Here is a 922,746-nt window from a genome sequence, read left to right as displayed (position 1 = left end):
TTCCGGCGAGACAAGATTCATCGACTCCACGGCGTGGTCCAGGGTGATCAGCGCGATGCCGTCAGCGTCGATGCTCAACGTGAGATGGTTCATGATGATGTCTCGTGTCGCGGCTCAGGCCGCAGAACTGGCGGGAGCGCGCCTCAGACGCGCTCGATGATGGTGGCGGTCCCGAGACCGTTGCCGGCGCACAGCGTCACCAGCGCGGTTCCAAGGCCGCGCCGCTCCAGCTCGTCCAGCACGATGCCGGTGATCATCGCACCGGTGGCGCCGAGCGGATGGCCCATGGCGATCGCCCCGCCGTTGACATTGACCTTGGCATGGTCGAGCTCCAGCCGCGCCATGAAGCGCAGCACCACCGAGGCGAAGGCCTCGTTGAGTTCGAAGAGGTCGATGTCCGACACGTTCATGCCGGCCCGCGATAAACATTTGCGTGTCACCTCGGCCGGTGCCGTGAGCATGATCGTCGGCTCGCTGCCGATGGAGGTGAAGGCGCGGACCCGGGCGCGGGGCTTGAGCCCTGCCCGCTCGCCGAAGGCCTTGCTGCCGACCAGCACTGCGGCGGCCCCATCGACGATGCCCGACGAATTGCCGCCGGTATGGACGTGGTTCACAGCGGCGAGCTCGGGATATTTCTGCATGCCGACAAGATCGAAGCCGGCCTTCTCGCCGAGCGCCGTGAAGGCCGGCTTGAGCGCCGCCAGCTGCTCCAGCGTCGTGCCAGGACGCATGTGCTCATCATGGTCGAGCAGCACGTCCCCGAGCACGTCGCGCACCGGTACGACGGAGCGCGCGAAGCGGCCCTCCCGCCAGGCCTCGGCGGCACGGCGCTGGCTCTCGACCGCGTAACTGTCCACATCGGTGCGGCTGAAGCCGTCGATGCTGGCGATCAGGTCGGCGCCGATACCCTGCGGCGCGAAATAGGTGTCGTAGGCGACCGACGGATCAGCGGCCCATGCGCCACTATCAGCGCCCATATAGACGCGCGACATGGATTCGACGCCGCCGCCGATGGCGGCATCCGCCGCTCCCACCATCACCTGCGCGGCTGCATTGTTGACCGCCTCAAGCGCGGAGGCGCAGAACCGGTGCACCTGCTGGCCCGCGACGGTTTCGGCATAGCCCGCGGTCAGCACCGCCGCGCGGCCGATGTTGCCGCCCTGCTCGCCCACCGGCTGGGCGCAGCCGAGGATGACATCATCGACCAGCGCCGTGTCGAGGCTGTTGCGGTCGCGCACGGCGCCCAGCACCTGCGCGGCGAGTTGCACCGCGGTCACCTCATGCAGCGCGCCATCCGGCCGGCCCCGGCCCCGGGGTGTGCGCGCGTGATCGTAGATGAAGGCTTCGGTCATCGGAATGGTCCCGGATCTGAGGCCCGAGCAGGGCATTTCACCCCCATTGCCGCATCGCAAAACAACCCACACCTACCAAAAGAAAGGTTGGCCTCCCGGTCTCGCCGCAGCATGATCAGTCAAGGCCCGGGAGCGCACCATACTCACCGCGCTAGGGAAGCTTTGCGAAAACAATGCTGCGATTTCCAAACGATGTTCCTCCGCCTTTCAACACGCCCGTTACAATAGCGGAGGACTTGCTGTGGGTTCGCGTCGCTATCCCCTACAGCCTTGACCACGTGAACATTTACCTGCTGCGTGACGGCACGCGCTGGACAGCCATCGATACAGGTGTGAACGATGCGCGGACCCATGGCGCCTGGAGCGAGATCCTTGCTCCGCTCGGTGGCCTTCGGTCACTCGAACAGATCGTCCTCACCCACTATCATGCCGATCATGCTGGCGCCGCCGGATGGCTGCAGGACGCATCCGGCGCGGCGATCCTCACCAGCGAAGGCGAGTGGGAAGCGCTGATTGCAAGCACCAGTCCGCAGCCGGCGGGCAAATCGGCCCGCTTCGAGACGCATCTCCTGCGGATGGGATGCGATCCGGGCGAAGCGCGTTTACTGCGCACGCGCTCCGAGCCCGTTGAATCCGGGATGGGGCCGCTGCCGCAACCACCGACCATGCTCGACGACGAATCGATACTAGCCATTTCAGGATCGGACTGGCGGATTCTCCACGGCCCTGGAGGCCATTCGCCCGCGCCGGTCAGCCTTTTCAATCCGGAGCGCGACATCCTGCTCCCCGGCGACCAGATGCTGCCGGCGCAATCGCCCTTCGTGGGGGCACGGCCGGACAACCCGACGGCCGCCCCACTCGGCGACTATCTCGACTATCTCGCATTGCTTGAGCCGCATGTGCGGGAGGAAACCCTGGTTCTTCCCGGGCACGGCCTGCCGTTTCGCGGTGCGCCCCACCAGCTGCGCGAGACGCGTACCCACCACGGACGACGCTGCACCAGACTGATCGAGGCCTGCGTCGGACGGCCCATGACCGTGCGGGCGCTGCTCGATGCGCTCATCCCCAACACAAGCATCGACATGCTGCCGCTTCGGATCGCCGACATCCTGTCGCATGTGAACCTTCTGCACCGGAATGGTGGGCTGGAGCCGGTGGATGACGGCCATGTCGTCGCATGGCGCGCCACGCGGCAAGCCTTTCTTTCGGTAGGTGCAGGCAGCATGGCTCAACGGCAATGACGGGGGATGTCATGCCCATTGCGCTGGGCTCGTGATGCCCCCGCCGTCGTCGTCACCCGATCGTTACCAATGACCGGACCCGCCGAGCGCGTCCCGGAGCCTCCGCCATGCAACGTCTGATCTTCGAACCCGAGCACGAGCAGTTCCGCGACGCCGTGCGCCGATTCTTCCAGCGCGAGATCGCGCCCCATGCCGAGCGCTGGCGCGAGCAGGGCTATGTCGACCGGGAGGCCTATCTCAAGGCCGGAAAGCTCGGCTACCTGCTGATGTGGGCCGACGAGGCCTATGGCGGCGCGGGGGTCAAGGACTTCCGCTACGAACAGATCGTCTATGAGGAGAACATCCGCAACGGCGAGCTCGGCTTCTACATCAACCTGCATTCGGGGCTTGTGGCGCCCTATATCGGTGGCCTCGGCACTGAGGAACAGAAGCAACGCTTTCTTCCGAAATGCATTTCGGGCGAGGCGATCCTCGCCGTCGCCATCACCGAGCCGGGAACCGGATCCGACATCGGCGGCATCCGCAGCCACGCCGTGGACAGGGGCGACCACTGGCTGCTGAATGGGTCAAAGACCTATATTTCGAACGGCCAGCTCGCCGATCTGATCATCGTCGTGGCGCGCACCGTGCCTGACAAGCGCAGCGGGCTTGGGCTGTTCATCGTCGAGGCCGGAATGCCCGGCTTCGAGCGCGGCAAACGCCTGAAGAAGATGGGCATGGCGGCCCAGGACACGTCGGAGCTGTTCTTCCACGACGTCGAGGTGCCGAAGGACAACGTCCTCGGCGACCCCACCCAGGGCTTCGCCTATCTGTCGCGCTTCCTGGCCTGCGAACGCCTCGTCGCGGCGATTGGCTCGATGGCCGCCGCCCAGACAGCCTTCGATCTCACGCTCGACTACGTGCGGGAACGGCGGGCCTTCGGGCGTCCCATCGGCGCCTTCCAGAACACGCGCTTCGTGATGGCGGACCTGCGTACGCAGCTCGACGTCGCGCAGACCTTCATCGACCAGTGCGTGCTGCTTCACAACGCCGAGCGCCTGGCGGCCGACGTCGCGGCCGAAGCGAAGCTGTTCTCGAGCGAGGTAGAGGGACGGGTGATGGACGCCTGCGTCCAGCTCCATGGCGGCGCTGGCTACATGGAGGAATATCGCATCTCGCGGATGTTCACGGACGCCCGCGTCACCCGCATCTTCGCCGGATCGTCGGAGATCATGAAAGAGATCATCTCGCGGTCGTTCGGCCTTGACGATCGCAAGCTGACTTGACGACATCACGCAGCAAAAAGGGGCTGAGATGGCTTATCAGGTGTTCTGCAAGGCGTTCTTCGCCGCGCTCGACACAGGCGACTTCGAGACCCTCGGCGATATGATGGACGCGGATTTCGTATGCCACGAGGCCGAGGGCCTGCCCTATGGCGGCGCTTGGCGAGGCATCGCGGGCTGGAAGGCGCTCTGCAAGCAGATCGTTGGCACTTGGGCCGGCCTGAAGGTGGTTCCCATCGAGTTTCTCGGCGAGACAGCGGACACGATCGTCCTGCGCCTGCGGCTGACAGGCCGCTCGCGTCGCACAGGCGTCGCCATCGACACCACTGTCATGGAGCTCTGGCGCTTCCGCGACGGCAAACTGCATGAGATCTTGCCCTATTACTGGGACACCGCGGCGCTCGTCGCGGCTGATACGCCTTGAGCCGCGCGCCTGTCCGATCTCAGGCGATGAGCCCGAACTGCCGGGCGCGCTCGACGGCCTGGGAGCGGCGACGGATCCCGACCTTGTCGTAGACCTGCTGCATGTACCACTTGACCGATCCTTCGGAGAGGCCGAGCCGGCTGCCGATCTCGCGGTTGCGCATGCCGCAGCCGACCAGCGTCAGGATCTCCAGTTCCTTGCCACTGAGGCGGCCATAGAGGCCCTCGTCACCCGACACCACAGCCACCGCCGGAGCCGTCCGCCGGCTGCTGAAAGCATCCAACACATGGCGCGCGAAGAGGTCGGTCGGATGCTGCGAATCGAGCGCGTCGCCATAAGCCTCGGAGAGGATGGTCAGGACAGAGGTGCCCTCATCGAGGAAGCTCCGGACCGCGTCGGCACCGGAGGCCGCCGCGATCGCCTCGCGCATCAGGCGCTGCGCGGCGCGTGGGTCGCCGTTCATCATCAGGATCTGCGCCGCCAGAATGTTCCAGCGAATCCCGGCGCGCACAGCCCCACGGCTGGAGCAAAAGGCGCGCCATTGCTTGGCCAGCGTCGAGGCCTCGGCCAATTGGTCGCGGCTCATAGCGACGCGCACCCAAATGGCCGCGCGAAGATCGTGGTGCGAGGTGGCATCGCCGGTTGGCCCGAGACCATCGGGTTCATCCGGCAGATTGAGCGCGGCTGCCTGCTTCAACGCCGCCTCGGGCTGCCCGTTGCGCAAAAGGAGACGGACCTGCTCGTGGACCACGACAAGGCGCAACCGCTCCAGATCGCATTCATGGGCCACCTCCATCGCTTCGTCGAGCGCCCGACGAGCGCCGGCTATGTCGCCGGCGGCCGTATGCAGGCGGGCCCGCACCACATGTCCGGCCCGAAGTTGGTCAACGAAACAGAATTCCCGCGAGACCGGAAGATAGTCGTCAACGAGCTGGCGGGCGGCATCTAGATTATTGGTCGCGTAATGAAGCTCCGCCAGCGGCAATGCGACGAGAGCGCCGAGCCCGGATTTCGGGCCGGCCCAGCGGGCGCTTTCGGCCAAGCCCTGGTTCAGGGCTGCTTCCGCGGCTTCGGTACGCCCGGCGGCGAACATCGACGCACCGGCTGAGGCTTGCAGGGCGATCTTGGCGAAACGGTAGCCGGATTCGTCCGCCAACATGCGAGCCTGCGCGTAAAGCCTCTCAAGACCGTCGAAGCGGAACTGCTCACACCGCGCAGCAGCCAGATGACCATATACCGTACAGGTGAGATAGGGACGCTGAGCATCGAAGATCTGGATGAGCGCGTTACACTGCGCCTCGACCTGTGCCGGCTCGTCCCGCGCCGCTGCAATGACCATGGCGCGGTGTCGGATGGAGTGCTCGATGGCCGCCAAGCTCTCGGGATCGCTGTCGCCGTCGGCGCGCAACGCCCCGACATGCGCGCGTGCGATGGCGAGCAGGCGCTCGGCCTCAGCGGTGTTGTGGCTCCCGGCTTTCAGCCAGGTGACGGCGAGCAACGTTCGCGGCGCCCGCGCCAAGGCTTCGGCGGACAGACGGGCCGCGAACTGTGCCACGACGCCGATCTTGCCATTGAAGGTCAGCTCCTCGGCGTTGCTTTCGAGCAGTTCGACCAGCATGGCTTCGTCACGTGCCTGAAGCGCGTGTTCGAGGGCTTCCAGGACCTGACCATCCAGGGCGAGCCAGGCTGCGGCGCGACGGTGCAATTCTGCGGGGGCGCCGGGCTCGATCTCCGCCAGCTTGCGCCGCAGGAACTCCGCGAACAGGCTATGGTAGCGAAAGTTAGCGCCTTCATCGTCCAACTGGACGATGAACAGCCCGAATACCTCGAGGGAGCGAAGCATCGTGCTGGCGCCCTTATTGCCCGTCATGGCCTCGCACAGTTTTGGCGCCAACCGATCAAGGACCGCGGTCTCCAGCAGGAAGCGCTGCACGTCAGGTCGTTGACCGGCGAACACATCTTCCTCGAAATAATCGGTAATCGCCCTCCGGCGGCCTGAGAACGCCACCACGAAGGCTTTGGGATCCGGCGTTTTCGTTAGACCGTGAAGAGCGAGCTTGAGGCCGGTCACCCAGCCCTCGGTCTTGCCGACGAGCACCGCGACCTCGTCCTCCGTGAGACTGGGCCCGCCGGCCGAGAGCAGGAAGGCGGAGGCCTCTGGGACGGTGAAACTGAGATGCCGATGGCCGATCTCATGCAACTGGCCATAGGCGCGCATCGCCGCCAATTCGATATGGCGCGTGTCCCGCGCTCCGAACACCATATGCATCTGCGATGGGGCATGCGCCACGAAATCACAGAGCGCCGCAGCCGCCTCCGGATCGAGCGCGTGCACATCATCAAAAAACAGGAAAACCGGTTCGGCGAGAGACGCCAGACGCTCCACAACCTGCACCATCAAGGCGTCGGCGTTGAAGAAGGATTGGTGGGCGGCGAACTGGCCAAGATCTTCACCAACGCCCGGGATGCGCGACAGCATCGCCGCGATAGAACCGATGAGGGCGGACTGGCTGCATTCACGCGAATCGAGCGTCAGCCAGCCGACCCTGGCGCCACCCGACGCCAATTCCTCGTGCCATTGCGCCATCAAAGTGGTCTTGCCGTAGCCCGCTGGCGCCTGGATCAGGGTGAGCCGGTGACGCGCGACCTCGCTCACCAACGCGCGTAGGCGCGGGCGGTCGAGCATCCCGGGAGGTTCCATCGGTGAGACAAGCTTCGTGCACAACGTTGGCATAGCGTCTTCCTCTCCCTGCGTGCCGGAGTGGACAGGCTTGTTGCGTCCTTGGTTCGGCGTCGTGACGATTTTCTACCATTCGTCTGGTTGAAAAAACAAGACCCGCCAGCGGCTTTTTTAACCTCCATTCTCCCGACCCTCTGCTTTGGCCGCATCGCCGGCCTATCTCACGATAGGTCACCAAGACTGCCGTCGCGTGAGACTAAGGTTTATCGCCCTCCACCGGAGGAAGGGCCCGTCCGGCGCGAATCTCGCTGGCGCAAGAACGGTTTGAGGCATGGTCCAATCTCCCACTTCACTCTTCGACGTCTCCGGCAAGGTCGTCCTCATCACGGGCGGCGCCCAGGGCATGGGACGCATGATCGCCGAAGGCTTCGTGGCCGGTGGCGCCAAGGTCTACATCACCTCGCGCAAGGCTGACGTCGCCGCCGCAGCGGCGGCTGCCATGGCCGAAACCGGCACCTGCGTCGCCCTTGCCCGCGACCTTTCATCGCCGGAGGACGCCAGCACGCTGGCGCGAGAGATCGCGGAGCGTGAGCCGCGGCTCGACGTGCTCGTCAACAATGCCGGGCGGACCTGGGGCGCCCCGATGGAAACCTTCCCCGACAAGGCCTGGGCCCCCGTCATGGCGGTCAATGTCCAGGCGCCGTTTACCCTGGTGCGTGACCTCCTGCCGCTGCTGCGCGCCGCGGCCTCGGCGTCGGACCCGGCGCGGGTCATCAATATCGGCTCACTCGCCGGACGCATCGTCGAGCGCCTCTCGGCCTTCTCGTATGCCGCCAGCAAGGCTGCCGTTCATCACCTGACGCGGGAACTGGCGGCGGAACTGGCACGCGACCAGATCACCGTGAACACGGTGGTGCCCGGCTATTTCCCGACGCAAATGACCTCGCACATCCGCGCCGAGGAAGAGCGGCTGACGGGCCTCGTCGACCGGATCCCGCTCGGCCGGCTCGGTTCGGCCGAGGACGTCGTAGGCGCCTGCGTCATGCTGTCCTCGCGAGCGGGCGCCTATATCACCGGATCCGAGATCGTCATCGACGGCGGCCTGGCCGGATGCCGATGAGGACGTGAGCATGCCTGTTCTGTCGGGATTGAAGGTTGTCGAATTCGACGCGCTTGGACCGGTGCCCCTGTGCGCCATGATCCTGGCCGACCATGGCGCCGAACTGGTCCGGATCGTTCGGCCGGGCACTCCGGTCGTGGATGAGAGTGTCGGCGGCACGATCCTCCATCGCGGGCGGCCATTGGTGACCCTCGACCTGAAGAAGGCCGAGGACCGGGAGGCCGCGCTGGATATCGTGGCAGAGGCCGACGCGGTCGTCGAAGGGTTCCGCCCTGGCGTTATGGAGCGGCTTGGCCTTGGTCCCGAGGCCTGCCAAGCCCGTAACCCGAAGCTCGTTTATGGCCGCATGACCGGCTGGGGGCAGTCCGGCCCGCTGGCCGAGCGCGCGGGCCATGATATCAACTACATCGCGCTCACCGGCGCGCTGGCGGCGATCGGCCCGGCGGAAGCGCCGGTTCCGCCCTTGAACGTCATCGGCGACTACGCAGGCGGCACGATGTTCCTGGCCTTCGGAATTCTGGCCGGGCTCATCGAGGCGCAACGAACGGGTCGCGGACGGGTGGTCGACGTCGCGATGTGCGATGCGGTGCCTGTGCTGCTGAGCCTCGTCCAGGCGTTCCGGCAGACCGGCGGCTGGGAAGACGCGCGGACGCGCAACCTGCTCGACGGCGGCGCGCCATTCTATCGCTGCTATGCTTGCCGCGACGGGGGGTTCGTGGCCGTGGGGGCTCTGGAGCCACAATTCTACGCGGCACTGTTGCATGGCCTTGACCTCGCGCCCGCCGATTATCCGCAATATCCGCGCGCGGGCTGGCCGAAAATCCAGGCGGCCATCGCGAGCCGGTTCATGACACGTGACCGCGACGCCTGGGCCGATCACTTCACGGGCATCGACGCATGCGTGAGCCCGGTGCTGACGATCGGCGAAGCCACAGACGCACCGCATCTCAAGGAGCGCCGTGTCTTTCGTCAGCGCGATGGCATCATCGAGGCAGCGCCCGCCCCCCGCTTCGGCGATCCGGCAGCGTTGCCGCCCCCCGCCACCGAGGTTACGCCCGAAGAACTCTTGGCGCGGTGGCGTTCATGATCTATTTCGCCTCTATCGTCATGATGGCCAGAGTTTAGAGGTGGCGGACAGCACATGAGCAGTGATGCGACCGGAGCCAAACCACCTGCCGCAATCGACAGGATGTCCGGGGAACTGCGCAAGGCCGATCTTCAGGACGCCGCGACACAACTCTTTTCAGAGCGGGGCTATGACGGGTCGTCTCTCCAGGAGATCGCCGACCGCATCGGCATCCTGAAGGGAAGCGTCTATTACTACTATCAGTCAAAGGAAGACTTGCTCTTCGACATCGTGAAGGCGATCCACGACGAGCATCTCGAAAACGTGCGCATGCTGGCTGCGCGGCCCGGTGACCCGATGCAGCGGCTCCATGCCGTTCTCGTCGGTCATGCCATCTTCGTTTGCGACAACCTGGTCAAGACTACGGTGTTCCTGCGGGAGCTCGAGCGTCTGCCCGCGGAGCGGCAGGCCGAGATCCTGCGCCCCGACCATTCCTACCAACGCGTCTTCCGCGACCTTATCGTCGAGGCTCAGGATGCAGGGCTGGTCGCGGCCGGGGTGAGCCCCAAGCTCGCATCGCTATGGATCCTTGGATCCCTGAACTGGTTGCACCGCTGGTATCGTCCCAGTGTCTCGAGCGGCCCGGAACAAGTGGCCGAACAATTCGCAGACCAGTTGACCCGGGGTATCAAGCCCTCGGCCCTGTGGGAGTTCCATGGCCCCAGTCATGAATAAGCCTGAGCCAAACGCCGATGCCCTGCTGGCGAACAGCAGTCCGCGTCAGCGCGCCACCAGGGGGCGACCAACGCGCAAGCGACTGTCCCACGAGGAGCGGCGGCGTGAGATCATGCATGTCGCCAAGCAGATCATTCATCGCAAGGGTTCGGAGGCAGCCTCCCTGCAGGAAATCGCCGATGCGCTGAACATGAAGAAGGCAAGTCTTTACTATTATTTCAGCTCAAAGGAAGAACTCCTCCAAGATATACTCACAACGATCATTGGCGAGGGCATGACGCGCGTCCGTGGTATTCTTGAAAGACAACAGGACGACCCGCTGACACGCCTGTGGAGGCTCGTGGCGAGCCATATCCATCATCTATGCGCCGATGTGGTCGATGTGGCGGTCTTCCTTCACGAGCGCAAGATGATACCGCCGGACAAGCGCAAGACGCTGCTGGCCGACGACTACGCCTATGAGGCCGCCTTCATCGACACGATCCGCGCCGGACAACGCGCCGGCCAGATCCGCGACGACATCGACGCCAAGCTCGTGGCGCTCAGCCTCCTCGGCTCAACCAACTGGACCTATACTTGGTACAAGTCCGATGGTGATCTCACGCCGGCCTTCATCGGCAGCCAGTTCGCGACGATGACGATCAACAGCCTCGCCAACGAGGCCACGCTTCGTTCCTGGCAGCCGCCTCCCGCCTGAACAGGAAGCCTTTGGCTGCCTCCGATCTTTGGATAGGGGGCTCGGCGCCGCAGGACGCTCATCATCTCCGCCAGAGTGACTGGAACCAACTGCCGGTCACGGGGCATCAAGGGCGGACGCATGAAGATACTCATCACCGGCGCCGCGAGCGGCATTGGCCGCGCCGCCGCCCTCCGTTTGCACGATGACGTTGTTCGGCGCGAGGGCCAAGGCGCCGAACTCATGCTGGTCGATATGAACGCGTCGCTCCTTGAGGAGTTCGCCGGCGAACTCTCAGCCAGAGGCGCAAAGACACGAACCTTCGTCGGAGATCTGGCCGATCCCGACGTGCCGGCGGCGGCGGTTGCCGCGACGGAGGCAGCCTATGGCGGTCTCGACGCCCTCATCAGCAACGCTGGCATCATTTCCCGCTCCAACCTGCTGGAGCTCAGACTCGAGGACTATGAGCGGACATTCGCCGTCAACACGCGCCCCACCTGGCTGTTGGCCAAGGCCGCTTATCCCATGCTCGCCGCCGCCAAAGGCTGTCTTATCGCCACCGCGTCCATCGCCGCTCACGAGCCCACACCGTCGCTCGGAGCCTACGCGCCATCGAAGGCGGCGCTGTTGATGCTCGTCAGGCAGCTCGCCTGCGACTGGGGGCCGGCCGGGATCCGCTGCAACACCGTCTCGCCCGGCAGTACCCTGACGGCCATCACCGCCAACTCGTCCTCGCCCGGGGCCGATCGTCGCGAGGGCCGCAACCCGCTCGGCATGATCGCTGATCCCGATCATCAGGCAGCGGTCATCGCCTTCCTGGCAAGCCCGGACGCCGCCTTCGTCACGGGGGCGGATTTCGTCTGTGACGGCGGCGCCCGGACGCAGTTGATGATGGCGTCCGGCATGGGCAACCCGTGGCAACGACCAACTAACTCGGTTGATGGTTGAGACCTATAGCTTGCTGATTTTATACGGAACCACCGCGTCATTCCGGGGCGGGCCGAAAGGCCCGAGCCCGGAGTCCATGAACACCACTGTGAACCAAAGCAGGCACAGCCCGGCGCGTCTTCTTGTCAGGCCCAGTGTTGATGGATTCCGGGCTCCTCGCTGATGCGAGGCCCCGGAATGACGGCGAGCTTCCATCCAGAACCCTCACGTTTTAAGGCGCAGCTCGAAGCCAGCCCTCATCGACGCGGGCCCGCTTCGGCCAAATCTGAAACGCCTTCGCCTCAAAGCAACTCACGCAGGCGAAACTTCTGTACCTTGGTCGATGACATCGGCCATTCGGTCACGAAGATCACCTGACGCGGAATCTTGAAGCTCGCGATCTGGCCCTTGCAGAACGCCACCAGCCCTTCCTCGTCGACGCTCATCCCGGGATTGCACTCGACGAAGGCGACCGGCACCTCGCCGAGGCGATCATCGCTCTTGCCGAGAACCTGCACGAACTTCACGGCGGGATGCCCGCTCAGAAACGACTCGACCTCGGTGGCGGCGACATTCTCGCCGCCGACCTTCAGCATGTCCTTCAGACGCCCGAGAAAATAGAGCCAGCCATCGGCATCGAACATACCGAGGTCTCCGGTCCTCACCCAGCCATCGGCGAGGATGGTCCTGCGCGTGTGGGCCGGATCCTTGTAGTAGCCGCGAAACGTGCCTGCGCCACGGATGATGATCTCGCCGCGGGTGCCCGGCGGCAGGTCCTCGAGCGTCTCGGGGTCGACCACCCTCGCCTCGGCGCCATAGAGAGGCCGCCCACTTGCGGCAAGGCGCTTGTCCTCCGGCGCATCGGGCGGCGTCAGCATGAACAGCCCGGACGTCTCCGACATGCCGAACAGATTCATGATCGGCACATCGGGCGGGAGCAGGTCACGGATCACATATTGCGTGCCGAGCGGGCCGACATTGACCATGGACCTGACGAAGCCGGTCCAGTTCTCCCGATCGTAGTGCGGCGAACGCAGCACCGGCAGGCTGAGCGTGTGGAAGCCGGGATAGAGATGCTCCACGCGGTACTCCGAGATCATGCGCGCCACGAGATCCGGATCGAAATGCGGTGTGCTGAGGATCGTGGCGCCGCAAGCCATGATGCCGGTGATCAGACCGATGCCGCCGGAGTGGAAGAACGGCATGGGGTCCCAGACCTTTTCACCCGGCGCGAGCCCGACCGAGCGGGAATAGGTCCGCCACGCCCGCTGGAGGCTCGCGTGGGAGAGCTCGCAAGCCTTCGGCATGGCGGTGGTGCCGGAGGTGTAGATCATCACGGCCGTGTGCTCTGGATGCTGCGCGGCATGGGCGCTGTCGAGGATGGCATCGGGAACGGAGACGCCGAGCGCCACGAGATGGGCATCGGAATGCGCCGGCGTCCAGCGCGTCTCGCCGAACATAACGACATGGTCGAGCAGCGGCGCCTCCGCCAGCGCGACGCCATGGGGCGACGGGGCGTCGGAGAGGGCGGGGAAGGTGGCGGCCAGAAGAGCCGCGAAGTCGACATGGTCGCGGATCCGGTCCGTCGTCATGACGATGCGGGCATCGGTGTGGGGAACCACCATCGCCAGTTCGTGTTGCTTGAAGCGGGCGTTGTAAAGGATGCTCTTGCCGCCAGCGAGTTGCACAGCGAAATGCGCGAGCAGGAAATCGAGGCAGTTCGGCATCATGATGCCGACGTGTTGACCAGGCTCGAGCCCCAGCGCGATCAGACCCTTGGCGAGCGCCCTGCTACGCTCCAGCAGCGCCCCATAGGTGATCGTCACGTCAGGAAAGATGGCGTAGAGCTCATCCGGGCGAATACGCGCGTTGTTCTCGAGGAGTTGGGCGAGGGTAAAGCCGCTATCATCGCGATGCGTGGTCATGATTGTCCCTCGGCATTGGCCGGCCAGGTTTAAGACTTCACACGCGCGCCCCCGCGTCAAAGCGGATGATCGACGCGTTCATGAAACGGTTCTCGATGAGATGGCAGACAAGCTGCCCGAATTCGTCCGGATGCCCGAGCCGCTTCGGGAACACGGTCTTCGCCACCAGTGCCGCAGTCCAGTCGGCCGGCAGGCCGCCGAACATCTCCGTGTCCATAAAGCCTGGACAGATCGCGTTCACACGAATGCCGAAGCGGGCGAGATCCCGCGCGACCGTCAGCGTCAGCGACGTGACGCCGCCCTTGCTGGCGGCATAGGCGGCACTGCTGCTGGCGTCCACGGCCGCGATCGAGGCGGTATTGACGATGACCCCGCGTTCGCCGTCCGGTCCCGGCGCGTTGCGCGCCATGTGCCGGGCACAGTGGGCGAGCACCTGGAACGTGCCGGTGAGATTGACGTCGACCGTGCGCCGGAACAACGCCATGGGGAAAATGCCGTCGTCATCGAGCACAGGCGCGCCCTTGACGATACCGGCACAGTTCACGCAGACATGGATCGCGCCGAAGCGCGCGGCCACCGCATCGATCGCAGCCGCGACCGCCGCCTCATCGCTGACATCGACGGCCATGAAGAGTTCGCCCGCCTCGTCGATGGGACCCTCTGGCGGCCGCAGATCGAGGTTCGCGATCTTCGCGCCTTGCGCCAGCAAGGCCTCGATCGTTCCCCGTCCGAGGCCCGACGAGCCACCGGTGACGACGCAGACCCGATCCTTCATATCCATGGATGCCCTGCCCTGTCTGGCTTCTTCTTTTTGACGATGCCACAGCCAATCTAGAAAGGTCCGCGACCTCGCCACCTATCGCCCGATAGGCCGCGCGGCGATCACAAAAAAGGCCGGCCATCTTGCGGCCGGCCCGAGTTACCCGGCGGAGCACCAGGGTCAGGGATAGGAAAGCCTCGAGGCCGCGATCAGAAGGAGCGCGGCAGTCCCAGCCGTTCGGCGATGCCGTTGCGGGCCATCTCGTTGGTGATCGGGCCGATCTTCCACAAACGCGCGTCACGCCAGTAACGCTGCATGTCGGTTTCGGCCGAATATCCCATGCCGCCGAGAATCTGGATACCGAGATCGGCCGCCTTCACGGCATAGTCGGACGCCATCACCTTGAGCATGCTCGATTCCATGCCGCAGTCCCTGCCCTGCGACTGCAGCCAGGCCGTGTTGTGCAGCATCAGCTCGATCGCCTTCTGCCATGTCGCGATATCGGCGACGTAGTGCTGCAGCGCCTGGAAGGACCCGATCGTCTTTCCGAAAGCCTTACGCTGCTTCATGTAATCGAGGGCGTCCTCGAGAACGCCGTCGATGACACCGAGACAGAAGGCTCCCACCATGATGCGCTCGTTGTTGAGTGTCGGCAGCAGCATGTACCAGGCACGGCCCGGCTCGCCGAGAACGAGATCATCGGGCACGAAGACGTTCTCGATGTGAACCAGGCAGGAGCCGATCGATCGCATGCCGAGCTTCGGCAACTGGGTGACGGTCAGCCCCTTCTGCTTGGCCGGCACGAAGAACAGCGTAACGCCGTGATGGCGCTTCTCGCCATTCTTGTCGGTGCGCGCAAGAAGAAGGATGTAATCGGCGACATGCGACGACGAGCACCAGATCTTCTCGCCATTGATCACCCAGCCGCCATCGACGCGCTCGGCCGTGGTGCTCAGCGCGCCCAGCACGTCCGTGCCGCCGTTCGGTTCGGTGAAGCCGATCGAGGCGCGCAGTTCGCCGCGCGCCATGGCCGGCAGGAAACGCTTCTTCTGTTCCTCATTGCCATAGACGCCGATCGACTTGCCGCCGGCGAAGGATGTCAGGCCCCAGATCCAGGCAAGGCCGCCCAGCGAACGGGCCAGCTCACGACCGAGGATCATCTGGGTCATCACGTCGCCGCCCTGGCCTCCATAGGCTTCATCGATACCGATGCCGTGAAAGCCGGCGGCCGTGAACTTGTCCCAGAGCGCGAAGGGATAGTCATGCTCATTGCGTTCGAGTTCCCGCGCCCAGGCCTTGGGGGTTTCCGTGTCGACCCAACGCCGCACCATGTCGCGAAATGCGCGGTTTTCTTCGGAAAGTTCGAAATCCATAGCGGCGCTCCTTTGGTTTCTTATTGTTCTCTGGCGGAGCCCGTATCCTCTCACCTATCGCACGATAGTCAGGGCAATCGCCCCAAATAGACGCTTCGACTATCAGGCGATCAGCCCGAATTGCCGAGCGCGTTCAACCGCCTGGGACCGACGGCGGATGCCGACCTTGTCGTAGACCTGCTGCATGTACCACTTCACCGATCCCTCGGAGAGGCCAAGCCGGCTGCCGATCTCGCGGTTACGCATGCCGCAGCCGACCAGCGTCAGGATTTCCAGCTCCTTGCCGCTGAGACGGCCGTAAAGCCCCTCGTCCGGCACAGCATGCGCCCCTGTCGGCCGCTTGCCCTCGAAAGCCTCGAGCACGCGCTGCGCGAACAGATCGGTCGGGTGGTCGGAGGCGATGTTGTCAGCATAAGCCTCGGCGAGGATGGAGCGTACCGCGGTGCCTTCGTCTACAAAGCAGCGCACCAGCTCCGCCGGCGCCGCGTTGGCGATCGCCTCGCGCATCTGCCTCTGCGCCGCCCGCCCGTCGCCGCTGAGCAAAAGCGCCTGAGCCATCAGTATGCTCCAGCGCACATTCAGCCTGAGCGCTCCACGCTGAGCGCAGAACGAGCGCCACTGTTTGATGACCGACAAGGCTTCACGGGTGTTGTCGTAGCTCAGCGCCATACGCACCCAGATCGCGGCGCGGGTTTCCTCGCGCGTCGTGGCCCCCGCCTGCGGCAGGCATCCTTCCGGCTCGACCGGCAGGCCCGCCCATTCCAGGAGACGGCTCGCCGCCTCAGGCATGCCGCTGCGCAGCAACAGGCGGATCTGTTCGTGAATGACGGCGAGACGCAGCCTTTCCAGGTCACATTCAAGGGCGATCGCCGACGCGTCGTCGAGGGTGCGGCGCGCACCGGCGATATCGCCCCTGGCGGCGAACAGCCGCGATGCCACGATATGACCTGACACGAGTTGGTCCGGAAATGACATCTCGCGCGCCGCTGGCAGATGGCCTTCGATGAGGTCCGCGGCCCGCTCGCTCTCGTTGCTCTCATAGAGCACCTCGGCCAGCGGCAGCGCCACGAGCGCGGCGAGGCCCGAATTGCGGCCGGTCCACTTCAGGCTTTCGGCGAAGCCGTTCTCGAGCGCCGTCCTTGCGGCCTCGGCGCGGCCATTGGCGAAGAGCGACGCGCCAGCGGCGGCCTGCAAGGAGATCAGCGCGAAGCTGTATCCGGACTGCTCGGCGATCGCCTTGCCATCCGCATAGAGCTTCTCGATGCCCTCGAAACGGAACTGCTCGCGCCGCGCTATCAGCAACTGGCCGTGGATCGTGCATGCAAGATAGGGCCGGATCCCGTTAAAATAGCGCATGAGGCGCTGACAGCGCTGCTCGACGTCGGCGGCTTCGTCATGCGCCGCCGCCAGCATCATCTCGCGATGCTCGATAGTGCGACGCAAGATCTCGCTGTCGCCGCCCTCGTCCGCCGCCTGCCGCTGATCGAGGCATGCCCTCGCCTGGTCGAGCAGCCGCCGCGATTCCGCGTGACGCATGGCGCGGATCTTGAGCCAGGCCACCGAAATCATCGTCCACGGGCAACGAACGAAGATCGCTTCCGGCAAATGCGCGGCATAACGGGCGATGACGCCGAGGCGCCCCGTGTAGGTGAATTCCTCGGCTATGGTCTCGAGATAACCGCCAAGCCGGTCGAAGTCGCGAGCCCGCAAGGCCTGTTCGAGCGCTTCCGTCCAGTAACCGTTCCGCGACAGCCAGTCGGCCGCCGCGCGCTGCTGACGCGCCTCGGCGGCGGAATCGTGCTCGGCGAGCTTGCGCCGCAGGAAGTCGGCGAAAAGGCTGTGATAGCGGTACCAGTTGCCTTCATCGTCAACAGCGGCGATGAACAGGCCGATCTCCTCCAGTCGCCGCAGCATGGCGACGGAATCGTTGCGACCGGCGACCGCATCGCACAGGGGCGGCGACAGTCGATCGAGATTAGCGGTCGCCAGCAGGAAGTTCTGGATATCCCCGCTCTGTATGGCGAAGACGTCCTCGGCGAAGAAATCCGCCACCGCCCGCCGCCGGCCCGAAAAGGCGGCGATTTGCGCTGACCGGTCCGCGTCGGCGCAGCCGTCGAGTGCCAGCGCGGCGAGCTTCAGGCCTGTCGCCCAGCCCTCGGTGCGCTCCATGAGCGTGTCCAGATCGCCGGGAGAAAGGTCGTGATGACCGTTCGCGGCAAGCAGGGCGCTCGCTTCCTCGCGCGAGAACTTCAAGGCGTCCATGCCGATCTCGAGCAACTGGCCATAGGCGCGTAGAACGCCGAGTTCCAGCGCCGCCGTGTCGCGTGTTGCGATGACGAAACGGGTGTTCGAAGGCGCCCGCCGAAAGAGCACGCCCAGCATGTCGATGGCATCCGCCGGAAGGACATGGGTGTCGTCGAGCATAACGAAAACAGGGACAGCAGAAAGTCTCTCGATCACCGTCGCGAGCAGACCGTCAGCATCGTAGTAAGTCTCGTTGCGGAAATTCAATCCGAGACCTTCGGCGGTCGCATTGGCGGACAGCATCGCCGCCAGCGAGGATGCGAAGGCCTTCGCCGAGCACTCCTGACGATCGAGGCTCAGCCAGGCAACCCGCACACCTTGCCGCGAAAGCGCTTCGGACCACTGGGCAAGCAGCGTGGTCTTGCCATAGCCGGCAGGCGCCTTGACCAGCGTGATGCGACGGGGGGCCTCGCTGAGGAGCCGGCGAAGCCTGGGGCGATCAAGCAGGCCGCCCGACTCCAGAGGTGGGACAAGCTTGGTCCTTATCAGTTCCATGGCATTTCCCCGACGCTGATTTTCTCATCCGGCGGCTTCTGGCTCGCCCATTCTTTCCTCTAATCTACCATTCGTCCGGTTGGTTAGGCAAGAAGCGCCGTCCCTTTTATGGTCGAGAATTTCATGGCGCCGGCGCATTTCTGGGCGACGATGGACATGCAAGACGACGGACATGAAAGACGCAGACGGCCCGGGCGTCGCCGCCCGGGCCGGTTTGTAATCGTGACGAAAAGGACTGCGACGCTTAAAAAAATATCACAAGGCGAGATGGCGGTTCCGCACCTCCGGCGACGCGTCGAATTCATCCCAGCTGCCGCTGAATACGATCCGGCCGGTGTCGAGAACATAAAGTGAATTGGTACACTGGCGCGCAAACCAGAGGTTTTGCTCGCTGAGCAGGAGCGCGACCCCGTGTTGCGCGCAAATGGCGTTGATTGATTTGGCCATCTCCTCGACGATAATCGGCGCCAAGCCCTCGGTGGGCTCATCGAGCAACAGCAGCTTCGGCATCGGCAGGAGGCCACGCGCCACTGCGAGCAGTTGCTGCTGGCCGCCGCTCAGCTGGTTGCCGAAACGGGTCTTCAGCGCCTCCAACATGGGAAAGAAGCCTATCATCGCCTCGGGCGAGGCCGGCGTCGTACCTCTTGCCGTGGCGTGGCGCGCGATCTCGAGGTTCTCGACCACCGTGAGGTGTGGAAAGATGCGCCGGTCCTCCGGCACCAGCGAGAGGCCGAGACGCGTACGCTCGAAGCCCTTCAGCCGACGGAGATCGGCACCGTCGAGCTGCAGCACGCCATGGGCGGACGGACCGCCCCCCATGATGCTCTTCAGGAGGGTGGACTTGCCGGCGCCATTACGGCCGATCACCGCGACCCGCTCGCCCTTGGTAATCTTCAGGTCGATGCCATGGAGTACCTGGCTGTCGCCATAGAGGGCGCGGAGCTGTCCAACCTCAAGCATGCTGCACCTCGTGCCCTAGGTACACGTCACGCACCGCCTGGTTGGCGCGGATTTCCTCGCCGGTGCCGATGGCGATCACCTGGCCGTAGTTCAGCACCATGATCCGGTCGGACAGCCCGAACACCACATCCATGTCGTGCTCCGTCAGCAGCACCGTCACGCCGAAGCTGTCGCGGATCTGTTTGACCAGTGCCACCATCTCCACCCGGTCGGAGGGAGACATGCCGGCGGTCGGCTCATCCATCATCAGCACCTTCGGGCCGAGCGCCAGGGTCAAGGCCAGCTCCAGCCGCTTCTTGTCGCCGTGGGACAGGAAGCGCGCCTCCATGTCCCGCCGCGCCGCGAGGCCGACCGCCGCCAGCCATTGTTCCGCGCTGCCGAGGGTGTCGTCCGAGGGCTTGTAGCGGAGCAGCCCGCCGAGGCTTTCACGGGCGTTGCGCTTTCGCGCTTCCACGGCCAGCACGAGATTGCCGAGCAATGTGGTGTCGGGATAGACGCGCGCGACCTGGAATGTGCGGCCGAAGCCGATGGCAACGCGACGCGCTGCCGGCATGCGCGTGATGTCCTCGCCGAAGGCCTCGATGCGGCCCTTCTCGGGCAGCACCTCACCGGTCAGCGTTCGGAACAGCGTTGTCTTGCCGGCACCGTTCGGACCGATGATCGCCAATGTTTCGCGAGCGGCGACGGTCAGGTTCACGTCCTTCAGGACCGGTATGGCGCCGTAGTTCTTATGAAGGTTTTCGACTTTCAACACGGGGGTCACGGACGGACCTCCTTTGCCACGAAACCGATCTTCGGCTCTGACGTCGCCTCCTGCTTCCGCGACCGGAAGCGTCCGATGATTCCGAGCACACCGTCAGGGGCAAGCATCACCAGGAGAAGCAGCACGCCACCGGTGACGATCTCGGACAGGCCGGCGAGCGCGCGCGTCGCCTCGGCCAGGATGAAGAACAGCACGGTGCCGACGACCGGGCCCCAGAAGAAGGCTGCTCCGCCAAGAAGCGAACTCAGCATCGGCTGCATCGAGACCAGGTAATTGCCCGCCTCGGGCGTGACGATCTGCACCCAGGGGGCCTGCAGAGCGCCGGCAAGCGTCGCCACAGCCCCCGAGATGGCGAAAGCGGTCAGCCTGTAACGGCCGACATTGATGCCGAGAAACATCGTGCGCTCCGGGTCCTGCTTGACCGCCCGCAGCATACGTCCCAGCGGGCCGGCGCTGAGCCACCACAGCCCGAGCGCCATGGCGCCGCAGACGACGAACAGGAACCAGAAGTAATTCTGCGTGCTCTGCAGGCCGACCGTGATGAAACCAAGGTCGAGATTGGGGTGCGGGATACCCGAGACACCGTCGTCCCGCCCCAGCGCAGCCGACGAACTGATGAGCAGGCGCATGATCTCGCTCAGCGCAAGCGTCAGGATCGCAAGTGCTATACCTGTCGTCCTGCGGACGGCGACAGCGCCGACGATCGCCGCGACACAGCCGCCGATCAGCGCGGCGACGACCAATACCGCGAGAAACCACTGGCCCCCCGTCGCCTTGAGCATGAGGCCGGAGGCATAGCAGCCGATCGCGAAAAAAGCCGCGTGACCGAAGGTGGCGAGGCCCGTGGTGCCGAACAAAAGGTTCCAGGACAGGGCGAACAGCGCGGCGATCAGTGCCATGCCGGCGAGGAAAACCATGCCGGGATTGGCCCACAACGGCATGGCCGCGATACCCGCCGCGCCCAGGACGCCGATCCACGTCAACACTGTCCTGTAACGCGCCCAGTCGACGGGCGCACTGCCGGTCGCGTGATGCGGCGAGGCATGGTCCCCGCTGCCGGCCGAGAGCAGGCCGGCGGGCCGCCATAACATGAAAGCGACCATCACCACATACATGGCGACCCCCGGCTGATCGGGGAGGACGACGGCGTTGAGGCTCTCGACCAGACCGAGCACGAGAGCCGCCAGGAAGGCGCCACGAATATTGCCGAGCCCGCCGATGATAACGGCGATGAAGGCCTGCAGTAGAAAGGCGTGCGACAGCGTCGGCGACAGGCTCTGGTTGGGCAGCAGCAGCCCACCCGCGGCGCCGGCAAGAAAGAAGGCGGCAACCACGGTCAGCGTCAACATGACGGGAACGTTGATGCCGACAAAGCCGGACATCCACTGGTCATGCGCCAGCGCCTGCACAATCTTGCCGATCCACAGGCGGTGGATGGCGAATTCCAGGATGATGAAGACGACGATGCCGAGGCCGATAATGAACAGCGAAAAGATCGGCACGATCACCGGCCCGACCATCAGAACGCCGGCGAGCGACGGGGGCGGGCTGATGGAATGGTAGTTGAGACCCCAGATCATCTTGACCAGACCGTCAAGCAGCATCATCAGCGCGAAGGTCGCGATCAGGGTGTAGGCCTCATCGTAATCGCGCAGGCGCCGGAACACGACGATATCCGTAACCAAGCCGAGCGCGGCGACGACCACTCCCGACACCAGGGCGGCCAGCAGAAACACCCAGATGGAACTCGCGGACGGCCCCATGATGCTGAAAGCCACATAGGCGCCCAGCATGAAAAAGCTTCCCTGGGCGAAATTTAGGATGCGCAGCAGGCCGAAGATCAAGGTGACGCCGGCGGCCACCAGAAACACCGCCATGCCCGCCGCGAGGCCGTTGGCCAAGGCAAACAACACTTGATCCAGCATACGTCCTCCCTGAGACAGGTGGGCCTGCCCGATGCTGGACGGCGCGTCACCCGCGTCTGCTGTGTTCGATCCCTGGCACTGGTCGCCGCGCCGGCCATCTTCGCTGGTGTACTTGTCCCGACGCGACCTTGAGCAAGGCGAGAAGCTAGGAGGCCGGATAGCCACGGAGACCTATCCATCGATAGGGGGCGTCGGCCCAGGCGAGGTCCTATCCACGAGACAGGGAGCGACAATGCGGCGGCCTCCCGTTCCAACAGGCAGAAGGTGGCCCCATGACGCATGGCAAGCGCGAGACGATCGAAAGCCCGTCGCGCTTTCCCCGGCTCGCAAGCCCGATCCGGCTCGCGGGGCTCACGATCCCGAACCGCATCGTCATGGCGGCGATGTCCAGCGTGCTGGCCGACGAAGAGGGCGGCGTCACCGACGATACGGTTGCCTATTACCGGGCGCGTGCCGCCGGCGGCACGGGGCTCATCGTGGTCGAGTTCACGAGCGTCAATCGCCGCTACGGCAGGGCCGAGATGAAGCAACTCGTGCTTGATGAGGACAGCGCCATCGGCGGGCATCGGAGGATCACGGCAGCCATCCGTGCTGCGGGCTCCCGGGCCGCGCTGCAGCTGCACACACCGGGCCAGCATGCGGATCGCCATACACTGGACGGTCTGCCGTTCGCGCCGAGCGAGGAAATCTCCCGTCGCGATGGCGTCACCCCGACGACGCGCATGCTGGAGCCCACGCAAATCGAGGAACTGATCGGCGACTTCGGCCGGGCGGCCGAACGCGCCATGGCCGCAGGTTACGAGGCGATCGAGATCCACGGCGCGCATGGCTATTTGCCGATGGCCTTCCTGTCCCCGCTCAGGAACAGGCGCGATGACGCATGGGGCGGCGACTTCGAACGGCGCCTGCGCTTCCCCCTGGCGGTGATAAAGGCGGTCAAAGCTGTGCTCGGCCCGGATCGTCCGCTCATCTACAGATTGTCGTCCTCGGATTTCCTGCCGGGCGGCCTCTCCCTCGATGACATGGTCACCATCGTCCCGCGCCTCGTCGCCGCCGGCCTCGACGCCATTCATGTGTCGAGCGGCGCGATCGAGGGCACCCTCGACCGCACCATCGATCCCATGTCGGCGGATGAGGCGTGGCGCTTCGCGCATGCCCGCGCGATCCGTGCGGTGGCCGGCGTGCCGGTCATCGGCGTCGGCCCGGTGCGCTGGCCGGATGTTGCGGAGCGCGGCCTGGCGGACGGCGACATCGACATGGTGGCGCTGGGGCGGCCCCTGCTCGCCGACCCGGACTGGTCGCGCAAGGCGCTGGCCGGCGATGTCGATGCGATCCGCCCCTGCACCAACTGCAACTGGTGCTTCGACCGGGTGCTCAAGCACATCAACATCAGCTGCGCCGAGAACCCACGCGCCGGCCAGGAAAACCATGTTCCCGTCGTGGATGGCGGCGCGGGCCGGCTGGCGCTGGTGGTCGGCGCGGGCCCCGGCGGGATGGCGGCGGCGCTGGAACTGTCCGAGGCCGGGTTCAAGACCCGCCTCTACGAGGCGAGGGATGAAGTCGGGGGCGGGCTGATCGCCTCGGCGTCGCCTCCCCACAAGGAAAAGCTCTTTTGGTATCTCGACTATTTCAAGAGGCGCCTTGCGGCGAGCGGCGTCGAGATCCGCCTCGGCCAGCCAGCCGATACAGGCGCGCTGACCTCCGAAAGGCCCGCGCTGGTGATCATCTCGACCGGCGCCCGGGCGCAGGCAATGCCCTTCGCGACGGGTGACGCCACCCGCGTGATCCGCGCCTATGACATTCTGTCCGGCGACTGTGAGGCTCCTTTACCCGACGCGTTGCCCACCGTGGTCTATGGTGGCGGCGAGACAGGTTGCGAGACTGCGGAATATCTGGCGGCTCGTGGACATCACGTCATTCTCGTGACCCGCTCGGGCGGGCAGCAGCTCGCCCGTTCCGCCGAGGTCATGTATCGCAAGCATCTCCGGGCGCGCCTGCAAGGCAACCCCCGGATCACCGTGGTCGACAACACCACCATCACCGACGTCGACGGGCGGCTCGTCACGACGCTGGCAAATGGTCAGGAAGGCCGGATCGAAGCGGGCTGGGTGGTGGTCGCGCAGGGGCGGCAACCGGGTTCCCCGCTTGGCGCCGGGCTCGCGGCCGCCGGCATTCCACATGCCATGGTCGGTGACGTCGAGACGATCGGACGGATCGGCGACGCGGTCCATGCGGCGCGCGCCGCCGTGTCTTCGCTCGCGCATCAGGTCACGCGCCAGGTCGCCCGATGAAGCGTGAAAGAGGTTTGCAACCATGACCGATCGTCCCGCGACCGCCGAAGACGACACCCCGCTCACGGTCGCGCATGACGGCCCTGTAGCCGTGGTCACCATCGCAAGGCCGCACAAGCTCAACACCATGACGCGGCGCTTCTATGCCAACATCACCGCGACCCTGCGAGGCCTGGAGCAGGACGGTGGCGTGCGCGTGGTGGTGATCACCGGCGCGGGCGAGCGGGCGTTCTCCGCCGGTGGCGACATCGGCTCGCTCGACAGCCTCGGCGACATGGTGGATCGCCGCGCCTACCAGCGGGAGGCCATGGCCGCTTTCCTGGCGGTGGAGCGGTGTCCGCTGCCGATCATCGCCGCGGTCAATGGCCTCGCACTCGGTGGCGGCTGCGAACTCACGCTCGCCTGCGACATCGTCATCGCCGCCGAGCACGCCGAGTTCGGCATGCCGGAGGCAGCGCTGGGCCTCGTTCCGGGCTACGGGGTCATCCGTGCCGCTGACAAAATCGGACGCGCGATGACCAAGCTGCTCATCGCAACACGCCGTCGCATCGATTCCGCGACGGCGTTGCGTATCGGGCTCGTCGAAGAGGTGGTGCCATCCGCCGCGCTCCTGAGCCACGCCCTTGCCATGGCGCGGGAGATTGCGGAGAGTTCGCCGCTCGCTCTTGAAATTGCCAAGCGCATCATTGATCGGAACCTCACGCAGGCCGATCTCGATTATTCTACGGAGGCACTCGCCGTGTTACAGGCAAGCCCCGACGTTCGTGAGGGAACCGCCGCGTTCCTCGGTAAACGGAAGCCCCTCTTTGCTGATCGGCGTGGCTGAAATACGGATGATCGAATGACGAAGGTCTTTGCCCGCGAGCTGAGCCACAAGCTGCCAGAGCCGGCACCCGTGCGCCACCGGCTGCGCGGCCACGAACGGCGCGCCGAAATCCTGACGGCGGCAACGAAAGTATTCCATCGCAAGGGTTATGAGGCGGCCTCCCTGCAGGACATCGCCGACGAGCTCGGCATCCGCAAAGCGAGCCTGTTCTACTACTTCCCCTCAAAGGAGGAACTGCTGCACGAGGTGCTGGCTTCGATCATCAGCCGGGGCATCGCCAATCTGCGACAGATCATGGCTGTTCCGGCCGACCCGCTGACCGTGCTGTGGCGGCTCGTTGCCGGCCATATTCTGCATCTCTGCGAATATCTCGAGGAGACGGCGGTGTTTCTGCATGAGCGCAAGTCTATCCCGGCGGAGAAACGCCACACGGTGCTCGCGGACGATCACACCTACCAGAACCATTTCGTCGAGACGATAAGGGAAGCGCAGGCCGCCGGCTTGATCCGGCCAGACGTCGACCCCAAGCTGGCGGCGCTGAGCGTGCTCGGTTCGGCCAACTGGACTTACACATGGTTTCGCCGCAGCGGGAGTATGAAGCCGGAGGTCATCGGAGAGCAGTTCGCCACGATGAGCGTCAACGGCCTCGCGAGCCCGAAGGCGCTCGAGACCTGGCGCAAGCCTTCCCTGTCCAAAACTTCCCTGTCCAAGCCTTCCGTGTCGGAGGCGATCAGCCCATCAGCTGCCCGCCGTTGATCGAGATTGTCTCGCCGGTGACGAAGGCGGCCGCGTCCGACATCAGGAATGCAGCAAGGCCGGCCACCTCCGCTGATGTGCCCGGTCGCCCGGCCGGGATTTTCGCCAGTTCCACCTCGCGCAAGTCCGGCCTGATCGCGCGGGTCATCTCCGAGTCGATGAAGCCGGGCGCGATGCAGTTGGCGGTAATGCCGAGGCTGGCGTTCTCGAGCGCCAGCGCTTTGGTCATTCCGATCAGCCCGGCCTTGGCGGCTGCGTAATTCGCCTGCCCGGCCTGGCCCTTGAGACCGTTCATCGACGACATGTTGACGATGCGCCCGAAGCGGCGCTCGCGCATCTTCGGCAGGACCGCGCGGCATAGGTTGAAAGGGCCGGTGAGATTGACGGCGATGACCGGCTCCCACTGCGTCGCCGGATCCATGCGATGCATGAAGCCGTCCCGGGTGATGCCGGCGTTGTTGACAATGCCGCCGACGGGTCCGACCTCCTCCTCAATGGCCGCGACCATGGCGACGACGTCGTCAAAACGGGTGACATCGAGCGTCCGACGCCAGGGGCTTTGGTCCAGGTAGCTGATATCAATACGCACGACGCGCCAGCCACCGGCCTCCAGGGCTTCCGCGATGGCCGCGCCTATGCCACGCGCGGCGCCCGTCACGATGGCGACATCCGGTCGTTGCCGGGTGGGGCTCACGGCGCCGGGACGTCCGGCGTCAGGTCCTGTGGTCATGGGTCTACCTATGTATCGGCTGATTGCTGGATGGCGCAGACGAGAGCGCCGGCCTTGATGGTCTCGCCAGCCGCAACGTGCAATGCGGTCACGATCCCATCAATCCCGGCGAGGACCGGCATCTCCATTTTCATGGCCTCGACGACAGCGAGAACCGTCGAGCCGGTCACGACATCGCCGACCGCGACGGCAATATTGACCACCGTCGCATCGATCGGCGCGACAGGCCCTGGCTTTGCCGCCTGCACGCCGGAGATCGTCGCCGGAGTACCACGCCGCTCGCGCTCCGCGCGGACGTCTCGCGTCGCCTGTCCAGTAAATATGTCGAGCACGACCTGCCCCTGCGGTGTATCGAGCACCTCGCGCCGAAACGGCATGGCCTTGATACCGTCCTCCCCGTCCGGCACGACCGCGTCGACAGCCCCGGTCGCGATGGCAGGCGTCAGGTTGCCTGCCTCGCGTTCGATCCAGCCGACATCGATATCAACTTGCGCGAAGGCATCGCTATCCACCACGCGGCGCAGGAACGTGCAGTTGCTGGCGACGCCCTCGATGCGCGTCTCCGCGAGAGCGCCGCTCAGCCGGCGCGCCGCCTCGGCCCGTCCGCTCCCCCAGGCGAGGACCTTGCCAAGCATGGAATCGTAGAAGGGAGGCACGGCATCGCCCGGGCCGAAGCCGAAATCCGTCCGCACCCATGGGCCGGCCGGCAGATCAAGGCGGCCGATCCGACCCGCCGAGGGCGCGAAACCCGCCGCCGGGTCCTCGGCGGCGACCCGCGCCTCGATGGCGTGACCACGCAGCACGACGTCGGCCTGGGTGAATGGGAGGGGGCGCCCCGCCGCAACCAGCAGCTGAAGTTCCACCAGATCGAGGCCGGTGACCAGCTCTGTGACGCCATGCTCCACCTGCAGCCGCGTATTCATTTCGAGGAAGTAGAAATTCTCCCGCGCCGCGTCGACGAGAAATTCAACGGTTCCGGCGCCGACATAGCCGACACTCCGGGCGAGCTGGACTGCGGCGGCGTGCAGCGCGTGCCGCAAGTCAGGCGGCAGATCGGGCGCCGGCGCCTCCTCGATCACCTTCTGGTGGCGTCGCTGCATGGAGCAGTCCCGGTCGCCGAGATGAATGACATGGCCGTGCCGGTCGCCGAAAACCTGCACCTCGACATGGCGTGGCCACTCCACATAGCGCTCGAGAAAGACCTCCGGCTTGCCGAAGCTCGCCTGCGCTTCCCGCGCGGCGCTTTCCAGCGCCGCCGCGAGCGCCGCCTCCTCGGCGACGATGCGCATGCCGCGCCCTCCACCGCCGAAAGCCGCCTTGACCAGCAGGGGATAGCCTATGGTGCGGACGACCGCCTGGGCGTCGTCGACATCGAGGCCCGCATCGCTTCCGGGGAGGACGGGGAGACCCGCGGCGATCGCCGCCGCCCGCGCCGCCGTCTTGTCCGCCATGGTGGCGATGACCGCGGGGTCCGGGCCGATGAATGTCAGCCCGGCATCGATGACACCCTGCGCGAAGGCCGGGTTCTCGCTGAGGAAGCCATAGCCGGGATGGACCGCCACGACCCCTTCGGCCAGCGCCGCGGCGACGATCGCCGCCGTATCGAGATAGGAGTTGCGCGCCGGACCTTCGCCGATGCGCACGGCCCGATCCGCCAGGCGCACATGGAGCGCCTGCGCATCCGCGTCACTGTAGACCGCGACCGCTGACAGGCCGAGCGTGCGGCAAGCGCGAATGAGGCGTACAGCGATCTCGCCGCGATTGCTGATCAGTACAGATGAAAACATGGGTCACCGCATGTCGGATGCTTGCATCTGCGTTACGGGGCCGGTGGCGCGGCGCAACCTATCGAAAGATATATGACGGGTAACGCGCTTCCATGGGACCCGGTGCGAGGATGGCTGACTGGACCAGGACGTAGATCGGGACCAGCCGAAAATCGGGAACGAACCATGAGTGAGAAAGCCGGACACACTGCCCATGAGGCGAAAATCGCCGACTTGCGCGCCCGCAAAGCGCGCGTGATGGAGATGGGCGGCGCTGCTGCCGTCGAGCGCCATCGCGCCTCGGGTCGCCTGCCTGTCCGCGAGCGCCTCGACCTGCTTCTCGACCCGGGATCGTGGTTCGAATTCGGAGCGCTCGCGCTGCCCGAGATGCGCACGGAGCGCTTTGTCCCCGGCGACGGCGTCGTGACCGGCTTCGGCCGTATCGACGGCGCTATGGTGGGGGTGATCGGCATCGACTCGACCATTCTTGCCGGCACGACCGCGCCCACGAGCATGCGCAAGCAGAGCCGTTTGATCGAGCATGCCCAGCGCTTCGGCTTTCCCATCGTGCTGCTTTGCGATGCCGACGGAGGCCGCATTCCCGATGTGATGGGTTGGCGCTTCAGCGGCCTCCCGCTCGACTTTCTCACCTTCGTCAAGCCGGCGCCGGGTCAGGCGGCCGTGCCACGGGCAGCCGCGATCCTCGGCCCGTCCTATGGTGACTCGGCGCTCCATGCCTCGACGGCGCATTTCACGGTGATGATCGCCAGCGGCGCTGTCGCTCTGTCCGGCCCTTCCGTCATCCAGTCCGCCATCGGAGAGGCGATCAGCGACACCGAACTCGGCGGGCCGGAACCCGCGCAGGCGGCCGGCAACGTGCATATGGTGGTGGGCGACGAACATCAGGCGATGCAGGCGATCGCGGCCTTCCTCTCATACCTGCCCGCCAATGCCGAGCTCGAGGCGCCCGTGGCACCAGCGCGCCCGGCCAGCCGGCCGGCGGAGGACTTCGAGAGGCTGGTGCCGCTCGGCGCCAAGGCGGGATACGACATGCGCCATGTGCTGGAGGCCCTGGTCGACGAGGGCAGCCTCTTGCCCTGGGGCGCCGGCTGGGGCCCCAGCCTGCTCACCGGGCTCGCGCGCATCGAGGGCATGCCCGTCGGGATCGTCGCCAACCAGCCGATCGTCAACGCCGGGGCGCTCGATCCCGCCGCGCTCGTCAAGGAATGCGCCTTCGTCGATCTCTGCGATACCTTCAACCTGCCCCTTGTCTTCCTCAATGACGTGCCCGGGCTGATGATCGGCTCGCAGGCCGAGCGGGGCGGCATCCTGAAAGCCTACGAGGCGCTGGTGGCCCGCATCGCCGAAGCGACCGTGCCGAAGGTCGCCGTTGTCCTGCGCAAGGCTTACGGCGGGGGGCATTTTGCCATGGGCGGGCGGCCGACGCGGCCCGATTTCCTGTTCGCATGGCCCTGCGCCGAGATGGGGTTCATGGCCCCCGAAACCGGCGTGCGTACCGTTTATCGCCGCCGCATGGAGCAAGTGCTGGAGGCGGAAGGCCAGGCGGCGATGCAGAATCTCGTCGATACGTTGACCGCCGAATGGACGGTCGAATCCGAGCCCTGGGAAGCGGCCGCGCATCTCTCCTTCGACGACATCATCGAGCCGGCGCAGACGCGCGTCGCGGTGGCCCGCGGCATCGAGATCGCCTGGGGGCCGCGCCGACCGAGGCTCAGCCGCTCGCGGCCGGTGCGCTGATGGCTGCTACCGGCCAGCGGAACTGCACGATCTACTGGCATTCCGGAGGGACCCAGCCGCTTCGAAGCGTTCACCCGGCCGGCTTCGGCCTGACCGCCTCAAGGCGTGGCGCTCCATAGAGCGTCACGCTGGGGACGGCTCTTCCCCGAGATAATGAGCCAGTACGCTTTCATCCCGCGCCAGATCCTCGCTTCTGCCGGAGTAAGCGATCTGTCCTCGCTCCAGCACATAGGCTCTGGCGGTGGACGAGAGCGCGCGATGCGCATTCTGCTCGACCAGCAGGATCGGGAGGCCGCGCTGGTTGAGAACCGTCAGCGCCGCGAAAACCTGGTCGGTGATGAGCGGCGAGAGCCCGAGGCTCGGCTCGTCGAGCATCAGGAGCTCCGGCGCCCCCATCAGCGCGCGGCCGATGGCAAGCATCTGCTGCTGCCCGCCCGATAGGGTTCCCGCCAGTTGCCCCCGACGCTCCTCGAGAATGGGAAACAGGTTCAGCACCGAGGCGACGCTAAAGGCTTCCTTGCGTTCACCGCGCGCCAATTCGCCCAACTGCAGGTTCTCAAGGACGGTGAGGTCGGACAGGATCTGCCGGCCCTCCGGCACATGCAGCAGGCCGAGACGCGCGATCCTGTGCGGCGGCTCGCCACGGATGTCCCGCCCCTTGAACCCGATGGACCCGGCAGGCGCTTGAACCATGCCGGAGAGCACATTGAGCAGCGTCGACTTGCCGGCGCCGTTGGAACCGATGAGAGCGACCATTTCGCCGTGATCGACGGACAATGAAACGTCCCGAAGCGCCTGAATGCCGTCGTAGAAAGCGCTGACCGCTGAAACTTCAAGCAGCATTCAATGTCCTCCGAGATACGCCGTGACAACGGCCTCGTCCCGCATCACCTTGCTCGGAGGCCCATCGGCAATGATGCGGCCCGTATCGAGAACATAGACATGCGGGCACATCCTGGTGACAAATCTGATGTTGTGCTCGATCAGCAGCAGTCCCAACCCTTGCGCCGCGAGATCGGCGAAGATCTCGCCGAGTTCCCCGGCCTCGACGTCGTTCATGCCCGCCACCGGCTCGTCGAGCAGCAGGATCTTGGGCCCGCTGGCGATCGCACGCATCATCTCGACCCGTCGCTGATGGCCGTAAGCGAGCGCACCCGCCGGATAGTTGGCGAGACGGACCATCCCGAAGCGTTCGAGCAGACCCATCGCCTTGTCCGTGAGATCACGGGTCTCGCGCAGCGCGGCCGGCAGCGCCAAAAGTCCGGACAAAAGGCCGGCCGTCTCATGGCGGTGAAAGCCGATCATCACGTTGTCCAGAACAGTGGCCTCAGCCATGATCCTGATGTTCTGGAATGTCCGCGAGATCCCATGCCGGGCGACGGCGACGGGCGACCTCTCGCCGATGCTGACGCCATCGATGGCGATCTGGCCGTCGCTCAAATCCAAGGTGCCGGTGATGAGATTGACGAGTGTCGTCTTGCCGGCTCCATTGGGGCCGATCAGCCCGGTTACCTGGTGCCGCGGAATGGTCATCGACACATCCGACACGGCGAGCAGCCCGGAAAACCGCTTGCTGACGCCTTGCAGAACGAGGGTCACTTGGCACCTCCCGCGCTCACGCTCGCCGGAACCGGCGGCGCGAGCTTTTCCAGATCACGCCGGACGCGGTGGTTCTGCCGTGCGGCCGCGATCGAGTCGGCGATGCCGTGCGGCAGGAAGGTTATGATCACGACCAGCAATACGCCGTGCAGCATAGGCCTGTATTCGGCCAGCGGACGCGCCAGCTCAGGCAATACCGACAACACCGCCGCCCCGATCACCGGGCCCCACATATTGCGCGGCCCTCCCAAAACGACCGCGGCGAGCGCCGCCACGACGAATTCGAAACCGAACTGCCCGGGATCGACGCTGTAGGTATTGAGGCTCAGTAGCCCGCCGTAAGCGGCGCCCAGGGCGCCGCTGAGCACGAAGGCCAGCGCTTGATACCGGGTCACGCTCACACCCAGCGTCAGACCGACGGTCTCATCCTGTCTGATCACGTCGAACGCGCGTCCCATCCCCGTTCGCCCTATCGCGTGGAAGAGATAGAGCACCACGCAGAGCGCGACGATCAGGTGCGGCGTGCCGACGACCTTGGGGATCGAGTGAATACCGGCCGCGCCGTTGGTAATGCCGTCCGCGAAATACATCAGCGAGACGATGATCTCCACGAAAGCGAGCGTGGCGATCGCCTGGTAGACACCCCTGAGGCGCGCGAGCGGGATCGACAGCAGGAGCCCGGCGATGGTGCCAACCATGGTCGCCACGGCGAGACCCGCCCATGGCGAGACCTGATAGCGCGTGAGCAGAATGGCGACGGCGTAGGCGCCGAGTGAGGCAAAGCCGGCGGTGGCGATGGAGAACACGCCCGCGCGCAGCACGATCTGCTGGCTGTAGGCGAAGCCGGCGGCGATCAGGAAAAGATCGAACGTCGCGCCATAGCGGCTGATCAGCTCCATCATCGGCGGCCTCCCGCGTTGACGGCCGCCGAGCCCGCCAGGCCGCTCGGCTTGACAAGAAGGATGACGAACAGCAGCAGGAATATGACGATATCGGCCATTCCCGCTGGGAAATAGGCAATGCCAAGCGTCCGGATGACCCCGATGATCAGGCCCGCGGCGAGCGCGCCGGGCACGCTGCCCAGCCCTCCGAGCACGACGATGACAAAGGCGTAAAGCATGTAGGGCTGGCCCATCATGAAGTGAATGGAGTTGAAGGACAGCCCGATCAAGACGCCGGCCATACCCGCGAGCGCTCCGGCGATGAAGAAGGTCTGCGTGTAGATGAGGTTGGGGTTGATGCCGAGCAGCTTGGCGGCGCGATCATTGCTGGCCACGGCGCGAACCTGCCGGCCGTAGGTCGTCCATTTGAGATAGTACATCATCGCCAGCACGAGCGTGACCACAGTCACGACGATGACGATCTGCAGCAGCGATATGCGCAAGCCGCCAAAGGTGAAGAATACGGCCGGGAAGGTATCGAACGGGAACCGGTAGACCTGTGTCTTTGACAGGATCTGCGCAATACTGATCAGCACGAAATCGACGCCGATGGTCGCGACGATCGCGGCGAATTCCGCATTGCGCCGCGTCCTGAGCTGCCGAAGAGCCAGAAGATCGACGAGAACCGACACCAGTCCAGCGCCAAGCATGGCGAAGATTGCGGCCAGCCAGAAGGGAAGACCTATCGAGACGAGATAGTAACCTATGAAGGCACCGGCCATGAAGACGCCGGCATGGGCCAGGTTCAGCACCTTCTGCACACCGAAGATCAGGGTGAAGCCGAGCGCGAAGAGGGCGTAGACCGCGCCGGATATCAGACCGTTGAGAACCTGCTGAAAAAATAATGTCATCGCGTCCCCGACACCGGTTACCGAACACTTCGACGCTGCAGTCAGACGCCCCCGTGCCTCGCGGCCGCGGTGAACTCTGTGCGCGGCGGCGCTCAATGCCACGCCGCCCCGGCGAGGAGGGCGGCATGGCGGCTCAACGACAGTATAGCTAGGGCGCCTGCACGAAGGCGCCGTTCTTCACGGTCAGAATGCTATTGCCATACAAGGGTATGCGCGTGTCCAGCTCAAAGCTATACTTTCCAGTGCCAATAATGACCGGGACGTCCTTCGTCGTCGTCATGGCGGCCTTCACCGATTCCCGTGTTGGATTGTCACCGGCACTCTTCACAGCATTCGCGAAGACGGTCGCCAAGGTATATCCGACGGCCGCCCAGATATCGGGCTCGACCTTGTATTTCGCCTTGAAGGCATCGTAGAAGGCCTTACCTTCCTCATTGGAGCCCCCGGGCACCCAATCCGTCAGCACATAGGTGCCCTCGACCGCCTTGCCGCCCACCTTGATGAACTCATCGGCCGCCAGCACGGTCATGCCGACGATCTTGGCTTTGGGATCGAGCCCGGCCTGGCGAAGCTGCAGCACGAAATTCGCTCCAGCCGCCGCGGGAACCGCGAGAAACACGCAGTCAACGCCTTCCGAGGCAATACGCGTCGCCGCCGCGGAATAGTCGGTATCGGACAATTTGATCGAACTCACGGAAGTAATCGCGACGCCTTTGGCCGCAACGAGCTCGGAGAAAATCTTGCGCTGCAGGATGTAGGATTCGTTGTCGAGCAGCTCCGTGACGGCGCATTTCTTGACGCCGAGCTTTTCAACCGCGAAGTTGGCGAGATTGGGAATGGCGACTTGGCCGGGCTGCGTGCCCATGAACGACCATGGCCCAGCCTTCACCACAGCGTTGAGGTTGGTCAGGGTGTACATGGGCATGGAAAGCTGGTTCGCCGCCTGCGCCGTCGCCCCGGCTATAGCGCCAGTCGACGGCCCGAGCACCGCCAGGACCTTGGGGTCCCGCGCGTAGCGCTCGAAGAGCGAGATTGACTGGCCGCGATCCGACGCATCATCCGCGATATCAGCCACCAGCGTCACGTTCTCACCCGCCATCTTCCGCGCGTTGATGACATCGATCGCCACGCGGATGCCATTTGCCGCGGCCACGCCGAGGAATGCTGCCGGGCCTGTTTGCGACTGGATGACGCCGACCTTGACTTCCGCCGCGCAGAGCGTCGTCGAGGCGAGCAGCGTGCCGATCAACGCAGCCGCTATACCTTTCAGATGTCTCATAATTCCTCCTCCCCTCCAAGACTTCTATCTATAGATCGTACACGTCCGGCACGCGGTGGCTCCTGCCGGAAGATAGGCTTCCCGCCGTATTGCAATGACTGTCGAGGACGCACTGTTGTGCATGACCGATCGGCTCGCGCCTTCACGGCAATCGGCCGATCAGCGAGCACCGGCACCAAAGCCGATGATCCCGGCGGCGTTACGTCGAGGTCCCCGACTGCCTCCGCGGGAAGCCGGCCACGTCGATCTTGCCGGTCGGTGAGAAACCCTCAAGAAGCTTGAACTTCTGAATCTTCGTCGCGCTCATCGGCCATTCGGTCACGAAGCGCACGTAACGGGGAATCTTGTAACTCGCGATGCGGCCTGCACAGTAGGCGATGAGCTCGTCCGCGGTCATCGCCTCACCCGACTTGAGCTCGACAAACGCGGCCGCGACTTCAACGAGCCGCTCGTCCGCCACGGGGACGACTTGCGTCATTTTCACTTTGGGATGCTTCGCCAGAAAGCTCTCGATCTCGACGGCCGCGACATTCTCGCCGCCAATCTTGAGCATGTCCTTGAACCGGCCAGCGTAAACGAGAAGCCCATCCGGATCCAGCCATCCGGCGTCGCCCGTCCTCAGCCAGCCGTCTGCGCCCAGCGTCTTGTCGGTCTGTTCAGCATCCTTGTAGTAGCCGGAGAATATCGATCCACTGACCAGTATTTCTCCGCGCGTGCCAGCGGGAACGTCCTTCAGCGTCTCTGGATCAACGATACGCAAGGCGTGCACGGCGAGTGGCCGGCCCACCCGCGTCACGCGCTGTTCGAGCGTTTCCTCGGGGCTCGACAAGACGCTGATGCCGCCTCCCTCGGTCAGGCCGAAGCACGCAATCTGCGTTGCCTGCGGCAATGCGGCGGCGAATTTGCGCAATAACTCTGGCGGACCGACGTTCAGCATGAGGCGGAGGCGGGAGAGATCACGATGCGCGAAGTCGGGGTGATCGATGATCGCCGCAGTCAAGGTCGGGAAAGCAGGATAGCATATCGTCGCGCCCCAGGCCTCCATTTCCCGCAGCGCCTCACCGGCATCGAAATGGGTCTGACAGAGATAGGTTGCGCCGACCTGCCGGCAGGCGTTCAAAGGAAGGTGCGAGGACATGTGATAGAACGGCAGTGGGTCCCAGAACACATCATCCTGCACCAGGCCCAAACGTGCCGCCACGGCGCCGGCGACGTCGTTCAGCGTCCTGTGGCTGATCAGGCAGGCTTTCGGCTGCGCCGTCGTCCCCGACGAGAATACGACCAACGCCGTATCATCGGGGCTGACGGCGGCGACACGTCCCGCCAGGAATTCGGCGGACACCGTCGCCGCGCCGGACAAGAACACGCGCTCTGTCGGCCACGCGCCTTCCTCGGGCGCTTGGAAGTGAAATACCGCGCGCAGCTTCGGCGCCGCTGCGACCGCAAGTGGCTCGCCGTGACGCCAAGTCCCGAGTTCCGGAAACTCAGCACAAAGCAAGGCACGCAGGTCGATATGCGGGTGGCCGCTGCCCGTCGTGAACAGCACGGTTATGTCAGCATGCTCGACGACGAACCGCAAATCTTCGCCGCGATAACGCGCATTGAGCACAACCGCGGCTGCGCCCACCATATTGATCGCGCCGACCAGTACCGCGTAGTCCCAGCTGTTCGGCATCAGCACGCCGACATGCTCGCCGGGCTCTATGCCGAGCGCGAGCAGCCCGCGCGCGGCCGTCTCCGTCTGTCGGGCGAACTCGGCGTAGCTCGCAGAGCGGTCCGCCAGAATGAATGCCGTTCGCTCGGGCCAGCGTTCCGCCGCGTCCAGAATGGAATGCCCGACGGTGCGGGGCGCGGCGCGTGAGGTCTCATGCATAGGCATGGCTATATCTTGGCGGCGAAGATCGTGTCACGGAAGGCGATCTTCCACGCGCCCTCCTCGACCGTGAAGCGGTCTACGTACTTGGCCACCGCATAGGGCGCCTCAAGCTTGGGCAGTCCGTCGGCATTCTCACCGTAGCTGCGGAAGACCGTGACGTATGATGTCGCGTGGCCGGAATACGGGCTTTCGATATGGATGAGCATGTTGCTGCACACGTGGATGAGGGGATCGGTCGTCAACTTGGCAAAGAAAGCAGCGATCGCGGCATGACCCGCGAATTCCCCATCAGGCCTCTTGAGCACGCCGTCGCGCGCAAAAAGCCCAACGAGCTTGTCGAAGTCACGCGTGTCCACGCACTCGCAATAGTCGATCATGAGGCGCTCGCATGCGCGCTCCGCCATGAGGAGATCCAGGTCCTGCACGTCTTCTTCCTCCCATATTGAACCCGGCGATCCATCCGAACGGTCGGCGACCGCCGGATCATCAACCGCAGGCTGCGGTCGCACATGCTGCGAAGCCGCATCCTTTCACGTCTTGGCGCTCCCCGCCGGATGCCAGCGGCCGTCGCCGTGGGCCTCGTAAGGCGAGGCAATCTCGATCAGCACGCCGTGGGCACTTTTGGCTGATGCCCAGCCCCACTTCTGCCACTCCTCCTCCTCACCGTAAAACAGCTGCTTGGTTGGCAGCTTGATGCCCTTCGCCTCGAGTTCTTCAAGCGCGCCGGGCACGTTGTCGGTGGTAAAGCAAAGGTGATGCACATGTTCGCCGCGCTGCTGCAGCCGTTCGAACAGCGGCGTTCCGGGAGCAGGCTCCATCAGCTGGATTTCGGTGCCGTGATTAGCGACGAAACAGGCCCAGCGAAGCCCCGCATCCTCGCCCCCTCCAAAGGAGTCATATTTGACGATGGGCCTTTCAAGCTGCCGCGGATCCAGGACCTCGAGAATTTTGGTCCAGTCTGCGATGGCGGCGTCAAGATCATGAACAAGAAGGCAGACATGAGCAAAGGGGCCGGATGCCATAACGATCTCCGATAGTAATTACGCTGTCTTAGAAAGACCTCGGCAGACCAAGGCTCTCGGCTATTGAATTGCGGACCATTTCATTGCTGATGGGGGAAATGCGGAGAATGCGGTGGTCGCGCCAATAGCGCTGCATGTCGGTCTCCGCGGAATATCCCATGCCGCCGAGGATCTGGATGCCGAGGTCCGCCGCGCGACCGACGGCCTCAGACGCCATCATTTTCAGCATGTTGGCCTGCTGGCCGCAGGGCATGTTGTTGGTCTGCAGCCAGGCCGTATAGTACAGCATCAGTTCGGTCTGCTGCTGCCAGGTTGCGATGTCGGCGATGTAATGCTGTATCGCCTGGAACTGACCGATCGGCCGACCAAAGGCCTTGCGCGTCTTCGCGTAGTCGACAGCGTCTTCCAGGACAGCATCGATAGTGCCGAGACATTGAGCGCCGACGAGTATTCGCTCGTTGTTGAGCGTGGGCAAAAGCATATACCAGGCATTACCTGGCTCCCCTAGAACCAGATTGTCGGGAACAAATACATCCTGCAGCGTGACCGAGCATGAACCGATCGATCGCATGCCGAGCTTCGGCAGCAGGCTGGTGCTGACCCCCGGGCTCTTCGCAGGCAGAAAGAACAGCGTCACGCCGTGATGGCGCTTTTCCACGTCCTTGTTGGTGCGTGCGAGAAGCAGGATGTAGTCCGCGACATGCGCGCCGGTGCACCATGTCTTTTCGCCATTGATGATCCAGCCGCCCTCCGTCCGTTCCGCGAAGGTCTTGAGCGCGCCCAGCACATCCGTGCCGCCGCCGGGCTCGGTGAACCCGATCGAAACCCGGCAATCCCCCGCCGCGATCCTGGGAAGAAAGTCGCGCTTCTGCTCCGGCGTGCCGTAGACACCGATTGACTTCGCGCCGGCGAATGACGTGGGCATCCAGACGAGCAGCAGCCCCGCGAGCGACCGTGATACCTCACGTGCGAAGATGGCCTGCATGAGCACATCTCCGCCCAAACCGCCATATTCTTCATCAATGCCGAGGCCGTGGAAGCCAGCTTCCGTAAATTTATCCCACAGCTCAAAAGGATAATGGCCCTCGTCACGCTCCAGCTCCCGTGCCAGGGATTTCGGCATTTCGGCATCGACCCAGCGGCGAACAGTATCTCGAAATGCGGCATGTTCTTGAGAAAGAGCGAAATCCATATCCTGCACCAGTCGCGACCATCGATAGGACAAGTTGGTGCACGGGACGAAGGAAAATCACCTATCTATCGATAATGTGGGCAACAACGTGAGCCTCATCATTCACAAGATTAGGCGAGCCCGGACAAGCCAGGCCGCCCGCCTTGTCGCAGACCGATCCGGGCGCGCCTGAGACTTTGGAATTCCTTGAGCTTAAGCTCGTCATGGCCAAGGCCATCAGCCTTTGGAACAAGGTCGTAATTGACGCCCCCAGTCGGCACTCACGCTATCTGAGCGCCAAGCGGATGAGGCAATGAACCCTCGATTCTTCCAAAGAATAACGCGCCCGCTCACTGGCCAGCATTCGCTCAAGAGCGAAATCGACGACCTGGTCATCAAAAGTGGTCAACCGTTCTGCAGGTTCCATAGTTTACCGCGGCGCGGCAGATGCTCTCGGCAGGCCATCTTGTCAAAGCTCCGGCGTTCCTCCGCGCCGCGAGAGCAACGCGAGGAGCAGCTGCCGGTCGGAGAAGCTTGCCCGCGAGGCTTCGTGCTGCCTTCCGGCGAGATATCCGACAGCCAATATCAAGAAGAGCAGGACTATAGATGAGAGTTCCGCAGTTGAACTGACCATCGATGTCGCGAGCGGCGGCCGGCCAGCTCCGCCGACCAGCAAGGTTCCCGCGATAGCGATGATCGCCGCCGTCAGGACCGCAATGTTCAGCCATGCCATCCAGGACGTCGCCGCGGGAGGCGCAGCGGTTGGAAATTCGGGCGAGGTTTCCGGACGCCGCCAATCATCCGCGGATGGCGCCACCGCTCCGGCCGGCAGCGAGGCGGTCCGGGCCGTTCCCGCGATCGCTTGCCCGGCAGGCTGTGGAGCGGCGGTACCAGCTGCAATTTCATCGGCGAAGCGCTTGAAAAAGGCATCGGACATCTTGCGGGCCGTCGCGTCGATGAGACGGCCGCCCAACTGCGATAGCTTCCCTCCGATCTGAGCCGATACCGAATAACGCAGGATCGTTGCTTCCCCATCAGCAGTCAGGCGGACCTCGGCGGATCCTTTAGCGAAGCCTGCGACGCCCCCCTGCCCCTCGCCGATGATACGGTAACCGTTAGGTGGATCGAGGTCGGACAACGTGACCGCGCCCTGGAACTTCGCTGAAATCGGGCCGACTTTGATAACGGCTATCGCAGCCATCTCCGTATCGGAAAACTTGTCAAGTTTCTGGCAGCCGGGGATGCATTTCCGCAGTATCTGGGGGTCGTTCAACGCGGCCCAGACCACGTCGCGCGGTGCCTCGATGCGTTGTTCTCCGGACATGTCCATGGCATTTCTCCCAGGGCTCGAGTTGGCTTGCCTTACACCGCCGAGGCAGAGGTATTTGATTTCGAGATAGTCCCCGATACCGTATTTCGAGCCTTCTCGACCGAGACCAGTTGACCCGACGCCGCCAAGGGCGCGACTTCGATGCGGCGCAGCGACGGCAGCCTGATCATCGTCTCTGTCGCAGGGTTCGTCACTGCGATCACGTCGCGCCCGCTGGTGCCGATGCGCGCGTTACCAACAAGATTTGCTTCTGGGAATGGGGTGGGATCCTTGAGGATTTCTTGCAGCCCATTACTTTCCGTTGCCTTCATTGCACGTCCTCCTGTTGAGCCGCGCCGGCCTGGTTCGCTCACCCCAGCGCCGAGTGCCTTGACATGTCCTAACACAGTCTAATAATGCAAGTCACTAGGAGGAGACGATGGCGAAGCCACAAACCAATGCCCCAAACACCGGGTCCGATCGCCCCGCGCGCGGGTGTCGCCAGAATTATGTGCTGTCGCGATCCATTCCGACACGCTGGATGGACAATGACGTCTACGGCCACGTCAACAACGTTGTTTACTACTCCTTCTTCGACACAGCGGTGAACGCGGAACTGATCGAGCGTGGGCTCCTCGATCCCGCTTCGAGCAATGTGATCGGCCTGGTAGCCGAGACGGGCTGCCGCTATCACGCACCGCTTTCCTTCCCCGAAAATGTCACCGCGATGCTACGGGTCGCCCACCTGGGCCGCTCTAGCGTCCGCTACGAGATCGGCCTGTTCGCGAGCAACGAGGAGCTCGCTGCGGCCGAAGGATATTTCGTCCATGTCTATGTCGATAGCCAGAGCCGGCGGCCCACCGCGCTGCCGGAGGCACTGCGCATCTTCCTTCAAACCTTACGGACCGAACGCATATGATGGTCACCAACGGCATCGACCTGTCGCGTGAAGGAACGATCGCGACCCTTACCCTCAACCGCCCAACGCGGAAGAACGCCATCACTTTCGCGATGTGGCAGGCGCTCGCGGATATATTTACCGATTTCGGTCGAGACCCGACCTTGCGGGGCGTTATCCTCACCGGTGCGGGCTCGACCTTCTCCGCTGGCGCCGATATTGGCGACTTCGAACAGACCCGGGCCTCGACCGAACAGGGGATCGCCTACGAGGTCGCGGTTGATGCAGCCTGCGACGCCATAGCCGCGCTAGGCCGGCCGGTCGTCGCAGCCATTCAGGGGCATTGTTACGGTGGCGCTTGCAATCTCGCTATGGCCTGCGATTTCCGAATCATTTCCGCCAACGCGCGGATGGCGATCCCAGCTGCCAAGCTTTCCATCGTTTATGGCGTGAAAGGCACCGCTCGACTGCTCGGATTGGTCGGCCTTGCAGAAGCAAAGCGCATCTTCTTCTCCGCGCAACCTTTCAATGCTGATCACGCTTTGCGGATCGGCTTCGCGCAAGGGATCGTCGAGGACCCGCTCGCGGGCGCAAAAACGCTTCTCGATGACTTCTCGGATTTGGCTCCTCTCTCGATCGCTGGAGCCAAAGCCATTCTAAATGGCCTCGCCACGACGGATAAGCCGTTCGACGCCGACGCTGCCGAGACCCACATCCTCCAGGCCCTAAACAGTGCTGATTATAAGGAAGGCCGCGCCGCATTCTCGCAAAAGCGCGCGCCACGGTTTCAAGGCCGCTGACGTGAAACCCGCCGTGTTTGACTATGTCAGGGCCGAGAGTGTCGCACATGCCGCTGAAGTGCTCGCGGGCGCAGGTGGTGACGGCAAGGTGATCGCCGGTGGGCAAAGCCTGATGCCTATGATGAACTTTCGCCTCGTAAAACCATCGGTACTGGTGGACATCAACGCGATTGCTGGCCTCGACCGGGTGGAGCTGGTCGGCTCCCGCATCCGCGTCGGAGCATTGGTGCGCCATTTCATGACGGCGCGCGATCCCCTGATCGCGCAACGCGCCCCCGTCGTCACTGCGGCGATGAAGCATGTCGCCCATCTGACGGTGCGAAATCGGGGCACATTCTGCGGCAGCGTCTGTCATGCCGATCCGGCCGCCGAGATGCCGATGATGACCGTGATGCTTGATGGGGAGATTCATGCCGTCTCGACTCGGGGAAAGCGGATGATCCCCATCAACGAATTCTTTGCCGGTTCGCTTGTCACGTCGCTAGAGCCGGACGAAGTCGTCACCGCCATCGACCTCGCGACCATGCCTCCAAACATGGGGTTCGGGTTCCACGAATTCGCCAGACGCCATGGTGACTACGCGCTGGCCGCGGTTGCCGTTCTGATGAGGCGAGAGAACGGAAGGCCGCGCGATGTGCGTATTGCAGTCATGGGCCTTGGCGAGATGCCGAGCCGCATCCCAACCGCGGAGACGGTCATCGAGGGCAACGAACTGTCCGACCTGACGATCGCTCGGGCCGTCGAGAGCTTGCGCGCTGCCGTATCGCCGAACACCGATCTGCATGCTTCGGCCGACTACCGACGACATCTTGCGGGAGCGCTCGCCAAAAGGGCGATCGGTGACGCCTGGTTGCGCGCCAGGGAGGCGGAGCCGGCATGACCGTCGAACAGCGCAAAATTACTATTACCATCAACGGGCTTCGTCACAGCGTGACGGTCGAGCCCCGCATGCTGCTGAGCGACATGCTACGCCACGAGCTCGGCCTGACGGGAACCCATGTCGGCTGCGAGCATGGCGTTTGTGGCGCCTGCACGATCCTCTTGGATGGGCGCAGCGCTCGCTCCTGCCTGACACTCGCCATCCAGGCCGATGGCGCAGAGATCGAGACGGTCGAGGGGCAAGGAACGGCTGAAGCGCTCGGCCGCGTTCAGCAAGCGTTCCGTGATCATCACGCCCTGCAGTGCGGCTTCTGCACACCCGGCTTCATCATGACGATCACCGATATCCTGCGGAACCACGCGCTGTCGGGCGATGACGAGATCCGCGAGGCGCTATCGGGAAACATCTGCCGCTGCACTGGCTACGAGCACATCGTCGCTGCAGTGCGCGAGTTGCTCCGTGAAAAGGACTCCAGGCCATGAAGCTTCACTTCCTTTCAGGCGGGCGCCTGCGCATGCGTCGTTCGATCTACCAGCCGGGCGCCGCCAAGGACGAGACGATCGAAATCCCGGTCTTCTGCACGCTGATCCGTCATCCGCAGGGCAACGTGCTCATCGACACCGGCTGCAGTCCGCAGGCCGCGGCCGATCCGGAAGGGCGTTGGGGCGGCTTGGCTCGGATCATGACGCCGATCTTCGACACCGATGACACGGTCGTTCCGCAGCTTGCTCGACTCGGCCTCCAGCCGAGTGACATCGACATCGTCGTTTGCTCCCACCTCCACCCCGATCACTGCGGCTGCAACGAGGCCTTCCGCCACGCGAAGATCATGTGCCATGCCGCCGAGCTCGAAACGGCCAAGGCCGAGGGAGCAGCCAAGCAAGGCTATCTCCCCGGGGAATGGGACCAGCCAAACGGCTTCACAACGTTTGACGGGCGACACGACCTTTTTGACGATGGCCGGATCGTGCTTGTCCCGCTTCCCGGTCACACACCGGGAACGACGGGCGTTCTCGTGCAACTCGACCGTGAAGGGCGCTTCCTTCTCGCGGTCGACGCGGCTCCGATGCGCGCCTCGCTTGACGGCGTATTGGCGAAGAACAACTGGAACCAAGAGCAAGCAGCCGCATCACTTGTTGAAATCAGGCGCTTCGAAGCAGAAGGCGCCACCGTGATCTTCGGTCACGACGACGCGCAATGGACAGCGCTGCGCAAAGGCCAGGACTTCTACGAATGACCCAAGTCAATGCCTCGGTGGAGCTCCGGCCCAAGCTCGTCGGCGCGCGTATTAAGCGGACCGAGGACCCCCGCCTGTTGTCTGGTAATGGGCGCTATGTCGATGACATAACACCAAAAGGCACGCTTCACGTCGCCCTGTGTCGCAGCGACCAGCCGCATGCCACAATCCGGTCGATCGCTCTTGGCGACGTATTCGACGTCCCGGGCGTCGTCGCCGTCTTCGATGCCTCAGATCTGGAACCCGACCTGTCGCCGGCGATCCCGACCTCGAAGATGAAGAACTACTACGCGACCCCGATTTGGCCGCTCGCACGTGGCAAGGTGCGCTATGTCGGGGAACCCGTGATCGCGGTCGTGGCTGACAGTCGTTATGCGGCTGAAGATGCCGTCGAACGCATTGTCATCGAATACGAGCCATTGCCCTTTGCAATCCGGCAGGTCGATGCCGCCGCGCCGGACGCACCGCTCCTTCACGAAGAGGCTGGGACGAACGTCATCGTCTCTCGCGAGTTCCAGCGAGGTGAAGTCGACGAGGTCTTCGCCCAAGCCCATCTCACGGTGCGCGCACGCTTCCGGATGACACGCAAAACGGCGGTGGCGATGGAGACGCGCTCCTACCTCGCAGAATGGGGTCGTCGCAAGCAGGCGCTGACCCTCCACTCGTCGACCAATATTCCGGGAATCATCCGGGACGTTCTTTCTAGGTGCCTCGACTTGCCGGGCAATCGCATGCGCGTCGTGGCCCCGGATGTCGGCGGTAGCTTCGGCGGCAAGGGATCGCTTTATCACGAGGAGCTTCTGGTCTGCGTGCTCGCACGTAAACTCGACCGGCCGATTAAGTTCGTCAGCGATCGGCTTGAGGACTTGACGGCGACCAGCCAAGCTTTCGACGAACTAATAGACGCCGAGCTTGCCGTTGACGAAGAGGGTCATCTGCTGGGTCTGCGCGCTGACGTCATCGGCGATATCGGTGCCTATTCGATTTATCCGTGGACCGGTGCGCTCGAACCTGTCCAAGTCGTCAGTTTCCTGCCAGGCCCGTATCGCATGACGGCCTATCGCGGTCGGGTCCGGGGAGTTCTTACCCCCAAACCACCGACTGGCCCGTATCGTGGCGTCGGTCGTCCGTCCTCGACCTTCGCAATGGAACGCCTGGTCGATATGGCCGCACGAAAGCTGAAGCTCGATCCAGCAGACATTCGGCGGCGCAATCTGGTCAATGCCGACGAGTTCCCTTACCGGACGGGCTCCGGCATCATCTGGGATCGCTCCGCCTTTCAGGAGTGTCTGCAAGCTGCCTGCGATCACGCCGACTACCCGGCTTTGGTTCGCGAGCGCGATAAGGCCCGCGCCCAGGGCCGGTTGGTCGGCATCGGTTTCGCCAGTTATGCTGAATTGACGGGGATCGGTTCACGCATTGCGGTGGCTCCCGGCATGCCGATTAATACCGGCGTCGAGACCGCAAAGATCACGATCGACGCGACGGGTGCGATCACCGCCGACTTCGGTATTTCATCGCACGGCCAAGGCCTTGAGACGACGCTGGCGCAGGTCATTGCCGACGAACTCGGCTGTCGCATGGAGGATATCGAGGTCCGTCACGGGGATTCCGCGCTCGTTCCGATGGGCACCGGGACCTACGCCAGCCGTTCGGCCGTGCTTGCCGGCGGAGCTGCAACGAAATCGTCGCATGTCGTCAAGGCGAAGGTGCTTAAGGCCGCGGCTCACCTGATGGAGGTTCCCGTCGAGGATCTCGAGGCCTCGCAAGGCGTTGTAAGGTCGCGCTCATCCAACCGCACGCTGACCTTCAAAGAGATCGCCCACGCGGTGTACGCCGAGATGGGTCGCATCCCCCATGATCAGCGCGAGGACCTCGTCGCAACGCAGAGCTACGACCCGTATTTCGGAACCGCTTGCTCCTCGACGCATCTCGCGATGGTCGAGATAGACCCGGAGACATTCGGGGTAACGGTGAAGCGCTTCGTCGTCGCCGAGGATTGCGGCCGGATCATCAACCCGATGATCGTCGACGGTCAAGTCCACGGTGCTGTCGCCCAAGGCATTGGCGCCGCGCTACTCGAAGAGGTGGTGCATGACGACCACGGGCAGTGCGTAACTGCCAGCTTGGCCGACTACCTCGCGCCGGTTGCGTCAATCATTCCGCCGATCGGCATTGTCCATGTCGAAGCCGAACTGCCCGACACGATCGGCGGCTTCCGAGGCATGGGTGAAGGCGGAACCATCGGCGCTCCGGCTGCCATCGCCAACGCCGTATCCGACGCCCTATCTCCACTCGGCATCGAAATCGACACCCTTCCCGTCACGCCCGACCGGATCTTCCGACTGGTCGAGGCAGCCCGCGCGAAAAACCCTCCGGAAAGGACCAACATATGAATTCCTCTCTCTCGGGCAAAGTCGCCCTCGTGACCGGTGCCGGCCGTGACGTCGGCAAGGCGATTGCGCTGGAATTGGCCGCGCAGGACGCCGCGGTTGCGGTGAACTACCAATCGAGCGCCGACGCGGCCGAACAGGTTGTAGCGGAGATCAGAGCGGCCGGAGGCAACGCGATCAGCTGCAAGGCTGATATCGCTACCTTTTCCGAGACTAAAGGGATGGTCGATCGAATCGTGTCCGAACTGGGGGGCATCGACATCGTCGTCAACAATGCGGGTGTCGCCCAGCGCGCTCGCTTTCTGGAGACCACGCCCGAGCAGTGGAAGCGCCACATCGATGTCGGTCTGCTCGGCACGGTCAACACCTCCCAAGCCGCCTTGCCCCACATGCTCGCGGCCGGGAAAGGCGGTCGGATCATCTCGCTTGGTGGTGACTCGTCCCGTATCGGCGAGGCCAACCTGTCGATGGCTGCTGCCTCCCGCGCCGCCACGATCGCTCTGATCAAGTCTCTGGCACGCGAGTTCGGTCGCTACGACGTCACCTGCAACGCGGTCACGTTGGGCATGATTCAGTCCGCCCATTCGGATCCGGCATGGCTCGCGGAGAACCTGCCCAAGATGGTGAAGAATTACCCCCTGAAGCGAATTGGCCAGCCCGCTGACGTCGCGCCGATGGTGGCGTTCCTCGCCTCCTCCGATGCCGCATGGATCACTGGTCAGACAATCAGCATCAACGGCGGGTTCGCGATGCTTTGAAGTATCGCCGCGACCAAGAACATGTCCTGGGGAGGACGCTTATGATTATCACCGATCTCATCGCCCCGATCGGCGAGCTCCTGGGCCGGCAGGCCTCGAAGCGCCCGCAGGCCCTGGCATTCCGGGACAAAGACCGTTCCGTGAGCTATGGCGAGCTGGCGGAACGGACGGCCCGGATCGCCAGGCACCTGCAGGCCGATGGCGTCGCCCCCGGCGATCGCGTCGCGATTTATCTGCCGAACTCGGTCGATTGGGTTGAGGCCTGCCTCGGCATCGTCAGGGCCGGCGCCGTCGCTGTCCCGATAAGCTTCGAGGCCACAGTCGACGAAATCGCCTATCGCATCGACGACGCGGAGTGCGTTGCCGCCTTCGCGCGTGAGGAGAAGCGCGAGACCCTGCGGCAGGCTTCCGGCACGGTCGCATTCTTCGCCTTCGCGAACGGAAATGGGGCGGTGGTCACGGAAGCGCCGCCCGGCGCGGGACCGCTGGACCCACGCGATATCGAACGACCGGCCTTCATCGTGTACACGTCCGGCACAACCGGGCGGCCGAAGGGAGTGGTGTTGTCGCTGCAGGGTATGCTGTGGGTTACGGCTGCTTGCTGGGCGCCAGTCGCCGGATTGAACGCCGATGACTACGTGTTGAATGCGCTGCCTCTCTACCACAGCTATGCTCTGAACCTCGCAGTGGTCAGCATCGTCGCAACCGGCGCCAGCGAATACCTGATGGAGAGCTTCTCCACCTCGCGCTTGGCCGAGGTACTCACGCAGGAGCCTATCACGGTGTTGCCCGGCGTTCCGACCGTGTTCCACTATATGCTCGAACGGGCGAAGGAAGAGGGTCGTCGGACGCTGTCAAAAGTACGCATCTGCCTTTCAGCCGGTGCAGTCCTTCCCGGCCCGCTCAACCTCGAGTTCGAAAGCTGGTTCGGCGTCAAACTGCTTGATGGCTACGGTATCACCGAGACGTCGACGATGGTAACGATCAACACACCGAGCGGCGGCAGGTTCATGGGCTCTTGCGGCTTGCCTCTGCCCGGACTGGCGACCCGGATAGTCGACCCTAATGACCGGGACCTCGAGCCCGGAAGCGAGGGCGAGCTGATCGTGCGCGGTCCGAATGTTATGCTCGGCTACCATAACAATCCCGAGGCAACAGCTGCGGCGCTCCGCGATGGCTGGTATCGCACCGGCGACCTGGCTCGCGCGGATCGCTTCGGCTTTCTGTCCATCACGGGGAGGCTCAAGGAGATCATAATTCGCGGTGGCCAGAACATTGCTCCTGTCGAGGTTGAGGAAGCAATATTCGCCCATGAAAGCGTCCTCGACTGCGCCGTCGTCGGTATTCCGCACGAGTTCCTGGGGGAAGTACCGGTTGCCTTCATCATTCCGCGAGAAGGTCACCACCTTGACGAGGAGACCGTACTGACGCACTGCCGGACGCGGCTTTCCAGCTACAAGACGCCGCAGTCCGTCGTGGTCGTCGAGGCGATACCCAGAACCGGATCGGGTAAAGTGCAACGGTTTAAGCTCAGACAATTGCTGACGGAGAAGTAACTCGGCGCTTCAGGCCCGGAGTGTGCCAAGCCTGGTGGCGGTTCCGTCCGGGACGACGGACCGCTATGTAGAGGTCTAAACAATCGCAACTCTTGGAAGAGGCTGGAGTGAAATCTGCCGCAACGGCAAAGGCGTCGAGGCCGGAAAGTGGCGAAGCGGCGGCGGTGCCCGCTCCGACCTCGCTCGAACGGAACTGCTCAGTCGGGCGGGCCATCGCGCTCCTCTCCGACGCGTGGGCGTTCCTTGTCATCCGCGAATGTCTCTTCGGCGCCCGGCGCTTCGATGAATTCCAAGCGCGCCTGAAGGTGCCCCGACAGACGCTGACCGAGCGGCTCAAGCGCCTGACAGATCAGGGTATCCTCAAACGCCTCGCCTATCTCGATCGGCCTCCGCGTTACGAGTACCGCCTCACTGAAATGGGGCTCGATCTTTATCCCAGCATGATCGCGATGCTGCGATTCGGCGACAAATGGCTCGACGGCACGCCACGAATCCCGCTGCGGTTGATACACAAAAACTGCGCCTGCCATAGCGAGCCGATCGTCGCCTGTTCAGCCTGCGGCGAGGAACTTAAAGCGCGGGAAGTCAGCTATCGCGACGGACCAGGGGCTGGGAAGAGCGCGCCGGTCGAATTTAGGCGGTCCCGTCGTTCGTCCGACAGCGAGCACTATAATCGCGGCCGCCCCTCTTCGGTCTCGCGCACCTTGCAGATCATAGGCGACCGCTGGACCTTCAAGGTCTCCCGCGAAGCCTTCCTCGGGGCGCGCCGTTTCGACGAATTCCAGGAGCGGCTGAACATTGCGCCAAACATCCTGACAGATCGCCTTAACCGACTGGTGGACAAAGGAATCTTTGAGCGACGCCTCTACCAGCACCTTCCGGACAGGTTCGAGTATCGCCTCACGACGATGGGGCTGGATCTCTATGGACCTTTCGTGGCCATTCTCGCCTGGGGCGATCGCTGGCTCTCGAAAGAGGCTCCACCGATGATCCTCACCCATAAGACCTGCGGCCGGGACTTCACGCCAAAGGTCATTTGCGACAAATGTCGCCAACCTATCCACGCTTGGGAAATGGCATACGAGCGCAACTACGACATGACCGAGGACGGCGAAGTCCGGATCAGGGAATACGATCCCTGATCCGGATGTTCTGTCACTTCTTAACGAGGGGGCAAGTGCTTTCAGAAAGTGGTCGGAAAGCCTCGTCACGGGGGATCGTCTTGACCAGCTTGTAGTAGTCCCAGGGCGCCTGCGATTCCTGGGGCGACTTCACTTGGTAAACATACATATCGTGGATGAAGCGACCGTCCTCCCGGATGATCCCATCCTTGGCGAAGAAGTCGTTGACGGGCGTCGACTTCATCTTGGCCATGACAGCCTTGGCATCGTCGGTGCCGGCAGCTTGGATAGCCTTTAGATAGTGCATGGTCGACGAGTAGTCGCCTGCGTCACCCATATGCGGCATGCGGCCCATCTTGTCGTAGAAGCGCTTCGACCAGGCACGCGTTGCCTCGTCGCGATCCCAATAGAAGGCGTCGGTGAGGATCATGCCTTGCGCCGTATCCAGCCCTAGAGCGTGGGTATCCGGCAGCCAGACGAGGAGGCCGGCGATCGTCTGGCCTCCATCCGAGATGCCATAGTCCCTGGCGGATTTCACCGCGTTCACGAAAACCGTTCCGGAACCCGCAATGGCTACGACCTTCGCCTTTGAAGCCTGTGCCTGCAGCAGGAACGATGAATGGTCCATCGTGTCGATGGGATAGCGCACGGATCCAACGATGTCTCCCTTGGCAGCCTTCACCGCCGCCGAAGTGTCCGCCTCCAACGCATGGCCGAAAGCGTAGTCGGCGGTCAGGAAGAACCAACTCGTCCCGCCCTTCTCGATCAGTGTCTGGCCCGTGCCCTTGGCAAGGGCGTAAGTGTCATAGGCATAGTGGATGCTGTTAGGCGTGCAGGCGTCCATCGTCAGACGTGACGTGCCCGAGCCGTTCACAATCGCGATTTTGTCCTTCTCCTTGGCGATAGACACAACGGACAGCGCGATCGACGAGTTGATCAGGTTGGCGATCATGTCGACTTTCTGAACGTCGAACCACTCGCGGGCCTTTGCGACCGCGACCTCATTGCGGTTCTGGTGGTCGGCCACCATAACCTCGACAGGCTTGCCGAGCACCTTGCCGCCGAAGTCCTCGACCGCCATGCGGACCGCGGCTACGGAACCCGGGCCGGCCTGGTCGGAAAACTGACCGGACATATCCGTCAGAACGCCGATACGTACGACATCATCGGAAACCCCGGACGATTGCGACCATGCGGCGGAGACCGCCAATCCCGAAATCGCAGCCGTAAGCGCCAGCGCGGCCAAGTATTTTTTTGCCATGCTTCTAACCTCCCTCGAATTTTCAAGCCGGCGACGCGTCGCGTCCGGCAACGCCGTTCCGGCCATTTCAGTCTGTCGGGCAAGGTGATCCCGATTGACTTTCATAACTAGACTAACTATTCCGGAATCAGTCAAGACGGAGAAAAGAGCCGTTGGAGATGCGAGCGAGACAACGCTCGCCAATTTTGGGAGAGGACCCGATGCCTGCTTTCGCGAGCCTGATGACGCATGCGGAAAATGGAGAACAAACAGCCGCTCGCGCCGTTTCGAATGAGCCCAGAACTGGCGTCGGAAGCGGAACTGCGCCGGTGCTCCAGGCGCGAGGCATCTCCAAGTCGTTTGGCGGCTTCGTCGCGGTTCAGGACCTCAATCTGGAAGTCCACTGCGGCGGCGTGCATGCTTTGATCGGTCCCAACGGCGCCGGCAAGACAACGGTCTTCAATCTGTTGACGCGCTTCATCCAGCCAACCGCTGGCCAGATCATCTTCATGGGTGAGGACATCACTACCCTTGCACCGGAATTCGTGGCGCGTCGCGGGTTGGTTCGCTCTTTCCAGATCTCGGCGACCTTCGAAAAGCTGACTGTCTCGCAGAACATCCGGGTCGCACTACAGCGCCCACATGTGAATGCCTGGCGCTTTTTTGGAAATGGTGCCGAAGGGGACAAGACCGACGCCCGCATCGCCGAGTTGCTGATGAGCTTCGACCTAACGAGCTATGCGAACTGGCGGGCTGGTGACCTGCCGTATGGCCGCAAGCGTGCGCTCGAACTGGCGGCGACCATGGCGACAGATCCGCAAGTCATGCTGCTTGATGAGCCGACCCAGGGCCTCGGCTTCGAAGATGTCGAACGTGTAGCCGATCTCATCAAGGTGATCGGAACGGATCGGACGGTGCTGATGGTCGAGCACAACATGAGCCTGGTCTCTCGTATCGCCGATCGCATTACTGTCCTTCGTTCCGGCGCGATCATCGCCGACGGCGACTATCTGACCGTCTCGCGCGATCCCCAGGTCGTCGAGGCCTATCTCGGCTCTGGCCGGCGCAGGGCGAGGCACTGACATGACCGAGCAGTCCCTGCCGCGGGCCTCGGCCGCCGCGGCCGCCCTCAGCGTTCGCGATCTCCACGCCTGGTACGGCCATTCGCACATCCTTCACGGCATTTCCTTCGACGTCGCACCCGGAGAGGTCGTGGCGCTGCTGGGCCGCAACGGAAGCGGCCGCACGACGACCCTGCGTGCGATCATGAACCTCGTCGGGCGGCGGGAGGGGTCTATCCTGGTCGCTGGGCGAGAAACCGCAAAGCTGCAACCGCACCATATCTCGCGTCTTGGCATCGGTTATTGCCCGGAGGAGCGAGGCATTTTCGCGAGCCTCAGCTGCGAAGAGAACTTGCTTCTGCCGCCGCGCATTCGCGACGACGCGATGCAGGACGACGAGATCTACGCGCTGTTTCCCAACCTTCTTCGCCGGCGCGACGCGCCCGGGACAAAACTCTCAGGCGGCGAGCAGCAGATGCTCGCAATGGCTCGCATCCTGAGGACCGGCGCGCGCACCCTTCTGCTGGACGAGATATCCGAGGGCTTGGCGCCCGTCATCGTCGATGCGCTCTTCGACCTGATTCTAAAATTGCGCGAGCTCGGCTTCACCATTCTGCTTGTCGAGCAAAACCTCCACTTCGCAGCGCCCCTGGCCGACCGTTTCATCGTCCTTGAACGCGGCAAGGTCGCGCTCGAAGTCGAAGCGAGGGATCTCGAGGCGAGTACGACGGCCATCGACCGTCTGCTGGGCGTCTGAGGGAAAACGAAATGATCATTCTCGGCCTGCCGATCCAGGTTCTGCTTGGCCAGCTCACCATCGGGCTCATCAACGGCAGCTTCTATGCGCTGCTCAGCCTTGGCCTGGCGATCATCTTCGGCCTGCTCAATGTCATCAACTTCGCGCATGGCGCCTTCTTCATGCTTGGCGCCCTCGCGGCCTGGCTCGCACTAACGGTCGGCGGCGTGAACTATTGGTGGGCGCTTCTCCTCGCGCCCCTCGTCACGGGCCTGTTCGGAATCATCGTCGAGCGTCTGCTTCTGCGCCGCCTGCAGGGCCTGGATCACCTCTACAGCTTGCTTTTCACATTTGGACTCGCGCTTGCGATCGAAGGCATAGTACGGGACATCTACGGGACCTCGGGCCTGGCCTATCCTGTGCCTGCCGCTCTGCGCGGACCGGTTGACCTCGGCTTCATGCGCCTACCGGCCTACCGCATCTGGGTCGTTGCCGTCGCACTCGTCGCCTGCTTCGGCACATGGGCGCTCATCGAGAAGACACGGATCGGGTCCTATCTGCGCGCGGGCACCGAAAATGCGCGGCTCGTACAGGCGCTCGGCATCAATGTGCCGTTGCTCGTTACGCTGACCTACGGCTTCGGTGTGGCACTGGCTGGCCTCGCCGGTGTTCTGGCTGCTCCGATCTATCAGGTTCAGCCCCAGATGGGCTCCAGTATGTTGATTATCATTTTCGCTGTCGTCGTGATCGGCGGCCTCGGCTCTACAATGGGCACCATCCTGACGGGGCTTTCACTCGGCGTGATCGAAGGGCTTGCCAAAGTCTTCTATCCGCAGGCCTCTTCCACCGTCGTCTTCATGATCATGGTCGTGGTCCTGCTCTTGCGACCAGCTGGTCTGTTCGGGAAGGAAGCCTGACCATGAACCGCATCGCTCCACTCGCGCTGCTGGCGCTCGCTGCCATCCTTCCGTTCGCCGGCGTCTATCCGCTGTTCCTGACCAAATGTCTGACTTTCGCGCTCTTCGCCATGGCCTTCAACCTGTTCACGGGCTACGTCGGCCTGCTCTCAATCGGCCATGCGTCTTTCTTCGGGATGGGGGCATACATAGCCGGCTACACGGCGAAGGCCTGGGGCCTGCCGACCCCGATTGCCCTCCTGGCGGGCATTGCTGTCGCAACTGCTCTTGGAGCCGCATTTGGCGCCATTGCGATCCGACGCCGCGGCATCTATTTCGCGATGATCACGCTGGCCCTCGCCCAGATGGTGTACTTTTTCTGCAGCCAGGCGCCGTTCACGGGTGCGGAGGACGGCCTCCAGAACATCCCTCGCGGCGCGGCCTTCGGCTTACCGCTCGGCAACGATCTCGTCTTCTACTATTTTGTGCTGCTTCTAACCGTGCTGGCCTACCTCTTCATCCAGGCCATCATCAGCAAGCCATTCGGCGAGACCCTTCAGGCGATCCGAGACAACGAGCCGCGCGCCATATCGCTCGGCTACGACGTACGCTCGTACAAGCTCGTCGCCTTTACAATTTCCGCCGCGATCGCCGGCCTCGCCGGAAGCCTCAAGGCTTTCGCTCTCGGCGTGGCGACGCTTCCTGACGTCCACTGGACGCAGTCCGGCAACGTGATCCTGATGTGCCTGCTTGGTGGCATGGGAACTTCGCTCGGGCCGATCGTTGGCGCGGTCGTTGTCGTCCTGCTCGAGAACCAGCTCGCCAGTCTGGGCGTGATCCGCTTCGGCTTCTTCAGCATCGACTTCTCGACCAAGGCCCCGATCGTTATCGGCATTGTCTTCATGCTGTGCGTTTTACTCTTCCGCCGGGGAATCGTCGGCGAGCTGATCGCACTCCTGAGCAAGCGCGGAGTGGCAGCCGGGGCGGCACAAAGGCACACGAACTGATCCGGCAGCAATCGCGGATATTGACATGAACGACTTCATCTTCAACACGACCAAGACCATTGTCTCGCAGTTGGGCGCCGCGGCGCGGATCGCAGAGATCGTCATTCCGGTTCTCGGATCCCGCATCGTCCTCGTCACGGATGCCGGCCTGCGGCGCGCGGGCCTGATCGAGCCCGCCCTTGCATCGCTCGAAAAGGCGGGAGCTTCGATCGCGATTTTCGATGACGTCGTGGCCGACCCGCCCGAGGCCAACGTGCTCGCGCTGGTCAGCGTCATCCGTCGGCACGAAGCTACAGGGGTGCTCGCTATCGGTGGCGGGTCTCCCATGGATGTGGCCAAGGTTGCGGCGTTGATCGCAGGGGGCGGCGAACAACTTTCCGAGGTCTATGGTGTCAACAAGGCTCACGGTCCCCGTCTCCCGCTGGTTCTGGTGCCGACAACCGCCGGCACCGGCTCGGAAGTGACACCCGTCGCGATCATCACCACGGGCGAAGCGATGAAGGCCGGCGTGGTCTCGCAGCTGCTGCTGCCCGACATCGCAGTGCTGGACGCCGAGCTCACAACCGGCCTGCCCTCCGCGGTGACGGCTGCGACCGGGATCGACGCCATGGTCCATGCTATCGAATCCTATGCCTCGACCTCGCCGAACAACAACCCGATCTCGCAAGGTCTCGCGCGCCAGGCGCTGCGATTGCTTGGCGCCAATATTCGCGAGGCGACGTTCAACGGCGCCAATCGCGATGCGCGCGCCGCGATGCTGCTCGGCTCTCTCTTCGCCGGACAGGCCTTCGGCAATTCACCCGTGGCGGCGGTGCACGCGCTCGCCTACCCCATCGGCGGGCATTTCCATGTACCTCACGGACTGTCGAATGCCCTAGTTTTGGCCCCGGTGATGCGCTTCAATCTACCAAACGCTGGACATATCTACGCGCAGATCGCGGCCGACGCATTTCCGGAGCTCGCGACCGTCGACTCCGGAATTCGCGGGAGTGCCTTCGTGGACAAACTTGTCGAGCTCAGTCGCGAACTCAACGTCCCGCGAGGCCTCCGTGAACTCCAGATCCCGCGCGAAGCGCTGCCGATGCTGGCTCGCGAAGCCATGAAGCAAACGCGTCTCCTCGTCAATAACCCTCGCGAGATCCACTACCAGGATGCGTTGGAGATCTACGAGACAGCGTACTAAGATAAAACATCACATGCGTGATTTACTCGCGCAAAGAACCCACTCTCAAGCTTCCTTAGGAATATTCAGCCAGCCAGGCCGGTCAAAGCCCAACTCCCCACCGCTCGTGACGAAATCCGAGCTCCATGCGTCATGCGCCCATTGCCGCGTTTGCCATCTTCTGTTCACGCAATGACTGGTGGAGCGGCCGCCGAATGACATGCAGCCGCAACTACGAAGCCAGCAAGGAGGGAAGCGAAGTCAGCTGGCAGATTGGTCAGTTGCGCGTCCTGCGTGAGCGTTATCGCAATCACGCTTGAGCTTAATGACACGATATAAATATCGGCTTGTATTAAGAATAGCTCTATTTGGAACTGACCTGCATACGCCATAGAGGCCGAGGACATCCTCGCTCACCAGCATCTGCCCCAAGGCTACCAACCTGGCACGACTGGCGACATCAGTCTCGTGGCTGGCTCTTCGGCGTTGCGGTCCAAATGGCCCGTTCGATTGGGTTGGTTAATACAACATGCCTCAGGAATTATTCTCCAGCAGCCCATCCATATAGCGTCGGGCTGAATTCTTGGCGCTTTTCACGTGCTCCTCGGCGAGCGTGCGGGCTTCCTCGACATTGCCGGCATTGATCGCCTCGAAGATGCTCCACATCTCCATTGCGCTGAAGCGCGAGCGGCCCGACATGGACATCGACTTGGACCGCAGCATATTGATGCGCGCCAAGAGGCCATCGATGATCTGGGCAATGATCTCGTTGCCGCAGCCATTGAGAATGGTCTTGTAGAATTCGCCGGTGGCGGCGATCTGGTCGGGCAGCGAATTCCGACTGACCGCAGCGTCGAACGAAAGCAGCGCGGCGCGCATCTTTTCCACGTCCTCCGGGTTGCGGCGTTGCGCCATCAGAGCAGCCGCCTCCCCTTCAAGCAGGGCGCGGACATTGTAGATCTGCTCGGCAGCTTCCCAAGATAGTTCGGTGATGACCGGCCCCTTGTTGGGTATGATCGTCACCAGCCGCTCGGCCTCGAGGCTGCGCAGCGCCTCGCGCACCGAAGTCCGGCTGACGCCCAGGCGCTGGCACAACTCTGCCTCACGTATGCGCTGACCCGGCGCGAAAATGCCAGAGAGGATGGCCTCCCGGATTTTGTTGACCGCTAGGCTCTGCACCGTCCGCGCCGAAATGGTCAGGTCGCCAGCAACCGATGAGGATGCTCCCGCCTCTGCCAACGCCATCAAAGTCCTCCTTTAGCCACCGCCGCCTTTTGTACAACATCGGCAACGGCATCGATAATTTTCACATAGCCGGTACAGCGACAGATATTACCACGCAACGCGTCAATGATCTCTTCGCGGCTTGCGTGGGGATGGTCTTTCACGAGCGCATGCGCAACCATGAGGAAACCAGGCGTGCAATAGCCGCACTGCACGGCGCCGTGACGCATGAAAGCTTCCTGGATGGGCGCCAGACCGTTGTCGTCCTCAAGGCCCTCGACCGTGGTGACGCAGCGGCCGTGGACCTGGGCCGCAAGCGTCAGGCAGGACGTGACAGGCTCGCCGTCCAAGAGAACTGTGCAAGCGCCGCAGATTCCCTGGGCACAGACCTTATGTGTGCCGACCTCCGATAATTTGTTCCGCAACACGTCCACTAGCATCTCGGTGGGGGAAATGTCAGCGGTCCTGTTTGTTCCATTGACAGAAAACGCGACTTTCATACGATATTCTCCTGATGGGGTGTGGTACCGAGCGCCTTGGTGATTGCGCGTTTCAGCAGAACTCCCACGAGGTGCCGCTTGAAGTCGGCGGAATAGACAAGGTCGGTTTCCGGACTGATCTCCGCTGCGAGCGCGGCCAGCGCGGATCTCCAGTCGATCGTGTCGACCGCGACACCCGTAAGAGCCGCTTCCGCACCCAGGGCGCGCAACGCCGTCGCGGCTGCGCCATTGACGCCGATGCGGATCGTCTCGATGCAACCTCGCGTCTCCGTGAACACGACAGACACGGTGAGCTGAGTCCAGTCCATGGCATTGCGTGGCCCCTCCTTGCCGAAGGCGAAGCGTGCATTCGGTGGCATGGGCGGCACGATCACGGTTTCAAGGATTTCATCCTCTGACAGGTCGAGGCTGAACCCGTCCTTGTAGAAGCTCTCGATGGGGATGGTGCGCTGCTCGTGGCCGCGACTCAGCACCAGTTGTGCGCCGAGTGCGATCAGGCCGGTGGCTGGATCGCCCTGGCCGCCGATTGTGCAGATGCTGCCGCCCAGCGTGCCGCGATTGCGCAGCCGCCAGGACGAGATGTCCTTGGCAATCTCGGCCATCAGGGGCAGATGCCGGTGGATCTCTGCCGAGCGGCGCACTTGTTCATGCGTCACCAGCGCGCCGAGCTCGACCTTGCCGTCGGCCTGCACCCGAATGGACTTCATCGTTTCGATCGGGCTGATGTCGATCAAAGTCGAGGGCTCGGCCAGATGCTGATTGATGAGCGAGGCGATGATCGTACCGCCCGCGACCAGGATGCCGCCGCCCTCGGCGGCGCGCAGCGCCTCCGCGGCCTCGGCGACCGAGCGGGCACGGATGTAATCGGGAACGAGAGTCATCACATCTTACCCTTCGGCTCTGGCTGAGCATTCAGCGCCTTAAAGACGGTTTCCTGATCCATCGGCATGGCCGAGAGCCAGATGCCGGCCGCATCGTGAAGTGCGGCAGCGATCGCCGCCGGCACCGGGATCAAGCTTGCCTCGGCCACCCCCTTGGCGCCATAAGGCCCGCTGTCGTCGAGATTCTCGACGAAGAAAGTCTCGATCGTACCCGGCGCGTCCTTCGGCCCGGCCAGAAGATAGTCGCGGAAGCTGGGGTTCTGGATGTAGCCTCCATTGCGCACGATCTTCTCGTAGAGCGCCATACCGAGGCCCATCACCACGCCGCCCTCGATCTGGCCTTCCGCTCCCATCGGGTTGACCAGCCGTCCCGCGTCATGCGCGGCCCAGAAATGCGGCACCGAGATCTTGCCGGTCTCAGTGTCAACCTCGATCTCCGCGAGTTGGGTCGCATAGGTGTAGGTCGGATAGGGATTACCGTTGAAGGTGACGAAGTCGAGCGCGCTGTCAGGATTGAACACGCCGTAGGCCTTCAGCGTCTTCAGCCTGTCGCCGAGGACGGCACAGATGTCCGCGAACTCGTGCACCTCGTTCGACAGGTGAATACGGTCGTCGTCGAGCCGCACCTGGTCGAGCGGCAAAGCGTAGTGTTCGGCCACCATCTCGCGGAACTGGCGGGCGAAATCACGTCCCGCCACCAGTGCCGCATTCCCGGAAAAATAGGTGGTGCGAGAGGCGGAGGTTGGCCCCGAATCGTCCGTCTTGGTGGAATCGCCGCTGACCACGCGGATGCGGGCGATCGAGATCCCCGCGGCATCGGCCGCGATCTGCGCCAACGTCGTGTCCGAGCCGGGTCCAATGTCGGGGGTGCCGCAATTAGCGATCACCGTGCCATCCGCCAGCACCTCCAGCCGCGCGGTCGAGGGGTTGCGGACGCCGCTATATCCGATGCCGTAGCCGAGCGAGGCCAGGCCCAGGCCGCGCTTGATGCCGTCGGCAAGCGTCATTTTGTCGAGCTCGGCCTTGCGCGCCTCATAGATCGGCTCGATCACGTCCAGCGTCTTCGTGAAGCCGACCGCGCTCAGCGTCTGACCGGTGAGCGTTGAGGTGCCGTCCTTAACCGCATTGATGCGGCGGATCTGGATCGGGCTCATGCCGATCTTCTCGGCCAATTTGTTGATCTGCGATTCCGTCGCAAAGGCGAGCTTGACGATGCCGAAGCTGCGCATGGCGCCGGCCGTCATGTTGTTGGTGAAGGTGGTGCAGATATGCGCCTTGATATTGGGAATGTCGTAGGGAAGCGCCGTGTGCACGACACACCGGCCAGCGACGATCGGGCTGTAGGAGGTGTAAGCACCACCGTCAGCCAGGATATCCATATCGATGGCCGTGATCCGGCCGTCCTTCATGCCGCCGAGGCGGTGGCGGATGGTCATGGTGTGGCGCTTGGTGGTCGAGGAAAAGACCTCCTCCGCATCCAGCACCATCTTCACCGGCCGGCCCGTCGCCATTGTGATAAGGCAGGTTACACATTCGATCGTGTTGTCGATCTTGCCGCCGAAGGCCCCACCGACCACGGTCTGGATGACGCGGATCTTGTCGTGCGGTAGGCCGGTGACACGCTCCAGCTGCTTGTGGTGGAAATGCGGATACTGGGTAGAGACGAGCAGCGTCAGCACGCCATCCTCGTCGAAGAAGGAGATGCCGGACTGCGCTTCCAGGAAGCAGTGATCGATCGGCTCGTTGACATAAGTGCCTTCGATGACGAAATCAGCTTCGGCCAGTGCCCTCGCGACGTCTCCGCGCTGCTTGGAGAGGTTGGCGATGGTATTGCCCTGTGGATGAAGCTGCGGCGCGCCCTCGGCCAGCGCGTCGGCAGGCGTTAGCACCGCCGGCGTTTCCTCGTACGCGATCTCGACCAAAGTTGCGGCATACTCCGCCACCTCCTTACTTTCGGCTGCGATCACCGCGATCGGCTCGCCGACATGGCGCACGACGTCCTTCGCCAGGATCGGCGTGTCCTCCACCAGCGAGCCGACATGCAGGCGGGCCGGATCGATCTCGGCCGCCGTCAGGATGTAAACGACGCCAGGAACGGCGCGCGCGGCAGATACATCCACCGATACGAGCCTGGCCGATGGCACGGTGCTACGCACGAAGCGGCCATGGAGCATGTTCGGCATCGTGATATTCGGTGCATAGCGCGCCTTGCCGCGCACTTTGTAGAGCACGTCATTCCGCGGCACGCTGCGGCCGACATAGGTCGGCGTCTGGCCATCCTCATGGGCGGGATCGGCAAAGCCCTTATATAGCTTTTGCCACGGGCGCTGCTCGGCAACGCCGCCCAGGGCAAATTTCTCGCCGCTCTCGTCAATCATTGAAAACCACCCGAAGAAACTCGTTGATTGTCATACAATTATATGCTTGATCGAGGTTATGCAAGCCGCATTGCTCTGCGGCTGCAAATGAAGAGCAGGCTACACGGGCCTGCTTCGGCAGCCACGAGCAGCCGCGCCATTTCAACAAGGCTCATAGAAACAGGGGCTTAGTAAGTGATGCTGAACATTTTTCCGGGCGAGCGCGATTGGGCAATCCAGACGGAGCGGCTGATTGCTCAGGCCGCCTATCGGGGCTCCGATATCTTCGAGTGCGACCGTGCCGCGAAGCGCATCAAGGAAGGGGACTTCGAGAGCTTCCACAATGAATGGCACGAACTCGGCCGCGAGACCGAGGAGGCGGGACGCAAGGCGCTTGAGGCCGGCGATATCGAGACGGCGAAGTACCGGCTCTATCGCGCCTCCAACTATTATCGCCATGCCGATTTCTTCCTGCTCGGTACAGACGAACGGAAAATCGCTAATTTCCGCAAGACAAAGCGCTGTTTCGAAGACGCAATTAAGTATGATGCCAATCGCGTCGAGGCAGTTCAGGTGACGTGCGGCGACGACATATATGATGGTTACTATGTGTTTCCGAATAAGGGTAGGGAAAAATCACCGGCCGTTCTTATGCTTGGCGGCGCAGATTCGCTGGCTGAGGAAATCTTCTTCTGGGGAACGCAGGAGCTGGCAGACCGCGGCATCGGCGTGCTGATCCTGGATACTCCCGGCCGCGGCTCGAGCCTGCGGCTGCGGCACATCCATTCCCGTCCGGACTACGAAGTCCCGGTGAAGGCGGCGATTGATTACTTGGAAGCCCGGCCCGATGTCGATCCGGACCGGATCGGCTGCGTCGGCGTCTCCATGGCTGGCTACTACGCACCCCGCGGCACCGCTTTCGAGCCGCGCATCAAGGCGTTGGTGCTTTGGTGTGCCTGCTATGACATCCTCGAAGAGCTCTACAATTTCTACCCGCCGATCCAGAAGCAAATCCAGTGGATCCTCGGCGTCGACAACGACACGCAAGCGCGCGAAAAGCTCAAGGATTTCAATATGAAAGGCATCGCGCACCAAATCAGGTGCCCGACGCTTATCTCGCACGGCGCTGGCGATGTCGTGATGGACGTGAAGGGCGCGCGACGCCTCTACGACGAGATCGGAAGCACTGACAAAGTACTGAAGATCTGGGAAGGCGACGAGGGCGGCGCGGTCCACTGCAACTATGACAATTGGTCGATTTCTATCCCGTTCATGTTCGACTGGCTCGCCAAACGCTTGTGATTGCCCTGCCCAAGGATGGCAGGATTCGCCTGCCATCTGATTGTAAGACAATATGAAGAATGTTAAGGAAGGAGATGGATATGTGGCGAGTGCGCACGAGCGCCCCTCTGGAGAGCAGGCAATGGAATTGACCATCAGACGGTCCTTCACCGTCGTTGAAGACAGGATGATCGACGAGGGTAGGAAAGCCGATCTCATCCAGCGCAAGGCAGCGTGCGTACTCGTGGTCGCTAATCCTTATGTCGGCCGCTATGTCGAGGATCTACACCCGCTGATCGACGCCAGCGTGTCACTTGGCGAGCGGCTCGGGCAGATGGTCGTGTCGGCCATGGGCAACTATTCCGTGCAAGGCTATGGCAAAGGCGGGCTGGTCGGGCTGAGCGGCGAGCAGGAACATGCCAACGCCCTGTTGACGACCGTGTTTGCCAATCCGATCCGCGAGGCCCTCGGCGGGGGCAAGTCATGGATCTCCTCGTTCCAGAAGCGTGTGCCGCCCGGCATGCAAATCGACATCCCGATGGCGTGCAAAGATGCGCTGTACGTCCGCTCGCATTATGACGGTATGACGCTCATGCTTCCTGATACGCCCGCGCCGGACGAGATCGCCGTCATCTTCTGCGTGACCAACCGCGGCCGCATCAATGCGCGTGTCGGTGGCATCAAGCACGAGGAAATGCGGGGCGTGGACGGGCTGGTTTGACGGCGCGAACGGGAAAAAAGCATGCGGGTTGCAATCACCAATATCGGTAGCATCGTGTCTGGAGACTGGCGATCTCCGTTCGCGGCGGGTGACACGCTGATCCTCGACGATGGGCTGATCAGCCATGTCGGCACAGCCTCACCGGAGATTATGAATGACTGCGACGTGACGGTCGACGCTGCTGGCACGGTAGCCATCCCTGGGCTGATCGATTCGCATGTGCACATCACCTTCGGTGACTACACGCCACGCCAGAAGACGGTGGGCTTCCTCGAAAGCTATGTGCATGGCGGGACGACGACGTCGATTACGGCGTCGGAAGTGCATGTCCCCGGCCGCCCGAAGGACCGCGACGGGGTGAAGGCGTTGGCCGTGGCCGCGCACAAGAGCTTCAAGGAGTATCGGCCGGGTGGCATGCGGGTGCATGCCGGATCCATCATCCTCGAACCCGGCTTGGTTGAAAGCGATTTCGCCGACATCGCCGCTAAGGGAGTTTGGCTCGCCAAGGCCGGTTTCGGCGCATTTGACACGCCCTACGGCTACGTCGACCAGGTGCGCTGGGCCAAAGAGGCAGGCATGATAACGACCGTGCACACGGGCGGCTCGTCCATCCCCGGCTCTTCCGGCATCTGGGCGGACCACGTCATCGCGATGAACGCGGACGTGTCCTTCCACGTGAATGGCGGGCCGGTTGCCATGCCCGACGCCGATTTCGTCCGACTGGTGAATGAGAGCCGCATCGCGCTGCAATGCTGCACGGCAGGCAATCTGCGCACGCTCCTGATGGTCGCCGATCTGGCCGTGAAGGCTGACTGCTTCGACCGGCTGCTGGTCGCCACCGACACGCCGACCGGCAGCGGCATCATGCCGCTCGGCATGTTCTACACGATCACCCACCTCGCCAGCCTCGGCAAGATGCCGGTGGAATGGGCGATCGCCGCCGCCACGGGCAACAACGCTGCCGTCTACCGGCTGAACAGCGGAATCATCGCGCCAGGGCGCGATGCGGACGTGCTGCTGATCGACGCCTGCGCGGGCGGCGCCAAGAACGATGCGCTCTCAGCCATCGCCAATGGCGACGTGCCGGCGGTCTCGGCTGTTTTCACCGACGGCGTGCCGCGTTTCGTCGGCCGCAGCCGCAACACCCCGGCCGGAATGCGCAGCGTGCGCGTGACCGAGAGCCGCATCATGCAGGACTTCAGCGCCGCCGCGCACTGAAGTGGTCTATCGCCAAGAGGGAATCACAAGAGGGAATCATGAGGATCGAGGCGGCCATAGCCTATCCTGAGAGCGAGCGCTTCGTGCTCGCACCGGCCGAGCTGGAAGAGCCGCGCGAGGCCGAAGTCATGGTACGGCTGGTCGCCACCGGCATCTGCCACACCGACCTCAAGATGCTGCACACACAAGGGGCGGTGCCGCGCCCGATCGTGCTCGGCCACGAGGGAGCCGGCATTGTTTCGAAGGTGGGTTCAAGAGTCACCAAGGTGAGGCCCGGCGACCATGTCGTCATGAGCATCAATTCCTGTGGTCACTGCGGCAATTGCCGGCAGTCCATGCCTTCCTATTGCGAGGACCTTTTCGCGCGTAATTTCGGCGGCACGCGGCCGGACGGCACGACCGCGCTGTCACGCGACGGTGAGCGCCTGTACGGCCATTTCTTCGGCCAATCCTCATTTGCCACCTATTGCATCGCGACCGAACGCAACGTCATTCCTGTACCGACGGATCTTCCGTTGGAAACGCTGGCGCCACTGGGCTGCGGCATCCAGACGGGGGCTGGCGCCATCCTCAACGTATTGAAGCCGCAATCGGGTTCGTCCATCGCCATTGCCGGCGCGGGGCCGGTGGGCCTGAGCGCCATCATGGCGGCGAAGCTCTCCGGGGCGGTCACGATCGTCGCGGTCGACACGCGCGACAGCCGGCTGGAGATGGCGCTCGCACTCGGCGCAACGCACGCGGTCAATCCGGTCGGTCAGGACCTGACCGCCGCGATCCACAGCGCCTGTGGGCCAACCGATTGGGCGCTCGACACAACGGGCAACGTCGATGTCGTCAACGGCCTTGTCGCCGCGCTCAACCCGCGCGGCACCTGCGGCGTGGTCTCCAACGGCCGTTCGGCGACCCCGATCAACTTCCACCCCCTGATCTTCGGCGGCCGCTCGATAACCGGGATAGCGCAGGGCGGGGCCGACCCCGACACCTTTATCCCACACATGATCGCGCTGCACCGGGAGGGAAAGTTTCCCTTCGACCGGATGATCACCCGCTATGCCTTCCGCGACCTCAACAAGGCGTGCGACGACGCCGTGTCGGGGAAGGTGCTGAAGCCTGTGGTGATTTTTTAACGGCTTCGTCGTGAGCCACTGAAGAAGGTTCGCGCGGCTCGCGCGCGTGTCCATGAGAGCGAGTTTCTTGGATGAGCATGCTTGGCATTGGTGACAGCGCACCCGACTTTCGCGCGGAGACTTCTCGAGGGCCGATCGGCCTCTATGACTTCGCGGGGGATGGCTGGGTGGTGCTGTTCTCGCATCCGCACTTCTTCCGGCCTGTCTGCGTATCGGAAATGGGACAGGCCTCAAGACTGTCGCCAGACTTCCTGGCACTTGGCTGCAACCTCCTGGCGGTCACTGTCGATCCACTTGAGCGCTTCGCAGACTGGGAAGCCGATATCGTCAAGTCCGAGGCGACCGAGATACGGTTTCCGGTGGTCAGCGATCCAGAACGGCAGGTTGCAGCACTCTACGGCTTGATACACCCCGGCATGAGCCCGGAAGCCCCAACCCGCGCGACCTATATCATCGATCCGCAGCGCAGAGTGCGCGCGCTGCTCGCTTTCCCCTCCAGCATGGGGCGCGACTTCGCCTACATCCTGACACTGGTCCAGTCGCTGCAGCTGACCGACCGCGCCAAGGTAGCGTCACCGGCTGCCTGGCGCCCCGGCGATGAGGTCGCGATCGTGCCTGGCCTGTCGGAGGAGGACCTCTCCAGCCGCTTTCCGGCAGGCTGGCGCGAGGCAACACCCTATCTGCGCTACGTGCCAATGCCGACAAAATAAGCCGGACAGATTGACAGCGTCACTTAGCGTATGATTGTATGGCAATCATAAATGCGGAGTGGGTGATGGACGCTAGGCAATTCTACATCGGGGGCGCGTGGGTCGATCCGATCACCGCACCCCGATCCTTCGGCATCGTCAGCCCGGTTTCCGAGCAGCAGACCGGCGAGCTGATGCTGGGATCAGCCGCCGATGTCGATCGCGCCGTTGCAGCGGCCCGCAAGGCTCTGCCTGACTGGGCCGCTTGGTCGCGCGAGGATCGCATGGCCATCCTCGATCGCATCGTCCAATGCTACAACCGCCGTATAGACGAGGTCGCGCACGTCATCGCCGAGGAGATCGGCGCGCCGCTTTGGTTCGCCCGCGATGTGCAGGCAGTCGGCGTCGCCACGCAGTTCACCGTGATGCGCCGCATCCTCGAGACCTACGAGTTCGAGCATCACATCGGCACGACGCTGATCCGTCGCGAGCCCTTCGGCGTCTGCGGCCTGATCACCGCCTGGAACTGGCCGCTGAATCTCATCGCCGGGAAGCTGGCGCCGGCACTCGCCACCGGCTGCACCGTCGTTCTGAAGCCCAGCGAATATGCGCCGCTGAGCGCGCTGATTCTCACCGAGGTTCTGGAGGAGGCCGGGCTGCCCGAGGGCGTCTTCAACATGGTGCAGGGCACCGGTTCCGAGGTCGGCGAGGCGATCGCGGCGCATCCGGGCATCGATATGGTGTCTATCACCGGCTCGACCCGCGCTGGCGCCCTGGTTGCCAAGGCCGCAGCGGACACGGTCAAGCGCGTGCACCAGGAACTCGGCGGCAAGTCGGCGCACATCATCACTCAGGATGCCGATCTCAAAGATGCCGTGCCCTGGGGCGTAGCGCGTTCGTTCATGAATTCCGGCCAGTCGTGCGAGGCGCCTACCCGCATGCTGGTGCATCGCGACCAGCTGGAGACGGTCAACACGATTGCCAAGAACGCCGCTGAGACCTACACGCTGGGCCAGCCCTTCGACGACAAGACCAAGCTTGGGCCGCTGGTCAACGCGATCCAGTTCGAGCGTGCGCAGGCCCTGATCCAGTCCGGCATCGACCAGGGTGCGACGCTGGTCACCGGTGGCACCGGCCGACCGGCCGAGCTCAACAGAGGCTATTTCGTCAAGCCGACAGTCTTCTCCGACGTGAAGCCCGACATGCGGATCGCGGTGGAGGAGATTTTCGCGCCGGTGCTGTCGATCATACCTTATGACAGCATCGACGAGGCGATCGAAATCGCCAACAGCTCAGTCTATGGGCTCGCCGCCTATGTTCACGGCGAGCACAACCAAGCGACCGATATTGCCTGCCGCTTGCAGGCGGGCAGGGTCTACCTCAATGGCGCGGCGTCGCAATCAGACGCGCCGTTCGGCGGATACAAGCAGTCAGGCAATGGCCGGCAGAGCGGGATCTTCGGTTTCGAGGACTACCTCGAGATCAAGGCCATCCTCGGCCACCGCAAATCCTGAAGGATATCGGACTATGCACAATCGCAAGACGATGAAGCTCGCCATGATGTGGTTCGCACCGGGTTCGCACGGCGCGGGCTGGCGCATGCCGGGCGCGGCGCGCTCAACGGTGACGAATTTCGATACCTATGTCGAGGTCGCCAGGAAGTGCGAGGAAGCCAAGCTCGACGCGCTTTTCTTCGCCGACGGGAACGCCATCCAGCCGACGCCGCTGATCGAGAAGCGCGATAAGGCAGCGGAAAAGTTCTACCGCGCGGCAATCATCGAGGCCATGTCCGTGATTCCGGCGCTGGCCGCCGTGACCTCGAAGCTGGGGCTCATCGCCACCGGCACCACGACCTACAACGAGCCCTACACGATCGCGCGTCGTTTCGCCACGATAGACCTGATCAGCAAGGGCCGTGCCGGCTGGAACCTCGTCACCTCACAGCACGAGAACGAGGCGCAGAATTTCGGTTTCGAGAAGCATATGGAGCACGACGAGCGCTATGTGCGGGCGGAAGAGTTCTTCGACGTGGTCACCGGGCTGTGGAACAGCTGGGACACCGACGCCCTGCTCCAGGACAAGGAGAACGCGCGCTACTTCGACGTAGAGAAGGTGCATGTCCTCAATCACAAGGGCAAGTACTTCAACGTCAAGGGACCGCTCAACGTGCCGCGATCACCCCAGGGGCGGCCGATCATCGTGCAGGCAGGGTCGTCCGGCCCTGGCCGCAATCTTGCCGCCCGGATTGCCGACCTTGTATTCTCGGCAAACTCCACCATCGAAGAGAGCAAGGCTTTCACTGACGATTTGAAGGCGCGCGCAGTCGCATGCGGCCGATCGGCGGACGCGATCAAACTGATGCCGGGCTTCATGCCGATCATCGGCCGCACCGAGGCGGAGGCCAAGGAACATTATCTGCAGCTCCAGTCTCTGATCACCGATGAACAGGCGTTGATCGCGATCAGCCGCTTCGCCGGCGGCGTCGACCTCTCGCAATATCCGCTGGACGGGCCGCTACCGGAGTTACCAACTGTCAACGGCGCCCAGACCCGCCAGCAGATCATGATCGAGACGGCGCGCCGCGAGAATCTCAGCATCCGCCAGATCGGTCGGCGCTTCGCCGAGTCGCTCGGCCACAACTTGGTTTGGGGCACGCCCGCCCAGGTGGCCGACATCATGGAAGAGTGGTTCAGTCAGGGCGCCTGTGACGGCTTCTGCATCCTACCGCCCTATTTTCCCCGCGGCGTGGACGATTTTACTGGCCTCGTCGTGCCGGAATTGCAGCGCCGTGGCTTGTTCCGCACCGAATATGAAGGCCGAACGTTGCGCGAGAATCTCGGCTTGCCTGACCCCGTGGAGACGAAACGGGTCATGGTTGAAGCATAGGCTTGGGCGCGTCCTTTCGAGAATATTATATTATTGTATGAAGATAGCGGCACTCCCACTCTGCCTCATTTACACGGACCTCCGGAGGTCGACATGTCAGAATTCGCTGCTGCATCCTGCCCTTTCAGCGGCATGCGTGAATATCCGATCAAGCGCGCCAACCCGCTCGACCCTGCGCCGGAGTTGGCCGAATTGCGCGCTGATGAGCCCTTCGCCAAGGTGCGCTTATGGACCGGCCAGGATGCTTGGCTGGTGACGCGCTATGATGACGTTCGCAAGCTGCTGACCGATCCGCGGGTCAGCGCCGACAATACGTTGCCAAACTTTCCGGGCGCGACGCCGGGCATGCTGGCGGTGCGAACCAAATATCCGAGCTTCATCACGATGGACGTGCCGGAGCACACGCAGTTCCGGCGCATGCTCACAGGCGAATTCGCGGTCAAGAAGATCGAGGCGCTGAAGCCGCGCATCCAGCAGGTCGTGGACGAGCGCATTGATGCGATCCTCGCCAAAGGACCGCCGAGCGACATCGTGCGTGACCTGACACTTGCGCTGCCGATCACCATGATCTGCGACCTGCTCGGAGTCCCCTACGAAGATCAGGATTTCTTCCACGCAAAGGCAGATCTGATCACCGACAGCCGTACCCCGCCGGACGTTTCGTCAAAGGCGATCCAGGAATTATGTGACGTCTATATCGCGGGGCTGATCGAGAAGAAGAACCAGCATCCGACGGACGATCTCCTGAGCCGGCTGGTGGTGAACCAGCTCAGGCCAGGGCACCTCACGCCGATCCAGCTCATCGGCATCGCGCGCCTGCTGCTGATCGCCGGCCACGACACCTCCGCGCACACGATGTCGCTTGGTATCCTGGCGCTGCTCGAGAATCCGGAACAGAAACGGGCGCTGATCGACGATCCAACTTTGATCAATAGCACCGTCGAGGAAATCCTGCGTTATGTCGACGTCACCCATAACGGTCGCAGACGCATAGCGACGGCCGACATCGAGATGGGCGATCATGTCATCCGGAAGGGCGAAGGCATCATCGCCCACAATGCGGCGGCCAATCGTGACTCCGACGTCTTCCCCGACGCCGACAAGTTCCGCATCCATCGCGATGCGCGTCATCACATCGCTTTCGGCTATGGCGTCCACCAGTGCCTCGGGCAGCCATTGGCCCGCGCCGAACTGCAGATCGTTATCGGTACGTTGTTCCGCCGCATACCGAGTTTGGCGCTCGCCGCGCCGGTGTCGAGTCTCGAATTCAAGGAAACCAGCTTCGTCTATGGCGTCGAGCGGATTCCTGTCACATGGGAGAGCTGAGATGCGGGTGATCATCGAACAGGCGAAATGCTGTGGCGCCGGCCAATGCGTGCTCGCGGCGCCGGATATCTTCGACCAACGCGAGGACGACGGCATCGTCATACTGCTACAGGAGAACCCATCGGAAGAGAGCCGCGCGGACGTGCTGCAGGCGATTAAGGTTTGCCCGGCGCTTGCGATCCGGCTTGAGGGCTGAGCCTTGCGCACAGTCATTGTCGTCGGCGGGTCGGCCGCGGGGCTGGCCGCCGTCCAGTCGCTGCGCAGAGAAGGCTACGGGGAACGCATTCTCGTGATTGGAGCGGAACCCCACCCTCCCTATGACCGACCGCCACTCTCCAAGGGCTTCATCGCCAACAACCTGCCCTTTGAGCATATCCGGTTGGGCGAGCAGGCGCTGCTCGACGAGCTTGGGGCCGAATGGCTGGTACCCGCGCGCGCCTGCGAGCTCGATCTCGAACGCCGCATGCTACGGCTGGAGGCGGACGACCGACTTCGCTTCGACGGACTGGTCGTTGCCACTGGCGTCAGCCCGCTCGCCTTTCCCGGCCCAAGCCCGCACGGGGTGTACACCCTGCGCGGCTTGGATGATGCGGAGGCACTGCGCACCGCTTTGGCGAGCGCCCCCCGGGTCGCAGTCATAGGCACTGGCGTGCTCGGTATGGAATTCGCCGCCACTGCGCGCAAGATCGGTCTCGACGTCACGGTTATCGGCAACGCGCCGCACCCGCTGGCCCGCCAGTTCCCTGCCGCGATTGGCGAATTGCTCGCCGCGCGGCACCGCGAGGCGGGTGTGATTCTGCGGCTGAATGCGCCGGTGGCCGGCTTCGAGGAGACGAGCGGGCACGTGAGCGGCGTGCGGCTTGCCGACGGCGAGGTCATCCCCGCGGAGCTCGCGCTGGTAGCGATCGGGTCAAAGCCCAATGTGGACTGGCTGCGTTCGAGCGGCCTGCCGATCGGCGACGGTATTCTGTGTGATGCCCGCTGCCGCGCCGCGCCGGGCGTCTACGCGGCCGGCGACGTCGCCTCCTGGTGGCATTCCGGCTACGGCGCGCGGCTGCGCATTGAGCACCGTATGAACGCGACTGAACAGGCAGGCACCGCCGTGAAGAACCTGCTGGGAGCAACCGAGGACTTCCGACCGATCCCGTTCATGTGGAGCGACCAGCACGACGTCAAGCTACAGAGCTACGGTGTCTTTCCGGCCAGTGGCGAGATGGAGATAGAGGGCGACATGGCGTCCGGCCGCTTCGTTGCACTCTGCCACCATCAAGGCCGCGTTGTCGGCGCGCTCGGCTGGAATGCCGCCAAGACGCTGCGGCAAAGTCGCATGCGGCTCGCCGAGGCTATGGAGGACATCCGCCTGGATGAGCCGACGCTGACCTTCGCCTGAGCCGCAGACAACCATTGGGAGACGTCATGAGCCGCGAGATGCATCTCGGCGTATTCGTGCTGGGCACCGGCAACCAGATCGATGGTTGGCGGGCGGAAGGCGCCGACCCCACCAATTTCGACATCAAGGCGCTGGCCCGCATCGCGACGACGGCGGAGCGGGCGAAGATGGATTTTATCTTCGTCCCCGACAATGTCTCGGCCGAGGTCGACGATCATCCGTCCATGGTCGCGCGGCTGGAGCCTGTCGCGCAACTGAGCGCGCTGGCCATGGTGACGAGCCGGATCGGCCTCGTCGGCACCGCCTCCACCATGTTCTCCCAGCCTTACAACCTTGCCCGCGCCTTCCAGTCGCTCGATCTGATCAGCGCTGGGCGCGCTGGCTGGAATGTCGTCACGACCTCCTCCCCCATCGCCGGGCTGAACTTCGGTACCGAGGGGCGTCTGGAGCACGATCTACGCTATGAGATGGCCGACGAGTTTGTCGAGGTCGTGCGGGGTCTCTGGAACACCTGGGAGGATGGCGCGGTGCTGGTTGACCGTGCGAGCGGCCGCTATTTCGATCCCGCGCGCATCCGCCTCCTCAACCACAAGGGCAAGTACTATTCCGTGCGCGGACCGCTCAACGCGCCGCGCGGGCCGCAGGGCAATCCTGTGTTGGTGCAGGCGGGATCTTCGCCGGCTGGCATGGGCTTCGCCGCGCGCCACGCCGACCTGATCGTGACCGTGCAGCACGCAATCGCGGAAGGGCGCGACTTCTACGACAAGGTGCGCCGCATGGCGGCGAGTCATGGCCGCGACCCGAACCACTGCAAGATCCTGAACGGCATCTTTACCGTGGTTGGACGTACCGACGAGGAAGCGCATGCCAAACTGGCGCGTCTGGCGGCTTTTGTCGACGTGCAAAGCTCTATTCGCACCGTGTCGGACCGGCTCGGCCACGACCTCTCCCAGTATCCGCTCGACGGGCCGGTCCCGGATTTGCCCATGACGGATGGTATGCAAGGCTTCGCCCGGGCGCTGATCCCGCTGGCAAGACGCGAAAACTACACGCTGCGGCAATTGTTCAACCTCATGGCAGTGGGGCGCGGCTACATCATCGCGGTCGGTACGCCGGACAAGATCGCCGATATCATGCAGGAGTGGGTGGATGCTCGGGCGGCCGATGGCTTCGTCATCATGCCGGCCTATTTCCCAGACTATCTGGACGACTTCGCCGACTTGGTAGCGCCCGAACTGCAGCGCCGGGGCGCTCTACGCAAGGATTATTCCGGCGTTACCCTGCGCGATCATCTCGGCCTGTCGCGCGCCTGAAGCGATGCGCTAAGGGGCATGTACCAGCACGTCGCCCGGGAACAGCGAAGTGCAGTTTGGCTCGCCCGGCGACGCAATTTCCTCTCGCCGACAGTTCATAGGATCGCGCCGTCGTCCTCTATCGCGAATTCGCGTCTTTAGGCACGAATAACCGGCCTCGTAAGCGAAACTCATCCGTATTCGCACTCATGGATCGAGTTGCACCTTAGCTCTGGACTGAGCCACGATCCAGTCGCGGAAGGCGATCAACGGCGGATAGTCCTTCCTTCCCTCCGGCCAGGCAAGGTAATATTTGTCGCTGCTTTCATAGGTGACGTTCACGGCCGGCACGAGTTGGCCGCTCAACAATTCCTCTTCTATGAGGAAGGTCGGCAGCAGCCCGACGCCCAAGCCCGCCGCCGCTGCGCGCGCCACGGTCGAGAACTGGTCGAAGCTGCCGGCGGAGAGGCGACCGGGCTCCAGCCCCTGCGCGCGGAACCACTTCTCCCAATCGGTGCCGCGTCCCATCGAGCCCATATGGATCAACGGCTGCTCGATTAGGTCGGCGGCTATTCGGATGGCGCGGCTCTCGCGGAAATAAGGACTGCTGGCGGGCACCAGAAACTCGCGCCGCAGCTCCACCATCTCCGCGCCCGGCCAGTATGGGACGCCGGAATGGATGGCCGCGTCGACGCCCTCGTCACGGAAGTCAAACAGGCTAAAGCGGGTCTTCAGATTGACCGTGATGCCTGGATGCAAGCGCTTGAAGCCGGACAGACGTGGCGCGAGCCAGCGTGTGCCGAAGGTCGACAGGATTGTCACGTTGAGAATACCGCCATTTGGGTTGGCATAGAGATTTTGCGAGGCGGTCGAGAGGCGGTCGAGCGCGTCGCGCACCTCCGCGAGGAAACTCATCGCCGCCGAATTCGGCCGAACCGTCTGGCGGTCGCGCACGAAGAGCTCGACCTGCAGCTGCTCCTCCAGTGCGCGGATCTGACGGCTGACGGCGCTCTGCGTAAGGCTCAGCTCTTTGGCCGCTGCGCTGACGCTCCCCAACCGGGCCGTCGCCTCGAAGGCGGTGAGCAGCGAAACGGACGGTAGATAGCGGCGGCTATAGCTCATGAGTCAGTCCATTTTGGAATGATCTTGTTGACCAAGCATTGCTTGTTGTGGAGCAAGGGACAAGCAAAATGGGATCTAGGCAGCGGATGAAAGTTTGGTCCACCTGCCCAGGATGCGGAGGTTATTCCGATGTGTAAAGGCTTCACCTGCCCCCTTAAAGATCGCGCACGGACGGACGCCGTCCTCGACGGCCTGCCGCTCGCAGGGACCTGCCATCTCCGCGCCGGGCAGTCGCGCCGAGACAGCCAGAGGCCAACACCTCCTGCGCCGCCTCAAACAGCGGCTGCTCACCAGGGTACCGCGAGCCAACCTGAAGAAGGAGAACACCAGCCATGACCACGCAATTCACAAGGCCGATCACAGAAGATGAAATCCGCACCTATGAGGAGGATGGCGTCGTATGCCTGCGTAACATCCTCAGCACCGAATGGGTGGAGATGCTGCGGGACGCAGTCGAGGACGTGCTGAACCAGCCAGGTCCATCCGGCCACGATATCGCTGCCGGCTCCGGCGGCGGCAAGTTCGGCTACGACATATTTATGTGGACCTTCAACCAGCGCTTCCGCCAGTTCCAGGCTGAGTCGCCGATGCCTGAATGGGCCGCGGCGCTCATGCGCTCGAAGACCGTCAACCTCGCCGTCGACGCGATGTTCGTCAAGGAGCCGAATACCACGAACCACACGCCTTGGCACCATGACCAGCCGTACCTGTGGATGGACGGCACGCAGGTCTGCTCGTTCTGGACGCCACTCGATTCCGTCACCCTGGAAACCGGGGTGACCGAGTGGATCCCTGGCTCGCACCGTACGGGCAAGTGGTATCGGCCGACCGGCTTCGACGCCAAGAAGTACAAGGACTATCCGGATGACCTGTTCGAGGCGCTGCCGGATATCGAGGCAAACCGCAGCGATTGGAACATCGTGCATTTCGACATGGATCCGGGCGACGTGCTAGCCCACCATCTGCTGACGCTGCACCATGCGCCAGGCAACACCTCGCACGATCGCCGCCGCCGTGCGCTTGCCTTCCGTTACGCCGGCGACGACGTCACCTATGCCAAGCGCCCGATGGGGCCCCAGCCGCTACGCGATCCCGGCCTGTCGGTCGGACAGCCGCTAGCTTCCGCGATGTTCCCGCAGGTCTGGCCACGTCGCCCGCTAGCCGCGTTTGACGATGACGCGCAGACTATAGGTGCCCAAGCCGCGGCCTGATCCGTGCCGGCAGCCGCCGCCGGAAGTAAGCGCGGCTGCCGGATTCGCCTCGACATTTGGCGAATATCGTCATACAATATTTTTCATAAGTGGCGAGCGAGGAGCTGCGCTGGTGCGCTGTGGAAGAAGGCAATTCTTTGCTGGCCTTGATACCGCACCAGCCTCGATTTATCCGAGTGCCAGGCGGCCTCCGGCTTCTTTGCCCGACAATGCTATCCAACCTGAGTGCTATGCGCTGATAGATCGGCTTAGTCCCGGCTGACGCCACGGCAGGTCCCCATGCCAAGAAAATCTCTGGCCGGGATCGGGCTGAAGCTCGGCTCGGTCTCCTTCTTCGTCTCCATGTTCGCGCTGATCAAGCTGGCTGGCAGCTTGCCGACCGGGCAGGTCGTGTTCTATCGCTCGTTCTTCGCCATGCTGCCAATCCTCGTCTTCCTCGCTTCGCGTGGCGAATTGGCCACGGCACTCAAAACCAAACGGCCGCTCGGCCATGTCGCACGTGGCCTATGCGGCTCTGCGAGCCTCGGCCTCACGTTCCTGGCGCTGGCCTACCTGCCGCTCTCCGACGCGATCATGTTCGGCTATGCGCAGCCGTTGTTTGCCGTGGCCCTCGGCGCCATCGTGCTCGGCGAAATCGTACGGCCCTCACGCTGGCTGGCGGTGCTGGCAGGGCTGACCGGTGTCGGCGTAGTGGCATGGCCCGGCCTCACCATCTTTAGCGCTGAGGGCTTCGGCGGTCGCCAAGCGATCGGCGCGGGGGCGGCAATCGCCGGCGCCTTTGCCACGGCGTGTTCGGTGCTGATGCTGAAGGCTTTGGTCGAAACGGAGCGCTCCTCCACCATCGTGCTTTGGTTCTCGCTCACCTCGACAGGTTTTGCGCTGGCCACCCTGCCGTTCGGCTGGGCCTATCTTTCCGGCGAACAGATATTGCTTCTGGCGCTCGGCGGATTCGCCGGCGGGATGGCGCATGTGCTCGTCACCGAGAGCCTTCGCCATGCCGACATGTCGACGCTGGCGCCGCTCGACTATACTTCGGTGCTGATCGGTCCGGTCCTTGGTTACTTCCTGTTCGCCGAACTGCCGACGCTGCATATGCTTGTGGGTGGAACGATGGTAGCCTCGGCAGGGATCTTTCTTGTCTGGAGCGAACGACGGTGATGGGGGCCACTGTCAATATTCGAAAAGAGCCGCCATAACGGCGCCGTTTCAAAGGGATGCGCTGCGCGGGTGCTACCAAAGTGGTCTCTCGGCCGAGCGCGCTATCTGCCGCCCCTTGGCGCGGGCCCAGCGCCCGACCGTGGCTACCCGCCCCTGTCTACAGCCCATTGCTATCTTGCTGCCCCCTCACCCGGACGATCAACACGGTACTCGTCATGTAGCAGGAGCGCGGACGCTGTCCGAGGTTGCCGCGTCGATGATCTTCGCTGTCAGAGCGTTGTACTTGACTGGGCTGATGGACTTGGTTCGCCTATGCGCGTCTAACCTTGGCGGACTGTCCCGCGCCCAACAAGTTTGAAAACGGCAGCGTAAGTGATTGCGCCTGCCCGCACACTAGCGGCGAGCATGTTGACAGATACGGAATCAAAGTTTTTGCTGATGCCGCAGCTTGGCAACAGTTCCAAGTGTCAAACCGATCGTCCACCAACGACACACTAAGATTAAGCAAGGTGGGGCGAAGATGCGGCGGATCGACATATACGTGCCAGACACGCCGAACATCGAGAAAGCGAGCCGCTTGCGGGGCCCGCCAGACTTGGGAGAAGGATGCCGCGCGGCGCGGGGAAGGTTAGTTCTTGTAATCGACGTACTGGCCGCCCTTGATTGTCTTCAGCTCGACCGCCTTGTCGACGTCGCCATTGGGCAGGAAGGTCGTGGTACCGGAAGCGCCTGGGAAATCCTTGACAGCGAGGATCGCCTTGCGGGTGGCTTCCGTGTCACCGTTCGACTTCGCCATAGCTTCGGCCAATATCAACAACATATCATACATGGTGGCGCCGTAGACTTCCGGCTTCTGGCCGTAACGCTTCTGGTATTCGGCGGTGTAGTCCGTCATAGTGCCAGCCACCGGATTGTCGGTGTCGAAGACGGCCTTGGTATAGACGCTCCCTTCGGCCGCTTCCTTGGCGATCTGCACCACTTCCGGCAGTTCGAAGTCAAGCGTGCCGATGAACGGTGCCTCGATGCCAAGCTCGCGCGCCTGTTTCAACACCTGGCCGGTGGTCTTGTAGGCGAGGACCAAGATGACATCGGGCTTAGCGACGCGGATGCGGGTGAGCTGCGCGCGCACATCGGTGGCGTCGGGCGCGAAAGACAGACTCCCGACGACCTCTCCGCCATCGGCCTTAAACTGCTTCTCGAAAGCCTTGGCGCCCCAGTCGGCCCATTCGAGATTGACCCATAGGATCGCCGCCTTCTTGTAGCGGGTTTTAGCGAATTCGTTGAGAGCGCGGATTTCACTGCCGAGATTAGTGGCGTTGCGGAAGACGTGGGACTTGCCCTCGGTGATCCCAGGCAGCGTGGCCGAGGTGGTGAGGATGACCTTCTTCTCTTCCGCGATCGGGATCAGCGCCTTCGTGATGCCCGTCAGCGTGGTCATAACCGCGCCGACGCGATCGGCGGCGATCAGCTTGTTCATCGCCGCCACGCCATCGCGCGGATTGCTCTTGCTGTCCTCGTAGATGACGGTGAGCTTGCGCTCCGGACCCCACTTCGCGTTAATCTGGTCCACGGCGATGTTCATGCCGTTTCGCATCCAGGTGCCGTAGGACGCGGCGTCCCCGGTCATTGGCAGAACCGTGCCGATCTTGATCTCCTCGGCGGCCGAAAGGCCACCCGTCGTTAGCCCGAGCGCGAGTGCCGCGCCCCAGGCAAGCCTCGCAAGTCGTAATCCAGTCATGGTGCTCACCTATCGGCACCGGCGATCGGTGCGGTTGACTGTCATACATTAATATAATATTCGACATGATGCAATGTCGGGCAATGAAGGCAGGAGACGCCGCGGTTGGAGCTGGTTCTTCAGATTTTCGCGGGCGGCGTGGTCACGGCAGCGCTTTATGGCCTGTTCGGCCTCAGCTTCAGCTTCATCTATTCCTCCACCAAGATCATGCATTTCGCGCATGGTGCAACCTACACGCTGGCCATGTTCGCCTTTTACTGCCTGACCGCGCAGGCAGGCCTGCCGCTGCTGGCGGGGGCGGCTGTGACAATAGCCTTGGCCGCATTCGCGGGCTGGGCAATGATGTCGGGCTTCTACCAGGCATTCCTGACCAAAGGCGCCTCGCAAGGCGCGCTGATGATCGCCTCGCTCGGCCTCTTCATCGCGGTGGAGAGCATTGCCGGCCTTCTGTTCGGTACCAGCTCGCGCGTTGTCTCCACCGGCTCGGTCTCGCGCGGCTTGGATTTCGGCGGTATCTATCTCACCGGCCTGCAGCTCTGGATGTTCGGTCTTTGCGCTGTGGCAATCGTCCTGGCGCTGTTGACAGTGCGGCTATCGAGCCTCGGGCGCGCGGTGCGGGGCATGGCCGACGATCCCGACCTTGCCGAAAACCTTGGCATCGACGTTCGGCGCCTGCGCGCCATCGTTTTCGCCGCCGGCTCAGCCCTTCTGGCGCTCGGCGCGGTGCTGGTGTCGCTTGATGTCGGCGTGGTGCCGGGCTCGAGCCTTAGAGTGCTCCTGATCGCCGCCACCGCCAGTATCATTGGCGGCAGTCACTCGCTGTATGGGGGACTAGTCGGCGGCCTCGCTGTTGGCTTGCTCGAAAGCGTGGGCCTCTACACGCTCGATGCCCGCTGGCTGAACGTTATGATCTTCTCAGCGCTGATCCTCATCCTCCTCATCCAGCCGTCCGGCCTTCTGAAGCTGGGGAGACGCTGATGGACTATCTCTTCGCCGTCCTCACCTTCTTCACCATTTACGCGGTGCTTGCCACGTCGCTCAACATCGTGGTCGGCCACGCCGGTCTTCTCTCAATCGGCCATGCGGCGCTGTTTTGCGTCGGGGCTTACGTGTCGGCGCTGGTAAGCCTGCGCCTCGGCCTCGCAGTGCCGCTGGCCGCCGTGCTGGCGGTGGTTGTCACGGCGATCGTCGGCGGGCTGGTCACGGTGCCGCTGCTCAGGCTCAGTGGCGATTATTTCATCCTCGGGTCGCTCGGCATCCAGATCATTGTGGTCGACATCATCCGCAATCTCGATGCCCTCACCGAGGGTCCCCGCGGGCTGGCCAGCATCCCCCGGCCCTCGCTCGGTGGACTGGCGGTCGAGAGCAATCTGTCCTTTGCCATCGTGTATGGCCTGGTGGCAGTCACTGCCTGCCTGCTGGCGCGCTATTTGATGCGCAGCCCCTATGGGCGCGTGCTCGAGGCAACGCGCGACGACGAGGAGGCGGCCTCCGCTCTCGGCAGGAATGTTGTGTGGACGCGGGTACGGGCCTTCATTCTCTCGGCGGCGCTGGCCGGGCTGGCAGGTTCCATGTACGCGCATTTCGTCTCCTTCATCGACCCCACCAGCTTCGGTTTTTCCGAGTCGATCTACATACTGTCGATGGTGGTGATCGGCGGCATGGGCACGGCCCGCGGGCCGCTCCTGGGTGCGGCATTGCTCCTGGCCGCGCCCGAGATCATGCGCTTTGTCGGCGCCTCGACCGGCTCGGACGCCTACATCCGGCAGCTCCTTTATGCCGTGCTGTTGATAGCCTTCGCCTATTTCCGGCCGCAAGGCATCGGCGGAAAGAGGCTCGCATGAGCGCGGCCGTTCCGCTCCGGGTCGAGGGCATTTGCAAGCGCTTCGGTGGTCTCCAGGCGTTGAAGGACGTGTCCTTCGTGGCGCCTGCCGGCAAGATCACCGGCCTTGTTGGCCAGAACGGCGCCGGCAAGACGACGCTGATCAACGTGATCACGAGGCAGCTGGCGCCTGACGCCGGCGAGGTCTTTGCCGGCCCCCGACGCATCACGCGGCTTGCAGCCCATCAGGTGGCGGGTGCGGGTCTGGCACGGACCTTCCAGCAATTGCGGCTCTTTGCCAATATGACTTGCCTGGAAAATGTGCTGCTTGGCTTACCAAAAGGTCGTGGTGAGAGCTTGGCGGCCTGCCTGTTCACGCCTGGCCGAGTGGCTCGCCAGGAGGCTGAGGATCGTGCCGCCGCACGCACCATCCTTGAAGCCTTCGGCCTCGGCGATCGTGCTGACGCCAGCGCCGCCGGGCTTTCCTACGGCCTGCAGAAACTCCTGTCTCTCGCGCGTTTGGCAGCGGCGCGGGCCGAGATCGTATTGATCGACGAGCCAACCTCCGGCCTTTCCGGCGAGGCGGTGGAGCGCGTGGCAAGCGCGGTCGCCCACTTCCGGAACGAAGGCAAAACAGTCCTTCTAGTCGAACATGACATGGACGTGCTGTTTGCCCTATCCGACCATGTCGTGGTGCTCGACCAGGGCCAGGTGCTGTGCCAGGGCACGCCGGCTGAAATCCGGACGAACAACGAGGTGCGTGAGATCTATCTCGGCAAGGGGCACGTGGCATGAGCCTGGTTGTTACCGATCTGCACGCCGATATCGCAGGCAAGCCGATCCTGCAGGGCCTGTCGCTCCGCATCGCGCCGGGCGAAGTGGCCGCGCTGATCGGCAGTCCCGGCTGTGGCAAGAGCACGCTTATGCGCGTGATCTTCGGTCGCCATCCCGCTATTTCGGGGCACGTCGAATACCAAGGCAAGGGTACACTGAAGCGCGGCCCAGCCGATCAGATCAAGGCGGGAATCGCCTATGTGCAGCAAGGCGGCAAGGTCTTCCGCAGTTTGAGCGTGGCGGAGAATTTGGCGCTCGCCGCTATGATGCTACCAGGGGCCGAAGCGTCGGGGCGGATCGAAGAGCTTTACACGCTCTTCCCACGTCTAGCAGAGCGGCGTGGCCAGGCAGCCGGTTCGCTCAGCGGCGGCGAGCGGCAGATGCTGGCGCTATCGATGGGAATGACGGCGCGGCCGAGCCTTCTCTTGCTCGATGAGCCTTCGACGGGCCTGTCGCCGCTCATGACCGAGCGCATCCTTGGCGAAGTCAGGTCTGCAGCGAAATCGTCCGGCTCCACCGTGCTGGTGGTGGAGCAGAATGTCCGCAACGCAGTCTCGATTGGCGACCGCGTACTTGTGATGAGCCGCGGCGTCATCGCCCATGACCACGCTGTCTTCCCGGGCAACGACCTTGCGGAGCTGCTCGAGGTCTATGCCTTTACGTCGGCCGCCGGCAAGTCCTGACAGTCGTCGGACCAGCGCGATGCTGCGGCCACCTGAAAGTGGAGATCCATGATGAACATGTCCGGCAGCAACCAGATCAGCGCGCCCCGCGAAGCCGTGTGGACGGCGCTGTTCGACCCGCAGGTGCTGAAGGAATGCATCCAGGGCTGCGAAGCGCTGGAGCAGGTGTCTGACAGCGAATATACCGCCACCGTCACCATCAAAATCGGCCCGGTCAAGGCGCGTTTCCAAGGCAAGGTCAGCATCGCCGACGCGATTGTCGGCGAGCAGTGCCGGCTCGTCGGCGAAGGCTCCGGCGGCATCGCAGGCTTCGCCAAGGGCTCCGCGCTGGTCAAGCTCAGAGATGCAGCGGAAGGCACGGTGATCGACTACGAGGTGGAGTCCCAGATCGGCGGCAAACTAGCCCAGCTCGGGGCGCGCATGATCAACTCCGCCGCCGTTCGCATGGCGAGCGACTTTTTCACCAGGTTTGCAGAAGTGGCCGACGCGGCCAGCACCGAGTCGCAACAATCTGTCTAGCGACGTTAATCGTGGCAAGGCACGGTTTTTATCATTGCTCACTTATAGAATGTATGACAATAATCCAATTCTGCAACCATGGGCTTGATGGCCGACCAAGAAGAGCTGGCCACAAGGGGAGCATGGTTGGAGTAGCGCGTTGTGGGGCAGCGGGACACATTCGCCTCATGCCACCATCTCCTACCGCGCGATGAGGGGACAGATGGAGGGTGATCTCACGCGGATCAGCAAACCCTCCGCACGGGAGTATTCAAATGGCCGAACACAACTGGTGTGCTCTGGCGATGGACCGTCGCCGCTTCGTAACCGGAACGCTCACGGCATCGGCCACGCTGATGGCGCCGAGCCTCGCCGGCGCGCAACAGCCGACCACATTGGTCGGCGTGCTCGAGGAGGATCCGCCCGGGTTCAACTCCGCCATCACCAGCACGATCTCAACTTTCGCCACGAGTTCACCAGTACATCAGGGTCTGACGCAGATCATGGCGGACGGCACGATCGAGCCGCTGCTCGCGAAAAGCTGGGAGATCTCGCCCGATGGCCTCACTTACACGTTTCATCTGCGCGACGACGTGAAGTGGCATGACGGACACCCTTTCACATCGGCCGACGTGAAGTTCTCGATCGAGAACGCCAATGGAAAACTGCATCCGTGGGGCAAGGTCGCCTATAAACCGTTGAAGGCGATCGAGACACCGGACGACCATACGGTCATCTACCGTCTGAATGCGCCCTCGGCCTCGCTGATGTCGGCGACCGACCGCGCCGTCGGCGCAATCATCCCGAAGCATCTGTGGGAGGGCAAGAATATTGCCACCGACCCTCTCAACCAGAAGCCGGTCGGTACCGGCCCCTATAAGCTGGTCTCCTATGAGCGCGGGAAGGAAGTGCGCTATGAGCGAAATCCGGACTATTTCATCAAGGGCGCGCCGCTGGTCGATCAGCTGATATTCCGCATTATGCCCGATCCCGCGACACGCATTTCCGCGCTCCAGCAAGGCGAGGTCGACATGATCTACTGGAACGCGCTGCCGCAGTCAGAAGTCGCGCGTCTATCCAGGCTGCCAAACCTGCAGATCACTAAGTCGCCGAACCGCGGCGCCGCCTATCAGGCAGTGTACAACCTGAAGAACCAGTATCTGAGCAACAAGGACGTCCGCAAGGCTTTCGCCCATGCGATCGACCGCAAGTTCATCCGCGAGAGTGTTGATGGCGGCCTGACCTCGTCGGAGCAGCTCGGCCCCGTCTCGCCAGCCTCGCCGCTCTACAACAAGGCGCTGAAGGACTATGCGTTCGATCCAGCGCTCGCCAATAAGCTCCTCGATCAGGCCGGCTTCCCCAGAGGCGCAGACGGCAACCGCTTCACCATCGAGATCGCATGGCCGTCCTTCAACGTCGCAGCCGGCAAGATCGCGGACATCATCAAGCAGAATCTCGCCGCCGTCGGTGTCGGCGTAAAGCTATTCTCCGCCGACCGCGCCGCGATGATCCAGCGGTGCTACGTCGGCGGCCAGTTCGACATAGCGATCGAGGCCCATGCCATCGGGCCGGACCCGGACATCGGCACGGAGCGCTTTTACAATTCGCGCAACATCCAGCCGCTGCCCTACGTCAACAATTCGAGCTACGTCAATGCCGAGGTCGATAAACTGTTCGACGAGCAGCGCTCGCTCATCGATCTCGACAAACGCAAGGTCGTCTACGACAAGATTCAGGAGATTATCTGGGACGATCTGCCGATAATGGCGCTTTACCAGGTCGTCTTCAATAACGTGTCGCGTAAGCAGTATGCCGTCGACATCTTCGAGGATTATGGCAACGGCACCTGGGAATCCTTCGATCGCGCCAAGATTGTCGGCGTCCACACCAAAGCTTGACCAGACATGGCGCGGGCTGGCCTGCGAACATGTGTAGGCCAGCACCGACGGCAATAATGGACACGAAGGCGTCGCCGCCGCAAGCCGCGGCGCGCTCGCAATAATTATGGTCTTCGCGGTCCAATCGTCGGTAGCGGCCGGTGCATGTGCCCGCTGGCGCGCGCCGACACCGCCCCACGGAGTTTGCTGATGACGATGAGCTTACCGGGATTGGTGCTGAACAGGGTCCTGCTGGGCATCCCGACCCTGCTCATCATCGTCACCGCCACCTTTGTATTGATCCGGCTAGCGCCGGGGGATCCGGCACTGATCCTGGCGGGTGATGCCCCCACCCCGGAATTTCTGGCCGCGATTAACGAGCGCTACGGGCTTGATCGGCCGATCCTGGAGCAACTCCTGATCTTCCTCGGCCAAGCGATCCGGTTCGATCTAGGCACCTCAATCTACTATCAGCAACCCGTGGTCGACGTCGTGCTGCAGCGCGCGCCGGCAACCATCATCCTTACCGCTTCGGCGATCCTGGTGGCAGCCCTCGCGGGCGTCATCTTCGGCGTCTGGGCGGCGCGCCACAAGGGCACCAATATCGATGCCGGGGTCGGCCTTGCCTCGCTGCTCGGCTACTCGCTCCCAGCCTTCTGGCTCGGCCAACTCCTGATCTTGCTGTTTGCAGTGCAACTCAACGTTCTTCCCGCCGGCGGCATGACCACCGCGCGCATCCAACTGTCGGGCGCCGCCTACTACCTGGACGTCGCAAAGCACATGGTGCTTCCGGTGCTAACGCTCGCCACCTTCGAGCTCGGCCTGATCGCGCGGTTCACGCGCACCGCAATGGTTGAAGCTCTGGGGCGTGACTATGTGCTGGTCGCGCGCGCCAAGGGCGGGCGCATGAACTACGTGGTCTGGAAACACGCTTTCCCCAACGCCATCGTTACCACGATCACCATCGTCGGGCTGGAGTTCGGCGTGCTGCTTGGCGGCGCCGTGGTGACGGAAACGGTGTTCAGCTGGCCGGGCATCGGCCGCCTATTCTACGACGCCATCCTGCGCCGCGACTTCCCCCTCTTGACCGGCTGCTTCATTTTGTCGTCGATCGCCGTCATCGTGATCAACCTGATCACCGATCTGCTCTGCGCCATCCTCGACCCGCGAACCCGGAGGTAGACGATGGCCGACGCTCTCATTCCCGTTCAGACAGGTCCCAGGGGGCGTCTGCGCCTGCCGCGCTTGACCTGGTTCAAGGTGACGCCCTCTGCCGTGATAGGGATGACCGGCCTCACCTTCATCCTTGGACTAGCAGTCCTCGGCCCCTTTCTGTGGCCGATCGATCCGCTGGCGATCAGCCGCGACAGCTTCATGCCGCCGAGTCTCGCCCACCCGATGGGGACCGACGATCTTGGCCGCGACATCCTCGCCCGTGCCATCCAGGGCGCACGCATTTCGCTCGTGATTGGGATGATGGGCGCCTGCGTCGCCGCGCTGACGGGAACACTGGTCGGTGCCGTCGCCGGCTATGCCGGCGGAATGGTCGACGAGCTCCTGATGCGCATGACAGAGGTCTTTCAGGTGGTGCCGCGCTTTCTGCTCGCCATCGTCGTCATGGCGCTCTACGGCGCCAGCCAGACCAGCATCGTGCTGGTGATCGGCTTCCTGGCCTGGCCCGGCACAGCGCGCGTGGTGCGCGCCCAGTTCATGATCCTTCGCGGCGAGGAATTCGTGCTGGCCGCTCGCATGAGCGGGGCGAGCCGAAGCCGCGTCGTACTGCGCCACATCCTGCCCAATGTCGCGCCCTACCTGATCGTCTCAGTCTTCCTGCAAATGGGCGCGGCGATTTTGGTGGAATCCTTCCTGAGCTTCATCGGACTCGGCGATCCGTCCTCGCCGAGCTGGGGGCTCCTCCTCCAGCAATACCAGCTCTATTTGCAGTCGGCCTGGTGGATGACGACTTTTCCTGGCCTGCTTCTCGCGATCACCATCTTCAGCCTCAATCTCTTGGGCGACAGTTTCAGCACCGCGCGTCACAGCGGCACCCGGCGATAAGGAGACGATCGTGTCAGATCGCACGCAACCATCAGAGGCGGTGCTTTCCATCAAAGGACTGACCACCGCCTTTCAGACCCCCTATGGCGAGTTCAAAGCGGTCGACAACGTCACTCTTGAAGTGCGTGCGCATGAACGTGTCGCCGTGGTGGGCGAGTCCGGCTCGGGCAAGTCAATGCTAATGCTGTCGATTCTGCGGCTGGTGCCGGAGCCCGGCAAGATCGTCGCTGGCGAGGTCTGCTTCGACGGCCGCGACATCGCCGCCATCAGCGCCCGCGACATGGCAGATTTGCGCGGAAGCGAGATCGCGCTGATCTTCCAGGACCCGATGTCGTCATGGAACCCGGTTAAACGCATAGGCAGGCAGATCGCCGAGGCGATGGAACTGCACCGCAAGATCGAACGCAAGAGCATCCGCGAGCGCGTCGTCGATCTCCTGCGCAAGGTCGGCATTCCCTCGCCCAGGGAGCGCGCGCGGGCCTATCCGCACGAATTCTCCGGCGGCATGCGCCAGCGCGGCATGATCGGCATGGGCCTTTCCAACAATCCCAAGCTTCTGATCGCCGATGAGCCGACCACCGCGCTCGACGTTACCGTGCAGGATCAGGTGATCCGCCTATTGCGCGACGTCAACGAGCAATACGGCACCGCCCTTATCCTGATCACGCATAATCTGGCCCTGGTCGCAAGTCTCGCAGAGCGCGTCGTGGTCATGTATGCCGGCCGCGTCATGGAAAGAGGCACGGCCGAGCAGATTTTCCGTGCGCCACAGCATCCCTACACCTGGGGCCTGCTGCAGTCAGTGCCGCGCATCGACCAGGATTCCGAGCAGGATCTCATCGGCATTCCGGGCTCACCCCTCGACAACAGTCAGAAGATCGCCGGCTGCAAGTTCAATCCGCGTTGCCGGTTCAAGATCGACCGCTGCATGGTGGAGGAGCCGGGGCTGATCCCGGTTGGAGACGGTCAGGTCGCCCGCTGCTGGGTGATGATGAAGAACACGGCGTTCCAAAACAATGATGATGCAACCAATCAAGCCAGCCACGCCACTGCTTGAGGCCACTGGCCTCTCCAAGCAGTTCCCGCTCGCGCGCGGCTTCGGCCGCAAGACAATCCTGCGTGCCGTCGACAACGTCACCCTGCACATCAACGCCGGCGAGACGCTCGGCCTGATCGGCGAATCCGGCTGCGGCAAGTCCACGCTGGGTCGCATGATCTCGCAGTTGATGGACCCGACCAGCGGCACCATCCGCTTCGATGGGCAGGATATCAGCCAGTTGCCTAGGCCTGAGCGCCGGCGGGTAAGGCAGCAGATCCAGACGATCTTCCAGGACCCCTACAGCTCGCTGAATCCGATCATGACGGTCCGCGACATCATCGCCGAACCGCTACGCAACTTCGACGTGGCGAAGGGGCCGGACGCCGACCGCAAGATCCGCGAGGTGCTCGACCTCTGCGGCATCCCCGCGAGCGCCATGATCAAGTATCCGCGTGAATTCTCCGGCGGCCAGCGCCAGCGCATTGGCATCGCGCGGGCCCTCGTGCTCAAGCCGCGCTTCATCGTGGCCGATGAGCCGGTTTCCGCGCTCGACGTATCGATCCAGGCGCAGATCGTCAATTTCCTGCGCGATCTGCAGCGTGAGTTCAAGCTGTCCTATCTGTTCATCGGCCACGACATGGCCGTGGTGCGGCACATCTCGCACCGCGTTTCTGTGATGTATCTCGGCCGTATCGTCGAGACCGCGCCCTCCTCGCGGATTTATGCCGATCCGCGGCACCCCTACACTCAGGCCTTGCTGAGCTCGGTGCCGATCCCCGATCCGGCGCTCGAAGCCAAGCGCCAGGCGAAGGAGCTGAAGGGCGAGATCCCTTCGCCGCTCGCCCCGCCACCCGGCTGCCATTTCAATCCACGCTGCGCCATCGCCGACCTGGCCATCTGTACCGCATCCGTTCCGCCGCTCACCGGTTCGACGCCCGACCACCAGGCGGCCTGCCATCTTCAGGAGCGCGCCCAGGTGTTGCCGCCCACCTGAACGCTTCCAGCGCCCGGCGCGGTGCAGAATTGGTGCTGTACAGGATGGAAGCCGGCACTTCCCGACGGAAGCCGGCCCGGTCGGCGGAAAGTGGGAGGCAGGCTGACACCAGCGAGACGATCCACGTGACCAACCCGGCGGGGGCTGGATCGGATCTCCGCTGCTTGCGTGCCCTGATATGCGGAAGAGGCGTGCCCCATCCTGGCGAGGTCGCGCCCTCATGGGCCGGCTGCCGCATACTCGTCACCAAGGAATCGACCGACGTCATTGCCGCGATCATGTCGCGGAATTTCGCCTCGTCCTCTGCTGTCGAGCGAGCGTGGGCAGGCATGCCACCGCCGGGGCGGCTACACGCTGGGGATTAATTGCGCTCAACAGCGGGGTAAGTAACGGTCTTTAACGGATCGAAGAGGCCAACGTCGCGGTGGACAAACACTTCGTGGAAGTTTGCCCAAAAGCTGGAGCTCACGGATTGATCCCCAAGGCTCGCCGATCGCCTCGGCGATCAGCCAGCCGCCCAGCCAGCTAGAATATTGACAGATAATCATACAATATGTAAATTTTCCCGAGATGTCTTAGCGCGGCTCAGCCGCGCATGGTTGGGGGATCGGATGCAGGATTGGAACCTCACGCGACGTGGTATCCTGAGGTCATCGCTAGGCTTGTCGGCGGCGATGCTCTGGAAGCCGGCCTTTGCGCAGCAGAAAACCACGCTGGTCGGTGCGCTCGAAGGTGATCCGACGGTATTCAACGCCGCTGTCAGCTCCGCTATCACCACCTACGTCACCAGTTCGCCGATCCACCAGGGCCTGACGCGGATCAAGCCGGATGGGTCCATCGAGCCGCTGCTTGCCAAGAGCTGGGAGATCAGCCCGGACGGGAAGACATACACCTTCGCGTTGCGCGACGACGTGCTATGGCAGGATGGACGGCCGTTCACGTCGGCCGACGTCAAGTTCACGATCGAGAACGCTATCAAGACAATCCAGCCGCGCGGCAAGGCAGCCTATACGCCGGTGACGGCGGTGGAGACGCCAAACGCCAACACTGTCATCTACCGGTTATCCGCCCCCTCCGCCGAGCTGATGATGGCAACGGACGCAGTCTGCGCACCGATCATCCCGAAGCATCTCTGGGAGGGAAAAAACCTCGCGACCGACCCACTCAACCAGAAGCCGGTCGGCACAGGACCTTACAAGCTCGTCAGCTATCAGCGCGGCCGTGAGGTGCGATACGAGAAGAACGCAAACTATTTCATCAAAGATAGGCCGATGGTGGACGAGGTCGTCCTGCGTATCATGCCCGATCCGGCGTCGCGCGTTGCCGCCTTCCAGCAGGGCGAGCTCGACATGATGTACTACAATGCGCTGCCGCAGTCGGAGGCGATCCGACTGTCCAAGTTGCCCGGCAACAAACTGACACGCTCGGTCAATCGAGGTGCGGCCTACCATATCGTGCTTAACCTGAAGAACCGGCACCTCGCCAACAAACAGGTGCGGAAGGCTATAGCGCATGCCATCGACCGAAATTTTATTCGCGAAAACATCGATAGCGGCATGACAGCGTCCGAGCAGCTCGGCCCCGTCTCCCCGGCAGATCCGCTCTACAATAAAAAACTCGTCGACTATAAGCTCGACACCGCACAGGCCAACACGATGTTGGATGAGGCCGGCTTCACGCGCGGCGCCGATGGCACGCGCTTCGAGCTCGAGCTCGGCTGGGCCTCATCCCTGGGTTCGGCCGCGAATATCGCCGACATCATCAAACAGAACCTGGCGGCGATCGGCATCAAGCTCAATCTCTTTTCCGCCGACCGAGCTGCATTCGACCAGCGCGCCTATGCCACCGGCAATTTCGCGATGACCATCGAGGCCGTAGCAATCGGACCGGGCGTTGGCGGTATCGAGCGCTTCTACAATTCCAACAACATCCGGCCGGTTCCCTACACCAACAATTCGGATTATCGGAGTGAGGAAGTCGACGCGCTGTTTACAAAGCAGCGCTCGATCCTGGATCCGGAAGAGCGCAAGGTAGTCTATGACAAGATACAGGAGATCATCTGGGACGAGCTGCCGATCCTGACGCTCTACCAAGTGGTGTTCTTCAGCATCACCCGCTCGAACTACGTGACCGATGTCTACGAAGAGGGCGGAAACGGCAGCTGGGCGACCTATGAGAACGCGAAGATCGTCGGCGTGCACAAATAGACGCGGAATCCAGGAACCCGCCTGATTCCCTTTCCGGCGTGATCACGATGCGGTCATCCGGGGCGAACGCACCGCTGCCGTCGTGTGTCTGGAAGATGATGCCTTGAGCAGGGCTACCAGAAGCAAATGCTGCCGGCGCCGGCTCTCCCCTCGCCGAGCCTGTGGCCGCGGTCCTGCAGCGCGGTCCGGATCGCCGGACCGTTGACCTCGCCCGATATCTGAATCCTGAGAGCGCCTAGCCCAGTTCCAGGGTCGTCACGCCGAATACCTCGGGTGCGAGAGGAATTGGATTGCCCAGATACATGCGGGTTGTCTCAAATCCGGGCCGAAGGCCTGAGTCCAACAGGAAACCGATAAACGGCTTTCGCGAGGCCGGAACGTCGATGAAGATGTCGCCATCGACAGCGGCCGCAAGATGCCGAACGAGGGCGGCGGCCGCCCTGTCGTCAATCGCCGACAGCCCACCGATCTTCCAACCCGAGCGGCATTGGCGCGCGACGCCGTACCCTGTGACGACATCATGCGAGACGGCGACACATGCAAGATGCGGAGGCAAAAGCCAGCACGCAAGAAACCTGTCCCGTGGCTCCGGAAAAATCCTTCGATCAAAGGCCATAACTTCGGGCAGGAGATCGAGCGTAACGGTAGTCAGGTTCGCACCATCAACCGGATGACCAGCAAAGCGGCCACCGAAGCGGATGGTTCGGTAAGCTGGAGCAAAGCCCTTTCTTCTGTAGTTTTCGAACTGCTCGTCGACGCCGTCGAGGCCGATTGTTCGCCCGGCGAGATAGGCCATGCCTGCGTCCCAGACGGCTTTCCCGTGACCTCGGCCTCGCATGTCCTCCCGGCTTATATAGAGCCCGACGAAGCCGTAGGATGTCCCGTAGGCAACCGCCGCGATGCCGGCGACCATCTCCCCATCGACAAACGCACCGATGAATCCTTCGGCGTCCGTGGCATGGAACACAGCGGCATCATGAAGCCCGGGATTCCAGCCCTCGGCTGCAGCCCAGTCAACGAGTTGCTCGACTTCGACCAATGTGAGTCCACGGACAATGCGCTCGCTCATCCTCCCACAACCGCCTCCGGCACTGATAGGCCCGCGTCGGGATTAACGCTTCGCGATCAGTATTGCATAGCTCCACCGCATTGCCAGGACAACACCGCTTACCGTCGACGTCGCCGTCCAGGGAGAGGTCTGCGGGGTTCACTTCGACGCCGACGCCGGTCTCATTTCGGAGGTGCCCGTCCAGCGCCGCCAGGCGCGCGACGTCTCGAGCCACGAGGACGGGGTCATAGCCACGGCCGTCCTCGACACTGACCAAGGCCCGTTCGGGCGCTGCGGCGTCCAAGGCCCGGCAGTTGCTCTTCGCAGTTGCCCTTAAACGTGCCGGCTACCGCCTTTCGATCCCTGTTTGAGACGAAGTCAAGGCCATGTCTGATCGAAACGACGGCTGTTGCCCGCGCCGTGCCCGTTTGTCGGCATACATCAGCTTATCAGCCAGCATGAGCGCGGATTGCAGTGAACTAACCGACGGATCGACGCAGGCAATACCGAAGCTTGCGCCCGGATAGTCGAAAACGCGCCCGGCTAGGATATGGGTGCCGATCAGCAGCGGTGCCAGCCGACTGCGCATCACGTCGGCGGTCTGATCTGGCTCGCCGGGCCTGGACGGGGCTGCCAGCCCGATTACGACGAATTCGTCGCCACCCCAGCGCCCCAGGACGTCGCCGCTCCGTAGCCCGGCCGACAGCCGGCGGCTGACCTCGACCAAGAATTTGTCTCCAATCCCATGTCCGTAACTGTCGTTAATCGCCTTGAACCCATCCAGATCGATGAACGCTACCAGGACCGACTGCTGCGTCCGCTTCGCCAAAGCGAAGAGACGCTCCACCTCAGCCAAGATCGCGCGCCGGTTCGGCAGGCCGGTCAGTGCGTCATAGTTTGCCGCGTACCGTTCCTCTTGGCGGCGCATCATCATCTGTCCTGCAGCGAGACCGGACAGCAAGATCAAGGCGAGGCCTAACGCCGCCACTAATCCGGCCGCCCAAAAGTGCTGGCGGCGCATGTGTGCGAGATGGTCAAACGCAGCTAGCGTCAGCAACTGATATTGCGCATCGGTCAGCGGCTGACGGCGTAGGAGATAGGGATGACCGTCGATGAGCCATTGGTCAGGGTTGCCCGAGCCGGCGACTGCACGTATGTCCATGGGCTTACCCGAACCTTCGTCGCTGTCCGAAGGTCGCAAGGTGTCAGGCGGCAGAAGCGCCGCGACATTGCGTAGGATAAATGGCGCAGACGAAGAGGTCGTCACGCGCCCCTCGCGGTTCACGATCAATGCAATATGCCGCCCTGTCAGATAATGCGCCATATCGGGTGCGTCGAACCTGACCGTGACTGAGCCCAACGGCAATCCGTCCGCGTCATCGATCCGACTGGCCACGAAATAGGACGGCACTTGATTCAGACGAGCGATACCGAACATCTGCCCCTTGCCGTCGCGTAGCGCGTCGACAAGGTAACCTCGACCTGAGTAGATCTCACCCACGATGTTAAAGGACTCGGCCCATTGGCTGGACGTCAACGTGTCATGCGACAAATTGTTCATATAGATTCGAGCATAGTTCAGGTCGCTGGATAGCCGGGTCATGAAATCGCCGACCCTGCGGACCAACGGATCGCGCGTGAATATCGCCGCGCGCTCCTGACGTGTTAACTCTGCGAAGCCGGGGGGGTCGAGACGGTAGCGGGTGGCGAGCTCGATCACCTGGTTTTGGCTTGCCACCATGTTCGCCACGCTGACCATTTCCGTGAATAACCGGTCCATGACGCGTGCGGTGGTGGTGGCCTCGTGTTCGGCGCTAGCCGCCAAGCTGTTCAGCTCGTCTGCCATGATGCGCTGCGACAGCCACCAACCCAGGCAGCCCACCAGCGCCAACCAGGCTACGACAACTCCCAGCGTCACCCGGCGCACAATTGGTGGCGTTTTCTGCCCTCTTGGGCTCTCCTGGTTTTGTGCGCCGCTAACGCTGTCAACACCTGTAGCGCCATCGCCCGAAAACAACGTCATCCAGCGCCCATTCCCCGCTACCCCATTTTCGCATCTTAGCAGCCGGAGCGCCGAATGCTATTTGGGGAAGAATGCTCTGGCGCCATCGACGATCAGTGAAAAGGGGCCGTTGACGATGGCCTCAAGACCCTGTGCGATTAAGCAAACTGGTAGATCGTCTCATGGCTGAGCGAGCCCGGCCATTCGCCATCGCGCAAGCTTGCGCCGCTCATCAATGCACATCTGAGAGCACGCGCCTTTCGGAAGGCTTCTCACATGCGATAAGTCATTGTCATCTCGACGCTGGCGCCAGTCCGTCAGCCAGGGCTCCATACCCGCCGGATCGGTGATCAAACCATTGTCACCGACGATGCCGCGCGATGCCTCGGGGCTGATCCTCACGAGACGCTTCGGTTTACGGGGATGCTTCCGTTCGTATGAGAAACCGCGAGACCTCCGCGCGGAAAGCTTTCGAAAGCGCGGGCGCGGCATCGACCAAAGGTGCGAGCATACGCGGCGCAGATACGCCGATCAGGTCGATCACGGACTTCATGGGGCCAGGGTTGGTTTCCGCGAAAGCCAGATTCATCATCGGGATCAGCTCGCGATGCAGCGACAGGGCTTCGGCCGTGCGGCCCGCCGCAGCCGCGTCGAAGATGCCGCGCCAGGCGCGCGGCAGCAAGCTCGCCGTCACCAGGATGCCCCCCTTTGCACCAGCGGCCATGTGGAGCGGGAACAGGCTGTCCTCGCCGCTGAGCACGGTGAAATCGTCGCTCACGCCAGCCACCACCTGCAGAAAGTGGTACATGTCGAGATTGCACGCCTTCATGCCGATGATGTTGGGATGACGCGACAGTTCATGCACGATCCGCGGCTCGACGGCGATGCGGGTCCGGTATGGGATCTCGTAGATCAGGACCGGGATCGGGGAAGCATCCGCGAGCCGCAGGAAATAGTCGCGGATACCGGCCTGAGTGGGGTTGGTGTAATAGGGCGTGAGGACGAGGGCAGCGTCGACGCCTTCGGCCGCAAACTCCCCTACGGCCTGCAGGGCATCGTGATATCCGGTATCCAGAACGCCCGCGATGACCGGGCCCGTGCCGGCCATCGCCTCGACCGACAATCGTGCCATACGGATGCGCTCGGCGCGGGCAAGGGCGCCATATTCACCGGTGCCGCCGACGGGCAGGACGCCGTCGATGCCGCCTCGCTTCAGCCAGGAAAACAGGGTGTAAACGGCTGTCGCATCGATGCGGTCATCCGTATCGACCAAGGTGGGAATGGCGGGGAAGATGCCGCACAGCTGGCGGGACGTGAGCATGGAAGGGCTTTCTCGTTGGCGATGAGAATGCGGCCGGAAGGCGCGGTGAGGAAGACGAGGGAGCACCGGCCGTTGCAGCGCCACGTGCTTCAGGCTGCGAGAGCATCCATGACGAGGAGCACGGCACGCCCATGGGAATAGGTGCGATGCTCCACGCCGGCATGGATGGAGATCACCTGACCGGCCTTCACGACGATGTTGCGGATGCCTGCATCGTCGGGCAGACGCAGGTCGACGAGGAGCTCCCCGTCGAGCACCTGGAAGAGAGCGTCGCTGTCGACGTGACGGAGCCAATCGGTTGCGCCGTTCTCTATCACGCAATGGCGCAGGTTGATGCCGTTGAAGCGGAAGAGCCCTTGCGCCAGCGCGGGCGCCTCCGGGGGCAGGTCGTAATCCCGGAGATCGGCAATATCGTAGGACGGGTCGTCGCGGCCAAATTGGGGCATCTATCGAGCCTTGTGGAGCGTGGGCCGGAGCACTGACTCCGGCGCTGCCTTTCAGAGCACTTCGGCTAGGAAGGCCCTGGTGCGCGCCTCGCGCGGGTTTTCGATGACCTGAGCCGGCGGGCCGCTTTCGACGATCTGCCCGTCGGCCATGAAGATCACGCGATGCGAGATCTTGCGGGCGAAGCCGATCTCGTGGGTCACGATCATGATGGTGATGCCGGTGGCGGCCACCTGCTCGATGACGTTCAGCACCTCGCCCACGAGTTCGGGATCGAGCGCCGATGTCGGCTCGTCGAACAGCAGGAGCTTCGGCTTCATCGCCAAGGCCCGTGCGATGGCGACGCGCTGCTGCTGCCCGCCGGAAAGCGTGCGCGGATAGGCATCCGCCTTTTCCAGCAGGCCGACGCGCTGGAGCAAGTCCATCGCATGGGCAACGGCATCGGCCTTGCGCTCGCCACGCACCCGGACCGGCGCATCGATGATGTTCTGCAGCACCGTCATGTGCGGAAACAAGTTGAAGTTCTGGAAGACCATGCCGACTTCGACGCGCTGCTCACAGACCTGGCTTTCGTCGAGTTCCACCAGCCGCCCGTCTCGGATGCGGTAGCCGATAGGCTCGCCATGGACGAGCAGGAGGCCGGCGTCGATCTTCTCCAGATGGTTGATGCAGCGCAGGAGCGTGCTCTTGCCCGAGCCCGAGGGGCCGAGCAGCGTCACCACTTCGCCGGCGGCCACGGTGAGATTGATGTCCTTGAGCACCTCGACCGGGCCGAATGATTTCTTGACATTGCGGGCGTGAACGACGCCCGTGGCAGCCATGTCGGCTGCCGCAGCCTGCGAGACGCTCATCGGCGGTGTCCCCGCGAGAAATAAGCCTCGATCCGCATCTGAACCAGCGTGAAGATGGAGGTCAGCAGGAGGTACCAGAGGGCCGCCACGGTGAGCAGCGGGATGACCTGGAAGTTGCGGTTATAGATGGTCTGGGTCGCCAGGAGCAGTTCTCCCAGCGAGACGACGCTGGCGAGCGCCGTCCATTTCAGCAGGCTGATGAACTGGTTGCTGGCGGAGGGAATGATCGAGCGCATGGCCTGCGGCAGGATGATCCGGCGCAGGCGATAGAACGGCTTCATCCCGAGCGCCCGGCTGGCATCGACCTGCCCGGCATCGACCGACAGGATGCCGCCCCGGATGATCTCGCCCATATAGGCGGCCTCGACCAGCCCGAGACCAAGCAGCGCCGCAACCAACGGCGTAACGGCGTCATTGGTGGCGATCGAGAGGAGCTTTGGTCCGCCGAAGGGAATGCCGAGCTCGATCGTCGGAAAGAGCGAGGCGAAATTAAACCAGAATATCAACTGCACCAGGCTCGGTACGCCGCGGAAGAACCAGACATAGGCTGAGGCGCTCATGTTCAGGATCGGGTTGTGCGACAGGCGCATGACCGCGAGCGCGATGCCAAGAAGGCTGCCGAGCAGCAAGGTCAGAAAGGTCAGGAACAGCGTCATCTGCACGCCCGCCAGAACGGGCGCGCTGAAGATGTACTCGCCGACCACGTGCCAGCGGAAGGCTGCGTTGGTGACCAGCTGATAGGCGATCCAGCAGAGGAACAGCCCAACGCCGACCGCTCCGGCGATCTGCTGAGGTCTGCCGCGGTAGACGGCGTTCGCGGCGTCGAGCGAAGCGGCCGCCACGGGCCATGCCGCGGCGGAGTGGGAGGCTGTGGCCATGGTCATTTTCCGTCGATTGTGAAGGCTTCGAGCCTGGCCGGGTAGACTTGGTATTTTTCCAGGATGCGCTTGTATTCGCCATTGGCGGCGAGATTCTGAAGCGCCTTCTTCACCGCATTGGCAAGATCGCCGCGGTTCCGGGCGATGGCGAAGCCGGCGATCTGCTCCATGTTGGGGATGTCGCCCTCGAGCAGGGAGAAATTGTTCTCCGGGATCTTGGCGAGATAAGTCGCCGTGCCCTTGTCGGAAACGAAGGCCTGGGCGCGGGCGTTCGAGACCGCGAGCTTGGCGGTGGCGCTGTCGGGGAAGACGCTGCGACGGATCGCCGGCTTGCCGGCCTTCTCGCACTCCGCCGACATGGTCTCCAGCAGCACGACCTGGGCGCTGCCATGCGTCACGGCGAAATGGCCACCGCAGAGATTGGCGGAAGACAGCCCCTTGGTGCCGGCGGTAGCGAGCACGCCGTAGGTCACCCTGTAGTAGTCGACGAACTGCACGACCTTGCGGCGTTCTTCGGTATCGGCGATCTCGTTGGCGCCTACGTCGAAGCGGCCGTTTTCGATGCCCGGAATGATCGAGGCGAAGGCAATCTTCGTGAACTTGACCTGCAGCCCGAGCTCCTTGCCGATGGCCTGCATCAGCTCGATATCGATCCCGGCCGGGGCGCCTTCGGCGGTCTCGAAGGAATAGGGCGGCTGCACCATGGACGTGGCGACGTTCAGCGTGCCGCGCTGGCGCAGTTCCGCGGGCAGGAGGTCAGCCGCCGTCTGGGCAAAGGCGGGGGACAGCGTCCCCACGGCGAGGCCGAGGCCGGCGGCGGCGAGCATCGTGAGGGCGCGGCGGCGCGGGATGGCTGGATCGTTCTTGTCAGTGACGTTCATCGTCGCTCCCCGTGTTGAGTTGCACGAAAGCTGAGAGATGCGTCGTCAAGTGTCCAATACTGATTGAGGAAGAGAATTCAGACCCGTGTCATATGAATGACGGGTCAGGACGCCTCGTCCTGCGTCCAGTTGTCATGAGCGATGAATGCGGCTTCCAGGGGCTCGTGAAAGCGGGCGAACAGCGCCTCCTGTGCCCGTCCGGCGACGATCGCCATGCGCCAAGCCAGCGGCTTTCCCCTCAAGGGCTTCCAGACCAGCTCGGGCACTCCCTCAGTATAGGCCTTCTCGCGGAAGAGGATGCCCTCACCATTGGCAACCATTGGTCGGGCCAGTCGCGTCGCATGCGTGAGGCGTCGGGGGTGCCAGCCTTCTTCGGCGAAGGTCGAAAGCATGCCCTCGTAGACCTGTGGCGCCATGCTGCGTGGGAAAATGACGAGATCCTCGCCCTCGAGCTGGGCGAGATCGATCGCCACCTCGCCGGCCAGCGGATGGCTGGCGGGAAGCACCGCGCCGAGCTCGCGGCGTAAGGTCCGCCCCACCAGCAGGTCGTCCACCGGGGCGGGCAGGCGCACGGCACCCAGCGTCTGTCCCCCGGCGCGGATCGTCACCAGCTGGTCGGCGGTGGTCCGCTCGCGCAGGTCGACGCGTTCGCCCACCCGCCGGAACAACTCGCCGATCTCCAGGAGCGCGACCGCGCTGGTGTCGGACGGCACGCCCAGGGATATCGCTGGAAGCGGGACGTCCGGGCCGAGGGCGAAGCGAGACATCAGGGCATCGAAGCTCTCGGTGACCTTGCGGGCCTCGGCGATGAAGACCCGGCCCTTCTCGGTCAGCTCGACTTTCCGGGTGGTGCGTTCGAACAACTGGAAGCCGCAATGATCTTCCACCTCCTTGATGCGTGCCGAAAGGGGAGGCTGCGAGATGCCGAGCGCCAATGCAGCTCGGCCAAAATGCAGCGTATCGGCAACGGCCACCACATACTTCAGATGGCGGATATCCATCGGTGTCGATCCTATCCGGGAAGCGCCTCGGCGGCCGCAGCCGTCTGCCGGGATGATCGACACATGCCGGAAAAAAGGACGCTTCGCAATTGAGCAGAAGGCTGCGCGCGAGGATTGATAGGCTCCGCCTCTCAATTCCCATCCCAAATGAGTATTGGACACGGCGGTGTCTGCCGACTTCTCTGGCTGCACATTCCTCGCTCCCGAGACAAGGCATGATCTCTCCGGAACTCGCGCTAAAGGCCCTTGCCGCGAACAACGCCATCGTCTCGGACGATTGCGACCAGCCGTCCATCCTCGTACGCATCCCGCAATTCCGGATCTGCGACGTCATCGAGGGCGGCAGCACCGATATCCACCCCGCCTTCATCGTCAACGGGCGCGCTGTCCCGGAGATCTGGATATCCAAGTTCCAGAACGTGGTGCGGAACGGGCGCGCCTATTCCCTTCCCGATGAAAACCCCGGCGTCCATGTTTCCTTCGACGAAGCGCGCCGAGCCTGCGAGGCCAAGGGGCCGGGCTGGCACCTGATGACGGCGGCGGAATGGGCTGCCATCGCCCTATGGTGCCGACGCAACGGCACGATGCCGCGCGGCAATAATGATTTCGGTAAAGATTTTCGCGATCCGGTGCGCCAGGCCATGCCGGCAACCTTCGAGAATCTCGAGGGTCATCGCGAGATGCCGTTCGGAGAAGGGCGCATCGCTGCGGTGCGCACCGGCACCGGCCCGGCAAGCTGGAGCCATAATGGCCAGGCGGACGGCATCTGGGACCTCAACGGCAATGTCGCGGAATGGCTCGGCGGCTGCCGCCTCCTCGATGGCGAGATCAACGTGATCCGCGACAACGACGCGGCCGAGGCGGCGGACCAGAGTCCCGGTTCGGCCGCATGGCGCGCCGTGCTGGAGGACGGCAGCCTGGCCGTGCCTGGCACGGCCGGCAGCCTGAAGCTGGATTTCGTGGAGGAGCGGATCACGCTCGCGCGGACGATCATCGAGCCGACCGACCAGTTGCGCGGCGCTACCTTCGAGAGCGCGCGCGCGGCGGAGGGTGTTTCCCTGCCCGAACGCCTCAAGGCGCTGGCGCTGTTTCCTGCCGACGCCGGGGATCACGGCCTCAACTACGCCTATGTGAAAACGGTCGGGGAACGCATCTGCATGCGTGGCAGCCATTGGAACCGCCAGTCCCGCTGCGGGGTCTTCGCGCTCTATCTGGCGCCGACGCGGGACCAGAGAACCTTCATGATGGGCTTCCGCAGTGCCTATATCCCGCCGGCTTGTGCCGACTGAGCCTTGGTTTCTCCAGAGCCGAAGAAGCGACAATGCAGATCGACGCCTTCAACCTGCTGCTGAAATCCCTTGCCGCGAACAACGAGGCGATGCTGGACGATCATGGCCAGCCGTCGATCATGGTCCGCATTCCCTTCTTCACCCTGGACGAGGTGATGGTGGGCGCGCCGGCCATTCCGCACCCTGCTTTCGTGGTGAACGGCACGACGATGCGCGAGATCTGGATATCGAAATACCAGAACGTGCTGGTGGACGGCGTGGCGCAGTCGCTGCCGGCCAGCGATCCGGCGGGGAATCTCACCTTCGACGAGGCGGTTTCAACCTGTCGGGCCAAGGGGCGCGGTTGGCATCTGATGACCAATGCCGAGTGGGCCGCCATCGCCTTGTGGTGCCGCAGGAACGGTTTTTTTCCCGAGGGTAACAACTGGCTCGGCAAGGCTGAAAGCGATTGCGTCTATCAAGCAATCCCGTCGAGCCATGACGACCAGCAGCGGCGTGCCCATGTGCTGACGGGAACCGGCCCGCTCGGCTGGAGCCATAACCGCGAAGCGAGCGGCATCTACGATCTCAACGGCAATGTCGTGGAGATGGTGGCGGGGTTCCGAACGGCCCATGGCGAGATCCAGGTTATCCCGGACAATGACGCCGCCGGCGATATCGACGTGGGACCCGGGTCTGCCGCTTGGCGCGCTGTCCTGGAGGACGGCAGCCTTGTCGGGCCGGGTTCTCAGGGAACTCTCAAATACGACTACCGGCACAGCAAGGCGCGTGCCGGCCTGCAATGGTCGCCGGAGATGCCCGGAGACGGCTATTTCGTCGTCGCGACGGAGATCGCGAACCGGTCGGAGCAGACCCGATTCGGCGCCTTCCATGAAATGACGACGGAGGGGACAGCTATCCCCGACTTGCTCAAGGCGCTGGCTCTCTATCCCTGCGATGCCGGGGAACATGGTAGCGACGAGGTCTTCATCAACAACGGCGCGGCGGACAAGATCGTCAATCGCGGCGGCGCCCAGCATTCACGCAAGGCGGGTGGAGTCTTCTTTTTCAGTGGCGCCGGGGACGGAAACAGGCGCAGCCCCGCGATCGGTTTCCGGGCCGCGTTCACGGCCGGAATCTGACGGCGGCATTCTCCGCCGAGTTGGCCACACCGCCGCGCTGTTCCCAATCCGATCGAATTCCAAACCCCAAGCAATCCCACGCGCTGCAAAGAGGCCCTTATGTCGAACTCCCTTCCGCAATCGCTCGTCCTGATCGGTGCAGGCAGGATGGGCAGCGCGATGCTGGAGGGCTGGCTGCGCATCGGCATCGATCCCGCGCATATCAGCTTGATCGACCCCATACCCTCTGACGAGATCGTCGCACTCGCCGAGAGAACGGGAATGTGCTTGAACCCCTCGGCCGCTGACACTCCTCCCGCCGATGTCGTCGTGCTCGCGACCAAGCCGCAGATGCTCGATACGGCCGCGCTGGCCGTGCAGGCCTTCATCCACCAGAAGACGCTGCTGATCTCGATCCTCGCCGGCAAGACATTGGCCGATCTCGCGGCGCGCTTGCCCAATGCGAACGCGATCATACGCGCCATGCCGAACCTGCCGGCGGCCGTGCAACGCGGCGCCACAGCGGCGGCGCCAGGCAAGGGCGTCAGCGCAGTCCAGCGCGCCACCGCCGATGCCCTGCTCGGCAGCATCGGCAAGGTCGAATGGCTCGACGACGAGGGGCTGATCGATGCGGTGACGGCGGTGTCGGGCTCCGGCCCGGCTTATGTTTTCCATCTCGTCGAATGCCTGGCCGCAGCGGGCAAGGATGCGGGGCTCCCAGCCGATGTCGCCGAGCGGCTGGCGCGAGCAACCGTGGAGGGCGCAGGCGAGTTGCTGTTCCACTCGCCGCTTCCGCCCGTCACGCTACGCCAGAACGTGACTTCGCCCGGCGGAACGACCGCGGCCGCGCTCGAGGTTCTGATGGCGGAAGACGGCATGAGACCATTGATGCGCAAGGCGGTGGCTGCTGCCATACGCCGCGCTGGCGAACTTTCAGGCTGAACGAGCCCATTTGATGGGTCACAAACAGGATGGTGAAATCGAACTCTTCGGCCAAGTGGCGGATGGCCTGTTCATATCGGTATGAAGCGCAGCCCTTCCGTTTTAACCGCGTTGCATAGCCTTTCTCATCCGCAATCTCCTGGATGAGAACTGCGCGTGTCGCGGCGACTGCTTCGCACTTACGGTCAGCGCCGGACGCGGACCCGTGTCACTTACCCGCATGAACGGTTGGCCCGCCTTGAACCTGCCACCCGGCGTCGACCCACCATTCGACGATCTTGGGCTGCACACGAAAACCAACATTAATTTGGGCGCGCGGCGATTGTCCGAGTGAAGGAGCCGTCAATTCCGGTTAGCTTGTCGCTCTCGCAACTTTGGCAACTGTGGAGTGGCGCGCAGTGCCGCGCGAGAAAGCTCCCTTCAGGAAACAGTCTCTATCTGGCTCCAGATCCGGTCGATATAATCGATATAGCGCGCATCCTTTCGCAACTGCGCGGCGCTGCGCGGGCGCGGCAGGTCAATGGACAGATCGAGCCTGATCCGGCCCGGCCGCGGCGACAGCACCACAACGCGGTCGGAGAGCGTCACGGCCTCCTCGATATCATGCGTAACAAAGATCACCGTTCGCCTATGATGCGCCCAGATGCGCAGCAATTCCTGTCCCATAGCCGCCTTGGTCTGGCTGTCGAGCGCCCCGAACGGTTCGTCCATAAGGAGGATGTCGGGATCGTAGGCCAGCAGCCGCCCGAGTGAGACGCGCTGGCGCATGCCGCCGGACAGCTCATGCGGCTTGCTCTTTTCGAAGCCCGTGAGCCGCAGGAAAGCGATGAGTTCGGCGATGCGCCGCTGCATGTTGGCAGGCGCCTGGCCGGACAGGTCGGCGCCGATCCTGATGTTGTCCTCGACGCTGGCCCAGGGCAGCAGTGTGTCGCGCTGGAACATGAAGCCAATGCGCTCCCGGCTATCCTGTGCGGTGAGGCCATCGACCAGCGCCGTGCCGGCCTCCGCCTCGACGAGGCCGGACAGGACCTTGAGCAGGGTGGACTTGCCGCAGCCGCTCGGACCGACGATCGAGACGAACTGCCCAGCCGGGATGTCGAGCGAGAAGTCCTCGAGCGCGCGCACATGCTGTCCGGTCTGCCTGGTAAATCCGACCCGCACGCCGTTGAAGCGGATGGCGCCACTACCGGGCGGCGCGGCGCTCTCGGATGAAAGGGTGGGCGTTTGTGCCATCAGCGTCGCCATCCCAGCCGCCGACGTTCGACCCAGCCGACCGCCGCATTCGCCAGCACCGCGATCACCACCAGCACGGCGATGCCCGCGAAAACGCCGGTGGTGTCGAGGCGGCCGGCACTATGCTCGATGTACCAGCCAAGGCCGGAGCTCGAACCGATCAGCTCCGCCACGATGGCGCCGATCAACGCCGAACCGATGGCGAGCCGCAGCGAGGCGATGATCCACGGTTCAATCCAAGGGATCAGCACCTTGCGCACCACATAGTGGCGCGGCGCGCGCATGGTACGGAACAGATCGATGAGATCCTTGTCTATGGTCTTCAGACCCTCGTTGATGTTGAGGATGAAGATGAAGACAACGATGGAGAAGGCCATCATCACCTTGGAGAGCAGGTCGATGCCGAACCACATGATGAACAGCGGCGCCAGCGCTACGCGCGGCGTGCTGTAGAGCGCCATCACGAAGGGCTCGACCACTTCGCCCGTGTATTTTGCCCGCGCCATGAAGATCCCGAGCGGCACGCCGACCACGAAGGCGAGCAGCAGGCCGAGACCGGCTTCCTTGATCGTTGTCCAGCTATGGACCCATAACATCCCCGAGGCGCCGAGCCGCCACAAGCGCTCGACGATCAAACTCGGCTGGCTGATCCACAAGGGATCAACCAGAAAGCGCGCAGAGATCTCCCATGTCGCCAGAAGGATGACGAGAAGCAGCATCCTGTCGATGGCGAGGCGGAGTGAGGCGGGCACAAATGATGCGCCACGGCGCTTTGCGCCCGCCCGCGCCGTCGGGCTGTCGTCGATCACGGTCATTGTGGATCGTCCCCTGTCGCCACCGAGCGGCTGGGATCGGAACTCCAGGCTGACCAGGAGCCAACGAATAGCTCGGCCTCAATGCCGATCGTGCTCAATGCAAGGACCTGATGTGTGGCGGTGACGCCACCGCCGCAATACACACCGACCCGACCCCGCCCACCAGCGATGCCGAGCCCCTCGAAGCGCTCGCGGAGCGCGGACGCTGGCTTGAAGAGGCCGTCAGCCCCCAGATTGGCGGTGGTCGGCGCGCTGAGGGCGCCGGGGATATGGCCCTCCGGCGGCTTGCCCGGCTGGACCGGCGTGCCCCGATAGGATTGCGCGTCGCGCGCATCGAGAAGGACGCCGGCCTGTGCACGCTGGGCGGCAAGCTCGGCCGTCAACACGGGGAGATGCCCTCCCTCCAGTTCCACGTCGCCCCGCGCCGGCAGCGGCACCTCCCGCGTCACCGGACGACCAGCCGCAATCCAGGCGGCAAGGCCGCCGTCGAGCAGGCGCACAGTCGCGATACCGGCCCAGCGCAGAACCCACCAGGCGCGGGCCGCCTGCTGGCCGGAATTGTTGTCGTACACGACGACAGCGTCGCCCTTACGGATTCCCCAGCGGCGGGCGTCGCGCTCGAGCGTCCGGACATCCGGCAGCGGCCGGCGCCCGCTGAAGCGATATTCGTCGCCCGCGAGCTCGTGCGGCAGGTCGACGAAGACGGCGCCGGGAATGTGGCCGTCGAGATAGTCCTGCCGTCCGTCGCCCTGGCCGAGGCGGAAGCGGATGTCGAGAAGGACGATCCGCTCGTCGCGATCGATACGGTCGCCGAGTTCTTCGACCGTGATCAGGTTGCGCGCGCGGAGCGCCGCGTCAGTCGTGCTCATGTCACCGCGTCCTTGTCGCTTGCGCTCACTCGCCGCGCAGAAAGTCGGGATTGAACGTGTCGTAGCTAATCGGCTTGGAGCCGGGTTCGAGCTCCAGCACGTCAGCCTGGATCCGTTCGAACTCGACCTCCTCGAAGCGCGGCTGCACCACGGTTGAGCGCACCAGACGATCGGCGCCGAGCTGGATCTCGTCGGTCGTCGCATTCGGAAACAGCTTCGTGAGGGTGGCAACGCGCAGCGCGCGGTCCTCGACGGAGAGCCTGGCCGCCTTCAGGGTCGCCTCGATGAGCGCGCGCGTGCGCTGAGGGTTCTCGCGTGCCCAGCTTTCCAGGCCGAGCAGGGCGAGATTGGGGATTTTCTGTGTGCGCCAGTCGTGCACGACGGCGAATTCCTTCTCCGCAACCAGTGCATCGAAGCCGCTGATGGTGCCGGCCTCGACGTTGCCAGTCTGCAGCGCCGTGCGGATGTTCGCAGTGCCTCCGATACCGATGATCTGGGCATCGGTGTCAGGATTGGCGCCCGATCGGCTGAGCGCGAGGCGCACCAGATTGTCAGTCTTGCTGCCCGGGCTGGTGATGCCGATCTTCTTACCTTTCAGGTCCACGACGGATTTCGCGGGGCCGTCCTTCGGTCCGAACAGAGCGTAGCCGGTGACGTTGTCGAGCGGCACGATGACGCTGGCATCCACCCGGCGATTGCGCAGGCGGATGATATGCTCCGGCGCGCAGACGCACAGTTCGATAGCCTTGCCAACCAGTGCTTGAATCGCCGGCGCGCCTCCCTTGAAGTTCACGATCTCGGCCTCGATGCCGGCATCCCTGTAGAAGCCCTTGTCGAGCGCGACAGCGACGGCGATGGACTCGTTGCTCAACGCTCCAGAGGTGCCGAAGCGAAGCTTCTGCTGTGCCTCGACGGGCGTGGCCACCGCAAGCAAGGCGGTGCCCGCAAGCGCAAGGAGTGAGAGACGGTGAAGGCGGGCAAGAAGCTTCATGGCGTGCGGGCCTCTGGGATCAAGCATCGGCGAGCGCAGCGTCGGCGCGTTCTTCCGAGATGGATGGGACGGGGCTATAGCGGTCGGGCGGGCGTGCAAGGCCGAAATGGTCCCTGAGCGTCGAGCCGGTGTACTCGGTGCGGAAGATGCCGCGCCTCTGCAGTTCGGGAATGACGAGATCGACGAAGGCTTCATGTGCGCCTTCCACATAGGGCGGGAAGATCATGAAGCCGTCCGCTGCGCGTTCCTCGAACCAGCGCTGCAGCACGTCGGCGATGGTGGAAGGACCACCGACGATCTCCTTGAAGCCGAAACGGCGGTGATAGGAGCGATAGAGTTCTGCGAGCGTGATGTCATCGGTGCCATACTGCTCACGGGCAACTTCGAGAAATTCGAGCGGCTTGCCGGAGATATTGGCGAAGGCGGGGATCGCAGACAGCCGTGTGTCCGGCCCATGGCCGGAGAGGTCGACGCCGAAGCCGCTGGCAATCTCCTCGAGCTTGACGGGAATCGTCCACAGCCCCTGTATGCGGCGATAGAGATCATGCGCCTCAGCGTCGGTCGGCGCCGTGTAGATGACGATGCCGGGAATGATGAACTGCTCGTCCGGATTGCGCCCGTGCGCCGCCACCCGCGCCTTGAGGTCGGCGTAATAGGCCTTGGCGCCCTCCAAGCCGAGGGTGGAGGAGTTGGTGAACTTGATATCGGAATATTCGGCGCCGAGCTCGATGGAACGTTCGGAGCGTCCGGCATTGACGATGGGGATCTGGCCCTGGATCGGCCTTTCGGCATTGAGCGGGCCGTCGACGGAGAAGAAGTTGCCGTTGTAATCGATGCGGTGGACCTTGCTCTCATCGATGAACACACCGCTCGGCTTGTCCGCGACGCGGGCGCCGTCCTCCCAGCTGTCCCACAAACCCTTCACCACCTGCACGAACTCGGTCGCCCATTCATAGCGGCGGGAATTGTCCCAGTGTTCCTTACGGCCATAGTTGCGGGCCGCGGCCTCAGCCTCGCCGGTCACGATGTTCCAGCCGATACGCCCGCCGCTGATGTGATCCAGCGTGGCGGTGGCGCGCGCGACCGAATAGGGCTCGGAATACGTGACGTTGACTGTGGTCACGATGCCGACCTTCTCGGTAACGCCGGCGACAAAGCCGGCCAGCGACAACGCCTCAGGTCGCAGCACGTGGTTCGGGCGCTCGTGCTGCCATTCCGGCAAGCCGACAACCTGATCACCAATGAAGAAGAAATCGAACTTGCCGCGCTCCGCCAGCTGGGCGACGCGCCGAAAGAAATCGCGGCTCGAATTGCCGTTTGTACGAGCCTCTGGCAGCCGCCATCCGGCAGGGTGAAAGCCCGAGGGCCAAACGGTTAAACCGAGATGAAGCTGGCGCTTTGGGCTCGTCATCACAGGATCCTGCGCGTTTGATGTCGAACCCAGCCTAAGCCGGCAAAAATACAATGTCTATAAAAAATATAGATTAAATGGAGATGGGAATCGAGACGTGATTTGGGAGAAAAGGCACAGCTTACCTTCGGCCTTGCCGCGAGGCCCATGCGAGCCCGTTTACGACGACGGCCACGCGAGCACTTCAGGATCAAAAGAGGACGGGAACCTTGCGAGCGTTCCGGCCGTCGCCAGGCAAGCTCCGGACAATTCTGTGGGCCACATGCGATCTTCCGTTTCGCGACGCGCGATCACGATCCGGGCTGACGCCTCGAATTATGTGGACGTCACGCGATGCCATTCAAAGTTTCAGGTCAGGCTCCGGTCCGTGGCGTTTCCGGATATGACGGGAAGATATAACGCCGAAGCCCTGTCGCCGCCCCGCAGCAAACTCAGGCGTGGGGGCCGCCCGTGGGGAATCTGAACGCAATGGTCGGCATCGCTGCCGGACAGCGAGAGGCGGATGCGGCTTCCGGCCAGGAAACGCCACCCCACCGGCAGCAGCGGAACGCGGATTCGTTCAGGCTTTCCAGGTTGCATCGGCGCTGCGTCCTCACGCCGGAAACTACGGAACGGCCACGCGACACGGCAGGAAGCGGGAGCGGGCGATTCCCTGCGGTGCAAGCAGCGCAGCAGCCCTTCCGTGACATGCCATTCCTCGCCATCGGCACCGACCTCGGTCAAGTAGACAAATAGCGCGGCGTCAGGCTGGTCGCTTGCGATCCACAGATCCGCGATCGCATGGCCGGCAATCGCAAGATCACGATGCAACACCGGTGTAGTATAGGCCAGATGGGTCGCGGTCCGGCTGGCCCAGTCGGGGTAGTATGTCCGGACGTCCTCACCGGCGATGCGCTCGTATCGGGTGTGATGGCCGGTCCCAATGCTGAAATCGACTTGATGACTATCCTCGCCTGGCGCCCCGGAGGCGCCTTCGCCTAGCAACCCGTCCCCGTCGGGATAGAGAACGACGCTCGTCTCGGCCGGCGGCCAGTTGTGCGCGCTATGCCAGCGCTCCTCGTGCAGCACATAATAATGCACCGGAGCCTCGGCCCGAAGGCCGGTATCGCGCTCCATCAGATATTCGTCGAAGAACCGCAGCACTTTGCCCCAGAGCGCGAAACTTGGCGGTTGCCGCCGGCGCCAGGGCGAGATGTCAATACGTGCACCATGGTCCCATGGCCCCAGCAGCAGATGGCGTGGATTGCGGTTCAGCGTGAGCCAGCGGGAAATGGCGCCGTTGCAATAGCCGGCGCCGTCCATCCAGCCCGACACCGACAGGATTGCCACATCCGATCTGACTTGACCGGCGACGGAATATGGGCTGAAGGACGCGGAGGAGAAATCCGGATCATAAGGCAAACCTTCCTCACGGAAGCGGAACTCCGGCATGAAATCGGTCTGGCGGAAGTTCGACAAGTGTTCGCTGATCGCGGCCGCCAGCAGAACGCCGTCGGGATCGTCGTCTACCGGCGCCGGGCCCCGATAGTCGGGATGGTTGAAAGCGGCGAACTGCGCCAGCACCGTGCGATTGTCCTGGTCCAGCCCGATCATCCCCAGGTCGTATTTCTGTGTCAGCCGATTGAGCGCGACGCCACCGGGAAAATAGTTGTCGGCATAGGTATCCCATACCGAAAACAGCGGCGCGATGGCCTTGACTGCGGCGTGTCCGGTCGAGGCGAGAAAATCCGCCGCTGCCCCGAGATAAGAGATACCTGTGGCACCCAGCCTGCCATCACTCCAGCCCTGGGCGACGATCCAGTCGGCGATATCGCTGCTATCCAACCGTTCGCGTGGGGAGCGGAAGCTGTCGCGCCGGCCGAAACTGGCGCCGGTGCCCCGAACGTCAGCCACCACCAGGGCGTAGCCACGAGGAACGAAGAGGTCTCGCATATAGGCAACATTTGGGCTGGAGTCGACGGTGGCGCCCTCCCCCATGGCAAAGCGACGGTAGTAAGGCGTCGAGACCAGGATCGTCGGGATTCGCGCCCCGGCCGGAAGGGGGGTCGGTAGCCAGACATCCACTGCCAGCCGGCAGCCGTCGCGAGCCGTGACATAAAGCGATACGGGCCGGGCAGGCAGCCGGAAATGGCCCGGACGCGTAGCCAGATAGTCGCCCGGCGTCACAACCCAAGCCTCAGCCTCGCCATCAGGATTGACAGGAGCATCTCTCATGGTGGTCTCGTCGATGTTGATGTCGTCTGTGGGGCTGCGCCTCAACGGCGCGCAGATCGGCTGGCTGCCAGCAATGAGGTTCCGGCGATCAGCAGGATGGTGGTGATCAGCAGTATGAAGGCGAGTGCCGCACCGCCCGGCCAGTTGTGGCTGCGCGTGAATTCCTCGTAGATGGTCGGCGACATCATGCGGAACTGCGGCCCGCCCAGCAGACGCGGTGTGGAATAAGCGTTCATCGCCATGATGAACACCAGCACGCAGGCTGTTGCGATGCCTGGCCACGCCAGTGGCATGATCACCCGACGGAACATAATGAGCGGCGAGGCGCCCAGATTGAGCGCCGCCTCCTCGAGATGGCGAGGGATCGCCTCGATGGTGGCGGAGATCGTCAGGATCATATAGGGCATGGCAAGGGCCAGCAGGCCAACCATCACCATACCCCTGGTGTACATAATCTGGATCGGCGCGCCGATCAGTCCCAGCCTCAGCAGCGTGACGTTCAACGCCCCGTCGGTACCCGCCAGCGCCATCCAGCCGGAAGTCCGCACCACCCCGCCGATCATCAGCGGGAATAGGGTTAGGATGACGCAAAGGCTTTTCCAGCGGCTTTGCATCCGCGCCAGCGCATAGGCCGAGGGCATCGCCAGCACCAGTGCCGCCAAGGTGGCGCAGAGCGCGACCAGCACGGTGGTTATCAGAATTTCCTGATACCACGGATCGGTCAACACCTTGCGATAGTTGTCAATCGTCATTGCCTCGGTCATCAGCGTGGTCGGGCTGAAGTCGTTCAGCGAGATACGGAACAGCAGCGCCAGAGGTGCGCCCAGCACGACCATGACCAGAAGCGTCGCCGGAACGAGAAGCAGCCGCAAGGGCCGCTCCCCGTACAGGGGCCGCAAGGCTGGTTCGGAACCGGGCGTCATGCCCGGAATTCCCGTTGCCAGAAGGTCAGGTTCCGGTCCCGCACGCTGGTCAGATACGCGAAGTCGGGCAGCAGGAAGCGATCGAAATCCTTAGCGCTGATCGGAAGGAACTGCGCCAGTTCCGGAGGGAGCTCGACATCTGACACCACCGGCATGCAGGCCATCGTTTGAGCCAGGCCCAGTTGCGCTTCGGGTGTCAACATGGCGTCCAAATAGAGCCAGGCGCCCGCCGCATTGCGCGCGTTGAGGGGCACCATCGCGCGATAGACCAGAAGCGTACTGCCCTCGCTCGGCAGCGCGAAGCCGACCGGCACCCCCGACCGGGCCCAGAATACCGCCCGCGATGCGAGGCTGATCGTTACATCGATCTCGCCCGAGTTCAGAGCGGCGGCGATGGCTTCGTGCGAGGGATAGACACGGGCGCCAAGCTTCTTGAGCTCGCGCAGCTTGTCAGGCGCAGCCGAAAAGTCGCTGACGCTGCCACCCGCTGCGAGTGCGGCGGCGGTGATCACCTGATTATGGAACTGATCGGCGAAGCCGATCTTGTCCTTCCAGCGCGGGGACCACAGATCGGCATAGGATTTCGGAGGCTCGGTTACACGGTCGCGGTTATAGATGATTGCCTGAACGGTATAGACGAAGGGTATGGAATCCGGGCTACGTAACTTTTGCAGCACCAGAGCGCTGCGCGGCACGGAGGCGGTGTCGATCTGTTGAAGCACGTTCTGGAGGCTGGCGACATGGTGGTCCGCATCGCTCAGATGCGCTACATCGAAGGTGCCGCGGCTGCTTTGCCGTCCGACCAGCAGCTTCGTCAGGCGTGCCTCACCATTGCCAATGTCCTGGATGATCTCGACCCCGCGTGCGGCCGATAACGGCCCGTCTACGACCTTGCGCAGGGTCTCCGCTCCGGCGCCGCCCCAGGTCCCGACAACGATGCGACTTGGATCAGCCAGCGCAAGCCGGGGCGGGGCAAGTGCCGCGGTCCCGGCCAGCGTGGCTGCGGAGGCGAGAAAGGTTCTCCGTTTCATTCCGTTGCTCCCTGTTGCTGATCGGCCATTCATGGTGGTCATCGATCCCCCTGTTGATTGGGCAGCACCTGAGCATCCATTTGCGCCCAAGTTGCCAGAAAGCTCTGACCGGGCAGCGCAGCTCGCAAGAAATCCGCCCCCCGGTCGTTGGCGCGTGTCACCACCAGGGACTGGCCCCCGGCGTCCAGATGGCATTCGAGCGTCGCGCCCAGATAGGTGATCTTGCGAAGTCGGACCGTCACGCCGTCACCGCCGTCGGCAAGTGCGATCTTCTCCGGCCGCAACGCCAGCGCCGCGGGCCCGATCAGGCCTTGTTGGTTTTCGCAGGGCAGCGGCGGCTGGCCCGCGCCGAGACGGAAGCCGTCCGCCGTCGCCTCGCCTTGCAGGATGTTGCAGCGCCCGACGAAGTCCGCGACAAACAGATCGGCCGGTGTTTCGTAAACTTGCTGCGCAGTGCCGATCTGCCGAACCCGGCCGACATCCATCACGACCAGACGGTCCGCCATTGCCAGGGCTTCCTCTTGATCATGTGTCACCATGATCGTGGTCAGCCCCAAGCGTTGTTGCAGATCACGGATCTCCTCGCGCACCTCGGCGCGCAATCGGGCGTCGAGGTTAGACAACGGCTCGTCCAGCAGCAGGATCGCCGGATTGACCACCAGGGCCCGCGCCAGCGCGACCCGCTGCTGCTGGCCGCCGGAGAGTTGTGGTGAAGGCCGGTCAGCGAAGCGCGACATCTGCACCATGTCGAGCGCTTTCGCGACACGGCTGGCAATCTCGGGGCGGGGAACGCGGCGCATTTCCAGGCCGAAAGCAACATTCTGCGCCACCGTCATATGCGGAAACAGCGCATAGGACTGAAATACCATGGAGGTGTCGCGTGCTTGCGGCGGCAGATCCGTTACGTCCCGCCCACCGATGACAATGCGGCCGCTGCTGGGCGGAACGAACCCTGCAACCATCCGTAACGTGGTGGTCTTGCCACAACCCGAGGGGCCGAGCAGCGCGATCAGTTCGCCTTCCTCGACGGCCAGGTCCACCCGTTCGACGCCGAGGATCGTGCCATAGTACTTGGAGATATTTTCGATCAGCAAAGAATTCATGGCGGCGTTCTTGCTCACACAACCCTGGAAAGTTTGACGTATCGGTCGGTTATCAACATCAGCACACCGACCAGCAGGATCTGCGCCGTCGCCACCGCCGCGAGGGTCGGATCCATCCGGTATTCCAGATAGGACAGCATTGCGACAGGCAATGTGCTGCGGCCGGGGCCGACCAGGAACATGCTGATCTCCAGGTTCTCGAAGCTGGCGATGAACGAGAACATGCACGCCGCCACGATCCCGGGACGCAGCGCCGGCAGGGTGATCCGGCGAAAGATAGTCCAGCCTGAAGCGCCAAGATCTGCCGCCGCTTCCTCGGTTGCGGGGTTAAACTGGGCCAGAGAGGCCATCACCAAGCGGACCGACCAGGGAATGGTCAGCATGATATGAGCGGCGACAAGCCCCCAAAGCGATCCGGTTATGTCGCGGTCCAGCGCTGCCTCGGCGCGGAAATACCCCATATAGATGGCAGCGCCCCCGACGACACCTGGCAATAGCAGCGGCCCCAGAAACAGCATATTGAACAGAGGCTTGAACCGGATGTTCGATCGCCGAAGCCCAAAGGCCGCCAGCGTGCCGGCGATCACCCCGACTATGGTGGACAGGGTGGCGACCTGCAGCGAGGTCAACAATGATTTCAGGAAGTCACCATGCGACCAGGCATTGGCATACCAGCGCAACGAAAAGCCGTCCGGCGGAAACGAGACCATTTCCGCGCGGAAAAAGCTGATCAGAACGACAAATAGCACTGGGAGGAAAATCAAAAGGTAGCACAGCAGCACAGCTGCGCTAAACGCCAAGCGTCCCACACGAGCTTGTATCCTCGCCAGTCCGGCCGAAGGCGCGCGACGGCTGGCCGCTCCGACTGCAGACAATCACTTACACTCCTTATTATGCCCGTCGATGGCCCATGGCCTCTTGTCCGGGCATTTCGCTCTGGATTAAACTCAACTTAGTCGAAGTGCGAGATAGCCCGCGAGTGTTCAGAGCCAGGTTCGCCCAAACCCAAAAAAACTAATTCTCCCCGCAAAAGACGCTGCCTGTAAACGCGCGCGAAGGGTGCGTTTTCCGGTGGCAGGCCGCGTTGAAACTCCCGACAAGGCGGTAAGATGAGCGACCTGGCTCCGGCAAATCCCCCTCCTCCAACGGCGCCGAAAGGAATGCTCCGCGCCGCTGTGGGTGCCGGAGACGGCCGTATCCGGTCGGTTTTCCGGCAGATAGCGACAATGCCCGGAGCCTGCCGGGTACAGCTACCCGGCGGAAGCGATCCTGGACTGACCAGCGTTGAAGTTCCGCTGCCCGCCACGGAAGGCACCGGCTCCTGGCGGTTGATCGCGATGGGAGAGGAGCTCCTGGCGACGGTGACGGATTGCACCTTCAATTCCGAGCGGCGGGGGCTTGTGGTCGCCGACAATCTGGTGGAATTGCATCTAACCCTGGAGGGGCCTGTCGGCCTGTCGGTCGATGGAGCCACTGAGCGCCAAGCCCGCGACGTATCGCTGCTGGCCTGTTTTCCGACCGAGGGGTTTTCCTACGATATCTGGTGTGCGCCGGGAAGTGTGCGATCTCTCGGTCTTTATGTCGATCCCGGTTACATCTCAGGAGTCTGTGGGCTAGGCACACGTAATGGAACGGTCCTGCACCGGCTGCTTTCAGCTCCACCCGGTACGATGAATGTTTTCGATCATCGAATGTCGGTGGCCTTCGTGGACCGGTTGCAGCAACTGTTCGCCATGCGTGTCGAACGGGCGCCTGATTTGTTGAGGACCGGCGCGATTCTACTGGATTTTACCTGCCAGGTTCTAAGCATCCTTGACTCCATGCAGGATGATGGACAGACCTCACATGCATTCCATTCTCGCGACTTGGCGCTCTTGGCGGCAGCCCGCAAGGCGTTGGAGAACGATCTGGCTGCCGAGATCCCTATCGCCGAACTTGCACGGCAGCTGGGGACCAATGCGACCAAGTTGAAGAATGGGTTCCGGCTGCTCTACGGCATGAGCCTGGGCGGATTTCGAACAAGACAACGGATGGAATGCGCGATGCGCATGCTGGCGCGAGATAAGGCTTCCGTTGCAGCCGTAGCCGAAGCCGTGGGCTTCCGCCACCAAGCCAGCCTTACCGTGGCCTTCCGCGCTCATTTCGGGATCACCCCGAGAGCTGCCCGCGCATTGGAGCCCACCGGTGAGACATGAGCTGGATCACGTTGCGACGGCTGTGAGCAACCTGATCAAGGGGATAGACGGATGCACGGGTCGCTCGCGCTGGGATGACAGCCTAGATACTTCGGGCGGTGAGCCAGTCGTCTCGACGATCCGCCTCATAGGCTTCGTCGGACGACAGTTCTCAACCAACAGATCAACAGTGAGGACGACGGGCGAGGTATCCCACTATTCCCCGCCGTCGATCGCCGGACAGTTGGCATCTTCGCCATTTGAGAACACAACCGCCAAGCTTCCCGCGCCGCAGTTTCACGTTCGCGGTGGAACCTAGCGGCTCGCACACCTCGTCAACTTGACGGCAGCGACGGTGGGAGCGGAATGCTCTCGTAATCGGGAACGCCCGTCAGGCATCCGATTTCAACAGGCCGTGCCGGAGCACGGCCGACCATCGGCTCGAAGGTCTCACGCGCGATTCCATGGAGCGAAGCGAGGGCAGAGAGCGTCTCGCCGCACATGCGTCCCTGACAGGGCCCCATGCCGCAGCGCGTCCAGGCCTTGATCTGGCCGATGTTTCGAGCTCCTTCACCGAAGGCCTCGTCGAGTGTGCCCCGGCTGACGTCTTCGCAGCGGCAGACGATCGTCCGCGCCGGCATGACTGCCACCAACCCCGATCGAACCCGGGTAAGGCCAATCGAGGCGCGCCCAAAGCGTGCGGCGGCATTCTGCCTGCGACGCAACGCCGGTGTGATCTGCCTGCCGGCGCCTGGCTTGAGGTCGTCGACCGCAGCAAGCGCGGCGATCTCGCCTCCCACTTCTGCTGCTGCCGCTCCTGCCACACCGGCTCCATCGCCCGCGACATAGAGACCGGCAATGCTGGTGCGCCCAAACGTATCTTTCACCGGCTGCCAGCAATCGTTGCCGTGGTTCCATTCCAGCCGCGCGCCCAGCGCGCGCAGGAATTCCGTGGCCGGCACCAGCCCGTGGCCGACGGTGACGGCATCGACCTCGAAGCGACGTTCCCCGCCACCCGCTGTGCAATGGCCGGCGGCGTCGATTGGCGCGACCGTGACGGCGGTGACGCCAGTTTCGTCGCCCTCGGCCGCCGTGATCGTATGCCGCCAGAGCCAGGGCACTCCGGCGGCCTGAATCCGGCGCATCCAGCCTGCACCCCGCAGCAAGAGATCCGGCCGTCCCAGCATGCCAAGACCGGCCTTCGCCCAATCCAGCCGGCTGTTGAGATCGACGACTGCCGCGACCTCGCCGCCGCCCTTGACGATACCGGCGGCGACTGCGGCCAGGAGCGGTCCGGCGCCGGCAACGACTGTGCGCCGCCCAGGTAGAATGCGCTGGCTTTTCAGCAGGATGGTCGCTGCTGCCAGTCCTATGATGCCAGGCTGGGCGCTGCCGGCAAAGGGCAGGCTGCGCTCGGTCGTGCCCGTGCACAGGATCAGCGCACGCGCGGCGTAGCGTTCCGATCGGCCGTCTGCAACGGCGTCGGCGACAAAGCCTAGATCGTTGTCGCGGCGCAACAGCCAGACCCTACGCCCGAACCGGCAGTCGACTGCACTGGCACGCAGCGACGAACGCAAAGCCTCTCCAGCCAGGAACTCGGGACCGAGCGCTTTGGGATCATCCACCACGAAGGCGGCCGGCAGGGCACGATAAACCTGCCCGCCGGCCTGACGGGCCTCGTCGAGAAGGGTGACCGACAGGCCGGCTGATGACGCGGCCAGCGCGGCGGCGGCACCGGCCGGCCCGGCACCGACGACCAGCACATCCGAGACCTGGAGGTCGGCTGGGTCAATGGCCATCGACGAAGGTCCTTGACCGCAACTCGAGCCCCTCCGACACTTCCAACTGGCAGCTCGCCACGACGTGGGAGGCGCCCGCGGCGTCGATCATCTCGACGACGCATTCCTGGCAGACGCCCATCGCGCAGAACAGGCCCCTGCCGCCACCGCCGGGGCTCGTGCGCAATCGTCGCAATCCTGATGCAAGCAACGCGGCGGCAACGCTCTCGCCGGCGTAGGCCGTTATGGCCTGCCCGTCGATGCGGAAGGTGACCTTCGGCCCACGGCTGATATGGGTGTCTATGCGGAGCATGGGTAGCCGATGCCGTTGGCTACATGCGACCGGCGCAGACGCGCATGCGGTCAGCCGTGATCGAGGACGAAGCGTTCGACGCGTAGAACAACGCGGCCTCCGCGACTTCTTCCGGTTCAACCCAGCGGCGTAGCGCGGCGACGTCCGTATAGTTGACGCGGACGATCTCTTCGGCCGGCCGGCCCTCGGCTTCAGCCCGGCGCGCGATCACGCGTTCCATCAGTTCGCCGTTCACCGCGCCCGGGCACAACGCGTTGACGCGGATGTTGTGCCGGCCAACCTCATGCGCGATGGCTTCGGTCATGCCGATGATGGCAAACTTCGTGGAAGAATAGGCGGCCCGCATCGGATAACCCTTGAGGCCCATCAACGACGACATGTTGACGATGGATCCTCCGCCACGCTTTTTCATCTGCGGGATGGCATACTTCGTCGGCAACATCGTGCCACGGATATTGATGCGTAATGTGTCGTCGAAGGCGGCCATGTCCATATCCTCCGCGTTCATCACAGGCCCCGGAATGCCCGCGCAATTGACGAGAACATCGAGGCCGCCGAAATCCTGTTCGATCCGCGCGAGCATTTGCGCGACCTGCGCATCGTCCGACACATCGCAGACATGGGCCGTCGCGCCGATCTTGTCGGCCGCTGCCTTCAGAACCGGTTCGCGACGGCCGGAGATCGTGACGCGGGCGCCCTCTTCGATGAAGAGCCTGGCAATGGCCTCGCCGATACCTGAACCGCCGCCGGTGACCAGTGCGATCTTGCTCGCCAGTCTGCCCGCCATGATGTCGTCCTTCTGAGTTTTTGTTTGCATGATCTCAGCCCGCGCGGGCCACGGCCGGTTGCTTCACGAACCGGCCGGGATCGAAAAGCGGCAGGTCCGGTTCGCGTCCGAGAATCGCATCCGCGACCAAGGCCCCCAGGCAGGGGCCGATCGTGAAGCCCCCGCGGACGCAGCAGATGGTGAACAACCCGTCCTGTCCCGGCACGGCACCCGCCATCGGCATCACGTCGGGCGATACACTGTCGTAGCCATACCAGCTGCGCACAATGCGCAGGCTGCGCAACGCTGGCAGGGCATGCGCCGCGAAGCGTAAATTATTTGCCAGATTTTCCGCCATCGGTCGCCCAGGTTCACCCGGACTGCCGATCCCCTGCCAGCCACCGCCGATGATGACAGTGCCATTCGGCGCTTGCTTGAGGCTCATCAGCCCTGAGACGTGCCCCACGATGCCATTGAGCAAGGGTGTGGTGCGCTCCGAAACGCTCATCTGGTTGACGCGCCAGCCAATGGGCAGGTCAACGTCGACTTTCTGCAGAAGCGCTCGGTTCCACGCCCCGGCCGCTATCAGAACGAGAGGAGCCGCGTACTGGCCCGACCGGGCCTCGACCCGCCATTCGCCCTTCTGGCGATCAAGGCCTGTCACCTCGTCCCACTCGTTGACCGCAACGCCCAGTGCTTTGAACTTGCGCGCGAAGGCTCGTCCAACCACGCTGGAGCTGGCATAGCCGTCGAGGGGGCAATGGCTGGCGAGCAACACCTTGTCACTCAGCGCGGGTTCGAGTTTCCCGACCTCTGTTTGCGACAGAAAGCGGATTGGTAAACCAACGTCCTGCCGCTCCCGCATGTTTCGCTTCAGCAGTTCCGCTTCGGGTTCAGTGAAGGCGAGGTTCAATCCACCAGGCTGGCGGAAATGCAGGTCGAGACCCAGCCTCTCTCCCATGCCGGCCCACAATTCGGCACCCCGCACGGCATAAGCCATCAAGCTGACGCGTTTGATCTGCAGCGAAAGCGTGCCGGCATTGACGCCGGTGGCGCCCGATCCGAGCGCCCGCGCTTCCAGGACGCGAACGCGCTGCCCGGCTTCCGCAAGCCGCAGCGCCGCCGCGCAGCCCATAACGCCACCTCCGACAACAATGACATCCTGGCCCATCCAGGCAAACTCCATCCGGCCGGAACAGTGCTGGGATCGCGCGGCACGGCGCCTCGTCAAGCCTGTCATCAGTTTTAGATGCAGATCAAATAGATTGTCAATAAATCGCATTGCGGCGGGCTTAAGCAAATTTCGGCCGTTAATGCGCATAAAATATTGATATGCAAAACACTGACTGGTATCCAAAACGCAGAACGCGAGAGGAGGCCTTCATGCGCCCGACAATCCTGACATGCGCTGTGACCGGCAATATGACCACGCTGCAGCAGCATCCAGGACTACCGGTGACGCCGGAACAGATCGCTGACGCCTGCATCGGTGCGGGTCAGGCCGGTGCGGCCATCGCCCATATTCATGTCCGCGAACCAGCCACTGGCGCGCCGAGCATGAACATCGCCTACTATCGCGAGGTTATGGAACGGATCGCCACTGCGGGTTCCGACATCATCATCAACCTCACGACGGGTCCCGGGGGACGCTTCGTGCCGTCTGACGAGGACCCGAAGATCGCGGCACCATCGTCGACGATCCTGCCGCCTGAAAGGCGCGTCGCGCATATTGTGGAGCTGAAGCCCGAGATCAGCACGCTCGACCTCAATACGATGAATTCGGGCGCGGCCGTTGTGATCAACACGCCACGTAACGTCCGAATCATGGCCGAAATGATCAGGGCGTCCGGCGCATTGCCCGAGCTGGAAGTGTTTGATTCCGGTGACATCCATCTCGGCAAGGCCCTGATGAAAGAAGGCGTGCTTGAGGGGCCAGGCGTGTTCCAGATAGTCACGGGCGTACACTATGGAGCCGCCTCGACCCCGGAGACCATGAGCTACATGCGTTCGCTTCTGCCACAGGGTGCGACCTGGGCGGGTTTCGGCATCGGGCGCATGTGCTATCCGATGCTGGCGCAGGCATTTCTACTGGGCGGCCACGTCCGCATCGGGCTCGAGGACGGTGTGTATATCGAGCATGGCCGGCTGGCGCGCGACAATGCCGAACTGTGCGAGAAAGCTGTGCGCATCGTGCGTGATCTTGGCGGTACTTTGGCAACGCCTGCTGTTGCTCGCCAGATTCTCGGTCTGCGCCCCCGGGGCTGATGCTATGCCGGCGCTTCCGCAGCGACGCTCCGGGCGGGTCAGCCCAGATCGTCGGAGCGTCGCGCCGGCGTATAGCCGAGACGGATCGAAATTCGCTGCGCGGCGGCGCGAACTTCCGACAGGTACTGATCCATCCGGGCCTCATCGAACCCGATGTCGGGCCCGGATATGTCAATGGCCGCGACCACCTTGTTCTGCGCATTGAGCACCGGCGCGCAAATCGAGCTGCCACCCGGCTCCAGTATTCCCCGGCTTATGATATAGCCCTGCGCGCCCGCGCGCATGACGCGGTCGAGCAGCGCCTCCAGCGTGGTCGGTGAATACTCGGTCAATGCTTTATAGGGCTGCTGGTCCGGAAACAATTCACCGATTTTGCGCGGTGCGAGGTCGGACAGCAGCAGCCAGCCCATCGGCGTGAGGTGGACTGGAAAGCGCGAACCGACATTGATCGTGCTGACAAAGCCGGAGCGAGAGTGGGCACAGGCCAGATAGAGAAGATCCCGCCCGTCGCGGATTCCAATATGGGATGTAATTCCGGTCGCGTCGCGTAGCAGGTCGAGGTCGGGCTGTGCGGCTTCGATGATGCTCATGCCAGCGAGATAGGAAAAGCCGAGGCTGAGCACTCGCCCGCCGAGCCGAACCTTCTTGGAGTCCGGCTCTGACTCGACAAAACCGGTATATCGCAGCGTGTAGACCAGCCGGAAGGCTGCCGAGCGCGTTATTCCCAGCGCACGCGCGATGTCGGAGATCGACATCGGCTTCTGCGCTTCCGCCAGAGCCTCAAGCACCAGCAGCCCGCGATGGAGACCCGGCACGAAATAGACGCCGTGATTCTTATTGTCGGCCTCGTTGGTTTCGCTAGAGTCGAATTCCCGGCCTTCCCTGACCAACTGTACCCCCTCGTCAGACATCAAACGTTAGAGCGCACGTTTTATATACGAAGCAATTGGCGGTGTGTACCATATTAAAAACGCGATAGACAGTGTTGTCGGTGGTAATTTCGCACCGATATCCAGGGAAAGAGCGCTTTACCGAAGCAGTTGGAATGCGGCCAGGAGCATGGATAAGCCTTAGCGATTTCAATGCGTGTCATTTTGAAAGCGACCGAGGAATGCCATCGTGCGATCGTGCTGCGGGTTGCCCAGCACCTCCCCCGCGGAGCCTTCCTCGATGATGCGGCCACTGTCCATGAAGCTGACCCTATGTGCGACGTCGCGTGCGAAGCGCATCTCGTGGGTGACGATGACCATGGTCGTTCCCTCCCGCGCAAGGTCTGTCATTACCGTCAGCACTTCCTGCACAAGCTCGGGATCGAGCGCCGAGGTCGGCTCGTCAAACAGGATGACCTCCGGTTCCATCGCCAGCGCGCGCGCTATGGCAACGCGCTGTTGCTGACCGCCGGAGAGGTTGCGCGGGAGATTCTCGGCCTTGTCGGCAAGCCCGACCTTGGCGAGCAAGCGCCTGGCGAGCTCCTCTGCCTTCGATCGCGGCATGTTCTTGACCAACCGCGGGCCGCTCATGACGTTCTGCAACGCGGTCATGTGCGGGAAAAGGTCAAACTGTTGAAACACCATGCCCAGCCGCTGGCGATGCTTGTCCTGAACCTTGGCTATCGGCATGGCCGCACTATCGCCGAACGAGAACCTGCTGGTCCCGAAGAGCAGCGTGCCGGCTTCCGGCTCTTCGAGCAGATTGAGGCAGCGCAACAGCGTTGACTTGCCGCAGCCCGACGGACCGATCAGCACCCGCACTTCGCCGCGGCGGACCTGCATGGAGACGCCCCTGAGCGCCTTGTAGTCGCCGTAGGATTTCTCCAGCCCGGAGACTTCGATTACATGATCAGCGGTCAACGCGCGCCTCCAGCTTCTTCGAGAAATGGGTCAGAGGGTAGAGGAGCAGGAAATAGATCAACGCAGCCAGTGTATAGACCTCAAGAGGGCGATAGGTCTGGGCGGTGATCTGGTAGCTCGAATACATGATGTCGGGAACGGCGACGACATAGAGGAGAGATGTGTTCTTCAGCTGAAGAACGCACTGGTTCACAAAGGGCGGCACCATGCGGCGAAGTGCCTGCGGCAGAATAATATGGAGCATCATCCGGGTTTGCGACATACCAAGAGCACGGGCCGCATTCCACTGGCCCTTCTCGATCGAGATGACGCCACCACGGAAGATCTCCGCGCAGAATGCTCCCATGTAGAGAGCAAGGCCCAGACCAGCGGCAATCCATGCCGGGATGCGTACACCGCTCAGGATCGGCAGGGCATAGTAGAACCAGACGATCTGCACCATCAGCGGTGTGCAGCGGAAGAACTGCACATAAGCATTGACCGGCCAGCGCAGTATGGCACGCGGCGACAGCAGGGCTATGCCGCAGACGATTCCGAGCAGCATGCCGACGATGATCGTGCCGATCGCGTAGGAAAGGGTGACGCCGATGGCGCTCAGCCACAGCGAGGGGTCGATCACGGCGCCCCAGTCGAACTGATATCTCATACAACCGTTCCGTTCTTCGAGGCAGCCCCCTCATGGGCGCGAGGGCCGATCGACGGATCGTCCCCCGCGCTGTGCTGCTGATTGTTCGTTGTTGTCGAGGTAACGCGGGCCTGCAGCAGCCCGTCGATTGCGCCGGCGCCGTAGCCGAGTTCCTCAAGTATCGAAAGGCTGTCGGCTCCCATGGCGGGCGGCGCGTTGTCGATGCTCGGACCTCCGCGAGCGAAGCCAAAGCCGGCGACCGGCACGGTGATATCGCGGTCATCGCCGAAGAGGTTTGGGTGTACGTGGGTGAGGCTCGGCCGGGTCGCGACCTGTTCACTCGCCAGCGCTTCGGCCACCGTGCCAACCCGCGCGGCCGGGACGCCAGCCGCGTTGAGACGCTGCTCCCATTCCTGTGCACCTGCGCCGGCGAAGGTTTCGGCCAGCACCTTCCTGCGCTCCGCATCGCGTGCGGGCGAAGCCGTCTGCGTCGCATCTTCCGGTGTCGGGCCAAGATCGGGCCTACCGACCGCGCCCCACAGCCGTTCCTGCTGGCGCCGATTGAGCGCAGCGATCATGATCATGCCATCGCGCGTCCGATAGCAGCTGCCCTCGGCCGTCACGAAATCGTTGCCGCGCGGCGTCGACAGCATCTGACCGGACGCCGACAAGCCTGTGATATTGGAGCTCATCAGCATGAGCGCCACGTCCTGCATCGACACATCGACGAACTGCGGCTCGCCGGTGCGCGCTCGCGCATGAAGTGCCGCAGAGATGGCGAGTGCAGCTGTGGTGCCGGCGGCGTAGTCGATGACGGGCGCCCCGACCTTCAGCGGAGTTACTTCCGGTGTACCGGTGACGGACATCAGGCCGGACGATGCCTGTACGATCCCGTCATAGGCGGTGTATGCGCGCTTCGGCCCTGTCTGCCCGAATCCGGTGATCGAGCAGTAGACGAGGTCGGGTTTCAGCGCGATCGCCGCCTCGTAGCCGAAGCCGAGCGCCTCCAGCGCGCCGGCCCGATAGTTTTCGACAAGGACATCCGCCGTGGCGAGCAAGCGGGCCAGGACTTCCCGTCCGGCTGGCTGCGTCAAATCCAGCGTCAGGGAGCGCTTATTGGAGCCTTGACTGAGATAGTTGGTGCCCATCAGCCGTTGGCCGAGGGAGGGATCGGTTCCGGTTTCCCGCACCTGGTCCGGCCGCTCCGGATGCTCGATCTTGATCACATCCGCGCCGAGAACCGCGAGCTGATAGGCGGCAAACGGCCCTGCCAAAACATGTGTGAGGTCGATGACCCGTATCCCGGCGAAGGCACGTGTCATGCGGAGATCATCTCACAGGCGATCATCGTCTGCCGGAGCCTTTCGAGTTCGGCTCCCCCGAGCGGCATCACCGGATCGCGCGGAACGCCGGCCGGCTGACCCAGAAGGTTGAGCGCGGCCTTGAACGCGGCAGGCCAGGTGCCCGTGCCCATCAGCGCCTGGTAGATCGTGGTCAGGTGCACATGCAGCTTGCGGTAATTTTCGTCGGGAGCGCGGCGCGCGACGTCCATGATCATGCGATTGCGTTCACCGAGCAGCTCAGGCCCGGTGGCTATGAAGCCCTGCGCGCCGAGCGCGACACCCGGCAGAATATAGTGGCATGGGCCGATCAGGACGGCGATGCGTTCGCGGAAACGTTCGATCAGATGGGTATGGTGGAAGAAATCGCGGTTGCTCTCTTTCAACCCGACGATCGGCGCCACACCCAGCAGGGCATCGAGATCGTCGAGAGACAGGTCTATCGAGGTCCGGCGCGGCGAGTTGTAGGCGACGATCGGCAGGTCGACTGCCTTGGCAACAGCCTCGAAGCGGCGAAGCAACTCGTCGCGCGAGGCCTTCAGCACGTAGGTCTGCGGCATCAGGAGCAGCCCGTCGGCGCCCGCGTCGCGAGCCGCTTGTGCATAGGCGACAGACCCACCCGCGCTTGCCGCCGTCGCCCCGCACATGACCGGCACGCGACCGCGCGAGGTTTCGACCGCCAGCCGCGTCAACAGTGCACGCTCCTCGGCGGACAAAGTCCAGCTCTCGCCGTTGTCGCCGGCGACGCAAATCCCGTTGGCACCCTGCGCGATCAACCAATCGACCAACTGCACGAAGGCGTCCTTCATGATCTCGCCATTCTCCGCGAACGGTGTGACCACGGCGGGGATCGCACCGTGCAGGGTTTCGCGTGTCACTTTCATGGAGGAACTCCCTCTTCTTCCTATTTCGCGTCCGCGCCTGCGGAAATGCCGGCCATATCGGCCCGGTAGATCGTGCCGTGCTCAGCCTCGGTGATATAGAGCCATCGGCCCGCGGCATCGAACCGGACCGCCGTCGTCCAGAGGCCGCCCCGGGTGTGGATCTTCGCCACGGGATCGCCCAACGCGTCGAAGACGTGGACACGCCCCGCCTGCGCCTGAGCAACGGCCAGCAGACCACCGGATGTTACGGCAAGGCCGTCTGGGCCCAGGCCGCCTGACAACTGGATATGCAGGCCGACCATGGGATGCACCGGATCGGGCCATTTCCCCATCAGCCGCCAGATCGCATTGGCGCGGGTCGCCGCCACATAGACATAGGCTCCGCCGCCACCGAGCGCGATGCCGTTGGGATAAGGCACGTTGTTCAGGACGAGATCCGGCGTGTCATGCCCCGGTCGCAGCCGGAACAGTCGGCCTGTGGGGTCGCTCAGGCTCGAGCGGCCGGGGTCGCCAAACCAGAGCGCGCCGTCCGGCGCGCGCGCGATGTCCCCCAGGCCGCGGAAGGATTCACTGTTAACCCCGCGGCACAATGTTTCGAGACTCGATGTTTTGCTGTCGAACCGCAGCACACCCTGCCTGTAGTCGGTCAACGCGAACACGCCATCGCCAAGCCAAGCGAGGCCGTGCGGCTCTCCCGCGTAAGAGAATGCCACGCGCCATTCACCATCGGGCGAAACGCTGAACAGTCGGCCGTTTGGTACATCAACCAGCCAGAGATTGCCGGCGTCGTCGAATTCCGGCCCCTCCAGAAAAGAATGCAGCTTCATTCCCGGTCGCGTAACCCGCTCCCACTCGCTCGGAGCCCCACGCGCATGCAGCGCCTTCGGTAGCTGCGTGAAAGGCTCTGCGTTGATCGTGACCGGAAAATCCAAGAGCGCACACCTTCTTGCTCACACATGTGAGGGTTCAGCTTCGTCGCCGCGCCGGCGCCCGTCTGCAAGTCTGACGCTAACGGTTTATGTTTTGTATGGCAACTATTGATTTATATAGGAAACAATGTCAGCTTGCGGCTCGCACATCAGGGAGAAGTGACGACATGACTAGTGTGCTCCACCGCGACCTTAAGATCGGCCTTCCCAAGGTCGTTCGTGGGGAGGGGTGTTATTTGTTCGACTCCGAAGGTCGCTCCTATCTCGACGCTTCCGGCGGGGCCGCTGTTTCATGTCTGGGACACAGTGATGAGCGCGTGATAGCGGCCGTCCGTGAGCAGATCGGCACGCTGCCTTTCGCGCACACCTCGTTCTTCACGAATCAGCCCGCCGAAGCCTTGGCCGAAAAGCTGATCGCCCGCGCTCCCGAAGGCTTCGGCAGAGGCCGCGCCGTCTTCGTGGGAAGCGGTTCGGAAGCGATGGAAGTCGCACTCAAATTGGCCCGCCAGTACCATGTCGAACGCGACGAGACCGCGCGCAGCGTGTTCATCGCCCGCCGCATGAGCTATCACGGCAACACACTCGGCGCGTTGTCGGTGGGCGGGCATATGCAGCGTCGTGCCACATACGCGCCGATGCTGATGAATGTCGAGCACATCCCCGCCTGCCATCCCTACCGCGACATCGAGCCCGGTGAGACGCTGGAAGCCTATGGCTTGCGGCGGGCGGACGAGCTGGAACGCACTATTCTCGCTGTCGGCGCGGACAAGGTCGCGGCTTTCGTCGCCGAGCCGGTATCGGGCGCGACCCTTGGATCGGTACCACCCGTGCCCGGCTACTTCAGGCGCATCCGCGAGATCTGCGACCACTATGGCGTATTGTTCATCGCCGACGAGGTCATGTGCGGCATGGGGCGCACCGGAACTCTTTTTGCCATCGAGCAGGAAGGCGTTTGCCCCGACATTATCACCGTGGCGAAAGGTCTTGGCGCAGGCTATCAGCCCATTGGTGGAATGCTCGCATCCAGGAAGGTGGTCGCCGGCATCGAGGCGGGTTCGGGCACGCTCGCCAACGGCCACACCTACATGAGCCATGCCGTCGCTTGCGCAGCAGCGCTAGCGGTGCTGGAGGCGATTGAAGAGGACGGCCTCGTCGAGCGGGTCGAGAGGATGGGCAGCCTGCTGCGGCGGCGCCTGGAGCGCAGCTTCAGTCAGCATCCGGCTGTTGGCGACATTCGCGGGCGCGGCCTTTTCCAGACGATAGAACTTGTCGCCGACCGTGACGGCAAGATCCCGTTCCCGCGTTCGCGCCGCATCGCCGAGCGATTCCGCGAGCGGGCCATGAGCAACGGCCTGATCTGCTATCCGTCCGCGGGATGTGCCGACGGCGTGCTTGGTGATCACGTCCTTCTGGCGCCTCCCTACATCGTCACGGAAGCCCAGATCGATGAGATTATCGAAAAGATGGAGCAGACGCTGGCCGAGGTGCTCGCGTAACGCCGACGGGCAGAGCCCGGATACGCGGTCAACCATAAACCAAAAGAGGAGTGAACCATGAAACTGACCCGCCGCACGGCGACTGGCCTACTGGTGGCAACCGTTGCGTTTGCGAGCTTCGGCGCCAATTCGCCATCTTTCGCCCAATCCGGCTCGACTTGGGACAATATCGCCAAAACGGGTATTCTCAAGGTCGGCCTGATCCCGAACCGTCCTCCCTACCAGTTCGAGGTCAAGGGCAAGCAGGAAGGCTTGGCGATCCAGATGGGGGAGGATCTCGCGACGGCCTTGTCTAAAGAACTCGGCAAACCGATCGCGATCGAATACGAGAATTCGACCTGGTCCACTCTCGTCCTCGATATCCAGTCGGGCCGTATCGATACCTTCTTCGGCATGTCGGAAACGCCGGAGCGCAAGGCGGCACTCGACATGTTTGGCCCGCTCTATTCCGTACCGGTTGTCGCGATAACGGCCGGTGGTGCCTTGAAGGGTAATACCTGGGAAGCGTTGAATACGCCTGAGACCCGCGTCGCGGTTGTGATGGGCACCACGGATGAAGATGCCGTGCGTAAGTACATGCCGAAGGCCACGATCCGCGCGATGAAGGGCATGGCTGAAGCGATTCTCGACGTGCAGTCCGGCAATTCCGATGCCTTGGTGACCTCCGTCCTTCTCGGCATCAACGCCATGGACAAGAACCCGAACTTCAAGGAGATGACCCTGCTGCAGCCGCCACACGCGCTGCCATCAGGTGGCGGCGCCCGCAAGGATGGGGACGGTCGCTTCACCACATTCGTGCAGAAGTGGTCCGAGGAATATCGCGCCAGCGGCCGGGTCCAGGATGTCATCCTCGAATCCCTGAAGCAGGCGGGTTTCGGAATCGAAGCGATACCTGCCGAGGTTAAATTCTAGAGCCAGCTGATTTTATACGGAACCACCGTGTCATTCCGGGGCGGGCCGAAAGGCCCGAGCCCGGAACCCATGAACACCACGCTTAACCGGGGAGGCACAGTCCGACGCGCCTTCTTCTCAGCGACGTGTTCATGGGTTAATGATGTGGCCTGCCGAGGACTATAGGGGCAGGTTCCGATCCAAGTCCGCTTCCACGGCACTTTCAACGATCAGCCGCTCTATCGTCTCATCGTCATATCCATGCTCACGCAGGATATCACGCGTATTGGCACCGAGCTCTGGTGGAAAAGACGTAATCTCTGGTCCGCCGTGACCGAACATATAGGCCGCGACGGGAACTTCGACCGGGCCGGGAAAGTCTTCCGGCGGAACCATCGACCTGATCACTTCACGATTGTTCAGGCGGGCCTGATCCATCCCCTCCGACAGCGAGCGGACGCGCGAGGCCGGCACATGGTCGGCCAGATGTCTCTCCCAATCCTCCGCGGTTCGGGCCCGCATTTCCGCCTGCAGTATGTCGACCAATGCAGCACGATGAACGTCTTGCGTGTTGACGTCGCTGAAACGGGGATCGGCAGCGATGTCGGGGCGCCCGATCAGGACGCATAAGCGCTCGAATTGTCCCTGCGTACAGCAACCAAGCATGATCAGTTCGCCGTCGCCTGCGACGTAGCAGCTCGCGGCGGCAAGGGGGTGCTCGTTCGCGTGGGGACGGGGTGCCTTTCCACTACGGGTCTGGTTCATGATCGACGTGCTCATCAGCATCAACGCGGTATCATGCATGGCCACGTCGATGAACTGCCCAAGCCCGTCGGCCGAGCGCTGGAACAGGGCGGCCGAGATGGCGAATGCGGCCATAAGACCACTCGAATAGTCGAGCACGGGCGAGCCGCTCTTGATCGGCCCTCCCCCGATCTCCCCGGTGCCCGACATCAAGCCCGAACTGGCCTGTACCACCTGGTCATAGACCTTGCGCGTCGCGTAAGGGCCGCTGCGGCCATAGCCGGACAATGCACAATAGATGAGCCCGGGGTTCGTTTCGGAGACTGCCTTGTAGCCAAGTCCAAGCTCCTCCATGACACCAGCGCGAAAATTTTCGACAACAACGTCCGCATCATCGACGAGGCGCCGCGCCACCGCTGCTCCCTCCTTCGACCTGAGATCGATAGCGATCGAACGTTTGTTGGCATTGAGGCTGAGGAAATGATCGCCCATGAGCCTCCGCCTCAAGTCACGATCGGAGCCGCGACGACGCATATAGTCGCCGAGGCCGGGTTCCTCGACCTTGATCACGTCAGCACCGAGGAGGCCGAGCTGATACGTGCAGAAAGGCCCCGATAACACATGGGTGAAATCGACGATTCTGATACCCGAGAATGCGCGCTTAGCCATTGCCCCTCATTCCATCAAATGTTTCATATAAGAAACAATATTCTACCATTAATCCATTTCTGATCCGAGAATGCCTATATATCATGATCGTATCATTGACATCAGACAGCTAAGTGTTTTTGTATAAGAAATTCAGTTTGGCAATTGAACCAAACGGTGGGGCGCTTTTCGGGAGATCGATCGTGAGCGGAATAGTGTTGAACAGGCGCGGCATGCTTGCTCTGTCCGCATCGGCTGCATTCGCTGGAACCCTTGGCGGAACCGGCCGTGTTTTCGCTCAGGCTCCATCAGCTTGGGATCAGGCCGTTGAAACGGGAAAAGTCCGTTTTGGAATGTATCCCAACCAGGCGCCTTACAATTTTACATTGGATGGCAAGCCCCGTGGCTTCAGGCGCCTCATGGCGGAGGACTTTACAGCCCGACTGAGTGAGAAAGTCGGGAAGCAGCTCGAGGTAGAGGAAGTACCAAGCTCACTCCAGAACATCGTGCTCGACATTCAGGCCAACCGCGTGGATGTGCATATGGGGCTGACGGTTACAGAAGAACGCAAGAAGGCCATCGATATGTTCGGGCCGATCTACATGATGCCTGTGGCTGCCTTTAACAGTACCAGTTTTAACCCAGGCACCAGCTGGGATGACTATGACAAGAAAGGTATCCGCATTTCAGTCATTCAGGGATCGACCGACGAAGCCGCTGCACGCGACCGATTGACCAAGGTGACTTTCCGCGGCTTCAAGAGCGCCGGCGAGGTCGTCCTCGATGTGATTTCGGGAAATGCGGACGCAGCCATCATGGGGCTTCTGCTCGGCATGAACGGCGCCAAGCGCAACCCCAATATCGGCAGCATCATTCCCTTGCAACCGCTCTATGCCCCGGCCTCTGGTGGTGGTTGCCGCAAGGATGGGGACGGCCGTTTCACAAAATTCCTCCAGGAATGGGCCGTTGATCTGCAAACCTCTGGTCGCGCCGCCAAGCTCATCCTCGCATCGATGAACGAGGCGGGCTTGGACGTCAACAAGCTTCCTCCGGGCGCGGCCTTCTAGAATTTGAAGGCACGGAAAAGCGGTTATTGTAAATCGCCCGACCACAGATATTAGTTAAAAACCTTTACAACTGGCGGGAATACAATACCGATGGTTTCGCGACGAGCCTTCAAGCTTCGCACAAAGCGGAAACCCACGCTCTCTTTTTGCCACCGGCTCCAAACGGCACGGCCGCATCGCTTTCATATTGAAACTTCGCTGGATGGCGCTGGCACGAGCTGCCGATGCGTGCCCGACCGAAAGTCACCATCTTTCGGATAAGGTCGTCTCGATCGTTGCGCGAGATTCGCTCGGAACAAGCACTCAGTCAAACAAGAGCAGCGAATCGATTGAGCCCCATTGGTTCCGGCCTGCGATGAGACAGTGAACTCTGACCGCTTGGAAGCAAGAGCTTGCAGCACCTTTGCAAAGGGGCTTATGAGTACTTGTTGTCCGCGGACTGGAGGGATGCGCAACTTGTCCATTGTGACAAGCGATGGTTCCTGGCCGCAGAATTCTGCGGTTCCTGACATTGAACATCATGTCCCCTAGCGCCGGCCTCCGCGGCCACGACCTCCACCGCCGCCCATCCCTCGGCCGCCACTATAACCGCCTCGCGGCGCAAAAGAGGCTGGCCCTCGGGAGAACTGGGGCGCCTGCCGAAAGGCGGCCGGGTTCGCAAGTTGCCTCTGGTTACCAAGAGCACGCGCCTGAGCGTCTCTCATAACGCTATTCGGTAGCGCAGCGCGAGCAGCCGGTCGCGGCTTTCCTGCAGACCGGCTCGGCGCCTGCCTCGCTTGCCCCTGGCCTTTCGCACGCTGTTGCGCGGCCTCGCCATGGGACTGGCGCGGCGTTCTTCCGGCCTGCTCTCGGCGTGTTGTGGCCTGTCCGTTGCGCTCCGTTTGCCTTGTTCCAGGGTTCACCCGCTGGTTCACGGCTGCGCCGACGGCGGCGGCGGCTCCCGCGCCCGCCACAGCACCGAGACCGTCGCCGGCGGCAGCAAGCTCATTGCGGTCGGGACGCGCGACGTTCTGCCAGCCGCCATCGAAGCGCTGCCACTGGCCGCCCGAATTGCGATATACAGTCCCGTCGCGCCCCGCATAGATATCACCGCGTCGCCCCTCTCGGACAAAGCCGCGGCCTTCCCCCGTGGCCCAACTCATGGCCGAGCCGCCTCCGGCAGTGCGTGACGTCAATCGCGCCCATTCCGCGCCTTGCTTCACCCCCGCCGATTTCCATGCTCCATAGACATTGCGGCCACCCGCGACATAGCCGGCGCGGCCGGATTGCGGGTTATAGGCTCCGACGAAGCCGGCGGTTCCGCGTGGCCCCCAGGCCACGCCGGCGCGGGCGTAGGTGCCGGTGGCCGGGTTCCACATTCGCACGCCGGCGATGCCGCGATAGGGGCCATAGGAATATCCATAGCGTCCGAAGGCGCCGCGAACTGGGTTATAGTACGCGCCGATGCCCCATGTTGCTGGCCGAGGAAAATAGACGGGGACAGTATATCCTGCCCAGTTGTACCAATAGGGGGGATAGGACCAGCCCGTTCCGAAGACATAGGTTCCCCAAGCGAGGAAACCAAATAGATAGCCCATTGAGTAACCGTACCAAACCGCCCCTGGTTCAGTGTCATACACACGGACATATGTCGCGTTGTACACGGGTGATGACGGAGGGATTGCGTAGACCTCATCGGGGATTTGGCGTGCCAACTGCCAAGGCCCATTTGGCTGCTCCGCCACGAACCAAACGCCATCCTGCAGCAAATAATAATGCCCGCCAACTGCCAGCACGATACCGGAGATATTGGCAGCGTAAGACACGCCGGTCGCCCCTGTTGGAACGAACTGTGGCTCGCCCGTGTAGGCGACGCTGGGTGTAATGGAACCGTCCTCGACGCGCGCGGTTGTCGGTATGCTCGCCCTCAGTCGCGCCTCCGCATTGTCTGATGTTCCAGGCACCGATGCCCTTACCGAAAAATACGGGGCATCCTCGGGAAGATTCCGAAAGTCACCGGGAAGATCGGGGGTGGCAAAGGTCCAGGGGCCGTTAAGAGACGATGCACGAAACCAGCGCCCTGACAGCAACACGTACCATTGTTGGCCTGCTGTATCGAAGAATACATCCAGGTCGGTATTGGATACCCACCGCAGGGATGTGCGAGGGATGTCTTGTAATGCCGGCTCTCCGGCAAAGATAATAAGCTCTGACGCTGCGGACGCTACCATGATTTTTGGATTTTGACCCGACGGATACGGTTCCGGCGGGATCGCCGCGCGGGCATCGGCCCAGTCTCCATCCTGGGGCAAGGTTTGCAGGAGTTCGGGAAGTGTGGCGGCCACCGTCCATGGTCCGGCGAGCGCTGCCGCCTGGAGCCAATGCGTGTCATGACGCAGATAAAGTGCGCCTCCCGCGTCAACACGAAAGAGATCCCAGTTCGTATTGACCAAGAAAGACAGTCCTGCCTTCCCTTTCACAGGCCCGAAGACCGGCTCGCCATCCGTTTGAAGCAGGAGCGCAGGCGTCGTCGATGTGAAAATTGTTGGCGGGTCGGCCTTCAATCCGCTGACGTCGCTCGTGCGCTTCTGATCGGCAAGGCTCGTCGTGACACGCGCCGTCGCAACCGAAAGCGGTTCGGTCGGCAGCAGCTTACCCACCTCCAATTGCAGCGCCGCGAGATCCGCACGGTCAAGGCCCGAAAAGTTCAACGCGGTCACGACTACGTTGCTGATGACGATTTTTTCCGCGTCCTCGTCAGTGGATGTGTCCCCTTTCAGGCTGATCACGCCGAACACAGGCGGAGTGCTCCCACCCCTATCGAGTTCCGCGGCGACCAAGGCGTCTATCGTTTTGAAGTCGGTCCACTCGGTAAATTGCGGCTGGTAAAGGATCATTCGTCCCCTCGCCGTGGCGAAGGACCGCGGCCAACCGTCAGGTTCATCGTTTTTTCTGAGATACCGTCCACTGACAAATCCCCGTCCTCCGCCAGAGGAAATTGCGCACCAACCGCCCGATCCATCGCAATCGAGAATGTCTATGGTTGATCCCGCGGGAAGTGTTTTGACCGCCGCGAAATTCGTTCCTGGGCCACTGCGCACATTAACATTGGCGGTTGTCGTGCCTTGTGCCGCCAATGCTGGAGAGGTGAGCGCGACTGGAATAAGCGCGAGTGTGACGAGGCTGCGCATTTTCAATGCTGCTACTCCAAAAAAACACTGCGGCGTCATAGGAGATCAGGGATGCCGACACATGTTAACCACGGGCAAAACTTAACCTTCCGTCCTCAGCCAGGACGTCTAATAGCGATGCCCGCGGGTCGGTGGCCTAAAGCCCACTGTCTCCTTTGAATTGGCGCCGGCTGGCGTGTCGTTGCATTAGAGAGATCCGTTGGCGAGACCAGCATATTTTGACGCAGGCCATCATCGCCCTGAACGGATCGCTAGGCTTGACCGCCAGGGACATGCCGTTGATCATTTGGGACATTGGTTGGTGCCGCAGGGGCAAGGGGTGGTGCTGGCGGGATTTGCAGGGAGAGCGTCGTCAGGCGACGCTCTGACGGAGTGGCTGTCGGTCCTCAACGTCAACGCATTTGGCGAGAGCTGCACGTCGTCGGCCGAATACAGGGCCGATGCCGATGACGACGGGACCGCAATGAGGCTTGTCTTGGAGCGTGGCGGAGAGGTCATCCAACTCGCCGCACCACACATCTTGATCGGAACGGGTTAGCGCCGCCGCGACTACGACGGGTGTGCTGCCTTCCAGCCCGTGCGCGCGCAACTTGGTTGCGATTGGTCCCGCTGTAGCTCCGGCCATGTAGAAGACTGTGGTTGACGACGGATCGGCGACAGCATTCCAGTCGATGTCGTCCGGGATTCTCCCATTGCGGGAGTGACCCGTGACGAAGTGAACCGACCTCGCGCAGTCCCGGTGTGTCAGAGAAACCCCGAGCGTGCTTGCCATCGCGATGCCGGCCGTGATGCCGGGCACAACCTCGACGGGGATGCCTTCGCTATCGAGCCGTTCGATCTCCTCTCCGGCGCGCCCGAAGATCATGGGATCGCCCGATTTGAGCCGCACGACGTGCTTTCCGGCCCGTGCAAGGTTCACCATCATGCCGTTGATGTCGTCTTGCTTGCAGCTCGGGCGTCCGCCTCGCTTGCCGACGAGGATGTGCTTGGCCTCGCGGCGCGCGAGTTCCAGCACTTCATCCGAGACCAGATCGTCGAACAGAATGGCGTCTGCGGCTTGGAGAGCGCGAACCGCCTTTAGCGTCAGCAACTCGGCATCGCCAGGCCCGGCGCCAACGAAGGTGACCCGACCAGTTGTCTTCGCCGTGGCGTCTGCGATCCGCCCGCAGTCCTCAAGGAGCGCCTGCTCTCCCGTTGCGTCCGGAGCAGGCCCGAAAGCCCGATCGACAAATCGCTCCCAGAAAGCCCGGCGCGGAAGCCCGGGCTCAAGTGCCTCGTGGAATGTCGCGCGAAGCTTTCGCGCGATCTCGGCCCAGGCGGCAAGCGACGTCGGCAGCAGCGTCTCGATCTTGCGTCTCACGGCCTGCGCCAGGATCGGGGCGGCACCATTGGTCGAAACGCCAACGACGACGGGAGACCGATTCACAATCGTGCCGAACTGAAAATCACAATAGGCCGGCCTGTCGATGATATTGGCCGGCACGGCCGCAGCCTTCGCCGCAGCGTGAAACGCTTGTGCCTCTGTATCCGTATCTGCGTCGGCGATCGCGATCGCGGCGCCTGATAAAATATCGGGCGTCCATACGCGGTCGTGATGCGTGATGCTGCCGTCGACGCGGTCACCGAGCAATCGGGCAAATTGCTCGCCCACGGTCGCAGCGGGCGCATAGAGCACGACGCGGGCTCCTGCGGCAACGAGGAGTTCGGCCTTCCAGGCAGCGGCGTCGGAACCTCCGGCAACGATCGCAACCTTGCCCGTAAGGCAGAAGAACACAGGGAGCACGGCGAGCGGGGCGATACGGATTGCGTCGCGCTCGATGGGCTCGCGGGCAACTGTGCGCATGATGGGTGTTTGCTGAAACATTTCAGGCCGCCATTCTCTCGAGGGCATCGCTGGCGATGAAGAGCTGCTCGCCTTCAACCTTGAGGGGGACGGTGCGAACCGATCCTTCGTCGGCGCCAAGCGCCTTGCCGGTTTCGAGTGAGATCACCCAACTGTGCAGGGGGCAGGTGACGGCCGCGCCATGAACGATGCCCTGGCTGAGCGGTCCGCCCTTGTGCGGGCAGCGATCTTCAATCGCGAAGAATTGGTTCTCGAACGTGCGGAATACCGCAATTTTCCCCTGCGGCGTGGCAACGCAGCGCGCCCCGCGGAGCGGGATGTCAGATATCTGTCCGATGGCGATCCAGTTCATGTTCATCATTCCGCCGCCATCGCAACGCCGATCGTGGCCATCGGCCGAAACTCATGCTTGTCCTTGCCGGAGACACGTTCCGACCACGGATCGACTTGCGCGAACTTCTGGCTGAAGACGAAGCGATCGAAGTAGGCTTTGCGCTTGTCGAGGTCATCGAGAACCTGGTGACGGATTTCCGCGACACCGACACGCTTCGCCCATTTGTAGATGCGCTCGAGATAGCGGCCCTGCTCCCGGTACATCTGGACGAGGGCCGTAATGACCTCAAGGGCCTCGTCCTCCGTCTTCACAAGGCCGAGGACTTCCGTGCCCTTGATATCGAGACCGGCGGCGCCCGCGAAATGGATCTCGAAGCCAGAGTCGACGCAGATCACGCCGACATCCTTGCAGGTCGCCTCCGCGCAGTTCCGAGGGCAGCCTGAAACAGCCATCTTGACCTTGGCAGGCGACCAGGACCCCCACAGAAATTTTTCGATCCGGATGCCGAGGCCGGTGGAATCCTGCGTACCGAACCGGCACCAGTCGGAGCCGACGCAGGTCTTCACCGTGCGCAGGCCCTTTGCATAGGCGTGGCCCGATACGAAGCCGGCCTGTCCCAGGTCGGCCCAGACCGCCGGGAGGTCGTCCTTTTTGATGCCGAGCATGTCGATACGCTGGCCGCCGGTGACCTTCACGGTCGGAATGTTGAATTTGTCGACGACGTCGGCGATCGTGCGCAGTTCCTTGGCGCTCGTCACGCCGCCCCACATGCGCGGCACGACCGAATAGGTTCCGTCTTTCTGAATGTTGGCGTGAACGCGCTCGTTGACGAAGCGCGACTGATAATCATCCGCATATTCGTCAGGCCACTCGCAGACGAGATAGTAGTTCAGCGCCGGCCGGCATTTCGCGCAGCCGCAGGACGTCTTCCATTCGAGCTCCTGCATAAGGGCGGGAATGGTCTTCAATCCCTTCGCGCGGATGAGCCGCCTCACCTCGTCATGGCCTAGCGTGGTGCAGCCACATATCGGCTGAACAGCAGAAGGGTTGTAGGCGCCACCGAGAGTCAGTGTCATCAGCTTCTCGACAAGGCCCGTGCAAGAGCCGCAGGATGCAGACGCCTTGGTGTGCGCACGCACGTCGTCGAGGCAGGCGAGGCCCTTGCTCGTGATCGCCGAAACGATCTTTCCCTTACAGACGCCATTGCAGCCGCATATCTCCACGTCGTCTGCAAGGGCAGCAACGGCAGCGAGAGGATCGCTCGACGCGCCGCCCTGATGCGACTGCCCGAAGATGAGCGTTTCGCGCATTTCCGCGACGTTCGCTGCCTTCTTCTTGAGATCGTTGAACCAGGCTCCGTCGGACGTTTCACCAAAGAGTACGGTGCCAATGATCCGATCGTCCTTGAGGATCACCCTCTTGTAGACGCCGGCCGCCGCATCCCGCAGGACGATCTCCTCGCGATCGTCGCCGTCGGCGAAATCGCCGAGCGAGTAGAGTTCGATGCCTGTCACCTTCAGCTTCGTCGGCGTGTCGCTGTGAACAAAGCCCGCGACCGTCTTTCCGGCCAGTCCCGCGGCAGCGATGCGCGCCATTTCATAGAGCGGCGCAACCAGGCCGTACACATGCCCGCCGATTTCGGCACATTCTCCGAGGGCCAGAATGTCTGGATCCGAGGTCCGCAAATGTGCGTCGACCAGGATGCCGCGATTGACCGCGAGCCCCGCCTCCTTGGCGAGCCCGGAGCTCGGCTTGATACCGGCTGCCATCACGACGAGGTCCGCCGGAATCACAGTGCCATCGGCGAGTTCCACACCCTCGACTTTTCCCGAGCCGACGACCGCCTTGGTGTTCGCTTTGGTCAGCACGTTGATGCCGCGGCGTTCTATGGCGCGCTGCAGAAGATAACCCGCGGCGGAGTCGAGCTGACGCTCCATCAACGTCGGCATTAGGTGCAGCACGGTCACGTCCATGCCGCGCTCCTTCAACCCGGCAGCCGCTTCCAGACCAAGAAGACCGCCGCCGATTACAACAGCTTTCGCTCGCGACTGGGCCGCGAGCAGCATCGCGTCGACATCGTCCAGATCGCGGTAGGTGAGGACGCCTGGAAGGTTCGCCCCTGGGACAGGGAGAATGAAGGGCACCGAACCCGTCGCGATGACGAGCCTGTCATAAGATTCGACAACGCCGTGATCAGACGTCACCGTCCTGACGGCGCAATCGATGGCGACGACTTTGTGCCCTTTGTAAAGGGTGATGCCGTGCTTGATGTACCAGCCGTCGCCGTGGATGATGATCTGTTCGAAATCCTTTTCGCCGGAAAGCACCGGCGAAAGCATGATGCGGTCGTAGTTGACACGCGGTTCGGCGTTGAAGATCACGACCTCATAGCGGCCAGGCGCATCTTCGAAGAGATGTTCCAGCATCCGGCCAGGCGCCATGCCGTTGCCAACGATCACAAGTTTCTCGGTCATATTGTCCCTCGTTCCATGGCTCGGGGCAGATCAAACACGCACGCCTGCGAGTTGCTCCGCGTCCTGGCGCCAGCGAATGCGCACGGCTGCGATCCCTCCCCAGGCGACAAGCGCGAGGAGAGCAAAGAGCGTGAGCCCCAAGGCATAGCTGTCAGTGAATTGTTTCGCGTAGCCGAGGGCAGCGGCGAGCGCAAAACCTCCAATTCCGCCGGTCATGCCGACGAGTCCGGTCATGAGACCGACATCCTGGCCGAAGCGTTGAGGCACGAGTTGAAAGACCGCGCCATTGCCCATTCCGAGCGCGACCATCCCGACAAGCAGCACCGCGAGCGTACCGGGCATCGGCAGCATGCTTTTTGCCACGATCATGAGGGCCACGGCGACGATCGCATAGACGACCATCAGCGCCTTTGTGCCGCCGACCCGATCGGCAAGCGCTCCACCGAACGGCCGGGCGAAAGAGCCGGCGAATACGCAGGCGGCGGTGAGATATCCCGCCGTCACAGGCGTAAGACGGAATTCATTGTGGAAATAGATCGGCAGGAAGGACGACAGGCCGACAAAGCCGCCAAAGCTGACGCAGTAGAAGAGCATCAACCACCAGGCGTCGGCAGTCTTTAGAAGACGCCCGTAATCTGACATTCGCCTGGGCGGCGGCGAGTTCGGGCTGTCCTTGGCGACCGCGAAGAAAAGAACAAACACCGCGATCAGCGGAAGCGCTGCGAGCCCGAACACGTTCTGCCAGCCGAATGCGACGGCGAGTGACGGCGCCAGCAGAGACGCAAGGACCGTCCCTGAATTTCCCGCGCCGGCGAGCCCGAGCGCCGTTCCCTGATGCTCCGGCGGATACCAGTAGGACACCATCGGAAGTGCGATGGCGAACGAGGCGCCGGCGACGCCGAGCAGACACCCGAGTGTCAGCAGCTGGGCATAGGAATGAACGCCGAACAGCCATGCGGCGACGAGAGCGCCAATCACCACGAGCTGCATCAGGAGCCCGACACGGCGCGCTTTCCATTGGCCAACCAGGATGCCGTTCACGAACCGCAGGACCGCACCGGCAAGCACCGGCACGGCAACCATGAGGCCTGTCTGCCCGGGATTGAGCTGGAGGTCCTGGGCGATGAAAACCGCCAGCGGACCAAGCAGCACCCAGACGGCGAAGCTCAGATCGAAATAGGCAAAACAAGAAACGAGTGTCGGGAGATGACCCGATGCGAGGAAGGTGCGCTTCATATCTGATGGCTCGCAATACCAGCGCAATGCGCCGCCGGACTCATCCGGATCGCGAACCGCCATCAGCTCGCTGAAAACACGTGGGTGACCAGATACGACCCACCTTCGCGCCGTATCCACTCGGCCGCTTCTGGACCGATGTTAAACTTCAAAGCAAGTCACGTGCCAGATTCACGTGAGCAAGAAAGTGGAAGGATCTCAGGCTTTTCTAGCCGGCCTCGCGCGCCTGAAGGCTGCGGAGGCTCGAAGGGAGGGCAATTGAGGGGCTAATTTTTGTGCAATGCAAATGAGCGCCCTCATCGCCTCAATAGACGTCGCGCACATAGCGTTTCTCCTGCGCCATGCGGCTCACGTATGACTCCGCATCATCTTCGCTTAAGCCACCGTGTTGCGACACGATCATCTTGAGAACGATATCGACGTCTTTTGCCATGCGCTCGGCATCTCCGCAGACGTAGAAGTGCGCTCCTCTGTCGAGCCATCTCCAGAGCTCGGCTCCCCGCTCCAGCATCCTGTGTTGGACGTAGAATTTCTCCTCGTCGTCACGTGAAAACGCGAGGTCCAATCGGGTTAGACCACCATCGCAACGCCAGCCGGCGATTTCGTCGCGATAATAGAAATCACTCGCCGCATGCTGTTCGCCAAAGAACAGCCAGTTATCGCCCCTGGCGCCCGCTGCAAGACGCTCCTGCATGAATGCCCGGAACGGAGCTACGCCGGTGCCAGGCCCCACCATGATCATCGGCGTATCCCCGTCTTCGGGCGGATAGAAATCCATGGATCGTTGCACGAAGATAGGCAACATCGTCCGCTCTGCGCGGTCCGCGAGAAAGGTCGAGCAAGCGCCCTTGCGGCGACCCCACGCGCTTTCAAAGCGGACTGTGGAAACCGTCAGTTGCACCTCGTCGGCACGCTCCCGAGGGCTCGACGAAATTGAATACAAACGCGGCCGCAGGGGCTTCAGCGCCGCAACAATGGATTGGGCATCAACGCGAATGGGCGTGTCGCGCATCACGTCGACGATCTGACGACGCCAGATCCAGCTCTGCAAGTCGGCCTCGCGGTCGTCCGCCAAAAGTGGTGCAAACGGCGCTTCTTTCGAGACGCTATGCACAAACTCGAGAAAATCACGCGTGATCCGCGTGATCTCAAGATGGCGGCGCAGAGCCTCAGCAAGCCTCATCTCTCCCTTGCCTTTGAGCGTGACGGGTTCGGAGCCCGTCAGATCGAGCAGATCCAGGAATTCGATAACGAGCTCCGGGCAGTTGGTTGGCCATACTCCGAGCGCGTCGCCGGCCCGGTAAACCATACCCGAACCTGCGAGGTCGAAACCGAACTGCCGAACCTCTTTCGCCGCGCCGGGTCCGCTGAGCAGGCGATTGAGCTTGAGGCTGGCGAGAAGAGGGTTCTTCCGGGAATAGATCTTCTCCTCACCAACCGAACGCTCGCGCCCTGAAACGGAGCCGTTGATTGACGGGGCCAAAACCGCCGTCGCGACCGTCGCTGGCGCGGCCGCGATCAATCTCGGCTCACCCGGGGGTGCAACAAGCGACGTTCCGGTCCGCGCAGTCCCGTCCAACGCCTGCAACACGCGATCGAGCCAGGCGGTCGGCGTTTCCTCGTCATCCGGTTCGCAATCGCCGCGATCGACAAGTCGATTGGCTCCAAGTTCTGCCAGGCGCGCATCGAGCTTGCGACCGAACCCGCAGAACTGATCGTAGCTCGAGTCACCGAAGGCGAGGACGGCGAATCGCACAGCCGACAGCGCCGGAATCCCGGGAGCCGACAAGGCAGTCCAAAATGCCGCTCCATTGTCCGGAGAATCACCGTCGCCAAACGTGCTCGCGGCGGCCAGCAGAACAGATGCGCTCAGGAGATCCTTCACGCTTGCGTTCTCCATGCAGATCAGCCGGGTCGGATAGTTCTCCGCCTGCAGGCGACGCTCGCAGCGCTTGGCCGCATCTTCGGCGTTGCCGGTCTGTGAAGCCCACAAGATCAGGACCTCCGGACGCGACAGTTTGGCTTGTGCCGGCTTTTCCGGCACTTGAGCCACGGCCGAAGTTGCGGATGAGGCGTTCAGCCGATCAGGTTCGAGACCATCCAGCGGCCCCGACGTTCGCGAGAAAAGGCCCGCGAGAAGACCGTTCAGATAATGGCGCTTCGCCGGGTCGATCGGCGCAGTCTGCGGCAACACAGGAATGCCGCCATTTCCCGACCCATCTGATCGCAATGCGGCGAGAAAGCCCTGCAGATATTGATGGTCGTCCGGCCCAAGCTCCGGCGCGCTCGCGATGGGCATGTCAGCAAGCCGGGCGAACCTATCAGCACGGGCGAACGATGCTCCGGGCCCCTGCGGCGCGGGAGCACGTCCAAGCGTTGCGATAACAGCATGCTGCATGGCGGTCGCTTCAACACGCGGCACAGCGGCCATTTGGATGGGGGCGGCGGTCGCGGACGCATCGGCATCTGCCTGCGCGGCCTCGATCGGACCGCTCACACGAGCCAGGGCAACGGCGCTGAACTTAAACTCCGGCTGCATCGACAGTGGATCGACCGCATCGCTCGTCACCGCATTGATGGCCAGATCGTCGCCATAGACATCGTTCCAGTGGAAGGGCGCGAAACAGTTTCCTGGACGCACTCGATCAGTGACAACAGCAGGCAAAATCGCCCGACCACGTCGTGATCGGATCTCGACCCGATCTTTATTGCCTATTCCCAGAATGCTGGCGTCTTCTGGATGCAGCTCGATGAACGGACCGGGGTTCAGCTTATTGAGCGTTGCGACTTTTCCGGTCTTCGTGAGCGTATGCCACTGGTGCTGCAAGCGGCCAGTGTTGAGCACGAATGGAAAGTCGGCGTCCGGCATCTCCGCCGGCGTGATATGCGGACGCGCCAGGAAGAACGCCTTGCCGCCCTCGGTTGCAAAAGCGATCTCCGGATGAGAGCCGTCGAGAGCGATCAGTTCGCTCCGGCTCACGCCGTTGTTGAGGTAGCGGACGGGATTGCGGTCGGCGGCCGCATCCGGCGCGATCGGCCATTGCAACGGCGTCTCCGCCAGCTTCGCGTGACTGGCGCCGCGAATGTCGTATCCGGTCTTCGGATTCCAGAATTGGCGGATCTCGTCGAAAACCTCGGATGCCGCGGCGTAGGTGAAGGCATGGGCATAGCCCATCTCGCAGGCGACGCGGGCGATGATCTGCCAGTCCGGCAGGGCCTCGCCCGGTGGCTCCAGCGCCTTGCGCATCAGCGTCATGTTGCGCTCGGAATTGATCATCACGCCCTCGCCCTCTGCCCAGAGGGCGCCCGGCAGAATGATGTCCGCGTAGGCGTTGGTTTCCATCTCCAGATAGGCGTCCTGGGTGACCACCAACTCACATGCCTCAAGACCGGCGATGACGGTCTTGCGGTTCGGCACGCTGGCGACCGGATTGGTGCAGATGATCCAGCAGGCCTTGATCTTGCCGGCGGCCATCTCCTCGAACATGGCGACCGTCCCGCCACCGGCTTCGGCGCGCAGCGTCCCGGCCGGCACGCCCCAGACCTTCTCGACGAAGGCCCGGTCAGCTTCGCTCTGAGTTGTGCGCTGGCCCGGCAATCCCGCGCCCATGTAGCCCATCTCGCGACCGCCCATCGCATTGGGCTGTCCGGTCAAGGAGAAAGGACCGCTCCCTGGACGGCAGATGGCGCCGGTCGCCAAGTGGAGATTGCAGATCGCGTTGGTATTCCAGGTGCCGTGGGTGCTCTGGTTGAGGCCCATGGTCCAACAGCTCATCCACTGACGTGATTCGCCGATCAACTCGGCGGCCTTACAGATCTCCTCTTCCAGCAACCCGGTTAGTTCGGCCACCTTCCCAGGCGGATAGTCCTCCAGGAAGCCGGGCATGACTTCCCAACCTTCTGTGAAGCGGGCGATGAAGTCTTCGTCGATTTTCCCGCCCTTTACCAGCAGATGCAGCAAGCCATTGAGCAGCGCCAGATCCGTTCCGGGACGGATTTGCAGGAACACATGAGCCTTGTCAGCGGTGGCGTTGCGGCGCGGATCGACGACGATGAGTTTCGCGCCTGCCTTCACGCGATCCATCATTCTCAGGAACAGGATCGGATGGCAATCGGCCATGTTGGAGCCGATGACGAAGAACAAGTCGGCCTTGTCGAAATCCTGATAGGAGCCAGGCGGCCCGTCCGAACCGAGCGACAGCTTGTATCCGCTACCGGCGCTGGCCATGCACAGCCGAGAGTTCGATTCGATATTGTTTGTGCCGACAAAGCCCTTGCTGAGCTTGTTGGCGAGATATTGCGCCTCCAGGGACATCTGGCCGGAGACATAGAAGGCAATGGAGTCCGGTCCGTGCTTGTCGACGATGGCGCGCAGGCCCTTGGCCGTTCGCGTGATCGCCTCGGCCATTGTCAGGCCCTCGTCTGATCCGTCCGGACGAGCGACAAACGGCTTGCTCGCGCGGCCGGCGGAGGCCACCGGCTGGCCGCAGGTCGAGCCCTTTGTGCACAGGCGCCCGAAGTTCGTTGGGTGGGATCTGTCTCCCGACACCTTCACGATCGTTCCGGCATCGACCTCCATGACGATGCCGCAGCCCACGCCGCAATATGGACAGACGCTCTTGACCGCCTTTTTTGTCACGCCGACGCCTCTTCCGTTTCGAGCACGCAGAACTCGCGCATGGCCGGAACGAAGTTTTCGTTGCCGTGGCCTTCACGTGTGAGCCTCATCGAGATGAAGCGCTGCAGCGCCGTCCGCGAAGCCCACTGTTGCTGCGTCGGCGGTGCAAGGCCGAGCGTATGAGCGTAGTTGTGAACGACCTCGGCCATGCACGTGGTGTCGGCCCAGATCGGTGCGGGGGCGATGGCAACGTCCTTCGCCTCTTCCGGCACACGCGTTTCGATCAGCTCGACCAAGACAGTTCGATGGCCGCGAGCTTCTTCCCGCGTCTGGCGCGCCTTATGGGACAGCAGCAATCGATCGTCATAGCTGAAGCGGCTCCACTCACGCAGCGACAGCTTGACCCCGCAACGATTGAGCTTGAAGCGCACCGCCATCGGAATGCAGCGCATGGAGCCACCAGAATCGGTCTCGAACTGGAAAATCGTGAGATCGCTTTGGCGCCCAGAATTGATCTGGATGAGATCAGCGCGCGACTGCGCGCCCGTCAATTGACGACCCATGGCTTGCAACTCGCAAATTCAACGCCGCAGCGTTGCCGGAACATCCGGATTGCGAACCGCCATCAGCCCGCGGGAAAAGGGAAGTGCTACGAAGCCGGCCCATCCTTAGGTCGTCTTCGCCGGTGCAATATACGCCCGGTCGAAGATCGGCAAGCAAGGACGATGCCAGTTCAAACAGCCATTGATGGTCGCGAAAAGTCGGCTCTTTCAACCGAAGCCTATGACATCGAAGTGGAGTGCTGCCCGCTGTCGAGGCAATGGACGCTAATTTTTGTGCAGCGCACTCGCGACCATCTTGCTTGGCGGCGACACATCATGCGGGTCGAAGATGACGCCGTCGCAGAAGGTGTCCGGCCTCATCGCGAGCGGCGACGGATAGCCCTCGACGGTCCATGTGTCGGCATGAGCGCCTTCCGTTCTCCAGTCGGTAATGGGCGCGGATTCGCCTTCCGAAGCGAGGGCCGCCCGATAAATGTCTGGTCGATAGACGCGCTCAGTGAGGGCGTGCAGGTCCAGCGTCGCATCGATGAGGTCCCAGCGCCGCATCTGGTTTAGGAACCAGAGGCCCTGCGACCGCCAGGGGAACGTCGCCGCTCCACGGTAGAACACGCACCCTTTTTCCGACGTCGCGCCCCCCGGCAGGTCGGCCAGGATGGCGTGGGAGTCGACATCTACATACTTTCGGCGGGACAGGAGCGCCGCGGTATATTCCGCATTCTCAGGACCATCGCAGAATTTCGCGGCGCGCAGCAGCGCACGAATTGCGGCCTGCAACACCTCCGGTCGCTCGTCCACCCACCGCGCACGCACGGCAAGAGCCTTTTCCGGTGCATTTCGCCAGATATCACTTGATGACGCGATGGTTGCGCCTACCCCAGCCCGGCGCGCCACTTCGCCCCATGGCGCACCCGCGCAGAACCCCGCGATCTGGCCGCTTGTCAGCGCCTCCACCGCGCGCGCGGGGGGAACGACAGCAAGTTTGACGTCTCGTCCTGCCTCGATCCCAGCTGTAGCGAGCCAGTAGCGAAGGAGAAGATTGTGTGTCGAATACGAATGGACGATTCCCAACGTCGTCGGCCTGGCGCGCAGAATTGAGGCCAGCGCCCCGGCGACAGAGAGAGCCTTGTTGTTCGCGAGGTCCCAGGTTTCCTGCGCAAGCGAACGATTCAGCGTGACCGCGTTGCCGCCCGCGCTGAGCGTGTAGGGAATCAGCAAGGGTTGCGCGGCGCCGCGTAAGCCGAGATGCACCGCGAAAGCGAGTGGCGGCACGATGACGGCGGCGTCAAGAAAGCCATAGGCGAGCTTGTCGGCGATGTTGGCCCAGGAGGGCTCGACGACCAGCTCGACGTCCACACCTTCGTCGGCGAAGAAGCCAAATTCGTGAGCGGCAATCGCCGGCGCGCCATCGCTCAGCCGCAGCAAACCAACCCGCATTTTGGGAGCAAGGGATTTCCGCGCCGCAGAAAGGGAAATCACGTCGCTCATGAGTGCTTCCTTGCCTGGGCTTCCGAGATGTCCGCTTCGTGCCTCTCGACGAACTCCGACACGACCTGGGCGAGCTTGCGGTTTTCGTCCATCGCCTTCTTCTGGAGCCAGCGGTAGGCCTCCGGTTCGGTCATTCTACGACGCTGCATGAGAATTGCCTTGGCGCGTTCGACCAGACGGCGTTCTTCAAGCTTGGCCCTTGCAACGGCCAGTTCGTCCTCGACCCTACGGTAACGATGGAACAAGGCGATCGCCGACGCCATGATCGGCCTGAGATCGTGAAGCGCCACGCCGGAAAGATTGTAGGAACAAACCCCCGCAGCGATGGCCTCCTCGGCGAACATGGGATCGTCGCCTCCGGCGAACATGACGATGGGCTGCGCGCTCGCCACCGCCCGGATGTCTTCAAGCGCGTCTCGATCTGGCAGCGCCATATCGATGATGATGAGATCGGGCTTTGTCTCCTCGACGGTCTCCGCGAAGTTCGGCCCGGGCGGCGCGCGAAGGATCTCGGCGAATCCTCCCTCGCCAAGCTTCTCAGCAAGAGCCTGGACGCGATGGGCGTCTGTGTCGATCAGAAGAATTTTGAGCGGCATTCCCATTGATACTTAGTGCAAAAACGTCTGCGATACGCGCCACGTCTCCGAAGGCGACGGCCTGCACCAGCGTGGACGCCAAATCGAAAGCCCGCCGGCTATCTCGCAGGATAGCAGGCTTCCAAATGCAAAGTCCAACGGCGATCGCATTGCTTTGGCTATCAGGCGTGGCGAGCTGAAGGGCAGCTATTTCAGGGGACTTATACGCCATGCTCGGAGGGCCCAGGCGCAATATCTAGCCCCTCCGCAGAAGAAGCCCGATATCGTGCGTTCCCGTACAAATCCGAACTCAAGTGCGTTTGCCTGTTCCGCCCCCCTGACGCCTCAGGATCCTCGGATGAAGCAGGCATGCATGTTGCAGCTGAACAATGCCGATGTCGAGGCAGCTCATTTTCCTTTGGTTTAGCCGAACCAGGGGAGCGCCGGCCGGGCGATCATCAGCCACAGGATGCCGAGGATCACGCCGAAGGCCGGAAGCCGAAGGCGAACCAAGTCCAGAACAGTACATGATAATTGACGGGCAGAGTGGTACCGGCTTTTTCCGCCACCTCCGCAAGATCGCGCATCAGCGTCTGCATGACCAGCACCAGCAACCAAAAGGCGCCGCTGAGAATGTGGAGGAGGATTGACAGAACGATCAACCCTCCGAAAGATCGTGGTGGACCTCCCTGGCCAGCAGCACTGCGGTGATCGGCTCGGCAACCACGGCCGCCGCGGTGAACAGGAAATCGGCCGTCACGACAATCCGCGCCACAGCCGCGACCTTAGTAGGGTACCTGGTCGCTTGTGCCATCACCACGAAGAAGGCGATGCCCGCGCCGGTGCCGATCAGGAGTATGGCGCCGAGAACGTGCAGAAATTTCAGGATCAAATAGGCGGTCATCTGTCCCTCCGAATGGCAAGGGCAACGATGTGCAGCGCCAGCACCGGAGCGATCTTTAAAAGCGCTGCCAAAGGATCGTGCAAGGTCCGCGCTGGTGCCTGCGGCGCGAGGAAGAGAGGATCCCGAACCTGAACCGTTGAGAGGAAACGGCAGAGAGACTGGCCCAGGATTTTGACGGACCCCGGGGCCATTGTCGAGCGCATATAGACCTTCCGGACGCATGTCGCTCCCACCATTCGGAACGCAACCCGAATGGAAAGAACGTTGTTCCGGCAATGCGTGGGACGATTTATTTCATTTGTCCTCATCTACCATCGCTGCGATGTTCGAGCGCAAGCTTTGCAAGATCTTTTACGCGAAACGTGCGGTAGTCAGCATGACTACCATGGGATGCTCATTCACGAAGTCATCCCCTTCGAGGAACAATGCTGCGCCTGTGTGATTGACCCGCATATCGTTCTCACGGAGGAAGTCGTGGTTGCAGGAAACCTGCTGTCGCCATTGTCGGTGTCAGCAACTGCGCATCATCTAGGTGTCCAATCTGTTCCGCCCTAAGAGCGATGACGAAAGGCCGGAATATGACCGGTGCACCTGAAACAGCTTTCGGGTGCAATGATTCGCCGCCCGAACGCGGCGCCTCGCTTACAGACAGACGGACGGAATTCACGGCAACCGAATTGTCCCCAACGAGACTGGACTGAACGTGTCATGACACAGATCTTCAAACGCCAGTGGCGCGCCAAACTTAAAATCACCGGTCCCGTCGCAGCGGTATTGTTGCCGCTCCTCGGGTTGACTGCATTTGCTCAAACAAAACCTCAGGAGCCTCCTCAACCGGGTGGCGCTGGCGGGCCCCTGTCTAAACTCGAGTTCGTGACGGCTCAAAAGCAGGGCGAATGGCGCGCGACGGAATTCGACGGCCTTGACGTATATGACGTCAACGGTGAGGAAATTGGCGAGATCGAGGAGGTATTGGTCAACAGTAGCGGGCAGATGACAACGGTTGTACTCAAGATCGGAGGATTTCTAGGTATGGGAACCAGCCTCGTTGGGGTTCCGTTCTCGGCAATTCAATGGAATACGCAGGCGACCTCCGGCGACCAGCCATCCGCTCCCTCGGCGACAAGCGACCCTCCAGCGAGCCCCCAGGGCAGCCAGGCGCGTAGCGCCGCAGACGCCATGGTCGCGACAGGCGGGATTCCCCGGCGGCCAACCTTGCCATTAACAAAGGGCGACCTCGTCCATTCGCCGCCGCCCACATTCAATTACGCCGGACGCGCGCTCCCGACCCCAAGCACGAGCTCCAAGCCGGATTCCAATACCAGCGGAAATCGCCTCGAACCACAACCAAAGGCGCAATGAGAGGCGTTTCGCCGGTCGCTACGGTTGCGGCGGCGCAGCTGACCCTCGGTTCAAGTGAGAATGGTGCACCTGCTTGGCCGACTACGCCTGCGGTGTCGGCCGACGGCCGGACATGCGGCGCTGGAATATTCCGAAGTCTTTCGCTTCGACCAGCCGTGTCAAGCGCTGGCTAACACTAAGTCAGCTAATTATCGCTTCGCTGAGGCTCGCGCGCGGCCCGCGTAACTCCAGCGGGCGTCCTCACGATTGATATGATCCAGGTTTGGCCATTCGTCGGTGCTGGGCGGCGAGCGCGGCAGATGCAGAGGAGGATCACATCCCCGGCGTCGCCTTAAGCTTATTTTTCCAGCCACTCGCTACTAGAAGCCCCCACTCCACAAGGCTGGTGACTAGTCATCCTGTTTGAAAGCCAAGCGGCGCATTGATATTGCTGTTATGGGAGGTGACGCTGAGCGTCAATCAGTCGTACCCTCGATGCTGACGGAAACGATTGGAAATCATCGCGGCTATGTTGCAAACAGAGACATCCCACCGCCCGGCCCGAGAAACGCCCGCTCGAGACCATTCTCTCGTGGTTGTCGGTGGCGGCTTTGCCGGTCTTGCGCTTGTCAGGGGGTTGAAGGCGCAGCGTCTCAACATCACGATCATCGATCAGCGTAACTACCACCTTTTCCAGCCTCTACTTTATCAAGTCGCCACGACGATCCTCCCCACATCCGATATCGCTTGGCCGATCAGACATTTATTCAGACGGCGCCGTGAGGTCACGACAGTGCTTGGAGAAGTCGTCCGCATCGACAAAGTCAGAAAATGCGTGTCCCTCAAAGGCGGCCGCGACATACCATACGACACGCTGGTGCTCGCCACCGGCGTTCGGCATTCCTATTTTGGCCATGACGACTGGGAACGCGCGGCGCCCGGCCTCAAATCGCTCGAGGATGCCACTACAATCCGTCGGCGGATCCTAACGGCGTTCGAAGAAGCGGAGTTGTCACAAGATCCGGATCAGCGTGCGGCACTTCTGACCTTCGTTGTAGTTGGCGGTGGGCCGACCGGTGTGGAGCTCGCGGGAATCATTGCGGAGCTAGCCCAGGAAATACTGCCTAGTGATTTCCGCAATATCGACACTCGTCAGACACGCGTGATCCTTGTAGAGGCGGGCCCCCGCGTTTTGCCGGCCTTTCCGCCGAAGTTGTCGACCTACGCCGAGGAGGCTCTCACGCGTCTCGGCGTAACGGTTGTTACGGGTGCATCTGTAACCGCAATAACAAGCCGTGAGGTGGCTATCGGAGAACGCCGGATCGGCGCGCGGACAGCAATTTGGGCTGCCGGCGTAAAAGCGTCCCCAGCCGCCTTTTGGCTCGATGCGGAGGCCGACCGCAACGGGCGCGTCAAAGTTGAGCGGGACTTAAGTGTACCTGGTCATCCCGAAATATTTGCGATCGGAGATACGGCCTGTGTGACCCTGGACGATGGCAAGCAAGTCCCGGGGCTCGCGCCAGCCGGAAAGCAGCAAGGTGAATTCGTCGCGAATGTAATTGCCGCGAGGCTATCAGGCCGAACGGCCAGCCGGAAGTTCTCCTATCGTCATCTTGGGAATCTCGCAACGGTCGGAAAGAGATCCGCGGTGGTGGATTTTGGCGGCGTACAACTTAAAGGGACAATCGCATGGTGGCTGTGGGGTTTCGCACACATTTACTTCCTCATCGAGACACGGAGTCGCGTGGCTGTAGCCTTAAGCTGGCTCTGGTCCTACTTCACCGGCCGAAACAGCGCGAGACTCATTACTCAAAGGGATATTCACGCCGACAAATAGCGAAATTTGGCTATGGCGATATCAGTCCATTGGCCTCCTTGCCCTCTTCGACGATGCCGAGAATGGCATCACATGTTTTCCCACGGCCGGCTTAGCCCTGGCAACCGCCCGCGCGAGCTCCGCCCATCTGTAGGCGTGCCCCACTGCTCAGATTGGCCACTGGAAAAGACCGATGGAAAGCAGACCGCGGGCCGGTGGGCAGGAGGTAAATCCTCGGAAAGTCGTTCGTCCGACCTGAAGTCAGCTTCAATCTTTCGAAAACCTGATGGATGAATCTTCACTGTTTCTGGCAAGTTATCGCTACCAAGTGGAGCCATTGAAGAAGATGCGGTGAAATCCCGATTGGCGACGCCGAACTGGCGCGCTGGTGTCCGCTGTATAATCGGGACCCGCGCGTCATCTCTGGTTCGCTGGAGCATTTTCGAACGAAGTGGATGCCGGTTCGCGTGAATAAAATACTTAAAAACAAAGACCGAGAGCAAGGCCGGTGAACCGGAATTCGCCGGAATTGCTCCAGTGTCAGACCCGTGTCAAACAGCGCTTTTGTCCGTCATGCCGGCGAGCCGGCCGGCGTCGCGTAAATCCGAGACGAAACGCGCATAGGCGTCAAGGCGCGCCGCCCCATCCGGCAACCGCAGCAGAAATGACGGGTGGACACTCAAATACCCGGGACGGTTGCCGAAGCGCATGGGCCCGCGCTCACGTATCACCGCCACTTTGCGTTCCGCGAGAGCGAGGCCCGCAGTCGCCCCCAGCGCGACAACCAGGCGCGGATGGACGAGGTCGAGCTCGCGCTTCAACCACCAACGATAATGCACAACCTCCGCAGGGGTTGGCTTCTTGTGGATGCGACGCTTCCCGCGTTGCTCGAATTTGAAGTGCTTGACCGCGTTCGTCACGTAGACTTGCTCGCGCGCGATCCCGGCGTCCGCCAACGCCCGATCGAAGAGCCGGCCAGCGGGCCCTACAAATGGCTGGCCAGTGCGATCTTCTTCGTTACCCGGCTGTTCCCCGACGAAAGCAAGCGACGCGTTCACCGGCCCCTCGCCGGGCACCGCGCGCGTTGCGCCGGGCACTAGCGGCTCGCTGGCTATCAGCGCCGCGTTCAGCGCTTCCAACGTCGGGAAGGCTACCTCCTCGCCGATTTGTAATTTCGCACTCATGCCGCCTTATTCGCCTTGCCGGCGCCCCAATGCAGACTGAGCCGATCCATCAGACGGCGCGCGTCCTTCGGTGCGTGCAACTTATCGGTGTTGTCGAAGAAAACGAATACGTCGCGGGGCTTGTTTGACGTGGTGACGGCGCCCGCGAAATCACCGTCTTCCATCGGCTGCCCATGCGCCCAAGCCGCGATACGAGCCGCCCACCGGTCGAGATCGTCGTCGCTATACCGCGAACGATAAAGTTCGCTGGATCCGTGCAGGCGACAATAGACAAAGTCTGAAGTGAGATCCATCAGACGCGGCCATTTCACCGTGTCGGCACAGACTAGCGCGACGCTGTGCCTGCGAAGGAGGTTGATGAATCTCGGCGTACGGAAGCTGTCATGGCGAATTTCCAGCGCATGTCGCAGCGGCCGTCGCGCATCAGTCGAGGTGGCGGCAGCGCGCTCCTCCACACGATCGTCGTGATGGCCTGCCAATTGCGCCGCCATTCCAGTATCTTTCGGCAGCCGCGCTAGAAAATCGTCAATTACGCCGGCATCGAACTGAAAATTCGGTGGCAACTGCCAGAGTAATGGACCGAGTTTGGGACCAAGGCAGAGCAGACCGGACGCGAAAAAATTCGCAAGCGCCGCACCGAGATCCTTCAACCGCTTGGTATGCGTGATATAGCGTGAACCTTTCAGAGTGAACACGAAATGATCCGGAGTGGCCTCCGCCCAGCGCTGAAAAGTGTCCAGGCGTTGCAGGCCATAAAACGTGCCGTTGATCTCGAGGGCCGGGAATTGACTGGCGGCAAAGGCGAGTTCCCGCCTTTGAGTAAGGCCCTTCGGGTAGAAAGTTCCCCGCCATGGCGCATAGGTCCATCCCGAAACGCCGACATGGATATCGCCACGGTGCGCGCCCAAAGCCGGTCTCCTTTGCGCTTTCGTCCTGTCCGCCAATTCGGAACCCGCCGGTTTGGTTCCCCATTGTCCAAGGCCTCCAGATGAGGCATTTCAATAAGAAACTCAAAAATTCCCTGGAGCCGTCAACGATGCACGTCGACCTGTTCCAGAATGAGCGGAACCCCTCGTCCAATCGCAGCGGCGGTTATCCTGTCCCGGATGATCCGGCGATCCCGAAACTCGGGGAAGGCCCGCAGTAGATCGTCTTCAAGGGGAAGCACCTTCAGGGGGGTGTTTTCCGATAGGCACGCATTAATGCGTTCGCGTATTAGTTCTGCAAACTTCGCATCAACGGTGGATTTATAGCTCTGAGTCATTTTTTGTTCCCAGTTGGGCGAAAGATTTTCACCTCCCAGCGCTAGCTGCCGAAAACTTTGCAAGCGATGGTGAAGGATACGTTATTTTTGCTGATCTAGCGAGCTATACCCCAACCGTAGAGAATAATCCAGATTTTACAACGATCTCTACGCGGCTCATCGGGCTCCGGAAAGGGCCACCAAAAAAGGACGCCTCCTTCTAGGAAATGTATCGGACGGTGGGTCTATCCGCCCATCCGGCAGACCTCCGCCTCCCATGGAAAGCATACTTATCTTTGGTGCGGCCTCTGTCGATGCCCTCCTTTAGCTGGGCGGTCATCTCCCGGGGGTCCCAGTCGAAGGAGAGCGAGGCTCAGGATCTCTCGCAACGCGGCATCACGCTGAGGCGGCGTCGCATACTGAACTGCCGACGCCCGCGCGACGCTCGCTATCAAAGCATTGTCACGTTTCCGAGCCTTAACCTCAGAATGATTCATAATCCCATAGAACAATGGGCTCGACATCGTGCCGGCGCGCTCTTCCGTCACAGTCGCATCGCGCAACCGATCCATGAGGCGCTCCTTGAAGGTCGCCATTGCTTTGCTCCAACCATTTCGGTGTGAAAGGTGAACCAGCGCGGCCAGGGAGAGTTCCAACTTTGCGGGAACACGATGCAGTGCGCCGAAAGAATGCAACCACGGAGCGAAACGGAAAGGCGTTACGCCGGGCTTTCCAACAAGGAGAGATGCGATGGGAAATCAAAGAAACCCAGAGGTTTTGTCCCTTGGCCTGGAATTCCCGCTTATGCAACGGTCTGAAGAACAGGCTTAAATGATGTTGCGGGCGAGTGGGTCAATGATCGCATTGAAACGCCGATGCATGGTTCTTGTCTGAGCCCTGGATGGACTGGTTGTAAGGCCGAAATTCCGCGAGGCGCCCTCCGGCGGATGCTTCTGCTCTTGACCTTAGCGCCGGAGACGTCGCCTCAGCCACGTCCAGAAAGCAAGGCCCGCAAAGGCGCACCGAGCCATGGGCTTCCGAAGCACAGGCATGTCAGCGGCGATAAGCATTAGGCCCAGCGGCAACATCCATATCCCGAGAAAGGGCAGAAATGAGAAGATGCCGCCGATCAAAAGAAGAACACCGACCGGAATGCGGACCCAACAGGAACCCGGATGTCGCAACCAACGGATCATCGAGGCGAGCCGCTTTGGAACCTCCTGCTCGACCCGCTCGAAAGCCAGCCGAAGTTCTCTCTTACCATCGCTCATTGGAGATTACCCGACACGAGTGCTTTTGCAATGTCTTGGTACGACAATCACGGAATCTATGGACTAGATCGTTGAGTAGGAGCCTCTCCGCAATGAGTCCGCGTTATACGTTTCTCAGTTGGAGGACACATCGTTGTATTCGCATGCGAGACGCCGTTGCACCCAAATAAACCTCCGCGCCATGCCACACAATTACCAGGGACAACTCCGCCCCAAGAATAATGTTTCCCATGTGGCTTCGATCACAAAGCGAGGCGGCCATTTCGCCGCAGGGCTATTCTGATTTGGCCAGATGGCACCGGAGAGCGCCCTGTTCGATAATGGCCCCGGACCCGATGGGAGTGTCAGTGTGGCTGATAATCTGACGTACGGCCCAATAGCGCAAATAAAGGGCCTTTGTCTAACCCTCATAGCCGGGGCTGGCTCTGCCGGGCGGAACATAACGCTATCCGGTTCGTTGCAGGTAAAGCGCGCGTCTGCCCAGCGCCACCTGGAGGAGGCCGGAATGTTTTTACGTATTGATAAGCTTCAGATCGAATTACCTGCTCCTAAATCTCAGGATCCGAATGCCGCCGCGGCACTGCAAGAGCTGCTCGGTGGTAAATATGGAGAAATGTCAACGCTCGGCAACTACTTGTTTCAAAGTTTTAACTTCCGTAGCAAAAGCAAGTTGCGGCCATTCTACAGCTTGGTCGCGGCCATTACCGCGGAGGAGCTCGGCCATGTGGAACTGGTCAGCAATGGTGTCGCTATGCTCGCCAATGGTCCGGATCCGGAGGCCGGTGATTCTGGAGATGGCGGGGACATATCCGGCGCTCCATACGAAATGATGAAAGACGCGCGGCTCGCGGGTGCGTTTTTCTCCCATGCCGGCGGCGCAATGCCTATCAATAGCAACGCGATGTCGTGGAATGCCGATATGGTCACGACGACGGGCAATGTCGTGGTCGATCTCCTGCACAATTTCCATCTTGAGTGCGGGGCGCGGCTGCACAAGCTGCGTGTCTATGAAAGTTTGACCGATCCGACCGGCCGTGAGGTGTGCGGCTATCTGCTCGTGAGAGGCTCTGTTCACGCTCACGCCTATGCATTGGCATTAAAGAAAATTACGGGCGTCGAGCTGGAGAGATTCTTACCCACGCCCAACATCCCGTTGGATAAGATACCTGAATGCCAAAAGTATCTTGCGGAGGGATCCCACCGCCGCCTCTACACCTTCAGCCCTGGCGACTATGAGGAGATGGCCGGCATTTGGGGCAATGGCGAGGTAGCCCTCCCTCTGGATCCGCCGGGTGAGCTTGAAATCGTCGAAGGAGCCCCTGACGGGGGCAAAATCCATGACCTCACAGGCACGCCATCCGCGTTCACGCCAGACTACGCACCTGAGGAAATGTTTGAAATCGCGACAAAACTTTGGAAAAAGTCCCGATGACACCCTCAGCTGGCGCGAAGGATGAGGACGCCGCCTCCTATACTCCGCTCCGCAGGGAAACACCCGTACAATGACCAGCTTTGCTCGGGGGAACAACTGCTTCGCCTGCGTATTTACGCAACATCCCTACATGAGGAGATGACGATGGCTAAAGCGCAAAATCTCGAAATGCTTTTCCACGAGACGCTGAAAGATATCCTTTATGCAGAAAAGCAGATCTTAAAAGCGCTGCCCAAGATGGCCCGAAGCGCGTCCTCGAACGAGTTGAAACAGGCTTTTCTCGCGCACCGTGACGAGACTGAAACCCATGTCGAGCGCCTCCAGCAGATTTTCGAGATGATCGATAAACCTGCGCGCGGCAAGACCTGCGACGCCATTCTCGGCATAGTCGAGGAGGGCAAGGAGGTCATGGAGGAGTTTGCCGCTTCGCCAGCCCTGGACGCGGGCCTGACTGCCTCCGCGCAGGCGGTCGAGCATTATGAAATCGCCCGCTATGGCACGCTCAAGACCTGGGCGGGACAGCTTGGCCTGAAGGATGCCGCAAAGCTCCTCGAGCAAACCCTGCAGGAGGAAATAAAGACGGACAAGCTTTTGACGCAGCTGGCGGAGCGATCCGTAAACGCCAAGGCTGCGTAGTTCATAGTATCATGTGAATTCTTTCAACTAGACATCATCTGTGGTGTCGAACGCGCGCCTGCCAAGCGTAGCGAGACCACACTAATCCCGAAAGGGGGCGCTCATGGGTCGCGGAATTCTTCTTTGGCTGCTCGGCATCCCGATTCCGATCATTATCCTGATCATGCTCTTCATGCGATAGGAGGAAGCCATGCCTTCATCGACATCGCCTCTGGAGGTCTCGACATCCGCGGAATCGAGGACCTCAGCTGTGAGCTGGGGACCTATCATCGCGGGTGCGTTCGCCGCGTCAGCGCTGACATTCGTCCTCATGCTCCTAGGGACTGGATTAGGCCTGACGATGGTTTCACCGTGGTCCGGCGAGAGCGCGTCCTTCACCACAGTCGCCGCATCAACAGCAGTCTGGTTGGTCGTGGTGCAATGGCTCTCGTCAGGTCTCGGCGGCTATCTCACGGGGCGGTTGCGCACGAAATGGGTTGGCGTCCACACCGACGAGACCTATTTCCGTGACACCGCCCACGGATTTCTCGCCTGGACCTTAGCGACCTTGCTAGTGGTTCTGGTGCTTGGGTCGGCGCTTACCTCGGTCGCCGGTTCCGGAGTGAAAGCCGCCTCGACTATCGCGGTGGGTACTATCACGGCCGGGACAGGCGCCGCAGCGACAGCCGCTGGAGGAAGCAGTGGGGAAGCGACTTCCTACTTTGTCGACTCCTTGTTCCGTCCCGCTGATGCGTCACGTCTCAGCGCCCCAGGCGCGGAAGGCGATGCGGCCGCGGCGGCTCAGGCTTCCCGCATCCTGATCAGCAGCGCGACGGCCGGGCAAATTACAGAAGCGGACAAGACTTACCTCGCGCAACTTGTCGCGGCTCGTACCGGTCTAGCTGAGGCTGATGCCAAGGCCCGCGTCGATACCGTCCTTGCCCAGGCCGATGATGCCAAGGTGAGAGCACAGCAGGCGGCCGACACAGCTCGTAAGGCAAGCGCCACTGTTGCTCTCTTGAGCGCTTTATCCCTGATGATCGGCGCCTTTGTCGCGAGCGCGGCTGCGGCACTCGGCGGAAAGCAACGGGATGATGAAGAGGCTATCTTCCTAACCCGTCGATAGCCTGAACGCGTCACCTTTAAAGCCCGCTGCGGAGTGGCGTAGCGGGCTTTTTCTGTTCGCCGGAACGGTGCTCCTTTCGGCAGGCCTCATGCTTTGCAACATCAAGACGGAACGGGGCCGATCCTGTTGCATTGTTCTCACGACCCCATCAATCACGAAAGGTGCCGTCATGGCTACGTTGCAGGATCCCCGCGGGCAGTATCCAAGCCCTCCGTTCCCCAGCCAACCACAAGCAATGCCTGGGCTTGCGCGTAAAATGGATCCCTTGCCGGACCACGGAGAAGAAAGCTATCGAGGCTCTGGCAAGCTTGCGGGGCGCAAGGCCCTGGTTACGGGTGGCGATTCCGGCATAGGTCGAGCGGTGGCCATCGCATTTGCACGAGAGGGCGCGGACGTTGCCATCTGCTACCTGCCCGATGAAGAGCCGGATGCCAAAGAGGTCATTGCCCTGATCAAGGCGGAGGGCCGGCAAGCTTTAGCCTTGCCAGGAGACATTAAGGACGAGGGCTGGTGCCATCAGCTCGTCGCGCGGACGGTCTCCGAATTGGGTGGTCTCGATATTCTGGTCATCAACGCGGCTCGGCAGCAGTACCGAGACGAGGTTGCGGAAGTAAGCACCGCTGATTTCGACCACACCATGAAGACCAATCTGTACGCCATGCATTGGATTGTTCAAGCTGCGCTGCCGCGTATGCCGGCTGGTGCTGCTGTGATCACGACGGCTTCGATCCAGGCTTATCAGCCATCACCGATCCTGCTCGACTACGCGACCACGAAAGCGGGAATTGTAGCTTACACAAAGGCGCTCTCCAAAAAACTCATCGAAAAGGGCATACGGGTCAACGCCGTCGCGCCTGGTCCTATCTGGACGGTGCTGCAGCCGAGCGGCGGTCAGCCTGATGAGAAGGTTCGGAATTTCGGCAAGGACAGTGATTTTGGCCGCCCTGGCCAACCCGTAGAGTTAGCGCCGGTCTACGTCCTATTGGCCTCGCCGGAAGCCAGCTTTATCACGGGCGAGGTTTATGGGGTTACCGGCGGAAAGGGAGTTGCGTGACTCCAATTCTTAGGTAGAGAGTCACGAGTCCGCGTCCAGAAACAGCGCGTTTCGCGGAATAGAGCATAGTCTTTTGGTTGCGCGCTGAAACTTAGAAATTACGGCCTGCCAAGCGGCTCCGTGCACGAACCCGGGAACCTTTATGGCGAGGCGCGACTTTCTTTACGAGGTCGTGGCGTGTCAATCGGACATTAAGGGGATGGTAAACGCGGTAGTTTTTCCGATTTCCTGCTGCGGGCAACGAATTGCCAGTCGAGTATCTTACCTTTACGCCGCAACCTCGCCTATTCAACATAAATATATAGATAGAATATCGTTCATCGGCAGAAATCGATTGTCCCTAATCATCGATGAAGTTTTTCGAGTTAAATTGAGGTCGATCGTCCTGTAACCGCCTGCAGTTCGAAATTCAGTTTTTCTTAACGGCAATTCGAGAGGCCGGTGGTCGGCTGATCGACCTTCGCTGCGGCTAGGCGTGGCCTTTTTTCTCTCGCGGCCTTATCGGTCCAATTTTCACAAGCGCGGCTTATGAAGAGCGATAAACAGCTCTCAATCCAAAAAATCCGCCAAGCGGGTGATTTGCTTCAAGCCAAGCATTTCATATGAATAAAATATTGTGCGCGTTGTGGAACACTGCCCATTTAAGATCGTTAACTTATGCGATTAGAAAATGAGCAGGATACATGCCATGAGAACGGTACTCACCGCTGCCATTGTTGCTGCATCTTTTGTTGCAGCCAATGCTCAGACACCGCCAGCCAATACCAATCCAGGCACGCCTGCGGTGACGTCGCCTGGCGCCAACAATCCCGGAGCGCCTGCCGCGGGCGCCAATAGCTTCACTGAGTCGCAAGCGCGGTCTCGCCTCGGCGATGCAGGCTTCACGAACATCACCGGTCTCGCGAAAGACAACGATGGCGTCTGGCGCGGCAAGGCGACAAAAGGCGGCGCAACTCATGACGTGAGCCTTGATTACCAGGGAAACGTCCTTCCGAAGTAGGCAGAGTTTTCTAAAGGAATTTGCCATGAAGACGACCGTATCGGCGCTTTTTGACGACTACACGACCGCCAGAGAAGCTGTTCGCGACCTTGAGAATTCTGGTATTCCCACTGACGATATCAGCATTATGGCCAATAACGCCGAAGGGCGTGATCGCGTTACCGATTCCGACGCTGCGGAAGACGCCGGAATAGGCGCCGGTGTCGGAGCCGCGGTTGGCGGCGTCGGTGGTCTTCTCACCGGCCTGGGGATCATGGCGATCCCCGGTGTAGGGCCTGTCGTTGCCGCTGGCTGGCTCGCGGCAACGGGCGCCGGCGCCTTGGCTGGAGCGGCAGTTGGAGGAGCGGCCGGCGGGTTGATCGGATCGATGACAGGCGCCGGCATTCCCGAGCGCGACGCAAACCTTTATGCAGAAGGTGTCCGACGCGGCGGCTCCCTAGTCACTGCCCGCGTCGAAGAGACGATGGCGGCGGAAGCGCGCAACATTCTGGAGAGGCGAAATGCTGTCGACTTGAACAAGCGCGAGCAGGTCTATCGCGACGCGGGCTGGAGCAGATTTGATGAAGCTTCGCCACCATTTACGCCCGATGAGATCAGGCGCGAACGCGATGTTTATCGCCTCCCATAACACTGCGCCCCTGATCCGAGAAGTGACCGTGGACGGCCCTCCCGTCTGCGGTTACCCTTTTTGAATGAGCGCCGTTGGCCTTGTACTATTGATATGCGCAAAAGTTCTGCCATCGACAGGCAAAAAGTGGAAATAGGACGCGAACGCAGTTTAGCATTCGATCGCACCTGAGAGAATGATCGGCTATAAGCATACGAGAATGTCGGAGGGCGCGTTCTAACGCGACTGCGAATTTTTTCTATTTTCATCAAATATTCGTCGACGCGCAGCCTCCGTTCCTCGATCGTCCTTTTCCGCCAGCAACGGCTGTTGGTTTTTTTCCGACTGAGTGTGTTGCTTTTTCTGAAGCTCGCGCTCAACAATAGCGCGTGAATCCTCGGCTTGATTCTGTGATATCAGAGGCATGTCTTCCTCCTCGTTCTTGGAGGCTCACAGATCGGTCGATAAACTTCGACCCTATTAAACGCCCCGGCTGGTCGGTATGTTCCCGATTGATCGTTCGCGTTCGTTCAAAAGTTGCAGCCGACGGCATGCTTTGTCGCATAGAGAGTGGGCCACGCGATTGTTGCGCTTCACGTGATCGTCGGCTCGGCCTCATCCCGGATGAGGAGAGCGACAGGCAAGTCGAGAAGCACGTCGGCTAGTCGGAGATCGCTCGTGATTTTCACGGTCCGACCTGACATCACATCGTGATAGCGACCCTTGAGTTGCGGCGGGATACAAACGCGCGTCTGCGCCAGTGCCTCGACTGGGATATGCGGGGAATTTCCGAGCAGCCGGAAGGCTATTCTGCTCACAATGGTAATGGCGGACCGGTTCCCAGCTTGGCGGCCGAAAGCGAAGATGTTGTCAGAGCGCGTTCCTGTCGCCGTTAGAGGCTCAAAGATCCCGTCCGCAAAAAGTCCTGGATGTGCTTTCCTGGCGCGGAGCGCGTGCGCGGCAACAGCCTGCTTGACGCGGCCGTCCTGCCAGGAAGCGGCACGGTCGGACGCGGTCGTTAGCGTCGCGAGAGCGGCTTGACGCGCCGCGAAATCGACCGGACGGCGATTGTCCGGGTCCACAAGGCTGAAATCCCAGAACTCCGTGCCCTGATAGGTATCCGGAACGCCGGGGAGCGTGAGGCGCAGCAAGGTTTGGGCGAGCCCGTTCAACGCCCCGGCCGGTGCGATGCGTCCAACGAAGGCTCCAGCTTCGCCAGCGAAAGCGCATCGCGTCGGATCGAGGAGCATGAACAGGAATTGCCGTTGCGCAGCTTCATAAGCGTCGTCGGGAGCTGTCCAGCTCGTGCGCAGCTTGGCCTCCCGTAGCGCCTTCTCCTGCCACCCGGCCAAGCGTTCGGCAAACAGCTTTAGACCATCACTGTCATCAGCGCGCAGGGTATAGGGCCATGCGCCGACGATCATCTGGTACAGCATCAGGTCCTCGCCAGCCTCGCCGGTAGCGCCCACCTGCGCGAGCAAGGAGCCGTGGTCGTGGCGCCAGGCACGGACCTGCGTCATCCATTCCTCAGCGCATTCGGAGAGCACGGCAAGTCTCGCGCGCACATCCTCGCCGCGCTTGTGGTCATGGGTCGCCGTCGCCAGCATGGCGCCAGGATAGTCCCTGCCGCGGCTGAGCGACCGGGCCAGGAACGCGTCCGCGTCGCGGGCGAACAGACCAGGGTTCGATCCCACTTCGTTACGCGAGAGGAGCCTGCCATATCGATAGAATGCCGTATCTTCAACGGATTTGGCGGCCAACGGCGCCGTCAGTTGCTGGAACCGCTGGATGGCCTTGACGCGCTTGTCGCGTTCTTCGCCCGAGGCCAGCGAATCCGGTGCCTCGCCGCCAAGCCAACGGTCGATCTCTGCCAGAACAGCAACGTCATCCTCCGGACAGGATGACCGCGCCGCGGCAAGCGCTTCCTCCATCGCCCAGGCGTCCTGCTTCGGCCTTCCCGCCGCCCCTGCGTAGGTGCGATAGACCGGGAAATTGATGACGAGCGCCCTCAACGCAGACGTGATCGCCTCTTTGCCGATCGCTTCTTTTTCAAGCACTGGGCCGCGACCTCGCGCTACATCCGTGAGGGCAGCCGCGGCGCGCTCGAACTCCGGCCGCAGGCTTCCCTCCAAAAGTTCCGTGCGCGCCTGGCGTTCCTCGGCATGGAAGTCAGCCGCGCGGCCGCTCCCTTCCTGCCAAAGGCGTGTGAGCGGCAGCTCTCCCTCCGCATCGTGTAGGAAAGACCCGACTTCATCCATGAAGTCATAGCCAGTCGAGCCGTCGATGCCCCAATTCTGGGGAAGGTCTTCACGTTCAGCGAGGATCTTCTCGACGATGACGTAGGGACCGCGTGGCGCGCCCGGCGGGCGTCTCGCCTCCAGATCCGCGAGGCGCTGACGCAGGGCGCGGCAATAGCCGTAGGGATCGGTCAGGCCATCGATATGGTCGATGCGCAGCCCGTCGATTACCCCCTCCGCATAAAGCCTGAACAAGGCCGCATGGGTGGCTTCGAAGACGACAGGATCCTCGACCCGCACGGCCACGAGCTCGTTGATGTCGAAGAACCGGCGCCAGTTCAGCCGCTTCGCCGCCTCGCGCCAGAACACCAGCTCATAATGTTGCCGGGCGAGCAGCGCGCGAAGACCTGACGCCGTTGGAGTTTTCGGCTCGTGAGGGTCGGTCGATGTGGGCCGACCGGGGGTGCTGTTGGACGACAGCGGGAAATGATGCTCGCCATAGGCTATCGCCAACGCATTGCTGTCCGCGTCGAGTACAACATTGATTTCACCGCGGTCTATGCAGTTGTCGAGCGTATCCCCGAGGACAGGCAGGATGACGCGGGGATACGCGTCCCAGTCAATGTCGAAGAAACGCGCGAATTCGCTGTGGCGCCCCGATGCCAGTACGTCCATCCACCAGATGTTGTCCCGCCCCACCCCCATATGGTTGGGCACGCTGTCGACGATGAGGCCCATATCGTGACTGCGAAGCCTCTCCACCAGCCGGAGGAGCCCCGGCTCTCCGCCGAGTTCCACATTGACGGTCATCGGATCGACCACATCATAGCCATGCGTCGAGCCCGGACGCGCGGTCAGGATGGGTGATGTGTAGAGGTGGCTGATGCCGAGATCAGCCATGTAAGGCACGACCCCGGCCGCATCATCGAAGGTAAAGCCTCCGTGGAGTTGCAAACGCATCGTGGCGCGGGGATAGGTCCTGCCGCTCTCTCTCATGGCTTGCCCCTTCGTCTCGACAGGCTGCGCAGACGTCGCGCGGCGGCCGGCTGTTTCGCGAGATCCTGCGTGGCGGTCGGCAGGCGTCGCCGCCAGTTGGGATGTTCGGCCACGGTGCCGGGAAGATTGGGTTGCTCAGTCACGCCGACGACATCCTCAAGCGGGATGAGGGCCAGATCCGCCGGCGTATCCGCAACGAAGTCGATGGCAGCGTCAACGACCTGTGCGGATTGCGCGACGGGTGGTGGCTCGTCATCGGTGACGATTCCTTGCCGGGTGAAGGCGGACCACAAGGCCGTCCGATCGTCCTCCCGCGCCGCCCGCTCGTTGGCTGCCGAGCTGCCATGGCCAAAGAGCGAGAGTTTTTCTCGCCAGTCGATGTCGCGACCAGCCCACCAACCGGCCACCGTGGGAAGGTCATGCGTCGTCGTCATAGCCGCGGCTGTGCGCGGCCAGGCGGGAGCCTCCTTAAAGGCTCCCCCCTCTCGTTCGAACCACAATACCCGCATTCCGAGAAGGCCGATGTCCTGCAGGGCTTCGCGCAGGCCTGGAGGAACCGTGCCGAGATCTTCGCCGATGACGATCGCCTGATGGCGCCAGGATTCGAGCGCGACGAGCCGCAGCATCGTGGCGAGAGGATAGCTGAGATAGGCGCCCTCCCCCGGCGCCGCGCCGTCAGGAACGAGCCACAGCCGCGCGAAGCCGAGGATGTGGTCGATGCGCAATCCACCGGCATGGCGCATGCTGGCGCGCAGGGTATCGAGGAACGGCGCGAAATCACGGGCCGCCAGCGTTCGCGGTGACAAAGCCGTCAGGCCCCAGTCCTGCCCAAGCTGGTTGAACAGATCAGGCGGTGCGCCAACGCTGACCCCCGCCATGACATCATCGCGATGCGCCCAGGCATAGCTGCCCCCGCCGTCCGTGCCGATCGCAAGATCGTAGATGATACCAATACCGAGCCCCGCATCGCGCGCTCTGGCCTGGGCTTGGGCGAGGCTTTTGTCGGAGAGCCACTGCAGGAACTGATGGAAAGAGACCTCCTCGGCCTGCGCCGCCGCGAAGGCGGCAACGGCCTCGCTTCTTGGATCATGAAACTCGGCCGGCCATTGGCGCCAGTGGTGGGCGCCCGGATCGTTCTTCAGACAGGCGGCGTGCAGGGTCTCGAAGACGGCATGGTCGCGGAGTGCCTGGCCGCCACGAGCGAGACAGGCCGCGAAATCCTCGGCGAGGGTGCCGCCGGGGGCGAGATCCGCCGCCATTGCCGATTTGAGCGCGCGCAGAAGTGCCAGTTTGGCCCTGGCCGCCATCGGCCAGTCGATCAGCCTGCTTTCATTATGGCGCGCCAGAGCCATCCGCACGTCGGCCTGGTCGATGGCCTTCTCGATACGAGCGAAATCCGCGATTGCGGCGGGATCGGCGTGGAGGGGATTGAGGAATAGGCGGCTCGAGGGGGCATAGGGGCTATTTCGGCCAGGATCGGCGGTGAAGAGTGCGTGGACAGGCCCGATCGAGACCGCTTCGCCGCGAGCATCGGCGACGGCTACAGCCAGATCAGCCAGATCCCGGAAATCGCCTATACCACCGTTGCCGACGGGGGTCGTCGCGGTGATGTCGCGCCGCAAGCCATAGAGCTGCGCCGCGACGCCCCACCGGCGACCGGCACCGGCGAGATCCTCAACTGTGATGCACCTTCGTGGCGCCATGGCGAGCGTTACCTCGCGGTCGGCGCAACGGAGCTTATGGTAGCCCGGAAGGTCGATCGCCGGGATCACGGAGCCACGCCCCTGCAGCAACGCGCCATTTTCGAGGACGATCTCGAACGGCATCGCGTCCGCGTCGGCGCGTTTCAAGCTGGACGGCAGGCGGAGAGCCTTGCCGGCCACTCCCGTCACCAGCGTTGGCGCCGCACGCGAAGCCTGCTGCAGATCGTTGTGGCTGGCAGCGATCTCGGCGGATGTCTGCGCGGCAAGGCCGAGCGACGACAGGAGATGACTCAGCGTGTCTGCCTTGACGGTCCGGCGCCTCCCGAAGGCGTCGGTCCAGTCGACCGCGATGCCGGCGGCGATCGCCAGCGAACGGAGGTCGGGAGTCGCCGCGGCGTTCATCGCCCCACGGCTCCCGCCGGGCCGAGCGCGGCGAACGTCGCCCGAGGGGGAAGGCGTCCGGCCGCGACCTCTGCCGTGATATCCGGATCGCTGGCGAAGACAACGTCTCCCGTTACCGGTGCGACTGACACGGGACCGGCGCCGAGATTGCAGGCTATCGTCAGCCGCTGCCCGGTACCCAGATCCCACGAGGCAATGACGGCTGCATCTCCCAGCGCCTGCGCCCCTGTGGATCGCGCCCCCCGAATGCCGGGAACCACGTAACGCCGGCGCAGCTCGAGCAGGCTCCGGTAGAATGCGAAAGTCTGCTCGCCCTGCCCCTTGTCGGGTGCGATGGGCCGCGATCGTTCAAATGTGTCGATGGCATTGGGATCCGGCAAGGCATCCACGCCGGCATTCGCGAAGGCCGCGAAGGCGGCGAACTCGCGGCGGCGACCCTCGCGGACGGCCTCCGCAAGTTCCGGATTATGATCCGTGAAAAAGAAGAAGGGCGCTTCACTACCGTATTCCTCCCCCATGAAGATCAGAGGGATCTGTGGCGTCAGAAGCTGGAGGGCGACCGCCGCCTTGAGAGCCTCAGCGTTGGCCAAAGTCGTGAGGCGCTCGCCGAAAGCGCGGTTGCCGATCTGGTCGTGATTTTGCAGGAAGAACACGAAGGCCGAAGGCGGCAGCATGCCGCTGGGCGTACCGCGTTTCTCGCCGGCCCGATGTGCCGAGGGCTCGCCCTGGTAAATGAATCCCTCCGCCAAGGCACGTGCTAACTTAACTGCGGGTGCATCGCTGTAATCGGCATAATATCCGCCCGTTTCCCCAGTCATCAGCACATGCAGGACATGGTGCGCGTCGTCGTTCCATTGCGCGTCGAAGTCCCCGGCAAGATGCGAGGCAATATTTCCGTCATGTTCGAGGACGAGATGCACATGGCGCCCCGGCTCGACAGTCCGCCTCACGGTGGCGGCCATCTCATCCAGCCAGTCCGGCTCCGTGATGGCGTGCACCGCATCGAAGCGCAGCCCATCGAAGCGGTATTCCATCAGCCAATAAAGCACGTTGTCGGTGAAATACTGACGCACTTCTGGCCGGCGGAAATCAATGGCGGCGCCCCAGGGGGTCGCAATATCGTTCCGGAAGAATTGCGGCGCATAGGCGGCGAGGTAATTGCCGTCCGGGCCAAAATGATTATAGACGACGTCCAGGAACATCATCATCTCAAGCTCGTGAGCACGGTCGATAAGCCGTTTGAGGTCATTCGGCGTGCCATAGGCTCCATCCGGCGCGAAGGGCAGAACGCCGTCGTAGCCCCAGTTGCGCCGTCCCGGAAAGTCCGCGATCGGCATGAGTTCGACCGCTGTTACCCCGAGCGCCTTGAGCTTCGGCAGATGGTCCGCCACGCCGGCGTAGCCACCCATGAGGCCGGGATGGAGTTCATAGAGCACCACCTCCTCCCAGGGGCGTCCTGGCCAGTCCGCATGCTGCCAGCGGTAGGACCTCGGGTCGATGACGACGCTCCGCCCATGCACATCGCCGTGTTGGGCTCGCGACGCCGGGTCGGGAACGGATGTGCCGTCGGCCAACCGGAAGAGATACTCCGTCCCTGGCGCCACATCAGCAGTGCCGGACCACCAGCCATCCGATGGAGCCATCGGCTGGGGCGCGCGCCCCGCGATCATGAGATCCACACTCTCGGCGCCCGGTGCCCAGAGCTTGAACCGCGTCTCATTACCCTCGACGGTCGCGCCGAAGTTCAGAGTACGACCAAATCGGTCCACCCCGCTCATGGGCTCCCTCCGACGTGCGCCGACAGGATGACCGCGCTATGGGCGGCGACCGTGAAGCCGCCGTTATCCGTGCTCCCGGCATCGCGCTCGGGATCGGCGCTGTCGATCAGACAATGCCAGTCGAGAGTAGGTGGCGGGAGAGTGAAAAGTGCGTCTTCCGCGGAACCGTTGATGAGCAGGGAAACGACTTCGACCCGGCCATCATGATCCCGCCCGGCGCGGCGCAGGTTCAGCCGCCGACCTTCGGGATCGTTCCAGGCTTCAGGTGTCATTCCCTCGCCGCGTTCGTCGTACCAGGCAATGTCGGCGATGCCTGGTGCGGGCTCAGTTCGGCCATGCATGAAGGTCTTGCAGCGTATCACCGGAAAATCACGCCGGATGATGATGAGCCGTGAGAGGAAAGCCTGCAGGCTCTGTCCCTCTGGTGTCGCGGCCAGCGACCAGTCGAACCAAGAAATGGCGTTGTCCTGACAATAAGCGTTGTTATTTCCGTTCTGTGTTCGCCCGAATTCATCGCCACCGAGCAGCATCGGCGTACCGTGGGAGGCCAACAATGTGGTGAGCATCGCGCGTTTGATCTTTTGGCGAACCGTTAAGATGCCCTCGTTGTCGGTTTCGCCTTCTGCGCCCCAGTTGTTACTATAATTCTCCGAGTGGCCATCGTTGTTGTCTTCCCCATTGGCCTCATTATGGCGCTCGTTGAAGCTCACCGTATCTTCAAGTGTGAACCCATCGTGAGCCGTCAGAAAGTTGACCGAAGCCCAAGGCGCCCTGCCGTTGCGGTCGAAGATTTCTCCCGATCCCGAAAGGCGCGCGGCGAGATCTCCACGCCAGCCGGAATCCCCTCTCCAAAAACGACGCACACCGTCGCGATAACGGTCGTTCCACTCGGCGAAGCCGGGAGGATGATTTCCGAGCTGATATCCCCCTGGACCGATATCCCAAGGTTCGGAGATCAGCTTCCTTGTCGAGAGCGTCGGATCCTGCCGGAGGGCGTCAAAGAACCCCGCCCCGGGATCGAACCCCCCGGGCTCCCGGCCGAGTGTCGATCCAAGGTCGAACCGGAAACCATCGATACCGTAGTAGGTCACCCAGTAGCGCAGGGAATCCATCACCATTTGCAGCACGCGCGGATGGGACAAATTGACCGTATTGCCGGTTCCGGTATCGTTGATGCAATGGCGCTCATCACCGCTGACGAGCCGATAGTAGCTGGCGTTGTCCAGCCCGCGGAAAGACAGCGTGGGGCCGAGCTCACTGCCTTCACAGGTGTGATTGTAGACCACGTCCAGAATCACCTCGATGCCGGCCGCATGCAGTTGGTTGACTGCCAACCGCAGTTCCTCACGCGAACCGTCTGATAGATAGCGCGGCTCGGGAGCAAAGAACGAAAGAGTATTGTAGCCCCAATAGTTCCTCAGGCCCTTCTCGAGAAGTTGGCGGTCCTGCAGAAACGTATGAATCGGCAAAAGCTCGATGGTTGTAATGCCCAGCTTGACGAGATGATCGACGACCGCCGGCTCCGCCAGAGCCGCGAAGGTGCCGCGCTCGTGGGGCCTGATGTCGTCCCGATGCATCGTCATGCCGCGGACATGCGCCTCGTAGATCACCGTCTCCGACCAAGGCACCCTCGGTGTCGCACGGCCGCCCGTCCCTTCGGACAGCGGGATAGGCGTATCGGCGGTGACGATGGCCTTCGGCATTGCGGCCGCACTGTCGCGGCGATCAAAAGACAGATCCGCGCGGTTGGAGTTCAACCGATAGCCAAAAAGCGCATCCGACCAGCGCACCTGACCCTGGATAGCGCGCGCATAGGGGTCCAGCAGTAGCTTGTGGTGATTGAAGCGATGTCCTCGCCGCGGCTCATAGGGTCCATAGGCTCTGTAGCCATAAAGGAGGCCCGCGCGCGCCATGGGAAGATATCCATGAAATACCTGATCAGTGCATTCGGGCAACGTCAGCCGCGCGATCTCGCGCCGGCCTGAGGGATCGAACAGACAGAGATCGATGCGCTCGGCATGGGCGGAGAAGACCGCGAAATTCACGCCGAGGCCATCGCAAGAGGCTCCAAGCGGATAAGGCGATCCGGGCTGCAGACGATCGGGCGGTGTCGGCATGGGCTAGGTATCCGGCTTGAAGAGGATCGTGGCGAGGGGCGGAATGGTGAGCGAAAGCGAGTAGGGCTCGCCATGGCTCGGCAGCCGGCGAGCTTCGACGCCGCCGGAGTTGCCCATGTTGCTGCCGCCATAAATCGCGGCGTCGCTATTGAGGATCTCGGCCCAACGGCCTTCCGACGGCACGCCGACACGATAATCCGCGTGGGGAACAGGGGTCATGTTGACGACGACCAGAACTGGCGCCGCGTCGCGGCCCATCCGCAAAAATGCGAACACACTGTTCTTGCGGTCATCGCCGATGATCCAGCGGAAGCCAGAACCTTCACTGTCGCGCTCGTGCAAGGCGGGCTCGGCGCGGTAGATGCGGTTCAGGTCACGAACCAGTCGCTGAATGCCACCGTGCTCCGGTTTAGCAAGCAGATCCCACTCGATCGCGCCATCGTGGTTCCATTCGCTCTCCTGTGCGATCTCGCCGCCCATGAACAGGAGTTTCTTTCCGGGATGGCTCCACATGAAGCCAAGATAGGCCCGGAGATTGGCAAAGCGCTGCCATCGATCGCCCGGCATTTTGCCAAGCAGGGAGCGTTTTCCGTGCACGACCTCGTCATGGGACAGCGGGAGAACGAATTTCTCCGAGAAGGCATAGACAAGGCCAAAGCCGATCTCGTCGTGATGGTGACTGCGGTACACGGGATCGCGCTCGACATACTGGAGCGTGTCGTGCATCCAGCCCATGTTCCATTTGTAGGAGAACCCAAGCCCGCCCTCGCCGACCGGCCTCGACACCCCGGGCCAGGCCGTGGATTCCTCCGCGATGGTGATCGCTCCGGGATGGACCTCCGTGATCACCGCGTTGAGATGCTTGAGGAACGCTACGGCTTCAAGATTTTCCCTCCCCCCGTAGACATTCGGCAGCCACTCTCCGGGCGCCCGGCTGTAGTCACGGTAGAGCATGGACGCCACCGCATCGACACGCAGCCCGTCGACATGGAAGCGCTCGAGCCAGAACAGGGCGCTGGCAATGAGAAAGCCGGAAACTTCTCGCCGCCCAAGATTGTAGATGAGAGTATTCCAATCCTGGTGAAAGCCTTCCCGCGGATCGGAATGTTCATAAAGGGCCGTGCCGTCAAACTGCGAGAGGCCATAGACATCAGACGGGAAATGGGCCGGCACCCAGTCCAGGATCACGCCGACGCCCGCGAGATGGCAGGCATCCACAAAACGTGCGAAGCCTTCAGCGCCGCCATGTCGGGCTGTCGGAGCAAAGAGCCCGAGCGGCTGATAGCCCCATGAGCCGCCAAAGGGGTGTTCCATGATGGGCATGAGTTCCACATGCGTGAACCCCATCTCCACGACATAGGGTACGAGCCGTTCCGCCAGATCGTCCCAACTGAGGATTGAACCGTCATCGTTCCGCAGCCAGGACACGGAATGCACTTCATAGATGGCGATGGGCGCGTCGGGCCTGTTGCGACGGGCGCGTTCGGCCATCCACTGCGCGTCGTTCCAGACCGGGGCCGTTTTCCCAGGGACAACCGACGCCGTGGCAGGCGGCAGCTCTGTCGCCAGGGCGACGGGGTCGGCCTTCAAGGGCAGGACATCGCCACTGCGCGCGACGATTTCATATTTGTAGCGTTCGCCCGCGCGTAGCGCCGGGATGAAGAGCTCCCAGACGCCAGCTGCGTGGCGCAAGCGCATGGGGTGCCGACGCCCATCCCACGCGTTGAAATTGCCGACGACTGACACGCGCAAGGCATTGGGCGCCCAGACGGCGAAGGACACACCCTCAACGCCGTCCACAAATCGGGGGTGGGATCCGAGGGTATTCCAGAGTGTGCGATGACGGCCCTCCGCTATCAAATGCAAATCGAGGTCACCCAGCATAGGCCCGAAGGCATATGGATCCGCGCGTTCGTCCACAACCGCGCCGCCCGGTCCCGGCCACGTCACACGCAGGTTATAGGGTCCCTCGTCGTGAACGAAGCCCACGAACAGCGCCGGATGCTGGGGCGTGGCAAGTTTCCCCAACGGACGGCCATCACGGGATACGACCGTAACGGCGAGCGCCCCGGGAAGGAACGCGCGCACAACCCGCTCCGTCCCTGATCCATGCGGGCCGAGCACGGAGAAGGGATCAGGAATGCGGCCTTCCGCGAGCGCCCGGATGACAGCCTCGTCGACGCGAAGCAGTGGATTGTTGTCGGCTGCTGGAGACAGAATCACATCTTCACACATCATGCGTGCTCCCGCACCGGGTTCTCTACGAGCCGGGTCACGAGCGCCGCCAGGGCTTGAAGCGGGATATCGATCCAGTTCGGGCGGTTCGCCGCCTCGTAGCAGAGTTCATAGGCGGCTTTCTCGAGCGTGAAGAGATCGGTGAGGGCCGCTTGGCGGGCGTCGATTCGCCCGATCCCATCCTCGCCATCCTCCAGCGAGCCCCCCTGATAGACAGCCAGGAATGTACTACCCGATACCTTGCGGAATTTTTCGATGAAGGCCTGCTTCCGCGCATCGGTCGATTCACCGCGGAGTTCAGTTCGCCCTGCCACCGCAGCAGCATAGTCAAACGAGCGCAGCAACCCGGCGACATCTCGAAAACGACTTGCCTTGGCGCGGCGTTCAACCAGGCTGCGGCTTGGCTCTCCCTCGAAATCGACGATAAACACATCCTGCTGCGCGATCAGGACCTGGCCCAGATGGAAATCGCCGTGGATGCGCGTCTGAAGCGCGCCGACACCTGCCGTCGCAAGCGTCCTGACGTTCTCGATAAGCCGGCTACGATGCGCAATGATCTGCGCCGCGCTGAGCCGGTCCGCCTCGCTTGCCCAATCCCTCCTTTCCTCGATGATCGCACAGGCCCTTTCTATCTGAATGATCACTGAAGAGGCCCAGGCAGCCGTCGTGTCCTCGCCAACGATGACAGGCGCGAAAGCAGGATCATCACTTGGTTGGGCGAGCAGATCGTGCATGTTTGCCAGAGCGTGGCCAAGCGCTGCCGCCAAAACGCGATAAGGCCGGAGCAATTCCTCATCGGTCATGCTCTCGTCCCGGACCGCCTCGTCGCAGTTGCGCTTGATGAAATCAAGCGTCCAATGCCAGCCATCGCCCTGGTTGCGTATGAAGCCTTGCACGATGGCGATTGTCGCAGATTGATCCTCGCGATCCCCCCACCGCTTGACGACTTCACCGAGCAGCGGCGCAGAATTTCTGAAGCCGAGCTCTGTCAGCCGGCGGTTCATTTCCGCCTCGGGATGAATCCCAGGCTGTTGCCGGCGGATAAGTTTGGCGACGAGCTCATCACCGACAATAACCGAACTGTTCGACTGTTCCGCAGAAAGCCAGTTCAACGGGGCGTCAACCGCGACGTCGACCTCCGCGAGCCTCGCGGTGGGGATAAAGCGAACCTCGCCGTCGCCGAGCGGAGCTCGTCTGGCCTCCACCAGCGCGGTTATCGTACTGCGGATGAAGGGATCAAGAACGAAGGCGTCGGTGAGGTAGCCAACGCGCCTGCCCCGCCTAAGACGGGCCAAGGCGAGCTGCTGGGGTAATGGCGCGCCGGCTTCATCTTCCCAAACAACGCCCATTGGCAAGAGATAGCGAGCCGTTCCCTTGGCTGTCGTGACATCGATCTCGGTCATCACCGTATCGGGGGTCCGAGCCAGAGATGCCAGCGACGCGATTTCGACCTTGAGGATCGGCTCGTCTTTGCCGGCGAACCACCGACGCTTCTGCAGATAGGCTGGCAGCGCTTCGGTTTCGATGACGCGACGGTTCTGCTTGTTCAAAAGCTCGTCCAGCCCATGGCGCAGGACGATCGTCGCGAATTCGGGAAGTGGCTCCGGCGCCGGCACGTGCCACGACGGCAGGTTGGTTTCTGTCGCCAGCAAGAACCAGTAAAAGCCGAAGGGGGGCAGCGTCAGCAGATAGGTAAGCTGGCCGATCGGCGGAAAAACGGAGTCAGCCGTCATCTCCACCGGAATGCGGCCGACAAAGGCCGACAGATCGAGCTCAACCGCTTGGGGCGAACGGGACAAGTTAGCGACACACAGAATCGTCTCGTCCTGGTATTCCCGCAAGTAGGCCAGGATCTTTCGATTTCGTGGATAAAGAAATCTCAGCGTTCCACGGCCAAAAGCAGCATGCTTGCGCCGTGTCGCCAGCATCCTCCGCATCCAATTCAGGAGAGAATGCGGATCTCTGTTTTGCGCCTCAACATTGATAGCCTCGAATCCATAAAGCGTATCCATGATCGGAGGTAGAACAAGCTGCTCGGGATCAGCGCGCGAGAAACCGCCATTGCGATCGGCGGACCACTGCATGGGCGTGCGCACGCCGTCGCGATCACCCAGATGGATGTTGTCGCCCATGCCGATCTCATCCCCGTAATAAATTACAGGCGTGCCTGGCATGGATTGCAAAAGGGCATTCATCAGCTCGATGCGGCGGCGGTCACGCTCGAGCAAGGGTGCAAGGCGCCGGCGAATGCCGAGGTTGATGCGCGCCCGCCTGTCGGACGCGTAAACCTGCCACAGATAGTCGCGTTCGCTATCGGTGACCATTTCGAGCGTGAGCTCGTCATGGTTGCGGAGGAAGATGGCCCATTGGCAATTCTCTGGAATATCGGGAGTCTGTCGAAGTATATCGGTAATCGGAAAACGATCTTCCCGCGCAATAGACATGTACATCCGCGGCATCAGCGGAAAATGGAACGCCATGTGGCATTCATCGCCGTCACCGAAATACTGCTGCGTATCCTCCGGCCACTGGTTCGCCTCAGCCAGAAGCATCCTGTCGGGGTAATTTGCGTCGAGTTCGGCGCGGATGCGTTTCAGGACGGCGTGAGTTTCAGGCAGGTTTTCGTTGATGGTTCCTTCGCGCTCCACCAGATAAGGCACCGCGTCGAGCCGCAACCCGTCGACGCCGAGATCGAGCCAGAACCGCATGACGCTAAGGACCGCGCGGACAACCTGCGGATTATCGAAATTGAGATCGGGCTGGTGAGAATAGAAGCGATGCCAGTAATAGGCTCCCGCAACCGGGTCCCAGGTCCAGTTCGACTTCTCGGTATCGAGGAATATAATCCGGGTATCAGCATAAGCCTGGTCGTTATCCGACCACACGTAGAAATTCCGGGCTGCAGAACCCGGCTTGGCATGCCTCGCCTTCTGAAACCATGGATGCTGATCTGAGGTGTGATTGATCACGAGCTCCGTGATGACACGAAGGCCGCGTGCGTGGGCTTCGTCTATGAAGCGTTTGACATCCGCCATAACGCCATAATCAGTATGGACATCCCGATAGGCGGCGATGTCATACCCGTCATCACGCCGGGGAGAGGGATAGAATGGCAGCAGCCAGATCGCGGTTACGCCGAGGCCGGCAATATAGTCCAGTTTGTCGATAAGACCAGGGAAGTCACCCACACCATCGTTGTTTGAGTCAAAGAATGACTTGATGTGGAGCTGATAGATGATTGCATCCTTGTACCACTGCGGATCAGCGGGAAGCGATGAAGTTTTCCGGCGTTTAGACATGTCAATGCCCTCCAGCCGGGCGAACGCGCCAGATTGCGTATGGCTGATGATGGGGATCTAGGGTCAGGGATTGCAGCTTGCCCTCGCGCACATACGATCTATCATTGACCAAATCATCGATCGCGAGTGTTGATTGGTCATCGAGACCCCACTCCCACAACGGAAGCTCGAATGAAAAAGTCGCCTGCTCGAAGGGGTTGAGGTTTATGAGAACCAGTATAACGTTGTCGCGTGCGGGCGTCGCCTTGCCATAGTAGATAACCCTACTGTCGAAGGCGTTGTAGAACGTCAGTCCAAGGTGGGTTTGCAATGCCGGATTGGTCCTGCGAATGCAGTTCAGCTGCGTGATCTCGGCGATTATGTTGCCGGCCTGCTGCCAGTTCCGAGGCTTAATCTCATATTTCTCGGAATCCTTATATTCTTCCTTGCCGGGCAGTGGCTCCGCCTCGCAGAGCTCGAATCCGGAATACATGCCCCAAAGTCCCGACAAGGTTGTTGCCAGGGCGGCGCGAATAAGAAACCCAGGACGACCAGAGTTCTGCAGGAAGACTGGATTAATATCGGGAGTATTTACGAAAAAATGAGGCCGGAAGAAATCCCGCACCGGGGGGCGTGTTAGCTCGGAGAGATAGTCGACGATCCCGCTCTTGTCATTTCGCCACGTGAAATACGTATAGGATTGCGAAAAGCCGACTTTGGCCAGTCGATACATCATCTTTGGCTTGGTGAAGGCTTCCGACAAGAAAACCACATCGGGATAGCGAGACGTCACATCGTCGATCATCCATTCCCAGAAGGGCAAGGGTTTTGTGTGCGGATTATCCACGCGAAAGAGGCGTACGCCCTCGGCCGCCCAAGTCAGCACAATGTCGCGCAAGGCGAGCCAGAGACCCGGAATGGCGCCGTCGGCGTAGAAGTCGACATTGACGATATCTTCGTAGCGCTTGGGGGGGTTCTCAGCATAGCGGATGCTGCCGTCAGGCCGCCACGCGAACCATTCGGGGTGCGCCGTCAGCCACGGATGGTCAGGCGAGCATTGGATCGCGAAATCCAGCGCGATTTCGATGCCGTGGGCGGCGGCCGCGTCGCGCAATCTTCGGAAATCATCGAGCGTGCCGAGTTCCGGATGGATGGCATCATGTCCGCCCTCGTCGCTGCCGATCGCGTAAGGGCTGCCCGGGTCGTCGGGGCCTGCTGTCAGTGAGTTGTTGCGACCTTTGCGGTTTTTTCGACCGATCGGATGGATCGGGGGAAAATAAAGAACGTCGAAGCCCATAGCCCGGATTGCAGGCAGGCGCCGGATGACGCCGACCAGGCTGCCGTGCTGGCGGGCGTCGCTGGTTTCAGAGCGGGGGAACAATTCGTACCAGCTCGCGAATGCGGCTCCCTGTCGCTCCACAACGAGCGGTATCTCGACATCATGCCGCGATGAACGGTCTCGCGGATCACAGGCCGCAGCAAGCTGTGCCACGTCGGGGGCTAGAAGCCGGTCTATGCGTGCTTCGACGGTGGCTTCAGATTCGGCCTTCTTGATCGCCGCGGCAAGAGCCTCGCCATCCGGGCATCGAGCACCGCCCGATGTCTGGCGCAGATGGAGAAGCCCCTCTGCCAATGCCACATCCAGGAGCTGCCCGGCGGCGCGCTTCTTCTCCACCTCGTCGCGCCAAGAGCCATAAGCGTCGCGCCACGCTTCCACCGTGTAAACGTGTCGGCCAAGGCGCGTGGGAACAAAGCTGCCTCGCCAGCAGTCATTTTCACCGCGCTCCATTGGCGCCCTGTGCCATACTGTTTCGTCAACGGGGCGCCAGAGGATTTCAGCCGCGATCTTATCATGTCCGTCGATAAACAGATCCGCCGTCACAGTGATCGGGCAGCCGAGTACCTTTTTGACAGAAAAACGCCCCCCGTCCACCGCGGGCGCGACATTCTCCACCACGACGCGAGGAGCCTTGACCGCGACTTCCAGGGTATCCGGAACTCGCGCGGGTACGACCGCCGATGCCGGCCGAGAAGGCAGAACCAGGACGGCCCCGGGGTCCAGACGAATGGTTTCCAATGACGGTACCTGAATGTCACCAGCCGCGAATTGCAGGAAGGTTGTCGGCAAGGGTCCGAGGCTTTCAGCCCTAATCACGGCCGAACGACCGAGCTCGGGATTGACGAGAAGCAGGCTCGCCTCTTCTGCCGCGCGTGGCGCAGCGTGATCCGTGCGCAGCACGACCGTTACAGGCGCGCCGGGACCGCTCATACTGTGAAGTGTATCCTGATTTGACCCAAGGCCTCTTTTTCTGATCGCGTCGAACGCTCGCGACAGCGCTTCCGAAAGGCCGCCTGAGATCGGCCGACTATCGTCCTGGCTGTAGGCCCGCATGGGCGTTGTCGCCGCCCGCTCAAAGCCGCTTGGCACCAGGACACCGGAGCCGGCGAAGGCCGCGACGTCGAGGGCTCGTTTCGCCGCGCGAAGATGGTCCTCACCGGCGACGGCGGCGAGACGGCGACCGAATGGTGTCTCCACGGCCCACATGAGAGGCGCCGCCGATTGGCGCGCTCGGTCACGAGCAACGAGCTCGGGGGAGCGGTAGTCCCAGTCGGCAAGTGAGGATTGGAGCCGGTCGAAGCCGCACCCGGCTAATTCCGTGATCCCGGCCGGCGTGATCCCCGCGACATCGGCTATAAAAAGGCAATCTGGCGCTTTTTGGCGTACGCGCCCCATCAGGCCGAACCAGGCTGAGGCTGGAACTTCACGCGCCTCCACGCAACGAAAGCCGGACGCTCCACTCGCGTATAGATCAGCGAGCTTCTCCGCATAAAAGGAGATGACATCGTTCTCGACTGCCGCTTCGTGCCATCTGGCGGCACGGGAGCCTCGCTTGCTCAGAGAACGTGGGTCAATGATCCCCATATCACTGTCGTTCGAAAAAAGATCATGAATTTCCGGAACAAACGCGTTCCTCGCGAGGCGGCCGACAACGATATCGATGATGAGCTCAAGCTTATGCTCGTGGCAGACCCGGGCCGTTCGCTCCAACCAGGCTGTAGGTGTATCCTCAAGCCCCGCGACGGCGATCTCTGCGGCGACTTTGTCGAATGTCTGTGGAAGAAAAATGTTTCCTCCATCGCCTACCGTAAAAATCGGCGCGCTACACACATGCGTGAAGCCAAGAGACATGACTTCGGACAGCCTGTCATGTAACTTTTCATCACAAAAGAATAATGGAGAGACATAATAAATACACGGACCCATCGGGATCTTTTGCATACTAGATCTCTAATCCCCGGATTAAATGCAATGCACTGGATTGTGGTTTTGGCGCGAGATGTGCGATTTTGAGAAACTCGGGCTGACGCGGACTTCCGTCCTGTGGAGAAAACCGAGATCACCAGAACAAGTTCCGCCGGGAAGTGGCGATGGAAGGCACGGCAGCCACGTGAACCTGCACAAACCTTCACCCGCGCCCCTGGCTTACGCGTTGGGCGCGATTGCCTCTCGCCCGGGATTTGAAACTTCAAAACGACGCCGTGTAGAGCACGCGAACATGGCCATTGCTTTCATCGCTTCAGCTAAGCGACAGAGGCTGCGGTCGGCAGGCGTTGCTCCGTAGCAACCGCGCCAGCAGCTGCATGCGGGCGCTGGCAGATCTCGAGGGCCGGCAGGCCTTTCCGAGCCGGCCATTTTCAAAGGCGGCGATCACGCTGTCATGAACATAGCTTGTCCGGCAGACCGTGAGCGTGTTGGCAAGTTCATCCGCCAGTGGTGCGATCGCCTCCCTGATTTGCCGGCGCCGATCGCGCTCGCTGTTTTCCGGCTCCAGCCTGCCGAGCTCGTCGAGTACTCCAAGCGAGGCCGTCAGCGTACGGAAATCCTTGAGTGAGATGGCATGGCCGCTGATCTCCTTGAGCCAATCGTTCACCTCGCTCGCCCGCACCGCGCGAACAGTTCCATCCCCATCTCGATGCTTGAACAGCCGCGAGCCGGGAATCTCCTTCAGCCGCACTAAAGCCCGGGCGAGCTCGGCGTTGCGCACCGCCTTTTGGATTGCCTTGCCGCCTTTGCCGGTGAACGCGAGCCGCACCTCGTCTCCGTCGATCTTCACATGCGACTTGAGCAGCGTGGTCGCGCCGCGTGTGCCGCGCTCCTGCGCATATTCATCACCGCCCGCGCGGATCGCCGTGAGCGCGACGAGCTGCACCACGGCGGCCAGCGCAAAGCGCTTTTCCGTGACTGGCCTCCGGAGCTCCCGTCGTACATAGCTTAGAATCTTCGGGAGTGCCTGCGCGAGCCCGGAGAGCCGATGGGCCTTCAAAGTCTCACGCACCAGCGTCCAGTCGGGATGATATCGATACTGAAGGCGCCCGGCGGCGTCCTCGCCAATCGCTTGCAGATGAGCGCGCGGATCAGCGGCGAAGCGAACATTGCGGTACGCAGGCGGTACGGCCAGCTGCTTCAACTGCGAGAGCACGCGTGCATTCTTTATTGATTTGCCATCTTGAGTCTCATAGCTGAAACCGCGACCTCGGGGTCTGCGGATGATCACCAACTCGTCAGGCGAGACTATCCGCAGTTCGAAGCGGCGCGCCAGACGCCTAATGCCCGTCTTCGGTGTCATGAAAGAAAATGCCTCCACATGGCACAGTGCAGAACGTGGAAGGCGGCCTTGCGTTCCGCCTGGAACGTTCCCGCTCGTACATGCATTCTTTCAGCAGCACTCGGAGGACAGAATGGACGAACGAGAAAATCGCATCCGGCAGCGCGCCCACCAACTCTGGGAGGAAGAAGGCCGACCGGAGGGACGCGCCGAGCGCCACTGGTTCCAGGCCAAAGAGATCGTTGCGGTTGAGGAAGGTTACTTTGAAACCCTCGAGCCGGTCGATACCGTCGAGCCTGGTGCCGCGGAACCGATAGAGGCGCTGTCCAATGCTGGCGAATTTCCCACCTTGACCGACCAGGGTGAGATGCAGATCCCTAACCGACCCGAGCCTTCCTCCGATACGCCTGCCGGTGCGAAAGCTGGCAGGCCTGCGCCAGTCAGGAAGAAGCGCGATACCAAGCTTACGAAAAATGCATCGAGTGCCATGCAGAAAAAAGCCAAGGCGCGACCCGTTCGGAAAGACGATGAATAAAGCCGCTCGTTCCTATCGATTTTGAGAGTATATCGCGTGCTCGTCAGTACACGTAGATACAAGCTTAAATTCTGCAATCATCGCCGATGTCCTGACGGATCTTGACGTAACGCGAACAGATCACCCATGAGGCTTTGCCGATCGCAAAGTTGACGCGAGATAAAATCAAGCCGTGCTAAGCTCACTCCATCCGTCGCTCTCACTGTCTAAGGTCAGCAACGCCGACCATGATGAAAAAGCTCTGAGCGTCGTCAGCTCCCTCTACGTGTCGGAAGAAGCTTACCGAATAGCGAACGCGCCGTGTTCGTGACGATACTGGCTGCCTCGGGATCGCCCCCGGCCAACGCGCCAGCGAAACCTCGTGCTTGTGCGAACGTGATGTGCGGCGGAAGCGGTGGGACGTTCGGGTCGGTGACCATATCGAGCACAAATGGCCGGTCGGCAGCAAGAGCCTCGTCCCAGGCCGGACCGACCTGCTCGGGATCATCGACACGCCGTCCGCCGAGACCCATCAATTTTGCAATATCCGCATAGGGCAGATCAGGCAGGTCCTGGCTCGCCGGCCATTTCGGATCGCCGGCCTGGATCCGCTCCTCCCAGGTGACATAGGCGAGCTCGCGGTTATTCAACACCATGATGACCAGTCGCGGATCGGCCCAACGCTTCCAATACTTTGCGATGGTGACGAGTTCGTTGATGCCGTTCATCTGCATCGCGCCATCACCAACGAGCGCGACGGCCGGCCGGTCCGAGTGCGCGAACTTCGCGGCCATGGCATAAGGAATAGCGCACCCCATGGTGGCCAATGTGCCGGAAACTGAACCCATCATGCCACGGCGGAACCGCAGGTGCCGGGCGTACCAAACCGTCGTGGTACCGCTGTCGGCTGTGATGATGCTGCGCTCCGGCAGGCGCTCCGACAGTTCGTAGGCGACGCGCTGAGGGTTGATCGGAGACGCTTCGACGAACGCGCTGTCTCGCACCTCTTGCCAACTCTCGCTAACGTTCGTCTCGATTGTCCTTCGCCAGTCATCGCCGATCTTGGGCTCCAGCAATGGAAGCAGGGCCTCAAGCGTGGCAGCGGCATCACCGATGAGGTTGACTTCCATCGGATATCGCAGACCGAGCATGCCTGCATCGATATCGATCTGAACGCCGCGCGCCTGGCCTGGCTTTGGTAGAAACTCCGTGTAGGGAAAACCAGAGCCGATCATCAGGAGTGTGTCGCAGTCCTGCATCATGTCCCAGCTCGCCTTGGTACCCAGCAGGCCAATGGAGCCCGTGCAGAACGCCACATCATCCGCTATCGCCGCTTTTCCGAGCAACGCTTTCGCGACCCCCGCCTTCAGCTTCTCCGCCGTTGCGAGGACCGCATCGGTCGCGTTCACCGCGCCGGCTCCGACGAGAATGGCGACCTTCTCACCCGCGTTCAGCACATCGGCTGCACGTTGGAGGGCAGCCAGGGCCGGCACAGCTGGGGAAAGCTCGATGCCGACGCCGGAGTGCGTCATGCCATGTTCGCGGGAAGGCGCCGCCATGGACTCAAGCTGGAGATCGTTAGGCAGAATGACGCAGGTAACCCGCCGCTCTGCGATCGCGATCCGAAAAGCGCGATCGATCAGATGCGGCACCTGCGCTGGCACAGTCGCCGTCTCGATATAGGCCCCCGCCACATCCTTGAAGAGCGACTGAAGGTCGAGATCTTGCTGGTAATGTGACCCCATCGCCGAACGCGCCTGCTGGCCGACCAAGGCGACCACGGGTCGGTGATCAAGCCTTGCGTCATAGAGGCCGTTGAGGAGGTGAACGGCCCCTGGTCCGGAGGTCGCGATGCACATCCCGACTTCCCCTGTGAAGCGTGTCTCGCCTGAGGCCATCAGGCTTGCCGTCTCCTCATGACGAACCTGGACGAATTCAATGTCGTCCTCGCGTCGTTGCAAAGCTGCGATGAGCCCGCCGATTCCATCCCCTGGATAGCCATACACGCGCCTGACACCCCAATCGTGCACACGGTTCCAAATGAAGTCCGAGACGGTGCTTGCCATGGTTGTCTCCGAGATAAAATGACGGATCGAGCGGGCCCATCTGCCCCTCTCGAACGTGCTGTCCCCTCGCTAGCGGTCTGTCGCGATCAGGGGCAGGACTCGTTTCGAGATCCGATTGCAGGGCTGCGCGTGGCTGATGTGCCCGCTTCGCCGGTGGCGATGCGGCTGCTGTCGAGAGGCAACGACTGCTTTGTCGTATATGTTCCCTCGTTCGCGATTCCGCCGAAATTCCGTCCCGCCAAGGGAACGCCGAAGGTTCCTGGTGGTTGGCTCTGCAAACCCCCATCAATGGAGCGCGTTATGCCAGCGAAATCGAAAGCTCAGCAGAAAGCGGCCGGAGCGGCTCTCGCGGCGAAGCGAGGCGATAAGAGCGCGAACGAATTAAAGGGCGCTTCGAGGGAGATGGAGAAGTCGATGAGCGAGAAAGAGCTCAGCGAACTCGCCTCCGCGAAGCGCAAGGGGAAACCTGAACACGCCTCCAAATCCTGATCGTCCGCTGCTGACCGCATCACTTCGAACTGCGTTACACATTCGTGGGTTGCGACTTATGGCGATGCGAGCGAGGCCATCCCGGAGCCCGGGGGTCCGAAGCGTTGCGCCGCGCCAGGCGATTGCAAGAAGCGTCGCCAATGTCATACCCGCGAGGAGGCCCTCACGTGCGCCTGGAAGGCCAGTCGTAGCTGCCCCCGTACGGGCCTGTTCGATGTAAGGGCGCTGCAGCCACGACACTCGAAGGCGCGCCACAGCAGCCACCTTTCAACACGGGACAAGGGGCGATCCGTTCTTATTTTACAATCCGGTCTAATAACTTCGCGATCTCGGATGCAAGCTGGGACTGCTGATAGGGTTTTGAGATGCGCGGCAACTCGCTACCAGCACCTGGCGGAAGCTCGGCATATCCCGTCGCCAGCAAAATGGACAGGTTCGGCCGCAGTTCAAGCGCAGCTTTTGCAAGCTGAGCACCGTTCATCTGTGGCATCGAAAAATCGGTGATCAGAAGATCTACCGAGTCATTGCTGCGCAATATATCGAGCGCCGCTCTGCCTGAGTTCGCTTCAATGACGACGTGGCCGAGATCCTCCAGCATATCAACTGTGCTCATGGCGATGAGCACGTCATCGTCGACAACGAGGATGGTTGCCTTGGGAAGCTCGGCAGGACGCTCCGACACAGGCGTCGATTTGGGCGCAACTGGAGGCGGCTGGGTCGTCATGGGCAACCAAAGCTCCGCGGTTGTGCCGCGTCCGGGCGCGCTTGCCAGTTTCAGGGCACCGCCAAGCTGTATGGCCAGACCATGGATCATTGAGAGGCCAAGCCCTGTACCCTTGCCGAGCTCCTTCGTAGAGAAAAACGGCTCGGTCGCCTTTTTCAATGTTTCCTCATCCATCCCATGCCCCGTATCGCTGACGGACAAGCGCACATAACGTCCTGCGGACAACTCCGTGTCATCGGCGCTCTCGGCAACGTCGACGGTGATGGAAAGAACGCCCCCCTCAGGCATGGCGTCCCGGGCGTTCACGATGAGGTTGAGCAGGGCGAGCTCGATCTGATTAGCGTCCAGCAGAGCCAGAGGAAGACCTTGGGGAATATGGCGTCGCAATTCAATCAAGGGTCCGACCGAACGCTCCATAAGTTCGTCCATCCCGGTAACAAGTGCGGCGAGATCAATCGGCTCGGGCTTCAGGTCCTGTCGACGGGCAAAGGCTAGCAGCCGCTGCGTGAGCGCCGCCCCGCGCTGTGCGCCTTGCAAGGCGCCATCGACCAGACGGGCAGCCTTGGCGTCATGCGCGACTTGACGACCCAGCAGATCCAGATTGGCCATGACCGCCATCAGCAGATTATTGAAGTCGTGCGCTACGCCGCCCGTCAGCTGACCGATCATCTCCATCTTCTGCGCCTGGCGAAGAAGCTCTTCCGCGGCCTGCCGCTGCCGAATTTCCTCCAGGATTGTCGCATGAGCGCGCTCATTCTCCGCAGCGCGGGCCGCCACACGCTCTTCAAGCGTCTCATTCAGACGGCGCAAGCGTTCTTCAGCGGACTTGCGCTCGGTGATATCGGAAGACACCCCGACGATGCGCCCCTCGGGAACACCCTCATCGTCAACCATGCGCCCATGAACTTCTGCCCAATGCACGCCACCGTCCGGCCAAACGGTCCGATATTCCACCGCGTGGTCCCCACCACGCTCCACGCACTGCTTCTCCGCCGCCGCGACGGCGTCACGATCATCGGGATGAATGCTGGCGAGCAAGTCGGTGTAAGAGAACGGCTCCCCCGCGCCGCGGCCGTATACCGCGTTGTGGGTGGCGCTGCTTTTCAGCTCCCTGGTCGAAAGGTTCAGTTCCCACGTCCCAAGTCGGCCAGCAAGCAATGCTGTGCGCAGTCGCTCTTCGCTCTCGTGCAATTCGCGAATGCGTGATCTCGCCTCGAACTGGCGGAGACGGCCACGGACAGCCGCGCGTGCCATGCTGATGAAACTGGTCGCATGGAAAGGGCGCTCGAGAAACGTGACGTTCCCGAGTGTTTCCGATAGGCGTGCGGCGTTCGGATTACGCTCCGGGCCTCCACCCCGATGTGTCAGAATTATAAAAGGGAGATCCGACCACGTCGGCTGGGATTGTACCCATTCAAACAGACCCCGCAGGTCTGCATGGCGCAAAACCTCTTCCGTCACGACGCCAAGCACCACGCTGTCGCTTACCGAAGACGCAAGCGCCTTCACGTCATCACAGGCGTCCGTCTCTATTCCCGCGCTCCTTAACAGATGTGCGGCAAGAACGGCGTCGCGGCCGTGGGGAGCGAGAACCAGAGCTCGTAATGCGTTGTCGATGACGGTTACCTCGGTTGCCCGCGGTTGAGGAGAGGCTCGGCAGGACCTACAAAATTTGGCACGCCGCGCAGCACGCCCTGGAATTCATAGAGCGGCTGGCCGAGAGAGAGACCAGTGCTATTGATTTGGAACTCGCGGATCGTGTCTTCGTGGCGGCCAGTTCGCTTCTTGATGACGGACACAGCGCGCCGTGCCCGGCCCAGCGCCTCGAAGTAGCGCAGCAAGATCACCGTATCGGCAAGATAGGTGATATCGACCGGCGACTTCATGTCACCGACCAGCCCGTGTTGCGCTACGGTCAAAAATGTCGTCGCCCCCTGCCGATTAAGATATTGTAAAAGCTCGTGAACGTGTAGAATGAGCGCATTCTCTCCCGGCATCGCAGCTTGATAGCCGTTAAGGCTGTCAATCACCACCGTTTTGGCTTGGGCATCTGTCACGCGCATACGGACGCGGTGAGCGAACTCGCCGGGCGAAAGTTCCGCCGCATCCACCTGTTCGATGTGGAGAGCGCCGTTGGCGCTCATGCGTTCGAGATCAAAGCCCATCGCTTTGGTCCGATCGAAGAGCAGGCCGAGTTCTTCATCGAAGATAAAAATCGCGGCCTTCTCTCCACGCTTCACGGCTGAAGCCACGAACTGCAGCGCGAACGTGCTCTTGCCCGTTCCCGCCGGCCCAAGCACCAGCGTACTCGACCCCTGCTCAATTCCGCCCCCAAGCAACGTGTCAAGTTCGGTTAAATCACTGGTCGCCTGTTTGCGATGGAAACCCGTGCGGTGCTCAGAGGCCACCAGGCGCGGGAATATTTCCACACCTCCTGTCTTGATGGTGAAGTCGTGATAGCCACCCCGGAACGCCTGGCCGCGATATTTAGCGACGCGCATCCGGCGGCGCTCGGCACCGTAGTCGGGCGCCAGTTCCTCAAGCTTGATCACGCCGTGCACAACCGAGTGCACAGTCTTATCATGCGTGTCCGATGTGAGGTCGTCGAGCAGCAGAACAGTTGCTTCGCTCCGGGCAAGAAAGTGCTTCAGCGCAAGTATCTGCCGCCGATAGCGTAGCGAACTCTGAGCGAGCAACCGAATTTCCGATAAACTGTCAAGCACGACACGGCGCGGCTTTACGCGCTCGAACGCCTCGAAGATCGCTTTTGTCGTCTCGCCGAGCTCGAGCTCCGAGGAATAGAGCAGGCTCTGCTGCTGATCTTCGTCCAGCAGCGTCTCCGGCGGAACGAGTTCGAAAACCTCAATGTTCCCGTCTATCTCCCAGCCATGGGAGGCAGCTCCCGCGCGCAGCTCGCGTTCGGTCTCGGAAAGGGTGATGTAGAGGCCTTTCTCACCGGCCTCTGCTCCTTGAAGAAGGAAGCCCAATGCGATGGTGGTCTTGCCGGTGCCGGGGTTTCCCTCGAGCAGAAATACATGCCCGCGCTCCAGCCCCCCCACCAGAATGTCATCTAACCCGACGACGCCGGTACGGGCTTTGGTCGATACCGGCTTCGTCACGCTCATCATTGCTCTTCCCTCAAGACTACGCCCCAACGTAAGACGCGCAGACCCCCCGCGTGGTTCCTTTCTTCATTTGTTGAGATGCAGTCCGGTCATTGCCGTGTCCGCGACAACAGCCGGTAGCCAACCCTGCCAGAAACCACGACGTCGACCGGATTGGTCACCATCCAACCAACCGCGCTCTCCCGGCACTTAAGCTGCATCCGGCATCCGGTCGATCAACTTGTCGAGCGTGATCGGATAATCGCGGACGCGAATGCCCGTTGCATTGTAGATCGCGTTGGCGATGGCAGCTCCAACGCCACAGATCCCAAGTTCGCCAACCCCCTTGGCCTTCATCGGCGAAGACATTGGATCTTCCTCATCAAGGAAGATGACCTCCTGATGCGGGATATCGGCGTGAACAGGAACCTCATAGCCGGCGAGGTCATGATTGACGAAGAAACCGCGACGGGTATCGACGGCAAGCTCTTCCATGAGGGCTGCCCCCGCGCCCATTGTCATCGCGCCGATCACCTGGCTGCGCGCCGTCTTCGGGTTGAGTATGCGTCCGGCCGCACAGACGGCCAGCATGCGCCTTATCCTTGTTTCCGCCGTTGCGGAATCGACGGCTACTTCGACGAAATGCGCGCCGAAGGTCGATTGCTGATGCGTTTTATCGAGGTCGCCATACTCCATCAGGTCCTCGCCAACCAGCGGCGCTCCTCCAACGGCGTTCAGTAGCGGGACGCGACGGTTTCCCGAAAAAACCTCGCCATCAGCAAAAACCGCTTCCGCAGAATTGATGCCAAGCTTCTGCGCAATAGCTTCACGCAGCTTGAGACAGGCGGCGTAGACACCGGCGGTCGCGCTGTTGCCACCCCATTGGCCTCCCGATCCCGACGAGACGGGAAAGCGGGAATCGCCCAGTTTAACGGAGATCTTGTCGAGGTCTAACCCGAGCATCTCGGCCGCCGTTTGACCAATGATGGTATAACTCCCCGTGCCGATATCTGTCATGTCCGTCTCGACAGTGACCGTGCCGTCTGTTTCAAGCCGCACGCGGGCGGCCGATTTCATCACGAGGTTGTTGCGGAAGGCCGAAGCGACCCCCATTCCTACCAGCCAGCGACGATCCCGGGTCTGGCCTGGCTTTGCGGAGCGCCTGCCCCAACCGAAATGGTCCGCGCCTAACCGCATGCATCTGTCGAGACTACGCATCGAAAACGGCCGCTCGGGTTTTTCGGGATCAACCTGCGTGTCGTTCAGTAGACGGAAGGCGATCGGGTCCATCCCGAGCTTCTCGGCCATTTCATCCATGGCCATTTCCAGCGCCATGAGGCCTGGCGCCTCGCCAGGAGCGCGCATGGCGTTGGCCTCCGGCAGGTCCAGGATGGCCAAGCGCATCGCGGTCATTCGATTGGCGCCGGCATAGAGAAGCCGCGTCTGCTGCACGGCGAGCTCAGGTCCGCCTCCGGCAAGGTCACCCGACCAGCTCTCGTGGCCCATCGCCGTGATGTGGCCGTCTTTGGTGGCGCCGATCCGGATCCGCTGGATCGTCGCCGGCCTGTGCGTCGTGTTGTTCATCATCAGAGGCCGGGAAAGCGCGACCTTGACCGGACGACCGGCCGCGCGCGCCCCAAGCGCTGCCAGCAGTACATCGGACCTTAGAAAAAGCTTGCCCCCGAACCCGCCGCCGATGAAGGATGAAACGATCCGGACGTTGTCTTTGGGGATGTCGAGCGTCGCGGCCATGTCGGCCACCGCCCAGGCGACCATTTGATTTGAAGTCCAGAGCGTGAGCCTGTCGCCATCCCACGCCGCAAGCGTGGCGTGGGGCTCCATCATCGCGTGGCTTTCATCGGGAGTGGAGTAGGTTTCATCGAGCTTGACCGGCGCGCGCGCAAAGGCACCGGAAAAGTCGCCGACATGGGTGTCCGCCAGGCCCGGGTCGTCACCCTCCGGCGCGCGGGCACCGCTCCGCGCCGCCGCGAGGTCAAATGAACCGCCGGTCGCCGCATATTCCACCCGAATGAGGCTAGCCGCGGCACGGGCTTGCTCGAAGGTCTCCGCGACGACGAGAGCGATCGCCTGATGATAGTGCTCGATATCCGGACCCGCGAGCAGACGCGCGGTGTTCCTCTTCGCCTTCCCGAGCTTGCCTGCTTCCCTCGCCGTCACCACTGCGAGCACACCCGCGGCCTTCCGCGCCACTTCGATGTCGATCGACCCTATCCGTCCCTTGGCGATGCCCGCGCCCACAACATATCCATAGGCTTGGTTCGAGACGACATCGTACTGCTCATAGGCGTAGCGAGCTGTGCCCGTCACCTTCAGCGGTCCGTCCAGCCGATCGCGCGGCTGACTGATGATAGTCTTTCGGTCGATCGGATTGCTCGTCGCGGGTTTGTCGAACTTCATGGCTCAGGCCCTCGCCTCGGTCAGCACTGCGTGGAGCGTACGCTCGACCAGCTGTAGCTTGAACGCATTGTCCCTGGCGGGGTTGGCACCGTCGAGCAGCGCACCTGCGGTCGCCCTCGCGCCGCGGGGCAACGCGACATCGGCTCTTTCGCGTCGCCAAGGCTTGGCGGCAACGCCACCGAGGGCAACGCGTCCCGTGCCATCCTGCTGTATAATGGCTGCGACGGAAACGAGCGCAAAGGCATAGGATGCGCGGTCGCGTACCTTGCGATAAAATTGCTTTCCGCCGATCGGTTTGGGCAATACGACTGATGTAATCACCTCGCCGTGCTTCAGCACAGTTTCGGTTTGCGGCGTCGTCCCGGGTAGCCGATAGAGGTCCGAGATCGGGATTGCACGCGTCGCTCCGTCAGGCTTGACGGTTTCCACGGTCGCGTCCAGCGCGCGCATCGCGACAGCCATGTCCGATGGATGTGTGGCAATACAGGCCTCGCTCGTACCAATAATCGCGAGTTGACGCGCGATGCCACCAATCGCGGAGCAGCCGCTGCCGGGCTCACGCTTATTGCAAACCTGACCCGTATCGTAAAAATACGGACAGCGGGTGCGCTGGAGCAGGTTACCGGCAGTCGTGGCGCGGTTCCTCAGTTGACCGGAAGCCCCCGCCAGCAGAGCCCGAGACAGGACACCATAATCGCGGCGAATGCGCCGGTCCGCGGCAAGAGCGGTGTTGCGGACCAAGGCGCCTATACGCAGCCCTCCATCAGAGGTCGCCTCGATCGTATCGAGCTTGAGCGGATTTAGGTCGATGAGATGTGTCGGCGCCTCAACTTCCAGTTTCATCAGGTCGATCAGGTTGGTCCCGCCGGCGATGAACTTTGCGGCCGGATTGACGGCGGCGGCGCTCGCAGCCGCTTTTGGGGTGTGGGCGCGCTCATAGGTGAAGGCCTTCATGCTTGCCTCCCCGCTACTTCTGTCACCGCCTCGATGATGTTGGAATAAGCGCCGCAACGGCAGATATTGCCGCTCATGCGCTCGCGGATTTCAACGTCGCTGACTTCGACCGGCGCAGTCAGGTCGCTGGTGACATGGCTCGGAATACCGGCCTCAATTTCGTCGAGCATCGCTATGCTGGAACAGATCTGGCCGGGCGTACAATAACCGCATTGGAAGCCGTCATGCTTAACGAAGGCCGCCTGCATGGGATGCAATTGATCGACGTCGCCGAGCCCTTCTATTGTTGTGATGTTGGCGTTTGGATGCATAACAGCCAGGGTCAGGCAAGAGTTTATCCTGTGCCCATCCACGATGACCGTGCAGACACCGCACTGACCGTGGTCGCAGCCCTTCTTTGTGCCCGTCAGGTGCAAATGCTCCCGCAAAGCGTCGAGCAGGGTGGTCCGGGTATCGAGGGTCAGCTCACGGGTCCTGCCGTTCACGCCAAACGAGATTTCCGTCATCACCGGCTGGCCAACTGGCGTAGACTGGGGATACGCAGATGTCGGAAGGACCGGCAAGGCGGAGCACGCGCCAGCTCCGACCACGAGGTCGCGCCTGTTCAATGGAAATCCTCCTGGAGTTGGCATTTCCGCCTCCAATCTCTATGAAGCCGCGCTCGCAATCCTGCTTGGAATGATCTGCGCATCAATGATGAGAACTGCTGAGGGCTCTGCTGGTTCATTCCAGTTCTAAAAACGAGCGCACACGAAACTGTCACCCGGCGGGTAAAGAGCCCTGTTCGGTTGGCGAGCGGCCATTCCGACGGAGCGATTGCTTGTGAGGGCGCACAATCTTGACCTTAACCAATACGAAATGGCCCGCTGCCGGTTCGTTAGACAAAGGAGGCCATCGTCGTACAGCGGGGCCAGCGCCGACATCGCCGACCAACTGGCAGCTCGTGTTTGTCGCCACCATGCAGTCTGGCTGTAGCAGGGGTTCCAGCCGGTCGAACCAAACCTCGGTCTGCTTGCACAGTACACAGAACGTCACACTCCCAAGGGCCTGACGCAGGCTAATATTTTAATCTTGAAGAAGTACTCATCCGTGCTACCGTGAGCGAAGAATAGGCCAAGATATGGCTTCATGGGGATCAGAGTCGTCCGGATTGCGCGCAGCAATCTGGCAAAGTGTTTCCGGGCATTGGGGCGGCCCGTTACGCGACGCAAATCATAAGGGATCAAAAAAGCAGAAAAAGGCCCGCATCGCACTGACATAACCACCAATAACGAGGGGTAATAATGGGTCGATGGAAGCGGATAGGACATATTAGCGCGAGATATTCGTTGTGAGTATCCGCATCCAGGGTCTCTTCAAGAAATTTGGCGACGTGAACGCTGTCAACGGCGTGAGCCTCGACGTCCAGCAGGGCCATATGCTGGTGTTGCTCGGTCCTTCGGGCTGCGGCAAGACAACGGTGATGCGCTGCATCGTCGGGCTGGAACAGCCAACCGCGGGCCGCATCGAGATTGCCGGCAAGCCCGTCTTTGACAGCGAACGCCGCGTCAACACGCCCGTCAACGAACGAAACGTCGGCATGGTCTTCCAGTCCTATGCGATCTGGCCGCATATGACTGTGTTCGAGAACGTCGCCTTCCCGCTGGAGATGAAGGGACTGCCGGCAGCCGAGGTGCGTGACCAGGTCGAGGACATGCTCGCTGTCGTCGGTCTCTCGGCGATGATGACGCGGGGCGCGAGTGCCTTGAGCGGGGGTCAGATGCAACGTGTGGCGCTGGCGCGCAGCATGGTGATGCGGCCGTCGGTGCTGCTTTTCGACGAGCCCTTGTCCAACCTCGATGCCCGGCTGCGCGACCATCTGCGGGTCGAGCTGCGCGAGTTGCAGACGCGCTTCTCCATCACCTCCGTCTTCGTCACCCACGACCAGCAGGAAGCGCTGGCGCTGGCCGACGAGGTGGCCGTCATGCAGGCCGGCAACCTGTTGCAGCGCAACGACCCGATCTCGATCTACCGCCGTCCGTCCTCCAGCACGGTCGCCGAGTTCATCGGCTACCAGAATGTCTTCCCGGTCGAGGTTCAGGGCGAGCGCGACGGCGGCACCGGTTTCCGCATCGAGGGGATCGACCGCGCCTTCGTGGCCGCCACGCCTCCGGGCAGCGGCAGCGGCGGCACTTTTGCCTGCATCCGGCCCGGCGACATCGTCGCTGAACTCGCTGGCGATGCATCGACCGCTCTCGCGTCGAACCAGGTGCGTGGCGAGGTGACGCTCGCCAGCTTCATGGGCTCGCACGTGCATCTGCGCGTTCGGCTCGATGAGGATGACAAGGTCTTCGAAGTGTTCGACAAGTCGGTCGATCCCGCCATGCGTGTCGGCGCGCGCGTCAGCCTCACCATTGCCGCCGGCGCCATCTTGCTTCTGCCGCGGAGCGCCGCGTGAGCAGTGCTTCCATCGCCGTCCAGCGCACCACCTTCATGGCCGTCCTGCTCGGCATACTGGCAGTTCTTGCCATCGTACCGATCGGGTTGGTGATCTACACGGCGCTGCAGGATGCGGTGCCCTTCACCGGCAACGAGACCCGCTTCACGCTGAAGAATTTCGCGCTGCTCAGCGACCAGCGCCTTCAGGTCGCGGCCTTCAATTCGCTCGTCGTGGCCGTCGGCGGTACTATCTTCGCCACGGTGATCGGCTGCTCGCTGGCCTGGCTGGCGGCACGCACCGACGTGCCCGGTAAATCATTCATCCATATCGCCGGCGTCCTGCCGCTGTTCATCTCGATACTGGTTGCAGCGGTCACCTGGTCGCTGCTGGCGGCGGGAAATTCCGGCTACCTGAACATCATCTTCGCCGATCTCGGCCTGCCGTTTCGCCTCGAAATGCGCTCGCTGGCGGGCTTCATCTTCGTCGAGGGACTCTACCACGTCCCCTACCCCTTCCTGTTCACCTACGCCGCCCTGACCATGATCACATCGGACATGGAGGATGCCGCCGCCGTGCACGGCGCCAACCCGATCCGGGCGACACGCCGCATCGTTCTGCCGCTGGTGATGCCAGCCATCCTTGGTTCGGCCATTCTCAACCTTGTGCTGATGATCGAGACGGTCGGCGTCCCGCTTATCCTGGGCGGGCCAGTTGGTATCGAGACGATCTCGCTGCGCATCTACTACCAAATGGTGCGTCCGCCGGCCGATCCTAACGGCGCAAGCGCTCTGGCGCTGGTGCTGGCCGGCATCGTCTGCGCGCTGATCTATGCGCAACGCTGGGTGCTGAAGGGCCGCGACTACCGCACGGTAACCGGCAAGGGCCTCAACCAGCGCGCCGTGGCGCTTGGGTGCTGGCGGGTACCGGCCCTCGCGCTGGTCATCGTCTATTTCGTGATCGCCATCGTCATACCGGTGTTGGCTCTCCTGCTCGGCTCATTCCGCGCCAATCTCTTCATTCCGAACTCACTGGCCTTCTTCGACCTGTCGCAGATGAGCTTCCGCCGGCTGATCCAGGTGGTTTCGAACCGCCAAGTGCAGTCCGGCCTGGTCAACAGCCTGATCGTCTCGTCGGTCACCGCGATCGTCGGCACGGCGCTGTTCTTCACCCTGGCTTATGTGGTGAACCGCACGAGACTGCCGGGGCGGAAGTTCCTCGAATACATCGCCATGCTGCCGCTCGCCATCCCGGCCATGCTACTCGCCATGGGCACTCTGTGGACCTGGGTCGGTTCGCCGATCCCCATCTACGGCACGCTCATCATCCTCATCATCGCGTTCATTCCACGTTTCATGCCTCAGGGTTACCGGGCGATCGCGTCCTCGATCACACAGGTCCATGACGACCTCGAGGACGCGGCATTGGTTTGCGGCGCGAACCGGCTGACGATCGTCCGACGGATTGTCCTTCCGCTCGTCAGGGGCGGCGTTTTCGCTACCATTTTCCTGCTGTTCGTGCTCGGGCTTCGCGAAATCGGCGCCGCGCTTTTTCTCTACACAACCTACACGCGCGTGCTCTCGATCGTGCTTCTCGAAGCTTATGAGAGCGGCATGTGGGACTTCGTCGCATCGCTGTCACTGCTCTACTCAGTGTTGCTTGGCGTCGTGACCCTGATCGGAAGGAAGTGGATGAAACCAGCCGTGTAGCGCGGACCTGGACCGCCGCGCGGTCGCGCCGCTTCGTCTAATATAAAAGAACTCATCAGAGCAGGCACATTTATCAGAAAAATAAATCACAGAGGTGGAAGTCATGCTGAGGACCCTTGGAATTGTGGCGGCGCTGGCGTTCGGACTGGGCACGGTTGCGCAGGCACAGGAAGGGCTTGTGATCAACGGTGAGAAGATCACGTCAAGCGAATTGCTCGCAGCCGCCAAAAAGGAAGGAAAGATAGTCCATTTCGGCGCCTATCCGCAGGATGCGATGGAGGTGGTGCACAAGGCCTTCACGGCAGACACGGGCATCGAGACGGAATACGTGCGCATGTCTACCGCGCCCCTGTTCCAGCGCATCCTCACGGAAGCCCAGGCCGGCAGCCTGGCGGCGGACATCGTCCACATCTCCGACATCGTCATGATTGACGAGCTGGTGAGCAAGGGCGTGCTGGCCGCACCCTACAAGGTCACGAGCTTCGATGCGCTTCCGGCCAAGCTGAAAGACACGGAGGGCCGCTGGTATTCGTTCATCAACGCGATCTACACGCCGGCGATCAACACCGCGCGCATCAAGGAAGCCGACACCCCGAAAAGCTGGGCGGATCTGCTCAGCCCCAAATATGCCGGCCAGATGGGTGTCGTGAACATCGACGGTGGCGCTGCCTTCGCAGCCTACACATTCCTGCGCGAGAAGGTTAGTCCGACATACTGGGCGGACCTCGCTGCGCGAAAGCCCCGCATCTACCAGTCAGTTGCTCCGCTGACGACGGACCTCGCGCGTGGCGACCTTGGCGTTGCCGTCGGTTCGCCGGAACCCTTCCTGCTTCAGGTGCAAGCCGGCGCACCCCTGAAGCTGCTCTTCATGCCCGAAGGCACACCGTCCTTTCCGGTTCCCGGCGGCATCACCGCCACGGCCAAGCATCCCAACGCCGCGAAGGTGTTTCTCGATTGGGTGACGAGCAAACGCGGCGGCGACGCCGTGGCGGCCGCCCTCGCCTACGGCATCAACCCGCAGTCGGCCAACCCGACCGTACCCGGCATCACCTATCCGAAGCCCAGCGAACTCTGGAGCCCGGACCTGGACAAGTGGCGCGCCGAGAACGTCTCGGCCCGAGACGAATGGCGCAAGCTGTTCGGCAAGTAATGCCCTGGCCGGGTCGGACATCCACGCCCTGCCCGGCCGCATCCTTTTCAAGCAAGCAGAAAGGTCAGTTTTATGGTTGAGCGTCCACATGTTCTCCGCATCAATGTCGATGACGTGCCGGAGATCAGCGCGACATCGCCGGGCCGGGATGGCCAGGTTCACGGAGTGTCCGTCCGCATGGTTTATGGCACCGAGACCGGGGTCATGATCGGCGCGCGTGAGGAGGGCTACCACTCCAAACCCCATCACCATGATTGCGAACAGTTCAACTTCATCCTCGAAGGCGAACTCTGGTTCTTCATCGGCAAGGAAGGCTTCCGTTGCAAGAAGGGCGACTTCGTCCGCGTTCCGCGCAGTGAGGTGCACTGGGTGTGGGTGCGCGCGAAGGGCGGCTGCACGATGCTGGAGACACACACGCCGAGCCTGACCGGCGACGCTCAGATCAAAGGCAAGGCGACAAGCATGATCGGCGAGGCCGAGAATGCACAGATGGTCCCCGGCGCGGAGAACATCTACATCGATTATCCTGAAGCAGAGGAAATCGAGCGCAAGGCATTCGCAGCCGACCCAGACTGAGCATAACAACAACGGGAAAGGTGCTGTCAGTTGGCGCTGGCAGCCCTTTTTTGTTGACTGAACTTATCACGGTGATCAGACCGGGATTGTCCGGTTAACGGGTGGGTCGAGGTGGTACTTTCCAAAGCCGATGGGATGGTCGCGCTGAGGCTAATCAGGACGGGCCGGTTCTGCGCGATTGCTTCGGCTATTTGAGGACTCAGGCCATGGACCGGATATCACCGCGCGCAAAGCAAGCCGCCAAACGATCGCAGCGACGACCTTTGAACATCATAGAATGAACTCCACGATGGGAGGCCCTCTCACGCCGTCCGCCACTCACCGGATGCTCGCAACAAAACCGTCGGCACAGCTCACGATCGCGGCGACAGTGTTGAAATGAAATCCGCAAGCTGATCGCCGAGCAGCTCGACGTGCTTTCTCGCACATTCATACGCCGCTTCTGGTTCCTGCGCGTCGATCGCATTCATGATCTGCTGGTGTTCGCTCAGCGTGCTGTACATGCGCCCCGGCTGGTAAGTGGCCTGCATTCGATAAGCGCCTATTCGGCGGCGCAACTGCACGGCCTGATCAGCGATGTAGTGGGTATGCGCGGCCTGATACAGGAGATCGTGAAATTCCTGATTGATCCGATAGAACGCTGCCGGGTCTCCTTCCGCATAAGCCACGGCCAGCCTGTCGTGAACCGCGCGCATCGCTGCACGCTCGGCAGGGAGGGCTCTACGGGCCGCCAGCTTGGCACATAGTCCCTCGAGCGCAGCCATTACCTCGAACATCTCGATAAGGACGGGAATCGAAAGCTCCGCGACATGTGTTCCCTGACGGCCTCGCGCCTCGACCAAGCCAAGAGCAAACAGGGACTTAATCGCTTCCCGTACGGGTGTTCTGGAAAGACCGAATTGCCGCGAGAGTTCCATCTCGTCGAGACGCTCCCCGGGCCGAAGGGTTCCATCCAGGATCATCTGCTCCAGCCGGTCGCGCAATTCGACGGCGCGCGTAGGCTGGCGTTCCCGGACCCTTAAATCCGGCGTGATGACGCCCTTTTCTGCCTGCTTGTCGCGACGAGGCTTTGTCTTAGCATTCATGCATCGCTCCGTGGCTGTACGACATGCGCGAATCTGTATCCAAAAATTCCAGTTTCTGCATGCCTTATCGTTGCGTTGCCGCCGCAGTTCCCCGGGAATTCATTTGTCTTGAACGGCCTCTGGCAAGCCTTGCCCGCCCAAGAACTCTCGGGCGCGGAGAGCCGAATTTTATGGCAGTTGAAGTCATGTATCTCCATTTGCACCGTATGCAAACACCGCGCGCCTGCATAATAGGCGAAACGACCGAAAAATCACCATAGGCTCGCAAGAATGGCAAGAATTGGGGATTTCAAGGCCGACATAGGCCGAATTTCCTCAGAAATCCGTTTGACCGCAAAAAAACATCATGTATTCATAAATCGCATATTTGCATAATGGATGCGTGATGGAACTCAATCTGACGGGACGAACAGCACTCATAACGGGTGCTTCACAGGGCATAGGGCATGCCTTGGCGAAGGTGCTGGCGGCAGAGGGCTGCGATTTGCATCTGGCGGCGCGAAACCGGGCGGCCATGGAAGGCCTCAAGGCGGAACTCGCCGTCTATCCCGTCAAGGTGACTGTCCACGAGGCGGACCTGAGCACGCCGGAGGCAATGGTTGCGCTGGACGAGGCGTGCGGGGATTTCGATATCCTCATGAACAATGCAGGCGATATTCCAGCGGGCTCGATCGAGGACGTGACGGACGACTCCATTCGTCGCGGCTTCGATCTAAAGGTCTTCGGGTACATCACGCTGTCGCGCGCGTTCTGGAAGCGACGCAAGGGGAAGGGTGGCGTCATCATCAATGTGATCGGCAATTCCGGCGAGAACTGGGATGCCGCGTATTTTGCCGGGTCAACCGGCAATGCTGCGCTCATGAGCTTCACCAAGGCGCTCGGCGGACGCAGCATGGATGAGGGTATCCGCGTCATCGGTGTCAATCCGGGGCCGGTCGACACACCGCGCATGTTCAAGATCATGAAGCGTAAGGCGATCGACATGCTGGGTGACGAGTCCCGCTGGGAGGAGCTTTACGACAAGTACCCCGGAAAGCGCCCGGCAACGGCCCAGGAAATTGCGGATCTCTGCGCCTTCCTGGCCTCCCCCAAGGCTGGCTACATCAGTGGTACGGTCGTCACAATTGACGGCGGCATCGCCGCGCGCGGCTCGGTGATCTGATCCCATGACCAACGCGCGTACGCGAAACCGCTATTTCGATGAACTGTTTTCCACGCCCGATCTGGCGTGGATGGGGCAGAACACAAATCACGTGCCGGCACATCCGGCTGTGGTCGAGGCGATGATCCGCTCCGTCGAGGCTGGAGAATTCAACGCCTATGCACCGCCGATGGGTTTCGAGGCGCTGCGCAGCGCCATCGTCACCGATCTCGGCACGCCGTCCGGCGAGGCGCTTGTAACCGAGGGTGGGGTCAACGCGCTGGCGATGATCTGCAAGGCGCGCGCGAAGCCCGGTACCACGCTGGTGACGACCGATCCGACATGGAAATGGCCATGTCTCTTCGCCGAGCAGGCCGGCGCCGAGGTGGTGCAGATTCCGATCTATACCCCTGAGACGGACTTCAAGCTTACCCCGGAGGCGCTTCGTGCTTCCGTCGATGAGCGCTGCGCGATCATCTACCTCGTCGATCCCAACAATCCCCTCGGGGTTCGCTACGAACGGTCCGAAATCGAGGCCTTCGCCGAGATCGCGCGTTCGGTCGGCGCTCTGCTGATCCATGACTGCACATATCGTGATTTCGCCGATGGTCACACGCCGGTGCTGCGGGTGGCACCGGAGGGCACCGTCGTCTCGCTCAGTTTCTCCAAATGGCTCGGACTGGCGGGCATGCGCATCGGCGCGCTCGTGGCCGAACCGAGGCTGGTCGACGAGTTCTCTGCGGCCTCCACCTCCGTGCTTGGCGCTTCCGTGGTCGCCCAGCGCGCCGCAATGGCGGGGCTGTCTGTCAAATCCGCATGGATGCGGGAGGTGCGCGGCGTTGATCGCGCCAACAAGGCCATGATCATCGAGGCAGCAGAGCGGGCCGGTCTTTGCGTGCCTATCCCGGTATCTCACGGCAATTTCCTTGTGCTGGAGACTGTCACGACCGGCGTCGCTCCAGAGGCTATCGTCGAGGCGGCACGGCGGGAGGGTGTGATGATCCGGCAAGGGCGCTACCACACCGCGGCCTTCGGCGACCGCTTCATAAAGGTCTCGACATCCGTGCCCGGCGACTGGGCCGAGCGCTTCTGCGAAGGCCTGCCGCGCTATATCGAGACGGCGCGCACGCTCAACGACGTTCCGGCCCTTTTCTAGGCTGCGAGAGAGGCTTTCATGTACGCGGTCGCAGGTGACGGAACCAGGCTTTATTACGAGACGGCCGGAGAGGATGGCACCCCGATTCTCTTCGTACACGAGTTCGGCGGCAATTATGATGCGTGGGAGCCGCAGATGAGCTTCTTCGCGCGGCGCCATCGCTGCATCACCTATGCAGCGCGCGGCTACGCCCCGTCGGAGATTCCGGCCGATGTGGAGAGATACTCGCAGGCGCTCGCCGCTTCGGATGCGCTTTGCGTGCTCGACGCGCTCGGTATCGAGAGGGCCCACGTCGTCGGGCTGTCCATGGGCGGATTTGCGACCTTGCATTTCGGCCTGAACTATCCTGGGCGCGCACTGTCGCTGACCGTCGCGGGTGCCGGATATGGCACCGAGCGGGAGACCGCCGACTATTTCCGCAATACTTCGCTGAAGGTGGCCGACAATTTCGAAAGGGATCCGGCTGGCTTCTCAAAAGTTTACGCGCTCGGTGCGAGCCGCGTGCAGTTCCAGAACAAGGACCCGCGCGGCTGGGCCGCGTTTGCCGAAAGGCTGTCGCACCATTCGGCCGTCGGTGCCGCCAACACGATGCGTGGTGTTCAGTGCCGGCGTCCGTCCTTCTGGGACCTTGAGGACGAGTTGAAGCGGATGATGGTGCCCACTCTGGTGATGACCGGAGACGAGGATGACCATTGTCTTCAACCATCGATCTACCTGAAGAAGACGCTTCCCGCTGTCGGTCTCGCCATCCTGCCGAAGACCGGGCACACGCTGAACCTCGAGGAGCCAGCGCTCTTCAATTCACTGGTCGCCGATTTCATCGCTCAGGTGGAGCAAGGCGCCTGGAAGGTGCGCGATCCGCGCGCTGATCCTGCTCAAGTCATGCGGACGGAGTGACAGCATGGCTCAGGCGGCGATATCCGCGGACCGGCTTTGGCAACGGCTGATGGCACTCGGCGAAGACGGCGCGCTGCCCGGCGGAGGTGTCGATCGCCAAGCGCTTTCGGCGACGGAGATACTGGCCAGGCGACGGCTCATCGATTGGGGTGCGGAGGCGGGCCTCAAACCCTCGACCGATCCGGCTGGAAATCTGTTCCTTACGCTGGAAGGCTCGAGCACATTGGCCCCCGTCGTTACCGGCAGTCATATCGACAGTCAGCCTACCGGCGGTCTCTTCGACGGCACCTTCGGCACACTCGCGGCGCTGGAAGCCGTGACGACAATCGCCGAGGCAGGGATGAAGCCCGAACGGTCGATCGTGGTCGTCGCCTGGATGAATGAAGAGGGAAGCCGCTTCGCGCCAGGTATGATGGGATCGGAGCTGTTCGCGGGCGTGCGCACGCTGGAAGAGGTCATGGCCACGCGCGACGCCGAAGGTATTCGGGTCGGCGATGCGCTCACGAAAATCAACGCCGCTTTTCCCGAGATCGAATCCCGCCCCCTCGGCTTTCCCGTCCACGTCTATGTCGAGCCGCATATCGAGCAGGCCGACAGTCTGGAGCAGGCAGGAGCGGTGATTGGCGTCGTCACCGGAATTCAGGGCAAGAAAACCTATGAGATCACTCTCTGTGGTCGCGAGGCACATGCCGGCACCGAGCCCATGAAGCAGCGGCAGGATGCCGTCAAAGCTTTCGCGATGATCGCTTCGCGTATGCATGAGGCGATGAGCGGCGATCCTTTGGTGAAATTCACGATCGGACGCGTCCTCGTTGAGCCGAACGCGCCTTCGGTCGTGCCTTCAAGGTTGACTTTCCGTATCGATCTGCGCCATCCCGAGAATTCGGTGCTGGAGCAATGCGGTCGGGAGTTGCAGGCAATCGCGGAGGCGTTGGCTGCACCCTGCTCGGTGTCCATCCACTGCATGGTGGATGCGCCTTCCAACACTTTCGACCCCGATTTGCAGCAAGCCATCACGAAGGCCGCTGCCCGGCACGGCTACAAGAGCCGGCCCGTGCTTTCAGCCGCAGGCCATGACGCACGCCAGCTCGCGTCGTTGTCCCGCAGCGCAATGATCTTCATCCCGTGCCGTGGCGGCGTGAGCCATCATCCGGATGAGTGGGCCGAACCTGCGCATGTTGCCGCCGGCGCCACCGTGCTCCTGGACTTGCTCTTACAGGAAGCCGGTCTCCCCTTCGAGCAAGGAAACGTACAATGAGCATCACGAACGACATGGCCGAAATGCCGGTGCAGTTGCCACGCGATCCTGCGAATGCGGCAGAGGCGCGAAGCCGATACTTCAATTCGGGAAACGCCTTCAACATCAAGCTGCCGCCGGTCCCCGGGCACATCTTCACGGATGAGCCTGCACAAGCATTGGCGCTCAAGACCACCGGCTTCATCAACTGCGATCAATCCGACAAACTGGAATGTGCCTTCCCCGCAACGACACCTCTGATGCTCGCTCGCTACGCCACGGTGAAGGCCGGCGAAGCGCTTGATGTCACGCTGAACAACACGGCCTCAATCTGGTACGTCATCACCGGCCGGGCCGATCTACGCGTGGGCGACGAGAAGGTTGTCGTCCGCAAGGGTGATGTCTTCGTGCTGCCGGGCGGTCTTGTGTCGACAATCAGTGCTAGCGAAGCCAGCGTGTTCTGGGCGGTGGGCAACGACCCTCAACTGGCCTTCGATGCCTCGGAGCCGATGACCGACAGCAAGGCTGCCGTGAGCTTCGTGCACTATCCGGCGGATGAGATCGCGCATCAGCTTGACGTCGTTTACGGCTCCAACGCCAACGCCAACACATCCGGTCACGCATTGATCTTCTCGGCGGAAAAGACGGAAGCCGCCCGCAATATCACGCCGACGATGACGTTGTCGCTCAACACGCTGAAGCCGAGGAGCGAACAGCCACCGCACAAGCACAATTCGGCAGCCATCACCTTGGTCGTCAATGGTGATCCGGCGTATTCGATGGTCGCCGACCGTCAGTGCGACTGGTCGCCTTGGGCCACCCTCGTCACACCGCCCGCCGCCAAGCACAGCCACCACAATAACGGCGACACCCGCGCGGAGTTTTTGATCGTTCAGGACGGAGGGCTCTACTATCACGCTCGCACGATGGGCTTCGAGTACTACTGATGGCTGCTGGTACCATACAGACGCCGGCAGCCGAACCGTTCGTCGAGATGCGCGACATCGCCAAGACATTCGGCACAGTGAAGGCCCTCGCGGGTTTGAATCTCTCCATCCGCCCCGGCGAACTGGTCACGGTCGTCGGCCCTTCGGGCTGTGGCAAGAGCACCCTGTTCAACATTCTTGCCGGACTTGAGGAGCCCGATCCGGGTCATACGCTGCACTTCCGAGGCAAGCCGTCCACGGCATCCGCGCTGCTTGGGCAGGTCGCCTTCATGCCGCAGCGTGATCTTCTCTTTCCCTGGCGCAATGTCATCGACAACGCGATTCTTCCACTTGAGGTTCAGGGCAGATCACGCGACGAAGCCCGAAAACTCGCCTTGCAGATGCTGCCGGAGTTCGGGCTGGCGGGCTTCGAAAAGCAATTTCCGCACGAGCTTTCGGGCGGCATGCGCCAGCGGGTCGCACTGATGCGCACCTTCATGTTCGAGCGCGAGCTGATGCTGCTCGATGAACCATTTGGAGCGCTAGACGCGCTGACACGGGCGATGATGCAGCGATGGCTTCTCGACGTATGGGCGAAGCACAAGCGCACTGTTTTGTTCATCACCCATGACGTGGACGAGGCGATATTCCTCGGCGACCGCATCCTCGTCATGACCTCGCGTCCCGGGCACATCAAGCTCGAAGAAAAAGTCGATCTGCCGCGTCCAAGACACCCGGATGTGCTCACATCTACTGCGTTCATCGAGCTCAAGAAGAAGTTGCTCGCCTCGATCGAGGAGGAGAGCATGAAGGCGTTTGCTGCCGGCAGCGCCATCAAGACGCATTAAGCAAAAGAAAGGGGAACAACAGTGAATAGACGTGAACTTTTGAAAACAGGCGCCGCGATTGCGGCGGTCCCGGCTCTGCCAAAGGCCGCCTTTGGCAGCAGCGGCGCGCTGACGCCAGCCTCCCTCAGGTTGAAATGGCTTCCGCAGGCTCAATTCGCCGGCTACTACGTGGCAGCCGCGATGGGATACTATAAGGACAATGGGATTGACCTGAAGATCAATCCCGGTGGCCCCAACCTTCTGACCGAAAACCTTATCGCCACGGGTGGCGATACCTTCGGCATCGGTGGTGGTGTTCACACACTGCTGGCGAGCGTCGACAAGGCTCTCCCTCTGGTCTGCGTCGGTGTTGCCATGCAACATACGCCGTTTGTCTTCGTCTATCGCAAGAACGGGAAGATTGCGTCGATCAAGGATCTTCCGGGCAAGAAGGTGACCACCTGGTTCACCGGTGCCAACATCGTCCTGAACGCGATCCTCGAGCGCGAGGGTATCGATCCCGCATCGGTCAACATCCAACCGCAGCAGGTCAGTGTCACCCCCTTCGTTGACGGCCAGATCGATGTCGTCACGGCCACACGCTACAATGAGTACTACAATCTCATACAGCGTGTCGGCGAAGAGCATCTCGCAAGATTTGTACCCGAGGACTTCGGCATTTCGGTCCAGAGTGACCTTGTCATCGTCAATCAAAATACTGCCCGCGACAAGCCGGAGCTCATCACAGCGTTCCTGCGCGCGTCGGCGAAGGGCTGGGCCAAGGCCTTCCAGGATCCCAAGGCAACCGTAGACATCCTCCTGGGAGTGGCGCCGACGCTCGATCGCGGTCATCAGGAATTCATGTTGGCCGAGGTCGAAAAGCTGGTCATCACGGATGAAGTCCGCAAGAAGGGCATCTTCACGATGGACATGGAAGCCATCCGTGCGACCCACGACGTTCTGTTGAAGAACAAGGCGATGTCGGCCGCGGTCGATCTGGACAAGGCCTTCAACGGGTCCATGCTGGCCAGTATCCCGCGGTCAGAGCTTCTTCCGTGACAATAGCCAGACACATCGATGGCCGCTCCCTTCCGGGGGCGGTCCTGCGGTCCATCGGCTCCATTCTGCTGGGATTGACGGCATTCTTCCTTGTCTGGGAATTCGTCGTTTATGCTGCGGGTATACGGCCTTTCTATCTGCCGCGGCCAACAGCGATTGCGCAGGCAATTCTCGCCGCGCCGCAGGCATATATCGATGCTTTTCTAAAAACCTTCACCGAGACGGTCATAGGCTTCGTCAGCGGTTCCGCGTTCGGTATCGGCGTCGGCCTCCTGTTCTTTCGCTTCAGGCTGCTGAGGGATCTGGTGTTTCCCATCTTCATCATTTCCCAGACAATCCCCGTCATAGCCTTCGGCGCACTCGTCGTTTTGTGGCTGGGGAACTCGCTGGCGGCGAAAGCGGCGATTGCCTTCTATCTGAGCTTCTTTCCGGTTGCGATCCACACTCTGATCGGCTTGCGTTCCGCCGATGCCAAACAGGTTCAGCTCATGCGCAGTTTCGGCGCGAGCTGGCGCCAGATACTTTTCAAGCTGCAATTCCCCTCCGCTCTTCCGAAGATCTTCGTAGCGTTGAAGCTTGCGGCCTCGCTCGGATTACTTGGCGCTATCGTCGGTGAATGGTTCGGCGACACCACGGGCCTCGGCGTCATCCTGATCCAGGCGATGTTCAGCGAGAATGTCACCGCGCTCTATGCCGCCATCCTGGTGTCGGCGCTGCTTGGGACAACGCTCTATTGGATCGTCTCGTTCTTCGATCGGCGCATCGTTTTCTGGAGAGCGGAATGAGCGACATCGAGGAAAGTGGCGATGCACGCATCTGGCGCCGCGGCCTGCTGGGAATAGCCTTGCTGATGCTGTTCTGGGAACTGTCCACGCGGATGTTCTCGTTGCCTCACTACGTTCTCCCACCAGTGAGCGCGATCGTCGTCGGCATGAAGGCATACGCACGGCTTCTGTTCGATTCTGCCCTCATCACGGTGGGAGAAGCGATGGGAGGCCTGGTTCTTGGCACAATATTCGGTGTTATTCTCGCGATGATCGTCACGGTCATTCCCCGAATACGAAACATCGTCCTGTCTTTCGGGAATGCGGTCAACTCGGTGCCTGTGATCTGCCTTTCGCCTCTTCTGCTCCTCTGGTTCGGCATGGGGATGCAATCCAAGATCGCGATGGTCACCATCACTGTCACCCTGATGATCTTCCTGAGTGCATTGGGAGGGCTGGATCGGGTCGACAATCGCGCGGTCGATCTACTGCGCTCCTTTGGTTCGGGGCGCGCCTCGATCATGTGGCGGCTTCGCCTGCCAACCGCGGCGCCGCTCATTCTGGCCGGCGTCCGGGTGGCGATCGTTCGCAGCATGGCAATAGCGATCGCCGCGGAGATGTTGGGAGCCGAGGGAGGGCTCGGCTGGGTAATCTTTCAGGCCGTGCTGAAGGTGGATTTCATCCAGGTTTGGGGGGCGATCTTCACGGCGTCCCTGGCGAGCCTGGCCATGTTCGGCCTGGTCAGTTCGCTGGAACGACGGCTGGTATTCTGGAACTGACTTCGATGCGTAACAGGCACACGCCTCAACCTCAGGCATTCCCGCATATGGAAGGTTCACGATCATGACTTCGATCAGAGGCGTCTGGGCGGCAAGCGCGACGCCCTTCGGCGCGGATGGGGCGATCAACGCTGACCGGCTCGCCGACCATTGCAAGTGGTTGCTCGCTCAGGGATGCGATGGGCTCAGCCTGTTCGGCACCAGCGGCGAAGGAACGTCTCTCGGGTTCGTGGAGCGTCGCGGGGCACTGGAAGCCGTGATCGAAGCCGGAATTCCGCCCGGTCTCGTCATGCCGGCAACAGGTGGGTGCGATCTGGCGACAACCGTCGCGCTGACCTCTCATGCCGCCGGACTGGGATGCGCGGCGGCTCTCGTGTTACCGCCATTTTACTACAAGCCGGCAGATGAAAGCGGTCTCTTCGACTATTTTTCCGCGGTCATTGACGGCTGTGCCCGGACTGGCGCTCAAATTGGGCTTGTTCTGTACAATTTTCCGTTCATGACAGGCGTCAGTATTTCGGCAACCCTGGTGCGACGACTGGCCGACGCCTTTCCGGGTTCTGTGGTTGGCGTCAAAGACAGCAGTCTCGATTGGCGTACAACCCTCCGATACATAAAGACCCTACCGGAACTTTCCATTTTTGCGGGCGAGGACAGACACCTGCGCGCGGCAATACGTATTGGGGGGGCTGGAAGCATTTCGGGAACGTCGAATTTTGCACCCGGCCTGCTTGTCCGCAATTATCGCAGCGAAGATGACGCAACCGCGCGCTCCGAGCTGGAGCGTTTCATCGACGTGTTCGTCGGTCACCAGGACGCTCCGTTCCTGCAGTCGTGCAAGGCGGTCACCGCAGTCGTTCGTAGGGAGCCCGAGTGGCTGGCTGTGCGACCTCCCCTGCGCGCCGCCGACATCAGCACCGGCACGATGCTGCTCGAGGAGTTCCATAAGGCGGGCCTGACCCTCTGACCGCAACCGAATGCCGTGCGCTCGCGCACGGGCAAGCCGCGAAGGCGTGCTGCGAGTGCAGCCGAAGACTCATACCGGAGTAGATTATGACCGTTCAATTGAGGGATATTCCGCACGCAGACGCGCTCGCCCCCAGCGTGGTGTCTTTTCTCGGTGGCAAACACCAATTGCTTATCGACGGAAAATGGGTCGACGCCCTGTCTGGTGAGACATTCGACGTTTTCGATCCGGCAAGCGGCAAAAAGATTGCCGAAGTTGCGGCGGCGGGCAGTGCCGATGTCGATCTAGCGGTTGCCGCTGGGCGTCGCGCGTTCGAAACAGGTCCGTGGTCGCGCATGACGCCTTCTGACCGCGGCAAACTGGTGTGGCGTCTTGCCGACTTGATGGAGCAGCAGGCCGAGCATCTCGCCCAGTTGGAGACACTGGATAACGGCAAGCCGCTTCGGGAGTCGCGCAGCATCGACCTGCCGGGCTCCTACGAACTCCTACGCTACATGGCCGGGTGGGCGACCAAGATCAACGGCGAACAAATTCCGGTATCGGCGGACGGCGATTGGCACGTCTACACGGCCCGCGAACCCGTCGGCGTGGTCGGCCAGATCATCCCGTGGAATTTTCCGCTGCAGATGGCCGCCTGGAAGATTGGCCCAGCCCTGGCTGCCGGATGCACGATCGTGCTCAAGCCCGCCGAACAGACGCCGCTCTCTGCGCTTGCTCTCGGCAGGCTGATTGAACAGGCCGGATTCCCGGCCGGCGTCATCAACATCCTTCCGGGCCTTGGCCACACCGCCGGTGCCGCCATCGCCGCTCATCCCGGCATCGACAAGGTGGCATTTACTGGCTCCACCGAAGTCGGACGCCTGATCGTCAATGCCGCTGCCGGGAACCTCAAGCGCCTTTCACTGGAACTTGGCGGCAAGTCTCCGATGATCGTCATGGACGACATGGATATCGAGACAGCGGTGAAGGGTGTCCGGCGGGCCATCTTCTTCAATACGGGACAGTGCTGCGCGGCAGGGTCGCGGCTCTTCGTTCATGACAAGATCTACGACCGCCTGATGGCGGCGCTGGCTAGTGAAGTCGCAAGCATAAATGTTGGCCCCGGGCTGGATCCCGCCAGCGACCTCGGCCCTGTCGTGTCTGCCGAACAGCAGAGGCGCGTCTCCGGCTATGTCGATCTCGGACGCAGCGAAGGAGCGGAAGTGATCGCGGGTGGTGTTTCGCCCGGCGGAGACGGCTTCTTCGTCCAGCCGACCGTACTTGGCGCAGTCCGGCAGGAGATGCGTGTCGTCAAGGAGGAGATATTTGGTCCCGTCGTCTGCGCGACGCCGTTCTCCGATCCGGAACAAGTCGTCGCGATGGCCAACGCAACCGAGTACGGCCTGGCCGCAAGCATCTGGACACGCGATCTTGGCACCGCGCACAGACTAGCCCGGAGGGTCCGCGCGGGTACGGTGTTCGTCAACGTTCACAACTGGGGCGACCCGGCCGTTCCATTCGGCGGCTACAAGCAATCCGGCTGGGGGCGCGAAATGGGCAAGGAAGCACTCGACCTCTACACCGAGGTGAAGGCAGTCGCAGTCAACCTTACATGAAGGTCTGGAAGTCGATCCGCGGAGACCACTCACGGGGTGACAATCGTTTTTTCCGATGCCGGAGCGTGGACCGCGATGACTGACAGCAAACGCCGCGTCGGGGCTGCCATGGCGCCGCCTCAGTTCCCGGCGGCGTGTGTCACGGCCCTGTATGCAAAGGTTACCGCGGGACCGAGCGTTACACCGCCGCCGGGGTAATACCCGCGCATGATGGACGCGAGCTCGTTGCCGCAGGCGTAGAGCCCGGAGATCGGCTCGCCTGTCGCTAAGCATACCTGCGCGTCGGCCGTGGTTTTCAGCCCCTTCACCGTGCCCAGCGCGGCGGGATATATACGCAGCGCGTAGAACGGCCCTCGTCGGATGGGCGCCAGATTGCCGTTAGGCTTGACATCGGGATCGGCAAACTCCTGATTGTATACATTCGACCCCTTGCCGAAGTCGAGGTCGATGCCGGTGCGGGCGAATTCGTTGTGCCGCGCGACGGTCGCCTCCAGACCGGCAGGATCGACCCCTATCGTCGAGGCGAGCTCCGCCAGCGTGCCGCCTACCTGGACGTAGCCCGCCTTGACGAACGGCCGCAGCCTTGGCGTCAGCGGAAATGGCTTGATAAGGCCAAGCCCGTGTCTACGGATGAAGTTGGTGTCGCAGACGAAATAATAATTGTTGTTTTCGACGTAACCGTCCGCGTACATCGCCATGACGACGTCGTGATAGGAGTTCGACTCGTTGACGAATCGCATGCCTTTCGGGTTGACGGCGATAACGCCGGGTCGACCACGGTCGAGATAGCCGTAGATGATGGTTTCCTCCGTACCATCCGGCGCCGTGAGCACGGATGCGGGAGTCCACAGGCCGGGGCTTGCCAGTTCCTCGTCCACATGCCCGCCGATCCTGCGCGCCGCGGAGATGCCGTCGCCGGTGTTGCCCTTCCACGCCATGGCGTGACTGAACGGATAGTTGCCCGCGAACTCGGCACGCAACGCGGCATTGTGGGGAAAGCCACCGGTGGCAAGGATCACGCCCTTGCAGGCGCGAATGCGGACCGCCCGGCCGTCGCGTTCGGCGATCGCGCCCACGACGCGCCCGTCCTCGCGAATGAGTTCGACCAACGGCGCCTCGGTCCATACGGGCACCCGACGCTCCTGCAGGCTGTAGAACAGGCGGCAGACGAAAGCGTTGCCGTTCTGAACTTCCGTGCCGCGGGCGTATCGCCGCCGATCCGATGCGTAGCGGCCGAGCTTCTTCAGGACCTTGATCGTGGTCGACGGGGACTTGAATGGCTTTATCATGTCGGTGATGTCGGCGGTGCCAACCATCATGCCGCCTAGAACCATGGTACGGTTGATCGGCGGACGAATGCGCTCGAAGTCCTTGCCCAGCCGGCGGCCATCGAAACCTTTGGTGACAAGGGAGCGGCCACGATGCAGGGCGCCGATCTGGTCGGGGTGATAGTCCGGCCAGGCCAGGAGGTCGAAGGAGACCTCGGTGTCGCGCTCCAGTTCGGCGAGCGCCTTCGGCCCGCTCTCCAGAAAGGCGTCGATGAGGTCGGACCGGTATCTGTTGCCTGTTTCATGGCGAATGTAGGTCCGCGCCTTCTCAACCGAATCGTCGATGCCGGCTGCCTTGGCCTGAGCCGTATTGGGAATCCAGACGACGCCGCCGGACGTGGCGGTGGTGCCGCCGATCACTGGGGACTTCTCGCAGACGATGACCTTCAGGCCGCGTTTGGCCGCGAAAAGGGCGGCGCTCAGGCCGCCCGCGCCGCTACCGAAGACCAGAAGATCAATCTCCTCGTCCCAAGTCTTTGCGGCCGTCTGTTTCACCCCAGATGTTGTTTTCATACGATTCTTACCCGCGAAAGCTTGCCATCTACAACGCCCTAGAATCATGTCGGCCGATGCTGCAGACCCTCGGTCGTATCTTGGCCGCGAACTGGCAGTTGTACTTGCGCAATGCGACCACACGCACTTGTACAGTCGGACCGAATGATGCGAGGATCAATCGCGCGGCGTGAACGTTGAGTCTGGGTTCCCAAGTCGCTCCATCGAAACGCGTCGCGGCGCCGGCCGACTTCGTTTGACGTTCGATCATCTGCCCAACATCCTCGGGCTGTTGCGATGACAAGGTCATGCGGCGGAGCCGGCGTGGATGCACCGTCATGCACCGACAGACACGGCTCAGCGCGGCGGCCAGGCTACCGGAGCCCGACCGAGGTTAAGGTACGTGCTCTTCTCGGCCTGATACGCCCGCACTCCCTGCAAGCCGCATTCGCGCCCGATGCCGCTCGACTTGAACCCGCCGAAAGGCATGTTCACCGCCGTCATCTTGTATGTATTTATCCAGACTGTCCCGGCCTTGATCGCCCGTGAGGCACGGAGTGCTCGGCGATAATCAGACGTCCAGATTCCACAAGCGAGACCAAAAACCGTATCGTTGGCCTGCGCTATCAGATCCTCGTCGTCCTTGAACCGCAGGAGGCATGCGACGGGGCCGAATATCTCTTCCTGCGCGATCGACATACTGTTGCTGTCTAGTTCGAGCAGGGTAGGCGCAATGAAGGCGCCCTTGTCGTGCGCAGCTGTTGCTGGCCGCCCGCCGCCCGCGAGGACGCGCGCACCCTCCTCCCGGCTTTGCGTGATCATACGTTCAATGCGGTCGCGATGGGCGAAACTGGAGACCGGCGCCACCGCCGTCGCCGGATCGTAGGGATCACCCACGACGAGTGCCTTCGCCGCCTCGGCCAGCCGCTTCACAAACGCGTCGTAGATGGCTTCGTGCACGAATATGCGCGATCCGGCGATGCAGGACTGTCCGGCATTGGAATAAATTCCATAGACGGCGCCGGCCACGGCATCGTCGAGATTGGCGTCGTCGAAGACGATATTGGGCGATTTGCCGCCGAGTTCCAGCAATGCCGGCACAAGGCGAGACCCGGCGGTCTTCGCGATCTCGCGGCCGCTAACGGTGCCACCCGTGAACGTTACCATGTCGACGCCCGGGTTTTCGACGAGCGCCCGCCCGACGGTCCCGCCAAATCCCGCCACGACATTGAGCACACCGGCGGGGAAGCCGGCCGCCAGCGCCATGCGCCCATATTGCAGCCCGACCTGCGGCGTCACTTCCGACGACTTGAGCACGATCGCATTGCCGGCCGCCAGTGCGGGGGCAAGCTTCTGGGCCTCGAGCGAAATCGGCGAGTTCCACGGGGTGATCGCTGCAACCACACCCACCGGCTCATAGGACGTATAGGCGAAATAATCCCCGCGGCTCGGCACCACCTCGGATTCGGCGGTCTCGCAGACGGCCGCGCAGTAACGGAACATTTCGGCGGCCCAACCCACCTGCGCCCGGCTCTCGGCGATGGTCTTGCCGTTGTCGCTTGTCTGCATCCTGGCAAGCGCTTCGCCATTGGCTTCGATCTGGTCGGCCATCTTGGACAGCAGGCGCGCGCGGCGATGGGCATTCAGATCACGCCATTCCGGATTATCGAGGGCAGCGCGAGCGGCTGCCACAGCGCCCGCGACATCCTCGACCGAGGCTTCGGCGACAATGGCGGCCGTGCGGCCATCGGCCGGATTGATCGATTCAAACTCGCCTTTCCCGAAACTCCAGGAATCTCCGACAAGAAACGGCAACACGCGGTCCCGGTCGGCGGTAAATGGCTTGTTCATCGTGTCAGCTCGCGAATTTGGACGCAGTTGCGGGGCGTGACGCCAACCGGTCGACGACGTGGAAAGCGTCGTCCTTGAGCGGCTGCGTCCGATAGGGTTCCTCGATGAAGCGCACGTCGTCTTCTGAAAGCACGAGTCCTACGGCAGCGACCGCATCATCGAGATGCGACAACTCGAGGGCGCCGCAAAGGACCGAGGCGACCGACTTTTTGCCGTGAAGCCAGGCAAGCGCCACCCGCGCAGACGAGACGCCGTGGCGCGCGGCGACTTCACGCACGCGTTCGGCAATGCCAAGATCGGTGTCCGAGCCGTAGATCGCGAACGCTTTCGCGTCCCGCCCTGCCCGAACCGCTTCACGGCTGGTGAGTGCGACGTTTCCGAAGCGATTCCCGGACAACAGGCCGCGCGCGAGGGGGCTGTAGACGATTACGCCTATCCCCTGGTCCACGCAGAATGGGATCATCTCCCGTTCCTCTTCGCGGTAGGCCAGATTGTATTGAAGCTGCATCGAGCTGAACTTGATCAACGATGCCCGCGCGGAGGCGATCAACCCTGCGGAGAATTGCCATAGGTTGAAATTCGAGGCGCCCACATAGAGCGCCTTGCCGGCGCGGACCACGTCGGTAAGCGCCTCCATGGTTTCTTCTATCGGCGTGGCGGGATCTGCTCGATGCAATTGGAAGATATCGACATAGTCCGTGCCAAGGCGCTTCAGCGAGGAATCGATGCTCGCCATGATATGCTTGCGCGACAGACCGCCGTGATTTGGCCGGTCCGACATCGGCAACCCCACTTTGGTCGCGATGACCACCTGATGTCGCTGGGTGAGCCGGGCTATCGCGCTTCCAAGCGCCTGCTCGCTCAGGCCACCTGAATAGGCATCCGCGGAGTCGAAAAAATTGATTCCCAGGTCCAGCGCATGGCGGACGAACTCTTCAGCATCACTGGCAGGAAGAACCCACGGCTGCCATTCGCTCGAACCGTAGGACATCATCCCCAGGCAGACCTTCGATACTTCAAGGCCCGTGGCGCCCAGCCTCCGATATTCCATCGAATTTTCCCAGAACATGAATGATCAGCGTCAAGAATGTTAGAGCGCCCGGCGGACGGGCGCTGCCCCGCAGTCATGCGACAGGCGGAACGACGGCGCCCGCACTCCTGCCCCATCGGTCCCGGGTCCGTCATGCAACTTCGAGCCAGGACCGCCGGACATCGGCATCGCTCCGCAGCCGCTCAGGCGTTCCCGAGAACACGATATGTCCATGGCCCATGACCAGGCAGCGGTCGGCGATGCGCAGGGCGATCGTCATCTTCTGCTCGACGATGACGATGGCGACGCCGCGCCTGGCGATGTCGCGCATCACTTCGACCAGCCCCTCGACGATCTTGGGGGCAAGCCCTTCCGTCGGCTCGTCGATCAAGATCACCTTCGGATGGCACAAAAGCGACCTGCAGATCGTCAGCATTTGCTGCTCCCCACCCGAAAGCTTGCCGGCGCGCGTGTTCCGACGCTCGGCGAGCCGAGGGAAGTAGGCATACATGTCGTCGTTCGACCACCGTGGCGCGCCAGGAATGCCCGGCTGTGTGCCGATCGCCAGATTCTCGTCGACAGTCAGCAGGTCGAAGACGAGCCTTTCCTCCGGCACGTAGGACATTCCCCGTCGTACGATCTGGTGCGGCTCGAGCCCGGCAACCTCGTGACCTTCGAGCCGAACCGACCCGGCGCTCGGCGGCACCAGACCGATCAGAGCCTTCAGCATGGTCGAGCGGCCGGAACCATTGCGGCCGAGGACCGCCACCGTCTCCTTCTCGCCGACATCCAATGAGACGCCCGACAGGATATGGCTCTTGCCGTAGTGAGCGTGGAGCCCTTCGACTTCAAGCAGGCTCATGGCTGTCCTCGCCGAGATAAGCTTCCTGTACGCGGCGGTTTGAGCGGATGGCGTCGGGCTGGTCGGTGGCGATGATTTCGCCATAGACAAGAACCGAAATTCTGTCCGCGATAGAAAAGACAACGCCCATGTCGTGCTCGATCACGATCAGCGTTTTCCCCACCGTTACCTCGCGCATCAGCTCGACGATGTAGACGGCCTCGTTCTGCGACATCCCAGCGGTAGGCTCATCCAGCATGATGACGTCACCGCCGGGCCCGAGCGCCATGCCGATCTCCAGGGCGCGCTGTTCGGAGTAGGTAAGATCGCCAGCCATGATCCCGGCAACCGAGGTGAGGCGTACGCGCTGCAGCAGTTCGTCAGTCTCGTCATTGATCCGCCTGGCGGTGCTCGCCCGCGTAAACACCGGGAACCGCCGCTTATGGCGCGCCATTACGGCGATGCGCAGGTTCTCGAACACGCTGAGCGCCGGAAAGATGGTCGTAATCTGGAAGGAACGCGAGATGCCCGCCCGATTGACCATATGCCGGGGCAACCCGTCGATCCGCCTGCCGCGCAGCAGAATCTCACCGCTGGTGGGCGAAAGATAGCCTGAGATCAGGTTGAACATGGTCGATTTACCGGCCCCGTTCGGCCCGATGATGGCGTGACGCTCGCCCTCCTTCACCGAGAGGTTCAGCCCTCGGATAATCTTGCTCTCGCCGAAGGTCTTGACGACGTTGCGGACTTCAAGGACCACGCTCATGCTTCGCTCCCGAGCTCGGTGCGTGTCGCGCGGCGTGCGATCAGCACGCCGGCGGAGACCGGCACGACGATCACCAACCAGGTGAGCGGCGACAGCGGCCGCCATTGCGTCCAGAATACACCCACCGGCCCCCAGCCCGCGCCGCGCTCGATCTGCACCTGGTAATCGCGGGTGAGCACTGCGCTCAGAATCTCAAACATTAGCACGACGCCGAAGGTGATGAGCAGTATGCCGGCCAAGACGACCGCCAGCCTCTTGACCGCCCGAGCTCCATGGTTGGCCACATCGGAGGCCGCGTTGATGGCGAGAACCGCGATGCCCTTCGGCGCGAGCAACATAAGGGTGATGAAGATCAGCCCCTGATAGAGCAGCCAGGCGCGGGTGAGGTCGGACACCACATAGCCGAACAACGTCATGATCCCAGCGCCGACGACGGGTCCGAGGAAGATGGAAGACCCGCCGATGAAGGTCTGCAGCACCACGGCGGCGGAATTGCCGACGGCAAACGTGAAGTAGTTGGCGCTTTCGGTCGAGACCGCGAGCAATGCCCCGGCTACTCCGGCGAACAGGCCGGACAGCGCAAAGAGAAACACCTTCGTCCAATAAACGTTGTAACCGAGCGCGGGCAGCCGCGCTTCGCTTTCCCGCAGCGCCACTGCCAAGCGCCCGAACAGGGTACCGGTCATCGCGTAGATCAGGATGGCACACAAGATGAACCAACCCAAGACCATGGTGTAGACATGGCTCTCGCGTCCGAAATTGAACATCATGAATGGGCTGCGGTAGGACGAGATGCCGCTTTCGCCGCCGAAGAGCTCGTGCAGGTTTGGCGCCAGCGTGTAGAGCAGCTCCGAGAGGGCCAGCGTCACCATGGCGAAGTACACGCCGCTCCGACGTCCCGCGAACACGCCGGCAATCACCCCCATGAGCGCGCCGATCACTGCGCCGGCGAGCGGGATCAGCGGTGTCGGGACCCAAACGAGGCCGCGTTCCACGGCGTTCATGAGGTGGACGGCCGCGAAGGCACCAAGCCCGTAATAAGCTGCATGGCCGAAGGAGAGCATTCCCGCCTGTCCGAACAGCATGTTGAAGGACAGCGCGAACAGAGCCGCGATGTAAGCTTTGCCGAGCATGCTCAGCCACGCATCGGACATGTAGATTGGCGCCAATGCCAGCATGAGCAGGATTCCAGCAAGTACGGCAACTGTCAGTCTGCGGCCGCCGGTGCGTGCCTCCCGACGGATCACGTCGGCTTCGGCAGGCCTGAGGGTGGTGATGCTCATGTCCGGTCTCCAAAAAGGCCGGTCGGCCGGCAAAGTAGCACGATCAACATGACGAGGACCGGAACCGCGCTAGCGTAGGTCGACAGGCTGACCTGCGCGATGGAACCGAGGCCCGTCAGCACGTCGCCCAGGCCCAGCCAACGGCCGATATCAAGCAGCGAGATGTTGATCGAGACAGCGAAGGTCGTCAGCAGGCCGATCAGCAGCGACGCCAGGAACGCGCCGCCGAGGGAGCCCAGGCCGCCGACGATGACGACGACGAAGGTGAGGATGGACATTTCCAACGCCATGGTCGGGCTGGTTGTCAACAGCGCGCCACCGACCGCCCCCGCCACGCCCGCCATCCATGCGCCAATGCCGAAGGTAATCATGAAGACCGCGTCGACATTGTGACCCAGCGCGTCGGTCATCGCCGGCCGCTGCACGGCGGCGCGGACCACGATCCCCATCCGTGTGAATCGTAGAATGGCGAACAGAATCGTGAAGAGCGCGACCGCCACGATGGCTACGAACACGCGATAGAACGGATAGTCCGCGCCGAACAGCGTGAATGCCGAAAAGCGCATCGACGCGGGAACGGAGTAATTGACCATGAACTGGCCGAAAAACACCTTGACCAACTCGTCAAAGACGAAGGCCAACCCGAACGTCACCAGCAACTCGCTCGCATGGCCGTAGTGATGGATAGGCCTTAGCAGGTACCGCTCGACCCCGACGCCAATCAGCGCCACGAGCAGCGGGCCGATCAGCAGTCCGCCCCAGAAGCCGACTACGGTCGACACGAGGAAGGCGAAGTAAGCGCCGAGCATATAGAACGACGCATGGGCGAAGTTCAGGACGCCCATCATCCCGAACACCAGCGTCAGACCTGCGGAGACCATGAACAACAGCAGGCCGTAGACGACGCCGTTGATCAGAGAAATGATGAGCCAATCCACTGAGTGCCCCCCTGCCCGCCCGAGAGCGTCAATTTGTCGATTGATTTGCCACGGGCCGGGACCGGCCGTGAGCGCCTGGACCCGAGGGATAAGCGGCCGGCCACGCGGCAAGCCCGCGCCGTCCCCAGACAAGCCAAATGCGCCGACGCAGTCAACCCGCGTCGGCGTTCGGCATCGAAATCAGGACGGACGCTTCATGTCGCATTTGGGCGACGGAGGCACTGCAGCCTCTTCCGGTGACACGACGTTGAGCAGCTTGAAACCGAATTGCGTGCCGTCGTGTTTGTTCTTCGCTTCAGTCGACACCTGGCTGATATAGACCGGCAGCAACACCTGGTGGTCCTCCTTGCGCACGGACCACTTGCCGCCCGGCGTGTCATAGGACGCATTCTCAAGCGCCAGCGCAATGTCCGTGGCATTGATCGGCCCGCCCTTGAGGTCGAGGGACCTCAGCGCATTGCCGAGCAACTGGAAGGCGAATGCGGACGTCGGCTGCTCCGAGGCCGGCAGGTGGCCGAACTCCTTTTCGAAGTCGGCATTGAATGCTTCGCCGCCCGGCACTTCGGTATTATAGAGCTTGGCGAGATAGGCGCCCTCCGCGGCCGGACCGGCCGAAGACAGCGTACCGGGCGTGTCGAGCGATTGATTGCCGATTTGGATCTTCAGGCCGGCGTCCCCGATCGCCTTCAGGAGCAACACGATGTCGTTGCCCCAATTGCCGGTGAGCAGCGTTTCGGCGCCGCTCGCCTTTATCTTGGTCACGTAAGGGGAGAAATCCTGCACCTTCATCACGTCGTGGAGATCGGAGCCGACGATCGTCGCGCCAGCCGCCTTCGCGTATTCGCGCTGAGCCGCCATGGCTTCCTGGCCGTAGCTGTAGTTCTGATCGATCAGATAGACCTTGGGCCCCAGCGTACCCTTCTGCTTCATCGTCGCAACAATAGCCTTGTAGCGCATGAAGGCATTGGAGCTGGCCTTAAAGTAATAGAAATGGCAGCGCTCGGCGGTCAAGTCGAACGCCTCGGCGCCGTCATTCAGGAAGACCACTTCCTTACCAGGATTGCGCTCGTTCCATTTACGGACATCTTCACTGATCTGGGCTGCGATAGCAGACGAATTGGACACCGAGACGACCTTCGCACCATCCCGGATAGCCACCTTCAGCTTGTCGGCAGCCGTCGCCGCATTGCCTTGGTTGTCGTATTCGACAAGCTGGATTGGCTGACCGTTGAATCCGCCAGCCTCGTTGAGCTTCTTCACGGCGTAGCGCTTGCCCTCCAAGAACGCAATTCCGGTGCTTGCGGCGGGGCCGGTCATCGTTTCGATTGCCGCAATCTTGAGTTGCTCTGCCGAAGCGATCGTCGAGAACATCAATGCGGCAGACACTATGGAAACATGCGTTATTGTCAGTTTTTTCATTCTGCTTCCCTCCCTGGATAAGTATCCATTTTCAATCTTATTATGGCACTCGAACGTGCTATACCGTAGACGATATATTGACTGACGTTCGTTCGTCTTGTTGCGAGATAACAGAATGGCAGGCCTATAGCATCTCGATGCCTCCTCATCGGACCCTCGTAATAGAATCCGGTGTAAGCAGGAACCGCCATGGACCGCCGCTCGACGGGCGAATGCCCCGCCTTCTCCAGCGGAAAGGACCAGGCGTGTATACGGGCGAAACGTGGATGCTCCCTTCCCGTTGACCCTGCGCAGGCGATTTCATCGCATTTGTCCGATTGCGATATGGTCGCACTTCGATCGTACCTTAGGTCCGCGGGCATACTTCCGATGCCCCATCGTCATGCGACAGCGCGTGGCAACGTGTGAACCGGATTGTCGCTGCGAACGTGCCGCGATCCAAGCACGGTATCCAAGGAGCCTCGTGATCGACACGCCGAAGAGGCTCGCGGCGGTGGGGCGCGCATCGGACATCGCGCTTGCGGCCGCCGTGCCCGGCATAAGGGATCAATGGCTCGACAGCCGACCATTCGGTATCCGTCAAGTCGCTCGGATGGCGAAGACCATCCCGATCGTATTTCCCGCGGTTCGTCTTCGTCCACATCGCTCCATGCCCAATCGAATTCACTCACCCGCATGGAATTACACACAATTCACATCGTTCAATTTCTTTGTGGACTGACGCTCAGCAACAAGATATTTTCCATGGCCAGCAGCAAGTCCTCCAATAAGAACCCGTTCTCTTTCAATAACATCATGAATTTATCCTCGTCATCCCTAAGTAATTGCGCAATTTCTTTATATACCGACCGGCCGGCTTTGGTCAGCAATATGACTTTTTCCCGCCGGTCATCCATATTTGTCTCGCGCCTGATCCACCGCCTCTTCTCGAGTCCAACCAGAGCCCGGCTGATCTTGGTCTTGTGCATGTCGGAGTGAACGCCGATGTTCTTGGCCGTGATGGGTTCAAATTGGCCCAGGGAGGCAAGCGTGCGCCACTCCGGTACGGTCAGGGGATACTTTCGGCAATAGATCGCCTGCATTCTTCGTGACAAGGCGACCGCGATGCGGTTCAGTCGATACGGCAGGAATGCCTCAAGGTTCAGTTCAGCCATCACGAGCAACCTGTCTGAGGCTATGTCGCATGAACTGCCCCGCCCGGCCCGGCTGCCGTGCAACACGCCACGCATTTCTCCCTGATCGACGCGCGTGGTCATTCGGCATCCGGCTGTCGTGCGGGTGATGCCATTTCAAAGGCCGGGAGAGCCAGGCAAGCGCTGTTGATCGCGCGAATTCGTGGGAAGCGGTCGAGCGGAACCGAGAAGCGCATGGCGTTGAAGACCTGGGGAATGAGGAACGCGTCAGCCAACGTCGGCGTATCGCCGAAACAGAAAGGACCCGCCTTGCGCGCGTTTGCCAGCATCGTCTCGAACGCCGTGAAGCCTTCCGAGATCCAGCGGTCGATCCATGCGTTTCGCTGTTCATTGTCTGCGGAAAACTCGTTCTGTATATATTTAAGCACGCGCAGGTTGTTTATCGGGTGGATGTCGCAAGCCACCAAGCTGGCAAGGCTTCGGACGTAGGCGCGGTCATTGATGTCGGTCGGCAACAGCGGCGACTTCGGAAACGCTTCATCGAGATATTCGCAAATCGCGATTGACTGGGTGATGACGGCGCCATCGTCGGTCACAAGCGTGGGTATGAGGCCGAGGGGATTAAGAGCCTTGTAAGGCTCCTTGTGGTGCTCGCCTCCGTCGCGCAGCATATGCACGAGGTGCAAATCGGCATCGAGCCCCTTCAGATTGAGCGCAATGCGAACACGATACGCGGCCGAAGAACGGAAGTAGGAACTCAGTTGCATCGGTTTCCCCATTGGCGCCCCGTAAGATCAGGACGCGCTTTTTACATTTCCCGCCCTGCGGAGACCGTGGCCTCGCGCCAACCCTGCCTCGGCGATCGCTTGCATCTCGTCGGGCATGATATCGTTACCGATCATGCCGCCGCCCCGTTGGCCGGAGCCGCCACGCTCCGCAATCGAGTTATCAAGGTTCGGACGCGATGGAGAGGCCAAGTGAAGCGCGTGATACCGACTGGGTTCGTGCATTCCTTTTCGACATGTGGCGGGCAGCAATGAAGCCGAAAGTCAGCGCGGGTCCGATCGTTATCCCCCCCGTGGCATAAGTGCCGGCGAAGATGGAATTCATATCGTTCCCGCAAACGTACAGCCCGTCGATTGGACGGTCTTCCGTGTCCAGCGCTCGGGCGTCGGCATCAACTCTGATGCCCAGGGAAGTGCCGATGTCGCCGGGATACAGCTTGACCGCGTAGAAGGGCGGCTTCTGGAGCGGGGCCAGGCACGGACCGTGCGCGTTTGCCGCGTCGCCCATATACCTGTTGTAGGCAGAGGCACCTCTGCCGAATTCCGTGTCGATACCCTGCCGCGCGCCCTGGTTGAACCGATCGACTGTCTCGGCCAGCACCTTTCCGTCGAGGCCCAATTGCGCCGCCAGGTCCGCAAGCGTTTCGCCACGAAACAAATACCCGTCCTTCACGAAGCTTCCGCGCGGAAAGGGGAACGGCCTGACGCGCCCGAGTCCGTAGCGCTGTATGAAGTCCGCATCGCAGATCAGGAAAGCCGGGATGCCCTGGTTGCCGTTGTCGCGCATCGCCTGCACGACGAACTGGTAGTTGTCGGCCTCGTTGATGAAACGCCGCGCCTGCTTGTTGACGATGATGGATCCGGGACTCGTACGGTCGGTGATGAGATGGGGGAATACCTGCTCCTTGCCGTTCTTGTCCTTGAAGACCGATACTGGTGTCAGGAAGGCGTTGTCCTCGTTGATTTGCTCGAGCACAGCACCGGCAGCGAGCGCCATTCTTATGCCCTGGCCGGCATTGTCGTGGGGCGCCAAAGAGCGGTGAACATCCGCATTGGGCAGATAGCGGGCACGCATTTCAGTGCTTTGCGGAAAGCCGCCGGTGGCGAGCACGGTCCCGCAGCGGCTGCGCACCTCGATCTCGCTCTCGCCGCGCCGTATCCGCGCGCCCACGACCCGACGGCCTTCGCAAAGCAGTTCGGAAGCTGGCGCCTGCCTCCAGATCTCGACCCCGGCATCCAGCGCGGACCTGAAGAGGCGCGCCGCGAGAGCATTGCCGTTGACGAGCCTGGTGCCGCGATGATGGCGCAGCCGCTCCACGGCATGCCGGGCGACGATACCTACGGTGTGAAGAAAGGCAGAAAGGGAGCGGCGGGCGTTCAACATCGCCTTCAGGTCCGGAAGGCTGATCATCATTCCCCCGAAGACGGTCGTCTCCGGGCGCGGCATTCGGAGATGCACGAAGTCGGCGCCGAGGCGCGAACCGTCGAAAGGCAGCGTCTCTAGACAGCGACCAAGCTGCGCGCCCGGAACTTCCGACGAATAGTCAGGCATTTGCGGCCGAATGCGAAATCTGACTTCGGTATTGCGCTCAAAATAGAGCAGCGCCTCGGGTGCCACGTCCAGGTAACGCTCGATCATCTCGGGGCGCATACACCTTCCAGCGGCGTGGCTGAGATATTCGAGGGCCTTTTGCCGCGAGTCCGAAAGGCCGTGCGCGGACATTTGATGGTTCTCAGGAATCCAAGGCACACCGCCTGAAAACGAGGTCGTGCCGCCAACGACGTCGGCCTTCTCTGCCACGACGACCTTCAAGCCTGCCTTCGCTGCGCAGATGGCGGCGGAAAGGCCGCCCGCGCCTGATCCAATGATCAGCACATCGACGTCGACAACGTCCCGAACGGCCATTCTTTTTCCTCCAAGATCATGGCAGACATGGTGCGTGATCCGCCAGGGCGCTGCCATCGATCCCGAACACCGCGAAGCTACCTTAACCGCAGATTCGCTGCGACCAAGTCACCTGCCCAAGCTACATAGGCAGCGGCCTTCGATCTTGCCGCGCAAACGCGCCAGCTCTTGTCGGCTTGGCTATGGTACCTTCACACCAGAGGCTTGGCTTCCACCTTAGCCGCTGCCTGATGTGCGAGTGCGACGGAGCAGGATTTCGACCGGTCTCCCTCCCCCAGGGAAATCCGTCATTGTCGAACCGTCGAAAGCGCACCGCATGACACGTCAGGCGCGCACCACCTGCTGTTCGATCGTCCCGAAGATGCTCTCGCCGTCGGCATCGTCCATTTCGATTCTGACGACATCGCCGAACTTGAGGAACGATGTCGTCGGTTTGCCATCGAGGATCGTTTCGACCGTCCGCACTTCCGCAAGACACGAATAGCCGAGTCCCCCTTGCGCGATCGGCTTTCCACATCCGCCGTCAGGCGCCCTATTGGAAATCGTACCGGATCCGATCAGCGTTCCGGCACCCAGCCTGCGCGTCTTCGCCGCATGAGCGATCAGCGTCGGGAAGTCGAAGGTCATGTCCACCCCGGCATTCGGCTTGCCAACCGGCTCGCCGTTCACGAAGGACAGCATTGGCAGATGGACGCGGTGCCCATCCCAGGCCGAGCCGAGTTCGTCGGGGGTAACCACGACCGGCGAAAGCGCAGACGACGGTTTGGCCTGCACAAAGCCCAGTTCCTTCCTGATCTCGCTCATCAGCAGGATGCGCAGCGAGACGTCGTTGACCAGTACGAACAGCTTGATCGCCTTCGCGGCTTCTTCCACGCCGGCTCCCATCGGCACGTCGTCGACGATGACGGCGATCTCCGCCTCGTAGTCGATCCCCCACGCCTCCTCGGCCATGGCGATAGGCTCGCGCGGCGACAGGAATGTATCCGACCCGCCCTGGTACATCAGCGGATCGGTCCAGAAGCTGTCAGGCACGACTGCGCCTCGAGCCTGGCGAACCAGCGCCACATGGTTGACATAGGCGGAGCCGTCGAGCCAGGCATAGGCACGCGGCAGCGGGGCCACACAATCGGTCTGCTCGAATGCCTCGGCCGCGCCGGCGCCACTCTCTATCGTCTCCGCCAACTGCCGCAGCCTCGGCTCAGCCCACGCCCAGTTGTCCAGCGCAGCCTGGAATGTCGGTGCGATGGCAGAAGCGTCCGCCATGCGCCGGAGATCGCGCGAAACTACGATCAAACGGCCGTCGCGGCCGCCCCTCAGCGATGCGAGCTTCATGTCCGAATGCTCCGGGGCTCGCGCTCACGTGGCGTAAAGTTCTTCTTCAACCCCGCCCAGCACTTTGCATAGTCGCTTTGGAGAAATCCTGCCTCGGCGGCGTATCGTGTTATGCGCTGCGGAAGTCGCGACTCGAACATGAAGGCCATCGCGCCTTCCAGCCTGACGGGCTTCAGGTCGACGCTGCTGGCATGCTCGAAGACGCTCGCCTCCGGACCGTGCGGCAGCATCTGGTTATGCAGCGTTGCGCCGCCGGGCAAGTAACCATTGGGCCGGGCATCGTAGACGCCATAGATCAGTCCCATGAACTCCGACATCAGATTGCGATGATACCATGGCGGGCGGAACGTGTTCTCCGAGACCGACCATCGGTCCGCGAATAATACGAAGTCGATATTCGCCGTGCCTGGAGTCTCGGATGGCGCCGTCAGCACCGTGAAGATCGAAGGGTCCGGATGGTCGAACAGAACGGCGTTGACGGGCGAAAAGCGGTGCAGATCATACTTATACGGCGCATAGTTCCCATGCCATGCGACGACATCGAGCGGAGACTGGTCTATGTCCGTCGCAAACAGATCGCCGCCCCATTTCATGTAGAGCGTGCCAGGTCTCTCCACGTCCTCGTAGGCCGCGACTGGCGTCAGGAAATCGCGCGGGTTCGCAAGACAGTTGGCTCCGATCGGACCCCGGTCCGGAAGCGTCAGCGCGCCGCCATAGTTCTCGCAGACATAGGCCCGCGCCGGGCCGTCCACTTCGAGCCTGAAAACGACACCGCGCGGGATCACCACGATTTCGCCGGGGACGATGTCGATACGTCCGAACTCCGTCATGAAACGCAGCCCGCCCTCCTGAGCCACGATCAGAAGCTCTCCATCAGCGTTGGAAAAGTATTCGTCGACCATGGACTGGTTCACCACGAGCATGTGCGCGGCCATCCCGGTCTGGGCATCCGAATCTCCCGCAGTCGTCATGGTCCTCAGGCCGTTGACGAATGTCGTGGGCTCTGCGGGCACGGTAGGCGGATCCCAGCGCAGCTGCGCGATCGGCAGTTCGCTCTCATTGCGTGCTTCCGGTGCGGAGCGCAGCAGCCCCTTGTCCGCCTTCCTGAACTGCGACGCGTGTTTCACGCTCGGCCGGATGCGGTAAAGCCATGAGCGCTGGTTGGTGGCCTGTGGCGCCGTAAAGGGCGAACCTGACAATTGCTCGGCGTAGAGTCCGTAGCTCATGCGCTGCGGAGAATTGCGCCCGACTGGCAACGCGCCAGGCAGGGCCTCGGTCTCGAAAGTGTTGTTGAAACCCGACATGTAGACGGGATACGGCGCGACATGAGATGTCATTTGCGGATCTTCACTATGCGACGACACTGGCGAATCCATGGGCCCCTCCCGGTGGCGCGCGGCCTGGCGCGATTGATCCGAAGCTTGCGGGCGCAAAATGTAACTATCAATCCAGCGTCATCGGGAACGGCACGCCGCTCTCCGGAGGCCGTCAGGCTCCCGCATCCGGGCGTTCCTTGCCGACAGATCGCGCCAGCGGCGTGGCGCGATCGATCCCGCTTCCGTACATGGCCTGGACCATGGCGGATGACCTGTCGATATGGCGGCGCATCGCGTTTTCAGCCGCGTCGGCCTCGCGCTGCCTGATGGCGCGCAAGATCTCCTGATGCTCCGCGTGTGAAAGCCTGGCCCCTTCGACCTGCTCGTGGCGCCCCCAATGCGGCACGAACCGATGGGAGGTCAGCGGGATCGACTGCGAGAGATGGACAAAATCGCGCAGCATCCTGTTCGGAACCTGGTCTAATATCGTCTGGTGAAACACTTGGTTGAGTTCACCCACGGCAATGCTGTCGAAACGTGTCAGCGATCCGCGGGAGACGAACTTTTCGTAGCGGACCAGGGTCTTTTCCAGGTGCGCGAGGACCGCAGCGGACGCCCCCGCAGCGGCCAGAAGCCGACAGGCCAGCCCTTCCAGGGACGCGCGGATCGTATAAGCGTCCAACACATCCTGAATCGTGGCCGAACGGATGCGGTAGCCGCGATTGGCCTCATATTCGACCAACCCTTCCACAGACAGAGCGCTCAAGGCCGCCCGCACTGGTGTTCGCGACATTCCCAGGAGATCGGCGAGGGAAGTCTCAGTGATGCGCAAATCAGCCGAAAATTCACCGCTCATGATCAAATTCCGCAAACGTTGCGTTGCCTGCTGTGCCGCTGTCGTCTTTGTCTCACCGCGCGCCAAATCTGGCCTCCACAGGTCTTATCTCACGAAGATTGTGTACAATAAAAAAATCAAAAAGTCGAGAGATATGATCTATCTATATGAATTTCATGAAAAATTTGCGTCATTGACATGATATTCTAAGTCAATTAGATACAATCTGAAGCCGCGAAGAAGGCTCGATCGGGAGAGGAGGGCGATCATGTTGGACGCGCTGGTGTTGGCGATGGGCACGTCGCGCTTTAACGCGGCGTTGTTCGCAATGATGAACGAATGCGTTCAGGCCCGCCAGGTGGTGGTGTACCGCTACGGCGGTGGTTCGCCTGTCGAGTGTATCATCGACGTCCATAAGGAGGACGATCGAGCAGTCACCGGCATCGTGCGAAAATACATCAACGGTTACTATTTACGCGATCCGATGCGCGCCATGCTTTGCCCTTCGGATAGTCGGCGGACGCAGATGTCGTTTTTCAACGTGAACCACATCGAGGACATCGAGTATCGCCGCTTGCTCTATCTACTCCCCCGTATGTCCGGGAAGATGGCGGTCATCTTGCAGAAGCCGGATGAGACACTGGCGATTTCCGTCTATCGCGGCATCGAGCACGGCGATTTCGGTGCACGGGAGTACGACGCTCTGGCGCCGCACATGTCGACGCTCGCGGCGATCGTCGAGCGTCACGTGGAACTGGTTCGGTCGCGGTCCTCCGTTGCCAGCGTTTCGGAGATCAAACGGATCTTCATGCAGACCCCGCTGGAAAAGCCGCTCTCGGAGCGGGAGGGAGAGGTCTGCGCGCGGGTAGTCGCCGGCTATTCCAACGAGGCAATTTCGCTCGACCTCAGCGTGTCGATGCACTCCGTGGTCACCTATCGGCGTCGAGCCTATCAGAAGCTCAACGTGACCTCACAGTCGGAACTGTTCTCCATGGTGCTGAGTGGCGAGCGCGCCATCGCCCGTCGATCCGCTGTCGCGTGAGGGGGGGACTGACGGTCGGCACGCGCATCGATAGACCTACCGCTATAGAAAGGTGGGTTCTGTCAAATGTATTTCGATTGGATAGAGCAACCGTTCCGGCGTCCGCCGGAACTTGACGGCCGAGGCGGACGGGTTCAGGTCGCCATCGTCGGAGGCGGGCCTGTGGGGCTCGCGGCCGCCCTTCTATTGGCCCGGCGCGGCGTGCAGTCCGTCGTCTTGGAATCCAGAAATACCGTTTCCGACGGCAGTCGCGCGCTTGGAGTCCAGCGGCGTAGCACGCAGCTCTTCGATCGCCTTGGTCTTGGCCGCGAATTCCGCGCCAAAGCCCTGGCGCGTGAACGCAACCTTATCTATTTCCGCGATCGTCTTGTGCAGGAGATGATCTACGAGCATGCTGCCAACGAGAAACATCCTTTGCTTTTGACGCTGCAGCAATGCTGGATGGAGCAGATCCTTCTCGACGGCCTGGCCAACCAGTCGCTTGCAGACGTTCGATGGAGCACGACGCTGGTCGATCTCGCGCAGGAATCGGACGGCGTCAGGCTGAAACTGGAGACGGAGGCCGGCGCCTACGCGCTCCATGCCAGCTATGTGATTGCCGCCGACGGCGCTCGCGGAACCGTTCGCCGGGTGCTCGGGCACAGTTTTGAATCACCGGTTGCCTCGCGCATCTCGGATCGCCGCTTCGTCATCTGCGACTTCGCCATGAAGAGCGATCTGCCTCCAGGGCGGCGGGTTTGGCTGGACCCGCCCTACAAGCCGGGCTCGGTCGTCATCATGCATAGCCAACCTTTCAACATCTGGCGTCTCGACTACGCGGTCGAGGACGGCGAGGAACCTGAAATCGAGGCGCGTCCGGAACGTGCCAAGGACAGGGTTGCACAGCATCTTCAGATGATGGGCATCACCGATCCTTGGGAGTTGGTGTGGACCAGCGTCTATAGGCCGCTCGCACGTTCGCTGCCGTCCTATCGCGACGGCCGCATTTTCTTCTGCGGAGATGCAGCACACCAGACCCCGATCTTTGGCGGGCGCGGCCTCAATCTCGGCTATGCCGACGTCAACAATTTGGCCTGGAAGCTCAGCCTGGCGCTCGACGGACGGGCCGGCGCGGCGCTGCTCGACAGCTATGATCCGGAGCGCCGCGCAATTCTGCTGGAGGCCCTCGACGATCTTGCCCAAAGCACGATTTTCATGACAAGACCTTCGCGCGGCGTGGCCCTGATGCGCGACGCGGCACTGTCGCTGTCGACCCGTGAGTCCTTCGTCGCCGAGCTGTTCGATGCCTACAGGGCGCGGCGCGGCGAAGCCTATGAGACGCCGTTGAATGCGTCGGACGACGGCGCATTCAACGGCGGGCCGCATCCTGGAAGCCCCTTGCCCGACGCATGCCTGCGGTCCACAGGGCCAGAGCCTCTCTATCTTTACGATCTTCTCGCCGACGGTTTCACGGGAGTTTACTTTGCGCCCGACGATGCCGTACCCGCAGAACTGATGGGATTGACGGATGCTTTGAGGCAGACGGCCGACCTCGATATCGTCATTGTTGCCCGAAGCGACGAATTGAACCAGGACATGAGCGTCTTTCGGGTCGGTATCGATGACTCCGGCGATGCGTTCCGCGCCTTCGACGCTGAGAAGGGCGCCTTCTATCTGGTCAGGCCGGACTCCTACATAGCTGGCCGGTGGCATGGAATCGATCAAGAGCGGATAACGGCATCTGTCCGGCGAGCCGTCGGCTTCCTGCCGAAGGAGGTCTGCGGCCATGACTGAGAGACCCGTTGAACTCGCCTTCCAGCAAGTGTCGGCTGCGCTTGACGAAATCGGAGAGGAACAGGAGAAGCTGTTTCTTGCCCGGCTGGTTCTGATCTTGAGCAGCGAGCTTGGTGAAAGCGCTCGCGTCGGAAAGGCCATCCGTCGAGCCAGAGACGGCCTCGATCTACAAGCGGAATGAAGTTGGGTTCTGCCGCTCCGTCCAGCGGGCTGGCATGACTCTCCTCCAAGCATGTCCGGTTCCGCGCATAGCCATGCGGCAGGATGAAGACCGCACTGTCCGGCGGCCACGGTCGGTCACGTCAAAGCCGAGCAGCTCTCTCAGCAAACTTTCAAGCCGAGGACCGGAGGGGGAAACGATCCCATTCCGACCATTTCACGAACCACCAAACGCGGACTCACCGCACGCGCCGGTCTGAAAGTTCAACGCAAATGTCGCTGCTCCATTGAAGGAGGAGACATCCACGCTGCCGCCAAGGCGCGTCATAATGGCAGAGACGATCGAGAGGCCGAGACCGCTACCGCCGGAGCGGCGATCCTGCTTCCAAAACCGTTTGAACATCGCCTTCTGTGTCTCTTCCGAAATATCGCTGCCAGTATTGGCAACCGAGATGCGCGTTCCGTCGACGACCACGCGTATTGCACTACCCGGTCGAGAATGGCGCACGGCATTGTCGATGAGATTGCGCAATGCGATCTCCGCCAGACCGAGATCGCCACGCACCGCGGTCAGCTTGTCGCTGCAGAGCTCGATGGCAATTTCCCGGCCTGAAGCGAAGACCGTCGGGGCCATGTCCGCGACCACCGCTCTTGCCAGGGCCATCAGGTCGAGGCGTGCCGCGGCATCGATGGGCCTGCTGTCGGCTTCAGCCAAGGCCAGCAGCTGGGCCAACAGGCGCGCGACCTTGTCGAAGTGAATGGCCAGGATCGAACGTGTCGGCGCGGGAACGATCGCTTCGACTTCAGCCCTGAGGGCAGCGATAGGCGTTCGCAATTCATGCGCCGCGTTGGCGGTAAACTCGCGCTGCAGGCGCCACGCCTTGTCAAGCCGAGCGAGCAGGTCGTTGAAAGCCAGAACAAGCCCGCGTATCTCGGACGGCACACGGTGTAGGGAGAGCCGGCGATCGAGCGTCGCGGCTTCCATCTTGGCTGCCTGACGCGAGACGCGCCGGATGGGCTGCAGCGTCAACCGGACGATGAGCGGGATCGCGAGCATCGTCAGGATGAGCGGCAGGATCACGGCGACCACCGAAGCCTCGGTCAGAGTATAGAGCACGTCCACATTCGAGATAGTGTTGTCGAGCAACGGCATCGAGACCTGCACCAGAAGATGATCCCGGGCCGGGATCGTCACGACGATGCGCTGCGCGCCGTCCGCATCGGGCAGAATCAGCGTGACCGCGTCCCCGCTGTTGGCGTCGATCAGGCGCGCGAACGAGAACCAGAACGGATAGTCGATGTCATAGCGTTCAAGGATTGCCGGAGATATCGCAACTCCCGCAAGCCCGAAGGACTGCAGCACGCCGCCTTCCGAATCCAGCAGCGCGTAGGAAACCGTCTTGCCTGCCTCCGCCGCGAGGTTGCCAAGTTCCAGCGTCGGCTTGCCGTCGATGAACCGAACACGGTCCACCAGGCTTTCCACCTGCACCGTGAGGCTGTTCTGCTGGATTCGGAAGAAGCCGTATTTCGACTCATGGGCGAGGTCCAGGAAAGTCCCGACCAGAGCTGTCATGAAGACGAGGGTTGTCGCAAGGACGATTCGCGAGCTGAGCGATTCCAAAACGCACCGCCTATGCCGTCTTGTCGGTGACCATGATGTAGCCGAGGCCGCGCACCGTTTTAATGGAAGCGATCGCGCCGCTGTTCTCAAGTTTCCGCCTGACGCGGTGGACATGCACCTCGACAGCGTTCCCGGTATACTCTTCGTTGAAAGAGTAGATGCTCTCGGCCAGTTGTTCCTTCGTGACGACGCGGCCGAGGCTGCGCATGAAGCGCTCCACCACGATGGATTCGGCACGCGAGAGGGCGACATGGTCGCCATTGACCGACATCATGCGCGAGGTCGGATCGAAGGACGCATTCTCCACAGTAAGCGCCATGGCCACCGAGGTACCGAGCCGTCGCTGCAATGCGCGCAAGCGCGCGATCAGCTCATCGACCGAGAACGGCTTGACGAGATAATCATCGGCCCCGGCATTGAGGCCGGCCACACGATCGTCTACGGAGCCAAGAGCGGTCAGCAGGAGGACCGGAAGGTTGAGGCCTGACCGGCGCGCCATGGCGAGCGCATCGAGCCCGCTGCCGTCCATCAGCATGATGTCGAACACCGCGGCATCGTAGTTGTGCGATTTCAGCGCATGCAGCGCATCGTCACGGCTCTCAACAAGATCGACGACGAAGCCGGCGGCCGTCAGCGAGGCAGCGGTGGCCCTGCCGACGGCTTCGTCGTCTTCCGCGAACAAAATACGCATGTCCGGTACTCCGGGCTCCCAATGTGGCTGCATCTAGAGCCGCTACCTTGCAGCAGTCTTGCAATCAGCGTGGTGCCGAACCGTAACCGTCGTAAGGAGCCCGTAAGCTTAGCAGTCGATTTCCCTGTTCGCGAGCGCATGCATTCGCCGAGGCAATGCCACCGCTGGCCCGTGCGATTTCGATCAGGCTGAAAGTTCTCTCCGATGATACCGACCCGCTCCGCTATGCTCGTCGCGGCCTTAATTGTAGGCCTTGCCGCGCCTGCCGGTACGGCCTTGCGGGCACAGTCTCCGGTCAGCCACGTGGCACCAGGCCCCTCCGTCACCGTCGTCGAGGCGACTGTTAGTGAAATCGTCGAGAGCGTCATCGTTTCCGGCACCATGGTCGCGCGGGATGAGGTGCTGGTCATGCCCGAGGTCGACGGCCTTGCCATTGTCGACGTGTTCGGAGAGGCAGGGGATCAGGTCTTCCGCGGCCAGGTCCTTGCACGGCTCTCCCGGACGGCATTCGATGTCCAGAAGATGCAGAACGAGGCCCAGATCACTCGCGCCGAGGCCGTCATTGCCCAGGCAAGGGCACAGCTGGCCGAGGCAGAAGCCAACCATCGTCACGCGAGCAATTCTTTCGAGCGTACGAAGTCTCTGCATGACAGAGGCAACGCGACACTGGAACTCTACGATCAGCGAGCCGCGGCCGCTCGTTCAACAGAAGCTCGCGTCAACGCGTCCAGCCAGGCTCTGGCCATTGCCACCGCGGACTGGACGGTGGCAATGGCTCAAAGGCGAGACATCGATGTCAAACTGGCGCGGACCGACATCAAAGCACCCGCGGCCGGCATCATTAGCCGTCGCAATGCCAAGCTGGGCGCATTGGCCTCCACGGCGGCCAGCGAGCCGTTATTCCGAATCTTCGCCGATGCCGCCGTTGAGCTTGAGGCGGATGTAGCCGAGGTGGAGCTACCGCGCCTTGCAATCGACAAGCCGGTTACGGTCACGCCATCCGGATCATCGTCATCGCTGACCGGCAGCATCAGGCTGATTTCACCCGAGGTCGATCGCCTGTCGCGACTGGGGCGCGTCCGTGTGTCGCTCGCGGGCATTGCCCCGATCGCCATCGGCTCTTTCGCCCGCGGTGTCATCGAGATCGGACGGCGCAAGAGCGTGACGCTGCCGCTCTCGGCAGTCGTCTATGGCCGCAACGGACCGACAGTACAGCATGTCGCCGACGGCAGGGTTTCGACGCGCAAGATTGGCGTTGGCCTCGTGGAGGGCAGCCGGGTCGAAATCCTCTCCGGGCTTGTGAATGGCGAAACGGTCGTGGCGCGCGCCGGCAGTTTCCTACGCGACGGCGACATCATCACGCCGGTTGCGACGCAATGACGGAGGGCATGCCGTGAACGTCAACTTCTCCGCATGGTCGATCCGCAAGCCGGTACCCTCGATCCTCATCTTCGCCGTGCTGTGCGTGCTCGGGCTCATCTCCTTCTCCCGGTTGCCCGTCACGCATTTCCCGAACATCGACGTGCCGCTCGTCTCGATCACGATCACACAGTCGGGCGCGGCGCCGGCCGAACTCGAAAGCCAAGTGTCCAAGCGTATCGAGGACGCCGTCGCTAATATCACCGGCGTCAAGCATGTCACGTCGACACTGACTGATGGCCAGTCCACGACCGAGATCGAGTTCAGGCTGGAGACGGACACCGACCGCGCTGTCAACGACGTCAAGGACGCAATCGCCAAGATCCGCGCGGACCTGCCACGCACCATCGACGAGCCTGTGGTCCAGCGCATCGATGTCGAGGGCCAGTCGATCCTGACCTATGGCGCCTCCTCTCCGGGGATGGCGCCGGAGCAGCTCTCCTGGCATGTCGACGACGTCGTCGCACGCGAGCTGCAGGGCTTGCGGGGCGTTGGCCGCGTCGAGCGCTATGGCGGCGTCGACCGCGAGATCCGGGTCTCGCTCGATCCCGACCGCCTGCTCGCACTCGGCATCACCGCAGGCGAGGTCAACCGGCAGTTGCGGGCGACCAATGTGGATCTCGCCGGCGGGCGCGGCGAGTTCGGAGGCCAGGAGCAGGCCATCCGCACGCTCGCCGGCGCAAAGACTGTCGCGGAGCTAGCCGAGGCGAAGATCACTCTGACTGGTGGGCGTGAGGTCCGCCTCAAGGAACTCGGTCGCGTCGAAGATGCGAGCGCCGAACCGCGTTCCTTCGGCCGGCTCGACAAGCAGCCTGTCGTCGCGTTCGCCGTGTTCCGTTCCAAAGGGGCAAGCGAATTGTCCGTCAGGGCCGAGGTCTCGGAACGGATCGCCAATCTGAACGAGCGCCATCCGGACATCCGGATCAAGCTGATCGACGATGCCGTCACTGCAACCGAGGGCACCTACAGGTCGGCGATGATGACGCTTCTGGAGGGTGCGGCGCTCGCCGTCCTCGTCGTCTTGCTGTTCCTGCGTAACTGGCGCGCCACGTTGATCACCGCGATCGCGCTTCCGCTCTCCGCCATCCCGACCTTCTGGGTGATGGAGCTGATGGGCTTCTCGCTCAACGTCGTCAGCCTGCTCGGCATAACGCTGGTCACCGGCATCCTGGTCGACGACGCCATCGTCGAGATCGAGAACATCGTCCGCCACATGAAGATGGGTAAATCGCCCTACCGCGCCGCAATGGAGGCCGCGGACGAGATCGGTCTCGCGGTCATCGCGATCACGCTGACCATCGTCGCAATCTTCGCGCCGGTCTCTTTCATGGACGGGATGGCGGGCCAGTATTTCCGGCAGTTCGGCCTGACGGTTGCGGTTGCGGTCGTGTTCTCTCTGCTGGTGGCTAGGCTAATCACGCCGATGATGGCGGCCTACCTTCTGAAGCCGGCGAGGCAGGAAGTCTCGGAAGACGGCCTCGTCATGCGCGGCTATATCCGGCTCCTGCGCGCGACCATCGCACAGCGGCGCATCCCGCTCTTCCCGCGCCTCGACGGGACGGGCCGTTGGCTGTTTATTTCGTTCAACACCTCATACCTCACCCTCGCTATCGGCTTCGCCCTTCTGTTCGTCTCGATCCAGGCGACGGCGCTGCTGCCGACCGGCTTCCTGCCGGACGAAGACAGCTCCCGCGTCGTGGCGAGCATCGAGCTGCCGCCCGGCTCGACGCTGGAGGATACGCGTGTCGTGACCGACCAGATCGTCGACAAGCTACACGCCATTCCCGAGGTCCGGGATGTGCTCGTCCTCGGTGGCGTCTCTCCGGCCGGTCAACGCGAGATCCGCCGAGCGGCCGTAACGATCCTGCTGAAGCCCAGGGCTGAGCGCGACATCGCGCAGAGGGAGCTTGAGGTCACCATCGCCGAGAAGCTCGCCGGCGTGCCTGACGTGCGCGCGTGGTACGTTAACGAGCGTGGCGAGCGCGCGATGGCCTTCTCGATCATGTCGAGGGACGGCGAGGCGCTCGATGCGGCGGTGGCACGGATCGAGGCGCGCATGCGCCAAGTCGAGGGTTACCTCAATGTGGCTTCGTCGGGCGCGTTGTCACGGCCGGAGTTGCGCGTCACACCCAGACTGGAACAGGCCGCGAGCCTCGGCGTCACGCCGGAGGCGATCTCGGAAGCGGTGCGCGTCGCCACTATCGGCGATGTTGGCGCCAACCTCGCCAAGTTCAACACTGGCGACCGGCTGGTGCCGATCCGCGTCCAGCTTGACGAACAGGCCCGCACAGACATCCGCAACGTTGCCGCCCTGCGCGTCACCAATACGAGCGGCATTTCGGTGCCCCTCACGGCGGTTGCCGAGATCGGCTTCGGCCAGGGGCCGGGCGCCATCAACCGCTACGATCGCGTCCGTCAAGCGCAGATCGGCGCGGATCTGAAACACGGTTTCGAGCTCGGCACGGCACAGGAGAAGTTCCGGGAGATCGTCCGCGAGGCTGGTCTGCCCGACGGCGTCTGGATCGCAGCGACCGGCGACGCCGAGACCCAGGGCGAGGTCGTGACCGGTTTTGTCCAGGCGATGACAATCGGACTCATGCTGGTGCTCGCCGTGCTCATTCTGCTCTTCGGCTCGGTGTTCCAACCGATCACTATCCTGCTCTCATTGCCGCTTTCCTTCGGCGGCGTGGTCATCGCCCTGCTCGCCACCAACAACGCCGTCTCGATGCCGGTCTATATCGGGCTGCTCATGCTGATGGGTATCGTCACCAAGAACGCCATCATGCTGGTCGACTTCGCGGCCGAGGAGCAGGCACGCGGGCGTGAACGCGCGGCCGCTCTGATCGACGCGGGCCGCAAGCGCGCCCGTCCAATCGTGATGACCACGATCGCCATGGGCGCCGGCATGCTGCCCTCTGCCTATGGCGTCGGTGATGGGGGCGAGTTCCGGGCACCCATGGCGATCGCGGTCATCGGCGGGCTGATCGCCTCGACCGCGCTCTCGCTCGTCTTCGTGCCGTCCTTCTACGCGGCGATGGACGATCTCTCGAAGCTTGCCGGGCGGTTCTTTGGCCGCTTCATCGGCAAAGCCGAGGATGAGGACGTCTGGAACGGGTCCGACGTAACCGCCAAAACTCCTCCATGCGACGCGCGCGCAAAGACAATGCCTCGGTCGACGCCGCGGCCCCTGGCAGCCGAATGAGTGAAGATTCTCAGATCCACTGCTCTGTCTGTTCAAAAACTGCTGGCCTGGCCAGTCTCGGGAGTAACACGATGCGCCTTCTCGGTGTCCTCAATGCCGCCAAATATAAGCGGGAGCGACCGCTCCGAATTCCAGTCGCGTATTTCCATTATTGCTCGACAAAAATAGTCTCTGCCCACAGTAACGTCGCGTCACACGACGCGATCGTGTTGGATGGTTGGAGCAAAAGCATCACCGCCCTGGCGATCCTGATATCGTTTGCGGCAAACGGTACGACAAGATTGAGATCGAAAAACTGCGAGCGCTCGGGTGGGGAATGCTCCCCTTCGAACATGAGTGCGAGCGAGGCGATTGATGCATATCCGAGGCGTTCGAAGCGATCATTTCGTGGTGCCGAGCATATCGGCCTGCTGACCATGGTCGGTGCTCTCGCCGGCTGCGCGAACGCGCCCCTCGTCCAAGGGGTCGGACTCTCATCCTACGACTCGATGACGCCCTCAGACGGGCTCATTACAAAATCGCGCATGCACGTCAAAAAGGAGCAGGTGCTGGCCGCCAAGACAGTCAAGATCGTGCCGACAACATTTCCTGACAGCGTTGCGCCGAAGCTTACGAACCAGCAAAGGAAGCTCGTCGCCAATGCCGCCGACCGCGCGCTATGTGTCAGCCTCAGCGACCGCTTTAAGGTCGTGACAGCCGACCAGGCCGCAGACTTGATCGTGCGCGCTTCCGTCACCCAAGCGACCGAAACCAACGAAGTCGCGGCGGGTATTTCGGCGGCGACGTCGATCGGCATGAATTTCGTGGATGTAGGCGTCCCGGTTCCGACACCGCGTATCCCTATCGGCATGGGCAACCTCTCCGTGGAGGCAGAAGCCACCGATCCCTCGGGGCGCCAGCAGGCCGCGATGCTCTGGGCCCGGGGCGCGAACGCACTCTTCAGCTCGGCGCGGGTCTCCAAGGCAAGCGATGCCTATGATCTCGCGGACTCATTCGGCGAGGACTTCGGATCCTTGCTTGTTAAAGGCGAGAGCCCCTTCGGCAACTCCAAGATTGAACTCCCTGCCCTGCACAAGATCGGTTCGACAGTGGGCCTCGCTCCGAAGCAGACTGCCTGCGAAAACTACGGACGTTATCCGGGTATAGCTGGGTTCGTGGGTGGGCAGCTAGGATTACCCCCCGAATGGACCGACAAAGGCGCAAAGCAGGTACCGAAGTAAATCGGACGTCTCATACTGCGGAATACTATGAGTATAATAACAAATCGATATCCTCCTGATATTTTGAATCCATCGCGATATTAAAATGCGTAAGCTTAGGACGATCTGTCGCTTGGCGACAATTTGCCTGCTCACTTGCTTGAGCGGCTGCCTAGCGCCTGAGCGAATTCCCTATCATGCGAGCATCGCATCAACTGCCAGCATCGAAGGATTCGAAAATATCCGCATGGATGCGGATTTGCGTGGAACTCCATCACAAGTGCGTTCTTGGCTGCCGGTCTCACGGCATAAGGAGGTGAATTACCTCGTTCTATCGGGCGGCGGTGCTGGCGGCGCCTTCAGTGTCGGCGCGTTGAAAGCCTGGTCGGAGAAGGGCCAACGCCCGCAGTTCGATATCGTGAGCGGTGTCAGCACCGGAGCTTTGATTGCGCCTTATGCTTTCCTCGGCTCTGCCTATGACGAGACTCTCGTGGATCTCTATACAAGTGGCGTTGCCGAGAAGTTGGTCGACATGGATTTCCTGCCGCTGGGTTTGCTCGGCGCGGGTCTGCTGAAGCAGGAGCCGCTTCGGACTATGATCGAACGCTACTTGACCCGCGATATCGTGGCGAAGATTGCCGCTGAGCACCGAAAGGGACGGCGCTTGCTCGTTCTGACCTCAAACCTCGATTCGCAGAAGGCCGTGATTTGGAATATGGGAGCTATCGCGAACAGCGATCGACCCGACGCCGTAAGGCTATTTCGAGATATAATCACAGCCTCCGCGAGCATTCCTGGCCTCTACCCGGCCGTTCTCATCAAGGCAAAGTCCGGTCTGCAGCACTTCGAGGAAATGCACTCCGATGGCGGCTCAGCCTCCCAGGTCCTGACGATTCCGGAAGGCTGGATGGCCGATGCCGAGAACGCTAACTGGCCGCGCGCGGCGAATTTTAACATGTATATTCTGGTCAATAACGCCCTTATGCCGGAATTCGCCACAACGACAAACAATACATTTATCGTTGCAGCGCGGGCAAGCTCGTCCTTGGTCAAGTCACAGACGCGCAGCGCATTGCTAGCAACATACGCTTATTCCAAAAAGATGGGCATCCGATTTCACATGGCGTCGATAGACGAGGAAATACCCTACGACATGACGAAGCCTTTCAGTACAACATATATGCGCGCCGTGTACGAAATTGGCTACAGAAAAATGATAGGCAACAGTCTTTGGAAAGACCGCCCGTATTTCACAGACGCTGGGTCGACAGCCGACGAGCACAGCGCACGACGGGGCCTCACGATAAAGCAATAGTTCGAGAATTATAGAGATTGACGCTATCAACGCCGTCAATTCAAGCAGTTACGCGAGCGGCGTCCAGATGCCGACAAGAAGCCGTTTCGGTTCCCGTCTCCTGAAGCCGGTCGTCGCGTAGGACTTTGGTGGCTCCGCATGGTGTAAGGCCATGGATCCTGTTTGATCGCGCGACGCATTCAGGAGCGATGAGCAGCGCCGCCTTGTATCGCGATATCGAAATGCATCACATCCTCGCGCGTACCAAGCTTCGTGTAGAGCGCGACGGCGGGATCATCACCGTAGTCAGCCTGTACATACACCACCCACGCCTGCCGTTCTCCCGCGATCTCGCGCAGTTTTTCGATCAACGCGGTCGCAATCCCCCGCCTACGATAGGCCTCAGCAACCGCAAGATCGTAAATATAGATTTCCTTGCGCTCCTGCTCGAACTTTTCGAGTTCGTAGGCGACGATGCCGCCGACCACATCGGCACCGTCCATGGCTACCAAGGCAATCACATGATCCTTAGCCAGAAGCCCTGCGAGATAGGAAGCGGTGGGGGGCTTGGACGAATAGCTATCGGGATCATCGAAGGCCGTGGCAAAGACGACATTCAGCTTCTGGAAGAGCGCCTCGCCGCCCACTGTCAATCGCTCAATTCTGGTCATCATTTGCCCTATACGTACTTCACCGTGTGAGATATTTACAAGTGACGGCGCAGCTTCATGTCGCGGTCATAACCTGAAAATGCCCCGTCTGGAATGGGCCTCCGTTGCTGCCAATTCTTTCTCTCAATGTGTGATGATCATTTAAGGGCGGCTCGCTGTAGCTCACACTCAGGATCAGACATCGATCAACCGCCCGGTCCAAACCGAAACCGCATCCGCCATGGTCTTGAGATGGTCGCCCATGGCGAAGCCGGAAACACGTTTGCGTGGCTTCAGGTCATGGTCGCCATCCTCGAGCCATGCAATCTCGATGGCTGATGACAGTGTGAAGTTGGACACCTCCTCTCTCGTCCCGAACACGTCGCGCGTGCCTTGAATGATGAGAGTCGGCGTCTTCAGCTCCTCGAGATGATGGGTCCGTAATTGCTCGGGCCTACCCGGGGGATGAAAGGGATAGCCAAGGCAGAGCAGGCCGTGGGCCTTGCCCGCGATCGAAAGCTCGTCCGCCACCATGCTGGCCACGCGGCCTCCCATCGACTTGCCACCGACGATGAGGAGACCTTCCGCATCGAGCTCATCGACAGCGGACAGATATTCCGGGATGAGCTTTTCGGCGCGCGGAGGCGGCTTGCGTCTCGCATCCGACCGCCGGGCAGCCATATAGCCGAATTCAAAGCGGGCCACACGAAAACCCGAGGCCGCCAAGGCCGCCGACATTGCGGTCAAGGAGGGGGAATCCATCGGGGCTCCCGCACCATGCGCCAACAGGATCGTCTTATTCGACGCTTCGGGACCGTCGAAAATAAAGGTCAATGCCATCCGCCTACGCCCTCATGCCTTACATTCTGCCCCGTAATGCTTATATGCGCGACGAACCCTCATCAGGAGATCCAAGATCATGACAACGGAACGCGCGGTGCTTGCTGGTGGGTGTTTCTGGGGTATGCAGGATCTGATCCGCCGCCGTCCTGGCGTAATTTCCACCCGTGTCGGTTATTCAGGTGGCGACGTGCCTCACGCCACCTACCGCAACCATGGCAGTCACGCCGAGGCGATCGAGATTTTATTCGAGACCGACACCGTCAGCTATCGCGACCTGCTCGAATTCTTCTTCCAGATCCACGACCCGACGACCCGTAACCGCCAGGGTAATGATATTGGGACAAGCTATCGTTCGGCGATCTTCTACACCAGCGAGCAACAGAGGCGCGTGGCGCAGGACACCATTGCCGATGTGGATGCGTCCGGCCTTTGGCCCGGCAAGGTCGTGACGGAAGTAGCCCCCGTCGGCGATTTCTGGGAGGCTGAGCCCGAGCATCAGGACTATCTGGAACGGATCCCCAATGGCTATACCTGCCATTTTCCGCGGCCAGACTGGAAGCTGCCGAAGCGCGATGAAGTCCGGCGCGCGGGCTGAACGCTGAGGATAACAATTCTCCGTCCGGTTGTTCGGGCCTGTGCGTTAGCGATGATCGACATCCGGCCTCAAAGCAGTTTTTGCGGGGCTAAGAGCGCAGCTTGTCGATCACCAACGCGATAAGGCCAAGGCCACGCAGATGGCCGATCTTGTCGCGGCTGACCTCCTTACCGAAAACGGCCCAGCTCGCCGCGCGTGATCGGTTTGGAAATAGGCGATGCACATCAGAATAAACCCTTCGGAGGAAGACAGGGATTGCGTCTCGGGACTGAGCCATCCAGCAGCGCGCATCGCGGCGCCGTAGACTCCGGTTCCGATGTTGCCAGCCGCCAGCGACAGTGACGAGCTCATAGGGGCCGTCCACGCAGTTCCTCGTGGATATCGTCGTTTAAGAGCTCGATGCTGCAAACACGTCCAACTACGCGCGCAAGGACCTCGCGAGCGACCGGCTCGGGCGAGGCGAAAATTGCGGCCTCGCCCGAGCCATCCGTTTGCGCCAGCGCTTTTCGGGTGGCGGGTCGGCGTCAAACAACTCCTCCGTCCCATTGCGCCTCGCCATGGCTCAAAGCCCCTAGAGCCGGAAGCTGGCGCGGCCCCACCGTTCGCGCACGGCGCACCGCGCGGTCATTCGCACGAACAATCGGCGTGAGCCCAGCGGGTTAGCCTGGCCGTCTGCACCGTGCAGGATACGGCGGCGTCATCAAGCAAGAGCTGGATCACCTCCCTGCCCCGCGTGCTAGCGTCACCAACATGGGTGGAGGCGCGCACCAGCAACCCGCGCGCTTGTCCATTGAACCTGGATCTGAGGATGCATAGCCGGCGAATTTTCTTTCCAGCCCCGGCCCTGCCCACATCTACATCTGGTTTGACATTGATCCCCACCTTTGTTCTTTATAGCTAGACAGGCTAGCTAGAATGAGAAAACGATGGAATGGTCGCTACAGGACGCCAAGAATCAGTTCTCCCGGGTGGTGCAGCAAGCACGCCATGAAGGCCCCCAGTTTGTCACCTTGAGAGGGGCCCCCGCCGCCGTCGTGTTGTCGGTAGCGAACTTCGAGGCATTGCGTGCTGGCCGGCCGACCTTGGTCGACGACCTGCTCGGAGGGCCGACCTGGGACGATGATCTCGCCATGGCGATCTTGCGGGACGATCCGTCCAACGGCGAGGTGTCTTGATGTATCTCCTTGATACTGAGTTCATCGTCGCGGCCCGAAGGGGAGCGCCACAGGCGGCTACGTGGCTGCGCTCGGTTGATCCACTTAGCATTCATCTCAGCGTCCTCACCCTTGGCGCGATTACGCGTGGCATCGCCCACAAGCAGACGCCATCTTCCGATACGGCCCAGCCTCTTGTCGAATGGCTCCGCAGACTTCGTCATAATCACGCCGATCGCATCCTTCCGGTTACCGACCAGATTGCGACGACCTGGGGCCGGATTGTCGGGACCAGCAGTTGCAGGAGCATCGACGGCCTGCTCGCAGCCACCGCCATCGTCCACGACCTCTTGCTTGTCACCCGCCGTGGCGCGGTTTTCACCGACACCGGAGCTTCGATGATCGATCCCTGGGACCCCGAGCCTCATGGGTGAGGATCCGGCATGAGCAGCGATTGAGATCGTCGAGCTCTTCCAGCAGAGGAGCGGCACCATTGGACAGGGATGCACACGCTCCCCCTGCCCTCCTGGGCCCGAGGGCCCCGCTCAATCGGCTACGGGGCGCACCTACTCGCCTCGAGCAATTGACCGCACCTGCGGGCTCCCTTCTCAGAGCCGGGACCTCCCCCAATACGCGACGCGCATATGCGGCTGACTGGAGCCATTTCTGTGCCCGGGCGCGCCGGCCGGATCGGGAAATACTCACACCTAATCCGCAGATTGTGGGCGCCCGTATAGCAGCCCGCGCCTCGGGAGTGGCAACCTCGGGCGGGATGACAAGCTCTGCCTCGACCATTGGACGGCGGCTCTCCGCCCTGGCATGGAGCTACGCCCAACGCGGGCCCCTCGTGATCGCAACGCCTGCCACATCACCACTGTCTCGCGGGCGTTCGCACCATCAACGCAGTCCCTCCCCCGGCCGAAGAAAGCTATCCTGCCGGGAGAGCTCATATTCGCGGCCCTCCGGCCTCACCTGCCCTGTCACAGCGTTGGAAACTTGGCGAGGCCTAACAAGGACCGCGCATGGCCCCTCTCTTCCGCCGCATGACCGGCGCGGGCAAGGACGTTGGCCCCGCTCGCCTGACGGATCGGCAGGTCGCTCGGCTTGTCAAGCAAGTCGCGCTTGCCGCCGGCGTGCACGGCGACATCACCGAGCGGGAACGAGGAAGACGCATTCCCGGGTCATTCATTGCGTGCCGTCTTTAAGCATACGCCAGGGGATGACCCAACGGTATGTCCTGAGACTACCTGGGCATACCACCCCCAATCCCCACGAGGCGACAGGCTCCCCCTCTGAAACCCTCAAGGGGAAGCCGCCGCCGAACGACCGCCCCCCGAAGCAGGCAAAGACGGGACACCGCCGTCGCACAGCGTGTGGCGCGCGCACTCAACGATCGGGGTCGCCTCGATGACGAGGTGACAGACCGCGCCGAATCAAGGACCGATCAGCGATGTACTCGCCCCGTTACCGCGACGCCTATATCGCCTCCATGCTCTCATTGAAGCCCTCCTCTCAACCGCCATCCCGATCAAGAGCAATCAGGTCACCCTGTAACTGCGTATCGAGGCGCTCGACCACCCCCCGCACAACAGAACCTCACCGCTCGCGGACATTGAAGTTAGCCGCGGCTAACTGCGACGGCCGAGCCCCCCGTACAGATTGGACATATGTTTCGTCAGCGCACCCATCTGGCCGAGCGGAGGCTGCATCGTGTCAGTCGACTATCCAGCTTTATGCCGAGCGATTGCCCGACTCAAGATCATGCCGCGAGCTGCGCGCCCCCAATTGCCTTCACCCTTGGAACTCCGGGACACCCGGATGAAGGAGACATTTCCTTTCGTCAGACCACCGCGCGACGAGAGTTAGCCGCGGCTAACTCACCCAATGCCCAGGATCGGAAAGTGTTCGTTTCGTTCGCGGCAAGACTAGCCGACAGGCGACGGAGATGGGCAGGCACAACTAACATATGGCGGCCAGATCACATCAACGCTCCGCTTTAAGCGGTATGTTAACGCCGATCCGAATCGTGGAAAATGCGCATCCAAAGTGGGATTTCGATAAGTGTCCGACGCTGATTCCATCAGCCTCATCCAATGAAATAGCTATCGCAGACTATCCCGGCCGGCAAACAACTGTCGCAGCCGGACTGCCATTTACCTTAGATTAACCCAATATCCCTTGCGGAAACCTCAGAATCGGTTTTACTCATGGGAACTACGGTCTTCTGCGCAATCCGCGTTCAAAACCGCAGTTGTGGATTCAAGGTTGGCATATCGACAATGGCACAGACGGCACCCGATCCGCAGCGTGTGTCCCCCGAGGATCTCAAGGGGGTGATTCAACGCCATTCCAGCGCGCTCACCAGCCAGTTGCAGATCCATCACGCGACCACCTTCCCACCGCATGCGCAAAAAACGATTCGACAGTTTAGCCCCGCCGAAACGGCGCGGCTCATCGGCATCGGGGAAGGATATCTTCGTCAGGTCGCCGCCGAAACGCCCGGTCTTTCCGGATTGGTCACGAATGGACGGCGAACCTACTCGGTCGAGGATATCCATAATCTGCGAATCCATCTCGATCGCGGCAGTCGCGGCACCCGCCGCTATCTGCCGTGGAGGAGGGAAGGCGAGGCGCTTCAGGTCGTCTCCGTGATGAATTTCAAAGGCGGCTCGGGAAAAACGACAACGACGGCCCATCTCGCTCAGCATCTGGCTCTGCATGGCTACCGGGTGCTCGCGATCGATCTCGATCCCCAGGCTAGCCTTTCCGCTCTCTTTGGCGAACAGCCCGAGCTCGATGTCGGCCAGAACGAAACCCTCTACGGGGCGATCCGTTACGACGAGGAACAGCGGCCAGTCGCCGAGATTGTCCGTTCCACTTATATCCCGGATCTCCATCTCATTCCGGGCAATCTCGAGCTCATGGAGTTCGAGCATGACACGCCACGTGCGCTGATGACGCGAAAGGCTGGCGATACGCTCTTCTTCGCACGGATCGGCCAAGCGATCGCACAGGTTCAGGACCTGTATGATGTGGTCATCATCGATTGCCCGCCCCAACTCGGATATCTCACGCTTTCCGCGCTGACGGCCGCGACGTCTGTCCTGATCACTATTCATCCTCAGATGCTCGATGTGATGTCCATGAGCCAGTTTCTGGCTATGACGGGGGACTTGCTCGATGAGATCTCCCGCGTCGGCGCGACGTCCGACTACAATTGGTTGAGATATCTCGTGACACGCTTCGAGCCGAGCGACGGCCCACAAAACCAGATGGTCGCCTTCCTGCGCTCGATTTTTAACGATCACGTTCTAATTCATCCGATGCTCAAGAGCACGGCTGTCTCCGATGCTGGCCTGACAAACCAGACGCTCTTTGAGGTCGAACGCAGCCAGTTCACCCGTTCGACCTACGACCGCGCCGTTGAGGCAATGCAGAATGTCAATGGTGAGATCGAAGAACTCATCAGAAAGGCTTGGGGACGCTCCGCATGAGCCGAAAGCGCATATTCGCAACTCTCGATTCCACAGCCACGAGCGCGGCGGATTCCGCAACGCCGGAGGCGCCTGTTCGCCTGGAGGGCCGGCCCAGATCCCGCCCCCTGCTGGGGGTCGCCGGTCTTGCAATTGATCCCAATCGTTCGCCTGTAGGCGCTATCGGCCAATCTCTCGGCGAGGTCTCCGAACGGACGCGCCGCGCGGATGAGATCGAGAGAAAACTCTCCGCAGGCCAGACGATCGTCGAATTGGATCCGGCGGAAATCGATCCATCCTTTGTCACCGATCGCATGCCGGTCGACGACGATGTCCAGCGCCAGTTTGTGGCCTCAATCCGCGAGCAGGGACAGCAAGTCCCGATCCTGGTCAGGCCTCATCCTGAAGCGAGAGGGCGCTATCAGGTTGCCTTCGGACATCGGCGGCTCAAGGCAGCCATTGAACTCGGCCTGCGGGTTCGTGCCGTGGTGCGCGACCTCAGCGACGAAGAATTAGTCGTCGCGCAAGGTCAAGAGAACAACGAGCGCCGTGACCTCACCTTTATCGAGAAGGCGCGCTTTGCCCGCAATCTCCAGTCGCGCTTCACGCGCGACGTGATCATGGCGGCCATGTCGATCTATAAGAGCGACTTGTCCAATATGCTGTCCGTGGTCACCCGAATTCCGGATGAGCTCGTGGACGCCATCGGCCCCGCCCATGGCATCGGGCGTCGCAACTGGATCGAGCTGGCGGACCTGCTTTCGCGATCTGATGCGCAGGACCGTGCCACCGCTCTTGTACGCAGTAATAGCTTCGCGGGTCTCTCATCCGATGCCCGGTTCAAAGCCGTTCTGGCCGCTTTGAAGCCGAAATCGGGCGGTTCGCGTGAGCCCAGCGTCTGGACGTCCCGGCATGGATCGCCGTTGGCGCGGGTGGAGCAGAGCGAGCGAAAGCTGTCTGTCACAATTGACAGACGGCAGGCGCCCGAATTCGCTGACTTCGTGCTGAACGAGCTACCCAGGCTCTACGCCGAATACGAAAGCCGGAAATAACCGGCTTTCGAAGGTCTGACTATGTGAGAGGAGAGCGGCAGCAAAAGAAAAAGGCCCCCGAAACACCGTCCCGGAAGCCTTCTCCTGTGTGAGAACTAGAGAATCGCATTTCCCGGAATCACAGTCAAGAGTCCCCGTTGGGGATAATTGCCGTTTCGGCGAGCAGATTTCTTTTGCCTAGCGATAGGTGAAAGAGAATGCAGACGCATATTGCAACGACGCCTTTCGGGCGGCGGATGATGTCGCTCGCCCAGGTGGCTGAGCAGACCAGCGTACGCGCGGCCCCGAAGGATCGCATCGTCCATAAATGGCAGGTGTTCCACCATATCCGCGAGGCACGCGACCGGCTGGGCGCCACAGACCGGGCCCTCACCATCCTCAACGCCCTGCTGTCCTTCCATCCCGAAACCACCCTGGCAGGCGGCGCCGACATCATCGTCTGGCCCTCCAACGAACAACTCGCCGCCCGCGCCAACGGCATGCCCGCCACAACCCTGCGGCGCCATCTCGCCGTCCTCGTCGATTGCGGCCTCGTCATCCGCCGCGACAGTCCCAACGGCAAACGCTTCGCCCGCAAGGACAGGGCAGGGGACATCGCGCAGGTCTACGGCTTCGATCTCGCACCAATCGTCGCCCGCGCCGAGGCCTTCAAGGCCATGGCCGAGGCCGTCCAGGCCGATAAACACGCCAGACAGGTCGCCCGGGAGCAACTGACCCTCCTGCGCCGGGATATCGTCAAGACCATCGCCGCCGCCCGCCAGGAAGCCGCGCCCGGCCCCTGGGACAGCCTGCAACATCGCTATCAGGACATCATCGGCCGGCTCCCGCGGCAGGCCGGCACCGCCATCATCGCGGCGATCTGCGGCGAGCTCGGCGGTCTCTGGCGCGATATCCGCACCTCCTTGGAAAACTTCACACAATCCCGGATTCAGGTCGTCAATGAGTCCCATTCTGGCGGGCACATAAAGGAGTCAAACCCAGAATCCCATCTTGAATCTGAGAAAAGCTATGCGAGAGATGAAGAAGAAGGGGCAGCTCCCGAAAAGCGGGCCGCAGCGGATCGTCATGCCGGGGGGCTCGCCAAAGATTTCGCGAAAAGTCCCCGCAAAGGGTTCAGCGATCCCGCTCCGGACCCAAGCCTCGCCACCGTGATCAAGGCCTGCCCGGCCCTCGTTGAACTGGCCCAGGGCCGACCCATCCGGGACTGGCGCGACCTCCTCAGCCTCGCCGCACTGGTGCGGCCGATGCTCGCGATCCGTGCCAGAAGCTGGGAGGAGACCTGCGCGACCTTAGGGCCGCAGCGGGCCGCGACCCTGCTCGCCGCCATCTATCAACGCTCCGAAGGGATCGCCAATCCAGGCGGTTACCTGCGTCATCTCACGGAGCGCGCGGTTGCGGGACGCTTCTCGACCGCGCCGATGATCCTTGCCCTGCTCACGGCGCAGCTGAAGGCGGGCGGGGGAGGGGAGGGGCTTGCAGCATCGGCTCCAGCCGTGGAGGCCCCGCAAGGCGAGGGCCATTCCACGCCGACCGCCACACCCCCTGCCATCACCGTCAGTGCAGCTTTGCGGAAAAGGCTCCGGAGCGGCGAAGCAGGGCGCATCGGGAGCAGGGACAGAAAGCGGGACAACAGCACATCGCCGACTTCCAAACCGCATATGCGTTGAAACCAGCCTAGCCGGGAGCGGGGATCGTGACGAAAACCTATTATGGCCATCAACCAAGGTGGGTGGCCGGAGCTGTCATGCAGCCTGGGTCTGAGGCAGTGTTACTGCGAGGCTGAACGGACGGACCTCGCTCGGCGGGAGAAGCTCCAAATTCACGGCGGGCCTTGTAAGCAGGAGCGATCTGTCAATCGCCTAAATTGAAAAGTAGGGCCGGATCGGCAGTCACCGGGGGCGTGTAGAAAGTCAGGCGTACCGCCTCCATCAACAGAAGCGGGGGTGCCATTTCTGCGGCCAAATCTTCTATACGCGCCTTCAGTTCAAGAACCTTCTGAGGGTTCTTTGCGGCAAGGTCCTGTGTCTCCGACTTGTCGACGCGGAGGTTGAAAAGTTCGAGCCGCTGCGGCAAGGCTGCCTTCCACACCAGCTTCCAGTCGCCCCTGCGTACAGCTGCGCCCATTGGGTCGACGTTATAGACGATTTCGTCACGCGGCGATGGTTCCTCGCCGGCCAGCGCACCCCAGACGTTCAGGCCATCCAGCGGTTTGGTCTTGCTGGTTTCCACTCCCGCCAGAGCGGCGATGGTTGGATACATGTCGACCACGTGGATCATCGCATTAACAGCTCCAGGCTTTATCCGGCCGGGCCAGTTGGCGAGGGCTGCAACTCTTGTTCCTCCCTCATAGAGCGTCCCCTTGCCGTCGCGATACGGACCGTTACGCGCGGGAAGGCCACCGGCTACTTTTGAATCGCCGGCGAAGATCGAGCTGGTCACACCGCCGTTGTCGCTGTGGAAGACGATCAAAGTGTTGTCGCGCATGCCGCGCTTTTCGAGTTCCGTGACGACTTTGCCTATTCCGTCATCCATGACGGAGATCATTGCGGCATAGGCACGACGGTTCTCGTCGCTGATATCCTTGAATCTCTCCAGATAGTCCTGCGGTGCCTGGAACGGCGTGTGCGGAGCCGTGAATGCCAGATAGAGAAACAATGGCCTGGAACGATCGTGCCCTCGAATGACTCGGGCTGCCTCCTCTCCAAAAAGGCTGTTGTCGAAGCCGGCTTCCTCGATCGGCGTATTGTCGCGATACCAGTCTGGGACGCCATGTGACGAATGCTTGAAATGATCGATCTCGCCAACCAGCGCGCCGTAGAACTGATCAAAGCCGCGTTGCCTTGGCCAGAACTCAGGTTTTGCATGACCGAGGTGCCATTTACCGACGAGCGCGGTGGTGTAGCCAGCATCCTTCAAGGTCTGCGGCAGGAGATACTCATCCATCGGAATTGCGTATGTTCCCGCGCCCGGAATCACACCCGTCTGGAGGCCGTAGCGCAGCGGATAGCGGCCGGTCATCAGCGCCGCGCGCGTCGGCGTGCACATAGGCTGCGTGTAAAATTGCTCCAGCGGGGCGCCGCCTCTCGCCAGCGCGTCCAGATTGGGTGTCGGGATGTCGGAGCCGTGGAAGCCCACATCGCCCCATCCGAGGTCGTCGGCGACTATGTAAATGATGTTGGGCGGGACACCCCGGGCCGAGGCGGCGCGCGTACCCGCGAAACCGATCGCCAGACCAGCCAGAAGCGCCCGACGCGAGACGCCGGACTTGGCGGTAGTTGTAGCAGTCATATCTGTTCCGCCTTGCATGAGCCCTCGCCAGCGACTGGCCCGCAACCTTGCCGACGCTGGAGACATCCGTGTCGTCCGCTTTGTATGCTTACATCGCCGTGCTAGTCTTTCTATCCGCTTTGCGCAAAAGAAAGCGGGAGGCCCATGTACCGACATTTTCCTTCGAGATGGGACGGCTTCATCGAATTTTCGCCGGACCAGTTGTCAAACGCTGCGTCAAATGTCCCCCTATCCGTAGATGTCCTGTCGGCTGGCGGATCGACCTCCAGGATCAGACAACTTCAGTCGCCTGAAGGTTGGGCGCTTGATACGTCCTATCTGAACAGTCATGTCCGGGCGCGTGGAGGCTTCCAACGCGGCTGTGTTGTCGTCCTGATGGCGACGCGTCCGGCTGAGGCGACGATCTGCAATGTTCCGCTTGAACCCGGCATCGTGCTCACCATACCCGATGGCCAGGATATCTTTGCCAGCATCAAGCCCGGCGCTGCCTGGACAGCCGCGGTGTTGCCTACCGAGACATGGCTGGATATCGAGGAAACCGCCACACGCCTGTCCGTCGACAGTACCCCAAATGCGCCTAGGGCGATCAGGCTTTCAGAACAGGGACTGCGCTATGTCGGTAGCCGTCTCGCTGCTCTTCCCAGTCGTCTGGGGGAAAACGATGCACAGCGCGAGTGGCGCATGCCGATCGCTGTCTCCGAGTATCTTGGGGCCATTGCTGAGGCTTCTCTTGACCGAGCGTTGGCCGATCGACAGCTTGACCGCTCCTTGACGCGCCGCCTTGCCCAGGCCTGGAAAGCCGACGATTTTATTAGGACGCATCTGAGTGAAAGCCTGTCTGTCATGCGGCTCTGCAAGGAGCTGCGGTTGAGCCGCAGACAGCTGGAATATGCGTTCCGGACCACGTTTGACATAAGCCCGGCCGAATACGTCTTGCGGACACGGCTCAATGAAAGCCGCCGGAAGCTGCGCTCAGCCCGCAAGACTGGCCAGTCCGTGACGGATATAGCGCTGGAAACGGGCATCACGCATTTGGGCCGCTTTGCGGGATACTACCATCGCCTGTTTGGCGAGACGCCGAGCGACACCGCACGCCAGCGTTGACAACGGCCCGGCCAGCTTTGCAAACACACTAGACGAGACCGGATGTTGATTGTACACGTTGTTCAGCGCCGCCGTGCATGGCAGAAGCCAGAAGATGGGCCTTGAGACATAACACGTCGCTTGAGGCGTCTCTGGGTGGTGTGCTGATTTTTGACATGCGGTAGCAAGCTATCGAAAGCCTGCGGCAAGGCCTCCCATCTGAAAGAACTTAACTCCCCATTAACTTCGCAATGGGGCATAAGCTCAGCATTTCGAATGGTTTGCGATGGGTGCGCAATGCTCACATCCGAACAAGACGTGATATCGCTGACAATGCCCCCGCGACCTGCCAGTCCGCCTTGATGAGGACCTGCCGGGGCCGCCGCTATCAGGCTACCGCCTCATGAATGACTGGTAAATAGACTACGACCTCAACCTCGACGCGGACCTCCGGCGAGCCGAGACCCGAGGCGATCATCCCCGTATGGGGCGGCCGATGCGTCCCGAAGAACTTCAGTCTCTCGGCCGTCACCGCTGGGCCATCGGCACGGTCGACGGTTATGGTGGTGACCTTCACGACATCCGTTGGCTTGGCGCCGACATGGGCCAGGACTTTGCCGATGTTGCGATAGACCTGCGCGGCCTGGGCGCCGGGGTCGTCGAGGCCGACCAAGGCACCCGTTTCGTCGCGCGCGATCTGGCCCGCGACGAAGACAAAATCACCGGCGCGCGCGGCGTGCTCGTAGTTCACCCCCGGCGCCATATCGGCTGGGCTCGAGAGGATGACGGGCGTCCCGTCGCGATCATGACTGTTCACAAGCGCCTCCGTCCGGCCTGTGTTTCGACGACGCGGCGCACGAGGCTCGGATCGAAATAGGGAGAGGGCTCGACCGGCCCGCGTTCGGCCAGCGCCCTGATCGGTCGAGCAACGAGGGGGGCGGAGTAATAGGCGCCATAGACGGCTTGCACTACCAGATTGAAGGGGACCGGCTCGGCGCGCTCGAGCGCCGCCATGGCGGCGACCCGTTGGTGCCCGGGCGTCCTGGCGATGAGCTTCGCGCTCGCGCCTAACCATGCACGACTGGCCGCGTCGAGCGACATCCAGACATCGTCGTCATCGGCGAGCGCTTCGGAGGCAGACGGCCAACTTCCCGTGGGCTCGGCAGCACTGGAGCCCGGAATGAGGAGGTCGAAAAACACGGCAACGGCCGCCTGGTCGATCTCCTCCGCATGGTCTGTCATGGCGGCCCCGTTGCGATGGTTTTGGGTATCCTATTGGATTGATATTGTAATACAAGTAGTCATTCGCTAGCCTCCTGGCAGTCGGGCGCGGCGTAGCGAGGCACCGTTGAGATTTCAGGGCAAAGTGGCCATCGTGACCGGCGGCGCTGGCGGCATGGGGCGGGAGACAGCTCTCGCATTTGCCCGCGAGGGCGCCGCCGTCGTCGTGGGCGATGTGGATGCCGCTGCCGGCGAGACCCTCGCCGCCGAGGTGGAAGCCGCGGGCGGGCGCATTACTTTCCAGCGCTGCGATGTGAGGCGCGAGGCCGAGGTTCAGGCGCTTGTCGCCACGGCCGAGCAGCGCTACGGCCGGCTTGACGTCATCTTCAACAATGCCGGCATCGAACAGCCGGCCATGCCGTCGACCGATGTCAGTGAGGACTTGTTCGACCAGGTCATCGCCATCAATCTCAAGGGCGTTTTCTTCGGTTGCAAGCACGCCATTCCTGCCTTGCTGAGGGCAGGGGGCGGCGCCATCGTCAATAATTCCTCGGTCAGCGCCTTCGCGAATGTCGGCGGCAATATTTCCTACGCGGCATCGAAGGGTGCCGTCATGGCCATGACGCGCGTTCTCGCCATGGAATATGCCGCGCGTAACATCCGGGTGAATGCCATCAATCCCGGCGTGATCGACACCGCGATGAACCGGCGCAACAAGGATCGCTCTGAGGATCCGGAGGGGATGGAGCAACACTGGCGGCAGATCACGCCGCTGGGGCGCATGGGAACCGGCGCCGAGATCGCGGATGCGGTGCTGTTCCTGGCCTCTTCGCAATCGTCTTTCATCACCGGCATTGGCCTTGTCATCGATGGCGGGAGGATCGCGACGTGAAGGCTCGGCGGCCGTCCGGGGGCTTTGCCGGACGCTTTCCCAAAGCGCGTGAATTGGAGCCCGGCCAACTGGGTGCCTGAGCCAGAAGCCATGAACATCCGTCCTATCGAGGAGCATCGAGCGTGAACGCTTCCGTGAAAAGCGATAACCCCAACATCATCGGCATCAAGCACATGGCCTTCGCCGTGAGGAACGCGGAGGAGGCGCTCTCCGCCTATAGTCGATTTCTGCGCGTTCCCGCCGATTCGACGATTTATGAATACGAAAAGTCACGCAATCGCGTCGCGATCTTCAATCTCGGCGAGATCGAATACCAGCTCTGCCAATCGATGGATGCGGACGGACGTTTTGCCGCCTGGATCAAGCAGCGAGGTGGCGAGGGCCTGCATCACATCTGCTACGCGGTGGACGACATCAACGCCGCCCTTGCGCACGCCGAAGCGAATGGCGGCGCGACACGCATCTGCCAGGCCTGCCAGGTCTACGGCAGCCATCCCCATCCTGAGGGCTTCGTCGCCTTTCTCGACAACGACGCCGGCGGCATCGAGATCGAGTTCATGCAGGTCTACACGCCGGAAGAGCTCGAAACCTACAACAGCGTGACCGGCATCTGAGCGCGGACGCGATCCGTGCCGCTGGGCCCAGCCGGATTCCAGGGGACTGACATGCACAAGCATCTGCAGCGGGATTTTGTCGGCTACGGCCAGAACCCGCCCCATGCCGCCTGGCCGAACGAAGCGCGTGTCGCCGTCAATTTCGTCCTCAACTATGAGGAAGGGTCCGAATACGCGATCGACGACGGCGATGGGCGTTCGGAGAAGGCATTGACGGAGGTCTTGGCGCCGCGCGTACCGGAAGGCGCGCGCGATCTCGCGGCCGAGAGCATGTATGAATACGGCAGCCGTGCCGGTGTATGGCGGGTGGCGCGGCAGTTCACCGAGCGCGGCCTGCCACTGACCGTCTTCGGCTGCGCGCTCGCCTTCGAGCGCAACCCCGCGGTTGCCGCCCTGGTGCGCGACAGCGGGTGGGACGTCTGCGGCCACGGCCAGCGCTGGGTGGAACATTACCTCATGGAACGCGAGGCCGAGCGGGCTGCGATCCGCGCGGCAGTCGCCTCCATGACGGCAACGGTTGGTCGTCCGCTTGGCTGGTATTGTCGCTATGCGGCAAGCATTAATACAAGAAAAATCCTCATGGAGGAGGGCGGATTTCTCTACGACAGCGATTCATACGCCGACGATCTGCCATATTGGGTCGATGTCGATGGCGTTCCACAACTGGTGGTCCCGTATACCATGGTTACCAATGACGCGAAGATACTGGCTAACGCCGTGTCGAGCGGAGAGGAGTTTTTCTCCATGCTGCGCGATGCATTCGATGTGCTTCGGGACGAAGGACGTACACATCCGAAAATGATGTCGGTGGGCATTCATCCGCGCATTCTCGGCCAGCCTGCCCGCATTGCCGGTTTGGCGCGGTTCCTTGATCACGTCACGGCCGCGAGCGATGCCTGGATCTGCGGGCGCGCCGACATAGCCCGCCACTGGCGCGAGCGCTTTCCGCCGGGTGGCTAGGCGATTATGAGAACGGCACGAGCCGCGTGATCCGGCTCGGATTGCCTTCGGCGAGAAACAGATGCCCGGTGCTGTCGCCGTGAATCCCATGGGCACCGTTGAGGACGGGCCGGCAGCGCCCCAGGCGCTGGCCGGCGCCATCGAACAGGCTGAGCGTCGGTATGCCGTCCGCCACATAAAGCTGGCCCGTGCTATCGCCCCAGATGTCTGATGGCCGGTGGAAGCCGGTCCAGACTGCATCGCAGGTGCCGTCGGGGGTGAACAACTGCACGCGATGGTTCTCGCGATCGGCGACGGCAATCCGCCCGTCGGGCAGCACCCACAGGCCGTGGACGGTGAGAAACTCGCCCTGCGCGGTGCCGACGGCTCCCCACCGGTGCAGATGCCGGCCGTCGGCGTCGAAGCGATGCAGCGACCCGCCGGCATAGCCGTCGGCGACGATCATGTCGCCCTCGTGGGTGAAGGCGACGGCGCTCGGATGATTGAACGGCTCCAGCGGACGATGGCGCCGGCCGCGCGTTTCGAGCTCACGGCCTTCCGCGTCGAAGGCAACGATCTCATGGCAATCGCGATCGACCACCCAGACGCGCCCGCTGGGATCGACCGCCAGCATATGGGCGTCCAGGATGCGCTCGGCGCCCCAACTGGCGAGATGCGCGCCGTCCGGCGCCAGCACGTGCACGCAGTCGCGCGGCGCATCGACATAGTGGTCGCGCCGGGTCAGCACGTAGACACGGTTGGCCCCGTCCACCGCCACATCCGTGACCTTGCCGGCGCCAGTGGGCAACGCCCCCCACGGACGCTCGACACGGAAGCGCCGCTCGCCGAGAGCGACGACGAGACATTCGCCGGGGAGGGACAGGGCGGGCCGGACTTCTGTCTGCATGGATACATCCCGGATGCGAGTTGACTCATCAATGTCACACTGTATCTTGTTATACAATTAGTCGATTATGCTTTCCGGAACCGACCTTTGGTTCGTGTAGCGAGGCCCCGTATGACCGCCCCCGTGTCCCTCGCTATCGTCGGTTTTGGTCGTTGGGGAAAGGTTCTCGTCGATTCCGTACAGGGCAAGAGTGACACCGTGCGGTTCGTAACGGCCGTCGGACGCGACCCCGCCAGGATTGCCGGCGAGGCAGCCGAGCGCGGGCTGTCAGTCTACGGCAGTCTCGCGGAGGTCTTGGCTGCTCCGGCCATCGATGGCATCGTGCTGGCGACGCCGCACTCGCAGCACGCCGGGCAGATCATCGCCTGTGCTGAGGCCGGCAAGCCGGTGCTGGTTGAGAAGCCCTTCACACTGACCCGCGGAAGCGCGCAAGACGCACTCGAAACCGCGGCGCGCTGCGGCACGCTGGTCGCCGCCGCCCACAACCGGCGCTTCCTGGAGCCTGTCGCGGCATTGAAGCGTCTGATCGCCGCCGGCAAATTGGGCACGATCCTCCATATCGAGACCAATTTTTCGGGCAATGTCGTCGGCCGCTACAAGCCGGATGCCTGGCGTGTCGCCCCGGGCGAAAGTCCGGCGGGCGGCCTCGCGGGGTCCGGCATCCACCATATCGACAGCATCATCCATCTCGACGGGCCGATCACGGAGGTCTACGCGCTGACCTCGCGGCGCGTGCATGCCATCGCGATGGATGATACCGCCGCCATCCTGTTCCGGATGGCCTCCGGAGCCACCGCGTCGCTGCTGACCATGACCGCGACCGCCTCCACATACAGCATCCGGGTCTTCGGAACGGACGCGAAGGCGGAGGTGAACGGCCTTGCCGAAAAGCGTGGTTCGGAAACACTTGTCATCACGCGCACCAATGGTGATCGCGAAGAACAGGCATTTCCGGCCTCCGACATCGAACGCGCCGAACTTGAGGCCTTTGCGGCGGCCATACGCGGCGTCGCGCCTTACCCGGTCTCGCCTGCTGAAATTCTCAACGGCGTCGCGGCCTTCGAGGCGGTGAGCCTGTCAGTCGATCGGCATGCGCCGGTGACGCTGTAGGGCGCCAGCGCTTATCTCAGCGGCTCTACAGCCGCACCACACCACCGGCGGCATCGACAGCACTACCGTATCAGTGGGCTCCCCGGCGATGGTGACCATGCTCACTGGCATCACTACAGCCATGATCTATGGGATGGCTCACGGCTAAAGAAGGTCGCCAACACCGGCCCCGCTCGCACGCCGCGGACGACGCTCTATCTCGGGCCGTAGGTCAAGCGGGGGCCGCGGCGAACTTCCTGCACCGCGACCACCTCGCGACGGTCCGCTCGATCACCCACGCCGCCGGTGCCGAGGCGCTGCACTGCTATTACCGGTATTACCGGCCCTACGGCCAGATCCCGATCACCACCTCAACCTACCGCTAGCTTTAGGCGGGTAGCAGTCGCCTCCGATGCCGGTATTATCGGCGGAGCCGCCGCGTTCAGTGCTGTACGTAGGCCGGAAAGGGACAGGTCACCAACAATCTGGCGTTTATGTATATGACGATGACCCTGGTCCAGAAGATCTTCTGCGACCCTTGCTTCGCCAAAGCATGAAAGGGAAAAAGGGCAAGGAAACCTGGCACCTTACGGACCAACAACGCCAGCGATGCCTGATCCAGAAGAGCCGGAATCAGCGCAACAACGTGGTAAGAGAAAATCTTCCAATCAGCTCAATAGAGAAATACAACAAGGCAAAGCGCAAGGAGGTTTAGAGAGAGTTGACAAAGGCCAATTGAGAGGCGAACAGACACAAGCTCACTTGACGGGTAGAGATGGAAATGACGCTGCTTTGAATATTCATGGCTCTTGGAGGCATGGGGGCACAGAGCTAACAAAGGCTCAAATCGAGTGGCTTTCCATGAACGGATGGACACTTCTCAAATGAATCGAAAATCGAAATACTCGGTCGAAAAATGGTTCGGTACCGTTCTGAACGAGATGGATAAGGGAGAGCTCTGCTCAATTCACCTTGATAGAATTGGATTTGTATTTCGACATGGCGATAGTCGTGAGTTCCTCGACGCGGTCTCTGTTATGGAAGTCGTGCGAGATCTTGTCTCCAACAGATTTCCCGATAGAATTTTTTCAATCGTTGTCGCCATCCCGATTGAATACACTAAGAGTATACAATTTTGGGATCCCACAATGTGGGCAAAAATTGGGAGAGACAGGGAGCCGCCATCTTTATACATAGTGCCTGGCGCTGAAAAATTCGAGGCGATGGATGAGGAATACAAAAGGGCCGTAAATCCTCCCTTTGGTAAGGTGAAAAACGAATACTATGTGTATAGATCATTTCGTGATTTTGAATCCATGTGCAACGGATGGGAATTTAGGTCTACTATATATATCCTGACGTAGTGATTGAAGTAAAGTCCATGCCCACCCAACACTTCACCGCCCAGATGTACAATGCCTTCCTCGGGCGGGCGCTGGAGCGGAACGGTTGTGCCTTATGGATCTCCCTCCATTCCGCCATGATCGGGACCGCCTTCATCAATGGCGGGACGGCCACATAGGCTAGGCTACCCTCACCTTCGCGTAACGGCTTGCAGCCGAACCGAGGCGATAGGCATGGTTCATTGACGCGCGAAGACCGCAGTCCATGAGTGTTGCCGCTAGCTTGCGATAGCCGACGCCGAGCATGGTGCTGAGCGTGATATTGGAGCGTTCCTGACGGTGTCATGGTGGCCGCGCTGGCTTTCCATCGGCACCGCGTGGCCGAGGCTGGCGGCCGTGTCTTCGACCAGACGCCCGCGGCGGCGACGGCTGGTTGCAGGCAGGTCGCCCTGGTATATCCTGACGGCGGCCAATCGCCCCTTAGTTATCGCGAAGCCTGCTACATCAGCCCTGATGAAGCGCGCTCCCGCAGCAAACAGCTTCTCCGCAATGGTCTTCGAAAGCGCGTAGGGATCGCGGCAATAGCCGTTGCCGAGCGCGGATGCCGACCTCAAACACTGTCCCCTGCCTGGTGCCCACCGCCGGCGTCGTGCCGGTTGCACAGAATTGTCTAATTGTTATACAGTGTTTGGAAGCTCCCCAAGCGCCTACATAAGGACAAGCAGTGATGGCTCACTCTGCCGCCCTCAGTGAAACGACACGCGCCCTGCTCATGAAAGTCGCCGTGCCGACGGTCGTCGCACTGCTGTGGCGCAAGGGCTTTCGCAACACGCTGATCACCGGCCCGCGTCCGCTCAATCCGCAGGCGCAGAAATTCGTCGGCACCGCGTTCACGGTGCGCACCATCCCGGTGCGGGAAGATCTGGTCGAGGCGCAGACGAGCGGCGCGCGGCCCAACCTGCAGAACAAGGCCGTTGCCGACATCGCCGCCGGGCAGGTGCTGGTGGTGGCCATGGACGGCGAGACGCGAACCGCCTTCATGGGCGACATTATGACGACCCATCTCCTCGTCAAGGGCGTCGCCGGCGTCGTCCTCGACGGCGGCGTATCGGACGTCGCCGCCATCAGCGACATTCCGCTGCCGATGTTCTGCATGGGGTCGGCCGCCACCCCCGTCACGTCGCATCGGTTCGTGACCGAGCTCAACACGCCCGTCGGCATCGCCGGTGTGCCGGTGCTGCCGGGGGATGTGCTCATGGGTGACGCCAACGGTATCGCAGCCATCCCCGCGCATATGGCGGACGAGATCGCGCAACTGGCCAGCGAGCGGGAGATCCTCGAGGAGTTCGTGGTCGGCAAGGTGCGCGATGGCGCGCCGCTCGCCGGCACCTATCCACCGAACGAGGCCACCCTGGCCGAGTTCGCGGCCTGGCGCACCGCTCAGGGTCGCTGAGCGATGCGCGCCTTCGGGCGCCTTACGCGGCAAAGGCATAGCCGTGGCGGTCGAGTTCGCGCAGGTTGACGCAGCTTCTGAGGCGTCCCTCGCGCAGGAAATCGACCGCCGCGACCATCGCGAGCCGCCGCATGTCGGCGAGGCTCTCGGGCGTGTAGAAGGCGGCGTGCGGCGTCAGGATCAGCCGGCCTTCGAGCCAAGGCTCCGCCGCCGTCCATGCGGCGATCAGGGGATGGCGGCGATCCAGCGGTTCGCGCGGCAGCACATCGAGCGCGGCCGCGCAGAGACGATCGCTCCGGAGGCCGCGTTCGACGGCATCGAGGTCGACAATGCCGCCCCGTGCCGTGTTGATGAGCACGCTGCCGGGCCGCATGCGCGCGATCGCCCGGTCGTCGATCAGCCGCTCCGTCTGCGTGGTGAGTGGACAGTGCAGGCTGACGACATCAGCCATCCCGAGCAGATCCTCGAGGTGATCGACGCGCCTCAAACCGAGCGCCAGTTCCTGGCCCGCCGGAACGCCGGGATCGAAAAACGCGACATCCATGTTGAAGGCGCGCGCTCTGAGCGCGGTCGCCGTGCCGATGCGCCCGAGGCCAACGATGCCGAGCATCTGTCCGGCCAGGCGCCGCACAGGCGGGAGCGGCAGGGACAGCGTGCTCCAGGCATCGTCCCGCGTCATCAGCCTGTTGTTGTAGGCCGTGACGCCACGGATGAGCGACAGCATCAGGGCAATGGCGTGGTCGGCCACCTCCATGGTGCCGTAGTCGGGTGTATTGCAGACGGGGATGCCACGCGCGGCGCAGGCCTCGATATCGATGTGATTGAAGCCGACGCCGGCCTGCACCACGATCTTCGCCCGCTCCATCTGCGTGATCAGCGGCGCGGGCAGAAGGTGGCGACTGCGGCAATTCACGATGGCATCGGCGTTGTGCAGGGCCGCCGCAGGCACCGCGCCGTTACCGGGACGGATGATATCGAACAGGGTCTCTTTGCCCGCGACGCTCTGTTCGATATCGGGCGTGTCGGCAAACTGGGGATCGATGATGGCGATGCGGTGCATGATGGTTCCAATCACGCCGCGCTTGCCGCCGTGGCGACGCCGATCTCGGCGAAGGACTCGTCGATGGCGTTAAGAATCAGGCTGATGTCACTTTCTACGATGTCGCCCATGACCCCGATGCGGAACGTGCCGGCGGCGGTCAGCCGGCCCGGAAAGATCACGAAACCGCGGCGCGCCATCGCCTCGTAGAAGGCGCCGAAGCTGTATCCGGGATCGACCGGATCGTGGAACGTGGCGATGATCGGAGCCGCCACACCGTCGGGCAACAGGGTCGTCAGGCCACGCTGGCGCAGACCATCGACCAGCCGGCGCCAGTTGGTGATGTAGCGGTTGCGGCGGGCGTCCATGCCTTCCTGCCTGTGGCGCTCGCAGGCCTTGCCGAGGGCGCCGACCACATGGGTCGGGGGCGTCCAGCGCCAGGCACCGGTCTGTTCCATGAAGCACCATTGCGCGTGGAGATCGAGCACGACCGACGGGGACCGGCCCTCGGCCGCCTCCAGCGATGTCTTCTTGGCGATGACGATGGCGACGCCCGGAACGGACTCGAGGCACTTGTTCGGCGAGACGAAGATGGCCTCGACGTCGAGCGCCGCGGCATCGATAGGGAAGCCTCCGAAGGAGGCGACGGCATCGATCATCAGCCGCTTGCCATGGCGTTTGGCGACGGCGGCGACCTCGGCGATCGGATTGAGGACGCCGGTGCCGGTCTCGGCATGGCATAGCATGATATGGGTGATCGCCGGATCGGCGGCGAGTGCCGCCTCAACGTCGTCCTGGGTCGGCAGCGGCAGCATCGGCAGCGACAGGGTCGTCACCTGAAAACGCGCCCCCTCGGCGATTTCGCGCAGGCGCTTGCCGTAGAAGCCGTTCTCGATGATCAGGATCTTGGATGTCTCGCGCGGCACGAGCGTGTGGAGACTCGCCTCGACGCCGTAGGTGGCGCTGCCCTGCAGGGGCACGCAGACATGGGTGTCGCCGCCATTGCAGAGGGCGAGCATGTAATCGCGTATCGTCTGCGTGATCGAGCCATGCAGCGCCGCGTTCGGGCTGCGGTCCAGCAGCATTTCCGCCTTGACCTCGGGCGAGACGGTCAGAGGCCCCGGCGTCAGGAGATAGAGTTCGTGTCGGCGTTCGCTCATCATGCCCTCCCTGGGGCTCCGCTTCTTGGTTTCATATGTTCGACGTCGGTCCGCAGGGCGCCGAGTTCGGCGAGCGCCCGTCCGCGGGCGGCCGCCACGTCACCGATGATGTCATGCAGAGGAATGATCCCGACCCGCGCCAGGTCTGGCACGACCCGCTCGAACAATTCGCGCCGGCGCTGCGACCGAATGTTGGGGCCAAGCTGCATCAGCAGTCCGTTGATCTCCAGCATGGTCGCGTCGTCGAAGACGGCATCCCAGGCAGCGCGCTCGGGTCCGAAGTCGAAATCCGCGAGCGGGCCACGGGCAGCGCGCATGTCCGCGCGCAGCCGTTCTGTCGCTGACGCATCGAAGGTGTCGCCACTGATCGCCACGCCATAGTCGCGACGGGCCGCCTTGGCGCTGACGTAGCCGAAGGCCACGTCGCGGGCCACCTCTTCGGCGGGACGCTCCAAAGGATCACCGTAACCGCCGCCGCCCGGCGTCATGATGGTCACGACATCTCCCGGCTCGGGGTAGAAAATATCGAGCTTGCCGAGCTCGCGCTCGGCAGGCGTGCCCAGATTGACGACGACCCTGGCCTTCTCGCCCGGCCGGCCGCCCGCCATGCCCCAGGGCCGGAAAACGAAGCGCTCCATGCCCCGGCCGAGCACCGCCGAGCCATGGCGGGCAATGCGTACGCTGAAGACCACGCCGGTGCCGCCGCGCCAGCGCCCGGCACCGCCGGAATCGAGGCGCAGCGCGTAGTCGACGATGGTGGCTTCGGCCTCCTCCTCGGTCTTCTCCATCGGCGTGTTGCGCTGGTTGGCAAGGCTCGAGTCACGGCCGTCGACGCCGTCCGCGCCCTGACGGGCACCTGTGCCGCCGACCAGCGATTGCAGGACCATCACATTGCGCGCACCGGTCGCGGCGTCCTGTTCCACCAGTACCGAGGGGATCATGATGCCGCCGCTCGGCGCCGGCATCAGACCCGGGCGCGCCTTGGCCATCGCCCCGACGAGGGCTTCGTTGAGCCGGATGGCTGTGGCCGAGCGCACACCGACAGCCGCGCCCGGCTCCGGATTGACGACGGTGCCGCGCGGCGCCTCGACCGTGATGTTCTCGAAGATGCCGTGGTTGAGCGGGATGGTCTTGTCGTGACTGTAGATGAAATGCATCAGCTTCAGCGTCAGCCAGGGATGGCGCTGGCCGCCGGTCGGGATGTTGTAGGCAGCGAGCACCTGCGGATCCGAGCCCGTGAAGTCGAGATGCACATGGCCATTATTGGCGGTGAGCTTGCAGCGGACGCGGATCGGCACCTTGGAATTGAAGTCGTCGTCCAACAGGTCCCAGAACTCATAGGTGCCGTCAGGGATCTTCTTCTGGACGGCGAGGGCCTTGGTCGCGGCGTATTCGGCGAGGTCCGCCTGCGCCTGCAGGAAGGTCTCCAGACCATGCTGGGCGATCAGGCCATGCACGCGCCGTTCGCCGACGGCCAGGGCGGCAAGCATCGCCTTGATGTCCCCGAGGTTGACCTCCGGTGTCCGGCAGTTCGCGCGATACAGCGTCAGCACGTCCTCGTTCATCACGCCGGCCTTGACGAGCTTGACCGGCGGGATCTGGAAGCCCTCCTGATAAAGGTCGGAGAAACGCGGCGAGATGCTCGACGGCACGCCGCCGCCGATATCGGCTGAGTGAATGAAATCCCAGGCGTGGGCTACGATCTCGCCTTCGTAGAATATCGGCCGGATCAGGTGGAGATCCGGCATGTGGGTCGCCAGCCCCTCGGACGCGAAGGGGTGGTTCGTCAACACCACGTCTCCAGGCTCGAGGGACGGGATGAGGGCGAGGGCGGGGCCGACATTGCTGTCGAGGAAACCCGACACACCCATGACTTTCGGATAGGCAAAGAAGCGCCCGGCCGGCGTGGCGAGCGCGGTGCCGAAGTCGCCGGCTTCCTTGACGTAGGTGGTGCGCGCGGTGCGCTGCAGGGCGATCGCCATCTCCTCGGCGATCGCCGTCACCTTGTGGAAAAAAATCTCGACGAGAACGGGATCGAGTTTCATGACTGGGTCTCGGTTGCGGGTGTCGCGCGCGTCAGATGCAGGGTGCCGATGCTGTCGGCCTCGGCGCGCCAACCGGGCAGAACGAAGGTGGTGGTGTCGAGCTGCTCGACGATGGCGGGGCCGGGGATCACCGCCCCGGCGCCGACATCGGCGCGGGCATAGACGGCGGCGGTGACCTGACGGCCCTCGCGCCAGATGGTGCGATGCCCGACCGGCGTTGCATGGCGCGCGGGAACCTCGGGCAGGGCGACCGGCGCGACGCGGCCGATGACCCCGAGGCGGATCGTCGTCGTCTCAATGGGGACGGTCGGTTCGCTGAACCCATAGAGCCGCTCATGCTCGCGATGGAACAGCGCGCAGAGGCCGGCTGCGTCGAGCCCAGGCTGCAAGGCGGCGGGCACGATGATCTCGATTTCGTAGGCCTGGGCGTGATAGCGCATGTTGAAGGACACGACGATGCCACTGTCGCCGATGATGCTGCCCTCCTTAGCGATCCAAGCGCGCGCCTGCCTTTCAAGACCCTCGAGGGCTGTGGTCAGGGCCATCCATTGCGTGGCGGCATCCGGCACGGAACTGATGAGATGCCGTGCCGTGCGCACATAGTCGCGGCGCACGTCGGCGAGGATGGCACCGAGGGCACAGAAGGTGCCCGGCGCGATCGGCACCATGACAGCGGTCAGCCCGGCCTCCTCGGCGAGGAGATTGGCGTGGGTCGGTCCCGCGCCGCCGTAGGCCATCAAGGCGAAGGCGCGGGGATCGACGCCGGCCGTCGCCAGCAGCTTGGTGATCTCGGTCGCCATTTTCGCGCTGGCGACGCGGACGGCCGCCTCGGCGGCGGCCACGGCCCGCTCCGCCCCGGCGAGGCCCAGCTTGTCGGCGATGCGTTCGAGCGCCTGCCACGCGGCGTCAGCGTCGAGAACCATGCGGCCGCCGAGGAACGTGTTGGGATCAATGATGCCCAGGACGACATAGCAGTCCGTCAGCGTCGGCTCGACGCCGCCCAGGCGGTAGCAGACGGGCCCGGGGTCGGCACCGGCGGACAGCGGGCCGATCTTCAGGAAGCCCTGCGCGTCGACCCAGACGATGGAGCCTCCGCCGGCGCCGATGGCCCCGACATTGACCACCGGCATCATCAGCGGGAAATCGCCGACGAATGTCGCCGTGGTGAATTCCGGCACCCCGGTCTGGCAGACCGCGATGTCAGCCGAAGTGCCGCCCATGTCGAAGGTGACGAGTTCCTTGCGGCCGGCGGCCGTGCCGACACGGGTCGAGGCGACGACGCCGGAGGCGGGCCCGGACAGGACCGTGTCGATGGGCCGCGCGCGGGCGGTCTCCAGGCTCAGCGTGCCACCGTTGTTGGCGGTGATGTAGATCGGCGCCGCCACGCCCTTGTCGCTGACACGCTGCTTCAAACGGTCGAAATAGCGGGTCATGAGCGGATGAATATAGGCGTTGAGGCCGGCGACGAGCCCGCGCTCGTACTCGCGCACCTCGGGCCAGATGACACCGGACTCCGTCACGAGAACGTCGGGCAGGCGCTGCCGCAGCGCCTCCGCCACGGCGATCTCCAGCGACGCGCTGCGGTAGGCGTTGAGCAGGACGATCGCGACGGCGTCAACCTTTGCGGCCGTGAGCCGTGCCGCGAGGTCTTCGATCTCCGCCGGGTCAACAGGGGCGAGCAGCGTGCCGTCCGACTTCATCCGCGACGATATCTCGAAGACCAGGTTGCGCGGCACGAGCGGCACTTCGCGCGGCTCGGTGAAGTCGTAGGAACTCGGCAGGCGCAGCCGGGCGATTTCGAGGAGATCGCGATTACCCTTGGACACGACGAGCGCCATGCGCGCGCCGCGCCGCTGGATGATGGCATTGAGACCGATCGTCGTGCCGTGGACGATGAGCTCCACGTCCTGCGCGGCGATCGCATGCGTGGCGAGGAGGCTGGCGATGCCGCGTTCGACCGCGAGCGAAGGATCGCTCGGCACGCTCGGTTCCTTGTGGAACATGAGAGTGCGTCCCACGACGTCGGCCAGAACGAAATCTGTAAAAGTCCCACCGACATCTATGCCGATACGGTAACGCGGCTTACTCATCATGGTCCCGTGCAGTTGAGGTCGAAAAAGCGCTTCCGACGCGGGGCGCGGACGGTGCCGCGTCCCGGCCGTACATGTGTGGCGCGCATCGAGCGGCCGGTGGCGTTCACGAACAGCGTCGCGCCGGAGCGAGCTTGGCCGTGCCCGTCACTTCATGGTCACCCAGCGGATTTCGAACATGTTGTCGGGGCGCACGGGCGCATCGACCGCCTTGCGCATCGCGTAGACGAGAACCTGATTGTAGAGCGATACATAGAGGGTATCGTCGCTGATCTTCTTGTAGATCGCCTTCATCATGGCTGAGCGCTTGGCCGGATCGAGCTCGTCGCGGGCGGCGGCAATCTCCTTGTCGAGCACGGGGTTCGAATAGTTCTCGTAGTTGTAGATGCCCTCGCCCTTGGCGTCGTCGCGGGTCATCAGCATGGTTTCGAGAGCATACATGCCGTCGAAGAACGGCGAGTTGAAGCCCATCATGAACATCGAAGTATCTCGATCCCAGATCTTCGGGAAATACTTCGCGCGCGGCATGGAGTTGAGATTGGCCTTGAGGCCGATGGGGGCCAGCATCGTGACGAGCGTCTTGCAAACCTGCTCGTCGTTGACGTAGCGGTCGTTGGGGCAGTCCAGCGTGAAGGCAAAGCCCTCCGGATAGCCCGCCTCGGCCAGGAGCTTCTTCGCGCCCTCGCGATCGACCTTGGGCGCCTTGTCGAGCGCCGGGTCATAGCCGACGTTGCCGGGGGCGAGGATCTGGGCGGTTGGGCTCGCCAGGCCGCGCATGACGGTGCGCACGATGGCGTCGCGGTCGACGGCCATGTTGATGGCCTGGCGCACCCGGATATCCTTGAAGGGGTTCTTGTCGCCTGTCTCGGCGTATTTCAGCTTGTCGTTCTTGAGGTCGAAGCCGAAGAAAATCGTGCGGAATTCATCGACCTTGGAGATCTTGAGATCGGGGTTCTGCGAGAGCCGCGCCACATCCTGGCTGGGGACATCGATGGCGATGTCGATCTCGCCGGAGACGAGGGCCGCCATACGGGTCGGATCGCTGCCGATCGGCATGAAGACGACTTCGTCGATGTCGCCGTCGAGCTTGCCCCAATAGGTCGGCGACCGCGCCAGCACCGTCTTGGAATCGGGCGCGCGGCTCACGAGCTTGTACGGGCCGGTGCCGTTGGCGTTCAGCGCGGTGAAGCTTTCCTTCTTTTCCTTGAGGTTCTGCGGTTCGAGCGCGCCATTCTTCTCCGTCCACAGCTTGCTCATGATGGGCAGGTTCATGATTTTGTCGGGCAGCAGCGGGTCGGGCTTCGGCGTGACGATGTCGACGGTCAGGTCATCGACGATCTTGGGCGTGAGACCAGCCGAATAGGACGTGAACTGCGACGTGGCGCCCTGCGCCCGCTTGATGGTGAAGGCCACGTCCTCGGCCGTGAACGGGCTGCCGTCGTGGAACTTGACGTTCGGCCGCAGCTTGAAGCGCCAGGTGTCGGGGGCGGTCTGCGACCAGCTCTCCGCCAGGGCGGGGGTCTTCGCGAGCGATTTGTCCCGCGTGACCAGCGGCTCGTAGATCATGTTGAGGAGCGAAATCGTCGTCTGGATGTTCTGCGCCTGCGGATCCATCGTGCCCGCATCCGCCTGGGCACCGATGCGCAGCGTTTTCGCGGCCGCCGCCGTCGAGGCGGCGGGCGAAGCCGCGAAGCCGGCGAGCAGCACAGCGCCGAAAATGCCTTGCAGAAGCCTTGTCTTCAGTCGTGAAGGGGCTCTCGACAATATTAAATCCGTTGTCATGACCTAGTCCCTCTTCTGGATGGGTTGCCTTGATGGCCACCCTGGTTATCGGCGCGCTTACGCGGCCTTTCTGGTCGTTCACTTGAGGCGGGGGTTCAGCGCGTCACGCAGGAAGTCCCCGAGCAGATTGACGGCGAGTACAAGGATGAGGAGCGCCAGCCCCGGAAAGATCGCGAGCCACCATTCCCCCGACAGGAGATAACCGTTGCCGACGCGGATCAGCGTGCCGAGCGAGGGCTCCGTCGGCGGGATACCAAGCCCCACGAAGGACAGCGTCGCCTCCAGGATGATGGCGACGGCGAGCTGGATAGTCGCCACGACGAAAACCGGCGCGGCGACATTCGGCAGGATATGGCGGAACAGAATGAAGCCCGCCGACTGTCCCAGGAGCTTCGCCGAGGCCACGTAATCGCGGCCGGCCTCGACCATCGTCGAGCCTCGGACGGTCCGCGCGTATTGCACCCAGCCGGCGAGGGCGATGGCGACGATCATGATCCAGACGGCGAAGCGGTCGTGCGCCGCCTGCCCGAAGGCTGCCCGAACCAGTCCGTCGACGATCACCGCGACCAGCATCGCCGGGAAGGTGAGCTGCACGTCGGCGATGCGCATGATCAGCGCGTCGATCCAGCCGCCGCAATAGCCCGCGATCAGGCCGAGCGCCACGCCGAGCAGAAGCGAGATGCCGACGGCCGTTATGCTGACGAACAGCGAGACCCGGAGTCCGTAGATGATGGCAGAAAGGATGTCGCGGCCCTGATCGTCGGCACCGAAGATGAAGTGCCAGTTGCCCCCCTCCAGCCATGCGGGGGGCAGGAAGGCATTGCTGAAGTCCAGGGTCGCCAGATCGAAAACGGGATGCGGTGCTACCAGCCCGGGAAAGCCGGCGGCGATCAGGTAGATCACGATGACGACCAGCGAGACGATGGCCGTCGGCGTGTGGAGGAAGTCGTAGACGAGATCGCTGTCGCCGAGCCATGCCTTGCAACGGCTGAAGAGACCGGGCATTCGCATCGTGGTCGTATCGGAGGCGCTCATGCTATGCCCTCGATCCGTTGGTGATCAGCGACTGCAACCGCGGATCGATGACGTAGTAGAGGAGATCGACGATCAGGTTGATGACCACGAAGACGAGGGCGATCAGGACGAGATAGGCAGCGATCACTGGTACATCGGCTGCCGCCACCGATTGCAGGAACAAAAGGCCAAGCCCTGGCCACTGGAATACTTGTTCAGTAATGACGGCAAAGGCGATCACCGAGCCCAGCTGCAGGCCGGTGATGGTGATGACCGGCACGAGTGTGTTGCCGAGGGCGTGGCGCAGATGGACCGCCCGGTTCGACAGGCCGCGGGCCCGCGCGAAGCGGATATAGTCCATGCGCATGACTTCCAGCATCTCGGCGCGGACGAGGCGCATGATCATGGCGATCTGGAAGACTGAAATGGTGATGGCCGGCATGACCAGCGCCTTCAGGCCGCTGATGGTGAGCAGGCCCGTGCTCCACCAGCCGATCGACACCGTTTCGCCGCGCCCGAAGGAAGGCAGCCAGCCGAGCCGGACGCTGAACACGAAGATCAGAAGGATGCCCATGAAGAACGAGGGCATCGAGATGCCGACGAGCGACAGCCCGAGCGTGAGCTGGCTCGAGATGCGCCGGCGATGGAGGGCCGTGTAGATGCCGGCCGGGATACCGACGGCGAGCGACAGCAGCATGCCGCTCATGGCAAGTTCGATCGTCGCAGGCGCCCGCTCGAGCAGCACCTGTCCGACCGGCTGGCCCAGGCGGTAGCTCAACCCGAAATTGCCGCGCAGCATCTGCCAGAGATAATCGGCGAACTGGAAGAGCAGCGGGGCGTCGAGGCCGAGTTCGCGCCGCAGGGCGTCGCGCTGCAGGCCGGTGGAATTGGCGCCAAGGATGGCGACGATGGGATCGCCCAGGAAACGGAACATCAGGAAGGCGAGCACCGCCACGACGAAGATTACGATCAGCGCCTGGCCCAGTCGCTGGGCGAAGTAGTTGATCATGCCAAGACCTCCGCGGCGCCAGGAGCACCCTCCGCGGCGCCAGATGCGCCCTCCGCGGTGTTCGGTGCGACCGCCTTAAGCGTCGCCGCGGCAATGCCGGCATAGTCCGTTATCTCGTTGTAGGCGTGGGCGCAGATCCTCAGATAGAGCCTGCCGGCGACGGCCGTGATCGCGATTTCCGCTCCCGCGGCGGCGAAGATCGCGTCATGGATGCGCGAGAACTCGCCGCGCGTTGCCGGGTGTTCTCCAGGAAGCCGGATCGTGGCCATCGCCGCGAACAGGGCGGGATCGGCGCCCAGCGGGCTCTGGAGCGCATCGGCGATCGCGATGGCGGCGCCATGCGCGAGCGCGCGGTTGCGCTGACGCAGCGCTTGCCCCCCGAGCGCCCGATGAAAGCGGATCGCGGCGGGCACGCTGAGCCACGCCGAGGCGTCGCGCGTTCCTACCTTGTCGAACTCCGCGGTAAAACCTTGCCCGTAGGCGTGCGAGATGGCGAGCGGGTGGACGCTTGTCGATGATGTCCTGGACACGGCGAGGAAGGCGGCCCCCTTCGGGGCGCACAGCCATTTGTGGCAATTGCCCACATACCAGTCGGCGCCGATGGCATCGATGTCGAGATCGACGAGCCCGGGTGCATGGGCGCCGTCGACCAGCACCGGCAGGCCGCGGCCGTGGCAGAGCGCCACTACGGCGGCCACCGGGGCGATGACGGCGGAGGCGGAGGCCACGTGGTCCACGACCACCAGCCGGGTCCTGGATGTCAGGTGAGCTGCCAGCGCCGCGACGATCGCGGCGCCGTCGCTGACGGGCATGGCGACGGGCGCCTCGACGATCCGGGCGCCGGTGCGATCGGCGATATGACGCAGGCTGTTGCGGACCGCGCCATAGACATGGTCCGTCGTGAGGATCTCGTCGCCGGTCGTCAGGTCGAGCGAGCGGATGACCGCGTTGATGCCGCTCGTCGTGTTCTCGACGAAAGCGAGACGCTCTGGCGCCGTGCCGACGAAACCAGCAAGTTCGGCGGCGGCGGTGCGTAGATGCCCCGGCAACTCGCTCATGAAGAAGCGGCTCGGATTGGCCTCCATCCGTGCCTGCCAGGTCGCCTGCTCGGCAAGCACGGCGCGCGGCGTCCCCCCGAAGGCACCGTGATTGAGGTGCAGCGTTCCGGGCTCCAACGCCCAGAGATCCAGCGCGGCATGGCCGAGGCGGCCGGCGCCACCGGTCACCGGCGCACCGGCAGGGACATCTCCGCTAACAATGGGGGCGGCAGCTTCATTCACGTCGGTGTTCCCGCGCTGGACGGTGCCGGACTGCTGGGTGAATTCTTGTATAACAATTATACAAACGTCAAGGGCTTGCGATTGTCACGGGCGGATGTCTCGGCCGCCCTTGATGACACGCAGATTGGCGGGGTTGCCGAGCAGCGAGAGGTCGTCGAGAGGATTGCCGGCGACTATCAGGATGTCCGCAAGCCGCCCCTTTTCGAGCCGGCCGGCGTCGAGATCGAGGAGTTCGGCGTTGGTCGCCGTGGCCGCGGTGATCGCCTCGAGGGGCGTCAGGCCGCCTTCGGCGAGCAGCGCGATCTCGCGCCAGCTCATCGAGCCATGGGGGATCATGAAGCCGGCGTCGGTGCCGCAGCCGATACGCACGCCGGCGGCGCGCGCCTTGGCGAGCGTCGCCCACTTCGCCTCGCGTGACGCCAGCAACCACTCCCAATGGCGCTGGCTGATACCCTGCGCCTCCGGCGTGAAGTCGAAGTTGCGCTCGTTGACGAGCAGAGTGGGCACCAGGAACGTACCCTGCCGCACCATCAGTTCGATGATGCGGTCATCGGTGAAATGGGCATGTTCGACGCAATCGACACCATTGACGATGGTGGCGGCGAGGGGCTGCTCGCCCAAGGTATGCGAGGCGACCTTCAGGCCCTGCTCATGGGCTTCGTCGCAGGCGGCTTTGATTTCGTCCTCGGCCATTTCGAGCCGGCAGAAGCGATCGGGCCGACCGTGAATCGCCGCATTCGTGTTCAGTTTGATGAAATCCGCGCCGCGTTTGATCTCCTCCCGCACGCCACGGCGAAAGCCATCCGGGCCGTCGCAAGGATGGGTGAGGTCGCGGAACGAGGTGTGGTCCGCCCAGCCGGGCTGGTCCATATGGCCGCCGGTCACGGACAGGCCGCGTCCGCAGGCACGGATGCGCGGCCCCTCGACATGGCCGGCGTCGATGGCATCGCGCAGGTCGATGATCGTGCCGCCGGGCGCATGCATGTCGCGCACCGCGGTGAAGCCATGGCGCAGGGTCTCGCGGGCGTAGGCGGCCGCCCGCAAAGACACTGCCGGATAAGACATTTCCGCGTGTTCGGAGCGGAACAGCGCCTTGTGCGGCGTACCACTGTAGGCGAGGTGGACATGGGCATCGATGAGGCCCGGCATCACCGTCATACCCGTGGCGTCGATGAGCTCAGCGCCCTCCGGCCGTCCGATATCGGTGGCGCGCCCGCAGTCGAGAATGCGCTCGCCATCAATGAGGATGGCGCCGTGCGCGATCGGCGCCGCATGAACTGCATCGATGAGACGATCAGCGATGATCAGGCGACGCATGGGCCAACGCTCCGACCGGAAATTTCACCGTTAGATTGTATAACAAAAACTGTGCCACTCAGGGCGCATGGCGCGTCGCGATCAGGTGATCGGCTGTGCGCAGCGCTAGCGCCTGGGCGGTCGATGTCGGATTCATGGCCCCCGACGTCACGAAGATGCTGGAATCCACGATGAACAGGTTGCCGACGTCATGGCAGCGACCGAACGCATCGACGACGGCGTTGTCCGGATCGTCGCCCATGCGGGCCGTGCCCATCAGGTGGAAGCCGGCCTGGGCTTTCAGGGGATCGCGGACGGTGGCGGTGGCCCCGGACATGTTCAGCACCTGCTCGGCGCGGTCCATGGCGAAGTCGAGGTTGGCGCGGGAGGCATCGGACAGGCGATAGATCATCTTCGGTGCCGGCAGGCCGTCGCGGTCGGCGAGCTCGGATGAGAGCGTGATGCGGTTGTCGCGATCGGCGAGGTCCTCGATGCAGATATTCAGGCTGGCGATGCGGTCGAACTGCTCCGCGAAGGCTTCGTGATGGCCAGCCCCCCATGGCAGCGGCGCCGCGCTGCCACTTCTCCGCGCGATGTCGGCGGGGGCGGGGCTGGCGTTGAGTTGCATCTTGAAGCCTCGCGGAAATCCGTTCTCCGCCCGCGTCGCATAGAACTCCAGACAGACGATGCCGGCCTTCTGGCCGGGCGTCCAGGTGCCGAGGCGCTCGGCGAAGTATCCGTCGACCCTCGCATGGGGATGCAGCATGAGATTGCGGCCGACGAGCCCTGAACTGTTGGCGAGCCCGTTCGGAAACGCCTTCGAGGCCGAGAGCAGGAGAAGCCGCGGCGTGCCCATGCCATTGGCGGCCAGGATGAAGCGATGGCCGCGCACCCGTCTGGTGCCGCTGTCGTCGGCCACCAGGGCGGCAGCCACCCGATGTGCCGCGTCGTGCTCCAGCCCGATGACACGCGCGCCGGTGTGGAGCCGTGCGCCTGCGGCCAATGCCTTCTTCATGTAGGCGCGATCGGCTCCGGCGCGGATGCGGGCCGGGCATCCCGGCTCGCATGGGCCGATATGCGTACAGCGTGCGGTCCGCGGATCGTCCGCATCCTGCCCGACCGCCAGGTCGACGGGCCACCAATGCCAGCCAAGACTGTCGAAGGCCCGCGCCAGACGACGACCGGCCGGTCCGATCGATGGCATGGAGAGGGGCGCGGCCGTGCGCTCCGGACCGGCGGGATCGCCGGGAAAGGATGCCAGGCCGATTTCCGTCTCGTTGAGGTCGTAATACGGCGCGATGTCCTCGTAGGTGATAGGCCAGTCGTCGCCGACATTATCGAGGCTGCGCACGCGGAAATCCTCGGGACGATACCGGGGCACATGCGCTGCCCAATAGATGGACGAGCCGCCGACGGCATTGCCGATCATCGGTTTGATCGGGCTGTCGCTGTCGTCGACGGGATAGTCGTCGCTGTGTCGGCGGAGATTGGGGTTGTCGTTGAAGGTGGCGCGGCGCCGGCGCCCATAGCCCGGCTCACCCTGACCGAGGGCGGCGTAGTCGAACCAGTGGCCTCGTTCCAGACAGACGACGGACAGTCCGGCGGCCGCCAGTCGCCAGGCGGCGGCGGCACCCGTCGGCCCCGCTCCGATGACGACCACATCGGCCTCGATGTCGCCGCTCACAAGAGTTCCGCGCCGAAATTGCGGGCTGGATCGAGTTCTGCCTCGAGCCGCCCCGTCGGTCGCGCCGCCTCGCCGCCGGATCGCGGCAGGAACCGGCCGAAGCCCGGCGCGATCTGCAGCTTGTCCCCGGTTATGGCCACCGTGCCGCGCACCAGCACGGTTTCCGGCCAGCCGCGCACCACGCGGCCGGGGTAGGGTGTATAGCCCGTTGCATCATGTACGTCGGCATCGGCTAGCGTGACCGCGCGTTCGGGATCCCAGATGGCGATATCGGCGTCCGCGCCGGGCTGGATAGTCCCCTTGCGCGGATGGAGATTATAGATCCGGGCCGGGGCGGTCGCGGTGACCTCGACGAATTTCTCGAGCGTGAAACGGCCTTGCGACACCATGGCGTCGAACAGGATCGGCAGGCGGTTCTCCAGGCCGGGCATGCCGTTCGCCATCTGCTTGAAATTGGCGCCCGGGCCGGCTTTCAGCTTCCCCGTCTCGTCATGACGGAACGGCGCGTGATCAGAGGACACCACCTGGAGGTCGCCCAGCCCGATGGCCTGCCACAGCGCCTCGCTGTCGCCTTGGGTCCGCATCGGCGGGCTGCACATCCATTTCGCTCCCTCCGTCCCCGGCTTGTCGAGCGCGCTTGCATCGAGCAGCAGATAGTGCGGGCAGGTCTCGGCGAAGATCTTGGTGCCTTCACCGCGCGCCTGGCGGATCACGGCGGCCCCTTCCGCCGTCGAGACGTGGAAGATCATCACCGGCTGGTCGACGAGCCGCGCCATGGCGATGAGGCGTCCGAACGCCTCGACCTCGGCGAGGCGCGGATGGGCCATCGCATGATATTTCGGCTTGATATAGCCGCGTTCGACGAGCCGCTTGCCCATCCAGGCGATCATGCCATGGTTCTCGGCATGGACGCAGACCAAAGCGCCGGCCTTGCGCGCGGCGAGCAACACGTCGAGGAAGCGCTCGTCGTCAACCTTCAGGCGATCGTAGGTCATGAACAGCTTGATCGAGCTGTGGCCGGCCGCGACCAGCGCCGGCAACTCCTCGGCAATCACCTCCGGCGTCGGATCGGCGAGAATCATGTGCAGGGCATAATCAACCACCGCGCCTTTTTCCGCCAACCTGTGGTAGTCAGCGACCGTGCCTTTCAGGCTGGCGCCAACATGCTGCGCGGCGAAGGGAATGACCGTCGTGGTGCCACCGAATAACGCGCTGGTCGTCGCCGTGGCAAAGGTGTCAGCATTGACCACACCGGCGGCCGTCATCTGCTCGATATGGCAATGGGGATCTACCCCGCCCGGTAGAACCAGCTTGTCGGTCGCATCGATCACCCGCCTCGCCTCGCCGAGGCCGCGGCCGATGGCGGCGATCGTCTCTCCGGAGATGGCGACATCGGCGTCGAACGTTCCCGAGGCGGTGACCACACGGCCGCCGCGGATCATGCAGTCAAAGGGCTCTGCCACCTCAGATCTCCGCTGGTGAGAGGGCGCCGTGGGGGAGCGCCAGGGTTGACGAGGCCGCGCCGATATCCGGCGCAGCGGCCAGAAGCTGCCGCGTATAGGGGTGCTGAGGATCTGCAAACAGCTCCGCGCTGGGCGCGGCTTCCACGAGCTTGCCGCGGCTGAGCACGCCGATGCGGTCGGCCATGAAGCGCACCACGGCCAGGTTGTGGCTGATGAACAGATATGTCAGGCCAAGCCGGTCCTGCAAATCGCGCATGAGGTTGAGAATCTGGGCCTGGACGGACACGTCGAGCGCCGAGGTCGGCTCGTCGCAGACGATGAAAGCGGGATCGGAGGCGATCGCGCGCGCAATGGCGATGCGCTGGCGCTGGCCGCCTGAAAACTCATGCGGAAACTTCAGCCCGTCATCCGCATGCAGCCCCACCAGGCCGAGGAGTTCCCCGACCCGCGCCCGGGTGTCGGCTCCGGGCGCGCACAGCCCGAAAGCGGTAATCGGCTCGGCGATGATGTCGCCGACACGCCAGCGCGGGTTGAGGCTGGCATAGGGATCCTGGAAGACCATCTGGATGCGCCGTCGCAAGGCAAGGCGGGCGGCAGCCGCCGACGGCGCCGTCATGGACACGCCGTCGATGGCGATTTCGCCTGAGGTCGGCGCCATCAGGCCCACCACCATGCGGGCGATCGTCGATTTGCCGGATCCCGATTCGCCGACGAGCGCAAAGGTCTTGCCGCGCTCGACGGTGAAGGACACGCCATCCACCGCCAGCACCGGGGGCCGGCTGCGCCGTCGCAGCATCGAGATGAGGTTCCCGCGGGCGCGAAACTCCTTCTTCAGGTCCGATACGATCACAAGGTCAACCGTGCTCACGAAACCCGTCCTGCCGCCGGCGAATAGAGATGGCAAGCAGCAAAACTCGTGCCGGCGCGGCGCCCCGCCGGCTCCTCGACACGGCAGAGCGCGAAAGCCTGCGGGCAGCGTGGATGAAAGGCACAGCCCGACGGGATCGCCGTCAGCCGCGGCATGCTGCCTGGAATCTGCACCAGCCGGTCGGGCCGATGATCAAGCGGCGGGATCGCGCTCATCAAGCCCTGGGTATAGGGGTGGCGCGGCCGCCGCACGATGTCGTCCACCGGGCCGACCTCGACGACCCGTCCCGCATACATGACGGCGACGCGATCGGCTGCTTCGGCGATCACACCCATGTCGTGGGTGATCAGCATGACGGCCGTACGGCGCTCCTTGCAAAGACGTTTGATGAGGGCGATGATCTGCGCCTGGACGGACACGTCGAGCGCCGTGGTCGGTTCATCCGCGATGACGAGATCGGGCTCGCCGCACAGGGCCAGCGCAATCACCACGCGCTGGCGCATGCCACCCGAAAATTCGTGCGGATAGCTGTCGATGCGTGTCGCAGGGCTTGGAATGCCGGTTTCGGCGAGGAGGTCGATGGCCGCGAGCCGAGCTTGGCGCGCGCTGAGGTTGAGATGGGTCAGCATGGTCTCGACCAGTTGGTCGCCAATGCGGATCAGAGGATTGAGGCTCGTTAGCGGATCCTGGAAAATCATGCCGATGCGCTTGCCGCGAATGGCGCGCATGCCGCGCTCGTCGAAGCCGTCGATCCTGAGACCTCCCAGACTTATTTCGCCGGCCGTAATGCGTCCGGGGGGCGCGACCAGCCCCATGACGGCGGCGCCCGTTACGGATTTCCCCGCCCCGGATTCACCGACCACGCCCAGCACCTCTGCCTTGTCGATTGCGAAGGAGACGTCGTCGAGTGCGCGAACGGTTCCTCGCCGGGTGGCGAATTCCACACGGAGATCGCGGACGGACAAGACTGGCTCCACGTTCGGCGAACTCCGGGATCTTGTGTGACGGGTTGATCGGTCGCGCACCACACCGCTGCCGGACAAGATCTCCAGATCAGCAGGCGCCTGTCGCCGTATTGTGTGCACGGCCTCTTGTGCTGCGCAACATGTTTCGTAAAATGTCTAACAAACTAACATCATTCGCAACGGGAAAGTGACATCAGATGGTGGTCGACAGGCCTGGGCGGCTGAGGGACAAGGTCGTGGCTGTGACCGGGGCTGCGTCCGGCATCGGCCTGGCCAGCGCCGTTCTCTTCGCACAGGAGGGGGCGACGCTCGTCCTTGTCGATCGGGATGAAGCGGCTTTGGTGCGGGCCACGGCGATGGTCGAGGCAGCCGGGGGCGTGGCGCTTGCCCTTGCCGGCGACGTGGGTGACGTGATGACCGTGGACGCCCACGCCGAAGCAGCGCGCCAGCGCTTCGGCGGCTTCGATGTCCTGCTTGCGGCGGCCGGCTGGTCGACCGGCCAGTCGGTCGCGGACAGCTCGGTCGATGCTTGGGATGCGGTTCTGCGCACCAACCTCACCGGATCGTTCCTGTGGAGCCGGGCCGCCATTCACGCCATGCGGTCGCGCGGCGGCGGGGCGATCGTTCTGGTCGGCTCGCAACTGGCATTCGCGGGAGGCCGGGCCAACGCGGCTTATCTCGCGAGCAAGGGTGCGATCGTCAGCCTGGCGCGCAGTATGGCTCTGGACCACGCGGCGGAGAACATCCGCGTCAATGTGGTGGTGCCCGGCGCCATCGACACTCCGCTGCTCGCCCGCGCTTTCGAGCGATCGCCGGACGCGGCGGCAGCGCGTGCCGCCTCGGCGGCACGCCATCCACTCGGCCGTCTCGGCAGCCCGGACGAGGTGGCACGGGCGGCCCTCTTCCTCGCGAGTGACGAAGCCTCGTTTACGACCGGGTCTTGCCTGATGGTGGACGGCGGCTGGCTCGCGGCTTGACTTTCCCCGCCGCGGGCTCGCCGATCACCGAGGCGCGCTCGGCCAGGAAATGAGCCTCGAGGATCGTGCGCAGGTCCGCGACCGAGCCGCGCTGGGCGATCTGCATGATGATCTGGTCCTTCAGCGCGATATGACGGCGCACGACGACGGACAGGTCCGTATCCCGAAAACGGGCGAGATTGAGAATGATGAGGACATGGCGGGCGATAGCCGTCCACAGGGTCGCGAAGATGGGATTTTGCGCCGCATCGCAGATCACCCGGTGAAATGCGAGATCGGCGCGCAGCATCTCCTCGAAGTCCCCGGCACGGGCGGCCGTGCGCATGCGCGCGATCACAGCATCGAGTTCCTTTACATCCGCGGCCCCTGACTGCCAGTTTGCCACCGCGTCGCGCAGGAGAAGCGTTTCCAGGTCGATGCGTGCTTCCTGGACGCTCTGCACCATTTTCGGCGAAAAGGTCGCGACGCGAAAGCCGCGATGGCTCCCACCCTCGATAATCCCTTGGGTATGCAGGACCTTGAGCGCTTCGCGCACCGGCACGCGGCTCACGTTGAGGCTGGTGGTCAACGCGGTCTCGACGATGCGTGCACCGGGCGCGAGTTGGCCGCTGGCGATGGCTTCGGCGACCACATTGGCAATGGCTTCGGGAAGCGACTCGCGTTTCGGATTGAGAAACTGGTAGGTCGGTTGTTGGGAGGCTGAAGCCTTGGTCATCGGCACCATCATTCGCGTATGGAGTAATTTGTATAACAATTTTCCAACGCGTGTCATGCGCGCAGTTGGCATCCCGCGCGGCGGCCCCCGATATCCAACGTCATGTGACGGAACCGGGAAGAACAAAACGTCGGTCTGGGGCGATGAATTCCCTGACGTTGTGATCGATGACGGCGTCTCTGCGAGGGGTGTCTTTTTTGACGCCGCTGTGAACGAAGTGATTTTTCGGGCGTTGACCTGCATGGAATCAAACGGAGGTTCGCATGGATAGTGAACAAATCAAGGGCGCAGCGCAGGACATGGCTGACAAGGCTAAGGACGCTGCTAAAGAGACGTGGAATTCTGGACGCGACAAGGTGGTAGACTTGAAGGACCAGGCGGCCAGCACCGCGAAAGACGTAACGCGCCAGACGGTGGACGCCGGCCAAGCCTATTATGAGGATGGCGTTCAGGCCTTGGGACGCCAAGTAGGGTCAAGCCCGCTGAGTAGCATACTCGTGGCCGGGATGTTTGGCGCCGTCATTGGCTGGATGTGCCGGGGTAGGGCTGACGAGAATAGTCGCAGGTCTTGGCGCTAAATAGGTCTTGGCGCTAAAGCAGAGACGCGCCCCCACGGGGGGCGCTCTCAATGCTGGGCTTCCGCTGGCATCATCTGACCAATTCTTCATTCCGGCTGGAGCCGGGATGAGTATTGAACGAGCGGCGTGTCAAGAGCACATCGCGCTCCATTTTCTACGCCGGGTCTCAGCCGAATAATGATAGTAAGGAATTCTCGCTCTGCAAGCCTGCCTGTACGGGAGGCGCAAGGATCTGTCGCCTCAAGAATCAGCAATCGACGGATGAGCACTTTCCGCTAGCCCAACAAAAAAGGCTGTAAAGTTGTGCTCCTCTAGCTGATCACTCTGCGGTAGCCCAGTGATGCGATATTATGATGCATCGGAACTTGGATCGGTTTTGGCTGCTTCTTTGTCTAGGCGGAGGAAGACATGTCCACACCGAAGGTCGCTTCGATCACAGTGTCCGCAGAGCACGTAACAGAAGCCGAAGCGCGATGCGCCCGGCAACGCGAGTTCATCAGGGAATTGCGGGCCAGTGGCCAGGCCACTGCCACGGCGGAGGCGATCCTGGAGAGCATGCAGGTTTGTCTCGCCCGCGTGCGCGAAGCCGCTGAGAGCCCAAAGGCGACCTAAGCCGATCCACCTGGTAAAAGCAAACCCCCGGCCCAAACCGGCACTGGCGGGAGCGCGGGGCTGTGCATCCCTATCCGCTGAAAGTCTGCGAGATGTATGAGTCATGTAGGCGCCCCGACCCGCTTGGGGAAGCTGCCGGATCGGGGCTGCTCCCGGGCGCTCAGGCTGAAAACGTCGGGAGCATAGAGCTAACAACCGCCGCGCCGCGATGTTCCGAGCCGTCAAGACGTGGTCGTGATTGATATCGGCCTCGCTATAGCTTCAACTCCATGGCCTGTTAGTCCACGTCTGACGAATGAACTTCCAGTCCAAGGCCCTTTTATTACTTGAATTTGTATAGTTTAAGCGACGTCTGAGCGATGATGTTCCGATCATCGCGTGAAGGCACCCACTGGACCAGTGAGTCGATGGTGGACTGGTAGGTCACCGTCTTCTCAAAGTCCGTAAACGGGCAGTCACTGCCCCAAACCAGGCGCTCTGGGCCCGCCACGGCCATGAGCCGGTCCGCAAGCGGCTGGGGATCACAGACAATGCGGAACCCGCCGGACAGCTTGCCCCACGTGCGGCCGGAATCGAACGCACGCAGATAGGCTCGGAAGCCTTCGCTCTCGGCGCCGGTTTCGGGGTCGGGCCGACCGAAATGATCGACCACCAGCTTGACGGGGGATCGTGTCAGGACTGGCAATACCTCCGGTAGGCGCTGGCCCTCGATATGCAGATGCACGTGCCAGTCGAGGTCGGCGAGCCGCCAGAGCAGCCGCTGGAACTCCGCGCCCGCAACATCGGGCAGTTGCTTGCGCCCCCGGAAGGACAGGCGGACGCCGACCACGCCGTCGCCGTCCATCGCCTTGAGGATGTAGGGATCGATCCCGGGCTCGACGATGACCGTGCCGCGCAGGCGCGGCTCGCGCTTCAGCGCCTTGATCATGTAGTCGTTATAGGTGCCGAGGAAGCTCGGCGCGGCAATGACGGCGTTTTCCACGCCATGGGCATCGAGGATCGCCAGATAGTCGGCCGTCTCGAAGTCATGCGTCGGCAGATGCAGCCCGCCTGGCGCCATCGGGAGGTCGGCGCGAAAGATATGGGCATGCGTGTCGACGAGCGCGAAATCGCGATTTGCTGGGGTCAAGGCCATGGTGGGCGTTCCTCAGGATGCAAAGGCGTATGTGGACAGCGTCGGGAAGGGAAGGCCGTGTCCCTCCGCCGCGATGCGGATTGCATCGAGCTCTGCCTTGGGCAGGGCAATGCCTTCTGCCCGGCGCCTCGTCTCCAATCGGGCTTCCGGCTCGCCTGAGACCAGAATCTCGGAGAAGCCGTCGGCGAGCGCCGACGACTTCACCCGGTTGGTGAGAAAGTCCATGCGCTCGGCGAATTCCGTCATCGGCAGGAACAGGTCCGGTTTGATGGCCATGATGAAATGCCCGACATTTTGGGGCTTTGTGAATTCCTCGGTATGGTTGGTCACCTCGCCGGCAAAGGCCGAGCCGGAGAACACGCCCGAGAAGATATCCATCATCATGGCGATCGCCGAACCCTTCGGACCGCCGACGGGCAGGACCACGCCGCCGTCGAGGATCGCCTGCGGATCGGTGGTGGCGCGACCATCCTTGTCGAGGCCCCAGCCTTCGGGAACGCTCTGGCCCCGCTTGGCGGCCAGGCGCACCTTGCCCCGGGCGGCGACGGCGACCGCCATGTCGAGCACGAAGGGCGGCAGCTTCCCGCCAGGGGCGCCGGCGGCGAAGGGGCTCGTGCCTAGCACGGGGTCGCGGCCGCCCCAAGGCGGCATGGACGCGGAAGCATTGGTGAAGACCAGCGACATGTAGCCGGCGCGCACGGCCTGCAGGACATAGCTCGCCGCCATGCCGAAGTGGCTGCTCCGATGGACCGAGGCGAGGCCTACGCCGTATTGCGAGGCCATCTCGATCGCCTCGCGCATCGCCCGCTCAGCGACGACGAAGCCGAAGCCGTCGTCACCGTCCACCGAGGCGGCAACCGGCGTCACCTTGGTGACGCGGATCGCCGGCACGGGATTGATGAGGCCAAGGTGGATCCGCTTGATATAGTGCACGAGCCGCACGACACCGTGTGTCTCGACGCCACGCAGATCGGCCTCCACCAGACAGCGGGCTACCAGCTCAGCGTCGGCTGGCGACAGGCCGCTCTTTTCGAGCAGTTGGGCCGAAACGAGGGTCAGATCTTCTGCCCGGATGAAAAGCTTCTCCGCAGGCTTGGTGCCATCCATCGTCTTGTCCTTCCTTGGGGATCAGGTCCATTCCGCGATCGGAATGTCAGGCAGCGTCGGCGAGCGCCTCGCGACCCAGTATGAAGTCCGCCGCCTTTTCCCCGATCAGCAGGGCGGTGGCGTAGGTATTGGCGGAGACCATCGCGGGAATGACCGAGGAATCGGCGATCCGCAGGTTCTCCAGGCCGTGGACGCGCAACTGGTCGTCTACCACCGTGTTGCGTGCGGTGCTCGGCCCCATGCGGCAGCTCCCGGCGAGGTGATAGGTGCTCGATCCGTAGCGGCGCGCGAAGTCGAGCAGTTCGTCATCGGTCTGCAGCGAGGCGCCCGGTAGCCGCTCCGCGTCGTAATAGGCGGCCATCGGCTGGCTCTGGAGGATGCGGCGCGCGGAGCGAATGGCGTGCAGCAGGACCCGGCGGTCTTTTTCGGCGGCGAGATAGTTCGGCTGGATCGTCGGCGCCGTGTTGACGTCGGCCGACGTGATGTGGACATAGCCGGTGCTTTCCGGACGCATCTGCCAGGCGCCGGCCGTGATTCCGGGATAGTCGTCGAGCACGCCGAGCTGCCCGTCCTTGTAGCTCGCGGGCGTGAAGATGATGGTGTAGTCCGGCGCGTCGAGCGCCGGATCTGAGCGGCCAAAAGCGTAGCAGACCGCCGCGCTGAGGGCCAAAACGCTCGGCTTGCGCAGGCTCCAGCGCAGGAACTCGGACATCAGGCGCGGGCCCTTCACGAGGCCGTTGATGGTGCCGATGTTCTTCACGCTGGCGACAAGACGGGGACTGTAGTGATCCGAGAGGTTTTCGCCGACGCCATTGAGCGCGTGGCGGACAGTAACGCCCGCGCGGGTCAAGACATCCGGGTTGCCGATGCCAGACAGTTGCAGCAGACGCGGCGTGTTAATGGCGCCGGCACTGACGATGACTTCACGGCGCGCGCGCACTTCCGACGCAACGCCGCCGCGCCTGTAGCTGACGCCGACAACACGCTTGCCGTCGAGGATGAGGGAGGAGGCCTGGGCATCGGTCAGAACCCGGATATTAGGCTTCTTCATGACCGGATAGAGATAGGCGCGGGCCGCGCTGATCCTGCGGGAGCCGGCTATCGTGCGCTGGTAGTAACCCGTGCCTTCCTGGGTGGCGCCGTTATAGTCGGCATTGCGCGGCAGCCCGATCGACTGCGCGCCGGCGATGAAAGCCTCGCATAGGGGATGTCTCCAGTCGGGATCGGTGACGGGCAGCAGCCCCTTGCTGCCGCGGTAGTTCGGATCGTGAGGCGCCATGCGGCTTTCGATTCGTCGGAAATAGGGAAGCACGTCCGCATAGCCCCAGCCGCGATTGCCGCTCTGCGCCCAGGCGTTGTAGTCGTTCGCCTGCCCGCGCACATAGACCATGCCATTGACGGAGCTCGATCCGCCCAGCGTCTTGCCCTGCGGCGCGTATAGTTTCCGGCCGCCGCTCCCCTCCGACGGTTCGCTGTAGAATTGCCAGATCAGAGAAGGATTGAAGAGCGTTTTTACGAAGCCAACCGGCATATGGATGAAAAAATTGCTGTCGACAGGTCCGGCTTCGAGGACGCAGACCGAGGCGCCGGCCGTCACCAGCCTGTTGGCGATGACACAGCCAGCCGAGCCGCCACCTATGATCACATAGTCAAAAACGTCCATGTTTCTTCCCCAATCCGCCGAATCTTCGAAAGATATCGGCTTGATTCGACAAACAGCATCCAGCGCCGTCGAGGCAAATCGCGGATTACCGGTGTCCTATAAGCCGTCTTTATGGAGCAGGGCGCAGCTTCGTCTCTCATTCACCTGGGCTTATGGCATCGTTCGCTTTGCTGATTTGGTCGCCTGCTCTGGCTGGCTTACCTTTCCACCGCTCGAGTCAACAAGATCAAAAAGGGAGGCCCATGTCCGGCACTCAGAAGAGACTGATCGACTCCGCTGCGGCGCGGGCGGAAGCAAAGCGCTTGTCCAACAAGGTTCTTGTTGGTGGCAGCCTCGTCGCCGCTGAGACGGATGCGACGATCGACGTCATCCACCCCCCGACGATGGAGGTGATCGCGACCGTGCCGCGCTGCGGCGCTGCCGATGCCGCGCGCGCCGTGGAAGCTGCAGCGAAGGCCTTTCCCGTGTGGTCGCGCATTCCTGCCCGCGAGCGCGGCAGGCTGATCGCCCAGGCTGCGGACCGGATCGAGGCGGAACTTGAGACGCTGTCACAGCTGCAGACGCTCGAAACCGGCCACCCGATCGCTTCGCAATCCCGCGGCGACATGGCCACCGCGGTCGATATGCTACGCATGTTCGCCGGGGTCTCCGGCGAGCTCAAGGGCGAGACGGTTCCCGATGCGCAGGGCGTTCTGCACTACACGACCTGCGAGCCGATCGGCGTGATCGCGGCGGTTATCCCGTGGAACGGTCCGGTCTTCACGTTGAGCGCCAAGATCGCGCCGGCTCTCGTGGCGGGCAACACCATCGTGGTCAAGAGCGCGGAAACCGCCCCGCTCGCCGTGTTGCGCTGCGCGGAGATCATCCAGTCCTTCCTGCCTCCGGGCGCGATCAACATGATCTCCGGCGTCGGCGAGGAAGTCGGCAAGCCGCTGGTGCAGCATCCGGCCGTGCGCAAGGCGACCTTCACCGGCTCGGTCAACGTCGGCAAGCTCATCTCGCAATATGTTGCCGACAAGCTCATCCCGGTCACGCTTGAGCTCGGTGGCAAGAACCCCAATATCGTGATGGCCGATGCTGATCTCGCGTTGGCCATTCCAGGCGTCGTGGCCGGCATGCGCTTCATGCGGCAGGGCCAGTCCTGCATCGCGGGCTCGCGCATCCTGATCCAGGAGCGCATCTACGACGAGGTCGTCGAAGGTGCAGTCAAGCTGATGAATGCGCTGGTTGTCGGGAATCCCTTCGACGAGAACACCGAGGTCGGAGCGATCATCTCCCAGAAGCAGATGGATCGCATCCAGTCGTTCGTGAGCAGCGTCAAGGATATCCCCGGCGCCCGCGTTCTTTGCGGTGGGTCGCCCGAGGCCGATTCGTCGATGCCGGGTCGCCTCTTCATGCGGCCGACCCTGATCGACAACGTGCCGCATGACGCGCCGCTCTGTCAGGAGGAGATCTTCGGGCCCGTGGCGGTGGCCGTGCGGTTCACCGACTTCGAGGATGCGATTCGCATTGCCAATGACAGCGTCTTTGGCCTGGCTGCCGCGATGTGGACGCGGGATCTCGGCACTGCGATGCAGTTCGCGGCACGTATCGAGGCCGGTCTCGTGCAGGTCAACCAGTATGCGGGCCCCCGCGCCAATGTCTCCTATGGCGGGCTGAAGGTCAGCGGGCTCGGCAAGGAATATACGCTCCAATCCATGCTCAACCACTTCACGCGCTCGCGCACCATCCAGATCAACGCCGGGCTGCGTTCCTAGCACCCGTCGTGGCGATCCACGGGCGGTCTGTGAGGGCGGCCGGCAGGCATTCGATCTGTATTCGGCCCTCATCGCGAGGCAGGCCTGCCTCGCGCGCAAGCAACGCTTCAACAAGGAACGACATCATGCAGTTCATGGTCATCAGTGATCCGCAGCCGGCCCGCCCCTCCCAGGTGCGCGGAATCCAGACGACGTTCTGGGACTGGCTGGATCGCCAAAAGGAGGCGGGCATCGTCAAGGCCGTCTATGTGAAGACGGGCCGCGGCGCGATCGTCGTTTTCGAGGTCGAGAGCCACGAGACGTTGCATCGCCTGATGACGGAATGGTCGGACTGCGTGCCCGCCGCATTCACAGTCTTTCCCCTGATCGATCCGGCGCATCAAGAGGCCATTGCCCGCAAGGGGGCGTGAGGTCCCGCGACATTCCGCCGTCGTGACAGGGCCGCCGCGGTGCTCGCGGCGGCTTTTTGTTTGCCGGCGAATAGTGCCGTCAGACGATCAGCGCGGCTTGTTCTGAAAGGCGCGTATCGCGGCGGCGCGATCCTTGGCACCGGCCAGCAGGAAAGACAGGTCGGCGCCCGAGGAGACATAACGCGCACCAAGGCCGACGAACTGCTCGATCAGCTTCGGTTTATTGGCGAGACCGCCGATCCCGACGGTCTTGCCGTGCCTGGCGCAGGCCTCGATGGTGCGCCGATAGGCATCGGCCACGCGTTGATGTTCGAATTGGCCGTCGATTCCAAAGTCTGCGCAGAGATCGTTGGTACCGATCATCAGGATATCGACGCCATCGACCGCAGCGATTTCCTCGGCATTGTCGAGGCCGCGCTGGTCCTCGATCATGGCGATAACCGTCGTCGCGTCGTTCAGCGCCTTGCGCACCTCATCGACGGGCCAGGTCTGGAATCCGAGATGCGGGATGCCCACGGTCACCGAACGCTCGCCGCGCGGGGGAAATTTGGCATTGCGAACGACTTTCTCGGCGTCGCGAGCCGAGGTGATATGCGGTGCTATGACGCCAAGCGCTCCGTTGTCGAGCACGCGTGAGACATAGTCCGACTCGATGCTGGGAACGCGCACGAACGGGGTTACCCCCGCCAGCAGCGAAGCCATGCAGATCTGAGCTGTCGTTTCGAGAGAGAACGAACAATGTTCGAGGTCCACATACAGCGAATCGAAGCCGCTGACCCTGGCGATGCTCACGATTTCAATGCTCTGTACGAGCCGCACGATCATCGATACCGCGACTTCATCCTTGGCAATGCGGGTTTTGACATTGTTTCTGACGAGATCTTGCAGTTCCATCTGTTCGCCCATGCTGTGTGAGATGGGCATAGCTAACGCCCCATGCGCCGAGGCAGACAGTCACAATTCGGGCCTTGTTCATAAGTCAGGATGATGGGCTGCCGTCGATCGACTCCGGCAGCACAGTGCCATAGGTCTCCGAGATCTTGGTCTTCAAGGTATCGATGAAGCTCCGCATCGTCCGCGTCTGTCCTCGGCCGATGGGATGGATCAGCATGGTTTCCACGGTGATCCTTGGTTCGAACCTGCGCGCCACAAGCGATGGCATGGAGGCTGCGCTGAGCAGCAGAGGCTCGACCATCGCGATGCCCGCGCCGCGCGCGGCCAGGACGAAGGCCGTCATCGAATAGTTGACCTGCACGGCGCGTACCAGTTCCACGTCGCAGTCCCGGAAGGCTGTTTCCACTGGCCCGCCGATCGGGGTGTGCGGCGCGTAGGTGATAATCGGATGCCCGGCGAGCTTCTCGACGGTGATGACCTCTTCCTGCGCCAGCGGATGGTCGGTCGGCATGATGCAGGCGATCTCGGCGCTCGCCAGCAGCTCCGCCTCGACCGCGGGATCCCTGATCGGCCCGAAGCCAAGGCCGAAATCGGCTTCGCGACGGGACACGCGATCGATGACCTGATGGGTGGGCAAGGCATGGACGGAGAACCGGACCGACGGTTTGAAGCGGGAGAAGACGGCAACGGCTTCGGCCAGGGGGCCATTGGCGATGGCGAAGGTGGCCGCAACCGTGATGTTGCCAAGTCTGCCGCCGGCGAGATCGTTGGCGACGCGGCTGACGGTTTCGACGCGCTGGAAGATGTTGGCGATGTCGGGGAAGATGGCTTCCGCTTCGGGCGTGGGCTGCAGCCGCCCGCCGGTGCGCTCGAACAGCTTGATGCGCAACTGGTCCTCGCAATGGCGCAGCACGGCGCTCACGGCCGGCTGCGTCACGTTTAGAAGCCGGGCGGCGCCGGTGACCGAACCGGCGCGCATGATCGCGTGGAAGACTTCCATCTGCCGCAGGTTCATGTCTGCTCCCCCCAATTCGCGGCTCCAACTGTCCGCTTCTGTATGGTTGTGCGGAGGAGGTCCACATAAGCCTGCTCGTTTCCGACGATAACCGCTTCGACGCTCGATATGCCGATCGCCAGCGGGGTGGCGCCCAGGCTCTCCGGCAGCAGCATCGCGATCGCGCCGGCGCCCTTGACGACACCGCTGATGGACAGGGCATAGCCCTGCGCACGCGCCTTGCGCACCTTCTCGATGAGCGCGGATGGGTCGAGTTTCTTTGAGGGATCGGGCGTGTCGCTGTTGATGCGGCGGATCAGCCGGCTGATCTGCGCGTCGTCGTGGCGCGCCAGCAGGATATGCCCGACCGCCGTCGTGCCGAGCCCGCGGAAGCTGCCGGGCTCGGCATGAAGCCGCACCGGCCCGGTGGCGTCGATGATCTGAACATATTGCGCCTGAATACCATTCTGCACGCCGAGCAGGATCGTCTCGCCGGTGGCGTCGCTCAGATCCTGCATGATCGCACGCACCCGTTCCTGATCGTAGAGCTGGGTCGCCACCCAATCGACGAGGAACGTCAGGCGCGCCGTCGGCAGGTAAGTGCGCGCCGAGCCGTTGTAGCTGAGGTACCCCATGCCGACCATCGTGCGCATGATCGAGGACACGCTGGAATTGGGATAGCCGTAGTGCGTCGCCAGTTCCGCGACCGAGACGCTGCGCTGCACCGCCGCGAAATATTCGAGAAACTCGAAAACCCGCCTGGCTGATTTCACTCCCTCATCCGCCATACGATTCTCCCGCGGCGTCCTATTCTCAAAATCTCTATATATTAATGAGTAGCGAAAATGAATTTTTACTTTGCGCGCTCCAGTCGCCGTGGCTTATTTCCGAACTGACAGGCGCGCAGAACAGAGCACGGCGATGATTTTTCCGCCGGACGCGCGACGCCCCGGGAGAAACCAATGGCTGACAAGCGTAGCGATGAGATCAAACTCGGTGTGTTCTACTGGCCGGGCGGTCACCATGTGGCTGGCTGGCGCCATCCCGACGGCGAGACCGACAGCGCTTTCAACTATCAGCGGTGCGTGGAACTCGCGAAGACCGCGCAGCGCGGCAAGTTTGATCTGTTTTTTCTGGCCGATCTCGTCGGTATTCGCCCGGAGAACCTGGACGCGCAGGCCGGCGCCGCGCGCGCGGTCTATTTCGAGCCATTGACATTGCTGGCGGCGCTCGCGGCCGTGACTGATAGGATCGGGCTCGTGGCGACCGCGACAACCACCTACAACGAGCCCTACCACCTGGCGCGCAAGTTCGCCTCGCTCGACCTTATCAGTGGTGGCCGCGTCGGATGGAACCTTGTCACCTCCCACAATCAGGCGGAGGCGGCCAATTTCAGTGCCAACCCGCATATGGCGCACGCGGACCGCTATGTCCGCGCCACCGAATTTGCTGAGGTCGTCAAAGGGCTATGGGACAGCTGGGAAGACGACGCCATCGAGGCGAACAAGGAAACGGGCCGCTATTTCGATCCGGCGAAGATGCATTTCCTCAATCACAACGGCCCGTTGTTTTCGGTGAAAGGTCCGTTGAACGTGCCGCGATCGCCCCAGGGACAGCCGGTCATCGTCCAGGCCGGATCATCGGGCCCCGGGCGCGATCTCGCCGCGCAGACCGCCGAAGTGATTTTCACGGCCGCTGAAAGCCTCGCGGAAGGCCAGGCTTTCTACGCCGACGCGAAGGGGCGTCTTGCCGCCCACGGCCGCAGCCCCGACGACCTGGTCATCATGCCGGGCATCTTCCCGGTGATCGGCCGCACCGAGGCCGAGGCGAAGGAAAAATACGAGTACCTGCAATCGCTCGTGCAGCCATCGGTCGGCATGTTCCTGCTTCAGCATCTGCTGGGCCGCGACCTCTCAGCCTATCCGCTGGACGAGCCGCTGCCGGACCTTGCCGATCACGACGGCGCGAAGGGACGGACTGAGGTCATCCTGCGGATGGCGCGTAAAGACAACCTGACGCTCCGGCAGCTTTATCTCAACGTCGCCGTCGCGCGCGGGCACAATGTGGTCATCGGCTCCCCCAGCCAGGTTGCGGACGTGATGGAAGCCTGGTTCGACGGACGCGCCGCCGACGGCTTCAATGTGCTGCCGCCCGTGTTTCCCACGGGCCTGAACGAGTTCGTCGACCTCGTGGTCCCGGAACTCCAGCGCCGCGGCCGCTTCCGCACGGAGTATAGCGGCGCCACGCTGCGGGAGCATCTGGGGCTGCGCAAGCCCGCCTTCAAGGCGCCGGACGCACGCTGACCGGTCGCGGGCCGCGCTCTGCCTTATGGCAGGGCGCGATATGCTGATGGGACAAAGACGCAATTGGCGCAGACGGACAAAATTGCGGTTGCTAACGTCTAATCACGATTGATGGCCCTCTCCATGATGGAAGGGAATTGAAATGATCATCGTTTTATAATTATTATTGTCAGGCCAATAACGGAGGGCCGCGCTTTTGGCGGAAAGGCGCCGGACCAGGTGGAAACGTTGATCGAGTCGCCGGGACAGATCCGAAGAATCCGGGCGTCCCGGCAAAACGGGAGGAGGATGGAATATGATCAAGTTCACGAAGCGTAGCCTTTTGCTTGCCGCGGCCGGCAGTCTGGCCCTCGCCGGTGGCAGCGCCCACGCGCAGGACGCGTTCAAAGTTGGTGCCATCAACCCTTACTCCGGAGCGGTCGCCCTCTATGGAGACGAGGTCACACGCGGCTATGAACTTGCCGCCGAGAAGATCAACGCCAATGGCGGATTGCTTGGAAAGCCGATCAAGATCATCCGCGGCAATGCCACGAACGCGCAGGAGGCGATCGCCTCGATCGACCAGTTATCGACCCGCGACAACGTCGATGTCTTCATCGGCACCTACATGAGCGCGGTCGCCGCCGCCGGCAGCGAGGCGGCATTGCAGTATGACAAGCTCTACTGGGACACGAATGCGCTTGCCGCCAACCTCACCGAGCGCGGCCTGCCGAACTTCGTGCGGTCGGGGCCTTCGGCCGGCACCTTTGCCGAACTCTCGGCTAAGGCGGTGGTCGATCTCGTCGCCAACGGTCTCGGCAAGAAGCCGGGTGATCTGAAGGTCTGGATCACCCATGAGGATTCAGTCTATGGCACCACGATCGGCGATCGCCAGGCGGAGCTTCTGAAAGAGGCGGGTGTCAAGGTCGTCGGCAAGACGCCCTATAGCGCCAAGTCCATCGATCTGACGGACGTGATCTTGCGCATGCGCGACGGCGCGCCCGACGTGTGGCTGAGCACCGGCTACATCCCTGACAGCAATCTTCTGTTGCGCACCGCGCAAGGCCAGAACTTCAAGCCGCCGGTAACGATCTTCAACGGTACCGCCGATACCAAGGAGACCCTCGAGGCTCTGGGCCCGGCGGGTCTCGAAGGCATTTTCGTCGTGTCCTATCCGCGCTACGATATTTCGGAGAAATTCGGCCCGGGCAAGGACGAGTATCTCGCCGCCTATAAGGCGAAGTTCGGCGGCGAGCCGATCGCGCCCCAGAGCCTCAACGCCTATGTCGGCTTTCAGGTAATGGCCGAGGCCATCAAGGCGGCGGGCGGGACAAAGCCCGAGGCCGTCGTTGCCGCGGCGAAAGCATTGAACAAGCCGCTCGGCTCCTATGCGACGGGTTTTGGCGTGAAGTTCGATGACAAGATGCAGAACGGGCTGGCCTTCCCGACGGTGGGCCAGTGGCAGGGCGGCAAGGTCGTCACCGTGTATCCGAATGAAGCGGCTGTTCCGGGCGTCAAGCCCATCGGCCTTTCTTCCAAGTAAAATAATGTAGGACACGCGCTGCCATCTCTGTCGGCGCGTGTCTCGCGGAGGCGCCCATAATGTCAGCCTTTATCAACGTCGTCACAGTCGGCTTGCTGCTTGGCGGTATATACGGACTCGTCAGTATCGGGTTGAATCTCATCTTTGGCGTCATCCGCATTGTCAATTTCGCCCAGGGCGAATTCGTTATGCTGGGCATGTACGGCGCTTATCTCGCGTATCTGTTGATCGGCGTCGATCCCTATGTGTCCATCCTGGTGGTGGTGCCGAGCCTGTTCCTCTTCGGCGTGGTGGTTCAGCGCTTCATCCTGCAACCGCTGCAGAACGAACCGATGATGCAGGTCTTTGCCACCTTCGGCCTGCTGCTGTTGCTGCAGAACATGGTCCTGGCGATTACCCGCGGCATGAGCTACACCGTGCCGACGCCCTTGTCGCAGGTCCATTTCGACCTTGGCGGGGTGAGCCTCAGCCTCTCGCGGCTCATTGTCCTGCTTTCCGTTTGCGTTGTCGCCATCGGGCTCAGCTGGTTCCTGAAGCACACGCTTCTCGGCAAATCCGTGCGCGCGGTGACACAGGATCGCCGTTCGGCCCGGCTCATGGGCATCAATGTCGAGTGGACCTACATGCTCACCTTCGGCACGGGCGCGGCGCTGGCCGGGCTCGCCGGCACCCTGCTCGCGCCGATCTACACCATGTCGCCGCAGATCGGCGGGAACTTCATTGTCGCGGCCTTCGCAGTAGTTGTTCTCGGCGGGCTCGGCAGCGTCTGGGGCGCCTTCGCCGGGGGGTTCATCATCGGCATGATCGAGGCGTTCGCCGGGTACTACGTCAATCCGGAACTCAAGCATGTCGCCTGGTTCCTCGTGTTTATCATCGTGCTGATCGTCCGTCCGAGCGGACTATTCGGTGTCATGGGCGCTGAAGAGGTAGGTCTCCGTGAGCAGAACTGACACATTGCCCATGCCGGCATCCGCGTTGAAAGCAAAATCCGTCACAGGTCTCACCACCTTTGATACGGAACTGGTGCGTATCGCGGCGGTGGCGATCGTCTTGCTGGGCTGCACCTGGCTGTTGTCCGGCCAGCCGTTCTACATGAACATCCTGTCCTACACCTTTCTCTTCGCGGCGCTGGCAACAAGCTGGAATATCATCGGCGGCTATGGCGGACAGTTCTCGCTCGCCCACGGCGTCTACTTCGCCATCGGGGCTTATCTCGCCGGCAACCTCTACATCCGGTTCGGCCTTTCGCCGTGGATCGCGCTGGTGCCGGCCGCACTGGCGGCCGCGATCGCGGCCGCCTTGATCTGCTGGCCGCTGTTTCGCCTGAAGGGAAAGTTCTTCGGCATCGCAACCTTGGCCGTCAGCGAGGTCGCCTTCGTGCTCGCCAATTACTTCGACAGCCTGACGGGCGGACCACGTGGCATGTCCCTGCCATTCAAGGCAGGGTTTTCAAACATGATATTCACGAACCGCTTCTCTTATGCCCTGCTGATGCTCGGGTTCCTCATCTTCTGCCTGATCGTCAGCGGTTTCGTCTACAGAACCCGGCTTGGATACTATCTCCAGGCTGTCCGCGACGATCAGGATGCGGCGCAGGCGAGCGGTATCGACGTGCTGTATGTCAAAATGACGGGCATGGCGCTCAGCGCGGCGCTGACAGCGATGGGGGGCGTGTTCTTCGCTTTGTATCTGCGCTTCATCGATCCCCCGACGCTGCTCTCCTTGCCCGACATCGGCGTCCGCTTCCTGCTCATCTCGCTGATAGGCGGCGTTGGCACCCTCTTCGGCCCCCTGGTCGGGGCGCTGCTCATCGTGCCGGTAGAGTTTTACCTGCGGGCGACGATCGGTGGCTCAATCCCGGGAGGCCATCTCGTTGTGCTGGGGGCAGTTCTCATCCTGTGTTCGCTCTTCCTGAAGCGCGGCATCGTCGGCGCCGTCGAAAGCGCCTGGCAGTCAATCAGGAGGCGCCGCCATGGCTGAGCCGCTTCTCAAGATCGATGGTGTCACCAAGCGTTTCGGGGGACTGACAGCGGTCAACAACGTCTCGTTGGAAATGGCCAAGGGCGATCTCGTGAGCCTCATCGGCCCGAACGGGGCCGGCAAAACTACCCTGTTCAACCTTGTGACGGGGCAGCTGAAGGTTTCGTCGGGCGCGGTGCTCTTCAAGGGCGAGGACATCACGGCCGCGTCGCCGCAGAAGCGCGCGGTGCTCGGCTTTGGCCGCACGTTCCAGATCTCCAAGACGCTGACCTCGCTTACAACGCTTGAAAACGCGCTCATCGGCGCCTTTCTACACAACCGCGGCGCGCAGGCGGCCGCCCGGCGGGCGAGCGAAGCGCTCGAGATGGTCGGCCTGTCGGCCCGCGCTTCGGTGAGGGCCGGCCTGCTCACGCTCAGCGAGCGCCGGCGGCTTGAGATCGCGCGCGCCCTCGCGCTTGATCCTACCATTATCCTGCTGGATGAAGTGATGGCGGGGCTCAACCAGACAGAGGTCGACGAGGTCATCACGCTCGTGCAGCGGCTTCACCGCGAAGGCTTCACGATCCTGGTCATCGAGCACAATCTGAAAGTCGTGCGGGCCTTTGCCAACCAGGTGGTCGTGCTGAACTTCGGTACGAAAATCGCGCAGGGAAGCCCGGAGGATGTGCTGTCCGACCGGCAGGTGGTCGAGGCTTATATCGGGAAGGCGCGCCGGTGAATACCATCCTGGAAATCCGAGATCTCCACGCCGGCTACAATCAGGCGGCCGTGCTCGAAGGCATCTCGCTTTCGGTTTCCGACGGCGAGATCGTGTCCATTGTCGGCGCCAATGGCGCCGGAAAGAGCACGTTGCTCGGCGCCATCACCCGGCTGGTAGAGGTCACGCGCGGGTCGATCCATTTCGACGGCACTGATATCACCACGATCGCACCGCACCGCTTGCCCGCCATGGGCCTCGTGATGGTGCCCGAGGGCGGCCGGCTGTTTCCCTTCATGACCGTCCAGGAAAACCTGGAACTTGGCTATTTCGCTCGACGTTCCCGGCAGGATGCGAAGGACAGGCTGGAGGAAGTCATCAGCCTTTTCCCGGTCCTCGCGGAGCGTCGCGAACAACTGGCGGGGCATCTCTCCGGCGGCGAGCGCCAGATGTGCGCCATTGCGCGGGCGGTGATGAGCCGCCCGAAGCTGCTGATGCTCGACGAGCCTTCTGTCGGGCTGTCGCCAATGATGGTGGGCAAGGTGTTCGAGCTCGTGGAGGCGTTGGCGCGCCACGAAGGTCTGTCCATCGTCCTGGTCGAGCAGAATGTGGAGGAGGCCCTCGAGCTGTCGAAGCGGGCCTATGTCGTGGAGCACGGCCGGATTGTCCGGTCCGGCAGTTCCGACGACTTGCGCAATGATCCGGCGCTGCAGGCCGCCTACATGGGCGCGTAAGGCAAGCGCCTCGGTTATCGGTCGGCGGCATGCGCTGAGCCTTGCGGCCTCGGGGGCCAAACCTCAGCGCATCGCGCGCAACTGTCCGTGTTCCCGGACCAACCCGCGTGAGCTCACGATACGCTCAGTCCGCGGCAGGCTCCTTTTTCCGAAGTCGTTTTTCCGGTTGGAGATTGGCCGAGACCTGCTGCCGGTGGAGACGCTCGCGCGCCACCTTGCTATAGGCGCTGACGTGGCGCTCCATGCTCTTGAAGGCTAACGCCGCATCACCCTGAGTGATCGCCTTCATAATCCGGGTATGGGCGAGAAAAGCTTCGTGGCGGATACCTTCAGTGGTGACCTGCTGGTAGTCTGCCGCCTTCAGGATGGAGTCTGAAATCGCTTCCATCAGAGCGATCAGCGGTTCGTTCTGGCTCGCGCGCGCCACCGCCAGATGCCATTCGAGATTGATCTGCTTGTAGGCGGCGATGTCGTCGCCCGAGGCGAGAAAGGCTTCGTGGAGTCGCTCCATCTCAGCCAATTCTTCCGGGCTTCGTTTGACAGCGGCCAGGCTCGCCATCATGGGCTCGACGGCTAGCCGACAGTCCAGTAGCGATTCGAGCCGGATACCGTGGGTGCGGATGAACAGCTCCACCGAGCGCGCGACGGACTTGCGGCCGGGAAGGGTCACCATCGAGCCGCCAAGTCGGCCGGGGCGGGTCGTAACCAGGTTCTCAGCTTCGAGGACCCGGAGCGCCTCGCGCACCGACGCGCGGCTCAGGCCTGATTCCGCGACCAGTTCTCGCTCGGCCGGCAGCATATCGCCCGCTACGAACTTACCCGCAAGAATGAGATCGCGTAGGCGCGCGGCCAATATATCCGAGGCCTTGGGCACGAATATCGGTACGATCCCGCTCGGTTCCTTCTCAGTCAAATTCGCAAACTCCCGAGGCAAGGGCATGAACGGCCGAGATCGCCTTTGACCTCATTTGGCTCGTCGCAGGCAAGCGCGGAATTATCACGTATTCATCTGAATCCCGCCAGCCACCCCGACGGAAATACACATCAGTCCCGTCCGGCGGCTTTTTGCCTTCCCGAGGCACTGACGCAAAAGCGGAGGCCCCCGCTGGCTTTCGGTCGCTCCTCGATGGTGACACCATAGATATTCTCGGCGGTTTCGCGGCTGATCAGCCCTTCGTCGAGATCATGCTGCACCAGGGCCGGATCGCGCTGAAGCGGATCGCCAAAACCGCCGCCACCCGGCGAGGCGAGGTGGACGATGTCACCGTTGGCGAGCGCGAGCTTCTCGATCTTGCTGCGCATGGGTGGCCGCCACGTCTTGCCGCCCACCTCGAACTCCACGGAATTGGCGGCGCCCGGTTGGCCGCCCTGGACGCCGAACGGCCTGTGGTCGACGCGGTCGCCAAGGATGGACACGACGCAGTTCGACAAGGCGCGAATGCCGTAGGCAGTGCCACAGCCGCCGGCATGCAGGCCGGCACCCGCTGATTCCTCGCGGATTTTAAGGTATTCGAAGCGCATGGGATAGCGATGCTCCGACATCTCGACCGACATGAACTTGGCCATCGAGCCGGGTGGCGTGCCATTGACCAGGCCGTCCGAGACATGGCTGCCGCCGTAGCCGCCGGGATAGGGATAAACGGCGACGTAATACGCATCGCTATCCGGACGCTTCCCCGACAACGTCATGACGCCGGCGGTGCCGAAGGCGGCGGCGGGGACTTTCTCCGGGATCGCCTGCGCCAGCGCGCCGAACACCGCATCGACGACACGCTGGGTCACGTCTGTGGTGCCGCCGACGGGCTTGGGATATTCCGCCGCCAGCAGGCAGCCCTTGGGAATGGTAAAACGCGTCGGCCGAAAAGCGCCGCCATTGACCGGCACATCGGGGAAGATGTGCTTGAGCGCGACATAGCACATCGATTTCGCGGTGCTCGTCGCCACGTTCATCGGACCCTTCGCCGCATCGGACGTGCCGGTGAAGTCGAAATTGAGGTCGGTTCCGTCGACCACGACTTTCAGCGCGACGGTCAGGGGCTTGTCCTCAATGCCGTCATTGTCGAAGAAGTCCTCGACGGTATAGGCGCCGTCAGGAATTTCGGCGACATAGGAGCGCATCTGCGTTTCCGAGCTCTCCATCATCTGCGCGATACAGGCCGAGAGTTCCGCCATACCATACTTGCCGACGAGCGCGTCGAGGCCCTTCGCGCCGAGGGCGAACACATTGACCATGGCGGCGAGGTCGCCCGCGATCTGGCCCGGTAGCCGCACATTCGCCAGAATCATGTCGACAACGGCCTTGTTGTAAACACCGCCATCATAGAGCCGCAGGGGCGGGATGATGATCCCTTCCTGGTGGATCTCCTGGGCGCTCGGCGCCCAGCCGCCGGGCACGCTGCCGCCGACATCCATCCAGTGGCCGGTATTGGCCAGCAGCGCGAACAGCGTGTCGCCCACGAAATAGGGCGCCACGAGCACGACGTCCTGAAGGTGCGTGCCGCTCAGATAGGGCTCGTTCATGATCCAGACGTCGCCGGGCTTGAAGCCGCCCGACTTGTTCACGACCTCGATGAGGTGCTGCACGCTGAATTGCATGTTGGCGAGAAAGAGCGGCAGGCCGTAGCTGCCCTGCGCGATGGTTTCGCCGGTCTGCGGATGGAAGATCCCGTGCGCGCAATCGTTCGTCTCGGAAATGATGGGCGAGATGGCCGCGTGAATGAGATGCATGTCCATCTCGTCGGCGATCTGTTCGAGGGCGCCGCGCACGACGGCCAGGGTGACGGGATCCATCAGGCGATCTCCACGAGAATGTTGCCGAACTGATCGACCTTCGCGACCATGCCCGGCTCGATGACGCTGGTGGTGTCGGCCTGTTCGACAATGGCCGGTCCGCTGAACGTGGCGCCTGGGCGCAGCCCTTGTCGGTCATAGACCGGGGTGTCGAGCCATTCGCCGAAATGCACCTGGCGGGTGCGGTCGGGCTTTGCGGCATAGGCCTCGACAGCATGCGCGGCTGCGGCCGGCGCTTTGCTGCGCACGCCCGTGACGGCGGTCTTCAGCCCGACGATAACAGTCGGTATGGCGCCGAGCGTATTGCCGTATTCCTGCCGATAGACCGCCTCGAAGGCCTCCACCATGCGCTCTCGCGACCAGTCGCCGCCGACAGGCACGCGCAGGCTGTGGATCTGCCCGACATAGGCCATATCCGCATAATGGGAGACAGTGATCGATTCGGCGGCGATGCCGCTCGCGAGGATCTGGGCTTCACCGTCCTTCCGCTGGCCGCGCAGCACATCGGCGATCCACGCGGCGTCGAGATCGGTCACGGGTCGCTCGACCGTCTGCGACAGGTCGTAGCGCAGATCGGCGATCGAGCAGCCGAAGGCGCATAGCACGCCCGGATTGGGCGGCAGCAACATGGTGCGCACGCCCACCTCGCGCATGATCGCCGCGCCGTGCAACGGTCCCGCGCCACCGAAGGCCACGAGCGCGAAGTCACGCGGATCATGCCCCCGCTCCACTGACAGAAGTCTGGTGCGGCCTGCCATTCGCTGGTTGACGACAGCGAGAATGGCCTCGGCGGTCGCTTCGATGCCGAGACCGATCTGCTCACCGAGGCTTGCGATAGCGCGGCGCGCGCCATCAATGTCAAGCGAGGCGAGATGCTTCAGCCCGATAGGCTGATCCGCGTTGATGCGCGCGAGAACGGCATTGGCATCGGCGACGGTTGGCTCCGTCCCTCCACGCCCGAAGCACACCGGCCCGGGAACGGCGCCGGCGCTGCGCGGGCCGACCTGCAGGATGCCGCCGCGATCGACATAGGCGATGCTGCCGCCGCCCGCGCCGATGGTGTGCACGTCGATCATCGGCAGGCGCAGCGGGATCCGGAAGTCGAGATCCGTGGTTTCAGCGATGCGCGGCACGCCGTTGACCAGCACCGCGACGTCGTAGCTGGTGCCGCCCATGTCTCCGGTGATGACATGCGGAAAGCCGGCGTCGGCCGCGATCCTGGCGGCGGCCATCACGCCCGCCGCTGGGCCGGAACGCACAATATTGGCGGCGCGGCCCGGCAACTGGGGCAGAGGGACGAGACCCCCATTGGACTGCATCACCAAAGTCTCGCCGGCAAAACCCTTGGCGGCGAGACGTCTCTGCAGGTTCGCCGCATAACGCGCCACCAATGGCTGGAGATAGGCCTGGACGGTCGCCGTGCTCGTGCGCTCGAACTCGTAATATTCGCGGATGACGCCGCTCGACGTCACGACCTCCCAGGCGGGCGAGATCTCGCGCAGGATCTCCGCAGCGCGGTTCTCATGGGTTGGGTTGGCATAGCAATGGAGGAAGGCGACGACGATGGCCTCGATCTCCTCAGCCTTCATGGCCATGCCAAAGGCGCGCACGCCCTCCTCGTCGAGTGGCGTGATCACATTGCCGCGATGGTCGAGCCGCTCGTCCACCTCCGCGCGCAGTTGGCGCGGCACGAGCGGATGGTGCACGCCGGTCAGGCCGTACATCCGTTGCCTGTCGCGACGCCCAAGCTCGAGAATGTCGCGGAAGCCGCGGGTGGTCAGCAGGGCGCAGCGCGCGCCCTTGCGCTCGATCACCGCATTCGTCGCGATGGTGGTGCCGTGGAGAACGATGTCCAGTGAGCTTGGCTCGATATTGCCCGCGGCCAGCGCGTCCACGATGGCGCGCGACGGATCGTCCGGCGTTGAGGGAACCTTCAGCACCTGGCTAACGGTCTGGCCGTCCGCCGAATAGATCAGGTCGGTGAACGTGCCCCCGACGTCGATTCCAACCATTCCGCCCATGGGTCTTTCCTTCAGACGTGAGATGCATGGTGCCTGCCTGATCGATGGACGATCCGGCGGCTATGCCCTCGCTTGTTTTTTCAGTTCGGTCGATGAAGCCGCCGCCGGTGCGCCGAGCCTCTCGGTCAGCACGGCGGCGGTGTCGGCGCCCAGCCTGCGGCTTGGCTCCATGGGGCGCAGCGGCAGGCCGGCGAACCGCAGCGGTGAATGCTGCACCACGATCCGCCCCAGTTCAGGGTGGTCCTGCCATTGAAGCGCGCCACGGGCATGCATGTTCGGGTCGTTCACCACCTCGTCGAGCTCACGCACCGGGGCGCAGGCCACGGAATGCTCCATCAGCAACTCGAACAGCGCTTGGCGGGGGTAGCGGCTCGTCCATTCGCCCACCAGCGCGTCGATCGCATCCATGTTCTCGACACGCTGCTTCAGTGTGCCGAAGCGCGGATCGTCAGCGAGATCTGGACGCTGCATGGCCTTCGCCAGCGATCGCCAGTGCTGCTCGCCGACGCAGATGATGGCGATCCAGCCATCCGAGGTCGGATAAACGTTATAGGGCGCCTCGGCGAGACCGGCATGCCGGTTGCCTGTGCGTGGAGGCGTCTCGCCTTGGCCGCCGCTGCCCCAATGCAAGCCAAGGCTTGAACTGAGCGAAGGGTAGACCGCGTCCTGCATGGCCACCTCCACGCAGCGCGCCTTGCCGGTTCTCTCCCGCTCGAACAGGGCTGTCGCGATCGCCCCATAGAGGTGAACTCCGGAAAAGAAGTCGCACAAGGCAGGTCCCGCCTTGACCGGCGGCCGGTCGGGAAAGCCGGTCGTCGACATCACGCCGGACAGGGCCTGTATCGTCAGATCCATGGCCGGATAGTTGCGATAAGGTCCATCGGATCCGAAGCCGGAGCTCGCCGCATAGATTAATTTGGGATTGATCGCCTGCAGTACGCTCGCGCCAAGGCCGAGCCTGTCCATCGTTCCCGGAGCGAAGTTCTCCACGACCACATCGGCCTGCGGCACGAGATCGAGAAATATGGCTTTGTCCTCGGCCGATTTCAGATCGAGCACGATGCTCTGCTTACAGCCGTTCAGCATGGCGAAGGGAAGGGCGGCGCCACCGACGACCCCGCGCCGGCGCAGCGACTCACCGCCAGGCGGCTCGATCTTGATGATGGTCGCGCCTGCCATGGCCATCAGGAAGGTGGCGTAAGGCCCGTTGTAAATCTGGCTGAGATCAAGGACGGTAATTCCCTCAAGCGGATAGTCCACAGTCATTCCTCCCTGGCGCCAGCGTGTTGTCAGCGGGCAGCCCTGTTCCTTCGCGCGAATTCTGACCACGCATGTGTTGGCCACATATCCTGATCTTCACCGTGGCCGAGCTTGCCGTTGATTGTCCATTCGATAAGGCCATTGCTATCGATGAAACTGTGACGATTGATGATGATGCCGCTCAGTCGCCGCCCCTCGGCCAGGAGGGGGCGGCCGAGCGCATCGGTCGCCTCGATGATGATGCGATTGACCCAGCCTGCCTTAGGGCAGCGCTCGACGATGCGTCTGCCCGCCACCAGGTCTGCCGTTTCGCCGTCGCGGATCTGGAAGCCGTAGGCAATCGTGTTCGATTCATCATTCCAGGTGGTCACGGCGAGGAAGGCGTCCCGCGGGGATGCTATGCCTGTGACATAGGCGCTCTTGCCGGGACGATGCTCCGGACGGGGACCCCAGCTGCGGTCGCGAATGGCAAGACAGTCGATCGAAATCGTCTCCCCGTGCAGTACGAGATCGCCGTGAACGCGGCCGAACTGGTCGAAATGGCTGAGATGCTTGAACGATGATCCGGGCTTCCGCAGCGGGCGGGGTGGCATGATCGCTTCATAGGTAAGGGCGAGATCGACGCGGCCTTCGTCCTTGAAGCCAAGCTGGTACTTCGTCAGGGACTCCAGTGTGCGGATCGACACCCCTGTCGGCAGGGCGATGTCGTTGAGATCGGCGTTCTCAGGTAAGCGCAGCGCCGTGTAGTTGGCGGAATAAAGCACCTCCCACGGCAGATGGGCGCTGTCGTCCCATATCCAGGCCCCGCCCGCCACCGTGCCGATGTTGGGGCGCACCATCGTGTAGAGCCATCCGCCTAGACGACGTTCGGGATTGCAGAACGCAAACCAAGCCGTTTCCGTCTCCCACCAACGATCGCTCATGACGTCGAAATGGAAGCTGTCGTCCTTGCCGGTGATAACCGGGCCGGCGGTGTCGTTGCCGGCGGTCTCGATCGCTGACATGGAACCTCTCTGTTACCTAGAACGCGGGAAAACCACGGGTGGCAAGCCCACCCTGCGCATCGGCGTTGAGCTGGGTCTCGCGGATGACGTTGCCGTGGAAGTAGGTGAGGAGGCGCGCCAGCTCGTAATCCCCATCAAGGACACGTCGGGATAGCGCCGCGCGGCCCTCGGCCAGGGAGTTCTGCGGTTTTCCGAAGAAGACGTTGAGGGCAAGCAGTTCCTGCTGTTCCATCGCCGCCGCGTAGCGATCCATCTCGCGAAGATGTTTCATGACTTTCGCGCCGTCCTTCAGGAGAGCGATAGCATGAGGATCAGTGCTGCGCGGTACGATCTCTGTGCGGATGTCCTCGATGATCTTGTTGAACAGCGGTGAACGTGCCGTTTCGGGCTCTACCATCTTGGGCAAAACTGGAAGCTCTATACCCGACGCGGTGGCTATGGCTTCCACCAGAAGCCGGCGGTTCAAGGCGCGCGATACCAGCGAATTGCCCGGAAGCCCGCTGACGTTGCGATGGCGGATGACGACGACACGCAGGGATACGAGGACGCGGTGGAAGTTGAGCCGCACGCGATCGACCCGGATGCCGGAATGGGCTTCATACTCCCTGAGGCGGCCCACGAAATCGGGGACAGGCTCCATCACGCAGCGCATGGAGAACCAGGCGAGGTCGTCCATGGGATCGCCGAGATGCGCCAACTCCCAATCGATCAGCGCCGTCAGGCGGCCTCGGTCGAACAGGAAGTTTCCCGGCCCCGCGTCTCCGTGCACCAGCACGGCGCGGTCATCGACCCTCGGACGGTTGGCCTCAAGCCATGAGAAAGCCAGGTCGATCAGCGGATCGCGACGTCTGGTTTCCTCGTACATCGCGCGCCAGATCTGGATTTCCTCAGTGATCGCAGCCCTGACGCTCAAGTCTTGCCGTGCGAGAGCCCCGAGGTCCAGGGTGCTGATATCGAGCCGATGAAGCGCCGCCAGGGCGGCGACGAAACCCTGGCTGATGGCGAGCCGCGCCGGCTCATCCTTGAGATGCCTGAATTCGGCGATTCCCGCCGCGCGCTCCGTGAGGATCGCCGGGATCGTTTCGTGAGCGGCAACGAGCCGCGGCATCCTGACCGCCGGTTCCTTCACCGCACGATATACAGAGGCCTCGCGCCAGACCGTGTAGGGCTCGACCCCGATGGTGGGGGCCACTTGCACGCGCAGATAAAGCGGCATGAGAGCGCCGCCGTTGCGCGGCTCGATGTCCAGGGCCCATGAATGGCAGCGGTTTCCGCCGGCGATCTGCCTACGATTGACGATCTTTCCGCCGCAGATGTCTTCCACCCAGGTCAGCAGCTCGTCTTGCGTGCCGGGCCGCGCAGCGCTGTCGATGTCCGATGTTCTCATGTGAGGCTGAGATTCCTCCGCAGTCGCTGTTTTCATCGCTTGGATTTTCTTACTTGACACCAATCATTGAAACAAGCGAATTATCAGACCAATAATTCGGCGATGCAAGCCAGCCAGAGCCGGCCCGCGGATTCCGCCGGTGAGGGCCTTCGGAGGTGACATGGATTTCGTGCTGTCCGACGATCAACTTGCCATCGATGAGAGCGTCCGCAAGATATGCGCGCAATTCGATGACGGTTATTGGACCGACTGCGAGGAGAACGCACGTTTTCCGCAAGAATATTATCGATCCATGGCCGATAGCGGCTGGCTGGGCATTACGATGCCGGAAGAGCTGGGCGGCGCAGGTCTTGGCGTAACCGAAGCAGCGATCATGATGCACGCGGTTACATCGAGCGGCGGTGGTTACTCAGCGGCGTCAGCCATTCATATCAACCTGTTCGGCCCGCATTCCATAGTGGTCCACGGTACGCCCGAGCAGAAGCACCGTTGGCTGGTGCCGCTGATCAAGGGCGAGCAGAAGGCCTGTTTCGGCGTAACCGAGCCCGATGCCGGGCTCGACACAACCAGCATCAAGACCTTCGCCACGCGCACAGCCGGCGGCTACAAGGTCAGTGGACGCAAGATCTGGACATCGACCGCCCAGGTCGCGGACAAGATCCTGCTGCTGACCCGCACCACCCCCAAGAGCGAATGCAAGCGCCCGGGCGAGGGGATGACCCTGTTCTACACGGACCTTGACCGCGCGAAGATCGAGGTGCGGCGCATTCACAAGATGGGTCGCAACGCCGTCGATTCCAATGCCGTCTTCATCGACAATATCTTCATTCCCGAAGAGGATCGGGTCGGCGAGGAAGGGCGCGGCTTCGAATATATTTTCCATAGCCTCAATCCGGAGCGCGTGCTGGTGGCGACCGAGGCGATCGGCGTCGGGCGCGACGCGCTGCAGCGGGCCGCCCGCTATGCGAAGGAGCGCGTCGTCTTCGGCCGGCCGATCGGCAAGAACCAGGGCATCCAGCATCCGCTGGCGGAATGCTGGGCCTATCTGGAATCGGCTTACTGGATGTGCCTGCGGGCCGGCTGGCTTTACGATCAGGGGCTTTCGTGCGCCGTGGAGGCCAATTCCGCCAAGCTTCTCGCGGGCAGGGCCGCGTTCCAGAGCTGCACGCGTGCCGTGCTGACCCACGGCGGTATGGGATATGCGCGTGAATATCAGGTGGAACGTCTGTTCCGGGAGTCGATCCTGACGCGGATCGCTCCCGTCAGCGAGGAGCTCATCCTCTCATTCCTCGCTGAGAAAGCGCTTGGATTGCCGAAATCCTACTAATCGGGAGGACAGGGATGCCCGCGCCCTATTTCGACGAACTCCATATCGGCCAGACATTTCGGCATGAACTGCGCCGGACTGTCACGGAGGCTGACAATGTCTTCTTCAGTGCACTGACCCATAACCCGGCTTTGCTGCATCTCGATGAGGAATACTGCCGGACGGAGACGGAATTTGGCCAGCGGCTGGTGAACTCCGCCTTTACGCTCGGTCTCATGGTTGGCATCTCGGTCGCCGACACGACGCTTGGCAAGGCGGTCGCCAATCTCGGCTGGGACGAGGTGCGCTTCCCCAAACCCGTTTTTCACGGCGACACGCTGCGCGTCGAGACCGAGGTCCATGATCTGCGCGAGAGCAAATCGCGGCCGAACGCGGGCATCGTCACCTTCATCCACCGTGCCTATAACCAGAGGGGCGAGCTCGTCGCTTCTTGCAAGCGATCCGGCTTGCAGCTCAAGAGGACCGGACCAGCGCCGGAGCGACAGGCATGACCATCCGTTCCTGGCTTTTCATTCCCGGTGACAGCGACAAGAAGCTCGGCAAGGCGGAGGGGGCTGGCGCCGATGCGCTGATCCTCGATCTCGAGGACGCGGTGGCTCCGGAGCGCAAGGCCGATGCCCGTTCCATGATCCGTACCTTCCTCGACGCCCGGCCGCCGTCCAAACGGCAGGCACAACTCTGGATCCGCATCAATCCGCTCGATGACGGCGCGCTTGCCGACCTTGCCGCCACCATGGGAGGAATTCCTGACGGGATCCTGGTGCCAAAGACGAACGGCCCCGCCGATGTGCTGCGTCTCAGCCACTACCTCGACGCCTTCGAGGCGCGGGAGGGGCTCGAAAGCGGCCGCACGCGCGTCATGTCGGTCGCCACCGAAACCCCGGTCGCGCCCCTGCGCCTCGCCCAGTTTGCCGACGTCGCGCTCCCGAGGCTGCTGGGGTTTACCTGGGGGGCGGAGGATCTGAGCGCGGCGATCGGCGCAAGCACAAACCGCGATGCGACGGGGCAATGGGCTTTCACCTACCAGTGGGTGCGCTCGGCGACCCTGCTCGCGGCGAAGTCGGCCGGTGTCCTTGCCATCGAAACCCTCTATGCGGATTTCCGCGACACGGATGGCCTGCTCGCATCCTGCGTCGCCGCCGCCAACGAGGGCTTCACGGGCCGCATCGCCATCCACCCGGCGCAGGTCGAGACCATCAACACGGCCTTCGCTCCTTCGGCGGCTGCGGTCGACCATGCCCGCCGCGTCGTCGCGGCCTTCGAGGCGAGCCCCGGCGCCGGCACGGTGGGGCTCGATGGCCGCATGCTGGATATCCCCCATCTCAAGCAGGCACGCTACATTCTCGACCTGCATCTCGCTTGTCAGTCCCGGTCATGAGCGTGGCCGCGGCGCATCTCGACACCGTGCTCGACCAGTGCGTCGCCGGTTCGCATGTCTATCTCCCCGGCTCGGCGGGCGCGCCACGGGATCTCGTGGCGGCGCTTGAGCTTGATCCGGAACGGTCGCGGGGCGTGAGCCTGACGACGAGCTTCGTGCCGGGAATCAACACGCTCGATCTAGACCGCCTGCACCCCACCGCACGCGTGTCCGGCCTCTTCATGCAGCCCGGCTTCCGTAACGCCCAGCGCGACGGGCGTTTCCGGCACCTGGCGATGTCCTACCATGGCTTCGTGAAGCACGTGGACGAGCGCCTCGTCCCGACGCTCGTGGTGGTGACGGTGTCGCTTCCGGACCGCCACGGCCGCGTGTCCCTTGGCGCTGCGGTGGAGTTCACGCCGCAGGTGCTGGCGCGCGCCGTGCGCCGGGTGGCCGTGGTCAATGCGAACATGCCCTTTGTGTCCGGGGCGCCGACCATGCCGCTCGCGGCCTTCGATTTGTGGGTGGAATCCTCCGCGCCCCTTCCAATCTATGAACCCGGCACGTCGGGGGGTGAGGCCTTGGCGATCGCTCGCCACATTGCGACGCTTGTCCGCGACGGCGCAGCCTTGCAGGTCGGGCTCGGCAAGGTGCCGGACGCGCTGTTCGGCTTGCTGCATGATCGGCGGCGGCTGCGTCTGCATTCGGGAATGCTGTCGGACGGCGCGATCGCGCTCGCGGACAAAGGGCTGCTCGACCCCGACTTTCGCCATGTCACCTGCGTGCTCGTCGGTAGCCGCAGGCTCTACGACTGGTCGGCCACGCAGGATGTCATCGCCGTTCAACCCTGCTCGGTGACCCATAATCCCCGCAATCTGGCCACGATCGACGGGCTGCTGGCCGTCAATTCCGCGCTGACGGTCGATCTGCTTGGCCAGTGCGACCTCGAGACGGCCGGCGGCAGGGCAGTCAGTGGGGTGGGGGGTGCGCCGGATTTCGCGCGCGGCGCGCGTCAGGCGCCGGGCGGCCTCAGCATCGTCGCCCTGCCGTCCACCTATGCGAAAGGCGGCGAGGCCGTGTCACGGATCGTGCCGCGGCTCGGCGCGGGCCACATCGCTTCCATTGCCCGCACGGATGTGGACGTGATCGTCACGGAACACGGCATCGCCGACCTTCGTGGTCGGTCTGTCCCCGAACGGGCCGAGGCGTTGATCGCGATCGCCGCGCCGGCGCACCAGCCGGACCTGATGACGGCTTGGCGTGCCATCCAAGAGAAACTTTAAGGAGGACAACGTGAAGAAAGCCGACAAAGTCATCATCAGTTGCGCCATCACAGGCTCGATCCATACGCCCTCGATGTCGCCCTATCTGCCGGTCACGCCCGAGCAGATCGCCGAGCAGGCCGTGGGCGCGGCTCAAGCCGGCGCGGCCATCCTGCATCTGCACGCGCGTGTGCCGGAAACCGGCAAGCCGTCGCAGTCTCCGGACTTGTTCGCCCGGTTCCTGCCGACGATCAAGGAGCAGACCGACGCCATCGTCAACATCACCACGGGCGGCGGGCTTGGCATGACGCTCGACGAGCGCCTCGCGGCGGCAAAATGGGCCAAGCCCGAAATCGCCTCCATGAACATGGGTTCGTTCAACTTCAATATCTCGGGCGCGGCCGGCCGGGTGCGCGAGTTCAAATACGATTGGGAATTGCCCTACCTGGAAATGACCAAGGGCTTCATCCTGTCGAATACGTTCGATCAGATCGAGCGGGGCATGCGGGAACTGGGCGATTTCGGCACACGCTTCGAATACGAGTGCTACGATGTCGGCCATCTCTACAATCTGGCGCATTTCGCCGATCGCGGCATCGTCAAGCCGCCGTTCTTCGTGCAGTCGATCTTCGGCATCCTCGGCGGCATCGCGCCCCAGCCCGAGCACATGCTTCATATGAAGGCGACCGCCGACAAGCTGTTCGGCGATGACTACTACCTGTCCATCCTGGCCGCCGGCCGCCACCAGATGCCGCTTGTTACCATGGGCGCCATCCTCGGCGGCAATGTCCGCGTCGGTCTGGAGGACTCGCTCTATCTCGGCCGCGGCCAACTCGCCAAGTCGAACGCCGAGCAGGTCGCGAAGATCAGGCGCATCCTCGAGGAACTGTCCCTGGAGATCGCCACGCCGGACGACGCGCGCCGGATGCTGGAGACCAAGGGCGCCAGCAACGTCGGGTTCTGAGACCGTGCAAGTCACCCGGCTATTCGGGTGGCCTTGCCGTTCCATTCCGCCAGCACGGCGCCAATCTCGCTTCTGGCGCCGGGCATGCTGCGCAGTTTGCCAGGCGTGCGGCTGAAGCGCGGCGCCGGTGCCGGATTGAGGACGCCGCCCACCTTGGCGAAGACGTCGCGCGCGACGTTCTGGCGGTGCAAGGGGCTTTCGGACAGGCTGAGGACAGGTGCAAAGCAGCAGTCCGTGCCTTCGAGAAGATCGCACCATTCGTCGCGGGTGCGCGACAGGAACAAGCGCGTGAAACGGGCACGCAGCACGTCCCAGCCGGCGCGGTCCGTCTGCGCGGGCAAGTCTTCGTTGATGAGACCCGCGCGTTCCAGAAACTCGCGATAAAATTTCGTCTCGATAGCGGCGATCGAAACGTAGAGCCCATCCTTGGTTTCGTAGACGCCGTAGTAGGGCGCTCCCCCATCCAGCAGGTTGGAGCCGCGTTCATCGTTCCACAACCCGGCCTGCAACTGGCCGTGGAAGGCCGCCATCAGGCTCGCCACGCCGTCGATCATCGCGGCGTCGATGACCTGACCCTTGCCGGAGCGCTGCGCCTCGATCACCGCCGCCAACACGCCCATGGCGAGGTAAAGGGAGCCCCCACCGAAATCGCCAACCAGATTGAGTGGAATGGCGGGCGGCCCGTTGCGGCTGCCGATGGCGCCCAGCGCCCCGGTGATGGCGATGTAATTGAGGTCATGCCCGGCGGACTGGCTGAGAGGCCCGGTCTGGCCCCAGCCCGTCATGCGCGCGTAGACGAGACGCCTGTTGCGCGATAGGCAGATGTCGGGCGCCAGCCCGAGCTTCTCCATGACCCCGGGGCGATAGCCCTCAACAAGGACATCGGCGGCCTCGACCAGCTCGAGCGCTGCCTCGACACCCTTGGGGGACTTCAGGTCCACGGTCACCGACCGCTTGTTGCGATTGAGCAGATCGTACCGCTCGGGGATGTTCCATTCGCTGTCGGCGTGGTTCGGTCGCTGCACGCAGATCACGTCAGCGCCGAGATCCGCCAGCAGCATGCCGCAGAACGGAGCCGGGCCGATGCCCGCCATCTCCACGATTTTTGTGCCGGTGAGAGGTTCCACCCTGTGTCCTTTGCAGTCGCGATCCTGCCTGCCGATGACGGCGTCCCGCCTCGGGGAGGCAGCTGGCGGCATAAGACGAGGTTATGAGGTTGATCGATCCGCTAATTTTCAAACATCACGCGGGAGCCCTAACGTCCCGGTGTCACGCACCGACATCGGCGGATGCTGGCGCGGCCGCCCCTTTGAGAATAGCGATCGTTTTCCTGGCAACTTCAGACGGAGAAAGCTTCCCCGCCGGATTGTACCAGATTGCCGTTCCGTTCAGGGCGGCAAGATATGTGAACATGAATATAGTCTTATCGATATGCGGCGCGAGATCGAGGCGATTGATTATCTCCGTAATCAGCTGCTCGTGCGCCTTGCGCTGCGCCACAAGCTTGCGAATACTGTCATCACTCAGTGTAGCAGGCGGCTTGGGCGAGATCAGGACACGGAAGCCTTCGGCCGCAAGCATGGCCTCGCAATGGGCAACGGCCGCCAGTTCCAGCCGCTCCCAGGGATCGGACGACTGCGAGACGGCAGCGCGGACAGCGTCAGAAATCTTGGCGATGCCACGGCGCATGACCTCGACAAACAAATCTTCCTTGGATGGAAAATAATAGTAGATGGATGCGGTCTTGATCGAGATGGCATCGGCGATGTCACGGATCGAGGTGCCGTCATATCCCTTCATCGTGAAAAGGTCACGCGCGACAGAGAGTATCTGATGCTCACGATTGTCGAAATTGGCCATGTCGTGATGAGGCTCGGGCGTTTTATTGGCGCGTTTCACGCTTTTCCCTTGCGTCATCGTGTAGCCCCGTTTGGATAACGTATCGTTTGATGCCGCGCGGATAATTTGTGAATTCGTACCATGCAGGGCATTATTTCATACTCGATCAGTAGCGCCAAAAACCAATTGTCGGACGATCAGTAACGCAGGAATCGATCATCAGGCCATTGACATTGTAGTTCAATCTACCTAACGATCAATAGATAAAAATAACGGAGGATTCTAATGGCATGCGTCATCCTTCAGCCGGGTGCTTTTAAAGCATTGGCCGCACGACGTACTGTTCCCGGTCGCGCCTGATTGTGCTCGGCAGCCATGGCGAGTGATATGGTCAACTCGATATCGGCCGGTCCGCTTCCTGCGAGCGCCGCCCGGGATGACGATTCGCGTTCGGTGATCCTTCGGGTCAGCGGCCTGACGGTTCGCTTCGGCGGTATCGTGGCCCTGAATGATGTGAGCTTCGATGTCGGAAACGGCGAAATCTACGGGATCATCGGCCCGAATGGCGCGGGGAAGACGACGCTCTTCAACTGTCTCAGCCGTCTAGCGCCGATCGGGGCGGATGCGATCGAATTCGACGGCGTGAAGCTCGGCCGGCTCAGTCCATCCCGCATGGTCGGCCTGGGCATCGGCCGGACGTTCCAGAACCTCGCGCTGTTTCGCTCCCTGTCGGTGATCGAGAACATCATGCTGGGCGCCCACAGCCGCACCAGGGGTGGCGTGCTCAGTAACGTCTTCCGTCTTCCTGTCGCGAGACGGGAAGAGGACCGTGTCCGCGATGAGGCCTGGGAGCTCGCAAAGCTCGTCGGCCTCGATGCGGTGGGACATGTCAGCGCGGGAGATCTGCCCTTCGGCTTTCAGAAGCGTATCGAACTGGCGCGCGCGCTGGCGGCCTGGCCGAAGCTGCTCCTGCTCGACGAGCCGGCGGCGGGCCTGATCCACGACGAAGTGGAGGCGCTCGGCGATCTGGTGGTCGATCTGCGCGCCAGACTCGGCCTCACCGTGCTCATTGTCGAGCATCACATGGGCTTCATCATGAAGCTTTGCGATCGGATCGTTGTTTTGAACTTCGGGCGAAATATCGCTGAAGGGATACCGAGCGCGGTCCAGAAGAACGAAGATGTCCTGCAAGCTTATCTGGGGACTGCGCAATGAGCGCATTGCTGAGCATCGAGCGGCTTGAGGCGTCTTACGGGCGCACCCGCGTCCTCCATGGCATCGACTTGCAAGTGCGGCGCGACGGCATTTCGGCGCTGCTCGGCGCCAACGGCGCGGGCAAGACGAGCACGATCCGCGCGATCTGCGGCGTGATCCCGGTCCGCGGCAGGATAGTCCTCGACGGCGAAAACATCGCCGGCCGGGCGATTGAGAATGTTGCCAGGCTCGGTGTGGCGCATGTGCCCGAGAACCGTGGCACCTTCGTGCATCTGTCCGTCCACGACAATCTCCGCGTTGGCGCGCATATCCGCAAGGACCGCGCCGTCGAGGCCGATATCGAGCGCTTCTACACGTATTTTCCACGCTTGAAGCAGCGCTGGCGGCAACAGGCGGGGACGCTCTCCGGGGGTGAGCAGCAGATGCTGGCCCTGAGCCGCGCCCTGATGCAGAGACCCCGTGTTCTGCTGCTCGACGAGCCATCCTTCGGTCTGGCGCCGCTGGTCGTCGCGGAGATCTTCGAGATCCTGCGTCAGGTCAACCGTGAGAGCGGCGTCGGCATGCTGCTGGTCGAGCAGAACGCCAACATGGCCCTGCAGCTGGCCGACTACGGCTATGTGCTGGAGGCCGGGCAGATCGCGTTGCATGGCGACGCCGCGGACCTCATGCGCGACGACGCCATTCGCCGCTCCTATCTTGGACATTGAGAATGACCGAGTTCCTGCATCAGCTGGTGGCCGGCATCGCGACGGGTGGCATCTATGCCAGCCTCGCGCTTGCCCTGGTCATGATCTATCAGACGACTCATCACGTGAATTTCGCGCAAGGCGAGATGGCGACAGCCTCCACTTTCGGCGCCTGGTATCTGCTCAGTACGGGCCTGTCCTATTGGCTCGTGTTCGCGCTGGTTCTGGGCGCTTCCTTCATCGTCGGCGCCCTGGTCGAACGCGTCGTGATGAAACGCGTGAGCGGCCGTTCCGACTTTGCCTTCGTCGCGGTGTCGGTCGGGCTGCTTATCGTGTTCAACAGCGCCAGCAGCTGGATCGGCGGCACCGAGATACGGCAGTTTCCCAGCCCGTTCCCGAGCTTTCTCGGCGGGCGTCTCGTTTCCGCCCATGAAGTCGGTTCGTTCCTCGTGACACTGATCGTGCTCTGCGCGCTGCTGGGCTTCCTGCGCTTCACGCCTTTTTGACTGGCGATGCGAGCCGCCGCGCAGAACCCGCTCTCCAGCCGTTTTGTCGGCATCCGGGTCGACTGGGTGTTGACGATCGGATGGGGGCTTGCCGCCGCGATCGGCGCGGTCGCGGGCATGATGATCGCGCCGGTCGTCTTCCTCGAGCCAAACATGATGGGTGGCGTGCTGCTCTATGCCTTCGCCGGCGCCTTGCTGGGCGGCATCGACAATCCGTGGGGGGCGGTTGTCGGCGGTTTCGTGGTCGGCATGTTCGAGAACATCATCGGCGTCTACATCGCTGGTCCGGAGCTCAAGCTGACGGTGGCGCTCGCGCTGATCGTCGCCGTGGTGATGGTGCGGCCGGCCGGCCTGTTCGGCCGGGCGCTCACGGCGCGGGTCTAGGAATGGCGATGAACATGCACAACAGCCAGATCGACACCAGCCAGACCCGCGCAAACGTGCCGGCGGCGCTTCGTTACAGCCTGCCGCTTGTCATCCTTGTCGGCCTCGCCCTTTTGCCCCTGGTGGTCAGCGGCTACGGAACATTCCAGCTGACCATGCTGATGAACTATGCCATCGCCATTCTGGGCATCGTCGTTCTCACGGGGTATTGCGGGCAGATTTCGCTAGGGCAGGGCGCCTTCTACGGGCTCGGTGCCTATGTGGCGGCGATCCTCATCGACAAGGCACATGTGTCCTATCTGCTCGCCTTGCCGCTCGCGGCGCTGACAACCTTCCTCTTCGGCGCGCTGTTCAGCCTGCCGGCCCTGCGGCTGAAGGGGCTCTATCTGGCGCTCGCCACCTTCTCGCTGGCGATCGCCTTTCCGCAACTGTTGAAACATCCGGCAATCGAAGGGCTGACGGGCGGCGTGCTTGGCATCGCCCTGATGCCGCCGGAGGCGCCGTCATTCCTGCCTCTCACCGCTGATCACTGGCTCTATCTGATCGCCCTCCTGTCGGCCGCCTTTGCCCTCTTCGCGACGCTCGGCCTGTTGCGCAGCCGTATCGGACGCGCTTTCATCGCGATCCGCGACAACCCCATCGCCGCTGTCGCGATGGGGGTCGACCTGCCGCGCTACAAGGCGTTGGCCTTCGCCTTCAGCGCGATGCTGACGGGGGCTGCGGGCGCGCTCAGCGCCATCACCGTGCAGTATGTGGCGCCGGACAGCTTCACCATGTTCCTGTCGATCACCTTGCTCGTGGGCGCGGTGATCGGCGGCGTGAACTCGGTCTGGGGGGTGATCTTCGGGGCCCTGTTCATCCAGTTCGTGCCAAATGTCGCGGACCAGTTGTCGAAGTCCGCGCCTTGGATGGCTTATGGCCTCGCGCTGATCCTCGTGGTCGTCTTCCTGCCGGACGGCGTCTCCAGCTTGTTCCGCCGGCTGTTTGACCACCTCTTTCCGAACATGGCCCAGCGGCAAACAGGGCCCCGTGGCCTGCCCGGCCTCGACAATCCCGGCACGGCGGCGCGCCCGGCGCCTGCTGCCAGCCCTTCCCAATGACATCAGAATTGATCGAAAAGGACCAAGCATGGCCAAGAAACCCAATCTCGAAGACCGGGTGGTCGTCGTCACCGGAGGCGGACGTGGCATCGGGCGCGAAATCGCGCTGATGGCGGCCGCCGAGGGCGCGGCGGTGGTGGTCAATGACTTCGGCGGCTCGACGAGCGGCGAAGGGGCCGATCAGGAGCCGGCCCATGAGGTGGTGGAAGGGATCAAGTCCACAGGTGGACGGGCCGTGGCCAACACCGACAGCGTGGCCGATCCGAACGGCGCCAAGCGTATCATCGAAACCGCGATGGATAGCTTCGGCAAGGTCGACGGCGTCGTCAACAACGCCGGCATTCTCCGCGACAAGATCTTTCACCAGATGTCGGAAGAGGATTTCAACCTCGTCCTCGACGTCCATGTCCGAGGCAGTTTCTACGTTGCGCGCGCGGCGGCGCCGCATATGCGCAAGCAGCAATCCGGCAGCATGGTGCATATGACGTCGACGTCATCGCTGATCGGCAACATTGCCCAGGCGAACTATGCCGCCGCCAAGGCCGGCGTCGCATCCCTGTCGCGCGCGATCGCCATCGACATGCAACGTTTCGGCGTCCGGTCGAACTGCATCGCGCCCTTCGCCTGGAGCCGCCTGATCAACACGATGCCGGAAGAAGCGATGGCGCGGAATTTCGATGTCGAGAAAATGAAGGCCGTTTCGCCGGCCAAGATGGCGCCGCTTGTCATCTTCCTGCTCAGCGATCTCGCCGACGATGTCACGGGCCAGATCTTCGCCGCGCGCAAGAATGAGGTTTTCCTCATGAGCCAGCCGCGCCCCGTCCGCCAGATCCACAAGGATGGCGGCTGGACGGTGGAGGCCCTGGCGGAGACCATGCTGCCCTCGTTCAGGCCAGCACTGGTACCGCTCGAAAGCTCCGCCGACGTCTTCGCGTGGGAAGCGATCTGAGCAGACCGTCAGTCATTTAAGCATAATTCTATCGGACGATAGATAGATACAACGTATAGGCTTGGAGCGAGAGCGTGGCCGAAGATTTCAATGGCGTGACCGCTGCGGAACTGGCGCTGTTCCGCGACAGCTTTCGCAGCTTCTGCGAACGGGAGGTGGTGCCGCACCGTGACCAATGGCGCGAGGAAGGCATGGTCTCACACGCGGTGTGGCGGAAAGCGGGCGAAGCCGGCTTCCTCCTCGCCAGCTGCCCGGTCGAACTTGGCGGCGCCGGCGGCGACTATCGTCACGAGGCCATCATCATCGAGGAACTGGCGCGTATCGGCTTCCTCGACTTCAATATCCACCTGCACAACGCGGTCGTCGCACCCTACCTCTATCACTACGCCACGCCCGATCAGATCGAGCGTTGGATGCCAAGGCTCTTTACCGGCGAGTTGATCGGCGCAATCGCCATGTCGGAGCCTGGCGCCGGCTCCGATCTGAAGGCGATACGCACGACGGCGCGGCGGGATGGCGCGTCCTACGTGATCAAAGGCCAGAAGACCTTCATCTCGAACGGTCAACTGAGCAATTTCATCATCGTGGCGTGCCAGACCGATCCGGCTGACGGGCAGAAAGGCATTTCGCTGATCGCTGTGGAGACGGATCAGGCTGAGGGCTTCCGGCGCGGGAGCAAACTCAACAAGATCGGCTTGCGCGCGCAGGACACGTCGGAACTCTTCTTCGACGATGTCCGGGTGCCCGCCGCCAACCTGATCGGCGAGGCGGGGAAGGGCTTTGTCCATATGATGAAGCAGCTCCCGCAGGAGCGGCTGACCATCGCCGTGCAGGGCGTCGCCTGCATGGAAGCAGCCCTCGAGGCCACGCTGACCTATGTGAAGGACCGGCAGGCCTTCGGCAAGCGTGTCTTCGACTTCCAGAACACCCGCTTCGTCCTCGCCAATGCCAAGACGGAAACCGAGATCGCCCGTGTTTTCGTCGATCATTGCGTCGCGAAGCTGCTAGTCGGCGAACTCGACGCCGTGAAGGCGGCGATGTCGAAGCTGTGGGTTACGGATCGCCAGACGCATCTGATCGACGAGTGCCTGCAACTGTTCGGCGGCTACGGCTATACGCTCGATTACCCGATCTCGCGTATGTGGACAGACGCTCGAATCCAGAAGATCTACGGCGGAACGAACGAGATCATGAAAGAAATCATCGCTCGGTCACTTTAGGGGGAGCGGATGTCCAAGCTGAATACGCTGAAAGGCAGGCATTTCCCGCCGGTCGAACACCATTTCACCTGGAAAGACGCGGCCCTCTACGCCCTGGGCGTGGGCCTGGGGCAGGACATCAGCGACCCGCGCCAACTGCGGTTCGTCTATGAAAACGGCATGCTGGCCCTGCCGACCATGCCGGTCATTCTCGCCAGCCCGGGGTTCTGGATCCAGGATCCGGAACTCGGCATCGACTGGAAGCAGATCCTGCACGGCGAGCAGGGCATCGAGCTGCTTGGGGCGCTGCCGGCGGAGGGGACGATCATCGGCCAGGCGGCCGTCCTCGACGTGGTGGACAAGGGGCCTGACAAAGGCGCGTTCATCTTCATGGAAAACCGCCTCACGGACAAGGCCACGGGCCGGCCTATCGCTACTCTCACCTCCACGGTCGTCTGCCGGGGCGATGGCGGTTTTGGCGGCAAAGCGGGCCCGGTGCCTCAACCCCACGCCTTGCCGGCACGTCCGGCGGATCTGACCTGGGACTTCCAGGCGCAAAAGCAGGCGGCGCTGATCTACCGGCTGAGCGGGGATGACAATCCGCTCCATGTCGATCCGGAGATCGCCCGCAGTGCCGGCTTCTCCGAGCCGATCCTGCATGGTCTGTGCACGCTCGGCATCGCCGGCCATGGGCTGTTGCGCAATGTCTGCGACTACGACCCCGCGCGCCTGCGCAAGATGAACCTCAGATTTTCCAGCCCGGTATTCCCCGGCGAGACCATCCGCACCGAGATCTGGCATGAGGGGGCTGGCGTCTGCGGCTTCCGTTGTGTGGTCGTGGAGCGCGGGGTCGTCGCGATCAGTAATGGTTACGCCGAAATATCGCAAGTGTAGCCAATGATGTAGCCAAGGATAGAGGCTTTCCGCGCATCCGGCGCAGAGTATGGAGTTGACCTCGACATGATGGAAGTGTTTGGCGCAGCGCCGCTGCCCACCCCTGAAACAGAGCATTTCTGGGCAGGCACCCGCGAGGGAAGGCTTTTGCTGCAGAAATGCACGTCGTGCGATCACGTCTATTTTCCGCCACGGCCGTTCTGCCCGGCTTGCGCATCGCGCGCCGTGAACGTGTTCCGGGCGAGCGGCAAAGCCCGCCTCTACAGCTATTCGATTGACTACGTGAACGGCCGCGATGGTCTTCCCGTCGCCGTCGCCGTTGTGCAGCTCGACGAAGGCGTGAAAATGATGAGCAACCTGCGCGACGTCGCGCCAACGCCCGAGGCGCTCGTGCTCGACATGAAACTCGAGGTGGTCTTCGAACGCCTCGACGATGCCATTACCATTCCGCAGTTCAGGCCGGCCCGGGAGGGCGCGATATGAGCCGGGTGAAGGCCGCCATCGTCGCCGCTGCCGAGACGACAGAGCTTGGCGTCATTCCCGGCGCCTCGGCCATCCAACTGCATGCCGACGCCGCCCTCAACGCCATCGCGCAGGCCGGCCTCAAACTGTCCGACATCGACGGCATCGCCTGCGCCGGCGAGGAGCCGATCGAAGTCGCGCACTATCTCGGGCTGAAGCCGCTCTGGATGGACGGCACCAATATCGGCGGCTGCAGCTTCATCAGCCATGTGCGGCATGCCACCGCCGCGATCCAGGCCGGGCAATGCAAGACTGTGCTGATCACCCACGGGGAAAGCGGCCGCTCGAAACTGGGCATGCGGGGCTGGTGGCCGGTGCATCCCTATAGCCAGATGGGCCAGTTCGAGATGCCCTACAGCAAGCCGTTCCCGCCGGTGCTGTTCGGCCTGCCGATCCTGCGCTACATGAAGACCTATGGCGTGACGGCGGAGCAACTGGCGACGGTCCCGGTGATCCAGCGCGAATGGGCCGCGCCCAATCCCCGCGCATTTCTACGGAAGCCGCTGTCGGTGCAGGACGTGCTCAACTCGAAGATGATCGCCTATCCGCTTCATCTGCGCGAATGCTGCGTCGTGACCGACGGGGGTGGGGCGCTCATTGTGACCTCAGTGGACCGTGCGGCCGATTTCCCGACCAGCCCGGTTTACATCATCGGCAGCGGGGAGAGCACCGAGACGCCGATGATCAGCCAGATGGACGATTTCAGTTCCTCGCGTGCCTTCTCGATGTCGGGCGCGGCGGCCTTTGCGGATGCCGGCATTACCCATGACGATGTCGACCACCTGATGATCTACGACGCCTTCGCCCACGTGCCCCTGTTCGGGCTCGAGGATCTCGGCTTCGTTGCGCGGGGTGATGCCGGTGCGTTCGTCGCGGACAGGAACACGGCGCCGGGCGGGCGCTTGCCAATGAACACCAACGGTGGCGGGCTGAACTATGCCCATTCCGGCATGTACGGGATGTATGCGCTGCAGGAGAGCGTGCGTCAGCTGCGCCGCACCGCGAGCTATCAGGTGGAAGGTGTCGAGATCTCTGTGTGTCATGGCGTCGGCTACATGTTCGGCGCGGCGTCTACGGTTGTTCTATCAAACCAGGCGAAGTTGTAAGGACGAGCTGGACAGCATCGAGAAAATTATGATCCAGCTTAGAAAAGCAGACTTAAATCCTAAAAAACAAGCCGGAGGAAAGTATGAAGCTGTCAATCAAGCAAACAATATTGGGACCGACGGTCGCACTTGCGCTGTCCGCAACGCCTTTGATGGCACGTGACGGCGTCACCGACACGGAAGTCAAGCTCGGCAACAGTGTCCCCTACAGCGGACCAGCGTCAGCCTTCGGGATAACCGGACGCAGCCTGACGGCCTTCTTCAATAAAGTGAACGACGAGGGGGGCATAGCCGGACGCAAGGTGAAGCTTATTTCGCTTGACGATGCCTACAGCCCGCCGAAAGCCGTCGAGGCCACGCGGCAACTCGTCGAACGGGATGGTGTCCTTGCGATGTTCGCCGTGCTCGGGTCCGCCAACAACGTTGCTATCCGCAACTATTTGAATGCCAAGAAGGTCCCGCAGCTGTTCACCTCGTCGGGCGCAACGACTCTTTCGGATAATCCCGCCAAATACCCATGGACCATGGGTTGGACGCCGACCTACCAGGCGGAGGGTGCGATCTATGGGCGGCACATCCTCAAGAATTTTCCCGACGCCAAGATCGCGGTACTTTACCAGAACGACGATTTCGGCAAGGATTACCTGGTGGGGCTGAAGAAGGGCCTAGGCGACAAAGCCGACGAGATGCTGGTCGCGGTGCAGTCCTACGAGCTCAGCGATCCGACCGTGAACTCGCAGATCATCAGCCTGCAAGCGAGCGGCGCCAATGTGTTCGTGGACATCACCACACCGAAGTTCGGCGCGCAGGCCATCAAGAAGGTCGCTGAGCTCGGCTGGAAGCCGACGCATTACATCTCGTTCGTGTCGTCGTCGGTCGGCTCCGTGCTGGCCCCCGCTGGCCTGGACAACGCGAAGGGCATTCTGACGGTGCAGTTCGTCAAGGATCCCAATGATCCGCAATGGGCCACCGACGAAGGGTTCATGGCCTGGAAGGCCTTTATGGACAAGTACATGCCAGGTGAATCGCAGAAGGACCCGAATGCGGTGACCGGCTTTTCGCAGGCCGAGACCATGAAGCACGTGCTTGAGAAGGCAGGCAAGGATCTGACGCGCGACAGCGTGATGAAGGCCGCCCAGAACATCAAGGACCTGCAGCTGTCGATGTTCTTACCGGGCATCACGTTGAATACATCACCGACCGACTACGCGCCGGTCAAATGTCTCAAGCTGGCGGAGTTCAACGGCAGTTCCTGGGCTGTCCAGGACGAGTTGATTTGTGCAGAATGATATCAAACGACTGGCTTCGCGCCGTCCCGTCGGTGCGAAGATTTTATCAGGAACTGTTTCATCGCGGAGAAACTTGTGATGAATGGCCTCATGATGGACGCCCCGCTTCTGCTCTCGGGCCTCATCGAGTATGCAGCCGAGTATCATTCGGGAACAGGCATCGTGGCCCGGGACATAGAGGGCGACATTGTCCGGCTGAACTATGCGCAGTCGCACCGGCGCATCAAGCAACTGGCCAAGGGCCTGAGGCGCCTTGGTGTGCGGGCGACCACGCGCGTCGCGTCGCTGGCGTGGAGCACGCATCGGCACTTCGAGTGCTTCTACGCCGTGACGGGTATCCAGGCGGTCCTGCACACCGTCAATCCAAGGCTTTATGACGAACAGATCATATACATCATAAACCATGCCGAAGATGAGTTTCTTCTGGTCGATACCGCGTCTCTTTCGATCGTTGAACGTATTGCCGATCGCCTTCCCAAAATTCGGAACTTCATAATCATGGCGGAGGCGGGCCGCGTACCGCCGAACACGCTTCGTGACGTGATCGTCTACGAGGATGTTGTGGCCGGCGAGGATGGAGATTTTGAATGGCCTTCCTTCGACGAGCGTTCCGCCTCGACGATCTGTTACACCTCGGGCAGCACCGGCAATCCGAAGGGGGTGGTCTATTCGCACCGCGCGAGCATGTTGCAGACAATGACCAACGCGACGGCCTCGTGGATGCCGGGTACACGCAACGGCGTACGCGAAGTCCTGATGCCGGTCGCGCCAATGTTCCACGGAAATGCCTGGAACCAGCCGTTCCTGTGCTGCTACACCGGCAGCAAGCTGGTGCTTCCCGGCCGCGCGTTCGAGCCTGAAAAGCTGTTCGAGCTCATCGACGGCGAGCAAGTCTCGATCGCCGCGGCCGTGCCGACGGTCTGGATGATCCTGACCGACTGGATGAAGACGATCGGGAAGCGTCCGTCCGCGTTGCGGCTCGCCATGCTAAGCGGCTCGCCGCCGTCGCGTGAGCTGATGCGAACGCTTGTAACGGATTTCAACCTCGACACCTTCCTCAACTATGGGTCGACAGAAGTGCTGGGCGGATCCGCGGGCACCCGCGTTCCGCTCGACGCCGGCACCGTCATTGAGGATGAAATGGGCGAGCGGCTGAGATCTGGCCGCGCTATGTTCACCCCGAAGATCCGCATCGTCGATGAGAACGGGACGAGCCTTCCGAAGGACGGCGTCAGCAAGGGCCATGTGCAATTCAAAGGCACATGGGTCGCGTCCGGATATCTCAACGGGGAGGGCGGGAGCCCGCTCGATAGTGAAGGGTGGTTCTTTACCGGTGATATCGGCTCGATTGACAGCCAGGGGCGGATCGTCATCAGCGATCGCGCAAAGGATATCGTCAAGTCGGGCGGCGAATGGATTAGTTCACAGGAACTCGAGGCAGCCGCGGCGAGCCATCCCGATGTGGCCCATGCATCGGTAATCGGTGTACCGCACCCGAAATGGCAGGAGCGGCCGCTGCTGATCATCATCCGTAAACCGGGCGCTCAGGTGGACGCCGACGAACTCCTCAAACATCTCGCCCAGCGTGTCGCGAAATGGTGGCTGCCTGACGCGATCGAATTTGTTGACGAGCTTCCCATGACGGGGACCGGCAAGGTCCACAAGCCGACCCTGCGCGCGCAGTACAAGGACTACAAACTGGCGCCGGAGCCTGCCGCGAAGCCGCAGGCCGAGGTTCGTTTGTCATGAGGGGCGCGCGTCATTTGCGCGATCCGTTGGCGGCGCCAAGCTCGCCGACGGTGTCAGGACGCCGGCCGGCAAGCGGGCGCTATACTAGATATGTTGTGAGAACAACGTCTCGCAGAACTCGCGCGAGGGCGAAATTCAACGGAAACTGCTTTCCGGTGGCGATGTCAGGGAAGGGGGTGAAGCTTTTAGGGAAAGGCGGACGCCGCCGTTTCGCGCAATCGACGCCGGCGTGACGGATGGACGCGCCTCGCCCAAAGGCCCTGAACGTCCGTGACCTACCCGACCGCAAGTTTAGCATTGACAAGGTCCTTGGAGTATTTATCGATCGATAGGTAGATAAGCGGCTGACCGATGGTGAGGGGCATTCTGCTCGGTCTGCCGGAACCTTTCGCAGGATTTGGGCAACTCCCGTTCAAGGCCGCAAAGAAGCGTATTCAAAAATATTTTCTATCGCAAATTTCAGTTTTCAAAAATGGAACGCGACGCGCTTTGAGCCGATGCGACCAAACAAAACAGCATCGATAATGAAAAGCGATGAGGAGGAAAAATATGGAACGACGAGAATTCGTGGCTGGACTTGCAACCGCGGGAGCCTTCATGGCGGTCGTGTCTCGGGGCGGCGCGCAGGCGCAAAGCTGGCCGGCCAAGGACATTGAGCTGCTGGTCGGCCAGGGCGCCGGCGGCACGACCGACCTCGTGGCTCGCGCCGTTGCGACCGCCATGGAGCCGGATCTCCGTCGCACGATCATTATCAAGAACACGCCGGGCGCCGCCAGCAATGCGGCCATCGCGCAACTCGTCGCCTCTCCGCCGGACGGCTACCGAATGGTGACGATCGGCGTATCGAACTTCCTCGCGCCCTATACCACCGACGCGACATTCGATCCGTGGGCGCTGACGCCCATCGGCGTTGCCGGCGAGATCGTCTATGGCATCGGGGTCGGGCGCAACTCGCCGGCAAAGTCGATCGCCGAGCTCGTGGCGCTTGGCAAGACGAAGACGGTTTCCTACACCTCATCGGCCGTCGCAGGCACCCGCGCCATGGCGCAACTCGGCAAGCTGACGGGTGCGAAATTCCGCTGGATTCCAACGACAGGCGGGCCGGAGGCGGTGCTTCAGGCCGCCGGCGGCCATGTCGACGCCGTGATCCAGGCGCCAGCCGACATGGTGCCGATGATCGAATCGGGAGAACTGCGACTGCTGGCGTCGGCGGGACGCGTCCGCTGGCCAGCTTATCCCGAGGTCAAGACATTGATTGAGCAGGGCTATGATGCGGTGAGCCTGTCGTTCGTGGGCTTCGCGGCCCCGCCCAAGCTCGATGTGGCTATCCAGAAGCGGCTGGAAGCGGCCTTCGTGGCCGCCTGCGCGAAGCCGGAGGTGAGCGCCGCGATTGCCAAATTCGGCTTGGTTCCCAGCGGAACCCCCGGCTCCGACTTGACGAGACTCGTCAAGGAATCGGCGCCGGACCTGATCGCGATCTTGAGTGAAGCCGGCATGCTCAAGAAGAAGCCCTGACGCCCCTCTTGCCTGTCGACCGTACTGCCTTAGCGGCGCAGGCGGCTTCGGACTGTCTCTGGAGCAAGTCTGCTTGTCGCCGTCTTGCTCTGGCGCCAGTAGCCGGTCCACTGGCCGCGAGATTGGCTGTTCCATCGTTCTGGAGCGACATGATGCATACGGAACCTTCGTCCAAGACGCCCTTGCCGTTGAAGATACCCCAAACGGGCGAGACCGGCGGCGCGGATGTTGCGCCGGCTGTAGCTCAAAGCAATGTCGGGCGTTGGGTCACGGGCCTGCTGATCGTCGTCATGGTGCTTGCCGTCTGGCAGGCTTCGCGACTGGACCTTTGGGCGCTCGAGGGCCCCGGCCCGGGGCTGATACCGCTGATCGCCGCCGTTGTCGGCGTGATCACGGGGCTCCTGGCGTTGGTGGCGCCCGGCACGCCAACCGCCGCCGCCGGCGAGGAGGGTGATGACGGGCCCGTCGAAGAGGCGGAGCAGCGCAGCTTCCGCGTCTACGTGGTCGCGCTGATCGGCCTCGTCGTCGGGGTCTTCATCGGCGGGTTCATCGCGACGACGACCGTGGTGACCGTGTTCATCCTGCGTTTCGGGGAACGGCGGCCCTGGCACACCTCGATCAGCTACGCGGTCGCGGTCGCGCTTGTTGGCGACATCGTCTTTGGGCGGTTTCTTGGCGTGGCACTGCCGGCAGGCATGATCGAGCACGTCCTTGCGTCTTTTACACAGGGGTGAGACGTGATCGAGATGCTCCTCCTTGGCTTCAGTGTCGCGCTGACGCCCGAAAACCTGCTCTTCTGCTTCATCGGCGTGCTTCTCGGCACGATCGTCGGCATCCTGCCGGGTCTTGGCCCGTTGACGACAATCTCCCTGCTCATCCCCGTGACCTACAGCATGAACATGACGTCGGCGATCATCATGCTCTCCGGCATCTACTATGGTGTCGCCTATGGCGGCACCATCACGTCGGTCCTGATGCGCATTCCAGGCGAGGCGTCGTCCGTCGTCACTTGCCTCGACGGCTATCAGATGGCGAAAAAGGGCAGGGCGGGCGCAGCACTCGGGATCGCCGCCTTCGGCTCGTTTTTCGCCGGAACCGTCGGCGTCGTCGCGGTGTCGATCCTTTCGCCGCCGCTGACCAAGCTGATTCTCGCCTTCGGGCCCGCGGAATACGCCATGATGATGCTGGCCGGGCTCATCCTCGTCAGCTATCTCTCGAGCACCAGCCTGCCCCGCGCGCTTCTCATGGTCGCCGCCGGCCTCCTCTTGGGTAATGTCGGGACGGATCCGCTGAACCTTCAGCCGCGTTTCACCTTCGGCTCGCTCACGCTCGCGGACGGCATCGATCTCGTCCCCCTGGCGATCGGGCTTTTCGGCCTGTCCGAGGTCCTTTTTCTCGCCAGACAGAAGGAGAACAAGGCGCAACTCCTCAGCGCGCCCAAGGGGTTGCTGGCCTTTGTACCGAGCCGGGAGGAGACCCGTCGCTCAGTGGCGCCCGTGGCGCGCGGCACGGTGCTTGGCTTTCTCGTCGGCCTGTTGCCGGGAGGCGGCGCGACCATGGCCTCGTTCTTGTCCTACTCCGTTGAAAAGAAGCTGTCGCGCAATCCAAAAGAATTCGGCCATGGCGCTGTTGAAGGCTTGGCTGGGCCGGAGGCGGCCAACAACGCCGGGACCGCTGGAGCGTTCGTTCCGTTGCTATGCATGGGTCTGCCCGCCAATGCGATCACCGCACTACTGATCGGTGCATTCATGATTCATGGCGTGGTGCCCGGCCCGACGCTGATCAACCGGCAGCCCGAGGTGTTCTGGGGTGTTCTGGTCAGCATGTATATCGGCAACGTCATGTTGGTTGCGCTCAACCTGCCTTTGGTCGGCTTGTTCGTCCGCATTCTGTCCGTCCCGCGGGCCTTCCTGGCGCCGGTGATCCTGACGGTCAGCATGATCGGCGTGCATTCGACGCGCAGCGACCCGTTCGATGTCGTGATCGCGGTATTCTTCGGCTTCGTTGGCTATCTGCTGCGGCTCGGGCGGTTTGACATCGGTCTGTTGATACTCGCCTTTGTGCTCGGCCCGCTGTTCGAACGGTCCGCGCGGCAGGCGCTTGCGATTTCCGACGGCGACTTCGGAATATTTCTCAGCAGCCCGATATCGACGACATTTGTGATCATCGCAGTGGGGCTGTTCCTGCTGGGCTTCAAACCCTCGCGGCCGGCGACGGCATCCTAGGTCACGGCGCCGGGAAAGCCGCCGGCGCCGAATTGTGATGCAACGCGATGATTACGCACGACGCGCGACATGATCGAGACCAACAACGGATGGCGCCCCATGACCCATGATCTTCACCCCAACGACATCACGGTCGTCACGTCCGGCCTCACCTTTCCGGAAGGGCCTGTCTGGTGCGACGACGGCTCGGTTGCTGTCGTCGAGATGGTTGGGCAGAGGGTGACACGCATAGATGCGGACGGGCGCAAGACACTGGTCGGAAAGACGGCCGGTGGCCCGAACGGTATGGCTTTGGGCCCGAATGGCGATTTCTTCATCTGCAACAACGGCGGCGTGAAATGGTATGAGCAAGATGGCGCCATCCATCTCAACGGTGTGCCAGACGGATACAACGGCGGCTGGATCGAGCGCATGGATCCTCGCACCGGCGCTGTGACAAATCTTTACAAGGGGTGCGGTGAACATCGCCTAAACTCGCCCAATGACATTGTTTTTGACAGGAATGGCGGGTTCTACTTCACGGATCTCGGGCGTAACCATCCGCGATATCGGGACCATGGAGCCATCTACTATGCGTGGCCTGACGGATCGTTCATCAGGGAGGTGGCGTATCCGCTGCTCACGCCGAACGGCATCGGCCTGTCGCCCGACGAGCGGGTGCTTTATGTCGCCGAAACAGAGACGTGCCGGCTTTGGTCTTTCGATCTTGCGGAGCCGGGCGCGGCGTCAGCCGACAACGCCCGGGCGCCGCATGGCGGCCGAGTTCTATGCGGCCTTCCCGGCTACCAGAAGTTCGACAGCCTGGCAGTCGACGCCGATGGCAATATCCATGTGGCGACATTGCTCAGCGGGGCCATCACCGTCATCACGCCTCATGGAGCCGTCGTTGAGACGGTGCTGTTCGACGATCCCTTCACCACCAACATCTGCTTCGGCGATGACGACCGCAAGACCCAGTTTGTGACCTTATCGAGCCGCGGCCTGCTCGCAAAACGCCGCGTCACAACGCGCGGATTGGCGCTCAAGTTTTCAGGTGTCGTAGGCGGTGATATCGCGGTTGGCTAGAGTTCAGGCGGCCTCAAGAGGAACGATCTGAGCAGGGTCATGGCACATAGGCGGGCTTGCCGAAGCGCGGGGGTGTCGATGAGCTCCAGAAAGCTTCCGTTCTGGACATATCAGCATGCGCTTTGCTATCGATGTCTTCGGCCTTGAGACAAAGAACTCGGGTATCTCTTGTGGGCGAACTGATCGGAATTTCTAGGCATCGCGGAGAGCGGTGGCGAATGAACCCGTTCCGAGGATACACAGCGTCTCAGGATTGCAGCTTCCCGATGTGGCGGTTCACAGTGTCAATGAACGCGCGCAAACGGTGAAGGCGCCGGATGTCGCGATGATAACCCATCCAGATATCCCGTCCGGGCGGTTCCTCTGGCAGATCGAGCCGACGCAGTCCTGCCAGCTGATCGCCGACGACCTGCGGCAGAACCGCGATGCCGATGCCCTGGTAGGCCATGCGTCCCTGGACATTGCGATTGTTGGAGCGCAGGACGGTCCGGGCGTTCGGGAAGCTCTGCTCGAGCCAGGTGATATCAGGGAACTGCCCGGTGGACGTGTCGTGAGTGATCAGCCGAAAGCCGGTGCCGTCGCCAAAGGCCGGCTCGGGAGAGCCAACTCCGACATAGGCGCCGTAAGCCAACCGGACCAGGCGTCTCTGGACAATGTCGGGCGTGTCGAACGGCACGATGCGGAAGGCGATGTCGGCCTCCCGCTGGGCAAGGCTGAACAGGCGAGTGCCCGTCAGGATCTCGACGTCGACCAGAGGATACGCGTCTACGTAGTCGGCGATGATCGGAGGCAGGACATACGCGCCGAACCAATCGGCAGATGAGATCCGCAAGCTTCCTTGCAGTTTCTGTTCCTGACCGGCAAGCCGCCGCTCCATGGCCAGTGCGCCTTCCTCCATCTGTTCGGCCAGCGTGATGACGGCGGCGCCTTCCTCCGTCGGCACGAAACCGTCGGCGGTTCTCTGAAACAGCGTCTGGCCGGTGGCATGCTCCAGCGCCCTGAGGCGCCGTCCCACCGTCGGGTGACTGAGATTCAGAGCGCGGGCGGCGGCCCCCAAACTGCCGGTGCGCGCAATGGCCAGGAAAATTCTGACGTCGCTCCATTCCATGTCGCGCTCCTACAGAAATGAACGTGATGCGTTCACTATCGTCAGTTCACGAATGAATTTGAATCCCTAGTTTCTGACCATGCCGAATCGCCGTCGCGATGGCTCGGCAGAGCATCGCGATCGTCGGTGCCCGCACGGACCCGGCGAGCATTACCCAGGCTTTCATCGTCGCCATCCTGTGCATCGCCTGTTGCCTCGCCGCCGGCGCCGCACTGGGCATTACGCTCGCCCGGCGGTCCGGCGCGGGATGAGGAAGCGCGCGGGATCGCCCAGCGCTCTCTCGATCTTGGGACGATTCAAACCGCCTCTTCGGCTTCTGCGGTCCCTTGGCGCACCGCACAGGCTGCCTACGTCGCGCCAATGGCTACCTAGCAGTAGGTAGGAAGGAGATAACATGCTTCGGAAATTCACACTGGCCCTTCTCGCGGCCGCCGTCGTCAGCCTGCCGCTCGCGACGGGTGTCAGCTCAGCCGCTTTGGCACAGAATGCCAAGGCGGAGCCCGTCCGCGTTCGCGGCTCGATCGTCAGCTTTGGCGGTGAGGCGTTGACGGTGAACACGCGCGAGGGCCAAACCGTCAATATTGCTCTTGCCCAGGGATGGATGGTGTCGGGCATTGCGCGCGCGTCCATTTCCGACATCAAGCCCGGCGATTATGTCGGCATCGCTTCGCTGCCCACAAAGGACGGGGGCGATGGAGCGCTGGAAGTTCTGATCTTCCCGCCAGCCCTGAAAGGTGCCGGTGAGGGCAGCTTCGGATGGGATCTGAAGCCCGACAGCACCATGACCAACGCCACGGTCGCGGACGCGGTCAAGGGTGTGAATGGGCGCACCGTTACTGTCTCCTACCACGGAAAGGAGAAGAAGATCGCCATTCCGGAAGGTACGCCCGTCGTCACCCTTACCCCGGCCACCAAGGCCGATCTGAAGTCGGGAGCGGCGGTCTTCGTCGCGGGCGAGAAGGCAGCAAGCGGTGCGATTACGGCGCGCCAGGTCGTCGTCGGCACCAACGGCGTCGTCCCGCCGATGTGAGCCGGCGATCCCGCCGGCCGGACCCGTCCGGCCGGTGGAAATACCGGAGGCGCGGAGCCACCCACCGCGCCCATCAATTCAACCAACCCGTTTAGGAGCGCTCCATGAACGAGGAGATGCCGCAACCATCGTCGCGCCGAAGGACAGTCCTGGTCCGGCGTCACTCCATCGTCACCCGCCTGACGCATTGGCTGAATGTACTGTGCCTGAGCTTCCTGCTCCTGAGCGGGCTCCAGATATTCAATGCCTACCCGCGGCTCCACTGGGGTCAGTATGGAGCGGATGCCGATCGGGCCTTCATCCAGATCGGCGCGAGTGAAAGCAACGGTGAACCACGCGGCTTCGTGACGTTCGGTGGCGTCTCCATTCCCACGACCGGGGTGCTCGGCCTGTCGAAGATGGGCAGCGAATGGACAGAGCGCGCATTTCCGGGCTGGCTCACGCTCCCATCCTATCAGGACCTCGCCGCCGGCCGGCGCTGGCATTTCTTCTTCGCCTGGCTCTTCGTCATCAACGGTTTCGTCTATCTGGCTTGCGGCCTGCTGAGCGGTCACTTCCGCCGCGATCTGACGCCGGACCGCCGCGAGCTCGGACCGCGCCACGTCTGGCGGGAGATCATCGATCACGCCCGGCTGCGTTTTCCCGAGGGAGAGCAGGCCCGGCACTACAACGTGCTGCAGAAGCTCACCTATATCGCCGTTATCGCCGGATTGCTGCCTTTGATGGTGCTGACAGGCCTGACCATGTCGCCGGGCATGGATGCGGCATTCCCGTTTCTTCTCGACATCTTCGGCGGACGGCAATCCGCCCGTACGCTCCACTTCATCTGCGCATCGCTGCTGGTTCTCTTCGTCGTCGTTCATGTCGCCATGGTCGTCCTCTCGGGTCCGTGGAACAACATGCGTTCGATGGTCACCGGCCGTTATGCCATCCGGCAGCGGGGACCCGACGCATGAGCAGCTTCCTCACCCGCCGCCGTTTCCTCGTCAGCGGCGCGCTCGGCGCCGGTGCCCTTGCGCTGGGCGGTGGCGTCGCCCTCGAACAGAACGCCGGTGTCGATGCCGTGCTGCGGTCGGCCGAGTCGCTGACGATGAGCACGCAGCGCTTGGTGCTGCGGCGCGGACCGCTGGCCCGGGAATTCACGGAGGCCGATATTTCTCCGACGTTTCGTGTCAACGGTACGCAAGCGCCTGACTCCGAGGAGTATGCCGCATTGCGTGAAAGCAGCTTCGCCGACTGGAAACTGAAAATCGGCGGGCTGGTCAACCGCCCGCTGGAGCTCTCGCTGGCGGACTTGAGGAAGCTCCCTTCGCGCACCCAGATCACCCGCCACGACTGCGTCGAGGGCTGGAGCGCAATCGGCAAATGGACTGGCGTTCCGCTCGGCCTCCTCCTTCAGGCGGCGGGGTTGAAACCCAATGCCCGCTTCGCCGTCTTCCACTGCGCCGATGAACTGGAAAAGACGTTCGACGGCAGCGGCCGCTACTATGAGAGTATCGACCTGATCGATGCGTATCATCCGCAAACGATCCTCGCCTATGCGATGAACGGCGAAGACCTGACGGTCGGGCACGGCGCTCCGCTGCGCCTGCGGGTAGAGAGGCAGCTCGGCTACAAGCAGGCCAAATATGTCATGCGTATCGAGGTCGTCGACAGCTTTGGCGGCCTGTGGGGTGGCAAGGGCGGTTTCTGGGAGGATCGAGGATATGAATGGTACGCGGGGATCTAAAGCACGTCGCCTTGAGGTGAGAGCTGACGCCAGCTGTGCGCGTCGCGATGAGGCCGATCGCGGCGCGTGCCCGACCGTTCTGTGCCTCCGGCAGAACTCTGCCGCTCGGGATGATTGACGCGGATGATCGAGGTTGCGGACGAACGCGGACAGCTTCGGCTCTCCGCAGCGGCTCGTCCGCGAAGGATGTGACGCAGGTGCCACTGTTCGCGACCTCTTGTCCGACGCGCGGCGCGGTCTCGGCCGTCATCTCCTGGCCGATCCCGCGACCGAGATCGACGAGGTGGCCTGCCTGCTCGGCTATCGGGACACCACCTTTTTCTACCGCGCCTTCCGCGAATGGGAGGGCATGCCGCCCAACCGCTGGCGCGAAATGCATCTGCCAGAACGTGCCGCGGCTAACGGCATCGGCTTCCATTGAAGGGGGTGTACGATGGGCACTCCGCCGTTTCGGCGGTTCGTCAAGGAGTGTCCCGCATGATCCGACGTGTTCTCCTCGCCGGTAGTACAGGCCTGGTCGGCAAACTCGTGAACGCCCGGCTCGCTGAACGCCCGGACGTCGATCCCGTCTGCCTCGTTCGGCAGGGTTCGGCCGCGTCCGGACACGCAATCGATTACGAGGAACTCTGCAGGGAGCCCGAAGAGGTGTTGCGGCCCATCGCGCCTGATGGCATCGACGCCGCCATCTCCTGCCTGGGCACCACCATCCGCGCGGCCGGATCGCAGCCAGCGATGTTCCGCGTCGACCACGATTACGTCCTCGCCGTCGCGAAGGGGGCGAGAGCGCTTGGCGCACGCCAGTTCATCCTGATGACCGCGGCTGGCGCGGGCGGCCCCGGCTTTTACCTCCAGACCAAAGGCGCGATCGAGCAGGCTGTCGCCGGGCTCGGCTTCGAGCGGGTGGACCTGATCCGTCCCGGCTTCCTCCTCGGCAATCGTAGCGAGCGACGGGTGTGGGAGGCGATCGGTCAGAACATATTTGCGGTACTCACGCCGGTCCTGCTCGGCCCGCTCTCGCGCTACGGAGCGATCCCCGCCGAGACTGTGGCGGACGCCATCGTCGCGCTGATCGGTGTCGGCGGGGGAGGCCGGCATGTCCATGAGAATCGCGGACTGAGGAATATGTCAGCCGCGGGCCGAGCTTTGAGCGCGGGCAGATAGGGCAACATTCGGCGCGGGAGAAGGGAGCGGCTTTGAAAAATATTGCAGTTAGCGTCCTCGCCGCGGTTGTCGCCTTTGCCGGTGTGTTCGCGGTCGGCAGGCGCTATTCAGCCTCCATAGCTGGAGCCAGACGGCGGGTCGCCGGCCACAGTACCGTCGTCATGACCCGGTTTGGCATACTCGAATATGTGGTCGCCGGCGATGGCGTGCCGCTTCTGATGATCCACGGCACCGGCGGCGGCTTCGACCAGGGCCTGCTCTTCGCAAGCCGCTTGGCCGCGCGCGGGCATCGCGTGATCGCCCCCTCGCGCTTTGGCTATCTCCGAAGCGATTTTGCGCCCGATTCTTCCCCGGCGAACCAAGCCGAGGCGTTCGCCGCATTGCTCGACCATCTCGGCATCGCACGGGTGGCGGTGGCCGGCGGCTCGGCCGGGGCGCTCTCGGCCGCGGCCTTCGCGCTACGTCATCCGGAACGCTGCTCGCACCTCGTTCTTCTCGTGCCGGCGGCCAATGTTTCCGGCCGCGACCCGGTCGAGATGAACTGGTGGCAGAAATGGGCCGTCGACACCGTGCTCGGCTCGGATTTCCTGTTCTGGGCTCTCATGAGAACAATGCCGCGCCGGCTCATCGGAACGCTGCTCGCCACCGATCCGGCGTTGCTCGACCGCGTTCCTGCCGACGAGCGGCGGCGTGCCCTCGCCGTCCTCGAAGGGCTGATGCCGATCGGCATGAAACGGCGCGGCCTCGTCAACGATGCGACATTGGCCGGCGCGTCGGCAGCTCTGGATTTCTCGAGGATCGCCGTGCCGACACTGATCATTTCGCTGGAGGACGACCGGTTCGGCACGGCCGCCACCGCCCGCGCTATCGCGGTCGCCATGCCCGACGCGAGGCTCGTCATCTATCCCACCGGCGGCCACATCTGGCTCGGCCATGACGAAGACATCGCGGACGAGATCACCCGCTTCCTCGCAAGCTCTGCCTGGGCCGCCAGATAGCGCGGGGCTTTTTCCGGGCCGCCGATTGCAAGCATTCGGTGAAGCAACGCGGCCGGATCACCATCCCCTGGGACGCATCGCGTTATCATGACAATCGAGCACGAAAAGCTGAATGAAGCGCTCATTGCGGCACCATGCCGGCTTCCAGCCGCGATCTGATCCGGTTCATCTGCTCAATTTCATTCCTCTGCGATCGAATGATGTCGTCGCAGAGGCGGGCGAGTTCCTGATCGGTGAAGTGGTTTTGCCGACACATGAGTATCGCGCCGGAATGGTGCGGAATCATCGACGCGATAAATTGGCGGTCTTCGACCAGCGCCTGGGTGCGGGTGGCGGCGAACGAAGCAACGGATAAAGCAGCGAAGCCGAGATAGAGGGCTGTGTTGAGACCGCGGCGTGTATACATTCTGCCCATGGTCGCCAGCATGATGATGCCCATCGGAGCCGCCATGGTCAGCGCCATGTAAAGCATGTTGATGTTGTTGTGGAAGTCCTGCCAGCCATCGATCATCGTGAACATTGCCACGTACATGACGATCAAGCCGAGCAGGAAATTGATCGCGAGCATGACATAGCTTCGCGTATCCGTCCGTCCATGCCGAGCTGATTGCTGATGGTCCATCATCAATTGTCTCATGTGGTGGTCCAAGCATCCGTTAGCGCGGAACCCTCGGGACCCAGGATCGTTCCCTCCACCAATGGGGCCGCTGTGCACGAGCCAAGATGGCTGGCCGGCACGGAGTGTCACGCTCGACGTCATGTCCGTTAATCATGCTTGTCGTCACGTCCGTTTGTTGGAGGAGTGCTCGGCCGCCAGCAAAGAAGGCAGCCGAGACGATAGGCGCCGCCGAGACACACACGTCCTGGTTGGCGCACCGGATCCAACCGGGAACGCGGAAGACTTGGAAAGGAAGGGAATATTGGACGCGACCCGCCCCACGGTCCTGATCACCGGCAGCAACGGCTTTCTGGGTCAGGCGATCGGCGAGAGCCTGGTTGAGCGCTATCAGGTCATCGGCCTCGATGTCGCCAAGCCCAGGCTGCCGGTGCCCGGTATCGAAACGCTCGAGATCGACCTCACCTCCGACGAGAGTGTCGCGAAGGCCCTGGCGACAGTGCGCGAGCGCAGTGGCGGCCGGATCGCATCGGTGATCCACCTTGCCGCCTACTACGACACAACCGGAGAGGACAACCCGAAATACGACGCGGTGACAGTCGAGGGGTCGCGCCGGCTGCTGGCCGCGCTCCGGGATTTCGAGACGGAGCAGTTCGTGTTCTCCAGCACCCTGCTCGTGCATGCTCCGAGCCCGGCCAAGGGCGTGAAGATTGACGAGGACTCGCCGCTCGCACCGGCCTGGGCCTATCCGAGATCGAAGGCGCGGACCGAGAAGCTGATCCTGGAGGAGCGCGGCGACGTCAAGGTCGCAATCTTGCGATTGGCGGGCGTCTATGACGAAAATTGCCGCGCGGCCTTCATCGCGCAGCAGATCGCCCGCATCTTTGAGCGCAGGCCGACCGCCTATCTGTTCACCGGCGACATCGAGACCGGCCAACCTTATCTCCATCGGGACGACCTCGCCGATGCCGTGGCGCGCACGGTCGACCGGCGCGGCGAGCTTCCCGACGAAACTACTCTGCTGATCGGCGAGGAAGAGACACCGACCTATGATGAGATGCAGCGGCGGATCGGCCGGCTCGTGCACGGGGAGGAGTGGCGCACCCTCGCGTTGCCCAAGGAGGTGACGAAGCCCGGCGTCTGGCTACAGGAGCAGGTCCTCGATCAGGACACAGAGATCAAGGCGTGGATGATCGAGAATGCCGACGACCACTACGAGATCGACATCTCGCGCGCCAAGCGCCTTCTCGGCTGGCAGCCGCGGCACGCCCTGACCGCCACGCTGCCCGAGATGATCCGGCGGCTGAAGGCCGATCCCACTGATTGGTACGAGACGAACAAGCTGGAGTCCGCGGCTGTCGCCGCCTCGCCGCCGGAGATCGCGCAAGCGGCCGAGCGTCTGCGCCGGCCGCTCGAGCGTTCCGAGGACGAGGTCGAGGCGGAGATCGAACGGCACCGCGCAGGCACCCTCTGGGCTCCGCTGACCAATGCGGCGATCGGGCTGTGGCTCGTGGCGTCCCCCTTCACGCTCGGCCTGTTCGATCCGGCCACGGCTCCGCCACCACCGGCCCTCGGACACGAGATCGCCTCGCCCGAGACGCGCGACGCCCGGCTCGGCATCAGCGAGATCGTGTCCGGCATCCTCGTCGCGGCGTCGGCTCTTCTCGGCATGCGCCGGCGTTGGCACGGGCTGCAATGGCTCACCGCCGCAATCGGCGTCTGGGTGATGCTGGCGCCGCTCCTGTTCTGGACCACCAGCGCGGGCGCCTATGCCACAGATACGCTGGCCGGCATGCTGATCGTCATGTTCGCGGTGATGATACCGCCGACACCGGGCATCAACCGCCGGGCGCTTGCTGCCGATGACGACCGGCCGCTCGGCTGGAGCTATTCGCCGTCCACCTTCAGCCAGCGGATCCACATCATCGGGCTCGCTTTCGTCGGCCTGTTCGTCTCGCGCTATCTCGCCGCCTATCAGCTCGGTCATATCGACGGACTCTGGGATCCGTTCTTCGGACCAGGCGACGCGCCGGTCGGCAATGGCAGCGAGGCGGTGGTCACCTCCTGGGTGTCGAAAGGCTTTCCGATCGCCGATGCCGGGCTCGGCGCCTTCGCCTATGCGCTGGACATCCTCGCCGGCGCCATCGGCGACCGCCGCCGCTGGCGCACCATGCCGTGGATGGTTGTGCTGTTCGGCCTGCTGGTCATCCCGCTCGGTCTGGTGAGCGTCGGCTTCATCATCATCCAGCCGCCGCTGATCGGCGCATTGTGCGCGCTCTGCATCCTTCAGGCCGCCGTCACGGTCTTGCTCATTCCCTATTCGATCGACGAAGTGCTGGCGAGCTGCCAGTACCTCAGGCGTGCAAGGCAGGCGGGGGAGCCGTTCTGGCGCACGTTCTGGTGCGGCGGGCCGGCGCTTTCGGAGAACCAGACGCCGGCGCCGGACCTCGACCGTCCGCTGTCGGCGGTGTTGCGCGAACTCGTGACCGGCGGCGTGAACTTCCCCTGGACGCTGGTCGCGAGCGCGCTGATCGGCATCCTGCTGATGACGACGCCGCTCCTGTTCGGCACAAATCCGCCGCTCTCCTTCAGCGACCATGTCACAGGCTGCCTCGTGATCCTCGTAGCGGTAACTGCGATGGCCGAAGTGACGCGCGCTGTACGCTTCGCCAATCTTGCGCTTGGAGCTTGGATCGCCGTCTCGCCTTTCGTCCTCGACGGCGGGGCTGCGACGGCGACGGTTGCCAATGTCCTCATCGGCCTTCTGCTGATCGGGTTGAGCCTGCCGCGCGGCAGGCGCAGCGACGCGCATTACGGCGGCTGGGACCGGGCGATCGTATGACGCCTGGAGCGATCGCCCCTCTAAGGGCGATCGCGATCAGAGGCTGAACTGGAAGAAGCCAATCTCCCAAAAGGATCCTTTTTAACCAGCTTTCCCTGGGATTTTGGTCGCGAGGCGGGAGCCCGACGACCAAGGATCAGGACGTTCAGCAAGCGAGTCTGGCTTGCCTCGCAACCGCTTCGCCGCGAAGGCGCTTAGCGATCGCGCCGCTTCAGGGCGCGCGTCCCTTCGTATCCGACGTTCATCTCACAGGTTCGGATCGACACAGCCGATCGGACCCCTAAACCGACATTCCATCGAATATCAGAAACGGATTTGCCGGTTCAGAGCGCCGGGAGCATCGACCTGAACCGTAACGTGATCGATGGCGTATTCGCGCTTTAGTCGATCTGCGACGAGCTTCGGCAACGAAAGGGGGTTGACCGTTTCGGTCGGGGTGACGTGGACCGTGGCGACGACCGTATCGTCGGTCAGCGTCCAGGCGTGGAAATGCCCGGCTTCGGCTATTTCCGGGAGGGCCGCCAGACCAGCCTCGACCTTTCCGGCGTCGAGGCCGCGGGGCACGGCCTGCATGAGGACCCTTATTGAATCCGCGATAAGACCCCAGGCGGAGCGGACGACCAGAAGCGCGACGAGAACCGAAAGGAGCGGGTCGAGGATCATCCAGCCGGTCAGCATGATGCCGATCGCGGCCGCGATCGCGCCTATGGAACCGAGCAGATCACCCAGCACATGCAGGAAGGCGCCCCGGAGATTGGCGTCCCCCTTGTTGCCCGACCACAGGATCCATGCGCCGGTCACATTCAACAGAAGTCCGATGACCGCCACGATGAGCATCGGGCCTGCCAGGACTTCGACGGGTTGATTGATGCGGTTGACGGCTTCCCAAGCTATCCAGGCGACCAGGAGCAGAAGGCTCGCCCCGTTGGCCAACGCTGCGAGCACGCGGACGCGGTGATAGCCGTAGGTTCGGGACGCATCGGGCGGCCTGCGCGCCATGCGATAAGCGATCAGAGCCAGCAGCAGCGCGGCCGCGTCCGACACCATGTGCCCGGAGTCGGCGATGAGGGCGAGCGAACCGGCCAGCCACCCGCCCACGGCCTGGACGGCAGCATAACCGGCCGTGATGATGAAGACGAAACGAATGCGCTGCTCATTGCCGGCTGTGACGACCTGCGCGTGGGCATGATCGTCGCCCTCATCATGTCGGTGTTCGCTGGTCGCCGTCATGTCAACACTCGCTCGCTTCGTCTGGGTAATCGCGCCGCTGCCTTCTTGATCTACCAGCTATTCCCGCATGGCCAGGGATTCGATGCCTGACCAGGCACTTGCGTATCTCGTGCAGACGGACGTTGATGGAAAGATACCCTGACGATGAAATCCGCGCTGCGTGCAGCGACGTGCATCGCCGCTCGGATGCCGATATGAAGCTTTTGCAGCCGACGCTGCGGTTGATGGTGTCCGGAGCATCACGCCGGCCAGGTCGACTGCCCAGGCAATTTTTCCCCGGTTTCGATCTAAGCCTCCGATTGGCAGCGACGCGCATTATGGTAGCGTGGACCGAGCGATCGTGTGACGCGTGCCTTTGGTTCACCTCCGGAAACCCGCTTAGTCGGAGGCGACTGGAAGAAATCGGCACGCAGACCTATGCCGCCTCGTGCGGAAGATGGCTTCTATGCCGTTGATTGCCCGCCTCCCGGCAAACATCAAGGCGAGATTCGGAACCCGTTTCGGCCGAAGCCATTCAGTTCCGATACCTCCCTGTAACGGATTGTCGGATTGCGAGTTCCGTGGGACACACCGCCTGAACGCAAGTGCTGCTCGCGATCAACCTCGATGAAGCAACAGAGTGCGCCGGAGGCGTTCGGCTTCTTCCAGGCTTGGCTCAGGAACCCACTGCGGGTCGCCGCCATGGCGCCCTCGGGACATGCGCTCGCCGGCCTCATCACGTCGGAAATGGCGAGTGCTACCGGTCCGGTGATCGAGCTTGGTCCCGGTACGGGCGCGTTCACACGCGCCCTGATCACCCGCGGCGTCAGACAGGAAGACCTGGCGTTGATCGAGTTCGGCTCGGAGTTCGCCGCTGCGCTCAGTTCCCATCATCCGAACCACCTGTGAAGTTTCGGTGGCCTGGAGTAAGTCTAGGCCTCCAGCGCTGCCTTTACCCGTTCCGGAGTGAACGGATAGTGGCGAAGCCTTACACCCCCGGTGAGCCGCGCGACGGCGTTGGCGATTGCCGGACCGGTGGGAGGAAGGCCTGCCTGACCGATACCGCCGAACGGACTCCCGGGCGTCGGTCGCACCGCAACCTCGATTTCAGGCGCCTCGGACATGCGGATCACCCGGTAGGTATCGAAATTCGACTCCTGTACCTCGCCGTCGACGACATTGATCTGCTCGAACAGTGCATGGCCGGTACCGTTGGTGATGCCGGTCATCATCATGGCCTCGATATGGAGGGGCTGGATCGCCACACCGGGATCGATCGCGCACCAGACCTTGTGCACCCGTATGGCGCCAGTTTCCCGATTCAGCGAAACCTCGGCGACCTGGGCGCAATGCGAGCCGAAGGCGTCGGAGTAAGCGACGCCGAGCCCTCGGCCGTCTCGCGCCCGATCCCATTGCGCCATACGTGCGACCGTCTCGATCACGTTTCGCGCGCGGGGCTGGTCCTTCAGAAGCTCCAGCCGCAGGGCGACGGGATCGATGCCTCTGACGGCAGCAATCTCGTCGACAACGCATTCGATCGCGAACCGCGTGTAGCCAACCCCGACCGCGAACCAGAATCCGATGGCGAGGCCGTTGTCCTGGCGAAGATATTCAATCTGATGAGCCGGAACGGTGTAATTGAACTGCGCACCTTCAGTCACGACGTCGTCGTGCCCCCCTGCCTGCGCGAACACCGGCGGCATTGTGCGTGCAAAGATCGAGTCCGCCACGATGCGGTGACGCCAGCCGACGATGTTCCCCTCGGCATCAAGCCCGACCTTGATGTGCTGCGCCTCGAGCGGCCGGAACTTGTCATGCCGGACATCGTCCTCGCGGCTCCAGATGACCTTGACGGGCCGCCCCTCCACCGCCTTGGCCAGAGAGACCGCATCGATGATGAAATCGGCCTCGGCCTTGCGTCCGAAGCCGCCGCCAAGCAGGGTCGTGTTGACCTTCACCTTGTCGGGCGTCGTGCCGACGACGTCCGCCGCGAAACCCTGCGTGCCTGTCGGGCCCTGGGTCGGCGCCCAGATCTCGACCCTGTCGCCGGTGACGCGTGCGGTGGCGTTCATCGGCTCCATAGTCGCGTGGGCGACGTGATCGCTCATGTAGTCGACCTCGATCACCGTCGTAGCGCCGGCGATTGCGGTCTCGACGTCACCACTGGTGTGCGCGGTAACGCCTTGCTTCGTGAGATCGCGGCCGATAGCGCGATACTCGTCGAGCAGCCGCTGGCTCGTATAGTTGCGAACCCGTGAGGTCGTGCTCCAGGTCACGCTGAGCAGGTCTATCGCACGCCTGGTCGCCTGGATCGTCTCGCCAATGATGCCGACGCCGTAGGGGAGTGGGACGATATGGGTAACGCCCGGCACACCGCGCGCCGCTGTGTCGTCGATGGCTTCCGGCCGCTCGTCCTGGACCGGCGCCCGCAGAACCGCCCCGTAGAGCATGTCCGGAAGCTGGACATCGGTCCCGAAGACCGCAGTTCCATCGATCTTCGAGGGGACGTCGATCCGTGAGACAGTCCGGCTGCCGATATAGCGCCATCTGTCTCTTGACTTTAGATCAGCCTCCGTTGCCTGCGGCAGCGGATCCGGAAGCACGGCGTTGGTGGCGACCTCACCGTAATCCAGCACCCGGCCCGAGGGTGGGTGCAAGACCTTGTTCGGTTCGGTCGTAAGCTCCCTCACTGGCACGTTCAGCATGCCGGCAGCAGCGACCATGAGGATCAGGCGGGTCTGGGCGCCGGTCAGGCGAAGCAGCGCGTGATAGCCGCGCGTCGACTCGCTGCCGCCGGTGAGCTGAATCCCGTAGAAGCCGGGATTGCCATAGGTCCCCGCGTCGGAGGGCGCCTGAACCACGCGTACACGGCTCCAATCGGCATCCAATTCCTCGGCGACGAGTAGCGGCAGCGTTGTCGTGATGCCCTGGCCCATCTCGACGGCCGGCGCAATGATGCTGATCGTGCCGTCCGCCGCGATCGTGACCCAGGCGTTGGGACGAAAGGCGCCCTCGGCGGCGGGGGCCATCGTCGCGCCGTAGGCAGGGTCGGATGCTCTCCCGAACGCGACGGCGATGCCGAGGCTGCCGGCCGTGACAAGGAAACTGCGCCGCGACAGCGCGCGGCTATGAGGCTGCGAGGTCCGGGACATGGCTCAGCCCTCCCGCGCGGCGCGCTGAATAGCGCTGATGATGCGGACATAGGTTCCGCAGCGGCAAATATTGCCGTCCATATGCGCGACGATCTCGTCACGGCTGGGAGTGGGGGTGTGTTCAAGAAGCGCCGCCGCCTGCATGATCTGCCCGGACTGGCAGTAACCGCATTGGGGCACCTGCTCGGCGATCCAGGCCTTCTGCAAGGGATGGCTGGCGTCTGGTGACAGACCCTCGATCGTTGTCACTTGCCGGCCGGCCACATCCTCCAGGAAGGTCTGACAGGAGCGTGCAGGCTCGCCGTCGATGTGGACGGTGCAGGCCCCGCATTGCGCGATCCCGCAGCCGAATTTGGTGCCGGTGAGCTTAAGATGCTCGCGGATCACCCAGAGGAGTGGCGTGTCGGGTTGGGCGGCGACATCGACCGCATGCCCGTTGATGGTGAAAGCTGTCATGTCTGCTTCTCCTCAATCTGGGGATTGGCTTTCGAGGTAACGGATGATCGCAGCTCGTTGCGCGGCAGTGGGGACGCCGGCGGTCATCCGTGTCCCCCGCACGACCTGACTCGGCGCGGCGAGAAATGAGTCGAGTGACTGGCGGTCCCACGTCATGCGGGAGGACCGCATCGCACCGGAATAGCTGGCGCCTTCGAGGCTTCCGGCAGCTCGGCCGATGATGCCATGAAGGTTGGGAGCCATCTTGTTTTGTCCCGGATCGACGCTGTGACAGGTGGCGCAGCGTTGCCGGAACAAGCGCTCTCCATCGTCCTGCTGAGCCGCAACCGCAAACGGAAAGAACAGCGGAGAAAGTCGCAAAATGACAATGAGTAATCCGGCCGCCAGCTTCTTATTGTGACCGGATTCCAACGTTGGTGGAGCAAAAATCGTTATGCAATTCACCGTACCGCCTCCATAGATTGCGATACGATAGATGCACGTTTTGGAACGATCTATGCTTCTAAGTCCAGACTATCTTTTCGATAGTCCGAAATCTCTACTATGATCTAAACGGCTGCCTAGCTACCGTCGTTCTTGTTCGCAATAGCTATCCACCCGGCATTGGGGGCGACGTCGACTAAGATGTCCTGCGGCAGCTTCGGGTCATTGGCCTTTCAGGCCGTCATGAGAGCTCCCGCAAAAGATTGACCGGAAAAAGCCGAAGTATTATCGGTTTTATGAGGTTTGGCGGTTTTCTGCAGAGCGGCTTGGAGGATGGGACGTGAGAATGATGACGGACAAAGGTCCTCTCGCCGGCTATCGCGTTGTCGAATTTGGCAGCAACCTGACAGCACCAATTGCGACCATGCTGTTGGGCGACCAAGGCGCTGATGTCATCAAGGTGGAGACCCCTGCTGGCGACCAGCTGCGCGGTTCAGGAGATCGCCGGGCGGCCGTGTCCGGAATGGGCAGCATGTTCCTTAATGCGAACCGCAACAAGCGATCGATTGTACTCGATCTCAAGCAACCTGATGACCGCGCGGTCGCGCTGGCGCTCGCGGCTAGCGCCGATGTCGTTGTGCAGAATTTTCGCCCAGGTGTCATTGACAGGCTCGGCTTGGGCTACGAAGCTGTGAGATCAGTTCGCGAAGACATCGTCTATGTATCGATTGATGGCCTCGGGCGGAGCGGTCCTGCTGCTGGCCGTCGTGTTTACGATATCGTTGTGCAAGGCATCGCGGGGTTTGCCGGCATCCAGGCCGACCCAGTAACGCGAAAACCGGAAGTCGTTCGGAATTCTGTCACCGATAAGGTCACGGCGCTCTTCGTCTTCCAAGCCGTAACTGCCGCCTTGCTGGTGCGCGAGCGCACGGGCAAGGGCCAGCACATCCAGGTCAGCATGCTCGATGCGGCTCTGGCGTTTCTGTGGCCCGAAACTATGGGAAGCAGTACTCTCGCAGGCGGAGATGTCGAGCCCGGAGGGTCGGTCGCCGGCACGCGCTACTGTTATCCCACCGCCGACGGGCACATCATTCTTGGTTTTGTGACGTCCAGCGAATTCGAGGCCGTCTGCGAGGCGCTGGAGAGCCCCGAACTGCTGGACGACCCGCGCTTTAAGACGCTCGGCCAACGCTTCGCCAATGCCGCGGAACTGAATGCTGTGGTTGGTGACCGGCTACTGACCCGCTCTACAGCGGAATGGTTGGCCCGCCTCGCCACTGTCGACGCGGTCTATGCTCCGGTGAACTGGCCAGACGATATTCTGAATGATCCGCAGGTTATAGCGGCCGGAACAGTCGCTGAATACGACCATCCGGTGGTCGGGCCCTATCGGCAGCCGGCACATCCGGCGCGCTTCTCTGCAACACCTGCCGGGCTCCGCCGGCACGCGCCGGAACTGGGTGCCGACGGCCCGGCGATTCGGGCTGAACTCGGCTCGGATAGCGAGGGAGCGCCATGATGAAGGCCTGGGTGCTAAGGCGTTTTTCCAAGCCGTTCGAACTCGAGATGACGGAGCTTCCGCAACCTGTGCCGGGCCCGGGCGAGATCCTGATCCGCAATCACGCCGCAGGCCTCGCCTATGGCGAGACCCTCATCTTTGACGGTACCTACCAGCAGATTCCACCGCTGCCGTACATTCCATCAAATGAAAGCGCCGGTGTTGTGCACAGCTGCGGCGAGGGGGTAACGAAATTCGTCCCAGGCGACCGCGTCATGGTATTCGCCGTCGATATGCGTGGCGGCGCACTGGCCGAGTATAGCGTCATGCCGCAGGCCTTTGTATTTCCGTGCCCGGAACGGCTGAGCTTCTCGGACGCAGCCACGTCAGTGATGAACTATTGGACCTCATTCAATGCTCTCGTCCGGCGTGGTTATCTTAAGGCTGGCGAGACGTTGGTGGTGCATGGCGCCACGGGCGGCGTGGGTTCAACTGCGGTTGAGATCGGCAAACAACTCGGAGCGCGGGTCATTGCGACAGGCGGAAGCGATGTGCGCCTGGCCGATGTCGAGGGCGCCGATCACGTCATCAACTACAACACCGAGCCATTGCGCGATCGCGTGCTCGAACTGACCCGCGGCATCGGTGCAGACGTGTATTATGACCCGGTCGGCGGTGACCTCTTTGATCTGTCCATGCGAGCCATAGCACCTGGCGGCCGCATCCTTGTCGTTGGGTTCACGTCGGGGCGCCCCGCGTTGGCCCGCACGAACGTCATGCTAGTTAAAATGGTATCCGTGATCGGGGTGGAAGCTAGGCTGGGGCTGCTGCGCGGCCACGACGAGGGCTGGGCGGACCTTCGTGAAATGCTTGACTGGATCCACACAGGTCGACTCAATCCACGGGCGGGTGAGGTGTTCGCCTTCGAGGATGCAGCGAAGGGCTATCACCATATCCTGTCTCGCCAGCACAGGGGCAAATGCGTCGTAGAAATCCCCTGAGCATCTCAGCTGCCTGCGATCGTCGCCAATAAGGCGCTCGCCTCGTCATTCTCGGCTGGGCGCAGGCGGCCTCTTTGTACGGCGCCGTTCGGCGATGCCGTGTTGCATCTCATCGACCATTCTGGCCTCGGCGCGCCGTGCCCGTGCCGACGATCGCCATAAGAAAGGCCGAGGCGATTGATCGCCTCGGCCTGAAAGATCATCCCGTGATGCAGGAACCCGAAAACGCCCGATCCGGGTTCGTCACGAACTTCCGTCGCTGTCCTACAGCTTCACCGCGAATTCGGCGGCCGTCTTGGCCTTGACCTCGTCGAGGCTGACGCCGGGCGCGAGTTCGGTGAGTTGCAGCGTTTCCCCACGCGCCGGGAAGCTGAACAGGGCCAGGTCGGTGATGACCACGTCGACCACCTGGCGTCCTGTCAGCGGCAGGCTGCAGTCCTTCACGAGCTTTGACGTGCCGGCCTTGTCCACATGCTCCATCAGCACGATGATGCGCTTGGCGCCGGCGACGAGATCCATCGCGCCGCCCATGCCCTTCACGACCTTGCCCGGCACCATCCAGTTCGCGAGGTCGCCGCGCTCCGACACCTCCATCGCGCCGAGGATCGACAGGTCGATATGCCCGCCGCGCACCATCGCGAAGCTGTCGGCGCTCGAGAAATAGGACGACTCCGGGATCTCCGTCACCGTCTGCTTGCCCGCGTTGATGAGGTCGGGATCGGCCTCGCCCTCATAGGGAAACGGCCCGATGCCCAAGAGCCCGTTCTCGCTCTGCAGCGTCACCGTCAGGCCGGGCGCGATGCAATTCGCGACGAGCGTCGGAATGCCGATGCCCAGGTTCACATAAAAGCCGTCGCGCAGCTCCGCCGCCGCCCGCGCCGCCATCTCCTCGCGTGACCACGCCATCAGTTCGCTCCCGCTTCTGCCGCCGGCCGCGGACGCGTCGTCTCGCGCTCGATCCGCTTCTCGTAGTCATGCCCCTCGACGATCCGGTCGACATAGATCCCGGGCGTATGGATATTGTCAGGGTCGAGGCTGCCGATCGGCACGATCTCCTCGACCTCGGCCACCGTCACCTTCGCCGCCGTCGCCATCATCGGGTTGAAGTTGCGCGCGGTCTTCCGGTAGATCAGATTGCCCTCGGCATCGCCCTTCCAGGCCTTGACGATGGCGAGATCGGCGGTGAGCCCGGTCTCCATCACATAGTCCTCGCCGTTGAACTGGCGGACTTCCTTGCCCTCGGCGACGATCGTGCCGACGCCGGTGCGCGTGAAGAAGGCCGGAATGCCGGCCCCGCCTGCCCGGATACGCTCGGCGAGCGTCCCTTGCGGGTTGAACTCGAGCTCAAGCTCACCCGACAGGTAAAGCTTCTCGAACAGCTTGTTCTCGCCGACATAGGACGAGACCATCTTCTTGATCTGGCCCTTGCCGAGCAGGATGCCGAGCCCGAAATCATCCACCCCGCAGTTATTGGAGATGAAGGTCAGATCCTTCGTCCCCTTGCGCGCGATCGCCGTGATCAGATGCTCGGGGATGCCGCACAGGCCGAAGCCGCCCGCCATGATCACCATCCCGTCGAACAGAACGTCGTCCAATGCCGACGATCCGTCCTTGAATGCCTTGTTGCGCATATGCGCTCCCTCCGAAAAAGCTGCGCCTGAATATTTCAGGCATTGCAAGCCAATACTCTCCTAAACGTGTAAGCGTGCCGCTGTATCGCGAAGGACATCCCAGAAACCGCCTCGGGAGCGCCTAAATGGATGCGATCAGCATGAGCTTAAAACAGCTCTCGTCACAGCTTCAATGGTACCTGACGAAGATTGGGTACAACCACAATGAAGGCCGCGCTAATGCGTTGGCCCCAGAATTGACGCACCAGCATTGACAACTGATCTGACAAACAAGTTGATCGGCAGCAAAGATGAAAAAATATCCGGCGTGAAGAATTTTTCCGCGAGCGCGGACGGTCCTCCAACGATTCTGCCGTACACTCACTCAGCCGGAAGCTCGACATAACTCTGCGCGCACGCTCCAGCCAAGCCTCCCTTATTTCTCCTCACGCATTGCCTTCCCGCCAGGTCCCGAACTGTCTAGGGCCAGCTCCGCTGGCCATGTCACATCAACCACTGCTGTTTCCCGGAAAAAATTCGGAAACTTCTTCGCGCATTTGATTAGCACCGTTATCCAGAAACAAAAAGACACAGGATTGCAAAATATCAGATCCGAATATAATTCTGTTTCAACGCCAGCGAGGTGAGCAAGGTAATGTGTCACCGTGATTGGGTTGATTGGCCATGGCGCACATGGCGCGGAGGACTAGCGGCCGGACGCGCTAAGATCGGCTGCCTTGCCGCAGTTCCGGGCGCTCGACAATCACCGTGATACATCGCTTCGCAATACGGAGAGGCGCCTTTGGGCACGACAGGAGGAAGCACCATGAAACGCTCGAAAAAGGTCATCATCAGCTGCGCCGTGACTGGTTCGGTCCATACGCCTTCGATGTCGCCACATCTGCCCGTCACTCCGGCTGATATCGCCCAACAGGCGATCGAGGCGGCCGGCGCGGGCGCTGCCATTCTGCATCTGCACGCACGTGACCCGGAGACGGCGAAGCCGACGCAGTCGCCCGATGCCTTCCGCCTGTTCCTTCCCCAGATCAAGCAGGCCTGTGACGCCATCGTGAATATCACGACGGGTGGCGGGCTCGGCATGAGCATGGACGAACGGCTGAGCGCGGCGAAATGGGCGAAGCCCGAGCTCGCCTCGATGAATATGGGCTCGATGAACTTCAATCTCTCCGGCGCGACGGCCCGTATCACCGCGTTCAAGCATGACTGGGAGAAGCCGTATCTGGAGAATACCAAAGACTACATCATGCCGAACACCTTCGCGCAGATCGAGCGGGCCATGCTGGAGCTCGGCGATCTCGGCACGCGCTTCGAGTTCGAATGCTATGATACGAGCCATCTCTACAATCTCGCGCATTTCGCTGAGCGCGGCATCGTCAAGCCGCCGTTCTTCGTGCAGGCGATATTCGGCGTGCTCGGCGGCATCGGGCCGGAACCGGAGAACCTGATGTCGATGAAGGCGACCGCCGATCGCCTGTTCGGCGACGACTATTATCTGTCGATCCTCGCCGCCGGTCGCTACCAGATCCCCTTCACGACTATGGGGGCCATTCTCGGCGGCCATGTCCGCGTCGGACTTGAGGACAACCTGTTCCTCAACAAGCGCGAACTGGCGCCGTCCAACGCCGCGCTGGTCGCGAAAAGCCGGCGCATTCTGGAGGAACTCTCCCTCGAAATCGCAACGCCGGAAGAGGCCCGCGCCATGCTGGGCACCAAGGGCGGCGACGAAGTGGGCTTCTAGCGCATCGCCCGAGACCTCCGGTGCCACCGGCCATGCGCTCGGCCGGCCCGGCCCGGCCGCATGCTCGCTGCAGAAGCGTGCTCAACCTGCCGAGAGCGGAGCAGGATCATGACCGTGAAAGCACCTCCCCAGCTCGATCATTTCCGCTTCGAGATGGCAAAGCCGGCGATCGGGCATCTCGTCTTCGATACGCCGGGGCGGACGGTGAATGTTCTCAGCGCGGCGGCGCTCGCCGATCTGGAGCGGATCGCCGCCTGGCTGCCCGAAAGTGGGCTCGCAGGCCTCGTCTTATCCTCGGCCAAGGCGAGCGGTTTCTGCGCCGGCGCCGACCTTGCGGAGTTCGAAGCGATCCGTGGCATGGTTGCGGCGACTGCGCCGGACGATCGCTTCGCCGCCCTGCATGCCCGATTCGCCCCCTTCACGCGCGCTTTCCGCCGTCTCGAGACGGCGGGCGTGCCGATCGCCGTGGCGATCGAAGGCCCGGCGTTGGGTGGCGGCTGCGAGCTGGCGCTCGCCGGGCATTGGCGGGTCATGGCGGACGGCGGCGCAGCCACCCTCGGCCTGCCGGAGATCACCGTCGGTCTCTTTCCAGCCGGTGGCGGCACACAGCGCCTTCCGCGCCTCATCGGGCTGGATGCCGCCGTTCCCATGTTGTTCGACGGGACATGGCTGTCGGCGGAAGCGGCCGTCGCGGCGGGCGCCGCCGATGCGCTCGCAGCGCCGGGAAAGACCGTCGCGGAGGCAGTCGCATGGCTGGAGAGCGGGCCGGATTGGCTCCCGCGCTGGGATTGCCCGGGCGGGGTACCCGCGCCCTCTCCGGCACGACTGGCTGCCTTCCGGCAGGAGCGCGAAGCCGAGGCCCAGGGACACTATCCGGCTGTCACGGCCATTCTCGATTGCCTTGAACGGGGGCTGTCGGTTCCGATGGATCGGGCCAATGCGGTGGAAATCGAGGCTCTTTCGCGGCTTCTCCTGCGGCCCGAGCCATGGGCGATGGTGGCAACCTTGTTTCACGGCCGGCAGGCTTTTCAGCGCGCGGCGAAACACAACGGCCTGCCTAGCTGGCTGGCGCCGCTGGTCGAGGATGTCGGCCGGGCGCTCGCTTTCGAAGCGGACAGCATGGGACGGGCGCTGGCCGAGCCCGCCGCCGTTCACGCGGGTTTCACGAAACCTCTGCCATCTTTGCGGGATGGCGTCGGACGCGTTCCTCGGCCGACGCTCGTACCTCCGCCCTCTTTTACGCCACCGACATCGGCCCAGGCGACGGGTTTATGGATCGACGCCCCTTCCGCTGGCTGGCAGGTACGGGCCGCGCGGCTGTTGTCCCGCGCGGTTCTCGCCGCGGAGGCCCATGGCGCGGGATTGGCCGAGGCGGACCGTCAGATGGCCGACTACGCTGTCGTGGCGGAACTCGGATTCCCCGCCTATCTCGGCGGCCCCTTCGCGCTTGCCTCGATGGCAGGAGGCGGATGGGCGAGGGCGCAACTCAATGAGTAACGCCCCGCAACCCCCTTAAGTCTTGTCACGCGTTGCGGCGTAACGAGACGGTCATTCCCGCGGACTTGACCTCGATCACCGGAGAGCGGGTCATCTTCATCAGCTTGCGCACCTGTTCCATTTCCGGCGACGACAGCAACGGGTAAGTCGTCTTGACCGGCCCGGCCGCACGCATCTTGGCGATATCGGCCGCGGGCACGGTCGCGCGCAGGATCAACTCGTCCTCGTCGTCGGTCGCATATTGCTTCTTCAGGTCCTCCAGCGTGGGTTGCTGCGGCGGATTGGCCAGGACGTCCTTGGCACGCGGCGAGGCCATGATCTGATCAAGTACGTTCCCGTCCACCGGCGCGACGGTCTTGCCGTAGAAGCCGGCCGCATATTGCACGACTTCGTCGGGCACCGTTCCGTAGCGCTTGCCCGTGACGATATTCAGGACGGCCTGGATGCCGACCAGCTGGCTGAAGGGTGTCGCCATGCCGGGATAGCCGAGCTCACGGCGGACGCGGGCAACCTCATCCAGCACATCGCCCAGCCGATCCATCATATTGTGCTGGGCGAGCTGGGCCTTGAAGGTGCCCATCATGCCGCCTGGAATCTGGTGCTCGATGGAGAACACGTCGTATTCGGCAAACTGATTGACGAGGAAGCCGGCGGCCTTGCCGACGGCCTCGAAGTGATCGGCGACCGGCTTGAAGAGCGATGTGTCGAGCCCATGGCTATGGCCCTTCAGCTCCACATTGCGCGCCATGATCTCGGTGGAGGGCACTGACGGACCGTTGGCCATCGGCCGGCTCGCCGTGTGGATGATCGACACGCCGAGATCGATGGCATCGAGATAGGCCTTGGCCGATAGGCCGAGCAGATTGTTCGAGTGCATCTCGATCTTCTTGCCGCGCGCATTCGCCACGATGGCCGGCACGAGCGTCGAGAGTCGTTCCTTCTCCAGGACGCCCGCGGTATCGTAGAGAAGAATAGTGTCGATATCCGGCGACGCGGACAGCTGGTCCGCCTTATCCGCATAGTATTCGTCCGTATGGACGGGCGACAGGGCGAACATGATCGCGCCAGCTACCTCGGCCTTGGCCTCCTTGGCAACCTTGGCGAGGCGCGTCATCTTGTCGATGTTGAAAAGGACGTCGTAGATCCAGAATGATCGCACGCCATGGGCGCAGAGGCGGCGCACCCAGAGATCCATCAGCGCGTCGGGCGTAACGCCGAAGGTGACATTGGCGTTGGCGCGGAGGCCTGCCCTGACGGGCGTATGCGGCATGGAGGCCACAAGAAGATCGAGGCCTTCCCAGTAATTCTCGTGGCAATAGCGGGTCAGCACGTCCAGCATGCCGCCGCCGGTCAGGTCGATGGTGCGGAAGCCCGTGCGGTCGATGAGCGGTGATACGGGTAGCGCCATGCCCGCTTGCATGCGAAGGCCCCACAGGCTCTGCTGGCCGTCGCGCATGGTTTCATCAAGGAACTCGATACGAGCCATGGGGCTACTCCTGGTCGGGCTGGAAGGCGGGCAGGCCGCGGTCCTCCAGCCAGCGTGTGGTGATGGCGTTCGTGCGGAAGTCGGGGTGATCGAGAATGAAGGCATCAAGCGGCAGGGTGGTGCGGATGCCTTCGATGCGAAAGGCCTTCACGGCTGCGAGCAAGCGCTCGAGCGCCTCTTCGCGTGAGCGTCCATGGGCGATCAGTTTGCCGACCATGGAATCGTAGAAGGGCGGCACCAGATAGCCTTCGTAGACGTGGCTGTCGAGCCGGAGGCCATGGCCATCCGGCGGTCCCCAACGCGTGATGCGGCCGGGTGAGGGCATGAAATCGCGCGTGGGATCCTCGGCATTGATCCGCACCTCGATGGCGTGCCCGGCGATGGTGATGTCGTCCTGGCGCAGGCCAAGGCCCTCGCCGGCGGCCACACGCAGCTGCAGCGCGATCAGATCCTGCCCAGTGATGGCCTCGGAGACTGGATGCTCGACCTGGATGCGCGAATTCACCTCGATGAAATAGAAGTCGTCGCGGTCCACGTCATAGAGGAATTCGACGGTCCCGGCATTGCGATAACGCGCATGGGCGGTGAGCCGGACAGCGGCGGCATGCAGGCGCTCGCGGACGGCGGCCGAGAGCGCGGCCGATGGTGCTTCCTCGATCAGCTTCTGGTAACGACGCTGGACCGTGCAGTCGCGCTCCCCGAAATGGAGGACATTGCCCTCGCCGTCGCCGAGAATCTGCACTTCCACATGGCGTGCACGCTCGACGAAGCGCTCCATATAGAGCCGGCTGTCGCCGAAGGCGGCTTCCGCCTCGCGTGAGGCGCGCTCGAAGGAGCCCTCGATATCGGCGGGCGATGTAGCCTTGAACATGCCACGCCCGCCGCCGCCCGCCGAGGCCTTCATGACGACGGGATAGCCCAGCGCCTCAGCGGCCGTCTTCGCCTCGGCCACGCCGGCGATATGGTCGGTGCCGGGTACGGTCGGAACGCCGGCTTCGAGCGCGAGCGCCCTGGCGCCGAGCTTGTCGCCCAAGGTCGCGATCGTCTCCTGTCGCGGGCCGACGAAGATGATGCCATTTTCCATGCAGAGCCGCGACAACTCAGGCTTCTCGGAGAGGAAGCCGTAGCCCGGATGCAGCGCGTCACAACCGGTGGCGAGCGCCGCATGAAGGATCAGATTGACGTCGAGATAGCTCTGGCTGGACGGTGCGGGGCCGAGTACGACCGCGCGGTCAGCCATCTGCGCGCCCAGGCTGTCCTTGTCCGCGGCGGAAATGCCAATGACGGTCTCGATGCCGAGCGATTTCGCCGCGCGCTGGATACGCACCGCGATCTCGCCGCGGTTGGCAATGAAAAGGCGCTTGATCGCCATATCCTTGGCCGTCCTGTCACGGTTCGATGTAAAAGAGGACCTGGCCGTGCTCGACCATCTCGGCGTCCTCGGCGCACACACGGCGAACCGTGCCCTTCACGCCGGCCTGCACCGCCGTGAACAGCTTCATGACTTCGAGCAGGCAGATCTCGGCTGTCGCTTCCACCGCCTGCCCGATTTCCACGAAGGGCGCGGCGCCGGGCTTCGGTGCGCGGTAGAACGTGCCGAGATTGGGTGCCTTCACGGGAACCCAATGCGCTGGAATCCCCGCGTCCTGAGCCGGCGCGGGCGTTGCTGGCTTGGTCGCTGGCCTGGCCACTGGCGCTTGGACAGCCACGGGCTGCACGGAAATGGCGGGTGCTGGTGCCGCCGTGACGGCGGCACCGCCTGAGCAGAGCCTGGCGTTCGGATCGGTCGAGAGAAAGAGCTGCACGCCTTCGAAGGCGACGTGCAGCTCATCCCATTCGGATTCGTTGAAGAGCTCGATAAGGGTCGCGATCTCTTCGGATTTTACTGCCATGTCAGGGTCCTCTTCCGCCGCTTGGTCACGCGGTTCACGTGGCGTGGATACTGCGATCCGTCGCCCGCTGATCCGGCTGATCCTTCTCTATTCTTCAATGTCCGAGATAGCCTGTGCGCAGGGCCTCGTGGGTCGCCTCGTCGTCGACCGTTCCGCGAAACGAAATCTCGCCCTGATTGATGACGACGATGCTGTCCGCATGCCGCAGAGCATGGGTCGCCAATTGCTCGAAGACGACCACCGTCACGCCGCCGCGCCGAAGCCCTGACAGCAGGTCATAAACCTTGGCGGTCAGGATCGGTGCAAGGCCCAGCGACGGCTCGTCGATCAGAATGGCGCGCGGTTCGGCCATCAGCGCCCGGCCCACGACCAGCATCTGCTGCTCGCCGCCCGAGAGGGTGATGGCCGCGCGATGCTTGCCCTGGCGAACGGCCTCGGGCATCAGTGCATAGACCTTCTCGAGCCGCGCCTCACGTACCGCGCGCGGCTGGCCATAGGCCCCGAGCATCAGGTTCTCGTCCACGGTGAGCTGGCCGAACAGCCTGCGGCCCTCAGGGATAAGCGCCACGCCGTTGCGGATGAGACCCTGTCGGCCGGCACGCGCCGTTACGTCAGTGCCCTCAAGCAGGATCTGGCCCTTGGCGGGCCGGATCGCTCCGGCGAGGATCTGAGCCAGCGTCGACTTCCCCGCGCCGTTCGGGCCGAGTATGGCCATAAACGTGCCCTTCGGCACATCGAGCTCGATGTCGTTGAGAGCGAGAACGCCCTGATAGCGATGGCCTATGCCCCGGGCGGTGAGAAGGGCGCTCATGCGGTCATCACCTTTCTGGCTTCCACGGCATCCTCGCCAAAATAGGCGCGCAGGACCTCGGGATGGTTGCGGATCGCGTCGGGCAAGCCCTCCGCCAGCAGGCGGCCGAATTCAAACACGACGACACGGTCGGAAATGCCCAGGACCTCTTGAACAGCGTGGTCGATGATGAGAATGGAAACGCCGGCGGCGCGCATACCCTGGAGGATCGTGCGGATCGCGGTGCGCTCGTTGGCGTCGAGGCCGGCGAAAGGCTCGTCCAGCGCCACCACGGAGACGCCCGTGGCGAGGACGCGTCCGACATCGGCGACTTTCTGGATGCCGAAAGGCAGCTCAGCTGGCTTCATATCCGCGACTGCCCCGAGATTGAGCCCCGCGATGATCCGCTCTGCGACCTCGGCGGCCGTCATGTCCGGCAGCCGATGCGTCCGGCGTCGGGCCGCCCCCTGGAGGGCTGCGACCGCGAATGTCTCGCGCAGCGTGAGATCACCGAACAGTTCCGCGTGCTGGAACGTCCGCCCAAAGCCGATGCCGATGCGATCGGATGGCTTCAGCGTGGTGAGGTCGGCCTCGCCGAGCCGGACTGCCTCGGCCGAGGTCGCCTGATAGAAGCCGCTCAAAACGTTGAGGAAAGTTGTCTTGCCCGCGCCGTTCGGGCCGATCAGGCCGACTGAGTTGCCCGGCGGCAATGTCAGGCCGACACCTTGCAGGGCTTTCACGCCCCCGAACTCGACAGCGAGGTCTCGCGTCTCAAGAGTTTCGGTTGCCGGCGGCAGCAGCGTGCTGACGACCTGGGCGATCGCGCCGCTATCCAAAGCCTGGTCGGAAGGCGTCTGCGGCTTCCGCATCTTCCACCGCCGCGCCAGGGCGGCGCCGATGCTGGGCACGATGCCCTGGCGCAGGAACAGGAGCGTTAGCACGGTGGCGAGGCCGAACACGAATTCGGAGAAGGCCGGCACGTTGCGCGCCATTTCCGGCACGACGACGATAAAGGCGGCGCCAAGGAGCGCGCCGAGCAGGCTGCCAGCGCCGCCGACCACGGTCGCGACGATGAGCTTTACGCCCATGTTCAGGTCAAAGCCCACGGGATCAAGATAGCCGATGGAGAAGGCTATGCCGATGCCGGAGAGAGAGGCGATGGCGGCTGAAAACGCAAAGGCCAGCGCATTGTCCCGCTGGGGCTTCAGGCCGATGGCGGTGGCGGCGATGCGCTGGCTTTTGACGGCGAGCCATCGGCGGCCAACGGGACCGCGGGCGATGATGTCGGTGAGCAGGAAGGCGAGGGTCGCAAGGAGAACGCAAAGCACGACGGCGTCGCCGAGATCGAGTTCGCGGCCCAGCACCAGACTGACCGCCGGCGTGACGGCGATGCCCTCGTCGCCGCCGGTGACCTCGGTCCAGTGGCCGATGATCTCGCTGGCGGCCAGCGACAGCGCCATGGTCAGGAGCCCGAAGTAGAGCACTGAGAACCGCCCCGCGCTGAGGCCGAGCAGGAAGCCGACGACACCTGCGCCGATCATGGCGCAGGGGATGGCGAGCTCAACGGGCCAGCCGCGCAAGGCAAGCTGGGCCGAGAGATAAGCGCCGAAAGCGACGAAGGCCATATGACCCATCGACCAGATGCCGGTGAGGCCCGCCAGCGTTGAGACCGCCAACACGGAAATCGAGACGAAAGCGACCGAGGCGATGACGAACTGGCTATAGCCTTCGGCGAAGCCGACGAGGACGGCGATAGCGGCGCCAATGCCGATGATGAGAAGGCTGCGGGACAAAGCGTTCATACCCGCTCCTTTCGGCCCGCGCCAAGGAAGCCGGAGGGCCTGACGAACAAGACCGCGACGATGACGGCAAAGACGATGGTATCGCGATAATTAGCCGAGAGATAACGCCCGGCGAGATTGTCGAGGATGCCGATGGCGAAGCCGCCAATGGCCGCGCCGGGCATGGATGTCAGCCCGCCGAGGAAGACGCCCGCGAAGGCGCGGAAGAGGGCGGCCAGGGTGAGATTGGCATTCACCGAAGTGTCCATGGCGAGGAAGAAGGCGGCGATAGCCGCCAGCCCGCAGCCGAGGAACCAGGCGAGGGCGGCGATACGCCCCGGATTGATGCCGACGATACGCGCGGCGAAGTGATCTTCGGCGCTTGCACGCATTGCAACACCCATGGGCGTGAAGCGGAAGAACCAGGCGACCAGCGCCATTGCCGCGAGGGCGATCGCCGTGGCTACGATCTTGTTCCAGGTCAGCGCGACGCCGAAGACGCTCGCCGTTCCGGGAATGATGGCCGGAATGGTCGTGGGACGGTGCCCCCAGATCGCGCCGAGCGCGGCATGGATCACAAGGCCGAGCCCGATGGTGACGACGAGCGCGATGAAGAGGCTCTTGTGACCGGCTCCTAATGGGCGGATCAGGAACCGTTCTGTCAGAACGCCTGTTCCGCCGGCGACGACGATGGCGATCAAGAGGCCGCCGGCGACCGGCACGCCAAAGCCGATGGCCGTGACCGCGATATAGACGCCAAGCGTCGCCATGTCCCCGATGGCGAAATTCACCGTATCGGTGGAACGGAAGATGATGACGATGCCGAGCGCCAGCAGCGCATAGGCAGAACCGCTGACGATGCCGGCAGCGATCACTGGCAACAGGTCGTGCATGGGACCTCGTTGGAAAGAGGGGGTCTCGTTCAGGCTGTCTCGCGATCAAAAGGAGAGGCGCAAAGTCATCCTAGGAACGGCCTGGCTCCTGCTATGATCGCGCTACCAATTGGACAGGGCGTCCACGAAGGTGCCGGCGGTAACCCACTGGCCGCCTTTGATCTCGACCGGAATGACTTCCGTGGTGCCGAGACGGCGCTCAGGAGTGATCGTCACCTTGCCGATGATGCCCGTGTCGAAATCCCTCAGCTTGTTGAAGCCTGTCATCAGGCTCTCGCGCGTCAGTGGCTCGCCGGCGTTGCGGATCGCCTCGGCAGTCACCATCGCGAGGGCGTAGGTCAGGAGGGAGCCGTAGTCTGGCTTTTCATTCGGCGCGAATTTGGCGAGCGCCTCGCGATAAGCCGCGACGGCAGGCGCATCGCTTGTCACGGGCAGCGTCAGTGAGACACTGCGCAGCCCCTCGACGGCCTCTCCGCCCAGGGTAATAAGATCATTGGCGACGTTGCCGCCATAGGTGTAGAGGCTCGTCTTGACCTTCTGCTGCCGCAATTCCTTCGCGAGAGCCGCGAGTTCCTGCATCGTGCCAATGAAGACAACGGCGTCAGGTGCCTTTCCGGCCAGTTCAAGCGCGATCGGCGCGTAGTCCGTCGTGCCGAGCTTGACCGGGACCATCGTCACGGTTGCGTCCGGGGAAGCTGACTTGACGCCTGGCCCCACATTTGATGCCACCTTTTCATAGGCGGCAACAGCGGCATGCACCACCGCGACGTTCTTATGTCCGTCCTTTCCGGCCCAGCGGCCGACGGCCCGCGCCTGATAATCAAGGAGGGTCTGCGCGCCGACGAGGAGAGGCCGCGGCGGCTCGTACCAGTCGAGCGCCCCGGCATAGGGCATGACGAAGGGAGCGCTCTCCTGCTGAAGATAAGGGAATGCGGCGGCGCTCGGGCCCGTGCCATAGGCGCCCTGAATGGCGAGCACCTTGTCGCGGTTGACGAGCTTGCGCGCGGCGGCCACGGCCTGCTGCGGATTGTAGGCGTGATCCTCGGTGATCACACGGATCTTGCGGCCGTTGATGCCGCCTTCGGCGTTCAACTTGCCGTAGAAAGCCGTCTGCCCCGCGACCCCTGGCACGCCATACACCGCGAACGGGCCGGTCAAGGCTGACCAAGAACCCAGCGTGATCGTATCGGCGGTGACGCCGGTGCTGTCAGCCCAGGCTGGCGCCGTTGCCAGAGTGGCCGTCAATAGAAATGCCGCGAGTCCCCGCGTCACATGCTTCATGGTGTCCTCCCTCGGAAATGGCCGCGGTGTGGGTGGCGGCATCACTGTATGTGCGATAGCATTTTATTCCGAATTATTTTCGTGTTAGATCCTTGCCGCTTCTTTGTCAATGCTTTCGCCTGCACGGAAGCTTGTCAGGAGCCCCCCTTGCGCCGGTGTCTAATCCCATGATTTCATATGGTGTAAGGCGATCGCACCTGTCTGCGCCGGTCATAGCCGGCGAAAGATCGACAGGCGCTTTGACACGGCCAAGTGGAGCGCGATATTACCGAATAAACTTCGATTTCAGGGAGGACGCCGATGGCGCTCGAATTTACCGGAGCTCTCCGCTACCCCAACCCGCGGGCTGATTGGCTCGCCCTTCAGGATGAGGAGATTCTCGATAAGTCCCTACCTATCGTCGATCCGCACCATCATATCTGGGCGCAGGAAGGCAATCCCTACGCTGTCGCGGATCTCGCCGCGGATGTCGGGCAGGGCCACCGTGTGGTCGCGACCGTCTTCGTCGAGGCCCATTCCAGTTATCGCGCCGATGGCCCGGACGAGCTGAAGCCTGTCGGCGAGACCGAGGCCATTGAAAAAGCCCTCGCGGCGCGGCCCGATCTTGCCGATCGCGGGCTCTGCCGCGGCATCGTCGGCAAGGCCGACCTTACGCTCGGCGGTGCGGTGGAGCGCGTGCTCGCGGCGCATAGCGCGGCATCACCCGGCCGGTTCCGCGGCGTGCGGCATCTCGTGACGCGCGACCCCCATTTCCCGAATGGCATCGCGCTACGGCCCTCACCGGAAGGGCTCCTGAAGCGCATCGACTTCCGAGAAGGTTTGGCGACTGTCGCCCGCAATGGTTTGAGCTTTGACGCGATGCTCTACCACAGCCAGCTCTCGGATCTGATCGAGGTGGCGCGATTACTACCAGAACTCGCCATCGTGCTGGACCATTTCGGTTGTCCTCTCGGCGTCGGCCCATACAAGGGGCGTGAGGACGAGACGTTCCGCCAATGGCGGGAGAACATCCGCCTGCTCGCTGCCTGCCCCAATGTCGCGATCAAGATGGGCGGCATGGGCATGGTGGTGACGGGCGCGACCTGGCATGAGGGCCCACGTCCGCCATCCTCGGAGGATCTGGCCCGAGCCTGGCGGCCGCTGGTCGAGACCGCGATCGAGGCCTTCGGCGTGGAGCGCTGCATGTTCGAGAGCAACTTCCCCGTCGACAAGGGGATGTTCTCCTATTCCGTCGTGTGGAACGCCTTCAAGCGGCTTGCCGCCGGCGCCAGCGCCGTCGAGAAGGCCGCCCTGTTCCACAACACCGCGGTGCGCGTCTATCGCCTGCCGATCCCGCTCGTTTGAGGCGTTGTCATGCAGCACAAGTTCGGTTCTTTCACACTGACGGTCGATGTCGACGGTGTCGCCTCGGTGGTCTTCGCGCGTCCGCCGGTCAACGCGGTGTCGATCTCGGTCTATGAGGACATCGGCGCGCTCTGCGGCGCCATCGAGGCGGAGCCCGAAATCCGCGTCGTGGTGCTCACGGCGCCCGAGGGGGCGAAGGCGTGGTGCGGTGGCGCCGATCTCAATGATTTCGTCGGTATGACCAGCGAGAAGCGCAAGGAGCGCTACCGCTTCATCAACGAGCAGATCCCACGGCTCGGCAATCTCGAACGGCCCATCATCGCCGCGATCAATGGTGCGGCCATCGGCGTCGGCGTCATCCTGGCGGCGCTGTGCGATCTCCGCATCGCGGCCGAGGATGCGGTCTTCGCCTGTCCCGAGATCGACTATGGTCTCGTCGGCGGCGGTTCGGGGCTTCTGGCATCGCTCAGCGTGCCGCAGGCGAAGATCCGCGAGATGTATTTCACGGGCGCGCGCTTCACGGCACGGCAGCTCGAGACGACGGGCTTCTTCAACTATGTGGTGCCGCGCGCGGATGTGCAGGCCAAGGCCATGGAGCTTGCGCGGGCGATAGCGGGAAAGAGCATGCCCGCCATCCGCGCGCGCAAGGTCGCTTCGATCGCCGAGGCCGGCCAGGACTGGATGGACACCTATCTCGACTGTCAATCGCTTTCGGCCAACCTCGTCGCGGGCGTCGACAGCGGCGAGGGCGTGCGCGCCTTTCTCGAAGGGCGAAAGGCGCGCTTCATCGACCGTTGAGTGTATCGTGGAAGACATGTTCGTCGGCGATGAAGGACATTTGTCCTTCGGCGGCGAACAGCTTCGCCCGCTCGTCCCGCGTTTCGCGGAAATGAGCGTGCATGTCGTCATTGCTATTGAACCAGAGCGCCTCCATGCAGTCGATGGCGAGCGGCTCGGTCCGGGCTGCGCCGGGAAGGCGGAACGATCCCGCGATCGCATGGTCGAGCCGCCATCCCTGCGGAGAGCTGCCGCCCGAGCGGCCTGACATTGGCGCGATCAGCCCGCGCAGGTCGGCCTCGGCGATACCAGCGCGACGCCGGGAGAAGATCACGACCTTTATGGGTGCTTCGCCGGCTTTCAGCACCTGCTCAGTGGCCGCGAAGGAGATCGTCCGGTTCATGTCGATGAAATTGCGCTCGTCGGGTGCGATCCGGTCCCGGTAGATGTCCGTCGCCGAGAAGGCGTCCTCGTTTGGCGAGACACCCGGCAACCAGAACTCCGCCATGCCGGCGAAGGTGAAGGGGGAACCGACGGGGCCTTGCGCGACGACATGGTTTTGCGCGTAGCGCAGGCGCCAGATACTGTAACCTTCCGAGCCGGCGACGAGAGGACCGTGGATCTCACGCCAGTGATGCTTAAAAGCCTCGTCCGACAGGCCGGGTTTGGCCATGAGGAAAGCGATCTTCTTGATGTAATGATCCATGGACATCTCGCAGGTTGCGTTGCCCCGCCTGAACCGACTGGTCAGGCGGGACTTGGCTGCGCCGCTACCGGGTCGTCAGGGAGGAGATGACGCCGACCTTGCCGTCCTTCACCTCATTGACGTTGATGACAACGTCGGACTGTGTGCCGCCGTCGAACTTGTAGGTCTGCAGGAGCCCCTTGTAGGTACTTTTGCGCAGGGCGTCGGCGACCTTCTGCGGATCGGTGGTGCCAGCAGTCCTCATCGCTTCGGCGATGAGATTGACGTTGTCCACGGCCGTGATGCTGAAGGGCAGGGCCTCCGCGCCGGTCTCGGCCTTGAATGCCGCGCGGAAAGCATCGAGTTCAGGATTCGATGACGTCGTAGGCCCGGTGGAAATATAGACGCCGTCCATATCGGCTCCAGCCGCCTTCAGGAACACCGGAGAAGCCCAGATCACGGCGACCGACAAGAAGGGTTGCTTGAGCTGTAGCTCCCGATACTGCTTAATCATGGAGACGCCGTCTTCCATGAAGGCCGCACCGACGACAGCCCCGGGGGCCGCAGCGCGCGCCTTGGTGAGAAGGCCGTAGAAATCGGTGGAGCCTGACTCGAAATATTCCGTCATCACCACTTCGGCGCCGAGCTTCTTGGCGGTTTCCGCGATGCTCGCGCCGGCCGCGCGCCCCCAGTCATCATTGCGGCCAATATAGGCGATTTTCTTGATCCCCTTTTCCTTGATCAGGAATTCGATCGACGGGGCCACATTCATGATGGCGCTGAGTGTCGTGCGGAAGCTCAGCGGATGGTCAGGGCCGGTTACCGTGGGTGCCGAGGCCACGAAGCTAAGCGCGATACGGCCGTTCTTCTCGGCGATAGGCACAACCGCGAGCGTCGTCGTGGAGGAGGGCGGCGTCAAAATCACCGGGATGGTCTTGTCCGCCACCAGTTTTTCCGCGGCCGCGACGGCGCGCTCGGCTTTTGACTCGTCATCGATATTAACGAGCTCGAACTTGTAGGTATCAGCGCCGATCTTAATACCGCCCGTCTCATTGATCTTCTTGATCGCATATTGGGTGCCGATCAGCGCCTCCGAACCAATCGAGGCGTTGGGGCCTGTCTGGGCGAAGATCGCGCCGATCCTCACCGTCTTCTCCTGGGCATGGGCCTTGTGGGTCATGGCTGCCGGAAAAAGCGTTGCCGCCAGCACGGCGGCGAGCGCAGCGCGCCAGCCAAAGGTCATCCGCGTCATCTTCTCTCCACCCTCCGTCCACTTTATGCACTGCCCGCCGGTGGACTCGGAACGGACAGGGCGGTTTATCCCGGTGCGAGCTCTTTCGCCCTCACGGTCCGGAATGTCCGCCGAGATAGCTCGCCTTCACGGCGGGGTCGTCCAGCAACTCCTGCCCCGTGCCCGTGCGCGTCACGCGGCCGGTGGCGAGCACATAGGCGCGATGCGCGAGGCGTAGCGCCATCCGCGCATTCTGCTCGACGAGCAGGATAGTTGTGCCGTTATGGTTCAGGTCCCGAATGATGCGCCCGAGTTGCTGTACGATGGCCGGCGCCAGGCCGAGCGAGGGCTCGTCGAGCATCAGGAGGCGCGGGCGCGACATCATTGCTCGCCCGATAGCGAGCATCTGCTGCTGCCCGCCGGACAGGGAGCCGCCCGGCTGCGAAAGGCGCTCGCGCAGGATCGGGAAAGTGTCGAGCACGGTCTCGAGATCTGTGCGGACCGACGCGTTGTCGCGGCGATAGTAGGCACCGAGATCGAGGTTCTCGCGCACGGTCAGTTGCGGGAAGACATGCCGTCCCTCCGGCACAAGCGCGACACCGCGTTGCACCATACGCGCCGAGGACAGGCCAAGGGTTGGCTTGCCCTCAAAACGGATCTCACCGGCCCGCGGTCTCAGCATCCCACAGATCGTCTTGAGGAGTGTGGACTTGCCCGCACCATTGGCGCCGATGACGGTGATAGCCTCGCCCTCGGCAATGGCGAGATTGATGCCATGGAGCGCGACGATGGGGCCGTAGGCCGCCTCGAGATCGCGGATTTCAAGCATCCTCGTCGCTCCCCAGATAGGCCTCGATAACGCGCGGGTTCGCCGCGATTTCGGCCGGCGTGCCCTCGGCGATCTTGGCTCCCTGATCCACGACGACGATCCGGTCGCAGATCCCCATCACCGCGGCCATGTCATGCTCGACGAAAAGCACCGTCACGCCGCTGTCCCGGATGCGCCGGACCATGGCGGCGGCCCCGGCCGTCTCGTTGGGGTTCATGCCGGCGAAGGGCTCGTCGAGCAGCAGCAGGCGCGGCTTCAGCGCCAGCGCGAGACCAATGCCGAGCAGGCTCTGGTGCGCATAGGGCATGTCGCCCGCAATGCGCTCCATCTGCGCCGACAGGCCGATGAAGTCGAGTACGGCGGCGACTTCGCCGCTGATCTCGGCATGGGCGGCGCGTGCCGCCGGCAGCCCGAACCAGTCTGCCCAGAAGCCCACCGGCGCGCGGGCCAGCAGGGCGGTTTCCAGGTTTTCGCGGACCGTGAGCGCCGGAAAGATCCGTGTGCCCTGGAAGGTACGCGCGACGCCGAGAGAGGCAATGCGGTCGGGTCGGGCGCCGCTGATGCGCTGGCCTTCCAATCGCACCTCGCCGCCGGTGAGCGCCAGGAGGCCGGAGATGAGGTTGAAAGTCGTGGTCTTGCCGGCGCCGTTCGGCCCGATCAGGCCGAGGATCTCGCCACGCTGGACCGTGAAGGTCACATCCTTCACCGCCTTGACCCCTCCGAAATTCTTGGCGATGTGGTCGACTGCGAGGAAGGGTTCACCGGCCATCGCGCGCCTCCGTTGCCGGGGTGCGTTTGAGGCTTCGCAGCAGGCCGAGAATGCCTCGTGGCGCAAATAGAGTGACGACGATCAGCACCACGCCCATGAGGATCGGGCGGAAGTGATTGGCGAAGCTTAGCATTTCCGGGATGTAGGTGAGGAACACCGCGCCTATGATCGGCCCTGCGAGTGTGCCGACGCCGCCCACGACAACCATCACGATCATGTCTACCGAGGCGAAGAGCGTGAACTGGCTCGGCGCCAGAATGGTGAGGAAAGGACCGAGCAGGAGGCCGCCGAGGCCGGCCACGAAGGCCGAGATGCAAAGGCCGATCACCTTTTGCCGCATGACCGGGATGCCGACGAATTCCGCGAGGATCTCATCCTCACGCACCGCGACCAGCATGCGGCCGGTCTTGCTGCGGACGAGCCTCAGGAGAGCTGCGAGGCTCACCACGAGCACGACGAGCGCGAGATAGTAGAAGGCGGTCTTGCTGGCGAATGAGATGCCGAAGATGGGTTCCGGCGGCGCGATGCCGCGCAGCCCGAGCGGGCCGTTGGTCACCTCCTGCCAATTGGCGATGACAAGCCGCACGATCTCCGCGAAGGCGAGCATCACGAGAATGAAGAACGGCCCTCTGAGCCGCAGCGTGATCAGCCCGACGATGGCCGCGACGGCCACGACGACGGCGAGCGCGACGGGCGCGGCCAGCCAGAAGCTCAGCTCGAAATTGAGGCGCAGCAATGTGGACGTATAGGCCGCTATGGCGACGAAGGCGATCTGGCCGAGATTGATCTGGCCGACATAGCCGAGGACGAGGCCCATGCTGAGCGCCATGATCGCCCAGATCACGGTGAGCGTCATCAGGTAGACCTGATAGTCGCTGACCAGTTGCGGCAGGATCGCCATGACGAGCACGAAGAGGGGGAGCGCGAGCCTGTTCATCGCACCCTCCCGAACAGGCCGGCAGGTCGCAGCAGCAGCACGGCGATCAGCAGCAGGAAGGTGAAGATGTCCTTGAAGGCAAAGCTGATATAGGCCCCGGTCAGGGTCTCGATGAGGCCAAGCGCAAGCCCGCCGGCGATGGCGCCGGGCACGCTGCCGAGGCCACCGAAGATCACGATCACGAAGGCCTTCAGGAGCGGGGCGCCGCCCATGGCGGGTTCCACCGCGTAGAGGGTGCCGAGGAGGCTGCCGGCGACGCAGGCGAGCGCACCCGAAACGGCGAAGACGAAGGCGATGATCCGGTCGCCGTCGAGGCCGATGGCCGCCGCGCCCTCACGGTTCTGCGCGATGGCGCGCAGTGCCTTGCCGATGCGGGTGCGGTACAGCATGAGATAGAGCGCGGTGACCATGATCGCCATGATGAGGATGACCACGAGGCGCTGGCGGGTCAGCACCACGTCGCCTATGAGGACGATGCCGGATATGCCCATCTCGATCTTGCGCGGCGCGGAGCCCCAGATGATGAAGGCGGATTCGCGCAGTACGTAGAGCAGGCCGAGCGTGACCAGGATGACCTGCAGCTCGCCTTGCAGCGACGTGTAGGATTTGCGGGTGAGAGGCCGGATCGTGAGGTAGAACAGGACGACGCTGAGGAGCGCAGTGGCGGCCATGCCGGCGGGCAACGCGGCGAAGAAAGGCAGGCCGAGCGCGCTCATCAGCGTGAGCGTGAAGAACGCGCCCAGCATCAGGATTTCGCCATAGGCGAAATTGACCAGGCGCGCCGCGCCGAAAATGAGCGTGAAGCCAAGCGCCGAGAGCGCATAGATGCTCCCCAGCACAATGCCGTTCACAACTTGCTGGGCCAGCATGTCAGGGCCCTTTACCGCGTGCGCGCATTATTCGACTGTCCTCCCTCTGCATTTTTTTGATCGGAAACCTTCATGGTGGTCTGCTGATGAAATCCTCGATCAGCTTTGCGACGACGGCTGGCTCGTCATGGTGCAGGTTGTGGCTGGTGCCCGGGATCTGGCGGCGTTCGAGGCGCGGCATCAGAGCGGCACGGCGCTCGATCTCGGCGGGAAAGCGCACCGGGGCGTTCGGGCGGGTATCCTCGGACATCACCCAAAGGGCGGGAGCTGTGATCCCGGCCCATAGCCGCCCCCACTCTGCCATCGTGCGCAACGATGGCAGCGAGCGCTGGAAGCCGCCCGTATAGAGCCAGCGTCTTTGTCTGTCCGGGCCTTCCGCGCTGGAATGCTCGGCGAGCAGCATCGCCTGCCCTTGCGTGAGCCGTGGATTGGCCTGTCGCAGGCGTGCCGCCATCGTCGCAATGTCGGGATAGGCGCGGCCTTGGCGCTCCCCGGCCTCAATATGCCGCCGCAACAGGGCGACGGGATCCACCGGGACATGGTCGACGAGCGGGCCGAAGCCGTCGAGCGAGACGAGATGCGAGATGCGTTCCGGCCGCAGCCCGGCGTATATGCCCGCGACATTGCCGCCGAGGCTATGACCGACGAGCGGCACAGCCTGCGCGGGGAACAGGCGCTCGACAAGGACGGCGAGATCACCGACGAAATCGTGGAACCAATAGGACTGGGCGCGGTCCGAATGCCCGTGGCCGCGCCAGTCAGGGGCGATCACCTGCCAATCATCCCGCAGATGGTCCACCACGAACTGAAAGGTTATCGATGACTCACGGGTGCCGTGGACCATCAGGAGCGGCCGGGCATTGTCACGGCCCCAGCGACGGACGGCATAGCGAAGACCGCGGACTTCCACGGTCTCGCGGCGTGATGGGACATGCGGTTGCGGGACGTCCAACATCATCCGCCCCCACCATGCAGGAGCACCATGCGGCCGGAGGTGCCACGGGCCTCCATGCGTCGATGGGCTTCGGCCGCGTCCTCGACGGGGAGGACGCCGGCGATCTCCGGCGCGATCTCGCCGCGTTCGACAAGTGCGATGACTTTCTGCAGGTCCGCGACGGTCGCATGGGCGCTGCCCACGAAGTCCATCTCCCGCAGGATGGCCATGGCCGGGTTGAGCGCCACGCTGCCGGGATCGACGTTGCCGACGATCACCATGCGCCCCGCCGCCCTGAGGGCTCGTGTCGAGGAGGCGAAGGTCGGACGGCCGGCGATCTCGATAATCGCGTCGGCGCCAAGGCCACCGGTCAATTCCTTGACCTCCTTGTGGAACTGGAAGTCGGGCGCAACAACGACCTCAGCCGCCCCGGCCGCACGCAGCCGCTCGACCTTGTCGGGCGACGAGGAGATGGCGATGGCCCGGAGGCCGAGCAGCCGTGCGAGCTTGACGGTATGAATGCCGACACCACCGCTAGCCCCGGTGATGACCACGCTGTCGCCAAGGGTGAGTTGCGCGCGGCGCAGCGCGTGGAAACCGGTGCCGATGGCACAGCTCAGCGTGCAGGCGATCTCAAGCGGTATCGAATCCGGGAGCTTCACCGCGTTGCGTTCCGTGGCGAGCACATGCGAGCCATAGCCGCCTGAGACGTCTTCGCCATAGAAGCCGGGACCGGATGTGCAGAGGTTTTCCCGTCCGGACCGGCAAAGCGCGCAGACCCCGCAAGGCATGCGCTGGATCATCGCGACCCTGTCGCCCGGCGCAAAGCGCGTGACCAGCGGGCCAGCCTCCTCCACCGTTCCCGCGATCTCATGGCCCATGACGGCTGGCAGCCGCGTATGTGGAAAATGGCCCGCGCGGTTTAGAAGATCGTGCCCGCATACGCCGCAAGCATGAACCCGCACCCGCATCTGATCAGGCGCGCAGCGCGGCATGGGCACTTCGCGGCATTCGAAAACATCCGGCCCGCCGAAGCTGGGCATGAGCATGGCGCGCATCGTCATCCGGTAAGCTCCATGGAACGCAGTGTCGCGTCGATCACCCGCTCACGATGCCAGTCGGCGTCTCCGAAAGAGGCCTCCTCGCATTTGATGCGGCGCAGGAAGAGATGCAGCCCCAGTTCCCACGTGAAGCCGATACCTCCATGCAGCTGGATGGCCTGGTTGCAAGTGAAGCGGGCATTGTCCCCGCACCAGGACTTGGCCATCGACACCGCCCGGGCGCGCTCGTCCGGCGCGGCCTCGTCCAGCGCCCAGGCCGCGTAATAAGCGGCCGAGCGGCAGGCATCGACGGCGACCGCCATGTCCGCGCAACGATGCTTGATGGCCTGGAACGAGCCGAGCAGGCGATCGAATTGCTTGCGTTGGCCGACATAGGTCACGGCCTCGTCGAGCGTTCGGGCCGCCATGCCCGTCATCTGCAGCGCCGCCACCGCGGCGGCGGCATCGAAACAGGCCACTACGGTCGCTGAATCGGGCTTGCCGCCGAGAATGTCGCTTGCAGCCAGAGCAACGCGGTCAAAGGTGACTTCATGATAACGCGCTGTCAGGTCCAGGACATTCTGCTCGCGCAACGCGACGCCAGCCCGGGTCGGCTCAATGAGCGCAAGCCCCAGTTCGTCGTCACCAAAACGCAGCGCCACCAACAATTTGTCTGCCGCCGCCGCATCCGGCACGAGGATCTTGGAGCCGCTGACGGTCCAGCCGGTGCCGGCGGGCCTTGCCGTGGCCGTCATCGCGGAGGGAATGGTTGTGCCGGCCTCCGCGAAGGCCGGCGACAGGCGCAGCCGGCCTTCGCCATGGCCGGGCAGCAGTTCCGCCCGCTGCTCCGGCGTGCCGAAGCGCGCAATGACGCCGCCGGCGACGATGGCCGCGGCAACTGGTGCCGGGACGAGGGCACGTCCGAACTCCTCGAAGACAAGCGCCAGATCGGTGAAGCCGAGGCCGAGCCCCCCGTCCGCCTCACCGGTGAGGAGGGCAAAGACGCCGGTCTCGGCCAATTGCTCCCAGAGCTCCTCGGTCGCGCCGTTGCGCAGATGCTCCATGGTCAGGGCATTGGCCAGGAGCTCGCGGATCGTGTCCTGGAACATGTATTGTTCCTGGCTGAAATCGAAATCCATGACCGGGCCTATTTGGGCAGGCCGAGCACGCGCTCGGCGATGATGTTGCGTTGGATCTCGGAGGAGCCCGAGTAGATCGTGAAGGCCTTGGAGCGCAGGAAGGCGAGCTGGAAGCGCCCGCCGTCCACGGCGCGCGCATCGCCGGCCGTCAGCGGCGCGAGCGGCCCCAATACCTCCATGGCGGTGTCGAACATGTCCTGCATGACGTGGCTCCAGTAGAGCTTGTTCATGGAGGCTTCCGCCCCGCGCGGGGCGCCCTTCAGACTCTTCGAGAAGGCACGCAGGCAGTTCAGCCGCATGATCTCGATGGCGACGAGAGACTTCGCCAGCTTCTGGCGCAGCAGGCTGTCCTCGATGGCGGTCTGGTTACCGCGCTGGAGCTTGGCCGCTGTAGCGAGGAGCTGGTCGAGCTCCTGCCGGAACACGAGCTGACGCCCGAGCGCATCCTCCGGGCCACGCTCATAGGCGAGCGTCGTCATGGCGATGCGCCAGCCGCCATTCAGTTCGCCGACGAGGTTCTCTACGGGCACGCGGACATCATCGAAGAATGTTTCGTTGAACTCGCATTCGCCGGAAATCTGGCGCAGCGGCCGGATGGTTATTCCCGGCGTCTTCATGTCAACGAGAAGAAAGCTGATGCCTTTGTGCTTGGGCGCGGACGGATCGGTGCGTGCCAGCAGAATGCACCATTGCGAATACTGCGCGAAGCTCGTCCAGATCTTCTGGCCGTTGACCACGAAATGGTTGCCGTCGCGCACGGCCTGGCAACGTACCGCCGCGAGATCAGAACCGGCGTTGGGCTCCGAGAAGCCCTGGCACCAGACCTCCTCGCCGGAGATGATCTTGGGTAGGAAACGGGCTTTCTGGGCGTCCGAGCCGTGGTGGAGCAGGGTAGTGGCGACCAGGTTGCGACCGATGATGTTGAGCCCTTCGGGCGCCTTGGCCCGTGCCATCTCCTCGGCGAAAATGGCCTGCTCAATCAGTGTGGCGCCGCGTCCGCCATACTCCCTGGGCCAGGCAATGCCGTTCCAGCCGCCTTTGTAGAGCTTGCGCTCCCAGTCGAGGCGAAACATGGCGTTCTCGTCCTCGTCCTCCGGCAGGAAGACGGTCTCGCCCCACCCCTGCGGGAGGTTGGTGGCGAGCCATCCGCGCAACTCGTCGCGGAAGGCGATATCCTCGGGGCTGTAGGTGAAGTCCATGTCTATTCCGCCCCTCGGAAGTTGGGCTGCCGCTTCTCGCGGAAGGCGGCGACGCCTTCCTTATGTTCGGGCGTGGTGTAGGCGATGGTCTGTGCGAAGCTCTCGTATTCGAGCATCTGCTCAAGACTCGATGTCGATGACTTGTTGAGCAGCGTCTTGATCATCGCGATCGACGTCGGCGGACCTGCTGCCATCTCCGCTGCCAGCGCCTGCGCGCGCGGCATGAGTTCTTCATGCGGCACGACATGGTTCACGAAGCCGAGCTTGTGACCTTCCTCGGCCGTGACCTTCTTCGCGGTGAAACAGAGTTCCTTGGCCTTGTTCAGTCCGACGACGCGGGTGAGAAGATAGAGGCCGCCGAGGTCTGGGACGAGCGCCAGACGGGTGAAGATCTGGCTGAAGACCGCTTTCTCGGAAGCGATGACGATGTCGCAGGCGAGTGCAATGTTGAAGCCAGCACCGACGGCCGGGCCGTTGACGGCGGCGATGACGGGCTTTTCCAACGCGATCAGCGGCTGCAGAATGTCGCGCAGGATCCAGCGATGCCGCGCCCGCCTATCCAGGAGCTTGGCGTCTGGGTTCATCGACTTCACGTCCGCTCCGGCGCAGAAGCCCCGGCCCGCTCCGGTCAGCACCACTGCGCCAACGCCGCGGTCGGCGGCGATATCGCCGATCAGGCCGGAGAGTTCGCGGTAGAGCGTGTCGTTGGTCGCATTCAACGCGTCCGGGCGATTGAGGGTGATCGTGCCAACGCCGTCGGCAATCTCGTAGAGGACGGTTTCAAAGCTCACGGCGTAACTCCTGAGGAAGAGGTGGCGGCTGGCGATTTCAGGCCGCGGCGCAGGATCTTGCCCGTCGGCCCCTTCGGCAGTTCCGCCAGGAAGTGAATGGCGGCCGGCACCTTGTAGTAGGCAAGCTCCCGCTTGCAGCGATCGATCAATGCGTCGGCGGTGAGATGGCAATCGGGTTGCAGCGAGACATAGGCGACCGGCACCTCTCCCAGCTTCTCGTCCGGCTGGCCGACCACGGCGACCTCGCGGATGCCGGGGACGTGGTAGAGCACGTCCTCGATGTCGGCGGGATAGATGTTCTGCCCGCCACGGATGATCACATCCTTCTTGCGGTCGACGATGTAGCCATGGCCGTCCGCGTCGAAATAGCCGAGATCGCCTGAATGCAGCCAGCCGTCGCGGATCGCGACCGCGGTTTCGTCGGGCTGGCGGTAATAGCCCTGCATGACGTTGGGGCCTTTGATGCAGATCTCTCCGACCTCGCCCGCCGTCGTCGGGCGGCCATCTTCGGTCAGGATGCGGACCTCCATGCCGGGCAGCACCTTGCCGATCGACTTCGGCCGTTCGATGCGGCCGTCCGGCGCGAGCGTTATATGCTCCAGCGTCACGATGGCGGACGCCTCGGTGAGCCCATAGGCGGTCATCACGACCGTGTTGCGCCCCATGACGCGATAGATGCGTTCGAGCAGCGCGGCCGGCACCGGCGCGGCGCCCGTCAGGATGCGCGAGACCGAGGAGAGATCCTGCTTCTCCGCTTCGGGATGATCGACAATGCGCTGCAGCATAGTCGGCACCATCGGCAGAAATGTGCAGTGATGCGCGGCAATGGCCTCGAGGCAACGGTCCGCGTCGAAGCGGGGCAGGAGCACCATGGTGCCGCCCGTAACCATCAGCGCATTGATGCCCTGGTTAAGACCGAAGGTGTTGTACAGCGGCAGGGCACAGAGGATGACGCTGTTGCTGCCGAGCCCGAGCCATTCGGGCGTCCGGTCGTAGTTGGCCCGGAGATTGGCGAGCGACAGCAGGACACCCTTGGCCTTGCCGGTCGTCGCCGAGGTGTTGAGCATCATGCCTATGGCTGTTTCCGGCAGGTCGACCGGCTCGTCGAGCGCGGTCCCGGCCCACTCCAGCCCGTCTGCGGGTGCGAGTCGATGGGTTGATGTCGGCAGCCCGAAGACGAGAATGGCGCGCAGCACGCCGCAGTCGGCCTCGTCCGGCAGGTTCTCGACGAAACCCTCGTCCATGATAAGGACTTCGAGATCGCAACTCGTGATGACATGGGCGAGATCTGCCCGCTTGTAGAAGATGTTGAGCGGTGTCAGCGTCGCACCCAGGGCAAAGATCGCCTGTTGTGTGATGATGAAATCCGGCCTCGCCGTCGTCATCAGGCCGACCCGCGTGCCGCTGCCGACACCTGCCGCCATGAGGCCACCCGCTACGCGCCGCACGGCGTCCGCGAGGCGAGCAAAGGTCCAAGTCTCTCCCTCGTAGATCAATGCGACCTTATCGGGCCGCTCGCGGGCCTGGCGGAAGAGATGATCGGCCAGATTGGGCATGGTCTACTCCACCGCCTTGGAATGGTCCGCTTTGCCATGGCCGAGGTCGCCAGCCGTGGAGGCCGGCACTGCGAACCACTCCGCCGGAATATGGCTGGGAATGCGGAAATCATGCGCAGGAATGACAATGTCGCAAGCCGCCTCAACGCGTGCCATGCTGTCCTGATAGACGCGCTCGCTCTCGCTGCGGATACTGCCGGGGAGATAGCTGCCGGCCATGAAGCGCATGGGGCTTTCCGTCGCGCGCGGATCCGCCGGAAACCAGCATCGATAGTGGTCGCCAAGATCGGAGACGAGCCCCACCTTTCCCTTGGCCGTGCTGATGATCGGCACCTGCATGCCCGGCGTATGGCCGGGCACCTTCATCAGCCGGATGCCGGGTATCAGGTCGAGATCGCCATCGACGAGCCGCAGTCCGGACGGCTTTTTGCGGGCGAGAAGGCTAAGCAGGGTCTCACGAAGATAGTAGATCCTCTGCGTCGCGACCGGATCAACCGCATGGAACACCTCGTCGCGTTGCACCACGACGCAGGCCTGCGGAAAGAGATCAAGATTCCAGGCGTGGTCGAAATGCAGATGTGTGGCGATGACGATATCGATGGCCCCAGGCTCCGTGCCGCATTCGCCCAAGGTGCGCACGAGCGATTCCGGACCGCCTCCGATAGCATTGATGCCGAGCCGCCGCCTGTTTTCCTCGACGGTCGGCATGCCGACATCGACGAGGATGCGGGTGATGCCGTCCGTCACGTACCAGGCGTGTATCGGATCCCGCAGGAGGCCTTCGCCCTGCGGGATCATGAGTTCGCCGAGCCTCAGCGTATGGATTTCGAACATCGCTCCGAGCCTCCCAACACCCCGGATCGTCATTCCTCGCCGTCGATCACCTCGAAATGCGAGATGTCGGCGAGCGACCCCGTGCGCTCGCCCTCGCGCCAGACGGCCCGAACGCGCGTGCCGGGCTTCACCAGCTCCTTGGCGCGGCTCATGTCGATGCCGCCGACATTGTGGATGAGCCGGGTTGAGGCGCCATCCAGCACGATTTCGGCATAGATATAGGGCGGCGGCTGGGTCTGGCCGATGAATTCCAGATGGATCACCGACATCGCCCGCACTGTGCCGGTTTGCTTCAGCTCCACCCAGGTTCCTGTTGGCTTGTGAGTGAGGTCGTCTATCTCACGTGGTGGTAGCAAGGCCCCCTCACCATCGGATGTGCGCACGCCCATGATGCGGCGGTTCGTCTTGATCTCGTCGAACAGCCGACCGTAATAGGGACCAAACGCATGCTCGTAGTGAAGGTTGAGGTGGTAGGGTATCTGCTCGACCGCCTTGGCGGCGTCCGGCAACGAGCGGATCTCTCCGCGCGGGGCGTCCGGCGCGAGCCGGAAACCTTCGATGGCGAGGATGCCTTCGCCGTCGCCCCAGACGGCCTCGACGCGCTGGCCGACTTGGAGGCTGTCGAGCGACGTTCCGAGAATGCGGTGCGTCATGTCGAAGTCGGAGCCGTCGATGCGGATCAGGGCGATGATCCCCGCGTCCGTTTCCGTGAAACCGGTAAGGGTACCAGTATGCGGCGCCTCAACCAGTTCCGGATCGCTGTCGCCGGTCTTCGGGCAAAAGTCTTGAGCCGGCACCGCGACGGTTCCTCCGGCGAACCGCGACCCGACGATGCGTCGGTTTTTGATCTCAGCGACGAACGTTCCTGCGGCGCGCCCCGGGGTTAGCGTATAGGGCATCGACAGGTCGCTCGGGAAAGTCGGCGGGTCCTGGGCCCAAGTGTCGGGAATGGCGAGCATGGCTTCCTCCTTACGCGCTGAGCACGGCTACGCCGCGCAGATTGGCCCAGCCACCCCCCGACTGGACGAGGGCGAGCTTCGCATTGGGAATTTGAATATCGCCAGCCTTGCCCATGACCTGGGCTGCGCCTTCGATGAGGCGAATGAGGCCCGCCGCGCCGATGGGATTGGCGCCCGCGCAGCCGCCAGACGGATTGACGGGAATGTCACCGTCCATCTGCGTTGCGCCGGAGGCGATCAGCTCCGCGGCCTCGCCAGGCGCACAGAGACCAAGGCTTTCATAGTAGCTCAGCTCAAAGCAGGTGTACGGTTCCTGCACTTCCACGACATCGAATTGCCGACGCGGGTTGGTGATGCCAGCAGACCGGTAGATACGACGGGCGGCGATGGCCAGCGGCTCGGAAACCAGCATGGAGCGTTGCGCGGCGTTATCCGCCTCGCAGAAATATCCCATGCCACGGATCCAAGCTGGACGGTCCGTCGACTTCGCGGCCGCTTTCTCGGACGATAGAACCACGGCGGCAGCGCCGTCTGAAATCGGCGGGACATCGAGCAGCTTTATCGGCCAGGCTAAGGGCCGCGAGTTCAGAACGTCGTCGACAGTGATTTCCTTTTTGACATGCGCATAAGGGTTTCTCATCGCGTTCTTGCGATTCTTGACCCCGACCATGGCAGCGGCTTCCTCGGTATGGCCGAGGACATCCATCCGCGCCCGCCAGTATGCGGCGGAGAAGCCCATGATGCCTACCGCAAACTCTCGGCCCCAGAACGGATCATAGAGTGTGGAGATGGAGTATTGCAGCGCACCCTCAGACAGCTTGTCATAGGCGACGACAAGAACGCGTTCAGCAAATCCGCCAGCGATCTGATAATAGCCGGCGAGGGCGCCTGCGAGGCCGGTGCCGCCGCCGCTGGTGACGCGGACGACGGGCTTCAGCCGTGCGCCGATGGCATCCGCCACCCATTTCTCCGGCTGGTTGACGGCCGCGAAGAGCACCGGTCCGGTGGCGACGACTACCGAGTCGATATCCTCGATGGTGAGCTTAGCATCGGCCAACGCCCTGTCGACGGCCTCGCGCACGAGGCCGGCCTGGCTGACGTCCACGCGGCGGCGCGCATGATGTGTTTGGCCGACGCCGACAATTCCAACGTGACGCGCCATGATCAGACCTCCAACGTGAAGACGCAGTGCGACTGCATGCCGACGCCACCGGCGCCATGCACGATGGCCGAGGTGGGAGAGGACAGGCCGTACTCTGTGGGGTAACTCAGTTGCCGCGCGGCTTCGGCGAGCCGCACGAGGCCTGTGGCCATGATGGGATCGGCCGGCAGGGCGCCACCCGAGCGATTGATCGCCGTGCTGTCATTATCGAGAAGGGAAATCGCTTGGCCAGGCTTGGCCAGGCCGAGGGCTTCCAGCACCATCAATTCGGATGCTGCCGAGGATGCACTGACCTCTGCAAGGCCTGCATCCTTCACCAGCCAGCCAGCCCTCTTGAACGCCGAGGAGGCGGCGGCCTCGCAGGCCTCGAGCCGCCCTGGCGTCCGGCTGGCGAAGGCATGCCGGTCGCTGGCGCTGCCCATCCCTGTCACCCACACAGGCGGGCGCGCAGCGCGCCGGGCGATATCCTCCGAGGCGAGAAGGACGGCCACCGCCCCATCGATGGGCCGTGACATCATGAGTTTCGTGAGCGGCGCAGCGGTGTTGACGTCACCGAGTATTGCCGCTTCATCCGGAACCGCGTCGATTGACACCTTGCCGCGCTGAGCGGCATCGCTCCAGCGTCGGTGCGTCAGGCGCGCCAGCGCGCTCAGGTCAAGTTTGGAGTCCGCCAGATAGCGCTGGGCCTGCAGGCCGCTTGCGGCACGGTGATCGAAGCCGACTGGGCGTTGGTAGAAGGGCTCGCACTGGCTTGCGTAGAATGCGTTGACTTCGGATTCCGAGGGCTTGGAATAAGCTATGATCAGTCCCACGCGTGCGGCACCCGAGGCGATCTTTGTCACGCCGTATTGGGCGGCCCAGAGTCCGTCCTCCTCGACGCGCGATTCCTCTTTGTGATGAGCGCCCATTGCGCCGAGAAAACCGCAATTCGAAATTGATCGGCCGTCGAGGACATCGCTGCCGGAATCGAAGACGAAGTCCACATCGTCCAGAGTGAGGCCGGTGCCTTTGAACACCTGGGCCACAACCGCCGAGATCAGGTCGATATGCTGCGCACCGCTCCAGGCAGGGCGAAGCTCTGTCTGTGCCGAAGAAACGACGGCAACCCGGTCCAATGTCATGAGCGTTCCCTTTGCAGATCCAGAAATGCGGCCACGCGTGGCGCTTGGAGCTGTCTCTTCTTGTCCGACGGATCGCCTTTCTCGGGAGCCGAGCGGATCATGCCTTCATCTATGTCGCCGGCGGGTGCTGACTGTCAACTTAAAAGTCGTATAATTTTCGGTTTTGTGATCTAACCGGCTTTAGACTTGGGTGTGGCTCGGGGGGCGATGGTAGTGAACGTCGAGACACTTCGGCGCGTTTCGACCGAAGGATGCCCCGATCCTATCGGAAAAGCGAAATGCAGTCGGATTTGACCTTGCCTTGGACGGCCGCTTCATGTGCTGATGGCGAGCGCGGAGTTTGCCCGCCGGATTCGCCCCGGCGGGCTTGCCCCACCTGACGTGTGAGCTTGCTTCAGGATGATTGCCGAATTAACTTCGGCGGAACGATGATATGGCGTCCGATGTCGCCTGGCCTCCGCAAGTGGCTGGTGAACGGCCCGGTGTTTCAAAGGTCTTTAGGCAAAAGGGCAATGCTAAAGAAAACTAATGAGGCCGGCGGGCCTGTCACAGCACTTGTCCCATGGGACGACTTTCTGGCCGATATCGTCAATCGGTGGAGTGGCGATACGGGAGAGCGCAAGCAGGATCGTTCCAAGCGTCGCGAACAGGAGATTCTGCGGGCGGCGTTGCGTGTCTTCGCACGCGACGGCATCTCCCGTGCGAGGATCGGTGATATTGCTTCGGAAGCTGGCATGCCGGTCTCGTCGATCTATGAGTATTACCCGGGCAAGGAGGAGCTCGCCTATGCTGTGCCGCTCAGCGTGTTTGGCCGGTTCTATAGCGAGTATGCCGAAGCCGTTGCCGGCAAGGCAACGGCACGCGAACGCCTGCGGCTCTATCTCTGGCTGGCGGCCGATTTCGCCCGCCGCAATCCGGAATGGTCGCGCACGCTTTATCTAGAGATTTGGCCAAGCGTTCTCGTAGGGGAAACCACAGTTCGCCACGCGATCGACGACTATGTGCGCGTTATCGTTCACCTCATTCGCCAAGGCGAGGCGGCGGGTGAGTGGCCCTCCGGCCACAATCCCTATGAGACGGCGACGATCCTGAACGGTAGCGTGAACCAGCTGATCATCACATGGCTGATCTATCGACGCCCGCGGGATCTCATGAAGGTAACGGGCTCGGTTATCGATCGCACGATGGCCCTGCTGGGGCATTAACGCGGGCGTATCGCCAGCTATCATTATACGACGTTCTAGTTCAATGATGACCGTTGATGGTCCGATCTTGCGCATCGGAGAATGGATATCCTAGGATCCACGTGCGCCTGCCAAGGCCTGCTCAGTCGACCCGCGAGCAGGCACGGGACGGACGTTCGGCTCAAAGCGTCCTTCGAGCCAACCCGCGCTTCGATTCGCTCCGCAGCCAAGAAGCGCCTGACGGCCTACTGAAGCTGCTGGCAGATATAGTGATAGAACGCGTCGATCATTAGATTCTATCATCAAATTCGCGTCCTGTTGCTTTCCTAAGTAACATACGACGCATTGGACAAATACAACCTTCAATTGCACGGCTGGATCGGTCACTAAGCGTGCACATCCAGCCGGTCGAAATTTGAGCGGTATCAGTGGGCGTGAGACTGAGGTTCTCGCAATCAGCTCGGAATCTGCAAGCTATTGTCAGCGTGTATCACTGCCATTCATAGTACTTGAAGCCGTCAGTCAAGCTTGATGCCGAGGCGCTTAATGACTGGCCCCCAGCGATCATAGTCACTGCTGATCTCAGCCGCCATGTCCGCAGGCGATGACCATGTCACCACGAATCCTGCATCCTGGAGGCGTTTTTTTACCGCAGGATCGGATAAAGAATCCTTGAGCGCGGTGTTGAAGGTATCGACCATTGACGGGGGCACCCCCTTTGGAGCGAGGAAGCCAAGCCAGGTATAGGCAACGAGGTCCTTGAAGCCCGCCTCCTTGAATGTCGTGACATCAGGCAACGAGGCTGCACGCTCCCCGTCGAAATTGGCAATGATCCTGATCTGCTGACCCTGGTGAAGCGGAGCGAGGGTGGCAACTGAATCGACGAGCGCCTGGATGGTGCCGGAGGTGAGATCGGTTCGGGCCATGGCCCCTTGGACGTAAGGCGCATGCTTCATCTTGATGCCAAGAGCGTCGCTCATGACTTCGGTGACGAGCTGAGCGTTCGTCCCCAGCCCAAAGGATCCGTAGGTCATTTGCGCGCCATGTTGCTGCGCGTAGGCCTGAAATTCCTGGAGCGTCTTGACAGGTAAGGCGGTGGGGATGGCTAAAGCGATCGGCGCTTTGACCGCCATGCCAAGGGTGGTGAAATCCGCCGCTTTATAGGCAATCTTGCTGTACAGATGCGGATTGGTACCGAGTTGCGACGTCGTGATCATACCGATCGTGTACCCATCGGGCTTCGCGCGCGCGACATAGTCGGCGGACACCATTCCACTCGCGCCGGGCCGATTATCAACCAGGAAGCGCTGTCCCAGCCGCTTCGTGAGATCGTCCGCGATGATGCGCGATGCGATATCGACCGTACCGCCCGCAGAGTAGCCGATCGAAATCGTCACCGGCCGCGTTGGGTAGCTGTTCGCCTGAACCTGCGCTGCGCCAAAGATGAGGATAACGGCAGCTAGCATGCCGCGACGCAAATTGTCCGCACCCATTTGACCCCTCCCATAAGCCGAATAAAATTCTATTATTAAACGAATAAACGACAAGAATGTCGGGTTTGCAAGCCCATTTAGTGGCGTGATTACAAATAATTAATAAGACCCTTTACATTCATGTCGAGAGGGAAGAAACTGATGAAAATTCCATTTTTGGGCGGGCAGCGCAATTTTAGGGGGCGAATGTAATGCTCAGATTAAGGAACCGAGAAGATCTCGGCGCCGGCTTTATGCTGATTGTCGCGGCGGGCCTTTTTCTCGTCTTCGCCCGGGATCTTAGCCACGGCTCGCTTGCACAGATGGGGCCAGGCTACCTGCCCCGTTATGTCGCTGTCATGTTGATGGGGATCGGGGCGGTGTTGCTGTTTCGCGGCTTGCGACGAGATGGCCTGAACTTACCCCGCATCACACCGCGGGCTGTTGTTGTGCCCGCGCTTGCTCTCGTAGTATTCGGCCTGGCAATCGAGCCGCTTGGTCTTGCTATTGCATCGTTTCTTGCTGTCGTTATCGGAGCGTTAGCCCATCCGGGGCAGTCCTGGCCGCGCACAAGCGCCATGGCCGTGTTACTCGCGGTCGGTTCGTGCGTGCTGTTCGTTACGCTTCTCGATCTTCCGCTGCCGGTGCTGCCGAGCGTGTTACGATGACGTTGCTCGATAATTTGCAGACCGGCTTTGCCGTTGCTCTTTTACCAAGCAATCTAGCGCTGGCTTTCATAGGCTGTATGGTCGGCACCCTCATTGGGGTACTGCCTGGCCTCGGACCGCTTGCCACTCTGGCTATTCTCCTGCCGATCACGTTCCATTTTCCAGCTGAGTCGGCGCTGATCATGCTGGCAGGCATTTATTACGGTGCGCAATACGGTGGCTCGACCACCGCTATCCTCGTCAATCTCCCCGGGGAAAGCTCGTCCGCCGTCACCTGTATCGACGGCTATCAGATGGCGCGGCAGGGACGCGCCGGGGTCGCGCTCGCGACTGCTGCCTACGCGTCCTTCGTAGCCGGTACGCTTGCAACAATCGTAATCGCGACGCTGTCAATCCCGCTGTCGCGATTGGCCCTGATGTTCGGGCCCGCAGATTATTTTTCATTGATGCTCTTTGGGTTAGTAGGGGCGACAGCCCTGTCAAGTGGATCGCTCCTCAAATCGGTCGGTATGATCCTGCTGGGTATTCTTTTGGGGACTGTTGGCCTCGACATCAATTCCGGAATTCAACGCTACACCTTCGAGCTGCCCGCTTTAATGGGAGGTATCAGTTTCGTAGCCTTGGCCATTGGCCTCTTTGGCATCGCGGATATCATCAATAACCTGATCACGGGTTCTTTCGGATCAATGGCTACGGTAAAGATCACCAGCCTATGGCCGACGCGTGACGATCTGCGCCGAGCCTGCGCGCCAACGCTACGCGGCACGGGCATCGGCGCCCTCCTTGGTATTCTGCCGGGCGGAGGTGCCTTGCTCTCCTCCTTCGCGGCCTATGCAGTCGAGCGAAAAATTTCACGTTCGCCAGAACGGTTCGGGAAGGGGGCTATTGAAGGTGTTGCGGGCCCCGAGGCCGCCAACAATGCTGGCGCTCAGACCTCCTTTATTCCGATGCTCACTCTCGGCATTCCATCCAATGCCATCATGGCGGTGATGGTCGGAGCGCTGATGTTGCAGGGCATTGCACCGGGGCCTCAAGTCATGACGACACGGCCGGACCTCGTTTGGGGCCTTATTGCCAGTATGTGGGTTGGCAACGCGATGTTGCTTGTCATCAACCTTCCGCTGATCGGCCTGTGGGTTCGGCTTCTTCAAATTCCGTATACATATCTGTTCCCCGCCATTCTGCTTTTCTGCTGCATAGGTGCTTATGGCGTCGGCAACTCGGCTTTTGATGTCTTCCTGGCCGCAGGTTTCGGTGTCCTCGGCTTTCTCTTGCTCCGATACGGCTGCCCGGTCGCACCCCTGATTATGGGCTTTGTTCTGGGGCCAATGCTCGAAGAGAATTTTCGGCGCGCTATGATAATTTCGAGCGGCGATCCAATATTGTTCGTAGCCCGCCCGATTAGCGCTATCTTCCTCTTGGCAACCGTGTTGTTGGTCGGCACCTTCTTCGCTTCGAGTCTGTGGAAGCACCGTAAGGAAGTTTTCAATGAAGCTTAAAGGTGCCATGCACTCATTTGCTCTTCCGCCAGTGGCACTCCGGCCGCCCTCCCGATTTTCTCACGATCCTCGCCACGTGTCGGCTTTACCGAGTTCCTCTGCGAGTTTGGGGACGAGGGTGAAGAGGTCGCCGACGAGGCCGTAGTCGGCGACCTGGAAGATGGGCGCCTCCTCGTCCTTGTTGATGGCGACGATGACCTTTGAGCCTCCTCCACCGCGATCTCGTCGAACGGGTTCATCGATATCTTCACATTCGCCAGGTCAACGCCAGGCCCGTCGCCCTTGACGCGGATCCTCACGTTGCAGTCCACCACCCGCTTCACTGGCACTTGGATTTTCATCGAGCTAGTTGCCTTTGATCGGATAACTCGCTTGACGTCTCTAAAAATTAAATCGCGCACTTCCGCCAATATGTGGAAGCATCAGACTATTTCCGGGAAGAATATCAATTCTTTGCGAGGAACGAAATCCGTCAAAGTAAAATAAAAGCATCGTTGCGATACGAAAAAATTCACGGCCTGAGCAGAATCTGTAGCGTCTGGAGCTACCATACCCGAAGGCTTTGCGCGTTGAGCTTCAGTCGTCGTTCTCAAAGGGGTTTGCCACACGGAAGTGATCGACGAGATCGCCCGTGATGTCAGAGGCCATCGCATCTAGCGCATCGATCGTCCAGCCTTCTTCCCTGTATAGAGTTCGGTGAAACTGAGGCTGGGAAATCAGCGCGATTTCATGGCCTCCCACGAAGAAATCCTGGCCATTGAGGTGGACCGCCGCCGGTGAGCACAGCCAGGCAACGAAGGCACCAATCGAATGAGGTGGGGCCTTCCGATCCCACCCGCTTGTCCCCCGTTCGCCTATCCAATATCGCCCAAGGGCTTCCAGAAGAGGCCGCCAAGTTCCCGCGAGATTTTGTTGAAACCAGTCGCCCCCGCCGGTCTTACCCGCCGTCGCGCGCGGCCGAATAAGGTTGCAACGGATACCAAACCGTCCCGTTTCCCGTGCGACGCTTCGCGTGAGGCCAGCGAGGCCCTCCTTTGCTGCCGCGTAGGCTGGATTAAACACCATACCAAGCCCGGCCTCGGAACCCGTATTCACGATAGATCCGCCGCCGCGTTGCCTAAGTAGAGGTACGCACGCTCGTATCATAAGAAACGAGGCCTTCAGGTGGCTGCTGATAACCAACTCCCACTGATCATCTGTCATTTTATGCACTGGATTGCCGGCCCGCATGCCGGCATTGTTCACGAGAATGTCGAGACCGCCAAACGTGTCCAGCGCCGCTTCGACGGTGCGACGGGCTCCTGAGGTGGTCGCGAGATCTTCAGCCACACCAACGGCCTGGCCACCGGCATGATTGATCTCTTCTGCAGCAATTGCGGCTAGTACTTGGCCATCTTCATTGCGGCCAAAATCACTGATGACGATTTGTGCGCCCTCACGTGCGAGAGCAAGAGCTTCGCAATAGCCTATTCCACGTCCGCCGCCTGTGACTATCGCAATTTTGTCCGTCAGCCGGTTTGCATTCATTGAGGCGTACTCCTGCAAGCTGCGATTGTCATTTCTTGGATCTTTGATGACATCACAATAAGTTCCCGCGGCGAGATGATCAACGCATATGTTGACCGGCATACTGGAGTACGCCGCCACCACCGAATCAACGCCCCTGTTGACAGGCGAAGTAATTAGTCATAGCCTCGCATTCAACCAATGGACTTAGAAAACCTGAGTTCGATAAGGATTAAATCCGGACGTGGATCGATAACACAGGAGTAGCGCGGTAAGACGCTCGAACGCCGACTGAATATCCGAGCAAGGCCCGCTTTGAAGGCCGCAGGATCACGGTATTACCGGGAGGAAAGAATGACGAAGAAAGCAGGCGGGAATCTCCGCATTATCATCTCATGCTTAGTCGCAACCCTCGGGGGCGTCGCGGCGGTAGACCATGCAGCCGCATTCCAAGACGAGGGGACAGTGCGAATTGGTATGCTTGAGGCCCAAACCGGGACCTACGCACCGTACGGCCTATCCAATATGTGGGGTACCCAGATTGCCTTCGACGAGATCAACGCGAAGGGCGGTGTAAACGTCGGCGGCAAAAAGGTTAAGATCGCGGTAACGCCTAGTCCAAACGGCTATGACGCAGGGACAGATCCTGCCCAGTCGATTGCGCTACTAAAGCGCCTCATCGCGGATGATCAAGTTTTGATGGTAAAAGGCATCTCCAATTCTAATGCGGGAACCGCCGTCTATAATTACCTGGCTGAGCTTGAACGTATCGACAACCCGATCGTCGTTCATTCCTCTTCGGTTGGAACACCCGATATCACCAAGCTTTCGAAATACGCATTCCGTAACGCATTCATTGAAAATGACGTCATTATTAGCCTGATACGCGATGTTAAGAAGGCAATTAATCCCAAGACCGCAGCGTTGTTTATCATAAAGGACAATCCATATTACGCGGCCATTACACAGCGCTCGATTTTACCGGCGCTCGAGGAGCTTGGAATTAAGGTGGTTGCCTCTACGGAGGCCGTTACGTCGGATCGTGATTTTACAAGGCAGGTCAATGAAATACGTGCGTCTAATCCCGATATCGTCTACGTAATGGCGCCGACTTTGACCGGCTTGAACTTTCTCAAAGAAGCGAGACGCCGTCAACTGTCACCGAAGCTCTTCATCGGAAACATTTCCCTGTTGACCGAGGAGACGTTGAAATCTGGAGCCTCTGTCGTGGAAGGCATGGTCATGGCCGCGGGTTATGATCCACAAGCGCCCCAAATAGCCGCGTTCACGGAGGAATATCGGAAGCGGTACGGCCAGGACGTCAACATGTTCTCTGTGACGGGATATGAAGCCGGTTTTCTCATCGCAAAAGCGATTGAGGAGGCTGGCATCGGCAATACGCCGGAAACATTGGCGGCAGATCGCAAGAAATTCCGCGACGCGCTCGCGGCGGTCAAACTCACTAGCCCGACAGGAGAGAATGTGGCTTTCAGCGCTGATCGGGAAACACCTAAAGGCGGTGTCTATCTGACGGCCAACGATGGCAAATTCGTCCTCTGGCGGCCGCCGTCAACGCCATAGGCGAAGCGCGCTAGCCGGACGGTTTGGCTCCAACCGAGCCACAGCATAAGCATCTGTGTCGAGGTGGATATGCTCATTCTTGAGTACCTTGTCAACGGCCTGTTGTTTGGTGCGACCTATTCTCTTGTTGCCATCGGATTCACGTTGATCTTCGGTGTGCTCAACAGACTGAATATCGCGCATGGTGCGACGATCATGGCTTCCGCTTTTGCGGGCGCCTATGTCAGTTTGCGTCTCGGTGGCGCAAATAGTTACGCTGTTCTTGGTCTGAGCTTCGCCGCCTCCGTGCTCAGTGGTGCGATTATCGGCGTGCTCGTCTGGTTCGTCGCCTTTGCACCGTTGCGCAATGCCTCCCCGCTAGCCCCGTTCGTTACAAGCGCGGCCGTGACCTTGATACTGGAGGAGACATTCCTCTTGATAAGCCGCAAGGTTCCAGAATTCTCTCCAGAGTTCTCGCCATTTCCATCAAAGCTGGAGGATCTGGTTATATTGGTGGGGCCAGTTCTTGTCCGCGGCGCCTATGTCGTGATCTTCATTGTCGCTGTGATCCTCATGATCGTGCTGCATTGGTGGATATCACGCAGCAACATGGGGCGGGCCATCCGCGCCGTTGAGGAAAATCCCACCGTCGCTTGGCTTCTCGGAATTAATGTCCGTCGCGTCGAGATCACCGTTTTCGCCGTCGCGTCGGCAATCGCTGGCGCGGCGGGATGTCTGATCGGCGTCTCAATGGGGACCGTCGGCCCCTTTATGGGCGCGCATCTGCTCCTGACTGGCTTCGTAATAATTGTGCTTGCTGGCCTAGGAAGTCTCTATGGCGCGATGGTGTGCGGTCTCATCGTGGGCGTCATCGAGATGACAATAGTCGGGTTGGTATCCGCCTCCGTCAAAGAAGCGGTTCTTTTCATTATCCTTTTCGCCGTGTTGGTCGTGCGGCCGCAGGGGCTCTTCTCCGGACCACAAGTGAGGCGGGACTAGCGCATGGGATATCTCAGCATTCTCGAAATGTGCGGACTCAACGCCCTCCTCGCACTCAGCGTCTATGCGACATTCATGGTTGGGCAGTTCTCTCTGGCCCAGGTTGGCTTTTGGTCAATCGGGGCCTATGCGACCGGAATGCTGACATCGCTGTTCGGCGTTCAGCTGCTGCCGTCGTTACTTATTTCCGCATGCGGCTGCGCCTTTATCGGCTTGCTGCTTGGCTATCCGTGCCTGCGCATCCGGGGCATTTATCTTGCTCTCGCGACGGTTGGCTTTTCGGAAGTTGTGCGCGTATTCTTCCACAATTTCAGCTATCAGGTAGACGTGAACGGCATCTTGCTCGGTCCAGGGGGCGCGCTCGGCTTCCGCGGCATCCACGTGCTGACCGGCTGGCCCCAAATTCTGATCGCCCTGGTGATTGTCGTAGCAGCATTTGCGCTTCTCGAAAGATCCAGGATCGGCCTGTCGGCCAAGGCGATCCGCGCGGATGAGGTTGCTGCTGCCTGCGCGGGGATTGACGTTGTCTCCATCAAGGTCGGTATGTTTGCGTTTGGCGCATTCATCGCCGGCGTTGGCGGTGGCCTTTATGCGACATATCTATCCTTCGTCAATGCGGATAACTTCGGCTTCCACTTGGCGTTAATATCGATATTCTTTGTCGCGGTTGGAGGCAGCGAGCGGTTTTTCGGTCCGTTGATTGGGGCTGTTGTATTAACTATACTGCCCGAAACTCTTCGGATTTTCGGCGACTATCGGATGATAGTCTACGGCCTCATCGTGCTATTCATAGCCATTCTGTTTCCACGTGGGCTTGAGGGAGAGTTTTGGTCGAGGCTCGAGAACGCCTGGCATCGCGTTACGAACAATCGTCGTGTCTCGATGGAGCGCCGATAACATCATGCTGGACGTAGTCGATCTTAGCAAATCGTTCGGCGGTCTCAAGGCGGTCTCGAAACTTGATTTGAGCGTCACACGAAACGAGATACTCGGGCTAATTGGTCCGAACGGGTCCGGTAAGACCACGACGATCAATCTGCTGACAGGCGTGCTCACTCCTTCGACGGGTACTGTTGTTCTGGATGGTCGCAATCTCACCGCGCAAAGTTCCAGCGCCATCGCAGCCGCTGGTCTCGCCCGCACCTTCCAGAACCTGCGATTATTCTGGGAGCAGTCCGTGATAGACAATATCCGCGTCAGCCAAACAGTTCATTGTTCGTCGCTTTCTGCGCGCCTTGGGCTGTTCAACACGAGGAGCGAGCGCAAACTGAAAGATGAAGCGCGAGAGATTGCCGCGCAGCTGGGTTTGGCAGAGCGTACGTCCTGCACTGCAGGCGCTCTGTCATACGGCGAAAAGAAGCGACTTGAGATCGCCAGGGCGCTGGCCCTGCGCCCAAAGGTATTGGTACTTGACGAGCCTGCGGCCGGTATGAATCCCGTCGAGATTGATCGGTTGATGAGGATCATCGCGGACATCCGAGAGCAAGGTGTTGGCATCATTCTTATTGAACACCACATGCGGCTGGTCATGAGTGTCTGCGATAGAATCGCGGTGCTGAACTTCGGACGGAAGATTGCAGAAGGTGCGCCCGCTTTTATTGCGAACCATCCCGCGGTCGTGGAATCGTATCTTGGAAAGGCGCTTTGAGGTGCTCGAGCTCAGCAATGTCCATGTGAACTATAATGGCAGCGCTGCCCTTCGTGGCGTCAATCTGTCGATTCCGGCCGGCAAGCTGGTTGCCGTCATCGGGCCGAACGGTGCTGGCAAGACGACCTTGCTACGCACGATTTCGGGCCTCGTTGGACGCGCCGAAGGCAGCGTGTGTTTGGATGGAGAGGACCTGTCTACGCTCGAGCCTGATGGAATTGTCCGGCGCGGTGTTGTTCAGGTGCCGGAAGGACGGATGGTTCTTAGCCGCATGTCGGTCCACGACAATATTATGCTCGGCGCCTACATCCGACCGCGAGGCCGCGAGGTGCGTCGCGATTTCGACTCGATGCTTGAGCTATTCCCGCGGCTTCGCGAACGACTTAGCCAGCAGGCCGGGGCACTGAGCGGTGGCGAGCAGCAGATGCTGGCTATCGCAAGGGGGTTGATGGGACGGCCGCGGCTTCTCATGCTGGACGAACCGTCGTTGGGGCTCGCGCCCCTTGTCGTAGAGACGATTTTCCAGGTTCTCCTGGAAATCAAACGCAAGTCGATCACGGTCTTGTTGGTCGAACAAAACGCGGAGAAGGCGCTCGCCGTTGCGGACCAAGGATATGTGCTCGATCTCGGAGTTATTGCTGCGGAAGGCATGGCATCAGATCTTCTCGGCGATGAACAAGTGCGACGGGCGTATCTCGGTCTCTAAGCAGTGGTCATGACGGATATACGGGATTTGTGATGATTGATCGCTATGTACGATACAGCTCCCTGAGCATCCGGCGATTGGATGATGCCATTTTGCGTGTTTCCTTCGATCGGCCGGATAGAAAGAATGCACTAAGCGCCGACATGCATCGCGAAATCGCGGATATCTGGAGAGAGATAGACGCCGACCCGGAAGTCAGGGTCGTTCTCCTGTGTGGAGAGGGAGAACATTTCTCGGTAGGCGGCGAGTTCGATGTCGTAGAAGCGATGATTGTGGACGTCGAATTTCGGATGCGCGTCTGGAGAGAGGCGCGTGATCTGGTCTATAACATGGTGAATTGCTCGAAGCCTATTGTATCAGCGCTACAGGGTGCCGTCGTGGGGGGTGGACTGGCTGCTGGCTTGCTGGCCGACATTTCGATTGCCGCCAATAACGCCAGGCTTGTGGACGGGCATGTACGGCTCGGCGTGTGTGCGGGCGATCACGCCGTTATCCTCTGGCCCCTTCTCTGCAGCATGGCGAAGGTGAAGTACCATCTCTTGCTCAACGAGCCCATAACCGGAGCGCGCGCGGAGCAGATCGGGCTCGTCTCGCTGGCCGTTGACGAAGCCGTGCTGGAGGAGACTGCGCTTGGTGTGGCAAAGCGCCTAACGGACGGCTCGCAAACCGCCATCCGCCTCACGAAATACGCGCTGAACAACTGGCTCCGGACTGCGGGACCTGCCTTTGATACATCGCTTGCCTTGGAGATGTTGGGCTTTAGCGGGGACGACGCTGCCGAGGGGCTCGCCTCGTTCCGAGAGCGACGGTCTCCCAACTTCACCAAAGATAAGTCTCTTTGAGCTGTTTCGAGCAATCCTTATTCTCCAGTAAGATAGTTGAGCGCATCATGCCAAAGGCAGAATCTGACATCTGGTATCCAAGCGCCGAGCAAATCGCGCGGGCGAACGTCACCGAGATCATGGGACTGTTGGGAGCAGACAGCTATGAGAGGCTGTATGAGACGTCGATCGCAGAGCCCGATCGCTACTGGTCCGCGATTTCAGCCTATTGCGATCTGAAATGGACAAAACCCTATAGCCAGCTGGTTGATTTCTCCGCCGGGCGTGAGTTCCCCAAATGGTTTCTTGGCGGCCAGCTGAATTGGGCCGATACGATTTTTTCTTGGGCGAAAAATCCCGAGACTTCCGAGCGGACGGCGGTCATCGCGGAACGCGAGGACGGTGAGATCAGGCGCGTAAGCTACGCTGCCTTACACGACCAAGTGCGCCATTTCGCCGGCGGGTTGGTGAAGCTCGGCCTGAAGCGGGGAGATCGCGTCGGGCTGTTGATGGAACCCGGCCTTGAGGCAGTCGTCTCGATGATTGCGCTTTCCTACATGGGCGCGGTGGTGCTTCCGCTGTTCAGCGGCTTCGGCGCCGAGCCGATAGTGTCCCGCCTCACGCAGTGCCGCGCACGCGCCTTAATCGCTTCCGCGGGCTTCAAACGGCGTAGCAAGTATATCGACTGTGCAACAGCAGCGATGGAGGCGGCTAAGAAAGCTGAAATCGAGTTCTTGATCCTGAAATCCTCATCTGAGCAACGGTCCTTTCCAGATGGTGCGGTCAATTGGAATCAAATTGCGTCTGGCCCGCCGCTTGGGCCAGACGCCGAACCAATGGCCACCGACGATACATTCATGGTCTTCTTTACGTCGGGCACAACAGGTGCGCCGAAAGGGATCGTCCATACTCACGGTGGCTTCCCGATCAAGATTGCACATGACGCCGTTGTCCACTTTGACATGAAGCGCGACGACATATTCTTTTGGCCGGCGGACATGGGATGGGTGGCGGGAGCGCTGATCATCGCGACCACCTTGATGCGCGGAGCGACCATGGTCTGCTACGATGGCGCGCCCGATTTTCCGGACTGGTCGCGTATGTCGCGTATCATCGAACGTTACCGTGTTACGCATTTCGGAGCGGCACCAACGATGATCCGCGGGTTTTCCGCCAATGCGGAACTGGCGATGGCCGGTGACGTCTCCTCGATCAGGCTCCTTATTGTAGGCGGTGAAGCGATCGATGCCGAGCATTTCATCTGGCACGCACAAAATTTCGGTCATGGCGTTGCGCCAGTCATCAATTATTCTGGAGGCACGGAGGCGTCAGGAGCGCTGGTGTCAAGCGTCATCGTCAAACCTATTCCGCCAGCGGGGTTCAATACGCCTTGTCCGGGGATTGTTGTCGATGTCGCGGACGTTACCGGCAAGCGCGTGAGGGATGAGCTCGGGGAGCTCGTTATCTGTGAGCCGTTCATTGGCATGACGAACTCCTTCTGGGAGGATGATGAGCGGTACCTGGAAACGTATTGGCGCACCATTCCTGGCCTTTGGGTTCATGGGGACCTCGCCACACGCGACACCGAGGGCAATTTTTTCTTAAGGGGGCGCTCCGATGACACGCTCAAGCTCGCCGGGAAACGCACAGGGCCAGCCGAGATCGAGGACGTGGTTATGGAACTACCGGGTGTAGCGGAGGTGGCTGCTATCGGTGTCGCGGATCCGGCGAAAGGCCAAGCGTTGGTCATCTTCGCCGTTTCCACTCCAGATGCACCACCGAACCTGGAGCAGGCGATTTACGAGCATGCCGAGAAGCGTTTGGGGCGCGCCTTCAAGCCCAGCCGTGTTCATCTCGTTGAGCTGCTACCTAAGACACGGACGGCGAAGGTGATGCGGCGCCTTATACGAGCAGTGTACTGTGGACTGCCACTTGGAGATCAATCCTCGCTTGACAATCCAGGAGCGTTAGCTGCGATTGAGCGGGCAGCGAGCCAACGGCTCGCACATCGATAATTCCAGAGTGTTGCAGCGCCTGACGCAGATCGGAGTGACTACGAGGTCCACTTGCGGCCGCGCTAGCGATAACCGTGCTTTGCTTCGACGGAATACTTTTTTGCGGCCGAAGCGGGGCGCCTGCTTCTTTACGAGCATCCGACATCGGTACCATCTTGAATTTATCCCGCCTCGCAGACGGGATTGGATACAGTGAGAAGAGCAGCTTGAGCGGTCTTGAAAAGTATGATGCTTGACACCTGAACGTGTACCATCACGGTCACAGCCCCAAAACCCACGTTTTTGGGCGGCAGGCGCCCGCCTCTCAAGCCTCCAGCCCCCCCAGCACCATCGTGGCGAAGCATTCCGCGATCTGTCGCGCCGCCAATGGGCCGTCAACACGATACCAGCGGTGGCTCCAGTTGCACATGCCGACTACGCCGGCGACGATAATCTTTGCACCGCCAATCGGCGAAAAATCCCCCGTATCCAAACCCTCCTGAACAATGCTCGTGACGGCATTGTTGAAGCGTGTGTTGAGACTTGCGATCTCTTTGCTCCAGTCAGATTGATCCTGAGCAAGGCGCGCCATATCCTCCTGTAGATAAACGTATAGATAAGGATAATGTCGCTCGTAAGATTCAAAGATCCCAATGATCAGGTTTCGAAGCTTGTCACGTGGTCTCTGCTGCGAGGCCGCGATTTTTTCGGCCATCATCACGTTGCCGGCGGTCGCCTCGCCGATCATTTCACGGAATAGCTGCTTCTTACCTTTGAAATAATAATATAGCGAGGCGCGATCCAATCCCGCTCTACGAGCTATTTCGTCAACAGTTGCCGCCTCATAACCCACTTCCCTGAAGACGCAGGCGGCCGCATGCAGGATATCTGCATACTTCTTCTCATACTCCTCCGCACCAGCCTCCCGGGCGCTTTGGCGTCGCGCAGAAATCTTGCTCATATAAGGATCTTCAGCTTGATCACGATCATCAACAATGGCGTTTATGCCACCCGCCGAGCCCACTGTCCAGAGCCGCGCCAGCTCGAGACCGATGCGGGGAACGTTCAAACATCGCCCGCCCTCGATGGAGCGGGATGCTTCACCGAGGCGCGCGCTGGCTTATAAGAATACTATACAGGCCCCACTATCCCTCAATGCTGGCGGACATTCGCTCGCAGGCCGTCAGATAATCCTCCATGAATTCACGTACTGTGTCGCGTGTGGAACGAGGGGATACCATAAGCCCGACACCCTGCCCGACAAAGTAACTTGCCAACTCCTTCGCGCCCTCATGCCCGCCGTTGGCGAGCTTCAAGACTTTGCTCATAGCCGTGTCGGATACGATTGACTGCATGGGCATGGGAAGTGGTTTGGGGGCATCGTCCGCCTCCCACGCGTCCGTCCAAGCGGATCGGAGCTGGCGACAGAATTTTCCTGTACGTGACTTGGATCGGATCGTCCCGGTCGCCGCAGCGTCGAGCATCTTCTGCTTGACGACGGGGCTGGTCTCGGCCTCGGGCGTCGTAAGCCAGACTGACCCCGTCCACGCGCCTTCAGCCCCCATCGCGACAGCCGCAGCCATCTGTCGGCCGGTGACAATGCCTCCTGCGGCGAGCACAGGTGTCGAGGTCCCCATCTGGCGCACTGCCTCGACGACGTCTGGCACCAGCACCATAGTTCCGATCTCGCCGCAGTGACCACCGGCTTCCGTACCGGCAGCGACAAGGATGTCCACGCCAGCCTCGACTTGCGCGCGCGCATGACGCGCCGAACCCACTAACGCCGCGACGGGCACTCCCGCCGCCTTCGCACGCGCCAGCATATAGGCGGGAGGCGTGCCTAACGCATTGGCAATCAAGCGGATTGGATGTGACAGTGCCACGTCAAGAAGGCTTTGAGCTCCGGCATCGCGAATGTTGCGTCCGATTTTTGAGCCACGGCTGAAACGCTCATCCGTGAGATCGGAGGTGTCGATGCCATGCTTCTCCAGGATAGAACGGGCAAATGCTTTATGGATTTCCGGCACCGCGAGTGCGGCATCCGCCTGAGTAGCCCCAGTGCCCTTTCCCTCATAGCGGTTAGGCACGATGAAATCCACGCCGTAGGAACGGCCCGCGACATGGGCATCGATCCAGCTCAACTCCGCCTCGAATGCTTCCGCCGAGCGGACGTCGACCGCTCCGAGGACGCCCATACCGCCAGCCTTGGAGACTTCGACAACGACGTCACGGCAATGGGAGAAAGCAAATAGCGGGAAATCTATCCCAAGCAGGTCGCACAATTTGGATCGCATGAGACACTCCCTCCTCGCATGCGGAGGACTGATTGTTGGAAGTATCCTCCACGCTAGTTCTGGCTTGCGGCGGTGTCAACGAAAGTGTTGACTGCTCGACTTTACGACGGCGGGGGCATCCCTGATGGCGTCGCACAGGTCGGGATGCCGCCTGGCTTCCAGTGGCTCAATTGTACATCAGGTTCGGAAGGAACAGAGCGATCTGTGGGAACACGGTGAGAATCGCAACAAGGATAACCATAGCCCCCATGAAGGGCCAGATCCCATTATAAATTACATGCAATGGGACATCCTTTGCTACACCCTTGACCACATAGACGCACATACCGACGGGAGGAGAGATGATCGCCATCTCCATGACAAGCACAGCGATCACGCCAAACCAGACCATGTCGAAGCCCATGTTCATGAGCACCGGCTGAAGCACCGGAACAGTAAGAACAATCATGGCGAGGGCATCGAGAAAGGTGCCGAGCACGATATACATGACGATGATGAGGGCAAAGAATACATAGGGACTGAGACCAAGGGTCTCGACCCAGGCAGCGAGTTCGGCAGGGCCGCGCGTGGCCGCAAGGAAGACATTCAGAACGTGCGCGCCGATCAGGATGATAAATATCATGCAGGTGGTTTCGAGCGTGCTTCGCAATGCCGAGTTCAAGACGCTGATGCGCAGGCCGCGCCCCCGGTAGATGACGATGATGAACGCGCCGAGCGCGCCGATCCCCGCCGCTTCCGTTGGGGTGAAGATGCCGCCGTAAATTCCACCAAGAACAAGCAGCGTGAGCATGGTGATGCCGAAAACGCCGCGCGTGGCGTGGATTCGGTCGCGTAAAGGCAGTTTCGCCATCCGTGGCATACGCTGCGGATAAAACCAGGCGATGATGAGGATCGTCAGTATAAACAGGGCAATCAGCATGAGTGCCGGTACGATGCCAGCCATGAGCAGTCGTCCGATCGATTGGTCTGCAATCAGCCCATAGAGAATCATCGAAATGCTAGGCGGTATCAGCGATCCCATCGCTCCGCCAGCCGCGACGGTCGCCGTCGCGATGCCCGGGTGAATCCCGCGCTCGCGCATCTCGCCGATTGTGATCGTACCAATTGCTCCCGCCGTGGCTAAACTGGATCCGCAAGCGGCTGAAAACCCGGCGCAGGCGCCGATCGTCGCCGTGGGCAGGCCGCCGCGCCAATGTCCACACCAGGCGCGCGCCGCCGCGAACATTTCACGACTTATCCCGGACGCAAATGTGAAATGACCCATCAAGACAAAGAGCGGGATTGTTACAAAAAGGTAATTACTGGATTGAGAGTAGGGCTCTATGCCGACAAGAGCGATAGCCGCAGTCCAGTTCCAGTTATAGACGGCCGCGGTTCCTATGAAACCGACCAACATCATCGCGAAGCCGACAGGCATTCCCGCAAAGAGGAGCACAAGCAGGATCGCGAATGCAATAACCATCGCGGTCATTAGCGCACCTCCTGGATCGCGGCGTCGGTATGGGGACGTGCCGGATGAAACGCGTCGATAATCAGCTGGATCGCCAACAGAGCAAAGCCGCCAGCGAGCAAGAACCGAAAAGGATAAAGAGGTATCCGCAACGTGTCTGTATACTCGCGCATGGCGCCGCGCGTGCTGCTCAATTTGAAAATGGCATAGGCCATAATCCCGCAAATGACCGCCGCGACCAGATAGTGAAAACCGCGAATTACGATCTGCCACCGATTTGGCAGCATATCGACGAAAAAGTCGTCAGAAATATTGGCGCCACGACGCTGAGTGTAGGACACTCCAAGCCCAACAGCCACGACCTGTAGGAACTGAGTGACTTCAATCGTACCGGGGATCGATCGCCCGAGAAAGTACCGGAACAAGACCTCACCACTGATGAGAAACATCATGCAGAAGATCATGTACATACCTACAAACGAGCAGAAACCACTTAATCTCGCCCATAGCGTAGCCACGTCAGCTCCTCCCGTTATTTGCGGAATTTCGTTACCGCGCCGGCTCTGATGAGGCTGTCCCCTGAGACGCTGGACGTGATCGGCCGGCCGTTGATGAGTCTCAAGTGACTATATTGCCATCTCAAGGGAATTCAACGCGTATGTTGACGCGGGATGGAATTTCGCGGCCTTGCCGACGCTGCTAGCGGCCAGAGCACGGAGGATCACACATGCCCTCCTGCGGCGGCTTTTTTGCTCGTTTCGATGTTCGCCGCGCGCTGCACGGTCCACGATCTTTCCAGACGTTTGTCATGATGCGGCACCGATCGTTTACCGCCGACGCTATTGACAAGTCGGTTGATCAACATCAGTGTTGAGAGCGCCATGTCTTTTCCGGAGAAGGGCGCGCGGCCCTAAAAAGATCGGAAGAACGGGGAGGTTAGCCATGAAGAAAATCCTGGCATCAGTCTCGCTTATCGCCGCTATGCTGTCCAGCATTTCCGCTGAGGCACGTCAGTTGAAGATGTCGCTTTGGTTCAGCGAGTCACATTTTATGACACCTGAGGTGTTCATTCCCTTTGCCAAGGACGTTGCGGCCGGCACAAACGGCGAGCTTGAGATCGTCCTATTCGGGAATAGCGTGTTAGGGAAAATCAGCGATCAGTTGATGCTTGTCGAGAACGGAATCGCCGACATCGCAATGGTCGTTCCAAGCTATACGGCAGGCCGGTTCCCTCTGACGGAATCAGGGTCCTTGCCGTTCGCATTCGACAATGCCAGTCACGGAGGCCGCGTCTACAGGGAACTTCAGCCCTATGTCGAGGAGGAGTTCGATACTGTAAAGTTCCTTTTCATGACCGTTAACACTGCTGCCGCGCTTTTGACCTCGAAGCGGCCCATCGATACGGTGGAAAAAATTCGCGGGGCGCGTATCAGCGGTTCCGGCGCGGCGCAGCAGCAGTTTCTTGCGGGCCTTGGCGCGGTGGCCGACTTCATGCCCATCTCGGAGAAATACGTCGGGCTCGAGCGTGGAACGATCGAAGGCCTGCTGATGCCGCTCGCAAGCGCGCCGGGTTACAAGATGGAGGAGGTGACAACCTTTATCAGTCGCATCAACTACTCCTCGACTCCTCTTGCTGCCATCATGAACCTGGACACTTGGGATTCGCTTACACCGGAGCAACAGCGTGCCGTTACTGAAGCCTCCGACAAAGCGCAGAAGAAACTCGGTCCAGCCTATGACGCGGCGGATGAGGAGGGTCTCAAGATACTGCTCAAGCATGGTGGAATCATTGCGGATTTCGCGCCAGCTGAACTCGAAAAATTACATGCGGCGGCCGCGCCGTTCTGGGATAAGTACCTCGCGGATCTCCGAAAACGCACGGACAAAGCAGACGAATTCATAGCCGCGCTGCGTGTATCGATCGATCGGACGCGTGCAGTTCCGGCTGAACCCGTACGCTAGCACGAGTCCCAGGGCGTTTAGCTTATTTCGGACGTCTGAGGTAATCGCTCGCGAGCGGCGTCACGGATGTGGGCAATAGAGTTCGCGAAAAAGCGCAAGCGTTAGGTCGCTTTACTACGCGGGCGTGTTCGGAGATGCTTGGCTAGTTGCGCAAAAAGTGGCGGGCGGTATGGTGAGGAAACAAGAGCATGTCTGATGTCGGTACACTCAATGGCCTTCGGGTGATCGATTTCACCTCCATGATGGCGGGCCCGTTCGCGACACGCATGCTTGTCGATTGCGGAGCTGAAGTCATCAAGGTGGAGAGCGCGGCTGGTGACTACATGCGCTATAGATCACCCCTGCGCGACGGTCGCAGTGCCTATTACGGACAGATGAACGGAGGGAAGAAGAGCATCGTTCTTGATCTTAAGTCAGACAAGGGACGAGACGTGGCGCTTCGCTTGATTGCTTGCGCGGATGTTGTCGTGGAAAATTTTCGTCCGGGTGTCATGGATAGCCTGGGGTTGGGCTTTGGGGCCTTGAAAGATAGTTTTCCGAAGCTCGTTTATTGTTCAATCAGCGGCTTCGGACAGAGCGGTGTGCGAGCACGCGACCCTGCCTATGCGCCGATCATACACGCTGCCAGCGGCTACGACATGGCGCATCTGCGCTACAACGATCATCTCGAACGCCCGGCCGTAACCGGAATTTTCACAGCTGACGTGATCGCGGCAATTTACGCCTTCGGCGCGATTCAGACGGCGCTGTTGCATCGTGAGCGCTTCGGGTGCGGGCAGCACATTGACGTCACACTCATCGATTCGATGCTGAACATGTTGGTCTACGAGATGCAGGAAGCACAATTTCAGTCAGATCAACGCCGACCATTATATCAGCCTCTCAGGACGTCGGATGGCTTCGTCATGATCGCTCCGGTGAATCAGAAGAACTTCGAAAATCTGGCTGCGGCTGCAGGGCGGCCCGAATGGCGCGATGATCCCCGATTCTCGACTATTCGCGCACGCGAGCAGAACTGGTCCCAGTTGATGGGACTTATCGAGGAGTGGACCATCCTGCGAAGTGCTGGTGAGTGCGAGTCCATCATGATGGCTGCAGGAGTGCCGTGCTCGCGCTATGCGACCACCGCCGAGTTGATCGCCGATCCGGTTATGCAGGAGCGCGGCAGTTTCGAAGCGAACCACGACGGAAGCGGGGAGTTTCTCATCCCACATCAACCTTTTCGTTTCTCTCGCGCGAAGACCGGCGGGCCAAGGCGCGTTTCCGACATCGGCGAGGATGCGGACACGATTTTGAGCCAGGTGCTCGGGCTGGATGCCAGTATGATACAGTCGTTGCGCAATGGGAAACATGTTGCCTAGCGGCCATGGACCGGCACGTCTTGACGATCGTCAAGCGACGAGCTGGCCTGCCAGCAGCCGAAGTGTACAAGATCAGTCGTCCTCGGTTGACGGTATCATGACACCCCAATTTCAGCGGGGCGATGACCGCGGCCTGATCGACGATCCGCTCTGCATCGAGATCAGGATGGATTTCCAAGGCTGATCGAGGATGGCTCCGCGTGATTGCGCGTTATCTAATGTTGAGGAGAGCAGCGTGGACTTGTCTTACTCAGGCGAGCACGAGAGCTTCCGCCGGGAAGTTCAGAACTTTCTTGCCGAGAATGCGCGCGCGATACCAAAGCACTTCGGGGTCAACCGGCCGACTGCCGAAGCCGTGGCTTGGCAGCGACTGTTGATCGAGCGCGGCTATGTGGCACGTGGCGTGCCGCGGCGCTACGGCGGCGCGGAATGTCCTCCAGATATCATGAGAGCGCAGATCCTCGGTGAGGAATTCGCTCGAGCGAGAGCTCCGCTGGGCCTTGTCAACCAAGGCATTTCGATGTTCGTCCCGACCCTGCTCGAGTGGGGCACGGAGGCTCAAAAGCAGGACTGGATCGCGCGCACGATACGTGGCGAATTGATCTGGTGCCAGGGCTACTCGGAACCGGGGGCGGGGTCGGATCTTGCATCGCTCCGGACCTTTGCGGTTGAGGATGGTAACGACTTCATCATCAATGGCCAGAAGATCTGGACCACCACTGCCCATGCCGCCGACATGATGTTTGCGTTGGTGAGGACGGAACTCGAAGCAAAAAACCGCTATCGGGGCATCACCTATATTTGCCTGTCGATGCAGACGCCTGGTATAGAGGTGCGACCTCTGCGCACAATGACCGGCGCCGCCGAATTCAATGAGGTCTTCCTGACAGATGTGCGGGTGCCGAAGCATCAGGTCATCGGGGCACGGGGAGACGGCTGGCGCGTTTCAAATTCGACCCTCAAGCATGAGCGAGGGATGCTGGGCGACCCCCACGCCGCACTGGCACGGATCCGGAATTTGCTCGGGCTCATGGCCGATGAAACCGTGGACGGCGTCAGTGCGATAGAACTTCCAGTCTGGCGCGACAGGGCCATGCGCCTGCAGGGGCGGGCGCTGGCGATGAAATACCATGCCATGCGTCTTCTGACGGCCGCGCATAAGGGTGAGGACCTCGTCCTGCCGCGCCTCATCGTTAAGCTGCAGGCAACCGAACTCAATCACCAGATCGCTGCGCTCGCAGTCGATGTCATGGGCGAGATGGGACTGCTCTACAACGATGCCGCCCATAGTCGCGCCGGAGGCCTTTGGCAAAAGCGATTGATGTTCGACCTCGGGATGATCATCGGCGGGGGAACTGCGCAGATTCAGCGCAACATCATTGCGGAACGCGGACTTGGACTTCCACGCGAACCCAAGATGGCCAAGCTCTAGTTCCGTCGATCGAAGGGACAAACACCGTGGATTTTTCCTTGAGCGAGAACCAGCTCTTGCTGCAGGAGCAGGTTGGCAAGGCAGTACGTTGCCTTGTTCCAATGGAGCGCCTGCGTCGCGCCGGGCAAGAAGGCGATCGTTTTGCTGCCGACGTGTGGGAGGGGTTTTGCGATCTGGGCATACCCGGCCTGCTCGTACCAGAAAGATATGGGGGGCACGGGCTTGGGCTTCTCGATGCGGTGGTGGTCGCAGAAGAACTTGGTCGATGCGCGACGCCTTGCGCGTTTCTCGGCTCCGTAGTCGCCGCGCCGATCGCGCTCATAGAGGCCGGTAGCCCGGAACAGCAGGCGACCCTGTTGCCCGAAATTGCTCTTGGCACCCTACGTGTCGGTATCGCAGTGTCGGAACCGCTGGCTGGGGCGCGCCATGATGCAAGGATCCACGTGCGAAATGGCCTTTTGACAGGTCGCTCGCTCTTTGCAGTCGACGTCGCCGGCGCGCATCGCCTGCTTGTGGCGGATCACGCGGGTGGGCTTTTCCTCGTCGACACGCTCGCTCGTGGTCTCACGATGCAATATTTGGAGACGGTGGATTGCACGCGCCAGGCCTTTGAGATCGTGTTCGATGAGGTCCCTGCCGATCCCTTGCCTGGCGCCGGTCCGCCCGTGCTAGAAAGGCTCGGCGACACGCTGCGCCTCGCTCTTGCGGCCGATATTCTTGGCGCATCTGGTCACATGTTGCGCGAAGCGGTTGCCTATGCTGGAACGCGCCAGCAATTTGGCAGACCCATCGGGAGCTTTCAGGCGGTCAAGCATCTCTGCGCCGATGCCGCCGCTGAGCTTGAGCCGGGGCGCGCATTGCTATGGTACGCCGCGCATGCATTCGATCTGGCGCTTCAGGACTCCCATGTCTGTGCCCTGCATGCCAAGGCCTATCTCTCCGAGGCAGGGCGCGTCGTTGCGCGCAATGCCGTCGAAGTTCATGGCGGGATTGGCATTACGGATGAACTCGGCCTGCATTATTGGTTCAAGCGGATCAACTGGAGCGCACAACTTTACGGTGGCCCGACCGCATTACGCGAGCAGGCGTGGCTCGCCCAAGCCAGCCTGGAGCAATCCCGATGAGCGAGGGAAAGGTATGGCCGTCCCGCTGGGGCGCCGAGGACGAGCGCGGCGCGGCCAATCTAATCGATGCGGCAGCAACATTGCGCGGGGTCGCATCCGTGCGAACCGGTCTCGTTGTTCCGCTCGCCATCCCGATCGCCAATGGGGAGCGTGGTCCAGGCGCCGATTTGCGGGCCCCGCCGCAGCATTTCATGACCCGACATGGTGGTGACTACGCCGCAGGTCTACCTGAGCGAGCCGGCTACGGCTTTTCGGATGACGTGATCATGCTGCCGACGCACGGGGTAACGCATATCGATGCGCTCGCCCACGTCTGGCGGGGTGGCGAGATGTATAATGGGTTCCCCGCAACGCAGGTGACGAGCCGCGGAGCGAGCCGGTGCGGAATTGAGCGCGTCGGCGCCTTCTGCACGCGCGCCATTTTTGTGGACTTCGCACACGATCCTTCCTTTAGCCCGGAGCAGGCGATCGAGGTCGACAGGCTGCGTAAGGCTGTATCTGAAACCGGGATCACACCGTGCCCCGGCGATGCGCTTCTGATGCGCACCGGCTGGCTGAAAGCCTGGAGAGAGGGGCGAGCCGACAAGGCAAGTACGGCGGGCCTGCATCATAATTGTGCGCCTTGGATTATCGAACAGGAATTTTCATTACTCGCGGCGGATAATATAGCCGTTGAAGTCATGCCTTCTCGTGATCCCACCTGTGCGATGCCGCTGCACATCGCAGTCATGCGTGATCATGGGGTCTACCTCGCTGAACTTCTGGATCTCGAGCTCCTCTCGCAACTCGCGCCGTCGGCCGTGATGTTCGTCGTTGCTCCCCTCGCCATCCGGGGGGGAGTCGGTAGTCCCGTGACGCCTGTAGCGATCCTGTAGATCGTAATGACTGACAGTCAACATATGTGTTGACAGATCGTCCGCAGGCACTTTATGCTCTGTCTGTATAATAAATTCGATCATTGGGAGGAGCTCGGCCGTGGTAAGCTGGAACCTGAGCGATATCTTCGCAACCGTTGCTGCCGAGATTCCCGATTCGCCAGCGTTGATCCAGGGCAAGCGTATTGTTCCATGGCGTGATCTCGATCGTCGAGCGACGTCAATAGCCACCTACCTCGTTGGTTGCGGGCTCGAGCGCCAGGACAAGGTGGCGCAATACATGCACAATGCGCCGGAATATATCGAGTCAATTATCGCCGCATTCAGAGGCGGTTTCGTTCCGCTAAACACAAATTTCAGGTACGGGCCGGACGAGCTGGCCTATCTCTGGAATAACGGCGACGTGGCTTGTGTCGTCTTTCACGGCAGTTTCGCCGACACGATCGAAAAGATGCGCGATCGTGTGCCTGACGTGAAGGTTTGGATTTGGGTGGAGGACGGCACGTTAGCCTGCCCAAGCTGGGCCGTGCCTTACGAGACGGCCGCAAGCGCGCCCGTTCGAGAGGACTGGAGACCATGGCCGGTTAGCGGCGATGATCTGCTTTTGCTCTATACCGGCGGGACGACTGGTCTGCCAAAGGGTGTGATGTGGCGGCAGGAGGATCTTTTCTTACGCCTGAACACGGAAAACGGCGACGCTTATCCAGAAACACAGGATCTTGAGTATATCCGCAGTAAAGTGGCGCGTAACGGTCGACCTCATCTGTCTGCTGGACCATTAATGCACGGCGCGGGTTTACTTACGTGCTTTATGACCCTTTCGCGAGGCGGCGCAATCTCTCATCTGCGGAAGCGAAGCTTTGATCCGATCGATCTTCTTGACACAGTCGAGCGCGACCACGTCGCGACATTGATGTGGGTCGGCGACGCTTTCGCGCGGCCGGTTCTGCGCGCGCTTGATGAGCATCCGGGCCGTTGGGATCTTGGCTCACTCCGCACGATCATATCGAGTGGAGTCGTCTTCAGTTCCGAAGTCAAAGACGGCATCATCAATCATATTCCCCATGTTGCCATCGCGGATGTCTTCGGCTCGTCTGAGACGATGTCATTGGGACGCTCGGTGAGTAAAAGAGGACAACACAACAGGACGGCTTCGTTCAAAGCCAAAGGCACAACCCGCGTCATTACGGAAGACGGACGTGATGTTCGGCCCGGTTCCGGCGAACGGGGCCTGCTGGCGATTGGTGGGCGCCAGCCCATTGGATATTACAACGACCCGGTCAAGACCGCTGCGACCTTCAGGGAGTTCGATGGACAGCGCTATGTCGTCCCCGGTGATTGGGCGACGGTCGATGTCGACGGCACCGTGATACTGATAGGGCGCGGCTCGGAGTGCATCAACACTGGTGGCGAGAAGGTATTTCCTGAGGAAGTCGAAATCGTACTAAAGCGACATACCGCCGTTTATGACGCTGTTGTTCTAGGCGTGCCGGATGATCGATTCGGACAGTCCATCGTGGCGGTCGTTGAACCGGTTCCCGGTGAAGACGTAGCTGCCGAAACCTTGATCAATCATGTCAAATCGCAATTGTCGTCTTACAAGGCGCCGCGGCGGATCCTGTTTCAACCCCATATTGGGCGGCTGCCCAATGGTAAAGCAGATCTCATGGCGCTTCGCACGCTCGTCGCGGCGCCGACATAGTCGGAACGCTGCCGCCCTGGGACGCCGTACACACGATATCGGGCGCGGGCCGTCTGCGGCATACGCCTGTCGAGAGGAGAAATGGATGGCCGAAGGTGGCGATATATTTATCGAGGGCGTCGCTATGGAGATCAGTTGGGCTGATGCGCGCCGTAGCCTTCCGGAACTGATTTTTTCGTCGACGACGCGCGCCATTGATGACGCCGGGCGCGGCTGGGAAGGAATCGAGTCGGTCGTGCTTGCTGCGCACGATCTGGTTGATGGCCGTTCACTGTCCAGCATGGTCACCGCGCCTGCCGCTGGTGCCTATCTGCGTGATGAAGTGCGTTACGGAGATGATGGAGCGGGTGCGTTCGCAGCCGCGGTCAATCGGCTTGAAGCTGGCGAATGTGAGCGAACGATCGTTTCCGCTTGGGGGAGGGCATCGGAACATGACGTGGAAGGGGTGTCCCGCGCGCTGTTCGATCCCGTCTTTTTTCGACCCTTGGGGATCGAGGAATTGCATGTATCGGCAATGAATGCTCAGCGCTGGCTGATCGACGGCGGCGACGTCGCCTCGGTTGCCGAGGCGAACCAGCGGCGCGAGATGATGCGTCGGGCCAATCCTCGCGCGTTGAAGGAAGGCGGTCGCCAGTCTGTTCCGTCTTATCCTCTGGAGGCGTCGCACCTTCCGCGTTGGGCCGATGTGACGGTCACAATGGTGCTGTCACGCCGACCGGCGTCGGTACGGCTGCGCGGGATAGGATTGTCTTCGGAGCCTTACTGGCCCGGCGACCGACGATTGGCGCGCGCTGACGCGCTGAGGATGGCCGCGCAACGTGCCCTGTCGGAGGCACAGATGACCGTCGATCAGATCGATCTCTTCGAAGTCGATGGGCTCACGATCTTCGATGAGGGCATTGCGCTCGAAGCGATCGGGCTTGCCGAAAAGGGCGGGGGGCTTCGGCGTTTGGCGGATGACCCGCGGTGCAATCCCTCGGGTGGCGGCGCATCGGGATATTGCGCCCCGGCAATGGGCCTGATCCGTCTGGCAGAGGCGACCCTTCAGCTGCAAGGCAGAGCTGGCGGCAACCAGCAGGGAACCCCCCGCGTCGCCTTCGCGTCTGGCTCGTCCATCATTGCCGGACAAACCCAAACCGCCGTCATCGTGGAGGCTGTATGAAATCCGCCGCTATCATCGGGGTCGGCCAGACCGGTTACCGTCGCTCCCACCCCGACAAGAGCTCGCGCGAGTTGATTTGGCAAGCCGCCCGTCTCGCGCTAGAGGACGCAGGTGTCGGGATCGACGGGATCGACGTTATCCTGGCAGGCGTGGCGCCTGATGGACTCTCGGGTGAAAATTCCGTCGAACGCACCGGCATGCTGGGACGCCGAAAGCCGTTTTTGAGGGTCAATACCGGCGGTGTCACGGGCTCCTCCACTGTCTTCGCCGCCTTGTCCTACATCAACTCCGGCCGCGCGAAGGCCGTGCTCGTCGTCGGCCTGGAGCGAATGGGGCAAGCGACCTCGTCTCAACAGGTCTTCAATACGATCTTCGATCCGATCTATGAGAAGGATTTCCCGCTTACCACAATCACGATGGCTGCGTTGCGCGCATCGATGCTGATGCGTCTCTATGGCTACACGGAGAGACACTGGGCCGAAATTGCCTCGCGCAGCTTCCGGAACGCACTTCGGAATCCCCTGGCACATCTGCGAAAGGATATCTCGCCTGAAGACGTGCTGGCTTCCCAGCTGCTGGCTTGGCCCATCCACCGTTTTGAGGCATGCCCCATGTCGGAAGGTGCCTGCGCAATGGTCATCGTGGCACCGGAGCACGTCGGGGATCGCCGGCCAGCCTGGGTGCAGGGCGCAGCCTCGATCACCGACAGCTATGCCATGGGAGACCGCATTCATCGCCCGGGGGCCACCCTCGTCGACCTGCTGTCGCTCCGCCTTGCTGCTGGGAAAGCCTATGGACAAGCAGGGATTACGCGTCCGCGAGATGAGTTGCGCGTCGCGGAGCTTTACTCGGCTTTCTCAAGCGCCGAGGCCATGGCCTATCCGGCCCTTGGCTTCTGCGCACCGGAGGACGGTCCAGCGTTCGTCGAGGCACAATTCACCGACTCGCGACTGCCGGTCTTCAACCCGTCCGGAGGCCCTCAAGGTGCAAATCCGGTCAGCGCGACCGCGATGGTTCGCATCGCCGAATGCGCTCTTCAGGTGCGCGGGCTGGCGGGCGAGCGTCAAGTAGCAGATGTCGAACGCGCGGTTGCGACCGGGCAAGGTGGCGCCACGCAGTTCTCCACGGTCTGCGTTCTCGGCCGTCGTCCGGTGCACTGAGGAGACTGAGATGAAGAATGACGAATTTGTCACTATACCAGGCAACTGGAACTTCAATTTCAACTATTTCGCAGGTGAGAGCGCGAGCCGCTTCTTCCGGGAGCTTCGGGAGAACCGTCGCATCATGGGCACCCGAACCCAAGAGGGTGGGCGTGTCCTGGTGCCGGCCCGCGCGTTCGATGACGAAACCATGGAGCCTACCGACGACTGGGTCGCGGTGGGGCCGGAAGGCACGCTGGAGACCTTCACGATTATAACGGCTGCCTTCCCAGGATTGCCCGAGCCGCCTTTAGTCATGGGCTATGTGACCCTTGACGGTGCTGATACCGCCTTGATCAACTTCATCCATGGCGTTGATCTCAGCGACATCAACGCCGCGGCGAAGAGCCTGAGCAAGCTCCCGCGGGTTAAGGTGGAATTCATCGACAATCCGCAGGGGCGGATTACCGACTTCTCTTTCCGCTTGGTTTGAGCGGGCTGGCAGGAAGAGTGATATGGGCAAGAGATCAGGCTCGGGCCTCTCGGGTGCTGCAGCTGTTGTAGGTATCGGCGAGACCGAATACATGCGTGGCACGGACCAATCGATCCTCCAGATGGTCGTCGGTGCCAGCATGTCTGCGATCAGGGACGCCGGGCTGAAACCATCCGATATCGATGGCATCATCCCTCCACCCGGATTCGTGGCCTGGGACGAGATCGCCGCGCATCTTGGCGTGTCGGATGTGCGCTATACGGCGTGCCCGCAGATGGGCGGCGCGAGCCCAACCGCCGGTTTGATCAATGCATCCATGGCCATTGCAAGCGGCATGGCCGAGGTCGTTCTCGTGCCAATCGGCTGGAATGGCTACTCCGCCTTGCGGCCCCGTCCCGATGCACGGCCGAACAAACGACGTTTTTCCGCAGCGTTCTTCGAGACGGTCAAGAATTACTACGCGCCGTATGGTTTGCGTTCCGCGCCATGGTGGTATTCGCTCTATCTGCAACGTTATGTCAAGATGTACAACGTGCCACCAGAGGCCGCAGGTGCAATAGCTGTGGCCTGTCGCAAACATGCGCAGCTGAATGACAGAGCGGTCATGCGTGATCGCGGCTTGACTATGGATGAATACCTGGCGTCCACATTCATCGCCGAGCCATTACGCAAGTATGATTGTTGCGTCGAGACTGATTGTGCAGCGGCGATCATCGTGACATCGCCTGAACGCGCACGGGATCTGCGCCATGTACCCGTTACCTTTCTTGGTGGGGCCGAGGGCCATCCGAACCGTCCCGATGAGCTGATCAACCGTCAGGATATCCTTAGACTTGGTCTCGACTCCGCTGCACCGCGCGCCTTTGCAATGGCGGGCGTCAAGCCGCAGGACATGGATTTTCTGCAGATCTACGATTGTTTCACCTATGTCGCGCTGCTTGAACTGGAGGCACTGGGGTTTGCCGAACGTGGCGGAGCGGCGGACTTCGTGAAGGACGGCGCCATCGAACTCGGCGGCCGTTTTCCGATGAATACGCATGGCGGGCTGATGTCGCAAGGACACTGCTGGGGCATGAACCATATCGTGGAAGCGGTACGCCAGCTGCGTCATGACGCGGGTAAGTCTCAGGTCGCCGGCTGCGAGTTAGGGCTCGTTACCGGCTACGGAGATCTTGGCGACGGAACGATCGCAATCCTAGGAAGGAACGGCTGATGACAAGCGCAAAGCCAAGAGTTCAGCCTGACGACCTGGATCTGGCCTTCTATTCTGCCACCGCAGCTACCGGGCGCCTCTGTCTCCAGCAATGCGAGGACTGCGGTCAGTGGACCCACCCGGCCCGTTATTACTGCCCGCGCTGCGCCTCGGAGAAATTCAGCTTCCGTCCGGTATCCGGGCGGGCCAGAATCCATTCCTATACGGTCTCTCATTTCTCTGTGGAGACCGCATGGAAGGATCGGGTGCCTTACGTCACGATCGTCGCCGAGACGGAAGAGGGCCCGCGTCTATTGGCACGCACCGAACTGACGGCCGACCAGATCACTCTCGATCTACCGGTTGCTTTGCGGGTCGAAGTCATCGATCCCGAATTCTCCTACGTCTGGGCCGATCGAGACCAGGAGGGCATGGCGTGAGCGAGGCACCGATCCTTTTCTCCAGCGCAAACGGCATCGCCGAAGTAGTGCTTAATCGCCCCGAGAAACGTAATGCTCTCAATCCAGAAATGATTGTCCGGCTCGCGCGAGCCTGGGACGCCATTGCGGAAGATCCGGCGATCCGGATTGCTATTCTCTCCGGGCGCGGGGATGGAACCTTCTGTGCCGGGGCGGATCTTGGAAGGCTGACGCCGCTGCTGACGCGTGCGCGCCCGGCCGAAGATGAATGGGACGAGGCGATGCTCGCCGAGCCTAAGATCCTCAACCGCGCCATGCTGCGGCGCAATGACTTTTTCACGCCCGTGATCGGAGCCATGCGCGGCAACATCGTCGCGGGGGGCATGGAGTTGGCGTTAGCCTGCGACCTCAGGATCGTGGCGGAAGATAGCCAGCTCGGCCTCCTTGAAGTGCAACGGGGCCTCATCCCGGCGGCAGGCGGGGTAGCACGGGTCTCGCGCCAGGTCTCTTGGGCCGCCGCGGCGGAAATTCTACTGGTCGGCGATCGCATATCCGCCAGTGAGGCCCTGCGCATTGGGCTCGTCAATCGGGCTGTCCCGGCGGGCGAGGTAGAAACAACAGCGCGTGCGATGGCGGAGAGAATGGCGCGTAATTCGCCGCTGGCGATGCGCAAAGCCAAGGAGTGTATGGTAGCGGCGTCCGGCGCGAGCCTCGATGAGGCATTCGGCGTGGAAGACGCGAGCATCAAAGTGCTGCTCCGCTCAGAGGACGCTCGGGAAGGATCGCGGGCGTTCATGGAAAAGCGCACACCGCGCTTCACAGGCAGATAGCGGCGGAGGACGGGGTGATCGTCAGACCATTGGCGGAATGTGCGGCGCTCGTGACCGGCTCGAGTGGCGGCATCGGGTTGGAGATCGCGTCACAACTGGCGGAAGCGGGCGTCCCGAGGTTGGTCCTGAACGGCCGCGATAGCGAACGCGGCAATGAGGCCGTGGCCAAGGTGCGCGCTCGTGCTCCAGCTTGCGACGTGCGTTTCGTGCGCGCCGATGCTAGCAAGCCGGAGGAAGCGCGCGCACTGGTTGATCGCGCGGTAGCCGATCTCGGCGCCCTCGATATCCTCGTGACAAGCATCCCTGGGCATCTGTCGCCACGGCCCTTTCACGAGATCTCGGTATCTGCCTTTGACGAGCAGTTACAGTCGCATATTGGCAGCGTCCTCTACACCTGCCATGCGGCGCTGCCTCATATGATCGCTCGCGAGGGCGGGACAATCATCAATCTGGCGTCCGATGCCGCGAAGGTGGCAACGCCGGGTGAAGCCGTGCAGGGCGCCTGTAAGGCGGCTGTCGTCATGTTCTCGCGTACCTTGGCTCTCGAAGCCTCGCGACACGGCATTCGCGTCCACGCAATCACGCCCTCAATCGTGAAAGATACATCGTCGTATCGCCGTGTGATGTCGAGCGAATTCAGTCAGAAACTATTTGCCAAAGCGGAAAGCAAGGCACGCCTCGGCGTCGTCACTCCCGCCGACATCGCACCGGTAGCAGTCTTTTTGGCGGGGCCGGGCGCGGCGCGCATGACCGGGCAGGTCATCAGTGTCAATGGCGGCATCTCAGTCGCATGAGGCCGCCGCAGCACATAGTCCCCTCGTCCCCTCGTACGGACGCGCAGCATCGAGAGGCGAGGCCTCTCAGCTACCCGTTTCTGGCGCCACCTGCGCCTGGCGAGGCGATAGCTGTGGCGGCGGGAATCCTCTGGCTGCGCATGCCGCTTCCCTTGCGGCTGAACCATATCAATATCTACATTCTCGACAACGGTGATGGTTGGACCATAATCGACACCGGCTATGGAGACGACGCCACCCTGTCGCTGTGGGACCAGCTTCTGCAGGGTATGCTTGCCGAAAAGCCAGTCCACCACATTATCCTCACGCATCACCACCCCGATCATATGGGCGCCGCCGGATGGCTGGCGCGCCGGACCGGCGCCCAGCTACACATGACCCGGACAGAATTCCTGCACGCGCATCTGCGAGCTTCCGGCGTATTCAGGGCGCACGCCGATATCGAGAAGCTTTTTCTGCTCGCCCATGGCATGCCTGCGGACATCGCCCATATCGTCGCCGACGGCGGATCCGGCTTCATGCGGGTTGTGCAGCCAATGCCGGCAACCTTCGCGCGTCTCCACGATGGCGATGTCATTGAAGCCGGAGGACGGCGCTGGACGGTAATGACCGGCGGGGGGCACTCCGACGAGCAGGCTATGCTCTACAGCCCTGACGATCATATACTTCTGTCCGGCGATCAGGTGATTGCGTCGATCACACCCAATCTAGCGGCGAGTTACGTCGAGCCTGGCGGCAGCCCTGTCGATGACTATATCGCGTCGTTGGATCACATAAAGGAAAGCGTTGGGGATGCGACCTTGGTGCTATCGGGTCATAAGCTGCCGTTTATTGGGATACGCGAGCGGATTGATGCGTTGGTCGCTCATCATGAGGAGACCTTTCGGAAAATCTGTACAGCTGTGGAGCGCTCGCCTTGTCAGTGTATCGACCTCGTCCCGTTGCTCTATCGGCCGGGCTTGTCACCTCATATGACCGGCTTGGCATTAGCCGAAACTCTGGCCCATGTGAATGCGCTCTGTCGCCGGGGGCACGTTCAAATCCACGATAGCAATGGCTCATTTATATTACGTTATCTATAGTACTAACGATAATCGTTGTTTCCCTAGTGGGTGAGCCGACCGATCAGCCGCAATATTCCACGAAATCATCAGGGACATCAACGTCTTTGTCTCGAACGGAATATAGGGGCGTCCTCCAAGGCCAGAATCGTACCTTGCGCTTATAGGTGCGTGAAAGCGACAGCGAATGTGCGGGTGTTTCCTAGTGCAAGGCAGAATCCTGTCGCCCAACTCGAACATGCGGTAACTGCATTTGTCTTCCTCAAAAGGCAGTGCATGCCCAGCAGAACAGACAAGCGGCGAGCCGACTCCATCTATCAACACTAATGTTGACATTCACCTAGGCAGCTCGATAATGAACAAGAAGGTCATGCGATGACGGCTGCACGCGGGCGCAGGGAGAGCACAATGGACTTTGCAAATGTGACGGCTGCGTCGGATCCGCAGAGCATATTCATCGGATGGCTGGACAGATTCTCCGACTATTTGAGCCAGCCGAACGATCGCGATATCTCGGATGTATTTTCCGATGGCGGGTATTGGAAGGACCTGCTGGCCTTTACATGGCAGCATCGCGTATTTGACGGGCTTGTCGAAATCGACGGAGCCATACGCGCAAGCGCGCAATCGGCCCGGCCGTGTAACCTGCGGCCCGCCTCCGGCCGACCAGGGCCAATCGCGCGGCGTCGGGCCCGCCGCAGCGTGATCGAAGCGTTCTTCGATTTCGACACGGCATACGGCCACGGAACGGGATTCGTGCGATTGTTGGCGGGCGACGATGGCCACCTGCCGCGCGCCTGGATCGTTCTGACGACGTTGCAAAATCTTACCGGCGTCGAGGAGAGGATCGGTCGCAACCGCCCATCAGGCGACGAATACTCTCGCAATGAAACCGAAGTCAGCTGGAAGGAAGCTCGTCACTTGGCGCGCACCTTTGAAGACCGGGACCCGGACGTAGTCGTCATCGGCGCCGGTCATGCCGGACTGGTTGCTGCGGCGAGGTTGGCAAGACTGGATATCGACACCTTGGTCATCGAGCGTGCGCCACGTATCGGGGATGTCTGGCGGGGCCGTTACACATCCCTCACGCTCCACAATGAACTTATGGCCAACCATCTGCCCTATATGGCCTTTCCGCAGACGTGGCCGGTTTGGTTGACCAAGGATCAACTAGCCGACTGGCTGGAGTTCTATGCGGCCGCCATGGAACTCAATGTCTGGACCGAGACGACTTTCGAGACGGGCCATTACGACGAGACAAGACGGCTCTGGACGTTGACACTGCGGCGCGCCGATGGCTTCCAGCGGACCATACAATGTCGTCATGTGGTCGTCGCGACGGGGGTGAGTGGCAGCTTGCCCCGCCGCGGCGAGGTACCGGGTCTCGCCGATTTCAGAGGCGAAGTGTTGCATTCGGCAGAGTTCCAGGATGGCGCTGACTATCGGGGCAAGAATGCAATTGTTGTTGGCACTGGTAATAGCGGACATGACATCGCGCAGGATCTCGCCAGGAAAGGCGCCGCTGAGGTGTCCATGCTGCAACGCGGCCCGACTTGTGTCATAAGCCTGAAGCCCGGCGCGTCCATGATCTACAATATCTATAATGAAGACCATTCCATCGAGGACATCGACCTTATCGCGGCCTCGATCCCTTATCCTCAGCTGAAGGACATTTATCGCGGAATCACGCGGAAGGCGGCGGAGATGGACGCCGAGATGCTTGCCGGTCTGGCAAAGGCTGGGTTCAAGACGTATTTTGGCGGCGACGACGCCGGTTTCCAGATGATGTACATGCGCGGCGAAGGCGGCTATTACATCGACGTAGGCTGTTCCGAGATGATCGCGCGCGGCGAGATCAGGGTCCTGCAGGCCAGTGACAGCGCGGGGTTCGAGGCCGATGGTCTGAGGCTTCGCGACGGCACTCTGGTGGCGTGCGATCTCGTGGTGTTGGCGACGGGATTTCACAATATGCAGGAGAACATACGGCTCCTGTTTGGTGACGAGACCGCGGACAAGATAGGTCCAGTATGGGGCTTCGACGATCATTTCCAGATGCGGAATATGTGGCGCCGCACGGCCCAGAATGGGCTATGGTTAACTGGTGGCGCCCTTCTTGATTCGCGCATTTTTTCGCGATTTCTCGCTCTTGAGATTAAGGCTGATCTATTGGGAATCTTGCCCGAGCGTTCCGCTTTGCCTTTGGCGGGATGGGATCAATGACAGATTGGCGATTTGGCGCGGGATCACGCTATGGATAAGGCCAAAGGCGAAGGTGGCGCTCTCGGAGGACTCAGGATCTTGGAGTTTGCCGGGGTGGGTCCGGGACCGTTTTGCGCAATGCTATTGGCTGATATGGGCGCCGAGGTCGTAACGATTGATCGCGTCACGCCAAGCGGGCTCGGCATTCCAAAAGAGCCACGCTTCAATCCCACCACACGCAGCCGCAAATCCGTCATGCTGGATCTGAAACAGGAAGCGGGACGGGATGTGGCCTTACGGCTGATCGGGCAGGCTGACGCTTTAATCGAAGGATATCGGCCTGGTGTCATGGAACGTCTGGGCTTGGGGCCCGAGCCATGTTTCGCGCGCAATCCAAAGCTTGTCTACGGCCGAATGACCGGATGGGGGCAGGACGGCCCTCTCGCGGATGATGTCGGGCATGACCTAAACTACCTGGCCGTGACGGGCGTGTTGTCGCTATTAGGCCCCCGTGACCGCCCACCGGCCATTCCCCTGAACCTGCTCGCCGATCTCGGCGGCGGCGGTCTTTATCTTACCGTAGGTATACTCGCTGCCCTGCTGTCTGCACGATCGAGCGGTCATGGACAGGTCGTTGATGCTGCCATGATCGATGGAGTTGGGTCTTTGATGACACATCAGTTCGGGTTCTTCGCCAGTAATCGATGGACTTACGAGCGCGAATCGAACTTTCTGGACGGTGGTGCACCTTGGTACAATACCTATGAGACGGCAGACGGTCGGCACGTCTCTGTCGCGTCGGTCGAACGAAAATTCTATAATGAGCTTCTTCTCGGCATGGGCTTAGATCCGGCCGAGATACCAGACCAAATGGACAGGATGACTTGGCCTAACCTGAAGGATCGATTTCGCGACATTTTTAGAATGCGTACGCTGAACGAATGGTGCGCTATCATGGATGGCCGCAACGCGTGTTTCGCGCCGGTCCTCACGATCGATGAAGCGACGGCACACCCACATATGATTGCGCGCGAGAATTTTATCGAGGTCGATGGTGTAGTTCAGCCGGCTCCAGCTCCCCGCTTCAGCCGTACTCCATCTCTCATCAAGGGTCCTCCCCCTGTCCCCGGCGCGGACACATCTGTCATTTTGACGGAATGGGGCTTTTCAGACCAGGAGTTAAACGACTTACGAATGCGCGAGGCCATATGCTGAGATTCGGTCGTCGGGAAAGGCTTCCGCCGTCCGATGTTCCCAGGACGAACGGACGGCTGGGATTCGCCTCGCGTTAAAATCAACCTGTGAGAGTCGGCGCGTCATCACCGGCGTCCCGTTGCCTGCCTCGGATATTCGAGCTGCATGGCAACCACGTCGGCGGTGTGCTCTCCGTAGCGGGCCGCGATGGCGACGAGCACGTTGTCGAGCGCATCAACCGGCGTCCGACGGGGAAAGGTCGATACAGGTTGGCTTGCCTGCAAATCCGCGCCTGTCCGGTCGGGCACGACACGGATGCCATTCGAGGTCACCACCGTTTCCGTCGAGCCTGCGTAGCTCGTCGCATGCGAGCGGTAAGTTCGCGACCATGCGTCGGCGACCAGCGCCAGAGACACCTCGTCCATGCCGGGCTCCAGCCTAATTGCGAGCTCGTCATGTTTCCAGAATGCCATCCGGTTGGCGAGCACCGTCGTGGCAAAGGTTCGGGTGAGCCTGAACGCGTTGCTCGCGTGTCGCGCGTCCCATCGCCTGAGGCCAAGCTCGTGAGCCACGGTCTCCGCCTTGGCCCGCCCGGCAATCGCCTCTATCAGCGTCAGCATCATCGGCATGGACGCGGTGATGCCAGTCGTCGTAGCGACCACGCCGTCGACCACAAGCCTTCGGTCGGCGACAGGCCGGATCGTCGGATTTTCGTCGCGCAACTGCTTCAGGAAATACCAGTGTGTCGTCGCTCGCTTGCCGTCGAGCAGCCCAGCAGCTCCGACGACCCTGGCGCCGGCGCACACACTAACGATAATCGCGCCTCTTTCCGCCTGACTTCTGATCCAGGCAAGGGCAGCGGGATGGTCATGGGGCTCCATCGCTGGTACGATCACGTAGTCGGCGCCTTGGGTATGCTTGGCGTCAAACTGCACGATGGTCGCGTCCGGCTCGACCTTGAGTGCCGGATAGAGCTGCATGGGTCCCGGTCCGGTCGACAGCATGAGGACATCGGCAATGTTGGCCCTCCGCAATACGCCTGTCGGCATCAAGTAATCAGTCGTCTCGGTTGCTTCATTGATACCGATGACGGCGATCAGCGGCCGTTCCCGTTTCGGGGGTTTCAAGGCGAGCAGCATGGCCTCGACCTCCTCCACTGGGACCGTCGGCGCATTGGCGGTCGTTGCGGATGGCAGGCTCAAGACCCAGCCGCCGATACTGGCTACCGCCATAAAGATGAGGACTGCTCCACTCCAGATGAACCAGGATTTCGACATGGCGCGACGTCTCCAACGAATGAAGAGAAATGCGCTTTCAGTCGGGTCCCCGGCCTTCCAGCACCCCCAAACTCTAGCGGTGGCGGAAGCTGGCAGAAATGACAAAAAGAGTGTACTTTCTGCCAATGTACCATGTGATCTTCATTGTTTATCCCGGCTTCGAGGTGCTTGATGTCTCCGGACCGGCAGCGGTCTTGAACGGCGCCAACCACGCTCTGGGTCAGCGCGGCAAGCAGGCATTTTACAAAGTTGTGGTCGCTTCCGGCCAAGGCAGCGCGGTGGAGAGCAGCAGCGGCGTCACGGTGGAGACGCGACCAATTGGAGAACTGCGACCCGCAGGGACCCAAACGGTACTTGTAGCAGGGGCCGAGCGGGATCCCCTCCTCGTGGCGGTGTCCGACCCGGTCTTGCGGGGTATCCTTCCGCGGCTCGTCGGAAAAGCGGAACGGTTCGGTTCCGTCTGCACCGGCGGCTTCCTGCTGGCCGCGTTAGGCCACTTGACGGCCGTCGCGTCTGCACGCATTGGGACTCCTGCAAGCCCTTCGCGCAAGTCTTCCCGAAGGTCATGGTTGATCCCGATGCACTTTACGTGGTCGACGGCAATCTGTGGACTTCGGCCGGGGTAACCACCGGCATTGACATGGCGCTGGCGATGGTCGCATGCGATCTGCATCCGGCGATTGCCGGCGAGATCGCAAAAAGGTTGGTGCTTTATGCCCGGCGTCCCGGCCACCAATCCCAGTTCAGTCCTGTTCTCAAGGCGCAGGTCAAGAGCGACAGCCCTTTTATCGATCTGGTCAGCTGGATACAGTCCAACCTCGATAAACCGTTGGACGTGCCATCGCTGTCGGCTCGCGCTGGTATGAGCGAACGCACATTTCATCGCAAATTCGTGGCGGCGACCAGCGAAACGCCCGCCCGCTTCGTCGAGACGGCGAGACTTGACACGGCGCGATTACTCTTGTCTCAAGGTTTGCCGCTGAAGTCGGTCGCGGCGCAGGTGGGCCTGTTTCCGGCCGCGCGTTTCAAGGAAATTTTTGAGCGCCGCTTCGGCGTTACGCCGCGCCTCTTCCGCGATATGCATGCCGCCCTCTGACCAGTTAAAGTGGATATGGTGATGCACCGAAATCGAAAACTCGGAGGCCGACAGTAGTGGTCAGGTTCCAGCGAACTGTCCCGGACAACCTTGGCTGGAAATTGACGCCGCCGTCATTCAAGATCCCCCTTGTCGGAACGGATACCGGACATCTTCTTGGCACGAGCCGCGCGGCTGTCGGCATCGTGGCCAACACGATACGACGTGGCGAGAGTGGTGCGGCAGGCGCTTGACACCAGGCGCCGTCCGGTAGAACGCGCGCCACGGCCGACGCCATCGTCTTCGCCATCCTGCTTGCTGGCACAAACGTTTCCACAGTCCGCGATTTTTGAGAAAGTGAATTCCTGCGCACCTGTTGTCAGCTGGCCCTATCAGGGGGGCATAATTTGTCCCGTATCGAAATAGTTCTCCTTCATCGTAACGATCTGGCGGGGCCTCATTGCAAAAGAAGCCGCAATTTGGCCAAAGCGGAGCTTTCCGCCTCATGGTAGTCGATCATCGATCGGAAGCGGCCGTCTGATCCCATCAGGAATACAGAGGCGGTGTGATCCATTGTGTATCCGCTCTCTGTGGGCACCTTCTTTGCGTAGGCCTTGTAGGCCGCAAGTGCCTTGCTCACTTGCTCCGGCGTTCCGGTCAGGCCGACTATCCTTGGGTTGAACGACTGCAGGTAAAGAGCCAATTGCTCTGGATTGTCCCGCTCAGGATCCACGGTGACGAAAAGAACCTGCAGACGCTCCCCGGCCGCCCCCAATTGATCCAGATATTTAGACAGCTCAAACAGCGTTGTCGGGCAGACCTCGGGACAATAGGTGAACCCGAAGAACACGGCCGCCGGCCTTCCCCGGAAATCGGCGTCGGTCAGGCTGCGACCGGTGTGATCGACAAGCTGAAAACTGCCACCGATATCGGCGACGGCGGTCGGAACCGGGCGGGCGGGCGCGCCAGGCCCATCAACCCGCCACCAGCCCAGCCCCAGCGCCGCGAGCGCTAACATCAGGATGAGGACGCCAGCCCAGGCGCCATAGCGGACAGACTTCAACACAGCCATGCCGGTCGACCTCATGGCTTGGCAATCGCGCCTGTAACGTCCGGCTCCTGATTTTGGTGGTCATAGGGGTCGAGCAATGCAGCGCCTGGCTGGCTGATCTCAACCTTCCCCGCGACGAGCGGCTGCATGCTCTTGGGTCCCATCTCCTCCAGCATGCTCCGGAAGCTCTTGTGCATGCCACCATCCACATAGGCATAGGTGGCGACTGGCGTTCCCGCGGCGATAAGCTCAGAAATGTGCGCGGATTGTGCGCCTTGATAAGCCTTGACTTGCATCTCAAGCTCAGGATCGAGTTCGTAGGCCGGACACGGCGCTCCGGGCACCAGGGGCTCGCCGCCCGCACGCGCGTTGAAGACATAGCGCGTGCCGCAGGCGGACACGCGGGGTGGAAGCCGCGTCGCCTCGAAGTGATCGCTGCCTTCCTTCAGGTTTTGCCAGAACGGAAAATTGGGGTCGGAGCGGTGTCGCGCCATGTTGTTCGGCGTCATGCGGAACGGAAGCGCCTGCACCTGGAAGTTACGTTGCCCGCCAATGAAAGCCTCGCGCGCCAATCCGTAAATTTCGGTGACACCAGAGTCGGTCATTGCGAAACAGCCTGACGAAGAGCACGCTCCATGCACCATCAGGGCCGACCCGGTATAGCCGAGTGATCGCTCCAGAGGATTGGGATATCCGAGGTTGAAGGACAGATAGAACTGGGACTGTGGATTCATCAAGTCCGCGGTAACATTGTAAAATCCCTCCGGAGCCTGCCTGTCACCCTCGCGCTTCTTAGGGCCAAGCTTTCCGGACCAGCGGCACATGGGGTAGACTTTCAGAAGTGCAAAGCGGCCTGTACCGTCGCGCTTCCAGACCTCCAGCTCGCTTTCTTTCTTATAAATCCGGATGAGGATCGGGTCGCCCTGCGCCATGCCCTTAGCGGCCATGTCAGCGACAAGCGCTGCCGGAAGCGGCTTCATATGCCTGCCATCGGAGATATCCGAGATGCATCCCCCGAGAGCCAGACAGCCCACGACCAGAACGATCTGCCGCATCGCAGCCCTTATCCGGTGCACAATCCTGACCTGTCCCATCCTGTCCCACGCGTTGAAAAAAGAGCACCGGTATCATTGTAAAACCTCGAGTTCCTAGAGGTTCAAGAGCAAAAATGCATTTAACGCGTATTTGTTAAACGGGGCGCGGATATCCGCCCAAGCCGAGCAACGACATGGCTCCGGGATGGAGTGTGCCTGACACACAATATCCAGATTTGTTTGGCGCTCGCGTTGTGAGAACCACTTATAGATGGCATACACTCGTTGATATGCTGAATGCGGCTCAATCATGGATAATAATAATTGGCTTAAGCGCTTTATATTGAGGTGAAATTCTTACATTCACAATATTTATATATTATCTCACTTCCGTCCCGTAGTTGTCGCCCGCTCGACGCCTGAAGGAAGACCATGTCCCCGGTGAGCTCTTTCCCGGCTAAGCCATTTATTAATGCCGAGTTGCGTTCTTCACCGGAAGGTATCAAACGGTAAGAGCACGCAGGCACATGTCGACGATGCGATTGACGTGAACCTCCGTCAGAGGTTGTTGGGTCGCCCGATGTCGTTTGAGTGTGTTGCGGATCGCGCCGCGAATGAACGAGCCAGTCAATTGCGCCGATAGCGGCGCTTCAGCCTCTTCCACATCCGAACGCTTGAATACGGCGACGCTATGCTCGGTGACGGTGCGGAAAATCTCCAGCATTTCGACGCGCGAGATCGCCGGTGTATTGGTCAGATAGTCGTAGAGCGCTGCCAAGGTCGCGTCTGACCAGATCATCTCGATATAGGCGCGCACATATCTTTCGACGCGCTCTTCATAAGGCAGAGCGGGATCGATATTCGCGACGACCACATGCTCCATCGTGACCGCGATCTGGCGGCACACCTCAAGGATGAGCCCCTCCTTGGACGGGAAGAAGTGGTAGAGCGATCCCATGGCGACGCGGGCCTTGTCGGCTATCGTCGCCATCGAGGATTGCAGTCCGTTCTCCACGAAGGTGATGGACGCCGCCTGGAGGATGCGAGTACGCGTATCGATCTGCACGGTCATAGAGTGAACGTTCATCCTACTGTCATTGATTGACACTAACTCCCCTTCCACGCGCTGGCAAGACGCTGGCGGTGCGCATGCCGGCGGCAATGGATGGCTGGCACGCCGACCAATCAGGCGAGGGCTCTATGACCGGTTCAGTTACCTTCGTGCATCTGACGGATATTCACGTCTCGGACGCGTCGCTGAACGACACGAAACTCCATTCGGATACATCCGCGAACCTCGCGGCGATCCTGGAGGAGCTGAAGCGCCTCGAGCCGGTTCCTTCGTTCATCGTCGCCAGCGGCGACCTGACCAACCATGGCGACGCCACTTCCTACGCGCGTCTCAAGCAGATCATCGCGGACTCGGGCGTCACGCCGCCGCTGCTCGTCAGCCTTGGCAATCATGACAATCGCGAGGGCTTCTACCCCGGCTTTCTCGGCCGCGACGATCAAGGTCTGAAGCCTTATGACCATGACCAGGTGATCGATGGCGTGCATATCATCGTCCTGGATTCGAGCGTGCCGCACTGGATCGGCGGCGGGTTCGAAGCCGGCCAGCTCGCGTGGCTGGAAGCCCGCCTCGACGCCCACCCGGACTTGCCGAAGCTGCTGGTCAGCCACCATGCGCCGGCGCTCGACGACGATGTCACCATGGAATGGGAATCGCTGACGCTCGCCGACACCGAGCGTTTGCGCAAACTGCTCGCCGGCCGCAGCAATGTGCTCGGCATTCTCTGCGGGCATATCCACTACGATCGCGTCAGTCATTGGCATGGAATTCCGGTCGTCGTCGGCATGGGCCAGCACGCCGCGACCGATCCGCTGACGCTGTCCAACGGCCTTCGCCAGCTCTCCGGCACCGGCTTTGTGGTCGGCACGGTGCGCCCGTCGGGTCTCACGGTGTCGTTCTGCCCGATGCCGGCCGACCGTCATGAGATCAACTACCTGCCCTACGACCGCATTCGCGAGGTCGCGGCGGAACGCCTCGCGGCAGCCAACGCCGCATCCGTAACCACTGCAGCCTGACCCGTCCCTATCGCGAGGAAGACAAGACATGCACCGCAGAACCTTCGGCAAGCTCACGCTCGGCTTTGCCGGCGTGCTGCTCGCCAGCACCGCCATGGCGCAATCCATCCCGGCGACCGTCGACAAGCCCGTCGAGATCACCTTCTACAATTACAACCTCGCCATGGCCGGTTCTGGCCAGGACGGCACCAACAAGATGATCAAGGAGTTCGAGCAACTCCACCCGAGCATCAAGGTGAAGGGTGTGGGCGTCACGTCGCCCGAAATAGCGAGCCGCACGCAGGCCGATATCGTCGCCGGCCGCGGCCCTGATGTCGCGCAGATCATCTTCAAGGATCTCGACTACATCGCCCGCAACTTCAACGCCAAGGCGCTTGAAGACATCATTCCGGCGAACGAGCGCGAGGAACATTTCGCGGGCATGGTCAAGGCCGGGCTCGACCTCGGGAAGATCGGGAATAAGACCTACGCGCTGGCCTATACCTTCTCGACGCCCATGCTGTTCTACAACGCGGATATCTTCCGCGCCGCCGGCCTCGATCCGGACAAGCCGCCGCGGACCTGGGCCGAGATCAAGCAGGCCGCGACGACCATCCAGGAGAAGACCAGCTTCCGTGGCTTCGGCGCGGACGTGGTCGGCGCCTCAGGCGGCGCGGACGACTGGTTGATGCAGAGCCTCATTTACTCGAACGGCGGCCGCGTCCTCTCGGAGGACCGCAAGCGCCTGACGTTCGCCGAGCCGGAAGCGGTCGAGGTCGCCGCCATGCTGCGCGATCTGGTGAAGTCTGGCCTGTATCGCAACGAGCCCAACGGCGCGAACGCCGACGGCATGGCGAGCGGCAAGTTCGGCATGATGCTGACGACGGCCGTGCGCCAGGCGACCTTCGTGAAGGGCGCGACCGGCAAGTGGGAACTGCGCGCAGTCGGTATGCCGGCCTTCGGCGAGAAGGAAACCGCGCCGACGAATTCCGGCAGCGGCTTGGTGATCTTCTCCGACGACCCGGTCAAGCAGCGCGCGTCATGGGAACTGATGAAGTTCCTGACGTCGAAGCGCGGCTACACCATCATCACGTCCGAGATCGGCTACGTTCCGCTGCGCCTCGATATTGTGGATGATCCGCAGTATCTCGGCGAATGGACGAAGAAGCATCCGCTGGTGCGTCCGAACCTGGAACAGCTTGCCCGCCTGCGCCCGTGGGTCTCGTATCCCGGCCAGAACTACAAGCAGATCCACAACACCTTCATGTCCGCGATGGAACAGGCCGTCTTCGGCGACGGCGACGTCAAACAGACGCTTCAGACGGCGCAGGACCGGGCGCAGCGTCTGATTCCCGCCAACTGACGATCCACCTGAGAAGCGGATGGCGGCCTGGACTGCCATCCAGAAGGACGACGCCATGGCCATTGTCGAGACACTTCCCCCCTCAGGAAGCGAGATGCCGTTCAGACGCATCAAGATTTTCATCGCCGCACGGCCATGGCTCTACATCCTGCCGGCGATCGTGACCTTCGTGCTTTGGGTGTATTGGCCGCTCGGCCGCGCGTTTTATCTCAGCTTCTTTGAATGGAACATGCTGCCGACGGCGCCGATGACCTATATCGGCACGGAGAACTACGAAAATCTGCTAAACCTTCCGCAACTGCGGCAAGCGCTCGGCAATACGGCGATCTACATGCTCGGTCTCCTGCCGATATCGGTGATCATACCGCTGGCGCTGGCCATCTACACGCATGACCTGCCGGCGCGCTGGCGCAACTTCTACCGCGCCATGATCTTCGTGCCGCTGATCATCCCGCCCGTGGTCGCGGCCGCGGTGTTCCGTTGGCTGCTCGATCCCGAGCACGGGCTGGTCAACGAGATGCTCGTCGGGCTCGGCTTCGAGCGCATCGGCTTCCTCTCCGATCCGCGTTATGCGATCTGGACGCTGATATTTATCACCGGCTGGAAGCTCATCGGCTTCGCGACGCTGATCTTCTCGGCAGCCAATGCCAATATCAACCCATCGCTGATCGAGGCGGCACGCATGGACGGCGCCAGCGGCTGGGAGGTGATCCGCGACATCCGGCTCCCGCTCCTGTCGTCGACGATTTTCCTGCTGGTGCTGATGACCATTCTTCTGGGCGCGCAGTGGACCTTCACCTACATCAACGTGCTGACGCTCGGCGGCCCCATCGGAACAACCACCAACATTTACTACCTGCTTTGGGAGTTCGGCTTTTCGTCTCTCTCCGTGGGCTGGAGTTCAGCGGCCGCAATCATTCTTTTCGCTGGCTTCTCGGTTCTCGCCGCGATCCTGTTCTGGCTCATGGAAAGGTATTCCTTCTATGACAACTGATGCGCTCACGATGCCGATGGCGCGGGCGGCGGGAGCACGACGCTTCTCCGCGAAGGCGATCGGCGGCCATGCGGTACTGGCGGTGCTGTCGATCGTCTGCCTGTTTCCGATCTACTGGATGATGGTCACGTCGCTGCGCCCGCAAGGCGTGATCTTCGAGACCTCTCTTCTCCCATCGGCGCTTTCGATCGAGCACTACGCCTATGCGCTGGAGGCGCTGCCGATCTCGCGGATGCTCATCAACACTTTCGTCGTGTCCTCGGTGGTGACGATCCTGCAGGTGGTGACCGGTCTCTTCGCCGCCTATGCTTTCTCACGCTGGCGCTTCCCGTTTGCACGGATCATCTACGTCCTGATCGCCCTGACGTGGCTGGTGCCGCTTCAGGTCGTGATGATCCCGAACTATCTGCTGGTCGTCAGGCTTGGCCTGCTCGACACGCTGACCGCGCTTGTCCTGCCGCATTTCGCCGCCGCACTCGCCGTCATGATGCTGACCCAGGCCATGCGCGCCTTTCCGAACGAGGTGATCGAGGCGGCACGCATGGACGGCGCGGGGGCGTTCCGCACGCTCGGGGAGATCGTCGTCCCGAACCTGCGCGGCGTCATCGTATCGCTCGCCATCCTCATCTTCGTCTCCACCTGGAACGAGTATTTCTGGCCGCTGCTGCTCACCCGCTCGCCGGACAACAGCGTCATCCAGATCGGCCTGCAGATGTTCATCACCGACGAGGGCACGAACTGGGGGCCGATGATGGCGGCAGCCACCGCCGCCAGCGCGCCGGTGCTGCTGCTCTATGTCTTCATGCAGCGCCAGGTGATCCAGTCCTTCATGAAATCAGGTTTGCGGTAATGGACAATTCGCCTTCCCGACATATCCCGCTCACGGGCACATTCAACATCCGCGACCTCGGCGGATATTCCACGGCCACCGGCAGCAGCACCCTCTGGCGACGCCTGCTGCGCGCGGACTCGCTGCACAAGCTTGACCAGGCGGGCATCGCGGCGCTGCTGGCGGAAGGTCTCACGACAGTGGTCGACCTGCGCCATGAGCATGAGCTCATCGCCGCTCCGAGCCCCTTCGCCGCCCACGCCGGCGTCACCTATCTCAACGTTGATCTGCTGGCGGATCTTCTCCCGGATGCCCATGGCGAATATCAGGAGGGCCGCGATGTGCTGCTCGATCTCTACATTCGCGTCATAGACGATCGCGGCGCGAAGCTGCTGCAGATCCTCGATGCGATCGCCAACGCGCCGGACGGCGCGGTGCTCTTCCATTGCGCGGCCGGCAAGGACCGCACGGGCATCGTCGCGGCCCTGCTGCTGAGCATCGCCGAGGTCGACCGTGACGCCATTCTCGACGACTACGAACTGACGACGCTGCAAATGGCGGCCGTCATGCCGGACTACGAACGCCGCGCCGCCGAACGCGGCCAGGACCTTCGCAACCTTCACGCCTTGCTGGCAAGCCGCCGCGAGACGATGGCGGCGCTGCTGGACCACATCGACCTCAGACACGGCGGCATTCCCGCCTATCTCGCCGCGATCGCGCTCAGCCCGAATGCGACCGATAAACTGCGCAGCCGCCTGCTTGAGCGCGAAGCCTTGAGAGGGGAGTGACATGGCTCAGCTTTCGATCCGCGACATCCGCAAGTCCTACGATCGCAAACAAGTGCTGCACGGCATCAACCTCGACTTCGCGAGCCGCGAGTTCATTGTCATCGTCGGCCCGTCGGGATGTGGAAAATCCACGCTGCTGCGCATGATCGCGGGGCTCGAGGACATCACGTCCGGCGAGATCGCGATGGACGGCAAGCGCCTGAACGACATTGAACCAGCACAGCGCGGCTGTTCCATGATGTTCCAGAACTATGCGCTCTATCCCCACATGACGGTCGCGCAGAACATCGGCTATCCCCTGAAGATCGCGGGCGTGAGCAAACCGGAACGGGCGAAACGCGTGCTGTCGGCAGCGAAGATGCTGGGGCTCGAGGACTATCTCGACCGTCGCCCGGCCCAGTTGTCCGGCGGCCAGCGCCAGCGCGTCGCCATGGGCCGCGCGGTCGTGCGCGAGCCGAAGGTATTCCTTTTCGACGAGCCGCTCTCCAATCTCGATGCACAGTTGCGCGTCCAGATGCGGATCGAGCTGCGCCGCCTGCACAAGCGGCTCGGCGCGACGTCGATCCTCGTCACCCACGACCAGACCGAGGCGATGACGCTGGCTGACCGGCTCGTCGTGATGAAAGGCGGTCGTGTCGAGCAGAGCGGTCGCCCCGCGGATATCTATGCTGATCCCGCCACCGAATTCGTCGCCGGCTTCCTTGGCGCGCCTGCGATGAACATCTTGAAGGCCCGGATCATCGAGCCGGGCAAGGCTGGGCTGGACCTGAGCGACCTTGAGGCGATCGATATCCCGCCTGCCGCCTTGCCGATAGGCAGCGCGGTCAAGGTGGGTTTCAGGCCAGAGTCCTTACGAATCGCGGCTATCGACCAGCCAGGCTTGTCGGCGACCGTTGACCTCATCGAGGAACTCGGCGGTACGCGCATCGCGTACTGCCGCCTTGGCGAAGCCGAACTCGCCGTTGTTCTGCCGAGCACCAGCACGCTTGCCGAAAACGTCGCGGTGCGTCTGCAGATCGATCCCGACGCGGTCCTCCTCTTCGATGTCGAGACAGGCCGGAGGATACGGGCAGAGGCGTGTGTGAGACGAGAGCCCGCCTTGCAGGACTGAGCCATCTGCCGATGTCACGGCTAATCGGGCGCAGCGTCGGATCGTAAATCGGCGACCGGCGGCATGGGCGCTGCGCGGCTTCGCTCTCGGCAGGAGGGCATAGCTTTTTGCCGGCTCCCATCGTGGCGCTGATCCCGCCTTCATGGCGACGCCGATTATGAGCGCCAAGCTCAATGACATCGATCCACAAGCGTGGCTCGCCGGCGTGCTCCCTCGTATCGCCGACAGCTCGATCATCAGGCTCGCGCAATTGCTCCGTGGAATTGGGCAGAAGCACTGGCCCGCCTGCACAGCCTTCGGCTTGCTGAACGTTCAATAGCATGTCGACAGTGCGAAGACCGGGGCAAACACCAAGAGCAGAGCGACGGTCGCAGCGAGTGTCGACCATCTGGCGGCGGAACGCAGTGTGGAAGCTTGACCAGGGCCGCTGACGACCATCGTCAGCGCAAGACTGGCGACCAGGCCGACGAGGAAAATTGCGATGAGCTGCGCGCGCTGCAGCGTCACGCTTCCAGCAAGTTCAACGTGATCCCAGCCCAAGCGGCAGCCGACCGATAACATGGCGTAGAGTGCAACAAAGACCACGGCCCATAGGGTAAAGCCGGCCCCGAGCATCAGAAGCGCTCGCCCGTTCATGGACCCTGCACCATTGGTTCAATGGGCATTGAGAACAGCCAGCCGGCCGCCAGCGCGATAAGCCCGGAGATCGCGGCGTAGGCGTGCCACGCACGCCCGATCCTCAGATCGAGACTACGGACGCGCGAAACATATCCTGCGTGCCATCGCCAAAGACCGAATGCCGCGAAAACCGCACTCAGGCTGACACGCAGACCGGAATGGACGACCAGGACAAAAAGAAAGGCCCCCTGTGCGTGACGGGTCGGGTCAGAGATGAGCGAGGCCATCCAACCGAAGGTAAACGCTGCTACAAGATCGGCCGAGAGGGCAAAGATAAGCCACATCGCGGGCGACGCCGCTGCGCCGAGGCGTCGGACGGCTAATCGCCCGCCGACGGCGCCCGCGACCAGCGCGGCCGCGGCCCAGAACGCAGGTGCAGCCTGGATCGAAGCCGCATCGGGTGGCGGCCAATTGGGCGCAACAAGCCAGAGGAAAAGCCCGCCAAAGAGGAGCGATCCAAACAGTGTCGCCTCGGCTGCAATGGTGAAAATCATGGCCCACCAGGATGGTGGCTGCGCCGTTTGCCAATGGACGGGCGCGTCCTTGCCCCTCCCGATCGGGATATCCAAAGCATCGGTTCTCATGCCGATGCCCTGGGACCATGCCAGGAGGGAGGCAATGCATAAGCCGAAGAAAACCAGTGAAGCGATATAGATCTTGAAGAGAAGACACAGCACGAAGCCGCAGGTCAGCAGACCACTGATCAGCGGCCTGTAGCTTTGCCTCGGCAACACTATGACGGATTCGATGCGTCCCGAGCCGAGGTCGACACCCAGCGTCTCCATCCAGCCATTGCGCGTTGAGCCAAGATAACCCCTGCCTCCGGCTAGTTCGGCGCCGAGGCGACCGGGATCGAGCCTGTCGGCGCGGTCGCTGATCTGCGGCAGCGAAGCGAAGGCATAGGAAGGCGGGGGAGTAGCCATAGCCCATTCCGCCGTTCTCGCCTGCCAGGGATTGCGGCGAAACCCGGTGCCGAATCGGACCTGTACGATCAGGTCGACCACGAACAGCGCGAAGCCCGCCGCCATGATGAAGCCGCCAACGGAGGAGAGCAGGTTAAGCCAGTTCCAGCCGACATCGGGCGGGTAGGCATCCAGCCGGCGTGGCATACCGCGGAGGCCTGTCAGGTGCATCAAAAAGAAGGTGAGATTGAAGCCTATAAAGATCAGCCAAAAGGCTGGCACCGATAGCCTGTGGTCACTCATGCGGCCGGTGAAATGCGGCAGCCAGTAATAGGTGGCGGCCATCATCGGAAAGACGAAGCCGCCGACCAGCACATAATGGAGGTGAGCGACGACGAAATGGGTGTCATGGGCCTGCCAGTTGAATGGCACCATCGCGAGCATAACGCCGGTAAGCCCGCCGATGACGAAGATAGCCAGGAAGCCGCCGAGATAAAGCATCGGGACGTCTAGCCGGATCCTGCGCCCCTCCGCCAGCGTCGCAACCCAGGCAAAGATCTGCACGGCCGTTGGTATCGCGACCAGACCGCTCGCGGCGGAAAAGAAGGCAAGCGCAAGATGCGGGATGCCCACGGTGAACATGTGGTGAACCCAGAGACCGAAGGACAAGAAAGCAACCGCGACCACCGCGACGACGATGGCGCGGTAGCCGACCAGCTCATGGCGCGCAAAGGTTGGAATCATCATCGACACCGCACCCATCGCCGGCAGGAAGATGATGTAGACTTCGGGATGCCCGAACAGCCAGAAGAGATGTTGCCACAGCAGCGGATCCCCGCCGCGCGTGGGATCGAAGAAAGGCAGATCGAAGGCGCGCTCCAGTTCGAGCAGGATCGAGCCAAGGATGAGCGGTGGGAACCCGAACAGCATCATCAGCGCCGTGATGAGGAGATACCAAGCCATGATCGGCATACGATCGAGGCTCATCCCCGGTGCTCGCAACTTCAAAATCGAGACGATGATCTCGATTGCCGCCGATAGGGCCGAGATCTCGACGAAGGTGATGCCCAGGAGCCAAACGTCGGCGTTGATGCCGGGTGTGTAGACCGACGATGACAGCGGCGTATACATAAACCAGCCACTGTCGGGGGCCACGCCTGCCAGCATCGCGCAGATCAGAATCGAGCCACCGAATATATAGCACCAGAACCCATAAGCAGACAGGCGCGGAAAGGCGAGATCGCGCGCTCCGAGAATCTTCGGCAACAAGTAGATTGCAAATCCCTCGAACATCGGAATAGCGAACAGGAACATCATCACCGTGCCGTGCATGGTGAAAAATTGCCTGTATAGGTCCGGCCCCACGAAAGCTGCCGCCGGGGTTGCGAGCTGCACGCGGATCAGCATCGCGAGCAGTCCGCCGATGGCAAAGAACACGAAGGCCGCTATGATGAAGCGCCGTCCCAGCACCGTGTGGTTGACAGCCGACAGGCGCGCCCAGCCCGGCGGCGTGTCCCAGATTGCCGCCAGCTCCCGGTGCAGCCGAAGCGGATTGGATCGCGCTGTCACGTCTTTCATGATCCGTTTCCTGCCGATCCCGGCGGTGTGTTTGGCCGAGTTTCATAGGCCTCGACAGTGAAGGGCATGATCGCGTGACCGATGCCGCAATATTCCGCGCAAATGCCCCCAAACACGCCAGGCCGGTCGGCCCGCAGCCGAATTATGTTCCTGTGGCCGGGAATGGCGTCGATCTTGCCGCCGAGTCTTGGAATCCAGAAGGAATGGATCACATCCTCGCTGGTTACCACGAAATCCACGTCTTGGCCGGCCGGCATACGCAACAAGCCTTCGCCCACCGTCCCGTCAGGATAGCGGAACTCCCACGACCATTGGCGCGCGACGACCTCGATACGTGGCGGCATGTCTTCCCGGGGAAGCGCGAGCAGTCGCTCGCCCAGCGCCAGGGCGGCCACCACCAGTGCCGTGAGGATGAACGTGGGAACAATGAGCCCGCCCCAAAGAATGGTCCGCCGTGTCCCGAAACGCCGCAAGGCGCCTGGCCGCAGCAACGCCAAGACGAGAACGAACCAAACGGCCATGAAGATCGCCACACCCGAGCCCAGCATGATCCACCAGAGCGTCGCGGCGCCACGCGCCGCGGGCCCCTCGGGCTCGAGCGTGGAAAACGGACCGGCACAGCCGGATAGACAAATGAGCGGAGCAAGCTTGGCGAAAGGTGGGAACCTGCGCGCGCGCCGCGAGCTTTGTCCTGAAATGCGAGGCTGTTCATGAGCGAGACCGATCCCAGCGCCCATAACCCCGTCATCCGGGAAGTGGCGAAAGAACCTGTTGAATCCGCCGTGGCCGTCGCTGGCCATCCGCTTCACGCGATGAGCGTACATTTCCCTATCGCCTTCGTCATCGCGACGCTGGGCTGTGATATTGTGTACTGGTGGAGCGCTGATCCATTCTGGGTGCGTGCGGGTTTGTGGTCGGCGGGCCTCGCCTTCATTGCGGGTGTTGGCGCCGGCCTCATCGGCACCGCCGAACTGCTTCTCGTGCGTGGCATCCGCATCCGCGTGGCAAGTTGGACCCACGCCATCGCCGGCATGATGCTGATAGCGATCGCCGGAATGAACTGGGGCCTGCGCCTTGCCGACGAGGCCGCCGTGCTGCCGCATGGTCTGATGCTGTCGCTGCTGGCGAGCATCTTCACCGGGCTGGCAGGTTGGCATGGTGGCAAGCTGGTCTTCGATCACGGTGTCGGGCTCATCATTTCCGAAAAGGACTGAGGCCCTCGACAATCCGGCGTAGCGCACCGGGCTCCGTCAAGGCATGGGGCAAGAAATCCGGAATTGCGGGTTTGGCCAGGACTGCGACAAGGATCGCGGCGACGATAAGCAACGTCAGCACTGTGACCGCCATGAATCGCCAGACAGGATAGACGTTGCCGGCCTCAAAAAGGCGAATGATCACGAGACCGTTGAGGATATGGAGGGCAACAAGCGCGCCGACGAAGGCGAGCTTCAGAGAAAACCACGGCTCGAATGACCGACGTAGGAAGATCAGCACCGTACCGCTGCCGATCGCGATGAAGGCGCTGGGCGAAGCGATGGCGACGTAAAGAAAGCGAACCATGGCCTGCAATCTGTGCAGCGACGCCTTGTTTGCGACATGAGCACGCTGAACATAGAGGCTTGGCAGGCAGATCATCACCGCCCCCCAGATCGCGATCGCCGCTATATGAACAGACTTCAACCAGATCATCAGCGTCGCACCTGCGTCCACCGCTCGAAGCGGGAGAAGAGCATGACCATCGCCGCGAGCATGTAGGGCAGGGCGGCGGGAACCCACATGATGAGGCCTGCCAATTGCTGGTCCGCGCGTGGCGACAAGCCGAAGGCGAACGTTGTCGCGTGATGAGCCTCATAGAGCGGAGCCCGCGCGAAGGTCAGCAATGCACCCAGCATTCCCATCTGAATAACCGTTGCGAGGAGCGCGAGGATTGCGGGGCCCGTCTCCATCCCCGGGGCCAGGATGCGGCGCCACATGACGAAAGCGCTGCCGAGAAGGCTCAGTTGCATAACCCAGTAAGGGAGAGCGCCGCGGATCGCGATATCGTAGACCGCCGGAGCATGCCACAACCAAAGAATGCCAGCATGGAGGGTGACGAGCAACGCCAGCGGCACGTGCCGACGCGTGTGTCCACCTTCAGGAAAACTCAAGGCCAGAAGCGGAGCAACGACACCGATCAGCGCCACATGATGGGCAGCCCGGGCGGAAAAAAGCGACACGGTCAGCGTACACAAAGGCGACATGAACAAAAGGACAATGAGAAAAACCCCCGTCCATAATGGCCAGTTTTTCCAAGATTGTCCGGTCCGGGAAAAGGCGGCAATCAACGAGAGCGACAGAACAATTACCATGAAATCGAGATTCCATGCGCGAATCAGCGACTCAGGCGTAACGGCAGGCCCGCAGTACACCTCCGTCATCAATGTCCTCCGCTTCTCACTTCTCGTAGCAACGCCCACAAACGCGTGTTGCCTGATTTCGCTCCGCGCCGCTGACGCGGGGCATTCTGGCGCTCCGGACCGGTCTCTCCGCAAGCCTTAGCTGCCAGTCTCGATCTCTGTCACGCAGCCACCACGATGCGCATTTTGACAATCATTATGCATTATTCTGCCTCGGAGTGCTTTGGCCGTCCGTTGACATAGCCGTACGCGCCCGCGACTAGCGAGCCGCCAAGGATATTTCCGAGCGTGGCCGGGACGAGATTTCCCGCGATTCCGGTGAACGCGACGGATGGCGTGACGTCTGCGGCAGCGGCCTGGACGAAGAAGGCGTAGGGCAGGAGATACATGTTGGCCACGGAATGCTCCAGTCCGGCGGCAACGAAGGCGGTTATGGGCATGACGAGGCCAACAATCTTGTCCGTTACCGACTTGCCCGCATAGGCCATCCAGACTGCCAAGCACACGAGCATGTTGGCAAGGACGCCGCTGGCGAAAGCCGTTGCGAAGGATTTGTCGAGCTTCGCCGCAGCCAGTTCGAGCGCAGCCCGGCCGACGGCGCCATCGCCAGCTTCTTGCAATCCTGCGAGAAAAGCAGCGGCGGCAAGCAGTATGGAACCGAGAAAATTCGCAATATAAACGATGCAAAGGGCGCGCAGTACCACACGCACCGGAAGGCGGCCGGTAGCGATCGACCCAGCCATCAGCGTATTGCCGGTGAATAGCTCAGCGCCCGCAATGAGGACAAGTGCTAGACCGACAGAAAAGGCCACGCCCGCCATGAGCTGCGCTGCGCCATAAGGTAGGCTATTGGCTCCGGCGAGCGCGACTGTGGCGACGAGGCCGCCGAATCCGATGTATACGCCGGCGAGTATGCCAAGCACTACCATAGCGGCGCCTGGAAGCTTCGCCTTGTCATCGAGTGCCGCGAAGACGGTCTCGGTCAGTTCCGGCGGTTGGGGAAATGTGTTCTCCTCAGCCATCGGGACCTTACTCCGGTGTGACCCGGACCGGCACCGATTTCGCGGCCGGGGTCTTGCTCTCCTCGGCGAATTGCCAAAGGGGTATAAGGGGGTTGCACTCGGGATAGTATGCGGCGATCGTACCCTCAGGGATATCATAGTCGATTACTTGCAGCCCGCCGACACTGCGTTCGATCCCATCATCAGCAGCGGTCATCAGACGAGCTGTGCCATCCTTTGCGATGCCGAAGCGCTCCCTGTCCTTTGCATTCATCATGACGATCATGCGCGAGTGGTAGATGCCCCGCAAACGATCGGTATGCCCATAGATCGTGGTGTTGAACTGGTCATTCGAGCGCAGGGTGATCAACCTCATCACGCTGGGATCATCGCCTGTGTCGAAGCTGGCGTGCAGGGCTCTCGGGAGCTTGAAATTCGCTTTCCCAGTGTTCGTATCCCATCGGCGATCGCGTGCCCCGATCGGCCGCGGAAACCCTCCCGGCAAATCGAGCCTTTGATTGAAGTCGTGGAAATCGTCCGGGAAGACTGCTGCGATCTCGTCGCGCACCAGGGCGTAATTGCCGACCCACTCGTCCCAAGGCACTTGCGGCGTGGGCGGAAGGGCCGCCTTGGCGATCTCAGCCACGATCCGCGGTTCTGAAAGAAGATTCTCGCTCGCCGGCCTATGGATGCCTCGGGACGCGTGGATGCAAGTGGTCGAATCCTCCATCGTCACGATCTGGGGACCAGTCGCCTGCTCGTCTATTTCCGAACGCACAAGCGTCGGGAATATGTAGGAGGTGCGCGCCGTGATGAGATGGGTGCGGTTGAGCTTGGTCGCCACCTGCACCGACAGATCGAGGCCACGCCATTTCTCCTCCATGAGGGCGCGCTCGGGAATGGCGCGCACGAAATTGCCGCCGAGCCCAATGAAGGCCCTGACAGTGCCGGCGACGATCGCCTCGCAGGCCTCCACCGTGTTCATCCCGTCTTCGCGCGGAGGCTCAAAACCGTAACGCTCCGCCATTATGTCGAGCGGCACCAGCTCCACCTTTTCCGCGATGCCGACAGTACGCTGGCCCTGAACATTCGAGTGTCCGCGGACGGGACAGATCCCTGCGCCCGCGCGTCCAATATTGCCGCGCATCAGGAGAAGGTTAATCAGCATCTGCACGGAGTCGATGCCGAGTTTGTGCTGAGTGAGGCCCATGCCGTAGATGGCGATCACGGATTGGGCCTTCGCATAGGTCTCAGCGGCCTCCCGGAGTGCGTCCCGGGTCAGACCAGAGGCCTCGATAATTTCGTCCCAGCTCAACGCGCGCACAGCGGCCTCGAAGGCCGCGAACCCATGCGTGTGTGCCGCGATGAACTCTGAGTCCAGGATCCGGGCCATGCCTGAGGTTTGGGCTTCGTCATCCCAGGCAAACAGAAACTTCGCCATTCCCATCATGACCGCAATGTCGCTTCCAGCGCGGGGCTGATAATACTGGGTGGCAATAAGCGTGGGCTTGTTCGCCACCATCTGGCCTGGGCGCTGCGGATTGACGAACGTCTCCCAGCCGCGCTCCCTCAAGGGGTTGAAGACCACGATCGGTACTTGGCGCTCACGTACTTCTTGCAGCGTGTGCAACAGACGCGGCGAATTCGTCCCGACGTTTTGGCCGAAGGAGAGGATGCAGTCCGTCTGGGCGAAATCCTCCAGAAGCACGGTGCCGACCGGGGTTCCGATGCTTTGCGGCAGAGCCACGGAGGTTGTCTCGTGGCACATGTTGGAGCTGTCCGGCAGGTTGTTGTTGCCGTAAAGCCGAGCCAGAAGCTGATACATGAAAGATGTTTCGAGAGAAGCGCGCCCGGATGCATAGAAGATAACGTTTCTTGGTTCGTAAACCCGCAGCCTCGCGCCGATGTCTGAAAAAGCGTCTTGCCACGGGACCTCGACGTATTTATCACTCGCGTGATCATACCGCATGGGATGCGTGAGCCGCCCCTGATTTTCCAGATCGTGATCTGTCCAATCGAGTAGTTGCGACACCGTATGCGTCGAAAAGAAAGTCGGCGTCGTGCGCTTTGAGGTCAAGTCCCAGAACGTTGCCTTCGCACCGTTCTCGCAAAACTCGGCGATGTGCGGCTCCGCGGGCTTGGCCCATGCGCAGCTCGTACACATATATCCCCCGGTCTTATTGTGGTCACGAAGGAGCCCCACCGCGCTGGAGACCGCCCCCTGGCGCGTGGAATGTTTGACTAGCGACCGGACCGAGCCCCACCCGCCTGTAGGCTGCTTATATGGCTTATAGGTGGCTCGATCAGGCATAGTGACGCTCCCTCCTTGGTGCTTCCTTCCTTTCGCTAATGCTTCTTCGCCGTTCAGGTTCCGAATAGTCGTCACGGAATGGCGGCTACGAGGTGTTGGCTACCGGTTTCGATCCCGGAAGCGCGTTGAGAGCGCAGAATAAATCTGTAGTAGTGAATTGGTGTTCAATAAGAAATCAAGAATATAAATTGATGGAGTTGGAGGGCTAGGAATTTTAACGGATTCGAACTTTGATAACGGAAAATTGACTTTGATTTATCTGTCTTATGCGTGCGTTCCCGCTTGGCCACCCCGTGCCGATCGCGCACAGCAGGAGGGATACCGTTCGGGATCAGGGCTGGTGTGACCTTGCCGTCAGCCCGACTCGCCTCGTCCGCGCGCGGCGAGCCAAAATGAGGCTGGGATTTGGTAATCCGGGGACAGGCAAGTCTGACGATGTGCACGAGCTTTCCAAAATGCTGGCGCGGAATCGAGCCTGATACAGCCGAGGCCGCTGCTGGCGCTCGGCCGCGCTACCGCTTCAGAGGGAGCTGTCGCTGTAGCATTAACTCAATGGCTTGGGTAAAGCCCCACCTAGCCGAACACGACCGTCTTGTTGCCGTTGAGAATGACACGGTTATCGATATGTGAACGCAAGGCATTGGCCAGGACGCGCCGTTCGATGTCCCGTCCCTTTCTTACGAGATCCTCCGGCGTATCGCGGTGGTTAATACGCTCGACGTCCTGCTCGATGATCGGTCCTTCGTCGAGTGCGGAAGTCACGTAATGGGCGGTCGCGCCGATTAGTTTCACGCCGCGCGCGTGGGCCTGATGGTAGGGCTTGGCGCCCTTGAAGCCGGGGAGAAAGGAATGGTGGATGTTGATGCATCGCCCTGCTAGTTTTGCGCAGAGGCTATCGGATAGGACCTGCATGTAGCGGGCAAGCACCACGACCTCGGTCCGTGTTTCCTCGATCAGGTCCCATAGCCGCATTTCTTGCTCGATCCGGGTTTCGCGATCCACAGGTAGATGGTGGAAGGTCGCTCCTCTGAGATCCGCGTGACGATAGGTCTCACGCGGATAGTTGGAGACAATTCCAGTGACTTCGATGGGCAGTTCGCCGATGCGCCAGCGGTAGAGCAGATCGACTAAGCAATGGTCGAAGCGCGAGGCGAGAATCATGACGCGACGACGCTCGTCACAGGACCGCAAGGTCCAGGTCATGCCCAGCGCTTCAGCGATCGGTCGGAAGCCGGAAGCGAGCGATTCGCGCGCGCCGTTCTCGCCGGCGTAATCGAAGACCACCCGCATGAAGAAGCGATCCGTCTGCTTGTCATCAAATTGCTGGGCATCGATGATGTTGCAATGCACTTCGAACAGATAGCGCGAAACGGCGGCGACGATGCCGGGCCGGTTGACGCAGGACAAGGTCAGCACAAATTGCGCAGTAGTCTGCATGGCGATGTCTCGTGAAAAGAAGGCTGGGACGGAGGAAGGACCGGAAAGGGGCGAAGGCCCCGTCAACCTCGGTCGGAGGTCAATACGCCGTAGGGGGCTGCCGATGCCGTCAGCCACCGCCAGAAACTTTCCGCGTAGGAGCGCGGGACGGCGATGTCGTATGTCGGCGCGTCGTCCACTTGCCAGATGAGAACGCTGATATGCTCAACCACGGTCTGCGCGGCGCATCCTGGCTGGAATGCGCGCGAATGCAGGTCAAGGGGCAGGCCCCGCATCAGGACTTCGCGGGTGGGCGGCCCGCTCAGTCGCAACACGCATTTCGCGTCGCTCTGGTCAACAAGAACAGCGCCATCGCCAAGTTTCAGCGCGAGCTCGACCATGGCGTTCTGGCCGGTCGTGGCCTCTACTGCCGCGAGCCACTGTCCAGGTCCGAGGCCGATGAATATCGCCCGACCAGCGTTCGCGTAAGCCGGACCGTCAGGCAATGCGATACCGTACATGGTCTTCACGCGAGAGGCCAATGCGCGCATGTCACGCCCGAGGGCACCAATCCCGATGAGGGCAAGATCGTTGCGTTCCGTGAACACCAGGCCTGCGGTCTGTTTCCCCTGCGGCAGTATCGGATGCGTGAACGGTGACCTCGGGGTGAGGCGGAGGCCCCTTTTCTGATCATCAAGCACGAAGGCGTTCTCCGGCAGGATCGTAGAAGATGGGGTCACAGACTTCCACTTCGGTGTCGCCGTGACGGACTGGATCATGGGCGCGCACGATATCCCCGATCCGCGCGCGACCTCCACGGAGCAACCCAAGCGCGATCCAATGGTCAAGCACGGGTGAAAAGGCTGCGGATGTCAGATAACCCTCGTCAGCCGAAAGCGACGCCGCTACCCTGCGACCGAGAAGATGCGCGCCCGCTCGCAGGCGCGCCGAACGATCGACAGGCTTGAAGCCAACGAGCGCGGGACGGTTGGCATCGGTGAGCGCGGGCCGTCCGGCGAGGACGCGGCCGATGTAGTCCTTCTTCGTGGACATCAGTCCGCCAAGGCCAAGATCCCTCGCCGTCGTCTGGCCGTTCAGCTCACCGCCAGCCGCGTGACCCTTTTCGATTCGCAGGATCGTGAGGGCCTCGGTGCCGTACATCACGATCCCGTTCTCCCGTCCAGCTGCCATGAGCGCACGAACCAAGGCGTCGCCGTAGCGGGCGGGAACGGCGATCTCATACGCGAGCTCGCCAGAAAAGGATATGCGGAACAAGCGGGCCTGAACGCCTCCGCAGACCGTAATTTCGCGCGCGGCCATGTAGGGGAAGGCGACGTTCGAGAGATCATGCTCCGGATCGACCAGCCGGGTCAGCACGTCACGCGCCTTCGGGCCCGCGACGGAATACTGTGCCCATTGTTCGGTAACCGAGGCGAACTGGACATCGAGATCAGGCCACAGACACTGATGACAGAATTCCATATGCTGCAGCACGCTGGCCGCGTTAGCGGTCGTGGTGGTCATCAGGAAATGCGTATCGGCTAGGCGCGAGGTCGTGCCGTCGTCCATGACGAAGCCATCCTCACGCAGCATGAGGCCATAGCGCGCCTTTCCGATAGGCAAGTTCTTCCAGCCGTTGGTGTAGATACGTTCCAGTAAGGTCGCCGCGTCTGGACCCTGAATGTCGATCTTGCCCAGGGTGGAGACGTCACACACGCCGACACCGTCGCGCACGGCTCGCGCCTCCCGCCTCGCGCTCTGCAACCACCCTTCTTCGCCAGGCTTGGGGAAGTATTGAGCGCGAAGCCAAGCACCTGCCTCGACGAAAACCGCGCCATGTTCTGCAGCGAAGGCGTGGGAAGGCGTCAGGCGTGTTGGGCGGAAATCTTTACCGCGAGCATGGCCGCCCAAAGCACCGATGGCAACAGGTGTGAAGGGCGGCCGGAAGGTCGTGGAGCCCAGCGAGGCGATTGCCTTGCCCGACAAGGCTGCCATGGCGGCGAGACCGTTGGTGTTGGAGCTTTTGCCCTGGTCCGTTCCCATTCCGAGCGTGGTATAACGCTTGAGATGCTCGATGGCCCTGAAACCTTCACGCGCGGCGAGCTGGACGTCGGCGAGCGTTACGTCATTTTGGAAATCGACGAACGCCTTGCCTCCCTGGGACGCGAAGCTGAAAGTCTTGGCCTTGGCGGGGGCCGCCTCGTCGGCTGTCGTCCAGTGAGGGCATCGGCCGGAAAATCCGCATGCCTGCGCGGCGGCCAAGCCCCCCATGGCGCCTGTCTGCAACGCGCGCGCGAATGTGAAAGCACCGCCGGCGGCTCCGGCGATCGTCATTCCCGGTGGCATTCCGCTCGCCATGAAGCAGCCGCGCTCGTCGTCCCACGTGGGCTTGCCACCGAGATGCGCCGTCAGATGCACCGTGGGATCCCATCCGCCCGACATGGCAAGCAGGTCGCAATCCAACGACAGCCGCCGGCCATCGGCGGTCGCGATCTCCACCCCGCGTAGATGCCGTGTTCCGCGCGCGCGCGCGATCGATGCGTTGGAAAAAACTGAACATCCGATCTTTCGCGCCGCGTCTCGGACTGCCTCGGGCGCAGTCTTGCGCGCGTCGACGATGGCCGGAACGGTCACGCCCGCAGCCGCCAACTCCAACGCTGTGCGGACGCTGTCGCTCGTATTGGCGACGACGACGGCGCGCCGGCCCGCAGCTGTCCCGAAACGGTTGAGGTAGCTGCGCACGCTGCCTGCCAGCATGACGCCTGGGCGATCGTTGTTGTCGAATACGAGGGGGCGTTCGAGGGAACCGGTGGCGAGAACGCTGCGCCGGGCGACGATGCGCCAAAGCCTCTGCCGGGGGTGATGGGCCGCCGGTTCGGGCCGATGATCGCCGACGCTTTCCACCGCGCCATAGGTGCCGCCATCGTATACCCCAAAGACCGTCGTTCGCGGAAGAAGGCGGACATCGGGAAAAGTCGCGAGCTCGGCTTCCACTGATTGAGTCCAAGCCGGGCCCGCCATGGCGTCGATGACGACGTTCTCAGCCAGGCAACGCCCGCCGAGCTGGAAGTCACTGTCGCAAAGGATGATACGCGCACCGGTGCGGGCCGCGGCGAGAGCAGCGGCAAGGCCCGCCGGCCCCGCGCCGATGACGAGCACATCGCAAAAGGCCGTAACCTTCTCGTAGTGGTCGGGATCGTGTCCGGCCGCTGCGCGCCCCAAGCCGGCTGCGCGCCTGATCAGCGGCTCGTAAACCTTCTCCCAGAAGGCGGCAGGCCACATGAATGTCTTGTAGTAGAAGCCTGCCGCAAGCAGGGGCGCGAACAAGGAATTGACGGCCAACAGGTCAAAGCCAAGGGACGGCCAGCGATTCTGGCTGCGTGCGATCAAGCCATCGTGGAGCTCGACGACGGTCGCGCGGCTGTTGGGCTCTCGGCGTGCTCCGGCGCGCAGCTCGACGAGGGCATTGGGCTCTTCGAAACCCGCACTCAGGATGCCGCGCGGGCGGTGGTATTTGAACGATCGGCCCACCAGGCTGACGCCGTTGGCGAGCAGAGCCGATGCCAGTGTATCACCGGGATGGCCGGTATATTCACGGCCGTCGAAATTGAACGACAGATTTCGGCTGCGATCGATGAGCCCACCTTTTGGCAGGCGATGGGAAGTCGCTGCCATGGTCAGACCTCAACCATCTGCACGTCTACGGTCTGGGAAAGGCCGCGCGCGGCCGAAACCTGCTCGATGGCGTGGGTGCGCACATCCCGGACGACGACGAGCCACGCCCGGCATCCGCCTGTGTGCTGCCAGAATTCACGGTGGCGGCCCGCGGGGTTGTCGCGCAAATGCACGTAATCGACGAAAGCTGCCAGCGCATTCTCCGACCCGGCATCAGGACGCTGTAACGTCGCATCGCCCCGATAGGAGAACTCACTGACGCCACGCTCGCCGCAGAAGGGACAGGGAATGCGCATGGGCAGTCTCAGTGAAGGTTGGGCTGGGCACCAGCGCCCTTTTCGTCGATCACGTGTCCGGTCGCGAAACGATCGAGCCGGAAAGCGGCGTTGAGCGGATGCGGTTCATCCTTGGCGATCGTCCAGGCAAAGCACCATCCGGAGGCGGGTGTCGCCTTGAAGCCGCCGTAGCACCAGCCGGCGTTGAGAAAGAGCCCTTGAACCGGCGTGCGGTCGATGATCGGGCTCCCATCCATGGACATGTCCATGAGCCCGCCCCAATGGCGCAGGAGGCGAAGACGTCCGAGGCCTGGCATCAGCGCCATCGCCGACTCCGCGACATCCTCGATGGTCGGCAGGTTGCCCCGCTGGGCATAGGAGTTGTACCCGTCAATATCCCCGCCGAACACAAGTCCCCCCTTATCAGACTGGCTGACGTAGAAATGCCCCGCCCCGAAGGTCACCACGCCCTTGACGAGCGGCTTCACCGCCTCGGAGACGAAGGCTTGCAGGACGTGGCTCTCGATAGGCAGGCGCAGGCCAGCCATCGCGGCCACGCGGGATGAGTTGCCGGCGCAGGCCAGGCCGACCTTGCCGGCACCGATGAAACCACGCGTGGTCTCCACGCCGGTGACCCGCCCTTCCGTCGTGCGGATGCCGGTGACTTCACAGTTCTGGATGATGTCGACACCGCGCTTGTCGGCCGCCCGCGCGAACCCCCAGGCCACTGCGTCGTGCCGCGCTGTGCCGCCGCGCCGTTGCAAGAGCCCCCCTTGTATCGGGAAACGCGCGTTGTCGAAATCAAGCCGCGGAACTAGGGCGCGCACGGCATCGCGATCGAGAAGCTCGGCGTCGACTCCCGCCAGCCGCATGGTATTGCCACGTCTGGCGAATGCATCGCGTTGACTGTCGGAATGGAAGAGGTTGAGCACGCCGCGCTGGCTGACCATCGCGTTGTAGTTGAGATCCCGCTCAAGCCCTTCCCAGAGCTTCAGCGACCATTCGTAGAACGGCGTGTTTTCCGGCAAAAGGTAATTCGAGCGGATGATCGTGGTATTGCGGCCCACATTGCCGGACCCGATGTAGCCCTTTTCCAGCACGGCGACGCGCGTGATGCCATGTTCCTTGGCAAGATAATGAGCCGTCGCCAGCCCATGACCGCCTCCACCGACGATGACGACGTCGTAGTGGCGCTGAGGCTCCGCTTCGCGCCACGCTGGCGTCCAGCCCTGCTGTCCCCGCAAAGCCTGCGTCAGAATGGACAGTATCGAATAGTGCATTCCGCCACCTGTGGTGCGCAGCGTCTTTCCGCGGCGCGACCACTATGACCAATCGACTAAAGACGATTAGCCCAAGTGCGACATTCATATGACCATATGCGCCATCTCAAAAGAGCTGGCGATGAGGCTCTCCCTGGCCCAAGCCACGACCTTTCCGGTTCCGTTCCGCCGTTGGCGCGTAGCCGAAATGAGCTCTGTAGGCACGCGAGAAATGGCTGGCGCTGACGAAGCCGCAGGCGAGCGCCACTTCGAGCACGGACAGGGCCGTTTGTTGCATCAGATCTCGCGCGCGGCGGACCCTGAGCTCCAGATAGTATCGGCCAAGCGTGCAACCGAGATGCACCTTGAACAGTCTTTCCAGCTGACGGACGGACACGCTGGCGAGCGCGGCCAGTTCCTCACGCGACGCCGGTTCCTCAAGCCGTTTTTCCATGACGCCAAGGACCCTGAGTAGCTTGCCGTGGCTGACACCGGTGCGCTGACCGATGTCCATGCGCTGCGGACCATCGCCGTGGCGCACATTGGTGTGCAGAAACCAGTCCGAGACGGCCGCAGCAAGCCGTGGACCATGCCAGCGCGCGATCATGCCGTGCATCAGGTCGAGTGGGGTGATCCCGCCGGAGCACGTCATGCGGTCGCGGTCGATTTCGAACAGCTTGCCGGTCATTTCAAGCAAGGGAAACTCCTCGGCGATCCCGGCCATATGGTCCCAATGGATGGTCCATTTATAGCCGCCGAGCACACCGGCGCGCGCGAGCACGTACGCGCCGCCGGAAATGCCGCCGAGCGGTACCCCCTGGCGCGCCAGTATGCGCAGCCAAGCCAGCGTCTGGGGGTGACGGAAACTTTCGACGCCGGTGCCGGCGCAAACCATGACGAGGTCGAGTTCGATCTGCGCTCCGACATGATGATCGGGAACGATGGTGACGCCGTTCGAAGCCTGAATGGGCTGGCCATCGGGAGATATGTGGAGCCAACTGAAGAGTTCACGCCCGGCAAGGGAGTTCGCTGCGCGCAACGGTTCGATGGCGGCCGCGTAGGGGAGCAACGCAAAGGAGGGGACAAGGAGGAAACCGACTTTCGTCGGGGCTTCGGCTGATGAATAAGCGGTAGCCGGATTCTTGGGAGCGTCACGCATTGGAGCATGAACATCCGCCAGTCGGAATTAGTCAAGTCATGGTCGTTTTTAGGCACGCGCCTCGCGCACCTTTTGTCACGCTCAGGAACGGCTTGGTGTGGGGTATGCGTCGATGAAAAATCCGCCTTGTCGGATCGGGGTGGACACGAAACTCGCAAATGGCTGGCGGCCAGCAGAAGCGGGATGATCATAAAATAACAATCCAGTGTGTGGAGCAAGTTGATGAGACATCTTTCACTCTCTGCGGCGCTTGGCGCGCTGATGCTTTTTTTGGGGACGCCCGCCGAGGCAAAAGACTTGCGCGTTGCCTACAAGGCAGATCCCGCGTCGCTCGACAGCAGTGCGAACTGGGACGGAAACACGATCCGCTTCGTGCTGAATTTCTATGATCCGTTATTGGACTACGACGGCGAGAAATTCGTGCCGCTTCTGGCCGAACGCTGGGAGCAGGTTGAGCCGAAGCGCTGGCGCTTCTGGCTGCGCAAGGGCGTTAAATTCCACGATGGCCAGGAATTCACGGCTGACGATGCTGCCTTCTCGGTCATGCGCGCGACATTGCCGAGTTCGCGCGCCAAGAGTGTCGTGCGTGGCGTTGTGGGAGCCGAGAAGGTCGACGACTACACGTTCGACGTCGTAACGGATATCCCGCGCCCCTTCCTCATCAACATGTTCGACCGTCTGCCAATGCTGTCCAAGGCCTGGTCGGAGAAGAAGGGGGCCGCGGCGCCGGCGGACGCCGGCAAGGACCAGACAAACGCCGCGCTTCGGGAGGAAAACGGAACCGGCCCGTTCATTCTCGAGAAGCGGGATCCGGACAAGGAAACAATCGCCAAGCGTAACCCCAACTGGTGGAATGCGGCGAACAGCAAGGGCAATGTCGACCGGGTCGTGCTCGTTCCCATCGCGTCAGACGCCTCGCGCGTCGCTGCGTTGCTCTCGGGCGAAGTTGACCTCGTCGTCCCGGCCCCGTTGCAGGATATCGCAAAGCTCGAAAAGTCCGCTGACACCAAGATCTGGGCCGGCCAGGAGGCACGCGGCGTTTATATCGGGTTCGATGCGACCCGGCCGATGCTGCCCGGATCGAGCGAAAAGAATCCTTTTGCGGACGTGCGCGTCCGGGCTGCTGTTTATCAGGCCATCGATGCGGCCGCCATCAACCGCATTGTTATGCGCGGCCATGCCGGCCTCGCCAACATGATCGTGCCCCCGGGGGTGATCGGCTATGACGCCAAGCGGCCCCGGCTTCCGCTGGACGTCGCGAAGGCGAAGGCGCTGCTCACGGAGGCGGGTTATCCCAACGGCTTCAAGGTCGCCATGGATTGTTCGAACGATCGGGACGTCGGCGATGCCGCCACCTGCGAGGCGGTCGCGAGCATGCTGGCGAAGATAGGCATCACGGTCGACCTGCAGACCAAGCCGTCTACCCAGTTCCTGAGCACCTTGCTGAAAGGCGACAGCGTCCTCTACCGCTTCAGCTGGGGCAACAATGGCTGGGCGTCATCGAATACCATGAGCGACCTTGCCGGCTGCAAGCCGGAGGGTCAGCGCGGCTTTGCTCTGAGCGGATACTGCAACCCTGAGCTCGACAAGATCGTTGCACAGATCAATTCGGAATCAGATCCCGTGAAACGCGACAAGCTGACACGTGATGCGTGGGACATTCTCGACGCGCAGACGTTGTTCGTGCCGCTGCATTATCCCCCGGTCTTCTACGCATCGCGACCAAAAGTCGAGTTTGTGGAAGTAACGAATGATCCGAGCCTACGCTGGGCGTCTGTCCGCGTGAAATGATCACCTGCGGCGAGCGCCGTGCGCTCACCGGGACGCTCGTTACAAGTCCGGAACACCTGCCGGTATGCCCGGACTGAACCGCCCTTGCCGACAATACATCCACGGCCCGGGCATGCTGCACCCGAAAGGAAAATCTGTGTCGATCCAGCAAAACACCGCTGCATGGGGTGTGTCCGAGAAGGCCGCCAGACTGCATTCAGAGTCTTTCGTTTGGGAAGGATGCATTTCCTGGATCTCCATGGAGATTATGCATTCTGATCGCAAGAAGAAGAAAGAATGCCTTCCACGCTATCTTGCATCCGGCGCGAATTACGTCAGCCTGACTGTCGCTGGTGATTCCGGCGGTCTTGTCGCCTCCGCGATCCACTACATCGCGGGGGAGCGCAAGTTTATCACGGAAACGATGGCCGATAGCTGCATTCTCGTCGCCTCCTACGATGATCTCGACCGGGCCCGCCGCGAGGGTAAGCTTGCCGTCGGCTTCCATTTCCAGGGGTGCAACCCTATGCATGGCGGTCTCGCAGAAGAGCCGGGCGACACCAATCTCGTGCAGCTTTACTACGACCTCGGCATCAAGCAGGCCCTCCTGGCCCATAACCGGCGCAATATCTCGGCGGATGGCTGCCATGAGGACAGCGATGCCGGGCTCAGCACCTTCGGCCAGAAGCTGGTGAAGGAGATGTCCCGGGTCGGAATGATCCTCGATTGCACGCATACCGGCGAGCGCTCGACGATGGAAGCCATGGAGATCTACGACCAGCCCGTGATCTTTTCGCACTCTAATCCGAAGGCGATCTTCGATCATCCGCGCAACATCACCGACACGCAGATCAAGGCTTGCGCGGCGACCGGCGGCGTGGTGGGTGCCTGCGGATGGGGACCCATCGTCAATGCCAATAACGACGCCTCGCCAGAGGCGGTGATGAAGCATATCGAGTATCTCGTAGACCTCGTGGGCCCTGATCATGTCGGCATTGGCCTCGATTACGTCTATCAACCGGAGCTCACGACGCAGCGCATGCAGCGCCAGCCGGAGTATTATGCGCCGACCAAGGACATGAAGAGCTTTGGTTACGACGTGCCGCTCATGGCTTTCATGCCGCCCGAGGATCTGCCGAAACTGACCGAGCTTATGGTGCGGCGTGGCTATCCAGACGAGGCGATTAGCGGCATTCTGGGCAGCAACTTCAGGCGCGTGGCAAAACAGGTATGGAAATGACCGCATCCCCATCTCCAGCCTTGGCAGCAGAGGACAACGCCTTTGTTGCCTTCGCACGCGCTTGCCAAGCAGCCGTGCGTGCGGGCGGCGATATCCAGGGTGCGGTCGCAAAGCTCACGGCGGACTTCGCGCCCGGCTGGCGGATGCCCGACGCGCGCTACATGCAGTTGCAGCCGGCAGCGCCTTACGCCTCCTACCTGCTGTACCTTTCGCCTGAGTCCAACCTGTCGATAGTGCTCGATATCTTCATGGCCGGCCAAGCGGCGGTCACGCACAACCATCTCAGCTGGGGTGTGTTCACCTGCCTTGAAGGCACGGAGCGGGAGCGCCTCTATGACGCGCCAACCGATCTCTCGGCGGCGCCGCGCGAGGTGTCATCGCGTTTGCGTCCGCCGGGCGTGGTGACGCTGGCCGCACCGGAGAGGAACGCCTTCCATCAGGTCGAATGCGCGGAGGGGGAGCGTTCGGTGAGCTTGCATCTCTACGGCTCCGATATCGGGCGGATCGAACGCCAGCTCTGGGATGCTGACGCGCAACGCTACCGGCAGTTCACCGGGGGCTATTCCAACGAGATCCTTGGGTTGCCCGTCTATCTGGCGGCGAAAGACCTTTGAATGTGACCCGGTCCTGGTTGCTGCAGTCCCCGCGGGCCCAGGCGACCACGGACCCGGTTGGAAAGAGTCTCCGGATCTGACCTATGCTTGGACTGCTGCTGCGCCGCGCCATTGAATCGCTCATCGTCATGCTGGCCGTGGCGTTTGTCGCTTTTTCTCTCTTCAATTACGTTGGCGATCCCGTCAACAACATGCTGGGACAGGAAGCAACAGAGACCGAACGCGTGGCGATGCGCCAGCAACTCGGCCTTGACGCGCCGTTCCTGTCCCAGTTCGTCCGTTTTGTCGAAGGGGCGGCGCAGGGGCAGTTCGGCGTGTCCTACCGGCAAGCTCGGCCCGTAAGCGAGCTCATCGCGGAGCGGTTGCCAGCGACGCTGGAACTGAGCTTCGTCGCGATGCTTCTGGCGGTCGGGCTCGGCGTCGGCCTGGGGGTTTATACGGCGATCCATCGTGACAGCTGGCTGAGCCGCCTGTTCCTGACGCTGTCACTCGTCGGAATTTCCCTGCCGACATTCCTGACCGGCATCCTGCTCATCCTTGTGTTTTCCGTCACGCTTGGCTGGCTGCCATCCTTCGGGCGCGGGCAAGTCGTGCAGATTGGCTGGTGGTCTACGGGGCTCCTGACATGGAGCGGCCTCAAGTCGCTGATCCTGCCGGCCATTACGCTCGGCTTGTTCCAGATGACACTGATCATGCGCCTCGTACGGGCTGAGATGATGGAAGTCATGCGCACAGACTACATCAAATTCGCCCGCGCCCGCGGCCTCCCGCAACGCATGATCAATTTTGGGCACGCGCTGCGAAATACGTTGGTGCCGGTCATCACCATCGTAGGGTTGCAGCTCGGATCCATCATCGCCTTCGCCATCATCACCGAAACGGTTTTTCAATGGCCGGGCATGGGCTTCCTCTTCATGCAGTCGGTCACGTTTGCCGATATTCCCGTAATGGCGGCCTATCTGATCCTGATCGCGCTGATCTTCGTCATCATCAATCTTCTGGTCGACTTTCTGTATTACATGATCGACCCGCGTCTGCGGTCCGCTGGCACGCGAGGGCACTGACATGGAGCTGCTCCGCCGCTTTATCGACAGTGACATCGGTTACAGCTTCCTCAGGTCGAAGCTTACCCTTTGCGCTGTCTTCGTCGTGGCCGTGATCCTGATCGCAGCCGCGGGCGCCGACCTCCTCGCGCCACATCGCCCCTTCGATCCGGCTACGCTTGAGCTGATGGATGCTCTCACCCCCCCGGTCTGGATTGAAAATGGACGCTGGACCTACCCGCTCGGCACGGATGATCAAGGGCGCGATGTCCTGTCCACCATCATGTTCGGCGCACGAATCTCGCTCATCGTCGGGCTTGCCTCAGTGCTGCTCTCGATGGTGCTGGGCGTCACGCTGGGCCTCCTCAGCGGCTATGTGGGCGGAACGCTGGACAGCTTCATCATGCGCGTTGCGGAGGTCCAGCTCACCTTCCCGGCCATCCTCATCGCGCTGCTCATCGACGGCGTTGCCCGCACCGCCCTGCCACGCGATGTCCATGCCGAAGTGGCCATCATCGTGCTGATCTGTGCGATCGGTCTATCCAATTGGGTGCAGTATGCCCGGACGGTGCGAAGCTCGACGATGGTGGAGAAGGGCAAGGAGTATGTGCAGGCCGCACGCGTGATGGGCGTTCACCCCGCAATCATCATGATGAGGCACATCTTGCCGAATGTCGTCGGTCCCGTTCTCGTCATCGCAACCATCGGCCTGGCACTCGCGGTGGTCACGGAGGCGACCCTTTCCTTCCTCGGCGTGGGGGTCCCGCCAACCCAACCGTCGCTCGGCACATTGATCCGGATCGGCAACGATTTCCTGTTCAGCGGCGAATGGTGGATCGCGCTGTTTCCGAGTCTCGTCCTCGTCGCTATTGTCCTGGCCGTCAACCTGATCGGTGATTGGCTACGCGACGTTCTCAACCCGAAACTCCGCTGATGCGCATGCCACCGCAAGACACCCATACATCCGGTGATGCCGCCGCGCCGCTGCTTGCGGTGGAGAATATGAGCGTGCGCTTCGCGACACGGCGCGGGACGCTGACAGCCATCGACGATATTTCGTTCTCGATCGGCGCCGGCGAAATTCTGGGCGTCGTTGGCGAATCTGGTGCCGGCAAGTCCTTGACGGGCACCGCTATCGTTGGACTTATCGATCCGCCGGGTCGGGTGACCGACGGGCGTGTCACCCTTGCCGGCCGACGTATCGACAACCTCCCGCCTGAGGCGATGCGCCATGTGCGGGGACGGGAGATCGGCACCATTTTCCAAGACCCGCTGACAAGTCTCAACCCGTTGATGACCGTCGGCAGGCAGCTCAGCGAGACGATTGGCGTCCATATGGGGCTCGGCCAGGGGGCTGCCCGCGAACGTGCGATCAGCCTCCTGCGTGATGTGGGAATTCCCGCGCCTGAAAGGCGAATCGACAGTTTTCCGCATGCCTTTTCGGGGGGGATGCGTCAACGTGTGGTCATCGCATTGGCCCTTTGCGCCGACCCCAAGTTGATCATCGCCGACGAGCCGACCACTGCTCTGGACGTGTCCATCCAGGCCCAGGTCATCAACCTGCTGAAGCGGCTGGTCCGCGAGCGAGGCGTGGGAGTTATGCTCGTCACCCATGACATGGGGGTCATCGCGGAAATCGCCGACAGGGTCGCCGTGATGTATGCGGGACGCATCGTCGAGATCGGGCCCGTGCGTGAGGTGCTTAAGGCGCCGAAGCATCCTTATACAGCCGGCCACATGGGCGCGATCCCCCGCATCGGACATGGCGAGCGCCTTGTTCAGATTGACGGTGCGATGCCGCGGCTGGCGGCCATACCCCCCGGGTGTGCCTTCAATCCCCGGTGCGGCAGGGTGATGGATGTATGCCGGGTGACGAGACCCGAACTCGTCCCGGTGGCGCGGTCGAGGGCGGCCTGCCTGCTGTATGATCCGGGAGAGGGGATGTCATGATCACGCAACCCGGGACCCTCGACAGCGCGTCGCCTGCCTCCTCCACGCCGCCTGCGTTGGTTCGCATCGACGCGCTCCAGATGCATTTCGACGTCACGCCGTCATTGACGGCCAGACTGCGGGGCCGGACTCGCATGCTCAAGGCCATAGATGGTGTGAGCTTTGAAATTCCGCAGGGTGCCACCTTCAGCCTCGTCGGAGAATCCGGCTGTGGCAAGTCTACTGTCGCGCGATGCGTGGTCGGCCTCTATCAGCCGACGGCGGGGCGCGTTGTCTTCGATGGCGTCGACATGGCAGGTTTGAAGAGCCGCCGAGCGGCCAAGCCGGTGCGCCGCCGTCTTCAGATGATTTTCCAGGACCCTTACGCCAGCCTTAATCCGCGTTGGCGGGTCGCCGATATCATCGCAGAGCCGTTACGCACCCACGGTCTTCTCCCGGACCCGAAGGCGCGCATGCGGCGTGTCGAGGAACTGCTGTCGCTGGTCAGCCTGCAGCCGCAGGATGCGCAGAAATATCCGCATGAATTTTCCGGCGGCCAGCGTCAACGCATCTCGATCGCGCGGGCGCTCGCCGGCAATCCCGAGTTCCTGGTGTGTGACGAACCAACGTCCGCGCTCGACGTGTCGGTGCAGGCGCAGATCCTGAACCTGATGCGGGACCTTCAGCAAGAATTCGGACTGACCTATCTGTTCATCAGTCATAATCTCGCGGCCGTATCGCATATGTCGGACCAACTCGGTGTGATGTATCTCGGGCGACTCGTCGAATGCGGAGACGCGCGCAAGATTTTCGATCGTCCGCTCCACCCCTACACGCAAGCCTTGCTGGCCGCGATACCCGATATCGAGATGGGCGGCGCCGAGCGCCAGCCCATGGCAGGCGACGTGCCGAGCCCGATCGATCCGCCGTCCGGCTGTACGTTTCATCCGCGCTGCCCCCTTTCGACGGAGCGTTGCAGGCGAGAAGCCCCCCAGCCGCGCGTGGTCTGTGGAAGGTTTGTCTCATGCCATTATGTAACATGAGCAGATCATGATCGCTCAGGTCCCTCGATATCTAAGAAATTGCGGCTGATGATACGGAAAGAAGAGAGAAGCCATGCGCGATGTCTTCCGCGCTCGCGTCTTCCATGAGCGCGGACTGGACGACGGTTCCGAGCAGCACCGACAATAGCAGTTTGGCAATGGCATCCGCATCTGAGGGCGATCGAGCGGGGCCCCAGCCTATTGCGAGCCTGCTGAGGTTCTCGCGGAACGCGGCGTAGTAGGTTTGCATCGTCGCGCGAAGCCGCCTGTTGCGCTGTGCCTCACTCCATCCCAGCAGCGCGATACGCCTCAGATCGTAGCCATCGCGGACCGCAAACGTCGTGATGACCGGTAGCAGTAGAGCGATCAACTCCGCCGCCGAGCGCGGCGGCTGCCGCTGGATTGCTTCGCCGAGGAGCACTCTCAGGCGCTCGAGGGAGGTTGTAACAGCAGCAAAGATCAAATCATCCTTGCTTTTGAAGTAGCTGTAGACGGCTCCCGCCGACAGGCCGCTGGCTCCAATGATGTGCTGCATCGTGGTGGCATGCAGTCCCTCCTTGTCGAAACAGCGCCAAGCGGCGTCGAGGATTTGGCTACGACGTGTTTCGCGGGCTTCATCGGAAATCTTTGGCATGACCGTTCTTAAAACGAACGGCCGTTCTTTACAAGGCGCCTGTATAGGATTAGAGAACGGTTGTTCGTTTTTCAAAGGAGGCTGGACATGATCACCGTGACGGCAATCGAGACGGGCAAGGCGAGAATGAAGACGGCGCAGCGAACCGGTCGAGAGGGACGCGGTGGCTTCGGACGCAAGATCGACATTTTTCGCGACCGCAATTGGGTCGACCCATTGCCAATCTTTTGCTTCCTGATCGACCATCCGGAAGGCAAGTTTCTGGTCGATACAGGTGACACGTGGCGCAATTCCGTCCCAGGCTATTTGCCACGCTGGAACCCGTTCTTCACCAAGGAGGTGGTGATCAAGGTCGCCCCGGGCGAAGAGATCGGTCCGCGTCTTCATGACCTCGGCCTTGACCCCGCGCGCGACATCGCCGCGGTCATCCTGACACATTTCCATCACGACCATACCGGCGGGCTCGATCATTTCCCGCACAACCGCATCATTGCTTCCCGCGAAAGCTATGACGCATCCCGTGGCCTGAAGGGGATGCTTGCGGGTTGCTTGCCCCAGCGTTGGCCGATTTGGCTGAAGCCGGAACTGATCGCGATGGACGGTGATGCTTTCGGGCCATTTCCGACATCACATCCCATCACCCAAGACGGCCGCATCCTCCTGGTACCTACTCCGGGGCATGCCAACGGCCATGCGTCTGTGATCGTCCGTGCGGAGGACGTGACCTACTTCCTCGCCGGCGATGCAACCTATGACACGGTCAATCTGCGGGCGGAGAAGGCCGATGGGGTTACGTTTGATCCCGATCTGTCGGTCCGCACGCTGCGTATGATCAAGGAGTTTGCCGAGGGCGAACCAACGGTCGTCCTTCCGGCCCATGATCCGGACGGGCTCAGGCGCCTGGCTGAAAAAGAAGTGTTCTGATGGTGGCTACCAACCGACTATCAGGGACGACGGCGGTCTCACCACACCCAAGGCGGTCTGCCAGAACCTCAAGCCCCAAGGCGCGGGTCGCCGCGTCGGCGCCGATCCGCGCAACGGCGGCATGCGCTCTCCGGGCGGGCTTCGAGGCTATTCCGGACGCCGGCCACACGGCATCGATTGACCGGGCGCGCGAACTTGCCGTGATCGTGCGCGGTTTCTTGGGTGAGGCGGCGTGCGCCTCACCCGGCATCACATAATGAGAGCAAGCGGGTCATGGAGACGCGTTGACGATCACGGCTTTGCCGCTTTGCGCCGAGAGCAATGCGGCGTCAGCGAGGGCCAGCGCACTGACGCCGTCTTCGATGGACGGCGATGGTGGAGCGCTGCTGGATATGCTGTCGATGAACGCGGCGATCTCTGCAGCATAGGCTGCCGCGTAGCGGGTCATGAAGAAATCGTGGAGCGGCGGGCGCAAATAGCCGTTTGCGGTGGCAATCTCGATCGAGACCGGACGCTGGTTTTCCGCGGCGACCGACCCCAGGGACCCGTGCACCTCGATACGCTGATCGTAACCATAGCTCGCCCGCCGGGAATTCGAGATAATCGCCTGCTTGCCGTTCGACGTGGTCAAGATCAGGCTCGCGGTGTCGTAGTCACCAAGCTCATCGATGCCTGGATCGATCAAGGCGGCCGCAGAGGCCATGACCGAATGAATATCCTCCCCGAGCAGAAATCTCGCCATATCGAAGTCATGGATCGTCATGTCGCGGAAAATGCCGCCCGACACCTTGATGTATTCGGGTGGCGGTGGGCCCGGATCACGACTGGTAATCGTAACCATCTCCACTGCGCCAATGACGCCGTCGTCGATCGCCTTTCGTACGGCGCGGAAATGCGGATCGAAACGGCGGTTGAAGCCGAGCATGACCTTCGCCCCGGTGTTGCGTACGATCTCCAGGCAGGCCTTTGCGCGGTTGATATCGAGGTCGATCGGCTTTTCGCAGAAGATCGCCTTGCCGGCCTTGGCGAAGCGCTCGATCAGATCCGCATGGGTATTCGTTGGCGTGCAGATGATAACCGCGTCGATGGTCTTGTCCGCCTCGATTGCATCGATCGTGCGGACAGCGCAGCCGGTGCCCTCGGCTATCGCCCGCGCGGCGTCCGGCATGACGTCGGCAACGGCCACGAGTTGCGCCCGCTTGTCCTCGGCGATCGCGTGTGCATGGACCTTGCCGATGCGGCCCGCGCCGAGAAGCGCCAGTTTCGTGACCATGATGACCTCTCGCGACGATGCGACGGACCGATGCCGTGCAGATTCCGCGCCCATCTGCCTTCATCCGATAGCGGCCGGAGCGCAGAAGCGTCGGGCAGGCTCAGAAATCAGAAAATCTATTCTATTTTGCTAGACTTCGCTTCTATTTATGTCAAGCATAACTAGAGAGTGCCGATGGCAAGCAGTGGAGTGCCCGCAAGTCCGAAGGCATTTGGTGAAAAGCTTCGGAAATTTCCGTCGGATTGCCGAAGAGACTGCGAAAAGGCGTCGATTACTTTGCCGAACGCCTTATATCGCCTAAATCTTCGACAGAATAGAAGTTCCCGGAGTTTTGCACGCTTCGCTCGGAGTGCTTGACAATCGCCACTCGATTCAGGAGGGGCATGCGCTGCTCGCCTTCACCTTCGCGCCTTATCTCGCGCTGACGGTCGAATTAGCCGAGAGCGCGGCGGCGGGTCGCACCCCGGTGGTGGCCGTCGCCTATTCGGCCCTCTGTCCAGGTTCAGGCCGACAACGGTTTTCGATGTGGATTTTGGCGCGTTCCGCTTCCCCCGCCGCGACGCTCTGTCTGGCAACAGTTCTGGCTATCAGCGGGGGGAAAGGCCAAGCTCTCGAGCCACTGAATTTTTATGGTGAAATGACTCAAGAGGGAATTCATAGTTTATTTTGTACCACGACGGAACGACCGCGCAGATTGCCGCCGTTAGGACAGGGAGGACGTTTTGGCGTCGCTCGATCTTATTACGATCGGCCGGTCGTCCGTGGATCTTCTCAGGCCCGAAACTTGGGCTCGATCTCGGCGGGATCGCGGAGTGGCCGGTCGAGAATGTCGCTGAGGTGCCCTGTCAGGGAAGCAACGGCCCATGAACAGTGTGAGACTGACCGCCGCGCAGGCGATGGTGCGCTACCTCGCCAACCAGATGACGGAGGAGGGGCAGCCCTTCATCGCGGGCCTGTGGGCGATCTTCGGGCACGGCAATGTCGCGGGCTTGGGCGAGGCCCTGGCCGACGCGCGCGAGGCGTTGCCCACCTATCGCGGGCAAAACGAACAGTCCATGGCGCATGCGGCGATTGCCTATGCCAAACAACTCCGCCGAAAGCGGGCCATGGCCGTGACCTCCTCGATCGGCCCGGGCGCGACCAATATGGTGACGGCAGCGGCGCTCGCGCATGTCAACCGCCTCCCGGTGCTGTTCATTCCGGGCGACGTCTTCGCCAACCGCGGCCCGGACCCTGTTCTGCAGCAGGTCGAGGATTTCGGCGACGGGCTCGCCACTGTCAACGACTGCTTCAGGCCCGTCAGCCGTTATTTCGACCGCATCAGCCGGCCGGAGCACTTGCTGACCGCCTTGCCGCGCGCCATGCGGACCTTGACTGATCCGGCCGATTGCGGGCCGGTGACGCTCGCCTTCTGCCAGGACACGCAAGCCGAGGCCTATGACTACCCGCAGAGCTTCTTTGAACAGAAGACCTGGTACCGGCGCCGGCCGCGACCTGACGAGAACGAGTTGCAAAGGGCTGTCGAGGCGATCAGGGCCGCGAAAAATCCTGTCATCGTTGCCGGCGGCGGCGTGCATTTCTCCGACGCCAACACGACACTGGCGGATTTCGCGAGTCGACACAAGATCCCGGTGGTCGAGACGCAGGCCGGCAAATCGGCGCTGCCCTGGGATCATCCGGCGAATTTCGGACCCGTCGGCGTCACCGGCGCCTCAAGCGCCAATGCGATCTGCAAGACCGCGGATCTGGTGATCGGCGTGGGCACGCGTTTCCAGGATTTCACGACGGGGTCCTGGGCGCTCTTCGGCAATCCGGAACGGCGCATCCTTTCACTCAATGTGCAGCCTTACGACAGCGCCAAGCATGGGGCGATCCCGCTCGTGTCCGATGCCCGCGTCGGGCTCGGGCTCATCAGCGCGGCGCTCGGCGACGCTTGCTTCGACATGCCGGCGGACGATCTGAAGCCGGCTTGGTTTGCCAAGGCGGAGGCCGTAACGGCCGCGCCACGGGACGGCAACTTCCCGCCAACCGACATGCAGGTGATCGGCGCCGTGCAGCGCGCGGCGCGCGACAACACGGTGGTCATGTGCGCGGCGGGCACCATGCCCGGCGAATTGCACCAGCTCTGGAAGGCGGGGAAGCCGCTCTCCTACCATATGGAATACGGCTTTTCCTGCATGGGCTATGAAATCGCCGGAGGGCTTGGCATCAAGATGGCCGAGCCGGATCGTGACGTCGTCGTCATGGTCGGCGACGGCTCCTACATGATGATGAATTCCGAACTGGCGACCGCCGTCGCCATGGGCCTCAAGATCACCGTGGTCATCACGGACAACCGAGGCTTCGGTTGCATCAACCGCCTGCAAATGGCCACCGGGGGTGTCGAGTTCAACAATCTCTACGCCCATACAAACCAGGCGAACCCGATTCGGATCGACTTCGTCGCCCATGCCGCCGCGATGGGTGCAGATGCCCGCAAGGTTTCCTCCATCGCCGATCTTGAGGATGCCCTGAACGACGCGAGGGCGGCCAGGATCACGACCGTGATCGTCATCGATACTGACCCCTATCCGACGCCGGAGATTGGCGGCGCCTGGTGGGACGTGGCGGTGCCGGAGGTGTCGACGCGGCAAGACGTCATGCAAGCCCGCGTTGCCTATGAGAAGGCGCTTCAGGAAAGGCACTGACATGCTCCTTTACGGCACCAATCCCATCGCCTGGTCGAACGACGACGACCGCTCGCTGGGCGCGCACATCAGCCTCGACCAGTGCCTGGACGAGGCCGCGGCCATTGGCTTCGACGGCATCGAGAGAGGGCACAAGTTTCCCCAGGAGCCAGGGGCCCTGAAGGCGGTGCTGGAGCCGCGCAAGCTGCGCTATATCTCCGGCTGGCATTCGCTCAACCTGCTCACCAACGTGATCGACGCCGAAAAGGCGGCGATGCAACCGGCGCTCGATCTGCTGAACGCGATGGGCTCGACGGTGATCATCGTCTGCGAGACTTCCAACGCCATCCACGGGGATGATGGCAAGGCCATCAATGACAGGCCGAAGCTGGCTGATGGTGACTGGGCGGGGTTCGGCGCCGGCGTCGAGGCGCTCGCCGCCTTCGCGGCGGGACAGGGCATTACCCTCGTCTATCACCACCACATGGGAACCATCGTCGAGAGCGAGGACGAGATCGACCAGCTGATGGCTCATACTGGCCCGCACATGAGGCTTCTGCTCGACACCGGTCATTGCCTGTTCGGCGGGGGCGATCCGGAGCGCGCAGCCAGAAAACACATGGCCCGTGTCGGACATATCCACGCCAAGAACGTGCGGCCGGATATCGCCGCGCAGGTCCGGGCGGAGGGCCTGTCCTTTCTGGAGGGAGTGCGCCGTGGCGTCTTCACCGTGCCTGGCGACACGGAAGGCGGCGTCGACTTTCCGCCGGTGCTGGCGATCGCCGCGGAGCATGGCTATCGGGGTTGGCTCGTCATCGAGGCCGAACAGGATCCGGATGTCCGCAACCCCCTGTCTTACCAATGCATGGGCCTGACCTCACTGAAGGGGATGGCGAGGGCGGCGGGGCTTGACACGGGAAAGAGCGGCGAATGACGACATTTCTCGGGCAGGCCCACCGGCATGTCCGGCAAGGTGCATGGATCTGCCGCCGAGGATACAGAAGGCCTTTCTGAAACCACGGAAAGGATGCCAAAACGCTACATCCATCCGATCGCCGCGGGATTTCGACGTCGCCGACAGCCTGCTGATTACCGAAGTCTTCACGCCTGCCGGATGGCCGTATCGGACGTCATGTCCAGACAATTCGGGTGGAACTGCGCGGCTCCCCAGGAGACGTAATGGTGTATAGCGACGGCGACAGCCTTGGCATGCCTTGCAGTATGAAGACCGCAGCATATGGAATAAACGCTGATAAATTTTACCGAGGCAAGCCCAATCCCGAGGCAATAGCCTGAAGATCAAAGTTTATTCTATACCGGGTTGGGCGTAAAATCAGAATTCCGTCGTAGATTTAGGCAGAGGCGGTGCAATCAGGCGCACATCAGATCCGGGCTCAGATGCCAACGCGGCGAGATTAGGTGAGATCGTCACGACTGAAGATAGTGTTGGAGATCAACAGGATACCTGCCGTGAGGCTCGCCTCCCGGCCGTAGAATTCTGCGAGGAGCCTCAATTGGAATTGGCGCGTCCGGCGGCATGTAGCCATTGCCGCGATGCGAGCTCCGATAGTCAATGATTGCAGTCGCGACCGCGCCAACAGAGCCAGCAATTGTGATGACGTAGCTGCCAAGATGCACTGAAGAGCGGCTAGCTGCCGCGTCTCACACAAACTCTTCGATGTGCAACTCATTCGCACCACAGAACCGCAATGCTCGAAGACAGCGCGCCGTTAGCTATGTTTGTGTTTGGGACGGTGACTCGTATCGATAGTTCGTGTACGAGAACCGTGCTGTGGCACACAGCGCGACTGTTGTGAGTAGTAATTATTAAGCAACGTCACGTGCTATGAACGGGGGCAAATGATGAACCAAACTGCGCAGAATCCAGGTAACGCTCGCTTTCAGAAATTCCAGGAAATGCTTGTCGAGGTTCTCAAGGACCCCGAGGCAGCCGCCCGCTTCAACGCCGAGGTCACGGATCCGGCGTCCCTGATCGCCTTCTCGGCATCAAGAGGCGTGCGCGTGACAGAGACCGAGGCTCAGGGCATTTTCGACGCGGCTGAGGCCGCCGTCAAGGAACAGCTCGAGGCAATCAAGGCTTCCGGAAAGAAGCTCGACGACAGCGAGCTCGAAGGCGTTGCCGGCGGGTTGAGCTGGGCCGCCGTCGGCGGTACACTCGGCGCCATTGCGGGCGTGGCCTTGGCCGCAGCTGCCTTGCCGGAACTGGCGGCCGGTGCCATCGCTATCCAGAGCGTCGCCTTCGTTGGCGAAGCGATCGGCATCGCGAGCGCCGGTGGATTGAGCGGCGCGGTTTGGGGCGGTGCGATCGGTGGCGTCAGCCAGGGCATTGCCAATCTGTTCAACGACTGAGGGGGAAGATCATGACTGACACGCAGAAGCAGTTTGCAGAGTTCATGACCTCTGTTCTCCAGGATGAGGCCAAGCTCAAGGCGTTCAACGACAGCGTGAAGGATGGCGAGACCTTGCGTCTTTACGCTGCGAGCAACGGCTTTGACATTCCGGAAGCAGAGGCTGAGCGGATCTTTGCATCGGCCAGCGAATTCGCGGCGTCTCCCGAGGCGCAAAAGCTGAACGACGACATGCTGGAAGGCGTCGCCGGCGGGATGAGCTGGGCCGGCATCGGCGCGATCGCCGGCGGTGTCCTGGGCAGCGCTGGTCTTGCCGTCGGGGTTTTGAGCTGCGTGGCGGCAGCGCCCTTTACAGGGGGCGGAAGCCTCCTCGGCGCCGCAGCGCTTCTCAGCGGCTCCGCGGCGGCCGGCCTCGTCGCGGGCTCTGCCGCGGCGGGAGCCGTTGGCGCCGGGCTCGGCGCCATCGGCGGGCATCTGATCGACGAAAGCGCCTGATCGATCCTGGCCGGCGTAGTCGAGGCGCGCCGGCCAGTCCACAGAACAACCAGTCAATGAGCAGGAATATAATTCGCGCGGAAAGTCGTTCTTCCCACCATGGAAGCCGGCTTTTCGCGCTTTCCGCTTTGCGGTTCGAATAAAGCCGACAGGTCACATTCCTTGCGAGCAATCGGAGATGGGGTTTGCACAGACAACCAGAGCAAGCGCGGATGCTTGACGACGACGAAGTCGACGCGGTCGTCGGCGGACTGAGCGCCGATACGGCCGCCATCCGACGGATGGTCGAGGAACGCCAGGCGGCGATGGCCAATGCGCCTAAGATCGAGATCCCGGTCAACGCGACAAAGCTGCTCGACAGGCCGGCCAATCCTTCCTGGGACAGCGCTGACTAACGCGCAGTTTCGTGAAGGCTCACCGCCGAGCCCCGGTAGCTGCCCAAGCCGCGCAACTGTCCCAGCTAGGGGGTGTAGCTGATCAGGCTGTTTGACGCCGTGCCAGGGCGGCAAAAACACCGTCCTTCCGCATCAGTTCGTCATAGTTGCCTTCCTCGACGACGCGTCCGGCATCGAGCACATAGATGCGGTCGGCCGCCGCGACGGTCGACAGGCGGTGAGCGATGACGATGCGTGTTGCTTCGAGATGGGCGAGCCGCTCGCTGACGATCTGCTGGCTGCGGTTGTCGAGAGCGCTGGTCGCCTCGTCGAACAGGATGAGCCGTGGCCGCCGCACGACCGCCCGCGCGATCAACAGGCGCTGGCGTTGGCCGCCTGAAAGCAGCATGCCGTTCTCTCCGGCGAAGGTATGCATCTTCATCGGCATCTGGCGAATGTCCTCGTCGAGGCCCGCCAGGCGCGCCGCCTCCCAGGCATCATCCTCACCCAGTGTGGAGCCGCCGAGGATGTTCTCGAGGATCGAGCCGGTCGCGGCGTGGCCATTCTGCAGCACAACGCCCATTTGTTTGCGGACCATGCGCATGTCGACCGAGGACGCTTCCTGCTGATCGAAGAACACCGAACCGCTCTCCGGTCGCTCGAAGCCGAGCAGAAGGCGCAGCAAGGACGATTTACCGGCGCCTGAGGGGCCGACGATGGCGATGAATTCGCCGGGCCGGGCGCGCAGGCTCACGCCATTGAGCGCGGTGGGCCCATCGGCCGCATAGCGGAAGACGACGTTGTTGAGCTCGACATCGCCGCGCAGCACGCCGGGATCGACGGTGTGCCCCTCGTCCTCGGGCAGGGTCTGCAGCAGCGGCTTAGCGCGCTCGTAGAGCGGAATGAGCCCGAGCATCGCCGGCACGACCCCGGCAAGCGAGAGCGCTGCGGACAGGAACTGCCCGAAGGCCGCGTTGAAGGCGACGAACTGGGCGATGCCGATCTCGACGCCGCCAAAGCCCACCATCCAGATGAGGAGCGCCATCGAAAGAACGCCGAGGGTGGCACCGAAGGCGTCGACTATGGTGGAGAGTCGCCGCTTGCGAAAATCGATGTCACGGCGGGCCAGAAAGAGCGGCGCCCAACGTGTGAAGGCGCGCGCCTCCGCTCCCGCGACTTTGAGCTTGCCGATTGCGATGATCGTCTGCAGCGACAGCGACTGCAGACGTCCTTCCGTCGCGAGCGCCTGTCTGTTGAGCGACATCATCATGACGCTCGCCACAACCGTCACGACAATCTGCACGCACACCAGCACGAGGGCGACGAGCGCGAGCTTCCAGGCATAGTAGAGAAGGAGGCCGAAGCTCGCGATCGAGAACACCGAGGACAGCAGGGTGTTCATGACCGCGCCGCCGATCGTGTCGCGCATCTGGTTGACGGCGCCGGCCCGCAGCGCGAGATCGCCCGCCGCGTAACGGCGAAAGAACACGGCCGGCAGGCGCAACAGCCTGTCCCACATCGCGCCCTCGAGGTCGGCATTCACCAGGGTCGCCATGCGCAGCAGGAGAAAGTTGCGCACCAGTTCGAAGGCGGTCGCGCCAAGCCCGAGCCCGGCCAAGCCCGCGACGAGCTGCAAGAGCATGCTGTGGGAACTCGCGGGGATGACGGTCTCGAACAGGATCTCCGTGCCGATCGGCGTGATGAGGCCGAGCAGGCCGATGACGAGGGCGATCGTCAGGGCCGGGATGGCGAGCGGGGTCGCAAGCCTCGCGGAAAAGCGCAGAAGGCCGTAGCCGTTGATTGGCTCGGCCGGAAGGGGCCGCTGCACCACGTAGCCGTATTCGCTGCAGCGCGCCGCCCCGTGTCGCGCCGTCCAGGGCTTGCCGTCGGGGGCAACGAGGTCATATCCGTGTCGCCAGCCGGTCCGCGCGAGCGCCGCGAGCGGCGTGCCAGCCTCGCGGTCGAACACGATGAGATGCTGGCCGCCGTTGCGCCACCAGCCCGCCGTCAGTTTCACGGGGCGCAGGCGCATCTTCGCAGCATGCGCGAAGGCTGAAAGCCGTTCCGCGGTGGGGGCGTTGGGTGGCGGGCAGTGGTCGAAGACCTCGTCTTCGAGAGCAACTCCGCTCGCCGCCGCCACTTCGCGGAAGGCGGACGCGAGCGGATCCTTGGGGTCTGCGACAGCCGCGCGGCGATCGCGCGAGATCAGGCCAAGGAAAGGCTTGATCGTGAGAAGACGCATCTGCTCCGGGGCTTCGGCGATCTGCTCGGCCGCCTCCACCGCCTCGGTGCGCATAAGGCCTTCGATCGCCGCCGTGATGCGGTTGCCGTAGCTACGAAAGGCCTCTGACAATCCGCCTGTCGCGGCGAGTGCCTGGCTTGTTCGGCAGGTCACCCGGGCCATCTCGCCAACCGCCGTCGCCCCGCTCGGCGACGCCGCCGCTATGGGCAGGGCGAGCGCGCCCGGTTGCAGCGCCGCCTCGGGCGCCAGATCCGGTCGCACGAGGCCTTCCTCGACCGTCAGCCACAAAAGGCCACGGTTGGGGCGCGCGGGCACGTCCTTCGGAAGGCCGCCGAGTTGCTCGGTCAGGTCAATGGTTCGGCCGGTCGTCGTAGCCGCGAAGGCACGCGCCACGCGCTCGACATGGGCCTCGACGAGATCGATCGCGCGCCCGTCGCCGGCGTCAAGCACCTGCCCCAGCGCCGTCAGGTCGAGGCTGCGCAGGCGAGTTTCGCCGGTGGCGGGAAAGCCAAGCAGCGTGAAATCCGAGGAGGCGGCAATGGGGAATACCGCCTCGCCAGCTGGAACGGAAAGGACATGCCGGTGGCTTCCGGCCCGCCGCGGATCGGCGAGATAGATATCGAGCGCGCCTGTCTCGACGAAAAGCGCCATGGCTCCAAGCGTTACGGGGCCGCGGCCTATGTCGATCGGCGTCGGCGTGAGCGTGGTGTCGATCGCATCAGGCAGCACGGATCAGCTCCACATATGGGCCGCCGGCCGCCCAGAGTTCATCATGCGTGCCACGCTCGACGACCTTGCCCTTGTCGAGCACGATGATCTCGTCACTGTCGCGTATCGCGCTGAGGCGATGGGTGACGAGAATGAGCGAGCAACCGCGCCGCCGCAGGTTTTCCAGGATGCGCGCTTCCGTCGCCGCATCGAGGGCCGAGGTTGCCTCGTCGAACACGAGGATACTTGGCTCTCGGACCAACGCGCGGGCGATTTCGAGGCGTTGCGCCTGCCCGCCCGACCAGTTGGACGCGCCCTCGTTGATGGCGCCGTCATAGCCACCCCGGCGGCTCGCGATGACATCGTGGATATCCGCGTCACGGGCGGCATTGACCAGACTTGCCTCCGTGACGTCAGGGTCCCAAAGGGCAAGGTTCTGCCGGACGCTGCCATCCATCAGGACGATGTTCTGGTCGACGAAACCGAGCGACAGGGCGCGCACTGCCGGATCGACGTTCCGCGCCGGCCGGCCATCAAACAGCACGTCCCCGGACCACGGCTCAGCCAGACCGACCAACATGCGGGCGATCGTCGACTTGCCGCTGCCGGAGCGGCCAACGAGCGCGACGCGGGCGCCAGGCGCTATGGAAAGGTTGAAGTTCTCGATCAAGGGCGGCGAGAGCGGATTGTAGCCGAACACCAGGTCGCGCACGGCAACGGCGCCGGAGAGGCGCTTGCCTTCGTCGTCGTCTCCGCCGTCATCGAGGTTGGCGGGACGAGCGTCCCAGCGCTCATCGAGAGGATAGCGCATGACGTCGTTGACGCGCTCCAGATTGCCCCGCAGTTCGCGCGTGCTAGAGGCGATGCCGACGAGCGCTTTCACATGGCCCGAAAAACTGGCGAGAAGGCTCTGGAAGGCCGCCAGCGTCCCGACCGTGATGATGCCGTCCATTACGCGGAAGCCACCAACACCGAGGATCGCGGCCGTCGCCACGGCATTGAGGAAGCCGGGCACCAGGTTGAGCAACTGGGCCGGGACCTGCATGGCCTGCATGGCATTCATGACGCGCGCCTGCGTCGCGGCCCAGCGACTGAAGAAGTCGTCCTCGGACGCATTCGCCTTCAAAGTCTCTATGGACTGGATGCCGTTGATGGCGACCGCGGAAAGACCCGCCTGTTCGCGCAGGAGGCCGCGCACCGCATTCTCCTGCCACCGCGCGACCGACCGCATGAAGACGGCATTCAGCGCCGCGAGCAGGATGCCGATTGTGGCGAGCAGAGGGTCGTAGAGGGCCATCAGCCAGGCGTAGAACACGGCCGCGAGGCCGGACACGAAGAGCGTGGAAACCTGGCTGCTGATGAGCGCGCAGATCTGTTCGGCCGACTGCAGCCGCGCGGCGACGTCGCCCGCATAGCGTTGCGCGAAGAAGCGCGGCGGAAGGCGCAGGACGTGCCACGTAAGCTCGACCCCCATCGCGGTGCCAAGCTTCCATTGCAAACGGCCGAGAAAATACCCTTCGAGCCAGCTGAGGATGCCGCGCATGATGGCCGCAAAGACGAGCCCGAGAAGAAGCGGTCTCAACCAGTCGCCGAGATTGTTGACCAGAATTTCGTCGACGAAGATCTTTGTTGCGGCCGGCACGAAGATGCCCGGCAGAAGCGCCGCGATGCCGGCGATGGCCAGGAAGGCGATCGCCGCCTTCGAGTTCGCCAGGAGATCGAGGACAGGCTTCCAGACCCGGGGCTTGTTGCCGCCGCGCTGGAAGTCCGGGCCCGGCTCCATCGTCAGCATCACCCCGGTGAAGGAATTGTTGAACTCCTCATGGGTGACGGACCTCGGCCCGCTGGCCGGATCATTGAGATAGACCTTGTGACGGCCGACCCCTTCGAGCACGACGAAATGGTTGAAATCCCAGAACAGGATAGCCGGCAAACGACGCTGGCCGATACTAGACGGCTCCACGCGCCAGCCTTCGGCCGTCAAGCCGAAGGACCGTGCCGCGAGCAGAAGGTTTTTCGCCTTGCTGCCGTCACGCGACACGCCGCAGGCGACGCGGAGATCCTCCAGGGGCACCCAGCGGCCGTAGTGCGCGAGGATCATCGCGAGGCAGGCCGCCCCGCATTCGACGGCCTCCATCTGAAGCACAGTCGGCACGGAGACGCGTGGCGTCGAAGTGAAGCGGACTTGCTGCTCCTGGCTCATAGGCCGAGCCAATGCCGGATGGCGGGGATGACGAGCGCGATGGGGCGCCCGGTCCGCACGGTGACCTGGCCTTCGAGCAACGTGCCGGAGGAGAGCTCCACCTCCTGGCCGCGCCGTGATGTCCAACCGTAGCTTTGTGGCCCGTCTGGCCCCTTCTCCAGTCTGATCTCAACCTGAAGCGGCGGCCCCATGCGCGAGAACTGCCGCGCCAGATCCCGGTTGCTGAGCCGCTCCGCCAATGCTGTCTCGGTTTCAGGCACGGGATCGACCTTGACCACCGTGCCGATGAGCGAGCCGTATTCCTCTTTCTTGGCGACGGATGGCGATATTCGCACCTCCATGCCTGGGTGCACCTGCTTGCCGGCCTCGGCCGGCACGTAGAGCAGCGCCTGCAGCCGATCATCGCCCGTCTCGATGACGAGGAGCCTTTGGCCGGCGGAGACCAGGGCGAAGCCGCTGACTTCATCGAGAACGACGGTCCCGGCGACCCTGGAGCGTATCGAGGTGGCGAGCTCCTGGGAAACGCCGATCTGGGTGCGCTGGCCGACGCTGTCGCGCAACTGCCGCTCCAGCGCCTCGAGTTCCTGGGCGTGCTGGGATTGAAGGGCGAGCAAGGAGGCGTCCAGCGACAGAAGGTCGGCGCGCGCCTGAGAGATCGATTCCCGGGCGGCGAACATGCGCTCGCGCACCTCCAGAATGCGCTCGGAGGTGATCAGGCCTCGGGCCTGAAGGCCTTCGCGAGCGTCCAGCAGCGCCTGCAGCTCACGCACCCGCGACTGCCCGAGGTTGATGACCTCCTCCAGAGCCTCGCGCTTGCGTTGGGCGACGCGCTGCTCATTGACGAGCCGCTCGCCGAAGCGGGCAATGACGTCCGCCCGCTGCTGGTTCAGCTGTTCGACGCGGCTGCTGGCGTCGGCGAGGCGCTCTTCCTCCTCCGGGGAGGATAGCCGGGCGATGAGCTCTCCCTCCTTGACCACGTCCCCACGGTCGGAGAAGCTTTCGAGCCAACCGGATTTCGGTGCATAGATGTTGACGAAGGCCCCGTTCTCGCGGACGAGCAGGCCCGGCCCGGACACTGTGACGCGATAGGTTCCGAAGATCGACCAGGCCGTGCAGCCGACGATGATGGCCGCGGCGGTGCTGAGCGCCACCCAGCCGAGCGGCGAAGTCACCTTGAGCGCCTGATCCAACTGGTTGAGGTTGGACAGGTTGTCCAGGGCCTCGCGACGAAAGAGGTTGCTCATCGCACCGCACCGATGCAGCCTGCCAAGACCATCCAGCTGCCGATCGATCTTGCTCCAGCTGATCCGCTGACGATGGCGGTCCGAGAGCGCGCATAGCCAATAGCTGCGACAATGCCGAGTTTCATGGATGCCCCCCTTATCCCTCAGACCGCATATAGCAAAAGCCATGGAATAGAGAAGGGCAACGTTAGATCTATGCTTACCACCACGTTACTGTGCGCGATGCTGCGGCGTTGCCTATTATTTGTCTTCGATCGCAAGTGGACTCTGCGTTCGCTTTGGCCTTGACCCAAGCTTGTCGTGAGCTGCACCGCGCTCTCGGGGCTGTTCGGACAATCAGCGATAACGTTTTGAAGGGGAAGCTTATGCCCATGGCGACGGAGATCGCCGCGCCCCCATCTTCCGCGAGGCGTGCGGCGAAAGCTGAGGTCCGCTGGCAGATGGCCGAGCGACGGATAGTTTAAATCGCCAACCTGAGCTGCCCGCCGTCTACGGGAATGTTGGCGCCGGTTATATAGCCGGCGTGCGGCGAGGCCAGAAAAACAACAAGGCTAGCAATGTCATCCGGCTGGCCAAAGTGCCCCGCAGCAATGTTCGTGGATATATATTCTTCGCGCAGCTTTTCGTCGGGATGCAGAAGCTCCCGGACCTGCACGCTGTCGATGCGGCCGGGAGCAACGCAGTTCACCGTAACGCCACGCGCTGCCACCTCGAACGCAAGTGATTTGGCCCAACTCTGTAACGCCGCCTTCGCGGGTGACGACGCATTCATGACCCTGGCGATTGTTCCCCCCGTAATGTTTATGACCCGGCCCCAGCGCTTCGCCAGCATATCGGGCAAGAATTCGTTGGTCATTCGCCGCGCTTGTACAAAATTTAAGTAAAAACTCTCGTCCCAAACTGGCGGCCCAGCAAAAATGTCGCAGGGCCGCGATCCCCCGGCGTTGTTCACGATGATCTCAACCGCGCCGACGTCGGTGCGAAGCCATCGAATTGTCTTGTCAACGCCGTCCGCGGTTGCAAGATCGGCAGAGCATGCGAAGACGTCCGTACCGCGCATGGCCGGATGCCTCAGGCATGCCTGGAGCGCATCGCGGTTCCGCCCGACGATTGCGACGCGACAGCCCGCGCCGGCGAGCGCCAGAGCGATGCCCTTGCCGATACCCTGGCTCCCCCCGGTTACCAGTGCCAGCTTGCCGGCAATCCCCATTTCCATGTGCCGACCCATCCGAAATCTCATTGTGCAATCACGATGTGATCGATAACATCGGCTGTCAATCGAAAATGATTTTGCCCGTTCGCACCCTTCGGAACGGGCAACAGGAAAGACGCCATGGACATTTACGACGCGCTCATCCTCGGGCTCGGCCGAATGGGGCTGCCGATGGCTGGACACATGCGCAAAGCCGGTTTCTCGGTAAAAGGGTATGATCCGCACCCGGACCGACGTCGTCTCCTGGCGGAGACGGGTGGCGAGGTCGCGATCGATCTTGCCACAGCAATCACGGCGGCCAATGCCATCCTCGTCATGGTCGGTTCGGAAAAGCAGGTGACGGATCTGTTCGATGGCCCTGCGGGATTGGTCGCTAATGCCCGTCCCGGGGCCCTCGTTCTCATGATCTCAACGGTTTCGCCTAAATTCGTGCACGCGCTTGGCGAGCGCGTCGCCGGCAAGGGCATCAGGGTGGTGGACGCGCCGGTCTGCCGAGCTGAGATGGGGGCGATTGCCGGTACGCTGCTAACGCTTCTATCGGGGGCGCCGGCCGACTGTGCTGATGCCGAACGGCTGATGCGCCCTTTCTCGGCTGATATCGAACACGTCGGGAACCGTCTCGGCGCGGCGCAGGTCGCCAAAACCGTCAACAACATGATCCTGTGGGCAGCTGTCACCGCGAACTATGAGGGCTTCATGCTGGCGGAAAAATGGGGGCTTGATATTGCCGCGCTGCGCCGAGCGCTGACAACGTCCAGCGCCGACAACTGGAGTCTCAGGCACTGGGATCGCGTCGGTGAGATGCCCTGGTCGCTCAAGGACATGGAAATTGCGCTCGCGACAGGCGAGGAGCTCGGCATTGCCATGCCAGTCAGCGCGACGGTGAACGAGGAACTGCGGAAGCTCCCCCTGCTGAGCCACGCCTGACCGTTCGCATTTTGGATAAGAGGGAGGTTGTTTTGATCGCAAAGAATGAATACGACGTGGCCATTGTCGGTCACGGCATTGCTGGCATGTCGGCGGCGGTTTCGGCGGCCGAACAGGGGGCGCGGGTCTGCGTGCTCGAGCGCGCTCCCGAAGGGGAAAGCGGCGGCTGTACGCGCAACACCGAGGCCTATATGCGCCTCAAGAATGAAAACGAGCTCTCGGATGATTTCGAGGAGGAAATGGCGGCGGTGGCGAGCGCCAATCCCGATCCGCACATGATTGCCGAGATGGCTGGGCCCGAAGGTGAGTGGCCGAGCGTCATACGCGCTATGAACGTGACGGATCCGAGTTATCTCGACACGTTTGCATCCAGCGCGGTACCGACGATCCATTGGCTCAAGTCTATGGGCGTCCGCTTTCTTGAGACCAATCTTCCGCAGATCACCTTGCGAAACCAACCGATGATCGCGCCGAGCGGCGGCGGCCATGCGCTCCTCATGGCCCTTCTTGAGAGAGCGAGGAAAAGCGGCGTCAGTTTCTACTATGAAACCACCGCAACCGGCTTGATCCAGGACGACAACGGCGCTGTCGTTGGCGTCAAGGCGGTGATGCACCAGAACCGCCGTGTCGATTTCCGGGCCAAAGCCGTGGTGCTCGCCAGCGGGGGCTTCGAGGGGAGCCCAGAAATGTTGGCCCGTTATATCGGGCCGGGCAGCATCAATATCCGGCCTGTGGCGCGCGGCGCCCATTACAACCGCGGCGAGGGCATCCGCATGGCGCTTGAGATCGGCGCCGCGCCATCAGGCGACTACGGCTCCTATCACTCGACGCCGGTCGATCTGCGTTCGGGGCGCCAGGAGGCGAAGGTCCTGATCTTCGCCTATGGCGTCGTCGTCAACAAATACGGGCAACGTTTTGCGGACGAGGGGCAGGGCGCCGACTACACCAACTTTGATCGGATCTGCTGGGCGATCCAGAAGCAGCCGGACGGTGTCGGCTATGCGATCTACGATTCAAGCATCGAGGATATTCCGAACTACAAGAAAGCCATTTATTCCGACCTGCCACCGGTAAAAGCCGACAGCATCGGCGAACTCGCGGCGAAATTGGGCATCCCGGCGAAACAGGTCGAGGAGACCATCGCGGGCTATAACGCGGCATGTCCGCCAAGCTCTGGATTTGATCCCGCCGTGGCGGACGGACTGTCCACAAGGGGCTTGACGCCACCTAAGTCGAACTGGTCACGGCCGATCGGGAAGGGCCCGTTCTACGCTTATCCGCTGATCCCATCAGGGATCATCACATTCGGAGGCATAAAGACGGACTCGGAAGGACGGGTGTTGAACGCCGATGGCGAGCGTATTCCTGGTCTTCTGGCCGCGGGCGCTTTAGTTGGGGTTTATCATCGCAGATATCCGGCTGCGACATCGGTTCTGCGTGGCGCAACTTTTGGCCGCATCGCCGGAAAGAGCGCTGCCCGTGTGCGTCACAACGAACCGGTGACGGCGCCGTAATACGTGGCATTCGTGCGGGCAGGCACTGGCAATGATTCCGCTGCCGCGTCAAGCGAAAGCATTGGATCCGCGTGGCTTGGAAGGAGGTGTTCCCTCGGCGCCATCGCTTTCGATGGTTGTCAAAGGGATCATCCCGGCGTGGCCGTCGTGCCAGGGGCGTAATCGAGATGGTATTATCTGCAGTCGCTCAACAGCGGCTGCAGGTATTTCCGTTTGTCGAAGGGAATATCGGAGGAAATCGTCGTTCTTGGCCCGTTCTCGTGAAAATCGCGGCGATTTGTAGTTTTTGACTTCACAGCGTTAGCCGGCTGCGCTATATGTTATCGATAACATAACGGGCCAAAACACCGCGGCCGAGATCCAGTCGGGAGGAGAGGTTCACATGGGCATGAATAAAAGAGCCGTGCCGTGGCTGCGTATGGCGGCGCTTGCAGGGGCGATCGCGAGCACGATCGGTGTGTCGGCCGCGGCGGCGGAGGAGATCAAGATCGGCGTGCCGCTCTCCCTCACTGGCCCTGTTGCATTCGCAGGCGTGAAGATGCGGGACGCGATGGAGATCGCCTTCGAGCATGTCGAGAAAAGCGGCATGCTCGGGAACCTGAAGCTGGTGCCGATCTATATGGACGACCAGTCCAGCCAGCCGACTGGCATCAATATTACGCAGCAGCTCGCGCTCCGAAACCGCGTCTCCGCGATCGTCGGCTATACGGCCAGCAACATCTGCCAGGCAGCGCTTCCGGTGGCGCAGGAGCTGAAGGTGCCAACCCTCAACGGCGATTGCGTCGTCGATGGCCTCGGCAAGATAGGCAACTATGTCTACAATACGGTTCGTCCGTCGGACAGCTTCCTCGAACAGCTCGTCGCAAAGATTGCGGCTAGCGGCAAGTTCAAGACCGGCGCCGTTCTGTACCAGCGCGAGAACCCACTGTTCGCCAATCTCGCCCCAGTCGTGACGGCCGCGTTCAAAAAGGCGGGTATCGAGGTGGTGGCGACCGAGGCGGTGACCTCGGGAGCGGACGCGGACTTCTCCGCGCAGTTGACCAACATTGCCGGCAAGAAACCCGATGTTCTCGCCATCCTTCTGCTCGGCGGACAGACTGGTCCGGCCTTCGTGCAGGCGCGGCAGGCGGGTCTCACGGACACGGTTTTCATCGGTGTGCAGAATTTCGATTCCGATGAGGTGAGACGTGTCGCAGGCGCGGCCGCGAAGGGCGCCCTTTATCCCTCACAGTGGATCGCAGGTTCTCCGCTCGACAGTAACAAGTTGTTTGTCGCGGAGTATCGCAAGCGTTTCAACCGCGAGCCGGACACCTTCAGCGCGAATGGATACAACTCGGTCATCATGCTCGCCCAGATCATCAAGAAGGCCGGCGGCGGCGACCGCGAGAAGATCCGCGAAGCCATCGAAACGATCGGCGAGATGGACACCATCTTCGGTACGAATGGCAAGACCCATTTCGAGGATCGACTGGTCGCGCTGACGCCGTTCTTCTTCGAGATGCAGGCCGACGGCGGTGTCAAGTTGCTGGACTGATACTGACGCAGGTGCACAGAATCGTGCCCGCGGCGCAGCGCCGCCGCGGCCCCGCGTCTTCCTGACATGTAACGCAGAGACGAGTGACAGATGCTGCTTCAGCAACTTCTCAACGGGATCGTAGCGGGCTCCGTATATGCCCTCTTCGCACTCGGCTTCAACATGGTGCTCGGCGCGCTCAATATCCTCAACGTCGCACAGGGAGCGATTTTCGCACTGAGTGCATTTGTCTCCTTCTATGCGATGAAGCTCTATGCGGTCCCGTTCGTTCTTGCGTTACTGCTTGCGGTCGTTGTTGGCGGGTTAGTCAACATGCTGTTGGAAACGATCATTTTCAGGCCGCTGCGTTCCCGCGGTGGCTCTCCCATGTCGACATTGGTAGCGAGCATCGGCGCATCGATGGTGCTGCTGTCAGTAACGCAGAAGCTTTCGGGCGCACAGGTCGAGAGATTTCCTTCCAACAGCCTGCCCACCACGCAATGGGTTTTCGGTGACCTGCGCGTGACCTTCATCCAACTGCTCGTGCTGGCGACTACATTGTGCGTATTGATCGGCTCCTACGTCCTTCTCAACAGGACCAAGCTCGGCAAGGCCATACGCACCATGGCGTTCAGCGAGCGTATTGCCCGCATGCTGGGCATTCCGACTGCCGGCGTTGCCCGCTGGACATTCTTCATTTCCGGCGGGCTCGGGGGGCTGGCCGGTGTACTGCTCGGGCTGATGTTCAACTCGGTCCATTTCCTGATGGGTGAGCCTTACGTTCTCAAAGGCTTCGCGGCGATCGTCATCGGCGGCTTCGGCAGCGTCGCCGGCGTTGTCGTGGCGAGCATGCTCATCGGCCTATCCGAGGTTTTCAGCATCATGATCGGGATCGGTGCGTTCAGGGACGTGGTGATCTTCGGATTACTCTTCTGCTTCCTCATCCTGAGGCCGAACGGGATGTTCGGGCGCGACGAGGAGGCGCGGCCATGAGCCTGGACGAGATCTCCTACTGGCTGATCGTTTACAATCACGCGATCGTCACCGCGCTCATCAATGCTGTCACGGCGCTCAGCATTTACTTCTCGTTGCGCGCGGGCATCTTCAATCTTTCGGCTATCGGCTTCATGGCGATAGGGGCCTATACGGCCGGAATCCTCAGCACGCGCTTCGGGCTGCCGTCGCCGGTGGGCATCACCGCCGGTATCGTGCTCGCGCTCGTGCTCGGCGCCATTCTCGTCTATCCCGTGCTCAAACTGCGTGGGCATTATCTGGCCATCGCGACGCTCAGTTTCGCGGCGATCGTCCAGGCCATGGCCATGAATCTCGACGGTTTGACCAATGGACCGTCCGGCTTGCTGGGTGTGCCGGCCACCGTCCGGGCATGGCATGTCATTATCGTGCTCGCGGTGCTCCTCTATATCGCGTGGACCCTTCAGAAGTCACGCACCGGTCGCGCCTGGGACGCCATCCGCACCGACGTCTCGGCCGCACGCGCCATGGGCATCGATGTGGAGGCCTACAGACTCAAGGCCTTCCTGATCAGTACCGCGGTGGCAGCGCTCGCGGGCGGGCTGTGGGCGCATGTGAACCGCGTCGTCGTTCCCTTCGAGTTCGGTTTCGTTCAACTCACGATGGCGCTGGTGAATACGCTGCTTGGTGGCATTTCGACCCCGTTCGGCCCCGTTCTCGGAGCGCTTGTCGTCACCACCATGCCGGACTGGCTGGCGGGTTTTGCCGAGTACCGTGAGATCATCATCGGTACGCTCCTGGTGGTGATCGTGGTTTATCTGCCGAACGGGCTGATTGATCCGCTGGCCGTCCTTGCCCGGCGTTTTGGCTGGAACCGGGGCGCCACCGTGGAGCTCGGGCGATGAGCGCGGCACTCGACTTCGACACCGAAAGCGCCGCGGTGTCAGCTTCCGAACTCGAAGTTGCGAGCGTGAGCAAGCACTTCGGTGGTATTCGCGCCTTATCCGATGTGTCCTTCACGGTTCCTCAGGGCAAGGTCGTCGGCCTTATCGGGCCCAATGGGGCAGGCAAGACGACATTGCTCAACGTTATAAGCGCACTGTCGAAGCCGACTTCTGGACACATTCTCATCGCTGGCGAGGACGTCACCGACTGGTCCGCTCACCGCATCGCTGCCGAAGGCCGGGTAAGCCGCACGTTCCAGAACATTCGCATGTTTCAAGGGATGTCGGTGTTCGACAACGTGCTGACCGGCTGCCATGCAAGTCTCCAGTTCGGGCTGGCAGCCACGTTGCTGCGCTTTCCGTCGGCGCGGCGAATGGAGGAGGAGGCGCGGGACCGGACGAGCGACATCATCGGGGCGATGCGCCTTGCCCAATATGCTGACCGCGAGGGCGGCGTGTTGTCCTATGGAATTCAGCGCAGGGTCGAGATCGCCCGCGCGCTCGTGAGCAATCCGCGCCTGTTGCTCCTCGACGAGCCGACCGCCGGCATGACCCCGCGAGAAACGAACGATGTGAAGGAGCTCATTCAGTCTCTGCGTGAGCGCGCGCTGGCGATGATCGTCATCGAACACAAGGCGGGCTTTATCATGAGCATCTCTGACAAGGTGGTGGTGCTCAACTTCGGCAATGTCATCGCCGACGGCGTTCCTCTCGATGTCCGCCAGGATACGAAGGTGATCGAAGCCTATCTGGGGGCCGCCGATGAGCATGCTTGAGGTCGAGAACCTGTGCGTCAGCTACGGTATGATAAAGGCTGTCCAGAGCGTGTCCTTCGACGTGAAGGAGGGCGAGATCGTCTCGCTGATCGGATCCAATGGGGCCGGAAAGTCGAGCACGTTGCTGGCGTTGTGCGGATTGCTGCCCTCGACCGGCACGGTTCGCTTCAATGGCAAGGACATCGCCGGCGAACCGCCGCATCGTATCGTGCGGGGTGGCATGATCCTGGTGCCCGAAGGGCGGGGGACGATCGGAACATTGACCGTCGCGGAAAACCTCGAGATGGGGGCCTACACAAGAAGCAGCGGCTGGCGGTCCGAGATGGGCGGCATTTACGACCGCTTCCCGGTGCTGCATGAGCGACGGGATGTCATGGCCCAAAGCATGAGCGGCGGCGAGCAGCAGATGCTGGCGCTGGCACGCGCGCTGCTGGCGCGGCCGCGCCTGATGCTGCTTGATGAGCCGAGCATGGGGCTCGCGCCGCTGATGGTGGCGCGCGTATTCGAGCTCATCCAGGAACTTAACAGCGACGGGACTACGATCCTGCTTGTGGAGCAGAACGCCAAGGCGGCACTGCGCATTTCCAGCCGTGCCTATGTGCTCGACAGCGGACGCAAGATAGCGGAAGGCGACGCCGACGTGCTTGCGACCGACAGGAGGATCAATGAGGCCTATCTATCCTGAAGGCTACATCCCGATGCGGGATGGCGCCGCGGCACCGTTTTCACCATGGACTGGAGTCAGGCCGTGAGCCGTTACAAGCGTGTGTTCGAGCCGATGATGCTGGGAACCTGCGAGGTCCCCAACAGGCTCTTCATTCCGGCGCTGACGACCAACATGGGCGATCAGAACCTGCCAAGCAAACAGCTTGCCGAATACTACGAGGCGCGAGCGCGAGGCGGCATTGGCTCGATTTTCATGGAGGGGATCCGGCCAAGCCGCTCGGCTCTCGCGCGGCCCCCGCAACTCGCCGGCTTCCTCGATGATTGCGCCGATGCGTACAGGATGTGCGCCGATGCGGTTCATCGCCATGGCGCGCGGCTGTTTGCCCAGATCGTTCACGTGGGGCGCCAGGGTGACGGCAACTGTTCGCGCACGCCCGCCTGGGGTGCATCGCCGGTTCCGTGGTCAGGGACTGGAGCAGTGCCGCACGAGATGACCCATGCCGAGATACGTTCAGTCATCGACGACCAGATAAAGGTCGTCCGCATGCTGCGCGAGGCTGGCATAGACGGAGTCGAACTGCATGTCGGCCATGGTCATCTGCTGCAGCAGTTCCTTTCACCTGCCTCCAATTTCCGCACCGATAGCTACGGCGGCAGCGAGGAGAACCGGATGCGGTTCACGCTGGAGCTCATCGGCGCTGTGCGCGAGGAGATGGGTCCCGATTACCCCATCGGCTTCCGATACTCGCTGCATGAATACATCGACGGCGGGCTCACGCCTGAGATCTCGATACCGATCCTGCTGAAGTTCGTCGAGCAGCTGAAGGTCGATTTCGTGCACCTCAGCCAGTCAGCCTATCATGGCTCACGGTCGGTCGCGACGCTCGCGCCCGACATGAGCTTCCCCGACGATTACTTCCGCGAACTGACTATCAAGGCGACCGCGGCGCTGCGCGATCGGGGGCTCGCCATACCCGTGCTGACGGTCGCGCGCTTCCGTGAAGTCGCGCAGGCGGAGGCGATGATCGCGAATGGCCATGCCGACATGGTTGGCATGGGCCGGGCCCTCCTCGCCGATCCCGAGATCGTGCGCAAGTCGCGCGAGGGCAGGGAGGACGAGATCGTGCCGTGCACCGCGTGCAATCAGGGGTGCCTTGGGCGCAACTGGACGGCGCTGCCGATCACCTGCATGTCCAATCCGACCGTCGGCAAGGAAGCCACCTGGCCCGCGCCGGCGAGCCAGCCGGCGAAGCGCCGGAAGTCGGTTCTCGTCGTGGGGGGCGGCCCGGCTGGACTGGAGGCCGCGCATGTGGCCGCAGCGCGGGGGCACAAGGTGAGTTTGTGGGAAGCAGGAGCACGGCTCGGCGGCCAACTCGCGATGGCGGCACGCTTTGCCCGACGCAGCGACCACAAGCGCCTCGTGGACAGCCTCGTCGCGCGGTGCGAACGCACAGGCGTCGATATCAATCTTGATCGTCGCGCCACGGCAGAATCGATACGTGATCACGGTGCTGACGACATCGTCTTCGCTACCGGGTCGGGCGTGCGGGCAAAGCCGCTGGCGGGGGCCGCCGGAGTGCTCTCGGTCGACGAATTCGCGAACGATCTCGATGCCGTCGGCCAGCGCGTGGCGGTGTTCGACACGACCGGCGGCTACACAATGATGGCTGTCGCGGAGCAATTGATGGCATCGGGCCGCGAGATGGCGCTCATCACGGCGGGCGGCGCCCCAGGCTGGGGCATCGTCCCCTACAGCCTCTACGGGCTCATGCACCGATTCCGCGAGCATGCGGTACGAATGCATCCGATGCGCAAGCCGGTATCCTTCGACGCAGGGGAACTGCTGATCGCCGATCCCATCTCGGGCAGGATCGAAGTGTGCGGCACGTTCGATCACCTCATCGTCGTCGATAACAATGTGGCGCGCGACGAGCATCGCACATGGTTCGGGGACGCATCGGTCTCCCATCATTCGGTCGGCGACTGTCTCGCGCCGCGCTCGGCGATCGAGGCGATCTACGAGGGCCACGAGGTGGCCAGGGCTCTCTAGGACGGTGTCCAAAGTCAGCGGCCCGCTCCCAAATCAGCGACCCGCGCGGAGCCCAACAGCGAAACTTGTATCGTGCGATGTTATCGATAACGCCACGGCGCCCGTTCATGGGCGGTGCAGGAAAGGGGGAATAGGATGAAAGACAACCTCAAGGCAAAGCTGCGGCGTGGCGAGCCAGTGTTCGGGACCTTCGCCTTCATGGCGAGTCCCGACATCGTGGAGATCATGGGCTATGCGGGATTTGACTTCGTCATCATCGACCTCGAGCATTCGCCGAAGAACTGGAGCGACGTCGTCAACATGATCCGGGCGGCCGAATTGCGGGGCATGGCGGCACTCGTGCGTATCCGCGAGAATGCCGACAAGTCGATCCTGGAAGTCCTTGAACTTGGCGCGGCGGGCATCGTGATCCCGTTCGTGCAGTCTGAAGATGACGTTCGCAAGGCGGTCAAGTCTGTCAACTACGCTCCGAAAGGTGAGCGTGGAACATGCACGCTCACGCGCGCAGCCCATTATGGTGGCCTGCGTTCGGAGTTCCTCGCGCATTGCATCCGCCAGAATGACGATCTTCTTATCGTAGGCCAGATCGAAGACCGCGCCGGCGTGGATCAGATCGATGCGATCGTGAGCTGTGATCCCGGGCTCGATGCCCTGATTGTCGGTCGCGCCGACCTTGCGTCCTCTCTCGGCACGCCCGGACAGGTGGAGGCGCCGGGCGTGCTCGAGGCGACTGCTCGCATCGTGGACGCCGCCCGGCGCAAGGGCGTGGCGGCCGGTATCGGCATTTACTCACCACCCGAGGCGAGCCGGTGGATCGATGCAGGATGCAGCCTCTTCTTCTACTCGGCCGACACGACCCTACTGCTGAACGCCGCCGCATCGGCGAACAGGGATTTTCGGGACACGGTCGCCCGTCGTGGCTGAACGTTCCTCTCACACTTGGCTCGCCCGACAGCCGGCGCCGTGGATCTGGGAGGTCGCCCATGAACCGGCGGAAAGGCCAATGATCCTTGGCTTCGCCGCCGCAAGGCGCTTGGCTGGACCGAGCAAGCATGCTGATCGCGACACTCCAGATCGTGCGAAGATCGGCGTGTACAGCGTTGACAAGTCGCGATTGTTATCGATAACATCTAGCTGATATCGTCGGCATGGTAGTCGTGCCATCCCAATACAGATTTCCGCAACTAAAAGAGAAGACAAGCTCATGGTAGCGCGAACCGCACATGCCCGGATCACCGACATCATCGTGGCGCAGCTCGATCCCGATGGCGATCTCTACAACGAGATCATGGCCGTGGCGAAAGAACACGATATCAAGACTGGCCTCGTCCTTAATATCGTGGGCGGGCTGCGTTCCGCACGGCTGAGCATGCCGCTCACCAAGGGGGCGGTCGAGGCGCAGCCCGGCGTGATCGAGCTTCAGGGCCTGATGGAGTGCAGCGGCGTCGGAACCCTCGGCTGGAACTGCGACACCTATGATTCCGAGGGGGCCTCGGGCATCGTCTATCGCGAGGGTGAGCCCAACATTCACGTCCATCTGACAGTCTGCCATGAGGGTCAAGCCTATATGGGCCATTTGCTGGAGGGCTGCAAAGTCCGCTCGCTCCACGAGCAATCGCATTTCACGATCATGATCGCCAAGACTGACGGCGCGCAGCTCAACTTCCGCGTTTCCAAGGAGCGTACGGACGCCTATCCGCGTGGCATCCCGATCCATGATCTCGTCTCGGCCTGAAGCGCCACGAGGGAGGCATTCGATGCGAGCAATAGTGACACCGCTTTATACGGCCAAGGCGCAGGCTGTTGGTGGGCGGGCGGGCCATGTGCGCTCAAACGACGGAATTCTCGACCTGGCCTTGACGAGACCCAAGGCGTTGGGGGGCGATGGCGCTCCCGGGACCAATCCCGAACAGCTCTTTGCCGCCGCTTATTCGGCCTGTTTTGAGAGCGCGGTACGTTTCGTGAGCCTGCAATCAGCTGTGAAGCTTGTGGCCTGCTCGGTGAGCGCTGAGGTGACCATCGGAAAGGCGGAGGACCAGGGATTTGCGCTGGCTGCCACGCTAACCGTGGACATGCCCGACGTCGATCGCGGGAAGGCGATGGAGATCGTCGAAAAGGCTCATCAGATGTGCCCATTCTCGCACGCGACACGCGGCAATATTGAGGTCAGACTTCAGCTTGCCTAGCCGATCTGGCGAGTTGCGCCGGTCCACGGAGGAATGAATGCTCAAGTTGAACTTCTGCATGCGCAAGCGTCCTGACCGCTCGCTTAACGAGTTCAGCAATTACTGGCGCGAGCAGCATGGTCCCTATGCGTTGAGCGGCCGGACAGCGCGTCTCGGCATGAGGCGCTACGTTCAGAATCATCTCGTCGCAACGCCGCTTGCAGAACCGCTGGCGCGCCTCGTCGCCCCGGCACTTGCGCCCTACGAGGGCATATGCCAGCTCTGGTTTGATGGCGAGGACGCGGTTCTTGAGACCCGCTCCAGCGCGGATGGCGCCGCGGCAACGCAGGACCTGGTGGATGACGAGCGGAGATTCCTCGACCTGCCGAACTGCGCCATCCGGTTCTACAGGGAAGAATTCTGCATCGACCGTGTTGCCGGTTCAGGAGCACATAAGGTCGTGCTTGCAATGTCGCTGGAGCATGCGGGGAATGCCGGCCTTCTGGGCCGCCAAGTCGCGAAGGCGCTTTTGCGGGAGCCGGCGGCAGGGATAAGCCGCGCGGTGCAGAATTTCGGCCTCGATACCCCGGCCAACGGCAAGCTGCGGGAGCCGCGTTCCAATGACCGTGCGGGTTTCGATTACCTGCTTGAAATCTGGTTCGCGGACTACGCATCGATGGCTGCAAGCGTCGAGGCGCGGGGGGCTGTCCTGCCCCGGCTCGCTTCCATCCTGCGCAGCTACTGCCAGAATGGTCAAATGTGCGGATGGATTGCTGAGGAGCGGGTTATGATCGGTGGCGAGGACTTCAGGGCGGTGGCGGCATGAGCTAATCGTTCAGGACGTAGGCTCGCCGCAAGGGGCGGGGACAACCTGCCGCCAATGGCTGGTCGAGTACAAATCAATGGCCTACACACGACTGTCTGTTCTGGGGCGCATGTTGCTCCCGGCCCAAGGAAAGTTCGCAATGGCTGCGCCTAGAACCAGCAAGATAAGTGCCGTTCTCCCAGCGGTTGCCGAGGTCGTGCCAAAAGGCTCGGTGCGGATGCTGGAGATCGCCGCGCGCGCTGGTGTGACCGCGATGACAGTTTCGCGCGCCCTGCGGACACCCAACAAGGTTTCACCGAACACGCTGGAGCGCATTCACAAGGCCATCGACGAACTCGGGTTCGTTCCAAACTTCGTCGCGGGCAGCCTGTCCTCCCGTCAGAGCCGGATGGTGGCGGTCTCCGTGCCAAGCCTTGCCAACTCTGTCTTCTCGGATTTCATCGAGGAGATGACGGCGACCCTCATCGCCAAGGGCTACACGACGATGGTCGGTTGCTCTTCCTACGATCACAAATACGAGGAAGAAATTCTGTCGGAATTTCTTGGCTGGCGGCCGGCGGGCGTTATTCTCACGGGAAGCCGCCATACCGAGCGCACCAAGGAAATGTGCAAGCGCTCCGGTGTTCCGATTATCGAGACCTGGTGCAAGACCACCAAGCCGCTCGACATCGTGGTTGGCTTCTCCAACCAGCGTGCTGTCTACGAAATGACGCGCTCGCTGATGGATTGGGGGTATCGCAAGATCGGATTTGGTTTCGTCGATTCAGAGAACAACGATCGGTCGATGGAGAGGCGGCGCGGCTGGAAAAAAGCGCTGACCGAAGCCGGATACGAATGTCAGGATAGCCGGACGCAGGGCGGCTCCTTCGCCATTCACGAAGGGGCCGTCATTCTCGACAAGCTGCTCGAGCGGCACCCAGACACCGATGCCATCGTCTTTGGCTCGGATACGCTGGCGGTTGGCGCGCTCATGGAGGCGCAGCGCAGGGGACTGCGCGTCCCCCAGGACATTGCGATCACCGGTTTCGGCGACGTGGAAATCGCGGGAGAGACCGTACCGGCCTTGACGACAGTGCGGACGCCACGGCGCGAACTCGGCAGGGTCTGCGCGGAAGTCCTGCTGCAGAAGATCGGGGGCACCTATGATGGGCCGCGGATCATCGATCGCGGGTTCGAGATCGTGCGTCGACAGAGCGCCTAGGAGCCGGAGCGCTTCGGTCGTTCCACATCTGAAGGCGATGTCGCGTACGCCTCTTGGACAAAAGGGATTGTAATGCGAGATGGGTATGTTATCGATAACATATCGACCCAGATTGATCTTTCCTCCATGCAGAGGCCTTTTGAACTGCAAGCCGTTCTTCGTCAGTTGATCGGTCACGGTCGTTGTCGATGATGCTCGGAGCCATCGATGCTTGAATCGAATTTCCTGAACATTTCAGATCTGATCTCTACGCACGCAGCGAGCTTCGCGGACAAGCCGGCGATCATCGCGAACGGCACAGTCATGACGTGGCGGGATTTCGACCAGCAAACCAATCGCATGGCGAATGCTTTGCGGGCAGCCGGCCTGCGTGCCGGTGATCGGGTTGCGGCGCTGGCGCCGAACGGGCATCTCCTCATCGAACTCATCTTCGCCACGCACAAGGCTGGCGGCTGTTTCGTGCCGGTCAGCGCGTTCCTGTCGAGTGACCAGATGGCACTCCTGCTGAAGGACGCGGCTGCGACGTTCTTCTTCGCTGGGCGTGACTATCGCGATCAAATCGAGGATCTGCGAGCGACACTGCCCAGCGTGCAGCCGGATCGCTGGATCGCTTTCGATTTCACCGCGCCGGGCTGGAGAGCCCTGGACGACCTCCTCTTCGGCGCCATCGACGATCGCCCGGAGCGGTGGCACCAGCTCGCGGACATGGCCTGCCTCTGGTACAGTTCCGGGACCACCGGCATCCCAAAAGGCATCATCCGCTCGCATCAGTCGCTGCAGGCGCTGGGTATCCTGTGCGGTCTCGACATGAATATCGACAGCCGCACCGTGGCCCTGCTTGCCACTCCGCTGTCGGCCTCGGGCACCTGGATCAATATGATGTCGACGGTCATCACAGGTGGGACTATCGTCGCTCCGGCGCGCTGCGGTCCGTCCGAGATCATCGCCTTGGTCGAGCGCTATCGTGTGACGCACACGATGCTGGTTCCCACGCAGCTGAACATGATACTGGAAGAGCCTTCGCTGGCTGAGGCAGACCTCAGTAGTATACGAGGGCTTCTGACCCTCGGCTCTAAGTTGCAGGGCTACACGAAAACACAGACGCTCGCTCGCATCACGCCCAACCTGTTCGAGCTTTACGGGCTGACCGAAGGCTTCGGTACGCTCGCCAAGCCGAGCGAGCATTTCATGAAACCCGGTTCGGTGGGGCGGCCGATCCTCGGATGCGAAATCCGCATCATCGATGCGGAGGGGCGTGAACTTGCCGCCGGCGAGGTCGGTGAAATTGTCGGCCTCGGACCGTTCACGATGGGCGGCTACTTCAACCGCCCCGAGGAGACGCGCGGCCTTATCTGGCGGGATGGGTCCGGCCGAGTGTTCCTCAAGTCGGGCGACATCGGGCGTCGCGACAAGGATGGGTTCATATACGTGATGGATCGCCGGAAGGACATGATCATCACTGGCGGGTTGAATATCTATCCGGCTGATATCGAGGCGGTGCTCGGGGAGCACCAGGATGTGGTCGAGCTGGTCGTCGTGGGCGCGCCGCACCGGAAGTGGGGTGAGACGCCGGTGGGGCTGGTGAAGCTGCGGACCGGATCTGCCGTCAGCGCGCGCGACCTGCTCGAATGGGCCAATGCCCGGCTGGGGAAGCATCAGCGTCTCAGCAGTATTGTTCTTTGGAAGGACTTTCCGCGCAATGCGTTGGGCAAGCTTGTGAAGCCAAAGATACGCGAGAGTTTTCTCAAGTCGCTCGAGCAGGTCCCATCGACGGGACACTAGATATTTTCTGGGTCCAAAGGCGCGGGGGATCGCTTCCGCGACATCCGACGCGGACCTTTCGCAAGGAGAACACGTTGAAACCTGCTCGATTGACCGTCGAGGACGGCATAGGCGTTATCACGCTGAACCAGGCCCCGATCAACGCGGTGAACCAGCCAATGCGCGCGGCACTGGCCGCGGCGATTGCCGCGGCTGGCGACGCTGACGTCGATGCGGTCGTCATCATCGGTGAGAATGGAGTGTTTTCCGCCGGGGCCGACGTCAACGAGATCGAGCGGGGGCTTGGTTCATCGAATTTCTATGAGGCGGTAGGCAAGCCGGACGCTAATGACGTCTTCAACGCCATCGAGAATTTTCCGCGTCCCGTCGTGGCGGCAGTCCATGGTCTGGCGCTGGGCGGCGGCATGGAGCTGGCGCTGGCTTGCCACTACAGGGTGGCCCTCGAGGGGACCCGGTTCGGGCTTCCCGAAGCCAAGCTCGGCATCATGCCGGGGGCCGGCGGCACGCAGCGGCTCCCACGCCTTGCGGGGGTCGAAAAGGCGATGGAGCTGATGATGGAGGGCGCTGTCATCGATGCCAACGCCGCCCGAGCACTGGGCGTGGTCGATGCGATCGCCGACGGCGACCTGCTGGCATACGCGAAGGCCTTCGCGCGTACGCGGGCCGACGAGCCGGCGCGTGCCGTGAGCCGCCGTAACGAGCGACTGGTGGATGTTCCGGACGCGGTTTTCGAGAAGGCCTATGCTGCTGCCGCGCGCAAGCCGCATCTGCTTGGTCCGCGGCGGATCGTCGATGCCGTGAAGCTGGCGACGACGGCCCCGTTCAGCGAGGCTTTGGCGCGCGAGTGGGATTTTTTCAAGGAATGCGCGGGCTCGGAGGCGGCGTCCGGGCTCATTCATCATTTCCTGTCCGAGCGCCGCGTATGGAAGATTCCGGGTCTCGCCAAAGACACGCCCCAACGCAAGGTCGAGCGCGCTGCCGTGATCGGTTCGGGCACGATGGGTACCGGCATCGCGATGAGCTTGCTTGATGCCGACATACCTGTTTGCCTCCTCGATGCCTCGCAGGCCTCGCTCGACAAACGGGTGGATCGCATTCGCTCCTTCTATGCCGGATCCGTGGCAAAGGGTCGTCTGAGCCAGGCGCAAGCCGAGCGCCGCATCTCCCTGCTATCGCCCGTCTCCGGCTACTCCGACATAGCCAAGGTCGATCTTGTCATCGAGGCGGTCTTTGAACGCATGGATGTCAAGCAGTCGGTGTTCAGAGAACTCGACCGCCATGTACGCGCGGGCGCCATTCTGGCGACCAATACCTCGACGCTCGACATCGACCAGATCGCCGCGGTGACCAGCCGTCCCCAGGACGTCATCGGTCTTCATTTCTTCAGCCCGGCGAACATCATGCGGCTCGTCGAGATCGTGCGCGCATCGAGGACGGCCGACGACGTCCTGGCGACGAGCCAGGGGTTATGCCGGCGCATGAGCAAGGTCGGCGTCGTGGTCGGCATATGCGACGGGTTCGTCGGCAACCGGATGGTCGATCCCTACCTGCGTGAAGCGCAGGAACTGGTGCTCGAAGGCGCGACGCCGACTGAGGTCGACACCGCGCTCACCGATTTCGGCCTCGCCATGGGCGTGCTGGCTATGCTGGACATGGCGGGTCTGGATGTGCGCTGGGACGTGGAAAAGCGTCGCATCGCCGAGGGGAACTGGCCCGGGAACTCGCCCATGCTCATCAAGGCGCTGTTTGATACAGGGAGTTACGGACAGAAGAACGGCGTCGGCTTCTACCGCTACGAGAAGGGGAATCGCACGCCGCTACCTAATCCTGGGTTGGAGCCTTTGGTCGCCGCTGAGGCGGCGCGGTTGTCGATCGCGCGGCGGGACAATGGCGCCGACGAAATCGTTCGCCGTTGCCTCTACGGAATGATCAACGAGGCGGCAAAGATCCTCGAGGAAGGTGTTGCACTGCGCGCGAGCGACATCGACGTCATCTATACGGCTGGATACGGTTTCCCGGCATGGCGGGGGGGACCCATGAAATACGCCGATACGGTGGGTCTGCCCGCGCTGCTCGCGACCATTGACGATTATCACCGCCGCTATGGCGAGCGCTGGCGACCCGCAGAGCTGTTGGTGAGGCTGGCGCGCGCCGGCAGCAGCTTCGCGGAGCGCGACCGCGCGGTTGCGGCGTGATCTCGAGCAGGAACGAGCGAGACAGACAATGAATTTGCGCTACTCGGCAGAGGACGAGGCCTTCCGTGATGAAGTGGCTTCCTTCGTGCGCGACAACATTGATCCCGCGGTCGCTTGCAAGGTCCGGGATAACCTCCCCCTCACCAAGGAGGAGCATGTCGGCTGGGAGCGCACGATCGGCGCACGCGGCTGGGCCGCGCCACATTGGCCGGTTGAGCACGGCGGTACAGGGTGGGGCGCGCTACGCCGCTTCATCTGCGAAGAAGCGCTGGCATCGGAATGCGCCCCGCGCGTCAATCCCTGCGGCGTCTCGCTTATCGCCCCGGTCATCATCCATTTCGGCAATGCCGCGCAGAAGGCCCATTACCTCCCGCGCATCCTGATGAGCGAGGACTGGTGGTGCCAGGGCTTTTCGGAGCCGAATGCCGGCTCGGATCTTGCGTCGTTGCGTACGCGCGCGGAGCGACACGGTGACCACTTCAGGCTCAATGGCCAGAAGACATGGACCACGCAGGCCCAGCACGCGAACCTCATGTTTTGCCTGGCGCGGACCGACAATTCCGGCCGCAAGCAGGAGGGGATCAGCGTCCTGATCGTGGACATGAATGCGCCGGGCGTGTCGGTGCGTCCCATCATCACGATCGAGGGCACGCACGAGGTCAACGAGGTGTTCTTCGACAACGTCAAGGTGCCGATTGAGAACCTGGTCGGCGAGGAGGGCAGGGGCTGGAGCTACGCGAAATTCATGCTCGAATACGAGCGCTTCGGCACGCCTGAGACGGGTCGCTCCAAACAGCAGCTCGCGCGGTTGAAGGACGTCGCCGGTGACGCCGGACGGGGCGGCGCATCGTTGCGCGATGATCCTGATTTTACGGCGCGCCTGGCTTGGGTCGAGATCGAGCTGATGGCGCTCGAGGCGACCATGCTGCGCTTTCTGGCGGAGGATGCTGGCGGCAAGCGCAGCGTCGCGACAGACGCGGCGATCCCCATGCTCAAGGTGCGCGGCACGGACATCCAGCAGGAGCTGAGCGAACTCTTCATGCTGGCGGCCGGTCCGCGGGGCATGGCGTGGCATCACGGCCTTGACGCCCGATGTGACCGTAACGCCGACACCCGCTGGATGACCAGTTCGGCGTCGCACTACTTCAACTGGCGCAAGGCGTCGATCTACGGTGGATCGAGTGAGATCCAGCGCCAGATCACGGCCAAGAACATGGCGGGTCTCTGATGGTCGACATCACGCTGACGGATGAGCAGCGCCTGCTGCGCGAGACGCTCGAGCGCTATTTGGCACGTGAGCACGCGATGGAAGATCGCACCGCCCTGGCCGGCGCGGCACATACGGATGAACGCTGGGCCGGTTTCGTGGAGATCGGTCTGCCCGCTGTCCCCGTCGCCGCCGACGACGGCGGAATCGGTGGAGGCGGGACCGAGATCGCCATCGTCGCCGAACAGCTTGGCCGCAACCTCGTGGCGACGCCCTATCTGGAAACTGCCGTCATGGCGGCTTCCGTGATTGAGGCTTGCGTGGCGACCGAGCTCCGCCGATCACTGGCCGAGGATATCGTGTCAGGCCGCGTCTTCACTGTCGCTCATTTCGAGGCGGATTCTCGGTTCGACGCAGGCCACGTCAGGACGTCGGCGCGTCGCGAGGGCACCGGGTTCGTCTTGGATGGGGCCAAGGCGTCCATCGCCTGGGGCGACCGGGCCGACTGTTTGTTGGTATCGGCGTTGCTGGACGGCGATCTCGCGGTCTTCGCAGTGGATCCCAAGGGCGCCGGTGTCGAGGTCAAGGGCTACGTCACCAATGACGGACAACGCGGCGCCGACCTCAATCTGGCGAACGTGGAACTCGACGGCGGCGCTATGGTGGTGGCCCCGGATCAGGGCCGCGCCGCGATCGACACGGCAATCTGCCGGGCGCGGATCTACCTCTCCTGCGAGGCGGCGGCGATCATGCGGCATATGTGCGACCTGACGCGCGACTATGTCGGAACCCGCCAGCAATTCGGAACGTCCATCGGCAACTTCCAGGTTATCCAACATCGGCTGGTCGATATGTACAGCCAGACCGAGCAGTCGCTCTCCATGGCGCTGCTCGCCGCGGACGCATGGAACGCGCCGGCGGTGGAGCGCGACCGCGTGACGTCGGCCGCGCGGGCTCTGGTTGCTCGCGCGGGGCGTTTCGTCGGCCAGAATGCCGTGCAGTTGCACGGCGGTATCGGCATGGCGTGGGAGACGCCGCTCAGTCACTATTTCAAGCGCCTCACCATGAACGGCATGCAGATGGGCGATGAAAGCTACCACCTGCGTCGGTTCGCTGCGTTGGTGCGGACCGAGGAGAGCACGCACTGACGTGGCACGCCTTCGCGAAGATAGAATCCAGCAGACGGGAAACGGAATGACTATACGCGACAAGGCCTATATCGCCGGCATCTACGAGCACCCGACGCGCAAGGCGCCGGACAAGTCGCTCGCCCAGTTGCACGCCGAGGTCGCGATCGGTGCGGTCGCCGATGCTGGCTTGACGATGGCTGACGTGGATGGCTTCTTCTGCGACAACGATGTGCCAGGCCTCGGTCCCATCTCCCTGGTCGAATATCTCGGCCTTGACGTTCGTCATGTCGATACGACCGAGACGGGTGGTTCGGCGCCAATTGTCCATATATCTCACGCGGCGCAGGCCATCGCCTCGGGTAAATGCAGCGTTGCGCTGATCACGCTGGCTGGGCGTCCGCGCAGCGCGGGCCTCAGCGCCAACCCACCGCCGAACTGGGATGTGCCCGAACTCCCGTTCGAATACCCCTATCGCTCGTCCGTGCTCAATCAGTACGCGATGGTGGCGATGCGCCACATGCACGAATATGGCACCACGCCCGAGCAACTCGCATGGGTTAAAGTCGCTGCCTCGCATCACGCACAGCACAATACGCATGCAATGCTGCGCGATGTGGTCAGCGTCGAAAACGTCCTGCAGTCGCCGATGATCGCTGACCCGCTGCACCGACTCGACTGCTGTGTTGTCAGCGACGGCGGCGGGGCCATAGTCGTCGTCAGCCCGGAGATCGCGAGATCGCTGTCGCGTCCCTTGATCAAGGTGCGCGGTGCCGGTGAGGCCATACGTGACCTGCGCGGCGGCAGGGCCAACATCCTCGAGAGCGGTGGCGTGAAATCGGGAGCGATCGCCTTCGAGGAGGCCGGCGTGAGGCCGGCGGACGTCAAATACGCATCGCTCTACGATAGCTTCACCATCACCGTCATCGTCCAGCTCGAGGATCTCGGCTTCTGTGAGAAAGGCCTGGGCGGGCGCTTCGTAGCGGACGGTCGGCTGATTTCCGGCGTCGGCCGGCTACCGGTGAACACGGATGGCGGAGGTCTCTGCAACAACCATCCGGGTAATCGTGGCGGCATGACCAAGGTTCTGGAAGCGGTGCGCCAACTCCGCGGCGAAGCCCATCCAGCTGTCCAGGTGCCGAACTGCGACCTGGCGCTGGCTCATGGAACCGGAGGTTGGCTCGCCAGCCGTCACGGCAGCGCGACAGTTATTCTGGAAAGGGAATGAAGATGGAAGAAGCAGTCAAGATGCAGACCCCCAAGCCCAACGTCGAGAACCAGGAATACTGGCAGGCGGCTGGACGCGGAGTTCTGGTCATCAAGCGCTGTATCGACTGCGGCGAGGCCCATCACTACCCGCGCGCCATCTGCCCGTTCTGCCACAGCGCCAACACGGAATGGCAGGAGGTGGCGGGCACCGGCGTCATCCACACCTACACTGTTATGCGACGCGAGCGGCCGAGCACCGTTACCGCCTATGTCACACTTGACGAGGGACCGATCATGCTGACGAACATCGTGGATTGCGATGTAGATGCCCTCAGGATTGGTATGCACGTCAAGGTTCGCTTCGCGGATGCGGACGAAGGGATCCGGGTGCCGGTATTTAGTCCGCGCTGAAAAATATCTTGTTTGACGCGGGTTGCGGAACCCACATGTTATCGATAACAATTTCAAACAATACCGCCCATGCGCAAGACATGGCGGGCTGCAAGGGGAGGAATAATTGACGGCTTCGCATCGTCGTATCAGGCGCGGCTTCGTCACGGTTGGCGACAGGCAGGTCCACTTCCGGTATGCTGGCCGCGGCCCGGCTGTGGTTCTCTTCGGGCAGTCGCCGACGTCATCGCAGACGCTGGACCGTCAGACTCTGGCCTTCTCGGAACACTTCACCGCGATCGCCATCGACTCCTGCGGGCTCGGGCGTTCGTCGCCGCTGCCGACGCCCACGACCGAGATCGCGGACCAGGCGATCGCGCTGGCTCAGACCCTCGACGCCCTGGGCATTTCCAAAGTGGCGGCGTATGGATCCCATACCGGCGCGAGCATTTGTGCCGAGTTTGCAAGGCGCTATCCGGAGCGGACGGCCATCGCGCTGCTCGACGGCTATCCCGTCTACACCGAAGACGAACGCACGCGCCGTCTCAATACTTACTTCCCCACAATGGAGAAGACTTGGGACGGACTTCATTTGATGTGGCTCTGGTATCGATATCGGGAGCAGAACCTCTTCTGGCCATGGAACATCAGCGGACGCGTCACCAGGGCCAATTGCAGCGTGCCGGCGCCCGAGCACATCCACCGCGGCGTGGTTGATATTCTCGACGTGTGGACGGGATACGTCGAGCCCTATGCGGCCGCGTTCCGATACCGCGCGCAAGAGCCGATCCCGCATCTGCGCGTTCCAACCGTATTCCTTGCCTATCCCGATGATTCACTGCTGACCGCTCTCGATCTCCTGCCAAGGCCGCTTCCCGATTGCTGCCGCATTGAGCCGATGCCGCTCGACCGCGACGCCGGCGCGCAGAAGGAGATCGAAATCATGCAGGGGGTGCCGGCATGGCCGGATGCGCCGCCGATCAAGCCGCCTTCGCGGCGCGCCGTCGGCGTCACGCACGACTATGTCGACCTCGGCGAAGGACAGCTCTTCGTCCGTCGTTGGGGGAAGGCCGGTGGCCGCCCGCCGCTCGTCATGCTGCCGCCCGCGCCGGGCTCAGCGACCCAGCTCGACACGCTGCCCGAACTGCTGTCCTTCGACCGCGAGGTCATCGCGCTTGATCTTCCAGGCTGCGGCGATTCAGATGCTTTCGCCGAAGCAAAGCATGACGTCCCGCGCGGCGCCCGGCTGGTTGCCGAAGCCCTGGCAAAGCTCAGCATTGCGAAAGCCGATGTCTATGGTCGCCATGGCGGCGCTTCCGTCGCCGTCGCGTTGGCCGACCTTGCGCCAGAGATGGTGGGGGCGCTCGTGCTCGACAGTCCGCCGACGCTGAACGCCAACGAGCGCGATGAAGTCGCGCCGCGTTATGCGGAGCCGATCAAACTCGATTGGGACGGTTCGCATCTCATCCGTCTCTGGCATGCGACACGGGACCAGGAGCTGTTCTGGCCTTGGTATGAACGCAAGATCGACCGCATCCGCAAGAACGATCCCGATGTGCGCCCAGACAGGTTGACCATTGAGGTGTTGGCCTATCTCAAGAACTACCGGACATATCCGGATATGTGGGAAGCGGTGCTATCCTACCCCGTCGCTGATCGGCTTGCCGGCCTTGGCCGGGCGCACACGATCTGCGGCAATGTCAACGACAAGTTCGCCAATCATGCAAAGGCCGTGGCTGGGGACCAGTTCGTGACCGTTCCCGATTCGCGGCTCGCCGCGGCCGAGATCATCCGCAATTGCATCGACCGGGTCAGGTGACCCCGCCCGACATGCGTTTTTTGGCTTCGGCGCGGCAGGTATTGCAGCCGACTGACCCCAAAGGGGGAACTTTGAAATGAAGCTGAACAAACTCGTATCAACCGTTGGCCTTGCGGGCACGCTCGCGCTGTCTATGGCAGGTATCGCGACGGCGCAGATCTCGGACAACGTCATCAAGATCGGAGTGCTGACCGATTTGAGTGGGCCCTATAGTGCGGCGACTGGCCCAGGCGCCGTGGCCGCAGCCGAGCTTGCTATCGAGGACTTCGGCGGAAAGGTCAACGGCGTTCCAATCGAGCTGATCTCTGCCGATCATCAGAACAAGCCGGATGTGGGCCTGACGATCGCACGTGAATGGCTCGACCGGCAGAAAGTCGATGTCCTCGTCGACATCACCAACTCTGCAATCGCCCTCGCTCTTCAAGACCTCGTGCGTGACAAGGGCCGGGTGATGCTGCTGGTCGGCGCATCCTCCTCGGTGCTCACCGGCGAGAAGTGTTCACCCAATAGCGTTCAGTGGATGTCAGACACCTATTCCTCGTCGACGACAACTGCCAACGCCCTGCTGGATCAGGGCAAGAAGACGTGGTTCTTCATACAGGCCGACTACACCTTCGGTGACGCGCTCGTGGCCGATGCCACGAAGGTCATTCAGGCTCGTGGCGGCAAGGTCGTCGGCGCCGTTCGCCATCCCTTCAATTCGAGCGATTTTTCGTCCTATCTCCTGCAGGCGCAATCATCGGGCGCTGAAGTTGTCGCCTTTGCGAATAGCGGCTCGGACTTCACGCAGTCCGCGAAGCAGGCCAAGGAGTTCGGCCTTGCCGACAGCGGCCAGACCCTGGTGGGCCTCGCCGCGACCATGGCCGATGTCGCCGCCCTCGGCCTCGACGCCGGAAAGGGGTTGCAGGTGACCGAGGCCTTCTACTGGAATTTCAGCGACGAGACGCGCCGCCTTGCTGAACGCTTCGAGAAGAAGACCGGAAGGAAACCCGCCCAAGGCCAGGCGGCGACCTATTCTGCCGTTCTCAATTATCTGAAAGCCATCGAAAAGGCCGGCACCGACAAGGCGGATAATGTGCTGGAGACACTTCGCTCGATGGAAATCAAAGATGACTTCACGCCGAGCGGCAAGCTACGCGAGGATGGGCGCATGGTGCATGACATGTACTTCCTGCGCGTAAAGGAGCCATCCCAGTCGAAGTCGAAATACGATATCTACACCATTACGTCAGTCGTTGAAGGGGAGCGCGCGGCGCGTCCTCTCGCCGACGGCAAGTGCCCTTACATCATGAACAAGAAGTAGCGATCCGGATGAGCACTGCGACCGGATCGTCCGGTCGCGAGCGCAACGCCGGTGCCCTGCGGGGCGGAGCGAAAGTTGTTCAATGGAGGATACGTTGGAAGATATCGTTTTGTCCGCATCGGGCCTGCGAAAGGAGTTCATGGGGTTTGTCGCCGTGGATGGCGTGAACCTCGAAGTCCGCAAGGGATCGGTACACGCCCTGATAGGCCCGAACGGCGCTGGCAAGACGACGTGCTTCAACCTGCTCACGAAGTTCCTCGCGCCAAGTGGCGGCACCATCCATTACAAGGGTCGGGACATCACGAGATCAAGTCCGGCCACGGTGGCGGAAATGGGACTCGTTCGCTCGTTTCAGATTTCGGCCGTCTTTCCACAACTGACGGTGCTTGAAAATGTGCGCGTCGCCCTGCAGCGCCGCCGGGGGAGCTCTTTCGATTTCTGGCGCAGCGAAAAGGTGCTCAGGTCCTATGAGGATGAGGCCCGGTCATTGATTGCGCTCGTGGGTCTCGCCGGGTTCGAGGGGGCGGCGGCAATGACCCTGTCCTACGGCCGCAAGCGGGCCCTTGAAATCGCCACCACGCTGGCGCTTGATCCGGAAGTGCTGCTGCTTGACGAGCCGACGGCCGGAATGGCTATCGAGGACATCGAGCGGATCGTCATCTTGCTGGAGCGGGTCGCTCAAAAGCGCACTCTGCTGATGGTCGAACATAATCTGTCGGTCGTTTCGCGGCTGTGCAGCCGTGTGTCGGTGCTATGTCGCGGGCAGGTCATCGCCGAAGGAGATTACAAGACAGTTGCGAGCGACGAGCGCGTGAAGGAAGCCTATCTGGGGTCCAATCATGCGTGAGGAGGTAAGGCACGGCGGCGTGCAACAGGATGTCGCTGCGCTGCAGCTGCGTGACCTTCACGGCTGGTACGGGGAGTCGCATGTCCTGCACGGCATGGCGCTGGCGCTATACCCGGGGGAAGTGATCGCGCTGCTGGGGCGCAACGGCGCGGGCAAAACAACGGCGCTTAGGGCCATCATGGGCGTGCTGGAGCGGCGTGCTGGTTCGGTGCTGGTCGACGGGTACGAGACAATCGGATTGCCCACGCGCCAGATAGCCCGCCTCGGAGTTGCGTATTGTCCCGAGGAGCGTGGTATCTACTCCAGTCTGAACGTCGCGGAGAACCTGCGGTTGCCACCGGTCATCAAACCAGGCGGGCTCTCCGAAGATGCCATATTCGACCTCTTCCCAAACCTACGCGCTCGGCTGCGTAGCCAGGGAACCAAGCTTTCGGGCGGCGAACAGCAAATGCTGGCAATTGCGCGTATTTTACGCACAGGCTCGCGGACACTACTTCTCGACGAACCGACCGAAGGCCTTGCTCCGATCATCATTGACCAAATCGCGGTGACCATTCGCAAGCTCAAGGCCATGCAGTTCAACATTGTGCTGGTTGAGCAAAATCTGCGTTTTGCGAGCGAGATCGCCGACAGGCATTTCGTTGTCGAGCAAGGGCGCGTCGTTGATGAGATCAGTTGCGGCGAATTCGTGTCCAGCCGGTCCAAACTGAACAAGTATCTGGGGGTCTGATGCGTCGCGGTCCGACAGTCCCGGCAGGGGGGGACTCGATACATGTTTGAAGCACTCGGCCTCTCCGCGCCCGCTTTTTTTGGGCAGTTATTGCTCGGCATTATCAATGGCGCGTTCTATGCTTTGTTGAGTCTCGGCCTCTCGATCATCTTCGGCTTGCTCAACATCGTGAATTTCACACATGGCGCATTCTACATGATGGGTGCGCTCCTGGCGTGGATGCTGCTCAACTATCTCGGCATCGGCTACTGGCCCGCGCTTCTCATCGCTCCGATCATCGTCGGTATTCTGGGAATGCTGATTGAGCGCGTGTTCATCCGCCATCTCTACAAGCTCGATCACCTCTATGGTCTTCTTCTGACCTTTGGCTTGGCGATGATCATCGAGGGGACCTTCCGCAATATCTATGGTGTGTCCGGCCAAAGCTATTCGATGCCTCCTGTCTTCCAAGGCGGCGTCAATCTCGGCTTCATGTACCTGCCGCTTTACCGCGGATGGGTTGTTGCCGTGTCGGTCGTTGTCTGCCTGGCGACCTGGTTCGTGATCGAGCGGACAAGCCTTGGCTCGAATCTGAGAGCCGCGACAGAAAACCCCAATCTGACGGAGGCCTTCGGTGTCAACGTCCCGCGCCTGCTCACGCTGACCTACGGATTCGGAGTAGCGCTCGCAGGCTTTGCCGGTGTTCTGGCTGCACCGATATACTCGGTCAGCCCGAACATGGGCGCCAATCTCCTCATTGTGGTCTTCGCCGTCGTCGTCATCGGCGGCATGGGCTCGATCATGGGCTCAATCATCACCGGCTTCTCGCTCGGCATTATCGAGGGGCTGACAAAATTCGTCTACCCTGAGGCTGCCAACATTGCCGTATTCGTGATCATGGCCATCATGCTGATGATAAAGCCTGCGGGCCTGTTCGGGAGGCTCGGCTGAAATGGCAAGTATCTCTATGCAAGCGCAGGGCGGGACATCAACTGGCCTCGGCATGTCACGTCAGCATATGATCTACTTCGGCGTCCTGCTCGCCTTGCTGACCGTCGCGCCGTTCGTGCTTTATCCACTCTTCGTCATGAAGATTATATGTTTCGCCCTGTTGGCTTGCTCCCTGAACCTTCTGCTGGGGTATGGCGGCCTGCTGTCGTTCGGTCATGCCGCCTATTTCGGAGCCTCCAGCTACATCACCGCATGGACCGCGCGCGATCTCGGCCTGACACCCGAACTCGCGATCGCTTGCGGCGTCGGCGCGAGCGCACTGCTCGCGCTGGTGTTTGGGGCACTGGCGATCCGGCGGCAAGGCATCTACTTCGCCATGATCACGCTCGCTTTCGCCCAGCTCGTTTACTTCGCTTCGCTGCGCGCGCCCTTCACCGGCGGGGAAGACGGCATCCAGGGCGTTCCGCGCGGCAATCTCCTTTCGCTGATCCCGCTTGCGAGTGATCGTGGCATGTATTGCTTCGTGGCTGTCGTGTTCTTCCTCGCGCTCCTGTTGATGCACCGGATCATTCACTCGCCTTTCGGCCAGGTGATGAAGTCGATCCGTGAGAATGAGCCCCGCGCCATTTCACTTGGCTACCACGTGAACAGTTACAAGCTTCGGCTATTCATCTTCTCCGCTGCCTTTGCCGGGCTTGCGGGCGGCATGAAGTCGCTTGTCTTCAGCGTAGCGACCCTGAACGATGTCTATTGGGAGATGTCGGGGGAAGCCGTGCTGATGACCCTGCTGGGCGGGGCAGGGACCTTCTTCGGCCCGATCCTGGGGGCGGCTGTGATTGTCACCTTGCAGAATCAGCTCGCTGCACTTGGCGCCTGGATCACAATCATCCAGGGCACTCTCTTCGTTCTCTGCGTCATGCTCCTGCGCGGTGGACTGGTCGGACTATTCAGCAAGATGGCCAAGTTCTTTCGTTAACTCATCCAGAGTGAGCAACGAAATTGGCCGATCGCGTTAGCTATCCTAGCCATTTCGTATGTCATTTCGTCCGCGCCAGTCGGAAACAGCCTCGACCGGATTGCTTGGCGGCATAGAGCGCCCGGTCGGCAGCGGCGATCAGACCATCTGGCTCGATCCCGCATTCCGGTGCGCAGGCAATGCCCATGCTGACACCGACTGTCAACTTCTGTTGCCCATGCGCGACCGGCTCGTCTAACCGGCTGATCAGGCGCGTCGCAATCACCGCGATATCACCAGGCTCAGCAGATCCTTCAAGCAGTATGATGAATTCATCTCCCCCGATTCGGACGACCACATCTCTCGGCCGCAGCGCACTACGCAGCCTTTGAGCCACGGCGCGCAACACAGCATCGCCGGCGGGATGTCCGCAGGTGTCGTTTATGCGCTTGAAGTGATCGAGATCGAGATACAGGAGAGCAAAACCTTGGCCAGAGAGGCTATACTTGGCTATCGCTTCAGCGAGATGCTGATCAAATACGGCGCGATTGGGCAAGCCCGTCAGTGTGTCGTGCGAGGCCAGATACTCGAGCCGCGTCTCCAATTCCTTACGTCGTTCGATGCCGCGCACTGAAGCGACATAGCCCGTCAATTCGCCCGTTAAAGGTTCCCGCGTCAGGCGAATGGCCGCCTCCATCCAGATCCAGGATCCATCCTTATGCCGTTGCCGAATCTCGATCTCGGCGATCTCGAACTCGCCGCGATGAAGCCGCTGCATAAGATTGTTGAAACGGGGCTCATCGTCGGGATGGACGATTTCAATTGCGCGGCGACCGACCAATTCCTCCGGCTCGTAGCCCAGCAGCGCCCTCACCGACGGCGAGATATAGCGGCGGACGCCGTCGGGTGTGCCACGCACGATTGTGTCGGTGGAACTTTCCGCAAGCAGGCGGAAATCGGCGGCCTGTTGTGACTCTGTCTGCGCTTTACGGCGCAACTCCAGATTCTCGCCTGCAATTACGCTGAGGTCCCGAAGATGCCTCGCTTCTTTGCCGCAAAACCCTCTCGGATGAATATCGAACAGGGAGAGCAGTCCCTCCCCTTCCGGCCCGAACGCAACGCCGGCAACAAAGCGCACTTGCGGCGTAACATCGAGCCAGCCTAAGCCGGCGTTCCCGAGATCGAGCGTATCGCCGATCAGCCAGGGGTTCTCGACCACGTCGGCAGGCGGTTCGAGCGGCACGGTTTGCAACCAGCGCCATGACCGTGCTTCCGGAGCAAAGTCCGTCCAGCGGGTCGGCGTACCCCGAAGATGGACAATGGCAACCGGTGCTGACAAGAGCGCGCGAGCCAGCCGACAGATTGCGTCAAACCGCAGATCACAACTGTCCGACCGGATATTGGTTTGAAGGGGATTATCGGAATGCTGTGGCTCGCCTAGTCCTACTCTCACGTCGCACCCCAAAGACGGCTCCATCCCATCACGCTCGGCGAAATCCATTATACCGATCGTGGCCCCTTTGACTCCCCCGAAACCGTAGCAGTATGCCGTATCGACGGTTGGCATACCAGATGAACTGATGGGCAAATGGCGCCTTCGCGCCTCGACTTTCGCCTCCGATTTCGGCGAGGATCATCTCGGCCACCGTGACGAATTTCCACCCAATGCGATTAGTTCGTCACATATGTTGTGATCGCCCCGTCGGGCGTCGCAAGCTTCACCTGATGCGGAAACGATGGGCGGGATCTGCTGACAATGGCGTACCCTCATCGCGCCGACCATTGGACGGCATCGTCGGCTGCTCACATTCACGCCGAGCATTTGTGACATCACCGACTGAACCACCTCGGCGTTCTCAGCGTATCATACGGCAAAACCAAGGTGATCCGCATGAAGTTTGCCGCCGGCTACATCGCTTTCCTCATCGCATTCGGAATCTGCGATGCCATCTGGCTGGGTACGATGACGGGCAAGCTCTATCGCCCCGCGCTAGGTGATCTCATCGTCGAGCAGGTCCGCTACTGGCCGGCAGCATTGTTCTACTTCGGCTTTCCACTTGGTGTGGTTCATTTCGCGTTGATGCCGGCGCTTCGCTACGGCAGCGCGAATGCCGCACTCCTGAATGGCGCGCTCATCGGCCTGCTAGCTTATGCGACTTATGACCTGACAAACTACGCCACCCTGCGGCCCTGGACACTGACGATCACGGTCGTGGATCTTGTCTATGGCACGGTCGCCGTCGGCCTGTGCACATGGGTCGCCTATATCGTCGTCCGCCGTGCGGCTGAATGGGGATGGGTGTAAGCTTCGGCGGCCCGTCCTTACATATCAGGCGGCGCGCAACCTGTAGTGATGGACGCCCCAGGCCTCGCCGTCGGCGTGACCGAACAGCCCGCTCGTCGCGAGGAAGAAGAGCCGCCATCGCCGGCGCCACAGCGGCGCCGCGGGGCCATAGACTGTTCGCAGGATTGGGTCAATCGTCGCGCGATTGCGATCAAAATTGGCCAGCCAGTGCTCGGCCGTGGCCTGATAGTGTGTCCCGCTCCAGCGCCACTCGGCTTCCACGGCGAACAGATCGGGGAACTGATGCGCCAGCGCCGCGCTCGGCATCAGTCCGCCCGTGAAGAAATGCTGCGCGATCCAGTCGCCTGCGTCCGTGGCATCAAAGCGATAGCAGCCCTCGATATGGGCGAAGACATGGATCAAGAGCCGGCCATCCGGCTTCAACCATCCGTGGATCCGCCCGAGCAGCGTGTGCCAGTTCGCCATGTGCTCGAACATTTCCACGGACACGACGCGGTCGAAACGCTCGTCTGTCGCAAAATCGTTCATGTCGGCGGTGACAACGTCGAGGTTGGTGAGCTGCCGGCGCTCGGCCTCTGCCTCGATGAAGGCGCGCTGCGAGGCCGAGTTCGAGACAGAGACGATTCGCGCCTTCGGGTAATGCGTCGCCATCCACAGCGACAGCGAACCCCAGCCGCAACCGAGCTCGAGGATGGCCTGTCCATCCGCGAGATCGGCATGCTCCGCAGTCAGGGTCAGCGCCGTCTCCTCCGCCGTATTGAGTGTATCGCGGGCATCAGCGTAGTAGCAGCAAGAGTATTTCCGTTGCGAACCGAGTATCGCTTCAAAGAACGCGGCCGGCACCTCGTAGTGCTGGGCATTGGCGGCATCGGTATGAACCGCGATCGGAAATGACGCCATCTCGCGCACGAAGGTAGCTACATCAGGTGGCGCTGCCCCCAGCGAACGATCCGTGCTTCCGATCAGCGACGCGATGACCATCCGGCTAACCGCGTCGGGAACAGGCAGCCCTTCGGCCCAGCTCGACAGCCTTTGCATGATTGTCATCACGTCACTCCCTTGGGTGGCAGCGGAATGAGGGGGCTGGTTCGGCGCTGATAGTCACGATAGGCCGTGCCGTGCTTGGCGAGCATGTGCTCCTCCAGCGGCGGGATGCCGGAGACCCGGGTGAGAAGCAGCGTGATCGAGGCCGGCGCCAACAGGGCGAGCCAGCCCCAGGGGTAGCCGGCGGCGGGCGCGATCACGGCATAGGAGCACCAGAGCAGACACTCGAAGAAATAGTTGGGATGACGCGACCAGCGCCACAGGCCGCGATCGCAAACGCCGCCATGGCCAGAACGGGTGAAGGCACGCAACTGCCCGTCGGCGACAGCGCAACCCGCCAGGCCGGCGGCGAAAATGACCACGCCCGTGAGGTCGCCCCACGCGGGAAGGGGCGCGGGGCTATGCGCGGCGAGGACGATGCCCAGCACCAGGGGGATGCTGGCCAGGGCCTGCATCTGCAGCAGCTGGGCCATCCGCCGTGGCGCGGCGCTGCCCCAGTTGTGCTTGAGCTTCGCATAGCGCGGATCATCCGCGATGCCGCGCGTGCGGCGCGCGATGTGCTGGCCGAGCCGGAGCATCCAGACCAGCGCGAGCGTGGCAACGAGCACGCGTCGCGACGCCGCTCCCGCGCCGAAGGGCAGCAACGCACCGGTGATACCGGTGATGCCAACCCCGAAGGTCCAGACGGCGTCGATCCAGCCGGAATTGCCGGTGCGGCGCTCGATCACCGTCGCCAAAGCCATGAAGGCCGACATGGAGACAGCAGCAAGAAGAAGGGCCGCGGCGAAGGATGCGATTGTCAAAACCGCACCAGCGGCTGAAGCAGCCGCCCAAGCCACCCTTGAAGAATCACCTTGCCCGTCAAAGCGACGATACAGGTGCAACCTTCTGCGGGATCGACGCGCGGCGTATGCTCGTGCTCGGATTGGGCCTCGTCGAAATCACCGGCCGCGTAGCGGCCATATTCATGGGTATACGCGCCGTTGAGGATCGTGGTCCATTCGAGGCCGCTATGCTTGTGGTGCGGCAGGGCGATGCCCGGGCCGCCGCGCAACATGAAGACCCGCGACTCGGCGCCTGGAACCTCCACGCGTCTCATCGCGATGCGGACCCCGACCGGCCGCCAGGGGCCGAGGCCATAGGGACGCAAGACCCGGGGCAACCCCGCGTCACGAGCCAGGGTCACGCTTGCGGTCAGCGGGGCGTCCCGCGTCACGGCCCCGATATCGGGCAAGCCGGAGGTCAGGGCGACCGGCTCGATGGCGTCAAGCAACGCGCCGCTTATCGCCTGCAGTTCCCGCAGGCGTCGGCGGCTCTCCGGCTCCGCCTCGACATGACAGGCGACCACCAGGGCAAGTCCCTCATCGAGTTGTCCCGCGGCAAAGGCGGCGAGCGTCTCGTCGGACGGGCGATGCGAGGTGCTCATCGCAGATCCTCCAGCCGGCCGCGCAGATGCGCCAATGCGAGGCGCAGACGGGACTTCACAGTGCCCAGCGGTATGGCAAGGCGATCGGCGACATCGCGGTGGCTGAAGCCTTCCAGGAAGGCAAGCTCGACCACACGGTACTGATCGGGAGAAAGCTGGGTCATCGCCGCCCTGACGCGCTCGTCGCGTTCAGCGTCGAAGAGCGTCGCATCGGGTTGCTCTGGGGTTTCTTCCTCCAGGATCTCGTAGATCTGTGACAACCGCGAGCGCGTTTCGCGGCGAGCGACATCGATGCGCAGATTGCGAGCGATCGTGGCGATCCAGGTCGAGGCGCTCGCCTTGCTGGCGTCGAACAGCGCCGCCTTGCGCCAGACCGCCAGCAGGGTTTCCTGCGCGATCTCCTCAGCCAGTTCGGCTGAGGCTCCGCCGCGCATCAGCATCCCCTTCACCCGCGGCGCGAAATGGTCGAACAACTCGGCAAAAGCTTCCCGGTCGCCCGAGCGCGCAATCGCGACGATCAATGCGTTGGGGTCGATCAAGGCGACGAACGGTCCTCCTCGCGGGACGGTTCTCGCCCTGCTCATTCCATCGGCCTTCAGAGCGAGAGTAGCAACCATAAGCGATATACGCGGCCGCTGTCCCGTTGGATCATCGATTTCCTCCTTCGTGTTTCTGATGGCTGTCAGTCCAGCGCTCTCCAGGTTACGTCGCGACAGAGCAACCGCCCGAGGATGCAGCCGCGCGTCACCAGCGCATCGCCTGTCACCGTTATCGTGATCGCGTAGGTCCAATCGCGCTTCGGGTCATAGGCGTTGCCGGAGAAAGTCCCGTCGGACTGGCGCGCCAGGGTCATGATGAGCCTGTCGCCGATAGCCTCGCCCTTGCTGGTGTCGCCGATCCAGAGATTGGTCGCGCAGATCTTGTCGCCGCAGGGCGCGATACGCACCCGCGCATTGCCGTCGTCGCGCAGCCACGTTCCGTCGAGATCGCCGGCCGCAGCGCAGCCTATCGAGATTGAGCTCAAGGCGAATGCAAGCAAAAGGCGCGTCATGCCGGCTGTCCTTTCAGCATATGCGTCTTCTGTACGTTCCGTGCGGCTCGCCGGTTTCATCGGCCGGCGCGATGGTGTCGTGCCCAACGTGATTTTTGGTCGCACCACGGCAAATCCAGTCTGGCCTCGGCCTCGTATATCCGTCACGAAAAACGGAGGTCCGACGATGAAGCAGGCGCAGGGAAAGGCGATGAAGATCGCTGTGGTCGGTGCCGGCATCTCTGGTCTGTCGGCAGCATGGCTGTTATCGCAAAAGCATCATGTGGTGCTGTTCGAGGCGGCGCCTCGCCTCGGTGGGCATGCGAACACGGTTTGCGTCGCTGGTAACGGCGGTGAGACGGCCGTCGATACTGGCTTCATCGTGTACAACGAAGCGACCTATCCGAATTTCGTCGCCCTGATGGACCATCTCCGCGTCACCACCCAGCCGACCGAGATGTCATTCGCCGTCTCACTCGAGGGCGGCCGTCTCGAATACAGCGGCACTAACATCGCCGGCCTTTTCGCGCAGCGCAGCAATCTGGTGCGCCCGCGCTTCTGGGCGATGCTGCAGGACATAAAGCGCTTTTACCGGAACGCGTCGCGGGACACGATCGCGGGCGTGGGGGCGAATGTTTCGCTCGGTGACTATATCGCCGCCGGTGGCTATGGCGCCGCCTTCCGTGACGACCACCTCCTGCCGATGGCTGCAGCGATCTGGTCGGCACCCTGTTCGGAAATTCTATCCTATCCCGCGGCCGCCTTCCTGCGCTTCCATCACAATCACGGGCTGCTCCAGCTCACCGACAGGCCGGTGTGGCGTACCGTGTCAGGAGGCAGCGCCATCTATGTGGAAAAGCTGCGAAAGGCCTTCGCGGGTGAGATCAGAACCGGCGTGCCGGTGACGCAGGTCCTGCGTGGCAACGGCGAGGTCTTGCTCTCCGGCGACGGCTGGAGCGAGGTTTTCGACAACGTCGTCTTTGCCACGCATGCCGACCAAACGCTCACGATGCTCGCTGACCCGGACCCGGCCGAGGTCGATGCGCTCGCCGCTTTCCGCTACAGCCGCAACCGCGCGGTTCTGCATGGCGATTCGACCCTGATGCCGAAGCGCCGTCGCGCCTGGGCCAGCTGGAACCATATCGGCGACCGAGCCGCGCCAGACGCCGCCTGCGCGGTGACCTACTGGATGAACCGGCTTCAAGGCTTGCCTGAAGAGCAGCCATTCTTCGTCACGCTCAACCCGCCCGATACACTGCGTTCCCAGACCATTCTCCACGAGGAGAGCTACGAGCATCCGCTGTTCGATGCAGCGGCCCTCCGCGCACAATCGCGGCTCTGGTCCTTACAGGGCAACCGGCACAGCTGGTTCTGCGGAGCCTATTTCGGATCGGGCTTCCATGAGGACGGACTGCAAGCAGGGCTCGCGGTCGCCGAGGCGCTTGGCGGCGTGCGTCGGCCCTGGCGGGTTGGCGACGAATCCGGGCGCATTCCAAGCCCTGCCGTGACGGAGCAGGCCGCATGAGCTGGCAGTCCGCCCTTTATGTCGGCCGGGTGCGGCACCATCGGTTCCGTCCCCGACCACACGAACTGGACTACCGCGTCTTCTGGATGCTGCTTGATCTCGACGAGATCGATCGTCTTTCCGCGACGCTCAGGCTGTTCTCCCGCAATCGCTCCAATCTCTACACCTTTCAGGATCGAGACTACGGGGATCGCAGCGGCCGGCAGCTCAAGCCGCAGATCGAGGCAGCCCTCGCCGATGCCGGGATCGCCCACGATGGCGGCCCGATCCGACTGCTGACCATGCCGCGCATCCTCGGCTACGCGTTCAATCCGCTCAGTACCTATTTCTGCTACCGCCGCGACGGCAGCCTCTGCGCCACCGTCTACGAAGTGCATAACACCTTTGGCGAAGTCCACAGCTATGTCGCGCCCGCCGGCGCGGCTGGAGGCACGCTTCGGCAGGAGGCTGACAAGGTCTTCCATGTCTCGCCGTTCATGGGGCTCGACATGCGGTATGCCTTCACGGTCAAAGCGCCCGGGCAGCGCGTTTCCATCGCCATCGATGGCCATGACGCCGGGGGGAGGCTGATCACGGCGGTGCTGAGCGGCAAAAGGATGACGCTGGGCGATGCCGCCCTCCTCCGACTGCTTGCTACGCATCCGCTCCTCACAGCGAAGGTCACCGCCGCCATCCATTGGCACGCGCTGCGGCTGCTGGCGAAGCGAATCCGCTGGCAGCCTCATCCAGCGCCGCCGCTGCGCCCGTCGAGCCTTGGCAGAGCCGTGACACCCGATGCGAAAGGACCGATGCAGCCATGAGCCGGCCCGACACCCATCATCGTCTTGATGTGTCAGACCGGGAGCTCGCCCTGCTGCATGGCATAGCCCCATCGCGATGGCTTCTGCGCCGGTTGCTCTCCCGCATCGCCATCGGCCATCTCACGGTCTTCACGCCGGACGGCGAGCGGCTTTGCAGCGCGCAAGGCGCGCCGGGGCCGCAGGCGACGATCATCCTGAACAACTGGCGGCCGATGCGCCGCCTCTTGCGCGATGGCGATATCGGGCTGGCCGAGGCTTATCGTGACGGTGACTTCCAGACCCCGGACCTGACCGCTTTGATAGAGCTCGGGGCGCGCAATGATGCGACACTGCGCAGGCTCGTCACCGGGACCTGGCCGGCCCGCCTGCTCAACCGGCTGCGGCACAGGCTCAACGCTAATACCCGCCGCGGCAGCCGTCGCAACATCGCGGCGCATTATGACCTCGGCAATGACTTTTACGGTCACTGGCTCGACGCGAGCATGATGTATTCTTCGGCGCTCTACGATGCGCCAACTGAGACGCTCGAGGCCGCGCAGCAGCGTCGGCTCGACCGGATCGTCGCCATGCTCGGGCTTTCCGGTGGCGAGCATGTTCTCGAGATCGGCTGCGGCTGGGGCGCGCTCGCCGAGCGGCTCGCCCGTGAAGGCTGCCGGGTGACGGCCATCACGCTGTCGCCAGCGCAGCTCGAGGCGGCGCGGCAGCGCGTCACCGCCGCGGGCCTCGCCAGCCGTGTCGAACTGCGGCTTCAGGACTACCGCGACATTTCAGGCCAGTTCGACCGCATCGTTTCGATCGAGATGATCGAGGCGGTGGGGCGCGCCTACTGGCCATCCTACTTCGCGACACTCAGCCGCTCGTTGCGGCCCGGCGGCTGCGTCGTCCTGCAGGCGATCGCGATCGACGATGCGTTGTTCGAGGGCTACCAGCAGGGCACCGATTTCATTCAACGCTACATCTTCCCCGGCGGCTGCCTCCCATCGGTTCCGGTGCTGAAGAGCAGCGCTGACGCAGCCCGCCTCGCCTGGGCCGAACAGCTCCAGTTCGGCGACAGCTACGCCCTGACACTGAAGGATTGGCGCCGGCGCTTCCTGGAGCGCTGGACCGAGATCGCGCCGCTCGGGTTCGACGAGCCGTTCCGCCGGCTTTGGGAGTTCTATCTCTGCTACTGCGAGGCAGGCTTCCGCGCCCGGACGATCGACGTCAGCCTGATCGCCCTGCGGGGCCGCTAATTAGGGGCGTGTCGAGAACCGGCTCGCTTCCTATTTCGTGGAAGGTACCGTTCAAGGGTGAGCCGCGTTCGTCAGACACGCGTATTCAGCGCGCATTAGGGCATCTCGCGATGATTGCCTATTGATCTGGAAATCCGGCGGGTGGTTTCCTTCACCAGTGCGATGATCTGAGCGAGATCGAAATCCGGCGCCGACCACTCGGCGAAGGCGGTGCTAAGCGCCGCAACCGTCGTGTCGGTCGCATCGCGGATCGGCGCTCCGACGGATATGACGCCCTGGATATTCTCACTGTGGACCATTGCATAGCCCCGGCTGCGCACATCCTTCAATTCTTCCATCAACTCAGCGACATCTGTTTTCGTCCTGGGTGTCACCTGTACCAGTGGTTCCTGCGTCAGAAGACGGAAGGCCTCCTCCTCGGGCAGCCCCGCAAGCAGGACTTTTCCAAGCGCTGTGCTGTGGAGATAGGTTTCCGAACCCGGAACGCTGCGGATGACAATCGGCCCTTCGCTTTGCGTCGACAATATATAGACCGCTCGCGAGCCGCGGAGCACGCCGAGATAGCCGTTCAGCAGATGTTGCGACGCCAGCTGGTCCAGTTCGGGTTTGACGACCGAGATGAGCCGGTCCTTCTTGATGAGGCTCCAGCCGAGGCCAAAGGCCCTGTACCCGATGGAGTAACGCCGCGTCTCACCATCCTGCATAACGTAGCTGTATTGCGCGAGGGTATTGATGAGACGCTGTACAATGGTGGCGTTCAGGCCGAGCTGTCTCCCGATTTCCCGGACGCCAAGAGGCGTCGTCGATTTATCGAGGATTTCCAGTATCTCCAGTCCACGCTGGAGCGATTGGCTTCCCGCCGCCGATTTCGCCTTCTCCACTCTTCACCTATTCCAATGCAGGTCAGGGCCTTGTTTGAATAACCTGTTAGTCCGCTACTATGCGAAGGGTTCTGTCGGATGAGGAGAACAACTGGAAGCCTTCTTCGGTGAGGGTTCCCGTATCTTCCACCATCATTCCACCCCAACCTGGCTCGTAGTAGGGGGTTTCGAGGCAAAAGGCAGTGCCGGCCACGAGAATATCCTCACTTTCCGGTGTGATGACCGGGGCCTCATAGACCGCCATGCCGATGGCATGCCCGATATGCTGGCGGCGGAATGGCTTCAAGCCGTGATCTTCAACCGCCGCAACGCCGGCCGCGAACACGTCCCGTGCACGTGTTCCCGGCCTCATCCTGTCGATGGCAACAAGGAGCCCTTCAAGAAGGGCCGTATAGCGCTCGCTCTGCAAGGAGGAAGGTTTGCCGATGACTGCCGTGCGGGCCATATCCGACTTGTAGCCGTAGTAGCTGCATCCTACGTCGAAACGCAGCAAGTCGCCTTTTTGCAGCGGTCGCTCCGAACTCATCGCGTCGGCGAGAGCGCTACGCTCTCCGCCAACCACCGTGACATTGCGTGGCAGCCCCCCACCAAGCGACATCCGCGATGCCACGACCGAAGCGACTTCCTTGTCTGTCATTCCGACGCGCGCGGCAGTGATGCCGGCATCGATCGCTTGCTGGGTGATCTCGGTGGCATAGCGCAGCAACCGGACTTCGAAGGGCAGCTTCACCGCCCGCACGGCGAACATCCAGGAGGTCGCATCGGCGATGTCGCCGTCCTTGCGGACCAGATGGTCGATTGCCGTGTGGGGCAGATAGGCTTTTTCAGCCACGATCCTGTTGGCGCGCACGCGCCGCATGGCAGCTTCAAAAGCGTCCGAGAACGATGTGTGACGGACTGCTGTGTGTGCCGAGGGCGTGGAGCCGCTGAAGAAGAATTTTCCAAACGGAAAGATGTCATCAGGTATGAGCCCGGCATCGATGGCCGGGGCAAAGTCCGCGGCTGGCGCCACGAGCAGAACAGTGTCGCGGGTAATCAGTGCAGCGTAGTCGTAGCGGCGGTTGATCGTCGCCCCCATGCTTTCATAGCCGGCGGCATAGAGCACGTTTTCCGGGCTGGCCACGACAACCAGATCATACCCTTCCGCTTCCATCTTGCGCCGGACCCGCGCGAGCCTTTCGTCCGCAAGGGTTTTGAGCTGGGCTACCAACGCCGTATCGCCGAGAGACATTCCGTCATTCCTGTCCTGATTACTGATGGGCCGCTGGCTTGGTCGAAGCAGACCTGCACTGTCCGTTTCCGCCGGCCAACCCATTGACAACAAATTTTGAGGCTGAATACAATACATAATCGAAACACTGTTTCTATAATAGGAACATATGCCATGAAAATCACCAGACGCAAATTCATGCATGCTGGGCTGGGGGTGACCGGCGCCGGTGTTCTGGGCTTTCCCCGGATGACATTCGCCCAATCCTATCCCGCCCGTCCGACAACGATCGTTGTGCCGTTCGCGGCAGGCGGTGCGGGTGACCTGTCGGCTAGGGTGATTTCGGAGTTCGCCAGCAACAAGAAAGGCGACGTTACGGCGGTCGATTTTCGGCCCGGCGCGGGCGCCACGATCGGCACGGCGCAAGTCGCGGATGCAAAGCCTGATGGCACCACGCTCGGGCTCTATTCGGTCAGCCCCTACGGGACGACGCCGCATCTCCAGAAGGTGCCCTACGATCCGATGACCAGCTTCACCTATGTGACCGTGCACGTGTCCGTGCCGATCGCATTCTACGTGAAGGCTGATAGCCCCTTTGCCACCTGGGATGACGCGGTGAAGTTCGCCGTCGACAATCCGTCCAAGTTCCGGTGGGGGACGGCGGCTGTGCGCGGGGCCGCCCATCTGGCGACGGAGGCGGCCTTCCGCAAGGCTGGCGCGCGGGCGATCTTCGTGCCTTTCAAGGGCGGCTCCGAGGCAATGACGGCGCTGCTTGGCGGCCATATCGAAGCCTCAGTCTCCTCCGACTATGGCCCTCAACTGGACGCGGGGGAAGTCAGGCTGCTCGCCTTCACGGGTTCCGAGAAGGTCGGTATCTATCCAAACGTTCCCACTTTCGGCGAAATGGGGCAGCCTATCGCCGTTGAGGCGACATACGGCCTCGTCGGGCCCGCAGGGCTGCCAAAGGAAGCCGTGGCTTACTGGAACGACCTCGTCGTCGAACTGCAGCAGACCAAGGATTTCGAGAACTACCTGAAGATTGTTAAAGGCGTCCGGCTTTACTGGAACAGCGAAGAATTCACGGAGCGCGCCAAGGAGGCATACACCACGCTCGGCCAAGCGATCAAAGAACTTGGGCTCTAGGGATGGCGGGTATTGTCGTCTTGGTTATCGCGTCCGCGGGCGCGCTGATCTATTCCCTTATGCACTACCATATCTGGTCTTTTGGTATGCCCGCATCCGGCCTGATGCCGGTGGTGGGCTGCGTAATCGTGCTGAGCGCAAGCCTGTGGGTGGCGATCGCGGAAACGCCCCATCCGAAAACAGAAGTCTCGCGTCCGTCACTTGCCTATTTCACCGGTTTCGCCGCGATGGTGCCGATGGCGACTTTCTTTGGACTCCTGCCGGCACTGTTTGTCGTGGCGGTGGCGCTACTGCGCTTCGTCGAGCGACTGCCTCTGCCGCGAGCCTTGGCAATCGCGGCGGCCATTGGTGTCGGTAACTGGATCGTCTTCCGGGAATTGCTGGGGGTACCGCTTCCCCATGGGTCGATCTGGAGCATGTTATGGATGTCGTAGCCAATCTCGCTCTCGGTTTCGGAGAGGCGGTAACGCCGCTCAACCTGCTGATCGCGCTGGCCGGCTGCATCGTCGGCACGGCCGTCGGCGTTCTGCCCGGTCTCGGGCCGACAGCGACGATCAGCCTGCTCCTGCCGATCTCGGTCTATCTCGACAAGACCAGCGCCATTATCCTGCTGTCGGGGATCTATTACGGCGCCATGTATGGCGGCTCGATCACATCGATACTCGTGAAAATACCCGGCGAGGCCGCGAGCGTCATTACCTGCATCGATGGCTACCAGATGGCGCGTAAGGGGCGCGCGGGCGCCGCGCTAACCATCGCGGCACTGGGCAGCTTCTTTGCGGGCATTGTCGCAACCCTGGGGATCGCTCTGATCGGCCCTTCGACAGCGCAACTGGCGCTCGCCTTCGGGCCTATTGAGAAGACATCGCTGCTCATCCTCGGGTTCATGCTCGTGCTCGGCGTGGGCGAGGGGTCGCGCACACGCGCGCTTGCCATGATTGGTCTAGGCCTGTTCATGGCGACGGTTGGCGTTGATCTCGTCTCGGGGGACGAACGGTTCGTCTTCGACGTTGCCGCGCTCCGTGACGGCTTCAACATCGCAATCCTCGCAATGGGCCTGTTCGGCATCAGCGAGGTGTTGCTGATGGCCGAGGAAAAGGACAGCGATGTAAAGGCAATACCGACGCCGAGGCGCTTGCGGGACCTGTTTCCGAACCGGCAGGAAGCGCGCGAATCCGCGGCGCCCGTCGTGCGGGGCAGCGTTCTGGGCTTCTTCCTGGGCCTTCTGCCGGGCGGAGGCGCGCTGATCGCCAGCTTTGCCAGCTACATGCTGGAGCGCAAGCTTTCCCGCCATCCCGAGGCGTTTGGAAAAGGTGCGGTTCCCGGTGTGGCAGGTCCGGAATCGGCGAACAACGCCGGCGCTCAGGCAAGCTTCGTTCCGCTTCTGTGCCTCGGCATCCCGGCGAATGCCACCATCGGCGTCATCATGGGCGCACTTCTTATGGCCGGTGTCACGCCCGGTCCGAGGCTCATAACCGATCATCCAGAGATGTTCTGGGGCGTCGTTGCCAGCATGTTCGTCGGGAACGCCATCCTCGTGATCCTCAACGTGCCGCTCGTCGGGCTTTTCGTGTCGCTGCTGCGAGTGCCCCGGCCGGTGATGTCGGTGTTGATCCTGTTCTTCTGCGTGATCGGCGCTTACAGCCTTAATAACAATATGTTCGATGTCGGAGCCATGTTCGCGTTTGGCGCGCTTGGCTATGGGTTGCGCAAGTCAGGTTTCGACGTGGCGCCTCTCTTGCTTGCCTTTGTGCTCGGACGCCTGTTCGAGGAAAGCCTGATGCAAGGCCTCATCGTCGGACACGGGCAACTGCGTGCCTTCATCGCGAGCCCACTTAGCGCGCTGTTCCTTACATCCGCTGTATTGATCCTCATCCTTCCACCCATTATCGCGAGATTGCGCAGTACGTCGTCGGCGCTGCGGAAATCCGGCGCAAAAGAGTGAGAGGCGCAAGAGAGTAAGATATGCAGACAATCAATCCACATCTCACCGGATTTCGGTGCATCCGCTGCTCGACGCTCTATCCGGTTCAAGATTACCAGGAAGGCTGCCCGAGCTGCCTGGCCGAATCCCATCCCGCGAGTGTGACCCCGGCCTATGACGAAGCCACGCCATCGCCATTTGGCGAGCGACGTGGGCGGGGATTGACCCGTTTCGGAAACTGGCTGCCCTACAAGATGTTCACCAGCCTTGGTGAAGGTGACACCCCCCTTGTGGACATGCCCGGACTTGCCGCGCGGTGCGGCCTCGAGGCGCTCTCCATTAAACTTGAAAGCGCAAACCCGACGGGCTCCCACAAGGATCGAATGAGCGCCCAGTTCGTCGCTCGGGCGAAGGACAGGAACGTGCCATCGGTCATCGCCGCTTCGAGCGGCAATGCGGGCTGCTCCGTCGCCGCCTATGCCGCCGCGGCCGGGTTGCCCTGCACCATCGTGACGACCCCAGCTATTACGGCGCCGTGGCGCCGCGCCATCGAAATGACGGGTGCGAGCATTATCTATGTGGAAGACAGTCTCGAACGTTGGGAGATTGTCAGACGCAAGGTCCGCGAGGAAGGTTATCTCTCAGCGACCAATTATCTTGTGCCGCCGGTCGGCAGCGACCCCTACGGCGTCGAGGGCTACAAGACGCTCGGCTACGAACTGGCGGAGGCTCCGGCTGTATCGGTTGCCGATGCGATCTTCGTTCCGACGGCGCGGGGAGATCTGCTCTGGGGAATTTATCGCGGGCTCGCGGAAGCGGTGGAGGCAGGACGGCTGCCGGCAATGCCGAAGCTCGTAGCGGTCGAGCCCTTTCCCCGCCTTGAACTGGTATTGGCCGGCCAGGACGTCCGCTCCCAGTTCTCCGGCAAATCGCTTCTGGCGTCGATCGGTGGCGGGACCGTCACCTACCAGTCCTGGCGGGCAATTATGCACAGTCGCGGAACGGCGATATCGGTCGCGGAGAACGACGTGCTCGATGACCAGCGACTCCTCGCGCGTCACGGTCACTATCTCGAGCTTTCGACGGCAGCGGCGTTGACTGGCCTGCGCAAGCTCGCGGCGTCACCAGAAATGGCCCCCGGCATCCGCAGGGCGGTGCTTATAGGCACGTCCCATGGATACAAGGAAATCGCCCGATGAGGAGACTAGCCGCCGGAAGGTCCGCCACCTTGAAGCCTACGCGTTTGCGCTTTTGGCGCGGTACATCCTGGCGTATTTTCGAGCGAAGTGGAAACCGGTTCGCATGAAGAAAATTTTTAAAAACAAAGACCTGTAGCAATTCCAGTGAGCCGGGATTGCTGTGGCGGGGCGCTATTCAAACTTGCTGAATCGTTGTGTTAATCGGTCAGGCGGCTTTGCCGGAAGTCGCCTCAAGGCTCTCGTCTTGGCGCTCGACCTTCCGCGCGGCATACCAGGCGACCAATCCCGCGAGCGCAACGATGGCCCCAAGCAGCGGCAGGCTGTGGCGTACCGCGATGAGCATGTCTATGCCGCTTGAAGAAAGCCACGTGCGCGATGCCCCACCTGGGCTCTCCAGATTAAACGCCAGCATGGTCGCACCGCCGGCTACGCCGAGACTGGTACCCAGCGCGCGCATCAGGTTCAGCAGCGAACCGGCGGGGCCGGACAAGGCTGGCGGTACAGCCGCGATCGCCACCTGATTGTTGGGCGCGATGAAGAGGCCAAGGCCGATGCCGAATAACGCATAGGATATCCCGTCGAAAAGAAGATGGTCTTCTACCCGTCCGAGTGTGGAGAACAGGAGGGCAACGCCCATGAAGCTCAACACCATGCCCGCCAGACCAATCCAGCGCCCGCCTATTCGCTCCTTCACCATGCTGCTGAACGGTGCCGTCAGTCCGATAGCCACCGGGATGATCGCAAGATGCAAGCCGGCTATACTAGGCCGCTCGCCGAAGCCGTGTCCCTGCGCGAAAGACATGAGGAAGAACATGCCGAACAGCAGCGCGTAGCCGAGCGCCACCCCAGCCGCTGCACTGCAAAATGCTGGGCCCTGAAACAGCGCGGGATCGATCAGAGGCGCATGGAATATGCGCTCGCGCCGCACCAGCAGCACAAGCAAAAGGCCGGCTAGGGCGAGGCTGCCGAGCGTCATCGGGGAACTCAGCCCCCAGTGTGATATGTGGTTGAGGACGGCTACGATCAGTATAAGGGCGGGACCTATCAGCAGCGCCCCGCCCCAGTCGAAGCCCCGGTCTGGCTGCGCGCCCGTGCTCCGGGGCAGCGCCAGCCAGCCAACGACAATGGCTAACGCACCAAACGGAACGGTGAGCCAGAAAATCCATTGCCAGCCAAGCGTCGCGATTATCAGGCCGCCCAACACCGGACCCGCGCTCATGCCCACCGCCTGCGCCGCCGCGAACCACCCGAGTGCCCGTCCCCGTTGCTCCGCCGAGACCGTCTTCACCAGGATCGAAATGCTGTTGGCGCCGAGGAGCGAACCGCCAACCCCCTGCAAAAAGCGGAAGATTACCAGTTGCTCGAAGCTGGACGCAAAACCGCATAGGGCGCTCGCGGCGATAAAAATGAGGTATCCGATAATATACAGCGTCTTGCGCCCAAATATTTCGCACAGACGGCCGAAGATGGGCAGAAATGCAACGAAGGCTGCGAGATACGAAAGTGCGATCCAGCTCACATGCTGAAGTGAAGCATCGAAATAGTGCCCAAGAGTCGGCAAGGCGAGCTGAACGATCGTGGCATCAAGCTGTCCAATGAACGCGCCTATCGAGACGAGGCCAACGACAAGCCAAGGATGCCATGGCTGACGCTCGAGCCAGGCGAGGGGGGCAGGTTCGGTCGTGAGCCGTGCGATGAGGAGAGACATTCAAGGACCAATTGGCAAGGGGGACGATATCTTTGTTATCGGATCGCGTCCCACCCCGTCGGCAGGGGTCGAGGCGTTCGATGGGTATCGGCGTGGCCTCCGGGAATGGCGAGCACGCTTTCATAGCTTGGATACGGCTATGGCCCTCATCCTCCGAAGACGACCAGGGCCACGGTCGCATGGACGTAATCAGCGCTTCGTTACGTCATTGCAGGTTACGACCGCCGGTTTGTCGCTGGCTTGCCGGGCGCCGGCCTGAATATAGCAATAGGATAGCGTGGTGCCGGACAAGTCCCCGACGAAATAACCGTCCGTGTCGGCCATCATCACCGTGTCGCCGTCTTTTGAGACGGTGCCGATGAAAGGTTCGGATGTGACAGCGCCACCTGAAGCCGCGTCGCCCGCGATGATGCTCTCGCCCCAGAAGCGACGATCACTCTGACCGACAATCCGTAGCGTGATGTCCCGCTGCGCGAGCAGCGGCTTGTCCCAGGTGCCCTTGCTATCCGGCCAATGCGGTCCGCCGACCCCGGCTATGATCGTATTGGTCTTGCCAACCCATTCACCCTTCATGTCGGGGGTTTGAGCCGCGGCGACAGAAATCGTCATTATACTACACAGCAAAATCCAACCCAGGGCCTTCATCGTGTCCTCGCCATACTGTTCGACTTTGTGTCGAATTGAGTTGTAGCTTAACCTCGGGCGTACCGGAACGAAAATCGGCATGGTCGCGGTGTAGAAGCTCGGGGCGCTCTGATCAGCGCGCAGGCCATAGTAATGCCAGCCATCGCGGGCAAGGCGTGTCCATGAAATCACGCGGTCCCGCTTTGCAAACATGCCGCTTCCCGACAGGCGTGCAATCCTAGTCTGGACAGAAATCCAAGCGGCTGCACTTGAACAGAGCGCTGGGTTTCGAACGTGGCGCATTACTGAAGGTTGTTTCATCACCCAACGCACCCTTCGCCGCTGCTAATCGCGGATGGGTCGAGCTGCGGTGTGTTGGTACCTCGCGTATGATATCGACTTGAGCGATCAGGAAACCGTGATGGCGTGTCGCTTTCGCGGGGCCATCCGCACGATCCATCGCATGTATCTGCCAGCCGGCTTGCTCAAGCCAGTACTGCCTCGCTCAACCTGAACATGGCCGTATGCGTGAAATTCTCAGGGACTGTGGCGCTGAGGCTCCGGTGCTGCCGACGTGTCGTTAGCGTTTGGCTCGCTCGTAGGGCTGGGCGAACGCCTCGCGGATTTGCCAGCTTGATCCAATCTTCGCAGGGTTTGAACGAATATGCCATCGATCGTGCGGTCGCACTGCAGGGCAGCTTTCAGGGCATCACCGGCGCCTCTCAGAATTGGATCATTCATTGCCGCAAAACTCTCAACCAATATATTGTATTCGTACCTTCCAAGGAAAATGCAGGGGAGTATGGCATTGTTCCGGAGGGCAAATTGATTATGATCGAAATGATAAACGTAACGCGGAAACTGTATCGATTAAGCTCGATATCTGGAGGCGTTCAGGGGGCGATAGAGAGACGGCCAGCCCGGCCAGTTGAAGGCCTGGAGAACGGCGCAGACGATTACAGATGCCGTGCCGCAGGCACGCAGTAGACCAGGGCTACCGAGGCCAATGGATTTAATGGCCCTTATCGTTCCCTATCCCGTCTCAGGTCCGAGCTGGTGGCAAGCGAGATCCTGGCATCGAGGACCCGGGCGGGATCCAGCTTCAGGCTTTCGAATGCCTGCTCGGCAGCACCAATGAGAACGTCCTGATCGAGCGCCGCCGGAACGAGGTCAACCGGCTCGACGCCTGCGACCACGGACATCGCAAGGACTTCGCGCAGCAAGGATGGCATGAGCTCGCCGATCGGCGCCAGCGCGCCGGCGAGAACGACGCGGTCGGGAGCGAGTGTATTGATCAGACTAACCAATCCTATCCGTAACGCTCCAATACAATCGGATGCCAGAAATTTGTCGAGATCGCCGGGGTCAAGTGTCAAAAGATGCTGTCTGATCTTGTCCGGGGAGCCCGCCTTCCGCATGCTGAGGGATCTGGATATGGCGCGGCCGTTGACATAGATTTCCAAGCAGCCGCGCGACCCGCAAGCACATTCCGCCCCGAGTGGATTGACGTTGAGGTGCCCGGCCTGCAGGGTGTGATCGCCGCGTGAATATAACCGCGTCTGCCGCGAGATCATCGCCGAACCGACGCCGTTCGGCTGGGAGGTCAAATACAGCAGCCGCTTCGCGCCGCGCCCCGCGCCCCGAAGATATTCGGCGAGTGCTCCGAGCGTTGCGTCATGCCCCACGGTGATGGCAACCTGTTGCCCCAATCTTTCCTCGATCACCGACTTGATCGGCACGTTATGCCAGTTCAGCGACAGAACCGTGCGGGCGATCGCGCTATCCTGTGTCATGATGCCGGGAATGGCGAGCCCGATACCGCACAGCGGCGACAGATACGCCGTCTGTGCGATGGTCTTTTTGATCGCGTCGGCGATATCGAGGAGCGCCTCTCGGGGCGGATATTCCCGCACGGCCATCTGGCAGCGCTCCTGATGCAGAATGCTGCCCGCCAGATCGATGGCGGCAAGTTCGATCGTGTCGGCGCGCACGTCGACGGCGATCACGTGCGCACCCTCCGGTTTCAATTCGAGATGCGGGGAGGGTCGCCCCGCGACCCCGCTACGGGTCGCGGCGGGCAGGATGCTGATCAACCCGAGCCGCGCCAGTTCGGTTGCCGCCACGCCGACGGCACTCCGTGCGAGCTGTGTGTCGAGCGTCGCCTCCGCCCGGGTCATGGACCCGTGTCGCGCGAGGGATTCCAGCAGACGTCCGGTCGCAGTTTGCATATGGAACCCAAGCGCGTCGTCGTTATGCCCGTCCAAGGAATTGCAGCTTGACACATTTGTTCGTTTGAGAACAAATATCTCAAGAAGCGATTTTAGCTCCAGTTGGCCTGATCGAGAAATGCGGGCCTGTCAAGAAAAAGCATGCCTATTTTCCCAGAAAATAAGTCTCGAAGCGACAGAGGGGAGTTTAGAATGGCATACGGAATGTTTAGACGGGAGGTCCTGGCGCGTGCCACCGGACTTGCGGCCCTTACGCTTGTGGGCGGTGCGTCGGCGAGTTTCGCACAGAGCGGCACGGTCGACTGGCAGCAGGCAAAAGGAACGACGCTTTTCATCGGTATGAATAAGCATGTTTTCACCGATACTATTCGGCCGCTCATTCCCGAATTCGAAAAACTGACGGGTATAAAAGTTCAGATCGAGTCCTATTCCCAGGACGAGTATATGAACAAACGCCTGGTGGATCTTTCCTCCGGTGCCGGCACCTTTGACGTTGTGATGATGGACCAGGCCATCGTCCAATACAGCAAGGCCGGCTGGGTTGAGGAATTGGATAATTACATCGCCAATCCAAAATATTTCGATGGTGCATCCTATGACGTCAATGATTTCCTTCCATCCTTGACCAGGAACACCTTCATCAACGGCAAGCGGTTTGCGTTGCCGGTGACGGGCGAGGCGCAGATCCTTTACTATCGCAAGGATGTTCTCGACGCGGCGGGCATGGCCGTGCCGACGACTTTCGACGAGCTTTACAAGACCGCCGTCGCGCTGAATCAGCCAGGCAAGATGGCCGGAATGTTGCTGCGCGGCGAAAAAATTCACACCGCCTGGAACAGCAGCGGCTTCATCTGGTCCTATGGCGGCAAGGTCTTCGACAACGCGGAAAGCCCGACCAAGGCGACGTTTGACAGTCCCGAGGCCGTTGCCGCCATATCCATGTATGCAAAGCTGCTCCAGGATGCCGGTCCGGTCGGCGTGGGCAACTATACGTGGTATGAAACAGTCTCGGACTTCCAGCAAGGTAAGGCCGCGATGTATCTCGACGCGTCCGTCTTCATGTCGCAGATCGAGGATCCAAAGAAATCGACCGTGTCTGGGAAGGTCGGTTACGCGAGCATGCCGGCCGGACCTGCAGGGGCTATGGCCAATACTGGCGCCTGGATGCTCAGCATCAGCGCATCATCGAAGAACAAGCCGGGCGCGGCGCTGTTCATGTCTTGGGTAACCAGCAAGGATGTCGGGCTGAAAATAGGTGAAGCCGCCGGCATCGGGGCGCGGAAGTCCGTTTTCGAGGCCCCCTCCCTGCGCACCAAATACCCGGCGGCGTGGGCGGCGGCGACGATCAAATCGATGATGCCTGCCGAGCCGACCCCTGGCCCGCCGCGGATTACGGCGATCGATGAATGGCTGGATATCTACGGCGGCGCGGTGAACGCGACCATCCTCAAGCAGGGCACGGCGCAATCCAACCTGTCATCCGCCGCGGAGAGGATGGACAAGGCTCTGGCGCGCTCGAAATAGGTGAGCGCAGTAGTGCAGGATACGATGTATTGCCTCGTTTTTAGTATTCCAAGCAATCCGGTGAGGCGATGCATTCAACTCTAGCGAACCTGCGCGCGAAGGCGAGAGACTGGCTTCTCCCCGCCAGTTTTCTCGCCCCAGCGCTCCTTGTTCTCATTGTTATCAACGTCATTCCGCTATTTTACACGATTACGACCAGCTTCCAGAATTACTATCTTCCAAAGAGCTTTGAGCGCGGCTTCAACGGGCTTGACAACTACGCCGAACTGGTACTCGATCAACGTTTCTGGGCGGCAGCGGGACGCACCTTCATCTTCGTGACGGCTTCGCTTATCATCGAGCTGGTGCTTGGCTTTGTCATTGCTCTCATGCTGTTTCGGCAGCGGTGGGCCGTCGGCGCGCTTCGCGGGTTGATCCTGCTGCCGATCATTATCACGCCCATTGCAGTTGCCTTCGTCTGGCGCCTGCTGTTCAGTCCGAGCCTTGGGCTGCTGAACTATCTCCTGGCGTTTGTCGGCCTGGGCCCGTTCGAGTGGATCTATAGCCCAAATCAGGCGCTGATCTCCCTGATCATCGTGGAGGTCTGGCAGCACACGCCCGAGCTGATGCTTATCATCTACACCGGGTTGCTCACGCTTCCGGAAGAGCTGTCGGATGCGGCCCGCATCGATGGCGCCAATCCCTGGCAGGTCTTCAAGAATATCAAGCTGCCTCTCTTGAAGCCGATCCTCATGGTCGGGATTGTTTTTCGCGTGATCGCGCTCCTGAAGACCTTCGATGTCTTTTACATTGTGGGGCGTGGGGGGCCTGGAACGTCGACGGAGACACTGGCGCTCTATGTCTATGCGTCCGGGTTCAGCTTTCTGCGAATGGGATATGCATCCGCGCTGGCGATGGTGCTTTTCTTGATCGTCCTGGCGTCCACCATTCTCATCGTTCGCTGGGGAGACGTGAAAATTGGCTAACGCACGCGACCGCGATCGCCCCATCACACTGGGGGATATCCTCAACACCATCGGCCTGGTCATCGTCGCGATCGTGTTCATCATGCCGATCTTCTGGGCGATCCTGATGTCGCTCAAGACGCGCGCTGATGCGCTCTCGATGCCGCCGAAGTGGCTGTTTGTGCCGACCTTCGAGCATTACCGCACGGTGTGGAACGAAGGCTCTCTGCTTGATTACACGCAGAACAGTCTGATCGTGACCTTGTCGGCGACGGCGATCGGATTGATGCTTGGTGTCCCGGCGGCGTATATCCTTGCGCGGCGCCATTTTCGGGGGAAGCGCACCCTGCTTCTCGGCATTTTAAGCACACGGATGATTCCGCCGGTCGCGTTCATCATTCCGTTTTTTGTCATCTTTACGAACCTCGGCCTCAAGGACACCTATACGGCTCTGGTTATCGTCTATCTGACGATCATACTTGGCTTTGTGATCTGGATGATGAGGAGCTACATCGTCGATCTTCCGATCGAGCTGGAGGAGGCCGCGCGTATCGATGGTTGCGAACAGTGGCAGACATTTCGCTATGTCGTTTTGCCATCTTGCAAGCCGGGCTTGGCAACCTCCGCGATCTTTTCATTCATCTACGCCTGGAATGAGTTTCTCTACGCGATGGTTCTGACCAATCGTCATGCGAAGACGTTGCCGCTGGGCATCTATAATTGGGTTTCCTACGAAGAGGTGCGATGGGGCGAGCTCACGGCGGCGGCCGTTCTGGCGATGCTGCCGGTTCTCGTCTTCTACCTCTTCGTTCAACGCGCCCTTGTGAGAGGCCTCACCATGGGCGCGGTCAAAGGCTGACTATCGGCATACTATAAGTGAGGACGATGCCGCGATGAGCACTGTCAACAAGACGACTGGCCTGGTGACCAAGATCCGGACCGAACATGAGAACATCATCTCCGGCGTTCATGATCTCGGCTTCGACGTATGTCACCTGTCGGCGTATAATCCTGCCGCCTTGACGGATGAGATCAAGGAGCACTTTCGCAAGGAAATGAAGCGGCTCGCCATGGAGGTCACGGGCTTCTGGGCCGGCTGGCCCGGGCATGTGGTCTGGGATTTCGTCGGTGGTCCGATCACCACAGGCCTCGTCCCGCCGCATCTGCGCGAGGAGCGCATCGCCATTACCAAATATGCGTCGGACTTTGCGGCGTCTCTCGGGATCAAGATGGTGATGACGCATATCGGCTTCGTGCCGGAAGATTGCAATGAACCAACCTACAAGTCGTTGGTGCCTGTGGTGCGTGACATTGCAGCCCACTGCAAAGCGAACGGTCAGGAGTTCTGCTTCGAGACAGGGCAGGAGACGCCTGTCACGCTGTGCCGTCTGATCGAGGACGTTGGAATGGACAATGTAGGCGTCAATTTCGACGCGGCTAATCTGATCGTCTACGGCAAAGCCAATCCGGTGGATGCTGTCGACATCTTAGGCCCTTACATTCGCCAGGTTCACATCAAGGATGGCTGCTATCCCGTCGATACGAAGAAGCTCGGCAAGGAGATGCAGCTTGGCGAGGGGCAGGTTGATCATCCCGCGCTGTTGAAGAAGCTCGTCGGAATTGGCTTCAACGGGCCCTGGATTATCGAGACGGAGTTCACGGGTGAGACGCGCAACGCGGGCATTCTGAAAGCGAAGGCTCAACTCGAAGACTGGCTGTCCGCGTTCTGACTGATTGGCTCAGGAAGAAGAAGATATCATGCCAGAGAAAGTCAGAATACTCATCGTTGGCCTTGGCAACATGGGGCTGTCGCACGCCGAGGCGTATCGGCAGATCGATGGTTTCGAGATCGTGGGCATCATGAGCCGCACGATCAAATCCAAACAGTTGCCGCCGGGATACGACATGTATCCGCTTTACGAAGACCTGGATGAAGCACTGGAGCACACCAGGCCTGACGCGGTTTCCATCAATTCCTGGCCGAATACCCATGCGAGCTATGCGATCAAGGCGATCGAGGCCGGTTGCCATGTGTTCATGGAAAAGCCCATCGCGACAACGATTGAGGATGCGGAGCGGGTTGTCGCCGCGGCGAAGGCACGGGATCGAAAACTCGTTCTTGGCTATATTCTTCGGGTTCATCCGTCCTGGATACGCTTCATCGAGATCGGAACGTCTTTGGGCAAGCCGCTGGTCATGCGCTTGAATCTCAATCAGCAGTCCAGCGGGCCTGCTTGGTACTGGCACAAGAATCTCATTGATTCACTGATCCCCATTGTCGATTGCGGCGTCCATTATGTCGATGTCATGTGCCAGCTGACGGGCGCCAGACCCGTCCGGGTCCATGGCATCGGCGCCAAGCTCTGGGCGGAGGCGGCGCAGGACAACTATGGGCATCTGCATGTGACCTTCGATGACGGATCCGTTGGCTGGTATGAGGCGGGATGGGGACCCATGATGAGTGAAACGGCCTATTTCGTCAAAGATGTCATCGGGCCCAGGGGTTCGGTATCCATTGTGGCTGGGCGAGACGACGACGAAGTTGTGGCGCGTGACACCATGTCCGGATCCGCGGATCTCGACCGACATACCAAAACAGATACCATCAGGGTTCATCATGCGGTCGTCGATGAAAACAGGAATTTTATCAGACAGGATGAAGTACTTCTTATGGATGATGAGCCAGGGCATCATGAGTTATGTAAGCGGGAGCAGGAATATTTCCTGAGATCTATTCGCGAGAACCTCGACTTGTCGCAATCAATGGCTGCCGCGGTGGATAGCTTGCGCATTGTCCTTGCCGCGGAGCGCAGTATCAAGGAAGGACGGGCGGTCGAGTTGACGTAGTCAATCTTCGAGGCGGATCTGGAGCTTGACGTCGGCCGGCCGCGCCTCAGCGGCGCGCTCGAAGGCGGCAATGGCTTCCTCGAACTGGAATGTCGCGGAGACGAGAGGCTTGAGATCCACGCGGCCAGATCCCATCAAGGCAAGCGCCCTGTCATACTGATGCGCGTAGCGAAATACGGTCTCCACCTTCAACTCTTTCGTCGACAGCCGGGCGACATCGAAGGGCACGGGATCAACGGGCAGTCCGACCGCCACGATGGTGCCGCAAGGACGGGGCAGATCCACGATGTCGGACCAGACGACCGCAGAACCCGAACATTCGAAGACGACGTCGGCCCCCCACCCCCCCGTCAATCGCGCGACTTCCGCCAGGAGGTTGCCTTCGCGCACGTTCACGGGGATCACGCCTTCATAGGATGCCGCGATGTCGAGTTTCGGCCGAGCGATATCTGCTACGACGGCCCGCGCACAACCGCCGGCCAAGGCGGCGATGGCCACCATGATGCCGATTGGCCCGGCGCCGATGACAACGGCGGTGTCACCCGGCTGGATCTTCGCCTTCGCTGCGGCCTGCATCCCGACGGCGAATGGTTCCACCATCGCAGCCTCAGCGAAGCTGATGGAATCCGGTATCTTGAAGGTGAAATTCGCGGGATGCACGACGAAGGGCCGGATGACGCCATGTACCGGCGGTGTAGCCCAGAAAGTCACGCTTGGGTCTACATTGTAAATGCCAAGACGTGAGGCCCGCGAGTGAGGATCAGGGAGGCCTGGCTCCATACAGACACGGTCTCCTGGTTGGAGGCTGGTCACGCCCTCGCCGATGGCGACGACAGTACCCGCGGCTTCATGGCCGAGCACCATCGGCGCATCCACGACGAAGGGGCCGATGCGGCCGTGCGTATAGTAGTGCACATCGGAACCACAGATACCCACAGTGTTCAGCCTGATCTTGACTTCGCCGTGTCCCGCTTCCGCTTCGAGATCGATATCGCGAAGGGCCAGTTTGCGGGGGCATTCGAGAACGAGGGCTTTCATGGATAGGCTCCAATGCCGGGCCTGCTCGGCGAGAGGTATGGAAGAATGATGCGGGCCTGCCCCGAACTGGGGAAGAAAAGCCGCTGCCTGGTACGGAGGTGGGTCTGATATCAGCCCGGGTAGTCAATGATCGCGTCCTGAGCGCGCAGATCCTGCTGGATACGGCTTGCATCAAGAGCACGCGGTTCCGCGGAGGCCGCTGCGGCGATCGCCGCGGCGACGCCGGCGGCGTGCCCCATCGCGGCGCAGGTCGCGCCGACCCGCGCGGAACCAAGTGCCTCCCTGTCAGCCGAGAAGCATCGTCCGGCCACCAGCAATCCATTCACATTGGTCGGCAGAAGGGATCGGTATGGGATGCGATAGGGCAGGGGCACATACATCGCATGATGGCCGATTGCGTCCGTTGTCGGATGCACGTCGATCGGCCAACAGCCAAGGGCGATCCCGTCGTCGAAATCCGTGCGGCCGAGGATGTCCTCGGCTTTCAGCGTGTAGACGCCCTCGAGCCGCCGCGTTTCCCGGATTCCGATCTGCGTGCTGGTCTGGATAAGCCGTCCCGCGGCAAAGCCCGGCAAATGTCTCACGAAATAATCGACGATTTCCGCTGTTTCGCGACGACCTGCGAGCTCGGCCCGCGTGAGTTCCGACGCAACGGAGGCATCGCCGGTGATCCGTGTTGAATTCACCCAGATTACATCCGCGTCGAGGCCGCCGAACCACGGCCCGCCATAGCGCGGCAACCGCCCGCTCTCGCGCTCTGCCTGCATGTGGTCGGCATCGACCACCACGTCCTGCCGTACCGACGCGTATTGGCTGAGTGTGGGCTCACGCAGATAACCCGGCTCCGGACCGATGGGGGGAGACACTGGCTTATGAATGTCCTTGTCGGTCTCGATCTGGAGATTTCCCATCCTGAATGACATGGTCATCGGCTGGAGCGACTGGCCTTTGGTCCAGCGCGCACCGGCGCGTGCCATGACATCGCCATCGCCCGTGCAATCGACCGTAACTCGTGAACGGATGGCCTGTCGGCCTTCGACATTCTCGATACACAGTCCCTTTACGGCACCATTCTCGAGGATCGGATCGGCGCCCCAACAGTGAAAGAGGAGATCGACGCCCGCCTCCGTCACGAGATCATCGGCAACGCGCTTCATGATCTCCGGATCAGAGTTCAGGACAAAGCCCGTATGGTCCTGACACCCGTTCAACGCGGCCGCTTTGCGGATCCATTCCCCAGCCACGCCACCGACACAACGGTGGTAAGGCCGAAGCCAGGAGTTGAAGCCAGCGAGTGTCAAGACCATGCCCGCGGTCCACATCCCGCCCAGAAAGCCGTGGCGTTCGACGAGGAAAGTCCGCGCACCCGCGCGCGCCGCACCCACCGCGGCAGATACGCCGGCTGGCCCACCGCCGACGACCAGAACGTCAACATCGGCAATGACCGGTATATCTTTCGCTTCCTCGCGATAGACTGTATCGTTCACAGTAATTCCTCCAGCACTGGTCGCTTCCGTTTCAGCCCTTCACCGCACCGGATGTCATGCCGCCGACAAGATAAGGTTGCGCGAACCAATAGACTGCAAATACGGGCAAGACGGATAGAACCCCCGCCGCCATCAGCTGGTTCCAGCTCGTCTGCACTTCGCCAATGAGAGAGGCGATACCAACGGGAACGGTCCAATTCTCCGCCGACAGCAACAGCGTCCGGGCAAACAAAAGATCGACCCAGCTTGCCGTCGCGGCGAATGCAACCGTCGCCGCCATTCCGGGTCTCGCGATCGGAAGGACCACGAACCAAAGCGCCGTCATGGCGGAACAGCCATCAACTTTGGCCGCCTCGTCGAGTTCGCGCGGTACATCATCGAAATAGTTCTTCATCATGAATGTCGCGAACGGGATGATCATCGACGCGTTGGCGAGAATGACAGCGGTATGGGTGTCGAGGATCCCCGCCCAGCGGAACAGCACGAAATAAGGGAGCACGAGGAGCGTGCCCGGCAGCACGCGCCCCAGCAGGAGCACGAAGGCGATGCCGCTCGCGGTTCGGGACTTGAACCGCGACAAGCTGTAGCCCGCAAGCGTGGCGCAGAGCGTGCTGAGCAAGGCGGAGCCTACCGTTATCATCGCCGAATTCAGGAACCACCGGGCGACGGGATATTGCCGGACCAGCGTTTCGAACGCGGACAGATTGATGTCGGCGATCTTAGGCAGGAGGTCGGGGTTGCGTGACAGGATCGATGAGGTTGGCAGAATGGACGTCTGAGCCATCCAGTACACGGGAAACAGCAGGAGCACTGTCAGCAGCCCCGCGAGGAAAAGGCGAAGCGTCGATGCGAGACGGGATTCGGCCGCAGCTGTCATCAGCGCTGCTCCACCTTCATCTGCCAGCGCACGAAGCCGAGCACGCTGATCGCGACAATGACGAAAGTCAGCACGCCCAGCGCCGAAGCGGCGGCCATGTCGAACGCCTCAAACGCGAGGTTGTAGATCCTGATCGCGATCGTATCGGTGGCCCCCTGCGGTCCGCCCTTCGTCGACGCGTAGATGAAGTCGAACTCGCGGAAGACGTACATGGCGTTGAAGACGAGCGCGACGATTGCATAGCGACGGATGCTGGGCCAGGTGATCCATTGGAACTGACGCCGTCTGTTGGCTCCATCGATCGAAGCGGCTTCATAGAGTTCACGCGGGATCGTCTGCAGCGCTGCCAGCAGCATGATCGTAAAAAAAGGATACGTCTTCCATACGGTTGGGAAAATAACCGCGGCAAGGGCAAGCCGCGAATCGCCGAACCAGTTGATGTCCTGCGTCGCGAGGCCAAGGGTCCGCAGCAGGAAATTGAGAACCCCAAAGGACGGCTGCAAAATCCACAAAAAGGCGATCGTGGCTGTGATGCCCGGGACGGCCCAGGGCAGCAGGATAAGCGTTCGAAACAAGCGCTGTGCGGGAAACTTCTCATTCAGGATCAGGGCTGTCGCGAGGCCCAGCCCGAAGGCGATGATCGACGAACCTGCGATATAGGTTCCACTGATGGAGAGACTATGCCATGTCGCGGGATCCGACAGAACCCGGAAATAATTGCCCCAGGTGAAGTCCGCCTTAAGTATCAAGGCGATATTGCCGAGCTTGACGCTCTTGAAGCTGATGATCAGCAGAAGAACGAGCGGAACCAGCAGGAGCGCGCCGATCAGCGCGGACGACGGCGCAAGCAGGGCGAGCGCAAAGCCATATCCCTCCTGCGGCGTGGCTCCATGCCGTGCTCTCACAGGGCGCGCCAGAGCGGCAGCGCCCCCGAGCGCTGCCGTTTCCGCGACGCGTGTCATGGCGTGATGCCCTTGGCGTTCAGCCGTTCCTTGAGTCCGGCAAGGGCCTCCTTTGTGGAGGCCTGCCCCTGCAAGATGGTGCGTAGCGTGTTGGTCAGTTCCGTTGAGAACGCCGCGTAATTTTTGCGGACGCCATAGTATTCGTTGGGGACCAGCACCTGCGCGTTCTCCGCGGATTTGGCGATAACGATCGTATCCCTGTCCTTCAGTAGAGCTTCATCGACCCCCGGCCGCGCAACCGGCGATTTCACCAGCTCGACATAAGATCTCATGAGATCCGGGGAGGCAGCCATTTCCGTAAAGGCCCAGGCAAGTTTCACGGTCTCGGCGTCGGCCTCCTGGGGTATTGAAAAGCCGTGGCTGACGTCGCCCGGAACGACCTTGAAGGGCATGGTCGCGAGGTGAAGATCACCGACGACATCCGGTTTGGCCGCGGCGGCTACGTTAGGCCACACGGAGGGGTTCTCGATCATCATGGCCACGTTGCCGTCGTAGAACGCCTGCCGCTTGGCATTGATGTCGGTGCCACGTGGCGCATATTTCTGGCCGATTTCGCGCCAGAGGTCGATGGCCTCGACGACAGTAGGATCAGTAAAGTTCCAGGCGCCATCTTTCGCCCACTGGCCGCCGAGGCCGCTGACGAACTCAAGCGCGTCGCGCATGAAGTTGACTGTATTATCGTCAGTAATGGCAAATCCGTATTTGCTATCCTTTGTAAGCGCCTTTGCGGCGGCAAGCAATTCGTCCTTGTTGGTTGGGATGGCTATGCCGGCATCCTTGAACATCTTCTCATTGACGAAGAAGACATAACCATAATGTACAAGCAGCACGCCGTAATTGACACCCTTCCACGACATGGCCGCCTGATTGTCCGGCCATTTGGTCGCGATGTCGGTCCCGGCAATACGGTCATCGACATTCTTCAGAAAGCCTGCCTCCGCCCAGGCCGGCAGGTTGATCGTCGGCAAGGGCACATGCACGATCGAGGGCGCGCTGCCGGCGACAAACCGTGTCGTCAGGGTCCGAATATAGTCGCCGAAGGCTATATTCTCGATTTTGACGTCAACTCCCGGGTTAGCCTTTTCAAATTTCTCCTCAATGACTTTCCACCAGTCCTTGAGGCCGGGTGAGGTCGCCGTCCAGGTCGTGACGGTGAGATCCTTCGCCACCGCGCCCGAAATCAGCGAACCGGCCATCATTGAGGCGCCGAGCGCCAAGCCGAACCACCGTACAAAAGCCGTCGTCATGGTATTGTCCTCCCAGCTTATCCTTGGTCTCGCGGCGAACCGGGACAACTGAGATAACAATACTCCGGAGCTAAAGCGCCAGCATCGCGCTTGCGCAAAACCTGTGATTTTTTGCGCGATGGAGATAAAAAAAGGGGGCAAGGCCTACGAGGCCTGCAAAATTGTGTAGACTGATGCGCGGTTCGTTAATACTCATAATGGACGGTTGATCGCGCGCCGTGCACGGGGGCGTCGAGTGTTATGGTCGGGAATGGTCGCTCGTTCCGCATGTTCCCAAATTTGCGGGGCAGCGTGACGCCTGCTCAATCCATCGTGCGAGAAAGTCTGCGATAGGCGCTTGGCGTCATGCCGCGCTCCTCGCGAAAGTTTCGATTGAAGCTGGAGATATTTGCATATCCCACATCAAAGCAGATGTCCGTGATCGGCCTTTGTGTTTCGGCGAGCAGCCTGCTGGCTTCGCCTATTCGCAATTTTCGCATATAATCAACGAAGTTATGCGCGGTGTTTTTCTTGAAGAAACGTGAGAACGAACTGGAAGACATGCCGACATGGGTCGCAACGTCCTCCATGCTGACCTCATGCGGGAGCCTGGCGAGGATGAAGCTCATCGCTTTTTCGATATGGTCCGAGGCCGTCCGGTCGAGGGTAGGAACGTAGCTGGAGGTGGCGAGTGGTGTCCGCTCTTTTGTGGTCGCCAAAAGGTGGAGCAATTCGAGAAATCGTATCAGACGCGTTACTCCGCTCGCCGTGCTGATTTCCTCCATCAGGTGGGCCCCAGCGCGAGCGCTCTCGTCATGAAATTGCCAGCTGCGGTTGAAAACCTCAAGGCTGGACAAAAAACTTCGCAACTCCGGGAAGAGGCCGGCCGCCTTTTCGAGGAGGCTGGGATCGAACTGGATGACCAGATCCCGATCGGTGACAACTTCATCGGGATGGAGATCGGTTACCCAATTGTGGGGGACATTGGAGTTTACAAAGGCTAGATGACCGGGGCCGAAAGATCCAATGTAATCTCCGACGAATACGCGGCCGGTAGAGCGGCGGATGAGGTGAAGCTCATGTTCAGGATGGTAGTTCCAACGCGCGACCTCGCAGGGAAAATCATGCGAGACACATCGGAAGCTGTGTTCGGGGCTTGCTATGATGCGTTCGAGGGCGGGGCTTTTCGTGATCGATCGTGACATGATTTCCGCTCATATGGCCTATCGCATCAAGGCAAAGGGGGGCTGTGGGCGGCCATGCAACGCACTGACGCCAAGAGATGCCCGTGTTTCTTTATAGCCATCCGAAGCCAACCTCAAAACCGGGACATCCACTGAGCCCGTCCAGCCCCTGAATGAGCAGCCATCATGATCCTTGTCTGCGGCGAGGCCCTCGTCGACCTGTTCGTCTCTGTTGATCCGGTGAATGATGTGGCGACGACGGCGTTGCTCGGCGGATCTCCCTTCAATGTCGCGATCGGCCTCGCACGGCTTGGCGCCCGGACGGCCTTCTTCGGGGGGATCTCCACGGATCCCTTCGGCCGGGCGATCGGCCGGAAACTCTTGCGGGAAGGGGTCGATACCTCCTTTGCCAAGCATAGCGAGCGTCTTTCGACAATCAGCGTTGTGGCAACTGACGAGAACGGCCAACCGAGCTATTCTTTCCACGGCGAAGACAAGGCCGACCGCGATGTCACGCTCGCGGATCTTCCCGGACTGGAGCATGAATTCGAGGCGATCACACTCGGGTCCTACACACTTGCCGTGCCGCCGGTGTCTGACGCCCTGCTGGCGCTTGCGCGGCGTGAGGCGGGACGCGTAACGCTCTCGCTCGATCCAAACGTCAGGCCCTCGGTGACATCCGATATCGCAGCGTGGCGTTCGCGGTTCGAAACATTCCTGCCTTACGCTGATATCATCAAGGCGAGCGAGGAGGATCTCCGCATCGGCTATGGGGCCGGGTGTGACATGGAGGGCCTGGCCACCCAGTGGCTGCTGAGGGGGCCGCGCCTCGTCGTTGTCACGCGGGGCGCGCAAGGAGCCTCGGCCTTTCTCCGCGGGTATCCAGAGGTCCTTGTGGAAGGGCGCCCCGTGAGGGTGTCCGACACAGTCGGCGCCGGCGACAGTTTCCATGCCGCGCTGCTCGGCTCCCTCAGCAAGATCGACCGTCTCGTCCGTCCTCGCCTTATGGACCTTGGGATTGAAGATCTCCGCGAGGCCCTGGATTTCGCTATCATGGCCTCATCGATCACCTGCGCGCGAAAAGGAGCGGATCTGCCAACAGAGGCCGAAGTCCTTGAGGTCATGAAATCGCGGCCGGCCGGCCGGGGAGCATGATCAGGTTTCACGCCTCGGGCGCGACGGAGGCCTGAAGACTTTCCCGTCCATTCAGGCCTGATCGCCAGTATCCGGGGACAGGCCCACCGTCTTGATACCGGCGACGGCGCAGATCTCGTCATTGACAGACGTGTCGCCGCTGATGCCGACCGCGCCGACGATCGCATTGTTCGCGTCGCGAATGAGGACGCCGCCGGGCACTGGCACCATGCGTCCGCCCGACATGGCGGACAGCGCGCCAAAGAACTGCGGCACGGCATCGGCGCGGCGCGCCAGTTCGCGGCCACCAAAGCCCATGCCGAGCGTGCCCCAGGCCTTGCCGATGGCGATTTCAGGGCGGAGCAGGGAGGCGTTGTCTTCGCGCATGAGGCAAACAACTGTGCCGCCGGCATCGAGCACGGCGATGGTCAGTGGGGCGAGCTTCAACTCCCGGCCCTTGGCCAGGGCCGCCGTGCTGATGGTCTGCGCTTGCGCAAGAGAGATGCTCATGGATCGTCCTCCGCCCTTCACCGACCCGCCGGCGCGACGGCTTCGTCGCCAAGCCCATGGTTGTCAAAAATCCGCCTGACCACGCCGGTCGTCTTCGCGTTGTCCAGAAAGGTGGTTGCCAGGCGAAGCGCCACCGGCTTCTCCTTGCCAACGGCAATCGAGATGCTGGTTTCCTGGAAAGCCTCCGCCATCACGACGGAACCGGGGTGGTCGGCCTGCACGGCGCGGAGATAGTCCTCCGAGAGGGCCACGGCATCGACTGCGCCGGATGCGAACAAGGCGATCGCTTCCTCGACGCTTGGCACATCGGTCGCCCGTTCAGCCCCAAAGGTGCGGATCGCGGCGCGCAATGTCGTCGTCCCGGCGATACCGACGAAGCGTCGGCCCCGCTGCCGATAGCCGGCGATGGTGGCGATTTCGGACGTGTTGACCAGAAATGTGCTGCGGAGGAGGTAGTAGGCCGGGCCGAAATCGACCTTGCGCCGGCGCTCATCGTCAACGGGCATGAAGGCGACGTCGACGTCGCCCGCGGCGAGCGCATCGGTGCATTCGCCCGAATTCGGGAATATCTGGAAACTGGCCTCCGCGCCGAGGCTGCGCGCCAGTTCCCGTGCGATATCCACCGTGACGCCATCGGGCCCCAGTTGGTCATCGACACTGACGAAGAACACGCCTGGGGCCGGCGCGCGGACCACGCCGGCGCGAAGCTTGCCGGTTGTCAGGAGTTCGGCCTGGGCCGCAGCATCGATCGTAGAACTGTGCTGAGTTGTTGCAGTCATAGTGTCGCCTCAACCTCCTTCACGGCGCGAGCGAGCCGCGTCGTCAGTGTCTTGATCTCCGATGTCGAAATGATCAAGGGAGGGCATATGGCGATGATGTCGCCGATGGCGCGGATGAAGAGCCCGTGCCGCTCGGCGGCGGCGGCGATCCTTGGCCCGACCTTGAGGGCCGGGTCGAAAAGGCGCTTGGGTTCACGGCTCGCCACGAGCTGGACGCCCGCCAGAAGGCCACGCCCGCGAATCTGGCCGATGATCGCGGAACCGGCGAGTTCGTCGCGGAGCGCTCCCTGGAGCACGGCCTCCATGGCGCGGGCGTGCGCCACGATGCCATCGTCCTCATAGATGCGGATGGCCTCGCGGGCCACCGCCGTCCCCACCGGATGGCCTGAGTAGGTCATGGTGAGGCCGAACACTGCAAGCTGGTCGCTCTGCTCGAGCATGGCCTGGTAGACGCGCGCGTTGATGAGCACCGCAGACAACGGGAAATAGGCGCTCGTGATACCCTTGGCGCAGACGATCATGTCCGGCACGAGGCCCATGGTGGTCGTGCCGAACATGGCACCGGTCCGCCCGAAGGCCGTGACGACCTCATCGGCGACGAGCAGGATGTCGTGGCGCTTCAGAAGCGCCTGCAAGCCATCGAGATAACCTGCGGGGGGCACGACGATGCCCGCTGAAGACATGACCGGCTCGGTATAGAAGGCCGCGATGGTATCAGGGCCTTCCGCCTGAACGAGCGTCTCGATCGACGCCAGCAGGCGCTGGGAGAATTGCTCCTCGGTCTCCCCGTCTCGTCCGCCGAGGTAGAAATCCGGACATTCGACGTGAAGGAAGCCGGGAAGCGGCAAGCCGAACTGCTCATGCACATAGCCCACGCCCGACAGGCTGGCGGTCGCGATGGTGTTGCCATGGTAGGAGCGGGTGTGGGCGATGAACTTGCGCCTCTGGGGTTCGCCCCTGGCGTGCCAGTAGTACCAGGCCAGACGGGCCGCGCAGTCGTTGGCCTCCGAGCCGGTGCTGGCGAACCAGACATGGCTCATCGGTACAGGCGCGATCTCGATCAGCTTCGTCGCGAGCTCGACGACCGGCCCATGGGAACGATGGTTGGTCAGGTGGTAGTAGGGCAGCTTCTCCATCTGCCGGCTGGCGGCGTTTACGAGCCGTTGTTCGCCGAAGCCGAGCGAGATGCACCAGAGGCCCGACATGCCCTCGAGGTAGTCGTTACCCTGGGCGTCACGCACAAAGACACCTTTGCCACTCTCGATCATCAGGGGGCCGCGATCGAGATGCTGGCGCAGGTTAGTCAGCCCGTGCACGACATGGGCCTTGTCGCGCGCCTCCGGCGAATTGGGGCGCGGGGCGGCCTCGATCAACGGCGGCATGGCGGTCCTTTCATCGGTTCGCCGCTCAGAGAAGCATCAGCGAGAGCTGCGGGAAGATGACGAGCAGGGCGAGCACAAATGTCATGACGAGCACGAAGGGGAAAACCCCTATGAATACGTCCGACAACGAGATGTCTTTCCGCCCGAGCGTATCGTGCACGACAAACGCCGCGATGCCCACGGGTGGCGTGATGATGCCGATTTCCACCGCCACGATGATCACTATGCCGATCCAGATCGGATCGGCGCCGAAGTTCATCAGAATGGGGAACATGATCGGTACGGTGATCAACATGATCGAGGTGGAGTCCAGGATCGCGCCGAGGACGAGCAGTGCCGCGATGAAGATCAGGAGGACCGTGTAAAAGCCGAAACCGGAGCTCGCGATCCAGCTGGCGAAGAAGTTCGGCACGCCGGAGAAGGCCAGCATGCGCGAATAGAGGCTCGCCGCGATGAGGAGAAAGCAGATCGTCGAGGTCACCGTCGCGCTGTCGACCAGGAGGCGCCAGAAAGCTGGCCAGGTCAGGCGCCGCATGGAGACCGCGAGGATGAGCGACAAGCCGGCGCCGACACCCGCCGCTTCGGTCGCCGTGAAATAGCCGCCATAGATGCCGCCCATGACGAGGCCGACCATGGCGACAACGGGCGCGATCTTGATGACGGCTTCGCCCGGCGTCAGCGTGTCCTGCGCGTCCGCTTCGGTCTTCGCGATCAGTTCCGGCTTAAGATGCACCGCCACCATGATGCCGACGGCAAAAGCGATGGCGAGCACGATGCCCGGGACGATGCCGGCGATGAACATCTTGCCGATGGAGACATCCGTGAGGATGCCATAGAGGATCATCAACACGCTCGGCGGGATCAGCATGCCGAGCACCGAGCTACCCGCGACGATGCCGACGGCCAGGCGCGGATTGTAGCCGAAACGCAGCATCTCCGGCACGGCGATGCGCGTGAAGACCGACGCCGAGGCGATCGACACGCCGGTGATCGCGGCGAACCCCGCATTGGCGGCGACGGTGGACACGCCGAGGCCACCCTTGAGCCGGCGAAACATCCAGTTCGTCACATCGAACAGGTCGCGCCCGTAGTTCGCGGCGCTGACGACGAACCCCATGAAGACGAACAGCGGTATCACGCCGAAATTGTAGTCGGCGATGCTGTCTGCGACGGAGAGCGCGAGCAGGTTCGAGGCCACATCGAAATTGCCCCGCATGATCCAGACGCTGACGAAGGACAGCACGACCAAGGCTATGCCGACATGCATGCCGATGTAGATCAGGCCCACCATGAGGACGATGGAGATCAATGCGACCGTCACGCCGAGCGTCATTGGCGGGCTCCACCATCGCGCGCCAGACCGAGGTGGCGCCAAAATCGCAGGATGAACTGGATGGAGATCACCGTGCTGCCGATGATCGTGACAGCCTTTACGGGCCAGACGGGCACGAAGAACCCGGCGACGCCGCCGAAATACTGGTTACTTGTCCAGGCGAACAGGAAATAGCGCCACGTCGTCAGGACGATGAGCGCGAACACCACGGCGCCCGCCAGCGAGAAGATCGCCTCGATGCCATGCCCGATCACGGGGCGCGTCTGGCAGAGCTTGTCGATGAACGAGCCGTTGCGCGTCAGCCGCTCGGCGCGCACGGCGTAGGCAAGCTGAAGGAAAACGATCGAGACCATCGACATGGCGACCAGCTCGGGCACGCCGGGTACGGCATGCCCGAACATCTCGCGGCCGATGACATCGGCGATGATGAGGCCCGCGAGCACAAGGATCAGGATAGTGCCCAGGGAGCCGAGGGCCAGGACGCCCCCGGCGAAGATGCGCTCGACAATTCCGGCTTCAGATGCTGCCGTTGCCTCACGACCGTCAATCGACATGATCCCGCTCCCGCGTCATGCTCAGCGATAGGCCGCGTCCCAGTCGCGCGCCGGCTTGGCACCGCGCTTGCGCAGCTCGTCCATGTAGAAGACAAGCAGCTCGCGCCCGGGCATGCCCTGCGCCTCGAGGCGCTTCACCCAATCGCCGGCGAGGTCCGGCAGGGCGGCTGCCCATTTGACGCGCTCTTCCTGCGGCAGGACATGGACTGCCACGCCGGCCGCCTTCATCGTCTCGATCGCGGCGGCGGCCTCGGCGACCTCGAGGTTGGCGAGCGCCTCCTCGTATTTCAGGGCAGCCTTGCGGATGATGTCCTGCACATAAGGGGGCAGGCTGTCCATCTTCGCCGTGTTCATCGAGAGCGCCACGACATACTGGGTGCCGAAATTCACGACATTGAGGTGCTTGGCGACTTCCTGAAGCTTGGCTTGCTGCATGCCGGCGACCGGGCCCGTGGCGCCGTTGTAGACGCCGTTCTGCAGGTCGTTGTAGTAGGTCGTGAAATTGCCGTTCACGGCGGTGGCGCCGGTGCCGCCGAAGAAGTTTCCGACCACGCCGGCCGCGCCGATCTTCTTGCCCTTCACATCCTCGAATTTCTCGATCGGGAACGTGCCGACGATGTTGTGGCTGGCGTAGACGTAATGGGCGATGGGCTGCTGGCCGAAGCGCGCCCACTGCTGCTTGACGGCCGGGAACTTGTCATAGACCGTCCGGACGATTTCGACTGTCTGCTTGACGTCATCGGAGCCGAACGGCGCCATGTAGGTGAACATGTTGAGCGGGAGCTCGCTCGGGCGGATCACATTCGGCGAGACGACGATATCGACAAGACCGGTCTGCGCGCCCTCCAGCAGACTCTCGAACTTGACGATCGTGCCGCCGAAGCCGGTCGTCCAGTTGATGGTGTCACCCTTGCCCGCTTCCTTCATCGCCTTGTTGACTTCGGGAATGAAGACGGTTTCGAGCAACTTCACGAAGGTCTGCGTATTCGGATGGCCCGCGCCCACGATGATGTCATACGTCGCGGCCTTGGACGTGCTCGTGGAGGCCAGCAAGCCGGCGGCTGCGAGCCATGCAAGTGTCTTGAGGTACTTAGGCATGCGCATGGTTCTTGTTCCCCTCTAGGAAGTTGGCACAGTGCTTAAAGACCAAATCTTTGCTCAGCGGCTTAAAGCCGATTGCCTGCTCGGCCGCCAGTGCCGCGTTCAGCACGCGCTGGTCAGCAAATTTCGGGCCGACGATCTGGAGAGCGACCGGCAGACCATCCGGCGCAACGCCGCAGGGCACGGTCGCCGCCGGCTGCTGGGTCAGGTTGAAGGGATAGCAGAAGGGCGCCCAGTCGAACCAATGCTCATAGAAGGGCGGGAAAAGCTCCTCGTCGGCGGGGGGCGCCGTCAAGCCGAGCTGTGGTGTGATGAGGAGATCATAGGTCTCGTGGAACTCGACCATGCGCGCGTTGAGCGCGTCGCGTTTCATCATGCCGATCCCGACATAGTCATTCGCGGAAATGCCCAGACCTGAGGTGGCGAAGGCGAGGTATTTGGGATCCATCGCCGCGCGCGCATCGTCCGACATGGCAAAGGCGGTGCGTGCGGCTCCGGCCTTGTAGATCATGTCGATCATGTCGCGCGTGTCCTCAAAGCCGGGATCGACCTCCACGATGATCGCCCCGAGATCCGCGAGCCTGTTGACCGCGTCGCGGACGATGCGGCCGATCGCCGGGTCGACCGTGGCAAAGCCGAGGGTGGGGCTGAAGGCAACGCGAAGACCGGCAAGGGCGGGCGTCAGGTCGTCGAAGCAGCGGATCGCATGCGGCGGGCTTGTCCAGTCACGATGATCGGGCTGAGACATGACCTGCGCCATCAGCGCGACGTCGGACACGCAGCGCGCAATGGGGCCGGTATGCACGATGTCGCCCATGTGGGTGGCGCGCGGGTGCTGCGGGATGACGCCATAGGTCGGCTTCAGCCCCGCCAGGCCACAAAAGGCAGCCGGGATCCGCACGGAGCCCGAGCCGTCGGTGCCCAGGGCCAGCACCCCCATATAGGCGGCGACCCCGGCGGCGGCGCCGCCACTGCTGCCGCCCGGTGTGCGCTCCAGGTTCCAGGGGTTGCGCGTGATGCCGAAACGGGGGCTGTCCGTCAGCCCTTTCCAGGCGAATTCAGGTTGCGTTGTCTTGCCGAGAAAAACTCCACCGGCCTCGCGCAGGCGCGCGGCGGCCGGACCGTCGAAACTGTCGGGCGACGGCGAGGCCGGCGTTGTCCGCGAGCCAAGATAGCGCGGCCAGCCCTTCACGGCGGCCAGATCCTTGAGCGTGGTTGGCACGCCGTCGATCGGCCCGGCGGGCTCGCCCCGCATCCAGCGCTGTTCGGAGGCCTTGGCCGATGCCTGCGCGCCTTCGGGATCAAGGAAGGCAAAAGCATTCAGCGCCGGATTGAGGGCATCGATGGTCTCAAGCGTCTGCCTGACAACCTCCGCCGGTGAGAAATCCCGCTTGCGATAGCCGCGGACGAGTTCGGTGGCCGTGAGCGTCGTCAGATCCGAATTCATTCCCACTCCCGCCTGCGTTCAGCGACATCATCCGGAGCTCACACGAAGGCTGCGGACAAATTGCGCATCACTCATCGAGACAGGCTAGGAGCCGCCATTGCATAGAACAAGCAGATAAGTCATATTGAAGCTATGCCAAAAATCGATAGGTAGTTCACCGTGGACGTCCGCCAGCTGGAGTATTTCCGGGAAGTTGCCGAAACGGGTGGCTTCAGCCGCGCGGCGAACCGTATTCGCATCTCCCAATCGGCTCTCAGCCGGCAAATCATGCTGTTGGAAGAGGAATTGGGCGCCAAGCTTTTGGAAAGGCACGCCCGGGGTGTTCACCTGACCGAGGTGGGGCGACTGCTCTACGAGCGCGTGGACTTTCTATTGCGTCACATCGCCAACATGCGCGAGGAGATCATCGATCGGCGCGATTGGCCCACAGGCGCGCTGCACGTCGGCATTCCCCGCTCTATGCGGACCCTGCTGAGCAAGCCCGCTATAGCGCGCTTCATGCAGGACTACCCCGGCGTCTTCTTCCGTTTTGTGGAGGACACCTCGGCCTTGGTGCGCGACAAGCTTCTCCGTGGCGAACTCGACCTTGGCCTCCTTTCCATCCACGAGCCCGCCTCGGCGCTGGAAAGCCGACCGCTCCTCAAGGAACAAATGTTTCTGGTCGGCCCGCCTTCGGCTGGGCTGTCACTTGATCGGGCTGTTGAGTTGCGCTCCCTGGCCGAGCTGAAGCTGGTCGGCCTGTCACGCCCAGCCAGCCTGCGCGTTGCTCTGGAAAAAGCCGCATCGGCGCAAGATGTTGCCTTGAACATTCGCGCTGAAATCAACGCGACGATCGCGCTTGATCTTGTCTCGCAGGGACTGGGTTATACTGTCTATTCCTATTGCGGCCTTCACGACCACCTCGTAGTCGGAAGAATCTCCGCGGCGCCGATCACGGGCTTTGACATCGAGTGGATGCTGGCATCGTCGAAAGAGCGGCCTCTGACGCAGGCGATCAAGATCTTCGAGGGGATGTTGCGCGAACAAGCCGCGCGCGCCATCGGCTCTGGCGACTGGCGGACGGCGGTGCTGGTCTGAGCGGCCTGTGAAAAGGCTTTCAATCTGTCGAGGGCGGGGGATAGGTCAGCGTGTAGATCCACAACTTCGGCTTGAGTGTCAGAAGATCTGGATCGTCAGAGCTTATCGCGACATCGCCGACAAAGCGCTCAAGGTGCTCGGGCGGCAGCCCCCCTTCGATGTCGAAATGCGCGTTGAAGAAGCAGCCGCCCGGCAGTTTTTCGAGCTTCGTTTCCTCGAAGTGCCCCGCGCCCGCGACGTCAAAGCCGAAACCGTTGATCTTGAATGGCTTGCCCGCGCGTTGCTCGATCTCCTGGATCGTCATGCCATTCTTGATGCCGAGCGGGCCGATCCATTTGTTTGTCTCGCCAAAGACTGTCATCACGCTTGGTGAGCGGCGCTTCTTCTCGTCATGCCACTCGATCTCGAGCCGCCGACCTGGGTCTTTCCCGAAAAGCACGGTGGCTTTGACGACTTCGCCCTCGGGGCGGTTCACGCTTTCGAAGGTGACGTTCTTGGCGCCGTAGAATTTGACGAGACGGGCGTGGCTGGCAGACCGCGCGAACTGCGCTCCGCACGCGACGGCGTATTGCGGCCGCGGCGCACGCGTATCCTGCGCGAGCGCCGGGAAAGCGACGAGCAGAAGGGGAAAGATAGCGCGGACGTGCAGCATGGAGAAAGATTTACATCGCCACTGACACGAACGAAAGCGCAAGTTTGATGGCGTATGTCTCACCCATCATTGACTTTTCGTCTGCGGGTGAGACAAACCTCAATTTCGACTTTGGCTCACGCTGTTCTCCCTATGCTTCACACCACGCCTATGAGACGAAGCGCGGTCTGCCCCGCGATCGCGCGCTTGGCCGCGGCATTGAGGCCTGCTGCCTCCAATACCTGATCCAGGCGGTCGCGGACTTCGCCGGTGCTGACGATAGGCCAGTCGCTACCTGCTACGACGCGATCCGCCCCCAGGAGGTCGACGGCGGCACGAATCGTCACTGGGTTGAACCCCATGGTATCTATCAGGACGTGGCGGCGTAACGTCTCAAGCAGACCGCCGGGCGCCAGGCCTTCGTGATGAAAGGCGCCAGCGAGAGCGAGCCCTCCGAAGGCCAGCTCCGTCACGACCACTTGAAGGCGAGGGAGTTGGGCGAAGACGCCGCCTTCAACAAGGGCGATCAGAGCGGCGGCATTCGTCGTGCCGCGCGCGAAGAGTGTCCCAATCCGGCCATAGGGCGCGAGCAGCCGCGTCAACGGCTGTGGGTTGACGGGGTGCACAAAGACCGGCACGCCGAGATCAGCGGCGGCGGTGAGCGTGGGGCGTGCTTCGGGCGCATCGATGAAGAGTTCGCCGCGCGCACTGTCCACGAAGATGCCGCGATGGCCTAGCTCGCGTATCGCGCGTCTTACCTCCTCGGCTCCCTTTTCGCCGCTATAAGCATCGACTGAGGCAAGGCCGTACAATTTGCCGGGGTGACGTGCGACAACCTCCGCCAGGCGATCGTTGAGCCGCCTGTAAACGTCGAACGGAAGGGACCCGTCTGGCTCCGCAATCAGCGCACCCGGCGCGTTGACGATGCGGGCGTCAACATCGCCGGCCTCGATATCGGCAAGGAGCAGAGCTTCGTCGGCAAGGTCGCGATTAATGGCCTCCCAACGCGCCTTGGCGCTCCCCGATAGGGAATGGGCGGTTGTCGGCTCAAAGCCCGCCGGCAGGTGGTGGTTGTGAAAATCGACGATGAAGAGCTTCTCGCTCATCTGGGGCTTCCATTTCTTTTCTGAAGCAAGGTTCAGCGCCGTGCGGCGGCTCGCGCAGCCGGAGGACGGCGACTGACGAGATCTCGGACGCGCGGGATTACATGCCGTGCGAAGTTTTCCTGCTCTTCCACCAACGGGAAGAACGACAGGAGGAAGGTGATGATGCCGATGTCATGGAAGGCCGCGATGCGCTCCGCGACCTGATCATAGCTGCCGACGAAGCCTGGCAGGGTGCCGCCGTTGGCGCCGATCATCCGTGTTCCGGGATAGTTCTGGTTCACCTTGAGGGCGACGACCTTCGGGTCGATGTGCTTGCGCATGTCAGCCGAACGGCTGTCATAGAAGCTGTCCTGGATCGCGTAGAGTTCAGCGAGCGCTTTCTGTGCTTCCGCCTCGGTCTCCCGCGTTATCGAGAAGCCCGTTATGCCGAGCTGAAGCGGCGCACCCTTGCGTGGCTGCGCCCGCGCGGCATGAACCAGGGGCACGACGTCTTCTATCGGGCGGCCGTTGATCAACCAAGCGTCCGAGTGTGCCGCGGCAAGAGCGATGCCTTGCTCTGACTCACCCCCCGAATAGATGAAGGGGCGGTCCCGGTAACGGGAGCCGGGGCGCAATGTGTAGGCATCGACATTGAAATACTTGCCACCATGGGTCAGCGTCTCACCCGCGACGAGCGCCTTATAGACGCGGAGCCACTCCTCCCCGTATCGATAACGCTCGTCATGCTCGGGAAAGCCAATCCCGGATCTCTCGAGTTCTGGAATGAACCAGGCATTGACGAGATTGATGGCAAAACGGCCGTGGCTGATGTCCTCAATGCCGAGCGCCATCTTGGCGAGCACGACGGGATGGTAAAGGCGCGGCTTGATCGCGGCGATGATTTCAATGCGTTCGGTCAGCGCCGCTGCTGCCGCTGCCGCTGTCCAGGCCTCCTGGATCTCCTCGGTCTGATCAAGCGGATTGATGGTGTGCTGCGCATAGAGGATCGTATCGAAGCCGGCTCGTTCGGCACTCAAGGTGACTTCGCGCGCCAGATCCCAGCTCGCCACCAGACGCTCGTTGCGCGGATCGATAACCCACTGGCCGCGATAGGGGGACCAGACGCCGAAGCGCGGCGCTGGCTGCTGCTCTGATACTCGTTCTGTCATCGATTGACCCACTGCAGGAGATGCCTTAACAAAAAAATACAAAAACTATCGAATTTGTCTACTAATATGAGGCCCTGATGTCATCGAACGACGCCGCAGCCCGGCTGGCGGATAGCCCAAACCACAAGGTGGTCCACCTTATTCGCAGCGATGCCGAAGCGATCGAGGTCGCGACCACGCTGGCGGCGCAATTTCGCGCAGGCGCGGTGGAGCGCGATCGGCAACGCATCCTGCCCCGCGCCGAGATCGAGGAACTGACCCGGGCGGGCATCTTCGGCATCACCGTGCCGCGGGACTACGGTGGGGCGGATGTTTCTGCGCAGACCGTAGCCGAGGTTTTCCGGATCCTGTCGTCTGCAGATCCCAATATCGGCCAAATCCCGCAGAATCACTTCTGTTGGCTGCCCACGGTTGCCGGCGGCAACCCGGAACAGGCCGCCTTCTTCTTCGGCCGTTTCCTCGCCGGAGACAGGATCGGCAACGCGCATTCCGAGGACACCCGCAAGCGGCCCGGCGATTACCAGCACAAGCTCGACAAAGTGGATGGAGGGTGGCGTATTACAGGCCGCAAATACTATTCCACAGGGGCGCTCTTCGCGCAGTGGATACCTTTTATCGCCCATTTCGATGAAGAAGGTGGGCGTCGTTCGTTCATCTACTTCGTCGATGCCACGTCCCGGGGTATCTCCCTCATAGATGATTGGGATGGCATGGGCCAACGCACGACGGCCAGCGGCACCACGATCTTTGAGGACGTTTTCGTGCCGGATTTCAACGTTTTCCCGCTGCTCCCGCCGGCCGGGGACGGTCGCTCATTCGCGCTCAACGCGAGCCTCATTCATGCGGCTATTGATCTCGGCCTCGCGGAAGACGTGCTGGAGGAGGCTGGCCGCTATATTCGCGAGAACAATCGCCCCTGGATCAACAACCCTTACGAGGAGCATGCGCAGGAGCCCTTTGTCATCCGTGACTATGGTCGCTTCGGCGTCAAGGCACGGACCGCGGCCGTCTCGCTCAGGGAGGCTGCCCGCCTGATTGACGTGGCACGCGCGACGCGATCGGTGGAAGCGGTGCTGGCCGCGCGCCTTGCCATCGCCGATGCGCGTCTTCTATGCGTCGAGGCCGCGACGACGATAGCCGACGAGTTCTTTCTTCTGACCGGCGCGCGTGCAACGCGTAATCGCCTTGGACTGGATCGGCATTGGCGTAACGCGCGGACGCATTCACTGCATGATCCGCTGCGCTGGAAGGAGTTTCATCTCGGGAACTACTATCTCAATGGGACATTGCCGCCGCCGAACTCCTACATCTGAGGTGGCACAAGGCGTTCTCGGCATCGATCGCCGCAGGGCGGTGTCCGATGGAGAATAGCGCCTGGCACCCCTTGTCCAGGCGACAGGCGGGCCTCGATCCTAAATAATATAAATTCTATAAAATTTATTGACTAATAACTGAAGAAGCCTTCTCTTAGCCTCTCCTCCCAACGGAATAGCGACAGCATGATCAATCGACGGATTCTTATAAAGAGCAGCGCGGTGTTTGCCGCGGGTGTCTTTGCCCCGCATGTCGCGCGGTCTCAGGACGCGGGCACCACAGTGATCCGCATCGGCACCAGCAACACGTTCGGCTTTGCGTCCACTTTCAAGGCGCGGGGTGACGACGTCGTCCCTGGCTTCCGTTTCGAGATCGTCCCATTCACCATTGGATCTCCGCAGATCATCGCGGCGCTCAACGCGGGCGAGCTTGATATCGGCGAGATTGGGGAAGTCGGCCCTGTCGTGGCGCAGGCGGCGAACGTGCCATTCAAGATTGTCGCGGCCACAGAGCCGTGGGGCAGAGGGCAAGGCATTATCGTCAAGGCCGATTCACCGATCAAGACGATTTCGGACCTCCGCGGGAAAAAGGTGTCTTACGTACGGGGCACCAACTCGCACTGGGTTTATCTCAAGGCTCTGGAGAAGGCGGGCCTGAAGCCGGACGACGCCACGCCCGTGTTTCTGCCGGCGGGGTCTAATATCCAGGCGGTTCTCGATTCTGGCGGTATTGATGCAGCAGTATCCATCGACACGCTGCTGACAGCTTTCAAGAAATCCGGCAGCCGCGAAATCGCCAATGGCGCCGATGTTGGCGCCGAGAACCCACTTTATTACATCGCAAGCGACGACGCGATCAGCAAGCGCAAGGCGGGCGTCGCCGCCTTCGTGAAACAGCTTGCGGGCCATCTTGCCTGGGGACATGCCCGGCCCGAAGAGCGCGCAAAGGCGGTGGCGACCTTGCTCAGCATCGATCCGGAGGTGGCCCTGATCGCCGAGCGTAACCGCCCGCCGCGACTCCGACCGATCGATGCAGGGCTGAAAGCGAATAACCAGCGGATTTCCGACGCCTTCCTCGCCCAGGGCATCATCGAGCAGAAACTCGACGCAGCCGCATCATTCACCGAGGAGTTCAACGCCTACGCGCGTTCTTGAGACGATGGACAGGTATTCACGTATCCTGCGCCGATCGGTTGTTCCGATCGGCCTTCTCATAACCTGGCAGATCCTTGCTCACTACGGCGTGATCAATAGGCGCTTCATGAGCTCTCCAAGCGATATATTGACGTCGCTCTGGAACCTTACGACAAGTGGGAAGCTGACAACTCATCTTGGGGTCTCGCTTTGGCGCGCCCTGCTTGGTCTCGTGCTCGGCAGCGTGACCGCATTGCTCGCCGGCATTCTCGCGGGACTGTCGAAGCTTGGCGAGGATGCAATCGATTCCACGATCCAGGCCGTCCGCACCTTGCCGTTTCTCGGCCTCGTGCCGCTTTTCATCCTGTGGTTCGGGCTTGGTGAAACACCACGCATTCTGCTCGTGGCACTGGGGTCTTTCTTCCCGGTCTATCTGAATGTCTTCAAAGGTATTCGCGGGGTCGACGAACAGCTCATCGAACTCGGCAAGAGTTATCGGCTCAGTCGCTGGCGGCTCGTGCGGGATATCATTTTTCCCGCTGCCCTTCCATCCGCTCTTGTTGGGCTGCGCTACGCGATCGGCTTGAGTTGGCTATCCCTCGTTGTCGCTGAGCAGATCAATTCTTCCTCCGGTCTTGGTTGGCTGATCGTGCAGGCCAACGAGTTGGCCCAAACATCCGTCATCATGACCGCGCTTGCGATCTATGCCGTGATCGGCGTGCTAGCGGATGCGGTCGTGCGACTTATCGAACGGCGTGCGCTGCGCTGGCAGCGTTCTTTCCAGGGAGCATGACAATGGCCGATCTCAAAAGCCTGCCGGCGGTCAGTCTGTCTGGTGTCGGACGTTCCTTTGATGGCCGGGCAGTATTGTCTGATATCGACCTGACCGTGAGAAAAGGCGAGTTCATCGTGCTCGTCGGCAAGAGCGGATGCGGGAAATCCACGTTGCTCAAGATTATCGGCGGTCTTGACGATGGTGCCGAAGGGGCGGTCAATGTCGTCCCTAATCACGCAACTGTCTTCCAGGGACCCCGCCTTCTGCCTTGGAAGCCGGTGTGGAAGAATGTGGTGCTAGGCCTCGGTGGGCCGCGGGCCGAGCTGCGCGACCGCGCGCTGACCGCACTGAGTGAAGTCGATCTGGCAGAGCGGGCGGATGCCTGGCCCTTGACGCTCTCGGGCGGGGAGGCCCAGCGTGTTGCCCTGGCCCGCGCGCTCGTGCGAACGCCGGACCTGCTTTTATTGGACGAGCCCTTCGCGGCTCTCGATGCGCTGACACGCCTCAAGATGCAACAGCTCGTGCTGAAGCTGTGGTCAAGCCACAAGGTCGCAACGATATTCGTGACTCACGACGTGGATGAAGCTTTGTTGCTTGCCGATAAGATCGCGTTGATCGACAGCGGGCGTATAGCCAGTTTGTTCGAGATCGGGCTGACGCGGCCGCGTCATCGCGAGCATCCTCATTTCGTTGCCCTGCGCAGGGAGCTTCTGGCGGCTTTGGGCGTGGCGACGGATGTTCCGTTGAAGGCGGCCGGCTAATCGAAACGGGCCGCAAGTTGAGAACGTGTTTGGCTAGGAGCGCCCCAATGACCGCTGGGCGGCTCGATGAGGGTCGAGGTGGGAACCAGGGGCGCCAGCCACAGTAGCCCACACGCCAAAGCGCGGGCGGGATATTCTTAAGGAAGTCTCCATCAATATGCGGCGCGTGTATGGATTGAGCTTCTCTGCGATGGAGGCGGGGCATCCTGGGCGGCCGGCCGCGGTGAGGCGATGTTAGCCGCTATCGGGCCTCCGACACCTAGGGCCGTCAATAATTCTTTGCGCAGCGCGGCAAAGCCCGCTTCCTCGCGCTGGCGTGGCCGGGCCAGGGGCACGGGAAAGATTTGTGCAATACGGCCATCCTCTATGAGCACAATGCGATCCGCGAGCGCGAGGGCTTCATCGACATCATGTGTCACGAAAAGGGTAGCAACCGCGTGCTGCCGCCAGAGCTGGAGCACCTGATCCTGCATTTTCAGCCGTGTCAGAGCATCGAGGGCCGCGAAGGGCTCGTCGAGCAGAAGCAATTCCGGCTCGCGCACCAGTGCCCTCGCCAGCGCGACACGCTGTGCCTCGCCGCCCGAAAGCCGGAGCGGCCAGTAGTCGGCGAAGCCAGGCAGCCTCACTTCCTCAAGAGCCTTCTGCGCGCGGGCATAGAGGTGCTTCTTCGGCCCATCGAGCCCGAAAGCCACATTCTCCCAGACGCGCTTCCACGGCAGGAGGCGCGCGTCCTGGAACACGATGGAGCGTCGGCCGGGAATGCTGAGTTCGCCTTCGGCGCCATGGTCGAGGCCGGCGACGATCTTGAGCAAGGTCGACTTGCCGCATCCGCTCTTGCCAACGAGGACCACGAATTCGCCGGCAACGATATCCAGAGAAATGTCATTGAGGACCCGCCGGCCGTCGAAGACACGGCTGACATGCCGGAGGGACACGACGACGGGGGTCTCCGGCTGGGGCGTGGACAGCGGTTGATATCCCATATCAGGCTCCCTCGAAGGCATTCTGCCAACGGAGAGCGCGCCGTTCGACAAGTCGCACGAGGGAATCGGCCGCGACGCCGATGACCGCATAGATCACGAGAGCGGTCATGATGAGTGCTGTCTGGGCGAGCAAATTAGCCTGGATGATGATCCAGCCCAGGCCCTCATTCGCGTTGACCTGCTCGGCTATCACCAGACACAACCATGCGATCCCGAGCGAATAACGGAAGCCGACGAGCGCGGCGGGAAATGCTGCCGGTGCGATGACGTCACGTATCAGGCGTGGACCTTTAACGCCGTAGCTGTTCGCGAGCTCGATGAACCGCGCATCGACGCCACGTATGCCTTTGAAAGTATTCAGATAGACGGGGAAAAAACTCGCGAGCGCGATCAGCGCTATCCTCGGCGTTTCTCCAAGACCGAACCAGAGGATGAAAAGCGGGATCAATCCAAGCAGGGGTAGCGTGCGAATGGCCTGGAAAAAGGGGTCGAACAGATCTTCCCCGAGCTTGGAAAGCCCTACGAGGACCCCAAACACCAGCCCCAGCGTGGTGCCGATCGCAAGACCGACGGTTGCACGCCACAGCGAGACGCCGAGGTGCAAGGCGAGCTCACCGGACCGTGCGAGTTCTACCAGAGCTGTGACCACGTCGGCGGGGGAGCCGTAGAAACGGCGATTGATGAGCCCGGTACTGGCGAGCAATTGCCACAGAAGGACAAGCGCGGCGAGCAACGCGCACCGCCTCACGGACCTCGAACCTAAATAGGACACGTATCGCTACACCTTCACTGGAGCAGGCCACGCAGGCCGATGCCACAGGACAACACGCCCTTGACATTTAGTCAACTATTTCCATAGAATTAATAGATAATTAAGCGACCAACGATCCCTTTTCATAGCTTTGACACAAGCGACCGCGAGAGGCGTATACCCTGATGTCCAGATTGATCTCTAAGCGTTCTGTAATCCGCGGCATGGCTGCGGCCACAGGTATTCTGGCGATCGCCAGCGCTCATGCCGCTGATCCCGTCAGGCTGAAGATCGCGACCAGCAATGTTTATGGCGTGGCCTCGACCTTCGCCGCTAATCCCGAGGACAAGCCCGAGGGCGTGGTCTTCGAGACGGTGATCTTTCCCGGCGGCGTGCAAGATGTCATCACGGCCCTGAACGCGGGACAGGTCGATATTGCCGAAATCGGGGAGACCGGCGCAGTGATCGCAGCCGCCGCCAAGTCGACCTTCAAGGTGATCGCTGCGACGGAATCGTGGGAAGACGGTGAAGGAATCATTGTTTTCAACACATCGCCCATCAAGACTGTAAAGGAACTGAAAGGGAAAAAGGTCTCCTATCCACGTGCTACAAATGCCCAGTGGTTTTTGACGAAGGCGCTTCAGAAGGAGGGCCTGACGCTGAACGACATTCAATCGACCTTCCTGCCGGCCGGTACCAATCTGCTTGCCGCGCTTGAAGCTGGTGTCATCGACGCGTCAGTCTATATCGACCCGCTGCTCGCGGCTTATGAAGCCCAGGGCGCGCGCACTATTTCCACACCGCGCGATATCAATTTCCCGAGCAGGACCTTGTTTGCGGCGTCTGACAATGCGATCGAAAGAAAGAAGGAGGCGGTGGCGGGCTACGTCCGTCACGTCGCCCGGCATCTGGACTGGGCGCATAAAAACCCAGAGGTACGTGCTGATTTCCAGGCAAAGCTCCTGAAGCTCGATCCCAAAGTGAACCTCGTCGCGGAGAAGCGCCGTCCGAAGGCTTTGGATCCCATCGCCGACCACACCGTGGCGGAAAGCCAGGAGATCGCGGATACATTTTTAACACAGGGTGTGCTCAAGGAAGCCGTTGTGGTGAAGCCCTATTTCACCACGGAATTCAACGCCGCCATCAAGCCATAGACCCATCCAATACGCTGGCTGTAAGGTGGGACGGAGGATTTTTCCGACTATGCCAACATGCGTGCGCCCCATGGCGGGAACTGCTGGCATCGCGACGCGTACAATAGCGGCTATATGTCGATCCTGTTGTACGGTCAGATCCGAGTTTGAGCATCCCTAGATCGTGTGCAAACGTGTGGGTTGCTCGGCTCACCTTCCATCGCCGCTTTTTTTGATTTCAGGCGGATATCGGTGCAGCCAGCTTATTTTAAATATACACACATGCTCCAGAATATGCTGGCCGGAGGCTAGCTGCAACTTCGACAATGCGTTATGCAGTTTCAACTATGGAACTTGCAGCCGGACGGTCCTATTGCCAATGCCTGTCGGAATGATACATGGATGGGACTTCCGTTATGGAAGTCGCATCCATGCGACGAATTCACAGAAATGGCCGGTAAATGCTGCTCGCTTTCTGACCGTCGATAATTCCGGATAATCTGCATGGTGACCGCTCGACGTCTTATCCGAGCATTCGGCCGCGGAATAGGGCATGCGGTTCCGACGGTTCTGGGAATACTGATTATCAACTTCCTGCTGCTTCAGCTGGCGCCCGGCGATGCCGCCGACGTCATCGCCAGCGAGGCGGGCGCCGCAACCGCGGAAACCATGGCGGCGCTCCGTACCCATTTCGGGCTTGATCAGCCGGTGTTGTACCAGCTTGCCTCCTATATACTTAACCTTGGACAGTTCAGCCTCGGTGTGTCGCCGCGCTACAATGTGCCGGTGGTGGAGCTAATTTTAGCGCGCCTTCCCAATACTCTCAGCCTCATGGGAACGGCGTTGGTCGTGTCGCTTGGGGCCGGAATTGTCTTGGGGAGCTTAATGGCGGCTTTCGCGGGGCGCCTGACGGATCGCGTGCTGTCGGTAGTCACCCTGCTATTCTACTCCATACCCAGTTTCTGGATCGGGCTCATGCTTGTGGTCATCTTTTCCGTCAAGCTCGGCCTGTTGCCAAGCGGCGGTGTCGCGAGCATCACCCAGCCCATGACCGGCATGGATGCAATCGTGGACTGGTTCCGGCATCTCGTGCTGCCTGCCACCGCGCTCGCTCTCTTCTTCATGGCGATCTATGCCCGTTTGACACGCGCCACCATGTTGGAAGTGCGTGATGAAGACTATGTCCGCACCGCGGAAGCCAAGGGGCTGTCGCCGTACACAATCACGCGCTACCACGTATTGCGCAACGCGCTCCTGCCGGTGACGACCATGGCCGGCGTGCATCTTGGGGCGATGCTGGGCGGCGCGATCGTCATAGAGACGGTGTTCAATCGGCCGGGAATGGGGAGATTGGCGTTCGAGTCCGTGCTGAACCGCGATTTCAACGTACTCCTAGGCGTGCTGCTCTTCTCTTCGCTGCTGGTGATCATCGCCAATATTCTTGTCGATCTTCTGCATGCATGGCTCGATCCGCGGATCGAAACCCGCTGATGGGTGCCTCACTGGAACAAGAGACTGAACTCCTACGCGGACACGAGCCACGTAACGCCGGTGGTTCGGTGGATCCGGGCGGGGAGAGCTCCGCGCAACGGAACCGGGCGTTGCGTTCCATACTCGTGAACCCCACAGCGATGTTCGGTCTTGTCGTGCTGGGCCTCATCGTCCTGATCGCGATTCTGGCCCCCTGGATTTACCCGAACGATCCCCTCGATATGGTGGCGCGTCCCTTCCTGTGGCCCGGCCAGGATCCGCGTTTTCCCTTGGGCACCGACGCGCTCGGCCGTGACGTCGCCGCTGCGCTGGTCCATGGTTCAAGGGTTTCGTTGTTGGTCGGCTTTGCGGCGACGCTGGTCAGCGTCTTTCTCGGTCTCGTGGTCGGCGCCGCGTCCGGCTACTACGGCGGGCGCGTCGACGCCATGCTGGGCCGGCTCGTCGAGCTGTTCCAGACGATGCCATCCTTCGTGCTGATCCTGGTACTTGTCGCGATCACCGAGCCGTCCATCGCGGTCATCGCGCTGGCTATCGGCCTCGTATCCTGGACTACGGTCGCCCGGCTCGTTCGTACCGAATTCAGGGCGTTGCGCGAGCGTGAATTTGTCAGCGCGGCACGCAGCCTGGGCTATGGTGATTTCCGGATTGTTGTCAGGCAGATCTTGCCGAATGCATTGCCCCCGGTCATCGTCACGTCGTCGATCATGGTGGCATCGGCCATCCTGAGCGAGTCATCACTGTCCTTTCTTGGCTTGGGTGACCCCAACTACATGAGTTGGGGTGCCATGATCGGCGCAGGACGGGAGATGCTACGTACCGAGTGGTTTCTCGTCGCCATTCCGGGGGCGGCGATCGCCATCACGGTTCTGTCCCTCAATCTCGTTGGCGACGGGCTGAACGACGCTCTCAACCCGCGCGCCAGGCGCCGTAGATAACTACTCGGCGACAAGCCCTTCCTTGACCACCAGCTCGGTGAGGATCAGCGCGTTGCCGTAGGTTCCGCGCTCGTGGTTGTGGCCAACGGCGACGAAGCTAAGGCCATTGTCGAGCGCTGCCGGGCGGATACGCCCCACACTGACGGCCCGGCCATGGTCGGCGTTGCGGTCATGGAAGGGTTGTGGCCGGTTGTCTTCCTTTCGGACGAGGATGGGGGCCTTGGGCGCGAAACTCAAACCCAATTCCTGCGAACGGCTGGTGTAGCGGGCGAAGACGTCCGCGGCTTCAGCGGGATCGGCGGGGCGATCAAGCGAGACGGTGGCGGCGATGGTGTGGCCGTCGCGCACGGGCACGCGTGTACAGGTTGCTGCGAACGCGGCTGCCAGGGGCCGAATGCCATCGTCGGTGTAGGTCCCGAGGATCTTGGGCAATTCCGTGTAAAGCTTCTCTTCCTCCTGGCCGATGTAGGGAAGGATGTTGTCTGTGATGGCGAGGCCGGCAACACCTGTGCGTCCGGCGCCGGACATGGCCTGCAGGGTTGTAAAGACCGAGCTGCGCAGGCCGTAGGCGTCAATCAGCGGTTTGAAGGCTATCGCGGCAATGACTGCCGTGCAAAGCGGCGATGACACGACAAAGCCGGTCCCCCAGCCGCGCGCCCTTCTCTGCGCGGAGATAAGGCGCAGGTGATCAGCGTTGACCTCCGGCACCACGAGAGGAACGTCCGGCTCCTGGCGCAGCCCGATGGATTCGCTGATGACACCAAAGCCCTCGGCCGCGAGTTTGGGATCGAGTTCCTTGGCAATAGGGCCGGAGAGAGCGGAAAGAACGAGCGTCACCCCGGCGTCGCGAAGGGAAGCGGCGTCGGTACCGATCATCCGGATCCCTGCCCAATTCTCAGGAATGGCTTCGTCGAGCATCCAGCGATCCTGGACGGCCTCCGCGAAGGATTTCCCGACATCGGCGGGATCATCGGCGATCAGCGCGCGAACTTCGAGGAAGGGATGCCCCTCCAGCAGCTGCATCGAGCGTTGTGCAATATAGGCAAAGGAAGTTTTGCCAGTGGCGCCAAGAATGCCCACACCCGTCATGACGATAACCTTTCAGTAGTCTGCCTCAGGCCAGGTGTCCGACCGAGGTTCATGGTATCGGCCTGACATCCGGATGCCGGGATGAGAGACCATCTTTCAGCGAGAGAACAGGAATGCTCTATTCGGCCGCGGAGGATATTGGCGAAGCATATCGGCTAACGGGCCGTTTTAGACCGAGCTTTTCGCGCAGGGTTTGTCCCTCATAGGCCTTGCGGTAGATGCCACGGCGTTGCAACTCGGGCACGACGAGATCGACAAATTCTGCCAGGGAATTGGGCCCAAGAGGCATCATATTGAAGCCGTCGGCCGCTTCCTCCATCAACCACGTCTCCATGGCGTCGGCGATTTGTTCCGCAGAGCCGATGACGGTGAAATGCCCACGGCCGGCGGCGACTTTGAGATAGAGCTGTCGGATGGTCAGGTTCTCGCGCCGTGCCATATCGATCATGATCCTCTGTCGCGTCGTACTGCCGTTGGTTGGTGGAATGTCGGGCAGGGGACCATCGAGGGGATAGGCGGACAGGTCGACATTGCCCACCAGTCCGGAAAGCTGGGCGAGGCCTGTGACAGGATGAATAAGAGACTGAAATTCCTCGAACTTCGCCTGAGCCTCGTCCTGGGTGCGCCCGACAATAGGCAGGAAGCCCGGCATGATCTTCAATGATTCCGGCTCGCGGCCGTAGCGCGCGAGACGCCCCTTCACGTCAGCGTAGAAAGCCTTGGCAGAGGCGAGGTCTCCTTGCGCGGTAAAGATGACGTCAGCGGTCTCGGCCGCCAGCTCCTTGCCGGCTTCCGACGAGCCGGCCTGGAAGATGACCGGATGGCCCTGGGGTGGTCGCTCGACGGTCAGCGGCCCACGTACCGTGAAATGCTCGCCCTTGTGATTGAGGACATGCAGCTTGTCAGGATCAAAGTTGATGCCACTCTGTTTGTCGTGCTGGAAAGCGTCGTCGTCCCAGCTGTCCCAAAGACCCGTCACGACTTCTGCGAACTCGCGGGCCCGCGCGTAACGCACGCCATGGTCCACCAGGGCATCACGACCGAAGTTGCGCGCTTCGTCGTCCTGCACGGATGTTACCATGTTCCATCCGGCGCGCCCCTCGCTCAAGTGGTCGAGCATCGCGAACTTGCGGGCCACATGAAATGGCTCGTTATACGTGGTCGAGGCCGTACCGACGAGGCCGATCTGGGAGGTCACGCCGGCAAGGGCCGAGAGTAGGGTGAGCGGTTCAAACCGTAATGCACGGCCGTTGTAGCTCAGCACCTTGAGGTCTCCTGTGGGCACAGCCGTGATGTCCGCCAGGAAAATCAGGTCAAAAAGCCCTCGCTCGGCGGTGAGCGCCAGGTTCTTGTAGTTGGCTAAATTATACCCGCCGTCGCTCTGCGCAGAAGGATGTCGCCATGCGGCGACGTGGTGTCCGGACGGATGAAGAAACGCTCCCAGCTTGAGGTGGCGTTTGGCGTATGAGTCCATGTCCGGTATCCGCTCTACCATTTGATGAAACGCCGTTCGATGAGGCTTGAGAGCCTGCCTTTGGAGAATAGCACTCGTCGCGAGCTGGCCAAAAGCGATGGCATGCAAAAAAGACCAGCAGCGCTCCCTTGCGTCCGTCGCGCATTTACAACACGATAGCGGCTTATCAGTTTTCCCGCGCCTAATCACCCCATACCAAAAAAATACTTTTCCTATCGGATTAATAGTGTAATAGCCGGAATTGCGGGTGAATTAGTATATTTTACGCTTTATATATGTGGTTAGTGTGAGGGCTTGAGCGCCTTTCGCGCGCTTTATCGAGGCTGGGAGGTGGATGGTGGCAAGCGTCGACACGATAGGGCAGATCAATCGCAGGAGCCTGTTGCTGGGCTCGGTCCTGATAGCAGCGAGCGGTCCGGCCTGGGCAGCGACGCAGACGCCAAAGCAAGGCGGAAAGCTGACGATGCTCCTGAACTGGGAGCCGACTGCGCTCGTTTCGCTGACAACTTCGTCCGGGGCTGAGGGTACGGTGAGTCCGAAGGTCCATGAAGGGCTTCTCGCCTACGACTTCGACATCAACCCGCGGCCGCAGCTCGCCAAGGAGTGGTCGGTCAGCCCGGACGGCAAGGAATATATCTTCAAGCTACGTGAAGGGGTCCATTGGCACGACGGCAAGGAATTCACATCGGCGGATGTCAAGACATCCCTCGAGATCCTGAAACAACGGCATCCGCGCGGTCGAGCAACCTTTGCCAATGTCGACGAGATCGTCACCCCGGATGCCCACACCGTCGTATTGCGGCTCTCCAAGCCTGCGCCTTACTTGCTTTATGCTTTGTCAGCCGCCGAATCCCCGATAGTCGCTCATCACCTTTATGGGGGCGTGGATCCGCAGGCCAATCCTGCGAACGCCAAGCCGATCGGCACCGGCCCGTTCAAGTTCAAGGAATGGGCGCGCGGTAGTTTTATCCGCTACGAGCGCAACCCCGACTATTGGGATAAGCCCAAGCCCTATATCGACGAACTGGTCGTGCGCCTCATTCCAGACCCCTCGGCCCGCACCGTGGCCTTCGAGGTCGGTGAGATCGACCTGGGCGGCGAGAACCCGATCCCGTTTACCGACGTCGATCGCCTCAAGGCAATGCCGCAGTTCGTGGTCGAGACACAAGGCTATAGCTATAGTCCTGAGCAAATCGTGGTCGAATTTAATCTTGATCGCCCGCAGCTGCAGAATCCGCTCGTGCGTCAGGCTATCGCCCATGCCATCGACCGCCAGGTCGTTCTGGATGTGGTGTGGTCAGGCTATGGCGTCATCGCTCCCTCGCCGATCAGCCCGCATCTCACGCGCTTCTACGCACCGGGCGTCGAGACTTATCCTTTCGATCTCAAGAAAGCAGCCGTACTTCTCGACGAGGCCGGTCTGAAGCCGGGGGCGGGTGGCACGCGCCTATCCCTCACCTTCGACTATCCGACTTCGACGGCGCAATTTGCTGGGCTTGGCAACTATCTCAAGCAGTCCTTGCGCAAGATCGGCATCGATCTGACCCTGCGGGGACAAGAACTGTCGGCCTTTTCAAAGCGTATCTACACGGATCGCGATTTTGACCTGAGCGGCGTCTCGCTCGGTAACAGCTTCGACCCCACGGTTGGAGTACAACGCACCTATTGGTCGAAGAACTTCAAGGTCGGCGTGCCGTTCTCCAATGGCACCCACTACAACAATCCGGAGGTCGACGCCTTGCTGGAAGCGGCCGCCGTAGAGCCGGACGCGGCAAAACGCGTCCAGGAGTTCAAGACATTCCAGGAGATCGTGGCGCGCGATATCCCGGGAATCAACCTGATCACCAAGACGAGGGTGACTGTCGCCAACAAGAAGGTCCGAAACCATACTGTGACGGCCGATGGCCTGCGCGGCAATTTCGCCGACGTCTTTGTCGCTGAATGACGTGAGGCGGTCTCCATGACAGCGCCGTGGGCCTACCAGCCGCGTCCACGCCCCGTCCATGGCGTGACGGTCGGAATACTCATTCTCGACACCGGGTTTCAGCGGTTTCCCGGTGATATCGGCAATGCGGGCACGTTCTCCTTCCCCGTTCAGTATGCAGTGGTGCGGGGCGCGACGCCGAAACGCGTCCTGGGGTCGGATGTCGGCGAGCTGCTCGACGATTTCCTGCGAGCGGCGGACGATCTCATAGCCCTTGGAGTCGACGGCATCACCACGAGTTGCGGCTTTCTGGCGGCGTTGCATCCGCAATTTGTTGCCCATTGTCCCGTACCGGTGGCGACCTCGAGCCTGATGCAAATACCGCTGGTGCAGGCGACCTTGCCGCGTGGCAAGCGGGTGGGGGTTTTGACCGCTGACAAGTCCGCGCTGACGGCCGCGCATTTTGCGGGAGTGGGGGCCCCGCAGGACCTGCCCGTTGCCGGGCTGCCGCTTGATGGCATCTTCAAGAGCAACAGCCGCCGCAACGCGCCGGTCATCAACTATGCCGACAATGAGCGTGAAGTTCTGGCCATCGCGCAGGAGCTGCTCGATGCCAATCCGGACATCGGCGCAATCGTCAGCGAATGCACGAATTTCGCGCCTTATTCGGCTGAGATCGCCAACCGATTTGGGCTGCCCGTCTACGACATCATCACGCTCGTAGAATGGTTCCACGCTGGTCTCCGTCCTCGTCTTCACCACGCCGCGCCTCCTCGGTAGTGGCGTCGCGTCCGTTTTTCCTTCGCTGCTCAGGACATACTGATGAATCATCCGGTTCGATTTTCGCGGTTGCTCGTTGCCGCCACGGCCCTCAGCTTGACGTTGCTGACGAGCGTCTCCGCGCAGGATTTAACGGTGGCCGTGGGCGTGGAGCCGACCACGCTGGATCCACTCATCTCCGAGGATGGTGGCGAGCGCGCGGTCGGCCGCAATATCTTTGACACCGTTTTGGCACGGACAGCCGCTGGCGAAATCGTCCCGAACGTCGCCGAGGCTCTTCCAAAGCAGCTTGATCCCACCACCTGGGAAATCAGAATCCGGCCGGGCATCACCTTCCACAATGGCGAGCCACTCGATGCTGCCGCTGTCGCGTTCAGCGTCAACCATCTGGTCGATCCCGCCTTCAAATCGCGACAATTGCTTTATTTCGCAACGCTTGCGAGTGCGGAGGCGGTCGACGACAGGACTGTGCGCATCACCACCAAGGCGCCTGATCCGGCACTGCCCGCCAGGCTGGCTTTCCTTTCGGTCGTGCCGCCAAAGGCCGCCGTCGGCGCGGACTTCGCGTCCAACCCGGTCGGCAGTGGCCCGTTCCGCTTCGTTGGATGGGACCGGGGCAATCAGATTCGGCTGGAGCGCAATGACGGCTACTGGGGAGCCAAGCCCGATTTCGCCAAGGCGACTTTCCGCTTCGTGCAGGAGCCTGGCGTGCGGGTGGCCGGACTCCAGGCCGGTGAGTTCGATATCGTGACGCAACTGCCGCCCGAGTCGGCCAAGGATGTGCCGAAGACCGAGTCGGAGTTCGGTGAGCTCATGACGGTCTCGCTGAACGCCAAACTCGGCTTGACGCAGGATCGCCGTGTTCGTCAGGCGCTCAACTATGCCATCGACAAGAAGGCATTGGCGGAGGATCTCTTCCTCGGAGAGGCGAGGCCGATGACGAGCCAGCTGCTCGGCACCAACTGGTTCGGGTTCAACGATCAATTGGGTGAATGGCCCTACGATCCGGAAAAGGCGCGTAAGCTGCTTGAGGAAGCGGGAGCGATTGGCAAGCCGATCGATCTGGTCGGCACCGCGGGACGCTGGCTGAAGGGCCGTGAGATCGTCGATGCCATGGCGGCCTATTGGGAAGCTGTCGGCCTGAAGCCGCAGGTCAAGATCCTCGCCTGGACGGATTATTTGGCGACGCTGCGTAACCGGGCCGCGGATCCGTCCGCCCGCTTCGTCGGCCATTCGAACCTGTTGTTCGACGCGGACCGGACGACAACCTCGTACTACGAGCCCGGCGGCAGTTCAAACGCCTTCGACAGTGATGAACTCAAGAAACTGGTCAACGCGGCGCGTTACGAGACGGATCCCGCCAAGCGCCTCGATCTTTACCGCCAGATCACCAAGATCGGCAGTGACGAGGCTCTGTTCATCTTTCTCATCCAGACCGCCGATATCTATGGCTTGAGCAAGCGCGTCGACTACAAGCCGCGAGCAGACGGATTGTTGATCTTGCGCGATGCCAAGCTGGTGCGGAACTAGTGTGCCGACACAAGTGAGCCTGCCGCCATGGCCCTGACCTACGCCGTCCGGCGCCTTCTCCAGGGCCTCATCGTGATCTTTGGCGCGACGACGCTCGTGTTCGTGGTCAGCCGCTTGGTCGGGGATCCGGTTGGCGCCATGCTGCCCATCGACGTGAGCGCCGCCGATCGTGAGCGGCTGACCATCCAGCTTGGTCTCGACCGGCCCGTGCCCGAGCAATTTGTGAGCTATCTCTGGTCGCTGATGCGCGGGGACTTCGGCATCAGCCTGTGGCAGGATCGGCCCGTGGCCACCATTATCGCCGAACGTTTGCCGCACTCATTGCTGCTCTGTGGCGTCGCGGTATTGCTCGCCGCCGCGATCGGAATACCTGCGGGGCTTGTGGCCGCTGCTCGCCCAAATGGATGGCTGGACCATGGCCTGTCCGCCTTTGGGTTGCTTGGCCTTTCGGTGCCGCAGTTCTGGCTGGCGCTGATCCTGATCATGGTCTTCTCCGTGGGGTTAGGTTGGTTGCCGACGTCGGGTAGTGGTTCAGCCCCGCATCTCGTGTTGCCGGCCATCGCGCTGGCCCTGCCGGCTCTTGGGCGCATAGCGACAGTCACTCGCGCCAGCATGCTGGAGGAGCTCGAGAGCCCGCATATACGGACCGCCCTCTCCAAGGGTGTGCCGTTCGGTTCGATCGTGCTCCGCCACGGTCTCCGCAATATCGGTGTGGCGGTTGCGACTATTGTCGGGTGGGAGCTCACGCGGGCTCTCGCTGGATACAACATCGTCGTCGAGACGATCTTCGGCTGGCCAGGCATCGGACAAGTGGCTCTGCAGGCGATTGAGAGATCTGACCTTGTGCTAATCCAGGCCGTAGTCTTTGTCATAGCGCTGATCGTCGTGATCCTGAATTTGATCGTCGACCTGCTGCTCAAACTGATTGACCCGAGGATCGAGTATTGAGCGCCGAGGCCATCATTCCGACGGGCGCGGTTTCCACGTCCGTATCGCCGGAACGAAGAGTCTGGATTATCTTGGCGATTACGCTCGCGGCGCTCGTCGTGCTGGCTTTTGTCCTGCCGCATCTCGCGCCCCACCCGCCAGGCCAGATCTCGCTGCGCAATCGCTTGCTGCCACCCGTATGGTTCGACAAAGGACAATGGGCATATCCGCTCGGAACGGATCATCTGGGGCGCTGCGTTCTCTCACGCTTGCTCTATGGTGCTCAATTGACCTGGTTGATCGCTTTCGGTGCCGCGATTGTGTCGGCCTTATTTGGCACTTTCGTCGGTGTGGTCGCCGGCTATGCCGGTGGTAAAACTGAAGCAATCATCATGCGCTGGGTGGAGATGCATGTCGCATTTCCAGGGCTGTTGATGGTGTTGCTCATCCTTACGGTCCTCGGCGCGAATGTCGTCACATTGATCGGCGTGCTCGCCTTCAACGGATGGATGGTTTTCGCGGTTGTCACGCGCAACGCCGTTCTGGTCATCCGCAAGCTACCCTACGTCGAGGTGGCACAAGCCTTCGGCGCACCACCGTGGCGCGTTATCGCGAGCCATATCATACCCAACCTCGTTCCCAGCCTGATCACCCTCGGCGTGCTGGAATACGCGCGGCTCACGCTGGCGGAAGCAGCTATTTCCTTCCTTGGCCTCGGCGTGCAGCCGCCGGATATTTCTTGGGGCTTCGACGTCGCGAATGGCCGAAACTATCTGCTCAACGCGTGGTGGCTGGTAACCTTCCCGGGACTGGCCATCGCTTTCACCGTTCTCGGATTGAACCTTCTCGCCCGATGGCTACGACGAGAACTCGATCCAAAGGCGAGATAAGTTCTTGTTCGAGGCGCGGGGCACCGTAAATCCCCTTTGCGAGCCTCAGGATCATCAATATCCCGGAATATGCAAGGCCCATCCAGCTAGAGTCAGCTTGCTGGCAGGTGAGGGGCTCATTCCCGTTCACTGGTGATCACATTGAGCGGATGGGCTGCTGCTGGCAATGCGGATTGGTCGGAACTCCAAAGCGCCGGTGTCGTTAGGGATGTGGGGCTGTCCAAAATCCACTGGAGTGACGACCATGAGAGTGAGCGAAGTGATGACACGCGACGTTCGTGTCGCCAGTTCCGATGACACCATTCAGCAAGCCGCCCGTATCATGGCGGAGATTGACGCGGGCATCGTGCCTGTTGGTGACAACGATCGGCTTGTAGGAATGCTGTCGGATCGTGACATTGCTGTTCGGGCCGTAGCGCAGGGCAAAGACCCTTCCACCCCGATCGGTGAGGTTATGACCCGCGATATCAAATATTGCTTCGAGGACGAAGATGCCGAGGAGGTTTGCCAAAATCTCGGCGATCAACAGATCCGCCGCATTCCGGTGGTAGACCGGGCGAAGCGGCTCGTCGGTATTCTTTCGCTCGGCGACATCGCAACCAGCAACGGCGTATCGGGTGTGGGAGAAACCCTCGCGGCCATCTCACGTCCGGGCGGAGACCACTCGCAAACGAACAACCTTCAATGGTAACCGCCAAAACATAGTTGTCCGGGGCGTGGAATTGCCATTCGTGCGTCCCGGCCATGGCGAGTTGCATTCGGTTGCTTAACGTCTAGCCTTCCAACCGCCAATGCGTCATTCGTGCTCTTCAATCACCGCAAGGAATGCGGAACCGTAGCGTTCGAGCTTGGCTTCACCGACGCCGGGAACATCAGCCATTGCTGCAAGCGAGGCCGGACGCGCCGCTGCCAGTTCGATCAATGTCTTGTCGTGGAAAATCACATAGGGCGGCACGTTCTGCGCGCGCGCCAGTTCCATGCGCTTCCGCCGCAGCGCCTGGAACAAATCATTATCCGCCTCGTTGACGCCCGGCCTTGCAGGGCCGCGCGCGACCTTGTCACGTTTGGCTCGCGAGGCTCCCGGTACGCGCAGCATCAGTGTCGGCTTGTCGCGCAGGAAGTCGCGGCCCGCCACCGCGATCGACAGGCCGCCATGGCCAGCGAGGTCGACATCGACGAGGCGCAACGCGATCAGCTGGCGCAGGATCGCTCGCCATGTACGGTTGTCGTGCTCAGCGCCGATGCCGAAGGTGGAGATGCGATCGTGCCTGAACTGCGTTATGCGATCATTCTCGACGCCGAGCAGCACGTCAATTATATAGGCCTGACCGAAGCGCTCGCCTGTGCGATAGATGCATGACAGCGCCTTCTGCGCGGCTATCGTTCCGTCGAAGAGTTTTGGCGGCTCCGCGCAGGTATCGCAATTGCCGCATGGCTCGCCATGGTCGCCGAAGTAAGACAGCAGGACCTGCCGTCGGCAATGAGCCGTTTCGGCCAATCCCAGCAGCGCATCGAGCTTCTGTCGCTCCATGCGCTTGCGCTGATCGGGCGCCTCTGATTCCTCGATGAAGCGGCTGCGCAGCGCGATATCCTCATAGCCGTAAAGCATGAGGGTTTCCGACGGTAGGCCATCACGGCCAGCGCGTCCCGTCTCCTGATAAAAGGCCTCGATGCTGCCAGGCAGGTCGGCATGGGCGACGAAGCGTACGTCCGGCTTGTCGATGCCCATTCCAAAAGCGATCGTGGCAACCATGACGACCGCCTCGCCATGCTGGAAGCGCATCTGGTTGGCCTCCCGCACGGCTTTGTCCAATCCGGCGTGATAGGTGAGCGCGTCATAGCCGAGGCTCTGAAGCCAGGCGGCGGTTTCCTCCGTCTTCCGTTTGGACAGGCAATAGATGATGCCGCTCTCGCCCTCGTGACGTTTGAGGAAGCTTTTCAGTTGCGCGCGGGGGTTATCCTTTTCCTCGATGGCGTAGCGGATATTGGGGCGATCGAAACCGGCGATGAAGGCGTCCGTTTCCGCGATCTCGAGATGGGATAGGATCTCCGCGCGCGTCGGCTCGTCGGCCGTCGCCGTCAGGGCCATGCGCGGCGTGTCGGGGAACTGACGGACAAGCAGGTCGAGCTGGCGATAGGAGGGGCGGAAGTCGTGTCCCCATTGCGACAGGCAGTGGGCCTCGTCGATGGCGATCAACGACAGCCGCGCCTGGCCGAGCCGCTCCAATACCTCCTGACGCAGAAGCGTTTCCGGCGCGACGTAGAGCAGGTCGAGACTACCGCTGTGAATGTCGCGCCACAGCGCCCGCCGCTCTTCGGCCGGTACGTCCGAGTTGAGAGCCGCCGCCCTCACGCCTGCCTGCCGCAAGGCGGCCACCTGATCCGCCATCAGCGCCAGCAGCGGCGAAACCACGAGGCCCATGCCCGGCCTTACGATGGCGGGGACCTGATAGCAGAGGGACTTGCCACCGCCCGTGGGCATCAGCACGAAGGCATTGTTGCCGCCTATCACATGCTCGACGATGCGCGCCTGCGGCCCCCTGAAGGCATCATAGCCATAAACGGTCTTGAGGATTTCGAGGGCAGATATGTTCATCAGCGTCAACATGAAGAATCAGGGAATATCCTTCATAGCAGCTTCGCCGCGACAGCGATCATTGACGCGTGTTCTCGTCTGGTTCCTTGCAATAGCGTAGCAGCCGCCAAAATGGGTTGCGGCCACACCCTTCAGTCAGTGGACAGCGAAATGGCATCTTCGCAGGTTGGATTGGTTTCCTTGGACTGGGCTGCTTTGCAGTAGAACCGCTATAGCAGCCGTTCCACACCAGTCGCCAGGAGCCGTGTGGCAATCGCGAAATCATCCATTTCCATGGCTTCGTCAGGATTGTGGCTGCCGTTCTGGTTGCGCACAAACAGCATGATCGTCGGGATGCCGGCATTCGCAAAGACGGCCGCATCATGTCCTGCACCACTTGCCATTTCAAAGTGAGGCAGCCCAAGATCCTGCATCGCTCCGCCGAAGGCCTTGAGCACGCCCGCATCCATGATCGCTGCGGCGCTGCCCGTCAGCGGCCCAAGGTCGATGGTCACGCCATGTTTCTCACACACGGCATCGGCGTGCACGTGAAGCCGGCGCCGCATCTCATCCAGAGTATCGCTAACATGGCTGCGTACATCGATTGCCAGTGAAACCTCCCCGGCAATCTTGCTGAACGCATGCTGGGTTGGATCCGTCGAGAAAATGCCCACGGTGAGGGTCATGTCATGACCCTCATTCTCCATCGTGATCCATTCTTCCTGCAAGCGTGTGACGAAGTCCGCGGCGGCGATTACGGCGTCATGCCGATAGCTGCGTGGCACCGCTCCCGAATGCGCATATTCACCGATGATCCGCGCCTGCCGATAGCGAAAGCTGCCGCGGATTCCTGTGACGAGCGTGACAGGCTGATCCGCGCCGATCAGCACCGGTCCCTGCTCGATGTGAAGCTCAAGATAGGCGGCCACGGCTTCCGGTTTCAGATACGGGATACCCGCTGCCACTGATGCCGGATCAAGCCCAAGTTCGATCATATGTTCGCGTAGCGACCTGCCGGTGTCTGATCTCTTTATCTCCAGGGCCTCTGCCGGAAGCAGGCCGAGCGCGCCCTTTGACCCGACATAGGAGTAAGGAAACCAGTTGCTTTCCTCAGCGCGGATGGCCATGACGATAACATCGCGGCGCGGCCTGAAGCCGGCCGCATGCCAGCCGGACAAAATCGCGAGCCCGGCGAACACCCCGGCGGCGCCGTCAAAATTGCCGCCGATGGGCACGGAATCAAGATGCGAGCCGATGATGACCGCCTTGCCGTCAGGCTCTGCGCCGCGCATCGTGACATAGAGGTTTCCCGTTGCGTCGACCGCGACATCAAGGCCCATGCGTCGAGCCTCAGCTGCAACGAGATCATGAGCCAGCTGCTCGCCATCGCCATAGGCTGCTCGCGTTACCCCCGGTCCGTCTCGGGTGTTGTCGCGCAACGTATCAAACAGTCGTGTTGCCAGGTTCATGTCCGGTTCGGCGACTGGACCGTTGGAAAGCAGAGCGGGCATCGTCAGTGTGCCTATGTTGTCAGGATGCGCGCCTGTACAGCGCACTGCGGTTACTTTTTGATTCAAATGATACAATCGTGCAAGCCGATCCGCGCGTCAAGCCCACGATGATGCCGCAATTCCCGGCAATTTGGCGGCGGGGCAGATCATCATGCCGTTTCATTGAGCATGTCAGAAGTTGCTTGACCTGTGACGGTTTGCAATACGGCGAAAGCGGCGAGCATGGTCGACATGCGCGCGTCTTATGATCCGATTTGAGTTGAATTAAAAGTGTAAATTTATACAATCCTGATATCAACTAGGAGCTCCGAATGAACGCGACCGCACTGTCGCCGCGCATGTCTCGTGTGCGCCCATCCCCCACCGCCGAGATTTCGGACAAGGTCCGCGCCTTGACCGAAGCCGGGCGGACAATCACCAATCTTGGTGAAGGTGAGCTGGATTTCGATACGCCGGATCATGTGAAGAAGGCTGCGATCTCCGCAATCGAGAAAGGCGACACAAAATATACGGCTGTGGCCGGCACGGCCGCGCTCAAAGAGGCGATTATTGCGAAGTTCACCGCGGAAAACGACCTAGCCTACCAGCCCTCGGAGGTGATCGCCGGGGCCGGCGCCAAACAGTTGATTTTCAACGCATTTCTGGCGACCGTCGCGGCGGGTGACGAAGTCATTATTCCCGCGCCCTATTGGGTATCTTATCCCGACATGGTCGCGTTGGCCGAGGGCAAGGCCCGTATCCTGCCTTGCAGGGCCGAAGACGGGTGGAAGCTGCGACCGGCCGACCTGGCGGCGGCCATAACACCGCAGACGCGTTGGCTGATCCTTAATTCGCCCGGCAATCCGACTGGCGTCGTCTATAGCCCGGAGGACATGCGGGGCCTGACGGATGTGCTCATGTCCCATCCGCATGTGCTCGTCATGGCGGATGATATCTATGAGCATTTGCGTTTCGGCGTGCCCTTCGCGACACCGGCTGCAATCGAGCCTCGCCTCAAGGCGCGGACGTTGACCGTCAACGGCGTATCCAAGAGCTACTCGATGACCGGGTGGCGTATAGGCTACGCGGGTGGTCCAGCGTGGTTGATTGCCGCGATGCAAACCCTGCAGTCCCAGTCGACGTCGAATGCTTGTTCGATCTCCCAGGCAGCAGCCGTCGCCGCACTGAAAGGCGGCCGGACATTCATGGATCAGTGGCAGGAGCGCTTGGTCGAGCGGCGCGCGATCGTCATGGAGATGATCCGGAATACTAATGTTCTAACCTGCACCTCGCCCGAAGGGGCCTTCTATGCTTTCACAAACTGTGCTGCTGCTCTTGGTCTTGCCACGCCCGCCGGCAAGATGATTGCTAACGATCTCGATTTCGCTACCTACTTGTTGGAAGAGGCCGGAGTCGCGGTGGTGCACGGCGCTGCCTTCGGTGCATCGCCTTATATTCGCATTGCTTACGCACTCGACAACGCGGTCCTGAAGGACGCCTGTCATCGTGTCGAGGACGCTTGCCGCCGTTTGACCAGGCCGGCGGCGCGAAAAGCCGTGGCATAGTGCGAAGTCCAACTGGGCTTCTCGAAAAAGCCCGCCTTGTCTGCCACGGCGGGCCTTTTTTAGATTTGTCGGATCCTGATCAGCGCGCGAGCGTTATTCCCGCGCGCGGATCGGCGGCTAGGGCCGCCAGCATCTCTGCCACGGAATCAAGATCGTCGCCGACGAGATCGCGCAAGGGCAGGCGCACCGAGCCGCCGTCGAAGCCCCGCAGGTTCATCGCCGCCTTCACGGCCTGGGGTTGGCCGAGCGATCGCGCCACCGCGCGGAAAGGATACCACAGCCTGTTGAGATCGCGCGCGAGATGACCATCGCCACTTTCGACAGCGCGGAAGATCTTGAGGATCAACTCAGGCAGAGCGCCGCTATTGGTAGAGCTGATACCGTCGAAGCCAGCCATCATCGGGCCAAGGAAGCCGAGATCGGACGCGCAAAAGAGCTTGATGCGACCCGCGAGGCGATTGGCGATCTGGTCGATGACGGTGGGCGTGAGATCACCCTGCTTGATTCCCACGATTCCCTCGATATCGGCGAGCCGCTCAATTGTTGACGGCGACAGCGTGATACCGATTCCAGGCGCATTATAAATGAGCACGCCAGTCTTCGACAAAGGCGCCATATCGCGGAAGAAGTCGATGATCTGATCGTCCGTGACTTCCGAGACGAAGGGCGGCGTAACCATGGGGAGGCCGCCGAGATCTCCGGCAAGTTCCGTAAGCGCCTTGACATCCCGGGCGTCGGATCCCGCACTGCACAGCATAACGGGAACCTTGTCGCTGACCACCTCCATGACGTGGCGAAACATCTGCGCGCGTTCGTCAGCAGTCATGGCCGGAAACTCGCCATATGTGCCGCCGATCAGGATGCCGTCGAAGCCGAGGCCGATAACCCTTTCAATGTTACGGGACAGGCCTGCCCAGTCGAAGCCTCCGTCCTGGTGGAAGGGGGTGACCGTGATGTTGAATATGCCGCGCAAGCGCGCTCGGCATTCGACGATGTCTTTCATTGTTCCTGGTCCTTGCGGGAATGGGTACATTTAAGTGGTGCGTTCATTACATCGACGGCCAGAATTGCTTGCTGCGGGTTGGGTGAAGCGTCACGCCAGGACCTGCCGTTGCTGAGGTTTTGATGTCATGCGGCGACGCGCGTGTCATCGCGCTTCGTCCCGCAACATGGCCAACGCGATGTCGCGATAGATCAGGCTGGACGTCAGGAATTCCGCTTCCGGCACAAACTCATCCGGCTTATGTGCCGCCGCTATGTTACCGGGCCCCACCACGACGCCCCGCGCGCCAATGCCATTGAAATGCACCAGGTCGCAGGCGCCCTGCAGGCCGAAAGGCCCGGGATCGGCTATTCCGTGGGCGCGGCAGGCTGCGAGGCTCGCGCGTACGATCGGGCTGTCGACGGGCGTTTCCGTAGCGCCTCCCGTCGTCGCGCGATAGTCGATGATGTCCGCGCGCAAGCCGTGGCGCCGATTGGCCTCCGCCAGCAATCCGGCTATCTCGGCCTTGACTGCGTCCTCGTCCTCCCTAGGAATCATGCGGCGGTCGAGCAGCAGTTCACAGGCGTCGGGAATGACATTGTCCGCATGGCCCCCGCTGATACGCGTGACCGTCAGACTTGCCTCGCCAACGAGCGGATGCGTGCGGCGGCTCACCACGGTCTCGTGAAACGCGCCGATCATTGCAAGCAATTGGCCCGCCCGATAGATCGCGTTCTCGCCGAGATGCGGAGACCCGGAATGCGCAGTCACGCCCCTCACTCGTACAACAGGACGGAGGCTGCCTTTATGGGCCGCGAAAGTCGTATTGGAAGTGGGCTCACCTATGACGGCGAAATCGATATGTGGGGCGGTGGAGGCGAAATGCCTGGCGCCTGCGCTTCCCATTTCTTCATCAGCCACAAATACGCCGAGTAATGTTCCGGACCAGGCGGAGCGATCTGCCGCAAGCATGCGCATCGCCTCCAACATCGCGGCCAATGGGCCTTTGCAGTCGCAGGCACCGCGGCCATAGAGCCGACCATCGGTCTCCCGCATCACGTGCGCGTCCGATGTCCAGCCCTCGCCGACAGGTACCGTGTCCATATGTGTGTTGAAGGCGAAGACGGGCCCGGGTCCGTTGTCCATCGTCGCAATCACGTTGACGCGTTGCGGCATGAAAGCGTCGCAGAGGACGCCGAAGCCAGCAGCGGCCAGTTGCTCACCCACGAAGTCCGCGGCCTCGGCCTCATGGCCGGGTGGGTTCTGCGTGTTGATACCAATCAGGCGGGCTAGATCACGCTTCATACGCCTGTGATCTGGTTGGACGGGCATAGCATCCTCAATGGTGATGTATGTTGCATATTATTATTTAAAACATACAATATCAATGTCGCGATATTGCACCTAGGCACCTGATAAAGCGGGATGATTGAGGCAACTGCGACGTCCTCGCCCCTCGGCGAGACAAAAAAATAGTACATTTTTACACTTGAGAACGATCCTGTTCGTTCCTACCCGCCAATTCATCGAGGAAGCAAGCCAGCAGCCGACATTTCGCCGGCAAAGAATCGAGCTCGATGAACTCTTCCGGGCTATGGGCTCTCCCGCCGTGCGGGCCGAGGCCGTCGATGGTCGGTGTGCCGATCGCGCTGGTGAGATTGCCATCGGAGGCACCGCCTGCCGGTTCGGCCCCGATGGGATAACCAATCGCGTCCGCGATCGCTCGCAGCTGCCTGACGTACTCCAGCGCGCCGGCGGAGGGCTCCATTGGCGGTCTGTGAAAGCCTCCGGATAAACGGCTCGAAGTCCCGGGAACGGACATGCTGGCGGATATGGCGTCCATGGCTCGCAGGATGCGGTTCTGTTCGTCCTCCGACGGCACGCGGCAATCGATCTCAAGACTGGCCTGGCCCGGAACGACATAAGGCTTGGTGCCTCCGGTGACGACGCCGGGGGTAACCGTTGTCCCGAGATCCGGCGCGTTAAGCGCCTGGATGGCAAGCGTTTTATGCGCCATCTCGACGATGGCATTGATGCCTTTTTCAGGTTCGGCGCCTGCATGCGCCTCCCGTCCGTCAACGGTCAACCGAAATATGCCGACACCCTTGCGCGCGATGGTCAATGCCGGGCCGGGTCGGCCGGGTTCGAGGATGAGCGCCAGGTCATGCCGTGCCGCCTCGTCCATGATGACGCGGCGTGAGTCCGGTGAGCCGATTTCCTCGTCGCTATTGAAGATGAATGTCACCGGGAGCGGAACTTCGCCGCGAACGGAAGCAAGTGCCTCGAGCGCGAAGAGACCGATCGTCAATCCACCCTTCATGTCATAGATGCCGCAACCATAGGCACGATCATCGTCAACGCTATAGGGACGTTCCGCCACCGTGCCGGCGGCATAGACTGTATCGAAATGGCCGACAAGCAGAACACGCGGCGCATTACTTTCACGCTTCGGACCGATCCGGCAGACAAGATTGTCCGCGAAACGCGTCTGGGGATCGCGGGTGACATGCATGCCGAGGCTTTGAGCCTTGGCCTCAAGCACCGCGCCGACAGCGTCTGACAGCCGCTTGTCTTCGGTTGGCGAATCCATGTCGACGATGTGCCGCAGAAATGCCTGCATCGCCTCTTCGCGCGCGGTCACTGCCGCGATGATTGCGTCACGCCGCATGTCTTATCCTCGGGCTGAATGTCACCTTGGGTTCCGCATTTGCCTCGGCCGTAATGAAAACGCTGCCGCGCCATCGCTCGTCATCCCGGTCGGGATAATCGTCCCGGAAATGGGCGCCGCGGCTTTCCCGCCGGAACAAGGCACTCGCCAATGAGAGCTCCGCCGTGTCACAGAGAAAGCCGAGTTCCCGCCAGGCGCGCGCCGCCCCGTCCGCGGCGCCGCGCTCGTTCAGCTCCGCGCGGAGCGCGCGAGCCTGTGTGAGGCCGGCCTCCATGGCTGATGCTTCGCGAATGATCCCCAAGCTCTCCCACATGGCTTGCCGAAGCATCGCCAAATGCGACTTCAGTTCCTCGGATGCCATGCCGGAAGGCTGGCCCATGCGCGTGGACCAGCGGTTCGCGGCGGCGTCCAGGCTTGACCTGTCATCGCCCAGATTGCCATGGTGCCGCGTCGTTCCAGCCGCCGCAAGGCCCGCCCGCGCGCCGAAAACCTGCGTATCGGGCAAGGCATTCGAATTCAGCCGATTGGCCCCGTGGATACCCCCGGCTGCCTCTCCGGCCGCGTAGAGCCCGGCGACTGTAGCCGCTCCATCTTCGCCAATGGCGACACCGCCCATCCAGAAGTGCGCCTCCGGCGTGACGATGAAGGGATAAGTAGCGTAGTCGAGATTCTGCGCGGCAACGTATTTCGCGACCTTCGGGTTTGATCGCGCGAAGTCTTCCGGCGATACCTGCGAGAGGTCGAGGCGCACGCCCCCGCCGACACCGAGCCCTTGGCGCATCTGGCTATAGATGCCCCTTGCGCCGATGTCGCGTGTGGAGATTTCAGCGCCGTCCGGGTTGAATACTTCCATGAAACGCTCGTTACGCGCGTTGTATAGCCTGGCGCCGTGCACGAATGTCGAAGGTTGAATGGAGACTCGGGCCTTGTCGAAGGGGTCTATACAACGCCACGGATAGAACTGGATGAATTCCATGTCGCGAAGCTGCGCGCCCGTGGCCGCGGCTAGCGAGAAGCCGTCACCCGTGACGTCGTTCGGGTTACTGGTGATTGAGAAAAGCCGGCCCGCGCCGCCCGTCGCGATGATGACGGAAGAGGCGTTAATCTTCAGCAGTTGCCCGCGCTTCAAATCGAGGAGGATCGCTCCGACCACGCCATCTCGTCCTACGACGATGTCGATCGCCATGGTGAAATCCAGCGCGTTGACGCCCAGCGCCTCCGCCTGTGACGCGAGCGGAATCGTGAGGTCGGTACCGAGGTTGTTGGGCGTTACCAGCACGCGCGCGCGGGAGTGATCGCCACTCGCCGAGAGCCTGTATCCGGCATCCGCGCGCTGAAAAGATCCGCCGATACTCTCCAGGGCGTGAACCTCCCCCGCCCCCTCTCGGCAGAGCGCGTCGACGAGAGCCGGGTCGCCGATATCCGCGCCGCCACGCAGGGTGTCTGCTGACCAGCAAAGCGGGCTGTCGCCGGGATCCTGCGTGGGCATCGCCGCCGCATAGCCGGCCGTAGTCATGGCCGAGCAGCCGCTGCGCCCGATCTTGCCCTTCACCGATACGATGACTCGCGCGCCGTTCTCGCGAGCCGCGATGGCGGCGCGCAAGCCTGCGAGCCCTCCACCCAGGATGAGGACATCAGTTTGGACGGTCTCGCTCTCGATCGGAAGTCCTGCCACGTCGCACCTTCACCTTATGGCGAGTTCGCGCGGCGTCTTGCCGAGAACCTCGACGCCCGTTTCAGTGACAACGATCGTTTCCGAGAAGCCGAGCCCGGCCTCGCCGTAAAGTCGCAAGGCAACGGGCAGATGAAAGCACATGCCTGGCTGAAGAACCATCGGATCATCCTTCTTGATGCTGCCGATCGCGCCCTCGACCCAACTCGAGAAACCAAGGCCGACGGAATAGCCGGTGCGTTTGCGATAATTCTCCCACATGCCCTCGCGTTCGATGACGCGCCGCGCCGCATAGTCGACCTCGCCTGAGGTCACACCCGGGCGGATGGCGTCGATCGCCGCGTTCAAAGCCTCGATACAGATGCTCGCAAGGCGCTCGACCTGGGCGTTGGGGCGGCCCACAAGCCCACCCCGCATCATGGGTGCGTAGTAGCGCTTGTAGACGGCTGAAATCTCAATGAGAACAGCGTCTTCCGCCGCGAGCGTCTGCCGCATGTAGCAGCTATGCGGTAGACCCGAGCGATCTCCCGTGGTCACAATCGGATCACGGCAGGTCCATTCCGATCCCGCGCGCGTCATCGCGTCAAAGCAGCCGGCGGCGATATCCTGATCAAGCTTGCCGGTGGCGATTTCCGCGATCGCCGCGGCCATACCAACGTCCGTGAGGCGCGCCGCCTCACGCATGTATTCGATTTCAAGGGGAGACTTGATGGCCCGGGTGGCTTCCACGATGCCCGAGCCGTCGACTAGCTGTTCAAGGCCTGCCTTGAGCTTGAGAAATGTCGAGACCTGGAAGAAGTGGCTCGTCATTTCAACCCCGACTGCGCCGCGCGCCAGACCGCGCTCCTTTAGCGCTGCAATCGTGATCGCCACGGGATCGTCAGTATCGTCCCAGGTTACGACGTCCTGAATGAAGGAATAGCGATACGCCAGCAGGCTCTCAAGGTAACGAAGGATCAGGAACGGTTTACCCTCCAAGGGGATCGCTAGGAGTTGATAATTGTGATATCCGAAGGTCTGGTAACCGGATGCGTAGAAAATGTTCTCCGGACCTGAGCATAGCATGACGTCGACATTCTTCGCCGACATCTGCTTGCGGATCGCTGCTAGCCGTTTCTCGAATTCCTCAGGGGGGAAGAAGAGTTCCTGCTGGATGTTGTGCTCGATCATTCGCTCTGTCCTGTTATCGCTTATCGACCCGCATAAATCGGCAAAGTCGATTGTTTTTCGCTCAAGGTGGTAAGGGACATCATGCGCAGCGCGCCTTCGGCATTGACGAGCGCGCCACCGTGCCGACAAGCCCAATCAAGGAAGCGAATTGCCTGCTCCCGCCAGTGAGGGTCCACGAGGCCAAAGGCGTGCGTCAGGAAGTTGACGGCGCGCGGTATTCGCGATGCTTCACTTTGCTTGAGGATGTAATCCCAGACACGCTTGAGACCTTCCAGGTCTTGCTTTTCGTTGTACAGATAGTCCTGTTCGAATGCGGTGCCGGAGCCATTCCAGCCAAGTGGAATCTCCGCAATCACCCGCTCGCCTTCGCCGATCGCCGATACCTGAGTGGCCGGCCAATCCATGGCCCGGCTGATATCGCGCTGGCCGGGAGCCGCCGAGCAATCGACCGCCAGTCCGACGTTCCTCAGAAGGGCAGGCAGGTTGGGATGAAACGAGAACCCACCAGACCGAAAGATGTCGAACGATATATTCGCGGATACGGCGCTCGTCATTGACATGTCGATAACCTTTTCAAGATGATCGAGATCATCATAAAGGCTGGAACCGTCCTCTCGATCTTCATGGGGGTGTAGAGCGATGCTCGTGCCTGCCGCCCGGCGTTGCTGCCAGAATTCGTGATAGGGCCCCTCGAAGAAATCATTCCGATATCTCGGGCTGGTGTGCAAGGTGATGACGGCCCTGCCGCCCGCCTCGCCATCGACGAGCGAGCCAATCGTCTGAAACCGATGCATCATGACCGCCGGATCGGGCGGAGTTTTATAGCGGCTCGCGGGGTAAAAGCCCTTGCCACCGCCTGCTTCGCTGGGAGGATCGGCGTCGATCAGCCATATCAAGCCGATCCCGTTCACGATCGCGGCCTCTCGATCCGTTCAATAAGTGTCAGCCCAGCCTCGTCGGTGGTGACGCCAAGGCCCGGATCAGATGACAGCCGCATGTCACCATCAACCATCGTGATGCCCGAGAATGGCTGACTGCCGACCCTCTGATATCCCCAGAGCTCACATGACAGAGGGGAACTCGCCGCTGCGCATTGCAATGCGGCTGCCGTAGCCAGCATTCCCTCATCCATCTGGCCCATGAGGTAGGGCAGGCCGGCCGCTTCCGCCAGCGCGACCATCCCCATCAACCTGCGGACGCCGCCTGCCTTGCAAAGCTTGAGGTGGACGCCGTCGACCGCGTTCGCCTCTATCAGCGCGAGCAGGTCCTGCGGCGTGCCGCAGGCCTCGTCCGCGAACACTGGGATATCGACCGCCTCGCGAACCGCCTTCAGGGCGTTCGTATCCGCGGCTGAAACTGGTTGTTCCAACCAGGCCAATGCGAAGCCAAGATCATTCTCGCTGAGCCGTTTCGCTTTCGACAGCGCCTCCTTGGAACCCCAGCCCTGGTTGACATCCGCGGCAATGATCGCGTCTGCCGCGCGTGTGTGGTCCGCGACTGCCGCTTGCACCGCTCGCAGACGCGCGAGATCGTCGGCGAAGGCAGGCAGGCCGAGGCGGACCTTGATGGTTGTGATGCCCTTGTCGAGATAAGCGAGAGCCTGATGCGCGGCCGCTTCGGCCGTGCAGAAAGGCAGGGTGCCATGAATATGGACACGATCGCCACGCCCTCCACCCAGCAGCTGTCTGAGGGGGAGCCCGGCCGATTTCGCGGCGGCGTCGTGGACAGCGATGTCGATTGCAGCCTTGGCTGTCGTATTGCCCGGCACGATGGCATCGAGTTGCCGGGGTAATGTCGCTGGCGCGACCTGCTCCAACAGCAATACCCTAGGGGCGAGCAGTTCGCGCAGCATCGCGACAACACGTCCCTGCGTCTCCCCCGTGACATAGGGTGCGTTACCGCGTACCTCGCTCCAGCCTACCGCGCCCTCGTCGGTCTCGACTTTGACAACGACTTCCTTGAGGACATCGATCAGGCCGGACGACGCATGCTGGAACGGGTCCGCCAGCGGGAGATCGGCCGTATAGATCGTGATAGCAGCAATCTGCATAATGAACCCCTGCCGCGCTTGAAGGCTCCGGCTCTGGTCTGGTTGATCGCGCGTAGTATTCAGTCGCGACCGGCAAGGTATTTGTACACACCGATCGTGCGGTCGAGGATGATGAAGGCGATGATGCCGATCATCGCCAGCAGGAAGGAAATCGCCGGAATGACCGGTGTCATGCCACCCACATACATTCTCTGGAACATTTCAACCGGCAAAGTGCGCTCGCCAATGCCCGAGAGAAATAGTGCCATCGTGACATTGTTAAATGACAGAATGAACGTGAAGATGAACGCCGCAATCATTCCCGTCTTGATCTGCGGAACAACGATACGGAAGAACGTGGACACGGAATTCGCGCCGAGGATAGCGCTGCTCCACTCCAGCCGACGATCAACAGATGCGACGGACACCATGACGGTCCGGAAGGCGAATGGGATCGAGATGACGAGATGAGCGATGACGAGACCAACAAAGGTTTCCGCGATGCCAAGGCGCTCGAAATAGACGAGAAGCGCCAGGACGAAGACGATCTGCGGAATCATGCGTGGGCCGGTTATGAAGGTCTCGACCGTGTTGCGCCATTTGCCGCGCGAGCGCTCGAGCGCGAAGGCGCATGGCACGCTGATGACAACGGCGACAATGGATGCGATGACCGCGAGCACGAAACTGCGCCAGATGGATGCCAGCAGGACGCCATCGGTGAAGATGGCCTCGAACCACCGTGTGCTCAAACCAACCGGCGGGAACCGGATACCCGACGTGGCGGTCAATGCCACCGGCAGGCTGATCAGGGTCGGGAGAAGCATCAGCACGACGATGAGATAGACGAAAACGCGAAGTAGCCTCATCACACCATCTCCCATTGTCCGCGGCGCGTGACGCGGTTCGCGACAGCTGCCGCGGCATAGGTGATCGTTGCGACGACGATGAGCAGCACGAGAGCGAGAGCGGAGGCCATTGGCCAATTCATCAGTTCACTCGCATAGCTGAAGATCGCGATTGGCAGCACCTGTGTTCGCGGCCCGCTGATAAGGATCGGGATGAGGTAGGAAGAAACGCTGAGCGAAAACACGAGAATGGCGCTGGCCACCAGCCCGGGCGCGGTCAGTGGCAGCATCAGGTTCCAGACGATCCGCGGCGTGGATGCCCCGAGAATGCGCGCGGCGTTGATCTTGTCTTGCGGCACGGCCTGGATAGTCGATGCCAGGATGAGGATGGCGAACGGTACATGCTCGTAGGTGAGGACCGCGACGAGTGTCCAGAACGACCGCAGCCAGGGCAGGGGCCCATCAACAAGGCCAACCGATGAAAGGATCTGCTGGAAGACACCAAACGGTAGCAGCAGGATATACCAGCCGAGAATTCCAACAATCAGATTGACGAAGATCGGAAGCAGGCAGGCGACCGAGATCAGCGTGCGCTCCCATCCGCTGGCACGTGTCAGGTAAAATGCAACCGGGTAGCCCACGAGCAGAGTCGTCACCACGGTCAGCAAACCGAGCACGAGCGAATTTGCGATCATAGCGAGATAAAAGGGATCCCCGAATATCGCGGTGAAGTTCACCAGCGTCGCAGGCCCATCGCTGGTGCGTGGCCCAGGCCTGTAGGCGGTGAAACTGAAGCCGAAGAGATCGAAGAGGGGTACGGCGAAAAAGACGATCAGAAGGAGAATAATCGGCGCGGTGAACATAAGCGCTGTAATGTTAGCACTAAGCCCTCGCGCAGTCCGTCCCGGCGTGGGCAAGGTGCTGGCGGTCAGATCAGCCATTACATGCTCCTCCCGCCATCAAGGAGAATAACGCTCTCCCGCGAGAACGAGAGGCTGACATGATCCTTGCGCTGGTAAAGCTCCTGTCCGACTTTGGGGAGGTCGAGTACTTGAAGCGTGCGGCCGGCTACGTTTACTTCATAGGTAATGTTGCTGCCCTTGAAGATCGTATCCTCGACTGTCCCCTCGAGGGTGTTATCCCCCCTTGCCTCGCCTTGGCGGCCTATCGTTACATTCTCTGGCCGAATGGCGATCTGTACGGCGCCTCGGTCATCAGTTCGAGGAGCGCGGGATGCCAGAATGCGCTGGATTCCAACGCGAAGCGCCGCTGTGTTCCCGGAAATACTCTCGATTGTCGCATCGAATATGTTGGCGTCACCGACAAAGGTACAGACAAAAGCGGTATGGGGGTCCGTATAGATTGTGTGTGGAGAGGCGATACGCTCGATGCGCCCCCCGCGCATGACGGCAATCCTGTCAGACATGACGAGCGCCTCCTCCTGGCTATGGGTGACGAGCAACGTCGTCACCTTGAGCCGTTCGTGGATGCGCTTGATCTCGACTTGCATATCCTTGCGCAAGGCCGCGTCGAGATTGGAAAGGGGCTCGTCGAGAAGAAGAAGGTCCGGTTCGGTAACAAGTGCACGCGCGAGTGCCACACGTTGCTGCATGCCGCCGGAGAGCTGTGAGGGAAACTTGTCCTTGGCGCTCGACAGGCGGACCATATCAAGCATCGCCGTGACGCGCGTTGGGATCTCGCTTCCTGGAAAACCACGCATGCGCAATCCGTAGGCGACGTTGTCGAACACGGACATGTGCGGAAAGAGCGCCCAGGACTGAAACACCATGCCCAATCTGCGCTTCTGTGGCGGCAACGTGTTCGCCGCAACGCCACGCAGGAACAGGTTGCCGGAATCGGGCTGGAGAAATCCCGCGACCATGTTCAGCGTTGTTGTCTTGCCGCAGCCAGAAGGGCCGAGCAGCGTCAGGAACTCGCCCTCGGCGATCTCCAGATGGAGATCCTGCAGGACGTGCTGATTTTGGAGCGTCTTGGTGACGCCCTCGATCCGCAGGATCGGCTTGCGGTGGCTCTCCTGCGCGAAATGGTCCATCGGCGCTTCGTGTCTCCTGAGGGCAGCAATCATGGCAAGGCTCTTTGCAGGCAGTTTCACGACTGATGATGCACGCGTGAGCGCGGTGGTCCGGTACAAAGCATGAGCCCGATCTCGGAAGAGCGGGCTCATGTCCGCATGCGGTCTAGCGGACCTCGCGCTGCCAGCGCTCGATCCAGCCGGGCCGAGCCGCATTGATGGCGCGCCAGTCAAAGTTGACGAGCTTCGAGAAATCGTTCGCCGTCAGGCCCATCCCGGCTTGCTCTTCGGGTGTGAGCTTCGACCATGCCGATGCGCTGGGGCTTGCCGTCGCGCCTTTCCGCATGCGAAGGGCCTGGAACTCGTCGCTATAGTACAAGTTGATGTACTCGTAAGCAGCTTCCTCGCAAGGCGCGCCCTTGACGAGAGAAAGTCCTCCGTTGACCGTCGGGGATCCTTCCTGCGGAATGACAAATTTCATTGGGATACCCTGCGCACGCAAGGCTGGAGCAATATTCGAACTTGTGACAGCCGCCCAGACCTCACCAAGCTGCATCAGATTGGATAGCTCGGAGGTCCAGGTGAAAACGGTATGGATATTGGGAAGAAGCTTCTTGGTCGCATCGAAGCCGGGATCAATGTTGGCTTCGCCGCCGCCGTTGTTCTTGGCCAACATCACAAGGGCCGCGGTGCCCATCGTGCTCTGAGGCGCGGTTATCGCGAGCCTGCCCTTCATGTCCGGACGGTTGAGATCCGTCCATGATTTAGGCGGTGCCATATTGTTCTTCTTGAACTGCTCCTCGTCATAGATAATGCCGACGCCAAGCACATTCGTGGCCAGTACATTCGGATTGCCATCTTTATCCTTGGTCACAGCCCAATCGGCCAGATTCTTGGTATTCGGCGCGCGGTTGGCGTCGATCGGCTTGCACAGTCCCTGCTCGCAGGCCGTCAGCCCGATCGGCACATCCCATTGCGCGATCGAAATGCGCGGGTTGGCGCCCTGCGCCGTGATGCGCTCCACCATGTTCGCCGAGCCGATAGCCTCGGCGACGAGTTCGACGTTGTATTTTTCTTTCAGCTTGGGAGCGATGTATTCCATCACGTTCTCGCGATGGTTTGGCGCGATGCCCAGAAATACTTGCATGGAGGTGCAGGCTTCCTGAGCCTGGAGCTGATTCACCGCCAAACATGAAATTCCCAACCCGACGATCGCCGCCAAGCGGCTCACACGATGTTTCATGGTTCCACCTCGTCGATTCAATTTTTTCTTGTGTTGATGCCACATTTAAGAACGCGAGAAGGCCCGTGTCTAGCTGGCATTTTGTTTTTTTTGATACATTTTCAGCAATCTAACGCCCATCATTTCAGCAACTGTCCGCCAGCTTAGCAATCACTTTGACAGCGGGGGATTTCCAGGCTTATCGTGCGAAGGCTGATAGAATATTGATATTTAATTATAAATTAATTCGGTCGCGCCGAATTGCGTGTGCCTCTAATTCGGGCAGAGCAGCAATCCCGCCGGGTGAGTGACGCTTGCATGATCCGGGCGATTGGTGTTGAATTGATCAAATGGCTCGTTAATATACAATTATGATGTGTGGCTTCCTGCGCCTCGCAGCGCGTAGGCCTCCAGCGTGGAGCAAGACGATCATGGCGGATTTTGACCTCAACGACATCTTGCAGGAAGTGCCGCAAGGCAAAGAGAGCGTTTTCCCTAAAGATGAATATGAGCGACGTCTTGCCAAGCTTCGCGTCGCGATGAGCGAGCGCGGTTTCGATCTTGTTCTACTATCGGGACCGGAGAATATATTCTATCTGTCTGGCCAGCAAACGCCTGGATACTACGCGTTCCAGTGTTTGTGCATACCATTGGAGGGCAAGCCATTCCATGTCCTGCGCGGACTGGAGGCCATGAACGCGCGCCTCAATACCTATCTTGATGATATTATCGGCTATGCCGATGACGTCGTGCCGGCTTCCGCCGTCGCGGAAGTCCTCTTCGCACGCGGTTGGCGTGGGAAGCGTGTGGCCATCGATCAAAGCGGATGGTTCCTGACCATCAACCTCTACAACAGGCTCGTGGCGGACTTTGGCCCTCTCCTGGACGCAACCGGGCTCGTGGAACCTCTGCGGCGGATCAAATCCGCCTTGGAGATCGAGCAGATGGAGAAGGCCGGACATGCAAACGAGGCCGGAATGAGCGCTGGTCTTGCCGTCACGAAGGTTGGTGCAAACGAAAACGACATCGCCTCTGCCATTATGGGGGCTGCCATCAAGGCTGGCTCTGAGTATGTGGGAATGGAGCCCTTCGTTACTTCAGGGCCGCGTTCCGGCATTCCCCACACAACCTGGCGACGCCGGCAGATCGAGCCCGGAGACGTGACCGTGCTCGAAACATCGGCCTGTTATAATCGCTACCATGTGGCGCTTTTCCGCACCGTCGCATGCGGCGAGATACCCCAGATTGCTCGCGACATGTACCAGGTGTGCGGAGAAGCTCTCGAGGTTGCTTTGGAAAAACTGCGGCCCGGTAATACATGCGCTGATGTTCACGATGCCGTGCAGGCTGTGATCGACAGTCACGGGCAAACCAACGGCTACCGCAAGCGAACCGGCTACAGCATGGGAATTTCATTTGCCCCCGACTGGGGGGAAGGGAATATCCTCAGCCTGTTCCGTGGGATAGACGTGCCTTTGGAGCCGGGCATGGCCTTCCATGTGCCGATCACGTTGCGCGCCTATAACAAGTTCACCGTGGCCGTGAGCGAGACAGTTCTCGTGACGGATGGTGCGCCACGGACCTTCAGCAGCATAAGCCGCGAGATCGTCGAGGCTTAGCTGCGGCAGCAAGAAACCTCAGCCAGGCGGCTCAAGATGGGGAACTCAACGCCTTGCCTCATGGCATAGATTCCGCTCACGGTTGGCCCGAGGTGACGGACGGACCGGAGGTATTGCGAAAGGCGAGCGGAGAATGGGAGCGCCCCGTCATTTTGACGACACGCTCTCCTCTCCGCGCGGCCATGCCGCTTCTTGCCTCACCTCCCGCATGCGTCATCATGGTGGAAGGAAACGACAAGGCTGAGCTCGAGCGATATGCCCGAGAGGCGGCCGCATTCCGCACGGTTGTCGGCATTGGCAGCGGCCTCGTCATGGACGCGGCAAAATATGTGGCGCGGCAGAACGGACAGCTGTTGGTCCAAGTCCCGAGCAGCGCCTCGAACAATGCCTGTTTCACGCGGACGGCCTGGGCGATGGATAGAGGGCGCCGCATTGCCGAGCGGGGTTGTCCAGTTCCGGATGCAATCGTCGCGGACCGCGCGCTTATCGCGACTGCGCCCCCATCCTTCAACAGGGCGGGCCTCGCTGAAATTCTCTGTAGCCACACCGCCTTGTTCGATTGGCGGCTCGGGCATGATGCTGGATGCGATGTCGACTGGGATGAAGCGCTTTTCGCATTCACTGTGCATGAGCTCGAGGTTGTTCCCGGCGTGATACCAGCCGTCGCGCAAGGGACGCCGGACGCGTTCGTCGGCATCATCAAGGCCTGCGCGCGTTTCGCACCCTGGTTCTCCTCCCATCCCAGGGCGCGATTCAACGCGGGCTCGGAGCATCTCTTCGCCTGGGCGCTCGATGCGACGGCCGGTCGCCGTATGATCCACGGCGAGGCGGTGGCGCTTGGGATTCTGCTTATGGCCCTTTTGCAGGACAACGACCCGGACAATCCGGCCCGGTGCATTGTTGATGCACGGCTTCCCTTTCATCCAGAACACATCGGCGCAAGTTGGGAACTGGTCGCGGACACACTCAAGGCGCTGCCGGAATACGCGCGCACCATGCCGTGGTACACGATCATTGACACGCTGGGTGAGCCAATGCTCGCGGCGCAAAAGCTATCGGATTTTCTTCCTCGGGCCAGGCACTTTGTCGATGGTCTGAAGGTCTGAGGCGCCACATCCGATGGCCTTGAATTCGCACTGGACACAGCCTCGTTCAACAGATAGTGCACCGGGTTTCCGCTATCGGGGACGAGACCATTTGCGCGTTGTGTCGAGGAACTTTCAATTGCTCGGTTGCCGTCACTAACGTCCTTAGAACAGAACGAGATCCATGGCGCGATCATCAAACCAGAGCCGGCACCGACTCGCGAACCAAATACTCGATCTCATTCGCGACGCGAAGTTTGAGCCGGGTCACCATTTGCGCGAGCAGCAGCTGGGTGATCTGCTCGGGGTCTCGCGGACGCCGGTCCGTGCAGCTCTGATGTTGCTGACCGAGCTGGAGATAGTGGAGGCTCGCCGGAACCAGGGTTTTTTCCTCGTCAAGCCGTTTGACGTGCTTCACCGCATCGAAATCGAAGTGCCCAACTCGCTCGACCAGAGCCTTTATGAGCAGCTCGTAAGAGACAGGCTAGCCGGGATACTTCCAGATTCATTGACCCAGAGCGAGATCGCACACCGATACGATGTCGATCGCGTGGTGATGCTGAGGACGCTGGCGCGGCTGTCCGAGGACGGTTTGATCGCGCGCAACAAAGGGCACGGTTGGACCTTCCTGCCGACGCTGGACTCCAAACTCGCGCTTAACTCAAGTTACGACTTCCGCCTGACGATCGAGCCCGCGTCATTTCTTTTGAGCACGTTCAAACCGGATGGGGCCGCGCTTGAGCGCGCCCGACTGCAACATATGTATCTTGCGTCGCACCCCGACATAAACAGCGTCGACAGTATGCAGTTGTTTTCCACCGACGCGAGTTTTCATGAAATGTTCGCGGAGTTCAGTGGAAACGTGTTCTTTCTGCAAGCAGTCCAACAACAAAATCGTCTGAGGCGTCTGCTCGAATTCGGCGGCTATCGGAACCGACGGCGAGTCCGTGAATGGTGCAAAGAACACCTCGCCATTATCGACGCGGTTCTCGCCGGCGATTATCGCGGCGCCAGCAAGATGATGCATGCGCATCTCTCCAAGGCGGTCGGCGCCTCGGGAGCGCCTATTGTCCGCGACAAGCCATGAGGCCATTGACCAAGCCTATGTGTTAACCTTGCGCTTATGATGACTGTTCCGAGTGACAGTTCACGCGTGTGAAGCAGAATATTGCTCTAGCGTTGGATCCATGCGTTCCATGCATCGAGCATCCGGGCCTGGTTGGCGGCGATCCAGGCGGAATCGTGCTTGACGATGGCCTGGAAAGCTTCAGGCGAACTGGGAATATTGGCGCGTGCTGCTTCACTCATCAGGGTAACGGCGTCGATGCTCGGCGGCGTTACATTCAACCGTTCCGCGAGCTTCGCTTGTACGCTCGGATTATCAAGGTAATATTTGAGAAGCGCTTCAGCCCCTGCCGGGTTAGGGCCATCACGCAGGATCTGAAGCGTGTCGGCGAGCAGGAACGCGCCTTCATAGGACGTCGTGACGGGCTGGCCTTCCGCTTTCAAAGCCGATGCCCGCGTACCCCAAATCATTCCGATGACATATTCGCCGTTACGGAACCCCTGCTGGCTCTGATCACCCGTGCGCCACCACAACTGGATCTCCGGCTTGATCGCGTCGAGTTTCTTCAGCGCGCGATCGATATCCAGCGGGAAAAGCTTGTCGGCTGGTACGCCGTCGGCGAGCAGGGCGGCAGCGAGCACCCGCCAGGGATCGTTGAAGCTTGGTAGCGCGCGTGCACCGGGAAAGCGCTTGGTGTCCCAGAAGTCAGCCCAGCTCCGAGGCTGCTCGTCCTTGAAACGCTCTGCATTCGAGCCGAGTAATGTGGCGTTGAGTGTGATGCGGACGCCGGCCGGATTGCAGGCCTTGTCGACCAGATCCTTGCGGACCTTGAACTGTTCGCAGAACGACGCGAGGTCGCGGGTGAAGGAGCGATTCTGCTCTGACTCGGCGATGATATCGACGTTGTTGATGATGTCCCACGTGACGTTTCCGGCCTTCGCCATGGCCTGGGCACGGGCTCGCTGCTCCGCATCGGTCGCGGTGACGGTGGCGACTTTGATGCCCGTTGCCTTGGTGAAGGGTTCGAACCAGATTTCTTTGAGTGCCTTGTCATAGACGCCGCCCGTGGTGGCGACGACGACCTCACCCGACTGCGCCGCGGCTGCTGTGGTGAGCGCTAGGCCAATGCCGATCTGGCGCAGAAGGGTGATGAGGAGATCACGCGCTTGCGAATGCTTTCTGATAGTGAGCAAAATAAAGATCCCCCTATTTTTTGAATGGCAGTTAACTGACACGCCGTCAGGTTGGATGTGTTGGCCGGATGCGTGTGAAAATACTGGCCGCGAGCGCCGGATCTTCGATCATGTCTTCCGGATAGATCGGCCGACGTTTTGTGAAGGGCAGAAGGCCGCGTTGGTAGTTCGAAATGCCTGGCGTATCGACGACGACACAAGCGCCGAGCGATCCGAAGGAAATTTTGAAGTGGTAGCCCGACTTGACGACGACCACGTCGCGGCCGTCAAGTTCGATGCCTTGACTGCGGAACGCCGCTGGATCCTGGGTGAAACCCGGGAGGCTGGTCACCAGCACGGTGAGGTTGCCCGATTGCAGGACAGCCGTGTTGCCGAGAGTGGCGGGCTCGTTTTTGAGATAAGGACCATCATGCACGAAATGGCCATTGCCGAGGCTCAAGACGGACCATTTGGCGCGAAACGGCACAGCGCCTTTGGAGAGGCCCCCGCCAATCGCCGCCTCGAACACTCCACCGATGCCGGACCGTTCTGCGCGGAGGACGGCGTCGGGATCGGTGACCGGGACGACCGCGTTGAGATTTGGCCAGTGCCGCGCGATTTCGGACATGATCACCGTACCATCACCGGCCGCGCCAGCCAGTACGCGATCGCCCTGATCGCCGAGGATGACAGGCGTTGACAGACGACCGGAGGCGACGTCTGCGAGCGCTGTCTCGAGCGGCGTGAAATCCGGGGTGAATGCGTCACGCAGGTCCCACAGCATGCGGGCAAGATCCTCGACCGCGTCCTTAGCGCCGCTCGGGTCGCCGTTTGCGATCGCGGTGATGCACTGGGCGCCACCCGGCACGTCGACAAGGGTCGTGCAATTGCAGATCGAGATATCGAGCAGCGATGGATGGTGCGCCAGGATCTCGCGTCGGCGCGCGTGGAGGCTGGAGAGAGGCCCTCGCGCGGTTTCCATCTGTGCCCCGAAAATGAGAGGTAGCCATACCGCCGCCGTGACCGGCGCGATGCGCCGCTGGATGGTCTCGACAAGCAGGGTCGCCGCGCGCTCGCCAGCAACGTCATAGTCCGTATGCGGGTTCTCCTTGCAGGCGAGCACGAGATCCGCGCCGGCAAGCATGGTCTTGGTGACATGGGCATGCAGGTCGAGGCTGACGGCGATGATTGTTTCCGGCCCAGCCACCTCGCGGATTGCGGCGATCAGTGCGCCTTCAGGATCATCAAGGCTCTCGGTGATCATCGCGCCGTGTAGATCGAGGTAGATCCCGTCCGGACGCATGGTTTCGACGCCTGCGACGATTTCGGCGCAGAGTTGTCCGAACAGGCTGTCCTCCACAGGGCCACCGGGTGGCGCCACGGCGGAAATGCCTGGCAGGATCTGACAACCCAGATGCGTAAGGGCCCGGCAGGCGCCGCCGAGAGAAGAACGCGACCCCGCGGCCTTTCCGAGCAGGCTCGCGCTCCGGGCGATCACGAAGCTGCCGGGGCCGGTCTTGAGCCTGCTGAAGCTGTTGCCCTCATGAAAAAGGCTGGAGACGAAAATGCGCATACCGATTGCCCCGGAGGCCGGTTGATCTGGTCAGACGGTGTTGGGCGCGAGAGCCGGATTACTGCTGGAGCCAGGCATTCCAGCGATCGAGCAACCGTGACTTGTTGGCGTTAATCCAGCCGCTGTCCGGTACGATGAGGCCCTTGAAAACCTCCGGGGCGAGCGGCAGCGCCTTCTGTGTTTCCGGGCTCATCATCGCGGCAGCTTTCCGGCTGACGGGCGTACAGGTCTGCGCCTCGCAACGCTTCGCCTGGCCCTCGACATTTGACAGATAGAACTCAAGGAAACGCAGGGCATTCTCACGGTTAGGCGCGCCTTTGACGAGGGCCCAGCGGTCGCCGACGAGAACAGCCTGATCGAGGCTCCATTCGAGCGGCTGCTTCTCGGCCCGCAAAGCGGAGGCCCGTGTCTGCCAGATCATGCCCATCACATATTCGCCGTTCCGGAAGCCCTGGACGCTCTGGTCGCCGGTTTTCCACCAGAGCGCCACATGCGGTCGGATCTCGTCCATTTTTCGGAAGGCGCGGTCGAGATCGAGCGGAAACAGCTTGTCGGCCGGAACCCCATCTGCGAGCAGGGCCGCCGCCAGCACCCGCCATGGGTCGTTGAAGTTCGGCAGCGCGCGGGGACCGGGGAATTCCTTGACGTTCCAGAAGTCCGCCCAATTGCGTGGCTTGGCGCCGGCAAATTTCTCGTCGTTATAGACAAGCATCGTGGTGCCGTAGGCGGCGAGCACGCCCGCTGCGTTGCAGGCGCCGGGCAAGAGGTCGTCACCGCTTGAAAACCGGGCGCAGAAGGCGCTCATGTCTTCGTTCAAGGCGCGATGCTCGGCCGACGACGACTGGATCTCACCGGCCTGATAGAGGTCCCAGCTCACTTTTCCGGCCGCGACCATGGCTTTCACCCGCGCGACGTTCTGAGCGTCCGACCCGGAGACGGAGACGATTTTGATGCCGGTCGCCTTTTCGAATGGCTCGTAGAAGGTCTCACGCAGGACCTGTTCCTGGACGCCGCCCGTCGTCGTGATGACGAGCTCATTCCGGGATTGGGCATGGCTGCCCCCATTTGTGAGGCCCATTCCAATCAGGGCCGAAACAAGCAACGCTTTGCGATTGACCATGCGGATCTCCTGGCGTTCAGGCTGTTCTGTCATTCAGGTCGGGGTGAATTCGCCGCCGTTGATGTCGAGGACCGCACCATTCACAAAGCCGGCCTCTGGTGCGGACAGAAAGACGACAGCGCGGGCAATATCCTCCGGCAGCCCGAGGCGACGGGCCGGAATACGCGACAACGCTGATTGGTTGGCCGGCGATGACGACTGGCCTGTCATCTCCGTCAGGATCCGGCCCGGGCAGATGGTATTCGCCGTGATCCCGTACTCTGAATATTCCGAGACGATGGAGCGGGCGAGGCCAGTCAGCGCCGCCTTGGAAGCGACGTAGCTTGCTCCAGCGATGCGCGGCGCCGTGCGCCCGGCGATCGAGCCGATCAGGATGATACGGCCGTGCCGTCTTTCCACCATGCCCGGCAGGACGGCCTGGCAGCAGAGCATCGCGCCGGTGAGATTGACGGACAGCACGTCGTTCCACTCGGCGAGTGGTATTTCACCGAGCGGCGTGCGGCCGACCGGTCCTTTTGGTGAGAAGCCGGCGTTGCAGACAAGCGCATCGATCCGCTTGAAGCGCGCGGAAACGGCGGTAAAAAAGCCCGTGATGGCGGCCGGTTCCCTTAGATCGAGCGTGTCAGCGAACAGGCCGTCATCTCCGAAGCGTCCCGCCAGTGTCTCGCGGGCGCTCTCGACATGGGTGCGCTGCTGGCTGAACAGGGCGACAGCCCAGCCTTCCGTCAACAGCGCTTCGGCAGCGGCGAGGCCGATGCCGGAACTGCCACCCGAGACGACAGCGACAGGACGAGCATGGTCCATCAGACAAGCTCCGGTTCCGGTGTTACGGCGTGATCGAGCGTGCCGTCGAAAAGCGAAATCGCCGGATGGGCATCAGGGTCGGTCATGACCTCGATCAGTGTCGGGTGATTGCTCCCGAGCGCCTCGCGAAGGGCTGGCAGAATCGCGGAGGGCGTATCGACGCGAACTCCCACGCAACCGCAGGCGCGGGCGATCGCGACATGGTCGACCGGCGCGAAATGGCAGGCTGTGGTATAGGCCCCGAACTTCACGGTCTCGGCATCCTTCTGGTAGCCGAGGATGCCGTTGTTCAGGACGATGACCGTGAGCGCGATGTCCATCCGCACCATTGTCTCGAGTTCCGCCCAGGAATGGGCGAAGCCACCATCCCCCACGAGCGCGACGACGCGCGCGTCGGGCTTCGCGACCTTCGCGCCCATCGCGAGCGGCAAACCCCAGCCAAGACCCGCGAGGCCACGCGGTGTCAGGAAGCGCATGCCAGGCGCCAGTCCGCGCAACTGGCCGACGATCCACATGGAGGAGTAGCTCGCATCCGCGACGACGATGGTGTCCGGTGCCAGCAGCTTCTGCAGCTCGGCCATGACACGCTCGGGCCTGATCGGGCTCGTGTTGTGCTGGACGAGAGGGGCACGGGATGCTTCGAAACGACGCCAGATTTCGGCGATGCGGGCTTCCAGAGAGGGACGCGCGCGGGTGCGTATTGAAAGATCCATCTGTCCAAGCGTCTCCGCTAGCGCGTCAACCGTCTCGGCGGCGGTGCCGACAAGACGAAGCGCTTCGTAGTTTCGCCCGATCTCCTGCGGATCGATGTCGATCTGGATAACGCGCGCCGTGGGGGGCACGAGCCTCCAGCTGTCGGTGCCGTTCTGGTTGTTGCGTGTGCCCACCTGGAGGATCAGATCGGCTTCGGCCAGGAGCTCCCGGCTATATCGGCCGAGCGAAGCCGGCCCGACAAGCGCGCCGAGTACGCCGCAGGACAGGGCGTGGTATTCGTCGACGGCTCCCTTTCCCATATTCGTCGTTAAGACGGGCAGGGCGGCGATGTCCTGAAGCCGCGCCAAGGCGGCCGGCGCGCCCGCGGAGAGAGCGCCACCACCAGCCATGACGACCGGATGTCGTGCCGCGGCGATTGCCCGCGCGGCTGCGTCGACATCGGCTTGGGCCGGTCGTATGCGGTCGAGGGGAAAGCTGCCATAGCTTGCGCCGCGCGCGAACGCCGAGGGGATCGCTGTCTCACGCAGCAGATCAGCGGGCAGCAGCAGCACCGCAGGTCCTGGCCGGCCGCTGGCGGCGGCGGCGAACGCCGCATCGATAGTGTCGTCGACGCGATCGGCGCCGGAAAGCCTGCGGGTCCATTTCGCGCAAGAGGCGAACAGCGCGACGTGATCGAGTTCCTGGAAAGCGTTCTTGTCGACCTGATGCCGCTCGACATCCTGGACAAGCGCCACGATCGGGATGCTCGCCTTTAAAGCCTCAGCGAGCGGTGGCACGAGAAGGGTCGCGGCAGGGCCGTTTTGCGCGGCGACCACGGAGACGCGCCCAGAGATCCGGGCGAAGCCGTCGGCCATCGCGCCGCCCATGTTTTCCTGGCGGTAGGCGATCTGCCGGATGCCGATCGCCTCGGCGGCGAGGATGACCGCAGAAGGCAGGCTCTGTCCGAAGATGACATCCACGCCATGGCGCTTCAGGGCATGGGCAATCGCTTGCGCGACGGTGGGATTCGGGCTGGTCATACTGCGAGGCTTTCGATGATGTCGCTGCGCTTGGCGAGAAAGTCGTCGAACACCGAGGCGACGTGATCGGTATCCTCGGTGGTCATCGGGGTGGAGAGGCAGGCGGCGGCGCCGTTCGGGAGGATGATTCCGCTTTCGGCGAAGGCGCGACTGAGTTCCCTCATGGCATGCGCCTGCGCGGCCGTCGGCGTCGCCTCGCGGAAATCGCGGGGGAGGACCGCCTTCGGGTGAATCCGGAAGAGGGATGCGGCACCCGAGACCGAGAACGGAGCCCGGTTTCGCGCGATCGCGGCGGTGAGTTGCTCACGCAGCCGGTCTCCCAGCTGTTCGAGATGCGCAAAGGCGTCTCCATCCAGCGCGGTCATTGAAGCAAGGCCGGCCACCATCGACAGCGGATTGGCCGAGAAGGTCCCGCCTTGCGGCAGAAGTGGCCGCCCGCCGGATGCGTCGAAGACGCTCATGACCGCGCGACTGCCGGCGATCGCACCGACAGGGAGCCCGCCGCCGATGATCTTTCCGAATGTGAAGAGGTCCGGGGACAGTCCATACCGCGCGGAAGCGCCCTCATAGCCTTGGCGAAAGCTCAGCACCTCGTCCGCGATAATGAGAACGCCGTGTTTCTTGGCTATCCGCTGAACCGCTGTAACGAATTCGGGGATTGGCGCGATCAGGCCGGCGCGGCTCGGCATCGGGTCGAGCACGATGGCCGCCAGGTCGGCGGCGTGGGCTGTGATCTGCTTTTCCAGGAGAGCGACGTCATTGAAGCGGAGAGGCACCACCTCTCTTAAAACGGACGCCGGCATGCCGTGATAGTAAGGCACTCTCGCCGGCGCGTCCTCCTGCCCCCAATTGTCCGGTGTGCTTGCCTGGCTGACTTCGACCCAATCATAGGCGCCATGATAGGCGCCCTCGATCTTGGCGATCGCCGGGCGCCCGGTAAAAGCACGGGCAGCCTTGATGGCGAACATCACCGCCTCCGAGCCTGTATTGACGAAGCGGATCGTCTCGACGCCGGGAACGCGTCCGCAGATCAGTTCGGCGAGATCGATCTCGGCCAATGTCGGATTGGCGAAGCAGGGCCCCGACTGCAGCTGGCGTGTGACAGCCTCGATCACGGGCAGGAAGCGATGGCCGTGGATGAGCGTCGTGAAGTTCCCGTTCAAATCGAGGAAACGCCGCCCATCGACATCAACGAGATAAGCGCCTTCCCCCTTGTCCATATAGCGCGGGATAGGATCACGCTCGATCGTGACGCGTGTCGTGCCGTCAATGAAAACGCGTTGCGCGCGTTTGAACGCTTCCCGCGAAGCGCTCCCTACGGAGTTGTGACCTTCGGTCGTGGTTGCCGTCATTGTTCTCGATCCAAGAGCCGCTGGAGGACGAGCGGTCGGGCAGAGCTAATGATAAATTGATATTTGATGCAACAAAAATATTCGGTCGCGGTCTTTTTCCGTTTGGGCGTTAGTTACGCGAGGCGATCATCGCTTTGAGACGGACATAGCCATCGCGGATATCCTGCTCCACGGCCGCCCTGACCTTGATACCGTCCTTTGCGCGTAGCCCCTCGATGGAGGCCATATGATTGGAGACTCCCCGCCGGTTCTGGGCGAAGTCCGGATAGAGCTCATTGAGCGAGGGGCCTACCCGCAGCCAGAGCGATTCGATCATCGCGACAAGTCGCGGCCATCCGGACAGACGATAGATCAGGAAATGGAATTCCCGGTTGACCTTGAGGACCTCGCGATAGTCGGCGGCGTCCAGCCCCGCATTGATGGCGGTCTGCATCCTCTCCAATGCCGTGACATCGGCTGGAGCCGCCGCCAGAACCGAACGCTCGGCGGCGAGGCCCTCAAGGGCAAGGCGTGTGGCCGTGACCTCATCGAGTGCGTCGAGCGTAAGGGAGGGAATGACAACCGTCTTTGGGCCCTCGTTGACGAGAGCACCTTCGGAGAGCAGCCGGTTGATGGCATCGCGGGCCGGTGTCGTACTCACCCCAAGGGCCGCCGCGACCGATCTCACAGTCAGCTTCTCATTAGGCGGGAAGGAGCCGGCGACGATAATTTCCTTCAGGCGTCCATAGGTGAGCTCCCCCAGATTGGACTGGCGAGCAATGGGTGTGACGACCCCGGCGAGCAAATGCTCCGACATGACAATCCTCATGTTGCTTGATGCATCAAATACCGGCAGTCTTCTCGCGCCGCCAGTCCAGCTGTGGTCGAAAGCTGAAATTTGGTGGTTGACAAGTATAAGGCTATAAATGATACATCAAACATCAAAAATTGAGGCTGCCCGATCATGGAAGAGTCGGGGATAGCCACTTGCAGAGGTTCGAAGCGGGATCATGAGCGGGATGTCGAACAGCGATGCCTTGCAGGCACGCCGAAGCCTGACACCTCCGAAAGGCGAAGCCATCGCCATCAAAGGCATATCGAAGCGGTTTGGACAGATTGTCGGTGTGGATGGGGTCGATCTTCATGTCGAGGCCGGTGAGTTCCTCTCGCTGCTCGGTCCTTCCGGCTCGGGCAAGACCACGCTTTTGATGATGCTGGCGGGTTTTGAAACACCGAGTTCCGGAACGATCACATTGGGTAGCCGGGACCTGACGCATGTGCCGCCCAACCGGCGCGGCATAGGAATGGTGTTTCAGCGCTATGCCCTTTTCCCGCATATGAGCGTGGCGCAGAACGTCGCATTTCCGCTCAAGATGCGTGGCTTGGGCAGGGCCGATATAGCTCCTCTCGTCGATCAGGCCCTGGCGCGTGTGCGGCTTCAGGACTATGGCGACCGTTCGCCGGCGCAGCTCTCCGGCGGCCAGCAGCAACGCGTCGCCGTGGCGCGGGCGCTGGTCTTCCAGCCCCCGGTTCTCCTGATGGATGAGCCGCTGGGAGCCCTCGACAAGAAGCTGCGCGAGGAGCTCCAGATCGAGATCAAGAAGCTGCACGCGAGCCTTGGCATCACCATCATCTATGTGACGCATGATCAGGAAGAAGCGCTGACGATGTCCGACCGCATCGCGGTCATGGACAAAGGGCGCATCAAGCAACTGGGTAGCCCAGTGTCGCTGTATCATGAGCCAAACAGCAGCTTCGTCGCTGATTTCATCGGCAAGATGAATTTCCTGAAGGGCGTCGTCAGTCGTCTGGACGATCGTTCGATCGAAGTCATGGTCTCCGGGCAGACGATCAGTGTCGCGCGGTCCCAGCTCGGCGGCCGCGATGAGATTGCGGTCGGCCGCCCTGTCCGAATCGCCGCCCGTCCCGAGAGCCTGAGCCCGGCGCAAACCGGTGAGGGAGCGATCGCGGGGGAGATCGAAACCTCGATCTTTCTCGGATCGCACAGGACCCTGATCGTCAGGTCCGACGACGGGACACAGCTTCAGGTGCAAGTTCCCTCGTCCAATCGCGACAGCGGTGCTGAAATGCATGGCAGGGCCTTTGTGCGGCTGGACCCAAGCGCCGTTCGCGTGTTCGCAGGCGAGGGCTGAGTGATGGCTGATGTGACAGCTGCCTCTTCAGATCGCACGGCCGCTGGCCAGCTTTCCCGGTCGGCCTCATTGGCGCTCGCGCTACCGCTCGTCCTGCTGCTCGTTCTGGCGTTTCTTCTGCCGGTTGCGAAACTCCTCATGGGCAGCATTTTCACGCCGACCCCGACGGCGGAGAATTATCTGCGGATCGCGCAGGAGCCCATTTTCCTGCGTATTCTCCTGCGCACGGTGCAGACCGCCGCCATCGTCACACTTCTGGCTTTCGTCCTCGGCTACCCCGTCGCCTTGGTCATGACGAGGCTCAGCGGTCGCGCCGCGATGCTTGTGGCCGCCTGTGTCCTCATCCCGCTTTGGACCAGCGTGCTTGTCCGCTCCTATGCCTGGATCGTGCTTCTGCAGAGGACGGGAGTGGTGAACAGCACGCTGATGAGTTGGGGGCTTATCGATCAGCCCCTAAAGCTCATCTACACCGAAGGGGCTGTCATCGTCGCCATGACGCATGTGCTGATGCCCTACATGATCCTTCCGATTTTTTCCGCGCTCCGATCGATCCCGCCGGAACTCGAGAGAGCCGCGCGCAACCTTGGCGCTGGACCCTGGACCAGTTTCACCGCCGTCACGCTGCCGCTCAGCCTTCCTGGCGTTTATGCCGGGGCGATCATGGTCTTCATCCTGTCTCTTGGATTCTATGTCACACCGGCGCTGGTCGGCGGGCCCCAGAACCTGACCATCGCGACCTTGATCGGGCAGCAGACGACCGAACTGCTCAACTGGCCGTTCGCCGGAGCCTTGGCCGGGGTCCTGCTGTTGGTGACGCTTGGTCTGGTCGGCCTATTCAGGCGGTTCCTCAGCTTTGGAAAGGCTGCGTGATGTCAACGACGCTGTCGGAAACCAACGCTCTGGATGTTTTGCGCTCGCCCCCGGCTTCGAAAGCTGCCTTGCATCCAGCCCTCGGCCGCTGGCTCCTCAACGGCTTCGTGGGGCTCGTCCTTGTGTTTCTCCTGTTGCCGACGGTGCTGGTGGTGCCGATGTCGCTGGGGGAAGCCGCGTACATCCAGTTTCCACCAGAAGGGCTGACCCTGAAATGGTATCAGGCCTATTTCTCCGATGCGGACTGGATGAGCGCGACCTGGTTCAGCCTGAAGATCGCGCTGGCGACGACACTGTCGGCGACAATCATTGGAACGCTGGCGTCCTTCGCCGTCGTGCGTGGCAACCTGCCGGGTGCGCGCGCCCTCCAGGCCTTGACGCTCGCGCCGCTGATCGTCCCCCATATCGTGCTGGCGGTCGCACTCTATCTCGTCTTCGCGCCGGTGGGGCTCACGGGTAATTTCACGGGCTTCGCGATCGCCCATACCATGATGTCGGTTCCGTATGTCATGCTGACGGTGTCCGCCGCGTTACAGCGGATCGATCCAGCCCTCGAGCTCGCCGCGCTCAACTGCGGCGCCACACGCGCGCAGGCCTTCTGGCATGTGGTGCTGCCGAACATCGCCCCGGGTGTAGCGGCCGGTGCCGTCTTCGCTTTCCTTGCTTCTTTCGACGAGGCGACGGTGGCTTTCTTCATCTCCGGTGTCGACGGCAAGACCATCACGCGCAAGCTGTTCGAGGACATCGACTATAATCTGACGCCGGTCATCGCTGCTGCCTCGACGGTCATGGTCGTCCTCTCCCTCGTCCTGATGGGTGGGGTCGAGTGGCTTCGCAGCCGGAGCGCGGCTTCAACGCGATAGGACCTCTCCGACCGACGCCTTGCTCTGGAAGGCACCACTCCGGAGGCAGGCCGAAACTATCCTTCCATCCAGACCAATGGATTTGCGAGATGAACAGGGCCGCATTGCCTCAGCCGCGCGTCATGGTGGCGCGGATCTTCCATGAATCGCACGGGTTCAGCCCGATTCCCACGCCACAGGATTGCTTCCTGGTGTCCCGGGGAGAGGCGGTCCTCAGCGAGGCGAGGGGATCCGGAACAACGCTAGGCGGTATTATTTCGGCCCTCGATGCGGCGGGCGTGGAACTGATCCCGGTGCTTTCAGCCTCCGCGCCGCCAAGCGGCCTCGTTGAGCATGACTTCTATCTCAGCCTCAAACAGGAAATTCTTGCGGCCGTTGAGGCGCATGCCCCCGATGCCATCGCTCTCGAATTGCATGGTGCGATGGGCACCACCGTCCTGCCAGATGCTGAAGGCGACCTTCTACGCGACTTGCGCCTGGCCATCGGTCCGGATGGCGTGATCGGCGTCGGCCTTGATCTCCATGCGCATCTGACGGAGGCCATGCTGGCGGCCTCGGACATCTGTATCGCCTGTAAGGAAAACCCCCATTCCGACGTTGTCGCATGCGGAGAGAAAGTCGCGCGGGGCATCCTCTCCGTGCTTGCTGGATCGCTTCATCCCGTTCGCACACTGGTGAAGGTTCCCATGCTGCTGCCAGGGGGCAACGAAACAGCGACAGGTCCCCTGCGCGATCTCCACGACATGGCACGCGATCTGTCGGCGCGGGAAGCGGGGATGTGGGATATATCCCTCTACAATGTCTTTCGTTTCCTCGATGACGCTGGAATCGGGCAGGCGGTGGTCGTCACCAGTGCCGAGGGCACGGAGATGAGCGCCCGGGCCGCGGCCTCTGAGCTGGGCGAAGCCTTCTGGCGCAAGCGGGGCGAGTTCGTCGACGACCTCATGTCAATCGATGAGGCCCTTGATCATGTCGCAGAACATGCCGGTACCACGCCTTACGTCCTCGCCGACATGGGAGACCGGGTGCTTGCGGGAGCACCGGGAGATTCGACGGCGATCCTGACGGCCCTGTTGTCTCGCTCGGACGGCCTGCGCGCCGCCGTGCCCATCACCGACGCGGTCAGCGTGGCCCGGGCCCAGCAGCTGGGTCCCGGGGCAATCGCGCGTTTTCAGCTTGGCGGCGGGATGACACCGGGTTTCCAGCCGATCGATGTCGAAGCCCGCGTTGTGCGCATCGGCGACGGGATGTTCAACATGCGTGGTCCCTACAGGGGGGGCGAGCCGACCGCGCTTGGCCCGGTCGCGGTTCTGGAGATCGATGGGCGCGTCTCGGTTCTCGTCACGAGCAAGCCTGGCTTCACCCATGATCCAGCCGCCTTTGAAGACAACGGCATCATGATTGCGGACCAGGACTGCATCGTCGTCAAATCCGGCTATCACTTCACGCTGAATTTCGCCGGCCTCGCAAAGCCCTTGATGCTGCGAACGCCGGGGATCGGCTATTTCACCCAAGGTATGTTCAACTGGACAAAAGGGCGCTTCTGGCCGGAACACGACGTGGGCCCAATGCCTGTCGGATCTCCCGTCGCTTTCCCCCACGCGCGTGGCGAAGCCTCCCCACCGACAGGGCAAGCTTGAGACGTTGGGGGAAACCAAGGGGAAACCGTCCGCCTGGACATCGCAACTCTGCCGTAGGTGAGACGTCATTCGCGTCTCACCTACGGCGCTTTGGTCGCCAGCCATCATCCAAGCGAAAGCTTGCCGATCGTCTGATACCGGGAGCGGTGCCTGATACCTATTGAGCGTCGGCGAACTTGCGCTCGGCCTCCTGAAGGGCCGCCTTTGGCTCGACCTTGTCGAGGATGACGCGGCTGACCGCTTCATTCAGCGCGGACTGGAGAGTGCGGGTGTTGCACTCCGTGGGCTCCATCCAGCTCGACGTGCTCCAGGCATCGACCATGGTGGTCATCCACCCGTTTGCGGGTTGCTTGAGGAATGGGCTGTCCAACAGCGATTTACGGATCGGCACCTGCCCGCCGACCGTCATCCATTTTCCGATCGCCTCCCTGCTGGCGAGATAATCGATGAACTTGCTCGCCTCCGCCAGGTGCGGCGATTTCTGCCAGGCGGCGATCCACCAGCCGGATACGGGCATGGGCGCCGGCTTTTTGCCCGACCACGACGGCCAGGCGATGATGCCGATATTGTCGCCACCGAAGGCCGCTGCCTTCGCGATCACGCTGAAGCGGAGGTTGGAGGTGATTGCCATGGCGTAGCGCCCGGCCGTGAATTGCTCGGTGATATCGTCCACGTTCTGGACGAGCGCTTCCTGCGGCGTGACCTTGTCCTTGGTGATGAGGTCTGTCGTGAAGGTCAGTGACTTGATGCCTTCAGGGGTGGCATAGTTCGCTTTGCAGGCATTGAAGGGGCCGCCCTCCTGGTCCAGCATGCCGATGAGCACCGGCGTGCTTTCCGTCTTGATGGCGGCAAGCGGCATGCCGAAGCCCCAGACATCCACGCGGCCATCGCCGTCCTTGTCGGTGGTCAGCTTCTTTGCGGCGGCAGCCAGCGCGTCCCAACTCGTGAGAGTGGCAGGGTCGATGCCGGCGGCCTTGAGCAGATCCTTGCGATAATAGATGACGCTGGCACCGTGGAAGAGCGGCATGGCCATGAGCTTGCCGTCTTTCAGCGCGGCATTCCATCCCGCTTTCACGAAGAAGTCGTCGCGCTCGGCCTGCGACCATGCGTTCACGGCCAGCGCGTTCAGATCAGCGCCCGCGCCGGATTGTGAGAGGCCGCCGAGGTTCTTCGCATCGATCCAGACCAGATCGGGATTACCGCCCGTGCGGTGGCCAAGGAAGAACTTTGGCGGCATCTGCGCGAAGTCTTGCGGCTCGACCTTTATCTTGATTGAGGGATTGGATGCCTCAAAGCCCGCGATGATCTCCTTCAGCGCCACCTCGCGCGGCGAGGTCTTGTTGGGATCAAGGAATGTCCACATCGTGACGGTCGTCTGGGCCGCGAGTGGTTGCGCGACGATGAGACTGGCAAAAATGCCAGCAAACGCCACCGCACGGGATCGTAAAGCACGCGACTGTTGAGCTGACATGGGTTTCCTCCCTCTCGTTCAGGTTATTGACCAAAGAACGACCAGTGCATTGCTGGCCGCGCTCGGTAGCTTCTACTCACGCCGTTCTTTCGACGACTTGGCCGTAGGTTTTTTCCAGATGCGCGGGTTGGTTCCCGCCACCAAATCCGACGTCCTTTTCGGGCACCGGAACCGCCGCGCCGGTTTCCGGATCGAACAGGTGCACGGCCGCAGGCAGAAGAGCGGCGTGAAGATGGTCACCACGCGTCACCGGATAGCTTGATGGTACACGACAGCACAGCGCGATGCCGGCATTGGTCATCGCATAGACGATGACATCTGGGCCCGAGAGTTCGATCTGGGAGACCGTGATGGGAAAAGCGCCCGGCGTTGCCGCCGATACCAGCGTGACCGCCTCGGCGCGAAGTCCGAGCTTTAGGGGCCGTCCCGCGACGGCGCCGAAATCCGCAACGCCGCTCCCAAGCGGCAGAGCTTCGCCACGGCAGAGGAAGTGGGGAGCGGGGCTTGTCTCTATGCTTCCCTCAAGAAAGAGGGTTTCGCGCTCTCCAACGAAATTGGCCACGAATATATTCGCCGGGCGATTGTATATCTCGAAGGGTGGCGCGTATTGCTGAAGCTTGCCTCTGTCGAAGACGGCAATGCGCGACGACATTGACAGGGCTTCTGCCTGGTCGTGCGTGACATAGACGATTGTTGAGCCGATGGCCGCGTGCAATGCCTTGATGTCGTGGCGCATGCGGATGCGCAATCGCGCATCGAGGTTCGACAGGGGCTCGTCCAGAAGAAAGACTTTTGGCTCCCGTATCATGGCCCGGCCGAGTGCGACGCGTTGCTGCTGTCCGCCTGACAATTCCCGGGGATAGCGATGCAGAAGGTCCGGCAGGCCGAGCGCGTGGGCGACGGCGCTGATGCGGCTCTCGATCTCCTGCTCCGGGCGCCGTCGCCCACGAGCTCGCAGAGGAAAGGCGAGGTTCTCGAAGACAGTCATATGAGGATAGAGTGCGTAGTTCTGGAAGACCATGGCTATGTCCCGGTCTTCGGGCCCGATATCGTTGACGATGCGATCACCGATGAGAATTTCGCCCTCGTCGGCCTCGATGAGCCCTGCAAGAAGCCCGAGCGTCGTCGACTTGCCGGAGCCGGAAGGGCCGAGCAAGGAGACGAACTCACCGGGCTCGACCTTGAGATCGAGGCTGGACAGAGCTTCCATGGAACCGAAGCGCTTTGTCACGTTGCGAAACTGGACGGATGTGATCATGACGCTCAGCTCTTGACGCCGCCGCTCGTCATCCCGCCCAGGAAAAAGCGCTGGAAGGCAATGAACACGACGATGACGGGAATGGTGGAGAGAATGGCGGAGGCGGTGAGCGGCCCCCATTCCCGGCCGTAGAAGCCGAGATAGCCATAGATTGCGACGGGGAGCGTTCTCACCGCATCGGAGGATGTCATCGCCACGGCGACCACAAAGTCGTTCCAGGCGAATGTCACCACGAACAGCCCGGCGGCGACGAGGCCAGGCCCTGACAACGGCAGGATGACCTTGCGCAAGGTCGCGAACCGCGAATAGCCGTCGACGCGCGCCGCATATTCGAGCTCGATCGGGATGGTGAGGAAATATCCATAGAGGACCCAGACGGCGATCGGCAATTGATAGGCCGTGTAGAGAAGGGCAAGGCCTGTCAGGCTGTCGAGAAGCCCGAGCTGCGCAAGGAAGGTGAAGGTTGGAACCAGCAGGGATGGCAGGGGTATGCTCATGAGCGCGACGATCGCCAGAAGCAGCATGTTGCTCCCCCGAAATTTGATCCGCGCCATGGCATAGGCCGCAAGGCTGCCAAAGGCCAGGCAGCCGAGAACCGTCGCTATCGACAGTATGACACTGTTCAGCATGTAACGCTCTATGCCCGTGCGAAATAGAAGCGCGTAGTGCTCCAGTGTCGGATGGGCGGGCAACAGTGTTGGCGGAAACAGGGCAAGCTCGGATGCCGTCTTGAAGGAGGTTGATAACCCCCAAAGTACGGGGAACAGCGCGACGAGCGCTATCGCGACGTTGATGGCGCGGCGCACCAGCAGTCGTGTCCGCTGACGGCGCTTCCAAAGCGGGATCGTAGCCTTTGCTGAAGCCGCCATCACGAAGCGCTCCGACGGCGTTCGCTGAACAGCGCGACATTGATGCCGATCAGCACGATGTTGAACAGGAACACGAGAATGGCGAGTGCGTTGGCTTCGCCGATGCGTGCGTCGAGAAAACCGAGCCGGTACATGGCGAGCCCCATCGTCTGTGTCGCACCATTCGGGCCGCCGCCGGTCAACACCAGCGCAAAGGTCAACACATTGACGAAATGGATGAGCAGGCGCACCACCGCGATGAGGATGGGAATGCGCATCAGCGGCAGCGTGATATGGCGGAAGCGGTACCAGGTGCTCGCGCCATCGACGCGGGCGGCGGCATGCAGCTGCGGCGGAATGCTCTTCAGACCGGCCAGCAGCAGGATCATGGCGAAGGCACTGTCACGCCAGCCGGCATTGAAGATGAGCGCGCCCATCGCCGCCCTGGGGTCGGCCAGAATCGTCGCGTCGCCAAGTCCGAAGGGCCCGAGCGTCGCGGCAACCAGTCCTGAATCCGTGGAGAAGATCCAGCGTAGCAGCAGGGATCCCACGAGCATCGAGATGACGTAAGGCACCAGCGCCGCGGCACGTGAGAAGATATTCCACCGTGTGTCCTGCTCCAGATAGAGGGCAAGGCCCATGCCGACAGACAGCGTCAAGACCAGCGCGCCTATGGCGAAGATCGCCGTTGCGGCAAGACTTTGCAGAACCATCGAAGATGTCAGGACGCGCCAGTAATTGTCAGAGCCGCGAAAGGACGTCAGCTCGAAATAGTCGACACGGTAGAGGCTGTAGTAAAAGCCAATCACCAGCGGTGTGACGACGAACAGGATTTCGAGCACAACCAGCGGAATGATGAAGCCATAGGCGCGCATCTCGTCGACGGAGACAAACCGCCGCCGCCGTGGAATCACGAGCGGCTTCGATGGTCGGTTGCTCCAATAATCTGCCGTGTCTGGCAGGGCCATCGGACGTTCCTCTTATCGTTTCGGTGAGAGTGCGGCGAGGCTCCCGGGGTTACAATGACGGTTTGCTGCAAAACGCATGGTCGGGGAAGGGGGCCACCAACCCGCCAATGCGTGGCCCTCGGGCTTTGTCGTGATTGGACAAGGTTCCGCCCGATCATCACGGCTATCGTTCCCGCTATCCACAATAGAGGCGCTCCCGCCGGGGCGCTGGGCTGGGAGCGAACATCGATGAGACCTGTCGCCATTGTCACCGCCGGTAGCCACGGGATCGGCGCGGGCATCTGCCCGGTCCTCGGCCGCAATGGCTGGGATGTTGCCGTGAACTACAATACCTCCCGCGCCGCGGCAGAAGAGGTGGCGGTGGCCGTTCGTGATGCGGGCGGCCGCGCCATCGCCGTCCAGGCCGATGTGACGGATGAGACGGCCGTCGTCGCCATGTTCCAGCGGGTGGACGCCGAGCTTGGTCCGGTCTCTGGCCTCGTCAACAACGCCGGCGGCGGGAAGATCGTCCTTGGTCCCGATGGCGCGCGCGTGGAGGACGCAACGGCTGATGAGATGCACGCCATCATGGCCCTCAATGTGGTGTCCACCATGCTCTGCACCCGTGAGGCGGTGCGCCGGATGTCGACACGCCACGGCGGCAAGGGCGGTTCCATCGTCAATATCTCCTCGGATTGCGCCCGACGCGGCGGACCGACGAGCCGCAAGGCAACGGCGGAGGGGTTGGTGCTCTATGCCGCGGCAAAGGCGGCGGTTGACGGCTTCACCCTCAACGCGGCCGTGGAGGTTGGGGGCGAGGGCATTCGCATCAACGCGGTGAGGCCGGCAACGGTCATGACGCCGGCCCATGATGTGGACGGCCCGGGCCATTATGAGCGCATGGGACGGATCATTCCGATGGGCCGGCCGGGCCGTCCGGAGGAAATCGCCGAGGTCGTCCTGTTTCTCCTGTCCGAGCGGTCATCCTTTGTGACAGGCGCCTTCATCGATGCTACGGGCGGCCGCTGAGTGATGAACCTTCGCCCGCATCCTTGATGCGGGCGAGCGTGTGGAGGCAGGCGCGGACGCGGTCGTGCAGATCGGCGATGACAGGGTCCGCGATATCGCGGGTGGCATGAAAGCGTGGCGTCCAGCCGAGCATCAGAGCGAATTCTATGCCGAGTTCCTGGCCGAGGACACGTTCCAGGCGGAAATAGCGCGCGAGATTGGGGCAGGCCGTACCGGCAACATAAGCCTCGATGACCCCGCGGGATATACCCGTCGCCTCGGCGATGTCGCTAATGGAACGGCCACCGTCGGCGTTCAGCATGCGCTTCAAACGGTAGCTCAGTCTTGCCGCGATGGCTGTCGGCGTGATGTCCTGCGCATGCAGGCTTTGCGCGAATTCAGGCAGCGTGTCGGCCGCGCGCGCGGCCGCGAGGCCGGATTGCGGCGTCGCAGGTTTCGATCCCCGCGGCGGTGAGCGGTGCAATTGCGTCAAGGCCTGGTCAGCGCGCAGGAGCGCCGTCTCCAGCGCATTGAGGTCGAGAGCCTCGGGCGGGTCATTGCCGATGCGCGGCGTCCACCCCAGCATGCGGTTGAGGTCCATGGCGACCTCGGGGCCCATGACGACCACGAGCCTCTTGTACTTGGCGAGATTGGGGCAGGCGGTTCCCCGCACATAGGCTTTCAGTGTGCGTATGTCGATCAGGGTGCGCGCCGAGATTTCGGCGTAGCTCCAGCGCCGCCCGGGCCCCACGAGGTCACGCAGCCGGCTGGACAGGCGCTCAGTGACCTCGGCGGGCGTGATCGCGCGTGGCGCCATGCCGTCGGGCGACAGGCCGGCCATGGGTTTCAGGCGTTTGGGCGGAGGCCAGGCGACGGGCGCCTCATGAACGGTGTCGGCGAAAGACGACATCAATGCCCTCCCCTGTTTTTATGCGGGCACGATGCGCTCTATCGCGTCGGGCGTCCATCGCCATTCCGCGACGAAGTCGAGTTCCCGGCGTGCCTTCTCAGGCGAGAGGACGGCTTGTCCGGGATGCCAGCCCGCGAGCCTTGGAAGCTCACCATAGACCGTGGCGAGCGTAGTTTCCGCCTCGGGCATGGCGAAGGGCCACGGGGCGGCGATGTTGTAGAGCGCGAAACCCTCTTGCCCGCCACGGTCGATGGCAAGCCGGCAGGCACGCGCGGCATCGCGTACATCCACATAGGCCCATTGGCTCTTGGCCGCCTGTGCCGGGTCTCCGAGGCGTTTAGCGGTGTGTTCGGCGAACCGCTCGGCGGTCCAGATCACGGGGAAGCGTAGTGCTGTGACGGTGACGCTAGAGCGCGCGGCGACCATGGCGCAGATCTGTTCGCCAACGAGCTTGCTCAGCGCATAGCCTTCGCGCGGGCGGCAGGGGTGCGTCTCGTCGACGGGCAGACTGTCGGGCGGGATGATCCGTGGCGCATAGGCCAACCCCAGCGCCGACTGGCTTGAGGCATAGACGAAGCGGCTGATACCGGTCGCTTCCGCCGCGAGCAGGATGTTCGTCGTCGCGGTGACATTGCCCGCGAACACGACCTCCTCGCGGGCGGCCTGCGGCGTCGCATAGGCGGCGCAGTGAACGACGGTGTCGATACCATCCAGCAGATGCTCCAGCCGTCCGCGGTCGCTGAGGTCGTCCACAACAGGGCGCACGCCATCCGGAACGGGGCCTTCGACGCGATCGAGCGCGACGACCCGATGACCCGCGGAATGTAGGGTCGGGACCACCGCGCGGCCGAGTAATCCGGCGGCGCCCGTGACAAGGATGCTGCGGATATTTGGCGTCATCATTCAGAACTTGCCGAATTTCTTATAGAGATCCGCCAGGGACGTATCGTCCTGGATGGCGTCACGGATACGGTTCTCTTTAGAGCAGACTTCCTCCGAGCGTTGGAGAACTTCCAGCGTCAACTCGCGAGGAATAATCACGACGCCATCTTCATCCCCGAAGACATAGTCGCCGAAATTCACGCGAACCCCTCCGATGGACACCGCGCAGCCGAAGTCGACGATGTTGAAACGGCCAACCGCGTCGCCGGGAATGCAGTATTTGTGGAAGATCGGGAAGCCAGCGCGCCGGATGTAGGCTGTGTCACGGATGCCGCCGTCAACGACGGCGCCGACGCAACCCCGCCGCACGGCACCGGCGCTCCATAATTCACCCCATACGCCAGTCTCCTCGTCCCCCATGGTATCGTAGCAGGCCACGACATTCGGCAGGAAGCTGTCGATGACACGCGGACCCATCCGCTTGCTCTGGTCGCGGGTTGAATTGGACGTGCCGACGATCGTGAAAGCCGGGCCCGCGACCATCTGGCGATGGTCGAGCGGCCGGATCGAGTGATGCACGAACTGAAACCTTAGTTCGTAGGAATCAAGCACATCGCAGACCGCCGGCGTGTACAGGCGCTTGAAGCGCTCGGCGATGGAGGGCCAATCGTGATTGTCGAGCTGCATTGTGGGAATCTTTCTCGTGAAACGTTACCAGGCAGGGCTGTGCGGCGACCAGCCGGGGCGGGCGCTATCGGCCAGATTGGGATTGAGGTAGCGATCGTTGGCGGTGCCTGACGTGGCCAGCGCACCGTATTTGGCGAGTTTTTCCTCATCGATCTCGATGCCGAGGCCGGGCCCATCTGGCGGTGTGACAACGCCATTGCGCGGCACGATCTTGCCACCGACGATAATATCGTCGGCCAGATGGAGATTCATGCAGTCGATCGCGAGCTTCATATGCGGCATGGCGCTGGCCACATGGATCATTGCGGCCCAGGCGACTCCGAGTTCGGCGCTGGAATGCATGCCGAGATCGATACCGGTCGCGTGACACATGCGGTCGGCCGCCATCGTGGCGCGCACGCCGCCCCAATACCAGATGTCGCTCAGCACGACGTCGACGGCGCCAAGCTGGGTCGCCGGATGAAATTCCTCGAACTGCGTGACGCACATGTTCGTGGCGAGCGGCGTGGTCACGGACTTGCGGACCTGGGCCATGGCCGCCGCGTTCCAGCATGGGTCCTCATAATACTCAAGATCGATGGCATCAAGCTGCCGGCCGATGCGGATGGCCGTTACCGGCGTCCAGCATCCCTGCGGATCGAGACGCAGGCGCATATCCCGGCCAAAGGTCTCCCGCAGCGCGTAAAGTGTATCCCGGTCGGTCTCGGGCGGGAAATAGCCGCCCTTGAGCTTGAGAGCAGAAAATCCATAGTCGGAAACCTGGGCCTTGGCGAAGTCGACGACATCTTCAACCGAATGAATCTTGCCATAGCCTTCGGCATTCGCATGTCGGTAGAAGAGATAGGACGCGACAGGCACCTCGTTGTGGATCTTGCCACCCAGGATGCGATGCAGCGGCTCACCAGTCGCCTTGCCGACGAGATCGAGACACGCGATCTCGAGCCCGGCCATCAGCGGTTCCGGCTTCTGCCAGGGATAATAATTCCAGTGCTTGATACGGTTGATCAGGCGCGTCGACTCCCAAGGGCTGGCACCCTTGAAGATATTCTCAAACATCCGGAATGTATCGGCCTTGTAGCGTGCCGACGTCTCGCCGTATCCGACAAGCCCGTTTTCAGCGACAATCTTGATGATCACGCGCGGATAGGAGCCGAGCGAACCATAACATGTCAGGATAGGTGCTTCGATGGGGACCGTGACGGGTATACATTCAATCGATTCAATTCTCAGGGAGCTCACAGCGGCATCCTCATTGCTGGATCTTCACGCAGCAGCCTCAATCCATATGCAGGCCGCCGTTCACATCGATGAGTTCGCCGGTGATATAACGGGCGCCCTCCGATGCGAGGAACACGACAGCGGGGGCGATATCGTCGGGAACGCCGCGGCGGGCGAGGGGGATGGTCGCGCGCAGGACTTCGGGATCGTTGGACAGTTCAAAATCCTTGGAAAAGGCCGTGCCGATGACGGAGCCGGGCGCGACGCCATTGCAGTTGATGTTCCAGGGCGCGAATTCATGCGCGGCCGCCATCGTCATCGTCCACACCGCACCCTTCGATGAGGTGTAGTGCGCATAGGGCAGGCGGCCGCCCGTCTTGCCGGAGATGGAGCAGAGGTTGATGATCCTACCCCAGTTCTGAGCCTTCATCGATGGAACGGCGGCCTGCATGCACCAGAGCTTGCCCTTGACGTTGACGCCGTAGAGGCGGTCGAACTCCGCATCGGTGATCTCCTCGATCTTGGCAAGGCCGACCACACCGGCATTGTTGACGAGTACATCGATCTGGCCGTGCTTGCGTGTGGCTGTCCCGACCACGTCGAAGACTGCATCGCGTCTGGCGACATCAAGCCCGTAGGCGTCCGCTTCGCCACCGGCGGCGCGGATCTCGCCCGCCGTGCGCTCCGCCGCGGCGGCGTCGATATCGGTCGCGACGACGCGCGATCCCTCCGCGCCGAAGTGCCGCGCGATAGAGCGGCCGATGCCGCCACCCGCGCCCGTGATGAAGACGACACGTCCCTTTAAACCGTTGTCCATAATTGTTGTCCTTCCTGGGAAATGGCGGGCTGCGCGAGGGGGATGGCGGGACTGGTGGCCGCGATCTCCTCGGCGTGATGACAGGCGACCTCGCCGCTGCCGCCGATGCGACGCAGGGCCGGGGCCTCGGTGCGGCAGCGGTCTGTGGCAAAGGGGCAGCGGGGATGAAAATGACAGCCGGACGGTGGGTTGGCCGGGTCGGCGACCTCTCCCGCGAGGCGAATGCGTCGCGCATGGGCTGACTTCGGCCGGTGGACGTCTGGAACCGCCGACAGCAACGCCCGACTGTAGGGGTGCAGCGGCTGCCGGAAGATGTCCGCTGTCTGGGCGATCTCGACGATGCGGCCGACGTACATGACGGCGACCCGGGATGCGATACGCCGGACGACACTCATGTCATGCGAGATGAACAGATAGGTCAAACCAAGGCTCGACTGCAACTCGACCAGAAGATTGAGGATCTGCGCGCGAATGGAGACGTCGAGCGCCGAAACGGCCTCATCGGCAACGAGCAGGCGCGGCCGGGTCGCGATGGCGCGGGCGATGCCGATGCGCTGGCGCTCGCCACCGGAGAAGGCATGGGGATAGCGGTCGATGTATTCGGGCCTGAGGCCGACCTGCGCGAGGAGCTGGCCGACGCGCTCGCGCAGCTCTGCGCCTCTGGCGAGGCCGAAATTGCGCAAGGGTTCGCCCACGATGTCGATGACCCGCATGCGCGGATTGAGCGAGGACTGCGGGTCCTGGAAGACGAGGCGGATCTCGCTGAACATGGCGCGGCGTGTCGCCGGATCCGCCTGGACGAGATCCACCGTCTGCCCATCGGCGCGGCGATAGCGGGCCGAGCCTGCTGTCGGACGATAGGCACCGACGAGCGCCCGGCCCGTCGTCGACTTGCCGCAGCCGGACTCGCCGACAAGGCCGAGGGTCTCGCCCTCTATAAGGTCGAATGAGATGCCATCGACCGCACGGATGGTCGTCGTCTCGCGCTTCAGAAAACCCTTGCGGCGGTGAAAATGCTGCTGCAGGTCGTGGACGGAGAGGATGGGTTCAGCCATGGACCGCTCCCTCAGTGCTTTGGAGCTGGCCGCTCGACCAGAGGTGACACCTGACCTTTGTCTCATGGTCGAGCGCCAGGAGATCCGGAGCTGTGACATCGCAGAGTCCGGGCATCATCTCCTCGCAGCGGGTGCTGAACGGGCATCCCCGTGGGCGGGCGAGGGGATGCGGGACAATTCCCGGTATGGCGCGCAGGAGCCCGTCGCCTTCGATATCCGCGACGCAACGCAGAAGCCCCCGCGTATAGGGATGACGGGGATGGCCCAGAATGCCGCCGGCTGGGCCCGCCTCCATGACCTGGCCGAGATACATGACGACGACGCGATCCGCGATCTCCGCCACCACCCCGAGGTCATGGGTAATGAAAACGATCGCCATGCCGAGCTCGCCTTGCAGGCGCAGCAGCAGTTCGAGGATATTGGCCTGGGTGGTGACGTCGAGGGCCGTCGTCGGCTCGTCCGCGATGAGAAGGCTGGGCTCGCAGGCGAGAGCCATCGCGATGCAGACGCGCTGCCGCAGCCCGCCGGAGAGTTGGAACGGGTAAGTATTGAGCCGTTGGCGGGCGCCGGGAAACCCGACTTTCTCCAGCGCGTCGACCGCGCGTTCGCGGGCTGCCCGCGCGCCGAGGCCGAGGTGCAGGCGGATGCCTTCCTCGATCTGGCTGCCGATGGTGTGCACCGGCGACAAGGCGGACATCGGCTCCTGGAAGATCATGCCGATCTCGCGTCCGCGGATGGCGCGATAAGTCGCCGAATCCGGTGGGACTGCGGCAAGATCGACCGTCGATCCATCGCGGCGCCGGAAATCCATCCGCCCGCCCACTATCCGGCCGGGACGACGAACGAGACCCATGATCGAGCGCGCGGTGATGGACTTGCCCGACCCGGATTCACCAACGATACAGACGGTTTCCCGATGTCCGACAGTGAAGCTGACCCCATCGACCGACTTCACGATGCCGCCCGGCGTCGTGAAATGGGTGCGGAGATCGTCGACCTCGAGCAGGGGCGCAAGCGTGGGCGCTCTCATGTCTGCACTCATTTCTGATAGGGGTCCGCGGCATCGCGGAGACCGTCGCCAAGGAAGCTCAACGAAAGAACGGCGATCATCACGGCGACGCCGGGCGCGAACAGCCATGGTGCGCTCGCGAGCGAGCGGATGTTCTGCGCTTCCTTCAGCAGCACGCCCCAACTCACCATGGGGGGCTGCAGGCCGAGGCCGATGAAGCTGAGCGCCGTTTCCGAAAGGATCATCGTCGGCACGGCCAGCGTGGTCGCGGCGATGATGTAGCTGTAGAACGAGGGCAGCATGTGCACGAGGATGATGCGTGTCTGCGAGGCGCCATCGAGTCGCGCCGACACGACGAAATCCTCGCTGCGCAGAGACAGGAATTTGCCCCTTACGATCCGCGCGATGGTCGTCCAGCCGATCAGCGACAGAATGACCGTGACGGCGAAATAGACCGCGAGCGGATGCCAGGTGAGGGGAACGGCGGCCGCGAGGCCCATCCACAAGGGGATTGTCGGGATGGAGCGGATGATCTCGATCGTCCGTTGAATGGCGCTGTCCACGAAGCCGCCGAGATAGCCCGACAGGCCGCCGAGCACGACACCGATCGCGAGGCTCATCAGGACGCCGACGAGGCCGATCGACATCGAGACGCGGGCGCCATGAATCGTCCGGCTGAGCACGTCGCGCCCCAGCCTGTCCGCGCCGAGCAGGAAGAACGGCTGGCCGGCCTCGATGGGGCCGAAGAGATGGAGGTCGCTCTCGAACAGTCCGAGGAAGCTGTAGCGATCGCCTCGGACGAAGAGCCCGACGGGAATGACCGTATCGGGATCCGTCACGAAGCTGCGTCGCATGGCGCGGGGATCGATCTGGACACGATAACCGAGGACATGCGGTTCGAAGCGCCAGCCGTCGTCCGTCGTGCGGAACAGATGCAGCATCTGAGGTGGCGCGTAAGTATACTGAGGCTTCGACGCCTCCGTCGAGGCCGGCGCGATCGGGTCGGCGAGGAGCGCGACGATATAGATCGCGAGTACGACGATGCCGGACGCGAAAGCGAGACGGTGACGGCGGAAGCGCCACCAGATGAGGCGCCATTCGCTGGCGCCGGCCAGGCGGTTTTCCTGCGCGGCGATCGCGGCGGGAACGGCCGGGGCCGCTGCGGTGGTTGTCGTGTCAGTGGCGGACGACATGGCTACTCCATCGCATGGCGGATGCGCGGATCAAGCAGCGCAAGGAGAATGTCGGAGATCAGCGTGCCAACGACCGTCAGGAATGCGAGCAGAAGGATGATGGCACCCGCCAGATACATGTCCTGCGCAAGCAATGACCGTAAAAGCAGGGGCCCCATCGTCGGGATATCGGCAACGATGCTGACGACGGCCTCGCTCGATACGATGATCGGTATCATCCATCCGAGCTTGGATACGATCGGATTGATCGCGATGCGCGCGGGATATTTCATCGTCAGGCGTGCTTCGGTCAGCCCTTTGGCGCGCGCGGTATCCACATAGGGCTTTGACAACTCGTCGAGCATGGTGGCGCGCATCACCCGGACCACCTCCGCGGTGCCCGCCGTCGCAAGAACGACGACCGGTATCCACAGATGCGCCATGAGGTCGAGGGCGCGCCCCACGGACCAGGGGGCGTCTTGATACTGCGCGCTGAACAGGCCGCCGGGGTTGGCGTCGAACAGGGTGAAGCTTGCGTACATAAGCACAAGCGTCATCAGCACGTTGGGAACGGCAAGGCCGAGAAATGAGAGGAATGTCGCCAGATTATCCCCGAGCGAATACTGCCGCAGCGACACATAGATGCCGCAGGGGATCGCGACCACGGCCGTCAGCGCCAATGACAGAAGCGCGATACCAAGCGTGACCCAGAAGCGAGGCGCTATGACATCGAGAACCGCCTTGTTCCACTCGAAGGACTGTCCGAAATCCAGCGCGGTCACAATATTGGTGATCCACTTCAAATACTGAACGAGGATCGATTGATCGAGCCCATAGCGCTCCCTGAGCAGCGCGATCTGCGAGTCGGCGAGGCCCTCCCCCTGTGAAGCGAGCTGGGAGGCGAGGGTGTCGAGAAAGTCGCCGGGTGGCAACTGAATCACCACGAAGACGATGGCCGAGATGATGAGCATCGTCGGCACCATCAGCGCGGTACGCTTGATGATGAAAGCAATCATGGAGGCGTATTCCCCGTGAGGGACGGGTAGCCCCGGCGCGGCCTGACGCGCCGGGACCGATTTCCAGGGCGCGGGCTTACTGCGCCTTGAAGAATTGCTCCGGCTTGACCACGCCGATATAGGGAATAGTGCCGATATCAGTGACCGAATCGGGGACATTTCGCATTGAATTCGCGATCAGTCCATAACCGGGTGGGGCGAGCGAAATGCCAATGTTGAAGAACTCGTCGCCGCTGATCTTGACGATTTCCTTGATCGCCTCTCCCTGTACTTTCGGATCTGGCGATGACTGGACCTTCCGGTAGAGTTCAAAGGCCTTCTTGATGTTTTCCGGAGGTTCTTCGGAAGGCTGCTTTCCCGCGAACCAGTTGGACCACAACAACGCGAAAGTGCGGTAGCCGGTCTGGTCATAGGGCAGGAAGTTGTCGGGATGCATGACGAGATCGATATCCTCGCCGCCGTTGCCGAGGAAGACAAAGGCCTCATGCTCATTGGCCAGCGCGCGGTTGCGAATGAGCGCGCGTCCGAGTGGCCTGATCTGCAGATCGACACCGACCTCTTTCCAGTGCTTCTTGACCGTCTCGAGCACGTCGATCCAGTCGGGCCGGAAGTCCGACGGCGCTTCGACGATGATGCTGAGGCGCGATCCATCCGGGCCGATGCGGAAGCCTGCTGAATCACGTTTGTCGAGCTTCAACTCGTCGAGGATCTTGTTGGCCTTTGCCTTGTCGTATTCCGTATATTGCTTCGCGACCTTTTCGTCGTAGCCGACTGATCCCTTGCGCGGCGCGACCTGCCAAGGCTCGCCCTGCCCGTAGTAGACAAGATCGATGATTTCCTTGCGGTTGATCGCATGGCTCAGCGCGATGCGGAAGTCCTTGTTGCGGATCAGCGCGCGCTTTTGCGGATTGGCATGGTTGTGGTTGAGGAACAGCACCATCGTGTTGTGATGCGGCTGTGGTACCTCGAAGAAGTGATACTTGCCCTTGTCCTGGTTGTCGAAGAGTATCGACTTGTTGCGCAGGCTCGCGAGCGTGCGGTCCTGCAGGTCGATTTCCCCGGCAGTCGCGCGCAGGACCATCGCCTCGGCATCGTCGACGACGCGGAAATCATAGCCATCCAGATAAGGAAGCTGCTGACCGTTCGGATCGACCTTGTGGTAGTAGGGGTTGCGTTCGGCGGCCACGCGACGCTTGTCGTCATAGGGCGCGGTCAGAACCCAGGCCTGCATGGTGGGCAGGCCGGTGAAGCGCCAACGGCTCAGGGGGCCGGTGACGGTCGTGAAACGCTCGACCCAGCCCGAGAAGCCCGCTGCCTTCGCTTCGGCGTCCGCGTTTGGATTGTGGTCGGCATGGAGCTTGGCGAGGTAATGCTTGGGGAAACCTTCAATCGGTGGATTGTCGCCGATGTTCGAGTTCGACGCGAGGTTGCGCAGGAAGAGGCCGTTCGGTTCCTTGAAGACGAATTTGACGGTGCGGGAGTCGGGAGAGGTAATCTCCACGGGGCCGCTTGCCGTGCGCAACCAGGAGGGCAGGCTCGGCGTCAGCTGAGCGTTCTTGGCGACACTGTCGTACCAGAACTGGATGTCGGCCGAGGTGAAGGGCTGTCCATCAGACCATTTTAGTCCATCGCGCAGCTTGAAAGTAAATTCCTTGCCGTCGGGCGAAGCCTCGAAGCTTTCGGCGAGATTGCCGGTGAAACCCTTGGTATCCAGATCGTAGCGAATAAGACCATCATAGGCGATTGTCTTGATCAGCCACCAATGGTCCGAGGCGCCCAGCATCGTTGCCCGCCAGGTTCCACCGTAGCGCCCGATTTCCTTGTTCGGCTTGATGACCTGCGGATTGGTCGGCAGCCGCTTGGCGACCGGTGGCAGGTCGCCCTTGGCAACCCGCGCTGCGAGCGCCGGCGCTTCCTTGTAGGCCTCCTGCGCGGCCGCCACATGCGGCGACAGCAGCGCGACCGCTGCCGCGCTGCCGAGCAAAAGGGTGCGCCGTGACGGCGTCAAGCGAATGAGCCCCATTATTCGTTCCTCTCTGTTGTCCTGTCGGCATCGGTTCTTTTTGGAGCCGGAATGGCCTTGCTGTCCGATTGCCTGAATGTGGCGTTACATGTCGCGCCACCCGTGCTTTACAGAAATTATTCCTCGTCCAGACCAAAATAACGCCGCTCCGCGCGATCGAGCAGCGCGATCATGGCCGCCCTGGCACGGACGGGATTGCGCTCGGCAATGCCGGCGACGATCTCCTTACGATCGATCACCACCTGACGTCGGTTGTCAGGCGTGACGACCCGGCGGCGGAGATGCCGCCACATGTCACTGTCGCGAAGCGTCCACAGATACTCGACGACATTGGCAAGAACGCCGTTGCGCGCAGCGCGGGCAAGCGCCGTGTGGAAGCGGAAGCCGAGCTTGTCGTCGAAATCGTCGAGTGTTGGATAGACGCGGGCCATTTCCTCAACCAGCGCCTCCAATTCCTGGATCTCTCCGGCGGTGGCGCTGACGGCGGCACGTGCCGCCATTTCGGTCTCGATCAGGCGGCGCGCCTGGAATTGCTCGAGCGGTCCGGGGCCTGGATCCGCGCCGGCGGACCAAGGCATAACGCCGGAGACGGTTGCTGTTTCCCGCACGTAGGTGCCATCGCCAACGCGCACCTCGATCAATCCCGCTGCCTCCAGCGCGATCATGGCCTCACGGACCGATGGCCGACTGACCCCGAGCAATTTGGCGAGATCCCGCTCCGGTGGAATGCGATCGCCCGCGCGATATTGCTCGGAACGGATCATGTCGCCGATCTGTTCGGCGATTTGCTCGTAGACACGCTTGCTCCGCACAATCGACAGGGACGGCGTTGTTTTTGTCGCGGGATTGGTCATACCGGTTCCTGGCCCCATCTATTGGTCAGGACAATATTAGGGGATTTCGGACCAGTCAAGCCACATTTCGATGATTTTTGTGAGCTTGAAGGTAAATTGGACTGTCCAATTTTCAATCTTGATGACAAGCCTGGGGCATCAGCATTTCGCCAGGTCTGACAAAGCCGCCTGTCGCTGATGGGCTCAATTCGCTTGTGAACAAGGCGAATGCCCGGACGCGGATGCTGTAAGGCGACGCCACCTGCACTGATGCGTCAGGCCGGCGCCGCCTTGCGGGTCATGCCAGATCGACGATGCGGTCGAAGGACAGGCCACTCGAGCCTCCGCCCCGCCCGGTCTGCTTGCGGAGCCCGAGCCACAACCACACACGGCCGTCGCGCCAGCGCGTGCGTTGGAAGCTCTTGGTCACGCGCACGCCGGCGCGCGAGACTTCTTCCTCGTGCAGGAAATACGGCTGCGGTGGCGTTTCGTCGAGGCCGTGGCGCAACAGCGAGCTGCGCGGCCGTACGCTGGCTGGTGGGGCGGGGTCGCCTTCGATAACGCGCAGCATGGCCGCGCGCTGGAGCTGAACCTCGCGATTGTCGCCGGGCACATGTACCGGGATCATGGGGATCCAATTTTCCGGTACCGTGCTCATGACCTTGTAGCGGATCTTGGCTCCACTCGCCGCGGGTGGTGGTTGCGGCGGCGCGCCGAGGCGCCGTTCCACGTCCTTTTCAAAGAAGAGCCGCGTTTCGCGGGCGGCGGAGGCGCCGGGTTTCGGCATGCCGGTCGGCAGGGGCACGGTCTGCTCCAGTCCCCAGACCATGTTCGCCATCTCGTCACGGACGAAGACCACTTCTTCAAGAGGGGCGGCTTCCAGCGTCTTCTGCGCGGCCGGGGGGATCATGAGGCTCAGATCCGCCTCCTGGTGGCCCTGCCCCTTGACGCTCGTGAGAAACAGGGCCCAGCGCTGCCAGTTATCGTCGTTGCCGCGACCGGCGGCCTCGATCCAGATACGCTCGCCGAAGACATTGGTGACGGCGAGGCCCTTGATCGTTGCGATCGCGCCGGCCGGCACGATGAAGGGCACGACGAACCAGTCATTGGCATAGATGAGGCCGAACTCGATCAGGAGGAGCTTGGCGAGGTCCGTGGTGTCGGGCTTGATGTCGCCGAAATTGGTGCGGCCGTCCTCGAAGGCCCACCAGCGTGTGTTGGGCATGCCGTTGAAGGTCGCCTGCGCCGGCAACGTCGTCAGCGTCGTCACCTCGGGCGGCTCAACGGCCGCCTGAGGAGGCTCCCCCCCAGCGGTTGCTTCACCGCCGACCGTGGTCGCTTCGCCAAGCATCGTCCGGGTGGGATCGCTGTCGAAATTGTACCAGTCGAGATGTCCCTGGAAATATTGATCCGCGACATAGACCTTCTCCGCGCCGTCGGCGGCTGGCGTGGCGCAGCTGAACTGATATTCGAGCCGTTCCGGAATGAAGGCGGAACCCTCGGCCGGCTGGTGCAGGAGTTTCTCGAACCAGGCGAGGAAATGCACGCCATGCGCGTCGGCTTGCGCCTCGCCGCCGGCAAGGGCCGCGATGCCGTCGGAGGCGCGGTGCGCTGGATCGGCCTTCAGATAGGCATAGAGCTTGGCTCCATCCATCGCCCGGCCGGCCACGGCGGCGAATTGCGCCCAGGCGTCCGCATGGGCGAGCGTCGGCGCGTCCGCCGCATCGTTCGGGTCGGGCGCATGGATGGGATAAGCCGCGATGTACTGGTCGCGGGCAGCCTGGGGCAAAGCTTTGATCAGTTTCAGCCAGTAACGCCCCAGCATCAGCCGGATATCGAGGGCGATGTCGTGATCACCGAGGGAGAGCGCGACCGGCAGCGGCTCGACACGCGCCTCGAGCGGCAGCGATGTGTCGAAGGCCTCGGCCGGGCCATCGGCAGCGCGATAGCCTGTAAGCCGTGTCGTTTCGATACGGGCCCGGGCGAAGATCGGCGATCCCGCGTCATCACCGCGGAATTCGCCCATCTGCCACTGGCGGGTCAGAAGCCAGAGGGGATCGCGGATCTCGGCCCGCAGGGCCCGTTCGAAATTCTCGGTGCGGGGGCGGCCTTCGAGCCTGTTCCACTGGGTGATGCCCGGCAGGGCGCGGGTGGCGATCGTTGCGGCCAGATTGGCCGTGATGAGCTTCTCGGACATCGCGGATCCTTAAGGCCGGACAAGGTTGAAGCTGTTGTTGAGCACGAGATTGGCGGCGATGGTCAGTTGCCGCGCCTGGGCGGCCATCACGGTTGCCGGCAGGAAGGGAGCATAGGGCGTGGCGTCGATATGGGCGGGCTCGATGGCGCGCAGCTTGGCGAGGTCGAGCGTCTCGTTGAGGGCATCGACCAGGTCCTCCCACTGCCACGCGCCCCGGAAATCGCTGGGCGTAACCAGAAGCATGGTCTGCGGCGCCTCCGTGTTCGGCCGGTCATGGTGAAAGGCAATCCCGGTTGTGGCGTTGGCGCCGGGGATCGTCTCGGTCCATTCGTCGAGGAAAAGGCCGCATTGCCCCGCCGTTCCGTCGAACGGGGCGGCGAAGACCGCGCTATACAGCAGCCGGTCCTTGTCCAGCGCGAGATCAGGCGGGAATTCAAGGGCCAGCCAGCGGTCGTCCGGCATGAAGGGAAGCTGCAAGGGCGTCAGCTCCGGCTCATCGCGGCCGAAGGCGCCGGTAAAGGTGGCGATCTGCTCGAAGGCGCGCAACTTGTCGCGCACCCGGGCAATTCCCGCGAGCCAGGTCTCCACGGGCAAGGGCGCGATGGCGGGCGTCGCCGGGTCCGGTGCTGCGGTCAGATAGGCAAAGAGATCGCCGGACTGGGTGGCGGCCAGCGCGTTCGCCATCTCGCTGCTCTGACCCGCCCCGAGACGGAACGTCGGGATGACGCGGAAATCTTCGCCAAGGAGGGCCTTTGCCGCCTTTTCCAGCGCGGTCGCGGCTTCAGTCGCCGTCGCGGCCGCGTCGTGAGCATCAAAGTGGTTCTGGGACAGGGTAAGGCGGCGCTCGATCTCGGCCGCGATGCGGGCGATGAGCAGGGCCGCATCCTCGGCGAAGCGAATGATCTCGGCTTCGCGCTCCGCGAGGGTGAAGGGCAGCGGATCGAAGTCGTCGGTCGGCAGATGGGCGGCGGCTTCGGCGAGCAGGCCGACGAGCCCCGTCTCCGTCGTGTTCTCGAGGCTCTTGAGCGCCGCCTGCTTGGTCACGAAGGCGGCGCGTTTCATCGCGAGGTCCGCGAGGAAGGCGGCCGGTGTCGGCGGCAGCACCTCCGTCGCCGTGGCCGAAATCGCCTGTTCCGCCTGGACGAGCAGCCTGAAGCGCTCATCATCGCTCGTCTCCACCGGCAGGGTGCCATAGGTGGTGACCGTGGCATCGAAGATGGCCAGCTGGGCGTCCCAGCGCGCCACCCGCTCAGCGAATTGTGCGAGCACGGCGGCATAGCTGCGCCGTTTGAAGTCATAGGCCATGCCCCAACCGGCTTGCGGAATGGCGAAGAGCGCCGCCCGCGCCATGAGAGCCACCAGCGCCGTCACATGATCGTCGATGTGGTCGAGGATCTCCCCACGACGATTGTCGAGATCGGCGAGCGGCCCATTAAGCGCGGCCTGGAACGCCGTGAGATCAGCGTGCAGGCTCGCCATCGCAGCCTGCACTAGATCGAGCCTCGCCTTCTCGATGACCGGCGCGGCGTCCTGGGCGACAGTCGCCTCGTTCATCAGGGTGAGATCGCTCGGCTTCAGCGCGCGTGACTTGGTGGTGAGCTGCCGCAGGGCCTTGAGCAGCGGGCTCAGCGCGAAGAGGGAAATGGGGGCGGCCTCGGTTTCCATGTAGCGGATGGTGACCGGCCTGTCGGGGCGCGGCGCGAAATTCTCCATCACATGGCGGAGGATGCGGTCATCGATCTCGCGCATGGCCTGTTCGCTGTCATGGCCGACGAGGGCGAGGCTGTCGCTCGGCTGGAGGCCGAGATCGGCGAGCGTGACCTCCCGTGTCCGCTCTCCGCCCGTGGCGGCTTCGGTGAAGGCAACGACGCAGCCGACCTCTGCGGGCGGGGGCATGACGCTTGCGAGCCAGCGGTTCAGGGCGGGCTCGGCCTGGGCGCGCGGGGTCATCGCGACACCCGCCAGTGGCGAGGTCGTGGGGCTCGCGGTTGCATCGAGATGCAGGCCGACGCGGTGGGTCAGCCCGATACCGTCAAGCGGCGTGCGCACCACTTCCGGCTCCGGGGGGAAATTGCCCCGCGCGTAGGCGTCATAAGTGGCGGCCACCCGGTCGTAATTGCCGAGCACGGCCTGGTAGACACCCTCGGCGAGTGCGAGATCTGCGACGGCGTCATGCGCATCGACCAGCGCCTTGGCCTCCGCGTTGATGGCGGCGGCCTCGGCGGCGGTGGCAGGCGGCAGGTTCGCCTTGCCGAAGGGGTAGGTTGAGGCGCCACCCGCCTTCATGTGATTGACCAGGGCGAGGCCATCGATGACGTTGCGCGCTTCGATCGCCTCGACGGGCACGCCTTCCCCGGTGCGGGTGGATGTCATGCGGTCAGCCCGGATCGGGAAGGCCTTGCGCAATTTATAGATGAACTTGTCGACCTCGATGGGCCCATGACGGTCGTGCAACCCCCGCTCGAACTGGTAGCCGAGGAGATCGCCGAGGCCCTGGCCCGCCCGTACGCCCTCCAGCAGCGCGAGCGCCGTGCGCACGCGCTCCGATGAGAGGTTGACCGACATGGTCTCGCCGTTCGGCTTGCCCGCATTGGTGATATAGCCGTTACGCAGCACCGCGGCGGCGACGGCGTGGTTGAGCGAAGGCGCGTGGATGGAACCCTGGTTGGTGTCGTCGCGCATCAGGGGCGGCGCTTCGGGATCGCTGAAATCCGCGGCGAGTTCCGGGTCATCAAGCCGGACCGGCGTCAGATGTTTGTTCTCCGGCCTCAGTTCCTCCAGCCAGCCATAAGCGCCGAGATGAAGACCGCGCCGCGGCTCGCGGTCCTCGCCGTCGGCGATATTGCGCATGCGTGTAAGTTGATAGGTGACGAGGCCGAGCAGCCAGGCGTCCGGCCGGTAGCTCAGGCAATCGACGTGATCGGCGAAAACCCGCTCGAGGCGCGCCGTGGGTTCCGCTTTCAGGCGCTCGAGGGCGGCGCGCTGGTCCCGCAGATGGAAAGCGAGGTTCAAGGTCGGCAACTGCGCCGTGATGAAATCCGAGACCGTCTGGGTTGCCGAGCCGGTGATTGTGGCCTCGGCGCTTTGGAGTATCTGGTAGCGGCTCTCGCTGAGCGTGTTCGCCGCCTGGATATGAAGAAAGGGACTGTCCTGCCGGGCGAGGACGGCTGCCGCTGGTGTCATCAACGCGGCGTTCTCATAGAGGCGGACGCTGACATCATGGTAGCCGAGCTGCAAGGCATGGCGCAGCATGAGATAGAGCAGGGCTTTCGGCGGCTTGTCGTCGAGGAAGCCGTCCTGGGCATAAAGCGCGTTGAGCGAGGTGCCGGAAGCCGTGCTCAACCATTCGATATAGTTCCGGCCATCGGGCGTATAGGCGCGGATGGGAGCCGTCTCCGAGAGGGGGACGTCATCCACGACGCCGCCCTTGAGGAGGTTGTGGCGGCCCGAGAAGAGCTTGTCGAAGATCTCTGGCGTCTCCTCGCCGGCGTAGCCGAGATTGGCCAGGATCTGGCGGGCGGCCGCCTGCCGCACGCTGATGTTGATCTGCTCCATGAGCCCGCCGAGGCCGAGGAGGTTGAGGCGGTTGAAGACCGTCTTCAGGCTTTCGGCATAGCGTTGCGACCATTCCACCGAACCGGAATGGAGCCCGACGATATCGAGCAGGATCTGGTGCGGGTCGCCCGCCTTGCCGACATGGGCGAGACCGGCGCCGATAGTGCGCCAGTCTGTCTCGAAGGCGGCGATGATCCGGCGCAGCTCCCTCAGAAAGGCAAGCGTCGGGTCCTCGCCGCGCAGGAGCGGGCGCTCGCGGGCCTCGAGCCATGCCATGCGCGAGAAGGCCGTCGCTGGCAGGATGCCGTAAGGCTGGGCGCCTATGCGAAGCGCCGGCACGGCGCCGCCGGCGATGACATAGCGATTGAAGAAGCTGCGCGTCTGTTCGATCACCCGATGCGGAAAGACCGGCGACATCAAGCTTTCCATCCAGTAGCCCAGGGTGGCGGGCCAGAGTGCCGTGTTCATGGCGCGCGCGGCGATCTGGTCGGTCGCACCGGCGCCATGCACATGCGCGAAGACTTGCCTGTCGATGCCGAGATAGTCCGCCAGCCATTCGCCGTCGCGCTTGTCGAGCCAGTCGGCATCGGGAATGAAAAGTGCGGACTTGCGATCGTCGAAGGCGGCATCGGGATCGTCGAGGCGGGCGTGACCGGATGAAACCGTCTCGGTGTTGTTGGTCGGCGTGCCTTGCGGCAAAACGGCGAGTCCGGTCCGGCCGCAGGCGTGGCCGCGTAGCAGCGCGGCGAATTGGGCGGCCCCTTCTGTCGCGTCGGCGCTCAGCCGCAGGCCGACAACGAGCACCCGGTCAAAGCCGCCTTTGGCTTCGTCCGGATCCAGCGTGATCCGCAAGCCCATACCGTCCTCGACAGCCTGCGGGAAATCCGTGATCCACTTGAGCGCGTCGGGCATGGCGATATGGCCATCGTCGTCGTGATGGATCTGGCTCGCCGCATCGGCCTGAGGATCCGGACCCACGAAGAGCGTCGCCGGTACGGGATTGCCGAGGACGATGCGCGGGGCCGCGTTGCCGCGATAGCCGATGAAGACGAAGCGATCCGGCAGGAGCGTCATCTTCGGCGCGCTCGCCCAGGCGCTCTCCTTGGTCTCGACGGGTGGAAAAACGAGGAAGGCGACGGCGACATTGAGGCTCGCCGGATCGTTGCCCGCCGCCGGTGCGACGGCAAAATTGGCAGGCTGGGTTTCCGCCGCCAGCGCCGCGGCGCGATCCGGGCCGACGGCCGCTGCGAGCGCCTCCCGCGCCGACGTCAACGCGGTCGCGTCGCCCTGCGCGCGCCACGCCGCCTGCCAGAACGGGGCGAGCGCGGCGACCTCGGCGGCGGGCAGGGGCGTCTCGGTGACGACGGTCAGGACGATGTCCTGTGGTCTTGGCTTGGTCGGCCGGGCCGAGGCGGCTATCTCTGGGAACTGGTCGACGATCCAGCCAGCCCGTCCCGCGCCATGGGTGGTGGCGATGGCCCGCCAGGCCGCGCGTTCCTCGTCTTCGTGCCCGCCGGCCGACCAGATACCCGCCCAATAGCTCCGCGCATCCGCCGCTTCCGCCGGGGTCAGCGCCGGATCGAAGGTGGTGATGAAGCAGTCATCGGGATAGACGCGCAGCCAGAGTTCATCGGTACTTGCGCCGGTTTCCCGCGCAGGCTTGAAACGTGTCTCAAGCCGGATCGGCATCATGAGGATCGGCGTCGCGTCGCCGAGGTTGGAAATCCCCCTGCGCGGATCTGTGAAATCGGCGAAATCGGTGCGGATGCGGATTTCGTCCGTCAGGGCCGCCTTTTCGCGCTCGCGCAGATCCGCGAGCCTGGATGCGAGAAGGCGCTTGTCCGCCGCGCGGTGCTCCCGTGCCGCGACGTCGGCTTCATCGCGCGGATTGAAGCGGCGGGAAGCCGCGGCGTCCTCGTCTTCGAGGCGTTTCAGGCGCGCCCTGAGCGCCGCGATCTCACTTTGGAGACCATCGAGCGCCGATCGTGTCGTGTTGAGCGCGACGCGCAGATCATTGAAATCAGCCATGGCGCCCTCTCACTTCGGAAGCATCTCGCTGGCGTGGACGCCAACGAGCACAGGGGCCTGGAAGAGAATGTAAGCGAGTTCCGCGGAGCTCATGCCGTGGCTCCAGGCGATTTTCTTGTCGTCGGCGAACTGTACGGCCTTCTCGCTGTCGGTGCCGGTCGGCGTCACGAGCGTGAGGGTGGCGGGCGCCTTTGCGATCTCGATATGGCTGCCCGGCGCATTGGGCTGCACGTCGTCCCAGGCGAGATCATTCCAGACATTCAGTTTCGGCTGGTTCTCGATGTCGAGGCCGAAGCGGGGTTCACCGGGGCGCTCCTTGATGACGAAGAACCAGCCGGGATCGTCGTCGGGATCGGCGCCCGTGCCTCCTTTTGCCTTCTCCACGGTGAGGTCGAAGCCGAAGAAATAGATGTCGGGCTCGACGCGCGCCTGGTAGAGCGGCGTCAAAACCTTGGACTTCGGCGGATTGGCCTCCTCGGCGGCGGTGAGAGGCGCAAGGCGCCGCTCCTTGAGATTGTCGATCGGGCCATGGCGATCCCACGGCTCACGGGCCTTGTCGGCCTCCGTGCCGTCGTCCTTGCGTTGCCAGACGGCGCGATGGGCATAGATGACGGCGGTTGGATAACGCTTCAGCAATTCCCCACGGATGACGAGCACCAGCTCTTCCTCCGTCGCGCCGGCGACGGCCTCGCGGTTGTCGTGGCTGCCGAGAGAGGACGTCCGGCTCCATGTGTGGAGGGGTTTGATGTCGCGGAGTTTTTCCTTCAGCGCCTCGTCGTCGAGATTGTCCCTGTTGAAGAACGAGCGCACATCCCAGAATTGGCGGAAGGTCGAGCCGCGCTGGTCTGTCGGATATTCCCGCCACAGGAGCTCGCGCGCGAATTCATGGTTGAGGCCGACCATGTAGGATTCGATGAAACGCTGGTTGGTTTCGAGCAGCGTGATCGAATTATTCGCGATGAGATTGATGTTCGGCAGGAAGAGCTCCGAGGAGCGCGCCGTCAGAGGTTCGTACATCGGCTGGTCGATGACTGGATAGGCCATGGGCTCGACGAAGGCTTCCCCGATCTCAATGATGAGGCGGGGCGGAACGAAAATGCCGGCGCGGATACGGCGCGGGATCGTGTGCGTGGGGTTGATCGCCTTGACGGCTGTCGCGGTGAGGCCATCGAGATCGAGCGGACGCCGGACCGGGGCCGCGCCGGCGGCGGCGCTGGCCTGGACGAGCGCGAAGCCCTCCTTCAGGGCGGTCTTGAAACGCGTTGCCTCCTGGCTGTCCGGCCCGCGACCGGGCAGGAATCCGGAGCCTGGCTCGGTGATCACGAAGCCGCCAGCCCCCGGCATGGCATCGACGGCCGCTGGCGTCTGGTTGTCCTCCTTCAAGGCCTCTGACGCGGCGACGGAGGGAGCCCATTGGTTGAGCCACCGCCTGAGATAGACCCCGACGGCGATGACGACCGCCGCCAGGAGGACCCCGATGGTCGGTGACAGCACCAGGAGGCAGAGGAGAGCGATGAGAATGGCGACGAGAATGACGAGCCATGGCAGAGGCGGCAGGCGCTTCAGCCAATCCACCACCCAGGGCGGCGCGGCAGCCGGCACGAGCGCGTCCGCCGCCTGATCGGCGGTGAAGAGGCCGGGCGGTGTCTGTTTGGGAGGTGCCGCGCTGACCTCGCCTTTGTTGACGCGATCAATGAGCTGGTCGGGCGGGCGCGCGGCGTCGAAGGGAAGGGCGCTGATCAGCCGCCCGCGTGGCCGGATGATGCGGCGCAAGGGTGCCGATGTCATGACCGGCTGCAGCAGGCTCGTCGCCTGCGCGTGGTGGATGGTCAAAGCCCCGGTGAGAATACGCTTGTTCAGCGGCGCCATGAGCAGGAGGGCCTTCTGCCGGCTCACGCCGACGAGCGGCAGCAGATGGCGGTCGTACCAGATCTCGCTGACCTTCACCGCGAACTGGCCGAAGCGGATGCGGCGCTGCGCCTCGAGCACGTTGCCCACCTGCTCCCAGGCCGCATCCATGTATTTTTCCTGGTTGTCCTGGATGACACGGGTGCCGAAACCTGCCGGTACGCGAAAGCGCGGATCGAGATTGAGCCGGTGCACCCAGTTGTCCGGGGTTGCCGCCGGCGAACCGTCGGCCTCGCTCAGCACCCGCTTCGTCAGCGCATGCCAGGTCCCGTAGAGAGGCGGCGCGATGATCGGGTCGGGGTCGCCCGCGCGCTGATAGTCGTCCGGCAGGTTGAGAAGCCGGGCGAGATCCTCCTGAAGCGGCCTCGGAAAGGGATCGTCCCAGGTCTCGAATAGGTCCGGTGGTGTGGCCGGCACCTTGGCCGGGGGGCGAAGCGCGCCCCCGAGCTTGAGGATGCCGCCCAGCTCCGGCTTATCGAGCCCCGCGACATTGGCGCCCGGATATTGCACGTCCATTTCGCGTGTGCCGACGCGCGGATCCACCGGCTTCGGCTTGAGCAGGCGGACGAGCATCTCGAAATCGCCACGCGCGCCCGTGTGGAAGAACCAGCGGTGATAATAGGGAAAGCTCTGCGGCTCAGGCCGGCGACCGGCGTCCCAGGCCGACAACGTCGCGGGAACATCGTCGCCGATCTCGATCTTGAGACCGGCGCGACGCCCCGTCTCGAAGGTCGGCACGAGAAAGGCGTGATAGGCGGTGTTCTCCGCCAGCTTGCGTGGCGAGATGATCCGCGAATACGCGAGATCAGGGTTCTCAGCCAGGACCGCGCCGAATTTCGACAGGACCGCGTTCACATCCGTCGAGACGAACTCGCTGTCGCCTGCCGCGAGGCTGCGGTTGACATGGACATGGGCCCAGGCCCACAGCTCGTCGGCGCGGGGAAAGGCGGCGAGATTGTCGACGTCGACATAAGGTAACGGCCGGTCGAGCCCTGCCTTGCCGTCCTTGAACTCGCCTTCCGCGAGGACGACGAGGGCAAGCCAGGGACGCAGCCGCCCCCGGCCGAGATCGGGCGCCGCCGGTGTGTAGCGCCACGGAAAGTCCTCGTCGTAGAATTCGATGGCCGGCAGATAGTTGGGCTCGAAATTCGTGACCCAGTCGCGCGGCTCGACACGGACGATGGCGCGCTTGTCGATGCCCACGATATCGCCGGGGCCAAACAGCGCCATGGGGCGGCTCACTGTCTCTGCTGTCGTACCGCCGCCGAGCTTGTCGCCGGTCAGCGCCAGGTCGATGCTCACCGAGGCCCTGACTTTGACCGAGGGATCGAAATCAGCGGAGGCGATCTGATTGGCGAGGCCCTGGCGCAGCCATGGCAGGAAGGAGTAGGTGCCGATCACGCTCATTCCGTCACCCCCGCCATCGCTCTGGCCATTACGCCCGCGCGCCCCTTCATGCCGCCCGCTCGTAGCTTGGAATGACGTGGACGGCGTCCATCAGTGTGGGATCGTTCGCGACGACGTCATTCATGAACTGGCGGGCGCTCGCCTCGCTGCGGAAGGCGCCGGCATTGGCGGCGAAGGCCTTGTTGGTCGCCTGGAAAGCCACGGTAAAGGTCTCCGGCATCACCGTGATCTTGTCCTCGAACGGATCGAGCTGCTTCTTGGCGGCCTTCGAGAGCGCGCAATGGGTGATCGCCGCGCCGTTGAGGAAGAAATTGAACAGCGTGCCGGCGAAGAGGAAGAAGCGCCGCGTAAAGCGCTTGAAGTTGTTGTCAATGATGATCTCTTCGTAACGCACGATGCGTTTGACCATGCGGCTCGTCCTGAGATCGGCACCTGCTGCGGACAGATGCAAACCGGATTTCTCCGGCGCGAAGGCTGGCCGCGACAGCTTGTCGGCATCTGAGAAATTCTGGAACTGCGCCGGCGCGAAGGGCTCGAAGGCGTCGTCGCGCTTGGCGAGCCCGCCGCCGGCGACATCGATCGTCAGCCGGTTGACGTCACTGGGCGCCTGATTGCCGATCTTGTCGAGCTTGATAGCGAGCGGCACGGTGCGCTGGCTGATCGCCAGGAGGCCGACGGGATGAAGGACAAGCGCTGCTTCCTCGGCCGGCATCTTGCGCAGCGTGACGAAGAGCCCGTTCCCTGCGGGCAGGATTGCCCGCCAGTTCTCCATCTTGGCATATTCGCCGGCGAGCAGCGGCAGTACCGCGATCGGCGGCAGCAGGGTGTCGGCGCTCTCGCCCCAGCTCTCGTTGATGTCCACATCGACATCCCAGAAGAGCAAAGAGATCGAGCCTTGGCCCCTGATGCGCCATTTCGCGGGGCCTTGCAGCTCGCCCCGGACACGCACCGAAAACAGCCCCGCGCCGAAGACATTCGCCGACAGCGAGGCGGAGATCTCGATGATGAAGCGGAAGGGCGAGAACTGGAACAGTGCGTCGAAGGCGAGATGGCCTTTGACGTTGAGGGCGCTGAAGCCGAAATAGACCTCGACCCGCGCCCCGAATTGCACGGTATTGGCAGTGACGGCGAAATAGCCCTCGATCCTCACTCGGGACAACGGCGTGCTGAGGAGGCTGACGCTGATGCGCCTTGGGCTTGGGAAGGGCAGGGGCGGCGGCGCGAAACGGGGGTGGAAACCACCGACGCTGACGACGAAATTCGCGTCGTCGCCAAAGGCCACGAGCAATCCCATCTCGCCGTCGATGGTGAGGAAGACGACCCGGGATTCAAACAGCGAGGCGAAGAAATAGATGCGTTGCTTGTCGAATTCGATGGCGCCGGCGAAATTGACCTGAAGGATGATGAGCGGTGCATCCTCGGCTGGGATCGCCACCTTCAGGACCCCGATGATGGCGATGTTGCCCGGGATCTCGATGATGATCCCGAGCGAGACGCTGACCAGCGTCGGCGTACCCCAGCCGAGCTTGGCCATCGGCCCGATGAGGAAGGTGCCTTCCTGCGCCGGGAACAACGTCCTGAGATCGCTGATGATCTTCGGTGCGTTCGCCACCACGTCCCGCGGGAACATGATGGATTCAATGGAGCCGGTGCGCACGCCGTCCATCAGCGCCTCGAGATTCATCGTCCGGTTGAGGCCGATAAGGCCGCCAACCGCCAGCAGCGTGAAGCCGAAGCCGAGCTGGATGCCGGTGCCGAACTCGACCGAGATGATGATGACGAGCGAAAAGCCCTTGGTGCCATCGGGCATCCTGGTCGAGATGAGCCCGAAGGCCTTGAGCGCGACGATGCCGCTGAAGCTGAGCTCGATGGCGCCGGCGTATTCGCCCCGTTCGGGATCGAGGCTGAGATAGCCTCCACCGGTAACGATGCCCGCATCAACGGACAGCCCCACGCCCTTCGGCGGCTTGAAGCCGACGCTGAGATGCGCCGGGCCGAGATTGCCCGGGCGGAAATCGAGGCTGGTCGAAAGCCCGATGTCCTCGACAACCGCCTTGAGCGGCCCGAGGTCGAACTTCAGCAGCGCCCCCGTATCGAGGCTGAAGCGGTCGTTGCTCGGGCCGAGACCAAGCCGGATGCCATCGAGCTTGGCCGGGCCGAGATCGATATGGGTGCTGAGCTCCAGCGCGAGCTTGCCGCCGCCGCGAAAGGTGAAGCCGGACAAGAGCGCCATGCCGAAGGCGAGGTCTGTTTCCGCTTCCACATGCAGGCCGGAGAGGACCTTCTGCAGAAAGCCGTCTGCCTTACCGGCATCGATGACGAAACGGAAGGCACCGATCTCGGCTTCGACGCCGAGGTCGAGCTTGCCCTGCGGTGTGCCGGCAAAGATGTTGAAGCCGAGCCCTTGTACGGAGAGGCGCGTGCCGCCGGGCGAGCCGATGAGGGTGACTTCCTCGGCGCGGGCCTTCTTCTCGCGAATGGCAATGCTGGCGCCGAAGGCGCCGGTGAGATCGAAAAGCCCTTCCGCCGTGAAGGGAGGCCGCACGGTAAAGCCGACCTTGCGAATGTCGGTCGTGGACGAGAAGACAAGCTCGCCGCGATCGCAGACATTGAACTGGAAGCTGTTTCCACCCCTGATATAGGGGAGGAGCGCCACGCCCCGGCGCTTGCCGCCGGTGGCCTCGGCCGGCGAAATGGTGATGCCGAACTGGCTGTAGGTCTCGGGTGTGAAGCCTTTCTGGAAGAAGGGGAAACGCAGTTCCGGCAGCCCGGCGCCAGCGTTGCCCAATGCCGCCTTGGTCGCGGCCGCTTGCGGGTAGCGCCCGCCCGGCATGCCGGAGGCGCGCATCAGCTTTTCGAGGCGCGCGAGGAGCAGATCGATATCGAGGTTGGTGTCGAAGCGATAGACATCCCGGGCGATCTCGCCGGGTGCGGTGAGCAAGGCGCTCAGGCGTCGCCAGTTGATACGCCGCATGGGCTGGCCGGCCGCCGGCGCCTCGTTGCGATCGATCAGCCCAATGAGCAGCAACCCCTCATGCAGTTGCGGCTGTGCGCGATCGATATGGTCGAGCAGGAGATGGTCGGTCAGCCGTGGCACGAGCTCGCCGAGATTGGGGACACCGGCGCCCTGAAGGGCTGATTGGACCTGGCGCATGGCGTCGGCGACCGCCGCGAGCCGCGCGAGCAGATCGATATTGGCGGCAAGCTTTCCGTTGTCGGTGTCGATGCTGGCGGAAGCCCGGACGCTGCCGCCGAGCCCGGCCACCGCGCTCTTGAGGCCAGCGAGCGCCCCCATGGCGGTCGCCCCCGGCACGGCATAGCCGAGCTTGGCGAAGAGGGCGGCTGCCCGCTCCGGCGTATCGATGTCGGCGATCGATCCAAACGCCACCGCGATGTCGCAGAGGAGGGAGGTGAGGGCGTTCTGGGACATGATGCGGGGCTCACTCCAGAGTGGGGAACGCTCGGGCTATGGTTTTTGCAGGTGCACGATCTGATATCGGTGGCGTTTTCGGTGTTTAGTATGGTGCCCGTTGATGTCGATATCGGAGAGATCGTTGAAATCGAGACCAGTCGAGAATTTCGGACGGGCGGCATCGGAATCGTCGTAGAACAGAACTCCGATAGCAGGTCCAAGTTTCCCACTCAGTTCAGCAATATCGGTGACCGAAACATCCGGATCCCAGAACAGAAACGTTTTGTCGGCGACGGCAAAGAGAAGAATGTAATGTTCGGGAAACGGATGTTCGCCGGCTTCGTACTTGCGGCCACTCAGGCATCCGGCGACGAGATAGCGTCCCGCGCTGAGAAGCGTGCGCGCGGCCGCGACGACAGTCTGCAGCTGGCCGGGCGTATAGTTCAACATCAGATTGTTGGTCGTCGATCGGTCGTCCTTGGCATTCAGGTTCGTCAAGGTGACCGGCGTGAATGCCGGCAGCGACTGCGCGGCGACATTGCGCGTTTTCAAGAGTTGTTTCGCGGTGAATTGCGAGGCGGAACCGCACATGACGAGTGAGTCAAGAAACAGAGCGCATTGCCGCGGCAAGGAAACCTTGTCGAATGTCGCGGCGGCGAGCTTGGGTTGACCGAGCCACCGGTTCACGCGCTCATAAGCCCACGCGCCATTGGCGGTATTGTCGTTGAGTACGGCGGTGGCGATCGCCTTGTCAGCCGCGGAGACCTGTGCGGCATTCATTGTCTGGCGTGCCGAAGCCGTCGCCGACGTGTAGGCCGTAGTGCCGGTGACCGTCGAGCCGGACCGCAGCACGCCGAGCGGCTTTGTCTTGTCGGGGTGACCTGCCGGCAGACCGTTCCGGTAGGACTGGCCGATGCGCACGCCAGCCGAGCGTATCGCGTCGGCGAGATCGCCCCAGCCGCCATCCTCGATCAAGCTGAGCAGCGCCTCGCGCAGGGCGGTATCGTTGATGTCGTAGATCTTCGTCTTCAACGCGGCGCGCATGGCGCGCACCAGGGCGAACTGGCCGCCGAGCAGATGGTATTCCGATTCATTGTCCGTGAAAAGTTGCCTGAAGGCTTGCGCGGCGGTCTCCAGAGCCGGCGGCAAGGGAAAGGTCGAGCCCGAACCACCACCGGGATCGGGGCCGGGCCCCTCGGGGGCGGTGTTCGGCGCGAGCTGACGGATGGCCTCATGGCCGGCCGTTTGCGATCGCTTGCTCGTCCTCCCCATTCCGATCCTCCAGCCCGCACGGATCGGCGGGGGTGTTGCTTGTCACGCGCGCTTCAGGGGCCCTTCCCGGTAGTGCCTGTTGATCCAGTGAGCCCGCGTGCCGTTGAGCTCGGCGAGGACCGTGTCGAAATCGATGCCGTTGAAATAGCGGTCACGGAGGGCTTCGATCGCCCGTCCGCACTGCGTGATGCTGCTTTTGGGAAAGCGGGCGAGATTGAAGAGGTCGATGCGCGCTGCCTCAGGGAGCGCCGCCGTTTTGCGACGCAATTCCTCCTCGGCCAGGGCATGCGCCGCGCCATCCGCAGGCAGCTCCGTCCAAGGTAGATGCGGGCCGACAGTCATGGCAAGAAGCGTCGGACGCAACCCCGCGACGCCCAACCCACGGCCGGCGAGCGTCGCAAAGCCAGCCGATCCCGCGTTCAGGACCGCCTCCATGTCCGCGAGATCGGCCTGACGGCGGGCGACACTGGTCTGCAATGCACTTTCCATGAGCAAGGCAAAAACCAGGCGCCGGAAGCCCTCATCCGTGGCGCCCGAGCGCGGGACCACGTTCTGATAGTAGATATTGTAGTCGTTGACGAGCTCGCGCGACACCTCCGGATTGGCGGCGGAAGGACCTGGCTCGTCAGCGCCCGCCGCGATCATGGCCTCGAGCCCGGCGTGCGGCGAGACCACCGATTGATCGAGAGAAAGGGCTGCGAGAGCGGTCCCTCCGCCGTCAAGGCAGCGCACCGCAGTTGCGAGACGGCCTGTCGCCGTGGGGCGATAGCTGACCTCGCCGATCCCTGCCGTCACGACTGCGGGCGCGCCATCGTTCTCGGCGAAGGACCATTCGAACGACTGCACGGACGCGGCCAGTGCGCCATCCGTGATAAAGACGACGAAAGTATTGTCCCTACCGATGACAACTGGCGATGTGATGAAGGATACAACGGCTGAGCGCCCGTCGGCCGAAAGCCCAGCCTGCCCGAGATCGGAAGCCTGATAATTCTCCGGAATACGGCTTTCAGTCTTGCGAACGGGCATGATCGATAAAAACTCCGATCCGATGTCCATACGGCATGGTGATATGCTACCCGAGCCAGCCAATGATGACCAGCAAAATAACCACACCGGTTGCTGGCATGCTGACATGAAGCGAGGAAGACACTGGCGCCAACGCTGCGCTAATCCGCTTCCGAGAGCCGGCGAGATGATTGCCCTCTAGTGAATTTCCTGATCACTCCGGGGATAAAGCGGCGCTTGCCTCATGGTAGTATTTATGCCAGACGTCATGTCCCCGCTCCTCGCTGCCGCGACATGAAAATGACAGAAATCGGCTATTTATCAGAACCATACAAAAAAAATCGAGGTGGAGGTTCGTATCCTAAGAAATAAGACGTCGCCGGGTGGCTGGGCAGACAACCCGACGTCTAAAATTTGGATAAGTATAAATTTGTGGGCGGGGGGAACAAATACGTATCCGTGGCAACGTTTTCGCTGTGCTCTGGGCCCTCGCCCTGTTTGCGGCCGCATTGCAGGCGCGGCCTTTCCTGTCAGGCTTCAGGCTGACGGCTGATGAAATACAGTTTCACTATCTTTCGCTTAAGAATACGCTTGCGCAGAATATTCAATTCCTGAGCGAGAACGCCGCGCAGCAAGGTCGGGTTGGACAGTTCATTCTGTTGCCCGTCAACATGCTGGCCAGTGATCTGGCTGCGGTTCCCTGGGCTCGGGTCGGCTTCCTTGGGGCATGGGGCGGGCTGATGTTGCTCACCGCGCTCTGGGTCGGCCGCCAAAGTCGATCAAGGGCATTTGCCTTGCTGATCTTCCTGGTGCTGGTCACATACCAACGCCTTGGGTTCGATCACATGCCGCCGAACAGTTACCCGCTTCAGAACACGGTGCCGTTCTTGCTCATTCTGGCATCGCGCATGGCTGGCGGAGGCCAGCGTTCCCTGGTGACACAGTGCATGCTCGGCGTCGTCCTCTGCTTCAGCATGGCGATCAGTGAGTATGCCTGGGTGTTCGGGCTTGGGGTCGTCGGCTGCGAGTATCTCGCGAATTTCTCCCGCGGAAAGGAGGAGGGCCTCGCCGGACTAAGGTCCAGCCGGCTGGTGCTCGACGCGTCAGCCATCACCACGGCGCTGGTGGTCTACCTTGGCTATCGGTTCGTGCATCCCTCCCACTACGCCAGCAATTCTCCGGATGGCGTCTGGAATCTGGGAGCGATGGCCTGGACGTCGTTCTTTCACATCCTGAATGGGACCGTCCTGCTCCCGATCCAACGGACGCACTTCACTTTGGCACCGTGGAAAGCGCTTGCTGCCTGGGGTGGTATGTCCGTGTTGACCGCCGGGGTGGCATGGGGGGCGTTCCGGTATCTCGAGCGTGATCGGCCCTGGCTCATGATTGCCGTCGTGGGCCTTCTGTTCAGCCTGTATGTGACGCTACCGGTCGCGATGACCGTGCGGCATCAGACCTGGTGCGTCGAGGCATGGCCCTGCGCATATCTGGACACGCGCTCGGCCTTCCCTGGCCTTGCCGTTGCGCTCATTGGGATATGCGGCTGGCTGCTCCGCTTTGGCCGGGGCATGCAGGTCGCCCTGGCAATCGCTCTCGGTTTGGGGGCGGGTACCACGTATCTCTACAATCTTTGGTTTTCGCAGGAGATCGAAAGCGTCACGAAGGCGTGGGAGCGCGCCGACGCCTTGGCGTGCCTCCCTCCGTCCTTACTTCCGGCCGATGAAGCCCTCTTGAAAACCGTGGATCCACGCGGCTTGATCAGTGTTCATCCGAATTTCCCCCACGCGGACTACTGGCGCGTCTACATCGCGAGCCGAAGCGCCACTTGTGCGGGGGCGGCGCATTGAAGCCTATGGCAGATGCTTCGGTGCCTTCTCCTCACCGGTCAGGATTTCCGCGCATCGCGCCGCCGATTCATCGGGCAGGTCCGCGCTTCCGGCCGCCAGATGCCTGACGATCTCGGTTCGGCATAGATCGAGGCGGGCGGCTGTGACCTCGGCCGCCTCGTGCGCGGGCTGGACCTCGGCTCGCCGGCCGGGGCCGGGTGAATAGCCGATCCGCTGCCTCGTCTCGGAGATGTCCCAGCGCGAGCCGGGATTGTCCGAAACCAGATTGAGCACACTTGCGCCGTTCACGGGTGCGGTCAGGGCCTTCTCTATCCCCTCGCAGAAATCCTCACCGCCTAGCCACATTTCCTGTGACCAGCGCCGCATGGACGGAAGCCGGCGCCCGGCATCCAGGGGTTTAGCGACAACCATGCCAATCCTGAGCGCGATGAAATCAAAATCACCGGCCTCGGCCAGCGCGATGCCGGCGCGCTCGATCGCCAGTTTGGACATGCCGTAGGGGTTGATGGGGGCTGGCTCGCGATGGACTGTGATGGGTCCTTGCGTGAACCTGTGACCCGCCATCACCCAGTTCGAGCTGAGGAACACGAAGCGTTTCACGCGCCGCCGCGCCGCCGCCATGAGCCGCAGGCTCAAGTCCAGGTTGAGCTCCTGGGCTTCCTGCCAGGTCGTTCCCGGCCCGCGATGGCCCGCGCAGTGCAGAATGGCGTCCACGCCATCGAGGAACCCGTCCCATTGCGCGGCGGGTTGTGTCAGGTCCGCGGCGATGCCATCGGGAATGGTCGCCACGTCGGTCGCGACCACGTCATAGCGGGCGGCTTGCCTCAGATGCGTGACCGCCAGACGTCCAAGCCTTCCTGCGGCCCCCGTGACAAGAAGGCGAGGCAGAGGGGGGTGCGTCTCTCGGGCCGAGGTTGTCATCTCAGGACGTGCCGAGGTCGAGCTTCGAGTCCGAGGCATCGCGCAGGGCGTCGCCGACGAAATTGAACGCAAGCACCGTCAGGAAGATCGCAAGGCCTGGAAACACGCTCATCCACCAGTATTGCCAGTGGGCCATGCCCACCGAAATCATATAGCCCCAGCTTGGCGCGGGCGGCCGCACGCCGAGGCCCAGGAATGAGAGAGAAGACTCGGTAATGAGCGCCGTGGAGCCGCTCAACGAGGCGTAAATGATGAGGTTTCCGGTGACATTCGGCCAGAGATGCCGCGTGATGATGCGCTGGTCGGTGGCGCCGAGCACGATCGCCGCCTTGACGAATTCCCGTCCCCGCAAGCCCAGGATTTCGCTGCGCACGATGCGGGCAAAACCCGGGGCCTTGGCAATCGCGATCGCCATCGCGGAGTTCTGCACGGAAGGGCCGAGAATGGCGACGATCGCCAGGGCAAAGATGAGGAACGGGAATGCCATGATGGCATCCATGATCCGCATCAGAACGATGTCGATCCAGCCGCCGACGTAGCCGGCGATCAGCCCCACGGTGGCGCCAACGATAGCCGCGCCGGCGATCGAGTAGCCGACGACCTGCAGCGAAATCTGTGATCCCCAGACGATCCGGCTGAAAATATCGCGACCGATTTCATCCGTGCCGAACCAATACTTCCAAGACGGCGCCTGGAGCGCCCGCGTCAGGATGCGCTGGGGCGGATAGGGCGCGATCCAGGGCGCGAACAGCGCCGCGGACACGACGAGTATCAGGAAGATAAGCCCGAGGACGCCGAGCTTGTGCGTCGCGAAGCGGCGCATGTAGCGCTGTGTCGGCGACAGGGGAGTGATGATTGGAGGAGCTGCCATCGCCATTGCATCCTCCTCAATATTCGATGCGGGGATCGACGACGGCGTAAAGCACGTCAACAATAACGGAGACCAGAAGAACGCAGCAGACGCTGAAGAGCACGGCCCCTTGTATGGCGGGATAGTCGCGCGAAAAGATGCTCTCGACCATCATGGAGCCGAGCCCCGGCAAGGAGAACACGGATTCGACGACAACCGCTCCGCCGAGCAGTGCGCCGGTCTGCAACCCGACGACGGTGATCACAGGGATCAGCGCGTTACGCAGGCCGTGGCGGAAGACCACCCTCATCTCCGAGGCGCCTTTGGCGCGTGCCGTCCGGATGAAGTCGAAGCTCAAGACTTCGAGCATGGCGCCGCGCACCTGCCGCATGATCAAGCCGGCAAAGGACGTTCCGATCGTGATCGTCGGCAAGATCATGAGCTGGAGGTTGCGCAGGGGATCTGTCGTGAATGGCACGTATCCGGATGACGGCAGCCACCCGAGGTGCAGGGAGAAGACGATGATCAGCAGGATTCCGGCCCAGAAGAAGGGCATCGCAACGCTCGCCATCGAGAGAACGCTGACGACGACGTCGGCCGCGCTGCCCCGCCATTTCGCGGCGACGACGCCCGCCGGCACGCCGATGGCGATGGCGAGAGCAATGGACATGAGACACAGCTGAAGCGTGACGGGAATCCGGCCGATCAGCATGTCCAGCACATACTGGTTGCGGTAGAGCGAGCGCCCGAGATCTCCGCCGAGAATGGTCGTGAGCCAGCGAAAATACTGGACCGGCAAGGGATCGTTCAGTCCGAAGCGGATGCGTGCGGCTTCACGCTCGGCCTCGCTGGCTGTCTCCCCGAGCAGCGCGTAGGTGGGGTCTCCAGGCAGCAGGTTCGTGATCGCGAAGACGATCACTGAAGCCAGGAACAGGACAGGCAGCATCTGCGCGAGCCGGCTCAGGAGAAATTTCGGGATCTTGGCCATCGCTGTCTCAGAACATCTCGCTTAGTCGGGATTTGTCGCTGACAATGGCCGCGACGAAGGGCAGGACATAGCCGAAGTGCTCGAACATCAAGGCTCGCGTCCGTGCCGGATCGCCTGCGATGATGGCCTCGGCGAGCTTTTCGTGGAGGCGCAGGTTGTAGTCCGGCACGCGCATGTCCCGCTGCATGTGGCAGACGCGCTGCACATAGCGGACATGCTCGCTGATGCCATTGAAAGTCTGCAGGATCAGCTTGTTTTTCGACGCCCTCACGATTGCGGCGTGAAATTCGTAGTCGGTCGAAAGCCATTCGGCTGGCGAATGCAGCCCTGTCCGCAGTCGTTCCGCGAGTGATTTCAGCAACTGGACTTCGTCATCCGTGATCCGCTCGGCGGCAAGGGCCGCCGCTTCGGTCTCCAGCCCCCGCCGCAGTTCCACGATGTCGTAGAGCCCTTCGGGGTAGGTCTGAACCGCATAGCGAAAGAAATCCTCCAGAACCAGCGAGTTAAGCGGATTGACCGTTGTTTGCTTGCCTTGCTGGACCTTGACTATTCCCATGACACTGAGATGGTCGATAGCCTCGCGCGCCGTCGGTTTGCTTACGTTGAACTGCCGAACGATCTCGGCTTCCGGAGGAAGCGCATCCCCGGCCTTCAACGTGCCGTTGATGATCCACTTCGTAATCTCCTGGGCGACGATCGATGACAGTCTACGCCGGTCGCTGATCCTGGCTGCTACCACGGGCCTGTCCCTTTTCTCTCTCTACCTTTGTCCATCATGTCCGTCGCCTTTCCCGGCGGCGGGTTCGTGCCCCCAATAGCGTAGTTCCGGGCAGCGGTAAGCGACGTCCTTCCACACGCCCGCGATTTCCGCGGCCCTGCGCACGTGCTGTGCTGTATCCGCTGTCAGCGTGAAACCCCTCTCCGCCGCGCGCCGGCGCGCTTCGCGCGACCGATCGCCGGGAAGCATGACCGTATCGACGCCCGGCAAAGGGGGACATGTCACGACGCGGTCCCGATAGGCGGCGAGGCGTTCTTCGTAGTCTCCGAGCGACATCAGTTTCTCGACCGAGAAATAGATGGAGAACAGGCTGTTGGTGCTGGGCCTCGCATCCCCCGCGGTCGCGACGATCGTCGAGAGGATCTCGCTGAAGACCGAAAGGCCGAAGCCCTTGAAGCCGCCGAAGGTCATGACGGCGGCATCGCCCGCCATGAAAGCCGCCGGGTCGGTGGTAACCGTGCCGTCGGTTTTCACAAGGCATGGCGTATCCAGCGACGTCCCTCGATCATGGGCCTGCTTAATCGTGCTGCCCGACACCGCCGACGTCGCGCAGTCGAGGACGATCGGCTCGTGCGGCGTGGCGCCAGGCAGGCCGAGCGCGATCGGGTTGGTGTTGAGGCGCCCCTCGCGTCCCCCATGCGGGGCTACTGGCCCGCTCTGCGGGATGCCCTGGCCAAAATGGAGCGACCCCACGTTGCGATCCGCGGCGATTTCAGCCCAGCGACCATTGCGGCCGAGATGGCCGGAGCCGGAAAGGCAGACGATGCAGCTTCCATCACGCGCCGCGCGTTCGGCGCCCAGACGGGCAGCAAAGGCGCCGGCGATCTGCCCGAAGGCGCGGTTGCCCGCAATGCGAACGAGGCCACCCATGTCGCTTTCGATCGTGGGGCGAGCCAGACCATCGACCTCGCCGCGTTTCAGCCTCTCGACATAGAAATCGACCTGCCGCGACCCATGGGTGTCGTGGCCGGAGAGATCCGCGTCGACGAGGGCGTCCGCCACCTCTTTGGCGATGTCGTCCGCGCAACCCGCGGCCCGAAAAATCAGGGTCAGAATATCGACGAGATCATCAGCTTTGAACGGGCTGGTCCGCATGGGCATGGTTCCTCTCACCGCCCCGTCATATCGCGCCGGTCATCGGGACCCAATCAGGGCGCCGGGCGTCGCGAGGCCAGCTCCCATAATAGTCACCCATCTTCTCGAAGTATTCGGCGTAGAAGCGTAGCTTGTCCTGGTCGATGACGACCCCCAGGCCCGGCCCCTGGGGCACGGCAAGCATGCCGTCCTTGTAGGCCATCTTTCCGCCCTCGATGATGTCGTCATCCAGATAGTGGTAGTGGGCGTCGCCCTCGAAGGTCATCTCCGGAATGGAGGCGGCGGTATGGATCATGGCCGCCAGCTCGATGCCGAACTCCGTACCGGAATGCATGGCCATCCCGAGCCCGAAGGTGCGGCAGACGGCGATGAGCTCCAGGACGCCGCGCGGACCTTCCCAGTAGTGCAGGTCGGTCAGGATGATATCGGCCGCGCCCAGCCGAATGCCCGGTGCGAGGTCGTCGAACTTGGCGGGATACATGTTGGTCGCGATGGGGATGCGCACCGCGGCCTTCACGGCCGCATTGCCCGTCAGCCCCCAGGACGGATCCTCGTAGAACTGCAGGCCGAGCGGCTCGAGGCGTTGCCCGATCCTGGTCGCGGTCGGCACGGACCAGACCCCGTTGGGATCGATGCGCAGCCCGAAACGGTCGCCGAGCCGCGCCCGGCAGAGCTCCATGGCGCGGGCCTCCTCCTCGGGGTCCATCACACCGGCCTTGAGCTTCATGGCCTTGACGCCCAGCGTCTCATGCAACTCGACGCAATGCTCGGCGACATCCTCCGCGCAGGTATCATCACCACCGCCGGGCCTGTCGTAGCGCCAAAACAGATAGCCAATGAACGGCACGGACTGGCGGATGGCGCCGCCGAGCAGTTCATGTACGGGGCGGCCGAGGGCCTTGCCCTGGATATCGAGACAGGCCATCTCGATGGCGGCATAAATGAGCGCGTTGGAGATATAGTAGGTCGAACGCAGCACGCGCAGCTTGATGGTATTGAGATGGAAGGGGTCGAGCCCAATGATGTGCGGCCGAAATTTTTCCATCGCGCGCCGTTGGTCTCCGCCGCCGACCTCGCCGAGACCTACGATGCCCTCATCAGTAATGAGCTCGACGATCGTGCGCTGAAAACGTCCGGGATGGACACCGCGATTGTGTCGCAACTTGGCGTTCAACGGAATGGCGGCACAGGTTACGCGGAAGTCGACGATCTTCATGATGGCTCAACTCGCTTATGTCTGCTGACGGCCGGCAAAACGGTAGTCGCGGATTGCCGGCTATGCGGTGTCGGATCTCCGGCTCGCGCCGACCATGTCTTCACGACTGAAAGACCGGAGGCGCGAGGTCCGGACGGGCGTGATGGCGCCAAGTCGCGGTCGTTCTGGTTGCGGTCGCTTTGGTCGCGGTGGTCTATGCGAGCCAAGCCTCCGCCATATTCCAGACGCCGCCGCCATCGACGTTCAGATTGCGCAGGTTTTTTCGGGCGACGTGGCGAGCATCTCTGAAGAACAGGAATGCATAGTAGGACTTGTCGATCAGGATATTCTGCACGTCGAGATAATATTTCTTGCGTGTATCCCTGTCGAGATGTGTGCGGCCGGCATCGACGGCGGCGAACAATTGCTCATCCCTCTCGATCAGGGAGAAGTTCTGATTGGCATTACGTCCGTAATGGAAATCATAGATCTGCACGGGATCCGGCCGCGGGACATTGAAACGCGCCATATAGATATCCCATCCGCCGGACTGGCGGATGGCGCCGACGGCGCTGCGATCCGGCGCGTTGATCTCGACCTCGATGCCCACATCGGCGAGCTGTTGCTGGATGACCTGGGCGATCTGGGTGTCCGGTTCACGCTGAATGATCAGCATGGAGAGTTTCAGGCCCTTGCCGTGGCCCGCCTCGGCCAGGAGGCGGCGGGCTTCCTCGACATCGTGAGGCGGGATCTTCGGCAGTTCCGGATTGTAATCCCAACCGGAGGGCGCGGCGGGCCCGCGCGCGACCGCTCCATAGCCGTCCGCCACGAGATCGAACAGGAAGGCCCGGTCGACCGCGAGACTGACAGCACGGCGAACGCGGGGATCGGTCATCGGAGCGCGCCGCGTATTGAACGCGAGCCACTGCATGACGCCCGGCGGTACCTTCAGCAGGGACAGATTGGGGTCGCGCTCTATACCGGGGTACTCATTGGGGGGAATATTGTCGGCCACATGCACGGAGCCGGCTTTCACCTCGATCAGCTTCACGGCCGGGTTGGTGATGAAGCGCACGCGCAGATTGTCTGCATAGGGAAGGGCCTTGCCGTCGGAGCCCTGGCGCCAGTAGGATTCGTTGCGGCGCAAGTCGACGTGGCTCCCCACCACCCAGTTCTGGAACACGAAAGGCCCCGTGCCGACAGGCTTGAGCCCGTAGTCCGCGACGCTGTTCGCCTTGAGTGCCTTGGGCGAGGACATCATGCCCGGCTCGACCGAGAAGGCCGCGAGCATACCGGCATTGATCCCATCAAGAACGATCTTGACGGTCAGATCATCCACCACCTCGACCGCCTTGATGCCGAGAAGATCGACAGCGCGTGTGGCGCCGACGGCTGGATCGCGTGTGCGATCGAGATTGACCTTGACTGCCTCAGCGTTGAAGGGCGTGCCATCATGGAACTTGATGCCCTCGCGCAGATGAAAGACGATGCCGCGTCCATCGTCGGTGACGTCCCAGGATTTCGCGAGCGAAGGGGAGAGGCTTCCGTCTTCTTCCTGGATCAGAAGGGTGTCGAAGATATGCCCGGTCGTATAACGGTCGCTTGTCGGCGCGTTGCCCATCACCGGATCAAGGCTGCGAGGCTGCACGTCGGTCGAGGCCACGATGGTCCCGCCGCGTTTCGGCGCCTCCTGAGCCAAGGCCGGCAACCCTGCTACCAAAACTCCTGCGCTTACTCCTGACTTCAGCAATGCCCGCCTGCTGATGCCCGACGTTGTCATTGGCGCGTCCTCCCGTTTGTTTTCTACTTATCTAGATATCTTCGCAAAATTTTCTCGTCAAGTGGGTGGGGATCCTCGCGTTCGCCGACGGGTGCGTTACCAGCTGTTCAAATAATACGTATATATTTCAGATATTTATATTGATTTCTATGGCCCCCGATTTTAGGTGCGGCCGAAGACGGGCCTTCGTATTGACAGAAAATGTCAACATATCTAGATATCTAAAACAAGGAACCGGAGGAAACCATGCAGCCAATCCCCACGATCAATAGACCCAGGGCGGAACTCGTCGAGGGCTTGAAGGACATCGGCACAGCGAAGCTCTCGAGCGTCATCTATCGCATGGGCTATCAGAACGTCTTCATGGCCGGGCCTGCAAGAGCGCATGAGCCGGGGCGCACCGTCGCCGGGCCGGCGCTGACCTTGCAGTTCATGCCGAAACGACGGGACGTCTATGGGGACGACGAGTACGGGAATCCCGAGGCGCAGCTTCACCGGCATGTGCTCTATCAGACCGAGCCGGGCGACATCGTCGTGGTCGATGCGAGGGGCTGCATGACCGCCGGCATTTTCGGCGAGATGATGCTCGCCTACTTCAAGGGCCGGGGCGGAGCGGGCATGGTCGTTGACGGGTGCATCCGCGATTTCCCCAATGTCAGCAAGCTCGAGGTGCCGCTGTGGGTGCGTGGCTTCACGCCGAATTTCCATACCCAGACCGATCTCATGCCGTTTGCCGTGAACGTTCCGGTGGCCTGTGGAGGCGTGCTCGTTCTGCCGGGCGATATCATCGTCGCGGATGACGACGGGGCGATCGCCGTGCCAGCCGTCGCCGCTGAGGAGCTCCTGCAGAAGGGCTCGATCTGGCACGAATGGGAGGACTATTCCCGCATCCGTCTGCTCGAGGGTGGGGATCTCCGGCGTTATTATCCGCTGGCCGAGGATGCACGCGGTGAGTTCGAGGCCTGGAAAGCGGCGCAAGCCCAATCCGTCAGTGGCTGAACGGTGACCGGACAGGCACGGTTTTGGGAGGACTTTCGGCGATGCTGAGGCGAACGGCGGCATCCGTGCACGACTATCGCCTTACGGCGCAATCCATCCTGCCACGGACGCTCTTCGAATATGTCGATGGCGGCGCGCTCGATGAATCGACGCTCGCCCGCAATACGGCGGATTTCGAGGAGATCTACATTCGCCAGAAGGTGCTACGCGGCGAAAAGGTGGATCCGGCTGGGCCTGTGCTTGGTCATACCGCGCCTTTTCCCGTGGCGCTTGCGCCGATCGGATCGCTTGGCATGCTCTATCCGCAAGGGGAGATCCTGGCTTTTCAGGCCGCGCACGCGGCCGGTATCGGTGCCTGCCTGTCGAGTTTCTCGGTGTGCAGCATCGAGGAGGTGATGCCGGAGGTCGGCGACGGGGATGCCTTTCAGCTCTATGTGCTCAAGGACCCCGGCCGAACGGAGGAAATTCTCGCGCGCGCCACGGCGGCGGGGTTCAGGAACCTTGTCATCACCGTCGACACCACCCATCCGGGCATGCGTGATCGGGACCTGCGGAACGGATATAGGTCGGCGGCCCGGCCGCCCCTCAGCATGCTGCTCGATTGCGCTATGCACCCCCGATGGTTCGCGCGGTCCTGGCGTTCATTGGGACGGGGGCTCGGCAACTTCGCGCATTGGGATGGCGTCGGCAGCGGGCTCATCGCGCAGGCAGCCTACATGTCGCGGCAGCTCAAGACCGATCTCACTTGGAGCGATATCGAGGCTGTGGTGAAGCGCTGGCCGGGACGGGTGGTGGTGAAGGGTGTCACCGATCCCGAAGATGTGGCGCGTGCCATCGGCATCGGTGCCGACGGCGTGGTCGTCAGTAACCATGGAGGGAGGCAGCTCGACGGCGTCATGTCCTCGATCGCGGCCCTGCCCGTAATTGCGAGCCGTTATTCCGGCGAAGTCGAAATCCTCTTCGACAGCGGCATCAGGCGCGGCAGTCATTTGCTCAAAGCCCTGGCGCTGGGCGCGGACGGCTGCCTATTGGGTCGAAGTTACGCCTATGGTCTTGCCTCGGCCGGAGCGGACGGCGTCATCGCCGTTCTCGAGATGCTGAGGAAGGAGCTCACCATGAGCATGGCGCTCGCGGGCGTCACATCCGTCGAAGACATCAAGAAGCGCCACATGGCATGCGTCTCCTTGCGTGAGGCTCGACCCAACGTGAGCGCACTGGTTGGGTTTTCATAGAGGAGAGTTGAATATCCCGGCCGATTGCTTTCGCGGCCGACCAATGAACAACCCGGCCAAGGTCCGCCGGATTGAGGGGCTGATGCCGCACATGGCCATGATCGCCTTCAAGTCCCGCATGACAGGATCACCGATCGGTCGAAATGACGGCCTGAAAGCGCGAGGCCGAGCGGGGGCCTCGGCTTAGCGCCAATGAACGGCCATTAGGTGCCTGCGAACTTGCTGTGCTATGCGGCTTCGACACAGAGGCCGCTATCATGACCACGACCGACGACCAGGCATCATTGCCCACGACGATCCACCCCGCTCTGGCTTCCGCCCTTGAGGCGAGGGGCTACAGCCGGCTGACGCCTGTCCAGATGGTGATGGTGACTGGCGATCACGGCGATGCTGACCTTTTGGTCTCGGCACAGACCGGGTCCGGAAAGACGGTCGCCTTCGGTATCGCGATCGCCTCGACGATGCTTGGCGACGCTGACCATTTCGAGCCCGCCGGGCGGCCTCTCGGCCTGATCATCGCGCCAACGCGTGAACTCGCGATCCAGGTGCAGCGCGAACTCGACTGGCTCTACGGGGAAGCGCGGATCAAGACAGCGACTTGCGTCGGGGGCATGGACATGCGTAACGAGCGCCGCGCGCTGGAGCGCGGTGCGCATCTCGTCGTCGGTACGCCGGGACGTCTGCGCGACCACATCACAAAGGGTGTGCTGGACCTCAGCGCGCTTCGCGTAGTCGTGCTCGACGAGGCCGACGAAATGCTGGACCTCGGCTTTCGCGAGGACCTCGAATTCATCCTCGGCGCCGCGCCGGGAGGGCGCCGGACGCTGCTGTTCTCGGCGACGGTGCCGCGCGGTATCGCGGAACTGGCCAAGACCTTCCAGAAGGATGCGGTTCGCATCGCGGCGACCGCTTCCACTGAGCAGCACACCGATATCGAGTACCAGTTGGTCCTAGTGCGGCGCGAGGAGCGTGAGCATGCTGTCATCAACACGCTGCTCGAATCCGACAGCGCAAGCGCGCTGGTCTTCTGCCACACGCGCGAGGCGGTCCGCCACCTGACGGCGCGGCTGGCCAATCGCGGCTTCTCGGTTGTTTCGCTGTCGGGCGAGATGGCGCAATCGGAGCGCTCCAGCGCCCTGCAGTCGATGCGTGACGGGCGCGCCCACGTCTGTGTGGCGACTGACGTCGCGGCGCGTGGCATCGACCTGCCGAACCTCGACCTCGTGATCCATGCGGATGTGCCGAGCAATCCCGCGACCTTGCTCCATCGCTCCGGGAGAACCGGCCGCGCTGGACGCAAGGGTGTTTGCGTACTCATCGTGCCCGAGAACAGGCGTGGCGCGGCGCAGCGTGTGCTGGCACTGGCCAGGCTCACCGCCACCACGCGCGCCGCGCCCGGAATTGCTGAGATCGAAGCCCGCTACCGCAGGCAGATCCTCGACACGGCCGTCTCTGCCGCCGAGCCCGACGAAGCCGAGGCGGCCTTCGTGACGGAATTGCTCGCGCGGGTAACCCCGGAGCGCATCGCGGCCGCTTTCCTGCGCCAGCAACTCGCGGCCCGCCCCGTGCCGGAGGATCTCTCTCCGCTACCCCTGGCCGATTTGCAGGCAAGAAAGCCCAGACGCGACAGGATCGGCGAGGACAGGCGCGGTTCCGCTGCGGTGCGCGAGCCGCATGGATCGGAGACGGAGGGCGGCGTCTGGTTCACGCTTTCGCTCGGCCGCAGGCATCGGGCCGACCCCAAGTGGCTGCTCCCGATGATCTGCAACGCCGGCGGCGTCTCGAAGCGCGATGTCGGCTCGATCAGGATCGACGACACGGAAACCCGCTTCGAGATATCCCCCGACAAGGCAGCCGGTTTCGCCGAGCATTTGAGGCGGCCTGGCAGCCTTGAGAAGGGTGTGGTCATCGCACCGGCCGGGGACGTGCGGACAAGCCGGCGGCAGGCCAAGCCCAAGTTCAGGAAGGACGGAAAGGCTGTGAAGAAGCCTGCGCCACACCGAGGCAAGGCCGCGCCCACGGATCGTGACCACGCTCGCAAGCATAAGGGTAAGCCGAAACGTCAGGCCTAAATGCGGCCTGACGTCACGCCTGATGTACTGATCCGGCAATATCGCTTCGCCGCTTCGATCGGCGCTTCCATGCATGGAGGAACAGACGACGATCGGCCGATGGGGAGTGGGGGCCCGAAGCGCGTGTGGTGACAGGCTGATGGGCCGGGCGTTCGCTTTGCGATCTAGGGCTGCCCTTGGACTTGCCCAGTCGTGCCGGTGCTATCCCGGTCGTCTCGACGCAGCTGTTGGCAGGCCTTCGCGATGCTGGCTTCTCTCGTGTTTAAGACAAGCCGCCCCCCAACTTTGATGAGAACAAAAAAAGAACATTTTTGTCAGCTCAGATGGCGAAGCCGGCCTTTCCTTGGTGCTGGCATCTTATCGAACCAGTCGGTTCGAAAAAAGGTAGGGCTTGATGGCACAGCTCAGCCTCGCTGAGAAATTGACGATCCTTGCTGATGCGGCCAAGTATGACGCGTCCTGCGCGTCATCCGGCGCCAAGCGGCGCAATTCACGCGACGGCAAGGGCATCGGCTCGACGACTGGCAATGGCATCTGCCACGCTTATGCTCCGGACGGACGATGCATCAGCCTCCTCAAGATCCTGCTGACCAACAGCTGCATCTTCGATTGCCACTACTGCATCAACCGGAGTTCATCGAACGTGCGCCGGGCCCGTTTTACCGTCGATGAGGTTGTTGATCTGACGCTGGATTTTTATCGTCGCAACTATATCGAGGGACTTTTTCTTTCGTCGGGAATTATCAATACGCCCAATTATACGATGGAACAGATCGTGAGGGTCGCGAAGACCCTGCGCGAGGATCACGATTTCCGTGGCTATATTCACCTCAAGACGATTCCGGATGCGGCAGCGGACCTGGTGACGCAGGCTGGCCTCTATGCCGACCGCGTCTCCATCAATGTTGAACTGCCCACCGTGGGGGGCCTGCGGCGGCTCGCTCCCGAGAAGTCCGAGGTACGGATAGAGGGCGCGATGGCCAAGATGCGGTCGGCCATCGAAGACGGGAAGGATGCCCGCAAGCGCTATCGTTCCGCGCCGCATTTCGCACCCGCCGGCCAGTCGACGCAGATGATCATCGGTGCCGATGCGGCAACCGATCAGGATATCGTCTCGCGCGCAGCGGCACTCTACGAACGGTTCGACTTGCGGCGTGTCTACTACTCGGCGTTCAGCCCCATCCCCGACGCGAGCGCTGTCTTGCCCCTCAAGCGGCCCCCCTTGATGCGGGAACACCGCCTTTACCAGTCCGACTGGATGATCCGCTTCTATAATTTCGCGCCCCACGAGGTGAGCGCCGCTGCCGACCCCGCAACCGGCATGCTTCCGCTCGACATCGACCCCAAACTCGCCTGGGCCCTCAAGTTCCGCGAGCATTTCCCCATGGATGTGAATCGCGCGTCTAAAAACATGCTGCTGCGCATTCCGGGGCTTGGCGTGAAAGCGGTCGATGCCATTCTGGCGGCGCGGCGCTGGCAAAAGCTGCGCCTTGACGACATTGGACGTCTGACCGTGTCGGTGAGAAAGATACGGCCCTTTATCATCGCCGCGGACTGGACGCCCGTGGTGCTCGCCGATCAGGCCAATCTTCTGCCGATGCTTCGCGACAAACCCGTGCAGCTCGAACTCTTCGCATCCTGATGCGTGCGATCTGCCTCGATGCCGAAGATGATTTCGAGGGCTGGCGTGTCGCGGCCCGGTCCTTGGCCGCGATCCGTATTCCAGCCCACGAGATCCTGTGGCAAGTCGGCGGTCAGCCTGCGGACCTGTTCGGCACGGTCGCGAGCCCGGCCACGGCCACGGCGCCCATGGCCGTCCCGCGGGACTTCGTGTCGCTTGCCCGCCAGGTGATCCTCAATCGCGATCCCGAGCGGTTCTCGCTCCTGTACGCCCTTCTCCTGCGGATTCTGGACGAGCCGCATTCCCTGCAGAACCGCGCCGACCGGCAACTGCGCCGCATCGAAGCCCTGCATCGCTCCGTCCGGCGCGACATCCACAAGATGCGCGCCTTCGTCCGCTTCCGCGAAGTCGGGGAGGGTAAGGCCAGGCGCTTCGTTGCTTGGTTTGAGCCAGAGCATCATATCGTGCGCGCCAATGCAGCCTTTTTCGTCGAGCGCTTCACCACGATGCGCTGGTCGATCCTCTCTCCCCTCGGTTCTATCCATTGGGATGGTGAAACCCTGGCCGAAGGGCCACCCGCGCAACGGAACCAAGCGATGGGTGACGATCCCGTCGAGGTCGTCTGGAAGGCCTACTATTCGGCGATCTTCAATCCCGCCCGGCTGATGCCGAATGCGATGCTGAAGGAGATGCCCAAGAAATACTGGAAGAACATGCCGGAGACCGCGCTCATTCCGGGGATGATCGCCGGCGCCCGCGAGCGTGAACGCGGCATGCTCGCGGATGCGCGGGCGCTTCCCGTCAAGGGATATGGAGCGGCCACAATCGAGGGGCTGCGCGAGGAGGCCCGGTCGTGCCGGCGCTGCCCGCTCTGGAGACCCGCGACGCAGACCGTGTTCGGCGAAGGCCCGCATGACGCCAGGATCATGATCATCGGCGAGCAGCCGGGCGACCAGGAAGACCAGGCCGGTAAAGCTTTTGTCGGCCCCGCCGGTCAGGTTTTCGACCGCGCTCTGCTTGCCGCCGGCATAGACCGAGCGAGCGTTTATGTGACCAACGCGGTCAAGCACTTCAAATTTGAGCCGCGGGGCAAGCGACGGATCCATGCGCGGCCCAACGTGGGCGAAATCGACGCGTGTCGCTGGTGGGTCGATCAGGAGAGAGCAATCGTAAGGCCGAAGCTCGTCATCGCGATGGGGGCGACAGCCGCCCGAGCCCTCACCGGCCGGACAATGTCGGTCAGTTCTGCGCGCGGCAGGCCGCTCATCCTCGAGGACGGAACAGCAGCGTGGATAACGGTGCATCCAAGCTATCTTTTGCGCCTACCGTCCGAGGCTGAAGCCGATGAAGCGTTCTCTCAGTATGTGGCCGACCTGCGCGGCGCGGTTGCAAAGCTGGAAGCCGCATAGGGGAGGGTGGCGGCACAGGGTTGATGGCCAGATTTTATTGCGCCGGCTGCATCTCCGCGAGGAGGGTCGGGATCAGTTCCGAGACCGTCGGATGAATTGGCACGGCGCGCTGGAACAGGGTGTAGGGTATGTCGGCATTGACGACGTCGAGCAGGCCATGGATCGCCTCGTCCCCCCCGGTGCCCAGGATGGCGGCGCCCAGGATGCGCCGGGTCTCGGCATCGACGACAGCCTTCATGAAACCTGAGGTTTCGCCCTTTTCCACCGCGCGCCCGACCCGGGACATCGGTCGCTTTCCAATCAGCAACGGCCGACCGGTGGCGCGGGCTTGGGCCTCGGTCAGGCCAACACGGCCGAGCGGTGGGTCGACATAGAGCGCGTAGGCCGGTACCCGCTCACTCACCTTCCAATCCTGCCCATCAAGCAGGTTGGCGGCGACAATCTCGAAGTCGTTGTACGCGGTATGCGTAAAGGCCCCCCGGCCGTTGCAGTCGCCGAGCGCATAGACACCCGGCACGCTGGTCTCGAGATGGTCGTCGACGATAATGTATCCACGAGGGTCGGTCTTGATCTTTGCCTTGTCCAGGCCGAGGTCATCGGTGTTCGGTTGCCGCCCCACGGCAACCAGCACATGCGAGCCCACAATCTCGGGCGCGCCGTCTTGACAATCAACGCTCACGGCAACGCCCTGTGCGTGGCTGGCGAAACGAATACACTCCGCGCCAGCGCGGATATGGACGCCTTCCGCCTCCAGTATCTCGCGGATTGCAGCCGAGACATCCTCGTCCTCCCGGCTGATGAGCCTCGGTCCTTTCTCGATCACCGTGACGTCGGCGCCGAAGCGTCTGAACATCTGCGCGAATTCAAGACCGATATAGGATCCGCCGACGATCACGAGATGCGCGGGCACCACCTTTAACTCAACCATGTCGCTATTTGTGAGATAGGGCACCTGGTCGATGCCCGGCATGCTTGGTATCGCCGCGCGCCCACCCACATTGATGAAGATGCGAGCCGCGCTCAGTGTTTCGCCGTTGACCTCCACCTCGTGGGGGCCGGTGAACCGCGCATGGCCGCGAAAGAGAGTACAGCCTTGCATGCCGTCGAGCCAGCTCTCGATGCCGGATCGTCCATCCTGGATGATCTTCTCCGCGCGCGCCTGCACCGCAACCATGTCGATGCCGGGACTGCCATTCAACACCACGCCATATTCGGCGGCGCGCTGCGCCATTCGCGCGGCATAAGCGCTGGCAACCAGCGTCTTGGTTGGCTTGCAACCCGTATTCACGCAGGTGCCGCCGAAATGCTGTCGCTCGATCACCGCGACTTCCAGACCGGCGGTGGTGAGCCGTCCGGCCATGGATGGGCCGGCCTGGCCCGCGCCAATGATGATGGCGTCGAATGCGCGCGCCATCATAGTACCATCACGATGAGGAGGGCACCGATGATCGCAACGGCATCCTCGATGAGCGCGGCCGGCGGATCCTTTCCAAAGGAGGCCGCGAGGCTGCCTCGCACCGATCGCCCGCCGAGCGTGCCGACCACTGCTCCGACAACGCCACAAATGGCGCCAATGACGAGATTGCCCCCGGCCGCGCCGAGGCAAGCGCCACAGAGCGCGCCGACGACGACGCGCGTGCCGAACTGCACCGGCACGGTGCGGCTGGGGGTGGATGGCAGCTGGTCGGCGACCAGCTCGACGAGCGCGAGCACCGTGAAGATCCAAGGCGTCCAGGCATAGCCCATGAAGGCGAGCGGAGTGGCGGAGAGGTTCAGCCATCCGAGGTAAGAGGCCCACGCAATCGCGGCCGGTGCGGTCATGGACCGAAGCCCGGCGACAATGCCGATCAGCAGAGCAAGCAGATAGACCATGCGCACCCTCCAGACGCTAATCGATCAGTGCAGTGGCAATCGCGTCCATATGGCCCCTGAAAGCGCGCATCATCTTGCTGCGTGACTCACTCTGATCCCCGGGGATCATGACTTATGTTCGCGCACCGCGCCAGCGGTAGACTTGAGCGGAACTTCAAGAACCGACACCCAGTCGCCTTGATAGTGAGCGCAGGCGGCGCGGAGGGATCTTTGGGGAGCCCTCGATTCTCTTACCGAACCTGGAAGATAGGGGAACATGGTCCGCCGCTCGAGCATCTCACCAATGCACTTTGATGGATCGCCGATGCGGAGCGCGGCTGGACTTTCACCCCTTCAGTTGGAGAGCTTGGCTTTCACGAGCGCCGGGGTTGCGCGGTAGCGATCGGAGAATAGTTTCTTGAGGTTCTCGATCTTCGGCAGGTCGTTATAGACGATGTAAGGAGAAGTCGGGTTGAGGGTCAGGTAATCCTGGTGATAGGCTTCGGCCGGGTAGAAAGTGTAGGCTGACTCGATCTTTGTAACGATAGCTGCGTTGAAGACCCGAGCCTGGTCGAGCTGCGCTATATAAGACTTCGCGATTTCTGCCTGCTCGCTGTTTTGCGGGAAGATCGCTGTGCGATACTGAGGACCGATATCCGGGCCCTGCCGATTGAGTTCGGTCGGGTCGTGCGCCACCGAGAAGAAGATCTGAAGCAGTTTCCCGTAACTGATCTGGCGTGGATCATAGGTGATCTCGACAGCCTCCGCATGGCCTGTCCGGCCGGACCCCACCATCTCGTAGTGGGCGGTCTCGGCTGTCCCACCGGCATAACCGGAGACAGCACTTCTGACGCCCTGTACCCGCTGGTATATACCCTGCACACCCCAGAAGCAGCCTCCCGCCAACACTGCAGTTTCGCTATTGCTGCCCGCAGCCTCCCTATCAACTGCGGGAGGAGGAATCGCGATGCCCTCCTGGGCCGCAGCCGGGCCGCTTGAAGCGAAGCTGCAAAGTGCGAGAAGCACAGTGCCGGCCAGAAAAGACGGAGCGGACCACATTCGATTTCTCCCATGTCCGGTCAAAGGCTAAGGCTTGCAACGCTGAAGAATGCATGAAGGAACGGGGACATTGGCGTGCCGTCATGCTTCCGAGGGTTTGAAGACAAGTGCGACGCCATTCATGCAGTAGCGCAGTCCGGTCGGTGGTGGCCCGTCATCGAACACGTGGCCAAGATGCCCGCCGCAGCGGGTGCAATGGGCGGCAACGCGGACCATGCCCAACGACCGATCTTCCTCTGTGCCGACAGCTTTGTCGAGCGGCTTCCAGAAACTCGGCCAACCCGTCCCGCTCTCATATTTGGTTGCGGAGGAGAAGAGATCGCGGTTGCAGCCCGCACAGGCGAAGATGCCACGTCGATGCTCTTTGAGCAGAGGACTGGTGAAAGGATATTCCGTTCCGCTCCGCCGCAGCACATCGTATTGAGCGGGCGTCAGCGTGCTGCGCCATTCCAGATCGGAACGCTCCACCTCGAAGGCGGATGACGCGGCTGCCCGGGCGCTTCCGCTCGACAATCCCGTCAAGAAGGCGGCGGTTCCCAGATATGCGCTCTGTCGCAGGAACATCCGTCTCGTCGTCATCGTCCACCCCTCCAACCCAGGGCCGGGCCGAAATGTCTGCTGAACGCGCGTATGTCCAGGAAGGCTATATTGTCCCGGATCCAATGAAAATCACATCTCCTTGAAGACAGGACAGGAGGTGCTCAAACTCCATTTTCTGACGACTACCCGGATAAAGACGCTGGCGGTGGCGAAATGTTTCATGTTGAGGAGTGGTCGTGAAGGATTTCACAGCGCCGCGAGAGAGGACTTGCCCAGAGGGCAATCCCGTTCTGCGACCGCATCAATGCTGTCTTGGGTTGCTTGCCGGATCTCCTCTATTCAAGGGACATCACCGACCCGCAATCCAGGCCGATTATGCGGACAAATGTTCCGCAGCGGCGGCCAGCGCGCACGACCTTAGAGACTTCGCACAATCGCCGCCCCTTGCGTTCGATCTTTCGCCGTGAAAGATCTCTTTCACTCCGCGCCGCGTTGGCGATGGTTGAAACGGGACTGCCATAGGGGTCGCCATGCCGAGCAAGACGAATCCGGGATTTCTCGACCGGGTCCGGCAGAGCCTGCCGGTTCTTCATCCCGCCGAGCGACGGCTGGCGGATTTCCTCCTGAGCTTCCCCGGCGAACTGGCGGCCTACACGGCGACGGAACTGGCCAAGCTCGCCAATGTCTCGGCGGCGACGGTCTCCCGCTTCGTGCAGAAGATCGGCTATGCCACCTATGACGAGGCGCGCCGCCATGTGCGTACGGAACGGCGTTCAGGCGCGGCGCTGTTCATGGTATCCGCCACCACGGCCGGGCCGGACGGCGCGCTGCGCAGCCATCTCGCTCAGGCGCATGCCAATCTAGACGCCAGCTTCGGCGCGATCTCCCAGCAGGAAGTCGACATGCTCGCCCGGCGCATGGCCGAAGCGCGGCGGGTCTGGGTGATCGGGCATCGCACGAGCCACTGTTTCGCCAGCTATCTGGGCTGGCAGGTTTTTCAGGTCCTCGAACAGATTTCCGTTCTGCCACGCGCCGGCGAAACCATGGCCGAGCACATCGCGGCCATGACCCGGGACGATTGCGTCGTCGTGATTGGTGTCGCCCGTCGTGTGCAGACGTTGCCGGCGCTTCTTCGCCAGATTCAGACGAGTGGGGCCTCGATCGCCTATGTCACCGATGAGGGTGTGGAACGCCGCGCCGACATCGACTGGCACTTTCGCTGCCACACGCAGGCCCCCGGACCGTTGTTCGGCCACGCCGCGGTCGTCAGCTTCCTGCATCTGCTCGCCACCCGCGTCATAGAGCTCTCGGGCGTTGAGGGACGGCGACGGTTGAGCCGGATAGAGGCCCTTCACACCGCCCTCGAAGAGCTCTGAGCAGCACCGAAGCGCTCTCCCTGGCTTGAACCGGGCCGCTTTGCCGCAAGTTTCAGCACATCGCTGCATGAAAATGTTCTTTCATGCAAATTCGGCAGGCATTGGGGTTCTCGACGACGAATTTTTCTTGCCGGTCTTCCGTGAAAGATTAATTTCATATGCCAGACGGCTGCAAGCCGCGCCAACTTCCGGGAACAGACGAGGATCCGCAATGAACATGCTCTCTCTCCAACGAATCGGCCGCGCCAGCGCACTTGCGGGCGCCCTGATGACGGTCGCCTTCGCGTCGAGCTTGCCGGCCCTCGCTCAGGGAACGCTGCGCATTGCGATGACGTCTTCCGACATTCCGCTGCCGAACGGCCAGACCGACCAGGGCGCCGAAGGAATGCGCTTCATGGGCTATCAGGTCTTCGAGCCGCTGATCACCATGATCTCTCCTCGGCCGACAAGCCGGTGACCCTGATACCGGGCCTGGCGACCGAATGGGCGGTCAATCCCAATGACAACACCAAATGGACTTTCAAGCTGCGCCCCGGGGTGACCTTTCACGATGGCTCCGCCTTCGACGCCAATGCCGTCGTGTGGAACCTCGACAAGATCCTGAACCGCAATTCCCCCCAGTTCGACGAGAAGCAGTCAGCCCAGGGCAAGGGGCGCATCCCCACCATCACCGCTTACCGGGCGGTCGATCCCATGACGGTCGAGATCACCACCGGCACGCCGGACGCGCTGATCCCTTATGAGATCGCCTGGATCGTCATATCCTCCCCGGCGGCCTTCGCGAAGGCCGGAAGCTGGGACGCCTTCCTGAAGGCGCCGTCGGGCACCGGTCCGTTCAACGTGAAGAGCTACACGCCCCGCGAGCGGGCGGTCCTGTCGCGCAATGACGCCTATTGGAACCCGGAGCGCAAGCCCAAGCTCGACGAGGTCGTCCTCCTCCCCGTGCCGGACGCGTCGGCCCGGGTGGCGGCCCTGCGCTCCGGCCAGGTGGACTGGGCGGAGGCGCCGGCCTCGGACGCGCTCGCCAGCCTTAAGGCCGCCGGCTTCCCGATCGCCTCCAATGTCTATCCGCATGTCTGGCCCTGGCACTTCTCGGTGGTGGAAGGCAGCCCCTGGAACGATATTCGCGTCCGCAAGGCCGCCAATCTCGCCATCGATCGCGAGGGCATGAAGATGCTCCTCGAGGGGATGATGGTCGAGGCTGAGGGCATGGTGCCCAAGAGCGCCGACTGGTTCGGCGAGCCGGCCTTCAAGGTGACCTATGATCCAGCGGCGGCGAAGGCATTGCTGGCCGAGGCGGGCTATGGCCCCGACAAGCGGCTCAAGGTGAAGGCGATCATCTCGCCATCCGGCTCGGGGCAGATGCAGCCCATGCTGATGAACGAGCTCATCCAGCAGAACCTCGCCGCGGTCGGCATCGATGTCGAGTTTGACGTGCGCGACTGGAATGCGCTGCTCGCCAACTGGAGAGCCGGCGCCAAGGATCCCTCCACCAACGGCGCCACGTCCACCAACAGTTCCTATTTCAGCCAGGATCCCTTCACCGCGCTGATCCGCCATGTCGACAGCCGGCTGGTCGCGCCGAAAGGCACGAACTGGGGATACTATTCCAATCCCGAGGCCGACGCGTTGATCGACACCATCCGCTCGGAATTCGACGCCGAGAAACAGCTCAAGGCGATACAGGGGCTCCACAAACATATGGTCGATAACGCGCTCTTCCTGTTTGTCGCGCACGACGTGGCGCCGCGCGCCCTGTCGCCGAAGGTCCGCGGTTTCGTCGCGCCGCAGAACTGGTTCGTCGACCTGACGTCCGTCTCGGTCCAGTAGTCGATGGGGGCCCGCGACCATGCTGATCTACATTCTGAAACGTGTTGGCTATGGCATCCCTGTCTCTCTGTCGGTCAGCGTGGTCTGCTTTCTCCTGGTGCAGATGGCGCCAGGAGATCCACTGACGCTGGTCCTTCCGACTGATGCCTCACAGGAACTGATCGATGCCACCAAGGCGCGCTACGGCCTCGATCAGCCGGTATTCGTGCAGTATTTCTACTGGCTCGCCAATGTCCTGAGGGGCGATTTCGGCGTCTCGATCGCGACCGGGCGGCCGGTTCTGCCGGAGATCGCCGGAGCGCTCGGCTACACGCTGCGGCTCGCCCTGCTTGCCTCGGTGATCGGCATGGTGGCCGGACTGTTCCTGGGCATGATCGCCGGTTACCGGATCGGTTCGCCTGTCGACAAGATCGCGTCGATCATCGCGATTTCCGGCGTGTCCATCCCGCATTACTGGCTGGCCATCGTCCTGGTCGTGATCTTCTCCGTCAATCTCGGCTGGTTTCCCGCGATGGGGGCAGGCACGCCGGGGGACAGCCTGCGGACCCTGATCCTCCACATGATCTTGCCGGCCGTGACACTGGCCGCGTTGCCGGCCGGCATCATCTGCCGGTCTGTGCGGGCCCTGGTGGCGGAAACACTCGGCCGGGAATTCGTCACCGCGCTCATCGGCCGGGGGCTTTCCCAGGGCCGGGTCTTTCTGCACGTGCTGAAGAACGCCGCGCCCACCGCACTCGCGGTGATCGGCGTTCAGATGGGCTACCTGATGGCCGGCTCGATCCTCGTCGAGACGGTGTTCTCCTGGCCCGGCACGGGGCTCCTTCTGAACGGCGCGATCCTGCAGCGCGATATCCCGCTTCTGCAGGGCACCATCCTGGTGCTCGCCATGTTCTTTGTCCTGCTCAATCTCGTCGTCGACCTCCTGCAACCGTTGTTCGATCCGAGGATCCGCCGCTCATGACAACCGCACTCGCCGATCCCTCGACGCCGGTCACGGTCGTCCGCGCGGCTGGCTACTGGACGGGCGTCTGGCACCGTTTGCTGCGCGATCCGGTCTCGGTCGCCTGCATGGTGGTTCTGGTGCTTATCATCGCCGCCGCCATCCTCGCCCCCTGGCTTACGTCCTATGATCCCTCTGTCGGCCGCGTGGTCAACCGGCTGAAGCCCGTCGGAACACCCGGCCATATTCTCGGCACCGATGAGCAGGGCAGGGATATGCTCACCCGTCTGCTCTATGGCGGCCGGCTGTCCCTGATCATGGGGATCATCCCGGTCTGCCTCGCGCTTATCATCGGGGGCGGGCTCGGAACCATCGCCGGTTTCTTGGGGGGCAGGGTCAACACGGCGATCATGCGGGCGACCGACGTGGTGTTCGCCTTCCCCTCGATCCTGCTCGCCGTGGCTATCGCCGGGGCGCTGGGCGCCGGCATTGCCAACACCCTGCTGGCGCTCACCGTGGTGCTGATCCCACCGCTCGTGCGGGTGACGGAAAGCGCCGCGACCCAGGTGCGTGGTTATGACTTCGTCGATGCCGCCCGCGCGTCGGGCGCGGGAGCCCTCACGATCATCCGCGTCCATGTGATCGGCAACATCATGGGGCCCGTGCTGGTCTACGCCTCCAGCCAGCTGTCGGTCGCGATCATCATGGCGGCCGGGCTCTCCTTCATCGGCCTTGGCGCCAAGCCTCCGGCGGCTGAATGGGGACTGATGCTGAATACACTGCGCGCGGCGATCTACAGCCAGCCGCTGCTGGCCGCGCTGCCGGGTGTCCTGATCTTCATGGTCTCACTCTCCTTCAATCTGCTGTCAGACGGGCTGCGCTCGGCGATGGAGATGAAATGATGGACAACTTCGCCAGTCCTCAGCCTGTGCTCGAAGCCATCGGGTTGACAAAGACCTTTCGCGTTCGCCCGGACAGGATCGGCGCCAAACCCCGGTACGTCCATGCTGTCTCAAATGTCAGCCTCAGGCTTTCACCCGGCGCCACGCTCGGCATCGTCGGCGAGAGCGGCTGCGGCAAGTCCACCGCAGCCCGGCTGATCATGCAACTGCTCGATCGCGACGAGGGCGCCATCCTGATCGACGGCGAGGAGACCGCCAATGGCCGCGCCGCCCTGCGCGCCTACCGCCGCGATGTGCAGATGGTGTTCCAGGACAGCTCCGCCTCCCTCAATCCCCGCCTCACGATAGAAGCCTCGATCATGTTCGCGCCCATGGTCCATGGCGTCAGCCGGGACGAGGCAAGGGTGCGGGCTCATGAACTGCTCGGCAAGGTCGGCCTCGATCCGGCCCGCTTCGCCGGACGCTATCCTCACGAATTGTCCGGCGGCCAGCGCCAGCGGGTCAACATTGCCCGCGCTCTGGCGCTGCGCCCGCGCGTCGTCGTTCTCGACGAGGCGGTTTCCGCGCTCGACAAATCCGTGGAGGCGCAGGTGCTCAACCTGCTTCAGGACCTGCGCGCCGAGTATGGGCTGAGCTACATCTTTATCTCGCATGATCTGGCGGTGATCCGGCACATCAGCGACGAAGTACTGGTAATGTATCTCGGCCAGGTGATCGAGCGGGGACCCGTGGCGGACATCTTTGACGCGCCGTTCCACCCCTATACCCGCGCGCTGCTCGCCTCGATGCCGAGCCACGATCCCGCGGCGCGCACCCTTAGCCCGCCGATCACGGGAGATCCGCCGAGCCCGATCGACCTGCCGCCGGGTTGCCGCTTCGCGCCCCGTTGCCCGCAGGCCGCGGACGTCTGCCGCGCGCGCATGCCCGAACTCCTCCTGAAAGACACGCATGCCGCCGCCTGCCACCTGAACGATCCGCGCTCCGGCCACCCCGTCTTCGAGGAGAAAGCCGCATGACAACGCTGATGGCGCTCAAGGATCTGACGGTGCGTTTCCGCGCGGCCGGCGGCGCATCCATCACGGCCGTCGACCGGCTCAATCTGTCGCTCGATCGCGGCAAGGTGCTCGGCCTCATCGGCGAGTCCGGCTCGGGGAAGTCGGTCAGCCTGCGCGCCATCCTGCGCATCCTGCCGGAGCGTCGGACCGCGATCGAAGGCCGGATCGAGGTCGATGGCAAGGATGTGCTGGCGTTGAAGGGCCGACCACTCGCCGATTATCGCGGCGGCACGGTCTCGATGATCTTTCAGGAGCCGGCCACGGCGCTAGATCCGGTGTTCACCATCGGCCAGCAGATCGCCGAGAGCGTCATGCGCCACAAGGGCGTGTCTCATGCCAGCGCGATGGCGCGCGCGCTCGAGATGCTCGAGTTGGTGAAGATCCCCGGCGCCCGCGCGCGGCTCGCCAACTATCCCCACGAGATGTCCGGCGGCATGCGCCAGCGCGCGATGATCGCGCTCGCGCTGTCGACCGATCCGCAATTGCTGCTCGCCGACGAGCCGACGACCGCGCTCGACGCCACAGTGCAGATCCAGGTGATCCTGCTGCTGCGGGAGCTTCAGAAGGAGCTTGGCATGGCCGCCATCTTCGTCACCCATGACGTCGGCGTCGCCGCCGAGATTTCTGACCATGTCGCCGTCATGTATGCCGGGCGTATCGTCGAATACGGCACGGCGAGCGATGTGTTGACCGCACCGCGCCATCCCTACACGCGGGGGCTTTTGTCTTCCACGGTGCACGGCGCGGAGCCGGGGGCGCGGATCAACGCGATACCCGGCATGCCGCCGGATCTCGCGCGGATGCCGCCGGGCTGTGCCTTCGGTCCGCGCTGCGCCCATCGCCACGAGGCCTGCGCGGCTGCTGTCCCGGAGCTTCGTTCGCTCGATGGCATCAGGAAGGCTGCCTGCACCGTCGTCCGCGAGGCCGCATGACAACGCGCCGCATCGCTGTCCTCAATCCGAACACCAACGAGGCCACCACCCGGCTGATGGCTGGCATCGTCCGCGCGCAGGTGCCCTCCGACGTGTCTGTCGAAGCCGCGACCATGCTGCTCGGCCCGCCCATCGTCACCACGGAAGCAGCGCTTGCCGCGGCTGCCGCGCAGATCGTCACGGTCGGACAGTCTCTCGCTCTCAACGGGGTGGACGGATTGCTGATCTCAGGCTTTGGCGATCCTGGCCTTAAGGACCTGCGTCGCAGCGTCGGCATTCCGGTGACCGGTATCGCTGAGGCGGGTATGGCGGAAGCCGGCCGCAACGGACGCCGCTTTTCCATCATCACCACCACGCCGGATCTGGAAGCTTCGCTGCATCGGCTCGTGGCGGAGTATGGCTATGCCGAGCAACTTGTCTCGCTCAGGATCACCGAAGGGCCGGCCGCCGAGATCATGGCCGCCCCGGATCGCCTGGCTGACGCGCTGTCTTTCCTTGCGCGGCGTTGCGCCGACGATGGGGCGGACGCGGTGCTCATCGGGGGTGGGCCACTGGCGGCCGTCGCGGCGCGGGTCAGCATGGCGCTCTCCATGCCAGTCGTCGATCCAGTCGCCGCCGGAGGGCGCCTTACCCTCGCGCGTCTCAGCCAGCGCTTCGCGGCTGAATAAGATGAGCGTGAAGGCCGCGCGTTGTTCGTTCGGCCTCACTCCAACCCGGATGGTCCGTGGATATCCGTTTGACGGCATCCGCTCCGGCCGTCACGGAAGTGCACTTGAAAGTGTCCAGAGATTTAGCGGATTCTCCCGTGATCCGTCGCTATGCGGCCATCAGTCCAATAATTCCTTTCGTGACGCGTTTCTCAAGTGGTTTTCAGCATCTCCACTTGGCGCAGCAAGCCATGAGGCCGCGCCGCCAGAGACGAGCGACGTGTATGCCCCGTCAATGCCAATTCGCGCATGCTGCAATGATCTGCCAGCGCGACAAACCGGCCAGATCCATATCCATGCTATCCCAGTTGTTGACTTGTCTGATAGGAAGCGGGCCGTAATCTGCCTATATTCCCACGATCGGCACGTCATGGTTGTGTCAATCTCGCATTTTTGTTTGACAAATATACAAGTTGTTCTAGCATGACTTGGCTGCCCGTCAGAATGGCATGCCGCGGCGAGATTATCCGTTTGGTTTCGTCGCGCTCTCAAGCAAAATGAGGGATCATTGATATGCGTCGTTTCAGGGCTTGGCTGGCCGTGGCCGCACTTGTCGCGACGACAAGCGCCGTTGCTGCGGCCGATCTGACCATCTGGTGGACGAAAGGCACAAATCCGCAAGAGGACGACGCGCTGAAAGGCGTTGTTGCCTTGTGGGAGAAGCAAACCGGCAAGACCGCCGAGGTCAGCTTTTACACGACCGGTGATACGGAAGCGAAGGTGGTGACGGCCCTCAAGGCCGGAAGCCCGCCGGACCTGACCTTCGATTTCGGCTATGATCTCGCCTATACGCCGACCTGGGCCTATGACGGTCTCCTGGCCGATATGAGCGACGTTCTGGAGCCGATCGCGGACCAGTTCCAGAAGGGGCCTTTGCAATCCGCCTATCTCCTAAACGGCAAGACCAATAAGCGCGCTTATTACGCCGTGCCCTGGGTGCAGATGACGCCCCATGTCCATTACTGGAAGGATCTTCTCGAGAAGGCAGGATATACTGAAGCCGACGTGCCCAAGCAGTGGCAGCCGTTCTTTGATTTCTGGTGTGAGAAGGTTCAGCCGGCCTTGAGGGCCAAGGGCGACCGCATTTATGGTGTTGGCCAGGGATCCTCCACCAGTTCCAATGATCCCTTCTTCAATATTCATCTCGCGCTGAACGCCTTCGGCGCGCAGGTCGTCAATCCTGACGGCCAGTTGCAGATCTCCGACCCGGAGGTGCGCAAGCGGGTCATCGCGGCGCTCGACAGCTATGCCAAGCCGATCCTGTCCAAGTGTTCGCCGCCCGACGCGGTGAATTGGAACGGTGTCGATGACAACGTGTCCTTCTTGAACAAGAAAAACGTCGTTGTCATGAACCCGACATTGTCCATACCCTTGTCGCTGCAGGCCAAGAGCCCGGATGTCTATCGCAATGAGATCCGCACCGTGCCGTGGCCGGATGGCCCGGATGGCAAGCCGACCCCGGCGATGATCTCGGTCAAGCAGGTGCTGGTGTTCCGGGATTCTCCGCATATCGACAATGCGAAATCCTTCCTCAAGCTGCTTCTCCAGCCAGAGAACATCGGTCCCATGCTCAAGGCGACGGGTGGGCGATGGATGCCGGTTATGCCGAAGCTGATCGAGGATCCATTCTACACACAGACGGACGATCCGCACCGGGCCGCCATGGTACGCCAGTTCACCCAGGTGCAGAACGTTCCCTATCCCCAGGCCTACAACCGTCTCTATGCCAAGGTCATGCAGGAACAGCTCTGGCAGAAGGCGATCGGCCGCATCGTCATCGACGGCTGGACGACCGACAAGGCGGTGGATGAGCTCAGCGAGCGCATGAAAGTTCTGCTCGGGAGCTGAACGATGACTTTGAGCGGCGCGGCCCTGCTGCAAGCCAATTCATCACGCAAATGGCTGGGAAGCGGGCGACCGCTTCTCAGCTTCAAGGAGAAATGGGCGCTTTTCTTTCTGATGCCATTCGCCACGATGTTCGTGGCCTTCGTCAGCTATCCCATTCTCTATGCGCTGTTTCTCGCAACGGATCGATCAGCTTACACGCGTGTGATCGCGGATCCGATCTATGCGCGGACGCTTTGGAATACGTTTCTATTCATCGTCATCGGCGTGATGCTGAAGATGCTGCTAGCCCTTGGTCTTTCCAGCTTCTTCGTGTTGCCGGGGCGCGCTATCCGCATCATCGCCGCCTTGTTCATCCTGCCCTGGGCGGTGCCGCATATCCCCTCGATCTTGTCCATTCGCTGGATGCTGAATTCGGAATGGGGGATGATCAACAATCTCCTGTTCCAGATGTTCGGTATTGATGGTCCCGCATGGCTGACCAACCCGAGCTTCGGGATGGCGTCGATCATCACCGTCCATATCTGGAAGTATTTGCCGTTCTGGACTATGATCCTGGTGGCGGCACGGCTCGGTATTCCGAAAGAATTATATGAATCCGCGCGTATCGACGGTGCGGGAAGCATGCAGCAGTTTCGCTACGTCACCTTTCCAGCCATCGCCAATGTCTTCCTGACCAGCACGATGCTGACAACGATATGGTCGCTCGGCGACTTCAACAGCATCTATCTGCTTACGGGCGGCGGCCCCATGGAGCGCACCAACACGCTCGCCACCATGGGCATCCGCTATGCCTTCCGTCATGCCGACTTCCAGGCGGGTATCGTCACGCTGATGTCGGCCCTGCCGATCCTCGTGCCGCTGGTGATCGTGCTTACGCGCCGCCTGCGCCGCAACGCTGATGCGTGAGATCGCCGATGCAAGAGCTCGCCTTCAGGCCGCTTCTCCGGCAGGCCGCACTGATCGTCCTCGGCGCGCTGATCCTGCTGTGGACGCTTCTGCCGCTCTACCACATGCTGATCCTGTCGCTGACGCCGGTGGGGGAGGGGTTTGCTGGCAAGCTCTGGCCCGACGCGCCGACGCTCGACAACTATCGCATCGTGCTGACGCAGGACAATTACTACCTGTCACGCTTCTGGCTGCAACTCGGCAACAGCGTGCTCGTCGCCTTCACCAGTTGTGTCATCGTATTTGCCTGCAGCCTGACAGCGAGTTTCGCGATCACCCGGCTGAGGCCGCGCTTCGCGGGCTTTGCGTCGCATCTTGCCCTTGTTACCTATCTCGTGCCGGCGACGTTCCTCGCCATTCCCTTCTACCAGGTGATGGGTTCCTACGGCCTGCTCGGCAGCCGCTGGGCGTTGATCATAACCATCGCCACCTTTGCCACGCCCTATGCGATCTGGGTGTTGCAGCAGAACGCCGGCAGCGTGCCGCGTGAACTCGACGAGGCGGCTGAGATCGACGGCGCCAGTCCCTGGCAGATCTTCCGCCTCGTCTATCTCCCGCTGATGGTGCCGACTATCGTGGCCGTCGGCGCCTTCGCGGTCATGTTGTCCTGGAACGAATATCTCTACGCCTTCCTCCTTCTGTCGGACGAGGATCGCATCACCTTGCCGGTCATGCTCGGGCAATTCCTGAGCGATGATTCCGCGCCCTGGCCGCTCCTGATGGTCTCGGGTGTGCTCTATTCTCTGCCGCCGGCGATATTGTACTTCCTGGCACGCCGTTACATGGCCGCCGGTCTTGCCGCCGGCAGCGTCAAGGGATGAAGTGATGAGCCTCTATCCGCCACCGTCGCCCATCGAAACCACGCTCTTCGTCGATGTCGTGGCCCAGCTCGGCCTGAAACCGCGCAGCTCACCGTGGCTCACCGCGTCCGGCCTCGGCGAGGCGCATTCCTTCCTGGAAGGGCCGAGCTTCGATGCCGATGGTAATCTCTACGTGGTCGACACGCCCTTCGGCCGCATCCTGCGCGTCAGCCCGGGCGGGGAAGTGGCCATCGCCGCGCAGTATGACGGCGCACCGAATGGCCTGAAGGTGCATCGCGACGGCGACATCTATATCGCCGACCGCATGAACGGTATCATGCATCTTGATCCGGTCAGCGGCCGCGTCAGCGCCTATCTCGGGCGCGAGCGGCTGGAGCCGGGCTTTAGGGGTCCCAACGATCTCGTGTTCGCCCGCAATGGCGACCTTTATTTCACGGATCAGGGCAACACGGGGCTGCAGGATCCGACAGGGCGCGTGTTTCGCCTGCGGCGTGACCGGCGGCTCGATTGCCTGCTCGATAACGTGCCGAGCCCCAATGGCATCGCGCTCAACCCGGCCGAGGACCAGTTATTCGTTGCGGTCACCTTCGCGCAGCAGGTCTGGCGCTGCCCGCTTCTAGCCGATGGCTCGACGCATAAGGTCGGGGTCTATCAATCCTTCTCCGGCGGGTTCAGCGGTCCCGACGGCCTGGCGGTGGATGTGGAGGGGGGGCTCGCGGTCTGCCATAACCGCATGGGCATCGTTTGGATGTTCGACGGCCTCGGTATCCCGACCTACAGGATCAATTCCTGCCGGGGGCGGCTAACAACCAATCTCGCCTATGGAGGCGCGGACCGGCGCACTCTTTTCATCACGGAATCCGAGACAGGCTCCATTCTGAAGGCGCAGGTGCCGGTTCCCGGGCTCGATTTGCGAGCCGCCGCTGATCCGCTCATCCAGATCCGATAGCGGGGGCCATGCCTGGCGCGCGATGATGTGCCGTGCGCAGCGCTGGCGTGGCACCTCGGCAGCAGTTTGACAGCGAGTCATAATCGGGTATATACCCGCGTCCATGTCCACCGCGTGCCATTGCATTCATCTGAAGACCGCGACCCGCAAGCTGACGGCGCTGTATGATGCGGCGTTGGAACCGATGGGAATCAATATCTCGCAGTTCTCACTCCTTAGAAACATAGAGCGTCGCCAACCTGTCAGCTTGACCGAGCTTGGCAGGGCGCTGCATCTCGATCGCTCGACGATGGGGCGCAATATCCGCGTTATCGAGAAGATGGGCCTGGTCGAGACGGGGCGCGGAGACGACCAGCGCGAGCAGCAGGTGAGTCTGAGCGAGCAGGGTGCCGTTTTGCTGCGGAAGGCCGAACCGATTTGGGACGATTGCCAGGCCGAGGTTGTTCGTCGCCTCGGAGAGCAGCGCCTCAAGGCGCTGCGTGAGATCAACGCACTTCTCTAGCTTATTCACTTGAAACGGGTATGTACCCGTAGAAGGAAGAACGTCCATGTCATCGCCCGCTTTACTGGAGGCCTCCAGCCTCCCCGCCGTCCTCGCCCGGCGCGGTCTTCACTACGGCTGGATCGTGGCGAGCGTGACGTTCCTGACCATGCTGGTGACGGCGGGCGCGGTCGGCGCGCCGGGCATCCTGATCGGACCCCTGCAGAGGGAATTTGGCTGGTCGGCCTCGGAGATTTCCTCGGCATTCGCGGTTCGGCTTGTCCTGTTCGGCCTGCTCGGCCCATTCGCGGCGGCCTTCATGAACCGGTTCGGCGTCCGGCGTGTCGCGGCCACGGCTTTGACCCTGGTCGCCGCGGGTGTCATCGGTTCATTCGCGATGACGACGCTTTGGCAGCTGTTCCTCCTCTGGGGCGTGGTCGTTGGCGTTGGAACCGGGATGACCGCTATGGTGCTGGGCGCGACCGTGGCGACGCGCTGGTTTTCTGCCCGGCGCGGCCTGGTGATCGGCCTGTTGACCGCAAGCACGGCGACGGGCCAGCTCGTCTTCTTGCCGCTACTTGCGAGCCTGTCTGAGGCCTTCGGCTGGCGCGCCGCTCTCGGCCTCGTCCTCGGCATGTTGCTGCTCGCAGCCGCTGCCGTTCTGGCGTTGATGCGCGATCGACCCTCGGATATCGGGCTGGCGCCCTATGGCGCGGCCGATCCGACACCTATTCCCCCTCCAGCGCAGCTATCGTTCGCAGCGATGCTCGCCTCCCCAATGCTGGCGCTGAAGGAGGCATCCGGCTCACGCACCTTCTGGGTGCTGTTCGGAACATTCTTCATCTGCGGCGCCAGCACGAATGGCCTTGTGCAGACCCATTTCGTCTCGCTGTGCGGCGATTTCGGCATCGTGCCGGTTGCCGCCGCGGGCATGCTTGCCGTCATCGGTGTCTTCGACTTCGCCGGCACGGTCGGCTCAGGGTGGCTGTCCGATCGTTTCGACAGCCGCACCTTGTTGTTCTGGTACTACGGCCTGCGCGGGCTTTCACTGATCTACCTGCCCTTTACCTCATTCAGCTTCTACGAACTCTCGATCTTTGCGGTCTTCTACGGGCTCGATTGGGTCGCGACCGTGCCGCCCACGGTCAAGCTCGCGGCGGACCGGTTCGGAGAGCGGGCCAACCTCGTCTTCGGATGGGTCTTCGCCGGCCACCAGCTCGGTGCCGCCTTCGCGGCCTGGGGCGGCGGCTTCAGCCGCACGGCCTATGAGAGCTATCTGCCAGCTTTCTTTATCGCAGGCATCCTTTGCCTCATCGCCGCCATTTCCGTCGTCGCCATCCGGGAGCCACGGCATCCCGCACTCAAGCCCGCCGCCGCATGACCTGACAGCGTCATCGCATCGCGCGCGCAAACAACAGGAAGGAACATGCCATGCCGAAGGTCGAGATCATCCTCGCGCATCCCGTCCGCACTCCAATCGGCGCCTATAACGGTGCATTGAAGACGCTACGCGCCACGACGCTCGGCGCCATAGCGGTGCGCGAGACCTTGGAGCGCGCGAGGCTGGACCCGCGCGATGTCGATGCGGTGGTGCTGGGGAACGTCATCCAGGCCGGGAACCGCATGAACCCGGCGCGTCAGGCCTCGGTCGATGGCGGGATTCCGGTGACCGTGCCGGCCTTCACGGTCAACCGCGTCTGTGGGTCTGGCGCACAGGCAATCGTCTCCGCGGCTCAGGAAATTTCGGCGGGGGACGCGGCTCTCATGGTTGCTGGCGGCATGGAGAACATGGACCGTGCGCCCTACTTGCTGGAAGGCGGACGCTGGGGATATCGAATGGGGGCCGCGATGGTGCTCGACAGCATGATGACTGATGGCCTCAACGACGCCTTTTCGGGTCAGCATTCCGGTTGGCACACCGAGGATTTGGTCGAGAAACAGCAGATCACCCGGGAAGAGCAGGACGCTTTTTCGGTGCGGTCACAGCAGCGCTTTCACGCCGCGCAGGAGGCCGGACATTTCAAGTCGGAGATTGTCCCGGTCGATGTGAAGGGGCGCAAGGGGACGGAGGTCTTCTCCACTGACGAGGCGCCGCGACCCGACACCACCATGGAGGGGTTGGCGAAGCTGAAGCCCGCGTTTCGCCCGAATGGATCGATCACGGCGGGCAATGCGCCTGGGCTCAATAGCGCGGCGGCCGCGGTGATTGTCGCGGAACGTCGCCATGCCGAAGATAAAGGCGTCGAGCCGATGGGGAGGCTGGTCGCTTATGGCGTCTCGGCGGTCGAACCCGGGTTGTTCGGGCTGGGGCCTGTGCCAGCCGTTCGCAAGACGCTCGAGAAAGCCGGTTGGTCTCTCGGGGACATCGATCGGATCGAGATCAACGAAGCATTCGCCGCGGTGCCCATCGCGGTCTCGCGCGAACTCGGCTTGCCAGCGGACATCGTCAATGTTGAAGGCGGGGCCATCGCCCACGGTCACCCCATTGGAGCGACGGGCGCCATTCTCGTTACGCGCCTTCTTCATGCGATGAAGCGCGACGGCTTGCGGAGAGGCATGGTGACCTTGTGCATCGGCGGCGGCCAGGGTATCGCGCTGGCTCTCGAGGCCGTCTGAGTATTCCGACGGAAAGTTTAAAGAATTTATGCACGGGACGATCCCCGTAATGAGTAAATATACGTACCAAAAAGTGAGACACATGGAGGATATAATGATTCATAGCGCGGCGTGATTAGTTTAATAGAATAATTAAGAAAATCATTATTTCACATTGAAGTATCAATTCACGTTATGCATTAAGCGAGAAGCAAGGGAAAAATAGGCGATCGCCCGATTTCGTCGATATGGGTGCTTACTGGGAATAGGAAACCGAAGTCGATCCATGGCCGTCTCTTGATCGTGCATTACGATCGATCAGGCTCGCGGCGATTTCTTTGGAGGCGGCCGTCAACTCCTTTGCGATCGCGGCCGCGCCGAGCTGGCTGATGCGGCTCATCGGGGCCACCACGCTCAAGGAGAGGATCGGCACAAGATCGGGCGAGGTAATGCCGACGCCTATTCCCGACACGCCGCGAGTCTTCAAGCCATCATTGACCGCATACCCCAGACGCCGGGCAATTTCGACGCGATGCTTGAGCTTCGCCGTCAGACTCGTTCCGTAGTAGGCCAGATAACGCGCGTGATTGGCCTTGAGCACCGCCTCCGCTTCCTTGGCATCGAGGGCCGACAGGAGCGCGAGCCCACCTGCGCCGAGCCCGATCGCACGGCGGGTGCCGACGGACATGGTGAGTGGTTGCCGCGAATTCGGTCCTTCGATCCGCTCTATGCAGACCATATCGAGACCGCTGCGACGGTTGAGAAAAATTGTATCGCCCAGCGTCTCCGCAAGTTGTCTCAGAACGGCGAAACTGTAACCGCTGAGATCGAACCTATGGGATGCAAGCAACCCGAGATCATAGATCTTTGAACCCAAATGGTAGGTCCGTGAGATATCCTTGTGCAAAAGCCCTTCCCGGACCAAACAGTCGAGAAGGCGAAACACGGTTGATCGCGGCAGCCCGGATCGCTTGACGAGCGCGGTCAATGTCGCGCCGCCGATATCCGACTGGGCCACCTCAAGCAGCAAATTCAGCCCTCTTTCGAGCGCCGCGGTTCCCGTTCTGGTCATTGTCATCGCTCCGTTGGCGCTGACTTTATGAAACGCAGCATGCGCGAGGCTTTCTGAAGTCGCAAGAGGTTTCCACGATGTGGGAAAAGTGATGCGAATTTCACGTTGCGTTCCCTCGCGCCCGATCTAAAATCAATGCAAACGAACAGCCGTGCAGACCAAGCTGATGTCCATGCATAGATCATGCACGGGGCAGCCTTTTGTTCGGGGCAACATGAAACAATCAAAATCAATTCCAGATGGCGTAACGTTGTGGATTCAGTGGAGTCGATTGATATCCATCATGGATGAGGTCGATATCGCGCTGGTGCGAACATCCTTTTCCACGATTGTTGGTGAAACACGCGATTTTGCGGTTATTCTTCTGGACAAGCATGCGCGATCCATTGCCCAGTCGCAATTGTCGTCGCCCGCATTTACATGTTCGCTACCCAGCGCGACACGTCGGTTGCTCCAGGATTTTCCGCCCGAAACACTGCGACGCGGCGATGTTCTGATTACAAATGATCCGTGGATATGCCACGGGCATCTTCCTGATTTCTATATCATCGTCCCGCTGTTCGGGGATGATGAAATCGTCGGTTATATCGCGACTGCAGCGCATATCTCGGACATCGGCGGACGCCTCGATGAATTCGACGCCCGAGACGTCTTTGAAGAGGGGCTTCGCATCCCGCCGAGCAAGCTTTACGTCGAGGGCAAGCCCAATCGGCAGCTGTTCGACATTCTCAGAGCCAATATTCGCTATCCGACGCAGGTCCTGGGGGATGTCGATGCCATAGTCGGAGCAGCTCACCTCGGTGGCGCGCGGCTCACTGAGTTTATGCAGGACTATGGTGAGGCGGGCCTCGACGCTGCGGCCGAGGAGATCCTGAAGCGTTCTGAAGCTGCCATGCGGAGCGCGATCCGCGCCATACCGGACGGCACCTATAAAGGAGCGACCGACTGCGATGGCTACAAGATCCCGACACATATCGCGGTCAGCATCGAAGTCTCGGGTGACACGGTGGTCTGCGATTTTGCCGGCTCGAGCCTCCAGCGTCACGACGCATCGATCAACAGCGTGATGAATGTCACTCATGCGCATTCTCTGTATGCTTTCAAATGCGCGCTTCTGCCGGATATTCCGAATAACGAGGGCTTGTTCCGGCCCATCGCGACCCGCGCGGAAGCCGGTTCCATCCTCAATGCGAGCTTTCCGGCGCCGGTGAAGGCCCGTTCGAAGACGAGCTATCACATTCACAACGCGATTTATGGCGCGCTGGCGGAGGCTCTGCCCCATGGGGTGCAGGCGGGCAGTGGCTCGTTCTGGTCCGTCAAATGCTTCGGGTCCAACGATGATGGTTCCAATTTCGCGATGCATGTCCTGCCGAACGGCGGCCGTGGAGCCGTCAATGGCGCAGATGGGCAGCCAACCATCGCTTTTCCTGGAAATGGGACCATCACGCCGGCGGAGATCATCGAAAACATCGCGCCTATCGTCGTGCTCGAGCGATCACTGCGAACCGATTCCGGAGGACCGGGGGAATTTCGCGGTGGGCTCGGGCAGACCATCCGACTTACCACGCTCGGCCGCTCCGTGCGGATGACGATCCGTCCGGACAAGATCCGCTTTCCCGCGCCGGGGCTCTCCGGCGGGCATCCCGGGGCAGCAGGTGCCCTGACGCGCGACGGCGAGGTGATGCCGCTCGAACCCTTCGAGTTGCAGCCGACGCAGGTCGTGACACTCGACCTGCCGGGCGGCGGCGGATTTGGCGACCCGCGCCAGCGCGCCAGCGCCGCCGTCCAGGGGGATTTGGCAGAGGGTAAGATAAGCCTCGATGCGGCCACCAACGTCTATGGCCACAGCCCACAACCTCCCATGTCCGCGGCGGCAGAATGATGACAGGCAATAGCCCGCCACTTATCCATTCCGTTGATCTGGAAATCCGCTGGGCCCGGCTCGTTACCATCATGGATGAGGTGGATGCAGCCGTCGCCCGCACGTCTTTCTCGACGATCGTCGGCGAGAGCCGCGACTTCGGGGTTGTGATGATGGACGGGCAAGGCCGTTCGCTGGCTCAATCGCAGCTGTCGACGCCGGCCTTCACGATCACGCTGCCGATCACAGCCAAGCATCTGTTGCAGGCCCATCCACCGGGGACGCTGAAGCCGGGCGACGTTCTCGTCACGAATGACCCATGGCTTGGCTCCGGGCATTTGCCGGATTTCACGGTCTGCATGCCGGTTTTCCATGACGGAACGATCGCGGCGATCGTTGGTTGTGTCGCCCATCTCTCGGACGTCGGCGGCCGCAGCGACTACCTGGACGACAAGGATCTGTTCGAGGAGGGGCTGCGAATTCCGCCCACGTTCCTCATGCGGGAGGGCGAGCCCGTCCAGTTGCTGATGGACATTATCGCCGCGAATTCCCGCGCGCCCCGCCTGATGATCGGCGATCTGAGCGCGCTGTGCGGAGCACTGGCGCTCGGCGCCAAGCGTCTCACCGAATTTCTTGACGACTATGGCCTTCGTGATCTCGAGGGTCTGGGCAGCGAGATCCTCTCGCGTTCGCGCGCCGCGATGTCACGCGCCGTGGAACGCCTGCCGGAAGGCGTCTATACGGCAAGCCTGCAGGCGGACGGGCATGTAAACCCGATCACCATCGCCGCGACGGTGACGATCGCCGGCGGCAAGGTGGATGTGGACTTCGCGGGAAGTTCGCCGGAACAGCTCGATTGTTCGATCAATGCCTCGGCTAACGTCACCTTTGCCGATACTTATTATCCGTTCAAATGCAGTCTTCTGCCGGATGTGCCCAATAACGAAGGGCTGACCGAATTTCTGACGGTGCGCGCGCCGCTGGGCTCCGTTCTCAACGCGCGTTTTCCGCGCGCCGTGCGGGCTCGCTCGAAGACCAGCTTTCACATTTCCGCGCTCCTCTATGCCGCGCTGGCGCCTATTCTGGGCGAGCAGGCGCAGGCAGCGAGCGGCTCGTTCTGGACGCTGGTGATCAGCGGTGAACACCCCGACGGGGAGAGCTTTCGCGCGCATATGTTGCCGAACGGCGGAAAGGGCGCGGTGGCGGCACGGGATGGCCTGCCTACCATCGCTTTTCCCTATAACGGCACGATCACGCCCGTTGAAATCATGGAAAACAATGCGCCCGTCATCGTGGGCTGCCGCGAGCTTCTGACGGATAGCGGCGGCCCCGGCCGGTATCGCGGTGGCCTGGGGCAGCGCCTCACCTTCTCGCCACTTGATGACCGTGCCCTGCAGATATTTGTAAGGGCCGACAAGTTGCGTTTCCCTCCGCAGGGATTGGCCGGTGGCGAACCGGGCGCGCTCGGGGCCCTTCTTCTCAATGGCAACACGGCGCCAAACGCGCCGATGACGCTGGCCAAGGGCGATATCGTGGAGCTCAGGCTTCCCGGTGGGGGAGGATACGGCCCGGCTGGCGAGCGTCCCCGGCCGGCAATCATCGACGATCTTGCGGCGGGCTACGTGAGCCCCGACGCCGCTGCCACACTCTACAAATTTCATCTCTCGGAGGACCAGACGTGAGCGAACCGCGTTTTCGCCTCGGTTTCGATATCGGTGGGACATTCACCGATTTCGTCCTTTTGGACAGACAATCCGGCACCACGCATTTGAACAAATGCCTGACAACGCCGGATGATCCATCGCGCGGCGTCATGGATGGCCTCACCCCCTTGTTCGAGGCCGCGGGCGTCGCGGGTCCCGATATCGAAATCGCCATCCATGCGACGACGCTGATCACCAATGCCTTGATCGAGCGCAAGGGCGCCCGCACCGCATTGTTGACCACCCGAGGCTTCCGCGACGTGCTGGAGATGGGCACTGAAGTTCGCTATGACATCTACGATCTCTTCCTGGAAAAGCCCACGCTGTTGGTGCCACGCGCGCTTCGCCTTGAGGTGACGGAACGTCTCGACAAGAATGGCACGGTCCTCACCCCTCTCGACGAGGATGCGCTGCGCACCGTCGCGCAGACGCTCAGGGCGGAAAAGGTGGAGGCGCTGGCGATCGCCTTCCTGCATTCCTTCCGCAATCCGGTTCATGAGCAGCGTGCGGCAGCCATCCTGAGGGAGGAACTGCCTGGCATCAGCATCTGCCTGTCAAGCGCGGTCGCGCCGGAGATCCGCGAATATGAACGCATGAGCACGACGGCGGCGAATGCTTACGTGCAACCGATCACCCGCGCCTATCTCGACAAGATCGAGGGGCGCCTCGCCACGATGGATTATCGCCGGCGCCTCTATCTGATGATCTCCTCCGGCGGCATCGCCGGGGCGCAGACCGCCAAGGATTTCCCCATCCGCATGCTCGAGTCGGGCCCGACCGCCGGCGTGCTGGCGGCCATTTACTACGGACGTCAGATGGGCATCGACAGCATGGTGACCTTCGACATGGGGGGGACGACCGCGAAGATCGCCGTCGTCAAGAACTATGAGGCCGCGAAGTCGAACCTGTTCGAGGTCGGACGCGTAGCGCGTTTCAAGAAGGGCAGCGGCCTACCGGTCAAGATCCCTATGGTGGAGCTGATCGAAATCGGCGCGGGCGGCGGCAGTATCGCGCATATCGATCAACTCGGCCTGCTCAAGGTTGGGCCCCACAGCTCCGGAGCCATGCCGGGGCCCGCGAGCTATGGGCGCGGGGGCACCAAGCCCACCGTGACAGATGCCAATCTCGCGCTTGGCTATCTCGACGCGAACTACTTCCTCGGCGGGGCTATGAAACTTGACCTGGGGGCCGCCCAATCGGCCTTGGCCGAGCATATCGGTGCGCCGCTCGGCCTTGCGGCTGAGGCGGCAGCCTCCGGTCTGTTCGAGGTCGTCAATCAGAACATGCTCGCGGCCATGAAGGTGCATATCGCCGAACGCGGCGAGGACCCGCGTAAGTTCTATCTCTTCGCCTTTGGCGGCGCGGGCCCGGCTCATGCCTATGAATTGGCGCGAGCGCTCCAGATGCGCGGTGTCATCATACCGTCCGGGGCTGGTGCCACATCGGCGATGGGTCTCGTCACGGCGGCCATTTCCTTTGATTACGCGCGCTCTTACGTCGCCCGGCTCGACAAGGTGGCTTGGGAGGACCTGAGGGCGATCTTCGAGGGGATGGCGGCAGAGGGGCTGGCGGTCCTCGCGGAGGCCGGCGTTGCTCCCAACTCACCCGGTGTCGAAGTGACACATCGCATGGATCTACGCCACAAGGGGCAGGGCCATGAGGTCACCGTAACCCTGCCGCGCGCCGTCTATGAGCGCGGATCGGTTGATGAGATCGCGCAGCTCTTCTACGCCGCGCATCAGGAGAAATATGGGCACGCCCATTTCAACCTGCCCGTTGAATTGATTACCTGCCGGACCATGGTCGGTGCGCCGCCGCCCGCCGTGCCCCTGCCGAGCGCTGGCGAGACAGCGGGAACAGAGGCCGGGACAGCGTTGAAGGGGCACCGCCGCGCCTATTTTCCGGAGCTCGGCGCCTTCGTCGAAACACCGGTCTATGATCGCTACCGCCTGAGGAGCGGCATGGAAATTCAAGGCCCGGCCATTATCGAGGAGCGGGAGTGCACCGTCGTCGCCGGACCGTCCGCGACCGTCCGCATCGATCCCTTCGGCAGTGTCTTCCTGGATCTCGCCAATTCCGAAGCCGCGCGTGAAAGGGAGTTGGTCGATGTCCAACGGACTTGACGGGATCTCGCTTGAAATTCAGTGGAACCGGCTGATCTCTATCATGGACGAGGTCGACATCAATCTCGTCCGTACCTCGTTCTCGACGATCGTGGGTGAAAGCCGCGACTTCGCGGTGATCATGCTCGACAAATATGGGCGCAGCATTGCCCAGTCGCAGCTGAGTTCCCCGGCCTTTACCGTCACGCTACCGGCGACGACGAAGCACCTGCTTGCAGCCTTCCCCGCCGAGACGCTGGTGCCGGGCGACGTGCTCGTCACCAACGACCCCTGGCTCGGGGCCGGTCACCTGCCGGATGTCTGTGTGGTCATGCCGGTTTTCGCGCAGGGTGAGATGGTCGCGATCGTCGGCGCGGTGGCCCATGTGGCGGATATCGGCGGCCGGCTCGACTTCTTCGACGCACGCGACCTCTATGAAGAGGGGTTGCGCATCCCGCCGAGCAAGCTCTACGAGGCTGGCGAGGAGAACAAGCAGCTCTTCCGCCTCATCGCCGCGAATGTGCGCGTCCCCGACCTCGTCATCGGCGACATCAAGGCAATGGTGGGCGCGGAAAAGCTTGGCGCCGAGCGTCTGGCGGAGTTCATGCAGGATTATGGCGGTGGCGCGGGCTTTCAGCGCCTCGCCGACGAAATTCTCGACCGCTCCGAGCAGGCGATGCGCCGCGCCATCAGCGCCCTTCCGGACGGCACCTGGGCCTACGGTCTGGAGGCGGACGGCTACCGATCGCCGTTGCATATAGAAGTAACAGTCGAGAAGAGCGGCGATGCCATCCACGTCGATTATACCGGTTCGTCGCCGCAATTCAGTGACGCATCAATCAATTGCGTAACCAATATTACCTTCGCCGATACCTATTACCCCATCAAATGTTCACTGACGCCTGATCTGCCGAACAATGAGGGACTATTCCGCCCGATCACCATGTCGGCGCCGGAGGGATCCGCCTTCAACACACGGATTCCAGCGGCGGTGAAGTCGCGCTCCAAATCCAGCTTTCATATTCATGTCGCGATCTATGGCGCCCTGTCTTCAGCCATAGGCGATCGCATCCAGGCCGGAAGCGGCTCGTTCTGGGCCATGACCCTGCATGGGACCAGTCCGGAAGACGGATCGACCTTCAACGTCCACATCCTGCCCAATGGCGGCAAGGGCGCGACCGCGACCACTGACGGGCTGCCGACGGTTGCCTTCCCCTATAACGGGACGGTCACGCCGGTCGAGATCACTGAAAATCAGGCGCCTATCCTGATTGAGCGCAAGCAGCTTGTCGCCGACAGCGGCGGAGCCGGCCGCCAACGCGGCGGGCTCGGCCAGGAGATCGCCATGCGCGTCGTTGGCGACAGGCCGATCGTCGCCTCGCTGCGTCCCGACAAGGTCCGCTTTCCACCACCGGGTGTTCTCGGTGGTTATCCAGGCGCTGCCGGCACCTTCTCGGTTAACGGTCATGCCGTGCCGATCGAGCCGCTGCAACTCGGTCCCGGCGATGTCTACGTCATCAGTCTTCCGGGCGGTGGGGGATACGGCGATCCCCGGACGCGAGATCCCGCCAAGCTCCTGGAGGACATCGAGGCGGGCTATGTGACGCCAGAGCGAGCCGCGCGCGATTACGGACGCGCGGACTGAGGTCGCGCCAAACAGGATGAGGGATTGACATGAGTTTTGAATGGGATGGGACTGAGGTGCCGGCAAGCTCCGCCGCGATGTTCGAGATCCCGGTCTGTACCATGGCCAGCGGCTTTCAGTTGACCCTTGCCGTCCACGCGGTCGCCGGCAAACGCAGCGGACCGGTGACGCTGGTCGCCTGTGGATCGCATGGAGAGGAATTGTGGAGCTCGGAGTTCTGCCGACTGCTCAAGAGCCGGCTGATACGGGACGGTTATGATTTCTCCGGCACGATCCTGCTCGCGCCCGTGCTCAACCCGCACTCCTTCGAGAGCGGCACCCGCAACACGCCGATCGACTTTCACAATCTCAACCGCGTATTTCCCGGGTCAGCGCTCGGCAAGAACTGGTTCACCGATGTCCTTGCCGGGGTCATCGCGGAAAAGATACTGCCGAGGGCCGATTTCATCTTCGATTATCACGGCGGTGGGTCTGACACTGTCATTCACTACCATTATACCGTGGATCCCGCCGCTTCGGCACGCAACGCAGTGATCCATGCCGTCGCGCGCGCAAGCGGCGCGGAAGTCCTCTGGGAGCACAACGAGCAGCGTGGCACACTCTCCAACTGTGGAGACCAGCTCGGGAAAACCTGTTTCGTGGTGGAGACGGGTGGCGGTGGGCTCATTCTCGACCAAGGCTATTTCGAGAAGGCCTACAGCGATTTTCTCAACATGCTCAAGGTGATCGAAGTTGTCGAGGGTGAACCCGATCTCTCGGCCGCGCGCATTGTGGTCCGCAAGGGCACGTCGTTGCGTCCCTCCCATGGCGGCACGTTCGTGCCGGTCTGCGGCCTGGACATCATGGGCAAGAGCCTGGCCAAGGGCACTGTCCTCGGCCGCGTCGTCTCACCCTATACATTCGAGATTCTTGATGAAATCAAGGCTCCGTTCGACAAGACTGAAATCATGATGATAAGAAATAGGATATCGAAGGTACATCCAGGGGAATATGCCTATATTATAGGAGATGGTGACAGCGGCTACGATCCGCGCGCCTGACTTAAGAATAATCCAGAGCAATCGAGGGGATCACAATGAGAATAAGGGAGTTGCTTATTTCGGCCATGATAGCCGCATGGCCGGTCGGCGCCTATGCCGAGACCACTCTCGTCGTGCCTCAACTCGACGACCCGCGAACGCTGAGCCCGAACCCGGCTGCCGATACCGGCGCCTATGGGCCCGGGAGCAGCATCTATAGCCACCTCGTGGTGATGGACTGGGGGGTGGTCGCCGGCACGCCGGCCTATGGCGATCTCGCCGACAGCTGGCAGATCAGCCCTGACGGCAAGGTCTACACCTTCAAGCTTCATCCGAACATCAAATGGCATGATGGCAAGCCGCTGACATCGGAAGACGTCAAGTTCACTTACGACCGCATGATTGCGAAGAAATATCCCTATGCGGCCTTTCTGAGGGACGTCGAGGCCATCGAAACGCCGGATGCGAATACGGTCGTCATCAAGCTGAAGGCCCCGAACGCGGCCTTCGTGCCGATGATGGCGCAGGCGGCGGGCTGGACGGGCAAGATCTATCCCAAGCATCTCTGGGAGAAGGAAGAAGGTTTCGATACGGGCCCCTATGTCAACAAGCCCGTTGGCAGCGGCCCCTTCAAGTTTTCGCGCTGGGACAAGGGAAGTGCCGTAGAGCTCGTGGCCAATCCCGATTATTTCCGTGGCAAGCCGAAGATCGATCGTCTCATCTTCAGGCCTATCGCCGATGCGAATGTGGCCCGCGCGGAATTCGACGCGGAGCAGTTCCCGCATCTGCCTTATGACTATGCGCCACCTCTTGCCGAGGTTCCGGCCTTGCAGGCCGACCCGAGCCTCGAGGTGGTCTTCACGCCATCCCACTACAGCCGCGATATCCAGCTCAACCTGGCGCGGGCTCCCTTGTCGGATCTCAAGGTCCGTCAGGCGATTTCCTATGCCATCGATCGGGACGCGATCAGCCGGCTAGGGTTCAACGGCTTCTGGAAGCCGGCCTTTCACGCCAATGTCGACACACAGGTGGATTGGATCAACACGGACGTCAGTTTTCCCGCTTTCGACAAGGCCAAGGCGGAGGCTCTGCTCGACGAGGCGGGCTTGCCGCGCAAAGACGGCAAATGGCGGTTTTCCGTCTCTGTGACCGGGCCGTCCTATTCCGATTGCCGCGCGATCAATGAGGTGCTTGTTCAACAATTGCGGGAGGTCGGCATAGACGCCAAGCTCGAGGCCTTCGATCAGGCAACCTGGTTCCGGCGCATGCAGGAAAAGAACTTCGACATTAGCTGCTATTTCACCCGCTATGGACCGGACCCGGATGCCTACCGCGAGCATTTCGGCACGGGTGGCCCCCGCAATTTCATGGGCTATAGCAATCCGGAGCTCGACGCGCTCGGCGCCAAGGCGGCCGCGATCTCCGACAAGGCTGAGCGTAAGCCATATTATGCGCAGATGCAGGCCATGCTCGTGCGGGACGTGCCTTACATCAACCTCTTCAATGAGCAGAAGACGAGCCTCGTGCGCAAGGGCTGGTCTGGTTTCCCGCTCCAGGAGTCAGGCTACGACAAGTCTGTAACCTGGTTCGGATATTATGGCGTTACGCCTCCGGTCAAGTAAACGAGGGGTGACGAATGCGGCTGCAACGATATATTCTATTTCGTCTGGCGCAGGTGTTGCCTGTCGCTTTCGTCATCATCATTATCAACTTTGCGCTGATCCATCTCGCTCCCGGCGACGTCTCGATCATCCTCGCGGGCGAAGATGCAAACCCGGAATATATGGCGGCGGTGCGCGAGCGTTATGGCCTCGACCTGCCGCTGCCTCAGCAACTGCTGAATTATCTGATGCAGATTGCCTCCGGTGACCTCGGCCTGTCCTATCGCACGCGCGAGCCCGTTCTCGATGTCATCCTGGAGCGGGTTCCCGCGACCCTTCTGCTCGCGGGGACGAGCCTCGTGCTTGCCGCCATCCTCGGCACGGCAATCGGCGCCTTTGTCGCGCGACGCCCGGGATCGGCCCTCGACACCAGCGTCACGAGCCTCTCCATCTCCCTCTTCAGCATCCCGGTTTTCTGGCTGGGCCTTATGCTGATCCTGCTGTTCGCGGTGAAGCTGCGCTGGTTTCCCTCGACGGGAATGGTCACCGTGGGCGGGCCACGCGAGGGCATCGGCCGGGTCATGGACATCGTCTGGCATATGGTGCTGCCGGTGCTGGCGCTTGCCACGGTCTGGCTCGGGCAATACGTGCGCCTCGCGCGCGCGTCTGTCGCGGACGTGCTCGCCGAGAGCTATGTGACGACCGGGCGCGCAATCGGCTTCAGCGAGCCCCAGATCCTGATGAAATTCGGCCTGCGCAACGCCCTGCTGCCGATCATCACGGTGCTGGGCCTGGAGATCGGTGTGCTGCTCACCGGCGCCGTGCTGACGGAGACCGTCTTCTCCTGGCCCGGGCTCGGGCGCCTGATCTACGAGGCGATCCTTGCCCGGGACACGCCCATCATCATGGGAGCCTTCATCATCATGTCCTTCACGGTGATGATCGCATCGCTTGTGACGGACGTTCTGTATGCGGCGCTCGACCCGCGGGTGAAGCTGTAGCATGGCTCAGTCCCTTCGCTTCCTTCGCAACCTGATGTCGAGCCCGGCGAGTGCGATCAGCCTGAGCATCGTCGTCGCGGCGGTCGGGCTCGCGCTGGTGACACCGTTCCTCGGTTTGCCCGACCCGAACGCGATGGGCGGCAAGCCCTATCTCCCGCCAAGTGCCGAGCACTGGTTCGGAACCGACAATTATGGCCGCGATCTATTCTCCCGCGTCATTTGGGGAACGCGGGTCGCCCTGGTGGTGGCCATCGGGTCGGCGGCCCTGTCCGTATTGCTCGGCATCATCGTGGGCTCGCTCGCCGGCTACTACGGCGGCTGGGTCGATGCGCTCCTCAGCCGCGTCTTCGACGTCTTCCTGCTGATACCGACGTTCTTCCTGATCCTGCTGATCGTTGCCCTGTTCGGGTCCAACCTTGTCCTGACGATGGTCGCGATCGCGCTCACCACATGGCCTCGATCGGCGCGCATCATCCGGTCGCAGGTGCTCTCCATAAAATCCCGGGTCTATGTGCAAGCCGCGCTGGCGGCGGGCGCTTCCAACATGCAGGTGCTGTTCCGCCATGTCATTCCAAACGGACTTGCACCCCTGGTGACCGACGCGACCCTCCTCATGGGTCTCGCCATTCTCACCGAAGCGGGATTGAGCTTCCTTGGCCTCGGCGATCAGAATACCGTCAGTTGGGGGCGCATGATCTTCGAGGGACAGCGCCAGTTGCGGCTCGCGCCCTGGATGTCGATCGCGCCGGGCGCGGCCATGCTGATCCTGGTCGCGAGCCTCAACCTCTTGGGCGACGGCCTCAACTACGCGATGAATCCGCAATTGCGCTCGCGCGGCGGCGCGCCGGCGAAACGGCGGCTCGCCGCACCGCCTGCGGATGACGAAGCCCCCGGCGGCCCGGTCATCCTCACCGTGCGGGATCTGCGCATGGCTTATCACGCGAACGGCGGGCAGACGGTCGCCGTCGATGGCGTATCCTTCGATCTGCCACGTGGCGGCAGCCTCGGCATCGTCGGGGAGAGCGGCTGTGGCAAGAGCAGCCTCGGCAGTGCATTGCTGCAGACCCTCCCGAACAACGCCCAGATCATTGATGGAACGGTGCGCTTCGATGGGCGCGCCATCCTGGCCCAGGGGCATCCGGTCGGCGAACGCGGCCGCGCGCGCATCCAGGCGCTGCGCTGGGTGCGCCTTGCTACCATCTTCCAGAGCGCGATGAACGCGCTCAATCCGGTCACGACGGTCCGCAAGCAGATGCGCGACGCATTCCTGCTGCATCGACCCGGCGCGACCCGGGCGGACGCCGACCGGCGCATTGCCGAGGTCTTCGACCTGATCGGCATCCCTCGCAAGCGCATGGATGCCTATCCCCATGAGCTGTCGGGCGGGATGCGCCAGCGCGCCATGATCGCGCTCAGCCTGATCCACGAGCCGGATCTGGTGATCGCCGACGAGCCGACCACCGCGCTCGACATGATCATTCAAGACCAGATCCTCGCCGAGATCGACCGTCTGCGCCGGCGCATGAATCTGTCGCTCATCCTCGTCTCGCACGACATGGGCGCCGTTGCCGAGACATGCGACACGGTCGCGGTCATGTATGCGGGCCGGATCGTCGAGCTGGCGCCGACAGAGGTCATCTTCCAGAACCCGGCGCATCCCTACACCCGCGCGCTGATCGAATCCCTGCCCAGTCTCGCCGGCCCCAAGCGCCCGTTGACGAGCCTGCCCGGCGATGGATCGCAGCGCCCCGCAAACGGCAAGGGCTGCCGTTTCGCACCACGATGCATCCACGCTGGCGAAATCTGCCGGACCGAGATGCCGCCCGATATCCGTCTGGACGCGAAGCACCGCGCCGAATGCCATTACGCCGGCCAGTTCGCGCATGAACCACGCAGGGAGTCTGTGCGATGACATCGCCTCTGCTGGAACTCGTCGATCTGCAGATGATCTACGACGGCAACGCGGGGCTGATGTCGCTCCTCACCGGCCGGCAGACCGAGCGTGTGGTTGCCGTCGATCATGTCAGCCTCCGGCTTGGCGAGGGCGAAACCATCGCCGTGGTCGGCGAAAGCGGTTCCGGCAAGACCACGACGGGACGGATCGTGACCTTGCAGGAGCGGCCGACGCACGGCGCCGTCGTTTACGATGGCAAAGACGTGACTGACATCGCGGGGCCCGCGCTGAAACGCTACCGTCGCGATGTCCAGATGATCTTCCAGAACCCCTATGAGGCGCTCGATCCCCGCTTCACGATCGGGCAGTCGCTGAGAGAACCTCTCGACCTGCACAACCATCTTCCGGCGCGTGTGCGTCAGGCCCGTGTCCTGGAGATGCTGTCCGCCGTGGAACTGCGGCCTGCCGAGGCCTTTGCCGATCGCTATCCGGCCGATCTGTCGGGCGGGCAGCTCCAGCGCGTCGCCATCGCCCGGGCGCTTATCCTGGAACCCCGCATCGTGGTTGCGGACGAGCCGGTGAGCATGCTCGATGTATCCGTGCGCTCCGGGGTCATGAACCTCATGCTGGCGCTGCAGCAGCGGCTCAAGGTGTCCTATCTCTACATCACGCACGATCTGGCCGTTGCACGCTACATGTCCGACAGGATCGCCGTCATGTATCTCGGGGCCCTTGTCGAGGAGGGTCCCACGGAGGCGCTGGTGCAGGCCGCCGGTCATCCCTATACGCGGCTCCTGATCGCGGCGGTGCCGGAGCACCACGGCGGCCAACAGCGCAAGCGTATCGCTCTCAAAGGCGATGCGCTGACCGCGGACAAAGCCCCCACGGGCTGCCGTTTTCATACGCGCTGTCCGATGGCGCGAGATCTCTGCCGGACGACGCCGCCGCCGATGGTGAAGCTTGCGGCGAACCATAAGGCCGCGTGCCATTTTGCCGCCGATGTCGTCGAGCGCGGCCTGACGTCGCTCGTAACAACGGCCTGAAAAGCAAGGAAGAGGCAATGGATGTCGCATATCCCTTCGTGGATTTCGGCCCGGTGGAAGATTTCATGGCAGGCCTCAACGCTTGGGTCGCCATCGACAGCCCCACGTCGAGCGCGGAAGCGGTCAATCGCATGGTCGACAAGGCCGCAGCCGATTTCACGGCCATCGGTGTGCCGACAATCCGCTATCCGGGGACGGGCGGTCGTGGCGACCACCTCTTGGCTCGCGCGCCCTGGGGCGATCCGGACAGCCCCGGCATTCTCCTCGTCTGCCACCTCGATACGGTCCACCCGATCGGCAGTCTCGCTCTCAATCCGATCCGCGAGGTCGAGGGGCGTGCCTATGGCCCCGGCATCCAGGACATGAAATCCGGCGGCTACATGGCGCTCATGGCGCTGCGCCGGCTGATCGAGGCCGAACGCAGGACGCCTCTTCCGATCGCGATCATCTATGTGTCCGATGAGGAGGTCGGCAGCGAGACATCGCGGGCCTTGATCGAAGATCTGGCGCGGCAATCCCGCTACGCGCTGGTTCTGGAGCCGGCGCGTGACGGCGGAAAGATCGTCACCGCCCGCAAGGGTGTCGGTCGTTTTCGCATCGAAGTGCAAGGTCGCCCCTCGCACTCCGGCAACGCCCATGCCAACGGCCGCAGCGCCATCCGGGAACTCGCGGCGCAGGTGCTGGCCCTGGAGGCGATGACGGATTACACGCGCGGCATCACCGTCAATGTCGGGCAGATCGAAGGCGGAACCGCTGGAAACGTCGTGCCGGAATTCGCCAGCGCCTCAATCGACCTGCGCGTTCCGAGCGACGACACCGCCCGCGAAATGACGGAGCGCATCCTTTCCCTCAAGCCGCAATTCCCCGATACCACGGTGCGGGTGACCGGCGGCCTTAACCGAGCGCCCTACCGCAAGACGGATCGTCAGGACATCAGCGTGCTGTTCGACAAGGCAGCCCGTCTCGCGGCTGACCTCGGCTTCACGCTTGAGGATCTGCCGGACGGCGAGGGATCGGGTGGTTCGGACGGGCAGTTCTGTGTCGCCTACGTCCCAGTTCTCGACGGCCTCGGTCCCTGTGGGGCTGGCCTGCATACCCATAACGAATACATCGAGCTGGATAGCATTCGCCCGCGCGGCAACCTGCTCCTGCGCGTTCTCCAATCGCTCGAATGAAGGATCAGCGCCATGAAGATCCATCTTGCCTGGTTTGGCCCCAACAGCCCGAACAACTGGAACAGGCCCTCGGGTGCGATCTATGACTGGCGCAAGCCGGATCTCTATCTCGATGTGGCGCGGATGTGCGAACGCGCCAAGTTCGACATGATTCTCTTTGCCGATTCAGTCGCGGTGCCGACGACCTATGGCGACAGCACCGATTGGTACGTCAAGAACGGCTTCATGATCAGCCACGACCCTGTGCCGACCATGGCGATGATGGCAGCGGTGACATCAAGGATCGGCCTGGCGGCGACCTTGTCGACGACCTTCTATCCGCCCTATCTTCTCGCGCGTCTGTTGGGAACCCTCGATCACCTGAGCGGCGGACGCATTGGCTGGAATGTCGTGACCGGCGCCAGTGACGACGCAGCCCGCAATTTCGGAGAGGACCAGCTGATCGAACATGATCGCCGCTACGACATGGCGGACGAATACATGGATCTCGTGCGAAAGCTTTGGAACAGCTGGCAACCCGACGCGATCGTCGAGAACCGCAGGGAGGGCATCTTCGCCGATCCCGCCAAGGTGCGCCCGGTCGACCATGCCGGCGCGTTCTACAAGTGCCGGGGCCCGTTGAACGTAACCTCGTCACCGCAAAAAGAACCCTTGGTGATCGTCGCGGGCACATCACCGCGTGGGCAACGTTTTGCTATTGAACAGGGCGATGTGGTCATCGCGCACAAGAACAACGTGGCGGACATGCGCAAGTATGTCGTGCGGATTCGCGAACAGCTCGTTGCGGCGGGCCGTGACCCGAAGTCCATGAAGATCTTCTTTGCCATCAAGCCGATCATTGGCGAGACGGAAGGCATCGCACGCGAGAAGCGGCGCCTGCACCACGAACGCGCCAACCTGGAGCGAGGCCTCGCCTATGTGTCGCTGACGCTTGGCCACGACATGTCACATTTCGATCTCGACAAACCCATCCCGCCCGACCTGCCGGTGCAGGCCATCATCGGCAAGCTCCAGCAGATGCAGGGTATGGGGGAGGCGGTGACCTTGCGTCAGTTCGCTTTGCATGAAGCCCTGCAGGAGACCCATGAGATCTGCGGAAGCTATGAACAGGTCGCCGATACGATCGATGAAATAGCCGACGAGACTGGCGCGGATGGCTTCCATTTTCGCGGCATGCTGCAGGACTATGATTACCTGACCGAGGTGGCGACACGCCTGATCCCCATCATGCAGGACAAAGGTATCTCGCGCCGCGACTACGCGGGGGCGACGCTCAAGGAAAACCTGTTTCCAGCAGGCGCTTGATGGGTGGCGAACCCGCGTGCGCTTCTTTTTGCGTGTCGTCGGGGCAAAGCTGGCTTGGCGCCGCTATGAGCCCGGATGTGAAACGAACCCGATCTTCAGAATGCAGGGGCTGCGGGGCAGCTCAAATCGTTTTCTGAAGGGCTTGCCCCGCAACGGCTTCGCGAACGCGCGCGAGGCAGCTCTGCATGCTCCGTAAAATCTCCTCGGCCGTTGCAGTCGGCTGGCCGCTCGCCTGCAGTTCCCGGATGAAAGCGCGCTGGCGGGCACAACGGGCCTCAGCTTCCTCAACATGCTGCGCTGACAAAGCGACCGGGACGACCTTCGACGTAAACATTGACTCCTCCGTTGACGAACCCGGGAGCTGGCAATGCCGCTCCAGGTTTCGATTGCGCGGATTATCCTCTTCCTCGCAAAATCCGCATGTGCTCATGCGCACGCGATCGGAAATTCCGAACTACGGGCAGGATCAAGCGGAAAAGGATCGCTCCGCGAAACACCAGAATCCTTTTCCCAACCTGTCGGGACACCGCTTTTTTGGGCTGATGTCTCTGAAAGGTCGGATGCTTTTCAGCCTGGATGGCGTCCACACGCGGGGCCGCAGGCGGTGCCGGCGAGGGCCCCATGCTTCGGTTCGCTGGGCTGGCAGCTTATAGGCAACGCCGGTCAGTTCCCGTAAAGCGCCTCTGCATTGTCGACGAGAACACGACGCCCGTCCGCCTCGTCCGGCACCCACTCGGCGAGGAGATCGAAAGGTCACCATTTGGCATGACCCGCCCATTCATGTTGACGCGCGGCCAGTCCGCTGCCCAGACGACGCGATCGCCCCCGTGTCGCATGGGAGGAAGGGATTTGCCGATCGTGGGGGGTGTCTCGACAGCAATACGCCCATAGCGGACCTGTGTGGATTGAGTAAGGACGGTGGATCTTGGAAATTCCTGCTGAAATGTCCGCTGGCAAGCCCTTCGATGTCGCTATTCATCGATCGGTTTTCTGTTGGGCTCACGGAAGGTCTGCATTCCTGCTGCAAAAGGGATTTGCGTTACATCATCGCGGTGGTCCGCAGCGAGCTGATCTCCGACGATCGCGCCAGTCAATGCCTCGTCACGTTCCGTTTGAGATGGATCGCTTTGTTGCTTTCGGATTACGGAGCGTACTACCCCTTCTGTTTGGCTAACCTGGAAATTCGTAGTCCATGTGTTCACGCCGGCCCGCGTCTTACGAACCGGTCCGCGGGCGAAAGCCTCAGTCGGTGGGAGGATATATATCAAATGATAGATATACAGCGCTGAGTGCATGACTAGAATACCACGAGCCCAACTAGCGGGCCACGATTGCGTCGTGAGGAGAGTGCCGAGTGTCGAAGGTCGATTCGAGAATGTCTAACGTTGGTACAGAATGTGTTGACATACTCGGCGTGCGCAGCATCCTCACCGGAGCAGCGTCGGCGTCAATCACGAGAACCAATAACCTATCGTTAGCTTGTGTCGCGGGAAGTCCTAGTCCTTGATCAGAGAGAGTGGATCGCTGATAAGCGAATCCCCCAATGATTTGAGGTACAGAATTGTCTCCCGGAAGTTTAAATGATGTCATCAGTTGCATCTATGATGCGACCTTGAGTGAGGACCAGTGGGGTGCGGCCCTTGATGCTACGGCGCGTCTCTCGGGATCCACAGGCGCGGTTCTGTATGCGAAAGGAAAGGATGGCTGGACCTTTCCAGCCTACTCAGCGTGTGTGGGCGAGGCGTTGCAAGCCTATGTGACGGAGGGGTGGTCGCAGCACAACCCATGGCTGGAAGGCCATATGGAAGCAGGCTTCCGCGTGGGCGACGTCTATCGCGATCTCGATATCGTTACATCGCGCGAGATGAGGACCAACCCCTTCTACACGGAGTTTCTGCGCAGATTTGACCTAGGGAGGCAGATGGTTGCCATCATCTATTCGGATCTTGGCAACCCGACCTGTCTCGTCTCGCATAGGGAAATGAAGAAAGGACCATTCAAGAAGAACGAGTTGAAAACGCATTTGCTGGTCGCGCGGCACGTGGAGCAAGCGCTTCGCGTCACGTCGAAACTAGTCAGGAACGAAGCTGAGAACCGTACCTACTCGGAGATATTCAACGCTGTCGATTCCGCTATGATCGTCTTTGATGGCGATCAGCGGCCCGTGAAGCTGAACCACGCGGCGGAAGCCCTCATCGGGAATTTTTTCCATTACGAGAAGGGGCACCTGACGCCGGTGCGGGATGAAGACGCTCGTGCTTTTTCCTCTATTTTCGCGGCCGCGCGGAAAATTCAAACCCTAGCAAATGATGCTCCCCATCCAATCGCGATTGGTGACAGGGACGGAAAGGAACGGATCGCGGTTTGGACATCACCTCTCGTTGGGGCGACCGCTGACAAGCTGGGATTTGTGGAGGCGAAGAACAGTGTCTTGATGCTAGCCCAGCCACTCCGCCGCAACCGTGGGATCGATCCGACCGTCATTCGCAGTATCTATGGCCTCTCGACCGGCGAAGCTCGGCTGGCGTCGCTGTTGGTGAGCGGTCGAACGGTGAAGGAGGCGGCAAAGGAATTGGAGCTGACCGAGGGCACAGCTCGTTTCGTCCTGAGCCAGATTTTTACAAAAGTGGGCGTCCATCGCCAATCGGAGCTTGTCGCCCAGATGCAAGATCTGGGGCGCCATGGATCTGATCGCAAGAAATAAAGTAGAGATTAAATAAATATCGATCTCGTCCGCTTGTACGAGTCTGAAATACTCGCAGCCAAGTGCCGGTGTGGCGAGCTTAGGTCTTCAGCGACAGGTGCGATCATCGGAGACGGACGTGCGACGAAACCGTTTCCAATGATGAAAAAGATATACATCACGTAGCTGGTATCAATCCATCAACTTTGGGGCAGAATGGTGGCACAAGAGAATTCAAACTTAGAGACCCGCAGCGAACTTCTGGACGATATTTACTCGTCTGAGGATTTGTCGTTGCGTCTTCCTAAATCAGGTTTTCCGGCCATCGCGCGGGAGCCTCAACACGTCTTCGCAGCGGTTCGCGATGAGCTGATGCTCGACGGCAATTCCCGGCAGAACCTCGCGACGTTCTGCCAGACCTGGGTCGACGACGAGATTCGCGACCTGATGGCGCTGTCGATCGACAAGAACATGATCGACAAGGACGAGTATCCCCAAACGGCGGAGATCGAGAGGCGCTGCGTCGCGATGGTTGCCGATCTGTGGAACGCGCCCGATCCGACCGGCACGTTAGGCTGCTCCACTGTCGGCTCGTCTGAGGCGGCGATGCTCGGGGGCCTCGCGCTCAAATGGCAGTGGCGGAAGAAGCGGCTTGCCGCTGGCAAGCCTGCCGACAAACCCAATCTCATCTGTGGCCCCGTGCAGATCTGCTGGCACAAGTTTGCCCGCTACTTTGATGTCGAGCTGCGCGAAATCCCCCTTGAGGGCGACCGCCTCATCATGAATACTGAGGAGGTCCTGAAGCGTGTTGACGAGAACACGATCGGGGTGGTGCCAACCATGGGCGTCACGTTCACCTGTCAGTTCGAGCCGGTGAAGGCGGTCAGCGACGCGCTTGACAAGTTGCAGGCGGATACCGGGCTGGACATTCCGATCCATGTCGATGGCGCGTCAGGCGGCTTCCTTGCGCCATTTTGCGCGCCGGATCTCGTCTGGGACTTCCGGCTGCCACGCGTGAAGTCCATCAACACCTCCGGGCACAAGTTCGGCCTTTCGCCCCTCGGCGTGGGTTGGGTGGTCTGGCGCGAGAGAGGCGACCTTCCCGAGGATCTCGTGTTCAACGTGAACTACCTCGGCGGCAACATGCCGGACTTCGCGCTTAACTTTTCCCGCCCTGGTGGGCAGGTCATTTCGCAGTACTACAACTTCATCCGTCTTGGGCGTGAAGGTTACGCGAAGATCCAGAACGCCTGCTACGCGACTGCCGAGTACCTTGCCCGTGAAATCGCGGCGATGGGGCCGTTCGAGGTTCTCTTCAACGGTGACAAGTCCGCCGGCATTCCCGCCCTTTGCTGGAAGCTGAAGGACGCTGACGGTATTGGCGGCTATACGCTATATGACTTCGCCGATCGTCTCCGCAGCCGTGGCTGGCAGGTTCCGGCCTATTCGCTGCCGGCCAAGCGGGAAGATCTCGTGATTCAGCGTATCCTTGTACGGCACGGCGTCAGCCGCGATCTCGGGTCGCTGCTGCTCGACGACATGCGCCGCGCGTTGGACTTCTTCGTCAAGCATCCGGTGGTGAAGCCGCTGACGGAAGAAGAAGCCAGCGGCTTCAATCACAATTAACTGAGCCCCTGCGCGCCCCGTGCTCTCCGCCTTGGCTCACTCATCGGGCTGAGATGAGGGCAACGGCGGCGCGAAAGTTGGCAAATCGGACTATGGGCCGCCACGAAAGCCTCGTGGCGGAACGATTTCGTTCGTCTTTGCTGAGTGGTTGGAGGGTAAATTGGCAACAACTGACGCTATCTCAAAAGCGGGATCAGCTCCCGCGCAATCCGGACAAAAGCTCGAGGCGGCAAAAATCTCCATTTTTGGCCTGGCACTTCTGAATATTACCGCCGTTGTGACACTCAACGGCCTACCCTCGGAGGCCGAGTACGGGCTGAGCTCCATTTTTTACTATTTGCTGGCGGCGATCCTTTTTCTCGTGCCGGTTTCCCTCATTGCCGCCGAGCTGGCGACGGGATGGCCTGAGAAAGGTGGTATGTTCCGCTGGGTTGGCGAAGCCTTCGGCGGGCGCTTGGCGTTCACGATCATGATGGTTCTTTTCGTGGAGGTCTGCGTATTCTTCCCGACAGCGCTGACTTTCGGAGCCGTATCGATCGCATACGTCGATCCAAACGAGCAGGTGGCATCGACCCTTGCGAGTAACAAATTCTTCGTGCTCGCGCTTGTCCTTGCGGTGTACTGGATCGCAACATTCATCGGCCTGCGCGGCGCTGCCGCATTCTCTGCCGTGGCGAAATGGGGCGGCGTAATCGGCGTCTTCATTCCGGCGACTGTTCTGATCGTCCTTGGGTTCCTCTACCTGCTATTCGGCCCAGCGCCTCAGGTGGTCATGTCCTGGGGGGATGTGGTCCCGGACTTTTCCAACTTCAGCAACGTCGTATTGGCGGCCAGCATTTTCCTGATGTACGCCGGCATGGAGATGAATGCTGTCCACGTCAAGGAAGTCAGCAATCCCACGCGCAATTACCCGATCGCTATCATGATCGCGGCTGTGGGCACGGTCCTCATCTTGGTGCTGGCAACGCTCGCGATCGCCTTCGTCGTGCCGCATAAGCAGATCAACCTGACCCAGGCGATCCTGACCGCCTATCACGACCTCTTCGCATGGGCTGGAATACCTTGGGCATCCTCGATCGTCGCTGTTATGCTGGCGATCGGTGTCTTTGCCTGTGTGACGACGTGGGTCGTGGGCCCCTCAACTGGTCTTCTCGCGGTGGCGAAGGCTGGTTACCTTCCAAAGCTTTGGCAGACGACCAACAAGAACGGGCAGGCGACGTTCATTCTGCTACTGCAGGCGATACTGGTCACGTTGCTCTCCATCTTGTTCGTGGTCCTGCCCTCAGTGCAGGCGGCTTATCAAATCCTCAACCAGCTCGCAAACATTCTGTATCTGTCTGCGTATCTGTGCATGTTCTCGGCGGCGATCCACTTGCGCTATAGCCAGCCGGAACGCCCGCGCCCGTACAAGCTGCCCGGTGGAAACGTCGGAATGTGGATCGTCGGTGGCGTCGGCTTCCTCGCTGCTCTCACCGCTTTTGTCTTCAGCTTCATTCCACCGAGCCAGATCAGCGTTGGCAGCCCCGAGTTGTATGTCGGACTGCTCATCGCCCTCGCGGTGCTCTTCTTCGCCATTCCGAGTGTCATCTACGCCGTGCGGAAGCCGTCGTGGAAGGGGGCCGATCCGGACTTCGCCCCCTTTTCCTGGGAGGCGCAGGCTATCAGCCAGGTTCAGGAGAGGAAAAGGGGATGACGATGGCGATCGACAAGGACCTTTTGGGGAAGGCTGTTTCGCAGGCCTATGCGGATAGCAAGGCGATGACAGGCGGCGCAAATGCGAGTTACATACCGTATCTTGCTTCCGTTCCGTCGAATCTGTTTGGATTGGCTCTGGTCACGGCCAGCGGGGAGGTTTTCACCGCTGGCGATGCGAAGTTCGAATTCGCTATCGAGTCCATCTCGAAGGTTTTCACCATGGCATTGGCCATGGAGGAGGTCGGCACCAAAGTCTTTCGGGAGAAGATTGGCGCCGATCCGACTGGCGAGGCCTTCAATTCGGTGATCGCTCTGGAATTGCATGGTGATCGGCCATTGAGCCCCCTCGTCAATGCGGGCGCGATCGCAACGACAAGCCTTATCACGGCGAAGGATAAGGAGGATCGCTACCAGAAGATCCTCGGTATCCAGAGTGCATTCGCGGGACGCTCTTTGTCGATGAGCACGGAAGTCAATGCTTCCGAGCAGTCGACGAATTTTCACAACCGCGCCCTGGCGTGGCTGATGCAGAGCGCGGGGGCCATGTATTCGGAGCCGATGGATGCTGTCGATGTGTATACACGACAGTGCTCCACGCTCATCACGGCGGTGGACCTCGCCATTATGGGTGGGACGCTGGCCGCCGGTGGGGTCAATCCGCTCAGCGGCGAGCGGGTGATCAAGGCAGCGAATGTGCCGCCCATCCTCGCGGAAATGATGATGGAAGGCCTCTATACCGCCTCCGGCGATTGGGCTTACACGGTCGGGCTTCCGGGAAAGAGTGGCGTCGGTGGTGGCATCCTGGCCGTCATGCCCGGCAGGTACGGGATCGCCGCGTTCTCTCCTCCGCTTGACGCTGTCGGCAACAGCGTGCGCGGCCAATTCGCGGTGTCAAAGCTCGTCGAGCAACTCGGGCCCAGCCTCTTTCGGCCCGCTTAGCCCGGCAGCGCGATTTCGTCTCCTTTGTCCGACACCTGTCCACTGATTGGAGCGCGCGGTGTCTCGCTGTTCTCGATGGTTCCGCTGTAAAGCCGGCGTCACCCATCGCGGTCGCGAGCGCGCGCTCCAGTTTCAAAGTAAAGCATAGGCTCTCTGGCCATAATCCTTGCCGCTCAGTGTTTCTGCCGCATTCTACTTACAAAGTATTTCTGCTTGATGATTCCCTGAGGGGTGAATTCAACAAGGCGGTTCAAGCATTAGAAGACATGGGTGCGGCGAAGCGTCTGCTGAATGGGATAGGCCAACCACCATAGATGTTTCGCGAGGCGTGGATGTGAACGTCGTTGATGCGGAGTTGCAGAGAGGGAGGTGTACGCTCATTGTCGGAGCCGATCGCCCACAGCTCGCGCATTTCCTCGCCGGCCCTAGAATCTGCATGTCTCGCCAATGTGTCAGCGCTTGGTGCGCACGGGTGGCGGGGGGATCTGGCGACGGCTGGCGGCATCTCCCACTGCAAACCGCCCGGCCTGGTCGTAAAGCCCTGTCAGGAGGCGCAAGATCCTGCCCGCATGGTTGATCTCGGCGCGATCCTGTCGGAGATGGCGCAGACTGGCGAGCAAATACTCCTCGCGAATCTTCAGGTAACCCCGGCATGCCGCTTCGCCGGCTTCTGTCGGCACATAACCCTGATGGCGCCCGTCGCGCACGGGCATGACCAGGCCGGCGGCCAGCAGCTTTTTGATCGAATAGGCCACCAGATGCACGTCGTCGATGTTGAGCGTCGCGGCGATTTCATTCGGCGAGAAGCCACGCGCCCGCGAATGCGTGGCATGCATCACCAGGATATCCAGCGCTTTCAAGCCCCGCACATCGGCCGAGTTCATGCACATCTCCACCCAGCGGGAAAAACCGTAGAAGAAGGTGATCATCGTGAACTCAAACTCACTGAGCTCGGTGCTGCTGATGTTGTCGCTCCCACGATCAGGCTCACTGCCAACGCTCATCGATAATTTCCTCGGTCGTTAACTCTACAAGGCGCCACCACCGCATGCTGGCGGGTGGCCTGACCCCGCGTCCAAGGTCGCTCAAAGTCGGAACGGCTGTAAAGAGCCGCGATTCACGCATGTGGCATGGCGTCAAGCACCAGATCGATGAGCAAATTATCGGGCAATCTGCGAGTTTGCCCCTCCCAGGTGCCATGGCTAAGCTTTTCCCAATCACGAGGGGAAAACGACATGAAAAGATTGGCTTTCAGCCTGCTGTGCACCGTGTGCTCCTTCGTCGGCGTCAGCGCGACAGCGATGGCGCAGGACAAGGTGGAGTGGCGCTACTTCAGCTATTTCCCGGTCAATGACAATGCGGTGAAATTGACCCGCCAGTTTGCCGAGGATGTTGGCGCGGCAACGAATGGCCGCCTGAAGATCAATGTCTTTGCCGCCGGCGAGTTGCCCTACAAGGCGCCCGATGTCCTACGGGCTGTCGCGACCAACCAGGTCCAGATGGGCGACATGGCGGTGGGCTTCGCGTCCGGTGATGTGCCGGAGCTGAACGTCCTGTCGCTGCCATTCCTCTGTACGTCCTTCGACGCCTTCAAGAAGGCGATCGTCGATGTCGGTCCGGTCGTCGATCAGGTCATCGGCGACAGGTTCAAGGTCGACGTGGCGATGAACTGGACGATGCCGGCGCAGAATTTCTGGTTCAACCGTCCGGTCACCCAATCCTCGGAATTCAAGGGCCTCAAGATACGCACGTGGAACCCCGAGCAGGTCAACATGGTCCAGCTGCTCGCCGGATCTCCGGTGTCGATCTCCTCGGCGGAAGTGATCCCGGCGCTCGAGCGCAAGGTCATCGACGGCGCCATTACCTCGGCGCTCTCGGCGAATGAATGGCGGGCCTATGAGATCATCAAGACCGGGCTTATGGCCAACTTCGCCATGGGCCACCAGGTCACGATGATCAACAAGGCCGAACTGGCGAAGCTGCCGGAAGATCTGCGTACGATATTACTGCGCAAGACTGCCGAGTGGGAGCCGAAATATATGGAGATGGCCGTCAAGGGTGATGCCGAGGCGCGATCCAATCTTACCGCGAACGGCGTCAAGCTCGTTGACCCGTCCGCCGAAGACTATGCCCGTGTTCGCGAGAAGATGCTTCCCATGTGGAACGAATGGGCCGGGAAGCACGGCGAGACGGGCAAGAAGCTTCTGGATCTGGCACGCGCCGGCTGTATCGTCTCCAACTAACGACGCCATGAGCCGTCCGGCGCTGTCCACGGCGCGCCGGACCTACCCTCCTTTGGGAACCGTCTGCACCACAAGATGGTGCCGCCGCATGGCTTCCTGCGCGCACGCACCACGGGATCTGCCTTGCCACGGGACCTGCCTTGTCATGTGAAGATCTTCCCATGCCAGACACCGGATCCGCGTCCGCGATCGTTGACCTCAGAAGTGACCTGTTGTCGCCGCCATCCTCTGCCGTCTCCGAAGCCATGCGGGCGGCACTTGCCGCAGCACCCGAGTTCGAGCTTCGTGACGGGGATGACGAAAGCGCGCTGGAGCGGAGAACCGCCTCGCTTCTCGGCACGGAAGATGCCCTGTTCTTCCCGACCTGCACGATGGCCAATCTCTGCGCTGCGATCCTCGCGGCGCGACCCGGCGGCCTCCTGCTCGTGCCCGAGGGATGCCATGTGCTGACATCCGAGGGGGGAGGCGCGTCCTCGCTGGCGGGCCTGGAACCCGTCGTGCTGACCGGCGCGATGCTTGATCCGATGATGTGGGCGAAGGCCATGGCGCCGGAGGACACGACGCGCGCGGTTCCGGCCCTGGTCTGGCTCGAGAACACGCATAATCGTCAGGGCGGGCTGCCGCTGCCGGCGGATCGAACCCGGGCTATCGCCGAGATGGCACGCGACAGGGGCGTGCGGTCCCATCTCGACGGCGCGCGGCTCTTCAACGCGGCGGTGGCGCTGGGCCTGCGCCCCGACGAGATAGCCGCCGGCTTCGACACGGTGTCGATCAGCCTGAACAAGGGCCTGGGCGCGCCGGTCGGCGCGATGCTCGCGGGCAGCCGCGAACTGATCGCGGAGGCGGTCGCCGTTCGCCAGCGACTGGGCGGCGGCATGCGGCCAACAGGTACACTTTGCGCCCCGGCCCTCGCCGCGTTGGACGACTGGCCGGCGATCGCCCGCGATCACGCGCTTGCCAGCCTGCTGTGGCGCGAGAGCGGCGGCGGCCCCGAAATCGCGGAGCCGGCCACCAATATCGTGATGATCCGCCTGGCCGCAGAGGGGGCTGCCGAGGTGCTTCGCAGGCGGCTCGCCGACGAAGGCGTGCTGGCGCTTTGCCTCGAGCCGCAGGTGCTGCGTCTCGTCACCCACAGAGGGTTGACCGAAGCCGGAATACGCCGTGCCGCGGCGCTGATCCGCTCCATCCTTCATTCCGTTCGAGAAACAGAGACAAGACAGTGAGTGAGCATTTCCGCATCGGCGTGGACATCGGCGGCACTTTCACCGATTTCACGCTGTTCAACGATGACGAACGGGTCGCCCGGACCCACAAGCGGCTGACGACGCCGGACGATCCGTCGCGGGCCGTCATCGAGGGGACCGGCGCGATCACCGCCGAGGCTGGCCTGTCCCCGGCCGACATCGGCACCATTGTCCACGGCACCACCCTGGTCACCAATGCGGTGATCGAGCGGCGCGGAGTGTCCACCGCGATGCTGGTCACGAAGGGTTTTCGCGACCTGCTCGATATCGGTGCCGAACGGCGTTACGACCTGTTCGACCTTACTATCGCATTTCCCAAGCCGGTGGTGCCGCGTGCCCTGCGTGTCGAGGTGCCGGGACGCCTTCGCTATGACGGCTCGGAAGTGGAGGCGCTGGACCTTGTTGGCGTTGATGACGCCCTCAGCCGGCTGGTCGACGAACATGGTGTCAGGTCGGTCGCGATCTGCTTCCTGCATTCCCATGTCGATGTCCGTCACGAGGCGGCGGCGGCGGAATTCGTGACCGCGCGTTTTCCGCAGCTCGCCGTCTCCACCTCATCGGACATCTTTCCCTTCGTGCGCGAACTTGGCCGCTGGACCACGACGACGCTCAACGCCTACGTGCAGCCCGTGGTCGATCGCTACCTCGACCGGCTCGAGGGTGGTCTGCGGCAGGCCGGTTTCGCGGGCAAGCTGCTCGTCATGAGCTCCAGCGGAGGCACGCTGACGCCAGCGATGGCGCGGCGTTACCCTGTCCGTCTACTGGAATCCGGCCCTGCGGCGGGGGCGCTGATGTCGGCGCGTCATGGGGCGGACCTAGGGCTCGACAGCGTGCTGTCCTTCGACATGGGGGGAACCACGGCCAAGGGCTGCTTCGTGCGCAATGGCCGGCCGTTGAAGCGGTACGATCTTGAAGTGGCGAGGGTGCACGAATTCCGCCAGGGCAGTGGGCTCACCGTCAAGATTCCCGTGCTCGACATGATCGAGATCGGCGTCGGCGGCGGCAGCATCGCGCAGGTCGACGACCGCGGGCTGATCGCGGTGGGACCGGTCAGCGCCGGCGCGGAGCCCGGCCCGGCCTGCTATGGCCGTGGCGGTGCCGGGGCCACGCTCACCGATGCCAATCTGTTGTTGGGCTATCTGGATGCCGGATCGTTTCTGGGGGGCAGCATGAGGCTCGTTCCCGAAGCGGCCCGCGTCGCCATGGACGCGAACCTTGCCGGCCCGATGGGCGTCGAGGTGATGCGCGCGGCCTTTGGCGTGCGCGAGGTGGGCTGCGAGAGCGTCGCGCGCGCTTTCCGTACCCACGCCGCCGAGCAAGGCGTGGACCTGCGCAAATCCGTCATGGTGGCGTTCGGCGGCTCCGGCCCGCTCCACGGGGCGCGTGTGGCGCGCAAACTGGGGGTGCGACGGCTGGTCTGCCCTAACGGTTCCGGCGTCATGTCGGCCTTCGGCCTGTTGTCGAGCCCGCTGGCCTATGAAGTCGTGCGCGCCCGCCGGCTGCCACTGGATGAAACGGGGCTCGACGTCCTGCGCGCCGAAATGGCCGCGATGATGGAGGATACGACGGCCGTGCTGACGGCCGCCGGCGCGCCGGCCGAAGCGATCCGCCATATTGTCCGTCTCGACATGCGCTATCGTGGACAGGGCTACGAAGTTGAAGTGGAACTCCCCGGGCTCGACGCCTGTACACCCGAGACGCTGGAACAGGCCTTCGCGGTTGTCTATGCCCGCACCTTCGGTTTGGCCTTTCCCGGGCAGCCAGCCGAAATCGTCAATTGGAAGGTCGAGGCAATCGGCCCTGCTCCTGGCGACGGCACGCATTATCGGCTGTCGGTTCAGCGGGCATCGGCAACGGCACTGAAGGGGTATCGACCGGCCTGGTCGGCCGACGCCGAAGCCATGGTGCCGCACGCCGTCTATGACCGGTATGCCCTCGTACCCGGGACGGAGATCGAAGGCCCGGCACTGATCGAGGAGCGTGAATCGACCTGCGTGCTGGCTCCTGGAGACCGGCTGAGCGTCGATCCCGCCCTCAATCTCATCATCGACATCGGAGCCTGAGGATGACCTACGACCCGATTACGCTTGGCATCTTCTGGGACAGGCTGGTTTCCATCGCCGACGAGGTCGTGACCGCCCTGGTGCGCTCGTCCTTCTCGACCAATGTGCGCGAGAGTTACGACCTCTCCTGCGTGATCTTCGACGCCGAGGGCCGTGCGCTCACGCAAGGCACCTATAGCGTGCCGTCCTTCACCGGCACCGCGCAGGCGACGTTGGCGCATCTCTTGCGCGTCTTCCCGCCCGAGATGCTGCAGCCCGGGGATGTGATCATGACCAATGATCCCTGGATCGGCACGGGGCACATGTTCGACATCAATGTCATGCAGCCGATATTTCGGCGTGGCCGCCTGATCGGCTATGTCATGAGCATCTCGCATCTGCCGGATGTCGGCGGCGTCGGCTACTCCGCCGTTGGCCGCGAGATCTATGAGGAAGGGCTGCGGCTGCCCCCTGTCCGCTTCGTGCGCGATGGCGTCGTCGATCCGGTCCTGCGCGAGATCATCGCATGCAACGTCAGGGTGCCCGAGCAGACGCTCGGCGACATCATGGCCAATGTCGCAAGCACCACCGTGGGTGGCAGGCGCATCAACGAGCTGATGGACGAATATGGGATAGAGGACATCCAGCCGCTGTCCAACGCCATCATCGAATTTTCCGATCGCAGTCTGCGCGCCCAGATCGCTCGCCTCCCGGACGGCACGTGGCGGCACGCGATCATGGTGGAGGGAACCGACGAAGCCCTGCGGCTTTCGGCCGAGGTCATCATCAAAGGCGACGAGGTTCACGTCGATTTCTCCGGCACCTCACCTTCGATCAAGGCGGCGATCAATGTTCCGCTCTGCTACACGAGGGCCATGACCTTCCACGCGATCAAGTGCCTGACGACGCCGCGCATTCCCAACAATGCCGGGTCGACGCTGGCCATTCACGTATCGGCTCCCTCAGGCTGTCTGCTCAATGCGCTTCCGCCTAGCCCGACCGGCGGGCGGCATGTCATCGGGCATTTCGTGCAGCCGTTGTTGTTCGGCGCGCTCGCATCTGCCTTGCCCGAGCAGGTTCAGGCGGACAGCGGCATGCTGAATGTCATCAATGTTCAGGGAAAGAACCGCGAAGGGGAAGGGGTGTCGAGCATCTTCTTCGCCTCCGGCGGCTTTGGCGCGCTGGCGGGGATCGATGGTGCGGATACCACCCCGAGCCCATCGAACATGACCGGTACGCCGGTCGAGGTGTGGGAGGAGATCTCGGGCACACTGGTCCTCTCCAAGGCCCTTGCCCCCGACAGCGGCGGCGCTGGCCGGTTTCGCGGCGGGCTTGGCCAACGCATCGCACTCGTCAACGACGGCGCGGAGGCTTTGACCATTTCCTGCCTTGCGGGCCGGACCGAATTCCCGCCGGCGGGCGTGCTCGGGGGCCAGCCGGGGCGTGCCCGGCGCATCGAAATCGACGGCACCGCCGTCCATCCGAAGGGCCGCTATCTCCTGGAGCCTGGCCAGATGCTTGTGACACATGAGGCTGGCGGTGGCGGTTATGGCGATCCGGCCGATCGGCCGCCCGGCGCTTTGCTCCGCGACATCGAGGACGGCAAGGTCACGCCTGAGGGCGCGTCGCGCGACTACGGCCTTAACCTCGCCGCGTTGGCGGAGACGGCCCGGTGACCGGCGCCCTGCGAAGGCTCGCAGTGGGGCTCGGCGCGGTGCTACGGCCGCTCGAGCGCGCCGCCATCGCCTTGGCGATCGTTGTCCTGCTGGCTCTCCTGGTGTTGACCAATGTCGAGGTGGCGGGGCGCTATTTTCTCGGCTTCTCCACACTGATCGCCGATGAATACGGCGGCTATGCCTACAGTTGGCTCGTGCTCCTCGGCGCGATCCACCTGCTGCGTTCCGACAGCTATCTGACGATAACACTCATCATCGATAGGCTGCCGCGTCTGCGCAGCGCGATGGGGGTTGTCGCGGGGGTCCTCGGCCTCGGCACGAGCCTTATCCTGCTCTGGTCGTGCTGGCAGACATTCCACCTGTCCTGGCTGTTCGGCACGAAATCGATCCAGCCCTCGCAGACGCCCCTCTACCTGCCGCAAGTGATCATGCCGGTCGGTTTCCTGATGCTGGTGCTCGCCTATCTCGAGGACATCCTTCGGCGCCTCTCCGGCCTGCCGCCACGCCGGCAGGAGGACGACACAGCCACCTGGGGCGAGGGGGACGTGGTATGAGCTGGGGGGCTAGCCTTCTCGTTTACGTCGCCTTGCTCGGGATCATGATCTCGATCGGCGTGCCGATGGCGCTGGCCATGGGCCTTACGGGCATTGTCGGGCTCACGCTCCTGCATGGTACGACGCTATGGCCGAGCCTCGGTGACGTGGTTTGGAATTCCACCAATTCCTTCACGCTTGTCGCCGTGCCGCTCTTCGTCCTGATGGGCGAGGTGCTGCTGAAGAGCGGCGCGGCCGAGCGCTTCTATTCCGGCCTCAGTGTGCTGATGGGCCGTGTGCCCGGCGGGCTCGCACAGTCCAATATCCTGGGCAGCGCGTTGTTCTCGGCGATCAGTGGCTCCTCGACCGCGACCACCCTGACGATCGGCACGGTCGCGATCCCGCAGATGCGCAAACGCGGCTACAACGACCACCTCACCTTTGGCACGCTGACAGGCGGCGGCGCACTGGGAAACCTCATCCCGCCAAGCATCTTCCTGCTGATTTACGCCTCGGTCGTGCAGGCGTCGGCGGTCGAGCTGTTCGTGGCGACCATCGTGCCCGGCCTCATCGCCGTCGTGATGTTCATGGTCTATGTCGCGATCAAGGCGCGCGCCAATCCCGGCTGGGTGCCGCCGCGCGGCGAACCCGCCACCCCCCGAGACATCGGGCGCGCGCTTATTGACTGCGTGCCGATCTCGGTGCTGATCCTTTCGATCATCGGCGGCATGTATGGTGGCATCATGACGCCGACCGAGGCGGCCGGGTTCGGTTGTCTTCTCGCCTTCGTGATCGCCGGGCTTTATCGCCGGCTCAACGTGGCTGCCATCCGCAGCGCCTGCGTGAACAGCATCTCGATCACCTGCGTGCTCTCGCTGATCATCATCAACGGCCAGATCCTGGGGTTGGCCGTCACTCATGCGGGCATCGGCGTCGGCGTCTCCAGGGCGCTCGTCGAGATGGGATTGTCACCCTTCGTCTTCTTCACGTTCCTGTTTGTGCTCTATCTCATTCTGGGCGCCATGCTCGAAGGCGTCTCCATGATGCTGCTCACGGTGCCGGTGCTCTACCCGACACTCAAGGCCATGGGCTTCGACGACATCTGGTTCGGCGTGTTCCTCGTCATCCAGGCAGAGCTTGCACAGCTCTCGCCACCCATCGGCCTCAATCTCATCGCCGTTCAATCGGTGGCGCGCGACGCAAAGCTCGGGCTCATCATGAAGGCGACATTGCCCTATGCCATCATGCTCAGCGCCTTGTGCTTCCTTCTCTATCTGCTGCCGGAGCTCGCGCTGTGGCTCCCTGACCAGATGCGCGGACGATAAGACGAGGAGCAAACTTGCGCGGGTGCTCATGCGTGAGAATCGCGCCCGTCAAGTGCTGTCGGTATCCGCTTGCCATGCAGCGTGTAATCGAGCGAGGTTGCAAATGCACTGGTCCCAGCGTTGACGGAGCGTCCTGGGATATTCTTCCTTCGAAAGTGACTTTCGCCAGTTTCGTGGCATCGTTATTGTATTGCGGATATGAGGTTGCGTTTCACCACGTGGGGCGGCAGCGATGTCGGTGGTAAGCTGTGACGGCCAAGGGTCGCATCACCCGGGCGGCGATCACAAGGTCTTCTGGATGCGACGGCGCGAGTTTATCGCTTCGCTGGTGTTTGTGTCGGCAGGCGTGGGGCAGGTTCGCGCGCAACAATCCGCTTTGCCAGTGATCGGCTACCTCGGGCCCGAGACACCCGAACGTAGCGCCAGCCGGCTCACCGCCTTCCGGGAAGGTCTGGCAGAGGCCGGATATGTCGACGGGCGCAACGTATCGATAATATTTCGCTGGGCAGACGGCCAGTATCGCCAACTGCCGGTGCTTGCGGCTGAACTCGTCGCAAACGGTGTGACGCTGATGGTGGCTCCCGGCGGCGCGGAAGTTGCGCTTGCGGCCAAATCGGCTGCGGGCAACATTCCAATCGTCTTCGAACTCGGTGGAGACCCCGTCGCGCTTGGCCTCGTCAGCAGCCTTGCCCGTCCGGGTGGGACCATGACCGGCGTAACGAGCCTCAGCGTTGAAGTTTCGCGCAAACGCCTTGAATTCATGAGTGAGCTGTTGCCGGAAGCCAAGCTGTTCGTGATCGCGGCTAACCCCACCAGCCCGACAGTCGGCTCACAGTTGAAAAATCTTGAGGCGGCAGCTGTAGCTCTAGGCTTGCAACTCCATGTGATCAACGCAAGCAGCGCGGATGAGTTCGAGGGGATATTCACGACGGCGCGTGCGATTGGGGCGGGAGGCGTCGTTTTTACCTCTGATCCCTATTTCGCCTATAGAAGCGCACGGCTCGCTGAACTCGCCGCGCGGCACGCCGTCCCAGCGATCACGCAGGCGCGCGATTTCCCGGTGGCCGGCGGGTTGATGAGCTATGGTGGAGATTTTCGCCAATCGCATTGGCAAACCGGCATCTATACCGGGCGGATCCTCAAGGGCGAGAAGCCAGCCGATCTTCCGGTGCAGCGCGTGACGAAAGTGGAGTTCTTCATCAATCTCAAGGCCGCCCAGGCACTGGGACTGACTGTTCCCCCCTCGCTGCTGAGCAGCGCGGATGTTGTGATCGAATAGCCTTTTGGGATCAGCCTGCCAGGAAGGCAATGAACGATCCATGGCGACCGATGTTCCGAAGCCTCCTCGCAAATTGCTGTTCGCGAAGTATTTCATCGCGGTTTTCGGGGCTGTGGTGGTGCCGCTCCTGGTCGCGGGCGCCAGCGAGGCCTGGCTTGGCTATCGCGACCAGCGGGCGCGGCTGAGTGAGCAGCTTGCTCTCGAGGCGCGTCTTGCGGCAGTCGAAATCCACAATTTTCTTGAAGGAATCAGTGACCAGCTGACCTGGATGGTCCATTTGCCCTGGTCTCCAGGCGTCGATGAGCGGCGCAGGCTGGACGGGCTGCGTCTGTTGCGCCAAGTGCCATCCATCATGAGCCTTCGCCTGATTGATGGCAGTGGCAAGGAACGCCTTTATGTCTCCCGCATTGGCCTTAATCGGGTCGAAAGCGGCGAAGACTTCAGCAAAGATCCCGCCGTATTGGGCGCTGCAGGGCAGCGAGCATGGATGGGGCCCGTGACCTTTCAAGGCGGCTCGGAGCCGTTCATGACGGTCGCGGTTGCGGGGAACCGGTCTGCCGTCGGCACCGCGATCGCCGAGGTCAACTTGAAGTTCATCTGGGAAGTCATCTCGGCCATCCGGGTCGGACGGACCGGCGAGGCCTACGTCCTCGATCACCCCGGGAACCTCGTGGCGCATCCCGATATAAGTCTCGTTCTGCGCGCCGATGAAGGCGCTGTATTACCCTTGCAGCTTTTGCGAACCGCCATCAGTGCACAAGCCGGGCAGGCGATCGCCGGGCGCGATATCAATGGCCAAATGGTCATGGCCGCGATGGCGACAATCCCCGTGGCCGATTGGAGCGTTATCGCCAAGCAGCCGCTCACCGAGGCGTTCGGTCCAATCTACGCGGCGCTGTGGCGGACCGGCCTGCTTCTTGTGGGCGGCGCGATCCTCGCTGTGTTGCTCGCCTATTGGCTGACGCAACGTATGGTCAGGCCCATTCGCCGGCTTGAGGACGGCGTTGCCCGCATTGGCGCGGGTGAGTTCGACCACCGCATTCACCTCACCACAGGAGACGAACTGGAGCGGCTTGCGGAGCGTCTCAACGACATGGCGGGGGAGCTTGCCGTTTCGCAGGAACGATCGGAGCGTATCGGCCGGCTCAAGCGCTTCCTGGCGCCCCAGGTCGCCGAACTGGTCGATCAGGCTGGCGACGATCGGGTGCTTGATGGGCGACGCGTGGAAGTTGTGGTGGTGTTCTGCGACCTTCGTGGTTTCACGGCGTTCTCGGCCCGGGCCGAGCCCGAGATCATCATCAGCGCGCTCAGCGCCTATTACGAGGCGCTGGACAGGGTCATAACCGCCCATGGCGCGACGCTCGTCAGCTTCCTGGGCGATGGGGTGATGGTTCTCGTCAACGCCCCGGTGGCGTGCTCGGACCCAGCATTGCGGGCTGTCACCATGGCGTGCGATATGCAGGCTGGCGTCCAACTGCTCCTCGCCGAATGGCACAGAGCCGGCCACGAGCTTGGGTTCGGCGTCGGCTTGGCGATGGGCCCGGCGACGGTTGGCAGGATAGGGGCCGAGGGCCGCTTCGACTACACCGCGATCGGGAATGTGGTGAACCTCGCCGCGCGTCTCTGCGCGAGTGCGAAGGACGGTGAAATCCTCGTTGACCGCACGGCAGCTCAGGCTGTTGGAACGACCGTTGTTCTCGTCGAACAGGAGGCGAGGGCACTGAAAGGTTTCGACCAGCGCGTTCCGATCTTTGCTGTTGACGTGCCACTCCGCGATGTGCGCGCCTAAACCGGAATGACCGAGCCGTACCTAGACTAAGGGTGAAAAGCCCTTCAGGTGGGGTCCGCGGTACCGCGTTGCGCAGCGGATAAAATTTCTTCCTGCGAACCAAACGGTGCAAAGGACGTTTCTAATTTTGGCGAGGCAGTGGCTTTGGCCAGTACGCTAGATGGGACGCGGAGCTTCAATTGGCCAGCTACACCTCCGAAATGCGGGAGATATTCCCGGGCTCAGGCGAAATGAGCCAATTGATGAAGGGGTTTGATTGGTCTGCTAGCGCGCTGGGTTCTCCGGACCGCTGGCCGGATAGCTTGAAGATCCCCCTACGGATGTTACTGACGTCCCGCTTTGAGATGTGGCTCGGCTGGGGGCCTGATCTCAATTTTTTTTACAACGACGCCTACATCCCGACGCTCGGCATCAAACACCCCGTCATGTTTGGAAAGCCGTTTCGGGAGGTTTGGGCGGAGGTTTATGATGATGTGGCCGATCAGGTCGCACGGGTGAAGCAGGGCGAGGCGACGTGGAACGAAGCGCTATTGCTCCTGCTTGAGCGGAATGGTTATCCCGAGGAAACTTATCATAGCTTCTCCTACAGCCCGCTTTATGGACTGCAAGGAGAGGTCGATGGCATGCTGTGCATCGTTAGCGAGGTCACTGCGCGTGTCATTAATGAGCGTCGGCTGAATACAATACGCACTCTGGGAATGGCGTTGGTCGGGGCTTCAACGGAAGTGGCCGTGTGCGAGGCGGTCTCTGAGATCCTCAATACTAATCGCCATGATTTCCCGTTCTTTCTATTTTACATCGGTGAAGGTCACGAGCGAAGGACGGTTGCATCCTCCGCAGATGCTGCCGAACTGCTGCATCGGACCTGGCCCGTGGAAGCCTCTTATGAGAGGCCGATAACGATTGAATTGTCGCCGGACGAAACATTTCCGGTGGGATCCTGGGCAGTCGCGCCTCGTCAGGCGCTGATCGTGGGTATTCCCGGTGCAGGGCAGCGGCGTCCGGTTGGGCATCTCGTCCTCGGACTCAATCCCTATCGTCGGAAAGACGAGGACCTAGCCGCGCTTGCGCGCATGCTCGCCAGCCAGATCAGTGGCGCGCTTGCCAATGTGGCCGCTCTCGTTACGGAGCGACGGCGTGCGGATCGGGTCTGGACCTATTCCCGCGATCTGATCGTAACACTTGGAGCGGATGGAATCTTCCGGTCGGTCAGCCCCGCTTGGACCCGCATCCTGGGACACGACACCACGCAAGTTGTCGGGCGTCATTTCCAGGAATTTTTGCTGCCTGCCGACAGGCAGAGCACAGCGCTTGCCCTTAGCCGTGCCGCCTCGGGCGATGATCTGACCTCATTCGAAAACCGGTATCAGACCGCTCAGGGCGCAATCCGTTGGATCTCGTGGAATACGGCCAGGGAAGGCGAGCTGGTTTATGGCTATGGCCGTGATATCACCGAGCAGAAGCTGAACGCGGAAGCCCTCGCATCCGCGGAAAGAGCTCTACGCCAATCGCAAAAGATGGAGGCTGTCGGACAGCTCACTGGCGGCGTGGCTCATGACTTCAACAATCTCCTGATGGCAATCATCGCCAACCTCGATCTGGTGAAACGTCATGTGCCACACGACCCCAAGACGGCCCGGCTGATCGACGGCGCGATCCAAGGTGCCAATCGCGGCGCCTCACTGACACAAAGGCTACTGGCATTTGCGCGTCGACAGGATCTAGCGTTGACCTCGACAGACATCACGGCCTTGGTCAAGGGCGTTGGCGAGCTGATAACGAAGTCGGTGGGTTCGAATATTGAAGTCTGCTACGAATTGGACGAGGCGATACCGGCCGCACTCGCGGACGTGAACCAGATAGAGCTAGCCCTGCTGAACTTGGTGGTCAATGCGCGGGATGCGCTTCCCAACGGCGGCCGCGTGACGATTACGACGGGCAGCGTCGCTCTTTTGAGTGACGAGCATCTGGCTGACGGCACCTACATCTGTCTCACCGTTGCCGACAATGGCGTCGGCATGGATGCTGAGACGCTTGCCAAGGCCACCGAGCCGTTCTTCTCCACCAAGGAATTGGGCAAGGGAACCGGGCTTGGTCTGTCGATGGTTCTTGGGCTCGCAATCCAGCTCAACGGCGCATTGCGCCTTCACAGCAAGCTTGGTGAAGGGACACGCGCGGAGTTCCTGCTGCCCCTCACTGAGGTCCCAAAACAGGAGCCGGTACCGGTCATCGAACCGAAAGCGGAGCCGGCGACGTCACAATGGTCGATTCTTGTGGTTGACGACGACGCGCTGATTGCGATGAGCACTGTGGATATGCTGGAGGACCTTGGCCACTGGGTTACAGAAGTGAACTCGGCCGCCGAGGCAATCGATTTGGTCAAGAATGGTAAGCACTTTGATCTTGTCGTAACCGACTACTCCATGCCGAAGATGAATGGTGGACAGTTGGCATCAGCCCTGCGACAGCTTGAGCCCGCGCTGCCGATCTTGCTCGCGACGGGCTATGCCGAACTGCCCCCGGGGACCGAGCTCGATCTGCCGCGGTTGGCGAAACCTTATGATCAAAAACAATTGCAGAGGGAAATCGCCAAACTTCTTGGATGTTGAACGACATCACAGGCAAGCGAACGCGGATGCCTATCATGGCGGCCCGTGCAAGTCAGTTTTGACGTCTTATTGCAATAGCCGATCTGGGACGACGGCAGCTCGCCATGATGGTTCGAGACTAGATTGTCCAGCGTAATGAAGAAAAGATCGGCGACTGGTCGCGAAGGGATCAATCAGCTGCCTCTTGTCACCAATGTCGAGACAGCTCAGAGGCGACGGTCGGCACGTTTAGACACATAGCTGTAGCAACCAGCAACTGCAGAACTCTTATTTGCCGCGTGGGCCATCGATACATCACCTCATTATGTCCTCGCAGCGTCAAGTATGATAAGTCCTTTCACCTCCAGACGAACGCGACCTCGGCCGACTCGTGTGATCTGTATCGGGGCCTGCTTTTCTTCAAGCCGGCGGCGCAATAGCAATAGCCGGGTCTCCAGATTATCCTTGATCTCCGGCAGCCGCGCGCCGGCGGCGAGCCGCATTTCCCGGTTTGTGAACTCGCTTCGGCGCTCCTTCAGGTGCCATTCGAGCATCAGGCGCAGCAGGGTGCCCGCAACGCCCTTCACGATATAAGTGCCATCGACGAATATGCTGTCGTCGAAGCGGTGATGGGTGACGCGGATTTCACCTCCAGCGGGAGCGGCATCGGGTTGGGCTGCTGCCGACCTCGGTTCTGCCGCAGCCGCCTCCAGCTCGTTTGCCCGGAGGGCGCTGGCCGCCTGTCCCGCCAGGATGTCGAGGGCCGCCTCGTCTTCCTCGCGGAAGGCCAGCCGCATCTCGCTTTCGACGAAGAGTACGCCCGTCACCGTGCCCCGGACGGCCATGGGGACGGCGATCTGGCTCATCGCTGTTGGCAACTGGGGGAAGGCGACAGTCCGCGTGGTGTTTTCCACGGCCTCCGCCTCACGACCGATCGCCTCGCCGAACCGGCGCACGCGACTCATGTCACTGACCTTGATAGTCTGACCACTGGTCACCGCCGCGCCGATAAGTCCGTCGCCGCCAGCAATTTCCGATCCCAGACCGGAGGGCGCATAGCCGATGCTGCCGGTCGTCATCAGACAGCTGCGATGGTTGTCTCGAATAAGCACGAGCGCGTTACTGTATCCAAGTACGCTCCGGACGCCGCGCAGCAAGCTGTCAATGATCTCTCCGGCCTCGGCCTGCTGCTCTATAAGCTTGATTGCCTGCGACAGGGCGGGAAGACTGACGGGATCGCGGCCAACCTCGGCCGCTGCTGTCTCCACCGGGCTCGGGATTTTCTCAATCCCGTGCACGCGAAAAATATCGGCGCTTCGCAGCCGCATGACGTCTGACATGCCGATCTGTGCGCTGCTCGCCTTGAGTTGGCGTGCGATCTTGTCGAAGAGCGCGCCGGCTTCGAGGGAACGCACGAAGCCAATGTCGAGGAGAAACTGATCACCCGTGAAGCCATCAACGAGGATCAGCGTGACCTTGGGATTGGCGCGCACATTCGCCGCTGTCTTGGCGAAAAACTGGTTGGAGAGCGCGACGTGGTCGTCGTCGACACGCACCACATGGGAGAGGTATGAGATATTCGGCATGCCATCGGCTGCGGCGGTGGCAATGATCGACGGGATGACACCCTCGAAGCAGGCGGAGAGGTCCGAAAGACGCAGGCTCATCGGGCCCTCGCACCGGCCAGCATGCCGGCAAGCGGGCCTGGCGTCTGGATATAGGTTTCGCTGACATCGAGCTGGATGACCCGCGCCTCGCGGGCGGTGAGCCAGGGCGCGATCAGGCGTCGGGGAACGCCGAGCGATTCGAGCTCGTTCGTGGCGCAGGTCATGAAGCGGTCGGCGCGATCGAGGTCGAGCGCTTCCGTGTCCCTCATGGCGGCGCGCCCCTTGAGCTGGAAGCTGACGTAGTCCGATGGGCTGACGAAGGTCGCGGCGATCCGCCCGGTCCGCCGGATGTCGGATTCCAGGCGTGGCCATTGCCAGGCGGAGAAGATGATCTCGATCGCTTCGCGGCTTTCCATGAGATGTAACCCGACGCCGCGTCCGGCGGATGGACGCCCTGTCGCATCAGCCCCGGCGATGATGCACATCAGCGGCCGTCTGAAAAATTCGAGAAGGTCGTCGTCGAGCCGCACCGCCGTCCCCATCACATGCCTGATGCCTGCTTAGCAAATTTTTAGGATAGCCGGTACGCCTTGCACATTCATTTAGGAACGCTCGTTTTTCCCGAGCGCTATAGAGACGCGGCACGGCGGGACGTCGCGGAGACAAATAGTGATCAGTATTGGTCGGCGCATCTATTCAGGTGTGCCCGCCGCCACGCGGTCATCGGCTCCGGCGGCGAGCCGCTTCGAAAGACAACATTTGGAACACAACGGTCCATCGAAAGGAGACCGAGAGATGACGCACGCGCCTTCAAACGAAAACGGAATGACCCTGAGCGCCGACCAGCTCGACGCGTATCTCGCGAGGATCGGCGTGGAGCGGCCAACGTCCCTCGACATCAACAGCCTGACGAGGCTGCATCGCGCTCACCTCATGGCTTTCACTTGGGAAGCATTGGATGCCTTCATGGGGTGGCCATCCGCGATTTCACCGGCATCGGCTTTCACCAAGATGGTGAATGGCAAGCGTGGTGGTTGGTGCTTCGAGATGAACGGCCTGTTCGGCGCCGCGCTCGCCGCCCTTGGCTTCCGGGTTACGCGTCTTTGCGGGGGTGTCAACCGGGAAGCACTCGGCGATCTCGCGATCGGCAACCACCTCACCCTGCGTGTTGATCTCGACCGTCCTTATCTTGCCGAAGTCGGCGTCGCGGACGCCATCGTTGAGCCGGTCCCGCTTGTCATCGGGTCTATCAGGCAACGTGGCTTCGACTTTTCGATCACGCCGGCGGCTGGCGGCTGGCTACGTTTCAACAATCATGAGCGCGGTATCGCCAAGAGCATCGATTTTCGTCCCAACCACAGCGACGAGGCGGCCATGGCTGCGGCCCATGGCTGGCTGATGCAGGATCCCGGCTCACCGTTCACGAACGCGCTTGCAGTGTTTCGGCATGAGGCGGACGGCTACATCTCCTTGCAGAATAACGTCTTGTGCCACGTGACGGCGAATGGCGTCTGCGAGCAGCGTATAACGGGCGCTGAACATCTCGCCGAAACGCTTGAAACCGTCTTTGACCTCGAAGTGCCCCAGTCCAGGCGCGTCTGGGACAAAGTTCAGGCGATCGTGCGCGACAAAGCCGCGTGAACAGGCGCCACCTCCCCTTAAGGTTTGAAGGAAACACCCATGCTGCGTATCGCTGCTTTCACTCTTGGTCTTGCTTTGTTGGACACGACCTTCGCGGTCGCCGCCTCCAATGACCCGGCGCCTGCCGGCGCCTACAAGACCGATCCGTCGCATTCGAGCTTCACCTGGTCATTCAACCATTCCGGACTGTCCCAATACACCGCGCGCTTCACGAGGGTCGATGCGCGGCTGGATTGGCGCCCTGAAAAGCCGGAGGCATCGACACTTTCGGTCGTGATCGATCCACTTTCCGTTCGCACAGATTACCCTTGGCCGGAACGGGTGGATTTCGACGCCAAGATCGGAGGTGACGCAGCGTTCCTGGGCGCCCGGTCGATTACGTTCATTTCAAAAACAATCCGTGTGACGGGCGAGAAGACCGGCACCGTCGAAGGCCTCCTGAGCTTCCGCGGCCAGACGCATCCGGCGACCCTCGACATCACCTTCAATGGCTCGATGGCCAAACACCCGATAATGGGCGTCCCAAAAATTGGCTTCTCAGCGGCCGGCAGCATCCGGCGCAGCGAGTGGGGACTGGACTTCGCGCTCCCCGAACTCGGTGACGCAATAACATTTGCCATTGAAACCCAGATGGTCCCCGCCGATTATCAGTTTCCGTGAACGGCTGAAGGTGCAGACGAGAGCGCCGAGTACGGTCATGCCTTGAAAGTCGCGTGCGATATCCGGTTTCGACCATCCGCCTTACTCAGGTAGAGCTGGTCGTCGGCTTTGGCAATCCAGAGGTCTGGGGACATGCCTTGCTCGCAACGGGCGGTCGCGACGCCGATGCTCACCGTCACGAACGGGCTCACCAGCGAACTTTCATGCGGTATGTCGAGCGAAGCGATACGGGAACGGATATCCTCGGCCACCGCGCTGGCTATCTCGGCGTCCGCGCCCGGAAGCACACAGGCGAATTCCTCGCCGCCATAACGCGCGGGAAGGTCGCTGGCACGCTTTAGCGCGCGGCGCAGGGCCGCGGCTATCATCGCGATGCAGCGGTCTCCCTCCAGATGCCCGTAGGTGTCGTTGAATTCCTTGAAGAAGTCGATGTCGAGCATGACCAGCGAGAGCCAGTCCCCGCTTCCCGCCAGACGGGCGATCGCGCCGGTGAGCGTATTCTCCATCCTCCGCCTGTTACTGAGACCGGTCAGCGCGTCGGTGAGGGCCATCTCGGCAAGCTGATCGCGCATGCGCTTGAGCTCGATGTGGTTGCCTACCCGCGCGCGCAGAATGACGGGATGGATCGGCTTCGTGACATAGTCGATGGCCCCGAGTTCCAGGCCCTGGACCTCGTGATCGGTATCACCGAGACCCGTCGTGAAGATGACGGGCACGTCGGCGAGAAGAGAATCCGCCTTCAGGCGCCTGCAGACCTCGAAGCCGTCCATGCCCGGCATGAGGACATCGAGGAGGATCAGGTCCGGAAGGATAAGTCGCGCGGCTTCGAGGGCTTGTTCGCCGGACAGAGCAAAGCTGATCTCATAGTCGTCCTCAAGCGTCGCGTTGATGATCTCGATGTTGGAGATCTCATCGTCGACGATCAGGATTGTCGGCTTGGTCGTCATGCTTCCGTTCCTGCTTTCTCATCCAGCAGCGCGAGGGCGCGATCATAGTCGAGGCGGTTCAGTGCCTCGCGGATCGGGTGAGCTTGCGAATCCTCCGGCGGCAGGCCCAATGCGTTTGCGAGAGCATCGAAGCTCGAACGGGCCTTGAGGCTGCGTCGCTCAATCTGCGTGCGCAGCGCTGTTCTGGCGGCGATAACGTCCTCCTGTCTGACCTGCTGTGCGAGGGTAACGGTTGCCGTCGGGGAGACGGCGGCGAGTTGTCGAGCCGCAACGATCGCAGGCGCGATCTCGCGTTGCAGCGCGTCGCTGAGGTCCGCGATGTCGTGCCGATTGCCGGCAGCGATGTACCGCTCGATCTCGGCGGCTTTAACCTGCACGCCCGGCAGTTCCAATGATCCGGCGACCCCTTTCAGCGTATGAGCGTAGCGCCTTGCTTCCTCGGTTCGACCCGCGTCTATCATCGCTTTCAACTGCGGTCCTGCGTCAGAGTAGTTTTCGCCAAAGTTCACGATGAGCTTGCGCAGGAGGCTCGCTTTTCCGTTAACGCGCTTCAAGGCCTCGGCCAGGCCGAAGGGCGGTAATTCGGCAGGCAGTTCCTCGCTGCCCGGCTGCTTCATGGCGGGAGGGGGCTCAGAGCGGCGAGGCTTACGCTCTGTCTTGAGCCAGCGATCGAGAACAGCAACCAGGTTGATGGGATCAACAGGCTTGGCAATGTGATCGTTCATGCCAGCCGAGAGGCAACGCTGGCGTTCCTCCTCATAGGCATGGGCGGTCATGGCGATGATCGGCAGATCCTCCGCGGACCATGTCCGCCGTATCACCTTCGTTGCCTCGATCCCGTCCATCTCGGGCATCTGCACGTCCATGAGCACCGCCGCGTAGTCGCCCCCGTTCGCCACAACCTTTTCGCAAGCAACTCGCCCGTTCTCGGCGCTGTCCACGGTCAAACCGGCATCGGTGAGCAAGGCCATAGCGATCTCGCTATTGATCTCGTTATCCTCGACCAACAACACCGCAATCCATGCGCAGATGAGGCGACCATGGGCGGCCCGCTCGGCTCGCTCGTTGCCGATCTGACGGTGTTCCCATCGGGAAAGAGATCGACAATGGTGCCCAGCAAGGCCCGCGGATCGACTGGCTTGGTCAGGAAGGCCGCGACGTCGGAGGCCTTCATTTCAGTCATGAACTCCTCCGTGCCGTAGGCGGAGATCATCAGCGTCACCGGAAGTGCGGGGATCGCGCTGTCGGCACGCATCGCCTTGATCGTCTCGACACCGCTCATGCCAGGCATCTTCCAGTCGAGGAGCACGAGATCGTAGGGCCGGCCGGCAAGGCTGGCGGTCTCCAGTGCGCCAATGACTTCCTCGCCGGTGGAGACCAGGTCGATTGTCATGTTCCACTCTCGGAAAATCTCCTGGATGATCTGGCGTGCGGCGGGATTGTCGTCTGCTGCCAGGACGCGGATGCGCGAAAGATGGGCGGGCGGCGTCGCTGCTGACGAACGAGCGCTTTTGTCGAGCCGCGCGACGAAGGAGAAGGTGAACGTACTGCCAGCGCCAGGAGCACTCTCGACGCGAATGGCACCCCCCATCAGCTCGACGATCTGCCGGCTGATCGCGAGCCCAAGGCCGGTTCCGCCGAAACGGCGAGTGGTCGAGCTGTCGGCCTGGGTGAAAGAGGTGAACAGCGCCGCCTGCTCTTCCGGCGTCATCCCGATCCCGCTGTCCCGTACAGACAGCTCCACCTTGGCTGTCTCCTCGTCCTGCTCGACGACTTCGGCTGTGATGGTGACGCGACCATGTTCGGTGAACTTGACTGCGTTGCTCAAGAGGTTGAGCACCACCTGATTAAACCGCAACTCGTCCCCGACAAGGCTGTAGGGGATAGCCTTGCTGATATGGGTATCGACTTTGACGTCCTTCACGGCGGCGTCCGGCAGGACCAACTGGACCTGATTCTGAACTGCCGTGCGCAGATTAAAGGGGCGGCTTTCGAGCGTTAGCTTGCCGGCCTCGATCTTCGAGAAGTCGAGAATGTCATTGATCAGGAGCATGAGCGAGACACCCGCTCCATTGATCTTGGTCACGTAGTCCTGCTGTTTGGGTGCGAGATCGCAACGCTGGAGCAGGTGGCAGAAGCCGAGGATCGCGTTCATCGGCGTGCGGATCTCGTGGCTCATATTGGCCAGGAAGAGGCTCTTGGCCCGGCTGGCTGCTTCGGCCTCGCGCGTGCGCTCCGCAAGAGCCGTGTTCTGCACCAGGATCTCGGCGCCCATATGTTCGATCCGGCCGAAGCTTCGGACGACCATGTTCGAGACCCAGACCAGAACGATGGTCTGGAAGGCGACAATTGCCGCGTGAAGCGCCACGCGCGCCAGATTGCCCTGGGTGGGGAATATGGCCATAGGCAGAAGGTACAGCAGCAGAAGGTGATGCAGCGCAATCGCGATCGCGCCGATCACCAGCGCCCCGCGGTCGAACCAGGCGATGGACAGCGCGAGCATGGCGAAGAAGTACATGTGCATGTCCATCTGCCACGGGTGTCCATTCAGCACGAACACCAGCAGAGCCGCCTCGCCGGCGAGCGCGATCGCGGAGACGTAGCGTGTCGGCGGGGCTATGCCGTCACGCCGCCATGTCATATGGTAGGCGATAGCGAGGAGCCCAGCCCCCGCCATGGCGCCGATAACGGACTGGCCGCTCAGATAGGCGACGACGCCGAGCAGGGGGACGTGGCACCAGAACAAGACGACCAGGAAACGGCCGAAACTTGTGCGAAGCCTGTCGAGTTCGTTGGTCATTGCCCTGTGCCCTCGGCCAGTGCGCTGATGCAGCCCGCCACTCGGGGCGATGGAAAAACAAACCAGGCACCGGCGGCACGGGCCGATGCGGGAAAATCCGGACGGGTAGAAGCCGCTATCACGACATTGCTGAGGCCGCCGATTTCCAGGAGGCCGCCGTCAGCCGCGGCGACTACGCCGATGGTTTGGCCGAGATCCGCCCAAGGGGCGGCGATGATGACGTACTGACCGTTTTCGGATGACCTCGCGAGTGAGGCGACGGTGAGGCCTATCAGTCCAACAGCAAGGAGGCCTGCGCAAGGTGCAAAGTCGAGAAGGGCCGAGCGCCTTTTGGGAAAGTTCGTTACGGGTGCAACAGATGTGGCGGTCATTGCGGGCGAAACTCAATGTTCAGGCGGTACGAGTCGTCTAGTGAAGTGGTCTTAAGCGCATCCTATAGCCTGCAAAGTGTGCAGGCTTTGCCAAAATACCAGCCCTGCCGCATATAGGCAGCTCCAATCTACAAGTTGGTACTTGCCGTGTGGTCCAGGTGCCGTTTGCCGCGACGAAAGCCGGTTGTTCCCTAACGATATAGGATTCTTCGACGATCTCGCTGTCGGCGCCTCGATCTGGGTGAAACATCAGAGGGACGCTTTGATGTCGCTGGAAGCCAGCAGGCTGCAAGTGAGCGGCCTTGAGGTGAGACCGATCGAGCATCGCTACGCCGATGGAAAAAATGACGGTGAGTGCGCAGCGGATCAGTGTGGCTATCGGGATGGCGGGGGTCTCCCAGCCGGCGGGATTGCTGAGCCTCGCGCGGCAGGCCAACCTGCACCTGCTTTCCATCCATCCGCACAGTGGAAGCTGCGGCGTCTTCAGCCGATGAGATGACAGATCCCACTATGGCGCCAAGCTGACGTTATCCATAACTGTGGCGTCACCCACGACTGGCGTTGCCTATGGCCTCCGCTGCCGAAGCGCGGCAATTCCCGTTGACCATTCCCCAGGATAATAAAATCATCCGGCCAAGTGGTCTTACCAGTTGACAGTCTGGCCGCATTGCCCATAGATGGAGTGTAACAATCGGCAAGGATGATGATCCAGGCGCCCGCGACGTCCTGCACGATCGCGTGGCTGAAGCCTGGCGAGGGGGAGACTGAAGTGGCGAGAGCTCCATTCGAGGCTGTCAAGCTCGTGAGACCGAAGCGCCTCTATGAGCAGATCGCCAGTCAGATCGAGCAGATGATCCGCGCAGAAGAACTGCCCGCAGGATCCCGGCTGCCCGGCGAGCGCGAGCTGGCTGACACTCTTGGCGTCAGTCGCCCGTCTCTCCGTGAGGCGCTGATTGCCCTGGAAACGGCAGGGCTGATCGAGGTTCGCGGTGGTGGCGGCACTTTTGTGCGCCCGGCGCAAGCCTCTGTGGGCATCTTCTCTTTCACGGGGGAGATGGATCTTGGGCCGGGCACGCTCGAGCAATTCGAGGCACGGCGCGCGATCGAGCCGGCCTGTGCCGAGCTTGCGGCGTCTTACGCGACCCCGGAGCAGATCAGCGCGCTTGAAGCTTCGCTGCGGCGGATGGCGCGGATCATTCGTGCCGGACGCAACCCCTCTGCCGAGCACCAGGCTTTCCATCTGCTGGTCGCGGAAGCATCGCGAAACTCAATTCTGGCGAGCGCGGTTCGCGAGCTGTGGCGTCTGCGCCAGGAGCCGATGTGGAGCATTCTTCGCCTGCGCGTTGAGAACAGGGAGAGCTACGAACTCGGCCTGCAGTTCCGTCGCCAACTGATCGATTGCTTGAAGCGTCATGATGGCGCAGCCGCAAGAAGGGCCGTCGAGGAGCATTTTATGCGACTTGACGAGATGTACTTCGATCGGAAGGTTTAGATTTACTTAGACAACAATAAAATCCGGAGGACGCCACAATGAAACGTGTCATCAGTTTGTCTGGAATAGCTTCCCTGTGCTTCGCGGGTGCTTTGTCCACCGCGGCCGCCGATACGACGCTTCGCATGTGGACGTTCCTGGATCCCGGGAAGCAGGGCGGCCGGGAGCAGGCGTTGAAGACGATCATCGAGGAGTTCGAGAAGGCGAACCCGGGCATCAAGATCAAGGTCGAGCCGCAGGTCTGGACGACACTGGCCGAAAAATTCGTTCTCGGCAGCAACTCGGGCCAGGCGCCTGATATCAGTTGGGTCAACGCGGAAAATCTTGGCCTCGTCCTGAGTTCCGACGTGGCTGCCGACCTGAGTGGACGCGTGCTGGCGAAATGGTCGCCCGAACGCAAGAACGACCTCGTCATGCCGAAGGCCTTTGACGCCGTGACGGTGGACGGGCAGGTGCTGGCCGTGCCCATCATGGCCTCGACCTGGGTGATGATGTATCGCAAGGATCTGTTTGCGAAGGAGGGGATCGACGTCAAGTCCATCGCGACCTGGGAGGGAGTAACCGAGGCCGCCAAGAAGTTGACGAAAGATACCAATGGCGATGGGGTCCCGGATATATGGGGGATCGGCCTTGGGCTCGCTCAGGAGCGCTTCTCGGCGACGCCGGCCCCTCTTGCCGCCTATGAAGCCCAGGGCGGCTTTTTCGGCAAGGATTGCAAGGCCACTATCGCGGGGAAGGGCTCGGAGCAGGCCGTTGCCCTCCAGGCGGGCTGGATCAACGAGCACAAGGTCGCTCCGCGCGAAGCACTGTCGATGACGTCGGACGATGCCATCGACCAGTTCTCGGCGGGCCGTTATGCCATGGAAATTGTCGCCAACAGTCGTTTCGAGCAGATCCAGAGAAACGCGGCCGGATGGGACAAGAACGATCTCGGGCAAGCGCCGATACCCGGTTGGACCAAGGACAAGCCAGGCCCGATGCTGGTCAGCGGCTGGTTCGCGGTCGTCTCCAACAAGTCGCCCCATGTGGAGATCGCGGCGAAATTCGTCGATTACATGACCAGCCCAGCCGCGATGGCGCTCTGGAACATCCCTGGCGGACAGGTGCCGATGATGAAGTCCGTGGCGGCGCGGCCTGAGATGAGTGAAGCCAAGAATGCGCCCTTGAAGGACGTGGCGGGCTTCATGGCAACGGCCGGCGAGTTCCCGCCCGGCCTGTGCAATTGGGCGCGGACCTTCGCCGATTTCAACCTCGCCACCCAGCAGGTTGTGCTCGGCCAGGAGAGCGTGACGCGCGCCGTGGAACAGGCCGCCAAGGCGACGCAAGACCGCCAGTAAGGTGGCAGGAGCACGGGCGGCGGCAGCTGATGTCGCGCCCGTATCACGATATTCAAGGTCAGAGGTATTTCATGCGACGCGCCGATTGGCCCGTGGCCTACCAGATGCTTGTTCCGGCTCTGTTGCTCGAGGGGGCGTTCGTCCTCGCCCCGCTTGCCATCGGATTCTGGTACAGCCTGCATAACGTCCGCTTTTTTCGTATCCGCAGCTTCGTGGGGCTCGACAATTACTGGTCGATCATCACCTCGCCGCTGGTGCTCAACAGTCTCGTGGTTACCGTCATTTTCTCGGTGGCGGCGCTGGTCCTGACTTTCGCCATCGGTTTTGGCCTGGCGATCTGGCTGCAGCGGGATACGGCCGGGCATGTCGCCATGCGCGCGATCGTGCTGGTGCCCTACATGATCGCCATGCTGGTTGGATCGATGCTGCTCAAATGGATCTTTGCGCAGGAATCGGGGCTCACGCCGCTGCTGCTCGGTCCCTTCGGCTACGGTGATGCCAGCATCCTGTCCGATCCCAAGACGGCGATGGCGGCGCTGGTCTACAATGCCATGTGGCGGGACAGCGCCTTCGCGATGATCATGCTCCTTGCGGGCTTGAAGAGCCTGCCGGTGCAGATCTTCCAGGCCGCGCGGGTGGACGGTGCCAGTCCATTCTACATATTCCGGCGGATCACATTGCCGCTCCTGCGCATTCCCATACTCATCACCCTGGTTCGGTTGTTCATCCACTTCGTCAATACATTGACATTTCCGCTCATTCTGACCGGTGGCGGCCCCGCGAACGCCACGGAAACGGTGGTGCTGCGCATGTTTCGGCTCGGCTTTCAGGACAACGTCCTCGGACAGGCTAATGCGCTCGCTGTGCTCATCTTCGCCGGCAACATCATCCTGGTTGCCGTACTTCTCCTTCTCTTCCGGCAGGCGAAACGCCTCTAGACTGCCGATCTGCCTGTATTAGGCCGGCAATCTAACCTCTTTTATTGCAAGTATAATCTTATCGATCCTCGTTCCACTTCGGTCGGATTATGCTTCAGGGAGCTTGAGCCATGTCCTTTGTTCCTGAGGCCCCCGCGAGCACTGCCTGGCGCAAGCGTGTCATGGCGCGGCGGCTCGGCCGTCTCGCCGTGAACGGCGCAATCGCTCTCCTCGCGCTGTTCCCGATCCTGTGGGGGCTGTCCTCGTCTCTCAAACCCTCCGCGCAGATTGCCGAATATCCGCCGAGCCTGCTGCCACGCACGGTGACTTTCGAGCATTACCTGCGCGTCTTCAACGACAACGTCGGCCACTACATCTTCAACAGCGCCCTTGTCTCGACCGGTGCGGTCGCGCTGTGCCTCATTGTCGGAGCGCTGGGCGGCTATGCCCTGGCCCGCTTCAGTTTTCGCGGGCGCGGCGTGATGATGGTGATGACCGTCGCCATCATGAGCATACCGATAGCGTCACTGCTGGTGCCGACATTCACGACGCTCAGCACCATCGGGTTGATCGATACGCGTTTGGGACTTATACTTCTTTATGCAGCATATCAGCTTCCAATCGTCATATGGATGCTGTATGGGTACTTTCTGTCGCTACCTATCGAGATCGAGCAGGCTGCGCGGATCGACGGCTGCTCTCCCTACCGCACGTTACGCAAGGTCGTTCTGCCGCTGTCCCGGCCGGGACTCGTCGCCGCCGCGCTCTTCGTACTCGTGTTTTCCTGGAACGACTTCGTCGTCGCCGTGACCATGACGTCGTCCGAGCAGGCCAGGACGTTGCCGGTCGCCATCTATTTCTATCTTGGCTTTTACGGTCGCGAATGGGGGCCGTTGCTGGCGGCATCGATCATTTCGATCATCCCGATCATCGGCGTCTTCATCGTACTGCAGCGCTATTTCATGTCCGGTCTCACGGGCGGGGGAGTCAAGGGTTAGGCAATGGCAGAAGTCAGCTTTCGCTCTGTATCAAAGCGCTATGGCGCCGTGACCGCGCTCGCGGATCTCGATCTCGATATCGCGCCGGGCGAGTTCGTGTCGCTTCTCGGGCCCTCCGGCTCCGGCAAGTCGACCACCCTCAACCTCCTGTCAGGACTCCAGGATGTCGACGGCGGGAGGATCGTCATCGGCGGCCGCGACGTGACCCATGTGGCGCCTGACAAACGCGACATCGCCCTCGTCTTCCAGAACTACGCGCTCTATCCACATCTCACGATCTTCGAGAATATCGCGTTTCCGTTGGAAGCGCGTGGACTTGGCTCCAAGGCCGATGTCGAGAAAAAGGTCAATGCGACAGCCGTGACGCTCGGCATAGGCGATCTCCTCGGGCGCTATCCCAAGGAGATTTCCGGCGGGCAGCAGCAACGCGTCGCCCTCGGCCGCGCCATGGTGCGGGATCCCAAGGTCTTCCTGCTTGATGAGCCATTGTCTAATCTTGACGCACGCCTGCGCATTCGCATGCGGCGTGATCTCAAGGCGCTGCACGCCAAGCTCGGCTCGACGATCGTCTACGTTACGCATGATCAGTCCGAGGCGATGACGCTGTCCGATCGGATCGCGATCTTCAACCGCGGTCGCTTGCAGCAATTGGGTACGCCGGACGAAATCTATAATCGACCGGTGAACATATTCGTCGCGAATTTCGTCGGTGACCGCGAGACGAATTTCTTCGACGCCGAGCTGGTCGTCACCGGTGATGGCCCGCGACTGCTTGGCGAAGGCTTCGTTATCCCGCTGGACCGCCCCGCGCCGGCATCTGCGGCGGGTGGCGGGGTGAAGGTCGGGATCCGGCCCGAGTGCGTGACCATCGCCGGCTCCGGCGTTGAGGGAACGATCCCGGCCGAGGTCAGTGGAACGGAGCTGGCGGGGCCGGATCTTTATGTTTTCGCACGTTTGCCCGGCGGCGAGGAGCTCGGCTGCCGATGCGAGCCGCATGTCTCCGTGCGTGTTGGAGAGTTGGTGCATTTGCGTCCGGACCAGCGGCGAATTCATCTGTTTGATCCCGCCAGCGAGACCTGCATCAGCCACGGCACGCCAATTTCATCTCATTGAACTCCAGAAAAGAGTCGAACAATGGCACAACAGCTTTATCAGGAAGACTACGATGTTGTCGTGATTGGCGGCGGCTGCGCCGGTGTCGCGGCGGCGGCATCCGCGGCCAAGAACGGCGCGAAGACGCTATTACTTGAAGCGGGCTCCATGATCGGTGGAGAATTGATCACGGGATTGCCTGTCGATGGCGCGTTGAACGCGCGCGGGGAATGGATCGTCGGGGGAATACTGAAGGAAATACTGGACGAGCACGAGCGGCTGGGCGGCTACATCGGCCCGGTCAAGGATTGGCGCCTGATCTGGTATGTCTGCATCGATCCCGAGATGATGAAGATCGCGGTGTCGAATGTCGTGCGGCGCTATGGGGTTAACACATGGCTCTACAGTTTCGCCGAGGACGTCGTGGTCAAGGATGGGCGCGTCACGGGCGTCGTGGTCGTCAACAAACGGCAGAGAACGCTCGTCAACGCGAAGGTGGTGATCGACTGTTCCGGTGACGGCGATGTCGCGATGCTGGCCGGCGGGGCGGCGATGATCTCCAATGACGAGGGTGAATTCCAGCCCTTGACGATGCTGTTCCGCATCGGGGGCATCGATACGGAGAAGCTCCTCAAGTTCTGTGTCGATAAACCCGAGAACCTTGCGGTCGGTGAAAGCGAATGGATGGGCGCGGAGCTGAGCGCGCGCGCCTGCGCCGAAAGACTCTACGAGCAGGGACAGCCGGCAGTCTTCATCAAGGGTGACGGGCCGCTGATCCAGGAGGGTATCGCAAGCGGCGAGCTTTACCCGACCGCTCTGATTGGGATCATCCCGGTCTCCAGCGAGCGTCGCGAAGTATCCGTCAACACGACGCGTATAGCCAATATCGATGCCACCGATACCAAGGCCCTGTCGCAGGCGTTCGGGGGGCTCGTGGACCAGGCCTGGAGCTGCATCCGCTTCATGCGCAAGCGTATTCCGGGCTTCGAGCAATCCTATTTCGCTGGGCTCGCCCATCGGATCGGCATTCGGGAGACCCGCAGGATCGTCGGGGACTATGTCCTGACACGCGATGACGTGTTCTATGCCCGCAAGCGCGACGACGGCATCGGCAAAGGTAGCCACCACATCGATATCCACCAGGATGGCATCAAGCAGGTCCGCATCCCCGTGGCGGATGGCGGCTCCTATGACATGCCCTACGACATGCTTGTGGCGAGAGGGCTCACCAACGTCTATGTCGCGGGCCGCTGCATGTCGGCGGATCGCGAGGCGCACGGCTCGGCGCGCGTCATGGGCCCCTGCATGGCGCAGGGCGAGGCGGCGGGCCTCGGCGCGGTGCTCAGTCTTGGCCTCAATGATCCCGGCAATATCCGCGGCGTGCCTGTGCGTACGCTGCGCGACGGATTGCAGCGCCAGGGGGCAATTCTCGATGGCACGCACTGAGGGGATGCCGTCCTTCAGCGCGCCGCTTATTGCGCTCTCCCGCCACGAAGCGGCGACACTGGCCTCAATCTTCCGGCTGATGTGGCCGGCTCGCTCGCCGGAGCGCGATGCCGAGAGCCTTGGCGTCGTCGCCTATGTTGATCGCGCGCTCGACGGCTTCGAAAGTCCCCTGCTTGAGCCCTATCGCGGTGCCGTTGCGCGGCTCGATGCGACCGCGAGGAGCGAGCATGGCTCGCTTTTCCGGGATTGCGACGTCCGGCAGCAGAGCCTGATCCTGCAGCAGCTCGAGCAGGGCACAATCCCGAGATGGGTGGTCCCGCCGCAGGCTGATGTTTTCGCGATGCTGCGCCGGCACCTGATAGAGGGGCTGTTCTGCGACCCCGCCCATGTGGGCAACCGCGACGCGGAGGGATGGGCGGCGATCGGTTATCCCGGCGTGGTGACGACACACCAGCCGGCTGACCACTTCGCGACCTCTGCCCCCTTTGTCGACGGCAGGCGGCCAACCATGAACGATGGCGAAGCCGATCGCCCCGCGGCGCCGGATTGGCGGGACACGGGTTTCGACCCGCAGGACGGCGCCAGCCCGCCTCTGGCTGATGTCGATGTGGTGGTCGTGGGCATGGGCGGTGTCGGCGCCCTGGTGGCGCCGTGGCTCGCCGAGGCTGGGCTGCGCGTCGTCGCGCTGGAGGCGGGACCCTGGCGGCAGGGCGATGGTTTGCGTCCGGACGAACTGCGCCATGCCTATTATGCGCGCGCTGGCTTTGGGGGAAAATTCAACGCCGAAACTCCAACCTGGCGTGAGGATTCCGACGCTCCGACGCAGGCCATGCCGTTCTCGCTCGGCCGGATGTGCAATGGCGTCGGCGGCTCGCTGATCCACTATGGCGCGCGGCTCCGGCGGCAACACCCGCACCAGTTCCGCATGCGTAGAACCCTTGCCGAGCTGGGCCTTTTGGCGCGCCTTGATGAGGATTGTACGGTCGCGGATTGGCCATTCGGCTATGATGAACTTGAGCCGCATTATGCGGCGTTGGAGCGAGCCATCGGCATCGCCGGTCACGACACGCATCCATTCATCCACCGCGATGGCGGCCTGCCGATGCCGCCGACGCGCCCGTTCGCGGGGGGAGAACTCTTCGCGAAGGCGGCGCGTGAGCGCGGACTGCACCCGGACGTGATCCCCGTCGGCCAGAATACAGTGCCTTACAACGGGCGGCCGGCGATGACCTATTCGCCCTGGGGCGAAGGCCTTGGAGCCGCGACCCGGGACCGATGGATGCCGACGGACGACCTGATCCCGGCCGCCCTTGCCACCGGCAACCTCAATGTGCGGATTCAGTGCCGCGTCCTGGCGATCCTGACCGACGGGAATGGGCGCGCCACGGGGGTGCGCTATGTCGACAGCAATGGAGAATTGCGGGAGCAGACGGCGAGGGCGGTGATCGTCTCGGCCTATACCTTCGAGACGGTCCGGTTGCTCCTTATGTCGGGCTCGGGCCAGCATCCGCACGGTCTCGGTAACGACAGCGGCCAGTTGGGCCGGCATTTCATGACCAAACAATTCCCGGGCGTTTACGGACATTTCCCTGAGCGGCTTTTCAATCGCCACACCGGGCCGGGCGCTCAAGGCGTGATCGTGGAGGACATGCTGACGCCAAGCTTCATGGCGGCGACAGGCATGATCGGCGGAGGCACCCTCTCCACTGAGAACCAGTTGCTGCCGATCCAGATCGGCCGGGAGCCGCCTCCGCCGACCGTGCCGAGCTGGGGTGTGGAATGGAAGGCGCATGTTCAGCGCTGGAATCATCGCCTCGCTTTGCGCATCCAGACCGATACGTTGCCCTATCGGTCAAATTACCTGGACCTCGACCCGATCAGGCGGGACCGCAGCGGCTACGGCCTCCCTGTTCTGCGCGCGACCTATGCCATACGCGAAGCCGAACAACGGCTTTATCAACACATGATCGGGGAAGGGGAGGCTATGCAGCGCGCGATGGGCGCGGCCGAGATCTGGCGGGGACCGCTGTTCACGGGAATCGGAAGTTGCCACGATCTCGGCGGCTGCCGCATGGGAGAGGATCCAGGACAGTCCGTTGTCGGCCCCGATCTGAACGTGCATGACACGCCCGGGCTCTACGTGATGAGCGGAGCCGTCTTTCCGTCCTGCCATGCGGTTAATCCCACGCTGACTTTGTGGGCCATCTGTCGCAGGGCAGCGCAGAACTTGGCGGTTGAGCTTCGCGGTGAGCTTGCGCGCAGGACTTGAGACCATGGGCGCAGGACTTGAGCCTTCCCGCCAGTGCCGCGCACGCCATGGCTAATGGATAATGGCACAGCGCGACGGCAAATCACGTGAAGCTCAGGCTTTCGGCGTCTGCGCCTCAGCCTCGTTTCACCCTTAACGAGAATTTCACCCACCCAATTCACTCACCCCAATTTCACCTGGGCCACCTTATCCTGGTAATCGGCTTGCGGATCCACGCCCAGCATCGCCTTGATGCCCGCCAGCAGGTTGGAAGCGTTCTCCCAGATCTCGGCTTGGCCTGGGTCGAACCGCAGCAGTACAAGGCGCGGGTCATCCTTGCCGTCCTTGAACCAGGCCGCGATGAAGCTGTTCCAGAGCCGGTCTATGACCGCACGATCCTGGTCGACTTGAAGTGTCCCTTCAACAGAGGCGAAGAGGTCGTGGCTCTTTGCGCTGAAGCTGAAGGATGCCGGCTGACCGTTTGAGAGTTTCTCGACAAGCTCCGTGTCCCGGTCCGCGAAGAACCAGATCGGGCCACTCTCGCCCTCCAGCTGCGCGGTCATGGGGCGCGTGTGGCCCTTCTCCGCGCTGACAAGACCCAGCATGACGGTGCGGTCTGATTTGAGCGACTTCCAGAAGCGCGTCTTAAGTTCTGCAGGTGTCGGCACTGGCTTTTCTCCCTTTTACCCCCGCGAGAAAGCAATGCGCTCGTGCCCGCACGGTTCCCCCGGTCGCGTGGATTTCGATGAATACAGCCCCGCGTCCGTGCTCATGACACACCCGATGTGGCGACATTCGGCCGCTGTCAGCTCAACGTTATGGCATGGCGGTGAAAGCCTCGTTTGCGAATGGTCTCCGAAAGCGAGGCTTTTCTGCGCGGCGGGCTGGTGGAGCGCTGGCCAACAGCGGGGAGACAGCTCTGGCGGCCATCGCGGCCTGTCTGGCGAACCGATCAGGCTTTCAGCCACACGTCCGTGTAGGTCCAAGGTCCCGAAAATTCGCGACGCAGACCCTGCACTTCAACCCGTGCCACCTCGCTGCTCGGGCGCCAGAACAGAAAAGCATTGTAATATTTGCTGTGAATAAGCTTCTGGGCATCGATGTAAAGCTGGCCGCGCGCGGCCTGATCGGTCTCCGAACGTGCCGCATCTACGAGATCGAAGAGCTTGTCATCCTTGATCGCCGCGAAATTCTGCTTTGCATCACGTCCATAGAAAGTGCTGAAGGCGAGATCGGGGTCCGACCGCGGCATTACGGCGCGTGCCAGGGCGATCTCCGATTTGCCACCGAGGACCTTGTCGAGCCACGCCTGACGCTCCATGGTTTCAATCCGCAGCTCGATGCCGACCTGCTTGAGCATCGCCTGCATGAGCTGCGCGATCTGCGTATCAGGATCGCGTTGAATCATGCTCAGCGTGAGCGGGCCCTTATGTCCCGATTTCTGATAGAGGTCGCGGGCGAGTTCCACGTCGCGCTTGTAGGCCGTGAGGTCCTTGGCGAAAGCCCAGGATGATGGCGGCTCGATGCCGCCTACGAGAACCCCTTGCCCGCGCGCCACGATCTTCTCTAGGCTTGGTGCATCGACCGCATGCGACACGGCACGGCGCAGATCGATATTGTCAAACGGCGGCTGGCTTGTATTGAAGATCAGATACTGGACGACCCCAAGATTGGAATCCATCAGTTTAAGTTTAGGGTCAGATTCGACCTGCGGAAAATCTTTCGGCTGGATCGAATCCCCGAGCTGGACGTTGCCGCTCTTGAGTTCAACAAGCTTGACTGTCGTGTTGGGGATAACCCGCGCCACGACGCGATCGAGATAGGGAAGGGCGCTGCCTGTCGGGGCTTTTTGCCAGTAGTCCTTGAATTTCTCCGCTTCCACCCGGCCGCCCGTCCATGACGTGACGCGGAAGGGGCCGGTACCGACCGGCGCGCGGTGAAAGCCTTCGCCCAGCGCCTTGACCGCCGTCGGCGACATCATGGACCCGGGCTCGATCGCCAGAATGGCGAGCATCGGCCCTGACTTCCGCTTGAGCTTCACCCGCGCGGTATGGCTGTCGAGAACCTCAACGCTGTCGAAATCACTGAGGAACTGTCTGGCACGCGATGCGACCTCCGGGCTCGCCGCGCGTTCGAGGTTGAACTTCACGGCTTCCGCGTCGAACGGGGTGCCATCCTGGAACTTCACGTCGCGGCGAAGGTGGAAGTCGATCGACAACCCGTCGGGCGCATAGAACCAGCGCTCGGCCAGCATGGGCTTGAAGCTGCCGTCCGGATCCTGCCAGACGAGGTTTTCGGCGAACATATTGTAGAAGCGGCGGTCGGTGCCCGGCGCCGCGCCGAAGATGGGATCGAGGCTTGAAGGCTCGAGGTCGATTGCGACGGTGAGCGTTCCACCCGTCGCCTCCTGCCCAAGCGCACCATTGCCGAGGCCTACCGTGGCCAATGCTCCCACCGCACCCAGAAACTGCCGTCTCGTTGACCTCATCGGGCTCTCCTCACTTATTTTGTGTTCTACATATCGGATAACTTGACATGTGATCAAGTGGTTTCTAGAACGGCGAACGAGGAGACGCGACGATGGCAGAATTTGAAGGTGCCGAGCTGCAGCGGGTGAAGCTGCCTGACCTTGTGCGCCAGCACCTCACGACGAAGATCCTCGACGGCACGCTGGCGCCCGGCGATCCGCTTCCCTCCGAGGGAGAGCTCGCGCGCAGTTTCAAGGTCAGCAAGGCGGTGGTCCGGGAGGCCATGCGCGAGCTAAACGCCCTCAGCGTCCTCGATACCCAGCAGGGACGCCCGTCCTCCGTACGGGGTCTCACATCCGAGCCTCTCGCTTTCCTCTTTCAGGTCGGCGCCGTGCACGAGCAGGGCTATCGTGACCTGATCGAGCTGCGGCGTGCCATCGAATGCGAGGCGGCTGGACAGGCGGCGGAGCGCAGGACGCCCGAGCAGCTCGAGCAACTGCGCCTGTGCGTCGAGGGGCTTGCCGACAATATCCCGCGCCCGAAGATCGCGCGGGAGTTCGACTGGCTTTTCCATCTGACGATCGTGCAGGCGTCGGAGAATCGGCTTCTCGTCTGTGTCTTCGAGGCGCTCAAGGCGCAGACGCTGGCAGCGCAGGAGCTGTTGCGCTCCCATCGCACGCAGGCCGAACACGAGCTTGGCGTGGAGCGGCATCGTGTCGTGTACGAGGCCATTCGCGACCGCGACCCGGTCGAGGCGCGTCTGCGCATGAGCGTGCATTTCAACGTCAATCCGGCCGATCTCGCGCGTATTGCCGCGAAAATGCGACGTAACCGGAAGTAGATCATGCGGCTGATCACATTTCTCGTGCAGCGCATGATGCAACTTGTTCCGCTGCTCTTCATGGTGACGTTTCTCATCTTTTCCATGATGCAGCTTCTGCCGGGCGATCCGACATTCGCGATGCTCGGCGAGCAGGCCGGGCCGCAGGAGCGAGCGGCCTTGCGGGCCAAGCTCGGGCTCGATCAGCCTCTGCCCGTCCAGTACATGCGCTGGGTGGCCAACACCGCCAGTGGGGACCTGGGCACGTCACTGCGCACGCGGGAGCCGGTGAACGAGATGCTCATGACGCGCATCCCGGTGACGCTGCAGCTGACCGTGATGGCCATCTTGCTGTCCGTCATCATCGGGGTTCCGGCCGGCATCCTCGCGGCGCTGCGGCGCAATAGCTGGATCGACCTCGTCGTCAGTTTCCTGAGCATGGGCGGTGTCGCGATGCCCTTCTTCTGGATGGGCATGCTGCTGATCGGCTTCTTCACGCTGCGCCTCGGCTGGCTGCCGCCGTCCGGCTACGTGTCGCCAACGACCGATCTGTGGCTGAACCTCAAGCTGATGTTGATGCCAACCATCACCATCGGGACGACGATGGCCGCCCTCGTCATGCGCCAGACACGCACGGCCATGTTGCAGGTGCTGGGCGAAGACTTCATCCGCACGGCGCGTGCCAAGGGGGCGGGCGAACCCCGGGTGATCGGACTGCACGCCCTGCGCAACGCCCTCATCCCCGTGGTCACCGTCATTGGTCTTCAGACCGGCGCGCTCGTCAGCGGCGCTGTCGTGACGGAAACCATCTTCTCCCTGCCGGGCTTGGGGCGAATGCTTGTCGAGGGGATTTTCGAGCGCGACATCGCGCCGGTGCAGGCCGCGATACTCATCATCGTTGTCGGCGTTTTGCTCGTCAATCTTCTGACAGACCTTGCCTATGTTGTCCTCGATCGCCGCATAAAGCTTTAGGACGCCCATGCAACCGCTCATCTCGGCGCAGATCGAGGCACCTCCGCGCCTTGTCGCGCAGAATACCGCGTCGCTTTTCGCAAAACGATTGGGTCAGCTTCTCCGGCACAGGGTTGGGTGTCCGGGGCTGCTGATCATCTCCGCGCTTTGCCTGATCGCGCTCTTCGCTCCGCTGATCGCGCCCCATAACCCCGATGAGGCGTATTTCGACGCGATACTGTCCCCGCCGAACGCGCAGTTCTGGTTCGGAACGGATGATATCGGACGCGACGTCCTGTCCCGGCTCATCTTCGGCGCCCGCGTTTCACTCGGCATCGTTCTCGGTGCCATCAGCCTTGCCTTCGTCATCGGAAGCACGATCGGTGTCGTCTCGGGATATTATGGCGGTTGGGTCGACAACGTGATCATGCGGATCATGGACGGCCTGCTTGCCTTTCCGTTACTGGTTCTCGCCCTGGGCATCATCGCTGTTCTTGGGCCTAATCTGGTCAATGCGCTGATCGCGATTGCGATCATTAATATTCCGGGATGCGCCCGTCTCGTGCGCGGACAGGTTCTCACCGTCCGCCAGCTCGACTTCGTCCAGGCGGCACGCTCGATGGGGGCGACCGATGCGCGGATCATGGCTTCGCATGTCTGGCCAAGCGTGGTTGGCAACGTCATCGTCTATATGTCGCTACGCAGTTCCTCGGCTTTGATAACCGAATCCTCGCTGGCCTTCCTGGGGCTCGGTGCCGAGCCGCCGACGCCGACCTGGGGGCAGATCCTGGCGACGGGAATGCAATATTGGGACGCCTGGTGGCTCAGCCTGTTCCCAGGGATGACGATATTCTGCGCCGCGCTCGCCTTCAATTTCCTGGGTGATGGCTTGCGAGACGTCCTGGATACACGCTTGAAAAGTTGAATGTGCGAAGTCTGAGCAAGAATTAAACGCGCGAAGACTGCCTCCGCCCGCCCACTCGGATCGCGCTGCTGATGCTTCAGCCAGCGGCCTCCGGTGGATCAGGCAAGAAGCATTGAAGCAGAGGGAACAGCCGTGTCACATATTGCTGAAGTCAAAGTCACTCCCATCGCGTTTCGCGACGCGCCTTTGCTGAATGCGGCGGGTCTTCATGAGCCATGGGCCATACGCAGCGTTCTCGAAGTCGTGCTCAAGGACGGAACGGTCGGATTGTCGGAGACCTATGGCGATGCCATCACCATCGAGCTGTTGCGGGCCTGTGGGGATGATCTCATCGGCCTCGACATCTATGATCGCAACGGCTTGAAGCGGCGCGTGGCGTCGACGCTGCAGCGGCTCGCTCCTCCAACGGCTGACGTCTCCCCCCGCACGGCCAGCGTGACCCTTCTGCCGCGCATCTTCGGAGCCTTCGAGGTTGCCGCTTTTGACGCTGTCGGGCACCTGACGGGCCGACCGGTGTATGATCTACTCGGTGGGGCCTGCCGCCGCGATGTGCCTTTTTCCGCTTATCTCTTCTACAAATTTTCTCGCCACGAGTTGGTCAAGGACGGGTGGAGCGACCCCTGGGGCAATGTCCAGTCACCCGAGGAAATGGTGAGGGAAGCCCGCGAGATGGTGCGGCGTCACGGCTTTCAATCGCTGAAATTCAAGGCCGGTGTTTTCGAGCCCGCTCTCGAAGTCGAGACATTGCGTGCGTTACGTGTGGCTTTCCCGCAAGCGCCTTTGCGCATCGATCCCAATGGTGCCTGGACAGTCGAGACAACGCTCCGCATGCTGCCGGATTTCGAGGAACTGCTGGAGTATCTCGAAGATCCGACGATGACGATCGACGGAATGGCCGCGGTGCAGGCGAAGACGTCGCTGCCGTTGGCGACGAATATGTGCACCGTCGCTTTTGATCATGTGCCGGAGACGATCGCCAAGGGCGCGGTTCGTGTGATCCTGGCTGATCATCACTTCTGGGGCGGCCTGGAGGCCACCAAGGAACTGGCCGCCATCTGCCGCACGTGGGGCATTGGTCTTTCTATGCACTCAAACAGCCATCTTGGCATCAGCCTGATGGCCATGGCCCATCTTGCTGCGGCGACGCCAAATCTGACCTATGCCTGTGACACGCATTATCCTTGGGAAGAGGATGAGATCGTCGAGGGGGGCACAATACCCTTTATCGGCGGCTGCGTGCGCGTGTCAGACAAGCCTGGCCTTGGCGTTGCCCTGGATCGTGACGCGCTCGCGAAGCTGCATGACAACTGGCGCAGTTGTGGCATCATCGCGCGGGACGACGCTGCTGAGCTTCGTAAATACTGGCCGGACTGGTCTTCACATCGCCCGAGATGGTAGTTTGTCATGGCTGGGCGGCGGGTATCGGCCAATCATTGAGAGGCCGTCAGGAGTGCGTCCGCGACCTTCTCGCCAATCATCATCGTGGATAGATTTGTGTTGGCGCAGGGTACAGTCGGCATGATTGACGCGTCCGCCACATGCAGGCCTTCAACGCCTATGACCTTTCCCTTCGGGTCCACAACGCCCGCGCGATCGTCCGTGCTGCCCATGCGGCAGGTTCCACAGGCATGCCAGTTGCCGAGCACCGTCGCGCGTATCCAGGCATCGAGAAGCGCGTCGTCGTGCGTCATCGCGTGGATGTCATCCCCCCGCGGGAAGGCGAGCCGCATGATAGCCTTGCGCGGGATTTCGCCCGCGTCGAGAGTTTGTGCTCCGAGGCCGAGAATAATGTCACTCGCCATGCCGCCGGATCGAAGTGCGCGTAGCCAGCGGGTGTAGGCGCCGGCGAAGACACTATGGCTGACGGCTTTCACATCAGATGTCGTTAAAAGCCTGTAGACGAAGCGCACGCCCTCACGCATGCGCAGAAGATCCCGTTCGTCTGAAAGCAAGTTGAAGGCAACGAGAGGCTCCTCGGTCGGACTGCCATTCTTCAGGCGCACGAAGCCACGTGAGAATGCTTTGTCGGGTCCAACCCTCACCGCGGCAAAGTGGTTGCCGATCGGGCTGGGATCAAAGCGATTGGCGATCGAAATCTTCATGTCCTGGGAAGGGCAACCCTCAAGGCCCGAACTGAAACGCGCATAGACAAGAAATGGGTTGCGTACCTTCGGGCTCATCCGCCCCTGCGGCTTCAGATGCACGCCTAATCCAACCAATGGATGGTCTTGCAAGTTGGCGCCAACCCCTGGTCGGTCCGCCACGACAGAAATTTCGTGGTCGCGGAGGTGTTCAGCCGGGCCGACGCCCGAGCGCAGCAAGAGGGCTGGCGAGTGGATGGCGCCGGAACAGAGAATGATCTCGCGCGCTTCGATACGAATGGATCTCTTGGCTACGAGAGCTCTGACAGCGACGGCGCGACAGCCCTGCCACTCGATCTGCTCAACCCTCGCATGCGGCACGATATGCAGGTTCGGCCGCATCCGTGTTGTATTGTCGAGATAAGCGACGGCTGCGGATACCCGGCGACCATAGACGTTGTTGCGTGGAAAGGGGAAACAGCCGTCACCAGCCACGGCATTGGCATCGTCGTGATAGGGTAACCCGGCTTGCGCGGCCGCGATCCGGAAAGCCAGAGCGAAACCTCCCCAATCTTTTGGAAATGTTCTGCGGATCGGGACCGGCCCCTCGCGTCCGTGATGGTGTCCGCCAAAATCCATGTCTCGCTCAAGCTTGCGGAAATAGGGCAGGCATTCCTCCCACCCCCAACCGATCGCGCCCAGGCGCTCCCACTCGTCGTAGTCAGCTGGTATTCCGCGCAGCGCGACTTGGCCATTGACGCTCGATCCGCCGCCCATGACACGGGCCTGCTCATAGCGCGCCGGCTTCATCTGCGCCGCGATCTCGGCTGCCGAGCGGTTTCCGATAGGGTCTCGGTAGACCGTCAGATCGGTCCAGTAACGGCAATCCTGGAAGTAGTCCGGCAGGTAGCCTTCGTTGGCGATGGAGTCGGGTACCTCTTCCGGGGGCGTGTCCGGCCCGGCTTCGAGCAGGCAGACCCGCAGCGAACTGCGCGCTGACAGGCGGTTGGCCAGCACACATCCGGCCGAGCCGCCGCCGACGATGACATAGTCGAACCGCGTGGGACAATCCAAGATACAAATCCTCCTAGGATCTGGCTGGGATAATTACATCCTTGATCATTAATTTACAACATTGACATTTTCATCGCCGCGCGCATGATAGCCGCCTATAGGCCCCCGCCGGGCCGATGGAGCCAATCCCTGTGCCAGACCTTGCCAACGACGAGGCAACCGGTGAAGCAGCTGCCCTCAGCGGCCGTCTTGCCATAGCCGTCTACGAGCAGATCGAGCGGCTCATTCGTCGCGGGGAGTTCCCCAAGGGGGTTAAATTGCCGCCCGAGGCGGAACTCGCGCGGCGCTTCGGCGTATCCAGGCCCGTTGTCAGGGAGGCTTTGGCAAGGCTGCGGGAGGAGGGGATCGTGCGGTCCCAGCAGGGCTCGGGCACGTTCGTGATACGAGGGATGCTGCCGAGCGCGGCTGCCTTGCCGCCGATCCGGACGCTCGCGGATCTCCTTCGTTACTACGAGTATCGCACGGACGTCGAGGCGGCCACCGCCGGACTTGCGGCGGAGCGCCGGACGACTGACGACATCGCCGCGATCAGCAAGGTTCTGGCGGGGGCGGAGGACATGCTGAAGCAAGGTCAGCTGCAGTTGCTCGCCGACGCGAATTTCGCGTTCCACAGGGCGGTGGCGCAGGCGACACGAAATCCGTTTTACGTCCGTACGTTGGAAATGATGCCGAATTTCATCGGCCGGCACAAACTTGACCTCGTCGTTTCCAACGACAGCACCTCCGAGGCGCATCTCTGGCGGATACATCGAGAGCATGTGGCCATCTTCGAAGCCATAGAAGCGGCCGATCCCGCGCGGGCGCGGACGGAGATGCAGCGGCATATCCTCGCCGCGCGGGATGTGGTGCTGAATCGCCAGTCGCTCCTTGAAACCGTGGAGTTCGACGTCAGGGAATGACGGCTCCGCAACCGGCGCGGCAAAGCTGGCCGATCATCGATAACAATCGGGAGGAGAACAATGCTCACCAGACGCCACGCTGTGCTTGGCATAGCCGGTGCCACCCTGTCGGCCGCGGTGCCAGCCCGGGCCGAAGACAAGAAGCTTACGATCGTCGCGCATGCCGTGCACCGCGCGGCAGCGACGACCGGCAAGGGCGGAGATATAACCGCGTCTTGGCGGGAAAAAAACGGGGCCAACATAGAATGGCTGACGTTCGGCGTCGACGCGACCAACGAGCGCGCGTTACGCGAGGCGGGGCTTAGCCAGGGCAGCATCGACATTGCCTTCGTGCTGAACGGCTACGTCGGCCCGCAGTACGCCCAGCTCTTCGAGGATCTCAAGACGTGGCAGGCGCGGGATCCAATCCCGGCTTTCGACGAGATTCCGGACGCCATGTTGGCGACCCATCGTTATGGTGAACATTTGGCCGCGCTGCCCTATCGCCACGCGACGCACGGCTTGCATTACAACAGCACGCTTTTCGCGGAACGCGGGATAGCCGATCCTCCAAAAACGATCGCCGAGTTGATCGCGACGGCCGAGAAGCTGAGCTATGAGCGACCGGACGGGACACGCGTTTACGGTTTCGTCCTGAGCATGGAGGATCTCTCCTGCACCATGGACTGGATACGGGCATTCGGCGGAGACTTCATCACGCCGGATCTGAAGGTCGTGGTGGACGAGGCGCCAGCGGTTAAGGCCGTCGCGACTTTGCGCGAGCTCGTCCAGAAGAACGTGATGCCGCGCAACATCATGAACTTCAAGAACGAGGATGTGATCAACCATATGCAACAGGGCAGGGCGGCCATGACAAACAGCCCGTTCGGCCGCTATGCGACATTCAACGATCCCAAGGCCAGCAAATTCCAGGGCAAGATCCCTGTCGTGACCTTACCGGATGGCATTGATGGAATGCCCATACCCGCCAAGACCTCCGTCTGGGCGATGGCGATACCGCGCAATACCCGCAACAAGGAACTTGCCTGGAGTCTCGTGCGGCATCTCAGCACCCCCGAAAGCACGATTCTCGCCACGCTCAACGGCAACGGTCCCGTGCGACCCTCGGCCTATAACGACAAACGCGTGCAGGAACTCTTGCCCTACGCGAACGCCGAGAAAACGGCACTCAGCACCGCGCGGCTCATTACGCCGAGCTTCGCCAATGCCCCGCGCGCCATGAACGTGCTGATGGAAGAGCTGGGTCTTGCTCTCCTGGGCCGGAAGGAGCCGCAGGCCGCGATGAGCGAGGCGAAGGCACGGGTCGTGCCGTTGCTGACGGCCTGAATCGGGTCAGACGGAAGTATCAGGCTGCCGGTGGATAAGGCCCTCCGGCAGGCTTCCGCTATGGGCCGAAGTGACGGGTGATGCTCGCGAAACAGGCGTCGATCAGGGCCTCGAAGCCTTCGATGGCCGCCCCGCCGATATGTGGCGTAGCCAAAATCCCTGGAGTGTAGCCAATCTTGTCAGCGGGCAGCGGCTCGATCGCGAAATTATCGAAGCTCGCCGCCGCCAGACGGCCTTCTCGGACGGCAAGGCGTGCGGCGGTTTCGTCGACAACACCGGCCCGCGAGACCGAAATGAGGATCGCGGAACGCTTCATCAAGGCGATTTCCGGCGCTCCGATCGCGCACGGGGTCGCTGGGTTCAATGGGAGCTGCACGGATATGATGTCGGCGCTCTCAAGCAGCTCTTCCTTTGCGGCGTAGCGGACAGAGAGGCCCGCGACATCCGCCGCGACGGCATCGTGGTAGAGAATGTCAACGTCGAGGGACTGCAGGAGCCCGGCGAGATCGCGTCCAATCGCTCCAAACCCCATGAGCCCAACAGTTTTGCCTTGAAGTCTGCGCGGCGGCAGCCCGACCCTTCCTGTCTCCCACATGCCGCGCGACCAGGAAACTGCTACGTCGGGCAGCTGCCGTAGAAGCGCGAGCATGGCGAGCAGGATGAATTCCGAGACGCTGCGTGCGTTGACGCCGGGCAGCTCCGCTGTCGCGATGCCCCGGCTTGCCACATGGTCCCTGTCGATATTGTCAAGTCCGGTACCCCAGCGCTGGATGAGTTTCAGGCGGGGGGTCGCTGCAAGGAGCGCGTTTGAAACCGGCTCCGTGCCGACGACGAGCGCATCCAGCCTCGCGAGCACGTTGCGGTCAATCGGTGCCGATCCCAGAAACGCGAGATCAATCTCAGGGGGACAGCCCTGTTGGATGCGCGCGCGTTGCTCAGATGTCCATTCCATCGCGAAGCCTATGAAAAGGCGCCGCGATGGATCCAAGCGTGGCGTTTCGGCGAGGATTGTCAGAGTTGTGCTCCCTGGTCCTTCAGCGCCTGCTGGATGACGCCGATGGGGAGATGCCGCGCTTCGATGCGGCGATCGGCGGCCAATGCGGCGGCAACTCCCGCGGCCTGGCCGGTGACGATGCATCCAGCCTGCTGTCGGATCGAGCCGCAGGCCACGCGATCAGCCGAGACGCACCGTCCCGCTACCAGCAAGCCGTCGATCTCCTCGGGGACCAGGATGCGGAACGGGATCTGATAGAGCCTGCCGCCGCGAATCGCGGTCATGCGCGTTTTTTCGCTGCCGTCGATGTTGTGGACATCGACCGTCGCGCCGCAATAGCCGACGCTGTCGGGAAAGCTGCGCGCTTCAAGCACGTCGTCCCCAGTCAACATATACTCGCCGATAACGCGCCTCGTCTCGCGCACGCCGATGTTGTCGGCGATCTGCAAGACATAGGCATTTTCATAGCCCGGGACGTATTTGCGGTAGAATTCACCGATCTTCAGCGTGAAGTCACGCATCGATCCGATGGCCTCGCTGAGTGTCTTGTTGTCCGTGGCGTCGACACGATAGGCCATGTCCACATTGTGCATGGTTGTGTCGTACACAACTTTACCGTTGCGGAAGATCGGACGCAGAATGTTGTTATGCGCCCGTGGGTTGAGGGTCGTCGAACCAAATGCGCCGGGATAGTCGCCAGCCTGCGCGGCCACTTCACGCAAGCGCGGCAGCCCGGGGATGGTCAGTGGCTTGCCTTCCTCGTAGAGCTTGCGCAGCTTTCGCAGATAGCCCTCCGAGAAATCCTCCCGGCCGCTGCATGCATAGTCGATCGTTCTGTCGAGCTCGACGCCACCCATCAGGAAATACATCGTGATGGGCTGTACATAAGTGGGGTCGCCATTCTCGCCTTGTTCGTACCGGGCGCCGGCGAGCCACGCGACGTGGCCATCGCCCGTGGTGTCAATCACGCAGTCGGCGATGATTTCGTTGCCGAAGTTGGCCTTCACGCCGGCAACGCGTCCGTTCTCCCGCAGCACCGCCGTGACCTTCGTGTGGTATTCGATGGCAACGCCAGCCTCCCGGCACATTCTGTCGATGACGACCTTCATGATTTCCGGATCGAAGCTCACACGGATCGTCGCCTGTCCCGGCGTGCCGTAAGCGCCACCGGCGTCGATAAGCCGATCGATCATCTCCTGTGCAATCCCCTGCACAACTTGATCACCGGCATGCGATGTCTCCATCTCGACGAGTGTTTCCTGGTCCCGCCAAGGTTGGTGCCGCAAGGAGACTATTCCTGGGACAAGACCGCCGGTCATGGTGCCTCCGAGATAGCTTGATTGCTCGAGAAGCGTGACGTTCGCACCCGCCCGCGCCGCAGCAATAGCCGCGGCGAAGCCGCTTGTTCCGCCGCCGACCACAACCACTTTCGCCATAACTTCGCTCCCTTGGATCCGATCGGACAGCGCCGATGTCTGTTTGATGGAATTACAAATATGTAATTCAATGTTACATCCTTGACAGAAACGCAAGGGGGCCCTAGACGTCTTCCTGGCTGCTTTCGCAGTTAAGACCCGATCAAGAGGGCGAGTGGGAGGGGAGAATGCGCGATGCTGCACGCCCGGTGTCCTGATTCACGCCAGCGCGCGTCAGGGAAAGGGCAATCATGATCGCGCAGATCGCCCGACGGATCGACATCAGGCCGCTGCGGCGCGATGCTTCGATGCCGGATCGCCAGCGGCCGCCTCAGACGCGCCATGGCTTCTACGTCCTGCTGCTTTTGCCGGCACTGCTACTTCTCGTCGGCCTGCTGGCAACACCGGCGGTCTACATCGTATGGCTCAGTTTCCAGAAATCGACCCTTGGCCAGGAGCCTGCTTTCGTGGGCCTCGCCAACTACGCGGCGCTCATTGCCGACAGCGGCTTCTGGCGGGCGGTCTGGAATACGTTCGCAGTCGTCAATGTGATCGTCTATGGCGAGCTGGCGTTCGGGCTTGCCGTGGCCGTTCTGCTGAGGCGGGTTGAGATGGGCCGCAAGTTGATCATCGCCGCGATCATAGCTCCCTATGCCATCACAGAGAGCAGCGGCATCGTGATGTGGCGGTTCATGATGGAACCCGAAGTTGGAATTGCGTCACGGCTTCTGGATGGCGTCGGCATAGTGCTGCCCTGGGACTCGGAGCCCTGGGCCGGGCTTGCGCTTGCCTGCCTTATCGCCATCTGGCAACACATGCCCTTCACCTTTCTCATTCTCTACGCGGCGCTATTGAGCGTTCCGAAGGAGACGCAGGAGGCGGCCGCCATTGACGGTGCCACCGCCTGGCAACGCTTCTGGCGGGTCGAGGTGCCGATCATCATGCCCGCGATCCTGGTCGCGATCCTGTTTCGCTACATCTTCGCCATCCGGCTTTTCGGTGAGGTTTGGCTGCTGACGCGCGGCGGCCCGGCACGGCTGACTGAGGTTCTCGCGATTTATCTCTATCGGGAGACTTTCCAGTATAGGAACTTCGGATTGGCGTCGGCCGCCGGTGTATGCATGCTTTTACTATCGCTGCTGATAGCGCTACCCTACCTCTACAGGATGGCGAAGGAGGTACGCCGCGATGCATGACCTCCGCCTGTCGACACGACTGGTACGCGCGGCCGGTATTCTTGCGGTGCTGACGTGGAGTTTGGCGCCAATCCTGCTCGTCGTGACATCGGCGTTCAAGGAGCCGCGCCAGATCTTCGAGGTTCCGTTCCAAGCCTTCTTCATTCCGACCGCCGAAAACTTCGAGACGCTTGTCCGCCTCAACCCCGAGTTTTTCTCCGGTCTGCGAAACAGTGTCATCGTCACAGTATTCACAGTGCTCCTGACGCTCTGCGCGTCCTTCGGCGCCGGCTATGTATATGCGAGGACAAAGGAGACCGCCTACAAGGTCTCGGCGGTGTTCATGCTGGTCGTCAGGATGTTGCCGCCGATCGTCGTAACAGTTCCGCTGTTTCCGGTGATCAACTGGTTAGAGCTGAATGACAGTCACCTCATTCTCATCCTTCTCTATGCCGCGTTCTATGTCAGTCTCGGGGCCTGGATGATGCGCTCGTTCGTGGCACAGATCCCGATCGAACTCGAGGAGGCAGCCGCGATCGACGGCGCCACCCTCTGGCAGATCCTGCGGCTGGTCGTCCTGCCGCTCGCGGCGCAAGGGCTCGTTGCCTTGACGCTTTTTGTCGTCGTCTTCGCGTGGAACGAATATGTCTTCGCCATGATTTTCACCATGAACAATGCGCGCACAGCGCCTGTGGTGATTGGCGAGATGTTGAGCACCGCCGAAGGCGTGCAATGGGGCGCTGTCTTCGCCGCGGCCACGATCCAGCTCGTTCCCGTTGTGTTGATCGTGCTGGCTCTTCAGCGTTTCCTCATCGCTGGCCTCACCGCAGGTGCGGTCAAGAGCTGATCAGGCTGGATTTTACGCTCGGTCCATTTGCCTCAGCTTGGAAGATCAACATTCCTTCCTCGCGATAGCGAGGCAAAACCTTGGTTGGGGATGTCGGCGCTTGGAGGGGCCCCCCACTGTCCGCGTCAGGAGACGCTCGACAATGGATAGCGTCCGATAGGCGCGATGAAATTTCTTCCCCTCGGCCCGGCGAAAGCACGTTCAAGGATGGGCCGCCAGTCTTCGTCATCGACGCCGAGCTCAGCAGGCGTCCTGGGCACACCCAGTTCGCTCAGGAGACGGCGGAGATTGTCCGGGGCACTGTCCAGGGCGCCGAAAATCGTCGTTAATGCCGCGTCGCAAGCGGGATCAATGCCGCGAGCGGCCACCATCACCTCGGGCAGGCAGAATGAGCAGGCGATGCCATGGATGACCCCGTGCCGCATGGTGATGGGGTACGAGATGTTGTGAGCGAGCGCAGTCTTCGTATTGGAGAAGGCGAGGCCCGCTTGGGTCGCGCCATGGGCGAGAAGCGCGCGGGCTTGGGTATCACCGAGGTCGTGCTGGAGACGCGGCAGCGCCGTCAGAATGGCGCGCGCGGCCTCCACGGCGAAGGTGCGTGTTACCGGATTTGCATTGACGTTCCAGATACTTTCGAGCGCGTGCGACAGGGCGTCGAGGCCGCTCGCCTTGGTCAGACTCCAGGGCAGGGAGGCGGTGATCATTGGGTCGACCAGAGCCACTTCCGCGAAAAGACCCGGCCCGCTCAGAGAAAGCTTGCGGTCGCTTTCAGGATCCCAGATCGTGGCCCAAGGGATGAGATCGCTTCCCGTGCCGGCGGTGGTGGGAATCGCGATCAGCGGCAGGGGTGACACCGCGATAGCCGTGCAGGTCTCCAGATAATTCCGTACGGGCTCGAATTGCATATGGCCGGCGGCCAGAAACTTCGCGGAATCGATCACCGAGCCGCCGCCCAGCGCCACGATGACGTCGATCGCACCGCTCAGCGTCGAGAGCTGCTGGCAGATTTCCCGCAATAGGCTAAGGGAGGGGTTCGGTGTAATGGTATCGACGACGCCAACAGGCTCGCCTGCCCGTGCCGCCACCCTGGCGCGCCAGGGCCATATCGGTGCGTCCGGATGGGTGACGAGAAGGTAGCGCCGGCCGGCGACCTCAGCCCCGATCGCGTCGATGATGCCCTCTCCGAAGCGCAGCTTGACCGGGTTGTGGTAGATCCAACCTGTCATGGCTTGTCTCCAGCCAGGAGCCTCGCGTTAATGGCCGCGATTACCGGTGGAAGGTCGGCGATCGTGTCTATCGTGAAGTGGGCCCCTGCATCATCGAGGGTGTTGCGGGCTGCCTCGCGTCGTGCCGTCTGTTCCGCTTCGTCGAGCGCCAGCCAGTCTGCCAGCGGCAACCCCACCTCGTTACCGCTGGCGATGATGCCGACGGCCCACATCCCCCGGCGCGGGCCGCGAGAAGTCCGGTTGGGCTGTCATCGACAACCACGCAGGCGCGGACATCAGGCGCACTGAGCGCGACAGCGTTGGCCAGCACCATGTCGGGATAGGGGCGTCCGCGGGTCACGTCGCTGACCGTCACACAGTGGTCGGGCTTGTAGCCCTGCAAGCTGGCGAGCGGCATCAGCCCGTCCATGACGCTGCGCGGATAACCTGTGGTGCTGCCGATCGTGATGCTCTGTCCGCGCAGGCAGGCGATTGTCTCGAGCGCGCCGGGAATGAGCGCACTATGCCGGGCGCAGTTGACGGCATCGATCCTGAGAAAGGCGGCATAGAGCCGGTCGATGTCCGTCTCACTGACGCTACGACCCTTCTCCATCTGCCAACGCCTGGATACGTCGGGCTGGGCGAGGATCAGCGCGATATGTTCGCGCTTGGCCGCGCCCATCGGCGCGCGCGCTTCGGCCTCCAATATCGTAAGGCCGTCCTCCGCGAAGGCCTCGCGAAATGCCGCGACCGGCGCGATGCATCCGAAGTCCAGCACTGTGCCGGCCCAATCGAAGATCACCGTGGAAACAGGGCCGCGGAAACCCTTGCCATGTATCGGGTGTCGGGTCTGGTTGTTGGCTGTCGTCATCGTCATTGTCCTACCCCGACGGTCAGAACCACATGGGATTGGACCAGGCGCAGCGCCCGGCGGCATCGAGAACGGCGAGCCGTCCCCAGCCTTCCGTAAAGCGGGTGAGGGGGAGGCGTGCCTCGGTCATGTCTGCGCCTGAGGCGAAGGACGAGCGCGCGTGGCGTCCCAGCAGCATGATCTGGGCGCTGGGTGAACAGCTCACGACGAGTTCGTCGCCCTCGCGCCGGATGTCATGAATATCCGGACCCTGCGTGGAATAATAATGCCCTGCCTTCAGCGCGGCGAGCAGCGCCTCGGGCTCATTGGCCTCGGCTTTCACCATCACCCACCCGCCGAAAGCGTCTCGCTCCACATCGCCGGGAATATTGAAATGCGCGTCGTCGCAGGCCAGCGCGTTGATCTTGCGGCCCTCGATCAGCATCTGGTCGAGAAAATAACTGCCACCGCCGCGCGAGCAGTGCACCTGGCTCGTGTGGTTATAGACTTCGACCGCATGGGCGTTGGCGATCGTCCGCGCGTCCTCGATCGTCAGGGCGTACCATTCTGGATGGGGAATGGCGATGAAGGCGCCGGCCCGATAGGCGCGCTCCGCCAGTTGCGGCCCTGTCTCGTCCGCGCTCGGCGGCGTAAAATCCGCCGGCAAGCCGACTGCGAGGATATGCCAATGGTCGCCGCCGCTTGTCGCGTTGGCGTGCAGTTCAGCGCCCAGGATGGTGGTGAAGCGGTCGCTCCGGTAGCCCGTCGTGTCGGTCAGCGGAAAGTCATAGGCCTTGAGGAAGTGATCGGACAGGCAGAGAAAATCATAGCCGCGTTCCCGATAGCGCCGGCAGACCTCCTCGGGATCCAGCTTGCCGTCGGAGCGTGTCGAGTGAGTATGCAGGTTGCCCTTGAAGAAACGGCCGGGAGCGGTGAAGGCGTCAGACGACATGGGTTTCAATCCGATCGAGATGGGGAACGCGAAGACATCAGTTGGGAAGATCAAGGGTTGGCCGATCCCGCAGCAGGGCCTGCGTCACAGGGTGGCGCGGCGTGTCGAAGACAGCCTCGACCGGGCCTTCTTCGACGAGTTCGCCGCGATGCATGATCGCGACGCGCTCGCACAATTCGTGCACCACGCCGAGGTCGTGTGAAATGAACACGAGGGTGAGGCCTGTCTCGGCGCGGAGCGCGGCAAGGAGTTCCAGGATCTGCGCCTGGACTGATGTATCGAGCGCGGATACCGGCTCGTCGGCGATGAGAACGGACGGCGCCAGCGCCAGTGCCCGCGCGATGTTGACACGCTGGCGCTGGCCGCCCGACAGCGTATGGGGCAGCCGATACTGGTAGTCTGGCGCGAGCCCGACCTTGCCGAGCAGATCGATGACCCGCGCCCTGCGCTCCGGCAGTGTGCCGATGCGGTGGATATCGAGCCCCTCGCGGATCGACGCCCCCACGGTCTGGCGTGGATTGAGCGAGGCGCCCGAGTCCTGGAAGACGGCCTGGACCTTGCGCCGAAAGACCGAAAGCGCAGCCCTCTCAAGGGTAAAAGGGTTCTGTTCGCCAATCCGGATGTCGCCGCGTGTCGGCGCCAGCATGCGCAACAGCACCCGTCCCAACGTCGATTTGCCAGAACCGCTTTCGCCAACGATCCCCATGCTGCAGCCCGCCGGAATGGAGAGCTGGACGCCGTTGAGAGCCTTAGTCGGTTGCTGGCGGGCGAAGAGGCCCGCGGTATAGGTGACGGAGAGGTCGTTCACCTCGATCCTCATGCCGCAGCCCTCCAGCAGCGCACAGCGCGCTGCTCTCCCGCGACGACCGGCGGAGCGTTGACGCAAGCGGGGCCGGCAAACGGGCAGCGCGGACGGAAGGCGCAGCCCTCGGGCACGGCGTTGGGTTCGGGCGCATAACCCTTGAGGCGTGGGTAGGAGCTTCGCGCTCCTGGCACCGAGGCGAGGAGACCCGCAGTATAGGGATGCTGCGGGGAGGTCAGGAAGTCGCGGATGGCCGCGACCTCGACGATCTGACCGGCGTACATCACGGCGACCCGGTCCGCCACGCGGGCGACAACGCCCAGGTCATGGGTGATGAAGATGACGGCCGCGTTGGTCTTGGCCTGTTCGGCCTTGATCAGCCGCAGGATGCGCGCCTGTACGGTCACATCGAGAGCTGTTGTCGGTTCGTCGGCGATGATGAGGCTTGGACTGCGGGCAACCGCCATGGCGATCATCACGCGCTGGCGTTGCCCGCCGGAGAGCTGGTGCGGGTAGCGCCGCGCGATAGCCTCGGGATCGGGCAAACCCACCTCATCAAGCAGGTGGCCAACCGCCGCCCGAAGTGCGGTGGCTGCTATCCTCACCCCCGTGGCGCGGAGCGCTTCACCGACCTGGCGCCTGATGGTGACAACAGGATTGAGGCCTGAGAGCGCGTCCTGCGCGATCATGGCGATGCCTGTCGCGCGTACCCGGCGCATCGTGGCGGCGGAGGCGGTCACCAGATCAAGCGGCCCTGTCGCCTCCGAGAGCACGGCGCGCCCCGTGATGCGTGTGCGTACCGGCGTGAACGGCGCCTGGTTCTGCCGGATCAGCGCCTTGGCGAAGGTCGACTTGCCCGAACCGCTTTCGCCAACGATGGCCACGGTCTCACCGCGGTGGAGCGTCAGCCGGGCGCCTCTCACCGCCGCGATGGGACCGGACGCGGCATCGAAGGTCACGTGCAGGCCGTCGACGTCCAGGAGCACATCAGCCATTGTGCAGTTCATCCATTCTGTCGCGCAGCGCATCGCCGGCGATTTGGAAGGCGAGGGTGATGAGGACGACCACCATCGACGGCACGAGCGCGATCCACCAGGCATTGACGAGATGATCGCGGCCGTCGCCGATCATGCGGCCCAGTGAGGCGGTGGGCGGCTGCACGCCGACCCCGAGGAAGGACAATCCCGCCTCCATCAGCAGCACTCCGGGAAAGCTGAGCGTGATCATCACCAGCGTCGGTGAGATGAGGTTGGGAAGGATATGGCGCAGGATGATCCACCCCGGACCGCCACCCAGCACCCGGCTCGCCTCGACATAGCCAAGCTCGCGCAGATAGAGCACCTGTCCGCGCACCAGCCGCGCATAGGCCTCCCAGCGCACCAGGCCGATCATCACCACCAGCACCCATGTGTCGGTGCCGAGAAGGGCGATACCGCACAGGATCAGCAGCAGGTTGGGCAGGGTGATGAACACATCGACCAGCATCATCGCGAAGCGATCAAACCAGCCTCCCACCACACCGCTGACCACGCCGAGACCGATGCCGAGCACCGCACTGAAGATCAAGCCGAAAACCGCGATGCCAAAGCTGGTGCGAATGCCCCACATCACGCGCGATAACAGATCCCGTCCGATCTGGTCGGTGCCGAGCAGGTGTTTCCAAGTGCCGCCCTCCATCCAGACGGGTGGAGCCGAGCGGGCGAGCATGCTGACCCGGTCGGGATCATGCGGCGCGAGAGCGGGCGCGAGTATTCCGAGAAGAATTATCGCACCGAGCATCGCCAGCGAGACGGTCAGGCGGTTCAAACGTGGCCAGGTGCGGCGCCGGCGTATCCCGACTGATGCCAGCGCCGAAGCCACGCCGGGTTTCTCATCCGTGAGTATGGTCGCGGCCGGCGCAGTTTTGAGGTCGATGGACATCATCAGGCTTCCAGCCGAACGCGGGGGTCCGCGATCGTGTAGAGGAGGTCGACGACAAGGGTGATCACGACGATGATGGCGGCATAGGCCAGAACGCCGAACTGCAGCACGGGGTAGTTGCGATCGAGCACCGCGTTGACCAGGACGCGGCCAACACCGGGCAGAGAGAAAACGGTCTCGACGAAGATCGACCCATTCACGAGCCCCGCGATCTCCAATCCCAGCACGGTGAGGAGCGGCACCATGGCGTTGCGCAGGATATGCGCCTGGGCCAGACGCCGCTCGCTGATACCTTTCGACAAGGCTGTCATCACATGGGGCTGCGCGATGGCGTCGAGCATGGCGGCGCGCATGTAGCGGGCGAGCGCCGCGATCATGGGAATGGCGAGCGTCAACACGGGCAGCACGAAATGTGACGCGCTTTCGAGCCCGGACGTCGGCAGGAGATGCCAATGGAAACCGAACAGGAGCACGAGGCCTATACCGAGCACGTAATGCGGTATGGCGTAGCCCAGGAACGCGAACCACATGGCAAGGCGCGCGGTGACGCTCTGCCGCCACAGCGCGGCGATGGCCCCGAGGGGAATGCCGACAACAATGGCGACGAGGAGAGCAAGGCCCCCGACGGCGAGCGTCGCCGGCAGGCGCTCGGCGTAGATCTGCCAGACACTTTCCCTGGTGAAAAGCGACTGCCCGAATTGTCCCGAGGCGAGCGCGCCGAGATAAATCATGAACTGTTGTGTCAGGGGCTTGTCGAGGTTCCATTCCTGCCGCAACGCCTGCTCGTGCTCGACGGTCGTGCCCTCCGGGAACATGCGTTCGAACGGTTCGCCCGAAAAGCGCACGGTGACGAAGGCGATCATCAGGACAAGCGACAGCGCCACGGCGGCGCGCAACAATCGGCCGGACATGAAACGGATCATGAAGGCTCCGGTGCACGGGAAAGAGGACGGTGGCGGGGCAGGGAGCATGTCCGTCTGTGTGGACCTGCCCCAAGCCGCAATCGATGTCTGGCGAACCCGCGAGCGTTATTGGCCGATCTTGGCTTGGTTGATCTTCACCTGGCCGGCGCGCAGCGGCAGCACATAGGGACGATAGGCGATCGGGATATCGAAGGAGATGCTGTCGCGCATCGCGTAGATCTCGTGCGGCTCGTAAAGCAGGATCCAGCCGGCCTCCTGCTGTTCGAGTTCGAGCAGCTTGCGGTAGGCGTCCTTACGGGTTTTGACGTCGGTGCCAAAACGGGCGGCCTCGAAAGTCTTCGCCCATTCGGGATGGGAGGGAACCCAGGTGCCGCGCTTGGCATAGTTGCTGGTGGATGACCAGTGTACATCCATCGCCCCCATGGGATCGGGATAGTACATCGGATTGGACCAGGCCACGATATTGGACTTCTGATAGTCAATCTGCTCGACTTGCTGCAGTTTAAGGTTGAGGCCGCATTCCTGCCACTGCTGCTGGATGACCTGCGCGGCGAGATTGCCGTAGAGATAGTAGTTCTGAGTGAATTGAGCCGTGATGGGCTCACCCTTGTAGCCGGCTTCGGCGAGGAAGCGCTTGGCCTTCGCCACGTCGCGACCGCTGTAATCGATATCCGCCATATAGAACGGCTCGCCATATTCCTCGAACTGATGAGCGCGCGGTACATGGGCGAGGCCACCCCACAGCCCGTCAACGAGAGCCTTGTTGTCCGTGCACAGCCGCATGGCTTGGCGAACGCGGATATCATTAGCCGGCTTTGCGACTTGGTTGACCACCCAGACGTGGAACATCGGCCATGTCACCCCGAGCGTGCGGATGCCGTCGCGCTTCAGGGCAGGGGCCTGGTCGGGCGGGATATTGGCGATGAGGTCGAACTCGCCGTTGACGAGGCCCGTGATGCGGGACGCGACCTCGGGCACAAGGCGGAAGTCCAGCTTGTCGAGAGGCGCCTTCTGATCCCAATAGTCATCGAAGCGTTCCATTACCGCGCGCTCGCCGGCGGTCAGCTGCACCACCCTGTAGGGGCCGGTGCCGACCGGGTGGAGCAACGCCTGGTCGTAGCCCTGTGCCGCGTAGTGTTCCTTCGAGGTGATGCTGGCTGTGCTGAGCGACATAAGGGATTCGAACAGAGGCTCCTCACGCTTGGTATGGATGCGCACCGTCAGAGGATCCACGACTTCAACATGGTCGAAGTTGTAGTGAAATGTACCCCAGGCCGAGGTGTATTCCGGATCCTTGCCGCTGAAGATCGGGTCGAGCGAGAATTTGACATCCTCGGCATCCATCGTCGTACCGTCGTGCATCTTCACGTTCGGCCGCAGCGTCATTTCCCAGACAGTGGGCGCGACCTGTTTCCATGAGGTGGCAAGGCCCGGCTGGAAGGTGAGGGGCCGGGCGAAAGGATCGCGGGTTACCAGCGTTTCATAGACCTGGTAGAGCATCGGCGCGCCGTCGTTGCCCCAGAAATTGGGCGCGAACTTCGACGGAAAGGTCGGCAGCGCCACGCGCAGCCCCTCGGCTGCTGCCGGGGTGAGCAGCATGCTGCCCACCAGTAGCGCCGATGTGAGAACGCTCTTGATTGTCATGGCGTTAGGTTCCTGGTAGCGCCCGTTGGTGGGGCTTGAACAACGCGTACAGGGATCCCCGGGCTCGGCGACAGTTCCGTGACATCGCCCCCGCTGTCGCTTCGCCACGCGCCAATCTTCAACAAAGCGTCACACCAAATCCATTACTTGGTGAACACCAGCTGGATCTGAGGGAGGCGGGCGGGACAAGCGCCATGGTTTTGAGCGAGAAGCGCAGGGAGGCGAGACGGATCGCTGACACGCTGGCCGCGCGCATCGCGTCGGGTGAGCTGCGCACCGGCAACAGGCTGCCAACCCAGGCCGAGCTTGCCGCGCAGTTTTCAGTCAATCGCCATGCCATCCGGCGCGCCATTGAGCTGCTGGAGCAGCGCGGCCTGGCGCGGGGCCGGCAAGGCAGCGGTGTCTATGTAACCGGACCCTTGATCGACTACTATGTGAAGTCACGCACGCGCTATAACGACAACGTGCGCGCGCTGGCGCGGGATTCGCGCATGGAATTGATCGATCTGCAAGAACGCCGCGCCAGTCCAGAGCTGGCACGAGACTTGGCGATGAAGCGCGGTGGACGCGTCTTCGATCTGCATATCCTGCGATGGACTGGACATGACCCGCTGTGTGTCGCACGTCATCTCTTCTCGGCGGATCGCTATCCCCAGCTTCCGGAGCGCTTCGTGGAAGCCAGCGGAATCACCGATCTCATCGGGCGGCTTGGTGTGGAAGACTTCCGGCGCAGCGACACGGCCATTTCGGCGCGCCAGCCGACAGCTGCCGAAGCCAGGATGCTGCACATCCCCCATGATAGCCCCGTCGTGGTGTTGGAGGGGCGCAATGTCGATCTACACGGCGTGCCGGTGGAAATCAGCACGTCGGTTTGGCCTGCCACGCGCATCAAGGTGCATGTGTAAGCCAATGAGGGCCCGAGACCCGGAATGCTGCGCCGCTTGATCGAAGCGATCCTCCGGCTGCAAATCCGGCGCGCGCAGAATGGCGCATGGCTTTGTCGCAAGCGCCTTGCAGCGCTGCCACCGATGATGAGCGGGCGCGAAGTTCGCCTGCTCGTCATCGGGCGATAGCCAAGGCCATTCGACCTTCGCGTGGGCGATACGCTCGCGAAGGTCGGTCAAAGAACGCGGAAGATGTGACCCGCGTTCTCTCGAACAGCCACATCAGATCGTTGCGACGGTGGCGGATCAGTGATGCGCGTCCGCCAACGCGGCGGTGGCGTCCGGCGCGGTGGGGCTCAACGCCTTGAGCGGGATAACGCGCGGCTGGTCAAGGCCTGCGAGCGTCATAAGGTTGAAGCGTGTGAAGTTCAGCCCTGTGTAATCGCGGATAAAGAACAGCTTCCTGTCCAGATCAGACAGGCTCGTCCAGGAGGTGAACTCGGTCGCGTAGGAAGCGGCTGCCTCCTCCTTCAATCCCTCGACCTCAAGATGGCTGCCACCCTCCCGCGGATAGTCGATGGTGACGCCGCGGGCCCGGTCGAACGTATTGAGAATATGCGCGAGCGTTCCCACCGCGGCGTCGGGGGTGGCGGCCTTCTCTGTATGCTGCGCATAGTAGGCAGCGCGTACGAAGCGCCCGACAGAGGTGTTGGAGGCCGGCAGGCCGGCCGTGGCAATGCCGGAATCCGGCTGTACGGCTTTATAGCCGCCGAAATTCGCGACCGATGTGTCCACATTGCTGAGGAAGGTGTAGTTGTTGAGGTTAGTGAGATGCCAAGGGAACTCGGGTCCATTGGTCATCACTCCCACCGGGTTGTCATAGACCGACATTTCACCGCGATTGAACTCGATGACGAGAGCTGCGCCTGTCGCGTCGTGCACCACATAGTGAAACGGGGATTCCACGCCTCCGAGAATGGCGAGGGGCTGCACCACGACGGGCTGGTCGGCCAGGGCCGCCTTCACATCAGCCACATTGGCGAATTGGCCGAGTACCCAGGCGCCAAGATCCGAGGCTCCAAGCACGCTCTGTGTCGCGACTACGGAGCGGTGGCCACCGCCGGCGGCGGGATAGGAAAGCAGGCTGAAGGTGAGGCCCGCGTCGTTCATGCCTTCCAGCACCTTCAGGTCAGCGAAGCCTATCGGCTTGTCGGCGGAGGGCAAGCGGCACGGCATGGTGACAGCGAGCACGCCGTGACGGGCTTTGAAGCTGATCGGCGCTGCGCCCTCGATCTGCGAGATGGTCGAATAACCGATGGGAAACCAAACGATTTCGTAAGGCAACTCCACCGTCAGCTCCAACGTGCGACCGAAATAGACCTTCCCTGAAACGTCGCGGTAACTCAGCGATGTGCACATTCGTCTCTTCTTTCCCTATGGGGGCCGACTGAACGCCCTGACAACTCGCAGACGCATGGCGCCTTCTCCTTGATTAGCCCGAATACCGATGACGATTCAAAGCATCGTTTTCAGCGGGACGAAAGCTATCGTCGTTGCCGCAATAAGCACCGACGGTTCAACTGCACTCTTGGTTCATCCGGTGATCGCGGATCGTCAGTTTGGAGGAGGATACCGGCCTGAGCCTTCCAACCTCGGATAGAAGTTCCCCGATCGTGGCGGGCCTGCCCCATCAACCCCACCGCGCGGCAATTCGGTCCCAGGGAACGGGCCGCAGGACGGGGCGCATTTTCCGGTGGGGCACGCACGCCGCTATCAACTCGTCCATCGCGGTGTGAGGTGCTGGACCAGCCACGGAAAAAATGCACTGCGGCATTCCGGCCGGGATTGCCTGGAGTCCTCGTCCTGAATCACTTTTGTTAACCCGAGAGGATAGGCGAGGGTCAACCGACGGGCTTGCCACCCGGATCGGTGATCGATGTCACCGCCGACTTTGACTCAGGTCTGCCGGTCGCCGTGCTCGCGCCGGCACTCCCTCCTATCGAGGCAGCCAGAAGCGCCTGGGTGGGATCGGCCCCCTTGAAGCCCGCCTGGGCGAGGATCTCGTCGAGGATCGGCTTCTGCGCGGTGAAGCTCAGGAGCTGGCTGGAGAGATCGCCGACAGGATTGCCGGCCTGCTCCGTGCCGGCGCCTCCAAGCGCTCCGGCCAGTCCACCCGCGCTGAAGATGCGGATATCCGAGATCTTTTCGATCGGCTTCATCGCCTGCTCGAGCGCCTGTGGCACGATATCGACCCGCGCCTTGGCGAGCTCGAATTCGATGATGCTGGGCGCCAGCGCATTGCGGGCTTCGTTTCTCGCACGCTCGGCACGGGCTTCGGCTTCACCGAGTTCGATGACGCCGGTGGCGCGGATCTTGGCGGCTTCCGCCTCCGCCTCCGCCTCGATCTTCGTGGCGGCGGCCAGGTTCTCGGCCGCCTGCCTCTCAGCCTCGGCCTTGACCGTGATGGCGGTGGCCTCCTGCTCCGCGGCCTTGCGCGCATCGATCACCGCGATGCGCTTGGCGCGCTCGGCGATCTCGACCTCGCGGGCCGTCGTGACCTGCTCCTCCGCGGTGATGGCGGCCGCCTTCGCCTCGTCGGCGCGGGCGCGGGCGGCTTGTTCTTCCTCGATCTTGCGCGCGACCATGATCGCCGCGTCGATCCGGGCCGTCTCGGTGATCTTGCGCGCTTCGGCCTCACGCTCGGCAATGCCGCGCTCGGCCTCGATGCGCGCGGATTCCCTGGCCTGACGGGCCTCGGACTCGCGCTCGGCGATCCCCCGTTCGGCGTCGAGGCGTGCGGTTTCCTCGTTCAGGCGCGCCAATTGCTCCGCCTTCGCCGCCTCGGCCCGCGTCTCGGCGGTCTTGTTGGCGATGTCCCGCTCCTGGGTCAGCTCCGCGTCGCGCTGTTCGCGCTCGATGGTCAGGCGCCGCAGGCTTGCCTCGCGGTCCTTGGTGGCGATCTCGACCTCGTTGTCGCGCACGATCTGGTTGCGTTCGCGCTTGCGCTCCTCGGTGATCTTGGTGAGAGCGGTCAAGCCTTCGGCATCGAAGCTGTTGTTCGGGTTGAAATGCTTGATGTCGGTCTGGTCGAGCCGGGTCAGCGAGACCGATTCCAGTTCAAGCCCGTTGGACTGAAGGTCGTGAGCGACCGCCGCCTGCACGGACTTCACGAATTCCGCGCGCTGTTCCTGCAGATCGCGCAGGGACATGGTCGCGGCCACCGAGCGCAGACCGTCCACGAACTTGGCTTCGACAAGGGTCTTCAGCGCGTCGGCGTCGTTCGTGCGATCGCCAAGCGTCTGTGCTGCGAGGGCGATGTTCTCCGAGTCCGGCTTCACCCGCACATAAAACTCCGCGGTGATGTCGGCGCGCATGCGGTCCTTGGTGATGAGCGATTCATTCTCCGCGCGCTTCACCTCGAGGCGCAGCGTGCTCAACGAGACCCAGGAGTAGGAATGGAAGATCGGCAGAATGACCGAGCCGCCGTCCAGCACAACCTTCTTCCCGCCCAGGCCTGTGCGCACATAGGCTTTGTCCCGCGTCGCCCGGGTGTAAAGCGACGTCATGATGATGCCGATGACGACGATGGCTGTCACAATGACGCCGGCGATGATGCTCAACGAAAGTAAGTCCATCGGTTCAGCCCCTGCTGTTGTCGGCCGTGTCGAGTGCCTGCGGCGCGGGTATAGCCTCGAAGAGACCGTCAGCCCCATCGACGATCACAACGAGCGCACCGGTTGCGATGATGTGGCCCGGCGCGGCCCGTGTGCGCAGGGCATGAATATTGTCGTGGCGGTCCTTCACGCGCACGCTGCCGGGATTGCCCTGATCCAGCGGGCCGATCGTCACCGTGCCGACGAGCCCGATGAAATCGAGCTGGCTCAGCGCGCTGGTCTCGTCGCGCGGGATGATCCGCGCGATGCCGCGACTGATCCAGCGTGTCGTCGGCGCGGCAGCCGCCAGCGCCCCGGGCACCGCGACAATCAGCGGCAGCGGCAGGAAAACGGCCTTCGCAACCCCCTGGATAGCAAAGCCGAACGCGGCGAAGGTGGAGAGGAGGATCACCGCCAGGACCAGGAGAGGCACGCCGCCGGCATTGAGCCAGGACATCCAGCCGCCAAGCAGGCCCGCCTCGTGGTCACCCGGACCGTGATGGCTGAAGCCCTCGTCCAGGAGGCCTGACGCTGATGCTCCGAGCAACACCGAGATCAACTCGACGAGGCCAAGCCCCGCCACGACGAAAAGTGCCAGCCAGAACGGCCAGGTGCCGGGCTGGATGATGGCTGCCATCAGCGTTGGCCTTCTCGAAAGGCCTTGAGTCGTGCCTCGATCGCATCCTGACGCTGCATCCGGCCGAGCTCCTCGACCTCCGCCGCACCGTCTCTCGGCTTGGCGGGCACGCCTGTCACCCGTTCCACAGCCGAGAGCGCATCAGCCAGGCGCTGGTCGTTGCGTTGGGAGGGGGTCTCGGCCGCGGGGGCCGCGCGCTCGGCGCGCTTGGCATCCTCAAGGCGCTTCATGGCGTCGGCGCGCGCGGAGGCGATGCTGCGCAACGTCGCTTCCGCCTCGGCAATCTCACCGGCGTTTTCGGCGAGCGCCTTTGCGAGGGCTTCGCGCTGGGCCTCGAGATCGATCTGCAGGCCGGTGGCGGCGCGAGCAAGGTCTTCCCGCCCTTTTTCCAGCCCCGTCTTGATCTTCCCGTCAAGATCTCTGATCTCAGCGTCGAGATCATCGGCCTTTGCCTTGAGGCGATGCCCCGCCGCGACGGCGACGCCAAGGGCGGCGCGCGCCTCTTCCGAAATCTTGCCGATTTCGCGTATGGCCTGCTGCGCGACCGCGACCGGATTGGCCGCCTCCGCAGAATCGACCGCATTGTTGACGACGCCGGCGATGACACGGCCGAGGCGGGCAAGAATACCTTCATTGGACATCATGTGCTCCTTCTGGGCGTGGAGGCCGGCATGGACGCCGACGAGAATTCTGATCGATGAGATCGTAATGAACAGGCGGGCTTCAGAGAAATCGTCCCAGCCGTCGCGATAGCCCTCCACCACATAAGGGACAACGGCTCTTCCCTTGACCGTGGCGATGCTGACGCTATCAGGGCCTTTCACCGAAAACAGCTTGGAATCCAGCGGGATGTCGATGGCCTCTTCGCCTGTGCGGCGCCTGCTATGGTCACGTAATGCCAGGGTTGCCATGCGCGACGGCAACCCCGTTCTTGTCCGGATTTCCTCATACGCCTCTTCATGAAGCGCGACCAGGTTCGCGCCCTTTGTCCCGTCCAGGATCGCGAGCGCCCGGCGATAGGCGGCGAGCGTCGCATGGATCGCGTCGCGATCCTCCGCGGACGGCGACAGGACAAGCGCCATGGTGATTTGAGGCTTCCCGACCATGCGGCCAATATAAAGTACTTCATTTGTGCTTTCAAGCGGTCCGGGTAGCTTTTGCCGCGTGACGGAGCTCACCTCATAAGAGCGAAACGGCGCGCGGTGGTTACAGCCCCGCGCCACCCTTCGGCCCATGTCGTTCAGCGATGCGATGACGGCGAGTGGGCGGGTGGCCTTTGGTTAAGCGGCGTTACTTCTCGCGCGCGAAGGCTGAACAGTCTTTTGGGGCTGGAGTCTTAGCTGGGGACGAGCGCGGAATGGTGTCAAGGGACCGCAAACGGGAATCTCGCGCGCGCTCATGTCTTGCGGTGTCGAATGAACCTAATTCTCTTCTAACCCACGTATTGTATCCCAAGTATTGAAGGGTCGATGGCATCGATGGATGTGGGCGGCGCGTCGGCACGCGTCCCTCGTTGGAAGACGGGTCTTGCGGGAGGGGCTGGAGGTTGCGCCGGGTGGTCTCCGTCCTGTTTTCAAGGCTGAATCTTACATGCGCTCTTCCGAACTGTTTTGGGGGGAAGCGTAATGGGATTGAGCGCATCCAATAGATCCGGGCTCGAGCGCAGCGTAAGCGCCCGAACAAAGAATGAAACCAAAAAATGTCATCGCTATCACGCTTGGCGGAGGATAAATTTTTGTTGATTCTATTTCGGAATCACGGGGTATGGCATGACAGTTCGGTCGGTTTCACGTGGCGTGTCACGGGCGCGCGCCTATAAGCTTGTTGCGCTCGGTCTCGGCGTCAGCGGTCTTGCACAGGTGGCGCAGGCCGAGTCCCTTCTGCCTTCGACATCAACCACATACCAGACGCTGAACTTCGGAACGTACAATACATTTCTCACCGGTATTCGCGGGGCCAATATTGTCGGCAATTATACCATCCCAGGCGCGAGTGAGACTGGTGGCCTTTACTACAACATGTCGACGCAGGTCTGGTCGCCGATGCCGGTCGCCACTGCGAACGGCGCGAATTTCCCCGATGCCATCGGCTCCTCGCCCTATGGGCCGCATTTCGGCAATCCGGACGGCATCCTGCGCGTCGTCGGCAGCTACCAGACGGCGAGCTCGGCGCCCTATGATCTGAGCTACCTCTATGATGGCGCCCGCCCGCAGGGGCAGCAGATCACGAACCTCGCCTATCCAGGGGCTGACACCCTCTATACTATCGCGCACAGCACATTCGGGCATCGCGTGGTCGGCAATTACGACACGCGGCTCGCGACCGGCAACGCGTTCATCTACGATATCAAGACCGGCACCTACGTCACCAACAATATTCCTGGGGCGATCAGCACCACGGCCTATGGCATCTATGGCGACAAGATCGCAGGCGGCTATGGCAAGGTGATGGTCGACGGCGTGCTCCACGCCGAGCACGGCTATATCTACGATCTGACGACCGGAACCTATTCCACGTACGATCATCCCGGAGCAGTCGCCACGCATTTCGAGGGCATCACGGGCGCCGGTCGATCGGGCGAGTACAATCTCGTCGTGAACTGGGTCACAGCAGACGGCGTCGTGCATCCGGCGGTCATGCATGTCGACGCCCTCGGAATCGCGACTTGGCATGAAATCAACATCCCCGGCGCGGTGGTGTCGTCGAACTCCGCCTATGGCGGCAATGTTGTCGGCATCTACGTCAACGACACCGGCATCAACGGCTATCTCGCCACCATTCCCGGCATCTACAACCCGATCCGAAACACCGGCGTGCTGACGTCGAGCGCCGTGAATGAAGCGGCGCTGTCCGGCCGCAAGGGCGACGACATCGTCAATAGTGGCACCGTTCAGGTCAGCGGCAATGGCGGTGTTGGCGTGCGCGGCGAAACCTACGGCGTGCTGACCAACACCGGCACGGTGACCGCCACCGGCATCGCCGGCGCGGCTGTGGAATTGCATGGGGTCTACGGCACCCTTCTGAACTATGGCACCCTGCAGACCACCGTCGTCGCCGATGCCCTGCGCACCGGTCTCGACAGCTACGGCACGATGATCGTGAACATGGGCGTCATCGATGGCCGGCTTGCCGCGACGGCGGGACTGGAGAAGCAGTTCGAGAACAGCGGCTGGCTCGGCGTGAGCGGCACCGGACCGTCGATCACCCACCTCATCAGCGGCGCCTTCGTGCAGACCGCGGCTGGCACCTACGCGGCGCGTGTGACCGACAGCGGCAACGACGTGTTGGAGGTGACGGGGACGGCGCGGCTCGCCGGTACGCTGCAGACGTCCTTCCTGACCACCAGTTTCGCGCCGAGCACCACGCTGATCGCCGCGACGCAGGGCGTCTCCGGCCAGTTCAATACGGTCGTCACGAGCGGCCTGCCGGCGCTTTTCGACGCCACCCTCGTCTACAGCCCCACCACGGTCACGATGAACGTGGCTGCTGACCTCGCCGGCATGCCGAATATGACGCTGAACCAGCGCGCGGTCGGTGGCGCCATCGACCGCATCATCAACACCACCACGAACAACTTGCTGACCAGCCTGCCTGATGCGTTGGCTCCGCTCTATGATCTCACATCGGAGCAACTGCCCGGCGCGCTCGGCGCCCTGTCCGGTGAAGCCTATGCCAGCGCGCAGACGGCGTTGATCGATGATGCGTTCTACAGCCGCCAGGCGTTGCTCGGGCGCTTGCGTCAGGGGGGCTATGCCGGCCAGGGCGGACCGACAGGGGCGCTCGGCTATGGTGGACCGGCGCTTGCCTATGCGATGCCCTCGACACCCGCCGTTTCGGCCGCTGCGAAGGCGCCACTCCCTGCCGAGCCGCCCTCCAATGCCACGATCTGGGCGCAGGCCTTCGGCGGCTGGGGCAAGTACAGCGGCGGCGCGAACACCGCCAGCCTCGACACGACGATCGGCGGGATTATCTCTGGTGCCGACATCAGGCTCGACAACTGGCTGGTGGGCGGGGCGATCGGCTATTCGCGATCCAGCGCCGATATCGATGCGCTCGCGAGTTCGTCTGACGTGAACAGCCTTCTTCTCGCGCTCTACGCCGGAACGAACTCCGGCCCGTGGAACCTGCGCCTCGGTGCCACCTATGCCTTCAACAAAGTCGACGCGAAGCGCACCATCGCCTATCCCGGCTATGTCGCACAGGCAAAAGCCGACTACGATGGCGGGACCGCGCAGGCCTTCGCGGAGGTGAGCTATGGCTTCGCCCTCCAGGGCATCGCTCTCGAGCCCTTCGCCGGCCTCGCCTATGTCCATGTGGACACGGACAGGTTTACCGAGACGGGCGCTTCCGCCGGCCTCATCGGTTCCGCCGGCGCCATGGGCACCGGCTATTCCTCGCTCGGCCTGCGCGTCGCCACTAAAACGGAGCTTCCCGGCGGCATGATGTTGGAACCCCACGCTTCCGTCGCATGGCAGCATGCCTTCGGCGATATCACGCCGGCGGCGCAGATGGCCTTCCTCAGCGCGCCGGGCGCGAATTTTATCGTGGCCGGCGTGCCGCTGGCGCAGAACACGGCCCTCGTCGAGGTCGGCGCGGACCTGAAGGTGAGCGAGCAGGCGCGGATAGGGCTGTCCTATGTCGGCCAGTTCGCTGACGACGTCACGGTGAACGCCGTGCAGGCGAAACTCTCATGGCGCTTCTGACAGGTGGGTGACGCGTCTGGTCAGGGAGCCGAATGGCTCCCTGACGGTCTGGAAGACTCTAGAACAGGTTCTTCCCGTCGCTCCTTGGATCGCCGCTGACCTGATGCGCTGCGTAGAGATCGGTACGGACCTGCCGCCGCCATGGCCTTGCGCGGTTCTCAGGACCGATCGTGATGTCGGTGACGGCGAGGGCGGGCAGACCGTTCATGGGACATTGTGCCTTCCATTGACCGTCCGGGCCGGCAATCCCGGAAGGGACCGCCGCGCTTTGCGGCGCATGTGCCGCGTAGCTGACCCAATAGGTGTTGCTCGCGGCATGCCCCAGCGCTTCCGCCGCAAATGCCGGAGCCGCGGCGGGGCTTTCTCCCGAGGTCGAGAACAGCACGCAGTCCACATCAAGTTTTTCGTATGCGACGAATATTTCGGGGTAATGCGTTTCCATCCCGAGCGCGCATCCGAAGCGGATATTGTCCACCTCGAAAGTTACCGGGCTTTTTCCCGGAGTATACATGAATGAGAGTTTCGTACGCGACAACAGGCGCTCATCATAGCGTGTCGCTATTTCACCGCGGTCGGAGACGACATAGATGCTGTTATGCGGCCGGTTTGGTGGCGTCAATGGATGCGCGGAACCGAAGACCGTCCAGAGTTTGAGTCGCCCGGCCAGCGCCTGGATGTCTTCCAGCTCTTCACGCAGAATGTGCCACGCGCAGCGGGTCCAGTCGGACGGGCCGATTTCTGCAGGGCCGCCGATGGACATGATGCGCTTGCCGGGCCAGCAGGTTGTCCCTTCCGGGAAATGGATGAGGCGGGCGCCGGCTTTCCACGCATCCTCCATGAGGCCGCGCATTTCGGCGCCGCTGGCACGCAGTGCTGAAATCTCCCGCGGATCGTTGAACAGCGATGTCTGTGCGACAGCCATGCGCAATGAGCGGATAGCGGGATCGCGAGCTGGCTCGCGGAGATGTCGCAGCGCCGCAGTGTAGGATTCGCCGGTCTTGGCAGCACGCGCACGGACACGGCGTTTAAGATGCTTGTTTCGCGTCATCATCAGGCCTTTCACGTCCCGAACGCGGTTCCCCAGCAACCCGCCCGAAACGATCAGACCGAGGTCGTTGCCCGAGACATGAGCCCCTTTGCCTCCGTTGAAGACCATGCTGGGGAAGGTCAGGGAGGTTAGGCGCAGGCAACGCCGCAGTTGAAAACTGTCCGAGGGTTCGCGATTCGTCAAGCCGACGCAGCCTCGTCCGATGGCCCGCGAGGCACTGCCAGCAAAGATGCGCCCATTCGAGGACAGCGTGGCCATCCGCCTCGTGGTGGTTCGGCGGCACGACGACCGTGCAGAAGTCTGCCTCCTTCGCATGGTTGGCAAAGGCCGCGCGAGGATCGGTATAGGCCCGCTGCCGGCGGCAGTTTCATCCGATAAGCGCGCCGTTGCCGCTGCTGGAAGCCTTCGCACGGCTGCCTGACCGAGCCCTATGGAACCATCGCGGCGAGGCATCGCCAGTTGTGGGCGCCGCCGCTGATGAGGCTGCTGAGATCATGCGTATCCCAAACGATGAGCGAATGGACCGTGGAATGGTCGATAGGCTCCAGCCTCTGCCCCAGGGCCAATGCGGCATTCGTCGCGATCATCGGCAGCCAGGCCCCGAGCGGCGGTTCGAGCTGGGCGCCGAGAATGCCCGACGCCAGCGCCATCATCGGATTGTGAGTGCCCACCGGGCAGAAGGCATCCTGAACATTGTCCGTGCCGAATGAAACATTGACGCCAGCACCCATCAGTTCTTTCACGGCGGTCAACCCACGCTGGCGCGGCATTCCGTTCCCGCGATCCTGCAGGTAAAGATTGCTGGACGGCAGCGACACCACGGATAATCCCGCCCTTGCGATCAGGTTGATGCGACGCTGACGCGCCGTGGCTTCAAGGGAGCCGAGATTGCAGACATGACCACAGAGAGCCGGCCCCGCAAATCCGCGCGCGACAACCTCCTGCGCAATGAGTTCGACGCCATCGAGGTGGGGGGCGAGGCTCTCATCCACGTGAAAATCGAGCGCCAGGTCGTGTCTCATCGCGACACGAACCATGTTGAGGATGCCCTCGCGCCGGTTCTGCTGATCGAGGATGAAAGCACCGAGCACGCCGCCGGTTGATGCAATCATCCGCGCGAGGCCATCGGCATAGCTGGCGTCGGCCATCGCGTCCACCGGCAGGAGCGCTGCCCGCTGCACCCTCATGCGGCCGCGCCATTCTTCACAAAGTTCGCCTATCACCGCCCAGGCGAGCGGGATATGGGCGGGATTGCGCGCGTCGGCCTCCCAATCGATGTGGGTGCGCGCCAGCCGCACTCCGGCGCGCCAGAGTTCCTCGAGCGCCCGCGCCGCGCGCGCGCGCAGATCGGCGTGGGTCCATGCCCGTTTGTCCCTAGCCTGGGCGGCGATGGCCTCCATGAGCGAGCCACCGGAGAAGTCGAGCCTTTCGATCGTGAAACACTTGTCGAGATGGCAGTGCGGCTCGACAAACGGCGTCGTGACGAGCCTGCCGTGGAGATCGATATCCGCGTCGCCGTCCGTGAGCCCCATGATCCGCTCGCCGCGAATGACGAGATGACCCACCAGGCAGTCGCGCTCTCGTCGGCCGCCGAAGGCCTCTGGGTCTGCTACCAGCGACAACGGCGCGCGGACGTTGCCAAGTATGACGTCGTGCTGTTTCGGTTGCGCTGCGCTCCGCATCAGGCGGACCGGATGGCGCCGCCGGCGGGGGAGGCCGCCGACCACTGGCGGAAGGCATCGCTCAGCCTGCCGGACAGAATGTCGTGTTCCGTGGGCCGATAGCCCGACGCGAGCATCTTGCGCCCCAGCATGTGGTCCGCGGGGCGGTTGACCGTATCGATCGCAACGAGATCGTCTCCATGGAAGTGATAGACCGAAAAGGCATTCTCATTCGGCTGGCCGGTGACGAGGTGGCGATCGGCGCCGATGGGAAGGCCGACCATCTGCAGTTTCATATCGGCGATATCGGACCAGAACCACGGCACAGCCGTATAGGGGGTCGTCGCGCCGAGGATGACTTGCGCCACATGACGCGCCTGATCCGTGGCGTTCTGAACGGATTCAAGCCGCATGAGGCTTTGGCTCGGCCAATGGGGAAAACGGGCGCAATCGCCAATGGCGAAGACGCGGTCTGCGGACGTTCTGAGACATTCATCGACAACGATGCCTCCATCGACCCGGATACCGGCTTCAGCCGCCAGCGCGACAGCGGGGGCCGCGCCGATGCCGACCACGACGACGTCGGCGAGGAAGCGCTCGCCCGACTGGGTCGCCACGGCTTGAACGCTTGTTTTTCCCTCGAAAGCCGAGACCTGCGCGCCAAGCCGGACATCCACGCCGGAGGCCGCAAGGCGCGCAAGGACATGGTCGGACACGACCGGGGAGATGGCGCGCGCGAGGAGCCGCTCGCCGATTTCCAGCACGGTGACACGTTTGCCAAGCACCGCCATGGTCGCGGCGATCTCGAGGCCGATGAAGCCGCCGCCGATGATGACGGCATGATCGGAGGCCGCCATGCGCCTCTTGATGCGCTGGGCATCGGCGGCCGTCCTCAGCGTGAATATCCCCTCGCGTTCGCATCCATCGATCGCAAGGGCGCGCGGCCGCGCGCCGGTTGCCAGAATGAGGTCCCCGAATGGTAGTTCGCCAGTGTCGAGGATGCAGCGCCGGCCGGTGAGGTCGAGGGCTCGAACGGTCGTCCCCGGCCGATAGTCTATCCCGTGGTTGAGATACATCGCCTCGCCGCGCAGAGGCTGCAGCTTGTCGTCGCCGGCTTTCATGAAGGCCTTGGACAAGGGCGGGCGATGATAGGGATAGCCTGGTTCGTCGCCGATCAGTGTGATTGGGCCCGAATATCCATCCTGCCGGAGCGAGACAGCGGCCTGCGATCCGCCGTGGCCGGCGCCGACGATCACGGCGCCTGCACTCGCCAAGCCCGCGCTCATGATGCCTTCCTGACCGGCTGGTGCGGTGGCAGGGCTTCGATCTCATCGGCAGACAGGTGCTTCACCTCGTTCCAGAAGCGGGATTTCGCGGAGTTGAGAAGGCCCAGGGGATCGAGGCGTTTCTTCCAGGCGAGATGGCGGAAGTCCGGCTTCATGGAGCCGCCTTCGACGAAAGGCACATGGGGGTTGGACGCCGGGCAGCCATGGGCATCATAGATGCGCATCAGCTCAAACAGGCGCTCGTCGGTGGTGTAGCGCACGACGGGAAGGTCGAAGGCCACGAGTTCGCCATTGAGAAGGGCGAATTCATGATGCATGAGCACCTCGTCACCGAACACCGTCTGCAGGGGAGCAATCTTTCCACTGTCGAGCGGCGCGCGGAAGGTCACCTGCAGATAGGTCACGCCACGATCCTGCTTGAGGATCTGCAGGGTGGTGTGATTGTAGGAAAAATCGGACATCGGCGGCAGCCCGGCGGCGCGCGTCGCCGCGTCGTCATCCGCCATCTCCAGACGCCCGCCCGCGGCGCTCAGGATATCTCCGAGGCGCGCCGCGTCGTCGGCCGCCACGACGGCGAACAGCAGCGCCCGACCGGTCTGACCCATTGGCCCGAGGCTGCGGATGGAGGCGGCGATGCGCGCGTCTATGGTCGTCAGCAGTTTCAACGCCAGCGCGCGCTCGGAACCGGCGGCGATGCCGCTCCCGAACGCCTCGGGATAGCTGGCAAAGGAGGCGATCACATTGATCCAGCGCGGTGAGGGGATCGTCTTGAGCACGAGGTCGGTGATGACGCCGTTGAGCCCCCAGGCATGGTGGATCGCGCGGATATCCTCCCCCTGGAAAACGTGGCGCTGCGGCTCCTTCTCCATGGAGAGCGCGCCGATGGTGTTGATGTTGCCGCCATCGCGCAACATGCCGTGGCGGATGGAGCCGATGCCGCCGGAACCTCCGGCGATGAAGCCTCCGATGGTCGCGAGTGCCTCCGTCGAGGGAAACAGCGGCAACTCCCGGCCATGGGCGGCCAGCGCCGCGTTGATGGCGCCGATCTTGCAACCGGCCTCGACATGGACGGTGTCGCCCTCGATCGAAAGGATGCGGTTGACGCCCGTCATGTCGATGATCAGTCCGCCATCGAGCGGCACGGCCTGGCCGTAGTTGCCGGTGCCGCCGCCGCGCACCACGGTGGGCACCTTCCAGGCCACCGCCTGCGTTATGCAGCGCTTGAGTTCGTCGATCGTCTTCGGTGCCACCACCAGATCCCCAAAGCTCGCGGCGAGCTCTCGATTGAGAATGGGGCTGTACCAGAAGAAATCGCGGGAGCGCTTCTTGACGACAGACGGCGTATCGAACGTTTCGATGTCGCCGAGTTCATCGCGAAAGGCCTGCCAGTCGATCGAGGTCTTCCCGGAAATGGACATTCTTCCTCCAGATTTTTTATGTGCTTCCGGGCCGAGGATCTGTTTGCCCGGGACCTGTTTGCCCGTCGCAGAACCGATCGAACTCGGCGAGGAAATCCGCGAAATTGCACGCGGCATTGGCGAGCAATTGTCCGCCCATCGCCGCCGTCGCCGAGGCCGCGTCTCCGCAGGCGCCAGCGTCGTTGAGTTCGTCCATCACCCAGGCCGGCCGTGCGCGCCCGGCCGACAGGCCGAGATGGCGGAAACTCGCTTGCCAGTCCTGCGCGCGGTTCGGGAAGTTGGCGGCGCGTTCCATCACGACGCGTTCGGGTTTCAAGGCCAGCATGGCGCTGGTCTCCACGAGGCCGGCGTGGATGCCATAGGCCTGCTCCGACGGATCGGTGAGCGCGGTTGCCTCGTTGAAGTTAAACCAGTGACAGGTCGCCACCGTGAGGCCGAAGTCGATCTTGATATCGCGCGCCGCGACATCAAGTACAGATGAATTTCCGCCATGCGTATTCAGGATGACAAGGCGGCGAAATCCAGTTTTCGATAAGCTTTCGCCGATGTCGGTCAGTATGCCCATCAGCGTCGTGGCCGAGAGGGAGAGTGTGCCCGCGATCTTGCCGTGCTCGTTGCTTTTGCCAAGAGCAAGGGTCGGCAGGGCAAGAACCGTCAGGTCGTCGGGGACCAACGGCAGGGCCCGCTCGACCACGGCTTCCGCGAGGTCGCCGTCGACGGAGACCGGCAGATGGGGCCCATGCTGTTCCGTGGCGCCGATCGGCAGCACTACGATCGCACGGGCCCGATCGAGCGCCTCGAAATCGACGCGAGTGAGATCGGCCCAACGGCCGCTGCGGTTTGTCATGATGGAACCCCGCGGGGCAAGGTATCTCTGGGGCGGCACGACCGGCCTCTGGCGCGGAGTGGAGCGCCGGCCTCGACTTCGCGGCGGCAGCGATGATCGGGGGAATATCCGGACTTCATGTCACGAGCACCACGCTTCTCTATTGATCGCAGTCCGATCATACTGAGTTGCGGCTCGTTCCTGGACAGCCCTGTGCCATGGGGTTTTAAGAATGTCCGCGAAACGCCCGGTAATGTCAAGCTGTCTTCGTGGCGCGAGGTGTGGTGGATAATTGGCCACCGCCACATTGGCAAAAGACAAGCGAGCGCATAGCCTGTGCGGAAAGAGGAAACAATTCGCATGAACATCGCCGTCAATGCTTCCGATATAGCGCCACCATTTTCCAATTACAGCCATGGCGTGCTCGTTCCCGGCAATTCTCGCCTGCTGTTCTGTTCCGGGCAGCTTGGCGTCGCCCCGGACAGGAAGGTCCCCGATGGCTGCAAGGCCCAGGCGGAGCTATGCTTCGCCAATATCCAGGCGGTCCTGCGGCAAGCGGGCATGACGCTGGCGAATGTGGTCCGCATCAATGCCTTTGTAACGGCGCGCGACCATATGGCTCCCTACATGGATGTGCGCAACGCGCTATTTCCCGCGCCCTATCCGGCTTCGACCCTGATGATCGTCTCCGGCTTCTCTCGGCCGGAATTTGTCGTGGAGATCGAGGCGATCGCGGCGGGACCAGCCTGACGCGACCGCATTCATTGTTCCAGAGGGATGCGAAGCCGGGACCTGGCCGGCGCCGGTCCTATTGGTAGGAGGCGCCGGGAATGAACGGATAGCGCGTGATCAGGCGCTCATCGATCTCCACGCCCAGCCCCGGCCCCTCCGGCGCCAGGATCGTCCCGTTCTCGATCGCGAAGGGTGGTCCGAGATCGTCGCGGAAGGCGTTGATCGCCGAGACGTCCGCCTCGTAGATGAAGGCGTTCGGCGCGACCGACAGCACATGCACGGACGCGGCGGTGCTGAGGACCGAGGCGCTGGTATGCGGCGCGAACTGAAGGTGCCATGTATCCGCCAGCGCGGCGATCTTCAGGATTTCGGTAATGCCGCCGGTCTTGCAGGCGTCGGCCTGGACGAATTCGATCAACTGCTCCGCAATCAGGGCGCGCAGTTCGTGGCGCGTGAAGTGGTTCTCACCCGCGGCGAGCGGTGTCGACGTGACAGCGCGGAGCCGCCGGTAGCCCGGTAGATTGTCGGGCGTGAACGGCTCCTCGAGCCAGGCGAGGCGGCCGGCTTCGCAGATCTCGGCGATGCGCGCGATATCGGCGCTGCGATAGCGGGTGCCGGCATCGGCCGCCAGCGTGATCTCGGGACCGAACGCGGCGCGGATCGCGCTGACGCGCGCCAGGTCCTTCTCGATGCTGTCGCCGACCCTGAGCTTCATGAAGTCGTAGCCGCGGCCGATATAGCCCTCGATCTCCCGTTTCAGGTCATCGACAGGCTGGAAGCCGAGGCTGATGCCGCCCGCATAGGCGCGGATCGGCCGGCGCCGGCCGCCGAGCAGGCGATAGACCGGCTGGCCGAGATCCTTGCCCTTGATGTCCCACAGGGCGAGATCGACACCGCTGAGCCCGATCACCGCCGCGGCTCCCGGCCCGTGGGTCGCGATGTAATGCCGGTAGGATTTGTCCCAGATGGCCTCCGTCTCGTGGGCATCCATGCCGATCAGCGATGGCCCGAGCGCATCGTTGATGAAGGCGGCGATCGTGCTCGGCGTCTGGGCGTGATGCGCCTCGCCGTAGCCGACGATGCCATCCGTCGTCTCGATGCGCACCAGCACCATGTCACGCTTGGCGGACCGGCCGACGGCGAACACCGCGCCGCCGGGCGTGGGACAGGAGAGGGCGAAGGCCTCGATCCGCTTGATTGTCGTCATTCCTAGTCCTCCGCATCGCGCGCGTTCATGTTGGACCGTGGCGCCCGGGTCATCCCTTGACGGCGCCGCCGCCGACCCCGGCCACCAGGTGTTTTTGCAGGAAGAAGAAGGCTAGCAGGATGGGCGCGGCCGTGATGACGCCGCCGGCCATCAGTACGCCCCAGTCCGTAGTGTACTGGCCGATGAGCCCGCTCAGCCCGAGGGGCAGAGTGCGCTTCTTCTCGCTGAGGATGAAGGTGCTGGCATAGAGAAACTCGTTCCAGGTGTGGATCATCACCCAGGTCGCGACCGCGACGATGCCCGGCTGCGCCATCGGCAGGATCACCTTCCAGAAGGCCTGCCAGCGCGTGCAGCCATCCATCCGCGCCGCATCCTCGAGCGAATGTGGCACCTGCGAAAAGAAGCCGCGCATCAGCCAGACGCAAAGCGGCAGCATGTAGCTGAGATAGACCGGGATGAGCCCATAGAGACTGTCGAGCCAGCCGAGATAGCGCAACTGCACATAGAAGGGGATGAGCAGCAGCACGGGCGGAAACATCTGGCCGTAGAGCATGAAGAGCGGCAGCGCCACCGAACCCTTGAAACGATGCCGCGCCATCGCATAGCCGGCCGTGACCGACAGCGCCACGCTGATGAGCGTGACGCTCACCGTGAGGATGAGGCTGTTGAGCGCGAACTGCCAGAAGTGGGCGCCAATCAAAAGGTCGATATAGTTCTGAAACGTCACGCTGTGCGGAACGAGCGCCGGCGGACGCTGGAAGATCTCGTCCTTCGCGCGGAGAGACGTGGCGATCATCCAGTAGAAGGGAAAGACCGACCACACAAAGGCGATCCAGAGCGTCGCGTAGGTCAGGACCTTGCGCAACGACTTCGGCGTCCGTGTGCGGCGCAGCGCGTCGGAGCGTGGCGCGCCGGCGGTGCGGGATACGGAGAGGGTGGCGAGGCTCATGGCTAATCTCCCTCGCGCGCCTGGATGAGCTTGAGATAGAGGGTCGTGGCGATCACCAGCCCGACGAAGAGCATCGTCGCGACGGCGGAGGCCATGCCCAGATCAAAACGCTGGAAACCGTATTTATAGGCCAGCGTGAACAGGATTTCCGACGAATTCAGCGGCCCGCCTTCGGTCATCAGCCAGATGGCGTTGAAGTTGTTCACGGTGAGAATGAAGGTGAGCACCGCCGCGATCGCGAAGGACACGCGGATCTGCGGCAGGATGACGTACCAGAGCTTGCGCCAGCCTGATGCGCCATCCATTGAGGCTGCCTCCAGAATGGAGCGCGGCACGAGCTGCAGCGCGGCAAGCAGCAGCAGCATGACGAAGGGCGTGCCCTTCCAGATGCTTTCGACCGTGACCGCATAGAGCGAGGTGGCCGTGTCGCCGAGCCAGGGATGATAGTCGCTGATGATGCCGAGCTTCAGCAGCATCTCGTTGACGATGCCGACGCTCGGATCATACATCCAGCGCCACGTCAGCACGGCGACGACGCTGGGCACCACCCATGGCACGAGGATGCCGGAACGGAAAAAGCCGATCCCCGGCATGGCGCGGTGGAGGAGCAGCGCCAGCGCCAGGCCGAGGCCGAGCTGCGCGACGACGTTCAAGACCACCCAGATGAGCGTGTTGACGGAGGCCTTGACGAAGACCGGATCGGCGAAGACGCGCTGGAAATTGCGCATCCCGACGAAAGTGACCGTCCCATTGTTGAGCGTCCGCAAGGTGACGTCATAGAACGACGAGACAACGCCCGAAATAACGGGATAGACGACGACGCCGAGAACGATGATGACGGCGGGCAAGACCATCAGATAGGGATAGATGCGCGCACCCAGCCCGGTTTCGAAGATCGACGACCAGGTTCTTTTCAGACCCGGTGCGTTCAGGGTGCGCGCGGTCATCCTACTTCTTCTCCAACAGACCCTTGATCGCCGTATTGGCCTCGGTCATCGCTGCCTGTGCCGGCTTGCCGCGGATCACCGAATCCCATGCATTCGCGAAGACGCTCGCATGGATCTCGCTCCACGGCGCGACGACCGGGCGGGCACGGCCCGCATCCGCTTGCGCCATGAACGGCTGGAGCTGCTTCGGCAGGGTGGCGATCGCCTCGGGCGTCGTCGCGCTGGCAGCCGCTGAGAGGCGCTCATATTTGCGCATCAGCTCCACGCTGCGCGGCCCGGTGAGCCATTCGATGAGGGCAAAGCTCGCGTCCGGAGACTTGCTGCCGGCCTTGGCGGCGAGGTTGTAGCCGCCGATGACAGTGGCCGCCTTGACGCCAACGGGAAGCGGATGCACGGAAAACTTGAGGTTGGGGTTACCCTTGGCGAGTGCCGCCAGTGCCCAGTCGCCGGTCACGACCATGCCGGCGCGCTCCTGGATGAAGGGGGCGTGCACCTCGTCCCAGTTGCCGGCCGTGAGCACCGATTTCGGCATGGCCTGCGACTGGGTGTAGAGCTTGGCTAGAAAGTCCACCGCCTCGACCGTCGGCGCTTCCGCGACATGCGGCACGCCCTTCTCGTCGATGATCTCGCCGCCGTTCTGCCAGATGAAGCTGTAGAGCTGGAAGGCACCCATCCGGCTGCCACCGAAGCTCGCCCCGTAGGTGTCCTTCTCCTTGTTCGTCATGGCAATGGCGGCGTCGCGGAACTCCTTCCAGTTGGACGGCGCCTTGGCGATCCCCGCATCCGCCAACATGCGATCGTTGACGAAGAGAGCGACATTGTTGGTGTAAAGCGGGAGGGCGTACTGCTTCTCCTGGAACCGGCCGCTCGCCAGCGGGCCCGGCTGGTACTGCTCGGCGATCGGCTTCGTCTTGTCGGTGATGTCGGCGAGCAAGCCCGCATCGGCGAGGCCAGCAACCCAGGCAATGTCGAGCGCCATCACATCCGGGCCGGCGCCGCCGGACAGCGCGACGAACAGGTTGCGCTCCATTTCCATATGCGGAACGGCCTGCAGCTCGACCTTGTGGCCGGTCTTGGCCTCGAAGGCCTTGATCTCCTCATAGATCGGAGCGTTGGGCCCGGGCACGAGAGGAGCATTGACCCACATCACGATGTTGTCGGCAAGTGCCGGCGACAATCCGAGTCCAAGAACGACAGCTGAAATGGCCGCGCCGATTTTGAGATTGCTTCGCATGTTCATTCGTTCCTCCGCTTTATTATTGAATTATGCTGAATTGATATTTCTGATTTATCAATCAGGGCCAGTCTCGACCTCTGCGTCCGGCGAAAGCCACAGGATATCCTTGCCGAACCATTTGGCTATGTCCGCCGCCGCGACCGGCTGATCGGCCGCGCCGGAATGGGATCCAGGGCGTCCCCGGGCGCCGACGATCCCGACGTGATCAATGCGCCAATCAGCGGCAAACCCGCGCTTTGTGTCAACGGATGAATGCCGGTCCGGGTTGACGGCAATGAGGCCGAGCGCGGCCTTGCTTTCCCCATGGCCGGTGGCTCCGAGGGCGAGCGTCAGCCGCGCGCCGTCGCGCAGGAAGAGCGGCATCCTGTCGAGCGGGACGTCATGGATCCGCCAGGCCGGCCCGCTCACCCATTCATCGGCCAGCACGTCGTACCAGTCGCCATGCGGCAGATAGACCGCGCGGGTATTCCCGTAGAACGCGACGGGCGCGACCAGAATATCCGGTCCCAGCATGAATTGCTGGTCCCAGTCGTTGATCCCGCTCCAATCGATATCGGGGAAGGCGAGCGGCATCATGCGCAGGAGAGGGAGACCGCCGTTGGCGGCTTCCTGGCCGTAATGCTCGAAGATCGGTCGAAGGGCGAGGTGCAGCCTCGCGTAGTCGGCATAGATGGCCGTCGACGCCGCATCCATGTCCCATGGCTCCCGGCAGCCCAGGCCGTGCAGCATCATCAGCGGCGTGAAACAGGCGAACTGTGTCCAGCGCGCGAAAACCTGCGGCGTCGGCGTGCCGAAATAGCCGCCGAGGTCGCTGCCGATGAACGACCACCCTGAGAGATTGGCGCTCTGGACGGCACGGATCGCGGATGGCAGGCCGGTCTTGGGACAGAAGTCCGACGTCTGGTCGCCGCTCCAGATGGGCGCGCGGACGCGCGGCGAGCCAGAGCGGCTGATGATCGCCGGCGTCTTGCCGTCGAAGGCCGCGATCGTCGCCTCGAGATAGTAGCGCACGAAGGCGTTGTGAGCGCGTCCACCGGTTTCACCGGAGTGGAGCACGGCATGTTCGGGGAGCTGTTCGCCGAAATCGGCCTTGAAGCCAACGCTCCCCCGCTCGACGAGGCCGCGAAGATTGCCCGACCACCAGGCGCTCGCCTCCGGATTGGAGAAATCGATGAGCGCGGCCACCACATTGGGATTGGCGCCGGGACGGCGTGTAATCAGTTCACCATTGCGATCGACGATCACATATCCCTTGGAGCGGGCATAGTCGAACGACTTGGTGCCGACGACGACCCAGGGGCAGAGCCAGAGATAGATGCCTGTTCCGTCCTTGGCCATGTCCGACACCATGCCCCAGGCGTCGGGATATTTGACGGTATCGAAGGCGAAGGAGTGGACCTCACTCGCCCAATAGGCGTCGATGAGCTTGATCGCCATCGGCAGGTTGAGGTCGGCATGGCCGGCGACATCTGCCGCGACCGTCGCTGCATTCTCATAGCGCCAGTCACCCGCCTTCCAGAGGCCGAAGAAATGCGGGTCCGGCATCAGCGGCGGGCCGATCCGCGCGATCAGCGCCGCATAGAGCTCCGCAAGGCCGCCGCGGTCGATATCGAGCGTCAGGCTCTCACCCTCGACCTGGACCCGCAAAACGTTGGGATCGAAGGGCGCGGCGATGTGGAAGACGGCCGGCGCCTCGTCGGGCAGGAAGAGCGAGTAGCCGAGCGTCGTGGCGATCCAGGGGCTCGGCAGATAGGTGCCGTTGCCGAGGCCGAAGTTCTCCAGATAGTAGCGGACTGACTGGCCGCGCAGGTCGAGCGTCTCGAAACGCTCGCCGCCGCCGAAGGCCTGGAACTTGGCCGGCACGGCGAAAGCGATCTCGACGGCAGCGGCTCCCGGGCGGGTGACGACGATCCGCGTCCCGCCGCCGGGCGTCTCCGTGGTGCTGACGGCGCCGCCCGCCTCGGCGAAGGGCACGGTCGTCCACGAGCCACCGGAGGCGCGCCAGCCGATGCTCACGGGGCGATGGGCGGCGCCGGCATGGGAAGCGCCAGCCTCGCTGTCTGGCCGGATGTCAGGCATGGTCCACCTTCACACCGAGCTGGCGACCGAGATGCGAGACGGCGTCGCGCCAATGGCCGTAGACTGCCGTGACATGGTGCTCGTAGCCCTCGTCGATGAACTGTCGGACCAACGCCTCCGCCGTACTGTTCGACGGGCGGAAATACCCGGCGGCGCGGTTCGCGCCGGACCGCTGATCCTCGATCACGCCCTCGGTCACGAAGATCCGCAAGGCTCCATCGGCGCGCATGGACAGGCGGAACAGGGTCATCGGGCCGGCGCGCAGCGGAAAGGTCTCCTGTTTCAGGACGGGATCGAGCGAACGCGGTCCATCCGCCAGCCGCGGGCTGACGCCATAGTGCCACAGCACGAGACGATTATGGGCGCGGTCGATGCCGGAGATATCTGTTAGGAAGGGCAGGGAGGCGGGATCAAAGGCCCGCGCGACAAGGGCGGATACGGCGCCCATGACATCGCCTTCCGGCGCGATCGGCGTTGCGCGATCGGAGAGTTCGCCGAGCGCGGCCCAGGTGCCGCGGAAATCCTCCGCATAGAGAATCTCTGGCCAGTCGCGCAGCGCGATGGCATCCGCCTTGACGGCATCGAGCCCGGACGCAAGGCGCGCATAGGTCCGTCCCAGCGTGGCACGGCCAGCCTCGGCCTCGCCGCCGTCGAAGCTCGCTTCGGCCCAGCGCGTGGCGCCGGCCTTCTCAGCCTCGGCCGTCGCCTTGCAGCCTTCGAGGAACCGTACGAGCGTCATCTGCTCGATGGTGACGCCGAGCGCGCGCTTGAGCGCCCAGGGGTCCACGGCGAGATTCGTGAACCAGTCCGCATGGCTGCCGACGAGGGCAACGCGCGCGCCCCTGACACGCGTGTTGGCGCGCGCGGCGGCCGCGAAAGCCGCCAAGTCCCACGCGAGCGCGTCCTCGCCCGGATTGCCCATCAGCAGGGTGAAGCGATGGCCGAAGCGCGCGAGCGTCGATGCCCAGAGCTGCGCGCCACAGAGCGAGTTGGTGATGATGGCGTCACTTTCCTCAAGCGCCCAGAGGGCGAGGGGCAGCGCGCGACCCCCGATCGCGGTCAGCACCTCATGGAGAAGGTCGGCGGTGCAAAAGGTTGAGAGCTGGATCACCAACCCGTCGAGATCGCCCAGATCAAGGCTTTCGAGCGCCGCCGCGCAGGTCGCGCGGTCGCGTGCCAGCGTACCGGCGACAGCAAAGCGCCCGGCGAGCCGTTCCTCTCCAACGAGATCCTGCGTCCGCGCGATTAACGCCTGGGCCGCCGCTTCCGGAAAGAGCGAGGACGCGACGAAGAGGATACCGACCCGGCTCTCGCCCGTTGCGGCGGCCTGGTTTCTTGTCAGCATTTAGGCGATCTCCTCCAGCGCGGTCTGGGAGTCGGCTCTTGCGTCCAGTCCTCCACCGCTCACGAAACAATAGGCTGCGTAATGAAGCGCCGCCCGCGGATCATTGCCGATCGACGGCGCGATGAAAGACAGGCTCAAGCGCCGCTCGTCGAAGCCGCCGAGCAGGCTCTCGTCCAGCCCGGCGATGATGGCCGCGCGATCTTCCTCCGGCATCAGGGACGGCCAGCCGCTGATCACCACCGAAGAGAGGGGGTGCAGGTTCAGCGCATTGCCGAGCCCGAGCCCCAGCATGACGAGCCGCTCCCGCAGCACGGCGCGTGCGTCGCCGTCGAGATCAAGCATGTCGATGAAGCTGTCGCCGCGATGCAGGATCTCCCCGGCGTCGAGGTTGAGGATCGACGAGATCGCCCTCAGCGACGTGTAGGCCTCGATGCAGCCCCGGTGCCCACAGCGACAGGCGAGACCGTTGCGCTCGATCACCATGTGGCCGATCTCGAAGGGCGAGAAGGCGTCGATCGAGGCGGCTTCGTTGACGATGACACCGGCCACGCCGTGGCCCACGAAGAGGAAGAGGTGGTTGCCGGCCACCGGATAGCGCGTGCTTTGGGAATAGCGCTGGAAAGCGGCCTGCGCGACGACGGAGTTGGTGAGTTCAAGCGGCAAGCCCGGAAGGGCATCGCCGAGAACGCCACGCAGGCGCGCGACATCCCAGGGGTAGATTGGATTGCCGGCCTCACGGCCATAGCCGGGAATGGAGAGGGCAGCCTGGCGAAGGGTGATGCCGCGCGTCTGTGCCCACGCCAGCATGGCGGCAGCGCTGCGCCGGAACAGCTGCTCGAACGCGTCCTGATCGAGCTGTGGCGAGGCCGGCATCCTGTCCACATAGTCGAGCGTGCCGGCGAGGTCGCCTATGCCGAAGGAGAGCCGGCTGTTGGACAATTCGATGCCCGCAATGGCTACGCTTTTGCTTAGTGTAACAAGAGAGGTCGGCCCGCCGCTGTAGGGTGCCGGATGGCGGACTTCTTGAACGAGATTTTCGCTGCGTAACTCGGCGAGAATGCGTGAGACACTAGCCTCGGTCAGCTTCGTTTCACGCGCGATCGCCGAGCGAAAGGCGCCGCCAGTGCGCAATAAGTTCTCGAGCACGGTGGCCCGTGTCTCTCTCCTGCTCCTGGGGGCGGCCCGTCCCAACATTGTTTATCCGTTATATTTACACTATGTAATTATTGTGCTTTAAAAAGAAAAATTGTCAACACGGGAGCGAGACGAAAGTGGCAGAGTTGACACTGCGGACCGTTGAAAAGCGGTTTGGCAACGTCCAGGCCGTGAAGGCCGTCGATCTCGATGTGGAACACGGCGAGTTCATCGTTCTGGTGGGCCCGTCCGGCTGTGGAAAGAGCACGCTGCTCAGGATGATCGCCGGGCTGGAGGAGATTTCTTCCGGCGAGATCATGCTTGATGGCAGGAGCCTGAATGCCGTTGCGCCGCGCGACCGCGACATGGCCATGGTGTTTCAGGACTATGCGCTCTATCCCCATATGACTGTGGCGGAAAACCTCGGCTTCGCGTTGAAGATGCGCGACATGGCGGCCTCCGAGATCGACGCCAAGGTGCATGAGGTGGCGCGGATGCTCGAGCTCGACGCCTTGCTCGATCGCAAGCCGAAGGCGCTCTCCGGCGGCCAGCGCCAGCGTGTCGCGCTCGGGCGCGCGCTGATCCGCGACCCCAAGGTCTTCCTCTTCGACGAGCCGCTGTCGAACCTCGACGCCAAGTTGCGCGTCGGCATGCGCATGGAGATCCGAAAGCTGCAGGTGGCGTTGGGTACTACCAGCATCTATGTGACGCATGATCAGATCGAGGCCATGACCATGGCCGACCGCATCGTCGTGCTGAAACTCGGCGAGGTGCAGCAGATCGGGACGCCCATCGAAATCTATCAGAAGCCGGTCAATAGTTTCGTCGGGACCTTCATCGGCTCTCCGCCGATGAGCCTGGTGCCGGCCCGGCGGAAGGTGGAGGCGGGACAGTCAGTCCTGTCGTTCGGGAGCGGCCACGATATCCGCCTGCCCGCCACGCGCGCCGAGGCTCTGGCTCGCGCCAATGTCGACCGTGTGGAGGTCGGCCTCAGGGCCGAACATATCGCGCTCGTTACTGACAGCGATGGCAATGGCGCGGATTTCGTCTCCGATGTCATCCTCGTCGAGGAGCATGGCGCCGATTCCATCGCCGTGGTGACGCTGGGCGAGCGCGAGGTCATGGCGCGGGTGAAGCCCGGCGGTGCCCATGTGGGTGACAAGGCGCGCCGCTTCCGTCTCGATGTCGACGCGCTCCATTTGTTCCATCCAGAATCGGGCGAAAGACTTGCATAGCGCCGAGGACACGGAGGTCTTCTGCCTCGGTCTCGCCATCCAGGACACGATCCTGTCGGTCGCGTCGATCCCGCGTGAGCCGGTCAAGATCTACGCATCCGCCCGCCGTGACGTCGGCGGTGGCCCGGCGGCGACGGCAAGCGTGGCCATTGCCCGGCTGGGTGGGCGGGCGAGCTTCGCCGGCCGGCTAGGCGATGATCCGACCGGGGCGGTGCTCCGTCGTGAACTCGATAATGAGAAGGTCGACGTGACGTGGTTACGCGACTTCGCGGGGTTTCAGTCGCCTGGCTCGATCATCCTCGTCGATCGCCAGGGCGAGCGCCTCATCGTCGCCTATGCCGATCCGAATTTGCCGCGTGATCCCGGCTGGTTAAAGCCGCAGAGCCTCGGCAATGCCGTGCTATGCGATCTGTCGTGGCCGGAGGGCGCGATGAAATGCCTGACCGCGGCGCGTGATAACGGCATTCCCTCCGTGCTCGATGCCGATATCTCGCGCCATGGCCGGGATGAGGTCGCGGCATTGGTCGCCACGGCTGATCACGTGGTCTTCTCACGTCCCGGGCTGGCGCAGTTCACGGGCACCGACGGGATCGAGGCCGGTCTGCGCGAGGCGGCCCGGCCCGGCCATGCGCTCATCGGCGTGACGGACGGGGCCGACGGCCTGTTCTGGCTCGACGGCGGGCGCGTCCGCAACGCGCGGCCGCCCCAGGTCGATGTGGTGGATACCGTTGGCGCGGGCGATGCGTTTCATGGCGCCCTGGCGCTCGCTCTCGCACGGCGCTGCCCCCTCGACCAGGCGATCGCCGTCGCCAATGCGGTGGCGGCGTTGAAATGCACGCGGCCGGGCGGGCGGGCCGGCCTGCCCACGTGGGATGCGCTCCGCGACTTCAGCCCATCTCTCGATGTCGGCTGGTACAAGACGTCGTAGAGCCAATCCGCCGTTGCGGGTTGGTTTTCCGCGCAATCGGCGAGCGGATCGACCGCGTTGTGTAGCTCGATCAGCGGCGGGTCCGGGACATGTTCAGGTCCACGGCAGCCCGAATGAGGGCTTTCAACGCCTCCGGGTCGATTGCCTCGCCCTCATGGATATCGATGGCGCGCCGCGTATTGCCATCGAGGCTCGCGTTGAAAAGGCCTGATGGGTCTTGAAGAGCCGCGCCTCTGGCAAAGGTCATTTTCACGATGCTCTTGTAAGTCTCGCCAGTGCAGATGATTCCGCCGCGAGACCACACAGGGACACCTCTCCACTTCCATTCCTCGATCACCGCGGGATCGGCTTGGCGGATCAGGGCGCGGATCTGTGACAGGACATCGCCGCGCCAGTCACCGAGTTCCCGGATCCTCTCATCGATCATCTGAGAGGGAGGCCGCGCCTCCCCAGTTCCGCTCTCGCCCATGACGTGATCGTCTCCGCGTTGCTCGTGCGCCCGTGGGGCTGGCCTCAATCCAGTGATCCACAGCAAAGACCCTGGTCCGCCCTAAGGGATCCAGCCGGGAAGTTTCGAAGCTTGTCTGATCCAGCTTGCGACCAGCTTTTCGTCGAGCTGCTCCCCCTCATAGATGTGGAAGTAACGCGTATTTTGATCCTTTGACGCAACCGGAGGAAGAGGTTCAAGCGATCTGCCCCGGAAGAAAGCTACCTTGATGTATTTGGTGAGGCAGTGAAAGCTAAGAAACCAGCCTTGGTCCTCCACACCATAAAACGGCGAATTCCATTTGACCGCTTTGCGCACGTCAGGAACGGTGTGTGTGATGAGCGCGTCCAGACTCGCGCCGGCGGCACGTTTCCAGCCCGGCATGGCGGCGATATAGGCCTGCACGGGCGCGTCGCCGTCAGCCTTCGCAATCTGAGGATTGCCGCCCGAGAGAAGTACAGGCTTGCCGGCGGGTTGCTTGAGTGTTGCCTCCGGGATCTGCCTGGGCTTGCTGGAAGTCTTCCTGGTCATTGCATTCACCATGGACGTGAAGGGTTTGGACCTATCATTCGGATCGCGGCACTTCCGGATCGGGCGCGGTGAGGCCTCGTCCTCGCGACCGGCTTATATAGCTGTGCTGCGCTTGCGACATGAAAGGATGCCCCGCTGGCCGCGCCCGTCACCGCAATGCTCTCGAGGCGCTCTGTCCTCCGAGCCGAGAGCTCGTGAACCGCTCGACACCGATCAGCAGGCCATCGATAAGCACGGCCAGCATGGCCACGATGATCCCGCCCTGAAGTACGAAAGCCTGGTTGTTCGATTGCAGGCCGGCGATGATGACCTCACCGAGCCCCTTTGCGGCGACCGTGGAGCCGAGCGTGGCGGTGCCGAGGTTGATGATCGTGGAAATTCTTATTCCGGCGAGGATCACCGGCAGCGCCAAAGGCAGTTCCACCTGAATGAGGCGGTGACGTGGGCTCATTCCCATGCCTCTGGCCGCCTCGCGAGTCAGGGCTGGGACCTGCGCCAGGCCCGTCAGCGTGTTCTCGAAGATCGGCAACAGACCATAGAGGAAGAGCGCGATGAAGGTCGGTATCTCGCCGAACCCGACGAGCGGGACAGCGATCGCCAGGACCGCCACCGGTGGGAAGGTCTGGCCGACATTCACGAGGCTGCGCGAGAGAGGAAGAAACTCCATTCCGCTCGGGCGCGTGACGAGGATGCCGAGGCCGACGGCGAGGAGCGTGCTCGCGCATGTGGCAACGAACACGATCGTCAGGTGGGAGAGGGTCAAGGACAGTAGCGAGCCATGGTTGTAGATCGGCGGAGCGTTGTTCTCCGTCAGTGGCCTGAAAAGAGGCGCAAAGGAATTCGGCGACAGGATGAACGCCAGGAGCAGGACGAGGACCAGAGCGCGTCCGAGAAGGCCGGGGTTCTTCATTCGGAGAGCCGCATCGAGGAGCGGCCATGGGCGATGATCCCCGCCACGCTGACGTGCCCGCCGGACCGTCCCTGTTCCGGCGCGACAGGAAGACGCTCGGCCCCGGTCCAGATCAAGCGCGAGAGCGCGTCCCTCAGATTGAGGTCGGGGTCGACGGGTGAGCCTGGCACGTCGCCCGGCTCGACCGCATTACGTACCTTGGCGAGTGAAAGAAGCCGAAACGGACGCTCGGACGATCCGACAAGGCGCTCCACGAAGCCTTCCGCCGGTCGGATCAGCAACTCCGCCGGCGTGCCATATTGCAGGAGCTTCGCTTCATGCATCACGGCTATGCGATCACCCAGATGGCAGGCCTCTTCCAAGTCATGGGTAACGAGCATGATGGTCGTGCCGAAACGGCGTTGGATGCCGAGCAGATCGTCCTGCGCCCTTCTCCGGATAAGCGGGTCGAGCGCCCCGAAGGGCTCGTCCATCAGGAGCAGGCCGGGCTCTGCGGCGAGAGCCCGCGCGACACCGACACGCTGCTGCTGTCCGCCCGAGAGCTGGTGTGGAAACTTGCCGGCGAACTCGCCCGGATCGAGCTGAAACAACGCGAGGAGTTCAGTCACGCGCTGGTCAATGCGGCTTGCGTCCCAGCCGAGCAGGCGAGGGACCGTCGCGATGTTGCGGGCGACCGTCCAGTGAGGGAATAGGCCATTGCCCTGGATGACATAGCCGATGCGGTGCCGCAGCGTGTCTTCGGGAATGGTCATCGTGTCACTGCCATCGATGAGCACGCGGCCGGAGGTCGGCGCGATCAACCTGTTGACCATCCGCAGCAGGGTTGATTTACCCGCTCCCGAGGTGCCGACGACCACCGTGATCGTGCCGGTCTCCACGACCATCGAGACGTCGTCCACGATCGTCGTTCCGCCGATACGTTTCGTGAGGTGCTCGATTGCGATCACGCTATCCCCCTCTCAGCGACATCGACCATCGCATCGAGAATGACAGCTGCGGCGAAGGCCATAGCGACGATGGGAATGGCACCGAGCAGAACGAGATCCATCGCGGTCTGACCTATACCCTGGAAGATGAACGTTCCGAGGCCTCCGCCGCCGATCAAGGCGGCGACGGTGGCGAGCCCGAGATTCTGGACGAGCACGATGCGCATTCCAGCCAGAACGATCGGCAGGGAGAGCGGCAGCTCGACCTGGTAAAGCTGCTGCCGCCGCGACAGGCCCATGCCGCGCGCCGCGTCCACGACCGCCGGAGAGACCTGGGCCAGCCCCACCACGGTGTTCGCGACGACGGGCAGGAGGGAATAGAGAAACAGGGCGACGAAAGCCGGAGCGGCGCCGATGCCCCGGATCCCGACGGCATGCGCCAGTGGTACGGTGCCGGCGAGATAGCCGAGCGGCACCATGAGGATGCCGAAGAGTGCGATGCTCGGGATCGTCTGAATGATGCTGAGCGTTTGCAGGGCCGCGACACGCAGCCTGGGTCGTCGATGACACAGGATGCCCAATGGCACGCCCGTGATGACCGCGCTGACGAGTGACCCGATCGCGAGGATGAGGTGCTGGTGGATCTCGCGGCCGAAGCTGTCCGACCGGTTGGCATATTCCTTCATCACCGCGAGGTCATTCCAGGCGCCGGAGGCGATGATGAGCCCCACCATCAGGCCGGCCAGCGCGAGCGCGGCAACGCGCGCCCAGGGCGAAAAATTAAGGCGCGTCATCGAGTCGGCGAGGAGCAGAGCCAATCCTGAGGCAAGCAGCCAAAATCCGACGGCGGGGGAGATGCGCGCGAAACTGTTGCCCGGCGGCGTGAGCCACGTCGCGGCGAATCCCACCACCGGCAACAGGACCGCGAGGCCGATCGCGGCGGCGGCCAGGCGGCCCCCAGGCGGCCGGACGAAAAGCGCGACGGCGGCGGCAGCCAGAACGACTGACACAAGCGCCGCGACCCCGAACCAGGGCAGAGCCTCGAACAGCGTGAAGGGTTGGCCGCTGGCGATACGATTGGCGCGAACGGTCACGAAGGGCGCGGGCCATAGGCCCAGCCCCAGAAAAAGTGCGATGACGATCCCTAGCCGGTCAAACGACAGGCGCCTGCCGCGGAGCGGCCAGTCGTATCGCTTCATCCGCCGTGGGTTTCGTGAGAGAGGTTGCAGATCCTCATTTCACGAAACCTTTGGATTTCAGATAGTCGGTGGCGACGGCCTTTGCAGGCTCGCCGCCGAGCTGAACCCGGGCATTGAGCCCCTGGAGCGTGGTCAGGTCCAGCGACTGGAAAATCGGCTTCAGAATGTCCGCGATCTTCGGATTGTCCTTCAGGACCGCCTCGCGAACGATCGGGGCGGGCGCATAGACAGGCTGCACGCTTTTGTCGTCGGCAAGCACCACCAGATCCGACGCCGCGATGCCACCATCCGTTCCATAGACCATGGCCGCGTTCGAGCCGTTGGTTTTTTCCGCCGCAGCCTTGATCGTTGTCGCTGTATCGCCTCCCGACAAGACGATCAACTGATCGGGCTTCATCGCGAAGCCGTAGGCCGTCTGGAAAGCGGGCAGGGCGGCAGCCGAGTTCACGAATTCCGCGGAAGCGGCGAGCACAGCCTTGCCCCCGCCGGCGACCCACTTGCCGAAGTCGGACATGCTCGCAAGCTTGTTGGGCTCGGCGACATCCTTGCGAACGGCGATGGCCCAGGTGTTGTTCGCTGGCGCCGGAGCCAGCCAGACGATCTTGTTCGCATCATAGTCGAGCGTCTTGGCGGCTTCGAAACCCTTCGCGCTATCCTTCCAGAGCGGATCGTCGGCCTTGTTGAAGAAGAAGCCCGCGTTGCCCGTATATTCGGGATAGATATCAATCTCGCCGGCTGTGATGGCCTTTCGGACGACGGGCGTCGCGCCGAGCTGAATGCGATCCTGCGTCTTGATGCCATTGGCATTCAGCGCGATCTGGATGATGTTCCCGAGAACCGAGCCCTCGGTGTCGATCTTGGATGAGACCACCACATCCGCATGCGCGGCCGGAACTGCGGCTCCGAGGACGAGCCCGGCGGCAAGTATTGTCGTGAACAGCTTCATCGGACGACCTTCCTTGGCAATTGCTCGGATGATCTTAGATCCTTCTGAGCATTAAAGGCAGCCCCAACCGGTCACGGAGCGGCGGAAGGACAACCCGCACTCGCCGAGGGAGTTCCCGCCGCGATCGTTGAGATAGCCACTCCCGATTCCACTGCGGCGCGGGTTCTCGCCGCATGCTGGTTGATCGGAAGCATACCCTCCCCACGCGAGGACGAATTCTCAGGATCAGGACCTCACCACACTATAAAGCCAGGCCGTGGTGTGCGATAAGCCGCCGATCCCAATCGTGCATCGGACGGACAATGATAATTTCAGCTCCCACGGATTATCGCGAGGCCGCACGTCGGAAGCTGCCGGGCTTCCTGTTCCACTATGCCGACGGGGGCGCCTATTCCGAGCATACATTGCAGCGCAATGTCGCTGATCTCTCGGCTGTCGCGCTGAAGCAGCGCGTTCTCAAGAACATGTCTTCCCTAAGCCTGGAGACGGAACTCTTCGGACGGAAGTTGACCTTGCCGGTCATCATCGCGCCTGTCGGCCTGACCGGCATGTATGCGCGGCGAGGGGAAGTGCAGGCCGCGAGGGCCGCCCACAAGAAGGGCATTCCATTCACGCTCTCCACTGTCTCGGTCTGTCCCATTGAGGAGGTGCAGAAACAGTCGCCGTCGCCGATATGGTTCCAGCTCTATGTGCTGAAGGACCGCGGCTTCATGCGCAACGCCCTGGAGCGTGCGCAGGCCGCGGGCATCAACACCCTCGTCTTCACGGTCGACATGCCGGTGCCGGGCGCCCGCTACCGCGATGCGCATTCCGGCATGTCCGGTCCCTATGCCAATATTCGCCGTATGCTGCAGGCAGTCACCCATCCGTCCTGGGCATTCGATGTAGGGCTCATGGGTAAGCCCCATGATCTCGGCAATATATCCGCCTATCTCGGCAAGCCCACTGGCCTCGCTGACTATATAGGCTGGCTTGGCGCGAACTTTGATCCATCCATCAGCTGGAAGGACCTTGAATGGATCCGCGAGTTCTGGAAGGGCCCCATGGTGATCAAGGGAATTCTTGATCCCGATGACGCGCGCGACGCCGTAACCTTTGGAGCCGATGGCATCGTGGTCTCCAACCACGGTGGACGACAACTGGATGGCGTCCTGTCGACGACCCGCGCCCTGCCGGCCATCGCGGAGGCCGTGCAGGGCCAGATCAAGATCCTGGCGGACTCCGGGATCCGCACCGGCCTCGACGTGGTTCGCATGATCGCGCTCGGCGCTGACGCGGTGCTGCTCGGCCGGGCCTTCGTTTATGCGCTGTCGACGGCGGGCGAGGCAGGGGTGACTAACCTCCTCGGCCTCTTCGAGAAGGAAATGCGCGTAGCGATGACACTGACAGGTGCGCACAGCATCGGCGAGATCACGCGCGACAGCCTCGTCAGCTGACGGGTCGCGTGCTGCCGGCAGGCTGTGGGTGTGAGGCGTTCAAGAGCCGGCTCTCCCTGGGGAGGCCGTGGTTCCTGCGCGGGGGGCTGAGGGCGTCCTCACAGGAGTGACCTTGCGATCATCTCCAGGCCCAGCAGCAACAGGCACCCCAGGAACCATCGCCGGAAGGTCGCCAGGCTGATCCTTATCCGCAGCCTCCGCCCCGCCCACATGCCGGCGAGCGCCGGGCCGACCGCCAGAATTGAGACCGCCAGGTTATCCGCTCGAAACGCGCTGTGCCAGGCGAGACCCGCCGCCAGCGCGATGGTTGAGATCGTAAAGGACAGGCCGAGCGCCTGCACCAGATCGTCTTTTTCCAGGCCGAGCGCCTGGAGATAAGGCACGGCGGGTATGACGAAGACGCCGGTGCCGCCGGTGACCAGACCCGTCACCACGCCGATGACAGGCGCAAGCCACCGCTCCAGACCTGTGGAGACGCGAAACGGACGTAGAAGAAGTGCATAGACCGCGTAGACAACCAGCGCTGTGCCAAGCGCGGCGGTTGTGAAGCGCGTATCGCCACCGCTGATAAGCGACGACGCTGTGACCGTGCCGAGGATGATCGCCAGCATCATCGGCCAGAACCTGCGAAGAAGCGCGCCGAGGTTCGGCCCTGCCAGAACCTGCCAGACATTGGTAACGAAGGATGGGACGAGCAGCAGTGTCGCGGCAAGGAGCGGGGACATCAGCGCGCCGAGAAGGCCCATGGCCACTGTCGGCAGGCCCATGCCCGTGACGCCCTTCACGAGCCCGGCCACAAGGAAGGTCGCCGACACCGTAATAATGAACGTGATTGATACCTCAGCCATGACTGCTGGATAGCAGAGCCTGCCGCGCGCGCAATGCGGATAATCCGCCATCAGACTTCGGCTGGCCCGAAGGCTGAAGCTCAGGTACAGTGACGCATGCGCTTTGACGTGGCAGACCTTCGTCTCTTTCTCGCCGTGGTGGAAGCCGGCAGCATCACCCGTGGCGCCACCGACGCCGGCCTCTCACTGACTGCCGCGAGCGAGCGACTGCGTGACATGGAAGCGGACGGAGGCGTCAAGCTTCTCCACCGTGGCCGGCGTGGCATCATGCCGACCGAAGCCGGCGATGCGCTCGCCCATCATGCCCGGCTCATCCTTCGCCAAATGGCGCAGCTGCGTGGGGAACTGGGTGAATACGCAAGCGGCTTCCGCGAGACGATCCGCATTCTGGCGAATACGGCCGCGCATGCAGAATTCCTGCCCGCGAGCCTGGCGCCCTGGATGGCCGAAAATCCCCGGATCGATGTGGAATTGAAGGAGCGGCAAAGCGCCGAGATCGCAAAGGCCGTGTCGCGAGGACTGGCTGATATCGGCATTTTCTCCGATGCCGTCGAGACGGCGGGGCTCGAACTGCGGCCCTTCGCGATCGACCGGCTGGTTGTCATCGTCGCAAGAGATCATCCGCTTGCAGCGCGGAAACATGCCCTCCTTAAGGATATCATGGACGAGCGCTGCGTCGGGCTCATCGACGGAGCGCTGCAGGAGCACATTGAGGCGAAGGCCACAGGCCTTGGCGCGCGGCTCAAGATGAGGATCCGGATGCGAACCTTTGAAGGCATTTGCCAAATGGCGGCCAGCGGTGTCGGCTTCGGGATCGTGCCGGAGGCGGCAGCCCGCCGCCATGTGAGATCCGGCAAGATTGCCATGATCCGGCTTTCCGACGATTGGGCGACCCGCCGGCTGGTTGTCGGTGTCCCTATGGACGCGCATCTGACCGCGCCTCTCCGGGACCTGCTGCAGCATCTGTCGGCCGGAACAGCCGACAAGCCTGCGCTGCGGAAGTCCGGCTATATCTGACGGGCAAAAAATCCACCGTGTGCCGCGCTCTAGGGCCAATCGATATTCAGCGTTCAGCTGCCATGGCCGGGCTTATTATCCTGGCCATCCCGATCTATTGGGGCGCCTTTCCTGTCGGCATCACAGTAAACAAGCTCGTGATGCCGGTGGTATCTCCTTGGCAATGCCTGAATATTGATTGAACCTAAATTTTCTGCTCTCGCAACAAGGTCACGGCTTCACGGAGGCCGGTGCCTGCCGAGCTCTCGATAAGCACAAAATGGGCATCGCGGATCTCGTCCAGCACTTCAGCCTTCAGTGCATCCGCGGCCTTAAGCAGCAACGCGAATCCGCACATCAAAGGCGCTTCATCAGGATTGTGCTTGATGCCCCGAACATAGCTGCACGGATGATATCCGAGGGCGGTCATTGCAACGCGTTGGTGCTCCGCCAGGGAGGCATGACGCCGAGACGTCGCATGCGGCGATGCACGGTCGTACGGTCAAGGCCGAGATCGCGCGCTACCGCGGAGACGTTCCATTGCCGGGCGATGAGCACCGCGATGAGCTGGTCGCGGTCTGACGCGGTTGGCGAGCCCCCGGCGGGGCCGAGCGGCACCGTTGTTGCGTGCGGGATGTCTTGCGTTCGCGTCGCTGAATTGGCTTCCGCGATCCGATGCACGATGTCCGGAAGGTCTTCCCGCCGAATGATTCCATCACACGCCACGGCGCAGGCAAAATCCAGGGCATTCGCGAGTTCGCGGATATTGCCCGGCCAGCCATAGCTGCGCATCGCCACCATCGCCTCATGCGCGATTGCGAAACGCTCTCCCGATTGTGCCACCCGCTCAGCGAGCAGCCGTTCCACCAGCCAAGCGAGATCAGCGCGTTGTCGCAAGGAAGGAAGGGTCAGAATGGCGCCGCTCAGGCGGAAATAAAGATCCTCGCGGAAGCATCCCGCCTTCACTTCGGCCACGAGATCGCGATGGGTCGCGGCGATGACGCGGATATTGACCGGGATCGGCCGTGATCGGCCGAGTGGCGTGACCTCGCGCTCCGCGAGCACGCGCAGGAGGCGCGTCTGTAACGTGAGCGGCATGTCGCCGATCTCATCGAGGAACAGCGTACCGCCGTCAGCCTCGATGACGAGACCTTTTTTGCCCTTCGCGGCCGCGCCGGTGAAGGCGCCGGGCTCGTAGCCGAACAGCTCGCCTTCGATCAGTGTTTCAGGCAGTGCGGCGCAGTTGACAGGGATGAACGGCTTGCCCGCGCGGCCGCTCGAGGCGTGGATCGCTTTCGCGAGATATTCCTTGCCACTGCCGGTCTCGCCGCAGATCAAGAGGCTCATCTGCGTGTTGACCAGCTTGGCGGCGCGGACGGCCACATGATGCATCCCCGGCTCGTCCTGGAACAGCGCTTGTAGTGGCTTGGGCAGGGCCGGTTGCGGGGCCTCATTTGCTGGAAGCCCCACCGGGCGGCTGGGCGGAGGCAAAGTTTGGGCAAAGAACGGCACGCCGCTTGCTGACAGCCGGACCATGCGCTGGGCGGCGGGGCGCGAATGGGCGAAACGCGGCAGATCATCGACGGCGAGGTCCAGAAACTCCGAGATAAGGCGCCCGACCAGTGGTCGCCCGTGATCCGGTGCTCTGTCCTCGCGACGCATCAACTCGCGGGCCATGTTGTTGAAGCCGAGAATGCGTCCCGATCCATCCACGGCCAGCACATGGGCCGGCTCGACATCGGCGAATTCGGGCGAGGCGGCGAGCTTGATGATCCATTCGCGCCGGAAGCGGTTGATGAGATTGGCCGTTTCGATCTTGTGGGCGAAGGATTTGACAAACTGCAACGCCAGGAACTGGCTTTCCTTCGGGCTGGGCGAGCGCAGCGCCGAGATGTCGAGGACAGCGGCCAGGTTGCCTGCTGGATCGAACACGGGAGCGGCCGTGCAGGTAAGCGGGATATGCGTCGCGTCGAAGTGGTCCGTCTGATGGACGACGAGCGCTTCGCCGGTCGCGATGCAGGTGCCGACGGCGCAGGTCCCGGCATTCTCCTCGTGCCAGTCCGCGCCCAGATAAAGCCCGGCGCGCATCAGGTTGTTGTCAAAGGTGGGATCACCGATGAAATCGACGGTAATGCCTTTGGAATCGGTGAGCAGCATCACATAGCCGAGCCCGACGACCTGCCGGTAGAGCGTCTCCGCTCCAAAGCGCGCCGTCTGGAGAAATTCCTCCATAGCCTCCTGATGTTCGCGTAGACGGGCCTGCGTGACAATGCAGGGAGCGCGCAGCACCTCGGGGTCGAGATTGTGCTCGCTGACGCAACGCCGCCAGGAATCCTGGATGATGGCGTCCCGCCGCGTCGTCTGGCCGTTCGCCGTTCGCACAAGCTCGTCAATATGCGCAGCCTGATCGTAGCGCATGGCATCCTCCCGGAGGCGGATTTTTTGTTGTTGCGGGCGGAGTGTCGCCCCGATCGGCGGTTCCCGCAAGCATCGTGATGGCGACGACCGGGCACGGTGGGTGTGTCCCGCATGGTATCGGCGCCACAGGTGTCGCGCCATGCGCCACAGCTGTGGCGCCGCTGCCGCAGCTCCTTTCGGCTCAGGAGGTCGGTCTGATCAAGTAAAATCAATAAGTTAGCGAGCAGCATGGTGTTGGCCCGCGACTTGCGGAGATGGCGGCAGAAAAAAATCGGGATGGAGGAAGGAACGAGGGATGACGCCGAGGGTCGGGATTATCGCCAATCCGATTTCAGCGCGAGACATTCGCCGCGTCGTCGCGAGCGCCAACAGCGTGCAGATCGCGGATCGCGCGAACATCGTGTTGCGGGCATTGGCCGCACTCGCCGCCTGCGGTGTCGAGGATGTGGTGATGATGCCGGAACGGGGCGGTATCGGCGGGCATGTATTGCGTGGCATCGAGCGTTCGCGTCAGCGCGGTGAGGCGCGCTTTCCGCGGCTCAATTTTCTCGACATGAAGATTACCGGCACGGTGGAGGATACGCGATGCGCGGCGCGGATGATGACCTTGGCCGGGGATGTGGCCGTCATCATCGTGCTGGGCGGTGACGGCACGCACCGCGCGGTGGCCGGGGAATGCGGCCCAGTGCCGATTGCCGGCATCTCGACAGGAACCAACAACGCTTTTCCCGAGCATCGGGAGCCGACCATCACCGGTCTCGCCGCAGGTCTCGCGGCCATGGGGCTCGTGCCGCCGGCCATCGCCTTCGCTGACAACAAGATTATCGAGGTGAGCATAGACGATGGCGCGCCGGAGATCGCGCTGGTCGATGTCGCCATCGTGACAGATCGCTTCGTCGGTGCCCGCGCCCTGTGGCGGACCGAAACCTTCCGCGAGCTCTACGTGACCTTTGCCGATCCGGAGGTGATCGGCATGGCGGCTATCGCGGGTCTCGTGGAGCCGGTGACGCGCAGCGACGCTGGCGGCCTTGCCCTGACGCTCGGCCCGGCCGCGACCGCGAGGATGCGGGCGCGTGCACCGATTGCGCCGGGTCTTGTGGAGATGGTCGGGATCGAAGCCTGGCGCCGCATGCCAGCCGGCATGGTTTTCAAACCGGCGCTTACCGCCGGCGCGATTGCCCTCGATGGGGAGCGCGAACTCTTCTTCGATCCCCACCAGGACGTGGCCGTGACCCTCGTCGACCAGGCCTTCCATACCGTCGACGTCAAAGCGGTCATGCAATTCGCCGCCCGCCAGGGGCTGCTGTTCGACAGGTCACCCGAAGCCGTCAAATCGTGACAACCGAGGAGGAAACCAGGACATGACCAACAATCCGTTCCCGCTTTCGAAGGACGAACTGCTCGCCGCCTATCGCACCATGCGCACCATCCGCGATTTTGAGGAAAGGCTGCATGTGGAGTTCGCCAAGGGCGATATTCCCGGCTTCGTCCATCTCTACGCCGGCGAGGAAGCCTGCGCGGCGGGCATCATGAGCCACCTCACCGATGTCGATCGCATCGCCTCCACGCATCGCGGCCATGGTCACTGCATCGCCAAGGGGGTCGACGTCCACGAGATGATGGCGGAGATCTATGGCAAGGCGACAGGTGCCTGCAGGGGCAAGGGCGGCTCCATGCATATCGCCGATCTCTCCAAGGGCATGATGGGGGCCAATGGCATTCTCGGGGCGGGCGCACCGCTGATCTGCGGCGCGGGCCTCGCGGCAAAATTCAGAGGTGACGGCGGTGTCGGCATCACCTTCTTCGGGGATGGCGCGTCAAACCAGGGCACCGTGCTGGAAAGCATGAATCTCGCCGCCATCTGGAACCTGCCGGTGATCTTCGTGGTGGAGAACAACGGTTACGCGGAATCGACCTCGGTCGAATACGCTACCGCCGTCGACTCCTATGTGGACCGGGCTTCCGGCTTCGGCCTGCCGGGCGTGACGGTGGATGGCACGGACTTCTTCGCCGTCCATGAAGCCGCCGGCGAGATCATCAAACGCGCCCGGGAGGGCGGCGGACCAGCGCTGCTGGAATGCAAGATGATCCGCTTCTTCGGCCATTTCGAAGGCGATGCGCAGGCCTACAAGGCCAAGGGTGAGAACGACTACAACCGGGCCAACCGCGACTGCCTGAAGATATTTGCCGATCGCGTCACATCCGCCGGCGTGGTGAGTGCTGCCCAAATCGCGCTGATCGACCGCGAGGTCGCGGCTCTGATCGACGACGCCGTCGACAAGGCCAAGGGCGCACCGCTGCCGACCGCGCAAGACCTCCTGAGCGACGTCTACGTCACCTACTGAGCGATGCCGCGAACAGAACTGCAGAACACAGCAACAGAGGAAACGAGATGGCCCGCAAGATCAGCGTGAAGCAGGCGATCAACGAGGCGCTGGACCTCGAGATGCGCCGCGACCCCACAGTTATCGTACTCGGCGAGGACATCGTTGGCGGCGCCGGTGCGCCCGGCGAGATCGATGCCTGGGGCGGAGTGCTAGGTGTTACCAAGGGGTTGCATGCCAAGCACGGCAACCGGTTGATCGATACCCCCCTGTCGGAGAGCGCCTATATCGGCGCCGCAATCGGAGCCGCCGCCTGCGGCATGCGGCCGGTCGCCGAGCTCATGTTCCTCGATTTCATGGGCGTGTGTTTCGACCAGATCCTGAACCAGGCGGCGAAGTTCAAATATATGTTCGGCGGCAAGGCTAAGACCCCGGTCGTCATCCGCGCGATGGTCGGTGCCGGTTTCCGCGCCGCCGCGCAGCATTCGCAGATGCTAACGCCGATGTTCACCCACGTGCCCGGGCTGAAGGTGGTGTGCCCCTCCAACGCCTATGACGCCAAGGGTCTGCTGATCCAGGCGATCCGCGACGACGACCCGGTGATCTTCTGCGAACACAAGAACCTCTACGGGCTTGAATGGGACGTGCCGGCTGAATCCTATGCCATCCCCTTCGGTGAGGCGAATGTGATGCGCGAGGGCGAGGACGTCACCATTGTCAGCTACGGCCTGACCGTTCATCGCGCGCTGGAGGCGGCCGACACGTTGGCCAAGGGCGGGGTGCAGGCGGAGGTAATTGACTTGCGTACGCTGTCGCCCATCGATTGGGACACGGTTATCGAAAGTGTGGAGAATACCGGACGTCTCGTGGTCGTCGACGAGGCTAATCCGCGCTGCTCCATCGCCGGAGATATCGCGGCCCACGTGGCCCAGAACGCCTTCGGGGCGCTGAAGGCGGCGCCGCAAATGGTCACCGCGCCACATACACCGGTGCCGTTCTCGCCCGTCTTGGAGGACCTCTACATCCCGTCGTCCGACGCCATCGTCGCGGCTGTGAACAAGACGACTGCACGCGCTCTTGCGGCGTGAAGGAGCTTTCGATGAACGAACGGATCAAGCCGATCGTCATGCCCAAATGGGGCCTGTCGATGTCGGAAGGCAAAGTGACCGGCTGGCTGAAGTCAGCCGGTGCCAAGATCGCGGTTGGCGACGAAATCGTCGAGGTTGAGACCGACAAGATCGCGGGTGTGGTGGAAGCCGGTGATGCGGGCACGCTGCGCCGCGTATTGGGAGAGCCGGATACGATTTATCCGGTCAAGGCCTTGATTGGCATCATCGCCGCGGACGACGTGCCTGACGGCGAGATTGACGCCTATGTCGCCGAATATGCGTCCCATGCGGCGGATGAGAGCGAAGAGGAGGAGGCGGCGCCGCGCTATGAATTCGTGGATACGCCCGCTGGCCGCCTGCGCTATGCGAAACGCGGCGATGGCGAGCAAGTCATCATCCTCATCCATGGCTTCGGTGGTGACCTCGACAACTGGCTGTTCAATATCGACGCGCTCGCCGAGGCGTGCACCGTCTACGCGCTTGACCTGCCTGGCCACGGCCAGTCCGACAAGGCGGTGAGGGAGGCGAGCCTCAAGGGCCTCTCCGACGCTGTCACCGGCTTCATGGACGCCCTCGGTATCAGCTTGGCGCATCTCGTCGGCCATTCCATGGGCGGGGCGATTGCTGCGCAAACAGCGCTCGACCACCCGGACCGCGTTTCCTCGATCACGCTGATCGGCTCAGCCGGCCTCGGCGCGGAGATCAACAGCGGCTATACCGACGGATTCGTCGCCGCCACTTCGCGCCGTGACCTGAAACCGGTTCTGGAGCAACTGTTCCACGATCCGGCGACTGTCACCCGCCAACTCGTCGACGATCTCCTCAAATACAAGCGGCTCGACGGCGTGGATGAGGCGTTGCGGGCGCTCTCCAGCGCCTTGTTCCCGGGTGGGCGGCAGAGCGTGGTGCTCGCTGAGGCGCTGATGGCCGCCTCGACGCCGGCGCTCGTCATCTGGGGCGAGAGCGACCGGGTGATCCCGGCCGCCCACGCCGCCGCGCTCGGCGACCGGGCGAGGGCGGAGGTGATCAGCGGCGCCGGCCACATGGTGCAGATGGAAAAGGCGGGCCGCGTCAACGACCTGGTCATCGCTCACATCAAGGCCTGACGCGCACTTCGCCCAAGCTGAAACAGAGGCCGCCGCGCGCGCGGAGGGTCAAGGAGGAAACATGCCTGATCTCAAGGACAAGAGCATCGTCATCACCGGCGCGGCCGGAGGCATTGGCGCTGCCATCGCCAAGGCGCTCGGCGCCGATGGCGCCCGCATTACCGTCGCGGATCTTTCCCATGACGCTGCCAGCAAGGTCGCGGGCGAAATCACGGCGGCGGGCGGCAAGGCGATAGCCGTGGCGGTGGACGTGCGCGAGCGCGCGCAGGTCCGCGCCATGATCGACAGTGCCGTCGCAGCTTTCGGCCGGCTCGACGTTCTCTTCAACAACGCGGGTGTCGCCCAGACGAAGCCCTTTCTCGACATCACCGAGGAGGATTGGCGCTTCGTTACCGACGTGAACGCGCTAGGCGTGCTGATCGGCATGCAGGAGGCGATCAAGACCTTCCGCAAACAGGGGGGTGGCGGGAAGATCATCAACACCGCTTCCATTGCTGGCAAGCAAGGCTACGAGCCACTTGCGCATTACTGCGCCTCGAAATTCGGCGTGGTGGCGATGACGCAGGCGGCCGCGCGCGCCTTCGGCAAGGAGGGTATTACCGCCAATGCCTTCTGCCCGGGTGTGGTGGCGACGCCGATGTGGGACACCATCGACAAGGGGTTCCGGGACAGTGGCCTTACGCACAATGTCAACGAGGCGTTCGATACCTTCGCCGCGGGCGCGGTGCTGGGGCGTCCGTCGCGGCCGGACGATCTCGTCGGTGTGGCACGCTACCTCGCGTCGGCGGATTCCGACTTCATGACCGGCCAGTCGTTGCTTGTCGACGGCGGCATGGTCTTCGTTTGAGAAAGCTTGCGCCATGGCATCATCCGAGAACCTGCCGCTTGAGCTAAAGGCGATGAATCTGCGCTTCGGCGCGCTCGGCAAGGCGGCGCCACAGGCCATGACCGCCTTTCGTTCGTTGATGGGGGAGGCGTCCAAAGCCGGCGTCCTGCCGTCCAGCACCAAGGAACTGATCGCTGTCGCCATCGCCGTTCATCAGGGATGCGCGGACTGCATTCTGTTTCATGTCGCCAATGCGAGGAGGCACGGGGCCAGTCGCGAGGAACTGGCCGAGGTGCTCGCGGTCACGATCGAGATGGGCGGCGGGCCCTCCGCCGTCTATGCCAGCCGTGCGCTCGAGGCATTCGACACGTTCACGTCCGAGCATATTTGATAAGGCGATAGCCTCGAACGAGCATGCCCGCATGCGAGCATCGACGGGCAGCTCCCCTCCGTTATTGAAAATAGCCGATCTATGAAAAATCCATTTTGTACAGAAGAAATAAAAGGCGTGAGACTTTTATATATAAGAACAATATTCTCTATATATATGCTTTACGTTTGCGCCGAAAGTCTATCCCTCGGCGGCTATCGGTTGGTCTGCAGCATATAGGATTTTGCCTCGCTCGCAGGCATCGCATCCTTCGCGTAGGTGAAGGTGCCATGGTCCCTGACCTCCCGCGCAGCGCGCATCAACCCTCCAAGGGCGGCGCGGGCAAATGAGCCGCCGACACTGATCCGCTTGACGCCTGCTTCGGCCAACTGATCGACAGTGAAAATCTGCCCTGCAAGGCCCATCACGACATTGACGGGTCGATTGACGGATGAACAGACTGTGCGAATAGATTCAAGATCTGGAAGGCCGGGCGCATACAGCACATCCGCTCCGGCTTTCTCGAAAGCCTGCAGGCGCTGTATTGTATCGTCCAGATCGGTCTTTCCATGCAGAAAATTCTCCGTCCGCGCGGTCAACAGGAACGGGTGTTTGCGGGCTTCTTCGGCAGCGGCGGCAACCCTCTCTGCCGCCAGAGCAAATGGATAAATCGGGTCTGAGGGATTGCCTGTCGCATCCTCGATTGACCCCCCAACGAGGCCGGCCATGGACGCCATCGCGATCGTCAGCGAACAAGCGGCCGGGTCTGGTCCAAAACCGTCCTCCAGGTCGGCGGAGACCGGAAGATCCGTCGCCTCAACGATATCGCGCGCGTTCTGCAGAACGGCGTCCCGCGAAAGCGCCGCGGCGGAATCCTGCCGTCCGATTGCGAAGGCAAATCCGGCACTCGTCGTAGCCAGCGCCTCGAAGCCCAAAGCAGTCAGGATGCGCGCGGAGCCCGCATCCCACGGGTTGGGAATGACGAACGCACCCGGCCGATGATGCAACGCTCGGAATGCCTCAAACTTGCTCGTTTGGCTGGTCACGTTTCCCTCCCTTATTGGGAAATCGATATGTAGCATGATCCGAACAAAAAGAGAACATTTCAAGTTTTACCCGCGGTGGACTTCGTCGCCAAGGATTGGCTCTTGATCGGCGGTTGTCCCCAGTGGCGGTTCATCATCGAGCGGCTTCCACGCTGCCGACAACTGGAGAGGGCGCTTCGGCGCTCTAACCTATTTTATTGCAAGCATAATCTTATCGACCCTCATTTCACTGCGGTCGGATTATGCTCTAGCGGCGGCGCGAAGCGGCGCAACCTCAGGGCGTTGGTGACGACGCTGACGCTCGACAGGGCCATCGCCAGCCCGGCGAACATCGGCGACAGCAAAATGCCGAACGCGGGATAAAGCACGCCCGCCGCGACGGGGATGAGCACAGCGTTGTAGCCGAATGCCCAACCGAGGTTTTGCGCGATGTTGCGCAGGGTGGCCCGTGACAGGGCTATCGCATTGGGGACGTTGCGCAGATCGCCCGACATCAGCACCACATCGGCACTTTCGATAGCGATGTCGGTGCCTGTGCCAATCGCCAGCCCGACATCGGCCTGGGCAAGGGCCGGGGCGTCATTGATCCCGTCACCAACGAAGGCGACCTGCCCCCACTGGGCTTGCAGCCGCTTGACGACATCGGCCTTTCCAGTGGGCAGGACCTCGGCAACCACATCCGTGATCCCGAGCTCTCGCGCGATGGCCTCGGCTGTCTGGCGATTGTCACCGGTGATCATGACGATCCTCAGGCCGAGCTGCCTGAGGGCGGCGAGCGCCGCCGGTGTGCTGTCCTTCACGGGGTCGGCCACAGCGAGGAGAGCAGCGAGTTTGCCGTCGATCATCACATAGAGAGGGGACCTGCCGCTCGCAGCGAGTGCTTCCGCGTTCTTCGCCAGCGGCGAGATATCGACCACCTCGCGTCGCGCAAGGCGGTCGGCGCCCACCAACACCGAGTGTTCCTCGACGCGCGCCACCACGCCGAAGCCGACCTCGGCGAGAAAAGTCGCCGGCTCCGACAAGGCGATGCCGCGCCGCTTCGTCTCGGCGACGATGGCTTGTGCGATGGGATGCTCCGATCGGCTCTCAGCGGATGCCGCGAGACGGAGCATCTCCGCTTCCTCGAAACCCTCCGCGACGATGATGTCGGTGAGCTCAGGACGGCCCTTGGTCAAGGTTCCGGTCTTGTCGAGCGCGATGGTCGTGATATCCCGCAGGGCCTGCAGAGCGTCCCCGCGCCGAAAAAGGATGCCCATTTCAGCGGCCCTGCCGGTCCCCACCATGATCGATGTCGGCGTTGCGAGGCCCATGGCGCAGGGGCAGGCGATGATGAGGACGGCGACCGCGTTGGCGATAGCGAAACTCAAGACGGGCTGGGGACCGACAAATGTCCATATGAGGAAGGTTGCCACGGCGGCCGCCATCACGGCCGGCACGAACCATAGGGTGACCTTGTCGACCAGCGCCTGGATGGGCAGCTTGGAGCCCTGCGCGGCTTCAACCGTCCGGACGATCTCAGCCAGCAACGTGTCTGCACCGACCTTCACGGCCTCAAACTGGAAAGATCCGGTCTTGTTCACCGTGCCGCCGATGACCGCGTCACCCCCAGCTTTTTGGGCGGGGACTGGCTCGCCGGTGATCATGGATTCATCGATATAGGACGAACCGGAGATGATCGCGCCATCGACCGGCACACGCTCGCCGGGGCGCACGACCACGATGTCACCGCTGCGAACCTCGTCGATGGGGACGTCGCGCTCAACGCCATCCCTGACAATCCGCGCGGTCTTTGCCTGCAGAGTCATCAACCTGCGGATAGCGGAACTCGTCCGGCCCTTGGCCTTGGCCTCGAACCACCGTCCGGCGAGAATGAGCGTGACAATGACGGCGCCGGCCTCGAAATAGGTGTAGTCCATGCCCTCCGGCAGCCATGCGGGGACGAAAGTCGAAACCACCGAATAGAGATAGGCCATCGAGGTTCCGAGCATGACGAGAGAATTCATGTCCGGTGCGCCGCGCAGCAGGGCGGGGGCGCCCTTGCGATAGAACTGGAGCCCGGGCCCGAACTGCACCACCGAGGCAAGGACGAAGGCGATCCGCCGCATTGTGCTGTCGCCGATGGTGCTTGCCAGCAGGTGGTGCAGGCTGTCTGAGATGTGCGTGCCCATTTCCATCACGAGCAATGGAAGGGTCGCGATCGTCGCCAAGGCGAGGGACAATCCGAGCTGCCGGATTTCTTTGTGGTGGCTGACGTCCTCCTGATCCCGCTGGCCGCTTCCCGCCGTGGTCGGCACGGCCGCATAGCCGGCTTTTGTGGCGGCTTCCGCCGCTCTGCCCGGCAGGCTGCTCTCGCCGACATAGCGGATATGAGCCTTGCCCGTGGCCAAGTTGACGTTGGCCTCAAGAACGCCGGGAACGGCCGCAAGGACCCGCTCGACGCGACCAACGCATGAGGCGCAGTTCATTCCCTCGATAGCGAGATCGGCCTCGTTGCTGGACACCTTATAGCCGGTCCTCTGGATGGCCTCGGCGACCGCGGCGGCGCTTGCTCTGCCCGTGTCGATAGTGGCCCGTGCGGTAGCGAGGTTCACCGCTGCCTCCTGGACACCCTCCACGGCCCGGATGGCTTTTTCGACGCGGCCGACACAGGAGGCGCAGTTCATCCCCTCGATAGGCAGGACGAGCCTCCGGTACTGAGGCTGTCTGATGTGTGTGACGACGGTCATGGGCCACCTTGCTAGCGTGCGTGGCTGACAGTCGTGAGGGTTGCCACTGTGGTAAGGTCAAGAGTGTTTTTTAGTGAGCCGATGTGTTCATTCGACCTTGACCTTGCCATATGGCAGGGGGCGAGTTTCGTCTCACCAACCCCTTTGAGGAAAAAGGCCCATGTGCGATGCACGCGCCATCAACAAGCAGGATCATGGTCCGGCAGCCGATGCGGGCAGCCCCATCCACGTCGCGGACATGACCTGCGGTCACTGCGCCGCGACAATCCGAGGTTCCATCGAGAAGGCTTTGCCGGGAGCCTCGGTCAGCATCGATCAGGACGCGCGGCTTGTTTCCGTGGCGGGCGCTGACCCTGCAAGGGTTCGCGAGATCATCGCTCTGGCCGGCTACAAGCCCGACAGCCCGTGAGCATGATAGCACGGCATGGACGCCGTGCTGTCATGATTGTGTTCACGGCGGCGAGGCTGCATGGCCCGGACATGTCCTTGTTTCGTCTGCGCCTGAACGATGGCCCTGTTCGCCTACGTTGCCGTGTTATGGGTATGTCGAGAGCCGTTAATAACACTTATTCGCGTCAGGCATTGCTGATCCCGGCGGCGATCCGTCATTGAAGAAATATTGGATAGAGTACTTCCGCATTCGCTGATTGGCGGGAAGTGCTCTATCCGATTACTCTTATGTTTTCAGTCGGAAAGCTTAAGCGACCTTCCAGAAGCTACGCTAGCCGCGCTTGACGTTCCAGAAGGCCGGCAGCCCGTTGAGGATGCCGGTCAGATCGGCCCGATGGGCTGTTGCGAAGAAATACTGGCCGAGCGGTGCGTAAGGCACATCCTCGAACGCCTGTACTTGCATGTTGGCCGCGATCGTCTTGCGGGAAGCCTCATCGGAGGCTTCGAGCCAGGCATCGCGCAAGGCCTCGATCTTTGGCGCGGTCGGCCAGCCGGGACCGGTTGGCTTGCCATTGCCACGGATGAAGGCATGGCCGGCGGGGGTCGACTGATCCATGCCGCTCCAGAAGGTGCTGAAAATGTTCCAGCCCCCTTGTTCAACGGGATCCTCCTTGAACCGGCGCTGTACGAGCGCGCCCCAGCCCATGGCCTGATAGTCGACGTTGAAGCCGATCTTCGTCAGCATATCGGCGGTCATGTCCGCCAGGGCTTTCAAGTTCGGGATATCCGCGGGAGCAAGCACAACGATTTTTTCCCCGTTGTATCCCGCTGCCTTTACTGCGGCTTTGCTCTTTTCGAGGTCGCGCGGTCCTGTCAGAACCTCCATTCCCGCACTGCTCGCGTAGGGCGTGCCGGGGCAGAAGTAGCCGACGCCATCACGCCAGAGCGTGGTGTCGTCTCCGACGATGGCCGTCATGAAGTCGCGCTGATCGATCGCGCCCAGCACCGCGCGACGAAGCGCGGGATTGTTGAAGGGCGCGACGAGATGGTTGAAGCGCAGCGTGCCGATCTGTCCTGTCGGATCCGCGATGCGCACATTGACGTTCTTGTCGCCGCGAAGCGCAGACAGAAGATCAGCGTCCGGCGTCCACCACCAGTCGATCTCGCCCGACTTCAACGCGGAGAACGCGGTCGAAGGATCTGGAATGATCGTCCATTCGACACGGTCGAAATGCACGATCTTGGGACCGGAGGTCCACTGCGTGGTGCCGCTCTGGCGCGGCACATAGCCGTCGAAGCGCTCGTAGACGAGGCGCGCGCCGGCCACCCGCTCGTTGGCGACAAAGCGGAAGGGCCCACTGCCGACCATCTCCGTGATCTGGGTGAAGGCATCCGTGTTGGCCAGCCGCTCTGGCATCATGGGACAGATACGGGGATAGGACTTGCCGAGAGCATCAGGCAGAAGCGGGAAAGGCCGCTTCAGGCGAAAGACGATGGTCTTGTCATCGGCCGCGGACAGCTCATTGGTCGCGGCCATCAGCGCACCGCCGAACGAATCACGCTTGGCCCAGCGCTGGATGCTCGCGACACAATCGCGCGCGAGCACGGGCGATCCGTCATGGAACACGAGGCCGGGACGCAGCGTGAGCTTCCAGGTGAGGCCGTCGTTCTCGGTCACCACGCCGTCGACCATCTGCGGCACGGCCCGGTAGCTGTCGTCCTGCGCGAACAAGGTGTCGAAGACCATCAGCGCATGGTCTCTTGCGGGATAGGTCGGGGTCCAGACGGGATCGAGGCCGGCGACATCCGTCTGCGGCACGAATTTCAGCACCCGTTGCCGCTCCGCCGCGATCACGGCCGGCGCGGCTAGCGCCGCGGCGGTCAGCGCTGCTCCGCCCTTCAGGAATTCACGTCTACGCATAGCCCCACTCCTCTGGCTTCGTTCTTCATCGTTGTTGAGGTCTGAAGCAGCCGCTACCCGTCGCTTTCGAACGATTGCCGCCTGCTTCGCACTTTGGCGTTGTCGCCTGGGTGGCCCCCTGCTAATGTTATATTTACAATACAAACAAACACGAACCGCAAGAGCTGTTTAAGGCCGAGTTTGAGGGGTTTTCTTCTTTGCAGTCGGAAGAGACGAATTATTTTCGCCTGTCCGGGGACATCGCGCTTGTCACCGGGGCATCACGCGGCATCGGGCGGGCTATCGCCGTTGCTTTGGCTAAGTCGGGCGCGCATGTCATTTTGAACGCGCGTGATGCTGAACAACTCGAGGCCAGCCGGGCTGAGCTCGCGCGGGAGGGATTGTCGGTTTCAGCGCTCCCGTTCGACGTCACGGATACCGCAGCGGTCGAGGCGGCTGTTGCGACGATCGTGGAGCGCCATGGCGGCCTCGATATTGCGATCGGCAATGCCGGACAGTCGTTACGCAAGCCGCTTGGGCAGTTTGGCAAGGCCGACATGGCCCGCTTGATGGATGTCAACCTCAGCGCGGCCTTGGTTTTGGCGCAAGCGGTCGCGCCGTCTATGCAGGCGCGCGGGGGAGGGCGCATCCTGTTTACAGGGTCCATGCTCGGCCAGATCGCCCGGCCGAACAATGCGCTCTATGCGGCGACCAAGGCCGGACTTGCCGGGCTGGTGCGTGCCCTCGCGGTCGATCTCGGGCCGCGCGGCATTCGCTGCAACGTTGTCGCTCCTGGCGTCGTGCGCACCGCGATGACAGAAACCCTGGCGGTTGATCCGGCGGTCGATGCCTTTGTGAAACAGAGGACACCACTGGGGCGGTGGGCGACACCGCAGGATATTGCGGGCGCCGCGCTTTTCCTGGTTTCACCGGCGAGTGCTTTCGTCACCGGGCAGGTGTTGCTCGTCGATGGCGGCATGTCGATCCAGGCCTGATCCTGTAATCGTTGGCCTGGCGGCCGCGCTCTGACATGCCGGACTGAGAATCAAGATGTTGATTTACTGCATACGTCGCGTCTTATCGACCATTCCGGTGATGTTGTTCGTGGCGTTCTTCGTCTTTAGCTTGCTCTATCTCGCGCCCGGCGACCCCGCGCTGATCATCGCCGGGGATCATGCGAGCGCGGACGATGTCGCGCGGATCCGACAGGCACTCGGGCTCGACCAGCCGTTTCTCATTCGTTTCTGGGACTGGCTCCTGCAGGTTACCCGGGGCGACCTTGGGCAGTCCATTTTCACGAACCTGCCGGTCGCCCATATGATCGGCCAACGGGTAGGCCCGACCTTGTCGTTGATGGTGCTGACCATGGTCCTGTCGGTTGTCATCGCGGTCCCCATCGGTGTCGTTGCCGCCTGGCGCAGGGGCTCGTGGGTTGACCATTTTGTCACTGCCGGAGCGGTTTTCAGCTTTTCAGTTCCCGTCTTCGTTGTCGGCTATCTACTTGCTTATGTTTTCGCCGTTCAGCTCGGATGGCTGCCCGTTCAGGGCTACACGCCGTTAAGCGCCGGAATTCTCCCGTTTTTGGGAAATCTGATCCTGCCTGTTCTTGCGTTATCGGGGGTCTATATCGCGCTCATCGCGCGCATTGCGCGGGCCGCGATGATCGAGGTCCTGACGCAGGACTATGTACGGACGGCGCGCGCCAAGGGCCTTGGGCAGGGGGCCGTCCTATTCGTCCACTCATTGAAGAATGCGGCGGTTCCCATCATTACGGTCATCGGCATCGGTGTGGCGCTGCTGATCGGCGGCACGGTAGTCACCGAAAGCGTTTTCGCCATTCCCGGTCTCGGGCGCCTCACCGTTGACGCCATTCTGAGGCGCGACTATCCGGTCATCCAGGGTATCGTGCTGATTTTCAGCATCACTTACGTGCTGATCAATCTTGTCGTGGATATTCTCTATACCATCTTTGATCCCCGAATTCGGTACTGAGGGCGTGTCATGACAGTCGAACACGCAACCCTCCCGCTTGAAGTCTCTTCCGAACGCCGGGGACAGACATTGCGGCGTCTGGCGAGCCATCGCCCCTTGCTCCTCGGAGCAACCATACTTCTCGTCCTCCTCCTCATCGCAGTCGCGGCGCCCCTGCTTGGAACCGTGGATCCCGCGGCATTGTCGCCAGCGCGGCGCAACCGCGCGCCATCGGAACTTTACTGGTTCGGCACCGATCAACTTGGCCGGGACATTTATTCGCGCGTGATCTACGGCACGCGTATATCATTGATTGTCGGGCTTTCCGTCGCAGTTCTATCGGCTGCGGCCGGGATCATCGTGGGCATGACTGCGGGTTACATCCGCTGGACCGATGGCATCATCATGCGGATGATGGATGGATTGATGTCGATCCCGCCCATCCTGCTTGCGATCGCCTTGATGACGTTGACCCGCGGATCGCTTGGAAATGTCATTCTCGCGATCACGATATCGGAGATCCCACGCGTTGCCCGCGTGGTGCGCGGCGCCTTGCTCAGCCTGCGAGAGCAGCCTTTCGTTCTCGCCGCCGTGGCAACAGGCGTAAGCGTCCCGCGGATCATGCTGCGCCACATCCTTCCCAATATCATGGCGCCGGTCATTATTCAGGCCACCTATATTTGCGGAGCGGCTATGCTGACAGAAGCCATTCTGTCCTTCATTGGCGCTGGTCTGCCGCCCACCATACCGTCCTGGGGCAACATCATGGCCGAAGGCCGCGCACTGTGGCAGGTCAAGCCCTATATGATTGCCTTCCCGGCGATCTTCCTGTCCATCGCCATCCTCGCCGTGAACCTCGTCGGCGATGGTCTCCGCGACGCCCTGGATCCGCGCTTGCGTGAAAGATAAGAGCGCTGTCCAGCATAGATAAAGATTCTGGGAAACTGTTCAAAGCGGGCTCCGACACAAACTGGTCATTCCAGCAAGTCACCCGGCCTCATAGGCCGAGCACGCGCGGATTGAGACAATGCGAGGGGTCGAGCATTGTCTTGACGCGTTCCAGCAGGCCGCGAGACTGCGCGTCCATGGCTTCCGCGAGATTGTAGTAGCGGCCGGATTGCAAATGGATCGCTCCATTGCGGTCCATGATATCGCGCAGGGCCGTTCGCGTCCGCGTGACGAGCTCTCGCGCCGCGGGATTGGCGGGAAATTGCTTCTGGCCGGGCCGGCTGTCGATCGGCAAGTAGTTGTCATGGACCGGGCCAACCGCGTCAGGCCAATACATCATGGGCTCGATCAGCACATAGGCGCCCTGGGAGGATAAGAGCCAGTTCAGCCGGATGCCGTGGCGAAGGAGGTCCGCGTTGATCCCCGCCGCGTACGCCTCCATGTCGGCCATCGCCTGCCGCGCGCTTGAGAGCGACATGAGGCCATGCACCGGCACCCAGCGTTCGCCGGCGGGCCCAAGGAAACCGCGGAGATTGAAGGGGCGCGCCCGCGCCGCCTTGGCGATGGAGGCGACGATTTCCGTTCCGGATTTCTGGCATATGCCGCGCGCGATGACGGCGGAGGCCTCGGCTGCCGCTTCGCTGACACCTTCCATGATGAGATGCATGGACCAGGGGGCGCCCGCGATTTCGGACTGCGCACGCTTGAGACCGGTGACATCGCGGAGCGCCCGGCCGATCGAGCCAGCCTGGGCCGCGACGGCCCTGACCGTCTGCACCGTCTCGCCGAAATTGACCTTGCCGGCCAGCTCACCTTTATCGCGGTCGATCACGAAGCATCGGGTGGCAACACCGGCATGCTGCACGCCGGTGAGAGCCTGCAACATCGCGGCGGTCGTCGGAAAGGTGAAGGAGGCAAAGCTGCAGGGTCGCTCAGGTATAAGCCGCAAGGCTACCTCGGTCTTGACGCCGAAGGCACCGCAGTCCCCCAGAAAGAGCCCCGTGAGATCAGGGCCGTTGTTGCGATAGAAAGGGGTGGATTGCTGGGTCGCCCAGCTGCCCGTGCGTATTGTCGAGCCGTCTGCCAATACCACTGTAAAACCGATGATGCCATCCATCGAACCCGGCACATTCTGCGAAACCGCGCCGCCTACGGTCGAATGGCCGCCCGAAATGGGAACCGCGATCTGGGGCCGTAGCCCATGGGGTTTCAAGGCATCAGCCAGTCGCTGCCATGTGCAGCCCGCGCCGACGACCGCGTAGAGATCATCCGCCGCGACATGGACGTGGTCGATGCGCTTCGTATCGATGACAACGGCCTTGCGCGCCGGGACGACGCCAGCACTGTAGGACAGGCCGCCACCCCTCGACACGATAGCGGTTTCGCTGGCGGCCAGAAAGGATACGATCTCAGCTACTTCGTCTGTTGTGGCAGGCTTTATCACAATATCAGGCAAGACCTGATCATTCCAAACGAACAGATCGGAGCCGCCGACTTCCTGTGATCGTCTATCTGAAAAAACATTGTCCTTGCCGGCAATCTCAATCAACTTGTCGGCGAGCATGTGTCAACCTCAGATGGTTTAGGTGTCAGGTTCCTTGCGGCTGGACAGAGCTAGCATCGCTAGCGCGGGCTCGCAGGGCTATACTTGTGCTTTAACCCTAGGCGATAAGTCGCCCATTGCGTGTGGCAGCGCGGAACTCTTCCTCGACGGGGCTTCCAATGTTATTGGACTTGGGTTCTAGATCACTTCTGGTGAACTCCGGCTCACCGAAATTGCTCTAGGTCTTTGTTTTACGCATTTTCTTCACGCGAACCGGTTTCCACTTCGCTCGAAAATGCTCTCACGCGGGGTATTGGCCCAGCACGAAGCAAGGTAAGCAAACGAGCGGCCTCGCTCTCATCTATGTCGCCAGCTTATCCTCGGCCCAGCCGCAGCCGCCAGATCTGCCACTATGCATGGCGATCAAAGTTGATCGTGAGTGCGATATCCCTCTAGGTTATTTTGTTATATAGTTATATCATTGAAGTCGGCGTGGCAAGCGCATCATGGGTGCTGGCTTACAAGCTTCAATGGTTGCTGTGCGGCATTTGGACCAATCTGGTGCCGTGCGAGCTGAGCTATCGACGCGGCAAGCGGAGCTCCCCGAAATCGTCGGCATGCTGGTGAGGTTATGACCTACAGCGCGGGAAGACGCGGCCGAGCTGAGGGTTTGGGTTTGGTGCGCGCGGATCGATCTGATCCGGGGCTTTAAACCTTTTAGCTGGTTGATATTTCACCGCAGAACCTACAATTGAGCATCGTTGTGTGATTCTATCGTTGCTTGATTCAATGTTCGTGGCGAATATTGCGAGACAAAATAGGGGAAGCAGATGACGCGGACGAGCGCCAAGGAAGGAAGCAGCGTCAATGCGAACCTCAAGGCACCACTCTATCACCAGATCTTTCTCATTCTGCGGGATGGGATTCTCGGCGGGACTTTCAAGGTTGGTGATGTTCTGCCCGCCGAGCATGAAGTTGCCAGTCTTTACGGTGTCTCACGCATAACAGCGCGGCGGGCGTTGACGGAGCTGGCGCTGGCCGGGCTTGTGTCGCGCGCTCGCGGCCGGGGCACCATCGTCAAGTATCGACCGCCCACGCCACCGCTGCGGGCGTCTGTCGCGGCGTGGCTCGAGGGCGCGACCGTTATGGGCCAGACGACCACGGTGAAGGTGATCGAGTTTGGCTACGGTCCCGCGACCCAGTTGGAGGCGGAAGCACTTGAGCTGCCTGCTGGGACCGAGGTGCAACACTCGCAGCGCGTGCGTTATTTCGGCGACTTCGCCATCTCTCTCCTCGTCACCGTCATTCCCGCCCGGATCGGCCGCACATTTGATCGCACAGGTCTTGCGCGAACGCCGATGCTGTCGCTGATCAAGCGCTCAGGCGTCAAAATCGGTCATGCGCGTCAGAGCATCACCGCGACGCTCGCGGATCAGAATATAGCCACGCGGCTTTCAACCGAGATTGGAGCGCCGTTGTTGAAGGTGCAGCGCGTCGTCAGCGATCATGCTGATGAGCCAATCGAATATTTGACGGCCTATTACCGGCCCGATCGCTATCAACTGGAGATGGTGTTGAGCCCGTCGCAGACCGTGGAGACGATGAGCAGCACGCTGAGTGAACTGACAATGCAGCCGGCCGAGGCCAAGAACGGGAAGCGGTAGGGCGTGGTCCCCCCGTTTGTTAGACAAGTCCCACTTGGCGCTTTACCGATGCGGTGAGGATATGTATGTCTTAAAGATAATACAAACGAAGTTTTGCACCCTGCGGCATGATCATGCGTCAGCGAGCAATCTACGGTCTATCAAGCAGATGCTCGGTACGATCATGGTCTGGGTGAAGAGTGGAACATGATGCATTCGCACACTCCGTTCTCCGATGTTCGTAGCGGGTCCGCCAAGGGAATGATCGTTGCCGACGGCATTCGGGCAGCTGCCGGAAGAACACCGTCGAAGACGGCGATCATCGCGGGGGAGCGGCGTCTCACCTTCGCGGCGCTGATCGAGCGGATTGACCGGGTTGCCAATCTCGCGCATGCCGGGCTGGGGCTGCGCCACGGTGATCGCGCCGCGATCCTTTCGCCGAATTGCCTCGAATACATGGAGATCATCGCCGGCCTGTCCTCTGCGGGCGTTGCCACGGCAGCCATCGGCCCGGTTGCCTCCGAGCCGGAAATTCGCTTCATCTGCGAGGATTCCGCAGCGCGGGTGCTTTTTGTTGATCCCGCGCTTGAGGAAAAGGCGCGAGCCTCCGTCCCGCCGAGCGTTGAGCGCATCATTTCACTCGGTGGGCCCTATGAGGAACTGCTCGCCCGATCCTCGACAAGGCTGTGTCCTGTCGAGGTCAGTGAGACTGATATTTTCAGTATTCCCTACACATCCGGAGCGACCGGACGCCCCAAGGGCGTGTTGCTTTCTCATCGAAGCCGTGTGCTCTCCGCCTTTTGCCTGGCGACGGAGCATGGCAGTTACACGCCGGACGATCGTGCCGTGGCCACGACCCCGATGTTCCACGGTGCAGGCCTTCTCATGGCTCTGGCGCCAGTATTCTTCGGCGGCACTGTCGAAATTCTCGGTAAGTTCAACATCGAGACCCTGCTTGCAGCAATTACGCGTCTACAGGCTACGTCGGCCTATATGGTTCCGACGCACCTCGCCGCCCTGCGCAATCTCGGCAGCAAGGCCAGCCAGTTCGACACGCGCTCGCTGCGGACCGTCGCATCCGGCACGGCGCCACTGTCGCAGGCGCTGAAAGAGGAAGCGATCGCCTATTTCGGCGAGGGCAAGCTCTACGAGCGCTATGGTTCGACCGAGGCGGGCGTAACATCATGTCTGCGACCCCAGGATCAGCTGAGAAAGATCGCCTGTGTCGGCCTACCGCTTCCCTTGACGCGCCTTAAGGTGATCACCGAGGACGGGCGGCAGGCGGGTATTGACGAGGTCGGCGAGCTCGCGATTGCCTCGCCCTATATGTTTTCAGGCTATCTTAACCTCCCCGAACAAACAGACCAATCGTTCCGCGATGGCTGGTTTATCAGCGGGGACCTAGCCCGCATCGATGAAGAAGGCTATCTCTACCTGGTCGATCGCAAGAATGACATGATCATTTCGGGCGGCGAGAACATCTACCCCCGCGAAATCGAGGAAGTTCTACTTGCGCATCCCGCCGTGGCTGAATGCGCTGTGACGAGTATCCCCCACGCCTACTGGGGGGAGGCTGTCGCCGCCTTCGTCGGACTGCGTCAAGGCGCAACGGTCAGTGCGGATGAACTGGCCGATGTTTGCCGGAGTAAGCTTTCCCGTTACAAGGTGCCGAAAGAGTTTATCTTTGTCGAGAAGCTGCCTCGCAATAGCATGGGCAAGGTCTTACGCAGGGAATTGCGGGGCCTCCTGCCTCATGAACCCAGCGCGTCATAAAACGCGTCTTGGGGAAACCGCGATGCGATCAGTACATCGGTTCATGCTGTAAGGAATGCTGGCATTTCGCTCGGGACACTTCGCCTGAGCGAAATAGGGGAGGCTCATTGTCGGCATCCGCCCGCCGCCCTGGTCGTGATTATCCCATTCGCTAGGCAGCGTTCGGACGCATTCCCATATAAAGCTGCGCGACGCGCTCGTCTTCGAGAAGCGCCTGCGCGCGGTCTTCAAGACGAACCTTGCCCAGTTCAAGGACGTAGCCGCGGTCGGCTGCGGCCAACGCCTTGCGAACATTCTGCTCCACCATCAGAACAGATTTTCCAAGCTTGGCGAGGTCGCGCAAAACCGTGAAAACCTGATCGACGATGCGCGGCGCGAGCCCGATGGAGGGTTCGTCGAGCATCAGAACCTTCGGATCCATCATCAGGGTCCGCGCGAGTTCCAGCTGCCGTTGCTGGCCGCCTGAGAGACTCGAGGCCTGCAAACCGCGCAGTTCCGCCAGCGCCGGAAACATCGTCTCCATCTCCTCATGCCGGCGTTTCAGGACGTTGCGATCCTTGATGAGGTAACCGCCCATCTTGATGTTCTCCGCGACGGTCAGCCGCGGAAATATGCTGCGGCCCTGCGGGATATAGGCCAGGCCTTCGAGCAGCAGCTTCTGGGCCGGCAGCTCGGTGACATCTCTGCCGTCGAGTTGCACATTACCCTGCCGCACCTGGATCAGGTTGACGATGCCCTTGAGCAAAGTCGACTTGCCGGCGCCGTTCTGACCGATGACGCAGACGATCTCGCCTGGGGCGACATTGATATCAACGCCGTTGACGATCATGCGGCCGCCGCCATACCCGGCCTTGAGATCGCGAATGGCAAGTATTGGTTGGGATGTTTGTCCGCTCATCTCGCGCCTCAGCTCAAATAGGCTTCGATAACCTGCGGGCTTGCCTGAATGGCCGCCGGCGGCCCGTCTTCCAGGACTTTGCCCTGGTGCAGGACGACGATACGCTCGGCGACTGACATGATGAACTCCATATTGTGCTCGATGACCACAAGCAGGAGACCCATCTTCGGCGCCTGATCGAGCAGAAAATCATGCAGAATATTCAGCAGCGTCGGGTTGACGCCCGAGGCGGGCTCGTCGAGAAGCAGCACCTTGGGTGAGCCCATCAAAGTCGAGGCGATCTCCACGAGGCGTTTCTGGCCGAAGGACAGGTCACTCGCGGGCCGGTTGGTGAAACGCTCCAACCCAACCATCCGCAGAAGTTCGCGAGCCTTGTCGACGGTGGCGCGGCTATGCCCGCTCCCGCGAAAAATGCCTGCGATCTCGCTGCGCAAAGTCTTGTCCTGCGCCGAGAACAGCATGTTCTCCAGGCAGGTCGCCTCTGGCAGAACTCTGCATTCCTGGAAGCTGCGTGCAAATCCCAGGCGCGAGAGGCGGAAGGGCGGCAGGCCATCGACGCGCTCGCCCATAAAGCGGACTTCCCCGCTGTCGGCGCTCTGGCGGCCGCAGATCACGTCGAACAACGTCGTCTTGCCGGCGCCATTCGGACCGATCAAGGCGACGATGCCGGGCTTGTCGACACTGAAGCCCGCGCCGTCCAACGCGACAACGCCGCCGAAGCGCTTGGCGATGGCTGAAACCTCGAGAATTGGGGCCATCGGTCTATCCCTCGCTCTTCACGGTTCGGGTCGCGCCCGGCGCCTCGTCCGCCATGCGATCGCGCTTCATTTTCGACCAGACGCTGTCGGCGAGGCCGAGCAGGCCGCGATTGGCGAAGAGCGCGATGAAGACAAGAACGAAGCCGAAGACGATAAGACGGAATTCCGCGGCAACACGCAAAAACTCGGGCAAAGCAATGAAGATGAAGGCGCCGAGAATGGGTCCTGCGAGATAGCCGGGCCCGCCGACAAGCACGATGGCGACGACATTCATGCTGGCGTGCAGATCGAACATCGTGGGCGCCGCGACGCGCAGGAAGGTTACACTCAGGGCGCCACCCACGCCCGCGATAGCCGATGAGATGACAAAGACCGCGAGTTTGTGCGCGAAGACGTCGACGCCCCGCGAGGCGGCCATGGTCTCGTCCTGGCGGATGGCATCAAGCGAGAAGCCGAAGGGGGATCGCGCGATGAGCCACTGCACGAACAAGGTGCCCAGCATGGTCAGCAGTGCGAGCCAGTAGAAACCTCGAGGCGTCCGGAATTCGATGGTGAAGTCGCCGATAGACAGGGGCCGCGGTCGGGGAACACCAGGTAGACCTTGCGCGCCGCCGGTAATCCCGTCGAGGTTGTTGAAGAACGTATAGAGGATCATCCCGACGCCCAGCGTCACGATGACGAAGAAGTGGCTGCGCAGCCTGAGGCAGGGGATGCCGACGAGCAAACCTGCGAAGCCCGCGACGATCGCTGCGGCGAGCATCGCTTCCGGCAGCGCCCATCCCGCGTTCTTCATCAGAAGCGCGGCCGTATAGCCACCGACGCCTGTGAAGGCCATATGCCCAAGTGACAGTAAGCCTGCCTGGCCATAGAGCAGGTTAAGGCCGATAGCCGGGATGATCGCGCACAGTGTCAGGGTGAGCGTGTTCACGATATAGGGCTGGTCCGGCAGTAGCACTGGGATGAGAGCCGCGAGGATGATCGCGGCAACCAGCGCGAGAAGCTTCATGGACTTCATGGCTCACCACGCTCCCGCTTGCCGAACAGACCATAGGGGCGGAAGAGGAGAATGCCGATGAGGGCGGCAAAGACCACCGCGTCACGGTAGTCCGTCGGCAGCACGAGCGTGGCCTGCGCCTCGAGGACCCCGATCAGAAATCCACCGACGATCGCGCCCGGGACGCTGCCCATGCCGCCTAGCACAATGGCCGTGAGGCCTTTCAAGAGAGGCAGGTCCCCCATTGCCGGCGAGATGAGGAAGAGCGGGCCAAGTAGCGCGCCGGCCAACGCGGCGAGCGCGGTGGCGAGCGCGAACGTCATCAGGAAGATGCTGTCGGGATTTACCCCAACCACCCGCGCGGCTTCCAGGTTTTGGCTGGTCGCGCGCAGGGCCGTGCCGAGCCGCGTGTGGCGCAGGAAGAGATCAAGGCTGACAACGGCAACCAGTGCCACGCCGATGATCACGAAATGCTGGGCCGTAAAGCTCAACGGCCCCAGTCTTATCTTACTTTCGACAGTTTCGACGCGCATATGTAGCGCGAGCGGTCCGAAGAAGTAGATAATGCTGTTCTGCACGATCATGATCAGCCCCATCGAGGCGACGATCTGCATGCTCAGGCTGCCGCGCAGGTGCTGGAAAATGCCTTTTTCGAGCAGGCAGCCGACCAGAGCCAATACGAGCATGGACCCGAGTATCGCGACGAAGTAATTCCCGGTCAGTTGCGCAAATATGACCTGGCAGACATAGGCGCCTGCCATGAAAAGAACGCCGTGGGAAAAATTGAGAACGTGCATGACACCGTAGATCAGCACCATTCCGAGCGCGAACAGGGCATAAATGGCCCCCATCATCAGTCCGTTCATGCCCTGTTCGGCAAAGGCCAACATGCCTTTTCACTCCAATCCTGGAAATTTTATGCGGTCAGCTGCTGCAAGCCGCGGCGAGAGCTTGCGGCAAGGCTATCTTGCGCGTGCCGTCCTTGCACCACTGGGTGACATAGAACAGCGGAGCGGCCTGGTTGTTCTTGTCGAATTTCAGATCGCCGGTCACGCCCTTGTAGTCGACGCTGACCAACGCATTCCGGATCGCTTCTCCGTCGGTGACGGTGCCTGCCTTTTTCATGGCCTCAATGGCGACCATGAGCCCATCGTAGGATTGGGCGGCGAAGGCATGGGTCTCGGCGCCGAAGCGAGCTTTGTAGGCCTCCGTGAAGATCCTGGCCTTCTCGCCGGGAGCGGTTAGCGCGAAGGCGGAGCCCTGGACCATTCCAGCGACATGATCAGCGCTCAAGCGGTGTAGAAAGCGGTCCGAATCCATCGCGAGCGTCCCGATGAGTTGTACATCGAGGCCCGCATCGCGGATCTGCTTGATGGCGAGCGCTCCTGCTTCCTCATCCATGCCGAGCACGATGGCCTTGGCGCCGGAGTTGCGAATGTTTGTGATATGACTTGAGAAATCAACTTCGCCGACATTGTAGAAGCCGATATAGCCGGACTTGATTGTCTCCGGCAGGATCGCGCGTCGGCCGGCCACAGCGCCCCTGCCCGTATCATTGTTGAACGTGAGCTCGGCAACGGGGCTCAAGTTCTTCTCGACAATGAAGTCGACGATCATGCGATTTTGCGCCGCATTCGGCGCATTGACGCGGAACAGATAGGGATTGCCCTGGGTCGTCAGGTTGTCGGCGGTCGGCACCGTCAGGATCAGCGGCACCTTGTAATCCTGGGCGATAGGGGCCTCCGCGGCGGCGACGGGCGTGCACAGCTCGCCGAGGGCGACAGGCACTTTGTCGACACTCGCGAGGCGCTCCATGATCGCCGCGCCCTCGGCGACATTGCAGCGGGAGTCGTAAATCTTGAGCGCGACCTTATAGGTCTTGTCCCCGATCTTCACGCCGCCTGCCTTGTTGATGTCCTCCTCGGCGAGCTTGAAGCCGTTGATCTGGTACGAGCCGGGTGCCGCCATGGGGCCGGTCGTGGCACTGATGATGCCGATCGTCACCACGTCTTCGGCATAGGCGGGCATTCCACCGAAACAGGCCGCCATGGCGAACGCGGCGGCGAGTGTTGATCTATACCTCGTCATTCTTACGTCCCCTTGGTTATATTTTGGTCGTCATTGTATCGGCTCGGGTAATCACATCGCGCTTTCGCGATGCGATGGCTGCGTCTCGTTGCGAGCGGGCGGTGGAATGGTGGAGCGCGGAATGTGGCCGCCGCCGTCGATGTAGATGCGATCGCCCGTCGCATAAGGCATGGCGCCGGATGCGAGGGCCGCGACGGCCTGCGCGACCTCTGTCGGCAAGCCTGCCCGTGGCATCGGAAAGCCTGCGGATTGAGCGATGGTGTCGAGCTGATCCCAGAGATCGCGGTTAAGGTCCGTCCGGATGACGCCGGGGCGTATCTCGTAGGTCGCTATGCCATATTCTGCCAGTTTGAGTGCAAAGCACTGGGCGACCAGCGACAACGCTGTCTTGGAGATCGCGTATTCAGGAGAGTCTATCCTGGCCCGGCCGACAGCTGCGGATGTAATTGTGATGATACTGCGATGGTGATCCGCCGATGGTGAGGCCGCCGATGGTGAGGCCGCCGCCATCCGCTTGGCGATCTGCTGGGTCAGAAAGAAAGTGCCACGCAGGTTCACATCGAGCACCCGATCGAAACTCTCGACGGGAATATCGAAGAGATCGATACCGCGGGGATCTGCTGTCACGCCGGCATTGTTGACAAGACAGTCTACGGTGCCGAACACGGAAAAAACCGCCTCAGCCAGATCAGCGTGATGCTCAACCTTCGCAATATCGCCGATGAGAAGATGTGCCTGCCGACCGCAGCTGCGGATCTCCTCCACGCATGCGCGCGACGCATCATCATCAAGGCGATCCAGCACAACGAGATCAAATCCCGCTTTGGCGAGCGCGAGGCTTGTCGCGCGACCGATGCCGCGTCCGCCGCCGGTGACGAGGGCGACAGGGAAGCCCTTGTCCGGAGCCGCTGCCTCGTGGGTCATCCCACTCCTCCCGAGGAGGACAAGGCGTGCGCTGCCGGAGGGACAGACTTGTCATAGGCCTGCATCATTCGCCGGTGACGTGCCTCCATCCATGGGCGCATATCTTCATGGGTGAAGATACAAAACGCGCTGCTATGGATGGCCGCGAGCACGCGACGTGCGATGTCATCGGGCTCCACCCCTTCGCTGATCGTATCCGGAGTGGGAAACGCGGGCGAGTGACCCTCGAAACGCGCCGGCCGCGCTTCGCCCGACTGATATATGCTTGTCTTCACGCCTGCCGGCGCGAGTACGGACACGCCTATGCCAGTTTCGGCAAGATCTGACAGGAGCGCTTCCGATAAGGCAACGAGCGTGAATTTTGTCGCCTGGTAAGGTGCGGTGAGGCGACCGGGGGCGACGAGAAAGCCGCTGATCGACGCTGTATTGACGATATGACCACCTTGCCCGTGACGCCTTATCCGCGGCAGGAAAAACTCAATCCCGTTGATTGGACCATACAGGTTGACGCCGACAATCCACTTCCAGTCTGCAAGCGGTACATCTTCTACAGTGCGGCCGCGCAGCAGCACGCCGGCGTTGTTCGCGAGGATGTCGACACGGCCGAAGACAGCATCGAGTTCCGCATTCCGAATATCGCACATCGCGACCTGAAAGCCCGCGGCAGTGAAGACCCGCACCATGCCAAGACCAATGCCAGACGCGGCACCCGTTATGACTGCCACTCGCCTGTCTAAGTCGCGCATTGAGTGCCCTTCAACTCAGCCTGGGAGATGGTCTGCGCTCAGTCCTTGCGGGATTGCTTGGCTTGCTGTTCGGCCTCGTGCTTCTCGAACATTTTACGCTGGGCGACTGCCGAGCGCGAGCCATACTCCATACCGTGCTCCATCGACCACTTCAGCGACTCGTCACGATTACGGTTCGCGCCGCTGAAATGCGGAATGACATAGCGCGCGACCAGCTCCCATGACTTCTTGGTGGCCTCGAAGTCGGCCCAATTATGCGCGACTTGCAAGAAAGCACCGAATTCGCCCTGTTTTTCGTAGAGCTGCTCGATTTTCGCGATCAGGTCGTCGGGCGTGCCGATGACGCCACCGTGATCCTTGACGACCGCCTCGACCAGCCCCTCGAAAGTCTCGCCGCGCGTCTTGCGCTTGATCGTCGGATTAACGGCTTCGCGGTAGTCGAGCCAATGGCGCAGGCCGAACTTGACGTTCTCGATCGCCTGTTCACGCGTCTCTGCGATATGCGTGAGCCCGGCGAGGCGAAGGCGCGAGCGATCCATGACATGGCCATGCTCGGCGGCGACCTCATTGGCAATGCGCCAGTTCGTGCCGAGCACATCGAAGCCGGTCGGGCTGGTGGCCGCCACGCAGAGCATGCCGAGGCCGTATTTGCCCGCGTTGCGCCCGCCGGATGGCGTGAGCGTGCTGGCGACACAGACTTCCAGATGCGGCTTCGTGTAGGGCAGCAGATGGACGCGTGCATCGACCAGATTATACCACTCGGTCTTCTCGGTGACGGTTTGTCCATCGAGCAGCCGCAGAATAACGTCCAGCGCCTGGGACATGCGGTCGCGCAACTGTTCCGGCTCGATGCCCATCATCATCGCGTCCGCCGTCAGGAGCCCGGGGCCGACGCCCATCATGACACGGCCGCGGGTCTGGTGATCGAGCTGGATGATGCGATTGGCCACCGTCAGCGGCGAGTGATAGGGTAGGGATATGACGCCTGTGCCGAGCCGAATGCGCCTTGTCCGTTCCGCGACGGCCGCGATGAAGAGTTCTGGGCTAGCGATAATCTCGGCGCCGGATGAATGGTGCTCACCGATCCACGCCTCTTCATAACCAAGGCGATCGAGATGTTCCACAAGCTCCATGTCGCGTTGGATGGCGAGGGTCGGGTTCTCCTTGTTCGGATGGATTGGCGGGAGAAACATGCCATGCCGAAGCGGTATTGAAGCCATTGAAGTCCACCCACTCTGAATGTGTCGTTGTTACGCGGGGCGTGACCGTCCAGAACGCAAGCCGGCAATTCTCGTCGACTGCGATGTGCCGCCGCCTTTCTTATGATTATAAATGTATAACAATACGCTTTGGGGGTGGCAAGACGGGAACAGAGGCGAGGAGTGAATTATAGTCGCTGCAATACCTCGAACGCAATTTGCCACGGGATTGTCCGCTCTCGCCTGGGATGGTCCGCCGGAGTAGGCGCGCGTCGAAAAGGCGACGCGGGCTCCGCTGGCTGTTGCCCGGTGCACACCAACAAGGGTATGTCGGCTTGACAGGTGAGGCATTTGTACTAATGATATGACAAGTTGTGTATATTATTTGTCGCACGGCTCGAATCCTTCGTCTGAGCAAATCTTTTGTCTGAGACGGAGCAACATCAATCTTGAGGCCAGTTAAGGCGAAGTGTCTGCTGGCGCATATGTGCCGCGCTGCTATTCCGGCGATGGCAAGTTGTTTTGGGGCGGGCGAGCCCTTGGCCCCACCGTCGCGAACGGGTAATGCGGGCGTTTTCCGGGTATCAGGTAGGAGATTCGTAGAATTATGGACTTGCGGAACCGCCTTTCGGCAGACGCTCCTCTGGTTGCGCCCGGGATTTTCGATGCTCTGACAGCTTCGCTTGCGGCGGCCGCCGGCTTCGAGGCACTCTACGTTTCCGGGGCGGCGATCGCATATACGCGCCTCGGCAGCTCTGATATTGGCCTTGTATCGATGTCTGAAGTTGCTGACGCGATCACGCAGATACGTGATCGCGTCGACGTTCCGCTCATTGTTGATGCCGACACGGGGTATGGAAATGCGCTCAACGTCCGACGCACAGTGAGGTTGTTCGAGCGTGCCGGCGCGGCTGCCATCCAGATCGAGGATCAGTCGTTTCCGAAGCGCTGCGGCCATTTGCGCGACAAGTCACTGATCTCAGCCGGCGAGATGGCGGGCAAGGTCAAGGCCGCTGTGGATGCGCGCGCCAGCGAGGAAACCTTGATCATCGCTCGCACGGACGCGATTGCGGTCGAAGGTTTTGATGCTGCTCTGGAGAGAGCCCATCTCTACGTCGAGATGGGCGCGGATATCCTGTTCGTCGAGGCGCCGCGCTCCCGTGAGCAAATGGCGACGATCGGGCGTCAATTTGGAAGCCTGCGTCCGCTCATAGCCAACATGGTCGAAGGTGGCGATACCCCGCTTAGCTCGGCTGCAGAACTCGGCGAGGTCGGCTTCAAGATCGTCATTTTTGGCGGTGGTATTGTGAGAGCCCTTGCGCGAACGGCGCAGGAATACTATCGATCTCTCGCCGCGCATGGCACCAATGCGCCATTCAGTAATCGTATGTTTGACTTCAATGAGTTGAACAGCCTTATCGGCACTCCTGAGCTGCTTGCGCTTGGCAAGAGTTACGACGTCGTTCAACCAACACGTCGAGTCGAGAAAAGTATCGCCTGATCATGATATCCGGTGGTGGTGACGTTAGCGTATCCTCTCGAAACGTTATCGGGAGGATTTGATCGTTCCGACAACGCTGCGATTGGTTGGCCGGTTCAATTGGCCGGCCGTGCAAGACCAAGATGGCAGCGTAAAGTCTTGCCGCTGTATTCCTGTCGCATCAGCCCACGCCGCTGAAGTTCTGGCACGACGAGGTCGCAGAAGTCGCGTAAGCTGTCGGGAAATGCCATAGCCCGCAGCATGAAGCCATCGACAGCGCCGGCCTGGTGCCACTCCTCCAGCGTATCAACGATCGTCTCGGGCGTTCCCTTGAGTGTATTGCCGATCCGCGATTCGGCAAAGCGCGCGCTCATCTGCCGGATGGTAAGCTTTTCCTCGATCGCCATGCGTGAAATGACGCGATGGTAGGTTTGGCCGCGATTGGACTCAGCCGGGATAAGATCGGCGGGGATCCTGGCATCGAAGTCCATGTCACTGAGATCCACGCCGATCGCCGTGCCGATCACGGTCTTGCCGACATCTTCGTGAATACGGGACGACAAGGCGGCCGTCTTGGCGTCGGCTTCGGCGATAGTCTTGCCGACGACGATCGTAATACCCTGCATCAGTTTGAGTTCATCGGGGCACCGGCCGAATTTGCTCATCCGCCCCTTCAGGTCACTGTAGTAGCTACGCGCTCCTTCAAGCGAACTCTCAACCATGAAGACCATATCGGCGGTCTCCGCGGCCAACTCCCGTCCTGGATCAGAGCCGCCAGCTTGAACCACGACCGGATGGCCCTGGGGCGGGCGCGCGATATTGAGCGGGCCTGCGACGGAGAAATGCTTTCCCTTATGGTTCAGGGGACGCAATTTCTGTGGGTCGAAGTACCGGCTATCCGTCACGTTACGGACAATGGCGCTATCGCCCCACGTATCCCAAAGACCGCGCACGACCCCGACAAATTCGCGCGCCCTTTCATAGCGCACCGCATGGTCGAGGTTCGCATCGCGGCCGAAGTTTGCCGGCGCGTTCAGGCTGCCGGTGGTAACGACGTTCCACGCCGCGCGACCGCCACTGAGATGATCCAGCGATGCAACGGCGCGTGCGACGTTGAACGGCTCGTTGTAGGAGGAGGAAAGGGTGCCGACCAGGCCGATATGGCTGGTGTGGGCAGAGAGCACCGAGAGAAGGGTCAGCGGCTCCAGGCCATTGATATAGCGTGGAGAACGGCTCAGTGATTCGATGTCGCCTTCCGGAAGACATGGCGTATCGGCGACGAACACGAAGTCGAGCTTCGCGCCTTCGGCGAGTTTTGCCAGGCCGATATAATGGTTCGGATCGGTGGCGCTATCGACCGGCGCCTCCGACACCAGCCACGCTGCCGGATGGCTGCCGTAGTTCTCGAGGATGCAGCCGAAATTCATGTATCGATCACGCGGCATGTTTCCACCGTCTAGCAGTCATAGGCGAGAGGAAGGCCGGCTTCCGGCCACTCCATGGACATAATCCTGCCAGTGCTCGACAGTGTCAGATAGGCCGTTCGTCGGTCGTTGCCGCCAAAGCAGATGTTTGTCACGAACAGATCGGGCACATTCACCTGCCGTATGAGCTGACCGAGAGGGCTGATAACCGAAATCACACCAGCGAAAAGCGTCGCAACGCAGATGTTGCCCGCCTGCTCGATTGCGAGGCTGTCGAATTTCTGGAAATCAGGAAGGCCACACAGCAAGCGCCCGCCATGTGGTGATGGAAAGCCGGCCTTGCGGACCTGCCCTGGGCCGATGATGTCGAATGCCCAAAGCCGCCCGGTCTCCGTCTCGGCGACATAAAGCGTGCCCCCATCTGGCGATAGGCCAATGCCATTCGGGCTAAGCATGGGATATGCGATTTCGATGATCGCGGACCCATCCGGTAGCGCGTAATATACGCCACCATGGCTGCGCCAACGATGCCGTACTTTTCCATAGTCAGTGAAGTAAAATCCACCTTCTCGATCAAAGACGAGATCGTTGGGGCCTTCAAGTCGGTGACCGTTACATTCCGTATAGAGAGCGCGCACCGAGAAGTTGACGGGGTCGATCCTCTCTATGCGGCCACCTACATAGTCTGGCGGCGTCCCTGTCGGCCTGAGCACGCCATTGTCTTCGTGCCACTGGAAGCCTCCATTATTGCAGACGTAGTAGGCGCCGTCCGGCCCGACCGCGAGGCCATTCGGACCACCGGCAATCGTCGCGAGCCTGCGAACGACGCCATCAGGGCCGACCCGCGTGAGGGCGCCGCTCGCGATCTCCACCACGAGAAGACTTCCGTCGCCGCAGGCAACCGGCCCTTCCGGGAACCGGAGGCCCTCAGCAATAACATGATGTGACCTGGGCATGATGCGCCACGTAGTCGTTTAATCAGCCGCTCCCGCAGTCGGCAGCCAGAGTGGCCGGTAGCACAATCTTTCTGGTGCCATCAGCGCACCACTGCGTCACATAGACCGGTGGGTTCGCCTGCCCCTTGCCGTCAAATTTCACTTCGCCGATGACACCGTTGAAGGTGAGCGCGGAAAGCGCATCGCGGATTTTTGCGCCATCCGTTGTCGTGCCGGCGGCTTTCATCGCTTCAACCGCCAGGAAGACGGCGTCGTAGGATTGCGCGGCAAATCCGTGCGTCTCCTCACCGAATTTAGCTTTGTACGCTGTGCTGAACGTCTTGATACGATCAACGGGGCTGTTCGGCGGGAAGGAATTGTACTGTGCCATACCATCGAGATATTTGGCGTTGAGCCGCTGCAAGAAGCGGTCTGATCCCATGGCCAAGGTCCCGATCAGCTGCACATCCACGCCGGCATCGCGAATCTGGCGGATCGCGAGGGAGCCCGGCTCCTCATCCATCAGAAGAACGACAGCTTTCGCGCCGGAATTGCGGATATTCGTCACATGGCTGGAGAAGTCGACCTCCCCCACGTTGAAATAGCCGACATAGCCGATCTTCGTGCTGTCAGGCAGGAGGCCCTTCATGGCCTCGATACCGCCACGACCGGTGTCGTTGTTCCAGGCGAGAAAGGCGAGCGGCGTCAGCTTGGCATCTGTGATGTATTTAGCCAGTCCCTCGTTAAGCTGGATATCCCGGGCATTGATCCTGAAGAAATAGGGATTTCCCTGCTCCGTGAGATTGCCGGCCGTGGGGACTGTGACGATCAAGGGCACCTTGAAATCTTCGGCAACGGGAGCCTCGGCGGCTGCGACCGGGCTGCAGAGCTCACCGAGCACGACAGGCACCTTGTCGACGGTCGCCAGCCGCTCCATCGCGGAGGCGCCTTCGGCGACATTGCAGCGTGTGTCGTAGGTTTTCAACGCGAGGTCGTAGGTCTTGCCGCCGACTGTGAAACCACCCGCCTTGTTGATCTGTTCAACGGCAAGGTTGAAGCCGTTCTGCTGAAATTTTCCGGCCGGCGCGAGCGGACCTGTCTGCGCTGTGACGACACCGAGCGTCACCGTGCCGTCGGCGGCCAAGGCCGCGGTGCCGAGCATCGCGGTGAGCGCGACGGAAGCCAGCAGAGCGTTCGTAATGCTTTTCATGGAGGCAACCTCTGGTTTCTTGGCTGGCACGTCTCTGTGGTTACGGAGTGAGACCATAGACCCGCAACGCATTGTCGCGCAAAAAGAGCTTCTGCGCGTCAGGCCGCAGTCCAAGCGCCTCGATTTCGTCGAGTGTGCGCTTGAACGCGAGAACGGGAAAGTCCGTTCCGAACATCACCTTATGGCGGCCATAGGTGTTGATGTAGTGGATGAAGCTGGCTGGCCAGTATTTCGGGCTGTGCGCATCCGAGGCGATGTAGACGTTGGGATGTTTCCACGCCATCGCGATCATCTCATCCGTCCATGGAATTCCGATGTGAATCCCGATGAGCTTCAACTCGGGAAAATCGCAGGCGATGTCGTCGAGGAGAATGGGCCTCGCGACGCTTCTTAGCGGGCGCTTGTCGTAGTAGACCAGTGATTGCCCCACCTGCATCTGGATCGGAATGTTGAGTTCGCAGCATTTCGCATAGAATGGATAATACTTGCGATGGTTGGGCTCCAGCTCGAACCAATGCGGATAGGTGTGGGCGCCGATGAACCCAAGATCCCGGACCGCCCATTCGAGGCGTCGGAGGCCTTCCATCCCCTCGGTCGGATCGACGCCGGCAAGGCCATGGAAGCGGGTGGGATGGGCCGCGACGGCTTCGGCGATCCATTCATAAGGCATATGCCAGGCGCCGGGGGTGCCCTCCTGGCCCAGCTTGCAAGCGATGAGGAACGCTTTCTCGATGCCGGCGGCATCCATCTGGGCAAGCATCTCGTCGTGCGTGACCGACGCAACATCCTCTTCCGCGCGGCCGATCTTCTTGGTGTGGAACGTCTTGGTCCACGCAGGGCGCGCCGCTACGATCTGTGGTGTCAACGGATTCACAACGACATCAATGACGCCTTGCACCGGATCGTCCCTCTATTCATTCTCTTTTATTATATTGGTATATATTTAGAACATTTAGCAAGCCTGAATTACAGGCGCGCCCGTTTGATGAGTGTCAACCGCTTGGAAGGGGTGGCGTCATGAATGTCTCTGCGATCGGCACGACCCGCGCGAAGCCGAAGGCCATCACCGCCAGGGAGGCCGCGTGCCGTCCCGCGTCGAAGTCTGCGCAAGCCTCGCGGGGAACGATGACTTCGTAGTCGCGTTGTGCCAGGTCGCGAACCGTGGTCTCCACACACATCGATGTCGTCACGCCGCCGACGATGACCCGCTCGATCGTCCTTGCCCTGAGAATGACCTCGAGCGGCGTGCCATAGAGCGATGAGTGTCGTGCCTTGTCGATGACAATGTCATCGGCGATGACATTGACGAGCGGCGTCAATTCGACATCGGCGGTGCCGGCTCGCAGCCCCCCTGCACGGCACAGATTCGGCCGCATACGGCCGACGATGCCGGCATCCGAATAGTCCGGTCGGAACATCATCCTGGTCCAGGCGACGGGGATGCCCCGCGCGCGAGCGTCGCTAGCCAGACGATTGCAGTGGTGTGCGGCCTCGGCCAGGGTCGTGATGTCCCAGCCTTGCTGGGCTACGGAGCCATTGGCGTCACAGAACGCGTTCTGGAGATCGACGAGCAGCAGAAGCGTGTTGACGTGCTCGGCCATGAAACCCTCATCTTGTTAGGGTTGCTGTGGGTGTGAGGCGTGAATTCAATGATTTGCTATAAGCATAGGACATTAAAGGCGAGCGCTGTAAAGGCCTCGGGCAGTCAAACCCTGTTGTGTCGCGCCCCGCAACGACGTCTCTGATGACACACGCTACAGATCACGATTGACAGTCTCTTCGGGCCATCGGCCTATGTCGGCCTGGGGCGTTTTCAAAGGGGTTGTATTATGGCTGGCCGTGTTCTTGTCGTCGGTGCGGGGCCCGTGGGGCTGACCATGGCCACCGAGCTCGCGCGATACAATGTTCCCGTCCGCCTGATCGATAGAATGACAGCTCGCAGTGACAAGTCCAGGGCGGTCGTGCTCTGGAGCCGAACCTTGGAGCTTCTGGACAGGGCAGGTGTCACGGACGATCTGCTGGCGATCGGCAACAAGGTCACCGCCGCCAATATACTCGCCGGCAGCCAACGGATCGGACGTATCGGCTTCGACGAGGTGCAGTCACCTTATCCGTTTGCATTGATGGTGCCCCAATGCGACACGGAAGCCGTTCTGGAGCGTCATCTTGAAGCGTACGGCGTGAAGTCGGAGCTCGGTATGGAACTCCTCGATTTTACCCAGGATGCTGACGGCGTGTCCGCCGTGATACGCGCGGCCGACGGACAGGAGGAAACCGAGCGCTTTCAATGGCTCGTCGCCTGCGATGGAGCCCACAGCACCGTCAGGCATCGGCTTGGCCTCACGTTCGGCGGCGACACGATGGATGAAGACTGGACGCTGGGAGATTTCCACGTGTCAGGGGCGCCATTTCCGCCGTCGGAACTCGCGACGTGCTGGCACGAGGACGGGGTCATCGTCTTCCTGCCGATAAGTTCCAACCGCTACCGCGTCATCGCCAGCCTCGGGCCGTCCACCGATGAGGCCCCCGTTCCGCTGGCGCGCGAGGAGTTCCAGGCGCTGGTCGATCGCCGGGGGCCGGGTGGATTTGTGCTGACGGACACGATCTGGACGACAGCTTTTCGCATCAACGAGCGGCAGGTCGCGGATTATCGGTCCGGCCGAATTTTCCTGGCGGGTGACGCGGCGCACGTCCACAGCCCCGCCGGCGGCCAGGGCATGAACACGGGTATGCAGGATGCATTCAATCTGGCCTGGAAACTGGGGATGGTCTGTCATGGCCTTTCGACAGCGCCAGCTTTGCTCGACAGCTACAGCGTCGAGCGAAAGGCTGTCGGCGCCTCCGTGATCCAGTCATCGGGCCGGATGACGAAGATGTCCATTCTGCACAGCCATGCCGCCCAGAGCCTTCGTAACCTGGTTGCCCATGCCGTCATGGGTCTCTCGTCAGTCCGCCGGGCCATGGTGGAGTCCATGGCTGAAGTCTCTGTCGGGTATCCGCAAAGCCCGCTCAATGGGCCTGCTTCGGGCGATGGCCTCGCTGTCGGGGTTCGGGCGCGGCCTGTTGCCGGCGAACTGCCTTATGGCGCTGGTGATCGACCGCTCTTCAGCCTGCGGGCCGCGCCTGGCAGGGCAGGGGAGATCGCCGCGCGCTATCCGCAGCTGATCGAGGCGCGGATCCGGCCGGCCGCACCCATCGACGGCATCGAACTGATCCGACCGGACGGCTATGTCGCCGCATCCGCGTCGTCCGGCAATTGGGAAGACATTGTTGCCTATCTCGATGACCTCGACAAACCTGCGATAGGGGCCTCTTCGTTTATCTGAGCGGACTGAATATGGAGCGCTCTGGCCGAGACGCCCGTGGCTCGCTTGAGCGGGGGGAGGAGAGCCATAATGACGAGCGAATTCCTGCCTGGTTTCGCGACGCAAGAGATCGAGACGACGGGCGCGCGCATCCACTTGGCGACAGGCGGTAGCGGGCCGCCCTTGCTGATGCTGCATGGTCATCCTCAGACGCACCTGACCTGGCACAAGATCGCGCCTCACCTTGCGGAGCACTTCACGGTGGTGTTGCCGGACCTGCGCGGCTATGGCGATAGCAGCAAGCCGGAAGGCGGGCCGCGCCACGTCAACTACAGCAAGCGCGAGATGGCCGCTGATCAGATCGAGGTGATGCGTGCCTTAGGCTTCCCGCGATTCGATCTCGTCGGCCACGATCGTGGCGGGCGCGTGGCCCACCGGATGGCGCTCGACTGGCCGGAGGCCGTCCAACGGATCGCAGTCTTCGACATCGCGCCGACTTTGACCATGTACGAGCGCACGAACCAGGAGTTCGCGACACGCTATTTCTGGTGGTTTTTCCTGATCCAGCCCGCTCCGCTGCCAGAGCGCATGATCGAGGCTGACCCCGCATTCTTTCTGCGGCGGCACATTGAGGGGCAGATCAAGGTTCCGGGCGCGACGAGCGAGGCGCTCATCGCCGAGTATCTGCGTTGCTACCAGGATCCCGCGACCCGCCATGCCATTTGCGAGGACTACCGGGCCGCCGCCACGATCGATCTCGATCACGATCGGGCTGACGGGGATCGGCGTATTCGGGCGCCGCTTCTCGCGCTCTGGGGCGCCCAGGGTACGGTCGGGCAGCTCTATGATGTTCTGGACACGTGGCGCGAGAAGGCGGATGACGTCCGGGGCCGCGCCATCGATTGCGGCCACTCTCCGCAGGAAGAAGCGCCGGAAGATACACTCCGCGAATTGATGACGTTTCTCGCGTCCTAGGCGGCGTCCCGCAGCCGTGGGCTCCGTCAATCGAGACCTTGGTGAAGCATCGATCTGGCACGCGCGCCGTCATCGATCATCTTCGCGGATCATGGTCGCCGCCTTCTCGGCGATCATCAAGGTGGGTGAATTCGTGTTGCCGCTCGTGATGAACGGCATGACCGAGGCGTCCGCCACGCGCAGCCCAGACAAACCGCGAACACGCAGCCTGTCGTCCACGACCGCCATCGGATCGTCATCCGCCCCCATCTTGGCGGTGCCCACCGGGTGGAAAATGGTGGTGCCGATCTGCCGGGCGGCGTCAAGCAGGGCGTCGTCCGTCGCGGCTGCGGGGCCGGGCCGATACTCCTCGGGATGGTATCGCTGCAAGGCAGGCATCGACACGATGTGACGGACGACCTTGAGCGAGTCGATGGCGACGCGTTCGTCCTCCTTGGTCGTCAGGGAATTCAGGCGGATCGCCGGCTGGACCCAAGGGTCCGGGGAGGCGAGCCGCACACTGCCCCGGCTCGTCGGGCGCAAGTTGCAGACACTCGCGGTGAATGCCGGGAAAGCATGGGGCATCTCGCCGAACTTGTCGAGTGACAGGGGCTGGACGTGAAACTGAATGTTGGGCGTTGCCTGGTCGGGCGAAGATCGCGTGAAGGCGCCGAGCTGAGACGGCGCCATCGTCAGTGCGCCGCGCCGGAACAGGGCGTATTCGAGGGCCATCGTTCCCTTGCGAAGCAGAGAGCCATAGTCCTCGTTTAGCGTGCGGATGCCTTTGACGCGATAGATCGGCCGGAGCTGGAGATGATCCTGCAGATTTTCCCCAACGCCCGGCACGTTGCGTGTCACGGAAATACCGAGAGCACTGAGGCGTTCGGCGTCACCAATCCCGGATAGCTGCAGGATCTGGGGCGAACCTACCGCGCCGGCGCACAGAATGACTTCGGCGCGGGCGTGCACACGCTTGCGCTCGCCACCCTGGATGAAGTCGACACCCGTTACCCGCCCATCCTCCACGACGAGTTGCGCAACATGCGCCTGCGTCTCGAGCTTAAGCCCGGGACGCTTCAACACGGGTTTCAGGAAGCCCCGCGCGGCGGACCAGCGACGACCCTGCTTCTGGTTGACGTGAAAATACGCGACACCTTCGTTGCTGCCGGTATTGAAGTCGTTGGTGCGCGGAATGCCAGCCTCGACCGCGGCCTCCATAAAGGCATCAAGCAGATCCCAGCGCACCCGTGGCGCCTCGACGCGCCACTCTCCATCCACCCCATGGTGCTCGCCCGCGCCGAGGAAGTGATCGAGATGGCGGCGGAAGAGTGGACGGACATCCTCCCAGCCCCAGCCCTTGAGGCCGAGGTCGCGCCACCGGTCGTAGTCCTGCCGCTGGCCGCGCATGTAGATCATGGCATTGATGGCCGAACAGCCGCCAATCACCTTGCCGCGGGGATAGTTGAGGACACGGTCGTTCAGCCCAGTCTCGGCCTCTGTCGTGAACATCCAGTCGGCGCGGGGATTGCCGATGGCGTAGAGATATCCGACGGGCACGTGAAACCAGATCCAGTTGTCGCGCCCGCCCGCCTCCAGAAGACAAACGCTGCGTCCGGGATCGGCCGACAGCCTGTTGGCCATGAGGCAGCCGGCTGTGCCGGCCCCGACAACCACATAGTCAAATGTTCCCGCGTCGATCATCCCGTCTCCCCCGTGACCTCATTATTGCGAACGCAAGGCGCTGATTGCCGAGAACATGGGCCACTCTCTTACTAGGTCTGAAAATAGGCCGATGGAATGGGCAAATGTGCCATCCGTGTGAGGCAAGAGGCCAGATGCGCCGGCCTTGATCGTGGCGTAGCGACCTTGGCTTCCGCCTTCCAGTCGATCGGGCACGCGGTGACGCAAGCCGCTGGCTGAAGCTCGGTCCGGCGACGATCGGATGCCGGGAGCGGCGGCATGAGGCGGCTCCGGCCAGCGCTCCGTTCACGGGAGGGTGATTCGAAGCTGGGTGCTCTGGCGGCTTATGAGGTCTCGGGCGGAATTTGGTCGATGAAGCGCGCCCGCACATGCGCCGGCGGGACAAGACAGGTTTCACGCCGCCCCAACAGGCGATAGCGATTGCGAGCGATCCAGCGATAGATGGCATCGCGTAGAGGACGCGGTATGACGCGCAGTGCTCGAAGCCATCGCCAGGGGCGGGGGAGGCGCCTGATGATTGCGATCGCCGCGTCGCTCTTTTCCAGGGCGCGTCCCTTATCGAAAAACAGAAACGTGGACGGATCGAGCGGATCACTACCGAAGCGCGCGCTCAAATATTGCCCGTAGGGCGATTGGATCGCTGTGAAGCGGATGGCGCCGCTGGTGTCGAAGCGAAGCAGTAACTGCACCTGCGCCGAGCAGAAGTTGCACACGCCATCGAACACCATCAAGCCGTCTGGCGCTTCCACGCAGCCCGGAATCGCACCGCGCTGCGCATCGATCGTCGGGTGGTGGACCGTCATCGTCCTGCCTCTGCAGTGCATTGCCGTGAAGCACAAGCCTAGTCCATCCGGCGCTCGGGCCCAACGCCGGTGCGGCGCTGTGGACTTGCTCCGCTGAAAACGAACGAGCAAATTCACCCAACTTGGCTGGAACCAGATAATTGCAGCTAAGTTGGATTTGTTCTGGCGACGGTCGTCGGCCGACTTTCCCGATTGACGGCCTTTCCGTCGACCTGAAGTTTGGAGGTTCTTCATGAGTGTCGGCTTGCTGGCTCTTCTCGACGATATTGCCGCGCTGGCCAAGGTTGCGGCGGCATCGCTCGACGATGTGGCCAGCCAGGCGGCGAAGGCCGGTGCCAAGGCTGCCGGTGTCGTCATCGATGACGCGGCGGTCACGCCGCGCTATGTCACAGGTTTTTCCGCCGCGCGCGAACTGCCTATCATCGGTCGGATCGCACTCGGCTCCTTGAAGAACAAGCTTCTGTTCCTATTGCCGGCCGCCCTGGCGTTGAGCCTCCTGGCGCCTCAGGTCATCATGCCCCTCCTTATGCTTGGAGGGCTTTATCTTTGCTACGAAGGCGCTGAGAAGATCTACGGGCTCATCTCGCCCCATGCTGCGCACGCACATGAGGCTGACGTGGAGCCGATCGGGATCGACGCTCAGTCCTTCGAGGATCAAAAGGTCTCGGGCGCGATCCGGACCGATTTCATCCTGTCCGCCGAAATCATGACCATCACCCTGGGCTCTGTTCCCGATGCGGGTTTCATGACCCAGGCACTGGTGCTGGCCGTTGTTGGCGTGGCCATCACGGTGGCGGTGTACGGGGCGGTTGCGCTGATCGTGAAGGCCGATGATATCGGCCTCATGCTCGCGCGGGTGTCGTCCCAGTCGCCCATTGGCATCGTGTCGCGCGTGATCGGCCGGGCTCTTGTTCAGGGCATGCCACATTTCCTGAGGGCGCTGGGCATCGTCGGCACGGCGGCCATGGTCTGGGTCGGCGGCGGCATCATTCTCCACGGCTTCGAGGGTTATGGCTACGGGTGGCTGAGCCATCTGTTGCACGACGCCGGGGATGAGGCTTCGCTTATGCTTCCGTCCATCGGCACCCTTGTCTCATGGCTGGTGCAGGCGGCAGGCGCGGGTCTGGCCGGTCTCGTCATCGGGGCGATTGCTATTCCGGCAATGAGCTATTGCGTCTCGCCGGTCTGGCGTTGGATCAAGTCGCGCGTCCGTCCAATCCGCCCGGCGTGATAGCCGTCGAAACGTGCAGTCGCGCCACCGGGGAATAGGGCGAAGACCTAGTCAGATATGGCTCAAGACCTGTGCGGGAGAGGCCAATCTGATGGGCGGGCGTTGCCCTTACGCCTTGGCGTTCTCGGCGACGGCCTCGTCGATCCAGCGCAGCGCGCGCACCACGGCGAAGAGCGGGGTTGTTGCCCCAAGCGTGACCTCCACCGCGTGCTTGACGTTCGCGATCGGGGTGCCGCGGTTGAGCATCCGTGTCACATGGATTTTCAGCGGCTCCTCGAAACCTGCCTGCGCGAAGCTCGCGATCACGATGTACTCGCAGGTCTCATAGTCGAGAGGGCCCGTCGCGATGGCCTGGCGCATCGCCTTGAAGCTGTCGCCGACTTCCGGATGATAATCCTGCAAATAGGTCGAGGGGATACGGTCGAGATCGATGGCCATTGGCGTTGGTCCTTTGTTGATCTAGCGGGCTCTTCCGCGAGCAAGGCGCAAGGCTGTGACGACGACGATCGCGTTGATCAGCGTCATAGTCATCGCGAGCGCTGCGATCTGCGGGAAGGATCCGTTCTGCCAGAAGTCGAGAATGACTTGCCCGACCACGGGATTGGTCGTGCCGGCGAGAAGGGCGGAGGCGGTCAGTTCGCCCGACATCTGCACGAACAGAATGACCCAGCCGGCACCGAGGCTCGGCAGCATCAAGGGCAACAGGATGCGGCGGAAGGTGCGGCCCTGGGAGGCGCGGAAGACCTGTGAGGCCTCCAGGAGCTCGCGACCGACCTGATCGACGGCGGCCGCCGCCGAGCGCATGGCCTGCGGCATGTTCATGACGAGATAGGCGAGGATGAGGATCAGGAAGCCGCCGCTCAGGTTGAGCCAGCCGCTGGAGAAGCAGAGCACGAAGCCGACACCGATGACGACATGCGGGATGCCGGCAGGCGTGGCGGTGATGATGTCAACGGCACGGCCGAACCAGCGTCGCTCGGACTTGGCGGTGACGACCAGAACCGCCGCGATGAGCATGCCTATGGTGCCGCCAACGATGCCGAGCACCACGCTGTTGAACAGCGCGCGACGGGTGATATCGTTCTCGACGAGCACGGTCACGTAGTTCTGCAGATCGAGCACCGAGAAGTTGATGCGCGCCGACCAAAAGGGCTGCAGAGACACGATCGCGAGGCCGACGACCGGCAGCACGGCCGCCGCCAGCAGATAGATGATCATGACGGCGCGCGCCACGAACCGCCACGGGCCAAGCTTGGTCGTTGCCGCCCGCAGGCCCTTGCCGCCGATCGTGGCGGCGCGGTTCAAGCTGGCGATCCACGCCTGCAGCAACAGGGCTGACTGCACCACGAAGGTGAGGAACAGTCCGAGCAATATCGCGAGGTCGGTACGTGGCGGGTAGGTGTAGATGAGCCGGTAGATCTTGACGGACAGCAACTCGATATGCGCGCCCGAGCCGATCACCACCGGCACGGAGAAGATCGCAAACCCCATCATGATAAGAAGAAGTACGGACGCCATCAACGCCGGGCGAATGGCGGGCAGCGTCACCCGTCGCAAGGTGGTGAAGGCGCCGGCACGGCAGAGGCGCGAGGCTTCCTCGAGATGCGGATCGAGATTTTGCAGCGCCGCCGATACCGTCAGATAGACGTAGGGCACCATGTAGAGCGCCATGATCGCTACGAAGCCGCCGAAGGAATAGATGTTGACCGGCCCGGTCCGCATCGGCATGCCGACGAAGGCGAGCCCGTCGCGAAGCAGGCCGTTGACGATGCCGGCCTGCGGCGCCAGTAGCATCACCCAGCCGGCGACGCCGGCGATCTGTGGAACAAGCAACGGCACCAGCGGCAGCAGGCCGCCGATCCAGCCCGTGGAGGCGTCCGTTCGCTCATTCAGCCAGGCGAAGGTCGCGCCCACGACGAGCGCGAGCGTGCCGCTGAGCCCAACGACGACGAGGGTATTGACGAGCACCGGCACGAAGCCCGTGTCCGCGAGCGCCTTGAGGATCCCTTCGTCGCCGGCCGAGGTTGGCGAAAAGAAAGCGCGCAGGATCATCGTGCCGATGGGATAGATGATCAAGGCGCATAGCAACGCGGCCAGGAGCAAGGCGAGCGTGCGGAGCGAAATCAGGCGGCCGGCCAGGCTGTGGCCTGCGGGGGCGGCGTCCGTGGCGCGAGCGGGAGGGGTTGCGCGTCCGTGCATCATGCGCTCCGGCGCTCGGGGGCAGCGAACCTGGGGCCTGTGACGATCATCATTCTGTCCTAAGCCACCTGTGCACGCGGGAAGATGCCCACATGCATCGGCGAAATGCCGACCGCCACGGTCTCGCCGTCGGCAATTTCGCTGGATTGCGTGCTACGCAGCACGAAGTGCTGGTCTCCGGCCGCCAGCGCATATTCAAGATAGAGGCCGAGATACATGGTGCTGTCGACCGTCATCGCGAACCGGTTGCTCGCGCTTGCTGGCGGGTTGAAGACAAGACGCTCTGGCCTCATCAGAAGGTCGACCGCCTGACCCACCGTAAAGGCGTTGGCTGTAGTGGCGCTGATCGGGCCGAGCGCCGTCTCGACGACGACCATGTTTCCCGTCACAGTCTTGACCTTGCCCTCCAATGCGTTGGTGGCACCGGTAAAGGCCGCGACATAACGCGAATGGGGCGCTTCATAGATGTCCCGCGGCAAACCGACCTGCGCGATGCGGCCGACTTCCATGACGACGATGCGATGGGCGAGCGCCAGGGCCTCGGTCTGGTCATGGGTGACATAAAGCGCGCTGAAGCCGAGGCGCTTCTGCAGGGCGACGAGTTCCAGGCGAAGCTGCTCGCGAACCTTCGCGTCGATGTTCGACAGCGGCTCGTCGAACAGAATGGTGCCCTCGTTGCCTGCGACAGCGCGCGCCAGCGCGATGCGCTGCTGTTGTCCGCCCGAGAGCTGGCCGGGAAAGCGGGCGGCGAGGTGGCCGCAGCCTACGATATCGAGCACGGCCGCGACGCGCGTCCTGATCTCTGCCTTGGCGACGCCCGTGTTCACCAGCGGATAGGCGACATTGTCGAACACCGTCATATGCGGCCACAGCGCATAGGACTGAAAGACCATGCTGATCGGGCGGTGTTCCGGCGCCACAGAGATGCGGTGGGCCGACGAGAAGACGATCTTGCCGTCGATCTCGATCTCCCCGGAGTCGGGCGTCTCCAGACCGGCGACGCAGCGCAGCAGGGTCGTCTTGCCACAACCGCTCGGTCCAAGAAGCACGAGCTTCTCGCCGGCATTCACTTCGATCGAAACATTGTCCAGCGCCAGCACCGCCCCGCGGCCAGTGCCGTAGTGCTTCACCAGATTGCTCACGCGGATGCGTGGCCGGCTCGTTTGGTTCATCGCATTCGCTACGCGCGCGCTGTCGGCGCTCCGCGCCCCTTGCTATCCGGCGCTCGCGATCAGTCAGCGGGAGAACTGAACGTTCTCCCCTGATCACGAAGCGCCCCTGACACGAAGCCGGTCGGGCAGGTTTGCGACCTGCGTGACCGGCAGCGTTTCCAATGACTGACTAGGTGAGCCCCAGCAAAGCGGCGAGTTCGGCGCGCTTGGCTGCAGCCTGGCGATAACGGCCGCGCTGATATTGCGGCGAGAGGGTGAGGGCGCCTGGAATGTCCGGCAGGGGCGATGCCGCGATATCGCGGCAATAGCGCTCCTGGCCATCGCGGGTGAGCAGGAAGTTGGCGAGCAGGCGGGCCGCGTTGGGATGCGGGGCCTTGGCCACGACACCCATCATCGTTTCCTGGCCGCTGGTCATGGCCGGGGAGAAGTCGATGACCGGCGCTTTCTTCTCCATCATCAGCATGGTGGCCTGATGCAGCGCCGGCGCCAGGATCATCGCCTCTCCGGCGGCCAGCATCTGGATGCCGGGCAGGATGGATTCGACGAAGCGCGGCTGCTGGTTCTTGAGGCCCGTGAGGAACTCGGGGCCGTAGGCATCGAACATGGTATAGGCCCAGTCGGCGACCTCCATGTTGTTGCGCGGGTCGCTCAGGATCATCTGACCCTTCCAGCGCGGGTCGAGCATCGCCTTCCAGTCCTTGGGATAGTCCTTGGCATCCACAAGGTCGGTGTTCGACACAATGGTATGGGGGGAGATCCCGATGAGCGCCCAATGCTCCGTGAGATAGTCCTTGGGGAAGGCCGACCACGCCGGGAGATCAGCGGGCTTTGCTAGCCAGCCCGCTTTCGCGGCATCCTCGAAGGCAAGGGGGTCGGCCATCTGGATCACGTCGGCGACGATGTTGCCCGCCTGCATCTCGCTCGCGAAGCGCTGCGCCATCTGGCCGGTCGCAAGGCGCAGCACATTGATCTTGATGCCGGGGTACAGCTCCGAGAACCGATCCGTGACGCGTTTTGTGATCGGCGCCTGGGCGGTCGCGTAGTAGGTGAGCGTCCCCTCCTTCTTGGCGGCCTCGTACAGCGCCTTCGTATCCTCTGGCGCCTGCGCGAAAGCCGTGCGCGCGCCCGCGAAGGCGAGTGCGCCCATCGCGGCGGTGCCTTGCAGAAGATTACGGCGGGTCATAGTCAACATTGTTATTCCCCTGTTCTTGTGATTGTCCGTCATTGAGCTGATCCGACGCGATCTTTCGACTGGTGTTTGATTTCGAGGTTCATCTCAGTTTGATATCGAGCGTCGCGAGAACGCTGAAATCAAAACCATGGTAGCGCATCAAGCCTTCGCAAACTTATTGCGTGGGCGTGCGAGGCCGAGATGATCCCGCAGCGTATTGCCCTCGTAGGCATTACGGTAGATGCCACGGCGCTGCAATTCCGGGACCACGAGGTCGACGAAGCTGTCGATGGTTCCGGGTAGATAGGGTGGAATGACGACGAAGCCGTCGGCCGCCTCTTCCTTGATCCAGTGCTCGAGGACATCGGCGATATGCGCCGGTGTTCCGCGCAGGACCCAGTGGCCGCGCGATCCCGCCGCGTGTTGGTAGAGCTGGCGGATCGACATGTTCTCCCGCTTGGCAAGCTCGGTGAGGTTCTTCAAGCGGCCCTTGCCGGCGTTGGTCTCGGTGAGGTCGGGCATCGGCCCGTCGAGAGGATATTGGGACAGGTCCACGCCGCCGAGGAGTTCGCGCAGCAAGGCGAGACCGACTTCCGGGAGAATCAGGGACTGCATCTTCTGGAAGTTTTCGTCCGCCTCCTCCTGCGTGCGGCCAACGAAGGGCACCACACCGGGCATGATCTTGATTTCATCGCGCTCGCGGCCGAACTTGCCCATCCGTCCCTTGAGGTCGGCGTAGAACTCCTTGCCGTTCTCAAGCGTCAGCTGCTGCGTGAAGACGATGTCGGCGGTCTCCGCGGCAAGTTCCTTGCCAGGCTCGGAAGAGCCGGCCTGGGCGATGACGGGCTGGCCCTGTGGCGGGCGGTTCACATTGAGCGGGCCGCGAACCGAGAACAGTGGCCCCTTGTGATCGAGCAGATGCAGCTTCTCCCTCCGGAAGAACTGCCCGGTTTCCTTGTTGTAGAGGAAGGCGTCGTCCTCCCAGCTGTCCCAAAGTCCGCGCACGATCTTGGCGACCTCTTCCGCGCGCTCGTAGCGCTGGGCGTGGTCGACATGGGCATCGCGGCTGAAGTTGAAGGCTTCGGCCTGGTTCGCGGATGTTATGAGGTTCCAGCCGGCGCGACCGGCGCTGAGATGGTCGAGCGTCGCCATCTTGCGGGCGATATGGAAGGGCTCGTTATAGGTGGTTGTGATGCTCGCCACGAGGCCGATCTTGTCGGTGACAGCCGCCAGGGAGGACAGCAGCGTCGTTGGCTCCATCTGATAGAAGGGGGCCATCTTCGTCATGATGTCGAAGTCATGGGCGTGGTGAACGGCGGCGCTGTCGGCGAGGAAGACGAGGTCGAACAGCCCCCGCTCGGCGGTCTTCGTGATATCAGCGTAAGGCGCGAATGTCGAAGCGAGGTCGGGGCGCGCGTCAGGGTGGCGCCAGGCCGCGATGTGGAAGCCGATGCTGTTGAGCAGGAGGCCGAGCTTCATCTGGTTTGTCTTGGCCATGGGCTTGTCCTTTCGTTGTCGCAGGGCGACAGGCCCCTCAGGGGGCTAGGAAACGGAGAGTTTCGCGGATGAACAGATCAGGTGCCGCGTCGATGGCGTTGTGCTGCTGGCCTGCGAGCGACACTGTCTGGTTGTTGGGCAACGTCTGCGCCAGCAGGGCTGTCGAACTTTGGTAACGCGGCGGGCTCTCGGCACCGACCATCACAAGTGTAGGAATGGTAAGCTGGGCGAAGCGTTGTGCATCGAAGCGGTAGCGGCGCGTGGCCATGATTTCACGCGGCAGGGTCGGTGCCACGGCCGTGCGCGCGGGCCAGTCGTCTCGCGTTGTCATGCGGCCGATCAGCGTCTCGGGCATGCCAATCACTGACCGATAAAAATAGAGGAGAGCGCCGGAATTGTCGCCCGAGGCTACCAAGGCCGAAAGGCGTTCGACGGGGCCCTCGTCGTGCGATTCAGGAGCTGCTTCCGTCGGAATCGGCGGTTCGTAGACAACGAGCCGGCTTATCGCTGGCGTGAGCAGCGCGGCCTCCAGGGCGCATATCGCCCCATAGGAATGGGCGACGACAGTGATGCCGCTGCCAGTCTGCTGGCTGATGGCGTCCGCAACCGCGGCCACATCCGCGAATTCGAGCGCCATGCTATGAACGCCCGGCGCATCGCCGCTCGCGCCACGGCCACGCCTGTCCATCAGGTATAGGGCGAAATGGGTGCTCAGCGCTGGCAAGACGGGAGCCCATCGGCCGCGCGTCGATGTGGTACCATGGACCGCAAGAACGGGCTTGCCCTGACCGACCCGCTCGACCGCGAGCGAGATGCCGTCCGGAGATTGAACCTTGAGCAGATCAGCAGTCATCAGCGCCACTCACAAATCGGGTTCGCGAGGTCACCCCCGCATCGGCAGTTCCTTGATGTCATATCGATGGACGATGGCGCGATCCAGCACGGGGTCGATCAGCGCAACTTCCATGCGCGGGGAGGGCCGGATGCCACCAATCGCCGCCAATGTACCGCCGAAGAGGACATCGCCATCGGCGAGCGCGCCGTCACTGTCCGCGAGCTGGGCAAGAAGCGCCTCCGGATGAAGCATCTTGGCGATGCCACCTTCCTGGTAGATCACATCTTTTCCGTCTTCACGGATGATGGAGCGCAGCAGCAGCTGGTCCCAGTGCGACGCGACCTCTTCATAGGGCCAGAAGGTCCGGCCGACAGGCTTGTCGCACATCTGCTTGGAGACCGTGATCGAATAGACTTCAACGCGGCGATCGGTGTGGTCTGACCCTACTCCGACATAGAGTTGGCCGGCGTGGCGAAGGAGGATGAACTCGACTTCACCACTGGAGTCAGGCCCGGAAGCCTCGATATGTGAGGCTGACGTCAGGCGCGAGGCCGCCATGCGATAGAAGATCGGCGTTGAGGCGGGCGGCGTGACGCCAAGCGCCTCCAACTCGCGGATGTGGTGAAGCATGGCGGCTTTGTCTCGGCCCGTCCAGCCGGCGATGATCAATGACGACACAGGTACTCGCAGGGCTGCGCGGCCCCGCTGGGAATGAATCTCGATGTCGAGGGGTACGTTCACGCCCATCGTTTGCTCCGCCGGAAATGCTTTCAGTTTTTATCCCTCATGTTTTCGCAGGCGGCAAGACTAAAATGCTTGTGAAACATCACAATAATTTCTACGCTTTTCAGCGTGGAATTTGTCTGCTTTAGTGCAAGGGCTGGGGGACGCGCGCGTGGTGCCGCTCGGCGGTCGGGGTCTGTTCTGCGTGCGGAGTTGTCACGGCCCGCCGGAGCCTGCCGCGCACGCGTTGAAGCCGTGAACACAGACCGCGTAGTCGAGGAAAGTGATGTCGATGCAGGGTGATGATCGGGTTCTGATCGTGGGGGCGGGGCCGGTTGGCCTGACCGCGGCGGCCAACCTCGTGCGCCAAAACATTCCAGTGACCGTCTTCGAGGCGTCCAACGATCTTAGCCGACAATCGCGCGCGTCGACCTTTCACCCGCCGACACTCGACATGCTCGACGACCTCGGCTTTGCGGAGGCCCTCATCGCGCAGGGGCTGGTTGCGCCAACGGTACAGTATCGGACGAAGGCGGATGGCATTCTGGGCGCCTTCGATTTCGGCGCCATCGCCGATCTCACCCGGCATCCCTACCGCTTGCAGGCGGAGCAGTTCAAGCTGACGCGCATCATCTTCGAGGCGCTGAAGGAGAACCCGTTGTTCTCCGTCGAGTTCGGCAAGCCGGTCGCCGCATTGTCCCAGGACGCCGATGGCGTGAGCGTCGACATAGGCGGCGGCAGCCCGGAGGTGAGACGGGGGCGTTGGCTCATCGGCGCCGATGGCGCTCGTTCAGTCGTGCGGCGCGGCCTCGACATCGACTTCGAGGGCTTTACGTGGCCCGAGCGCTTTCTGGTCGTCACCACCGCTTTTGACTTCGATGCTCTCATTCCGAATCTGGCGTCGGTCACCTATGTCGCCGATCCCGAACGCTGGCATTTTCTGCTCCGCATCCCCGGCGCATGGCGCGTCATGGTGCCTGTGGAGGCGGACGTGGCCGACGAAGTTGCCAGCAGCGAAGCCTACGCGCGGATTGCGATGACGAGCGTGCTTCCGGTTGATGCCATTTACGACATCCAGCACATCACGCTTTACCGTGTTCATCAACGCGTGGCGAAGAGCTTCCGGAAGGGGCGCGCCTTCCTCGTCGGGGACGCCGCGCATGTGAACAATCCGCTCGGCGGCATGGGCATGAATGGCGGCATTCACGACGCCATCAATCTCACGGGCCGGCTCGTCGAGGTCATCAACAATGGTGCACCCGAGAGTGAGCTTAATCGCTATGATCTGCAGCGGCGGTTGGTTACGCTGGAGTATGTGCAAACAGCGACGATCAAGAACAAGCGTGATCTCGAAGCGCGCGACGAACAGGATCGCCAGCGTTTCCGCGATGAATTACGCGCCACGGCCGCCGATCCCGAGAAGACGCGCCAGTTTCTGACGCGTATTTCGATGATCGCGAGTCTGCGGCGGGCCGAGGAATTGGGATGAGCTCAACAGACGTGCAAAACGCCGTGACCTCTACGGCGCACGCCCGCAAACGCCCGCAGTCGCTGCGTGACAAAGCCTATGAGCTGATCAAATGGCGCATCCTGACCTGCGCCTACCGGCCCGGCGAGCTGATCAATGAGGCCCAGGTGGCGCAAGCTACCGGCCTCGGGCGCACGCCGGTCCATCAGGCTTTCGATCGCCTGAGCGTGGAGGGGCTCGTCGACATCATGCCTCGCAAGGGCATGGTCGTGCGCCATGTCAGCCTCGGGGAGATGATGCAGCTCGTGCCAGTGCGCACGGCCAATGAGGCTCTGTGCGCGAGGCTTGCGGCCGAGCACGCCAACAACGGCGAGATAGACCATCTCACGAAGATCCTGGAGGAGGGAGAGCGCGCGACGGCCGAGCGCGACACCGAGCAACTCCTGCTGCTGGATCGGGATTTTCACGCCACGCTCGCGGCCGCAAGCCGTAATGAGGTGCTGCAGGACCTCCTCGGCAAGCTGCACGAGCGATGCCTGCGCTTCTGGTTCCTCTCGCTGACCGCCCAGACCCAACGGGAGGCCGTGCAGCGCGAACATGCCGACATCGTCGCAGCGTTACGCGCGCGCGATCCCGACCGCGCGGAGACGGCTGTGCGCGCGCATGTGGCTTCCTTTCATTCGAGCGTGTCGCGGCTCATCTGAGCCAGGACGCGCGCGCATCACCCATCCTTCTGGAGATTGTTGGCCATGGCCGTGAACAAGTTGCACGATGAATTCAGGACGGTGGATCTGTCGACGGGATGGGAGGTGCCACCCGGCTATCCCTCCGGCATCCAGCAGAAGATCCTCTCAGGGGCTCTGGACGAGGCGGGCAAGCGGGGCACGCGCACACGTCTCCTGCGCTTCGATCCCGGTGTGTTCACAACGGCCCCTTTCGTGCACGACTATTGGGAAGAGGTCTATCTCATGACGGGCGACCTCACCGTCGGCAATGATGCCGAAGGCAAAGGCGGCGAGCAATTTCCGCCACACACCTATGCCGTGCGTCCGCCGGGAGCCTTCCATGGCCCCTTCAAGTCGGAAAGCGGCTGCATGCTGCTGGAAATCCACTACTTCGATCCGGTCTGAGACAGGACTGAGCGATGAATACCGCACCTTCCCTCATGCAGTTGAGTACCGATCTCGCCGCGGGCCGTACGACCAGCGAGACACTTGTCGAGGATTGTCTGGCGCGGATCGCCGATCCGGCCGGGGAGGGCGCGCGGGCGTTCATCGCCGTCGCACCGGATAAAGCGCGCGCCGTGGCGCGGGCGATGGATCTGCTGCGCGGCGCCGGCGCGGCGCCATCGCCCTTCGCCGGCATTCCGATCTCGGTGAAGGATCTCTTCGACATGACGGGCGAGGTCACGACGGCCGGGTCGCGCGTGCTCGCGGATGCGCCACCCGCGACCCGTGACGCGCCGGCCATCGCGCGGTTACGTCGGGCCGGCTTCGTCGTGATCGGTCGCACGAACATGACTGAGTTCGCCTATTCCGGCCTCGGTCTCAACCCGCATTATGGCACGCCGCGATCGGTGTGGCGGCGCGCGGAGGAGCGTATTCCCGGCGGATCGTCCTCCGGCGCTGCCGTTTCTGTCGCGGACGGCATGGCCCATGGCGCGATCGGCACGGATACCGGTGGTTCCTGCCGCATTCCGGCTGCTTTCAACGGCCTCGCCGGATTCAAGCCGACGGCGCGCCGCGTGCCGCTCGAGGGCGCGCTGCCTTTGACAGCAGCCCTTGATTCCATTGGCTCCATCGCACGCACGGTGGCTTGCTGTGCCGCGCTCGATTCGGTGATGGCCGGCGAGCCATTCGCGGCACTGGATCCCGTGTCACTGAAAGGGTTGCGCTTTCTTGTGCCGACAACGGTCGCGCTCGAGGATCTTGATGTCGAGGTGGCGACGGCTTTCGCGTCCGCCTTGCGTCGGTTGTCGGCGGCCGGAGCGCGGATCGAGGAAGCACCATTCCCGGAATTCGACGATGTTGCGACGATCAACGCCAAGGGAGGCTTCACCGCCGCCGATAGCTATGCCTGGCATGCGTCGCTCCTGGAAAAGAGCGAGGCCGGCTATGATCCACGTGTTGCGGTTCGTATCCGTCGTGGCGCGGGCCAGACAGCAGCAGACTACATCCAGCTGATCGCATCGCGCCGGTCACTGATCGAACGCGCGGCACGGCGTCTCGCGACGGTCGACGCCGTGCTGATGCCGAGCGTCGCGATGGTCCCGCCGCGCATAGCCGATCTGGCCGATGACGAAGCCTTCGCGCGCGCCAATCTTCTCAGTCTGCGCAACGCGACGCTGATCAATATGATCGACGGCTGCGCGATTTCGGTGCCTGTCCGCGATGGTGGCACCGATGCGCCCGTCGGCCTGACGATTGCCGGTGCCACGGGCCTTGATCGACGGATCCTGGCGATAGCCGCCGCTGCCGAGGCCGTAGTTTCCCAGGCGCTTGCCTGACCAGGGCACCCATGTTCTGCCAGGGGAAGCCGACAACTTGAGACCAGCCCGATTTTTTTCGGAATCACATTGGGCCGGTCCAGTCTCTCCGTTGTGTCGTGCATTGCCGCCAATGACGATCTCGTCGTTATCTGATGCCGAAGCGCTCAAAATCAACTTCGACTGGGCTGGACAGGCGTTCTTAACAATACTTCCATTTCAACCGTCGCCTTGAGCGAGCAAAGAACTTTCCCCTCACGGTTGTAGTGAGGAGGTTATTTTGCTATTCGGAAACGACGTTCATGGAGACACCCATTGCTATGGGCATGCGTTTGACGGCCGCGATTGTTTGCGCGTTGGTACTTTCGGCATGCACGCCGAATAGGCAGGCTTCCGTTACGGGCGTGCCATCTGCCAAGCAGATAACGCGTAACGGTAATATGCTCGCCCTGCCGGACGGCACCATGGTGACCCCGGACGTCAGTGGAGGCTTCGCACTTCCCAATGGTGCGTATGTTCGCCGTGAATTGAACGGTGAGCTTGTGCTGCCGAATGGTGTACGCTGCGCTCCTAATGCTTCGGGTTATGTTTGCCCCTGACGGGTGACTGTCAGCGTTTTATCAAGGCCACCTCCTGAGACCCTTATCCTCGCGGGACGCGCGTGCGGCCGGTCGCCTTAGGGCGGCATCCTGTTCGATGAATCTGTAAAAATCCCTCGTCTTTCGCTGCATGCCTGCCTAACCCCGGCTTTTACAAAGCGTCACAGGATTCGGCTGGCCGTCGCGGCATGTTCAGATGGCCGCGAAGGCGCTGGCCTGTACGCCGTCCCGGCGTTGGCCTAAGCCCATTCGCGTGGGCAGATTGCCGCGTCGCGAAGAGCGTCCACGCGTGGACACCGCGCGTGGAGCGCAATATTGCAAACCCGGTCGAGATCCCTTAACATATAACATATGCTATAGGTTTAGGTTGGGGAGCTATGTCGCCAAGCCTGGGGAGTGATGATCGTCCGCGATCGAGCCTGACGGAATATGTTTATAACTCGCTTTGTCGCGCGTTGCTGCGGGGAGACTATCCGCCCGGCCATTCGCTGCCTTCCGAGGGGGAGCTCGCGGCGCAGTTCGACGTCAGCAAGGTGGTGATTCGGGCTGCACTCCAGCAACTCGCGGCTTTGGGCGTGGTCGAGATCCGCCAGGGACGGGCCTGCCTGGTGAAGCGCCTCTCGCCTCGGCCACTCGAGTATTTCTTCTCCTTTGCGCTTATGGAGACCGACAACGGGCTCGTGGAAGCCGTCCAGTTGCGCCGCGGTCTGGAGACGTACATTGCCGAGCGGGCTGCCCAGCACATCAAGATGTCCGAGCTGGTGCAGCTGCGACAGGCTCTGAAGACGATGGAGAAGGCGCGGGCTAACCCCGAGGCGTTCGTCGAGGCCGATATAGCCTTCCACATGGCGCTGGTCGACGCGAGTGACAACCGGCTGCTGATGTTCCTGATGCATGCCCTCAAGGGCACCATTCGGGAGACCATACGGATGCTGCACGCGAAGGGTGTGACGCCTGACCGCTCAGCCACGATCGCGCGTCACGCCGCTATCGTTGAAGCCATTGGGTCGGGAGATCCGGCGGCCGCACGCCAGGCGATGTCCGACCACTTCGATGCGAGCGAGGCGAAAACCCTGGCGATGCGACCCAATGGGAAGCCGGCATTGGAGCCAGAGCGGATCATCGAGATGCTGGAGCGCGGCGGGGAGGAACTCGCCAAGAACGACTGAACCATCAGCATGCCGAGCCCCGAATTCGGGGCTCTTTTGATTGCTGATCCCATGATACGCCGCTCAAGCGTTCATTGTGTGCACTCAGCCCATAGGTTCAGTCCAGAGGTTCAGTCCATGAGGATGACCTTGGTTTCAAGGAATTCCGCCAGACCGAACTTCCCGTATTCGCGGCCGTTGCCGGACTGCTTGTAGCCACCGAAGGGAGCCTGCAGGTTCTGTCTCGGGTAATTGGCCGATACCATACCGACCCTGAGGCGGCGCGCCACAGCCCTAACCGCCTCCTGGTCGCGACCCTGCACATAGGCCGCCAGGCCGTAAGGGGAATCATTGGCGATCGCGATCGCCTCGTCGATTGTCTTGTAGGTCTGGACGCTGAGGACCGGGCCGAATACTTCCTCCTTTGCGATGGTCATCGCCGCCGTGACCCGTCCAAAAGCTGTCGGCCGGACGAAGTAGCCCGCATTGAATCCCGGTGGCCGTCCCGGCCCGCCGCAGATGAGTTCGGCGCCTTCCGCCATGGCCTGTTCGATGAAACCTTGCACCCGCGTGAATTGATTCGCATTGGCGACCGGGCCGAGGACCGTTGCCGGATCGGCAGGCTGTCCAATCGGGATTTCCGCAGCCGTCCGGCGAATCAGGGCGACGACGTCTTCATAACGGTCGACTGGAACGAGCATACGCGACGGCGCATTGCAGGACTGCCCGGCGTTGGTGCACATGCTGGTAAAACCACGGGGCACCACGGCCTCGAAATCGGCGTCGGCCATGAGGATGTTGGCGGATTTGCCGCCCAGTTCCTGCGCGACGCGCTTGACGGAGGGAGCAGCGTCAATGGCGACTGAAACGCCCGCGCGCGTCGATCCCGTAAAGGAGATCATGTCGATGTCGGGATGCTGCGCCATCGTACGGCCCACGCCCGGGCCATCGCCGTGCACGAGGTTGAACACGCCGGCGGGAACGCCGGCCTCATGCAGAACCTCGGCGAGAATGACCGCGTTGAGTGGGGCTATCTCGCTCGGCTTGAAGACGACGGTGCATCCCGCGGCGAGGGCGGGCGCGAGCTTGGCGGCAATCTGATTGAGCGGCCAGTTCCATGGTGTGATGAGGGCCGCCACCCCGATGGCCTCGTGGATGACCAGCCCGTTGGCGATACGCTCCTCGAACGCGAAAGCCTCGAGCGCATCGGCAGTGGCGGCGAAATGATCGCCGCCACGCGGCGCCTGAAGCGATCTGGCGAGCGTGATCGGCGTGCCCATCTCCTCCGACAGCACGGCGGCAATCTCGTCCTGGCGGGTGCGATAGACTTCGATGATGCGCCGGAGCATTGCCAGCCGATCAGCCACGCTCGTCGTGGAGAAACCGGCGAAGGCGCCCCGGGCGGCAGCGACCGCCCGGTCCACGTCGGCGGCCGTGCCTGCCGGCACGCGCGCGACCACGCTTTCGCTGGCCGGATTGCGCACGTCGATCCATTCGGCGCCGGTCGGCTCGCACCATTGGCCGTTGATATAATGAAACCGGGCTCTTTCCATCGTTGCCTCCCTAGCTTTTGAGGGCGATGGTGACGAGGAAGGAGCGTGAGAGCCCCTCCGGCAGCTCGATGCGCAGCCGCAGGAAGTGGCCGAATTCGCGTATCCGGGCGAAAGTCAGCCGGTTACCGGCGCCAAGCGCCAGTTCCGTTCCCTCGTCGCACCAGCGGATACCGTCCGGCGAGATCTGGACGAAGGCGGAGCCTCCGGTCTCGCCAGCGTCAAGGCCGCGGGCGAAGAACACCGCCTCGCTGGCCCAGCCGGCCTCATAGGGTTCGGTCACGTCTCCGCTGCTGAAGGGCTCGCCTCGGGTCAGCGTCGCGACAGTGGCATTCAGCATCAGAAATCTCCCGAAAGCAGCACGGAATCGACATAAAGAAAGGCACGCTTGTCCGTGTCGGTCTCAACGAAGAAGCCAATATTGAGCATGCACTCGAGATTGGCCCAGGGATCGAGCCGCATGACACCAAGTCCGGCGGGATCAAATTTCCGATCGTTGAACTGTAGAGACGTAAAACGCATCTCGGCCAGATCGATTCCAGCTTTGAAATACTGCCAGTTCATCTTCGTCGGAAGCTCATTGTAGCAGATTTCCTGATACCCGTCGGGCACGTCCTCCCAGCCTTCGGGATAGAGATGCTGCAGCGAGCGCGTGCGCGAAGAGGATGACACGATCGTGTCGGGCGGGACCTTCTGCTTGAACTGCCATGTCTGGCGCAAGGTGCCGTCGAGGCAATTCAGGAAGCGCACATGCGGCAGCCCGCGATAGCGGTTCGATTGCAGGTCCATGAACATGCCAAAGGAGCGCACGTCCTCGATCGACAGGGTTGCGTCAGAAGCCTCCGGCTTCACCGCGAGATAAGCCTCGAGCTGGATCTCGCCGAGGTGACGGAAGCTCAAGCGCTTGAGCGCGAGATTCATGGTGCCCTTGATCGGGCGTGTCGCGACTTTCATCGAAAAGGCGCCTGAAAGGCCACCATGTGAGCCGCTGTCCCACCCAACAGCTGTCGATAGCATGGGCTGGGTCATGGGCTTGAAGACCGGCAACATCTTGTCGAGCGAATCCTCGTAATTGCCGATCAAACCGATCCAGCCATTGAGGCCATGGTTGAAATCGTCATGGACGAGTATTCGTGGCAAGGGATCAAAGCGATCCAGTCGATGGTCCGTATATCTGTCGATGTGAGGCTGCATTGGAAGGCTCCCCTGAAGAAATGGCACTAGCCCTTGACGGAGCCGGCCATGAGGCCGGCGATCAGGTATTTCTGGAAGATGATGACGAGCGCCAGCACGGGTGCGAGCTGCAGCGTCGCCGCGGCGAAAAGCACCCCCCACTGCGTGCCGGCCACCGAGTCCATGATGTTGGAAACGACCACCGGACCCGTCACCGCATAAGTGCTGGTGAAGATGAAGGCGAATAGATACTCGTTCCAGGCAAAGACGAAGACGAAGATACCGCCTGCGATCATGCCCGTTATCGAAAGCGGCAAGACAATCTTGAGGAAGATCTGGAAGGTGCCGGCACCGTCGACCCGCGCCGCTTCGTCGAGCGTTGTCGGGATCTGGTCGATGAAGGTTTTCATCATCACCGACAGCATGGAAACCCAGAATGTCGAATAGAGTATGATCAGGAGGATGTGAGTATCGCTCAGGTGCAGGGCGTCGGCGATGGGAAACAGCGGGAGCGAGACGACCACCGGAGGCACCAACCTGATCAGGATGGCGAAAAAGGCGCTCGCAGCCAGGATCTTTCCGCGCTGTCGCGAATAAACAAAGCCAGCCAGCGTACTGGTGATCACCGCAAGCGCTGTCGCGCCGATCGCGACGATGAGGCTATTGCCCATGTTTCCGACGAATTGCGGAAATGAAACGAAGAGCTGCGTGTAATTGCTGGTCGTGAATTCAAGGACGAAGCGGCGCGCCGGGGAGAAGATGTCTCGCTCCGGCCGGAACGAACTCAGGATGATCATGACGATCGGGCCCAGCGACCAGATGCATAGCAACGTCACACCCAACCTGCGCAGCATGCCCGTGTGCAGTTTAGGCTTCATTGCGGAATCCCGAGCGGTAGATGTGATAGACATAGAAGGAAGCCATCAGAAGCGCTCCCAGCACCATGAGCCATCCCGTGGCGGCAGCCATGCCGAACTCGTTGTAGCGGAAGGCGTTTTTGTAGAGGTAGACGGCCATCACCTCAGTGGAGCGGGCCGGGCCTCCCTGTGTCAGCAGCCATACTTCGGTGAAGATGCGGAAGCCGAAGATATAGCGGAAGATGATGGCGATCATGATGGCGGGCATCAAGAGCGGAAGCGTGACGTAGCGAAACCCCTGCCACGGACGCGCGCCATCGATGTGGGCCGCTTCATGCAACTCGCCGGGAATGGCGATGAGCGCGGCATAGATCAGGAGAAAGCTGAATGGCAGATGCAACCAGACCCCGATCAGCGCCACAAGAATGAGCGCTTCGTTCGGATTGGTGGCCCAGTTCAGCACATAGCCGAAATGCGAGAGCAACGCCGTGAGCATTCCGATATCGGGCTCAAGTAGAAAGCGCCAAGCCAGCACCGCGACGACTTCGCTGATGGCATAGGGGGCGAGGATCGCCGCCATGAGGACGGCGCGGCCACTGCGAACGCCTTGGAACAGCAGGGCCACGCCCACGCTGAGGCCGACTTCGACATAAACGACGATATTGACCACGATCAGCGTGTTGATCAGGGATCGCCAGAAGATCGGGTCGGCCAGGATGGCGGCGTAGTTCGCCCATCCGACGAAGCTGTAATCCGCTCCATAGCTCGACTGGGTGAAGCTCAGCCACAGCACATAGAGCGAGGGAATCGCGAGCACGACGATAAGCTGCAACTGCATAGGCGCCAGCATGAGCGCGCCCGCGAAACGGGCGCTACGACCATAACGGTCTACGCTCCCCACATCATTCATTCTCGTTACCTATGATATAAGATGATGCTCTCTGGCGCGATCATCGCGGAAAAATCAAGGCATTTGCTCGGGAATTTATCGAAAGCCTGTCTGCTGTCAATTCTTGATTTATATCATAAGTTGCTGTTTTGTGGATTGAGACGCTGGCGCAGGCCGGCCAAATGGGGAGGAGCAATGATGTCCACTTTCAAGGGTGTGAAAGCGCTGATCGCTGCGGGCGCGGTCCTGGCATCGGGCGCAGCTGGTGTGTGCGCGCAGGAACTGACGGTGCTCGCCCATCCGAGCATTCAGGCCTCCGTCATGGGCACCACCGGCACGGGCGGCGATGCGCTTGCCGACTGGCGCGCGAAGAACGGGGTGAAGATCAACTGGGTCACGGCGGACATCGGACCGCTGCATGATAGGCTGATGCGCGAGGCCAACCTGTCATCGACGGCGATCGATGTCGGCCTCATCCTCGATTCCTATGCGACGCAGGCGGCCTTGAGCAAATTTGAGCCCCTGGATACGTGCCTGAAAGGTCTTGATCTCAGCGACATCCCGCAAACCTTCCTCGATCAGGTTACCCAGGACGGCAAACTTAAAGCTCTGCCCATTCGCCATGCGACTACAGCCTTGCATTACAATGCGGCATTGCTCGCCGAGAAGGGAATTCAGCAGGCGCCAGCCAGCTTCGAGGACCTCGTGAAGACCGCCAAGGCCTTGAGCGAGCGTGGCGCCGGCCGTTATGGCCTGTCCATCGATGGCACCAATGCCGGCGGCACCTTCAATGTGCTGATGGCGTATGGCGCGACCCTGACCGATGCCAAGGGCCAGGTGACGGCCGACGCGGAGGCATTGACACGCGCGTTTCAGGCTTTGGCGGATCTCTATACCGCCGGCGCGTTGCCGTCGAATTTTACGGCCATGGGCATTGACCAGATTACACAAGGTATCTGGCAGGGACGCATCGCGATGTCCGTACAGCCCTTCAACCGTTACCTGACCTATAACGACAAGTCCAAGACGGACTACGCCGGCCAGATCAAGGTGGCCGCCTTTCCAGCGGTCGAGGGACAGAAGCCACCCTTCGTGGCCCGGACGACGGTGTGGTCCGCCGCCATTCCTCTAGGGAGCAAGAACAAGGAGCGCGCCTGCGCCCTGCTGCGTCAGCTCGTGGAGCCGGAGACGGTGGTGCGGATGACGCTCAACGGGAATGGGCCTGTCCGTACAAATGCTTATGATGATCCACGCGTGAAGGAAGCCGTCCCTTATGCCGATGCCGAGAAGCAGGCGGTTCTCGGGGCGAAGTTCGTGATCTCCCCGTTTGACGGCATCGGCAAGGCACAAGATCTCTACCTTGAGAATATGCAGGCCGCGGCGCTAGGGCGCAAAACCGCGGCGCAAGCGGCGCGCGATACGCTGGACGGCATCGCGGCGGCGAGGAAATAATGCAGATTTCCCGATGAGGGATAAATGCCGATTAGAAGAGATCGCGATTTTGTCTTTTCATTCGCGCATTGGATATTGCTGAAAGCCGGTAACGGCTTTCGGCCCGATGATCAAATTTTGGATATGGCCGGCGGCGGCCAATCAAGCCGGTCTATGTGACATGAAAGCGGGACACGGGATATGAAAGACTTGCGTGCGATCTGGAACGCGGGCGGCTCCGTCATCAATGCGTTCATCAGCCTGCCATGCGCCTTCAGCACGGAGATCATGGCGCGAGCCGGTTTCGACAGCCTGACGGTTGACCTGCAGCACGGCATGCTCGAGTTCCCGGATGCGCTGGCCAGTTTCCAGGCCGTGGGCGCCGCCGGCGCTGTTCCGCTGGCGCGCATCCCTGAACTGGGATCGCCACTGACAGGCAAGCTTCTCGATGCCGGCGCCGCCGGCCTCATCTGTCCGATGGTCGATACGGCCGATGACGTCGCCCGCTTCGTGGCTGACAGCCTCTATCCGCCAGTCGGCCGGCGCAGCCGCGGCGCGACGCGCGCCGTGCTCTATTACGAGCCGGGCACCTATGCCAAGGTTGCCAACGAGCGCGTCATCCTGCTGCCGATGATTGAGACAGCGACGGCTCTCGCCAATGTGGAAGCGATTGCCGCGGTGCCGGGCATCACCGGTCTCTATGTCGGCCCGACTGATCTTGCTTTTTCGATGGGGCTTGAACCTCGGATCGACAATCCGACTCCTGAACTCATGGCGGCCTATGCGGCGGTTGTCGCCGCCGCGGCGCGCAACGGCATCATCGCTGCCCTTCACTGCGCCTCGCCGGCCTTTGCGAGGGAGGCCCTGCGCATGGGCTTCCGCATGGTTACGGTGAATGGCGACACGGGCCTGCTGGCGGACGCAGCCAATTCCGCCCTGGCTGCTGTCAGGACCGAACAGTAACCGGGGTTTTGATCCGCCACGACGTCCAGAACTTGTTCGGAAATATGCGCGCTGGCTCTCTCTAGCGCCATGCGCTCATGATCGCCGAGCGCATGACCTCGCCTCGGAAGCGCGGCGCGCGCTCGCTGCCTGGCTGAACCGAGCGTGTGGACAGCGGAGAGATGTCTAGGGATAGCCTGCGGCGGCCGCAGAGGACTTGAGGAAGGCGAGGTCGTCGGCGAGTCGTTCCTCCAGGGGCAATTCGGTCGTGAACTCCTCGAGCGTCACCCAACCGTCGTAGCCAACGGCCTTCAGAGCTCGGAAGTAGGCTTTCACATCGCCCATACCCTTGCGCAGGGTGGCCCAGGCCCATTTCCACTGGACCACGCCGTCCTCGTCGGTTCCAGCCGCCTGCCAGACAGCATTCTTGATATGCACGTGGGCGAGATACGGGCCAAGGATGTCCAGGCCCATTTTGAGGCTGAGAAGCCCCTCCCGTCCTTCGATGGTCGTGTTGCCGAGATCGTGCATGACGGCCACGACCTGCGGATCGAGCCCCTCAACGAGACGACGGGCGCATGAGGCCGTCGAGACGATGTTGCCGTGATGGATCTGGATCACCACTTGCGCGCCCAAGGGTCTGGCGATTTCCTGAAGGACCTCGAGATCCGCACGTGCCTTGGTGAAGAGCGCGTCGAACCCGATATCGTCCGCCGGCTTTGGCGACGTAAAGCGCACACGCTGCGCGCCGGTTTGCGCCGCCACGCGCAACACACGCTCGGCATTGGCGTGATCCGCCAAGGGGACATAGGGGGCGAGCCCGGAGAGAGCGAGCCCTGACCGGCGCGACATATCCACCAGACGCGCAGCGTCATTCTCCAGGCCCGTCAAGGGAAAGGTCGCGCGATTCCCGGCCCAGAAGCCGGGCGTCGCGCTTGGGGCCTGATCGGCGATCCGGAATTCCACCCCGTCCCAGCCCTGCGCGGCGCAGTGCTGAGCGACCTCGTCGGGTGCCCACTCCGGGCAGGAGCCGGTGAACAGCGAGAACCTCATGGCAGGTCACGCAGGTCGGCACGGTCGACGAGCTCGATCTTCACCCCGTCGGGATCGCGGATGATGCCGATGCGGCCGATGCCGGTGCCGGCCGCCTTCGGTGTGCCGGGCTCGGCGGGAACGCCGTGATCGGCGAAGTATTTCAGGGCCTCATCGACGCTATCCACGCGTAGCGCGAAATGGCCGTAGAGTTCGGCCTTCGGATCGGGCGACGGACGATGAAGCAGTTCGAGGACGTCGTAGTCCCAGTTGAGATAGACGATCGACAGGGGATTTGTCGGGTGAGGGACCGTCATCTCCTTGAGCACCTTCATGCCCATGGCGTCGCGATAGAGCTTGAGCGCGCCATCGAGGTCGTTGGCGAGCAGCGAGTAGTGGTCGAACGCGCGGATGACAGCATGGCTGGGCGGGTCGTCGCGCATCGGCACGTCGCGCTGGATCAGCTCGATGCGGGCCCCGTTGGGATCGCCGAGGAAGGCGAGCCGGCCGACGCCGCTCCCCGCCACCTTGGGGGCGACTTGCCCGACGTAACCCAATTTGGTGAGCCGCTCGTAGTCGGCGTCCAGATCGTTGCTCATGAAAGCGATATGGGTAATGCCGAACTTCGTATCCGGGCCCGGCTCGGCCGGGTGGAGCAGTTCGATGAGACCGCCCGCGATGAGCAAATAGATAACATCCGTCTTGGAGGGCGGAATGAATCCCTTGTAGACGATCCGCGCGCCCAACAGTCCCTGGTAGAAATCGAGGGATTTCTGCAGGTCGCGCACCACGATGCCGTAATGGTTCAGTTCGTAAATCACCGTATCTCTCCAGTCATTATTCTGCGCCGGGTCAGAGGCTGACGCGCCGCCCTTCTTCCGCTGATTGGTAGGCGGCATAGATGACATCCACGACAGCGGCCGCGAGGGTGAGGCCAGACACGGGTTGCCTGGCGGACGCGATCGCTTCCATGAAATCCTGCATCTCCTGCGGATAGCCGCGCACCCAGTCTTCGTCTGGCGCGGCCGTGATCCAGCCGGTCCGGGTTTCGATCTTCTCGTGCAGGTATTCGTTGCCGAAGCCCTGGGGATCGGGCGTATAGACGAGCAGCCCGTCATTCGGCGTCATGTTGCCGCGATAGACCGCGTTAGTGGTGTAGACCTCAAAAGTATTGCGAACACCGCCAAGCATGGCGAAGGAGGCTGATATAACCGCCTGCGATCCGTCGCTGAAGCCTATGATGAGGTTGGCCCAGGTTTCGACATCCTGCCAGTCTGAGACGATCCAGGAGTGGCCCGCGCGCCGGACGGCCTCGGTATCGTAGAACGCTCGTGTTTCGCAGGTCACGGTCGTCGCCCGGATGGGCGCCACGCCCGCAACCTGCGCCTCGTAGTCCTTGAGGTGAAGGGCGGCGCCGATGGGATGAGAGCCGAGCATCATCAGCGCGCCGCCGCCGGCCGTCTCCCGTCGGCGTGACCGCAGGGCATGGGAGCCGCTGTGGCTTTCCTCGGCGCGAATATCGATGATGGCGCCTTTCGCGGTTTCGAGGAGGCGCTTCGTCTTGAGCATGGCGGGCGCGTAGACCCAGTTCTCCGCATAGAGGAAGAGCACGCCTGCCTTATGCACCGCCCCGCGGATGGCATCGATCGAGGCCAGCGCCCGCTCGCGTTCGTCATGGGCACGCGCCACGCCGGTCAGGCCATTGGACGGGCCAAAGGCGCCGGTCATCGGCTTCTCGCAGATGACGTGCTTCCCGGCCCGCGCGGCGGCGATGGCAATCTCGGCGTGGAGGCCATTCGGCACACAGATGCACACCACGTCGATTGCTGGGGATGCGAGGAGATCCTGCCAGGTGGCGAAGGTTTCCGCGACGCCGTGGGCCTTGGCAAAAGCCACCGCGCGCTCCGGGCGCGTCGCCGTGACGCCGGCCAGGCGCACGGTAACACCGTAGACTTTCTTCAAACCTTCCACATGGAGATGGGCCGAGAATCCGGCTCCGATGAAGCCGACGGATACGGTTTTCATGGATTGTCTCGCTAGATGCCCGTCCACGGCGTGACGGTGATATCGGGAATATGCATGTGCCGGGGCCGATCGAGCAGCCAGACGAAGATGTCCGCGATGTCGCTCGGCCGCAGCATCAGGGCCCGCCGTTCCGCCGAGGGCGGCTCGACCTTATGCGACCAGATATTGGTATCGATGGGCCCTGGACTGACGGACGTGATGCGGATGTTCGAATGGCGATATTCCTCGATCAGCGCCTCGCTGAGCGCGCGCACGCCGAACTTCGAGGCCGCATAGAGGCTGACGCCGGGGCTTGCCCGATAGGCCCCCGTCGACTGGACATTGAGGATGTAGCCATCCGGGGATTTTTCCAGATGCGGCAGGCACGCGCGGCACATGAGGTAGGTGCCGGTGAGATTGGTCTCGATGATCTTGTGCCACTCGTCCGATGTGCTGTCGACGAGCCGGGTGCGCGCGGACATGCTGACCCCGGCGCTGTTCACCAGGACGTCGATACGCCCGAAGCGGTCGATGGCCTGGTGGCTCAGGCGCATCACGTCACTCTCTTCGCGCACATCCGCGGCGATTGGCGTGACATGATCGCGATGCTCCGGGGCTAGCTCGCCGATCGCCGCCTCCAGCCGGCCGATGTCGCGCGCGGCAGCGATGACCTCCATGCCACGAGCCGTGAGTGCCGCGATCGTGGCGCGTCCGACGCCGAAGCTCGCGCCGGTAACCAGGGCCACTTGTCCGTTGCGATCGTTCATCCCTTTACGGCTCCGTCGCTGAGGCCACGCACGAGAAGCTTTTGTGCGAAGCTGAAGACAATGATGGCGGGCAGGCTCATGACGACCGAAGCAGCCATCAGCTCGCCCCAGCGGATTCCATTTTCGTCGATGAAGAAAGCGAGTGCGATCGACAGTGGGCGCCGCTCAAGACCGTTGGTGAATACAAGGGCAAAAAGAAATTCATTCCAGGCGAGGATGAATGAATACATGGCGACGGCTATCATGGCAGGCCGCGACATGGGCAGGATCACATACCAGAGCAGTTGCGGGAGGTTGCATCCGTCGATGACGGCGGCCTCTTCGATCTCGACCGGGATCTTGTCGAAAAAGCCCTTGAGCAGCCAGATTGCGACCGGAAACGTCACCATCAGGTAGACAAGGATAAGGCCCTGGTAGGTGTTCATCATCTGGAGATTGCGTAGCGTGACGAAGAACGGAACGATCACCACGACGCGCGGAAAGAGCTTTGTGAACAGCACCGACCACAACAACATGTTACGGCCGGGAAAGTGATAACGCGCAAATCCGTAGCCGCCGAGAACGCCGACAATCAGCGCGACGAAAGTCGTTCCCGACGCGATGATCAGCGTGTTGAGGAAAGCGCGCAGCAGGTTCTTGTTCTGAACCACGAGAAGGAAGTTTTCGAAGGTCAGCGTTGTCGGTATCCAGCTTGGCGGAAAGGCATAGACCTCGGATGGTACCTTCAGGGCGGTGCTGATGCCCCAGATCAGCGGCAAGGTGCTGAACAGGACGAAGATCAGTCCCAGGCCGTAGACCAGTGCATATTTCCCGACGGTGCCGATCATCTGACGCATGGCGTAGTCATGGGCCGTTTTCGGGCGTCCGATTGAAGGGATGGCGGTCATGCCGGCTCTCCCTGGCGACGCGCGATGCGGCTGTTGACGCCTCCGTAGATGGAGAAGACGACGATGACGGCGGCGAACATGAGTACGCTCTGCGCGGCGGCGCCGCCGAGATTGAATTCGGTGAAGCCGGTCTTGTAGATGTCGATGCCCCAGATACGCGTGGCGTTGGCGGGGCCGCCGCCGGTCATGATCATCAGGGTATCAAAGGAGTTCATGCCGCTGACGATTTCGAGGATCAGCGCGACGGCCAGCACGCCGCTCAGGGAGGGCAGGGTGATATAGCGGAAGATTTGCCACCAGTTGGCGCCGTCGACGCGCGCGGCTTCGTTGATATCCTCTGGTAATCCCTGTAGTCGCGCCAGAATAAGCAGCATGACGAAGGCAAAACCGCCCCAGGAGTAGGCGACGATAACCGTGAACATGGCTGTACTCGGGTCGCCCAGCCAGTTGAGCGCCCAGCTCTCCAGGCCCCAGGACCGCAGTGTCTGGTTGAGGACACCGGCATCGGTCTGCACGATCCAGCGCCACAGATTGGCGCCGACGACGGAAGGGATGGCCCAGGGCAGTATGACGAGCACACGCATCCATACCGTCCCGCGCACCTTCGCGTTGAACACGAGTGCGGCGATCAACCCTAAAGCCATCTTCAGCGCGACACTGCCCGCGATCCAGACGAGGGTGCGTTGTACCAGCGGTCCGGTTTCCGGATTGTTGAGAATTCGCATAAAGTTATCGAATCCGACGAAAGTGGTCCGCAGTGCCGGGAGTTGAACTTTTGAGAAGCTGAAGTAAATCGTCTGGATGATCGGATAGATCATCATGAGCGCGATCAGGATAATAGCCGGCGCCACGAGCAGATAGGCGCGTCGTCGGCGCTGTGCCTTGAGGCTGATGCTTTCGCTGCGCCGCGACGCTGTCCGGCGCGTGCTCACCATCGGCGCGGCTCCTGCATGCGAAGCGGCCACGGCTCATCCTCCCCGGCTGGCGATGAAATGGGCGAAATGGGGAATGGCGATCTCGGGATCGGCGATTTCCGGATGCCAGCCCTTCTCCCATTCGAAATTGACGAAGCCGTCGAAATTCTCACGTTCGAGCAGGTCGAGGAACGAGCCGACGGGCACCGTGCCTTCACCGGTGAGCGCGAAGTCGAATTTCTCCGGCGTTGCCGTGTTGGCGTCCTTGACGTGGACGAGCTTGATCTGGTCGTTGAGCTTGGCCCAGGTCTCCTCGCCCGTTTCGCCATGGCGATAGGAATGGAGCGTGTCCCAGAGAACGCCGAGATTGCGGCTGGCACCGCGCTTGTAAAGATCGCGGATGCTGTCCGCGCGGCAAAAGGCGTCATGCGTTTCGATCAGGGAGTGAACGCCCGCCGCATAGGTGAGGTCGGCGATCTCCCCAAGGCCCTCCGCGATGGCATCCAGACTGCGCTCACGGTCCTGTTCGGCCGGGATGGGGCCACCGAAGACCCTGAGATAGCGCGCGCCGAGCCCCAGCGCGATATCCAGATTGGCCTTGGCAGTGGTTCGCTGCTGCTGGCGGACCGCGGGGTCGAGCGAGACCATGCGAACACCCGTATTGATCCCCACGACCTCGATACCCGCGTCCTGGAAACGCTTGCGCGTGTCCGCGAGGCCGGCGGGTGAGAATTCTGCAAGCGATGTCAGATCCACGGTTCCGCGCAGGAACCGGATCTCGACGCCCTTGAAACCGTGGGAGCGCGCGAGCGCAACGACCTGGGGAACGTCATAGTTCGGGCAGCCAATGGTGCTGAAGCCATACCTTATCATCGGTGTTCTCGCCGTTAATGCTGTCCGCTGAACACAGCGCACCGCTGCGCGGTGCGCGCGAAGACGGTCGCAGACGCCGTGATGCAAGTGCGTCGCGTTATGGACGTGAATTATTTGTTTTCGGAAATAATTCGCGCGATTGTGGCGGCCGCCGAGTCCGCCGCCTGCTGCGGTGACTTCTGGCCGACCAGGATTTTCTGCAGCTCGACGATCGTTGCTTCCTGCATCTGGAACCAGCCGGCCACTGAGGGAACGGAGCGCGCGCCCTGTTCGGCCTCCTTGAAGATGGCTATTGCCGGATTATTCCACGGTGGGAGCTCCAGCGCCTTCTTGTTCGCCGGGAAACGGTTCAGCACCTTGGCGAGAATGTCCGGCTGGGACAGCCATACGAGGAACTCCTTGGCTCCATCCGGGTTGCTCGCGCCCACCGGCACGCCCATGGTCCAGCCCCCGCCGCGATTGACGCCATCAGGCGAAAGCACCATGTCCCATTTCAGGTTGGGGTTCTTCGAGAAGGTGTCGAAAGCATTGGACGAGGAGGTCAGGAGCCCGACCTTGTTGGCCTCGAACAGAGGCTGGATGTCGCGCGTCGTCGTGAAGTTGGGCGTGCCTTCCGGAGTGACCTTGTACTTGAGATAGAGATCGGACCAGAAAGTAATGGCTGCGACAGACTGCGGCGTATTGATGGCTGGCGCCGAACCATCCGGGGTGATGAAGTCGCCGCCCTTGGCCCATAGGATGGGTGCGAATAAGGTCAAGACGTTTGAGGGATCGCTGATATCGGCCGGGACCCCGATCCCATATTGCTGCCCCGGGATCGTGGTTTTCCGAGCGAGGTCGAGCAGGTCGGCGTAGGTCCAGCCGTCCTTCGGATAGGGCACCCCGGCCTTATCGAAGACAGTCTTGTTATAGTAGTATACGCCCGGTCCGCTCCGCATCGGGATAGCATATTGCGTGCCCTTGAACTGGCTGGCCTTCCAGACAGCGGGAGCAAGATCGGCAACGGGGACCTTGTCGACCAGCTTGTCCAGGGTCTCGAGCAGGCCCTGAGCCGCGACGGTGGAAACCCAGGTCGTGTCGAGATCGACGACATCGGGTGGGGAGCCGCCGAGCGCTGCGGCCGTGAACTTGTCGAGATAGCCGTTGATCGGCAGGGCCTGGATATTCAGGCGGACGTTTGGAAAGTCCTTGGCCCATAGCTGCTGCGCCACGGGGACCTGAGGTTCCCACCAGCTTCCCACCCAGATGGTGATGACGTTTGATTGCGCGGAATGCGCGCGGTTGGCGGCTGCCAATAGCGCCGTGGTCGCGGCAGCGGTCAGAAACTGCCGACGTGTTCCGAAAACACCCCTCATCGGTTTCCTCCAACTTTGTCATGAGCAAAGACGTTCGGTTGAACCCGAAACTCGCGTTGGCTCTCTAACTGTGCAATCGCTTGCTATCGCTTGTCAACAGACTCATTTCCTTTATTTTGCAGGGAAATTTGCTAATCTTGGGAAGAAATATGGCTCGCAAAATTTGGCAGACGTTTGCCACGTTGTTGCGAAAGGCTTATTTCGCTGTGGCTGGTTCTGTTGTCGCCGGCTATGAGGCCAGGCGGCCCACGAGGACATGGAATGAAGAGACGTGTGGAGAATCTGAAGGAGGCGGTCACAATCCTGGATGTGGCCCGCGAGGCCGGGGTGGCGACATCAACGGTGTCCCGCGCCCTGACTCAATCCGGCCGTGTCAGCGAGACGATGCGCAAGCACGTCCTGAACGTCGCCGTGGAACTCGGCTATCGCCCCAACCTCCAGGCTCGCTCGCTGTCGTCCGGCCGCACCCACACGCTGGCGCTCCTCATCCCCGGCGCGACCAATCCCTATTTTTTCGACCTTATCCGTGGCACCCAGGCGGAGGCCAAGGTTCGCAACTATCGCCATATGCTGGTGGACACCGAGGCCTCCGCCGACCTCGAGGAGCAGTATCTCCAGGAATTGCCCGCGGCGGTGGACGGGGTCGTCCTCGCCGGATCGCGGTTGTCCGATGAGCGTCTTGTCACGATTGCGCAGAAGCTGCCGATGGTTGTCGTGAACCGGGAGATTGAGGGCGTGCAAAGTGTCGTCGTGGACACGTCGACCGCGGTCACGCAAGCCCTGAATTACATCGCGTCGCTCGGTCATTCGCGCGTTGCTTTCCTCGGTGGTCCGCTCTCGTCCTGGTCGAGCCGGAAACGTTGGGAGGCTCTCCAGGCGGCCGCGGACAGGCTGCAGGTGGAATGTCTCAACCTCGGCCATTTCGGGGAGACGCAATCGGGCGCGGCCGCCGCCGACGCCGCCCTGCATCACAAGGTTACCGCTTGCCTGTTCTTCAACGACATGCTGGCGATCGCTGGCTTGAAGCGCTTCGCCGAGCTCGGTGTTTCGGTGCCGGGGGACATCAGCGTGGTGGGATGCGACGATATTTTCGGCGCCGATTTCTGTTATCCGCCACTGACGACGCTCACGGCGCGGATCGATCAGGTCGCGCGGACGGCGACGAACATGCTTCTCACCCGGTTGCTCGGGCTTCCCATCCTGCGCGAACGCGAAAAGGTTCCGGCGTCTCTGACCGTCCGCCAATCCACCGGGCCAGCGCCCGTCGCGCGCTCCACGCGGTCAGCCGCGGAATAGCGTCTCTCACGCAGCCGGAAAAAGGCTCTGCAGGCCTCGCCAGGGCGTGGAAGCCGTCGCGGAAGCGACTGCGATACATGAAAGCCACCTTCCATCACGTCGCAAGGCATGACGTCATGTCATATCGTGCCCTGACGCATTCTTCTTGTAATATTGCTGGCGTCACATGCACGTCACGGATGAATGAAGAGACGGCGGGTACCAATGAGCCCACTTGCAATCGGCAGTCTTGCGTTCTGTTTCGTGTTCGGCGCCGCTTGCCTTGGCATGCTTTTGCACTCCCGCCTGCCGGACGGACATTTATCCGGCGACTCGCGGGATGCGATCAAGCTGGCGACGGCCATCATCGGTACCCTTTCGGCCCTTGCTCTAGGCCTTTTGATCGCATCGTCAAAGCGCTCGCTCGATGACGCAAATATTGAGCTGAGAACCTGGTCGGCGCGGGTTGTTCTATTGGACCGGGTCATGGCCCACTACGGTCCGGAAACGAAGGAGATGCGTGGTGAACTTCGGACATTAGTGCAGGAACGGTTGCGCCAGATCACCGGCGGCTATAACAGTCCGATTCCCGTCGCGGACGGCCTGGATGTCGAGGAAATCCAGGATGGTTTGCGAAGCCTGACGCCAGGGAGCAACGCCCAGCGCTGGCTGCAGACGCGGGCGCTTCAACTCAGCGGGGAGATCGCCGAGGCGCATTGGCTCAGACCGGAAACCGAGTCCGAGGAGTTTCCGAGCCTCTTCGTTGCATTCCTCGTGGTTTGGCTGGCGCTGCTTTTTGGCTCGTTTGGGCTATTGACTCCCCGCAACGCAACAGTCGTCTTCACCCTGTTCATTTGTTCGCTGTCGATAACCGGCGCATTGGCCCTGATTATCGACATGGACCATCCCTATCTCGGCTTTATCAGGGTTTCGGAAGGGCCACTGGTTGCTGCGATCGACCGCCTGGGAAAACCTTGAGGCGAGGCCCGGGCGACGATGCGCCAGCGTCTCATCGAGCCGGGAACCGACATGACATGATGGCGTCATTGTGAGGCGGCAGCTATGCTGGGTCGTGTGAAAGAGTAGGAGAACCAATGAGCCCCACAGCCACGCGAGCAAATCTGCTCTCCTTCCTCAAAACGGTCCATGGATCAAAGAAGGCGGTGAACTACATCCTGAACGACCGTGAAACAAAGGCCTATGGCGCGATCACCGAGCTCGCATCCGATTACATCGTCGTTGGTGACCCTGCGAAGAAATTCCGCACCCTTATTCCGATAGCGGCTATCTCAGCGATCACATACGAAGAAGACTGACCGCTCAGCATCCCTTCATTCCCCTTCTTCCGTGGCCGGGCCGCCGTAACGGCAGGCCAGGAGAACTTTCGTCGTCGACGACGGCGGGATAGCCGTCGGCCGCGTGCAGATTGATATCGTCAGCTGGACGCGCGGGCGGCCTTCCGGCGCCCTCGGCCTCGTCAAGCGTTGGCGCGGCGATGGAGGTTGCGACCATTTTCCGCCTCGGGTCTCGCTCTTCGCGTCGCCACCAAGCGCCCCGTCCGAAAGGCACGGGCAATGCGCGGTTGAGCGAGCTTAGCGGCTCGAAGGCCGCGAACAGCTGTGAAATTGGGATTTATTGTGATTTACAGATACATAAGATCTGTCATTCACATGGCTTTTCGCCACGCAATAGAGACGAAGTATGAGTACCGCCACTGAAGCTACCAACGCTATGGCATGGCGAGACTTCGTGATGTGGGCCTACGACAACGACATCATGCGCCAGGCGTTCCAAAAGGAGACCGGCATCATGCTGGCTCCCCAGGACCTCGATATGCTGTCGAAGATGATTGTCGATGCGCTCGGCAAGACCTCCGAGGACATCATCGCGTTCATGTCATGGGTCTCGGTTCGCTACTATGGGCTCGAACACGTGCCTGATCAGGCCCGCAGCCGGGTCGAGGATTATCTACGCGAGAACCCTTCGAGCGATGAATGGGCACGTACACATTAAGCAACGCTTCGCCCCAACGGCCTCTGCATTGACCTGGGGGCTCCGCCTTCAAACATGAAGGGCACGGGCCTTCGGCAGGCGACGGAAAGGCCTGCGGTTGCGGAATTAGTTCATGCCCGAAGTTTTTTGCTTCCGCCCCTTGACGTGAGCTGCCGCGGCTGGCCATTGCTACGGCACCGTCGAGGGGGGAGGGACCCATGCTCGAATATTATGTCGAGGACTGGGACAGCGCCTATTCGAACAGTGACAACATTGCTGGCGGTCACCGGTGGCCCGCGCTCTGGATCGAGGCGGCGCAGCGGTATCGTGATGGTCTTTCCGCCGCCGGTCGAGCCCGATTGGATGTCGCCTATGGCCGCGCGCCCCGCCAGCGGCTTGATCTGTTCCTCCCTGAGGCCAAGCCGAAGGGGCTTATGGTTTTCGTCCACGGCGGCTACTGGATGGAGTCGGATCAGCGCGCGTGGTCGCATCTCGCGGCCGGGTCGGTGGATAGCGGTTATGCGGTCGCGATGCCGACTTATACCCTATGCCCCGACATCAGAATTTCCGATATCGTCCACGAGGTCGCGCTTGCCATTGGGAAAGCCGCGACCTTGATCGAGGGGCCAATTGCGCTGAGCGGACATTCCGCCGGCGGACATTTGGTGAGCCGCATGGTTGCCGCGACCACCCCCCTTCCCGATGTTGCGCGAGAACGCATCCGCAATGTCGTCTCGATCTCCGGCCTTCACGATTTACGCCCCCTGATGAAGACCAGCATGAACGCGGTGTTGCGGATCGACGAGTCTGAGGCTCTAGCTGAGAGCCCGGCGCTACTGCGACCGATGGCTGATGTCAGGATCGTCTGCTGGGCTGGTGGGGCCGAGCGCCAGGAGTTCTTGCGCCAGAATGCGCTGCTGGCGAATATCTGGAGCGGGCTTGGGGCCGCGACGACCGCGATCGTCGAGCCTGACCGTCACCATTTCAACATTGTCGATGGGCTCACGATTGCGGGACATCCGCTGACGCGGGCGCTGCTTGGTTGTGGCAGTCAGCCAGAAGCACGCGAAAAAGCTGAAATCTGAAAAATGAGGCCACTTGCGACAGCCGCATTGTGAAACTGCTCGCGATAAGGTCACATAGACGACGTAAATTCTCGGAATCGGGCGCAAGATGGGAAAACCGCCGCGTCCCAGATGACGGTAGAGAGGGGACTTATGGGACACGCAATCAAGGCGCTTCTGCTCGCGTCCATGTCGTGCCTGGCTCTAACGGGCATGGCCAAGGCTGAGGACATCAAGATCGGCATTGAAATGGGCTTTACCGGGCCTATTGAGACCCTGACGCCGCCGATGGCGCAAGCCGCTGAACTCGCCATGAAGGAAGTCAGCGATTCCGGCATTTTCCTGGATGGAGCCAAGGTCATCCCGGTCCGAGGCGACGAGACCTGCATCGACGCGGGCGCCGCTACCGCCGCCGCCGAGCGGCTCATCACGTCCGACAAGGTGTCAGGTATCATCGGGCCAACCTGCTCGGGCGCCGCCAGCGCGGTCCTGACCAATGTCGCCATTCCCAACGGCATGGTCCTGATCTCGCCGTCGGCGACCTCGCCCGGCCTTTCTACAATCGACGGCAAGGGCCTGTTCTTCCGTACCGCGCCGTCCGATGCCCGTGAGGGCGAGATTCTCTCGAAGATCATGTGGGATCGTGGCATCAAATCCGCGGCGATCAGCTACACCAACAACGACTATGGGAAGGGCATCGCTTCCTCCATCCAGTCCGCCTTTGAGAAACTCGGCGGCAAGATCACGCTCAGTGCCCCGCACGAAGACGGCAAAAGCGACTATTCGGCGGAGATCGGCGCGCTCGCTTCCGCCGGCGGCGACGCAATCATCGTGGCGGGCTATGCCGACCAGGGGGGCGCTGGCGTCGTACAGACGGTTCTCGACACTGGCGCTTTCTCCAAATTCGTATTTCCAAACGGCATGTGGGGCGAAAGCCTGATCAAGAAGTTTGGTAAGCAGCTCGATGGCGCCTTTGGTGATCGTCCCGGCTCCGACAGTCCGGGCGCGGCGAAGCTACTGGAGATGACCAAGGCCGCCGGCATCAATGGCACGGCCACCTTCGTGCCGGAAACCTACGATGCCACCGCGATCATGCTGCTCGCCATGCAGGCCGCCGGATCCGCGAAGCCGGCGGACTACAAGACCAAGATCATGAGTGTGGTGAATGCTCCGGGCGAAAAGATCTATCCCGGGGAGCTCGCGAAGGCCTTGAAGATTCTCAAGGAGGGCGGCGACATCGATTATGTCGGCGCATCGGCGGTCGAGTTCATCGGCAAGGGGGAAAGCGCTGGCTCCTACCGCGAGATCGTGGTGGAGAACGGCGAGATGAAGACAGTGAAGTACCACTGATTGCCGGAAGAGCGGTGGGTCGCTCAGCCGATCTGCCGGAGGGCGGGACGTCCAGCGGTTTCGGAGCCGGCGGGGGGCGGATGATCGTTTGCCATGACATTCACAAGCAATTCGGCGGGTTCCGTGCTGTAGACGGTGTTTCGCTGACGATTCCAGACGGCGCCATCACGGGCCTGATAGGGCCGAATGGTGCCGGCAAGTCGACCCTTTTCAATGTCATAGCCGGAGTTCATAAGCCCACGGCAGGCCGCATCACGATGGCCGGCGAGGACATCACCGGGCTGCCGCCGCACGCACTTTTTGCCCGGGGTGTGCTGCGCACATTTCAGGTCGCGCATGAATTCCCTACCATGAGCGTGCTGGAAAACTTGATGATGGTGCCGGGTGGCCAGAGCGGCGAGACGCTTTGGAACACCTGGGTCCATCGGCGCAGGATCGCCCGTGAGGAGGCCGAGCTGCGCGCCAGGGCGCTCGATGTGCTCGCGTTCCTCGAACTCGGCTCGATGCGTGACGTACTGGCCGGGAACCTGTCCGGCGGCCAGAAGAAACTGCTCGAAATCGGCCGCACGATGATGGTCGACGCACGTATCGTCTTTCTAGACGAGGTCGGCGCGGGTGTGAACCGCACCCTGCTCAGGACGATCGGCGAGGCGATCGTGCGGCTGAACAGGGAGCGTGGCTACACCTTCTGTGTCATCGAGCACGACATGGATTTCATCGCGCGGCTTTGCGACAGTGTCATCGTCATGGCTCAGGGCAGAATTCTGGCGGAGGGCCGGCCGGCTGAAATCGTGCGCAACGAGCGGGTGATAGAGGCCTATCTCGGTACCGGCTTGAAGAACAAGGTCGTGGCCGCGGATATCGCCGAGGCGATGATCGGCGGGGCCGCGTCGTGACGGCAGGCGTCATCGCAAGCACGTCCCCCTTTTTGGTTGGCGCTGGCATGACGGGCGGCTACGGCGGCGCCGACATCCTCAACGGCTGCACCATCGCTGTCGAGAAGGGCGAAATAGCCGTCATCGTAGGCCCCAACGGCGCAGGCAAGTCGACGGCCATGAAGGCCATCTTCGGCATGCTGCAACTGCGCGAGGGGAGCGTGCGGCTGGGCGGCGAGGACATAACGCGGCTTCGACCACAGGAGCGCGTCGCCCAGGGTATGGCTTTCGTGCCGCAGACCGAGAACGTTTTTCCGTCCATGACGGTGGAGGAAAACCTCGAGATGGGCGCCTTCCTGCGGCACGACGATTTCAGCGGGACGATGGAACAGGTCTATGCGCTATTTCCCGTGCTCAAGGACAAGCGCTTCCAGGCCGCCGGGGAGCTTTCGGGAGGCCAACGCCAGCAGGTCGCCGTCGGCCGTGCCCTGATGACCGAACCGTCCGTGCTCCTCCTCGACGAGCCAACGGCTGGCGTCAGCCCCATTGTCATGGATGAATTGTTCGACCGCATCATCGATATCGCACGCATCGGTGTCACGGTCCTGATGGTGGAGCAGAACGCCCGGCAGGCCCTCGAGATCGCCGACCGAGGCTACGTGCTGGTGCTGGGCGCGAACCGCTTCACCGGAACAGGCAAGGAATTGCTCGCCGACCCGGAGGTGCGCAGCACCTTTTTGGGGGGCTGACGGCATGGATGTGCTCAACGCGCTCGTCGCCTTCACGAATTTCGTCCTGCTGCCGGCCATGACCTATGGCTGCCAACTGGCGCTCGGCGCGCTGGGGGTGACCCTGGTGTATGGCATCCTGCGCTTCTCGAATTTCGCGCACGGCGACACCATGGCCTTCGGCACGATGGCGACCATCCTGGCGACATGGGCGCTGCAGGCCGCCGGGGTGGGCATCGCGCCGCTGCCGGTCGCGCTGCTCGCCCTGCCAGTCGGCGTCCTCGCCACCATCCTCGTGGTTCTGGCGACTGATCGGCTGGTTTATCGACCCTATCGCATGAAGAGGGTCCACTCGATCACGCTCGTGATGACCTCGCTGGGCGTCATGTTCGTCATGGGTGGGCTGGTCCGCATCTTCATCGGGGTCGACGATCGCCAGTTCGCGGACGGGGCGCGCTTCGTCTTCACCGCCGCGCAGTTCCGCCAGTGGACGGGGCTGGCGGAGACGATGGCGCTGCGTACGACGCAAGTCATCACTCTTGCGACCACGGTCCTCGCCGTCGGCTGGCTGCATTGGTTCCTGAAACGCACCCGCACGGGGAAGTCCATGCGGGCTTTTTCCGATAATGAGAACCTCGCTCTGCTTTCGGGCATCGATCCCGAGCGCGTCGTCAGGATCGTCTGGATACTATCGGCGGCGCTCGCCACGCTTGCGGGCGTCCTTTATGGCCTCGACAAGTCATTCCGGCCGATCATCTATTTCCAGCTTCTGCTGCCTGTTTTCGCCGCTGCCGTTGTCGGCGGGCTCGGCAATCCGCTGGGGGCCGTTGCCGGTGGCTTCGTCGTTGCCTTCTCCGAAATCTTGTTCACCTACAGTTTCAAGAAGGTCGCAACCTACCTGCTTCCATCCGGCTGGCAACCGGAGGGGCTGCTGCAGCTCCTGAGCACCGACTACAAGGTCGCTGTCAGCTTCATTGTTCTTGTTCTCGTCCTTCTGTTCAGGCCAACCGGCATCTTTCGCGGCAGGGCAGCATGAGCCAGACCACGCGCAACCTCCTGCTTTTCCTCGTCGTCGGCGCGTTGATCGCGCTCACCGGCCTGACGCAGAGCTGGAATGCGGCGCTGACGATCGTCAACATGGGCCTGATCTCCGCGATCATGGCGCTCGGGGTCAATATCCAGTGGGGCTATGCCGGCCTCTACAACGTCGGCACGATGGGCTTTGTCGCCCTCGGCGGTCTGGCGACAGTTCTCGTCGCGCTCGATCCCGTGCCCGGCGCCTGGCAGGCCGGAGGTTTCCGTATCCTGGCGGCCTTGCTGTTCGGCGCGGCAGTCATCGCCGCCGCGGCGCTGCTTCACCGGCGGCTGCCGCGAGGCCGGGCGCGGATCCTCGCCCTCGCCGTGCTGCTGATCTCCGGCCTCGTTGTCTATCGCTGGATCCTCGATCCCGCCGTCGCCGCCGTCGAGGCGATCAATCCCGCGCTGCAGGGCAATATCGGCGGTCTCGGGCTACCCGTGCTCCTGTCATGGCCGGTCGGCGGCCTGCTCGCGGCGGGTGCCGGCTGGCTCATCGGCAAGACCGCGCTCGGGTTGCGCTCGGATTATCTCGCCATCGCGACGCTCGGTATTGCCGAAATCGTCATCGCGGTGATGAAGAACGAAGACTGGCTGGATCGCGGCGTCAAAAACGTTGTCGATATTCCCCGTCCCGTTCCTTTCGAGGTGGACCTTCAGGCTAGCCAGAGCTTCCTCTCGCTGGCCTCATGGATCGGTGCCGATTCCGTCGCCGCCTCGGCCGTGGCCATCAAGCTCATCTATGCCGGCATGTTCCTCGCGGTGCTGCTGGTGCTCGTCTTGTTGTCGGAGGCAGCGCTGCATTCCCCCTGGGGGCGCATGATGCGCGCCATCCGCGACAACGAGGTGGCCGCCGCCGCGATGGGCAAGGACGTGACGCGCAGGCACCTGCAGATCTTTGTTCTTGGTTGCGCCGTGCTGGGCATTGCGGGCGCGATGCTCGCCACCATGGAAGGGCAGCTCACCCCGGGCGCGTTCCAGCCCCTGCGCTTCACCTTCCTGATCTGGGTGATGGTCGTGGTCGGTGGTTCCGGCAGCAATCTTGGCGCGGTGCTGGGGGGCTTTCTGATCTGGTATCTTTGGGTTCAGGTCGAGCCTTGGGGCAATAGCCTGATGGCCTTCGCCACAGCCGGCATGGCCGACGGATCGGCTCTCAAACAGCATCTGATGGAAAGCGCCGCACATATGCGGCTCCTGGTGATGGGGGTGATTCTGATTGTTGTGCTGCGGTTCAGGCCTCAGGGCCTCATACCGGGAAAGTGACCGGGAAGCCCCTCAGATGTCATCCGCGGTTTCTCTCCGGTAACGACATCTGGGGGAATGCTGCATGTCCACAGACCGCTACACGCGCGTCGAGGCCGTCACCTCGATCTCTATTTTGGCACCGGGTGCGGGAAGCTGGCAGACAAGGAGCGTGTTGGTCGGGCGGATATCCCGGAAGACCTCGCCCAGGACGAGCGCCACCTCCTTGAGATAACCGGGATCTGTGATGTAGACGCGGCAGGCGACCGCGTTCTTCAGGCTGGCGCCTGCCTTGACCAGTGCCGCGTCGATGGAGGCGAGCGCATTGCGTGCCTGTTCCGTCACGCCTTCGGGCAAGGCTCCCGTGGCATCCTGCCCCATCGTGCCCGAGACATAAATCGTCGGGCCGTCGATCACCGCCTTGGCATAGCCGGCGAAGTCCTCGGACGGTGCTCCGGAGAAGATCCGGTTCTTCATAGGTGAAGCTCCTCATGTTGCTGCGGCATCGGGCCGTTTCCGGCCCGGTGCCGCAGCTCTTTGTTCGTGCATCGGCTTTGCCCAAAAAAGGCGTTCCACTTTTCGGGCCGATGCTCTGGAGGAGACCTTAACGAAGGCCGGCGGGCGCGGAATGCCGGGCGCTTGCGCAATCGGGCGAAGCTTTTAAGCGACCGGCACAACGGATGCGCCATGTGGCGAAGCCGCGCCTGAAACGGGTCGCATCACTCCAGCCATTGGCTGAGATCGACCGCGTCCTCGCCGGGGATGGTCTTGCGCGCGAATTCCGCCTCGCGGCCGAAGGGCATGGTCGCGTCGATGCAGAGCCGACCCCAATGATCCTTGTGGGGGTCACGATAGAAACCGGGAATGTCGTTCAGGATCATCGCGCGGGTATCGGCGCGGCCGCGCGTCATATAGGCCCACATCACGTCGTCGAGATCGTAGATGTCCACGTCCTCGTCCACCACGATGACGACCTTGTTGTAGTCGAGATGGGAACCGAGCGCCGCGAGGATGGCATGCTTGCCCTGGCCCTCGTAGGTTTTTCGGATTTTGATGATGGAAATCATCACGTTGGGGCGGCAGCAGACATCGATGACGCCAGGCATCTGAGAGGCCACGTGGCGATAGATGCGGGCCGCGGTGACGGCCTCCAGCGGCCGCAGGTCCTCCGGTGAGCCGCATACCAGGCCGTGGAAGACGGCGCCGGGCCTGTAGCTCACATGGCTGACCTCGAAGACATGGTTGTCGCCGACGCCGACGTAATTGCCCATGAATTCGCCGAATGGTCCTTCCGGCCGCTTGACGTTGGGCAGAAAGCGGCCCTCGACCACGATATCCACCGAGGCGGGGACGTCGAGGTCGATCGTCTCACAGCGCCGCATCGCGAGCTTGCCGCCGCTGATCTTGGCGGCCATCGCCAGTTCTGACGCCTCGTAGGGCAGGGAGGCGCAGGCGGCAAGGAAGATGTCCGGCGGGCAGGACAGGAGCAGCGCGGCCTCCAGCGGCTGCCCGCGCTGTTCCGCCTTGGCCTGGTAGCGGGCGAGGTCGTGCGTCGAGCCGAGGCGGACCCGCAATTCCTCATCCGAGACCTGCATGGCGCGGTGGAAGGACAGGTTCGGCACGCCGCTGTCGGGCTCGCGTGCCAGGAAGATGGCCGATGTGAAATAGGGGCCCGCATCTCGGGCGTGATAGGTGACAGCCGGCAGGTCCGAGAGCTGGCCCGCGACGAATTCGGACTGGACCGAGGCGGGCGCCTGTTCCAGCACGTCATCGTCTTGCGCCGCGATACAGGCGTCCGTGAGCTCGATCCATCGTTGGCAGAAGGTCTTGCCGTCGCCGGCGCCGATCAGCCGGCAAAGCCGGTCGTGGCTGCCGTAGAGGTTGGATACGACCGGAAGGGCCGTGCCCTCGACCTTTTCGAACAGCACCGCCTGCTCGCCCGCCTTCTGGACGGCCTTGGTGACGGCCGCGAGCTGGTGGCGCGGATTGACCGGACGGCGCACGACGCCAAGTTCGCCGCGTTGGGCCAGATCTTCGATGAATCGCCGCATGGTCGTCTCCTTCTCGGTTCCGCCAGTTAATCCGCTTGCGGCAGCCGATAACAGCTTTCGCTTTTTCTTCGCCAGCCCTAACTTTTTGGAATTCGGCAGGACGCGACACGCGCCCCTTTGCAGGAGCGGGACGCTCGGCCATCTTCTGGTCGAGACAAGAGGATGCACGATGACCCGCACGCTCGATATCCGCAATCCGCGTACCGGCGCCAATGACTATGCGATAACGCCCCTGAGCCGTGAGGCGCTGGAGGCGCGCTGCGCGGAACTGCGCGCTGGCCAGCCTGCATGGCTGGCGTTGGGCATCGATGGCCGGGCGAAGGCGATGCTGGCCCTGTGCGATGCGGTGGATCGCCACTATGACGCGATCCTTAAGGCGCTCTGCGCCGACACCGGTCGTTACGAGTGGTCGGTCAATGAAATCGAGGGCCTCAAGGGCATTACGCGTATGCGCTGCGCCACGGCGGCCGAGGCGCTCGCGGAGGCGACCGGCTCTTCCTCCGATCCGACGCTGCGCTTCCAGCAACAGCACGTTCCCTACGAACTGGTGGGCATAATCTCGCCGTGGAACTACCCCCTTATCCTCTGCATGATCGACGCCATCACGGCACTGCTCGCCGGCTCGGCCGTCGCCATCAAGCCGTCGGAGGTCACGCCACGCTTCATCAAGCCCTTCCGCGCGGCCATTGCGGAAGTCGAGCATCTGCGGGACGTGCTCGATGTCTTCGAGGGTGATGGCGAGACGGGCGCGATGATCGTGGATCTCACCGACACGCTGGTCTTCACGGGCTCGGTGCGTACCGGCCGTAAGGTGCAGGAGCGCGCCGCCGCCCAGTTCAAGACCGTGTTCCTCGAACTCGGCGGCAGCGATCCGGCTGTCGTGCTGGACGGTGCCGAGCCCGATTTCGCGGCGGAGATCATCGTGCGCGGGTCAGTGGAGAACGCGGGCCAGCTCTGCTGCGCCATCGAGCGCGTCTATGTGCAGCGTGGCGTCTACGAGGCCGTATGCGAGCGGGTCGTCGCGCGCATGAAGGCGCTCATCATGAACACCGCCGACATCAAGCAGGGGGAAATCGGGCCGGTGATCTTCGCCCGTCAGGCGGACATACTGCGCGACCAGCTCGCCGATGCGCTCGCCAAGGGCGCCAAGGTGCTGGCCGGCGGCAGAATCATCTCGCATGACGGCGGGCTCTGGTGCGAGCCGACCGTTCTGGTCGACGTCACGCAGGACATGGCGGTCATGCGCGACGAGACCTTTGGTCCCATTGTTCCGATCATGGCCTTCGATACGGACGAGGACGCTGTCAGATTGGCCAATGACACGGAATTCGGGCTCTCCGCGGCCGTCATAGGCGAGGAGGCCAAGGCGATCGCGATCGGCAGCCGCATCAATGCGGGCGGGTTGTGGATCAATGATTTCGACACGATGGGCGGTGTCGGTGCCCGCGCCGAGAAAACCGCGTTCGGCTGCTCGGGCCTCGGAGGCACGCGCTATGGTTACGGTGGCTTTCGCCGATTTCTCCGCAAGAAGGCGATCGTCATCCGTTCAGTGGCCGCTTGATCAGGACCGAGGCGCATGACCGATTTCACCAAGACCCGCGCAGCCTTCCATATCCCTGACGGCGTCGTCTATCTGGACGGCAATTCGCTCGGGCCGCTGCCGGTTGCCGCCGGCGAGCGCCTCGCGCGGATGTTGACACGGGAATGGGGCGATCAACTGATCCGCGGCTGGAATACCGCCGGATGGTATGTGCAGCCGCGCAAGGTCGGCGACCGGGTGGCACGGCTGATTGGCGCCGCGCCCGGTACGGTGGTGATGGGCGATACCTTGTCCATCAAAGTCTATCAGGCATTGTCGGCGGCGCTCGAATTCGTGCCCGAACGGCGCATCGTGCTGTCAGACAGCGGCAATTTCCCATCGGATCTCTATATCGCCCAAGGGCTCCTCGCCTCGCTGGGGCGTGGTTACGAGCTGAAGGTCGTCAAGCCCGAGGAGGTGGAGGGCGCCATCGACGAGCGTGTCGCCGTCACGCTCCTCACCGAGGTCGACTATCGCACGGGGCGCCTCCATGACATGAAGCGCCTCACCGCCAAGGCCCATGCCGCCGGCGCCGTGACGGTCTGGGATCTGGCGCATTCCGCCGGTGCCCTCGCTGTGAATGTGACGGACGCGGACGCGGATTTCGCCGTCGGCTGCACCTATAAATATCTGAACGGCGGACCCGGCGCGCCGGCCTTCATCTATGTCGCGCCGCGCCATGCCGACCGCGCCCGCCCCAGCCTGTCCGGCTGGATGGGCCATGACGCGCCTTTCGCCTTCGACCTCGACTATCGCCCGGCACCCGGAATCGAGCGGATGCGTGTCGGCACCCCGCCGGTCATCGCACTGACCGTGCTCGACGTTGCCCTCGACATCTGGGAAAACGTCGCGCTGAGTGATGTGCGCGCCCAGTCGATCCTGTTGAGCGAGCGCTTTATCGCCGGAGTGGAAGCCGCCTGCCCGGGCCTTGAACTCGGCAGTCCGCGCGACCCGGCGGCGCGCGGAAGCCAAGTGTCCTTCCGCCACCCCCACGCCTATGCGGTCATGCAGGCTTTGATCGCCAAGGGGGTCATCGGGGATTTCCGCGCTCCTGATTCCATACGTTTCGGCTTCACGCCGCTCTATCTCGGCGAGGCCGATATCGACAAGGCTGTGGCCGTGCTGGCCGAGGTTCTGGATAAGCGGCTCTGGGACACGCCTGATTATCATCACAAGGCAGCCGTGACATGACCGAGCCTTACGATCCATCCGTCGAAGGCGCGGAAATGTCCTTCGACCGCAAGATGTCCTATGGCGACTATCTGCATCTCGATGAGGTGCTGAATGCACAGAAGCCGCTCTCGGGCGCGCATGACGAGCTTCTGTTCATCATCCAGCACCAGACTTCGGAACTATGGATGAAGCTCGCCATCCATGAGATGCGCTCGGCCTCGCGGGCGCTGCGAGTCGACCAGCTGCAGCCCGCGTTCAAGATGCTGACGCGGGTCGCCCGCATCTTCGACCAGCTCAATTCGGCCTGGGATGTGCTCAGGACCATGACGCCGTCCGAATACAACATCATGCGGCCATCGCTCGGCCAATCCTCAGGCTTCCAGTCCTGGCAGTACCGGGCCATCGAATATCTGGCGGGCAACCGTAACCTGGCCATGCTGCGGCCGCATGAGCACCGGCCGGAAACCCTCGGCCAGCTGGATAGCATCCTGTCCGAGCCCTCGATCTACGACGAGGCGATCGCGCTTCTCCAGCGCAATGGCTTCGATGTCGGTGACGAACCCCGCGCCGACATCCGCCAGACCCGCGTTATCAACCCCAAGGTGCGTGAGGCGTGGCGGCAGATCTATGCCGATCCCCAGCACTATTGGCCGTTGTACGAGCTGGCGGAGAAGCTCGTCGACTTCGAGGACTATTTCCGGCGCTGGCGCTTCAACCACGTCACCACAGTGGAGCGCATCATCGGCTTCAAGCGCGGCACCGGCGGCACCGGCGGCGTTTCCTATCTGCGCCGGATGCTTGAGGTCGAGCTTTTTCCCGAACTCTGGCACGTCCGATCCGACCTTTAGGCGATGTTGATCGCCGAACGGAGACGCCTGCGTGCCGAATCTTCACAATCGATGATAATTTGTCCAGACCGTGCGAGCGGGCTGGAGACAAGAATGGACGATTGTGAAGACGCGGCGCATAAAAAAGGGCTGTTCCGCGCCTATTTCGGAGGGCCGGAGGGAACGGTTTCCGCCACGTTTCGCAACCTGGCAAAATCCGATGTCAAGCTCCAAGTCGACGAACGTCTCGGCCTGTTCCACGCGTGCTTTGATCTGCCCGCGAAGGAGGGAAGGGGGGCGTGGCGTTTCCTGTCTCCTTCCGAGGGCATATTCGCGGTTCTGACGGACTGCGAATACTTCACGATTCGCCATGAGCGCGTGGCCGCTGAAGGCTTGCTGGAGTTCCATTTTCTGCTTGAGGGGCCGGTTGAACTCTCTCTTCCTCAAGAGAGGGACGCCACCGCCCCCACCAACGTCTCGCTGATCGTCTGCCAGCAGGCGGCGGGCATGGCTTACGACGTCGTCTGCCAGCCCGGAACCTACAAGATGGCGAGCTTCTACGTCCGGCCGGATCTCCTCGCGGGGAGCTTCGGCATGGATGTCTCGCACAGCATGGCGCAGCAGTTGCTTTCGCCCCGCGAGGGCACGATGGCCATGTCGGAGCAGAAGATCGATCCGGAGTTCCTGCGTCTCCTGCGCGATCTGTTCGAGATCAAGTTTACCGGCCCGAGGGGGCTTCCGCTGGCGGCCGCCCGTATCATCGAGCTTCTTGTGCTCTCCGTCGATGCCGTCGACCGCGGTGGCAAGGCCGAGGAGCAGTCGATCGTCTTCACCGCCCGTGAACTCGCCATGTTCGATCGCGCCCGCGACGTTCTGGCGAGCGACTTCTCTGAATCGCAGACCATTCCGAGGTTGGCCCGAAAGCTCGGCACGAACGCCACCAAGCTGAAAAGCGGATTTCGGCTGCTATATGGCACGACGATCTTCGCCTATCGCAACCGCCACCGCATGCATCGCGCCATGCAGTTGCTGGCGGAAAGCGACACGCCGATCGCCACTGTCGCCCAGGCTGTCGGCTTCCGCCATCAGGCGAGCTTCACCTCGGCCTTCCGCGCGCATTTCGGCTTGACGCCAAAACAGGCCCGTCAGCGGCTGGTGCCGACGGATATGCCGTAAGGGCGCCGTTGGGGGCGGGCGCTCTATCGTCCCTTCATTTGTCTCAGGCGCGGGTTGAGCGCGTCATTCAGGCCCTCGCCAACCAGATTGAGCGCAAGCGCGGTGAGCAGCAGCGCCACTCCGGGAATGGCGATGATGTACCAGGCGTCACGCAGCTGGCCTCGCCCCATGCCGATCATGGTGCCCCAGGTCAGCACATTCGGATCTCCGAAGCCCAGGAAGGAGATCGCCGATTCCATCAGGATCGCGGTCGCGACCAGGATCGTGGACATGACGATGATGACTGGCACGACATTGGGCAGGATCTGCGCGAAGATGATGCGCAGGTCGCTCATGCCGGTCACGACGCAGCTGTGCACGAAGGCACGATCGCGCATGACGATGAATTCTCCACGCACGAGGCGGGCGACTGTCGGCCAGGATACCACGGCCAGTGAGAAGATGATGACCGTAACCGATGGCCCGAGAACGGCGACGACAGCGAGCGCCAGCATGAACTGCGGGGTGGTCTGGAATAGCTCGGTGATGCGCATCAGCACATCGTCAGTCCACCCGCCATAGTAGCCGGCGAAGGCGCCGACAAGGACACCGACCGTCGCCGCTACGAAGGCTGAGCAAAAGCCAACCAGCAGCGACACGCGCGCGCCGTAGAACAGGCCGGCGGCCATATCGCGGCCGAGGCTGTCGGTGCCGAGCAGCGTCTCGGGCTCCTGCCCCGGCCAGGTGAGGGGAACGCCGACCATCTCGTAGGGATCGCCCGGAAAGATGAGATGCGCCGTCAGCGCCATCATCACGACGGCAGCCAGCAGCAGGATGCCGAGCGCCATGGTCCAGTTCCGCAGGGCAAGCCGGACGTAGCGCATTACCGCAGCTCCACCGTCGGATTGATAAAGGGATAGATGAGGTCCACCACCAGATTGGCGAGAACGACGAAAACCGAGCTGAGAACGAGAATCGACAGCAGCAGATTGAGATCGCGCTGCATCATGGCGTCGAACATCAGCCGGCCGATGCCCGGCCAGGAGAACACCGTCTCCGTCAGCACGGCGCCGCCGAGGAAGCCGCCGATATTCGTTCCCACCACGGTGATCAGCGGCAGCACCGCGTTGCGCAGCGCATGGCGATAGACGATGCGCTGTTCCGAGACACCCTTGGCGCGCGCAACACGGATGTAGTCGAGGCTCATAACTTCCAGCATGCCTGCGCGCACCAGCCGGGTGTAGATGGCGAGATAGAAGAACGCCTGGGTCAAAGCGGGCAGGGCAAGGTGCCGGAGCACGTCGAGCACGCCTGCAAATCCGCGATCCTGCGCGGTGATGTCGCGCATGCCGCCGGTCGGTGCCCAGCCGAGCCACACCGAGAAGACGACGATCATCATGAGGCCGATCCAGAAAGGCGGCGTGGCGTAGAAAAGAAGAGCCAGCAGCGAGATCAGCCGGTCCGGCAAGCGATTGAAGTACCGCGCGGCGGTCACGCCGAAGATAACGCCGACCATGAGCGCGATGAGGATGCTCGCCACCATCAAGAGCAGCGAGGCCGGAAGCCTCCCCAGGATCAGCGTGGACACATTCTCGCCGTAACGGAAGGAATAGCCGAGGTTGAATGTGGCGATCCGCATCAGGAAGGCCGCGAGCTGTTCCCATAAGGGCCGGTCCAGACCGAATTCCCGTCTGAGATTGGCCAGGTATTCCGCATCGGCGGTCCCCGCCTCGCCGGCCAGCGCGTCCGCCGCGTCGCCGGGCGCCAGTTGCAGAAGGAAGAAATTGATGATCGCAATGCCGAGGATCGTCAGCAGGGCCTGTAGAAGTCTCCTGCCGATGAAACGAAGCGGCAGATTGCGTCGCGGTGCTGACATCAGGTTCTCGTTTGATCAGACGGACGGTGTCGAGATGGGCTGGTTTGCGGATGCGCGCCCGACCGCGCCCATGGCGGCGCGCTCGTTCCGCAATCTCAAGTTTATGTCCAGAACACGGCTCCGCCGCAGGCACACCCGGCACAGAGAAATGCAAGGCGATCGGACAACAGTCCCGCTCCGCCTCACCCCAGGCTCAGTGTCGAATAATGGCTCCGCACGCCTTCCGGGCCGGTTACGAAGTGTTGTACTTTCGCGCTGGCGATGGTGACGTAAATCGGCCTTACCAGGGGAAGAATAGGCAGGTCCTCCATGGCGATTTGCTGGAACCGCTTGAACAGGTCCACACGCTTGCTCGCGTTTGGCTCGACGGCCGCCTTGGACAGGACATCGTCCATTTCCGGATTCTTGTAGCCGGATGCGTTCACGAAGGGCGTTCCCTGCTTGGCCGCCGCCGAATGGTAGAAGCGCTGCAATCCGATGGAGGGGTCGGCCGTTGCCGATGCTGGGACCATCGAGAGGTCGAAATCATACTCGCCATAGACCCGCCGGATGAAAGTCGGCACGTCAGCGGTCTGCAGGTCGAGCTCCACGCCGATCCTGCGGAATTGCTGACGCAGGAACTGCCCGGCCCTATCATAGGTGTCGCCCGTGGTCGGATAGATGAGCCGGAGCTTGAACCGGGTGCCTTTCGCATCCTTCTTGTATCCCGCCGCGTCGAGCAAAGCCTCTGCCTTGGCCACGTCGTAGGGATAGGATGGCACATCGGCGCTGTAGAAATGCGGCAGCGTCTGCGGAATGGGGCCGGTCAGGGGCTGGGCCAGCCCATACCACACCGTCTTGACCATGAGATCCCGATTGATGGCGTGCATGAGCGCCTTGCGCACCTCGGGCTTGGCGAGATGTTCGTTGCGCAAGTTCGTTTCCAGCACGTCGAGGCTGTTGTTCATCTCCGTGCCGCGCGTTTCCACCTTGAACGCCGGATTGTCCTGGAACTTCTTGACCTCATTGAGCGGAATCGGCCCGTCACCACCGAGATTCAACTCGCCGGCCTCGAACGCCGCGACGCGCGCGCTCGGCTCCGGGTAGATCCGCACGATCAATTTATCGAGGAGTGGCTTGCCCTTGTCCCAGTAGTCGGGGTTCTTTTCCAGGATGATATGGCTGCCGCGCTGCCATTCCACGAATTTGAAGGGCCCCGTTCCAATCGGCGCATTATTGGCCGGGTTCTTGAGAACCTCGCTGCCCTCGTAGACATGTTTCGGCAGCATCGGCGATTCCCAGCCCGCCAGCGCGTAGATCATGGCAGGCGTCGGTTCGCTGAGCCTGATGATCGCGGTCAGGGGATCAGGCGTTTCAACAGCCGTTACCTTGGCAAAAACGCCACGGCCGCGCGGATGGTGCTGCTTGAGGATTTCCATGATCGAATAGGCCACGTCAGCGGAGCTGAATGGCTTGCCATCATGCCATTTGACTCCGTCCCGCAGCTTGAAGGTCATGGACAGGCCATCCGGCGCGATCTCCCAAGACGTCGCGAGTTCCGGCTGCGGATTGAGCCCGAAATCATAGTGGACGAGCCCTTCCGTCATTTTGCCGGAGATCACGGCGACGGGCGAGGCCGTGTTGAAGGCGCTCACCATCGCGTTAGGCTCGGGATTGATGGTCATGACCAGTGTTCCCGCCGCGGCCGATGCCGTGCTCGGCATCATGGCGCCGGAGATAAGAGCTGCCGAACCGAACAGCAGCACTTGGCGGCGGTCCATCATGATTGCGGAATTGGCGTCGTCGCTCATCTCACGTTCCACTCTCTTGTCCGCTAGACGAGTATTGCATGCGGATTTTTTCAGTGTGGAGTATCGGCGGCCTAATGCGATCTGGCCAGAGCACGACTTTTTTCTTCCGGGCATAGCTTTTTGGAAATCCGTCCATTCGCGGCCGGTTCCGCACAGGGTGTGGTTGCGGCCTGGCCAAGGTTTGCGACAAATGGACCGGCAGCACGAGGGACGCAGAAGCGATGCCAGGACACGCCGGAGTGGAACAAGCCGGGATGACAGGGGCGCAGCTCTTCGCGCGGACACTGAGGCATTGGGATTGCGGCCCCGTGTTCCATGTGCCCGGTGAAGGGATCCTTGAAGCGCTCGATGCGCTTGCCGATATCGGGGCGCCGTTGATCTCGTGCCGCCACGAAGCCGGGATGACTTATATGGCGCAGGCAGCCGGACATGCGCTCGGAAAGCCGGGCATCTGTCTCGCCGGGCGCGCGCCCGGCGCGCTCAATTCAGCGCTCGCGCTTCATACCGCCTTTACCGACGCCGCCCCGATGATCCTTGTCATCGGCCAGCCGCCGCTGCGCCAGGCGGGGAGGGAGCCGTTCCTCGACAATGACTTCTCGCTGGCCTTCGCGCCTGTCGCGAAGTGGATCGGAACCTGCTCCGATGCGGCCCGCCTGCCGGAAATGCTCTCGCGTGCCTGGGCGACGGCCATGACGGGACAGCGTGGCCCCGTCGTTGTGGCTGTCAACGAGGATGTCTGGGCCCAGACCGTTGACGCGCCGGTCTTGTCCCCGCCCGTCATCACGCGGCCGCGGGTGCCTCTCGCCGAGGTCGATGCCATCGCGGCGATGCTGGCCGGGGCGAGCAACCCCGTCCTTGTCGTCGGCGGCACCGGATGGTCGCGGGCCGGCGTGGCCGCGCTGCGAGACCTCGCGCAGACCACGGGCCTGCCGGTGGTGACGTCCTATCGCCGCCGCGATCTCATGCCCGCTGATCATTCCTGCTTCGTCGGCGAGTTGGGCATAGGGGCCGACCCCGCTGTGCTCGATGCGGTCGCGCGGGCCGATCTCGTCATCGTGGCCGGCATGCGGCTCGGGGAAATCAATACGTTCGGCCCGGGGGTTTTCGAGGGCTTCCGCCTGCTTGCGGCGCCGCAGCCGATCCAGACGTTGGTGCATATTCACCCGGATGCCAGCGAACTCAATCGCGTCTATCGCGCCGCGCTGCCCGTTTGCGCCGAGGCCGAGACCCTGTTCGAGCCGCTTGGTCAATCGCTGTCCGCGCATCGCCTGCCCGACTGGTCACACTGGCGGAGCGCGCTGCGTGCGGCGCGGGAGGCATTTACCGTCGGCCGGCCGGGCAAGGGGCCGATTGACATGCGCGAGATCTGTCGGGTTCTGCGCGCGGCGCTGCCGGCGGATGCCATGCTCACGGTCGGAGCCGGCGCCTACGCCCATTGGCCGCAACGGTATTTCCCCCATTCCGTCTATGGCACGCAGCTCGGCCCCAAAAGCGGGGCCATGGGCTACGGATTGTCAGCGGCGATCGGTGTGCAGGCCTCGTGCCCGGGGCGGCGGGTTGTGGCGATGGCGGGTGACGGCTGCTTTCTGATGCATGGCGAGGAACTCGCCACCGCCGTGCTGCACAAGCTCCCCGTGGTTGTCATCGTCGTCAACAACAGCAGCTATGGCGCGATTGCGGCCAGCCAGAGCAGGCATTTCGGCCGCACGGTCGGCACCGATCTGTCACCTGTCGATCTCTCGGCCTATGCGCGGGCCTTCGGCGCGAATGGCTTCCGGGTCGAGACCACCGAGGCTTTCGCGCCGGCCCTCGCATCGGCCTTGGCGGCGGACGGTCCGGCGCTGATCGAACTCATCACCGGGCCGGAGGCGCTGCGGCCGTGAGCGGGCAACGCATCGTCATCATCGGCGCAGGCATTGCCGGGCTCGTCGCGGCGCGCAGGCTCGGGCAGGCGGGTCACGACGTGCGCGTGCTGGAGGCCGGGAATATACCGGGAGGGCGTGTCGGCGACCGGCAGGTCCGGGGCATCCAATTCAATGCGGGCGCCCGGCTTCTCTATGCCTTCAGCCGGCCTTTCAACAGGTTGCTCGATGAAATCGGCCTGACACCGGCACTGATCCCGGTGCGGCGTCTTTCAGCCGAATGCGTGGGTGGGGATGGGCGCTGGCCGGTCGAGCTGATGCCGGGGATAAGAAGCCTCCTTACGCCCGGCTTGTCGTTGACCGAGCGGTTGCGTTTCCTGACCTTCGGCTTGCACGCGCTTGCCGCACGAGCCCATACCGACCCTGATGATGCGGCATCGGCGCTGGCGCAGGATAACGTGACCCTTGCGGCTTATATCCGCCAGGCCCTTGGTCCGGCCGTGCTCGCGCGCATGATCGAGCCTGTCTTCCGTGGGACACGCAGCTGGAACACCGAGGACGTCTCGGCCGCTTTTTTCGCTTCGGTCACGCCGCATATGGTCGGGCGGGACACCGTCCACGTGCTCGCCGGCGGCATGGGCAAGCTTCCGGCTGCGCTTGCCGCCGGTCTGACCGTGAACTGCGACACCCGCGTCATGGCGATCGAGACGCCTGATGTCGGCCCCTGCCGCATCCATGCGGAGCGGCAGGGCGAGCCGATCGTGCATGAAGCCGATCTCGTCGTCTGCGCGACCGAGGGCTCGCTTGCCGCCGCGCTCTTCCCCGATCTGGAGGACGAAGACCGGCGTTTCCTTGATGGCGTGCGCTACAACGCGCTTGGCATCGTCCACTACCAGCTCGGCTGCCAGGTGGCACCAGCCATGAATTTCTTCACCCGTGACGCATCTGGCCCGCTCGCCACATGGCAGCAGGTTCCTGGCAACGATGCAACGGGGCAGGCCCCGCAGCTCTATGCCCAGCTATCGCCTGAAGCGGTGGAGGATGCATCGCGCCGGGACATGACCGACAGGCTCGATGAGCTGGTGAAGGAACGTGTGCTCTCCCTTTATCCGGCTTTGGACCGTGACTGCGTCGACATCCACAACCAGTGGATCGCGCGCAAGCTGCCGGTCTTCTATCCCGGCTATACCAGTACCGTCGCCCGCTTCCGCGACCGCCAGTCAGCGGTCCGGCGCCGGGTCTATTTCTGCGGCGACTACCTCGCGCAATCGCTTGTCACGGGCGCAGCCGCGAGCGGCGAGCGCGCGGCCGCGGACATCGTGCGGCATTGGTCTTGAGATGCTATTCGGTTTAGGCTGGCCTCGGCCGTAGACCCTCACCTGAAATTCCTGCGAGCCCGAGGCCGACGACCTCCTGGCCACGGGTGACCACCGCGGCGCGCCATTCGGCCTCGTCAGGACGATAGGCATGGAGCATCATGGCCTTGACCGCGCTGGCGCGGGGGTTCGAAGCGCCGCCGTTGAGGTGCAGCCAGCCGTCGAAGCGTACGGCGTCGCGCACCACCTGTTCCGATCGTGTCCCGAATTCCAGCCCGATCGGTGTCCAGACCGGCCAGGGTGCGGCGCGCTTGTAACCGTCCAGGATAGAGGCGGCGCTTCCGGCATAGTCGGTTTTCGGGCTCTTGGTATGAGCGACATGGCCATACCAGGCGCTGCAGCGCTGGCCTTCCTCGCTGTCCGGCGCCATGCCGCTGAGGCATTCTCCGAAGCCAAAAGGGCCGAGGCCGGTATGGACATCGATCAAGCCGCAGAATTCGGCCGCCCGCAGATGCTCCTCCGCGATGCGTTGGACCGTGCGCGCCGACCAGGAGGGCTTCATCCCGCCAAAGTAGAGCCCTTCCGGATGGGAATATTGGCCGAGCTTGATGGCCGAACGCAGCGCCTGCTCGCCTTTATCCTGCCGGTAGCTTTCGAGTTTCGCGTCCGAAGCGGCAAGCGCCTCCGCGGAGAAATCAGCGGGGATCAGGAAATCCGCGATATCGCGATAGCCCGGATTGTCGAGATTGCCCGGCACGTCCCAATCAATGAAATGCCGGTTGAGATCGATGTTGTCTTCGTTGAAACGACAGTTCGAGGCGAAGCCCCACGGATTGATGGCGTGAACGAGCAGGAGCGCCACATCACCGTCTGCCGGCAGTTCGACGCTCTCCAGCGCCGCGAGCTGGATGGCGGAGCCGGCATAGCCTTCCACCCCGTGCAGCCCGGATTCCAGAACCAGCACACGGCGCGCCGATGCGGGGCCGATGCGCGCCACGTCGGTGAACAAGGCCTCGCCGGCGGGCCCTCGCGCTGGGTTCTCATAAGTCGCGATGGCGATGGGCCTTGCCTCTGCTCCCGCAAGGAAACGCTGCCGAGCCTCGGAATAATCTTTTGAAAAATAGCGTTCCACGCCGGACTGCTCCCTTCTTGCCCCCCTCCACATTCTAAGTATAAGCAGAGGAGCGCAAGTAATGTGGCCTATGAAGGGAACAAAGGCATGAAGAATCGACTCATTCGGTCCACACGCTTCCTGTTCCTCGTTCCGCTCGTCCTGACTGCCGCAACCGCGTGGGCTGGTCAAGCTGACGATACACTCCGGGTCGCCGTCGCCCGCGAAACGGATTTCGTCGATTCCATCCACACCAGCAGCGCTGATTCCGACCTGTTCGGTACCATCCTTTTCGACACGCTGATCTATGCGGATCGCGCCACCGGGGAATTCAAGCCGTTGCTGGCGTCCTCCTGGAAGTGGACGGACGACAAAACGGTTGAGTTCAAGCTGCGTGAAGGCGTGAAGTTCCAGAACGGCGAGGCGTTCAACGCTGACGATGTGGTCTACACCTTCCGCCAGCTCATGAACATGGACAACAAGTTCCGCCAACAGCAGCAGGATTTCGGCAATATCGCCGCCGTTGAGAAGATCGACGATTTCACGGTGAAGCTGACGCTGAAGCAGCCAGAGCCGACCTTCGAGAACGTTTTGGCCTCACGCATCGGCATCTGGCCCAACGAATATACTGAAGCCAACGGCCACATGGTCCATGCGACCAAGCCTGTCGGTACTGGTCCCTATGCGCTGAAGAGCATGCAGAAGGGCTCATCCTACACGCTGGTCAAGAACGCCGATTATTTCGAAGGCCCACGCGCGAAGCCGACCATCGGGACGATCGAGGTCCGCGTCATTCCGGAGACCCAGACCCAGATCGCCGAAATCATGTCGGGCGGCATCGACATGGCGCTCTCGCTGAGTCCTGCCGATACGATCGCCCTGCAGGGCGCGCCGGGCGTTGTCATCGAGACAGGCCAGTCCACCCGGATGTTCTTTCTCAGCATGAATGTCGCGGGCAAGGACAATAATCCGCTCGCCAATGCCGATGTGCGGCGTGCCATCTCCTATGCGGTCAACAAGCCGGAGATGGTGCACGGCCTCGTCAGCCCGGATGCCGCGGTGCTGGCGACAGACTGCAATCCGTCCCAACGTTTCTGCATCACCGATGTGAAGCCGGTCTATGATTTCGATCGCGAGAAGGCCAAGGCCCTGATGAAAGCGGCCGGCTATCCCGACGGCTTCGCCGTGACGCTGATGGCGGAGGCGAGCCTGCGCCCGATCGGGGAGGCCCTGCAGGGGTATCTGTCGGCGATCGGCGTCAAGGTCAATCTCGAGACCCTGCCGCTTCCGGCCTGGCGCGAACGCTTCATCAAGGGCGAGTCGCAGATGAGCATCGTCGGCTGGGGAAGCGGCGTGTCGTCGCTCGATATTTCCAACTCGCTCGGCATCTTCTTCAACGGGTCCTCGACGGACTACGTCAAGGACAAGGACATTACCGCATGGAACGCGGCCGCCTCGCGCACCATGGACAAGGCTGAACGGGAGGCGCTCTATCGCAAGACGCTGACGCGCATCAATGAAGAGGCCTATGTGCTGCCGCTCTACGGCGCGGTTGCGACCTATGTGACCTCCGATCAGGTGAAATTCCCGGCGCCAGCCATCGACTTTCCCGATATTTCGCTCGCCGCCTGGGCGAAGTAAGGCGGCTACGGCACCAGACCGGATACGGTATCCGGTCCGGTGCCATAGCCATTTGTTTGCGCATCGGCCTTGTCCGAAAACCGCGTTTCACTTTTCGGGCCGATGCTTTAGCGGACTAGGCAATGTGGGGCTTCATACGTAGCAAGGTGATCGTTTCACTGCTCGTGATGCTGACGGTGTCGCTGGTGGGGTTCGCGCTGCTGCATCTCTCCGGTGATCTGGCTGCCACGCTCGCGGGTGAAAACGCTACCGCCGAACAGATCGAGGCCGTCCGCCGTCAGATGGGTCTCGATAAACCGCTGCTTGCGCAATACGCGCAATGGCTGGCCGGCGCGTTCCGCGGTGACCTGGGGGAATCCTTCTTCAGCCGCGAGGCCGTGTCGACGTTGTTCCTGGCGCGTATCGGCACGACCGCCATTCTCGCGGTCGGGGCATTGATCCTGGCGATCGTGGTGAGCCTGCCGCTCGGCATGCTGGCGGCGCTTCACCCCAATTCCTGGCTCGATCGCCTGGTCAGCGCCCTGGCGCTTGCCGGACAGGCCGTGCCGAGCTTCTTTCTGGCGCTCATGATGGTCAGCCTGTTCGGCGTCACGCTGCGGTGGCTGCCGATCTCGGGATCCACGACACCGCTCCACTATGTGATGCCGATCGTCGTTCTGGCGATAGGCGCCATTCCAGCGCTGATGCGCATGACGCGCTCGGGCATGCTGGAGGTGCTCGATCAGGATTATATCCGCACGGCGCGCTCCAAGGGCGTGTCCGGCACACGCATCATGGTCCGGCATGCGCTGCTCAATGCCATCTTGCCGCTCATCTCGCTGTCGGCGGTACAACTCGGCACCCTCCTCGGTGGATCGGTGATCGTCGAATCCGTGTTCGCGATCGATGGCATCGGCCTTCTCACCTACCGCTCGATCCAGCGGGGGGACTTTCCTGTCGTCCAGGCGACGCTGATGTTCGTCTCCGTGAGCTATATCGTCCTCACGCTTCTGGCGGACATTCTGAACGCGTGGCTCGACCCGCGGCTGCAGCAGCGGCGGACCGGCTGATGACCGAAACCTATGTGGCCCCTCTGCCTGACCGGCGCCTCCGGCTGCGCCGGGCGCTGCGTCATGGCGGTTTTGTGTTCGGTGCGGCCATTCTGCTTCTGGCGGTGGCTGTCGCGGTTTTCGCGCCCCTCATTGCGCCCTATGACCCGGTCGCCCAGAATCTGTCCGGCCGCCTGCTGCCGCCTGCCTGGATGCAGGGCGGCCGGCCGGATCATTTGCTCGGCACGGACCATCTCGGCCGCGATTATCTCAGCCGGCTGATCTATGGCAGCCGGGTCTCGTTGATCGTCGGCTTTTCGACCATGCTGATCTCCGGGGTCATCGGCTCGACGCTCGGCTTCATAGGCGGCTATTTCGGCGGCCGGGTCGACGATGTGATCACCTACATCATTAACAGCCGCCTCAGCATGCCGGGGCTGCTGGTGGCGCTCGCGGTCATCTCTCTCGTTGGAGGCTCATTGCTCACCATCGTCCTGGTCCTCGGCTTTTTGTTCTGGGATCGCTATGCGGTCGTGGTGCGGACAGCGACGCAACAGGTGCGCAGCGCCGATTTCGTGGCGGCCGCGCAGGTGGCGGGCGCCTCTGCGCCGGCGATCATCTGGCGGCAGATCCGGCCTAACGTCTTTCATCACATCCTGGTCATCGCCACGCTTGAAATGGCGATGGCCATCCTCAGCGAGGCGAGCCTGTCCTTCCTCGGTCTCGGCATTCGCGCGCCAACGCCGTCCTGGGGGCTGATGATTGCCGAGGGGCGGACTTATCTGTTCGCCAAGCCCTATCTCGTCTGGATTCCAGGCATCGCGATCTTCCTGCTCGTGCTGGCGACCAATCTGCTGGGCGATGGCCTGCGGGATCTATCCCAGCCGGAGCGCCGCAGGTGAGTTGGGATTCCGGTCCGCCTTGCGTTTATGCCGGGACGCCTAGAGGTTGCCCCCAACCGGCGAGCGAATCGATCAGGCGGCTGTATTCAAGCTCGGAGGCGCCGTAGGCGTCGGCCGCGAATTCTTCGAGGGCTTTCCGATCTCGAACGATCACGCGCCCCCGCTCCGCATAAACGAAGCGCTTGCCTTCCAGGACGTGAAGCGCGGTCGTGACACTCGCGCGCCTTACAGCCAGCATGATCGCCATATACTCGTGAGTGAGCGGTATCTCTCCATCATCCATTCGATCGAGACACATGAGAAGCCAGCGTGCCAATCGTTCCTCAACGGTGTGAACAGCGTTGGAAAGGGCAGTCTGCGCGGTCTGGATCCACATGGCGTGGGCGAAACGGCTCATGATCTGGCGAACCCTTGGCCGACTAGCCAAGACATCGCGCAACACGCCGCTTTCGATTTGCAACCCGTGCCCCTCGACCTGCATGATAACTTCATGGGAGCTTATCGATACGTCCAGGGCGAAGGCCACGGGCAGAACCCCCTCCCGGCCGACGAGCCCTGTTTCCGCCCGTTGCCCTTCGGGGGAATGGGAGACGATGGACCCGATGCCCGCCTCCAAAAAATAGGCATGCGTCATGTCCTCCTGAGCGCGGGCGATGATATAGCCCTTTGGCAGGCCGATCGGGAGGAGATGCGGAGCAAGCGTGAGAAAATCATCATGATGAAGCATTGAGAGAAGACGATTGCGTGTCTCCGATTGCATCATCGCCATTCAGAACTCCTTCTTGCTCGCGATCGAAAAGTTGTCGGGTCGTTTACCAGCCGGCCCTCGAAGCGGCTTTTAATCCTCGCTCGGAGCGGCCTCCACAAGCTTTGGTGCGGTTCCGTACAAAACCCGGTGCCGAGTGAGTTTTCACATAAGACTGCGCTTGTCGGTGCGAGTCGCATACTGCGCCAACGAGGAACCACTCGGGCCGTCCGCGCCGCCGCCCGATATAGAGGGAGACGGCGATGAATAAGGATAACCCTGGAGGGGTTCCTTCCTCCGGGAGCGTTGCGCCACTGAGCCTCGCCATGCAGCAGCTCTTTGTCCGCGCCATAACAAGTCGCGAGCCTATCGATGCCACGGCCGAAGCTGCAAGGATCTTCCGTGAGCTGCCGCTCTTGGGGAGAACCGTGGACGAAATTCGGCGCGAGATAGTGGCCGCCGCGATCGCGCGCGGTATCCCCATCCAGCTATAGCCAGCGGGTTGGCGTCCCCCACGACAGCCCGCGCCTGCCACCATGAGCGATGTCGGCTTGCCCGCCATGTACAGCATTCACTGGATAATCCTGAATCCGCACGTTAAGTAACGGTAACTGGTCAGGATAGAGGCGCTGCCTGAATGGACGAAGACGACATACGCTATTGGCGGGCTAATGCACATTTCAATGCCTTGCTCGCCAATGCGCTCCACGCTGTTGTCGTCATCTTGCTGCAACGATCAGCCGGCACCCCGAATTTTCCCGAGCAGTTCGACGAGATCGCGCGGGAGGTGATAAAGGGGATCAAGAACTTTCAGCCGCTCACGCCTTTGCCCGTCGAGGATGAAGCGGACGCCGCGCGCGAGGCTATTGATTATCTCGAACGGCGCTTTGCGGAGTTGAGGCAGTCCCTCGGTTAGGCGGCCATGGCTGTGCATCGACTTCTGTGAGGTCTTGGTCGACGACGCGGGAGAAAAGCTTCGGCGGAGCCACGGGGCCTATGCGGCGAAGACCTCGACCGCAACCCACGCCAGCGCGGCAAGCACCAGTCCCGTGATCAGAACAACCAAGACAGGCCGGTCGAGAAAGCCCTGTCGCGCCTCGACTGGTGTCTGCACAGCGGGATCAGCCGTCGAATGGTCGTCAGCGCGCATGGGTGGGATTGGATCTCCGCCCTTCAAATCTTCGGATTGGGTTTTCGCGCGCAGTTCCGCGTTCCGTTCCATAGAAAGGCCTCCTAAATCTCCCGATCAAGCTTCAAGCCACCACGACCGGCCAGGTGGTTGAAAGTCATACGGAATTTCCTGCCGCAGTCGATATTGTCTTTGCGCGTCGGCAATGCAGGAACTAGGCATAACTCCAACACATCAATGGATATCGCGCTCTCGAAAAAATATATAATTTCACCCGAGAACTTCTCCCCTAATGCCTGCTATAGATATTATAAGTAACAACAAATTTTTCGAACCGTTGTTCCGCAGAGCGATGGAATTTTATCGCGATGCGTCGCGATGCGCTCCCTGCGTGGCGATCTCTTTCCGTTGACAACGATTTGCAGCGATCTTCGTGCGTTTATTCTCTGATTTGGGTTTTGCTGTTTAGGCAGGCTGTTGGAACCTCCAGCAGAGGTAGCCGTTAAGCCCAAATGACGCTTGCCCCCAGTTTGTTGGCGCGGGCCCGAGACGCAGGGCGAGATGAAGGGAATGAGACCCGGGGATTATGCTGATGACAGCATCAGAAAGCACGCGTGCTAACTGGAAGGGTGTCCTCCGGGTTGGGGAAGTCAGTTGTCGCGTTGCGCTGTACACGGCTGCCTCGAGTTCAGATCGCATCGCTTTCCACATGCTCAACCGGCGCACTGGCCACCGATTGCAACGTCAGTTCGCGGATAGCGAAACCGGCGCAGTCGTTGATCGGGAGGATCAGGTCAAGGGTTATGAGACAGGCGAAGGAGACTATGTCGTTCTCGAACCCGAAGAAGTGGCGGCCGCCGTTCCTGAAAGCGACAAGACCCTTGCAGTCTCGGCCTTCATTCACTGCAGCGATGTGGACGACATCTATTTCGATCGGCCGTATTTCCTCGCGCCCGCTGACCGGGAGGCGGAAGAGGCTTATGTGCTGATCCGAGAGGGCATGAGCCGGAAGAAGGTCGCCGCCCTGGCGCAGACCGTTCTCTTCCGGCGTGTCCGCAGTGTTATCGTCCGCGCCGAGGGCGACGGCCTCATCGCCACGACCTTGAATTTCAACTACGAGGTCCGGTCAGCCGACAATGCCTTCAGCGATGTGCCGTCGTTGCGCATCAAGGGTGAGATGCTTCAACTTGCCGAGCATATCATCAAGACGAAAGCCGGCGTCTATGATCCGGCTGCCTTCGAGGACCGTTACGAGGCCGCGCTTGCCGAGCTCGTGAAGGCGAAGCTGGAAGGCCGGAAGATAGTCGCACCGAAGCGCCGTCCCGCCGGCAAGGTCGTCGATCTCATGGAAGCTTTGCGTGAAAGTGCGGGTCTCGATCAGGGAACACGTAAATCCGCGCGTGGCCGAAAGGCGAAGCCGGCGAAAGATGCGAAGGACGGCCCAGGGCGGAAATCTTCAGCCGGCTCGAACAGGAAGACAGTGACCACGGCCAAGGCCAAGACCGCGTCGGCGCGACGCCGTGCTGGCTGACAGGAGCGGTCTGACATGGTCAACCAACTTGAAACCTACCGCAGCAAGCGCAATTTCCGCACAACTGCCGAGCCGCGCGGTCGACGATCCCGTGCATCGGGTGACAGTTTCGTCATTCAGAAGCACGACGCGCGCCGGCTCCATTATGACTTCCGGCTCGAGATGGATGGAGTTCTGAAGAGCTGGGCCGTGACGCGGGGGCCGAGCCTTGTGCCCGGGGAGAAGCGACTAGCCGTCCATGTCGAGGATCATCCGCTTGAGTATGGCGACTTCGAGGGCACCATTCCCAAGGGGGAATATGGCGGGGGGACCGTGCTCGTGTGGGATCGCGGCACCTGGTCGCCCATAGGGGATGCCCATAAGGGCTACTCCAAGGGTCATCTCGAATTCGAGCTTCATGGTGAGAAGCTCCGTGGCCGCTGGCATCTGGTGCGCATGCACGGCAAGCCCGGGGAAAAGCGCGAGAACTGGCTGCTCATCAAGGGCGAGGATGGATTCGCTCGCCCCGAGGACGCCACCGACATCCTGGAGGAACGCCCGGAATCGGTGAAAACGGGCCGAGAAGTCGCGGATGTGGCTGGTGAGGCTCCGGGCTGGTCCTCAAAGACCGGACGTATCAGAAAATCGGCGAAGATGCCTGCCCAAACCGCGCCTTCCGTCAAGCCGGAGGCCTCAGCCGGGCCGGTTCATGGCAAGGCCCCGGACCCCTCGACGGTCAAGGGGGCCAAGAAGGCGCGGATGCCTGATTTTGTTCCGCCGATGCTCGCCACGCTTGTCGCCAAAGCGCCGGCTGGCGAGCGCTGGCTCCATGAGATCAAGTTCGACGGCTACCGGCTCCAGGCGCGTATCGAGGCTGGCAGTGTCAAGCTGCTGACGCGCAGCGGTCTCGACTGGACGGAAAAGTTCGGCGCGGCGGTTCCAGCCGCGCTCAAGGCGCTTCCGCTCGATAGCGCCATCATCGACGGCGAACTCATTGTGGAAACCGGTGCCGGCGCCTCCGACTTCTCGGCCTTGCAGGCAGCGCTCAGTGAGGGGCGCACTGATCATTTTCTCTTCTATGGCTTCGATCTGCTCTATCTCGATGGCTATGACCTGCGCGGTCTGACCCTGACCGCGCGCAAAGGCTTGCTCGAACAGATCATCGGCACGAACAATGACGGACTGATCCGTTACAGCGGTCATTTCATGGAAAGTGGCGCGCTGGTGCTGCGCCATGCCTGCCGGCTGAGCCTTGAGGGCATTGTCTCGAAACTACGCGACGCCCCGTATCGAGATGGCCGCAGCAAAAGCTGGGTTAAATCCAAGTGCTCGGCGAGGCAGGAATTCGTCATTGCCGGCTATGTACCGTCCACGGTGTCCTCGCGCGCCATCGGCTCGCTCGTGCTCGGCGTCTATGACGGCGATGAGCTCCAGCATGTCGGCCGCGTGGGAACCGGCTTCACGGGAGCCATCGCGGAGGATCTGTTTCGCAAGCTGGAGAGCATCCGCATTCCGTCGAGTCCCTTCACGGAAGCCCTGACAGCGGAGGAAAGACGTCAGGTCCGCTATGTGCAGCCTACGCTGGTGGCGGAAATCGAGTTCCGCGCCTGGACCGCGGATGGGCACCTGCGCCACGCTTCTTTCCGTGGGCTGCGGGAGGACAAGGATGCCCGAGAGATCATACGCGAAGTACCGAAACAAGCTGCCAAGGCGCCGTCCTCACCGGGCCGAAGGGTCAAGCTCACCCATCCCGATCGCCTCTACTGGCCTGATGAGGGCGTCACCAAGGAAGGCCTGGCGAACTATTATGCCGAGGTCTGGCGTCATATCGCGCCTCATCTCGTGGGAAGGCCGCTCGCGCTTCTGCGCTGCCCGAGCGGCATCACGGGCGAGAAGTTCTTCCAGAAGCATGCCTGGAAGGGCTTGAACCCGAACATCGTGCTCATCAAGGATCCCAAGGACGTGGATGAACAGCCGCTGATCAGCATCAACGATCTCGACGGGCTGATCGGACTTGTGCAGTCGGCGGTGTTGGAAATTCATCCCTGGGGATCGACCGTGACCGATTGGGAGCACCCCGACCGGATCGTTATGGATCTCGATCCCGGCGAAGGTGTGCCCTGGCAAGCCGTGATCGATGCCGCGCAGGAGGTGCGTCAGCGCCTGACGGATGCCGGGCTTGCCGCCTTCGTCAAGACGTCGGGCGGCAAGGGATTGCATGTGGTTGCGCCGCTCAAGCCGAAAGCCGACTGGCCAGCCGTGAAGGCCTTCACCAAGGCACTCGCCGATGCCATGGCCGCCGAAGATCCCGACCGGTATGTCGCGACGATCACCAAGTCAAAGCGACGCGGCAAGATCCTCATAGACTATCTGCGCAACCAGCGCGGCATGACCGCGGTCGCGCCCTATTCCACGCGAGCCCGGCCAGGTGCCGCGGTTTCGGCACCCATTGCGTGGGAGGAGTTAGGGCCCGCCATCGGGCCTGCTTATTTCACGGTCGAGACCATGCCGACGCGATTGGCCGCGCTCACCAGCGACCCTTGGGATGGCTTCCATCGCGCGGCTGCGCCATTGGAGACCGCGCGGCGCGGCCGCAAGAAGGCGGCGGGCAAGAAGACCGGATAAAGGCAAGCCAGACCTAACGGCCCTTCGTCTGTTTCTCGGAGGCGATGCTCTTCTTCAGGGCGTCCATGATGTTGATGACATTGGTTGGCGGTGCCGGCTCGCTCTTGCGCGCCGCCGGGCGTTTACGTCCCTTTTTCTTGGCGGCAATGATGTCCAGCAACTTCTCCTGGACCGGGTCTTCCGCCATGGATGGATCCCAGGGACGCGTCCGCTCGTCGATCAACTGGCTGACCAGGCGCAGCAATTTCTGATCCGGCTTGCTCTTCGACGGGTCAGGCCAGTGGCTGGCGCCCTCGCGCACCTCGTCGCCGTAGCGCAAGGTCCAGACCACGATGCCGTTGTCGTGCGGCTTCAGCAGAACGGCTCGCTCACGCCGATACATCACCACCCGGGCGATCCCGCCGGTGTTCGTCGCCGCCATCGCATCGCGAATGACCGAATAGGCCTCCTCGCCGACCTTGTCGTCCGGCGTGAGATAATGGGGCCTGTCGTACCAGATCCAGTCGATGCTATCGATCGGAACGAAGGTCTCGATATCGATGGTGCGGGTGCTTTCCAGTGCGACAGCCTCGAGTTCGTCATCGTCAAGCATGACGTACTCGTCATCGCCCCGCGGGTAACCCTTGACCGCCTCGTCCTCGGCGACCGGCTTGCCGCTGCCTGAATCGAAGTATCGGCTGACAACGCGATTGCCCGTCTTGCGATTGAGCGTATGGAACCGGACTTTCTCGCTCTCGGACAGAGCGGGGGTCATCGACACTGCGCAGGTGACGAGTGAAAGCTTGAGATACCCTTTCCAGAAGGAGCGTCGGGCCATCGCGTTTACCTCCGACAGCTCAATCGCTCGTGGGCTTTGTGGTTCCATCGAATGCATCGCCCGTTCCAACGGCATCATGGTTCACGCGTCCCGTCGGTCGCCCGAACCGGGGGCCCCAGGAATTCCACGTTCCAGCGCTGGCCAAAGGCGTTGAGGAGCGCCGCGTCGGGGAGCCCATGCTCCATGATCTGCCCGAGCTCAGTGAAGAAACGGCGCGCGTCGAACGCCGGCATGATCATCACGAGCTGCCGTGCCGGCTGGCTCGTGACATTGACGAAGCCATGTACCCCGCCCCCCGGAATACTGACGATGTCTCCTTCCTCGGCGAAGAAGCGGCGTCCGTCTACCTCGTAGAGATAGCGACCTTCAATGACACGGAATATCTCGGCTTCCCGATGGCGATGTCTGGGCGGACCAGCGTTCGGCGCGTTGATGGTCTCGATGATGCAGACCGCGCCATCACTCGCGTCCGGGGGCATGCGGACGAAGAGATCGAGCCCTATGGCCGGGATCTTGATCGGCATCTCGGTCCCGCGCGAATGGAGAAATGCTACGCCCATGGATTGCTCTCACGTCATGGCGGTCAGGCGACCATTTGGGCATTGTCCTTCGGGAGCGGAGCGGGGTCCAGTCGCGCGGCGATGACGGACGGAACGATGTCCTTCCGCCATGAAACCGCGCATGAAACCGTGTCTCGGCTCACGCGGCCAGAATCTGCTCCGCCGTCTGTTCGTCGGTCACGAAAACGGTCGCGAGCCGCCGCGTCAGCGCGGCCCGGAGCGCGAGCACCTTGCCGGGGCCGGCGCCGGTCAGGATGACCTCAGGCACGGCGGCGAGGTCGTCGAAGCCGAGCCCGATCTGCCGATGGTTGAGCTCGTGGTCGATGACCTGCCCGTCGGCATCGATGAAGGTGCCGAGCACGGCGCCGACCGCGCCGCGTTCGCGCAGGGCCTTCGCTTCGGCAGGACTGATGTAGCCATAGCCGACCAGACCGCCGTCGTCGGTGATACGGCTCGCGGTGAGGATCGCGAGGTCGCAGGCCGCGGCGCGGCGCATGACGGCCTCGACCATCGGCAGGCGCGTGAACAGCTCATGTTCCTGAGTCGTGCGGGCGTAACTCGGCGCCGCGAGCTGGTAGCAACTGGCCTGCAGCGTCAGGGCAAGCCGCGCGACCGTCTCATAGGGCGCCATCCGGCCTTCCGCCGACAGGCTGCCCTTCAGGGCGACGATGGCGGTATCCGGCATCACGGCGGGCTTGAGCCCCTGGAACATGGCGTGTGGCGAGCGCCCATGATGCACGCCCACGGTCATGCCGTTGGCGAGCCGTCCGTTGAGGTAGCTGCCGAGCGCGTGGCCGACGACCACGTCGATCTGGTCCGGCTTCGACGCGGTCGGCGCCAACACCACCTCGCGCAGGCCGAAGGCGGCCCGCAGGCGCCCCTCGCAGTCGGCGCTGCTGCGAAAGGGAGAGGTGATGTCGATGCGCACCAGGCCCTCGTCCCGCGCCGCCGCGAGCAGGCGATTGACGCGCATGCGGCTGATGCCCAGGGCGACAGCGATATCCTCCTGCTTCAATCCCTCGATGAAATACATCCAGGCGACGCGGGTGGCGAGCTGCAGCCGGCTTTCCTCGCCGCCGCCAAGAGGCAGCGCTTCCCCGCGGGCGGGCTCATGATTGTCCTTATCCGGAGGTGTCATCGGGAGACCGGCTGCTCCGGTCCTGCCGCCGCCGAGCCATATTCATTGGCGTAGATGTAGGACTCGTGGCGGAACAGCATGTCGCGTCCGACGAGCCGTTGCCGAATGCCGTGCTCGCTCAGGCGAATGTCCACAAAGCCCACCTCGCGCAGGCCCCACATTTTCACCTCCGGAGGGTGATTGACGGCGCTCGTGGCGGGCGCCCAGATGTGGACGACGCCGTTGATGCCAAAGGAGCGGTACTGGTGCTTGTGACCGCAAGCGACGAGCTTCAACGATTTGTCGGCAAAGGGGCGCAGCAGGCGTTGGCGCGCCTCGGGATCTAGGCAATCCGAGGTGACGCTCGCCTCCGAGGGATGATCCATGAACAGCGGCTTGTGGACGAAGAGCGCGATCGGCCGCTCGCGCGGGATCCCGGCCAATGTCCGCGCCAGCCATTCGCTTTGCTCCTCCTCGGCGGACAAACCATCGGAGTTCAGGATCTGGGCATTGACGCCGATCGCCGTCCACTGACCGCAGGCCTCATGCCAGTAGTCGGGTCCGAAGAGGTCAAGCCAGCGCTGCCGTCGCTCGACGTCGACCGACTTGGCCATTCCGCCCGACACGACGTTGTCGCCGATATCGTGGTTGCCCGGGATGACCCGCCAGGGCACGTTGATGCGGTCGAGCTGGCGCCGCGCGAAAACGAGATCGTCGACCACATCGGGGTCCGACAAAGCGACATCGCCACTGACCACGACGAGATCAGGTTTCTCGGCTTCGATCCACTCCAGCGTGATCTCCCAGTTGTCCTGATAGCGCGCGCGTGTGCCGCTCAGGTGCAGATCCGAGACCTGAACGATACGAAAATCCTGTGCCATGCTTGCCAAATCCATTGTCAGAGATTGATCGCGACGGACAAGTCCGTCACCTGCCAATCCGTCACCTGCCAATCCGCGTCGGTCCGGCTGAAGGCCAGCGGCGCGGCGTTTCGCACGAGGTCGTCGGAAATCGTCACGCCGAGCATGAGGCCGAGCACGCGCAGGACACCGCCATGGGCGACCAGGAGGGATGAGGACGTGTCGAGATGACGCGAGAGGGCGCGCGCGATACGTCCCGAGAACGCCTCGAGGGTTTCCATGTCCTCCGCGTCCCTCGACCAGAGCCCCGGGATCGCCGGCCCGCCCTCAAACGGGCCAAAGCCGCGTTCTCGCAGATCCGGATCGAGCAGGAGCGGCAGGGCAAGGCGGCTCGCCACGGCCTGCGCCGTCGCGCTCGCCCGCGACAGATCACTCGACACGATACGGGCGATTCCGCCACGGCCGGCGAGCAGTTCGGCGGCGGCGACGGCCTGCTCACGGCCCACGGCATCCAGCGGAATATCGGTGTGGCCCTGAACGATGCGCTGCAGGTTGTAGGCGGTGCGACCGTGGCGCAGGAACAGAAACCGCGTGATTGACGGATCAAGGTCCAGCCGGCGGACGGAAGGAGGGGCTAATACGTTCATGCGGCAAGTTCCATGCTGGAGGCGATCCTGTTCCCCGTCGTCGGGTCGAACATGTGGGTCTGGCCGATCGGCCAGTCGAATCCGACGCTTTCGCCGGCGCGTGGCGCGAGGTGTCGCGCGACGCGTGCGACAAGGCGCTCAATGCCGACTTCGCCGTGCACCAAGGATTCCGAGCCGATCATCTCGACCTGGTCGACCCGAAAGGCCGCCCCGTCGTTTCCGTTGAGTTCGCGAAAGCTGATGTCCTCCGGCCGAACCCCGACCTTGAGGCCCTTGGCCGGCGAGCCCGCATCGACCAGGCGGCCGAGGGCAAAGGCCCGGCCGTTCTCGACCGTTCCGCTGACGATATTCATGGGTGGCGCGCCGATGAAGGAGGCGACGAATATCGTCTGCGGCCGTTCAAACAACTCCTCCGGCGTGCCGATCTGCTGGACGCGGCCATCCCGCATCACCACGATGCGGTCCGCCATGGTCATCGCCTCGATCTGGTCATGCGTGACATAGACGGAGGTGACGCCCAACCGGCGCTGGAGGGCGCGGATCTCGCCGCGCGCCGAAGTACGTAATTGCGGGTCCAGATTCGAGAGGGGCTCGTCGAACAGGAAAACGCTCGGATTGCGAATGATGGCCCGGCATACCGCGACGCGCTGGCGCTGCCCGCCCGAAAGTTCCCGGGGGCGGCGCTCAAGCAGATGCACGATATCCATCATCTCCGCCGAAGCCCTGACACGCTGGGCGAGCTCCGCCTTGGGCACACCCCGCAGCCCAAGGGAGAAGCCGATGTTTTCCGCGACGGTCATATGCGGATAGAGCGCGTAGTTCTGGAAAACCATGGCCATGTCACGCGCCTTCGGCGGGTCTGCGGTGACATCGCGCGGGCCGACCCAGATATGGCCGTCGGTTACGTCCTCGAGGCCGGCGAGCATACGCAGGGAGGTTGTCTTCCCGCAGCCGGAAGGGCCGACGAAGACCACGAACTCGCCGTCGGCAACGGTGAGATCAAGCCTCTCGACCGCGACGAAGTCGTCGAAGACCTTGCGGACGCCCGCAAATCTGATGGAGGCCATGGCTTATCCTTTGATGCCGACAGAGACGAAGGTGTTGATGATCTGGCGCTGGAAGAGGACGAAAACGGCGACCGCCGGCAGGCTGATCAGCGTGACGGCCGCCATGAGGGGCCCGAGGTCGTCGCCGCGTTCCGCGTCGAGGAAGCGGCGCACGCCGATCTGCGCGGTCATGGCGTTCTCGGTCTCCGTCACGACCAACGGCCAGAAGTATTCGTTCCAGCAGTCGACGAATAGCACGATGGTCAGTGCCGCCATCACCGGCTTGATGTTGGGCAGGACGATGGACCACAGGGTGCGCAATTCGCCGGCCCCATCCATGGAAGCGGCGTCGTAGAGCTCGCGGGGAAATGAGAGGAGATGCTGGCGGAGCAGGAAGACGGCGAGCGGCATGGCGAGGTTCGGCACGATCAGCGCCGCCCAGCTGTCGAACCAGCCTAGCTTGTTGACGAGCAGGTAGACGGGCAGGAAGGTCAGCTGGTGCGGGATCATCATCGCGCCCAGCACCAGCGCGAAGACGAAGGCCCGGCCGCGGAATCGGTAGCGCGCGAAGGCATAGGCGGCGAGCAGCGCGATGATGAGCTGGCCGGTGACGCGCAGGGCGGTGGTCGCGGCGCTGTTGAGGAGATAAGCGCCGAAGGGGAGCTTGTCGAACACCTCGCGGTAGTTTTCAAAGGTCGGATTGAGCGGCCAGGGATAGCCCGCGTAGATCTCGTTCGCGGGCTTGAATGATGTCCCAAGCACAAGCAGCAGCGGAATAGCGATGGACAGCCCCGTGATGAAAAGGATGATCTGCCCGGTGGCGGCCCAGGGCCGCGACAATTTCATCATGGGGATGACCTCAGGAATAGTGCACACGCTTCTCGATCACAAGGACCTTGAATACGGTCAACGCGCCGAGGAATACGAATAGAATGACTGTTCCGGCGGCGGAGTAGCCGACATTGAAGCTCTGGAACATGTATTGGTAGACGACATAGAACAGGTTGGTGGTCGCATTCAGCGGGCCGCCCTCCGTCATGACATCGATGGGTGTGAAGACCTGCTGGATGGTGAAGACCACGGTCGAGATCAACACGAAAAAGATGGTCGGCGAGAGGAGGGGAATGATGAGCCGCCGCAGCAGGGTCCAGTCGCCCGCGCCGTCGAGCCGCATGGCCTCGATATAGTCCCGGCCGATGCTCGACAGACCCGCCAGGTAGAGCAGCACGTTGAAGCCGATGAGCTTCCAGGCGCCGACGCCGATGATGACGTAGATCGCGGTGCCGACATCGGACAACAGGGCGGGCATCTGCAGGCCGAACGGACGGATGAGCGACTGGAACAAGCCCATCACCGGATTGAGCAGCCATATCCAGACGATGGAAACGACGACGAAGCTCAGCAGGGTCGGCAGGAACAGAAGCGATTTGTAGATGTTCGCCGCACGTTCACCGATAGTCCAGATGAAGACCGCCAGAGGAATGGGCAGAAGAACCTTCAACGGAATCGACACGAATACGTAGATCAATGAATTGATCGCGGCGTCGTGAAACTGGCTGTTGTCGAGAACACCCCGGAAGTTGTTCACTCCGACAAAGCTCGCGGGTGCATTGGTGTTGAGCTTCATGAAGCTCAGATAGACCGTGTCGACCAGGGGCCAATAGGTGAACACCCCGAGCAGAACGATGAAGGGCGCGAGAAAGGCGGCAGGCCGGATGTCGAGCCGTCGACGGCGTCGTGCCGATCCTTGAAGAGCGACAGGTGCACTGTCAATCGCGTCAGTCATGAGACATTCCTGGGGAGGGCGGGATGGAGCCGGCGCATGTCGATTTCGCAGAGGGGCACATCGTCTTTCCGGGCTCCTCGCTGACGCGAGGCCCCGGAATGACGGCTTCAGTTGTTCAGGGTGCAGCAGACATCAGTGTCTTAGCTGCCTTTTAGCTACCTTGGGCGATCAGCCGGGAGATCTCCGCTTCCGCTGCCGGCACCAGTTCCGATGCCGGAGCCTTGCCCTGCCATAGCGCCTGGACCATGTTCTCGAGAACGATCTGAATCTCGACAACGCGACTGCCGGGCCAACGGGCCGTGGCGACAAGGTCATCCATCTGCGCGACGGCAACGCCCCAGCGCGGCTCCTTGGCGACGGCCTGCTTGATGACCTCGGCCTGCTGGGCGCCAGGGGCGATCGGCAGATAGCCGGATTCAACGGCCCAGCGGTTGCTGACCTCCGGCTGCATCAGATAGGCGAGGAAGCGGAATGTCGCTTCACGGCGCTTCTCGTCCTGGGAGAACACCATCAGCGCCGCGCCGGAATTCGGGACGCGCCGCGGCTTGTCGTTCCACGTCGGATAATGGCCGATGCCGAGCTCGAAGACGCCCTCGGTGCTGCGCTTGGCGCCCTGGAAGCTGGCGACCGATGTCACCATCATGCCGATCTGCCCGGCCATGAAGAGCGACGTGTTCTCACGCTCGGTGAAGACGGCGAGCGACTTGTCGGTGACGGCCATGTCCTGCCAGAGCTGCATGGAGGCAATGGCATCAGGCGTCGCGAAGGTGGCGCGGCTGAAGTCGGCGGACAGCATGTCGGCGCCGGTATTGACGATCATCTGCTGCGGGCCGACGTCGCGACCACCGGTGGAGACGAACAGGCCGTGCTTGCCCGTGTTCGTCTTGATCTGCCGCGCGAGCTCGCGCATCTCCTGCCAGGTCCGCGGCGGCTTCTGCGGGTCGAGCCCGGCGGCGCGGAACAGGTCCTTGTTGTAGTACACGATCGGCGTGCCGAAGGAGTGCGGCACGGCGTAAGGATGGCCCTGGTAGGTGCCGATGGTGAGGAAATTCGGGGCTACATTCTTGAGGAAGGCGCCCTTGTCCGGGCCGCTGTCGAGGGCGACGGGCTTCGTGTTCATCACGAGGCCGATCGTCAGGCGGCTCAGCAGCTGGGCGACATCCGGCGCGCGGCCGGCAAGGGCTGCCGCCTGGACTTCGGTGGCCAGATTGTTGTTGTCCTTGAACTGCTCACGGACTTTGATGTCCGGGTTCTTTACCATGAAGTCGTTGATTGTTCTCGTCAGATCTTCACGGTTGGACGTCTGATAGTGCCAGAAATTGATGGTCACGGGATCGGCGGCCTGGGCCTGGCCGACGGCGAAGAGGGCGAGGGCTGCCATAGGGGCGAGAAGACGGCGCATGCGAACTCCTGTCACGGGGCGACGCGACGGACGCTAGCGACGCTGCATGTCAGCCATCTTGCACATTTGTAACGGTTCTGTGATTTTGCACACAGGCTCCGGCGGCGCGCTTTCCCGCCGCGATTTCAAAGGGATGCCGCCTCTCAATGGCTAGGCGGGAAGGGGCCTTCTGAATTGTTTGCGCGCCAGGGGCCAGAGCAGGGCGAGCAGCGTGACAGCCAGGAAGGTCATCGCGATCGGACGATCGAGAAGGACGCCGATCTCCCCGCCGGACGCCATCAGGCCGGTCCGCAGATGCTGCTCCGCGAGGGGACCAAGGACGAGCCCGACGACGAGGGGGGCGATCGGAACCTTGCAGTATTCGAGCGCATAGCCGACAACCCCGAAGGCAAGCATCACCCAGACATCAAACATGCGCCCGTTGACGGTATAGGCGCCGATGATGCAGATCACCAGGACGATCGGAAATATCCAGACGCGCGATATCTTCATCAGTTGCGCGAAGAGAATGACGCCCGCTGTCATGAATATGAACATCAGCACATGGGCCACGAGATGGGCGGCCATGATGGCGTTCACGATTTCCGGATTGTGAACATAGAGCATGGGCCCCGGCGCAAGATTGTGGATCATCAGCGCGCCGAGCAACACCGCATCGGCGAGGCCACCGGGTATGCCGAGCGCCAGGAGCGGAATGAGCGTGCCGCCCGTGGTGGCGTTGTTGGCGGATTCAGCGGCAACGATCGCTTCCTCGCTGCCCTGACCGAATTGTTCCGGATGGCGTGATACATTCTTGGCGGTGGTGTAGGAGACCACCGAGGCGATCGTCGCGCCGACGCCCGGCAAAATGCCGATGCCTATGCCTATCAACGCGGAGCGTATCATGTTCCAGCCGTGGGTGATGTAGTCCCGCACCGAAATCAGCACGCCCTTCATCGTGACCTTCAGCCGGCCCGCGTTCTCCTCCTCGATGTTCACGGTATCGGACATCAACTGGCTGATGGCGAAAATGCCGAGAATGACGGGGAGAAGATCGAGGCCGCCCGTCAGCTCGATCCAGCCGAACGTCAACCTGTTCGCGCCCGATGACGGATCGAGGCCCGGCATCGCCACCAACATGCCGAGGAGGGCCGAAATCAGGCCCTTCAGCAACGAGCCGCGGCTGAGCGAGGCGATCAGCACCAGCGCCATGCAGACAACCGCGAAAATCTCCCAGGGGCCGAAGACGACGGCGACGCGCGCGAGCGGAGGCGTCAGCACCACCAGCGCCACCCAGGATAGGGCCCCGCCCACGATCGATGAGGCGTTGCCGAGGCCAAGCGCGCGCCCGGCAAATCCCGCCTTGGCGAGGGGATAGCCGTCCATGCAGGTCATGATGGCGTTGGGCTCGCCCGGAATTCGCATCAATGTCGCGGTTACGAGACCGCCGCTGACACCGCCCACGAACAGGGAGATCAGCAGCACAACTGCATCAACACTGTTCATCGAAAAGGTGAAGGGGAGCACCAGCACCATGAGTGCGCCGGTGTTGATGCCGGGCAGGACACCGATGGCGATCCCGAGAAGAACTCCGCCGCACATCATCAGCAACATGGATGGCGAAAGGAGATGAACAAATGCATCGACAAGCATTCAGGACGCCCCTGGTGCCTTAAGGCAGCGCGACAACGAGGATATGCGCGAAGATATAGGTGAGGATCGCGCTGGCGCTGGCGCCAACGACAAGCGCCGCGAGCAGGGTGCGCCTGGCCAGGCTGCGGCTCAACAGCAGAGAGGCGGCGATGACGTAGGCCGCGGTCGGCCAGGTGAAATGGAGAGGCGCAAACTGGAGAACACACACATAGATGACAGTCGAGAGATAGAGCGCGACGGCGAGCCACGGGTGCTGCCTGTAGTCCGTCTCCTGCCCGACGCCGGTCAGCAGGGACGTCTCCGCCCGCCCAAGCGAGTGGCCCATAAGCGCCTTCACGATGCCGACGGCCGTGAGGACAAGGAGCAGGACGCATATGCCGAGCGGAAAGGCGCCGGGCCCCAGGGGATCGAACCGGGATGCCGGCAGGCGGCTGGCTTCCACCAGCACAGCCGCGCTGACGACAAAGACGATGATCATGAAGGCAAGGTCAGCTCGCCGTTCCCTGGCCGGGGATGACATGGTCAATACCTCTCTCCCCGCCACGCATGGGAGCATCCTGTCTCAGATGATGCCTATTGTCCGCCGAGCGCCGCGCCCATCGGCTTCACAAGCGCTGTAATATTCGACAGCTTGTCGGCGAGTGGCGCGCCGCGGAGAAACACGGGATTGATGCCCTGTTTCTTGAAGGCCTCCTGGAGCTCGGCGTCGCCCATCGCCTTTTCGACCGCACTCGCGAGCGTCTCCACGACGGCGGGGGGCGTATCAGACGGCGCAAGCCACCAGACATCGACAGAGACGTCGACGGGGTATCCCAGTTCGGCGGTCGATGGGACGTCGGGCCAATCCGGGCTGCGCTGAGATCCCAGCACGGCCAGCGCCTTGATGCCCGTGCCCGCGAAACCCTTGTATTCTGGAGGCGAGACGACCGTATAGGCGGAGTGACCGCCGAGGACGGACTGCAGGCGCGAGGGACCGTCGCCCACATGGACGACACGGGGCGTGTACCCGGCCGATTGCGCAAGCGCCAGTGTCGCGATGTGACTGGCGCCGCCGATGCTGTTCGCCTCGGTGATCTTCGAGGGCGCAGCCTTCGCAGCTTCCACGAGCGACTTCAGATCGGGATAGGGGCCCTTTTCCGCGGCGACGATGAGGAAGGCGGTGCTGCCGGTCTGCGCGATGGGCTTGAAGGCTTCCGCGCCAAAGCCGATCTTGCCCACGGCCTGGGTCCCCATCAGACCAAGATGATAGACGAGCAGTTCGTGACCATCCGGGCGCGCATCCTTGACGCGCGTGGCCGCAATCGGGGCGCTGGTCTGGTTGACCACGACCGCAGGCTGGCCCAACGACCCCTGCTTTTCGATCTTGTTGAGAACAAGTCGTGCATTGGTGTCGGTCGATGAGCCGGGGCCGGCGGGAATGACGACCGTGATAGGCTTTGCAGGAAACTTGTCCTGTGCGAGTGGCGCTGTTGTCGATCCAAGAAAAGCCACAACAATAACACCTGCCGTCAACTTCATTCGCGTTTCCCTCCACTTCGTATTCTGTATTTTTGTGTATTGAGATAGTCTAACTCGAGCCGAAGCCCCCACATGGCGTCGCGCCGGGACCGAGGATCCCATGAGCGGGGATCTTGGTCATATCCGTCCCCGAGATCCGCGTCTTGGCGTGACCCGGTTTCTCGACCCTATAGGTATGGACAGCGCTGTCCATCCATCGCAAAAATTGCACCAGCTTTTCCTCGCGCTCCGATTGCGCGAAAATCACTGCTCCAAATCGCTCGCAGATCGCGCGTCTTTCCCTCTTGGATAACGCTATCCATTGCTGTTCGATAGCCGATATCCTTATGGCCGTCAAGTTTTCACGCCGGTATGGCCCGGCGGCTTTGTGAGGTCGGCGCAAGCGTCGGGGTGTCGTTCAGTCAAGCGCGAACTGTCCGATCGGGCTTAAATCCAGCGATCGGCAGGCCAGCCGGCAGTGGTGTCAGCAAGCATTCTGGCTCAACGGAAACTGAACAGCTCGGCGTCAGGATCCCGTTTCTTCCCGATCATGGCCGCGATGATTTCGGCGCCGATCTTGCTGAAAGTAAAGCCGTTGCCGCCATAGCCCATGACGGCATAGACGTTCTTCAAGCCGGGCACTTCGCCCATCATCGGCAGGCCGGTCGGTGTGCTTCCGAAGCCCGCTGACCAGACATAGTCGGGCGAGCCGATCGCACAATGCAGCAGGTCGCCGACCTTCTCGGCGATTGTGCGGCCCTTGGTTTTCAGCTTGGCTTCCGACAGATAGGCCTCGGAACTGTCCTCATCCTCGCCGCCGGCGATCAATCGCCCATCCGGGGTCGTGCGAAAATAGACATACGGATCCGCCCCCTCCCAAACCAGTGCTTCCGAGAGCCACGGAGGTAATTTCAGCCCGGGTTTGCTGGCGATGGCCCAGGTCGAGATGATGCGATGCTGTCTGTTGGCCAGCGGCTTCAGGAATTCGTATCCGGTGCAGAAGACCACATGGCTCGCCAGGAGAAGCTGGCCGCTCGATGTGGCGAGCACGACAGGTTCGCCCGCGTGGAGATCCGTGATCTCCAGGCCGGCGACGATCTCACAGCCGTGCCTGCGCGCGTCTCGCAGGAGGCCGGCGGTCATCTGCGCGGGGTTGGCCGATGCCGACATCTTGCTGACGATGGCGGCGGGGCGATCGATACCGAATTGCTGCTCGAGCTCATCTGCGTCGAGAAAGCGCGCTTCAAGGCCAGCCTGAGCCCGCGCCTTGCTTTCCTCTTTGAGCGCGCGGGCGCCATAGGCCTCGCCGGCGAGGTAAAGCGTCTGTCTCGCCTCGAACTGACAGGGGATGCGGAGGCCTTGCACCAGCGCCTTCAATCCTTCGACGGCCTGGGCCGACCGTTGCCATACGCGCGCGGCCCGTGGCCCGCCAATGGTTTGCGCGAGCTTGAACAGCGGCACGTCGATTTCATGCTGGATCATCGCCGTGCTGGCCATACTGGACCCCTTGACGGGCCCACGCCGGTCGACCACCAGGATGGAACGCCTCCCGTCGGCAAGAGCATTGGCCATGAGCGCGCCGCTGATGCCGGCGCCGACAATGACCACGTCGTAGAAGCGCTCGCGCGGAGTTTGGCGCGTTATCACCGAAATGCGCGATGTATCTGCCCATAACGGGCGGTTCTCGCGGAGATCACGGTTGGCTGTAACCGTCTGTTTTGTCACCCAATGCTCCACAGGGATACTTTGCGCAAAGCTTAAACGTGGCGAGAACACGTTGGTTCCAGGCAAGATCGTGCAGCTCCATTGTCCTCGTCGAGAGCTTCAGCTGCCCGCTTGAGCAGGCCAGCCATCTGTCCGAGGTGCGGGCGGAACACGGGGCACGTCTCGCCGCTCGTGATGCTGCCGGCCGGTTCAGGACGAGGCGGTCCATTTCGCCTGTATCCACAGCCTGATGGTCCGGCTGCGCCCGCCTGCCGTCGCACGGATTGTTGACTAGGAAACAATCTTCATGTAATTTCCTAGTCAACCATTGGAGGCGGCATGCCGGCAAGCCCATCTGTTTCGGATCTCACATCCCATCTCGGCTATTGGCTGCGCATGGTCTCCAATCACGTTTCTCACGCTTTCGCGGTCAAGCTCGCCGGCGAGGATGTCACTGTCGCTGAATGGAGCTTCATGCGCGCTCTCTACGGCCGGGAGCCCACGCCGCCAAGCCGCCTCGCGGAGGCTATGGGCATGACGAAGGGGGCCATCACGAAGCTCGCCGACAGGCTCATTGCCAAGTCGCTTGTCACGCGCGCGGCGAACGCAAACGACGGCCGCGCGCAAACGCTCGTCCTGACGGTGCGGGGTGCCGCTCTCGTTCCGAAGCTGGCAGCCCTTGCTGATGGCAACGACGCGGAATTCTTCGAATGTCTGACCGGTGCCGAGCGGGCGCTTCTGGAGCGCCTCCTGATGCGCATGGTCGAACACCACCGGCTCGGCGCGACGCCTGTCGAATAGTATCAATTCTGCCTCTATCGGGAAGACGCCATGAATGACGAACAGAAGATGATCGCCCAGGCCTGCCTGGAGGGCGCGGAGACGAACACGATGACCTTTCCGCAAATTGTCGGAAAGTTGATGGACGCTGGATTCGAGAGCTATGCTGTCGATTTTCGGCGGGCAACTGCGACTTACTACCTTCCCGATGGCGCATCGGTCGAGTTGCCGACCCATCGGATCGGCCTCCCGATCGCGGAGGCATTTGACACCGGCCTCGTGCGGAAAGCCATAAGCGAAGCCCAGCGTCTCGTCCCTGGCTATACCTATAAGGGCTTCTGCAATAAGGCCGTTGCCGCGGGCTGTGTCGGCTATATCGTCTCGTTCATTGGGCGCCGGGCGCTCTATGTCGGCCGTACGGCGGAAACCCATGTCGAGCATTTTCCGGACTAGTGGTGGGGCACGGCGGGTTGCCGCGCGTTGCCGGAGGCTCCGTCATCAATCCGAGTTCAGAGCTGCGGTTGGCCTCTGCTGGAGCTATACCTGCCGCGAATGCGTCGGACATCACGGTTTTGGGCTGCTCGGGCCTTGTGGTCACGAGCGGAGTTGGCGCAACAGTTGCTCGAGGCTTGCCTCTTGAGATCGCTCGACGATGGCGTTCCTCTCACGCTGATGGTCGCCGCCCATCCACCCCGCCCTGCGGACCGCGCTGGGGGACACGCCGAACTCGCTCCGGAAGGCCCGGCTGAAGACGGAGGCATCGGCGAAGCCCCATTGTTCCGCGATGCGAAGGATAGAGCGCGTGTCGGACGCGTCAGCGAGAGCCTCGCGCGTGCGAAGCAACCGTTGGCGCCTGATATAGACCGACACACCGCCAAACGCCTCAAAGGCGCGGTAGAGACGCGATCGGGAGACGAAAAGCTCCTCAGCCAGGGAGCCGGGCGAAAGGTCAGGTGCCTCGATCTTCCGGTCGATCAGTCGCTTAGCGCGTTCAAGCAATCTCACGTCGATCGCATTACGCGCAGCACCTTGGTGCGCGGGCGGAGACGTGCCATGCAGTGCGAGCAGTCCGCGCACCGCGCTTGGCAGGCCCGCAAGCTCGGAGAGGCGTAATCGAGGTAGTCGGCGATTGAGGATGACCAGAAAATCCATCAGCAGGAGACCCGCGCCACTGTCAAGCGGACGATCACGAATTGCCTCGAAATCGAAGCCAAAAGGGAAGATGTCCCGCGGTATGAACGCAACCAATAGGCGGCTTGCCCCAATTTCGGTTTGAAAGGGGTCGGCGAGACAGTGGAAGCTCAAGTGAATTGGCTCTGCGGGGGCTTCCGGGCTGGCGTCACCGCATTTGACGAGCGCATACCAGTGGTCGAGCGTCGTGCTTCTGCTATGACACAAGCCGAATACATGTTGGGGGCCAGGTAAATGCGCGCTGACGAGAATTACTCTGCCGAGATTCCACACGTCTTGCCGCACCGGGAAGCCTCCGGCACTGACACGCTCCAAATGCATATCGAACACCCCACGATAGGCTCCTCTGAAAGCGCTGAACTGCGTTGGGAGAGGAAGACCAGCTGTGGTGAATTCCGTTGGTCTCACGGGGGCATCGGACTCCACGCCCGCTGCTTCAGGCTTTTGCGTTCTGTTCATGGGCGCGGAAAAGCGACGTGCCTTCTTTCGATCTCGTGGGTAAATGTCTCGGCTCATGGCGCGCGTGGCATGCCCAGCCGCGGCCTTCGCCAATGGCGCTTGCGTGAACCGGCTCGGCATGTGACGTAAGTTCAGGCCATGCCAGCGATGCTTCGCTATTCTTTTGCGAGAAGTTGCATGCCAAGATTTTCTTCTGCGTGAAATCCCCGGAGCGTCCGGGTTATCCAGTCGACGATGGACAATGCCGAGATCGCGGCATCACGTAAACGCTGAAGTTACTGCAGCGTCGTATGAGTTGAATTCAGGAGGGGGTATGTCCATCCGTAGAGTTGACCTGAATCTGTTCAGGGTGTTCGAGGCGGTCTTGCAGACAAGAAGCGTCAGCACCGCCGCCAAGGAACTGGGCGTCACAGCGTCTGCGGTCAGCCATGCACTTGGCCGTTTGCGACAGGCCGTCGGTGACGAACTGTTCATGTATGGCGAGAACGGGATGGAACCGACACCCCGCGCGCTCGCGATCGCGCCGGTAATCCTCGATGGGTTGGAGCGCTTCGAGGAGGCCATCAAGACCAAGCCGTTCGAGCCCTCCAATACGGCGCGCACGTTCCGGGTGTCCGCGACGGACTTCGGGACTGCCATCATTCTGACCCCTCTCATCGAGCGGCTTGCCAGGACAGCACCGCAACTGGAGCTGCGTATCTTCCCCTATAGCCGGATGGACGTGATCCGGCATCTCGATGAAGGCCGCCTCGACCTTGTCATCGGTTGGTTCAGCGAGATGCCGGACCACATGCGGCGGACCAGCCTGCTGGTCGATCGGGAAGCGGTCGTGGCGCGTCGGGGACATCCCCTTGTCGGGCAATCTATCGATCGTGACCTGCTGTTCTCCTATCCCTTCGTCGTCGTGGAGCTCAGCGGGAGTGGCGAGCGGGCGGCAGAGGGGTTCATCGACGAGCGCGGGGTCTGGCGCCGTGTCTGGATCGACCGACTGCTCATTGAGACCACGGACGAAGATGCGGTCGCGCATGTGGCAGTCTCTCTGCCGCACTACGCCGCTGTTCCGGGAATTCTTTCGGCGACGGACATGATCGCAACACTTCCCGAGCGCATGGCGCGCAGGCTTGTGGACGCCGGCACCCATGAAATCCTGGAGCTGCCCTACAAGCCCCTCGAGGCTGCGGCCGAGGTTATTTGGCACCAACGAGGCGATCGTGACGAGGGGCTACAGTGGCTGATTGGCGAGCTGGCCGACGTGATGAGCACGCATTGATGGGGCCTGTCTTCCGCAGCGACCCGTGTGTTCGAAGTGGCCGCGCGATGCCGGCTGATTGGCACAGCCGTGGTACCAAAACGTGGCAATCATCGAAGAACCGCTGTCACGCGAGTATCCCGAGCAAACTGCGGTAACGATTGGCGGCGCATGCTGGAAGGGCGGTGTCGGGCCGTCGTTTCGCGGACGGAGTGAGTCTCCCATGTGGTGCCAGCGGGTCATCGGAGCACCGTGGGATATCTTGTAATAAATGTTGACTACATGTTGCGGGCGCCGCTAAAACGCTCGCGCAATCACGAGTGCCCGACGAACGGCGAGCGGGACAGAGAATGCTATGGGAAGAAGCGCGATGGCAGCAAAACGTATCGTCACTCTTGGAAACGCCTTCCTCGATACGATCGTCTATTTGCCGCGCCTCCCGACCGAACCCTGTAAATTTCGCGCCAATAACGTGCTGCGCACGGGCGGGGGTATCGCCGCGACTGCGGCTTACGCGACAGCCCGGCTTGGCGCCGATACCCAATACTGGGGGCGTCTTGGTCAGGATGCTGCTGGCGACGATATTCTGGCGCGTCTGCGCGTCGCGGGCGTGCATACGGATCACGTTCGCCGGGTGGAAGGCGGCGTGAGCCCCATCGGTACAGTGCTCGTATCGCCCAACGGAGAGCGCATGGCCTTCGGCTTCATCGGTCGGGACCTCGGCGATGATGCCGATTGGCTTCCGCTCGACGGCCTGGAGGGCGTCGATGCCGTGATGGCGGACTACAGTTGGTGGCAAGGTGCCGCGGCGGTCTTTCAGGAGGCGCGCAAGCGCGGCATCACCACCGTGCTTGATGCCGATGTCGGCGACATGGACGCGGTCAAGCGTCTGCTCCCGCTCCCGGATCACATCGTCTTCTCGGCCGCATGTCTCGAGCGCCTCACGGATACGACAGATATCGCCCTCGGACTTCGCCGCGCCGCACCACTTTGCCGTGGCATCATCTCGGTCACGATCGGTGAGAAGGGTTTCTGGTGGCTGGACGGCGATACGCCGCGTCACGTTCCGACCTTTGATGTGACGGCGGTGGATACGAACGGGGCCGGGGATATCTTCCACGGCGCCTATGCACTTGGCCTCGCCGAGGGACTGGATGTCGAGGGTGCCGCGCGTCTGGCCAGCGCCACAGCGGCGCTGAAATGCGCACGCGGCAGCGGCTGGGAGAGCATCCCGGATCGTGCGGCGGTCGATGCCTTACTCATGAAAGGTGTGTCATGAAGATTTCGCCCGGCAAGCTCTGGGGCCTTCGGCGCCTCGCTGATGACAACGGCCGCTTCAAGATGCTGGCGATGGACCAGACGGGACCCATCGTCAATCCGATCAAGGAAAAGCGCGGTCTCGATCAGGCGCCCTATACCGATATCGCCGCGGTCAAGGCCATGCTTGCCCGCCAGCTCGCTAGACATGCTTCCGCCGTTCTGCTCGATCCGCCGTTTGGCTATGCCGCCGCGATCAATGACATTCCCGCGCGGACCGGCCTCGTCGTCGGCAGCGAATGGGCGGTCTGGGAAGTCACCGAAACGGGCCGTAAGTCCCGCAACGTTCCGGGCTGGGATGCCGGCGTCATCCGCCGCATCGGTGGTGACGCGGTCAAGATCAATCTGTGGTTCCGGTCAGACGTCAGCGCGGATGTCCGCAGCCACCAGATCGCCTATCTCGACAGCGTCAGGAAAGCCTGCGAGGCCAATGACATCGCCTTGGTCCTGGAGTTCCTCGTCTACCCCTTCCCCGGCGAAAGCGCTGACGTCTTCGCCGAGCGGCGCGTTGCCCTCGTTCTCGAGGCGCTGGCGGATAGCGACGTGATGAATCCGGCCGGCGTTGATCTCTACAAGCTGGAGCCGCCGGTTGCGGTGCATAATGTCCCTGACCCTGACGGGCCAGAGGGGGCTGCCGTGCAGGCCGCCTTTGACCGCGTCGCCCGGGGCATCCTGCGGCCATGGGTCCTGTTGAGCGGTGGCGCCAACCCGGACGACTTCCAGAGGCTGTTGACCTATGCCTATCGCTCCGGCGCCAACGGCTATCTCGCCGGCCGGGCTATCTGGGCCGACGCTTTCAGTCATTTCCCCGATATGAAGGCCATGGAAGAGGGGTTGGCGCAGTCCGACATCATGGAGCGGCTCAACGCGTTGACCGATCGCCTGGCGGCGCCCTGGAACGCGCATAAGTGCTGGGCCAGCGTGGTGGAGATGAGCCCGAGCGGCCGCGATTTTGTCGCGGCCTACGGCGGTGACAATCTCTCGACATGTAATATTTATTGACGACAAGTTTGGCGCGCCCCTAGAGTGCGAGACAAGATCTAAGGAGCAGGCATCGCAGGCTTGCATCCGGGAGGACGAGGATTGGACTATCTCGATTTCAGCGGTGTTCTGTCCAGAGGCGACCTGCTCGCCAAGGGCTTGCTGCTGACTGCGCAGATCTCGCTGATCTCCATGGCTATTGGTCTCGTCATTGGCGTTCTGTCCGCGTGCTTGACCCTGAGCGGCAACCGCGTGCTTCGCATCGTGGTCCTGGCCTATATCGAGGCGATCCGCAACACGCCGTTCATCGTGCAGGTCTTCCTGATCTACTTCGGTTTGCCGGCTCTCGGTCTGCGGTTCGATCCTATCACCGCCGCGATCACGGCGATGTCCATTTATGGTGGCGCCTATATCAGCGAGATCGTGCGCGCCGGCATCGAGGGCATCAACAAGGGGCAGATCGAGGCGGCAAGGGCCTTGGGGCTTTCGGGCTACCGCACATTTCGCCACGTCGTGCTCAAGCCGGCGCTGGCGGCTGTTTTTCCTTCGTTGTCCGCGCAGTTCATTCTGCTTCTTCTGTCATCGAGCGTTGTCTCGGCCATCTCGGTGCCGGAGCTGACCAGCATTGGTAACGACATCCAGGGCATGACGCTGCGCAATATGGAGATCTATCTCGTCATCGCGGTCATCTATGTGACGCTCGTCGCTCTCCTGCGCGGCCTGATGCTCGGCATCGAGCGCTGGGCCTTCGGCTACAAGTTCGTTGGTCGCTGACGATGTTCCAGCCCTACACCTGGAACCATGTGTTCTTCATGTTGGGTGGTCTTGGGACGACCATCTGGCTCGCCGCGATCGCGCTCGTCGGCGGCTCGATAGCAGGTTCCGTGCTCGCCCTTGTGCGGGTGGCTCACAACCCGGTGCTGCGGAACACGGCGCGTTTCTACATTTTCGTGGTCCAGGGCACGCCGCTTCTCGTGACCTTGTTCATCGCTTATTTCGGCGCGCGCTGGCTCGGCATCGATGTCGCGCCGATTGTCGCCATCGCGGTCGCCTTTTCCTTCTACGCGGCCGCCTTCCTCGGCGAGATCTGGCGTGGCGCGATCGAATCCGTGCCGAATGGACAGCGTGAAGGTTCGCATGCGCTCGGCCTGAGCTACGCGGATTCGATGCGCTTCATCATCGTTCCGCAGGCGATCCGCATCGCCACGCCGCCGACCGTCGGGTTCTTCGTCCAGCTGATCAAGAACACCTCGCTGGCGTCCGTTGTCGGCATCGTCGAACTCACACGCACGTCGCAGATCGTCAGCAACGCCACCTTCAAGCCGCTCGATGTCTATCTGACCGCTGCGACGTTCTATTTTGTCGTTTGCTTTCCGCTCACTCTTCTCAGTCGTTATCTCGAGCGGCGTCTCGGTACCCAAACAAAGTAGTTCCAGGAGGAATGCAATGGGCATGTCTGCAATTGGTGGTTATCTCAAGAAGGCGGCTGTCGTCTGTGCTGCCGCGATGATGGTGACGGGGCTCGCGGCTGGCGCGGCGCAGGCGGCTGATGCCACCGGCAAGGCCTTTGACGATATCATCAAGCGGGGCAAGTTGATCGTCGGCATTTCGCTGTCGACGCCGCCTTATGGCATGACCGATGCGAACATGAAGCCGGCGGGCTTCGACGTGGCGATCGCCAAGCTCCTCGCGCGCGATCTCGGCGTCGAGCTCGAGGTTGTTGATCAGGTGTCGCAGGCGCGCATTCCCAACCTCACGAGCGGCAAGGTGGACATCCTCGTCTCGTCTTTCGGCATCACGGCCGAGCGCGCGAAGGCGGTGATGTATTCCAATGCCATTTATGTCGACGAGCAGATGGTCATCGCCCCGGCGAAGTCCGCTATCACCAAGCTCGAGGACCTTGTCGGCAAGCGGGTCGGCGTGACGCGTTCGACCACGAACGACACCATCATCACCGAAAAGGCCGTCAAGGGCACCAATATCCAGCGCTTCGACGACGACGCGGCGACGAACCAGGCGCTCTTCTCCGGCCAGGTCGATGCCATCGTCTCGGGTGTCGCGGCCGCCAACGCCATCAACAAGCAGACGCAGGAGTTCGAGCGCAAGTTCGCCGTCCGCCAGTCGCCGATGGGTGTTGGCGTGCGCCGTGGCGAATTCGATCTGCTGCAGTGGCTGAATACCGAAATCATGCTGCTCTGGAACTCAGGTGAGATCCAGGCCGCCCAGAAGGAATGGCTCGGCGTCGTCAACGAGAACCTGCCGCGCTTCTGATTGACCTGTGCGGCGGAGATGGCTCCGCCGCTTCTCCCGAAAGGTTTGCTCACATGTCCCGCATCACGCTCCGTCAATTGCTTGATCACGCCGCCGAGCACCAGTATGGCGTTCCTGCTTTCAGCGTGACCAATATGGAGCAGATGCTGGCGGTGATGTCGGCGGCCGATGCCGTTGACGCGCCCGTCATCCTGCAGGTCGGCACCAAGGCCCGCGCCTATGCGGGCGATATCATGATCGAGCATCTCTTCGAGGCGCTCATCAAGATGTATCCGCATGTGCCGCTCTGCATTCACCAGGATCACGGTAACAGCGAAGCGACCTGCGCGACGGCTCTGCAGCGCAAGTTCACGTCCGTCATGATGGACGGCTCGCTGCAGGAAGACGGCAAGACCCCGTCCGATTTCGACTACAACGTGCGTGTCACCGAGTCTGTCTCGCGGTTCGCCCATTTCATGGGCGCCTCGGTGGAGGGCGAGATCGGCGTGCTCGGCAAGCTGGAACATGGCCGCGATGAGCGGCTGCTGACAGATCCGGACCAGGCGGTGGAATTCGTCAGGGCAACGAAGGTCGATGCGCTCGCCATCGCCATGGGCACCTCGCACGGCGCCTACAAGTTCTCGCGCAAGCCCGACGGCGAAGTGCTCGCCATGGACCGCCTGGAGGACATTCACCGCCGCCTGCCCGATACGCATCTCGTCATGCACGGTTCCTCGTCGGTTCCGCAGGAACTGCAGGACATCATGAACAAGTACGGCGCGAATATCCCGCAGACCTGGGGCGTGCCGATCGAGGAGATCCAGCGCGGCATCCGCCACGGCGTGCGCAAGGTCAACATCGATACCGACAACCGCATGGCGCTCATCGGCCAGATCCGCCGCGTGATGCAGGAGGACCCGGGCGAGTTCGACATCCGCAACATGATGAAGCCAGGCATGGATGCCATCGCCAAGCTGTGCCGCCAGCGGCTTGAGGAATTCAACACCGCGGGACATGGGTCCAAGATCAAGGTCATCCCGATGGGCGACATGGCGCGTCGTTACGCGTCCGGTGCGTTGGATCCGAAGATCAAGTGACGTCGTAATACCAGAGCACTTCATGACCCAGACGATGATCGAGGCCGTCGGCCTCAACAAATACTTCTCCAATTTTCACGTCCTGCGGAATATCGACCTGCAGGTGAAGAGCGGTGAGCGGGTCGTGCTGTGCGGACCATCCGGATCAGGGAAATCTACCCTGATCCGCTGCCTCAACGGCCTGGAGCCGCATCAGGGCGGTGAGCTGTCGGTGTGCGGCATCGCACTCACGGACAAACGCAAGTCGATTGATCTCGTGCGTCGCCGCACCGGCATGGTGTTCCAGAACTTCAATCTCTTCCCGCATATGACGGCCGTCGAGAATTGCATGGTCGCGCCGATGCGGGTGAGGGGGCTGAAGCGTGACGAAGCGCGCGCCGTCGCCGAGAAATACCTGCGTCGCGTGCATGTCGAGGATCAGATCAACAAATATCCGTCGCAGCTCTCGGGTGGCCAGCAGCAGCGGGTGGCGATCGCACGCGCGCTCGCGATGAGTCCCGACGTCATGCTGTTCGACGAGCCGACGTCCGCTCTCGATCCGGAGATGGTGGGCGAGGTGCTCGACACCATGACCGAAATCGCGAACGAAGGCACTACCATGATCTGCGTGACCCACGAGATGGGCTTCGCGCGGAAGATCGCGGACCGTATCATCTTCATGGATGCCGGCGCGATCGTGGATACCGCGCCGCCAGAGGAATTCTTTACGAATTCACGGACGCCCCGTGCGCGTGAGTTTCTCTCCTGGGTGATGCACTGAGCCTTCAACATCATCCAGCAGGCTGTCGGGGGTATTGAACGTCTCGCGTTCGAGGTGGTGCACATCCGTCACTGCGGCGCGCGCCTGATAGAGATGGTGGCGCATATAGGCGGCCGCGCATTCACCGTCCTGCGCGACAACGGCGTCGTAAACCTTCCCATGTTCCTCGACGACGCGGAGACGCCGGGCGGGTGAACGCTCGCGGGCAAGTTCGAGGCCGATGGCCATGGTGCTGACGACCGGGCGACGCAGATCATTGAGGAGCGATGGGAAGTAGTCGTTGCCGGTCGCTTCCGCGATGGTTTCGTGGAAGGCGATATCCTCCTCCGTTCCGAGATTGCCGGCCAGAATTGCGGCGCGCAGCGCCTCGATCGTGTCGCGCATGAGCTTGAGCTGGGTGTTTGTCCGCCGGCCGGCCGCGAGCCGCGCGGCTTCCGCCTCCAGCACGATGCGCGGCTCGAACGTTCTGAGATAGCCCGAAAGTTCGTTGGCGCTCACCAGCTCCGGCAGGCGGCTGGACGGGCGATGGGATACAAATGTGCCAATCCCCCGGCGTGCCTGCACGAGTCCGTCGGCCTGCAGGCGCATCAAGGCTTCCCGGATGACAGGGCGCGATACCTCGAAAGCCAATGACAGCTCGGCCTCGGACGGCAATTTGTCGCCTTCGCCATAGTTGTCGGCCAGAATCTGCTCGAGAATCTGCCCGTATATGATTTCCCCCAAGCGCTCCTTGCGCGCGGGCCGAATTGTGGAAGCTTTCATAGGAACAACGTGGCCGATCGGTTTAATTTCGCTCATCATACGATAACAGGTGCGGGAGCTCAAAGCGTCCGACCCTACAGCCTGATCGATTTGCAGCAGGCCCGTGCTTCTTTCGAGCGCTGATCCGACTATCCATCGGGCATCCGCTACCACGTCTCTCCCACGAGACAAGCCTAGCTGTAACGGCGCGAAATTTGCCGGCTATCGAGCAGGACACTAGCAAAACCCGGCCTCATATTCCACGCAGAATTTCGTTGTTTATTAAAAAACACAAAATTATGCGGATTCTTGAAGATATCAGTTTGCAAATCTGATGCATTAGTTGCAATCTGATTCCCAAGTTGACCTAAGTCAAATGCGCGAGATTGCGAGGCCTCGGAGACGGGGTGGGCAGAGGTCGGGAAATCATGGCCGGAATCCGGCCGGCAGGCGCGGTAGCGTGCTCGGGAGCGTGGGACATGCGTTCAGTGAATCGTCGCGGTTTTGTCGTATCAGCGTTGGCAGCGGGCGTTCTTCTGGGCGCAATCCCCGGCGCTGAGGCACAGAAGACACCTAAGGTCGAGTTTCTCTACTCACCCTTCGCGGACTACGCGCCCTTCTTCGTCGCCAAAGAGCTCGGTTATTTCAAAGACTTCGGCGTTGATGTGACGCTATCGCCCAAGGGAGGCACCGCGGAGACGATCCAGCTTCTTGCCTCCGGCAACGTAGAGGCGGGGGCGGCAACCTGGGGCGCTGGTCTTTTCAACGCGATCGACCGTGGCGCGACGGTTGCGATCATCGCGACCTCGGCGAAGATGCCGGGCACAGTCCCGTCGCCTTCACCGTTCATGGTGTCGCAGAAGGCTTGGGACGCGGGCATTCGCAAGGTCGCGGACCTGAAAGGCAAGCGTGTCGGCATTCCCGGCCCGGGCGGCTTCGGCATGTTTTCCGTGGCCAAGGCGCTGGAAAAGGGCGGCCTTACAGTCGACGACGTTGAGGCTGTCTATCTGCCGCCGCCCGCAACGGCGGCTGCCTTCGCCAATGGCGGGCTGGAAGCCGGCTGGAGCATAGAGCCCTTTGCCCTGCAGCTCGAGAAGCAAGGTCTCGGCCGCCGCCTTGTCGAAGATCACACCTTTGGCACCGAACTCGGCTTCATTGCCTTCAACAAGGAGTTTGTGGAGAAGAATGAAGACGCCGTCGTGCGTTTCATGGCGGCCTATCTCAAGGCGGCCCGGCTTCTCGACAAGGGCGGCTGGAAGGACGACAAGATCCTCGACATCGTGGCGAGATACACCGGCACCGAACGTGACACGCTTCAGGGTATTTCCTACACGGTGCGATCGGAGGATGGCGCCATCGATATGGCCTCCGTGCGCGAGCAGGAGGAGTTCTTCCGCAAGCGAGGCGCCCTCGAATATCAGGGGCAGGCGAATATTGACTCCGTCTATCGCGCCGATCTTCTGAAGCGCGCCAACGAGCTGGCCGCGAGCAAGCCGTGATGGCGGCCGTATTCGAAATCGATCGCTCACGGCGCTCGCGCGGGACCGACGCCGCGATCGAGGTGAGCCATCTCACCAAGGCTTTCTACGATGGTGAAGGCGATCGCGTGACGGTCGCGGCCTCCGACGTCAACTTCACCGTGACGCGTGGGGAGTTCGTCTGCATCGTGGGACCGAGCGGCTGTGGCAAGACGACGGTACTGCGTATTCTCGCGGATCTCGAGCAGCAACTGAGCGGCACGGTCAGGCTGCACAGCGGCTCGCCACCAGCCATGGTATTTCAGGAGGCCTCGGTGCTGCCGTGGCTGACCGTGTCTGAGAACATTGCCTTCCCGCTTAGTCTCAAAGGTGTGACGCGGGAAAAGCAGAATGTCCGGGTGCGGGAGTTGCTTGAGCTCACCGGCCTCACGGATTTCGCCAATGCCCGGCCGCACCAGTTGTCGGGCGGCATGAAGCAGCGTGTCTCCGTGGCGCGTGCGCTGGTCGATGATCGCGAGATCCTGCTCATGGACGAGCCCTTCGGCGCGCTCGATGAGCAAACGCGTCTGGTGTTGCAGCAGGAACTGCTCCGCATCTGGGAAAAGACGGGCAAGACTGTCGTCTTCATCACGCACAGCGTCGACGAGGCCCTGACCCTTGCGGATCGCGTGCTCGTCATGTCTCCGCGACCGGGCACCATCGTGGCCGACCTCGCCGTACCGTTCGAGCGGCCGCGCGATGTCGTCGAGATGCGGCGCGACAAGCGCTTTTGGGATCTGACCTATGAGGTGTGGCGTCTCCTGGCCGCGCCCGCGAGGACCTGAAGATGAGTGCCATTCCCGCAAGACTGTCGGACGATGAACTCAACCGTTTGAAGGCGCCAGCGCGTCGCGAGCGGATATTCCGCGTCTTCTCCTATTTCAGCCCGCTCCTTTTGCTGCTTTTGTGGGAGCTGTCCGCGCAGTTCAACCTGATTGACCGCCGTTTCTTCCCGGCGCCGAGCGCCATAGCGCAGACCGCCTGGCGGATGATCCTCAGCTTTGAGCTGTTCGATCACATGGGCGCAACCCTCCGGCGAGTTGCTGTGGGCTATGTTATGGGCGCTGTTCCGGGAGTCGTAATGGGGCTCATTCTCGGACGTTCCCGTCCTGTGCGCAGGGTGCTCGGGCCGATCTTCTCCGCGCTCTACCCCGTGCCGAAGATTGCCATCCTGCCGTTGATCCTTCTGATCTTCGGCGTTGGGGACGCCTCGAAATTCGTCGTCATCGCCATCGGCGTCTTCTTTCTCATGCTTTACAATACCATGGGCGGCGTCATGCAGACCCCGCAGATCTACATGGATGTCGCAAAAAACGCTGGTGCCACGCGCTTCCAGGTCTTCCGCCGCATCGCCTTTCCGGCCGCGCTTCCGAGCATCTTCACCGGGCTGAAGCTCGCCGCTGGATCCTCCTACATTATCATCGCCGCGGCAGAGTTTCTTGGTGCGCGCAGCGGCGTCGGCTTCTTCATCTGGGCATCCTGGCAGACCTTCGCCGTGTCGCGCATGTTCGTCGGCATCGTGGTGATCTCCGCGATGGGGTATCTCACTATCCTGGCGCTCGAATTCCTCGAGCGGCGCTTCGTGCCCTGGGCGAAACATTAGTGGCATAGGGCGGGAACACGGGAAGGATGACGGTATGACTGCCGATGACGTCCAGGCGCCGAGCAACGTGCCGGTATCAGAGCGCATCTATCTCTCGCTGCGGCAAGACATCATGCGCTGCGAAATCGCGCCCGGCGTGACGCTGGACGCGGCCGCCATTGCCAGACGCTATGCCGTGTCCAAGACGCCGGTTCGCGATGCCATGCAGAAGCTCGCCGGGGACGGGTTGGTCATCATCTTGCCGCGCAGCGGCTATCGTGTCGCTCCCATCACCTTTCAGGCCGTGCACGAAATCCTGGATCTGCGCGCCGCGATCGGCCCGCATGCCGCGCGCCAGGCGGCCCGCTATGCGACATCCGCCGACATCGATGAACTCCGGCATATCGTGGCCGAATATGCGGCGCCGCTCGATATCGGTGCGATGCAGCAGGTCGCGCGGCGTTTTCATGTTGCGATCGCGCGCTGCAGTCGCAACAGGCGCGTCGTCGCCTTGACGGAGGCCCTGTTCGACGAGCTCGAACGTCTCCTGCGTTTCGCCATCGATTTCACGGTCAAGGCGGGGGAACATTCCGGTGAGCATACCGATCTCGTGGATGCCATCGAAGCCGGCGACGGCAACCGCGCGGCGCAGATCGAAGCGGGCCATATCGCGAGCAGCCGGCAGTTCCTGATCGAGAGGTTGATAACGCTCGGCTATCTCTCCGAGGTTGAGCTCGCGCAGGGAGCGCGGGTCGAGAGGGCGGCAGAATGATCACCATCGCTGAGGCCATCGCACGGTTGTCGCGCGCCCTGGGAGGCAGTGCGGGCGCCGATCTGGCGGCGGCCGCTCTCGTCGAGGCCGATGCGCTTGGCCTGCCGCGGTTCGGCATCGCCATGCTGGATGAGTGGGCTGGCCGGGCACAGGAAGTGGAGGCATGCGCGGACCAGGGCCCATTGCGGTGGCGCGACTGCTCGGCCTCCTTCGCCCCTTTGGCGGTCGCCCATGCGACCCTCGATATCGAGCTCGCCGCACGGCAATATGGCGTCGCTGCCTTCTTTCTGCGCGGTGTGAAAGGCTTCGGCCGCCTGGCCCCGTTCGTACGACGCCTTGCCGATGCGGGACTTGTCGGAATCGCCGGAGCCGAAGGGCCACCATTTGTCGCGCCATACGACGGCAGAAGTGCTGTTATCGGCACCAATCCGTTCGCTTTCGCAATCGGGCAGGGTGAGGATCGCATTGTGGTCGATCTGGCCACGGCGAGCCTGACGATGGCTGACGTTCGCGACGCCCGAGCAACGGGCCGGAAGTTGCCGGCCGGCAAGGCACTTGATCACCTGGGGCGGCCCACGAGCATCGCGGCGGATGTCGCCGCCCTTCTTCCGCGAGATGGGAGGGCTGGCTCCCTGCTCGGTCTTGTCGTGGAACTGCTGGCTGGCATTGCGGGGCAGGGGCGCGGCGACAGCCGGGGGCGTGGGGTGTTCCTCATGGCAATCGATCCCGAAGCCGGCGGAGACACCGGGCATTGGCGCGAGTTGCTCGCGTCCCTCAAGACGGAGTGGATGGACGCTGGGGGCCATTGGCCGCGTGGCGGCGGGCTAGCCGGCGCGGGTGAACTGGACGACGCCTTTGCACAGAGGCTCGGGGAGCATCTCGCGCGCATCACGGGGAAGGCATAAATAGAATGCAGAGATTCATCCTGCCGGGCTGGCATGGCTCTGGCGCCGGGCATTGGCAGCGGCTCTGGCTGAAGCACGACCCGGCAGCTGTGATCGTGGAGCAGGACGACTGGGCCAATCCTGACCGGGAGGCGTGGCTGGCGCGTCTCGACGCAGCGCTCGCCGGCGCAAACGAGGCCATGCTCATCGCGCACAGTCTTGGCGTGATCCTCGTTGCTCACCATGCCGCGACGCGGCCGCTTTCCCCGGTGCGCGCCGCCCTGCTAGTCGCGCCAGGCGATGCCGACCTGCATGCGCCGGCCAATCCGCCGATAGCCAGTTTTGCGCCCATGCCGCGCGCGCCTCTGCCATATCCTTCCACGATGGTCTTGAGCCGCACGGATCCGCACATGAGCTTCGCGCGTTCGACCGAGCTCGCCCGGGATCTAGGAAGCAGCGTCGTCGATCTCGACGACGCCGGGCACATCAACGTCGACAGCGGCTTCGGGCCCTGGCCCCTAGGCTTTGAACTAGCTGACGCCTTGCAGAAACGGTGCAAAGAATGACGACTACCCCTGCCCCACATGCCGATGATATCGCCGCGATCCGTGATTGGTTCGCGCGCCTGAACATTCAGGTCAACGCTCTGGACTTCACCGGCGCGCGGGACTGGGTGAGCGATGATTTTGTCGCCTTCGGTACATTTGCGGATTTTCTCGTCGGCAAGGACGATGCGGAGCGCAACCAGTGGCGCAACGTCTGGTCGACGATCAAGGATTTCCATATCCGTCTCGATGAAATCCACGGCTTCATCTCACCAGACCGGCTCTTCGCGGTTGGGCTCGCTTTCTTCGATTCAACCGGTTTTCGGGAGGACGGGACGCCGTTTCCACGGCAGGGACGCGCGACAGTGTCGTTTGTTCGTGACAAGGTGGGCGATGCCTGGGTGGCCAACCACAGCCATATGTCGCTGATGCGTGGCACCCCCTCCTCCTCCCACGGTAACAGGGAAGCCTGATGGACTACGACTTGCCATATTCCTCACAACGCTCGCCGGTCCTCGGGCGGAACATCGTCGCGACCTCGCAACCGCTCGCTGCGCAGGCCGGCCTCCTCATGCTGGCGCGCGGCGGTAACGCGGTCGATGCCGCCATCGCCGCCGCCATGGTGCTGACAGTCGTCGAGCCGACCGGTTGCGGCATCGGGAGCGATGCCTTCGCGATCCTGTGGGATGGCAAGGAACTACATGGTCTCAATGCGTCCGGTCGTGCACCTGCCGCGTGGACGAAGGAGCGTTTCGCGCAACACAAGCACATGCCTGAACTCGGCTGGGACAGCGTGACCGTGCCGGGCGCGGTCTCGGCCTGGATCGCGCTCTGGGAGCGGTTCGGCAGCCTCCCGCTCACGGAGATCGCGGCTCCCGCAATCGGTTATGCACGTGACGGCTATCCCCTCAGCCCGATCATCGCCGTGCAATGGGAACTCGGAGCCAGGCGGCTCGGCAAGGGGCCGGGCTTCGCGGATGCCTTTATCCCCGGCGGGGCGGTTCCCAAGGCCGGTGAGATCGTGCGCTTGCCCGATCACGCGCGGACGCTCGAGGCCATCGTGGCGAGCAAGGGTGAGGATTTCTACCGGGGCGATCTCGCGAAGCGCATGGTGGCGCATAGTACCGCCCACGGCGGCGTCATGAGTCTGGCGGATCTCGCCGAGCACAAGGTCGACTGGGTCGGGACTGTCTCGCAGCGCTTCGCCGATGCGGCGGTGCATGAGATCCCGCCGAACGGCCAGGGGATCGCGACCCTTATCGGCCTTGGAATACTCGACGCGCTCGGGGTTGGTGACAAGCCTGTCGACGACATCGAAACGCTGCACCTTTCGATCGAAGCGACCAAATCGGCGCTGGTCGATATAGCCGTCCATGTCGCGGATATCGATGCCATGCGGGTGCGCCCGGAGGATTTGCTTGACCCGGCCTACATCGCGGCGCGTGCTGCCCTGATCGATCGGAACGAGGCGGGCGATCCCGGCCATGGAACCCCGCGACCGGGCGGCACGGTCTATCTCGCGGCAGCCGATTCCGCTGGCCGCATGGTTTCGTTCATCCAGTCCAATTTTGCCGGCTTCGGTTCGGGCGTCGTCGTGCCGGGAACCGGTATCAGCATGCAGAACAGGGGCAAGGGCTTCAGCCTGGAACCGAACCATCCGAATGTGGTGGCGCCGCGCAAGCGCCCGTTCCACACGATCATACCGGGCTTCGCGACAGACCATGCCGGCAATCCCCTGATGGCTTTCGGCGTCATGGGCGGGCCCATGCAAGCGCAGGGGCATCTCCAGATGGCGTTGCGCATCCTGCGTTACGGCCAGAACCCGCAGGCGGCTGCCGACGCGCCGCGCTGGCGCGTCATGCAGGGGCGCAAGGTTTCGGTCGAGGCCAATTTTGACCCCACGCTCGTCGAGGGGTTGCGCCGGCTCGGCCATGAGGTCGTGGTGGAAACGCCGGACGCAGTCTTCGGATTCGGCGGTGCGCAGGCCATCCTGCGCAATGGGCCGTCGGCTTATGTTGCCGGCTCCGATCCGCGCAAGGATGGGCAGGCGGTGGCGTTCTAGTTTCCGCTACGGCCTTCCTCATTTGTCATCGTCCAGGAAACGCGCATGTCCGCTCCAGTTCTCACGGTCAGCCCTGCGGATGGGCTGATCGATCTTCCACGTCAGATCCTCGTCACCGGGCTCAAGCCGGATGAACTCGTCGCCATTTCGGCGCGCACGCGGCGCGCGCAAGGGATCGTCTGGGATAGTCAGGCGACCTTCATGGCCGACGCGGCCGGCACTGTCGATCTCAGCCGCGATGCGCCGGCAGGCGGGGACTACGCGGAAGTCTCGGCGATGGGGCTTTTGTGGGCGCAGTATCCCGCGACCACAAGCCAGGACATGTTCGTTGACGATGTCATGGAGCCGCTGGTCACGGAACTCACGGCCGTGACCAGCGACGACCAGCGCCTCAGCGCGAAACTCGTGCAGCGCTTCGCGGGCGCGGGCGTAGCGCGGCGGGAGATTCGGGACGAGGGGCTTGTCGGTACGTTGTTCACACCGGCCGGCCCCGGGCCACACCCGGTTGTCGTCGTTCTCAATGGTTCCGGCGGCGGCATCAACGAGCCACGGGGGGCACTTTATGCTTCCCATGGCTACCAGGCCTTTGCGCTTGGCTATTTCAAGGCTCCGGGGTTGTCGCCTTATATCACCGAGACACCGCTTGAGTATTTCGAAGCCGGCTTAAGATGGGCGCGGCGGAACCTTGTGCCGCGCGACGGATTTGTCGCCGTCAGCGGCCAATCGCGTGGTGGCGAGCTGGCATTGCTCCTCGGAGCCACTTTTCCAGATCTCGTCTCGGCCGTCATTGCCTATGTGCCGGGTGCGATGGTGCATGGCGCCCAGGGCGCCGGCGATCCCGCCCGCGGCGGTTGGAAGGGGGTGACCTGGACACGCGGCGGCGTGCCGCTACCCCATCTTTGGCAGGACAACGCGGCGGTGCACTGGCACCCATGGGCGGGAGACGCACCACCGGACCGCCATCACTCGGTTTTTTTCGAAGGGCTTAAGGACCGCGCGCTGGCCGCGCTCGCGCGCATTCCGGTCGAAAGGATCAGCGGGCCGGTATTGCTCATCTCGGGCCGCGATGATCGCGCATGGCCGTCCAGTCTCTATTCCCGGATGGTGGTCGCGACCTTGCGAACCCATATGCATCGGCAGCCGGTCATTCACCTTGATTTCGACGATGCGGGGCATTCGATCAACCTGCCATTCGTACCGACAACTCAGCTCAGCCGAGAACATCCCGTATCGAAAGTGCCCTTCACAAGCGGAGGTACGCCATCAGGCAACGCCAAGGCTGACGAGGGCTCCTGGCGGGGCGTGCTTGATTTCCTCGAGCAAGTCCGTCTGCCGCGGACAGGCTCTGCTTAGCAATGGATGAGTGATTTCTTCCCGGCGCTTGCAACAGCCCGGGCAGGTGGGGCTTTAGTCGGACGCCGGCTCGCCCCAGCGGCGGACCGTGCCGGCGTCGATGTCGAAGAGATCGAGAGCCCGCCCCACGCTATGGGCGACCATCTCGTCGAGGCTCTCAGGCCGCGCGTAGAAGGCGGGCACAGGTGGCATGACGATGGCGCCCATCTCCGTCACCTGCGTCATGCTGCGCAGATGACCGAGATGCAGCGGCGTTTCGCGGACCATGAGGACGAGGCGCCGGCGCTCCTTGAGAACGACGTCCGCTGCGCGGCTGAGCAACCCCGAGGTCACGCCGCTGGCGATTTCCGACAGACTGCGGATCGAGCAGGGCGCGACCAGCATGCCCATGGTGCGGAAGGAGCCGGAGGATATCGGGGCGCCGATATCCTCCGCCTTGTACACGACGCTCGCCAGGGCATGAACGTCAGCCACCTTCAGCGACATTTCATGGGCGAGCGTGATCTGCGCCGAACGCGTCATCACGAGATGCGTTTCGATGCCGAGCCGGCGCAGGATTTCGAGCGCACGCACACCGTAGACGATGCCGGAGGCTCCGCTGATGCCGACGATCAGCCGGCGCGGCGCCCCACTGCCGTGCGTTGCGCGCGTCATGGTGTCCTCACGCCTTCGGCAGGAATTCGTTGGTGTAGAAGACAGAGACATCAGCCTCGGTCTTCGTAAGGCCGCCGAAGTCCTTCATCAGGGTCTGCGCTTCTTCCCAGCGCTGCTTGCTGGAATAGCCGATGCCATGAGCCTTGGTTTCCGCGGTCTCCAGCAAAGGCGCGGTTGCCTTCAGCTTCGCCACCTCGACCTCGGCCTTGAGGCTGGGCGAGCGCTTGATCAGCGAGGCGACGGCCTCCTCGGGATTTTCGATGGCGTAGCGGTAGGCCCGGATGCTGGCCTTGACGAAGCCCGCGACCACCTTCGGTGAGGACGCGATCGTATCCTTGTGCGCGGCAATGCCATCGCCCATGGTATCGATACCGAACTCGGAATAGGCGAAGCACTGGACCTCGTTGTTCGTCGTCGCGGCAAGCCCGATGTAGGAATCGTTGGTGAAGCCGGTGATCGCCTGCGCGCGCTTCGCCAGGAACGTCTGGGTGCGGGTGCCGCCGTCGGACGCGACGATCTGCACGGCGTTGCGCTGCACGTTGTTCTTGGCGAGGAGCGCGTAGAGCATCGTCGTGGTCGTGTCGCCCTGCAGCGTCGCCACCACCTTGCCGACGAGGTCGGACGGCTTGGTGATGTTCTGGTCCTTCCAGCTGATCAGCGCATTGGGGCTGATCTGGTAGATCTGGGCGACCGTGCGCACGGGCATGCCTTGCGCTGCCCCCAGCATCAGGGAGGGCGGATCGACGATGGTGAAGGTGTCCTGGCCGCTCGCGACGAGCTGCATGGAGGAGGTGACGCCCTTGCCCTCGAGCACCTCGACGTCGAGCCCTTCCTCCCGGTAGAAGCCCTTGTCCACGCCCAGGAGATAGGGTGAACGATGGCCGTTGTAGTTGAAGGCAAGCCGCACGGTCGCCTTGGTAAGCCCTTGCGCGCGGGCGAGGCCGCCGGTGAGGCCGAAGGCGCCGGCAGCAGCCGTTCCGGCAAGTAATGAACGTCTTGAAAGCATGATCTCTTACCCCTCTGTCAGTATTTCTTAAGAACGCCGTGACGCTCGAAGAGATGGCGCACATGCGCCACGATCTCTACGAAACGCCGTGACTCCATGGTTTCGGGCCTGCGCGGGAAAGGCAGGTCGACCTCCACGATCTCCGCGATCCGGCCGGGACGCGGCGTCATCACCAGGACCCGCTGGGCGAGCAGGATCGCCTCCTGGATGTCGTGCGTGACGAACATCACGCTCTTGCGCTCTTTGAGCCAGAGCTGATGGAGTTCCATCACCATCTGCTCGCGCGTCAGGGCATCGAGCGCGCCAAAGGGCTCGTCCATAAGAAGGAGCGGCGGGTTATGGATGAGGGCCCGGCAGATGGACACCCGCTGGCGCATGCCGCCGGAAAGCTCGTAAGGGAATTTGTCCTCGAAGCCGGCGAGGCCGACGAGCGCCAGGAGGTCACGCGCCTTTTGCTCGTGGACCTTCAGATCGAGCCCGCGAATCTGCGGCTGGATCATCACGTTGTCGAGCACCCGCCGCCAGTCGAGCAGGACATCGGTTTGGAAGACGATGCCGATGTCCGTGACGGGCCGATCGATGCGCCGGCCTGCCTGTTCGACAGTCCCGGAAGTCGGAAACTCGAGCCCTGAGGCGAGCGACAGCAACGTACTCTTGCCGCAGCCGCTTGGTCCGAGAATGGAGAGAAACTCGCCCTCGGCAATGCGGAAATCGATGCCGTCCAGCGCCTGCACCGGTCCGCTTGCGGTGCGATAGATCTTGCCGACGTCGGTCAGCGCGAGTGCTGGCGCGGTCATTGGCCGCCTCCGTGCTTCAGTCGCTGCGACACGTGCCAGGGCAGTGCCCAGCGCTCGACACGATCGACCAGCGCGAACAAGGCGACGCCCATGAGGCTCAGCACCACGAGCACGGTGAAGGACAGGGTGATGTCGAGCGATCCGTTGGCGACGATGAGCTGGTAGCCGAGGCCGCGGTCAGCGGCCACGAACTCGCCGACGATAGCGCCGACGATGGCGAGCGTGCTCGCGACCTTGACGCCTGCGAAGATATGCGGCAGCGCCGCCGGAACCTGGAAATTCACGAAGGTCTGCCAGCGCGAGGCGCCCATGGAGCGGGCAAGCCAGCTGACCTCCTTCGGCGCGGAGCGGAAGCCGACGAGGGAATCGACGACGATCGGGAAGAAGCAGATCAGAAAAGCGATGAGAACCTTCGGCATCAGGCCGAAGCCGAACCACACCACGAGCAACGGGGCGATGGCGACCTTCGGGATGGTCTGCGAGGCGACGAGCACGGGGTAAAGCATCCGCTCCGCGATACGGATCTGCGCGAGAAGTGCTGCCAACGGGATGCTGACGACGATCGCCAGCAGGAAGCCGATGACGACTTCGATCGTCGTGGCGACGAAATGGTAGAGGATCGAGTCCCAGTCGGTGAAGAGACGCACCGCGATGGCCGACGGCGGCGGCAGGAGATAGGCCGGCACGCCGCCAATCCGCACGCCGGCTTCCCACAGGACGAGGATGAGAATGCCGACGATGGGGCCATCGAGCGAAGGGGGAATGCGGAAACGGTCCATGATGCCTCCAAGACCTCCTAAGCGACGGTCCGGATGGCGGCAACGAGTCTTTCGTTGTCCGCCCGCCCACGCAGCGACACCCTGAGTGCGCGATAATGCTCCAGCCCGCGGAACGAGGTCGCATCGGCGACGACGAGGCCTTGGGCGGCAAGAGATTCGGCCACAGCAGCCGGAGCCTGATTCGTAAAGTCCATAAGGACCATGTTCGCGTTGCTACCCCGGATGGAGACGCCGGGGATCGCCTCCATGGCCGCGATGAAGAAGTCCTTCTCCGCCGCGAAGGTGGTCTTGCAGTGGGCAAGGAAGTCGACGTCCGCAAGCGCCGCGACCGCCGCCTCGACCGAGGGGACGGCGAGGTTGAAAGGCGGGCGCCCGACTTCGGCGACGGCGACAAGGTGGGGATCGGCCACCGCATAGCCGATGCGCAGCCCCGCCAGGCCGAAGTACTTTGAGAAGGTGCGCAGCACCACGACGTTGGCGAGCCGCGTCGGCAAGGCCATCGCGCCGTCTTCGGCGGGATTGATCAAGGCCTCGTCGACCGCGAAAATCGTGTCCGCGTGGCGCGTCGCGAGGTCGGCGATGGTCTCGATCGCGAAGCGTTCGCCGGTCGGGTTGTTCGGCGAGCAGATGAAGGCGAGGGCGACGGCCTCCCGCGCAAGCGCCGCATCGAAGGCCGCGAGGTCCGTTTTCTCCGGCGACGGGCTTTCAACGGCGACCACGCGGCAGCCACGGAGGTTGGCCTCGAGTTCGTAGCGCGGGAAGGTCGGCAGATGCACCAGCACGGTGCAGCCTTCGCTCGTCCAGGCATGAATCAGCAGCTTGATGACATCGTCGAGGCCGGCGCCGAAGAAGAGCATGTCCTCCGGCACGTCATGCCGCAGCGCCACCGCCTGCCTGAGCCGGCTGAACCTGAGGTCCGGATAGAGATGGCATGCGCCGAGCGCGGCCTGGGCGGCGGCGATCGCCCCCTTTGGCGGGCCGAACGGGTTGATGTTCAGCGAGAAGTCGAGAATCCCGGCGGGATCGAGGCCATGCCGGGCGGCGATGGTCGCGACCGAGGTCTCTGCCTCATAGAGCCTGACCGAGGCAAATTCGGCATTGCGCGGATTGAGTGTCACGCCAGCAGCCTCCCGTAGCACTGGAATTTTGGAGCGATGCCAAGCGCCCGGAAGATGCCCCAGAGCGTGACCTGGTTGCTGGTCAGAACAGGCTTGCCAAGTTCCGCTTCCAGGGCGCCGGCCACTTCCAGCGCGCGGAAATCCGTGCAGCTCACGAAGATCGCCTCGCTGTCAGGCGTGTCGGTGGCGCGCACGAGGGCAGCGACCTCCGCGGGAGGCACCTCGCGGATCGCCTTGCCGGACAGTCCGAGGCCGCGCACGGCGGTGACGTCAAGGCCATGGCCCACGAGGAAGCGGCTCTCCGCCTCGTTGATCACGTCGAGATAGGGCGTGGCGAGCGCAAGGCGGCGCAACCCGAGGGCGGAGCAGGCCTCTATGATGGCGCGCGACGTCGAGACAACCGGGCAGCCGGTCGCCTGGCCGATGGTTTCGAGCTGCCGCGCGAGGCCCGCCTCACCGTCGATGAAGCTGCCGCTCGTGCAGGCGAAGGCCACAACGTCGGGAGAGACGGAGGCGATGAGTTCTGCCGCCGCGGCGACACCTTCATTCATCGCACGCAAACCCTCGGGCGTCGTCTCTCGCAGCATCACGCGGGTGGCGTGGAACGTCACGCCGACTGGGGCGACAGCGGCACAGTCGGGCTCGATGACGGCATTGACCGAGGGGATGATGAGCCCCACCCGGCGCGCGCTGTCAGGCCTCGCGAACGCAGTTTTCATTTCAGCTTCTGCCAGGAGGTCTGGTAGCCGGCGATATTGCCGCTTTCGCGTTGGCTCAGCACGACGAGGGAGCGCAGGAGATCCACCAGCGCGGCGTTCGTGCGGGCATCGGTGCCGTCCACATAGAGGCGGAGCTGGCCGCCGACCGGATCGATGGCGCCGGCGCGTACACAGGCCTCGATCAGCCGGACTTCCTCCGCGCCATCATGGAAGGCGGCGTCATTGCCGGTGAGCGCGGCGAGGCATGCGGCGATGCCGTAGGCGCCCCAGTTGGAGATATTGGCGATGACGGCGACATCCGCCGGCTGGACAGCCGCGATGGTCTCGCCGAGCGGCACCTCGCGCCGGACATCGTCCGCGACGACGCCCATGCCGAGCTCGTTGCCGAGATCGCCGACGCCGATGGTCGGAATGCCGCGCTTGCGCGCTTCCGCGAACAGGACGTCGGTCTTGGCCGTGAAGGCTGAAATCTCGAAGCCGCCGCCGCCGTGATACTCGCCATCGCTGCCCGCGCCCGGCCGCTCCACGGCGACGAGGGCCTTCGGCTTCAGGCGATCGAGCAGGGCGACGGCCGCCGCTTGTGCTTCGGCCGCGTCGACCGGAAAGCCCACCAGCGCGCAGCGATTGCGCCCGGAATGGATATCGTCGAGAGAGGCCGGAATGAGCCCTGTCGTGGAAAAGCAGGCCTCCATGCACGGCACGACCGAATCTTCGGACACGCCGACAGGGATGGCCCCGAGGCCAACGGCGAGTGCCTTGGCGATGACGGCGGCGCCGATCGGCCCGTCGGTCTCCGGCCGGCCATAGCCGCGCATGATGAAGCCGGAGAGGATGAGCACCGTGTCGCCTTCGCCGACGTTGTCGGCGAGCAGCCGGCTGGCCGCGAGCGTCAGCGGCTGGCCGCCGGCTTTCTCACGGGCAGAGGCGTAGAGTTTGAGCAGCGGGATGCCCTTGAGGATCGTCCAGTTCGACATCGGTGCCGTGACGAGGTGGTCGAGGGCCTCGCCGATCCGTTCAATACTAATGCCCGACATCGATGTAATCCTCCAGACGAACGGTGTCCTCCCCCGGGAAGCGCCTGCGCTCGAACAGTCCCTTAAGGGGGATCGGCACGGTGGCGTCAATGCCGACCTTGCCGCGATGGACATCGCGCACATCCTCACGGGTGTAGCTCGGTATGCGCGGCACGACATAGACCCCGGTTTCCGGCGTGCACCGCGTCTGGATGGCCCAAAGGACGTCGGCGGCGTTGAAGGGATCGACGTCCTCATCGACGACGACGACGACCTTCGTCCAGGAATAGCCGCCGATCGCCGCGAGCAGCGCGTTCTTCGGCTGGTCCTCGTTCTGCTTTTCGATTGCGATGACGCAACCGAAGACATAGCCAGGGGTCGCGATGTCCTTGATCTTCGGCACGAAGGCCGAGACCTTCTTGTAGATTTCCGTCTGGATCGGCACGCCGACCAGATTGAGATCTTCCGTGCCGCCGGCGAGGATCGCGTGATAGACCGCATCGCGCCGACGGGTGATCGCCTTCACCTTGAACACGTGGTTCTTCATGACAGGCACATAGCCGTCGGTGAATTCGCCGAAGGGGCCTTCGTCCTCGCGCGTGCCGCAGATGACCTCACCCTCGATGACGATTTCCGCATCGGCCGGAACATCGACCGGAATGGTCTTGCAGCGGGTGACACGCAAAGGCTTGCCCTGCCATGCCCCGGCGACCTCGAGCTCGTCCACCTCGTAGGGCACCTTGGACGCCGCCGAGAACATGAGGCCGGGAGGGGCGCCGATGACGATGGCGCAGGGAAGGTTCTGACCCTTCGCCTCAGCCTCGGCATGGTAGCGGCCGAGATGCTGCGGTGGCATCATGCGCACGCGCAGCTTGTCGTCGCCGACGAGCTGGCAGCGATTCCACGAGGCATTATATACGCCAGTCTCCGGATGCGGCGCGATCAGCACGCCCGCCGTGATATAGGCGCCGGCGTCGTGCTCGGCATAGACGATCTGAGGAAGGTCGCGCGCGACGTCGATCTCGCCGCCGATCTTGACGATCTCCTGGACGGGCGCGTCCGTGACCCGATCGACCGGCAGCCGGCGGTTTTCCTGCGCGACCAGGGTGCGCAGCAGGTTTCCTTCCTCAAGGCCGAGCGAAGCCGCCACGGTGCTGCGAAAGCCGAACACATTGGTGGCGACGGGTATGTCGCTACCTCTAACGTTCTTGAACAGAAGCGCCTTGTTATTGCCCTTCTGCATGTGCCGCATCACGGCCGTCAGCTCATGCCTGGGATCGACCTCGCGTGAAACCCTGGCAATATCGCCCCTCGCATCGAGCCAGTCGAGCAACTGGCGAAACGTTTCCATCGCTTGCATACCACCGTACCGATCGATCTGCCGCGTTTTGCGGATTTTATTAACGCGTTGGCTATTGCGCAACGACGTTGCGCAGATTTATACTCCCACGGCACGTCGAATTCAGTCAAGGTTTGGCTAGCGAACATGAGCGTAAAAGATAAGCAACCTTCCGCCCAAAAAGTGAGCAAGCGCGAGCCAACCGTTCATGCGGTGCGCCACGCCGTGGAGCTGTTGCGGTGCATTGCCCAGGCGCAGCCAGAGATCACCATTTCGGAGGTTGCGAGGCGGATCGGCTTGCACAAGAGCTCGGTCTCACGGCTGATTGCGACACTTGTGGCCGAACATATTCTCGAACGCAGCCCACAGACGGACGGAGTGCGGCTTGGCTTTGGGCTCGTCGCCTTGGCCGCGCCACTCCTGTCCGGTACAGGCTTGCCGCAGGCGGCCCGCGCGCGGATCGCCACGCTCGCCGAGCGTTCCGGAGAGACGGTCAACCTCAGCATCTGGGACGGTGGGCAGGCTGTCAGTGTTTTCCAGGCGCTTGGGACGAACGCGATTACCCACTATGCGGCGCCTGGCCAAAGCAACCCCGCCCATTGCACGGCCTCTGGCAAATTGCTGCTTGCCTTTGCCTCTGACGTGGAGATCGAGCGCATCCTGGCTGAGCCGCTTACGCGTTATACCGAGCACACCTGCACTGATCCCGCGATTTTGGCGTCAGAGCTGCCACGCATCCGCACCGAAGGGCGCGCCATCAACCGGGGCGAATTCGCGAGCGATGTAGGCGCGGTGGCCGCGCTCGTACGCGATATGGATGGCCGGGCGCGGGCCGCGGTTACCATCACAGTGCCGATGTATCGCTTCTCACCCGAACGCGAAACCGACCTGCTCGCGTTGGTCGAGGTGACCGCGTCCGATATCTCAGCTCAACTTGGCTATCAGCGAGGCCAGGGCAACGCGGCCTTTCCGAACGGGCTTCTTCAGCGCGGACCGTGAGGACATGAAGAAGCGATGCTCGGATGCGTTAATAACGGAGGCTAACATCAGTATAGATCGAAAAATGACGATTGTTCTTACGAAGATGATTTGTTATTGACTTCGATTACGCAAATATAAAATTTCTATATTCGTCGAAGGTGCGTTCCTCAAGGCAAGGCAGCCGGGATTACGATTCCGCTGGCGAATCAAGGCCGGAGCGCATGGCCTGATCATGACTGCGGTGTCTCTGCGGCCCCAGCTGTTCAGGCTTGATTGATGGTCTTCACCGCGGTGATGATTGTCGCGAGGGCTTGCTGGATCGCCGGGGTCTTGATGGCCGGGCTCTGGGGCGACGCCACCAGATCGCTCAAGGCCTCCGCGAGCGGCAGGCCCGGCTTCTCCGCGCGCGCCGTGAGCCAGCCATAGGCCATCGCGAGCTGCAGCTGCTCGGCCTTGAGTTCCGCCGCCTTAACCGCTTCACGCAGAGCCTCTTTGTCAGCATCGAGAACGGGTAGCGGGGCCTTCAGGAAGCGGCGGGCCGCCCGCAAGGGGAGCACCGCCCCCGCCCGCCAATCCTTCATGGCTTCGCGCAGCGCCGCGATGTCGTCCGCGTCGAGCGGCTTGTTGACGTGGTCGGCATAGGCAACGACGATCAGATGGATCACGTCGATGCCCGCCTCGTCCTGCAGGGTCAGGCAGGCCGGCGAAACGCCCGGGCGACCGTAGAGGTTGAGCGCGAAATCCCAGAGCGGTGTCTTGAGGGGCGAGGTCATGGAGAAACTGAGATCATGGAGAAACTGGGGTCATGGCAAGGCTCCGGTTTGAAGCAAGGTCTCTAGAAGTTGCCCTGCTATCGCAGTCGGCGATGCGGAAAACAGGGGAATCAGAGCCTTGGATCTTACCGCGTCAACTCCGTCGCGCCAGCCGCTGTGGCGAATTCACCCACAGTGATCGGCTTCAGGGGGCTGCGGATGCGATAGTAGCCGGCCTCAGCCGCGTCGAGGCCGGCCGTCTGGGCGATGACCTCCGTGACCGTCGGGCCGCACAGCCTGCCCTGGCAAGGGCCCATGCCGCAGCGCAGGAAAGCTTTCGCCTGGTTCGGCCCGCGCACGCCCTTGCTGGCGATGTCTCGGACCGCGGCCGCGCTGATCACCTCGCACCGGCAGACGGTGACCACATCGGGCGGATCGAGGATGGCGGCGGGGGGCTGATAAAGCCGGTCGAGGAAGGGGCGGGCGGTGAGATGCGCGCGCCGCACCCCTTCTGCTTTCGCGCCGCGGCGGCCGTGCTCCTCCGCCGTCAAGCGTCCGAGATCGTGCAAGACGGCGAGCGCCGCGATCTTGCCGTCCTGGGCGCTCGCTTCCGCGCCGATGATGCCGCCGGCATCGCCAGCCACGAAGATGCCGGGCTTCGAGGTGCGACCGGAGCCATCATGCCGCGGCCGAAAATAGCGCTGTCCGCCATCGAAGTCATGGTCGACGCCAAGCCCGCGTGTCATCTGCTGGTGCGGAATAACGCCTTCATGCAGCCCAACCGTATCGCATGGCAGGCGATGAGCGCGCCCGCCTGCGGTGAAGCGGATCGCCTCCGCGCGGTCGTTCCCTTCGATGGCGATATCCCGTACATTGCGATGGATCGGCACGCGCGCGAGGCGCAGGGCTGCCAATAGCTTCACGCCCTTGGTGAGATAGCGCCATCCCTCGCCGCCGAACGCGCTCGGCAGGAGCGGCAGTGCATTCCACATCTGCCGCGTCGGCGCCGTGTCGAGCAAGGTGAGATCTTTGACGCCCGCCGCCACGCACTGGCGCGCGAAGAGATAGAAAAGCGGGCCGCTGCCGGCCAGCACGAGCCGCCCGGAGGGGATGAGCTGTGCTGACTTGAGCAGGATTTGCAGGGCGCCGATGGTCATCACCCCCGGTAGGGTCCAGCCGGCGGTCGGCACCGGCCGTTCCATTGCGCCGGTGGCGACAATGATCGCGCCAGCTCTCGTCGCGGCAACCGTGCCGCCTGTCCGCGTCCAGACCGTCAGATCATCGTCGATACGCCAGGCCAGGGTCCCGAGCGAAAGCTCCGCTGCGCTCCCCCGGAGCCGGTCCACCAGCGTCGCGCCTTTGAGATAGTCGGGACCGAGGATCCGGGCGAGCGCCGGATCGGCGCGATTGCGTTCGATGGCCCGGTAGATCTGGCCGCCGAGTTCAGGTTGCTCGTCCACCAGGAGCGTGCGCGCTCCGCCCTCGGCGAGGGTGGCGGCCGACGCCATGCCGGCGGGGCCTGCGCCGATGACGATGACGTCATAGGATTGGCTCATCCCTTCTGCTCCGGGATGAGCCGCGCACCGGCCTGCCGGCGGATCTGCATGCCTGCCCGGGCGGGCAGAATGCAGGCCTGCTGGTTTTGCCGGCCGTCAACTTCGATAAGGCACTCAAAACATACGCCCATCATGCAGTAGGGCGCGCGCTGCGAGCCGTCGATCGGGCTGTCGCGGAATGAGCCTACGCCGGCCGCCAGCAGCGCCGCGGCGATGCTGTCACCCGGCCGGAAGGGGATAGCGCGTCCATCGAACGTCACGACGCCCTCGGCCGGGGTTCGCGCGCCGTCAATGCGCTTGAACATGGAACCGATCACTCCTGAAGGTGGAAACGGCCTCGGGCACCGTGCCGGCGGCGAGCGCCGGGCCGAGGATGAGGGCATGGGCGCTGCAAAGGGTGACGCCGC

Annotated in this window: 794 protein-coding genes and 10 pseudogenes (2 of these 804 running past the window's edge); 398 read left to right on the top strand and 406 right to left on the bottom strand. The window is 62.3% G+C overall.

Going from position 1 to position 922,746, the window contains the following annotated elements:
- Together KIO74_RS27340 and KIO74_RS27335 are read right to left on the bottom strand one after the other, a co-directional pair.
- Positions 1-93: the 5' portion of a 3-hydroxyacyl-CoA dehydrogenase NAD-binding domain-containing protein gene (locus KIO74_RS27340; protein WP_213338314.1), read on the bottom strand. The gene continues 2,037 nt to the left of window position 1, outside the view; the window shows 93 of its 2,130 coding nt (coding positions 1-93); the start codon lies at positions 91-93; its stop codon lies beyond the left edge, outside the window.
- Between the two features lie 50 nt (positions 94-143).
- Positions 144-1,352 (bottom strand): acetyl-CoA C-acetyltransferase, encoded by a 1,209-nt coding sequence (locus KIO74_RS27335; RefSeq protein WP_213338312.1) that lies wholly within the window; start codon positions 1,350-1,352, stop codon positions 144-146.
- A gap of 173 nt (positions 1,353-1,525) precedes the next feature.
- Between KIO74_RS27335 and KIO74_RS27330 the strand changes: the two genes are divergently transcribed.
- From KIO74_RS27330 to KIO74_RS27320, 3 genes are all read left to right on the top strand, one after another.
- Positions 1,526-2,593 carry an MBL fold metallo-hydrolase gene (locus KIO74_RS27330; RefSeq protein WP_213338310.1) on the top strand — a complete coding sequence of 356 codons (1,068 nt, stop codon included), beginning with the start codon at positions 1,526-1,528 and terminating at the stop codon, positions 2,591-2,593.
- Positions 2,594-2,700: 107 nt separating this feature from the next.
- Positions 2,701-3,858, top strand: a complete 1,158-nt coding sequence (locus tag KIO74_RS27325; protein ID WP_213338308.1) for an acyl-CoA dehydrogenase family protein — start codon at positions 2,701-2,703, stop codon at positions 3,856-3,858.
- Positions 3,859-3,886: 28 nt separating this feature from the next.
- Positions 3,887-4,279, top strand: coding sequence for a nuclear transport factor 2 family protein (locus tag KIO74_RS27320; RefSeq protein ID WP_213338306.1), 393 nt, complete (start codon positions 3,887-3,889; stop codon positions 4,277-4,279).
- 19 nt (positions 4,280-4,298) lie between these two features.
- Here KIO74_RS27320 and KIO74_RS27315 read toward each other — a convergent pair whose 3' ends face one another.
- The gene (locus KIO74_RS27315) at positions 4,299-6,965 is read right to left on the bottom strand and encodes a winged helix-turn-helix domain-containing protein (protein WP_213338305.1); all 2,667 of its coding nucleotides are present in this window, start codon (positions 6,963-6,965) and stop codon (positions 4,299-4,301) included.
- A gap of 325 nt (positions 6,966-7,290) precedes the next feature.
- Between KIO74_RS27315 and KIO74_RS27310 the strand changes: the two genes are divergently transcribed.
- The 5 genes from KIO74_RS27310 (at position 7,291) to KIO74_RS27290 (ending at position 11,504) form a co-directional block, all read left to right on the top strand.
- Positions 7,291-8,079: an SDR family oxidoreductase gene (locus tag KIO74_RS27310; protein ID WP_213338303.1), complete on the top strand. Its 789-nt coding sequence runs from the start codon at positions 7,291-7,293 to the stop codon at positions 8,077-8,079.
- 10 nt (positions 8,080-8,089) lie between these two features.
- Positions 8,090-9,166 (top strand): CaiB/BaiF CoA transferase family protein, encoded by a 1,077-nt coding sequence (locus tag KIO74_RS27305; protein ID WP_213338301.1) that lies wholly within the window; start codon positions 8,090-8,092, stop codon positions 9,164-9,166.
- Positions 9,167-9,220: 54 nt separating this feature from the next.
- The gene (locus KIO74_RS27300) at positions 9,221-9,880 is read left to right on the top strand and encodes a TetR/AcrR family transcriptional regulator (protein ID WP_213338299.1); all 660 of its coding nucleotides are present in this window, start codon (positions 9,221-9,223) and stop codon (positions 9,878-9,880) included.
- Positions 9,873-10,577 (top strand): TetR/AcrR family transcriptional regulator, encoded by a 705-nt coding sequence (locus KIO74_RS27295; RefSeq protein ID WP_213338297.1) that lies wholly within the window; start codon positions 9,873-9,875, stop codon positions 10,575-10,577. Before KIO74_RS27300 ends, KIO74_RS27295 begins: the two co-directional genes overlap by 8 nt.
- A gap of 120 nt (positions 10,578-10,697) precedes the next feature.
- Complete coding sequence (locus tag KIO74_RS27290; protein WP_213338295.1) at positions 10,698-11,504, top strand: SDR family NAD(P)-dependent oxidoreductase; 807 nt, start codon at positions 10,698-10,700, stop codon at positions 11,502-11,504.
- Positions 11,505-11,785: 281 nt separating this feature from the next.
- On the opposite strand, the gene KIO74_RS27285 is transcribed toward KIO74_RS27290, so the two are convergent.
- The 7 genes from KIO74_RS27285 to KIO74_RS27255 all read right to left on the bottom strand — a co-directional run bounded on the left by KIO74_RS27285 (position 11,786) and on the right by KIO74_RS27255 (position 21,988).
- Complete coding sequence (locus tag KIO74_RS27285; protein WP_213338293.1) at positions 11,786-13,408, bottom strand: class I adenylate-forming enzyme family protein; 1,623 nt, start codon at positions 13,406-13,408, stop codon at positions 11,786-11,788.
- A 37-nt stretch (positions 13,409-13,445) separates the two neighbouring features.
- Entirely contained in the window at positions 13,446-14,189 is a 744-nt protein-coding gene (locus KIO74_RS27280) for an SDR family oxidoreductase (protein ID WP_213338287.1), read from the bottom strand.
- Between the two features lie 188 nt (positions 14,190-14,377).
- Positions 14,378-15,541 (bottom strand): acyl-CoA dehydrogenase family protein, encoded by a 1,164-nt coding sequence (locus KIO74_RS27275; RefSeq protein ID WP_213338285.1) that lies wholly within the window; start codon positions 15,539-15,541, stop codon positions 14,378-14,380.
- Positions 15,542-15,643: 102 nt separating this feature from the next.
- A complete protein-coding gene (locus KIO74_RS27270) occupies positions 15,644-18,340 on the bottom strand; it encodes a winged helix-turn-helix domain-containing protein (protein ID WP_213338284.1) in 2,697 nt (898 codons plus the stop codon).
- Positions 18,341-18,595: 255 nt separating this feature from the next.
- The gene (locus tag KIO74_RS27265; protein ID WP_213338283.1) at positions 18,596-19,300 is read right to left on the bottom strand and encodes an ABC transporter ATP-binding protein; all 705 of its coding nucleotides are present in this window, start codon (positions 19,298-19,300) and stop codon (positions 18,596-18,598) included.
- Positions 19,293-20,063: an ABC transporter ATP-binding protein gene (locus tag KIO74_RS27260; RefSeq protein ID WP_291960874.1), complete on the bottom strand. Its 771-nt coding sequence runs from the start codon at positions 20,061-20,063 to the stop codon at positions 19,293-19,295. Before KIO74_RS27260 ends, KIO74_RS27265 begins: the two co-directional genes overlap by 8 nt.
- Entirely contained in the window at positions 20,060-21,988 is a 1,929-nt protein-coding gene (locus KIO74_RS27255) for an ABC transporter permease (RefSeq protein ID WP_213338275.1), read from the bottom strand. The genes KIO74_RS27260 and KIO74_RS27255 overlap by 4 nt, the downstream gene beginning before the upstream one ends.
- 272 nt (positions 21,989-22,260) lie before the next feature.
- Here KIO74_RS27255 and KIO74_RS27250 point away from each other — a divergent pair, with 272 nt between their 5' ends.
- From KIO74_RS27250 to KIO74_RS27240, 3 genes are read left to right on the top strand one after another with little or no spacing between them, the layout of a single operon-like run.
- The gene (locus tag KIO74_RS27250) at positions 22,261-24,279 is read left to right on the top strand and encodes an oxidoreductase (RefSeq protein ID WP_213338274.1); all 2,019 of its coding nucleotides are present in this window, start codon (positions 22,261-22,263) and stop codon (positions 24,277-24,279) included.
- A gap of 22 nt (positions 24,280-24,301) precedes the next feature.
- On the top strand, positions 24,302-25,105 hold the full coding sequence (locus KIO74_RS27245) for an enoyl-CoA hydratase/isomerase family protein (RefSeq protein ID WP_213338269.1): 804 nt from the start codon (positions 24,302-24,304) through the stop codon (positions 25,103-25,105).
- A 15-nt stretch (positions 25,106-25,120) separates the two neighbouring features.
- A complete protein-coding gene (locus tag KIO74_RS27240) occupies positions 25,121-25,861 on the top strand; it encodes a TetR/AcrR family transcriptional regulator (protein ID WP_213338268.1) in 741 nt (246 codons plus the stop codon).
- On the opposite strand, the gene KIO74_RS27235 is transcribed toward KIO74_RS27240, so the two are convergent.
- Positions 25,836-26,591 carry an SDR family oxidoreductase gene (locus KIO74_RS27235; protein WP_213338262.1) on the bottom strand — a complete coding sequence of 252 codons (756 nt, stop codon included), beginning with the start codon at positions 26,589-26,591 and terminating at the stop codon, positions 25,836-25,838. The two genes, KIO74_RS27240 and KIO74_RS27235, sit on opposite strands and share 26 nt — an antisense overlap.
- 8 nt (positions 26,592-26,599) lie before the next feature.
- Positions 26,600-28,378 carry an acetyl/propionyl/methylcrotonyl-CoA carboxylase subunit alpha gene (locus KIO74_RS27230; RefSeq protein WP_213338261.1) on the bottom strand — a complete coding sequence of 593 codons (1,779 nt, stop codon included), beginning with the start codon at positions 28,376-28,378 and terminating at the stop codon, positions 26,600-26,602.
- Positions 28,379-28,543: 165 nt separating this feature from the next.
- Between KIO74_RS27230 and KIO74_RS27225 the strand changes: the two genes are divergently transcribed.
- Positions 28,544-30,115, top strand: a complete 1,572-nt coding sequence (locus KIO74_RS27225) for an acyl-CoA carboxylase subunit beta (protein WP_213338260.1) — start codon at positions 28,544-28,546, stop codon at positions 30,113-30,115.
- A 123-nt stretch (positions 30,116-30,238) separates the two neighbouring features.
- Here the strand turns inward: KIO74_RS27225 and KIO74_RS27220 are convergent, their stop codons facing one another.
- The 11 genes from KIO74_RS27220 to KIO74_RS27170 form a co-directional block, all read right to left on the bottom strand.
- Positions 30,239-30,958, bottom strand: a complete 720-nt coding sequence (locus KIO74_RS27220; protein WP_213338259.1) for an ABC transporter ATP-binding protein — start codon at positions 30,956-30,958, stop codon at positions 30,239-30,241.
- Entirely contained in the window at positions 30,959-31,714 is a 756-nt protein-coding gene (locus KIO74_RS27215) for an ABC transporter ATP-binding protein (RefSeq protein WP_213338258.1), read from the bottom strand.
- Positions 31,711-32,616, bottom strand: a complete 906-nt coding sequence (locus KIO74_RS27210) for a branched-chain amino acid ABC transporter permease (RefSeq protein ID WP_213338257.1) — start codon at positions 32,614-32,616, stop codon at positions 31,711-31,713. Before KIO74_RS27210 ends, KIO74_RS27215 begins: the two co-directional genes overlap by 4 nt.
- The gene (locus KIO74_RS27205; protein ID WP_213338255.1) at positions 32,613-33,506 is read right to left on the bottom strand and encodes a branched-chain amino acid ABC transporter permease; all 894 of its coding nucleotides are present in this window, start codon (positions 33,504-33,506) and stop codon (positions 32,613-32,615) included. Before KIO74_RS27205 ends, KIO74_RS27210 begins: the two co-directional genes overlap by 4 nt.
- A gap of 148 nt (positions 33,507-33,654) precedes the next feature.
- The gene (locus KIO74_RS27200; RefSeq protein ID WP_213338253.1) at positions 33,655-34,785 is read right to left on the bottom strand and encodes an ABC transporter substrate-binding protein; all 1,131 of its coding nucleotides are present in this window, start codon (positions 34,783-34,785) and stop codon (positions 33,655-33,657) included.
- Between the two features lie 199 nt (positions 34,786-34,984).
- The gene (locus tag KIO74_RS27195) at positions 34,985-36,664 is read right to left on the bottom strand and encodes a class I adenylate-forming enzyme family protein (protein ID WP_213338252.1); all 1,680 of its coding nucleotides are present in this window, start codon (positions 36,662-36,664) and stop codon (positions 34,985-34,987) included.
- Positions 36,665-36,666: 2 nt separating this feature from the next.
- Positions 36,667-37,086, bottom strand: coding sequence for a nuclear transport factor 2 family protein (locus KIO74_RS27190; RefSeq protein ID WP_213338251.1), 420 nt, complete (start codon positions 37,084-37,086; stop codon positions 36,667-36,669).
- Positions 37,087-37,191: 105 nt separating this feature from the next.
- Positions 37,192-37,683 carry a VOC family protein gene (locus tag KIO74_RS27185; protein WP_213338250.1) on the bottom strand — a complete coding sequence of 164 codons (492 nt, stop codon included), beginning with the start codon at positions 37,681-37,683 and terminating at the stop codon, positions 37,192-37,194.
- 28 nt (positions 37,684-37,711) lie between these two features.
- Positions 37,712-38,875, bottom strand: coding sequence for an acyl-CoA dehydrogenase family protein (locus tag KIO74_RS27180; RefSeq protein ID WP_213338249.1), 1,164 nt, complete (start codon positions 38,873-38,875; stop codon positions 37,712-37,714).
- A gap of 448 nt (positions 38,876-39,323) precedes the next feature.
- On the bottom strand, positions 39,324-40,184 hold the full coding sequence (locus KIO74_RS27175) for an SRPBCC family protein (protein ID WP_213338248.1): 861 nt from the start codon (positions 40,182-40,184) through the stop codon (positions 39,324-39,326).
- Positions 40,185-40,216: 32 nt separating this feature from the next.
- Positions 40,217-40,495 carry a hypothetical protein gene (locus KIO74_RS27170; protein ID WP_213338247.1) on the bottom strand — a complete coding sequence of 93 codons (279 nt, stop codon included), beginning with the start codon at positions 40,493-40,495 and terminating at the stop codon, positions 40,217-40,219.
- A gap of 107 nt (positions 40,496-40,602) precedes the next feature.
- Here KIO74_RS27170 and KIO74_RS27165 point away from each other — a divergent pair, with 107 nt between their 5' ends.
- From KIO74_RS27165 to KIO74_RS27125, 9 genes are all read left to right on the top strand, one after another.
- Positions 40,603-41,082 (top strand): acyl-CoA thioesterase, encoded by a 480-nt coding sequence (locus KIO74_RS27165; RefSeq protein ID WP_213338244.1) that lies wholly within the window; start codon positions 40,603-40,605, stop codon positions 41,080-41,082.
- Positions 41,079-41,861: an enoyl-CoA hydratase/isomerase family protein gene (locus KIO74_RS27160; protein WP_249731495.1), complete on the top strand. Its 783-nt coding sequence runs from the start codon at positions 41,079-41,081 to the stop codon at positions 41,859-41,861. The genes KIO74_RS27165 and KIO74_RS27160 overlap by 4 nt, the downstream gene beginning before the upstream one ends.
- 1 nt (position 41,862) lies before the next feature.
- Positions 41,863-42,741 (top strand): FAD binding domain-containing protein, encoded by an 879-nt coding sequence (locus KIO74_RS27155; protein WP_213338242.1) that lies wholly within the window; start codon positions 41,863-41,865, stop codon positions 42,739-42,741.
- Positions 42,738-43,223, top strand: a complete 486-nt coding sequence (locus KIO74_RS27150) for a (2Fe-2S)-binding protein (RefSeq protein ID WP_213338240.1) — start codon at positions 42,738-42,740, stop codon at positions 43,221-43,223. The genes KIO74_RS27155 and KIO74_RS27150 overlap by 4 nt, the downstream gene beginning before the upstream one ends.
- Positions 43,220-43,978 carry an N-acyl homoserine lactonase family protein gene (locus KIO74_RS27145; RefSeq protein ID WP_213338238.1) on the top strand — a complete coding sequence of 253 codons (759 nt, stop codon included), beginning with the start codon at positions 43,220-43,222 and terminating at the stop codon, positions 43,976-43,978. The genes KIO74_RS27150 and KIO74_RS27145 overlap by 4 nt, the downstream gene beginning before the upstream one ends.
- Positions 43,975-46,374 (top strand): xanthine dehydrogenase family protein molybdopterin-binding subunit, encoded by a 2,400-nt coding sequence (locus KIO74_RS27140; RefSeq protein ID WP_213338236.1) that lies wholly within the window; start codon positions 43,975-43,977, stop codon positions 46,372-46,374. Before KIO74_RS27145 ends, KIO74_RS27140 begins: the two co-directional genes overlap by 4 nt.
- Positions 46,371-47,129 (top strand): SDR family NAD(P)-dependent oxidoreductase, encoded by a 759-nt coding sequence (locus KIO74_RS27135; RefSeq protein ID WP_213338234.1) that lies wholly within the window; start codon positions 46,371-46,373, stop codon positions 47,127-47,129. Before KIO74_RS27140 ends, KIO74_RS27135 begins: the two co-directional genes overlap by 4 nt.
- A 41-nt stretch (positions 47,130-47,170) precedes the next feature.
- Complete coding sequence (locus KIO74_RS27130) at positions 47,171-48,685, top strand: class I adenylate-forming enzyme family protein (protein WP_213338233.1); 1,515 nt, start codon at positions 47,171-47,173, stop codon at positions 48,683-48,685.
- Positions 48,686-48,792: 107 nt separating this feature from the next.
- Positions 48,793-49,827, top strand: coding sequence for a winged helix-turn-helix transcriptional regulator (locus tag KIO74_RS27125; protein ID WP_291978347.1), 1,035 nt, complete (start codon positions 48,793-48,795; stop codon positions 49,825-49,827).
- Positions 49,828-49,840: 13 nt separating this feature from the next.
- On the opposite strand, the gene KIO74_RS27120 is transcribed toward KIO74_RS27125, so the two are convergent.
- Positions 49,841-51,067, bottom strand: a complete 1,227-nt coding sequence (locus KIO74_RS27120) for an ABC transporter substrate-binding protein (RefSeq protein ID WP_213338231.1) — start codon at positions 51,065-51,067, stop codon at positions 49,841-49,843.
- Positions 51,068-51,288: 221 nt separating this feature from the next.
- Here KIO74_RS27120 and KIO74_RS27115 point away from each other — a divergent pair, with 221 nt between their 5' ends.
- From KIO74_RS27115 to KIO74_RS27095, 5 genes are read left to right on the top strand one after another with little or no spacing between them, the layout of a single operon-like run.
- Positions 51,289-52,128, top strand: a complete 840-nt coding sequence (locus tag KIO74_RS27115; RefSeq protein WP_213339278.1) for an ABC transporter ATP-binding protein — start codon at positions 51,289-51,291, stop codon at positions 52,126-52,128.
- A gap of 1 nt (position 52,129) precedes the next feature.
- Positions 52,130-52,864, top strand: coding sequence for an ABC transporter ATP-binding protein (locus KIO74_RS27110; RefSeq protein ID WP_213338229.1), 735 nt, complete (start codon positions 52,130-52,132; stop codon positions 52,862-52,864).
- 11 nt (positions 52,865-52,875) lie between these two features.
- Complete coding sequence (locus KIO74_RS27105; protein WP_213338228.1) at positions 52,876-53,760, top strand: branched-chain amino acid ABC transporter permease; 885 nt, start codon at positions 52,876-52,878, stop codon at positions 53,758-53,760.
- Positions 53,761-53,762: 2 nt separating this feature from the next.
- Positions 53,763-54,746, top strand: coding sequence for a branched-chain amino acid ABC transporter permease (locus KIO74_RS27100; protein ID WP_213338227.1), 984 nt, complete (start codon positions 53,763-53,765; stop codon positions 54,744-54,746).
- A gap of 25 nt (positions 54,747-54,771) precedes the next feature.
- Positions 54,772-55,929: an iron-containing alcohol dehydrogenase gene (locus KIO74_RS27095; RefSeq protein ID WP_213338226.1), complete on the top strand. Its 1,158-nt coding sequence runs from the start codon at positions 54,772-54,774 to the stop codon at positions 55,927-55,929.
- A 513-nt stretch (positions 55,930-56,442) separates the two neighbouring features.
- Here KIO74_RS27095 and KIO74_RS27090 read toward each other — a convergent pair.
- From KIO74_RS27090 to KIO74_RS27075, 4 genes are read right to left on the bottom strand one after another with little or no spacing between them, the layout of a single operon-like run.
- Entirely contained in the window at positions 56,443-57,153 is a 711-nt protein-coding gene (locus KIO74_RS27090) for a GntR family transcriptional regulator (RefSeq protein ID WP_213338225.1), read from the bottom strand.
- Positions 57,153-57,632: a (2Fe-2S)-binding protein gene (locus tag KIO74_RS27085; RefSeq protein WP_213338224.1), complete on the bottom strand. Its 480-nt coding sequence runs from the start codon at positions 57,630-57,632 to the stop codon at positions 57,153-57,155. The genes KIO74_RS27090 and KIO74_RS27085 overlap by 1 nt, the downstream gene beginning before the upstream one ends.
- Positions 57,629-58,513 carry an FAD binding domain-containing protein gene (locus KIO74_RS27080; RefSeq protein WP_213338223.1) on the bottom strand — a complete coding sequence of 295 codons (885 nt, stop codon included), beginning with the start codon at positions 58,511-58,513 and terminating at the stop codon, positions 57,629-57,631. The genes KIO74_RS27085 and KIO74_RS27080 overlap by 4 nt, the downstream gene beginning before the upstream one ends.
- Positions 58,513-60,891: a xanthine dehydrogenase family protein molybdopterin-binding subunit gene (locus tag KIO74_RS27075; RefSeq protein WP_213338222.1), complete on the bottom strand. Its 2,379-nt coding sequence runs from the start codon at positions 60,889-60,891 to the stop codon at positions 58,513-58,515. The genes KIO74_RS27080 and KIO74_RS27075 overlap by 1 nt, the downstream gene beginning before the upstream one ends.
- Positions 60,892-61,068: 177 nt before the next feature.
- Here KIO74_RS27075 and KIO74_RS27070 point away from each other — a divergent pair, with 177 nt between their 5' ends.
- The 11 genes from KIO74_RS27070 to KIO74_RS27020 all read left to right on the top strand — a co-directional run bounded on the left by KIO74_RS27070 (position 61,069) and on the right by KIO74_RS27020 (position 72,821).
- A complete protein-coding gene (locus KIO74_RS27070) occupies positions 61,069-62,172 on the top strand; it encodes an alpha/beta hydrolase family protein (protein WP_249731612.1) in 1,104 nt (367 codons plus the stop codon).
- Positions 62,173-62,293: 121 nt separating this feature from the next.
- Positions 62,294-62,872 carry an amino acid synthesis family protein gene (locus KIO74_RS27065; protein WP_213338220.1) on the top strand — a complete coding sequence of 193 codons (579 nt, stop codon included), beginning with the start codon at positions 62,294-62,296 and terminating at the stop codon, positions 62,870-62,872.
- A 21-nt stretch (positions 62,873-62,893) separates the two neighbouring features.
- A complete protein-coding gene (locus KIO74_RS27060) occupies positions 62,894-64,090 on the top strand; it encodes an amidohydrolase family protein (protein ID WP_213338219.1) in 1,197 nt (398 codons plus the stop codon).
- Between the two features lie 38 nt (positions 64,091-64,128).
- Entirely contained in the window at positions 64,129-65,217 is a 1,089-nt protein-coding gene (locus KIO74_RS27055; RefSeq protein ID WP_213338218.1) for an NAD(P)-dependent alcohol dehydrogenase, read from the top strand.
- Between the two features lie 71 nt (positions 65,218-65,288).
- Positions 65,289-65,927 (top strand): redoxin domain-containing protein, encoded by a 639-nt coding sequence (locus KIO74_RS27050; protein WP_213338217.1) that lies wholly within the window; start codon positions 65,289-65,291, stop codon positions 65,925-65,927.
- A 65-nt stretch (positions 65,928-65,992) separates the two neighbouring features.
- Positions 65,993-67,420 carry an aldehyde dehydrogenase family protein gene (locus KIO74_RS27045; protein WP_213338215.1) on the top strand — a complete coding sequence of 476 codons (1,428 nt, stop codon included), beginning with the start codon at positions 65,993-65,995 and terminating at the stop codon, positions 67,418-67,420.
- A 13-nt stretch (positions 67,421-67,433) separates the two neighbouring features.
- Entirely contained in the window at positions 67,434-68,792 is a 1,359-nt protein-coding gene (locus KIO74_RS27040; protein WP_213338213.1) for an LLM class flavin-dependent oxidoreductase, read from the top strand.
- 93 nt (positions 68,793-68,885) lie between these two features.
- Positions 68,886-70,118: a cytochrome P450 gene (locus KIO74_RS27035; protein WP_213338212.1), complete on the top strand. Its 1,233-nt coding sequence runs from the start codon at positions 68,886-68,888 to the stop codon at positions 70,116-70,118.
- Between the two features lies 1 nt (position 70,119).
- Positions 70,120-70,314: a ferredoxin gene (locus KIO74_RS27030; protein ID WP_213338211.1), complete on the top strand. Its 195-nt coding sequence runs from the start codon at positions 70,120-70,122 to the stop codon at positions 70,312-70,314.
- A 3-nt stretch (positions 70,315-70,317) separates the two neighbouring features.
- On the top strand, positions 70,318-71,508 hold the full coding sequence (locus KIO74_RS27025; RefSeq protein ID WP_213338210.1) for an NAD(P)/FAD-dependent oxidoreductase: 1,191 nt from the start codon (positions 70,318-70,320) through the stop codon (positions 71,506-71,508).
- 26 nt (positions 71,509-71,534) lie between these two features.
- A complete protein-coding gene (locus tag KIO74_RS27020) occupies positions 71,535-72,821 on the top strand; it encodes an LLM class flavin-dependent oxidoreductase (RefSeq protein WP_213338209.1) in 1,287 nt (428 codons plus the stop codon).
- Between the two features lie 186 nt (positions 72,822-73,007).
- On the opposite strand, the gene KIO74_RS27015 is transcribed toward KIO74_RS27020, so the two are convergent.
- Positions 73,008-73,922, bottom strand: a complete 915-nt coding sequence (locus KIO74_RS27015) for a LysR family transcriptional regulator (RefSeq protein WP_213338208.1) — start codon at positions 73,920-73,922, stop codon at positions 73,008-73,010.
- Positions 73,923-74,254: 332 nt separating this feature from the next.
- On the opposite strand from KIO74_RS27015, the gene KIO74_RS27010 reads away from it, so the two are divergent.
- Both KIO74_RS27010 and KIO74_RS27005 read left to right on the top strand, forming a co-directional pair.
- Complete coding sequence (locus tag KIO74_RS27010; protein ID WP_213338207.1) at positions 74,255-75,133, top strand: phytanoyl-CoA dioxygenase family protein; 879 nt, start codon at positions 74,255-74,257, stop codon at positions 75,131-75,133.
- Between the two features lie 279 nt (positions 75,134-75,412).
- Positions 75,413-76,291, top strand: coding sequence for a DMT family transporter (locus KIO74_RS27005; protein ID WP_213338205.1), 879 nt, complete (start codon positions 75,413-75,415; stop codon positions 76,289-76,291).
- A gap of 628 nt (positions 76,292-76,919) precedes the next feature.
- Here the strand turns inward: KIO74_RS27005 and KIO74_RS27000 are convergent.
- A complete protein-coding gene (locus tag KIO74_RS27000) occupies positions 76,920-78,029 on the bottom strand; it encodes an ABC transporter substrate-binding protein (protein ID WP_213338203.1) in 1,110 nt (369 codons plus the stop codon).
- A 105-nt stretch (positions 78,030-78,134) separates the two neighbouring features.
- Between KIO74_RS27000 and KIO74_RS26995 the strand changes: the two genes are divergently transcribed.
- The 11 genes from KIO74_RS26995 (at position 78,135) to KIO74_RS26945 (ending at position 90,041) form a co-directional block, all read left to right on the top strand.
- Positions 78,135-79,007 (top strand): branched-chain amino acid ABC transporter permease, encoded by an 873-nt coding sequence (locus tag KIO74_RS26995; RefSeq protein ID WP_213338201.1) that lies wholly within the window; start codon positions 78,135-78,137, stop codon positions 79,005-79,007.
- Positions 79,007-79,873, top strand: coding sequence for a branched-chain amino acid ABC transporter permease (locus tag KIO74_RS26990; RefSeq protein WP_213338199.1), 867 nt, complete (start codon positions 79,007-79,009; stop codon positions 79,871-79,873). The genes KIO74_RS26995 and KIO74_RS26990 overlap by 1 nt, the downstream gene beginning before the upstream one ends.
- On the top strand, positions 79,870-80,646 hold the full coding sequence (locus tag KIO74_RS26985) for an ABC transporter ATP-binding protein (RefSeq protein ID WP_213338198.1): 777 nt from the start codon (positions 79,870-79,872) through the stop codon (positions 80,644-80,646). Before KIO74_RS26990 ends, KIO74_RS26985 begins: the two co-directional genes overlap by 4 nt.
- On the top strand, positions 80,643-81,368 hold the full coding sequence (locus tag KIO74_RS26980; RefSeq protein ID WP_213338196.1) for an ABC transporter ATP-binding protein: 726 nt from the start codon (positions 80,643-80,645) through the stop codon (positions 81,366-81,368). The genes KIO74_RS26985 and KIO74_RS26980 overlap by 4 nt, the downstream gene beginning before the upstream one ends.
- A 48-nt stretch (positions 81,369-81,416) precedes the next feature.
- The gene (locus KIO74_RS26975) at positions 81,417-81,887 is read left to right on the top strand and encodes an SRPBCC family protein (RefSeq protein ID WP_349629239.1); all 471 of its coding nucleotides are present in this window, start codon (positions 81,417-81,419) and stop codon (positions 81,885-81,887) included.
- A gap of 254 nt (positions 81,888-82,141) precedes the next feature.
- Positions 82,142-83,764 carry an ABC transporter substrate-binding protein gene (locus KIO74_RS26970; RefSeq protein WP_213338194.1) on the top strand — a complete coding sequence of 541 codons (1,623 nt, stop codon included), beginning with the start codon at positions 82,142-82,144 and terminating at the stop codon, positions 83,762-83,764.
- Positions 83,765-83,953: 189 nt separating this feature from the next.
- Complete coding sequence (locus KIO74_RS26965) at positions 83,954-84,925, top strand: ABC transporter permease (RefSeq protein WP_213338192.1); 972 nt, start codon at positions 83,954-83,956, stop codon at positions 84,923-84,925.
- Between the two features lie 3 nt (positions 84,926-84,928).
- Positions 84,929-85,801, top strand: a complete 873-nt coding sequence (locus KIO74_RS26960) for an ABC transporter permease (protein WP_213338190.1) — start codon at positions 84,929-84,931, stop codon at positions 85,799-85,801.
- Positions 85,802-85,811: 10 nt separating this feature from the next.
- Complete coding sequence (locus KIO74_RS26955) at positions 85,812-86,858, top strand: ABC transporter ATP-binding protein (protein WP_213338189.1); 1,047 nt, start codon at positions 85,812-85,814, stop codon at positions 86,856-86,858.
- Positions 86,818-87,834, top strand: a complete 1,017-nt coding sequence (locus KIO74_RS26950) for an ABC transporter ATP-binding protein (RefSeq protein WP_213338187.1) — start codon at positions 86,818-86,820, stop codon at positions 87,832-87,834. The genes KIO74_RS26955 and KIO74_RS26950 overlap by 41 nt, the downstream gene beginning before the upstream one ends.
- Positions 87,835-88,445: 611 nt before the next feature.
- Positions 88,446-90,041 (top strand): ABC transporter substrate-binding protein, encoded by a 1,596-nt coding sequence (locus tag KIO74_RS26945; protein WP_213338186.1) that lies wholly within the window; start codon positions 88,446-88,448, stop codon positions 90,039-90,041.
- Positions 90,042-90,276: 235 nt separating this feature from the next.
- Here the strand turns inward: KIO74_RS26945 and KIO74_RS26940 are convergent, their stop codons facing one another.
- The 8 genes from KIO74_RS26940 to KIO74_RS26905 all read right to left on the bottom strand — a co-directional run bounded on the left by KIO74_RS26940 (position 90,277) and on the right by KIO74_RS26905 (position 98,467).
- Entirely contained in the window at positions 90,277-91,110 is an 834-nt protein-coding gene (locus KIO74_RS26940) for a GNAT family N-acetyltransferase (protein ID WP_213338185.1), read from the bottom strand.
- Positions 91,111-91,435: 325 nt separating this feature from the next.
- On the bottom strand, positions 91,436-93,112 hold the full coding sequence (locus KIO74_RS26935; RefSeq protein WP_213338184.1) for a GGDEF domain-containing protein: 1,677 nt from the start codon (positions 93,110-93,112) through the stop codon (positions 91,436-91,438).
- A 394-nt stretch (positions 93,113-93,506) separates the two neighbouring features.
- Entirely contained in the window at positions 93,507-94,412 is a 906-nt protein-coding gene (locus KIO74_RS26930) for a dihydrodipicolinate synthase family protein (RefSeq protein WP_213338183.1), read from the bottom strand.
- 89 nt (positions 94,413-94,501) lie between these two features.
- Positions 94,502-94,858, bottom strand: a complete 357-nt coding sequence (locus KIO74_RS26925) for a cupin domain-containing protein (protein WP_213338182.1) — start codon at positions 94,856-94,858, stop codon at positions 94,502-94,504.
- A gap of 51 nt (positions 94,859-94,909) precedes the next feature.
- Positions 94,910-95,707, bottom strand: coding sequence for an amino acid ABC transporter ATP-binding protein (locus KIO74_RS26920; protein WP_283772192.1), 798 nt, complete (start codon positions 95,705-95,707; stop codon positions 94,910-94,912).
- The gene (locus KIO74_RS26915) at positions 95,704-96,585 is read right to left on the bottom strand and encodes an amino acid ABC transporter permease (protein WP_213338181.1); all 882 of its coding nucleotides are present in this window, start codon (positions 96,583-96,585) and stop codon (positions 95,704-95,706) included. The genes KIO74_RS26920 and KIO74_RS26915 overlap by 4 nt, the downstream gene beginning before the upstream one ends.
- Before the next feature lie 2 nt (positions 96,586-96,587).
- Complete coding sequence (locus tag KIO74_RS26910) at positions 96,588-97,466, bottom strand: transporter substrate-binding domain-containing protein (protein WP_213338180.1); 879 nt, start codon at positions 97,464-97,466, stop codon at positions 96,588-96,590.
- Positions 97,467-97,570: 104 nt separating this feature from the next.
- The gene (locus tag KIO74_RS26905; RefSeq protein ID WP_213338179.1) at positions 97,571-98,467 is read right to left on the bottom strand and encodes a LysR family transcriptional regulator; all 897 of its coding nucleotides are present in this window, start codon (positions 98,465-98,467) and stop codon (positions 97,571-97,573) included.
- Positions 98,468-98,682: 215 nt separating this feature from the next.
- Between KIO74_RS26905 and KIO74_RS26900 the strand changes: the two genes are divergently transcribed.
- From KIO74_RS26900 to proC, 3 genes are all read left to right on the top strand, one after another.
- The gene (locus KIO74_RS26900; protein ID WP_213338178.1) at positions 98,683-99,756 is read left to right on the top strand and encodes a formylglycine-generating enzyme family protein; all 1,074 of its coding nucleotides are present in this window, start codon (positions 98,683-98,685) and stop codon (positions 99,754-99,756) included.
- A 32-nt stretch (positions 99,757-99,788) separates the two neighbouring features.
- Entirely contained in the window at positions 99,789-100,877 is a 1,089-nt protein-coding gene (locus tag KIO74_RS26895) for an SUMF1/EgtB/PvdO family nonheme iron enzyme (protein WP_213338177.1), read from the top strand.
- A 99-nt stretch (positions 100,878-100,976) separates the two neighbouring features.
- A complete protein-coding gene (gene proC / locus KIO74_RS26890; protein ID WP_213338176.1) occupies positions 100,977-101,798 on the top strand; it encodes a pyrroline-5-carboxylate reductase in 822 nt (273 codons plus the stop codon).
- A 420-nt stretch (positions 101,799-102,218) separates the two neighbouring features.
- Here the strand turns inward: proC and KIO74_RS26885 are convergent, their stop codons facing one another.
- The 10 genes from KIO74_RS26885 to KIO74_RS26840 all read right to left on the bottom strand — a co-directional run bounded on the left by KIO74_RS26885 (position 102,219) and on the right by KIO74_RS26840 (position 113,263).
- Positions 102,219-103,031: an ABC transporter ATP-binding protein gene (locus KIO74_RS26885; RefSeq protein WP_213338175.1), complete on the bottom strand. Its 813-nt coding sequence runs from the start codon at positions 103,029-103,031 to the stop codon at positions 102,219-102,221.
- Entirely contained in the window at positions 103,031-103,846 is an 816-nt protein-coding gene (locus KIO74_RS26880) for an ABC transporter permease (RefSeq protein WP_213338174.1), read from the bottom strand. Before KIO74_RS26880 ends, KIO74_RS26885 begins: the two co-directional genes overlap by 1 nt.
- Complete coding sequence (locus KIO74_RS26875) at positions 103,843-104,715, bottom strand: sulfurtransferase (protein WP_213338173.1); 873 nt, start codon at positions 104,713-104,715, stop codon at positions 103,843-103,845. The genes KIO74_RS26880 and KIO74_RS26875 overlap by 4 nt, the downstream gene beginning before the upstream one ends.
- A 25-nt stretch (positions 104,716-104,740) precedes the next feature.
- A complete protein-coding gene (locus tag KIO74_RS26870; protein WP_213338172.1) occupies positions 104,741-105,706 on the bottom strand; it encodes an ABC transporter substrate-binding protein in 966 nt (321 codons plus the stop codon).
- Positions 105,707-105,725: 19 nt separating this feature from the next.
- Complete coding sequence (locus KIO74_RS26865; RefSeq protein ID WP_213338171.1) at positions 105,726-107,117, bottom strand: NtaA/DmoA family FMN-dependent monooxygenase; 1,392 nt, start codon at positions 107,115-107,117, stop codon at positions 105,726-105,728.
- A 348-nt stretch (positions 107,118-107,465) separates the two neighbouring features.
- Entirely contained in the window at positions 107,466-109,331 is a 1,866-nt protein-coding gene (locus KIO74_RS26860; RefSeq protein WP_213338170.1) for a CocE/NonD family hydrolase, read from the bottom strand.
- A 41-nt stretch (positions 109,332-109,372) separates the two neighbouring features.
- Positions 109,373-110,203, bottom strand: coding sequence for an ABC transporter permease (locus tag KIO74_RS26855; protein WP_213338168.1), 831 nt, complete (start codon positions 110,201-110,203; stop codon positions 109,373-109,375).
- A 47-nt stretch (positions 110,204-110,250) separates the two neighbouring features.
- Positions 110,251-111,285, bottom strand: a complete 1,035-nt coding sequence (locus tag KIO74_RS26850) for an ABC transporter substrate-binding protein (RefSeq protein WP_213338166.1) — start codon at positions 111,283-111,285, stop codon at positions 110,251-110,253.
- A gap of 38 nt (positions 111,286-111,323) precedes the next feature.
- Positions 111,324-112,388 carry an ABC transporter ATP-binding protein gene (locus KIO74_RS26845; protein WP_213338163.1) on the bottom strand — a complete coding sequence of 355 codons (1,065 nt, stop codon included), beginning with the start codon at positions 112,386-112,388 and terminating at the stop codon, positions 111,324-111,326.
- 14 nt (positions 112,389-112,402) lie between these two features.
- Positions 112,403-113,263, bottom strand: coding sequence for an ABC transporter permease (locus KIO74_RS26840; protein WP_249731493.1), 861 nt, complete (start codon positions 113,261-113,263; stop codon positions 112,403-112,405).
- A gap of 234 nt (positions 113,264-113,497) precedes the next feature.
- On the opposite strand from KIO74_RS26840, the gene KIO74_RS26835 reads away from it, so the two are divergent.
- Positions 113,498-114,583, top strand: a complete 1,086-nt coding sequence (locus KIO74_RS26835; RefSeq protein WP_213338161.1) for a helix-turn-helix domain-containing protein — start codon at positions 113,498-113,500, stop codon at positions 114,581-114,583.
- Positions 114,584-114,897: 314 nt separating this feature from the next.
- On the opposite strand, the gene KIO74_RS26830 is transcribed toward KIO74_RS26835, so the two are convergent.
- Genes KIO74_RS26830 through KIO74_RS26815 form a run of 4 tightly spaced genes read right to left on the bottom strand, consistent with a single transcriptional unit; the run spans position 114,898 to position 118,590 of the window.
- Positions 114,898-116,361 (bottom strand): FAD/NAD(P)-dependent oxidoreductase, encoded by a 1,464-nt coding sequence (locus KIO74_RS26830; RefSeq protein WP_213338159.1) that lies wholly within the window; start codon positions 116,359-116,361, stop codon positions 114,898-114,900.
- Positions 116,351-116,653 (bottom strand): (2Fe-2S)-binding protein, encoded by a 303-nt coding sequence (locus KIO74_RS26825; RefSeq protein ID WP_213338157.1) that lies wholly within the window; start codon positions 116,651-116,653, stop codon positions 116,351-116,353. The genes KIO74_RS26830 and KIO74_RS26825 overlap by 11 nt, the downstream gene beginning before the upstream one ends.
- A 19-nt stretch (positions 116,654-116,672) precedes the next feature.
- Positions 116,673-117,470, bottom strand: coding sequence for an SDR family NAD(P)-dependent oxidoreductase (locus KIO74_RS26820; RefSeq protein WP_249731492.1), 798 nt, complete (start codon positions 117,468-117,470; stop codon positions 116,673-116,675).
- Positions 117,471-117,474: 4 nt separating this feature from the next.
- The gene (locus KIO74_RS26815) at positions 117,475-118,590 is read right to left on the bottom strand and encodes an NAD(P)/FAD-dependent oxidoreductase (protein ID WP_213338155.1); all 1,116 of its coding nucleotides are present in this window, start codon (positions 118,588-118,590) and stop codon (positions 117,475-117,477) included.
- Between the two features lie 212 nt (positions 118,591-118,802).
- Here KIO74_RS26815 and KIO74_RS26810 point away from each other — a divergent pair, with 212 nt between their 5' ends.
- Positions 118,803-119,684, top strand: a complete 882-nt coding sequence (locus tag KIO74_RS26810) for a beta-keto acid cleavage family enzyme (RefSeq protein WP_213338153.1) — start codon at positions 118,803-118,805, stop codon at positions 119,682-119,684.
- Between the two features lie 38 nt (positions 119,685-119,722).
- Here the strand turns inward: KIO74_RS26810 and KIO74_RS26805 are convergent, their stop codons facing one another.
- The 6 genes from KIO74_RS26805 to KIO74_RS26780 form a co-directional block, all read right to left on the bottom strand.
- A complete protein-coding gene (locus KIO74_RS26805; protein WP_213338151.1) occupies positions 119,723-120,574 on the bottom strand; it encodes an IclR family transcriptional regulator in 852 nt (283 codons plus the stop codon).
- A 189-nt stretch (positions 120,575-120,763) separates the two neighbouring features.
- The gene (locus KIO74_RS26800) at positions 120,764-121,534 is read right to left on the bottom strand and encodes an amino acid ABC transporter ATP-binding protein (RefSeq protein WP_249731491.1); all 771 of its coding nucleotides are present in this window, start codon (positions 121,532-121,534) and stop codon (positions 120,764-120,766) included.
- Positions 121,524-122,180 (bottom strand): amino acid ABC transporter permease, encoded by a 657-nt coding sequence (locus KIO74_RS26795; protein WP_213338149.1) that lies wholly within the window; start codon positions 122,178-122,180, stop codon positions 121,524-121,526. Before KIO74_RS26795 ends, KIO74_RS26800 begins: the two co-directional genes overlap by 11 nt.
- Positions 122,177-123,481, bottom strand: a complete 1,305-nt coding sequence (locus tag KIO74_RS26790) for a CaiB/BaiF CoA transferase family protein (protein WP_213338147.1) — start codon at positions 123,479-123,481, stop codon at positions 122,177-122,179. Before KIO74_RS26790 ends, KIO74_RS26795 begins: the two co-directional genes overlap by 4 nt.
- Positions 123,478-124,383 carry a dihydrodipicolinate synthase family protein gene (locus tag KIO74_RS26785; RefSeq protein WP_249731490.1) on the bottom strand — a complete coding sequence of 302 codons (906 nt, stop codon included), beginning with the start codon at positions 124,381-124,383 and terminating at the stop codon, positions 123,478-123,480. Before KIO74_RS26785 ends, KIO74_RS26790 begins: the two co-directional genes overlap by 4 nt.
- A gap of 20 nt (positions 124,384-124,403) precedes the next feature.
- Positions 124,404-125,210: an SMP-30/gluconolactonase/LRE family protein gene (locus KIO74_RS26780; RefSeq protein ID WP_213338145.1), complete on the bottom strand. Its 807-nt coding sequence runs from the start codon at positions 125,208-125,210 to the stop codon at positions 124,404-124,406.
- A 269-nt stretch (positions 125,211-125,479) separates the two neighbouring features.
- Here KIO74_RS26780 and KIO74_RS26775 point away from each other — a divergent pair, with 269 nt between their 5' ends.
- Together KIO74_RS26775 and KIO74_RS26770 are read left to right on the top strand one after the other, a co-directional pair.
- Positions 125,480-126,808, top strand: a complete 1,329-nt coding sequence (locus tag KIO74_RS26775; protein WP_213338143.1) for an aspartate aminotransferase family protein — start codon at positions 125,480-125,482, stop codon at positions 126,806-126,808.
- A 57-nt stretch (positions 126,809-126,865) separates the two neighbouring features.
- Positions 126,866-127,720 carry a transporter substrate-binding domain-containing protein gene (locus KIO74_RS26770; RefSeq protein ID WP_213338141.1) on the top strand — a complete coding sequence of 285 codons (855 nt, stop codon included), beginning with the start codon at positions 126,866-126,868 and terminating at the stop codon, positions 127,718-127,720.
- Between the two features lie 159 nt (positions 127,721-127,879).
- Here KIO74_RS26770 and KIO74_RS26765 read toward each other — a convergent pair whose 3' ends face one another.
- Positions 127,880-129,112, bottom strand: a complete 1,233-nt coding sequence (locus KIO74_RS26765; RefSeq protein WP_213338139.1) for a CaiB/BaiF CoA transferase family protein — start codon at positions 129,110-129,112, stop codon at positions 127,880-127,882.
- A gap of 212 nt (positions 129,113-129,324) precedes the next feature.
- Here KIO74_RS26765 and KIO74_RS26760 point away from each other — a divergent pair, with 212 nt between their 5' ends.
- Positions 129,325-130,158 carry a transporter substrate-binding domain-containing protein gene (locus KIO74_RS26760; RefSeq protein ID WP_349629245.1) on the top strand — a complete coding sequence of 278 codons (834 nt, stop codon included), beginning with the start codon at positions 129,325-129,327 and terminating at the stop codon, positions 130,156-130,158.
- Between the two features lie 527 nt (positions 130,159-130,685).
- Here the strand turns inward: KIO74_RS26760 and KIO74_RS26755 are convergent.
- The 10 genes and pseudogenes from KIO74_RS26755 to KIO74_RS26710 form a co-directional block, all read right to left on the bottom strand.
- Positions 130,686-133,328 (bottom strand): SH3 domain-containing protein, encoded by a 2,643-nt coding sequence (locus tag KIO74_RS26755; RefSeq protein WP_213339270.1) that lies wholly within the window; start codon positions 133,326-133,328, stop codon positions 130,686-130,688.
- 352 nt (positions 133,329-133,680) lie between these two features.
- Entirely contained in the window at positions 133,681-135,192 is a 1,512-nt protein-coding gene (gene cysG / locus KIO74_RS26750; RefSeq protein WP_502762129.1) for a siroheme synthase CysG, read from the bottom strand.
- Position 135,193: 1 nt separating this feature from the next.
- Complete coding sequence (gene nirD / locus KIO74_RS26745; protein ID WP_213339263.1) at positions 135,194-135,529, bottom strand: nitrite reductase small subunit NirD; 336 nt, start codon at positions 135,527-135,529, stop codon at positions 135,194-135,196.
- Entirely contained in the window at positions 135,529-137,979 is a 2,451-nt protein-coding gene (gene nirB / locus KIO74_RS26740; RefSeq protein ID WP_213338136.1) for a nitrite reductase large subunit NirB, read from the bottom strand. The genes nirD and nirB overlap by 1 nt, the downstream gene beginning before the upstream one ends.
- A 30-nt stretch (positions 137,980-138,009) precedes the next feature.
- A complete protein-coding gene (locus KIO74_RS26735) occupies positions 138,010-139,215 on the bottom strand; it encodes a nitrate/nitrite transporter (protein WP_213338135.1) in 1,206 nt (401 codons plus the stop codon).
- A gap of 304 nt (positions 139,216-139,519) precedes the next feature.
- The gene (locus KIO74_RS26730; RefSeq protein WP_291978350.1) at positions 139,520-143,854 is read right to left on the bottom strand and encodes a bifunctional nitrate reductase/sulfite reductase flavoprotein subunit alpha; all 4,335 of its coding nucleotides are present in this window, start codon (positions 143,852-143,854) and stop codon (positions 139,520-139,522) included.
- Positions 143,851-144,396, bottom strand: coding sequence for a nitrate reductase associated protein (locus KIO74_RS26725; RefSeq protein WP_213338134.1), 546 nt, complete (start codon positions 144,394-144,396; stop codon positions 143,851-143,853). The genes KIO74_RS26730 and KIO74_RS26725 overlap by 4 nt, the downstream gene beginning before the upstream one ends.
- A gap of 264 nt (positions 144,397-144,660) precedes the next feature.
- Positions 144,661-145,881: a CmpA/NrtA family ABC transporter substrate-binding protein gene (locus KIO74_RS26720; protein ID WP_213338133.1), complete on the bottom strand. Its 1,221-nt coding sequence runs from the start codon at positions 145,879-145,881 to the stop codon at positions 144,661-144,663.
- Entirely contained in the window at positions 145,878-146,477 is a 600-nt protein-coding gene (locus tag KIO74_RS26715; RefSeq protein ID WP_213338132.1) for an ANTAR domain-containing response regulator, read from the bottom strand. Before KIO74_RS26715 ends, KIO74_RS26720 begins: the two co-directional genes overlap by 4 nt.
- 402 nt (positions 146,478-146,879) lie before the next feature.
- Positions 146,880-147,360: pseudogene (locus KIO74_RS26710) on the bottom strand (DUF2269 family protein).
- Positions 147,361-148,068: 708 nt separating this feature from the next.
- On the opposite strand from KIO74_RS26710, the gene KIO74_RS26705 reads away from it, so the two are divergent.
- Both KIO74_RS26705 and KIO74_RS26700 read left to right on the top strand, forming a co-directional pair.
- The gene (locus KIO74_RS26705) at positions 148,069-148,722 is read left to right on the top strand and encodes a PRC-barrel domain-containing protein (RefSeq protein ID WP_213338130.1); all 654 of its coding nucleotides are present in this window, start codon (positions 148,069-148,071) and stop codon (positions 148,720-148,722) included.
- A gap of 508 nt (positions 148,723-149,230) precedes the next feature.
- Positions 149,231-150,538, top strand: coding sequence for an NAD(P)/FAD-dependent oxidoreductase (locus KIO74_RS26700; RefSeq protein WP_213339262.1), 1,308 nt, complete (start codon positions 149,231-149,233; stop codon positions 150,536-150,538).
- 530 nt (positions 150,539-151,068) lie between these two features.
- Here KIO74_RS26700 and KIO74_RS26695 read toward each other — a convergent pair.
- The 3 genes and pseudogenes from KIO74_RS26695 to KIO74_RS26685 form a co-directional block, all read right to left on the bottom strand.
- Positions 151,069-151,659: pseudogene (locus tag KIO74_RS26695) on the bottom strand (UdgX family uracil-DNA binding protein); the annotation flags it as partial.
- Positions 151,660-151,697: 38 nt separating this feature from the next.
- Complete coding sequence (locus KIO74_RS26690) at positions 151,698-152,609, bottom strand: DUF72 domain-containing protein (protein WP_213338127.1); 912 nt, start codon at positions 152,607-152,609, stop codon at positions 151,698-151,700.
- Between the two features lie 122 nt (positions 152,610-152,731).
- On the bottom strand, positions 152,732-152,965 hold the full coding sequence (locus KIO74_RS26685; protein ID WP_213338126.1) for a hypothetical protein: 234 nt from the start codon (positions 152,963-152,965) through the stop codon (positions 152,732-152,734).
- Positions 152,966-154,720: 1,755 nt separating this feature from the next.
- On the opposite strand from KIO74_RS26685, the gene KIO74_RS26680 reads away from it, so the two are divergent.
- The 6 genes from KIO74_RS26680 (at position 154,721) to KIO74_RS26655 (ending at position 160,070) form a co-directional block, all read left to right on the top strand.
- Positions 154,721-155,647 carry a manganese catalase family protein gene (locus tag KIO74_RS26680; RefSeq protein ID WP_213338125.1) on the top strand — a complete coding sequence of 309 codons (927 nt, stop codon included), beginning with the start codon at positions 154,721-154,723 and terminating at the stop codon, positions 155,645-155,647.
- Between the two features lie 138 nt (positions 155,648-155,785).
- Positions 155,786-156,283, top strand: coding sequence for a YciE/YciF ferroxidase family protein (locus KIO74_RS26675; protein WP_213339260.1), 498 nt, complete (start codon positions 155,786-155,788; stop codon positions 156,281-156,283).
- A 190-nt stretch (positions 156,284-156,473) separates the two neighbouring features.
- Complete coding sequence (locus KIO74_RS26670; RefSeq protein WP_213338124.1) at positions 156,474-157,388, top strand: hypothetical protein; 915 nt, start codon at positions 156,474-156,476, stop codon at positions 157,386-157,388.
- Between the two features lie 169 nt (positions 157,389-157,557).
- Positions 157,558-158,442, top strand: coding sequence for an SDR family oxidoreductase (locus KIO74_RS26665; RefSeq protein WP_213338123.1), 885 nt, complete (start codon positions 157,558-157,560; stop codon positions 158,440-158,442).
- Positions 158,443-159,130: 688 nt separating this feature from the next.
- Positions 159,131-159,442, top strand: coding sequence for a PepSY domain-containing protein (locus KIO74_RS26660; protein WP_213338122.1), 312 nt, complete (start codon positions 159,131-159,133; stop codon positions 159,440-159,442).
- Positions 159,443-159,467: 25 nt separating this feature from the next.
- Entirely contained in the window at positions 159,468-160,070 is a 603-nt protein-coding gene (locus KIO74_RS26655) for a general stress protein (protein ID WP_213338120.1), read from the top strand.
- Between the two features lie 216 nt (positions 160,071-160,286).
- On the opposite strand, the gene KIO74_RS26650 is transcribed toward KIO74_RS26655, so the two are convergent.
- The 9 genes from KIO74_RS26650 to KIO74_RS26610 all read right to left on the bottom strand — a co-directional run bounded on the left by KIO74_RS26650 (position 160,287) and on the right by KIO74_RS26610 (position 179,423).
- The gene (locus KIO74_RS26650) at positions 160,287-160,475 is read right to left on the bottom strand and encodes a hypothetical protein (protein WP_213338118.1); all 189 of its coding nucleotides are present in this window, start codon (positions 160,473-160,475) and stop codon (positions 160,287-160,289) included.
- Positions 160,476-160,642: 167 nt separating this feature from the next.
- The gene (treY, locus tag KIO74_RS26645) at positions 160,643-163,282 is read right to left on the bottom strand and encodes a malto-oligosyltrehalose synthase (RefSeq protein WP_213338115.1); all 2,640 of its coding nucleotides are present in this window, start codon (positions 163,280-163,282) and stop codon (positions 160,643-160,645) included.
- Positions 163,279-165,387: a 4-alpha-glucanotransferase gene (gene malQ, locus KIO74_RS26640; RefSeq protein WP_213338113.1), complete on the bottom strand. Its 2,109-nt coding sequence runs from the start codon at positions 165,385-165,387 to the stop codon at positions 163,279-163,281. Before malQ ends, treY begins: the two co-directional genes overlap by 4 nt.
- On the bottom strand, positions 165,384-167,165 hold the full coding sequence (gene treZ, locus KIO74_RS26635; protein WP_213338111.1) for a malto-oligosyltrehalose trehalohydrolase: 1,782 nt from the start codon (positions 167,163-167,165) through the stop codon (positions 165,384-165,386). The genes malQ and treZ overlap by 4 nt, the downstream gene beginning before the upstream one ends.
- The gene (glgX, locus tag KIO74_RS26630) at positions 167,162-169,282 is read right to left on the bottom strand and encodes a glycogen debranching protein GlgX (protein WP_213338110.1); all 2,121 of its coding nucleotides are present in this window, start codon (positions 169,280-169,282) and stop codon (positions 167,162-167,164) included. The genes treZ and glgX overlap by 4 nt, the downstream gene beginning before the upstream one ends.
- Before the next feature lie 3 nt (positions 169,283-169,285).
- Positions 169,286-171,520 (bottom strand): 1,4-alpha-glucan branching protein GlgB, encoded by a 2,235-nt coding sequence (gene glgB / locus KIO74_RS26625; protein WP_249731489.1) that lies wholly within the window; start codon positions 171,518-171,520, stop codon positions 169,286-169,288.
- Positions 171,517-174,816 (bottom strand): maltose alpha-D-glucosyltransferase, encoded by a 3,300-nt coding sequence (treS, locus tag KIO74_RS26620; protein WP_213338107.1) that lies wholly within the window; start codon positions 174,814-174,816, stop codon positions 171,517-171,519. Before treS ends, glgB begins: the two co-directional genes overlap by 4 nt.
- Before the next feature lies 1 nt (position 174,817).
- Positions 174,818-177,034 (bottom strand): alpha-1,4-glucan--maltose-1-phosphate maltosyltransferase, encoded by a 2,217-nt coding sequence (locus KIO74_RS26615; protein WP_213338105.1) that lies wholly within the window; start codon positions 177,032-177,034, stop codon positions 174,818-174,820.
- A gap of 1,339 nt (positions 177,035-178,373) precedes the next feature.
- Positions 178,374-179,423: a DNA topoisomerase IB gene (locus tag KIO74_RS26610; RefSeq protein WP_213338103.1), complete on the bottom strand. Its 1,050-nt coding sequence runs from the start codon at positions 179,421-179,423 to the stop codon at positions 178,374-178,376.
- Positions 179,424-179,535: 112 nt separating this feature from the next.
- Between KIO74_RS26610 and KIO74_RS26605 the strand changes: the two genes are divergently transcribed.
- A complete protein-coding gene (locus KIO74_RS26605) occupies positions 179,536-179,937 on the top strand; it encodes a DUF2934 domain-containing protein (protein WP_213338101.1) in 402 nt (133 codons plus the stop codon).
- Positions 179,938-180,188: 251 nt separating this feature from the next.
- On the opposite strand, the gene KIO74_RS26600 is transcribed toward KIO74_RS26605, so the two are convergent.
- The gene (locus tag KIO74_RS26600; protein WP_213338099.1) at positions 180,189-181,982 is read right to left on the bottom strand and encodes a thiamine pyrophosphate-requiring protein; all 1,794 of its coding nucleotides are present in this window, start codon (positions 181,980-181,982) and stop codon (positions 180,189-180,191) included.
- A gap of 300 nt (positions 181,983-182,282) precedes the next feature.
- Between KIO74_RS26600 and KIO74_RS26595 the strand changes: the two genes are divergently transcribed.
- Positions 182,283-182,471 carry a DUF3008 family protein gene (locus KIO74_RS26595; protein ID WP_213339256.1) on the top strand — a complete coding sequence of 63 codons (189 nt, stop codon included), beginning with the start codon at positions 182,283-182,285 and terminating at the stop codon, positions 182,469-182,471.
- 295 nt (positions 182,472-182,766) lie between these two features.
- On the opposite strand, the gene KIO74_RS26590 is transcribed toward KIO74_RS26595, so the two are convergent.
- The 5 genes from KIO74_RS26590 to paoA form a co-directional block, all read right to left on the bottom strand.
- A complete protein-coding gene (locus KIO74_RS26590) occupies positions 182,767-184,812 on the bottom strand; it encodes a hybrid sensor histidine kinase/response regulator (RefSeq protein ID WP_291978732.1) in 2,046 nt (681 codons plus the stop codon).
- Positions 184,813-184,817: 5 nt separating this feature from the next.
- Complete coding sequence (locus KIO74_RS26585) at positions 184,818-186,320, bottom strand: ATPase domain-containing protein (RefSeq protein ID WP_213339253.1); 1,503 nt, start codon at positions 186,318-186,320, stop codon at positions 184,818-184,820.
- Positions 186,321-186,509: 189 nt separating this feature from the next.
- A complete protein-coding gene (gene paoC, locus KIO74_RS26580; protein WP_213338098.1) occupies positions 186,510-188,717 on the bottom strand; it encodes an aldehyde oxidoreductase molybdenum-binding subunit PaoC in 2,208 nt (735 codons plus the stop codon).
- A gap of 3 nt (positions 188,718-188,720) precedes the next feature.
- Positions 188,721-189,671, bottom strand: a complete 951-nt coding sequence (locus KIO74_RS26575; protein ID WP_213338097.1) for an FAD binding domain-containing protein — start codon at positions 189,669-189,671, stop codon at positions 188,721-188,723.
- Complete coding sequence (paoA, locus tag KIO74_RS26570; RefSeq protein WP_502762128.1) at positions 189,668-190,315, bottom strand: aldehyde dehydrogenase iron-sulfur subunit PaoA; 648 nt, start codon at positions 190,313-190,315, stop codon at positions 189,668-189,670. The genes KIO74_RS26575 and paoA overlap by 4 nt, the downstream gene beginning before the upstream one ends.
- A gap of 686 nt (positions 190,316-191,001) precedes the next feature.
- Between paoA and KIO74_RS32555 the strand changes: the two genes are divergently transcribed.
- From KIO74_RS32555 to KIO74_RS26550, 4 genes are all read left to right on the top strand, one after another.
- The gene (locus KIO74_RS32555; protein WP_213338096.1) at positions 191,002-192,108 is read left to right on the top strand and encodes an ABC transporter ATP-binding protein; all 1,107 of its coding nucleotides are present in this window, start codon (positions 191,002-191,004) and stop codon (positions 192,106-192,108) included.
- Positions 192,105-193,796 (top strand): ABC transporter permease, encoded by a 1,692-nt coding sequence (locus tag KIO74_RS32550; protein WP_213338095.1) that lies wholly within the window; start codon positions 192,105-192,107, stop codon positions 193,794-193,796. Before KIO74_RS32555 ends, KIO74_RS32550 begins: the two co-directional genes overlap by 4 nt.
- Positions 193,797-193,899: 103 nt before the next feature.
- On the top strand, positions 193,900-194,946 hold the full coding sequence (locus KIO74_RS26555) for an ABC transporter substrate-binding protein (RefSeq protein ID WP_213338094.1): 1,047 nt from the start codon (positions 193,900-193,902) through the stop codon (positions 194,944-194,946).
- Between the two features lie 72 nt (positions 194,947-195,018).
- Positions 195,019-195,522, top strand: coding sequence for a cupin domain-containing protein (locus KIO74_RS26550; RefSeq protein ID WP_213338093.1), 504 nt, complete (start codon positions 195,019-195,021; stop codon positions 195,520-195,522).
- A gap of 353 nt (positions 195,523-195,875) precedes the next feature.
- Here KIO74_RS26550 and KIO74_RS26545 read toward each other — a convergent pair whose 3' ends face one another.
- Positions 195,876-196,607 (bottom strand): GntR family transcriptional regulator, encoded by a 732-nt coding sequence (locus KIO74_RS26545; protein ID WP_213338091.1) that lies wholly within the window; start codon positions 196,605-196,607, stop codon positions 195,876-195,878.
- 385 nt (positions 196,608-196,992) lie between these two features.
- Here KIO74_RS26545 and KIO74_RS26540 point away from each other — a divergent pair, with 385 nt between their 5' ends.
- The 11 genes from KIO74_RS26540 to KIO74_RS26490 all read left to right on the top strand — a co-directional run bounded on the left by KIO74_RS26540 (position 196,993) and on the right by KIO74_RS26490 (position 207,955).
- Positions 196,993-197,769 carry an SDR family oxidoreductase gene (locus tag KIO74_RS26540; RefSeq protein ID WP_213338089.1) on the top strand — a complete coding sequence of 259 codons (777 nt, stop codon included), beginning with the start codon at positions 196,993-196,995 and terminating at the stop codon, positions 197,767-197,769.
- Between the two features lie 4 nt (positions 197,770-197,773).
- Positions 197,774-198,904, top strand: a complete 1,131-nt coding sequence (locus tag KIO74_RS26535) for a pyridoxal phosphate-dependent aminotransferase (protein WP_213338087.1) — start codon at positions 197,774-197,776, stop codon at positions 198,902-198,904.
- 18 nt (positions 198,905-198,922) lie between these two features.
- A complete protein-coding gene (locus KIO74_RS26530) occupies positions 198,923-199,801 on the top strand; it encodes an alpha/beta fold hydrolase (RefSeq protein WP_213338086.1) in 879 nt (292 codons plus the stop codon).
- Between the two features lie 4 nt (positions 199,802-199,805).
- Positions 199,806-201,059: a hydantoinase/carbamoylase family amidase gene (locus tag KIO74_RS26525; protein WP_213338085.1), complete on the top strand. Its 1,254-nt coding sequence runs from the start codon at positions 199,806-199,808 to the stop codon at positions 201,057-201,059.
- A complete protein-coding gene (locus KIO74_RS26520) occupies positions 201,056-201,985 on the top strand; it encodes a cupin domain-containing protein (protein ID WP_213338084.1) in 930 nt (309 codons plus the stop codon). The genes KIO74_RS26525 and KIO74_RS26520 overlap by 4 nt, the downstream gene beginning before the upstream one ends.
- A gap of 47 nt (positions 201,986-202,032) precedes the next feature.
- The gene (locus tag KIO74_RS26515; protein WP_502762136.1) at positions 202,033-202,812 is read left to right on the top strand and encodes an ABC transporter ATP-binding protein; all 780 of its coding nucleotides are present in this window, start codon (positions 202,033-202,035) and stop codon (positions 202,810-202,812) included.
- A gap of 21 nt (positions 202,813-202,833) precedes the next feature.
- The gene (locus KIO74_RS26510) at positions 202,834-203,850 is read left to right on the top strand and encodes an ABC transporter substrate-binding protein (RefSeq protein ID WP_213338082.1); all 1,017 of its coding nucleotides are present in this window, start codon (positions 202,834-202,836) and stop codon (positions 203,848-203,850) included.
- Entirely contained in the window at positions 203,847-204,635 is a 789-nt protein-coding gene (locus KIO74_RS26505; protein ID WP_213338081.1) for an ABC transporter permease, read from the top strand. Before KIO74_RS26510 ends, KIO74_RS26505 begins: the two co-directional genes overlap by 4 nt.
- Positions 204,632-205,393 carry an ABC transporter permease gene (locus tag KIO74_RS26500; protein WP_213338080.1) on the top strand — a complete coding sequence of 254 codons (762 nt, stop codon included), beginning with the start codon at positions 204,632-204,634 and terminating at the stop codon, positions 205,391-205,393. Before KIO74_RS26505 ends, KIO74_RS26500 begins: the two co-directional genes overlap by 4 nt.
- Before the next feature lie 64 nt (positions 205,394-205,457).
- Complete coding sequence (locus tag KIO74_RS26495) at positions 205,458-206,360, top strand: dihydrodipicolinate synthase family protein (RefSeq protein ID WP_213338078.1); 903 nt, start codon at positions 205,458-205,460, stop codon at positions 206,358-206,360.
- Between the two features lie 86 nt (positions 206,361-206,446).
- A complete protein-coding gene (locus tag KIO74_RS26490; RefSeq protein WP_213338076.1) occupies positions 206,447-207,955 on the top strand; it encodes an aldehyde dehydrogenase family protein in 1,509 nt (502 codons plus the stop codon).
- Between the two features lie 119 nt (positions 207,956-208,074).
- On the opposite strand, the gene KIO74_RS26485 is transcribed toward KIO74_RS26490, so the two are convergent.
- The 15 genes and pseudogenes from KIO74_RS26485 to KIO74_RS26415 all read right to left on the bottom strand — a co-directional run bounded on the left by KIO74_RS26485 (position 208,075) and on the right by KIO74_RS26415 (position 225,297).
- Entirely contained in the window at positions 208,075-209,796 is a 1,722-nt protein-coding gene (locus tag KIO74_RS26485) for an FAD-dependent oxidoreductase (RefSeq protein ID WP_213338075.1), read from the bottom strand.
- 336 nt (positions 209,797-210,132) lie between these two features.
- The gene (locus KIO74_RS26480; protein ID WP_213338074.1) at positions 210,133-211,626 is read right to left on the bottom strand and encodes an aldehyde dehydrogenase; all 1,494 of its coding nucleotides are present in this window, start codon (positions 211,624-211,626) and stop codon (positions 210,133-210,135) included.
- Between the two features lie 4 nt (positions 211,627-211,630).
- Positions 211,631-212,677, bottom strand: coding sequence for an aldo/keto reductase (locus KIO74_RS26475; protein WP_213338073.1), 1,047 nt, complete (start codon positions 212,675-212,677; stop codon positions 211,631-211,633).
- A gap of 130 nt (positions 212,678-212,807) precedes the next feature.
- The gene (locus KIO74_RS26470; protein ID WP_213338072.1) at positions 212,808-213,518 is read right to left on the bottom strand and encodes an ABC transporter ATP-binding protein; all 711 of its coding nucleotides are present in this window, start codon (positions 213,516-213,518) and stop codon (positions 212,808-212,810) included.
- A complete protein-coding gene (locus tag KIO74_RS26465; RefSeq protein WP_213338071.1) occupies positions 213,505-214,263 on the bottom strand; it encodes an ABC transporter ATP-binding protein in 759 nt (252 codons plus the stop codon). The genes KIO74_RS26470 and KIO74_RS26465 overlap by 14 nt, the downstream gene beginning before the upstream one ends.
- Positions 214,260-215,546 (bottom strand): branched-chain amino acid ABC transporter permease, encoded by a 1,287-nt coding sequence (locus tag KIO74_RS26460; RefSeq protein WP_213338070.1) that lies wholly within the window; start codon positions 215,544-215,546, stop codon positions 214,260-214,262. The genes KIO74_RS26465 and KIO74_RS26460 overlap by 4 nt, the downstream gene beginning before the upstream one ends.
- Positions 215,543-216,484, bottom strand: coding sequence for a branched-chain amino acid ABC transporter permease (locus KIO74_RS26455; protein WP_213338069.1), 942 nt, complete (start codon positions 216,482-216,484; stop codon positions 215,543-215,545). The genes KIO74_RS26460 and KIO74_RS26455 overlap by 4 nt, the downstream gene beginning before the upstream one ends.
- A 180-nt stretch (positions 216,485-216,664) precedes the next feature.
- Complete coding sequence (locus KIO74_RS26450) at positions 216,665-217,903, bottom strand: ABC transporter substrate-binding protein (protein ID WP_213338067.1); 1,239 nt, start codon at positions 217,901-217,903, stop codon at positions 216,665-216,667.
- Positions 217,904-218,411: 508 nt separating this feature from the next.
- Positions 218,412-218,546 (bottom strand): annotated as a pseudogene (locus KIO74_RS26445) (transposase); the annotation flags it as partial.
- 58 nt (positions 218,547-218,604) lie between these two features.
- The gene (locus KIO74_RS26440) at positions 218,605-219,159 is read right to left on the bottom strand and encodes a MarR family winged helix-turn-helix transcriptional regulator (protein WP_213338065.1); all 555 of its coding nucleotides are present in this window, start codon (positions 219,157-219,159) and stop codon (positions 218,605-218,607) included.
- Positions 219,156-219,803 (bottom strand): maleylacetoacetate isomerase, encoded by a 648-nt coding sequence (gene maiA / locus KIO74_RS26435; RefSeq protein ID WP_213338063.1) that lies wholly within the window; start codon positions 219,801-219,803, stop codon positions 219,156-219,158. The genes KIO74_RS26440 and maiA overlap by 4 nt, the downstream gene beginning before the upstream one ends.
- Before the next feature lie 181 nt (positions 219,804-219,984).
- Positions 219,985-221,727 carry an FAD-dependent oxidoreductase gene (locus KIO74_RS26430; protein ID WP_213338062.1) on the bottom strand — a complete coding sequence of 581 codons (1,743 nt, stop codon included), beginning with the start codon at positions 221,725-221,727 and terminating at the stop codon, positions 219,985-219,987.
- Positions 221,728-222,051: 324 nt separating this feature from the next.
- Positions 222,052-223,059: a fumarylacetoacetate hydrolase family protein gene (locus tag KIO74_RS26425; protein ID WP_213338061.1), complete on the bottom strand. Its 1,008-nt coding sequence runs from the start codon at positions 223,057-223,059 to the stop codon at positions 222,052-222,054.
- Entirely contained in the window at positions 223,056-224,396 is a 1,341-nt protein-coding gene (hmgA, locus tag KIO74_RS26420; protein WP_213338060.1) for a homogentisate 1,2-dioxygenase, read from the bottom strand. The genes KIO74_RS26425 and hmgA overlap by 4 nt, the downstream gene beginning before the upstream one ends.
- Positions 224,397-224,547: 151 nt before the next feature.
- The gene (locus tag KIO74_RS26415; protein WP_283772191.1) at positions 224,548-225,297 is read right to left on the bottom strand and encodes a GntR family transcriptional regulator; all 750 of its coding nucleotides are present in this window, start codon (positions 225,295-225,297) and stop codon (positions 224,548-224,550) included.
- A gap of 181 nt (positions 225,298-225,478) precedes the next feature.
- Here KIO74_RS26415 and KIO74_RS26410 point away from each other — a divergent pair, with 181 nt between their 5' ends.
- The 3 genes from KIO74_RS26410 to KIO74_RS26400 all read left to right on the top strand — a co-directional run bounded on the left by KIO74_RS26410 (position 225,479) and on the right by KIO74_RS26400 (position 228,206).
- On the top strand, positions 225,479-226,252 hold the full coding sequence (locus KIO74_RS26410) for a helix-turn-helix transcriptional regulator (RefSeq protein ID WP_213338058.1): 774 nt from the start codon (positions 225,479-225,481) through the stop codon (positions 226,250-226,252).
- Between the two features lie 66 nt (positions 226,253-226,318).
- Positions 226,319-228,025 (top strand): FAD-dependent monooxygenase, encoded by a 1,707-nt coding sequence (locus KIO74_RS26405; protein WP_213338057.1) that lies wholly within the window; start codon positions 226,319-226,321, stop codon positions 228,023-228,025.
- Positions 228,018-228,206, top strand: a complete 189-nt coding sequence (locus KIO74_RS26400) for a hypothetical protein (RefSeq protein WP_213338056.1) — start codon at positions 228,018-228,020, stop codon at positions 228,204-228,206. Before KIO74_RS26405 ends, KIO74_RS26400 begins: the two co-directional genes overlap by 8 nt.
- A gap of 195 nt (positions 228,207-228,401) precedes the next feature.
- Here the strand turns inward: KIO74_RS26400 and KIO74_RS26395 are convergent, their stop codons facing one another.
- Both KIO74_RS26395 and KIO74_RS26390 read right to left on the bottom strand, forming a co-directional pair.
- Entirely contained in the window at positions 228,402-229,805 is a 1,404-nt protein-coding gene (locus KIO74_RS26395; RefSeq protein WP_213338054.1) for an ATP-binding protein, read from the bottom strand.
- Between the two features lie 10 nt (positions 229,806-229,815).
- On the bottom strand, positions 229,816-230,496 hold the full coding sequence (locus KIO74_RS26390; protein ID WP_213338052.1) for a response regulator transcription factor: 681 nt from the start codon (positions 230,494-230,496) through the stop codon (positions 229,816-229,818).
- 204 nt (positions 230,497-230,700) lie between these two features.
- Here KIO74_RS26390 and KIO74_RS26385 point away from each other — a divergent pair, with 204 nt between their 5' ends.
- The 4 genes from KIO74_RS26385 to KIO74_RS26370 all read left to right on the top strand — a co-directional run bounded on the left by KIO74_RS26385 (position 230,701) and on the right by KIO74_RS26370 (position 237,631).
- Positions 230,701-231,876, top strand: coding sequence for an efflux RND transporter periplasmic adaptor subunit (locus tag KIO74_RS26385; RefSeq protein ID WP_213338050.1), 1,176 nt, complete (start codon positions 230,701-230,703; stop codon positions 231,874-231,876).
- A 13-nt stretch (positions 231,877-231,889) separates the two neighbouring features.
- Entirely contained in the window at positions 231,890-235,117 is a 3,228-nt protein-coding gene (locus KIO74_RS26380; protein ID WP_213338048.1) for an efflux RND transporter permease subunit, read from the top strand.
- Positions 235,118-235,188: 71 nt separating this feature from the next.
- Positions 235,189-236,337, top strand: a complete 1,149-nt coding sequence (locus KIO74_RS26375; RefSeq protein WP_249731487.1) for a DUF3313 domain-containing protein — start codon at positions 235,189-235,191, stop codon at positions 236,335-236,337.
- 112 nt (positions 236,338-236,449) lie between these two features.
- The gene (locus KIO74_RS26370) at positions 236,450-237,631 is read left to right on the top strand and encodes a patatin-like phospholipase family protein (protein ID WP_249731486.1); all 1,182 of its coding nucleotides are present in this window, start codon (positions 236,450-236,452) and stop codon (positions 237,629-237,631) included.
- A 179-nt stretch (positions 237,632-237,810) separates the two neighbouring features.
- Here KIO74_RS26370 and KIO74_RS26365 read toward each other — a convergent pair whose 3' ends face one another.
- Positions 237,811-238,281, bottom strand: coding sequence for an AAC(3)-I family aminoglycoside N-acetyltransferase (locus KIO74_RS26365; RefSeq protein ID WP_249731600.1), 471 nt, complete (start codon positions 238,279-238,281; stop codon positions 237,811-237,813).
- 174 nt (positions 238,282-238,455) lie between these two features.
- A complete protein-coding gene (locus tag KIO74_RS26360; RefSeq protein WP_213338042.1) occupies positions 238,456-239,100 on the bottom strand; it encodes an alpha/beta hydrolase family protein in 645 nt (214 codons plus the stop codon).
- Positions 239,101-239,179: 79 nt separating this feature from the next.
- Here KIO74_RS26360 and msrA (KIO74_RS26355) point away from each other — a divergent pair, with 79 nt between their 5' ends.
- Positions 239,180-239,698 (top strand): peptide-methionine (S)-S-oxide reductase MsrA, encoded by a 519-nt coding sequence (msrA, locus tag KIO74_RS26355; protein WP_213338040.1) that lies wholly within the window; start codon positions 239,180-239,182, stop codon positions 239,696-239,698.
- 115 nt (positions 239,699-239,813) lie between these two features.
- Here the strand turns inward: msrA (KIO74_RS26355) and scpB are convergent.
- Positions 239,814-240,257 (bottom strand): annotated as a pseudogene (gene scpB, locus KIO74_RS32720) (SMC-Scp complex subunit ScpB); the annotation flags it as partial.
- A 367-nt stretch (positions 240,258-240,624) separates the two neighbouring features.
- On the opposite strand from scpB, the gene KIO74_RS26350 reads away from it, so the two are divergent.
- From KIO74_RS26350 to repC, 6 genes are all read left to right on the top strand, one after another.
- A complete protein-coding gene (locus KIO74_RS26350) occupies positions 240,625-240,873 on the top strand; it encodes a type II toxin-antitoxin system Phd/YefM family antitoxin (protein ID WP_213338038.1) in 249 nt (82 codons plus the stop codon).
- Positions 240,873-241,286, top strand: coding sequence for a PIN domain-containing protein (locus tag KIO74_RS26345; protein WP_213338036.1), 414 nt, complete (start codon positions 240,873-240,875; stop codon positions 241,284-241,286). Before KIO74_RS26350 ends, KIO74_RS26345 begins: the two co-directional genes overlap by 1 nt.
- 588 nt (positions 241,287-241,874) lie before the next feature.
- Positions 241,875-242,057 (top strand): hypothetical protein, encoded by a 183-nt coding sequence (locus KIO74_RS26340; RefSeq protein WP_213338035.1) that lies wholly within the window; start codon positions 241,875-241,877, stop codon positions 242,055-242,057.
- A 1,074-nt stretch (positions 242,058-243,131) separates the two neighbouring features.
- Positions 243,132-244,346 carry a plasmid partitioning protein RepA gene (gene repA / locus KIO74_RS26335; protein ID WP_213338034.1) on the top strand — a complete coding sequence of 405 codons (1,215 nt, stop codon included), beginning with the start codon at positions 243,132-243,134 and terminating at the stop codon, positions 244,344-244,346.
- Positions 244,343-245,377 (top strand): plasmid partitioning protein RepB, encoded by a 1,035-nt coding sequence (gene repB / locus KIO74_RS26330; protein WP_213338033.1) that lies wholly within the window; start codon positions 244,343-244,345, stop codon positions 245,375-245,377. Before repA ends, repB begins: the two co-directional genes overlap by 4 nt.
- 197 nt (positions 245,378-245,574) lie before the next feature.
- Positions 245,575-247,044: a plasmid replication protein RepC gene (gene repC / locus KIO74_RS26325; RefSeq protein ID WP_213338032.1), complete on the top strand. Its 1,470-nt coding sequence runs from the start codon at positions 245,575-245,577 to the stop codon at positions 247,042-247,044.
- A 184-nt stretch (positions 247,045-247,228) separates the two neighbouring features.
- Here repC and KIO74_RS26320 read toward each other — a convergent pair whose 3' ends face one another.
- Positions 247,229-248,683 (bottom strand): arylsulfatase B, encoded by a 1,455-nt coding sequence (locus tag KIO74_RS26320; RefSeq protein ID WP_249731485.1) that lies wholly within the window; start codon positions 248,681-248,683, stop codon positions 247,229-247,231.
- A 357-nt stretch (positions 248,684-249,040) separates the two neighbouring features.
- Here KIO74_RS26320 and KIO74_RS26315 point away from each other — a divergent pair, with 357 nt between their 5' ends.
- A complete protein-coding gene (locus KIO74_RS26315; protein ID WP_213338031.1) occupies positions 249,041-249,769 on the top strand; it encodes a helix-turn-helix domain-containing protein in 729 nt (242 codons plus the stop codon).
- 367 nt (positions 249,770-250,136) lie between these two features.
- Here the strand turns inward: KIO74_RS26315 and KIO74_RS26310 are convergent, their stop codons facing one another.
- A complete protein-coding gene (locus tag KIO74_RS26310; protein ID WP_213338030.1) occupies positions 250,137-250,565 on the bottom strand; it encodes a RidA family protein in 429 nt (142 codons plus the stop codon).
- A complete protein-coding gene (locus KIO74_RS26305; protein ID WP_213338028.1) occupies positions 250,562-250,990 on the bottom strand; it encodes a hypothetical protein in 429 nt (142 codons plus the stop codon). The genes KIO74_RS26310 and KIO74_RS26305 overlap by 4 nt, the downstream gene beginning before the upstream one ends.
- 106 nt (positions 250,991-251,096) lie before the next feature.
- On the opposite strand from KIO74_RS26305, the gene KIO74_RS26300 reads away from it, so the two are divergent.
- The 3 genes from KIO74_RS26300 (at position 251,097) to KIO74_RS26290 (ending at position 253,435) form a co-directional block, all read left to right on the top strand.
- Positions 251,097-251,861, top strand: a complete 765-nt coding sequence (locus tag KIO74_RS26300; RefSeq protein WP_213338027.1) for an SDR family NAD(P)-dependent oxidoreductase — start codon at positions 251,097-251,099, stop codon at positions 251,859-251,861.
- 122 nt (positions 251,862-251,983) lie between these two features.
- Complete coding sequence (locus tag KIO74_RS26295) at positions 251,984-252,475, top strand: VOC family protein (RefSeq protein ID WP_291978377.1); 492 nt, start codon at positions 251,984-251,986, stop codon at positions 252,473-252,475.
- Between the two features lie 51 nt (positions 252,476-252,526).
- Positions 252,527-253,435: a polysaccharide deacetylase family protein gene (locus KIO74_RS26290; RefSeq protein ID WP_213338026.1), complete on the top strand. Its 909-nt coding sequence runs from the start codon at positions 252,527-252,529 to the stop codon at positions 253,433-253,435.
- Between the two features lie 4 nt (positions 253,436-253,439).
- Here the strand turns inward: KIO74_RS26290 and KIO74_RS26285 are convergent, their stop codons facing one another.
- A complete protein-coding gene (locus KIO74_RS26285) occupies positions 253,440-254,321 on the bottom strand; it encodes an NHL repeat-containing protein (RefSeq protein WP_213338025.1) in 882 nt (293 codons plus the stop codon).
- 111 nt (positions 254,322-254,432) lie between these two features.
- Between KIO74_RS26285 and KIO74_RS26280 the strand changes: the two genes are divergently transcribed.
- From KIO74_RS26280 to KIO74_RS26265, 4 genes are all read left to right on the top strand, one after another.
- A complete protein-coding gene (locus KIO74_RS26280; RefSeq protein WP_213338024.1) occupies positions 254,433-255,431 on the top strand; it encodes a Gfo/Idh/MocA family protein in 999 nt (332 codons plus the stop codon).
- Positions 255,432-256,294: 863 nt separating this feature from the next.
- Entirely contained in the window at positions 256,295-256,774 is a 480-nt protein-coding gene (locus KIO74_RS26275) for a hypothetical protein (protein ID WP_213338023.1), read from the top strand.
- Between the two features lie 17 nt (positions 256,775-256,791).
- Positions 256,792-256,932 (top strand): hypothetical protein, encoded by a 141-nt coding sequence (locus KIO74_RS26270; protein WP_213338022.1) that lies wholly within the window; start codon positions 256,792-256,794, stop codon positions 256,930-256,932.
- 548 nt (positions 256,933-257,480) lie between these two features.
- Positions 257,481-258,206: an RraA family protein gene (locus KIO74_RS26265; protein ID WP_213338021.1), complete on the top strand. Its 726-nt coding sequence runs from the start codon at positions 257,481-257,483 to the stop codon at positions 258,204-258,206.
- 22 nt (positions 258,207-258,228) lie between these two features.
- Here the strand turns inward: KIO74_RS26265 and KIO74_RS26260 are convergent, their stop codons facing one another.
- The 13 genes from KIO74_RS26260 to KIO74_RS26200 all read right to left on the bottom strand — a co-directional run bounded on the left by KIO74_RS26260 (position 258,229) and on the right by KIO74_RS26200 (position 275,901).
- On the bottom strand, positions 258,229-259,266 hold the full coding sequence (locus tag KIO74_RS26260) for a C-terminal binding protein (RefSeq protein ID WP_213338020.1): 1,038 nt from the start codon (positions 259,264-259,266) through the stop codon (positions 258,229-258,231).
- Between the two features lie 11 nt (positions 259,267-259,277).
- On the bottom strand, positions 259,278-260,405 hold the full coding sequence (locus tag KIO74_RS26255; RefSeq protein WP_213338019.1) for a 2-aminoethylphosphonate--pyruvate transaminase: 1,128 nt from the start codon (positions 260,403-260,405) through the stop codon (positions 259,278-259,280).
- Positions 260,405-262,450, bottom strand: coding sequence for a hydantoinase B/oxoprolinase family protein (locus KIO74_RS26250; protein ID WP_213338018.1), 2,046 nt, complete (start codon positions 262,448-262,450; stop codon positions 260,405-260,407). Before KIO74_RS26250 ends, KIO74_RS26255 begins: the two co-directional genes overlap by 1 nt.
- Positions 262,447-264,540: a hydantoinase/oxoprolinase family protein gene (locus tag KIO74_RS26245; RefSeq protein ID WP_213338017.1), complete on the bottom strand. Its 2,094-nt coding sequence runs from the start codon at positions 264,538-264,540 to the stop codon at positions 262,447-262,449. Before KIO74_RS26245 ends, KIO74_RS26250 begins: the two co-directional genes overlap by 4 nt.
- A 147-nt stretch (positions 264,541-264,687) precedes the next feature.
- Entirely contained in the window at positions 264,688-266,322 is a 1,635-nt protein-coding gene (locus tag KIO74_RS26240) for an ABC transporter substrate-binding protein (protein WP_213338016.1), read from the bottom strand.
- A gap of 78 nt (positions 266,323-266,400) precedes the next feature.
- On the bottom strand, positions 266,401-267,357 hold the full coding sequence (locus KIO74_RS26235) for an ABC transporter permease (protein WP_249731484.1): 957 nt from the start codon (positions 267,355-267,357) through the stop codon (positions 266,401-266,403).
- Between the two features lies 1 nt (position 267,358).
- Positions 267,359-268,345, bottom strand: a complete 987-nt coding sequence (locus KIO74_RS26230) for an ABC transporter permease (protein WP_213338014.1) — start codon at positions 268,343-268,345, stop codon at positions 267,359-267,361.
- A complete protein-coding gene (locus KIO74_RS26225; RefSeq protein ID WP_213338012.1) occupies positions 268,342-269,625 on the bottom strand; it encodes an aminotransferase class V-fold PLP-dependent enzyme in 1,284 nt (427 codons plus the stop codon). The genes KIO74_RS26230 and KIO74_RS26225 overlap by 4 nt, the downstream gene beginning before the upstream one ends.
- An 84-nt stretch (positions 269,626-269,709) precedes the next feature.
- A complete protein-coding gene (locus KIO74_RS26220) occupies positions 269,710-270,942 on the bottom strand; it encodes a metal-dependent hydrolase family protein (RefSeq protein ID WP_213338011.1) in 1,233 nt (410 codons plus the stop codon).
- Between the two features lie 58 nt (positions 270,943-271,000).
- The gene (locus KIO74_RS32540) at positions 271,001-272,605 is read right to left on the bottom strand and encodes a GMC family oxidoreductase (protein WP_213338010.1); all 1,605 of its coding nucleotides are present in this window, start codon (positions 272,603-272,605) and stop codon (positions 271,001-271,003) included.
- A complete protein-coding gene (gene hydA / locus KIO74_RS26210) occupies positions 272,602-274,068 on the bottom strand; it encodes a dihydropyrimidinase (RefSeq protein WP_213338009.1) in 1,467 nt (488 codons plus the stop codon). Before hydA ends, KIO74_RS32540 begins: the two co-directional genes overlap by 4 nt.
- 1 nt (position 274,069) lies before the next feature.
- The gene (locus KIO74_RS26205; protein ID WP_213339240.1) at positions 274,070-274,864 is read right to left on the bottom strand and encodes an ATP-binding cassette domain-containing protein; all 795 of its coding nucleotides are present in this window, start codon (positions 274,862-274,864) and stop codon (positions 274,070-274,072) included.
- A 68-nt stretch (positions 274,865-274,932) separates the two neighbouring features.
- Complete coding sequence (locus KIO74_RS26200) at positions 274,933-275,901, bottom strand: ABC transporter ATP-binding protein (RefSeq protein WP_249731483.1); 969 nt, start codon at positions 275,899-275,901, stop codon at positions 274,933-274,935.
- A 197-nt stretch (positions 275,902-276,098) separates the two neighbouring features.
- Here KIO74_RS26200 and KIO74_RS26195 point away from each other — a divergent pair, with 197 nt between their 5' ends.
- Complete coding sequence (locus KIO74_RS26195) at positions 276,099-276,878, top strand: SDR family oxidoreductase (protein WP_213338007.1); 780 nt, start codon at positions 276,099-276,101, stop codon at positions 276,876-276,878.
- On the opposite strand, the gene KIO74_RS26190 is transcribed toward KIO74_RS26195, so the two are convergent.
- Positions 276,829-277,593: a GntR family transcriptional regulator gene (locus KIO74_RS26190; protein WP_213338005.1), complete on the bottom strand. Its 765-nt coding sequence runs from the start codon at positions 277,591-277,593 to the stop codon at positions 276,829-276,831. The genes KIO74_RS26195 and KIO74_RS26190 overlap by 50 nt on opposite strands.
- A 986-nt stretch (positions 277,594-278,579) precedes the next feature.
- Between KIO74_RS26190 and KIO74_RS26185 the strand changes: the two genes are divergently transcribed.
- A complete protein-coding gene (locus KIO74_RS26185) occupies positions 278,580-278,783 on the top strand; it encodes a hypothetical protein (protein ID WP_213338003.1) in 204 nt (67 codons plus the stop codon).
- 322 nt (positions 278,784-279,105) lie between these two features.
- Here KIO74_RS26185 and KIO74_RS26180 read toward each other — a convergent pair whose 3' ends face one another.
- Genes KIO74_RS26180 through KIO74_RS26170 form a run of 3 tightly spaced genes read right to left on the bottom strand, consistent with a single transcriptional unit; the run spans position 279,106 to position 282,688 of the window.
- Entirely contained in the window at positions 279,106-279,918 is an 813-nt protein-coding gene (locus KIO74_RS26180; protein WP_213338001.1) for an amidohydrolase family protein, read from the bottom strand.
- A gap of 12 nt (positions 279,919-279,930) precedes the next feature.
- A complete protein-coding gene (locus KIO74_RS26175; protein ID WP_213337999.1) occupies positions 279,931-281,025 on the bottom strand; it encodes an Ldh family oxidoreductase in 1,095 nt (364 codons plus the stop codon).
- A 46-nt stretch (positions 281,026-281,071) separates the two neighbouring features.
- Entirely contained in the window at positions 281,072-282,688 is a 1,617-nt protein-coding gene (locus tag KIO74_RS26170; protein WP_213337997.1) for a GMC family oxidoreductase, read from the bottom strand.
- A gap of 242 nt (positions 282,689-282,930) precedes the next feature.
- Between KIO74_RS26170 and KIO74_RS26165 the strand changes: the two genes are divergently transcribed.
- Positions 282,931-284,445 (top strand): aldehyde dehydrogenase family protein, encoded by a 1,515-nt coding sequence (locus KIO74_RS26165; protein WP_213337996.1) that lies wholly within the window; start codon positions 282,931-282,933, stop codon positions 284,443-284,445.
- 125 nt (positions 284,446-284,570) lie between these two features.
- Positions 284,571-284,855 (top strand): DUF3303 family protein, encoded by a 285-nt coding sequence (locus tag KIO74_RS26160; protein ID WP_213337994.1) that lies wholly within the window; start codon positions 284,571-284,573, stop codon positions 284,853-284,855.
- Positions 284,856-284,942: 87 nt separating this feature from the next.
- Here KIO74_RS26160 and KIO74_RS26155 read toward each other — a convergent pair whose 3' ends face one another.
- The 3 genes from KIO74_RS26155 to KIO74_RS26145 are packed head-to-tail and all read right to left on the bottom strand — an operon-like array spanning position 284,943 to position 287,531.
- Positions 284,943-285,779 carry an HpcH/HpaI aldolase family protein gene (locus KIO74_RS26155; RefSeq protein ID WP_213337992.1) on the bottom strand — a complete coding sequence of 279 codons (837 nt, stop codon included), beginning with the start codon at positions 285,777-285,779 and terminating at the stop codon, positions 284,943-284,945.
- A 55-nt stretch (positions 285,780-285,834) separates the two neighbouring features.
- Positions 285,835-286,764, bottom strand: coding sequence for a LysR family transcriptional regulator (locus KIO74_RS26150; RefSeq protein WP_213337990.1), 930 nt, complete (start codon positions 286,762-286,764; stop codon positions 285,835-285,837).
- Positions 286,761-287,531, bottom strand: a complete 771-nt coding sequence (locus KIO74_RS26145; protein ID WP_213337988.1) for an IclR family transcriptional regulator — start codon at positions 287,529-287,531, stop codon at positions 286,761-286,763. The genes KIO74_RS26150 and KIO74_RS26145 overlap by 4 nt, the downstream gene beginning before the upstream one ends.
- A gap of 174 nt (positions 287,532-287,705) precedes the next feature.
- On the opposite strand from KIO74_RS26145, the gene KIO74_RS26140 reads away from it, so the two are divergent.
- From KIO74_RS26140 to KIO74_RS26115, 6 genes are all read left to right on the top strand, one after another.
- Positions 287,706-289,046, top strand: coding sequence for an LLM class flavin-dependent oxidoreductase (locus tag KIO74_RS26140; protein WP_213337987.1), 1,341 nt, complete (start codon positions 287,706-287,708; stop codon positions 289,044-289,046).
- 295 nt (positions 289,047-289,341) lie between these two features.
- Complete coding sequence (locus KIO74_RS26135) at positions 289,342-290,568, top strand: ABC transporter substrate-binding protein (protein WP_213337986.1); 1,227 nt, start codon at positions 289,342-289,344, stop codon at positions 290,566-290,568.
- Positions 290,569-290,627: 59 nt separating this feature from the next.
- Positions 290,628-291,518, top strand: a complete 891-nt coding sequence (locus tag KIO74_RS26130) for a branched-chain amino acid ABC transporter permease (RefSeq protein WP_213337985.1) — start codon at positions 290,628-290,630, stop codon at positions 291,516-291,518.
- Positions 291,505-292,548, top strand: coding sequence for a branched-chain amino acid ABC transporter permease (locus tag KIO74_RS26125; RefSeq protein WP_213337984.1), 1,044 nt, complete (start codon positions 291,505-291,507; stop codon positions 292,546-292,548). Before KIO74_RS26130 ends, KIO74_RS26125 begins: the two co-directional genes overlap by 14 nt.
- Positions 292,541-293,266: an ABC transporter ATP-binding protein gene (locus tag KIO74_RS26120; protein ID WP_213337983.1), complete on the top strand. Its 726-nt coding sequence runs from the start codon at positions 292,541-292,543 to the stop codon at positions 293,264-293,266. Before KIO74_RS26125 ends, KIO74_RS26120 begins: the two co-directional genes overlap by 8 nt.
- The gene (locus KIO74_RS26115) at positions 293,263-293,979 is read left to right on the top strand and encodes an ABC transporter ATP-binding protein (RefSeq protein WP_213337982.1); all 717 of its coding nucleotides are present in this window, start codon (positions 293,263-293,265) and stop codon (positions 293,977-293,979) included. Before KIO74_RS26120 ends, KIO74_RS26115 begins: the two co-directional genes overlap by 4 nt.
- Positions 293,980-294,103: 124 nt before the next feature.
- Here the strand turns inward: KIO74_RS26115 and KIO74_RS26110 are convergent, their stop codons facing one another.
- The 6 genes from KIO74_RS26110 to KIO74_RS26085 all read right to left on the bottom strand — a co-directional run bounded on the left by KIO74_RS26110 (position 294,104) and on the right by KIO74_RS26085 (position 302,441).
- On the bottom strand, positions 294,104-294,919 hold the full coding sequence (locus tag KIO74_RS26110) for a FadR/GntR family transcriptional regulator (protein WP_283772190.1): 816 nt from the start codon (positions 294,917-294,919) through the stop codon (positions 294,104-294,106).
- A gap of 104 nt (positions 294,920-295,023) precedes the next feature.
- Complete coding sequence (locus KIO74_RS26105; protein WP_213337979.1) at positions 295,024-296,769, bottom strand: hydantoinase B/oxoprolinase family protein; 1,746 nt, start codon at positions 296,767-296,769, stop codon at positions 295,024-295,026.
- A complete protein-coding gene (locus KIO74_RS26100; protein ID WP_213337977.1) occupies positions 296,769-298,790 on the bottom strand; it encodes a hydantoinase/oxoprolinase family protein in 2,022 nt (673 codons plus the stop codon). The genes KIO74_RS26105 and KIO74_RS26100 overlap by 1 nt, the downstream gene beginning before the upstream one ends.
- Before the next feature lie 60 nt (positions 298,791-298,850).
- Complete coding sequence (locus KIO74_RS26095) at positions 298,851-300,056, bottom strand: CaiB/BaiF CoA transferase family protein (RefSeq protein WP_249731481.1); 1,206 nt, start codon at positions 300,054-300,056, stop codon at positions 298,851-298,853.
- 23 nt (positions 300,057-300,079) lie between these two features.
- Positions 300,080-301,054, bottom strand: coding sequence for a DUF7064 domain-containing protein (locus tag KIO74_RS26090; RefSeq protein WP_213337973.1), 975 nt, complete (start codon positions 301,052-301,054; stop codon positions 300,080-300,082).
- Between the two features lie 16 nt (positions 301,055-301,070).
- Positions 301,071-302,441 (bottom strand): phosphotransferase family protein, encoded by a 1,371-nt coding sequence (locus KIO74_RS26085; protein WP_213337972.1) that lies wholly within the window; start codon positions 302,439-302,441, stop codon positions 301,071-301,073.
- A 160-nt stretch (positions 302,442-302,601) separates the two neighbouring features.
- Between KIO74_RS26085 and KIO74_RS26080 the strand changes: the two genes are divergently transcribed.
- The 5 genes from KIO74_RS26080 to kce (KIO74_RS26060) are packed head-to-tail and all read left to right on the top strand — an operon-like array spanning position 302,602 to position 307,351.
- Complete coding sequence (locus KIO74_RS26080; RefSeq protein WP_213337971.1) at positions 302,602-303,768, top strand: acyl-CoA dehydrogenase family protein; 1,167 nt, start codon at positions 302,602-302,604, stop codon at positions 303,766-303,768.
- A gap of 14 nt (positions 303,769-303,782) precedes the next feature.
- Positions 303,783-304,259, top strand: coding sequence for a MaoC family dehydratase (locus KIO74_RS26075; protein WP_213337970.1), 477 nt, complete (start codon positions 303,783-303,785; stop codon positions 304,257-304,259).
- Complete coding sequence (locus tag KIO74_RS26070) at positions 304,256-305,146, top strand: HpcH/HpaI aldolase/citrate lyase family protein (protein WP_213337969.1); 891 nt, start codon at positions 304,256-304,258, stop codon at positions 305,144-305,146. Before KIO74_RS26075 ends, KIO74_RS26070 begins: the two co-directional genes overlap by 4 nt.
- Positions 305,143-306,408: an acetyl-CoA hydrolase/transferase family protein gene (locus KIO74_RS26065; RefSeq protein WP_213337968.1), complete on the top strand. Its 1,266-nt coding sequence runs from the start codon at positions 305,143-305,145 to the stop codon at positions 306,406-306,408. The genes KIO74_RS26070 and KIO74_RS26065 overlap by 4 nt, the downstream gene beginning before the upstream one ends.
- A 10-nt stretch (positions 306,409-306,418) precedes the next feature.
- On the top strand, positions 306,419-307,351 hold the full coding sequence (kce, locus tag KIO74_RS26060) for a 3,5-dioxohexanoate:acetyl-CoA acetone transferase (RefSeq protein WP_213337966.1): 933 nt from the start codon (positions 306,419-306,421) through the stop codon (positions 307,349-307,351).
- Between the two features lie 11 nt (positions 307,352-307,362).
- On the opposite strand, the gene KIO74_RS26055 is transcribed toward kce (KIO74_RS26060), so the two are convergent.
- Both KIO74_RS26055 and KIO74_RS26050 read right to left on the bottom strand, forming a co-directional pair.
- The gene (locus KIO74_RS26055) at positions 307,363-308,478 is read right to left on the bottom strand and encodes a CaiB/BaiF CoA transferase family protein (RefSeq protein ID WP_291978404.1); all 1,116 of its coding nucleotides are present in this window, start codon (positions 308,476-308,478) and stop codon (positions 307,363-307,365) included.
- A 142-nt stretch (positions 308,479-308,620) separates the two neighbouring features.
- Positions 308,621-309,250: a TetR/AcrR family transcriptional regulator gene (locus KIO74_RS26050; RefSeq protein ID WP_213337962.1), complete on the bottom strand. Its 630-nt coding sequence runs from the start codon at positions 309,248-309,250 to the stop codon at positions 308,621-308,623.
- A gap of 327 nt (positions 309,251-309,577) precedes the next feature.
- Here KIO74_RS26050 and KIO74_RS26045 point away from each other — a divergent pair, with 327 nt between their 5' ends.
- From KIO74_RS26045 to KIO74_RS25975, 15 genes and pseudogenes are all read left to right on the top strand, one after another.
- Positions 309,578-310,405, top strand: a complete 828-nt coding sequence (locus KIO74_RS26045) for an ABC transporter ATP-binding protein (RefSeq protein ID WP_213337960.1) — start codon at positions 309,578-309,580, stop codon at positions 310,403-310,405.
- On the top strand, positions 310,402-311,112 hold the full coding sequence (locus KIO74_RS26040; RefSeq protein ID WP_213337958.1) for an ABC transporter ATP-binding protein: 711 nt from the start codon (positions 310,402-310,404) through the stop codon (positions 311,110-311,112). Before KIO74_RS26045 ends, KIO74_RS26040 begins: the two co-directional genes overlap by 4 nt.
- A gap of 2 nt (positions 311,113-311,114) precedes the next feature.
- Positions 311,115-311,981 (top strand): annotated as a pseudogene (locus KIO74_RS26035) (branched-chain amino acid ABC transporter permease).
- 8 nt (positions 311,982-311,989) lie between these two features.
- Positions 311,990-313,081 (top strand): branched-chain amino acid ABC transporter permease, encoded by a 1,092-nt coding sequence (locus KIO74_RS26030; protein WP_213337956.1) that lies wholly within the window; start codon positions 311,990-311,992, stop codon positions 313,079-313,081.
- Positions 313,082-313,109: 28 nt separating this feature from the next.
- A complete protein-coding gene (locus tag KIO74_RS26025) occupies positions 313,110-314,030 on the top strand; it encodes an SDR family oxidoreductase (RefSeq protein WP_213337954.1) in 921 nt (306 codons plus the stop codon).
- 74 nt (positions 314,031-314,104) lie between these two features.
- Positions 314,105-315,250 (top strand): acyl-CoA dehydrogenase family protein, encoded by a 1,146-nt coding sequence (locus KIO74_RS26020; protein ID WP_291978412.1) that lies wholly within the window; start codon positions 314,105-314,107, stop codon positions 315,248-315,250.
- Between the two features lie 9 nt (positions 315,251-315,259).
- Positions 315,260-316,123, top strand: coding sequence for a MaoC/PaaZ C-terminal domain-containing protein (locus tag KIO74_RS26015; protein ID WP_213337953.1), 864 nt, complete (start codon positions 315,260-315,262; stop codon positions 316,121-316,123).
- A 66-nt stretch (positions 316,124-316,189) separates the two neighbouring features.
- Positions 316,190-316,606, top strand: coding sequence for a Zn-ribbon domain-containing OB-fold protein (locus tag KIO74_RS26010; RefSeq protein WP_213337951.1), 417 nt, complete (start codon positions 316,190-316,192; stop codon positions 316,604-316,606).
- A complete protein-coding gene (locus KIO74_RS26005; protein ID WP_213337950.1) occupies positions 316,603-317,751 on the top strand; it encodes a thiolase C-terminal domain-containing protein in 1,149 nt (382 codons plus the stop codon). The genes KIO74_RS26010 and KIO74_RS26005 overlap by 4 nt, the downstream gene beginning before the upstream one ends.
- 83 nt (positions 317,752-317,834) lie before the next feature.
- Positions 317,835-319,040 carry an ABC transporter substrate-binding protein gene (locus tag KIO74_RS26000; RefSeq protein ID WP_213337949.1) on the top strand — a complete coding sequence of 402 codons (1,206 nt, stop codon included), beginning with the start codon at positions 317,835-317,837 and terminating at the stop codon, positions 319,038-319,040.
- A 78-nt stretch (positions 319,041-319,118) separates the two neighbouring features.
- Positions 319,119-320,789 carry a long-chain-fatty-acid--CoA ligase gene (locus KIO74_RS25995; RefSeq protein ID WP_213337948.1) on the top strand — a complete coding sequence of 557 codons (1,671 nt, stop codon included), beginning with the start codon at positions 319,119-319,121 and terminating at the stop codon, positions 320,787-320,789.
- Between the two features lie 597 nt (positions 320,790-321,386).
- Entirely contained in the window at positions 321,387-322,304 is a 918-nt protein-coding gene (locus tag KIO74_RS25990) for a Bug family tripartite tricarboxylate transporter substrate binding protein (RefSeq protein WP_213337947.1), read from the top strand.
- Positions 322,305-322,453: 149 nt separating this feature from the next.
- Positions 322,454-323,038, top strand: a complete 585-nt coding sequence (locus KIO74_RS25985) for a tripartite tricarboxylate transporter TctB family protein (RefSeq protein WP_213337946.1) — start codon at positions 322,454-322,456, stop codon at positions 323,036-323,038.
- Positions 323,039-323,050: 12 nt separating this feature from the next.
- The gene (locus KIO74_RS25980) at positions 323,051-324,529 is read left to right on the top strand and encodes a tripartite tricarboxylate transporter permease (protein WP_213339238.1); all 1,479 of its coding nucleotides are present in this window, start codon (positions 323,051-323,053) and stop codon (positions 324,527-324,529) included.
- A gap of 99 nt (positions 324,530-324,628) precedes the next feature.
- Positions 324,629-325,594 carry an SMP-30/gluconolactonase/LRE family protein gene (locus KIO74_RS25975; protein WP_213337945.1) on the top strand — a complete coding sequence of 322 codons (966 nt, stop codon included), beginning with the start codon at positions 324,629-324,631 and terminating at the stop codon, positions 325,592-325,594.
- A gap of 247 nt (positions 325,595-325,841) precedes the next feature.
- Here the strand turns inward: KIO74_RS25975 and KIO74_RS25970 are convergent, their stop codons facing one another.
- Positions 325,842-326,702 (bottom strand): LysR family transcriptional regulator, encoded by an 861-nt coding sequence (locus KIO74_RS25970; protein ID WP_213337944.1) that lies wholly within the window; start codon positions 326,700-326,702, stop codon positions 325,842-325,844.
- A gap of 98 nt (positions 326,703-326,800) precedes the next feature.
- Between KIO74_RS25970 and KIO74_RS25965 the strand changes: the two genes are divergently transcribed.
- From KIO74_RS25965 to KIO74_RS25935, 7 genes are all read left to right on the top strand, one after another.
- Positions 326,801-326,953, top strand: coding sequence for a hypothetical protein (locus KIO74_RS25965; RefSeq protein WP_213337943.1), 153 nt, complete (start codon positions 326,801-326,803; stop codon positions 326,951-326,953).
- 143 nt (positions 326,954-327,096) lie between these two features.
- Positions 327,097-327,732: a hypothetical protein gene (locus KIO74_RS25960; protein ID WP_213337942.1), complete on the top strand. Its 636-nt coding sequence runs from the start codon at positions 327,097-327,099 to the stop codon at positions 327,730-327,732.
- A 104-nt stretch (positions 327,733-327,836) separates the two neighbouring features.
- On the top strand, positions 327,837-328,688 hold the full coding sequence (locus tag KIO74_RS25955) for a cytochrome b/b6 domain-containing protein (protein ID WP_213337941.1): 852 nt from the start codon (positions 327,837-327,839) through the stop codon (positions 328,686-328,688).
- Positions 328,685-329,461, top strand: a complete 777-nt coding sequence (locus KIO74_RS25950) for a molybdopterin-dependent oxidoreductase (protein ID WP_213337940.1) — start codon at positions 328,685-328,687, stop codon at positions 329,459-329,461. Before KIO74_RS25955 ends, KIO74_RS25950 begins: the two co-directional genes overlap by 4 nt.
- Before the next feature lie 133 nt (positions 329,462-329,594).
- A complete protein-coding gene (locus KIO74_RS25945; protein ID WP_249731480.1) occupies positions 329,595-329,882 on the top strand; it encodes a helix-turn-helix domain-containing protein in 288 nt (95 codons plus the stop codon).
- A gap of 56 nt (positions 329,883-329,938) precedes the next feature.
- A complete protein-coding gene (locus KIO74_RS25940; protein WP_213337939.1) occupies positions 329,939-330,622 on the top strand; it encodes a Rossmann-fold NAD(P)-binding domain-containing protein in 684 nt (227 codons plus the stop codon).
- A 32-nt stretch (positions 330,623-330,654) separates the two neighbouring features.
- Positions 330,655-331,620 carry an alpha/beta fold hydrolase gene (locus KIO74_RS25935; RefSeq protein ID WP_213337938.1) on the top strand — a complete coding sequence of 322 codons (966 nt, stop codon included), beginning with the start codon at positions 330,655-330,657 and terminating at the stop codon, positions 331,618-331,620.
- Between the two features lie 121 nt (positions 331,621-331,741).
- On the opposite strand, the gene KIO74_RS25930 is transcribed toward KIO74_RS25935, so the two are convergent.
- Positions 331,742-332,245, bottom strand: coding sequence for a DUF305 domain-containing protein (locus KIO74_RS25930; RefSeq protein WP_213337936.1), 504 nt, complete (start codon positions 332,243-332,245; stop codon positions 331,742-331,744).
- 292 nt (positions 332,246-332,537) lie between these two features.
- Here KIO74_RS25930 and KIO74_RS25925 point away from each other — a divergent pair, with 292 nt between their 5' ends.
- A complete protein-coding gene (locus KIO74_RS25925) occupies positions 332,538-335,078 on the top strand; it encodes an NAD-dependent epimerase/dehydratase family protein (protein WP_291978735.1) in 2,541 nt (846 codons plus the stop codon).
- A 303-nt stretch (positions 335,079-335,381) separates the two neighbouring features.
- Here KIO74_RS25925 and KIO74_RS25920 read toward each other — a convergent pair whose 3' ends face one another.
- On the bottom strand, positions 335,382-336,308 hold the full coding sequence (locus KIO74_RS25920) for a cation diffusion facilitator family transporter (protein ID WP_213337932.1): 927 nt from the start codon (positions 336,306-336,308) through the stop codon (positions 335,382-335,384).
- A gap of 606 nt (positions 336,309-336,914) precedes the next feature.
- On the opposite strand from KIO74_RS25920, the gene KIO74_RS25915 reads away from it, so the two are divergent.
- Positions 336,915-337,196: a class I SAM-dependent methyltransferase gene (locus tag KIO74_RS25915; protein WP_502762127.1), complete on the top strand. Its 282-nt coding sequence runs from the start codon at positions 336,915-336,917 to the stop codon at positions 337,194-337,196.
- Positions 337,197-337,219: 23 nt separating this feature from the next.
- Here the strand turns inward: KIO74_RS25915 and KIO74_RS25910 are convergent, their stop codons facing one another.
- Genes KIO74_RS25910 through KIO74_RS25900 form a run of 3 tightly spaced genes read right to left on the bottom strand, consistent with a single transcriptional unit; the run spans position 337,220 to position 340,339 of the window.
- Entirely contained in the window at positions 337,220-339,439 is a 2,220-nt protein-coding gene (locus KIO74_RS25910) for a xanthine dehydrogenase family protein molybdopterin-binding subunit (RefSeq protein WP_213337930.1), read from the bottom strand.
- A 3-nt stretch (positions 339,440-339,442) separates the two neighbouring features.
- A complete protein-coding gene (locus KIO74_RS25905) occupies positions 339,443-339,895 on the bottom strand; it encodes a (2Fe-2S)-binding protein (protein ID WP_213337928.1) in 453 nt (150 codons plus the stop codon).
- A gap of 12 nt (positions 339,896-339,907) precedes the next feature.
- The gene (locus tag KIO74_RS25900) at positions 339,908-340,339 is read right to left on the bottom strand and encodes a c-type cytochrome (protein WP_291978430.1); all 432 of its coding nucleotides are present in this window, start codon (positions 340,337-340,339) and stop codon (positions 339,908-339,910) included.
- Positions 340,340-340,664: 325 nt separating this feature from the next.
- Between KIO74_RS25900 and KIO74_RS25895 the strand changes: the two genes are divergently transcribed.
- Together KIO74_RS25895 and KIO74_RS25890 are read left to right on the top strand one after the other, a co-directional pair.
- A complete protein-coding gene (locus KIO74_RS25895; RefSeq protein ID WP_213337927.1) occupies positions 340,665-341,837 on the top strand; it encodes a CaiB/BaiF CoA transferase family protein in 1,173 nt (390 codons plus the stop codon).
- The gene (locus tag KIO74_RS25890) at positions 341,834-342,817 is read left to right on the top strand and encodes an NADPH:quinone oxidoreductase family protein (RefSeq protein ID WP_213337926.1); all 984 of its coding nucleotides are present in this window, start codon (positions 341,834-341,836) and stop codon (positions 342,815-342,817) included. The genes KIO74_RS25895 and KIO74_RS25890 overlap by 4 nt, the downstream gene beginning before the upstream one ends.
- A gap of 264 nt (positions 342,818-343,081) precedes the next feature.
- On the opposite strand, the gene KIO74_RS25885 is transcribed toward KIO74_RS25890, so the two are convergent.
- Both KIO74_RS25885 and KIO74_RS25880 read right to left on the bottom strand, forming a co-directional pair.
- On the bottom strand, positions 343,082-343,723 hold the full coding sequence (locus KIO74_RS25885) for a 3-oxoacid CoA-transferase subunit B (protein WP_213336918.1): 642 nt from the start codon (positions 343,721-343,723) through the stop codon (positions 343,082-343,084).
- Positions 343,723-344,448 (bottom strand): CoA transferase subunit A, encoded by a 726-nt coding sequence (locus tag KIO74_RS25880; protein WP_213337925.1) that lies wholly within the window; start codon positions 344,446-344,448, stop codon positions 343,723-343,725. Before KIO74_RS25880 ends, KIO74_RS25885 begins: the two co-directional genes overlap by 1 nt.
- Before the next feature lie 805 nt (positions 344,449-345,253).
- Between KIO74_RS25880 and kce (KIO74_RS25875) the strand changes: the two genes are divergently transcribed.
- Positions 345,254-346,186, top strand: coding sequence for a 3,5-dioxohexanoate:acetyl-CoA acetone transferase (gene kce, locus KIO74_RS25875; RefSeq protein WP_213337924.1), 933 nt, complete (start codon positions 345,254-345,256; stop codon positions 346,184-346,186).
- Positions 346,187-346,294: 108 nt separating this feature from the next.
- The gene (locus KIO74_RS25870; RefSeq protein WP_213337923.1) at positions 346,295-347,683 is read left to right on the top strand and encodes an enoyl-CoA hydratase-related protein; all 1,389 of its coding nucleotides are present in this window, start codon (positions 346,295-346,297) and stop codon (positions 347,681-347,683) included.
- A 25-nt stretch (positions 347,684-347,708) separates the two neighbouring features.
- Here the strand turns inward: KIO74_RS25870 and KIO74_RS25865 are convergent, their stop codons facing one another.
- From KIO74_RS25865 to KIO74_RS25835, 7 genes are all read right to left on the bottom strand, one after another.
- Positions 347,709-349,169: a hypothetical protein gene (locus KIO74_RS25865; RefSeq protein ID WP_213337921.1), complete on the bottom strand. Its 1,461-nt coding sequence runs from the start codon at positions 349,167-349,169 to the stop codon at positions 347,709-347,711.
- 4 nt (positions 349,170-349,173) lie between these two features.
- A complete protein-coding gene (locus tag KIO74_RS25860) occupies positions 349,174-350,541 on the bottom strand; it encodes an acetyl-CoA carboxylase biotin carboxylase subunit (protein ID WP_213337919.1) in 1,368 nt (455 codons plus the stop codon).
- A 16-nt stretch (positions 350,542-350,557) separates the two neighbouring features.
- Positions 350,558-351,061 (bottom strand): acetyl-CoA carboxylase biotin carboxyl carrier protein, encoded by a 504-nt coding sequence (gene accB, locus KIO74_RS25855; RefSeq protein ID WP_213337917.1) that lies wholly within the window; start codon positions 351,059-351,061, stop codon positions 350,558-350,560.
- A 94-nt stretch (positions 351,062-351,155) separates the two neighbouring features.
- On the bottom strand, positions 351,156-351,872 hold the full coding sequence (locus tag KIO74_RS25850) for an ABC transporter ATP-binding protein (protein ID WP_213337915.1): 717 nt from the start codon (positions 351,870-351,872) through the stop codon (positions 351,156-351,158).
- Complete coding sequence (locus KIO74_RS25845) at positions 351,869-353,653, bottom strand: branched-chain amino acid ABC transporter ATP-binding protein/permease (RefSeq protein ID WP_213337913.1); 1,785 nt, start codon at positions 353,651-353,653, stop codon at positions 351,869-351,871. Before KIO74_RS25845 ends, KIO74_RS25850 begins: the two co-directional genes overlap by 4 nt.
- Positions 353,650-354,525 (bottom strand): branched-chain amino acid ABC transporter permease, encoded by an 876-nt coding sequence (locus KIO74_RS25840; RefSeq protein WP_213337912.1) that lies wholly within the window; start codon positions 354,523-354,525, stop codon positions 353,650-353,652. Before KIO74_RS25840 ends, KIO74_RS25845 begins: the two co-directional genes overlap by 4 nt.
- 102 nt (positions 354,526-354,627) lie before the next feature.
- Positions 354,628-355,806, bottom strand: a complete 1,179-nt coding sequence (locus KIO74_RS25835) for an ABC transporter substrate-binding protein (protein WP_213337911.1) — start codon at positions 355,804-355,806, stop codon at positions 354,628-354,630.
- 300 nt (positions 355,807-356,106) lie between these two features.
- Here KIO74_RS25835 and KIO74_RS25830 point away from each other — a divergent pair, with 300 nt between their 5' ends.
- Positions 356,107-357,150, top strand: a complete 1,044-nt coding sequence (locus KIO74_RS25830; protein ID WP_213337910.1) for an amidohydrolase family protein — start codon at positions 356,107-356,109, stop codon at positions 357,148-357,150.
- Positions 357,151-357,159: 9 nt separating this feature from the next.
- Positions 357,160-357,948 carry an enoyl-CoA hydratase/isomerase family protein gene (locus tag KIO74_RS25825; protein WP_213337909.1) on the top strand — a complete coding sequence of 263 codons (789 nt, stop codon included), beginning with the start codon at positions 357,160-357,162 and terminating at the stop codon, positions 357,946-357,948.
- Here KIO74_RS25825 and KIO74_RS25820 read toward each other — a convergent pair.
- The 16 genes from KIO74_RS25820 to KIO74_RS25745 form a co-directional block, all read right to left on the bottom strand.
- Positions 357,935-358,633, bottom strand: coding sequence for an EthD domain-containing protein (locus KIO74_RS25820; protein ID WP_213337908.1), 699 nt, complete (start codon positions 358,631-358,633; stop codon positions 357,935-357,937). The two genes, KIO74_RS25825 and KIO74_RS25820, sit on opposite strands and share 14 nt — an antisense overlap.
- A 64-nt stretch (positions 358,634-358,697) precedes the next feature.
- The gene (locus KIO74_RS25815) at positions 358,698-359,864 is read right to left on the bottom strand and encodes an ABC transporter substrate-binding protein (RefSeq protein WP_213337907.1); all 1,167 of its coding nucleotides are present in this window, start codon (positions 359,862-359,864) and stop codon (positions 358,698-358,700) included.
- 91 nt (positions 359,865-359,955) lie between these two features.
- Positions 359,956-360,672: an ABC transporter ATP-binding protein gene (locus KIO74_RS25810; protein WP_213337906.1), complete on the bottom strand. Its 717-nt coding sequence runs from the start codon at positions 360,670-360,672 to the stop codon at positions 359,956-359,958.
- Positions 360,665-361,441, bottom strand: a complete 777-nt coding sequence (locus KIO74_RS25805; RefSeq protein WP_213337905.1) for an ABC transporter ATP-binding protein — start codon at positions 361,439-361,441, stop codon at positions 360,665-360,667. The genes KIO74_RS25810 and KIO74_RS25805 overlap by 8 nt, the downstream gene beginning before the upstream one ends.
- A complete protein-coding gene (locus KIO74_RS25800) occupies positions 361,431-362,378 on the bottom strand; it encodes a branched-chain amino acid ABC transporter permease (RefSeq protein WP_213337904.1) in 948 nt (315 codons plus the stop codon). Before KIO74_RS25800 ends, KIO74_RS25805 begins: the two co-directional genes overlap by 11 nt.
- Positions 362,375-363,247: a branched-chain amino acid ABC transporter permease gene (locus KIO74_RS25795; RefSeq protein ID WP_213337903.1), complete on the bottom strand. Its 873-nt coding sequence runs from the start codon at positions 363,245-363,247 to the stop codon at positions 362,375-362,377. The genes KIO74_RS25800 and KIO74_RS25795 overlap by 4 nt, the downstream gene beginning before the upstream one ends.
- Positions 363,248-363,317: 70 nt before the next feature.
- Positions 363,318-364,205: an alpha/beta fold hydrolase gene (locus KIO74_RS25790; RefSeq protein WP_213337902.1), complete on the bottom strand. Its 888-nt coding sequence runs from the start codon at positions 364,203-364,205 to the stop codon at positions 363,318-363,320.
- Positions 364,202-365,245 (bottom strand): alcohol dehydrogenase catalytic domain-containing protein, encoded by a 1,044-nt coding sequence (locus tag KIO74_RS25785; RefSeq protein WP_213337900.1) that lies wholly within the window; start codon positions 365,243-365,245, stop codon positions 364,202-364,204. The genes KIO74_RS25790 and KIO74_RS25785 overlap by 4 nt, the downstream gene beginning before the upstream one ends.
- Positions 365,242-366,360: an acyl-CoA dehydrogenase family protein gene (locus tag KIO74_RS25780; RefSeq protein ID WP_283772189.1), complete on the bottom strand. Its 1,119-nt coding sequence runs from the start codon at positions 366,358-366,360 to the stop codon at positions 365,242-365,244. Before KIO74_RS25780 ends, KIO74_RS25785 begins: the two co-directional genes overlap by 4 nt.
- Positions 366,361-366,368: 8 nt before the next feature.
- A complete protein-coding gene (locus tag KIO74_RS25775) occupies positions 366,369-367,559 on the bottom strand; it encodes an acyl-CoA dehydrogenase (RefSeq protein ID WP_213337898.1) in 1,191 nt (396 codons plus the stop codon).
- A 2-nt stretch (positions 367,560-367,561) separates the two neighbouring features.
- A complete protein-coding gene (locus tag KIO74_RS25770) occupies positions 367,562-368,350 on the bottom strand; it encodes an enoyl-CoA hydratase/isomerase family protein (RefSeq protein ID WP_213337897.1) in 789 nt (262 codons plus the stop codon).
- Entirely contained in the window at positions 368,347-369,906 is a 1,560-nt protein-coding gene (locus tag KIO74_RS25765) for a class I adenylate-forming enzyme family protein (RefSeq protein ID WP_213337896.1), read from the bottom strand. Before KIO74_RS25765 ends, KIO74_RS25770 begins: the two co-directional genes overlap by 4 nt.
- A gap of 3 nt (positions 369,907-369,909) precedes the next feature.
- Complete coding sequence (locus KIO74_RS25760) at positions 369,910-370,740, bottom strand: MBL fold metallo-hydrolase (protein ID WP_213337895.1); 831 nt, start codon at positions 370,738-370,740, stop codon at positions 369,910-369,912.
- Between the two features lie 29 nt (positions 370,741-370,769).
- Entirely contained in the window at positions 370,770-371,699 is a 930-nt protein-coding gene (locus KIO74_RS25755; RefSeq protein WP_213337894.1) for a Zn-ribbon domain-containing OB-fold protein, read from the bottom strand.
- Positions 371,700-371,709: 10 nt separating this feature from the next.
- A complete protein-coding gene (locus KIO74_RS25750; protein ID WP_213337893.1) occupies positions 371,710-372,861 on the bottom strand; it encodes a thiolase C-terminal domain-containing protein in 1,152 nt (383 codons plus the stop codon).
- A gap of 2 nt (positions 372,862-372,863) precedes the next feature.
- Positions 372,864-373,982 (bottom strand): thiolase C-terminal domain-containing protein, encoded by a 1,119-nt coding sequence (locus KIO74_RS25745; RefSeq protein WP_213337892.1) that lies wholly within the window; start codon positions 373,980-373,982, stop codon positions 372,864-372,866.
- 512 nt (positions 373,983-374,494) lie between these two features.
- Between KIO74_RS25745 and KIO74_RS25740 the strand changes: the two genes are divergently transcribed.
- Positions 374,495-375,187: a TetR/AcrR family transcriptional regulator gene (locus KIO74_RS25740; RefSeq protein ID WP_213337891.1), complete on the top strand. Its 693-nt coding sequence runs from the start codon at positions 374,495-374,497 to the stop codon at positions 375,185-375,187.
- Between the two features lie 497 nt (positions 375,188-375,684).
- Here KIO74_RS25740 and KIO74_RS25735 read toward each other — a convergent pair whose 3' ends face one another.
- The gene (locus KIO74_RS25735) at positions 375,685-376,713 is read right to left on the bottom strand and encodes a Bug family tripartite tricarboxylate transporter substrate binding protein (RefSeq protein ID WP_213337890.1); all 1,029 of its coding nucleotides are present in this window, start codon (positions 376,711-376,713) and stop codon (positions 375,685-375,687) included.
- 179 nt (positions 376,714-376,892) lie between these two features.
- Here KIO74_RS25735 and KIO74_RS25730 point away from each other — a divergent pair, with 179 nt between their 5' ends.
- Positions 376,893-377,306: a tripartite tricarboxylate transporter TctB family protein gene (locus tag KIO74_RS25730; protein ID WP_213337889.1), complete on the top strand. Its 414-nt coding sequence runs from the start codon at positions 376,893-376,895 to the stop codon at positions 377,304-377,306.
- Positions 377,303-378,805 carry a tripartite tricarboxylate transporter permease gene (locus KIO74_RS25725; RefSeq protein ID WP_213337888.1) on the top strand — a complete coding sequence of 501 codons (1,503 nt, stop codon included), beginning with the start codon at positions 377,303-377,305 and terminating at the stop codon, positions 378,803-378,805. The genes KIO74_RS25730 and KIO74_RS25725 overlap by 4 nt, the downstream gene beginning before the upstream one ends.
- 196 nt (positions 378,806-379,001) lie before the next feature.
- On the opposite strand, the pseudogene KIO74_RS25720 reads toward KIO74_RS25725, so the two are convergent.
- Positions 379,002-379,146: pseudogene (locus tag KIO74_RS25720) on the bottom strand (electron transfer flavoprotein subunit beta/FixA family protein); the annotation flags it as partial.
- Positions 379,147-379,381: 235 nt separating this feature from the next.
- The gene (locus KIO74_RS25715) at positions 379,382-380,434 is read right to left on the bottom strand and encodes an SDR family NAD(P)-dependent oxidoreductase (protein ID WP_213337886.1); all 1,053 of its coding nucleotides are present in this window, start codon (positions 380,432-380,434) and stop codon (positions 379,382-379,384) included.
- Between the two features lie 231 nt (positions 380,435-380,665).
- Between KIO74_RS25715 and KIO74_RS25710 the strand changes: the two genes are divergently transcribed.
- The 7 genes from KIO74_RS25710 (at position 380,666) to KIO74_RS25680 (ending at position 388,060) form a co-directional block, all read left to right on the top strand.
- On the top strand, positions 380,666-381,892 hold the full coding sequence (locus KIO74_RS25710) for an ABC transporter substrate-binding protein (RefSeq protein ID WP_213337884.1): 1,227 nt from the start codon (positions 380,666-380,668) through the stop codon (positions 381,890-381,892).
- Positions 381,893-381,961: 69 nt separating this feature from the next.
- Positions 381,962-382,870, top strand: a complete 909-nt coding sequence (locus KIO74_RS25705) for a branched-chain amino acid ABC transporter permease (RefSeq protein WP_249731587.1) — start codon at positions 381,962-381,964, stop codon at positions 382,868-382,870.
- A 3-nt stretch (positions 382,871-382,873) separates the two neighbouring features.
- Positions 382,874-383,767, top strand: coding sequence for a branched-chain amino acid ABC transporter permease (locus tag KIO74_RS25700; RefSeq protein WP_213337880.1), 894 nt, complete (start codon positions 382,874-382,876; stop codon positions 383,765-383,767).
- 4 nt (positions 383,768-383,771) lie between these two features.
- Positions 383,772-384,518 carry an ABC transporter ATP-binding protein gene (locus KIO74_RS25695; RefSeq protein WP_213337878.1) on the top strand — a complete coding sequence of 249 codons (747 nt, stop codon included), beginning with the start codon at positions 383,772-383,774 and terminating at the stop codon, positions 384,516-384,518.
- The gene (locus tag KIO74_RS25690) at positions 384,454-385,224 is read left to right on the top strand and encodes an ABC transporter ATP-binding protein (RefSeq protein ID WP_349629244.1); all 771 of its coding nucleotides are present in this window, start codon (positions 384,454-384,456) and stop codon (positions 385,222-385,224) included. Before KIO74_RS25695 ends, KIO74_RS25690 begins: the two co-directional genes overlap by 65 nt.
- Before the next feature lie 32 nt (positions 385,225-385,256).
- Complete coding sequence (locus tag KIO74_RS25685; protein ID WP_213337877.1) at positions 385,257-386,066, top strand: enoyl-CoA hydratase/isomerase family protein; 810 nt, start codon at positions 385,257-385,259, stop codon at positions 386,064-386,066.
- A 47-nt stretch (positions 386,067-386,113) separates the two neighbouring features.
- Positions 386,114-388,060 (top strand): AMP-binding protein, encoded by a 1,947-nt coding sequence (locus KIO74_RS25680; protein ID WP_213337876.1) that lies wholly within the window; start codon positions 386,114-386,116, stop codon positions 388,058-388,060.
- A 304-nt stretch (positions 388,061-388,364) separates the two neighbouring features.
- On the opposite strand, the gene KIO74_RS25675 is transcribed toward KIO74_RS25680, so the two are convergent.
- The 5 genes from KIO74_RS25675 to KIO74_RS25655 all read right to left on the bottom strand — a co-directional run bounded on the left by KIO74_RS25675 (position 388,365) and on the right by KIO74_RS25655 (position 392,666).
- Positions 388,365-389,108: a TetR/AcrR family transcriptional regulator gene (locus KIO74_RS25675; RefSeq protein WP_213337875.1), complete on the bottom strand. Its 744-nt coding sequence runs from the start codon at positions 389,106-389,108 to the stop codon at positions 388,365-388,367.
- 76 nt (positions 389,109-389,184) lie between these two features.
- Positions 389,185-390,333 (bottom strand): nitronate monooxygenase, encoded by a 1,149-nt coding sequence (locus KIO74_RS25670; RefSeq protein WP_213337874.1) that lies wholly within the window; start codon positions 390,331-390,333, stop codon positions 389,185-389,187.
- Positions 390,334-390,499: 166 nt separating this feature from the next.
- Entirely contained in the window at positions 390,500-391,795 is a 1,296-nt protein-coding gene (locus KIO74_RS25665) for a TRAP transporter large permease (RefSeq protein WP_283772211.1), read from the bottom strand.
- Positions 391,796-391,803: 8 nt separating this feature from the next.
- Positions 391,804-392,232: a TRAP transporter small permease gene (locus KIO74_RS32715; protein WP_366520140.1), complete on the bottom strand. Its 429-nt coding sequence runs from the start codon at positions 392,230-392,232 to the stop codon at positions 391,804-391,806.
- 272 nt (positions 392,233-392,504) lie between these two features.
- Positions 392,505-392,666, bottom strand: a complete 162-nt coding sequence (locus KIO74_RS25655) for a hypothetical protein (RefSeq protein WP_213337870.1) — start codon at positions 392,664-392,666, stop codon at positions 392,505-392,507.
- Positions 392,667-392,725: 59 nt separating this feature from the next.
- Between KIO74_RS25655 and KIO74_RS25650 the strand changes: the two genes are divergently transcribed.
- The 16 genes from KIO74_RS25650 (at position 392,726) to KIO74_RS25575 (ending at position 410,743) form a co-directional block, all read left to right on the top strand.
- Positions 392,726-393,745: a TRAP transporter substrate-binding protein gene (locus KIO74_RS25650; RefSeq protein WP_213337868.1), complete on the top strand. Its 1,020-nt coding sequence runs from the start codon at positions 392,726-392,728 to the stop codon at positions 393,743-393,745.
- Between the two features lie 188 nt (positions 393,746-393,933).
- Complete coding sequence (locus KIO74_RS25645) at positions 393,934-395,106, top strand: CaiB/BaiF CoA transferase family protein (protein WP_213337867.1); 1,173 nt, start codon at positions 393,934-393,936, stop codon at positions 395,104-395,106.
- A gap of 235 nt (positions 395,107-395,341) precedes the next feature.
- Complete coding sequence (locus KIO74_RS25640) at positions 395,342-396,538, top strand: acyl-CoA dehydrogenase family protein (protein WP_213337866.1); 1,197 nt, start codon at positions 395,342-395,344, stop codon at positions 396,536-396,538.
- Positions 396,539-396,564: 26 nt separating this feature from the next.
- On the top strand, positions 396,565-397,662 hold the full coding sequence (locus tag KIO74_RS25635) for an acyl-CoA dehydrogenase family protein (protein ID WP_213339235.1): 1,098 nt from the start codon (positions 396,565-396,567) through the stop codon (positions 397,660-397,662).
- Complete coding sequence (locus tag KIO74_RS25630; protein ID WP_213337865.1) at positions 397,659-398,537, top strand: cyclase family protein; 879 nt, start codon at positions 397,659-397,661, stop codon at positions 398,535-398,537. Before KIO74_RS25635 ends, KIO74_RS25630 begins: the two co-directional genes overlap by 4 nt.
- A gap of 100 nt (positions 398,538-398,637) precedes the next feature.
- A complete protein-coding gene (locus tag KIO74_RS25625) occupies positions 398,638-400,239 on the top strand; it encodes an AMP-binding protein (protein ID WP_213337864.1) in 1,602 nt (533 codons plus the stop codon).
- 85 nt (positions 400,240-400,324) lie between these two features.
- Positions 400,325-401,401 carry a thiolase C-terminal domain-containing protein gene (locus tag KIO74_RS25620; RefSeq protein WP_213337863.1) on the top strand — a complete coding sequence of 359 codons (1,077 nt, stop codon included), beginning with the start codon at positions 400,325-400,327 and terminating at the stop codon, positions 401,399-401,401.
- On the top strand, positions 401,398-402,561 hold the full coding sequence (locus KIO74_RS25615) for a thiolase family protein (RefSeq protein WP_213337862.1): 1,164 nt from the start codon (positions 401,398-401,400) through the stop codon (positions 402,559-402,561). The genes KIO74_RS25620 and KIO74_RS25615 overlap by 4 nt, the downstream gene beginning before the upstream one ends.
- Before the next feature lie 10 nt (positions 402,562-402,571).
- Positions 402,572-403,033: a Zn-ribbon domain-containing OB-fold protein gene (locus KIO74_RS25610; protein WP_213337861.1), complete on the top strand. Its 462-nt coding sequence runs from the start codon at positions 402,572-402,574 to the stop codon at positions 403,031-403,033.
- Between the two features lie 208 nt (positions 403,034-403,241).
- Positions 403,242-404,246, top strand: coding sequence for a thiolase family protein (locus KIO74_RS25605; protein ID WP_349629237.1), 1,005 nt, complete (start codon positions 403,242-403,244; stop codon positions 404,244-404,246).
- Positions 404,246-404,665, top strand: coding sequence for a Zn-ribbon domain-containing OB-fold protein (locus tag KIO74_RS25600; RefSeq protein ID WP_213337857.1), 420 nt, complete (start codon positions 404,246-404,248; stop codon positions 404,663-404,665). The genes KIO74_RS25605 and KIO74_RS25600 overlap by 1 nt, the downstream gene beginning before the upstream one ends.
- Positions 404,662-405,474: an enoyl-CoA hydratase/isomerase family protein gene (locus KIO74_RS25595; RefSeq protein ID WP_213337856.1), complete on the top strand. Its 813-nt coding sequence runs from the start codon at positions 404,662-404,664 to the stop codon at positions 405,472-405,474. The genes KIO74_RS25600 and KIO74_RS25595 overlap by 4 nt, the downstream gene beginning before the upstream one ends.
- Before the next feature lie 14 nt (positions 405,475-405,488).
- Positions 405,489-406,268: an SDR family NAD(P)-dependent oxidoreductase gene (locus KIO74_RS25590; protein ID WP_213337854.1), complete on the top strand. Its 780-nt coding sequence runs from the start codon at positions 405,489-405,491 to the stop codon at positions 406,266-406,268.
- Positions 406,269-406,381: 113 nt separating this feature from the next.
- Positions 406,382-407,350, top strand: a complete 969-nt coding sequence (locus KIO74_RS25585; protein WP_213337853.1) for an MBL fold metallo-hydrolase — start codon at positions 406,382-406,384, stop codon at positions 407,348-407,350.
- A gap of 387 nt (positions 407,351-407,737) precedes the next feature.
- Positions 407,738-409,549, top strand: a complete 1,812-nt coding sequence (locus KIO74_RS25580; protein WP_213337852.1) for a flavin-containing monooxygenase — start codon at positions 407,738-407,740, stop codon at positions 409,547-409,549.
- Between the two features lie 30 nt (positions 409,550-409,579).
- On the top strand, positions 409,580-410,743 hold the full coding sequence (locus tag KIO74_RS25575; RefSeq protein WP_213337851.1) for a CaiB/BaiF CoA transferase family protein: 1,164 nt from the start codon (positions 409,580-409,582) through the stop codon (positions 410,741-410,743).
- A gap of 104 nt (positions 410,744-410,847) precedes the next feature.
- On the opposite strand, the gene KIO74_RS25570 is transcribed toward KIO74_RS25575, so the two are convergent.
- On the bottom strand, positions 410,848-411,999 hold the full coding sequence (locus KIO74_RS25570) for a DJ-1/PfpI family protein (RefSeq protein WP_213337850.1): 1,152 nt from the start codon (positions 411,997-411,999) through the stop codon (positions 410,848-410,850).
- 98 nt (positions 412,000-412,097) lie between these two features.
- On the opposite strand from KIO74_RS25570, the gene KIO74_RS31970 reads away from it, so the two are divergent.
- Both KIO74_RS31970 and KIO74_RS31965 read left to right on the top strand, forming a co-directional pair.
- Positions 412,098-412,625: a DJ-1/PfpI family protein gene (locus KIO74_RS31970; protein ID WP_349629236.1), complete on the top strand. Its 528-nt coding sequence runs from the start codon at positions 412,098-412,100 to the stop codon at positions 412,623-412,625.
- Entirely contained in the window at positions 412,565-413,095 is a 531-nt protein-coding gene (locus KIO74_RS31965) for a GlxA family transcriptional regulator (RefSeq protein ID WP_249731476.1), read from the top strand. Before KIO74_RS31970 ends, KIO74_RS31965 begins: the two co-directional genes overlap by 61 nt.
- Positions 413,096-413,531: 436 nt before the next feature.
- Here the strand turns inward: KIO74_RS31965 and KIO74_RS25560 are convergent, their stop codons facing one another.
- The 3 genes from KIO74_RS25560 to KIO74_RS25550 form a co-directional block, all read right to left on the bottom strand.
- On the bottom strand, positions 413,532-414,092 hold the full coding sequence (locus KIO74_RS25560) for an SCO family protein (RefSeq protein ID WP_213337849.1): 561 nt from the start codon (positions 414,090-414,092) through the stop codon (positions 413,532-413,534).
- Between the two features lie 65 nt (positions 414,093-414,157).
- Complete coding sequence (locus tag KIO74_RS25555) at positions 414,158-415,180, bottom strand: L,D-transpeptidase family protein (protein ID WP_213337848.1); 1,023 nt, start codon at positions 415,178-415,180, stop codon at positions 414,158-414,160.
- Between the two features lie 481 nt (positions 415,181-415,661).
- Positions 415,662-416,246: a TetR/AcrR family transcriptional regulator gene (locus KIO74_RS25550; protein WP_213337847.1), complete on the bottom strand. Its 585-nt coding sequence runs from the start codon at positions 416,244-416,246 to the stop codon at positions 415,662-415,664.
- A gap of 113 nt (positions 416,247-416,359) precedes the next feature.
- On the opposite strand from KIO74_RS25550, the gene KIO74_RS25545 reads away from it, so the two are divergent.
- The 7 genes and pseudogenes from KIO74_RS25545 to KIO74_RS25515 all read left to right on the top strand — a co-directional run.
- Complete coding sequence (locus KIO74_RS25545; protein WP_213337846.1) at positions 416,360-417,244, top strand: metallophosphoesterase; 885 nt, start codon at positions 416,360-416,362, stop codon at positions 417,242-417,244.
- 28 nt (positions 417,245-417,272) lie between these two features.
- Positions 417,273-418,586 carry an ABC transporter substrate-binding protein gene (locus tag KIO74_RS25540; protein WP_213337845.1) on the top strand — a complete coding sequence of 438 codons (1,314 nt, stop codon included), beginning with the start codon at positions 417,273-417,275 and terminating at the stop codon, positions 418,584-418,586.
- 19 nt (positions 418,587-418,605) lie between these two features.
- A complete protein-coding gene (locus KIO74_RS25535; RefSeq protein WP_249731475.1) occupies positions 418,606-419,580 on the top strand; it encodes a carbohydrate ABC transporter permease in 975 nt (324 codons plus the stop codon).
- Entirely contained in the window at positions 419,570-420,430 is an 861-nt protein-coding gene (locus KIO74_RS25530) for a carbohydrate ABC transporter permease (RefSeq protein WP_213337844.1), read from the top strand. Before KIO74_RS25535 ends, KIO74_RS25530 begins: the two co-directional genes overlap by 11 nt.
- Positions 420,430-421,197: a tyrosine-protein phosphatase gene (locus tag KIO74_RS25525; RefSeq protein WP_213337843.1), complete on the top strand. Its 768-nt coding sequence runs from the start codon at positions 420,430-420,432 to the stop codon at positions 421,195-421,197. The genes KIO74_RS25530 and KIO74_RS25525 overlap by 1 nt, the downstream gene beginning before the upstream one ends.
- A 1-nt stretch (position 421,198) precedes the next feature.
- Positions 421,199-422,308, top strand: coding sequence for an ABC transporter ATP-binding protein (locus tag KIO74_RS25520; protein WP_213337841.1), 1,110 nt, complete (start codon positions 421,199-421,201; stop codon positions 422,306-422,308).
- Positions 422,309-422,366: 58 nt separating this feature from the next.
- Positions 422,367-422,575: pseudogene (locus KIO74_RS25515) on the top strand (transposase domain-containing protein); the annotation flags it as partial.
- Between the two features lie 45 nt (positions 422,576-422,620).
- Here KIO74_RS25515 and KIO74_RS25510 read toward each other — a convergent pair.
- From KIO74_RS25510 to coxB, 3 genes are read right to left on the bottom strand one after another with little or no spacing between them, the layout of a single operon-like run.
- A complete protein-coding gene (locus KIO74_RS25510) occupies positions 422,621-422,944 on the bottom strand; it encodes a hypothetical protein (protein ID WP_213337840.1) in 324 nt (107 codons plus the stop codon).
- Positions 422,941-425,466 (bottom strand): cytochrome c oxidase subunit I, encoded by a 2,526-nt coding sequence (ctaD, locus tag KIO74_RS25505; protein WP_213337839.1) that lies wholly within the window; start codon positions 425,464-425,466, stop codon positions 422,941-422,943. Before ctaD ends, KIO74_RS25510 begins: the two co-directional genes overlap by 4 nt.
- Positions 425,463-426,203 carry a cytochrome c oxidase subunit II gene (coxB, locus tag KIO74_RS25500; RefSeq protein ID WP_213337838.1) on the bottom strand — a complete coding sequence of 247 codons (741 nt, stop codon included), beginning with the start codon at positions 426,201-426,203 and terminating at the stop codon, positions 425,463-425,465. Before coxB ends, ctaD begins: the two co-directional genes overlap by 4 nt.
- Here coxB and KIO74_RS25495 point away from each other — a divergent pair.
- On the top strand, positions 426,177-426,680 hold the full coding sequence (locus tag KIO74_RS25495; protein WP_213337837.1) for a DUF2231 domain-containing protein: 504 nt from the start codon (positions 426,177-426,179) through the stop codon (positions 426,678-426,680). The genes coxB and KIO74_RS25495 overlap by 27 nt on opposite strands.
- Here the strand turns inward: KIO74_RS25495 and KIO74_RS25490 are convergent.
- The 10 genes from KIO74_RS25490 to KIO74_RS25445 form a co-directional block, all read right to left on the bottom strand.
- The gene (locus KIO74_RS25490; RefSeq protein ID WP_249731474.1) at positions 426,661-427,155 is read right to left on the bottom strand and encodes a CopD family protein; all 495 of its coding nucleotides are present in this window, start codon (positions 427,153-427,155) and stop codon (positions 426,661-426,663) included. The two genes, KIO74_RS25495 and KIO74_RS25490, sit on opposite strands and share 20 nt — an antisense overlap.
- Positions 427,155-427,814 carry a cytochrome c oxidase assembly protein gene (locus tag KIO74_RS25485; RefSeq protein WP_283772209.1) on the bottom strand — a complete coding sequence of 220 codons (660 nt, stop codon included), beginning with the start codon at positions 427,812-427,814 and terminating at the stop codon, positions 427,155-427,157. The genes KIO74_RS25490 and KIO74_RS25485 overlap by 1 nt, the downstream gene beginning before the upstream one ends.
- 251 nt (positions 427,815-428,065) lie before the next feature.
- The gene (locus KIO74_RS25480; RefSeq protein ID WP_213337833.1) at positions 428,066-428,884 is read right to left on the bottom strand and encodes a formate/nitrite transporter family protein; all 819 of its coding nucleotides are present in this window, start codon (positions 428,882-428,884) and stop codon (positions 428,066-428,068) included.
- 7 nt (positions 428,885-428,891) lie between these two features.
- On the bottom strand, positions 428,892-431,174 hold the full coding sequence (locus tag KIO74_RS25475) for an FdhF/YdeP family oxidoreductase (protein WP_213337831.1): 2,283 nt from the start codon (positions 431,172-431,174) through the stop codon (positions 428,892-428,894).
- Positions 431,175-431,747: 573 nt separating this feature from the next.
- Positions 431,748-432,611, bottom strand: coding sequence for a formyltetrahydrofolate deformylase (gene purU, locus KIO74_RS25470; protein ID WP_213337830.1), 864 nt, complete (start codon positions 432,609-432,611; stop codon positions 431,748-431,750).
- A 62-nt stretch (positions 432,612-432,673) separates the two neighbouring features.
- Positions 432,674-433,330, bottom strand: a complete 657-nt coding sequence (locus KIO74_RS25465; RefSeq protein WP_291978486.1) for a sarcosine oxidase subunit gamma — start codon at positions 433,328-433,330, stop codon at positions 432,674-432,676.
- Positions 433,284-436,265 carry a sarcosine oxidase subunit alpha family protein gene (locus KIO74_RS25460; RefSeq protein WP_213337829.1) on the bottom strand — a complete coding sequence of 994 codons (2,982 nt, stop codon included), beginning with the start codon at positions 436,263-436,265 and terminating at the stop codon, positions 433,284-433,286. Before KIO74_RS25460 ends, KIO74_RS25465 begins: the two co-directional genes overlap by 47 nt.
- Positions 436,266-436,267: 2 nt before the next feature.
- On the bottom strand, positions 436,268-436,561 hold the full coding sequence (locus KIO74_RS25455) for a sarcosine oxidase subunit delta (protein ID WP_213337828.1): 294 nt from the start codon (positions 436,559-436,561) through the stop codon (positions 436,268-436,270).
- An 8-nt stretch (positions 436,562-436,569) separates the two neighbouring features.
- The gene (locus tag KIO74_RS25450) at positions 436,570-437,820 is read right to left on the bottom strand and encodes a sarcosine oxidase subunit beta family protein (protein WP_213337827.1); all 1,251 of its coding nucleotides are present in this window, start codon (positions 437,818-437,820) and stop codon (positions 436,570-436,572) included.
- Positions 437,821-437,926: 106 nt separating this feature from the next.
- On the bottom strand, positions 437,927-438,958 hold the full coding sequence (locus KIO74_RS25445; protein WP_213337826.1) for a GlxA family transcriptional regulator: 1,032 nt from the start codon (positions 438,956-438,958) through the stop codon (positions 437,927-437,929).
- Between the two features lie 222 nt (positions 438,959-439,180).
- On the opposite strand from KIO74_RS25445, the gene KIO74_RS25440 reads away from it, so the two are divergent.
- The 7 genes from KIO74_RS25440 to KIO74_RS25410 all read left to right on the top strand — a co-directional run bounded on the left by KIO74_RS25440 (position 439,181) and on the right by KIO74_RS25410 (position 446,597).
- The gene (locus KIO74_RS25440) at positions 439,181-440,749 is read left to right on the top strand and encodes an ABC transporter substrate-binding protein (protein ID WP_213337825.1); all 1,569 of its coding nucleotides are present in this window, start codon (positions 439,181-439,183) and stop codon (positions 440,747-440,749) included.
- A 247-nt stretch (positions 440,750-440,996) separates the two neighbouring features.
- Positions 440,997-441,968, top strand: a complete 972-nt coding sequence (locus tag KIO74_RS25435) for a dipeptidase (protein ID WP_213337823.1) — start codon at positions 440,997-440,999, stop codon at positions 441,966-441,968.
- The gene (locus tag KIO74_RS25430) at positions 441,965-442,582 is read left to right on the top strand and encodes a cysteine dioxygenase family protein (protein ID WP_213337821.1); all 618 of its coding nucleotides are present in this window, start codon (positions 441,965-441,967) and stop codon (positions 442,580-442,582) included. Before KIO74_RS25435 ends, KIO74_RS25430 begins: the two co-directional genes overlap by 4 nt.
- An 83-nt stretch (positions 442,583-442,665) precedes the next feature.
- Complete coding sequence (locus KIO74_RS25425) at positions 442,666-443,646, top strand: ABC transporter permease (protein WP_213337819.1); 981 nt, start codon at positions 442,666-442,668, stop codon at positions 443,644-443,646.
- A 1-nt stretch (position 443,647) separates the two neighbouring features.
- On the top strand, positions 443,648-444,559 hold the full coding sequence (locus KIO74_RS25420) for an ABC transporter permease (RefSeq protein ID WP_213337817.1): 912 nt from the start codon (positions 443,648-443,650) through the stop codon (positions 444,557-444,559).
- The gene (locus tag KIO74_RS25415; RefSeq protein ID WP_249731472.1) at positions 444,559-445,575 is read left to right on the top strand and encodes an ABC transporter ATP-binding protein; all 1,017 of its coding nucleotides are present in this window, start codon (positions 444,559-444,561) and stop codon (positions 445,573-445,575) included. The genes KIO74_RS25420 and KIO74_RS25415 overlap by 1 nt, the downstream gene beginning before the upstream one ends.
- Positions 445,572-446,597 (top strand): ABC transporter ATP-binding protein, encoded by a 1,026-nt coding sequence (locus KIO74_RS25410; RefSeq protein WP_213337815.1) that lies wholly within the window; start codon positions 445,572-445,574, stop codon positions 446,595-446,597. Before KIO74_RS25415 ends, KIO74_RS25410 begins: the two co-directional genes overlap by 4 nt.
- Positions 446,598-446,628: 31 nt before the next feature.
- Here the strand turns inward: KIO74_RS25410 and KIO74_RS25405 are convergent, their stop codons facing one another.
- Positions 446,629-447,306 (bottom strand): TetR/AcrR family transcriptional regulator, encoded by a 678-nt coding sequence (locus KIO74_RS25405; protein ID WP_249731471.1) that lies wholly within the window; start codon positions 447,304-447,306, stop codon positions 446,629-446,631.
- 12 nt (positions 447,307-447,318) lie between these two features.
- On the opposite strand from KIO74_RS25405, the gene KIO74_RS25400 reads away from it, so the two are divergent.
- On the top strand, positions 447,319-448,155 hold the full coding sequence (locus tag KIO74_RS25400; RefSeq protein WP_213337813.1) for an N-acyl homoserine lactonase family protein: 837 nt from the start codon (positions 447,319-447,321) through the stop codon (positions 448,153-448,155).
- Positions 448,156-448,426: 271 nt separating this feature from the next.
- Here the strand turns inward: KIO74_RS25400 and iolG are convergent, their stop codons facing one another.
- Complete coding sequence (gene iolG, locus KIO74_RS25395; protein ID WP_213337812.1) at positions 448,427-449,428, bottom strand: inositol 2-dehydrogenase; 1,002 nt, start codon at positions 449,426-449,428, stop codon at positions 448,427-448,429.
- Positions 449,429-450,291: 863 nt separating this feature from the next.
- Here iolG and iolD point away from each other — a divergent pair.
- The 5 genes from iolD to KIO74_RS25370 all read left to right on the top strand — a co-directional run bounded on the left by iolD (position 450,292) and on the right by KIO74_RS25370 (position 455,353).
- Positions 450,292-452,115 (top strand): 3D-(3,5/4)-trihydroxycyclohexane-1,2-dione acylhydrolase (decyclizing), encoded by a 1,824-nt coding sequence (gene iolD, locus KIO74_RS25390; RefSeq protein WP_213337811.1) that lies wholly within the window; start codon positions 450,292-450,294, stop codon positions 452,113-452,115.
- Position 452,116: 1 nt separating this feature from the next.
- Complete coding sequence (iolE, locus tag KIO74_RS25385; protein ID WP_213337810.1) at positions 452,117-453,028, top strand: myo-inosose-2 dehydratase; 912 nt, start codon at positions 452,117-452,119, stop codon at positions 453,026-453,028.
- 926 nt (positions 453,029-453,954) lie between these two features.
- The gene (locus KIO74_RS25380) at positions 453,955-454,464 is read left to right on the top strand and encodes a hypothetical protein (protein ID WP_213337809.1); all 510 of its coding nucleotides are present in this window, start codon (positions 453,955-453,957) and stop codon (positions 454,462-454,464) included.
- An 11-nt stretch (positions 454,465-454,475) separates the two neighbouring features.
- Positions 454,476-454,958 carry a hypothetical protein gene (locus KIO74_RS25375; RefSeq protein ID WP_213337808.1) on the top strand — a complete coding sequence of 161 codons (483 nt, stop codon included), beginning with the start codon at positions 454,476-454,478 and terminating at the stop codon, positions 454,956-454,958.
- A gap of 212 nt (positions 454,959-455,170) precedes the next feature.
- Positions 455,171-455,353 (top strand): hypothetical protein, encoded by a 183-nt coding sequence (locus tag KIO74_RS25370; RefSeq protein WP_213337807.1) that lies wholly within the window; start codon positions 455,171-455,173, stop codon positions 455,351-455,353.
- An 82-nt stretch (positions 455,354-455,435) separates the two neighbouring features.
- Here the strand turns inward: KIO74_RS25370 and KIO74_RS25365 are convergent, their stop codons facing one another.
- From KIO74_RS25365 to KIO74_RS25350, 4 genes are all read right to left on the bottom strand, one after another.
- Positions 455,436-458,303 carry an NHLP bacteriocin export ABC transporter permease/ATPase subunit gene (locus KIO74_RS25365; protein WP_213337805.1) on the bottom strand — a complete coding sequence of 956 codons (2,868 nt, stop codon included), beginning with the start codon at positions 458,301-458,303 and terminating at the stop codon, positions 455,436-455,438.
- A complete protein-coding gene (locus tag KIO74_RS25360) occupies positions 458,293-460,485 on the bottom strand; it encodes an NHLP family bacteriocin export ABC transporter peptidase/permease/ATPase subunit (protein ID WP_213337803.1) in 2,193 nt (730 codons plus the stop codon). The genes KIO74_RS25365 and KIO74_RS25360 overlap by 11 nt, the downstream gene beginning before the upstream one ends.
- Positions 460,482-461,729 carry an NHLP bacteriocin system secretion protein gene (locus tag KIO74_RS25355; protein ID WP_213337801.1) on the bottom strand — a complete coding sequence of 416 codons (1,248 nt, stop codon included), beginning with the start codon at positions 461,727-461,729 and terminating at the stop codon, positions 460,482-460,484. The genes KIO74_RS25360 and KIO74_RS25355 overlap by 4 nt, the downstream gene beginning before the upstream one ends.
- A 460-nt stretch (positions 461,730-462,189) precedes the next feature.
- Positions 462,190-462,945, bottom strand: a complete 756-nt coding sequence (locus KIO74_RS25350; RefSeq protein WP_213337799.1) for an SDR family oxidoreductase — start codon at positions 462,943-462,945, stop codon at positions 462,190-462,192.
- Positions 462,946-463,062: 117 nt separating this feature from the next.
- Between KIO74_RS25350 and KIO74_RS25345 the strand changes: the two genes are divergently transcribed.
- The 25 genes from KIO74_RS25345 (at position 463,063) to KIO74_RS25225 (ending at position 491,011) form a co-directional block, all read left to right on the top strand.
- Positions 463,063-463,869, top strand: coding sequence for an NAD(P)-dependent oxidoreductase (locus tag KIO74_RS25345; RefSeq protein ID WP_213337797.1), 807 nt, complete (start codon positions 463,063-463,065; stop codon positions 463,867-463,869).
- Between the two features lie 32 nt (positions 463,870-463,901).
- Positions 463,902-465,383 carry an FAD-dependent oxidoreductase gene (locus KIO74_RS25340; protein ID WP_213337795.1) on the top strand — a complete coding sequence of 494 codons (1,482 nt, stop codon included), beginning with the start codon at positions 463,902-463,904 and terminating at the stop codon, positions 465,381-465,383.
- Positions 465,384-465,765: 382 nt separating this feature from the next.
- Complete coding sequence (locus tag KIO74_RS25335) at positions 465,766-466,917, top strand: ABC transporter substrate-binding protein (RefSeq protein WP_213337793.1); 1,152 nt, start codon at positions 465,766-465,768, stop codon at positions 466,915-466,917.
- 90 nt (positions 466,918-467,007) lie between these two features.
- Positions 467,008-467,889 carry a branched-chain amino acid ABC transporter permease gene (locus KIO74_RS25330; protein WP_213337791.1) on the top strand — a complete coding sequence of 294 codons (882 nt, stop codon included), beginning with the start codon at positions 467,008-467,010 and terminating at the stop codon, positions 467,887-467,889.
- Positions 467,886-468,773: a branched-chain amino acid ABC transporter permease gene (locus KIO74_RS25325; protein WP_213337789.1), complete on the top strand. Its 888-nt coding sequence runs from the start codon at positions 467,886-467,888 to the stop codon at positions 468,771-468,773. Before KIO74_RS25330 ends, KIO74_RS25325 begins: the two co-directional genes overlap by 4 nt.
- Positions 468,770-469,588, top strand: a complete 819-nt coding sequence (locus KIO74_RS25320) for an ABC transporter ATP-binding protein (protein WP_213337787.1) — start codon at positions 468,770-468,772, stop codon at positions 469,586-469,588. The genes KIO74_RS25325 and KIO74_RS25320 overlap by 4 nt, the downstream gene beginning before the upstream one ends.
- Positions 469,575-470,273 (top strand): ABC transporter ATP-binding protein, encoded by a 699-nt coding sequence (locus tag KIO74_RS25315; protein WP_213337786.1) that lies wholly within the window; start codon positions 469,575-469,577, stop codon positions 470,271-470,273. The genes KIO74_RS25320 and KIO74_RS25315 overlap by 14 nt, the downstream gene beginning before the upstream one ends.
- 63 nt (positions 470,274-470,336) lie before the next feature.
- The gene (locus KIO74_RS25310) at positions 470,337-472,304 is read left to right on the top strand and encodes an oxidoreductase (RefSeq protein WP_213337785.1); all 1,968 of its coding nucleotides are present in this window, start codon (positions 470,337-470,339) and stop codon (positions 472,302-472,304) included.
- A gap of 135 nt (positions 472,305-472,439) precedes the next feature.
- Positions 472,440-473,228 carry an HpcH/HpaI aldolase family protein gene (locus KIO74_RS25305; RefSeq protein WP_213337784.1) on the top strand — a complete coding sequence of 263 codons (789 nt, stop codon included), beginning with the start codon at positions 472,440-472,442 and terminating at the stop codon, positions 473,226-473,228.
- A 280-nt stretch (positions 473,229-473,508) separates the two neighbouring features.
- On the top strand, positions 473,509-474,039 hold the full coding sequence (locus KIO74_RS25300) for a PPC domain-containing DNA-binding protein (RefSeq protein WP_213337783.1): 531 nt from the start codon (positions 473,509-473,511) through the stop codon (positions 474,037-474,039).
- 34 nt (positions 474,040-474,073) lie between these two features.
- Complete coding sequence (locus KIO74_RS25295; RefSeq protein ID WP_502762135.1) at positions 474,074-474,490, top strand: organic hydroperoxide resistance protein; 417 nt, start codon at positions 474,074-474,076, stop codon at positions 474,488-474,490.
- Between the two features lie 37 nt (positions 474,491-474,527).
- Positions 474,528-475,295, top strand: a complete 768-nt coding sequence (locus KIO74_RS25290; RefSeq protein WP_213337781.1) for an EthD domain-containing protein — start codon at positions 474,528-474,530, stop codon at positions 475,293-475,295.
- Positions 475,296-475,434: 139 nt separating this feature from the next.
- Entirely contained in the window at positions 475,435-476,496 is a 1,062-nt protein-coding gene (locus KIO74_RS25285; RefSeq protein WP_213337779.1) for a LacI family DNA-binding transcriptional regulator, read from the top strand.
- 207 nt (positions 476,497-476,703) lie between these two features.
- Complete coding sequence (locus tag KIO74_RS25280; protein ID WP_213337777.1) at positions 476,704-478,278, top strand: class I adenylate-forming enzyme family protein; 1,575 nt, start codon at positions 476,704-476,706, stop codon at positions 478,276-478,278.
- A 74-nt stretch (positions 478,279-478,352) separates the two neighbouring features.
- Positions 478,353-480,473: a 3-hydroxyacyl-CoA dehydrogenase NAD-binding domain-containing protein gene (locus KIO74_RS25275; RefSeq protein ID WP_213337776.1), complete on the top strand. Its 2,121-nt coding sequence runs from the start codon at positions 478,353-478,355 to the stop codon at positions 480,471-480,473.
- Positions 480,474-480,501: 28 nt separating this feature from the next.
- Positions 480,502-481,701 (top strand): acyl-CoA dehydrogenase family protein, encoded by a 1,200-nt coding sequence (locus KIO74_RS25270; protein ID WP_213337774.1) that lies wholly within the window; start codon positions 480,502-480,504, stop codon positions 481,699-481,701.
- The gene (locus KIO74_RS25265) at positions 481,701-482,828 is read left to right on the top strand and encodes an acyl-CoA dehydrogenase family protein (RefSeq protein WP_213337773.1); all 1,128 of its coding nucleotides are present in this window, start codon (positions 481,701-481,703) and stop codon (positions 482,826-482,828) included. Before KIO74_RS25270 ends, KIO74_RS25265 begins: the two co-directional genes overlap by 1 nt.
- 46 nt (positions 482,829-482,874) lie before the next feature.
- Positions 482,875-484,035: a thiolase family protein gene (locus KIO74_RS25260; protein WP_213337772.1), complete on the top strand. Its 1,161-nt coding sequence runs from the start codon at positions 482,875-482,877 to the stop codon at positions 484,033-484,035.
- A 2-nt stretch (positions 484,036-484,037) separates the two neighbouring features.
- Positions 484,038-484,427, top strand: coding sequence for a Zn-ribbon domain-containing OB-fold protein (locus KIO74_RS25255; protein WP_213337771.1), 390 nt, complete (start codon positions 484,038-484,040; stop codon positions 484,425-484,427).
- Positions 484,428-484,533: 106 nt separating this feature from the next.
- The gene (locus KIO74_RS25250) at positions 484,534-486,225 is read left to right on the top strand and encodes an alpha/beta fold hydrolase (protein WP_213337770.1); all 1,692 of its coding nucleotides are present in this window, start codon (positions 484,534-484,536) and stop codon (positions 486,223-486,225) included.
- A 76-nt stretch (positions 486,226-486,301) separates the two neighbouring features.
- Positions 486,302-487,528: an ABC transporter substrate-binding protein gene (locus KIO74_RS25245; RefSeq protein ID WP_213337769.1), complete on the top strand. Its 1,227-nt coding sequence runs from the start codon at positions 486,302-486,304 to the stop codon at positions 487,526-487,528.
- Positions 487,529-487,610: 82 nt separating this feature from the next.
- A complete protein-coding gene (locus KIO74_RS25240) occupies positions 487,611-488,375 on the top strand; it encodes an ABC transporter ATP-binding protein (RefSeq protein WP_213337768.1) in 765 nt (254 codons plus the stop codon).
- Positions 488,368-489,105 (top strand): ABC transporter ATP-binding protein, encoded by a 738-nt coding sequence (locus tag KIO74_RS25235; protein ID WP_213337766.1) that lies wholly within the window; start codon positions 488,368-488,370, stop codon positions 489,103-489,105. Before KIO74_RS25240 ends, KIO74_RS25235 begins: the two co-directional genes overlap by 8 nt.
- Positions 489,106-489,147: 42 nt before the next feature.
- Complete coding sequence (locus KIO74_RS25230) at positions 489,148-490,035, top strand: branched-chain amino acid ABC transporter permease (RefSeq protein WP_213337764.1); 888 nt, start codon at positions 489,148-489,150, stop codon at positions 490,033-490,035.
- Position 490,036: 1 nt separating this feature from the next.
- Positions 490,037-491,011 carry a branched-chain amino acid ABC transporter permease gene (locus KIO74_RS25225; RefSeq protein ID WP_213337762.1) on the top strand — a complete coding sequence of 325 codons (975 nt, stop codon included), beginning with the start codon at positions 490,037-490,039 and terminating at the stop codon, positions 491,009-491,011.
- A 61-nt stretch (positions 491,012-491,072) separates the two neighbouring features.
- On the opposite strand, the gene KIO74_RS25220 is transcribed toward KIO74_RS25225, so the two are convergent.
- Positions 491,073-492,491 carry a diguanylate cyclase domain-containing protein gene (locus KIO74_RS25220; protein ID WP_213337760.1) on the bottom strand — a complete coding sequence of 473 codons (1,419 nt, stop codon included), beginning with the start codon at positions 492,489-492,491 and terminating at the stop codon, positions 491,073-491,075.
- A gap of 390 nt (positions 492,492-492,881) precedes the next feature.
- On the opposite strand from KIO74_RS25220, the gene KIO74_RS25215 reads away from it, so the two are divergent.
- On the top strand, positions 492,882-493,295 hold the full coding sequence (locus KIO74_RS25215) for a DUF2177 family protein (RefSeq protein WP_213337759.1): 414 nt from the start codon (positions 492,882-492,884) through the stop codon (positions 493,293-493,295).
- Positions 493,296-493,319: 24 nt separating this feature from the next.
- Here KIO74_RS25215 and KIO74_RS25210 read toward each other — a convergent pair whose 3' ends face one another.
- The 5 genes from KIO74_RS25210 to KIO74_RS25190 all read right to left on the bottom strand — a co-directional run bounded on the left by KIO74_RS25210 (position 493,320) and on the right by KIO74_RS25190 (position 496,816).
- Positions 493,320-494,342 (bottom strand): SAM-dependent methyltransferase, encoded by a 1,023-nt coding sequence (locus KIO74_RS25210; RefSeq protein ID WP_213337758.1) that lies wholly within the window; start codon positions 494,340-494,342, stop codon positions 493,320-493,322.
- Positions 494,342-495,142 (bottom strand): DUF1295 domain-containing protein, encoded by an 801-nt coding sequence (locus KIO74_RS25205; protein WP_213337757.1) that lies wholly within the window; start codon positions 495,140-495,142, stop codon positions 494,342-494,344. Before KIO74_RS25205 ends, KIO74_RS25210 begins: the two co-directional genes overlap by 1 nt.
- The gene (locus KIO74_RS25200) at positions 495,139-495,765 is read right to left on the bottom strand and encodes a ChrR family anti-sigma-E factor (protein WP_213337756.1); all 627 of its coding nucleotides are present in this window, start codon (positions 495,763-495,765) and stop codon (positions 495,139-495,141) included. Before KIO74_RS25200 ends, KIO74_RS25205 begins: the two co-directional genes overlap by 4 nt.
- A complete protein-coding gene (locus KIO74_RS25195) occupies positions 495,762-496,349 on the bottom strand; it encodes a sigma-70 family RNA polymerase sigma factor (RefSeq protein ID WP_213337755.1) in 588 nt (195 codons plus the stop codon). Before KIO74_RS25195 ends, KIO74_RS25200 begins: the two co-directional genes overlap by 4 nt.
- A gap of 98 nt (positions 496,350-496,447) precedes the next feature.
- Entirely contained in the window at positions 496,448-496,816 is a 369-nt protein-coding gene (locus KIO74_RS25190) for a DUF2147 domain-containing protein (protein ID WP_213337754.1), read from the bottom strand.
- A 166-nt stretch (positions 496,817-496,982) separates the two neighbouring features.
- Here KIO74_RS25190 and KIO74_RS25185 point away from each other — a divergent pair, with 166 nt between their 5' ends.
- Genes KIO74_RS25185 through KIO74_RS25175 form a run of 3 tightly spaced genes read left to right on the top strand, consistent with a single transcriptional unit; the run spans position 496,983 to position 500,352 of the window.
- Positions 496,983-498,320: an NAD(P)/FAD-dependent oxidoreductase gene (locus KIO74_RS25185; protein ID WP_213337752.1), complete on the top strand. Its 1,338-nt coding sequence runs from the start codon at positions 496,983-496,985 to the stop codon at positions 498,318-498,320.
- Positions 498,317-499,120: a DUF1365 domain-containing protein gene (locus KIO74_RS25180; RefSeq protein ID WP_213337750.1), complete on the top strand. Its 804-nt coding sequence runs from the start codon at positions 498,317-498,319 to the stop codon at positions 499,118-499,120. Before KIO74_RS25185 ends, KIO74_RS25180 begins: the two co-directional genes overlap by 4 nt.
- Positions 499,117-500,352: an SAM-dependent methyltransferase gene (locus KIO74_RS25175; RefSeq protein WP_213337748.1), complete on the top strand. Its 1,236-nt coding sequence runs from the start codon at positions 499,117-499,119 to the stop codon at positions 500,350-500,352. Before KIO74_RS25180 ends, KIO74_RS25175 begins: the two co-directional genes overlap by 4 nt.
- A gap of 95 nt (positions 500,353-500,447) precedes the next feature.
- Here KIO74_RS25175 and KIO74_RS25170 read toward each other — a convergent pair whose 3' ends face one another.
- Complete coding sequence (locus KIO74_RS25170) at positions 500,448-501,233, bottom strand: IclR family transcriptional regulator (protein ID WP_213337747.1); 786 nt, start codon at positions 501,231-501,233, stop codon at positions 500,448-500,450.
- A 46-nt stretch (positions 501,234-501,279) separates the two neighbouring features.
- Entirely contained in the window at positions 501,280-502,647 is a 1,368-nt protein-coding gene (locus KIO74_RS25165) for a M24 family metallopeptidase (protein ID WP_213337745.1), read from the bottom strand.
- On the opposite strand from KIO74_RS25165, the gene KIO74_RS25160 reads away from it, so the two are divergent.
- Genes KIO74_RS25160 through KIO74_RS25145 form a run of 4 tightly spaced genes read left to right on the top strand, consistent with a single transcriptional unit; the run spans position 502,618 to position 506,709 of the window.
- On the top strand, positions 502,618-503,586 hold the full coding sequence (locus KIO74_RS25160; RefSeq protein WP_213337744.1) for a Bug family tripartite tricarboxylate transporter substrate binding protein: 969 nt from the start codon (positions 502,618-502,620) through the stop codon (positions 503,584-503,586). The two genes, KIO74_RS25165 and KIO74_RS25160, sit on opposite strands and share 30 nt — an antisense overlap.
- Positions 503,587-503,588: 2 nt before the next feature.
- Positions 503,589-504,020, top strand: a complete 432-nt coding sequence (locus KIO74_RS25155; RefSeq protein ID WP_213337743.1) for a tripartite tricarboxylate transporter TctB family protein — start codon at positions 503,589-503,591, stop codon at positions 504,018-504,020.
- Positions 504,008-505,531 carry a tripartite tricarboxylate transporter permease gene (locus KIO74_RS25150; RefSeq protein ID WP_213337742.1) on the top strand — a complete coding sequence of 508 codons (1,524 nt, stop codon included), beginning with the start codon at positions 504,008-504,010 and terminating at the stop codon, positions 505,529-505,531. The genes KIO74_RS25155 and KIO74_RS25150 overlap by 13 nt, the downstream gene beginning before the upstream one ends.
- Before the next feature lie 20 nt (positions 505,532-505,551).
- Positions 505,552-506,709, top strand: coding sequence for a threonine synthase (locus KIO74_RS25145; RefSeq protein ID WP_213337741.1), 1,158 nt, complete (start codon positions 505,552-505,554; stop codon positions 506,707-506,709).
- A gap of 205 nt (positions 506,710-506,914) precedes the next feature.
- Here the strand turns inward: KIO74_RS25145 and KIO74_RS25140 are convergent, their stop codons facing one another.
- Positions 506,915-508,417 (bottom strand): MFS transporter, encoded by a 1,503-nt coding sequence (locus KIO74_RS25140; RefSeq protein WP_213337740.1) that lies wholly within the window; start codon positions 508,415-508,417, stop codon positions 506,915-506,917.
- Between the two features lie 189 nt (positions 508,418-508,606).
- Positions 508,607-509,362, bottom strand: coding sequence for a hypothetical protein (locus tag KIO74_RS25135; RefSeq protein WP_213337738.1), 756 nt, complete (start codon positions 509,360-509,362; stop codon positions 508,607-508,609).
- A gap of 312 nt (positions 509,363-509,674) precedes the next feature.
- On the opposite strand from KIO74_RS25135, the gene KIO74_RS25130 reads away from it, so the two are divergent.
- A complete protein-coding gene (locus tag KIO74_RS25130) occupies positions 509,675-510,028 on the top strand; it encodes a hypothetical protein (protein WP_213337736.1) in 354 nt (117 codons plus the stop codon).
- Positions 510,029-510,063: 35 nt separating this feature from the next.
- Here the strand turns inward: KIO74_RS25130 and KIO74_RS25125 are convergent, their stop codons facing one another.
- Positions 510,064-511,218, bottom strand: a complete 1,155-nt coding sequence (locus KIO74_RS25125) for an ROK family protein (RefSeq protein WP_213337735.1) — start codon at positions 511,216-511,218, stop codon at positions 510,064-510,066.
- A 243-nt stretch (positions 511,219-511,461) separates the two neighbouring features.
- Here KIO74_RS25125 and KIO74_RS25120 point away from each other — a divergent pair, with 243 nt between their 5' ends.
- From KIO74_RS25120 to KIO74_RS25100, 5 genes are all read left to right on the top strand, one after another.
- A complete protein-coding gene (locus tag KIO74_RS25120) occupies positions 511,462-512,793 on the top strand; it encodes an ABC transporter substrate-binding protein (protein ID WP_213337734.1) in 1,332 nt (443 codons plus the stop codon).
- A gap of 68 nt (positions 512,794-512,861) precedes the next feature.
- Positions 512,862-513,758, top strand: coding sequence for a carbohydrate ABC transporter permease (locus tag KIO74_RS25115; protein ID WP_213337733.1), 897 nt, complete (start codon positions 512,862-512,864; stop codon positions 513,756-513,758).
- Positions 513,751-514,596, top strand: coding sequence for a carbohydrate ABC transporter permease (locus KIO74_RS25110; RefSeq protein ID WP_213337732.1), 846 nt, complete (start codon positions 513,751-513,753; stop codon positions 514,594-514,596). The genes KIO74_RS25115 and KIO74_RS25110 overlap by 8 nt, the downstream gene beginning before the upstream one ends.
- A 34-nt stretch (positions 514,597-514,630) precedes the next feature.
- Positions 514,631-515,467, top strand: coding sequence for a sugar phosphate isomerase/epimerase family protein (locus KIO74_RS25105; protein WP_213337731.1), 837 nt, complete (start codon positions 514,631-514,633; stop codon positions 515,465-515,467).
- A gap of 28 nt (positions 515,468-515,495) precedes the next feature.
- Positions 515,496-516,584 (top strand): Gfo/Idh/MocA family protein, encoded by a 1,089-nt coding sequence (locus tag KIO74_RS25100; protein WP_213339224.1) that lies wholly within the window; start codon positions 515,496-515,498, stop codon positions 516,582-516,584.
- On the opposite strand, the gene KIO74_RS25095 is transcribed toward KIO74_RS25100, so the two are convergent.
- The 6 genes from KIO74_RS25095 to KIO74_RS25070 form a co-directional block, all read right to left on the bottom strand.
- Positions 516,585-517,622 (bottom strand): NAD(P)-dependent alcohol dehydrogenase, encoded by a 1,038-nt coding sequence (locus tag KIO74_RS25095; RefSeq protein ID WP_213337729.1) that lies wholly within the window; start codon positions 517,620-517,622, stop codon positions 516,585-516,587.
- Between the two features lie 110 nt (positions 517,623-517,732).
- Positions 517,733-519,109 (bottom strand): FAD-dependent oxidoreductase, encoded by a 1,377-nt coding sequence (locus KIO74_RS25090; RefSeq protein WP_213337727.1) that lies wholly within the window; start codon positions 519,107-519,109, stop codon positions 517,733-517,735.
- A 31-nt stretch (positions 519,110-519,140) separates the two neighbouring features.
- On the bottom strand, positions 519,141-519,986 hold the full coding sequence (locus tag KIO74_RS25085; RefSeq protein WP_213337725.1) for a carbohydrate ABC transporter permease: 846 nt from the start codon (positions 519,984-519,986) through the stop codon (positions 519,141-519,143).
- Positions 519,986-520,948, bottom strand: coding sequence for a carbohydrate ABC transporter permease (locus KIO74_RS25080; protein ID WP_213337723.1), 963 nt, complete (start codon positions 520,946-520,948; stop codon positions 519,986-519,988). Before KIO74_RS25080 ends, KIO74_RS25085 begins: the two co-directional genes overlap by 1 nt.
- On the bottom strand, positions 520,945-522,195 hold the full coding sequence (locus tag KIO74_RS25075) for an ABC transporter substrate-binding protein (RefSeq protein WP_213337721.1): 1,251 nt from the start codon (positions 522,193-522,195) through the stop codon (positions 520,945-520,947). Before KIO74_RS25075 ends, KIO74_RS25080 begins: the two co-directional genes overlap by 4 nt.
- A 302-nt stretch (positions 522,196-522,497) precedes the next feature.
- Positions 522,498-523,379, bottom strand: coding sequence for an AraC family transcriptional regulator (locus tag KIO74_RS25070; protein WP_213337720.1), 882 nt, complete (start codon positions 523,377-523,379; stop codon positions 522,498-522,500).
- A 165-nt stretch (positions 523,380-523,544) separates the two neighbouring features.
- Between KIO74_RS25070 and KIO74_RS25065 the strand changes: the two genes are divergently transcribed.
- The gene (locus KIO74_RS25065; protein ID WP_213337718.1) at positions 523,545-524,513 is read left to right on the top strand and encodes a carbohydrate kinase family protein; all 969 of its coding nucleotides are present in this window, start codon (positions 523,545-523,547) and stop codon (positions 524,511-524,513) included.
- Between the two features lie 51 nt (positions 524,514-524,564).
- On the opposite strand, the gene KIO74_RS25060 is transcribed toward KIO74_RS25065, so the two are convergent.
- From KIO74_RS25060 to KIO74_RS25030, 7 genes are read right to left on the bottom strand one after another with little or no spacing between them, the layout of a single operon-like run.
- Complete coding sequence (locus KIO74_RS25060; RefSeq protein ID WP_213337717.1) at positions 524,565-525,002, bottom strand: GlcG/HbpS family heme-binding protein; 438 nt, start codon at positions 525,000-525,002, stop codon at positions 524,565-524,567.
- Positions 525,003-525,019: 17 nt separating this feature from the next.
- Positions 525,020-525,781 (bottom strand): transporter substrate-binding domain-containing protein, encoded by a 762-nt coding sequence (locus KIO74_RS25055; protein ID WP_213337716.1) that lies wholly within the window; start codon positions 525,779-525,781, stop codon positions 525,020-525,022.
- Positions 525,778-527,163, bottom strand: coding sequence for an aminotransferase (locus KIO74_RS25050; protein ID WP_213337715.1), 1,386 nt, complete (start codon positions 527,161-527,163; stop codon positions 525,778-525,780). Before KIO74_RS25050 ends, KIO74_RS25055 begins: the two co-directional genes overlap by 4 nt.
- Before the next feature lie 25 nt (positions 527,164-527,188).
- Positions 527,189-528,496, bottom strand: a complete 1,308-nt coding sequence (locus KIO74_RS25045) for a TRAP transporter large permease (RefSeq protein ID WP_213337714.1) — start codon at positions 528,494-528,496, stop codon at positions 527,189-527,191.
- On the bottom strand, positions 528,493-529,050 hold the full coding sequence (locus KIO74_RS25040) for a TRAP transporter small permease subunit (RefSeq protein ID WP_213337713.1): 558 nt from the start codon (positions 529,048-529,050) through the stop codon (positions 528,493-528,495). Before KIO74_RS25040 ends, KIO74_RS25045 begins: the two co-directional genes overlap by 4 nt.
- A 21-nt stretch (positions 529,051-529,071) precedes the next feature.
- Positions 529,072-530,154: a TRAP transporter substrate-binding protein DctP gene (gene dctP / locus KIO74_RS25035; RefSeq protein WP_213337711.1), complete on the bottom strand. Its 1,083-nt coding sequence runs from the start codon at positions 530,152-530,154 to the stop codon at positions 529,072-529,074.
- On the bottom strand, positions 530,141-531,598 hold the full coding sequence (locus tag KIO74_RS25030; protein WP_213337709.1) for an amidase: 1,458 nt from the start codon (positions 531,596-531,598) through the stop codon (positions 530,141-530,143). Before KIO74_RS25030 ends, dctP begins: the two co-directional genes overlap by 14 nt.
- A gap of 159 nt (positions 531,599-531,757) precedes the next feature.
- On the opposite strand from KIO74_RS25030, the gene KIO74_RS25025 reads away from it, so the two are divergent.
- Complete coding sequence (locus KIO74_RS25025; protein WP_213337707.1) at positions 531,758-532,675, top strand: LysR family transcriptional regulator; 918 nt, start codon at positions 531,758-531,760, stop codon at positions 532,673-532,675.
- Positions 532,676-532,694: 19 nt separating this feature from the next.
- Here the strand turns inward: KIO74_RS25025 and KIO74_RS25020 are convergent, their stop codons facing one another.
- From KIO74_RS25020 to KIO74_RS25010, 3 genes are all read right to left on the bottom strand, one after another.
- Positions 532,695-533,327, bottom strand: a complete 633-nt coding sequence (locus tag KIO74_RS25020) for a hypothetical protein (RefSeq protein WP_213337706.1) — start codon at positions 533,325-533,327, stop codon at positions 532,695-532,697.
- 137 nt (positions 533,328-533,464) lie between these two features.
- On the bottom strand, positions 533,465-534,412 hold the full coding sequence (locus KIO74_RS25015; RefSeq protein ID WP_213337705.1) for an amidohydrolase family protein: 948 nt from the start codon (positions 534,410-534,412) through the stop codon (positions 533,465-533,467).
- A gap of 32 nt (positions 534,413-534,444) precedes the next feature.
- Entirely contained in the window at positions 534,445-535,560 is a 1,116-nt protein-coding gene (locus tag KIO74_RS25010; RefSeq protein WP_213337704.1) for an LLM class flavin-dependent oxidoreductase, read from the bottom strand.
- 77 nt (positions 535,561-535,637) lie between these two features.
- Between KIO74_RS25010 and KIO74_RS25005 the strand changes: the two genes are divergently transcribed.
- The 4 genes from KIO74_RS25005 to KIO74_RS24990 all read left to right on the top strand — a co-directional run bounded on the left by KIO74_RS25005 (position 535,638) and on the right by KIO74_RS24990 (position 539,543).
- Entirely contained in the window at positions 535,638-536,873 is a 1,236-nt protein-coding gene (locus tag KIO74_RS25005; RefSeq protein ID WP_213337703.1) for an SfnB family sulfur acquisition oxidoreductase, read from the top strand.
- A gap of 186 nt (positions 536,874-537,059) precedes the next feature.
- Complete coding sequence (locus KIO74_RS25000; RefSeq protein WP_213337702.1) at positions 537,060-538,028, top strand: ABC transporter substrate-binding protein; 969 nt, start codon at positions 537,060-537,062, stop codon at positions 538,026-538,028.
- Positions 538,029-538,032: 4 nt separating this feature from the next.
- Complete coding sequence (locus tag KIO74_RS24995; protein WP_213337701.1) at positions 538,033-538,800, top strand: ABC transporter permease; 768 nt, start codon at positions 538,033-538,035, stop codon at positions 538,798-538,800.
- A gap of 2 nt (positions 538,801-538,802) precedes the next feature.
- Complete coding sequence (locus KIO74_RS24990) at positions 538,803-539,543, top strand: ABC transporter ATP-binding protein (protein WP_249731470.1); 741 nt, start codon at positions 538,803-538,805, stop codon at positions 539,541-539,543.
- A 152-nt stretch (positions 539,544-539,695) separates the two neighbouring features.
- Here KIO74_RS24990 and KIO74_RS24985 read toward each other — a convergent pair whose 3' ends face one another.
- Together KIO74_RS24985 and KIO74_RS24980 are read right to left on the bottom strand one after the other, a co-directional pair.
- Positions 539,696-540,526, bottom strand: a complete 831-nt coding sequence (locus KIO74_RS24985) for an ABC transporter ATP-binding protein (protein ID WP_213337697.1) — start codon at positions 540,524-540,526, stop codon at positions 539,696-539,698.
- Between the two features lies 1 nt (position 540,527).
- Positions 540,528-541,259: an ABC transporter permease gene (locus tag KIO74_RS24980; protein ID WP_213337695.1), complete on the bottom strand. Its 732-nt coding sequence runs from the start codon at positions 541,257-541,259 to the stop codon at positions 540,528-540,530.
- A 203-nt stretch (positions 541,260-541,462) separates the two neighbouring features.
- Here KIO74_RS24980 and KIO74_RS24975 point away from each other — a divergent pair, with 203 nt between their 5' ends.
- The 3 genes and pseudogenes from KIO74_RS24975 to KIO74_RS24965 form a co-directional block, all read left to right on the top strand.
- Positions 541,463-542,431, top strand: coding sequence for an ABC transporter substrate-binding protein (locus KIO74_RS24975; protein WP_297257792.1), 969 nt, complete (start codon positions 541,463-541,465; stop codon positions 542,429-542,431).
- Positions 542,432-542,914: 483 nt separating this feature from the next.
- A complete protein-coding gene (locus KIO74_RS24970; RefSeq protein WP_213337693.1) occupies positions 542,915-543,901 on the top strand; it encodes an ABC transporter permease in 987 nt (328 codons plus the stop codon).
- 104 nt (positions 543,902-544,005) lie between these two features.
- Positions 544,006-544,836: pseudogene (locus KIO74_RS24965) on the top strand (ABC transporter permease); the annotation flags it as partial.
- On the opposite strand, the gene asd reads toward KIO74_RS24965, so the two are convergent.
- Positions 544,837-545,925 (bottom strand): aspartate-semialdehyde dehydrogenase, encoded by a 1,089-nt coding sequence (gene asd / locus KIO74_RS24960; RefSeq protein ID WP_213337691.1) that lies wholly within the window; start codon positions 545,923-545,925, stop codon positions 544,837-544,839.
- Between the two features lie 118 nt (positions 545,926-546,043).
- On the bottom strand, positions 546,044-547,399 hold the full coding sequence (locus KIO74_RS24955) for an LLM class flavin-dependent oxidoreductase (RefSeq protein ID WP_213337690.1): 1,356 nt from the start codon (positions 547,397-547,399) through the stop codon (positions 546,044-546,046).
- A gap of 337 nt (positions 547,400-547,736) precedes the next feature.
- Here KIO74_RS24955 and KIO74_RS24950 point away from each other — a divergent pair, with 337 nt between their 5' ends.
- The 6 genes from KIO74_RS24950 (at position 547,737) to KIO74_RS24925 (ending at position 554,141) form a co-directional block, all read left to right on the top strand.
- Positions 547,737-549,344 carry an ABC transporter substrate-binding protein gene (locus KIO74_RS24950; protein WP_291978530.1) on the top strand — a complete coding sequence of 536 codons (1,608 nt, stop codon included), beginning with the start codon at positions 547,737-547,739 and terminating at the stop codon, positions 549,342-549,344.
- A 15-nt stretch (positions 549,345-549,359) separates the two neighbouring features.
- Positions 549,360-550,103: an aspartate/glutamate racemase family protein gene (locus tag KIO74_RS24945; protein ID WP_213337687.1), complete on the top strand. Its 744-nt coding sequence runs from the start codon at positions 549,360-549,362 to the stop codon at positions 550,101-550,103.
- Positions 550,104-550,145: 42 nt separating this feature from the next.
- Positions 550,146-551,633: an ABC transporter substrate-binding protein gene (locus KIO74_RS24940; protein WP_213337685.1), complete on the top strand. Its 1,488-nt coding sequence runs from the start codon at positions 550,146-550,148 to the stop codon at positions 551,631-551,633.
- A gap of 27 nt (positions 551,634-551,660) precedes the next feature.
- Positions 551,661-552,581, top strand: a complete 921-nt coding sequence (locus KIO74_RS24935) for an ABC transporter permease (RefSeq protein WP_213337683.1) — start codon at positions 551,661-551,663, stop codon at positions 552,579-552,581.
- Positions 552,578-553,450, top strand: a complete 873-nt coding sequence (locus KIO74_RS24930; protein ID WP_213337682.1) for an ABC transporter permease — start codon at positions 552,578-552,580, stop codon at positions 553,448-553,450. Before KIO74_RS24935 ends, KIO74_RS24930 begins: the two co-directional genes overlap by 4 nt.
- 244 nt (positions 553,451-553,694) lie before the next feature.
- Entirely contained in the window at positions 553,695-554,141 is a 447-nt protein-coding gene (locus KIO74_RS24925; RefSeq protein ID WP_213337680.1) for a CBS domain-containing protein, read from the top strand.
- A 105-nt stretch (positions 554,142-554,246) separates the two neighbouring features.
- On the opposite strand, the gene recQ is transcribed toward KIO74_RS24925, so the two are convergent.
- Together recQ and KIO74_RS24915 are read right to left on the bottom strand one after the other, a co-directional pair.
- Entirely contained in the window at positions 554,247-556,046 is a 1,800-nt protein-coding gene (gene recQ / locus KIO74_RS24920) for a DNA helicase RecQ (RefSeq protein WP_213337678.1), read from the bottom strand.
- A 209-nt stretch (positions 556,047-556,255) separates the two neighbouring features.
- A complete protein-coding gene (locus KIO74_RS24915) occupies positions 556,256-557,536 on the bottom strand; it encodes a Zn-dependent hydrolase (RefSeq protein WP_213337677.1) in 1,281 nt (426 codons plus the stop codon).
- 311 nt (positions 557,537-557,847) lie between these two features.
- On the opposite strand from KIO74_RS24915, the gene KIO74_RS24910 reads away from it, so the two are divergent.
- On the top strand, positions 557,848-559,080 hold the full coding sequence (locus KIO74_RS24910) for a pyridoxal phosphate-dependent aminotransferase (RefSeq protein ID WP_213337676.1): 1,233 nt from the start codon (positions 557,848-557,850) through the stop codon (positions 559,078-559,080).
- Between the two features lie 79 nt (positions 559,081-559,159).
- Here the strand turns inward: KIO74_RS24910 and KIO74_RS24905 are convergent, their stop codons facing one another.
- The 11 genes from KIO74_RS24905 to KIO74_RS24855 all read right to left on the bottom strand — a co-directional run bounded on the left by KIO74_RS24905 (position 559,160) and on the right by KIO74_RS24855 (position 571,700).
- Positions 559,160-560,083 carry a dihydrodipicolinate synthase family protein gene (locus tag KIO74_RS24905; protein ID WP_213337675.1) on the bottom strand — a complete coding sequence of 308 codons (924 nt, stop codon included), beginning with the start codon at positions 560,081-560,083 and terminating at the stop codon, positions 559,160-559,162.
- 144 nt (positions 560,084-560,227) lie between these two features.
- A complete protein-coding gene (locus tag KIO74_RS24900; protein WP_349629235.1) occupies positions 560,228-561,367 on the bottom strand; it encodes a M20 family metallopeptidase in 1,140 nt (379 codons plus the stop codon).
- Between the two features lie 178 nt (positions 561,368-561,545).
- Entirely contained in the window at positions 561,546-562,730 is a 1,185-nt protein-coding gene (locus KIO74_RS24895) for a M20 family metallopeptidase (RefSeq protein WP_213337673.1), read from the bottom strand.
- Positions 562,720-564,405 carry an FAD-binding protein gene (locus KIO74_RS24890; protein WP_213337672.1) on the bottom strand — a complete coding sequence of 562 codons (1,686 nt, stop codon included), beginning with the start codon at positions 564,403-564,405 and terminating at the stop codon, positions 562,720-562,722. The genes KIO74_RS24895 and KIO74_RS24890 overlap by 11 nt, the downstream gene beginning before the upstream one ends.
- Positions 564,406-564,414: 9 nt before the next feature.
- Positions 564,415-565,572, bottom strand: a complete 1,158-nt coding sequence (locus KIO74_RS24885) for a M24 family metallopeptidase (protein ID WP_213337671.1) — start codon at positions 565,570-565,572, stop codon at positions 564,415-564,417.
- Between the two features lie 20 nt (positions 565,573-565,592).
- Positions 565,593-566,483, bottom strand: coding sequence for a hypothetical protein (locus KIO74_RS24880; RefSeq protein WP_213337669.1), 891 nt, complete (start codon positions 566,481-566,483; stop codon positions 565,593-565,595).
- Positions 566,480-567,622, bottom strand: a complete 1,143-nt coding sequence (locus KIO74_RS24875) for a mandelate racemase/muconate lactonizing enzyme family protein (RefSeq protein ID WP_213337667.1) — start codon at positions 567,620-567,622, stop codon at positions 566,480-566,482. The genes KIO74_RS24880 and KIO74_RS24875 overlap by 4 nt, the downstream gene beginning before the upstream one ends.
- 59 nt (positions 567,623-567,681) lie before the next feature.
- Complete coding sequence (locus tag KIO74_RS24870; RefSeq protein ID WP_213337665.1) at positions 567,682-568,467, bottom strand: ABC transporter permease; 786 nt, start codon at positions 568,465-568,467, stop codon at positions 567,682-567,684.
- Positions 568,467-569,387: an ABC transporter permease gene (locus KIO74_RS24865; protein ID WP_213337664.1), complete on the bottom strand. Its 921-nt coding sequence runs from the start codon at positions 569,385-569,387 to the stop codon at positions 568,467-568,469. The genes KIO74_RS24870 and KIO74_RS24865 overlap by 1 nt, the downstream gene beginning before the upstream one ends.
- On the bottom strand, positions 569,387-570,532 hold the full coding sequence (locus KIO74_RS24860) for an ABC transporter ATP-binding protein (protein ID WP_213337663.1): 1,146 nt from the start codon (positions 570,530-570,532) through the stop codon (positions 569,387-569,389). Before KIO74_RS24860 ends, KIO74_RS24865 begins: the two co-directional genes overlap by 1 nt.
- A 112-nt stretch (positions 570,533-570,644) precedes the next feature.
- A complete protein-coding gene (locus KIO74_RS24855) occupies positions 570,645-571,700 on the bottom strand; it encodes an extracellular solute-binding protein (RefSeq protein WP_213337662.1) in 1,056 nt (351 codons plus the stop codon).
- A gap of 431 nt (positions 571,701-572,131) precedes the next feature.
- Between KIO74_RS24855 and KIO74_RS24850 the strand changes: the two genes are divergently transcribed.
- The 3 genes from KIO74_RS24850 (at position 572,132) to KIO74_RS24840 (ending at position 575,491) form a co-directional block, all read left to right on the top strand.
- Positions 572,132-573,319, top strand: coding sequence for a M24 family metallopeptidase (locus tag KIO74_RS24850; protein ID WP_213337661.1), 1,188 nt, complete (start codon positions 572,132-572,134; stop codon positions 573,317-573,319).
- Positions 573,320-573,471: 152 nt separating this feature from the next.
- Entirely contained in the window at positions 573,472-574,425 is a 954-nt protein-coding gene (locus tag KIO74_RS24845) for an iron-containing alcohol dehydrogenase (RefSeq protein WP_213337660.1), read from the top strand.
- Positions 574,426-574,588: 163 nt separating this feature from the next.
- Positions 574,589-575,491 carry a GntR family transcriptional regulator gene (locus KIO74_RS24840; RefSeq protein WP_213337659.1) on the top strand — a complete coding sequence of 301 codons (903 nt, stop codon included), beginning with the start codon at positions 574,589-574,591 and terminating at the stop codon, positions 575,489-575,491.
- Positions 575,492-575,577: 86 nt separating this feature from the next.
- On the opposite strand, the gene KIO74_RS24835 is transcribed toward KIO74_RS24840, so the two are convergent.
- From KIO74_RS24835 to KIO74_RS24805, 7 genes are all read right to left on the bottom strand, one after another.
- Positions 575,578-576,663, bottom strand: coding sequence for an ABC transporter substrate-binding protein (locus KIO74_RS24835; protein WP_249731469.1), 1,086 nt, complete (start codon positions 576,661-576,663; stop codon positions 575,578-575,580).
- 46 nt (positions 576,664-576,709) lie between these two features.
- Positions 576,710-578,215 carry a M81 family metallopeptidase gene (locus KIO74_RS24830; RefSeq protein ID WP_213337658.1) on the bottom strand — a complete coding sequence of 502 codons (1,506 nt, stop codon included), beginning with the start codon at positions 578,213-578,215 and terminating at the stop codon, positions 576,710-576,712.
- 58 nt (positions 578,216-578,273) lie between these two features.
- Positions 578,274-579,335, bottom strand: coding sequence for an ABC transporter substrate-binding protein (locus tag KIO74_RS24825; RefSeq protein WP_249731468.1), 1,062 nt, complete (start codon positions 579,333-579,335; stop codon positions 578,274-578,276).
- Between the two features lie 33 nt (positions 579,336-579,368).
- The gene (gene fabG, locus KIO74_RS24820) at positions 579,369-580,139 is read right to left on the bottom strand and encodes a 3-oxoacyl-ACP reductase FabG (protein WP_213337657.1); all 771 of its coding nucleotides are present in this window, start codon (positions 580,137-580,139) and stop codon (positions 579,369-579,371) included.
- A complete protein-coding gene (locus KIO74_RS24815) occupies positions 580,139-581,872 on the bottom strand; it encodes an acetolactate synthase catalytic subunit (protein ID WP_213337656.1) in 1,734 nt (577 codons plus the stop codon). The genes fabG and KIO74_RS24815 overlap by 1 nt, the downstream gene beginning before the upstream one ends.
- Positions 581,869-583,224: an aspartate aminotransferase family protein gene (locus KIO74_RS24810; RefSeq protein WP_213337655.1), complete on the bottom strand. Its 1,356-nt coding sequence runs from the start codon at positions 583,222-583,224 to the stop codon at positions 581,869-581,871. Before KIO74_RS24810 ends, KIO74_RS24815 begins: the two co-directional genes overlap by 4 nt.
- A 109-nt stretch (positions 583,225-583,333) precedes the next feature.
- Positions 583,334-584,020, bottom strand: coding sequence for a GntR family transcriptional regulator (locus KIO74_RS24805; protein WP_213337654.1), 687 nt, complete (start codon positions 584,018-584,020; stop codon positions 583,334-583,336).
- 193 nt (positions 584,021-584,213) lie between these two features.
- On the opposite strand from KIO74_RS24805, the gene KIO74_RS24800 reads away from it, so the two are divergent.
- From KIO74_RS24800 to KIO74_RS24785, 4 genes are all read left to right on the top strand, one after another.
- Positions 584,214-585,356: an ABC transporter ATP-binding protein gene (locus KIO74_RS24800; RefSeq protein ID WP_249731467.1), complete on the top strand. Its 1,143-nt coding sequence runs from the start codon at positions 584,214-584,216 to the stop codon at positions 585,354-585,356.
- Between the two features lie 3 nt (positions 585,357-585,359).
- A complete protein-coding gene (locus KIO74_RS24795) occupies positions 585,360-586,226 on the top strand; it encodes an ABC transporter permease (protein WP_213337653.1) in 867 nt (288 codons plus the stop codon).
- Entirely contained in the window at positions 586,226-587,089 is an 864-nt protein-coding gene (locus KIO74_RS24790) for an ABC transporter permease (RefSeq protein ID WP_213339216.1), read from the top strand. The genes KIO74_RS24795 and KIO74_RS24790 overlap by 1 nt, the downstream gene beginning before the upstream one ends.
- 89 nt (positions 587,090-587,178) lie before the next feature.
- Positions 587,179-588,729 (top strand): M81 family metallopeptidase, encoded by a 1,551-nt coding sequence (locus KIO74_RS24785; RefSeq protein WP_213337651.1) that lies wholly within the window; start codon positions 587,179-587,181, stop codon positions 588,727-588,729.
- Between the two features lie 157 nt (positions 588,730-588,886).
- Here the strand turns inward: KIO74_RS24785 and KIO74_RS24780 are convergent, their stop codons facing one another.
- The 4 genes from KIO74_RS24780 to KIO74_RS24765 form a co-directional block, all read right to left on the bottom strand.
- On the bottom strand, positions 588,887-590,200 hold the full coding sequence (locus KIO74_RS24780) for an extracellular solute-binding protein (RefSeq protein ID WP_213337649.1): 1,314 nt from the start codon (positions 590,198-590,200) through the stop codon (positions 588,887-588,889).
- Between the two features lie 76 nt (positions 590,201-590,276).
- Complete coding sequence (locus tag KIO74_RS24775) at positions 590,277-591,458, bottom strand: ABC transporter ATP-binding protein (protein ID WP_213337647.1); 1,182 nt, start codon at positions 591,456-591,458, stop codon at positions 590,277-590,279.
- 5 nt (positions 591,459-591,463) lie between these two features.
- Positions 591,464-592,327: a carbohydrate ABC transporter permease gene (locus KIO74_RS24770; RefSeq protein ID WP_213337645.1), complete on the bottom strand. Its 864-nt coding sequence runs from the start codon at positions 592,325-592,327 to the stop codon at positions 591,464-591,466.
- On the bottom strand, positions 592,327-593,274 hold the full coding sequence (locus KIO74_RS24765; protein WP_213337644.1) for a carbohydrate ABC transporter permease: 948 nt from the start codon (positions 593,272-593,274) through the stop codon (positions 592,327-592,329). The genes KIO74_RS24770 and KIO74_RS24765 overlap by 1 nt, the downstream gene beginning before the upstream one ends.
- Positions 593,275-593,502: 228 nt before the next feature.
- Between KIO74_RS24765 and KIO74_RS24760 the strand changes: the two genes are divergently transcribed.
- On the top strand, positions 593,503-594,282 hold the full coding sequence (locus tag KIO74_RS24760) for an SDR family oxidoreductase (protein WP_213337643.1): 780 nt from the start codon (positions 593,503-593,505) through the stop codon (positions 594,280-594,282).
- On the opposite strand, the gene KIO74_RS24755 is transcribed toward KIO74_RS24760, so the two are convergent.
- The 17 genes from KIO74_RS24755 to KIO74_RS24675 form a co-directional block, all read right to left on the bottom strand.
- On the bottom strand, positions 594,266-595,171 hold the full coding sequence (locus tag KIO74_RS24755) for a helix-turn-helix domain-containing protein (protein ID WP_213337642.1): 906 nt from the start codon (positions 595,169-595,171) through the stop codon (positions 594,266-594,268). The genes KIO74_RS24760 and KIO74_RS24755 overlap by 17 nt on opposite strands.
- Positions 595,172-595,189: 18 nt before the next feature.
- Positions 595,190-596,074, bottom strand: coding sequence for an NAD-dependent epimerase/dehydratase family protein (locus KIO74_RS24750; protein ID WP_213337641.1), 885 nt, complete (start codon positions 596,072-596,074; stop codon positions 595,190-595,192).
- Positions 596,075-596,740 carry an RraA family protein gene (locus KIO74_RS24745; protein ID WP_213337640.1) on the bottom strand — a complete coding sequence of 222 codons (666 nt, stop codon included), beginning with the start codon at positions 596,738-596,740 and terminating at the stop codon, positions 596,075-596,077.
- A gap of 24 nt (positions 596,741-596,764) precedes the next feature.
- Positions 596,765-597,979, bottom strand: coding sequence for an enolase C-terminal domain-like protein (locus KIO74_RS24740; protein WP_213337639.1), 1,215 nt, complete (start codon positions 597,977-597,979; stop codon positions 596,765-596,767).
- Positions 597,980-598,016: 37 nt separating this feature from the next.
- Positions 598,017-598,775: an SDR family NAD(P)-dependent oxidoreductase gene (locus tag KIO74_RS24735; RefSeq protein WP_213337637.1), complete on the bottom strand. Its 759-nt coding sequence runs from the start codon at positions 598,773-598,775 to the stop codon at positions 598,017-598,019.
- Positions 598,760-599,830, bottom strand: a complete 1,071-nt coding sequence (locus tag KIO74_RS24730) for an ABC transporter ATP-binding protein (protein WP_213337635.1) — start codon at positions 599,828-599,830, stop codon at positions 598,760-598,762. Before KIO74_RS24730 ends, KIO74_RS24735 begins: the two co-directional genes overlap by 16 nt.
- Positions 599,823-600,860, bottom strand: a complete 1,038-nt coding sequence (locus KIO74_RS24725; protein ID WP_213337634.1) for an ABC transporter ATP-binding protein — start codon at positions 600,858-600,860, stop codon at positions 599,823-599,825. Before KIO74_RS24725 ends, KIO74_RS24730 begins: the two co-directional genes overlap by 8 nt.
- A gap of 8 nt (positions 600,861-600,868) precedes the next feature.
- The gene (locus KIO74_RS24720; protein ID WP_213337633.1) at positions 600,869-602,032 is read right to left on the bottom strand and encodes an ABC transporter permease; all 1,164 of its coding nucleotides are present in this window, start codon (positions 602,030-602,032) and stop codon (positions 600,869-600,871) included.
- A 2-nt stretch (positions 602,033-602,034) separates the two neighbouring features.
- A complete protein-coding gene (locus KIO74_RS24715; RefSeq protein WP_213337632.1) occupies positions 602,035-603,027 on the bottom strand; it encodes an ABC transporter permease in 993 nt (330 codons plus the stop codon).
- A gap of 76 nt (positions 603,028-603,103) precedes the next feature.
- On the bottom strand, positions 603,104-605,050 hold the full coding sequence (locus KIO74_RS24710; protein ID WP_213337631.1) for an ABC transporter substrate-binding protein: 1,947 nt from the start codon (positions 605,048-605,050) through the stop codon (positions 603,104-603,106).
- 116 nt (positions 605,051-605,166) lie between these two features.
- Entirely contained in the window at positions 605,167-605,904 is a 738-nt protein-coding gene (locus tag KIO74_RS24705; RefSeq protein WP_213337630.1) for a FadR/GntR family transcriptional regulator, read from the bottom strand.
- A 277-nt stretch (positions 605,905-606,181) separates the two neighbouring features.
- Positions 606,182-608,080 (bottom strand): hypothetical protein, encoded by a 1,899-nt coding sequence (locus tag KIO74_RS24700; protein WP_213337629.1) that lies wholly within the window; start codon positions 608,078-608,080, stop codon positions 606,182-606,184.
- Between the two features lie 9 nt (positions 608,081-608,089).
- On the bottom strand, positions 608,090-613,663 hold the full coding sequence (locus KIO74_RS24695; RefSeq protein WP_213337627.1) for a hypothetical protein: 5,574 nt from the start codon (positions 613,661-613,663) through the stop codon (positions 608,090-608,092).
- Positions 613,664-613,672: 9 nt separating this feature from the next.
- Positions 613,673-616,978 carry a hypothetical protein gene (locus tag KIO74_RS24690; protein ID WP_213337625.1) on the bottom strand — a complete coding sequence of 1,102 codons (3,306 nt, stop codon included), beginning with the start codon at positions 616,976-616,978 and terminating at the stop codon, positions 613,673-613,675.
- Between the two features lie 46 nt (positions 616,979-617,024).
- Entirely contained in the window at positions 617,025-620,408 is a 3,384-nt protein-coding gene (locus KIO74_RS24685; protein ID WP_213337624.1) for a DUF6603 domain-containing protein, read from the bottom strand.
- A gap of 36 nt (positions 620,409-620,444) precedes the next feature.
- Positions 620,445-621,662: a hypothetical protein gene (locus KIO74_RS24680; protein WP_213337623.1), complete on the bottom strand. Its 1,218-nt coding sequence runs from the start codon at positions 621,660-621,662 to the stop codon at positions 620,445-620,447.
- A 42-nt stretch (positions 621,663-621,704) separates the two neighbouring features.
- Positions 621,705-622,688: a hypothetical protein gene (locus tag KIO74_RS24675; RefSeq protein ID WP_213337622.1), complete on the bottom strand. Its 984-nt coding sequence runs from the start codon at positions 622,686-622,688 to the stop codon at positions 621,705-621,707.
- Between the two features lie 455 nt (positions 622,689-623,143).
- Between KIO74_RS24675 and KIO74_RS24670 the strand changes: the two genes are divergently transcribed.
- Complete coding sequence (locus tag KIO74_RS24670) at positions 623,144-624,514, top strand: hypothetical protein (protein ID WP_213337621.1); 1,371 nt, start codon at positions 623,144-623,146, stop codon at positions 624,512-624,514.
- 3 nt (positions 624,515-624,517) lie between these two features.
- Here KIO74_RS24670 and KIO74_RS24665 read toward each other — a convergent pair whose 3' ends face one another.
- The 7 genes from KIO74_RS24665 to KIO74_RS24635 form a co-directional block, all read right to left on the bottom strand.
- Positions 624,518-625,435, bottom strand: a complete 918-nt coding sequence (locus KIO74_RS24665; protein ID WP_213337620.1) for an NAD-dependent epimerase/dehydratase family protein — start codon at positions 625,433-625,435, stop codon at positions 624,518-624,520.
- A gap of 1 nt (position 625,436) precedes the next feature.
- Positions 625,437-626,306, bottom strand: a complete 870-nt coding sequence (locus KIO74_RS24660; RefSeq protein WP_213337618.1) for an ABC transporter permease — start codon at positions 626,304-626,306, stop codon at positions 625,437-625,439.
- A 16-nt stretch (positions 626,307-626,322) separates the two neighbouring features.
- On the bottom strand, positions 626,323-627,273 hold the full coding sequence (locus KIO74_RS24655; RefSeq protein WP_213337617.1) for an ABC transporter permease: 951 nt from the start codon (positions 627,271-627,273) through the stop codon (positions 626,323-626,325).
- 7 nt (positions 627,274-627,280) lie between these two features.
- Positions 627,281-628,012: a FadR/GntR family transcriptional regulator gene (locus KIO74_RS24650; RefSeq protein ID WP_213337616.1), complete on the bottom strand. Its 732-nt coding sequence runs from the start codon at positions 628,010-628,012 to the stop codon at positions 627,281-627,283.
- A 21-nt stretch (positions 628,013-628,033) separates the two neighbouring features.
- Complete coding sequence (locus KIO74_RS24645; RefSeq protein WP_213337615.1) at positions 628,034-629,146, bottom strand: Ldh family oxidoreductase; 1,113 nt, start codon at positions 629,144-629,146, stop codon at positions 628,034-628,036.
- Between the two features lie 25 nt (positions 629,147-629,171).
- Positions 629,172-630,362, bottom strand: a complete 1,191-nt coding sequence (locus KIO74_RS24640; RefSeq protein WP_213337614.1) for an enolase C-terminal domain-like protein — start codon at positions 630,360-630,362, stop codon at positions 629,172-629,174.
- A gap of 193 nt (positions 630,363-630,555) precedes the next feature.
- Positions 630,556-632,121, bottom strand: a complete 1,566-nt coding sequence (locus KIO74_RS24635) for an ABC transporter substrate-binding protein (RefSeq protein WP_213337613.1) — start codon at positions 632,119-632,121, stop codon at positions 630,556-630,558.
- 246 nt (positions 632,122-632,367) lie between these two features.
- Between KIO74_RS24635 and KIO74_RS24630 the strand changes: the two genes are divergently transcribed.
- From KIO74_RS24630 to KIO74_RS24610, 5 genes are all read left to right on the top strand, one after another.
- The gene (locus tag KIO74_RS24630; RefSeq protein WP_213337611.1) at positions 632,368-633,120 is read left to right on the top strand and encodes a ribonuclease activity regulator RraA; all 753 of its coding nucleotides are present in this window, start codon (positions 632,368-632,370) and stop codon (positions 633,118-633,120) included.
- Positions 633,121-633,161: 41 nt separating this feature from the next.
- Positions 633,162-634,352 carry an alpha-hydroxy acid oxidase gene (locus KIO74_RS24625; protein WP_213337610.1) on the top strand — a complete coding sequence of 397 codons (1,191 nt, stop codon included), beginning with the start codon at positions 633,162-633,164 and terminating at the stop codon, positions 634,350-634,352.
- Positions 634,353-634,609: 257 nt separating this feature from the next.
- The gene (locus tag KIO74_RS24620) at positions 634,610-636,424 is read left to right on the top strand and encodes a DEAD/DEAH box helicase (protein ID WP_213337608.1); all 1,815 of its coding nucleotides are present in this window, start codon (positions 634,610-634,612) and stop codon (positions 636,422-636,424) included.
- Positions 636,425-636,818: 394 nt separating this feature from the next.
- A complete protein-coding gene (locus KIO74_RS24615) occupies positions 636,819-638,066 on the top strand; it encodes a putative DNA modification/repair radical SAM protein (protein ID WP_213337606.1) in 1,248 nt (415 codons plus the stop codon).
- Entirely contained in the window at positions 638,066-639,454 is a 1,389-nt protein-coding gene (locus tag KIO74_RS24610; RefSeq protein ID WP_213337604.1) for a UdgX family uracil-DNA binding protein, read from the top strand. The genes KIO74_RS24615 and KIO74_RS24610 overlap by 1 nt, the downstream gene beginning before the upstream one ends.
- Positions 639,455-639,488: 34 nt before the next feature.
- Here the strand turns inward: KIO74_RS24610 and KIO74_RS24605 are convergent, their stop codons facing one another.
- The 4 genes from KIO74_RS24605 to msrB all read right to left on the bottom strand — a co-directional run bounded on the left by KIO74_RS24605 (position 639,489) and on the right by msrB (position 642,943).
- Positions 639,489-640,868, bottom strand: a complete 1,380-nt coding sequence (locus KIO74_RS24605) for an FAD-containing oxidoreductase (protein ID WP_213339214.1) — start codon at positions 640,866-640,868, stop codon at positions 639,489-639,491.
- Complete coding sequence (locus KIO74_RS24600) at positions 640,868-641,326, bottom strand: DUF4126 family protein (RefSeq protein ID WP_213337602.1); 459 nt, start codon at positions 641,324-641,326, stop codon at positions 640,868-640,870. Before KIO74_RS24600 ends, KIO74_RS24605 begins: the two co-directional genes overlap by 1 nt.
- A 333-nt stretch (positions 641,327-641,659) precedes the next feature.
- The gene (gene msrA, locus KIO74_RS24595) at positions 641,660-642,364 is read right to left on the bottom strand and encodes a peptide-methionine (S)-S-oxide reductase MsrA (RefSeq protein WP_213337600.1); all 705 of its coding nucleotides are present in this window, start codon (positions 642,362-642,364) and stop codon (positions 641,660-641,662) included.
- 81 nt (positions 642,365-642,445) lie between these two features.
- Entirely contained in the window at positions 642,446-642,943 is a 498-nt protein-coding gene (msrB, locus tag KIO74_RS24590) for a peptide-methionine (R)-S-oxide reductase MsrB (protein WP_213337599.1), read from the bottom strand.
- A gap of 491 nt (positions 642,944-643,434) precedes the next feature.
- Here msrB and KIO74_RS24585 point away from each other — a divergent pair, with 491 nt between their 5' ends.
- The 14 genes and pseudogenes from KIO74_RS24585 (at position 643,435) to KIO74_RS24520 (ending at position 658,306) form a co-directional block, all read left to right on the top strand.
- A complete protein-coding gene (locus KIO74_RS24585; RefSeq protein WP_213337598.1) occupies positions 643,435-644,280 on the top strand; it encodes a MurR/RpiR family transcriptional regulator in 846 nt (281 codons plus the stop codon).
- Positions 644,281-644,497: 217 nt separating this feature from the next.
- Positions 644,498-646,110: pseudogene (locus KIO74_RS24580) on the top strand (ABC transporter substrate-binding protein).
- 19 nt (positions 646,111-646,129) lie between these two features.
- Positions 646,130-647,071 carry an ABC transporter permease gene (locus tag KIO74_RS24575; RefSeq protein WP_213337597.1) on the top strand — a complete coding sequence of 314 codons (942 nt, stop codon included), beginning with the start codon at positions 646,130-646,132 and terminating at the stop codon, positions 647,069-647,071.
- Complete coding sequence (locus KIO74_RS24570; protein WP_213337596.1) at positions 647,068-647,952, top strand: ABC transporter permease; 885 nt, start codon at positions 647,068-647,070, stop codon at positions 647,950-647,952. Before KIO74_RS24575 ends, KIO74_RS24570 begins: the two co-directional genes overlap by 4 nt.
- Positions 647,949-648,968, top strand: a complete 1,020-nt coding sequence (locus KIO74_RS24565) for an ABC transporter ATP-binding protein (RefSeq protein ID WP_213337595.1) — start codon at positions 647,949-647,951, stop codon at positions 648,966-648,968. Before KIO74_RS24570 ends, KIO74_RS24565 begins: the two co-directional genes overlap by 4 nt.
- On the top strand, positions 648,965-649,939 hold the full coding sequence (locus KIO74_RS24560) for an ABC transporter ATP-binding protein (RefSeq protein WP_213337594.1): 975 nt from the start codon (positions 648,965-648,967) through the stop codon (positions 649,937-649,939). Before KIO74_RS24565 ends, KIO74_RS24560 begins: the two co-directional genes overlap by 4 nt.
- The gene (locus tag KIO74_RS24555; protein WP_213337593.1) at positions 649,936-650,607 is read left to right on the top strand and encodes an aspartate/glutamate racemase family protein; all 672 of its coding nucleotides are present in this window, start codon (positions 649,936-649,938) and stop codon (positions 650,605-650,607) included. The genes KIO74_RS24560 and KIO74_RS24555 overlap by 4 nt, the downstream gene beginning before the upstream one ends.
- Before the next feature lie 552 nt (positions 650,608-651,159).
- Positions 651,160-652,494, top strand: a complete 1,335-nt coding sequence (locus KIO74_RS24550) for an ABC transporter substrate-binding protein (RefSeq protein WP_213337592.1) — start codon at positions 651,160-651,162, stop codon at positions 652,492-652,494.
- A gap of 3 nt (positions 652,495-652,497) precedes the next feature.
- Positions 652,498-653,400 (top strand): carbohydrate ABC transporter permease, encoded by a 903-nt coding sequence (locus KIO74_RS24545; protein WP_249731466.1) that lies wholly within the window; start codon positions 652,498-652,500, stop codon positions 653,398-653,400.
- Positions 653,401-653,408: 8 nt separating this feature from the next.
- A complete protein-coding gene (locus tag KIO74_RS24540) occupies positions 653,409-654,260 on the top strand; it encodes a carbohydrate ABC transporter permease (protein WP_213337591.1) in 852 nt (283 codons plus the stop codon).
- Between the two features lie 4 nt (positions 654,261-654,264).
- Positions 654,265-655,209 carry an SMP-30/gluconolactonase/LRE family protein gene (locus KIO74_RS24535; RefSeq protein ID WP_213337590.1) on the top strand — a complete coding sequence of 315 codons (945 nt, stop codon included), beginning with the start codon at positions 654,265-654,267 and terminating at the stop codon, positions 655,207-655,209.
- A 103-nt stretch (positions 655,210-655,312) separates the two neighbouring features.
- Positions 655,313-655,711: a MarR family winged helix-turn-helix transcriptional regulator gene (locus tag KIO74_RS24530; RefSeq protein WP_213337589.1), complete on the top strand. Its 399-nt coding sequence runs from the start codon at positions 655,313-655,315 to the stop codon at positions 655,709-655,711.
- A gap of 64 nt (positions 655,712-655,775) precedes the next feature.
- On the top strand, positions 655,776-657,071 hold the full coding sequence (locus tag KIO74_RS24525) for an MFS transporter (protein ID WP_213339209.1): 1,296 nt from the start codon (positions 655,776-655,778) through the stop codon (positions 657,069-657,071).
- A gap of 50 nt (positions 657,072-657,121) precedes the next feature.
- Positions 657,122-658,306: a thiolase family protein gene (locus KIO74_RS24520; protein ID WP_213337588.1), complete on the top strand. Its 1,185-nt coding sequence runs from the start codon at positions 657,122-657,124 to the stop codon at positions 658,304-658,306.
- Between the two features lie 235 nt (positions 658,307-658,541).
- On the opposite strand, the gene KIO74_RS24515 is transcribed toward KIO74_RS24520, so the two are convergent.
- Complete coding sequence (locus tag KIO74_RS24515; RefSeq protein WP_213337587.1) at positions 658,542-659,357, bottom strand: IclR family transcriptional regulator; 816 nt, start codon at positions 659,355-659,357, stop codon at positions 658,542-658,544.
- A 166-nt stretch (positions 659,358-659,523) separates the two neighbouring features.
- On the opposite strand from KIO74_RS24515, the gene KIO74_RS24510 reads away from it, so the two are divergent.
- The 15 genes and pseudogenes from KIO74_RS24510 to glsA all read left to right on the top strand — a co-directional run bounded on the left by KIO74_RS24510 (position 659,524) and on the right by glsA (position 682,649).
- Positions 659,524-661,239 carry a hydantoinase B/oxoprolinase family protein gene (locus tag KIO74_RS24510; protein WP_349629234.1) on the top strand — a complete coding sequence of 572 codons (1,716 nt, stop codon included), beginning with the start codon at positions 659,524-659,526 and terminating at the stop codon, positions 661,237-661,239.
- Positions 661,236-662,900, top strand: coding sequence for a hydantoinase B/oxoprolinase family protein (locus tag KIO74_RS24505; RefSeq protein ID WP_213337584.1), 1,665 nt, complete (start codon positions 661,236-661,238; stop codon positions 662,898-662,900). Before KIO74_RS24510 ends, KIO74_RS24505 begins: the two co-directional genes overlap by 4 nt.
- Positions 662,897-665,044: a hydantoinase/oxoprolinase family protein gene (locus KIO74_RS24500; RefSeq protein ID WP_213337583.1), complete on the top strand. Its 2,148-nt coding sequence runs from the start codon at positions 662,897-662,899 to the stop codon at positions 665,042-665,044. The genes KIO74_RS24505 and KIO74_RS24500 overlap by 4 nt, the downstream gene beginning before the upstream one ends.
- Positions 665,028-666,668 carry a hydantoinase B/oxoprolinase family protein gene (locus tag KIO74_RS24495; RefSeq protein ID WP_213337582.1) on the top strand — a complete coding sequence of 547 codons (1,641 nt, stop codon included), beginning with the start codon at positions 665,028-665,030 and terminating at the stop codon, positions 666,666-666,668. Before KIO74_RS24500 ends, KIO74_RS24495 begins: the two co-directional genes overlap by 17 nt.
- Positions 666,669-666,697: 29 nt before the next feature.
- Positions 666,698-667,708 (top strand): succinylglutamate desuccinylase/aspartoacylase family protein, encoded by a 1,011-nt coding sequence (locus KIO74_RS24490; protein WP_213337581.1) that lies wholly within the window; start codon positions 666,698-666,700, stop codon positions 667,706-667,708.
- A gap of 35 nt (positions 667,709-667,743) precedes the next feature.
- The gene (locus KIO74_RS24485) at positions 667,744-669,309 is read left to right on the top strand and encodes an ABC transporter substrate-binding protein (RefSeq protein ID WP_213337580.1); all 1,566 of its coding nucleotides are present in this window, start codon (positions 667,744-667,746) and stop codon (positions 669,307-669,309) included.
- Positions 669,310-669,323: 14 nt separating this feature from the next.
- Entirely contained in the window at positions 669,324-670,289 is a 966-nt protein-coding gene (locus KIO74_RS24480; RefSeq protein ID WP_213337578.1) for an ABC transporter permease, read from the top strand.
- A gap of 1 nt (position 670,290) precedes the next feature.
- Positions 670,291-672,201, top strand: coding sequence for a dipeptide/oligopeptide/nickel ABC transporter permease/ATP-binding protein (locus KIO74_RS24475; RefSeq protein WP_213337576.1), 1,911 nt, complete (start codon positions 670,291-670,293; stop codon positions 672,199-672,201).
- Positions 672,198-673,226: an ABC transporter ATP-binding protein gene (locus KIO74_RS24470; RefSeq protein ID WP_213337574.1), complete on the top strand. Its 1,029-nt coding sequence runs from the start codon at positions 672,198-672,200 to the stop codon at positions 673,224-673,226. The genes KIO74_RS24475 and KIO74_RS24470 overlap by 4 nt, the downstream gene beginning before the upstream one ends.
- Before the next feature lie 17 nt (positions 673,227-673,243).
- On the top strand, positions 673,244-674,401 hold the full coding sequence (locus KIO74_RS24465; RefSeq protein ID WP_249731464.1) for a M20 family metallopeptidase: 1,158 nt from the start codon (positions 673,244-673,246) through the stop codon (positions 674,399-674,401).
- Between the two features lie 12 nt (positions 674,402-674,413).
- Positions 674,414-675,706, top strand: a complete 1,293-nt coding sequence (locus tag KIO74_RS24460; protein ID WP_213337572.1) for an NtaA/DmoA family FMN-dependent monooxygenase — start codon at positions 674,414-674,416, stop codon at positions 675,704-675,706.
- Between the two features lie 1,612 nt (positions 675,707-677,318).
- Positions 677,319-678,410 carry a helix-turn-helix transcriptional regulator gene (locus tag KIO74_RS24455; RefSeq protein ID WP_213337570.1) on the top strand — a complete coding sequence of 364 codons (1,092 nt, stop codon included), beginning with the start codon at positions 677,319-677,321 and terminating at the stop codon, positions 678,408-678,410.
- A 195-nt stretch (positions 678,411-678,605) separates the two neighbouring features.
- Positions 678,606-680,015: a glutamate decarboxylase gene (gad, locus tag KIO74_RS24450; protein ID WP_213337568.1), complete on the top strand. Its 1,410-nt coding sequence runs from the start codon at positions 678,606-678,608 to the stop codon at positions 680,013-680,015.
- 178 nt (positions 680,016-680,193) lie between these two features.
- Positions 680,194-681,704: pseudogene (gene gadC, locus KIO74_RS24445) on the top strand (glutamine/gamma-aminobutyrate antiporter GadC); the annotation flags it as partial.
- Between the two features lie 6 nt (positions 681,705-681,710).
- On the top strand, positions 681,711-682,649 hold the full coding sequence (gene glsA, locus KIO74_RS24440) for a glutaminase A (RefSeq protein ID WP_213339203.1): 939 nt from the start codon (positions 681,711-681,713) through the stop codon (positions 682,647-682,649).
- A 452-nt stretch (positions 682,650-683,101) separates the two neighbouring features.
- On the opposite strand, the gene KIO74_RS24435 is transcribed toward glsA, so the two are convergent.
- On the bottom strand, positions 683,102-683,653 hold the full coding sequence (locus tag KIO74_RS24435; RefSeq protein WP_213337567.1) for a winged helix DNA-binding protein: 552 nt from the start codon (positions 683,651-683,653) through the stop codon (positions 683,102-683,104).
- Positions 683,654-683,884: 231 nt separating this feature from the next.
- Between KIO74_RS24435 and KIO74_RS24430 the strand changes: the two genes are divergently transcribed.
- From KIO74_RS24430 to KIO74_RS24390, 9 genes are all read left to right on the top strand, one after another.
- On the top strand, positions 683,885-684,892 hold the full coding sequence (locus tag KIO74_RS24430) for a TRAP transporter substrate-binding protein (RefSeq protein ID WP_213337566.1): 1,008 nt from the start codon (positions 683,885-683,887) through the stop codon (positions 684,890-684,892).
- Between the two features lie 161 nt (positions 684,893-685,053).
- Entirely contained in the window at positions 685,054-686,115 is a 1,062-nt protein-coding gene (locus tag KIO74_RS24425) for a threonine aldolase family protein (protein WP_213337565.1), read from the top strand.
- Entirely contained in the window at positions 686,112-688,199 is a 2,088-nt protein-coding gene (locus tag KIO74_RS24420) for a hydantoinase/oxoprolinase family protein (RefSeq protein ID WP_213337564.1), read from the top strand. Before KIO74_RS24425 ends, KIO74_RS24420 begins: the two co-directional genes overlap by 4 nt.
- A 2-nt stretch (positions 688,200-688,201) precedes the next feature.
- Entirely contained in the window at positions 688,202-689,854 is a 1,653-nt protein-coding gene (locus KIO74_RS24415; RefSeq protein ID WP_213337563.1) for a hydantoinase B/oxoprolinase family protein, read from the top strand.
- Positions 689,851-690,408 carry a TRAP transporter small permease gene (locus tag KIO74_RS24410; protein ID WP_213337562.1) on the top strand — a complete coding sequence of 186 codons (558 nt, stop codon included), beginning with the start codon at positions 689,851-689,853 and terminating at the stop codon, positions 690,406-690,408. Before KIO74_RS24415 ends, KIO74_RS24410 begins: the two co-directional genes overlap by 4 nt.
- Positions 690,405-691,712 carry a TRAP transporter large permease gene (locus tag KIO74_RS24405; RefSeq protein WP_213337560.1) on the top strand — a complete coding sequence of 436 codons (1,308 nt, stop codon included), beginning with the start codon at positions 690,405-690,407 and terminating at the stop codon, positions 691,710-691,712. The genes KIO74_RS24410 and KIO74_RS24405 overlap by 4 nt, the downstream gene beginning before the upstream one ends.
- Before the next feature lie 298 nt (positions 691,713-692,010).
- Positions 692,011-692,991, top strand: coding sequence for an ABC transporter substrate-binding protein (locus KIO74_RS24400; RefSeq protein ID WP_213339200.1), 981 nt, complete (start codon positions 692,011-692,013; stop codon positions 692,989-692,991).
- A gap of 40 nt (positions 692,992-693,031) precedes the next feature.
- Entirely contained in the window at positions 693,032-694,780 is a 1,749-nt protein-coding gene (locus tag KIO74_RS24395; protein WP_213337558.1) for an adenylate/guanylate cyclase domain-containing protein, read from the top strand.
- A 179-nt stretch (positions 694,781-694,959) separates the two neighbouring features.
- Positions 694,960-697,389, top strand: coding sequence for a PAS domain-containing protein (locus tag KIO74_RS24390; protein ID WP_213337556.1), 2,430 nt, complete (start codon positions 694,960-694,962; stop codon positions 697,387-697,389).
- Between the two features lie 302 nt (positions 697,390-697,691).
- On the opposite strand, the gene KIO74_RS24385 is transcribed toward KIO74_RS24390, so the two are convergent.
- On the bottom strand, positions 697,692-699,035 hold the full coding sequence (locus KIO74_RS24385) for a pyridoxamine 5'-phosphate oxidase family protein (RefSeq protein ID WP_213337555.1): 1,344 nt from the start codon (positions 699,033-699,035) through the stop codon (positions 697,692-697,694).
- Entirely contained in the window at positions 699,032-699,505 is a 474-nt protein-coding gene (locus tag KIO74_RS24380) for a pyridoxamine 5'-phosphate oxidase family protein (protein ID WP_291978581.1), read from the bottom strand. Before KIO74_RS24380 ends, KIO74_RS24385 begins: the two co-directional genes overlap by 4 nt.
- A gap of 265 nt (positions 699,506-699,770) precedes the next feature.
- Here KIO74_RS24380 and KIO74_RS24375 point away from each other — a divergent pair, with 265 nt between their 5' ends.
- Both KIO74_RS24375 and KIO74_RS24370 read left to right on the top strand, forming a co-directional pair.
- Complete coding sequence (locus KIO74_RS24375) at positions 699,771-700,616, top strand: arylamine N-acetyltransferase family protein (protein WP_213337554.1); 846 nt, start codon at positions 699,771-699,773, stop codon at positions 700,614-700,616.
- 39 nt (positions 700,617-700,655) lie between these two features.
- Positions 700,656-701,276, top strand: a complete 621-nt coding sequence (locus KIO74_RS24370) for a YceI family protein (RefSeq protein WP_213337553.1) — start codon at positions 700,656-700,658, stop codon at positions 701,274-701,276.
- 35 nt (positions 701,277-701,311) lie between these two features.
- Here the strand turns inward: KIO74_RS24370 and KIO74_RS24365 are convergent, their stop codons facing one another.
- From KIO74_RS24365 to KIO74_RS24350, 4 genes are read right to left on the bottom strand one after another with little or no spacing between them, the layout of a single operon-like run.
- On the bottom strand, positions 701,312-702,223 hold the full coding sequence (locus tag KIO74_RS24365) for a diguanylate cyclase (RefSeq protein WP_213337552.1): 912 nt from the start codon (positions 702,221-702,223) through the stop codon (positions 701,312-701,314).
- Positions 702,220-703,194, bottom strand: coding sequence for a response regulator (locus KIO74_RS24360; protein WP_249731461.1), 975 nt, complete (start codon positions 703,192-703,194; stop codon positions 702,220-702,222). The genes KIO74_RS24365 and KIO74_RS24360 overlap by 4 nt, the downstream gene beginning before the upstream one ends.
- Positions 703,167-705,023 carry an ATP-binding protein gene (locus KIO74_RS24355; protein ID WP_213337550.1) on the bottom strand — a complete coding sequence of 619 codons (1,857 nt, stop codon included), beginning with the start codon at positions 705,021-705,023 and terminating at the stop codon, positions 703,167-703,169. The genes KIO74_RS24360 and KIO74_RS24355 overlap by 28 nt, the downstream gene beginning before the upstream one ends.
- Positions 705,020-705,394: a hypothetical protein gene (locus tag KIO74_RS24350; protein ID WP_213337548.1), complete on the bottom strand. Its 375-nt coding sequence runs from the start codon at positions 705,392-705,394 to the stop codon at positions 705,020-705,022. Before KIO74_RS24350 ends, KIO74_RS24355 begins: the two co-directional genes overlap by 4 nt.
- A gap of 769 nt (positions 705,395-706,163) precedes the next feature.
- Here KIO74_RS24350 and KIO74_RS32305 point away from each other — a divergent pair.
- From KIO74_RS32305 to KIO74_RS24315, 7 genes are all read left to right on the top strand, one after another.
- Positions 706,164-706,886: a FadR/GntR family transcriptional regulator gene (locus tag KIO74_RS32305; protein ID WP_291978586.1), complete on the top strand. Its 723-nt coding sequence runs from the start codon at positions 706,164-706,166 to the stop codon at positions 706,884-706,886.
- 38 nt (positions 706,887-706,924) lie between these two features.
- A complete protein-coding gene (locus KIO74_RS24340) occupies positions 706,925-708,223 on the top strand; it encodes an ABC transporter substrate-binding protein (protein ID WP_213337544.1) in 1,299 nt (432 codons plus the stop codon).
- A 71-nt stretch (positions 708,224-708,294) separates the two neighbouring features.
- Positions 708,295-709,161 carry a carbohydrate ABC transporter permease gene (locus KIO74_RS24335; protein ID WP_213337542.1) on the top strand — a complete coding sequence of 289 codons (867 nt, stop codon included), beginning with the start codon at positions 708,295-708,297 and terminating at the stop codon, positions 709,159-709,161.
- A gap of 110 nt (positions 709,162-709,271) precedes the next feature.
- Positions 709,272-710,138 (top strand): carbohydrate ABC transporter permease, encoded by an 867-nt coding sequence (locus KIO74_RS24330; RefSeq protein ID WP_213337541.1) that lies wholly within the window; start codon positions 709,272-709,274, stop codon positions 710,136-710,138.
- Between the two features lie 3 nt (positions 710,139-710,141).
- Complete coding sequence (locus KIO74_RS24325; RefSeq protein ID WP_213337540.1) at positions 710,142-711,251, top strand: ABC transporter ATP-binding protein; 1,110 nt, start codon at positions 710,142-710,144, stop codon at positions 711,249-711,251.
- 21 nt (positions 711,252-711,272) lie between these two features.
- Entirely contained in the window at positions 711,273-712,676 is a 1,404-nt protein-coding gene (locus KIO74_RS24320) for an FAD-dependent oxidoreductase (protein WP_213337539.1), read from the top strand.
- On the top strand, positions 712,663-714,945 hold the full coding sequence (locus tag KIO74_RS24315; RefSeq protein WP_213337538.1) for a GMC family oxidoreductase: 2,283 nt from the start codon (positions 712,663-712,665) through the stop codon (positions 714,943-714,945). The genes KIO74_RS24320 and KIO74_RS24315 overlap by 14 nt, the downstream gene beginning before the upstream one ends.
- Positions 714,946-715,106: 161 nt before the next feature.
- Here KIO74_RS24315 and KIO74_RS24310 read toward each other — a convergent pair whose 3' ends face one another.
- On the bottom strand, positions 715,107-715,592 hold the full coding sequence (locus KIO74_RS24310; RefSeq protein ID WP_213337537.1) for a pyridoxamine 5'-phosphate oxidase family protein: 486 nt from the start codon (positions 715,590-715,592) through the stop codon (positions 715,107-715,109).
- A 284-nt stretch (positions 715,593-715,876) separates the two neighbouring features.
- Positions 715,877-717,412, bottom strand: coding sequence for an ABC transporter substrate-binding protein (locus KIO74_RS24305; RefSeq protein WP_213337536.1), 1,536 nt, complete (start codon positions 717,410-717,412; stop codon positions 715,877-715,879).
- A gap of 92 nt (positions 717,413-717,504) precedes the next feature.
- Between KIO74_RS24305 and KIO74_RS24300 the strand changes: the two genes are divergently transcribed.
- The 4 genes from KIO74_RS24300 (at position 717,505) to KIO74_RS24285 (ending at position 721,486) form a co-directional block, all read left to right on the top strand.
- The gene (locus KIO74_RS24300; protein ID WP_213337534.1) at positions 717,505-718,233 is read left to right on the top strand and encodes a FadR/GntR family transcriptional regulator; all 729 of its coding nucleotides are present in this window, start codon (positions 717,505-717,507) and stop codon (positions 718,231-718,233) included.
- A 3-nt stretch (positions 718,234-718,236) separates the two neighbouring features.
- Entirely contained in the window at positions 718,237-719,184 is a 948-nt protein-coding gene (locus tag KIO74_RS24295) for an ABC transporter permease (RefSeq protein ID WP_213337532.1), read from the top strand.
- A gap of 7 nt (positions 719,185-719,191) precedes the next feature.
- Entirely contained in the window at positions 719,192-720,088 is an 897-nt protein-coding gene (locus tag KIO74_RS24290) for an ABC transporter permease (RefSeq protein ID WP_213337530.1), read from the top strand.
- Positions 720,089-720,220: 132 nt separating this feature from the next.
- The gene (locus tag KIO74_RS24285) at positions 720,221-721,486 is read left to right on the top strand and encodes an enolase C-terminal domain-like protein (protein ID WP_291978593.1); all 1,266 of its coding nucleotides are present in this window, start codon (positions 720,221-720,223) and stop codon (positions 721,484-721,486) included.
- 32 nt (positions 721,487-721,518) lie between these two features.
- Here KIO74_RS24285 and KIO74_RS24280 read toward each other — a convergent pair whose 3' ends face one another.
- On the bottom strand, positions 721,519-723,243 hold the full coding sequence (locus KIO74_RS24280; RefSeq protein WP_213337528.1) for a GMC family oxidoreductase: 1,725 nt from the start codon (positions 723,241-723,243) through the stop codon (positions 721,519-721,521).
- Positions 723,244-723,374: 131 nt separating this feature from the next.
- Here KIO74_RS24280 and KIO74_RS24275 point away from each other — a divergent pair, with 131 nt between their 5' ends.
- Both KIO74_RS24275 and KIO74_RS24270 read left to right on the top strand, forming a co-directional pair.
- On the top strand, positions 723,375-724,142 hold the full coding sequence (locus KIO74_RS24275) for a FadR/GntR family transcriptional regulator (RefSeq protein WP_213337526.1): 768 nt from the start codon (positions 723,375-723,377) through the stop codon (positions 724,140-724,142).
- 60 nt (positions 724,143-724,202) lie between these two features.
- Positions 724,203-725,468 (top strand): ABC transporter substrate-binding protein, encoded by a 1,266-nt coding sequence (locus tag KIO74_RS24270; RefSeq protein ID WP_213337524.1) that lies wholly within the window; start codon positions 724,203-724,205, stop codon positions 725,466-725,468.
- A gap of 58 nt (positions 725,469-725,526) precedes the next feature.
- Here the strand turns inward: KIO74_RS24270 and KIO74_RS24265 are convergent, their stop codons facing one another.
- Together KIO74_RS24265 and KIO74_RS24260 are read right to left on the bottom strand one after the other, a co-directional pair.
- Positions 725,527-726,420, bottom strand: a complete 894-nt coding sequence (locus KIO74_RS24265; RefSeq protein WP_213337522.1) for an NAD(P)-dependent oxidoreductase — start codon at positions 726,418-726,420, stop codon at positions 725,527-725,529.
- A gap of 59 nt (positions 726,421-726,479) precedes the next feature.
- Positions 726,480-728,081, bottom strand: a complete 1,602-nt coding sequence (locus KIO74_RS24260; RefSeq protein ID WP_349629233.1) for an FAD-dependent oxidoreductase — start codon at positions 728,079-728,081, stop codon at positions 726,480-726,482.
- 47 nt (positions 728,082-728,128) lie between these two features.
- On the opposite strand from KIO74_RS24260, the gene KIO74_RS24255 reads away from it, so the two are divergent.
- Together KIO74_RS24255 and KIO74_RS24250 are read left to right on the top strand one after the other, a co-directional pair.
- Complete coding sequence (locus KIO74_RS24255; protein ID WP_249731459.1) at positions 728,129-729,073, top strand: carbohydrate ABC transporter permease; 945 nt, start codon at positions 728,129-728,131, stop codon at positions 729,071-729,073.
- Positions 729,066-729,899, top strand: a complete 834-nt coding sequence (locus KIO74_RS24250) for a carbohydrate ABC transporter permease (RefSeq protein ID WP_213337520.1) — start codon at positions 729,066-729,068, stop codon at positions 729,897-729,899. Before KIO74_RS24255 ends, KIO74_RS24250 begins: the two co-directional genes overlap by 8 nt.
- Before the next feature lie 125 nt (positions 729,900-730,024).
- Here KIO74_RS24250 and psrA read toward each other — a convergent pair whose 3' ends face one another.
- The 8 genes from psrA to KIO74_RS24210 all read right to left on the bottom strand — a co-directional run bounded on the left by psrA (position 730,025) and on the right by KIO74_RS24210 (position 738,195).
- On the bottom strand, positions 730,025-731,125 hold the full coding sequence (psrA, locus tag KIO74_RS24245; protein ID WP_213337519.1) for an iron-containing alcohol dehydrogenase PsrA: 1,101 nt from the start codon (positions 731,123-731,125) through the stop codon (positions 730,025-730,027).
- Between the two features lie 67 nt (positions 731,126-731,192).
- Positions 731,193-731,975, bottom strand: coding sequence for a phosphonoacetaldehyde hydrolase (phnX, locus tag KIO74_RS24240; RefSeq protein ID WP_213337518.1), 783 nt, complete (start codon positions 731,973-731,975; stop codon positions 731,193-731,195).
- 22 nt (positions 731,976-731,997) lie between these two features.
- Positions 731,998-732,906, bottom strand: a complete 909-nt coding sequence (locus KIO74_RS24235) for a PHP domain-containing protein (RefSeq protein ID WP_213337517.1) — start codon at positions 732,904-732,906, stop codon at positions 731,998-732,000.
- Between the two features lie 37 nt (positions 732,907-732,943).
- Entirely contained in the window at positions 732,944-733,726 is a 783-nt protein-coding gene (locus KIO74_RS24230; protein ID WP_213337516.1) for an ATP-binding cassette domain-containing protein, read from the bottom strand.
- Positions 733,723-734,703: an ABC transporter ATP-binding protein gene (locus KIO74_RS24225; protein WP_213337514.1), complete on the bottom strand. Its 981-nt coding sequence runs from the start codon at positions 734,701-734,703 to the stop codon at positions 733,723-733,725. Before KIO74_RS24225 ends, KIO74_RS24230 begins: the two co-directional genes overlap by 4 nt.
- The gene (locus KIO74_RS24220; RefSeq protein WP_213337512.1) at positions 734,696-735,631 is read right to left on the bottom strand and encodes an ABC transporter permease; all 936 of its coding nucleotides are present in this window, start codon (positions 735,629-735,631) and stop codon (positions 734,696-734,698) included. The genes KIO74_RS24225 and KIO74_RS24220 overlap by 8 nt, the downstream gene beginning before the upstream one ends.
- Positions 735,631-736,551, bottom strand: coding sequence for an ABC transporter permease (locus tag KIO74_RS24215; RefSeq protein WP_213337510.1), 921 nt, complete (start codon positions 736,549-736,551; stop codon positions 735,631-735,633). The genes KIO74_RS24220 and KIO74_RS24215 overlap by 1 nt, the downstream gene beginning before the upstream one ends.
- Positions 736,552-736,656: 105 nt before the next feature.
- Positions 736,657-738,195 (bottom strand): ABC transporter substrate-binding protein, encoded by a 1,539-nt coding sequence (locus KIO74_RS24210; RefSeq protein ID WP_213337508.1) that lies wholly within the window; start codon positions 738,193-738,195, stop codon positions 736,657-736,659.
- A gap of 194 nt (positions 738,196-738,389) precedes the next feature.
- Between KIO74_RS24210 and phnF the strand changes: the two genes are divergently transcribed.
- Positions 738,390-739,100: a phosphonate metabolism transcriptional regulator PhnF gene (phnF, locus tag KIO74_RS24205; protein WP_213337506.1), complete on the top strand. Its 711-nt coding sequence runs from the start codon at positions 738,390-738,392 to the stop codon at positions 739,098-739,100.
- Between the two features lie 24 nt (positions 739,101-739,124).
- Positions 739,125-739,268: a hypothetical protein gene (locus KIO74_RS24200; RefSeq protein ID WP_213337504.1), complete on the top strand. Its 144-nt coding sequence runs from the start codon at positions 739,125-739,127 to the stop codon at positions 739,266-739,268.
- A gap of 117 nt (positions 739,269-739,385) precedes the next feature.
- Here the strand turns inward: KIO74_RS24200 and KIO74_RS24195 are convergent, their stop codons facing one another.
- The 4 genes from KIO74_RS24195 to KIO74_RS24180 all read right to left on the bottom strand — a co-directional run bounded on the left by KIO74_RS24195 (position 739,386) and on the right by KIO74_RS24180 (position 744,451).
- The gene (locus KIO74_RS24195) at positions 739,386-740,498 is read right to left on the bottom strand and encodes a linear amide C-N hydrolase (protein ID WP_213337502.1); all 1,113 of its coding nucleotides are present in this window, start codon (positions 740,496-740,498) and stop codon (positions 739,386-739,388) included.
- 482 nt (positions 740,499-740,980) lie between these two features.
- On the bottom strand, positions 740,981-742,714 hold the full coding sequence (locus tag KIO74_RS24190) for a flotillin family protein (RefSeq protein WP_213337500.1): 1,734 nt from the start codon (positions 742,712-742,714) through the stop codon (positions 740,981-740,983).
- 4 nt (positions 742,715-742,718) lie between these two features.
- A complete protein-coding gene (locus KIO74_RS24185) occupies positions 742,719-743,369 on the bottom strand; it encodes an OB-fold-containig protein (protein ID WP_213337499.1) in 651 nt (216 codons plus the stop codon).
- The gene (locus KIO74_RS24180) at positions 743,369-744,451 is read right to left on the bottom strand and encodes a PspA/IM30 family protein (RefSeq protein WP_213337498.1); all 1,083 of its coding nucleotides are present in this window, start codon (positions 744,449-744,451) and stop codon (positions 743,369-743,371) included. Before KIO74_RS24180 ends, KIO74_RS24185 begins: the two co-directional genes overlap by 1 nt.
- A 687-nt stretch (positions 744,452-745,138) precedes the next feature.
- Here KIO74_RS24180 and KIO74_RS24175 point away from each other — a divergent pair.
- The gene (locus KIO74_RS24175) at positions 745,139-748,072 is read left to right on the top strand and encodes an autotransporter family protein (RefSeq protein ID WP_213337497.1); all 2,934 of its coding nucleotides are present in this window, start codon (positions 745,139-745,141) and stop codon (positions 748,070-748,072) included.
- A 58-nt stretch (positions 748,073-748,130) separates the two neighbouring features.
- Here the strand turns inward: KIO74_RS24175 and KIO74_RS24170 are convergent, their stop codons facing one another.
- The 5 genes from KIO74_RS24170 to KIO74_RS24150 form a co-directional block, all read right to left on the bottom strand.
- Positions 748,131-749,120: a carbon-nitrogen hydrolase family protein gene (locus KIO74_RS24170; RefSeq protein ID WP_213339195.1), complete on the bottom strand. Its 990-nt coding sequence runs from the start codon at positions 749,118-749,120 to the stop codon at positions 748,131-748,133.
- 428 nt (positions 749,121-749,548) lie between these two features.
- Positions 749,549-750,802 carry an amidohydrolase family protein gene (locus KIO74_RS24165; protein WP_213337496.1) on the bottom strand — a complete coding sequence of 418 codons (1,254 nt, stop codon included), beginning with the start codon at positions 750,800-750,802 and terminating at the stop codon, positions 749,549-749,551.
- Positions 750,802-752,067 (bottom strand): NAD(P)/FAD-dependent oxidoreductase, encoded by a 1,266-nt coding sequence (locus tag KIO74_RS24160; RefSeq protein WP_213337495.1) that lies wholly within the window; start codon positions 752,065-752,067, stop codon positions 750,802-750,804. The genes KIO74_RS24165 and KIO74_RS24160 overlap by 1 nt, the downstream gene beginning before the upstream one ends.
- Positions 752,064-753,485, bottom strand: coding sequence for an FAD-binding oxidoreductase (locus KIO74_RS24155; protein ID WP_213337493.1), 1,422 nt, complete (start codon positions 753,483-753,485; stop codon positions 752,064-752,066). Before KIO74_RS24155 ends, KIO74_RS24160 begins: the two co-directional genes overlap by 4 nt.
- 16 nt (positions 753,486-753,501) lie before the next feature.
- Positions 753,502-754,332, bottom strand: coding sequence for a creatininase family protein (locus tag KIO74_RS24150; protein WP_213337492.1), 831 nt, complete (start codon positions 754,330-754,332; stop codon positions 753,502-753,504).
- Positions 754,333-754,671: 339 nt separating this feature from the next.
- Here KIO74_RS24150 and KIO74_RS24145 point away from each other — a divergent pair, with 339 nt between their 5' ends.
- The gene (locus KIO74_RS24145) at positions 754,672-755,061 is read left to right on the top strand and encodes a RidA family protein (protein WP_213337491.1); all 390 of its coding nucleotides are present in this window, start codon (positions 754,672-754,674) and stop codon (positions 755,059-755,061) included.
- Between the two features lie 58 nt (positions 755,062-755,119).
- Here KIO74_RS24145 and KIO74_RS24140 read toward each other — a convergent pair whose 3' ends face one another.
- The 7 genes from KIO74_RS24140 to KIO74_RS24110 are packed head-to-tail and all read right to left on the bottom strand — an operon-like array spanning position 755,120 to position 763,953.
- The gene (locus KIO74_RS24140) at positions 755,120-756,250 is read right to left on the bottom strand and encodes a mandelate racemase/muconate lactonizing enzyme family protein (protein ID WP_213337490.1); all 1,131 of its coding nucleotides are present in this window, start codon (positions 756,248-756,250) and stop codon (positions 755,120-755,122) included.
- A gap of 49 nt (positions 756,251-756,299) precedes the next feature.
- Entirely contained in the window at positions 756,300-757,199 is a 900-nt protein-coding gene (locus KIO74_RS24135) for a carbohydrate ABC transporter permease (RefSeq protein ID WP_213337489.1), read from the bottom strand.
- Positions 757,200-757,201: 2 nt separating this feature from the next.
- Positions 757,202-758,146, bottom strand: a complete 945-nt coding sequence (locus KIO74_RS24130; RefSeq protein ID WP_213337488.1) for a carbohydrate ABC transporter permease — start codon at positions 758,144-758,146, stop codon at positions 757,202-757,204.
- A gap of 1 nt (position 758,147) precedes the next feature.
- On the bottom strand, positions 758,148-759,386 hold the full coding sequence (locus KIO74_RS24125) for an ABC transporter substrate-binding protein (protein WP_213337487.1): 1,239 nt from the start codon (positions 759,384-759,386) through the stop codon (positions 758,148-758,150).
- Between the two features lie 51 nt (positions 759,387-759,437).
- Positions 759,438-761,462 (bottom strand): TIM-barrel domain-containing protein, encoded by a 2,025-nt coding sequence (locus KIO74_RS24120; protein WP_213337486.1) that lies wholly within the window; start codon positions 761,460-761,462, stop codon positions 759,438-759,440.
- On the bottom strand, positions 761,455-762,807 hold the full coding sequence (locus KIO74_RS24115) for a hypothetical protein (RefSeq protein WP_213337485.1): 1,353 nt from the start codon (positions 762,805-762,807) through the stop codon (positions 761,455-761,457). The genes KIO74_RS24120 and KIO74_RS24115 overlap by 8 nt, the downstream gene beginning before the upstream one ends.
- A complete protein-coding gene (locus KIO74_RS24110; RefSeq protein ID WP_213337484.1) occupies positions 762,808-763,953 on the bottom strand; it encodes an ROK family protein in 1,146 nt (381 codons plus the stop codon).
- A gap of 125 nt (positions 763,954-764,078) precedes the next feature.
- On the opposite strand from KIO74_RS24110, the gene KIO74_RS24105 reads away from it, so the two are divergent.
- Positions 764,079-765,176: an ABC transporter ATP-binding protein gene (locus tag KIO74_RS24105; RefSeq protein WP_213337483.1), complete on the top strand. Its 1,098-nt coding sequence runs from the start codon at positions 764,079-764,081 to the stop codon at positions 765,174-765,176.
- Entirely contained in the window at positions 765,169-766,104 is a 936-nt protein-coding gene (locus KIO74_RS24100; RefSeq protein ID WP_213337482.1) for a PfkB family carbohydrate kinase, read from the top strand. The genes KIO74_RS24105 and KIO74_RS24100 overlap by 8 nt, the downstream gene beginning before the upstream one ends.
- Before the next feature lie 70 nt (positions 766,105-766,174).
- Here the strand turns inward: KIO74_RS24100 and KIO74_RS24095 are convergent, their stop codons facing one another.
- The 6 genes from KIO74_RS24095 to osmF form a co-directional block, all read right to left on the bottom strand.
- Positions 766,175-766,573 carry a DUF1801 domain-containing protein gene (locus tag KIO74_RS24095; protein ID WP_213337481.1) on the bottom strand — a complete coding sequence of 133 codons (399 nt, stop codon included), beginning with the start codon at positions 766,571-766,573 and terminating at the stop codon, positions 766,175-766,177.
- An 81-nt stretch (positions 766,574-766,654) separates the two neighbouring features.
- Positions 766,655-767,122 carry a DUF1801 domain-containing protein gene (locus KIO74_RS24090; RefSeq protein WP_213337480.1) on the bottom strand — a complete coding sequence of 156 codons (468 nt, stop codon included), beginning with the start codon at positions 767,120-767,122 and terminating at the stop codon, positions 766,655-766,657.
- 148 nt (positions 767,123-767,270) lie between these two features.
- A complete protein-coding gene (locus tag KIO74_RS24085; protein ID WP_213337478.1) occupies positions 767,271-768,032 on the bottom strand; it encodes an ABC transporter permease in 762 nt (253 codons plus the stop codon).
- The gene (locus KIO74_RS24080) at positions 768,029-768,979 is read right to left on the bottom strand and encodes an ABC transporter ATP-binding protein (protein WP_213337476.1); all 951 of its coding nucleotides are present in this window, start codon (positions 768,977-768,979) and stop codon (positions 768,029-768,031) included. The genes KIO74_RS24085 and KIO74_RS24080 overlap by 4 nt, the downstream gene beginning before the upstream one ends.
- Positions 768,976-770,157, bottom strand: a complete 1,182-nt coding sequence (locus KIO74_RS24075; protein ID WP_213337475.1) for an ABC transporter permease — start codon at positions 770,155-770,157, stop codon at positions 768,976-768,978. The genes KIO74_RS24080 and KIO74_RS24075 overlap by 4 nt, the downstream gene beginning before the upstream one ends.
- Positions 770,158-770,191: 34 nt before the next feature.
- The gene (gene osmF, locus KIO74_RS24070; RefSeq protein ID WP_213337474.1) at positions 770,192-771,103 is read right to left on the bottom strand and encodes a glycine betaine ABC transporter substrate-binding protein OsmF; all 912 of its coding nucleotides are present in this window, start codon (positions 771,101-771,103) and stop codon (positions 770,192-770,194) included.
- Positions 771,104-771,405: 302 nt separating this feature from the next.
- Here osmF and lldD point away from each other — a divergent pair, with 302 nt between their 5' ends.
- A complete protein-coding gene (gene lldD, locus KIO74_RS24065; protein ID WP_213337473.1) occupies positions 771,406-772,539 on the top strand; it encodes an FMN-dependent L-lactate dehydrogenase LldD in 1,134 nt (377 codons plus the stop codon).
- Positions 772,540-772,637: 98 nt separating this feature from the next.
- On the opposite strand, the gene KIO74_RS24060 is transcribed toward lldD, so the two are convergent.
- On the bottom strand, positions 772,638-773,387 hold the full coding sequence (locus tag KIO74_RS24060; RefSeq protein ID WP_213337472.1) for a sulfite exporter TauE/SafE family protein: 750 nt from the start codon (positions 773,385-773,387) through the stop codon (positions 772,638-772,640).
- A 96-nt stretch (positions 773,388-773,483) separates the two neighbouring features.
- On the opposite strand from KIO74_RS24060, the gene KIO74_RS24055 reads away from it, so the two are divergent.
- Positions 773,484-774,404 carry a LysR family transcriptional regulator gene (locus KIO74_RS24055; protein ID WP_213337471.1) on the top strand — a complete coding sequence of 307 codons (921 nt, stop codon included), beginning with the start codon at positions 773,484-773,486 and terminating at the stop codon, positions 774,402-774,404.
- Positions 774,405-774,588: 184 nt separating this feature from the next.
- Here the strand turns inward: KIO74_RS24055 and KIO74_RS24050 are convergent, their stop codons facing one another.
- Complete coding sequence (locus KIO74_RS24050; RefSeq protein ID WP_213337470.1) at positions 774,589-774,813, bottom strand: hypothetical protein; 225 nt, start codon at positions 774,811-774,813, stop codon at positions 774,589-774,591.
- Positions 774,810-776,801: a sigma-54-dependent Fis family transcriptional regulator gene (locus KIO74_RS24045; protein WP_213337469.1), complete on the bottom strand. Its 1,992-nt coding sequence runs from the start codon at positions 776,799-776,801 to the stop codon at positions 774,810-774,812. Before KIO74_RS24045 ends, KIO74_RS24050 begins: the two co-directional genes overlap by 4 nt.
- A gap of 295 nt (positions 776,802-777,096) precedes the next feature.
- Between KIO74_RS24045 and KIO74_RS24040 the strand changes: the two genes are divergently transcribed.
- The 6 genes from KIO74_RS24040 to KIO74_RS24015 all read left to right on the top strand — a co-directional run bounded on the left by KIO74_RS24040 (position 777,097) and on the right by KIO74_RS24015 (position 782,557).
- Positions 777,097-778,140: an ATP-NAD kinase family protein gene (locus KIO74_RS24040; protein ID WP_213337468.1), complete on the top strand. Its 1,044-nt coding sequence runs from the start codon at positions 777,097-777,099 to the stop codon at positions 778,138-778,140.
- A 22-nt stretch (positions 778,141-778,162) separates the two neighbouring features.
- On the top strand, positions 778,163-779,146 hold the full coding sequence (locus KIO74_RS24035) for a thiamine pyrophosphate-dependent dehydrogenase E1 component subunit alpha (protein ID WP_213337467.1): 984 nt from the start codon (positions 778,163-778,165) through the stop codon (positions 779,144-779,146).
- A 47-nt stretch (positions 779,147-779,193) separates the two neighbouring features.
- On the top strand, positions 779,194-780,213 hold the full coding sequence (locus KIO74_RS24030) for an alpha-ketoacid dehydrogenase subunit beta (RefSeq protein ID WP_213337466.1): 1,020 nt from the start codon (positions 779,194-779,196) through the stop codon (positions 780,211-780,213).
- An 11-nt stretch (positions 780,214-780,224) separates the two neighbouring features.
- Positions 780,225-781,340 (top strand): acetoin dehydrogenase dihydrolipoyllysine-residue acetyltransferase subunit, encoded by a 1,116-nt coding sequence (locus KIO74_RS24025; protein ID WP_213337465.1) that lies wholly within the window; start codon positions 780,225-780,227, stop codon positions 781,338-781,340.
- A 61-nt stretch (positions 781,341-781,401) separates the two neighbouring features.
- Positions 781,402-782,187 carry a glucose 1-dehydrogenase gene (locus KIO74_RS24020; RefSeq protein WP_213337464.1) on the top strand — a complete coding sequence of 262 codons (786 nt, stop codon included), beginning with the start codon at positions 781,402-781,404 and terminating at the stop codon, positions 782,185-782,187.
- A gap of 13 nt (positions 782,188-782,200) precedes the next feature.
- Complete coding sequence (locus KIO74_RS24015; protein ID WP_213337463.1) at positions 782,201-782,557, top strand: carboxymuconolactone decarboxylase family protein; 357 nt, start codon at positions 782,201-782,203, stop codon at positions 782,555-782,557.
- Positions 782,558-782,751: 194 nt separating this feature from the next.
- Here the strand turns inward: KIO74_RS24015 and KIO74_RS24010 are convergent, their stop codons facing one another.
- On the bottom strand, positions 782,752-783,618 hold the full coding sequence (locus KIO74_RS24010; RefSeq protein ID WP_213337462.1) for an isocitrate lyase/PEP mutase family protein: 867 nt from the start codon (positions 783,616-783,618) through the stop codon (positions 782,752-782,754).
- 185 nt (positions 783,619-783,803) lie between these two features.
- Positions 783,804-786,308 (bottom strand): heavy metal translocating P-type ATPase, encoded by a 2,505-nt coding sequence (locus KIO74_RS24005; RefSeq protein ID WP_249731458.1) that lies wholly within the window; start codon positions 786,306-786,308, stop codon positions 783,804-783,806.
- 160 nt (positions 786,309-786,468) lie between these two features.
- Between KIO74_RS24005 and KIO74_RS24000 the strand changes: the two genes are divergently transcribed.
- Entirely contained in the window at positions 786,469-786,717 is a 249-nt protein-coding gene (locus KIO74_RS24000; protein WP_213337460.1) for a heavy-metal-associated domain-containing protein, read from the top strand.
- Between the two features lie 312 nt (positions 786,718-787,029).
- Here the strand turns inward: KIO74_RS24000 and KIO74_RS23995 are convergent, their stop codons facing one another.
- Positions 787,030-788,619, bottom strand: a complete 1,590-nt coding sequence (locus KIO74_RS23995) for an ABC transporter substrate-binding protein (RefSeq protein ID WP_213337458.1) — start codon at positions 788,617-788,619, stop codon at positions 787,030-787,032.
- A gap of 197 nt (positions 788,620-788,816) precedes the next feature.
- Here KIO74_RS23995 and KIO74_RS23990 point away from each other — a divergent pair, with 197 nt between their 5' ends.
- From KIO74_RS23990 to KIO74_RS23980, 3 genes are read left to right on the top strand one after another with little or no spacing between them, the layout of a single operon-like run.
- A complete protein-coding gene (locus tag KIO74_RS23990; protein ID WP_213337457.1) occupies positions 788,817-789,593 on the top strand; it encodes an SDR family NAD(P)-dependent oxidoreductase in 777 nt (258 codons plus the stop codon).
- Positions 789,594-789,648: 55 nt separating this feature from the next.
- Positions 789,649-790,590 (top strand): ABC transporter permease, encoded by a 942-nt coding sequence (locus KIO74_RS23985; RefSeq protein ID WP_213337456.1) that lies wholly within the window; start codon positions 789,649-789,651, stop codon positions 790,588-790,590.
- 9 nt (positions 790,591-790,599) lie between these two features.
- A complete protein-coding gene (locus KIO74_RS23980) occupies positions 790,600-791,478 on the top strand; it encodes an ABC transporter permease (protein ID WP_213337455.1) in 879 nt (292 codons plus the stop codon).
- Positions 791,479-791,566: 88 nt separating this feature from the next.
- Here KIO74_RS23980 and KIO74_RS23975 read toward each other — a convergent pair whose 3' ends face one another.
- Entirely contained in the window at positions 791,567-792,973 is a 1,407-nt protein-coding gene (locus KIO74_RS23975) for an FAD-binding oxidoreductase (RefSeq protein WP_213337454.1), read from the bottom strand.
- Positions 792,974-793,890: 917 nt separating this feature from the next.
- On the opposite strand from KIO74_RS23975, the gene KIO74_RS23970 reads away from it, so the two are divergent.
- Both KIO74_RS23970 and KIO74_RS23965 read left to right on the top strand, forming a co-directional pair.
- On the top strand, positions 793,891-794,724 hold the full coding sequence (locus KIO74_RS23970) for a GntR family transcriptional regulator (RefSeq protein ID WP_213337453.1): 834 nt from the start codon (positions 793,891-793,893) through the stop codon (positions 794,722-794,724).
- Positions 794,725-794,910: 186 nt separating this feature from the next.
- Positions 794,911-796,476: a class I adenylate-forming enzyme family protein gene (locus KIO74_RS23965; RefSeq protein WP_213337452.1), complete on the top strand. Its 1,566-nt coding sequence runs from the start codon at positions 794,911-794,913 to the stop codon at positions 796,474-796,476.
- A gap of 151 nt (positions 796,477-796,627) precedes the next feature.
- Here KIO74_RS23965 and KIO74_RS23960 read toward each other — a convergent pair whose 3' ends face one another.
- The 8 genes from KIO74_RS23960 to KIO74_RS23925 are packed head-to-tail and all read right to left on the bottom strand — an operon-like array spanning position 796,628 to position 804,104.
- Positions 796,628-797,374 (bottom strand): ABC transporter ATP-binding protein, encoded by a 747-nt coding sequence (locus KIO74_RS23960; protein WP_213337451.1) that lies wholly within the window; start codon positions 797,372-797,374, stop codon positions 796,628-796,630.
- An 8-nt stretch (positions 797,375-797,382) separates the two neighbouring features.
- Positions 797,383-798,132: an ABC transporter ATP-binding protein gene (locus KIO74_RS23955; RefSeq protein WP_213326467.1), complete on the bottom strand. Its 750-nt coding sequence runs from the start codon at positions 798,130-798,132 to the stop codon at positions 797,383-797,385.
- Between the two features lie 4 nt (positions 798,133-798,136).
- Positions 798,137-799,147: a branched-chain amino acid ABC transporter permease gene (locus KIO74_RS23950; protein WP_213337450.1), complete on the bottom strand. Its 1,011-nt coding sequence runs from the start codon at positions 799,145-799,147 to the stop codon at positions 798,137-798,139.
- A complete protein-coding gene (locus tag KIO74_RS23945) occupies positions 799,144-800,016 on the bottom strand; it encodes a branched-chain amino acid ABC transporter permease (protein ID WP_213337448.1) in 873 nt (290 codons plus the stop codon). Before KIO74_RS23945 ends, KIO74_RS23950 begins: the two co-directional genes overlap by 4 nt.
- Positions 800,017-800,050: 34 nt before the next feature.
- Positions 800,051-801,214, bottom strand: a complete 1,164-nt coding sequence (locus KIO74_RS23940) for an ABC transporter substrate-binding protein (RefSeq protein WP_213337446.1) — start codon at positions 801,212-801,214, stop codon at positions 800,051-800,053.
- Between the two features lie 51 nt (positions 801,215-801,265).
- The gene (locus KIO74_RS23935) at positions 801,266-802,138 is read right to left on the bottom strand and encodes a 3-ketoacyl-ACP reductase (protein ID WP_213337445.1); all 873 of its coding nucleotides are present in this window, start codon (positions 802,136-802,138) and stop codon (positions 801,266-801,268) included.
- A complete protein-coding gene (locus tag KIO74_RS23930) occupies positions 802,135-802,884 on the bottom strand; it encodes an SDR family oxidoreductase (RefSeq protein ID WP_283772187.1) in 750 nt (249 codons plus the stop codon). The genes KIO74_RS23935 and KIO74_RS23930 overlap by 4 nt, the downstream gene beginning before the upstream one ends.
- A 38-nt stretch (positions 802,885-802,922) precedes the next feature.
- Complete coding sequence (locus KIO74_RS23925; protein ID WP_249731457.1) at positions 802,923-804,104, bottom strand: LLM class flavin-dependent oxidoreductase; 1,182 nt, start codon at positions 804,102-804,104, stop codon at positions 802,923-802,925.
- A 586-nt stretch (positions 804,105-804,690) separates the two neighbouring features.
- Between KIO74_RS23925 and KIO74_RS23920 the strand changes: the two genes are divergently transcribed.
- Positions 804,691-805,584, top strand: coding sequence for an isocitrate lyase/PEP mutase family protein (locus KIO74_RS23920; RefSeq protein WP_213337443.1), 894 nt, complete (start codon positions 804,691-804,693; stop codon positions 805,582-805,584).
- A 95-nt stretch (positions 805,585-805,679) separates the two neighbouring features.
- On the opposite strand, the gene KIO74_RS23915 is transcribed toward KIO74_RS23920, so the two are convergent.
- The 5 genes from KIO74_RS23915 to KIO74_RS23895 all read right to left on the bottom strand — a co-directional run bounded on the left by KIO74_RS23915 (position 805,680) and on the right by KIO74_RS23895 (position 810,733).
- Complete coding sequence (locus KIO74_RS23915; protein WP_213337442.1) at positions 805,680-807,008, bottom strand: LLM class flavin-dependent oxidoreductase; 1,329 nt, start codon at positions 807,006-807,008, stop codon at positions 805,680-805,682.
- Positions 807,009-807,019: 11 nt separating this feature from the next.
- Entirely contained in the window at positions 807,020-807,943 is a 924-nt protein-coding gene (locus tag KIO74_RS23910) for an SMP-30/gluconolactonase/LRE family protein (protein WP_213337440.1), read from the bottom strand.
- A 22-nt stretch (positions 807,944-807,965) separates the two neighbouring features.
- Positions 807,966-809,132, bottom strand: a complete 1,167-nt coding sequence (locus KIO74_RS23905; protein ID WP_213337438.1) for an ABC transporter substrate-binding protein — start codon at positions 809,130-809,132, stop codon at positions 807,966-807,968.
- Between the two features lie 40 nt (positions 809,133-809,172).
- Positions 809,173-810,030, bottom strand: coding sequence for an amidohydrolase family protein (locus tag KIO74_RS23900; protein WP_213337436.1), 858 nt, complete (start codon positions 810,028-810,030; stop codon positions 809,173-809,175).
- Between the two features lie 94 nt (positions 810,031-810,124).
- Complete coding sequence (locus KIO74_RS23895; RefSeq protein ID WP_213337434.1) at positions 810,125-810,733, bottom strand: cysteine hydrolase family protein; 609 nt, start codon at positions 810,731-810,733, stop codon at positions 810,125-810,127.
- Between the two features lie 228 nt (positions 810,734-810,961).
- Between KIO74_RS23895 and KIO74_RS23890 the strand changes: the two genes are divergently transcribed.
- Both KIO74_RS23890 and KIO74_RS23885 read left to right on the top strand, forming a co-directional pair.
- On the top strand, positions 810,962-812,458 hold the full coding sequence (locus KIO74_RS23890; protein WP_213337433.1) for an FAD-dependent monooxygenase: 1,497 nt from the start codon (positions 810,962-810,964) through the stop codon (positions 812,456-812,458).
- A gap of 69 nt (positions 812,459-812,527) precedes the next feature.
- A complete protein-coding gene (locus tag KIO74_RS23885; RefSeq protein WP_213337432.1) occupies positions 812,528-813,412 on the top strand; it encodes an alpha/beta fold hydrolase in 885 nt (294 codons plus the stop codon).
- Positions 813,413-813,481: 69 nt separating this feature from the next.
- Here KIO74_RS23885 and KIO74_RS23880 read toward each other — a convergent pair whose 3' ends face one another.
- Together KIO74_RS23880 and KIO74_RS23875 are read right to left on the bottom strand one after the other, a co-directional pair.
- Positions 813,482-815,092: a GMC family oxidoreductase gene (locus KIO74_RS23880; protein WP_213337431.1), complete on the bottom strand. Its 1,611-nt coding sequence runs from the start codon at positions 815,090-815,092 to the stop codon at positions 813,482-813,484.
- Between the two features lie 323 nt (positions 815,093-815,415).
- Entirely contained in the window at positions 815,416-816,129 is a 714-nt protein-coding gene (locus KIO74_RS23875; protein ID WP_213337429.1) for a thiol-disulfide oxidoreductase DCC family protein, read from the bottom strand.
- On the opposite strand from KIO74_RS23875, the gene KIO74_RS23870 reads away from it, so the two are divergent.
- Positions 816,128-817,126 (top strand): DUF808 domain-containing protein, encoded by a 999-nt coding sequence (locus tag KIO74_RS23870; RefSeq protein WP_213337427.1) that lies wholly within the window; start codon positions 816,128-816,130, stop codon positions 817,124-817,126. The genes KIO74_RS23875 and KIO74_RS23870 overlap by 2 nt on opposite strands.
- A 108-nt stretch (positions 817,127-817,234) precedes the next feature.
- On the opposite strand, the gene KIO74_RS23865 is transcribed toward KIO74_RS23870, so the two are convergent.
- From KIO74_RS23865 to KIO74_RS23835, 7 genes are all read right to left on the bottom strand, one after another.
- On the bottom strand, positions 817,235-817,564 hold the full coding sequence (locus KIO74_RS23865; protein ID WP_213337426.1) for a carboxymuconolactone decarboxylase family protein: 330 nt from the start codon (positions 817,562-817,564) through the stop codon (positions 817,235-817,237).
- A gap of 21 nt (positions 817,565-817,585) precedes the next feature.
- Positions 817,586-819,325: an ABC transporter permease gene (locus KIO74_RS23860; RefSeq protein WP_213337425.1), complete on the bottom strand. Its 1,740-nt coding sequence runs from the start codon at positions 819,323-819,325 to the stop codon at positions 817,586-817,588.
- A 59-nt stretch (positions 819,326-819,384) separates the two neighbouring features.
- Positions 819,385-820,497 carry an ABC transporter ATP-binding protein gene (locus KIO74_RS23855; protein WP_213337424.1) on the bottom strand — a complete coding sequence of 371 codons (1,113 nt, stop codon included), beginning with the start codon at positions 820,495-820,497 and terminating at the stop codon, positions 819,385-819,387.
- Between the two features lie 169 nt (positions 820,498-820,666).
- The gene (locus KIO74_RS23850) at positions 820,667-821,689 is read right to left on the bottom strand and encodes an ABC transporter substrate-binding protein (protein ID WP_213337423.1); all 1,023 of its coding nucleotides are present in this window, start codon (positions 821,687-821,689) and stop codon (positions 820,667-820,669) included.
- A 138-nt stretch (positions 821,690-821,827) separates the two neighbouring features.
- Entirely contained in the window at positions 821,828-823,165 is a 1,338-nt protein-coding gene (locus KIO74_RS23845; RefSeq protein WP_213337422.1) for an LLM class flavin-dependent oxidoreductase, read from the bottom strand.
- A 37-nt stretch (positions 823,166-823,202) separates the two neighbouring features.
- The gene (locus KIO74_RS23840) at positions 823,203-824,018 is read right to left on the bottom strand and encodes an alpha/beta fold hydrolase (RefSeq protein ID WP_213337421.1); all 816 of its coding nucleotides are present in this window, start codon (positions 824,016-824,018) and stop codon (positions 823,203-823,205) included.
- 30 nt (positions 824,019-824,048) lie between these two features.
- Positions 824,049-824,747, bottom strand: a complete 699-nt coding sequence (locus KIO74_RS23835; RefSeq protein WP_213337419.1) for a DUF2848 domain-containing protein — start codon at positions 824,745-824,747, stop codon at positions 824,049-824,051.
- A 262-nt stretch (positions 824,748-825,009) separates the two neighbouring features.
- Here KIO74_RS23835 and KIO74_RS23830 point away from each other — a divergent pair, with 262 nt between their 5' ends.
- From KIO74_RS23830 to KIO74_RS23805, 6 genes are all read left to right on the top strand, one after another.
- Positions 825,010-826,212 carry an FAD-dependent oxidoreductase gene (locus KIO74_RS23830; RefSeq protein WP_213337416.1) on the top strand — a complete coding sequence of 401 codons (1,203 nt, stop codon included), beginning with the start codon at positions 825,010-825,012 and terminating at the stop codon, positions 826,210-826,212.
- Positions 826,209-826,895, top strand: a complete 687-nt coding sequence (locus KIO74_RS23825; protein WP_213337414.1) for a GntR family transcriptional regulator — start codon at positions 826,209-826,211, stop codon at positions 826,893-826,895. Before KIO74_RS23830 ends, KIO74_RS23825 begins: the two co-directional genes overlap by 4 nt.
- A gap of 45 nt (positions 826,896-826,940) precedes the next feature.
- Positions 826,941-827,321 carry a cupin domain-containing protein gene (locus tag KIO74_RS23820; protein ID WP_213337412.1) on the top strand — a complete coding sequence of 127 codons (381 nt, stop codon included), beginning with the start codon at positions 826,941-826,943 and terminating at the stop codon, positions 827,319-827,321.
- Between the two features lie 14 nt (positions 827,322-827,335).
- Positions 827,336-828,697: an amidase gene (locus tag KIO74_RS23815; RefSeq protein WP_213337410.1), complete on the top strand. Its 1,362-nt coding sequence runs from the start codon at positions 827,336-827,338 to the stop codon at positions 828,695-828,697.
- A gap of 281 nt (positions 828,698-828,978) precedes the next feature.
- Positions 828,979-829,275: a hypothetical protein gene (locus KIO74_RS23810; RefSeq protein WP_213337409.1), complete on the top strand. Its 297-nt coding sequence runs from the start codon at positions 828,979-828,981 to the stop codon at positions 829,273-829,275.
- 377 nt (positions 829,276-829,652) lie between these two features.
- A complete protein-coding gene (locus KIO74_RS23805; protein ID WP_213337408.1) occupies positions 829,653-830,444 on the top strand; it encodes a FadR/GntR family transcriptional regulator in 792 nt (263 codons plus the stop codon).
- A 110-nt stretch (positions 830,445-830,554) separates the two neighbouring features.
- On the opposite strand, the gene KIO74_RS23800 is transcribed toward KIO74_RS23805, so the two are convergent.
- The 5 genes from KIO74_RS23800 to KIO74_RS23780 are packed head-to-tail and all read right to left on the bottom strand — an operon-like array spanning position 830,555 to position 834,913.
- Positions 830,555-831,976 carry an aldehyde dehydrogenase family protein gene (locus tag KIO74_RS23800; protein WP_213337406.1) on the bottom strand — a complete coding sequence of 474 codons (1,422 nt, stop codon included), beginning with the start codon at positions 831,974-831,976 and terminating at the stop codon, positions 830,555-830,557.
- A 10-nt stretch (positions 831,977-831,986) separates the two neighbouring features.
- Positions 831,987-832,313, bottom strand: a complete 327-nt coding sequence (locus KIO74_RS23795) for a hypothetical protein (protein ID WP_213337404.1) — start codon at positions 832,311-832,313, stop codon at positions 831,987-831,989.
- Complete coding sequence (locus KIO74_RS23790; RefSeq protein ID WP_213337402.1) at positions 832,313-833,167, bottom strand: DUF6772 family protein; 855 nt, start codon at positions 833,165-833,167, stop codon at positions 832,313-832,315. Before KIO74_RS23790 ends, KIO74_RS23795 begins: the two co-directional genes overlap by 1 nt.
- 26 nt (positions 833,168-833,193) lie before the next feature.
- Positions 833,194-834,024, bottom strand: coding sequence for a carbohydrate ABC transporter permease (locus KIO74_RS23785; protein ID WP_213337399.1), 831 nt, complete (start codon positions 834,022-834,024; stop codon positions 833,194-833,196).
- Positions 834,014-834,913, bottom strand: coding sequence for a carbohydrate ABC transporter permease (locus tag KIO74_RS23780; protein ID WP_249731456.1), 900 nt, complete (start codon positions 834,911-834,913; stop codon positions 834,014-834,016). The genes KIO74_RS23785 and KIO74_RS23780 overlap by 11 nt, the downstream gene beginning before the upstream one ends.
- A 177-nt stretch (positions 834,914-835,090) precedes the next feature.
- Between KIO74_RS23780 and KIO74_RS23775 the strand changes: the two genes are divergently transcribed.
- Together KIO74_RS23775 and KIO74_RS23770 are read left to right on the top strand one after the other, a co-directional pair.
- On the top strand, positions 835,091-836,344 hold the full coding sequence (locus KIO74_RS23775) for an ABC transporter substrate-binding protein (protein WP_213337397.1): 1,254 nt from the start codon (positions 835,091-835,093) through the stop codon (positions 836,342-836,344).
- A gap of 180 nt (positions 836,345-836,524) precedes the next feature.
- Positions 836,525-837,286: an HpcH/HpaI aldolase family protein gene (locus tag KIO74_RS23770; RefSeq protein ID WP_213337395.1), complete on the top strand. Its 762-nt coding sequence runs from the start codon at positions 836,525-836,527 to the stop codon at positions 837,284-837,286.
- 165 nt (positions 837,287-837,451) lie between these two features.
- On the opposite strand, the gene KIO74_RS23765 is transcribed toward KIO74_RS23770, so the two are convergent.
- From KIO74_RS23765 to KIO74_RS23730, 8 genes are all read right to left on the bottom strand, one after another.
- Positions 837,452-838,318 carry a sugar phosphate isomerase/epimerase family protein gene (locus KIO74_RS23765; protein WP_213337393.1) on the bottom strand — a complete coding sequence of 289 codons (867 nt, stop codon included), beginning with the start codon at positions 838,316-838,318 and terminating at the stop codon, positions 837,452-837,454.
- A complete protein-coding gene (locus KIO74_RS23760) occupies positions 838,315-839,118 on the bottom strand; it encodes a VOC family protein (protein ID WP_213337392.1) in 804 nt (267 codons plus the stop codon). Before KIO74_RS23760 ends, KIO74_RS23765 begins: the two co-directional genes overlap by 4 nt.
- Before the next feature lie 31 nt (positions 839,119-839,149).
- On the bottom strand, positions 839,150-840,322 hold the full coding sequence (locus KIO74_RS23755) for a Gfo/Idh/MocA family protein (protein ID WP_213337390.1): 1,173 nt from the start codon (positions 840,320-840,322) through the stop codon (positions 839,150-839,152).
- Positions 840,323-840,333: 11 nt separating this feature from the next.
- Positions 840,334-841,068 carry an SDR family oxidoreductase gene (locus tag KIO74_RS23750; protein ID WP_213337388.1) on the bottom strand — a complete coding sequence of 245 codons (735 nt, stop codon included), beginning with the start codon at positions 841,066-841,068 and terminating at the stop codon, positions 840,334-840,336.
- The gene (locus KIO74_RS23745; RefSeq protein WP_213337386.1) at positions 841,065-841,955 is read right to left on the bottom strand and encodes a carbohydrate ABC transporter permease; all 891 of its coding nucleotides are present in this window, start codon (positions 841,953-841,955) and stop codon (positions 841,065-841,067) included. Before KIO74_RS23745 ends, KIO74_RS23750 begins: the two co-directional genes overlap by 4 nt.
- Positions 841,952-842,890 (bottom strand): carbohydrate ABC transporter permease, encoded by a 939-nt coding sequence (locus KIO74_RS23740; protein ID WP_213337383.1) that lies wholly within the window; start codon positions 842,888-842,890, stop codon positions 841,952-841,954. The genes KIO74_RS23745 and KIO74_RS23740 overlap by 4 nt, the downstream gene beginning before the upstream one ends.
- Positions 842,891-842,923: 33 nt before the next feature.
- Positions 842,924-843,742 carry a sugar phosphate isomerase/epimerase family protein gene (locus KIO74_RS23735; protein WP_213337381.1) on the bottom strand — a complete coding sequence of 273 codons (819 nt, stop codon included), beginning with the start codon at positions 843,740-843,742 and terminating at the stop codon, positions 842,924-842,926.
- A 110-nt stretch (positions 843,743-843,852) separates the two neighbouring features.
- A complete protein-coding gene (locus tag KIO74_RS23730; protein WP_213337379.1) occupies positions 843,853-845,097 on the bottom strand; it encodes an ABC transporter substrate-binding protein in 1,245 nt (414 codons plus the stop codon).
- Positions 845,098-845,358: 261 nt separating this feature from the next.
- Here KIO74_RS23730 and KIO74_RS23725 point away from each other — a divergent pair, with 261 nt between their 5' ends.
- The 3 genes from KIO74_RS23725 to KIO74_RS23715 all read left to right on the top strand — a co-directional run bounded on the left by KIO74_RS23725 (position 845,359) and on the right by KIO74_RS23715 (position 847,688).
- Positions 845,359-846,393 carry a LacI family DNA-binding transcriptional regulator gene (locus KIO74_RS23725; protein ID WP_213337378.1) on the top strand — a complete coding sequence of 345 codons (1,035 nt, stop codon included), beginning with the start codon at positions 845,359-845,361 and terminating at the stop codon, positions 846,391-846,393.
- Between the two features lie 204 nt (positions 846,394-846,597).
- Complete coding sequence (locus KIO74_RS23720) at positions 846,598-847,350, top strand: bestrophin-like domain (RefSeq protein ID WP_213337377.1); 753 nt, start codon at positions 846,598-846,600, stop codon at positions 847,348-847,350.
- Positions 847,351-847,466: 116 nt separating this feature from the next.
- Complete coding sequence (locus KIO74_RS23715; protein WP_213337376.1) at positions 847,467-847,688, top strand: hypothetical protein; 222 nt, start codon at positions 847,467-847,469, stop codon at positions 847,686-847,688.
- Between the two features lie 4 nt (positions 847,689-847,692).
- Here KIO74_RS23715 and KIO74_RS23710 read toward each other — a convergent pair whose 3' ends face one another.
- Positions 847,693-847,884 (bottom strand): hypothetical protein, encoded by a 192-nt coding sequence (locus KIO74_RS23710; protein ID WP_213337375.1) that lies wholly within the window; start codon positions 847,882-847,884, stop codon positions 847,693-847,695.
- A gap of 189 nt (positions 847,885-848,073) precedes the next feature.
- Between KIO74_RS23710 and KIO74_RS23705 the strand changes: the two genes are divergently transcribed.
- The 7 genes from KIO74_RS23705 (at position 848,074) to KIO74_RS23675 (ending at position 854,718) form a co-directional block, all read left to right on the top strand.
- Positions 848,074-848,385 carry a hypothetical protein gene (locus KIO74_RS23705; protein WP_213337373.1) on the top strand — a complete coding sequence of 104 codons (312 nt, stop codon included), beginning with the start codon at positions 848,074-848,076 and terminating at the stop codon, positions 848,383-848,385.
- 197 nt (positions 848,386-848,582) lie between these two features.
- Positions 848,583-849,449: a hormone-sensitive lipase gene (locus KIO74_RS23700; protein ID WP_213337371.1), complete on the top strand. Its 867-nt coding sequence runs from the start codon at positions 848,583-848,585 to the stop codon at positions 849,447-849,449.
- Positions 849,450-849,581: 132 nt separating this feature from the next.
- Complete coding sequence (locus tag KIO74_RS23695; RefSeq protein WP_249731454.1) at positions 849,582-850,778, top strand: ABC transporter substrate-binding protein; 1,197 nt, start codon at positions 849,582-849,584, stop codon at positions 850,776-850,778.
- A gap of 80 nt (positions 850,779-850,858) precedes the next feature.
- Positions 850,859-851,674, top strand: coding sequence for an ABC transporter ATP-binding protein (locus KIO74_RS23690; RefSeq protein ID WP_213339188.1), 816 nt, complete (start codon positions 850,859-850,861; stop codon positions 851,672-851,674).
- A 47-nt stretch (positions 851,675-851,721) separates the two neighbouring features.
- Positions 851,722-852,402, top strand: a complete 681-nt coding sequence (locus KIO74_RS23685) for an ABC transporter ATP-binding protein (RefSeq protein ID WP_213337369.1) — start codon at positions 851,722-851,724, stop codon at positions 852,400-852,402.
- Between the two features lie 4 nt (positions 852,403-852,406).
- Complete coding sequence (locus tag KIO74_RS23680; protein WP_213337367.1) at positions 852,407-853,417, top strand: branched-chain amino acid ABC transporter permease; 1,011 nt, start codon at positions 852,407-852,409, stop codon at positions 853,415-853,417.
- On the top strand, positions 853,414-854,718 hold the full coding sequence (locus tag KIO74_RS23675) for a branched-chain amino acid ABC transporter permease (RefSeq protein ID WP_213337364.1): 1,305 nt from the start codon (positions 853,414-853,416) through the stop codon (positions 854,716-854,718). The genes KIO74_RS23680 and KIO74_RS23675 overlap by 4 nt, the downstream gene beginning before the upstream one ends.
- Positions 854,719-854,796: 78 nt before the next feature.
- Here KIO74_RS23675 and KIO74_RS23670 read toward each other — a convergent pair whose 3' ends face one another.
- On the bottom strand, positions 854,797-855,174 hold the full coding sequence (locus tag KIO74_RS23670) for a RidA family protein (protein ID WP_213326509.1): 378 nt from the start codon (positions 855,172-855,174) through the stop codon (positions 854,797-854,799).
- A gap of 242 nt (positions 855,175-855,416) precedes the next feature.
- The gene (locus tag KIO74_RS23665; protein ID WP_213337361.1) at positions 855,417-856,748 is read right to left on the bottom strand and encodes a UbiD family decarboxylase; all 1,332 of its coding nucleotides are present in this window, start codon (positions 856,746-856,748) and stop codon (positions 855,417-855,419) included.
- A gap of 169 nt (positions 856,749-856,917) precedes the next feature.
- On the opposite strand from KIO74_RS23665, the gene KIO74_RS23660 reads away from it, so the two are divergent.
- From KIO74_RS23660 to KIO74_RS23645, 4 genes are all read left to right on the top strand, one after another.
- On the top strand, positions 856,918-858,309 hold the full coding sequence (locus KIO74_RS23660; protein ID WP_213337358.1) for an aldehyde dehydrogenase family protein: 1,392 nt from the start codon (positions 856,918-856,920) through the stop codon (positions 858,307-858,309).
- A gap of 15 nt (positions 858,310-858,324) precedes the next feature.
- Complete coding sequence (gene kynU, locus KIO74_RS23655) at positions 858,325-859,518, top strand: kynureninase (RefSeq protein WP_213337355.1); 1,194 nt, start codon at positions 858,325-858,327, stop codon at positions 859,516-859,518.
- Positions 859,515-860,348, top strand: a complete 834-nt coding sequence (gene kynA, locus KIO74_RS23650; RefSeq protein ID WP_213337352.1) for a tryptophan 2,3-dioxygenase — start codon at positions 859,515-859,517, stop codon at positions 860,346-860,348. Before kynU ends, kynA begins: the two co-directional genes overlap by 4 nt.
- A gap of 93 nt (positions 860,349-860,441) precedes the next feature.
- Complete coding sequence (locus KIO74_RS23645; RefSeq protein ID WP_213337350.1) at positions 860,442-861,503, top strand: helix-turn-helix transcriptional regulator; 1,062 nt, start codon at positions 860,442-860,444, stop codon at positions 861,501-861,503.
- Between the two features lie 23 nt (positions 861,504-861,526).
- Here the strand turns inward: KIO74_RS23645 and KIO74_RS23640 are convergent, their stop codons facing one another.
- From KIO74_RS23640 to KIO74_RS23630, 3 genes are all read right to left on the bottom strand, one after another.
- A complete protein-coding gene (locus KIO74_RS23640) occupies positions 861,527-862,366 on the bottom strand; it encodes an ABC transporter permease (RefSeq protein WP_213337348.1) in 840 nt (279 codons plus the stop codon).
- Positions 862,366-863,358: an ABC transporter permease gene (locus tag KIO74_RS23635; RefSeq protein ID WP_213337346.1), complete on the bottom strand. Its 993-nt coding sequence runs from the start codon at positions 863,356-863,358 to the stop codon at positions 862,366-862,368. Before KIO74_RS23635 ends, KIO74_RS23640 begins: the two co-directional genes overlap by 1 nt.
- 182 nt (positions 863,359-863,540) lie before the next feature.
- On the bottom strand, positions 863,541-865,148 hold the full coding sequence (locus KIO74_RS23630; RefSeq protein ID WP_213337344.1) for an ABC transporter substrate-binding protein: 1,608 nt from the start codon (positions 865,146-865,148) through the stop codon (positions 863,541-863,543).
- Positions 865,149-865,402: 254 nt separating this feature from the next.
- On the opposite strand from KIO74_RS23630, the gene KIO74_RS23625 reads away from it, so the two are divergent.
- Both KIO74_RS23625 and KIO74_RS23620 read left to right on the top strand, forming a co-directional pair.
- On the top strand, positions 865,403-867,031 hold the full coding sequence (locus KIO74_RS23625) for a thiamine pyrophosphate-dependent enzyme (RefSeq protein ID WP_213337342.1): 1,629 nt from the start codon (positions 865,403-865,405) through the stop codon (positions 867,029-867,031).
- Positions 867,028-868,347 (top strand): protoporphyrinogen/coproporphyrinogen oxidase, encoded by a 1,320-nt coding sequence (locus tag KIO74_RS23620; RefSeq protein ID WP_213337340.1) that lies wholly within the window; start codon positions 867,028-867,030, stop codon positions 868,345-868,347. Before KIO74_RS23625 ends, KIO74_RS23620 begins: the two co-directional genes overlap by 4 nt.
- Before the next feature lie 13 nt (positions 868,348-868,360).
- On the opposite strand, the gene KIO74_RS23615 is transcribed toward KIO74_RS23620, so the two are convergent.
- Positions 868,361-869,458 carry a DUF2817 domain-containing protein gene (locus KIO74_RS23615; protein ID WP_213337337.1) on the bottom strand — a complete coding sequence of 366 codons (1,098 nt, stop codon included), beginning with the start codon at positions 869,456-869,458 and terminating at the stop codon, positions 868,361-868,363.
- Between the two features lie 87 nt (positions 869,459-869,545).
- Between KIO74_RS23615 and KIO74_RS23610 the strand changes: the two genes are divergently transcribed.
- From KIO74_RS23610 to KIO74_RS23600, 3 genes are all read left to right on the top strand, one after another.
- Positions 869,546-871,078 carry an ABC transporter substrate-binding protein gene (locus tag KIO74_RS23610; protein ID WP_213337335.1) on the top strand — a complete coding sequence of 511 codons (1,533 nt, stop codon included), beginning with the start codon at positions 869,546-869,548 and terminating at the stop codon, positions 871,076-871,078.
- 122 nt (positions 871,079-871,200) lie between these two features.
- A complete protein-coding gene (locus tag KIO74_RS23605) occupies positions 871,201-872,127 on the top strand; it encodes an ABC transporter permease (protein ID WP_213337334.1) in 927 nt (308 codons plus the stop codon).
- Positions 872,127-873,008, top strand: a complete 882-nt coding sequence (locus KIO74_RS23600; RefSeq protein WP_213337333.1) for an ABC transporter permease — start codon at positions 872,127-872,129, stop codon at positions 873,006-873,008. Before KIO74_RS23605 ends, KIO74_RS23600 begins: the two co-directional genes overlap by 1 nt.
- Before the next feature lie 25 nt (positions 873,009-873,033).
- On the opposite strand, the gene KIO74_RS23595 is transcribed toward KIO74_RS23600, so the two are convergent.
- Positions 873,034-873,777 (bottom strand): Crp/Fnr family transcriptional regulator, encoded by a 744-nt coding sequence (locus KIO74_RS23595; RefSeq protein WP_213337332.1) that lies wholly within the window; start codon positions 873,775-873,777, stop codon positions 873,034-873,036.
- Positions 873,778-874,016: 239 nt separating this feature from the next.
- On the opposite strand from KIO74_RS23595, the gene KIO74_RS23590 reads away from it, so the two are divergent.
- Together KIO74_RS23590 and KIO74_RS23585 are read left to right on the top strand one after the other, a co-directional pair.
- Positions 874,017-874,247, top strand: a complete 231-nt coding sequence (locus KIO74_RS23590) for a hypothetical protein (protein ID WP_213337331.1) — start codon at positions 874,017-874,019, stop codon at positions 874,245-874,247.
- Positions 874,248-874,390: 143 nt separating this feature from the next.
- Positions 874,391-874,669, top strand: a complete 279-nt coding sequence (locus KIO74_RS23585; protein WP_213337329.1) for a hypothetical protein — start codon at positions 874,391-874,393, stop codon at positions 874,667-874,669.
- 78 nt (positions 874,670-874,747) lie between these two features.
- Here KIO74_RS23585 and KIO74_RS23580 read toward each other — a convergent pair whose 3' ends face one another.
- Complete coding sequence (locus KIO74_RS23580; RefSeq protein ID WP_213339358.1) at positions 874,748-874,975, bottom strand: hypothetical protein; 228 nt, start codon at positions 874,973-874,975, stop codon at positions 874,748-874,750.
- A 499-nt stretch (positions 874,976-875,474) separates the two neighbouring features.
- Here KIO74_RS23580 and ku (KIO74_RS23575) point away from each other — a divergent pair, with 499 nt between their 5' ends.
- Positions 875,475-876,413, top strand: a complete 939-nt coding sequence (gene ku, locus KIO74_RS23575) for a non-homologous end joining protein Ku (RefSeq protein WP_213337327.1) — start codon at positions 875,475-875,477, stop codon at positions 876,411-876,413.
- A 15-nt stretch (positions 876,414-876,428) separates the two neighbouring features.
- Positions 876,429-879,017: a DNA ligase D gene (gene ligD / locus KIO74_RS23570; protein ID WP_213337324.1), complete on the top strand. Its 2,589-nt coding sequence runs from the start codon at positions 876,429-876,431 to the stop codon at positions 879,015-879,017.
- A gap of 13 nt (positions 879,018-879,030) precedes the next feature.
- Here ligD and ku (KIO74_RS23565) read toward each other — a convergent pair whose 3' ends face one another.
- The 13 genes from ku (KIO74_RS23565) to KIO74_RS23505 all read right to left on the bottom strand — a co-directional run bounded on the left by ku (KIO74_RS23565) (position 879,031) and on the right by KIO74_RS23505 (position 892,106).
- Positions 879,031-879,834 (bottom strand): non-homologous end joining protein Ku, encoded by an 804-nt coding sequence (ku, locus tag KIO74_RS23565; RefSeq protein WP_213337321.1) that lies wholly within the window; start codon positions 879,832-879,834, stop codon positions 879,031-879,033.
- A gap of 74 nt (positions 879,835-879,908) precedes the next feature.
- Positions 879,909-880,394: a cupin domain-containing protein gene (locus tag KIO74_RS23560; RefSeq protein ID WP_213337319.1), complete on the bottom strand. Its 486-nt coding sequence runs from the start codon at positions 880,392-880,394 to the stop codon at positions 879,909-879,911.
- Positions 880,395-880,533: 139 nt separating this feature from the next.
- The gene (locus KIO74_RS23555) at positions 880,534-881,532 is read right to left on the bottom strand and encodes a sugar-binding transcriptional regulator (RefSeq protein ID WP_213337315.1); all 999 of its coding nucleotides are present in this window, start codon (positions 881,530-881,532) and stop codon (positions 880,534-880,536) included.
- A complete protein-coding gene (locus KIO74_RS23550) occupies positions 881,529-882,392 on the bottom strand; it encodes a metallophosphoesterase family protein (RefSeq protein WP_213337312.1) in 864 nt (287 codons plus the stop codon). The genes KIO74_RS23555 and KIO74_RS23550 overlap by 4 nt, the downstream gene beginning before the upstream one ends.
- Before the next feature lie 17 nt (positions 882,393-882,409).
- On the bottom strand, positions 882,410-883,018 hold the full coding sequence (locus tag KIO74_RS23545; protein ID WP_213337309.1) for a histidine phosphatase family protein: 609 nt from the start codon (positions 883,016-883,018) through the stop codon (positions 882,410-882,412).
- On the bottom strand, positions 883,015-884,085 hold the full coding sequence (locus tag KIO74_RS23540) for an ABC transporter ATP-binding protein (RefSeq protein WP_213337307.1): 1,071 nt from the start codon (positions 884,083-884,085) through the stop codon (positions 883,015-883,017). The genes KIO74_RS23545 and KIO74_RS23540 overlap by 4 nt, the downstream gene beginning before the upstream one ends.
- Positions 884,086-884,088: 3 nt before the next feature.
- A complete protein-coding gene (locus tag KIO74_RS23535) occupies positions 884,089-884,913 on the bottom strand; it encodes a carbohydrate ABC transporter permease (protein WP_213337306.1) in 825 nt (274 codons plus the stop codon).
- A 10-nt stretch (positions 884,914-884,923) separates the two neighbouring features.
- Positions 884,924-885,850 carry a carbohydrate ABC transporter permease gene (locus tag KIO74_RS23530; protein WP_213337305.1) on the bottom strand — a complete coding sequence of 309 codons (927 nt, stop codon included), beginning with the start codon at positions 885,848-885,850 and terminating at the stop codon, positions 884,924-884,926.
- A 151-nt stretch (positions 885,851-886,001) separates the two neighbouring features.
- Positions 886,002-887,252 (bottom strand): ABC transporter substrate-binding protein, encoded by a 1,251-nt coding sequence (locus tag KIO74_RS23525; protein WP_213337304.1) that lies wholly within the window; start codon positions 887,250-887,252, stop codon positions 886,002-886,004.
- A 150-nt stretch (positions 887,253-887,402) separates the two neighbouring features.
- A complete protein-coding gene (locus KIO74_RS23520) occupies positions 887,403-888,884 on the bottom strand; it encodes a tripartite tricarboxylate transporter permease (RefSeq protein ID WP_213337303.1) in 1,482 nt (493 codons plus the stop codon).
- Between the two features lie 19 nt (positions 888,885-888,903).
- A complete protein-coding gene (locus KIO74_RS23515; RefSeq protein ID WP_249731557.1) occupies positions 888,904-889,404 on the bottom strand; it encodes a tripartite tricarboxylate transporter TctB family protein in 501 nt (166 codons plus the stop codon).
- A 53-nt stretch (positions 889,405-889,457) separates the two neighbouring features.
- On the bottom strand, positions 889,458-890,402 hold the full coding sequence (locus tag KIO74_RS23510; protein WP_213337299.1) for a Bug family tripartite tricarboxylate transporter substrate binding protein: 945 nt from the start codon (positions 890,400-890,402) through the stop codon (positions 889,458-889,460).
- Between the two features lie 480 nt (positions 890,403-890,882).
- Entirely contained in the window at positions 890,883-892,106 is a 1,224-nt protein-coding gene (locus KIO74_RS23505; RefSeq protein ID WP_213337297.1) for an NAD(P)/FAD-dependent oxidoreductase, read from the bottom strand.
- 318 nt (positions 892,107-892,424) lie between these two features.
- Here KIO74_RS23505 and KIO74_RS23500 point away from each other — a divergent pair, with 318 nt between their 5' ends.
- Positions 892,425-892,886 carry a MarR family winged helix-turn-helix transcriptional regulator gene (locus tag KIO74_RS23500; RefSeq protein ID WP_213337295.1) on the top strand — a complete coding sequence of 154 codons (462 nt, stop codon included), beginning with the start codon at positions 892,425-892,427 and terminating at the stop codon, positions 892,884-892,886.
- Between the two features lie 30 nt (positions 892,887-892,916).
- Entirely contained in the window at positions 892,917-893,318 is a 402-nt protein-coding gene (locus tag KIO74_RS23495; RefSeq protein ID WP_213337294.1) for a DUF1398 domain-containing protein, read from the top strand.
- Positions 893,319-893,459: 141 nt separating this feature from the next.
- Here KIO74_RS23495 and KIO74_RS23490 read toward each other — a convergent pair whose 3' ends face one another.
- Entirely contained in the window at positions 893,460-894,608 is a 1,149-nt protein-coding gene (locus KIO74_RS23490) for a helix-turn-helix domain-containing protein (RefSeq protein WP_213337292.1), read from the bottom strand.
- A 220-nt stretch (positions 894,609-894,828) separates the two neighbouring features.
- Between KIO74_RS23490 and KIO74_RS23485 the strand changes: the two genes are divergently transcribed.
- The 8 genes from KIO74_RS23485 to KIO74_RS23450 all read left to right on the top strand — a co-directional run bounded on the left by KIO74_RS23485 (position 894,829) and on the right by KIO74_RS23450 (position 902,169).
- Positions 894,829-895,785 (top strand): LysR family transcriptional regulator, encoded by a 957-nt coding sequence (locus KIO74_RS23485; protein WP_213337290.1) that lies wholly within the window; start codon positions 894,829-894,831, stop codon positions 895,783-895,785.
- Between the two features lie 349 nt (positions 895,786-896,134).
- The gene (locus KIO74_RS23480) at positions 896,135-897,043 is read left to right on the top strand and encodes a PfkB family carbohydrate kinase (protein ID WP_213337289.1); all 909 of its coding nucleotides are present in this window, start codon (positions 896,135-896,137) and stop codon (positions 897,041-897,043) included.
- Positions 897,040-898,083, top strand: coding sequence for a tagatose 1,6-diphosphate aldolase (locus KIO74_RS23475; RefSeq protein WP_213337288.1), 1,044 nt, complete (start codon positions 897,040-897,042; stop codon positions 898,081-898,083). Before KIO74_RS23480 ends, KIO74_RS23475 begins: the two co-directional genes overlap by 4 nt.
- Before the next feature lie 81 nt (positions 898,084-898,164).
- Positions 898,165-898,836, top strand: a complete 672-nt coding sequence (locus KIO74_RS23470) for an amino acid ABC transporter permease (protein ID WP_213337287.1) — start codon at positions 898,165-898,167, stop codon at positions 898,834-898,836.
- Between the two features lie 2 nt (positions 898,837-898,838).
- Positions 898,839-899,492, top strand: a complete 654-nt coding sequence (locus tag KIO74_RS23465) for an amino acid ABC transporter permease (RefSeq protein WP_213337286.1) — start codon at positions 898,839-898,841, stop codon at positions 899,490-899,492.
- A 16-nt stretch (positions 899,493-899,508) separates the two neighbouring features.
- A complete protein-coding gene (locus KIO74_RS23460; RefSeq protein WP_213337285.1) occupies positions 899,509-900,333 on the top strand; it encodes a transporter substrate-binding domain-containing protein in 825 nt (274 codons plus the stop codon).
- A 53-nt stretch (positions 900,334-900,386) separates the two neighbouring features.
- Positions 900,387-901,409, top strand: coding sequence for a class II fructose-bisphosphate aldolase (gene fba, locus KIO74_RS23455; protein WP_213337284.1), 1,023 nt, complete (start codon positions 900,387-900,389; stop codon positions 901,407-901,409).
- A 22-nt stretch (positions 901,410-901,431) separates the two neighbouring features.
- Positions 901,432-902,169 (top strand): amino acid ABC transporter ATP-binding protein, encoded by a 738-nt coding sequence (locus tag KIO74_RS23450; protein ID WP_283772186.1) that lies wholly within the window; start codon positions 901,432-901,434, stop codon positions 902,167-902,169.
- Here KIO74_RS23450 and KIO74_RS23445 read toward each other — a convergent pair.
- A complete protein-coding gene (locus tag KIO74_RS23445; protein ID WP_249731452.1) occupies positions 902,122-902,892 on the bottom strand; it encodes a FadR/GntR family transcriptional regulator in 771 nt (256 codons plus the stop codon). The genes KIO74_RS23450 and KIO74_RS23445 overlap by 48 nt on opposite strands.
- A 497-nt stretch (positions 902,893-903,389) precedes the next feature.
- Here KIO74_RS23445 and KIO74_RS23440 point away from each other — a divergent pair, with 497 nt between their 5' ends.
- Genes KIO74_RS23440 through KIO74_RS23400 form a run of 9 tightly spaced genes read left to right on the top strand, consistent with a single transcriptional unit; the run spans position 903,390 to position 911,625 of the window.
- Positions 903,390-904,409, top strand: coding sequence for an ABC transporter substrate-binding protein (locus KIO74_RS23440; protein WP_213337280.1), 1,020 nt, complete (start codon positions 903,390-903,392; stop codon positions 904,407-904,409).
- On the top strand, positions 904,409-905,212 hold the full coding sequence (locus KIO74_RS23435) for an ABC transporter ATP-binding protein (RefSeq protein WP_213337278.1): 804 nt from the start codon (positions 904,409-904,411) through the stop codon (positions 905,210-905,212). The genes KIO74_RS23440 and KIO74_RS23435 overlap by 1 nt, the downstream gene beginning before the upstream one ends.
- Before the next feature lie 2 nt (positions 905,213-905,214).
- Positions 905,215-906,030, top strand: a complete 816-nt coding sequence (locus KIO74_RS23430; RefSeq protein WP_213337276.1) for an ABC transporter permease — start codon at positions 905,215-905,217, stop codon at positions 906,028-906,030.
- A 34-nt stretch (positions 906,031-906,064) separates the two neighbouring features.
- Positions 906,065-906,781: a GntR family transcriptional regulator gene (locus tag KIO74_RS23425; RefSeq protein WP_213337274.1), complete on the top strand. Its 717-nt coding sequence runs from the start codon at positions 906,065-906,067 to the stop codon at positions 906,779-906,781.
- Positions 906,778-907,686, top strand: coding sequence for an Ldh family oxidoreductase (locus KIO74_RS23420; protein ID WP_213337272.1), 909 nt, complete (start codon positions 906,778-906,780; stop codon positions 907,684-907,686). Before KIO74_RS23425 ends, KIO74_RS23420 begins: the two co-directional genes overlap by 4 nt.
- A 5-nt stretch (positions 907,687-907,691) precedes the next feature.
- On the top strand, positions 907,692-908,231 hold the full coding sequence (locus KIO74_RS23415; protein WP_213337270.1) for an RBBP9/YdeN family alpha/beta hydrolase: 540 nt from the start codon (positions 907,692-907,694) through the stop codon (positions 908,229-908,231).
- A complete protein-coding gene (locus tag KIO74_RS23410) occupies positions 908,228-908,683 on the top strand; it encodes a YybH family protein (RefSeq protein WP_213337267.1) in 456 nt (151 codons plus the stop codon). Before KIO74_RS23415 ends, KIO74_RS23410 begins: the two co-directional genes overlap by 4 nt.
- Complete coding sequence (locus KIO74_RS23405) at positions 908,683-910,272, top strand: gamma-glutamyltransferase family protein (protein ID WP_213337266.1); 1,590 nt, start codon at positions 908,683-908,685, stop codon at positions 910,270-910,272. The genes KIO74_RS23410 and KIO74_RS23405 overlap by 1 nt, the downstream gene beginning before the upstream one ends.
- Before the next feature lie 45 nt (positions 910,273-910,317).
- Positions 910,318-911,625 carry an acyl-CoA thioesterase/BAAT N-terminal domain-containing protein gene (locus KIO74_RS23400; protein WP_213337263.1) on the top strand — a complete coding sequence of 436 codons (1,308 nt, stop codon included), beginning with the start codon at positions 910,318-910,320 and terminating at the stop codon, positions 911,623-911,625.
- Positions 911,626-911,679: 54 nt separating this feature from the next.
- Here the strand turns inward: KIO74_RS23400 and KIO74_RS23395 are convergent, their stop codons facing one another.
- The 8 genes from KIO74_RS23395 to KIO74_RS23360 are packed head-to-tail and all read right to left on the bottom strand — an operon-like array spanning position 911,680 to position 919,062.
- A complete protein-coding gene (locus KIO74_RS23395) occupies positions 911,680-912,279 on the bottom strand; it encodes a UbiX family flavin prenyltransferase (protein WP_213337260.1) in 600 nt (199 codons plus the stop codon).
- 7 nt (positions 912,280-912,286) lie between these two features.
- Positions 912,287-913,285, bottom strand: coding sequence for an ABC transporter substrate-binding protein (locus KIO74_RS23390; protein WP_213337258.1), 999 nt, complete (start codon positions 913,283-913,285; stop codon positions 912,287-912,289).
- Between the two features lie 17 nt (positions 913,286-913,302).
- Positions 913,303-914,082, bottom strand: a complete 780-nt coding sequence (locus KIO74_RS23385) for an ABC transporter ATP-binding protein (protein WP_213337256.1) — start codon at positions 914,080-914,082, stop codon at positions 913,303-913,305.
- Positions 914,079-914,861 carry an ABC transporter permease gene (locus KIO74_RS23380; RefSeq protein WP_213337254.1) on the bottom strand — a complete coding sequence of 261 codons (783 nt, stop codon included), beginning with the start codon at positions 914,859-914,861 and terminating at the stop codon, positions 914,079-914,081. The genes KIO74_RS23385 and KIO74_RS23380 overlap by 4 nt, the downstream gene beginning before the upstream one ends.
- 17 nt (positions 914,862-914,878) lie before the next feature.
- Positions 914,879-915,979 (bottom strand): pyridoxal phosphate-dependent aminotransferase, encoded by a 1,101-nt coding sequence (locus tag KIO74_RS23375; protein ID WP_213337252.1) that lies wholly within the window; start codon positions 915,977-915,979, stop codon positions 914,879-914,881.
- Positions 915,976-916,698 (bottom strand): maleate cis-trans isomerase family protein, encoded by a 723-nt coding sequence (locus tag KIO74_RS23370; RefSeq protein ID WP_213337250.1) that lies wholly within the window; start codon positions 916,696-916,698, stop codon positions 915,976-915,978. Before KIO74_RS23370 ends, KIO74_RS23375 begins: the two co-directional genes overlap by 4 nt.
- Positions 916,695-917,732, bottom strand: a complete 1,038-nt coding sequence (locus KIO74_RS23365) for a DUF4392 domain-containing protein (protein ID WP_213337247.1) — start codon at positions 917,730-917,732, stop codon at positions 916,695-916,697. The genes KIO74_RS23370 and KIO74_RS23365 overlap by 4 nt, the downstream gene beginning before the upstream one ends.
- Entirely contained in the window at positions 917,719-919,062 is a 1,344-nt protein-coding gene (locus tag KIO74_RS23360; RefSeq protein ID WP_213337245.1) for a UbiD family decarboxylase, read from the bottom strand. The genes KIO74_RS23365 and KIO74_RS23360 overlap by 14 nt, the downstream gene beginning before the upstream one ends.
- A 135-nt stretch (positions 919,063-919,197) precedes the next feature.
- Between KIO74_RS23360 and KIO74_RS23355 the strand changes: the two genes are divergently transcribed.
- Positions 919,198-920,049, top strand: a complete 852-nt coding sequence (locus KIO74_RS23355; RefSeq protein WP_213337242.1) for an IclR family transcriptional regulator — start codon at positions 919,198-919,200, stop codon at positions 920,047-920,049.
- Between the two features lie 245 nt (positions 920,050-920,294).
- Here KIO74_RS23355 and KIO74_RS23350 read toward each other — a convergent pair whose 3' ends face one another.
- The 4 genes from KIO74_RS23350 to KIO74_RS23335 form a co-directional block, all read right to left on the bottom strand.
- A complete protein-coding gene (locus KIO74_RS23350) occupies positions 920,295-920,804 on the bottom strand; it encodes a TIGR02444 family protein (protein WP_213337239.1) in 510 nt (169 codons plus the stop codon).
- A 125-nt stretch (positions 920,805-920,929) separates the two neighbouring features.
- Entirely contained in the window at positions 920,930-922,339 is a 1,410-nt protein-coding gene (locus KIO74_RS23345) for an NAD(P)/FAD-dependent oxidoreductase (RefSeq protein ID WP_213337236.1), read from the bottom strand.
- Complete coding sequence (locus KIO74_RS23340; protein ID WP_213337233.1) at positions 922,336-922,644, bottom strand: (2Fe-2S)-binding protein; 309 nt, start codon at positions 922,642-922,644, stop codon at positions 922,336-922,338. The genes KIO74_RS23345 and KIO74_RS23340 overlap by 4 nt, the downstream gene beginning before the upstream one ends.
- On the bottom strand, positions 922,628-922,746 hold the 3' portion of the coding sequence (locus tag KIO74_RS23335) for an NAD(P)/FAD-dependent oxidoreductase (protein WP_213337229.1). It continues 997 nt past the right edge of the window; only the last 119 of its 1,116 coding nucleotides appear in the window; its start codon lies off the right edge, out of view; it ends in the stop codon at positions 922,628-922,630. The genes KIO74_RS23340 and KIO74_RS23335 overlap by 17 nt, the downstream gene beginning before the upstream one ends.

Origin of the sequence: Chelatococcus sp. HY11, assembly GCF_018398335.1 — a bacterium.
In the GTDB taxonomy this organism is placed as follows: Bacteria; Pseudomonadota; Alphaproteobacteria; order Rhizobiales; family Beijerinckiaceae; genus Chelatococcus.
Note: the sequence above shows the minus strand (reverse complement) of the source record. Positions and strands in the feature narration are given on the sequence as shown.

What these genes read in the sequence shown, in the direction of transcription:
- KIO74_RS27335 (WP_213338312.1), bottom strand. Translation starts at nt 1,352, where the DNA reads ATGACCGAAGCCTTCATCTACGATCACGCGCGCACACCCCGGGGCCGG.
- KIO74_RS27330 (WP_213338310.1), top strand. Translation starts at nt 1,526, where the DNA reads ATGCTGCGATTTCCAAACGATGTTCCTCCGCCTTTCAACACGCCCGTT.
- KIO74_RS27325 (WP_213338308.1), top strand. Translation starts at nt 2,701, where the DNA reads ATGCAACGTCTGATCTTCGAACCCGAGCACGAGCAGTTCCGCGACGCC.
- KIO74_RS27320 (WP_213338306.1), top strand. Translation starts at nt 3,887, where the DNA reads ATGGCTTATCAGGTGTTCTGCAAGGCGTTCTTCGCCGCGCTCGACACA.
- KIO74_RS27315 (WP_213338305.1), bottom strand. Translation starts at nt 6,965, where the DNA reads ATGCTCGACCGCCCGCGCCTACGCGCGTTGGTGAGCGAGGTCGCGCGT.
- KIO74_RS27310 (WP_213338303.1), top strand. Translation starts at nt 7,291, where the DNA reads ATGGTCCAATCTCCCACTTCACTCTTCGACGTCTCCGGCAAGGTCGTC.
- KIO74_RS27305 (WP_213338301.1), top strand. Translation starts at nt 8,090, where the DNA reads ATGCCTGTTCTGTCGGGATTGAAGGTTGTCGAATTCGACGCGCTTGGA.
- KIO74_RS27300 (WP_213338299.1), top strand. Translation starts at nt 9,221, where the DNA reads ATGAGCAGTGATGCGACCGGAGCCAAACCACCTGCCGCAATCGACAGG.
- KIO74_RS27295 (WP_213338297.1), top strand. Translation starts at nt 9,873, where the DNA reads ATGAATAAGCCTGAGCCAAACGCCGATGCCCTGCTGGCGAACAGCAGT.
- KIO74_RS27290 (WP_213338295.1), top strand. Translation starts at nt 10,698, where the DNA reads ATGAAGATACTCATCACCGGCGCCGCGAGCGGCATTGGCCGCGCCGCC.
- KIO74_RS27285 (WP_213338293.1), bottom strand. Translation starts at nt 13,408, where the DNA reads ATGACCACGCATCGCGATGATAGCGGCTTTACCCTCGCCCAACTCCTC.
- KIO74_RS27280 (WP_213338287.1), bottom strand. Translation starts at nt 14,189, where the DNA reads ATGGATATGAAGGATCGGGTCTGCGTCGTCACCGGTGGCTCGTCGGGC.
- KIO74_RS27275 (WP_213338285.1), bottom strand. Translation starts at nt 15,541, where the DNA reads ATGGATTTCGAACTTTCCGAAGAAAACCGCGCATTTCGCGACATGGTG.
- KIO74_RS27270 (WP_213338284.1), bottom strand. Translation starts at nt 18,340, where the DNA reads ATGGAACTGATAAGGACCAAGCTTGTCCCACCTCTGGAGTCGGGCGGC.
- KIO74_RS27265 (WP_213338283.1), bottom strand. Translation starts at nt 19,300, where the DNA reads ATGCTTGAGGTTGGACAGCTCCGCGCCCTCTATGGCGACAGCCAGGTA.
- KIO74_RS27255 (WP_213338275.1), bottom strand. Translation starts at nt 21,988, where the DNA reads ATGCTGGATCAAGTGTTGTTTGCCTTGGCCAACGGCCTCGCGGCGGGC.
- KIO74_RS27250 (WP_213338274.1), top strand. Translation starts at nt 22,261, where the DNA reads ATGACGCATGGCAAGCGCGAGACGATCGAAAGCCCGTCGCGCTTTCCC.
- KIO74_RS27245 (WP_213338269.1), top strand. Translation starts at nt 24,302, where the DNA reads ATGACCGATCGTCCCGCGACCGCCGAAGACGACACCCCGCTCACGGTC.
- KIO74_RS27240 (WP_213338268.1), top strand. Translation starts at nt 25,121, where the DNA reads ATGACGAAGGTCTTTGCCCGCGAGCTGAGCCACAAGCTGCCAGAGCCG.
- KIO74_RS27235 (WP_213338262.1), bottom strand. Translation starts at nt 26,591, where the DNA reads ATGACCACAGGACCTGACGCCGGACGTCCCGGCGCCGTGAGCCCCACC.
- KIO74_RS27230 (WP_213338261.1), bottom strand. Translation starts at nt 28,378, where the DNA reads ATGTTTTCATCTGTACTGATCAGCAATCGCGGCGAGATCGCTGTACGC.
- KIO74_RS27225 (WP_213338260.1), top strand. Translation starts at nt 28,544, where the DNA reads ATGAGTGAGAAAGCCGGACACACTGCCCATGAGGCGAAAATCGCCGAC.
- KIO74_RS27220 (WP_213338259.1), bottom strand. Translation starts at nt 30,958, where the DNA reads ATGCTGCTTGAAGTTTCAGCGGTCAGCGCTTTCTACGACGGCATTCAG.
- KIO74_RS27210 (WP_213338257.1), bottom strand. Translation starts at nt 32,616, where the DNA reads ATGATGGAGCTGATCAGCCGCTATGGCGCGACGTTCGATCTTTTCCTG.
- KIO74_RS27205 (WP_213338255.1), bottom strand. Translation starts at nt 33,506, where the DNA reads ATGACATTATTTTTTCAGCAGGTTCTCAACGGTCTGATATCCGGCGCG.
- KIO74_RS27200 (WP_213338253.1), bottom strand. Translation starts at nt 34,785, where the DNA reads ATGAGACATCTGAAAGGTATAGCGGCTGCGTTGATCGGCACGCTGCTC.
- KIO74_RS27195 (WP_213338252.1), bottom strand. Translation starts at nt 36,664, where the DNA reads ATGCCTATGCATGAGACCTCACGCGCCGCGCCCCGCACCGTCGGGCAT.
- KIO74_RS27185 (WP_213338250.1), bottom strand. Translation starts at nt 37,683, where the DNA reads ATGGCATCCGGCCCCTTTGCTCATGTCTGCCTTCTTGTTCATGATCTT.
- KIO74_RS27180 (WP_213338249.1), bottom strand. Translation starts at nt 38,875, where the DNA reads ATGGATTTCGCTCTTTCTCAAGAACATGCCGCATTTCGAGATACTGTT.
- KIO74_RS27175 (WP_213338248.1), bottom strand. Translation starts at nt 40,184, where the DNA reads ATGGACATGTCCGGAGAACAACGCATCGAGGCACCGCGCGACGTGGTC.
- KIO74_RS27170 (WP_213338247.1), bottom strand. Translation starts at nt 40,495, where the DNA reads ATGAAGGCAACGGAAAGTAATGGGCTGCAAGAAATCCTCAAGGATCCC.
- KIO74_RS27165 (WP_213338244.1), top strand. Translation starts at nt 40,603, where the DNA reads ATGGCGAAGCCACAAACCAATGCCCCAAACACCGGGTCCGATCGCCCC.
- KIO74_RS27160 (WP_249731495.1), top strand. Translation starts at nt 41,079, where the DNA reads ATGATGGTCACCAACGGCATCGACCTGTCGCGTGAAGGAACGATCGCG.
- KIO74_RS27150 (WP_213338240.1), top strand. Translation starts at nt 42,738, where the DNA reads ATGACCGTCGAACAGCGCAAAATTACTATTACCATCAACGGGCTTCGT.
- KIO74_RS27145 (WP_213338238.1), top strand. Translation starts at nt 43,220, where the DNA reads ATGAAGCTTCACTTCCTTTCAGGCGGGCGCCTGCGCATGCGTCGTTCG.
- KIO74_RS27140 (WP_213338236.1), top strand. Translation starts at nt 43,975, where the DNA reads ATGACCCAAGTCAATGCCTCGGTGGAGCTCCGGCCCAAGCTCGTCGGC.
- KIO74_RS27135 (WP_213338234.1), top strand. Translation starts at nt 46,371, where the DNA reads ATGAATTCCTCTCTCTCGGGCAAAGTCGCCCTCGTGACCGGTGCCGGC.
- KIO74_RS27130 (WP_213338233.1), top strand. Translation starts at nt 47,171, where the DNA reads ATGATTATCACCGATCTCATCGCCCCGATCGGCGAGCTCCTGGGCCGG.
- KIO74_RS27120 (WP_213338231.1), bottom strand. Translation starts at nt 51,067, where the DNA reads ATGGCAAAAAAATACTTGGCCGCGCTGGCGCTTACGGCTGCGATTTCG.
- KIO74_RS27115 (WP_213339278.1), top strand. Translation starts at nt 51,289, where the DNA reads ATGACGCATGCGGAAAATGGAGAACAAACAGCCGCTCGCGCCGTTTCG.
- KIO74_RS27110 (WP_213338229.1), top strand. Translation starts at nt 52,130, where the DNA reads ATGACCGAGCAGTCCCTGCCGCGGGCCTCGGCCGCCGCGGCCGCCCTC.
- KIO74_RS27105 (WP_213338228.1), top strand. Translation starts at nt 52,876, where the DNA reads ATGATCATTCTCGGCCTGCCGATCCAGGTTCTGCTTGGCCAGCTCACC.
- KIO74_RS27100 (WP_213338227.1), top strand. Translation starts at nt 53,763, where the DNA reads ATGAACCGCATCGCTCCACTCGCGCTGCTGGCGCTCGCTGCCATCCTT.
- KIO74_RS27095 (WP_213338226.1), top strand. Translation starts at nt 54,772, where the DNA reads ATGAACGACTTCATCTTCAACACGACCAAGACCATTGTCTCGCAGTTG.
- KIO74_RS27090 (WP_213338225.1), bottom strand. Translation starts at nt 57,153, where the DNA reads ATGGCGTTGGCAGAGGCGGGAGCATCCTCATCGGTTGCTGGCGACCTG.
- KIO74_RS27085 (WP_213338224.1), bottom strand. Translation starts at nt 57,632, where the DNA reads ATGAAAGTCGCGTTTTCTGTCAATGGAACAAACAGGACCGCTGACATT.
- KIO74_RS27080 (WP_213338223.1), bottom strand. Translation starts at nt 58,513, where the DNA reads ATGACTCTCGTTCCCGATTACATCCGTGCCCGCTCGGTCGCCGAGGCC.
- KIO74_RS27075 (WP_213338222.1), bottom strand. Translation starts at nt 60,891, where the DNA reads ATGATTGACGAGAGCGGCGAGAAATTTGCCCTGGGCGGCGTTGCCGAG.
- KIO74_RS27070 (WP_249731612.1), top strand. Translation starts at nt 61,069, where the DNA reads ATGCTGAACATTTTTCCGGGCGAGCGCGATTGGGCAATCCAGACGGAG.
- KIO74_RS27065 (WP_213338220.1), top strand. Translation starts at nt 62,294, where the DNA reads ATGGAATTGACCATCAGACGGTCCTTCACCGTCGTTGAAGACAGGATG.
- KIO74_RS27060 (WP_213338219.1), top strand. Translation starts at nt 62,894, where the DNA reads ATGCGGGTTGCAATCACCAATATCGGTAGCATCGTGTCTGGAGACTGG.
- KIO74_RS27055 (WP_213338218.1), top strand. Translation starts at nt 64,129, where the DNA reads ATGAGGATCGAGGCGGCCATAGCCTATCCTGAGAGCGAGCGCTTCGTG.
- KIO74_RS27050 (WP_213338217.1), top strand. Translation starts at nt 65,289, where the DNA reads ATGAGCATGCTTGGCATTGGTGACAGCGCACCCGACTTTCGCGCGGAG.
- KIO74_RS27045 (WP_213338215.1), top strand. Translation starts at nt 65,993, where the DNA reads ATGGACGCTAGGCAATTCTACATCGGGGGCGCGTGGGTCGATCCGATC.
- KIO74_RS27040 (WP_213338213.1), top strand. Translation starts at nt 67,434, where the DNA reads ATGCACAATCGCAAGACGATGAAGCTCGCCATGATGTGGTTCGCACCG.
- KIO74_RS27035 (WP_213338212.1), top strand. Translation starts at nt 68,886, where the DNA reads ATGTCAGAATTCGCTGCTGCATCCTGCCCTTTCAGCGGCATGCGTGAA.
- KIO74_RS27030 (WP_213338211.1), top strand. Translation starts at nt 70,120, where the DNA reads ATGCGGGTGATCATCGAACAGGCGAAATGCTGTGGCGCCGGCCAATGC.
- KIO74_RS27020 (WP_213338209.1), top strand. Translation starts at nt 71,535, where the DNA reads ATGAGCCGCGAGATGCATCTCGGCGTATTCGTGCTGGGCACCGGCAAC.
- KIO74_RS27015 (WP_213338208.1), bottom strand. Translation starts at nt 73,922, where the DNA reads ATGAGCTATAGCCGCCGCTATCTACCGTCCGTTTCGCTGCTCACCGCC.
- KIO74_RS27010 (WP_213338207.1), top strand. Translation starts at nt 74,255, where the DNA reads ATGACCACGCAATTCACAAGGCCGATCACAGAAGATGAAATCCGCACC.
- KIO74_RS27005 (WP_213338205.1), top strand. Translation starts at nt 75,413, where the DNA reads ATGCCAAGAAAATCTCTGGCCGGGATCGGGCTGAAGCTCGGCTCGGTC.
- KIO74_RS27000 (WP_213338203.1), bottom strand. Translation starts at nt 78,029, where the DNA reads ATGACTGGATTACGACTTGCGAGGCTTGCCTGGGGCGCGGCACTCGCG.
- KIO74_RS26990 (WP_213338199.1), top strand. Translation starts at nt 79,007, where the DNA reads ATGGACTATCTCTTCGCCGTCCTCACCTTCTTCACCATTTACGCGGTG.
- KIO74_RS26985 (WP_213338198.1), top strand. Translation starts at nt 79,870, where the DNA reads ATGAGCGCGGCCGTTCCGCTCCGGGTCGAGGGCATTTGCAAGCGCTTC.
- KIO74_RS26980 (WP_213338196.1), top strand. Translation starts at nt 80,643, where the DNA reads ATGAGCCTGGTTGTTACCGATCTGCACGCCGATATCGCAGGCAAGCCG.
- KIO74_RS26975 (WP_349629239.1), top strand. Translation starts at nt 81,417, where the DNA reads ATGATGAACATGTCCGGCAGCAACCAGATCAGCGCGCCCCGCGAAGCC.
- KIO74_RS26970 (WP_213338194.1), top strand. Translation starts at nt 82,142, where the DNA reads ATGGCCGAACACAACTGGTGTGCTCTGGCGATGGACCGTCGCCGCTTC.
- KIO74_RS26965 (WP_213338192.1), top strand. Translation starts at nt 83,954, where the DNA reads ATGACGATGAGCTTACCGGGATTGGTGCTGAACAGGGTCCTGCTGGGC.
- KIO74_RS26960 (WP_213338190.1), top strand. Translation starts at nt 84,929, where the DNA reads ATGGCCGACGCTCTCATTCCCGTTCAGACAGGTCCCAGGGGGCGTCTG.
- KIO74_RS26950 (WP_213338187.1), top strand. Translation starts at nt 86,818, where the DNA reads ATGATGATGCAACCAATCAAGCCAGCCACGCCACTGCTTGAGGCCACT.
- KIO74_RS26945 (WP_213338186.1), top strand. Translation starts at nt 88,446, where the DNA reads ATGCAGGATTGGAACCTCACGCGACGTGGTATCCTGAGGTCATCGCTA.
- KIO74_RS26940 (WP_213338185.1), bottom strand. Translation starts at nt 91,110, where the DNA reads ATGAGCGAGCGCATTGTCCGTGGACTCACATTGGTCGAAGTCGAGCAA.
- KIO74_RS26935 (WP_213338184.1), bottom strand. Translation starts at nt 93,112, where the DNA reads ATGACGTTGTTTTCGGGCGATGGCGCTACAGGTGTTGACAGCGTTAGC.
- KIO74_RS26930 (WP_213338183.1), bottom strand. Translation starts at nt 94,412, where the DNA reads ATGCTCACGTCCCGCCAGCTGTGCGGCATCTTCCCCGCCATTCCCACC.
- KIO74_RS26925 (WP_213338182.1), bottom strand. Translation starts at nt 94,858, where the DNA reads ATGCCCCAATTTGGCCGCGACGACCCGTCCTACGATATTGCCGATCTC.
- KIO74_RS26920 (WP_283772192.1), bottom strand. Translation starts at nt 95,707, where the DNA reads ATGAGCGTCTCGCAGGCTGCGGCAGCCGACATGGCTGCCACGGGCGTC.
- KIO74_RS26915 (WP_213338181.1), bottom strand. Translation starts at nt 96,585, where the DNA reads ATGGCCACAGCCTCCCACTCCGCCGCGGCATGGCCCGTGGCGGCCGCT.
- KIO74_RS26910 (WP_213338180.1), bottom strand. Translation starts at nt 97,466, where the DNA reads ATGAACGTCACTGACAAGAACGATCCAGCCATCCCGCGCCGCCGCGCC.
- KIO74_RS26905 (WP_213338179.1), bottom strand. Translation starts at nt 98,467, where the DNA reads ATGGATATCCGCCATCTGAAGTATGTGGTGGCCGTTGCCGATACGCTG.
- KIO74_RS26900 (WP_213338178.1), top strand. Translation starts at nt 98,683, where the DNA reads ATGATCTCTCCGGAACTCGCGCTAAAGGCCCTTGCCGCGAACAACGCC.
- KIO74_RS26895 (WP_213338177.1), top strand. Translation starts at nt 99,789, where the DNA reads ATGCAGATCGACGCCTTCAACCTGCTGCTGAAATCCCTTGCCGCGAAC.
- proC (WP_213338176.1), top strand. Translation starts at nt 100,977, where the DNA reads ATGTCGAACTCCCTTCCGCAATCGCTCGTCCTGATCGGTGCAGGCAGG.
- KIO74_RS26885 (WP_213338175.1), bottom strand. Translation starts at nt 103,031, where the DNA reads ATGGCACAAACGCCCACCCTTTCATCCGAGAGCGCCGCGCCGCCCGGT.
- KIO74_RS26880 (WP_213338174.1), bottom strand. Translation starts at nt 103,846, where the DNA reads ATGACCGTGATCGACGACAGCCCGACGGCGCGGGCGGGCGCAAAGCGC.
- KIO74_RS26875 (WP_213338173.1), bottom strand. Translation starts at nt 104,715, where the DNA reads ATGAGCACGACTGACGCGGCGCTCCGCGCGCGCAACCTGATCACGGTC.
- KIO74_RS26870 (WP_213338172.1), bottom strand. Translation starts at nt 105,706, where the DNA reads ATGAAGCTTCTTGCCCGCCTTCACCGTCTCTCACTCCTTGCGCTTGCG.
- KIO74_RS26865 (WP_213338171.1), bottom strand. Translation starts at nt 107,117, where the DNA reads ATGACGAGCCCAAAGCGCCAGCTTCATCTCGGTTTAACCGTTTGGCCC.
- KIO74_RS26860 (WP_213338170.1), bottom strand. Translation starts at nt 109,331, where the DNA reads ATGAGAGATGCTCCTGTCAATCCTGATGGCGAGGCTGAGGCTTGGGTT.
- KIO74_RS26850 (WP_213338166.1), bottom strand. Translation starts at nt 111,285, where the DNA reads ATGAAACGGAGAACCTTTCTCGCCTCCGCAGCCACGCTGGCCGGGACC.
- KIO74_RS26845 (WP_213338163.1), bottom strand. Translation starts at nt 112,388, where the DNA reads ATGAATTCTTTGCTGATCGAAAATATCTCCAAGTACTATGGCACGATC.
- KIO74_RS26835 (WP_213338161.1), top strand. Translation starts at nt 113,498, where the DNA reads ATGAGCGACCTGGCTCCGGCAAATCCCCCTCCTCCAACGGCGCCGAAA.
- KIO74_RS26830 (WP_213338159.1), bottom strand. Translation starts at nt 116,361, where the DNA reads ATGGCCATTGACCCAGCCGACCTCCAGGTCTCGGATGTGCTGGTCGTC.
- KIO74_RS26825 (WP_213338157.1), bottom strand. Translation starts at nt 116,653, where the DNA reads ATGCTCCGCATAGACACCCATATCAGCCGTGGGCCGAAGGTCACCTTC.
- KIO74_RS26820 (WP_249731492.1), bottom strand. Translation starts at nt 117,470, where the DNA reads ATGCAAACAAAAACTCAGAAGGACGACATCATGGCGGGCAGACTGGCG.
- KIO74_RS26815 (WP_213338155.1), bottom strand. Translation starts at nt 118,590, where the DNA reads ATGGGCCAGGATGTCATTGTTGTCGGAGGTGGCGTTATGGGCTGCGCG.
- KIO74_RS26810 (WP_213338153.1), top strand. Translation starts at nt 118,803, where the DNA reads ATGCGCCCGACAATCCTGACATGCGCTGTGACCGGCAATATGACCACG.
- KIO74_RS26795 (WP_213338149.1), bottom strand. Translation starts at nt 122,180, where the DNA reads ATGAGATATCAGTTCGACTGGGGCGCCGTGATCGACCCCTCGCTGTGG.
- KIO74_RS26790 (WP_213338147.1), bottom strand. Translation starts at nt 123,481, where the DNA reads ATGACACGTGCCTTCGCCGGGATACGGGTCATCGACCTCACACATGTT.
- KIO74_RS26785 (WP_249731490.1), bottom strand. Translation starts at nt 124,383, where the DNA reads ATGAAAGTGACACGCGAAACCCTGCACGGTGCGATCCCCGCCGTGGTC.
- KIO74_RS26780 (WP_213338145.1), bottom strand. Translation starts at nt 125,210, where the DNA reads ATGAAGCTGCATTCTTTTCTGGAGGGGCCGGAATTCGACGACGCCGGC.
- KIO74_RS26775 (WP_213338143.1), top strand. Translation starts at nt 125,480, where the DNA reads ATGACTAGTGTGCTCCACCGCGACCTTAAGATCGGCCTTCCCAAGGTC.
- KIO74_RS26770 (WP_213338141.1), top strand. Translation starts at nt 126,866, where the DNA reads ATGAAACTGACCCGCCGCACGGCGACTGGCCTACTGGTGGCAACCGTT.
- KIO74_RS26765 (WP_213338139.1), bottom strand. Translation starts at nt 129,112, where the DNA reads ATGGCTAAGCGCGCATTCTCGGGTATCAGAATCGTCGATTTCACCCAT.
- KIO74_RS26760 (WP_349629245.1), top strand. Translation starts at nt 129,325, where the DNA reads ATGCTTGCTCTGTCCGCATCGGCTGCATTCGCTGGAACCCTTGGCGGA.
- KIO74_RS26755 (WP_213339270.1), bottom strand. Translation starts at nt 133,328, where the DNA reads ATGCGCAGCCTCGTCACACTCGCGCTTATTCCAGTCGCGCTCACCTCT.
- cysG (WP_502762129.1), bottom strand. Translation starts at nt 135,192, where the DNA reads ATGTTTCAGCAAACACCCATCATGCGCACAGTTGCCCGCGAGCCCATC.
- nirD (WP_213339263.1), bottom strand. Translation starts at nt 135,529, where the DNA reads ATGAACATGAACTGGATCGCCATCGGACAGATATCTGACATCCCGCTC.
- nirB (WP_213338136.1), bottom strand. Translation starts at nt 137,979, where the DNA reads ATGACCGAGAAACTTGTGATCGTTGGCAACGGCATGGCGCCTGGCCGG.
- KIO74_RS26735 (WP_213338135.1), bottom strand. Translation starts at nt 139,215, where the DNA reads ATGAAGCGCACCTTCCTCGCATCGGGTCATCTCCCGACACTCGTTTCT.
- KIO74_RS26725 (WP_213338134.1), bottom strand. Translation starts at nt 144,396, where the DNA reads ATGGGTCGTCAATTGACGGGCGCGCAGTCGCGCGCTGATCTCATCCAG.
- KIO74_RS26720 (WP_213338133.1), bottom strand. Translation starts at nt 145,881, where the DNA reads ATGAGCGACGTGATTTCCCTTTCTGCGGCGCGGAAATCCCTTGCTCCC.
- KIO74_RS26715 (WP_213338132.1), bottom strand. Translation starts at nt 146,477, where the DNA reads ATGCCGCTCAAAATTCTTCTGATCGACACAGACGCCCATCGCGTCCAG.
- KIO74_RS26705 (WP_213338130.1), top strand. Translation starts at nt 148,069, where the DNA reads ATGACACAGATCTTCAAACGCCAGTGGCGCGCCAAACTTAAAATCACC.
- KIO74_RS26700 (WP_213339262.1), top strand. Translation starts at nt 149,231, where the DNA reads ATGTTGCAAACAGAGACATCCCACCGCCCGGCCCGAGAAACGCCCGCT.
- KIO74_RS26685 (WP_213338126.1), bottom strand. Translation starts at nt 152,965, where the DNA reads ATGACTCAGAGCTATAAATCCACCGTTGATGCGAAGTTTGCAGAACTA.
- KIO74_RS26680 (WP_213338125.1), top strand. Translation starts at nt 154,721, where the DNA reads ATGTTTTTACGTATTGATAAGCTTCAGATCGAATTACCTGCTCCTAAA.
- KIO74_RS26675 (WP_213339260.1), top strand. Translation starts at nt 155,786, where the DNA reads ATGACGATGGCTAAAGCGCAAAATCTCGAAATGCTTTTCCACGAGACG.
- KIO74_RS26670 (WP_213338124.1), top strand. Translation starts at nt 156,474, where the DNA reads ATGCCTTCATCGACATCGCCTCTGGAGGTCTCGACATCCGCGGAATCG.
- KIO74_RS26665 (WP_213338123.1), top strand. Translation starts at nt 157,558, where the DNA reads ATGGCTACGTTGCAGGATCCCCGCGGGCAGTATCCAAGCCCTCCGTTC.
- KIO74_RS26660 (WP_213338122.1), top strand. Translation starts at nt 159,131, where the DNA reads ATGAGAACGGTACTCACCGCTGCCATTGTTGCTGCATCTTTTGTTGCA.
- KIO74_RS26655 (WP_213338120.1), top strand. Translation starts at nt 159,468, where the DNA reads ATGAAGACGACCGTATCGGCGCTTTTTGACGACTACACGACCGCCAGA.
- KIO74_RS26650 (WP_213338118.1), bottom strand. Translation starts at nt 160,475, where the DNA reads ATGCCTCTGATATCACAGAATCAAGCCGAGGATTCACGCGCTATTGTT.
- treY (WP_213338115.1), bottom strand. Translation starts at nt 163,282, where the DNA reads ATGAGAGAGAGCGGCAGGACCTATCCCCGCGCCACGATGCGTTTGCAA.
- malQ (WP_213338113.1), bottom strand. Translation starts at nt 165,387, where the DNA reads ATGAACGCCGCGGCGACTCCCGACCTCCGTTCGCTGGCGATCGCCGCC.
- treZ (WP_213338111.1), bottom strand. Translation starts at nt 167,165, where the DNA reads ATGAGCGGGGTGGACCGATTTGGTCGTACTCTGAACTTCGGCGCGACC.
- glgX (WP_213338110.1), bottom strand. Translation starts at nt 169,282, where the DNA reads ATGCCGACACCGCCCGATCGTCTGCAGCCCGGATCGCCTTATCCGCTT.
- glgB (WP_249731489.1), bottom strand. Translation starts at nt 171,520, where the DNA reads ATGATGTGTGAAGATGTGATTCTGTCTCCAGCAGCCGACAACAATCCA.
- treS (WP_213338107.1), bottom strand. Translation starts at nt 174,816, where the DNA reads ATGTCTAAACGCCGGAAAACTTCATCGCTTCCCGCTGATCCGCAGTGG.
- KIO74_RS26610 (WP_213338103.1), bottom strand. Translation starts at nt 179,423, where the DNA reads ATGACACCGAAGACGGGCATTAGGCGTCTGGCGCGCCGCTTCGAACTG.
- KIO74_RS26605 (WP_213338101.1), top strand. Translation starts at nt 179,536, where the DNA reads ATGGACGAACGAGAAAATCGCATCCGGCAGCGCGCCCACCAACTCTGG.
- KIO74_RS26600 (WP_213338099.1), bottom strand. Translation starts at nt 181,982, where the DNA reads ATGGCAAGCACCGTCTCGGACTTCATTTGGAACCGTGTGCACGATTGG.
- KIO74_RS26595 (WP_213339256.1), top strand. Translation starts at nt 182,283, where the DNA reads ATGCCAGCGAAATCGAAAGCTCAGCAGAAAGCGGCCGGAGCGGCTCTC.
- KIO74_RS26585 (WP_213339253.1), bottom strand. Translation starts at nt 186,320, where the DNA reads ATGAGCGTGACGAAGCCGGTATCGACCAAAGCCCGTACCGGCGTCGTC.
- paoC (WP_213338098.1), bottom strand. Translation starts at nt 188,717, where the DNA reads ATGAAGTTCGACAAACCCGCGACGAGCAATCCGATCGACCGAAAGACT.
- KIO74_RS26575 (WP_213338097.1), bottom strand. Translation starts at nt 189,671, where the DNA reads ATGAAGGCCTTCACCTATGAGCGCGCCCACACCCCAAAAGCGGCTGCG.
- KIO74_RS26555 (WP_213338094.1), top strand. Translation starts at nt 193,900, where the DNA reads ATGCTGAGGACCCTTGGAATTGTGGCGGCGCTGGCGTTCGGACTGGGC.
- KIO74_RS26550 (WP_213338093.1), top strand. Translation starts at nt 195,019, where the DNA reads ATGGTTGAGCGTCCACATGTTCTCCGCATCAATGTCGATGACGTGCCG.
- KIO74_RS26545 (WP_213338091.1), bottom strand. Translation starts at nt 196,607, where the DNA reads ATGAATGCTAAGACAAAGCCTCGTCGCGACAAGCAGGCAGAAAAGGGC.
- KIO74_RS26540 (WP_213338089.1), top strand. Translation starts at nt 196,993, where the DNA reads ATGGAACTCAATCTGACGGGACGAACAGCACTCATAACGGGTGCTTCA.
- KIO74_RS26535 (WP_213338087.1), top strand. Translation starts at nt 197,774, where the DNA reads ATGACCAACGCGCGTACGCGAAACCGCTATTTCGATGAACTGTTTTCC.
- KIO74_RS26530 (WP_213338086.1), top strand. Translation starts at nt 198,923, where the DNA reads ATGTACGCGGTCGCAGGTGACGGAACCAGGCTTTATTACGAGACGGCC.
- KIO74_RS26525 (WP_213338085.1), top strand. Translation starts at nt 199,806, where the DNA reads ATGGCTCAGGCGGCGATATCCGCGGACCGGCTTTGGCAACGGCTGATG.
- KIO74_RS26520 (WP_213338084.1), top strand. Translation starts at nt 201,056, where the DNA reads ATGAGCATCACGAACGACATGGCCGAAATGCCGGTGCAGTTGCCACGC.
- KIO74_RS26515 (WP_502762136.1), top strand. Translation starts at nt 202,033, where the DNA reads ATGCGCGACATCGCCAAGACATTCGGCACAGTGAAGGCCCTCGCGGGT.
- KIO74_RS26500 (WP_213338080.1), top strand. Translation starts at nt 204,632, where the DNA reads ATGAGCGACATCGAGGAAAGTGGCGATGCACGCATCTGGCGCCGCGGC.
- KIO74_RS26495 (WP_213338078.1), top strand. Translation starts at nt 205,458, where the DNA reads ATGACTTCGATCAGAGGCGTCTGGGCGGCAAGCGCGACGCCCTTCGGC.
- KIO74_RS26490 (WP_213338076.1), top strand. Translation starts at nt 206,447, where the DNA reads ATGACCGTTCAATTGAGGGATATTCCGCACGCAGACGCGCTCGCCCCC.
- KIO74_RS26485 (WP_213338075.1), bottom strand. Translation starts at nt 209,796, where the DNA reads ATGAAAACAACATCTGGGGTGAAACAGACGGCCGCAAAGACTTGGGAC.
- KIO74_RS26480 (WP_213338074.1), bottom strand. Translation starts at nt 211,626, where the DNA reads ATGAACAAGCCATTTACCGCCGACCGGGACCGCGTGTTGCCGTTTCTT.
- KIO74_RS26475 (WP_213338073.1), bottom strand. Translation starts at nt 212,677, where the DNA reads ATGGAATATCGGAGGCTGGGCGCCACGGGCCTTGAAGTATCGAAGGTC.
- KIO74_RS26470 (WP_213338072.1), bottom strand. Translation starts at nt 213,518, where the DNA reads ATGAGCCTGCTTGAAGTCGAAGGGCTCCACGCTCACTACGGCAAGAGC.
- KIO74_RS26465 (WP_213338071.1), bottom strand. Translation starts at nt 214,263, where the DNA reads ATGAGCGTGGTCCTTGAAGTCCGCAACGTCGTCAAGACCTTCGGCGAG.
- KIO74_RS26460 (WP_213338070.1), bottom strand. Translation starts at nt 215,546, where the DNA reads ATGAGCATCACCACCCTCAGGCCTGCCGAAGCCGACGTGATCCGTCGG.
- KIO74_RS26450 (WP_213338067.1), bottom strand. Translation starts at nt 217,903, where the DNA reads ATGAAAAAACTGACAATAACGCATGTTTCCATAGTGTCTGCCGCATTG.
- KIO74_RS26440 (WP_213338065.1), bottom strand. Translation starts at nt 219,159, where the DNA reads ATGACCACGCGCGTCGATCAGGGAGAAATGCGTGGCGTGTTGCACGGC.
- maiA (WP_213338063.1), bottom strand. Translation starts at nt 219,803, where the DNA reads ATGCAACTGAGTTCCTACTTCCGTTCTTCGGCCGCGTATCGTGTTCGC.
- KIO74_RS26430 (WP_213338062.1), bottom strand. Translation starts at nt 221,727, where the DNA reads ATGGCCGTTCGGGACGTTGTCGACGTCGATGTGCTGATCATTGGATCA.
- KIO74_RS26425 (WP_213338061.1), bottom strand. Translation starts at nt 223,059, where the DNA reads ATGAAGCTCGCATCGCTGAGGGGCGGCCGCGACGGCCGTTTGATCGTA.
- hmgA (WP_213338060.1), bottom strand. Translation starts at nt 224,396, where the DNA reads ATGACATCTCATGTCGCGCCGTATCCCGTCTACATGTCGGGTTTCAAC.
- KIO74_RS26410 (WP_213338058.1), top strand. Translation starts at nt 225,479, where the DNA reads ATGTTGGACGCGCTGGTGTTGGCGATGGGCACGTCGCGCTTTAACGCG.
- KIO74_RS26405 (WP_213338057.1), top strand. Translation starts at nt 226,319, where the DNA reads ATGTATTTCGATTGGATAGAGCAACCGTTCCGGCGTCCGCCGGAACTT.
- KIO74_RS26400 (WP_213338056.1), top strand. Translation starts at nt 228,018, where the DNA reads ATGACTGAGAGACCCGTTGAACTCGCCTTCCAGCAAGTGTCGGCTGCG.
- KIO74_RS26390 (WP_213338052.1), bottom strand. Translation starts at nt 230,496, where the DNA reads ATGCGTATTTTGTTCGCGGAAGACGACGAAGCCGTCGGCAGGGCCACC.
- KIO74_RS26385 (WP_213338050.1), top strand. Translation starts at nt 230,701, where the DNA reads ATGATACCGACCCGCTCCGCTATGCTCGTCGCGGCCTTAATTGTAGGC.
- KIO74_RS26375 (WP_249731487.1), top strand. Translation starts at nt 235,189, where the DNA reads ATGCGCCTTCTCGGTGTCCTCAATGCCGCCAAATATAAGCGGGAGCGA.
- KIO74_RS26365 (WP_249731600.1), bottom strand. Translation starts at nt 238,281, where the DNA reads ATGACCAGAATTGAGCGATTGACAGTGGGCGGCGAGGCGCTCTTCCAG.
- KIO74_RS26360 (WP_213338042.1), bottom strand. Translation starts at nt 239,100, where the DNA reads ATGGCATTGACCTTTATTTTCGACGGTCCCGAAGCGTCGAATAAGACG.
- msrA (WP_213338040.1), top strand. Translation starts at nt 239,180, where the DNA reads ATGACAACGGAACGCGCGGTGCTTGCTGGTGGGTGTTTCTGGGGTATG.
- KIO74_RS26350 (WP_213338038.1), top strand. Translation starts at nt 240,625, where the DNA reads ATGGAATGGTCGCTACAGGACGCCAAGAATCAGTTCTCCCGGGTGGTG.
- KIO74_RS26345 (WP_213338036.1), top strand. Translation starts at nt 240,873, where the DNA reads ATGTATCTCCTTGATACTGAGTTCATCGTCGCGGCCCGAAGGGGAGCG.
- KIO74_RS26340 (WP_213338035.1), top strand. Translation starts at nt 241,875, where the DNA reads ATGGCCCCTCTCTTCCGCCGCATGACCGGCGCGGGCAAGGACGTTGGC.
- repA (WP_213338034.1), top strand. Translation starts at nt 243,132, where the DNA reads ATGGCACAGACGGCACCCGATCCGCAGCGTGTGTCCCCCGAGGATCTC.
- repB (WP_213338033.1), top strand. Translation starts at nt 244,343, where the DNA reads ATGAGCCGAAAGCGCATATTCGCAACTCTCGATTCCACAGCCACGAGC.
- repC (WP_213338032.1), top strand. Translation starts at nt 245,575, where the DNA reads ATGCAGACGCATATTGCAACGACGCCTTTCGGGCGGCGGATGATGTCG.
- KIO74_RS26320 (WP_249731485.1), bottom strand. Translation starts at nt 248,683, where the DNA reads ATGCAAGGCGGAACAGATATGACTGCTACAACTACCGCCAAGTCCGGC.
- KIO74_RS26315 (WP_213338031.1), top strand. Translation starts at nt 249,041, where the DNA reads ATGGCGACGCGTCCGGCTGAGGCGACGATCTGCAATGTTCCGCTTGAA.
- KIO74_RS26305 (WP_213338028.1), bottom strand. Translation starts at nt 250,990, where the DNA reads ATGACAGACCATGCGGAGGAGATCGACCAGGCGGCCGTTGCCGTGTTT.
- KIO74_RS26290 (WP_213338026.1), top strand. Translation starts at nt 252,527, where the DNA reads ATGCACAAGCATCTGCAGCGGGATTTTGTCGGCTACGGCCAGAACCCG.
- KIO74_RS26285 (WP_213338025.1), bottom strand. Translation starts at nt 254,321, where the DNA reads ATGCAGACAGAAGTCCGGCCCGCCCTGTCCCTCCCCGGCGAATGTCTC.
- KIO74_RS26280 (WP_213338024.1), top strand. Translation starts at nt 254,433, where the DNA reads ATGACCGCCCCCGTGTCCCTCGCTATCGTCGGTTTTGGTCGTTGGGGA.
- KIO74_RS26275 (WP_213338023.1), top strand. Translation starts at nt 256,295, where the DNA reads ATGAATCGAAAATCGAAATACTCGGTCGAAAAATGGTTCGGTACCGTT.
- KIO74_RS26270 (WP_213338022.1), top strand. Translation starts at nt 256,792, where the DNA reads ATGCCCACCCAACACTTCACCGCCCAGATGTACAATGCCTTCCTCGGG.
- KIO74_RS26265 (WP_213338021.1), top strand. Translation starts at nt 257,481, where the DNA reads ATGGCTCACTCTGCCGCCCTCAGTGAAACGACACGCGCCCTGCTCATG.
- KIO74_RS26260 (WP_213338020.1), bottom strand. Translation starts at nt 259,266, where the DNA reads ATGCACCGCATCGCCATCATCGATCCCCAGTTTGCCGACACGCCCGAT.
- KIO74_RS26255 (WP_213338019.1), bottom strand. Translation starts at nt 260,405, where the DNA reads ATGAGCGAACGCCGACACGAACTCTATCTCCTGACGCCGGGGCCTCTG.
- KIO74_RS26250 (WP_213338018.1), bottom strand. Translation starts at nt 262,450, where the DNA reads ATGAAACTCGATCCCGTTCTCGTCGAGATTTTTTTCCACAAGGTGACG.
- KIO74_RS26245 (WP_213338017.1), bottom strand. Translation starts at nt 264,540, where the DNA reads ATGAGTAAGCCGCGTTACCGTATCGGCATAGATGTCGGTGGGACTTTT.
- KIO74_RS26240 (WP_213338016.1), bottom strand. Translation starts at nt 266,322, where the DNA reads ATGACAACGGATTTAATATTGTCGAGAGCCCCTTCACGACTGAAGACA.
- KIO74_RS26235 (WP_249731484.1), bottom strand. Translation starts at nt 267,357, where the DNA reads ATGAGCGCCTCCGATACGACCACGATGCGAATGCCCGGTCTCTTCAGC.
- KIO74_RS26230 (WP_213338014.1), bottom strand. Translation starts at nt 268,345, where the DNA reads ATGATCAACTACTTCGCCCAGCGACTGGGCCAGGCGCTGATCGTAATC.
- KIO74_RS26220 (WP_213338011.1), bottom strand. Translation starts at nt 270,942, where the DNA reads ATGCGTCGCCTGATCATCGCTGATCGTCTCATCGATGCAGTTCATGCG.
- KIO74_RS26205 (WP_213339240.1), bottom strand. Translation starts at nt 274,864, where the DNA reads ATGCTGCGACGGCGCAGCCGGCCCCCGGTGCTGGCGGTGGATGGCGTG.
- KIO74_RS26195 (WP_213338007.1), top strand. Translation starts at nt 276,099, where the DNA reads ATGGTGGTCGACAGGCCTGGGCGGCTGAGGGACAAGGTCGTGGCTGTG.
- KIO74_RS26190 (WP_213338005.1), bottom strand. Translation starts at nt 277,593, where the DNA reads ATGACCAAGGCTTCAGCCTCCCAACAACCGACCTACCAGTTTCTCAAT.
- KIO74_RS26185 (WP_213338003.1), top strand. Translation starts at nt 278,580, where the DNA reads ATGTCCACACCGAAGGTCGCTTCGATCACAGTGTCCGCAGAGCACGTA.
- KIO74_RS26180 (WP_213338001.1), bottom strand. Translation starts at nt 279,918, where the DNA reads ATGGCCTTGACCCCAGCAAATCGCGATTTCGCGCTCGTCGACACGCAT.
- KIO74_RS26175 (WP_213337999.1), bottom strand. Translation starts at nt 281,025, where the DNA reads ATGGATGGCACCAAGCCTGCGGAGAAGCTTTTCATCCGGGCAGAAGAT.
- KIO74_RS26170 (WP_213337997.1), bottom strand. Translation starts at nt 282,688, where the DNA reads ATGGACGTTTTTGACTATGTGATCATAGGTGGCGGCTCGGCTGGCTGT.
- KIO74_RS26165 (WP_213337996.1), top strand. Translation starts at nt 282,931, where the DNA reads ATGTCCGGCACTCAGAAGAGACTGATCGACTCCGCTGCGGCGCGGGCG.
- KIO74_RS26160 (WP_213337994.1), top strand. Translation starts at nt 284,571, where the DNA reads ATGCAGTTCATGGTCATCAGTGATCCGCAGCCGGCCCGCCCCTCCCAG.
- KIO74_RS26155 (WP_213337992.1), bottom strand. Translation starts at nt 285,779, where the DNA reads ATGCCCATCTCACACAGCATGGGCGAACAGATGGAACTGCAAGATCTC.
- KIO74_RS26150 (WP_213337990.1), bottom strand. Translation starts at nt 286,764, where the DNA reads ATGAACCTGCGGCAGATGGAAGTCTTCCACGCGATCATGCGCGCCGGT.
- KIO74_RS26145 (WP_213337988.1), bottom strand. Translation starts at nt 287,531, where the DNA reads ATGGCGGATGAGGGAGTGAAATCAGCCAGGCGGGTTTTCGAGTTTCTC.
- KIO74_RS26140 (WP_213337987.1), top strand. Translation starts at nt 287,706, where the DNA reads ATGGCTGACAAGCGTAGCGATGAGATCAAACTCGGTGTGTTCTACTGG.
- KIO74_RS26135 (WP_213337986.1), top strand. Translation starts at nt 289,342, where the DNA reads ATGATCAAGTTCACGAAGCGTAGCCTTTTGCTTGCCGCGGCCGGCAGT.
- KIO74_RS26130 (WP_213337985.1), top strand. Translation starts at nt 290,628, where the DNA reads ATGTCAGCCTTTATCAACGTCGTCACAGTCGGCTTGCTGCTTGGCGGT.
- KIO74_RS26120 (WP_213337983.1), top strand. Translation starts at nt 292,541, where the DNA reads ATGGCTGAGCCGCTTCTCAAGATCGATGGTGTCACCAAGCGTTTCGGG.
- KIO74_RS26110 (WP_283772190.1), bottom strand. Translation starts at nt 294,919, where the DNA reads ATGCCCTTGCCTCGGGAGTTTGCGAATTTGACTGAGAAGGAACCGAGC.
- KIO74_RS26105 (WP_213337979.1), bottom strand. Translation starts at nt 296,769, where the DNA reads ATGGATCCCGTCACCCTGGCCGTCGTGCGCGGCGCCCTCGAACAGATC.
- KIO74_RS26100 (WP_213337977.1), bottom strand. Translation starts at nt 298,790, where the DNA reads ATGGGCGGAATGGTTGGAATCGACGTCGGGGGCACGTTCACCGACCTG.
- KIO74_RS26095 (WP_249731481.1), bottom strand. Translation starts at nt 300,056, where the DNA reads ATGACTGTGGACTATCCGCTTGAGGGAATTACCGTCCTTGATCTCAGC.
- KIO74_RS26090 (WP_213337973.1), bottom strand. Translation starts at nt 301,054, where the DNA reads ATGTCAGCGATCGAGACCGCCGGCAACGACACCGCCGGCCCGGTTATC.
- KIO74_RS26085 (WP_213337972.1), bottom strand. Translation starts at nt 302,441, where the DNA reads ATGAGAACATCGGACATCGACAGCGCTGCGCGGCCCGGCACGCAAGAC.
- KIO74_RS26080 (WP_213337971.1), top strand. Translation starts at nt 302,602, where the DNA reads ATGGATTTCGTGCTGTCCGACGATCAACTTGCCATCGATGAGAGCGTC.
- KIO74_RS26075 (WP_213337970.1), top strand. Translation starts at nt 303,783, where the DNA reads ATGCCCGCGCCCTATTTCGACGAACTCCATATCGGCCAGACATTTCGG.
- KIO74_RS26070 (WP_213337969.1), top strand. Translation starts at nt 304,256, where the DNA reads ATGACCATCCGTTCCTGGCTTTTCATTCCCGGTGACAGCGACAAGAAG.
- KIO74_RS26065 (WP_213337968.1), top strand. Translation starts at nt 305,143, where the DNA reads ATGAGCGTGGCCGCGGCGCATCTCGACACCGTGCTCGACCAGTGCGTC.
- KIO74_RS26045 (WP_213337960.1), top strand. Translation starts at nt 309,578, where the DNA reads ATGGTCAACTCGATATCGGCCGGTCCGCTTCCTGCGAGCGCCGCCCGG.
- KIO74_RS26040 (WP_213337958.1), top strand. Translation starts at nt 310,402, where the DNA reads ATGAGCGCATTGCTGAGCATCGAGCGGCTTGAGGCGTCTTACGGGCGC.
- KIO74_RS26030 (WP_213337956.1), top strand. Translation starts at nt 311,990, where the DNA reads ATGAACATGCACAACAGCCAGATCGACACCAGCCAGACCCGCGCAAAC.
- KIO74_RS26025 (WP_213337954.1), top strand. Translation starts at nt 313,110, where the DNA reads ATGGCCAAGAAACCCAATCTCGAAGACCGGGTGGTCGTCGTCACCGGA.
- KIO74_RS26015 (WP_213337953.1), top strand. Translation starts at nt 315,260, where the DNA reads ATGTCCAAGCTGAATACGCTGAAAGGCAGGCATTTCCCGCCGGTCGAA.
- KIO74_RS26010 (WP_213337951.1), top strand. Translation starts at nt 316,190, where the DNA reads ATGATGGAAGTGTTTGGCGCAGCGCCGCTGCCCACCCCTGAAACAGAG.
- KIO74_RS26005 (WP_213337950.1), top strand. Translation starts at nt 316,603, where the DNA reads ATGAGCCGGGTGAAGGCCGCCATCGTCGCCGCTGCCGAGACGACAGAG.
- KIO74_RS26000 (WP_213337949.1), top strand. Translation starts at nt 317,835, where the DNA reads ATGAAGCTGTCAATCAAGCAAACAATATTGGGACCGACGGTCGCACTT.
- KIO74_RS25995 (WP_213337948.1), top strand. Translation starts at nt 319,119, where the DNA reads ATGAATGGCCTCATGATGGACGCCCCGCTTCTGCTCTCGGGCCTCATC.
- KIO74_RS25990 (WP_213337947.1), top strand. Translation starts at nt 321,387, where the DNA reads ATGGCGGTCGTGTCTCGGGGCGGCGCGCAGGCGCAAAGCTGGCCGGCC.
- KIO74_RS25985 (WP_213337946.1), top strand. Translation starts at nt 322,454, where the DNA reads ATGATGCATACGGAACCTTCGTCCAAGACGCCCTTGCCGTTGAAGATA.
- KIO74_RS25980 (WP_213339238.1), top strand. Translation starts at nt 323,051, where the DNA reads ATGCTCCTCCTTGGCTTCAGTGTCGCGCTGACGCCCGAAAACCTGCTC.
- KIO74_RS25975 (WP_213337945.1), top strand. Translation starts at nt 324,629, where the DNA reads ATGACCCATGATCTTCACCCCAACGACATCACGGTCGTCACGTCCGGC.
- KIO74_RS25970 (WP_213337944.1), bottom strand. Translation starts at nt 326,702, where the DNA reads ATGGAATGGAGCGACGTCAGAATTTTCCTGGCCATTGCGCGCACCGGC.
- KIO74_RS25965 (WP_213337943.1), top strand. Translation starts at nt 326,801, where the DNA reads ATGGCTCGGCAGAGCATCGCGATCGTCGGTGCCCGCACGGACCCGGCG.
- KIO74_RS25960 (WP_213337942.1), top strand. Translation starts at nt 327,097, where the DNA reads ATGCTTCGGAAATTCACACTGGCCCTTCTCGCGGCCGCCGTCGTCAGC.
- KIO74_RS25955 (WP_213337941.1), top strand. Translation starts at nt 327,837, where the DNA reads ATGAACGAGGAGATGCCGCAACCATCGTCGCGCCGAAGGACAGTCCTG.
- KIO74_RS25950 (WP_213337940.1), top strand. Translation starts at nt 328,685, where the DNA reads ATGAGCAGCTTCCTCACCCGCCGCCGTTTCCTCGTCAGCGGCGCGCTC.
- KIO74_RS25940 (WP_213337939.1), top strand. Translation starts at nt 329,939, where the DNA reads ATGATCCGACGTGTTCTCCTCGCCGGTAGTACAGGCCTGGTCGGCAAA.
- KIO74_RS25930 (WP_213337936.1), bottom strand. Translation starts at nt 332,245, where the DNA reads ATGATGGACCATCAGCAATCAGCTCGGCATGGACGGACGGATACGCGA.
- KIO74_RS25920 (WP_213337932.1), bottom strand. Translation starts at nt 336,308, where the DNA reads ATGACGGCGACCAGCGAACACCGACATGATGAGGGCGACGATCATGCC.
- KIO74_RS25915 (WP_502762127.1), top strand. Translation starts at nt 336,915, where the DNA reads ATGAAGCAACAGAGTGCGCCGGAGGCGTTCGGCTTCTTCCAGGCTTGG.
- KIO74_RS25910 (WP_213337930.1), bottom strand. Translation starts at nt 339,439, where the DNA reads ATGTCCCGGACCTCGCAGCCTCATAGCCGCGCGCTGTCGCGGCGCAGT.
- KIO74_RS25905 (WP_213337928.1), bottom strand. Translation starts at nt 339,895, where the DNA reads ATGACAGCTTTCACCATCAACGGGCATGCGGTCGATGTCGCCGCCCAA.
- KIO74_RS25895 (WP_213337927.1), top strand. Translation starts at nt 340,665, where the DNA reads ATGATGACGGACAAAGGTCCTCTCGCCGGCTATCGCGTTGTCGAATTT.
- KIO74_RS25890 (WP_213337926.1), top strand. Translation starts at nt 341,834, where the DNA reads ATGATGAAGGCCTGGGTGCTAAGGCGTTTTTCCAAGCCGTTCGAACTC.
- KIO74_RS25885 (WP_213336918.1), bottom strand. Translation starts at nt 343,723, where the DNA reads ATGGCGTGGTCACGCGAGGAGATGGCGGCGCGGGCGGCGGCGGAGCTG.
- KIO74_RS25880 (WP_213337925.1), bottom strand. Translation starts at nt 344,448, where the DNA reads ATGCGCAACAAGGCATTCAAGGACGGATCGTCGGCATTGGACGACGTT.
- kce (WP_213337924.1), top strand. Translation starts at nt 345,254, where the DNA reads ATGAAACGCTCGAAAAAGGTCATCATCAGCTGCGCCGTGACTGGTTCG.
- KIO74_RS25870 (WP_213337923.1), top strand. Translation starts at nt 346,295, where the DNA reads ATGACCGTGAAAGCACCTCCCCAGCTCGATCATTTCCGCTTCGAGATG.
- KIO74_RS25865 (WP_213337921.1), bottom strand. Translation starts at nt 349,169, where the DNA reads ATGGCTCGTATCGAGTTCCTTGATGAAACCATGCGCGACGGCCAGCAG.
- KIO74_RS25860 (WP_213337919.1), bottom strand. Translation starts at nt 350,541, where the DNA reads ATGGCGATCAAGCGCCTTTTCATTGCCAACCGCGGCGAGATCGCGGTG.
- accB (WP_213337917.1), bottom strand. Translation starts at nt 351,061, where the DNA reads ATGGCAGTAAAATCCGAAGAGATCGCGACCCTTATCGAGCTCTTCAAC.
- KIO74_RS25850 (WP_213337915.1), bottom strand. Translation starts at nt 351,872, where the DNA reads ATGAGCGCCCTTCTCACCGCCCGGGGCATAGGCCATCGCTATCAGGGC.
- KIO74_RS25845 (WP_213337913.1), bottom strand. Translation starts at nt 353,653, where the DNA reads ATGAACGCTTTGTCCCGCAGCCTTCTCATCATCGGCATTGGCGCCGCT.
- KIO74_RS25840 (WP_213337912.1), bottom strand. Translation starts at nt 354,525, where the DNA reads ATGCACGACCTGTTGCCAGTGATCGCTGCCGGCATCGTCAGCGGTTCT.
- KIO74_RS25835 (WP_213337911.1), bottom strand. Translation starts at nt 355,806, where the DNA reads ATGAAGCATGTGACGCGGGGACTCGCGGCATTTCTATTGACGGCCACT.
- KIO74_RS25830 (WP_213337910.1), top strand. Translation starts at nt 356,107, where the DNA reads ATGGCGCTCGAATTTACCGGAGCTCTCCGCTACCCCAACCCGCGGGCT.
- KIO74_RS25825 (WP_213337909.1), top strand. Translation starts at nt 357,160, where the DNA reads ATGCAGCACAAGTTCGGTTCTTTCACACTGACGGTCGATGTCGACGGT.
- KIO74_RS25820 (WP_213337908.1), bottom strand. Translation starts at nt 358,633, where the DNA reads ATGGATCATTACATCAAGAAGATCGCTTTCCTCATGGCCAAACCCGGC.
- KIO74_RS25815 (WP_213337907.1), bottom strand. Translation starts at nt 359,864, where the DNA reads ATGACGCGGATGACCTTTGGCTGGCGCGCTGCGCTCGCCGCCGTGCTG.
- KIO74_RS25810 (WP_213337906.1), bottom strand. Translation starts at nt 360,672, where the DNA reads ATGCTTGAAATCCGCGATCTCGAGGCGGCCTACGGCCCCATCGTCGCG.
- KIO74_RS25805 (WP_213337905.1), bottom strand. Translation starts at nt 361,441, where the DNA reads ATGGCCGGTGAACCCTTCCTCGCAGTCGACCACATCGCCAAGAATTTC.
- KIO74_RS25800 (WP_213337904.1), bottom strand. Translation starts at nt 362,378, where the DNA reads ATGAACAGGCTCGCGCTCCCCCTCTTCGTGCTCGTCATGGCGATCCTG.
- KIO74_RS25795 (WP_213337903.1), bottom strand. Translation starts at nt 363,247, where the DNA reads ATGCTGGCCCAGCAAGTTGTGAACGGCATTGTGCTGGGGAGCATCTAT.
- KIO74_RS25790 (WP_213337902.1), bottom strand. Translation starts at nt 364,205, where the DNA reads ATGATGTTGGACGTCCCGCAACCGCATGTCCCATCACGCCGCGAGACC.
- KIO74_RS25785 (WP_213337900.1), bottom strand. Translation starts at nt 365,245, where the DNA reads ATGACGATGCGCGCCATGCTCATGCCCAGCTTCGGCGGGCCGGATGTT.
- KIO74_RS25780 (WP_283772189.1), bottom strand. Translation starts at nt 366,360, where the DNA reads ATGGATTTCGATTTCAGCCAGGAACAATACATGTTCCAGGACACGATC.
- KIO74_RS25775 (WP_213337898.1), bottom strand. Translation starts at nt 367,559, where the DNA reads ATGGACTTCACCTACAGCCCCGAGGATATCGCCTTCCGCGACGAGTTG.
- KIO74_RS25765 (WP_213337896.1), bottom strand. Translation starts at nt 369,906, where the DNA reads ATGCCCAATCTGGCCGATCATCTCTTCCGCCAGGCCCGCGAGCGGCCC.
- KIO74_RS25760 (WP_213337895.1), bottom strand. Translation starts at nt 370,740, where the DNA reads ATGTTCGAAATCCATACGCTGAGGCTCGGCGAACTCATGATCCCGCAG.
- KIO74_RS25755 (WP_213337894.1), bottom strand. Translation starts at nt 371,699, where the DNA reads ATGCTCGCCATTCCCGACACTTGGGCCCAGGACCCGCCGACTTTCCCG.
- KIO74_RS25750 (WP_213337893.1), bottom strand. Translation starts at nt 372,861, where the DNA reads ATGGCGCGTCACGTTGGAATTGTCGGCGTCGGCCAAACACATCATGCG.
- KIO74_RS25745 (WP_213337892.1), bottom strand. Translation starts at nt 373,982, where the DNA reads ATGACATTGGACCGGGTTGCCGTCGTTTCTTCGGCACAGACAGAGCTT.
- KIO74_RS25740 (WP_213337891.1), top strand. Translation starts at nt 374,495, where the DNA reads ATGCTAAAGAAAACTAATGAGGCCGGCGGGCCTGTCACAGCACTTGTC.
- KIO74_RS25730 (WP_213337889.1), top strand. Translation starts at nt 376,893, where the DNA reads ATGCTGATTGTCGCGGCGGGCCTTTTTCTCGTCTTCGCCCGGGATCTT.
- KIO74_RS25725 (WP_213337888.1), top strand. Translation starts at nt 377,303, where the DNA reads ATGACGTTGCTCGATAATTTGCAGACCGGCTTTGCCGTTGCTCTTTTA.
- KIO74_RS25715 (WP_213337886.1), bottom strand. Translation starts at nt 380,434, where the DNA reads ATGCCGGTCAACATATGCGTTGATCATCTCGCCGCGGGAACTTATTGT.
- KIO74_RS25710 (WP_213337884.1), top strand. Translation starts at nt 380,666, where the DNA reads ATGACGAAGAAAGCAGGCGGGAATCTCCGCATTATCATCTCATGCTTA.
- KIO74_RS25705 (WP_249731587.1), top strand. Translation starts at nt 381,962, where the DNA reads ATGCTCATTCTTGAGTACCTTGTCAACGGCCTGTTGTTTGGTGCGACC.
- KIO74_RS25700 (WP_213337880.1), top strand. Translation starts at nt 382,874, where the DNA reads ATGGGATATCTCAGCATTCTCGAAATGTGCGGACTCAACGCCCTCCTC.
- KIO74_RS25695 (WP_213337878.1), top strand. Translation starts at nt 383,772, where the DNA reads ATGCTGGACGTAGTCGATCTTAGCAAATCGTTCGGCGGTCTCAAGGCG.
- KIO74_RS25685 (WP_213337877.1), top strand. Translation starts at nt 385,257, where the DNA reads ATGATTGATCGCTATGTACGATACAGCTCCCTGAGCATCCGGCGATTG.
- KIO74_RS25680 (WP_213337876.1), top strand. Translation starts at nt 386,114, where the DNA reads ATGCCAAAGGCAGAATCTGACATCTGGTATCCAAGCGCCGAGCAAATC.
- KIO74_RS25670 (WP_213337874.1), bottom strand. Translation starts at nt 390,333, where the DNA reads ATGCGATCCAAATTGTGCGACCTGCTTGGGATAGATTTCCCGCTATTT.
- KIO74_RS25665 (WP_283772211.1), bottom strand. Translation starts at nt 391,795, where the DNA reads ATGGTTATTGCATTCGCGATCCTGCTTGTGCTCCTCTTTGCGGGAATG.
- KIO74_RS32715 (WP_366520140.1), bottom strand. Translation starts at nt 392,232, where the DNA reads ATGTTTCTCATCAGTGGTGAGGTCTTGTTCCGGTACTTTCTCGGGCGA.
- KIO74_RS25655 (WP_213337870.1), bottom strand. Translation starts at nt 392,666, where the DNA reads ATGGCGCTCTCAACACTGATGTTGATCAACCGACTTGTCAATAGCGTC.
- KIO74_RS25650 (WP_213337868.1), top strand. Translation starts at nt 392,726, where the DNA reads ATGAAGAAAATCCTGGCATCAGTCTCGCTTATCGCCGCTATGCTGTCC.
- KIO74_RS25645 (WP_213337867.1), top strand. Translation starts at nt 393,934, where the DNA reads ATGTCTGATGTCGGTACACTCAATGGCCTTCGGGTGATCGATTTCACC.
- KIO74_RS25630 (WP_213337865.1), top strand. Translation starts at nt 397,659, where the DNA reads ATGAGCGAGGGAAAGGTATGGCCGTCCCGCTGGGGCGCCGAGGACGAG.
- KIO74_RS25620 (WP_213337863.1), top strand. Translation starts at nt 400,325, where the DNA reads ATGGCCGAAGGTGGCGATATATTTATCGAGGGCGTCGCTATGGAGATC.
- KIO74_RS25615 (WP_213337862.1), top strand. Translation starts at nt 401,398, where the DNA reads ATGAAATCCGCCGCTATCATCGGGGTCGGCCAGACCGGTTACCGTCGC.
- KIO74_RS25610 (WP_213337861.1), top strand. Translation starts at nt 402,572, where the DNA reads ATGAAGAATGACGAATTTGTCACTATACCAGGCAACTGGAACTTCAAT.
- KIO74_RS25600 (WP_213337857.1), top strand. Translation starts at nt 404,246, where the DNA reads ATGACAAGCGCAAAGCCAAGAGTTCAGCCTGACGACCTGGATCTGGCC.
- KIO74_RS25580 (WP_213337852.1), top strand. Translation starts at nt 407,738, where the DNA reads ATGGACTTTGCAAATGTGACGGCTGCGTCGGATCCGCAGAGCATATTC.
- KIO74_RS25575 (WP_213337851.1), top strand. Translation starts at nt 409,580, where the DNA reads ATGGATAAGGCCAAAGGCGAAGGTGGCGCTCTCGGAGGACTCAGGATC.
- KIO74_RS25570 (WP_213337850.1), bottom strand. Translation starts at nt 411,999, where the DNA reads ATGTCGAAATCCTGGTTCATCTGGAGTGGAGCAGTCCTCATCTTTATG.
- KIO74_RS31970 (WP_349629236.1), top strand. Translation starts at nt 412,098, where the DNA reads ATGACAAAAAGAGTGTACTTTCTGCCAATGTACCATGTGATCTTCATT.
- KIO74_RS31965 (WP_249731476.1), top strand. Translation starts at nt 412,565, where the DNA reads ATGGTTGATCCCGATGCACTTTACGTGGTCGACGGCAATCTGTGGACT.
- KIO74_RS25560 (WP_213337849.1), bottom strand. Translation starts at nt 414,092, where the DNA reads ATGTTAGCGCTCGCGGCGCTGGGGCTGGGCTGGTGGCGGGTTGATGGG.
- KIO74_RS25555 (WP_213337848.1), bottom strand. Translation starts at nt 415,180, where the DNA reads ATGCGGCAGATCGTTCTGGTCGTGGGCTGTCTGGCTCTCGGGGGATGC.
- KIO74_RS25550 (WP_213337847.1), bottom strand. Translation starts at nt 416,246, where the DNA reads ATGAACGTTCACTCTATGACCGTGCAGATCGATACGCGTACTCGCATC.
- KIO74_RS25545 (WP_213337846.1), top strand. Translation starts at nt 416,360, where the DNA reads ATGACCGGTTCAGTTACCTTCGTGCATCTGACGGATATTCACGTCTCG.
- KIO74_RS25540 (WP_213337845.1), top strand. Translation starts at nt 417,273, where the DNA reads ATGCACCGCAGAACCTTCGGCAAGCTCACGCTCGGCTTTGCCGGCGTG.
- KIO74_RS25535 (WP_249731475.1), top strand. Translation starts at nt 418,606, where the DNA reads ATGGCGGCCTGGACTGCCATCCAGAAGGACGACGCCATGGCCATTGTC.
- KIO74_RS25530 (WP_213337844.1), top strand. Translation starts at nt 419,570, where the DNA reads ATGACAACTGATGCGCTCACGATGCCGATGGCGCGGGCGGCGGGAGCA.
- KIO74_RS25525 (WP_213337843.1), top strand. Translation starts at nt 420,430, where the DNA reads ATGGACAATTCGCCTTCCCGACATATCCCGCTCACGGGCACATTCAAC.
- KIO74_RS25520 (WP_213337841.1), top strand. Translation starts at nt 421,199, where the DNA reads ATGGCTCAGCTTTCGATCCGCGACATCCGCAAGTCCTACGATCGCAAA.
- KIO74_RS25510 (WP_213337840.1), bottom strand. Translation starts at nt 422,944, where the DNA reads ATGAACGGGCGAGCGCTTCTGATGCTCGGGGCCGGCTTTACCCTATGG.
- ctaD (WP_213337839.1), bottom strand. Translation starts at nt 425,466, where the DNA reads ATGAAAGACGTGACAGCGCGATCCAATCCGCTTCGGCTGCACCGGGAG.
- KIO74_RS25495 (WP_213337837.1), top strand. Translation starts at nt 426,177, where the DNA reads ATGAGCGAGACCGATCCCAGCGCCCATAACCCCGTCATCCGGGAAGTG.
- coxB (WP_213337838.1), bottom strand. Translation starts at nt 426,203, where the DNA reads ATGGGCGCTGGGATCGGTCTCGCTCATGAACAGCCTCGCATTTCAGGA.
- KIO74_RS25490 (WP_249731474.1), bottom strand. Translation starts at nt 427,155, where the DNA reads ATGATCTGGTTGAAGTCTGTTCATATAGCGGCGATCGCGATCTGGGGG.
- KIO74_RS25485 (WP_283772209.1), bottom strand. Translation starts at nt 427,814, where the DNA reads ATGGTAATTGTTCTGTCGCTCTCGTTGATTGCCGCCTTTTCCCGGACC.
- KIO74_RS25480 (WP_213337833.1), bottom strand. Translation starts at nt 428,884, where the DNA reads ATGGCTGAGGAGAACACATTTCCCCAACCGCCGGAACTGACCGAGACC.
- KIO74_RS25475 (WP_213337831.1), bottom strand. Translation starts at nt 431,174, where the DNA reads ATGCCTGATCGAGCCACCTATAAGCCATATAAGCAGCCTACAGGCGGG.
- purU (WP_213337830.1), bottom strand. Translation starts at nt 432,611, where the DNA reads ATGCAGACTACTGCGCAATTTGTGCTGACCTTGTCCTGCGTCAACCGG.
- KIO74_RS25460 (WP_213337829.1), bottom strand. Translation starts at nt 436,265, where the DNA reads ATGGCAGCGACTTCCCATCGCCTGCCAAAAGGTGGGCTCATCGATCGC.
- KIO74_RS25455 (WP_213337828.1), bottom strand. Translation starts at nt 436,561, where the DNA reads ATGCGCATTCCCTGTCCCTTCTGCGGCGAGCGTGGCGTCAGTGAGTTC.
- KIO74_RS25450 (WP_213337827.1), bottom strand. Translation starts at nt 437,820, where the DNA reads ATGCACTATTCGATACTGTCCATTCTGACGCAGGCTTTGCGGGGACAG.
- KIO74_RS25445 (WP_213337826.1), bottom strand. Translation starts at nt 438,958, where the DNA reads ATGCGTGACGCTCCCAAGAATCCGGCTACCGCTTATTCATCAGCCGAA.
- KIO74_RS25440 (WP_213337825.1), top strand. Translation starts at nt 439,181, where the DNA reads ATGAGACATCTTTCACTCTCTGCGGCGCTTGGCGCGCTGATGCTTTTT.
- KIO74_RS25435 (WP_213337823.1), top strand. Translation starts at nt 440,997, where the DNA reads ATGCATTCTGATCGCAAGAAGAAGAAAGAATGCCTTCCACGCTATCTT.
- KIO74_RS25430 (WP_213337821.1), top strand. Translation starts at nt 441,965, where the DNA reads ATGACCGCATCCCCATCTCCAGCCTTGGCAGCAGAGGACAACGCCTTT.
- KIO74_RS25425 (WP_213337819.1), top strand. Translation starts at nt 442,666, where the DNA reads ATGCTTGGACTGCTGCTGCGCCGCGCCATTGAATCGCTCATCGTCATG.
- KIO74_RS25420 (WP_213337817.1), top strand. Translation starts at nt 443,648, where the DNA reads ATGGAGCTGCTCCGCCGCTTTATCGACAGTGACATCGGTTACAGCTTC.
- KIO74_RS25415 (WP_249731472.1), top strand. Translation starts at nt 444,559, where the DNA reads ATGCGCATGCCACCGCAAGACACCCATACATCCGGTGATGCCGCCGCG.
- KIO74_RS25410 (WP_213337815.1), top strand. Translation starts at nt 445,572, where the DNA reads ATGATCACGCAACCCGGGACCCTCGACAGCGCGTCGCCTGCCTCCTCC.
- KIO74_RS25400 (WP_213337813.1), top strand. Translation starts at nt 447,319, where the DNA reads ATGATCACCGTGACGGCAATCGAGACGGGCAAGGCGAGAATGAAGACG.
- iolG (WP_213337812.1), bottom strand. Translation starts at nt 449,428, where the DNA reads ATGGTCACGAAACTGGCGCTTCTCGGCGCGGGCCGCATCGGCAAGGTC.
- iolD (WP_213337811.1), top strand. Translation starts at nt 450,292, where the DNA reads ATGAACAGTGTGAGACTGACCGCCGCGCAGGCGATGGTGCGCTACCTC.
- iolE (WP_213337810.1), top strand. Translation starts at nt 452,117, where the DNA reads ATGCTCCTTTACGGCACCAATCCCATCGCCTGGTCGAACGACGACGAC.
- KIO74_RS25380 (WP_213337809.1), top strand. Translation starts at nt 453,955, where the DNA reads ATGATGAACCAAACTGCGCAGAATCCAGGTAACGCTCGCTTTCAGAAA.
- KIO74_RS25375 (WP_213337808.1), top strand. Translation starts at nt 454,476, where the DNA reads ATGACTGACACGCAGAAGCAGTTTGCAGAGTTCATGACCTCTGTTCTC.
- KIO74_RS25370 (WP_213337807.1), top strand. Translation starts at nt 455,171, where the DNA reads ATGCTTGACGACGACGAAGTCGACGCGGTCGTCGGCGGACTGAGCGCC.
- KIO74_RS25360 (WP_213337803.1), bottom strand. Translation starts at nt 460,485, where the DNA reads ATGAGCCAGGAGCAGCAAGTCCGCTTCACTTCGACGCCACGCGTCTCC.
- KIO74_RS25355 (WP_213337801.1), bottom strand. Translation starts at nt 461,729, where the DNA reads ATGAGCAACCTCTTTCGTCGCGAGGCCCTGGACAACCTGTCCAACCTC.
- KIO74_RS25350 (WP_213337799.1), bottom strand. Translation starts at nt 462,945, where the DNA reads ATGGAAATGGGGATTGCCGGCAAGCTGGCACTGGTAACCGGGGGGAGC.
- KIO74_RS25345 (WP_213337797.1), top strand. Translation starts at nt 463,063, where the DNA reads ATGGACATTTACGACGCGCTCATCCTCGGGCTCGGCCGAATGGGGCTG.
- KIO74_RS25335 (WP_213337793.1), top strand. Translation starts at nt 465,766, where the DNA reads ATGGGCATGAATAAAAGAGCCGTGCCGTGGCTGCGTATGGCGGCGCTT.
- KIO74_RS25330 (WP_213337791.1), top strand. Translation starts at nt 467,008, where the DNA reads ATGCTGCTTCAGCAACTTCTCAACGGGATCGTAGCGGGCTCCGTATAT.
- KIO74_RS25325 (WP_213337789.1), top strand. Translation starts at nt 467,886, where the DNA reads ATGAGCCTGGACGAGATCTCCTACTGGCTGATCGTTTACAATCACGCG.
- KIO74_RS25320 (WP_213337787.1), top strand. Translation starts at nt 468,770, where the DNA reads ATGAGCGCGGCACTCGACTTCGACACCGAAAGCGCCGCGGTGTCAGCT.
- KIO74_RS25315 (WP_213337786.1), top strand. Translation starts at nt 469,575, where the DNA reads ATGAGCATGCTTGAGGTCGAGAACCTGTGCGTCAGCTACGGTATGATA.
- KIO74_RS25305 (WP_213337784.1), top strand. Translation starts at nt 472,440, where the DNA reads ATGAAAGACAACCTCAAGGCAAAGCTGCGGCGTGGCGAGCCAGTGTTC.
- KIO74_RS25300 (WP_213337783.1), top strand. Translation starts at nt 473,509, where the DNA reads ATGGTAGCGCGAACCGCACATGCCCGGATCACCGACATCATCGTGGCG.
- KIO74_RS25290 (WP_213337781.1), top strand. Translation starts at nt 474,528, where the DNA reads ATGCTCAAGTTGAACTTCTGCATGCGCAAGCGTCCTGACCGCTCGCTT.
- KIO74_RS25285 (WP_213337779.1), top strand. Translation starts at nt 475,435, where the DNA reads ATGGCTGCGCCTAGAACCAGCAAGATAAGTGCCGTTCTCCCAGCGGTT.
- KIO74_RS25280 (WP_213337777.1), top strand. Translation starts at nt 476,704, where the DNA reads ATGCTTGAATCGAATTTCCTGAACATTTCAGATCTGATCTCTACGCAC.
- KIO74_RS25270 (WP_213337774.1), top strand. Translation starts at nt 480,502, where the DNA reads ATGAATTTGCGCTACTCGGCAGAGGACGAGGCCTTCCGTGATGAAGTG.
- KIO74_RS25265 (WP_213337773.1), top strand. Translation starts at nt 481,701, where the DNA reads ATGGTCGACATCACGCTGACGGATGAGCAGCGCCTGCTGCGCGAGACG.
- KIO74_RS25260 (WP_213337772.1), top strand. Translation starts at nt 482,875, where the DNA reads ATGACTATACGCGACAAGGCCTATATCGCCGGCATCTACGAGCACCCG.
- KIO74_RS25255 (WP_213337771.1), top strand. Translation starts at nt 484,038, where the DNA reads ATGGAAGAAGCAGTCAAGATGCAGACCCCCAAGCCCAACGTCGAGAAC.
- KIO74_RS25245 (WP_213337769.1), top strand. Translation starts at nt 486,302, where the DNA reads ATGAAGCTGAACAAACTCGTATCAACCGTTGGCCTTGCGGGCACGCTC.
- KIO74_RS25240 (WP_213337768.1), top strand. Translation starts at nt 487,611, where the DNA reads ATGGAGGATACGTTGGAAGATATCGTTTTGTCCGCATCGGGCCTGCGA.
- KIO74_RS25235 (WP_213337766.1), top strand. Translation starts at nt 488,368, where the DNA reads ATGCGTGAGGAGGTAAGGCACGGCGGCGTGCAACAGGATGTCGCTGCG.
- KIO74_RS25230 (WP_213337764.1), top strand. Translation starts at nt 489,148, where the DNA reads ATGTTTGAAGCACTCGGCCTCTCCGCGCCCGCTTTTTTTGGGCAGTTA.
- KIO74_RS25225 (WP_213337762.1), top strand. Translation starts at nt 490,037, where the DNA reads ATGGCAAGTATCTCTATGCAAGCGCAGGGCGGGACATCAACTGGCCTC.
- KIO74_RS25220 (WP_213337760.1), bottom strand. Translation starts at nt 492,491, where the DNA reads ATGGATTTCGCCGAGCGTGATGGGATGGAGCCGTCTTTGGGGTGCGAC.
- KIO74_RS25215 (WP_213337759.1), top strand. Translation starts at nt 492,882, where the DNA reads ATGAAGTTTGCCGCCGGCTACATCGCTTTCCTCATCGCATTCGGAATC.
- KIO74_RS25210 (WP_213337758.1), bottom strand. Translation starts at nt 494,342, where the DNA reads ATGACAATCATGCAAAGGCTGTCGAGCTGGGCCGAAGGGCTGCCTGTT.
- KIO74_RS25200 (WP_213337756.1), bottom strand. Translation starts at nt 495,765, where the DNA reads ATGAGCACCTCGCATCGCCCGTCCGACGAGACGCTCGCCGCCTTTGCC.
- KIO74_RS25195 (WP_213337755.1), bottom strand. Translation starts at nt 496,349, where the DNA reads ATGAGCAGGGCGAGAACCGTCCCGCGAGGAGGACCGTTCGTCGCCTTG.
- KIO74_RS25190 (WP_213337754.1), bottom strand. Translation starts at nt 496,816, where the DNA reads ATGACGCGCCTTTTGCTTGCATTCGCCTTGAGCTCAATCTCGATAGGC.
- KIO74_RS25185 (WP_213337752.1), top strand. Translation starts at nt 496,983, where the DNA reads ATGAAGCAGGCGCAGGGAAAGGCGATGAAGATCGCTGTGGTCGGTGCC.
- KIO74_RS25180 (WP_213337750.1), top strand. Translation starts at nt 498,317, where the DNA reads ATGAGCTGGCAGTCCGCCCTTTATGTCGGCCGGGTGCGGCACCATCGG.
- KIO74_RS25175 (WP_213337748.1), top strand. Translation starts at nt 499,117, where the DNA reads ATGAGCCGGCCCGACACCCATCATCGTCTTGATGTGTCAGACCGGGAG.
- KIO74_RS25160 (WP_213337744.1), top strand. Translation starts at nt 502,618, where the DNA reads ATGAAAATCACCAGACGCAAATTCATGCATGCTGGGCTGGGGGTGACC.
- KIO74_RS25165 (WP_213337745.1), bottom strand. Translation starts at nt 502,647, where the DNA reads ATGCATGAATTTGCGTCTGGTGATTTTCATGGCATATGTTCCTATTAT.
- KIO74_RS25155 (WP_213337743.1), top strand. Translation starts at nt 503,589, where the DNA reads ATGGCGGGTATTGTCGTCTTGGTTATCGCGTCCGCGGGCGCGCTGATC.
- KIO74_RS25150 (WP_213337742.1), top strand. Translation starts at nt 504,008, where the DNA reads ATGGATGTCGTAGCCAATCTCGCTCTCGGTTTCGGAGAGGCGGTAACG.
- KIO74_RS25145 (WP_213337741.1), top strand. Translation starts at nt 505,552, where the DNA reads ATGCAGACAATCAATCCACATCTCACCGGATTTCGGTGCATCCGCTGC.
- KIO74_RS25140 (WP_213337740.1), bottom strand. Translation starts at nt 508,417, where the DNA reads ATGTCTCTCCTCATCGCACGGCTCACGACCGAACCTGCCCCCCTCGCC.
- KIO74_RS25135 (WP_213337738.1), bottom strand. Translation starts at nt 509,362, where the DNA reads ATGAAACAACCTTCAGTAATGCGCCACGTTCGAAACCCAGCGCTCTGT.
- KIO74_RS25125 (WP_213337735.1), bottom strand. Translation starts at nt 511,218, where the DNA reads ATGACCCGGGCGGAGGCGACGCTCGACACACAGCTCGCACGGAGTGCC.
- KIO74_RS25120 (WP_213337734.1), top strand. Translation starts at nt 511,462, where the DNA reads ATGGCATACGGAATGTTTAGACGGGAGGTCCTGGCGCGTGCCACCGGA.
- KIO74_RS25115 (WP_213337733.1), top strand. Translation starts at nt 512,862, where the DNA reads ATGCATTCAACTCTAGCGAACCTGCGCGCGAAGGCGAGAGACTGGCTT.
- KIO74_RS25105 (WP_213337731.1), top strand. Translation starts at nt 514,631, where the DNA reads ATGAGCACTGTCAACAAGACGACTGGCCTGGTGACCAAGATCCGGACC.
- KIO74_RS25100 (WP_213339224.1), top strand. Translation starts at nt 515,496, where the DNA reads ATGCCAGAGAAAGTCAGAATACTCATCGTTGGCCTTGGCAACATGGGG.
- KIO74_RS25095 (WP_213337729.1), bottom strand. Translation starts at nt 517,622, where the DNA reads ATGAAAGCCCTCGTTCTCGAATGCCCCCGCAAACTGGCCCTTCGCGAT.
- KIO74_RS25085 (WP_213337725.1), bottom strand. Translation starts at nt 519,986, where the DNA reads ATGACAGCTGCGGCCGAATCCCGTCTCGCATCGACGCTTCGCCTTTTC.
- KIO74_RS25080 (WP_213337723.1), bottom strand. Translation starts at nt 520,948, where the DNA reads ATGACACGCGTCGCGGAAACGGCAGCGCTCGGGGGCGCTGCCGCTCTG.
- KIO74_RS25075 (WP_213337721.1), bottom strand. Translation starts at nt 522,195, where the DNA reads ATGACGACGGCTTTTGTACGGTGGTTCGGCTTGGCGCTCGGCGCCTCA.
- KIO74_RS25070 (WP_213337720.1), bottom strand. Translation starts at nt 523,379, where the DNA reads ATGTCACGATCGATCACGAAAAGCCCCGCCCTCGAACGCATCATAGCA.
- KIO74_RS25065 (WP_213337718.1), top strand. Translation starts at nt 523,545, where the DNA reads ATGATCCTTGTCTGCGGCGAGGCCCTCGTCGACCTGTTCGTCTCTGTT.
- KIO74_RS25060 (WP_213337717.1), bottom strand. Translation starts at nt 525,002, where the DNA reads ATGAGCATCTCTCTTGCGCAAGCGCAGACCATCAGCACGGCGGCCCTG.
- KIO74_RS25055 (WP_213337716.1), bottom strand. Translation starts at nt 525,781, where the DNA reads ATGACTGCAACAACTCAGCACAGTTCTACGATCGATGCTGCGGCCCAG.
- KIO74_RS25050 (WP_213337715.1), bottom strand. Translation starts at nt 527,163, where the DNA reads ATGCCGCCGTTGATCGAGGCCGCCCCGCGCCCCAATTCGCCGGAGGCG.
- KIO74_RS25045 (WP_213337714.1), bottom strand. Translation starts at nt 528,496, where the DNA reads ATGACGCTCGGCGTGACGGTCGCATTGATCTCCATCGTCCTCATGGTG.
- KIO74_RS25040 (WP_213337713.1), bottom strand. Translation starts at nt 529,050, where the DNA reads ATGTCGATTGACGGTCGTGAGGCAACGGCAGCATCTGAAGCCGGAATT.
- dctP (WP_213337711.1), bottom strand. Translation starts at nt 530,154, where the DNA reads ATGCGCATGCCTAAGTACCTCAAGACACTTGCATGGCTCGCAGCCGCC.
- KIO74_RS25030 (WP_213337709.1), bottom strand. Translation starts at nt 531,598, where the DNA reads ATGAATTCGGATCTGACGACGCTCACGGCCACCGAACTCGTCCGCGGC.
- KIO74_RS25020 (WP_213337706.1), bottom strand. Translation starts at nt 533,327, where the DNA reads ATGCTGCACGTCCGCGCTATCTTTCCCCTTCTGCTCGTCGCTTTCCCG.
- KIO74_RS25015 (WP_213337705.1), bottom strand. Translation starts at nt 534,412, where the DNA reads ATGAGCGAGAAGCTCTTCATCGTCGATTTTCACAACCACCACCTGCCG.
- KIO74_RS25010 (WP_213337704.1), bottom strand. Translation starts at nt 535,560, where the DNA reads ATGACAGAACGAGTATCAGAGCAGCAGCCAGCGCCGCGCTTCGGCGTC.
- KIO74_RS25005 (WP_213337703.1), top strand. Translation starts at nt 535,638, where the DNA reads ATGTCATCGAACGACGCCGCAGCCCGGCTGGCGGATAGCCCAAACCAC.
- KIO74_RS25000 (WP_213337702.1), top strand. Translation starts at nt 537,060, where the DNA reads ATGATCAATCGACGGATTCTTATAAAGAGCAGCGCGGTGTTTGCCGCG.
- KIO74_RS24995 (WP_213337701.1), top strand. Translation starts at nt 538,033, where the DNA reads ATGGACAGGTATTCACGTATCCTGCGCCGATCGGTTGTTCCGATCGGC.
- KIO74_RS24990 (WP_249731470.1), top strand. Translation starts at nt 538,803, where the DNA reads ATGGCCGATCTCAAAAGCCTGCCGGCGGTCAGTCTGTCTGGTGTCGGA.
- KIO74_RS24985 (WP_213337697.1), bottom strand. Translation starts at nt 540,526, where the DNA reads ATGGGATATCAACCGCTGTCCACGCCCCAGCCGGAGACCCCCGTCGTC.
- KIO74_RS24975 (WP_297257792.1), top strand. Translation starts at nt 541,463, where the DNA reads ATGTCCAGATTGATCTCTAAGCGTTCTGTAATCCGCGGCATGGCTGCG.
- KIO74_RS24970 (WP_213337693.1), top strand. Translation starts at nt 542,915, where the DNA reads ATGGTGACCGCTCGACGTCTTATCCGAGCATTCGGCCGCGGAATAGGG.
- asd (WP_213337691.1), bottom strand. Translation starts at nt 545,925, where the DNA reads ATGACGGGTGTGGGCATTCTTGGCGCCACTGGCAAAACTTCCTTTGCC.
- KIO74_RS24955 (WP_213337690.1), bottom strand. Translation starts at nt 547,399, where the DNA reads ATGGACTCATACGCCAAACGCCACCTCAAGCTGGGAGCGTTTCTTCAT.
- KIO74_RS24945 (WP_213337687.1), top strand. Translation starts at nt 549,360, where the DNA reads ATGACAGCGCCGTGGGCCTACCAGCCGCGTCCACGCCCCGTCCATGGC.
- KIO74_RS24940 (WP_213337685.1), top strand. Translation starts at nt 550,146, where the DNA reads ATGAATCATCCGGTTCGATTTTCGCGGTTGCTCGTTGCCGCCACGGCC.
- KIO74_RS24935 (WP_213337683.1), top strand. Translation starts at nt 551,661, where the DNA reads ATGGCCCTGACCTACGCCGTCCGGCGCCTTCTCCAGGGCCTCATCGTG.
- KIO74_RS24925 (WP_213337680.1), top strand. Translation starts at nt 553,695, where the DNA reads ATGAGAGTGAGCGAAGTGATGACACGCGACGTTCGTGTCGCCAGTTCC.
- recQ (WP_213337678.1), bottom strand. Translation starts at nt 556,046, where the DNA reads ATGAACATATCTGCCCTCGAAATCCTCAAGACCGTTTATGGCTATGAT.
- KIO74_RS24915 (WP_213337677.1), bottom strand. Translation starts at nt 557,536, where the DNA reads ATGCCCGCTCTGCTTTCCAACGGTCCAGTCGCCGAACCGGACATGAAC.
- KIO74_RS24910 (WP_213337676.1), top strand. Translation starts at nt 557,848, where the DNA reads ATGAACGCGACCGCACTGTCGCCGCGCATGTCTCGTGTGCGCCCATCC.
- KIO74_RS24905 (WP_213337675.1), bottom strand. Translation starts at nt 560,083, where the DNA reads ATGAAAGACATCGTCGAATGCCGAGCGCGCTTGCGCGGCATATTCAAC.
- KIO74_RS24900 (WP_349629235.1), bottom strand. Translation starts at nt 561,367, where the DNA reads ATGAAGCGTGATCTAGCCCGCCTGATTGGTATCAACACGCAGAACCCA.
- KIO74_RS24895 (WP_213337673.1), bottom strand. Translation starts at nt 562,730, where the DNA reads ATGCGGCGTGACGCAATCATCGCGGCAGTGACCGCGCGCGAAGAGGCG.
- KIO74_RS24885 (WP_213337671.1), bottom strand. Translation starts at nt 565,572, where the DNA reads ATGATCGAGCACAACATCCAGCAGGAACTCTTCTTCCCCCCTGAGGAA.
- KIO74_RS24875 (WP_213337667.1), bottom strand. Translation starts at nt 567,622, where the DNA reads ATGCAGATTGCTGCTATCACGATCTATACGGCCGATCTCCCGCTGGCG.
- KIO74_RS24870 (WP_213337665.1), bottom strand. Translation starts at nt 568,467, where the DNA reads ATGAGGCTACTTCGCGTTTTCGTCTATCTCATCGTCGTGCTGATGCTT.
- KIO74_RS24865 (WP_213337664.1), bottom strand. Translation starts at nt 569,387, where the DNA reads ATGGCTGATCTGACCGCCAGCACCTTGCCCACGCCGGGACGGACTGCG.
- KIO74_RS24860 (WP_213337663.1), bottom strand. Translation starts at nt 570,532, where the DNA reads ATGATTGCTGCCCTCAGGAGACACGAAGCGCCGATGGACCATTTCGCG.
- KIO74_RS24850 (WP_213337661.1), top strand. Translation starts at nt 572,132, where the DNA reads ATGGCGGATTTTGACCTCAACGACATCTTGCAGGAAGTGCCGCAAGGC.
- KIO74_RS24840 (WP_213337659.1), top strand. Translation starts at nt 574,589, where the DNA reads ATGGCGCGATCATCAAACCAGAGCCGGCACCGACTCGCGAACCAAATA.
- KIO74_RS24830 (WP_213337658.1), bottom strand. Translation starts at nt 578,215, where the DNA reads ATGCGCATTTTCGTCTCCAGCCTTTTTCATGAGGGCAACAGCTTCAGC.
- KIO74_RS24825 (WP_249731468.1), bottom strand. Translation starts at nt 579,335, where the DNA reads ATGGTCAATCGCAAAGCGTTGCTTGTTTCGGCCCTGATTGGAATGGGC.
- fabG (WP_213337657.1), bottom strand. Translation starts at nt 580,139, where the DNA reads ATGGACCATGCTCGTCCTGTCGCTGTCGTCTCGGGTGGCAGTTCCGGC.
- KIO74_RS24815 (WP_213337656.1), bottom strand. Translation starts at nt 581,872, where the DNA reads ATGACCAGCCCGAATCCCACCGTCGCGCAAGCGATTGCCCATGCCCTG.
- KIO74_RS24810 (WP_213337655.1), bottom strand. Translation starts at nt 583,224, where the DNA reads ATGACGGCAACCACGACCGAAGGTCACAACTCCGTAGGGAGCGCTTCG.
- KIO74_RS24805 (WP_213337654.1), bottom strand. Translation starts at nt 584,020, where the DNA reads ATGTCGGAGCATTTGCTCGCCGGGGTCGTCACACCCATTGCTCGCCAG.
- KIO74_RS24800 (WP_249731467.1), top strand. Translation starts at nt 584,214, where the DNA reads ATGAGCGGGATGTCGAACAGCGATGCCTTGCAGGCACGCCGAAGCCTG.
- KIO74_RS24795 (WP_213337653.1), top strand. Translation starts at nt 585,360, where the DNA reads ATGGCTGATGTGACAGCTGCCTCTTCAGATCGCACGGCCGCTGGCCAG.
- KIO74_RS24790 (WP_213339216.1), top strand. Translation starts at nt 586,226, where the DNA reads ATGTCAACGACGCTGTCGGAAACCAACGCTCTGGATGTTTTGCGCTCG.
- KIO74_RS24785 (WP_213337651.1), top strand. Translation starts at nt 587,179, where the DNA reads ATGAACAGGGCCGCATTGCCTCAGCCGCGCGTCATGGTGGCGCGGATC.
- KIO74_RS24780 (WP_213337649.1), bottom strand. Translation starts at nt 590,200, where the DNA reads ATGTCAGCTCAACAGTCGCGTGCTTTACGATCCCGTGCGGTGGCGTTT.
- KIO74_RS24775 (WP_213337647.1), bottom strand. Translation starts at nt 591,458, where the DNA reads ATGATCACATCCGTCCAGTTTCGCAACGTGACAAAGCGCTTCGGTTCC.
- KIO74_RS24770 (WP_213337645.1), bottom strand. Translation starts at nt 592,327, where the DNA reads ATGGCGGCTTCAGCAAAGGCTACGATCCCGCTTTGGAAGCGCCGTCAG.
- KIO74_RS24765 (WP_213337644.1), bottom strand. Translation starts at nt 593,274, where the DNA reads ATGGCCCTGCCAGACACGGCAGATTATTGGAGCAACCGACCATCGAAG.
- KIO74_RS24760 (WP_213337643.1), top strand. Translation starts at nt 593,503, where the DNA reads ATGAGACCTGTCGCCATTGTCACCGCCGGTAGCCACGGGATCGGCGCG.
- KIO74_RS24755 (WP_213337642.1), bottom strand. Translation starts at nt 595,171, where the DNA reads ATGTCGTCTTTCGCCGACACCGTTCATGAGGCGCCCGTCGCCTGGCCT.
- KIO74_RS24750 (WP_213337641.1), bottom strand. Translation starts at nt 596,074, where the DNA reads ATGATGACGCCAAATATCCGCAGCATCCTTGTCACGGGCGCCGCCGGA.
- KIO74_RS24745 (WP_213337640.1), bottom strand. Translation starts at nt 596,740, where the DNA reads ATGCAGCTCGACAATCACGATTGGCCCTCCATCGCCGAGCGCTTCAAG.
- KIO74_RS24735 (WP_213337637.1), bottom strand. Translation starts at nt 598,775, where the DNA reads ATGGACAACGGTTTAAAGGGACGTGTCGTCTTCATCACGGGCGCGGGT.
- KIO74_RS24730 (WP_213337635.1), bottom strand. Translation starts at nt 599,830, where the DNA reads ATGGCTGAACCCATCCTCTCCGTCCACGACCTGCAGCAGCATTTTCAC.
- KIO74_RS24725 (WP_213337634.1), bottom strand. Translation starts at nt 600,860, where the DNA reads ATGAGAGCGCCCACGCTTGCGCCCCTGCTCGAGGTCGACGATCTCCGC.
- KIO74_RS24720 (WP_213337633.1), bottom strand. Translation starts at nt 602,032, where the DNA reads ATGTCGTCCGCCACTGACACGACAACCACCGCAGCGGCCCCGGCCGTT.
- KIO74_RS24715 (WP_213337632.1), bottom strand. Translation starts at nt 603,027, where the DNA reads ATGATTGCTTTCATCATCAAGCGTACCGCGCTGATGGTGCCGACGATG.
- KIO74_RS24710 (WP_213337631.1), bottom strand. Translation starts at nt 605,050, where the DNA reads ATGGGGCTCATTCGCTTGACGCCGTCACGGCGCACCCTTTTGCTCGGC.
- KIO74_RS24705 (WP_213337630.1), bottom strand. Translation starts at nt 605,904, where the DNA reads ATGACCAATCCCGCGACAAAAACAACGCCGTCCCTGTCGATTGTGCGG.
- KIO74_RS24700 (WP_213337629.1), bottom strand. Translation starts at nt 608,080, where the DNA reads ATGTCCGAGAAGCTCATCACGGCCAATCTGGCCGCAACGATCGCCACC.
- KIO74_RS24695 (WP_213337627.1), bottom strand. Translation starts at nt 613,663, where the DNA reads ATGGCTGATTTCAATGATCTGCGCGTCGCGCTCAACACGACACGATCG.
- KIO74_RS24690 (WP_213337625.1), bottom strand. Translation starts at nt 616,978, where the DNA reads ATGAGCGTGATCGGCACCTACTCCTTCCTGCCATGGCTGCGCCAGGGC.
- KIO74_RS24685 (WP_213337624.1), bottom strand. Translation starts at nt 620,408, where the DNA reads ATGTCCCAGAACGCCCTCACCTCCCTCCTCTGCGACATCGCGGTGGCG.
- KIO74_RS24680 (WP_213337623.1), bottom strand. Translation starts at nt 621,662, where the DNA reads ATGGGGAGGACGAGCAAGCGATCGCAAACGGCCGGCCATGAGGCCATC.
- KIO74_RS24675 (WP_213337622.1), bottom strand. Translation starts at nt 622,688, where the DNA reads ATGCCCGTTCGCAAGACTGAAAGCCGTATTCCGGAGAATTATCAGGCT.
- KIO74_RS24665 (WP_213337620.1), bottom strand. Translation starts at nt 625,435, where the DNA reads ATGACAACCTCGGCCCGAGAGACGCACCCCCCTCTGCCTCGCCTTCTT.
- KIO74_RS24660 (WP_213337618.1), bottom strand. Translation starts at nt 626,306, where the DNA reads ATGGCAGCTCCTCCAATCATCACTCCCCTGTCGCCGACACAGCGCTAC.
- KIO74_RS24655 (WP_213337617.1), bottom strand. Translation starts at nt 627,273, where the DNA reads ATGGCCAAGATCCCGAAATTTCTCCTGAGCCGGCTCGCGCAGATGCTG.
- KIO74_RS24645 (WP_213337615.1), bottom strand. Translation starts at nt 629,146, where the DNA reads ATGCGGACCAGCCCGTTCAAAGCTGATGATCTCGTCGATATTCTGACC.
- KIO74_RS24640 (WP_213337614.1), bottom strand. Translation starts at nt 630,362, where the DNA reads ATGAAGATCGTCGACTTCCGCGTAACCTGTGCCGCCATTCCGTTGAAC.
- KIO74_RS24635 (WP_213337613.1), bottom strand. Translation starts at nt 632,121, where the DNA reads ATGACAACGTCGGGCATCAGCAGGCGGGCATTGCTGAAGTCAGGAGTA.
- KIO74_RS24630 (WP_213337611.1), top strand. Translation starts at nt 632,368, where the DNA reads ATGCAGCCAATCCCCACGATCAATAGACCCAGGGCGGAACTCGTCGAG.
- KIO74_RS24625 (WP_213337610.1), top strand. Translation starts at nt 633,162, where the DNA reads ATGCTGAGGCGAACGGCGGCATCCGTGCACGACTATCGCCTTACGGCG.
- KIO74_RS24620 (WP_213337608.1), top strand. Translation starts at nt 634,610, where the DNA reads ATGACCACGACCGACGACCAGGCATCATTGCCCACGACGATCCACCCC.
- KIO74_RS24615 (WP_213337606.1), top strand. Translation starts at nt 636,819, where the DNA reads ATGGCACAGCTCAGCCTCGCTGAGAAATTGACGATCCTTGCTGATGCG.
- KIO74_RS24610 (WP_213337604.1), top strand. Translation starts at nt 638,066, where the DNA reads ATGCGTGCGATCTGCCTCGATGCCGAAGATGATTTCGAGGGCTGGCGT.
- KIO74_RS24605 (WP_213339214.1), bottom strand. Translation starts at nt 640,868, where the DNA reads ATGGCGCGCGCATTCGACGCCATCATCATTGGCGCGGGCCAGGCCGGC.
- KIO74_RS24600 (WP_213337602.1), bottom strand. Translation starts at nt 641,326, where the DNA reads ATGGTCTATCTGCTTGCTCTGCTGATCGGCATTGTCGCCGGGCTTCGG.
- msrA (WP_213337600.1), bottom strand. Translation starts at nt 642,364, where the DNA reads ATGTGGTCCGCTCCGTCTTTTCTGGCCGGCACTGTGCTTCTCGCACTT.
- msrB (WP_213337599.1), bottom strand. Translation starts at nt 642,943, where the DNA reads ATGACGACGAGACGGATGTTCCTGCGACAGAGCGCATATCTGGGAACC.
- KIO74_RS24585 (WP_213337598.1), top strand. Translation starts at nt 643,435, where the DNA reads ATGCCGAGCAAGACGAATCCGGGATTTCTCGACCGGGTCCGGCAGAGC.
- KIO74_RS24575 (WP_213337597.1), top strand. Translation starts at nt 646,130, where the DNA reads ATGCTGATCTACATTCTGAAACGTGTTGGCTATGGCATCCCTGTCTCT.
- KIO74_RS24570 (WP_213337596.1), top strand. Translation starts at nt 647,068, where the DNA reads ATGACAACCGCACTCGCCGATCCCTCGACGCCGGTCACGGTCGTCCGC.
- KIO74_RS24565 (WP_213337595.1), top strand. Translation starts at nt 647,949, where the DNA reads ATGATGGACAACTTCGCCAGTCCTCAGCCTGTGCTCGAAGCCATCGGG.
- KIO74_RS24560 (WP_213337594.1), top strand. Translation starts at nt 648,965, where the DNA reads ATGACAACGCTGATGGCGCTCAAGGATCTGACGGTGCGTTTCCGCGCG.
- KIO74_RS24555 (WP_213337593.1), top strand. Translation starts at nt 649,936, where the DNA reads ATGACAACGCGCCGCATCGCTGTCCTCAATCCGAACACCAACGAGGCC.
- KIO74_RS24550 (WP_213337592.1), top strand. Translation starts at nt 651,160, where the DNA reads ATGCGTCGTTTCAGGGCTTGGCTGGCCGTGGCCGCACTTGTCGCGACG.
- KIO74_RS24545 (WP_249731466.1), top strand. Translation starts at nt 652,498, where the DNA reads ATGACTTTGAGCGGCGCGGCCCTGCTGCAAGCCAATTCATCACGCAAA.
- KIO74_RS24540 (WP_213337591.1), top strand. Translation starts at nt 653,409, where the DNA reads ATGCAAGAGCTCGCCTTCAGGCCGCTTCTCCGGCAGGCCGCACTGATC.
- KIO74_RS24535 (WP_213337590.1), top strand. Translation starts at nt 654,265, where the DNA reads ATGAGCCTCTATCCGCCACCGTCGCCCATCGAAACCACGCTCTTCGTC.
- KIO74_RS24530 (WP_213337589.1), top strand. Translation starts at nt 655,313, where the DNA reads ATGTCCACCGCGTGCCATTGCATTCATCTGAAGACCGCGACCCGCAAG.
- KIO74_RS24520 (WP_213337588.1), top strand. Translation starts at nt 657,122, where the DNA reads ATGCCGAAGGTCGAGATCATCCTCGCGCATCCCGTCCGCACTCCAATC.
- KIO74_RS24515 (WP_213337587.1), bottom strand. Translation starts at nt 659,357, where the DNA reads ATGACCAGAACGGGAACCGCGGCGCTCGAAAGAGGGCTGAATTTGCTG.
- KIO74_RS24510 (WP_349629234.1), top strand. Translation starts at nt 659,524, where the DNA reads ATGTCCATGCATAGATCATGCACGGGGCAGCCTTTTGTTCGGGGCAAC.
- KIO74_RS24505 (WP_213337584.1), top strand. Translation starts at nt 661,236, where the DNA reads ATGATGACAGGCAATAGCCCGCCACTTATCCATTCCGTTGATCTGGAA.
- KIO74_RS24495 (WP_213337582.1), top strand. Translation starts at nt 665,028, where the DNA reads ATGTCCAACGGACTTGACGGGATCTCGCTTGAAATTCAGTGGAACCGG.
- KIO74_RS24490 (WP_213337581.1), top strand. Translation starts at nt 666,698, where the DNA reads ATGAGTTTTGAATGGGATGGGACTGAGGTGCCGGCAAGCTCCGCCGCG.
- KIO74_RS24485 (WP_213337580.1), top strand. Translation starts at nt 667,744, where the DNA reads ATGAGAATAAGGGAGTTGCTTATTTCGGCCATGATAGCCGCATGGCCG.
- KIO74_RS24480 (WP_213337578.1), top strand. Translation starts at nt 669,324, where the DNA reads ATGCGGCTGCAACGATATATTCTATTTCGTCTGGCGCAGGTGTTGCCT.
- KIO74_RS24475 (WP_213337576.1), top strand. Translation starts at nt 670,291, where the DNA reads ATGGCTCAGTCCCTTCGCTTCCTTCGCAACCTGATGTCGAGCCCGGCG.
- KIO74_RS24470 (WP_213337574.1), top strand. Translation starts at nt 672,198, where the DNA reads ATGACATCGCCTCTGCTGGAACTCGTCGATCTGCAGATGATCTACGAC.
- KIO74_RS24465 (WP_249731464.1), top strand. Translation starts at nt 673,244, where the DNA reads ATGGATGTCGCATATCCCTTCGTGGATTTCGGCCCGGTGGAAGATTTC.
- KIO74_RS24460 (WP_213337572.1), top strand. Translation starts at nt 674,414, where the DNA reads ATGAAGATCCATCTTGCCTGGTTTGGCCCCAACAGCCCGAACAACTGG.
- gad (WP_213337568.1), top strand. Translation starts at nt 678,606, where the DNA reads ATGGTGGCACAAGAGAATTCAAACTTAGAGACCCGCAGCGAACTTCTG.
- glsA (WP_213339203.1), top strand. Translation starts at nt 681,711, where the DNA reads ATGGCGATCGACAAGGACCTTTTGGGGAAGGCTGTTTCGCAGGCCTAT.
- KIO74_RS24435 (WP_213337567.1), bottom strand. Translation starts at nt 683,653, where the DNA reads ATGAGCGTTGGCAGTGAGCCTGATCGTGGGAGCGACAACATCAGCAGC.
- KIO74_RS24430 (WP_213337566.1), top strand. Translation starts at nt 683,885, where the DNA reads ATGAAAAGATTGGCTTTCAGCCTGCTGTGCACCGTGTGCTCCTTCGTC.
- KIO74_RS24425 (WP_213337565.1), top strand. Translation starts at nt 685,054, where the DNA reads ATGCCAGACACCGGATCCGCGTCCGCGATCGTTGACCTCAGAAGTGAC.
- KIO74_RS24415 (WP_213337563.1), top strand. Translation starts at nt 688,202, where the DNA reads ATGACCTACGACCCGATTACGCTTGGCATCTTCTGGGACAGGCTGGTT.
- KIO74_RS24405 (WP_213337560.1), top strand. Translation starts at nt 690,405, where the DNA reads ATGAGCTGGGGGGCTAGCCTTCTCGTTTACGTCGCCTTGCTCGGGATC.
- KIO74_RS24400 (WP_213339200.1), top strand. Translation starts at nt 692,011, where the DNA reads ATGCGACGGCGCGAGTTTATCGCTTCGCTGGTGTTTGTGTCGGCAGGC.
- KIO74_RS24395 (WP_213337558.1), top strand. Translation starts at nt 693,032, where the DNA reads ATGGCGACCGATGTTCCGAAGCCTCCTCGCAAATTGCTGTTCGCGAAG.
- KIO74_RS24385 (WP_213337555.1), bottom strand. Translation starts at nt 699,035, where the DNA reads ATGAGCCTGCGTCTTTCGGACCTCTCCGCCTGCTTCGAGGGTGTCATC.
- KIO74_RS24375 (WP_213337554.1), top strand. Translation starts at nt 699,771, where the DNA reads ATGACGCACGCGCCTTCAAACGAAAACGGAATGACCCTGAGCGCCGAC.
- KIO74_RS24370 (WP_213337553.1), top strand. Translation starts at nt 700,656, where the DNA reads ATGCTGCGTATCGCTGCTTTCACTCTTGGTCTTGCTTTGTTGGACACG.
- KIO74_RS24365 (WP_213337552.1), bottom strand. Translation starts at nt 702,223, where the DNA reads ATGACGACCAAGCCGACAATCCTGATCGTCGACGATGAGATCTCCAAC.
- KIO74_RS24360 (WP_249731461.1), bottom strand. Translation starts at nt 703,194, where the DNA reads ATGGCCTTGCTCACCGATGCCGGTTTGACCGTGGACAGCGCCGAGAAC.
- KIO74_RS24355 (WP_213337550.1), bottom strand. Translation starts at nt 705,023, where the DNA reads ATGACCAACGAACTCGACAGGCTTCGCACAAGTTTCGGCCGTTTCCTG.
- KIO74_RS24350 (WP_213337548.1), bottom strand. Translation starts at nt 705,394, where the DNA reads ATGACCGCCACATCTGTTGCACCCGTAACGAACTTTCCCAAAAGGCGC.
- KIO74_RS24340 (WP_213337544.1), top strand. Translation starts at nt 706,925, where the DNA reads ATGAAACGTGTCATCAGTTTGTCTGGAATAGCTTCCCTGTGCTTCGCG.
- KIO74_RS24335 (WP_213337542.1), top strand. Translation starts at nt 708,295, where the DNA reads ATGCGACGCGCCGATTGGCCCGTGGCCTACCAGATGCTTGTTCCGGCT.
- KIO74_RS24330 (WP_213337541.1), top strand. Translation starts at nt 709,272, where the DNA reads ATGTCCTTTGTTCCTGAGGCCCCCGCGAGCACTGCCTGGCGCAAGCGT.
- KIO74_RS24325 (WP_213337540.1), top strand. Translation starts at nt 710,142, where the DNA reads ATGGCAGAAGTCAGCTTTCGCTCTGTATCAAAGCGCTATGGCGCCGTG.
- KIO74_RS24320 (WP_213337539.1), top strand. Translation starts at nt 711,273, where the DNA reads ATGGCACAACAGCTTTATCAGGAAGACTACGATGTTGTCGTGATTGGC.
- KIO74_RS24315 (WP_213337538.1), top strand. Translation starts at nt 712,663, where the DNA reads ATGGCACGCACTGAGGGGATGCCGTCCTTCAGCGCGCCGCTTATTGCG.
- KIO74_RS24305 (WP_213337536.1), bottom strand. Translation starts at nt 717,412, where the DNA reads ATGAGGTCAACGAGACGGCAGTTTCTGGGTGCGGTGGGAGCATTGGCC.
- KIO74_RS24300 (WP_213337534.1), top strand. Translation starts at nt 717,505, where the DNA reads ATGGCAGAATTTGAAGGTGCCGAGCTGCAGCGGGTGAAGCTGCCTGAC.
- KIO74_RS24295 (WP_213337532.1), top strand. Translation starts at nt 718,237, where the DNA reads ATGCGGCTGATCACATTTCTCGTGCAGCGCATGATGCAACTTGTTCCG.
- KIO74_RS24290 (WP_213337530.1), top strand. Translation starts at nt 719,192, where the DNA reads ATGCAACCGCTCATCTCGGCGCAGATCGAGGCACCTCCGCGCCTTGTC.
- KIO74_RS24270 (WP_213337524.1), top strand. Translation starts at nt 724,203, where the DNA reads ATGCTCACCAGACGCCACGCTGTGCTTGGCATAGCCGGTGCCACCCTG.
- KIO74_RS24265 (WP_213337522.1), bottom strand. Translation starts at nt 726,420, where the DNA reads ATGGAATGGACATCTGAGCAACGCGCGCGCATCCAACAGGGCTGTCCC.
- KIO74_RS24255 (WP_249731459.1), top strand. Translation starts at nt 728,129, where the DNA reads ATGATCGCGCAGATCGCCCGACGGATCGACATCAGGCCGCTGCGGCGC.
- KIO74_RS24250 (WP_213337520.1), top strand. Translation starts at nt 729,066, where the DNA reads ATGCATGACCTCCGCCTGTCGACACGACTGGTACGCGCGGCCGGTATT.
- psrA (WP_213337519.1), bottom strand. Translation starts at nt 731,125, where the DNA reads ATGACAGGTTGGATCTACCACAACCCGGTCAAGCTGCGCTTCGGAGAG.
- phnX (WP_213337518.1), bottom strand. Translation starts at nt 731,975, where the DNA reads ATGACGACAGCCAACAACCAGACCCGACACCCGATACATGGCAAGGGT.
- KIO74_RS24235 (WP_213337517.1), bottom strand. Translation starts at nt 732,906, where the DNA reads ATGTCGTCTGACGCCTTCACCGCTCCCGGCCGTTTCTTCAAGGGCAAC.
- KIO74_RS24230 (WP_213337516.1), bottom strand. Translation starts at nt 733,726, where the DNA reads ATGAGGATCGAGGTGAACGACCTCTCCGTCACCTATACCGCGGGCCTC.
- KIO74_RS24225 (WP_213337514.1), bottom strand. Translation starts at nt 734,703, where the DNA reads ATGGCTGATGTGCTCCTGGACGTCGACGGCCTGCACGTGACCTTCGAT.
- KIO74_RS24220 (WP_213337512.1), bottom strand. Translation starts at nt 735,631, where the DNA reads ATGATGTCCATCGACCTCAAAACTGCGCCGGCCGCGACCATACTCACG.
- KIO74_RS24215 (WP_213337510.1), bottom strand. Translation starts at nt 736,551, where the DNA reads ATGATCCGTTTCATGTCCGGCCGATTGTTGCGCGCCGCCGTGGCGCTG.
- KIO74_RS24210 (WP_213337508.1), bottom strand. Translation starts at nt 738,195, where the DNA reads ATGACAATCAAGAGCGTTCTCACATCGGCGCTACTGGTGGGCAGCATG.
- phnF (WP_213337506.1), top strand. Translation starts at nt 738,390, where the DNA reads ATGGTTTTGAGCGAGAAGCGCAGGGAGGCGAGACGGATCGCTGACACG.
- KIO74_RS24200 (WP_213337504.1), top strand. Translation starts at nt 739,125, where the DNA reads ATGCTGCGCCGCTTGATCGAAGCGATCCTCCGGCTGCAAATCCGGCGC.
- KIO74_RS24195 (WP_213337502.1), bottom strand. Translation starts at nt 740,498, where the DNA reads ATGTGCACATCGCTGAGTTACCGCGACGTTTCAGGGAAGGTCTATTTC.
- KIO74_RS24190 (WP_213337500.1), bottom strand. Translation starts at nt 742,714, where the DNA reads ATGGACTTACTTTCGTTGAGCATCATCGCCGGCGTCATTGTGACAGCC.
- KIO74_RS24185 (WP_213337499.1), bottom strand. Translation starts at nt 743,369, where the DNA reads ATGGCAGCCATCATCCAGCCCGGCACCTGGCCGTTCTGGCTGGCACTT.
- KIO74_RS24180 (WP_213337498.1), bottom strand. Translation starts at nt 744,451, where the DNA reads ATGGCGCTTGTCCTGTCGCCGTCCGCGGAGGATCGCGACGCGATCCAT.
- KIO74_RS24175 (WP_213337497.1), top strand. Translation starts at nt 745,139, where the DNA reads ATGACAGTTCGGTCGGTTTCACGTGGCGTGTCACGGGCGCGCGCCTAT.
- KIO74_RS24170 (WP_213339195.1), bottom strand. Translation starts at nt 749,120, where the DNA reads ATGACGCGAAACAAGCATCTTAAACGCCGTGTCCGTGCGCGTGCTGCC.
- KIO74_RS24165 (WP_213337496.1), bottom strand. Translation starts at nt 750,802, where the DNA reads ATGCGGAGCGCAGCGCAACCGAAACAGCACGACGTCATACTTGGCAAC.
- KIO74_RS24160 (WP_213337495.1), bottom strand. Translation starts at nt 752,067, where the DNA reads ATGAGCGCGGGCTTGGCGAGTGCAGGCGCCGTGATCGTCGGCGCCGGC.
- KIO74_RS24155 (WP_213337493.1), bottom strand. Translation starts at nt 753,485, where the DNA reads ATGTCCATTTCCGGGAAGACCTCGATCGACTGGCAGGCCTTTCGCGAT.
- KIO74_RS24150 (WP_213337492.1), bottom strand. Translation starts at nt 754,332, where the DNA reads ATGACAAACCGCAGCGGCCGTTGGGCCGATCTCACTCGCGTCGATTTC.
- KIO74_RS24145 (WP_213337491.1), top strand. Translation starts at nt 754,672, where the DNA reads ATGAACATCGCCGTCAATGCTTCCGATATAGCGCCACCATTTTCCAAT.
- KIO74_RS24140 (WP_213337490.1), bottom strand. Translation starts at nt 756,250, where the DNA reads ATGACGACAATCAAGCGGATCGAGGCCTTCGCCCTCTCCTGTCCCACG.
- KIO74_RS24135 (WP_213337489.1), bottom strand. Translation starts at nt 757,199, where the DNA reads ATGAGCCTCGCCACCCTCTCCGTATCCCGCACCGCCGGCGCGCCACGC.
- KIO74_RS24130 (WP_213337488.1), bottom strand. Translation starts at nt 758,146, where the DNA reads ATGACCGCGCGCACCCTGAACGCACCGGGTCTGAAAAGAACCTGGTCG.
- KIO74_RS24125 (WP_213337487.1), bottom strand. Translation starts at nt 759,386, where the DNA reads ATGAACATGCGAAGCAATCTCAAAATCGGCGCGGCCATTTCAGCTGTC.
- KIO74_RS24120 (WP_213337486.1), bottom strand. Translation starts at nt 761,462, where the DNA reads ATGCCTGACATCCGGCCAGACAGCGAGGCTGGCGCTTCCCATGCCGGC.
- KIO74_RS24115 (WP_213337485.1), bottom strand. Translation starts at nt 762,807, where the DNA reads ATGCTGACAAGAAACCAGGCCGCCGCAACGGGCGAGAGCCGGGTCGGT.
- KIO74_RS24095 (WP_213337481.1), bottom strand. Translation starts at nt 766,573, where the DNA reads ATGGGCGAGAGCGGAACTGGGGAGGCGCGGCCTCCCTCTCAGATGATC.
- KIO74_RS24090 (WP_213337480.1), bottom strand. Translation starts at nt 767,122, where the DNA reads ATGACCAGGAAGACTTCCAGCAAGCCCAGGCAGATCCCGGAGGCAACA.
- KIO74_RS24085 (WP_213337478.1), bottom strand. Translation starts at nt 768,032, where the DNA reads ATGAAGAACCCCGGCCTTCTCGGACGCGCTCTGGTCCTCGTCCTGCTC.
- KIO74_RS24075 (WP_213337475.1), bottom strand. Translation starts at nt 770,157, where the DNA reads ATGAAGCGATACGACTGGCCGCTCCGCGGCAGGCGCCTGTCGTTTGAC.
- osmF (WP_213337474.1), bottom strand. Translation starts at nt 771,103, where the DNA reads ATGAAGCTGTTCACGACAATACTTGCCGCCGGGCTCGTCCTCGGAGCC.
- lldD (WP_213337473.1), top strand. Translation starts at nt 771,406, where the DNA reads ATGATAATTTCAGCTCCCACGGATTATCGCGAGGCCGCACGTCGGAAG.
- KIO74_RS24060 (WP_213337472.1), bottom strand. Translation starts at nt 773,387, where the DNA reads ATGGCTGAGGTATCAATCACGTTCATTATTACGGTGTCGGCGACCTTC.
- KIO74_RS24055 (WP_213337471.1), top strand. Translation starts at nt 773,484, where the DNA reads ATGCGCTTTGACGTGGCAGACCTTCGTCTCTTTCTCGCCGTGGTGGAA.
- KIO74_RS24050 (WP_213337470.1), bottom strand. Translation starts at nt 774,813, where the DNA reads ATGACCGCCCTCGGATATCATCCGTGCAGCTATGTTCGGGGCATCAAG.
- KIO74_RS24045 (WP_213337469.1), bottom strand. Translation starts at nt 776,801, where the DNA reads ATGCGCTACGATCAGGCTGCGCATATTGACGAGCTTGTGCGAACGGCG.
- KIO74_RS24040 (WP_213337468.1), top strand. Translation starts at nt 777,097, where the DNA reads ATGACGCCGAGGGTCGGGATTATCGCCAATCCGATTTCAGCGCGAGAC.
- KIO74_RS24035 (WP_213337467.1), top strand. Translation starts at nt 778,163, where the DNA reads ATGACCAACAATCCGTTCCCGCTTTCGAAGGACGAACTGCTCGCCGCC.
- KIO74_RS24030 (WP_213337466.1), top strand. Translation starts at nt 779,194, where the DNA reads ATGGCCCGCAAGATCAGCGTGAAGCAGGCGATCAACGAGGCGCTGGAC.
- KIO74_RS24025 (WP_213337465.1), top strand. Translation starts at nt 780,225, where the DNA reads ATGAACGAACGGATCAAGCCGATCGTCATGCCCAAATGGGGCCTGTCG.
- KIO74_RS24020 (WP_213337464.1), top strand. Translation starts at nt 781,402, where the DNA reads ATGCCTGATCTCAAGGACAAGAGCATCGTCATCACCGGCGCGGCCGGA.
- KIO74_RS24015 (WP_213337463.1), top strand. Translation starts at nt 782,201, where the DNA reads ATGGCATCATCCGAGAACCTGCCGCTTGAGCTAAAGGCGATGAATCTG.
- KIO74_RS24010 (WP_213337462.1), bottom strand. Translation starts at nt 783,618, where the DNA reads ATGCTACATATCGATTTCCCAATAAGGGAGGGAAACGTGACCAGCCAA.
- KIO74_RS24005 (WP_249731458.1), bottom strand. Translation starts at nt 786,308, where the DNA reads ATGACCGTCGTCACACACATCAGACAGCCTCAGTACCGGAGGCTCGTC.
- KIO74_RS24000 (WP_213337460.1), top strand. Translation starts at nt 786,469, where the DNA reads ATGTGCGATGCACGCGCCATCAACAAGCAGGATCATGGTCCGGCAGCC.
- KIO74_RS23995 (WP_213337458.1), bottom strand. Translation starts at nt 788,619, where the DNA reads ATGCGTAGACGTGAATTCCTGAAGGGCGGAGCAGCGCTGACCGCCGCG.
- KIO74_RS23985 (WP_213337456.1), top strand. Translation starts at nt 789,649, where the DNA reads ATGTTGATTTACTGCATACGTCGCGTCTTATCGACCATTCCGGTGATG.
- KIO74_RS23980 (WP_213337455.1), top strand. Translation starts at nt 790,600, where the DNA reads ATGACAGTCGAACACGCAACCCTCCCGCTTGAAGTCTCTTCCGAACGC.
- KIO74_RS23970 (WP_213337453.1), top strand. Translation starts at nt 793,891, where the DNA reads ATGACGCGGACGAGCGCCAAGGAAGGAAGCAGCGTCAATGCGAACCTC.
- KIO74_RS23965 (WP_213337452.1), top strand. Translation starts at nt 794,911, where the DNA reads ATGATGCATTCGCACACTCCGTTCTCCGATGTTCGTAGCGGGTCCGCC.
- KIO74_RS23960 (WP_213337451.1), bottom strand. Translation starts at nt 797,374, where the DNA reads ATGAGCGGACAAACATCCCAACCAATACTTGCCATTCGCGATCTCAAG.
- KIO74_RS23955 (WP_213326467.1), bottom strand. Translation starts at nt 798,132, where the DNA reads ATGGCCCCAATTCTCGAGGTTTCAGCCATCGCCAAGCGCTTCGGCGGC.
- KIO74_RS23950 (WP_213337450.1), bottom strand. Translation starts at nt 799,147, where the DNA reads ATGAAGTCCATGAAGCTTCTCGCGCTGGTTGCCGCGATCATCCTCGCG.
- KIO74_RS23945 (WP_213337448.1), bottom strand. Translation starts at nt 800,016, where the DNA reads ATGTTGGCCTTTGCCGAACAGGGCATGAACGGACTGATGATGGGGGCC.
- KIO74_RS23940 (WP_213337446.1), bottom strand. Translation starts at nt 801,214, where the DNA reads ATGACGAGGTATAGATCAACACTCGCCGCCGCGTTCGCCATGGCGGCC.
- KIO74_RS23935 (WP_213337445.1), bottom strand. Translation starts at nt 802,138, where the DNA reads ATGACCCACGAGGCAGCGGCTCCGGACAAGGGCTTCCCTGTCGCCCTC.
- KIO74_RS23930 (WP_283772187.1), bottom strand. Translation starts at nt 802,884, where the DNA reads ATGCGCGACTTAGACAGGCGAGTGGCAGTCATAACGGGTGCCGCGTCT.
- KIO74_RS23925 (WP_249731457.1), bottom strand. Translation starts at nt 804,104, where the DNA reads ATGGCTTCAATACCGCTTCGGCATGGCATGTTTCTCCCGCCAATCCAT.
- KIO74_RS23920 (WP_213337443.1), top strand. Translation starts at nt 804,691, where the DNA reads ATGGACTTGCGGAACCGCCTTTCGGCAGACGCTCCTCTGGTTGCGCCC.
- KIO74_RS23915 (WP_213337442.1), bottom strand. Translation starts at nt 807,008, where the DNA reads ATGCCGCGTGATCGATACATGAATTTCGGCTGCATCCTCGAGAACTAC.
- KIO74_RS23910 (WP_213337440.1), bottom strand. Translation starts at nt 807,943, where the DNA reads ATGCCCAGGTCACATCATGTTATTGCTGAGGGCCTCCGGTTCCCGGAA.
- KIO74_RS23905 (WP_213337438.1), bottom strand. Translation starts at nt 809,132, where the DNA reads ATGAAAAGCATTACGAACGCTCTGCTGGCTTCCGTCGCGCTCACCGCG.
- KIO74_RS23895 (WP_213337434.1), bottom strand. Translation starts at nt 810,733, where the DNA reads ATGGCCGAGCACGTCAACACGCTTCTGCTGCTCGTCGATCTCCAGAAC.
- KIO74_RS23890 (WP_213337433.1), top strand. Translation starts at nt 810,962, where the DNA reads ATGGCTGGCCGTGTTCTTGTCGTCGGTGCGGGGCCCGTGGGGCTGACC.
- KIO74_RS23885 (WP_213337432.1), top strand. Translation starts at nt 812,528, where the DNA reads ATGACGAGCGAATTCCTGCCTGGTTTCGCGACGCAAGAGATCGAGACG.
- KIO74_RS23880 (WP_213337431.1), bottom strand. Translation starts at nt 815,092, where the DNA reads ATGATCGACGCGGGAACATTTGACTATGTGGTTGTCGGGGCCGGCACA.
- KIO74_RS23870 (WP_213337427.1), top strand. Translation starts at nt 816,128, where the DNA reads ATGAGTGTCGGCTTGCTGGCTCTTCTCGACGATATTGCCGCGCTGGCC.
- KIO74_RS23875 (WP_213337429.1), bottom strand. Translation starts at nt 816,129, where the DNA reads ATGAAGAACCTCCAAACTTCAGGTCGACGGAAAGGCCGTCAATCGGGA.
- KIO74_RS23865 (WP_213337426.1), bottom strand. Translation starts at nt 817,564, where the DNA reads ATGGCCATCGATCTCGACCGTATCCCCTCGACCTATTTGCAGGATTAT.
- KIO74_RS23860 (WP_213337425.1), bottom strand. Translation starts at nt 819,325, where the DNA reads ATGCACGGACGCGCAACCCCTCCCGCTCGCGCCACGGACGCCGCCCCC.
- KIO74_RS23855 (WP_213337424.1), bottom strand. Translation starts at nt 820,497, where the DNA reads ATGAACCAAACGAGCCGGCCACGCATCCGCGTGAGCAATCTGGTGAAG.
- KIO74_RS23850 (WP_213337423.1), bottom strand. Translation starts at nt 821,689, where the DNA reads ATGTTGACTATGACCCGCCGTAATCTTCTGCAAGGCACCGCCGCGATG.
- KIO74_RS23845 (WP_213337422.1), bottom strand. Translation starts at nt 823,165, where the DNA reads ATGGCCAAGACAAACCAGATGAAGCTCGGCCTCCTGCTCAACAGCATC.
- KIO74_RS23840 (WP_213337421.1), bottom strand. Translation starts at nt 824,018, where the DNA reads ATGACTGCTGATCTGCTCAAGGTTCAATCTCCGGACGGCATCTCGCTC.
- KIO74_RS23835 (WP_213337419.1), bottom strand. Translation starts at nt 824,747, where the DNA reads ATGGGCGTGAACGTACCCCTCGACATCGAGATTCATTCCCAGCGGGGC.
- KIO74_RS23830 (WP_213337416.1), top strand. Translation starts at nt 825,010, where the DNA reads ATGTCGATGCAGGGTGATGATCGGGTTCTGATCGTGGGGGCGGGGCCG.
- KIO74_RS23825 (WP_213337414.1), top strand. Translation starts at nt 826,209, where the DNA reads ATGAGCTCAACAGACGTGCAAAACGCCGTGACCTCTACGGCGCACGCC.
- KIO74_RS23820 (WP_213337412.1), top strand. Translation starts at nt 826,941, where the DNA reads ATGGCCGTGAACAAGTTGCACGATGAATTCAGGACGGTGGATCTGTCG.
- KIO74_RS23815 (WP_213337410.1), top strand. Translation starts at nt 827,336, where the DNA reads ATGAATACCGCACCTTCCCTCATGCAGTTGAGTACCGATCTCGCCGCG.
- KIO74_RS23810 (WP_213337409.1), top strand. Translation starts at nt 828,979, where the DNA reads ATGGAGACACCCATTGCTATGGGCATGCGTTTGACGGCCGCGATTGTT.
- KIO74_RS23805 (WP_213337408.1), top strand. Translation starts at nt 829,653, where the DNA reads ATGTCGCCAAGCCTGGGGAGTGATGATCGTCCGCGATCGAGCCTGACG.
- KIO74_RS23800 (WP_213337406.1), bottom strand. Translation starts at nt 831,976, where the DNA reads ATGGAAAGAGCCCGGTTTCATTATATCAACGGCCAATGGTGCGAGCCG.
- KIO74_RS23795 (WP_213337404.1), bottom strand. Translation starts at nt 832,313, where the DNA reads ATGCTGAATGCCACTGTCGCGACGCTGACCCGAGGCGAGCCCTTCAGC.
- KIO74_RS23790 (WP_213337402.1), bottom strand. Translation starts at nt 833,167, where the DNA reads ATGCAGCCTCACATCGACAGATATACGGACCATCGACTGGATCGCTTT.
- KIO74_RS23785 (WP_213337399.1), bottom strand. Translation starts at nt 834,024, where the DNA reads ATGAAGCCTAAACTGCACACGGGCATGCTGCGCAGGTTGGGTGTGACG.
- KIO74_RS23780 (WP_249731456.1), bottom strand. Translation starts at nt 834,913, where the DNA reads ATGAATGATGTGGGGAGCGTAGACCGTTATGGTCGTAGCGCCCGTTTC.
- KIO74_RS23775 (WP_213337397.1), top strand. Translation starts at nt 835,091, where the DNA reads ATGTCCACTTTCAAGGGTGTGAAAGCGCTGATCGCTGCGGGCGCGGTC.
- KIO74_RS23770 (WP_213337395.1), top strand. Translation starts at nt 836,525, where the DNA reads ATGAAAGACTTGCGTGCGATCTGGAACGCGGGCGGCTCCGTCATCAAT.
- KIO74_RS23765 (WP_213337393.1), bottom strand. Translation starts at nt 838,318, where the DNA reads ATGAGGTTCTCGCTGTTCACCGGCTCCTGCCCGGAGTGGGCACCCGAC.
- KIO74_RS23755 (WP_213337390.1), bottom strand. Translation starts at nt 840,322, where the DNA reads ATGAAAACCGTATCCGTCGGCTTCATCGGAGCCGGATTCTCGGCCCAT.
- KIO74_RS23750 (WP_213337388.1), bottom strand. Translation starts at nt 841,068, where the DNA reads ATGAACGATCGCAACGGACAAGTGGCCCTGGTTACCGGCGCGAGCTTC.
- KIO74_RS23745 (WP_213337386.1), bottom strand. Translation starts at nt 841,955, where the DNA reads ATGACCGCCATCCCTTCAATCGGACGCCCGAAAACGGCCCATGACTAC.
- KIO74_RS23740 (WP_213337383.1), bottom strand. Translation starts at nt 842,890, where the DNA reads ATGGTGAGCACGCGCCGGACAGCGTCGCGGCGCAGCGAAAGCATCAGC.
- KIO74_RS23735 (WP_213337381.1), bottom strand. Translation starts at nt 843,742, where the DNA reads ATGATAAGGTATGGCTTCAGCACCATTGGCTGCCCGAACTATGACGTT.
- KIO74_RS23730 (WP_213337379.1), bottom strand. Translation starts at nt 845,097, where the DNA reads ATGAGGGGTGTTTTCGGAACACGTCGGCAGTTTCTGACCGCTGCCGCG.
- KIO74_RS23725 (WP_213337378.1), top strand. Translation starts at nt 845,359, where the DNA reads ATGAAGAGACGTGTGGAGAATCTGAAGGAGGCGGTCACAATCCTGGAT.
- KIO74_RS23720 (WP_213337377.1), top strand. Translation starts at nt 846,598, where the DNA reads ATGAGCCCACTTGCAATCGGCAGTCTTGCGTTCTGTTTCGTGTTCGGC.
- KIO74_RS23715 (WP_213337376.1), top strand. Translation starts at nt 847,467, where the DNA reads ATGAGCCCCACAGCCACGCGAGCAAATCTGCTCTCCTTCCTCAAAACG.
- KIO74_RS23710 (WP_213337375.1), bottom strand. Translation starts at nt 847,884, where the DNA reads ATGGTCGCAACCTCCATCGCCGCGCCAACGCTTGACGAGGCCGAGGGC.
- KIO74_RS23705 (WP_213337373.1), top strand. Translation starts at nt 848,074, where the DNA reads ATGAGTACCGCCACTGAAGCTACCAACGCTATGGCATGGCGAGACTTC.
- KIO74_RS23700 (WP_213337371.1), top strand. Translation starts at nt 848,583, where the DNA reads ATGCTCGAATATTATGTCGAGGACTGGGACAGCGCCTATTCGAACAGT.
- KIO74_RS23695 (WP_249731454.1), top strand. Translation starts at nt 849,582, where the DNA reads ATGGGACACGCAATCAAGGCGCTTCTGCTCGCGTCCATGTCGTGCCTG.
- KIO74_RS23690 (WP_213339188.1), top strand. Translation starts at nt 850,859, where the DNA reads ATGATCGTTTGCCATGACATTCACAAGCAATTCGGCGGGTTCCGTGCT.
- KIO74_RS23685 (WP_213337369.1), top strand. Translation starts at nt 851,722, where the DNA reads ATGACGGGCGGCTACGGCGGCGCCGACATCCTCAACGGCTGCACCATC.
- KIO74_RS23680 (WP_213337367.1), top strand. Translation starts at nt 852,407, where the DNA reads ATGGATGTGCTCAACGCGCTCGTCGCCTTCACGAATTTCGTCCTGCTG.
- KIO74_RS23675 (WP_213337364.1), top strand. Translation starts at nt 853,414, where the DNA reads ATGAGCCAGACCACGCGCAACCTCCTGCTTTTCCTCGTCGTCGGCGCG.
- KIO74_RS23670 (WP_213326509.1), bottom strand. Translation starts at nt 855,174, where the DNA reads ATGAAGAACCGGATCTTCTCCGGAGCACCGTCCGAGGACTTCGCCGGC.
- KIO74_RS23665 (WP_213337361.1), bottom strand. Translation starts at nt 856,748, where the DNA reads ATGCGGCGATTCATCGAAGATCTGGCCCAACGCGGCGAACTTGGCGTC.
- KIO74_RS23660 (WP_213337358.1), top strand. Translation starts at nt 856,918, where the DNA reads ATGACCCGCACGCTCGATATCCGCAATCCGCGTACCGGCGCCAATGAC.
- kynU (WP_213337355.1), top strand. Translation starts at nt 858,325, where the DNA reads ATGACCGATTTCACCAAGACCCGCGCAGCCTTCCATATCCCTGACGGC.
- kynA (WP_213337352.1), top strand. Translation starts at nt 859,515, where the DNA reads ATGACCGAGCCTTACGATCCATCCGTCGAAGGCGCGGAAATGTCCTTC.
- KIO74_RS23645 (WP_213337350.1), top strand. Translation starts at nt 860,442, where the DNA reads ATGGACGATTGTGAAGACGCGGCGCATAAAAAAGGGCTGTTCCGCGCC.
- KIO74_RS23640 (WP_213337348.1), bottom strand. Translation starts at nt 862,366, where the DNA reads ATGCGCTACGTCCGGCTTGCCCTGCGGAACTGGACCATGGCGCTCGGC.
- KIO74_RS23635 (WP_213337346.1), bottom strand. Translation starts at nt 863,358, where the DNA reads ATGTCAGCACCGCGACGCAATCTGCCGCTTCGTTTCATCGGCAGGAGA.
- KIO74_RS23630 (WP_213337344.1), bottom strand. Translation starts at nt 865,148, where the DNA reads ATGAGCGACGACGCCAATTCCGCAATCATGATGGACCGCCGCCAAGTG.
- KIO74_RS23625 (WP_213337342.1), top strand. Translation starts at nt 865,403, where the DNA reads ATGACAGGGGCGCAGCTCTTCGCGCGGACACTGAGGCATTGGGATTGC.
- KIO74_RS23610 (WP_213337335.1), top strand. Translation starts at nt 869,546, where the DNA reads ATGAAGAATCGACTCATTCGGTCCACACGCTTCCTGTTCCTCGTTCCG.
- KIO74_RS23605 (WP_213337334.1), top strand. Translation starts at nt 871,201, where the DNA reads ATGTGGGGCTTCATACGTAGCAAGGTGATCGTTTCACTGCTCGTGATG.
- KIO74_RS23600 (WP_213337333.1), top strand. Translation starts at nt 872,127, where the DNA reads ATGACCGAAACCTATGTGGCCCCTCTGCCTGACCGGCGCCTCCGGCTG.
- KIO74_RS23595 (WP_213337332.1), bottom strand. Translation starts at nt 873,777, where the DNA reads ATGGCGATGATGCAATCGGAGACACGCAATCGTCTTCTCTCAATGCTT.
- KIO74_RS23590 (WP_213337331.1), top strand. Translation starts at nt 874,017, where the DNA reads ATGAATAAGGATAACCCTGGAGGGGTTCCTTCCTCCGGGAGCGTTGCG.
- KIO74_RS23585 (WP_213337329.1), top strand. Translation starts at nt 874,391, where the DNA reads ATGGACGAAGACGACATACGCTATTGGCGGGCTAATGCACATTTCAAT.
- KIO74_RS23580 (WP_213339358.1), bottom strand. Translation starts at nt 874,975, where the DNA reads ATGGAACGGAACGCGGAACTGCGCGCGAAAACCCAATCCGAAGATTTG.
- ku (WP_213337327.1), top strand. Translation starts at nt 875,475, where the DNA reads ATGACAGCATCAGAAAGCACGCGTGCTAACTGGAAGGGTGTCCTCCGG.
- ligD (WP_213337324.1), top strand. Translation starts at nt 876,429, where the DNA reads ATGGTCAACCAACTTGAAACCTACCGCAGCAAGCGCAATTTCCGCACA.
- ku (WP_213337321.1), bottom strand. Translation starts at nt 879,834, where the DNA reads ATGGCCCGACGCTCCTTCTGGAAAGGGTATCTCAAGCTTTCACTCGTC.
- KIO74_RS23560 (WP_213337319.1), bottom strand. Translation starts at nt 880,394, where the DNA reads ATGGGCGTAGCATTTCTCCATTCGCGCGGGACCGAGATGCCGATCAAG.
- KIO74_RS23555 (WP_213337315.1), bottom strand. Translation starts at nt 881,532, where the DNA reads ATGACACCTCCGGATAAGGACAATCATGAGCCCGCCCGCGGGGAAGCG.
- KIO74_RS23550 (WP_213337312.1), bottom strand. Translation starts at nt 882,392, where the DNA reads ATGGCACAGGATTTTCGTATCGTTCAGGTCTCGGATCTGCACCTGAGC.
- KIO74_RS23545 (WP_213337309.1), bottom strand. Translation starts at nt 883,018, where the DNA reads ATGAACGTATTAGCCCCTCCTTCCGTCCGCCGGCTGGACCTTGATCCG.
- KIO74_RS23540 (WP_213337307.1), bottom strand. Translation starts at nt 884,085, where the DNA reads ATGGCCTCCATCAGATTTGCGGGCGTCCGCAAGGTCTTCGACGACTTC.
- KIO74_RS23535 (WP_213337306.1), bottom strand. Translation starts at nt 884,913, where the DNA reads ATGATGAAATTGTCGCGGCCCTGGGCCGCCACCGGGCAGATCATCCTT.
- KIO74_RS23530 (WP_213337305.1), bottom strand. Translation starts at nt 885,850, where the DNA reads ATGACTGACGCGATTGACAGTGCACCTGTCGCTCTTCAAGGATCGGCA.
- KIO74_RS23525 (WP_213337304.1), bottom strand. Translation starts at nt 887,252, where the DNA reads ATGCGCCGTCTTCTCGCCCCTATGGCAGCCCTCGCCCTCTTCGCCGTC.
- KIO74_RS23520 (WP_213337303.1), bottom strand. Translation starts at nt 888,884, where the DNA reads ATGCTTGTCGATGCATTTGTTCATCTCCTTTCGCCATCCATGTTGCTG.
- KIO74_RS23515 (WP_249731557.1), bottom strand. Translation starts at nt 889,404, where the DNA reads ATGTCATCCCCGGCCAGGGAACGGCGAGCTGACCTTGCCTTCATGATC.
- KIO74_RS23510 (WP_213337299.1), bottom strand. Translation starts at nt 890,402, where the DNA reads ATGAAGTTGACGGCAGGTGTTATTGTTGTGGCTTTTCTTGGATCGACA.
- KIO74_RS23500 (WP_213337295.1), top strand. Translation starts at nt 892,425, where the DNA reads ATGCCGGCAAGCCCATCTGTTTCGGATCTCACATCCCATCTCGGCTAT.
- KIO74_RS23495 (WP_213337294.1), top strand. Translation starts at nt 892,917, where the DNA reads ATGAATGACGAACAGAAGATGATCGCCCAGGCCTGCCTGGAGGGCGCG.
- KIO74_RS23485 (WP_213337290.1), top strand. Translation starts at nt 894,829, where the DNA reads ATGTCCATCCGTAGAGTTGACCTGAATCTGTTCAGGGTGTTCGAGGCG.
- KIO74_RS23480 (WP_213337289.1), top strand. Translation starts at nt 896,135, where the DNA reads ATGGCAGCAAAACGTATCGTCACTCTTGGAAACGCCTTCCTCGATACG.
- KIO74_RS23475 (WP_213337288.1), top strand. Translation starts at nt 897,040, where the DNA reads ATGAAGATTTCGCCCGGCAAGCTCTGGGGCCTTCGGCGCCTCGCTGAT.
- KIO74_RS23465 (WP_213337286.1), top strand. Translation starts at nt 898,839, where the DNA reads ATGTTCCAGCCCTACACCTGGAACCATGTGTTCTTCATGTTGGGTGGT.
- KIO74_RS23460 (WP_213337285.1), top strand. Translation starts at nt 899,509, where the DNA reads ATGGGCATGTCTGCAATTGGTGGTTATCTCAAGAAGGCGGCTGTCGTC.
- fba (WP_213337284.1), top strand. Translation starts at nt 900,387, where the DNA reads ATGTCCCGCATCACGCTCCGTCAATTGCTTGATCACGCCGCCGAGCAC.
- KIO74_RS23450 (WP_283772186.1), top strand. Translation starts at nt 901,432, where the DNA reads ATGACCCAGACGATGATCGAGGCCGTCGGCCTCAACAAATACTTCTCC.
- KIO74_RS23440 (WP_213337280.1), top strand. Translation starts at nt 903,390, where the DNA reads ATGCGTTCAGTGAATCGTCGCGGTTTTGTCGTATCAGCGTTGGCAGCG.
- KIO74_RS23435 (WP_213337278.1), top strand. Translation starts at nt 904,409, where the DNA reads ATGGCGGCCGTATTCGAAATCGATCGCTCACGGCGCTCGCGCGGGACC.
- KIO74_RS23430 (WP_213337276.1), top strand. Translation starts at nt 905,215, where the DNA reads ATGAGTGCCATTCCCGCAAGACTGTCGGACGATGAACTCAACCGTTTG.
- KIO74_RS23425 (WP_213337274.1), top strand. Translation starts at nt 906,065, where the DNA reads ATGACTGCCGATGACGTCCAGGCGCCGAGCAACGTGCCGGTATCAGAG.
- KIO74_RS23420 (WP_213337272.1), top strand. Translation starts at nt 906,778, where the DNA reads ATGATCACCATCGCTGAGGCCATCGCACGGTTGTCGCGCGCCCTGGGA.
- KIO74_RS23415 (WP_213337270.1), top strand. Translation starts at nt 907,692, where the DNA reads ATGCAGAGATTCATCCTGCCGGGCTGGCATGGCTCTGGCGCCGGGCAT.
- KIO74_RS23410 (WP_213337267.1), top strand. Translation starts at nt 908,228, where the DNA reads ATGACGACTACCCCTGCCCCACATGCCGATGATATCGCCGCGATCCGT.
- KIO74_RS23405 (WP_213337266.1), top strand. Translation starts at nt 908,683, where the DNA reads ATGGACTACGACTTGCCATATTCCTCACAACGCTCGCCGGTCCTCGGG.
- KIO74_RS23400 (WP_213337263.1), top strand. Translation starts at nt 910,318, where the DNA reads ATGTCCGCTCCAGTTCTCACGGTCAGCCCTGCGGATGGGCTGATCGAT.
- KIO74_RS23395 (WP_213337260.1), bottom strand. Translation starts at nt 912,279, where the DNA reads ATGACGCGCGCAACGCACGGCAGTGGGGCGCCGCGCCGGCTGATCGTC.
- KIO74_RS23390 (WP_213337258.1), bottom strand. Translation starts at nt 913,285, where the DNA reads ATGCTTTCAAGACGTTCATTACTTGCCGGAACGGCTGCTGCCGGCGCC.
- KIO74_RS23385 (WP_213337256.1), bottom strand. Translation starts at nt 914,082, where the DNA reads ATGACCGCGCCAGCACTCGCGCTGACCGACGTCGGCAAGATCTATCGC.
- KIO74_RS23380 (WP_213337254.1), bottom strand. Translation starts at nt 914,861, where the DNA reads ATGGACCGTTTCCGCATTCCCCCTTCGCTCGATGGCCCCATCGTCGGC.
- KIO74_RS23370 (WP_213337250.1), bottom strand. Translation starts at nt 916,698, where the DNA reads ATGAAAACTGCGTTCGCGAGGCCTGACAGCGCGCGCCGGGTGGGGCTC.
- KIO74_RS23365 (WP_213337247.1), bottom strand. Translation starts at nt 917,732, where the DNA reads ATGTCGGGCATTAGTATTGAACGGATCGGCGAGGCCCTCGACCACCTC.
- KIO74_RS23360 (WP_213337245.1), bottom strand. Translation starts at nt 919,062, where the DNA reads ATGGAAACGTTTCGCCAGTTGCTCGACTGGCTCGATGCGAGGGGCGAT.
- KIO74_RS23355 (WP_213337242.1), top strand. Translation starts at nt 919,198, where the DNA reads ATGAGCGTAAAAGATAAGCAACCTTCCGCCCAAAAAGTGAGCAAGCGC.
- KIO74_RS23350 (WP_213337239.1), bottom strand. Translation starts at nt 920,804, where the DNA reads ATGACCTCGCCCCTCAAGACACCGCTCTGGGATTTCGCGCTCAACCTC.
- KIO74_RS23345 (WP_213337236.1), bottom strand. Translation starts at nt 922,339, where the DNA reads ATGAGCCAATCCTATGACGTCATCGTCATCGGCGCAGGCCCCGCCGGC.
- KIO74_RS23340 (WP_213337233.1), bottom strand. Translation starts at nt 922,644, where the DNA reads ATGTTCAAGCGCATTGACGGCGCGCGAACCCCGGCCGAGGGCGTCGTG.